Origin of the sequence: Deferribacter desulfuricans SSM1 (genome assembly GCF_000010985.1) — a bacterium.
Classification (GTDB): domain Bacteria; phylum Chrysiogenota; class Deferribacteres; order Deferribacterales; family Deferribacteraceae; genus Deferribacter; species Deferribacter desulfuricans.
Genome location: NC_013939.1, coordinates 818,186 through 1,740,931, shown reverse-complemented (window position 1 = coordinate 1,740,931; position 922,746 = coordinate 818,186). Strand labels below are relative to the sequence as shown.

General features: G+C 30.6%; 886 protein-coding genes, 9 tRNA genes, 1 other RNA gene, 5 pseudogenes and 3 riboswitches (2 of these 904 only partly in view). Of the genes and pseudogenes, 498 read left to right on the top strand and 403 right to left on the bottom strand.

Annotated features, from left to right (window positions below):
• The 14 genes from DEFDS_RS12995 to DEFDS_RS08515 all read left to right on the top strand — a co-directional run.
• Positions 1-387, top strand: the 3' portion of a protein-coding gene (locus tag DEFDS_RS12995) for an Hsp20/alpha crystallin family protein (RefSeq protein WP_013008409.1). It extends 12 nt beyond the left edge of the window; only the last 387 of its 399 coding nucleotides appear in the window; its start codon lies off the left edge, out of view; its stop codon occupies positions 385-387.
• A 9-nt stretch (positions 388-396) separates the two neighbouring features.
• Positions 397-2,730, top strand: a complete 2,334-nt coding sequence (lon, locus tag DEFDS_RS08575; protein WP_013008408.1) for an endopeptidase La — start codon at positions 397-399, stop codon at positions 2,728-2,730.
• 9 nt (positions 2,731-2,739) lie between these two features.
• Entirely contained in the window at positions 2,740-3,171 is a 432-nt protein-coding gene (locus DEFDS_RS08570; RefSeq protein ID WP_013008407.1) for a DUF2062 domain-containing protein, read from the top strand.
• A complete protein-coding gene (locus DEFDS_RS08565; protein ID WP_013008406.1) occupies positions 3,172-4,056 on the top strand; it encodes a P-loop NTPase in 885 nt (294 codons plus the stop codon).
• 8 nt (positions 4,057-4,064) lie between these two features.
• Positions 4,065-5,726: a chemotaxis protein CheW gene (locus DEFDS_RS12845; protein ID WP_013008405.1), complete on the top strand. Its 1,662-nt coding sequence runs from the start codon at positions 4,065-4,067 to the stop codon at positions 5,724-5,726.
• Positions 5,727-5,757: 31 nt separating this feature from the next.
• A tRNA-Val gene (locus DEFDS_RS08555) sits at positions 5,758-5,829 on the top strand.
• A gap of 18 nt (positions 5,830-5,847) precedes the next feature.
• Complete coding sequence (locus DEFDS_RS08550; protein WP_013008404.1) at positions 5,848-6,210, top strand: cupin domain-containing protein; 363 nt, start codon at positions 5,848-5,850, stop codon at positions 6,208-6,210.
• Between the two features lie 25 nt (positions 6,211-6,235).
• Complete coding sequence (locus DEFDS_RS08545) at positions 6,236-6,760, top strand: DUF6125 family protein (RefSeq protein ID WP_013008403.1); 525 nt, start codon at positions 6,236-6,238, stop codon at positions 6,758-6,760.
• A 293-nt stretch (positions 6,761-7,053) separates the two neighbouring features.
• Positions 7,054-7,512 (top strand): DUF134 domain-containing protein, encoded by a 459-nt coding sequence (locus DEFDS_RS08540; RefSeq protein ID WP_013008402.1) that lies wholly within the window; start codon positions 7,054-7,056, stop codon positions 7,510-7,512.
• A gap of 193 nt (positions 7,513-7,705) precedes the next feature.
• Positions 7,706-10,039, top strand: coding sequence for a molybdopterin-containing oxidoreductase family protein (locus DEFDS_RS08535; protein WP_013008401.1), 2,334 nt, complete (start codon positions 7,706-7,708; stop codon positions 10,037-10,039).
• A 14-nt stretch (positions 10,040-10,053) separates the two neighbouring features.
• A complete protein-coding gene (locus tag DEFDS_RS08530) occupies positions 10,054-10,611 on the top strand; it encodes a 4Fe-4S dicluster domain-containing protein (protein ID WP_013008400.1) in 558 nt (185 codons plus the stop codon).
• Between the two features lie 9 nt (positions 10,612-10,620).
• The gene (gene nrfD, locus DEFDS_RS08525; RefSeq protein ID WP_013008399.1) at positions 10,621-11,808 is read left to right on the top strand and encodes an NrfD/PsrC family molybdoenzyme membrane anchor subunit; all 1,188 of its coding nucleotides are present in this window, start codon (positions 10,621-10,623) and stop codon (positions 11,806-11,808) included.
• Between the two features lie 53 nt (positions 11,809-11,861).
• Positions 11,862-12,803: an extracellular solute-binding protein gene (locus DEFDS_RS08520; RefSeq protein WP_013008398.1), complete on the top strand. Its 942-nt coding sequence runs from the start codon at positions 11,862-11,864 to the stop codon at positions 12,801-12,803.
• A gap of 12 nt (positions 12,804-12,815) precedes the next feature.
• Complete coding sequence (locus DEFDS_RS08515) at positions 12,816-13,172, top strand: hypothetical protein (protein WP_013008397.1); 357 nt, start codon at positions 12,816-12,818, stop codon at positions 13,170-13,172.
• Between the two features lie 66 nt (positions 13,173-13,238).
• Here DEFDS_RS08515 and DEFDS_RS08510 read toward each other — a convergent pair whose 3' ends face one another.
• Positions 13,239-15,140, bottom strand: coding sequence for an NAD(P)/FAD-dependent oxidoreductase (locus tag DEFDS_RS08510; protein ID WP_013008396.1), 1,902 nt, complete (start codon positions 15,138-15,140; stop codon positions 13,239-13,241).
• Positions 15,141-15,431: 291 nt separating this feature from the next.
• On the opposite strand from DEFDS_RS08510, the gene DEFDS_RS08505 reads away from it, so the two are divergent.
• The 10 genes from DEFDS_RS08505 (at position 15,432) to DEFDS_RS08460 (ending at position 24,261) form a co-directional block, all read left to right on the top strand.
• The gene (locus DEFDS_RS08505; RefSeq protein WP_013008395.1) at positions 15,432-17,765 is read left to right on the top strand and encodes a molybdopterin-dependent oxidoreductase; all 2,334 of its coding nucleotides are present in this window, start codon (positions 15,432-15,434) and stop codon (positions 17,763-17,765) included.
• Positions 17,766-17,776: 11 nt separating this feature from the next.
• The gene (locus DEFDS_RS08500; protein WP_013008394.1) at positions 17,777-18,331 is read left to right on the top strand and encodes a 4Fe-4S dicluster domain-containing protein; all 555 of its coding nucleotides are present in this window, start codon (positions 17,777-17,779) and stop codon (positions 18,329-18,331) included.
• A 9-nt stretch (positions 18,332-18,340) separates the two neighbouring features.
• On the top strand, positions 18,341-19,531 hold the full coding sequence (gene nrfD / locus DEFDS_RS08495; RefSeq protein WP_013008393.1) for an NrfD/PsrC family molybdoenzyme membrane anchor subunit: 1,191 nt from the start codon (positions 18,341-18,343) through the stop codon (positions 19,529-19,531).
• 316 nt (positions 19,532-19,847) lie between these two features.
• Complete coding sequence (locus DEFDS_RS08490) at positions 19,848-20,219, top strand: DUF134 domain-containing protein (RefSeq protein WP_013008392.1); 372 nt, start codon at positions 19,848-19,850, stop codon at positions 20,217-20,219.
• 26 nt (positions 20,220-20,245) lie between these two features.
• Positions 20,246-20,470, top strand: coding sequence for a DUF5320 domain-containing protein (locus DEFDS_RS08485; RefSeq protein WP_013008391.1), 225 nt, complete (start codon positions 20,246-20,248; stop codon positions 20,468-20,470).
• Positions 20,471-20,473: 3 nt separating this feature from the next.
• Positions 20,474-21,307: an AAA family ATPase gene (locus tag DEFDS_RS08480; protein WP_013008390.1), complete on the top strand. Its 834-nt coding sequence runs from the start codon at positions 20,474-20,476 to the stop codon at positions 21,305-21,307.
• A gap of 8 nt (positions 21,308-21,315) precedes the next feature.
• Positions 21,316-22,182 (top strand): P-loop NTPase, encoded by an 867-nt coding sequence (locus tag DEFDS_RS08475; protein ID WP_013008389.1) that lies wholly within the window; start codon positions 21,316-21,318, stop codon positions 22,180-22,182.
• Positions 22,183-22,191: 9 nt separating this feature from the next.
• Positions 22,192-22,554 (top strand): NifB/NifX family molybdenum-iron cluster-binding protein, encoded by a 363-nt coding sequence (locus DEFDS_RS08470; protein ID WP_013008388.1) that lies wholly within the window; start codon positions 22,192-22,194, stop codon positions 22,552-22,554.
• Between the two features lie 12 nt (positions 22,555-22,566).
• Positions 22,567-22,917, top strand: coding sequence for a NifB/NifX family molybdenum-iron cluster-binding protein (locus DEFDS_RS08465; RefSeq protein WP_013008387.1), 351 nt, complete (start codon positions 22,567-22,569; stop codon positions 22,915-22,917).
• 21 nt (positions 22,918-22,938) lie between these two features.
• On the top strand, positions 22,939-24,261 hold the full coding sequence (locus tag DEFDS_RS08460) for an NAD(P)/FAD-dependent oxidoreductase (RefSeq protein ID WP_013008386.1): 1,323 nt from the start codon (positions 22,939-22,941) through the stop codon (positions 24,259-24,261).
• Positions 24,262-24,347: 86 nt separating this feature from the next.
• On the opposite strand, the gene metH is transcribed toward DEFDS_RS08460, so the two are convergent.
• On the bottom strand, positions 24,348-27,728 hold the full coding sequence (metH, locus tag DEFDS_RS08455; protein ID WP_013008385.1) for a methionine synthase: 3,381 nt from the start codon (positions 27,726-27,728) through the stop codon (positions 24,348-24,350).
• Between the two features lie 204 nt (positions 27,729-27,932).
• Here metH and DEFDS_RS08450 point away from each other — a divergent pair, with 204 nt between their 5' ends.
• On the top strand, positions 27,933-28,454 hold the full coding sequence (locus tag DEFDS_RS08450; protein WP_013008384.1) for a DUF2155 domain-containing protein: 522 nt from the start codon (positions 27,933-27,935) through the stop codon (positions 28,452-28,454).
• A 1-nt stretch (position 28,455) separates the two neighbouring features.
• Here DEFDS_RS08450 and DEFDS_RS08445 read toward each other — a convergent pair whose 3' ends face one another.
• The 5 genes from DEFDS_RS08445 to DEFDS_RS08425 form a co-directional block, all read right to left on the bottom strand.
• On the bottom strand, positions 28,456-28,788 hold the full coding sequence (locus DEFDS_RS08445; protein WP_231841015.1) for a nitrous oxide-stimulated promoter family protein: 333 nt from the start codon (positions 28,786-28,788) through the stop codon (positions 28,456-28,458).
• A gap of 71 nt (positions 28,789-28,859) precedes the next feature.
• Positions 28,860-29,102: a hypothetical protein gene (locus tag DEFDS_RS08440; protein WP_013008382.1), complete on the bottom strand. Its 243-nt coding sequence runs from the start codon at positions 29,100-29,102 to the stop codon at positions 28,860-28,862.
• Between the two features lie 13 nt (positions 29,103-29,115).
• Positions 29,116-30,096, bottom strand: coding sequence for an ATP-binding cassette domain-containing protein (locus DEFDS_RS08435; protein ID WP_013008381.1), 981 nt, complete (start codon positions 30,094-30,096; stop codon positions 29,116-29,118).
• A 3-nt stretch (positions 30,097-30,099) separates the two neighbouring features.
• The gene (locus DEFDS_RS08430; protein WP_013008380.1) at positions 30,100-30,786 is read right to left on the bottom strand and encodes a GTP-binding protein; all 687 of its coding nucleotides are present in this window, start codon (positions 30,784-30,786) and stop codon (positions 30,100-30,102) included.
• Complete coding sequence (locus DEFDS_RS08425) at positions 30,786-31,991, bottom strand: ABC transporter substrate-binding protein (RefSeq protein WP_013008379.1); 1,206 nt, start codon at positions 31,989-31,991, stop codon at positions 30,786-30,788. Before DEFDS_RS08425 ends, DEFDS_RS08430 begins: the two co-directional genes overlap by 1 nt.
• Positions 31,992-32,102: 111 nt before the next feature.
• On the opposite strand from DEFDS_RS08425, the gene DEFDS_RS08420 reads away from it, so the two are divergent.
• Together DEFDS_RS08420 and DEFDS_RS08415 are read left to right on the top strand one after the other, a co-directional pair.
• On the top strand, positions 32,103-32,720 hold the full coding sequence (locus tag DEFDS_RS08420; RefSeq protein WP_013008378.1) for a flagellar hook-basal body complex protein: 618 nt from the start codon (positions 32,103-32,105) through the stop codon (positions 32,718-32,720).
• 9 nt (positions 32,721-32,729) lie between these two features.
• Positions 32,730-33,143 carry a CoA-binding protein gene (locus tag DEFDS_RS08415; protein WP_013008377.1) on the top strand — a complete coding sequence of 138 codons (414 nt, stop codon included), beginning with the start codon at positions 32,730-32,732 and terminating at the stop codon, positions 33,141-33,143.
• Positions 33,144-33,158: 15 nt separating this feature from the next.
• Here the strand turns inward: DEFDS_RS08415 and DEFDS_RS08410 are convergent, their stop codons facing one another.
• Both DEFDS_RS08410 and DEFDS_RS08405 read right to left on the bottom strand, forming a co-directional pair.
• Positions 33,159-33,560, bottom strand: coding sequence for a NifB/NifX family molybdenum-iron cluster-binding protein (locus DEFDS_RS08410; RefSeq protein ID WP_013008376.1), 402 nt, complete (start codon positions 33,558-33,560; stop codon positions 33,159-33,161).
• Between the two features lie 18 nt (positions 33,561-33,578).
• Positions 33,579-33,920 carry an ArsR/SmtB family transcription factor gene (locus tag DEFDS_RS08405; protein WP_013008375.1) on the bottom strand — a complete coding sequence of 114 codons (342 nt, stop codon included), beginning with the start codon at positions 33,918-33,920 and terminating at the stop codon, positions 33,579-33,581.
• A 91-nt stretch (positions 33,921-34,011) separates the two neighbouring features.
• Here DEFDS_RS08405 and DEFDS_RS08400 point away from each other — a divergent pair, with 91 nt between their 5' ends.
• The 16 genes from DEFDS_RS08400 to DEFDS_RS08320 all read left to right on the top strand — a co-directional run bounded on the left by DEFDS_RS08400 (position 34,012) and on the right by DEFDS_RS08320 (position 52,532).
• Positions 34,012-35,181, top strand: coding sequence for a permease (locus tag DEFDS_RS08400; RefSeq protein ID WP_013008374.1), 1,170 nt, complete (start codon positions 34,012-34,014; stop codon positions 35,179-35,181).
• 22 nt (positions 35,182-35,203) lie between these two features.
• The gene (locus DEFDS_RS08395; protein ID WP_013008373.1) at positions 35,204-35,443 is read left to right on the top strand and encodes a thioredoxin family protein; all 240 of its coding nucleotides are present in this window, start codon (positions 35,204-35,206) and stop codon (positions 35,441-35,443) included.
• A gap of 498 nt (positions 35,444-35,941) precedes the next feature.
• Positions 35,942-39,151 carry a sodium:solute symporter family transporter gene (locus DEFDS_RS08385; protein WP_013008371.1) on the top strand — a complete coding sequence of 1,070 codons (3,210 nt, stop codon included), beginning with the start codon at positions 35,942-35,944 and terminating at the stop codon, positions 39,149-39,151.
• Positions 39,152-39,414: 263 nt separating this feature from the next.
• A complete protein-coding gene (gene ilvD, locus DEFDS_RS08380) occupies positions 39,415-41,073 on the top strand; it encodes a dihydroxy-acid dehydratase (RefSeq protein ID WP_013008370.1) in 1,659 nt (552 codons plus the stop codon).
• 9 nt (positions 41,074-41,082) lie between these two features.
• A complete protein-coding gene (gene ilvB / locus DEFDS_RS08375; RefSeq protein WP_013008369.1) occupies positions 41,083-42,774 on the top strand; it encodes a biosynthetic-type acetolactate synthase large subunit in 1,692 nt (563 codons plus the stop codon).
• Positions 42,775-42,784: 10 nt separating this feature from the next.
• Positions 42,785-43,291 carry an acetolactate synthase small subunit gene (ilvN, locus tag DEFDS_RS08370; protein WP_013008368.1) on the top strand — a complete coding sequence of 169 codons (507 nt, stop codon included), beginning with the start codon at positions 42,785-42,787 and terminating at the stop codon, positions 43,289-43,291.
• 22 nt (positions 43,292-43,313) lie between these two features.
• Positions 43,314-44,330 (top strand): ketol-acid reductoisomerase, encoded by a 1,017-nt coding sequence (gene ilvC / locus DEFDS_RS08365; RefSeq protein ID WP_013008367.1) that lies wholly within the window; start codon positions 43,314-43,316, stop codon positions 44,328-44,330.
• 104 nt (positions 44,331-44,434) lie between these two features.
• A complete protein-coding gene (locus DEFDS_RS08360) occupies positions 44,435-45,058 on the top strand; it encodes a phosphatidylserine decarboxylase family protein (RefSeq protein WP_013008366.1) in 624 nt (207 codons plus the stop codon).
• Positions 45,051-45,788 carry a CDP-diacylglycerol--serine O-phosphatidyltransferase gene (gene pssA / locus DEFDS_RS08355; RefSeq protein WP_013008365.1) on the top strand — a complete coding sequence of 246 codons (738 nt, stop codon included), beginning with the start codon at positions 45,051-45,053 and terminating at the stop codon, positions 45,786-45,788. Before DEFDS_RS08360 ends, pssA begins: the two co-directional genes overlap by 8 nt.
• A gap of 69 nt (positions 45,789-45,857) precedes the next feature.
• Positions 45,858-47,408 carry a 2-isopropylmalate synthase gene (locus DEFDS_RS08350; RefSeq protein WP_013008364.1) on the top strand — a complete coding sequence of 517 codons (1,551 nt, stop codon included), beginning with the start codon at positions 45,858-45,860 and terminating at the stop codon, positions 47,406-47,408.
• A gap of 105 nt (positions 47,409-47,513) precedes the next feature.
• Positions 47,514-48,263: a YebC/PmpR family DNA-binding transcriptional regulator gene (locus tag DEFDS_RS08345; RefSeq protein ID WP_013008363.1), complete on the top strand. Its 750-nt coding sequence runs from the start codon at positions 47,514-47,516 to the stop codon at positions 48,261-48,263.
• A 3-nt stretch (positions 48,264-48,266) separates the two neighbouring features.
• A complete protein-coding gene (gene ruvC, locus DEFDS_RS08340; RefSeq protein WP_013008362.1) occupies positions 48,267-48,767 on the top strand; it encodes a crossover junction endodeoxyribonuclease RuvC in 501 nt (166 codons plus the stop codon).
• Positions 48,751-49,326, top strand: a complete 576-nt coding sequence (ruvA, locus tag DEFDS_RS08335; protein WP_013008361.1) for a Holliday junction branch migration protein RuvA — start codon at positions 48,751-48,753, stop codon at positions 49,324-49,326. The genes ruvC and ruvA overlap by 17 nt, the downstream gene beginning before the upstream one ends.
• Before the next feature lie 418 nt (positions 49,327-49,744).
• Positions 49,745-50,374 (top strand): class I SAM-dependent methyltransferase, encoded by a 630-nt coding sequence (locus DEFDS_RS08330; protein WP_041223959.1) that lies wholly within the window; start codon positions 49,745-49,747, stop codon positions 50,372-50,374.
• On the top strand, positions 50,374-50,994 hold the full coding sequence (locus DEFDS_RS08325; protein ID WP_013008359.1) for a class I SAM-dependent DNA methyltransferase: 621 nt from the start codon (positions 50,374-50,376) through the stop codon (positions 50,992-50,994). Before DEFDS_RS08330 ends, DEFDS_RS08325 begins: the two co-directional genes overlap by 1 nt.
• 71 nt (positions 50,995-51,065) lie before the next feature.
• Positions 51,066-52,532 (top strand): hypothetical protein, encoded by a 1,467-nt coding sequence (locus tag DEFDS_RS08320; RefSeq protein WP_013008358.1) that lies wholly within the window; start codon positions 51,066-51,068, stop codon positions 52,530-52,532.
• Here the strand turns inward: DEFDS_RS08320 and DEFDS_RS08315 are convergent.
• Together DEFDS_RS08315 and DEFDS_RS12990 are read right to left on the bottom strand one after the other, a co-directional pair.
• Positions 52,529-53,767, bottom strand: a complete 1,239-nt coding sequence (locus DEFDS_RS08315; protein WP_013008357.1) for a cation:proton antiporter — start codon at positions 53,765-53,767, stop codon at positions 52,529-52,531. The genes DEFDS_RS08320 and DEFDS_RS08315 overlap by 4 nt on opposite strands.
• Positions 53,754-54,032: a hypothetical protein gene (locus DEFDS_RS12990; RefSeq protein ID WP_153801485.1), complete on the bottom strand. Its 279-nt coding sequence runs from the start codon at positions 54,030-54,032 to the stop codon at positions 53,754-53,756. Before DEFDS_RS12990 ends, DEFDS_RS08315 begins: the two co-directional genes overlap by 14 nt.
• 43 nt (positions 54,033-54,075) lie before the next feature.
• Between DEFDS_RS12990 and DEFDS_RS12985 the strand changes: the two genes are divergently transcribed.
• The 21 genes and pseudogenes from DEFDS_RS12985 (at position 54,076) to DEFDS_RS08210 (ending at position 73,412) form a co-directional block, all read left to right on the top strand.
• Positions 54,076-54,411, top strand: coding sequence for a hypothetical protein (locus tag DEFDS_RS12985; RefSeq protein ID WP_153801484.1), 336 nt, complete (start codon positions 54,076-54,078; stop codon positions 54,409-54,411).
• 562 nt (positions 54,412-54,973) lie between these two features.
• Positions 54,974-55,498, top strand: coding sequence for an alpha/beta fold hydrolase (locus DEFDS_RS08305; protein WP_013008355.1), 525 nt, complete (start codon positions 54,974-54,976; stop codon positions 55,496-55,498).
• Positions 55,499-55,502: 4 nt separating this feature from the next.
• Positions 55,503-55,667, top strand: coding sequence for a hypothetical protein (locus DEFDS_RS13105; protein ID WP_168902626.1), 165 nt, complete (start codon positions 55,503-55,505; stop codon positions 55,665-55,667).
• Entirely contained in the window at positions 55,654-56,133 is a 480-nt protein-coding gene (ispF, locus tag DEFDS_RS08300) for a 2-C-methyl-D-erythritol 2,4-cyclodiphosphate synthase (RefSeq protein ID WP_013008354.1), read from the top strand. Before DEFDS_RS13105 ends, ispF begins: the two co-directional genes overlap by 14 nt.
• A 77-nt stretch (positions 56,134-56,210) precedes the next feature.
• Positions 56,211-56,696 carry a BCAM0308 family protein gene (locus tag DEFDS_RS08295; RefSeq protein ID WP_070206105.1) on the top strand — a complete coding sequence of 162 codons (486 nt, stop codon included), beginning with the start codon at positions 56,211-56,213 and terminating at the stop codon, positions 56,694-56,696.
• Positions 56,689-57,324: a pyrimidine 5'-nucleotidase gene (locus tag DEFDS_RS08290; protein ID WP_013008352.1), complete on the top strand. Its 636-nt coding sequence runs from the start codon at positions 56,689-56,691 to the stop codon at positions 57,322-57,324. The genes DEFDS_RS08295 and DEFDS_RS08290 overlap by 8 nt, the downstream gene beginning before the upstream one ends.
• 73 nt (positions 57,325-57,397) lie before the next feature.
• The gene (locus tag DEFDS_RS12710; RefSeq protein ID WP_013008351.1) at positions 57,398-58,018 is read left to right on the top strand and encodes a DnaJ domain-containing protein; all 621 of its coding nucleotides are present in this window, start codon (positions 57,398-57,400) and stop codon (positions 58,016-58,018) included.
• Positions 58,011-58,568, top strand: coding sequence for a hypothetical protein (locus DEFDS_RS08280; protein WP_013008350.1), 558 nt, complete (start codon positions 58,011-58,013; stop codon positions 58,566-58,568). Before DEFDS_RS12710 ends, DEFDS_RS08280 begins: the two co-directional genes overlap by 8 nt.
• Positions 58,565-58,921: a response regulator gene (locus DEFDS_RS08275; RefSeq protein WP_013008349.1), complete on the top strand. Its 357-nt coding sequence runs from the start codon at positions 58,565-58,567 to the stop codon at positions 58,919-58,921. Before DEFDS_RS08280 ends, DEFDS_RS08275 begins: the two co-directional genes overlap by 4 nt.
• Positions 58,918-59,274: a hypothetical protein gene (locus DEFDS_RS08270; RefSeq protein ID WP_013008348.1), complete on the top strand. Its 357-nt coding sequence runs from the start codon at positions 58,918-58,920 to the stop codon at positions 59,272-59,274. The genes DEFDS_RS08275 and DEFDS_RS08270 overlap by 4 nt, the downstream gene beginning before the upstream one ends.
• A gap of 9 nt (positions 59,275-59,283) precedes the next feature.
• On the top strand, positions 59,284-60,318 hold the full coding sequence (locus tag DEFDS_RS08265; RefSeq protein ID WP_013008347.1) for an HDOD domain-containing protein: 1,035 nt from the start codon (positions 59,284-59,286) through the stop codon (positions 60,316-60,318).
• Positions 60,302-61,864, top strand: a complete 1,563-nt coding sequence (locus DEFDS_RS08260; protein WP_013008346.1) for a PP2C family protein-serine/threonine phosphatase — start codon at positions 60,302-60,304, stop codon at positions 61,862-61,864. Before DEFDS_RS08265 ends, DEFDS_RS08260 begins: the two co-directional genes overlap by 17 nt.
• 38 nt (positions 61,865-61,902) lie before the next feature.
• A complete protein-coding gene (gene ubiE / locus DEFDS_RS08255) occupies positions 61,903-62,583 on the top strand; it encodes a bifunctional demethylmenaquinone methyltransferase/2-methoxy-6-polyprenyl-1,4-benzoquinol methylase UbiE (protein WP_013008345.1) in 681 nt (226 codons plus the stop codon).
• A 17-nt stretch (positions 62,584-62,600) separates the two neighbouring features.
• The gene (locus DEFDS_RS08250; RefSeq protein WP_013008344.1) at positions 62,601-64,064 is read left to right on the top strand and encodes a menaquinone biosynthesis decarboxylase; all 1,464 of its coding nucleotides are present in this window, start codon (positions 62,601-62,603) and stop codon (positions 64,062-64,064) included.
• The gene (nth, locus tag DEFDS_RS08245) at positions 64,054-64,692 is read left to right on the top strand and encodes an endonuclease III (RefSeq protein ID WP_013008343.1); all 639 of its coding nucleotides are present in this window, start codon (positions 64,054-64,056) and stop codon (positions 64,690-64,692) included. Before DEFDS_RS08250 ends, nth begins: the two co-directional genes overlap by 11 nt.
• Entirely contained in the window at positions 64,693-65,847 is a 1,155-nt protein-coding gene (gene larC, locus DEFDS_RS08240; protein WP_013008342.1) for a nickel pincer cofactor biosynthesis protein LarC, read from the top strand. It begins immediately after the preceding gene.
• 252 nt (positions 65,848-66,099) lie between these two features.
• Positions 66,100-67,638: a B12-binding domain-containing radical SAM protein gene (locus DEFDS_RS08235; RefSeq protein ID WP_013008341.1), complete on the top strand. Its 1,539-nt coding sequence runs from the start codon at positions 66,100-66,102 to the stop codon at positions 67,636-67,638.
• A 1-nt stretch (position 67,639) separates the two neighbouring features.
• Positions 67,640-69,466: a hypothetical protein gene (locus DEFDS_RS08230; RefSeq protein ID WP_013008340.1), complete on the top strand. Its 1,827-nt coding sequence runs from the start codon at positions 67,640-67,642 to the stop codon at positions 69,464-69,466.
• Between the two features lie 18 nt (positions 69,467-69,484).
• Positions 69,485-70,210, top strand: coding sequence for a hypothetical protein (locus tag DEFDS_RS08225; RefSeq protein ID WP_013008339.1), 726 nt, complete (start codon positions 69,485-69,487; stop codon positions 70,208-70,210).
• Positions 70,209-70,419, top strand: a riboswitch (cobalamin riboswitch). It overlaps the preceding gene by 2 nt.
• Before the next feature lie 77 nt (positions 70,420-70,496).
• Positions 70,497-72,748 (top strand): annotated as a pseudogene (locus DEFDS_RS08220) (ribonucleoside triphosphate reductase).
• On the top strand, positions 72,729-73,412 hold the full coding sequence (locus DEFDS_RS08210; protein WP_013008338.1) for an anaerobic ribonucleoside-triphosphate reductase activating protein: 684 nt from the start codon (positions 72,729-72,731) through the stop codon (positions 73,410-73,412). Before DEFDS_RS08220 ends, DEFDS_RS08210 begins: the two are co-directional and overlap by 20 nt.
• 66 nt (positions 73,413-73,478) lie before the next feature.
• On the opposite strand, the gene DEFDS_RS08205 is transcribed toward DEFDS_RS08210, so the two are convergent.
• Together DEFDS_RS08205 and DEFDS_RS08200 are read right to left on the bottom strand one after the other, a co-directional pair.
• Complete coding sequence (locus DEFDS_RS08205) at positions 73,479-73,679, bottom strand: cold-shock protein (RefSeq protein WP_013008337.1); 201 nt, start codon at positions 73,677-73,679, stop codon at positions 73,479-73,481.
• Between the two features lie 178 nt (positions 73,680-73,857).
• Positions 73,858-74,502: a lactate utilization protein gene (locus tag DEFDS_RS08200; protein WP_013008336.1), complete on the bottom strand. Its 645-nt coding sequence runs from the start codon at positions 74,500-74,502 to the stop codon at positions 73,858-73,860.
• Positions 74,503-74,605: 103 nt separating this feature from the next.
• Between DEFDS_RS08200 and DEFDS_RS08195 the strand changes: the two genes are divergently transcribed.
• From DEFDS_RS08195 to pheT, 11 genes are all read left to right on the top strand, one after another.
• Positions 74,606-75,652, top strand: coding sequence for a proline racemase family protein (locus DEFDS_RS08195; RefSeq protein WP_013008335.1), 1,047 nt, complete (start codon positions 74,606-74,608; stop codon positions 75,650-75,652).
• 3 nt (positions 75,653-75,655) lie between these two features.
• Positions 75,656-76,600 (top strand): ornithine cyclodeaminase family protein, encoded by a 945-nt coding sequence (locus DEFDS_RS08190; protein WP_013008334.1) that lies wholly within the window; start codon positions 75,656-75,658, stop codon positions 76,598-76,600.
• 581 nt (positions 76,601-77,181) lie between these two features.
• On the top strand, positions 77,182-78,342 hold the full coding sequence (locus DEFDS_RS08185) for an aspartate aminotransferase family protein (RefSeq protein WP_013008333.1): 1,161 nt from the start codon (positions 77,182-77,184) through the stop codon (positions 78,340-78,342).
• 2 nt (positions 78,343-78,344) lie between these two features.
• Positions 78,345-79,277: an ornithine carbamoyltransferase gene (gene argF, locus DEFDS_RS08180; protein WP_013008332.1), complete on the top strand. Its 933-nt coding sequence runs from the start codon at positions 78,345-78,347 to the stop codon at positions 79,275-79,277.
• 20 nt (positions 79,278-79,297) lie between these two features.
• On the top strand, positions 79,298-80,509 hold the full coding sequence (locus tag DEFDS_RS08175; protein ID WP_013008331.1) for an argininosuccinate synthase: 1,212 nt from the start codon (positions 79,298-79,300) through the stop codon (positions 80,507-80,509).
• A gap of 260 nt (positions 80,510-80,769) precedes the next feature.
• The gene (locus tag DEFDS_RS08170; RefSeq protein ID WP_013008330.1) at positions 80,770-81,903 is read left to right on the top strand and encodes an MFS transporter; all 1,134 of its coding nucleotides are present in this window, start codon (positions 80,770-80,772) and stop codon (positions 81,901-81,903) included.
• 86 nt (positions 81,904-81,989) lie between these two features.
• Positions 81,990-82,673, top strand: a complete 684-nt coding sequence (locus tag DEFDS_RS08165; RefSeq protein WP_013008329.1) for a TorD/DmsD family molecular chaperone — start codon at positions 81,990-81,992, stop codon at positions 82,671-82,673.
• A gap of 50 nt (positions 82,674-82,723) precedes the next feature.
• Positions 82,724-83,053, top strand: coding sequence for a c-type cytochrome (locus DEFDS_RS08160; protein WP_013008328.1), 330 nt, complete (start codon positions 82,724-82,726; stop codon positions 83,051-83,053).
• A 95-nt stretch (positions 83,054-83,148) separates the two neighbouring features.
• Positions 83,149-85,011 carry a DUF3373 family protein gene (locus DEFDS_RS08155; protein ID WP_013008327.1) on the top strand — a complete coding sequence of 621 codons (1,863 nt, stop codon included), beginning with the start codon at positions 83,149-83,151 and terminating at the stop codon, positions 85,009-85,011.
• A gap of 229 nt (positions 85,012-85,240) precedes the next feature.
• Positions 85,241-86,254: a phenylalanine--tRNA ligase subunit alpha gene (pheS, locus tag DEFDS_RS08150; protein ID WP_013008326.1), complete on the top strand. Its 1,014-nt coding sequence runs from the start codon at positions 85,241-85,243 to the stop codon at positions 86,252-86,254.
• A 12-nt stretch (positions 86,255-86,266) separates the two neighbouring features.
• Complete coding sequence (pheT, locus tag DEFDS_RS08145; RefSeq protein WP_013008325.1) at positions 86,267-88,651, top strand: phenylalanine--tRNA ligase subunit beta; 2,385 nt, start codon at positions 86,267-86,269, stop codon at positions 88,649-88,651.
• Positions 88,652-88,822: 171 nt separating this feature from the next.
• On the opposite strand, the gene cydB is transcribed toward pheT, so the two are convergent.
• The 7 genes from cydB to DEFDS_RS08110 all read right to left on the bottom strand — a co-directional run bounded on the left by cydB (position 88,823) and on the right by DEFDS_RS08110 (position 95,394).
• Positions 88,823-89,851 (bottom strand): cytochrome d ubiquinol oxidase subunit II, encoded by a 1,029-nt coding sequence (cydB, locus tag DEFDS_RS08140; protein WP_013008324.1) that lies wholly within the window; start codon positions 89,849-89,851, stop codon positions 88,823-88,825.
• A 12-nt stretch (positions 89,852-89,863) separates the two neighbouring features.
• Positions 89,864-91,210 (bottom strand): cytochrome ubiquinol oxidase subunit I, encoded by a 1,347-nt coding sequence (locus DEFDS_RS08135; RefSeq protein ID WP_013008323.1) that lies wholly within the window; start codon positions 91,208-91,210, stop codon positions 89,864-89,866.
• A 9-nt stretch (positions 91,211-91,219) separates the two neighbouring features.
• Positions 91,220-91,642 carry an RrF2 family transcriptional regulator gene (locus tag DEFDS_RS08130; RefSeq protein WP_013008322.1) on the bottom strand — a complete coding sequence of 141 codons (423 nt, stop codon included), beginning with the start codon at positions 91,640-91,642 and terminating at the stop codon, positions 91,220-91,222.
• A 78-nt stretch (positions 91,643-91,720) separates the two neighbouring features.
• Positions 91,721-92,602, bottom strand: coding sequence for a thiamine-phosphate kinase (gene thiL / locus DEFDS_RS08125; protein ID WP_013008321.1), 882 nt, complete (start codon positions 92,600-92,602; stop codon positions 91,721-91,723).
• Complete coding sequence (gene thiE / locus DEFDS_RS08120) at positions 92,595-93,236, bottom strand: thiamine phosphate synthase (RefSeq protein WP_013008320.1); 642 nt, start codon at positions 93,234-93,236, stop codon at positions 92,595-92,597. The genes thiL and thiE overlap by 8 nt, the downstream gene beginning before the upstream one ends.
• Complete coding sequence (gene thiC, locus DEFDS_RS08115; RefSeq protein WP_013008319.1) at positions 93,197-94,474, bottom strand: phosphomethylpyrimidine synthase ThiC; 1,278 nt, start codon at positions 94,472-94,474, stop codon at positions 93,197-93,199. Before thiC ends, thiE begins: the two co-directional genes overlap by 40 nt.
• A 54-nt stretch (positions 94,475-94,528) precedes the next feature.
• A riboswitch (TPP riboswitch) is annotated at positions 94,529-94,623 on the bottom strand.
• Between the two features lie 39 nt (positions 94,624-94,662).
• Positions 94,663-95,394: a DUF4412 domain-containing protein gene (locus tag DEFDS_RS08110; RefSeq protein WP_013008318.1), complete on the bottom strand. Its 732-nt coding sequence runs from the start codon at positions 95,392-95,394 to the stop codon at positions 94,663-94,665.
• Between the two features lie 190 nt (positions 95,395-95,584).
• Between DEFDS_RS08110 and DEFDS_RS08105 the strand changes: the two genes are divergently transcribed.
• From DEFDS_RS08105 to DEFDS_RS08095, 3 genes are all read left to right on the top strand, one after another.
• Entirely contained in the window at positions 95,585-97,540 is a 1,956-nt protein-coding gene (locus DEFDS_RS08105; RefSeq protein WP_013008317.1) for a dihydropyrimidine dehydrogenase subunit A, read from the top strand.
• A gap of 1 nt (position 97,541) precedes the next feature.
• Complete coding sequence (locus DEFDS_RS08100) at positions 97,542-99,779, top strand: molybdopterin-dependent oxidoreductase (RefSeq protein WP_013008316.1); 2,238 nt, start codon at positions 97,542-97,544, stop codon at positions 99,777-99,779.
• Between the two features lie 99 nt (positions 99,780-99,878).
• A complete protein-coding gene (locus DEFDS_RS08095) occupies positions 99,879-100,160 on the top strand; it encodes an FmdB family zinc ribbon protein (protein WP_041223690.1) in 282 nt (93 codons plus the stop codon).
• A gap of 301 nt (positions 100,161-100,461) precedes the next feature.
• On the opposite strand, the gene DEFDS_RS08090 is transcribed toward DEFDS_RS08095, so the two are convergent.
• Both DEFDS_RS08090 and DEFDS_RS08085 read right to left on the bottom strand, forming a co-directional pair.
• Positions 100,462-101,301 carry an SDR family NAD(P)-dependent oxidoreductase gene (locus DEFDS_RS08090; RefSeq protein ID WP_013008314.1) on the bottom strand — a complete coding sequence of 280 codons (840 nt, stop codon included), beginning with the start codon at positions 101,299-101,301 and terminating at the stop codon, positions 100,462-100,464.
• On the bottom strand, positions 101,273-102,055 hold the full coding sequence (locus DEFDS_RS08085; protein WP_161595886.1) for a patatin-like phospholipase family protein: 783 nt from the start codon (positions 102,053-102,055) through the stop codon (positions 101,273-101,275). The genes DEFDS_RS08090 and DEFDS_RS08085 overlap by 29 nt, the downstream gene beginning before the upstream one ends.
• Positions 102,056-102,141: 86 nt before the next feature.
• Here DEFDS_RS08085 and DEFDS_RS08080 point away from each other — a divergent pair, with 86 nt between their 5' ends.
• From DEFDS_RS08080 to DEFDS_RS08050, 7 genes are all read left to right on the top strand, one after another.
• The gene (locus DEFDS_RS08080; protein WP_013008312.1) at positions 102,142-102,810 is read left to right on the top strand and encodes a GntR family transcriptional regulator; all 669 of its coding nucleotides are present in this window, start codon (positions 102,142-102,144) and stop codon (positions 102,808-102,810) included.
• On the top strand, positions 102,800-103,471 hold the full coding sequence (locus tag DEFDS_RS08075; protein WP_013008311.1) for a GntR family transcriptional regulator: 672 nt from the start codon (positions 102,800-102,802) through the stop codon (positions 103,469-103,471). The genes DEFDS_RS08080 and DEFDS_RS08075 overlap by 11 nt, the downstream gene beginning before the upstream one ends.
• 372 nt (positions 103,472-103,843) lie before the next feature.
• Positions 103,844-104,086, top strand: coding sequence for a phosphoribosylformylglycinamidine synthase subunit PurS (gene purS / locus DEFDS_RS08070; RefSeq protein WP_013008310.1), 243 nt, complete (start codon positions 103,844-103,846; stop codon positions 104,084-104,086).
• 3 nt (positions 104,087-104,089) lie between these two features.
• A complete protein-coding gene (gene purQ / locus DEFDS_RS08065; protein WP_041223949.1) occupies positions 104,090-104,785 on the top strand; it encodes a phosphoribosylformylglycinamidine synthase subunit PurQ in 696 nt (231 codons plus the stop codon).
• Between the two features lies 1 nt (position 104,786).
• Positions 104,787-107,015, top strand: a complete 2,229-nt coding sequence (gene purL, locus DEFDS_RS08060; protein ID WP_013008308.1) for a phosphoribosylformylglycinamidine synthase subunit PurL — start codon at positions 104,787-104,789, stop codon at positions 107,013-107,015.
• A complete protein-coding gene (gene purF / locus DEFDS_RS08055; protein WP_013008307.1) occupies positions 107,012-108,403 on the top strand; it encodes an amidophosphoribosyltransferase in 1,392 nt (463 codons plus the stop codon). The genes purL and purF overlap by 4 nt, the downstream gene beginning before the upstream one ends.
• A gap of 159 nt (positions 108,404-108,562) precedes the next feature.
• Positions 108,563-108,760 (top strand): hypothetical protein, encoded by a 198-nt coding sequence (locus DEFDS_RS08050; protein WP_231841010.1) that lies wholly within the window; start codon positions 108,563-108,565, stop codon positions 108,758-108,760.
• Positions 108,761-108,929: 169 nt separating this feature from the next.
• Here DEFDS_RS08050 and DEFDS_RS12705 read toward each other — a convergent pair whose 3' ends face one another.
• Positions 108,930-109,511: a lytic transglycosylase domain-containing protein gene (locus tag DEFDS_RS12705; protein WP_161595885.1), complete on the bottom strand. Its 582-nt coding sequence runs from the start codon at positions 109,509-109,511 to the stop codon at positions 108,930-108,932.
• A gap of 215 nt (positions 109,512-109,726) precedes the next feature.
• On the opposite strand from DEFDS_RS12705, the gene DEFDS_RS08040 reads away from it, so the two are divergent.
• The 6 genes from DEFDS_RS08040 (at position 109,727) to DEFDS_RS08015 (ending at position 117,639) form a co-directional block, all read left to right on the top strand.
• A complete protein-coding gene (locus DEFDS_RS08040) occupies positions 109,727-111,073 on the top strand; it encodes an alanine/glycine:cation symporter family protein (RefSeq protein WP_013008305.1) in 1,347 nt (448 codons plus the stop codon).
• Positions 111,063-111,740, top strand: a complete 678-nt coding sequence (gene sfsA, locus DEFDS_RS08035; RefSeq protein ID WP_013008304.1) for a DNA/RNA nuclease SfsA — start codon at positions 111,063-111,065, stop codon at positions 111,738-111,740. Before DEFDS_RS08040 ends, sfsA begins: the two co-directional genes overlap by 11 nt.
• Before the next feature lie 350 nt (positions 111,741-112,090).
• A complete protein-coding gene (gene recN / locus DEFDS_RS08030) occupies positions 112,091-113,734 on the top strand; it encodes a DNA repair protein RecN (RefSeq protein WP_013008303.1) in 1,644 nt (547 codons plus the stop codon).
• Positions 113,727-114,329: a DedA family protein gene (locus DEFDS_RS08025; protein WP_013008302.1), complete on the top strand. Its 603-nt coding sequence runs from the start codon at positions 113,727-113,729 to the stop codon at positions 114,327-114,329. The genes recN and DEFDS_RS08025 overlap by 8 nt, the downstream gene beginning before the upstream one ends.
• Positions 114,326-115,441 (top strand): M23 family metallopeptidase, encoded by a 1,116-nt coding sequence (locus DEFDS_RS08020; protein ID WP_013008301.1) that lies wholly within the window; start codon positions 114,326-114,328, stop codon positions 115,439-115,441. Before DEFDS_RS08025 ends, DEFDS_RS08020 begins: the two co-directional genes overlap by 4 nt.
• A gap of 200 nt (positions 115,442-115,641) precedes the next feature.
• Positions 115,642-117,639 carry a HAMP domain-containing methyl-accepting chemotaxis protein gene (locus DEFDS_RS08015; RefSeq protein ID WP_013008300.1) on the top strand — a complete coding sequence of 666 codons (1,998 nt, stop codon included), beginning with the start codon at positions 115,642-115,644 and terminating at the stop codon, positions 117,637-117,639.
• Positions 117,640-117,672: 33 nt separating this feature from the next.
• On the opposite strand, the gene DEFDS_RS08010 is transcribed toward DEFDS_RS08015, so the two are convergent.
• Both DEFDS_RS08010 and DEFDS_RS08005 read right to left on the bottom strand, forming a co-directional pair.
• Entirely contained in the window at positions 117,673-118,332 is a 660-nt protein-coding gene (locus DEFDS_RS08010) for an RluA family pseudouridine synthase (protein WP_013008299.1), read from the bottom strand.
• Positions 118,316-119,539: a molybdopterin molybdotransferase MoeA gene (locus tag DEFDS_RS08005; RefSeq protein WP_013008298.1), complete on the bottom strand. Its 1,224-nt coding sequence runs from the start codon at positions 119,537-119,539 to the stop codon at positions 118,316-118,318. The genes DEFDS_RS08010 and DEFDS_RS08005 overlap by 17 nt, the downstream gene beginning before the upstream one ends.
• A 235-nt stretch (positions 119,540-119,774) precedes the next feature.
• On the opposite strand from DEFDS_RS08005, the gene hflX reads away from it, so the two are divergent.
• Both hflX and DEFDS_RS07995 read left to right on the top strand, forming a co-directional pair.
• Entirely contained in the window at positions 119,775-121,505 is a 1,731-nt protein-coding gene (hflX, locus tag DEFDS_RS08000) for a GTPase HflX (RefSeq protein WP_013008297.1), read from the top strand.
• Positions 121,492-121,839, top strand: coding sequence for a hypothetical protein (locus tag DEFDS_RS07995; RefSeq protein ID WP_013008296.1), 348 nt, complete (start codon positions 121,492-121,494; stop codon positions 121,837-121,839). Before hflX ends, DEFDS_RS07995 begins: the two co-directional genes overlap by 14 nt.
• 26 nt (positions 121,840-121,865) lie before the next feature.
• On the opposite strand, the gene DEFDS_RS07990 is transcribed toward DEFDS_RS07995, so the two are convergent.
• The 8 genes from DEFDS_RS07990 to DEFDS_RS07955 all read right to left on the bottom strand — a co-directional run bounded on the left by DEFDS_RS07990 (position 121,866) and on the right by DEFDS_RS07955 (position 130,791).
• A complete protein-coding gene (locus tag DEFDS_RS07990; RefSeq protein ID WP_013008295.1) occupies positions 121,866-122,309 on the bottom strand; it encodes a hypothetical protein in 444 nt (147 codons plus the stop codon).
• A 74-nt stretch (positions 122,310-122,383) separates the two neighbouring features.
• The gene (locus DEFDS_RS07985; protein ID WP_013008294.1) at positions 122,384-123,481 is read right to left on the bottom strand and encodes an ABC transporter permease; all 1,098 of its coding nucleotides are present in this window, start codon (positions 123,479-123,481) and stop codon (positions 122,384-122,386) included.
• Positions 123,478-124,614 carry an ABC transporter permease gene (locus DEFDS_RS07980; protein ID WP_153801482.1) on the bottom strand — a complete coding sequence of 379 codons (1,137 nt, stop codon included), beginning with the start codon at positions 124,612-124,614 and terminating at the stop codon, positions 123,478-123,480. Before DEFDS_RS07980 ends, DEFDS_RS07985 begins: the two co-directional genes overlap by 4 nt.
• Positions 124,589-126,367 (bottom strand): ATP-binding cassette domain-containing protein, encoded by a 1,779-nt coding sequence (locus tag DEFDS_RS07975; protein ID WP_013008292.1) that lies wholly within the window; start codon positions 126,365-126,367, stop codon positions 124,589-124,591. Before DEFDS_RS07975 ends, DEFDS_RS07980 begins: the two co-directional genes overlap by 26 nt.
• A complete protein-coding gene (locus DEFDS_RS07970) occupies positions 126,367-127,542 on the bottom strand; it encodes an HlyD family secretion protein (protein WP_013008291.1) in 1,176 nt (391 codons plus the stop codon). Before DEFDS_RS07970 ends, DEFDS_RS07975 begins: the two co-directional genes overlap by 1 nt.
• Positions 127,543-127,554: 12 nt before the next feature.
• Positions 127,555-129,834 carry an endonuclease MutS2 gene (locus DEFDS_RS07965; protein ID WP_013008290.1) on the bottom strand — a complete coding sequence of 760 codons (2,280 nt, stop codon included), beginning with the start codon at positions 129,832-129,834 and terminating at the stop codon, positions 127,555-127,557.
• A complete protein-coding gene (locus DEFDS_RS07960) occupies positions 129,834-130,352 on the bottom strand; it encodes a CvpA family protein (RefSeq protein WP_013008289.1) in 519 nt (172 codons plus the stop codon). The genes DEFDS_RS07965 and DEFDS_RS07960 overlap by 1 nt, the downstream gene beginning before the upstream one ends.
• Positions 130,339-130,791 carry a GatB/YqeY domain-containing protein gene (locus DEFDS_RS07955; protein WP_013008288.1) on the bottom strand — a complete coding sequence of 151 codons (453 nt, stop codon included), beginning with the start codon at positions 130,789-130,791 and terminating at the stop codon, positions 130,339-130,341. The genes DEFDS_RS07960 and DEFDS_RS07955 overlap by 14 nt, the downstream gene beginning before the upstream one ends.
• A 356-nt stretch (positions 130,792-131,147) precedes the next feature.
• Between DEFDS_RS07955 and DEFDS_RS07950 the strand changes: the two genes are divergently transcribed.
• The 4 genes from DEFDS_RS07950 to DEFDS_RS07935 all read left to right on the top strand — a co-directional run bounded on the left by DEFDS_RS07950 (position 131,148) and on the right by DEFDS_RS07935 (position 135,074).
• A complete protein-coding gene (locus DEFDS_RS07950) occupies positions 131,148-132,209 on the top strand; it encodes an extracellular solute-binding protein (protein WP_013008287.1) in 1,062 nt (353 codons plus the stop codon).
• 67 nt (positions 132,210-132,276) lie between these two features.
• On the top strand, positions 132,277-133,365 hold the full coding sequence (locus tag DEFDS_RS07945; RefSeq protein WP_013008286.1) for an ABC transporter ATP-binding protein: 1,089 nt from the start codon (positions 132,277-132,279) through the stop codon (positions 133,363-133,365).
• Positions 133,366-134,220, top strand: coding sequence for an ABC transporter permease (locus DEFDS_RS07940; RefSeq protein ID WP_013008285.1), 855 nt, complete (start codon positions 133,366-133,368; stop codon positions 134,218-134,220).
• Entirely contained in the window at positions 134,217-135,074 is an 858-nt protein-coding gene (locus DEFDS_RS07935; RefSeq protein ID WP_013008284.1) for an ABC transporter permease, read from the top strand. The genes DEFDS_RS07940 and DEFDS_RS07935 overlap by 4 nt, the downstream gene beginning before the upstream one ends.
• Here the strand turns inward: DEFDS_RS07935 and DEFDS_RS07930 are convergent.
• From DEFDS_RS07930 to DEFDS_RS07920, 3 genes are all read right to left on the bottom strand, one after another.
• Positions 135,071-135,808, bottom strand: a complete 738-nt coding sequence (locus DEFDS_RS07930) for a glycerophosphodiester phosphodiesterase (RefSeq protein WP_041223688.1) — start codon at positions 135,806-135,808, stop codon at positions 135,071-135,073. The genes DEFDS_RS07935 and DEFDS_RS07930 overlap by 4 nt on opposite strands.
• A 7-nt stretch (positions 135,809-135,815) precedes the next feature.
• Positions 135,816-137,408, bottom strand: a complete 1,593-nt coding sequence (locus DEFDS_RS07925) for a glycerol-3-phosphate dehydrogenase/oxidase (protein ID WP_013008282.1) — start codon at positions 137,406-137,408, stop codon at positions 135,816-135,818.
• Positions 137,409-137,537: 129 nt separating this feature from the next.
• The gene (locus tag DEFDS_RS07920; protein WP_013008281.1) at positions 137,538-138,002 is read right to left on the bottom strand and encodes an Hsp20/alpha crystallin family protein; all 465 of its coding nucleotides are present in this window, start codon (positions 138,000-138,002) and stop codon (positions 137,538-137,540) included.
• Positions 138,003-138,391: 389 nt separating this feature from the next.
• Here DEFDS_RS07920 and DEFDS_RS13335 point away from each other — a divergent pair, with 389 nt between their 5' ends.
• The 5 genes from DEFDS_RS13335 to DEFDS_RS07900 all read left to right on the top strand — a co-directional run bounded on the left by DEFDS_RS13335 (position 138,392) and on the right by DEFDS_RS07900 (position 142,977).
• The gene (locus DEFDS_RS13335; RefSeq protein ID WP_269446352.1) at positions 138,392-138,514 is read left to right on the top strand and encodes a hypothetical protein; all 123 of its coding nucleotides are present in this window, start codon (positions 138,392-138,394) and stop codon (positions 138,512-138,514) included.
• Positions 138,507-138,764 carry a DUF4212 domain-containing protein gene (locus DEFDS_RS07915; protein ID WP_041223945.1) on the top strand — a complete coding sequence of 86 codons (258 nt, stop codon included), beginning with the start codon at positions 138,507-138,509 and terminating at the stop codon, positions 138,762-138,764. The genes DEFDS_RS13335 and DEFDS_RS07915 overlap by 8 nt, the downstream gene beginning before the upstream one ends.
• A gap of 11 nt (positions 138,765-138,775) precedes the next feature.
• Positions 138,776-140,575: a sodium:solute symporter family protein gene (locus tag DEFDS_RS07910; RefSeq protein ID WP_041223687.1), complete on the top strand. Its 1,800-nt coding sequence runs from the start codon at positions 138,776-138,778 to the stop codon at positions 140,573-140,575.
• Positions 140,576-140,676: 101 nt separating this feature from the next.
• Positions 140,677-141,042: a hypothetical protein gene (locus DEFDS_RS07905; protein WP_013008278.1), complete on the top strand. Its 366-nt coding sequence runs from the start codon at positions 140,677-140,679 to the stop codon at positions 141,040-141,042.
• Positions 141,043-141,054: 12 nt separating this feature from the next.
• On the top strand, positions 141,055-142,977 hold the full coding sequence (locus tag DEFDS_RS07900; protein ID WP_013008277.1) for a putative nucleotidyltransferase substrate binding domain-containing protein: 1,923 nt from the start codon (positions 141,055-141,057) through the stop codon (positions 142,975-142,977).
• A 201-nt stretch (positions 142,978-143,178) separates the two neighbouring features.
• Here the strand turns inward: DEFDS_RS07900 and DEFDS_RS07895 are convergent, their stop codons facing one another.
• The 4 genes from DEFDS_RS07895 to rbr all read right to left on the bottom strand — a co-directional run bounded on the left by DEFDS_RS07895 (position 143,179) and on the right by rbr (position 149,109).
• Complete coding sequence (locus tag DEFDS_RS07895; RefSeq protein WP_013008276.1) at positions 143,179-144,303, bottom strand: aminopeptidase; 1,125 nt, start codon at positions 144,301-144,303, stop codon at positions 143,179-143,181.
• Positions 144,303-147,086, bottom strand: coding sequence for a DEAD/DEAH box helicase (locus DEFDS_RS07890; protein WP_013008275.1), 2,784 nt, complete (start codon positions 147,084-147,086; stop codon positions 144,303-144,305). The genes DEFDS_RS07895 and DEFDS_RS07890 overlap by 1 nt, the downstream gene beginning before the upstream one ends.
• The gene (locus DEFDS_RS07885) at positions 147,083-148,252 is read right to left on the bottom strand and encodes a class I SAM-dependent rRNA methyltransferase (RefSeq protein ID WP_013008274.1); all 1,170 of its coding nucleotides are present in this window, start codon (positions 148,250-148,252) and stop codon (positions 147,083-147,085) included. Before DEFDS_RS07885 ends, DEFDS_RS07890 begins: the two co-directional genes overlap by 4 nt.
• A 257-nt stretch (positions 148,253-148,509) precedes the next feature.
• Positions 148,510-149,109, bottom strand: a complete 600-nt coding sequence (gene rbr, locus DEFDS_RS07880; protein ID WP_013008273.1) for a rubrerythrin — start codon at positions 149,107-149,109, stop codon at positions 148,510-148,512.
• A gap of 153 nt (positions 149,110-149,262) precedes the next feature.
• Between rbr and DEFDS_RS07875 the strand changes: the two genes are divergently transcribed.
• From DEFDS_RS07875 to DEFDS_RS07815, 13 genes are all read left to right on the top strand, one after another.
• Positions 149,263-149,676, top strand: a complete 414-nt coding sequence (locus tag DEFDS_RS07875; RefSeq protein ID WP_013008272.1) for a Fur family transcriptional regulator — start codon at positions 149,263-149,265, stop codon at positions 149,674-149,676.
• A 37-nt stretch (positions 149,677-149,713) separates the two neighbouring features.
• A complete protein-coding gene (locus tag DEFDS_RS07870; protein ID WP_013008271.1) occupies positions 149,714-150,730 on the top strand; it encodes a hypothetical protein in 1,017 nt (338 codons plus the stop codon).
• Positions 150,720-152,144 (top strand): HD family phosphohydrolase, encoded by a 1,425-nt coding sequence (locus DEFDS_RS07865; RefSeq protein WP_013008270.1) that lies wholly within the window; start codon positions 150,720-150,722, stop codon positions 152,142-152,144. The genes DEFDS_RS07870 and DEFDS_RS07865 overlap by 11 nt, the downstream gene beginning before the upstream one ends.
• A gap of 34 nt (positions 152,145-152,178) precedes the next feature.
• A complete protein-coding gene (locus DEFDS_RS07860) occupies positions 152,179-152,538 on the top strand; it encodes a response regulator (protein ID WP_013008269.1) in 360 nt (119 codons plus the stop codon).
• A complete protein-coding gene (locus DEFDS_RS07855; RefSeq protein ID WP_013008268.1) occupies positions 152,525-153,292 on the top strand; it encodes a biotin--[acetyl-CoA-carboxylase] ligase in 768 nt (255 codons plus the stop codon). The genes DEFDS_RS07860 and DEFDS_RS07855 overlap by 14 nt, the downstream gene beginning before the upstream one ends.
• Complete coding sequence (locus DEFDS_RS07850; RefSeq protein WP_013008267.1) at positions 153,276-154,049, top strand: type III pantothenate kinase; 774 nt, start codon at positions 153,276-153,278, stop codon at positions 154,047-154,049. The genes DEFDS_RS07855 and DEFDS_RS07850 overlap by 17 nt, the downstream gene beginning before the upstream one ends.
• Positions 154,033-154,782 carry a tetratricopeptide repeat protein gene (locus DEFDS_RS07845; RefSeq protein WP_013008266.1) on the top strand — a complete coding sequence of 250 codons (750 nt, stop codon included), beginning with the start codon at positions 154,033-154,035 and terminating at the stop codon, positions 154,780-154,782. Before DEFDS_RS07850 ends, DEFDS_RS07845 begins: the two co-directional genes overlap by 17 nt.
• On the top strand, positions 154,779-155,627 hold the full coding sequence (locus tag DEFDS_RS07840) for a helix-turn-helix domain-containing protein (protein WP_013008265.1): 849 nt from the start codon (positions 154,779-154,781) through the stop codon (positions 155,625-155,627). The genes DEFDS_RS07845 and DEFDS_RS07840 overlap by 4 nt, the downstream gene beginning before the upstream one ends.
• A 92-nt stretch (positions 155,628-155,719) precedes the next feature.
• Positions 155,720-156,493 (top strand): hypothetical protein, encoded by a 774-nt coding sequence (locus DEFDS_RS07835; RefSeq protein ID WP_013008264.1) that lies wholly within the window; start codon positions 155,720-155,722, stop codon positions 156,491-156,493.
• A 13-nt stretch (positions 156,494-156,506) separates the two neighbouring features.
• Positions 156,507-157,691 (top strand): cysteine desulfurase family protein, encoded by a 1,185-nt coding sequence (locus DEFDS_RS07830; protein WP_013008263.1) that lies wholly within the window; start codon positions 156,507-156,509, stop codon positions 157,689-157,691.
• A 15-nt stretch (positions 157,692-157,706) separates the two neighbouring features.
• Positions 157,707-158,147 carry a Fe-S cluster assembly scaffold protein NifU gene (gene nifU / locus DEFDS_RS07825; protein ID WP_013008262.1) on the top strand — a complete coding sequence of 147 codons (441 nt, stop codon included), beginning with the start codon at positions 157,707-157,709 and terminating at the stop codon, positions 158,145-158,147.
• A 13-nt stretch (positions 158,148-158,160) separates the two neighbouring features.
• Positions 158,161-158,388: a NifU family protein gene (locus DEFDS_RS07820; protein ID WP_013008261.1), complete on the top strand. Its 228-nt coding sequence runs from the start codon at positions 158,161-158,163 to the stop codon at positions 158,386-158,388.
• 52 nt (positions 158,389-158,440) lie between these two features.
• On the top strand, positions 158,441-158,548 hold the full coding sequence (locus DEFDS_RS07815; protein WP_041223685.1) for a rubredoxin-like domain-containing protein: 108 nt from the start codon (positions 158,441-158,443) through the stop codon (positions 158,546-158,548).
• A 194-nt stretch (positions 158,549-158,742) separates the two neighbouring features.
• Here the strand turns inward: DEFDS_RS07815 and DEFDS_RS07810 are convergent, their stop codons facing one another.
• A complete protein-coding gene (locus tag DEFDS_RS07810; protein WP_013008260.1) occupies positions 158,743-159,168 on the bottom strand; it encodes a PPC domain-containing DNA-binding protein in 426 nt (141 codons plus the stop codon).
• A 96-nt stretch (positions 159,169-159,264) separates the two neighbouring features.
• Here DEFDS_RS07810 and hisS point away from each other — a divergent pair, with 96 nt between their 5' ends.
• The 3 genes from hisS (at position 159,265) to priA (ending at position 164,371) form a co-directional block, all read left to right on the top strand.
• Positions 159,265-160,512 (top strand): histidine--tRNA ligase, encoded by a 1,248-nt coding sequence (gene hisS, locus DEFDS_RS07805; protein WP_013008259.1) that lies wholly within the window; start codon positions 159,265-159,267, stop codon positions 160,510-160,512.
• 9 nt (positions 160,513-160,521) lie between these two features.
• Positions 160,522-162,321: an aspartate--tRNA ligase gene (gene aspS, locus DEFDS_RS07800; protein ID WP_013008258.1), complete on the top strand. Its 1,800-nt coding sequence runs from the start codon at positions 160,522-160,524 to the stop codon at positions 162,319-162,321.
• A gap of 103 nt (positions 162,322-162,424) precedes the next feature.
• Positions 162,425-164,371: a replication restart helicase PriA gene (gene priA, locus DEFDS_RS07795; protein ID WP_013008257.1), complete on the top strand. Its 1,947-nt coding sequence runs from the start codon at positions 162,425-162,427 to the stop codon at positions 164,369-164,371.
• A gap of 31 nt (positions 164,372-164,402) precedes the next feature.
• Here priA and DEFDS_RS07790 read toward each other — a convergent pair whose 3' ends face one another.
• Positions 164,403-166,064 carry an acyl CoA:acetate/3-ketoacid CoA transferase gene (locus DEFDS_RS07790; protein ID WP_013008256.1) on the bottom strand — a complete coding sequence of 554 codons (1,662 nt, stop codon included), beginning with the start codon at positions 166,062-166,064 and terminating at the stop codon, positions 164,403-164,405.
• A 15-nt stretch (positions 166,065-166,079) separates the two neighbouring features.
• Positions 166,080-166,916 carry a nitrilase-related carbon-nitrogen hydrolase gene (locus DEFDS_RS07785; protein ID WP_013008255.1) on the bottom strand — a complete coding sequence of 279 codons (837 nt, stop codon included), beginning with the start codon at positions 166,914-166,916 and terminating at the stop codon, positions 166,080-166,082.
• A gap of 160 nt (positions 166,917-167,076) precedes the next feature.
• Between DEFDS_RS07785 and DEFDS_RS07780 the strand changes: the two genes are divergently transcribed.
• Together DEFDS_RS07780 and DEFDS_RS07775 are read left to right on the top strand one after the other, a co-directional pair.
• Complete coding sequence (locus DEFDS_RS07780; protein WP_013008254.1) at positions 167,077-167,613, top strand: macro domain-containing protein; 537 nt, start codon at positions 167,077-167,079, stop codon at positions 167,611-167,613.
• A 7-nt stretch (positions 167,614-167,620) separates the two neighbouring features.
• Positions 167,621-168,892, top strand: coding sequence for a sodium:solute symporter family protein (locus DEFDS_RS07775; protein ID WP_013008253.1), 1,272 nt, complete (start codon positions 167,621-167,623; stop codon positions 168,890-168,892).
• Here DEFDS_RS07775 and DEFDS_RS07770 read toward each other — a convergent pair.
• Complete coding sequence (locus tag DEFDS_RS07770; RefSeq protein WP_013008252.1) at positions 168,887-169,537, bottom strand: Crp/Fnr family transcriptional regulator; 651 nt, start codon at positions 169,535-169,537, stop codon at positions 168,887-168,889. The genes DEFDS_RS07775 and DEFDS_RS07770 overlap by 6 nt on opposite strands.
• A gap of 267 nt (positions 169,538-169,804) precedes the next feature.
• On the opposite strand from DEFDS_RS07770, the gene DEFDS_RS12700 reads away from it, so the two are divergent.
• The 4 genes and pseudogenes from DEFDS_RS12700 (at position 169,805) to DEFDS_RS13395 (ending at position 173,863) form a co-directional block, all read left to right on the top strand.
• Complete coding sequence (locus DEFDS_RS12700; RefSeq protein ID WP_013008251.1) at positions 169,805-171,397, top strand: bacteriohemerythrin; 1,593 nt, start codon at positions 169,805-169,807, stop codon at positions 171,395-171,397.
• Between the two features lie 21 nt (positions 171,398-171,418).
• A pseudogene (locus tag DEFDS_RS13405) lies at positions 171,419-172,222 on the top strand (cache domain-containing protein); the annotation flags it as partial.
• Between the two features lie 57 nt (positions 172,223-172,279).
• Positions 172,280-173,347, top strand: a pseudogene (locus DEFDS_RS13400) (methyl-accepting chemotaxis protein); the annotation flags it as partial.
• Positions 173,348-173,461: 114 nt separating this feature from the next.
• Positions 173,462-173,863, top strand: coding sequence for a CZB domain-containing protein (locus DEFDS_RS13395; RefSeq protein ID WP_407919195.1), 402 nt, complete (start codon positions 173,462-173,464; stop codon positions 173,861-173,863).
• A 22-nt stretch (positions 173,864-173,885) separates the two neighbouring features.
• Here DEFDS_RS13395 and DEFDS_RS07755 read toward each other — a convergent pair whose 3' ends face one another.
• The 9 genes from DEFDS_RS07755 to hflK all read right to left on the bottom strand — a co-directional run bounded on the left by DEFDS_RS07755 (position 173,886) and on the right by hflK (position 185,012).
• Positions 173,886-174,749: a DUF4340 domain-containing protein gene (locus DEFDS_RS07755; RefSeq protein WP_013008249.1), complete on the bottom strand. Its 864-nt coding sequence runs from the start codon at positions 174,747-174,749 to the stop codon at positions 173,886-173,888.
• On the bottom strand, positions 174,746-176,266 hold the full coding sequence (locus tag DEFDS_RS07750) for a GldG family protein (protein ID WP_013008248.1): 1,521 nt from the start codon (positions 176,264-176,266) through the stop codon (positions 174,746-174,748). Before DEFDS_RS07750 ends, DEFDS_RS07755 begins: the two co-directional genes overlap by 4 nt.
• 8 nt (positions 176,267-176,274) lie before the next feature.
• The gene (locus tag DEFDS_RS07745) at positions 176,275-176,982 is read right to left on the bottom strand and encodes an ABC transporter permease subunit (protein WP_013008247.1); all 708 of its coding nucleotides are present in this window, start codon (positions 176,980-176,982) and stop codon (positions 176,275-176,277) included.
• 1 nt (position 176,983) lies between these two features.
• Complete coding sequence (locus DEFDS_RS07740; protein ID WP_013008246.1) at positions 176,984-177,871, bottom strand: ABC transporter ATP-binding protein; 888 nt, start codon at positions 177,869-177,871, stop codon at positions 176,984-176,986.
• A 199-nt stretch (positions 177,872-178,070) separates the two neighbouring features.
• Positions 178,071-180,347 (bottom strand): carbamoyltransferase HypF, encoded by a 2,277-nt coding sequence (gene hypF, locus DEFDS_RS07735; protein ID WP_013008245.1) that lies wholly within the window; start codon positions 180,345-180,347, stop codon positions 178,071-178,073.
• Positions 180,344-181,795, bottom strand: a complete 1,452-nt coding sequence (locus DEFDS_RS07730) for a TrkH family potassium uptake protein (RefSeq protein ID WP_013008244.1) — start codon at positions 181,793-181,795, stop codon at positions 180,344-180,346. Before DEFDS_RS07730 ends, hypF begins: the two co-directional genes overlap by 4 nt.
• 2 nt (positions 181,796-181,797) lie before the next feature.
• Positions 181,798-183,141 carry a Trk system potassium transporter TrkA gene (gene trkA / locus DEFDS_RS07725; RefSeq protein WP_013008243.1) on the bottom strand — a complete coding sequence of 448 codons (1,344 nt, stop codon included), beginning with the start codon at positions 183,139-183,141 and terminating at the stop codon, positions 181,798-181,800.
• Between the two features lie 39 nt (positions 183,142-183,180).
• Positions 183,181-184,035: a protease modulator HflC gene (gene hflC, locus DEFDS_RS07720; RefSeq protein ID WP_013008242.1), complete on the bottom strand. Its 855-nt coding sequence runs from the start codon at positions 184,033-184,035 to the stop codon at positions 183,181-183,183.
• Complete coding sequence (gene hflK, locus DEFDS_RS07715) at positions 184,032-185,012, bottom strand: FtsH protease activity modulator HflK (protein ID WP_013008241.1); 981 nt, start codon at positions 185,010-185,012, stop codon at positions 184,032-184,034. Before hflK ends, hflC begins: the two co-directional genes overlap by 4 nt.
• 132 nt (positions 185,013-185,144) lie before the next feature.
• On the opposite strand from hflK, the gene fusA reads away from it, so the two are divergent.
• Both fusA and DEFDS_RS07705 read left to right on the top strand, forming a co-directional pair.
• Positions 185,145-187,229: an elongation factor G gene (gene fusA / locus DEFDS_RS07710; RefSeq protein WP_013008240.1), complete on the top strand. Its 2,085-nt coding sequence runs from the start codon at positions 185,145-185,147 to the stop codon at positions 187,227-187,229.
• Between the two features lie 8 nt (positions 187,230-187,237).
• The gene (locus DEFDS_RS07705) at positions 187,238-188,065 is read left to right on the top strand and encodes a hypothetical protein (protein WP_013008239.1); all 828 of its coding nucleotides are present in this window, start codon (positions 187,238-187,240) and stop codon (positions 188,063-188,065) included.
• Positions 188,066-188,373: 308 nt separating this feature from the next.
• On the opposite strand, the gene rpsT is transcribed toward DEFDS_RS07705, so the two are convergent.
• Positions 188,374-188,649: a 30S ribosomal protein S20 gene (gene rpsT / locus DEFDS_RS07700; RefSeq protein WP_013008238.1), complete on the bottom strand. Its 276-nt coding sequence runs from the start codon at positions 188,647-188,649 to the stop codon at positions 188,374-188,376.
• Positions 188,650-188,738: 89 nt separating this feature from the next.
• Positions 188,739-189,275: a helix-turn-helix domain-containing protein gene (locus tag DEFDS_RS07695; RefSeq protein WP_013008237.1), complete on the bottom strand. Its 537-nt coding sequence runs from the start codon at positions 189,273-189,275 to the stop codon at positions 188,739-188,741.
• Between the two features lie 81 nt (positions 189,276-189,356).
• Here DEFDS_RS07695 and DEFDS_RS07690 point away from each other — a divergent pair, with 81 nt between their 5' ends.
• The 41 genes from DEFDS_RS07690 to DEFDS_RS07495 all read left to right on the top strand — a co-directional run bounded on the left by DEFDS_RS07690 (position 189,357) and on the right by DEFDS_RS07495 (position 228,750).
• A complete protein-coding gene (locus DEFDS_RS07690) occupies positions 189,357-190,301 on the top strand; it encodes a sensor histidine kinase (protein ID WP_013008236.1) in 945 nt (314 codons plus the stop codon).
• Entirely contained in the window at positions 190,302-190,820 is a 519-nt protein-coding gene (locus DEFDS_RS07685) for a gamma carbonic anhydrase family protein (protein WP_013008235.1), read from the top strand. It abuts the gene before it with no gap.
• A 267-nt stretch (positions 190,821-191,087) separates the two neighbouring features.
• Positions 191,088-191,564: a ribosome maturation factor RimP gene (rimP, locus tag DEFDS_RS07680; RefSeq protein WP_013008234.1), complete on the top strand. Its 477-nt coding sequence runs from the start codon at positions 191,088-191,090 to the stop codon at positions 191,562-191,564.
• A gap of 8 nt (positions 191,565-191,572) precedes the next feature.
• On the top strand, positions 191,573-192,904 hold the full coding sequence (gene nusA, locus DEFDS_RS07675; RefSeq protein WP_013008233.1) for a transcription termination factor NusA: 1,332 nt from the start codon (positions 191,573-191,575) through the stop codon (positions 192,902-192,904).
• A complete protein-coding gene (locus tag DEFDS_RS12695) occupies positions 192,904-193,488 on the top strand; it encodes a YlxR family protein (RefSeq protein WP_013008232.1) in 585 nt (194 codons plus the stop codon). The genes nusA and DEFDS_RS12695 overlap by 1 nt, the downstream gene beginning before the upstream one ends.
• A gap of 15 nt (positions 193,489-193,503) precedes the next feature.
• Entirely contained in the window at positions 193,504-196,350 is a 2,847-nt protein-coding gene (gene infB / locus DEFDS_RS07665; protein ID WP_013008231.1) for a translation initiation factor IF-2, read from the top strand.
• Positions 196,340-196,636 carry a DUF503 domain-containing protein gene (locus tag DEFDS_RS07660; protein WP_013008230.1) on the top strand — a complete coding sequence of 99 codons (297 nt, stop codon included), beginning with the start codon at positions 196,340-196,342 and terminating at the stop codon, positions 196,634-196,636. The genes infB and DEFDS_RS07660 overlap by 11 nt, the downstream gene beginning before the upstream one ends.
• Positions 196,637-196,984 carry a 30S ribosome-binding factor RbfA gene (rbfA, locus tag DEFDS_RS07655; protein ID WP_013008229.1) on the top strand — a complete coding sequence of 116 codons (348 nt, stop codon included), beginning with the start codon at positions 196,637-196,639 and terminating at the stop codon, positions 196,982-196,984.
• Positions 196,974-197,870, top strand: a complete 897-nt coding sequence (truB, locus tag DEFDS_RS07650; RefSeq protein WP_013008228.1) for a tRNA pseudouridine(55) synthase TruB — start codon at positions 196,974-196,976, stop codon at positions 197,868-197,870. The genes rbfA and truB overlap by 11 nt, the downstream gene beginning before the upstream one ends.
• A gap of 84 nt (positions 197,871-197,954) precedes the next feature.
• Positions 197,955-198,224 carry a 30S ribosomal protein S15 gene (gene rpsO, locus DEFDS_RS07645; RefSeq protein WP_013008227.1) on the top strand — a complete coding sequence of 90 codons (270 nt, stop codon included), beginning with the start codon at positions 197,955-197,957 and terminating at the stop codon, positions 198,222-198,224.
• A 3-nt stretch (positions 198,225-198,227) separates the two neighbouring features.
• Positions 198,228-200,330, top strand: coding sequence for a polyribonucleotide nucleotidyltransferase (gene pnp / locus DEFDS_RS07640; RefSeq protein ID WP_013008226.1), 2,103 nt, complete (start codon positions 198,228-198,230; stop codon positions 200,328-200,330).
• Positions 200,331-200,359: 29 nt separating this feature from the next.
• Positions 200,360-200,797 (top strand): dUTP diphosphatase, encoded by a 438-nt coding sequence (gene dut / locus DEFDS_RS07635; protein ID WP_013008225.1) that lies wholly within the window; start codon positions 200,360-200,362, stop codon positions 200,795-200,797.
• A 27-nt stretch (positions 200,798-200,824) separates the two neighbouring features.
• On the top strand, positions 200,825-201,415 hold the full coding sequence (gene tsaB / locus DEFDS_RS12690) for a tRNA (adenosine(37)-N6)-threonylcarbamoyltransferase complex dimerization subunit type 1 TsaB (RefSeq protein WP_013008224.1): 591 nt from the start codon (positions 200,825-200,827) through the stop codon (positions 201,413-201,415).
• Complete coding sequence (gene rimI / locus DEFDS_RS07625; RefSeq protein WP_013008223.1) at positions 201,393-201,812, top strand: ribosomal protein S18-alanine N-acetyltransferase; 420 nt, start codon at positions 201,393-201,395, stop codon at positions 201,810-201,812. The genes tsaB and rimI overlap by 23 nt, the downstream gene beginning before the upstream one ends.
• A 3-nt stretch (positions 201,813-201,815) precedes the next feature.
• Entirely contained in the window at positions 201,816-202,052 is a 237-nt protein-coding gene (locus tag DEFDS_RS07620) for a hypothetical protein (protein WP_013008222.1), read from the top strand.
• 1 nt (position 202,053) lies between these two features.
• The gene (metK, locus tag DEFDS_RS07615; RefSeq protein WP_013008221.1) at positions 202,054-203,208 is read left to right on the top strand and encodes a methionine adenosyltransferase; all 1,155 of its coding nucleotides are present in this window, start codon (positions 202,054-202,056) and stop codon (positions 203,206-203,208) included.
• Positions 203,209-203,233: 25 nt separating this feature from the next.
• Entirely contained in the window at positions 203,234-204,493 is a 1,260-nt protein-coding gene (ahcY, locus tag DEFDS_RS07610; RefSeq protein ID WP_013008220.1) for an adenosylhomocysteinase, read from the top strand.
• Positions 204,494-205,861 carry a dihydrolipoyl dehydrogenase family protein gene (locus DEFDS_RS07605; protein ID WP_013008219.1) on the top strand — a complete coding sequence of 456 codons (1,368 nt, stop codon included), beginning with the start codon at positions 204,494-204,496 and terminating at the stop codon, positions 205,859-205,861. It abuts the gene before it with no gap.
• Complete coding sequence (locus tag DEFDS_RS07600) at positions 205,851-206,555, top strand: lysophospholipid acyltransferase family protein (RefSeq protein ID WP_013008218.1); 705 nt, start codon at positions 205,851-205,853, stop codon at positions 206,553-206,555. The genes DEFDS_RS07605 and DEFDS_RS07600 overlap by 11 nt, the downstream gene beginning before the upstream one ends.
• Positions 206,548-207,045, top strand: a complete 498-nt coding sequence (gene folK / locus DEFDS_RS07595) for a 2-amino-4-hydroxy-6-hydroxymethyldihydropteridine diphosphokinase (protein ID WP_013008217.1) — start codon at positions 206,548-206,550, stop codon at positions 207,043-207,045. Before DEFDS_RS07600 ends, folK begins: the two co-directional genes overlap by 8 nt.
• On the top strand, positions 207,036-207,716 hold the full coding sequence (locus tag DEFDS_RS07590; protein WP_013008216.1) for a cytidylate kinase-like family protein: 681 nt from the start codon (positions 207,036-207,038) through the stop codon (positions 207,714-207,716). Before folK ends, DEFDS_RS07590 begins: the two co-directional genes overlap by 10 nt.
• Before the next feature lie 67 nt (positions 207,717-207,783).
• The gene (locus tag DEFDS_RS12980) at positions 207,784-207,954 is read left to right on the top strand and encodes a hypothetical protein (RefSeq protein ID WP_013008215.1); all 171 of its coding nucleotides are present in this window, start codon (positions 207,784-207,786) and stop codon (positions 207,952-207,954) included.
• A gap of 162 nt (positions 207,955-208,116) precedes the next feature.
• A complete protein-coding gene (locus DEFDS_RS07585) occupies positions 208,117-209,076 on the top strand; it encodes an ABC transporter substrate-binding protein (RefSeq protein ID WP_013008214.1) in 960 nt (319 codons plus the stop codon).
• A 3-nt stretch (positions 209,077-209,079) separates the two neighbouring features.
• Positions 209,080-209,973 carry an ABC transporter permease gene (locus DEFDS_RS07580; protein WP_013008213.1) on the top strand — a complete coding sequence of 298 codons (894 nt, stop codon included), beginning with the start codon at positions 209,080-209,082 and terminating at the stop codon, positions 209,971-209,973.
• Complete coding sequence (locus tag DEFDS_RS07575; protein ID WP_013008212.1) at positions 209,970-210,764, top strand: ABC transporter ATP-binding protein; 795 nt, start codon at positions 209,970-209,972, stop codon at positions 210,762-210,764. Before DEFDS_RS07580 ends, DEFDS_RS07575 begins: the two co-directional genes overlap by 4 nt.
• Positions 210,765-210,806: 42 nt before the next feature.
• On the top strand, positions 210,807-212,273 hold the full coding sequence (gene traF / locus DEFDS_RS07570) for a conjugal transfer protein TraF (RefSeq protein WP_013008211.1): 1,467 nt from the start codon (positions 210,807-210,809) through the stop codon (positions 212,271-212,273).
• 111 nt (positions 212,274-212,384) lie between these two features.
• Positions 212,385-214,307 (top strand): threonine--tRNA ligase, encoded by a 1,923-nt coding sequence (thrS, locus tag DEFDS_RS07565; RefSeq protein WP_013008210.1) that lies wholly within the window; start codon positions 212,385-212,387, stop codon positions 214,305-214,307.
• 3 nt (positions 214,308-214,310) lie between these two features.
• Positions 214,311-214,838 (top strand): translation initiation factor IF-3, encoded by a 528-nt coding sequence (gene infC / locus DEFDS_RS07560; protein ID WP_070206104.1) that lies wholly within the window; start codon positions 214,311-214,313, stop codon positions 214,836-214,838.
• A gap of 16 nt (positions 214,839-214,854) precedes the next feature.
• Positions 214,855-215,052 carry a 50S ribosomal protein L35 gene (rpmI, locus tag DEFDS_RS07555; protein ID WP_013008208.1) on the top strand — a complete coding sequence of 66 codons (198 nt, stop codon included), beginning with the start codon at positions 214,855-214,857 and terminating at the stop codon, positions 215,050-215,052.
• Positions 215,053-215,070: 18 nt separating this feature from the next.
• Entirely contained in the window at positions 215,071-215,418 is a 348-nt protein-coding gene (gene rplT / locus DEFDS_RS07550; RefSeq protein ID WP_013008207.1) for a 50S ribosomal protein L20, read from the top strand.
• Between the two features lie 360 nt (positions 215,419-215,778).
• Positions 215,779-216,846 (top strand): AFG1/ZapE family ATPase, encoded by a 1,068-nt coding sequence (gene zapE, locus DEFDS_RS07545; RefSeq protein WP_013008206.1) that lies wholly within the window; start codon positions 215,779-215,781, stop codon positions 216,844-216,846.
• A 9-nt stretch (positions 216,847-216,855) separates the two neighbouring features.
• The gene (locus tag DEFDS_RS07540; RefSeq protein WP_013008205.1) at positions 216,856-217,620 is read left to right on the top strand and encodes an inositol monophosphatase family protein; all 765 of its coding nucleotides are present in this window, start codon (positions 216,856-216,858) and stop codon (positions 217,618-217,620) included.
• Positions 217,610-219,982: a DUF4388 domain-containing protein gene (locus tag DEFDS_RS12685; protein ID WP_013008204.1), complete on the top strand. Its 2,373-nt coding sequence runs from the start codon at positions 217,610-217,612 to the stop codon at positions 219,980-219,982. The genes DEFDS_RS07540 and DEFDS_RS12685 overlap by 11 nt, the downstream gene beginning before the upstream one ends.
• A 455-nt stretch (positions 219,983-220,437) precedes the next feature.
• Entirely contained in the window at positions 220,438-221,160 is a 723-nt protein-coding gene (locus tag DEFDS_RS07530) for an ABC transporter ATP-binding protein (RefSeq protein ID WP_050742534.1), read from the top strand.
• Positions 221,151-223,049 carry an AMP-binding protein gene (locus DEFDS_RS07525; protein WP_013008202.1) on the top strand — a complete coding sequence of 633 codons (1,899 nt, stop codon included), beginning with the start codon at positions 221,151-221,153 and terminating at the stop codon, positions 223,047-223,049. Before DEFDS_RS07530 ends, DEFDS_RS07525 begins: the two co-directional genes overlap by 10 nt.
• 8 nt (positions 223,050-223,057) lie before the next feature.
• Positions 223,058-223,942, top strand: a complete 885-nt coding sequence (locus DEFDS_RS07520; RefSeq protein WP_013008201.1) for a branched-chain amino acid ABC transporter permease — start codon at positions 223,058-223,060, stop codon at positions 223,940-223,942.
• Positions 223,939-224,991, top strand: coding sequence for a branched-chain amino acid ABC transporter permease (locus DEFDS_RS07515; RefSeq protein ID WP_013008200.1), 1,053 nt, complete (start codon positions 223,939-223,941; stop codon positions 224,989-224,991). Before DEFDS_RS07520 ends, DEFDS_RS07515 begins: the two co-directional genes overlap by 4 nt.
• A 23-nt stretch (positions 224,992-225,014) precedes the next feature.
• Positions 225,015-226,157, top strand: coding sequence for an ABC transporter substrate-binding protein (locus tag DEFDS_RS13140; protein WP_013008199.1), 1,143 nt, complete (start codon positions 225,015-225,017; stop codon positions 226,155-226,157).
• The gene (locus tag DEFDS_RS13135) at positions 226,158-226,940 is read left to right on the top strand and encodes an ABC transporter ATP-binding protein (RefSeq protein ID WP_013008198.1); all 783 of its coding nucleotides are present in this window, start codon (positions 226,158-226,160) and stop codon (positions 226,938-226,940) included.
• Complete coding sequence (locus DEFDS_RS07500) at positions 226,928-228,082, top strand: phenylacetate--CoA ligase family protein (protein ID WP_013008197.1); 1,155 nt, start codon at positions 226,928-226,930, stop codon at positions 228,080-228,082. The genes DEFDS_RS13135 and DEFDS_RS07500 overlap by 13 nt, the downstream gene beginning before the upstream one ends.
• A gap of 5 nt (positions 228,083-228,087) precedes the next feature.
• Positions 228,088-228,750, top strand: coding sequence for a CBS domain-containing protein (locus DEFDS_RS07495; protein WP_013008196.1), 663 nt, complete (start codon positions 228,088-228,090; stop codon positions 228,748-228,750).
• Here the strand turns inward: DEFDS_RS07495 and DEFDS_RS07490 are convergent.
• On the bottom strand, positions 228,747-229,679 hold the full coding sequence (locus DEFDS_RS07490) for an ABC transporter ATP-binding protein (protein WP_013008195.1): 933 nt from the start codon (positions 229,677-229,679) through the stop codon (positions 228,747-228,749). The two genes, DEFDS_RS07495 and DEFDS_RS07490, sit on opposite strands and share 4 nt — an antisense overlap.
• Before the next feature lie 112 nt (positions 229,680-229,791).
• Between DEFDS_RS07490 and DEFDS_RS07485 the strand changes: the two genes are divergently transcribed.
• The 17 genes from DEFDS_RS07485 (at position 229,792) to DEFDS_RS07405 (ending at position 246,593) form a co-directional block, all read left to right on the top strand.
• Positions 229,792-230,349, top strand: coding sequence for a hypothetical protein (locus DEFDS_RS07485; RefSeq protein ID WP_013008194.1), 558 nt, complete (start codon positions 229,792-229,794; stop codon positions 230,347-230,349).
• On the top strand, positions 230,336-232,057 hold the full coding sequence (dnaG, locus tag DEFDS_RS07480) for a DNA primase (protein ID WP_013008193.1): 1,722 nt from the start codon (positions 230,336-230,338) through the stop codon (positions 232,055-232,057). The genes DEFDS_RS07485 and dnaG overlap by 14 nt, the downstream gene beginning before the upstream one ends.
• A complete protein-coding gene (gene rpoD / locus DEFDS_RS07475) occupies positions 232,054-233,850 on the top strand; it encodes an RNA polymerase sigma factor RpoD (RefSeq protein WP_013008192.1) in 1,797 nt (598 codons plus the stop codon). Before dnaG ends, rpoD begins: the two co-directional genes overlap by 4 nt.
• 49 nt (positions 233,851-233,899) lie before the next feature.
• Positions 233,900-233,974: transfer RNA gene (locus DEFDS_RS07470), tRNA-Ile, on the top strand.
• A gap of 19 nt (positions 233,975-233,993) precedes the next feature.
• Positions 233,994-235,112, top strand: a complete 1,119-nt coding sequence (locus DEFDS_RS07465) for a Nif3-like dinuclear metal center hexameric protein (protein WP_013008191.1) — start codon at positions 233,994-233,996, stop codon at positions 235,110-235,112.
• Complete coding sequence (locus DEFDS_RS07460; protein ID WP_013008190.1) at positions 235,105-235,827, top strand: zinc ribbon domain-containing protein; 723 nt, start codon at positions 235,105-235,107, stop codon at positions 235,825-235,827. Before DEFDS_RS07465 ends, DEFDS_RS07460 begins: the two co-directional genes overlap by 8 nt.
• Positions 235,808-236,233, top strand: a complete 426-nt coding sequence (locus tag DEFDS_RS07455; RefSeq protein WP_013008189.1) for a ribonuclease HI family protein — start codon at positions 235,808-235,810, stop codon at positions 236,231-236,233. Before DEFDS_RS07460 ends, DEFDS_RS07455 begins: the two co-directional genes overlap by 20 nt.
• Positions 236,205-237,389, top strand: coding sequence for a hypothetical protein (locus tag DEFDS_RS07450; RefSeq protein ID WP_013008188.1), 1,185 nt, complete (start codon positions 236,205-236,207; stop codon positions 237,387-237,389). The genes DEFDS_RS07455 and DEFDS_RS07450 overlap by 29 nt, the downstream gene beginning before the upstream one ends.
• A gap of 31 nt (positions 237,390-237,420) precedes the next feature.
• A complete protein-coding gene (locus DEFDS_RS07445; protein ID WP_013008187.1) occupies positions 237,421-240,129 on the top strand; it encodes a tetratricopeptide repeat protein in 2,709 nt (902 codons plus the stop codon).
• Positions 240,119-240,637, top strand: coding sequence for a hypothetical protein (locus tag DEFDS_RS07440; protein WP_013008186.1), 519 nt, complete (start codon positions 240,119-240,121; stop codon positions 240,635-240,637). The genes DEFDS_RS07445 and DEFDS_RS07440 overlap by 11 nt, the downstream gene beginning before the upstream one ends.
• Positions 240,638-240,950: 313 nt before the next feature.
• The gene (locus tag DEFDS_RS07435) at positions 240,951-241,727 is read left to right on the top strand and encodes an ABC transporter permease (protein WP_013008185.1); all 777 of its coding nucleotides are present in this window, start codon (positions 240,951-240,953) and stop codon (positions 241,725-241,727) included.
• Positions 241,724-242,212 carry a hypothetical protein gene (locus DEFDS_RS07430; protein ID WP_013008184.1) on the top strand — a complete coding sequence of 163 codons (489 nt, stop codon included), beginning with the start codon at positions 241,724-241,726 and terminating at the stop codon, positions 242,210-242,212. The genes DEFDS_RS07435 and DEFDS_RS07430 overlap by 4 nt, the downstream gene beginning before the upstream one ends.
• Positions 242,185-243,165 (top strand): MlaD family protein, encoded by a 981-nt coding sequence (locus tag DEFDS_RS07425; protein WP_013008183.1) that lies wholly within the window; start codon positions 242,185-242,187, stop codon positions 243,163-243,165. The genes DEFDS_RS07430 and DEFDS_RS07425 overlap by 28 nt, the downstream gene beginning before the upstream one ends.
• On the top strand, positions 243,162-243,845 hold the full coding sequence (locus DEFDS_RS07420) for a hypothetical protein (RefSeq protein WP_013008182.1): 684 nt from the start codon (positions 243,162-243,164) through the stop codon (positions 243,843-243,845). The genes DEFDS_RS07425 and DEFDS_RS07420 overlap by 4 nt, the downstream gene beginning before the upstream one ends.
• A gap of 117 nt (positions 243,846-243,962) precedes the next feature.
• Positions 243,963-244,301 carry a P-II family nitrogen regulator gene (locus DEFDS_RS07415; RefSeq protein ID WP_013008181.1) on the top strand — a complete coding sequence of 113 codons (339 nt, stop codon included), beginning with the start codon at positions 243,963-243,965 and terminating at the stop codon, positions 244,299-244,301.
• 21 nt (positions 244,302-244,322) lie between these two features.
• Entirely contained in the window at positions 244,323-245,735 is a 1,413-nt protein-coding gene (gene glnA / locus DEFDS_RS07410; protein ID WP_013008180.1) for a type I glutamate--ammonia ligase, read from the top strand.
• 42 nt (positions 245,736-245,777) lie between these two features.
• Positions 245,778-246,593 (top strand): MBL fold metallo-hydrolase, encoded by an 816-nt coding sequence (locus tag DEFDS_RS07405; RefSeq protein WP_013008179.1) that lies wholly within the window; start codon positions 245,778-245,780, stop codon positions 246,591-246,593.
• Here the strand turns inward: DEFDS_RS07405 and cfa are convergent.
• The 4 genes from cfa to DEFDS_RS07385 form a co-directional block, all read right to left on the bottom strand.
• Positions 246,583-247,698, bottom strand: coding sequence for a cyclopropane fatty acyl phospholipid synthase (cfa, locus tag DEFDS_RS07400; protein WP_013008178.1), 1,116 nt, complete (start codon positions 247,696-247,698; stop codon positions 246,583-246,585). The genes DEFDS_RS07405 and cfa overlap by 11 nt on opposite strands.
• A 560-nt stretch (positions 247,699-248,258) precedes the next feature.
• Positions 248,259-249,092, bottom strand: a complete 834-nt coding sequence (locus DEFDS_RS07395; RefSeq protein WP_013008177.1) for a PHP domain-containing protein — start codon at positions 249,090-249,092, stop codon at positions 248,259-248,261.
• Positions 249,093-249,159: 67 nt separating this feature from the next.
• Positions 249,160-251,406 (bottom strand): Ig-like domain-containing protein, encoded by a 2,247-nt coding sequence (locus DEFDS_RS07390; RefSeq protein WP_013008176.1) that lies wholly within the window; start codon positions 251,404-251,406, stop codon positions 249,160-249,162.
• Positions 251,407-251,419: 13 nt separating this feature from the next.
• Complete coding sequence (locus DEFDS_RS07385; protein ID WP_013008175.1) at positions 251,420-252,706, bottom strand: OmpP1/FadL family transporter; 1,287 nt, start codon at positions 252,704-252,706, stop codon at positions 251,420-251,422.
• A gap of 593 nt (positions 252,707-253,299) precedes the next feature.
• Here DEFDS_RS07385 and DEFDS_RS07380 point away from each other — a divergent pair.
• From DEFDS_RS07380 to DEFDS_RS07360, 5 genes are read left to right on the top strand one after another with little or no spacing between them, the layout of a single operon-like run.
• Positions 253,300-255,132, top strand: coding sequence for an AMP-dependent synthetase/ligase (locus DEFDS_RS07380; RefSeq protein ID WP_013008174.1), 1,833 nt, complete (start codon positions 253,300-253,302; stop codon positions 255,130-255,132).
• A gap of 59 nt (positions 255,133-255,191) precedes the next feature.
• The gene (locus DEFDS_RS07375) at positions 255,192-257,579 is read left to right on the top strand and encodes a 3-hydroxyacyl-CoA dehydrogenase/enoyl-CoA hydratase family protein (protein ID WP_013008173.1); all 2,388 of its coding nucleotides are present in this window, start codon (positions 255,192-255,194) and stop codon (positions 257,577-257,579) included.
• Positions 257,580-257,602: 23 nt separating this feature from the next.
• Positions 257,603-258,781, top strand: a complete 1,179-nt coding sequence (locus DEFDS_RS07370; protein WP_013008172.1) for a thiolase family protein — start codon at positions 257,603-257,605, stop codon at positions 258,779-258,781.
• Positions 258,782-258,802: 21 nt separating this feature from the next.
• The gene (locus DEFDS_RS07365; protein WP_013008171.1) at positions 258,803-260,581 is read left to right on the top strand and encodes an acyl-CoA dehydrogenase family protein; all 1,779 of its coding nucleotides are present in this window, start codon (positions 258,803-258,805) and stop codon (positions 260,579-260,581) included.
• Between the two features lie 46 nt (positions 260,582-260,627).
• Positions 260,628-261,557 (top strand): MBL fold metallo-hydrolase, encoded by a 930-nt coding sequence (locus tag DEFDS_RS07360; RefSeq protein WP_013008170.1) that lies wholly within the window; start codon positions 260,628-260,630, stop codon positions 261,555-261,557.
• Between the two features lie 214 nt (positions 261,558-261,771).
• Here the strand turns inward: DEFDS_RS07360 and alaS are convergent, their stop codons facing one another.
• On the bottom strand, positions 261,772-264,387 hold the full coding sequence (gene alaS, locus DEFDS_RS07355; RefSeq protein WP_013008169.1) for an alanine--tRNA ligase: 2,616 nt from the start codon (positions 264,385-264,387) through the stop codon (positions 261,772-261,774).
• Positions 264,377-264,694, bottom strand: coding sequence for an HNH endonuclease (locus tag DEFDS_RS07350; RefSeq protein ID WP_013008168.1), 318 nt, complete (start codon positions 264,692-264,694; stop codon positions 264,377-264,379). The genes alaS and DEFDS_RS07350 overlap by 11 nt, the downstream gene beginning before the upstream one ends.
• 63 nt (positions 264,695-264,757) lie before the next feature.
• On the opposite strand from DEFDS_RS07350, the gene pckA reads away from it, so the two are divergent.
• From pckA to DEFDS_RS07310, 8 genes are all read left to right on the top strand, one after another.
• The gene (pckA, locus tag DEFDS_RS07345) at positions 264,758-266,350 is read left to right on the top strand and encodes a phosphoenolpyruvate carboxykinase (ATP) (RefSeq protein WP_013008167.1); all 1,593 of its coding nucleotides are present in this window, start codon (positions 264,758-264,760) and stop codon (positions 266,348-266,350) included.
• Between the two features lie 73 nt (positions 266,351-266,423).
• On the top strand, positions 266,424-267,296 hold the full coding sequence (locus DEFDS_RS07340) for an energy transducer TonB (RefSeq protein WP_013008166.1): 873 nt from the start codon (positions 266,424-266,426) through the stop codon (positions 267,294-267,296).
• A gap of 7 nt (positions 267,297-267,303) precedes the next feature.
• Positions 267,304-267,702, top strand: a complete 399-nt coding sequence (locus DEFDS_RS07335; RefSeq protein ID WP_013008165.1) for an archease — start codon at positions 267,304-267,306, stop codon at positions 267,700-267,702.
• Complete coding sequence (locus tag DEFDS_RS07330) at positions 267,695-268,363, top strand: tRNA lysidine(34) synthetase (protein ID WP_041223679.1); 669 nt, start codon at positions 267,695-267,697, stop codon at positions 268,361-268,363. The genes DEFDS_RS07335 and DEFDS_RS07330 overlap by 8 nt, the downstream gene beginning before the upstream one ends.
• Positions 268,356-269,420, top strand: a complete 1,065-nt coding sequence (locus DEFDS_RS07325) for a radical SAM/SPASM domain-containing protein (protein WP_013008163.1) — start codon at positions 268,356-268,358, stop codon at positions 269,418-269,420. Before DEFDS_RS07330 ends, DEFDS_RS07325 begins: the two co-directional genes overlap by 8 nt.
• On the top strand, positions 269,413-270,270 hold the full coding sequence (gene phnD, locus DEFDS_RS07320; RefSeq protein WP_013008162.1) for a phosphate/phosphite/phosphonate ABC transporter substrate-binding protein: 858 nt from the start codon (positions 269,413-269,415) through the stop codon (positions 270,268-270,270). The genes DEFDS_RS07325 and phnD overlap by 8 nt, the downstream gene beginning before the upstream one ends.
• Positions 270,260-271,642, top strand: coding sequence for an ATP-binding protein (locus DEFDS_RS07315; RefSeq protein ID WP_013008161.1), 1,383 nt, complete (start codon positions 270,260-270,262; stop codon positions 271,640-271,642). The genes phnD and DEFDS_RS07315 overlap by 11 nt, the downstream gene beginning before the upstream one ends.
• Positions 271,632-273,002 (top strand): sigma-54-dependent transcriptional regulator, encoded by a 1,371-nt coding sequence (locus DEFDS_RS07310; protein ID WP_041223678.1) that lies wholly within the window; start codon positions 271,632-271,634, stop codon positions 273,000-273,002. Before DEFDS_RS07315 ends, DEFDS_RS07310 begins: the two co-directional genes overlap by 11 nt.
• Before the next feature lie 18 nt (positions 273,003-273,020).
• Here DEFDS_RS07310 and arsB read toward each other — a convergent pair whose 3' ends face one another.
• The 3 genes from arsB to DEFDS_RS12680 are packed head-to-tail and all read right to left on the bottom strand — an operon-like array spanning position 273,021 to position 275,183.
• Positions 273,021-274,061 (bottom strand): ACR3 family arsenite efflux transporter, encoded by a 1,041-nt coding sequence (arsB, locus tag DEFDS_RS07305; RefSeq protein ID WP_013008159.1) that lies wholly within the window; start codon positions 274,059-274,061, stop codon positions 273,021-273,023.
• Between the two features lie 10 nt (positions 274,062-274,071).
• Positions 274,072-274,488, bottom strand: a complete 417-nt coding sequence (gene arsC / locus DEFDS_RS07300; protein WP_013008158.1) for an arsenate reductase (thioredoxin) — start codon at positions 274,486-274,488, stop codon at positions 274,072-274,074.
• Positions 274,485-275,183: an ArsR/SmtB family transcription factor gene (locus tag DEFDS_RS12680; protein WP_013008157.1), complete on the bottom strand. Its 699-nt coding sequence runs from the start codon at positions 275,181-275,183 to the stop codon at positions 274,485-274,487. Before DEFDS_RS12680 ends, arsC begins: the two co-directional genes overlap by 4 nt.
• Before the next feature lie 113 nt (positions 275,184-275,296).
• Between DEFDS_RS12680 and DEFDS_RS07290 the strand changes: the two genes are divergently transcribed.
• The 9 genes from DEFDS_RS07290 to DEFDS_RS07250 all read left to right on the top strand — a co-directional run bounded on the left by DEFDS_RS07290 (position 275,297) and on the right by DEFDS_RS07250 (position 287,436).
• A complete protein-coding gene (locus DEFDS_RS07290; RefSeq protein ID WP_041223676.1) occupies positions 275,297-276,574 on the top strand; it encodes a TolC family protein in 1,278 nt (425 codons plus the stop codon).
• A complete protein-coding gene (locus tag DEFDS_RS07285) occupies positions 276,571-277,713 on the top strand; it encodes an efflux RND transporter periplasmic adaptor subunit (protein ID WP_013008155.1) in 1,143 nt (380 codons plus the stop codon). The genes DEFDS_RS07290 and DEFDS_RS07285 overlap by 4 nt, the downstream gene beginning before the upstream one ends.
• 11 nt (positions 277,714-277,724) lie before the next feature.
• Positions 277,725-280,790, top strand: a complete 3,066-nt coding sequence (locus tag DEFDS_RS07280; RefSeq protein WP_013008154.1) for an efflux RND transporter permease subunit — start codon at positions 277,725-277,727, stop codon at positions 280,788-280,790.
• A 345-nt stretch (positions 280,791-281,135) separates the two neighbouring features.
• Complete coding sequence (locus DEFDS_RS07275; protein ID WP_013008153.1) at positions 281,136-281,876, top strand: 4Fe-4S dicluster domain-containing protein; 741 nt, start codon at positions 281,136-281,138, stop codon at positions 281,874-281,876.
• A gap of 32 nt (positions 281,877-281,908) precedes the next feature.
• A complete protein-coding gene (locus tag DEFDS_RS07270; protein WP_013008152.1) occupies positions 281,909-285,010 on the top strand; it encodes a molybdopterin-dependent oxidoreductase in 3,102 nt (1,033 codons plus the stop codon).
• Between the two features lie 39 nt (positions 285,011-285,049).
• Positions 285,050-285,421, top strand: a complete 372-nt coding sequence (locus DEFDS_RS07265; RefSeq protein ID WP_013008151.1) for a hypothetical protein — start codon at positions 285,050-285,052, stop codon at positions 285,419-285,421.
• A gap of 18 nt (positions 285,422-285,439) precedes the next feature.
• The gene (locus tag DEFDS_RS07260; RefSeq protein ID WP_013008150.1) at positions 285,440-286,363 is read left to right on the top strand and encodes a sulfurtransferase; all 924 of its coding nucleotides are present in this window, start codon (positions 285,440-285,442) and stop codon (positions 286,361-286,363) included.
• Positions 286,364-286,660: 297 nt separating this feature from the next.
• Positions 286,661-287,104, top strand: a complete 444-nt coding sequence (locus DEFDS_RS07255; RefSeq protein ID WP_013008149.1) for a CBS domain-containing protein — start codon at positions 286,661-286,663, stop codon at positions 287,102-287,104.
• Positions 287,104-287,436, top strand: coding sequence for a hypothetical protein (locus DEFDS_RS07250; protein ID WP_013008148.1), 333 nt, complete (start codon positions 287,104-287,106; stop codon positions 287,434-287,436). Before DEFDS_RS07255 ends, DEFDS_RS07250 begins: the two co-directional genes overlap by 1 nt.
• Before the next feature lies 1 nt (position 287,437).
• Here the strand turns inward: DEFDS_RS07250 and DEFDS_RS07245 are convergent, their stop codons facing one another.
• Both DEFDS_RS07245 and DEFDS_RS07240 read right to left on the bottom strand, forming a co-directional pair.
• A complete protein-coding gene (locus DEFDS_RS07245; RefSeq protein WP_013008147.1) occupies positions 287,438-288,244 on the bottom strand; it encodes an ion transporter in 807 nt (268 codons plus the stop codon).
• Positions 288,219-289,547: a hypothetical protein gene (locus DEFDS_RS07240; protein ID WP_013008146.1), complete on the bottom strand. Its 1,329-nt coding sequence runs from the start codon at positions 289,545-289,547 to the stop codon at positions 288,219-288,221. Before DEFDS_RS07240 ends, DEFDS_RS07245 begins: the two co-directional genes overlap by 26 nt.
• 72 nt (positions 289,548-289,619) lie before the next feature.
• On the opposite strand from DEFDS_RS07240, the gene DEFDS_RS07235 reads away from it, so the two are divergent.
• The gene (locus DEFDS_RS07235; RefSeq protein WP_013008145.1) at positions 289,620-290,120 is read left to right on the top strand and encodes a flavin reductase family protein; all 501 of its coding nucleotides are present in this window, start codon (positions 289,620-289,622) and stop codon (positions 290,118-290,120) included.
• Here DEFDS_RS07235 and DEFDS_RS07230 read toward each other — a convergent pair.
• Both DEFDS_RS07230 and DEFDS_RS07225 read right to left on the bottom strand, forming a co-directional pair.
• The gene (locus DEFDS_RS07230) at positions 290,117-292,012 is read right to left on the bottom strand and encodes a thioredoxin domain-containing protein (RefSeq protein ID WP_013008144.1); all 1,896 of its coding nucleotides are present in this window, start codon (positions 292,010-292,012) and stop codon (positions 290,117-290,119) included. The genes DEFDS_RS07235 and DEFDS_RS07230 overlap by 4 nt on opposite strands.
• A 41-nt stretch (positions 292,013-292,053) precedes the next feature.
• Positions 292,054-292,875 (bottom strand): SIR2 family NAD-dependent protein deacylase, encoded by an 822-nt coding sequence (locus DEFDS_RS07225; RefSeq protein WP_013008143.1) that lies wholly within the window; start codon positions 292,873-292,875, stop codon positions 292,054-292,056.
• A 272-nt stretch (positions 292,876-293,147) separates the two neighbouring features.
• Between DEFDS_RS07225 and elbB the strand changes: the two genes are divergently transcribed.
• On the top strand, positions 293,148-293,813 hold the full coding sequence (elbB, locus tag DEFDS_RS07220) for an isoprenoid biosynthesis glyoxalase ElbB (RefSeq protein ID WP_013008142.1): 666 nt from the start codon (positions 293,148-293,150) through the stop codon (positions 293,811-293,813).
• A gap of 29 nt (positions 293,814-293,842) precedes the next feature.
• Here the strand turns inward: elbB and DEFDS_RS07215 are convergent, their stop codons facing one another.
• On the bottom strand, positions 293,843-294,784 hold the full coding sequence (locus DEFDS_RS07215; RefSeq protein ID WP_013008141.1) for a YeiH family protein: 942 nt from the start codon (positions 294,782-294,784) through the stop codon (positions 293,843-293,845).
• Positions 294,785-294,881: 97 nt separating this feature from the next.
• On the opposite strand from DEFDS_RS07215, the gene DEFDS_RS07210 reads away from it, so the two are divergent.
• Entirely contained in the window at positions 294,882-295,757 is an 876-nt protein-coding gene (locus DEFDS_RS07210; protein WP_013008140.1) for a LysR substrate-binding domain-containing protein, read from the top strand.
• A 69-nt stretch (positions 295,758-295,826) separates the two neighbouring features.
• Positions 295,827-296,030, top strand: a complete 204-nt coding sequence (locus DEFDS_RS07205; protein WP_013008139.1) for a cold shock domain-containing protein — start codon at positions 295,827-295,829, stop codon at positions 296,028-296,030.
• 63 nt (positions 296,031-296,093) lie between these two features.
• On the opposite strand, the gene DEFDS_RS07200 is transcribed toward DEFDS_RS07205, so the two are convergent.
• The 3 genes from DEFDS_RS07200 to DEFDS_RS07190 are packed head-to-tail and all read right to left on the bottom strand — an operon-like array spanning position 296,094 to position 297,657.
• On the bottom strand, positions 296,094-296,321 hold the full coding sequence (locus DEFDS_RS07200) for a DUF2905 domain-containing protein (protein WP_013008138.1): 228 nt from the start codon (positions 296,319-296,321) through the stop codon (positions 296,094-296,096).
• Entirely contained in the window at positions 296,305-296,898 is a 594-nt protein-coding gene (locus DEFDS_RS07195) for an epoxyqueuosine reductase QueH (protein WP_013008137.1), read from the bottom strand. The genes DEFDS_RS07200 and DEFDS_RS07195 overlap by 17 nt, the downstream gene beginning before the upstream one ends.
• Positions 296,899-297,657 carry a slipin family protein gene (locus tag DEFDS_RS07190; protein WP_013008136.1) on the bottom strand — a complete coding sequence of 253 codons (759 nt, stop codon included), beginning with the start codon at positions 297,655-297,657 and terminating at the stop codon, positions 296,899-296,901.
• A 91-nt stretch (positions 297,658-297,748) separates the two neighbouring features.
• Between DEFDS_RS07190 and DEFDS_RS07185 the strand changes: the two genes are divergently transcribed.
• From DEFDS_RS07185 to DEFDS_RS07165, 5 genes are read left to right on the top strand one after another with little or no spacing between them, the layout of a single operon-like run.
• On the top strand, positions 297,749-298,618 hold the full coding sequence (locus DEFDS_RS07185; protein WP_013008135.1) for a YicC/YloC family endoribonuclease: 870 nt from the start codon (positions 297,749-297,751) through the stop codon (positions 298,616-298,618).
• The gene (gene gmk, locus DEFDS_RS07180) at positions 298,611-299,222 is read left to right on the top strand and encodes a guanylate kinase (protein WP_013008134.1); all 612 of its coding nucleotides are present in this window, start codon (positions 298,611-298,613) and stop codon (positions 299,220-299,222) included. Before DEFDS_RS07185 ends, gmk begins: the two co-directional genes overlap by 8 nt.
• Before the next feature lies 1 nt (position 299,223).
• Positions 299,224-299,445, top strand: coding sequence for a DNA-directed RNA polymerase subunit omega (gene rpoZ / locus DEFDS_RS07175; RefSeq protein WP_013008133.1), 222 nt, complete (start codon positions 299,224-299,226; stop codon positions 299,443-299,445).
• Positions 299,438-300,625: a bifunctional phosphopantothenoylcysteine decarboxylase/phosphopantothenate--cysteine ligase CoaBC gene (coaBC, locus tag DEFDS_RS07170; protein ID WP_013008132.1), complete on the top strand. Its 1,188-nt coding sequence runs from the start codon at positions 299,438-299,440 to the stop codon at positions 300,623-300,625. Before rpoZ ends, coaBC begins: the two co-directional genes overlap by 8 nt.
• A complete protein-coding gene (locus DEFDS_RS07165) occupies positions 300,618-301,241 on the top strand; it encodes a uracil-DNA glycosylase (RefSeq protein ID WP_013008131.1) in 624 nt (207 codons plus the stop codon). The genes coaBC and DEFDS_RS07165 overlap by 8 nt, the downstream gene beginning before the upstream one ends.
• Before the next feature lie 332 nt (positions 301,242-301,573).
• Here the strand turns inward: DEFDS_RS07165 and DEFDS_RS07160 are convergent, their stop codons facing one another.
• The gene (locus DEFDS_RS07160) at positions 301,574-301,867 is read right to left on the bottom strand and encodes an integration host factor subunit beta (RefSeq protein ID WP_013008130.1); all 294 of its coding nucleotides are present in this window, start codon (positions 301,865-301,867) and stop codon (positions 301,574-301,576) included.
• 185 nt (positions 301,868-302,052) lie between these two features.
• Between DEFDS_RS07160 and murJ the strand changes: the two genes are divergently transcribed.
• From murJ to DEFDS_RS07145, 3 genes are read left to right on the top strand one after another with little or no spacing between them, the layout of a single operon-like run.
• Positions 302,053-303,561 (top strand): murein biosynthesis integral membrane protein MurJ, encoded by a 1,509-nt coding sequence (gene murJ / locus DEFDS_RS07155; protein ID WP_231841007.1) that lies wholly within the window; start codon positions 302,053-302,055, stop codon positions 303,559-303,561.
• Positions 303,558-303,998: a D-aminoacyl-tRNA deacylase gene (gene dtd / locus DEFDS_RS07150; RefSeq protein ID WP_013008128.1), complete on the top strand. Its 441-nt coding sequence runs from the start codon at positions 303,558-303,560 to the stop codon at positions 303,996-303,998. The genes murJ and dtd overlap by 4 nt, the downstream gene beginning before the upstream one ends.
• A gap of 8 nt (positions 303,999-304,006) precedes the next feature.
• Positions 304,007-304,633, top strand: a complete 627-nt coding sequence (locus tag DEFDS_RS07145; protein WP_013008127.1) for an MBL fold metallo-hydrolase — start codon at positions 304,007-304,009, stop codon at positions 304,631-304,633.
• A gap of 288 nt (positions 304,634-304,921) precedes the next feature.
• Here DEFDS_RS07145 and DEFDS_RS07140 read toward each other — a convergent pair whose 3' ends face one another.
• Entirely contained in the window at positions 304,922-305,941 is a 1,020-nt protein-coding gene (locus tag DEFDS_RS07140; protein WP_013008125.1) for an aspartate-semialdehyde dehydrogenase, read from the bottom strand.
• Between the two features lie 139 nt (positions 305,942-306,080).
• Here DEFDS_RS07140 and DEFDS_RS07135 point away from each other — a divergent pair, with 139 nt between their 5' ends.
• The 3 genes from DEFDS_RS07135 to DEFDS_RS07125 all read left to right on the top strand — a co-directional run bounded on the left by DEFDS_RS07135 (position 306,081) and on the right by DEFDS_RS07125 (position 308,476).
• On the top strand, positions 306,081-306,617 hold the full coding sequence (locus DEFDS_RS07135; protein ID WP_013008124.1) for a 50S ribosomal protein L11 methyltransferase: 537 nt from the start codon (positions 306,081-306,083) through the stop codon (positions 306,615-306,617).
• Position 306,618: 1 nt separating this feature from the next.
• Entirely contained in the window at positions 306,619-306,966 is a 348-nt protein-coding gene (locus DEFDS_RS07130) for a cupin domain-containing protein (protein ID WP_013008123.1), read from the top strand.
• A 253-nt stretch (positions 306,967-307,219) separates the two neighbouring features.
• Positions 307,220-308,476, top strand: a complete 1,257-nt coding sequence (locus DEFDS_RS07125) for an ammonium transporter (RefSeq protein WP_013008122.1) — start codon at positions 307,220-307,222, stop codon at positions 308,474-308,476.
• Positions 308,477-308,510: 34 nt separating this feature from the next.
• Here the strand turns inward: DEFDS_RS07125 and DEFDS_RS07120 are convergent, their stop codons facing one another.
• A complete protein-coding gene (locus DEFDS_RS07120) occupies positions 308,511-308,894 on the bottom strand; it encodes a nuclear transport factor 2 family protein (protein WP_013008121.1) in 384 nt (127 codons plus the stop codon).
• A 104-nt stretch (positions 308,895-308,998) separates the two neighbouring features.
• On the opposite strand from DEFDS_RS07120, the gene DEFDS_RS07115 reads away from it, so the two are divergent.
• The 18 genes from DEFDS_RS07115 (at position 308,999) to DEFDS_RS07030 (ending at position 330,108) form a co-directional block, all read left to right on the top strand.
• Positions 308,999-310,189: a CsgG/HfaB family protein gene (locus DEFDS_RS07115; protein WP_013008120.1), complete on the top strand. Its 1,191-nt coding sequence runs from the start codon at positions 308,999-309,001 to the stop codon at positions 310,187-310,189.
• Positions 310,190-310,200: 11 nt separating this feature from the next.
• Positions 310,201-311,415 carry an S-layer homology domain-containing protein gene (locus DEFDS_RS07110; protein WP_013008119.1) on the top strand — a complete coding sequence of 405 codons (1,215 nt, stop codon included), beginning with the start codon at positions 310,201-310,203 and terminating at the stop codon, positions 311,413-311,415.
• Between the two features lie 10 nt (positions 311,416-311,425).
• Entirely contained in the window at positions 311,426-312,487 is a 1,062-nt protein-coding gene (locus DEFDS_RS12675) for a hypothetical protein (RefSeq protein WP_013008118.1), read from the top strand.
• 50 nt (positions 312,488-312,537) lie between these two features.
• Positions 312,538-313,647 (top strand): flagellar assembly protein T N-terminal domain-containing protein, encoded by a 1,110-nt coding sequence (locus DEFDS_RS07100; RefSeq protein ID WP_013008117.1) that lies wholly within the window; start codon positions 312,538-312,540, stop codon positions 313,645-313,647.
• A complete protein-coding gene (locus DEFDS_RS07095) occupies positions 313,628-315,196 on the top strand; it encodes a SpoIID/LytB domain-containing protein (protein WP_013008116.1) in 1,569 nt (522 codons plus the stop codon). The genes DEFDS_RS07100 and DEFDS_RS07095 overlap by 20 nt, the downstream gene beginning before the upstream one ends.
• Before the next feature lie 8 nt (positions 315,197-315,204).
• Positions 315,205-316,200 carry a class 1 fructose-bisphosphatase gene (gene fbp, locus DEFDS_RS07090; RefSeq protein WP_013008115.1) on the top strand — a complete coding sequence of 332 codons (996 nt, stop codon included), beginning with the start codon at positions 315,205-315,207 and terminating at the stop codon, positions 316,198-316,200.
• Positions 316,201-316,211: 11 nt separating this feature from the next.
• Positions 316,212-317,048, top strand: a complete 837-nt coding sequence (locus DEFDS_RS07085) for a deoxyribonuclease IV (RefSeq protein ID WP_041223927.1) — start codon at positions 316,212-316,214, stop codon at positions 317,046-317,048.
• Positions 317,045-317,560 (top strand): cysteine hydrolase family protein, encoded by a 516-nt coding sequence (locus DEFDS_RS07080; protein WP_013008113.1) that lies wholly within the window; start codon positions 317,045-317,047, stop codon positions 317,558-317,560. The genes DEFDS_RS07085 and DEFDS_RS07080 overlap by 4 nt, the downstream gene beginning before the upstream one ends.
• A complete protein-coding gene (locus DEFDS_RS07075) occupies positions 317,560-319,098 on the top strand; it encodes an AAA family ATPase (RefSeq protein WP_013008112.1) in 1,539 nt (512 codons plus the stop codon). Before DEFDS_RS07080 ends, DEFDS_RS07075 begins: the two co-directional genes overlap by 1 nt.
• Complete coding sequence (locus DEFDS_RS07070; RefSeq protein WP_013008111.1) at positions 319,098-320,096, top strand: ribonuclease Z; 999 nt, start codon at positions 319,098-319,100, stop codon at positions 320,094-320,096. Before DEFDS_RS07075 ends, DEFDS_RS07070 begins: the two co-directional genes overlap by 1 nt.
• Before the next feature lie 49 nt (positions 320,097-320,145).
• Positions 320,146-321,831 carry a sensor histidine kinase gene (locus tag DEFDS_RS07065; RefSeq protein ID WP_084742535.1) on the top strand — a complete coding sequence of 562 codons (1,686 nt, stop codon included), beginning with the start codon at positions 320,146-320,148 and terminating at the stop codon, positions 321,829-321,831.
• Complete coding sequence (locus tag DEFDS_RS07060; protein WP_013008109.1) at positions 321,809-323,182, top strand: sigma-54-dependent transcriptional regulator; 1,374 nt, start codon at positions 321,809-321,811, stop codon at positions 323,180-323,182. Before DEFDS_RS07065 ends, DEFDS_RS07060 begins: the two co-directional genes overlap by 23 nt.
• On the top strand, positions 323,163-324,071 hold the full coding sequence (locus DEFDS_RS07055) for an ABC transporter substrate binding protein (RefSeq protein ID WP_013008108.1): 909 nt from the start codon (positions 323,163-323,165) through the stop codon (positions 324,069-324,071). The genes DEFDS_RS07060 and DEFDS_RS07055 overlap by 20 nt, the downstream gene beginning before the upstream one ends.
• Before the next feature lie 138 nt (positions 324,072-324,209).
• Positions 324,210-325,217: a TAXI family TRAP transporter solute-binding subunit gene (locus tag DEFDS_RS07050; RefSeq protein WP_013008107.1), complete on the top strand. Its 1,008-nt coding sequence runs from the start codon at positions 324,210-324,212 to the stop codon at positions 325,215-325,217.
• A gap of 63 nt (positions 325,218-325,280) precedes the next feature.
• Entirely contained in the window at positions 325,281-327,200 is a 1,920-nt protein-coding gene (locus tag DEFDS_RS07045) for a TRAP transporter permease (protein ID WP_013008106.1), read from the top strand.
• Positions 327,190-327,936 carry a nitrilase-related carbon-nitrogen hydrolase gene (locus DEFDS_RS07040; RefSeq protein WP_153801481.1) on the top strand — a complete coding sequence of 249 codons (747 nt, stop codon included), beginning with the start codon at positions 327,190-327,192 and terminating at the stop codon, positions 327,934-327,936. The genes DEFDS_RS07045 and DEFDS_RS07040 overlap by 11 nt, the downstream gene beginning before the upstream one ends.
• The gene (locus DEFDS_RS07035) at positions 327,926-328,309 is read left to right on the top strand and encodes a DUF3783 domain-containing protein (protein ID WP_013008104.1); all 384 of its coding nucleotides are present in this window, start codon (positions 327,926-327,928) and stop codon (positions 328,307-328,309) included. Before DEFDS_RS07040 ends, DEFDS_RS07035 begins: the two co-directional genes overlap by 11 nt.
• 452 nt (positions 328,310-328,761) lie before the next feature.
• A complete protein-coding gene (locus tag DEFDS_RS07030; protein ID WP_013008103.1) occupies positions 328,762-330,108 on the top strand; it encodes a TrpB-like pyridoxal phosphate-dependent enzyme in 1,347 nt (448 codons plus the stop codon).
• A 37-nt stretch (positions 330,109-330,145) separates the two neighbouring features.
• On the opposite strand, the gene DEFDS_RS07025 is transcribed toward DEFDS_RS07030, so the two are convergent.
• Positions 330,146-331,054, bottom strand: a complete 909-nt coding sequence (locus DEFDS_RS07025) for an AEC family transporter (RefSeq protein ID WP_013008102.1) — start codon at positions 331,052-331,054, stop codon at positions 330,146-330,148.
• 376 nt (positions 331,055-331,430) lie between these two features.
• Here DEFDS_RS07025 and DEFDS_RS07020 point away from each other — a divergent pair, with 376 nt between their 5' ends.
• Genes DEFDS_RS07020 through DEFDS_RS06990 form a run of 7 tightly spaced genes read left to right on the top strand, consistent with a single transcriptional unit; the run spans position 331,431 to position 341,558 of the window.
• Positions 331,431-334,259 carry an anaerobic glycerol-3-phosphate dehydrogenase subunit C gene (locus DEFDS_RS07020; protein ID WP_041223673.1) on the top strand — a complete coding sequence of 943 codons (2,829 nt, stop codon included), beginning with the start codon at positions 331,431-331,433 and terminating at the stop codon, positions 334,257-334,259.
• Positions 334,244-335,449, top strand: coding sequence for a hypothetical protein (locus DEFDS_RS07015; protein WP_013008100.1), 1,206 nt, complete (start codon positions 334,244-334,246; stop codon positions 335,447-335,449). Before DEFDS_RS07020 ends, DEFDS_RS07015 begins: the two co-directional genes overlap by 16 nt.
• Positions 335,446-336,195 (top strand): hypothetical protein, encoded by a 750-nt coding sequence (locus DEFDS_RS07010; RefSeq protein ID WP_013008099.1) that lies wholly within the window; start codon positions 335,446-335,448, stop codon positions 336,193-336,195. The genes DEFDS_RS07015 and DEFDS_RS07010 overlap by 4 nt, the downstream gene beginning before the upstream one ends.
• The gene (miaB, locus tag DEFDS_RS07005; protein ID WP_013008098.1) at positions 336,192-337,511 is read left to right on the top strand and encodes a tRNA (N6-isopentenyl adenosine(37)-C2)-methylthiotransferase MiaB; all 1,320 of its coding nucleotides are present in this window, start codon (positions 336,192-336,194) and stop codon (positions 337,509-337,511) included. Before DEFDS_RS07010 ends, miaB begins: the two co-directional genes overlap by 4 nt.
• Positions 337,512-337,517: 6 nt before the next feature.
• Positions 337,518-337,994: a bifunctional nuclease family protein gene (locus tag DEFDS_RS07000; RefSeq protein WP_041223672.1), complete on the top strand. Its 477-nt coding sequence runs from the start codon at positions 337,518-337,520 to the stop codon at positions 337,992-337,994.
• The gene (locus DEFDS_RS06995; protein WP_013008096.1) at positions 337,982-339,118 is read left to right on the top strand and encodes a metallophosphoesterase family protein; all 1,137 of its coding nucleotides are present in this window, start codon (positions 337,982-337,984) and stop codon (positions 339,116-339,118) included. The genes DEFDS_RS07000 and DEFDS_RS06995 overlap by 13 nt, the downstream gene beginning before the upstream one ends.
• Positions 339,105-341,558, top strand: coding sequence for an AAA family ATPase (locus DEFDS_RS06990; protein WP_013008095.1), 2,454 nt, complete (start codon positions 339,105-339,107; stop codon positions 341,556-341,558). The genes DEFDS_RS06995 and DEFDS_RS06990 overlap by 14 nt, the downstream gene beginning before the upstream one ends.
• Here DEFDS_RS06990 and DEFDS_RS06985 read toward each other — a convergent pair.
• The gene (locus DEFDS_RS06985) at positions 341,555-342,718 is read right to left on the bottom strand and encodes an MFS transporter (protein ID WP_013008094.1); all 1,164 of its coding nucleotides are present in this window, start codon (positions 342,716-342,718) and stop codon (positions 341,555-341,557) included. The genes DEFDS_RS06990 and DEFDS_RS06985 overlap by 4 nt on opposite strands.
• Before the next feature lie 76 nt (positions 342,719-342,794).
• Between DEFDS_RS06985 and DEFDS_RS06980 the strand changes: the two genes are divergently transcribed.
• The 19 genes from DEFDS_RS06980 to DEFDS_RS06890 all read left to right on the top strand — a co-directional run bounded on the left by DEFDS_RS06980 (position 342,795) and on the right by DEFDS_RS06890 (position 358,960).
• Positions 342,795-344,168, top strand: coding sequence for a sensor histidine kinase (locus DEFDS_RS06980; protein ID WP_013008093.1), 1,374 nt, complete (start codon positions 342,795-342,797; stop codon positions 344,166-344,168).
• Complete coding sequence (locus DEFDS_RS06975) at positions 344,165-344,803, top strand: response regulator (RefSeq protein WP_013008092.1); 639 nt, start codon at positions 344,165-344,167, stop codon at positions 344,801-344,803. Before DEFDS_RS06980 ends, DEFDS_RS06975 begins: the two co-directional genes overlap by 4 nt.
• Before the next feature lie 122 nt (positions 344,804-344,925).
• Positions 344,926-345,972 carry a multiheme c-type cytochrome gene (locus DEFDS_RS06970; RefSeq protein WP_013008091.1) on the top strand — a complete coding sequence of 349 codons (1,047 nt, stop codon included), beginning with the start codon at positions 344,926-344,928 and terminating at the stop codon, positions 345,970-345,972.
• Positions 345,973-346,104: 132 nt separating this feature from the next.
• Positions 346,105-346,177, top strand: a tRNA-Gln gene (locus tag DEFDS_RS06965).
• Between the two features lie 12 nt (positions 346,178-346,189).
• Positions 346,190-347,332 carry a glutamate 5-kinase gene (proB, locus tag DEFDS_RS06960; protein WP_013008090.1) on the top strand — a complete coding sequence of 381 codons (1,143 nt, stop codon included), beginning with the start codon at positions 346,190-346,192 and terminating at the stop codon, positions 347,330-347,332.
• A gap of 2 nt (positions 347,333-347,334) precedes the next feature.
• Entirely contained in the window at positions 347,335-348,576 is a 1,242-nt protein-coding gene (locus DEFDS_RS06955; protein WP_013008089.1) for a glutamate-5-semialdehyde dehydrogenase, read from the top strand.
• A gap of 10 nt (positions 348,577-348,586) precedes the next feature.
• Positions 348,587-349,225 (top strand): nicotinate (nicotinamide) nucleotide adenylyltransferase, encoded by a 639-nt coding sequence (gene nadD / locus DEFDS_RS06950; protein WP_013008088.1) that lies wholly within the window; start codon positions 348,587-348,589, stop codon positions 349,223-349,225.
• Positions 349,225-349,557 (top strand): ribosome silencing factor, encoded by a 333-nt coding sequence (gene rsfS / locus DEFDS_RS06945; RefSeq protein WP_013008087.1) that lies wholly within the window; start codon positions 349,225-349,227, stop codon positions 349,555-349,557. The genes nadD and rsfS overlap by 1 nt, the downstream gene beginning before the upstream one ends.
• A gap of 15 nt (positions 349,558-349,572) precedes the next feature.
• The gene (locus DEFDS_RS06940) at positions 349,573-349,839 is read left to right on the top strand and encodes a hypothetical protein (RefSeq protein WP_013008086.1); all 267 of its coding nucleotides are present in this window, start codon (positions 349,573-349,575) and stop codon (positions 349,837-349,839) included.
• Positions 349,840-350,313 (top strand): tRNA (cytidine(34)-2'-O)-methyltransferase, encoded by a 474-nt coding sequence (locus tag DEFDS_RS06935; RefSeq protein ID WP_013008085.1) that lies wholly within the window; start codon positions 349,840-349,842, stop codon positions 350,311-350,313. It abuts the gene before it with no gap.
• On the top strand, positions 350,300-352,456 hold the full coding sequence (locus tag DEFDS_RS12670) for a PAS domain-containing sensor histidine kinase (protein ID WP_013008084.1): 2,157 nt from the start codon (positions 350,300-350,302) through the stop codon (positions 352,454-352,456). Before DEFDS_RS06935 ends, DEFDS_RS12670 begins: the two co-directional genes overlap by 14 nt.
• A gap of 9 nt (positions 352,457-352,465) precedes the next feature.
• The gene (locus DEFDS_RS06925) at positions 352,466-353,809 is read left to right on the top strand and encodes a sigma-54-dependent transcriptional regulator (RefSeq protein ID WP_013008083.1); all 1,344 of its coding nucleotides are present in this window, start codon (positions 352,466-352,468) and stop codon (positions 353,807-353,809) included.
• Positions 353,806-354,774 (top strand): TRAP transporter substrate-binding protein, encoded by a 969-nt coding sequence (locus DEFDS_RS06920; RefSeq protein WP_013008082.1) that lies wholly within the window; start codon positions 353,806-353,808, stop codon positions 354,772-354,774. Before DEFDS_RS06925 ends, DEFDS_RS06920 begins: the two co-directional genes overlap by 4 nt.
• A gap of 74 nt (positions 354,775-354,848) precedes the next feature.
• Complete coding sequence (locus tag DEFDS_RS06915; protein ID WP_153801479.1) at positions 354,849-355,064, top strand: hypothetical protein; 216 nt, start codon at positions 354,849-354,851, stop codon at positions 355,062-355,064.
• Positions 355,065-355,071: 7 nt separating this feature from the next.
• A complete protein-coding gene (locus DEFDS_RS06910) occupies positions 355,072-356,274 on the top strand; it encodes a hypothetical protein (RefSeq protein ID WP_013008081.1) in 1,203 nt (400 codons plus the stop codon).
• Between the two features lie 8 nt (positions 356,275-356,282).
• On the top strand, positions 356,283-357,062 hold the full coding sequence (locus DEFDS_RS06905; RefSeq protein WP_013008080.1) for a 50S ribosomal protein L11 methyltransferase: 780 nt from the start codon (positions 356,283-356,285) through the stop codon (positions 357,060-357,062).
• A complete protein-coding gene (locus DEFDS_RS06900; RefSeq protein ID WP_013008079.1) occupies positions 357,050-357,814 on the top strand; it encodes a metallophosphoesterase in 765 nt (254 codons plus the stop codon). Before DEFDS_RS06905 ends, DEFDS_RS06900 begins: the two co-directional genes overlap by 13 nt.
• Positions 357,802-358,512: an RsmE family RNA methyltransferase gene (locus tag DEFDS_RS06895; protein ID WP_013008078.1), complete on the top strand. Its 711-nt coding sequence runs from the start codon at positions 357,802-357,804 to the stop codon at positions 358,510-358,512. The genes DEFDS_RS06900 and DEFDS_RS06895 overlap by 13 nt, the downstream gene beginning before the upstream one ends.
• The gene (locus DEFDS_RS06890) at positions 358,505-358,960 is read left to right on the top strand and encodes a nucleoside deaminase (protein WP_013008077.1); all 456 of its coding nucleotides are present in this window, start codon (positions 358,505-358,507) and stop codon (positions 358,958-358,960) included. Before DEFDS_RS06895 ends, DEFDS_RS06890 begins: the two co-directional genes overlap by 8 nt.
• A gap of 26 nt (positions 358,961-358,986) precedes the next feature.
• On the opposite strand, the gene DEFDS_RS06885 is transcribed toward DEFDS_RS06890, so the two are convergent.
• From DEFDS_RS06885 to DEFDS_RS06835, 11 genes are read right to left on the bottom strand one after another with little or no spacing between them, the layout of a single operon-like run.
• Positions 358,987-359,610, bottom strand: coding sequence for an HAD family hydrolase (locus tag DEFDS_RS06885; protein ID WP_013008076.1), 624 nt, complete (start codon positions 359,608-359,610; stop codon positions 358,987-358,989).
• Positions 359,594-360,574 carry a tRNA dihydrouridine synthase gene (locus DEFDS_RS06880; protein WP_153801478.1) on the bottom strand — a complete coding sequence of 327 codons (981 nt, stop codon included), beginning with the start codon at positions 360,572-360,574 and terminating at the stop codon, positions 359,594-359,596. The genes DEFDS_RS06885 and DEFDS_RS06880 overlap by 17 nt, the downstream gene beginning before the upstream one ends.
• Entirely contained in the window at positions 360,549-361,538 is a 990-nt protein-coding gene (gene tsaD, locus DEFDS_RS06875; RefSeq protein WP_013008074.1) for a tRNA (adenosine(37)-N6)-threonylcarbamoyltransferase complex transferase subunit TsaD, read from the bottom strand. Before tsaD ends, DEFDS_RS06880 begins: the two co-directional genes overlap by 26 nt.
• Positions 361,538-362,698 carry a divergent polysaccharide deacetylase family protein gene (locus tag DEFDS_RS12665; RefSeq protein ID WP_050742515.1) on the bottom strand — a complete coding sequence of 387 codons (1,161 nt, stop codon included), beginning with the start codon at positions 362,696-362,698 and terminating at the stop codon, positions 361,538-361,540. Before DEFDS_RS12665 ends, tsaD begins: the two co-directional genes overlap by 1 nt.
• The gene (locus DEFDS_RS06865) at positions 362,670-363,977 is read right to left on the bottom strand and encodes a S41 family peptidase (protein ID WP_013008072.1); all 1,308 of its coding nucleotides are present in this window, start codon (positions 363,975-363,977) and stop codon (positions 362,670-362,672) included. The genes DEFDS_RS12665 and DEFDS_RS06865 overlap by 29 nt, the downstream gene beginning before the upstream one ends.
• Before the next feature lie 4 nt (positions 363,978-363,981).
• On the bottom strand, positions 363,982-365,145 hold the full coding sequence (locus tag DEFDS_RS06860; RefSeq protein ID WP_013008071.1) for a murein hydrolase activator EnvC family protein: 1,164 nt from the start codon (positions 365,143-365,145) through the stop codon (positions 363,982-363,984).
• A complete protein-coding gene (locus DEFDS_RS06855) occupies positions 365,135-366,031 on the bottom strand; it encodes a cell division protein FtsX (RefSeq protein WP_013008070.1) in 897 nt (298 codons plus the stop codon). Before DEFDS_RS06855 ends, DEFDS_RS06860 begins: the two co-directional genes overlap by 11 nt.
• Complete coding sequence (gene ftsE, locus DEFDS_RS06850) at positions 366,028-366,696, bottom strand: cell division ATP-binding protein FtsE (protein WP_013008069.1); 669 nt, start codon at positions 366,694-366,696, stop codon at positions 366,028-366,030. The genes DEFDS_RS06855 and ftsE overlap by 4 nt, the downstream gene beginning before the upstream one ends.
• Positions 366,689-366,904, bottom strand: coding sequence for a hypothetical protein (locus DEFDS_RS06845; protein WP_041223668.1), 216 nt, complete (start codon positions 366,902-366,904; stop codon positions 366,689-366,691). The genes ftsE and DEFDS_RS06845 overlap by 8 nt, the downstream gene beginning before the upstream one ends.
• 1 nt (position 366,905) lies before the next feature.
• Positions 366,906-367,934 carry a DUF4388 domain-containing protein gene (locus DEFDS_RS06840; protein ID WP_013008068.1) on the bottom strand — a complete coding sequence of 343 codons (1,029 nt, stop codon included), beginning with the start codon at positions 367,932-367,934 and terminating at the stop codon, positions 366,906-366,908.
• Positions 367,931-369,529 (bottom strand): hypothetical protein, encoded by a 1,599-nt coding sequence (locus tag DEFDS_RS06835; RefSeq protein WP_013008067.1) that lies wholly within the window; start codon positions 369,527-369,529, stop codon positions 367,931-367,933. Before DEFDS_RS06835 ends, DEFDS_RS06840 begins: the two co-directional genes overlap by 4 nt.
• Positions 369,530-369,668: 139 nt before the next feature.
• Between DEFDS_RS06835 and argS the strand changes: the two genes are divergently transcribed.
• From argS to tpx, 10 genes are all read left to right on the top strand, one after another.
• Positions 369,669-371,300, top strand: coding sequence for an arginine--tRNA ligase (gene argS / locus DEFDS_RS06830; RefSeq protein ID WP_013008066.1), 1,632 nt, complete (start codon positions 369,669-369,671; stop codon positions 371,298-371,300).
• Positions 371,300-372,049 carry an SPOR domain-containing protein gene (locus DEFDS_RS06825; RefSeq protein WP_013008065.1) on the top strand — a complete coding sequence of 250 codons (750 nt, stop codon included), beginning with the start codon at positions 371,300-371,302 and terminating at the stop codon, positions 372,047-372,049. The genes argS and DEFDS_RS06825 overlap by 1 nt, the downstream gene beginning before the upstream one ends.
• Positions 372,046-373,161, top strand: a complete 1,116-nt coding sequence (locus DEFDS_RS06820; RefSeq protein WP_013008064.1) for a poly-beta-1,6-N-acetyl-D-glucosamine N-deacetylase PgaB — start codon at positions 372,046-372,048, stop codon at positions 373,159-373,161. The genes DEFDS_RS06825 and DEFDS_RS06820 overlap by 4 nt, the downstream gene beginning before the upstream one ends.
• 26 nt (positions 373,162-373,187) lie before the next feature.
• Positions 373,188-374,549 carry a protoporphyrinogen oxidase gene (hemG, locus tag DEFDS_RS06815; protein ID WP_013008063.1) on the top strand — a complete coding sequence of 454 codons (1,362 nt, stop codon included), beginning with the start codon at positions 373,188-373,190 and terminating at the stop codon, positions 374,547-374,549.
• Between the two features lie 2 nt (positions 374,550-374,551).
• Positions 374,552-375,976 (top strand): pyruvate kinase, encoded by a 1,425-nt coding sequence (gene pyk / locus DEFDS_RS06810; RefSeq protein WP_013008062.1) that lies wholly within the window; start codon positions 374,552-374,554, stop codon positions 375,974-375,976.
• A gap of 38 nt (positions 375,977-376,014) precedes the next feature.
• Complete coding sequence (locus DEFDS_RS06805; protein WP_013008061.1) at positions 376,015-376,863, top strand: zinc dependent phospholipase C family protein; 849 nt, start codon at positions 376,015-376,017, stop codon at positions 376,861-376,863.
• Positions 376,864-376,907: 44 nt separating this feature from the next.
• Complete coding sequence (locus tag DEFDS_RS06800; RefSeq protein ID WP_013008060.1) at positions 376,908-377,729, top strand: sulfite exporter TauE/SafE family protein; 822 nt, start codon at positions 376,908-376,910, stop codon at positions 377,727-377,729.
• Positions 377,726-378,061 carry a DUF1634 domain-containing protein gene (locus DEFDS_RS13390; protein ID WP_013008059.1) on the top strand — a complete coding sequence of 112 codons (336 nt, stop codon included), beginning with the start codon at positions 377,726-377,728 and terminating at the stop codon, positions 378,059-378,061. Before DEFDS_RS06800 ends, DEFDS_RS13390 begins: the two co-directional genes overlap by 4 nt.
• Before the next feature lie 8 nt (positions 378,062-378,069).
• Complete coding sequence (locus tag DEFDS_RS06790; RefSeq protein WP_013008058.1) at positions 378,070-378,561, top strand: transcription termination/antitermination protein NusG; 492 nt, start codon at positions 378,070-378,072, stop codon at positions 378,559-378,561.
• Positions 378,562-378,633: 72 nt separating this feature from the next.
• Positions 378,634-379,140: a thiol peroxidase gene (gene tpx / locus DEFDS_RS06785; protein WP_013008057.1), complete on the top strand. Its 507-nt coding sequence runs from the start codon at positions 378,634-378,636 to the stop codon at positions 379,138-379,140.
• Positions 379,141-379,171: 31 nt separating this feature from the next.
• On the opposite strand, the gene ldhH is transcribed toward tpx, so the two are convergent.
• Positions 379,172-381,298, bottom strand: coding sequence for an L-lactate dehydrogenase (quinone) large subunit LdhH (ldhH, locus tag DEFDS_RS06780; RefSeq protein WP_013008056.1), 2,127 nt, complete (start codon positions 381,296-381,298; stop codon positions 379,172-379,174).
• Positions 381,299-381,307: 9 nt separating this feature from the next.
• Positions 381,308-381,772 carry an LUD domain-containing protein gene (locus DEFDS_RS06775; RefSeq protein WP_013008055.1) on the bottom strand — a complete coding sequence of 155 codons (465 nt, stop codon included), beginning with the start codon at positions 381,770-381,772 and terminating at the stop codon, positions 381,308-381,310.
• A 124-nt stretch (positions 381,773-381,896) separates the two neighbouring features.
• Between DEFDS_RS06775 and DEFDS_RS06770 the strand changes: the two genes are divergently transcribed.
• From DEFDS_RS06770 to DEFDS_RS06675, 21 genes are all read left to right on the top strand, one after another.
• A complete protein-coding gene (locus tag DEFDS_RS06770) occupies positions 381,897-383,267 on the top strand; it encodes an FAD-linked oxidase C-terminal domain-containing protein (protein ID WP_013008054.1) in 1,371 nt (456 codons plus the stop codon).
• Positions 383,267-384,502, top strand: a complete 1,236-nt coding sequence (locus DEFDS_RS06765) for a (Fe-S)-binding protein (protein ID WP_013008053.1) — start codon at positions 383,267-383,269, stop codon at positions 384,500-384,502. The genes DEFDS_RS06770 and DEFDS_RS06765 overlap by 1 nt, the downstream gene beginning before the upstream one ends.
• Entirely contained in the window at positions 384,492-385,214 is a 723-nt protein-coding gene (locus DEFDS_RS06760) for a FadR/GntR family transcriptional regulator (protein ID WP_013008052.1), read from the top strand. The genes DEFDS_RS06765 and DEFDS_RS06760 overlap by 11 nt, the downstream gene beginning before the upstream one ends.
• On the top strand, positions 385,211-385,369 hold the full coding sequence (locus tag DEFDS_RS12975; RefSeq protein WP_153801477.1) for a hypothetical protein: 159 nt from the start codon (positions 385,211-385,213) through the stop codon (positions 385,367-385,369). The genes DEFDS_RS06760 and DEFDS_RS12975 overlap by 4 nt, the downstream gene beginning before the upstream one ends.
• 17 nt (positions 385,370-385,386) lie before the next feature.
• Positions 385,387-385,650 (top strand): hypothetical protein, encoded by a 264-nt coding sequence (locus DEFDS_RS06755; protein ID WP_013008051.1) that lies wholly within the window; start codon positions 385,387-385,389, stop codon positions 385,648-385,650.
• 282 nt (positions 385,651-385,932) lie between these two features.
• Positions 385,933-386,005 (top strand) — tRNA-Arg (locus DEFDS_RS06750).
• A gap of 16 nt (positions 386,006-386,021) precedes the next feature.
• Complete coding sequence (locus DEFDS_RS06745; RefSeq protein WP_041223666.1) at positions 386,022-386,240, top strand: hypothetical protein; 219 nt, start codon at positions 386,022-386,024, stop codon at positions 386,238-386,240.
• 110 nt (positions 386,241-386,350) lie between these two features.
• Positions 386,351-389,719 (top strand): chromosome segregation SMC family protein, encoded by a 3,369-nt coding sequence (locus tag DEFDS_RS06740; protein WP_013008050.1) that lies wholly within the window; start codon positions 386,351-386,353, stop codon positions 389,717-389,719.
• Positions 389,712-390,011: a hypothetical protein gene (locus tag DEFDS_RS06735; RefSeq protein WP_153801476.1), complete on the top strand. Its 300-nt coding sequence runs from the start codon at positions 389,712-389,714 to the stop codon at positions 390,009-390,011. Before DEFDS_RS06740 ends, DEFDS_RS06735 begins: the two co-directional genes overlap by 8 nt.
• Positions 390,012-390,013: 2 nt before the next feature.
• Positions 390,014-391,180: a signal recognition particle-docking protein FtsY gene (gene ftsY / locus DEFDS_RS06730; protein WP_013008049.1), complete on the top strand. Its 1,167-nt coding sequence runs from the start codon at positions 390,014-390,016 to the stop codon at positions 391,178-391,180.
• On the top strand, positions 391,155-392,000 hold the full coding sequence (locus tag DEFDS_RS06725; RefSeq protein ID WP_153801475.1) for a hypothetical protein: 846 nt from the start codon (positions 391,155-391,157) through the stop codon (positions 391,998-392,000). Before ftsY ends, DEFDS_RS06725 begins: the two co-directional genes overlap by 26 nt.
• A complete protein-coding gene (locus DEFDS_RS06720; protein WP_013008047.1) occupies positions 391,987-393,009 on the top strand; it encodes an SPL family radical SAM protein in 1,023 nt (340 codons plus the stop codon). The genes DEFDS_RS06725 and DEFDS_RS06720 overlap by 14 nt, the downstream gene beginning before the upstream one ends.
• A complete protein-coding gene (locus DEFDS_RS06715; protein WP_013008046.1) occupies positions 393,006-393,872 on the top strand; it encodes an ROK family protein in 867 nt (288 codons plus the stop codon). Before DEFDS_RS06720 ends, DEFDS_RS06715 begins: the two co-directional genes overlap by 4 nt.
• Positions 393,853-394,878: a FecR family protein gene (locus tag DEFDS_RS06710; protein WP_013008045.1), complete on the top strand. Its 1,026-nt coding sequence runs from the start codon at positions 393,853-393,855 to the stop codon at positions 394,876-394,878. Before DEFDS_RS06715 ends, DEFDS_RS06710 begins: the two co-directional genes overlap by 20 nt.
• Positions 394,879-394,880: 2 nt before the next feature.
• Complete coding sequence (locus DEFDS_RS06705; protein ID WP_013008044.1) at positions 394,881-396,971, top strand: CHASE2 domain-containing protein; 2,091 nt, start codon at positions 394,881-394,883, stop codon at positions 396,969-396,971.
• Between the two features lie 74 nt (positions 396,972-397,045).
• Positions 397,046-398,737 carry a 4Fe-4S binding protein gene (locus DEFDS_RS06700; protein WP_041223664.1) on the top strand — a complete coding sequence of 564 codons (1,692 nt, stop codon included), beginning with the start codon at positions 397,046-397,048 and terminating at the stop codon, positions 398,735-398,737.
• A complete protein-coding gene (locus DEFDS_RS06695; protein ID WP_013008042.1) occupies positions 398,727-399,347 on the top strand; it encodes a TorD/DmsD family molecular chaperone in 621 nt (206 codons plus the stop codon). Before DEFDS_RS06700 ends, DEFDS_RS06695 begins: the two co-directional genes overlap by 11 nt.
• Complete coding sequence (locus DEFDS_RS06690; protein ID WP_013008041.1) at positions 399,337-399,516, top strand: twin-arginine translocation signal domain-containing protein; 180 nt, start codon at positions 399,337-399,339, stop codon at positions 399,514-399,516. The genes DEFDS_RS06695 and DEFDS_RS06690 overlap by 11 nt, the downstream gene beginning before the upstream one ends.
• 11 nt (positions 399,517-399,527) lie before the next feature.
• Positions 399,528-402,311, top strand: a complete 2,784-nt coding sequence (locus DEFDS_RS06685) for a formate dehydrogenase subunit alpha (protein ID WP_013008040.1) — start codon at positions 399,528-399,530, stop codon at positions 402,309-402,311.
• A gap of 12 nt (positions 402,312-402,323) precedes the next feature.
• Complete coding sequence (fdh3B, locus tag DEFDS_RS06680) at positions 402,324-402,911, top strand: formate dehydrogenase FDH3 subunit beta (protein ID WP_013008039.1); 588 nt, start codon at positions 402,324-402,326, stop codon at positions 402,909-402,911.
• 36 nt (positions 402,912-402,947) lie between these two features.
• Positions 402,948-403,847, top strand: coding sequence for a formate dehydrogenase subunit gamma (locus tag DEFDS_RS06675; RefSeq protein WP_013008038.1), 900 nt, complete (start codon positions 402,948-402,950; stop codon positions 403,845-403,847).
• A gap of 10 nt (positions 403,848-403,857) precedes the next feature.
• Here DEFDS_RS06675 and DEFDS_RS06670 read toward each other — a convergent pair whose 3' ends face one another.
• From DEFDS_RS06670 to dmpI, 4 genes are all read right to left on the bottom strand, one after another.
• Positions 403,858-404,319, bottom strand: coding sequence for a hypothetical protein (locus tag DEFDS_RS06670; protein WP_153801473.1), 462 nt, complete (start codon positions 404,317-404,319; stop codon positions 403,858-403,860).
• A 20-nt stretch (positions 404,320-404,339) separates the two neighbouring features.
• A complete protein-coding gene (locus DEFDS_RS06665; RefSeq protein ID WP_013007001.1) occupies positions 404,340-405,551 on the bottom strand; it encodes an IS256 family transposase in 1,212 nt (403 codons plus the stop codon).
• Between the two features lie 92 nt (positions 405,552-405,643).
• Positions 405,644-406,153 carry an arsenic resistance protein gene (locus DEFDS_RS06660; RefSeq protein WP_050742513.1) on the bottom strand — a complete coding sequence of 170 codons (510 nt, stop codon included), beginning with the start codon at positions 406,151-406,153 and terminating at the stop codon, positions 405,644-405,646.
• Positions 406,146-406,349, bottom strand: a complete 204-nt coding sequence (dmpI, locus tag DEFDS_RS06655) for a 4-oxalocrotonate tautomerase DmpI (RefSeq protein ID WP_013008037.1) — start codon at positions 406,347-406,349, stop codon at positions 406,146-406,148. The genes DEFDS_RS06660 and dmpI overlap by 8 nt, the downstream gene beginning before the upstream one ends.
• A gap of 119 nt (positions 406,350-406,468) precedes the next feature.
• On the opposite strand from dmpI, the gene DEFDS_RS13175 reads away from it, so the two are divergent.
• Complete coding sequence (locus DEFDS_RS13175) at positions 406,469-406,657, top strand: hypothetical protein (protein WP_197530224.1); 189 nt, start codon at positions 406,469-406,471, stop codon at positions 406,655-406,657.
• A gap of 24 nt (positions 406,658-406,681) precedes the next feature.
• Entirely contained in the window at positions 406,682-406,894 is a 213-nt protein-coding gene (locus tag DEFDS_RS06650) for a DsrE family protein (protein WP_197530223.1), read from the top strand.
• Here the strand turns inward: DEFDS_RS06650 and nhaA are convergent.
• A complete protein-coding gene (gene nhaA / locus DEFDS_RS06645) occupies positions 406,884-408,290 on the bottom strand; it encodes a Na+/H+ antiporter NhaA (RefSeq protein WP_013008036.1) in 1,407 nt (468 codons plus the stop codon). The genes DEFDS_RS06650 and nhaA overlap by 11 nt on opposite strands.
• Before the next feature lie 224 nt (positions 408,291-408,514).
• Between nhaA and DEFDS_RS13130 the strand changes: the two genes are divergently transcribed.
• Complete coding sequence (locus tag DEFDS_RS13130) at positions 408,515-409,129, top strand: hypothetical protein (protein ID WP_013008035.1); 615 nt, start codon at positions 408,515-408,517, stop codon at positions 409,127-409,129.
• 23 nt (positions 409,130-409,152) lie between these two features.
• Here DEFDS_RS13130 and DEFDS_RS06635 read toward each other — a convergent pair whose 3' ends face one another.
• Entirely contained in the window at positions 409,153-409,851 is a 699-nt protein-coding gene (locus DEFDS_RS06635; protein WP_231841006.1) for an SDR family oxidoreductase, read from the bottom strand.
• A 294-nt stretch (positions 409,852-410,145) separates the two neighbouring features.
• Here DEFDS_RS06635 and DEFDS_RS06630 point away from each other — a divergent pair, with 294 nt between their 5' ends.
• The gene (locus DEFDS_RS06630; protein ID WP_153801472.1) at positions 410,146-411,330 is read left to right on the top strand and encodes a hypothetical protein; all 1,185 of its coding nucleotides are present in this window, start codon (positions 410,146-410,148) and stop codon (positions 411,328-411,330) included.
• Between the two features lie 311 nt (positions 411,331-411,641).
• Here DEFDS_RS06630 and DEFDS_RS06625 read toward each other — a convergent pair whose 3' ends face one another.
• From DEFDS_RS06625 to gspG, 8 genes are read right to left on the bottom strand one after another with little or no spacing between them, the layout of a single operon-like run.
• Positions 411,642-412,352, bottom strand: coding sequence for a hypothetical protein (locus DEFDS_RS06625; protein WP_013008032.1), 711 nt, complete (start codon positions 412,350-412,352; stop codon positions 411,642-411,644).
• Entirely contained in the window at positions 412,349-412,816 is a 468-nt protein-coding gene (gene gspM, locus DEFDS_RS06620) for a type II secretion system protein GspM (RefSeq protein WP_013008031.1), read from the bottom strand. The genes DEFDS_RS06625 and gspM overlap by 4 nt, the downstream gene beginning before the upstream one ends.
• The gene (locus DEFDS_RS06615; RefSeq protein ID WP_013008030.1) at positions 412,817-413,794 is read right to left on the bottom strand and encodes a hypothetical protein; all 978 of its coding nucleotides are present in this window, start codon (positions 413,792-413,794) and stop codon (positions 412,817-412,819) included.
• Positions 413,778-414,692: a general secretion pathway protein GspK gene (locus DEFDS_RS06610; protein ID WP_013008029.1), complete on the bottom strand. Its 915-nt coding sequence runs from the start codon at positions 414,690-414,692 to the stop codon at positions 413,778-413,780. The genes DEFDS_RS06615 and DEFDS_RS06610 overlap by 17 nt, the downstream gene beginning before the upstream one ends.
• Positions 414,685-415,197, bottom strand: coding sequence for a PilW family protein (locus DEFDS_RS06605; RefSeq protein ID WP_013008028.1), 513 nt, complete (start codon positions 415,195-415,197; stop codon positions 414,685-414,687). Before DEFDS_RS06605 ends, DEFDS_RS06610 begins: the two co-directional genes overlap by 8 nt.
• A complete protein-coding gene (locus DEFDS_RS06600) occupies positions 415,194-415,532 on the bottom strand; it encodes a prepilin-type N-terminal cleavage/methylation domain-containing protein (RefSeq protein ID WP_013008027.1) in 339 nt (112 codons plus the stop codon). The genes DEFDS_RS06605 and DEFDS_RS06600 overlap by 4 nt, the downstream gene beginning before the upstream one ends.
• Positions 415,513-415,941 carry a type II secretion system protein gene (locus DEFDS_RS06595; protein WP_013008026.1) on the bottom strand — a complete coding sequence of 143 codons (429 nt, stop codon included), beginning with the start codon at positions 415,939-415,941 and terminating at the stop codon, positions 415,513-415,515. The genes DEFDS_RS06600 and DEFDS_RS06595 overlap by 20 nt, the downstream gene beginning before the upstream one ends.
• A gap of 7 nt (positions 415,942-415,948) precedes the next feature.
• The gene (gspG, locus tag DEFDS_RS06590; protein WP_013008025.1) at positions 415,949-416,383 is read right to left on the bottom strand and encodes a type II secretion system major pseudopilin GspG; all 435 of its coding nucleotides are present in this window, start codon (positions 416,381-416,383) and stop codon (positions 415,949-415,951) included.
• Positions 416,384-416,524: 141 nt separating this feature from the next.
• Here gspG and mrtJ point away from each other — a divergent pair, with 141 nt between their 5' ends.
• From mrtJ to DEFDS_RS06565, 5 genes are read left to right on the top strand one after another with little or no spacing between them, the layout of a single operon-like run.
• Positions 416,525-416,929 carry a JDVT-CTERM system glutamic-type intramembrane protease MrtJ gene (gene mrtJ / locus DEFDS_RS06585; RefSeq protein WP_013008024.1) on the top strand — a complete coding sequence of 135 codons (405 nt, stop codon included), beginning with the start codon at positions 416,525-416,527 and terminating at the stop codon, positions 416,927-416,929.
• A 4-nt stretch (positions 416,930-416,933) separates the two neighbouring features.
• On the top strand, positions 416,934-417,773 hold the full coding sequence (locus tag DEFDS_RS06580; RefSeq protein ID WP_013008023.1) for a PDZ domain-containing protein: 840 nt from the start codon (positions 416,934-416,936) through the stop codon (positions 417,771-417,773).
• Between the two features lie 10 nt (positions 417,774-417,783).
• Positions 417,784-419,649, top strand: a complete 1,866-nt coding sequence (gene gspD / locus DEFDS_RS06575) for a type II secretion system secretin GspD (RefSeq protein ID WP_013008022.1) — start codon at positions 417,784-417,786, stop codon at positions 419,647-419,649.
• Positions 419,630-421,087 carry a GspE/PulE family protein gene (locus tag DEFDS_RS06570; RefSeq protein ID WP_013008021.1) on the top strand — a complete coding sequence of 486 codons (1,458 nt, stop codon included), beginning with the start codon at positions 419,630-419,632 and terminating at the stop codon, positions 421,085-421,087. Before gspD ends, DEFDS_RS06570 begins: the two co-directional genes overlap by 20 nt.
• 3 nt (positions 421,088-421,090) lie before the next feature.
• Positions 421,091-422,299, top strand: a complete 1,209-nt coding sequence (locus DEFDS_RS06565) for a type II secretion system F family protein (protein WP_013008020.1) — start codon at positions 421,091-421,093, stop codon at positions 422,297-422,299.
• On the opposite strand, the gene DEFDS_RS06560 is transcribed toward DEFDS_RS06565, so the two are convergent.
• The 6 genes from DEFDS_RS06560 to bioB are packed head-to-tail and all read right to left on the bottom strand — an operon-like array spanning position 422,292 to position 427,348.
• Positions 422,292-422,900 carry an aminotransferase class IV gene (locus tag DEFDS_RS06560; RefSeq protein ID WP_013008019.1) on the bottom strand — a complete coding sequence of 203 codons (609 nt, stop codon included), beginning with the start codon at positions 422,898-422,900 and terminating at the stop codon, positions 422,292-422,294. The two genes, DEFDS_RS06565 and DEFDS_RS06560, sit on opposite strands and share 8 nt — an antisense overlap.
• Positions 422,869-423,900: an aminodeoxychorismate synthase component I gene (locus DEFDS_RS06555; protein ID WP_013008018.1), complete on the bottom strand. Its 1,032-nt coding sequence runs from the start codon at positions 423,898-423,900 to the stop codon at positions 422,869-422,871. Before DEFDS_RS06555 ends, DEFDS_RS06560 begins: the two co-directional genes overlap by 32 nt.
• A complete protein-coding gene (locus DEFDS_RS06550; protein ID WP_013008017.1) occupies positions 423,897-424,652 on the bottom strand; it encodes a methyltransferase domain-containing protein in 756 nt (251 codons plus the stop codon). The genes DEFDS_RS06555 and DEFDS_RS06550 overlap by 4 nt, the downstream gene beginning before the upstream one ends.
• Entirely contained in the window at positions 424,624-425,232 is a 609-nt protein-coding gene (locus tag DEFDS_RS12660; RefSeq protein WP_013008016.1) for a hypothetical protein, read from the bottom strand. Before DEFDS_RS12660 ends, DEFDS_RS06550 begins: the two co-directional genes overlap by 29 nt.
• Positions 425,229-426,392 carry an 8-amino-7-oxononanoate synthase gene (bioF, locus tag DEFDS_RS06540; RefSeq protein WP_013008015.1) on the bottom strand — a complete coding sequence of 388 codons (1,164 nt, stop codon included), beginning with the start codon at positions 426,390-426,392 and terminating at the stop codon, positions 425,229-425,231. Before bioF ends, DEFDS_RS12660 begins: the two co-directional genes overlap by 4 nt.
• A complete protein-coding gene (gene bioB, locus DEFDS_RS06535) occupies positions 426,389-427,348 on the bottom strand; it encodes a biotin synthase BioB (protein WP_013008014.1) in 960 nt (319 codons plus the stop codon). Before bioB ends, bioF begins: the two co-directional genes overlap by 4 nt.
• Before the next feature lie 84 nt (positions 427,349-427,432).
• Between bioB and bioA the strand changes: the two genes are divergently transcribed.
• Positions 427,433-428,758, top strand: coding sequence for an adenosylmethionine--8-amino-7-oxononanoate transaminase (gene bioA / locus DEFDS_RS06530; RefSeq protein ID WP_013008013.1), 1,326 nt, complete (start codon positions 427,433-427,435; stop codon positions 428,756-428,758).
• On the top strand, positions 428,751-429,350 hold the full coding sequence (gene bioD, locus DEFDS_RS06525; RefSeq protein WP_013008012.1) for a dethiobiotin synthase: 600 nt from the start codon (positions 428,751-428,753) through the stop codon (positions 429,348-429,350). Before bioA ends, bioD begins: the two co-directional genes overlap by 8 nt.
• A gap of 287 nt (positions 429,351-429,637) precedes the next feature.
• Here bioD and DEFDS_RS06520 read toward each other — a convergent pair whose 3' ends face one another.
• From DEFDS_RS06520 to DEFDS_RS06510, 3 genes are read right to left on the bottom strand one after another with little or no spacing between them, the layout of a single operon-like run.
• Positions 429,638-429,832: a DUF1858 domain-containing protein gene (locus tag DEFDS_RS06520; protein ID WP_013008011.1), complete on the bottom strand. Its 195-nt coding sequence runs from the start codon at positions 429,830-429,832 to the stop codon at positions 429,638-429,640.
• Positions 429,822-431,522 (bottom strand): thioredoxin domain-containing protein, encoded by a 1,701-nt coding sequence (locus DEFDS_RS06515; RefSeq protein WP_161595882.1) that lies wholly within the window; start codon positions 431,520-431,522, stop codon positions 429,822-429,824. Before DEFDS_RS06515 ends, DEFDS_RS06520 begins: the two co-directional genes overlap by 11 nt.
• The gene (locus DEFDS_RS06510) at positions 431,503-432,030 is read right to left on the bottom strand and encodes a nitroreductase family protein (RefSeq protein WP_013008009.1); all 528 of its coding nucleotides are present in this window, start codon (positions 432,028-432,030) and stop codon (positions 431,503-431,505) included. The genes DEFDS_RS06515 and DEFDS_RS06510 overlap by 20 nt, the downstream gene beginning before the upstream one ends.
• Positions 432,031-432,351: 321 nt before the next feature.
• Here DEFDS_RS06510 and DEFDS_RS06505 point away from each other — a divergent pair, with 321 nt between their 5' ends.
• From DEFDS_RS06505 to DEFDS_RS06430, 16 genes are all read left to right on the top strand, one after another.
• Positions 432,352-435,081 carry an ATP-binding protein gene (locus DEFDS_RS06505; protein ID WP_013008008.1) on the top strand — a complete coding sequence of 910 codons (2,730 nt, stop codon included), beginning with the start codon at positions 432,352-432,354 and terminating at the stop codon, positions 435,079-435,081.
• Positions 435,082-435,449: 368 nt separating this feature from the next.
• Positions 435,450-437,210: a thiamine pyrophosphate-dependent enzyme gene (locus DEFDS_RS06500; RefSeq protein WP_013008007.1), complete on the top strand. Its 1,761-nt coding sequence runs from the start codon at positions 435,450-435,452 to the stop codon at positions 437,208-437,210.
• Entirely contained in the window at positions 437,200-437,709 is a 510-nt protein-coding gene (locus DEFDS_RS12655; RefSeq protein ID WP_050742512.1) for a 2-oxoacid:acceptor oxidoreductase family protein, read from the top strand. Before DEFDS_RS06500 ends, DEFDS_RS12655 begins: the two co-directional genes overlap by 11 nt.
• Positions 437,699-438,931, top strand: coding sequence for a phenylacetate--CoA ligase family protein (locus tag DEFDS_RS06490; protein WP_013008005.1), 1,233 nt, complete (start codon positions 437,699-437,701; stop codon positions 438,929-438,931). The genes DEFDS_RS12655 and DEFDS_RS06490 overlap by 11 nt, the downstream gene beginning before the upstream one ends.
• A 4-nt stretch (positions 438,932-438,935) precedes the next feature.
• A complete protein-coding gene (locus DEFDS_RS06485) occupies positions 438,936-439,199 on the top strand; it encodes a LysO family transporter (protein ID WP_013008004.1) in 264 nt (87 codons plus the stop codon).
• Complete coding sequence (locus DEFDS_RS06480) at positions 439,196-439,795, top strand: lysine exporter LysO family protein (RefSeq protein WP_013008003.1); 600 nt, start codon at positions 439,196-439,198, stop codon at positions 439,793-439,795. The genes DEFDS_RS06485 and DEFDS_RS06480 overlap by 4 nt, the downstream gene beginning before the upstream one ends.
• A 116-nt stretch (positions 439,796-439,911) precedes the next feature.
• Positions 439,912-441,756, top strand: coding sequence for a biosynthetic arginine decarboxylase (speA, locus tag DEFDS_RS06475; RefSeq protein WP_041223911.1), 1,845 nt, complete (start codon positions 439,912-439,914; stop codon positions 441,754-441,756).
• Between the two features lie 14 nt (positions 441,757-441,770).
• Positions 441,771-442,991 (top strand): saccharopine dehydrogenase family protein, encoded by a 1,221-nt coding sequence (locus DEFDS_RS06470; protein ID WP_013008001.1) that lies wholly within the window; start codon positions 441,771-441,773, stop codon positions 442,989-442,991.
• On the top strand, positions 442,991-444,175 hold the full coding sequence (nspC, locus tag DEFDS_RS06465) for a carboxynorspermidine decarboxylase (RefSeq protein WP_013008000.1): 1,185 nt from the start codon (positions 442,991-442,993) through the stop codon (positions 444,173-444,175). Before DEFDS_RS06470 ends, nspC begins: the two co-directional genes overlap by 1 nt.
• Positions 444,176-444,389: 214 nt before the next feature.
• A complete protein-coding gene (locus DEFDS_RS06460; protein ID WP_013007999.1) occupies positions 444,390-444,836 on the top strand; it encodes a metal-dependent transcriptional regulator in 447 nt (148 codons plus the stop codon).
• Positions 444,837-445,751, top strand: coding sequence for an alpha/beta hydrolase (locus DEFDS_RS12650; RefSeq protein WP_013007998.1), 915 nt, complete (start codon positions 444,837-444,839; stop codon positions 445,749-445,751).
• The gene (gene proC, locus DEFDS_RS06450; RefSeq protein ID WP_013007997.1) at positions 445,752-446,579 is read left to right on the top strand and encodes a pyrroline-5-carboxylate reductase; all 828 of its coding nucleotides are present in this window, start codon (positions 445,752-445,754) and stop codon (positions 446,577-446,579) included.
• Positions 446,569-447,150, top strand: coding sequence for a TetR/AcrR family transcriptional regulator (locus tag DEFDS_RS06445; RefSeq protein WP_013007996.1), 582 nt, complete (start codon positions 446,569-446,571; stop codon positions 447,148-447,150). Before proC ends, DEFDS_RS06445 begins: the two co-directional genes overlap by 11 nt.
• A 4-nt stretch (positions 447,151-447,154) precedes the next feature.
• Entirely contained in the window at positions 447,155-448,741 is a 1,587-nt protein-coding gene (locus DEFDS_RS06440) for an aspartate:alanine exchanger family transporter (RefSeq protein ID WP_013007995.1), read from the top strand.
• Entirely contained in the window at positions 448,738-449,280 is a 543-nt protein-coding gene (locus tag DEFDS_RS06435) for a manganese efflux pump MntP (protein WP_013007994.1), read from the top strand. Before DEFDS_RS06440 ends, DEFDS_RS06435 begins: the two co-directional genes overlap by 4 nt.
• 1 nt (position 449,281) lies before the next feature.
• Complete coding sequence (locus DEFDS_RS06430; RefSeq protein ID WP_013007993.1) at positions 449,282-450,076, top strand: menaquinone biosynthetic enzyme MqnA/MqnD family protein; 795 nt, start codon at positions 449,282-449,284, stop codon at positions 450,074-450,076.
• Here DEFDS_RS06430 and DEFDS_RS06425 read toward each other — a convergent pair.
• A complete protein-coding gene (locus tag DEFDS_RS06425) occupies positions 450,065-451,165 on the bottom strand; it encodes a mechanosensitive ion channel family protein (RefSeq protein ID WP_013007992.1) in 1,101 nt (366 codons plus the stop codon). The genes DEFDS_RS06430 and DEFDS_RS06425 overlap by 12 nt on opposite strands.
• Entirely contained in the window at positions 451,165-451,575 is a 411-nt protein-coding gene (locus DEFDS_RS06420) for a ClpXP protease specificity-enhancing factor SspB (protein WP_013007991.1), read from the bottom strand. Before DEFDS_RS06420 ends, DEFDS_RS06425 begins: the two co-directional genes overlap by 1 nt.
• A gap of 45 nt (positions 451,576-451,620) precedes the next feature.
• On the opposite strand from DEFDS_RS06420, the gene DEFDS_RS06415 reads away from it, so the two are divergent.
• Positions 451,621-452,421, top strand: coding sequence for a mechanosensitive ion channel family protein (locus DEFDS_RS06415; protein WP_013007990.1), 801 nt, complete (start codon positions 451,621-451,623; stop codon positions 452,419-452,421).
• A 27-nt stretch (positions 452,422-452,448) separates the two neighbouring features.
• Here the strand turns inward: DEFDS_RS06415 and DEFDS_RS06410 are convergent, their stop codons facing one another.
• Positions 452,449-455,883, bottom strand: a complete 3,435-nt coding sequence (locus DEFDS_RS06410) for a pyruvate carboxylase (protein WP_013007989.1) — start codon at positions 455,881-455,883, stop codon at positions 452,449-452,451.
• 481 nt (positions 455,884-456,364) lie between these two features.
• Here DEFDS_RS06410 and DEFDS_RS06405 point away from each other — a divergent pair, with 481 nt between their 5' ends.
• Genes DEFDS_RS06405 through DEFDS_RS06395 form a run of 3 tightly spaced genes read left to right on the top strand, consistent with a single transcriptional unit; the run spans position 456,365 to position 458,914 of the window.
• Positions 456,365-457,150, top strand: a complete 786-nt coding sequence (locus tag DEFDS_RS06405) for an ABC transporter permease (protein WP_013007988.1) — start codon at positions 456,365-456,367, stop codon at positions 457,148-457,150.
• Positions 457,147-458,043, top strand: coding sequence for a hypothetical protein (locus tag DEFDS_RS06400; protein ID WP_013007987.1), 897 nt, complete (start codon positions 457,147-457,149; stop codon positions 458,041-458,043). Before DEFDS_RS06405 ends, DEFDS_RS06400 begins: the two co-directional genes overlap by 4 nt.
• Positions 458,021-458,914 (top strand): ABC transporter ATP-binding protein, encoded by an 894-nt coding sequence (locus DEFDS_RS06395; protein ID WP_013007986.1) that lies wholly within the window; start codon positions 458,021-458,023, stop codon positions 458,912-458,914. Before DEFDS_RS06400 ends, DEFDS_RS06395 begins: the two co-directional genes overlap by 23 nt.
• Before the next feature lie 46 nt (positions 458,915-458,960).
• On the opposite strand, the gene DEFDS_RS06390 is transcribed toward DEFDS_RS06395, so the two are convergent.
• Positions 458,961-459,284 (bottom strand): hypothetical protein, encoded by a 324-nt coding sequence (locus DEFDS_RS06390; protein WP_013007985.1) that lies wholly within the window; start codon positions 459,282-459,284, stop codon positions 458,961-458,963.
• Between the two features lie 14 nt (positions 459,285-459,298).
• Complete coding sequence (locus DEFDS_RS13330; protein WP_013007984.1) at positions 459,299-459,502, bottom strand: type IV pilin protein; 204 nt, start codon at positions 459,500-459,502, stop codon at positions 459,299-459,301.
• A gap of 388 nt (positions 459,503-459,890) precedes the next feature.
• Between DEFDS_RS13330 and DEFDS_RS06380 the strand changes: the two genes are divergently transcribed.
• Positions 459,891-461,423, top strand: a complete 1,533-nt coding sequence (locus DEFDS_RS06380) for an ATP-binding protein (RefSeq protein WP_013007983.1) — start codon at positions 459,891-459,893, stop codon at positions 461,421-461,423.
• A 156-nt stretch (positions 461,424-461,579) separates the two neighbouring features.
• On the opposite strand, the gene DEFDS_RS06375 is transcribed toward DEFDS_RS06380, so the two are convergent.
• Positions 461,580-462,455 (bottom strand): Mrp/NBP35 family ATP-binding protein, encoded by an 876-nt coding sequence (locus tag DEFDS_RS06375; protein WP_013007982.1) that lies wholly within the window; start codon positions 462,453-462,455, stop codon positions 461,580-461,582.
• Between the two features lie 429 nt (positions 462,456-462,884).
• Between DEFDS_RS06375 and surE the strand changes: the two genes are divergently transcribed.
• The 11 genes from surE to DEFDS_RS06325 are packed head-to-tail and all read left to right on the top strand — an operon-like array spanning position 462,885 to position 474,882.
• Positions 462,885-463,649: a 5'/3'-nucleotidase SurE gene (gene surE / locus DEFDS_RS06370; RefSeq protein WP_013007981.1), complete on the top strand. Its 765-nt coding sequence runs from the start codon at positions 462,885-462,887 to the stop codon at positions 463,647-463,649.
• Complete coding sequence (locus DEFDS_RS13325; RefSeq protein ID WP_269446351.1) at positions 463,637-463,762, top strand: hypothetical protein; 126 nt, start codon at positions 463,637-463,639, stop codon at positions 463,760-463,762. The genes surE and DEFDS_RS13325 overlap by 13 nt, the downstream gene beginning before the upstream one ends.
• Position 463,763: 1 nt before the next feature.
• On the top strand, positions 463,764-466,394 hold the full coding sequence (locus DEFDS_RS06365) for a tetratricopeptide repeat protein (RefSeq protein WP_041223659.1): 2,631 nt from the start codon (positions 463,764-463,766) through the stop codon (positions 466,392-466,394).
• Positions 466,395-467,000 carry a MotA/TolQ/ExbB proton channel family protein gene (locus DEFDS_RS06360; RefSeq protein WP_013007979.1) on the top strand — a complete coding sequence of 202 codons (606 nt, stop codon included), beginning with the start codon at positions 466,395-466,397 and terminating at the stop codon, positions 466,998-467,000.
• Position 467,001: 1 nt separating this feature from the next.
• Positions 467,002-467,403, top strand: coding sequence for an ExbD/TolR family protein (locus tag DEFDS_RS06355; protein WP_013007978.1), 402 nt, complete (start codon positions 467,002-467,004; stop codon positions 467,401-467,403).
• Positions 467,400-468,122: a hypothetical protein gene (locus DEFDS_RS06350; protein WP_013007977.1), complete on the top strand. Its 723-nt coding sequence runs from the start codon at positions 467,400-467,402 to the stop codon at positions 468,120-468,122. The genes DEFDS_RS06355 and DEFDS_RS06350 overlap by 4 nt, the downstream gene beginning before the upstream one ends.
• 2 nt (positions 468,123-468,124) lie before the next feature.
• Complete coding sequence (locus DEFDS_RS06345; protein WP_013007976.1) at positions 468,125-469,252, top strand: class I SAM-dependent methyltransferase; 1,128 nt, start codon at positions 468,125-468,127, stop codon at positions 469,250-469,252.
• 1 nt (position 469,253) lies between these two features.
• A complete protein-coding gene (locus tag DEFDS_RS06340) occupies positions 469,254-470,741 on the top strand; it encodes an NADH-ubiquinone oxidoreductase-F iron-sulfur binding region domain-containing protein (RefSeq protein WP_013007975.1) in 1,488 nt (495 codons plus the stop codon).
• On the top strand, positions 470,738-473,464 hold the full coding sequence (fdhF, locus tag DEFDS_RS06335) for a formate dehydrogenase subunit alpha (RefSeq protein ID WP_013007974.1): 2,727 nt from the start codon (positions 470,738-470,740) through the stop codon (positions 473,462-473,464). Before DEFDS_RS06340 ends, fdhF begins: the two co-directional genes overlap by 4 nt.
• Before the next feature lie 4 nt (positions 473,465-473,468).
• The gene (locus tag DEFDS_RS06330) at positions 473,469-474,374 is read left to right on the top strand and encodes a patatin-like phospholipase family protein (protein WP_013007973.1); all 906 of its coding nucleotides are present in this window, start codon (positions 473,469-473,471) and stop codon (positions 474,372-474,374) included.
• Positions 474,361-474,882 carry a biotin transporter BioY gene (locus DEFDS_RS06325; RefSeq protein WP_013007972.1) on the top strand — a complete coding sequence of 174 codons (522 nt, stop codon included), beginning with the start codon at positions 474,361-474,363 and terminating at the stop codon, positions 474,880-474,882. The genes DEFDS_RS06330 and DEFDS_RS06325 overlap by 14 nt, the downstream gene beginning before the upstream one ends.
• 212 nt (positions 474,883-475,094) lie before the next feature.
• Here DEFDS_RS06325 and DEFDS_RS06320 read toward each other — a convergent pair whose 3' ends face one another.
• The 16 genes from DEFDS_RS06320 to DEFDS_RS06250 all read right to left on the bottom strand — a co-directional run bounded on the left by DEFDS_RS06320 (position 475,095) and on the right by DEFDS_RS06250 (position 487,567).
• Positions 475,095-476,780: a GspE/PulE family protein gene (locus tag DEFDS_RS06320; RefSeq protein ID WP_013007971.1), complete on the bottom strand. Its 1,686-nt coding sequence runs from the start codon at positions 476,778-476,780 to the stop codon at positions 475,095-475,097.
• A 4-nt stretch (positions 476,781-476,784) separates the two neighbouring features.
• The gene (locus tag DEFDS_RS06315; RefSeq protein WP_013007970.1) at positions 476,785-478,005 is read right to left on the bottom strand and encodes a secretin N-terminal domain-containing protein; all 1,221 of its coding nucleotides are present in this window, start codon (positions 478,003-478,005) and stop codon (positions 476,785-476,787) included.
• Positions 477,989-478,336: a hypothetical protein gene (locus tag DEFDS_RS06310; protein WP_013007969.1), complete on the bottom strand. Its 348-nt coding sequence runs from the start codon at positions 478,334-478,336 to the stop codon at positions 477,989-477,991. Before DEFDS_RS06310 ends, DEFDS_RS06315 begins: the two co-directional genes overlap by 17 nt.
• Positions 478,333-478,758: a hypothetical protein gene (locus DEFDS_RS06305; RefSeq protein ID WP_153801469.1), complete on the bottom strand. Its 426-nt coding sequence runs from the start codon at positions 478,756-478,758 to the stop codon at positions 478,333-478,335. The genes DEFDS_RS06310 and DEFDS_RS06305 overlap by 4 nt, the downstream gene beginning before the upstream one ends.
• 106 nt (positions 478,759-478,864) lie before the next feature.
• Positions 478,865-479,446 (bottom strand): PilN domain-containing protein, encoded by a 582-nt coding sequence (locus tag DEFDS_RS06300; RefSeq protein WP_013007967.1) that lies wholly within the window; start codon positions 479,444-479,446, stop codon positions 478,865-478,867.
• The gene (locus DEFDS_RS06295) at positions 479,443-480,396 is read right to left on the bottom strand and encodes a hypothetical protein (RefSeq protein ID WP_013007966.1); all 954 of its coding nucleotides are present in this window, start codon (positions 480,394-480,396) and stop codon (positions 479,443-479,445) included. Before DEFDS_RS06295 ends, DEFDS_RS06300 begins: the two co-directional genes overlap by 4 nt.
• Complete coding sequence (locus DEFDS_RS06290) at positions 480,386-481,108, bottom strand: hypothetical protein (RefSeq protein ID WP_013007965.1); 723 nt, start codon at positions 481,106-481,108, stop codon at positions 480,386-480,388. Before DEFDS_RS06290 ends, DEFDS_RS06295 begins: the two co-directional genes overlap by 11 nt.
• Positions 481,108-482,463 (bottom strand): AAA family ATPase, encoded by a 1,356-nt coding sequence (locus tag DEFDS_RS12645; RefSeq protein WP_013007964.1) that lies wholly within the window; start codon positions 482,461-482,463, stop codon positions 481,108-481,110. The genes DEFDS_RS06290 and DEFDS_RS12645 overlap by 1 nt, the downstream gene beginning before the upstream one ends.
• Complete coding sequence (locus DEFDS_RS06280) at positions 482,463-482,843, bottom strand: hypothetical protein (protein ID WP_041223656.1); 381 nt, start codon at positions 482,841-482,843, stop codon at positions 482,463-482,465. The genes DEFDS_RS12645 and DEFDS_RS06280 overlap by 1 nt, the downstream gene beginning before the upstream one ends.
• Entirely contained in the window at positions 482,809-483,555 is a 747-nt protein-coding gene (locus DEFDS_RS12640; protein WP_013007963.1) for a type IV pilin protein, read from the bottom strand. Before DEFDS_RS12640 ends, DEFDS_RS06280 begins: the two co-directional genes overlap by 35 nt.
• Positions 483,536-484,051: a prepilin-type N-terminal cleavage/methylation domain-containing protein gene (locus DEFDS_RS06275; protein ID WP_013007962.1), complete on the bottom strand. Its 516-nt coding sequence runs from the start codon at positions 484,049-484,051 to the stop codon at positions 483,536-483,538. The genes DEFDS_RS12640 and DEFDS_RS06275 overlap by 20 nt, the downstream gene beginning before the upstream one ends.
• Positions 484,041-484,688: a prepilin-type N-terminal cleavage/methylation domain-containing protein gene (locus DEFDS_RS06270; RefSeq protein ID WP_013007961.1), complete on the bottom strand. Its 648-nt coding sequence runs from the start codon at positions 484,686-484,688 to the stop codon at positions 484,041-484,043. Before DEFDS_RS06270 ends, DEFDS_RS06275 begins: the two co-directional genes overlap by 11 nt.
• The gene (locus DEFDS_RS06265) at positions 484,645-485,010 is read right to left on the bottom strand and encodes a prepilin-type N-terminal cleavage/methylation domain-containing protein (protein WP_013007960.1); all 366 of its coding nucleotides are present in this window, start codon (positions 485,008-485,010) and stop codon (positions 484,645-484,647) included. The genes DEFDS_RS06270 and DEFDS_RS06265 overlap by 44 nt, the downstream gene beginning before the upstream one ends.
• Positions 485,011-485,015: 5 nt before the next feature.
• Positions 485,016-486,233 carry a type II secretion system F family protein gene (locus DEFDS_RS06260; protein ID WP_013007959.1) on the bottom strand — a complete coding sequence of 406 codons (1,218 nt, stop codon included), beginning with the start codon at positions 486,231-486,233 and terminating at the stop codon, positions 485,016-485,018.
• Between the two features lie 12 nt (positions 486,234-486,245).
• The gene (locus tag DEFDS_RS13320; protein ID WP_013007958.1) at positions 486,246-486,701 is read right to left on the bottom strand and encodes a type II secretion system protein; all 456 of its coding nucleotides are present in this window, start codon (positions 486,699-486,701) and stop codon (positions 486,246-486,248) included.
• Between the two features lie 281 nt (positions 486,702-486,982).
• Entirely contained in the window at positions 486,983-487,567 is a 585-nt protein-coding gene (locus tag DEFDS_RS06250) for a Uma2 family endonuclease (protein ID WP_013007957.1), read from the bottom strand.
• A 188-nt stretch (positions 487,568-487,755) separates the two neighbouring features.
• On the opposite strand from DEFDS_RS06250, the gene buk reads away from it, so the two are divergent.
• Together buk and DEFDS_RS06240 are read left to right on the top strand one after the other, a co-directional pair.
• Positions 487,756-488,817: a butyrate kinase gene (buk, locus tag DEFDS_RS06245; protein ID WP_013007956.1), complete on the top strand. Its 1,062-nt coding sequence runs from the start codon at positions 487,756-487,758 to the stop codon at positions 488,815-488,817.
• A complete protein-coding gene (locus tag DEFDS_RS06240) occupies positions 488,798-490,321 on the top strand; it encodes a phosphate acyltransferase (protein WP_013007955.1) in 1,524 nt (507 codons plus the stop codon). The genes buk and DEFDS_RS06240 overlap by 20 nt, the downstream gene beginning before the upstream one ends.
• Positions 490,322-490,324: 3 nt before the next feature.
• On the opposite strand, the gene DEFDS_RS06235 is transcribed toward DEFDS_RS06240, so the two are convergent.
• The 3 genes from DEFDS_RS06235 to DEFDS_RS06225 all read right to left on the bottom strand — a co-directional run bounded on the left by DEFDS_RS06235 (position 490,325) and on the right by DEFDS_RS06225 (position 493,091).
• Positions 490,325-491,194, bottom strand: a complete 870-nt coding sequence (locus DEFDS_RS06235; RefSeq protein WP_041223654.1) for an amino acid ABC transporter permease — start codon at positions 491,192-491,194, stop codon at positions 490,325-490,327.
• A gap of 319 nt (positions 491,195-491,513) precedes the next feature.
• Positions 491,514-492,314: a transporter substrate-binding domain-containing protein gene (locus DEFDS_RS06230; RefSeq protein ID WP_013007953.1), complete on the bottom strand. Its 801-nt coding sequence runs from the start codon at positions 492,312-492,314 to the stop codon at positions 491,514-491,516.
• On the bottom strand, positions 492,315-493,091 hold the full coding sequence (locus tag DEFDS_RS06225; protein WP_013007952.1) for an amino acid ABC transporter permease: 777 nt from the start codon (positions 493,089-493,091) through the stop codon (positions 492,315-492,317).
• 340 nt (positions 493,092-493,431) lie between these two features.
• Between DEFDS_RS06225 and DEFDS_RS06220 the strand changes: the two genes are divergently transcribed.
• The 5 genes from DEFDS_RS06220 to DEFDS_RS06200 are packed head-to-tail and all read left to right on the top strand — an operon-like array spanning position 493,432 to position 497,418.
• Entirely contained in the window at positions 493,432-494,871 is a 1,440-nt protein-coding gene (locus DEFDS_RS06220; RefSeq protein WP_013007951.1) for an RtcB family protein, read from the top strand.
• 3 nt (positions 494,872-494,874) lie between these two features.
• The gene (locus DEFDS_RS06215; protein WP_013007950.1) at positions 494,875-495,174 is read left to right on the top strand and encodes a hypothetical protein; all 300 of its coding nucleotides are present in this window, start codon (positions 494,875-494,877) and stop codon (positions 495,172-495,174) included.
• Positions 495,171-496,160 carry a 2-hydroxyacyl-CoA dehydratase family protein gene (locus DEFDS_RS06210; protein ID WP_013007949.1) on the top strand — a complete coding sequence of 330 codons (990 nt, stop codon included), beginning with the start codon at positions 495,171-495,173 and terminating at the stop codon, positions 496,158-496,160. Before DEFDS_RS06215 ends, DEFDS_RS06210 begins: the two co-directional genes overlap by 4 nt.
• Entirely contained in the window at positions 496,157-496,903 is a 747-nt protein-coding gene (locus tag DEFDS_RS06205; protein ID WP_013007948.1) for an acyl-CoA dehydratase activase, read from the top strand. Before DEFDS_RS06210 ends, DEFDS_RS06205 begins: the two co-directional genes overlap by 4 nt.
• A complete protein-coding gene (locus tag DEFDS_RS06200) occupies positions 496,903-497,418 on the top strand; it encodes a hypothetical protein (RefSeq protein ID WP_041223653.1) in 516 nt (171 codons plus the stop codon). The genes DEFDS_RS06205 and DEFDS_RS06200 overlap by 1 nt, the downstream gene beginning before the upstream one ends.
• On the opposite strand, the gene DEFDS_RS06195 is transcribed toward DEFDS_RS06200, so the two are convergent.
• Entirely contained in the window at positions 497,387-497,911 is a 525-nt protein-coding gene (locus DEFDS_RS06195) for a hotdog fold domain-containing protein (RefSeq protein ID WP_013007946.1), read from the bottom strand. The genes DEFDS_RS06200 and DEFDS_RS06195 overlap by 32 nt on opposite strands.
• Before the next feature lie 97 nt (positions 497,912-498,008).
• Here DEFDS_RS06195 and glpK point away from each other — a divergent pair, with 97 nt between their 5' ends.
• The 6 genes from glpK (at position 498,009) to DEFDS_RS06165 (ending at position 505,642) form a co-directional block, all read left to right on the top strand.
• The gene (glpK, locus tag DEFDS_RS06190; protein ID WP_013007945.1) at positions 498,009-499,499 is read left to right on the top strand and encodes a glycerol kinase GlpK; all 1,491 of its coding nucleotides are present in this window, start codon (positions 498,009-498,011) and stop codon (positions 499,497-499,499) included.
• 2 nt (positions 499,500-499,501) lie between these two features.
• A complete protein-coding gene (locus DEFDS_RS06185; protein WP_013007944.1) occupies positions 499,502-500,161 on the top strand; it encodes a hypothetical protein in 660 nt (219 codons plus the stop codon).
• Positions 500,162-500,327: 166 nt separating this feature from the next.
• Complete coding sequence (locus DEFDS_RS06180; protein ID WP_013007943.1) at positions 500,328-501,872, top strand: acyl-CoA carboxylase subunit beta; 1,545 nt, start codon at positions 500,328-500,330, stop codon at positions 501,870-501,872.
• Between the two features lie 17 nt (positions 501,873-501,889).
• A complete protein-coding gene (gene accC, locus DEFDS_RS06175; protein ID WP_013007942.1) occupies positions 501,890-503,410 on the top strand; it encodes an acetyl-CoA carboxylase biotin carboxylase subunit in 1,521 nt (506 codons plus the stop codon).
• Positions 503,411-503,419: 9 nt separating this feature from the next.
• Positions 503,420-503,953: a biotin/lipoyl-containing protein gene (locus DEFDS_RS06170; RefSeq protein ID WP_013007941.1), complete on the top strand. Its 534-nt coding sequence runs from the start codon at positions 503,420-503,422 to the stop codon at positions 503,951-503,953.
• Positions 503,954-504,001: 48 nt separating this feature from the next.
• Positions 504,002-505,642: an acyl-CoA mutase large subunit family protein gene (locus tag DEFDS_RS06165; RefSeq protein ID WP_013007940.1), complete on the top strand. Its 1,641-nt coding sequence runs from the start codon at positions 504,002-504,004 to the stop codon at positions 505,640-505,642.
• A gap of 29 nt (positions 505,643-505,671) precedes the next feature.
• Here DEFDS_RS06165 and purB read toward each other — a convergent pair whose 3' ends face one another.
• From purB to DEFDS_RS06115, 10 genes are all read right to left on the bottom strand, one after another.
• Positions 505,672-507,105, bottom strand: coding sequence for an adenylosuccinate lyase (purB, locus tag DEFDS_RS06160; protein WP_013007939.1), 1,434 nt, complete (start codon positions 507,103-507,105; stop codon positions 505,672-505,674).
• 13 nt (positions 507,106-507,118) lie between these two features.
• Positions 507,119-508,411 (bottom strand): amidohydrolase family protein, encoded by a 1,293-nt coding sequence (locus DEFDS_RS06155; protein WP_013007938.1) that lies wholly within the window; start codon positions 508,409-508,411, stop codon positions 507,119-507,121.
• Positions 508,404-509,063, bottom strand: coding sequence for an HAD family hydrolase (locus DEFDS_RS06150; protein WP_013007937.1), 660 nt, complete (start codon positions 509,061-509,063; stop codon positions 508,404-508,406). The genes DEFDS_RS06155 and DEFDS_RS06150 overlap by 8 nt, the downstream gene beginning before the upstream one ends.
• On the bottom strand, positions 509,044-509,433 hold the full coding sequence (locus DEFDS_RS06145) for a hypothetical protein (protein WP_013007936.1): 390 nt from the start codon (positions 509,431-509,433) through the stop codon (positions 509,044-509,046). Before DEFDS_RS06145 ends, DEFDS_RS06150 begins: the two co-directional genes overlap by 20 nt.
• A gap of 464 nt (positions 509,434-509,897) precedes the next feature.
• The gene (locus tag DEFDS_RS06140) at positions 509,898-510,818 is read right to left on the bottom strand and encodes a dihydroorotate dehydrogenase (protein ID WP_013007934.1); all 921 of its coding nucleotides are present in this window, start codon (positions 510,816-510,818) and stop codon (positions 509,898-509,900) included.
• Entirely contained in the window at positions 510,819-511,586 is a 768-nt protein-coding gene (locus DEFDS_RS06135) for a dihydroorotate dehydrogenase electron transfer subunit (protein ID WP_013007933.1), read from the bottom strand. It lies immediately after the preceding gene.
• Positions 511,587-511,594: 8 nt separating this feature from the next.
• Positions 511,595-514,822 (bottom strand): carbamoyl-phosphate synthase large subunit, encoded by a 3,228-nt coding sequence (gene carB, locus DEFDS_RS06130; protein WP_013007932.1) that lies wholly within the window; start codon positions 514,820-514,822, stop codon positions 511,595-511,597.
• A gap of 115 nt (positions 514,823-514,937) precedes the next feature.
• Positions 514,938-515,480 carry an SWIM zinc finger family protein gene (locus tag DEFDS_RS06125; protein ID WP_013007931.1) on the bottom strand — a complete coding sequence of 181 codons (543 nt, stop codon included), beginning with the start codon at positions 515,478-515,480 and terminating at the stop codon, positions 514,938-514,940.
• Between the two features lie 86 nt (positions 515,481-515,566).
• Entirely contained in the window at positions 515,567-517,852 is a 2,286-nt protein-coding gene (recG, locus tag DEFDS_RS06120) for an ATP-dependent DNA helicase RecG (RefSeq protein ID WP_050742509.1), read from the bottom strand.
• An 81-nt stretch (positions 517,853-517,933) separates the two neighbouring features.
• Entirely contained in the window at positions 517,934-518,383 is a 450-nt protein-coding gene (locus DEFDS_RS06115; RefSeq protein WP_013007929.1) for a chemotaxis protein CheW, read from the bottom strand.
• A gap of 325 nt (positions 518,384-518,708) precedes the next feature.
• Here DEFDS_RS06115 and DEFDS_RS12635 point away from each other — a divergent pair, with 325 nt between their 5' ends.
• Complete coding sequence (locus DEFDS_RS12635; protein ID WP_013007928.1) at positions 518,709-519,878, top strand: GGDEF domain-containing protein; 1,170 nt, start codon at positions 518,709-518,711, stop codon at positions 519,876-519,878.
• A 198-nt stretch (positions 519,879-520,076) separates the two neighbouring features.
• Here the strand turns inward: DEFDS_RS12635 and DEFDS_RS06105 are convergent, their stop codons facing one another.
• Positions 520,077-523,376, bottom strand: a complete 3,300-nt coding sequence (locus DEFDS_RS06105; RefSeq protein ID WP_013007927.1) for a PAS domain-containing hybrid sensor histidine kinase/response regulator — start codon at positions 523,374-523,376, stop codon at positions 520,077-520,079.
• Between the two features lie 66 nt (positions 523,377-523,442).
• A complete protein-coding gene (locus DEFDS_RS06100) occupies positions 523,443-525,137 on the bottom strand; it encodes a two-component system response regulator (protein WP_013007926.1) in 1,695 nt (564 codons plus the stop codon).
• 179 nt (positions 525,138-525,316) lie between these two features.
• Between DEFDS_RS06100 and DEFDS_RS06095 the strand changes: the two genes are divergently transcribed.
• The 3 genes from DEFDS_RS06095 to DEFDS_RS06085 are packed head-to-tail and all read left to right on the top strand — an operon-like array spanning position 525,317 to position 529,915.
• Positions 525,317-526,642, top strand: coding sequence for an HDOD domain-containing protein (locus DEFDS_RS06095; protein ID WP_013007925.1), 1,326 nt, complete (start codon positions 525,317-525,319; stop codon positions 526,640-526,642).
• Complete coding sequence (locus DEFDS_RS06090) at positions 526,635-527,456, top strand: CheR family methyltransferase (protein WP_013007924.1); 822 nt, start codon at positions 526,635-526,637, stop codon at positions 527,454-527,456. Before DEFDS_RS06095 ends, DEFDS_RS06090 begins: the two co-directional genes overlap by 8 nt.
• Positions 527,457-527,464: 8 nt before the next feature.
• Positions 527,465-529,915 carry a hybrid sensor histidine kinase/response regulator gene (locus DEFDS_RS06085; protein WP_013007923.1) on the top strand — a complete coding sequence of 817 codons (2,451 nt, stop codon included), beginning with the start codon at positions 527,465-527,467 and terminating at the stop codon, positions 529,913-529,915.
• Between the two features lie 403 nt (positions 529,916-530,318).
• Here DEFDS_RS06085 and DEFDS_RS06080 read toward each other — a convergent pair whose 3' ends face one another.
• Complete coding sequence (locus DEFDS_RS06080) at positions 530,319-530,957, bottom strand: hypothetical protein (RefSeq protein WP_013007922.1); 639 nt, start codon at positions 530,955-530,957, stop codon at positions 530,319-530,321.
• Positions 530,958-531,078: 121 nt separating this feature from the next.
• Here DEFDS_RS06080 and DEFDS_RS06075 point away from each other — a divergent pair, with 121 nt between their 5' ends.
• Both DEFDS_RS06075 and DEFDS_RS06070 read left to right on the top strand, forming a co-directional pair.
• Positions 531,079-531,471, top strand: coding sequence for a response regulator (locus tag DEFDS_RS06075; RefSeq protein ID WP_013007921.1), 393 nt, complete (start codon positions 531,079-531,081; stop codon positions 531,469-531,471).
• A complete protein-coding gene (locus tag DEFDS_RS06070; protein ID WP_013007920.1) occupies positions 531,446-532,921 on the top strand; it encodes a hypothetical protein in 1,476 nt (491 codons plus the stop codon). Before DEFDS_RS06075 ends, DEFDS_RS06070 begins: the two co-directional genes overlap by 26 nt.
• 50 nt (positions 532,922-532,971) lie before the next feature.
• Here DEFDS_RS06070 and DEFDS_RS06065 read toward each other — a convergent pair whose 3' ends face one another.
• From DEFDS_RS06065 to DEFDS_RS06015, 11 genes are read right to left on the bottom strand one after another with little or no spacing between them, the layout of a single operon-like run.
• A complete protein-coding gene (locus DEFDS_RS06065; protein WP_013007919.1) occupies positions 532,972-535,845 on the bottom strand; it encodes a chemotaxis protein CheA in 2,874 nt (957 codons plus the stop codon).
• A 53-nt stretch (positions 535,846-535,898) separates the two neighbouring features.
• Entirely contained in the window at positions 535,899-536,267 is a 369-nt protein-coding gene (locus DEFDS_RS06060; RefSeq protein WP_013007918.1) for a response regulator, read from the bottom strand.
• Between the two features lie 3 nt (positions 536,268-536,270).
• On the bottom strand, positions 536,271-537,104 hold the full coding sequence (locus DEFDS_RS06055) for a CheR family methyltransferase (protein ID WP_013007917.1): 834 nt from the start codon (positions 537,102-537,104) through the stop codon (positions 536,271-536,273).
• Between the two features lie 2 nt (positions 537,105-537,106).
• Entirely contained in the window at positions 537,107-538,177 is a 1,071-nt protein-coding gene (locus tag DEFDS_RS06050; RefSeq protein ID WP_041223651.1) for a HEAT repeat domain-containing protein, read from the bottom strand.
• Between the two features lie 32 nt (positions 538,178-538,209).
• Positions 538,210-538,578, bottom strand: coding sequence for a response regulator (locus DEFDS_RS06045; RefSeq protein ID WP_013007915.1), 369 nt, complete (start codon positions 538,576-538,578; stop codon positions 538,210-538,212).
• Positions 538,571-538,888 (bottom strand): STAS domain-containing protein, encoded by a 318-nt coding sequence (locus tag DEFDS_RS06040; RefSeq protein WP_013007914.1) that lies wholly within the window; start codon positions 538,886-538,888, stop codon positions 538,571-538,573. Before DEFDS_RS06040 ends, DEFDS_RS06045 begins: the two co-directional genes overlap by 8 nt.
• A gap of 21 nt (positions 538,889-538,909) precedes the next feature.
• Positions 538,910-539,968, bottom strand: coding sequence for a protein-glutamate methylesterase/protein-glutamine glutaminase (locus tag DEFDS_RS06035; RefSeq protein ID WP_013007913.1), 1,059 nt, complete (start codon positions 539,966-539,968; stop codon positions 538,910-538,912).
• Between the two features lie 39 nt (positions 539,969-540,007).
• The gene (locus DEFDS_RS06030) at positions 540,008-541,513 is read right to left on the bottom strand and encodes a chemotaxis protein CheW (RefSeq protein ID WP_013007912.1); all 1,506 of its coding nucleotides are present in this window, start codon (positions 541,511-541,513) and stop codon (positions 540,008-540,010) included.
• 32 nt (positions 541,514-541,545) lie between these two features.
• Positions 541,546-543,486 (bottom strand): methyl-accepting chemotaxis protein, encoded by a 1,941-nt coding sequence (locus tag DEFDS_RS06025; protein ID WP_013007911.1) that lies wholly within the window; start codon positions 543,484-543,486, stop codon positions 541,546-541,548.
• A gap of 42 nt (positions 543,487-543,528) precedes the next feature.
• Positions 543,529-545,037 carry an Hsp70 family protein gene (locus DEFDS_RS06020; protein WP_013007910.1) on the bottom strand — a complete coding sequence of 503 codons (1,509 nt, stop codon included), beginning with the start codon at positions 545,035-545,037 and terminating at the stop codon, positions 543,529-543,531.
• A gap of 2 nt (positions 545,038-545,039) precedes the next feature.
• Complete coding sequence (locus DEFDS_RS06015) at positions 545,040-545,819, bottom strand: ParA family protein (protein ID WP_013007909.1); 780 nt, start codon at positions 545,817-545,819, stop codon at positions 545,040-545,042.
• Between the two features lie 102 nt (positions 545,820-545,921).
• Here DEFDS_RS06015 and DEFDS_RS06010 point away from each other — a divergent pair, with 102 nt between their 5' ends.
• On the top strand, positions 545,922-546,161 hold the full coding sequence (locus DEFDS_RS06010) for a hypothetical protein (RefSeq protein WP_041223650.1): 240 nt from the start codon (positions 545,922-545,924) through the stop codon (positions 546,159-546,161).
• A 43-nt stretch (positions 546,162-546,204) separates the two neighbouring features.
• On the opposite strand, the gene DEFDS_RS06005 is transcribed toward DEFDS_RS06010, so the two are convergent.
• From DEFDS_RS06005 to ileS, 9 genes are all read right to left on the bottom strand, one after another.
• Positions 546,205-546,278: transfer RNA gene (locus DEFDS_RS06005), tRNA-Pro, on the bottom strand.
• 11 nt (positions 546,279-546,289) lie between these two features.
• Entirely contained in the window at positions 546,290-546,604 is a 315-nt protein-coding gene (locus DEFDS_RS06000) for a MerR family transcriptional regulator (protein ID WP_013007908.1), read from the bottom strand.
• Entirely contained in the window at positions 546,597-546,872 is a 276-nt protein-coding gene (locus DEFDS_RS05995; RefSeq protein WP_013007907.1) for an integration host factor subunit alpha, read from the bottom strand. Before DEFDS_RS05995 ends, DEFDS_RS06000 begins: the two co-directional genes overlap by 8 nt.
• A gap of 61 nt (positions 546,873-546,933) precedes the next feature.
• On the bottom strand, positions 546,934-547,545 hold the full coding sequence (locus tag DEFDS_RS05990) for an L-threonylcarbamoyladenylate synthase (RefSeq protein WP_013007906.1): 612 nt from the start codon (positions 547,543-547,545) through the stop codon (positions 546,934-546,936).
• Positions 547,546-548,043 (bottom strand): 5-(carboxyamino)imidazole ribonucleotide mutase, encoded by a 498-nt coding sequence (gene purE / locus DEFDS_RS05985; protein ID WP_013007905.1) that lies wholly within the window; start codon positions 548,041-548,043, stop codon positions 547,546-547,548.
• Positions 548,040-549,323, bottom strand: coding sequence for a phosphoribosylamine--glycine ligase (purD, locus tag DEFDS_RS05980; RefSeq protein WP_013007904.1), 1,284 nt, complete (start codon positions 549,321-549,323; stop codon positions 548,040-548,042). Before purD ends, purE begins: the two co-directional genes overlap by 4 nt.
• 12 nt (positions 549,324-549,335) lie before the next feature.
• The gene (gene purH, locus DEFDS_RS05975) at positions 549,336-550,883 is read right to left on the bottom strand and encodes a bifunctional phosphoribosylaminoimidazolecarboxamide formyltransferase/IMP cyclohydrolase (RefSeq protein ID WP_013007903.1); all 1,548 of its coding nucleotides are present in this window, start codon (positions 550,881-550,883) and stop codon (positions 549,336-549,338) included.
• Positions 550,867-551,361 (bottom strand): signal peptidase II, encoded by a 495-nt coding sequence (gene lspA / locus DEFDS_RS05970; RefSeq protein WP_013007902.1) that lies wholly within the window; start codon positions 551,359-551,361, stop codon positions 550,867-550,869. The genes purH and lspA overlap by 17 nt, the downstream gene beginning before the upstream one ends.
• A 52-nt stretch (positions 551,362-551,413) precedes the next feature.
• Positions 551,414-554,215, bottom strand: coding sequence for an isoleucine--tRNA ligase (ileS, locus tag DEFDS_RS05965; RefSeq protein ID WP_013007901.1), 2,802 nt, complete (start codon positions 554,213-554,215; stop codon positions 551,414-551,416).
• Positions 554,216-554,351: 136 nt separating this feature from the next.
• On the opposite strand from ileS, the gene DEFDS_RS05960 reads away from it, so the two are divergent.
• The 4 genes from DEFDS_RS05960 (at position 554,352) to DEFDS_RS05945 (ending at position 556,612) form a co-directional block, all read left to right on the top strand.
• Positions 554,352-555,179 carry a DsbA family protein gene (locus tag DEFDS_RS05960; RefSeq protein WP_013007900.1) on the top strand — a complete coding sequence of 276 codons (828 nt, stop codon included), beginning with the start codon at positions 554,352-554,354 and terminating at the stop codon, positions 555,177-555,179.
• A 40-nt stretch (positions 555,180-555,219) separates the two neighbouring features.
• A tRNA-Pro gene (locus DEFDS_RS05955) sits at positions 555,220-555,296 on the top strand.
• A 145-nt stretch (positions 555,297-555,441) separates the two neighbouring features.
• Positions 555,442-556,485: a threonine aldolase family protein gene (locus DEFDS_RS05950; protein WP_013007899.1), complete on the top strand. Its 1,044-nt coding sequence runs from the start codon at positions 555,442-555,444 to the stop codon at positions 556,483-556,485.
• A gap of 40 nt (positions 556,486-556,525) precedes the next feature.
• Positions 556,526-556,612, top strand: a tRNA-Leu gene (locus tag DEFDS_RS05945).
• Positions 556,613-556,673: 61 nt separating this feature from the next.
• On the opposite strand, the gene DEFDS_RS05940 is transcribed toward DEFDS_RS05945, so the two are convergent.
• Entirely contained in the window at positions 556,674-557,819 is a 1,146-nt protein-coding gene (locus tag DEFDS_RS05940; protein ID WP_013007898.1) for a glycosyltransferase family 39 protein, read from the bottom strand.
• A 23-nt stretch (positions 557,820-557,842) separates the two neighbouring features.
• Positions 557,843-558,163 (bottom strand): ArnT family glycosyltransferase, encoded by a 321-nt coding sequence (locus DEFDS_RS05935; protein ID WP_013007897.1) that lies wholly within the window; start codon positions 558,161-558,163, stop codon positions 557,843-557,845.
• A 167-nt stretch (positions 558,164-558,330) separates the two neighbouring features.
• Between DEFDS_RS05935 and DEFDS_RS05930 the strand changes: the two genes are divergently transcribed.
• Positions 558,331-559,542, top strand: coding sequence for an SLC13 family permease (locus DEFDS_RS05930; RefSeq protein WP_013007896.1), 1,212 nt, complete (start codon positions 558,331-558,333; stop codon positions 559,540-559,542).
• A gap of 30 nt (positions 559,543-559,572) precedes the next feature.
• On the opposite strand, the gene cimA is transcribed toward DEFDS_RS05930, so the two are convergent.
• The 8 genes from cimA to ald all read right to left on the bottom strand — a co-directional run bounded on the left by cimA (position 559,573) and on the right by ald (position 569,709).
• Positions 559,573-561,150, bottom strand: a complete 1,578-nt coding sequence (cimA, locus tag DEFDS_RS05925; protein ID WP_013007895.1) for a citramalate synthase — start codon at positions 561,148-561,150, stop codon at positions 559,573-559,575.
• The gene (locus DEFDS_RS05920) at positions 561,140-562,369 is read right to left on the bottom strand and encodes an aspartate kinase (protein WP_013007894.1); all 1,230 of its coding nucleotides are present in this window, start codon (positions 562,367-562,369) and stop codon (positions 561,140-561,142) included. Before DEFDS_RS05920 ends, cimA begins: the two co-directional genes overlap by 11 nt.
• Complete coding sequence (locus tag DEFDS_RS05915) at positions 562,366-563,526, bottom strand: cofactor-independent phosphoglycerate mutase (protein ID WP_013007893.1); 1,161 nt, start codon at positions 563,524-563,526, stop codon at positions 562,366-562,368. Before DEFDS_RS05915 ends, DEFDS_RS05920 begins: the two co-directional genes overlap by 4 nt.
• A complete protein-coding gene (locus DEFDS_RS05910; protein ID WP_013007892.1) occupies positions 563,526-564,839 on the bottom strand; it encodes a homoserine dehydrogenase in 1,314 nt (437 codons plus the stop codon). Before DEFDS_RS05910 ends, DEFDS_RS05915 begins: the two co-directional genes overlap by 1 nt.
• 96 nt (positions 564,840-564,935) lie before the next feature.
• Positions 564,936-565,853: a tRNA (adenosine(37)-N6)-dimethylallyltransferase MiaA gene (miaA, locus tag DEFDS_RS05905; protein ID WP_013007891.1), complete on the bottom strand. Its 918-nt coding sequence runs from the start codon at positions 565,851-565,853 to the stop codon at positions 564,936-564,938.
• Complete coding sequence (gene mutL / locus DEFDS_RS05900) at positions 565,850-567,556, bottom strand: DNA mismatch repair endonuclease MutL (protein WP_013007890.1); 1,707 nt, start codon at positions 567,554-567,556, stop codon at positions 565,850-565,852. The genes miaA and mutL overlap by 4 nt, the downstream gene beginning before the upstream one ends.
• Positions 567,553-568,515, bottom strand: a complete 963-nt coding sequence (locus DEFDS_RS05895; RefSeq protein ID WP_013007889.1) for an acetyl-CoA carboxylase carboxyltransferase subunit alpha — start codon at positions 568,513-568,515, stop codon at positions 567,553-567,555. The genes mutL and DEFDS_RS05895 overlap by 4 nt, the downstream gene beginning before the upstream one ends.
• 84 nt (positions 568,516-568,599) lie before the next feature.
• On the bottom strand, positions 568,600-569,709 hold the full coding sequence (gene ald, locus DEFDS_RS05890) for an alanine dehydrogenase (RefSeq protein WP_013007888.1): 1,110 nt from the start codon (positions 569,707-569,709) through the stop codon (positions 568,600-568,602).
• A 168-nt stretch (positions 569,710-569,877) separates the two neighbouring features.
• Here ald and DEFDS_RS05885 point away from each other — a divergent pair, with 168 nt between their 5' ends.
• From DEFDS_RS05885 to DEFDS_RS05875, 3 genes are all read left to right on the top strand, one after another.
• Entirely contained in the window at positions 569,878-571,149 is a 1,272-nt protein-coding gene (locus tag DEFDS_RS05885) for a cytochrome ubiquinol oxidase subunit I (RefSeq protein WP_013007887.1), read from the top strand.
• Between the two features lie 9 nt (positions 571,150-571,158).
• Complete coding sequence (locus tag DEFDS_RS05880) at positions 571,159-572,238, top strand: hypothetical protein (protein WP_013007886.1); 1,080 nt, start codon at positions 571,159-571,161, stop codon at positions 572,236-572,238.
• 151 nt (positions 572,239-572,389) lie between these two features.
• A complete protein-coding gene (locus DEFDS_RS05875; RefSeq protein WP_013007885.1) occupies positions 572,390-574,696 on the top strand; it encodes a vitamin B12-dependent ribonucleotide reductase in 2,307 nt (768 codons plus the stop codon).
• A gap of 66 nt (positions 574,697-574,762) precedes the next feature.
• On the opposite strand, the gene DEFDS_RS05870 is transcribed toward DEFDS_RS05875, so the two are convergent.
• The 13 genes from DEFDS_RS05870 to mnmA are packed head-to-tail and all read right to left on the bottom strand — an operon-like array spanning position 574,763 to position 585,775.
• Positions 574,763-574,951, bottom strand: a complete 189-nt coding sequence (locus DEFDS_RS05870) for an FmdB family zinc ribbon protein (RefSeq protein WP_013007884.1) — start codon at positions 574,949-574,951, stop codon at positions 574,763-574,765.
• Between the two features lie 13 nt (positions 574,952-574,964).
• On the bottom strand, positions 574,965-575,282 hold the full coding sequence (gene trxA / locus DEFDS_RS05865; protein ID WP_013007883.1) for a thioredoxin: 318 nt from the start codon (positions 575,280-575,282) through the stop codon (positions 574,965-574,967).
• A gap of 55 nt (positions 575,283-575,337) precedes the next feature.
• Positions 575,338-576,111, bottom strand: a complete 774-nt coding sequence (locus tag DEFDS_RS05860; RefSeq protein ID WP_013007882.1) for a TIGR02757 family protein — start codon at positions 576,109-576,111, stop codon at positions 575,338-575,340.
• 39 nt (positions 576,112-576,150) lie between these two features.
• The gene (locus DEFDS_RS05855; protein ID WP_013007881.1) at positions 576,151-576,258 is read right to left on the bottom strand and encodes an RCKP-type rubredoxin-like domain-containing protein; all 108 of its coding nucleotides are present in this window, start codon (positions 576,256-576,258) and stop codon (positions 576,151-576,153) included.
• A gap of 11 nt (positions 576,259-576,269) precedes the next feature.
• Positions 576,270-576,674 (bottom strand): Fur family transcriptional regulator, encoded by a 405-nt coding sequence (locus DEFDS_RS05850; protein ID WP_013007880.1) that lies wholly within the window; start codon positions 576,672-576,674, stop codon positions 576,270-576,272.
• Between the two features lie 16 nt (positions 576,675-576,690).
• Positions 576,691-579,054, bottom strand: a complete 2,364-nt coding sequence (locus DEFDS_RS05845; protein WP_013007879.1) for a TIGR03960 family B12-binding radical SAM protein — start codon at positions 579,052-579,054, stop codon at positions 576,691-576,693.
• The gene (gene rodA, locus DEFDS_RS05840; RefSeq protein WP_013007878.1) at positions 579,038-580,147 is read right to left on the bottom strand and encodes a rod shape-determining protein RodA; all 1,110 of its coding nucleotides are present in this window, start codon (positions 580,145-580,147) and stop codon (positions 579,038-579,040) included. Before rodA ends, DEFDS_RS05845 begins: the two co-directional genes overlap by 17 nt.
• Entirely contained in the window at positions 580,131-581,948 is a 1,818-nt protein-coding gene (mrdA, locus tag DEFDS_RS05835; RefSeq protein ID WP_013007877.1) for a penicillin-binding protein 2, read from the bottom strand. Before mrdA ends, rodA begins: the two co-directional genes overlap by 17 nt.
• The gene (locus DEFDS_RS05830; protein WP_013007876.1) at positions 581,929-582,381 is read right to left on the bottom strand and encodes a hypothetical protein; all 453 of its coding nucleotides are present in this window, start codon (positions 582,379-582,381) and stop codon (positions 581,929-581,931) included. The genes mrdA and DEFDS_RS05830 overlap by 20 nt, the downstream gene beginning before the upstream one ends.
• Positions 582,378-583,175 carry a rod shape-determining protein MreC gene (mreC, locus tag DEFDS_RS05825; RefSeq protein ID WP_013007875.1) on the bottom strand — a complete coding sequence of 266 codons (798 nt, stop codon included), beginning with the start codon at positions 583,173-583,175 and terminating at the stop codon, positions 582,378-582,380. The genes DEFDS_RS05830 and mreC overlap by 4 nt, the downstream gene beginning before the upstream one ends.
• Positions 583,175-584,200, bottom strand: coding sequence for a rod shape-determining protein (locus DEFDS_RS05820; protein WP_013007874.1), 1,026 nt, complete (start codon positions 584,198-584,200; stop codon positions 583,175-583,177). The genes mreC and DEFDS_RS05820 overlap by 1 nt, the downstream gene beginning before the upstream one ends.
• 34 nt (positions 584,201-584,234) lie before the next feature.
• Entirely contained in the window at positions 584,235-584,720 is a 486-nt protein-coding gene (locus DEFDS_RS05815; protein ID WP_013007873.1) for a metallophosphoesterase, read from the bottom strand.
• A gap of 14 nt (positions 584,721-584,734) precedes the next feature.
• Positions 584,735-585,775, bottom strand: coding sequence for a tRNA 2-thiouridine(34) synthase MnmA (mnmA, locus tag DEFDS_RS05810; protein WP_013007872.1), 1,041 nt, complete (start codon positions 585,773-585,775; stop codon positions 584,735-584,737).
• A 99-nt stretch (positions 585,776-585,874) separates the two neighbouring features.
• Here mnmA and lysS point away from each other — a divergent pair, with 99 nt between their 5' ends.
• From lysS to DEFDS_RS05750, 12 genes are all read left to right on the top strand, one after another.
• Positions 585,875-587,341, top strand: a complete 1,467-nt coding sequence (lysS, locus tag DEFDS_RS05805; RefSeq protein ID WP_013007871.1) for a lysine--tRNA ligase — start codon at positions 585,875-585,877, stop codon at positions 587,339-587,341.
• A complete protein-coding gene (locus DEFDS_RS12630; RefSeq protein WP_013007870.1) occupies positions 587,338-588,246 on the top strand; it encodes a GGDEF domain-containing protein in 909 nt (302 codons plus the stop codon). The genes lysS and DEFDS_RS12630 overlap by 4 nt, the downstream gene beginning before the upstream one ends.
• Positions 588,246-589,373 (top strand): RsmB/NOP family class I SAM-dependent RNA methyltransferase, encoded by a 1,128-nt coding sequence (locus DEFDS_RS05795; RefSeq protein ID WP_013007869.1) that lies wholly within the window; start codon positions 588,246-588,248, stop codon positions 589,371-589,373. The genes DEFDS_RS12630 and DEFDS_RS05795 overlap by 1 nt, the downstream gene beginning before the upstream one ends.
• A 61-nt stretch (positions 589,374-589,434) precedes the next feature.
• The gene (locus tag DEFDS_RS05790) at positions 589,435-589,626 is read left to right on the top strand and encodes a hypothetical protein (protein WP_041223647.1); all 192 of its coding nucleotides are present in this window, start codon (positions 589,435-589,437) and stop codon (positions 589,624-589,626) included.
• Positions 589,619-593,806, top strand: a complete 4,188-nt coding sequence (locus tag DEFDS_RS05785; RefSeq protein WP_013007868.1) for a DUF6701 domain-containing protein — start codon at positions 589,619-589,621, stop codon at positions 593,804-593,806. The genes DEFDS_RS05790 and DEFDS_RS05785 overlap by 8 nt, the downstream gene beginning before the upstream one ends.
• A 249-nt stretch (positions 593,807-594,055) precedes the next feature.
• Positions 594,056-595,000 (top strand): peptidylprolyl isomerase, encoded by a 945-nt coding sequence (locus tag DEFDS_RS05780; RefSeq protein ID WP_013007867.1) that lies wholly within the window; start codon positions 594,056-594,058, stop codon positions 594,998-595,000.
• On the top strand, positions 594,997-595,269 hold the full coding sequence (locus DEFDS_RS05775) for a hypothetical protein (RefSeq protein ID WP_013007866.1): 273 nt from the start codon (positions 594,997-594,999) through the stop codon (positions 595,267-595,269). Before DEFDS_RS05780 ends, DEFDS_RS05775 begins: the two co-directional genes overlap by 4 nt.
• 4 nt (positions 595,270-595,273) lie before the next feature.
• Complete coding sequence (locus tag DEFDS_RS05770) at positions 595,274-595,903, top strand: PAQR family membrane homeostasis protein TrhA (RefSeq protein ID WP_013007865.1); 630 nt, start codon at positions 595,274-595,276, stop codon at positions 595,901-595,903.
• 24 nt (positions 595,904-595,927) lie between these two features.
• On the top strand, positions 595,928-596,248 hold the full coding sequence (locus DEFDS_RS05765; protein ID WP_013007864.1) for a hypothetical protein: 321 nt from the start codon (positions 595,928-595,930) through the stop codon (positions 596,246-596,248).
• Positions 596,249-596,256: 8 nt separating this feature from the next.
• Positions 596,257-597,285, top strand: coding sequence for a glycosyltransferase family 9 protein (locus DEFDS_RS05760; RefSeq protein ID WP_013007863.1), 1,029 nt, complete (start codon positions 596,257-596,259; stop codon positions 597,283-597,285).
• Positions 597,285-598,226 carry a glycosyltransferase family 9 protein gene (locus DEFDS_RS05755; RefSeq protein WP_013007862.1) on the top strand — a complete coding sequence of 314 codons (942 nt, stop codon included), beginning with the start codon at positions 597,285-597,287 and terminating at the stop codon, positions 598,224-598,226. The genes DEFDS_RS05760 and DEFDS_RS05755 overlap by 1 nt, the downstream gene beginning before the upstream one ends.
• Positions 598,227-598,253: 27 nt before the next feature.
• The gene (locus DEFDS_RS05750; RefSeq protein WP_013007861.1) at positions 598,254-600,080 is read left to right on the top strand and encodes a sulfatase-like hydrolase/transferase; all 1,827 of its coding nucleotides are present in this window, start codon (positions 598,254-598,256) and stop codon (positions 600,078-600,080) included.
• A gap of 5 nt (positions 600,081-600,085) precedes the next feature.
• Here the strand turns inward: DEFDS_RS05750 and DEFDS_RS05745 are convergent, their stop codons facing one another.
• Both DEFDS_RS05745 and metF read right to left on the bottom strand, forming a co-directional pair.
• Positions 600,086-600,988 carry a radical SAM protein gene (locus DEFDS_RS05745; RefSeq protein ID WP_013007860.1) on the bottom strand — a complete coding sequence of 301 codons (903 nt, stop codon included), beginning with the start codon at positions 600,986-600,988 and terminating at the stop codon, positions 600,086-600,088.
• Positions 600,969-601,832: a methylenetetrahydrofolate reductase [NAD(P)H] gene (gene metF, locus DEFDS_RS05740; protein ID WP_013007859.1), complete on the bottom strand. Its 864-nt coding sequence runs from the start codon at positions 601,830-601,832 to the stop codon at positions 600,969-600,971. Before metF ends, DEFDS_RS05745 begins: the two co-directional genes overlap by 20 nt.
• A gap of 86 nt (positions 601,833-601,918) precedes the next feature.
• On the opposite strand from metF, the gene DEFDS_RS05735 reads away from it, so the two are divergent.
• Positions 601,919-602,515, top strand: a complete 597-nt coding sequence (locus tag DEFDS_RS05735; RefSeq protein ID WP_013007858.1) for a lytic transglycosylase domain-containing protein — start codon at positions 601,919-601,921, stop codon at positions 602,513-602,515.
• Here the strand turns inward: DEFDS_RS05735 and DEFDS_RS05730 are convergent.
• Positions 602,469-603,554 carry an iron-containing alcohol dehydrogenase family protein gene (locus DEFDS_RS05730; protein ID WP_013007857.1) on the bottom strand — a complete coding sequence of 362 codons (1,086 nt, stop codon included), beginning with the start codon at positions 603,552-603,554 and terminating at the stop codon, positions 602,469-602,471. The genes DEFDS_RS05735 and DEFDS_RS05730 overlap by 47 nt on opposite strands.
• Positions 603,555-603,567: 13 nt before the next feature.
• The gene (locus tag DEFDS_RS05725; RefSeq protein ID WP_168902625.1) at positions 603,568-604,668 is read right to left on the bottom strand and encodes an aminopeptidase; all 1,101 of its coding nucleotides are present in this window, start codon (positions 604,666-604,668) and stop codon (positions 603,568-603,570) included.
• A 116-nt stretch (positions 604,669-604,784) separates the two neighbouring features.
• Between DEFDS_RS05725 and DEFDS_RS05720 the strand changes: the two genes are divergently transcribed.
• Genes DEFDS_RS05720 through DEFDS_RS05700 form a run of 5 tightly spaced genes read left to right on the top strand, consistent with a single transcriptional unit; the run spans position 604,785 to position 611,481 of the window.
• On the top strand, positions 604,785-606,188 hold the full coding sequence (locus tag DEFDS_RS05720; protein ID WP_013007855.1) for a mannose-1-phosphate guanylyltransferase/mannose-6-phosphate isomerase: 1,404 nt from the start codon (positions 604,785-604,787) through the stop codon (positions 606,186-606,188).
• On the top strand, positions 606,185-607,453 hold the full coding sequence (locus DEFDS_RS05715; RefSeq protein WP_013007854.1) for a glycosyltransferase family 4 protein: 1,269 nt from the start codon (positions 606,185-606,187) through the stop codon (positions 607,451-607,453). The genes DEFDS_RS05720 and DEFDS_RS05715 overlap by 4 nt, the downstream gene beginning before the upstream one ends.
• Complete coding sequence (locus tag DEFDS_RS05710) at positions 607,453-608,697, top strand: glycosyltransferase family 4 protein (RefSeq protein ID WP_041223646.1); 1,245 nt, start codon at positions 607,453-607,455, stop codon at positions 608,695-608,697. Before DEFDS_RS05715 ends, DEFDS_RS05710 begins: the two co-directional genes overlap by 1 nt.
• Positions 608,687-611,086 (top strand): FapA family protein, encoded by a 2,400-nt coding sequence (locus DEFDS_RS05705; RefSeq protein WP_013007852.1) that lies wholly within the window; start codon positions 608,687-608,689, stop codon positions 611,084-611,086. Before DEFDS_RS05710 ends, DEFDS_RS05705 begins: the two co-directional genes overlap by 11 nt.
• Positions 611,083-611,481: a molybdenum cofactor biosynthesis protein MoaE gene (locus DEFDS_RS05700; protein ID WP_013007851.1), complete on the top strand. Its 399-nt coding sequence runs from the start codon at positions 611,083-611,085 to the stop codon at positions 611,479-611,481. Before DEFDS_RS05705 ends, DEFDS_RS05700 begins: the two co-directional genes overlap by 4 nt.
• 181 nt (positions 611,482-611,662) lie before the next feature.
• On the opposite strand, the gene DEFDS_RS05695 is transcribed toward DEFDS_RS05700, so the two are convergent.
• Genes DEFDS_RS05695 through DEFDS_RS05685 form a run of 3 tightly spaced genes read right to left on the bottom strand, consistent with a single transcriptional unit; the run spans position 611,663 to position 614,165 of the window.
• A complete protein-coding gene (locus tag DEFDS_RS05695; protein ID WP_013007850.1) occupies positions 611,663-612,529 on the bottom strand; it encodes a phosphatase PAP2 family protein in 867 nt (288 codons plus the stop codon).
• Positions 612,498-613,430, bottom strand: coding sequence for an NAD-dependent epimerase/dehydratase family protein (locus DEFDS_RS12625; protein ID WP_013007849.1), 933 nt, complete (start codon positions 613,428-613,430; stop codon positions 612,498-612,500). The genes DEFDS_RS05695 and DEFDS_RS12625 overlap by 32 nt, the downstream gene beginning before the upstream one ends.
• Positions 613,431-614,165 (bottom strand): ribonuclease Z, encoded by a 735-nt coding sequence (locus tag DEFDS_RS05685; protein ID WP_013007848.1) that lies wholly within the window; start codon positions 614,163-614,165, stop codon positions 613,431-613,433.
• A gap of 101 nt (positions 614,166-614,266) precedes the next feature.
• Here DEFDS_RS05685 and DEFDS_RS05680 point away from each other — a divergent pair, with 101 nt between their 5' ends.
• The 5 genes from DEFDS_RS05680 to DEFDS_RS05660 all read left to right on the top strand — a co-directional run bounded on the left by DEFDS_RS05680 (position 614,267) and on the right by DEFDS_RS05660 (position 619,791).
• On the top strand, positions 614,267-614,818 hold the full coding sequence (locus DEFDS_RS05680; protein WP_013007847.1) for a LemA family protein: 552 nt from the start codon (positions 614,267-614,269) through the stop codon (positions 614,816-614,818).
• A 12-nt stretch (positions 614,819-614,830) separates the two neighbouring features.
• On the top strand, positions 614,831-616,546 hold the full coding sequence (locus DEFDS_RS05675) for a DUF2207 domain-containing protein (protein ID WP_013007846.1): 1,716 nt from the start codon (positions 614,831-614,833) through the stop codon (positions 616,544-616,546).
• Complete coding sequence (locus DEFDS_RS05670) at positions 616,543-617,439, top strand: formyltransferase family protein (RefSeq protein ID WP_013007845.1); 897 nt, start codon at positions 616,543-616,545, stop codon at positions 617,437-617,439. The genes DEFDS_RS05675 and DEFDS_RS05670 overlap by 4 nt, the downstream gene beginning before the upstream one ends.
• Positions 617,440-617,686: 247 nt before the next feature.
• The gene (locus DEFDS_RS05665) at positions 617,687-618,796 is read left to right on the top strand and encodes an ABC transporter substrate-binding protein (RefSeq protein WP_013007844.1); all 1,110 of its coding nucleotides are present in this window, start codon (positions 617,687-617,689) and stop codon (positions 618,794-618,796) included.
• Between the two features lie 2 nt (positions 618,797-618,798).
• On the top strand, positions 618,799-619,791 hold the full coding sequence (locus DEFDS_RS05660) for a YhdH/YhfP family quinone oxidoreductase (protein WP_013007843.1): 993 nt from the start codon (positions 618,799-618,801) through the stop codon (positions 619,789-619,791).
• 258 nt (positions 619,792-620,049) lie between these two features.
• On the opposite strand, the gene DEFDS_RS05655 is transcribed toward DEFDS_RS05660, so the two are convergent.
• From DEFDS_RS05655 to DEFDS_RS05595, 13 genes are all read right to left on the bottom strand, one after another.
• Positions 620,050-622,260: an ATP-binding protein gene (locus DEFDS_RS05655; RefSeq protein ID WP_041223645.1), complete on the bottom strand. Its 2,211-nt coding sequence runs from the start codon at positions 622,258-622,260 to the stop codon at positions 620,050-620,052.
• A 248-nt stretch (positions 622,261-622,508) separates the two neighbouring features.
• Entirely contained in the window at positions 622,509-623,363 is an 855-nt protein-coding gene (locus tag DEFDS_RS05650; protein ID WP_013007841.1) for a diacylglycerol/lipid kinase family protein, read from the bottom strand.
• Positions 623,360-623,929, bottom strand: coding sequence for a methyltransferase family protein (locus tag DEFDS_RS05645; protein WP_231841036.1), 570 nt, complete (start codon positions 623,927-623,929; stop codon positions 623,360-623,362). The genes DEFDS_RS05650 and DEFDS_RS05645 overlap by 4 nt, the downstream gene beginning before the upstream one ends.
• 24 nt (positions 623,930-623,953) lie before the next feature.
• Positions 623,954-624,748: a 1,4-dihydroxy-6-naphthoate synthase gene (locus DEFDS_RS05640; protein WP_013007839.1), complete on the bottom strand. Its 795-nt coding sequence runs from the start codon at positions 624,746-624,748 to the stop codon at positions 623,954-623,956.
• Positions 624,745-624,981, bottom strand: coding sequence for a MoaD/ThiS family protein (locus DEFDS_RS05635; RefSeq protein ID WP_013007838.1), 237 nt, complete (start codon positions 624,979-624,981; stop codon positions 624,745-624,747). The genes DEFDS_RS05640 and DEFDS_RS05635 overlap by 4 nt, the downstream gene beginning before the upstream one ends.
• Before the next feature lie 12 nt (positions 624,982-624,993).
• On the bottom strand, positions 624,994-626,574 hold the full coding sequence (locus tag DEFDS_RS05630) for an MlaD family protein (protein ID WP_013007837.1): 1,581 nt from the start codon (positions 626,572-626,574) through the stop codon (positions 624,994-624,996).
• A gap of 13 nt (positions 626,575-626,587) precedes the next feature.
• A complete protein-coding gene (locus DEFDS_RS05625; RefSeq protein WP_013007836.1) occupies positions 626,588-627,343 on the bottom strand; it encodes an ABC transporter ATP-binding protein in 756 nt (251 codons plus the stop codon).
• Positions 627,344-627,350: 7 nt separating this feature from the next.
• Complete coding sequence (locus DEFDS_RS05620) at positions 627,351-628,121, bottom strand: MlaE family ABC transporter permease (protein WP_013007835.1); 771 nt, start codon at positions 628,119-628,121, stop codon at positions 627,351-627,353.
• On the bottom strand, positions 628,114-629,205 hold the full coding sequence (gene alr / locus DEFDS_RS05615; protein ID WP_013007834.1) for an alanine racemase: 1,092 nt from the start codon (positions 629,203-629,205) through the stop codon (positions 628,114-628,116). Before alr ends, DEFDS_RS05620 begins: the two co-directional genes overlap by 8 nt.
• Complete coding sequence (prfB, locus tag DEFDS_RS05610; RefSeq protein ID WP_041223643.1) at positions 629,189-630,310, bottom strand: peptide chain release factor 2; 1,122 nt, start codon at positions 630,308-630,310, stop codon at positions 629,189-629,191. Before prfB ends, alr begins: the two co-directional genes overlap by 17 nt.
• Before the next feature lie 9 nt (positions 630,311-630,319).
• Positions 630,320-631,639 (bottom strand): TldD/PmbA family protein, encoded by a 1,320-nt coding sequence (locus tag DEFDS_RS05605; RefSeq protein WP_013007832.1) that lies wholly within the window; start codon positions 631,637-631,639, stop codon positions 630,320-630,322.
• A complete protein-coding gene (locus DEFDS_RS05600; RefSeq protein ID WP_013007831.1) occupies positions 631,640-632,089 on the bottom strand; it encodes an N-acetyltransferase in 450 nt (149 codons plus the stop codon). It abuts the gene before it with no gap.
• Positions 632,082-632,480, bottom strand: coding sequence for a DUF3568 family protein (locus tag DEFDS_RS05595; protein WP_013007830.1), 399 nt, complete (start codon positions 632,478-632,480; stop codon positions 632,082-632,084). Before DEFDS_RS05595 ends, DEFDS_RS05600 begins: the two co-directional genes overlap by 8 nt.
• 165 nt (positions 632,481-632,645) lie before the next feature.
• On the opposite strand from DEFDS_RS05595, the gene DEFDS_RS05590 reads away from it, so the two are divergent.
• On the top strand, positions 632,646-633,050 hold the full coding sequence (locus tag DEFDS_RS05590; protein WP_013007829.1) for an RrF2 family transcriptional regulator: 405 nt from the start codon (positions 632,646-632,648) through the stop codon (positions 633,048-633,050).
• Between the two features lies 1 nt (position 633,051).
• On the opposite strand, the gene DEFDS_RS05585 is transcribed toward DEFDS_RS05590, so the two are convergent.
• The 38 genes from DEFDS_RS05585 to deoC all read right to left on the bottom strand — a co-directional run bounded on the left by DEFDS_RS05585 (position 633,052) and on the right by deoC (position 668,151).
• Positions 633,052-634,572: a sensor histidine kinase gene (locus DEFDS_RS05585; protein ID WP_013007828.1), complete on the bottom strand. Its 1,521-nt coding sequence runs from the start codon at positions 634,570-634,572 to the stop codon at positions 633,052-633,054.
• Positions 634,569-635,777: a type II secretion system F family protein gene (locus tag DEFDS_RS05580; RefSeq protein WP_013007827.1), complete on the bottom strand. Its 1,209-nt coding sequence runs from the start codon at positions 635,775-635,777 to the stop codon at positions 634,569-634,571. Before DEFDS_RS05580 ends, DEFDS_RS05585 begins: the two co-directional genes overlap by 4 nt.
• A gap of 17 nt (positions 635,778-635,794) precedes the next feature.
• Positions 635,795-636,883 (bottom strand): type IV pilus twitching motility protein PilT, encoded by a 1,089-nt coding sequence (locus DEFDS_RS05575; RefSeq protein ID WP_013007826.1) that lies wholly within the window; start codon positions 636,881-636,883, stop codon positions 635,795-635,797.
• 10 nt (positions 636,884-636,893) lie between these two features.
• Entirely contained in the window at positions 636,894-638,591 is a 1,698-nt protein-coding gene (gene pilB / locus DEFDS_RS05570) for a type IV-A pilus assembly ATPase PilB (RefSeq protein ID WP_013007825.1), read from the bottom strand.
• Positions 638,592-639,395 (bottom strand): shikimate dehydrogenase, encoded by an 804-nt coding sequence (aroE, locus tag DEFDS_RS05565; RefSeq protein ID WP_070206103.1) that lies wholly within the window; start codon positions 639,393-639,395, stop codon positions 638,592-638,594.
• On the bottom strand, positions 639,382-640,032 hold the full coding sequence (locus DEFDS_RS05560) for a DUF502 domain-containing protein (RefSeq protein WP_013007823.1): 651 nt from the start codon (positions 640,030-640,032) through the stop codon (positions 639,382-639,384). Before DEFDS_RS05560 ends, aroE begins: the two co-directional genes overlap by 14 nt.
• Before the next feature lie 2 nt (positions 640,033-640,034).
• Positions 640,035-640,670, bottom strand: coding sequence for a uracil phosphoribosyltransferase (gene upp, locus DEFDS_RS05555; protein WP_013007822.1), 636 nt, complete (start codon positions 640,668-640,670; stop codon positions 640,035-640,037).
• Positions 640,670-641,899, bottom strand: a complete 1,230-nt coding sequence (locus DEFDS_RS05550; protein ID WP_013007821.1) for a uracil-xanthine permease family protein — start codon at positions 641,897-641,899, stop codon at positions 640,670-640,672. Before DEFDS_RS05550 ends, upp begins: the two co-directional genes overlap by 1 nt.
• A gap of 29 nt (positions 641,900-641,928) precedes the next feature.
• Positions 641,929-642,855 (bottom strand): 3'-5' exoribonuclease YhaM family protein, encoded by a 927-nt coding sequence (locus DEFDS_RS05545; protein ID WP_013007820.1) that lies wholly within the window; start codon positions 642,853-642,855, stop codon positions 641,929-641,931.
• Positions 642,855-644,219, bottom strand: coding sequence for a TldD/PmbA family protein (locus tag DEFDS_RS05540; protein WP_013007819.1), 1,365 nt, complete (start codon positions 644,217-644,219; stop codon positions 642,855-642,857). The genes DEFDS_RS05545 and DEFDS_RS05540 overlap by 1 nt, the downstream gene beginning before the upstream one ends.
• On the bottom strand, positions 644,209-644,463 hold the full coding sequence (locus DEFDS_RS05535; protein WP_013007818.1) for a DUF4911 domain-containing protein: 255 nt from the start codon (positions 644,461-644,463) through the stop codon (positions 644,209-644,211). The genes DEFDS_RS05540 and DEFDS_RS05535 overlap by 11 nt, the downstream gene beginning before the upstream one ends.
• On the bottom strand, positions 644,460-644,834 hold the full coding sequence (locus DEFDS_RS05530) for a hypothetical protein (protein ID WP_013007817.1): 375 nt from the start codon (positions 644,832-644,834) through the stop codon (positions 644,460-644,462). The genes DEFDS_RS05535 and DEFDS_RS05530 overlap by 4 nt, the downstream gene beginning before the upstream one ends.
• Positions 644,834-645,253 (bottom strand): transcription antitermination factor NusB, encoded by a 420-nt coding sequence (nusB, locus tag DEFDS_RS12620; protein WP_013007816.1) that lies wholly within the window; start codon positions 645,251-645,253, stop codon positions 644,834-644,836. Before nusB ends, DEFDS_RS05530 begins: the two co-directional genes overlap by 1 nt.
• A gap of 6 nt (positions 645,254-645,259) precedes the next feature.
• On the bottom strand, positions 645,260-645,727 hold the full coding sequence (gene ribE / locus DEFDS_RS05520) for a 6,7-dimethyl-8-ribityllumazine synthase (protein ID WP_013007815.1): 468 nt from the start codon (positions 645,725-645,727) through the stop codon (positions 645,260-645,262).
• Between the two features lie 13 nt (positions 645,728-645,740).
• Entirely contained in the window at positions 645,741-646,958 is a 1,218-nt protein-coding gene (locus DEFDS_RS05515; protein ID WP_013007814.1) for a bifunctional 3,4-dihydroxy-2-butanone-4-phosphate synthase/GTP cyclohydrolase II, read from the bottom strand.
• Positions 646,958-647,608: a riboflavin synthase gene (locus DEFDS_RS05510; RefSeq protein ID WP_013007813.1), complete on the bottom strand. Its 651-nt coding sequence runs from the start codon at positions 647,606-647,608 to the stop codon at positions 646,958-646,960. Before DEFDS_RS05510 ends, DEFDS_RS05515 begins: the two co-directional genes overlap by 1 nt.
• Positions 647,590-648,744 carry a bifunctional diaminohydroxyphosphoribosylaminopyrimidine deaminase/5-amino-6-(5-phosphoribosylamino)uracil reductase RibD gene (gene ribD, locus DEFDS_RS05505; RefSeq protein WP_013007812.1) on the bottom strand — a complete coding sequence of 385 codons (1,155 nt, stop codon included), beginning with the start codon at positions 648,742-648,744 and terminating at the stop codon, positions 647,590-647,592. The genes DEFDS_RS05510 and ribD overlap by 19 nt, the downstream gene beginning before the upstream one ends.
• Complete coding sequence (gene plsY / locus DEFDS_RS05500) at positions 648,741-649,334, bottom strand: glycerol-3-phosphate 1-O-acyltransferase PlsY (RefSeq protein WP_013007811.1); 594 nt, start codon at positions 649,332-649,334, stop codon at positions 648,741-648,743. The genes ribD and plsY overlap by 4 nt, the downstream gene beginning before the upstream one ends.
• Entirely contained in the window at positions 649,331-650,413 is a 1,083-nt protein-coding gene (locus DEFDS_RS05495; RefSeq protein ID WP_013007810.1) for a DUF362 domain-containing protein, read from the bottom strand. Before DEFDS_RS05495 ends, plsY begins: the two co-directional genes overlap by 4 nt.
• Positions 650,410-650,967: a CDP-diacylglycerol--glycerol-3-phosphate 3-phosphatidyltransferase gene (gene pgsA / locus DEFDS_RS05490; RefSeq protein WP_013007809.1), complete on the bottom strand. Its 558-nt coding sequence runs from the start codon at positions 650,965-650,967 to the stop codon at positions 650,410-650,412. The genes DEFDS_RS05495 and pgsA overlap by 4 nt, the downstream gene beginning before the upstream one ends.
• Positions 650,954-652,315: a sigma-54-dependent transcriptional regulator gene (locus DEFDS_RS05485; protein WP_013007808.1), complete on the bottom strand. Its 1,362-nt coding sequence runs from the start codon at positions 652,313-652,315 to the stop codon at positions 650,954-650,956. Before DEFDS_RS05485 ends, pgsA begins: the two co-directional genes overlap by 14 nt.
• A 6-nt stretch (positions 652,316-652,321) precedes the next feature.
• Positions 652,322-652,795 carry a transcription elongation factor GreA gene (gene greA / locus DEFDS_RS05480; RefSeq protein WP_013007807.1) on the bottom strand — a complete coding sequence of 158 codons (474 nt, stop codon included), beginning with the start codon at positions 652,793-652,795 and terminating at the stop codon, positions 652,322-652,324.
• Positions 652,796-654,136, bottom strand: a complete 1,341-nt coding sequence (xseA, locus tag DEFDS_RS05475) for an exodeoxyribonuclease VII large subunit (RefSeq protein WP_013007806.1) — start codon at positions 654,134-654,136, stop codon at positions 652,796-652,798. It lies immediately after the preceding gene.
• Positions 654,133-654,420, bottom strand: coding sequence for an FtsB family cell division protein (locus DEFDS_RS05470; RefSeq protein ID WP_013007805.1), 288 nt, complete (start codon positions 654,418-654,420; stop codon positions 654,133-654,135). The genes xseA and DEFDS_RS05470 overlap by 4 nt, the downstream gene beginning before the upstream one ends.
• Complete coding sequence (locus DEFDS_RS12615; protein ID WP_013007804.1) at positions 654,417-655,583, bottom strand: hypothetical protein; 1,167 nt, start codon at positions 655,581-655,583, stop codon at positions 654,417-654,419. The genes DEFDS_RS05470 and DEFDS_RS12615 overlap by 4 nt, the downstream gene beginning before the upstream one ends.
• Positions 655,576-656,790, bottom strand: coding sequence for a GGDEF domain-containing protein (locus DEFDS_RS12610; protein ID WP_013007803.1), 1,215 nt, complete (start codon positions 656,788-656,790; stop codon positions 655,576-655,578). Before DEFDS_RS12610 ends, DEFDS_RS12615 begins: the two co-directional genes overlap by 8 nt.
• A complete protein-coding gene (locus DEFDS_RS05455) occupies positions 656,783-657,313 on the bottom strand; it encodes a DUF4416 family protein (RefSeq protein ID WP_013007802.1) in 531 nt (176 codons plus the stop codon). Before DEFDS_RS05455 ends, DEFDS_RS12610 begins: the two co-directional genes overlap by 8 nt.
• Positions 657,314-657,538, bottom strand: a complete 225-nt coding sequence (gene hfq, locus DEFDS_RS05450) for an RNA chaperone Hfq (protein WP_013007801.1) — start codon at positions 657,536-657,538, stop codon at positions 657,314-657,316.
• A 105-nt stretch (positions 657,539-657,643) separates the two neighbouring features.
• A complete protein-coding gene (locus DEFDS_RS05445; protein WP_161595881.1) occupies positions 657,644-658,291 on the bottom strand; it encodes a hypothetical protein in 648 nt (215 codons plus the stop codon).
• Positions 658,292-658,326: 35 nt separating this feature from the next.
• A complete protein-coding gene (gene mgtE, locus DEFDS_RS05440; protein WP_013007799.1) occupies positions 658,327-659,682 on the bottom strand; it encodes a magnesium transporter in 1,356 nt (451 codons plus the stop codon).
• On the bottom strand, positions 659,683-660,576 hold the full coding sequence (gene era / locus DEFDS_RS05435; protein ID WP_013007798.1) for a GTPase Era: 894 nt from the start codon (positions 660,574-660,576) through the stop codon (positions 659,683-659,685).
• On the bottom strand, positions 660,569-661,843 hold the full coding sequence (locus tag DEFDS_RS05430) for a hemolysin family protein (RefSeq protein WP_013007797.1): 1,275 nt from the start codon (positions 661,841-661,843) through the stop codon (positions 660,569-660,571). Before DEFDS_RS05430 ends, era begins: the two co-directional genes overlap by 8 nt.
• A 3-nt stretch (positions 661,844-661,846) precedes the next feature.
• Positions 661,847-662,551 (bottom strand): diacylglycerol kinase, encoded by a 705-nt coding sequence (locus tag DEFDS_RS05425; RefSeq protein ID WP_013007796.1) that lies wholly within the window; start codon positions 662,549-662,551, stop codon positions 661,847-661,849.
• A gap of 1 nt (position 662,552) precedes the next feature.
• Positions 662,553-663,017 (bottom strand): rRNA maturation RNase YbeY, encoded by a 465-nt coding sequence (gene ybeY / locus DEFDS_RS05420; protein WP_013007795.1) that lies wholly within the window; start codon positions 663,015-663,017, stop codon positions 662,553-662,555.
• Entirely contained in the window at positions 663,014-663,988 is a 975-nt protein-coding gene (locus tag DEFDS_RS05415; RefSeq protein WP_013007794.1) for a PhoH family protein, read from the bottom strand. Before DEFDS_RS05415 ends, ybeY begins: the two co-directional genes overlap by 4 nt.
• Entirely contained in the window at positions 663,966-666,605 is a 2,640-nt protein-coding gene (locus tag DEFDS_RS05410) for a CBS domain-containing protein (protein ID WP_013007793.1), read from the bottom strand. Before DEFDS_RS05410 ends, DEFDS_RS05415 begins: the two co-directional genes overlap by 23 nt.
• Positions 666,606-666,608: 3 nt before the next feature.
• Complete coding sequence (xerA, locus tag DEFDS_RS05405; RefSeq protein ID WP_013007792.1) at positions 666,609-667,490, bottom strand: site-specific tyrosine recombinase/integron integrase; 882 nt, start codon at positions 667,488-667,490, stop codon at positions 666,609-666,611.
• Positions 667,477-668,151, bottom strand: coding sequence for a deoxyribose-phosphate aldolase (gene deoC, locus DEFDS_RS05400; protein ID WP_013007791.1), 675 nt, complete (start codon positions 668,149-668,151; stop codon positions 667,477-667,479). Before deoC ends, xerA begins: the two co-directional genes overlap by 14 nt.
• Positions 668,152-668,264: 113 nt before the next feature.
• On the opposite strand from deoC, the gene DEFDS_RS13365 reads away from it, so the two are divergent.
• Positions 668,265-670,559, top strand: coding sequence for an NADP-dependent malic enzyme (locus DEFDS_RS13365; protein WP_013007790.1), 2,295 nt, complete (start codon positions 668,265-668,267; stop codon positions 670,557-670,559).
• A 224-nt stretch (positions 670,560-670,783) separates the two neighbouring features.
• Positions 670,784-672,031 (top strand): NAD(P)/FAD-dependent oxidoreductase, encoded by a 1,248-nt coding sequence (locus DEFDS_RS05390; protein WP_407919193.1) that lies wholly within the window; start codon positions 670,784-670,786, stop codon positions 672,029-672,031.
• Positions 672,032-672,329: 298 nt separating this feature from the next.
• On the opposite strand, the gene der is transcribed toward DEFDS_RS05390, so the two are convergent.
• Both der and gltX read right to left on the bottom strand, forming a co-directional pair.
• Entirely contained in the window at positions 672,330-673,646 is a 1,317-nt protein-coding gene (der, locus tag DEFDS_RS05385; RefSeq protein ID WP_013007788.1) for a ribosome biogenesis GTPase Der, read from the bottom strand.
• Positions 673,647-673,654: 8 nt separating this feature from the next.
• On the bottom strand, positions 673,655-675,106 hold the full coding sequence (gltX, locus tag DEFDS_RS05380; RefSeq protein ID WP_013007787.1) for a glutamate--tRNA ligase: 1,452 nt from the start codon (positions 675,104-675,106) through the stop codon (positions 673,655-673,657).
• Positions 675,107-675,180: 74 nt separating this feature from the next.
• Between gltX and DEFDS_RS05375 the strand changes: the two genes are divergently transcribed.
• Entirely contained in the window at positions 675,181-676,485 is a 1,305-nt protein-coding gene (locus DEFDS_RS05375; protein WP_161595880.1) for a GGDEF domain-containing response regulator, read from the top strand.
• A gap of 706 nt (positions 676,486-677,191) precedes the next feature.
• Here the strand turns inward: DEFDS_RS05375 and DEFDS_RS05365 are convergent.
• The 7 genes from DEFDS_RS05365 to DEFDS_RS05335 form a co-directional block, all read right to left on the bottom strand.
• Positions 677,192-678,100, bottom strand: a complete 909-nt coding sequence (locus DEFDS_RS05365) for a proline dehydrogenase family protein (protein WP_013007785.1) — start codon at positions 678,098-678,100, stop codon at positions 677,192-677,194.
• A 3-nt stretch (positions 678,101-678,103) separates the two neighbouring features.
• A complete protein-coding gene (gene pruA, locus DEFDS_RS05360; protein ID WP_013007784.1) occupies positions 678,104-679,747 on the bottom strand; it encodes an L-glutamate gamma-semialdehyde dehydrogenase in 1,644 nt (547 codons plus the stop codon).
• 106 nt (positions 679,748-679,853) lie between these two features.
• Positions 679,854-680,558, bottom strand: a complete 705-nt coding sequence (locus tag DEFDS_RS05355; RefSeq protein ID WP_013007783.1) for an ABC transporter ATP-binding protein — start codon at positions 680,556-680,558, stop codon at positions 679,854-679,856.
• Positions 680,545-681,330 (bottom strand): ABC transporter ATP-binding protein, encoded by a 786-nt coding sequence (locus DEFDS_RS05350; protein ID WP_013007782.1) that lies wholly within the window; start codon positions 681,328-681,330, stop codon positions 680,545-680,547. The genes DEFDS_RS05355 and DEFDS_RS05350 overlap by 14 nt, the downstream gene beginning before the upstream one ends.
• A gap of 8 nt (positions 681,331-681,338) precedes the next feature.
• Positions 681,339-682,178, bottom strand: a complete 840-nt coding sequence (locus DEFDS_RS05345) for a branched-chain amino acid ABC transporter permease (RefSeq protein ID WP_013007781.1) — start codon at positions 682,176-682,178, stop codon at positions 681,339-681,341.
• Positions 682,179-682,189: 11 nt separating this feature from the next.
• Positions 682,190-683,062 (bottom strand): branched-chain amino acid ABC transporter permease, encoded by an 873-nt coding sequence (locus DEFDS_RS05340; protein ID WP_041223885.1) that lies wholly within the window; start codon positions 683,060-683,062, stop codon positions 682,190-682,192.
• Between the two features lie 76 nt (positions 683,063-683,138).
• A complete protein-coding gene (locus DEFDS_RS05335) occupies positions 683,139-684,281 on the bottom strand; it encodes an ABC transporter substrate-binding protein (protein WP_013007779.1) in 1,143 nt (380 codons plus the stop codon).
• Positions 684,282-684,543: 262 nt separating this feature from the next.
• Here DEFDS_RS05335 and DEFDS_RS05330 point away from each other — a divergent pair, with 262 nt between their 5' ends.
• Entirely contained in the window at positions 684,544-685,089 is a 546-nt protein-coding gene (locus DEFDS_RS05330; protein WP_041223635.1) for a helix-turn-helix domain-containing protein, read from the top strand.
• 90 nt (positions 685,090-685,179) lie between these two features.
• Here DEFDS_RS05330 and DEFDS_RS05325 read toward each other — a convergent pair whose 3' ends face one another.
• Genes DEFDS_RS05325 through DEFDS_RS05310 form a run of 4 tightly spaced genes read right to left on the bottom strand, consistent with a single transcriptional unit; the run spans position 685,180 to position 688,264 of the window.
• Positions 685,180-686,541: a DegQ family serine endoprotease gene (locus DEFDS_RS05325; protein WP_013007777.1), complete on the bottom strand. Its 1,362-nt coding sequence runs from the start codon at positions 686,539-686,541 to the stop codon at positions 685,180-685,182.
• Entirely contained in the window at positions 686,538-687,272 is a 735-nt protein-coding gene (locus tag DEFDS_RS05320; protein ID WP_013007776.1) for a MucB/RseB C-terminal domain-containing protein, read from the bottom strand. The genes DEFDS_RS05325 and DEFDS_RS05320 overlap by 4 nt, the downstream gene beginning before the upstream one ends.
• On the bottom strand, positions 687,262-687,696 hold the full coding sequence (locus DEFDS_RS05315) for a zf-HC2 domain-containing protein (RefSeq protein ID WP_013007775.1): 435 nt from the start codon (positions 687,694-687,696) through the stop codon (positions 687,262-687,264). The genes DEFDS_RS05320 and DEFDS_RS05315 overlap by 11 nt, the downstream gene beginning before the upstream one ends.
• Positions 687,674-688,264 carry an RNA polymerase sigma factor gene (locus DEFDS_RS05310; protein ID WP_013007774.1) on the bottom strand — a complete coding sequence of 197 codons (591 nt, stop codon included), beginning with the start codon at positions 688,262-688,264 and terminating at the stop codon, positions 687,674-687,676. The genes DEFDS_RS05315 and DEFDS_RS05310 overlap by 23 nt, the downstream gene beginning before the upstream one ends.
• 112 nt (positions 688,265-688,376) lie before the next feature.
• On the opposite strand from DEFDS_RS05310, the gene DEFDS_RS05305 reads away from it, so the two are divergent.
• From DEFDS_RS05305 to DEFDS_RS12605, 4 genes are all read left to right on the top strand, one after another.
• Positions 688,377-688,467 (top strand) — tRNA-Ser (locus DEFDS_RS05305).
• A 13-nt stretch (positions 688,468-688,480) separates the two neighbouring features.
• An RNA gene (gene ffs / locus DEFDS_RS12840) (signal recognition particle sRNA small type) lies at positions 688,481-688,579 on the top strand.
• 32 nt (positions 688,580-688,611) lie between these two features.
• Positions 688,612-690,492, top strand: coding sequence for a SurA N-terminal domain-containing protein (locus DEFDS_RS05300; RefSeq protein WP_013007773.1), 1,881 nt, complete (start codon positions 688,612-688,614; stop codon positions 690,490-690,492).
• A gap of 1 nt (position 690,493) precedes the next feature.
• A complete protein-coding gene (locus DEFDS_RS12605; protein ID WP_013007772.1) occupies positions 690,494-690,895 on the top strand; it encodes a gamma-glutamylcyclotransferase family protein in 402 nt (133 codons plus the stop codon).
• On the opposite strand, the gene ptsP is transcribed toward DEFDS_RS12605, so the two are convergent.
• The 30 genes from ptsP to DEFDS_RS05145 form a co-directional block, all read right to left on the bottom strand.
• Positions 690,881-692,626, bottom strand: a complete 1,746-nt coding sequence (gene ptsP, locus DEFDS_RS05290) for a phosphoenolpyruvate--protein phosphotransferase (protein WP_041223634.1) — start codon at positions 692,624-692,626, stop codon at positions 690,881-690,883. The two genes, DEFDS_RS12605 and ptsP, sit on opposite strands and share 15 nt — an antisense overlap.
• Positions 692,623-692,901: an HPr family phosphocarrier protein gene (locus DEFDS_RS05285; protein ID WP_013007770.1), complete on the bottom strand. Its 279-nt coding sequence runs from the start codon at positions 692,899-692,901 to the stop codon at positions 692,623-692,625. Before DEFDS_RS05285 ends, ptsP begins: the two co-directional genes overlap by 4 nt.
• 1 nt (position 692,902) lies before the next feature.
• Positions 692,903-693,604, bottom strand: a complete 702-nt coding sequence (locus DEFDS_RS05280; RefSeq protein WP_153801468.1) for a PTS system mannose/fructose/sorbose family transporter subunit IID — start codon at positions 693,602-693,604, stop codon at positions 692,903-692,905.
• Positions 693,601-694,263 (bottom strand): PTS sugar transporter subunit IIC, encoded by a 663-nt coding sequence (locus DEFDS_RS05275; RefSeq protein WP_041223633.1) that lies wholly within the window; start codon positions 694,261-694,263, stop codon positions 693,601-693,603. Before DEFDS_RS05275 ends, DEFDS_RS05280 begins: the two co-directional genes overlap by 4 nt.
• Positions 694,263-694,742: a PTS system mannose/fructose/N-acetylgalactosamine-transporter subunit IIB gene (locus DEFDS_RS05270; RefSeq protein ID WP_013007767.1), complete on the bottom strand. Its 480-nt coding sequence runs from the start codon at positions 694,740-694,742 to the stop codon at positions 694,263-694,265. The genes DEFDS_RS05275 and DEFDS_RS05270 overlap by 1 nt, the downstream gene beginning before the upstream one ends.
• Positions 694,735-695,133, bottom strand: coding sequence for a PTS sugar transporter subunit IIA (locus tag DEFDS_RS05265; RefSeq protein ID WP_013007766.1), 399 nt, complete (start codon positions 695,131-695,133; stop codon positions 694,735-694,737). Before DEFDS_RS05265 ends, DEFDS_RS05270 begins: the two co-directional genes overlap by 8 nt.
• A 4-nt stretch (positions 695,134-695,137) precedes the next feature.
• Positions 695,138-695,992, bottom strand: a complete 855-nt coding sequence (gene rapZ, locus DEFDS_RS05260; RefSeq protein ID WP_013007765.1) for an RNase adapter RapZ — start codon at positions 695,990-695,992, stop codon at positions 695,138-695,140.
• The gene (gene hprK, locus DEFDS_RS05255) at positions 695,989-696,966 is read right to left on the bottom strand and encodes an HPr(Ser) kinase/phosphatase (protein WP_013007764.1); all 978 of its coding nucleotides are present in this window, start codon (positions 696,964-696,966) and stop codon (positions 695,989-695,991) included. The genes rapZ and hprK overlap by 4 nt, the downstream gene beginning before the upstream one ends.
• Positions 696,966-697,427, bottom strand: a complete 462-nt coding sequence (locus tag DEFDS_RS05250) for a PTS sugar transporter subunit IIA (RefSeq protein WP_013007763.1) — start codon at positions 697,425-697,427, stop codon at positions 696,966-696,968. Before DEFDS_RS05250 ends, hprK begins: the two co-directional genes overlap by 1 nt.
• A 13-nt stretch (positions 697,428-697,440) precedes the next feature.
• Complete coding sequence (gene hpf / locus DEFDS_RS05245) at positions 697,441-697,974, bottom strand: ribosome hibernation-promoting factor, HPF/YfiA family (RefSeq protein WP_013007762.1); 534 nt, start codon at positions 697,972-697,974, stop codon at positions 697,441-697,443.
• Between the two features lie 8 nt (positions 697,975-697,982).
• Positions 697,983-699,371: an RNA polymerase factor sigma-54 gene (gene rpoN / locus DEFDS_RS05240; RefSeq protein ID WP_013007761.1), complete on the bottom strand. Its 1,389-nt coding sequence runs from the start codon at positions 699,369-699,371 to the stop codon at positions 697,983-697,985.
• A complete protein-coding gene (gene lptB / locus DEFDS_RS05235) occupies positions 699,372-700,088 on the bottom strand; it encodes an LPS export ABC transporter ATP-binding protein (protein ID WP_013007760.1) in 717 nt (238 codons plus the stop codon).
• A 9-nt stretch (positions 700,089-700,097) separates the two neighbouring features.
• Positions 700,098-700,553, bottom strand: a complete 456-nt coding sequence (lptA, locus tag DEFDS_RS05230) for a lipopolysaccharide transport periplasmic protein LptA (protein WP_013007759.1) — start codon at positions 700,551-700,553, stop codon at positions 700,098-700,100.
• A complete protein-coding gene (gene lptC / locus DEFDS_RS05225) occupies positions 700,537-701,079 on the bottom strand; it encodes an LPS export ABC transporter periplasmic protein LptC (RefSeq protein ID WP_013007758.1) in 543 nt (180 codons plus the stop codon). The genes lptA and lptC overlap by 17 nt, the downstream gene beginning before the upstream one ends.
• Positions 701,052-701,543, bottom strand: coding sequence for a KdsC family phosphatase (locus DEFDS_RS05220; protein ID WP_013007757.1), 492 nt, complete (start codon positions 701,541-701,543; stop codon positions 701,052-701,054). Before DEFDS_RS05220 ends, lptC begins: the two co-directional genes overlap by 28 nt.
• Complete coding sequence (locus DEFDS_RS05215; RefSeq protein WP_013007756.1) at positions 701,540-702,502, bottom strand: KpsF/GutQ family sugar-phosphate isomerase; 963 nt, start codon at positions 702,500-702,502, stop codon at positions 701,540-701,542. The genes DEFDS_RS05220 and DEFDS_RS05215 overlap by 4 nt, the downstream gene beginning before the upstream one ends.
• On the bottom strand, positions 702,493-703,263 hold the full coding sequence (kdsA, locus tag DEFDS_RS05210) for a 3-deoxy-8-phosphooctulonate synthase (RefSeq protein ID WP_013007755.1): 771 nt from the start codon (positions 703,261-703,263) through the stop codon (positions 702,493-702,495). Before kdsA ends, DEFDS_RS05215 begins: the two co-directional genes overlap by 10 nt.
• Entirely contained in the window at positions 703,263-704,885 is a 1,623-nt protein-coding gene (locus DEFDS_RS05205; RefSeq protein WP_013007754.1) for a CTP synthase, read from the bottom strand. Before DEFDS_RS05205 ends, kdsA begins: the two co-directional genes overlap by 1 nt.
• A complete protein-coding gene (gene kdsB / locus DEFDS_RS05200; RefSeq protein ID WP_013007753.1) occupies positions 704,878-705,606 on the bottom strand; it encodes a 3-deoxy-manno-octulosonate cytidylyltransferase in 729 nt (242 codons plus the stop codon). The genes DEFDS_RS05205 and kdsB overlap by 8 nt, the downstream gene beginning before the upstream one ends.
• Positions 705,607-705,615: 9 nt before the next feature.
• A complete protein-coding gene (gene acpS, locus DEFDS_RS05195; RefSeq protein ID WP_013007752.1) occupies positions 705,616-705,951 on the bottom strand; it encodes a holo-ACP synthase in 336 nt (111 codons plus the stop codon).
• Positions 705,952-705,954: 3 nt separating this feature from the next.
• On the bottom strand, positions 705,955-706,683 hold the full coding sequence (locus tag DEFDS_RS05190; protein WP_013007751.1) for a pyridoxine 5'-phosphate synthase: 729 nt from the start codon (positions 706,681-706,683) through the stop codon (positions 705,955-705,957).
• Between the two features lie 15 nt (positions 706,684-706,698).
• Entirely contained in the window at positions 706,699-708,060 is a 1,362-nt protein-coding gene (gene glmM / locus DEFDS_RS05185; protein WP_013007750.1) for a phosphoglucosamine mutase, read from the bottom strand.
• Entirely contained in the window at positions 708,060-708,965 is a 906-nt protein-coding gene (locus tag DEFDS_RS05180; RefSeq protein WP_013007749.1) for a CdaR family protein, read from the bottom strand. The genes glmM and DEFDS_RS05180 overlap by 1 nt, the downstream gene beginning before the upstream one ends.
• Positions 708,949-709,716 (bottom strand): diadenylate cyclase CdaA, encoded by a 768-nt coding sequence (gene cdaA / locus DEFDS_RS05175; RefSeq protein WP_013007748.1) that lies wholly within the window; start codon positions 709,714-709,716, stop codon positions 708,949-708,951. The genes DEFDS_RS05180 and cdaA overlap by 17 nt, the downstream gene beginning before the upstream one ends.
• On the bottom strand, positions 709,709-710,902 hold the full coding sequence (folP, locus tag DEFDS_RS05170) for a dihydropteroate synthase (RefSeq protein ID WP_013007747.1): 1,194 nt from the start codon (positions 710,900-710,902) through the stop codon (positions 709,709-709,711). Before folP ends, cdaA begins: the two co-directional genes overlap by 8 nt.
• The gene (gene ftsH, locus DEFDS_RS05165; RefSeq protein ID WP_013007746.1) at positions 710,895-712,736 is read right to left on the bottom strand and encodes an ATP-dependent zinc metalloprotease FtsH; all 1,842 of its coding nucleotides are present in this window, start codon (positions 712,734-712,736) and stop codon (positions 710,895-710,897) included. Before ftsH ends, folP begins: the two co-directional genes overlap by 8 nt.
• Positions 712,737-712,800: 64 nt before the next feature.
• Positions 712,801-713,334 (bottom strand): hypoxanthine phosphoribosyltransferase, encoded by a 534-nt coding sequence (gene hpt, locus DEFDS_RS05160; protein WP_013007745.1) that lies wholly within the window; start codon positions 713,332-713,334, stop codon positions 712,801-712,803.
• Positions 713,327-714,583, bottom strand: a complete 1,257-nt coding sequence (gene tilS, locus DEFDS_RS05155; RefSeq protein WP_041223632.1) for a tRNA lysidine(34) synthetase TilS — start codon at positions 714,581-714,583, stop codon at positions 713,327-713,329. Before tilS ends, hpt begins: the two co-directional genes overlap by 8 nt.
• A complete protein-coding gene (locus DEFDS_RS05150; RefSeq protein ID WP_013007743.1) occupies positions 714,567-715,931 on the bottom strand; it encodes a hypothetical protein in 1,365 nt (454 codons plus the stop codon). Before DEFDS_RS05150 ends, tilS begins: the two co-directional genes overlap by 17 nt.
• A gap of 7 nt (positions 715,932-715,938) precedes the next feature.
• On the bottom strand, positions 715,939-717,489 hold the full coding sequence (locus tag DEFDS_RS05145; RefSeq protein WP_013007742.1) for a hypothetical protein: 1,551 nt from the start codon (positions 717,487-717,489) through the stop codon (positions 715,939-715,941).
• 167 nt (positions 717,490-717,656) lie between these two features.
• On the opposite strand from DEFDS_RS05145, the gene mobB reads away from it, so the two are divergent.
• From mobB to DEFDS_RS05115, 6 genes are all read left to right on the top strand, one after another.
• A complete protein-coding gene (gene mobB, locus DEFDS_RS05140; RefSeq protein WP_013007741.1) occupies positions 717,657-718,316 on the top strand; it encodes a molybdopterin-guanine dinucleotide biosynthesis protein B in 660 nt (219 codons plus the stop codon).
• On the top strand, positions 718,309-719,475 hold the full coding sequence (locus tag DEFDS_RS05135; RefSeq protein WP_013007740.1) for a molybdopterin molybdotransferase MoeA: 1,167 nt from the start codon (positions 718,309-718,311) through the stop codon (positions 719,473-719,475). The genes mobB and DEFDS_RS05135 overlap by 8 nt, the downstream gene beginning before the upstream one ends.
• Entirely contained in the window at positions 719,445-720,683 is a 1,239-nt protein-coding gene (locus DEFDS_RS05130; protein WP_013007739.1) for a trypsin-like peptidase domain-containing protein, read from the top strand. The genes DEFDS_RS05135 and DEFDS_RS05130 overlap by 31 nt, the downstream gene beginning before the upstream one ends.
• Positions 720,684-720,737: 54 nt before the next feature.
• The gene (gene carA, locus DEFDS_RS05125; RefSeq protein ID WP_013007738.1) at positions 720,738-721,856 is read left to right on the top strand and encodes a glutamine-hydrolyzing carbamoyl-phosphate synthase small subunit; all 1,119 of its coding nucleotides are present in this window, start codon (positions 720,738-720,740) and stop codon (positions 721,854-721,856) included.
• 7 nt (positions 721,857-721,863) lie between these two features.
• Positions 721,864-722,883 carry an endolytic transglycosylase MltG gene (gene mltG / locus DEFDS_RS05120; protein WP_013007737.1) on the top strand — a complete coding sequence of 340 codons (1,020 nt, stop codon included), beginning with the start codon at positions 721,864-721,866 and terminating at the stop codon, positions 722,881-722,883.
• Between the two features lie 80 nt (positions 722,884-722,963).
• Positions 722,964-723,350, top strand: coding sequence for a class II SORL domain-containing protein (locus DEFDS_RS05115; protein ID WP_013007736.1), 387 nt, complete (start codon positions 722,964-722,966; stop codon positions 723,348-723,350).
• Positions 723,351-723,516: 166 nt separating this feature from the next.
• Here the strand turns inward: DEFDS_RS05115 and fdhD are convergent, their stop codons facing one another.
• The 26 genes from fdhD to DEFDS_RS04985 form a co-directional block, all read right to left on the bottom strand.
• Positions 723,517-724,311: a formate dehydrogenase accessory sulfurtransferase FdhD gene (gene fdhD, locus DEFDS_RS05110; protein ID WP_013007735.1), complete on the bottom strand. Its 795-nt coding sequence runs from the start codon at positions 724,309-724,311 to the stop codon at positions 723,517-723,519.
• Complete coding sequence (locus DEFDS_RS05105; protein WP_013007734.1) at positions 724,265-724,879, bottom strand: molybdenum cofactor guanylyltransferase; 615 nt, start codon at positions 724,877-724,879, stop codon at positions 724,265-724,267. Before DEFDS_RS05105 ends, fdhD begins: the two co-directional genes overlap by 47 nt.
• 2 nt (positions 724,880-724,881) lie before the next feature.
• Positions 724,882-727,581, bottom strand: coding sequence for a glutamate synthase-related protein (locus tag DEFDS_RS05100; RefSeq protein ID WP_013007733.1), 2,700 nt, complete (start codon positions 727,579-727,581; stop codon positions 724,882-724,884).
• The gene (locus DEFDS_RS05095; protein WP_013007732.1) at positions 727,574-728,755 is read right to left on the bottom strand and encodes a hypothetical protein; all 1,182 of its coding nucleotides are present in this window, start codon (positions 728,753-728,755) and stop codon (positions 727,574-727,576) included. The genes DEFDS_RS05100 and DEFDS_RS05095 overlap by 8 nt, the downstream gene beginning before the upstream one ends.
• A complete protein-coding gene (locus tag DEFDS_RS05090) occupies positions 728,742-730,463 on the bottom strand; it encodes an FAD-dependent oxidoreductase (RefSeq protein WP_013007731.1) in 1,722 nt (573 codons plus the stop codon). Before DEFDS_RS05090 ends, DEFDS_RS05095 begins: the two co-directional genes overlap by 14 nt.
• Before the next feature lie 286 nt (positions 730,464-730,749).
• A complete protein-coding gene (polX, locus tag DEFDS_RS05085) occupies positions 730,750-732,456 on the bottom strand; it encodes a DNA polymerase/3'-5' exonuclease PolX (protein ID WP_013007730.1) in 1,707 nt (568 codons plus the stop codon).
• Positions 732,446-733,798 (bottom strand): sigma-54-dependent transcriptional regulator, encoded by a 1,353-nt coding sequence (locus DEFDS_RS05080; protein WP_013007729.1) that lies wholly within the window; start codon positions 733,796-733,798, stop codon positions 732,446-732,448. Before DEFDS_RS05080 ends, polX begins: the two co-directional genes overlap by 11 nt.
• The gene (locus DEFDS_RS05075; RefSeq protein WP_041223630.1) at positions 733,795-735,957 is read right to left on the bottom strand and encodes an ATP-binding protein; all 2,163 of its coding nucleotides are present in this window, start codon (positions 735,955-735,957) and stop codon (positions 733,795-733,797) included. The genes DEFDS_RS05080 and DEFDS_RS05075 overlap by 4 nt, the downstream gene beginning before the upstream one ends.
• Complete coding sequence (locus DEFDS_RS05070; RefSeq protein ID WP_013007727.1) at positions 735,957-736,769, bottom strand: ExeA family protein; 813 nt, start codon at positions 736,767-736,769, stop codon at positions 735,957-735,959. Before DEFDS_RS05070 ends, DEFDS_RS05075 begins: the two co-directional genes overlap by 1 nt.
• An 8-nt stretch (positions 736,770-736,777) precedes the next feature.
• On the bottom strand, positions 736,778-738,958 hold the full coding sequence (locus tag DEFDS_RS05065; protein WP_013007726.1) for a tetratricopeptide repeat protein: 2,181 nt from the start codon (positions 738,956-738,958) through the stop codon (positions 736,778-736,780).
• A complete protein-coding gene (locus DEFDS_RS05060) occupies positions 738,958-739,653 on the bottom strand; it encodes a 7-carboxy-7-deazaguanine synthase QueE (protein ID WP_013007725.1) in 696 nt (231 codons plus the stop codon). The genes DEFDS_RS05065 and DEFDS_RS05060 overlap by 1 nt, the downstream gene beginning before the upstream one ends.
• Positions 739,646-740,005 carry a 6-carboxytetrahydropterin synthase QueD gene (gene queD, locus DEFDS_RS05055; protein WP_013007724.1) on the bottom strand — a complete coding sequence of 120 codons (360 nt, stop codon included), beginning with the start codon at positions 740,003-740,005 and terminating at the stop codon, positions 739,646-739,648. The genes DEFDS_RS05060 and queD overlap by 8 nt, the downstream gene beginning before the upstream one ends.
• The gene (locus DEFDS_RS05050; protein WP_013007723.1) at positions 739,993-740,712 is read right to left on the bottom strand and encodes a pseudouridine synthase; all 720 of its coding nucleotides are present in this window, start codon (positions 740,710-740,712) and stop codon (positions 739,993-739,995) included. Before DEFDS_RS05050 ends, queD begins: the two co-directional genes overlap by 13 nt.
• Positions 740,688-741,200, bottom strand: a complete 513-nt coding sequence (gene scpB, locus DEFDS_RS05045; RefSeq protein ID WP_013007722.1) for an SMC-Scp complex subunit ScpB — start codon at positions 741,198-741,200, stop codon at positions 740,688-740,690. The genes DEFDS_RS05050 and scpB overlap by 25 nt, the downstream gene beginning before the upstream one ends.
• Positions 741,193-741,897, bottom strand: coding sequence for a segregation and condensation protein A (locus DEFDS_RS05040; RefSeq protein ID WP_013007721.1), 705 nt, complete (start codon positions 741,895-741,897; stop codon positions 741,193-741,195). The genes scpB and DEFDS_RS05040 overlap by 8 nt, the downstream gene beginning before the upstream one ends.
• Before the next feature lie 9 nt (positions 741,898-741,906).
• A complete protein-coding gene (gene trpS, locus DEFDS_RS05035) occupies positions 741,907-742,887 on the bottom strand; it encodes a tryptophan--tRNA ligase (RefSeq protein WP_013007720.1) in 981 nt (326 codons plus the stop codon).
• Positions 742,888-742,896: 9 nt separating this feature from the next.
• On the bottom strand, positions 742,897-743,529 hold the full coding sequence (locus tag DEFDS_RS05030) for a site-2 protease family protein (RefSeq protein WP_013007719.1): 633 nt from the start codon (positions 743,527-743,529) through the stop codon (positions 742,897-742,899).
• A 45-nt stretch (positions 743,530-743,574) separates the two neighbouring features.
• Positions 743,575-744,240: a 2-C-methyl-D-erythritol 4-phosphate cytidylyltransferase gene (gene ispD / locus DEFDS_RS05025; protein ID WP_013007718.1), complete on the bottom strand. Its 666-nt coding sequence runs from the start codon at positions 744,238-744,240 to the stop codon at positions 743,575-743,577.
• Positions 744,237-745,205 (bottom strand): PIN/TRAM domain-containing protein, encoded by a 969-nt coding sequence (locus tag DEFDS_RS05020; RefSeq protein ID WP_013007717.1) that lies wholly within the window; start codon positions 745,203-745,205, stop codon positions 744,237-744,239. The genes ispD and DEFDS_RS05020 overlap by 4 nt, the downstream gene beginning before the upstream one ends.
• A 4-nt stretch (positions 745,206-745,209) precedes the next feature.
• Positions 745,210-746,211: a potassium channel family protein gene (locus DEFDS_RS05015; RefSeq protein WP_013007716.1), complete on the bottom strand. Its 1,002-nt coding sequence runs from the start codon at positions 746,209-746,211 to the stop codon at positions 745,210-745,212.
• Complete coding sequence (locus DEFDS_RS05010; protein ID WP_013007715.1) at positions 746,212-747,033, bottom strand: YggT family protein; 822 nt, start codon at positions 747,031-747,033, stop codon at positions 746,212-746,214.
• 2 nt (positions 747,034-747,035) lie between these two features.
• Complete coding sequence (locus tag DEFDS_RS05005) at positions 747,036-747,722, bottom strand: YggS family pyridoxal phosphate-dependent enzyme (protein ID WP_013007714.1); 687 nt, start codon at positions 747,720-747,722, stop codon at positions 747,036-747,038.
• On the bottom strand, positions 747,719-748,459 hold the full coding sequence (locus DEFDS_RS05000; protein ID WP_013007713.1) for a polyphenol oxidase family protein: 741 nt from the start codon (positions 748,457-748,459) through the stop codon (positions 747,719-747,721). The genes DEFDS_RS05005 and DEFDS_RS05000 overlap by 4 nt, the downstream gene beginning before the upstream one ends.
• Positions 748,429-750,012, bottom strand: a complete 1,584-nt coding sequence (locus DEFDS_RS04995; protein WP_013007712.1) for a radical SAM protein — start codon at positions 750,010-750,012, stop codon at positions 748,429-748,431. The genes DEFDS_RS05000 and DEFDS_RS04995 overlap by 31 nt, the downstream gene beginning before the upstream one ends.
• Positions 750,013-750,055: 43 nt before the next feature.
• Positions 750,056-751,861, bottom strand: a complete 1,806-nt coding sequence (locus DEFDS_RS04990; protein ID WP_013007711.1) for an ATP-binding protein — start codon at positions 751,859-751,861, stop codon at positions 750,056-750,058.
• Positions 751,861-752,694, bottom strand: a complete 834-nt coding sequence (locus DEFDS_RS04985) for an HDOD domain-containing protein (RefSeq protein WP_013007710.1) — start codon at positions 752,692-752,694, stop codon at positions 751,861-751,863. The genes DEFDS_RS04990 and DEFDS_RS04985 overlap by 1 nt, the downstream gene beginning before the upstream one ends.
• A gap of 97 nt (positions 752,695-752,791) precedes the next feature.
• Between DEFDS_RS04985 and DEFDS_RS04980 the strand changes: the two genes are divergently transcribed.
• Positions 752,792-753,025, top strand: a complete 234-nt coding sequence (locus tag DEFDS_RS04980; protein WP_041223628.1) for a hypothetical protein — start codon at positions 752,792-752,794, stop codon at positions 753,023-753,025.
• Between the two features lie 245 nt (positions 753,026-753,270).
• Here the strand turns inward: DEFDS_RS04980 and truA are convergent, their stop codons facing one another.
• From truA to DEFDS_RS04885, 19 genes are all read right to left on the bottom strand, one after another.
• A complete protein-coding gene (gene truA / locus DEFDS_RS04975; RefSeq protein WP_013007709.1) occupies positions 753,271-754,005 on the bottom strand; it encodes a tRNA pseudouridine(38-40) synthase TruA in 735 nt (244 codons plus the stop codon).
• Positions 753,998-754,693, bottom strand: a complete 696-nt coding sequence (locus DEFDS_RS04970) for an energy-coupling factor transporter transmembrane component T family protein (RefSeq protein ID WP_161595879.1) — start codon at positions 754,691-754,693, stop codon at positions 753,998-754,000. The genes truA and DEFDS_RS04970 overlap by 8 nt, the downstream gene beginning before the upstream one ends.
• Positions 754,694-754,743: 50 nt before the next feature.
• Complete coding sequence (locus DEFDS_RS04965; RefSeq protein ID WP_013007707.1) at positions 754,744-755,757, bottom strand: DUF1786 domain-containing protein; 1,014 nt, start codon at positions 755,755-755,757, stop codon at positions 754,744-754,746.
• An 8-nt stretch (positions 755,758-755,765) separates the two neighbouring features.
• Positions 755,766-755,981: a twin-arginine translocase TatA/TatE family subunit gene (tatA, locus tag DEFDS_RS04960; protein WP_013007706.1), complete on the bottom strand. Its 216-nt coding sequence runs from the start codon at positions 755,979-755,981 to the stop codon at positions 755,766-755,768.
• A gap of 16 nt (positions 755,982-755,997) precedes the next feature.
• Complete coding sequence (lnt, locus tag DEFDS_RS04955; RefSeq protein ID WP_013007705.1) at positions 755,998-757,488, bottom strand: apolipoprotein N-acyltransferase; 1,491 nt, start codon at positions 757,486-757,488, stop codon at positions 755,998-756,000.
• Positions 757,467-759,071, bottom strand: coding sequence for an ArnT family glycosyltransferase (locus DEFDS_RS04950; RefSeq protein ID WP_013007704.1), 1,605 nt, complete (start codon positions 759,069-759,071; stop codon positions 757,467-757,469). The genes lnt and DEFDS_RS04950 overlap by 22 nt, the downstream gene beginning before the upstream one ends.
• The gene (locus tag DEFDS_RS04945; protein ID WP_013007703.1) at positions 759,064-759,348 is read right to left on the bottom strand and encodes a lipid-A-disaccharide synthase N-terminal domain-containing protein; all 285 of its coding nucleotides are present in this window, start codon (positions 759,346-759,348) and stop codon (positions 759,064-759,066) included. Before DEFDS_RS04945 ends, DEFDS_RS04950 begins: the two co-directional genes overlap by 8 nt.
• Positions 759,341-760,057 carry a glycosyltransferase family 2 protein gene (locus tag DEFDS_RS04940; RefSeq protein WP_013007702.1) on the bottom strand — a complete coding sequence of 239 codons (717 nt, stop codon included), beginning with the start codon at positions 760,055-760,057 and terminating at the stop codon, positions 759,341-759,343. The genes DEFDS_RS04945 and DEFDS_RS04940 overlap by 8 nt, the downstream gene beginning before the upstream one ends.
• A complete protein-coding gene (locus DEFDS_RS04935; protein ID WP_013007701.1) occupies positions 760,047-761,546 on the bottom strand; it encodes a sensor histidine kinase in 1,500 nt (499 codons plus the stop codon). Before DEFDS_RS04935 ends, DEFDS_RS04940 begins: the two co-directional genes overlap by 11 nt.
• Positions 761,539-762,129, bottom strand: a complete 591-nt coding sequence (locus tag DEFDS_RS04930; RefSeq protein WP_013007700.1) for a hypothetical protein — start codon at positions 762,127-762,129, stop codon at positions 761,539-761,541. The genes DEFDS_RS04935 and DEFDS_RS04930 overlap by 8 nt, the downstream gene beginning before the upstream one ends.
• Positions 762,122-762,691, bottom strand: coding sequence for a phosphoribosyltransferase family protein (locus DEFDS_RS04925; protein WP_050742508.1), 570 nt, complete (start codon positions 762,689-762,691; stop codon positions 762,122-762,124). Before DEFDS_RS04925 ends, DEFDS_RS04930 begins: the two co-directional genes overlap by 8 nt.
• Positions 762,669-763,589, bottom strand: coding sequence for an ABC transporter permease (locus tag DEFDS_RS04920; RefSeq protein WP_013007698.1), 921 nt, complete (start codon positions 763,587-763,589; stop codon positions 762,669-762,671). The genes DEFDS_RS04925 and DEFDS_RS04920 overlap by 23 nt, the downstream gene beginning before the upstream one ends.
• A 2-nt stretch (positions 763,590-763,591) precedes the next feature.
• On the bottom strand, positions 763,592-764,650 hold the full coding sequence (locus tag DEFDS_RS04915) for an ABC transporter permease (RefSeq protein ID WP_013007697.1): 1,059 nt from the start codon (positions 764,648-764,650) through the stop codon (positions 763,592-763,594).
• Positions 764,640-766,154 carry an ABC transporter ATP-binding protein gene (locus DEFDS_RS04910; protein WP_013007696.1) on the bottom strand — a complete coding sequence of 505 codons (1,515 nt, stop codon included), beginning with the start codon at positions 766,152-766,154 and terminating at the stop codon, positions 764,640-764,642. Before DEFDS_RS04910 ends, DEFDS_RS04915 begins: the two co-directional genes overlap by 11 nt.
• Positions 766,155-766,300: 146 nt before the next feature.
• On the bottom strand, positions 766,301-767,359 hold the full coding sequence (locus DEFDS_RS04905) for a BMP family ABC transporter substrate-binding protein (protein ID WP_013007695.1): 1,059 nt from the start codon (positions 767,357-767,359) through the stop codon (positions 766,301-766,303).
• Between the two features lie 118 nt (positions 767,360-767,477).
• Positions 767,478-768,917 carry a M14/M99 family metallopeptidase gene (locus DEFDS_RS04900; RefSeq protein WP_013007694.1) on the bottom strand — a complete coding sequence of 480 codons (1,440 nt, stop codon included), beginning with the start codon at positions 768,915-768,917 and terminating at the stop codon, positions 767,478-767,480.
• Positions 768,914-770,155: a L,D-transpeptidase family protein gene (locus DEFDS_RS04895; protein ID WP_013007693.1), complete on the bottom strand. Its 1,242-nt coding sequence runs from the start codon at positions 770,153-770,155 to the stop codon at positions 768,914-768,916. Before DEFDS_RS04895 ends, DEFDS_RS04900 begins: the two co-directional genes overlap by 4 nt.
• Positions 770,152-771,435: a diguanylate cyclase gene (locus DEFDS_RS04890; protein WP_013007692.1), complete on the bottom strand. Its 1,284-nt coding sequence runs from the start codon at positions 771,433-771,435 to the stop codon at positions 770,152-770,154. Before DEFDS_RS04890 ends, DEFDS_RS04895 begins: the two co-directional genes overlap by 4 nt.
• Positions 771,432-772,781, bottom strand: a complete 1,350-nt coding sequence (locus DEFDS_RS04885) for an RsmB/NOP family class I SAM-dependent RNA methyltransferase (protein WP_084742518.1) — start codon at positions 772,779-772,781, stop codon at positions 771,432-771,434. The genes DEFDS_RS04890 and DEFDS_RS04885 overlap by 4 nt, the downstream gene beginning before the upstream one ends.
• 106 nt (positions 772,782-772,887) lie before the next feature.
• On the opposite strand from DEFDS_RS04885, the gene DEFDS_RS04880 reads away from it, so the two are divergent.
• From DEFDS_RS04880 to DEFDS_RS04735, 30 genes are all read left to right on the top strand, one after another.
• The gene (locus DEFDS_RS04880; RefSeq protein ID WP_013007690.1) at positions 772,888-773,313 is read left to right on the top strand and encodes an FKBP-type peptidyl-prolyl cis-trans isomerase; all 426 of its coding nucleotides are present in this window, start codon (positions 772,888-772,890) and stop codon (positions 773,311-773,313) included.
• 92 nt (positions 773,314-773,405) lie between these two features.
• Positions 773,406-774,368 carry an ADP-glyceromanno-heptose 6-epimerase gene (gene rfaD, locus DEFDS_RS04875; RefSeq protein WP_013007689.1) on the top strand — a complete coding sequence of 321 codons (963 nt, stop codon included), beginning with the start codon at positions 773,406-773,408 and terminating at the stop codon, positions 774,366-774,368.
• A 175-nt stretch (positions 774,369-774,543) separates the two neighbouring features.
• Positions 774,544-774,939 (top strand): adenosylmethionine decarboxylase, encoded by a 396-nt coding sequence (speD, locus tag DEFDS_RS04870; protein ID WP_013007688.1) that lies wholly within the window; start codon positions 774,544-774,546, stop codon positions 774,937-774,939.
• Between the two features lie 10 nt (positions 774,940-774,949).
• Positions 774,950-775,783 carry a polyamine aminopropyltransferase gene (gene speE, locus DEFDS_RS04865; protein ID WP_013007687.1) on the top strand — a complete coding sequence of 278 codons (834 nt, stop codon included), beginning with the start codon at positions 774,950-774,952 and terminating at the stop codon, positions 775,781-775,783.
• A complete protein-coding gene (speB, locus tag DEFDS_RS04860; protein WP_013007686.1) occupies positions 775,780-776,610 on the top strand; it encodes an agmatinase in 831 nt (276 codons plus the stop codon). The genes speE and speB overlap by 4 nt, the downstream gene beginning before the upstream one ends.
• A gap of 66 nt (positions 776,611-776,676) precedes the next feature.
• Positions 776,677-776,949 carry an HU family DNA-binding protein gene (locus DEFDS_RS04855; protein WP_013007685.1) on the top strand — a complete coding sequence of 91 codons (273 nt, stop codon included), beginning with the start codon at positions 776,677-776,679 and terminating at the stop codon, positions 776,947-776,949.
• 31 nt (positions 776,950-776,980) lie between these two features.
• The gene (locus DEFDS_RS04850; protein WP_013007684.1) at positions 776,981-777,541 is read left to right on the top strand and encodes a helix-turn-helix domain-containing protein; all 561 of its coding nucleotides are present in this window, start codon (positions 776,981-776,983) and stop codon (positions 777,539-777,541) included.
• Positions 777,542-777,624: 83 nt separating this feature from the next.
• Positions 777,625-778,926 (top strand): phenylacetate--CoA ligase family protein, encoded by a 1,302-nt coding sequence (locus tag DEFDS_RS04845; RefSeq protein WP_013007683.1) that lies wholly within the window; start codon positions 777,625-777,627, stop codon positions 778,924-778,926.
• Between the two features lie 9 nt (positions 778,927-778,935).
• Positions 778,936-779,367 carry an ACT domain-containing protein gene (locus DEFDS_RS04840; RefSeq protein WP_013007682.1) on the top strand — a complete coding sequence of 144 codons (432 nt, stop codon included), beginning with the start codon at positions 778,936-778,938 and terminating at the stop codon, positions 779,365-779,367.
• A gap of 13 nt (positions 779,368-779,380) precedes the next feature.
• A complete protein-coding gene (locus DEFDS_RS04835; RefSeq protein WP_041223624.1) occupies positions 779,381-780,502 on the top strand; it encodes an ABC transporter substrate-binding protein in 1,122 nt (373 codons plus the stop codon).
• A 26-nt stretch (positions 780,503-780,528) separates the two neighbouring features.
• A complete protein-coding gene (locus DEFDS_RS04830) occupies positions 780,529-781,392 on the top strand; it encodes a branched-chain amino acid ABC transporter permease (protein ID WP_013007680.1) in 864 nt (287 codons plus the stop codon).
• On the top strand, positions 781,389-782,324 hold the full coding sequence (locus tag DEFDS_RS04825) for a branched-chain amino acid ABC transporter permease (RefSeq protein ID WP_013007679.1): 936 nt from the start codon (positions 781,389-781,391) through the stop codon (positions 782,322-782,324). Before DEFDS_RS04830 ends, DEFDS_RS04825 begins: the two co-directional genes overlap by 4 nt.
• Positions 782,311-783,066, top strand: coding sequence for an ABC transporter ATP-binding protein (locus DEFDS_RS04820; protein ID WP_013007678.1), 756 nt, complete (start codon positions 782,311-782,313; stop codon positions 783,064-783,066). Before DEFDS_RS04825 ends, DEFDS_RS04820 begins: the two co-directional genes overlap by 14 nt.
• Entirely contained in the window at positions 783,059-783,787 is a 729-nt protein-coding gene (locus DEFDS_RS04815; protein ID WP_013007677.1) for an ABC transporter ATP-binding protein, read from the top strand. The genes DEFDS_RS04820 and DEFDS_RS04815 overlap by 8 nt, the downstream gene beginning before the upstream one ends.
• Positions 783,788-783,790: 3 nt before the next feature.
• Positions 783,791-785,092, top strand: a complete 1,302-nt coding sequence (locus DEFDS_RS04810; protein ID WP_013007676.1) for a phenylacetate--CoA ligase family protein — start codon at positions 783,791-783,793, stop codon at positions 785,090-785,092.
• Entirely contained in the window at positions 785,076-785,678 is a 603-nt protein-coding gene (locus tag DEFDS_RS04805) for an HD domain-containing protein (RefSeq protein ID WP_013007675.1), read from the top strand. The genes DEFDS_RS04810 and DEFDS_RS04805 overlap by 17 nt, the downstream gene beginning before the upstream one ends.
• A 343-nt stretch (positions 785,679-786,021) precedes the next feature.
• Positions 786,022-786,903: a DMT family transporter gene (locus DEFDS_RS04800; protein WP_013007674.1), complete on the top strand. Its 882-nt coding sequence runs from the start codon at positions 786,022-786,024 to the stop codon at positions 786,901-786,903.
• 42 nt (positions 786,904-786,945) lie between these two features.
• On the top strand, positions 786,946-787,905 hold the full coding sequence (locus tag DEFDS_RS04795; RefSeq protein ID WP_013007673.1) for a response regulator: 960 nt from the start codon (positions 786,946-786,948) through the stop codon (positions 787,903-787,905).
• A gap of 1 nt (position 787,906) precedes the next feature.
• Complete coding sequence (locus tag DEFDS_RS04790) at positions 787,907-789,403, top strand: ATP-binding protein (protein ID WP_013007672.1); 1,497 nt, start codon at positions 787,907-787,909, stop codon at positions 789,401-789,403.
• A 2-nt stretch (positions 789,404-789,405) separates the two neighbouring features.
• A complete protein-coding gene (locus tag DEFDS_RS04785; RefSeq protein ID WP_013007671.1) occupies positions 789,406-790,077 on the top strand; it encodes a flagellar brake protein in 672 nt (223 codons plus the stop codon).
• Between the two features lie 20 nt (positions 790,078-790,097).
• Complete coding sequence (locus DEFDS_RS04780; RefSeq protein ID WP_013007670.1) at positions 790,098-790,442, top strand: STAS domain-containing protein; 345 nt, start codon at positions 790,098-790,100, stop codon at positions 790,440-790,442.
• A complete protein-coding gene (locus DEFDS_RS12600; RefSeq protein ID WP_013007669.1) occupies positions 790,405-791,643 on the top strand; it encodes a CheR family methyltransferase in 1,239 nt (412 codons plus the stop codon). The genes DEFDS_RS04780 and DEFDS_RS12600 overlap by 38 nt, the downstream gene beginning before the upstream one ends.
• Entirely contained in the window at positions 791,636-792,943 is a 1,308-nt protein-coding gene (locus tag DEFDS_RS12595) for a GGDEF domain-containing protein (RefSeq protein ID WP_013007668.1), read from the top strand. Before DEFDS_RS12600 ends, DEFDS_RS12595 begins: the two co-directional genes overlap by 8 nt.
• Complete coding sequence (gene rlmN, locus DEFDS_RS04765) at positions 792,940-794,022, top strand: 23S rRNA (adenine(2503)-C(2))-methyltransferase RlmN (RefSeq protein ID WP_013007667.1); 1,083 nt, start codon at positions 792,940-792,942, stop codon at positions 794,020-794,022. The genes DEFDS_RS12595 and rlmN overlap by 4 nt, the downstream gene beginning before the upstream one ends.
• Positions 793,983-794,465, top strand: coding sequence for a thioredoxin-dependent thiol peroxidase (bcp, locus tag DEFDS_RS04760; RefSeq protein WP_013007666.1), 483 nt, complete (start codon positions 793,983-793,985; stop codon positions 794,463-794,465). Before rlmN ends, bcp begins: the two co-directional genes overlap by 40 nt.
• Entirely contained in the window at positions 794,458-794,688 is a 231-nt protein-coding gene (gene xseB, locus DEFDS_RS04755) for an exodeoxyribonuclease VII small subunit (protein ID WP_013007665.1), read from the top strand. The genes bcp and xseB overlap by 8 nt, the downstream gene beginning before the upstream one ends.
• A complete protein-coding gene (locus DEFDS_RS04750; protein ID WP_013007664.1) occupies positions 794,681-795,583 on the top strand; it encodes a polyprenyl synthetase family protein in 903 nt (300 codons plus the stop codon). Before xseB ends, DEFDS_RS04750 begins: the two co-directional genes overlap by 8 nt.
• Positions 795,583-797,439 carry a 1-deoxy-D-xylulose-5-phosphate synthase gene (gene dxs / locus DEFDS_RS04745; RefSeq protein ID WP_013007663.1) on the top strand — a complete coding sequence of 619 codons (1,857 nt, stop codon included), beginning with the start codon at positions 795,583-795,585 and terminating at the stop codon, positions 797,437-797,439. The genes DEFDS_RS04750 and dxs overlap by 1 nt, the downstream gene beginning before the upstream one ends.
• Entirely contained in the window at positions 797,421-798,227 is an 807-nt protein-coding gene (locus tag DEFDS_RS04740) for a TlyA family RNA methyltransferase (RefSeq protein ID WP_013007662.1), read from the top strand. Before dxs ends, DEFDS_RS04740 begins: the two co-directional genes overlap by 19 nt.
• The gene (locus DEFDS_RS04735; RefSeq protein ID WP_013007661.1) at positions 798,220-799,068 is read left to right on the top strand and encodes an NAD(+)/NADH kinase; all 849 of its coding nucleotides are present in this window, start codon (positions 798,220-798,222) and stop codon (positions 799,066-799,068) included. Before DEFDS_RS04740 ends, DEFDS_RS04735 begins: the two co-directional genes overlap by 8 nt.
• Positions 799,069-799,082: 14 nt before the next feature.
• Here DEFDS_RS04735 and DEFDS_RS04730 read toward each other — a convergent pair whose 3' ends face one another.
• The 14 genes from DEFDS_RS04730 to DEFDS_RS04665 all read right to left on the bottom strand — a co-directional run bounded on the left by DEFDS_RS04730 (position 799,083) and on the right by DEFDS_RS04665 (position 812,393).
• Positions 799,083-799,280 (bottom strand): DUF6485 family protein, encoded by a 198-nt coding sequence (locus DEFDS_RS04730; protein ID WP_013007660.1) that lies wholly within the window; start codon positions 799,278-799,280, stop codon positions 799,083-799,085.
• 10 nt (positions 799,281-799,290) lie between these two features.
• Positions 799,291-800,256: a 6-phosphofructokinase gene (pfkA, locus tag DEFDS_RS04725; protein WP_013007659.1), complete on the bottom strand. Its 966-nt coding sequence runs from the start codon at positions 800,254-800,256 to the stop codon at positions 799,291-799,293.
• Positions 800,253-800,966: a 7-cyano-7-deazaguanine synthase QueC gene (gene queC, locus DEFDS_RS04720; RefSeq protein WP_013007658.1), complete on the bottom strand. Its 714-nt coding sequence runs from the start codon at positions 800,964-800,966 to the stop codon at positions 800,253-800,255. Before queC ends, pfkA begins: the two co-directional genes overlap by 4 nt.
• An 83-nt stretch (positions 800,967-801,049) precedes the next feature.
• Positions 801,050-801,850 carry an MBL fold metallo-hydrolase gene (locus DEFDS_RS12590; protein WP_013007657.1) on the bottom strand — a complete coding sequence of 267 codons (801 nt, stop codon included), beginning with the start codon at positions 801,848-801,850 and terminating at the stop codon, positions 801,050-801,052.
• 36 nt (positions 801,851-801,886) lie between these two features.
• Positions 801,887-803,113, bottom strand: coding sequence for an imidazolonepropionase (hutI, locus tag DEFDS_RS04710; RefSeq protein WP_041223622.1), 1,227 nt, complete (start codon positions 803,111-803,113; stop codon positions 801,887-801,889).
• Positions 803,110-804,051 (bottom strand): formimidoylglutamase, encoded by a 942-nt coding sequence (hutG, locus tag DEFDS_RS04705; protein WP_013007655.1) that lies wholly within the window; start codon positions 804,049-804,051, stop codon positions 803,110-803,112. Before hutG ends, hutI begins: the two co-directional genes overlap by 4 nt.
• Before the next feature lie 6 nt (positions 804,052-804,057).
• Positions 804,058-805,737 (bottom strand): urocanate hydratase, encoded by a 1,680-nt coding sequence (hutU, locus tag DEFDS_RS04700; RefSeq protein WP_013007654.1) that lies wholly within the window; start codon positions 805,735-805,737, stop codon positions 804,058-804,060.
• The gene (gene hutH / locus DEFDS_RS04695; protein WP_013007653.1) at positions 805,715-807,280 is read right to left on the bottom strand and encodes a histidine ammonia-lyase; all 1,566 of its coding nucleotides are present in this window, start codon (positions 807,278-807,280) and stop codon (positions 805,715-805,717) included. Before hutH ends, hutU begins: the two co-directional genes overlap by 23 nt.
• 21 nt (positions 807,281-807,301) lie before the next feature.
• Positions 807,302-808,048, bottom strand: coding sequence for a histidine utilization repressor (hutC, locus tag DEFDS_RS04690; RefSeq protein WP_013007652.1), 747 nt, complete (start codon positions 808,046-808,048; stop codon positions 807,302-807,304).
• Positions 808,045-808,764, bottom strand: a complete 720-nt coding sequence (locus tag DEFDS_RS04685; protein WP_013007651.1) for an ABC transporter ATP-binding protein — start codon at positions 808,762-808,764, stop codon at positions 808,045-808,047. Before DEFDS_RS04685 ends, hutC begins: the two co-directional genes overlap by 4 nt.
• Positions 808,748-809,509, bottom strand: a complete 762-nt coding sequence (locus DEFDS_RS04680) for an ABC transporter ATP-binding protein (protein WP_013007650.1) — start codon at positions 809,507-809,509, stop codon at positions 808,748-808,750. The genes DEFDS_RS04685 and DEFDS_RS04680 overlap by 17 nt, the downstream gene beginning before the upstream one ends.
• Entirely contained in the window at positions 809,506-810,351 is an 846-nt protein-coding gene (locus tag DEFDS_RS04675; protein WP_013007649.1) for a branched-chain amino acid ABC transporter permease, read from the bottom strand. Before DEFDS_RS04675 ends, DEFDS_RS04680 begins: the two co-directional genes overlap by 4 nt.
• Positions 810,351-811,214, bottom strand: coding sequence for a branched-chain amino acid ABC transporter permease (locus tag DEFDS_RS04670; protein WP_013007648.1), 864 nt, complete (start codon positions 811,212-811,214; stop codon positions 810,351-810,353). Before DEFDS_RS04670 ends, DEFDS_RS04675 begins: the two co-directional genes overlap by 1 nt.
• A 39-nt stretch (positions 811,215-811,253) precedes the next feature.
• Positions 811,254-812,393: an ABC transporter substrate-binding protein gene (locus DEFDS_RS04665; RefSeq protein ID WP_013007647.1), complete on the bottom strand. Its 1,140-nt coding sequence runs from the start codon at positions 812,391-812,393 to the stop codon at positions 811,254-811,256.
• 114 nt (positions 812,394-812,507) lie between these two features.
• Between DEFDS_RS04665 and rarD the strand changes: the two genes are divergently transcribed.
• On the top strand, positions 812,508-813,356 hold the full coding sequence (gene rarD / locus DEFDS_RS12915) for an EamA family transporter RarD (protein ID WP_013007646.1): 849 nt from the start codon (positions 812,508-812,510) through the stop codon (positions 813,354-813,356).
• A gap of 4 nt (positions 813,357-813,360) precedes the next feature.
• On the opposite strand, the gene DEFDS_RS04655 is transcribed toward rarD, so the two are convergent.
• The 10 genes from DEFDS_RS04655 to acnB form a co-directional block, all read right to left on the bottom strand.
• Positions 813,361-813,678 carry a succinate dehydrogenase assembly factor 2 gene (locus tag DEFDS_RS04655; RefSeq protein ID WP_013007645.1) on the bottom strand — a complete coding sequence of 106 codons (318 nt, stop codon included), beginning with the start codon at positions 813,676-813,678 and terminating at the stop codon, positions 813,361-813,363.
• 53 nt (positions 813,679-813,731) lie between these two features.
• Entirely contained in the window at positions 813,732-814,271 is a 540-nt protein-coding gene (locus DEFDS_RS04650) for a 2-oxoacid:acceptor oxidoreductase family protein (RefSeq protein WP_013007644.1), read from the bottom strand.
• Between the two features lie 2 nt (positions 814,272-814,273).
• Positions 814,274-815,089 (bottom strand): 2-oxoacid:ferredoxin oxidoreductase subunit beta, encoded by an 816-nt coding sequence (locus DEFDS_RS04645; RefSeq protein WP_013007643.1) that lies wholly within the window; start codon positions 815,087-815,089, stop codon positions 814,274-814,276.
• A complete protein-coding gene (locus DEFDS_RS04640) occupies positions 815,090-816,229 on the bottom strand; it encodes a 2-oxoacid:acceptor oxidoreductase subunit alpha (RefSeq protein WP_013007642.1) in 1,140 nt (379 codons plus the stop codon).
• 17 nt (positions 816,230-816,246) lie between these two features.
• Positions 816,247-816,447, bottom strand: coding sequence for a 4Fe-4S binding protein (locus DEFDS_RS04635; protein WP_013007641.1), 201 nt, complete (start codon positions 816,445-816,447; stop codon positions 816,247-816,249).
• Between the two features lie 15 nt (positions 816,448-816,462).
• Positions 816,463-817,335, bottom strand: a complete 873-nt coding sequence (gene sucD, locus DEFDS_RS04630; protein ID WP_013007640.1) for a succinate--CoA ligase subunit alpha — start codon at positions 817,333-817,335, stop codon at positions 816,463-816,465.
• The gene (gene sucC, locus DEFDS_RS04625) at positions 817,332-818,513 is read right to left on the bottom strand and encodes an ADP-forming succinate--CoA ligase subunit beta (protein WP_013007639.1); all 1,182 of its coding nucleotides are present in this window, start codon (positions 818,511-818,513) and stop codon (positions 817,332-817,334) included. The genes sucD and sucC overlap by 4 nt, the downstream gene beginning before the upstream one ends.
• 128 nt (positions 818,514-818,641) lie before the next feature.
• Positions 818,642-819,619, bottom strand: a complete 978-nt coding sequence (gene mdh, locus DEFDS_RS04620) for a malate dehydrogenase (RefSeq protein WP_013007638.1) — start codon at positions 819,617-819,619, stop codon at positions 818,642-818,644.
• Positions 819,620-819,696: 77 nt separating this feature from the next.
• On the bottom strand, positions 819,697-821,937 hold the full coding sequence (locus DEFDS_RS04615; RefSeq protein ID WP_013007637.1) for an NADP-dependent isocitrate dehydrogenase: 2,241 nt from the start codon (positions 821,935-821,937) through the stop codon (positions 819,697-819,699).
• 385 nt (positions 821,938-822,322) lie between these two features.
• Positions 822,323-824,863, bottom strand: a complete 2,541-nt coding sequence (gene acnB, locus DEFDS_RS04610) for a bifunctional aconitate hydratase 2/2-methylisocitrate dehydratase (protein ID WP_013007636.1) — start codon at positions 824,861-824,863, stop codon at positions 822,323-822,325.
• A 272-nt stretch (positions 824,864-825,135) separates the two neighbouring features.
• Here acnB and DEFDS_RS13100 point away from each other — a divergent pair, with 272 nt between their 5' ends.
• Together DEFDS_RS13100 and DEFDS_RS13095 are read left to right on the top strand one after the other, a co-directional pair.
• Positions 825,136-826,005 (top strand): fumarate hydratase, encoded by an 870-nt coding sequence (locus DEFDS_RS13100; protein WP_013007635.1) that lies wholly within the window; start codon positions 825,136-825,138, stop codon positions 826,003-826,005.
• Positions 825,995-826,579, top strand: coding sequence for a FumA C-terminus/TtdB family hydratase beta subunit (locus DEFDS_RS13095; RefSeq protein ID WP_013007634.1), 585 nt, complete (start codon positions 825,995-825,997; stop codon positions 826,577-826,579). Before DEFDS_RS13100 ends, DEFDS_RS13095 begins: the two co-directional genes overlap by 11 nt.
• A gap of 220 nt (positions 826,580-826,799) precedes the next feature.
• Here DEFDS_RS13095 and DEFDS_RS04595 read toward each other — a convergent pair whose 3' ends face one another.
• Both DEFDS_RS04595 and DEFDS_RS04590 read right to left on the bottom strand, forming a co-directional pair.
• Positions 826,800-827,045 carry an SHOCT domain-containing protein gene (locus DEFDS_RS04595; protein WP_041223617.1) on the bottom strand — a complete coding sequence of 82 codons (246 nt, stop codon included), beginning with the start codon at positions 827,043-827,045 and terminating at the stop codon, positions 826,800-826,802.
• 46 nt (positions 827,046-827,091) lie between these two features.
• A complete protein-coding gene (locus DEFDS_RS04590) occupies positions 827,092-827,541 on the bottom strand; it encodes a PepSY domain-containing protein (protein WP_013007632.1) in 450 nt (149 codons plus the stop codon).
• Positions 827,542-827,902: 361 nt separating this feature from the next.
• Between DEFDS_RS04590 and DEFDS_RS04585 the strand changes: the two genes are divergently transcribed.
• The 4 genes from DEFDS_RS04585 to merA all read left to right on the top strand — a co-directional run bounded on the left by DEFDS_RS04585 (position 827,903) and on the right by merA (position 831,568).
• Entirely contained in the window at positions 827,903-829,063 is a 1,161-nt protein-coding gene (locus DEFDS_RS04585; RefSeq protein ID WP_013007631.1) for a MalY/PatB family protein, read from the top strand.
• 14 nt (positions 829,064-829,077) lie between these two features.
• Positions 829,078-829,332, top strand: coding sequence for a MerR family transcriptional regulator (locus DEFDS_RS12905; RefSeq protein ID WP_050742507.1), 255 nt, complete (start codon positions 829,078-829,080; stop codon positions 829,330-829,332).
• A 214-nt stretch (positions 829,333-829,546) separates the two neighbouring features.
• The gene (locus tag DEFDS_RS04575; RefSeq protein ID WP_013007630.1) at positions 829,547-829,918 is read left to right on the top strand and encodes a mercuric transporter MerT family protein; all 372 of its coding nucleotides are present in this window, start codon (positions 829,547-829,549) and stop codon (positions 829,916-829,918) included.
• A 24-nt stretch (positions 829,919-829,942) separates the two neighbouring features.
• Positions 829,943-831,568: a mercury(II) reductase gene (gene merA / locus DEFDS_RS04570; protein ID WP_013007629.1), complete on the top strand. Its 1,626-nt coding sequence runs from the start codon at positions 829,943-829,945 to the stop codon at positions 831,566-831,568.
• 305 nt (positions 831,569-831,873) lie between these two features.
• On the opposite strand, the gene DEFDS_RS04565 is transcribed toward merA, so the two are convergent.
• The 3 genes from DEFDS_RS04565 to DEFDS_RS04555 form a co-directional block, all read right to left on the bottom strand.
• On the bottom strand, positions 831,874-832,422 hold the full coding sequence (locus DEFDS_RS04565) for a haloacid dehalogenase type II (protein WP_013007628.1): 549 nt from the start codon (positions 832,420-832,422) through the stop codon (positions 831,874-831,876).
• A 117-nt stretch (positions 832,423-832,539) separates the two neighbouring features.
• A complete protein-coding gene (locus tag DEFDS_RS04560; RefSeq protein ID WP_013007627.1) occupies positions 832,540-833,187 on the bottom strand; it encodes a peroxiredoxin-like family protein in 648 nt (215 codons plus the stop codon).
• Positions 833,187-833,780 (bottom strand): TetR/AcrR family transcriptional regulator, encoded by a 594-nt coding sequence (locus DEFDS_RS04555; protein ID WP_013007626.1) that lies wholly within the window; start codon positions 833,778-833,780, stop codon positions 833,187-833,189. The genes DEFDS_RS04560 and DEFDS_RS04555 overlap by 1 nt, the downstream gene beginning before the upstream one ends.
• 399 nt (positions 833,781-834,179) lie before the next feature.
• Between DEFDS_RS04555 and DEFDS_RS04550 the strand changes: the two genes are divergently transcribed.
• A complete protein-coding gene (locus tag DEFDS_RS04550) occupies positions 834,180-835,037 on the top strand; it encodes a DUF4384 domain-containing protein (RefSeq protein WP_013007625.1) in 858 nt (285 codons plus the stop codon).
• A gap of 17 nt (positions 835,038-835,054) precedes the next feature.
• Positions 835,055-837,772 (top strand): caspase family protein, encoded by a 2,718-nt coding sequence (locus DEFDS_RS12580; protein WP_013007624.1) that lies wholly within the window; start codon positions 835,055-835,057, stop codon positions 837,770-837,772.
• A 370-nt stretch (positions 837,773-838,142) separates the two neighbouring features.
• Here DEFDS_RS12580 and DEFDS_RS04540 read toward each other — a convergent pair whose 3' ends face one another.
• Positions 838,143-838,487 carry a four helix bundle protein gene (locus DEFDS_RS04540; protein ID WP_041223616.1) on the bottom strand — a complete coding sequence of 115 codons (345 nt, stop codon included), beginning with the start codon at positions 838,485-838,487 and terminating at the stop codon, positions 838,143-838,145.
• 267 nt (positions 838,488-838,754) lie between these two features.
• Positions 838,755-839,120 carry a hypothetical protein gene (locus tag DEFDS_RS04535; RefSeq protein WP_161595877.1) on the bottom strand — a complete coding sequence of 122 codons (366 nt, stop codon included), beginning with the start codon at positions 839,118-839,120 and terminating at the stop codon, positions 838,755-838,757.
• 312 nt (positions 839,121-839,432) lie between these two features.
• On the opposite strand from DEFDS_RS04535, the gene DEFDS_RS04525 reads away from it, so the two are divergent.
• The 6 genes from DEFDS_RS04525 to DEFDS_RS04495 all read left to right on the top strand — a co-directional run bounded on the left by DEFDS_RS04525 (position 839,433) and on the right by DEFDS_RS04495 (position 846,905).
• Positions 839,433-840,779, top strand: coding sequence for a tyrosine-type recombinase/integrase (locus DEFDS_RS04525; protein WP_013007621.1), 1,347 nt, complete (start codon positions 839,433-839,435; stop codon positions 840,777-840,779).
• 205 nt (positions 840,780-840,984) lie between these two features.
• Positions 840,985-841,230 carry an AbrB/MazE/SpoVT family DNA-binding domain-containing protein gene (locus DEFDS_RS04520; protein WP_013007620.1) on the top strand — a complete coding sequence of 82 codons (246 nt, stop codon included), beginning with the start codon at positions 840,985-840,987 and terminating at the stop codon, positions 841,228-841,230.
• Positions 841,224-841,568 (top strand): type II toxin-antitoxin system PemK/MazF family toxin, encoded by a 345-nt coding sequence (locus tag DEFDS_RS04515; protein ID WP_013007619.1) that lies wholly within the window; start codon positions 841,224-841,226, stop codon positions 841,566-841,568. Before DEFDS_RS04520 ends, DEFDS_RS04515 begins: the two co-directional genes overlap by 7 nt.
• A gap of 260 nt (positions 841,569-841,828) precedes the next feature.
• Complete coding sequence (locus DEFDS_RS04510) at positions 841,829-843,373, top strand: ATP-binding protein (RefSeq protein ID WP_013007618.1); 1,545 nt, start codon at positions 841,829-841,831, stop codon at positions 843,371-843,373.
• Positions 843,374-843,677: 304 nt separating this feature from the next.
• Positions 843,678-845,072, top strand: a complete 1,395-nt coding sequence (locus DEFDS_RS04500) for a hypothetical protein (protein WP_013007616.1) — start codon at positions 843,678-843,680, stop codon at positions 845,070-845,072.
• 102 nt (positions 845,073-845,174) lie between these two features.
• Positions 845,175-846,905 carry a hypothetical protein gene (locus tag DEFDS_RS04495; protein WP_153801466.1) on the top strand — a complete coding sequence of 577 codons (1,731 nt, stop codon included), beginning with the start codon at positions 845,175-845,177 and terminating at the stop codon, positions 846,903-846,905.
• Positions 846,906-846,941: 36 nt separating this feature from the next.
• Here DEFDS_RS04495 and DEFDS_RS13170 read toward each other — a convergent pair whose 3' ends face one another.
• Genes DEFDS_RS13170 through DEFDS_RS04485 form a run of 3 tightly spaced genes read right to left on the bottom strand, consistent with a single transcriptional unit; the run spans position 846,942 to position 848,273 of the window.
• The gene (locus DEFDS_RS13170; protein ID WP_050742505.1) at positions 846,942-847,286 is read right to left on the bottom strand and encodes a nucleotidyl transferase AbiEii/AbiGii toxin family protein; all 345 of its coding nucleotides are present in this window, start codon (positions 847,284-847,286) and stop codon (positions 846,942-846,944) included.
• A gap of 16 nt (positions 847,287-847,302) precedes the next feature.
• A complete protein-coding gene (locus tag DEFDS_RS13165) occupies positions 847,303-847,476 on the bottom strand; it encodes a hypothetical protein (RefSeq protein WP_197530231.1) in 174 nt (57 codons plus the stop codon).
• The gene (locus tag DEFDS_RS04485) at positions 847,473-848,273 is read right to left on the bottom strand and encodes a type IV toxin-antitoxin system AbiEi family antitoxin domain-containing protein (protein WP_013007614.1); all 801 of its coding nucleotides are present in this window, start codon (positions 848,271-848,273) and stop codon (positions 847,473-847,475) included. Before DEFDS_RS04485 ends, DEFDS_RS13165 begins: the two co-directional genes overlap by 4 nt.
• 331 nt (positions 848,274-848,604) lie before the next feature.
• Here DEFDS_RS04485 and DEFDS_RS04480 point away from each other — a divergent pair, with 331 nt between their 5' ends.
• Together DEFDS_RS04480 and DEFDS_RS04475 are read left to right on the top strand one after the other, a co-directional pair.
• Positions 848,605-849,090: a hypothetical protein gene (locus tag DEFDS_RS04480; protein ID WP_013007613.1), complete on the top strand. Its 486-nt coding sequence runs from the start codon at positions 848,605-848,607 to the stop codon at positions 849,088-849,090.
• An 18-nt stretch (positions 849,091-849,108) separates the two neighbouring features.
• Positions 849,109-849,912: a hypothetical protein gene (locus DEFDS_RS04475; protein ID WP_013007612.1), complete on the top strand. Its 804-nt coding sequence runs from the start codon at positions 849,109-849,111 to the stop codon at positions 849,910-849,912.
• A gap of 85 nt (positions 849,913-849,997) precedes the next feature.
• Here DEFDS_RS04475 and DEFDS_RS04470 read toward each other — a convergent pair whose 3' ends face one another.
• Positions 849,998-852,796 carry a DNA polymerase III subunit alpha gene (locus DEFDS_RS04470; protein WP_013007611.1) on the bottom strand — a complete coding sequence of 933 codons (2,799 nt, stop codon included), beginning with the start codon at positions 852,794-852,796 and terminating at the stop codon, positions 849,998-850,000.
• A 24-nt stretch (positions 852,797-852,820) separates the two neighbouring features.
• Positions 852,821-854,338, bottom strand: a complete 1,518-nt coding sequence (locus DEFDS_RS04465; RefSeq protein ID WP_013007610.1) for an AAA family ATPase — start codon at positions 854,336-854,338, stop codon at positions 852,821-852,823.
• A gap of 110 nt (positions 854,339-854,448) precedes the next feature.
• Here DEFDS_RS04465 and DEFDS_RS04460 point away from each other — a divergent pair, with 110 nt between their 5' ends.
• The 7 genes and pseudogenes from DEFDS_RS04460 to DEFDS_RS13385 form a co-directional block, all read left to right on the top strand.
• Positions 854,449-855,141, top strand: a complete 693-nt coding sequence (locus tag DEFDS_RS04460; RefSeq protein ID WP_013007609.1) for a hypothetical protein — start codon at positions 854,449-854,451, stop codon at positions 855,139-855,141.
• 9 nt (positions 855,142-855,150) lie between these two features.
• Positions 855,151-856,083 (top strand): helix-turn-helix transcriptional regulator, encoded by a 933-nt coding sequence (locus tag DEFDS_RS04455; protein WP_013007608.1) that lies wholly within the window; start codon positions 855,151-855,153, stop codon positions 856,081-856,083.
• Positions 856,084-856,117: 34 nt separating this feature from the next.
• Positions 856,118-856,891 carry a hypothetical protein gene (locus DEFDS_RS04450; RefSeq protein WP_013007607.1) on the top strand — a complete coding sequence of 258 codons (774 nt, stop codon included), beginning with the start codon at positions 856,118-856,120 and terminating at the stop codon, positions 856,889-856,891.
• A 2-nt stretch (positions 856,892-856,893) separates the two neighbouring features.
• Positions 856,894-857,733, top strand: a complete 840-nt coding sequence (locus DEFDS_RS04445; protein ID WP_013007606.1) for a hypothetical protein — start codon at positions 856,894-856,896, stop codon at positions 857,731-857,733.
• Between the two features lie 223 nt (positions 857,734-857,956).
• Complete coding sequence (locus DEFDS_RS04440; RefSeq protein ID WP_013007605.1) at positions 857,957-859,123, top strand: ankyrin repeat domain-containing protein; 1,167 nt, start codon at positions 857,957-857,959, stop codon at positions 859,121-859,123.
• Positions 859,116-860,333 (top strand): ankyrin repeat domain-containing protein, encoded by a 1,218-nt coding sequence (locus tag DEFDS_RS04435; protein WP_041223614.1) that lies wholly within the window; start codon positions 859,116-859,118, stop codon positions 860,331-860,333. The genes DEFDS_RS04440 and DEFDS_RS04435 overlap by 8 nt, the downstream gene beginning before the upstream one ends.
• A gap of 258 nt (positions 860,334-860,591) precedes the next feature.
• Positions 860,592-860,768: pseudogene (locus DEFDS_RS13385) on the top strand (ATP-binding protein); the annotation flags it as partial.
• Between the two features lie 251 nt (positions 860,769-861,019).
• On the opposite strand, the gene DEFDS_RS04430 reads toward DEFDS_RS13385, so the two are convergent.
• Together DEFDS_RS04430 and DEFDS_RS04425 are read right to left on the bottom strand one after the other, a co-directional pair.
• Positions 861,020-862,204, bottom strand: coding sequence for an ATP-binding protein (locus DEFDS_RS04430; RefSeq protein ID WP_013007603.1), 1,185 nt, complete (start codon positions 862,202-862,204; stop codon positions 861,020-861,022).
• A 672-nt stretch (positions 862,205-862,876) separates the two neighbouring features.
• Positions 862,877-863,059, bottom strand: a complete 183-nt coding sequence (locus DEFDS_RS04425) for a hypothetical protein (protein WP_041223613.1) — start codon at positions 863,057-863,059, stop codon at positions 862,877-862,879.
• Between the two features lie 231 nt (positions 863,060-863,290).
• Here DEFDS_RS04425 and DEFDS_RS04420 point away from each other — a divergent pair, with 231 nt between their 5' ends.
• The 5 genes from DEFDS_RS04420 (at position 863,291) to DEFDS_RS04400 (ending at position 868,879) form a co-directional block, all read left to right on the top strand.
• Positions 863,291-863,884 carry a hypothetical protein gene (locus tag DEFDS_RS04420; RefSeq protein WP_013007601.1) on the top strand — a complete coding sequence of 198 codons (594 nt, stop codon included), beginning with the start codon at positions 863,291-863,293 and terminating at the stop codon, positions 863,882-863,884.
• A gap of 322 nt (positions 863,885-864,206) precedes the next feature.
• Positions 864,207-864,521 (top strand): hypothetical protein, encoded by a 315-nt coding sequence (locus DEFDS_RS04415; RefSeq protein WP_197530230.1) that lies wholly within the window; start codon positions 864,207-864,209, stop codon positions 864,519-864,521.
• Between the two features lie 98 nt (positions 864,522-864,619).
• Entirely contained in the window at positions 864,620-867,142 is a 2,523-nt protein-coding gene (locus tag DEFDS_RS04410) for a DEAD/DEAH box helicase (protein ID WP_013007599.1), read from the top strand.
• Positions 867,143-867,256: 114 nt separating this feature from the next.
• On the top strand, positions 867,257-867,889 hold the full coding sequence (locus DEFDS_RS04405; RefSeq protein ID WP_013007598.1) for a LysE family translocator: 633 nt from the start codon (positions 867,257-867,259) through the stop codon (positions 867,887-867,889).
• 252 nt (positions 867,890-868,141) lie between these two features.
• The gene (locus DEFDS_RS04400; protein WP_013007597.1) at positions 868,142-868,879 is read left to right on the top strand and encodes a ParM/StbA family protein; all 738 of its coding nucleotides are present in this window, start codon (positions 868,142-868,144) and stop codon (positions 868,877-868,879) included.
• Here DEFDS_RS04400 and DEFDS_RS04395 read toward each other — a convergent pair.
• Complete coding sequence (locus tag DEFDS_RS04395; RefSeq protein ID WP_013007001.1) at positions 868,866-870,077, bottom strand: IS256 family transposase; 1,212 nt, start codon at positions 870,075-870,077, stop codon at positions 868,866-868,868. The two genes, DEFDS_RS04400 and DEFDS_RS04395, sit on opposite strands and share 14 nt — an antisense overlap.
• A gap of 983 nt (positions 870,078-871,060) precedes the next feature.
• On the opposite strand from DEFDS_RS04395, the gene DEFDS_RS04390 reads away from it, so the two are divergent.
• Both DEFDS_RS04390 and DEFDS_RS04385 read left to right on the top strand, forming a co-directional pair.
• Positions 871,061-872,065 (top strand): integrase domain-containing protein, encoded by a 1,005-nt coding sequence (locus tag DEFDS_RS04390; RefSeq protein ID WP_013007596.1) that lies wholly within the window; start codon positions 871,061-871,063, stop codon positions 872,063-872,065.
• Between the two features lies 1 nt (position 872,066).
• On the top strand, positions 872,067-872,489 hold the full coding sequence (locus tag DEFDS_RS04385; RefSeq protein WP_013007595.1) for a hypothetical protein: 423 nt from the start codon (positions 872,067-872,069) through the stop codon (positions 872,487-872,489).
• Here the strand turns inward: DEFDS_RS04385 and DEFDS_RS04380 are convergent.
• Positions 872,486-872,827, bottom strand: a complete 342-nt coding sequence (locus tag DEFDS_RS04380) for a hypothetical protein (protein ID WP_013007594.1) — start codon at positions 872,825-872,827, stop codon at positions 872,486-872,488. The two genes, DEFDS_RS04385 and DEFDS_RS04380, sit on opposite strands and share 4 nt — an antisense overlap.
• 202 nt (positions 872,828-873,029) lie before the next feature.
• On the opposite strand from DEFDS_RS04380, the gene DEFDS_RS04375 reads away from it, so the two are divergent.
• The 3 genes from DEFDS_RS04375 (at position 873,030) to DEFDS_RS04365 (ending at position 875,792) form a co-directional block, all read left to right on the top strand.
• The gene (locus DEFDS_RS04375) at positions 873,030-873,338 is read left to right on the top strand and encodes a hypothetical protein (protein WP_013007593.1); all 309 of its coding nucleotides are present in this window, start codon (positions 873,030-873,032) and stop codon (positions 873,336-873,338) included.
• A 78-nt stretch (positions 873,339-873,416) separates the two neighbouring features.
• Entirely contained in the window at positions 873,417-875,126 is a 1,710-nt protein-coding gene (locus DEFDS_RS04370) for a hypothetical protein (RefSeq protein ID WP_013007592.1), read from the top strand.
• Between the two features lie 93 nt (positions 875,127-875,219).
• Positions 875,220-875,792 carry a hypothetical protein gene (locus DEFDS_RS04365; protein ID WP_013007591.1) on the top strand — a complete coding sequence of 191 codons (573 nt, stop codon included), beginning with the start codon at positions 875,220-875,222 and terminating at the stop codon, positions 875,790-875,792.
• Positions 875,793-876,023: 231 nt separating this feature from the next.
• Here DEFDS_RS04365 and DEFDS_RS04360 read toward each other — a convergent pair.
• Positions 876,024-876,097 (bottom strand) — tRNA-Arg (locus DEFDS_RS04360).
• 141 nt (positions 876,098-876,238) lie between these two features.
• On the opposite strand from DEFDS_RS04360, the gene DEFDS_RS12575 reads away from it, so the two are divergent.
• The 20 genes and pseudogenes from DEFDS_RS12575 (at position 876,239) to DEFDS_RS13375 (ending at position 895,204) form a co-directional block, all read left to right on the top strand.
• Positions 876,239-877,855, top strand: a complete 1,617-nt coding sequence (locus tag DEFDS_RS12575) for a sensor domain-containing diguanylate cyclase (protein ID WP_013007590.1) — start codon at positions 876,239-876,241, stop codon at positions 877,853-877,855.
• 50 nt (positions 877,856-877,905) lie between these two features.
• Complete coding sequence (locus DEFDS_RS04350; RefSeq protein ID WP_013007589.1) at positions 877,906-878,553, top strand: response regulator transcription factor; 648 nt, start codon at positions 877,906-877,908, stop codon at positions 878,551-878,553.
• 56 nt (positions 878,554-878,609) lie between these two features.
• A complete protein-coding gene (locus DEFDS_RS04345) occupies positions 878,610-879,503 on the top strand; it encodes a HAMP domain-containing histidine kinase (protein WP_013007588.1) in 894 nt (297 codons plus the stop codon).
• Positions 879,504-879,629: 126 nt separating this feature from the next.
• Positions 879,630-879,938, top strand: coding sequence for a hypothetical protein (locus tag DEFDS_RS04340; protein ID WP_013007587.1), 309 nt, complete (start codon positions 879,630-879,632; stop codon positions 879,936-879,938).
• Positions 879,939-879,949: 11 nt separating this feature from the next.
• Positions 879,950-883,588, top strand: a complete 3,639-nt coding sequence (locus DEFDS_RS04335) for a pilus assembly protein (protein WP_041223611.1) — start codon at positions 879,950-879,952, stop codon at positions 883,586-883,588.
• A complete protein-coding gene (locus tag DEFDS_RS04330) occupies positions 883,573-884,034 on the top strand; it encodes a pilus assembly FimT family protein (RefSeq protein ID WP_041223609.1) in 462 nt (153 codons plus the stop codon). The genes DEFDS_RS04335 and DEFDS_RS04330 overlap by 16 nt, the downstream gene beginning before the upstream one ends.
• Positions 884,021-884,440, top strand: a complete 420-nt coding sequence (locus DEFDS_RS04325; RefSeq protein WP_041223608.1) for a type IV pilus modification PilV family protein — start codon at positions 884,021-884,023, stop codon at positions 884,438-884,440. Before DEFDS_RS04330 ends, DEFDS_RS04325 begins: the two co-directional genes overlap by 14 nt.
• On the top strand, positions 884,437-885,357 hold the full coding sequence (locus DEFDS_RS04320; RefSeq protein ID WP_013007583.1) for a PilW family protein: 921 nt from the start codon (positions 884,437-884,439) through the stop codon (positions 885,355-885,357). The genes DEFDS_RS04325 and DEFDS_RS04320 overlap by 4 nt, the downstream gene beginning before the upstream one ends.
• Position 885,358: 1 nt before the next feature.
• On the top strand, positions 885,359-885,790 hold the full coding sequence (locus tag DEFDS_RS04315) for a hypothetical protein (protein WP_013007582.1): 432 nt from the start codon (positions 885,359-885,361) through the stop codon (positions 885,788-885,790).
• Positions 885,791-885,863: 73 nt separating this feature from the next.
• The gene (gene serA, locus DEFDS_RS04310; protein WP_013007581.1) at positions 885,864-887,486 is read left to right on the top strand and encodes a phosphoglycerate dehydrogenase; all 1,623 of its coding nucleotides are present in this window, start codon (positions 885,864-885,866) and stop codon (positions 887,484-887,486) included.
• Positions 887,483-887,878 carry a secondary thiamine-phosphate synthase enzyme YjbQ gene (locus tag DEFDS_RS04305; protein ID WP_013007580.1) on the top strand — a complete coding sequence of 132 codons (396 nt, stop codon included), beginning with the start codon at positions 887,483-887,485 and terminating at the stop codon, positions 887,876-887,878. Before serA ends, DEFDS_RS04305 begins: the two co-directional genes overlap by 4 nt.
• Positions 887,879-887,882: 4 nt before the next feature.
• A complete protein-coding gene (nfi, locus tag DEFDS_RS04300; protein ID WP_013007579.1) occupies positions 887,883-888,533 on the top strand; it encodes a deoxyribonuclease V in 651 nt (216 codons plus the stop codon).
• A gap of 57 nt (positions 888,534-888,590) precedes the next feature.
• Positions 888,591-890,474: an AMP-binding protein gene (locus tag DEFDS_RS04295; RefSeq protein ID WP_013007578.1), complete on the top strand. Its 1,884-nt coding sequence runs from the start codon at positions 888,591-888,593 to the stop codon at positions 890,472-890,474.
• A 30-nt stretch (positions 890,475-890,504) separates the two neighbouring features.
• Positions 890,505-890,930, top strand: coding sequence for a CBS domain-containing protein (locus DEFDS_RS04290; RefSeq protein WP_013007577.1), 426 nt, complete (start codon positions 890,505-890,507; stop codon positions 890,928-890,930).
• 18 nt (positions 890,931-890,948) lie between these two features.
• The gene (locus DEFDS_RS04285; protein WP_013007576.1) at positions 890,949-891,704 is read left to right on the top strand and encodes a DUF169 domain-containing protein; all 756 of its coding nucleotides are present in this window, start codon (positions 890,949-890,951) and stop codon (positions 891,702-891,704) included.
• Between the two features lie 13 nt (positions 891,705-891,717).
• Complete coding sequence (locus DEFDS_RS04280; RefSeq protein ID WP_013007575.1) at positions 891,718-892,404, top strand: DUF2231 domain-containing protein; 687 nt, start codon at positions 891,718-891,720, stop codon at positions 892,402-892,404.
• Positions 892,405-892,650: 246 nt separating this feature from the next.
• Complete coding sequence (locus DEFDS_RS04275) at positions 892,651-892,893, top strand: ferritin family protein (RefSeq protein ID WP_013007574.1); 243 nt, start codon at positions 892,651-892,653, stop codon at positions 892,891-892,893.
• A 37-nt stretch (positions 892,894-892,930) separates the two neighbouring features.
• Complete coding sequence (locus DEFDS_RS04270; RefSeq protein ID WP_013007573.1) at positions 892,931-893,608, top strand: Crp/Fnr family transcriptional regulator; 678 nt, start codon at positions 892,931-892,933, stop codon at positions 893,606-893,608.
• A gap of 3 nt (positions 893,609-893,611) precedes the next feature.
• Positions 893,612-894,331 (top strand): annotated as a pseudogene (locus DEFDS_RS13380) (flagellar assembly protein A); the annotation flags it as partial.
• Positions 894,320-895,204, top strand: a complete 885-nt coding sequence (locus tag DEFDS_RS13375; protein WP_407919194.1) for a FapA family protein — start codon at positions 894,320-894,322, stop codon at positions 895,202-895,204. The pseudogene DEFDS_RS13380 and the gene DEFDS_RS13375, both read left to right, overlap by 12 nt.
• A gap of 170 nt (positions 895,205-895,374) precedes the next feature.
• Here DEFDS_RS13375 and DEFDS_RS04260 read toward each other — a convergent pair whose 3' ends face one another.
• The 5 genes from DEFDS_RS04260 to panB all read right to left on the bottom strand — a co-directional run bounded on the left by DEFDS_RS04260 (position 895,375) and on the right by panB (position 899,720).
• Positions 895,375-897,087, bottom strand: coding sequence for a methyl-accepting chemotaxis protein (locus DEFDS_RS04260; RefSeq protein ID WP_013007571.1), 1,713 nt, complete (start codon positions 897,085-897,087; stop codon positions 895,375-895,377).
• A 55-nt stretch (positions 897,088-897,142) separates the two neighbouring features.
• Positions 897,143-897,550, bottom strand: a complete 408-nt coding sequence (locus DEFDS_RS04255; protein ID WP_013007570.1) for a bacteriohemerythrin — start codon at positions 897,548-897,550, stop codon at positions 897,143-897,145.
• Positions 897,551-897,680: 130 nt separating this feature from the next.
• A complete protein-coding gene (gene panD / locus DEFDS_RS04250) occupies positions 897,681-898,052 on the bottom strand; it encodes an aspartate 1-decarboxylase (RefSeq protein WP_013007569.1) in 372 nt (123 codons plus the stop codon).
• Position 898,053: 1 nt separating this feature from the next.
• Complete coding sequence (gene panC, locus DEFDS_RS04245; RefSeq protein ID WP_013007568.1) at positions 898,054-898,899, bottom strand: pantoate--beta-alanine ligase; 846 nt, start codon at positions 898,897-898,899, stop codon at positions 898,054-898,056.
• Positions 898,900-898,901: 2 nt separating this feature from the next.
• Positions 898,902-899,720: a 3-methyl-2-oxobutanoate hydroxymethyltransferase gene (panB, locus tag DEFDS_RS04240; RefSeq protein ID WP_013007567.1), complete on the bottom strand. Its 819-nt coding sequence runs from the start codon at positions 899,718-899,720 to the stop codon at positions 898,902-898,904.
• 312 nt (positions 899,721-900,032) lie between these two features.
• Here panB and pyrR point away from each other — a divergent pair, with 312 nt between their 5' ends.
• From pyrR to DEFDS_RS04205, 7 genes are all read left to right on the top strand, one after another.
• Positions 900,033-900,578, top strand: coding sequence for a bifunctional pyr operon transcriptional regulator/uracil phosphoribosyltransferase PyrR (gene pyrR, locus DEFDS_RS04235; protein ID WP_013007566.1), 546 nt, complete (start codon positions 900,033-900,035; stop codon positions 900,576-900,578).
• A 7-nt stretch (positions 900,579-900,585) separates the two neighbouring features.
• A complete protein-coding gene (locus tag DEFDS_RS04230; RefSeq protein ID WP_013007565.1) occupies positions 900,586-901,515 on the top strand; it encodes an aspartate carbamoyltransferase catalytic subunit in 930 nt (309 codons plus the stop codon).
• 1 nt (position 901,516) lies between these two features.
• Complete coding sequence (locus DEFDS_RS04225) at positions 901,517-902,791, top strand: dihydroorotase (RefSeq protein WP_013007564.1); 1,275 nt, start codon at positions 901,517-901,519, stop codon at positions 902,789-902,791.
• A gap of 1 nt (position 902,792) precedes the next feature.
• A complete protein-coding gene (locus DEFDS_RS04220; RefSeq protein ID WP_013007563.1) occupies positions 902,793-903,713 on the top strand; it encodes an ABC transporter ATP-binding protein in 921 nt (306 codons plus the stop codon).
• A gap of 63 nt (positions 903,714-903,776) precedes the next feature.
• On the top strand, positions 903,777-905,222 hold the full coding sequence (gene cysS, locus DEFDS_RS04215) for a cysteine--tRNA ligase (RefSeq protein ID WP_013007562.1): 1,446 nt from the start codon (positions 903,777-903,779) through the stop codon (positions 905,220-905,222).
• Entirely contained in the window at positions 905,219-906,190 is a 972-nt protein-coding gene (locus DEFDS_RS04210) for an SDR family NAD(P)-dependent oxidoreductase (RefSeq protein ID WP_013007561.1), read from the top strand. The genes cysS and DEFDS_RS04210 overlap by 4 nt, the downstream gene beginning before the upstream one ends.
• A gap of 16 nt (positions 906,191-906,206) precedes the next feature.
• Positions 906,207-907,043: a hypothetical protein gene (locus DEFDS_RS04205; protein WP_013007560.1), complete on the top strand. Its 837-nt coding sequence runs from the start codon at positions 906,207-906,209 to the stop codon at positions 907,041-907,043.
• 9 nt (positions 907,044-907,052) lie between these two features.
• Here DEFDS_RS04205 and DEFDS_RS04200 read toward each other — a convergent pair whose 3' ends face one another.
• From DEFDS_RS04200 to DEFDS_RS04135, 14 genes are all read right to left on the bottom strand, one after another.
• Positions 907,053-908,288, bottom strand: a complete 1,236-nt coding sequence (locus DEFDS_RS04200) for an EAL and HDOD domain-containing protein (RefSeq protein WP_013007559.1) — start codon at positions 908,286-908,288, stop codon at positions 907,053-907,055.
• Between the two features lie 57 nt (positions 908,289-908,345).
• A complete protein-coding gene (locus tag DEFDS_RS04195) occupies positions 908,346-909,776 on the bottom strand; it encodes a sigma-54-dependent transcriptional regulator (RefSeq protein WP_013007558.1) in 1,431 nt (476 codons plus the stop codon).
• 1 nt (position 909,777) lies between these two features.
• Complete coding sequence (locus DEFDS_RS04190; protein ID WP_013007557.1) at positions 909,778-910,893, bottom strand: sensor histidine kinase; 1,116 nt, start codon at positions 910,891-910,893, stop codon at positions 909,778-909,780.
• Positions 910,863-911,480 (bottom strand): tetratricopeptide repeat protein, encoded by a 618-nt coding sequence (locus DEFDS_RS04185; RefSeq protein WP_013007556.1) that lies wholly within the window; start codon positions 911,478-911,480, stop codon positions 910,863-910,865. Before DEFDS_RS04185 ends, DEFDS_RS04190 begins: the two co-directional genes overlap by 31 nt.
• A 49-nt stretch (positions 911,481-911,529) precedes the next feature.
• Positions 911,530-913,473: a tetratricopeptide repeat protein gene (locus DEFDS_RS04180; protein ID WP_013007555.1), complete on the bottom strand. Its 1,944-nt coding sequence runs from the start codon at positions 913,471-913,473 to the stop codon at positions 911,530-911,532.
• 82 nt (positions 913,474-913,555) lie between these two features.
• Complete coding sequence (gene aroF, locus DEFDS_RS04175) at positions 913,556-914,575, bottom strand: 3-deoxy-7-phosphoheptulonate synthase (protein WP_013007554.1); 1,020 nt, start codon at positions 914,573-914,575, stop codon at positions 913,556-913,558.
• 250 nt (positions 914,576-914,825) lie between these two features.
• Positions 914,826-915,335: a ferritin gene (locus tag DEFDS_RS04170; protein ID WP_013007553.1), complete on the bottom strand. Its 510-nt coding sequence runs from the start codon at positions 915,333-915,335 to the stop codon at positions 914,826-914,828.
• 52 nt (positions 915,336-915,387) lie between these two features.
• Positions 915,388-916,314 (bottom strand): radical SAM protein, encoded by a 927-nt coding sequence (locus DEFDS_RS04165; RefSeq protein ID WP_013007552.1) that lies wholly within the window; start codon positions 916,312-916,314, stop codon positions 915,388-915,390.
• Positions 916,311-917,513, bottom strand: coding sequence for a molybdopterin molybdotransferase MoeA (locus DEFDS_RS04160; RefSeq protein WP_231841035.1), 1,203 nt, complete (start codon positions 917,511-917,513; stop codon positions 916,311-916,313). Before DEFDS_RS04160 ends, DEFDS_RS04165 begins: the two co-directional genes overlap by 4 nt.
• Positions 917,503-918,273: a molybdate ABC transporter permease subunit gene (locus tag DEFDS_RS04155; protein ID WP_013007550.1), complete on the bottom strand. Its 771-nt coding sequence runs from the start codon at positions 918,271-918,273 to the stop codon at positions 917,503-917,505. The genes DEFDS_RS04160 and DEFDS_RS04155 overlap by 11 nt, the downstream gene beginning before the upstream one ends.
• Positions 918,270-919,007, bottom strand: coding sequence for a molybdate ABC transporter substrate-binding protein (modA, locus tag DEFDS_RS04150; RefSeq protein ID WP_013007549.1), 738 nt, complete (start codon positions 919,005-919,007; stop codon positions 918,270-918,272). Before modA ends, DEFDS_RS04155 begins: the two co-directional genes overlap by 4 nt.
• A complete protein-coding gene (locus tag DEFDS_RS04145) occupies positions 919,000-920,058 on the bottom strand; it encodes a sulfate/molybdate ABC transporter ATP-binding protein (RefSeq protein ID WP_013007548.1) in 1,059 nt (352 codons plus the stop codon). Before DEFDS_RS04145 ends, modA begins: the two co-directional genes overlap by 8 nt.
• The gene (locus tag DEFDS_RS04140) at positions 920,058-921,083 is read right to left on the bottom strand and encodes a molybdopterin-binding protein (protein WP_013007547.1); all 1,026 of its coding nucleotides are present in this window, start codon (positions 921,081-921,083) and stop codon (positions 920,058-920,060) included. The genes DEFDS_RS04145 and DEFDS_RS04140 overlap by 1 nt, the downstream gene beginning before the upstream one ends.
• Positions 921,084-921,129: 46 nt before the next feature.
• Positions 921,130-921,264: riboswitch (molybdenum cofactor riboswitch) on the bottom strand.
• 32 nt (positions 921,265-921,296) lie between these two features.
• Positions 921,297-922,118 (bottom strand): LysM peptidoglycan-binding domain-containing protein, encoded by an 822-nt coding sequence (locus DEFDS_RS04135; RefSeq protein WP_013007546.1) that lies wholly within the window; start codon positions 922,116-922,118, stop codon positions 921,297-921,299.
• 135 nt (positions 922,119-922,253) lie between these two features.
• Here DEFDS_RS04135 and DEFDS_RS04130 point away from each other — a divergent pair, with 135 nt between their 5' ends.
• The gene (locus DEFDS_RS04130) at positions 922,254-922,595 is read left to right on the top strand and encodes a cytochrome c3 family protein (protein WP_013007545.1); all 342 of its coding nucleotides are present in this window, start codon (positions 922,254-922,256) and stop codon (positions 922,593-922,595) included.
• A 27-nt stretch (positions 922,596-922,622) separates the two neighbouring features.
• Here the strand turns inward: DEFDS_RS04130 and DEFDS_RS04125 are convergent, their stop codons facing one another.
• Positions 922,623-922,746, bottom strand: the final stretch of a protein-coding gene (locus tag DEFDS_RS04125; RefSeq protein ID WP_013007544.1) for a hypothetical protein. Its footprint extends 362 nt past the window's final position; the window shows 124 of its 486 coding nt (coding positions 363-486); its start codon lies off the right edge, out of view; the stop codon is at positions 922,623-922,625.

Sequence of the window (922,746 nt, the reverse complement as noted above, 5' to 3'; positions counted from 1 at the left end):
CCAGGGATAAAGATTATTCATGGAATAATTAATAACGAGTTAGGTGATATTTTAAAGATATTAGAGAATATACTAAACAATCGCACTGTTTTTGAAAGTAATTATCCATTGATGGACATAGCAATTTCAAAGGATAAAATTAAAATATATGTTGATTTACCTGGTGTGAAATTAGAGGATTTTAAGGTTTATTTATATAACAACAATTTGATAATTGAAGGCTTTAAGTCTGAAAATAAAATTGGTCAAAAGGTTAATTTTTTGAGAATGGAGAGAGATTTTTTCCCTTTTAGGAGAGTAGTTCAATTGCCTGAAAGTATATATGATGAAAATATTACTGCTATTCTAAAAAATGGGGTTTTGGAGATTATTATTGACAAAAAGTAAGGAGGAGAGATGGAGAATTTAGAACAAGATATAAAAATACCTGAAGAATTACCTCTTTTACCTGTAAGAGATATTGTGATTTTTCCATATATGGTTTTGCCTCTTTTTGTAGGGAGAGACTCAAGTATTGCAGCTATAGATGAAGCTTTAAATTCTGATAGATTAATATTTTTGGCCGCACAAAAAGATGCGATGATTGAAGCTCCAACTTCTGATGACATATATATAACTGGCTGTATTGCAATGATTTTAAGAATGTTAAAACTACCTGATGGTAGAGTTAAGATTTTGGTACAAGGGCTTAAAAGAGGAAAAATTGAAGGATACATTCAAAATGAACCTTATTTTAAGGTAAAAGTTAGCCCAATAGATGAAGTTCAGATTGAAAAAGATTTGAATGTCGAGGCTTTAATTAGGTATGTAAAAGAGCAAATTGGTAAAGCAGTAAATCTTGGTAAACCTATGTTGCCTGATTTGCTGGCTATAATCGATACACTTGATGATCCTGGCAAACTTGCTGATATTGTAGTGGCGAATATAGGTTTAAAAATTGAAGAAGCTCAGGAAGTGCTGGAGATTGTAAATCCTGTAGAACGCCTAAAAAAGGTATCAGATTTTTTAAATAGGGAAATAGCAATTTTAGAGGTTCAACAGAAAATTTTAAATGAAGCTAAGGGTGAAATTGATAAAAGTCAGCGCGAATATTTTTTAAAAGAGCAGTTAAAGGCTATTAAAAAAGAACTTGGTGAAGAGGATGATTTTCAAAAAGAGATAGAAGAATTTGAAAAGAAAATTAAAAAAGCCAAGATGCCAAAAAATGTTAGGGAAGAGGCTAAAAAGCAACTTGATAGATTATCTAAAATGCATCCTGACTCTGCAGAAGCTACAGTTATAAGGACTTATTTAGAGTGGTTGGTTGAACTACCATGGAGTAAAAGCAGCAAAGACAACCTTGATTTAACACATGCAAAAAAAATCCTTGATGAAGATCATTACGGTTTAAAAGAGGTCAAGGAAAGAATATTAGAGTTTTTGGCTGTGAGAAAACTGAATCCAAATATGAAAAGTCCAATTTTGTGTTTTGTTGGTCCTCCTGGTGTTGGAAAAACTTCGTTAGGGAAATCGATTGCCAGAGCTATGGGCAGAAAGTTTCATAGGATATCTTTAGGTGGAATGCGTGATGAAGCTGAAATTAGAGGCCATAGGAGAACTTATATTGGTGCTATGCCTGGAAAAATTATTCAAGGGATAAAAAATTGTGGTACTAATAACCCTGTATTTATGCTTGATGAAATAGATAAGATAGGGATGGATTTTAGAGGGGATCCTTCCTCTGCTCTTTTAGAGGTTCTTGACCCTGAGCAGAATAATAGCTTTGTTGATCATTATTTGGGTGTCCCTTTTGACTTATCTAAGGTGCTTTTTATTACAACAGCAAACTACCTTGACCCTATCCCTCCTGCTTTAAAAGATAGGATGGAAATTATATACATTCCAGGTTATACCGAAGAGGATAAGGTTAAAATAGCAGAAAAGTATTTAATCCCTAGACAGATCAAAGAGAATGGACTTAAAGAAAGCCAAATTAGATTTACCAAGAGAGCAATTGAAAAGATAATAACAGGGTACACCAGAGAATCAGGACTTAGAAATTTGGAGAGGTTAATAGGCAAAATTTGTAGAAAGGCCGCAAGGCAATATGCGGAAAAAAGAAAAGATAAATTTCTGATTAATGAAAATGCAGTTGAAAAATATCTTGGTCCTGTAAGATATCTAGATGAAGATGAATTGAAAAATAACGAAATAGGGATTGTGACTGGTTTAGCTTGGACTCCGTTTGGTGGAGAGATTTTGTTTGTTGAGTGTACAAAATATAAAGGTAAAGGGAATCTTATTTTAACAGGGCAACTTGGTGATGTGATGAAGGAATCCGCAAGAGCGGCTTTGACTCATATAAGAGCTATTGCTCCAAAGTATGGGATTGATGAAAGTTTGTTTAAACAATACGATATACATGTTCATGTGCCAGCAGGTGCAATACCAAAGGATGGACCCTCTGCAGGGATAACAATTGCTACAGCTATTTACTCTGTCTTTAAACACGTGCCTGTTAAAAAAGATGTTGCTATGACTGGTGAAATAACAATTACAGGTAAAGTTTTGCCTATAGGTGGTCTTAAAGAAAAGTTATTAGCAGCTAAAAGACATAATATAAAAAAAGTATTATTACCAAAGAAAAATGAAAAAGATTTAATAGAAATACCAAAAGATATTAAAAAATCCTTAGATTTAATTTTTGTGGAAAAATTTGAAGATGTTGTATCGCATGCAATAGATGAGTAAGAGGGGCGTATAAATAAATTACAATATAGAATTAAGAAATTATTTGAAGTTAATAGAACTGCTTCAATAATAGCGTTATCTTCTGCAATAGGTGTTTTTATTGGATTCTCACCATATCTTGGTTTGCATACTGTTTTAGCTATTGCAATTGCATATGTTTTTAATTTACCAATTTACCCTTTAATTCTTGGTGCTTATATTACAAATCCCATAACTTTTATTTTTATATATGCATTTTGCTATAAAGTAGGCTTATGGTTAACCGATATAAATACAAAGATAAGCATAGATTGGAATCATTTGACATGGCATGATCTTTTTACTAATGTGAAAGGTATGTTAATCCCATTTTTTGTGGGAACACATGTAGTGGGGGTAATAGCTTCTATAATGGCTTATTGTTTAGTTTATTTTGTTTTGAAAAAATATAGAGGATGGTAAATGGCAAATATAATATCGATTGCCAGTGGTAAAGGTGGAGTTGGTAAGAGTTTTTTTTCTGCTAACTTAGCTATGGGGATGAAAAATAAAGGTTATAAAGTTTTGCTTGTGGATGGTGATTTGGGTGGAGCAAATTTACATAACTTTGTTGGCTTAAAAACAGCAAATGTTGGTATCTACAATTTTTTAAAAGAGAAACAAAATATAGAAAATATTATTATTGATACACCTGCAGGTATAAAATTTATTGGTGGTGCAAGCGATATTTTGGGGATGGCACATATCACAAACTATGAAAAGTTAAAAATTATAAATACATTGAAGAGATTAAACTATGATTTTGTCATTATGGATTTAGGTGCTGGCACAAGTTATAATATGATAGATTTTTTTAATTTTTCAGATAAAAAGATTATCATCATGAATAGTGAACCAACTTCAATTGAAAATTCCTATGGGTTCATTAAAATTGCTCTGTATAGAATGATTGAAAAGTCAATAAAAAACAATCCTCTTTTGGAGAAAATTGCGAGCAGGTTGAGGAGTAGAAGTAAAAATTACACAAAGGTCTCAGATATAATAGAAGATATAAAGAGTTATGATGAAAAAGTAGTAAAGGTTGTTGAAGGAATTGTCGATAATTATAAAGTAGGCATGGTTTTAAATATGTTGAAATTTAAAAAAGAGTTAAATGTATTTTTTGGTTTTGAAAATGTTGCGAAGAAATATTTGAATATTAGTATGGAAAAGCTTGGTTTTTTACCTTACGATTTAAGTATTCAGGAATCTTTAAAAAGGCTTGAACCATTTTATTTTATGACCGATAATAGTTTTATAAAAGAACGTTTTGATGAGATTGCTGATAATATAATTGCTAAATTATGAGGTGTGTTATGTTGGATGATAAGGTATTAGCAAAAGATAATTTTGATGATGAAATTGTTGATGAGGAAATAATACAGCTTGTTGGCTTTAAATTGGGTGATGAAGAGTATGCCATTGATATTTTGAAGGTGCAGGAAATCATTAGAATGGTAGAGATTACAGCAGTTCCAAGAGTTGATCATTTTGTTTTAGGAGTTATGAATTTAAGAGGTAAAGTTATTCCCGTTGTTGATTTAAGATTAAGATTTAATCTGGATAAAAGTGATTTTGATAAAAATACCAGAATCATAGTTGTAAATTTTGAAAAAGAGAGTATTGGTTTTGTTGTTGATGAAGTTACAGAAGTAATGAGGATTACAAAAAGTATTGTAGAGCCCACTCCACCTCTTGTTGGATCAGTTGGCCAAGAATATATTTTGGGGATATGTAAATATAACGAAAGATTAATTATTTTGTTAGATATAGATAGAGTGATTTTTGGGGAGAGCAAAGAGGATAGTGAGTTAAAAAAACGCTTTTTCAATAATAACGAGGATAGTGGCTCTTCAGTGGATATTGAGGAATCTACTCAAAATGAGAATAATACATCAACTCATAAGGGTGAGGAAGCTAAGGAAGAGCAGATAGCTATTGCTAAAGAGGAAGAAGTAAAACCTGAAACTAATATTGAAAAAGAAGTTATGGTTGTTGATGAGGATACTAAAAGTGAAAGTACTTCTGATTTAGATGATATAGATGCATTAATTGCGGCAGAGTTAGAAAAAAGGGAAAAAGAAACTGAAGAGTTGATTAAAAAGAAGAAAAAGAGGGTAGAGGAATCTGTAGATGAGGTGTTGAATGATGCATTGGAGCAAAGTGAAAAGATATATCAAAGCGAATCTGAGCATGTAAGTCAGGATGATTTAGATGCTTTAATTGCAGCAGAATTGGAAAAGAGGGAAAAAGAGACAGAAGAGCTTATAAAGAGAAAAAAAAGTAAAAAAAAAATAGTTGAATCAGATGAGAGTGTAGAATTTCAATCCGAAAATACAACTGTTGATAATGAAGAAGAAAATATAAATAATGATAATTTAGTTATAGAAAGAGATTCTGTAGAAGAGATTAAGCAGTTAGCTGAGAAGATAATAAAAGGTGAGATCTCTGATTTAGATATAGATATCAAAGGCGAGGTTGGTGAGCTTTTAAAACTTTTATTAGAAACTAAAAATAAAATCGATGATTTAGAGCCCACAATAAATGATTCTTCAGTAAAAATACCCACAGTTAAAGAGTCATTGGATGATGTCACTGAAAAAGCTGAAACAGCAGCGTTAAATCTTATGAATAATACCGAAAAAATGGTGGGAGTTTATAAAGAGATGGAGGATTTGGTAAATGAGTTGGAGGGTGCAGCAAATTCAAATGATGAAACTCAGTTACTTGAAATATTAGATAAATTTGATGAAAAGGTAAGCATGTTAGATAGTATGGGATTTGAAATGCTTAATTCCCTTGAATTTCAAGATTTAACTGAGCAAAAAATCAGAAAAATTATTAGTTATACAGAGGAGATTGGTGCAAAGTTTGGTGCAATTTTAGGTTATATAAAAGTTAAGCAGATGCATGGTGAAAAGTTAGAAGTCAGTCAAGAGGATGTTGATAAACTTTTAAGTGATTTTGGGTTGAATTGAGTTTTAAACTAATTTATAAATTAATTGTTAAAGGCGCGTAGCTCAGTGGGAGAGCACTGCGTTGACGTCGCAGGAGTCGGCGGTTCAATCCCGCCCGCGCCTATTTATATGGGGGGATTATGTGAAAGTAGTAAAATACGATTCTGCTAAGAGATATCAGCCAGAAAAAGGTTGGGAGCGTATTTCTTTATGTGAAGAAAGTGATATTTCCATTGAGTATTTTGTAAAACCACCAAAACATTCTTCACCAAAACATAATCATCCTAACTCTCAGATTCTGATAGTATTGGAGGGGCAGCTTTCTATTTGGACAGAAAAAGATGGTGAAGTTTTGTTGAATAAATATGATACAGCTTATATTGAGGGTGATGAGGTTCACATTGTTACAAATCCATTAGATACTCCATCGGTGGGGCTTGACATTTTTGTGCCAGGAAGAAGCTTTGATTTTTGGCTAAAAAAGAAAGATTTGTTAAATAAATAATTTAGTTAGATTTAGAGGAAAGAGGATGGGTAAATATCCAGAATTGGAATCATTGTCAAAAGAAGAGCTTATAGAAATTATTGTTGACGAAGCTAAAAATTGGCTTGCTCATGATGGGCTTTGGTTTCAGGCTGTTGAGAGGCATTTTGGTTTAGAAACTGCGATAAAGTTGGATGAAGAGGCTTGGAAAGATTTTACAGTTATTGAGGCAAACCGTATTAAAAAAAGGTTAAATTTGCCGGAAAATGGTGGTTTGGATGCTTTAGAAAAGGCGCTAAACTTTAGGATGTATAGAAGGATAAATGATCAGATTATAGAAAGAGTAGATGAAAATATATTGGTACTCAAAATGATTAACTGTAGAGTGCAGGCAGCAAGAGAACGCAAAAAGATGGATTTTTTCCCTTGTAAGAGTGTGGGGATTATTGAGTACAGCTACTTTGCCAAAGCTATAGATTCTCGAATTGAAACTGAAGTTATAAAATGCCCTCCTGATGATATAAAAAATAGCGGATTTTATTGTGCTTGGAAATTTGTTCTTAATAAATAAAATGAGTATATGCCATTATTGTTGATTTTTTTTATTTTTTGATATGGTTTATTGTTATTGGAAAATGCTTTAAACATTATTCAGTTTATCTATGTTTCACCCCTTATTTTTTAAGAAAAACAAAAAATATAAATAAAGTTAAAATGCGCTTATGCCTATAAAACTGACAAAAACTTATTGTTTTTAAAAGCTATCAGTTTGGTAGAATATATTGGGCATATGACAACAATAAAACTATGTTATAAAAATTTGACTTTTTCGCAATGTTGTATTATAAAATTGTTGAGGTTATTATGGCGAGACCACCAAAGAAAAGAAAAGTAAAACATAGGCCAAGATTTAGTGAGTTTGGACCTTATTGTAATTTTTGTGAGCACATCCCTGTTGCAGAATTATCTATTGATCAATTGGAGGCGATGAGATTAGCAGATCTTGAAGGTTTATCACAGGAAGAAGCAGCTGATAAAATGCATGTTTCTAGACAGACATTTGGTAGAATAGTTGAACAAGCCAGAAGAATAGTTACTGACGCTTTAGTAAATGGAAAAAGGTTGATACTTTCGTATGATGAGCATATTGAGTTTGTTCCAAGAGAAGTAAAATGTATAGAGTGTGGGCATGAATGGGTGTTGGCTGATGGGATAGAAGAAAAAGATGTCGTCTGTCCAAAATGTAACAAGTCAGAGGTAATTAAAAGACAGAGATGTGGCAAATATTGTCAATGCCCTCTTCGTATTAATTCTAAAATCTAAAATTTTATTAGCAAATCATCATAAAAATAGGCATATGCTAAAAATATAACACTATTATGTAATATTAGCATATGCTACATAGAAATAAAGCATATGCTTGTAACTACTTGATAATAAAAATAAATTTTTATTGACATTATCCAAATATAGTTATATTCGAAAACATGAAAATCCATTAGAGGAGGTCTGTAAAATGTCTTTATTAAAAACAAAGGTAACAAGGAGAAAATTCCTTGGAGCAACGAGCGGTGCTGTAGCTGCTACCTTGGTTGCATCAAATTTTGGAGTTTTAAAGTCTGTATCAGCTTCTGAAGAGAAATCTAAATCTTCTAAAGGTAGAAAGTTTGTTCCATCTACCTGCGCAATATGTGTGAATAAGTGTGGTTTTATTGCAGAGGTTAATAATGGAGTAATAAGGAAGATTAACCCAAATCCAAGATATTTTAAGTCAAGATCAATGATTTGTGCAAGAGGTAATGCAGGCGCAAAAGCACCTTATGACCCAGACAGATTAAAAAAACCATTAATTAGGGTTGGTAAAAGGGGCGAAGGTAAATGGAAAGAAGTGAGCTGGGAAGAGGCTTATGATTATATTGTGGATAATGTTGTAAAACTTGTTAAAAAATATCAAAACAGATCAACTATCGCTTTTGCATCAACAGAAGGTTTCCAAGAAGAGTATTTTATTGATTTAGCTAATATTATTGGTACAGCAAACACTGTAAGACATCCAACTTTGTGTTTAGCTTCCAATATTCAAGGATATTCTTCAGTTTTTGGGACATTTCCAGATGCTGATATTTTAAATGCTGAGTTTGTTGTTATATCAGGTTCAAACAGGGCTGAAGCTATTGTTACTCCTGATACAATTGATATGGCTAAAAAACATAGAGATCAAACATTAGTGTATATAGACCCAAGAGCTACAAAAACTACAGCGTTAGCTGATAAATGGTATCCAATAAAACCTGGTACAGACTTGGCTTTAGTTTTGGCTGTGATTTATGTAATAATTAATGAAAATCTATATGATAAAGAATTTGTAGAAAAGTACACTTACGGTTTTGATAAGCTTGTAGAGCATGTGAACAAAAATCAGTATACACCTGAATGGGCAGAAAAAGAAACAGAAATTTCTGCAAAAGAGATTTATTGGTTAGCAAGAGAGTTTGCTAAACATGCGCCAAAATCTGTATGGTATCCAGGTAGAAGAAGCTCTTTTTATACCAATGATGTTTATTATAGGAGAGCGTGTGCTATTTTAAACGCGATATGTGGAGCTTGGGATAAACCTGGTGGTTTGGTTCCAAAATCCAAGATTCCATTGAGGAAATATGAAATTGAATTTCCAATATTTGATTGGACTAGAGAAAGGATTGATGCTGGGAAAGTACCATTTTTAGGGGATGTTTTACCAGAGCATGATAAAACAGATGCTGGATTACCAACAGACTCTTGTCAATACTTATCAGAAAAAGATGGTAGCTGGATTATTTTTAGAGAAGCAATCTTAAAAGGGGTTCCTTATCCTGTAAAAGGGTTGTTTGTTTATAAACAAAATCCTGTTGAATCAGTACCAAATCGTAAAAAGACATTGCAGATGTTGGAGCAGATGGAGTTTATTTGTACAATCGATGTGGCAATGAGTGATACTGCTTGGTACTCAGATGTTGTGTTACCAGAATCCACTTATCTTGAAAGATGGGACCCTGTACATTCATTGAATGGTATTGTTCCTATTGCCGTTATGAGACAGCCAGTTATAGAGCCTTTATTTGATACAAAGCCTATGTTTGAAATTATGTGTAATTTAGCTCACAGATTCATGGAAAGAGAAGATTTTTGGGAAGATACCTCAGAAGAAGATTTAGAGATGTTCAAGGAAACATGTTTAAAAAGACTGACAAAAAATCCAGTAAAAGATTTTGCTAAGTATCAAGTATCTCAGTATCCAGGTGCTTTTGAAAAATTATTAAAAGATGGTGTTTTTTATCTATCTGATAAACCAAAATATGGAAAAACATTAAAGGATGGTTTTAGGTTTAAAACAAGAACAGGTAAGATAGAGATTTACAACGTAAAATACGAAGAGAAAGGATTATATCCTTTACCAGTATATTCAAGACACGAGGATCCAAAACCTGGTCAATTTAGATTTGTTGTAGGTAGACATGGTCAGTTTACTCACGCTTCAACTCAAAACAACCCTTGGTTGCTTGAAGCATATGGTGACAAGGAGAATGCTGTTTGGATAAACTCTAAGGTTGCTGCAAGAATGGGTATTAAAGCTGGCGATAAAGTAAAAGTAAAAAGCCCTGTAGGTGAGCAAATCGTTAAAGCTTTACCAACCGAGTATATAAGACCTGATGTTGTATTCTATGTACACGGTTTTGGTAGACTTTCAAAAGGGTTGTCCCATATTTATCGTGTAGGCGCTTCAGATGCTGAAATTATAAAAGATTATGTAGATCCAATTTCAGGGAATGCAGCAATGCATGAAACTTTTGTAACAATAGAGAAAATTTAATTTAGAGGTGTGAAATGAGTAAGAAAAAGTGGGCTATAGTTTTTGATGATAGCAAATGTATAGATTGTAAGGCTTGTACTGTTGCATGTAAAATGGAAAATCATGTTCCTTTGGGTATGTATTTTTACAGGAACTGGGTTGCTGAAAGAACTAAAGAATCAGAATTTCCAATGATAAAAAGGATGTTTAGGCCTTCACAATGTCAGCAATGTGAAAACCCTCCTTGCGTGCATGTTTGCCCTACACAGGCTTCATACCAGACAGAAGATGGTGTTGTATTGGTTGATCACAATAAGTGTATTTTGTGTAAATATTGTATGACTGCATGTCCATATGATGCAAGATATGTAAATGAAGAGATTGAGGCTGTTGATAAATGTACCTTCTGTTATCATAGATTGCCTGAGGGGAGAGAGCCAGCTTGTGTTGAGACATGCCCTCCAAAGGTTAGGGTTTTTGGCGACTTGAATGATCCTGAAAGTGAAGTTTCTAAGCTGGTAAAAATGCATGATACCGAAGTTTTAAAACCTGAAAAAGGTACGCATCCAAAACTTATTTATATCAAAAGATAGGGGGTAATTATGAGTGCTCATGCGACTACATTAAATAAAAGCGATATTTTTAATGGTAATAAAAGAATTTCAAATGTTTGGCTTGGGATATTTTTATTGATATCTCTAATTGGGTTATATGGAGTTTTTAAAAAGCTTACAATAGGTGATGCAGCTTATGGTGTAACCAAAACAGTTCCTTGGGGAATTTTGATATCAACTTATGTGTTTTTTGTTGTTTCCAGTACAGGTTTATGTTTGATTTCATCTATGGGGCATGTTTTTGGCATAGAGAAGTATGAAGTTATCGGTAAAAGAGCAATTATTTTAGCGATATTTACATTGTTATGTGGATTTGGTGTTATAGGTTTAGAGCTTGGTCACCCTTTTAGAATGATGATTTATAATATAATTTCGCCAAATCTTCATTCTGCAATTTGGTGGATGGGAACATTGTATGGTGTTTATCTTGTGTGTATTGCTATTGAGTTTTATTTCTTGATGACTCATAATCATACGGGTGCTCAAATTGCCGGTTTAGCTGGGTTTCTTGCTGGTATTTCAGCTCACTCAAATTTGGGTGCTGTTTTTGGATTTCTTGAAGCAAGACCATTCTGGCATGGCCCATATTTACCAATTTACTTCATTTTATCAGCACTTATATCTGGTACAGCATTAATTTTAATCATTATGAATGTAGCTTATGGTGGCCCATCAAAACTTCCAGAAAAGGCAAAAGAAGCTTTAAAAGGGCTTTCTAAAATATTTGGATTGTTATTAGGTATAATAATCTTTTTTGATATTTGGAAGATCTTAACATCCGTTTATGGAATGCCACCTGAAAAATATGAAACTGTAAAAGTATTATTGTCAGGTGATTTAGCAATTAACTTCTGGATTTTTGAAGTAATGCTTGGAATGGTTATTCCGTTTTTGATAATTATTTTTACAAAGGGCAATAGTGTTAAAGCTGCTCTTGTAGCTGCTATTTCTGCAGTAATAGGTATTTTCTTTATGAGATATGATCTTGTGATTGCAGGCCAGATGGTTCCTATGAGAGAACCTGTCCCTGGTGCAAGAGTTCAAGGTGCTGGATTGGATGGTTTGGTGCATTATTCTCCTTCCTTTGCAGAAATTTCTATTGTGATTGGTGCAATATCTTTCTGTATTTTCTTATATCTATTAGCTGAAAAAGTTCTCAACTTAAGTGAAGAGTAGTTAGTTAAAGGGGTGGCATATAGCCGCCCCAATAAAACTATAAGGGGTGAGTTATGAAAAGATTTGTAATATTGTTGGCTTTTTTTTACCTATTTTCGTTATCGGCATATGCTCAGCAGTATATCAAGGTTTTGATCCCAAAAAGCCTTGAAAAATCGTTTTCGGAGATTTCAGAAGCATTTTATAATAAGCATAATATTAAAATTAAATATGAAAGCAATTGTAGTGGAAAGGCTGCAAAACTGATACATGACTATGGGAAAATTATTGATGTTGTAGTTAGCGCTGATTATTCAGTCATTGATAACGTTTTAGTTGCCAAAGGTTTTGCTGACTGGAATATCAAATTTGCAAAGAATGAGATGGTTCTTGGATTTAGAAGTGATAGTAAATATGCTAAAAATATTGATAAAGCTAATTGGTATAAAATTCTATTGAAACCTGATGTAAATGTTGGACTCTCTGCTGCAACAAATGAGCCATGCGGTTATCGTAGTTTGATGGTTTTAAAGCTTGCTGAGTTATTCTATGGTCTAAATGGTTTTACAAAACAGATTGTTGATAAAGCATTATTTGAAAGAAAGAGTGATTTAGATATTGTTAAAGATCTTTTAAGTAAAAAAGTGGATTATATTATCGCTTATAAAACATATGCTAATGAGTATGGTTTTAAATATCTCGAGTTACCTAAGGAGATAAATCTTTTTTCTGCAAGATATGGAGATTATTATAAGCAGGTCAAAGTTGAAGATTTTTATGGATTAGGGCTAAAATCAATTCCTGCAAATTGTATTTTTTATAGTGTTACTATTCCTCATACAACTCAAAAGAGGGAATTAGCCGTTAAATTTGTGCATTTCTTACTCTCTAACGAAGTTGCTTCTATCCTTGAAAAACATGGATTCTTTGTTTTGTGTGAGCCTGAAGTTACTGGAAATGTGGATAAACTTGATAAGGTTTTAAAATCAGATGTTAAATACTGTATAAAATTTTAGAAGGGGGTTTTTATGAAAAAGATATATTTGTTGGTAGCCCTATTAATAATGATATTTTCAGCTGTATCATATAGCAAAAAGTATCCTGCTGATTACGGTAGAAATACCTGGAAGAAAAACTGTAGATTAGCTTGCCATGATGGGAGTAAGACAGGAGTACCAAAGTTGGCACCAAATTCTAAAACTCAACAGCAATGGGAAAATGTGTTTGCACAAAATAGAAAATATATTTATGAAATGCATAAAGGTGTAGATTTTAGCCATTTGAGTGAAAAAGATTGGAATATGATAAAGTTATTTGTAATACAACATGCTTATGATAGTGATCAACCAGAAAGTTGTGAGACAACTGAAAACTTTGTTAAATAAAAAGAGAGGCTTAAGCCTCTCTTTAATTTCAAAAACTCCGTTTTTGGGGAGTAATCTCTAAATATTTTATACTATGGATATTGCTGCTTTATAGCCTTGTTGTGTAGCGGCAAAGATATCCTCTGGACAATTTGCATCACCAACAACCAAAACATTTTTTCTCTTTTTAACAAGCAATGTATGTAACTCGTGGTTTGGAAGCATACCTGATGCCACAATTACAGTGTCAAAAGATTCCCATTCACCTTTTTCACCGTTTGTTTCATAAATAACTTTATCTTTTTCAAAAGCTATAACACGAGTATTTGGCATAATTTTTATATTATCTTTGTTAGCTAATCTTTTAAGCATCAGATTTTTTGTGATAGGTTCCATATCATTTGCAATTGTATCAGTTCGTTTGGTAATGACTACTTCATACCCTTTATCTACTAAATATTCAGCAGCTTCCATACCAACCATCCCTGCACCAATAATTAAAACTCTTTTCCCTTTAACTTCTTTTGTTTTTTCAAAGAATTCCAAGCTGGTTATCCAATATTGAGAATCAAGATTTTCGATTTCTGGGATATTTTGTCTTGAACCAGTTGCAACAATATAATATTCAAAACTGTCTATATCTTTTTCAGTGAAAGTATAATTTAGTTTAATATCTTTAACATATTTAAGGGTTTTGTTAATTAAGCCTTTTAAAGGCCTTGTCATTGATTCTTTATGAGGAGCTAATGGTGCAAGTCTAAATTGCCCACCGAGTTCATTTTCTTTTTCAAATAATGTTACATTGTGCCCCATTCTGCTGAGTGTTATTGCAGCTGACATCCCAGCAGGACCACCACCTATAACGGCAACTTTTTTTGGATTATCAGTTTTTATTAATTTTGGCCTGTCTATTTCTGGATTTACAATACATCCTAGACCTTTACCATTTTTTACATTAAATAAACAACCCTGTAAACAGTATCCACAATAAACGATATCGTCTAAGTTATCATTTACTATTTTTCTTACTAATTCATGGTCAGCTACTAGAGGTCTGCCAAAAGCAATAAAATCAGCAATATTTTCTTTTTCAAAGAGTTTTATTTTATCTATATCGGCCATTCTCCCTGCGGCTATAATTGGTAAGTCAGTAATTTTTCTAATCTTTTTTAAAGAATCAATCTGTTTATCTTCTGGTAAAGCCATGTGGCTATAATACCAAGGTGGAGAGTCACAAGCATTACCCAAGCCACAGTGTACTGCATCAAAACCGTATTCTTTTGCTAAATCTAAAATTATCTTGTTATCTTCAGGTTCTAATCCGTTTTCTACAAATTCATTTGCAGAAATTCTAACAAATTTAACAATTTCAGGTGCAGTTTGTGAAACGATTTCTAAAACTCTTTTTAAGAATAGAGTTTTGTCTTTTCCATATTCGTCATCTCTTTTGTTTAGTCTATCAGATAAAAACTGATGGATTAAATAACCATGTCCGCACTGTATCTCTATTGCATTAAAACCTGCTTCTACTGCATTTTTCACAGCTTTTTCATAATCTTTTAATATCCCTTCAATCTCTTCAACTGTTAATTCATCAGGGGTCTGTCCAGTTGATGGGCATGTGATGGCTGATGGGGCTTTTGGTGGCATACCTGTGGCTTTGGGGTTAGCAGCCCGCCCTGCATGATTTAAACTTATACATGCCAATGTGTTGTTTTTATGTAGTACCTCAACAATTTTTCTCAGATTTTCTACGCTGTTTTCTTGATGAATTGTTAGCTGCTTTGGATGCTCTTTGCCACTTTGTGATACAGAAACAGGCTCCAAAATTATCATTGCTACATCATTCTTTGAAATATTATTATAATACACAAGATGTCTTTCTGTAACGTCTCCATTAGGGGTTCCATAAGCAGTTTTGACGGGCGCCATTATGAATCTGTTTTTAAATGTGAGGTTTTTGATGGTTATTGGTTCTTTATAAATCATTTACTCCTCCTTGACGAAAGATTTGATATAGTTTTAAGTTATAATCATATGTTCTAAATTCAATAAAAAAGTTTAAAGGTTAATATTAAATGTTTTGAATATATAAATTATACAATAATTATCCGAATTTAAGTGGTTGTTATATAAAATAAAATTTTGTTTGAAAAATTTGGCGATATTTTGCAAATCTTTGTCAAAAGACAAAAATTTTACTTGCATATGCTAATAATTTATGTATATTGTATACAATTCTACGGTAGTTACGTTATAAAATAGAGGAGGACTGCTATTATGAAGCTGTCAGATGTAAAATTAAGCAGAAGAAAATTTTTAGCAGCTTCAGGTACTACTGCAGCAGCATTAACTATTGCTGGAGGTTTGTCCAGCTTAAAAGCAGTGGCATCTGAACATGAAGCAGAAAAGCCAAGCAGTGGTGAAAGAGGTAGAAAATTTATCCCATCTACTTGTGCAATCTGTGTTAATAAGTGTGGTTTGATAGCTGAGGTTGTAAACGGAAGAATCAAAAAACTTAATCCAAACCCTAAGTACTTAAAAAGTAGAGGTATGTTATGTGCAAGAGGTAATTCAGGAGCAGCTATTCCTTATGATCCTCACAGATTGAAGAAACCTCTTCTTAGAGTTGGTAAAAGGGGTGAAGGTAAGTGGAAAGAGATTAGCTGGGATGAAGCTTTCAAATATGTTGCTAAAAAACTTGCTGAGTTGAAAGTAAAGTATGAAAATAGATCAACTGTGCTTTTCGCTTCCACAGAAGGTTTTCAGGAAGAGTTTTTCTATTTTCTTGCTCAATCTTATGGTTCTTTAAATACTGTTAGACACCCTACTCTCTGTCTTGCTTCTACAATTCAAGGATGGATGTCTGTTTATGGTACATATCCTGATGCTGATATGAGGAATGCAGAGTTTGTTTTGATGTTTGGAGCAAACAGAGCTGAAGGTCTTGTTACTCCAGATTCTGTAGATTTCCAGAGATTTAAGCCAAAAGGTCAGCAATTAATCTATTTTGATCCAAGATTTACAAATACAGCAGCAAAAGCTGATAAATGGTACCCAATTAAACCTGGTACTGACTTAGCTTTAGTTTTATCTTTAATAAATGTTATTATTGAAGAAAATCTCTATGATAAAGATTTTGTAGAGAAATATACTTACGGTTTTGATAAACTTGCTGAGCATGTAAAACAGTACACTCCAGAATGGGCTGAAAAAGAGTGTGAAGTACCTGCCGCAGATATTAGATGGATGGCTAGAGAGTTTGCAAAATATGCACCAAGAAGTGTTGTATATCCTGGTAGAAGAAGCTCCTGGTATATTAATGATACATATTTTAGAAGAGCTTGTGCGATATTGACTGCTATTTGTGGTTGTTGGGATACTCCAGGAGGGGTTGTTCCAAAATCAAAAATTAAGTTAGTAAAACATGATGATATTACTTTTCCTATTTTTGATATGGCTGAAGATAGAGCTGATTCTGAAGCAGCTGCAGATGTTTTGCCTGATTTAATAGTTAAAGATGATAGAGAGGAAGGTTTACCCAAAGATAAAGTTTCATTTTTAAGTGAAAAAGATGGAAGCTGGTTAGTTTTGAGAGAGGCTGCACTTCGAGGGAAACCATATCCAATTAAAGGGATGATGGTTTATAAACAAAATCCTGTTGAGTCTGTTCCTGAGCGTCCAAAAACATTGAAAATGATGGAGCAGATGGAGTTTATCTGTGTTATTGATACACAAATGTCTGATACAGCATGGTATGCTGATATAGTATTACCAGAATCAACATATCTTGAAAGATGGGATCCTGGCCATGGAGAATCAGGTATCTGGCCTGTAGTAGCATTTAGACAGCCTGTTATAAAACCTCTATTTGATACAAAATCAATGCATGATATTGCTGCTGGTATCATTGATGAAATGTTAAAGATTAAAGAGCTATGGGATGATGCAGATCCTGATGAAGTTGAAGAATTCAAAGAGACAGTTGTTGAAGATATTTTCCATAAATCAACTGAAGAGTTTTTAAAACATCAAGTATCAAGATTTCCTGGTGCTTTTGAAAAATTGACTAAAGAAGGGGTTTTTTATTTATCAGATAAACCACAATATGGTAAAACGAGAAAACCTGGTTTTAGATTTAAAACACGTTCTGGAAAGATAGAGCTTTACAACCTTAAATATGAAGCAAAAGGGCTTGATCCATTACCAGTTTATAGAAGGCCAAAAGTAGAGGAAGGTAAGTATAGATTTATATTGGGAAGACACGGTTTCCATACCCACAGTAGTACACAAAATATCCCATATTTATGGGAAATTATGAAAGAGAATATGCTCTGGATAAACACTAGAGAGGCTAAAAAGTTAGGAATTACTAATGGTGATTATGTCATAGTAAAAAGTGAAGTTGGAGAGCAGAAGGTTAAAGCCTATGTAACAGAAAAGATTAGGCCTGATTGTGTATGCTATATCCATGGTTGGGGAAGGTTGTCACCTTGGTTAAACCTTGTTTACAAGAAAGGTGGCTCTCAAGCTGCAATTATTAAATCTGCTGTTGAGCCAATATCTGGTAATGCTGCAATGCATGAAACTTTTGTTGAAATCAGGAAAGCATAAGGGGTGCGGCTATGAGTAAAAAACGTTATGCTATTGTTTTAGATACAAAAAAGTGTTTAAACTGTAAGGCCTGCACCGTTGCTTGTAAGTTTGAAAACGGTGTGCCTGTAGGGGATGAAACATATAGAATTTGGGTTACAGCTCTACCTTTGCAAGGTGAGTACCCAAATTTACATCAGGAATATCAACCTTCTCAATGTCAACATTGTGAAAATACACCTTGTGCAAGTGTTTGCCCAACACATGCTACTTATAAAACTGAAGAAGGTGTTGTTCTTGTTGATTATGATAAATGTATTTTATGTAAAGCGTGTATGACAGCTTGTCCATATGATGCAAGATTTGTTAGTGAGCATCATAAGGCGGTTGAGAAGTGTACTATGTGTTATCACAGATTGGGCGAGGGTAGAGAACCTGCATGTGTTGAAACCTGTCCAACAAAAGTTAGGGTATTTGGCGATCTAAACGATCCAAATAGTAAAGTTAGCAAGCTACTTGCTTCAAGAGGTTTTTATCAGCTTAAACCAGATAGAAATACTCGCCCAAGATTATTTTACTTAAAGTAGGAGGATATTATGGCAGCACATGTTGAAAAAAAGTCGCTTTTTACATTGAATAAAGATATACCAGCTTACCCTTTTATAATTTTAGGGTTGATATTACTTGCGATTGGCGGAATAGCTGTTTTGCAAGTATTGTTAAAAGGTCATGAAGCTGTTTATGGTGTTACAAGAGAGGTTCCTTGGGGGCTTTTAATAGCAACCTATGCATATTTTGTTATTACCTCAACAGGACTTGCTTTTATAGGTGGTCTTGGCCATGCTTTTGGATATGAAAAGTATGCAAAAATGAGCAGAAGAATTGTTGTTATGGCGTTTGTTATCCTTCTTGCTGGTTTTACTCAAATTGGTATGGAGATTGGTCACCCTATCAGACTTATGATATATCTGATACTGTCTCCAAACTTGAGAGCACCTATTGTATGGATGGGTGTATTTTATAGTATCGAGCTTGTTATTTTAGCAATTGAGCTATATATGGTGTTTAATCCAGATAAAGTGAGCCATTCAGCTTCTGCAGTAGTAGGGTTTTTTGCACTTTTAGTTGGTACTGTTGCTACAAGTAACCTTGGATATGTTTTTGGAAGTTTGAATGCAAGGCCATTTTATCATGGGATTTACTTCTCAACTTTCTTAGTTATTTCTGGTATTACAGCTGGAGCTGCAATGTTGATGCTCATTCATAATATAGTTTATAAAGGAAGAATCCCAAGCGATCTTGAAGATTCAATGACTGCTCTTGGCAAACTTATGGGACTTGGTATTGGTTTGATGATATTCTTATATTTCTGGAAAATTATGTCATCACTTTATACAGAACCTAAAGGTGCTTACGAAGCTGTGCTTGCAATGCTTAAAGGGCCTTTGAGTGTGAATTTCTGGATTGGTGAGGTTGGTTTGGCTGTTGTTTTGCCTCTTCTTATCATTGTTTTTACAAAGGCAAGAAATATGAAGGCACTTGGTTTTGCTGGATTTATCTATATGATAGGACTGTTCTTTACAAGATTTGACTTTATTGTAGCTGGTCAGCTTCCTCCAATGAGAGCTGGTTATGAAGGTTCTGGAGTTCACACAACAATTTCTGGTTTGGCACATTATTCACCATCAGCTGGTGAATGGATGATATTTGCTCTTGGTTGGGGTGTATTTCTTTTCCTTTACTTTGCAGCAGAAAAATATCTTAATCTTGAAACAGAGCATCATTAAAAATAAAGGGGCTTTAAGGCCCCTTTTTTTATTTTAAAATAATGGATAAATTGAGTAAAAAATTATTTTGAGCAGTTACTAAGTAAAATTAAGATATCATAAAGAAGTAAATGTTCAAATTCCAGATTACTTCGCTAAATTTATCCCACTGGTAACATTAATCATATGAAAAATCTGATTTTAAAATTAATGCATATTTAGATAGTAGGTTTTTATTGAGTTTCATTATGAAATAATGTAAAAAAATAATCTGATTTATTTTAAAAAAGTATTGATTTTGAACATATGTTTATTATATTAATCTGTGAGGTGAGTGATGGCAAGACCAAGTAAAACAAGAATGGTTGCTTTTAAACCTATTTACTATGAATTTAAACCGAAAGGTGTACCAAGTACGGAGTTAGAAAAAATTGGATTAACACTCGATGAATTGGAAGCGATAAGGCTTGCAGATTATGAAGGATTAGATCATGAAGAGGCTGCTGAGCTGATGGGGATATCGAGACCAACCTTTTCTAGATTGGTTGAAAAGGCTAGAAGGAAAGTTTCTGAGATGTTTATAGAGGGGAAAGAAATAGCTATAGAAGGTGGAAGTGTAGAGTTTGTTAGAAGACATAGATGTAGAAGATGTGGAAAAGAGACTGGTTTTTTAGGTAGTAAACATAAGTGTAGACCAGAAGAAGGGTAAAAATAATATAAATAAGGAGGTGAGTTATGCCAGGATTTGATAGGACTGGACCAAATGGTGAAGGTCCAAGAACAGGTAGAGGTTTAGGTAGATGTAATGGAAACAGGGTAGAAATTAACAATACTGAAGTAAGCGAGTATCCTGTAAGATTGAGAAGAAGGCTTAGAGATGCATCATGCACCCACGAAGGTGGGCATGGAAGAAGCCTTGGTCGTGGAATGGGAAGAGGTTTTAGAAGGCACTGGAGGTAAATCTTGAAGATTGGTGTTATTAGTGGCAAAGGGGGAGCTGGTAAAACCTCCTTTGCCATATCACTTTCTGAACTGTTATTAAATAAAGGGTTTAAAGTGTTGCTGGCTGATTTGGATGTTGAAGAGCCAAATTGCAATCTATTTTATAATCTGACTTTAAATTATGATACCGTTTACACTTATGTTCCTGGTCATATAAAGGAAAACTGTACATATTGCAGAGAGTGTTCAGAAAAGTGTTTATTTAAGGCACTTGCTGTAGCAAAAGATTTTTGGATGCTTTTTCCTGAGTTGTGCCATGGTTGTAAAGCTTGTGGATATGTTTGTAGATTTGGAGCTATTAAAGAGGATAAGAGAGAAATTGGAAAGATTGGAGAAGTAAAAAAAGATAATTTTTATTTTATTGAGGGGAGATTAAATATTGGTGAGGTATTAACAACAGCATTGATTAAGCAGGTAAATAAAAAAATCAATAAACTCGAAAAAGATTTCGATTTTGTTATTATGGATGCGCCTCCTGGTACATCTTGCCCAGTTATAGAAACCGTTGATAATTGTGATAAAATAGTTGTTGTTGTGGAGGATACACCTTTTGGATTTAATGATTATAAGTTGATACATGATTTAATGGCTGAGCTTGATAAATCATATTATTTAGTGATTAATAAATATATCGATGGTAAGGAGATTGAAGAGTTTGCATATGAGAAAGGGGTAGAGGTAATTGCAAAAATACCTTTTAGTAAAGATGTAGCGATTGAATATTCTAAAGGTAGTTCCATCCTTAAAATTATAAAAGGGAATTTAGAAGGTACTTTAAAATATATTTCAAATTGAGGTATGAAGTGAAAGAGATTGTTGTTATTAGCGGAAAAGGTGGAGCAGGCAAATCTACAATAACCGCAGGACTGGCTTATTTTTTATCTCAGAAGGATATTGTAGTAGATGCAGATGTTGACGCAGCTGATATGCATATACTTTTAGAACCTAAAATTTTAAAGAAGGATAAATTTTATTCTGGTTTGAGATTTGAAATAAATCAAGAGAGATGTGTAAAATGTAATAGATGTTATGAAGTTTGTGAGTTTGATGCAGTTAATTTTGATGGTGATACTTATTTAATCGATAAATTATCTTGTGAAGGTTGCGGCTTTTGTAGTTATGAGTGTAAAGCAGAAGCAATCAACAGTTATGAAAAGTTAACAGGTGAAAAGTATATTTCAATTACAAGATTTGGAAACAAAATGGTTCATGCAAGGCTTTTTGTTGGTGAAGAAAATAGCGGTAAATTAATTGCGGAGATTAAAGCTGAAGCTAAAAAGATTGCAGAAAAAGAGGGTAGTGAAATCATATTAGTGGATGGACCTCCTGGTATAGGGTGCAATGCCATTTCTTCATTAACAAATACAAATACTGCCATTTTAGTTGCTGAGTCTACTGAGTCGGGTTTTCACGACATAAAAAGGTGTTGGGAGCTTGTTTCATATTTTAAATGTAAGGTGGGATTGATTATAAATAAATTTGGTTTAAATCCTGAAATAGATTGTAAAATTATAGACTATTTTAGTGATAAAAATGTGGAGTATATAGGCAAAATAGATTATTCAAAAGTTGTTGTAGAAGCTTTAAAAAGTAAAAAAGTATTGCCAGAATATGATCATTATTACGTAAAAGTTTTTGGTGAATTTTTTGATAAGATTATGGCAATGTAGGAGGGTGAAATGAAAATATTAATAACAGCTTTAAATGATGATTTAAATAGTAAGTTGGACACAAGATTTGGTCGTGGGAATTGGTGGTATATTTATAATACTGACGAAGAAAAAGGTGAGTTTGTGAATAACGATAAAAATGCCACATTGGCTCATGGTGCTGGCGTACAGGCAGCTTCAGATATCATTAATTTAGGAGTAAATGTTTTAATAACTGGGAGTGTTGGGCCAAAAGCCTATGAAGTTTTGAAAAATAGTTGTATAAAAATGTATAAAGGTTATGCAGATTTAACTATTAAAGAGAATTTAGACGCATTTTTAAAAAATAGCTTGGAAGAGATCCATGGACCATCTAGTCCACATATGGGATAAAAGGAGGCGGTTATGAAAATAGCTATACCATTGGATTATAATAAAAGGATAAGTGATCACTTTGGGCATTCACAATATTTTTTGGTAGCTGAGTTTGTTGATAATCAAGTAAAGAATAAAAATATTTTTGATGCACCAGATCATCAGTTTGGTTCATATCCTATGTGGTTAATATCACAAAATATAGATGTTTTGATCTGCAAAGGAATAGGGCATAAAGCTGTCGAAATTTTAAATAACAAAGGTGTAAAAGTTATTACTGGCGTTGAAAGCGCAGATCCTGACGAAGCTCTTGATAAGTTTGTTAAAGGTGAAGTTACAAGTACTGGTGCCTTTTGTGAAGGTGGTTCATCCTGTCATTAAAATTTTTGTAGGAGGTGGTGTGTGAAAAAGGTAGTTATTATTGGTGGAGGACCTACTGGAAGAGTAGTTGTACACAGTTTACATGCAGCAGAAGGGGAGTTTGATATTACTCTCATTAAAGATGAAGAGATAAATGTAAACAGATGTGCAGTTCCATATGGGATTATAGATAAAAAACCGGTAGAAAAATTTTGTATTCCAAATTCACTTGTTACAGATTTTGGTGCAAAACTGGTAATTGATACAGCAACAGAGATTAATACAGAGAATAATTTTGTATTAACAGAAAAGGGGGATAGATACGATTATGATTACTTACTTTTAGCAACTGGTTCAAAACCTTTTATACCACCAATAGAAGGGGTTAACCTTGGAAATATTACAACTGTAAGATCAAAGCAAGATATGGAGAGATTAAGAGAGTTTGCTAAAAAATATAAAAAGTGTGTTATCGTCGGTGGTGGATATATTGGTGTTGAGGTTGCAGTTGTTTTAAAGAGATTGGGATTGGATGTAACAATTGTTGAGATGCTGGATCATATTTTGCTGGCTACTATGGATGATGATTTTGCAATTGAGGTTGAAAATCATGTGAAAGATGAAGGGATAAATGTAGTAACCGGTGATAAAGTGATTGCTTTTGAAGGTGATGAATCTGTTAAAAAAGTGGTATTAGAAAGTGGTGAGAAGATAGATACTGATTTTGTAGTAATTTCTGTGGGAGTAGTTCCAAATGTGGAGTTAGCTGAAAAATCAGGGATCGAGGTTTCAAAATTTGGGGTAAAAACGGATGAATATCTAAGAACCAATATAGAAAATATCTTTGCTGCTGGTGATTGTGCTGAGAAAAAATCCTTTATCACTAAGAAACCTACACGTGGGGAATTTGGTACGAATGCTGTTTTTATGGGTAAAGTGGTTGGAGCTAATATTGCTGGTAAAAATGTAAAATTTCCAGGAGTAATAAATGCTAATGTTTCTACAGCATTTGAATACAGTTTTGGGTCAGCTGGTTTGATAGAAAAGGCTGCGAAAAATGAAGGGATTGATGTTGTAGTTGGGGAATCTGAGGTAATGGATATGTATCCTATGATGGATGGTGTTAGCAAGATTAAAACAAAGCTTGTATTTGAAAGAAGTACTGGGAAATTAATTGGTGGTTCTGTTTTAAGAAAAGGGCATTGTGTTGCTGCAAATGTTGATTTTATCTCTTTTGCTATACAAAAAAGTGCAACGATAGAAGAAATTTTGGTTCATCAATATTCTACTCATCCTGAACTTGCTGCTAAACCTTCTGATAATATTTATGTTTTTGCTGCGAAAGATGCTTTGAAAAAGATGTAGAGGGTGTGATTGCTTAAGTACCTTAGATTGCTTTGTTGATGCTCGCAATGACTGCATTTTGGGGTCATTGCGAGCGAAGCAATCTTTTATTTGATAACGAAGTATTTTGCCTCTGGGTGATAAACTATAACAGCACTTGTTGAATATTCAGGAACCATCTCATAATTTTCTGTGATTGTAACACCTATCTCTTTGCTATTTAAGAGATTACATATTAATAGATTCCCTTCCAAATCTGGACAAGATGGGTACCCAAAGCTGTATCTTTTTCCTTGATATTTCATGTTTAATATTTGCTCAACGGATAAATTTTCTTTTTCTATATTTAATTCTTTTCTTATTACACTATGCCAATATTCAGCTAAAGCCTCTGTAAGCTCAGTAAAAAAACCGTGGTAAAGAAAATACTCTTTATATTTGTTAGATTTGAAAAGAGATTGTGTGTATTCAACAGCCTTGTCACCGATTGTAACAAGTTGTAGAGGTAAGACATCGTATATTTCACTTTCTATATCATTGAAATAATCGGCAATACATAAGTATGGCTCAACTTTTTGTCTTGGAAACTTGATAGTGGAAATATTTTTTTCATTCTCATCAAAAACAAGCAGATAATTCCCATTACTTTTAACTCTAAAATAGCCGTATGCAACCTGAAGGTTGCAGATTTTATTTTCTGTTACATTCTTTTTGATTTTTTCAAGCTCAGGGTAAGCGACCTTTTTTAATAGGTTTGTATATTCTTCATCAGACATATCTTTCTTTTTATAACTCCATCTAGTATTAAAAAGTGTGTTTAAATTCATAAATTTTACTACTTCATTAAAATCGATGTCTTTTACAATTTTTGTCCCATAAAAAGGTGGTTTAGGTGGGTTTTCTACAGGTTTTATATCACTTCTCATTTCGATATCCTCCTCATTAATTGTTACATTATTCTGTTTAACATTTTTAACCGGAGTTATTTTTTCATCTGATTTACCGTTATTATCAGAGAGGAATTTAATAGCATCAAAAGCGTCTCTGCAGTAAAAAACTTTACCTTTTAAAATAGGTTCACATTCATTTTTTACATAACCTTCGGTTAGAGCTGCTCCACCTAAAAGTATTTTTGTTTTTAGTTGTGAGCGCCTTATTTCTTCAATATTTTCTTTCATAACTATAGTAGATTTAACTAACAATCCACTCATTCCTATTGCATCTGCGTTTACTTCTTTTGCTTTTTTTATCATTTCTTCTACAGGAACTTTAATCCCAAGGTTATAAACTTTGTAACCGTTATTTGATAAGATAATATCTACCAAGTTTTTCCCTATATCGTGTACATCCCCTTTAACTGTTGCTAGTACAATTACTCCTTTATTTTCGTCATCTTTTTTATCCATAAACTTTTCCAAGTATAGCACACTTTTTTTCATAACTTCAGCTGACTGTAATACAAATGGAAGCAGCATTTTCCCTGCACCAAAGAGATCTCCAACCTCTTTCATAGCGGGAATAAGAATTTTGTTTATTATTTCTATTGGCTTGTATTTTACCAACAAATTGTCAAGTAGTGATTCAAGTTTAGATTTATCACCAGAGATAAGTTTATTTTTCAATTGTTCTTCTGGTGGTATATTAATTGAATCGTTATCTTCTTTAATATCTGTTCTTTTTGAAAAATATTCTAAAAAATTTGTTAATGCGTTTTCTTTGTTGTAAATTAAATCTAAACAGAGATTTAACTCTTTTTCATTAATTTTGTGGATAGGAATAATTTTTGCAGGGTTGACAATAGCTAAATCTAAGCCATATTTCACAGCTTCTTGTAAAAATACAGAATTCAAAACTTCTCTTGCATTTGGTGATAAGCCAAAAGAAACATTGCTCACACCTAATACAGTTTTTGCACCTTTTAATTCACTTTTTATCTTTTTGATTGCTTCTAAAGTCTCTTTAGCTGCGGTTTTTAGTGTTTCATCACCGCTACCAATTGAAAAGGTTAAAGGGTCAAAAATTATGTCTTCTGGGTTAAAATTGTAATCTTGAGTCCAGATATTATATATTTTTTTTGCAATTTCAAACTTTTTCTCTGCAGTCATTGCCATACCTTCTTCATCAATAGTAAGTGCAATGACAGCAGCTGGATGTTTCCTAACAATTTCTAAGATTTGGTGAAGTTTAGTACCACCATCTTCAAGATTTATAGAATTGATTACAGGTTTGCCTGCGTATCTTTTTAATGCTTCTTCTAATACTTTTGGCTCGGTGGAATCTATAACTAAGGGTATATTTATTGCATTGTTTAACATGCTAACAAATTTTGCCATATCTTTTGTTTCATCTCTTCCAGCGTAAGCCACACAGACATCTAAAAGATGAGCACCGTTGTTTTCCTGTTCTTTTGCAACGGCAAGCATCCCGTCAAAATCTTCAGCGATCAAAAGCTCTCTAAATGCTTTGCTACCGTTTGCATTTGCTCTTTCACCTATCAATGTGGGAGGTGGTTCTTGACGAAGTTTAGTGGATGTATATAGGCTTGAAACTTCACCTTGATATTCGTATTTAACTTTGGGTTTCGGTTTAAAGCTATTTGCTACCATTCTTAATGCTGCAATGTGTTCATAGGTTGTTCCACAACAACCACCTATGAAATCAAGGTTAAATTGTTCACATAAATCAGCCATTATTTCAGCCATTTTTTCAGGCGTTAAATCATAAATAAATTTTCCATTAATGTTTTGAGGTAAGCCAGCATTAGGGATACATGAAATTTTTCTATCCCATAATTTAGCAAGTTGGCTTAAAGGTTCGTACATAAGATCAGGACCAACTGCACAGTTTATCCCTAAAGAAAAAATTGGATAATCTCTTAAAACAGTTATTACTGCTGATAAATCAGTTCCAAGTAGCATGGTACCATTTTGTTCTATTGTAACAGAAACAGATACTGGTATATCTAAATTTTTTTCATCTAAAAGATCAAATGCTGCAATTACAACAGATTTTACTTGTAACAAATCTTGACAAGTTTCTATAAGTAGTAAGTCAACTCCACCATCTATTAGCCCTAAGATTTGTTCTTTATACATTTTATAAAGGTCATCAAAGCTTATTTGTGATAAACTTGGTAGTTTTGTTCCTGGTCCTATTGAGCCAGCAACGAATTTGTTGTTAAATTTATTAGCAGCTTTTCTAGCTATTTTTGCAGCATTTAAATTAATTTCATAAACTTTATCTTCAAGACCGTATTCTGATAAAACTAATCTGGAAGCGCCAAAACTGTTTGTTTCAACTATGTCAGCTCCTGCTTCATAGAATTTTGTATGTATTTCTTCTATTAGTTCGGGGTAGGTAAGATTCAAAATTTCGTTACACCCCTGTTTGCCAGACCATTTGTCAGAGGGGATATCGTACTGTTGTATCGTAGTGCCCATTCCACCATCAAATAAAAGTATTTTGTCCGATGTATAATTTCTTAACATTGCCACCTCTAAATTTTTTGTAGGTATTTATCAGGGTTATCTATCTATTTCAATAGGATATTTGATTTATTTGATAATAACAACTGTTTTTTAATAATGATGTTTTAGAGTTTTATCTGAATGAATTTTTGTGGTTAAAAAATAGTTGATTTAAAATTGATTTAACATTATAAAACCTAAATAATACAAATCAGGAGTGATGTTATGTTTAAATATATTATATTGTTTTTATCTTTTATTGTTTTTATTGCATGTTCACAAAATACTATTAAAGAAGAAAGCACCAATACTAGTAATAAAGAAACAGTAACTAAGCAGGAGTTAGCTACTAAAGAAAACCCACATGAAAACATTGAGAAAAAAGTTGAAAGAAAAATAGTTGTTCCAGATGAAGTTGCCAAGCTTTACAAAAGTGTAATTATTACTGTTAAGGATAATGTGGAGAAAAAAGATTTAGATACTGAAATCATAATTGGCCAAACATCAGAGGTTTCAGGGACCCCATTGGCAATTCAGGTTGAGGCGTTTTTACCAGATTTTGTTATGGATGAAACTGGGGTAATGACATCAAAAAGTAAAGATGAAAATAATCCGGCAGTGAAAGTAAAAATCTACAAAAATAAAGAGTTAGTTTTTGATGGTTGGGTTTTCGGTAAATTCCCAACAATGCACGCTTTTACAGATGATAGATATTCTGTTGTTTATAAAGGTGCTGTAAAAAAATAGTTTAGAAAAAGTAGTGGTAAACCCAGTCTAAACGTCCTCTTTTTAAAAAATACATACCGCTAAATTTCATTATCTCTTTAATCTTTTGGCGGTATTCTGGTTTATAGCAGTGGATATGACAATGTTTACATTGAGGTTTTGGGTCGAGAGGGCATTTTTCGTTTCTTTTTAAGGCGTATTGTAAAAGTTCGTAACATTCCTTGCAATAACCATCTTTATATTCAGTTATACCATTTTTGAGATGATTTTTTTTGCAATAAACTTTGATAAATTTTTTTAATATTTTTGCATCTTTCTTTACTCTTTTTGCTTTACTCATCTCTCTTTTAAACATAATCAATACCTCAAATTAATGCTTTGTATGTCAAAGTACTTTCCCTTATTAAAAGGGAAAGTACTTTTTGGTTAGTAGTTTATACCAGCAGGTTTAATATTTGAAGGATCAAAAGCGTGACATGGAGTTACTCCGTATGTCATATTGCACTTTGGACATTTTGATTCAAATGTCTCCATTACGAACTCTGTATTGCAATTATCGCAATTTTTTTTCATAGGCATTGGCATAAATTGATTACTAAACCCCATCGCTCTAAGCTTGTTTACTACTTGTTTCCCATTTTCAAAAGTTCCGCTGCAACCTTCATGCATGGTTTTCCTCCTGTTATATTTTATTTATGATTTCTCCATCTCTTAATTTATTTCTAACTGTTAATAATTTATTATCCAATTCTTCAAGGTATGGAAGTACGCTTTTTTCTTCCAAAGTTGTTTCAATAATTTTATTAACCTTACCGTTTTTTATGACTAATCTTCTGTTTGCTAATAAGGCAAGTATTGGGTCATGAGTAGACATTATAACTATTTTATCTTGTTTTACTAAAAGTTCTAAAGCTTTTTTTCTGTTTATCCCAGCGTTTTCTATTTCGTCAATTAAAACAATTGGTGATTTTGATAGAAGAGCAGTATCAGCTATCATCAAAGCTCTTGACTGCCCACCACTTAAAGAGGTGATAGGTGCATCAATATCAAACTGTTCACCTGCTAATTCATTTGCAGTGTTAAATATTTCCATAACAACTTTTTCAGTATTTTCTACCATCCTACTTTCTGCATGAAGAAAGAGAAATTCTTTAACAGTTAAATCTACAACAAAATTCATGTTTTGCGATAACTGAGCTACAAGTTTTTTGTCAGTGGCATATCTTAATTCTAATGGGGGCTCTTTACCGTTTATTAAAATTGTTCTTTTTGTGATTGTATCTTTTTGGGCTAACCACTCTATGTCTGCAAGTAGTCTACTTTTGCCAGAACCAGTTGGTCCAACAACCGATATTATTTCCCCTTTATAAATGGTTAATTCTAAATTTTCTTTATTACCATGTTTGTCGTAACCGCCTAAAATAGTAAGGGATTCAACAGCGTAAATATCTTCTTCATCTCTGATTTCTTCAATTTCATCAATAAGTGAAAAGATTGTTTGCTTTATTTCCTCGATTGTTACTCCATGCTCTTGTAGTTCATCTTCGTTTAGGTTCTTTAAAAACTCATCAAGTTCTACGTTTGGATTTTCAATTTTAATATTATAACTGTCCAATATATCGTTAATATATGGGTACTTTTCCAATAAAGTGCATATTTTCATAGTTTACTCCATCTCAATCTTTTTAATATTTCCCATTTGATATTGCTTTCCAATCCTTTTTTCACCAAGACAGTATGAGCATACAGCAGCTGGCATTGTAAATCTGAGCTGTTTTTCTGTGATAGAATTAGTATCAGTTGATTTTAAAAGTAGATTTGCTAACTCATTGGCGCCTTGTCCTGTGATACCGTTTACATGTAAAATTAGTGCTTTAGGATTAACCAGTTTTACTTTCATTGCATAAACTTCTCTTTCAGCCTGTGAAACAATATCCCCTTTTGTGATGATTACTATATCAGCACCTTTTAGCATTGGACCTATTTTTTTTGGTGTATTTATCCCTGCAAGATTATCAATAACACATATGGCAAGGATATCTTTTATGTGGGGGGAACATCTATTACAAAGCCCTGCACTTTCACTAATCAACACATCAAGCCCTAAACTTTTCCCCCATTCAAAACACTCTTCAATATTGCTTATAAAATAATGGTCAGGGCAGATAGCTCCTGATAAACCTTTTTTGACAGGGATCCCCTTTTTTGCGTAGATTTCATCATCGTCTGTTGTGAGACAATCAAATTTGACGACGCCCACTTTTACCCCTCTTTGTAGAAGCTCATCAATACATTTCAAAATTACACTGGTTTTACCTGATGAAGGAGGACCACTTATAGTTATTAGTTTCATTATGCTACTCCTACAAAATCAGAAAATTCTTTGTCTAATTTATTGATAAGGGATTCAGTATCATTTTCTAATATGTAATCCCAACCTATCCACTTAAATTTTGCAGGTTCTAATAGGCTGTTTTTTACATCTTTGTGCAATGATGGAAAAAGGCCGTTGTGTGATAAGATTTCACCAACCTCTTTTGAAAATATGGCGTCTATTATTGGTTTAATTTTTTCTGCAGAATCTTTTCTAATTAAAGCAAAGATAGGGCTTATAATGGCTCCATCTTTTGGCCATATTATCTTCACACTATTTAACGATCTGACCATCTTTGAGAAGAAGTAAGGCATGACAGTTACAGCAGGTTTATTGGAGTTTTTCATCTGCTGAGTTTTTACTGCAACTGTTGGATGTAAACTTTTAAACATAATATCTTTTAATTTACTTATACCATCCATTCCGAAATCTTTATACATGTGTAGAAGTATACTGTTAAAAAGATCAAAATCTCCAACAGGTATTGATACTTTGTTTGTATAGTTCCCAAACAGTAATTCTTCCCAAGATTCTGGTATTTTTTCACCTTCTAACTCTTCTTCGTTTATCATAAAAATAGCTGGGACCACTGAGAAAACAGAAAGTGCACTATATCTATCTTTTATGTTTATATATTTAAAATCTTCATTGATTTCATCAGGGAAACAGTCTTTGAAAAATCCATCTTTTATCCTTTTTTGTGCATTTTCAGAAAATAAAAATTCAAAACCAGCAGAAATGATAATATCTGGAATTGTCTTTTCATCAGTAAAATTAATTGAATCTTTTAACCAACCCAACCCCTTAGATGCTGATTCTAGATTTACTTCAACTGTAATATTATTCTTTTCTTCAAATTCATTAATCGACTCATTTAATTTTTCTAAAAGGGGAACCCTAACGGGGCATGGTAATACTCCGTATACTTTGATATCGCCTATTTTATTGTTTTCTATTAAAGTAATATCAGTTTTATTGGTTTCTATTCTTAAATATTCATTTAGTTGTTTTATGAGGGTATCTAAATTAATTTTTTTGATTTCAGAGATTGATTTTAAAGATAAAAGTCGCATTGGACTTTTTGGCTCTTCTAGATTATTTAGTCCTAAGTTTTTAAAGAAATATACACTATTTGGATAGTTATCTATAATATCTTTAATTTTTGTTTGCTCTGTAATTATCATTTTTCACCTCGTTTTATTTTGTTGATATTTACAATATATAGATTAAAAGTTTTATCTTTGATTACAATCAAATTTATTGCAAAATTACAATATTTTGATTAAATTAAGCTTATGATAAAGGGGTTGTATAATTCATTATCAGCATTAAATGCTGCAATTACAAGGGTTGATAATAGTGCAAATAATATAGCAAATATAAATACGCCAGGATTTAAAAGGGTTGTATCATATAATTCTGCTTTATCAAAAAATGGTGTAAATGTTTATTCTATAAAAGACTTAGATACTCAAGGATATCTAATTTATACTGGTAGAAATTTAGATTTAGCAATAAATGGTAAAGGTTTTTTTAAACTTACAAATAATCAAGGTGGCGAGGTTTTTACCCGTTTTGGTCATTTTTCAATGGATGAAAAAGGAAATATCGTTAGTCCTAGAGGGGAAATTTTATTTTCTACTGGTAGAGAAGGCAAAATAGAAGTTTCACCTGATGGCTCAATATATATAGATAAAGAACCATTGGGTAAAATTGAGCTATTTAATTCAAGCGGTAATAAAGTACCTGAAAACAGTTATGAAATATTGCCTGGTTATTTAGAAGCATCAAACGTTGATTTGGCAAAAGAGATTGTAGATATGATTGTTACTAAAAATTATTTTGAGGCAAATTTGAAAACTACAAAAGTTATAGATGAAATGTTAGGTAATATTATAGACAATTTTGCGTAGGGGGTTTGAATGATCACAGATGATTTCTTAAAAAAGTTTTTACAGGAAGCTAAAAATATTGTGATTGTTGGTGCATCAAATAATCCAGAAAGAGCAAGTAATGGTATTATGAAGTTTTTGATGAAAAAAGGGTATAACTGTTACCCTGTAAATCCTAATGAAGAAGAAGTTTTAGGAGTAAAAGCTTATAAAAGTATTTCAGATGTTCCTGTGACTCCTGATATCGTAGATGTGTTTAGAAGGAGTGAGTTTGCTCCTGAGATAGTTAAAGAGGCTATAAAAAAAGGGGCAAAATTTATATGGCTACAAGAAGAAGTTTATTCTGAGGAAGCTAAAAGATTAGCTGATGAAGCCGGAATACCTATAGTTATGGATAAATGCATTTTTAAAGAGTTTATGAGGCTTGGGATGTATGCTGATTAGCAGTGATTAAGGCTGCTAATCATTTTTTTCTATGATATAAACTAAGTTGTCATCTTCTGTAAAAAATTCATAAATTTTTGATAGATTATTTTTTAAATAATTTATTGTATCTTCTATATTTTTATTTGTTACGATTGGATAAATCCCTGCTTTATGTTTTAGCCTTTTAAAGTTAGGACTCATTGCACCAGAGATTACAAATTGCACATCTTTTAATACTTCTTTTGCAAAAACAATTTTTTTATCGTGACCGTGACCTGATTCTTCAAAGGTTTTCAAAATATTTTCCTTCTTCTCTAAGAAGACAAGTTCGTTTTTGTCTGTAATCTGTAAATAGTAGATGTAATCAGCATCCCCAAAATGGGTTTTGGCTATGTCACCATTTTTATCTAAAGCAATTGCAATTTTTTTATTCATAGAAATATCCTGTATATGCTAACACTTTGTTATTGTTTCTCGTGTTACATTAGATGCTTTTTCTTTATCAGATAGAAATTGTTCATCATCTTTTAACTCTTCTTTTATATCTTTTATCAGTTTTTGAATAAATGGGTTTTCTGACAATCTATAGGTTATCCATCTTCCTTCTTTTTCATCTACAATTATTCCAGCATATTTTAGGTGTTTTAGATGTGCTGATATTGTTGATAAAGCAATGTGCAATACTTCATTTATTTCACATACACACATTGGACGTTCAGAAAGTAAAAGGGCAATCCTGAGCCTATTAATTTCTCCAAGTGATTTAAATATTTCTGATGTTTTCTTCATATCCATACAATTATAATATTCCAAAAAAATTCTGTTGACAAGTAATATTTTTATGATATTTTTATGTTTAACGAAATATCGTTTAAGGGGAGCTTTTATGGATAAAAAAGAGAGAAATGCTTTTTTAACTTTATTGGCACTTTTTTTAATTTTTTATTTCATACCATTTCACTCGGAAAAATACCAAAAAGCTGTAATAGAAGCTGTGTTAATGCTTCAGGAATATGTGAGAGAGCATACATTAACATGTTTAATTCCTGCTCTTTTTATAGCTGGAGGGATATCTTCCTTTGTTTCTCAAGCATCTGTAATTAAATATTTTGGTAGAGAGGCAAAAAAGATTGTTTCGTATTCTGTAGCATCAGTTTCAGGGGTTATTTTGGCTGTTTGTTCTTGTACAATATTGCCTTTGTTTGCGGGTATTTATTCAAGAGGTGCAGGGATTGGTCCTGCTACAGCTTTTGTTTATTCCGGGCCTGCAATAAATGTCTTAGCGATTGTTTTAACTGCAAGGATACTGGGTTGGCGATTAGGGTTGGCTAGAGCGATAGGTGCGATAACTTTTGCAATTGTAATAGGTTTGATAATGGAACTATTTTTTGGGAAAGAGGATGCTGAAAGGGTAAACAACATACCTTCAGCTTCAATCAGTGGTAAAGAGAGGCCTTTATACAAAGATATTTTGTTTTTTGCTATGTTAGTTGCTATTTTGATTTTTGCAACATGGGCTAAACCAAATAAATTTGGCACACTTTTTAGCTTTATTTATGGAATTAAGTGGTGGTTAGTGTTTTTAGCCTTAATAGGTTTACTTGTAATTGTCTTTAGGTGGTTTCAAAAAGAAGAAAGAATTGCTTGGCTTAGTGAAACCTGGGAGTATTCAAAACAGATTATACCTTTGCTGTTTATCGGTGTGCTGATTGCTGGTTTTTTACTTGGTAGACCAAACAGTGGAAATGGTATTATCCCAAAAGAGATTGTTGAAAATTTAGTTGGTGGAAATAGTTTTAGAGCTAACTTCTTTTCGTCAGTTGTTGGTGCGTTTATGTATTTTGCAACTTTAACAGAGGTGCCAATTTTACAAGGATTATTGGGTGCTGGAATGGGGAAGGGTCCTGCTTTGGCACTTCTTTTAAGCGGTCCTGCTTTAAGCTTACCTAATATGCTTGTTATCAGAAGCGTTATTGGTACTAAGAAAACTATTGTTTATGTTGTGCTTGTAGTTATTATGTCAACTTTTGCAGGTATTATATTTGGAAGCTTTTAATTTTTAATAAAAGGAGGAATTGATGAACGTAAAAGTTTTAGGAACTGGTTGTAGAAATTGTGAGTTTTTATATCAAGCTACCCTGAAAGCTCTTGAAGAGTTACAGATTGATGCAACAGTGGAATATGTAAAAGATATTAATGAAATCTCAAAGTATGTTATGTTTACTCCTGGATTGGTGATTAATGAAAAGGTTGTTCATGAGGGGAAACCTCTTCCAAATGTTGAGCAGCTGAAAGAGATTATAAGTAAAATAAAGTAGTTTTGTTTAAGGGCGTTTTGCCCTTTTTGAAAGCTGTTGCACAATAAAACAGTGCAACTATACAGATTGCTTTGCTGACGCTTGCAATGACTGCATTTTGTGGTCTTTGCGACCCCGCCATTTAGTGGGAGTTATTGAGTTTAAAATTTGTTAAGGGTATTTTAAACGTTAATGGCGGGGGAAGCAATCTCATGATTATGATAATTGTCAACACTATAGGCTATTGTGCAGCATCCTCTGTTCAGTAGTACAAAAACATTTGATGACAAACCCTTTAAATTTGTTATAATTAAACTATGAGTAGGATAACTACTGTTTGGCTATTTTTATTTATTTTAGGGTTTATTTTTATCAATTATCCTTTTATAACTATTTTTGACAAAAGAGTATTTATCTTTGGGATTCCGTTGATATATTTGTATTTTTTTATCGGTTGGTTTGGGTCAATTTTAGTTGTTTATGTTTTTGTTTTATTTTTAAGAAAACGGAAACAGTGATATGAATGTTGTATATTTGCTGACAGCAGTGTATTTTTTATTTTTATTTTTAATAGCATATATTGGAGAGAAATTATTTAAAAAAAATAAAAAGATTTTGGCTAATCCTTATGTTTATTCTTTAACTTTAGGTGTTTATTGTACTACTTGGACTTATTATGGATCAGTTGGGCGAGCTGCCACAAGTGGCATAGATTTTATAACAATCTATATAGGACCAACTTTAGTTGTTTTTACATGGTGGATATTTTTAAGGCATATAATTAGAATATCAGAAGAATATAATATTACTTCTATAGCCGATTTTCTAAGCTTTAGGTATGGAAAATCAAAATATTTGGGTATTGCAGTTTCTTTATTTTGTATCTTTGGGATAATACCTTATATTGCATTGCAGTTAAAGGCGATAAACGAAACATTTTTTATTGTTTCTGGTAAGAGTTTTAGTAGTAATAATAGTGGTATATTAAATGATTTTTCATTCTATTTTTCTCTTGTTATCGGTATTATTGGGGCTTTTTTTGGTACCAGGCATGTTACGGAAGCTAGAAAACATCCTGGTTTGATTTCAATAATTGCTTTTGAATCAGTATTTAAACTTGTGATTTTCTTAATAGCTGGAGGGTATATTACTTTTTATCTTTTCGATGGGTTTGGGGACATTTTTAAGCAAATGGCAATGAGTAAAAATGTATTAATTGTAAATAAATTTGATAGCCTTATCACAGTCAAAGAGTCTTTAAGTAGTTATTTTCAGTGGTTTACAATGATTATAATGAGTATGTTTGCTGTTATGTTTTTACCAAGGCAGTTTCATGTAGCAGTGATAGAAAATTTGGATAGTGAGCATATAGATAAGGGGATGTATTTATTCCCTTTGTATCTTTTGCTCATAAATATTTTTGTAATTCCAATAGCTTTTGCAGGGATTTTAATATTCAATAATACAGGTGATCCTGATTATTATATTTTAAATCTTTTCATTAATAACGATAATCAATTTTTATCTTTGCTGGTCTATTTGGGTGGTCTTGCTGCTGGATCCGGGATGGTTATTGTTTCCTCTGTAAGTATAGCAAATATGGTTGTCAATAATATTGTGATACCAATCTTTGTCAAAAGGCTTGTTAAAATAAATTTATCTTTTGTATTAATTTTTTTTAAAAGGTTATTAGTCGTTGCTATAGTGTTGATAAGTTTTTTTTATTTTAAATACATTGGGAAGCATTTTTCTCTGGTAAGTATAGGTTTAACATCTTTTGCTGCTGTTAGCCAATTTGCGCCTGCCATTTTATTGGGTATGTTTTGGGAAAAGGTAAATGAAAAAGGAGCCATAGCTGGGATTATTTCTGGTTTTTTAATATGGTTTTTCACTTTGATTGTTCCTGATATGATAAACTCTGGTTTACTAAGTGAAAAAATAATGTTTGATGGTCTATTTGGTTTACCCTTTTTAAAACCTTATGCACTGTTTGGCTTAGATACGTTGGATATTTGGTCACACTCTATGTTTTGGAGTATGTTTTTCAATATAGCGATTATGGTGATTGTTTCACTTCTTACAAAGCAGACAGAGTTGGAGATTGAAACTTCTCTAATTTTTAAACGTGAGTTTTATTTAAGGGAATTGATGAGTGTTAAGAAGAAAACGATAGTAAATTTGAGTTATGACGATATTTTTGCTTTATTATCAAAATTTGTGGGGGAAAGGTTAGCTGATGAAAAGTTAACAAAACATTTAGAGGAAAAAGGTAAGAGTGTTGCTGAATTAAACTTATCAGATTTAGCAGAATTGAGAGATTTTTCCGAAAAGGTTATTTCTGAAATTGTGGGGCCTGGTGCATCGAAATTAATAGTTGAATCATATTTAGATATGTTAGGAAAAGGTGAAGATAAGGTAATAGATATATTTAAAGATTTGGTATCTTATAGTGTGGGGGAATCAAAAGATACATTGGTGAAAAGGGTATCAGAATTAAATGTATTATTGGAGATATCAAAAATATTTTCTGGGCCAGGTAGCTTAAACCAGAAAATTATTAAATCGTTAAATTTGTTGAAGAAAACTTTTAAATTTGATCTAGTGGTTTTGCGGGTTTTAGAAGGTGATGTGTTGAAAATGACAGCATATGCGGGACAGTTGTCACAAAACTTGGATTTGGATAGAAAATTGGAAGAGTTAGAGTCTTCATTTTTAGGAAAATCTATTAAAGAGAAAAAACCTATAGCAGTTAATGATATAAATTTAATACCAATAAATGAGAATGTATTGGAAATTAAAGAAGCAGGTTATTTATCCTTTTGTCATTTACCACTAATCATTGAAAATGAAGTAAAGGGCGTGATTTCATTTTTTTCAAAAATTTACAAGGGGATGTATACCAATGAATTTATTACTTTATTAGAAAGTGTAGCTCATCAGATAGCATTTTCCATAAAAAGCCATGAGCAAACAAGAGAAATTATTAAAATGAGGGAAATAGCAAAGGAACTTGAGATTGCAAGAAGCATCCAACGCTCATTATTGCCAGATAAACCTCCAGCTATAAATTATATCGATTTTGCAGGCGTTTGTTACGCTTACGAGTTTGTAGGTGGAGATTATTATGATTATTTTGAAATTGGGGATGATGTGTTAGATGTTGTAATTGCAGATGTTTCTGGACATAATGTTGCCTCTGCTCTTTTGATGTCAGAAGTCAGAACACTTATAAAAAGTATAATTGCTACGAATCCTAATTTACAACCTAAAGATATTATTAAAAAATTAAATTATGAAATCTATGACGACCTTGAAAAATTAGAATTTATTATAACTTTGGTATATCTTAGATTAGATTTTAAAAGGAATAAAATTATTTATACAAATGCTGGCCATCCAAAACCGCTAGTTTGCAAACAGGGTGAAATAAAGGAATTGGAAGGTGGGGATCCTTTATTAGGGGTGATTAAAGAGTATGAGTTTGAGCAGTTTGAATATAGTTTTTCAAAAGATGAATTCCTCTTTGTTTATACCGATGGTATTGTTGAAGCAGAAAATATTTTTGGTGATTTTTTTGGATTGGAAAGGTTATTTGCCACAATCAAAAATAATTGCGGTGGTTCATCCGAGGAAGTAATAGCATATATTTATGAAGAATTATTAAAATTTATTGGCGATAATAAACAAAAAGATGATGTTACTATGGTGGGGATTAAATTTAAAAAATAAGGACATTTTTTGATTGAGTGTGGATACAATAATAATTGCTTAACTACATCAGATTGCTTCACTAACGCTTGCAACGAACAATTTTCCAGTTATTGAGAGGAGCAGAAGCGATGATGTAATTTCAAAATTAAATTGGTATCAAAAAATTGATTTATTGTGCAACAATCTTTAAATTTTGAATTCAATAAAAAATAGATTGAAAATGATTTATTACTGTGATAATTATTTAACAATTTTAAGTAACATTAAACAGGAGAGTTGCAATGAGAAGTGAAAATGTTAAAAAAGGTTTAGAAAGGGCACCACATAGAGCTCTTTTACATGGAAGTGGAGTACCTAAAAGTTCAATGGATAGACCGTTTATAGGTATATGTTCAAGTTTTACAGATTTAATACCTGGACATTCTGGGATGAGGGATTTAGAGCGTTTTATAGAAAAAGGTGTTCATACAGGGGGAGGATATTCTTTTATTTTTTCTGTTCCAGGGATATGCGATGGTATTGCAATGGGGCATAAAGGGATGCATTACTCTTTACCTAGTAGAGAAGCAATTGCAGATATGATAGAATGTGTTGTGGAAGCTCATCAGCTTGATGGCGTAGTTTTTTTGACAAACTGTGATAAGATTACCCCTGGTATGTTGATGGCAGCCGCAAGATTAAATGTCCCTTCAATATTTGTTACAGCTGGACCTATGCTTAGTGGTCATTGGAGAGGGGAAAGAAGATCTTTTGTAAGAGATACTTTTGAGGCTATGGCAAAATATAAAAAGGGTGAAATAGATGATTTTGAAATGAGTAACTTGGAACAGTGTGCTTGCCCATCTGCTGGCTCTTGTCAGGGCTTATACACAGCAAATACTATGGCTTGCCTTACTGAAACAATGGGGATGAGCTTACCTGGTTGTGGCACAGCTTTGGCTGTAATGTCAAAGAAAAAACATATTGCTTTTGATAGTGGTGTTAGAATTTGTGATCTTATTAGAGAAGATATTAAACCTAAAGATATTTTAAACGAAAAAGCTTTCAAAAATGCTGTTATAGTTGATTTGGCACTTGGTGGTTCTACAAACACCACATTGCATTTACCTGCAATTGCACATGAGGCAGGAATAAAGTTAAGTTTAGATCTTTTTGATGAGCTAAGTAAAAAGGTTCCACATATTAGCAATTTGAGACCTGGTGGTGAATTTTTTATGGAGGATCTCGATTTTGCTGGAGGGATACCTGCGGTTTTAAAAAGGTTGGAGTCTTTGATAGAGGATAATCAAACTGTTTCTGGTTTGACTACTAAAGAGATTGCAAAAAGAGCGATTGTCTTTGATGAGGATGTTATAAGACCTATTGATAATCCATATCACAAAGAAGGTGGTATCGCTGTTTTAAAAGGTAACTTAGCACCAATGGGTTCAGTGGTAAAACAATCTGCTGTATCTAAAGAGATGATGGTTTTTAAAGGGACTGCTAAAGTGTATAATTCTGAGGAAGAAGCTATGGAAGCTATAATGGGTGGTAAAATAGAAAATGGTAATGTTGTGGTTATCCGTTATGAAGGGCCAAAAGGTGGACCAGGGATGAGAGAGATGCTTGCGCCAACTGCTGCTATAGCAGGGATGGAGCTAGATAAAGTGGCACTAATTACCGATGGGAGGTTTTCTGGTGGCACTAGGGGGCCTTGTATTGGACATATTTCCCCTGAGGCTGCCGAAGGTGGAGTCATAGGTTTAGTTGAAGATGGTGATGAGATATATATAAATATACCAGAAAGAAAAATTGAGTTGTTAGTATCTGAAGAAGAACTTGAAAAGAGAAGAAGAAATTGGGTTAAACCTGAGCCTAAAATTAAAACAGGATATCTGTATAAATATGCTTTAAATGTTAGTAGTGCTGCCGAAGGTGCTATCTTTAAAAAATTGCAGTAGGAGAAAAATATGAAAACAGGCGCAGAAATATTAGTTGAATGTTTAAAAAGGGAGAATGTAGAGGTTATTTTTGGCTACCCCGGTGGTGTGTTACTGGGGATTTATGATACTCTATTTGATGCAGATATAAAACATATTTTACCAAGGCATGAGCAGGGTGGTATTCATGCAGCGGATGGTTATGCAAGAGCTACGGGAAAAGTTGGTGTTTGTATGGCAACAAGTGGGCCAGGTGCCACAAATTTGGTTACAGGTATTACAAATGCATATATGGATTCTGTACCATTAGTAGTTTTTACTGGTCAGGTTCCCACTTCACTTATTGGTGGGGATGCCTTTCAGGAAGCTGATATAATTGGGATCACTAGACCAATAGTAAAACATAGCTATTTGATAAAGGATATTAAAGAATTGGCACCATCGATTAGAGAAGCGTTTTATATTGCAAGAACTGGAAGACCTGGACCTGTTGTAATAGATTTACCAAAAGATGTTGTAGCATCGAAAACTAAATTTAAATATCCGGAGAAGGTGGAGTTACTTGGATATAATCCAAACTATGAAGGTCATCCAATGCAAATTAAGAAGCTTTTAAAGACATTGGAAGGTGCTAAGAAACCAGTAATTTATATGGGTGGTGGTGTTAGAATTAGTGAAGCACATAAAGAGTTGTTGGAATTTGTTGAAAAAATTAACTTACCAGTTGTTTCGTCATTTATGGGGCTTGGTGGTTTCCCAGGAGACCATCCTAATTTTATCGGATGGTTAGGGATGCATGGAAATTATGCTTCCAATATGGCTATGACTGAGACAGATTTTATTATAGCTATAGGGACAAGATTTTCTGATAGATCCACAGGGAGATTAGATGGTTTTGCTCCTCATGCAAAGATAGCTCATATCGATATTGATCCTGCATCAATAAGTAAAAATGTTGTGATAGATATTCCAATTGTTGGAGACTGTAAGGTAGTTTTAAATCAAATATTAAAATATATTGGCAGTTATGATTGGGAAAAGAGGAAAAAAGATAGAGAAAATTGGTTAGCTCAGATAAAAGCTTGGGATAGTGAGCACCCTTTTTCATACAAACCGAGCAAAAAAATCATTAAACCTCAGTTTGTAGTTGAGAAAATCTATGAAGTAACTAAAGGGGATGCAATTATCTGCACAGAAGTTGGGCAAAATCAGATGTGGGCTGGCCAGTTTTATAGGTTTAAAGATCCAAGGCAATTTATATCTTCAGGTGGCTTAGGAACTATGGGTTTTGGTTTCCCTGCTGCTATTGGCGCAAAAATAGGAAGACCTGATAAAGAGGTATTTGATATTGCTGGTGATGGTAGTTTTCTCATGAATATGCAAGAGATTTGTACTGCTGTTCAGTATAGAGTTGGTGTAAAAGTAGCAATTTTGAATAATAAATTTTTAGGGATGATAAGGCAATGGCAAAATCTCTTTTTTAATAATAGATATTCATACTCCTGTCTGGAGTGTCAGCCAGACTTTTTAAAACTTGCAGAGAGTTATGGTTGTCCTGCTTTTAGAGCTGAAAAACCAGAAGATGTAGAACCTATTTTGCGTGAGGCAATGAAGATAAAAGATTTGCCTGTATTAATGGATTTTGTAGTGGATAGAGAAGAAAATGTATTCCCTATGGTTCCTGCAGGGGCAGCATTAAATGAAATGATCTTGGGGGATTAAGATGGGTGAAATGAGACATATAATATCAGTTTTAGTAGAAAATAAATTTGGGGTTTTATCAAGAGTTGCCGGACTTTTTAGTGGGAGAGGCTACAATATAGAAAGTCTATCAGTAAATACTACTCATGACCCAAGATTTTCTGTTATGACTATTGTGACTTCTGGTGATGAAAGGATTATTGAACAGATTATAAAACAACTCAGAAAATTGATAAATGTAATTAAAGTTAGAGATGTTACCCCGATGGATCATATAGAAAGGGAGATGATGTTAGTCAAGGTCCATGCTACCTCAAAAACTAGACCTGACATTTTTAATATAATTAACACATTTAGGGGTAAAGTTGTTGATATTACAGGTGATTCTTTAATTGTTGAAATTACAGGGACAGATGATAAAAATAAAGCTTTTATAAAAGTGCTTGAACCTTACGGTATTATTGAGGTAATAAAAACAGGTTTTGTGGCGATTGCAAGAGGGAGTAAAGCAACTCCTGATTATAGCAAAACATCATAAAAATAAAATATGAGGTGGTTAGATGAAGGTGTTTTATGAAAAAGATGTAAATATTGATTTAATTAAGTCTAAGAAGGTTGCTGTTATTGGTTACGGTAGCCAAGGTTATGGACATTCAAATAATTTAAAGGATAGTGGAGTAGATGTAGCGGTTGGACTTAGAAAAGGTAGTAAATCTTGGGCAAAAGCAGAATCTGCAGGTCTTAAGGTTATGGAAGTTGAAAAAGCTGCAGAATGGGCTGATGTAATTATGATTTTGACTCCTGATGAAACTCAAGGTGATCTTTATAAAGAATTTATCGCACCATATTTAAAAGAGGGAGATTATATTGCTTTTGCTCATGGTTTTAATATCCACTTCGGTCAGATAGTTCCTCCAGAAAATGTTAATGTTATTATGATAGCACCTAAGGGGCCTGGCCATCTGGTGAGAGCTGAATATGAAAAAGGTGGTGGAGTACCTTGCCTTGTAGCCGTTGCTCAAGATTATAGTGGAGATTCATTAGATGTGGCACTTTCTTATGCTGCTGCGATTGGAGGGGCAAGAGCAGGGGTATTGCAAACGACATTTAAAGAGGAGACAGAAACAGATCTTTTTGGTGAGCAGGCTGTTCTCTGTGGTGGACTTACACAACTTATTAAATATGGATTTGAAACACTTGTAGAAGCTGGTTATGCCCCAGAAATGGCATATTTTGAATGCCTGCATGAGGTAAAATTGATTGTTGACCTGTTGTATGAAGGTGGTATCTCAAATATGAGATATTCTATCAGTAATACTGCTCAGTATGGTGATTTAACAAGGGGGCCAAGAGTTATTTCTCCTGAAGTTAAAGAAAATATGAAAAAGGTTTTATATGAAATACAGAGTGGACAATTTGCAAAAGAGTGGCTATTAGAAAATAAGGCTGGTAGACCAGTTTTCAATGCATTGACCAAGGTAGATGAAAACCATCCTGTTGAAGTTGTAGGGAAAAAACTAAGAGGGATGATGAGCTGGCTTGGTAAATCTAAAATAGTAGATACTGATAAAAATTAGTATAATATGTAAAGAGGCTGTCATTATTATGTGACAGCCTCATATTTTCTATTGCTAATAGTGATAATTAAATTATAATATTTAAAAAAAAGTGGAGATTTATATTGATAGCTAAAGAAGGGTTCCCTTTTATAATTACAAGCATAATAGTTTTTTTTGTAATATTGTTATTTCCAAAAAATATTTTGCTTATTATTTTACTTGTTTTAGTTGCATTCTTTATATGGTTTTTTAGAGATCCAGAGAGAAACATACCTCCTTATGATGATATTGTTGTTTCCCCTGCAGATGGTAAAATTGTTGAAATCACTGAAGAAAACTTCGATGATAAAACTTTTAAAAAGATTTCAATTTTTATGAATATTTTCGATGTTCATGTGAATAGAGCACCATTGGAAGGTGAAGTGGTTTCAGTTGAGCACAAGCCTGGGAAATTTCTTGCGGCTGATAACCCCAAAAGTTCGTTGGAAAATGAGCAGAATATTATAAGATTAAGCACTAAATATGGTGAAATTGTTTTAAAACAGGTTGCTGGTCTAGTTGCCAGAAGGACAGTTGCTTATGTAAAGTCAGGCGATAAAGTGTTAATTGGGGATAGAATTGGTATTATAAAATTTTCTTCAAGAGTTGACTTATATTTACCGTTGGACTTCTATATTACTGTTGAAATAAATGATAGGGTCAAGGCTGGTGAAAGCATTATAGCAAGGTATGAAAAAGATGATTAAAAAAGAGTATGTCTTACCTAATTTTATAACTTTGATGAGTATGTTTTCTGGCTTTTATTCGATAATAGCATCCGTAAACGGTAATTTTGTTTTGGCCTCTTATGCCATACTTTTTGCTTTTATTTTTGATGGGCTTGATGGAAAGGTAGCTAGGATGTTGCATGCTACCAGTGATTTTGGGATTCAGATGGACTCTTTAAGTGATCTTGTTGCTTTTGGGGTTGCTCCTGCTTTACTGGTATATAATTGGGTGCTTACCCCTTATGGAAGGGTGGGCTGGATGGCCGCTTTCCTTTTTGTAGCTTGCGGAGCTCTTAGATTGGCAAGATTTAATGTGATGACAAAAAAGATAGATAACAAGTATTTTGTTGGATTACCAATACCTGCTGCTGCGGGGGTTATAGCTTCAAGTGTATTGTTTGTAAAAGAGATTTTTGGAACTCCTGATGGGATTACTATCCCTTTGAGTTTTGTGCTGTTTATATATCTTTTAGCATTTTTAATGGTCAGTAATGTAAAATATTTTAGTTTTAAAAAGATTGAGCTTCAATGTGTAAAACCTTTTAGGTTGTTGGTTGGATTTACCTTAATGATTATTGTGATAGGTTCATATCCTGAAATATTTTTGTTTGTATTTTTTACTGGGTATGCTCTATCTGGTTTACTCCTTCAACTACTTAAAGCATTTAAACATCGGACCCTGGAGGTCGAAGAAGGCCATATTAAGTAATTAAAAGGCCTCAGCCCCAGGGTTGAGGCCTTTTTTTTTTTAGATTATTTTTGAAAAGGAGGAAATAAAATGAGTGAAAAGTTGATAATTTTTGACACCACTTTGAGAGACGGTGAACAAGCTCCAGGTTTTAGTATGAATGTGGAAGAGAAAGTTAAAATGGCATTACAGCTTGAAAGACTTGGGGTTGATGTTATTGAAGCAGGTTTTCCCATATCTTCCCCTGGTGATTTTGAAGCAGTGAGAAAAGTTGCAGAAGCAGTAAAAAATCCAGCTGTTGCAGGTTTATGTAGAGCAAACAGAAAAGATATTGAGGTTGGTTGGGATGCTTTGCAATACGCAAAAAGACCAAGGATACACACTTTCATAGCGACATCAAATATTCATATGAAATATAAACTGAAAAAGGAGCCTGAAGAAGTTATTGAGATTGCAAGAGATGCTGTAAAATTTGCAAAAAATCTTTGTGATGATGTGGAGTTTAGTGCAGAAGATGCCACAAGGACAGATTTGGATTTTTTGTGTAAAATCGTAGAAGTTGTTATTGATGCAGGTGCTACCACAGTAAATATCCCTGATACTGTTGGTTATACAGTTCCTATGGAATTTGAAAAAATAATAAGCACATTATTAAATAAGGTTCCTAATATTGATAAAGCTATCATAAGTGTGCATTGCCATAACGATTTGGGTTTAGCTGTGGCAAATTCTATAGCTGCTGTTAATGCAGGAGCAAGGCAGGTAGAATGTACAATAAATGGGATTGGTGAGAGAGCCGGAAACGCTTCATTAGAAGAGGTTGTTATGGCATTAAATGTGCGTAAAGATGTATTTGATTTTGTTAAGACAGAAATAAACACAAAAGAAATTTATAGAACAAGTAGACTCCTTACTTCAATTACAGGTGTTGAAGTTCAGCCAAATAAAGCTATTGTTGGTAAAAATGCTTTTGCTCATGAAGCAGGTATACATCAAGATGGTGTGTTAAAAGAAAGAACAACTTATGAAATAATGACCCCTGAAAGTGTTGGGATCCCTTCTAATAAACTTGTGTTGGGTAAACATTCTGGTAGACATGCGTTGATGCAGAGGCTTAAAGATTTAGGGTATGATTTGTCAAGGGAAGAGTTAGAAATAATCTATGCTAAATTTAAGGAACTTGCAGACAAAAAGAAAGAAGTTTATGATGAGGATTTAGAAGCAATAGTAGAAAATCAAATGAGTAGAGTAAAAGAGTATTATTCTCTTGAAAATATAACAATTGTTAGTGGAAATAATGCAATTCCAACTGCGACGGTAGAGCTGGTTAAAGAGGATGGTAATGTGATAGTGGATGCTTCAATTGGTGATGGTCCTGTAGATGCTGCTTTCAAAGCAATAGAGCGTATTGCAGGAGTTCAAGGAAGATTGAAAAAATACAATATTAAGTCAGTTACTGCTGGTAAAGATGCCCAAGGTGAAGTTACAGTTGGAGTTGAATTTGAAAAGTCTGGATATGAAATTACAGGTAAAGGGTATTCTACAGATATTGTTGTAGCAAGTGCAAGGGCATATTTACATGCTCTAAATAGATATTTGAGCAGAAAAAATAGCAAAAGAGAGATAAAGGATACGGTCTAAGGGTGTTTTTAACACCCTTTTACTATAAAGAAGTTTTTTGTGTTGCAAACTTGAAATAATTTAATTATATAGGGGCGACAATTTAAAAAGTGGAGGTATGTGGTCATGGCTGGACACAGTAAGTGGGCGAATATTAAACATAGAAAAGCTGCACAGGATGCTAAAAAAGGGAAAATTTTTACTAAAATCGCTAGAGAGTTGATGGTTGCTGCTAAAATTGGTGGAAGTGATCCTGAAATGAACCCTAGGTTGAGGGTGGCTCTCGAAAAAGCAAGACAGGCTAATATGCCAAAAGAGAATGTTGAAAGAGCTATTAAGAAAGGAACTGGCGAAGGTAATGAATCAAACTTTGAAGATGTAATTTATGAAGGTTATGGGCCAGGTGGTGTTGCTATATTAGTTCAAGCTTTGACTGATAATAAAAATAGGACTGTTGCAGAGGTTAGAAGTACTTTAACAAAGAGGGGTGGAAGTTTAGGTGAAGCTGGTTGTGTGGCATGGCTTTTTGAAAAGAAAGGGGTTATTGGTATTAAGAGAGAAACAATTGATGAAGATACTTTAATGGATATAGTTTTAGAAGCTGGTGCGGAAGATCTTAAAGTGGAAGATGATAATTATGAAGTGATTACTGAACCTTCTGAATATTATAATGTGAAAAAAGCTCTTGAAGATAAAGGGATAAAGATTGAATATGCTGAATTAACCATGAAACCTAAGAATACAGTTAAGGTAGAAGGTGAAAATGCTAAAAAGCTACTGGGGCTTATTGAGGCATTAGAGGATTTGGATGATGTTCAAGAGGTATATGCAAACTTTGATATTGATGATAAAGTTATGGAGGAGTTAGGAGCATAATATTTGATAATTTTTGGCATAGACCCTGGTTTAAATAAAACAGGAGTAGGAGTCCTTGAGCTTGCTGACAACAACAATAGCTTCAGATGTGTCGATTATACTGTATTAAAAAATAAGAGTTCGTTGTCAACTATTGATAAAATTGCTGAAATAACTGATAGTCTTTCAAAGTATGTTAAAAGATATTCTCCATTATATGCTGCAGTAGAAGAGAGCTTTTATTCGGTTAATGTTAAAACAGCCATAAGTCTTGGAATGGCAAGAGGTGCTATAATTTCGACACTGTTATCACATAGTGTTAAAGTGTTTCAATTTACCGCATTGCAGATAAAAAAATCTGTAGTTGGCTATGGTAAGGCTGATAAAAACCAAGTAAAGAAAATGGTTGAAATGCAACTAAATATATCTTTAGATAATGTTTTAAATGATGTATCTGATGCTTTAGCATGTGGTATATGTCTTGCAATATTTTTAAAAGGTAAATTGTATGATAAACTATATTAATGGAAAACTTGTTTTTAAAAAACCAGAATTTATCGTTTTAGAAACATTTGGTATTGGGTATCATATTAATATCTCCCTAAATACATTTTCTAAGCTTCCTGAGGAAGGGGCTAATTTAAAGATTTTTGTTCAGCAAATTGTAAAAGAGGATAGTATAACATTATACGGTTTTTTCGATGAAGCTGAAAAAGAGTTTTTTAATTTATTAATAAAAGTATCTAAAGTTGGACCAAAATTAGCATTGTCAATCCTTTCAGGATTCAATGTGGATGAGTTAAAGGAGTGTATTGTTTCTAAAAATCATATCAAACTGGCTTCTATACCTGGTATAGGGAAAAAGACTGCTGAAAGAATTGTATTGGAATTGAAAGATAAATTAGATAATGTTGAAGTAGTAAGTGAAGATGGGGATGTACAAATTTTAGAAGATGTGGTAAGTGCTTTGATTAATTTAGGATATAAAAAGCAGGAATGTTTAAAAGTTATTAAAAATATTGATATAAGTAAGTTACGTTTTGAAGATATTTTGAAAGAAGCATTAAAGAAACTGACATCGTAAGTTTTTCATAGAATCGAAGCTGTTGCAAAATAGGGTTATTTTTTGATTTAACTGTAGTTTTGAGATTGCTTCCCCCGCTATTAACTTAACACCTTGATAGTTATTCATCAATAACATAATATACTCAAAAAATTATAAACTTAACATCTGCCAAAAAATGGCGGGGTCGCAATGACCAGAAAATGCCGTTTTTGCGAGCGTTAGCGAAGCAATCTGATGTGTTTAAGCATTTATTATGACAATACCCTCGTTTTTACTAAAAAATTTATCATGGATTTAGGTTATTCTATACTGCACAATCTGTTCAATTCAATTTTACTCAGAATTTTATGGGCAGTTAGAGTTTGTTTTACTGTAGTCAAAGCTTTTGATTTTAACATATGTTGATAAAAAAAAGAGATTTGCTATAATTATAACTATGAATATTAGAAATGAAGCTTTTAAACAGCATGTTAAGGAATATGATGAGTGGTTTATAGATAATGAATATCTTTATAAATCAGAGCTGGAAATTTTTAAGGAACTTGGAATTTATGGAAAATCCATAGAGATTGGTGTTGGTACAGGCAAATTTGCTATTCCATTGGGGATAAAGTATGGTGTTGAACCCACATATCAGATGTATTCTAAGGTAAGAGATAAAGTAAAAATTGTTGAAGGGGTTGCAGAATATTTACCTATAAAAAATAACTTATTTGATTGGGTAATAATGGTAACAACAATATGTTTTGTAAATGATCCTCTAAAGTCAATTTTAGAGATGTATAGAATTTTAAAAAAGGGTGGGAAGTGTGCTATAGGATTTGTTGATAAAGATTCCCCTTTAGGTAAGATTTATCAAGAGAAGAAGTCAAAAAGTAAATTTTATTATGAAGCAATATTTTATTCTACGAAAGATGTTATTCAGTTTATGAAAGAGTCAAATTTTAAGATTGTAAAAATTTATCAGACATTATATGGAGAATTTGATGATTTTAGAAATAAGGTGCAAAAACCAATAGAAGGGTACGGCAAAGGGAGCTTTGTAGTTATAGTTGGAGAGAAATGATGGGTATAAGCAAATTTGATAAGAATGCATTTACTTACGATTTAAAGCCTATGCATGTTGAGAGAGCAAAAGCTGTAGCAGATGATATAAAAAGTAGTATTAGAATAAATAAAGATTGGCATATAGCTGATTTTGGATGTGGCACTGGTTTATTAGGTTTTAATTTTATAGAGGATGTAAAACAGATTACAATGATAGATGTATCGCAAAATATGCTTGATATTTTGAAGGAGAAGATTAATAGTTTAAACATTACAAATATGAAAATATTAAAAATGGATGTATTTAATACAAATAATTTGCCTATTGAAAGATTTGATTTGATTGTGACATTGATGACTTTTCATCATATTCAGGATATCAGATTGGGGTTAATTAAGCTCAAGAGTATGTTAAAAAACGATGGTTTTTTAGCTTTAGCAGATCTTGACGAAGAGGATGGTTCTTATCATCAAGATGGTGATACGGTACATAATGGTATTAATCAAGAAGAACTAAAACAGTTTGCATCGGAAATAGGGCTTAGATTTAAAACATCTAATATCCCTTATGTGATAAGAAAAACTATTGATAATACTCAAAGAGAGTATCCTGTTTTTTTGCATATTTATCAAAAGTAACATTTTGTTTTGTCCAATATTTTTCTTTTAATTTCTTTTTAAAAGGTATATTTTGAAAAAAAAGGTGAACTATGGACGTAAATGAGTTAGTAAGAATTCATGATAAAAATCAATTTGAGATTAAATTAGGCTATTTAATTGATCACACTAAGAAAAAAACTGAGTACGATATTAATATATATTTTTTTATACCAAAAAGTATTGGGATAAATAAATATACATATTCAAATAATCAGTTTTTTGAGGATTTTTACAGTTATGTGCGATTGATAACACCTAAAAACAGTTTAACAGAAATTATTGATAGACTTGAGAATCTGAGTGAGTTTATCAAAAAAAATAAATTAAAAATAGATAAACATTTTGAGCATATAAATTATGAATTAAAGATAATAATATGTTCATATAGGGTTTATCTAAGAAAATTTTCTAACGCTGTTAAAAATGGGATGTGTAGCTACCATGAATATGTGGAGTTGGTTAATGAAATAAAACAATTTAGAAAAGATATAAATAGGTTGCTTGACTATATTCATTATTCATCTTCAAAAAAGATAGAAGATTTATTCTTGTTTGCTGATGAATATAGTAGTTTATTGGTGGATGTTTATATCTTTAGAATTATTAGGTTGTTAAGTAGTGAATGTAGTGAAGATATAAAAAATATCTTGCTTGGACTTGTTGAAAGTGAGGTTGAGTATCGAAAGCAGAGAGGTTACTCAGTAGTTTCTAAAAATGAAGAGAAAAATGAGGAATTAGTATATAAATATTCTGTATATAAAAAGTTTTTCTATAGTATTTTGTTCCTTTATCAAAAAAGGAGAGAAGATTATACTGAGGTAAGACATTTTGCTTATGCAATAGCTGCTGGTATTGCGATGATTTTTGCCACTGCCGTTGCATTTTTTTCTCAAAAAAAATATGGAAGCTACACTTTACCTTTCTTTGTGGCTTTGGTTGTGAGTTATATGTTTAAAGATCGGATGAAAGACTTTTTCAGACAGTTATTTGATGATAGGTTTGTTTTTAGAAAAGTTTATGATTATAGAAATAAGATTTATGATTTGGAAAAAAATAGATTGTTTGGTTATTATAAGGAGAGAGTAAGGTTTATAGATGATAAAAATTTACCAGAATTAATTTTGAATAAAAGATTGTATAAAACAGATGGTAGGATGTCTACTTGGTTTTTGGGTGAAAATATTTTGAAGTACGAGCGTAAAATAAAACTGTTTAATAAAAGGATAACCGATTTTTTTGCAGATAAGATAGAGGGGCTCAACGATATTATCAGATTTAATATTAGTAGTTTTACAAAAAAACTTGATGACCCATACGAGACTCTTTACAAAACAGTTAATGGAAAAATAGAGAAAGTTTCTGCTTCAAAGGTATATCATGTCAATTTGGTGATAGAGTTTAAATCTGATAATGACCATAGATTACACAAGGTTCGTTTGGTTCTAACAAAAGAAGGTATTAAAAGAATAGAACTACCTGAATTTGATAAATTTATAAAAAAGGGGGAGAACAATTAATTTTGCTTATCTGATTTATGAAAATTTGATAGTGCTAATTTAAACAGCAGTGGTCCAGCTATCTGGTTTAAACCAATCATGGCAAAAAGTAGGGTACCAAAATCTTTCCCCCACGCAAAATTATATGAAATTATTTTGGCAAAACCAAGACTGACTCCAGCCTGACTTATAAAACCCAATGTGGAATATTTTGCTACTTTATCATCAATATTGAATAATTTTCCTGCTGATATAGATGATATGTATAATATTGCTATCCTAATAAAGACTAAAACGATTGTAATAAAAAGCATAGTTTTTAGTGCAAAAATATCTATTGAAGCTCCAGCTGAGAAAAAGAATATTAAAAGTATTAACTCAAAGTTTTGTTCAGTAATTTCATTTAATAATTTACCATAATTTGAAAAGTTATTAATAATAATTCCTGCAATAAGAAATAGTAGCAAATTGTTTAAATGAAAATATTCTGTTATAAATCCTATAGTTATCAGTATTATTAACAGGAATGAACCTAAGTTAATTTTTATAAACTTGACATAGTACTTAATTATAAATCCTAATATAATTCCTGATAAAATGGATAGTGTTTCATGAAAGATAACAAGTGCTACAGAGCTGTCTTTGTTTGCAGCAAAGAAAGATAAAGCTGCTGTGAATAACAGAATTAAAGCAATATCCTTTATTATGGCAGATGTTAAAACAAGGTGTGATAGCTCGTTATTTGACTTTGTTTCTTTTATGATTGCTATTGTGGTTGAAGGTGAAGTGGCATTAAATATTATGGTCAAAAAGATTACGGGTGCTAATAGAGCAAATTCTTTAGATAGTAGTAAAAAGATTATGTACAAAACAGGTATTGAAATCAATGACATAATAAGTATTTGTAAAAATGTGTATTTCCCATATCTAATAAAACTTTCTAGATCTTTTTTAAAATCTATTTCGCATCCAGCTACTAAAGCTATAAGGCCTAATGCTATATTATCAAGAAATTTCATTTTATTTAATAATCCGTAATCAAATATATTTAAAATATTTGGCCCCAGCAAAAGTCCCATTGTTAGAAAAGATGATAATCTTGGAATACCAATATCATAGAGTGTTTCAGCTACAATTAATGATATTAAAAAAGATATCCCTATTTTTAGGGTGTAATGTACTTCATAGAAATTAATCAGTAATATCGTTAAAAATATTAAAAGAGCAATTAAAATGGTATTTTTAGCTATTTTCATTTTTCAAAACCATAAAGTTATAAATTTCTGTTATAATAAATAGTAAAAAAATTGTTGGGAGCATATCAGTTAAGTCAATAATACCAATAGTTTTTATCTCTATTATGAATAGAATTGGTATTATTCCTATATTTACAAGGTTTATTTTGTCGTTTGAATTTAAGATAAGTTTATTAAAAAGTTGTTGAGCTAAATATTTGCGAGTAAATAGTGTAACAAATAAAATAGAAATGAGAGCTACTATTTTTGATATATTAATCAACATTATTTTGTCATACAAATAAATACCTATCAATATAAATAATATTATGTATAAAAATTTATCAAGAAAATCTGTTGTATTAATAAACACATCACCATATTTAATATTGGCAATAAAAATACCAATTACAAAACCTGCTGAAAGAGGGGAAAGGTTAAATGTCATAGTTAATCCAGTAAATAATATTAAAAGGATTATATTAAGGGTGTATAAAACTCTTTTATCATTAAAATGTATAGTTTTTGAAATAATTATTATTACAAAAGCGCTTATTAAAAAAAACATTATAAAATTTATAGTATTTAGAAATGAGTTTACAAAGATAGTGTATGCTGTATATGAGAATAATGGATATAGGGATAATAATATTAGGTTGTTGTAATAATTGCTAGCTTTATTTTTCATAAGCTTATTCAGTAAAATACAGCTAAAAGGGAATGTGGTATTTAACAGTATTGCGAATTGTGAATTAAATCCTAGTAATTTTAAAAAAACTACTAATGAAAAAGTGTAAAGCAGAAAGATTATAAATATAAATAAATAAAACTTTGCGTTAATAGTTTTTAATAAACTGAATTTATATTGAGCGCCAAATAGTATACCAGTAAGAAATAGTGTAAAATATAAATATGGTGTGAAATCTTGACTAAAAGTGACATTGTTAGATTTAATAGTATAAGATATTATTATTCCTACTAAAATGTATTCTATATTAAGGTTTAATAGATAAGACAGTAGTGAACTACTTTTCTTTTTTGTAAGATAAATCAGTGAGCTGAAAAAAGCTATTGTAAACAGTAATATTATATACAAAAATTCATTCATAATTTTGTATAACATGTTTTAAATATTTAGAAAACTAAAATTTATTAACTAATTTTGTTATTTTTTATGCAAAAATCCTTAGGATTGATTTAATGATACTTTTAATATAAAGTGTTGCCATGAAATCATTGGCAAAAACAGTTATTTTTTCGCATGGTAAAGAAGGAACACCTGATGGAAAAAAGATAAAAGTCTTATCAGGTGTGGCAAAAAGTATTGGTTGGGAATGTGTAAGTTTGGATTATCGAGGGATTTATGATCCAGAGGAAAGGGTTGAAAAATTAAAGAGCTTTATTAGTTCAATTGATTACGAACACTTAGTTTTAGTGGGATCAAGTATGGGCGGATATGTTTCTTTATCTGTAGCAGAACATTTTAAAACAAATGGGCTTTTTCTATTAGCTCCAGCAATTGGTATGAAAAATCTGGAGTATAAAAATAAATATATTTATCCTGAGAATACATGTATAGAAATTGTTCATGGTTTAAAAGACAATATAGTTCCTGTTGATAATATTATTTTTTATTCAAAAAGATTTGGAGTTACTTTACATTTACTAGATGATGGACATAGATTGTTATCAAGTATAGATTATATATCAAAATTATTTAAACTATTTTTAGAAAAAATAGATGAGAGGTAGATAAATGGAAAAAAGGAAAATAAGCTGTGCTATTTGTGCATGGAGAGAGCACTGTAATAAAAAGTATTATATAAAGGATCCTTCTAAATGCGTAGATTTTAGCAGAGATCTTACTCTTGATATCGAAGAAGAGGAAGAAGAGGAAGATAAAAAAAATGATAAAGATTAAAACTGGTATTGGTTTTGATGTACATCAGTTTGTTAAAGATAGAGATCTTTATTTAGGTGGGGTAAAAATACCTTATGAGTTTGGTTTAAAAGGGCATTCAGACGCTGATGTGTTAATTCATGCAATTATTGATGCAATTGTGTCACCTACTTTGGCTACAGATATTGGTAAATTGTTTCCTGATACCAGTGAGGAGTTTAAAAATATAGATTCAAAAATATTGCTTAAGAAAGCTGTTCAAATGGTTGTAGAAAAAGGTTTTGATATAAATAATATTGATTCTGTAATAATTGCACAAGAGCCTAAAATCTCCCCTTATATTTATAAAATGAGAGAAGTTCTTTCAGATATTATAGGTATACCTATTGAAAATATTACTATTAAAGGGACTACTACTGAGTATTTAGGATTTACCGGGCGAAAAGAGGGAATTGCTGCTGTTGCAGTGGCAACGATGATAAAGTAACCATTAATTTACTTGATGATTTATTTTCTAAGACTAAATTAAATTATAGGATGAACAATATAAAAGGGAGGGGAGTTATGAGTAAAAAGAATAAAAGACTGCCATACTTGAAATTTGCAGAAGATTATGATGACCCATACAGGAGTGAATACCCAAATTATTCTTACTGCACTGAATGTGGGATAGCTTATATAGATAAAAACTGGAAACTTGATGTTGATGATTCTTTGAATAAGAACCCTATAGTTTGTCCAGCTTGTAGAAAGATCAAAGACAACTATTTTGAAGGGATATTGTATATTTCGGGTAACTTTTATAAAAGTCATAAGGATGAGATTATCAATTTGATAAAAAATGAAGAACATAGACAGAGATTAAGAACTGCGCTGCCAAGAATAGGGAAAATAGAGGAAAATGAAGATGGAATGATTGTATATACAACAAATGATAAGCTTGCTTATAGGCTAGGTAAAGCACTTTTTAAAGCATATAAAGGGGATTTAAGTATTAAATGGTCGGATAATAATATTTTTACTAGGGTTTACTGGGAGAGGGATGAGTAATATTAAATATTTAGTTTTTGATTTAGATAACACACTTTACCCCCCTGATAAAAGTATTTTAAAAGAGGTGGATAAAAAGATAAACGAGTTTATGGTTTTTAAAGTGGGTATATCTAGTGATGATGTTGATAGTCTAAGGAGAGAATACTGGGATAAATATGGCACAACATTAAATGGTCTAATAAAACATTTTAATATTAATCCTCACGAGTATTTAGAATTTGTCCATGATGTTTGCTATGACAAATATTTTTGTAGAGACGATCTTTTAATAAAAATTTTGAGTGAGTTTGACGAAAAAAAGTATATTTTTACAAATGGTTCCAAAAAGCATGCTTTAAATGTTTTAGAGCGCCTTGGGATAAAAGAGTATTTTGAGCAAATATTTTCCATAGAAGATACAGATTTTCATCCAAAACCTTATAAAAAAAGCTTTGATTTTTTTGTTGAACGATCTGGAATAAACCCAAAAGAAACAATTTTTTTTGAGGATATGCCAAAAAATTTAAGAGGTGCTAAGGAGTTAGGTTTTAAAACTGCTCTTGTTTGGGATAAATCTGATGAATTTGATTATGCTTTTGATAGCATATATGATATAATTAACATTAAAAAAATTAAGTATGTCTAATTGATACTTATTTTTGCTTAATTATTTTGTTTTTTATGTTATAATATCAATATGATGTTTATTTTGGGGTATTATGGATAAAAAATCTTTTTATTTAAAAATTTTGGGGTTGGATTCTACTGCTACAAAAAATGATATAAAAAGAAGATACTTAGAGCTTGTCAAAAAATATCATCCTGATGTAAACGATGGGAAAAGTGACCAATTTGTTGCGATTTCAAAAGCTTATAATTATTTGATAAAAAATAAAGATAGTGATAAAGCTCCTGATATAGAAGAAATTTTTAACGAAAAGAAGGAAAATTATAAACAGATTGCAAGAAAGCTTTATGCCGTTGGTGTAAAATACTTTCGTGAAGGTGATGTTAATAATGCCTTAAATGCTTTTGAGGAAGCTTATAGAAAGGATAACAATCCAAAATATAAAAAATGGATTGTAAAGTGTTTACTTTTAAAGCCCAGAAGACTTTTTGATGCAAAAGAGTTATGTCTTGAATTAATTAGGGAAGAGCCTTGGGATCCAGAAAATTATGTGCTTTTAGGCGATGTATATTATAAAAGGGAGATATACAAAGTAGCAAACCAATATTATAAAAAAGCGATAGAACATGGGTATCCTAAAGAGGCTCTAAAAGATAAAATTGTAGATATGAAGAAAGGTTTTTTGAGTAGGTTATTTAGAAAAAATGAATGATATTGAGTTAATTAAAAAGATTAATAATTTTTTCTTACACAACATCAGGACGCAGCTAGCGATTATAGTTAGTGGCACCGAACTGCTAGATTTTGAGCAGGAATTTTTAGATATTAAAGATTCAATTAACTTTTCAAGTTTTCTCATAGATTGTTATGATGCTATTTTGGGGGTTTTACTTGATTCCTTTGATGGTAAATACTTTAATGAAAACTTTAAGGTATTTAGTTTAGGAGAAAAAGTTAAAAAATTAGCTGAAGTATTTAATAATTTTAAATCAAACAATGTGTTTATAGATGTTAAAATTATAGAAGATGGTAATGCAGAATGTAATCTGATTGTTGTTAAAAATTTATTATCAATAATTATTGCAGAGGCTATAAAGTATCAAGAAAATAAATTACTTATTGAGATTAAGAAAAAATCAGTTTTTATTCATTCAGATGTCAAAGATATACCTGAAGTGTTATTTGATATTAATAAAATTATGGAAAATTATGGTGTTTTATTATATAAAAGCAAGGAATGTTTAGAGGTTAGGATAAAATGAAGATTGTTATTGCTGATGATGAGTTGAGGTTAAGGAAAATTGTTTCATTGCATTTAAAAAAGAATGGATTTGATGTATATGAGGCCAGCAATGGCAAAGAGGCTGTTGAGCTTGCTTTGAGTTTGAATCCTGATTTGATTGTTTTAGATATAAATATGCCTGTGATGGATGGTTTTGAGGCAGCAAGGGAATTGAAAAGTAGTGAAAAATTGAAAGATATACCTATCATTTTTTTAACTGCAAAAGCAGATATGGAGTCTATTGAAAAAGGGAAGGATTTAAAAGCTGCTTATTATCTTACAAAGCCTTTTAGTCCAAAGGATTTAATAAATAAAATAAGGGGGATAAAATGAAAAAAGTTGCATTAGTAGTGGCTATTTTGTTTGTATTTAGTACCTTTTCAGTGGTAAAAGCTGAAACTAGAGGTGGTGTAATTTTACAAGATACGTTTTATGGTGCTTTAACAGGGACAATTATCGGTGCAGCACTTTTAGCTTTTAAAGAAGATCCTGGTGACCATTTAGAATATATTACTTATGGTGCAGCAGCAGGCGCTATTGTTGGAGCTGTTTATGGCGTCTATGAAGCAACAGCATTGGTAGAAATCGACAATAATAAGGTTAAAGTAGCAATGCCAACAATTATCACTGAGAAAAAAGGGGACTCATTGTCTGCCACTGCAAATTTAATAAAAGTTAGATATTAAGGGTAAATTTTGAATAAGAAAGATTTAGAATTAGAAAGTTTGTTAAAAGAATTAGGAATATCTAAGGATGATATTAATATTTATGTAGTTGATGATTTTGATGATATAACTAAAATTGATAAGTTTGATGAAAAAACTTATGTTTATCTTAGAGCTAAAAATAAAGATTTGCTGATTAAGTTAAAGTCTTATAAATTAGGCGGGGTAATTTTCCCGCCTTTGACTAGAGAAAAGCTTTTGAATGTTTTTCAAAAAAAAGTTCAAGACAACGATTTTGATTATGAAATTATAAAATCAAAAGTAATTGCTAAAGCAGAAAGTTTACCAGCTTTGCCTACTGTTATTCAGAAATTGATTTCACTTACAAATAATGACAAGTCCACATTTAAAGAGATTATTGATGAGCTAAAGAAGGATCAGGGGCTTGTTGGTAAAGTTTTGAAAATTGTAAATTCACCATTTTATGGTATTCGTAAAGAGATTACAAGCGTTGAGAGATCTGCTGTTTTACTTGGGATGAACACAATCAAAAATATAGCACTTGCTGCATTTAGTTTTGAACTGTTTAACAAAAATCTTTCAGTTTATGGCACTAGCCCTAAAAAGTTATGGTTACACTCTTTTTTAGTTGCACGTATTTGTGAAGAGTTAGAATCATTAATAGGATTTGATGATAAAGGTGGTTTATATTTAGCTGGTTTAATGCACGATTTAGGTAAAATAGTGTTAGTAGATTTTCTAACTACTCAGATATCAAGTGTGGATGAAGAGACAAAGATGCTTGGGATAAATCATGCTGAGGTATCTGCAATTATTTTACAAAAATGGAATATTAGTGATAAAATAGTAGATGCAGTGAGAGAGCATCATATAAAAAGTGATGATTTGTATAAGAAATGTGTTTATTATGCTAATTTACTTTCTAAATCTGAAGATATTGAAAAGGATGTTGAATATGTAGCAAAAGATATGAATTTGAATTTTTATGATTTATATCCTCGTATAGAGATGGTAGTTAATACAGAGTATGAAGAATTTATCTAATATTTACAATTACCTTTCAAATTTATTTAAGTCTGACAGTTTATCTGGTTTTGAAAAAAATTTAATAAGTTTTTTTAAATGTTTTAATCCTGAAAAATTAATCGTATTGAAAGAAGAAAGGGGGATATTAGCGTCCATTTACAATGAAGGGTACCAATTTGAATCGTTTATCGATATATCAGATGTTTATAATTATGGTATTTTTAATGAAGGTGAAATAAAGATTGATTCTTTTGATGAGAAAATCGAAGGGGATATCCTTATAAATGTTAAATTCAAAAATAAAGTTTTTTTTACAGTTGTTTTGAAATTGGATGATTTATCCGCTGTTAAAAATTTTAAACCGTTTTTTTCATCGTTTGGTTACAAATATTATGAATTAATGGCAAAAGAAAGTAGGCTTAAGGCGTTTGTTTTATATCAGCAAAAAATAGAATTTATTAAAAATGCGGATTTCATTTTAAGCATTTTAGATGAAGATGAAGTGATAATTAAATCATTAGCTTTTTTTGTGGATACATTTTCAGCTGAAGCAGCCTTTGTCAAATATAATGGGAAGTTTAACTTTATAGGTTTAGATTCAGATGATCTAAAATTGATAAAGGTAGAGGACTCACCAATAGAAGATCTTTTAATTAAAAAGAAAAATACTATTTTTGTAGATAGTGGGATAAGTTGCGATAAATTTAATATAAACAATATATTTATAATATACATAGAGGAATTTGATATATATGTGGTTTTATTTAATATTAAGTATGATTTTATACCTGATAAAGAATTTGCTGAGATTATAAGCTCTATTTTAAGAATTGCTTTGAAAAATGCCATTAGACATAAAGAAATTGTAAACTATAAACTACAAGAGCAAGAAATAAATTATACTGTAGAAATATTAAATAAATTCAGTAGTCAGAGAATAGATTTTGAAGATGAAAATTTAATTGCTACAGGGATAAATAGACCTGCTAAAATGGCAGGGGGTGATTTTTTAGATTTTAGAGTTATCGATGATGGATATTTTAGTACTATTGCTGATGTTTGTGGCAAAGGGTATTCTGCATCTATCTTGACAGTTGTTTTAAGTACTTTTATAGAGGTTGGTGTTGATATAAAAAATTTTATTGAGAAATTGGAGTTATTAAATAGCATCCTTTGTAAAAAGAATTTTGATGGAAAATTTATTACGGCTTTTTTCTCTTATTATAATAAAAATGATGGATTGTTTCGTTATATTTCTCTTGGTCATGAGCCTGCATTTTTAATAAGTAATGGGGAGTGCAAAGAACTTAAGTCTGAATATCTCCCTATAGGTATTTTTGAAGAAAAGTATAGTTATTTTGAATGCAAAATTAATAGTGGGGATAAATTATTTATTTATTCTGATGGGATTACAGAATATATAGAATATAATGATATTAAAAACAGATTGTTAGAAATGAAAAACTATGATAAAGATTTCATCGATAAATTTTATACAGAATTAGTGTTTGATAAAGAAAAACAAAAAGATGATTTTACCTGTTTGTACTTATATTTTAAATAATATTTTTTTTATCTACTTTAATCAATTTAGAGGTTGATATGAATGAGCAATCGAAAAAAATCCAAGGTATGTTTGATAGTATTGCCGGCAAATATGATCTTTTAAATAGATTGTTATCCTTTAGAAGAGATGTTTATTGGCGTAAAAAAGCGATATCTTTATTGAAAATTAATGAAGGCTCAAGGATATTAGATCTTGCCTGTGGTACAGGTGATATGTTGTTAGAATTAAAAAAGATGAAGGTAAAGTGTAATGTAATAGGAGGTGATTTTAGCTTTAATATGCTTATGATTGCTAAAAAGAAGTTAAATGATTTACCTCTTACTTGTGCAGATGCTCATTTTTTACCTTTTAAAGATGAGTCTTTTGATTATATTACAATAGCTTTTGGATTTAGAAATGTGACTGACAAGGAAAAGGGATTGAAAGAGATGTATAGAGTTTTGAAAAAGGGGGGGAAAGCTTGCATATTAGAATTTTCTCAGCCAGATAATAAATTTTTTTCTAAGGTTTATAGATTTTATTTTACAAAAGTACTTCCATTCATAGGTGGGTTAATTTCTGGCAATAGAAGTGCATATGAGTATTTACCAGACTCAGTTTATAAGTTTCCAAAAAAGGATAAATATGAAAAAATGATTTTAAGTGCTGGGTTTAAAAAGGTGGAGTTTAACCCTTTGACTTTTAATATATGTGATGCAACAATTTGCTATAAATAAGAAAATGGAGGATAGATGTGGCTTATAAAGATTTAGGAGAATTTATAAATGTGTTGGAAAAACAGGGTGAGTTAGTCAGAATAAAAACAGAGGTAGATCCCATTTTAGAGATTACGGAGATTACTGATAGGGTATCAAAAAAATATGGTCCAGCTCTTCTCTTTGAGAATGTAAAGGGGAGTGAGCACCCAGTTTTGATAAACGCTTTTGGTTCATTCAAAAGGATGAATCTGGCTTTAGAGGTAGATAATCTTGATGAATTGGGGGAGAGGATAATAAATCTCATTGATAGGAATGTCCCTCAAAACTTTTTTGATAAGATGAAATCTTTGCCGATGCTAATGGAATTAAATCAGATTTTTCCAAAAGTAGTTAAGAAAGGGGTTTGTAAAGAGGTTATTTTAAAAGGGGATGAGGTAGATGTTTTGAAGTTTCCAGTTTTGAAATGCTGGCCACAGGATGGTGGAAGATTTATTACTCTACCTTGTGTTTTTACAAAAGACCCTGAAACAGGTGCAAGGAATTGTGGGATGTATAGGATGCAAGTTTACGATAAAAAGACAACAGGTATGCACTGGCATATTCATCATCATGGAGCTGACCATTTTAGAAAAGCAAAAAGGCTGGGGCTAAAAAGATTAGAAGTGGCTGTTGCTATAGGTGCTGACCCGGCAGTGACTTATGCTGCTACAGCTCCAGCACCTGATGGTATTGATGAGATGTTACTGGCAGGATTTATCAGGAAAAAGCCTGTAGAACTTGTAAAATGTGAGACAGTGGATTTAGAAGTGCCAGCAAATAGCGAAATTGTTTTAGAAGGGTATGTTGATATAGATGAACTAAGGTTAGAAGGACCTTTTGGAGATCATACAGGATATTACTCTTTAGCAGATATGTATCCTGTTTTTCATATAACATGTATTACACATAGGAAAGATGCCATTTATCCCACTACAATAGTTGGTAAGCCACCAATGGAAGATTGCTATATGGGGGTTGCTACTGGAAGGATATTTTTACCTCTATTGAAAAAACAGGTTCCTGAAATTGTGGATATGGCTTTACCTTTAGAAGGGGTATTTCATAATATAATGTTTATCTCAATTGATAAAAAGTACCCTATGCATGCAAAAAAGATTATGAATTATGTTTGGGGTACAGGACAGATGATGTTTACCAAAATGATTGTGGTTGTTGATAAAGATGTGGATGTGCAAAACACATCAGAAGTGCTTTGGAGAATGGGTAATAATGTTGACTGGAAACGAGATATTGTAATTATGGAAGGTCCATTGGATGCTCTTGATCACTCTTCACCTTACCCATTTTGGGGTGCAAAAATAGGTATTGATGCTACTAAAAAGTGGCCAGAAGAAGGGCACACAAGAGAGTGGCCAGATGATATAGTGATGAGCGAGGATATTAAAAAACTTGTAGATGAGAAATGGGAAGAATACGGGATAAAGCTTGATGACAAATAGAAAAGAAATTGCAGAGAAATTTGTTAAATACTTAGATGAAAATTTTGCTGATTCAAAGTGTAGTTTAAAATATGAAAACCCATTTCAGCTTTTAATAGCAACAATTTTAAGTGCTCAGTGTACTGATGAAAGGGTAAATAAGGTAACAGCGACACTTTTTAAGAAGTATAAAAATTTTGAAGATTTTAAAAACGCTGATTTAGAAGAGATAATGGAGGATATTAGACCAACTGGTTTTTTTAGAAATAAAGCGAAGAATATAAAAAAACTTAGTGAAGTTATTTTAGAAAAATATGAGGGCGTAATTCCAGTAGATATTAATGAGCTTGTTAAATTGCCAGGTATTGGTAGAAAGACAGCAAATGTGTTGCTTGGCAACTGCTTTAATATCCCAGGTATTGTTGTAGATACCCATGTAAAAAGAATAAGTCAGCGACTTGGGTTAACAGATAACGATAATCCAGATAAAATAGAGCAGGATTTAATGGAAGTTATTCCAAAAGAAAAATGGACTAAGTGGTCTCATCAGGTAATTGATTTTGGTAGAAAGATATGTACTGCAAAGAAACCAAAGTGTGATATTTGTGAAATGAGAGATGTTTGTAAATTTGCAAATAGTGAGGCTTAAATGCTTTATTTAGATATGATTTCAGGTATTTCAGGTGATATCTTTTTATCGTTGATGGGGCAGTTATATGGTAATTTTGAAAAGCTTGGTGCTGAATTATCTATATTTTTAGATACCGAAATGACTTTAAACTTAGAAGAAAAACTTGTAAATGGGATTAGAGCTTATAAATTGAATCTAAAAATTTCTAAAGAACCGCATATCCATAGGACTTTTAAAGATATAAGAAAGATGCTTGAGAGCTCGCATTTTGATGAAAATATTAAATCTGATGCGATAGAAATTTTTCGTATTATAGCTGAGGCAGAAGCTAAAATTCATGGGAAAGATATCGATGAAGTTCACTTCCATGAGGTGGGAGCTATTGATTCAATTATAGATATTGTTGGTGCAGCTTGGTTTTATAATAAGCTAAATAGGCCAATAATTAAATCAAGTTATTTTAGACTTGGAAATGGCTTCGTTAATTCTCAGCATGGGGTTATACCTGTTCCAGCACCAGCAACATTAGAAATAGTAAGAGATTGCAATTTTGAAAGATTAGATATCGATGAAGAGCTTACCACCCCAACTGGTGCAGCAATAGTGAAATTTTATTCTAAAGGTTTTACAAGAAAGGTCTGTGGTAAAGTCAAAAATATTTTTTATGCGACAGGTTCAAAAAGTTTTGAAAGATACCCCAATCTGATAAGGTTGTTAAAGCTGGAAGATGTAGAAGATGAGGGTATTATTGAAATTGAAACAAATATAGATGATATGGATGCCGAAAAGTTTGGATTTTTGATGGAAAAATTTTTTGAAGTGGGTGCGTTAGATGTTTTTTACACCCCTATTTATATGAAAAAAAATAGACCAGCGTATAAATTGTCTGTATTATGTAAAGAGGAGCTATTTGATAGTATAGTGAATATAATTTTTAAGTTTAGTAGCAGTAGTGGTATTAGATTTAGTAAAATTGATAGAATTGTTATGCAAAGAGAGATTAAAAATTTTAATTATAAGGGTGTGGATGTAAGGTTAAAAGTTTATCGATATAACGATATAGAAAAGGTTAAGGTTGAATGGGAAGATTTAAAAAAACTTTCACAAAGTTTAAATATTCCTCCATTAAAACTTGAAATAGATATTTTAAAAAAATATGAAGCTAATAATTAATCTACTTAATATCATCAATTTCAACGTGCTACAAAATTGATGAGAGGATATCGCACAATAATAATTGCTTAAGTACCTTAGATTGATTCGCTGAAGCTAGTAAAGACGACATTTTTCAGTCATTACGAGGCAACAAAAGTTGCCGAAATAATCTCATGATTGTGATAGTTATCAATACATTAGTTTATTGTGCAACGTACTCAATTCATTACTTTCGTTGATTTTTGTTGGAGTGAGTTATAAAATATATATATGAAAGTTTTACTAATTTATCCAAAGTATCCTAAAACTTTTTGGAGCTTTGAATATGCCATTTCATTTATTAATAAAAAAGCAAGCTTACCGCCACTTGGATTACTTACAATTGCATCAATGTTACCAAAAGATTGGACATTAAAATTAATCGATATGAATATCAAAAAGTTAAATGATGAAGATATTAGATGGGCTGACATTGTTATGATAAGTGCAATGTCTGTCCAAAAAGATTCAACTTTAGAAGTTATAAAAAAATGTAAAGATTTTGGGGTAAAGATTGCTGGTGGTGGGCCACTTTTTACTGTTGAGTTTGAAAAATTTAAAGATGTTGATTACCTTTTTATAGGAGAAGGCGAATTACATATCGAAGATTTTGTATATGATATAAAAAAAGGTGTTGAATCTAAAATATACAAATCGGAAAATTTTGCTGATTTGACAAAATCACCAGCTCCATCTTGGGAAATTATAAACATAAATGATTATGCTACATTGAGCCTCCAGTTTTCTAGAGGGTGTCCTTATAGTTGTGATTTTTGTAATGTTACATCTATGTTTGGACATAAAGTAAGAACAAAAAGTTCTGAGCAGATTCTATTTGAGCTAGAAAAAATTTATAATACAGGTTTTAGAGGAGGGGTGTTTTTCGTTGATGATAATTTTATTGCACATAGAAGCAAGTTAAAGAATGACTTGTTGCCAAAATTAATTAATTGGATGAAAGAAAAGAGATACCCTTTTGAATTTTTTACACAGGTTTCTATAAATATTTCCGATGATGATGAGTTGATAGATTTGATGGTTAAAGCTGGTTTTGATACTGTGTTTATTGGAATAGAATCTCCAAATGAGGATAGTTTAATAGAAAGTAATAAATATCAAAATGTTAAAAGAGATTTAAAAAAGTCTATTATAAAATTGCATAAAAAAGGGCTTCAAGTGCAAGGTGGATTTATTGTTGGTTTTGATAATGATAGAGAAGATATTTTTGATAAGCAAATTAATTTCATTCAAGAAAGTGGAATTATTTCAGCAATGGTAGGTATTTTAAACGCACCGCCTGGCACAAAGTTATACGACAAATTGAAAAAAGAGAATCGCTTATTGGAAAATATCTTTACAGGAAATAATACAGATATTAGCATCAATTTTAAGCCAAAGATAGAACCAAAAAAACTTATTGATGGTTATCTAAAAATTGTAACAACTATTTATAATCCAAAAAATTTTTATGAGCGGTTAAAATACTTTATACAGACATATACTCCACCCTTTTTACCTGAAAAAGTCAATAATTTGTCAAAAGAGAGAATAAAAGCTTTTTTTAAGTCTTTAATCAAACTAGGTATTTTAGGAAAAGAAAGATGGTATTATTTTAGGTTTTTGATCTGGGTTGTTTTAAAAAAACCAAAAACCTTCCCATTAGCTGTTTATTTAGCTATATGTGGTTATCATTTTAGAAAGATATTTGAAGAAATTGCAAGAAGTTATAATAAAAATAATTTTGTAATGAACAAAATCTCAGGAGGTTAAGATGTTTATTAGAAAATTTTTTAAGATATTAAGAGGGCAAAATACATTTTTACAAGTTTTGTTTGCCAGTATATTAGGAGCAGTGTTGGGTTTTACTCCAGGATTTGTTAGAGCACCTGGCCTAACAATTTTTGTTATTTTTCTTTTTTTGATTTTGAATGCAAATCTCGGTATTTTTCTCTTTGTTTTTGCAATATCTAAGATTTTATTTTATTTGTTTATCCCTTTAGTTTTTAATATCGGTGTGTTTTTGATTGATAGAGCTGCGACATCTTTATTTGAATATATTGTAAATACACCTGTTTTAGCTTTGTTTGGTTTTGAATATTATCTTACAAGTGGTGGATTTTTGATTGGGATATTTTTAGGTATTTTATTTGGTCTGATTATTTTTTATTTATCAAAACTTTTTAAAATGTCTGAAACTGGATTATCAGAGAGTTCTCCAAAATTTAAAAAATTTAAAAACTCATTTGTCGGAAAAATTATTTTCTGGATATTGTTTGGAAGTGGAAAAGATATAGAAGAAACTACGACTAAAAGGGTTTTGCCTATAAGAATTACAGGTGTAGCTTTAGTCGTTGTTATTATTATTGGTTTTTTTGTTTTTCAACAATTATTTGCTGGAGCAATGATAAAGAAGTTCATGGTGAAGGGGTTAGAAAGGATAAATGGTGCTACTGTTGATGTTGGTAGTGTTGATGTAAGTTTTAATAAAGGTAAACTGATTATAAATAAATTAGAAATTTGTGATCCGGAAAAGTTGGATGAAAATGTTTTCTCAGCAAAAAGAATTGTTGCAGATTTGAGTGTAAATCAGCTGTTGTTAAAAAGATTAAGACTTGACAAAGTTGAGGTGTTTGATGGTGAGCTATCAAGCAAACGTGTAAAACCAGGAAAGATTATAACTCCACTCAAGGTCAGTGAAAAAAAAGTCGAGAAGAAAACAGAAAAGAAAACAGTCGTAAAAGATAAAGGTTCTTTAGAAGATTATATATCAAATGCTAAAGATTGGAAAATCAAATTAGCAAAGATTAAAAACTGGTACAAAAAATTGAAAGATTTAGTGGCTAGAAAAAAATTAAAAATTGAACCAAAAGATAAATCATACAAAGAAGCATTAAAAGAGAAGGCTCTTGCTATGGGTTATCAAAATGTAAAAGCATCTTATTTGATTAAAGGTGCTCCGGTCTTTGCAGCTACTCTTATTACAGCAAACAATATAAAGGCTTCAAATTACTTTAAAGATGAAACATTAGCGATAACAATAAAGGAAATTTCTACTAACCCTAATTTGTCCACTCAGGCACCAGAGATAGTTGCAAGATCTTCTAAAAATACTTTTTATTTAAATACTGTATTTAATGAGTTATCTAAAACTGGTGGTAAGAATAATATTGATATTTCAATGAATAAAGTAGCTTTAAATAAGGCGTTAGATGTTGTTAAAGTAAAAGTGCCAAACCAAATAAAAGATGGATATGTTACCTTAAAAGGGGTTGGGTCGTTTTTTAGTGAAAATGATGACGTTAAACTTAATTTAAAACTAGATGTTAGATTGGAAGACAGTTTGGTAGCTGTTCCTAAATTAGGTGACCAGAAAATAAAACTTTTGACATTCCCTGTCTATTTAACAGGGGAGCTTGATAATCCAGTGGTTAAAGTTGATACAAAAACGATTACTGATCAGTTAAAAGGTTTATGGAAAAACAAATTAAAATCTGAAGTGAAAAGAAGATTAAATGAAGAGAAAGATAAATTGAAGAAAAAGTATCAAAACAAGCTTGAAAACAAGGTGAAAAGAGGATTAGGTGATTTTTTAAATTAAGATAGTTGGTTATTTTTTGTGAATATAGAAACATATTTTAAACGTTTTAAAAGTGCTATTGTTGCCTTAAGTGGTGGGGCAGATAGTGCTGTTGTACTTCAATTAGCAACTAATTTTCTCGGTAAAGGCAATGTTGTAGCTGCAACTTGCGTAAATCTCAATATGTTTACATATGAAATAAATTTAGCCTATAAAATTGCAAGTTTATTAGATGTTTCATGGAAGCCTTTTTACTCAAAGCTTGCCAAAAATCTGTTTAATAGTGATAGTGAAAAGTGCTTTTATTGCAAAAATAATATAATGGAAGAACTTATAAAAATTAAAAAAGAGCTTGATATGGATGTGATTTTTGATGGGACGAACTTTGATGACTTAAATGATTTTAGACCAGGACTTAAAGCTTTAAAGATGTATGATATTAAATCGCCGTTATTGGAAAATGGGCTTGGAAAAGATTTTGTAAAAGAAGCGATTAAGAAGTCAATTTTATCAAAGATAGATTTTCATACTCAATCGTGCATAGCTACAAGAATTAAAGCAAATGGTGCTAATCATAAGATAATGAGAAAGATTGAAATTGCAGAAGATAGATTGAGGAATAACTTTCCTGATATAAGAGTGAGATATTTTGGTGATTATCTGAAGGTTGAATTTAAAGGTTTTGAAAACAGTAAAATAGATAACCAACAAGAAATTACAAAAGTTTTAAGTGAAGTTTTTTGTAATAAAAAAATAATATTTTGAGTTTGAAAATATTAAAGGTTGTGCTATAATCAATTTAGCAGGTGACGGGAAGTCCGGTGAAAATCCGGCGCTGCCCCCGCAACTGTGAGCTGGACGAAAGCCCTTTCGTGCCACTACCGAGCATCTAAAGTATTTTAGGTGCATGGTGGGAAGGCGGGCGAGTAGGATGAAGGCGAGCCAGGAGACCGGCCTGCAAAAAAGACCTACGGAGGGTAGGATGTTTCTGATCATCCATATTATCTGAAGAATCCTTATTTAAATCATCAAAAACTATTTGGAGGTTATTGTGATAAGTAAAATTATAAAACGTGACGGTCGTATTGTGTCTTTTGACTATGAAAGGATAGCAAATGCAATCTTTAAAGCAGCAAAAGCTGTTGGTGGTGAGGATAGAAATATAGCCAACAAGCTTGCTTTAGAGGTTTCAAAAATAGCAGATGAAAAATTTGGACAGCTTGGAGTTGCCACAGTTGAAGAGATTCAGGATATTGTTGAAAAAGTTTTAATAGAAAATGGCCATGCAAAAACTGCAAAAGCTTATATCCTTTATCGTAAAAAAAGATCTGATATGAGGGACTTGAAAAATGCCCTTGATGATGCCTTTGAATTAATTGATGAATACCTTGGGAATAACGACTGGCGAGTAAAAGAAAACAGTAATACCACATATTCATTGCAGGGGTTAAATAATTACATTTCTTCAACAATTACCGCTAAGTATTGGCTAAATAAAATTTACCCAGAAGAGATAAAGCATGCTCATGAAAATGGAGATTTCCATATTCATGATCTTGGAATGCTTTCTGTTTACTGCTGTGGTTGGGATTTACGAGATTTATTGCTAAAAGGTTTTAGGGGTGTTGAGGGGAAAGTTGAAAGTGCTCCCCCAAAGCATTTTAGAAGTGCACTTGGGCAAATTGTAAACTTTTTTTATACTTTACAAGGAGAGGCTGCTGGCGCGCAGGCTTTTGCAAATTTTGATACACTTTTGGCTCCCTTTATCTACTACGATAACTTGAGCTATAAAGAGGTAAAACAGTGTATTCAAGAATTTGTGTTCAATTTAAATATCCCTACAAGAGTAGGTTTTCAGACCCCTTTTACAAATCTAACAATGGATTTAAAGGTACCTTCAACTTATGAAAATGAAGCTGTAGTAGTCGGTGGAGAGGTGAAAGATAAAACTTATGCAGAATTTCAAAAAGAGATGGATATGATAAATAAGGCTTTTATTGAAGTGATGTGTGAAGGGGATGCAAAGGGGAGAATTTTTACTTTTCCAATTCCGACGTATAATCTAACCAAAGATTTTGATTGGGATAGTGAAATAGTGGCAGAGTTGATGAAAATGACCGGTAAGTATGGAATCCCTTATTTTGCCAACTTTATCAACAGTGATATGAGTCCTGATGATGCAAGAAGTATGTGTTGCAGATTAAGACTTGATAATAGAGAGCTCAGAAAAAGGGGTGGTGGACTTTTTGGAGCAAACCCTTTAACTGGTTCAATAGGTGTTGTCACTATCAATTTGCCAAGAATAGGTTATTTATCAAAAAGTGAAGATGAGTATTTTGATAGGCTTAATAAACTATTAGAACTTGCAAGAACAAGTCTAAAAATTAAAAGAAAAACACTTGAAAACCTAACTGACAAGGGGCTCTACCCTTATGCAAAGTATTATCTTTCAGAAATAAAGGAGAGATTTGGGCAGTATTGGAAAAATCACTTTAATACTATTGGTATTGTTGGGATGAATGAGTCACTGCTGAATTTTATAGGTGTGGATATTGTTCATGAGGAAGGGGTGGAGTTTGCAGTGAAAGTGTTGCAGTTTATCAATAATAGACTCGGAGAATTTCAGGTAGAGGATGATATGCTTTACAATTTGGAGGCAACTCCGGCTGAAAGTACAAGTTACAGGCTGGCAAAAATAGATAAAAATAACTTTCCTGATATAATAACCTGTGGAGAAGAGAAACCTTATTATACAAATTCTACTCAGTTACCCGTCAATAAAAGGGTTGATTTATTTAGTGCTTTAAATCATCAGGATAAATTACAGACTTTATACACAGGTGGAACAGTTTTTCATGCTTTTTTAGGTGAAGCTGTAGAAGATATTGATTCGTTAAAAGAACTTGTAAAGAGAATAGGCACAGAATTTAGAATGCCTTATTTTACCATTACACCAACCTTTTCTGTTTGCCCTGTTCATGGGTATTTATCAGGGAGACATTTTGAGTGTCCAATATGTAAGGAAGAGAAAAAGATGAAGATATTGCAGGAAATAGAGCAATTAAAATCATTACTTAAAGAATAATTATATTAATCAAGGAGGTTATGATGAAAAAAGAAGATGTTTTGAAGAAAATTAAAGAACTTGAAAATGAGTTGGAAAATGTGAAAGGGGAAAAGTGCGAAGTATATTCAAGAGTGGTGGGGTATCATAGACCTGTGCAAAACTGGAATGATGGGAAACAGGAAGAATTTAAGGAAAGGTATGAATTTGGGTTAGAATATGATTGTTGCAGACTTTGAGCCAGTATCTTTAAATGATTATCCGGGGAAAGTTTCTGCAGTTGTGTTTATCTCTGGTTGCAATTTGCTGTGTAGGTTTTGCTATAATAGAGAACTAGTTTTAAAAAAATTAGTAAAAGATAAAACAGAAGATTTTTTTGAATATTTGATACTTAATAAAATAAAGTATGTTGCTATTACTGGGGGTGAGCCACTTTTTCACCCCCATATTTTAGATTTTTTTGAGAAATTAAAAAAGTTAGGTGTTAGCATAAAATTAGATACTAATGGTTTTTCTTATGCCAAATTTAAAAAAGCGTTAGAAAAAAGTTTGCTGAATTATGTGGCAATGGATGTAAAAGGGTTTAGTGATGAAGATATTAGATTTATTACAAGAAAAAATTACCGTTTTAGAGATTTTTTGAAAAGTTATGAATTGTTAAAAAGTTATGACATCCCTTTTGAGTTGAGAATTACCATGTGGAAGGATTTTGACAAAGAAGATTTGTTACATTTTTTAAGTTTTGTAGATAGAAATGATAAAATTATTTTACAAAAGCCGATATTTGATAAGCCATTTTTGGATAAAAGGTTTGCATCTTTTGTAAGAAATGTTGATTTCGAAAGAAATATCAAAATTTTTCAGGAGTGTTTTTCAAATGTGGTAGTTAGAAATTTTGTGTAAATATAAAAGAAAACAAAAAAGCCGCTATAAAAGCGGCTTTTAATTTTTAGGATTAATTTTTGTTAATTAAAGTGATACTACATTTATTGCAGCAAGCCCTTTAGGACTTTTTTCAACTTCAAACTTAACTCTTTCGCCTTCAGCTAAAGATTTGAATCCATCTTTTTGGATAGATGTGTGATGTACAAATACATCCTGTCCATTATCCTCGGTTATAAAACCATAACCTTTTGAATCGTTAAACCATTTTACTGTTCCTTCTCTCATAACTATACCTCGTATTATTTTGTTTTGTTGTTTGTCAGTGGAAATTACTTTGGAAAAACCAGAATAACTCTCGAACTGCCCTGAACAACTAAGCACAATATACACTTAAAAATAATTAAAGCAAGCTTTATTTTAACAAATTTTAAAATAATTTAGGGGGGGTATCCCCCTAAATTAGCTAAAATCCTAATGATTCACCGATTATTACAACTTCAATATCTGATAAAGGTGGATTCTTTTCTATTATAGTTATTATTCTGCAAATTCTTTGTGGAGAATTACAGTCAGCGCAGAAACCTGTTTGAGCGCACGGAGTGTTAAAATTTAGTCTTTTTGCATTCATAGGTGATGCAATATTTTTGATTCTCTTTATTCCGTCATCGACATTTTCAACAACCTTGTTAATCCCTGTGTAAATAATAGTTTTTTTGGGACCAAAAGCCATTGCATTTACCCTATTTCCTGTACCGTCTATATTGACTAATTTCCCGTCGATAGTTAATGCATTTGTTGATGTGACAAACAAGTCACAAGTGAGTTCGGCTAATCTGACTTGATTTCTTTCTTCTGGAGTTAAATTTGGATCTCCATGATTTAGCACTTTTTTATTTAGCTTTTTTGCTTCTTCAACTAACTTTAATTCTTTTACTACAGTTATAGAGCCACCAAAACCGATTGATTCATAGTTTTTAGCATTTTCTATAAAGTGGTTAATAGCTTCTTCTTTTGTTTCAAAATAAGTTGCTTTAAATCCATTTTTTGTAAAAGCTTCAATTGTTTTGTTTGCAATTTTTTCATAAAACCATTTTTTGATATGATCCATCAAACCCTCCTTGTTTAGTATGTTTTTTAGTAATAGTAAAAAAGTTTGCCAATGTAAAGTATTTGTTATAAACTTGAATTATAATCAATAAGGGAGGTTTAAAATGTGGGGTAAAGAAAAGTTTGATGAGTTTAAAATAGACAAAAATAAAGGCTTAGCTATTAAAACAATCGATTTACATACTGGGGGAGAACCGCTTAGAGTTATTTATGATGGTATCCCTGACATTAAAGCAAACTCAGTATTGGAATTTAGACGAATAATGAAAGAGAACTATGATTATATTAGAGAAACAGTGATTTTGGAGCCAAGAGGGCACGCCGACATGTATGGAGCAATTTTATTACCACCTTATAGAGAAGGTGTAGATTTTGGAGTGATTTTTTTACACAATGAAGGGTACAGCACAATGTGTGGGCACGGTATTATCGCTTTGATAAAACTTGCATATGAACTTAAACTTATTGATTTTAAAGAACCTATAACAGAAATAAAAATAGATACTCCGGCTGGTATTGTCACAGCATTTGCCGAAATTAGTGATGGTAAACTTGATAAATACTACTTTAGAAATGTACCTTCATTTATTTATAAGTCTAATTGTTCAGTTTATATCGATGGTTTAGGGGATGTTGTTTTTGATATTGCCTTTGGTGGTGCATATTATGCGTATGTAAATGTAAAGAATTTAAATATTAGTTTAGACAAGGAAAATGTCCAACAGCTTATAAATTTGGGGAGAAAAATAAAAATGGCTGTGATGAATAAATGTGAAATTAAACATCCTGAGTATGATGATTTAAGCTTTTTATATGGAGTGATATTTTATGATGGAAATAATGGGAAAGATAAAGTGAGCAAAAATGTGTGTATATTTGCTGACGGAGAAGTTGATAGAAGCCCTACTGGGACAGGGGTAAGTGGTAGAATGGCTCTTCACTATTTTAAAAATGAGATTCAAAAAGATGATGAGATTGTAGTAGAAAGTATCGTTGGTTCTAAATTTAAAGGGAGAATTTATAGTGTTGTTGATTTTTATGGCTATAAATCTGTCATACCTGAGGTGGAAGGTAAAGCACATATCATAGGCAAAAATGAGTTTTTTGTGGATAATGAGGATGAAATAAAGTATGGCTTTTTTATGAGGTAAATTATGAAAACATTTAAAGCAGAAGATTTAGAAAAATTATTAAATATGAAAAAATTGATTGAAGTCATGAAAGATGCTTTGTTTGATTTGGATAGACATAATATAATTGTTCCAGACAGACATCATATTTTAAGCTCATTACATGATTCCACATATCTTTTTATGCCTGTTTATTCTGAAAAACTTGATAAAGTTGGTTTTAAATATGTGGCAGTATGCAACGAAAACAGTAACAGAGGGCTACCTGTTATTAATGGTGTTGTTTTTTTGGCAGATGGAAAAACCGGTATTGTGGAAGCAATGTTTGAAGGTGCAAAATTAACTGCTCTTAGGACAGGTGCAGTTGGAGGTGCTGCGATCGATATTCTTGCTTCTGATGATGCAAAGGTTTTATCCGTTTTTGGAACTGGGGCTCAGGCAGAAACTCAAATTAGGGCAGCTATATCAGTGAGGAAAATTGAGAAAATATATCTTTATTATCGAAATAAAGATAAAGCTAATCGCTTTGTTTCAATAATAAAGCAGTATTTTTCAGGGGATATAATTCTAACAGATAATTTAAGATTGTTAGAAGAATCGGATATTATTATAGCTGCTACAAATAGTAAACATCCTCTTTTTGAAAGTGGTAAATTAAACTTAAAAGAGCATGTTCATATCAATGCGATTGGGTCTTTTAAACCTGATATGCAGGAAATTGATTCAAATTTATATCTAATTTGCAGCGTTTTTGCTGATAACAAAGAGGGTTGTATAAAAGAGAGTGGTGATATCATTTTAGCTTTAAGAAATGGTAGGATAAAAGAAGATGAAATTATTAACTTAGGCGCTGTTATAAATTCTAATAAAGACTTTAAAAATAAAAGAACAATTTTTAAATCCGTTGGCAATGCAGGCTTTGATCTATATTCTGCATATATATTTTATAAAAAAGAAACAGTTGCATAATAGACTAACAACTTGATAATTATCACAATTATGAGATCGCTTCGTCAGCTTATGCTTCCTCGCGATGACTGCCTAGCTGACTTTGCGAGCATTAGCGAAGCAATCTGGGATATGGAGTAGCTATTACTGTGCAATACCCTCAAGTGGATAGGAAAATATTAAATTTTTTGGTATATATTGGCTAACCTTCTGTTTACTTTTGCTTTATTATTTTTAAAAAATATTGTATAAAAAAATCTGTGTGTTGTAAAATAGGTGATGTGAGGATGTTACACAATGGATCAACTTTTTGATATCAATATGGTTTAGAGATTGCTTCGGCAACTTTTGTTGCCTCGCAATGACCCAAAAATACTGTCATTGCGAGCGTCAGCGAAGCAATCTGAGGTGTTTGAGTAATTATTATTGTGCTATACCCTCGATGTATTATTTACCAGGATTGCTTCATAAAGCTCGCAATGGCAAATTCCACAGTCATTGCGAGGAGTGGTAGTGACGAAGCAATCTTATAAGTAGTATTTTGATAGACTTAGACTGTTTTGTAACAGCCTCGAAAAGATTTTTAGTTTGGGAGGTTTGTAATGTCGTTTGTGATGAACACATATAGCCGTTTTGATTTGGAATTTGTAAAAGGTGATGGTTCATATCTTTTTGATAAAGATGGGAATAGATATTTGGATTTTGCTTCTGGTATAGCTGTTACAAATTTGGGGCATGCAAACAAAGAGATTGCCGAAGTTATTTGCAATCAGGCAAAAACATTATTGCATACCTCTAATCTTTATAAAATTTCATCTCAGGAAGAATTAGCTGAAAAACTTTCAAAAAGAGGATTTGGCGGAAAAGTATTCTTTTGTAATTCCGGTGCTGAGGCAAATGAAGCTGCTATTAAACTTGCTAAAATTTATGGGAATAAAAAATATGATGGAGTCAGATACAAAATAGTTACGATGGAAGGGTCTTTCCATGGCAGGACTTATGCTACTCTTTCTGCCACAGGTCAGGAAAAAGTGAAAAAAGGGTTTGAGCCACCAATGGATTTTTTTGTGCATGTTCCTTACAACGATTATGATAGTTTATACAATGTGGTTAAAGATGGTGATGTTATTGCGATAATGTTAGAGGTAATTCAGGGGGAAGGTGGTTTAAAGAAAGCTGATATAGCTTATTTAAAAAATGTCAGAGAGTTGTGTAATAGGCTTGATATCCTTTTGATTTTTGATGAGGTGCAGACAGGGATAGGGAGGACAGGTAAACTTTTTGCTTATCAACATTATGATGTAATTCCTGATGTGATTACTTTGGCAAAAGGGTTGGGTAATGGTGTCCCAATAGGTGCAATGATGGCAAAAGAACAATTTGCAGAATACCTTTCACCTGGTACTCATGCATCCACATTTGGTGGAAATTATCTTGCCTGTGCAGTAGCAAACAAGGTTTTGGACTTAATCGATGATGAGCTTTTACAATCAGTTCAAGAAAAAGGTTTATATCTAAAATCTAAATTAAAAGAGATTTTTAGTGGAAAAGGTGAAGTCCGTGGCGAAGGGCTTATGCTTGGTGTTGCACTAAATGATGTAAATAATATGGATTTTATAAATGAGCTACATAAAGAGTTTATGTTAGCTGTGCCTGCTGGGGATAATGTGGTGAGGCTGTATCCACCACTAACTGTTACAAAAGAGGAAATTGACGAAGGTATTACAAAGTTAGAAAAAGTGATTAATAAGCTATGGGGGTAAAAGTGAAAAGAGATTTTTTGACTTTGGCAGATTTTTCTACACAAGAGCTTAAAGAAATGATAGAAAGCGCCATAAAATTAAAGGAAGAAAGAAAAAATGGTATTTTTAGAAAATATTTAGAAAATAAAAAAGTAGCTTTAATTTTTGAAAAATCATCTACAAGAACAAGGGTTTCTTTTGAAGTTGGTGTTGCTGAAATGGGGGGCTACCCACTCTTTTTGAGTAGAAATGATATTCAGCTTGCAAGAGGTGAAAGTATAAGGGATACGGCAAGAACACTTTCTAGATATGTGGATATGGTTATGATAAGAACATTTGAGCATGAAAGGATTGAAGAATTTGCTAAATTTGCAAGTGTGCCTGTGATAAATGGCCTTACAAATGAGTTTCACCCATGTCAGGTGATGGCAGATATTATGACAATTTATGAGAAAATGGGTAAATATGAAGGTGTTAAGCTTGCTTATGTAGGTGATGGAAATAATATGGCTCACTCTTTATTAATTGGTTGTGCAAAATTTGGGATAGATATTTCTATTGCTACACCAGAAAAATATCAGTGTTTACAAGATGTAGTTGAAAAAGCAAAGACAATTGCAGCTGAAACTGGTGCAAAAATAGAGATTACAAACGACCCATTTAAAGCTGTAAAGGGAGCTGATTTTATTTATACAGATGTTTGGGCAAGTATGGGTTTTGAAGATGAGGCAGAGGAAAGAAAGAAAATTTTTATTGATTATCAAGTTAATAAGAATCTTTTAGAAGCCACAGGGAAAAGGACATATTTTATGCACTGTTTACCAGCTCATCTTGGTGAGGAAGTTACAGAAGAAGTTTTTGAGTCAGAAATATCAATAGTTTTTGATGAAGCAGAAAATAGACTTCATGCTCAAAAAGCTATTATGAAATGGCTTTTTGAACAGATAGATAATTGAGATAAGGAGGAACATAGAAAATGAGTAGAGAAAAAGTAGTTTTAGCTTATTCTGGAGGTCTTGATACCTCTGTAATTTTAAAATGGCTTGATTTGCAAGGTTATGATGTGGTTGCATATGTGGCAGATTTAGGTCAAAGGGACGATTTAGAAGCTCTTGAAGAAAAGGCTTATAAGTCGGGAGCAAAGGAGTTTTATATAGTAGATTTAAAGGATGAATTTGTTAAAAACTATGTTTATACTTCAATAAAATTCAATGCAGTTTATGAAGGTAGATACCTTTTAGGTACTTCTCTTGCAAGACCAGTAATTGCTAAAGGGATGGTGGATATCGCAAGGAAAACAGGGGCAAAATATGTAGCTCATGGTGCAACAGGTAAAGGTAACGACCAGGTGAGATTTGAGCTTTCTGTTGCTGCCCTTGCTCCAGATTTAAAAGTTATTGCTCCATGGAGAATTCCAGAATTTTTCAATGTGATAAAAGGGCGTCAAGAAGCTATTGATTTTGCTGCTAAATATGGAATTCCTGTTAAAGCAACAAAAGATAAACCTTGGAGTAGTGATGAAAACCTTATGCATATCAGTTTTGAAGCTGGTATTTTAGAAGATCCAGCAAAAAGACCACCTGAGGATATGTTTGAACTAACAGTTGATCCCAAAAATGCGTCTGATACACCAGAAGAAGTGGAAATTGAATTTGAAAAAGGTGAACCTGTAGCAGTAAATGGTGAAAAACTGTCTCCAGCAAAATTGCTTCAGACTTTAAATGAGATTGGAGGCAGACATGGGATTGGAAGGATAGATATAGTTGAAAGTAGATATGTGGGGATGAAGTCAAGGGGTGTTTATGAAACCCCTGGTGGAACAATTTTGATGGCTGCTCATAGAGACCTTGAAGGTTTGACACTTGAAGGGAGTCTTATTAATTTAAAAGATATGCTTATGCCAAGATTTGCTTATCTTGTTTATGCTGGGTATTGGTTTAGCAGTGAGATGGATTGCCTGAGAGCCTTTGTGGAGGAGTCTCAAAAGTATGTTACGGGTAAAGTAAAAGTAGAGCTTTACAAAGGGAATATAACAATTGTGAGTAGAGAATCTAAATATTCACTTTATGATCAGATGCTTGTGTCTATGGATGATGATAAAGGTGCTTATAATCAGGCTGATGCAACAGGTTTTATAAAATTGAACTCTTTACCATTAATTGCAAATGCAAGAAGAAGAGATAAGTAAGATAAATGCTTAAAAGAGATTGCTTGCCCAAATTTTGGTTAAAAAACATTGACTTAGATTGCTTCGGTAATTTTCGAAATGACGTTCCCACAAAGTCATTGCGAAGAACGTAGCGACGAAGCAATCTCTCGTGAGATAATAGGTTTAGAGATTGCTTCACTTCGTTCGCAATGACGGCAATTTCCAGACATTGTGAGGCAACAAAAGTTGCCGAAGCAATCTAAATATGGTGGGCAAGCAATCTCTTTTGATATAATGATATGAGTAAAAAATACCTTTTTATAATTGCTTTTTCCACAATAATGGTCTTTTCTGCTCTTTATGCTCCGCAGCCTTTGCTTCCAGTAATTGCAAAAGATTTTAATGTTACAAAGGATGCTGCTTCACTTCTTATTACCGTAACGCTTATTCCACTTGCACTTGCACCACTTTTTTATGGGTATATACTAGAAAAATTTTCTGCAAAGGTTGTAATATCATTGTCTTTTACAATTTTGGCGTTGAGTGAAGTTGTTGTTTATTTTACTCATAATTTTACACTGTTTTTACTAATTAGATTGTTAAACGGTTTAGTTTTACCTGCTATTTTAACAGGCTTGATGACATATATCTCTATCAGTACTTCTAAAGAGAATGTTCAAAGGGTTATGGCATTTTATATAGCAAGTACTATTGTTGGTGGGTTTTCTGGTAGGCTTGTTTCTGGTTTTATTTCCACATATTTTGGTTGGAGATATGTTTTTTTATTCCTATTCTTCACTTTATTAATTTCATTGCTTTTGATTTTACAACTGGAGAAAGATGATAGGTTAAATGTAAGCAAATTGAAACTTGATATGGCCAAAAATATACTTAAGAAAAAAGAGTTTTTATTTTGCTATTTGACTATTTTTTTCACATTTTTTGTTTTTGCAGGATTTTTAAATATTTTGCCATTTAGGATGTTTACTGTTTCTTCTAAAGTAACTGAGTTTAAAACAGGAATTATGTATTCTGGTTATATGCTTGGAGTATTGATATCTTTAAACAATGTTAAGATATTGAAAAAATTAAATAATTCTGCAAAATTATTAGTAATTATTGGTTTAACAATATATTTGGTGTCACTGTTTGTTATGTCCTTTAATTCTGTTGTGTTATTATTTTTAGGTATGTTTCTTTTTTGTGGTGGGATGTTTACAGTGCACTCTACACTTTCTGGCTATCTAAATAGGCTTGCTATGGAAAATAAGGGTGTTGTTAATGGTCTGTATGTTTCCTTTTATTATACGGGAGGAAGTATTGGGTCTTATTTGGCAGTTTATATTTACAGACATTTTGGTTGGTTTGTAGTTCTTTTTTTTCTCGCAGCTATGATTTTATTTGCTAATTTGTTTGTAAAACAATGTTCATAAAAAAATGTATATTGTATACAAAAAAAGTCTTTACAAACAAAAATTGGGATATTAATATATTCTAAAGAACAAATAAGGGGCACAAGTTGATTGATTTTAGTTTATTAAAAGAGAGTTTATTAAAAGAGGATTTTTCCAAAATACCAGATTCTTTAAAATTTGATGAAATAGGTTTTGAGAGTTTGTCTTCAGTCTTTTTTATTCTTTCTCTCTGTTTTAGATATCCTGATGATAATGTTTACAACAAACTAAAAGAGCTTTTACCTTCATTTAAAGATTTTTTTGAAGATTATCTAAATAAAGAGCTTATGTTGGAAGACCAATCAGAGATGGAAGCAGAGTATGTTAGATTATTTGTCACAAATTATGGTGGAGTAATTGCTGTACCATATGCTTCTTTTTATCTTGAAGAGGAAAAGTTGTTGATGGGTGAAAGCACTGTTCAGTTGAGAGATATGATGGAGGAAGAAGGGTTTATTTTAAAAGAGGATATAAAAGAAGTCCCTGATCATATTTACATATTATTAGAATTTGCTTCGAGTTTGATAAATAAAATTATAGATTTAAACAAGTCTGGGGAAGATTATAAAAAAACTCTTGCCACGCTTTTTACAGTTTTGTATGCTTATATAGGCAGATTTGTTGTTGATTTTAGCGATAAGGTGATAAACGAGTCAAAATTGGATTTTTACAGAGATGCTGCAAAGGCTTTGAAGGGGCTTTTTGTGGAAATAGATGAAATATTTATTGATATATTAGAGGCAAATTAATTTGGATAAAGGCAAATAAGGCTACATAAGCCTAATAAAAGGAGGTTGCCATGAAAAAAACATTAGTTTCACTTTTAGTAGTTGCTTTAATTGCTATATTTGCAACTACTGCAGTTTTTGCAAAAGCTAATGCAAGAAAAGGGAAAAGGGTTTGGAAGAAAAACTGCCGTCTTGCGTGCCATGATGGTAGCAAAGCTGGTGCACCAGCACTTAGCCCAGTGAGCAAAACTCAGGCTCAGTGGAAAGCATTGTTGCCAAAAATCAAAGATTGTGCTGCTCACAAATCTGCTAAGAAGTTAAAAGACAAAGATATTGAGAACATGTTCCAGTATCTTTTTGATCATGCTCTTGATTCTGATCAGCCAGAAACTTGTGGTTAAGATTTAATTTAGAAAATATGAGGGTGTTATACACCCTCTTTTTGATTAAGAAATAACCCTATTTGATGGGTAGTTTATTTTATAGGAGGTAGTTTATGAAAAAGTTTTTAGCAGTTTTATTTGGAGTTTTATTTGCTTCATCTTTTGTTTTTGCACAGGATGTAAACCTTGAGCAGTTGAAAAAGCAGGTTGCAGACCTACAAGCTCAAGTTGATATGATGAGTAAGTTTGTAAACACCAACACTCGTCATGCAGCAACTGATAAGCTTTCTATCAGTGCAGAATTCATGACAAGACTCGACAGTTTTCAGTACAAAGATGTAAGAGCATTACCAGATTTTGCTAGCGACATGATGGGATTATGGTTAGCTGAAACCATTACTCAATCTTCAGGAACTCAAACATCAACACCAACCAATTGGGATTTACAAGCGTTTATGGGAATGACAACTTCAACCACTGATGGATGGAATGATACTTTTTTAAATACTTATTTTTCTGATTTTCAAACTTTAATGGGGACCCCTGAAGTATCAGGGATGTTGCAACAAATGTGGAATAATTTACCTGCTGCACAACAAAGTTATTATACAACAAATTTTGGCGCTAATGCAATGATGGCTTTTGGTATGGATGCTTTTGCTCAAATGCTATCTGATAGAACTTTGACTAAAGATGAAGCAAGTGCAATAGTTACAGCTTTTAAAAATATTAAACCTAAAAAGTATGATGCAAACAATGACTATATGATGACTGAAAGATTGAGACTTCGTCTTAAAGCTAAAGTAAACGAGCATCTTTCATTTACTGGCCGTCTTGTAATGTATAAAACTTTTGGCGATTCTACGCCAGTTCACTTTTTCAATGGTACTATGAGCAGTATGTTTTTAGATAGTAATTCTGCTCAATATCCTACTGATGACAGTGTAAGGGTTGAAAGAGCTTATTTTGTATATAAAAATAGTATAGGTGATGTTCACTGGCATTTCTCTGTTGGTAGAAGACCAGCAGCTTATGGTTATGGTATGGAAAACCATGAGAATGCTGTACTGGGTGGCTCTCCTCTTGGTTCTATCATTCAGATGAACTTTGATGGTGCTTCTTTAGGGTTTTCTTTGGAAGATTTGACAGGTATCCCTGGCTTAAATATTAAATTCTGCTATGGTCAAGGGTTTGAAGGTCAGTATGGAACACTTAACTCTTTAAATTCTCAAGCTGATGTAAATGATGTTCATTTCTTTGGTGCTATAGTAAAACTTTTTGATAATGATGATTACAGAGTTGTTTACAACTGGGCACATGGATATGGACTTACTGATGGTTTCATAGGAATGGCTGTATTTCCATTTTATATTTCTGGAAATGATTATGATTTAGATGGTCAATATGATACTTATACTTTAACGCCTAATTATGGTGGTTTTGTATCAAGAATAGAGCCAATGAGCGAAGTTGGTAATATTGACTTACACTCTATATTCGTACAAGGTAATACTTTTGACTTCAGCTGGTTTGCAGCATATTCAATGAGTAAGACTGACCCAACTGGTAGAAGTGCAAATCCAATGTATCAATTTATGGGAATGGATGAAATGATGGATGGAACTGGCCATAGTGTATGGGTTGGTATTATGACTCCAGAACTTCCATTTACTGCTGGTAAACTTGGTTTTGAATACAACCATGGTAGCAAATACTGGCAGCCATTTATGAACACATGGGATGCTGCAAAACTTGCTACACGTGGTGATGTGTATGAAGTTTACTACCACCAGCCAATCGTTGGAAGTAAGTTTTTCTTAACTCTTGGTTACATTCACTATGACTACGAATACACAAATAGTGGTAACTATATGGGTGAACCAGTTAAGATTGAAGATGCTACAGCATTCAACACTTTGATGCCTGTAGTTGATAAAGTAGATAATTACTACGCTAAATTAACATTTAGATTCTAATATCTCCTGTAGGTATGAGATAGATAAAAGCCGGGGATTTCCCCGGCTTTTTTTGTTTCACTAGTAAAACGTTTAAACGTTAGAACGTTAAAACGTTCACACGTACTTTATCAATTTAAAACTTTTCCTTGAAAAATTTGTTAAAAAAACTATGATTGTTTGGAATTTTTATCAAACATTTTTTAATATAGCTAAATCGAAATAGGTTAAAATTATTTGAGGTGATAAAATGGATTTGGATTTAAGAACAGTGGAAGGTTTTGAAGAAGAGATAAGTAGAGCAACAAACCTTGATGAGCTTTATCAGATAAAAGTTAAATATCTTGGTAAAAAAGGTAGCATTACACTTTTAAACAAGCAGCTCAAAAATATTGCACCAGAAAATCGTGCAGAAGCTGGTAAAAAGATAAACGAAGTAAGAAAAAGATTTGAAGCACTTTATGATGAAAAATATAATGATCTTAAAAGGCTTGAAAAAGAGAAAAAATTAAAAGAAGAATTTATTGATATCACAAGAGAAGGTTTCCCTTTTAAGCCAGGAGCTATTCACCCAATTACTATAACATACTATGAAATTGTAGATATTTTTACATCAATGGGTTTTGAGGTTGCAACTGGCCCTGAGGTGGAGTTTGATTATTACAACTTTGAGGCATTAAACATTCCAAAAGAGCACCCTGCAAGGGATATGCAAGATACATTTTATATTACTGATGAGATACTCCTTAGGACTCATACATCGCCTGTCCAAATCAGAGTAATGGAAGCAAATAAACCACCAATAAAGATTATTGCACCAGGTAAAGTTTATAGATGTGACCATGATGTTACCCATTCACCAATGTTTCATCAGGTGGAAGGGTTACTTGTAGATGAAAAAGTAACCTTTGCTGATTTGAAAGGGACTTTGACACTTTTTATTAAGCGTATGTTTGGAGAAGATATCCCTGTTAGATTTAGGCCAAGTTTTTTCCCTTTTACTGAGCCAAGTGCTGAAGTGGATATGGGGTGTGTAATTTGCGGTGGAAGTGGATGTAGAGTTTGTGGACATACAGGTTGGCTTGAGATACTTGGGTGCGGAATGGTTGACCCAGAGGTTTTTAAAGCTGTAAATTATGATACAGAAAAGTATCAAGGTTATGCCTTTGGTATGGGGATTGAGCGTATCGCAATGCTCAAATTTGGTATAGATGATTTGAGACTATTTTACGATAACAAAATAAAATTTTTAAAACAATTTTAGGGGTAGAAAAAGATGAAAGTTTCTTATAGCTGGTTGTCAGATTTTATAGATGTAAAGGGGATTGACCCAAGGGATCTTGTAGATAAGCTCACAATGGCTGGACTTGAGGTGGAAGAACTAATCGTTAAAGAGAAGGTAGAAAATGTTGTTTTTGCAAAGGTTTTGGAAAAAGAGAAGCACCCTGATGCTGATAAACTTTCAATTTGTAAAGTTTTTGATGGGGGTGAAACTTATCAGGTGATTTGTGGAGCTGCAAATGTTGCTGCTGGTCAAATAATCCCTTTTGCAAAAATTGGAGCAAAATTACCTATAGGGCTAAAAATTAAAAAAGCAAAAATCAGAGGTGTAGAATCTTTTGGAATGATATGCTCTGCTGCTGAGCTTGGTTTGGAAGAAAAGAGTGATGGGATTATGGTTTTAGATGTGGATGAATCTTATCTTGGCAAAAATGTTAGCTCCTATCTTGGTTTAGAAGATGTTATCTTGGATATTTCCATTACTCCAAATAGAGCTGATTGTTTGAGTATCATTGGTATTGCAAGAGAGATTGCTGCCCTTTATGGACTCAGCTTAAAAGAGAAACATTTTGATTTGAAAGAAGAGAATGAGCCAGCTGAAAATCTTAAAAAAGTGATAGTAGAAGACAAAGATAAATGCCCTATTTATCTCGGTAGGGTCATAAAAGATGTTGAAATAAAGCCATCTCCTATCTGGATGCAAAATAGACTCAGATCTGTTGGTGTGAGACCAATAAATAATGTGGTAGATATTACAAATTATGTCCTTTTTGAATATGGCCAGCCCCTACACACATTTGATATGAATAAACTTGAAGGCAATGTCATTATCAGGACTGCTAAACCTGGCGAAAAGATTATGACTCTTGATGGCAAAGAGAGAGAATTAAAGGATTATATGCTTGTAATTGCTGATGAGAAAAAGGCAATTGCTGTAGCTGGTGTTATGGGTGGTGAGTTTTCAGGGATTGATGATAATACAAAGGATGTCTTTTTAGAGTGTGCATATTTTAAACCTGAAAGTATAAGGATTACCGCAAGAAGACTTGGGATGCAGACAGATTCATCATACAGGTTTGAAAGAGGGATAGATAAAGGTAATGTCTTTAAAATGGTTGATTATGCTGCATACCTTTTACAAGAATATGCAAATGGTAAAGTATTAAAAGGTATAGTCACTGATGAATATGAAAAGGTAAAACCAAAAAGTGTAAGTTTTAACCTTGATAGAGTAAACAGATTGCTAGGAACAGAATTATCAAAGGAAGAATCAAAAGATATTTTAACAAAACTCAACTTTAAAATTGTTGAAGAGCAGGGGGGTGATTTTAAAGTAGAAGTCCCAACATATAGAGTGGACATTGAAAGATGGGTTGATATTGCTGAAGAGTTATCAAGGATATACGGTTATAATAAAATTGATACAACTGTTCCTGAAATCAATGCTGATAGCAATCAGCCATCTTTAAGTTTAAAAACACAAAGAGAGATAAGATATTCCCTCAAATCCCTTGGATTTTATGAGGCTATAAACTTTTCATTTATGAGTGATGAGTTTTTATCAAATTTTGATGGTAAAGAAAATTTTGTGTATTTAAAAAATCCTCTTAGCGAGGATATGAATACGTTAAGAACTTTTGTTTTCCCTGGATTAATAGCCAATATGGTTAGTAATATCAGGCAGCAGTATGCAAGTCTTAGATTTTTTGAGTTTGCAAATGTTTTTATAAATAAAGGTGAGAAAGAGTTGCCATTACAGAAGATGCATCTGTCAATAGGTATTACAGAAAATTTCTGGCCTCTATCTTGGGCTGAGAAAAACGATATTGAGCCATTTTATTATTTAAAAGGGGTAATTGACGATATTTTAGGTAGTTATAAATTAAAAGCTGATTACAAGAGAGCAGATAAAGAGTTTCTTCATCCTGGCAAATCTGCATATTTAAAAATTGATAACAAAGTTGTTGGTTTTATGGGTGAGTTACACCCTGATATTTTAGAAAAATTGGATTTGGATAAGAAGCTTTATGTTGCTGAGCTGTTTTTTGATGATTTAGTTGAAATAATAGAGAATAGAAAAATTAAATATGAAAAGTTTTCACAATTCCCTTTTGTTACAAAGGATATTTCTGTAATAGTTGACAAAGGCACTTTAGTAAATGATATGATTAATGAGATAAAAAATATAAGTAAGTTGATTGATGATGTTGTGTTATATGATATATATGAGGGTAAGAATATTGGTGAAAATAAAGTTAGTTTAACTTTTAGAGTTTACTTTAGCTCACTTGAAAGAACACTAACTGATGATGAAACCAATAAACTGCTGGATGAGATAATAGAATTGTTAAAGGATAAGTTTGACGCTTCACTAAGATAACGAGGGTGTTGCACAATAATAATTGCTTAAACACCTCAGATTGCTTCGCTAACGCTCGCAATGACAGCAATTTTGGGTCATTGCTAGGCAATGTAAGTTGCCGAAGCAATCTAATAAAATGATTTATTTTTATATCTTGAGAAAAACGGGGGGCTTTAGCCCCCATTTTTATTAATAAGTTTCTACTTCTGGATCATTGATTTCTTCTGGTGTTACTGGATCTTTAAATATCTTATATGTCCAGATCTGATATAGCAGCACTATTGGCACAAATATAATCACAACAATTGTCATTATTTTCAAAGTATATGGGCTAGAAGATGAGTTAAAAGCTGTTAAACTGTATTTTGGATCAATACTTGATGGAATAAGATTTGGATATAAACCAATTATCCCTGTGAAAACTACTGCTAAAATCGTAATACAGGATGCAAAAAATGCTTTAACAGGTGATTTTTCTGTAAAAAAGAATATCGCTAATAATGCAATTACTGCAATTATTGGAACTATAAACCATACAAGGTTTTTCAAATAATTGTCATACAGATGAGTTTTGAATGCCGAAAAGATTAAGAATATGACTGCTACGGCAACAAGAAGTGGCCATACTTTTTTAGCTACGCTTTTAGCTCTTATTGGTAATTCGCCAGTTGTCTTAATTGCTAGCCATAAAGCACCATGTTCTAAAAATAGAAGTAAGAAAAACAATCCAGTAAGGATTCCATAAGGGTTTAAGAGATAGGCTAGGCTACCATGATATCCATTTGCATCAATTGGTAACCCTTGAAAGATATTTCCAAAAGCTACGCCAAATAGAATTGTTGGGATTAGGCTTCCAGCGAAAATAGCTACATCCCAGAGTTTCTTCCATTGTTCACTTTTCCCTTTTCCTCTAAATTCAAATGCAACACCTCTAAATATCAGAGCAAAAAGTATAATTAAAAGTGGAGTATATAAATAACTAAACATATAAGCATAGGTTGTAGGGAAGGCAGCAAATGTTGCTCCACCTGCTGTGATAAGCCAAACTTCATTACCATCCCAAACTGGACCTAATGTATTTATAATCATCCTTTTTTCTTCATCAGATTTTCCTAAAAAGGGGTGTAAAATTCCAGCACCAAAGTCAAAACCATCAAGCATAAAATAAACTGCCCACAAAAGCCCCCATAATGCAAACCATATAATTTGATATACCATAACTAACCTCCCTTACGCTGTTACTGCTTCAGCTTTTTTAGCTGATATAGCAGATTCTTCAGGCCCTTTTTTTGCATATTTTGTCAAAAGATAGATATCTATAACACCAAGCAAACTGTAAAAAGCAACAAATCCAAAAAGTGACATCCATACTTGACTAGTTGATATCGATTTTGATACTGCATCTGCTGTTTTCAGTACACCATAAACAATCCATGGTTGTCTTCCCACTTCAGCTACTGTCCAACCTAAGAAGTTTGCTATGTAAGGGATTGGGATCATATAGAGCATTATTTTAAGAAAAAGTGTTGTATCAACAAGTTTATCCTTTTTAGAAAGGTAAAAACCTATTAAAGCTAGCAATGCAAATAACATCCCTAATCCTACCATCAATCTAAAGCTTAAAAATGTTATTAAAACCGGTGGCCTTTCATCTTTTGGGAAATCTTTTAAACCTTTTACTTCCCCATTAAAATCATGGATTGCCAAGAAGCTTAAAAGTTTTGGTATAGGCAAAAGTTCTATAGCATTTTTTTCTTTTGCTTCATTTGGAAATACCAATAGATACATTGGAGCTCCTTTTTGAGTTTCCCAATGAGATTCCATTGCTGCAAGTTTTGTTGGTTGAGTTTTTGCAACTTCATATGCATGCCAGTCACCTACAACAATTTCTGCAAAAGCTACGATTAGTGCAAATGTTGCTGCAATTTTAAAAGATTTTTTGAAAAACTCCAAATTGCTCTTTCTTAACAAATGATAAGCTGATACACCCATAACAAAAAAAGCACCAACTGTATAACCTGCTAAGATTTGATGGAAAAATTTTGTAATTGCATAACTAGAGAAAAGAGCAAAAAAGTTTGTCATTTCAGCTCTTCCATTTCTCAAAACATAACCTACTGGGTGCTGCATCCAGGCGTTTGCTACTAATATCCATAATGCTGAGATATTAGATCCGATAGCAACCATCCAGATAGCAAAAGCATGTGCTTTTTTAGATATCTTTTTCCAACCGAAAATCCAGATACCCAAGAATGTGGATTCTAAGAAGAATGCGAGAGTTGCTTCGATAGCAAGTGGAGCACCAAAAATATCACCCACGTATTTTGAATATTCAGCCCAGTTCATACCAAACTGGAATTCCATTGTGATACCGGTAACTACTCCAAGAGCAAAATTGATAAGAAATAGCTTACCCCAAAACTTTGTCATCCTCAGATAGAGTTCGTTACCGGTTTTGACATAAAGTGTTTCCATAATAGCAACAAGGATAGAAAGACCAAGTGTTAATGGTACGAAGATAAAATGAAACATGGCTGTCATTGCAAATTGGATCCTTGACAGTGTGACAACATCCATATCTGCCTCCTACATTTTATTTAAATCTTCATCGTTAAAGATGAAATCTTTTATTTTTGCATTTTTTAGCTTGTTTACTAAAGATTTCTCTATCCCTGCAAAAAAGGTTGTGATATTGCAAATTGGATTTAATTCACAATGCTCAGGTTTTTCTGTGCATATATTTATTGTTGTTTTAAATCCGAGACATTGAAAAATGTCGTATAGGCTAAGCTCTGAAACATCCATAGCCAATAAAATTCCACCGTTTTTACCGGTATATGTTTTTAATATATGACATTTGTTAAGTTTGTGAATGATTTTTATTACGAAAGGTCTTTTTAGATAAAGTTTTTTACATATTTCATCTATTTTTATTCTTTCATCTTTACCTGCAAGATAAGCAACAATCCTTATAGCGTAATCAACTTCTCTTGTGATATACTCAGCCATATTGTTTACCTCTCAGGTAAACAATAAAAAAATAAAAAAATGATGTCAAGATTAAATTAAAATTTATATAAATTAAATTTAAAGTTTATGTGTGAAACCAAACTTTGATAACCTTTCGTACCTTTTTTCACTCAGTAGATAAGCACCTTCCCCTTCAATTACAACGCCAATTACATGAAATTTTTTAGGTGCATTCTTTAAAAGATTATCAAAATAAAGAGGATTTACTGTAAATAAAAGGGCGTATTCTTCGCCAGAACTTAAAACATCATCAATTGGTAAATCTGGTGATAGCTCTGATAAGTTTTCACCTAATAGAAAAATTTTTTTATTGCTTGCAATTGCAATTGAGGTAGTATCAATCCCCAGTCCATCACTTATATCCGTGCAACTGGTAACACCTTCATTGTTTCCAAGATATTCACCAAGTTTTGTTTCCGCAGTAAATCTATAATGTCTGTTTTCATTTTTACCAGAAAGTTCTTCCTCTAAATATTTTTTTGCATACCCCACAGGTCTTGAAACGCATATTAAATCACCAGCTTTGGCACCACTTCTTTTTAATAAATATTTATTTTTTGTTCCAATTATAGTTATGGAAATAAAAAATTTGTCGGAATAAGAGGTGTCTCCACCTATTAAATCTAAGTTGTAAAAATCCAGAGCAATTTTGAGTGAATCTATTAGCTTTTTTTTATCTATTTTTTGAGATAGCCCAAAACCTGCCATTATATATTTTGCCGTTCCGCCCATTGCGGCAATGTCACTGACATTTGAGGTGACAGCTTTGAATATGATATCATCTAAGTTTTGTCTATATATAAAATGAACGTCTTCTATTAATATGTCTTTACTGATTATATAATTGTTTAAAACTGCAGCATCATCTGATAAGTTTAGTGAAATATCTTTGTTCTTTGATAATGTCTTCAGGGCTTCTATAAAATCAAATTCATTCATGAAAAAAACTCAAAATATTTTTAACTGCTTCAAAAGGGTTTTCTGATGCACATATGTAAGAACTAACTGCAAATCCAGAAATTGGAATGTCATGAAATTTAGATATGTTTTTAGGAGTAATTCCACCGATAGCTACTGCAGGTAAATTTGTATGGCTTAATAATTTGTTATAATCTTCTTTAGATAAAACTGTTCTATGATCCTCTTTTGTTTTAGTAGGAAATGCTGGGCCAATGCCAATATAATCTACATTTGTTTGATTTGCATAATTAATATCGCTTAGATTATTACAAGAATAACCTATAATTAAATCTTTGTATTTTCTTTTGACAATATCTGCTGGTAGATCCTTTTCTCCCAGATGTACTCCATCAGCATCTAAACAGAGAGCAAGATCAACTCTATCATTAATTATGAAAAAAACATCTTTTCCATCGAGAATTTTTTTAATTGATTCTCCAATATGAAAGTTTTCTCTTGCTGTTTTATGTTTATTGCGAAGCTGGAACATTTTAGCTCCAGCTTCGATACACTGATTAAGAAACTCTTCTAATGGGAGTTTGATTAAATCGGTTTCTAAAATTATATAACACTTTAGATAGTCGGCAATTTTTGATCTATCTTTACTGCGCATAATTTACCACACATTGTGCATGATTCAATGTCTCTATTTTTCTGAAATTTTTCTCTCGCTCTTTCTGGATCAATTGCTAAAGAAAACATCCCTTCCCAGTTTAGCTCTTTTCTATATTTACTCATCATATAGTCTCTTTCAAAAGCTCCTGGAACCCCTTTTGCAATATCTGCAATATGTGCAGCAATTTTAGAAGCAATTACACCTTGATGTACATCTTCTTCATCGGGTAAACATAAATGTTCAGCAGGGGTTACGTAACAGAGGAAATCAGCTCCAGCTGCTCCAGCAATTGCTCCACCAATAGCACTCGTAATATGATCGTAGCCAGGTGCAATATCTGTTGGCAATGGTCCTAAAATATAAAAAGGTGCTTCATCACATAATCTTTTTTCTAAAAGGATATTTGCTTCGATTTGATTTATAGGAACGTGTCCTGGCCCTTCAATCATAGCTTGAACATTTTTTTCGCGTGCTCTTTTAGCTAATTCACCCAAAATTATAAGCTCATCAATTTGGGCTCTGTCAGTGGCATCTGCTATAGCTCCAGGTCTAAAACCATCTCCAAGGCTTAAGGTAACATCATATTTATAAGCGATTGATAGTAGATCATCATAATATTCGAAAAGAGGGTTTTCTTTATTGTTTTTTCTAATCCAATCAGCTAAAATGGAACCACCACGGCTTACAATACCGCATACTCTATCTGTGCGGTCCATCCTTTCAACGGATTCTTTAGTGACACCGCAATGAACAGTTATATAATCTATACCCTCTTTACACTGTTCTTCAATTGAACGTAATAATTCCTCTGGATCCATTTTATGAGTAGGGATGTCCTTTTCTGCTAATTTTGCTGCAACGGCATATATTGGGACAGCTCCCACCATAACAGTGGATTCTTCTAAAATTGCTTTTCTAATAGCCTGCAAATCCCCACCAGTGGATAAGTCCATTATACTGTCTGCCCCAGCTTTTATAGCAACATGTAGTTTTTTTATTTCTCTTTCAATAGAAGGGCAGTCGATACTTGTGCCTATATTTGCGTTGATTTTAGTGCGAAGTTTTTTACCTATACCCATAACATTTGGGAAATTGTGGTTTTTATTTTTGGGAATAACAACTTTCCCTTCAGCAACAAGGTTTCTTAGCTCTTCAGCATCAATTTTTTCATCCAAAGCGATTTTTTTCATTACATCGGTTATTATACCTTTTTTAGCTGCTTCAATTTGAGTCATAACTTCTCCTTTCTAAAAAAAAATCCTTTCCGCCGCAGAAAACGGAAAGGATTATGTTTTTCCTAAACCGTTTCCCTGCGCCGGCATTATCCGGATCAGGTTCAAGGGGTATTATCTCAGCCCCATATGGAGCACCCCCACGGTAAAATTTATAATAGTTTAAAATTGTAAAATTTCAAGCTGTTTAATCAATATTGACCTGGTATGTTTGGGATATTCCCTGGCAAACCTTGTGGTATTTGTGGAATTTGTTTAAACATATCAGCTGTTCTAATTATTTTGTAATTTTTGGGGTAACTGAAAGTTGAACTTTTTAATTTTTTATATTCAACGTTTTTTACCTCATAAATAATTTGGTTTCGTTTTACATCTTTAATAAGAAAAGGTATACCATATTTTTTCAAATTATAATTATATATGTCCTGAGATTCGTTAAAAGAAGAAAACTCCTTTAAGTCATTTGCTAAAGCTGTGTTAAAACTTTTTATTAATTTTGAATCATTGCAGAAGTAAACTTCTTCAACATCGCTGTTATCGGAATATATTTTATAGCCAGTGGTATTACAACCTGCTATTCTTTTTCTTCCGATTTTTACTACTTTAGTTGTTATTTTAGGTGGTTTTTGGTTGGTATAGCCAAAACTGTTTCCCATCATTGCACTAAATTTTTTCATTTTGGCCAAATCTTCTTGTGTAGTGATTGTGACAGATTTTTCTTTATGATTTACTAAATACGCTGTTTTCTTAGAGCCATTAAAAATGAACTCAAAGTTACCAGTAACACTCTTTAACCATTTTCCTTCAATATAATCTTTTGTTGTTGTGTTATTTTGGTGTGCTGTTAAAATAACACCTGAAGTTGAAACTAATGGATAAAGTAAAAATAGTAATAATGTTAAAAATAAGTTAACCTGTTTCATTGTAACCTCCTATTCTTATTGTGCCATATTATTTCATCTTTTATATATTATAGCATATTATAACAAAGTTTGTTGTTTTTTATAAAAAGGTTTTATAAATAGTTGTTTTTTAATATAGACAATATCATATTTTTGTGTTATAAATCAAAATTGTATACAGTATACCATAACATATGTTACGGAGAGGCTTATGGCAAAAGTTTACTACGGTTTTTGGAATGATCAACTTATTGATAATAGAGAAAAACCATATGAGGAGTGGAGTGAAGCTCCTATCAAAATTGATGAGAATTTTAACGGTAAAAAATTAAAAGTTTTTGTAAATTGGAACGGGTTTTTGGTTTTTGATAAAGATGTCAATATCCTTGATGTTTTGACTGAGTATATGTTTGAGATAAGTAGTTATGGTTGCTGTGGTAGATGTTTCCCAGGTAGGATGGGTACAAGGATTTTGGCTGAACAACTTCAAAAGATTAAAAATGATGGATTCAAAAAAGAGGATATAGAATTAGCTTATGATATAGCTTATTCTATTTATGTTTCAGCTAAATGTACTGTTGCGCCTACTTCAACTGTGCCAGTAAGACAGTTTTTGAAAAATTTTATGGAAGATAAGTTCGAAACTTTGGATTCTGCAGAAAATAAAGATTTGAATTATGTTAAACATCTTACAGCACCTTGTACAGCTGGATGTCCTGCAAATGTAAAAATTCCAGAGTTTATTGAAGCGATAAAAGATCATAGATATCTTGAAGCTTTAAAAATTATTAGAACAACGATGCCTCTTCCTGGTGTTTGCGGTAGAGTTTGTCCTCACCCATGTGAGTCAAATTGTAGGAGAGGGCTTATCGATGATCCTGTGAATATTATGGTATTGAAAAGAACACCATGGGATTATGAATATTATCATCATAAAGAGCCTGATATTGAAAGGATTAGAGAAGAAGATACCGGTAAAAAGGTTGCTATTGTGGGTGCAGGCCCTGCTGGCTTAACTGCTGCATATTATCTTGCAATTGTGGGGCATCAGGTAAAAATCTATGAAATGTTGCCAGAACCTGGAGGGATGGTAGCAGTTGGTATCCCTGATTATAGACAACCAAGACATTTGCTTAGAAGAGAAGTAGAGATTGTTCAATCTTTAGGAGTAGAAATACAATATAACACAAAGCTTGGTAGAGATATTTTTCTTAAAGATTTAAAGCAGAAATATGATGCAGTTTTGCTTGCAATTGGTGCTTTTAAAAGTCGTGATATGGGTGTTGAGGGTGAGAAAGAAGGTTATGAAGGAGTAATGGATAGCGGTATTGGGTTTTTGAGAAGAGTTGCTTTAGGTGAAGAGGTAAAAATAGGTAATAGAGTTGTTGTGGTTGGTGGTGGTAATACAGCTATTGACTGTGTAAGGACTGCGTTGAGATTGGGTAGTGAAGATGTTAATCTTGTATATAGAAGGTCAAGAGCAGAAATGCCAGCTGAGGATTATGAAGTGGCTGATGCGGAAGAGGAAGGTGTAAAGTTTCACTTTTTATGTAATCCTGTTAAACTTATAGCTGAAAATGGAAAGCTCGTTGGTGTTGAATGTGTTAGAATGCAACTTGGTGAGCCTGATGAATCTGGTAGAAGAAGACCTGAGCCAATTCCAGGGTCTAATTTTGTAATAGAATGTGATACGATTATACCAGCTATTGGACAGTTCCCTGATCTAGACTTTTTAAGTGAAGAGGATGGTATAAAAGTTACAAGGTGGAATACGATAGCTGTTAAAGAAGATTTGTATATGACTGACGTACCGGGTATTTTTGCAGCTGGTGACTGTGAATGGGGACCAGCAACTGTAGTTAAAGCTATTGGTGCTGCAAGATGGGCTGCTAAGATGATCAATAGATATTTGATGGAAGGTGAGCCTTATTTGACTGATCAAGAGAAGTTGGAATTGACACTTTATAGAAATAAGGTATTTGATAAAAACGAAAGGATTCAGGAAACTCATACGATTCCAAGGGTACATCAAGAAAAATTGCCTCCAGAAGTGAGAGTTAGAAATTTTGAAGAGATTGAAAAACCGTATACTGAAAGTCAAGCTTATTTAGAAGCTACAAGATGTTTGAGATGTGTAAGAATGGCAATGATAGGTTTGGAGAAATAAAATGAGTAGGAGTACTGGTATGGGTAAAATTTTTATAAATGATAAGCCTTACGATTTTAAAGAGGGTGAAACAGTTTTAGATGTCGCAAGAAGAAATGATATCTATATACCAGTTATGTGTTATTTGAAAGACATCACTCCTACTGGTGCTTGTAGATTGTGTCTTGTTGAAGTTGAGGGGTTGGAAAAACCTGTTGCATCCTGTGTAACTTATGCCATAGATGGGATGAAAGTTTATACAGATACAGAAACTGTTTGGAAACAGCGTAAAAGAAATCTTGAGTTTATACTTATTAAACATCCTCTCGATTGTCCAGTTTGTGATAAAGCTGGAGAATGTATGTTGCAGGATACAACTTATGAATTTGGTATAAACGAGGAGTCTGTAAAATCTACAAAACCTAATAAGCCCAAGTTTGACTGGGATATGATTATTCACGATGCTAATTTGTGTGTTTTATGCGAAAGGTGTGTTAAAGTATGTCATGAAATTGCAGGGTGTAGTGCTTTGAAAATTGAGGAGCGGGGATTTAACAATCTCATTACTACAGTCAATGAATCTGGATTAGACTGCGATTTTTGCGGTCTTTGTGTTGATTTTTGCCCTGTTGGGGCATTGCTTGATAAACCTTATAAACATAGTGTTAGAAATTGGGATTTAGAGTATGTTGAAACTTCTTGTAATTATTGCCCTGTAGGGTGCTCGGTAAAATATGGCAAGCATGAAAATGTAATATACAAAAGTGAAAAAGGGGAAAATAGTTATATTTGTTCTCTTGCAAGATATGCTTATAAATATACTGAGCATAGCGATAGGGTAAAAACTCCTCTTGTTAAAGAGAATGGCGAATTTAAGTCTATAGAGTGGAATGCTGCTATTGATGTGGTAAAATCAAAGCTTGATGAAGTTTTGGATAGATATGGTAAGGATAGTGTTGCATTTGTTTTAGGGAGTAGGTTATCAAATGAAGCACTGTATAATTATAAAAAGTTAGCTGAATCTATTGGATGTGAAAAGATTGTTACGGATGTAGCTTTTTATAACCAAAAGTTTTTTAATGATTATTACGAAAAGTTTGAAACATATGATGTTGTAGGGAAGTTAGAGGATATTAAAAGATCAGATTTGATTTTTGTTATTGGAGCTGATTTACAAAGGGAGTCTTTAGGATATAAGTGGTTTTTAACAAATGGTGTAGTTCATAACGATTCAAAATTGGTTACAATTGGATTAAAGAGATATGAATATGATTATTACACAGATGTTTCTATTGTTGCTGATTATGGAAACTTTGCAAATGAATTTGAAAAGATAAAGAATGATGATGATCAAATATATAAGGATATTAGAGAATATATTTCTAAAGCAAAAAATGTAACATTTATAGTTGGCAATGAATTTTTAGAAGCTGAAGCTAATTATAAATCAGTTTTTGCATTTGTTGATTATATAGGTCATGATAATTTGAATGGCTTTTTCTATACATTCGATAAACCAAATATAAACGCTATGTTTAATTTAAACCTTTTTAATAGATATGATGTTGATAAGTTAACTAATGAGATTGAAGATGGTAAGATTAAGTTTCTGTTTGTTGCTGATTTTTATCCATTTGACACTAAAGGTTATTATAAGAAGTTAAGAAATGCGATAAATAAAGTAGATTACTTCATTTCAGCTGATTTATTCTTAAACGATTTTAATAAAAATGCATTTGCTATTTTACCAGTTTTAGCTCATTTGGAGTCTGAGGGGACTTACATTACTGTTGACGGTAGAGTCATCAAGTATGTAAAAGTGATAGAGCCAGAAGTAGATGCTAAATCAGATGTTGAAATTGCATATTTATTGGGATTTTCAAAAGGGATAAATCTTGAATCATATAGTAAAGCTGTCTGGGATAATTGTATTAAAGGTAAATTTGGATATCCTGACATTAACTATGATGAAGTTAATGGACTTGTTTATAAGAATAAAACTTATAAAGTTAATAATACTGATTATAAATATATTGAAGAACCAAAAGGGACAAAAGAAGTATTTGTTAATGCTAAATACCACAACAATCATCTTTCTACAAAAGCTGCTATTGAGAAAAAGAGTGATGAAACATATAGAAAATATTATTTTGATGTAGATAGGTCTGTCTTAGTGGGTGAAAACGCTAAATGTGATAGAAATCTTTGTAGTTTATCTAAAGGGATTGCAAAAGGGATAGTATTAGTTCCAAAAAATTAGAATCTATTAAGGGGGAATATCCCCCTTTATTTTTTGCCTTGAAAAAAAGAATATAATAATTATTATATAAAACAAAATATTAGCACTCGGAGGTGAGTGATGCCAATATATGAATATAAGTGTGAAAAGTGTGGTGAAATTTTTGAGTTGATGGAAAGTATTCACTCTGATGTTTATGAAAGAAAGTGTAGCAAATGTGGTGGTACAGCTAAGAGGATCATATCTTTATCAACTTTTCATCTTAAAGGAACTGGTTGGTATGTGACAGATTATAAGAATAATAATGGTGGTGGAAGCAATACCACAAAAACCTCAACATCTTGTGATACAAAATCAGATAGTTGCTCAACTTGTGCTGCGGCAGCGGCACAAAATAATTAAATATTTAAAGGCTGGGATAACCCAGCCTTCCTTTTAATATATCAATATTTTTTCTAATTTTTACAAAATAAATTAAGGACTTTGAATAGTAAAAGTTGCTCAATTTATCCAAATTGCTTCACTATGTTTGCAATGACAAATTCCAAGTTATTCGAGGAGCTTTAGAATTGATGCAATCTCAAATTTAAAATATTTTCAAAGAGTTAGGCTATTATGCAATATATCAAAAGTATAACATTTTTGGAGTTATTTAGTGTGGAAATTTAAAGGATATTTGCTAAGAAACTTTAATTAAATATTTTTATTGTAGCTTGTTTATTTGTATACCCGCTTTCATTAACTGATTAATAGATATCTCATATAATTCATCTTGAATTTTTGTGTCAAATGCAATTTGTGAAGGTTTTTCTTCTTTGTAATCTGAAAAATACTTGCCAGATATTTCTATAGGTTGATTCATTACAAACTCAATCATCTTAGCACCATTTTCTGGATCAGAGCCTATTGCTCCCCAGTTATTCACTAATAATTTAGTATTTAAAACACCAGGGTGTAAGCTATTTACAGTAATATTATTAATCTTTTTTTCTGTGAAATATCTATGTAATTTAAAAGTAAAAATTATATTGCAGAGTTTAGAAACTGCATACGCTTCAAAACCGGTTGGAAAGATATGATTTCTGATTTCATCTAAATTTATATAATTTGAATGAGCCATAGATGAAACATTTATTATCTTTGCTTCTTCAGAGGATGTTAAATTTTCAAGTAAAATATGAGTGATTAAAAAATGGGACAGGTAATTTACCTGATATGTTAATTCATAGCCATCTTTGGTAAAAGTTAATTGTTTTGAAAAAGTTGCAGCATTGTTGACTAATATAGAAATGCTTAAATTAGTTAGTTTTGTAAAAGCATTATAAGTATCTTTTAGGTTAGAAAAATCTGCAAGTACAATCGATACTTTTATGTCATATTTCTCTAAATCATTTTTTAGTCTGCTTAGCTTCTCTTCATTTCTACCGTGAATTATTAGGTTGTGCCCTTTTTTAGCTAGTCTTAACGCTAAATTTTTACCAATACCGTCTGTAGCACCTGTAATTAATATATTTTTATTCTTCAAGGGTTCTTTTTGCTGCATTGTAACCCTCCTGCATAATATCTTTTGCAAGATGATAGTCAAACATTCCTACATTATCTAAATTTGGTTCAATAACTTTATGGTATGTAGCATTATTGATGATGCATTCAGATTGATAATAATTCATTATACTAAAAGCACGATAAAAAGTCGAAATAATATTGGGAGATTTATTGAATCCGTTTGGTTTGATTTTAGAGTTTAAATTAACAGCAATAATATTTTTATGCTTATTTTCTGAAAGAACAGATATTGGTAATGGATTTGAAACACCTCCATCAACTAAAATTTGTCCATTGATATTAACTGTTGAAAATATTCCAGGTATAGAAATACTTGCTCTAACAGCTTTGGTTAACTGCCCTTTGGTAAAAATAACTGGTTTTCCTGTTTCTAAATCTGTTGCAACAATGTATAAGGGTATAGGTGATTCTTCAATTTTTACCTTGCCTAAACTTTCCATGAAAAATTCACATATTTTATCACCATCGATTAAACCTTTTGTTGGTAAAAAATTTATATCAAAAAGTGAAAATACCTTTTTTTTATCAAGTGAGAGAACGAAATTTTTGTAAAAATCTAATTTATTAAATACAAAATAAGATGCTATGACAGAACCTATACTTGAGCCTGCAATAGCTGTAATATTATAACCTTTTTCTAATAAGTATTCTATTACACCGATGTGGGCTAAACCTTTTGCTGAACCACTTCCTAAAGCGAGGGAAATATTTCTTTTAACTTTTTTAAACATATTTATAAATAACATAAAAAATTGTGTTTGACTATAATAAAATTCTGTATTAATATTGCATACTGTATACAATTTTTGGTGTGCTTATGGAAGATATTTTGGAGACTAAACCATTAAGAGAAAAGATTGCCGATAGAATAAGAGCTGACATTATAAAAGGGGTATATAAAGATGGTGAGAGGCTAATCGAACCTAAATTGGCTGAAAATCTTGGTATTAGTAGAACCCCTGTAAGGGAGGCTCTGAGGCAGTTAGAAAATGAAGGTTTTATAGAAATAATTCCGCGTAAAGGTGCAGTAGTAAAAAGAATGACCTTAGATGATGTGGATAATCTGTATATGATTAAAGCAAATTTAGAAGGGTTGGCTGCTAGACAGGCTATAAAATATATATCTGATAATGATATTAAAGAGATGGAAAGACTAAATGAAAGATTCCTCCTTTTAGCAAAAAGGGATGAAGATGTTGTAGAAGAATATTTAAAATATAATGTTGATTTTCATAATGTTTTTATACAATTGTCAAAAAATGATAAGCTTATTGAAATATTGGAAGGTTTATCAAAGAACTTTCAGAGAATAAAAGGGATGTTGATTTCTAAAAGTGAGAGAGCATTGAAAGCTTACAATGAACATTTAGAAATAATTAAAGCTTTTCAGTCAAGAGACCCAAATAAGGCAGAAATGAAAGTTAGGTGGCATATTGAGAATAGCTGGCAATATATTAAAGAAAGGATGTTGAGCGATGGCAATTAGAGATTTTAGTATTGATAATGCGCCTTTAAGTGAAAAAATAGCAGAAACAATTAGAGATTATATATTGAAAGGTGTTTTAAAGCCTGGGGAAAGATTAACAGAGCCAAAACTTTCTGATATCTTAGGGATAAGTAGAACTCCCATTAGAGAAGCTCTAAGATTATTAGAAATGGATGGTTTTGTTGAAATTGTCCCAAGGAGAGGTGCTGTTGTTACAGAAATTACTGATAAGGATGTTGATGAGATATTTATTTTAAAAATAAGACTTGAATCCCTTGCAGCAAAACTTGCTGTGAATAATATGACCGATGTGGATATCGACAGATTAGAAGAGTATAATAATAAGCTTGAGAGATTTTATAATAATAAGAATGTTGCTGGTATGATTAAAGCAAATAGTGATTTTCATGATTTTTTTATTCGTAAGTCAGAAAACCAGAGATTAATAAAATTTTTAGAAAGCTTGTTATCTCAGTTTAAAAGGGCAACTGCATATTCTTTTACTGAAACTGGTAGGATAGGTAATGTAATAGAAGAGCATAAAGAGATATTAAAAGCTTTTAGAGAAAAAGATGCAGATTTAGTGGAAAAGTTAGTGGAAAAGCATATCCAGAATGGATGGAATTTTATTAGATCAAGAGTTTCTAAGAAAAGACAGTAGTTTAACAGCTTAAACGATTTTTAAAAGAATTTTTTAATTATAAAATTAGCTGTTCTTGTTCTCCAGATTGCTTTGCTAACGTCCGCAATGACAGCTAGGTAATAATCACGAGGAAGCGTAAGCTGACGAAGTGATCTCAGGTTAGAAGTTGAAGTAGGAGGTTGCTTCACTTTGTATCAATGAAGGCATTTTGGGTCATTTTGAGGCAACAAAAGTTGTTGAAGCAATTTCAAAATTGTTTATTTTCTTAGTGCAAAGTCATTTACTTTTAAAATTATTGGTAATATGCTTTACAATATTATTAAAAGTTTTATTTATTGAAAAAAAAGATAAATTAAGGTAATTAACCACATAAAATTACAGGGGGGTAAAATGCCAAAAGTTAGAGTTCAGGTAAAATTAAAAGATACAGTTCTTGATCCACAAGGGCAGACTGTTCTTGGTTCTTTAAATAAATTAGGATATGAATTTGTAAATGATGTGAGAGTTGGTAAGATAATTGAATTGGATGTGGAAAATATAGATAATTTAGATCAGAAGATTGTAGAAGTTTGTGAAAAGTTGCTTGTAAATCCAATTGTAGAAGAGTATAGCTATGAAATAATAGAGGATTAAGTGATGAAAGCTGGTGTTGTAGTTTTTCCTGGTTCAAATTGCGATCATGATTGTTATCATGTTTTAAAACATGTGTGTGGATTCGATACATCTTTTATCTGGCATAAAGAAACTGATGTAAGTAATTATGATTTAATTGTACTACCTGGCGGGTTTTCTTTTGGTGATTATTTAAGGTGTGGTGCTATTGCAAGTAAATCGCCAGTTATGGATGCTGTTTACAATTATGCAGAAAAAGGCGGTTTGCTACTTGGAATTTGTAATGGTTTTCAGGTATTGACAGAAGCTGGACTACTCCCAGGTGCACTATTAAAGAATAGGTCATTAAAATTTATTTGTAAATTTGTTTATTTAAGAGTAGAAAATAATTTTACACCTTTTACAAACCTTTATTCTATTGGTGAAATTATAAAAATACCTATTGCGCATATGGAAGGGAATTATTATATCGATGAAGAAGGTTTAAATGAATTGAAAGAGAATTCACAAATTGTGTTTAAATATTGTGATGAGTATGGCGAAATATCAAAGGAATCTAATCCTAACGGTTCAATAGAAAATATAGCTGGTATAATCAACAAAAGAGGGAATGTCTTAGGGATGATGCCTCACCCTGAAAGAGCTGCAGAATCGATTTTAGGCAGTAAAGATGGACTTTATCTATTTAAGAGCGCAATTGATTACATAAAAGAGGGTTAAGATGGGTGTTTATGAAAAATTTAATTATCCTAATGTGACGTTAGAAGTAGCAAAAGAGATGGGGCTAAATGAGGATGAATTTAATAAAGCGATTGAAATATTAGGTAGAAAACCGAATTATATAGAGCTTGGTATCTTTGCGGCAATGTGGAGTGAGCACTGTAGCTATAAAAGTAGTAGAGTCCATTTAAAGAAATTTCCAACAGATGCACCATGGGTTGTCCAGGGGCCTGGTGAAAATGCTGGAATCATTGAAATTGATGGGGATATATGTGCATGTTTCAAAGTTGAAAGCCATAATCACCCTTCATATATAGAACCTTATCAGGGTGCTGCTACAGGTGTAGGTGGAATTTTGAGAGATGTTTTTACAATGGGTGCTAGACCTATTGCATGTATGGATGGCCTAAGGTTTGGAGATATTACAAAAGATGAAAAAAGCAGATACATATTTGAAGGGGTTGTTTCTGGTATAGCTGGTTATGGAAATTGTTTTGGTGTACCTACAGTTGGAGGGGAAACCTTTTTTCATCCTACATTTGCTAAAAACCCTTTAGTTAATGCTTTAGCACTCGGTTTGGTTAAAAAGGATAAGATTTTTAAGGCTAAAGCAGAAGGGGTTGGTAATCCGGTTATTTATGTGGGCGCTAAAACAGGTAGAGATGGTATCCATGGTGCCACTATGGCCAGTGAAGAGTTTGGCTCAGATTCGGAGAGTAAAAGACCTAATGTCCAAATTGGTGATCCTTTTAAAGAGAAATTGTTATTAGAAGCTTGTTTAGAGTTAATGAAGAATGACTTTGTAGTTGGAATACAGGATATGGGGGCTGCTGGTTTAACAAGTTCTTCTTTTGAAATGGCTTCTAAAAGTGGCTCCGGTGTTGAGCTTTATTTAGATAAGGTTCCATGTAGAGAAAAAGGGATGACCCCTTATGAAATTATGCTATCAGAATCTCAAGAGAGGATGTTGCTTGTAGCTAAAAAAGGGTATGAAGATAAGGTGTTGGAGATTTTTGCAAAATGGGATTTGGATGCGGAAATTATTGGACGTGTAACTGATGATGGGTTTGTTAAATTGTATTGGGAAGGTGAGCTTGTTGCAGAGCTTCCTGCAAAACCACTTGGAGATGAAGCACCTGTATATGACAGACCTTATAAAGAGCCTGCTTATTATAAAGAATTAAAACATAACGATTTTGCTTTTGTGAATCTTAATCTTGATAAAACTTTTGAGATGATGTTAACTAATCCAAATATTTCTTCGAAAAAATGGATTTATGAACAGTACGACCATATGGTTAGAACAAACACGGTTGTTTTACCAGGTTCTGATGCATCAGTTTTAAGAATTAAAGGGAGTAAAAAAGGGATAGTATTATCAATGGATTGCAATAGCAGATATTGTTATCTTGACCCATATAAAGGGGGGCAAATAGCTGTTATTGAAGCAGCAAGAAATGTAGCAATGGCAGGTGGAAGACCTCTTGCTATTTCTGATTGTCTAAATTTTGGTAATCCTGAAAAACCAGATGTGATGTGGCAGTTTGTTAAAGCTGTTGAGGGGATGAGTTTTGCTTGCGAGAAACTAAATACTCCTGTTGTTAGCGGTAATGTAAGTTTTTATAATGAGACTGATGGAAAAGGTATTTATCCAACACCAACTGTTGTTATGGTAGGCGTTTTAGATGATGTAGAGAAAAGGTTGGAATCATTTTTTCAGCAGGAAGGGAGCATTATTTATCTGCTTGGAGAAAATAAAGGTGAGATTGGTGGTAGCGAATTTGCTTCTTATTGTCTTGATATGGACGAAGGGGTGGTTCCTGATCCTAATATTGACGAAAATATTAAATTGATAGATTTTATGGTAGATGCAGCTAAAGAGTCAGTTTTGCTAAGTGCACATGATGTTTCCTTGGGTGGATTAGTTATTTCTCTTTTTGAAATGTGTGTGAAAAGGAGAATAGGTGTAGAAGTAAATTTTGATTATAAAATGGATGATTATAGATATCTTTTTAGTGAAACTCAGGGGTTAGCATTTGTGGAGGTTGAACCTTCTAAGGAAGAGAAATTTTTACAACTTGCATCAAAGTATGGTGTAAGGACTGAGAGGGTAGGAATAACTGGAGGTAAAGAATTTAAAGTAAAAAAAGGTAGAAGGGTACTTCTTATTTATGATTTGGATAATCTGATTACTCAGTATGAAAGGGAAATTGAAAGATGGATGAAATGATATTTGATAAATTTCACGAAGAATGCGGTATAGCTGGTGTATTTGGCGACAAAGATGCAGCCAATTTGGTGTATCTATCACTCTATGCTCTTCAGCATAGGGGGCAGGAAGGTGCTGGTATAGCCTGTTCTGATAGACATATAATAAGGGTTGAAAAAGGGCTTGGTTTGGTGGCCGATATTTTTAAAAAACATACTTTAGAAAGGTTACCTGGTGATATAGCTATTGGACATAACAGGTACTCAACTTCTGGAGAATCTTTGTTGAAAAATACCCAACCGATTGTTGCAGATATAAATTTGGGACAGGTTGCTTTAGTTCATAACGGAAATATAGTAAACGCCGAAAAGTTGAGGGATGATCTTGTAAGAGATGGATCTATTTTTACTTCAACTTCAGATAGTGAAATAGTGATTCATTTGATGGCAAAATCTGGTAAAGATAATCTGATAGATGCAATAATTAGTAGTGTTAGTAAGTTGAAAGGTGCTTTTAGCCTTATTTTTATGACAAAAGATATGCTTATTGGCTTAAGAGACCCAAACGGTTTTAGACCGCTTATTTTGGGTAAAATTAGGTCTGGTCATGTTTTAGTTAGCGAAACGTGCGCGTTGGATTTAATAGATGCAGAGTTTATTAGAGAGATAGATCCTGGAGAAATGGTCATTATAAAGGATGATGGTTTACAAAGTATAAGGCCTTTTGAAAATGTAAATCCAACTCCATGTATATTTGAGTTTATATATTTTGCCAGACCTGATAGTCGAATTTTTGGAAAAAGTGTATATGAGGTAAGAAAAAGTTTTGGGATGAAACTTGCAGAAGAGAGTCCAGTTGATGCTGATGTTGTAATTCCTGTGCCTGATTCTGGAGTTGTTGCTACACTCGGTTATTCTGAATATAGTAAAATTTCTTATGCTATGGGGTTAATTAGAAACCATTATGTGGGTAGAACATTTATTGAACCTGCTCAATCTATTAGACATTTTGGTGTTAAACTGAAGCTCAATGCTGTGAGAAGTGTTATAGAAGGGAAAAGGGTTGTTGTGGTTGACGATTCTATTGTAAGAGGTACAACTAGTAGGAAAATTGTTAAAATGCTAAAAGAAGCTGGAGCAAAAGAGGTTCATATGCGAATTTCTTCTCCACCGACCTGTTACCCATGTTTTTATGGTATTGATACACCCACTAGAAGTGAGTTGATAGCATCTAATCATACGATAGAGGAGATAAGAAAATATATTACTGCTGATTCTCTTGCATATTTAAGCTTGGAAGGGATGCATGAGTGTGTAAAACCTTTTAGTTTTTGTGATGCGTGTTTCAGCGGTAAATATCCAACATTGCATAAAGATGGTTTAGGTATTAATCCAAAAAGTGAGGTATAAATTATGAGTGAGAAAATGAAAATAAGATTATTTGGCTCCAGTATGGATTTTGTTTCTGGGTGAAGCCCTTCTTATTTTCCTGCAGGTTGCGGGGAGAGTGAAGATCCATACTTTGAAATTGCGAAAAAACTTGATGCGAAATTGACCAAAGAGTTTGGTTTGGATGGTGTTGACTTTAAATATGTAGATATTTCAACACCAGAAGTTCTTGATTATATCGATGATGTTAATACGATTGTTGAAAATAGGTTACCCCTTCCTTATGTATCGATAAATGGTAAACCTGTTTCTTGGGGTGAAGAAGATGTTGATGAAATATTTGTGAAAATTGTTAATTTTGCAAATTCTAATGCATAAGAATTAAAAAGTTGAGTAATAGTTTAATTTGAGATTGCTTCGGCAACTTTTGTTGCCTCGCAATGACCCAAAAAAGCCGACATTGCGAGAGTCGGCGAAGCAATCTCAAAATATCACATTTTATTGGGTAATAGTCTTGATTTAAAAAGAGTGCCAAAAGTTCTCTTTTTTATGCATTATTTTTGATAGTAGATATAAGTTGATAGTTTCTTAATACTTTGTTGTAATAAAATTTTGGTAGTTTCTTGTTTTTTCTCAATCTATAATTTAGTTTTGTAGGACCTAAATTGTAAGCTATAATTGCATATTTTACGTTGCCATTGTATTTTTTTAACAGATATGAGAAATAGCTTATACCTATTTTTATATTAGTTATTGGATCAAACAGCTCTTTTCTATGTGAAATATCTATATCGTCATTTAGTTGTGAAACATAATAAGCAGTGTTAGGTAATATTTGCATCAGACCAATTGCTCCTTTTCTTGAAATGCTTTTATGATTAAAAGAGCTTTCTGTTAAAATTAGCGATAGTATGAGATATGGGTCTATATGCTCTTTTGTTGATTCATCCACAATTGTGTAAGATATATCCATAGTAGAATACTTAATATTTTTGTTTGTTAAATAACTTAATACATTATTTATATCTATGATTTGGTTATATTTTGAAATTAGATATTTGTTTTTTGATTTTTTATTTATTAAGCTAGATAGAACAGTTACTTTTTCTGATGTAAGTTTCTCTAACATATTGATTTTATTAATATTATAGTAGGTTAATGCGGATATTAGTATACTGTATGTAAACAGTATTAAGAACAAATTGTTCAAAAAACTATTGAGTACCAAATTATTTTTAAATTTTTGCATGGTTAATCTTGAAAATTCCTTAATTTTATTTTATTGTCTCTATTCAAAATATACAAAAAAATGTTTTTGTAAATGATTTTTTGTGAGGTATGCTTATGGAAAAATTGCATTCAATAATTAACTATTTGGACTCAATTGTATGGGGCCCTTTTATGCTTGTCTTATTAATTGGTACTGGTGTTTTAATTACCTTAAGGCTTGGTTTTATCCAGGTCAGATTATTACCTAAAGCTTTAAAGTTGATATTTTTTAAAGGGAAAAGCGAAAACGTTCAGGGTGACATTACACCTTTTCAGGCTTTAACCACTGCTTTATCAGCAACAATAGGGACAGGTAATATTGCTGGTGTTGCCACAGCTATTGCAACAGGTGGTCCTGGAGCTATTTTCTGGATGTGGCTATCCGCTTTTTTCGGTATGGCTACAAAATATGCCGAGGCTGTGTTGGCTGTTAATTTTCGAAAAAAATTAGAAGATGGCACCAGTATCGGTGGCCCGATGTATTATTTAAAAGAAGGGTTAAGTAATAAATTTCTAGGAAATATTTTGGGTGTATTATTCGCTATTTTTGGAATCGTTGCTTCTTTTGGTATAGGTAGTATGGTACAATCTCACTCTGTAGCTATGGCGGTTAATGATGCTTTTAATTTACCAAAAGGTGTTACAGGTTTTATACTAATGGTTTTAACTGCACTTGTTATTATTGGTGGTATTAAAAGAATTGGCAAAGTTACAGAGAAAATAGTCCCTTTTATGGCTGTTTTTTATTTTATTTTTGCAATTATAATAATTGTTTTAAATTTTGGAAACTTCTTAGATGTTCTTGTATTAATTTTTAAATCAGCTTTTTCACCTGTTGCTGCTGTCGGAGGTTTTGCAGGTGCTGCAGTTAAAGATGCTATAAGGTACGGTGTTGCAAGAGGGGTATTTTCAAATGAAGCAGGTCTAGGGAGTGCACCTATAGCTCATGCTGCTGCAAAAACAGATAATCCTGTTAGACAGGGCTTAGTTGCTATGACAGGAGTTTTCTTCGATACAATAATAATTTGTTCGTTAACTGCTTTTGTTATATTATTAACTGGGGTTTGGGATAGTGGTAAAACCAGCACAGAGTTGACTGCAATGGCTTTTGTGACAGTTTTTGGTGGTAACGGTAAGATGTTTTTAGCCCTTGCCTTAATATTTTTTGCTTATTCCACTATATTGGGTTGGTCATATTATGGAGAGCAATGTGCAAAATTCCTCTTTGGATATAAATTTAGCTATTTTTACAAAATTGTTTACAGCTTAAGTGTTTTTTATGGAGCTTTTAGAAAGACTGCTTTTGTATGGGATATGGCAGATCTTTTTAATGGTATGATGGCTATACCTAACTTGATAGGGCTTATTTTTCTTTCTGGTTTGCTTGTAAAGATAACCAAAGAAAAAATTGATGAAGTTTGATAACGGGTTTTTAATAGCAAAATTTATAAAAAGATATAAAAGATTTTTAGTCGATTGTGAGTTGAATGAAGAGATAATTACTGCTTATAATCCAAATACTGGTTCAATGGAAGGGCTACTCAATGAAGGGTGTAGAGTAGCCCTTTCTGTTTCTGATAATCCAAAAAGAAAATTTAAATATACTATTGAAGCTTTTGAACTGGATAATAACTGGGTTTATACAAATACTGTAAATGTTAATAACATCGTAAAGAAATCAATAGAAGAGAATGCTATTAGAGAATTATCATATTACGATTATTTAAAACCCGAATTTAAAATTGAAGATAGCCGAGTAGATTTCTTTTTAGAAAGAGGCAAGGATAAAATTCTTGTTGAAGTCAAAAATGTAACTCTTTTAAAAGATGATACGGCTTTTTTCCCTGATGCTGTCACGAAGAGAGGGAAAAAACATCTCGATTTGCTAAAAAAGTATGCTCAAAAAGGGTACACTTGTTATATTTTTTATGTTGTTGGAGTTAATGCTATTAAATTTGATTGTGCTAAATTTATTGATAAGGATTATTGCAAATCTTATAAAGATGCTTTGGACTGTGGAGTAAAAGTTTTGACTTACAGGCATATTTTTGATCCTTTTAAGAAAGAATCTAATTTAATAGCTATTTAACATAAGCTTAGGACAAGTGCTCATTAATAGCTGTTTTAACATTCAGATTGCTTCGCTGACGCTCTCAATGACGACATTTTTGGGTCATTGCGACTCCGCCATTTCTTGACAGATGTTGAGTTTATATTTTTTTGAGTATATTGTGTTATTGACGTATAACTATCAAGGTGTATGAGTTAATGGGGGGGGTGAAGCAATCTCGAAATTATAGTGATATTAAAAAATTGATCCATTGTGAAACATTTTCGAAATGCGTTATTTTAAAATGTTGTGATACCAAGAATGTGATATTGATTATAATTGAAAAAAATGATAAAAATACAGCACAAATTTTAGGTAGATGATAGGGTATGATTAGGTATTTGAAAATAAAGAATTTTTCGGTTTTTGATGAAACATCTATTGAGTTTGAAAATGGGTTAAATATTATCACAGGTGAGACTGGTGCTGGTAAATCTGTGCTGATAGATGCTATTAAAATGGTTTTGGGGGATAGGTTTTCAAAAGAGAAGCAAAGAGATTTAGCTAAGAAAACTGTTTTGGAAGCAGTTTTTGAAGATATTAAGTTATCTGACGAACTTAATGATAAATACGAGATTGAAGACACTTTGATTATTAGAAGGGAAATAGATTCTGGTGGTAAAAATAAAGTTTTTATAAACGGATTTTCTGCAACTTTGAATGAATTAAGAAATTTAGCCTCTAATTTAGTGGATATACATGGTCAGCATGATCATCAGTTATTATTAAACCCTGAAAATCATAAGTTTTTTATAGACAAATTTATTGATAACGAATTTTTGCAAAAATTTCGTCAAAATTATGAAAAGTATAAAAGTCTTAAAACAAAACTTAAACATTTGATTGAAAACAGGAGTGAGATTGAGCTGAAAAGAGAATATTTGTTAAATCAGATAAATGAGATAGATGAATTAAATATTGATATAGAAAATGATTTAAAGTTAGAAGAGCGGATTAAGTTTTTATCAAATATAGAAAAAATCAGGAATGCTATAAATAGTTCGCTACAACTTTTGAGTTATTCTGAAATTAATGTTGAAAGTATGTTGAAGGATGTTTTGTATCACCTTTCGTCAGTTAAAGATACAAATGAAAATCTTTTGGAAACATATTCAAAAGTAGAGGAAATAAGCTATCTGTTAAATGATTTAACTGTGAGTTTGGAGAATATGTTTGATTTTGATACTTATAACCCTGATGAGTTAAATGATTTAATAGATAGAAAAATGGCTCTTGATAAATTGTGTAAAAAATATGGCCCGACCTTGGAAGATGTTATTGCATATAAAGAAAAAATAAAAGCTGAGTTGGAAATGTTATCAGTAGATGATGATACTATAACCGATATGCAGGATGAGTTAAATAGAATTTTTGATGAGCTAAAAAGGCTGGATAATGAGTTGTATACTAAAAGGAAACAAGTTTTTTCAAAACTAAAAAAGAGCGTTGAAGAGGTTTTGAAAGATCTTGAGCTTAAAGATGCAACTTTGGATATTAATTTTATTGAACAAAGTGAAATTACGGCTTATGGGAGTAAAATTCCTGAGTTTCTTATTTCAACAAATAAGGGGTTTGCACCTGCACCTTTGAATAAAATCGCATCAGGCGGAGAGCTTTCGAGGATAATGCTTGCATTAAAAGATATTTTTTCTGATTATGATGGAATAAGTACGATGATTTTTGATGAAGTTGATACAGGTATTAGTGGTAAAACTGCAAAGAAAGTTGGAGAAAAGCTTAAAAATCTTTCCAAGAAGAAGCAGTTGATTGTGATTACGCATTTACCTGTTGTGGCAGCATATGGCGATGTGCATTTTCATATTAACAAATATACAGTGGAAAATAAAACTTTTGCCTCTATAAAAAGATTAGATGATCAAGAAAAGAAAGAGGTTTTAGCTACAATGATTGCTGGCAAGGTATCTGAGCACTCATTAAAACAGGCAAATGAACTGTTGGTTGAAAATGGATAAGATAGTTGCTTTTATTGTTGGTGGTGTAGCCCAGATAGGTTATTTTGGTATAATAGTATTAATGGCTTTAGAAAGCTCATTTTTCCCTTTTCCAAGTGAAGTAGTTATCCCACCAGCTGGTTTTTTAGCTTCGCAAGGAGAGATGAATCTTTTATTAGTTATATTATGTGGTATTTTAGGTAGTTTGATTGGAGCTTATCTGAATTATTTTATTGCTTATAAATATGGTAGAATATTTTTGTTAAAATATGGAAAATATCTTTTTATTGATGAGGTAAAATTTAGGAAAATTGAACTTTTTTTCAATAAACATGGGGAAATAACTACTTTTATTGGTAGATTGTTACCAGGTATTAGGCAGTATATCTCTTTTCCTGCAGGGTTAGCAAAAATGAACCTTTTTAAATTTACATTGTTTACTGGGCTTGGAGCGGGTATTTGGATTGTGATTTTGGCTTATGTGGGTTATTTTGTTGGTAATAATTTGGAGTTGGTAAAGGCAAATATACATAAAATCACTTTATATTTGATCCCATTTATTGTAATATTGGTTGTTGCATATATTTTTTATAACAGAAGAAAGAGGTCAATATGAAATATATAAAATTGCTTATCATTTTTGTATTATTTTTAATGTCGTCAAAGCTGTACGCTCTTACTGTGAAACCTGGAGATACAGTTTACCAACTTTTATCACCATATATGAACCCCCAGGAGATACTTTCCGTATCTAAAAAGATTAAAAAGTTGGGATTTGAATTAAAAATTGGACAAACATATGAATTTTTAAAAGATGAGCTAGTAGTTCACGATGGTATTACAAGAGATATTGTTATCAATTTGATTAATAAAGATGTTAAGGAAGTAAAATATCCTATACATAGACTTGTTACTGTAGTTTCTGGAGAAATAGATGACAGCCTTTTTTATGCAGTCAAAAAAGCAGGAGAGGATGATATTCTTGCTGTGAGATTAGCAGAGATTTTCGAGTGGGAGATAGATTTTTTTAAGGATATTAGAAAGGGTGATCAGTTTTATGTTGTGGTTGAGAAGCTTTTTTGTAGAGGGAAATTTATAGGTTATGGCAAGATATTGGGAGCAGATTTTATTAATCAGGGGAGACACATAAGAGCTTTATATTATGAAAATAAATATACAAAAGGGTACTTTACACCAGAAGGGAATTCTTTGAAAAAGGGGTTTTTAAAGGCTCCTTTGAAGTTTGGAAGAATTACATCGTCATTTAAGTATAGAAGATTACACCCTGTTTTACATGTTTATAGACCGCATTATGGAGTTGATTATGCAGCTCCAATCGGTACACCTATTCATGCTACAGCTGACGGAAAAGTGGTGAAAAAAGGTTTTACAAAAGCAAATGGATATTATATTAAATTAAAACATAATAACGGGTATTATACGTATTATTTACATATGTCGAGGTTTAAAAAAGGGATTAGAGTTGGTTCTTATGTAAGACAAGGTGATGTTATAGGTTATGTTGGGATGACTGGGTATGCAACTGGTCCACATGTGGATTATAGAATAATGAAAAATGGTAGTTGGATAAATCCGCTAAGATTTAAATCTCCGACTAAAAGATTATCTAAAAAATATTTGGCCGATTTTAGAGATAAAACAGAGTATGTTGTAGCATTGTTGGACTCGTCTTATTATAAATATGCTAAGTTGCAGTTTATACAATAACTTATAAAAAAATATTTAGAATTTAAATATATTAAGAATGTTTAACCTATAATTTGTTATAAAACTATATAATGTGATAGTTTAATTAAAAAATTTTATTAATTCAGTTTATTTAATCTTTTTTTTCATAGTTTTTTATGATATTTTTATTAAGTTTCAAGAAATACAGCCGATTTTTTATTTGTTCTGGGAGGTGTGTTGTGAGTATTAAAACAAAAATAATTGCATCTTATTTATTAATTACTGCACTTTTTCTAATTGCAGGACTTTTTGCAATAACCTCTTTTAAGAAAATTGCCAACGGAATTGAGAAAGATGTGAAAAATGCAATAAATGTACAAACTCAATTAAAGGACTTACAGTCTCAGTTTTTAAAAATCTCTTCGTTATTGAAAGATATCAAAGTTACAAACGATGTTAGTGAGATAGGAAATTATGAAAAAGAGCTCTCAAAATATTTAAAAAATACTGAAAATAGTATAAAACTTATAAAACATAAAGATATTAAAAAGATTCAGAAAGATTATAAACTAATTCCAGAATATTCAAATCAACTGATAACCTTAAAAAAAGAGTATTTGCAATATGTTGATAAGGTTAATGCCGTTTTTGATAAAATTGACAGCTTATATAGACAACAAAAAGGGGAAACTTTTATTGTTAGTAGAGGTGTAAAAGATCACAATACCTTAATGTTATTAAGCAAGATAATGGAAGATATTTTACAGATTAAAATTTATTCCTCTTTACTCATTAGCTTTACAGATGAATATGATATAGAAGATGCTAAAGATTCTATGATCAGTTATTCGAGAGCAATGGTAGCTGCTATCAATACTTTGATTAAAGGTGGCAAGTATCAAGGTATTGTTGTTGATAAAATCGATGATAACAAGAAATTAGAACATTTAAAAAAACTTATCTCTTTAAATACCGAAATACAAAATCAAGCCAAAATATTATATAAGAGTTATTTACATAAAATTAACGTAGACAATTCTTTAAGAGAAATTATCAAGAAAGTTGATGACTTAAATGAGAAGTTAGCTGTTCAGATAGAAAATCTTGTTAAATTTTCAAATAAAAATGTAAAGAATACCTTTAAATCTATTGATTCTATGATTGGCAATTCTTCAAATGTGTTGATTTTAGCAATTGTGGTTTCATTAATATTAGGTGTTGTGATAGGTATTTTTACTTCTAATAAAATTAGTAGAGCTATTAATGATGCTGTAAAAGTTGCTAAAAAGATTGAAGAGGGTGATCTAAATATAGAAGATATTATTGTCAAAAATAAGGATGAATTGGCTACATTGGGCAATTCACTAAATGAGATGAAAAACAAATTAAAAGAAATGATTGTAAATATTCTTAATGCTATTAATGTGTTAAAAGAAGTTGGTGATTCTTTAGAAGAAGAGATGAATAATATGTCATGTTCTTTTAAAGATGTTAGTTATAATATAGATTCCACAGTTGCAGCAACCGAAGAGCTTTCTCAAAGTGCGGCTGAAATTGCCAGTAATGTTAATAACTCTTTGACAAATTTAAATGAAGTGAGAGAGGATATATTATCAGGTAATGAACATTTAAATAGTTCTATTAATGAAGTAAATGTTATATCACAGGATCTTGGTAAGGCTTCTGTTACTCTATCAAATCTAAAAGAAGCAAGTAAGCAAATAAATGATGTTATTAGTATTATTATAGATATTGCGGATCAGACTAATTTATTGGCATTAAATGCAGCAATAGAAGCTGCTAGGGCAGGTGAGCAGGGGAGAGGTTTTGCAGTTGTTGCTGATGAAGTGAGAAAATTAGCAGAAAAGACAGCAAAGTCGGTAAACGATATTTCTGATATGATAAAAAAAATAAACCATGAAATCGATGAGTCAGTATTAACTGTTAATGATGGTATTTTGTCATTGGAAGATAAAATCGAGCAGTTAAGATCTGTAGGTACTAATTTTAGTAATAATATTGAAAGATTAGAAGAATCTATAAATGCGATAAATCCGATAGCAAATATGATAGAAGAATTGAATATGGCTGTGAGTTCAATTGTTGAATCTCTAAATAATATCAACAATACTAATATGGAATGTAGTGATAAAGTTCAAGAGGTGTTTAATTTATCTAATAAACTTGTTGAGATAAACAAAGAATTATCAGAATTGGCAAAAAGGTTTAGGGTATAAATTGAGAGCGGCCACATAGTTAGTGGCCGCAACTTATTTGATTAGACCTGTTTCTTTTAATTTTTCATTCATAAAATCGCTTAGTTTAATTTTAAATTCCACTTTTTTATTTTTTGTAGGATGAGTAAAACTTAAATAGTAAGCAAAAAGTGTTAATCTTTTATCATCTATTTTCTTATTGTATAAAAAATCTTGATACAATGGTGCCTTATAAGCTTTTAAATGCACTCTAATTTGATGCGATCTACCCGTTTTGGGTATAGCTTCAATTAATGAGTATTTATTGTTGTAATTTATAGGGATAAAAGTTGTAATACTTTTTCTTCCACTTTTGAAATTTATTTTGTATTTTCCATGATAATTTCTCTTAGATATTGGGAGCAAGGAAGTAAAAGGATATTTGATAACTCCATCTGTTATGCATAAATATTTTTTAACTATTTGATTTTTGGAAAATTGAGTAGAAAGCGATTTGTGGCTATATCTATTTTTGGCAAAAACTATTAATCCTCCTGTCCCAAAATCTAGTCTGTGAACCACATAAATTTCATTAAACTCCCTTTGAAGTATATTTTTAATTGAGGGTATGTTTTTATTGTATCTATCAGGGATAACAAGTATTGAGTGAGATTTATTTAATACTATAATATCATTATCTTGATAAACAATTGAAAATTCAGAAGACTGAGTCATAATCGTATATATAACATTTAACCTTTTCCCCAGTTTTTATTACTCCAGTTCTTTCGTCTTCGATAACTGCAAAAGCATTCCCATAAAAGAGTGATGATATTATATGAGAGTCTTGAGTTTTAAATGGGATCGCAATAAATGATTCATTGCTGTATTTAACTGTTACCCTATTGAAGTGGAACCTATTATTTTTTTTGAGCATATCACCAGCTAATGTTGCATAAATAGATTTATTTTTAAAATTATTGTCTCCCATCATTTTTCTTAATGCAGGGAGAATATAGAAAAAAGTGCAAAAGAAGGAACTTACAGGGTTACCAGGTAGAGCAAAATAAGGGGTACCGTCATTTAAAAGTGCAAAAGAAAAAGGCTTCCCTGGTTTTTGTTTGACGTTTTTAAAAATCCATTCAATACCTTTTTCTTTAAAAACGTTTGTAACTACATCGTAATCACCAAATGATATACCTGCACTACTTATTATTGCATCATAGTTTGAGAAAGATTCAAATATTTTTTCAAAATCTTCAATATTGTCTTTTGATATCCCTAAATAGCTGACATCTATATTGTTTGATAATAAAAGATTTTTGATTGCAAAACTGTTGCTATCATAAACACCTTCTTTTAATTGTTCCCCTGGCATAATTAATTCATCACCTGTTGCTAATACAGCAACTCTTAATTTTCTATAAACTTTTATATTTGTTAAACCACAGCTTATAAGTCTTGAGATGTCCCAAGGTTTTAATTTTTTCCCTTTTATCTCAATGATCTCACCAGCTTTAATATCTTCACCAATTTTTCTAATATTTGCACCAGGTTTTACATTACCAACAATTTTACATATATCTGGTTCGGGATTTTCTGTTTTTTCGTATTCTACAACAGTATCTGCACCTTCTGGTAATTTTGCTCCGGTCATAATTTTATAACATGTTTGAGAATCTGTGAGATTATATTCTTTCATATCACCAGCTTTTATAGTGCCAATGATTTTAAGGCCGTTAGGATAGTTTTCCAATGCTTCAAATTTTATGGCATATCCATCCATTGCAGAATTATTAAAAGAAGGGAGGTTAACCTTAGATTTTACATTTTCAAATCCTACTCTATTTAAAGCATCGAAAACAGGGATATATTCATATCCTACCTCTTTAACGTTTGATAAAATTAATTCAAGCGCATCAAATGGGTTTATCATTTTCATACCTCTTAAATTTTCTTTAGTTTATTTAAAATCTATCCCAATCTCAAGCAAAAAATTTATAATTAGAGGGTGCTGCACAATAATAATTGTTAAGCACCTCAGATTGCTTTGCTGACGCTCGCAATGACTGGGAAATTGGTCATTGCGACCCTGCCATTCAGTGTGTGTATAACTATCAAAGTTTAAAAGCTAATGGTGGGGAAAGCAATATCAATACTACATTGATATCAAAAAATTGACCTATTGTGCAACAACCTCAATTATTTGTATTGCAAGAAAGAGTGTAACTACTATAATTATCATTAAAAAGTTTAGGAGGGATGATATTTTAACAGGTGAATTAAAAGATTTAAAACAATCCTTTATAAAGAGATTAGAAAAACTTGATAGAAAAAGGTTTAAGACAGATAATATCATATCTGTGGAGTTGGCTAAACAGGTTTCTGCTCTTTCTAAAGAAGTTAACAGACAAATTGGTTTATTAATTGATAGACAAAATGAAGTGCAATATGTGATTGTTGGCGACAATAGATCCATTTTTATTCCAGAGCTCAAGAGATTTAGACTTGTTCCTGGTAAGTTGAGAGGGCTTAGGCTTGTCCACACCCATTTATATGGTGAACCGATAAACGATGATGATATTACAGATTTGGCAATGTTAAGATTAGATTCGTTGACTGCAATTTATGTAGATGAAGCGGGCTTACCAAAGAGTATGGATACAATTTATTTATTACCTCCAAATATAGAAAATAAAACGTATGATTATCTTGATGAAAAAGATGTTTATAATCAAAATATTAATTTTTTGGAATTTATTAGAGAACTGGAAAAAGAAATAGAAGATAAAACAGCAGCATTATTTCAAGTAAGCAGTGGAAACAATGCAATACTGGCTGGAGTGTTTAAATCAAAAACCGAAGCGAAGATGGCTCTTGAAGAATTAAAGGAGTTAGCAAGGAGTGCTGGACTCAATGTTTTAGATACAGTTTATCAGATTAGGAATAAAGTTGATCCAAAATATTTACTTGGAGTTGGTAAACTAAAAGATTTAGCTATTAAAGCATATCAAATTGGAGCAGATTATATAATATTTGATAATAATCTACAACCTTCACAGGCAAAAGAAATAAGCAAAATTGTTGAGTTAAAAATTATGGATAGAACACAGCTAATTTTAGATATATTTGCAAAAAGGGCACATACAGATGAAGGTAAATTAAAAGTTGAATTGGCGCAGCTTAAATATATAATGCCAAGATTGAGTGTAAAAGATGATTCTTTATCAAGACTCACTGGTGGTATTGGTGGTAGAGGACCTGGTGAAACAAAACTTGAGATAGACAGAAGAAGGATAAAAGATAGGATTGCGTTTTTAAATAGGAAACTTAAGCAAATTTCGAAGGTGAGATATACCCAAAGAAAAAGAAGATTGCAGAGAGAAATACCTACTGTATCTATTGTAGGGTATACGAATGCCGGCAAAACAACCCTGATTAATAGTTTAACTAATAGTAGTATTTACGCTGACAATTTAATGTTTGCTACCCTTGATACTAGCTCAAAAAGGCTAAGGTTTCCTGAAGAAAAAGAGATTATTATCACTGATACTGTTGGTTTTATTAGAGATTTACCAGAGGATTTAAAAGACGCATTTAAATCCACTTTGGATGAGCTGTATGACGCAGACCTTTTTTTACATGTTGTTGATATTTCAAATCCAGAATTTAGAAAACAGATTGAAAGCGTAAACAAAATATTAGAAGAGCTTAATTTGATAGATGTGGAACAAATATTAGTGTTTAACAAAATAGATCTGTTGGATGAAGAAAGTCTTAAAGAGCTAAAAAATGAATTTCCAAAAGCGATTTTTATCTCTGCAATAAATAGAAAAACATTTAATGAGTTATTAAATAGAATATTTTATATACTTTTTAGACAAAAGGTAAAAAATGGATCCAGTTAGCTTAATATTGAAAAGAGCAGAACATTTGAAAAACAAAGAATTTGGTAAAATATATGACATGTATGATGATAAAAGCATAATGAAAAACTTTTATCCTTCAAAAGATGATTATATCATTTTTATGAAAAAATTTTCGAAAAGTGTAATCTTAAAGAAAATGGAGATTTTGGATTGTGACACTAAAGGTAGTTTTGCAAAAGTTGTTTCTAAGGAGTTTATCCAAGATTTTGAGGAAAACAGTATAATTGTAAATAAATGTACCACTTACCTTAAAAATTTCTCTAACAGGTGGACCATTATTAAAGAGAATAGAATCCAGATAGAAAAACAGTGATAGTAAATAAGGGGTTAATGATTAAATTATTTTAAATCGAGTAACCTTTGAATATTGCTCCAAGCTTTTTCTCTAAAATAATGGAAATTTTTTACAGCGTTTTGGTCATTTCTGTTTTTCATATAATCGTAAAAGTATTTTATTTCCTGTTTCATAAAACCATAAGTTTGTATAAGATCATATCCAAATTGTACATCTTCCCCAACGAAATCATCTGAATCAATAAGTTTTTTAATCGATTGTTGTTTTTGATCTATAAGTGCATCTTGAACGGAGATAAGATTTAGCGTTTTATCGTTGTCATAATGGCCATACTCATACAAATCTGCAACTGTGTTGATTGTTGCATAGCTACTTAAAAGATCTGATGTGATAAATGTGCTTAAAGCGTCTGTCATACTGTTCATATCAGCATAACTATAGATTGTGGTTTGGATAAGAAAGATGATAACAATGATAAATTTTTTCATACAACTCTCTCCTGGTTAATTTTATAATATTATAGCACAATATGATTGTTTTAAAAAATGAAATATCCAAAATTTTAAAGTTTTTTGTTGATAAAAAATGTTCCGAAAATGAAAAGAGGTAACCCCATTAGAAACATCATAAGAATGTAAAACCATACAAAACTGAAATCTAAACCTTTTATAATTATGGCATAACCTGCATCTAAATAGTATTTTAGTGGAGACAAGTATGTAAGCTTTTGAAAAATAAGTGGCATAGATTCATATGGTGTCCAAGACCCTGAGAGGAAAAGTATTGGTAATAAAAAGAGTATAGCTAACTGTGAAACTTGAAGCATATTTGATGATATGGATGCTATAAATAGTGATAAACCCATTGTTGTAAAAATGTATCCTGCTGTTAATATTAAAAATAGTAATTGATTTCCTCTAACTGGGATGTGCAAGACCGTTTTTAATATGAGATTTACGCTAATTGTTGTTCCTAAGAGTATTATAATTGTCATAGCTACAAGTTTTGCTGCTATAAGTTTTCTAATGCTTAATGGGGATATGAGAATCATTTCAATGTTCCCCTCATCTTTTTCTCTAATAATTGATGCTGCTGGTAATATTAAAACAAGTAGCGTTATAACTGAAAAAAGTTCTGATAGACCTAAAAAATATTTTGACTCTGTGTTTGGATTGTAAAGAACTCTGTTTCGTAAATCTATCTTTGAAAAATTTCTTTGGTAATTTTTGACTTTTTCTAAATAATAATCAGTAATTATGCTTCCAGTATATCCAGCAAAAAGATAACCAGTACTAGCGTCAGCGCCATTTAAAAAAAATGCTAGATCGAGCTTATTTTCTTTTAGTTTTTCACTGAAATCTTCTGGTATTACAATAATCCCAACAGCTTTATCCCTCATCAAATAAGATTCAATCTCTTTTGAATCAGTTATATAACCTTTAAAATCAAACCATGGAGGGACTAACTTTGAAACAATATCTCTTGACTCATAGCTCATATCATAATCTAATGTATAAAATTTGGCATGTTTTAAACTTAGGTCGATTCCGTTTGCTGCTATGTAAATATCCCCTGTAAAAAGATACAAAACAAATAGCAGCAACCCCTTGTTTCTTACAAATAGTAAAAGCTCTTTTTTTACCAAATATAAAAACTTCATCGTTCTTTCTTTTTAAATAGCAAATATGTTAGCGAAAATAGTATAATATAAAAAACTAATAAAATTATACTATTTAAAGTATAAAGGTTAATATTAACCCCTTTTAGATAATTCATTTTTATAATGTTCATATAATAAAATGTAGGGTAAATGTGTGCTTGAATGAAAGCCTCTTTGCTCATGGAGCTCACAGGCACCAAATAACCTGAATATAAAAAAGCAGGAATAATTGCAATGACTGATATACCCACAATAGCAGAAACTTGTGTTTTTAAAAATGTTGACATCAATAATCCAAGACTGGTAGAGACAAGGATATACAAAAAGGTGGACAATATAAACAGTGGCAAATTCCCTTTAAAAGGGATACCAAAAAGATATTTTATTAATAAAAATTCGACAATAAAATTTATGATGGATACCGATACTGCAAAAAGCTGTTTACCAAATAGATACTCAAATTTTGAAATTGATGATGTATAAATATTGTATATAGAACCATACTCTTTCTCTTTTACAATAAGTAAAGATGCAAAAATAGCAGGATTTATAAATAGTATAATCGCTAGTAAACCACTTGTTGTGAGTTTTATATTTTCTAAATTTTCATTAAACCAGTATCTTACATTTATTTTTAAGTTGCTTGATAAATCTATATTATTTATTTCTAATGTGAAACTGTTAATCATGGATGTAACATAAGATTTGATCACATCAGCACGGTAAGGGAAAACTCCATCTATTAATACTTGCACTTTGGCAGTCTTACGGTTTTTCAATCTTTCTGTAAAGTTTGATGGGATAACTAAGCCAAATCTAATAATATTTTTGTCAATTAAGTTTATTATTTCATTTTGACTATTAGAGTATTTATAAAAATTGAAATACTCTTTATTGTTTATAAACTTATAGATTAATTCTCTACTTAATGAGGTTTTGTCTTCATCTAATACTGTAAAAGGGATATGTTTTACATCTAAAGCCATTCCGTATCCAAAAATTATCATCATTACAAAGGGAACCACAAAGACTATGATTCTAGAGATTTTGTCTCTTTTTAACTCTTTTAATTCTTTGAGATAAATAGCTTTTATTTTTTTTAAAAATTTATTTTGTGTAGTAGACAAAAACATCCTCCATATAAGGCTCACTTCCCTTTACTATACTACTTTTAGGTAACAAATGTTTAAAACTTTCAGTTTTTGAAAAAACTCTAATTTTTCTTCCATAAAGCGAAACGTTGTATCCGTTTACTTTTAGGTTACTGTAGATATCGAAATAATTTTTATCTGTTATTTCATAAACAGACCCTGCATCATGTATTAGTTTATTTTTTAAATTGGTTGGGTTATCTACGGCGACGAGTTGGCCATTTGAAATAAGAGCTACTCTGTCACAGTTTTCAGCCTCACTCATATAATGAGTTGTTACAATTAAAGTAATTCCTGATTCTGCAAGTTTGAATATAAGTTGCCAAAAAACATCCCTTTCTACAGGGTCAACACCAGATGTTGGTTCGTCCAGAAAAACTATTGGTGGTAAATGAATAATTGAACATATTAAAGCAAGTCTCTGTTTAAAACCAAGAGGTAAATCTTTTACAAGATGATTTAGATATGTGTTTAAACCAATTGTATTTATTATTTCTTCAAAGAGATGTAAATTTTTAACATCATAGATTTTGGAATAGTATTCGATATTCTCTTTTACAGTTAAATCAGAGTATAAAGAGAATTTTTGAGACATATAACCTATCTGCTTTTTTAAATTTTTAATACTCTCTTTTCCTAAAATTTTAAAAGAACCTTCGGATTGTTTGTAAAGACCAGTGAGTATTTTTAAAAGTGTAGTTTTTCCAGCACCATTTGGTCCTAAAAGTCCAAATATTTCCCCCTTTTTTACATCGAAAGTAATGTTTTTCAATGCATAAAACTCTCCAAATGCCTTTGATATACCTTTTAATTCAATTATATTATCATACGGAACATCAATATCCAATGGTTTGAAATAAATATTTAAATATTTTGTATTTAGTTTTGACATAATTACATCTTCAAAATATGGTTCTTTTAATTTTTTATTTATTTTATTAAAATAAACAAAGCGGATTTTGCCTCTTTTTAACCTGCAACCTTTATACTGCTTGTAATAATGGTCGATATTTTTTAGGTTTTGTAGATTATCTTCATAAACGTATACTTTTTCAAAAAGAGAATTGTCTATTTTGCCATAAAAATTAGTATTTCCATCTAATAAAAAAAGTACCTTATCACATCTTTCGGCTTCATCCATGTATGATGTGGATATGATTATTGAAAGATTTTCAATATTAACAAATTCCATAAAGAGATCCCATAGCTCTCTTCTAGATATAGGATCTACTCCAATTGTGGGTTCATCTAATATTATTAATTCTGGTTTATGAATTAGCGAGCAACAAATACCCAGTTTTTGTTTCATTCCACCAGATAAATTAATTGCTTTTCTGTCTTTAAACTTACTTAAACCGGTAATTTCTAAAAGCTTATTTTTTCTATCTTCTATTTCTTTTGTATCTAACCCTTTAAGGTTTGCAAAAAAATTAATATTTTCTTCGACACTCAATCTTTGATAAAGATTTAAACCAAGCCCCTGGGGCATGTAGGCGATTTTATCTTTTAGGTGGTCGTAATTTTTTTTTGGTGAAATGTTGTTTCCTAATACGATTAAATTTCCATCATCAAAATCGGTTATGTTTGCAATAATTTTTAGAAGAGTTGATTTTCCAGCACCATCTGGACCGATAACACCTAATATCTCACTTTTTCCTAATTCTAAATTAATTTTGTTTAATGTAAAATTTGTTTTTTTATAGTGTTTAGAGATGTTTTCTAATTTAACTATCATTACTTTTCTAAGTTAATGATAAGGTCAGCAGGCATACCCGGCTTTAAATATTCACTTGAATTTTCAAAATAGGCCTTTATAGCAAAGACTTGTTTGACTCTTTCATCTTTAGATTGAATTTCTTTAGGAGTAAATTCTGCTTTACTGCTGATATAGCTTATAACTGCCTTAAAGGGTTTGTCTTGGCCATCTATAAAAACTGAGGCCTTATCACCAATTTTTATCTTACTTAAATATTTTTCTGGGAAATAACCTTTGAAATAGATTTTTTCTGGGTCATAAATTGAAAAAAGTGTTGTGAGATTTGTTGCAATTTCCCCTTCTTCAATTGATTTTGTCATAATAATCCCATTTATTGGGGATTTTATGAATGTATCATCTAATTTTATTTTAGTTTGTGAAATGATATGGTTTATTTCGTTTAATCTGTTTTTTGTTATATCCAGTTCATACTCTTTAGCAGAAATTGCTGTTTTTATATTCATTAGCTCTTTTTCTAATATTGATATATCCTTATCTTTCAGTTTTGTATTTTCTAAATTCTTTTTTGCATTTTCATAATTATTTATGGCTACATCCTTTTCCTTAAGCAAAGTGTTATATTGTTTGTCAATTTCTTCAAATTTTAAGGATATTTCTTCAAACTTAGATTTTGATATCCCCCCTTCGTTGTAAAGCTTTTTGTATCGTGACAAGTCGTTTTTTATTTTTTGAAGTTGCTGTTTGGCTACAGAAATCTTATTTTCGATAATAGAAATTTTTTCTTTGGCAATATTTAAATTATTTTCAGCCACTTTAATAGCTATAGAAAGCTCCTTTTCAGCTTTTTCTTTTTTTATATTTGTTTGCTCATGCTTTATTTTTAGAGATTGTAATTCTTTAGTTTTAGCTTTTATTAAATTTGTTATTTGATTTTTTTGTGATTTTAATTGGTTTAATTTTTCCAATAACTCTCTTCTATCAATTTCAGCCAATAAATCCCCTTTTTTTACTGAATCCCCTTCATCAAAGTAAACTTTAATCACTTCTCCGGGGATTTTTGGGGATATATCAACTATATCAGCTTCTATCCTACCATTTACAAAAATTTCATTTGATTGTTTTTTGGGTAAGAAAAGTTTTACAATAGATAGTAATAAAATTATGAAAATTGCTATTAATATTACTTTTCTCATGAGTAGCTCCCATCAAAATTCTACTACAGTTACAGCATCTCCTCCTTCGTGAAAAGTCCCAGCTCTAAAACTTTTTACTCGTGGGTCATTTTTTAAAAAATCTCTGATAATGTTTTTCAATATCCCTGTCCCTCTACCATGAATAATATATACACTGTTTACTCCAGAGAGTACGGCTTTATCTATAAATTTATCTACCTCACTTAACGCTTCATCGGCTCTTTTACCTATGACATTGATTTCCCAAGATGTGTCTTTTTTTACATCACTCTTTATATCAAGTTTTTTATTAAAAGTTTTATTCTTTATCTTTTCTCCAATGAGATCAGATTTTTTCAATTCTATTTTAATCCCTTCAAGATTTACGTAAACAGTATCTTTCTTTATTTCCAAAATTTCAGCTATTTTATTATATTTTTCCAAAAGGATTTTATCACCTATTTTAATATCTGTTATTTTAGGTTTTTTTTCTTTTATTTTATTCAACTTTTTACTGACAATTTTTAAATCCTTATCAATTTCATTTGGAGAATATTGTTTACTATTTTTTATTAGATTTTTTCCTTTTTGTAATAGAGTAAAAGCTTCTTCCAACAGCTTTTCTTCTTTTTGCTGTAGTTTATTGTTAAATTCTTTGATTTTTTCTTCTAATTGTTTTTCTTTTTCTTCAAGTTCTGCTTTTTTATTTTCTAACGATTTTTTTAGTAATTCTGTTTCCAATTTTATTTCGTTGATTTTTTCTATTTCAAATTCTATAGAACCTTTTTTTTCTTTTAATAATTTTTCAGCAATTTCTATAACCTCTGGGTTAAATTTTAGTTTTTTTGCTATTAAGATTGGATCTGATTTACCTAAAACACCTTTTAAAAGGTTGTATTTTGGTGTAAATGTTTCATAGTCGAAATCAACAGCATAATTTTCTGCAAAACTGTTTTTTAAAGCAAATTCTTTTACTTCATTAAAATGAGTGGTAACTGCAATATATCCACCTTTATCTACAAGATATTTTAAAATTGCTACAGCTAATATTGCCCCTTCTTTTGGATCTGTGCCTGTGCCAAGCTCATCCAATAAAATTAACGAATTATTATCAGATGACTCTATTATTTTTTTTATATTAACCATGTGTGAAGAAAATGTGCTTAAATCCATTATCAATGATTGATTATCACCAATATCTGCAAGAATATTTTTAAAGATTTTTACTTCTGCATATTGCCCAAATAGTGGTAGACCACACATAGCTAAAATATGATTCAACCCAAGCGATTTAAGTGCGGCTGTCTTCCCTCCTGTATTGGGTCCACTTATCACTATTAAATTTTTATTATTTTCAAATTCTATATCAATTGGTATAGAGCCCTCTTTTTTATGTAGAAAAATTATGGGATGGTGTATCTTTTTAAACTTTATATTATCGTTTATTTCTGGGAATGTAATATCAAAATCTTTAACAAAAAGTGCATACTCTAAAAAGAAAATAAGTTTTTCATAGTTTGAAATGGTATTACTTAATTCTAATCTATGAGATTTTATTTTAGTGATACTTTCGTTGATAATTTTTCTAATTTCTTCATCTTCTGCTATTTTTAGTGATTGATATTTATTGTTAAGCTCTACAGTTTCTGATGGTTCTACAAAAACAGTTTGAGCAGTTTTTGATAAATCGTGAATTATTCCGTTTAAAAACTGTCTAAAGTTTGGTTTACAAGGTATGACAAATCTATCATTTCTAATAACTATAGTTCTCTCTTGTATGAATTTGTCTGAGTTTTTCCCATACAATATTTTTTTTAATATTGTATCCAGTTGCTTACTAACGCTTTGTATATCTTTTCTGATTTTTGCAAGCTCAGCTGTTGCATTTGATTTTACTGTTCCATCATTGCCAATTTTCTCATTAATTTCTTGAGTTAAATTTGAAAAGGTATATATCTCTTTTAGGATATTCTTTAGTTTGTTTATCTGTTTGCTTTCGGTAAGTATCTTTTTTATATCTCTTAAATAAGTGTGAAAATTTTTGAATATTACAAGATCCTTCGATGTAAAAGATTCGTAAGGATCCATCAGTTTGTTATAAAATGAAAAATAATCGCTATCATTTTCTATTTTTATAGATTCTGCTGCTAAAAAATTGAGTATTTCGTTAATATATTGCTGTGTTTCGATAATTTTATTTGAAACCTGATACGGTTTTAAATTTTCAAGATACTTGATAGAAAAAGAAGATATAAACTTTTTTTTAATTAAATCTTTGTATATTTCAAATTCGAGTTGCTGAGTGTTTATCATCAAAATCTTATATTTCTAAAAGGGTTTCTTTTTTTCTCTTTTGGTAGTTTATTTAAATAGTCAAAAACGTAAGGAGTAATTTTCAAAAGGTTTTTAGCGACAGGTGATTTGTGTAAATCTTTATTAAGTTTGAATGATGGTGGAAGTGTTTTTACCAAAAAAGATAAAGCAAGTGCAAGTATGATGGATGATTTTAAAGCACCAAATAGAAATCCACCTAATTTGTCTGCCCATCCAAGTTGAATCTTTTTAAAAAACTTTTTTAATATAATAGAGATAATAATAATGATTGTATATATAATGATGAATGTGATTACAAACCCCACAACATCGGAAACAGATTTGTTAAATCCTAAAGCAGAGGCAAATTTAGCAGTTAATTGGTAATATTGATATGCAAGTAAATAACCAAGTATTAAGCCTAAAATTCCAAATACTTCTCCAATTAGTCCTCTAAATAAACCTTTTATGGCGAAGACACCAATAATGATGAGTAAAACTATATCAATTATCCCCATCGAAAGCCTCGCTAACTAATTTATTAACTATTTTTCCATCAGCTCTACCTTTTACTTTAGCCATAACATTTTTCATAACCTGCCCAAAGAATTTTTTATCTTTCGATTCAAATTTATTTATTTCTTCAGCGATGATTTTTTTTAATTCTTCTTCACTTAATTGCTCAGGTAAATATTTTGATAAAATTTCAATTTCCTTTTTTTCTTTTTCTGCTAGCTCATGTCTGTTTGCTTTTTCATACTGTTCAGCAGCTTCCTTCCTTTTTTTGATTGCACTTTGAACTACTTTGATAACATCTTCATCAGTCAATTCACCTTTTTTCTCAATTTCTGCATTTTTAATTTCGGCTCTAAGCATCCTGATAGCACCAAGTGCTACACTGTTTTTCTCTTTCATATAAGTTTTCATATCTTCTAAAATTTGTTCTTTAAGCCCCATTTTTACCTCCGTGTTTGTTTTTCAACTATAGATAAATATTCTTATTTTTCAAGTAAAGTAAACAAATCGAAGCTGTTGCACGAAATTATCATGAGATTGCTTCGGAAATTTACGTTGCCTCGCAATGATTTTAAAATTTTGTCATTGCGAGTTTTAACGAAGCAATCTTAAAAATTTGTACATTTATTGTGCAACATCCTCAAATCTATTTAAGCCTTTTTAATTTTTATTTCAATAAAAAATGTTTTTTGACAAAAATTAAGATATTACTGGTTAAGTTGCACTTGACTTATTGGATATTATGCTTATGAAGGTATATTGTAAGTGATGTTTTTAAAAAATATAGGAGGATGCTTATGAGCAAACGTATTTTGGTAATGTTGTTGGTTTTAGCTTTTGGTATAACATCTGCTTATGCTGGTGGTACATTAAGGCTGTTGACTTGGAAAGGGTACGCACCAAAAGAATTAGTGGACAAATTTGAAAAGGAAACTGGTATAAAAGTTGAAGTTACATATTCTAACAATGAAGAGATGATTGCAAAGCTTAGAGCAACAAGAGGTGCTGGTTTTGATCTTGCTCAGCCAAGTCAGGATAGAATTTCTTCTGTTCAGAAAAAGTATAAAATATACAGACCAATGGATTACAGTAAAATAAAAACTGATCAAATTATCCCTTCTATGCTTAGTGCTGTTAAGAAAAATACTTTGGTAAATGGTAAATCTTATGCTGTGCCTTTCTGCTGGGGAACATCAGGATTGATAATAAACAAAAAATATGCTCCTGATGCTAAAGATTACACAGCACTTCTTGATCCAAAATACAAAGGGAGAATTAGTTATAGACTTAAAAGACCAACTTTGATAGCCCTTGCTTTTGCTCTTGGACATAACCCTTTTGAATTGTATAGCAAGCCTAAAGAGTACAAAGCTTTGATGGAAAAAATCGGTCAAAAACTTATCGAAGCTAAAGATTTAGTAAAAAATTACTGGTCAAATGGTGATGCGTTGTTACAACTTTTAAGATCGGAAGAAGTGTATGTAGCAATGGGTTGGGATGGTGGTGGTTGGAAACTCCACAAAGAAAACCCAAATATAGATTTTGTAGCTCCTAAGAGTGGTGCACTTGGCTGGATTGATACTTTTGCAATTCCTGCAAAATCAAAGAATTTAGATGCAGCATATAAATGGATAAATTTTATGTTGAGACCAGAGAATGCAGCATATTTTACAAACAAAGAGGGTTATTTTACAGCTTCAAAGGATGCTGAAAAATACTTAAAACCTGAAGTTAAAGATAATTTGAAACGCTCTTTTACAAAAGTTGATATAGATAATATTAAATGGTATCCTCCAGTACCAGCAAATATTGAGTCAATTGAAGCTAAAATCCTTGATAAAGTAAAATCAGCACGTTAACACATTAATACGAGGGGGGATTCCCCCTCTTTTTTATGTTTAATAAAACCAATATTGGAGTTTGCTAATGCAGTTTGATTTAGAAGTGCGTAATGTGGTAAAAAAATTTGGTGATTTCAAGGCTGTAAAAGGTGTATCTTTTCAGGTAGAGCAGGGTAAATTTTTTTCTATTTTAGGCCCTTCAGGGTGTGGTAAAACAACTTTGCTTAGGATGATTGCAGGTTTTATTGAGCCAACAGAAGGGGAAATCTATATCCGAGGAAATCTGGTAAATGGAATTCCACCAAACAAAAGGCCTGTGAACCTCGTTTTTCAAAATCTTGCTCTTTTCCCAATGATGAATGTGGAAGAAAATATTGCATTTGGTTTAAAAAGAAGAAAAGTCCCAAATAGTGAGATTAAAAAAAGGGTAAAAGATATTTTGGAAAGAGTAGGTTTGCCTGGATTTGAGAAAAAATCTATAAATCAGTTATCTGGTGGTCAAAAACAGAGGATTGCAATTGCCAGGTGTCTTGTGCTTGAGCCTTCCGTTTTATTGTTGGATGAGCCTTTGGGTGCTCTTGATTTGAAACTTAGAGAGCAAATGAAAGTGGAGCTGAAAAAGCTTCAGACTGAAGTTGGAACAACTTTTGTTTATATAACCCATGATCAGTCCGAAGCACTAGTTATGTCTGATTACGTGGCTGTGATGAATGCTGGAAGGTTTGAGCAGGTAGATACTCCACAAAACTTGTATCATCATCCTCAGACATCATTTGTAGCAAGCTTTGTGGGTGATAACAACAGTTGGGATGCTGATTTATTATCACAAGAAGATAATTTTGCATTTGTTAAAACAAATGAAGGGTTTGAGTTTAAAGTAAAAATTTTGAATAAATTATCAAAAAAAGATTGTGAATTTTTTGTTAGGCCTGAAGCCTTCATTATAAAGCCAGATAAAAAGTTAGAAGGTTTAAACAGAGTTAATGTGAGAGTTAAAACTATCCTTTTTGATGGTGCAAACAGTAGGTTGTTAACGGTAATTGAAAATAGTGGTAAGGAGATAATTGTTGCTCTTCCTCAAAACAAACAATTTGATTACATTAGACCTGGTGATGTAATTGAGGTTGGTTGGTTTCCTGACAACTGTGTTGCTTTTGAAAAGAGGGATGACTAAATGAAACATGCTAGATTGGGTTTTTATATTTTTTTGATACCTGTTGTTTTATGGTTATTTTTATTGATAGTTATACCACATATAGATTTGCTTATTATGTCTTTAAAATCTGAAAATGATTTAGGTGAGCTTGTTTGGAGTCTACAAAACTATAAAAACTTTTTTGTAGAGCCTGTTTATTGGTTTACTTTTGTTAGGACTGCGGTTTATTCAATTATTGTTACAATAATTACAGCAATTATTGCTTTGCCTGTATCTTTTTATATCACTAAAGTTGTTAATCCTCGTTATAGTAATTTTTTGTCTATTTTATTGTTAATGCCTTTTTGGGTGAGCGAGTTAGTTAGAGTTTATGGTTGGATGATTTTGCTTAGAGAAAGTGGAGTGATAAATCACTTTTTATTAAAGCTTGGGATACTGGATAAACCTATAGAGTTTTTATACAATGATGTTTCTATGATTATGGTGCTTGTTTATACATCTATGCTGTTTATGGTTGTACCTTTGATATCAGTTATGGAGAGCCTTGATGATCATTTAATAGAAGCTGCATACGATTTAGGTGCATCCACTAAAGATATAGTTTTTAAAATTATTTTACCACATGCAAAACCAGGACTTACTTCGGGTTCCATTGTAGTTTTTATGCTTACACTTGGGAATTACTTAACACCTAATTTAATTGGTGGCAAAAACTCTCTCTGGTTTACAGAGCAGATATACACGCAATTTATTGCAAGTTTTAACTGGAATCAGGGTGCTGCATTTGGATTCTTGTTGTTACTGCTTTCTTCATTTATAATTTGGCTTGGGCTTAAAATAACTAAACAAAATTTAAGCAAGGTGGTACAATGATAAGGAGTCTTCCAAAGAGTAAAAAATATACAATCTCTTTTAAAATATATATTGCATTATTTTATATTTTTCTTTTTGCACCACTTGTAATAACTTGTATACTTGCCTTTAATAATTCAGATTTTCCAAGTCTGCCATGGAAAGGGTTTACACTTGATTGGTTTTTTGCAAATGATGGTCACAGAGTAGGGCTTTTCCATGATGTAAATAATTTAAGAAGTATTTGGGTTAGTATAAAGACTGCTTTTATTGTTTCAATACTATCTTTAATTGTGGGGACTATGGGGGCATTTTTATTTGAGCAGGAAGAGTTTAAATTTAAACAAGCACTATATTTTTTAACACTTGCGCCACTTGTAATCCCTGGAGTTATCCTTGGTATTTCAATACTTCTTGCAAGTAATAGTGTGGGACTGTTTTTGGAAGAAAAATTGGGGATTGAGGCTCCCATTTTTGCACCAGGATTTTGGCTTGTTGTGCTGGGACAGTTTTCATTTATTACAACATTTGTAGTTTTGGTTGTATCAGCAAGATTGAAAAAGTTTGATAGAACATTAGAAGAGGCTGCATTAAATCTTGGGGCTAATAGGTTTGAGGTGATATGGCATATAACTTTGAGATATTTAAAGCCTGCGTTAATTGGAGCTGGTTCTGTTGCATTTTTAATGAGTTTTGAAAACTTTAATACAACCTTATTTCTTGTAGGTTCTGAGCCAACACTTCCTATAAATCTTTATTTACAGGTAAGAGATGGTAGTACACCTGTAATAAATGCCATTTCATTTTTGATGATTGTATTTACTTCTACGTTGGCCCTGATCAACCTTTATTTTAGCAAAAAGAAAGATGATTAGGCGTTGAGGTGATTGATTATCCAGTCTGGTCTATTGGTGGATAAGGAAGTGACACCTAAGTTCATAAACTGCTTAGCAAGATGAGGGTTATCCACTGTCCATACGTTCCACATCCAGTTGTGCTTTTTTATTTCTTTGGCCATCCTAATACAATGCGTTAAGTCAGCTAAAGTGGAAATCCCGTCTAAATTTGCAGATTCTATTTTTTTGTAAACATCTTTGTACATTTTGGGGTGGTTTGGTACATTGTATCCGTATTCAACTATCCAAAGTACTTTGATATTTGGAAAGAGTTTTTTAAGGTTTTCAACGACTTCATAATTGAAACTAAAAAATATAAATCTATCGACTCTATTGTTATATTTATCTATCAACAAAGAGATAGCGTTTAGTATTTCTGTTCCACACTTTATTTCGATATATAAATCGAGATAGTCTGGGACAGAATCGATGATATTTTCTAAAAGAGGGATTTTTTCACCTTTATATTTTTGATCAAACCAGCTTCCCACATCAATTTTTTTCAAGGTGGAATATTTGCTTCTTTTTATTCTAAAGTTTTTGACGCCAGTTCGTCCTGTGGATTCATCATGTATAACCACAATTTGATTGTCTTTGGTGAGATGAACGTCCATTTCAAGACCATCAACACCAAACTGTACTGCAAGATTAAAAGCTGCTTTTGTATTTTCAGGAGCGTAAAATGAAGCACCTCTATGAGCTATAATTTTCATAGGAACCTCAGAATGCATTATTTAAAATTTCCAAAGAACTATTTCTTATACTTGTTTTTTCTTCAATACTCCAGCCAAAAAGCTCTGCAAATATATCACAAGTTTTATCTAAAGCATTTTTAGCTGACTTTACATCTGTTTCTGCGAGAGATATTCTTCTTGCTATAAAATCAAGAGGGAATTTGGCAAATTCGTGGTTAATTGCATAGTAAATTTCAGCTAATATTATTGGCTTATTTTCTAACAGTCTATCAGTCAGGTTATTTTGAATAGCATATTCATAGACATCTTTTGCATGTATACCATAATTTTTTAAAAGATGGTTTTTTATATCATTATCTAATTTACAAAACTGATAAAATTCTTTAATAAAGTTGTCGTTAAACCCTTCGCTACCATGATAAATTATGGATTCTGTAATACAGTCTTTTACATTATCAAATTGATTAACAGAAATCATTTTATTCACTGTGTCTTGAGCCATTTTTCTAAATGTAGTCCATTTACCACCAGTGATAGTTATTAAGCCAGAGTTTGAAACTTCGATATAATGGTCTCTTACTATTGAAGCTGTGGAGTTTGTTGATTTATGCTTTACAAGTGGTCTCAACCCTGACCATACCGATTTTATATCGTTTTTTGTAACCTTTAAGTCAAAATATCTGTTAATATGCTTTAAAAGATAATCGATTTCAGTTTCTTTAGGTTTTGGATATTCTGAAACTTCCGCTTCTTCATCAGTTGTGCCGATAAGACAAGCATCTTCCCAAGGTAAGACAAATAAAACTCTTCCATCATCAGTTTTTGGTATCAACAAACCTGTTTTTTCAGATGCAAACGATTTATCTATAACGATATGAATCCCTGAGGACACTTCCATAATTTCTTCACAGTCTGGGTTATCAATCTTTCTTATTAAATCGGTAAAAGGACCGGTTGCATTTATAACAGCTTTGCAATCAATTTCTATTTCTTCATTTTTTATTTTATCATGAACTATGACGCCAGTTATTTTACCATTTTTTTTAACGAAATATTTTAATTCGGTATAGTTTTTAATATGAGCACCAAATTTTTCAGCAGTTTTTAAAATAGAAATATTCATTCGCATATCGTTGAATTGCCCATCATAGTATAAAACGCAGCCTTTGAGCCCCTCTTTTTTTAGTGCAGGGAAATCTTTTATTGCATTTTTTTTGCCGATTAATCTACTCCTGCCTAAACTTTTATCTTTAGAAAGGAGATCATAGATTGTTAAGCCTGCAAAAACATATGGGATTTCATACCATTTGTACAATGGGGTTAACAAAGAAATTTTGTGACATAGGTGTGGAGCGTTTTTTATCAAGAGATATCTCTCTTTTAAACCATCTTTTACCAGGTGGTATTGCTCTTTATCAAAATGTTTAATTGCTGCTTCTAAGTATCTAACTCCACCGTGTAACAATTTTGTACTTCTGCTACTTGTACCAGAAGCAAAATCGTTTTTTTCTATCAAAAGTGTTTTAATACCTCTGGATGCAGCATCTAATACTACACCAGCTCCTGTTGCACCACCACCAATTATTATAAGATCGTAATATTTATCTATTTTAGTCATATTTAAATCTTAATATATTTTGAGATGAATTTAAAGAGGATTATTTTGGTGGGGATTTTTAAAATTGAGTATTATTTAAAAAGAAAGGAGGTGGGTAAAGGGATACTTTACCCACCTTTTATTGTCTACTTATTTTTCTACTTCGATTTTTACAGTTTTCTCTTTTTCTTCTTCAGCTTTTGGAAGTTCTATTTCTAAAACACCATTTTTAAATTTAGCTTTTACTTTATCTGTTTGAACCCTTTTTGGAATTTGGATTTCTCTTAAAAATGTTCCAAATACTCTTTCCTTTCTGAAATAGTTTTTGTCTTTTTCTTCTTTTTCCTCTTTTCTTTCACCTTTAATTGTTAAAATGTTGTTGGTTAAGCTTACTTCAATATCTTTTTCAGTCATTCCTGGAAGATCTGCTTTCACAATAAATGCATCTTTAGTTTCTGCAATGTCTATATCTGGTGCAAATGCAACTGTATCATCTAACGCTTTAGGTGCTCTAAAGAAGTCATCAAACAATTTGTTAATTTCTTCTTGAAAAGTTAATAGTTCTCTAAAAGGATTTGCTACAGCAGGTTTGTTGCCTCTGAATCTTTCCAACATAACCCACCTCCTTTTACTATTTTTTATTTCCATAAATTAAAATAAATCTGAGTCAATTTATGTCAAGTATTTTTTGTTGGGTGGACTCACTTTTATTGTGAATAGCATTGCTGTTTTAAAGCATTGTTTTTAATTGTCGTAGATTATAATGGTTATAATTTAAAAAATAAAATCTAGTTATAAATAAAAAAATATCAACAAACACAAATTAGAACAATGTGATAATATTTGTGTATAAAAATATATGTAATGACAATATATTGTAGCATATTGCATACTGTATACAATATACAGTATGCAATAGGGTAAAATATTGGTTTTGTTTGTAGTGATTAAATATTGACAAAGATAAAACAATGTATTAAATATAACAGTGTGGGGGTGAGTTGATGAATATATTTATAAGAACAATGAAAGGAGGTGGTAGCAGAAAAGTAGGAAGCACGAGTTTTACTGTTTTTAGTTTTTGTCTTTTTAAAAATTTTTTTGAGAGGTGTTTTTATGATGGATAAGGAGAAGTTGGAAGCCTATTGGAAGAAGAATTTATCAGTTATCAGAAATATTCTGATAATTTGGTTTGTTGTGTCTTATCTTTTTGGTATTCTTTTTTATGATGCTTTAAATGCAATTAAAATTGGTGGTTATGGTCTCGGTTTCTGGTTTGCTAATCAGGGTTCTGAAGTTATATTTGTGATTCTCATTTTCGTTTATACCAGCATAATGAATAAAGTCGATCGTGAATTCGACGTGCATGAAGATTAGGGAGGATGGTTATGGGTTTACAAACTACTATTTATATAATTGTTGGTCTTACATTTGCACTTTATATAGGTATCGCTATTTGGTCAAGAGCTGGTAGTACTAAAGAGTTTTATGTAGCTGGCGGTGGTGTACATCCAGTTTTAAATGGTATGGCTACTGCAGCTGACTGGATGTCTGCAGCATCTTTCATATCTATGGCTGGTCTTATTGCATTTATGGGTTATGGTGGTTCACTCTTCCTTATGGGGTGGACTGGTGGTTACGTTTTACTTGCTACATTGCTTGCACCATATTTGAGAAAGTTTGGAAAATATACAGTACCTGACTTTTTCAAAACACGTTACTATTCAAATGGTGCAGCAGTTGTTGCTGTTTTATGTCTTTTGATCGCTTCTATTACATATATTATTGGTCAGATGACTGGTGTTGGTGTTGCATTTTCAAGATTTTTGCAAGTTGACAAAACTACTGGTGTAATCGTTGGTATGGCAATAGTTTTTACATATGCGGTTTTTGGCGGTATGAAAGGTATTACTTATACTCAGGTTGCTCAGTACTGTGTATTAATTATTGCTTATGTTATCCCTGCTATTTTCATATCAATGCATTTAACTGGTAATCCAATACCACAGCTTGGTCTTGGTTCACATTTTACCGGTAGTGATATGTACTTGTTGGATAAATTGGATCAAGTTGTTACAGAGCTTGGTTTTGCTAAATATTCAACAAGTGTGAGAATCAGTAAGCTAAATATGTTTGTTTATACACTATCTCTGATGATTGGTACTGCTGGTTTGCCACACGTTATTATGCGTTTCTTTACAGTGCCAAAAGTTAGGGATGCTCGTGCATCAGCTGGTTGGGCACTTCTTTTCATTGCTATTCTTTATACAACAGCTCCTGCTGTTGGTGCTATGGCAAGACTTAATCTTCATACTACTCTAAACAAAGCATTATTAACTGGTGGAGATGTTTTTGCACCTGAGAATAACATTAAATATGAAGATAGACCTGGCTGGTTTAAGCGTTGGGAAGTAACTGGACTTCTTAAGTTTACAGATAAAAATGGCGATGGCCGTATTCAGTACTATAATGATAAGAATAAAGCATTCCAGGCAAAAGCTGAAGCTGCTGGTTGGAAAGGTAATGAATTAGTAGTTAACCGAGATATTATGGTTCTTGCTAACCCTGAAATTGCAAAGCTTCCTAACTGGGTAATCGGTTTGGTTGCTGCAGGGGGTCTTGCTGCTGCATTATCAACCGCTGCTGGTTTATTGCTTGCAATTTCATCAGCTATTTCTCACGACTTGTTGAAAAATTTCCTTATGCCAGACTTGAGTGAAAAAGGTGAATTGATGGCTGGTAGGATAGCTATGGCATGTTCAATTATCGTTGCTGGTTATCTTGGTTTGAACCCACCTGACTTCGCTGCTGGTACAGTTGCTATAGCATTTGGTCTTGCTGCAAGTTCATTATTCCCAGCTATTATGATGGGTATATTCAGTAAAACTATGAATAGACAGGGTGCTATCGCTGGTATGCTTGCTGGTATTATATTTACAATGTTCTACGTGTTTGGTTATAAAGGACTTTTCTTTATAAAAGGTACAGCTTATTTCCCAAAACCTGTCAATGGTTATTGGTTCTTAGGTATTGAGCCAAACGCTATCGGAGCAATCGGTGCGTTACTTAACTTTATAGTTGCTTTCATCGTTAAGAATATGACAGCTCCTGTTCCTGAAGATATCGCTGAAATGGTTGAAAATGTACGTTATCCAAAAGGTGCTGGTGAGGCAGCTGCTGGACATTAATAATATCTGATAAGCTCCCTCTTTTAGAGGGGGCTTTTCTTTAGAAAATTGTTTTCTTAACAAACACAAAATATATGTTATAATAATAAAAGGGGTGTTTAATGGAGCTGCAAATAGATGTTTTTACCGTTATGACATGGATTTTATTTTTGGGGCTTTACCCAATGGCTTATTTTTGGCTAAGAAGAGCATATAGAATTTTTATAAAAAAAGATTATTCTGATGTTGCATTAAAAAGAGGGGAACCACCAAAAAATCCTGCAAAATGGGCCCCATATGTTGGTGGATTAAATCTTATAGCTGGACTTGCAGCTGCTTGGGCAATATTAGGAGTTGTAGTTTTTGCGTATCCTTATGAAGTTTGGACAGAAATTGCTGGTTTAACAATCTGGTTTAAAATTATAGGAGATTTTATTATTAAAACTCAAGCTCATCCCATTGTGCCTAAAAAGAAAAGAGCAGCTTAATTAAGTTTTATTATGTATGATGCTGTAAAAAAATTAAGAAGTGTAAAACCTTTTGATAACCTTCCAGATGATGTTTTCGAGCTAATAGAAAAACACTCTAAAGTTAAAATATATCAGCCTGGTACAATTGTTTTTTCTCAGTATGACGAACCTACTGGTTATCTCTATTTTATTTCAAGAGGTGAAGTGGAAATCATTACAGAAACGGATGAAGGTGTTGAGATAACAGTAGATAGAAGGTATGAAGGCGATTTCTTTGGCTGGACGCCAATTTTTAGTGATAGCGGTTATACAGCAGGTGCAAGAACAGCTGATGAAGTAGAAGCACTTTTAATACCAAAAGAAATTATATTAAAAATATCAGGTAAATTTCCAGAAGTTGCAAGATATTTTAGTAAGTCTGTTTTTTCAAGGATAAAAAAACTATACCAAGAAGTTGTAAAAACCCAAGTATTAGATCCTATTGCTCAGGTTGAGGCGTATCCATTTCAAAAGAAAGTTAGTGAAATAATGTCTTCACCTGTGGAAACGTGCAAACCTGAAGCTACTGTGTCAGAAATTGCGAGAGTAATGACGTTAAAAGGGATAGGTTCTGTATTGGTATGTGATGGTGTTGGTAAGTTGTTAGGTATAATTACTGAAAGAGATTTGGTGACTAAAGTATTAGCTAGAGAAATTGGTGTTTGTTTAAGAGATACTAAAGCTAAAGATGTTATGACTCCTAACCCATTTGTTATATCTCCTGATTCTTATATGTATGAGGCTGCAGCATTTATGATTTCTCATGGTATAAGACACTTGCCTGTGGTAGAAAATGGCAAAATCCTTGGAATTGTAACGGTCAGAGATTTACTACGATTTAGAAGTCAAAAAACTGTTTTGCTGGTTGGTAGGGCTAAAGAGGCTAAGACTCTTGATGAGTTGAAACAGATTAAAAAAGAATTGATTTTTGTGGCAAAAGTTTTGTTAATGGAAAATAGGTCTCAGTTAGAGACCATGGAAATATTATCATATATTCATCATATAATTATTCAAAGATGTTTTGAACTTGTAAAAAGGGAGATGGAAATAAACGGATACAACTTTCCCGATGTAAAGTTTGCTTTTTTGATAATGGGTAGTGGTGGAAGAAGAGAGATGCTGCTCGGTCCAGATCAGGATAATGGGATGATTTTTGAAGATTATCCTGATGAGAAGGATGAAGAAGTTAAGAAATATATGTCGATATTTTCTCACAAATTAGTAGATGCTTTGGAATATGTAGGATATCCTAAATGTCACGGTAATGTTATGGTTACAAATCCATTGTGGGTTGGAAGATATAGTGAATGGGAGAAAAGAGTAAGTAAATGGATTGAAGTGCCAGAACCTCAATGGGTTAGGTATTCTACGATATTTTTTGATTTTGTCCCTTTGATAGGTGATGGCGATTTATGTAATAGATTAAGGGATTTTATTTTCAAAGAGGTAAAAGAGAATGCAATATTTTTATATCAATTAATGGAAGTAGATTATAAGCATAAAGTTCCTTTAGGTGTTTTGGGTAGATTTATTACCTCTAATGAACCTGATAAAAAAGGTAAATTGTCTGTCAAAGAGAATGGAAGTATTTTTATAGTGGACTGTATAAGGATGTATGCACTTGAGCACAGTATTCATAATACAAACACTATGGAAAGGATGGAGAAGCTTTTAGAAAAAGGTGTTTTTAACAGTGTAACCGTTGAAAACTTGAAAGCAGCTTTGGAGTTTTTTACTTATTTAAGGTTGAAAAATGAAGTAGAGCTTATTGAAAAAGGGCAAGGGCCAAGTCATTATTTAGACCCTTACTCTTTAAGTAAAGATGAGCAGGAAGCATTAAAGGAAGCTTTTAGAGTTACAGATAAATTTCAAGATTCAGCAAGAAGACATTTTGCAAGAATTGTTGGTTTATAACTTGAGGATATTACATAATAGTCTAATTTTGGAACTATCTTGAATTTGAGATTGCTTCGTCGCTAAAACTCCTCGCAATGACCATAAAATGCCATTATTGCTAGCGTGAGCAAAATAATCTAGGGACTTGAATAACTATTACTGTACAATATACTCTGTTTGGGAGATAACTTCACTTCGTTCGCAATGACTATAACTTTTTTATTCTAAATAGAATACTTTATCTTTTAAAAGAATTTTTTTATCCCCATTTTCATTAATACCATAAACAGTAGGATTTAAAACGAGGTAGTCTTCGTGAAATGGTGCTTGGTTTTTTCCACCAAAAGCGTGATTGTCGCCAAAAGCAATATGCACCGTTCCATAAATTTTTTCTGATTCTAAAATATTATCTAACATTTTTGCATATTTGTTTGTACCTATACCAAGCTCTGCAACAAATTTATTGTTAGGGTGTTCAGAAATTTTTGATTTTAACTCATTGGAATACTCTTCGTTGCCTTCAATATCTACTAAAACCCCATTTTTAATGATTAGCTTCAAAGGAGATTTTAGTTTTCTTGTTGGTGCATATTCTATTACCAGTACACCATAACTTTCACCTTCCACTGGTGCAACAAAAGCTTCACCAGCTGGTAGATTTCCAAAAGAACCAGGCTTATTTAATTTCCCAGTATCAGGAATCAATTTCCTTTCCCCTCTTACAATTACTAAATCAGTACCATTTTCACTTACAATATGAAATTTAGTAAATTGTGAGGCATAATTTGCTAATTTTGTAGTAAAATCTGCCAATTCATCAATATTTGCTTTCATTGAACTGTTAAACATCTCTGGGTCAAATAGAGGCATACTTGCATATCTTCCTTTCCCGTACTGAGTAAACAGTTTCCTAAAAAATGTATGGCTCGTGGAATAGTTTGTTAATGCCATAATAGCTTGATACTTTGGAGGATTTATTTTGATAAAATTTTCAATATTCTGTTTTTCATCTTCATTTAGTTGTTTATTTAAGATCTTTGTAGTTAAAGATTCTTTATTTAGAAATTCTATGAAGTTTTCACCAAAGACATTTTCCCATACTTTTAACTCCGGTTCTTTACCATGACCTAAGGTGGAATTGTATTCTAAAAGTATGGTATTGTTATGCAAATTTTTTATTTCGTTATAAAGTTTTTTCGTAAATTCATTTAAATTTTTCCATCTGATTTTATCTTTTTCATTTACATCTGATTTTTCTGAATATTTTTCAGATAAAATCAGAAACTTCTCATTATATTTTAATTCAAATATATTTTTTACTATATTAAGAGTATGTTCTTTCATTAGTCCCTCCAGCCATATTTATCCCAGTTTACGGGGATTTCTACTTTTAAATCTTTTAAGTTGCAATATATTTTCTTATGTTTTATTCCATATTCAAAAATAGATTTAGTGATGTCAACATCTTTTTTACAGTATTCAATGATTTTATCGATTTTTCCTTCTTTAAACCATTTAATGGATTGCAGTCCATTTGCTGATTTTTTTGTATTTAAAGTTGAAGATGCAATGTTGTCCAGTGAAAACCTTCTACCTGTGATATTTTTTATTTCAGTTAAAATATCCAAAATGTAGGTTTCTTTAAAGTCAAATTTTATATAAGGGGTCAAAACTTTTAAATCAAAATTTATAATATTAAAACCGATAATTACCTTTGATTTATCAAGTAAACTTTTAAAGTCTGATATGTTTTTTTCATCATAAATAAAATATTTATTGTTTTTGTATGAATAGGCAACGAGTATTGCTATACCCATTTTATGTGCATTTTTCCAACCACCAACATCATCCGCTGAATATTTAGTTTCAATATCAAAAATAATTACATCATCTTTAATAATATTTTTTTGCCTATTCTTTTTATAAGGGACCTCTTTGTTTAAAAGAAAATTTAACAACTCTATTGCTCCGTTTTTATCAAGTGGGTAATTGCCTGAGCCACATTTTGGGGAATAGATACAAGCTGGACAACCATTTTCACAGTTACAGTTTTTTATATTATCTAGAGTCAAATTCAAAAGTGTGTCAATATTGTTAAATATCCTGTTAGCAATACCTATCCCACCTGGGTAACCATCATAAACGAAGATTGATGTTTTATTTGTTTGTGGATGTTCAGGATATGAAATACCCCCTATGTCATTTCTATCGCACAGTATTTTTAAAGGAATCATTGCTATTAAGCCATGCTCTAACGCGTGAATAGAGCCCATCAGGTTTGTTTCTGAATTATAATTAAACTCTATAACTATACCTTTTGTTTCAAAGTATATGGGATTTTCTTCTAACTCCACTTTACCCAGTTTTACACCAGTATTCTCTTCTATTTTTTCATACCCTTTTAGTTGCTCTTTAACTTTTAATCTGACAAATTTACATGTGTATTTTTCATAATTTTTAGTAGAGTATGTTTCTAAAATATCTGTCTCTTTTTCAATCAATGCTCTCGTGTAATAGTTTGGTTTTGCAGGATAAACTTTGATTTCTCTTTTATCGTGATCAATATCATCTACAATAAATGTTTCTCCTCTGTGTAAATAAATTGCTCCTTTATAGTTTTCTGTATAGGCTTTTTTTGCTGAGTTTGTTCCGATAATTTTGTTATTAAAAGTAATTGTATACGTATGACCGGAGTTTCTTAAATCAACTTCTTTATGTGGAAACTTTTTCAATGTTATTAAACTGTTTTTATCTTCAACATAAAACAGTTCGCTGTTTTCTACCATTGAAGAGATGAGTTTTTTATTTGAAAAGTAGTAATTTTCTTGAACTGATATAGGTTTTTCATATGCAGCACAGAATATATGCTGTTTATTAATGAGCTCATTCTCTTTATCAATGATTGCGTCTTCAAAACTGGAGTTAAAAAGTTTTTCAGGGTATTTTACAAAATATTGATCAAGAGCATCATTAGTGGGTATTAAAATTATTAAACTGTCATTTCCGTGTCTCCCACTTCTTCCAGCCCTTTGCCATAGGCTCATCAATGAACCAGGATAACCCACTAAAATTGTAGCGTCGATTCCTCCTATGTCTATCCCCAGTTCAAAAGCACTTGTTGAGATTACAGCTTTTAAATTACCGTCTCTGAAATTCTTTTCGATTTCTCTTCTTTCTTCTGGGAGAAAACCAGCTCTGTATGAAGACACACTATCTTTTTTGATATTTTTATTATTAATGAGACTTTTATAGATTGATTCTGTTTGCATTCTTGATTTTGTAAAACAAAGAGTTTTTATTCCAGATTCAATTAATGTTTTAATTAAGTATGTTGCAATATTAGCAGGTGGGATATCCTCTGGGTTGATTAGTAAAAAGTACTTTTTTGCAGTAGGAGCTCCACTTTCTGTAATGTGATTAAAATTTATATTTAGAAGGTCATTTGTAAATTCGAGAGGGTTACCAACAGTTGCTGAAGATGCAATGACTTGGACATCAGGTATAAATCTCTTTAATCTGTCAAAGATGTTTTTGAAATGTGCGCCAAAAACTCCTCGATAAACATGAAGCTCATCTATCACGATATATTTTAGGTTAGAGATAAAATTATACCACTCATCCATTTTAGGCAACAGATAGTAATGAACAATATCAATATTGGTAATAATTATATCTGGTTCCGAAGATAAGATTCTCCTGCGTTTAACTTTACTGGTATCACCATCTAAAATTTGTACGTTGAGTTTAAAATCAGGAATGAATTTTGCAATCTCAAGTAATTTTTCTTTTTGGTCATACCCTAATGCTTTCATTGGGAAAAGATAAAGTGCTTTGGCTCTATTTTCTAAAATATCTTCTAAAATAGGTAAATTATAGCATAATGTTTTGCCTGAAGCAGTTGGGGTTGTGATAAGTATATTTTCACCATTTTTTAAGAGACGGTACGCTTTAGCTTGATGTAAATATAGATTTTCAATTCCATTTTTGTTTAGTGCATCTTTTATCGTTTGGTTTTGTATTATATCAATGGATTTATATTTAGCTTTATTTTCACCAATTTCTCTTTCAAAGACTATATACTGCCCAATCTTCCCTTTTTTTAGATAAGGGATAAGGTATTTTATCATAATACCTGAATAAAAAGCCCTTTCAGATAATTTGTTTCTGACATTTTTGGATTTATGGGATGGTCAAACCCTTGAGATAATGGTGATAGAATTTTAAATTTTTTACCAGCAGATCTTGCTGCAGCATTTATAATCCATATAAATTTTTCAAAATCTATATGCTGAGAACAGCTACATGTAAAGATAAAACCGCCCTTTTTAATAGATTTAAAGGCCCATTTGTTTAAGTTGATATAACCTTTGATAGCTTCATTGATTTTTTTCTTAGATTTAACATAAGCTGGTGGATCTATAACTAAGACATCAGGTTTCTCTTTTTCTTGTGATAAATTTTTTAAAAAATCTATTACATCCATTTTTATGAAGTCTGTTTGTGCAGAAAATTTGTTTAGGGATACATTTTGTTTTGCACATTCCAGAACATATGAGGAGCAATCGACAAAATCAACTTTTTTAGCTCCATGTTTTAAGGCGTTAAGCCCCCATCCACCTATATACGAAAAAGCATCAACAACATAACTATCTTTTGAGACGAAAGATATTTTCTTTTTATTTTCTCTTTGATCAAAGTAATAACCAGTTTTTTGACCTTTGAGTATATTAACATACATTTTTATGTCATTTTCTTCTAAAATAATATCTCCGTTGAAATCTTTGTTTAAAGATTCAACTTTTAAAGGGAGTGTTTCAAGTAGTCTCATTTTATTATCATTTTTCAATACGATATTTATGTTATTACCAAATAAATTGTACAAGGTATTTATTATTAAATCCTTATTTTTTTCAGCCCAATATGTATTTAGTTGTATGGAAAATATATCATTGTACCTGTCAATTATAATTCCTGGTAAAAAATCACCTTCACTATACAGTAGACGATAAAACGGCTTGTGGTACAATTTTTCTCTGAGAGCCAACGCAGATTTTATCCTATTTTCTATGAAACTTTCATCAATATTAATATCTTTTCTACTCAAGATTCTAACTGAAATTAAAGAATGTGGATTTATGTATCCTATACCGATAAATTCTTTTGAGCTATTAAAGATACGTACAACTTCTCCTGGAGAATAATTGCCTATATCTTCTATTTCATTTGAAAATATCCATAAATAACCGTTTTGAGCTCGTTTATCGCAAGATTTTTTTAAATAAAGGTTTTTCATATGAATATTTAAACAATATTTGATATTTATGTCAAACTAATTTTATGATTATTAAAATAAGTAGCTCAAAATTTGTTAAAAAGGGGTACTCTCTCTTTAATGATTTGAGAATATTGAGGTTTGATACATTATAGCTACTCAAAATACAAGAATGTTTTGCTACGCTCGCAATGACCAATTTCCGGGTCATTGCGAGGAGCAAAAGCTAAGAAGATAATATTAACAAGTTTAACTTCTGTGCAGCAAACTTTATTTGTTTAATAGTTTTCAACAAAAAGTTCAAAGTGCTCTTGTGGATGTGTACATGCTGGGCAAGTTGCAGGTGCTTCAAAACCCTCAAAAATGTAACCACAGTTTCTACATTTCCAATATACCTTGGTATCTCTTTTAAAAACTTTATTTTTTTCAACATTTTCAGCTAGTTTTAAAAATCTTTTTTCATGCCATTTTTCCACTTCAGCTATCGTTCTAAACTGATGAGCTATTTCAGGGAAACCTTCTTCTTCAGCGATTTCAGCAAATTCTGGGTAAAGTACCACAAATTCTTCATGCTCTCCTGCAGCAGCTGCTAATAAATTCTGATATGTGTTGCCTAGTTGAGCAGGGTATGATGCTTTAATGTCAACCATCAGTGGTTCGCTAAGATTAAGGTTTTCAATAACATGTTTATAAAACCTCTTACCATGTTCTCTTTCATTGTCAGCAGTTTCGATGAAAAGTGCTTCTATTTGGCGATACCCTTCTTTTCTAGCAACTGATGCATAAAAGGTATATCTGTTTCGTGCTTGAGATTCCCCTGCAAAAGATTTCATTAAGTTTTCTAGTGTTTTTGTTCCTTCTAAACTTTTTTTAGTCATTTTTTCCTCCTTGTTTTATTCATTTAATTATAGCAGATTGTAAGATTAGAGTATAGTAAAAAAATATTTTTGTCAAATAAAAATATTAATTAATAAAAATTATTGATAAAAATTTATTGTTGAAATTGTTTTCATAATGTTTAATATAGCTATATGAAAAAACAGAAAGAATATATTTTAGAAGTTTTGAAAAAGAATGATTTAAAGGCCACTCCGCAAAGGGTAAAGATTTTAGAGATATTGATTGATAGTGGGCATACAACAATTGATGAAATTTATGATGAAATAAAAAAAGAACTACCAAGTATTTCATTGGCCACTGTTTATAGCAATATAAATCTTTTATTGAAAAATAATATAATAAAAACTGTTAAACTTTCTGGAAGTAAAATATTGTATGAGTTTAATGAAACTGACCATATACATTTGGTATGTGAAATATGTAACTCAATAAAAGATATCGAAATCGATGAAAATGATATAATAAATTTTTTTGAAAAAGCTATTGGGATAAAACCAAAAAAATTTGAAACAACACTGTATTACATATGTGAAAAGTGCCAATAAAGTTGTAATATTAATATTATTGTGTTAAAAAGAGTTTATGTTAAAAAAACTGTTTGTTTTTTACTTTTTTCTGACGGCAGTTACTTCATTATTCTATAATGATTATTTTAGAGTAAATGATGGTGTTTATATCCACGGTCTCGTAGGTATCTTAGGTTTTGCTATCACAGGATATTTAGCAGTTGTAGTTAATAAAAGAAATTTCCCTTCCGTTTTCGATGTACTAGATAAAATTTATTTTTATCTTTCTTTGGTTTTGATGATTTCTATTTTTTTGAAAAATACTATTTTGATTACAATTATTTCATTTATATTTTTGATATTTACTATACCATTGATGCTGAGATACAATTCACCTTATGCAGGTCTAGAAAGATTTTTTGTTAAAAGCTCTTTTATGATTTTGTTTTTAGATTGGATTTATTTTATTTATTCACTAAACTTTGAAAAATTTTTTATTATGCAAACGAAATTTTCATATAATTATCTGTCGTTTTCTTTTCCATTGTCATTAATACTTTTTTCTGAGTTTATAAAATACTTAAAAGTAAAAAAGACAGAAGTTATATTTTCTGTTTTGGTTCTTGTGGGTGGTGTTTTACTACTGTTTTTTGGCATGTTATTGAAATCAAAATTTGTGGAAATATTTAGTGCATCAATACTATTATGTTTAATTGTGTATTATTTTATAAAGTCAGGTTATATAAATGAAAAATATCTTTTTTTTAATTTTATGGGGTTATTGCTTACTGGTATTTTTGGTTTTTGGTATTTACTAACTGTATTTAAAAGTGGTGGTGACAGAGTAATATTACTATTACATGCTCATTTTGCTCATTATGCATGGGCGTCTTTTGGATTATTTTTTCTCTTTGTTAAGGATAAAAAGATAAGATTTCTTACAATATTGTTTTTACTGCTCTCATTAATAATAATTTCTGTATATTTCGTATTGGAGAAAAGAATATTTTTATATGTTTCATTTATATTTTTCTTGTTTTCTGGTATAATGTATTTAGCATTCCAGTATAAAAGGGGCAAAATTGGATATTAAAAAACTTTTAGAGATTACTTCTTTACTTGTAAGCAAAAAGAATTTTAATGAATTAATTGATGAAATGCTTAATTTGATTAGAGAAGTGGTTAATGCTGATGCAGGTAGTGTGTATTTATATGATGAAGATAAAGATGAGTTGATTTTTAAATATACTCAAAATGATACCATAAATGTGGCTTTTAATGAGTTCGCGATCCCTGTGGATGAAAATAGTATTGCGGGATACTGTGCTTTGAAAAAAGAGATTTTTAAAATTGATGATGTTTACATGCTTGATGAAAAATACCCTTTTAGATTTAATAAAGATTTTGATAAAATTTCTGGTTATAGAACTAAAAGTATGTTGTTAGTACCAATTTTTGATGCAAAAAATAATTTGATCTCTGTTTTGCAGCTTATAAACAAGAAGCAAACCCCTTTTGGTAAAAAAGTAGGTGATTTTGAAAGTGATGTTATTGCGTTTAATGAAAGTGATTTGGAAATTATACATTCATTAAGTGGTATTATTGGAGTAGCTTTAGAAAATAGTCTTTTGTACGAAAGTATTGAAAACATGTTTGAAGGTTTTATAAGAGCCAGTATACAGGCTGTTGAATCAAGGGACCCTATTACAAAGGGTCATACTGAGAGGGTATACCGAATTACTTGGAAAATTGCTGAGGAAATGGATAAGGATGACACACTCTTTCCCGATTTTAAAATGAGCGATGTTGACTGGAAATTATTAAAATATGCCACACTTTTACACGATTTCGGAAAAATTGGGGTGAGAGAAGCTGTTTTAATGAAACCTAAAAAGTTGTATAATGATCAATTTGAAAAATTATTATACAAAGCTAAACTATATGCATGTTTAAACAATCTAACACAATCAGAGTACAGCGATTTAATCGAAGATATTAGTAAATCTAATGAGCCTTCACTATTGGAAGATGATTTATCTGAAAAGATAGAAAAATATTATAGATTAAAGTTTAAAGATTGTTATGGAGAAGAATATCAATTAATTGATGATGTAGAATTTAAACAACTTTCTGTGAAAAAGGGTACCCTGACTGATGAAGAGCGCAGAGAGATTGAGTCTCATGTATTACATACTTATGAATATTTAACTAAAATTCCATGGACAAAAGAGTTGAAAGATGTACCTAAAATTGCTTGTTTACATCACGAAAAGTTGGACGGCACTGGTTACCCTTTTGGTCTTAAATCTGATGAAATACATATATTTGGAAAAATAATGGCAATTGCTGATATTTATGATGCATTGACTGCTAAAGATAGACCGTATAAAAAAGCAGTTCCTATTGACATTGCCTTGAAAATTATTAAAGAAGAAGCGGATAAAGGTAAGCTTGATAAAAAAATTACCAATTTTTTTATAGATAAAAAAATATACAATATGGTATAATATAATTAACTGATTTAATCGAAGGTGATTTTTTATGAAAACTGTATTAGTAGTTGATGATGATTCATCAGTTAGACTTTTACTTAGAGATGAGTTAAATGATATTGGACTCAATGTTATAACTGCAGTGGATGGGGAAGAAGCGCTGATATCTTTTGATGAGAACCAGATTGACCTTGTTATTTTGGATTTAAATATGCCTAAACTTAAAGGTGACAAAGTGTTAGAGGTTATTTCAAATAAAAGTGATATTCCTGTCATAGTTTATTCAGCAAATATAGATAATTATGATGGTATAGAAGATTTACATAGTAACTTGTATTTAATTGAAAAAAGCTCTGATATTGAGAAATTAATAGATACAGTTAATTTAGCTATAAATGGGAAAAAATAATACTGATTTTTCTTATCAAGAAGTTGTTGTTGATGATATAATATTTAGGCTTTACATCTATGAAATTCTAACTTCTACAAACCAGTTTGCTTTAGATAGTAGTTTAGATATTTATTCTATTATTATTGCTAATAAACAATTAAAAGGAAAGGGTAGACAAGGTAGAACTTGGATATCAGATAATGAAGGAAATTTGTATTTTACTATTGTGTTAGATAATAATGAAAATATAAGAACTTTATTTCGCTTAAATATAATTACAGCTTATGCTTTGTGTGATACAATGAAAGATGTTTATTCTGTTAATGTAAAGGTTAAGTGGCCAAATGATATTTTGTATAATGGGAAGAAGATTTCGGGTATACTTTTAGAGGCTAAAATGGAGGGGAATAAATTGAATAGAATTGTTTTAGGGGTTGGTATAAATTTAAATGCTGATAAGATAGCAGATGAGATAAAAAATAGAGCTACGACATTGTTTCTTGAGACAGGGAAAAAGATAGATAAATTAGAATTTTTAAAAAGATTTTTGAGACACTTTATAAAGTGGAAAAACTGGGATGGCGATATAAACAAGTTATGGGATAAATATTCAGCATACTACAATAAAGAAATCTCATTTCATTACAATAATAGTATTGAAAAGTTTATTGAAAAAGGTATAACAGATGATGGTGCACTAATTATAGAAGACAAAAAGGGTGTGCTTAAAAAAGTTTATTATGGGGAAATAGGTTATGATTTTGGCAATTGATATAGGAAATACAAATATAGTTTTAGGTGTTTTTAAAGATGAAACACTTATTGCAAATTTTAGATTAGCAACGGACCATTTCAAAACTACAGATGAATATGCATCCATTATTATGCTTTTAATGGAGAAAAATAATATTGATATAAAAGGTGTTAGGGGAGTGATTATTTCCAGTGTTGTTCCCTCATTAATATATACATTTAGCAAGCTTTGTAGAAAATATATTAATTCAGAACCTATAGTAGTTGGACCAGGAGTTAAAACAGGGGTAAAGATTCATATTGATAACCCTAGGGAGGTTGGGGCAGACAGGATTGTAAATGCTGCTGCGGCAATTAATAAATATGGAGCGCCGGTTATAGTTGTTGATTTTGGGACAGCTACTACTTTTGATGTGGTTGATAAAAACTCTTGCTATGTGGGTGGATTAATTTGCCCAGGGATAAAATTATCGATAAAAGCATTACACACTGGAACCGCTAAACTCCCTGAAGTGGAGATAGAGAAACCTGATAGAGTTGTTGGGACAAATACTATTAGATCTATTCAGTCTGGTATATATTACGGTTATTTATCTATGGTTGATGGTATAATAGAGAAAATTATTGATGAACTTGGTTGTGATATAAAAAATTTATCAGTAATAACTACCGGTGGGTTAGGTAGTATTTTTGTTAGAGAATCTAAATATTTAAAGGTATATGAACCAAATTTAACATTAGAAGGGTTGAGGATTATTTATGAAAAAAATTGTTAGTTTAATAATATTTGTTTCTTTGATATTAGGTTGTGCACAAAGAGTTGATAAATCTAAGATTGCTGAGTCTCATTATAAACTTGGGTTGGCATATTTATCCAGTGAAAATGATTTTAGAGCATTGGGCGAGTTTGAAGAGGCGTTAAAATATAATCCAAAAGATGATAGAATATATTATGCAATTTCAGCATTTTATTTAAAGAAAAATATGATAGGAAAAGCAGAGCAATATATAATAAAAGCTCTTTCCATCTCACCCAATAATTCTGAGTATTTAAATACTTATGCTTCAATACTTGCTGCGAAAGGTGATTTAGAAAATGCAATATTAAATTGGAAGAAGATATTAAATGACCCTACATATCCTAATATCCCGCTTGTTTATTATAATATCGGCCTGGCCTATTATAATATGAATGATTATGAAGAGGCGAAAAAGTATTTTAAAAGTTCTATTAGAGCAAATAGATTTTTTGTAAATTCTTATCTTATGCTTTATGAAATATATAATAAAGAGATGAATATGGCAGAAGCTGAAAAAATATTGAAAAAAGCTGTAGATAATAACCCTGCAAGTAGAGTATTAATGTTAAAACTTGGAGAACATTACTATAATGAGAAAAAATATAACGATGCTGCATCAGTTTTTGAAGATATAATTATTAAATTTCCAAAAAGTGAAGAAGCAAAAAAAGCTGCAACTTACTTGAAGTCTTTAGGTATTTATAAATGAGTGAGTTTTCCAAAGTTTTAAGAGATAAACGAGAAAGCTTAAATTTAAGCTTAAGTGATGTCTCTAAAGCAATCAAAGTTACAACTCATTACTTGGAATTAATCGAAAAAGGGGAATTTAATAAATTACCCTCTTATGTACATGCCTATGGGTTTAGTAAAAGTTATGCAGAATATTTGGGTTTTAATTTTGATGAATTAAAACCATTATTTGATGAAGCTTGCAAGAAAGAGGATTTTCAAAAAAAATATGTTAAGATAGAAAGTGATGAAATTATCCAAAAAGAGGTAAATCTTAAAAATATACATAAGTTTTTTGTATTTTTTATTATTGTAGTAATCTTGATAATAGCTCTGGTATATTACTTTTTAAATGTAAACAAAAAGCAAGTGATAAAGAATCTTACTGTTGAAAATAAAACAGCAAATGTTGTCCCATTAGAAAATGAGACTATTAATAGTGACAATAAGTCTAAAGACATAAAAGCTATTGTGGAGGAAAAGATAGATAAGATTGATCCTAAGAAGATTGTGGAGCAGATAAATAAAAAAGAAGTAGTAGATAATGAAACATTTCATGAAGCCGTTTTAGAATTTAATGATATCTGTTGGGTAAATATAAAAATAGATAATAAGACTGTTTTAGATTTTATAGCAAATCCTGGAACTAAGAAAAGTATTAAATTTAAAAAATATTTTTTAATCGATATAGGAAATGCAGCAGCGCTAACTATTAAATATGATAATCTAACTTTTTCTAGATTTGGTGGTTTTAGGCAGCCAGTAAAAAACTTATACTTTACTGTTAATGAAGATAATTATTTGATGTATGAAAAAGTTAAATAGTTTTGGATTATTTTGGGGTGTTGATTTTAAATTGTGCTTGCTTTTTTATTAAATCTGTATATCTTTTAAAAAAGACTAAAAAGGTATGATTTATGAAAAGAATTGGTATATATTCAAATGATAGTTTGGTTTTGTCTGAGTTAGTAGAGAAGATAAACAAAGATTATCTTTCACTATTTACTACTATTTATACTGATAAAGGTTATTTAGACACTTTAGAACAAATTGATAATGTTAGAATTACTGGTATTAGCGAAAGTTTTGAAGATGATGTTTTAATTGTATTAAATGATGCGAGTAAAATATTAGATAAGATAAAAGAATTTAAAGGTAAAGTCATAGATTTTTCTGGCACTGTGGTTAATGTAAATAATGTGGTTCATATTGAAGAGCCTGTTGTTTATTGTTTTGAAAATCTATTAGATGAGAGAAATCCTGATTATGCGGTTATTAATTTACCTGCAGCAATATTTGGGAAGGCTGCTGTGGATGATTTACTTAACCAAACGAGGGATATATTCTCTTTTGTAAGAAATGATTATAAAGTTTTTGATAGGATGTTGGCATTTAATGTTTTTTTTCTAGAACGATCTGATGAACTTTATAAAAATTACTTTTCCTTTTTAGATAATAAGTTAGATTTTCCTTTTGAACTAAGACAGCTGCCTGTATCTACAGGGTTTATTATTGATATTTTTGGCGATATTGACTTTGAAGAGGATGATTTTTTTGTGAAGAAACATGTTTACAGCTTGCATGATGCTCTTGAAGAAGAGAAAGTTGTGGTAATGAAGAATGGTGTTAAAACAACTCTGGTTGGTGATTATTTGAAAATAATTATAAAACAGATAATAGATGAACTATGATGAGGAGTGTGAAATGATTTATATGGATAATGTAGCAGGGACAAAACCTGATAAAAGAGTTGTAGAAAAGATGTTGCCTTTTATTGAAGAGAAATATGGCAATCCAAGTGCGCATTTTTACCCTTTGGGTAGAGAGTCTTTTGAAGCTATTGAAGAGGCGAGGGAGCATGTTGCATCTCTGATAAATGCGAAAAGTGACAATATTGTGTTTACATCATGTGGTACAGAGAGTAATAACCTTGCTATCAAAGGGGTTGCTTTTAACTCAGAATACGAAGGTAAAAAACATATTATAATTAGTGAAATTGAGCATTATTCAGTTCAAAATACTGCATTAAAGCTTACAAATTTAGGTTTTGAAGTTACAAAACTAAAAGTTGATGAGACAGGTTTGGTTTCATTGGAAGATTTAAGAAATGCAATACGTGAAGACACTTTGCTTGTTTCAATCATGCATGCAAATCCTGAAATAGGTACTATTCAAGATATAGAAAAGATTGGTGAGATTTGCAAAGAGAAGGGTGTGTTATTTCATGTTGATGCTGTTGCAAGTTGTGGTCATGTTGAAGTTGATGTGGAAAAATTTAAATGCGATCTTTTAAGTATAGCATCACAAAACTTTTATGGTCCAAAAGGTGTTGCTGCCCTGTTTATAAGAGATGGTGTGAAATTAACACCATTATTTGATGGTGGATTTCAGGAAAGAGGATATAGGAGTGGTAGTGAAAATGTCCCAGCAATAGTTGGGATGGGTGAAGCGGCAAGAATTGCTAAAGAAGAGATGCATATTTATGCACCAAAAATGATTCAGTTGAGGAAAAAACTTTGGGATGGGCTTGCTAAAATGTTTGATTTCTTGCATTTTACTGGTCATCCAGAGCAGAGATTACCTGGGCATGTGAGTTTTTGGATAGAATATATAGAAGGTGAATCACTTTTGCTATCATATTCATTAAAAGGTGTAGCAGCTGCTAGTGGTTCAGCTTGTTCTTCCAATATATTGGCAGAAGATGAGGATGAGCTTGAAGCTTCTCATGTTTTAACTGCTGTTGGGGTTCCAAACGATATTTGCGCTGGCTCACTTACATTTTCCATGTCAAAATATAACGAGGAAAAAGACGTGGATTATGTATTGGAGATAACTCCAGCGATAGTAAATAGATTGTGTGAAATGTCACCATATTATAACAAAAAGTAAGATTAGGAGGAAATTATGGCTAAAGGACCATATAGTGAAAAAGTAATGGATCATTTTATGAACCCAAGAAATATGGGTGAAATTGAAGATGCCAACGCAGTAGGTGAAGTTGGAAACCCTGCTTGTGGTGATGTAATGAAGCTTTATATGAAAATCAATGATGAGGGTATCGTAGAGGATGTGAAATTTAAAACCTTTGGTTGTGGTGCTGCTATTGCTTCAAGCTCAATGGCTACAGAACTTATTAAAGGTAAAAGGGTTGAAGATGTTTTAAGATTAACAAATGAGGCTATAGTTGAAGCTCTTGATGGTTTACCACCAGCGAAAATTCATTGTTCTGTTATGGCTGAAGAGGCAATTGAAGCCGCGTTAAAAGATTATTATCAGAGGATAGGTAAAGATCCAAAAATAGTAGATGAAATGAAAGAAAAAATAAAAACTGAAATAGCTAGTTAAAGGAGGTATTTTCATGACATTAAAGGAAAGAGTTCAAGAAGTTTTAAATCAAGTTAGACCTGGTTTACAGGCTGATGGTGGTGATGTGGAGTTATTGGATGTTACAGAAGATGGTGTTGTAAAGGTACAATTGACTGGTGCTTGTGGATCATGCCCTTTTAGCACTATGACATTGAAACATGGTATTGAAATGAGATTAAAAGAGATGATACCTGAAGTTAAAGAGGTAGTGGCTCTTTAATTAAAAGTTTGGTAGTCAACAATTTTGACTGCCTTTTTAGGTGAGGTGTATAATGAAAAAATGGAAATGTAAAGTTTGTGGTTATATAGTAGAAGCAGAAGAGCCACCTATGACATGCCCTGTATGTCATGCTCCAGCTTCTGAATTTGTAGAAATTTAGTGGTTATTTTGTAATATAATTTCTAATATTAAATTTTATGAGATTGCTTCGTCACTTTTGCTCCTCGCAATGACTGGGAAATGGGTCATTGCGGGGGTAGCTAAGCATTATCAAAAAGTTGGTTTTTATTGTGTAATGGCTTTGTTTAGTTCATAGGTATAATAAAAATTATTAAGACAACCTTGATAATTGTATCAATTAATATCCCATAAATACAGATTTGTATCTGGGTCAAATCCTCTCATTAGTGTTTTACCTTCAAATTCAATAATATCAATTTCACATGCATAAATTATTGTGTCCGGTAAGAGATGTCCACCTACAACAGTAAAATCACTACGACCTAAAGATATATGAAAATGTCCAAAAGGTTTATCATCTTTAATTGAAATATTACCTTTCAATGAAACAATTTCCATCGGCTCATTAAAATGGAAATTTTCATAAACTTTTTTGTTTTGATTGAAATATGCAATGTTTGCCTTTTGTACAGCTCCAATACCAATAACTATTCCTGAGTTTATTTCAAGTTTATTAATCTCTCTCATAATGGCAAAGTAAAGATCATCATCTTTTTTTAATCTGGTTCTATAAACGTTTTTAATATTATATTTTATCATAATCCCCTCACTACAATATATTGACAGTAATGTTAATCTGTCTTATAAACCTGTAGCTAATATATTATAGCATATTTTTATAGATTGGGGGTTGTTTTGTTTAAAAAAGTAAAAGGTTTTAGAGATATTTTTGGAGATGATATTAGATATTGGCATTTAATTGAAGATAGTTTTAAAAAGTTATTTCCCACATTTGGTTATGAAGAGATAAAATTACCTATCCTTGAGAAAACAGAATTATTTGTTAGGGGGATAGGCGATACTACTGATATTGTAGAAAAAGAGATGTTTACTTTTAAGGATAGGGATGGCTCTTATCTTTCATTGAGGCCAGAGGGTACGGCTTCGGTGGTAAGAGCGTTTATTGAAAATAAGCTTTATGAGCCCCCTGCAATAAGGAAATATTACTATTATGGTCCGATGTTTAGAAGAGAGCGACCTCAAAAGGGTAGATTTAGGCAGTTTTATCAAATAGGTATTGAAGCTTTTGGCTCAGAGTCACCCTTATTAGATGCTGAAATAATTTTTTTATTATATAAATTTTTAAACGATTTTGATTTAAAAGATTTTTTAAGAATGGAGATAAATTCTATTGGTTGTCCAGAATGTAGACCAAAATATAGGGATAAATTAATCCAATATTTTAAAAATAATTACGAAGACCTATGTGAAGATTGTAAAAGAAGACTTGAAAAGAATCCTTTGAGAATACTTGATTGCAAGGTTGAAAGTTGTAAAGTGATTGTAAAAGATGCTCCGATAATTTTGGATAATTTGTGTGATGTGTGTGATAACCATTTTAGGAAATTGAAAAGTTATTTAAATCAATTTGGTGTTGAATACAATGTAAATCCATATATTGTTAGAGGGCTTGATTATTATGTAAGGACTGCATTTGAAATGGTAACTGATAAATTGGGAGCTTCTTCGGCGGTTGGTGCTGGTGGGAGATATGATGGCCTGATTAAAGAACTGGGTGGTCCAGATATTCCAGGGATAGGTTTTGCCATTGGTGTGGATAGACTGGTAGAGCTCATCAAAATGAAAAATGAATTAAAAAAAGACGAGGTAGATATTTATATAATTACTTTTGAAGAGTTTACAGAGGTAGGTATAAATATTTCAAATGAATTAAGAGATGCTGGTTTTAAGGTAAATTTAGGTTATGATCTTGGAAGTATTAAATCAGAAATGAAAAAAGCAAATAGATTAAATAGTAGATATGTGTTAATAATAGGTGAAGATGAAATCAGTAGTGGTAAATTTACATTAAAAGATATGAATAGTGGAGAACAGTTTAAAATAAATAGAGATGAAATAATTAAGTTTTTACAGGAAAATTAGGAGGAAAAAATGTTAGAGAATTTAGGAAGTTGGAGAAGAACTCATACTTGTGGTGAGTTAAATATTAATAATTTGAATGAAGAAGTAATTTTAATGGGTTGGGTTCAAAAAAGAAGGGATCATGGTGGTGTTATTTTTGTTGATTTAAGAGATAGAGAAGGGATTACTCAAGTAGTTTTTAATCCAGAATACAATGAAAATGCTCATAAAAAAGCAGAAGAGCTTCGCACTGAATATGTTATCGCAGTAAAAGGGGTTGTTAGTAAAAGGCCTGAAGGCACAGAAAACCCAAAATTGAAAACTGGTGAAATTGAGGTAATGGTTAGTGAGCTTAAAATTTTAAATACTTCAAAAGTCTTACCATTTACACTAGATGAGTATTCGAATGTTGGCGAAGATATAAGGCTAAAATATAGATACTTAGATTTGAGAAGAAGACCACTTCAAAGAAATTTAATTTTGAGGCATAATCTTGTTAGAACTATAAGGGAGTTTTTGTACAAAAAAGGGTTTTTGGATATTGAGACTCCTTTTTTGACAAAGAGCACCCCAGAGGGTGCTAGAGACTATCTTGTACCAAGTAGGGTAAATCCAGGAAAGTTTTATGCTTTACCACAGTCACCACAAATGTTTAAACAGCTTTTAATGATTTCTGGTTTTGATAAATATTTTCAAATTGTAAAGTGTTTTAGGGATGAAGATTTAAGAGCTGATAGACAACCTGAGTTTACTCAGCTTGATATGGAGATGTCTTTTATTGACAGAGAAGATTTAATGGATTTAATAGAAGAGATGTTTGTGGAAATATTTGATAAGGTTTTGGGTTTAAAGATAGAAAGACCTTTTCCAAGGATGAGTTATACAGAGGCTATGGAAAAATATGGCCATGATGCTCCAGATACAAGATTTGAGATGTTTTTGAAAACTATTAATAATTTGGTTGATGGTTGTGGATTTAAGGTTTTTGCTGATGCAGTTAAAGATGGTGGTGTTGTTAAAGCAATTAACGCAAAAGGTGGAGCTAAGTTTTCTAGAAAAGAGATTGATGAGTTAACAGATTTTGTTTGTTCACTTGGTGCTAAAGGGTTAGCGTATATAAAAATAAATGAGGATGGACTCCAATCCCCTATTATTAAATTTTTGGGAGAAGATGTTACCAATTCAATTGTAAAAGAGATGAATGGCGAAGTTGGAGATATTATCTTTTTCGGAGCTGGTGACGAGAAAACAGTTAATTTATATATGTCTAAGTTAAGGCTATTATTAGGTAAAAAACTTGGATTAATTGATGAGAATAAATATAGTTTTACATGGGTGACAGATTTCCCTCTATTGGAGTGGGATGAAGAGGAAAAAAGATATGTGGCAATGCATCACCCTTTTACTTCACCAGTAGATGAAGATATTCCACTTTTTGATACAGATCCTGGTAAAATTAGAGCAAAAGCTTATGACCTTGTATTAAATGGCTCTGAAATTGGTGGTGGTAGTATAAGGATTCATAGAAGTGATGTTCAGGAAAAGATGTTTTCTGTTTTAGGATTGACTGAGGAAGAAAGGGAATATAAATTTGGATTTTTCATTGAAGCATTGAGATATGGGACACCACCTCATGGTGGTATAGCGTTTGGGATTGATAGAATCGCTTCAATCTTTGCTAAAGCAGAATCTATAAGGGATGTAATAGCATTTCCTAAAACACAAAAGGCAACAGATTTGATGTGTGATGCTCCAAGTTTCGTAGATGAAAAGCAATTAAAAGAGTTGTTTATTAAGGTAGATTTGCCTGAAGATTATTACAAAGATTAAAGATTTTTCCTTTATGTGCGTAGGGGGTGAGATTCCACTCTACGCACTTTTTAAAACTTTAGAGTTTTCTTGATTAAATTAGTAAAAATGATAAAATTCTTTTATGGCTGAAAAATACTATAAAGTTTTACTACCAGTTCCAAATAACGGCATCCTTACTTATAAATCTGATAAAATCTTAAAGAGAGGGCAAAGGATTATTGTTTCTTTGAAAAATAGGTTTGAATATGGTGTTGTGTTAGAAGAGGATATTGCACCTAAAGAAGGTATCAGGTACAAATATGTAGAAGAAGTCGTAGATGAATTTTTAGTAAATGAAAAGTTTCTTGAGTTTATATTTTTTATTTCAAAATATTACTGTTGTGAAGTAGGGATAGTTTTTAAAAATGTAATATCAAAAAAGATATTTTTTTCTAAAGAAATAGAGTGCACAAATAAAAAAGATGTAGCAGAGAGTGATATCCTCTTATATGATGAGCAACAAAATGTTTATGATAAAATAGCTAATAATATCAAAGGGTTTAATGTCCATTACATAGATGGTGTTACTGGAAGTGGAAAAACAGAAATATACTTAAAAGTATCAAAAGATGTGATGAAATACGGTAAACAGGTTTTATATCTGTTGCCAGAAATTGCGTTAACTGCTCAACTTACAAAGAGGATTTCTGAGAGACTTGGATTTGATGTTGATGTTTATCATAGCAAAATCCCTCTTAAAAAAAGGGTTGAAAGGTTTTGGAAGTTTACAAAATCTGCTAATGACTTTTTATTAGGGACAAAAAGTGCACTGTTTATCCCTTCTTCAAATATTGGATTAATCATTGTTGATGAAGAGCATGAGTCAACATTAAAACAGGAAGAGGCTCCTTATTATAACTTAAGAGATATTGCCATTTATTATGCAAAACTTCTTAATATCCCAATAATATTAGGTTCAGCTACGCCTGCTGCGGAGTCTTATTATAATTTTACTGTTGGTAAGTATAATCATTACTTTTTATCAAAGAGATTTAATAAGGCAAAAATCCCTTATTTAAATGTGTTGAAAGTAGAAAAAGACGAACTTATTGGGAAAATTATTTCAGAACGATTGGTTGATGAAATAGAAAACAGGCTTAGTAAAGATGAACAGGTTATAATTTTCTTGAATAAAAAAGGGTATTCTCATCATATGGTTTGTGAAGATTGCGGTGAAAGTGTCATGTGTCCAAATTGTTCAGTGGGTCTAACTTATTTTCAAAGCAGTAAGCAGTTTTTATGTCATTATTGTGGTGAGAGGTTTTATAATTATACATGTCCTGTATGTAAAAGCGATAAAATCTATGGATATGGTTACGGTATAGAGCATTTACAAAATGTGTTATCTGAGATTTTTGGTGATATTATTTTAAAACTTGATACAGATGAAATAACTTCTCACACCGCACTTAATAAAAAATTAAATAAATTTTTAGAAAAGGACTTTAAGATATTAATAGGCACTCAAATAATAGCTAAAGGGTTTAATTTTCCAGATGTTACTCTTGTGGGGATATTAGATATTGATAGATTGTTGGGTATGCCTGATTTTAGAAGTTATGAAAGGTGTTTTCAGCTTGTTAATCAGGTGGGTGGTAGAGCCGGTAGATTTGAGAAGGAAGGTGAAATTTTAATTCAGACGTTTAATAAGAAGAACCCATTTTTCGAATATTTAAATAACAGAGAAATGTTTTACAAATATGAGTTGGAAAAGAGAAAACTTTTTAAATACCCCCCTTATTACAAATTAGCAAGATTTATTACTGAGCATTCTAATGAGCAGCGTTGCGAAATGACCATATTGGAGATTTCTGATATTTTAAAAACTTTACCAAACATAACTTTACTAGGGCCCGCAAAAGCTCCTATTTACAAAATTAAAAATCGTTACAGATATCAATGTTTAATCAAAGCTAAAAATATTAAAGATATCCATAATGTTTGTAAAATAGCAAAATCAAAGTTTGAGCAAATTAAAAAAGGTAATATTTACTTAAAGATTGATATAGATCCTACAAGTTTTATGTAACAAAAAAAAAGGGGGCTTAAGCCCCCTTTTTTTATAACATTCCAGCTTCTTTAAGTATATTATCAATATACTCTTTAAGTGGATCCATACTTTGATGGAAGAGAACTTCTGGCATAGTTTCAAGTTTGTCAGCAATTTGAGGTTTGAAATCCATTTTAGCAAGGATATCTTTTTCCACATCCACACCAGGAGCAACTTCTTTAAGGATTAATCCGTTTTCGTTTAAGCCGAATACTGCTCTTTCTGTTACGTAAATGATTTCTTTTCCATTTTTTGCAGCTTCAGGCCCACTGAATACAATCTTAACAAGTTCATTATTGAATTTTGTAATGTTACCATCACTATTAATTATAAGTTTACCACCATCTGCATCAATATCTATTCCTTTACCAGCTGTGAAGCCACCTGCAAAATATGTTCTAGGTGAACCAGCTGAAATAACTGGGAATCCACCAGGACCGGATACCCTTACAGGGCTGTAAGATGGGTTTACATTACCTTTAGGGTCTATTTGCATGAAACCAAGAGATGCAAAATCGATAATACCACCTTCATAGTTTGTAAACATATCAGGCATTGGTATGATTGCAGCAGGGCTTATAGCAACACCAAAGTCTTGTCCAACAAGTGCGATACCGCCAACAGGACCTGGCTCAACAGTCAATGTTAATAAGTCGCTAAGTCCAAATTCTCCAGCCATCCAAGAAACATAAACAGGGATACCGATACCAAGGTTACCGAAAGCAGGTTTTTTAAGATTAGCAACCAATTTCATTACTTCAATTAAAACTCTACCTGCAACAATTCTATCTCTTATTTTATCTGGTGTTGGGAGTAATGCTTCAAGTTCTTTAGTTTTTTGAGCTTTGATATGACCAGCAAGTCTTGGGTCATACACATAAGAACCAGCAATTCTGTGTAAATCTTCATCAGGTGTAACAACAACATGGTCAACAAGTGCTCTAGGAATAATAACATCTCTTGTAGGAATAGATCCTTTTTGAACTACATATTTAACCTGGCAGATCACTTTTCCAGGGTTAGGTTGAGCTTTTGCTGCTTGAGCGATATTTAATACGGTTCCATAGAACCCTTCTTCTTCCATAGAAACATAACCATCAGTATCAGCTGTAGTACCTCTAACTAGAGCCACATCTGGTAGTGGTGCTTGATATAACAACCACTCTTCACCATCTATTTCCATTACTGATACTTTACATGTTTTCTTCTCTTTTGCTATTTCATTGGAAGCACCACCATCCTGTCTTGGATCTAAAAATGTTCCTAGACCTACTTTTGTAATAATACCAGGTCTTCCTGAAGCTGCTTCTCTAAACCAATAAGAACAGGTACCAATTGCCCATGAGTAAACCTCTATCCTATTTTCAAGAGTCATTTTCATCAAAGCAGGTGACCAGCCGATAAATGGCATTAAAACGCCACGAATGAAATCTTGATCCTTCATTTCATAAAGTTCAGAGAATACTTTGTCAAAAGCTCTTCCTGGAACTGCTGGTAGAGTATCAGAAATGATGAAAAGATTTTTTGGATGACCAGTTTCTTTCCACATCTCAAATAGTTCTAATATTAAATACTCAGGCGCAGTAGTCAAATTAAAACCTGATACTGCAACAGTGTCCCCATCCTTAATACAGCTTAATGCTTCTCTTGCTCCACAAATTTTACTACTCATAGTAACCTCCGTTTATTAATTTATGTTGGTGCTAATTAAATCCAAATTTTTCACTCTTTCATCAACAAAACTTACTTGAAAAGTGTTTTTAGCCACTTCTAAACAGGGTATTTTTTCTCTCACCTCCTTTACTTTTTCTATATTTAACTCAACTATATAAGCATCATCTTCATTTGATGCTAAAAGTAGTTTTTCTCCCCAAGGATCAAATACTGCTGAATAGCCGCAGTTAATTGTTTTATTTTTTGTTATTTGCTGACTACAATTACACCCTATGACAAAAGCTTGGTTTTCTATTGCTCTTGTTTTGAGTAATGTAAGCCAGTGCTCTTTTTTATCTTCTGGCCAAACAGCAGGTATGAAGTAAATTTCTGCCCCGAAATAATAAGACATCCTGAATAGCTCTGGGAATCTTATTTCATAGCAAGTGTGTGTTGCTATTTTTATATTATGATAACAAAATAATGTTATATTGTTTTGTGGTGAAAAATATACATTTTCGTAAGATGGGGCAAATAGCAGGTTTTTTCTATACTTGGCTAAAATAGCTGATTTTGATAAGAAATATGTAGTGTTGTATATTAAGTCATTATCATATTCTGGAAGTGATAAAACTAAAACTGTATTATTACCTAATAAACTTTGAAATTCTTTTAAGTAACAACTAATTTCATTTTTATAATTTGTTAAGTTTTTATAATCAAAACCTGTTAAGAAAAGCTCTGGGACAATAATAAAGTCTGGGTTCTCTTTGATTAAAGACGTTATTTGATTATAGTAATTTTTGAAATTCTCATTTATTTTACCAACAAAAGTTTTGTTTTGTATTAAAGCTACTCTGCACTTGCTCATAATTTACATCAAAAATAAAACAATATTTTTAAAATGTCAAGAATTAAAATAAATTATATATGTATAAAATTTGCTATTTATTAAATAAATAGCTTGTTTTTGAAAAAATAATAGGTTAAAATTTAGCTTGAATAAATTGAGTTTATAATAGGGGTGTTAGATGGAGAAAATAATAAATAACACTTCAGTAAAAATAAAACAAGGTGATATAACTAAGGAGAAAGTTGATGCTATCGTTAATGCTGCTAACTCCCATCTTAAAATGGGGGGAGGTGTAGCGGGAGCTATTAGAAGGGCAGGTGGCGAGGAGATCCAAAAAGAGTGTGATAAAATAGGTTATTGCCCTCTTGGTGATGCTGTTGCTATAAATGCGGGGAAATTGGATGCGAAATATGTGATACATGCAGTGGGTCCAAGGTATGGGATTGATCCAGAGCCAGAAAAAAATCTTTACAATGCTGTATATAATTCATTAAAAAGAGCCGTTGAGAAAAACTGTAACTCTATAGCATTGCCTGCAATTTCAACAGGTATTTTTGGATATCCTTTGGATGAAGCAAGTGAAATAATATTAAGAGCAATAATCGATTTTTGTGAGAAAGATGCTCAAAACACATTAGAACAGATAGTTGTTGTCCTATTTGGAGATAAAGATTTTGAGGTATTTAAAGATAAATTTGACAAGATGACAAAATAGTTAGGCAATGTGGTATAAATTTGAATTTATTGTTACACTTTTATTATTTTTGATTTTGATAATAAAATTTTCTAAAAATGTTAAAACAAAAGACACTTTTTTATTGGGCAAAAGAGATTTTGATGCCAAAAATGTGTCTTATGTGATTGTTGGCACGCTTGTTGGTGGTGCTTCAACTGTGGGTACAGTGCAAATGGCATTTTTATATGGATTGCCTGCAATTATTTTTACCTTTGGTAGTGGGATTGCATGTCTGATTTTAGGGCTATTTTTCTCAAGAGCTTTAAGAGAAAGTGAAGTTGTTACTGTTTCAGAGTTTATTGGCAGAAGTTTTGGGGAATCTATTAGAAAGTATTCCAGTTTTTTAAGCTCGTCAGGTATTTTTATCCATATTGTAGCTCAATATTTGGCTTCAGCAGCAATTATATCTTCTGTGCTTAATATAAGTTTTAAAATAAGTTTAATAATAACTTTATTCCTATTAGCATGTATGGTTGTTTTTGGCGGGATTGTTAGTTCTGCTTTTATTGGAAAGGTAAAGTTTTATATACTTTATTTATTAATGATTTGCTCAACATTAATCGTATTGTACAAAAGCCATTTTTTTAAAGATGTTTTAAATAATTTGCCTAAAGGTAGAGATTGGTTCGGGTTTGCAGATTACGGTTATAAAAAGGGGTGGGTTGATTTTTTGTCTATGGTTATCGGTGTAATTTCTACGCAAACATATCTTCAAGCAATATTTTCTGCCAAAAATGTAAAAGAAGCAAGAAAAGGAGCTTTGATAAGCGCAGCGGTTATACCTCCTATAGGTTTTATGGGGGTTGTGGTGGGGTTGTATTTAAGGGCTTATCATCCAGAAATTGGAAGTTTGAGCGCTAAGGCTTTACCTTTTTTTATTTCAAATTATTTCCCTGGATGGCTTGGTGTTATTTTAAATGCATTTTTACTTGTGATTGTATTGGGAACAGGTGCTGGGCTTGCACTTGGTGTATCTACAAACTTGTATAACGATATTTTTAGAAAAAAAGAGGGGATTAACTATTTGAGATGGATAACATTTTTGGCTATTTTTGGTGCTTTTCTAATTGTTTTATCTGGCGGAGGGAGAAAGATACTTGACTGGAGTTTTTTATCTATGGGGCTTAGAGGGTTTACAGTTTTTTTACCTTTATTGTATTTATTATTTTTTAATAAGCTTGATAGTCTTTTCTTAAAAAACCTTATAAAATTAATGATTTTTGTTTTACCGATTGCTTATATAATTATGAATCTATAATTCTTGCAAAATTGTTATTTCATTTTTGTTTATTGAGATGATATTTTCTTCTTGAAGTTTTTTTAAGAGCCTAGAAAATGTTTCCTGTCTAATGCCTAGCATCATTGCCAGATCCCCTTTTTTTACTGGTAAGGTAACAGTTTTAGAGCGTTTTTGATTACTCAACCTTTTTATATAATTTAAAAATCTTGTCCTAATATCTTCTAATGTCAATGTTTCAATCTTGTTTAATAGTTCTTTTATCCTGCCAGAAAGTGCTCCGATGATTTTCAGTGAAAATTCTGGTGAATTTTTTATATATTCTAACATCTTGTTTGCATCTATGCCAAGAAGAGTTGAATCTGAAATAGCCTCAGCTGTTACTGGGTATCGGTTTTGTAAAAAGAAAAGGATTTCTGCAAAAATTTCACCTGGGCGAACAATGTGGATAATCATTGTTTTCCCCTCTTCGTTTGTTTTATAAAGTTTTAAGTTGCCGTTTACTAAAAAATAAACTGTGGAGCCAGTTTCCCCTTCATAAAATAAAATCTCTTTTTTTGCTAATGATTTGATATGTGTAAATTTAGAAAAATCAGACAAAATTTCTGCCGTAGAAGTTTTGAAAAAGGTGTTTGCAAAAAATTTTAAAGCGTTTTCTTTGTTCATAGCTTAGATAATATTTAATATTTTAATGAGTGCAATATTTTATTTAAATTTTTTAAATTTTACTATTTAAAAATTATATATTTCCGATATAATAAAATAAGAATGTTGTTAAAACAGAGATTAAATAGTTAAGATTGCTTCGCTAACGTTCGCAATGATGTATTATATTAATTATAGCGTGGTAATGTAAATTGCAGAAGCAATTTAATAAAACTACTATTAAGAAATTTTTATGTGTGTAATGACAAATAATTTGGGGGTGGCTTAGTGAAAGTTAGTTTGAAATTAAAGATTAGTCTTGGGATTTTATTTGTTGGTATTCTTGGTGGATTTATTGGTCTTATTAATGTTTATGCTGATTTAAATAATCTTGATACATCTTTGGTTATAAAGATAAATGTTTTTCTTATGATAATTGGTACAATAGCAGCATTTTTTATGATATTCTTCCTGAATAGCTATATTTTTAAAAATCTAAAAATTATTTCTCAAAACGTTCAAAATATTAGTAAAGGTTTACTTAGTTTTGAAAAAACAGATACAAAATCCAAGGATGAACTATCAGAAGTGGTAAATAGCATGTATGATTCATATAATAAAATAGCTGGTGTTTTGAAAGAGTTTTACAAAACTTCATTAGAGCTGAAATCTGCTTCTGAAGATTTAGCAGATACAAGTGAAAATGCGCATGTAAGACTTGCAGAAATCAATGATGAAATACAATCCATTTCATCGGCAGCAGAAGAGCTAAATTCTACTAGTAAAAACATATATGATAACAGTATTGAAATAAATGAGAGTATAAACGAAGCAGATAATAAATTGGATAATTCTGTAAACTTAATATTGGAAAATAAAGAACAGGTAGAAGCTGTGGCAAATACCTCTGCACTTGTGGTGGATAAGGTTACAGCATTTAAAGAGTTATCAGAGGAGATAAGTAAAATTGTTTCAGCTATTAACGAAATTGCGGATCAAACAAATTTACTTGCCTTAAATGCAGCGATAGAAGCGGCAAGAGCTGGTGAGCATGGTAGAGGTTTTGCCGTTGTAGCTGATGAGGTAAGAAAGCTTGCAAATAAAACAACAGATTCTACAAAATTGATAGAAGATGCTATCAAATCTATTCAAATTGAGGCCGATGAAATTTCTAAAGTGGTTATAAAAGAACAAGAGGAAGTAGAAGATAGCGTTGCAAAAGTAAACGAAAGTATCGATTCTATTAATGAAGTTAAACAAAGTTTTGAGAATGTAAAAATTAGGGTAGAAAGTATCACTAATGCAATCAATGAAGAGTCACTAGCTATAGAAGATATAACTAGAAATATTACAGATGTAGCATACAAAATAGGGGAAATAAAGGAACTTGTGGAAAAAACGCAAGAATCTGGTAATGAACTTTTGGAAATATCTGTTCAACTGATGAAAGAAATTGGATTTTTTAAAATTGATGTGAGTGGTAACTTTATTGAGTGGTCAGATAAACTCTCTGTAGGGATTGATAAGTTTGATAAACAGCACAAAAATTTGGTAAGATTAATAAATGAAATATATGATGCTGTAAATGATGATAAATCGGCATCAGTTTTAGAAAAAATTTTAAATGAGCTTGTTGAATACACTGTATATCATTTTGACTCTGAAGAGGAAGCATTCAAACGATTTGGATATCCAGAATATGAGAAACATAGAGAAATACATGAAGACTTAAAAACTCAGGTGGGTGAATTTTTAGAAAAATATAAAAAAGGTGATACAGCTGTGGGATTTAATTTACTTAGTTTCCTTAAAAAGTGGTTGATTAATCATATTATGGGTGAGGATAAAAAATATAGCAGTTTTTTAAAAGGGAAAGTTTAAGGCATTCTTGGAGGTGCTCTTGTGAAATTAACTATTAAGAATAAAATTTCGATATTAATAGTTGTTAGTAACGTGATTTTGATTTTAGTGGTTGTGTTTATTAATATAAGGAACCTTAACAACAATATTTTAGCTCAAAAAGAGAAGTATTTTAATGAGGTGAGCACCTTAACCTCAAATAGTATAGATTTAAAATTAAAAGATCTTTCATTAGCTGTAGAAACACTTGTTCAAAACAAAATATTAAATGAGTATTTTGCTAAACAGGATAGGGAATCGTTGAAAAATGAGTTATCTGACTATTTTAAAAGGCTAAAAAAGGAGTATGGGTTAAGTCAATTTCAATATCATATTCCACTTGCTACAAGTTTTTTGAGACTCCATAAACCGAAAAAATTTGGAGATGATTTATCCTCATTTAGAAAAACCGTTGTTGAATGTAATAAATCCAAAAAGCCTGTTGTCGGAATAGAGGTTGGTAGGGGTGGTCCAGGTTTGAGAGTGGTTTATCCTGTATTTTATGAAGGTGAACATATAGGTAGTGTTGAATTTGGTGGTTCGATATATGCAATAATCAATCAGCTTTCTGATACTTTAGGTTTGGAATATGCAATAGGTATTTTTGATGATGTATTTAAAAATGCTAAAAGATTTGAAAATGCTAAAACTGATATTGTAAAAGATAATATTGTTTTTTACTATTATAAAGGCTCAACGATTAAAAATGTTTTAAAAGATCACTTTAATGAAGCAAAAATAAAAATATCAGATAAGACCTTTTTTTCATATAAATATCCTCTTAAAGATTTTTCAGGGGAGAAAATAGGGTATATATATTATGTCCATGATTTTACGCCAGCAATTTCAGCACTAAAATCTAATATGTATAGGACAATAACCGCTATTATTATAGTTGCATTGCTCATTAATGTTATTGTTTATCTATTTTTAAGTTTTGCTTTTAAGCCTATGAAAGGATTCCTGGAGATAGTTAAAGAGCTTGCAAGAGGAAAAGGTGATTTGAGTAAAAGGATTCCCGTTAATGTTGCTTCATGTAATGATATTGCTGGATTAGGTGATAATGAGTGTAAAGAGCATAATAATTTAAGACCTTGCTGGAGCACGATGGGGGAATTTTCTGATGAAATAAGATGTCAATTATTAAAGAGTGGAAAGATATCTTCATGTGAAGATTGTAAAGTATTTAAAAAATCGATAAATGATGAAATTTCTGAAATGAGTGTGTGGGTAAACGCATATTTAAGTAAGGTGGATGAAGAATTTAAGAAAACACTTTTGAATTTATCTGAAGTTGGAGAAAAGATAGTTCCTGTGAGTAATGGTCTTGTAAAAATAGAGCAGAATGCAGAAGAAAATGTGCAAATGGCATCCCAAGTTGCTACAGCAAGTGAGGAGATGAGCTCTACAATAGCTGAAATTGCAAGAAATGCAAATGATGCATCTATAAAGGCCGATGAAACGGTAAAAATTACCCAGGATGGGGCAAAACTTATTGAAGAAACTGTAAATTATGTGGAACAAGTAAACAGTGTTTTGGAAAATTTGAAAGTAGAAATTAGTAGTCTTTCTGAAAACTCTCAAAAAATTGGTGAAATTTTATCTGTGATAAACGATATAGCGGATCAAACAAATCTACTTGCATTAAATGCTGCAATTGAAGCAGCAAGAGCTGGTGAGCACGGTAGAGGATTTGCTGTCGTTGCTGATGAAGTGAGGAAATTGGCTGAAAAGACACAGAAGTCAACAAAAGAGATAGAAGATATGATTAAAGAGATGCAGGCAAATGTTTCTGAAGTTAATCACAAAGCTGAAGATGTGGGCAATGCCGTTAGTAAGCAAGTGGAAATAGCAGAAAAAACTAAAGAGAGTTTTGATAATATTTATTATTATATAAATGACTTAGTAAACTTAATTTTAAGTATAACTACAGCAGTAGAAGAGCAATCATCAGCAACAGAACAGATTGCAAGAAGTGTTGAAAATGTGGCGACAAGAGCTGATGAAAATAAAAAAGAAATATTTGATCTTATACGAAAAATTAATATGATGATAGATGATCTGAATAGGTTAGTCGATCAATACTCTAAGTATACGTTATCTAGTAAAGGAGCTGTTTTTGTAAAAGCTAAGCTTGCTCATATCATCTTTGTTAAGAATGTTTTAGATTGTGTGGCAACAAAAAATTGTAGTTTTGAAATTAAAGATCATACTATGTGTGATTTTGGAAAATTTTACTATTCAGTTGGTAAAGAGATTTTTGGAAATGATAGTGAATTCATGATGATTGAAGAGCCTCATAAAAATGTTCACTTTTACGGCAGAGCAACTGTAGATAGTATTAAATCTGGAAATATGGACAAAGCGAAAGAAAATTTATCTGTTATGTTGGATAATGTGGATAAGTTACTTTCATTGCTTGATAGTTTAATAGATAAATACAAATAGTTAAACATAAGACTGGCACCTGTTATTTGGTGCCAGTCTCTTTTGGTATCAACTTTTTAATATTTTCTATCCAGTCTTCTAATTTAAAGCTGTATATTTCAAAAACCTGATTTTTATATGGGATGTAAAAATCTCCGTCTTTATTTTTATAAAGCTCAAAGGAATACTCTTTTTTAGCACTTTTTACTTTTAAATAGCCAATTTTTTTTGCATCATCTGGTAACGTATTGTTGTCTGCAAAAGTGTTTGATTCAAACTTAGAAATTAATTTCATAAGCTCTTTAGTTTTTTCTTTATCGATATTTATTCCATTAAATGTTGCCGTTTCATTATCAAAAGTTATTTCTATAGTTTCATTATCGGTTTTTAAGCTAAAACTTTTGGGGTTTTGGATGTTATAAACTGTTTTGTCTTTAATCTGATTAATTGTAAGTGGGAGATAATTTGTAAATGATGCATCCACAAGATAAATTTTATCACTCAGTTTAACATACTGAAATCTATAAGATTTATCTTTTTTCCCTAAGTAGATAGAATAATCTATTTTATCTGTTTTTACCAATAATCTTTTTTTCTCAGAAAATCCAAAATTTTTATCATTTTTGGAATCTATTTTCGATATTATTTCTATATTTTTTAGCTTAGATACTAGTTTGTTTATCTGATCTTTATTTGCAGGCCAGCTTTCAGGTTTTGTGATTAACCATCCATCCTTTGCTTTTTCTAAAGTTATATCTAAATCGTCATCTTTATATTTTATAACTTTTATATTTAAATCTTTAGGTAACAAGTATTCAGTTTTTATCTCATTTTTTTTACCAGTAGCAAAATATATTACAACTAAAACTATAGCTAATATGGGAAGGATTATATCTTTCTTTCTCACAGTCTAACCCTCCTTTTAGAAAATTTTATGATAATAAATCCAATAAAAATAACCATTATAGGCGGAAATAGTAATATAAAGTATTTTAAATACAGTGCTGTTTTTGGATCTTTCAATGAGATTGGATGATATTTAACAACTTTACTCCTTAATTCTACTAACTCATTGTCAGACATTAAGTAATCAATGATATTGCTAATCAGTTTTAAATTATCACCAGATGAGATATAATCATCTTTAAACATTTCACCATCAGGTATTAAAACTAATCTTCCATTACCTTCTTTTTTAAAGGTATCTTTATATTCTTCTAAAGGGTTTTTAAAATCGGTTTTAAATTTCCCTTCGATAATAAATCCAACAGGTATTCTTTTTTTTGTAAAATCACTTTCTGAATACTCTCTATCTATAGCCACGTTATAAGGCTCTGATTCTAACCCAGCATGTTCTGAAGTAAACATAAAAGGTTTTATGGTTAAAGAACTGTTATCAGTTTCTATTAAGGTAGGATAAATCATATTGACTGATGTCACACCTTTTGTAAAAAGTTCATTTCTATCAAAATCGATAATTTCAGGGAAAAATGGGTATTTCATAGCAGTTGTAATATAAAAACCTCCAGCATTTCTTGACACATTTATGAGAGTAGCATTTGCATCAAAAATAAGTTTGTCTGTTAGCTTTATACCATTTTTTTCAAGAAAGTTTTCGATGCCTAAATCCTTTTTAAATGCATAACCGCTTTGAATATCACCATCCACTTTGTCGATAGCCATTATTAAGTTTTTGCCACTAAAAAGGAATTCTTCCAAAGCATATTTTTCAAATGGTTTTAATTTTTCTATTGGGGATATTAAAAGTGCAGTATCAAACTTTTTGTCGATTAATTTACCTTTTTCAATTTTTACTGTTTGAACATCATAATTTTTAGATAAAACTTGAGTTAATGACCTAAGTGTATTTATCCCTGTTGAGCTTTTACCAGCATCTAGTACTGCAATCACCCTTTTTTTATCTGTATTCATCCGTTTTATCAAAGAGGTTAGCTCGTATTCTGGGACTTTTATATTTGCAATTACGGGAATAGTTTCTGTTTTGTCTCCATAAATTATTACTGCTCCCATATAAATTGTTTTTATTTGGAGACTATCACTTTCAATTGCATTTACCTGGACAGGTGGGATACCATAAAGTTTTGCAGCTTTTTCAGTCTCAATGCTTGAACCTTGTATAATTTCAAGTTTTATTTTATCTTTTGCAAAAGATTTATATTCTTCAAGTATATCTAGGAAAAAACGGACTATATTATTGTAAGGTGATGGGATGTCGTTGCTTAAAATTACTTTTATATGTAGAGGGTATTTTAAGTTTTGTAAAGTTTTCTTAGTAGCATTGGATATAGAGTAAACTTTATTTTCTGTTAAATCTATTTTGTAATAGTATCTTGCAGCTATTAGATTTGCAAAAATTACAATTACTAAAACAGAAATCAGATTTATAATCTGCCTTTTTGTCATTTTTCACCTCATTTAGAAAGTCTTGATTCTATGATATCATTGGCAATGTGTAAAAATAGTGCAGCACCTGTTAAATAGTAAACAACATCCTGTAATGTTATTAATCCCATAGTAAACTTTTTAAAATGTGTAGCAGATGAGAGATACAGTAAAAACTCCTGATATGATGGGGGCATGAATATTGCAACTCTTTGCAAGATATAGAAAAAGAAAATTATTGAGAAGGATAAAATAAAGGCCACAATCTGATTAAATGTTATCGAAGATGCAAAGATACCTATTGCAATGTAAAAAGATGATAACAATATGATACCCACATAGGATGAAATTATATGACCAATATCAGGATTTCCAATGAAAGTTAAAATTATCGGATAAGTTAAAGTAAAAAATACAAAAAATAATATTGTAATAAAAGAAGCTGTGAATTTACCAAAAATCAAAGCGGTATCTGTGACAGGGTTAGTAAGTATTAATTCTATTGTTCCCTGTTTTCTTTCTTCAGAAATTGTGCGCATTGTAATTGCTGGGATAAAAAACATTAGAAGAAACGGGACAACTCCAACGAAATCTCTTAATTCTGCTTGCCCAATCAAAAACAATGTACTAGAAAAAAACCATCCTGTTATAATCAAGAAGAAAAATGATAAAACGTATGCAGTAGGGTGATAAAAAGTTTGTTTCAGGTCTTTAATGGCTATCGCTTTTATCCCCATATTAGACCTCCACGGATGTGAGTTTTCTGAATGTTGTTTCTAAATCATCAAATTCAGTTTTGAGCTCATATATCATTACACCATTTTCAAAGCAGAGTTTTGATATCTCTTTTCTAACGTCTTCGTTTGACTTAATTAAAAATTTTGTTTCAGAAAGTCTTGTAACTTCCCCAAATTTCTCGAAGAAAGTTTCTGGTAAATTTTTATCCACTTCTATTATAATTCTTTCATTTTTCCCTTTAAGATTATCTAATCTATCATCAGCCACTATATTCCCTTTATTTATGATTATTACCCTTTCGCAGGTTTGTTCCACTTCTTGCATGATGTGAGTTGATAAAATAACAGTTTTCTTTTTACCAAGTTCTTTAATTAAATTTCTTATTTCAATGATTTGGTTTGGATCAAGACCAGTTGTAGGCTCATCAAGAATTAATATTTCTGGATTTCCTAATATTGCTTGAGCAAGTCCCACTCTTTGTTTGTAACCTTTAGATAAGGTATCAATTTTTTTATTGATTACATCTTCAATCTTTGTGAGATTTATTACTCTTCTTATTTCATCTTTTTTATTCTTTAGATTTTTTAAGTTAGCGAAAAAAGAAAGGTAGTCATAAACAGATAGGTCATTGTAAATAGGGTTATTTTCAGGTAAATAACCTATTTTTTTCTTAAACTTGATGTCAAAACCATCCACTTTTTTGCCATCAATAACAACTTCACCTGCACTTGGGCTAATAAATCCAGTGATTATTTGCATAGTGGTAGTTTTTCCTGCCCCATTTGGGCCTAAAAATCCTACTATTTCACCTTTTTCTACTGAAAAGCTAATTCCTTTTAGTGCCTCAAAGTTTCCATAACGTTTTTTGAGGTTTTTTACCTCTATCATCTAATCCCTCCAGAATAATTGGTTTGCAACATGAAAAAAACTTTATTTAAAATTTAAAAATTGTTTAAATTGCTTCGGCAATTTTTGTTACCTCGCAATGACCAAAAATTGACGTCATTGCGAGCGTTAGCAAAGCAATCTGGAGTATATTCTTATATCTAATCCACAAGTTTAAAGATATAAGATATTATTTAAAAGTTCACCAAAATTTTTCAAATTTACCATCTAACTTTTTATTAGTTTTTAAGTAATAATAATAAACCTGTCCAGCTGATATCCCTCCATCATTTGGGGGGAGTTTTTGATGTAAAGCTACTTTAAAGCCGGCATTATTGAGAAGGTTTACAGTTTTTTTAGTTAAAATTATATTTTGAAAAACTCCTCCACTTAGAGCAACATTTGTTAAATTTTTTTCATCTCTTATTTTTATGCAAATGTTTAGTATCATATTTGCTATACTGTTGTGGAATTTTCTTGCAATTATCTCTTTTTGTGTCCCTTTTTTTAAGTCTTCAATAACACCTCTAATTAGATTTTTTAACTTTATAGTGTCATCTATACTTATTTTATAATGGTCTTCCATGTCGTTAGATTGTTCTGCTATTGACTCAAGAATTATAGCAGTATGCCCTTCAAATTCGTTTTCTTTTACCCCTGATAGCAGTGAGCCTACTGCTTCAAAAAGTCTACCCATACTTGATGTTTCTATACAGTTTAATTTTTTATCAAGTAAAGAGTTTATAAAAGATATTTCGTTATCATCAATATTGTATATTTTTTTTAATAGCAATGTATTTTCATTGAGCAGATTGTATTTTTTTAGATAAGAAATTGTCATTAAAAAAGGTTTTTTTGATGAGGCATTACCTATTTGTAAACTGTAATCGATGTGTGTGTATCTTTCAAGTATTCCGTTACAAAAAGTAAAAACTTCTCCTCCCCAAATTTTTTTGTCGCAACCAAGTCCTAAACCATCAAAGATTATACCGATACAGTTATCTTCGATACCATTTTCGGCCATTACGGAGAAAAAGTGTGCAACATGGTGCTGTAAACTAATTTGAGGTTTGTTTATTTTACTTGCATATTTGCTTGTGTAGTAATCTGGATGTAGATCAGTGATTATTAAATCAGCTTTGCTTTTAAACAGTTTTTGTATTTTGTCTATTGTTTCTTCAAAAAATTTTATAGATTTTATGTTATCAAGATCACCTACGTATTGAGATGGGAATATATAATTTTTTACTCCGAGGCTTATAGTGTTTTTTAAATGAGTGCCTACACCAAGAACTACCTTGTTAAGGCTCTTTTTTAACATAATGGGATAAGGGGCAAAACCTCTTGCTCTTCTAAGGATATATATTTGATTGTTTATGACTGTAGCGACAGAGTCATCAACTCGGTTGTGTATGGGTCTGTTGTGGTGAAGAAACAAATCTACAAATTGTAACGTTTTTTCGGCACTTTCTTCATCAATAGCGATTGGTTCATCCCTTAAATTACCGCTTGTAGCAACAATAAAATCTGTATTTATAAAATTTAGCAATAACTTGTGAAGAGGTGTATAAGTAATCATTATCCCTAATCTATTATTTAATGGATTAACATACTCTGAAAGTGGATGATTTGGCCAATTAACAATTAAAATTGGTGATTGCGGTGAAGTTATTATTAGTTTTTCAGTATTTGAAAGCTTTAGTTTATATTTATCAGTCAAAATATTTAAATCTTTTATCATTACTGCAAATGGCTTGTATTCCCTTTTTTTGTGTATTCTTAGTTTTTTTATTGCTTCATCATTTGTGGCATCACAGATTAAGTGATATCCACCGAGCCCCTTCAATGCAATAATACCACCATCATTTACGACTTTTGCAACTTCTTTTATAGCATCAAACCCTTTATTGTTTTTGGTATAAACATTAGGACCACAGATAGAGCAGCAATTTGGCTGAGCATGAAATCTCCTGTTAACTACACTATTATATTCTTCTTCACACTCCTTACACATTTTAAAAATTGACATTGTAGTATTTTCTCTATCGTAGGGGATTTCTTTTACGATAGAGTATCTTGGGCCGCAGTTAATACAGTTTATGAATGGGTATAAATATCTTCTGTCATTTGGGTTAAAAAGCTCATTCTCACATTTTTTGCACAAGGCAGCGTCTGGAGAAACAAACGTTATATCATTTTTGCTTTCAGATTTTATAATTTTAAATTCGTCAAAATGTTTAAACTCTATTTCTTTACACTGTATATCCACAATATGGGATAATAAAGGAGCATCAGTTTTTATTATTTCTATAAATTTTGCTACCTCTTTTTTATTCTTGGTATTAACAGTTATTTCAACACCTGAAGAGGTATTTTTGACTTCACCTGGTAAATTTAATTTTTTAGCAAGATTGTAAATAAATGGTCTAAAGCCAACTCCTTGAACAACCCCTTGGACTTTTACTAAAAAAGTTTTCATTTTTTCCAGAAGTAAGGAGTAAAAATAACTAATACTGTATAGATTTCAAGACGACCTATCATCATAGCAAAACTTAATACCCATTTTGAAAAATCAGAATAAAAAGCGTAGTTTTCAGTAGGTCCAATTCGTCCAAAACCAGGCCCTATGTTGCCAACTGTAGCAAGGGCTGACGATACTGATGTTAAGATATCTACATCCTCAAGCGAAACAAGTAATGCAACAGTAAGTACAATAGCAATGTATAAAAAGAAAAAACCAGAAATAGCATAAACTATATCTTTTTTTACAACATTTCCACTAAGCCTTAGAGTAAATATCCCTTTAGGTCTAATAAGATACCTCATTTCTATTAAAGCTTGTTTAAAAAGGGTAAAAATTCTTATAACTTTAATTCCACCACCTGTTGATCCAGAGCAGCCTCCAATAAACATTAACAAAAATAGGACTGTCCTTGACATTGCAGGCCATTTTTCATAGTCAAATGTAGCATAGCCGGTTGTTGTTAATATAGTAGCGGCTTGAAATGAACCGTATCTTAATCCGTGCCAAAAGTTATCAAAATGGTTTTTTGTCAAATCATAGGTGAGAAGTAAAGTGGATACAGCAAAAATTGTAAGATAAGCTTTTAATTCAGAATCCTTAATTAAGTCTTTAAAATTTCCTGTTATTAATTTGTAATGCAAAGTAAAATTTATCCCTGCAAGTATCATAAAAATTGTTATAACATAATCTATATAGGCAGAGTTAAAATGCGCCACACTTGTATTTTTTGTAGAGAAGCCACCTGTAGCCATTGTACCAAAAGTGTGTGTTAAAGCATCGAAAAGGTTCATTCCTCCAAAAAGTAATAATATTGTTTCAAGTACTGAAAAACCAACATATATGAGCCATAGATATTTTGCAGTTTCACCAATTCTTGGAGTAATTTTGTCGACAGTTGGTCCAGGGGCCTCAGCTTTAATCAGTTGCAAACCGCCAATTCCAAGAAGAGGTAATATAGCTACTGTCAAAACTACAATCCCCATACCACCTAACCAATGTGTCAAAGATCTCCAAAATAGCATGGATTTTGGTAGTGCTTCTATGTTTGTAAGTATAGAAGCTCCTGTTGTGGTAAAACCTGACATCGTTTCAAAAAATGCATCAGTAAATGATGGAATAGAGCCTGACAAGTAAAATGGTAATGCTCCTATTAATGATGCAAGCACCCAGCTTAATGAGACTAATAAGAATCCATCTCTTGTAGAAAGGTTGTTTTCTTTATTTTTCTTTGTTGCAAAAAAAACAATACCACAACTGATTATTACAGAGATAATAACTTTTAAAAAAACAACAAAGCATGATTTTTCACCATAATATAAGGCCCATAATGCTGGAAAAATCATAAAAAGAGCTACAATAACTAAAAGTATTGCAATAATGTTTATTACTGTTTTTAAATGCATAATTATGCTAACATTTGTTCAATTTTTTCAACAACATTTTGTAATGTAAAAATTATTATATTATCGCCAGGTTTAATTTCAGAATCGCCATCGGGGATGAAATTATTATTTTCTCTATTTATAGCAACTATTAGAGCACCTTTAGGTAAATTGATATCTTTAATTTTTTTATTGGCAAAATAGCTGTTTTCATTTATGGAAATTTCGAAAGCTTCAGCTTTACCATCAAAAATAGAATAAATAGATTTCACTTTCCCTTTTCTGATAAATTTTAAAATAGTGTTAACTGAACTAAGTTTTGTATTTACTGTTGCATCAATTCCCAAGCTTGAAGCAAGAGTCAAATAATTGGACTTATTAATTATAGATATTGTACGTTTAACCCCTATTTTTTTTGCATAAACAGCTGTTAAAATGTTTAACTCTTCATTTCCGGTGGTAGCAATCAGTAAATCATAGTTTTTTAAATTTTCCTCTTCAAAAATGTTTTTATCAGTAATATCTGCATTGATTATTAATATATCTTCATACTTTTCGCTTAATTCCTTACATTTATCATAATTTTTTTCAATAAGCATGACATTTTTACCAAGCTTGGTTAATTCTGAGCTTACAATTTCACCTATACGCCCGCCACCTATTATAACTATATCCTTAATTTTTTTTATTTTTAAACCTATTTTTTTAAAAAGTATATCTAGATTTTTTTCATCACCAACTATATAGAGGTTATCCCCTTCTAATATAGTTGTTCCTCCGTGAGGGATCAAAATCACTTTTTCTCTTAAAATCCCTGCAATTATATATGGGAGATTATATTTTTTCTTTAGGTCGTAAAGTGTTAAACCTTTTATTTTAGAGCTAGAATCTATATAAATATCACGAAGTTGTATTGTTGTCCCTTCAAAAGTAAAGACATCGCTTACAGCACCATGAACTATACTGTTTACAATACTTTTGCTTGCTTCTATTTCTGGATTAACGAGCAGGTCTATACCGCTGTTACCTTTTATGAAAAAATTTCTTTTAGAGTAATCAAGATTTCTTACGCGAGCTATTTTAACAGGTACGTTAAATTCATTCGCAACAATAAAACAGGATATAATGTTTACTTCATCTGAATCAGTGGCAGATATGAAAATATCACAATTATCAATACCAGCTTTTTCTAAAATATCTATATTATTTCCTTCACCTTTGATAGTTATACAGTCAAGATGAGTGGAAGCATATTTAATCTTATCGCTATCTTTATCAATTAATACAACATTTTTATTTTCAGCGATAAGATGTGAAGCTAAATTGTATCCAACTTCACCAGCACCAACAATGATGATATTTTTCATGAAGGCCACTATAATAATTTTTTATTAAAAATCAAATGCTTATTTTATACTTTTTAACATCTTATATATTTCGCTGTTTGTTGATAAAAACAGTTTTGTCTTATTATCAAAACTATTTTCATGCACTTCTAACTTTTTTAGAAAATCGTAAAAATTAGGGTCTTTACTAAATGCATCGGCGTAGATTTTTATAACCTTTGCATCGGTATTCCCTTTTATTTCTTGCACTTTTCTATATGCTTCAGCGAGTATGATTGTCCTTTCTTTCTCTGTTTTGGCTCTAATTTTTTGTGCTTCTTCGTATCCTTCGGATCTATACTGTTTTGCTATTCTTTCACGTTCTGCTTTCATCCTGGCATATACAGCTTTTTCATTTTCTGGTGGTAGATCAGCTCTTTTAATCCTAATATCAATTATTTCTATACCAAAATCTTTGGCTTTGAGTTTTGATGCTATTGTTACATTTTTCATTATTTCATTTCTATTTTTCGATACCACATCAATTAGATTGTGCTTTCCAAGTTCAATTCGCATTTCTGAGTATATAATGTCATCGATTCTAGCTAATGCGCTTCTTACATCTCTAAAAGAGAGATAAAATTTTAAAGGTTCTATTATTTTCCATCTACAATAGTTGTCGACTACCAAAGCTTTTTTATCTTTTGTTAAAATTTCCGATGGTGGAGCGTCATATTCCATAAGCTTTTTACTAAAAAATATAATATTTTGAATAAAAGGTAGTCTAAGATATAAGCCAGGCTCGGTGATAGTTTTTTTAGGTTTTCCCAACTGGGTTATAATAGCATATTCAGTGACATCTACTACAAAGAAAAAACTTTTATATGCAATAATTACACCAAAAATTAAAATTAATAATATAGCGCCTTTTTTCATTTTTTTACCCCTTGATTTAATCCATCTAATCCAATAATGGGGCTTAGATTTTTTATATCAGAATCGAAAATATATTTTTCACTTCTTTTAAGTATTTTTTCCATTGTATCAAAATATAATCTTTTTTTAGTAATTTCTGGAGCAGATTTATAACTTTTTAATGTTTCTATAAATCTATAAGCGTCCCCTTTGGCTTTTTCTATTTTTTCCTTTTGATATGCTTCAGCTTCTAAAATCATAGATGCAGCTTTTGCTCTAGCTTGAGGGATTATTTCATTGGCATAAGCTTCTGCTTCGTTTATATATCTGTTTTTATCTTCTCTTGCACTTGCGACATCTTTAAAATACTTTATTACTGGTGCAGGTGGTTCTACATCTTGAAGCTGAACTGCTACAATTTTCACCCCTGTTTGATAATCGTCTAAAATTCTCTGTAAAATTTTTTGTGTTTCAATTTGGATTCTATTTTTTCCAGTTGTCAATATTTCGTCTATATTTTCCTTTCCAGCAACTTCTCTTATAGTAGCTTCTGCAGCATCTTTTATCGTTTTTGGCACATCTACAACATTGTATAAATATTTTGAAATGTCATAAATTTTATACTGAACAATAAAGTCTATGTTGACGATATTTTCATCACCAGTGAGCATCAGGGATTCTTCTTTAATAGTTTTATAGCCACCATTTTTTAAACTTCTAAAGCCTATTTCTATCCTATGCACTTTAGTAACTTCTGCTTTATCTATAGTTTCTATTGGATAAGGTAGATGATAATGCGGGCCGGGGCCTACAATTTTGATTATTTTACCAAAGCGTTTAACTATAGCTTGCTCATTTGGTTTAACTATAAAAACTCCTGATGCAAGCCATAATAATATAAGGACTATAGCAATCAAAGATAGCAATAACCCTTTATATTTAAAGTTGGGCATTTTAAATTCTATTTTTTTATCGCCCCATGGATCACTATTATTCATAATACCACCTTTTAAATTTTGATTTAGTATAACGTTATTTCATTTAATTACAATTGTTAATTGAAACTTTTAAGTTATTCTGTTAAACTTATATAGATTTTTGGCAAAAACATTATAATCTGGAGGAAGCCTATGAATGTTAATGATCCAGGTAGCATAAGAAACGTAGCTTTTATTTCACATGGTGGTGCTGGTAAAACAAGTTTAGTTGAAACGATTTTATTTAATGCAAAAGCAACAAATAGGATTGGTAGTGTCGATAATGGGACTACTATAATGGATTTTGATCCTGTTGAAATTGAAAAGAAAATTTCGATAAATGCTAAAGTTGCAACAATTAGCTGGCGTAAAAATATGATCAATATTGTAGATACTCCAGGGTATGCTAACTTTTTACATGAGACAAAAGTTGCTTTATCTGCAGTGGGTGGAGCAGTTGTTATAGCAAGTGCAATTACAGGTGTAAAAGCTGAAACTGAGAGGGTATGGAAATTTGCAGAGGAGTATGATTTAGCTAAGCTGATTTTTGTCAACAAGATGGATAAAGAAAGAGCTGATCTCTTTAGAGCATTAGGAGACATAGAGAAAAGTTTTGGTGTTACGCCGATTCCTATATTTTTACCTATTGGTAAAGAAGAGAACTTTAAAGGAATTGTAGATCTTGTAAAAATGAAGGCTTACATATACCCTGATGAGCCAACAGCAGAGTTTAAAGAAGCTGAAATCCCTTCAGAGATGATGGATGAGGTGGAAAATTATAGAACAAAGCTAGTTGAAGCCGTAAGTGAAACTGATGATGAATTAATTGAAAAGTATCTTGAGGGTGAAGAGCTTACAGAAGAAGAGATTAAGAAAGGTTTAAGAGAAGGGACTATTTCTAAAAGATTTATACCTGTTTTGTGTGGTTCTGCAGTTAAAAATATTGGTAGTAAATTTTTATTAGAAGCAATAATTGATTATTTACCTTCCCCATTAGAAAGAGAGTATAAAGTAGCTGTTGATACAAAAACAGGTGAAGAAGTACCTGTTAGGCCAGAGGGTAAAAACTTTATGGGATTTGTTTTTAAAACATTTATTGATCCTTTTGCGGGTAAACTAACTATATTTAGAGTATATTCTGGAGAATTAACAAACGACTCTGAAATTTACAACCCAAATAAAGGGGAGTTTGAAAAGGTTAATCAACTCTATCTGTTGCAAGGGAAAAATTTTATTAAGACAGATAAAATAATTGCTGGTCAAATTGCAATGATAAATAAGTTAAAGTATACTACAACATTTGATACTCTTTGCGATAAGAAATGTACTCTACAATTCAAACCAGTAGAAGTACCTGAACCAGTTATCTCTTTTTCACTACAACCAAAGTCAAAAGAGGATGAGGATAAAGTATCAAATGGTTTGCATAAATTAATGGAAGAGGATGTTGGTATTAGAGTTGGTAGAGACGAACAGACAAATGAGCTTTTGTTGAGTGGTATGGGTCAGATGCATATAGAAGTCGTTGTAGAAAAATTAAAAGAGAAGTTTAAAGTTGATGTGGAGTTGAAAACACCAAAAGTTCCATACAAAGAGACAATTAAAATGAGTGCTAAAGGGCAGGGCAAATATAAAAAACAGACTGGTGGAAGAGGGCAGTATGGTGATGTTTGGATAGAATTACAGCCATTAGAGAGAGGTGCTGGTTTTGAATTTGAAGATAAAATAGTTGGTGGTGTTGTACCAAAACAATACATCCCTGCTGTAGAAAAAGGGATAAGAGAGGCTGCAAAAGAAGGTATTTTGGCTGGATTCCCTATGGTAGATTTTAAAGCTATTCTGTACGATGGCTCGTATCATTCTGTGGATTCCTCTGAAATGGCATTTAAGATTGCAGCGTCCATGGCTTTTAAAAAGGTTGCTATGGAAGCAAAACCGGTTCTTTTGGAACCTATTATGAATATAGATGTGTTTGTTCCTGAGGAAACTGTTGGTACTGTATTAGGTGATTTAAATGCGAGAAGAGGTAGGATTATAAATGTGGAACCTCAAATCAATGGCCAACATATCAGAGCACAGGTTCCAATGGCTGAGATTTTGAAATATGCTCCTGATTTGAGAAGTATGACTGGTGGTAGAGGAATGTTTACTATGGAATTTAGTCATTATGAAGAGGTGCCAACACATATTGCGGAAAAAATTATTGCACAGGCAAAGGCTGAGAAAGAAAAAGATTAGTTTACTGTATGATACAAATTAATCTGCTCAAATATTTTGATAAATCATTCTCTGAGATTTATCAAATTGAGCATGGGGAAATAGAGGAGCAAAAACCAAAAAAGAGCAGGTCAAAAGTCCTGCTCTTTTTTTATGCTCTTATTCTTTGTTTATTGATTGTTGCTTTAGTTTTGACGGTAAAGGTTTTTATTAACAAAGAGGAAAAGCATAATTTAAAAGTTAAAAGTAATACTGTTAATAAAAGAAATAATGATAATATTAATAATAAGTTTGATAATATTTCTAAAAATAAAGAAAACGAAAAATATGTTAAAATTGGTGAGTTAGAACTACTTCCAAATAATAAAACAAAAATTAGTAGTAAAGCTATTAATACAGGTAAAAACAATAAGAAATCTGACAAAAATAATATGATTGCAAAACAATCTGTAGAAAAGAAAAATAAAACCGCAAGTCAAAAGAAATCTAAGAAATTATCTTTTATTGTTAAAAGGGTTGATTATATTAATTTAAAACGGATAAAAAATGTTGCATCAAAAAATGGCAAAACTTTAGTCATATTAAGGAAATATGCTATAAAAACTCCAGTTTGGTTGTTATATAAAATTGATTCAAGCTCTAAAAAATATATAGCTGGTAAACCTGTGGTATTTTTAAAACAATTTAGTGATAAAGAAAGTGCTATTAGCTATGCTAAGAAGTACCACTTAAGGGCTGTCATAAAAAAGGAATACAAAGAGAAAATGTTATATGATATAAAAGTATCAGGATTCCATAGTAAAAAAGAGATTGAAAGTTTTAAGCTGAAAATGAATAGAAATACAGATAGACTATAAGTAGTTTTAATTTATAAGACTATGAGGAAATTGCATAATAGTCTTATCATAACCATGAGATTGCTTCGTCGCTTTTGCTCCTCGCAATGACCCCATAATGCAGTCATTGCGAGCATTAGTGAAGCAATCTGGAGCTCTAGAATAGCGATATTGTTCAACGTTCTCGAACTAATTGAAGTTGATAACATTTATTTTATAACAAGACTGATCAGAAGTGAACAAAAAACTGTGAAAATTCTTAAAAAAATAAGATTTCAAACAATAAGAATTTGGATTAATAAAAAGGAAAAGGGGAGATTCCCCTAAATTTATGCTGCGCTATTTTTTAAAGCTTGAAGTCTTTTAGCTAATCTAGCTACTCTTCTAGCAGCTTGATTTTTATGGATAATACCTTTTGAGTGTACTTTGTAAATTACTTTAACAGCTTCATTAAACCTTTTTTCAGCTTCTTCTATATTTCCTTCTTCAACAGCAGCCAAAAACTTCTTTGTAAAAGTTTTCATCATTGACTTATATGATTTGTTTCTTAACCTTCTTTTTTCATTTTGCCTAATTCTTTTTTTTGCAGATAAACTATGCGCCATTCTTCACCTCTTAATTTTTTACAATTACAGCAGTGCGCTTAATAACAAAAATATAAATCTAAGTCAAGCAAATTGTGATTTTATTTTTGCTAAAAAGATGGTGGTGTTCCAACCCAAAATGCTTTAGCAAATTTATTAGTTTTATTTTTTATTTTGTGGGGTAGATTTGAACTAAAATATATAGATTCCCCTTCTTTTAACACATATTCTTCATTACCAATGACAACAACTATTTCACCCTCTAACACATAACCAAATTCTTCACCCACATGATTATAAAAATTTGAACCTGTTTCTGAGTTTGGGTGCATTTCTAAAATAAGCGGCTCTAACTTTCTGTTTACAAGTTTACTTGCTAAAAAGTAAATATCCAAATTTTTGTTTTTTAAAACTTTGTAATCATCATAGCTGAATTTAGATACAACATTTCTTTCATCTTCAAAAAGCTCACTTATTGTGATGCCTAACGCAAAGCATATCTTTTTTAGTGAGGCTATTGATGGAGAATTCTTCCCATTTTCTATTTGACTGATAAAGCTCTTTGTAAACCCTGTCTTTTGTGAAACATCTTCTAATGTCATCCCTAATCTTTTTCTTATTTCTCTTAATTTAGCTCCGTAGCTCATTTTAACTCCTTGATTTTTATTTGTTTTTAAATTATATATTAAATTTATAATAAAAAGTCAAGGAGTTAGTTAAATAGAAATATGTATAAACTAACAGCATTTATAACTTTTTTTGTATTTATAGTTTATTTAATATTAAAATATAATCATTTGATATTCATTGCGGATGTTCTCATCTCATTATATGTATTTTTGCTAACTTTTTTTGTTATAAAGAAATTATCTGATAAGGAGAAACAACTTGAAGAAAAGATAGAGGAATTAAATCAAACAGCTTCTGAGTTAAAGGCTGCAAATGAAGAGCTTCATGCTTTAAATCAACAATTGTTAAAGTCTAAAAAAGACTTAGAAACATATAAATCATATAGCGAAAATCTTGTACTTAATATGAATCATGAAATCAAAACACCTTTAAATTCTATTTTAGGGTTTACATCTTTATTGCTAACTGATTTTGAAGAAATGGAAAAAGAGGATATTGTCAATTCCTTGAAAATGATTGATGAGTCAGCTAAAAGATTGAACTCTATGATTAATAATGTAATTCAATTAGCTAAAAAACCTTTATCTGAAGTTGATGATGAGATTATTTGTGACAGTCCTAAATATATTATCGATTCAATAATTTCCACTATCAAAGGGTTGATTAAGAATAATGATAAACTAATTTTTGATTATTTTATCCCTGAAAATTTTCCAAAATTATCTTTCAAAGAGTCTGTGCTTAATAGTTTATTGCTAAATATTTCGTTAGCTGCAGTTTTAAATACTGATAAAGGGATGATAGAATTACATGTTTATGAAAAAAATGATGATATTTTCATAGAAATTAAGGATTCTGGAAAGCGTATAGATATTGAAAAAATAAAAAATTATTTTGTGAATAGTAATATTGAAATCAACACAAATGAGCCTGAGTATCGACTTTATATAGCTAAGCAGCTTGCAGTAAAAAATGATATAGATATGAAAGTTGATAGTAATGAATATAACAATAAATACACAGTTGTACTTAAAAGGTGTTAAATGGAAAAGATTAGGGAAAGGTTAAAAAAGAAACTAGTCATTGGTAAAAGAGTTTTTATTGCTGAAAGCGCTGATGTGATAGGGGATGTAAGCTTGGGTGATGATGTTAGTATCTGGTATAATGTTACTATTAGAGGTGATGTAAATTATATTAAAATTGGTAAAGGTTCAAATGTTCAGGATAATTCTGTTATCCATTGTACTTTAAATAAGTATCCAACTGAAATTGGCGAATATGTTACAATAGGACACGGTGTGGTTCTTCATGGTTGTATGATTAATAATAACTGTTTGATTGGTTTAGGTGCTATAATTATGGACGATAGTGTGGTATCTGAAAATAGCATTGTGGCTGCTGGGACTCTGATCCCTCCGGGTAAAAAATTTCCTCCTAATGTTTTAATTAAAGGCAGTCCTGCCAAGGTTGTAAGAGAGCTCTCTGATGATGATATTGAATCAATTAAAAATTATGCTTTAAGATATATTGAGTATAAAAATATTTATCTTTCATTAGACTGAAAAACTTTAATATGATGCAAAATATATACTTACCAGCTTGTGGAAATTTATAAATATCCAAAGCTTTGAGGCTTAATTTAGTTTTTTTGATTGTTTCGTCGCTGTTGCTCAGTGCAATGAACTTAAAATTCTTTAATTTTGTGCATTTGCGAAGTGTATGAGTAAACCCTCTAATCTTATAAAATTTGTGGTTGAAAAAACATCAGTGATGTGTTATAGAATAAACTAAGTGGGCTTGGCCCACTTATTTTTTTGTTAGGGTTAGTTATGGATGTTTTAAGTAATAGTATCAAGGAAAAAGTTAAAAGTTATTTAGAAGAAAATGTGAAAAATGAGTTTTTAGATATCTATGATATTCAATTTAGGCGTGAAAAATCTGGTTGGGTTCTGAGAATCTTTATAGAAGGAGATAATGTGGGGTTAAGTGATTGTATATCTGTGAGTAAACAAGTTTCAAAATGGCTGGATGAAGTTGATATTATTCCTTATGAAAATTATAATTTAGAGGTTTCTACTCCGGGTGCGACAAGAGAAATTAGAAACTTGGATGAGTTTAAAAAATATATAGGCAAATATTGCAAAATTAAATTAGTTGAGCATGATAAGTATGGACGTAAAAATTATAAAGGTTATATTAAAAATGTTGAAGGTGATATTATAACTCTTTTTGTAGAAGAGGAAAATAAAGAATTCGAGATAGATTATTATCTTGTAAAAAAAGCTAACTTAGAGATAAAGTTTTAGGAGGTCAAATGAAAGAGCTTGCAAAAGTAGCAGATGAGATAGGTAAAGAAAAAGGTTTGTCAAAAGAGTTGTTAAAAGAGGCTCTTGAGGATTCTATCAAAGCTGCAGTGATAAGAAAATATGGTAGATTGACAGATCCTGAGGTAACAGTCGATATTGAAAGAGGAAAGATAGATATTAAGGTACCTAAAGAAGTTGTTGAGTCTGTAGAAAATAAGAAATATGAAATTTTATTGGAAGACGCTAAAAAAATAAAGCCTGATGCAGAGCTTGGTGATGTTATTATGGTGCCTATCTCTTTTCAGGAGCTTGGAAGACAGGCTGCTACTGTGGCAAAACAGAGAATGGTTGAAAAAATTAGAGAAGCTGAGAAACAAGTGGTTTATGATGAGTTTCAAAACAAAATTGGTCAAATTGTCACTGGTGTTGTTTTAAAATCTGATAAAGATAGTATGATTGTCAGTATTGGTAAGACTGAGGCTTTTATGCCAAAAAGAGAAATTATCCCTGGAGACTATTATGATAGGGGTGATTATGTTAGAGCGCTTCTGTTAGAGATTAGGGTAATTAGGGGTTGGCCTCAGCTTATTTTATCAAGAACTCATCCAGATTTTTTGAAGAAACTATTTGAGGTTGAAATTCCTGAGGTTTTTGAAGGTATAATTGAAGTAAAAGCGGTGGCGAGAGAACCTGGAGATCGTGCTAAAGTAGCTGTTTATTCTAAAAATAGTAATATTGATCCTGTTGGTGCATGTATAGGTTTAAAGGGTACTAGAATAAATGCAATTAGTAATGAATTGCGTGGCGAAAAGATAGATGTGATAGAGTGGTCACCTGATCCTGTAAAATTTGTATGTAATGCGCTATCACCTGCTGATGTTATTTTGACGAATATTTTTGAAGATGAAAAAACCATTGAAGTTGTTGTCCCTGATGATCAGTTGTCTTTAGCTATTGGAAAAAGAGGTCAAAATGTTCGTCTTGCAGCTATGCTGACTGGTTGGAGACTCGATGTATTAAAAGAGAGTGAATACAATATAATTAGAAAAGAGAGACTTCAGGAGCAAGAAGAAGAGCTTAAAGAATTTTATGAGATATATAATCTTGAAAATATAGATGTTTTAGACGAAAATATGATTTCTAAACTTATTGAACATGGAATAGATGATGTGGAAAAACTTTCTACAGCAAGTGTTGACGAAGTTGTAATGGCTTTAGGTGTGAATGAAGATCAGGCAGTAGTAATAATTAATAGCGCAATAGATTATCTTACTGAAAAGCTTGAAGAACTTGATTATGAAGTGGAAGATGAGGAAGAATTGTCTGAGAATGAGGATTAATGGGCAGTAAAGCTATAAGAACCTGTATTTCTTGTGGTAGTGAAAAATATAAAAACGAGCTACTAAGGTTTGTTTCTGTGGATAATGAAGTTGTGTTTGATTTAAAGCAGAAGTTAGATGGTAGAGGTGCATATCTTTGTTTTAATAAAGAATGTTTTAATAAGGCTACAAAAAAGAACCTTCTATCAAAGCATTTAAAAATAAAGACAGATGAAAATATTACTTTTGTAAAACTTGTTAAGCAAGTTAGAGATACATATAAAAGATATTTGTATACTTTGATGAGGGTTAATATAACTTCAAAAAATATTATTGAAGGTGTTTACAACGTTAAAGATAGTTTGATACATGAGAAAGCTTTTTTATGTTTGTTCCCTTCAGATATTAGTAATCATAGCAAGGGTAAATTGGTTAACTTGATTACAAGGAAAAAAGTACCTTTTTATTTTTTGGAAGATAAGAAGAGCGTTGCTATGAATATTCATAGACCTATTAGAGGAGCTTATGCAGTTGTAAATAAACAGCTTGCATTAGTTATGATAGATATTTTAGAGAAAATTAAAGAGTTAAAAAAATGGATTTAGTAAGGGGTGTTTTGTATGGCGAAATTTAAAGTTGAGGAAATTGCTGAAAAGCTGGGAATCACTGTTGATGAAGTATATTCGAAACTTAAAGATAATGGTGTTGAAGAAGTAGAAAGACTTAATTTTTTAGATGATAAATTGGTAACATTACTGGGTTTAGATCCTAAAAAGCTTCAAACAGAAAAAAGACAAGAGTTTCTGAAAAAGGCTTTGGAGAGGAGAAAAAGACACCCCAAACCTAAAGAAGTTGTTTTGAAAGAGGATGCAGGTAAGAAGGAAAAGAAGAGATTGTCAAAAGAAGAACTACTTAAGAAGAAGATGGAATTAGAAAAAAGTTTAAAAAAAGTTGATGAATTAAGAAAGAAAAAAGAAACAGAAAAGAGAAAAGAGATTGCAGAGAAAGTTGATAAAGAGGTTGTAGAAAAGAAAGAAGCTATAAAACCTGAAGAGTTAAAAGTTCAGGCTGAAAATAAAGTAGAAAAAGCAGAAAAAGTTGAAGTAGAAGAGAAATCCGTTGAGGTTGAAACTATCTCTAAAATTAAAGAAAAACCTACTCAAGAGGATAAGAAAGATGAAAAGCTAGAAAAAGTAAAAAGTGAAGAGGTAAAAGCAGAGAAAATAGAAAAGAAAAGAAGTGGTAGACCAAAAACGGATAAACCTAGAGCAGATAAACCAAAAACTCAAAGATATTCTCATGATAAAAAAGGTGAAGATAAGAAAAAGACCGATTTCAAAGGGAAAGGTAAAGATAAAGATATAAAAAGAGATGAAGAGAAACAAGAACTTACTAAAGAACTCATTATAGATAAAGATAAGGAAACAGTTAAAAAGAAAAGGAAAGATAAAGATGAAATTGTAGAGGTTAAAGAGACTAAGAAACCTAAAGCTAAAAAAGGTGCTAAAAAGGTTAAGAACATTCAAAAAGATATTTTAGAAGGGTTTGATGAGTTAGAACTTGAAGAAGAGATTATTAAAAGTGAGTCTGTAGTTGAAGAAGAATTGATAGAAAAAACTGATGAAGTAACTGAAGTAAAAGAAGAGAAGAAGGAAAAAGAAGAAAAATCAGGACCTAAACAACCTGTGAAACCTTCAAAAATTGAAATTGGTGAAAATGTAGCAATTACAGAGCTTGCTAGACTTATGGGTATTAAAGCTAACGAGATTGTGAAAAAATTGTTTGAAATGGGTGTGATGGCTAATATAAATCAATCAATTGATGCAGAAACGGCACAGCTGCTTGGTGCAGAGTATGATATTGAAGTAGTTGTAAAGGTTGTTACTGAAGACGATCTTATTCCTAAATATGAAGATAAACCTGAAGATTTAAAACCAAGACCACCGATTGTTACTGTAATGGGACATGTTGACCATGGTAAAACATCTTTATTGGATAAAATTAGAAGGACTAAAATTGCTGAGAAGGAAGCAGGTGGAATTACTCAGCATATAGGAGCTTATGAAGTTGATTTACCTCAGGGGAAACTTGTCTTTTTAGATACACCTGGACACGAAGCTTTTACAACCTTAAGGGCAAGAGGTGCTCAGGTGACCGATATTGTTATATTGGTTGTGGCTGCAGACGATGGTGTTATGCCTCAGACTAAAGAAGCTATAGATCATTCAAAGGCAGCTGGAGTACCTATAGTTGTTGCTATAAATAAAATAGATAAACCTAATGCTAATCCTGAACATGTTAAGAGTCAACTCGCTGAATTAGGAATTATTCCAGAAGAGTGGGGTGGAAGCCATCAGTTTCAAGAGGTTTCTGCAAAAACAGGGCAAGGGATTGATGAGTTATTGGAAAGAGTTTTGTTAGAAGCTGAAATGCTTGAGTTGAAAGCCAATCCTAAGAGACCTGCAGAGTGTGTTGTTATTGAAGCGAAGTTAGATAAACATAGAGGTGCTGTGGCAACAGTTATTGTTCAAAATGGGACTTTAAAAAAAGGTGATGTGTTTGTTGTGGGAGCTCAGTACGGAAAAGTGAGATCTATGTTTAACTTTATAGGTAGGACTGTTAAAGAAGCTGGCCCATCTATTCCAGTAGAGTTGATGGGGTTTTCTGAAGTGCCTGAAGCTGGGGAAAAATTAATAGTTCTTCCAAATGAGAAGCTTGCAAAGCAGATTGCCGATATGCGTAAAGAGAAGAAAAGAGAAAAAGAGATGCTTGAGAAAAGTAAGGTTAGTCTTACTGATATATTTAGCAAGATTCAAGAAGGTGAGTTGCAGGAATTAAATATTATTATTAAAGCTGATGTGCAGGGTTCTGTTGAAGCATTGAAATCATCTTTATTGAAACTATCAAATCCTGAAGTTAAGGTACAAGTGATTCACGATGGAGTTGGAGCTATTAGTGAATCAGATGTTTTATTAGCTGCTGCATCAAATGCTATTATTATAGGTTTTAATGTTAGACCGGATGCAAAAGCAAAAGCTGCTGCAGAAAGAGAAAAAGTGGAAATACATTTATACTCTGTTATTTATGATGCTATTGAGGATGTGAAAAAAGCTATCGAAGGTATGCTCACTCCTGAAACTAAAGAAAACATTGTTGGTAAGGTAGAAATTAGAAAAGTCTTCAATATTTCAAAAGTTGGTAGAGTAGCAGGGTGCTATGTGTTAGAAGGTAAAGTTACAAGGAATTCTAATGTAAGAGTTTTGAGGGACAATGTTGTTGTTTATGATGGTAAAATTGGCACATTGAAGAGATTCCAAGATGATGTAAAAGAAGTTGTGGCAGGATACGAATGTGGTTTAACTATTGATAGATATAATGATATAAAAGAAGGGGATATTTTAGAAGTTTATGAACTTGTGGAAGAGAAAAGAACATTAGATGATGTGAACAGTGGTGATGAAAAATAATACATGTATAATAGGCTCTCTGGTGTTTGAAATAGAAATTCCTGATGCTTTTTCTTTAAAAGAGAAAAGGAGAGTTTTAAACAGTTTAAAAACTAAGATTAAAAATAAATTTAATGTTTCTATTTCTGAAATTGGTGAGAAAGATATTTGGAATAGAAGTGTGTTAGCAGTAGTTACTGTTTCTGATAGTAGAAACTTTGTGGATGAAATTTTACAAAAGGTTGTGAATTTTTTTGAAAATTTTGCTTATATTAATATTTTAAGTATAAGAGAGGAAATTTTATAGATGGAAAAAGGGTACAGAGCAAGAAGAGTATCAGAGTTAATTAGAGAAGAATTATCAAAACTTATTATTTATGAAGTTAAAGACCCTTTAGTTAAATCTGTGATAATTACTGCTGTAAAGGTAAGTAATGATCTAAGTTTAGCTAAAATATATTTTAGATCTTATGATTTGGAAATGGATTTAAATGATGTTTTGAAGGGTTTGAATAGAAGTAAAGGGTTTTTACGAGAAAATATCAAAAAATCCTTAAGGCTGAAGAAGATTCCGTCATTAGAATTTTATATTGATGATGTAGTTGATGAGGGTTTAAAAATAGATAATATTATTAAAAAGCTTCATGATTCTTAACGGCATTGTAGTCTTATATAAAGAAAAAAATATCAGCTCATTTAAAGCGATTGATAAACTAAGAAAAATTTTAAATGTGAAGAAGTGTGGCCATACGGGTACGCTTGATCCGATTGCGGAAGGTGTTTTACCTGTGTGTTTGAACAAAGCAACTAAGCTTATCAAATACTTAAATGAAAATGAAAAAGAGTATATAGCTGAACTAAGATTGGGGATTAAAACAGATACATTTGATATTACTGGTGAAACTATTGATGAAAATAGTGATAATATTCCCTTAAAAGAGGAAATAAATAATGTTTTATCTGGGATGATTGGTAATATAGAGCTTCCTGTGCCAAAATTTTCAGCAGTGAAAATAAATGGTGAAAGAGCTTATAAATTAGCTAGAGAAAATAAAGATTTTGATGCTGGTACTCGTATTTCAATTATTTATCATATAGAATTGATAGATTATAGTTATCCAAACTGTGTAATTAAAATATTGTGCTCAAGAGGTACGTATGTAAGAAGTTTTATAAATGAGCTAGGTAATAGGCTTGGGTGTTTTGCTACAATGACTAATTTATTAAGGACTAAAAGTGGTGTGTTTAATATAAAGCAATCCTATAAGCTTGAGCAAATTGAGGAAATGATTAAGAATGATGATTACTCTTTTATGCTTGATATTAAAGAAGTTTTAAATTTTCCAGTAGCGGTTGTAAAAGATGAGTTTTTAAAACTTGCTAAAAATGGGGGGAAACTTAGAAGGACAATGTATTTAAAATTTCCACTTACGCAAGATTATAATCATTATTTTATGTCTGATATAAAAGGGAATATTTTTGCTATTGCAAAAAAAGTTGAAGGTTCTGTTTATCCGTTAAAGATTGAGCATGTGTTATAAGAAATTTTATAGTTTGAGTATAATTTTTGTTGAGTTTTTAAAAAATATAAATATAATCTTTAGGTTTAAAAATGGAGGTGTGTAATGGCTTTAGATTCAGTAAAAAAACAAGAGATTATTGAGAAATTCAAAAGACATGAAGGGGATACTGGTTCTCCTGAAGTTCAGGTAGCTCTTTTAACTGAGAGGATTAAGTATTTAACTGAGCATTTTAAACAGCATCCAAAAGATCATCATTCAAGAAGAGGGCTTTTGATGCTTGTTGGTCAAAGAAGGAAGCTTCTTGACTATCTTAGAAAGAAAGACTTTAACAGGTATAAAAATCTGATTGAGGCACTTGGATTAAGGAAGTAATTTATGGAAAAGAAAATATTTAATTATGAAGTGAAGTTAACCGAAGATAGTGAGCCTATAATTTTTGAAACAGGATGGAAAGCAAAACAAGCTAATGGTAGTATATGGATTAAACAGGGTGGCTCAGTTGTATTGGTAACAGCTGTTGCTTCAAAAGAAGCATCCGAAAACCTTGACTTTTTCCCACTAACCGTAAACTACATAGAGAAGTTTTATGCTGTTGGGAAAATCCCTGGTGGATTTATAAAAAGAGAAGGTAAGCCGAGTGATAAGGAAACACTGATATCTAGATTAATTGATAGACCTATAAGGCCACTTTTCCCTGAAGGGTTTAGAAATGAAACGCAGATTATTGCAACGGTGGTATCAAGCGACCAGGTTAACTCTACAGATATTTTAGCTTTAAATGCGGCAAGTGCAGCGTTGATGATTTCTGATATCCCTTTTGAAGGGCCAATTGGTGCAGTAAGGGTTGGCAAAATTAATGGTGAGTATGTAATTAATCCTTCTGCTGCTATTTTTGATGATTTAGAGATGAATATCGTTGTTGCTGGTACAGAAGATTCTATAGTAATGGTTGAAGCTGGGATGAAAAACTGCAGTGAAGAAGATGTAGTTAATGCTCTTGAATTTGGTCATGAGGCTATTAAAAAGTTAGTTGAAGTTCAAAAAAGGATGAGAGATGAGATTGGCAAAGAAAAATTTGAGTATATGGATTTCTCTGTTTCTGAAGATGACTTAAATAAGTTATACGATGAGATAGGTGATAAGTTAAAAGAAGCTGTTTTGATCCCTGGTAAGTTGGAAAAATATGAGGCGATAGATAAGGTAAAAGAAGAGTATTTTGAGAAACTCAAAGAAGAACTTGGTGATGAGTTTGAAGAGAATAAAGGTTACTATAATGAACTTTATCAAGAAGTAGAAAAGAAAGTTTTTAGAGATATAACATTGAATTCTGGTAAAAGGGTCGATGGAAGGACTTATACTGAAATAAGACCAATAGATATCGAAGTTGATTTGCTTCCATGTGCCCATGGTTCAGCTCTTTTTACTAGAGGCGAAACACAGGCATTAGTAACCGCTACTCTTGGGACAAAGTTTGATAGTCAACTTTTAGATGATTTAGAAGGTGAAACGTATAAGAGATTTATGTTGCATTATAATTTTCCACCATTTTCAGTAGGTGAGATAGGTTTTCTAAGAGCCCCAGGTAGAAGAGAAATCGGACACGGTTTTTTAGCAGAAAGAGCTCTTGCATCCATGTTGCCAGGTGAAGATGAATTCCCTTATACAATTCGAGTCGTTTCTGAAATACTTGAGTCTAATGGCTCATCTTCTATGGCTACGGTTTGTGGTGGTTCTTTAGCATTGATGGATGCGGGTGTTCCAATAAAGGATGTTGTAGCTGGTATTGCAATGGGGCTTATTTACGAAGGTGATGATAATTATGTAATATTAAGTGATATTATGGGGATTGAAGATCATTTAGGTGATATGGATTTTAAGGTGACTGGTACTGAAACTGGTATAACAGCTCTACAAATGGATATAAAAATAAAAGGGTTAAAAAGAGAGATTTTAGAGAAAGCTCTTGCTCAGGCAAAAGAAGGTAGATTATTTATACTTCAAAAAATGAAAGCTGTTTTAGCAAAACCTAGAGAAGAAGTTTCACCTAAAGCTCCAAGATTTGTTAAGGTTAAGATAAACCCAGAAAAAGTTGGTTTGTTAATTGGTCCAGCTGGAAAAACTATTAAATCGATAATTGATAAAACTGGTGTGAAAATAGATATTTTAGAAGAAGGTGAGCTTCATATTTTTGGTAATAATAAAGAAGCGATAGATAGTGCCATTGAGATGATTGAAGCTGTTACTCAAGAGTTGACAGTTGGTAAAATCTACAACGCAAAAGTCAAAAGAGTTGTTGATTATGGTGCTTTTGTAGAGCTATTCCCTGGTGTAGAAGGGCTTTTGCATGTTTCTCAGTTTAGCAAAGAGAGAATTGAGAATATAAGGGACCATGTAAAAGTTGGTGATTCTTTAGATGTCGAATATCTTGGTAAAGATGATCAGGGTAGAATAAAATTAAGTAGAAAAAATTTGGTGTAAAGGGGGATCTCCCCTTTTCTTTTATATCTATGAAAAGCGTCAGAATAAAAGTAAAATGTCTAGATAAGGATTTGTTGCCGAGTTATCAGTCGGTTGGTTCGAGTGGATTAGACTTGCGTTCAGCTGTAGAGCTAACTGTATATCCAGGAAAAATATCTCTTGTGCCTACAGGACTTTATTTGGAGATTCCATTAGGTTATGAAGCTCAGATTAGGCCAAGGAGTGGTTTAGCACTAAAACATGGTATAACAGTTTTGAATACACCCGGTACAATAGATGCTGACTATAGAGGTGAAATAAAGGTTATTCTGATAAATTTAAGTGATAATCCGTTTGTTGTGCGAAAAGGTGACAGAATCGCTCAAATGGTAATATCAGAGGTGATTAGAGCTGAACTGGAACTAACTGATAAAGTTACAGAGACTGATAGAGGTGAAGGTGGCTTTGGTTCAACCGGTATTGACTAATTTTAAGAATGTATTAGAATAGTATTAATGAGAGCTTTGTTTTTAGATACATCTTCAAATTACCTTTCAATGGCTGTTTATGAAGAGGATAAATTGTTACATTCCTCTACTACTTTATTATATAACAGATTTAATGAAGAACTGTTGGATTATTTAGATTTTGTTCTTAAAAAGATTAACATTTCAATAAACGATATAGAAGTTTTTTATGTTGTTTCTGGTCCTGGATCTTTTACTGGTATAAGAATTGGGGTATCAACATTATTAGGTTTGGCATTATCTCAAGATAAGAGTCTTTATGGAATAACCTCTTTAGATGCTACAGCACTGGTTATTAACAAATTTTATTTAAAAGATAAGTTTACATTAAAATATAAGTTAAGATTAAATGAGTATGCAGTTAGGAGCTATGATTTTTCTACAATGAATTTTAGTGAATATTTAGTGAAAGATATCAAAGAAATAAGTGAAGAAGCTATAAACCTTTCTGATTTAGAGATACCTTTGACTTATTCTATAATGAATAAAAATTTTGAACAATTTATAGTAAGTTATAATCCTTTTTATATGAGGAAATCTCAGGCAGAGATAAACTTTGATAAGGCTAGCAACGCATAACGATTTGGAAGATATTTACAATATTGAAGTGGAAGTGTATGATGATCCATGGTCATTAGAAAGTTTTGAAAATGAATTGGAAAGTTCAACATCATATGTTTATGTATATGAAGAAGAGCAGATTATAGGGTTTGTTATCTACTGGGATTTGGGAGAGGAGGTAGAAATAGCAAATATAGCTGTTAAAAAATCTTTCCAAGGTAAAGGGGTTGGAAGAAAGTTGCTTGATTTTGTATTGAATAATACTGATGCTTTGTATTACTATTTAGAAGTGGAATCAAATAATGAGAAAGCTATAAAATTATACACAAGTTTTGGGTTTTTAGAATATAATTTTAGAAAACATTATTATGGACTTAACAGACATGCTAAATTAATGAAATTAATTAAGGGGTGAAATATGCTGAATAATAATGATAGCGTAATTAAAGAATTATTAAAAAATAATGAAGAGTTTAAAAAATTATTCGAAGAACATATTAGGTTAGAACAAGATCTTGAAGCATTATACAGTTTAAAATATTTTCCTCCTGAAGTTGAAATTAAAATTAAAGAGATAAAATTAACTAAATTAAAAGGTAAGGATAGAATGAATCAAATTATAAAGGAATATAAAAAAGAAAAAGGGGTTAGTTAGAATGGAAAGAAAAAAATATGTTTTTACTTCAGAATCTGTGACAGAGGGGCATCCAGATAAGGTCGCTGATCAGATTTCCGATGCAATATTAGATGCTATGTTAAAAGATGATCCATATAGTAGGGTAGCATGTGAAACTATGGTTACAACTGGTTTAGCAGTTGTAGCTGGAGAAATTACCACAAGAACTTATGTTGATATTCCTGGTTTAGTGAGGGAAACAATAAAAGAGATAGGTTATACCCGTGCAAAATATGGTTTTGATTATGAAACTTGTGCCGTAATAACAACAATAGATAAGCAATCACCTGATATTGCTATGGGAGTTGATACTGGTGGCGCTGGTGATCAGGGGTTAATGTTTGGTTTTGCTTGTGACGAAACCGAGGAGCTGATGCCTTTACCTATTATGTTAGCTCATAAAATATGTAAGCAACTGAGTGTAGTAAGGAAACAAGGTATATTAGATTATTTAAGACCAGATGGTAAATCGCAGGTAACGATACAGTATGAAGGGTTTAAACCTGTAAAAATTGATACTATAGTTGTTTCAACTCAGCACTCCCCAGATGTTAAGTTAAAAGATTTAAAAGAGGATGTTATTGAGAAAGTGATAAAGCCAGTTGTTCCTCAAGAGCTGCTTGATGAGGAGCATGTGACATATCATATAAACCCTACCGGTAGATTTGTAATAGGTGGACCTATGGGGGATTGTGGTCTTACGGGTAGAAAAATTATTGTTGACACTTATGGTGGTGTAGGAAGACATGGTGGTGGATGTTTTAGTGGAAAAGATCCATCAAAAGTGGATAGAAGTGCAGCTTATGCAGCAAGATGGGTAGCAAAAAATATAGTTGCAGCAGGTTTAGCAAGAAGGTGTGAGATACAGCTTGCTTATGCAATAGGGGTTGCTTATCCTGTATCTATTATGGTTAACACTTTTGGGACAGGTATAATCCCAGATGAAGAGATCGAAAAAATTGTAAAACAAGTTTTTGATTTAACTCCAAAAGGTATTATAGAAGCTCTTGATTTGAGAAAACCGATTTATAAACAAACTGCAGCTTATGGGCATTTTGGTAGGAAAGAATTTAGCTGGGAGCAAACAAACAAAGCTGATGAGCTTAAAGAGCTAGCTGGAAAATTGGGAGCCTAAACCTAAACTATTAAGGGGGATTTAAATGGATTTTGATATAAAAGATATAGGACTTGCAGAAATTGGTAAAAAGAGGATTTTGTGGGCTGATAAAGATATGCCTGTTTTGAGAAAAATTAGAGATAGATTTGAAAAGGAAAAGCCTTTAGATAGCATTAAAATGTCATGCTGTTTGCATGTTACTGCTGAAACAGCAAATTTAGTTAGGACTTTGAAAGCTGGTGGAGCAGATGTTGTTTTATGTGCATCTAATCCTCTATCTACTCAAGATGATGTAGCCGCATCACTTGTGAAGGATTTTGAAATACCTGTTTTTGCTATAAAAGGTGAAGATAACGAAAGTTATTATAAACATATAAAAAGCGCTATAGAGCATTCACCAAATATTACTATGGATGATGGTGCTGATCTGGTTAGCGAAATCTTAAAGAATTATCCTGAGTTACATGGACAAATCTTAGGTAGTATGGAAGAGACTACCACAGGTGTAATTAGATTAAAAGCTATGGAGAAAGATGGAGTATTAAAATTTCCTGTTATAGCTGTAAATGATGTTCAAACAAAATTTATGTTTGACAATAGGTATGGTACAGGGCAGTCTACATTGGATGGGATTATAAGAGCTACAGATGTGCTTTTAGCTGGGAAAGTTTTTGTTGTAGCAGGTTATGGATGGTGTGGTAGAGGTTTGGCAGAAAGAGCAAGGGGGATGGGAGCAAATGTTATTGTTACAGAAGTAAACCCAATTCGTGCGTTAGAAGCAGCAATGGATGGTTTTAGAGTGATGAAAATGATTGATGCAGTTAAAGAGGCTGATATTGTTTGTACTGTAACTGGAGATATACATGTTTTGAGAAGAGAGCATTTTGAAGTAATGAAAGATGGTTGTTATATTTGTAATTCTGGGCATTTCGATGTAGAAATAGATATCCCTGCATTAGAAAGTTTGGCTACAGAAATAAATAAAAATGTTAGAAATTTTGTAGATGAATATGTTTTAAAAGATGGTAGAAAATTGTATTTATTGGCTGAAGGAAGATTGGTAAATCTTGGCGCTGCCGAAGGGCATCCGGCAAATGTTATGGATATGAGTTTTGCTACTCAAGCTTTGGCTTCTGAATACGTTTTGAAAAACAAAGGTAAATTAGATAAAAAAGTTTATGTGTTACCTAAAGAGATTGAGGATGATATTGCTTTTACAAAATTAGAGACAATGGGTATAACAATTGATGAATTAACTGAGGAACAAAAAGAGTATCTCTCTTCATGGGAAATTGGTACATAAATGAATAAATATGATGTAATTATTCTTGGTGCTGGTCCTGCTGGTATAGCTTCAGCTAAGAGATTAGCTGATTTTGGGAAAAAGTTGTTAATTATAGATTCCAGTATTGGTGCAAGCTATTTACAAAAGGGGAGTGTTTTATCCAATTCTGTTTTGTATTATAGTTATTTGTATGATATCTTTCAAAGCAAAATAAGAAATTTTTTAAATATTGATGCAAAAGATGTTTCTATAGATTTGAAGAAATTAAAAAAACAAATTGATAATATAAGGAATAAGTTATCAAAAACTTTTATTAATGAAATATCTAATCATCAAAACATTGATATTTGCCATTCAGAAGCGGAATTTGCTAGTGAAAAAAGTGTGTTAGCAGATGGCAAAGAGTTTTTTTTTGAAAATCTTATAATAGCCACAGGATCAAATCCTATAAATCTAAAAACCACTAACAAAATAAACTTTTTAAGTTTAGAGAATTTTCTTAATGTAAAATCTATACCTGAAAAGATTGCAATTATCGGTGGTGGCTATATCGGTGTAGAAATTGCAATGATTTTTAAAAGGTTTGGTTCACAAGTAATTATTATAGAAAAAAATGATAGATTATTAAAAGATTTCGATGACTTTATAGTTAAAAAGTTTGAAGATAATATAAAAAAGGATGGGGTAGAAGTTTTAAAAAATTGTTACCCTGACAAAATAGAAAAAATAGGTAATAAAACGATTATATTTTTATGTAATGGCGAGCAAATTGAAACAAATGAAATTTTTGTAGCAATTGGTAGAAAACCTAATATCGACAATTTAAAGTTAGAAAATGCTCAGATTAAATTAACAAAAGATGGAAATATCAAATTGAACAGATATCTTCAAACTACAAATAAGTCAGTTTATGTGATTGGTGATGCGACTGGCTTTAATATGTTTGTAAATTGGTCATATAAATCTTCGGAAATAGTGTGTGAAAATATATTGGGTGGTAAGAAAAGTTATAAAAATGTAATAATACCAAAACTTATCTATTCAGATCCTGAAATAGCTGGCATAGGTTTAACGGAGATTGAGGCTAAAAATCAAAAATATGATTATGGCGTAGTTAAGTACAATTATGCTGATGTTGAAAAATCGGCAATACTGGGTTATTCAAAGGGGATTATTAAAGTTATTTTTGATAAGAAAAGTAATAGAGTGATAGGTGCTCATATCTTAGGTAAAAGTGCTTCAGAATTAATAAATGTGTTTGGTTTAATGATTCAATTAAAAGTTGATGTGGATAAAATGAAAGAGTGTATATTTAATAACCCTTTATTTGCCTCTATCCTTACAGATATTAGTGAGGCGATTAAGGAGAAAATAAGTGATTCTTAGTTTATATTGTTGGTTAGCCTTATACATCTGTACCGCTTTGATTATAATTATTGGTGCACCGTTTGAAATTTTTAGAATAAAATTTAGTAATAGAAGTTTTTATAGGAAGCTTGGTTATTACTGGGGAGTTTGGTGTCTAAAAAGTACTTTTACTAAGTACAAAGTTTCCGGATTAGAAAATATTGATTTCAAGAAAAACTACATAGTGATGGGGAATCATTTAAGTTATTTTGACATTTTTTTAGTTTTTGTTGCATTAAAAGACAAAGTAGTTTTTATGGCTAAAAAGGAGCTATTTAGTTTACCATTTTTTGGTTGGGTTTTAAAAAGGATGGATTTTATACCGGTTAATAGAGAAAATCCTAGAGAAGCTTTAAAAAGTCTTATAGCAGCTTCTAAGTTATTAAAAGAAGGGGATTCTATTCTTATGTTTCCTGAAGGCACAAGATCTAAAGATGGTAAATTACAAGAATTTAAACAGGGTGGTTTTATTTTAGCAAAAAGGTCAAATCTTGATATACTGCCTTTTGTGATAAAAGGAACTGATAAAGTATTAAGAAAAGATAGTAAAAAAATTAACCCTTTTCAGAAGGTTGAAATAAAGATATTACCACCAATTTCATCTCAGGATAAAAAAACTGGTGAGCTATTGGTCGCTGTAAGAGAGGCAATTGAGTCAGAGTTAAATGGTTAAGGTCATTTTAGGTTTAGGCTCGAATTTAGGGGATAGAGTACAAAATATTTATAGTGCTTTAAAGTCCCTTGAAAAAAATATGATTTTTATAAAGAGGATATCTCCAATATACTCAACAAAATCTCTTTTAAGGGACAATCAACCAGATTATTTGAATTTAGTAGCTGTTTCTTTTACGAACTTACAGCCAGAAAACATTTTATTTATTGTTAAAAAAATTGAAGACCAAATGGGTAGAAAGAAAATAGGTAAGTGGAAAGAGAGAATAATTGATATCGATATAATTGATTATAATGGAGAGATTATAAAATCGGGAAATTTAAAAGTGCCTCACCCAGAGTTTACTAAGAGAAGCTTTGTCCTTTATCCAATGCTCGATATTGAAAGAGATTATTTGCATCCAGAATACGAAAAAGGGTTAACCTATTTTATAAAAAATTTAGAAGATGACTTGGGTATTAAAAAAGTGGGGGAACTAAAATGGCTATAATAACTATATCGAGGGAGTATGGTTGTGCTGGTGAGTACGTAGCTGAAAGATTAAGCAAAGTTTTAGGTTATAGATATGTAAATAAAGAGTTAATAGAGTATATTGCAATCTTAACGGGTGTTCCTAAACATATTGTTGAAAAATATGATGAAGAGATGCATTCAGACTTAAAAGCCTTTTTATCTAAATATTTTGATCTTGATATGTTTAATGATATATTTACGAAAGTTGAAGAAGCTGAAAGAGAATCTTTTGTCGAGGATGAAAATACTCTTTTTACAGAAAGATTTACAGTAGATCACGTCATTGATAGTGAGATTTTTCAGAATATGGTTGAGCGTGTAATAAAAAAGCTAGCTGATGAAGATAAGGTAATAATTTTAGGAAGAGGTTCTCAATGTATTTTGCAAAATTATTCAAATGCTTATCATTTTAGACTTTATGCTGATTTTGAAGATAGAGTTAAATGGGTATCTAAAAGGGAAGGGGGGTCTATTGATGATGCAGCAGAAAAAGTGAAAACAATTGATAAAAGGAAGAAAAGTTTTATAAATCACTATTATAAAGAAGATATAAACAATCCATTATTGTATCATTTATTTATAAATATGTCTAAAAATTCTATAGAAAAGGTTGTTTCATTAATATCTAATTTTATCAACAATGAATGAACAATAAATCACTGTTTTTCCTTTATTTCTAAAGATTATGTTGTATTATTTTCTATGGAGGTGTTCTATGGATAATAATAAGCTTAATCAAGTTTCTGACAATTTTATGATGTATCAAAAAAAGTTTTCATTGGAAGCTATTGAAGAAATTGATTTTTTTGATGGGCTTTGGGAAGAGATTGAAGAACATATAGAAAAGCATAAAGAAGAGATCAATAAAGTTTTAGAAGATAACTAAAAATATTTTTTAATTGATTATATAATAAATTTTTAATAAACTTAATTATTTGAAAAACAAGTAATTTTTTAAAAGCGTTTAATTTTATTTAACCTTTCCTCTTGAAATTTTTGAAATAATAACCTATTGTTAACTCCTGAAATAATAACTTGGGGGTTAGAAATGAAAAGATTGATATCTATCATTATGATAGCTATGTTTTTTATGATACCAAATATTGTTAATGCTAAAGTTATCAAAGTGGGTATTACTCAGATTGTAGAGCATCCAGCACTAGATGCATGTAGAAAAGGTATAATTGATAAATTGAAAGAGCTTGGTTATGAAGAGGGGAAAAATATAGAATACGATATTCAGATTGCTCAAGGAAATATTGCTACTGCTAATCAAATTGCAAAAAAGTTTGTAGGTGACAAAAAAGATATTATTATTGCAATTGCTACCCCTACGGCATTAGCAGTTGCAAACGCTACAAAGAAAATACCTATAGTAATTTCTGCGATTACTGATCCAGTTGGTGCAAGATTGGTGAAATCACTTGAAAGGCCAGGGACTAATGTGACTGGTACAACCGATATGAGCCCTGTTAGAGAGCAGTTAAACCTTTTTAATGAGTTAGGAATTAAAATAAGAAATTTAGGCGTTATTTACAATGCAGGTGAGGCAAACAGTAGAACGTTAGTTAAGTTTACGAAAAAATATGCTAAAGAGTTTGGTTGGGATGTTGTAGAAGCTACTGTTACAAACAGTAGTGGTGTTCTTATGGCAGCTAAATCATTAGTAGGTAGAGTTGATGGTATCTACATCCCAACAGATAATACAGTTGTTTCAGCTTTGGAGTCTGTTTTACAGGTTGCCTATGACAATAAAATCCCAGTTATAACAGGTGATACTGATTCAGTAGTTAGAGGTGCATTAGCATCGTTGGGTATGAATTATTACAAATTGGGGCTTCAAACGGGTGAGATTGTATATAAAATTATTCATGGGGCAAATCCAGCGACAACACCTGTTGAGACTTTGAAGGACTTGGAGCTATATATTAATTTAAAAGCTGCTGATAAAATGGGGGTTAAAGTACCTGAATCTTTAATTAAAAAAGCTACAAAGGTGATTAAATAAAAGATGAGTTTTTACGCTTTTTTAGGAGCTTTAGAGCAAGGTGTTGTTTTTGCTATAATGGCATTAGGTGTTTATCTAACTTTTAGAGTTTTAGATTTCCCTGATTTGTCAGTTGATGGGACATTCCCTTTAGGGGCTGCTGTTTCAGCAGCCCTAATTGTCAAAGGGGTAAATCCATTTGTATCTGTTTTTATTGCCATGTTGGCTGGTGGTATAGCTGGGAGCGTAACAGCATTGTTAAATACTAAACTGAAAATTTTGCATTTGTTAGCAGGTATATTAACAATGATTGCTCTATATTCTGTAAATTTAAGAATAATGGGGCAGCCGACAGTAGCATTATTAGGATATGATACAATTTTTACACCATTTCAAAATATGTTTGGTGTGGAAAAATATATCATAACACCGATTATTTTTTCTATAATTCTTATTGTAATTGCAATAATGTTAATATGGTTTTTGCATACTGACTTGGGACTTGCAATGCGTGCCACAGGTGATAATCAGAAAATGGTTAAAGCTCAAGGTGTTAATACTGATAGGATGATACTTTTTGGGGTTGCTACTTCTAATGCTTTGGTTGCATTATCTGGTGCTCTTGTGGCCCAATCACAAGGTTCTGCTGATGTTAATATGGGGATTGGGACAATAGTTGCAGGATTAGCTTCAGTTATTTTAGGTGAAGCTATTTTAGAAGATAGGACAGTTGTGAGAGCTGTAATAGCTGTTATAATTGGTTCTATTTTGTATAGATTTGCAATTGCCATTGCATTAAGCTTTAGAATTGGGTCTTTTCAGATGAGCCCTTCAGATTTAAATTTAATAACAGCTATTATTGTGACTGTTGCTTTAATTTTCCCAGGAATTAGGAAGAAAATAGGAATTAAATTATGATTGAGTTAAAGAATGTAACTAAGGTTTTTCATAAAGGCACTGTTAATGAAAATGTTGCGATAAATGATATTTCACTAAAGATAAATAAAGGAGATTTTATAACCGTTATTGGGAGTAATGGGGCTGGCAAATCTACGCTTTTAAATTTAATAGCTGGCTATATTTTCCCTGATAATGGCTCTATTTATATAGATGGAGAGGATGTCACAAAAATTAGCGATTACAAAAGAGCTTATTACATAGGGAAGGTTTTTCAAGACCCCTTAAGCGGTACAGCTGCTTCTTTAACTATAGAAGAGAATTTAGCTATAGCTAAGAAACGTGGACAAAAGAGATGGTTTTCTAAAGGGGTAAAGGCGAAGGATAGGGAGTTTTTTAAAGAAAAACTGAAAGTTTTGGGGTTAGGGCTTGAAAATAGGTTAAAAGATAAGGTAGGGTTGCTTTCTGGTGGTCAAAGACAATCTTTAACATTATTGATGGCAACTTTGGTTAAGCCTAAAATTCTTTTATTGGATGAACATACGGCTGCTCTTGATCCTAAGACTGCAACAAAGATTATTGAATTAACAGAATATTTTATTAATGAATATAACTTAACAGCATTGATGGTAACTCATAATATGAGACAGGCTTTAAAACTTGGTAATAGAACTATAATGATGGATAAAGGTGAGATAGTTTTAGATATTTCTGGCAAAGAAAGGGAAAATCTGGAAGTGAAAGATTTGATTGATATGTTCAGTAAAGTTCGCGGTGAAGAAATTTCCGACGATAAACTCCTTTTAATTTAATTTTTTTATTTTTGTGTTATAATTTGAGAAAGGGGGTGTGAAATGAATAATAAGCTTAAGTTCTTGTTTTCTATCATTTTAACATTTTTAATGGTTACTTTTTCTTATGCAGCAGAATGGCAGATTGTTGGACCAAGAGCTCTTGGAATGGGGGGAGCTTATGTAGCTGTGGTTAATGATTCTACTGCAGCTTATTGGAATCCGGCAGCATTTGGTTTTTATTCTAAAAAGGATATTAAAAGGTATGAAAAGAAAAAATTTGGTTTGGGTATAGGTGTTGGAGCTGGTTATTCTGTACACAACGATTTAGGTGATAAAATAGATGATATATTGGATTATGATTATGATAAGGTTTCTAATGATATTTCAAATGGGGTATTAAGTGCAGAAAATCTACATGATTATATCCAAATTATTAATAACGTGAATAAGATAACAGATAAGGATGCAGTTGTTTTTAAAGCTAATGGATTTTTAGCTTCTAGGATTAAACATTTTGGTATTGGTATTTTTGCCCTTGGAAATATAGCTGCAGTACCTATAATTGATTTGAAAAATATTGCTGTTGATTCAAACGATAATAATATAATTGATAGTTTAGCTAATATATCAGGTGATAATAATTATGATGTTTTATCTTCATCGCAAGCTAATGATTTAATAGCGAAAATTTCTTCTCTTACTGGTTGGGATAGTACAAAAGCTCAAAGTTATGTTCAGGCCTTGGATGATGCATTAAGAGATAACAATATAACTCCAACTCAAGAAGAAATAGATGCAGCTTATAAGGTAGCTGAAATTGCTGCCGAAGCTCAAACAGGTGGTAGCTTTGATAATAATACTTCAAAGATTCAGTTTGAAGGATTGATATATTATGAAATACCAATCAGTTATGGTTATGCAATAAATAATAAGTTGGCAATTGGTGGAAATGTTAAATTTATGAAGGGTAGATATTATCAAACATATGTGAGTTTATATGATGATGATAATGATAATGATCTTTTTGAGAAAGCAGATGAGGATTATACAGAATCCAATGCTTTTGGTTTGGATTTAGGGATAATGTTTAAACCTAATAATCTTATTACGCTTGGTATAGTTGGTAAAAATTTAAATACACCAAAATTTGATAAACCAAATGGTGGTGATTATGATTTGGATCCTTCAGCTAGAGCTGGTGTTGCTATTACACCTTTTTCTTGGTTAACTCTAGCTGCAGATATAGATTTAACAGAAAATGATACAAATATAAGAGATTACAAGTCCAGAAATTTAGGTTTAGGAGCTGAAATATCAATTTTTAAATTTTTAGACTTACGTGCTGGTATGTATAAAAATTTAGCTGAAAGTGATATTGGTAATGTCTATACTGCTGGGTTAGGTATAAATTTATATTTATTTAGATTAGATGCTGGTATTTCTTTTTCTCAAGATACTGCGACTGTGGATGGTAATGATTATCCAGAAGAAGTAAAAGCTGAGGTTGCATTAACAATAGATTTTTAAAAGGGCTTTTAGCCCTTTTCTTTTTATAATATCAATTTAATAAAAAACTTGATTATTTAGGTTTATTGTGCCATAAACAAAACCCAAAAAGTTTGAAAAAGAGGTATGGTGATGAGGATTAATTTGCCTGATGGGAATGTGATTGAAGTTAGTGATGATGCTGATGCTAAAGAGGTTGCCAGTAAGATAAGTAATACTCTCGCAAAAAAAGCTATAGCTGCAGAAGTAAATGGTAACCTGGTTGATATATATTATAAATTATCAGATGGTGATACAGTTAGGATAATCACCGAAAAGGATCCTGAGGCATTAGAAATTTTGAGACATTCAACTGCACATCTTATGGCACAAGCTGTGCAAAGGCTGTTTAAAGATGTGAAAGTGACAATCGGGCCAGTAATTGAGGATGGTTTTTATTACGATTTTGATAAAGAAACCCCTTTTACTGAGACTGATTTAGAAAAGATTGAAGAAGAGATGAAAAAAATTGCGCAGGAAAATTTACCTATAAGAAGAAAAGAGCTAAAAAAAGAAGAAGCCATAAAGTTGTTCAAAGATAAGGGTGAAGATTATAAAATAGAGATTATCAATGAAATTGATGATGAATATGTTTCTGTTTATGAACAAGGGGAATTTGTTGATTTGTGTAGAGGTCCACATTTAGAATCCACAGGTAAGATAAAACATTTCAAGCTTTTAAGTGTTGCTGGTGCGTATTGGCGCGGTGATGAGAATAATAAAATGCTTCAAAGAATTTATGGAACTAGCTGGTTTAAGAAGAGCGAACTTGATGATTATTTAAAAAGATTAGAAGAAGCTAAAAAGAGAGATCATAGAAAACTAGGAAAAGATTTAGAACTTTTTTCAACATTTGATGAGATTGGAGCTGGGCTTATTTGTTGGTTTCCAAAAGGGGCAAGAATTAGGTCAATAATTGAGGCTTTCTGGAAGGAAGAGCATTTTAAAAATGGTTATGAAATGCTCTATACCCCACATATAGGAAAATCCACTTTATGGGAGACATCTGGTCATTTAGCTTTTTATCAGGAGAATATGTATTCACCTATGGATATTGATGGTAATGAGTATTTTATAAAACCGATGAACTGCCCTTTTCATATAATGATTTATAAATCAAAAGTTAGATCTTATAGGGATTTACCTTTACGTTGGGCAGAGCTTGGTACTGTGTATAGATATGAAAGGTCAGGTGTATTGCATGGCTTGTTGAGGGTTAGAGGATTTACTCAAGATGATGCACATATCATTTGTACTCAAGAACAGATTATAGATGAAATTAAGGAAGTTCTTAATTTTTCATTGAGAATGTGGAAGGCCTTTGGTTTTGAAAGTATTAAAGGGTATATTGCTACAAGGCCAGAAAAAAGCGTTGGCGATGATGCAATGTGGGAAAAGGCTACCCAATCTTTAGAGGGAGCAATAAAAGATTCTGGAATAGATTTTGAGATAGATGAAGGTGGTGGTGCTTTTTATGGCCCAAAAATTGATTTGAAAATTAAGGACGCTATTGGTAGAGAATGGCAGATGACCACAATTCAGTTTGATTTTAATTTGCCAGAAAGATTTGATATGACATATATTGATAAAGATGGTAAAGAGAAAAGACCATTTATGGTTCATAGGGCATTGCTCGGTTCTTTAGAAAGATTTTTCGGTGTATTAATTGAGCATTATGCTGGTGCTTTTCCAATATGGTTGGCACCTATTCAAGTGAGAATCATAAATGTGTCTGATGCTCAATATGAATATTGCAAAGAGATTGAGAAAAAATTGAAAGAGGAAGGTATTAGAGTTGAGTTTGATAGTAGAAATGAAAAAATTGGTTATAAAATAAGAGAAGCTCAACTACAAAAAATACCTCACATGATTATAATTGGTAATAACGAAGTAGAAGCAAAGACTGTTTCTGTCAGATTGAGAAACGGAGAAAATAAAAATAATCTTGATTTTTATGAATATATTAGTGTATTAAAGGAACTTGATAAAACTAAAAGTACAAATTTATGGAGGTGATTTATAAAGAAGGAAGAGAATAAGGAGAGGGTAAACGAAGAAATTACCGCTCCAGAGGTAAGATTGATACTTGAAGATGGTACTCAATATGGTGTTGTTTCAATTGAGGAAGCGTTAAAGGTTGCGGAAGAAAGAGGTTATGATCTTGTAGAAGTGGCTCCAAATGCCAAGCCACCCGTTTGTAAGGTTATGGACTATGGTAAGTATAAGTTTGAAAAGAACAAGAAAGAGCGAGAAGCAAGGAAGAAACTAAGGCAACATCAAATTGATGTAAAAGAGATGAAATTTAGACCAAAAATTGATGAACATGATTATCAGGTTAAGTTAAAGCATGTAAAAAGATTTTTAGAAGATGGTGATAAAGTAAAGGTAGTAATGCGTTATAGAGGAAGAGAAATGGCCTTTCAAGAGCAAGGCCTTGAAGTATTAAATAGGATTGTAAGAGACTTAGAAGATCTCTGTGTTGTTGAAAAACATCCAGAGATGCAGGGTCGACAGCAAGTCATGGTACTTGCCCCAAAACACAATTAAAGATCAGGAGGTTTGAATGCCAAAGGTTAAAACCCATAGGGGAGCTGCTAAGAGATTTAAAGTTACAGGCAGCGGAAAAGTTAAGTACAAAAAGGCTGGCTTGAGGCACCTCCTTTCCTCAAAGGCCAAAAAGAGAAAGCGCGCATTGCGCCACCCTGGCATCCTGGAAGGAGCTGATGCCCAGAACGTCAAAAAATTAGTACCTTATTTATAGTGAAAAAAGGAGGAAGAAGTGCCAAGAGCAAAAGGTGGATTTAAAACGAGAAGACGCAGAAAGAAATGGTTAAAACTTACTAAAGGTTTTCGTGGTGCAGCTAATAATGTCTACAGAAAAAGTAGAGAAGCTGCAGAGCGTGCTTTAGTGTATGCTTATCGTGATAGGAAGCAAAGAAAAAGAGATTTTAGAAGGCTGTGGATTGTAAGAATAAACGCAGCTGTTAGACAGTATGGTTTAAGTTATAGTAAGTTTATAGGGCTTTTAAAGAAGAATAATATTGAAATCAACAGAAAAGTCCTTTCTGAAATGGCTATTAATAATCCAGAAGAATTCGAAAAGTTAGTAAAAAAAGTAACAGCATAAAGAAGGAGGGTATCCACCTCCTTTTCTTTTTTAAAGAAAATCAAATTTAATAAACTAAAAAATTATTTCCAAAAATTATAAACTCAACATCTGCCAAGAAATGGCGGGGTCGCAATGACCCAAAAATGCTGTCATTGCGAGCGTTAGCGAAGCAATCTAATAGTGATGAAAAGTTAGATTATTATGTAATACCATCAACTCTATTCAACAGTTCCCTGTTGATTTTTTAACTTTTACAAGTTATTGTGACTTTAATTTTTATAATAAAAGGAGTATGTTGTAAAATATTAAAATGATTCCAATGATATAAAATATTTTACACGCAATATTTTCAAAAGATATATAATTATGGGGTGATTGATGATTGGTATTGAAAATGAAGTGTTATTTAGAGATATCTCATTTGAAGTGAGTGTTGAAGATAGTTTAAAAAATTTAAAACCTCATCCAAAATTTAATTCTTGTTCTTTTGAAAACTATTTTCCTGATGAAAGGTACAAATCTCAATCTGAAGTAAAAGATTTACTTCTTAATAAAATAAATAAGTTAAATGGTAATAAAAATACTGTTTCGCCTAAAAAGAAATCTTTTTTTGATATTTTCTCAAAAAGTAATAACAATAATAACAATTCAAACATAAAAAATGTATACCTTGATGGCGGTTATGGTGTAGGTAAAACACATTTGTTAGCTGCTTGTTATAATTTAGCAAAATGTAAAAAAGCTTTTATGTCTTTTTCTGAAATGTGTTATTATATAAATTACTTAGGTATAAGTGAAAGTATAAAAATATTTTCAAAATATGACTTGTTGCTTATTGATGAGTTTGAAATAGATGATCCTGCTACAGTTAGAATGATGGCTAAGTTTTTTGAAGAAATAAATAAAAACACTTTGATAATAACTACTTCTAATACATTGCCATCAGATTTGGGCAAAGATAGATTCCAAGCTGATGAATTTAAAAGAGAGATGGGGGTAATTGCTGATACCTTTAGGGTAGTTAAAATTGATGGTGAAGATTACAGAAAGAAAAATAGAGAGTGGAAAAAGAATATTGATGAAAGGACCTTTGAAACTGCTTACGGAGAATATAGTTGTAAAGGTGATAGAAAAAAATGTGTTGTTCAGTTTGAAGAACTTATGGAACAGTTAGAAAAGGTACATCCATTTAGATTTTATGTTATTCCGGAGCAGGTAGAAGCAATATTTATTAGAGATTTAAAACCCTTTCCGATGCTAAATAGCGCATTAAGATTTACACATTTTGTTGATGTGTGCTATTATTATAATACAAAACTTTTTATAAAGTCAGATTATGGGTTAGAAGATATTTTTTCAAGAGAGATGATGGAGTCTTGTTTTGAAAAAAAATTAAAGCGTTGCTATTCGAGAATGAGTGAGTTGGCTATATTTTATAATAAATAATGGTGTAATATGATTGATTTTTTAAAGAAGTTAGCTTTTGATGCGGGTAAAATAATTAAAGAATATTTTTATCAAAATGTTAATGTTTATCACAAAGGGAAAATAGATTTAGTTACTGATATAGATGTAAAGGTAGAAGAGTTTATAAAATTAAAATTATCAGATAATTTTTCTGATGTTAGTATAGTTGCTGAGGAATCTTTTGATGGAAATTTAAATTTTGATAAAGCATTTTTTGTAGATCCAATTGATGGGACAACTAATTTTGTCCATGGGTTCCCTTTTGTAGCAGTGTCGATTGCTTATATTTCAGATGATAGAAAAATTGGTGTAGTATTTAACCCTATTTTGAATGAAATATTTTATGCAGAAAGTGGCAAAGGTGCTTATTTAAATGATGAAATGATAAATGTTTCAAATACTAATGATATTAGAAATTCTCTTATTGCAACGGGTTTCCCATATTCATCTGTTGAGAGAAATATAGACGAATTAATGGATATTTTAGAAAAAGTATTAAAAAGTAGTAGAGGCATTAGAAGAGCAGGTTCAGCTGCCATTGATTTATGTTATGTCGCTAAAGGGGTTTTTGATGGTTATTATGAAACTGGGTTGAAACCGTGGGATATTGTAGCTGGCAAGATTATTGTAGAAGAAGCTGGTGGTGCAGTTTTAAATAAAAGAGGAGAAGTATATAATTTTTCTGATGATTATATTGTAGCTACAAATGGAAATATAACTAATGAGCTTTTGAGGATTTTAAATGGCATTTAGTTCTCAATTGATTGGCGATTTAAAATCTATGTCAATACCTGATATATATCAGTGGGTGGCTACTAATCAGAGATCAGGTTATGTTTTTTTTCAACGAGGTATTCATGAAGTAAAAGTATTTTTTTTAAAAGGAGATATAATAAATGTATCATCTAATATCCCTGATTTTCTTTTAGGGAGTATCTTAATTAGATTTAAAAAATTGGATAAAAAAACTCTGGCCAACATTTTAAAGCTTCAAATCAAAAACAAAATACCTTTTGGACAGCTATTAGTTCAAAGTGGCGCAATTACTGAAGATGATTTGATTTTTGCATTAAAACAACAAACGATAGAACTTACAACATATTTGTTGGATTGGGATCAGGGTTTTTTCTATTTTGAAGAGGGTGAACAAAAATATAAATATTATGTAAAGATTAAAGTTGAAGAAGTTTTATTTGAATCAATTAGAAGACATGACGAATTGGAGCTTTATAGAAAAGTTTTGAAAGAGAGTGATGTTATAAAAATATCTGACAATTCAAATATAAGTGAGCAATTTAAAGATGTTATTGATGGTAAAAAAACTGTTCATGAGATTATTTACACTATAGGTGGTGATTATATCGATGTATATAAACAACTTTATGACCTGTTTATGAACAAGAAAATTGAAAAAATTGGAACAAGGTCAGATCCATATGACCCATCTATAAAATTTTTGATTGCTTTAGAACTCTTTGGAAAGGGTAGAGTTTACGATTCTTATATCTTGATTAAAGACCTTTATCAGAAGTATGGTAAAGGTGTAGCTATAAAAAATTTTTACAAAAATCTTGTAATTTTTACAGATAATGCATTTGAGAAAAAGCTTGGTGGTGAAAAAGCATGCTTTAAAGTTAATAATATTAAGTTGCTTGATCAGAAAATATACTTGACTCCAAAAGATGGATATGTTGTTTCTAGGTTAGGTGAGCATCCTTGTTTTGATGATTTAAGAAAAGTTTGCAATATCGAAAAAATTGAGCTTAAGCTGATTTTGTTAAAACTTTATAAAATGGGTGTGGTTTTACTAAAAGAAATAAAGAAAAAAGAAACCAAAGAACTTCCTGAAGATACAATTTTGGTTCTGTTGGAGATTATTAAAAATGAGATGTCAGGTTCTTTGGAAACAATAACTGATGAGATGAAAGCAATTTTGTACTTTAAATCAGGTAAGTTTGTAATGGGGTATTCAGTTTCTGATAAATATAGTGTTATTAGTTATTTAGAAAAATTTTTGGGTAAAAGTTTTAATACTGATGATTTTGAATATTTGTTTAACAAACTTATTAATGAAAATATTTTTAAGATTGATGAATTGGAAAAAAGTTTAGAGATGTATTGTAATATGTTGGTTAGGGAAATTATAAAATCGAAAGCTATATCAAATATTTTTGCTTTTAATGATTTCTTTGGTTATGAAATAAATATAAATATAAATCTTCTTTATTTGATTGCTCTTACATTAACAACTGTTGATAAAGAGTTAAATTTAGATTTTGATTTGGGGCAATATTATGAGTTAACAACTGATTCTGAAAAGATTTTAGAACTATTTGATAATTATGTAGTAATAAAAAATTTAATTGATAAATTTGATGAAAATTCGATAGATCCTGTTAGTCTTAGAAATTTATCGACTTTTGAAATAAATATTTTGAAAATATTATTTTATTTGGAATATTTGAAACCTACAGGGAGATACCTTTTGAAAGTTGAAGAGCTAAAAAACTTATTGCACGATTTACAAAACAAAAATCCGTTTGAAATATTTGGAGTAAAAAAAGATAATTATAATATTGATGAAGTTAAGAAAAAATATGTTGAAATGTCTAAAAAATATCATCCTGACCTTTTTGAAGACAAAGAAAGAAAAACTATAGCTGAAGAAATATTTAGAACTCTTAAAGAGGCATTTGATTACTTAGTGAAACATGAACAGGAAGAAGAGAGTAAACTTAAAATTGATGCAAAAAAGATTTTTTTGGCTGAACAGTTATTGACAAGTGGTAAAGTTTATTTAAATATGGGTAGGATCTCTGATGCCTGCGAAGCTTTTATAAAAGCTTATGAAAACTTTAATATGGATGAGGAGATAAAGGCTTATTATGGGCTTGCTTTGATTAAAAGAGGTGATTTTGCAAATGGGTTTGAAATATTAGATGATACAAAATTTTATAATTTCAATGACCCCAATTTATATTATGCCTATTTAGATGCTGCAATAAGGCTTAAGAAACTCGAAAAAGCTAAGCAAGTATTAAAAAAATTTGAATCAGAATTTAAGAGTCTCTCACACAAAGTAGATTTTTACAAAAGGAAATTAGGTGTTAATTAGTTTCTTATTGTCATTGCGAAGAGCTTTATTACGAAGCAATCTCAAGTTTACAATATTTTCAAGAAGTTAATCTAATATGTAATATATTTTAATTGTGAGTGTCGAATAATAATTGCTTAAAAACCCCAGATTGCTTCGCTAACGCTCGCAATGACGGCATTTTTGGTCATTGCGAGGCAACAAAAGTTGCCGAAGCAATCTCAGGACTTCAACAGTTTCAAAAGGTTAAATTAATATTTAACATTCATAACTCAAATAGTTTTGTTTAATTTCTTTTTTAATAGTAAAAAATTTTATTTATGTTTAATAAGTTTAAATAAAGTTTAGTTATTTTGAAAATCCTGTTGACTTAGTCTCTCTGTTTAGTTAAAATTAATTAAGTTTAATAAAAAGTTGTTTTAAAGAGGTTTGTTTTGTTAGAGGTGAAAAGAATATATCTCAGCTTTGGCGGAATTATGGCTATAGCTGGGGTTAGTTTTACTGTTAATAAAGGTGAGATTTTTTCAATTATTGGTCCAAATGGTGCTGGTAAAACGAGTGTTTTAAATACAATATCCGGTATTTATTTCCCAAACAGGGGGAGTATCAAATTTGAGGGTGAAGATATCACTAGAATATCCGTTCATAAAAGATCTAGGCTTGGACTGGTTAGAACTTTTCAAAATCTTGAACTATTTAAAGGGATGACAGTTTTGGATAATCTAATGCTCTCGAGACATATATATATTAAATATGGTCTGTTTTCTTCTATTTTTTATTTTGGTAAAGCTTTAAATGAAGAAGTTAGACATAGAGAGGTGGTAGAGAAAGTAATTGATTATTTAAATTTGAATCATGTCAGGAAAAAATATGTTTATGAGCTTTCTTATGGTCTTCAAAAGAGGGTAGAGCTTGCTAGAGCTTTATGCCTTGAGCCAAAGCTATTACTTCTGGATGAGCCGATGGCTGGAATGAATATGGAAGAAACAGAAGATATGGCAAGGTATATCTTAGATATTAATGAAGAACTAAATACCACGATTATTTTGATTGAGCATGATATGAATGTAGTAATGGATATTTCACATAGGATAATGGCTTTAGATTTTGGCGAAAAGGTTTGTGAGGGCACACCTTCAGAAGTTATAAACAATGAAAGAGTATTGTCTGCTTATCTTGGTGAAGAGAAATGGCTGTGAAAAAAAGTTTGTTAGATTACTTTTATGAAAATTACAAAAGGAAAGCTGATAAAGTTGCATTAAGAGAAAAAGATTTGGGGATATGGAAAGAGATAACTTGGAAAGATTATTTTGTAAAAGTGGTTAAATTTGCACATTATTTGGAATCGATTGGTGTGAAAAGTGGTGATACAGTTGCTATTATTGGAGACAATAAACCAGAATGGTTGATTTGTGAATTTGCCGCACAGCTTTTAAAAGCTTATCCAGTAGGCATTTACCAAGATTCAGTTTCTGATGAGATCGAGTATCTTTTAAACACAACTGAAGCTAAAATAGTTGTTGCTGAAGATCAAGAGCAGGTTGATAAAGTATTAGAAATTAAGGATAAATGTGAAAATATCAAAAAAATAGTTTATTATGATGACAGGGGGATGTATTTGTATGCTGATATTGAAGATTTGATTTATTTTGAAGATGCGATAAATTTTGATTTAGATTTAAAGGAATTAGAAAAGTTTTTTCACGAAAAATCAAGTGAAGTGACAGAAGAAGATATCGCTGTAATGTGTACCACTTCTGGTACCACATCTAAACCTAAAGTTGCAATGTTGACCCATAAAAATTTGATTTTTATGTCAACCAGTTTAGCTAAGGCAGATCCTAAATATGAAACAGATGATTTTGTATCTTTTTTGCCTTTACCATGGATCGGTGAGCAGATGATGAGTGTAGCCAGTGCTCAAATTTTTGGGTTTGTTGTAAACTTTCCTGAAAGTGCAGATACCGTTCAAAATGATATGAAAGAGATTGGTCCACATATAATTTTTTCACCGCCAAGAGTATGGGAGAATCTTGCATCAACAGTATTTATGAAGATGATGGATTCCACTAAATTCAAAAATTATGTTTTTAACAAGTGTATAAAAATTGGTTATGAGTATGCCGATTTAAAATTTGAAAAAAAGGAACCTACTTTTTTGCAAAATTTAAAATATAGATTGGCTTACATTTTTCTCTTTAGAAAATTAAAAGAACGTCTTGGGTTTTGTAAATTGAGAAGTGCTATGACAGGTGGTGCTGCTCTTGGGCCTGATACTTTTAGGTTTTTCCATGCTATAGGGGTAAGCCTAAAACAGATTTATGGGCAAACTGAAATTTCAGGTATTTCTTGTATCCATAGAGATGATGATATCGACTTTACTTCCGTAGGTAAACCGATAGAGGGGACAGAGATAAAAATAACAGAAGATGGAGAAATCATATCAAAAAGTCCAGCTGTGTTTAAGGGGTATTACAAGGATGAAAAGGCAACTCAAGAAACATTGAAAGATGGGTGGTTGTACTCTGGTGATGCTGGTTATTTTGATGAAAATGGTAAGCTTGTGGTAATAGATAGAAAAAAAGATTTAATGTATCTAAATGATGGCACTATGTTTTCACCTCAGTTTATAGAAAACAAATTGAAATTTAGCCCTTATATTAAAGAAGCGGTTGTTTTGGGTAATAAAAGAGATTTTATTACAACAATATTAAATATTGATTTTGGTATTGTTGGTAAATGGGCTGAAAACAAAAAAATAGCTTATACTACCTATACCGATTTATCATCTAAAGATGAAGTTTATGAATTAGTTGCTAATGAAGTTAGGAAAGTCAATGAACAGCTTAAAGATGAGCACAAGATTAAAAAGTTTGTTTTATTGTATAAAGAATTTGATGCAGATGATGGCGAGTTGACGAGAACCAGAAAAGTGAGAAGAGGATTTATTGAGGAAAAATACAAAGAGATAGTGAGCGCTTTATATTCAGATGCCAAGGATATTGAGATTGAAGCTACTATAAAACTTCAAGATGGTAGAGATAGAAAGATAAAAACTGTGTTGAAAATATATCAACTGTATGATTGAGGGAGCTTATGGAACTTTTCTTTAATTTGATAATAACTGGTTTGGTGGTTGGAAGTATATATGCTTTGCTTGCTCTAGGTTTTACGTTGATCTATAAAGCCACAGGGGTTGTAAATTTTGCGCAGGGTGAGTTGCTTCTTATCGGTGCATATATATGTTTATATTTAACTACATCATTTAAAATCCCTTTTATTCCATCATTTGTTTTGACTTTTGTTTTTATGTTCTTTTTTGGATTTTTGATTGAAAAAGTTTTTTTACGAAAGATGATAGGTGAACCCATTATATCTATCATTATGCTTACCATTGGACTTTCCTCTGTTTTAAAATCTATAGTTCAGATTTTTTGGGGTACTGACACAAGAGTTTTTCCTCAAATTTTTTCTACAAAACCTATTTCATTATTTGGGATAAAGGTTAGCCAGGTTTATATCTTTTCGGTTATATCTGTTATTATTTCTCTTGGGATATTTTCAGTATTTTTTAAAAAATCAAAGGCTGGCGTGGCCATGAGAGCGGTGGCCAGTGACCAGCAGGCAGCTCTTTCTATGGGTATTGAGATTAAAAAGGTATTTGCCCTTGCATGGGCAATTGCTGCTGTGGTTTCAGCAATAGGTGGTGTTTTTGTGGGAAATATAAACGGTGTAAATACTAATTTGGCACAATTTGGATTAAAAGTGTTCCCTGCTGTTATTTTGGGGGGTCTTGATAGTATTACAGGTGCAATTGTTGGTGGATTGGTAATCGGAGTTTTAGAAAATTTGGTTGGTGGATATATTGATCCTATTATAGGGGGCGGAGCAAAAGAGGTCTTCCCCTTTATTTTTATGATTATTGTATTGATGATAAAACCTTATGGATTATTTGGGACAGTTGAGGTTGAAAAGGTATGAATTATGTAAATTGTGGAAATTTTAAAAGTAATTACAAAGAAGATTTTGCAATTTATCAGACTAAATTTGCAAAAATTATGATTTACGGTTTTATAATAATTCTGTTTTTACTCCCTGTGATATCAAATGATTATGTATTGTATCTTTTTAATTTAATCTTTATTTCAGTTATTGGTGCTGTTGGTTTAAATATTCTTACAGGAGCAACAGGGCTTATTTCACTTGGTCATGGAGCTTTTATCGGTGTGGGTGCATATGCAGCAGGTTATATTTTTAACACGTTACATATAAATTTTCTGTTTGCCATTCTGTTTGGTGGTATTATGGCTGCTTTGGTTGGCAGTATTTTTGGTATCCCTTCTTTGAGGTTAAAAGGGCTGTATTTATCTATTGCCACATTAGCTGCACAATTTATTATTGAATTCTTTTTTGTGAGACTTGAGTCCATTACAGGTGGTGTTACAGGTTTATCAGTGGATTATGCTTCCATATTTGGAATTGAAATCGATAATGATTTTAAATTTTATTATCTGGGGCTTGTTTTTTGCATTGTAATGACTCTTTTTGCAGCGAATATTATGAGGACTAAAATTGGTAGGGCTTTTTTAAGTATTCGTGACAATTATATAGCTGCAGAAGTGATGGGAGTGAATATATTCCAATATAAAATATTGTCTTTTGCTATTAGTAGTTTTTATGCTGGGGTAGCTGGAGGGTTATGGACTTTTTATACGACAATTATAACACCTGAGCATTTTACAATAGGGGTTTCTATCCAATACCTATCTATGATAATAATTGGTGGTTTAGGCAAGGTTTTGGGCAGTATTTTTGGTGCTGTGTTTATGACTATATTACCAGAATCTATCAAATTTGTGTCTGATTATCTTTCTCAGTATTATCCAAATATTACTCAGTTGTTTGCATCAATTAGAGAAGGGGTTTTTGGCCTTGTAATAATTCTGTTTTTGATGTTTGAGCCAGAAGGGCTTTATAGAAGATGGAAACTTATAAAAGCTTATTGGAAGCTTTGGCCATTTTCTTATTAATATAAAAATTTATGGAGGATGTCATGAACAGGTTGTTTGTAGCATTTTTAATGTTAGCTGTTTTTGCCTCATTTGGTTTGGCAAAAACTGTAAAAGTTGGGGCGCTTGTTGATCTTACAGGGCCAACTGCTGATGTTGGTAAGCCTTATGCTGATGGGGTTAGAGATTGTGTAAGATGGTTTAATGAAAATGGTGGATTGAATGGGGATAAAATAAAACTAATAATGATCGATTATGGTTACAAAATACCTCAAGCGATTTCTGCTTATAAAAAATTTAAAAGGGAAAAGGTTGTAGCTATCCATGGTTGGGGGACTGGTGATACAGAAGCGTTAACAAAATTTATTACAAAAGATAAAATCCCATATTTTAGTGCATCTTACTCTGAACATTTGACCAATGCTGAAAAGAACCCTTATAATTTCCTTGTTGGTGTTACATATTCTGACCAGGCGAGAATTGCTTTAAAATATATCAAAGAGAACGGCGTTAAAAAAACTGTAGCATTTATTTACAACGATACGGGATTTGGTAGATCACCTTTTTTCCCTGATGGTGAAGATTATGCAAAAAAGATAAGAGTAAAAGTTGTTGATAAAGAGGTAGTAGGATTAAAAGCACTTGATGCCACTAGTCAGCTTTTAAATATGTCTAAAAAGGATCCAGAATTTGCTCTTGTTCAAGAAACATATATGGCAACTTCTACTATATTGAAAGATGCTCAGAAGCTTGGTGTAAAAACAAAATTTATAGGTTTTAACTGGACATTTGGTAAGACGCTAATCAAGTTAGCTGGTGATGCTGCAAACGGTTTTATGGGGACTGTACCTTTTGCTTTTTGGACAGACAATGATGTGAAAGGGATTAAGTTACTACATGAACTTAATAAAAAATATCATCCTGATGTTACTTATAGAAAGGTTAATTATATTCAGGGGTTTAGTAGTATGTATGTGTTACTTTCTGGTCTTAAAATGGCAAATAAAAATTATAAAGGTGAAAATTTGAAAAAAGTTTATGAATCTATGAAAAATTTTGATACAATGGGATTGACTGCACCTGTCACATTCACATCTAAGAGTCATAAAGGTGTTAGAGCATTGAGATTGTATCAAATTTCTAACGGTGAAATTAAGCCTGTTACAGATTTTATTTCGGTGGAGTAAATGCTCAAAGTAAATAATTTAGAAGTAGTTTATAATGATGTAATTCTTGTATTAAAAGGTTTGTCTTTAAGTGTAAAGGAGAGCAGTATTGTTGCTCTCCTTGGCTCAAATGGTGCAGGAAAATCCACCACTTTAAAAGCGATTTCAGGTTTGCTTAGACCTGATAATGGTGAGATTACTGATGGAGAAATTTTCTTTAATGAGGTTAGAATAGATAAAAAGGATGCAGCTGAGATTGTAAAATTGGGTATTTTTCAAGTTATGGAAGGTAGGAGAGTTTTTAAGGATTTGACAGTTGAGGAAAACCTAATTGCTGGAGCTTATACTCAAAAATCTTCTAATTTTAAAAGTAATCTCGAAAAAGTTTATACATATTTTCCTCGTTTGAAAGAGAGGAGAAAGCAACTTGCTGGTTTTATGAGTGGTGGGGAGCAGCAGATGCTTGCCATAGGTAGAGCTTTAATGGCAAGTCCAAAACTTATTTTAATGGATGAGCCGAGTCTTGGTTTAAGTCCGGTTTTGGTAAAAGAGATATTTAAGATTATAGAAAAGTTGAACAAAGAGGATAATACAGCTATACTATTAGTAGAGCAGAATGCGAATATGGCTCTTTCTGTAGCAGACTACGGGTATATAATGGAAAATGGTAAAATAGTGTTAGAGGGTAAATCTGAAGAGCTTATGGAAAATGATGATGTAAAAGAGTTTTATCTTGGAATAGGTAGTAAAAAAAGTTTTAAAGATGTTAAACATTACCGAAGGAGAAAAAGGTGGCTATCTTAGGCGGTTTTGAAAAAGCGATTTCTTTTATAAAAAAGAATGCCAATCATCCATTTATTCAATTTCAACTGGAAAAATCTAATATTGAAGTTTCTGAAATAAAAACTTACGAGGATTTTTTAAAAATAAGGACTATATCTCGAAAGGATTTAGCAGATTTGTCAAAAGATAGTAAAAGCTTTTTTAGTTTGTTTGAAAGTTGTCCATTAAAGATATTTGAGTCCCCTGGTGGTATTCTGAATTGTTTATTTGATAGATACAATCAGTATAGATTTTACAAAGCTCTTGAGATTTCAAGTTTTGGCCCATGTGATATTATAGTTAATACATTTTCATATCATTTGACTCCTGCTGGTGAGATGTTTGAAGAGGCTAGTGAGAAAATTGGTGCAACTGTCTTCCCTTTAGGTCCAACAAATAGCGACAAATGTGCTGAAATTATAAGAAAAATTGGAGCAACAGCTTTTATAGGGACTAAAACTTTTTTAAAAAAGGTATTGGAGGTTTTAGGGAAAGAGAATCCTTTGCTAAAAGCTTATTTGATTGCTGAAAAAATAACAGAATCTGAAAGAAAATATTTAAGTGAAAATTATAAAATAGAAATTTATCAAGGGTATGGTACTGCTGAAGTAGGCCTAATAGCAACTGAGTGTGAATATAAAGATGGGATGCATATAGATGATGAGATATTTGTGGAATTATTAAGTCCTGACCATCAAAAACATGTGTCAGAAGATGAAATTGGAGAAGTCGTAGTTACTTTACTAAATAGCAAGTATCCACTACTTAGATATTCAACAGGTGATTTATCAAAATACACTTTGCAAAAGTGTGTATGTGATAGAGAAATACCAAGATTACTTGGTATTTTTGGTAGAGTTGATAGTTCTGTCAAGGTAAAGGGTGTATTTATACATCAATGGGAGTTTGATGAGTTTTGCTTAAATCTCGGTTTAAATGGTAGATTAGAGGTTGAAAATAAGGGTGGAGTAGATCAACTTATTTTGAAAATAAATAAAAACGTTCAAAATATTTATGAAATTTTTAAAGAGAAGTTTAAGTTGAGTTTAAAAGATGTTGTAATAAATGATGAAATTAACAAAAATGAAATTGTTGATAACAGGGAGTATCTAAAAGAGAGGTAAAAATTATGTTTGTAAAAGATTGGATGAAGAAAGATATTGTGGTTGTAAATAAAAATGACACGATTTTGGATGCTTTACACCTGATGAGAGAGCATGGTTTTAGACGTTTACCTGTTTTAGAAGGTGATAGATTAGTTGGTATAATCACAGAAAAGGATATTAAAGATTTTTCACCTTCAAAAGCAACAACACTCGATATTTATGAGCTTCATAATATCCTTGCCAAATATGAAGTTAAAGATGCAATGACAAAAGATGTTATCACTGTTTCACCTGATGATCCCATTGAAAAAGCCGCTATCCTTTTGAGAGATAAAAGGTTTGGTGGACTCCCTGTAGTTGATGGCGAAGGTAACTTGGTGGGGTTAATCACTGCAGTTGATGTTTTTGATGTTTTTGTAGAAGCTATGGGGATAAGAGAAAAAGGTGTCAGAGTTAATATCTTGGTGGAAGATAGACCAGGTGCTATTGCGGTTTTAGCTAAGATAATAAAACAGTTTGATTTAAATATTATTAGCTTGGCAACATTTTATATCAAAGACAAACCCCATTTGAGGGATCTGGTTATAAGGATAAATGGGGATAATGATAATATTGATAAATGTATAGAGGAAATTAAAAAGAACGGTTTTGATATAACAAGTGTTTTGAGAATGGATGAAATCTAAATTGGGTTAAAACACCTACATTTATCTCTAAAATCAGGTTTTTGCTTATAACATTGCTCTGTTTTTCTATCACATCTATTGTAAAATATACATCTGTTGTCATATTTAGAGCTGTTTTTTTCTATTTGACCTGGTATTGAAAAAAGGTAATCAGGTTTTTCATCTAATTTTGGGATACTTTTTCTTAATGCAAAAGTATAAGGGTGCCTGATTTTGTTTTGTCTGATTTCATCTTTTGTTAATAGCTCCATTTCTTCACCAGCATAAAGAATTAGGATGCGGTCAGCAATCTTTTCTAATAAGTTTAGATCGTGAGAGATGAATATTACTGTTAAATTTTTTTCTTTTTGTAACTTTAATAAAAGATTTATTATTTTTGATTGGGTGGTTATATCTAAAGCTGTTGTTGGTTCATCAGCTATTAAAATTTTTGGGTTACTTGATAGGGCTAAAGCTATCATCACTCTTTGATTCATCCCACCACTTAAATTTAATGGGTAACTTTTTAATCGTTCTTCAGGGAAATCGATTTCAACCTGCTTTAAAAGTGACACAGCTATTTCTTTAGCTTCAGCTTCAGTGCATTTATTATGAAACATAATTGTTTCAATAAGTTGTGAACCTACAGTCATTACAGGGTTTAGAGAAGCTGTAGGATTTTGAAAAATCATTGAGATAATTTTTCCTCTGATTAATTTAAAATCTTTTTCTCCAGATATCATTTTGTTATTTATAATCATTTCATCGTATTGAGTAATCAATGGCTTTTTAGTTAACCCCAACATAGTCTTAGCTAAAACAGATTTGCCAGAGCCTGATTCACCAGCAATTCCAAATATTTCACCTTTATTTATTGTCAAACTGATATTTCTTAAAATTACAAAGTCTTCTTGAGAATGATATACTTTTAAATTTTTAATTTTTATCATAATGAATTTTTAATTGAAAAAAAATATAATGTCTATATTTTTATAAAATGGGTTTTCCACAGTTTCTTATGATATTTTTCTTAGTTAGTTTTGATAAAAAGGCATTGTGTTGATGTATAAAGCATTATTTCTCAATGATTTATATTGTAATAATAAAATCTTTTCAGATTACTTTTCCTTTTTAAATAACCATTTTGATGTAGTTGATATAAATTCGGACAAAGATTTGAATTCCTATGATTTGTTAATAGGCTTTGGTTTTGGTTGTTTCCCTTTATTAAAGCAATTACCTTTATTGAAAAATAAAGTTATTCTAATGATTTCACCTTATCTCGATTTTGATATGTTCTTTAAAAAATTTAATGATAAAGATATCGAATATTTTAGTAAAATGTCTGGTATTGAGAAAAAATATTTACAGCCGATTAGAGATAATATAAAAGCAGAACCGGTTTTTTTACAAGAACAATTAATTGAAAACAACAAAGTATATATTGTGTTTGGTGATATGAATAAAATAATACCGTTAGAATATTGCCTAAAAATTGGGATGATTTTGCATGGGGTTTCTTTTCATTTAATAGAAGATGCAGGGTATGCTCCATTTGTAGATAAATATGATACTTTTAAAAATATTTTGGAAGAAGATATAATAAATGAAAATTTCTGAAGGTAGTATATCATTACTATTGGATCAGATAAATATTGTGGATTTGATATCTGAGTATGTGGATCTGAAAAAAACAGGTAAAAACCATAGGGGTTTATGTCCTTTTCATACTGAAAAAACGCCATCATTTTATGTTTCAGAAGAAAAATCTGTATTTCACTGTTTTGGTTGTGGAGCTTCTGGTAATGCTATCTCATTTGTGATGAAGTATTTTGGGTATGATTTTGTGGATGCTGTAAACTTTTTATCTGAGAAGTACAATATTAGTATTGAAATATCAGAAAGTGATAGAAAAATTTCCCTTGATTTATATGAGTTTCACAAGGATATAATGATTGCTGCTAAAAATAATCTAATTACATGTAAAAAAAATGAAGTGTTAGAATTTTTGGCAAGAAGAGATTTAAATGATGATTTAATAAATGAATTTGATATAGGTTATTTAGATAGTTTAGATAAATTATCATCTATATTAAAAAAATATGATAAAGACATTGTTAAAAGCTCTGGACTTTTTTATGAGCAGGATGGTTTTTTTTCTTTTAAGCTTAAGAACAGATTATTATTTCCTATAAAAAACTTGCGAGAAAAGGTGGTTGGTTTTTCAGGAAGGGTTACTGACGATAGCCTACCAAAATATATAAATTCTCCTGAAACACAAATTTTTTCTAAAAGGAAGATTTTATACAATCTTGATAAAACCAAAAAACATTTATCTGGTGAAGTTAAAGTTTTGTACGTTGTTGAAGGGTATATGGATGTTATTAGAATGTGGCAGTATGGGATAAAAAATGTTGTATCTCCAATGGGGACAGCTCTTACTGAAGATCATGTTTCACTTCTGAAAAGATATGCCGATGAAGTAGTGTTACTTTTTGATGGTGACGAAGCTGGGAAAAATGCAGCGATGAGGTCGCTTGATGTTTTTTTGAAAAACAGCTTTATCCCTTTTGTTGTGTTTTTAAATAAAGGTGAAGATCCTGATAGCTTTTTACAAAAATTTGGGAAAGAAAAATTTCTTAAGATCTTGGATAATAAATATGATCTGTTTGAGTTGATTATTAAAAGGATGTTTAAAAAGAGTATAAACAATGTGAATCTCAAAACTAAATATTTAAAGATATTACAAAGTAAATTGGTTTTGATTAAAGATGAATTATTAAAGGAATCATATATCGAAAAGATATCAAAGATTTTTGGAATTGATCCACAAATTTTCAAAAAGGGGGTTGATTTTTCCACTGCAAAGAGAATTTTAAAGAGAAGCGAGAATAAAATTAAATATATATGTGAGTATGATTTTATCTCATCTTTATTTGGTTTAGCTGAAGATGTTATTGATGAGTTAGTACACGATATGAAAGAGGAATTTTTCTTTGATGAAAATATGAAAAAAATTTTTAAAAAAATTGTTGAATTTTTAAATAAAAATGTTAGTATCCATCTTCTTGTAGATGATTCTGAGGTGGGAGAACTGCTGTCTGAAATACTTTTGAAAGATGAATTCCATGATGATTATTATAATGCATTGTTGAATAAATATAAAATACATTTGAATTATTTGAAAAAGTTAAAAAAAGAAAAACAAGAAGAACTGAAAAAGGCACAGGATAAGCCAGAAAGAATGGCATTGGTCAACGAAATTAATCAAATAATAAAAAAACAAAAAGATTTTGAAAAGAGATTATTGGAGGTCCAGTCTGTATGAGCAAAAAGATTAAAACTCCAGAAGTAAAGCAACTTATTGCTTTGGGTAAAGAGAAGGGGTTTTTAACTGTAGATGAAATAAACGAGATTTTACCCAAAGAGATTTTGACTCCAGAATTTTTAGATGAAATTTTTATGCTTTTAGCTCAACTAAAAATTGATGTGATAGATAACAATAGTAAAAATGCTGTTATAACAGATATCGATTTAGATGAGGATGAAGATGGTTTTGATATGGATGATACGTCTTCATCTACCGCATCTGAAGAGCGTATAGGGGTTGATGACCCTGTTAGGCTCTATTTAAGAGAGATGGGTAATATTCCGCTTTTATCAAGAGAGGAAGAGGTAGAAGTTGCTAAAAGAATTGAAGAGGGGCAGAAAAAAGTTATAAGAAGTGTTCTGCTTTTCCCATCCACAGCTTCTGAAATAATGTCTTTAGCTGAAAAGATTAATGAAGGGACATTACGTATAAAAGATATTATAGATATTGGGGACGAGCTTGATTTTGATGAGATCGATTATGATGATTTAGATGATGAAGAGTTACAGGTACTAAAAGATGAAAAAGAGAACCAGGTGAGAGAAGATTTTATTGTTGTATTAAATGATATTGTTAGTAAATTGAAAGAGAATATTAAATTGACGAAAAAATTGAAATCTAATAATATCAGTATTGACAATATATTAAGTATAAAAGATCAGATTAATAGAACAGTTGATGAAATAACTGACAAACTTGTTGAGATAAAAATCAATTATAAAAAGATAACTGAAATTGCAAATGAAATAAAAAGAAGTTATGAAGAGATATCTGATTGCGAAAATGATATAAAGAAATTTTTAAATTTAATAGGTATTAAAGATATAAGCGATATATCACAGCTTAATAATGAAGAAATCTTTGAGATGATAGATAAGTCTTCCTTTAACATTAGGGATAAAAATAGATTAAAAGATAAATATAAAGAATTAAAACATAAGCTTGATGGTTTTTACAAGAAGTTAGGTTTTACAAAAAATGAGTTGGAAGTAATATATAATAGTTTGTTAGAAGGGGAATATGAGGCAGAAAAAGCTAAATCTGAGTTAATTGAGGCAAATCTTAGACTTGTAGTTAGTATTGCAAAAAAATATACAAACCGTGGTTTGCAGTTTTTGGACTTGATTCAAGAAGGTAATATCGGTTTGATGAAGGCGGTTGAGAAGTTTGAGTATAGAAGAGGATATAAATTTTCTACATATGCAACATGGTGGATTAGGCAGTCAATCACAAGAGCTATAGCGGATCAAGCTAGAACAATTAGAATACCTGTCCATATGATAGAAACAATTAATAAGATGATTAGGACAATAAGGCAGTTGCAGATTGAACTTGGTAAAGAACCTACGCCAGAGGAAATTGCTGAGAGGATGGATATCCCTGTTGAAAAAGTGAAAAAGGTTTTAAAGATTGCAAAAGAACCTGTATCGCTTGAAACACCTATAGGTGAGGATGAGGATAGTAGTTTGGGTGATTTTATTGAAGATCAATCTGCAAAAAACCCTTTGGATGAAGTGGTTTATGAAAAACTTAAAGAACATACAAGAGCTATTTTGGATACATTAACTCCTAGAGAGGCAAGCGTCTTAAGATTAAGGTTTGGTATAGATTGTGATTCTGATCATACACTTGAAGAAGTTGGTAGACGATTTAATGTAACAAGAGAGAGAATTAGGCAGATTGAGGCTAAGGCTTTAAGAAAGCTTAGACATCCAACTAGAAGTAGAATACTTAAAACATTTTTGGAATAATTTTGTTGACAAAATAAAAAAAATTATTATTATACACTACGCTTTTAACGGGCCAATAGCTCAGTCTGGCTAGAGCCACCGGCTCATAACCGGTAGGTCCCAGGTTCAAGTCCTGGTTGGCCCATTTTTTTCTTGAGAGATGAATGGAGATAAAAACTAAAGATATCATAAGATTCATCGAAAACGATTTCACTTCTTTAAACAGACAATATGAATGGGATTCCAACGGTATTCAAATATTTGCTCATGATAAGAAGATTTCGAAAATTGTTTTTACATTAGAACCTACCAAAGATGCCATTGAATTTGCAATAAAAGAGGGGTGTGAGTTGATGATAACTCATCACCCCCTTTTTTTTCGTCCACTAAAATACTTAGATTTTTCGACTCCGATTGGAGAGAAGATAATTAAATGTGTTAAGCATGGTATTAATCTCTTGAGTTATCACACTGTTTTGGATAGAGCTGATTACAGTTTAAACGACTATTTGGCAGAGTTAATTGGTGCGCGCGTAATATCAGGTTTTACAGATTTTGGTAGAGAAGAGTATTATAAATTAGTCGTTTATGTCCCAAGAGGTTATGAAAATAAAATTATTGATGCAATTGATAATGCAGGTGGTAGTAAAATAGGCAATTATTCTAAATGTACATTTTATACAGATGGTGTTGGGACATTTTTGCCTGAAGAGGGGACACACCCTTTTATAGGAAAAATTGGAAGGCTTGAAGAAGCAAATGAATACAGGTTAGAATCGATTGTTAAAAAGAAATATTTAAATAGTGTTATTAATGCTGTACTATCTGTACATCCTTACGAAGAAGTTGCTTATGATGTTTATAAACTTGAGATAGGGGATCAGTTTTCGCTTGGTAGGGTTTGTACTTTTGATAAAAAAGTTGTGTTTTATGATTTTCTTAGCATTTTAGCTGATAAGCTTGGCATAAAGAATATAAAACACAATAATCCTGGAGATGATTTTGCTTTTGAAAAATTTGCTGTAGTTACTGGTAGTGGCGCATCTCTTTGGAAGGATTGCAAAATTCAAAATATAAAAGTGCTATTGACTTCTGATATGAAATATCATGATGCTGTTGATGCCTATGAAAATGGTGTGTATATAATTGATATTGGACATTATGAAAGTGAATCCATATTTATGAATTATTTATCATCACTTATTGCTAAAAAATTTAATGTAAAAACAATAGTTTACAAAAATAAAGTAAAAATAAATCACTGGAGGCAAAATAATGCTTAATGAATTAGTTGAATTGATCCACCTACAAAAAATTGATAACAGAATAGCTGAGATAGAAACTGCTTTGGCTAATGTCCCAACTTACTTAAAAGAGAGTATGGAGCATTTTGAGACTTTAGAAAAAAAATATAATGAAGCTAAAGCAGAATATGAAGCTAATGTAGCTGAAAAAGAAACTGTTGAAAAAAGCTACAATGAAAACAAGGCACTTTTGGATAAAGCTCAAAAGAAATTATCTACAGTTAAAAATAGCAAAGAGTATGAAGCTGTTTTAAAAGAACTGGATATATTAAAAAAGAATGTTAATGATGAAGAATTAAAGTTGCTAGACCTTAATGAAAAAATAGAAAATTATGAAAAAAATATTGAGGAAATGACCTCAAAGTATAATGAAGCCAAGCAGAAGTTAGAAGAGGATAAAAAACGTAGAGATGAAGAGAATAAAGAGTTGGTTGAGGAGCTGGAAAAGTTAAAAGCAGAAAGAGAAGAACAGGTTAAAAAAATTAAAAAATCTACTCTTTCAAAATATGAAAGAATCAGAAAAGCAAGAAATAATCTTGCAATAGTGAGAATAATAGATGAAACATGTACAGGTTGTTATATGAAGGTTCCACCTCAGCTTTTTGTTGAAGTTAAAAAGAATGTTCATATACAGCAATGTCCAAATTGTCAGAGATTTCTTTACTACAAAGAAGATGAACAAGAAGAAAATTAAGATTTTTACCGATGGAGCTTGTAGTGGTAACCCTGGTCCTGCAGGTATAGGTTTTGTGATTTATGATGAGGATGATAATGTAATAAAAGAGTGTTCTGAGTATTTGGGAGAGGCAACAAACAATATTGCAGAATATACAGCATTAATCAAAGCTTTGGAGTCAATAAAAGATAAAAAGCATTATAAGTTAATTATTTATTCTGATTCAGAGCTTCTTGTTAAGCAGATTAAAGGGGTTTATAAGGTAAAAAACAAAAATTTGAAAAAGCTTTATGATAAGGTTTTAGAACTAATACAAGGTGTAGACTTTGAGCTTATTCATATACCAAGAGAAGATAATAGTTATGCTGATAAATTAGCTAAAAAGGCAATAGAAGATGGTTATAAAAGTACTACTTTTAAGTAGTGATAAAAAACTTTTAAAGAAATTGCATGATATTTGTACTAAGAATAATTACTATTTTTTCTATGTTGATGATTTGAATGAAGCCAGAAATTTTTTATTAAATGAAGATGTTTCTGTTTGTTTTATAACAAGAGAAATTATAAATAACCCTATTTCATTCATTTTAACCTTAAGAAATTTTGGATGTAACAGCTCTTTTATATTTATCGGTGATGTTACAAAAGATGAAATTAGATTTTTTTTAAAAAATGGGTTTTATGATTGTTTAAGTTATGATGAAGAGGATATAGTTATTCAGTCAATAATAGAAGAGGCTGTTGAAAATAAACTAAGTTTTGAAAATGTTAGGGCTCTTGCTAAAAATTTGGAAGAGTCAAATAATCAGTTGCTGAATAAAACAAGAGAGCTCGAAGTAGAGAAAAAACATCTTAATGATGTAATAGATGCATTAAAATTGATTAACAATTTTATCAAAGAAGTAAATAATGTTGAGCTGGATGATTTAGAAAGTATAGTTTCTTCTTATATTGAACAACAGGTTTATGATAAATTTTATTTTGTTGTTAAAAATTTTAATAACATAAAAGAAATATGTATAACAAATATACCTAATGGTGAGAATTTATTAAACGAATCATTAGATAAACTTTTTATTGATGAAAATAATAATAAAAAATTAGGGTTTAGTTTAAAACTTGATAATAAAGAAATAAACTTTATTTGTTTTCCACTTTATTACAATAATAATTATTTTGGCCATATTTGCGTTGAAAAAAGTCTTCAAAATCATGAGATGCTTTATATTGAGCTACTTAGTGAGCATCTGTCTATTCATATTTATAATAGGTCTGTAATGTTGCAGTTAAAAGAAGCTCAAGCTCAACTTGCCGAAAATGAAAAGATGAAGGCTATTTTTGCAATGGCGGTTAGTTTAAATCATACAATAAACAATAATCTTTTGGGTATTTCACTAAATTTTGAATATATAAAACGATTTTGTAACGATGAAAAGCTGTTAAAATCTTTTGAGATAATTGAAACTAGTATAAAAAATATTTCAGATATTGTCAAAAAGCTGCAAGAGGTTAAATCTATTGATTATCAAGAGTACCTTGATGGTATAAAAATGCTAAAATTGGATAAGGGAAAAGATTAAAGAATATAAAAATTTATCCGAAATAAATAATATGAAAAAATATTTAATATTATTGCTGTTTCTTATATTGCTGATTTCTTGTAAAAAAGAAAAAGAGCTTGTTCAAGATAATGCAACAAAAAATCTTCCAATAAATCCTGTCGTTGAGATAAAGAAAGAGAATATTTCTAAAGGTAATAAGTTATTTCTAAATGGAAATTATGAAGAGGCTTTAAAATACTATGAAAAAGGGGTGAAAGAGAATAAGTCTGTGGCATATTATAATATAGGCGTAAGTTACTTTTTATTGGGCAATTTAGCAGAGAGTGAAAAGTATTTTAAATTGGCTATAAAAGATGATCCTCAATTTAAAGAGGCGTACATAAACTTAGTGGCAGTTTTAGTAAACGAAGGTAAAGCGGATGAAGCAGAAAAATACATAAAGATAATTGAAAAATATGATGACTTAAAAACATATATCAATTTGGCAAACTTATATTTGTTAAAGGGGAGCACAGCAAAATCTTATTACTATTTTCAAAAGGCTCTTGATAAGGGTAAGGATAACGATTTTGTAAAATCAAGTTTTGGCAGTTTTCTAATAAGTGTAAATAATATTGATCAGGGGATAAAATATCTTTTAGAGATAAAAAATAAAGGGTATGATGAATATTTTAATTTGGCTAAAGCTTTTTATTATAAAAAAGATTATAAACAGTCCATTAATTTTATTAAAAAGGCCATTGAAATTAAAAAAACTGAAAAAGCACTTAAGCTTTTGGCAGACAACTACAATGCTATCAATGATTATATCTTAGAAGCATCAATACTATCTGAATTAATAGAGTTGAAAAACAGGCCAGAATACAGGTATCGTTTTTCTTTAGCGCTTTTTAAAAGTGGAGACTTTTCAAAAGCAAAAGAGGTTATCAACTCCTTAATAAATCAATACCCTTTTGAGGGGAAATATTATAAACTAAAGTATGATATATTGATAAATGAACAAAAGTATGTTGAAGCTAAAAATGTATTGGCCAAAGCGTATAAAAGGATAAATTCTTCTTTTTTTAAGTATCTGTATGTAAAACATCTGTTACTTTATTTCAACGATTATAAGTCTGCAGAAAAATTGATTAAAAGAGCTAAAGCAACAAACGATTATGATTATTTAGCTTATGCGGTTTATTATGCCAAAGTAAAACAGTTTGACAAAATGATTTCTGCTTTATCAAAGATAAACAAGAAAGATAGTGAATATTACTTTTTGTATAGTTACTATTTCATTGTAAAAGGGGACTATAAAACTGCATTGAAATATATAGATAAAATGAGCGTATATGAAAACAGATACTATATTTATAAATTTGTATCATTATGGAATATAGCTGATTTAGATGGGTTGATTAGACTTTCTAAATTAAGAATAGATTATTTAAAATACAACAGGCAGAAACCTGATATAAGTTTTAAAATAAAAGCAAATGTTTATGATATCGGTTTTTTATATCGTTATGATGATAATTTTGAAGATGTTCTTAGGCTGTTTCTTGTTCCCTTGATAATTGATCCAAATGAATCGGTGGAGTTTTTAGTACTTGGTTATAAACTGTTACAGGATAAAGAAAATATCAAAGCTATAAATGAGTTAAAAAAGTCTGCAAATTTCAACGAGGGGATTTATTATAATAATAAAGGTGTTAAAGCATATTTAAATTTTAAATTTTATGATGCAATAAAAAACTTTAAACTTGCTGCAAAGTTGTTGAAGAACAATCCAATTATAAATTACAACTTGGGGCTTTCATATTTAAGTCTTGGAGATTTAAAAAGAGCTTATTCATATTTTGATAGCGCACTTTTAAACAATAAGTTTATTTTATATGCTTATTTAGGTAAAGCAGTTATTTTCCATTTAGAAGGTAAAATGTCTAGAATTAGCACTCAATACGATTTAGTTTTGAATAATTATGATATTAGTAAAGACAAATTAGAATATCCGCAAATATTCAAATATGCAAAATATTTGGCTGAGATTGGACTTGGAAAATATGATGAGGTGATTTTTGAAGTTGCAAATTCCAATCACGACTTTTTGTATGAAACATTTATGGGGAAATTAGCACAATTTTTTAAAGAGAGAGATAAAACTTTTGATGTGGATAAATTTAAAAATATCTATAATTTTGTCTGTTTTAATGATTTATTAAACAATAATTTAAGTTTTACAGGTAATAGGGTTTGTGATCATTACAAGGCTTATAAAAGGGTAAAATCTGATGATGTCAATTTTTCTCCAAATTTCAAAAAGGATAAGTACGAGATAGCTCAAAATACAATGTATTTTGTTGCCTTAAATAAATTGAAGGATGCTTTTAAAAATTTGCAAGTTTTATCTAGAAAAGATTTTAGATATCCAAGGCTATATGAGATAAGTTTTTATTACTTTCTTTTGATTAGGGACTTTATTAATGCTGAGGCTTCTTATACAACACTTGAGAAATTGAAACATTCAAACTTATATACGCAATATTACAGAATGCTGTATTTTCTTTTAAACTACAACGAAAAAAGGCTGGTTAAAGAGATAAATAAATTTATAAAGGATTATCCAGTTGATTACAAAGGTCTTATGGTGGATGCACTTTTCTCTTTTAAAAATAATAACTTGAAAAAGATTTTAGATGATTTAATATCTATAAAGAGCATTACACCTGATGCAGAGCAAAGATGGAGCTTGGAGATACTACTAAATGATTTATAGGTATGATAAAAGAGTTTTTTTGTTGTTGATTACTTTGTTAATTTCCGCAATTTATTTCGCTGTTTCACATTTCTTTATCGGGGGTAGCCCTTATAAGTTTATTATATTGGGCGTTTTATTGGTTTTTATTTTATTTAATATTATTAGTCTTGTGCGAAAAGAGATTAAGTTGGATGATAATAAGATAACTGTTAGGGCGCTATTAGGGGAAAAAAGTCTTGATTTTAAAGATATTAATGATGCAGTATTTTTATACCTAAAAGGGAGAACCATATTAATTTTGAGTGATGATCAAAAATTTGTTTTTTTATCATCTTTAATTGATAGATTTGATAATATCTTAGACTATATCAAAGATAAGGTTAATGAAGATACTAAAAAACGATTAAATGAGTTTGACTTAAAAAAGTACAAAAAGGCTAAGTTATTTTTAAATATATTTTTGGTTATGGCAATTTTATTTTTATTACTATTTGGCACATATAATTTTCTTTTATTAACTAAATGAGTAAATTGTATAACAGTTTAACATATTGATAATTATTGTAAATATGAGATTGCTTCGCTAACGCTTGCAATGATGATACAGTCATTGCGAGGAGCGCAGCGACGAAGCAATCTCAAGTAAAACATTGGAGCAGGAGATTGCTTCACTTCGTTCGCAATGACAAAGGCAGTCATCGCGAGGAAGCGTAAGCTGACGAAGCGATCTCTAAGTTACATTGATATCAAAAAATTGCTTCATTGTGCAATATCCATTTAATAAATTATCTAAAACCATTTTTCTTGTTTATTACTGATTAATAAGATATAATTTTAATATGAAAAACTTCATTGAAAGTCTTGGCTCCTATGTTGTGGGATTTTTTTTATTTTTGCAAAATTATATTATTTTTTCTTTACAGATACTTAAGTCTTTATTCAAGTTTAATCTGTTTAATAAGGCTATTTTTTCTGTATATTTGAGACAGGTTTATTTTACAGGGGTTCAGATTTTACCTATATATATTTTTATATCATTGATTTTTGGTATAGCTCTTGTTGGGATATTGTCAAAATTATTAATAGATCTTGGTATTTATAATGAACTTGGTAAGTTGTTAGTTTTACTCATAGTAAGGGAGCTTGGACCGCTTGTTACAGTTATTTTACTTTCTTTGAGATCATCAACAGCTGTGGGAGCTGAAATTAGCGTAATGAAATTGAGTGGTGAGATTGAAACTTTGACATTTTTTGAGATAGATCCGTTAATATATCTTTTTTTACCTCGTGTGCTTGCTGGCCTTACCTGTATGGTTTCTCTATCTATCTTTTTCTCTTTTGTATCAATTACGGGTGGTTATTTATTAATCAGTTTTAAACTTGGTATTACATTTGATTATTTAATGAAGTTGATTTTTGATTATATTTCAATTTCAGATATAGCAGCTTTTTTTTACAAGACAATTATGTTTGGTTTCTTTTTGATGAGTATCCCTATCTTTAGTGCACTATCAGTTAAAAAGGCAAACACAGAGATCCCTATTTCACTCTTAAAAGGGATGATGCGTCTATTTTTTGCGATTGTTTTTGTTGAGTTAACGGGAGCTATAATATGATATTAATTTTTACAAATAAAGATGAAAAAGAGCTTATCTATGAAATAAAGAGTAAAAGGGTTGAAAAGGTGGGCTTTGTTTGTGATAGTTTACCTTTGATATCTAATCTAAATTTAATTGAAAATCTTTTATTGATAGTAGAATATCATGGGTTAAACATTGATAAAAACAGCATAGTTGAAGATTTAAAGAGATATAACCTTTTTAATAAACGTTATTATAGAAAAGATTCATTAGAATTGTTTGAAATATTTTTTGTGAAGTATTTGATGTGCAAGTACTTTCAGGCAGATACTATTTGTTTTGTTAACCAATTTCATAGTTTTGTTCATAAAAGGGAAATATTTTATGAATTTTTTAGAGAGAATTATTCAGAAAATTTTGTTATAATAGAACGAGATGTTTATAAAAAACTGTTAATAGATAACTTAAAACTAAAAGAGATGGATCTGGATTTATGGCTGAAAAACGGTTTAAAAACTTAGAGTTAAAGGTTGGATTATTTATTTTTATCTCATTGCTTATTGCTGTTTTTATAGTGGTATTTTTAGCTGTTCAAAAAAATATTTTTACGAAAAAAGTTAGAGTCAAGGTTATTGCAGCAAGTGGGGATGGTTTGGTTAAAGGGATGCCAGTTTTATATTCAGGGTTTCAGATTGCAAAGGTTGATGATCTATATTTGAGGGATGATGGTAAAGTTGAAGTTAAGATAAAAATACCTATAAAATATGCTAAATGGATAAAGAGAGATTCTATTGTCAAACTTAGTTCAAAGAATTTTATAGGCTCATCTGTTCTTGTCTTTTCAAGTGGGACTAAAGAATCTATAAAAGATGGCGATGTTTTTAATTTAAAAAGGGACAGAGGGGTGGAAGAGATAATTAGTGAGGTTAAACCGATTTTAAATGATGTCAAATTGATTGTTAAAAATCTGAAAATATTGAGCGATGAAATGGTTTCTATTATGCCTGATGTTAAAAGGTTATCAAAGGGGCTTGGTGATATTGGGGATGATTTACATAATAAAAAAGGGAGTATAGGAGTTTTGAGCCGTAGTGATTATCTTGTCAACAAAATTAATTATTTAACCGCAAATTTTGATAAATTGAGTAAAAAGGTTGATAATATTTTAATCAAAGTGGAAAAACGCGTAGATGAATCAAAAGAGACAATAACACTTACTAATAAGCTATTGAGCAAAAGTAATCGATTAGTACTTGATATAGATAAAAAAGTTAATGATACTGATGAGTTAATTTTTGAAAGTACTAAATTGGTCAAAAACTTTAGATTAATGAGTGATAATTTGTCAAACTATCTTGATGAGATTGATTATTTATTGTTAAATGCAAATATGCTCCTTTTGAATATGCAAAGTAGATGGCCTTTTAAACCACCAGCTAAAAAATATGAATATAATAGGTTAAAATTGCCATGAAAAAGTGGTTTATTTTACTAATAGCCTTTTTGTTAGGTTGTGGTGCAAAAACTGCACCTCCTGATTATCTTAGAGTTGGAGAAAATTATTTTAAAAGCTACGTAAAAACTTATTTGTCCGGTAATAAAAAATTAGCCGAGAAATATTTTGATCGTGCACTTATGCAATTTCAAAAATCAGATGATATATGCAATATTTCAAGGTTGTATCTTAAAAGATTTTTTGTTGAAGAAGAGATAAATCCAAATGCGTCAAGCTATATTCAAAGTGCTAATTATTATGCGACTATTGGTAAGTGTAATCAAATTGAGGAGGTCATTGAATTTTATAATTTAAATAAAAAGATTGATTTAAATAGAGTAAATGATGACTTTTATAAGCACTATATACAATTTCTTGAAAAAGGGAAGTATGAAGGTATAGTAAAAATCATTGATAATTATCCAGATTATGTCAAATCTAAGGTATATCGACAGATTGCAGAAGAACTAAAGGATAAAGACAAGGCATTATCCCAAAAATTTATTGAGAAAGCGTATCAATTAGATAAGTTTAACTCATACTCACTTTATCTTTTATTAGATTTAAAGCTTAAATATTATTTTTGTAAAAAGTATAAAAAGGGATACTCTAATTTAGAAAAGAGATTAAATATGCTAGAAAAGATGATTAAAAAATAATCAGAGGATGATTAAAAATGTAGCAGGTTATTATGTTAAAGGTTTATTTTCTAACAATTTTATAAAGTGTAGATTGGCATATAATTTGATAAATAATAGAAAGGACAAGGAGGAGAGATGAAGAAAATAGAAGCAATTATTAAACCTTTTAAACTTGATGATGTGAAAGAAAAATTGAGTGAATTGGGTGTTAAAGGTTTAACAATCACAGAGGTTAAGGGGTTTGGTAGGCAAAAGGGGCACACTGAGCTTTATAGAGGTGCTGAGTATGTGATTGATTTCATTCCAAAAATTAAGATAGAAGTTGTAGTTCCTGATGATATTGTTCAAAATGTAGTTGAGGCTATAGTAGGATCAGCAAAGACAGGTAGAATAGGGGATGGTAAGGTTTTTATCTTACCTGTTGATGAAGCAGTTCGTATAAGAACTGGCGAAACTGGAGAAAATGCACTTTAAATATAAATAAGGAGGAAATTTATGACAGCAAAAGAAGTTTTAAAATTAATTGAAGATGAAGGAATTAAAATTGTTGATCTCAGGTTTATGGATTTTATAGGGCTGTGGCAGCATTGCTCATATCCAGCTCATGAATTTAATGAGGATGTTTTTGAAGAAGGGCTTGGGTTTGATGGCTCAAGTATTAGAGGTTGGCAATCAATTAATGCAAGTGATATGATTTTGATACCTGATCCATCTACAGCTAAAGTTGATCCGTTTAGTGAAGTTCCTACATTGATAATGATATGTAATGTTTATGATCCTATAACAAAAGAGCCTTACACAAGAGATCCAAGACACATAGCTATAAAAGCTATAAATTATTTGAAAAGCACTGGTATAGCTGATACAGCTTACTTTGGTCCTGAAGCAGAATTTTTTGTTTTTGACAATATTCAGTATGCTTACAATTCTAATGAGGCTTTTTTCTCTTTTGATTCCGTAGAAGGTTTTTGGAATACTGGTGCAGATGAAATGCCTAATCTTGGTTATAAAATAAGACATAAAGAAGGTTATTTCCCTGTTCCACCACATGATTCTTTAATGGATATAAGAAATGAGATGGTTATGTTAATGGAAAAAATGGGTATTGTTGTTGAAGCTCATCATCATGAGGTTGCAACAGGTGGTCAGTGTGAAATTGATATTAAATACGCTCCACTTGTAGAGCAAGCTGACAATTTATTACTTTATAAATATATCGTCAAAAATGTAGCAAGAAGACATGGTAAAGTTGCAACATTTATGCCAAAACCAATGTATGGTGATAACGGTAGTGGTATGCACAGCCACCAGTCTTTATGGAAAGATGGACAGCCACTTTTTGCTGGTGATGAATATGCAGGTTTAAGTGAGCTCGCATTATATTATATTGGTGGTATTATTAAGCATGCAAGAGCAATAGCTGCATTTACTAATCCAACTACAAACTCTTATAAAAGGTTAGTTCCTGGTTTTGAAGCACCAGTTAATTTAGCTTATTCATCGAGAAATAGAAGTGCTTCCATAAGAATTCCTATGTATTCAGCTTCACCAAAAGCAAAAAGGATAGAGGTGAGATTCCCTGACCCATCATGCAACCCATATCTTGCTTTTACTGCAATGCTCATGGCTGGGCTTGATGGTATTGAAAACAAGATTGATCCAGGTGAGCCAATGGATAAAAACTTGTATGATCTTGATCCAATAGAGCTTTCAAATATTCCTCAGATGCCTGCATCTCTTGATGAGGCATTAAATGAGTTGGAAAAAGATCATGAGTTCTTGTTGAAAGGGGATGTGTTTACTGAGGATGTTATAGCAACTTGGATAGAATATAAGAGAGAAAATGAGACATCTGCTGTAAATAGCAGACCTCACCCATACGAGTTTATACTCTATTTTGATAATTAATATATTATTGGCGCCTGATAAGGCGCCATTATAGATTTAGATATGAAGATTACTGTAATCAATGAAAATTATGTGGATAAACAGGGTTTATTTGCAGAGCATGGACTCTCTTTGTTGATAGAGTTGGAAAATAAAGTACTACTTTTTGACACTGGACAGGCTGTTTCAATTGTAAATAATTTAAATATTCTGAATTATAAACGTTCAAAAATAGATTACATCATTTTAAGTCATGGGCATTATGATCATACAGGTGGTTTATATAAAAACAGATATTATTTAAAAGACTTATGTAATAAGGTGATAGCATCCAAATATGTATTTGATAAACATTTAAGAAAAACTGATGATAATTATGATTTTATTGGATTAAAAGATGATGTGAAAAAAGATTTTGAATTTTTATTTGTGGAAGATAGCTATCAGTTGTCAGAAAATATTATTGTTTATGGCAGTATTAAAAGGTTTGAAGAGTTTTTAGCTGATAAAAGGCTTTTTTGTGAGATAGATAATAAAATTGTTAAAGATCCTTTTAGAGATGAGTTATATCTACTAATTAAAGATGGTGGGAAAAATATATTGATTACAGGCTGCTCACATGCAGGCATTATAAATATTGTAAAAGATTGTTTTGAAAAGGCTGGTATCGATAGGTTGGATTATTTGATAGGTGGTATGCATCTTTTTAGATCAGATTTAAGTTATGTTGAAAAAGTTGGGAATTTTTTACAAAATGAAGTAAGTGTCGAAAATGTTATTACAGGCCATTGCACAGGGCTTGATAACTTTTATTATTTAAAGAATAATTTTCATATTAATTTTATTTATTTAAAAACGGGTGAGCAGTTTATCCTCTGAGGTTATATGGTTGTGTTCTTCCTTCTTTTGTCATAACTATCTGCCATAGTTGAATATGTCTTGCACGAAAACCTCCAGCAGAAGATAAAAGATAATATTCCCACATCCTTTTAAAAGTTTCATCATATAAGTGCTTTATTCTATTCCAATTTTCTTGAAAATTTCGATTCCAGCAAAGTAGGGTTTTGTCATAATGTGGACCCATATTGTGTAAATCTTCGATTACAAAAAGCTCTTCTGCTGCTTTTGCTATTTGAGAAATACTTGGAAGTGTTCCATTTGGAAAGATATATTTATCAATCCAGGGATCGCAAGTATATTCAGATTCATTAGAGCCTATTGTGTGTAAAAGGAAAATTCCATCATCTTTTAAGCAGTTGTAAACTGTTTTCATATATGTTCTGTAGTTTTTAGGCCCTACGTGTTCAAACATCCCCACTGAAACGATTTTATCAAAAACCCCTTTTATATCCCTATAATCAGTATTAATAATTTCGACAGGTAACCCTTTACAAAATTTTTTTGCATACTCTATCTGTTTTTCTGAAATATTTATCCCAACAACATTGCAACCATATTTTTCTACCATATATTTTGCAAGTCCACCCCATCCGCAGCCAATATCCAAGACTTTATCACCTTTTTTTAATTCTAATTTTCTACAAATTAACTCCATTTTATTAATTTGTGCTTGTGCTAAATCTTCTGTATTTAGAAAATATGCGCAACTATATTGCATATATGGATCTAAAAAGTTTTCAAATAGCTCATTTCCCAGATTATAATGTCTTTCTGCTACTTCTTTTGCTCCACTTTTGTTTTGTTTATTAAAAATAATAGATGGAATTAGATAAATAATCTCTCTCCAATTTTCTTTTATTTTTTCATTTAATTTTGCTTTTAAAATTTTGCAGATAAATTGATCAATTGCTTGGCAATCCCACCAGCCCTGCATATATCCTTCACCTAAAGCTAGATTCTTTTTCAATAATGCTTCTCTAAAAAGCTCATCGTTATGAACTTTTATGTCCCAAGGATTATTACCATTTACTGTAATTCCAGCTTCATTTAATAGTTTAATAGCATAAGCTTTTATTTTATCCATAATGTCCTCCAGATGATAAAATTTTTAAAAAAACGAAAATATTTGATACACTGCGATTTGACATGAAGTTATTATTCAATAACATAGATTTAAAATTACAAAAGATTGCTTTAGAAGATTTGGTTTTCTTGTAGTAACTTAATATTTTGTAACTCTGAGCATCAGGGAAGAAATTTAAAAGAGTTGGGCTTTCTATAGTGCAATATTTTAGATAAATTACCATATTATAATTATAACACTATTATATTTAGCTTCAACTAAAATGCATTAAGAATGTTGTTCAATAGTTTGACATGTCGAAAATTACCATAATTATAAGATTGCTTCCCCCGCCATTAAGCTCCAAATATTTAAAATTATAAAACCAAATACTATACACACAAAAAGTTTTAAGCTTAAAATTTACTACTAAATGGCGGGGTCGTAATGACCCAAAAATGCTGTCATTGCGAGCTTTAGCAAAGCAATCTGGGGCATTTGAACGACAATTGCTTTATTTCATTTTTGACTTATTTGATTGTTTGGGAATTACTATCTAAAATTATTTTATTGTTTAGGTTTTATTTGGATAATAGTGTTATGAAGTTATCATAAATAAAGTTTTCGATATCTTTGTGACAGCCGGTAAAACCGATATCAATACCAAATTTGTTTATGCCGTGAAAGTCGCTACCTGCTGATATTAAAAAATTGTATTTTTTTGCTATTTCTAAAAATAGTTTTGCATCATCTTCTGTGTGCAGAGAGCAAAAGACCTCTATCCCATCAAGTCCGATATCTTTTAATTTTTTTAGAAAAGGTTCATACTCATTATTATTTAGATTTAGTGATATAGGGTGAGCAATTATTGCGATACCGTTTGCAGAGTGAATAATTTCAATTGCCTCATCTATTTTTAGTCTTTTTTTCGCAATATAAAGTGGACACCCTTTCCCAAGATATTTATCAAAGGCTTCTTGAGTAGTTTTTACTACTCCTTTATCTACTAAAAACTTTGCGATATGTGGTCTTCCAAGTTCACCATCTGTGTTTGATTTTAGTTCCTTTTCATCTACTTTTAAATTAAAATGTTTTTCGATAAGCTTTAATAACTCTTTGTTCCGCTCTTTTCTGTATTCAATAAGTTTATCAAGTGTGTTCCTTAATTTTTCATTTTTGTGGTTTATTAATAAACCTACAAGGTGAAAAGTCCCAGGGTTATAATCGATACTTATCTCAACACCTGGTATTTTGATAATATCGGTATCAACAGATAAAAAGTTATCAATCCCATTTACAGTGTCGTGATCGGTAAGAGCAAGCATTTTGATGTTTTTGCACTCAGCAAGTCTGATTAACTCATCAGGTGCAAGTGTTCCATCAGAATATGTAGAGTGTGTATGCAAATCAATCATACAGTTTTTATATTAGAAAAAATAAATTAATTCAAATAAAAAAAGCGGCTCTTAAGAGCCGCTTTTCTTAGTTAAGGTTATTATTTAGAAAGTTATCTAATTGTTTTCTAGCTAAATCTTGCATCTGATCAACGTATGCTTGATTCAAATAATCAGCTGCTTCTGGATAATATTGAATGAGAGTGTGAATTAGGAATCCATGATTTACCCAGTTATCATCTTTACCAAACATATACCATCCTGGAACAGGATTTGCAATAGGGCTATCAGTATCAGAAGTGTTGTCTGTTATAAATGTTGCATTGTCATAATTATAAGCTAGAGCAAGTGCTTTATTTGTTACATTAGGAACAATAGTATCACCGTTTGCAGATTGCAGTAATACTTTACTGTTAATAGATGGATTATTAGCAAAATAAATAGGATCAACTGGGTCAAGTAGTAATTGGAAAACTCCTAATGTAATATAGTATTCTAAGCTATGTTTTTCTAAGTTTAAGGTGCTCAGTAAATCAGTAATAAGACTGTTAGTAGCTTCGTTAAGAAGAGCAGCATAGCCAGCACCACCAACATTGAGTACAGCCTTAGAAATAAAGTTGTTGTATTTTAGTCCACTAGTAGCAGTATAAGCGGCTTGAGATATTGTTACATTGTCTAAGTTTAGTAACATGGAACCAGTTATACTACCCATTGACTGACCAGCAAAATAGAGAGGCAGATTGTATTGTAAAGCACTTAAACCTAAAAATTTAGTTAACGTGTGCATATCCAAGAGTGATTGATAGAGGTTTAATCTATCATAGATTGGATTATCTGTTAAATAACAGCTTCCTGAAACATTTTCATAACATGATGTATCGGTTAGATCGGTAGGTAAAACCCTATCACCATGCCATGGTAAATCAATTGCATAAATTTGCTTATCCGTGACAAATTGTGCTATAACACTTGCATCACTTTTATCTTTTCCAAGTCCATGTTGATAGATAACAATTCCATTAGGATTAGTTAAATTATCGTTGTATTCATCCATAGTAACATTATCATAAAGAGAACTATTGTCAAAAATTTCTTTACATACAAAAGGGATATTACTTTGATTGTCAGGGAAATTATACTGAGTTAATATCTGTTCAATATTATTTAGGGCATAAAGATTAGGAGTTTTAATATAATTACTTAGATTATCAGTTATTATTGGCAAATTAAAAGCAGTTCTTAATGTTATATTGTCATAAGAATTTTGACAAACTAATGGTAAATCGCTTAATTGGTCGATATAAATAAACTCATTAGATGCATTATCTAAGATTAAGTCGCTGTATTTATAACCAGTTATTAAACTATCATAATTATTGATTAATGATGCATTATCCAATGTTGCTTGGATTACACCAAAATCTTCAACACTCAATGTTTTATCAGCAGTTGTAAAAGTGAATACTTCTAATAAATTTTCTTTACTTGTAAAAGTTACAGCACTTGCCAAGTCCCACAATGGTTGATAGCTTGAGCAGAGTGTTTGTAAATCGCTATCTGATATGACGCTACAGTTATCGGTATTTCTTATTGTGGTGTAAACTGGAGAAGGTAGTAAATCATTTCCATTAACATCTTTAATACCATCACCTATAACTACTAAATATTGATGTCCAGCTTCAAATGGTTTTAGTGGATAAATATTTAAGACATTTGCATTTTGTTTGATTTCAATATCGTCGAAAAATAGATAACCATTATCATCAGCATTTTGCACTATAGTTGCTAATGTGGCTAAGTCATTTTCGGAATAATAAGATAAAAGTTCTGAAAAACATGCCTGAGCTAAAGTTTCATTATCTTTATCTGCATAATAATATTGACAGTATGTTATATTACTAAAAGTTGTGTTATCGTAATTTTCTGCATAATTTAAAGTATAACCAACAAAGCTAGTTATATCTACTATACCTAAATTATTTTCAAATGTAGCAGGGTCAAGTTTTATATTATTTGCAAGTGGTATCGCAATTGGAGTAGCTGGACTTAAGCCTTTTATTTTCAATGCCTTGATTGCAGTGTAAAGTGCCAATTTTTGTGGGTCACCATTTGCTTGAGATGTTAAATCAACTATGCCATCGGTATCTTTCCAAAGAATATCATTTGGAAAAGGATATATATTGCCATAGCTGTCAAACACAAGTTGGTTGTGTGTAACTGCATTGCTGTCCACTTGTGCTGGTTTGTCGTCAATATCTTGGGTGCTTGAACCACAAGATATCAGTGTCATTGAAAGTAAAATGACAGATAAAATATATAATAAGTATTTTCTCATAAGTTACCTCCTATTAAAACTTATAGTTGAATGTTATGCCGTATCCATAGAGATGTCCTTTTGCGCTCATAGAAACTTCACCAGGATTACCTGTTACTGGGTCTGCATAACTGTTATTCATTTCATCACTTTCTCCACCTACATATCTTTTAGTTTCAGCAACGATGTATTGAAATACAAGGTCAACTGATAATTTACCAAAGTTGAGCCCTGCACCTATAGAATATGTTTTTTTGTCAGCATCAGGCCAAACTATATCAAAAGTATCGTCTGGTATAGGTGATGGGTCATAAAAATATCCACCTCTAAGTGTCAAGAGGTCGCTAACTTTGTATTCTATACCCACTCTTACCTGCCTTGTATCGTTCCAGTCTCTTACAAAAGTTTCAGAGGTTTTACCAAGAAGCGGCTGTTTAAATTTTACAGTATAATCATCTATTATACTCCAGCGAGTCCATACAACATCAGCTTCTAAAGATACTCTTTTATGTGGAGCATATCTGACACCAAACTGTATTTGGTCTGGATGGTCAACCTCTGTTGTTGCATCTACCTTTTGGACACCATCTAATTCTACCCAACCATCAAAATCTGTGTCAGTTTTTGATCTATATGTTAAACCAAATGTTAATGAGTTTACAGGTTTATACATAATACCTATGTTGTAAGAATAATTAGAATCATCTTCAAATTTAGATTTTAGTGTTCTGTTGTGTAAATATGGTATTGATGGAGCATAAACTCTTCTTTGTGTTCCAGAATCTGATCTACCAAGTGAAACACCAAAACCCAAGGAAAACTTATCAGAAAACTTATACGCGATTGTTGGTGATACGACTACTCTTACATAATAAGATTCAAATGAATTGTAAGCACCTGGGTTTTTTGCTGGGTCATCATCCCATTTTACATGTAAACCCCAAGGTGCATAAAGTGCAACACCGAAAACTAATTTATCTGTAAGTGGTACTGCAGCACCAATGTGAGGTGCAATTAATGTATCAGATTCATCTTCAAAATCTTTTACAGGTAAGGTGTTTCCGTCTCCACCTTTTGCATCCCAGTCATAAGCTTTTAGTGTAGGATCAATGATGTGTGCACCTGCTGATAAAGTTACTCTTTTAATTTGAGTTAAACCAGCTGGGTTGTAATACACTGCAAATGGGTCATCTGCATAAGCTGAAAATGCGCCACCAAGAGCTGTTGCCTTGGAGCCGATACCAAAAGTGTCAACATTCCCAGCAAAGGAACTTATTGCTAAAAAAAGAGAAATGGATAAAAAGACCAGTAATTTTTTCATAATACCTCCTTATATAAGTTTCATAAGCAAACAATATTATATTTTTTTTGAATAGTCAATAGAATGTATGGGAATGTGTATGTATCGATTTTTTCAAAATTATGTAATTATCTGAAAATAAAGCATATATTGCTGTGAAATATAAGTTGTAGTTTGCAAAATATTATTTTATTTGAGTATAAATTAAAAACTTTATTTTAGGTTTATTAGTTGTTTTTTGCAACTTTGTGCTCAAGGACTTTTCTCAGTAATCTTTTTCCAAATCCCTAGATTGCTTCGCTAACGTTCGCAATGACAGTATATTTTGGCCATAGCGAGGAGCGTAAGCGACGAAGCAATCTCATTGTCATGATAATTATTAATAAGTTAAACAATTATTTAACATTCTTTTCAAATTTAAAATTTTAATCAACATTGAGTAATCTTAAAAGATTTATATTTATATTGTGAAAATCCTTTTTTACACTTTAACTTTGATTAACAAAGTATTGTGAATAAAATTTCGTTCAAATTAAAATGATATTCTAAAAGGCTTGACATTTACGTTAAATGTGTTATTAGTAAAGTTGAATAGTTATTCATAGGGAGGGATTATGATTAAATGGCCATTTAAATCGGTTCCAGAGATTTTAAAACACAATTCTGTGAAATTTGCTGATAAACCTGCTTTGGGTTATAAAAAATCTGGTAAATGGGTCGATGTTACTTATGCAAGATTTTATGAGTTGGCATTGATGGTAGCTCGTGGTTTGAGAAAGCTTGGGATAAAACCCGGAGATAGAGTCGCAATACTATCTGAAAATAGACCTGGTTGGGTTATTGCTGATATGGGTATATTGTCAGCAGGTGCGGTAACTGTACCTATTTATGCAACTAACACTCCTGAGCAGGTAAAGTATGTGCTTAATCATTCTGAATCAAGGGTTGTATTCATATCCAATAAAGTTCAATATGATAAACTGGTTCAAATCAAAGACGAGATTCCTCATGTGGAGCATATTATCTCTTTTGATAGATTTTTGGGTACTAAAGACTTTCCAGTTAACACTCACTTGCAACTTGCTGAGATCTCTGTCCCATTAACAGATGATGAAAAAAATGAAATTGAAGAGATTATAGCTAAGATAGAACCTGATGATTTAGCCACTCTCATATATACGTCAGGTACTACAGGTGTTCCTAAGGGTGTAATGCTGACACATTATAATTTTGTTTCTGAAATTATCCTAGGCACTAAGAAGGTGGAAGTTTTAAAACCTGAAGATAAATTTTTGAGCTTTTTACCATTGAGCCATGCTTTGGAAAGAGCAGTTGGATATTATATCCCGATATACAATGGTTGCCAGATGGTTTTTGCTGAAAGTATAGATAAGGTTCCTGAAAATATGGTTGAAGTTAAGCCAACCTGGATGGTGAGTGTCCCAAGGCTTTTTGAAAAGATGTATTCAAGAATTTATGAAAATGTTCATGCTATGAGTGGATTTAAAAAGAGCCTTTTTCATAAAGCAGTAGAGGTCGGTAAAAAATATGTAGAGAAAAAATATATAAAAAAAGAAAATCCTGGTATGCTTAGCTTTAAATATGCCTTTTTTGATAAACTTATTTTTTCAAAAATTAGAGAGCGTTTTGGTGGGAATATCCAAGGGTTTGTTTCTGGTGGTGCTCCTCTTGATAAAAATATAAATGAGTTTTTCTGGGTGATTGGTATGCCAATCTTTGAAGGGTACGGTTTAACAGAGACAAGCCCAGGTGTATGTATAAACACTTTCAAGCAAGTGAGATTTGGCTCTGTAGGGACAATGTTTGAGCATACATATGCAAAGCTTGATGAAGATGGAGAATTATTGTTGAAAGGTCCTATGATAATGAAAGGTTATTATAAAAATGAAGAAGCTACTAAAGAGGCATTGGACGAAGAGGGTTGGTTTAGAACAGGTGATATAGGTAAAATAGATGAGGATGGCTTTTTATATATTGTGGACAGGAAGAAAGAGCTTATCATTACTGCTGGAGGTAAAAATATTGCTCCACAGCCTATAGAAAATGAATTAAAGTTAGATAAATATATTTCTCAAGCTTTTGTTTATGGTGATAGAAAGCCTTATCTTGTGGCTTTACTCGTTCCAAATTTTGAAAGGATAGTGGAATATGCAAAAGAGCATCATATAGAATATTTTGATATGAATGATTTGGTTGCAAATGAAAAAATATTGAAACTTTTCAAAGAAAGAGTAGAAGAGATAAACAAAAAATTGCCTAAATATGAGACTATTAAGAAATTTTCACTTGTCCCAGTTGACTTTACAATTGAGGGTGGTGAGCTTACACCAACATTAAAACTAAAGAGAAGAGTTATCTATAATAAGTATAAAGATAAGATAGAATGTTTATATTCCGATGATGGTGATTGTTTTACTTGCACGTAAAGGAAAAATGTGTTATAAACATGTTTGTTATAAAATGAACGAATAGTCAGGAGGAAGTGATGAGACAAATTAAAAAAGCAGCCGTTTTGGGTGCTGGTGTGATGGGGGCAACAATTGCCGCTCATTTAGCCAATGCCGGCGTAGAGGTAGTATTGCTTGATATAGTTCCAAGAGAGCTTACAGAGGAAGAGAAGGCAAAAGGTTTAACATTAGAGGATAAGGTTGTTCGTGATAGGATTGCTAGAAATGGTTTACAAAATGCATTGAAGATGAAACCAGCAGCTTTTTATTTAAAAGAGTTTGCTGAGTTAATCACAGTTGGCAATTTTGAAGATGATATGCATAAGATTTCTGAATGTGACTGGGTAGTTGAAGTTGTTGTTGAAAATATGGATATCAAGAAGAAGTTGTTGACTGAAAAAGTAGTTCCAAATTTTAAAAAAGGCGCAATTTTATCAACAAACACAAGTGGTCTTTCAGTTAATGAAATGGCAGAAGTATTGCCAGATGATATGAAAAAGAATTTTCTTGTAACACATTTCTTCAACCCACCAAGATATATGAGATTGATGGAGATCGTACCATCTAAATATACTGATCCTGAAGTTGTTTCTTTTATGGCTGACTTTATCAGTAAACGTTTAGGTAAAGGTATCGTTTATGCCAAAGATACACCTAATTTTATAGGTAACAGAATTGGCGTTTACGTAATCTACTCAGCTTTTAAACATCTAAGAGATCTTGAAATGACTGTAGAAGAAGCTGACGTAGCAGCAGGCCCAGCAATAGGTATGCCAAAAACTGCTATTTTTAGGCTTGCTGATTTAGTTGGTATAGACACTATCGTACATATTGGTCACAACTCATATAATCTTTTGAAAGATGATGAAGAAAGAGAAATATATAAGGTTCCTGAATTTCTTGAAGAAATGGTTAAAAAAGGGTTGCTTGGTAATAAAGCTAAACAAGGATTTTATAAAAAAGAGAAAACAGCTGAAGGTAGAAAGACTTATTACTATGATATAAATACTGGTGAATACAAAGATGTTGTAAAACCTAAATTCCCTTCTGTTCAAGCTACAAAACAGATTGATGATGTAGCGACCAGAATTAAAACTGTTGTTACAGGAAAGGATAAAGCAGCAGAATTTGCATGGAGACTGCTTAGAGATTCTTTAATCTATACTTTTAATAGAATACCTGAGATAGCTGATGATATAGTAAATGTAGATAATGCAATGAAATGGGGTTATAACTGGGAGCTTGGCCCATTTGAAATTTTCGATGCTATAGGTGTTAAATATTTTGTTGAAAGAGCAGAAAAAGAAGGTGTAAAAGTTCCTGAAAAACTCAAGTCAATAGAAAGATTTTATAAAGTTGAAAATGGTATTAGATATTATTACGACATTTTAGCTGGTGAGTATAAACCAGTTCCAACTGATGAAAAAAGTATAAATCTTGCATTATTGAAAAATGCAGGAAAAGTTGTTGAGTCTAACAAAGGTGCTTCACTTATAGATCTTGGTGATGGTGTATATTGCCTTGAATTCCATACAAAGATGAACTCTATCAGTGGCGATGTTCTTTCTATGGTTAAAAAATCAGTTCAGTATGTTGAGGAAAATGGTGTAGGTCTTGTTCTTGCAAATCAGGGTAAACAATTTAGTGTTGGTGCAAACCTAGCTATGCTTGCTGTTGCAATTGCAGAAGGTGCGTTTGATGATATTTATATGATGGTTAAAGCTTTCCAAGATGCTGCTATGGCTATTAAATATTCTAAAGTTCCTGTAGTGGCTGCACCATTCCAGATGGCACTTGGTGGTGGATGTGAATTTTGCTTACATGCTGATGCAAGAGTAGCTCATGCAGAAACATATATGGGACTTGTTGAGATAGGTGTTGGTTTACTTCCAGCAGGTGGTGGTACAAAAGAGATGGCTATTAGAGCTATAAAACTTGCTGAAAGGTATAATACAGATGTTTCACCTTTTATTTTCAAAAACTTTATGAACATTGCTATGGCAAAAGTTTCAATGGGTGCATATGAGCTATTTGATCTTGGTTATTTAACAGATGGTGATTCTGTAACTATGAATATAGATAATCTAATCTATGACGCTAAAATGAAAGTGTTGGATCTTGCTCAAAATTATAGACCTAAAACTCCACTTAAAAACTTAAAAGCACCAGGTAAGAGTGTTGCTGCAAGTATTAAGTCCCAATTATGGAATATGAAGATGGGTGGATTTATCACAGAGTATGAAGAATATCTTGGCAGTGTAATTGCTGATGTGATTACTGGTGGTGACGTAAATCCTGGAACACTTATCACAGAAGAATATTTGTTAAAACTTGAAAGAGATGCTTTTGTTAAGCTTTGCTCACAGAAGAAAACAATTGAAAGAATTCAGCACATGCTTAAAAAAGGTAAACCTTTAAGAAACTAAAATAGATTGATGGAGGAATAAAAATGAGAAAAGCATATATATTAGCCGCATACAGAACACCTGGATGTAAGGCTAAAAAAGGTAAATTTAAAGATATGAGGCCAGATGATCTGGCTGCAGAGGCTATTAAGGGGCTCGTTGAAAGAACAGGTGTTGATGCTAAGGATGTCGAAGATGTTATTATTGGATGTGCATTCCCTGAAGGTGAGCAGGGTATGAATGTGGCTCGTGTTGCTGCATTTAAAGCTGGATTGCCAATTGAAGTGCCTGCGATGACTGTGAATAGATTTTGTTCAAGTGGTTTGCAAACTATTGCTCTTGCAGCAGAAAGAATAATGGCTGGTTTTGCAGACTGTATAATTGCTGGTGGTACAGAGTCTATGACTATGGTTCCAATGGGTGGAAATAAGTTTAGTGCAAACCCAGATTTGATAGCAAGCTGGCCAGAGACATATGCATCAATGGGTATTACTGCTGAGTTGGTTGCTGAAAAATACGGAATTAGTAGGGAAGAGCAGGATGAATTTGCATATACAAGTCATATGAGAGCTGCTGCAGCTATTAAAGAGGGGAAATTTAAAAATGAAATAATCCCTGTTGAAGTTGAGTACACAAGTATTGATGAGAAAAATAAGGTTAAAAAGGTTAAAGAAGTTGTGGATATAGATGATGGTGTAAGACCTGACACTACAATCGAAGGTTTGGCAAAATTAAAACCTGTTTTTAGAGCAAATGGTTCTGTAACCGCTGGTAATTCTTCTCAGATGACAGATGGAGCTGCTGCAGTTTTGGTAGTTAGCGAAGATTATTTGAAAAAGATAGGTGGTAAACCACTTGCAAGATTTGTTGCATTTGCAGCAAAAGGTGTGGCTCCTGAAATCATGGGTATTGGACCTGTTGCTGCTATTCCAGCTGCGTTAAAACTTGCTGGGCTTGAGTTAAAAGATATCGGATTGATAGAGTTGAATGAAGCTTTTGCTGCTCAATCATTGGCAGTTATTAAAGAGCTTGGGTTAAATAGAGAAATAACCAATGTGAATGGTGGTGCTATTGCTCTTGGTCACCCATTAGGGTGTACAGGTGCAAAGCTTACTGCTACATTGCTTCATGAAATGCATAGAAGAGATGTAAAATATGGAATGGTTTCAATGTGTATAGGTGGCGGTATGGGTGCTGCCGGAATTTTTGAAATAGTAAAATAAAAAATATAGAAGGAGTGAACGATGGAGAAAAAATTGTTCAAAGGTGCTGAGTACTTAATAACAGAAGTTACTAAAGATGATGTATTTACACCTGAAGATTTCACAGATGAACAAAAACAGATTGCTGAAACAACTGAGCAATTTGTACAAAATGAGGTATTACCTGATTTAGAAGAGATTGATAACCAGAATTTCGATTTAGTTGTAAAACATATGAAAAAATGTGGTGAGCTAGGTCTTTTAATGATTGATGCTCCAGAAGAGTATGGTGGCCTTGATCTTGATAAAGCTACAAGTATGCTTGTGGCAGAAAAGATAGCGCCTGCTGGTTCTTTTTCAGTTGCTTATGCAGCTCATACTGGTATTGGTACTTTACCACTTATTTATTACGGGACTAAAGAACAAAAAGATAAATATTTAGAAAAAATTATTACTGGAGAATGGTTAGCAGCTTACTGTTTGACTGAGCCAGGTTCTGGTAGTGATGCTCTTGGAGCTAAAGCCACTGCCACTTTAAGTGAAGATGGTAAATACTATATTTTAAATGGAACAAAACAGTTTATAACAAATGCTGGTTTTGCTGATCTTTTTACTGTTTTTGCAAAAGTTGATAAAGAGCATTTCACTGCATTTCTTGTAGAAAGAACTTTTGAGGGTGTAGAGCTTGGCCCAGAAGAGAAGAAAATGGGTATCAAAGGTTCTTCAACTCGTCAGGTAATTTTAAATAACTGTAAAGTACCAGTTGAAAATCTTCTTGGTGAGATCGGTAAAGGGCATAAAATAGCTTTTAATATATTGAATGTTGGTAGGTTTAAACTTGGTGCTGCGGTTACTGGTGCTGCAAAATTTGCTCTTGCTGAGGGTATCAAATATGCAAATGAAAGAAAACAGTTTGGAAGACAGATAAGCAGTTTTGGAGCTATCAAAGAGAAGGTTTCTGATATGGTTGCGCATATTTTTGCATCTGAATCAGCTATTTATAGGTTAGCTGGACTAATTGATGATAGGATTGCAACTATTGATAAATCAGCAGAAAATTATTATGAACTTTATCAAAAAGCTATTGAAGAGTACGCAATAGAATGCTCTATCACAAAAGTTTTCCCATCTGAAGTTTTAGCTAAAGTTGTTGATGAAGTTGTACAGATTTTTGGTGGTTACGGTTTCATACAAGAGTATCCTGCAGAAAGATTTTATAGAGATGAAAGGATTAACAGAATTTTTGAAGGTACAAACGAAATTAATAGATTGTTAATCCCTGGTATGCTTTTAAAGAGAGCAATGAAGGGTCAATTACCATTCCAACAAGAAGCTATGAAAGCTGTTGATGCTCTTATGACTCCATCTTTTGATGAAATTGATGATTCTGTACCTTTTGCTCAAGAGAAATACACATTACAAAATCTTAAAACACTTTTCTTGGTGGTAGCTGGTGCTGCTGCTCAAAAGTATATGGATAAACTTGTACATCAACAAGAGTTATTAATTGCATTAGCTGATATCGCTATTCAAATTTTTGCAATAGAAAGTGCTCTTTTAAGAGCTGAGAAGAATATTGGCAGAGTAAGTGAAAAGAAAGCTAAATTGATGGAAGCTGCAGTAAAAGTATTTACTTTTGATGCTGTGGAAACAGTAGCAAAAGCTGCTAGAAAAGCTGCCTTCTTTACTGAAGAGGGTGATAATTTAATGATGATTTTAAGTGGTATCAGAAGATTTACAAAATATGATGCAACTGGATTGCTTCAAGCTAAGAGATTATTAGCTGATGAAGCAATTGAAGCAGAAAAATACATATTCTAATTTGGGGGCTATTAAAAGCCCCTTTTTTTCAAAAGAGGGTTAAAGAGTGGTTAATCAGTATACAGTTGATACACCGTATCCAGTTGGACCTGTCCATTTTTATGTAAAAGATTATAATGATTTTTTAGTATTATTTGATACTGGTCCCAATACCCCTTTAGCAAAAGATTTTTTACAAAAGACAGTAGTTTTTAGCAGACTGAAATATGTGTTTATAACTCATTGTCATGCAGATCATTACGGTTTAATACAATTTTTAAAAGATAACACAGATGCAGAGATTTTTGTATCAAAATATGATTTGTTTAGGCTTAAAAACCTTGATTATAGAATCAAAATGATGGAAAAGATCCTTCAAGATATCAATATGGAGCAGTCTGCTATTGATGGCGTTATTAAGACATTGATTAGTTTTTCAAAAGAAGTTCCTGTACCAAATAATTTGAATGTCTTAGAGGAGTCAGAGGATATATTAAAGAGTCTTGATATCGCATATATTAGATGTCCTGGACATTCGCAAAGTGATATTGTTTATCTTCTTGATGGTGTTGCGATAACCGGTGATGTTTTTTTAAGAGGTATTTTTCAAACTCCACTTTTAGATATTGATGCAGATTTTCAAGATAGAAAGTTTGACAATTACTCAGCATTTTGTGATACGATTTTGAAAATGAAAAAATTAGAGGAAAATTATAAATTTTTACCTGGTCATAGAGAGTATATTGATAGCGTAAATGAACGAGTAGAATTTTATGTTAAAAAGATGTGCGAAAGATTGAATAATATTAAGGAATTTTTAGCTAATGATGATATTTTGGGAGCTTTAAAATCGTTGGTGGGTGATTTTGTTAAAGATCCTTTTAAAACTTATATAAAACTTTCTGAAATATTATTTTTCTACGACTTTTATAAAAATCCTATAAAACTTCAAGAATCCCTACAAAAAATAGGTATCCCTTTTAAAATCTGCTTTTAAGTATTTAGAGATATTTGAATAATAATATAATTTTCGAAACTAAAGTAGTTTTAGATTGCTTTGCTAACGCTCGCAATGACAGATTTCCAGTCGTTGCGAGGAGCGTAAGCGACGAAGCAATCTGTGGAACTAAAGTTCATTTTATCGTGCAAATATTCTTATTTATAATTTATTGTTTATAAAGTAAGAGCACCTTAGATAAGGTGCTCAGAGTTTATAAAATATTATATATATGGTTTAATGCTTCATCGATTTTTTCTGGGTTTTTACCGCCAGCTTGAGCCAACTCTGGTTTACCTCCACCGCCACCACCAGTAATTTTTGCTATCTCTTTAACGATATCTCCAGCTTTGTATTTTGATGTTAAGTCTTTAGTAACACCGCATAAAAATGTTACTTTGTCACCATTTACTGAGCCAACAAGCACAATTCCAGATTTGATTTTTGCTTTTGCCATGTCAACAAAGTTTCTAAGTGCATTAATCTCTGTGTTGTCCATTCTTATAGCTAACACTTTAATGCCATTAATTTCTTTTACATTTGATAATATATCTTCAGCTTTACTAGCATTTAGTTTGTCTTGCAGTTTGGTTAATTCTTTTTGTGTATTTTTTAGTTGTTCTTGAAGTTCAGTGATTTTAGAAGGTACATCGTTAATATTTGATTTAAGTAATAGTGCACTTTTCTTGGCAATACTATTTATTTCTTGCGTGAATTTTACAGCTTCTAATCCAGTAACTGCTTCTATCCTTCTGATTCCAGCAGCTACACTTGCTTCACTTACTATTTTAAATATACCTATATCCCCAGTTCTTCCCACATGGCATCCACCGCATAGCTCTTTGCTAAATCCTGGTACTTCTACAACTCTTACCTCTTTGTCATATTTTTCACCAAAGAGTGCCATTGCCCCTTCTTTAATTGCCTCTTCGATGGGTTTTATAGTTTTAGTTACTTCTATATTTTTAATTATATTTTCATTTACAAGGAGTTCTATTTTCTTTATCTCTTCATCATCTACCGGAGCAAAATGGGTAAAGTCAAATCTCAATCTATCTGGTGCAACAAGCGAACCAGCCTGTCTTACATGATCACCAAGTACCATTTGTAGAGCTTTATGTAAAAGGTGTGTAGCTGTGTGGTTTCTTTCTGTATTCTTTCTTTTTTCTACATCGATTACTGCTGTTACTTTGTCACCTTTTTTTATTTTACCACTTAAAAGTTTACTTTTATGAACAATTAAATTTCCCACTTTCTTACAATCTAATACTTCTATGTTGCAGTTTTCATTATAAATTTTACCAGTATCTCCAACCTGACCACCACTTTCTGGATAAAATGGGGTCTTGTCTAAAATCAATTCAAATTCACTACTTTCTGATATTTCTTGGGTTTCATTGTCATCTTTAACGATGGCAAGGACACTACTTTCTGATTTTGTATTTTCATAACCAATAAATTCTGTTTTGAACTGGTTTTCTAACTTTTTGTAGATATCTGCGATGAATGATTCTCCACTACCAGCCCAGGCATTTTTTGCCCTTTCTTGCTGTTTTTTCATCTCTTCATCAAAGCCAACAAGATCAAGTTTATAGCCGTTATCTTCCATAATATCCTGAAGTAAATCTACAGGGAAACCGTAAGTATCATAAAGTCTAAATATTTCAAAACCAGGAATTTCCTTATTTTCCTTATATTTTTCCAAAAGTTCTTCAGCTATTTTTAAGCCTGTTTCCAGAGTTTTATTAAATCTTTCTTCTTCAAATTTTACTACTTTTGAAACATAGCTTTTTTTATCCATCAATTCTATGTAAGGGTCATTCATAAAATCACAAACAAACTCACAAACTTGATAGAAAAAAGACTCTTTAAATCCGAGCATTTTGCCATGTCTCATGGCTCTTCTCATTATTCTTCTTAAAACATAACCCCTACCTTCGTTTGAAGGTAGCACACCATCAGAAATTAGAAAAGTTGTTGCTCTTGCATGGTCAGCAATGACTCTTAATGAAGTGTCATCTTTTTCATTATCACCGTAGTTTTTGTTGGATAGCTTTGCTGCATATTCGATGATGGGTTTAATAAGGTCTGTATCAAAATTGCTTGGGACTTTTTGAACTACAGCTGTGACTCTTTCAAGCCCCATCCCAGTATCTATACTTGGTTTTGGTAATGGGTTTAATTTTCCACTTTCATCTCTATTGTATTGCATAAAAACTAAATTCCACAACTCAAGATGTCTATCACAGTCACAGTATGGGTCACAATCTGCCCTTCCACATCCTATTTCAGGTCCCTGATCAATCAAAATTTCTGAGCATGGCCCGCATGGTCCAGTATCACCCATCGCCCAAAAATTATCTTTTTCATCCATTCTGTATATTCTATCTGCAGGAACACCTATATGTTTATTCCATATTTCAAATGCCTCATCATCATCTTTGTAAACAGTAATATATAATTTATCCGCAGGAAGATTTATTTCTTTTGTGAGGAATTCCCAGGCGTATTCAATAGCTTCTTTTTTAAAATAATCGCCAAAGGAAAAGTTTCCTAACATCTCAAAAAATGTGTGGTGTCTTGCAGTCCTACCAACATTTTCTAAGTCGTTGTGCTTCCCACCTGCTCTTACAACTTTTTGGCAGGAACATGCTCTGGTATAATCCCTTTTTTCTCTGCCTAAAAAAACATCTTTGAATTGGTTCATTCCTGCGTTTGTAAAAAGTAAAGTAGGGTCATTGTGAGGTACAAGTGATGACGATGGCACTCTTGTATGACCTTTACTTTCAAAATATTTTAAGAATTTTTCACGAATCTCTTTACCTGTCATTTCCCTCTCCGTTTTTAAGTTTGTTTAAATAATCTGTCCACTCAATTGGTAGCATATATTTCTTTTTATTGTTGCAATCCTTGCAAGCAGGTACCACATTCCCTTTGGTTGTTTTGCCACCTCTAATTATAGGGACAATGTGATCCATTGTAAGTTCTTTTGGTGAAAAAGATTTTCCACAGTAATAGCATTTCCCCTCTGCTAATTTGTTCTTCCACCATTGCTTTTTTCTCAGTTCTCTAGCTTTTTGTTTTTCTCTTTTTATAAATTTTTCATCTACTTCTATTATAAAAAAGTTGTTGTTCATTTCCATTTTTCTGATTATAGTTTAAAACTGTTATATTTCAACTAAAATGTGCAGGGGGATGTCATGAAGAAAACTGAGTATACCGGCCTTGAGGAACATGGTCTGGTCAACTTATCAAGAATTTATTGGAATCTTACAACTCCTCAATTGTATGAAGAGGCAATTAAGCGTAGAGAGGGGTTGATTGCTCATTTAGGACCAATTGTTGTAAGAACAGGGCATCATACAGGTAGATCACCTAACGACAAATTTATTGTCAAAACTGAGGATGTGGAGAATGATATTTACTGGGATGGTGGCAACAAACCTATAAGTGAAGAGCATTTTGAAAGACTGTATCATAGATTACAAGCATATTTGCAAAACAAAGAGGTTTATGTCCAGGAGTGTTACGCTGGTGCTGATGAAAATCATAGAATTAAAGTAAGAGTTATAACAGAATATGCTTGGCACAACCTTTTTGCTCGAAATATGTTTATTAGAGAACTGGATCAAGATAAATTAGCAACTTTTGAACCAGATTTTACTGTGATTGATGTTCCAAGGTTTCATGCAATTCCAGAAATAGATGGAACTAACTCAGAAACTTTTATTATCTTAAATTTTAAAAAACGTTTAGTTTTAATAGGTGGCACCAGTTATGCTGGTGAGATAAAAAAATCTATTTTTACAGTAATGAATTATCTATTGCCAAAGAAAAATGTTATGTCTATGCATTGTTCAGCCAATATCGGAGAAAGAGGTGATGTGGCACTTTTCTTCGGATTGTCTGGAACGGGGAAGACAACTTTATCTACAGATCCAAATAGAGCACTTATAGGTGATGATGAACATGGTTGGAGTGATGATGGAGTTTTTAATATTGAGGGTGGATGTTATGCAAAAGTGATTAGGCTATCTCCTGAAGCTGAGCCTGATATTTATGAATGCACCAGGAAATTTGGAACAATACTGGAAAATGTAACGATAGATTCGAGGACGAGAAGAGTTAATCTTGATGATGATTCATTGACAGAGAATACAAGGGCAAGTTATCCGTTGACCCATTTACCAAATATTGCACCAGGTAGTAAAGGTGGGCATCCAGAAAATATTATTTTTCTTACTTACGATGCCTTTGGAGTTTTACCTCCAGTGGTTAAGTTAACCTTGCCTCAAGCAATGTATCATTTTATTTCTGGCTATACAGCAAAGGTGGCGGGGACAGAAAAAGGGGTAACAGAACCTAAAACCACTTTCAGTGCTTGTTTTGGAGCACCTTTTATGCCATTTCATCCTACTGTTTACGCTAAGTTATTAGGCGAAAAAATGGAAAAATTTAATGTTGATTGTTGGCTTATAAACACTGGTTTAACTGGCGGGCCATATGGTGTAGGTTCAAGGTTTAAAATTCAGCATACCAGAAATATTGTAAACTCAATTTTAGAAGGGAAGTTGAAAAATGTGGAATTTGTAGAGGATGATGTTTTTGGATTTTTAATTCCTAAAAGTGTTCCTGGTGTTCCTGATGATGTGTTAAATCCAAGATTGGCCTGGAGCGATAAAGAAGAGTATGATAAGACAAAATTACACTTGGCTAAAGCTTTTGTGGAAAATATGGAGAAATATAAAAAGGATTTGGATCCAGAAATTTTGAAAGGTGCGCCAAAAATATAAAATTGGGCTGGCAGTATGCCAGCCTTTTTAATTTGAACTTAATATATTTGAAATTTTCTATATATTGTGACTCATGAATAAAAAATTAACTATATTTATAATTATTTCTTTATTAATACACTTAGCAGTTATTGTTTTTGTTAAGATTAATAAAGTTCCAATGAAAAAACAAAAGCCTTTATATGTGGATATAATAAAGAAAAAGAAACCAGTTACTAAGAAAGAAATAAAGAAAAAACCTGATATATTATCTGAAAAAGAGAAAATTTTTAAGAAAAAGGGTAAAATAGAGAAAAAACAGGGTGAAATAGTCTCAAAGAAAGAATCTATACCTTTAAAACCTCAAAAAAAGAAAGAAAGTAAAAAAATTATTCCAAAGCAAAGTGAAAAGAAAAAGACAGTTCAAAAAGGTATAACAACAAAAGAAATTAAGAAAGAAAACAATAAAAAAACGGTTATCAAAAAAAAGATAAAAGAAAAAAAAGTTGAAGAGAAGAGTGAACAAACTAAGAAAAATGAAGTAATAAGTGACGATAAGGTTGCAAGAATTTTGAATCCTCAAGACATAATATCAAAATACGCATACCCTTCAGATAAAGGATCAAAAGAAGGTGAAGATGATGTAGACGTAAGTATGATGAAATTTAAATACGCTTCATATTTTAAAAAATTTGAGAGGAGACTTTATCAGGTATGGCATTATCCAAAAAGTTCTGCTATGAACGGTGAAGAGGGAACGGTAAAAGTGAAATTTACTATTTTAAAAGATGGCACTATCACTAATATAAGGGTGATTAGAAGTAGTGGATATCCAGCTCTTGATAAAGAAGCGGTAAAAGCATTAAAGACAATGAAAGGTGTACCTTTACCAGAATCCTATGGTTTAAAAAGGTTGAATGTTACAGGCTATTTTTCATATAAATTAAACTATATGTTTGTTTATTAGGTGATTTATGGAGAAAAAATTTGAAATTGTAGATACCACTGCTGATGTAGGATTAAAAGTTTATGGAAAAGATAGAGAAGAGTTTATTAAAAATTTATTAGAAAGTTTTTACTATTTGTGTTTTGATAAGAAAATAGAAAACATAGAAGATATTGCAGATAAAAAGGGGTATTTAATTGAAGATTTTGATGTTTTTGTTTATGAGCTATTAAAAGATTTAATTTTTTATCTATATGCAAAAAGGGTTATTTTTAGATTAGTAGAATTGGTTAATTCCAAAGCTGTGTTTTCACTTTTTAAAAGTAATGAAGATATTGAAATTGAGATAAAGGCTATAACTAAGCATAATTTTTACGTATTGGAAAAAGACAATTTGATAGAAGGGAATTTTATTTTTGATGTATAAAAAGATAGAAAAAAGATTGATTGGTAGTTTATTGAAAACTCATCAAAAATACCCATTTCTAGGAGAAGATTTAATAGTTGGTGTTTCGGGAGGTATTGATTCTGCTGTTCTTTATCATTTGCTTAGTAAATTCTATGAGAATAATAGTTTTGCTGGCAAAATTTATCCTGTTCATGTTGGAATATCTGGGGATTTGAAGACTACTTTGCCTGACGCAATAAATGTTGAAGTTAAAGAGGATGTAAAATTTCCGATAGATTGCTATTTTTGCTCAAGGCTTAGAAGGCATTATATTTTTCAATTTGCAAAAGAGGTTGGTTGTAAGTATGTATTATTTGCACATCATGCAGATGATTTTGCAGAAAGATTTTTATGGAATATTTTTTATCAAAAAAAGTTGGAATCATTGCCAGTAAAAAGGGATTATTTTGGCGAAGTTACAGTGTTGAGGCCTTTTTTTTATGTGTTCAAACGAGATATTGAAAAATATGCAAAAAAGTATGGGATAACAGATAATGAGTATAAGTGTTTGGTGAAAAATAGAGTAACTGGTTTTGTTGAAAAGGTTTCAAAGTTGCTTGAGATTAATTATATTGAATTAGTAGGAAATATAAATTATATTATTGAAAATTATGAAATTTATGGAGAGAAGGATGAGTAAAAAGTGGGAATTAAAATGGATGGCGTGGGAAATAACTGAAAAATGTAATCTAAACTGTGTTCATTGCAGATCTTCTTCAGATATTCATTCACCGGAAGGGTTGTTTACGCTGGATAAATGCTTCAAACTGTTAGATGAGATAAAAGAAGTTGCTACACCTGTGATAGTTTTATCTGGTGGTGAGCCTTTGCTTAGAAAAGATGTTTTTGATATTGCGAGATATGGCACGGAAAAAGGGTTTAGAATGTGCATGGCTACAAATGGGGTTTTAGTTAATGATGAAATTTGTATGAAAATTAAGGATAGCGGTATAAAAATTGTTTCTTTGAGCCTTGATGGATCTACAAAAGAGATTCATGATGATTTTAGGGGGCAGCCAGGAGCTTTTGAAGGAGTTATGAGAGCTGCAGAATATTTTAATAAACATGATATCCCTTTTATAATAAATTCATCTTTTACTAAAAGGAATCAGCATGATATAGAGAACACCTATAAATTAGCTAAAAAACTTGGTGCTACAGCTTGGTATATGTTTCTCATTGTGCCAACAGGTAGAGGTGAGGAGATAATGAAAGAGCTTGTTAGTAAGGAAGATTATGAAGACATTTTAAATTGGCATTATGAGATGGAAAGAGAAGAGGATGAAATTTTGGTAAGGCCTACCTGTGCACCACAATATTACAGAATATGGCATGAAAGAAGTAAAAAAGAGGGGCTTGATACTCAGAGAAGAAGTTTAAAATTTTCAACTGGCGGAGGGAAAGGTTGTATAGCTGCTCAATCTATATGCTTTATTAGTGCAAAAGGGGATGTTTATCCATGTTCATATTTTCCTATAAGTGCAGGTAATGTATTTAAAGAGAAATTTAAGGATATTTGGGAAAATTCAAAGTTGTTTCAAGATATTAGGGATTTTAAGTCATATGAAGGGAAATGTGGAGTTTGTAAATATTTAGGTGTGTGCGGTGGGTGTAGAGCAAGAGCATATGCGGTTACGGGTGATTATATGGCAGAAGAGCCTTTCTGTGATTATGTTCCGGAGAATTACAATGGCTAAAAAAATTATAAATATAATTTTTTTAATTAACTTATTGTTAATAGGTAATACTGTAAGAGCAGAGCTGAATTTTGCTATTGCATCAATGATTTCACCTGATGAAACTTTTTTCCTATATAAAGATTTTGGTAAATACATAGAGCAGAAAGTGGGAAAGAAAATAAATCCAATTTTTAGGAGAAACTATTCTGAAATCAATAAATTAATAGAAACTGGTAGAGTGGATTTTGCCTCCATATGCACAGGTGCTCTAATTTATTTAGACAATAAGAGGTATGATATTTTAGGGGTTCCTGTTGTAAATGGTAAAAGTACGTACAGATCATATATAATCGTTAATAAAAAAACTAAAATTGAAACAATCTCAGATTTGAAAGGTAAAGTATTTGCTTTTACTGATAGGTTATCAAATAGTGGTTTTATTTATCCAACTTATTTAATTTTAAAAGAGGTTGGTGTGAAACCTGATAAGTTTTTTAAAAAGATTTTTTTTACTAATAGCCATGATAAGTCTATTTATTTGGTGAATATAGGATTGATAGATGGTGCAGCTGTTGATAGTTTGGTTTATGATTTTATAGAACAGAATGAGCCTGATAAGGTAAAAAATATAAAAATTATACATAAGTCTGATGAATTTCTTGCTCCACCTTTTGTAGCATCAACTTATATGAGCAAGGATTTACGTGATAAAATTAGAAAAGTTCTTTTAAATATGCATAAGGATGATAAAGGGAAAAGTATTTTAAAAAAATTGAAGATAGAAAGATTTATTTTACCAGATTATAAATTATTGAAAAAAGTTGTTATTATGAAGGATTATTTAAGTAAGTTTGGTTATGAAGAGTAGTTTGTTTTATAGATTTTTACCTCCTAAAATTAAACACAGAGTTGGATTATTAATTGGAATTTTAGGTTTTGGCACTGTTGTTATAAATCTGATAATCCTTTTTATTTATCTAAATAGTTTTATAAAAGATAATATAAAGCAAGTTATAGAGTCTCATTATAAAACAAATGAACAAAGATTAATTGAGTCAATACTCTATGAGGATGTTTATACACTTTTTATTACGCTGAAACAGATTAGTGATAATACGAGGTATATAAAAAATATATATTTATTTGATAAAAATAAAAGTTATTTGGCAGATGCTAAAGCAAAAAGGGATATGGATTTATTAAGTGAAGGGGTTGATAATGATTATATGAAACTTAAAATTATGAAAATAAAGAATGATCCCATAGGTTATATACTTTTTATTATAGACAAAAAAGCGATAAATGATGAGGTGAAACTAAACTTATTTAAATTAGGGTTTGTTAATATTTTGATTATTTTATTTGGGGTTTTACTGGGGCTTTATTTGACAAAATTATTAATACGGCCTATGAATAATTTTGTGAATCAAATAAATGAGTTAAACTATGATAACCTACCATTTAAAACAGAAGTTCCAGAATATGCTTCAATAGAGATAAAAAAACTTTCAAAAACATTAAATGAAATGTCTGAGAGATTGTACGATACTTTGAATAGATTTTATGAAGAGGAACGTAAGGCAAGAAGGAGTGAAAAACTTGCTTCTATAGGTATGATGGCTGCTGGTCTTGCTCATGAGCTTAAAAATCCAATTATGACAATAAATCTTATGGTCTATCAATTATCGAAATGCAGTGCTTCAAATAGTAGTTGCCACGAAGATTTAAGTGTTATTAAAAGTGAAGCTAACCGTCTTGTTAGAAGAATAAATGAATTTTTGGAATATACTAAACCTGTAAATATTGAAAAGACTGATATTATTGTTAATGAGGTTAAAGATGAATTAAAAAGGTATTTTGACAGACTAAATATTAGCGCAGAATTTAATTTCAATAGTAAGTTAAAAATAATAAAGGTTGATAAAGAGAAGTTATTGCAGGTATTATTAAACCTGATCAACAATTCATTGGATGCTGGTGCGGATAAAATTGAAATCAATATATTTAATATAAGCGAAGATGTGATAATTGATATTATAGATAATGGAACTGGTATAAATGAAGAAGCTAAAGATAAAATATTTATGCCTTTTTTTACCACTAAAGCAAAAGGGACGGGTTTAGGGCTAGCAATCTGTGATATGATAGTAACTGCAATGGATGGTGAGTTAATATTGGTAGAAAGTCAAGATAATAATACAGTTTTTAGAATAAGCTTACGAGGTGCTTATGTCGGTTAGGGTATTGATAATAGATGATGATAGTGCATTGTGTTATGGTTTAAAAAGGTTACTTAGTGATAGTTTTGACGTTCATACAGCATTAAATGGTAGCGATGCTTTAGATTTAGTTAAAAAGAATAAATTTAATATTATTTTTTTGGACTATAAGTTGGGAGAAGAAAACGGGTTAGAAGTTTTAAAGGCTATAAAAAAAATAGATGCAAATGTGCCTGTTGTGATGATGACTGCTTATGGCACAAGTAATCTTGTATTGGATAGTATAAAATTAGGTGCAGTGGAGTACATAGTTAAACCTGTTGAGCCAGAATATATTGTTGAAATTGCAACTAAAATAGCAAGAATTGATAATCAAGAATATTGTCCTGAAAATGCTTTAAAGCTGGATTATGAAAGTTTTAGTGATGAAATATTTATTGGGTCTTCTAAAGCAATAAGGGATATTATGGTTATGGTGGCTGGTGTCGCTGAAACAAATTACCCGGTTTTAGTTACAGGTGAAAGTGGCACAGGTAAAGAATTAATTGTTAAAATTATTCATAAATACAGTGACAGAAAAGAAAAACCTTTTATACCGATAAATTGTGCTGCTATACCTGAAGAGTTGTTGGAAAGTGAGTTGTTTGGTTATGAAAAGGGTGCTTTTACTGGTGCTGATAAAAGCAAAATGGGTAAATTTGAGATTGCTGATGGTGGGACATTATTTCTTGATGAAATTGGTGATATGCCTTTAGATCTTCAGGCTAAGCTTCTTAGAGTCTTGCAAGATGGTGCCATTGAAAGGTTGGGTAGCAACAAACTCAAAAAAGTTAATGTTAGAATAGTGGCAGCTACAAATAAAGATTTAAAGGAATTAATACAAAAGGGGTTGTTTAGAGAAGACCTTTATTATCGTCTTAATGTTGTAAACATTAATTTACCTCCATTGAGAGAGAGGAAAGAGGATATTAAAGATCTTGCTGTTTATTTTACTATAAAATATTCAAAAGAGCTTAATAAAAGTATTTGCTGTATAGAAGATGAAGTTTTTAATATTTTATTAGAATACGATTGGCCAGGAAATGTGAGAGAGTTAGAGAATGTTATTAGAAAAGCTGTGTTGATTACAAAAGATAATTTAATAAAACCTGAAGATATAAAAATTGATAAGATTAAATCTAATAACGTTTATGTTACGGAGTATTTTTTCAATAAATATAAGGATAATTTGCTTGTAAAAAGTGTGGAAGAGATCGAAGCAAGATTGATAAAAAGAGCATTAAAGATGAATGGTTATAATTTAAGTAAAACAGCAGAAATTTTAGGTATCAGTAGAGTAACATTGAATGCAAAACTGAAAAAATATGAAATAAAGATATAAATAGGGTGTCAAAACACCCTATTGAAAATATTTTCTTTGAAAGTATAAAGCAACATTTACAAGGCCAATCATTACAGGAACTTCAACTAAAGGTCCAATTACTGCAGCAAATGCAGCTCCAGAATTTATACCAAAGACAGCAACTGCTACCGCAATTGCTAGTTCAAAATTATTACTTGCAGCTGTAAAAGCTAAAGTGGTTGTTTTACTGTAATCTGCACCAAGTTTTTTCCCTATATAAAAGGAGATAAAAAACATTACTGTAAAGTAAACTAAAAGTGGTAAAGCTATAGTAACTACGTCCATTGGTAGTTTTACAATTAATTTCCCTTTTAAACTAAACATGATAATGATAGTGAATAATAAAGAGATAAGAGTTATTGGGCTGATTTTAGGAACGATAACTTTATGATATCTTTCTTTACCCATAATTTTGACTCCAATGTATCTTGTGAGTGCTCCTGCAATAAAAGGTATTCCCAGATAAATGAACACACTTTTTGCTATTTGTGATATTGTTACCTGAACTACCGCACCACTGAGACCAAAATATTTAGGTAAAACTGTTATAAAAAACCATGCATAAATCGAGTAAAATAAAACTTGAAAAATAGAGTTAAATGCAACAAGACCAGCAGCGTATTCTGTATCACCTTTTGCAAGCTCATTCCAAACGATAACCATTGCAATACATCTTGCCAATCCAATCATTATAAGACCAACCATATACTCTGGATAATTTCTCAAAAAGATGATTGCGATAAAAAACATCAGAAAAGGACCGATAATCCAGTTTTGCAATAGTGATATTGTCAAGATTTTTACATTTTTAAATACATCGGGTAGCTCTTCATATCTAACTTTTGCAAATGGGGGGTACATCATAAGAATAAGACCGATTGCAATTAATATATTTGTTGTACCAATCTGAAACTTATTAATTACTTGAACACTTTGTGGCACAAAATAACCGATAGCAACACCAGCTATCATTGCTAAAAAAATCCATAGAGTTAAATATCTGTCTAAAAATGATAATTTTTTGCTTATTGATTCCATTACAATCTCCTTAAATCAAATTTATTAACTCATTTTTTATATAATCTTTTATTTGATCTCTTACTTCTCTAAATACTTTCAAAATTTCTTCTTCTGTTCCTTTCGCTTTCGCTGGATCTTTGAACCCTTTGTGAATTATTTTAGCTTTTTTAAGATACATAGGGCAGGTCTCATGAGCGTCACCGCAAACTGTTACAACCACATCAAAGTCTATATCTACTAAATCATTTAAAGTCTTTGAATATTGATTACTTACATCAACACCGTCTTCTTTCATAACTTTAACCATATTTGGGTTTAGGCCATGTTTTTCTATTCCTGCTGAATAGACTTCGTATTTATCCCCTAAAAAGATTTTACCATAGCCTTCTGCCATCTGGCTTCTGCAGGAATTACCTGTGCATAAAAATAGTAATTTTTTCTTCATAGATACCTCTCACATTTTTTTAGTAATAGCTTTTTTAGATCGTTTATTGGTAATTTTTGTTCATTTTCTTTGATGGTGATTTCTATTAGCTTTTTCGCTTTTAAGTCAGGTAGATTTTGTTTCTTGTCTGATATTAAATAAAAAATAATATCAAACTCGTAGTCTAAGAAGTTATTAATACTCTTGGTAAAGAAACTAAAATTTTTGAAATCGTCAGGATATAATTTTTTTAATAAGGGTGAAACTTTATCAGCAGGATTTATTCCTGCACTGACAATATTAAAGTTTTCTTTTTTGGACAGTTCTTTTTCTAAAATTTGACTGTAAAGATCATTTTTGTCATCAACAATTAAAATCTTATAACTGATAGAGCAACTGTTTTTGTTGGATTTGTAATTTTTTATGTCTGATTTTGCAGTTTCTGATTTTTTGAAAACATTAATTATATTTTTAAGTAATTTTTGATAATTTTTATCAAGTTCATTGTTTATTCTATAATAGGACCATTTCCCTTTCTTTCGATAATTTATTATGTTTGTTTTATTTAATTTTGATAAATGAGTTGATAATGTTGATTGTTTTAGCTTAAGTGTGTTTTCTAAATCGCACACACATATTTCATTTGCAAAATTGATTAAATTTAAAATTCTAAGTCTTGTTTTATCAGAAATAGCTTTTAGAAATTCTTCAATCATAAAGTGGAATATATCGATAAATCACGATATGTCAATACAAAAACTTTTCTATTGACAAAAAATAAAAGAGTATTAATATTTCTATATTGATAGAAATATTGTAGAGGTGTTTGATGAAAAGAATTTTTTTAGTTACGTTTTTTGTGTTTACTTTTACATCTTTTAATACTATGTATGCACTGACGATTGATGACTTACTTAATGCTGTTAAAAATCAACCAGATTCAATTATCGACAAATTGCAGATTGAAAAATCCAATATTGAAAAAGAAAAACTGACTGCCAAACTATATCCATCAGTTGATGGTATTGTTAGTTATGAGTATCACAATTCTCCTACCAATTTAAGGCCTATGCCTCCTACAGAAGTTAATCCAAGGGTAGATCCAATCCCTTTTTCGAAGGCGATTCTAAGATATGGTTTAGAATTGAAAATGCCTTTATTCGTTAAAGAGATTTATACTTTAAGGAAAAAACTTTCTGTAGTTCAATCAGAATTAAGGCTTAAAAGAAAACAAAACATTATATCAAGAGAAGCTGCGGTAGTATCTTTAAATGCATCACTATCATACCTTGAAAGTTATATTGATTATTTAGATAAAAGGATAGAATCTTTAAATACTACCAAAAATCATATTTCTTTGATGGTTAAAAATGGGAGACTTCCTGAAGCAGAACTTTATAAAATAGACAATCTTATTCTCCAGTTAAAGTCTATGAAAAATAATCTGGTTAATAAGAAAGTTGAAATTGTCAAAAATATTAAAATTCTGACAAGTAAAGATATTGAAGAGTCAGTCCCTATGACTCTTGTTGAACAGAATCTTAATGGTGAAAATTTAACATTAAAAATATTAAACAAAGATATAGAGGCAAATCTCATTTCAAAACAGGCAGCTAAAGATAAATTTTACCCTTCTTTATATTTGACTGCATCTTATATTCAAAATGCAGGTACTGCATATAATACTGATACACATATTGAGAGGACTTATGGTTCTATTATGGTAGCTTTAAAAATACCATTGTTTGAAAAAACTAACTTTACCGGTTTAAAAGAGAGTAAAATTGATCTTTTCAAAGCAAAACAAAAGTATAATAAGGCTAAACTAGAGATTGAATCTACAAAACAGAAAATTGATGAGCAGTTGCCAATAATTGAAGAAAACATTTCTTTGTATCAAAAACAGGTGGAAAATCAAAGGGATCTTCTTAATATTGCAAAAGTAGCATATAAAAATCAAAGAATGACTACAGAAGAGTATTTAAGATATGAAGTTAATTTACTTCAGTCTCAAGCAGAGCTTTCAAATATGATAGCTGAAAAATGGAAGTTAATTGCCGAAAAGGCATTATTAAATGGAAAAGATTTAGTTGAGGTGATAAAATGAGTGTATATGTTAAAAGATTAATAGTTTTTGTAATTATTGTACTGCTTTTAATTGCTGGTATAGGACTTTTGAAAAAGAGAAGAGCAGCTTTGGCTAAAGCAAAACCTGCAAGTGTTGTACCTGCAAATGTTGAGAAGGTTGTAGTTAAAAAAGGTAAGATTGTTTTGACTATTCCGGCATTGGGGGTTGTAAAATCTTCAGAGAATGCTGTTCTTTCTACCAGATTAAGCGGTAGGGTTTTAAAGGTATTTAAGCAAAATGGTGATTTAGTTAAAAAGGGAGAGTTACTGGCTATAATCGACGATAACGATCTAAGATCTAAACTGTCTAGTTTAGCAATTGAAAAGTCAAACATTAACATAGAGATTAATTCTCAAAAAGCCAATTTAGAAGCATTAAAGGTTAAGTTAGCAAATTTACTTGATACCCATAAGAGGACTAAAGAGCTTTTAGATGTTAAGGGAGCTTCTATAGAGCAATACAACAATGAAGAAACAGCTATTGCTGCAACTAAAGCGCAGATAAGTTCTCTGGAAAATGCTATTAAAGGCTTAAAAAATAAGTTAGGTATTTTAAATAACAGTATCAAGGAGATTAAAAATCAGATCACTTATGCTAAAATAACATCTCCAATTGATGGAATAATTGCTGAGAGATTTATAAATGAAGGTGATATGGCAATGCCTGGTAAACCTCTATTTAAGATTAGTTCAAACAATAATTTATATATTGAAACAAGGATACCTTCTGATTTGAATATTAAAACAGTTATTATTGATGGTAAAGAATATCCCATTAAGTCATTAAATAAAACAATCAATGGTATCAGAACTTATAAAGTAATCGGCACATTTAAAAACCTTGTGGAAGGTGAGTATATCGACCTTAAATTGGTAACATATAAAGGTGAAAATGTATTGTTGCCTCATACTGTTATTTTAACTAAGGGTGATAGCTCTTATGTGTTTGTAAATGATAATGGTAAAATTGATAAAATAAAAGTAAATGTAATTGCATCAGGTAGTGAAGGTGTTGTTGTTGATCAGGATTTGTCAGGTAAAGAGTTAATTTCAGCAATGCCTGATATATTGTTAAGAGTGGCTATGGGTGTTCCTGTACATTTTCTCAATAAAGAATAGGGGAGTTTAAAATGTTTGAATTTTTTTATAAAAGGCCATACTTACTGTATAGTGTTATAGCTGCTCTTTTTATTATGGGTGTTGTTGGTCTTATTACTATGCCAAAAAATCTATTCCCAGATAGTGATAGACCAAAAGTAATTGTTGTTTCAAAAGTACCTGGAGCAACTCCTGCAGTTGTTGCCGCAACTGTTTCAAAGCCTATAGAAGAAGAAGTTAGCACCCTTGCTTTGGTTAGAGAAGTAAGCTCTATAAATATGGCGGGTGTTTCCGTTGTTACCGTGGAATTTGAGTACAAAAAAGGGCTTGATGCTGCTGCAGTTGATGTAAATAATGCTATCAATAAGGTTAAGGCTAAATTACCTCAAGGAGTAAATCCCGCAATATATACTGCTGGTTCTTTTACACTCCCTGTAGATGTTTTTGCTCTTTCACCAAAGGATAAAACAATAACAGTTGCTGATATTAGAAAAATTGTAGAGAGTGATATAAAACCTGCTCTTCTGAGAGATTCTAGGATTGGAAATGTGGAAGTATTTGGTGGTTATCAAGGTGCCATTACTATAAATATTGATCCATTGAAATTGAAAAAAATGAATATACCTCTTAGTAAGATTGGTGAAATAATTTATACTACTAATAAAGATATCCCAGTAGGTTTTACGATTTCAAAAGATAATTTTTATACAATCACAATCTATGGCGAAAGGGATATTATAGAAAGGCTTAAACAATTGCCAGTAGCTCCAAATATAACTCTTTCACAGATTGCAGATATAAAATGGGATTTTCAAAAAAGGTTTGCAGGATATTTAGGCAATGGTAAGGAGTCTATTGCAGTTGCTGTTCAAAGAGCTCCTGGCGGTAGTGTGCTTGATACGAGTACAGCTGCTAGAGAAATTATAGATAAATTGAAAAATAGATATAAAAATATAAATTTTGAGCTTACAGATACTCAGAGAATACTTATCAACACTGCAAACAGAAACATGCTTGAGGCTCTTAGAGATGCGATAATATTCACTCTAATAGTTATTTTACTCTTTTTGGGTAATATTAGAGCCATAATAGCAGCTCTGATATCCATACCAATGGTTTTCTTTTCTACGTTGGCAATTATATGGATGTTTGGTGGTGAATTAAATATTGTTATCTACACAGCTATTATACTTGCTCTTGGTATGCTTGTTGATGATGCTGTTGTGGTGCTAGAAAATATAGAACGGCATTTATCTGAGTTAAAGAATGATCTGGAAACCTCTATTGTTCAAGGGACAAAAGAAGTAATAATGCCTGTTTTTGCAGGTACGGTTGCGACTTCAATTATTATGGTACCTTTTCTATTTGTTGGTGATTTCCCTCAAAAGATTTTTAGGCCACTTATAAGTACATTGTTGATAGCTTTGGCAGCAAGTTATTTCTTATCCATTACCTTTATTCCTCATTTTTCCAAAATACTTTATAGAAAAGGGCATGAAAAAACAAAATTTGAGAAATTGTTAGAAAAAATTTATCAAAATACTTTTGGAAGATTAGTAAACTTGTATCTTGGAGTATTAAAATTTTCAAATGGGAATAGATTAAAATTATTTAGAAAAATGATTTTGATTGTTCCTGTTATAATGTTTTTTCTTTTTAGTTTAAGAAACATTATGCCTACAATTGGTGGGGATTTAATGCCTCCTATGGATACAGGAATTATTAAAGTTCATTTGAAGTTTAGTTCTAATGAAACCACTGAGCAGGTTGAAAAAAGATTGGCTGATTTTGTAAAGTGGTTGCATAGTAAAAAAGAAGTGGTGATGAGCTCTATTGCAGTGGGTAGCGAGCCTGGAATTTTGTCTATTGGTAGCGGATCTCTCCCAACAGAAGTTACTATGACAATAAACTGTGTTGATAGATTTCATCGTAAGAAATCTATTTGGGAATTAGAAGATGAAATAAGGACTAAACTTCGTTCATTAAAAAATGTAAAAGATGTGGATGTTTACGATTTTGGAGCAACTGCTTTGTCAAGTATTAAAGCGCCTTTGGATGTGAGACTGTTCTCAGAAGATTATAATTACCTTCCATCTATTGCCCATAATGTTGTTAAGGAGTTGTATAAGGTAAAAGGGCTTAGAAGTGTAAATATTAGCTGGGACAACGATTTTGTTGAAACCAAACTTATCGTAGATGAAAACAAGACATTGGCTTACGGTATTACACCTTTACAAGTAGCTATGCAGTTGCCATTAAAAGGTGTCCCAGTTTCTATCAATGGTAATCTTCACACTTTGCAATTGCAATTTTTGAGGTTATATTCTAAATCACCTTTTGAAGAAAATCCTGATAGTTTAAAGATGATACCAATAAATACTCCAAAGGGAACAATACCTTTATCACAAATAGCAAAAATAAAATATGATATAACTTCTGCGAGAATTGAAAGGGATAATATGCTTTACTCAATAGATGTAAATGGTTATAGGGCAGTTAGACCTGTTTCTATGATAACTGAAGATAGTGTAGAAGCGTTAAAAAATGTGGATCATGCAGGAGTTATTGTTAGTCAGGAAGGTGATATTAAACAGATGAAAGATAGTTTTAGTAGAATGATTAAAGCTATAGGTATTGGAGTAGTTTTGCTACTAATGGCTTTAATAGCTATTTATAGAACTGTGATACTGTCTTTTGTCATGATTTTTGTTTTACCCCTTGCAATGATTGGTGCAGCGTGGGGTATGTTGATTTTTAATAAGCCTAGATGTATGCCAAGTCTGGTTGGTATCCTGTTACTTTTTGGTATAATTATTAAAAACTCGGTATTGTTAGTGGATTTTTATCAAGAATTCAGGGCAAAAGGTGAAAGTGCTTTTGAAGCAGCTTTGGAAAGTGTACGTGTTAGGTTTAGACCAGTATTCATGACTGCTTTTGGTACCATAGCTGGTATGTTACCTATTGCATTTGAAAGAGCTGTTGGGTTAGAAAGGCTATCTCCGCTTGCTGATGTTGCTGTAGGGGGGTTATTAATAGGTACTATATTGACATTGATTTACATCCCGATGTTTGCGTATATATCTGATAGAAAGAAATAACATTTGTTGTGGTGTGTCGAAATTAGACACACCGCATATCTATTTTTATTATTTTTCAACGTTATTTAATATAAAAAATTGCACAATATTCTAAAACTATAAATCTAATGTTATTTGAAATTGTTTCACTAACCCTTATAATGACTGCATTTTGGTGTTATTTCAATCCTGCCATTTTTAAATCCCTAATATTGAAACAACAGTTGTAAAGAAACTTTACAATGTGTGTAAAGATTCTGTTCACGTAATGTTTTTAAATATCCTTAAAATATTGATTTTACTGAAGTGCAATTTTGGCATGTTTTATGCTTATAAAATAATGATTAATTTTTAGGAGGTCAGATTATGAGCGAATCTATAATTTTGCGTATGCAAAAGGATCTTGAAAGGGCTCTATTAAAACCAGCAAATAAGAGAAAGTGGGTAATGCTGGTAGATATTAGAAAATGTACAGGTTGTCATTCATGCTCTGTTGCATGTAAGGCAGAAAACAAAACTCCAGAAGGTGTAAATTATCGTTGGGTTAAAGAAGCTGAAGATGGCGAATTCCCTAATGTAATGCGTATTTTTATGCCTGGAATGTGTATGCAGTGCGATAATGCTCCATGTATCAAAGCTTGCCCATCTGGCGCTATTTACAAAAGAGAAGATGGTATAGTTGCAATTGATTATTCTAAGTGTCAAAGCTGTGGTGGTGCAGCTGCGAATGCTTGTCCTTATTCAGCTATTTCTGTTGATAAAGGTAATTACTATACTGAAGGTACACCAAAAGTGATGGATTATGAAAAAGGACCTATTTATGAGTATGGACATAAATATGAGAGAGAAGGTAATAACCTTCCTATAGGTAGTTGTAGAAAATGTCATTACTGTCTTCATAGGTTGGAAATGGGCGTTTTACCAGCATGCGTTACTACTTGTCTTGGTGGTGCAAACTATTTTGGAGATATTAATGACCCTGAAAGCCTTGTATATCAAAAAGCAAAAGAGCTTAATTTATATACATTCTTAGCAAGTGAAGGTACTAAACCTACTACAAAATATGTGGCTGATGATGTAGAACTTTGTAAGAGATGTCATGAATAAATTTAATTTAAAAAATAGTTTGGAGGTAATTTATGAGTAAGAAATCTATTGTGGATAAAATAGAAATTAACAGGAGAGGGTTTTTAAAGTCCTCTGCATTTTTGGGTGGTTCTGCTATGCTTATGTCACAGCTTGGTTGTGTACAAAAGAAACTTGATGAAATGTCAAAAAGCGGTGAACTTTCGAAATATGTTTTAGCAAAACCTGAGCACGTAATATATTCTGTCTGTTTGCAGTGTCATACAGCCTGTAATATAAAGTGTAAGGTAGATGAAGGGATATTACTTAAAATTGATGGTAACCCTTATTCTGCTCAGAATATGTTTGAAAACTTGCCATATAATACTCCAGTGGATGTTGCTGCTAGAGTTGATGGTAAAATATGTCCAAAAGGGCAGGCAGGTATCCAGTCCCTTTATGATCCTTATCGTATAGTAAAAGTATTGAAGAGAACTGGTAAAAGAGGTGAGAATAAATGGAAAGCTATACCTTTTGAGCAAGCAGTAAAAGAGATTGTTGAAGGTGGATACCTTTTTAAAGATGTTCCAGGTGAAGAAAATAGAAAAGTAAAAGGTTTGAGAGATATTTTTAAAGTTCGTGATCCAAAATTAATGAAGCAAATGGCTAAGGATGCAAAAGCTTTGGCTGAAAAGAAAATGAGCTGGTCCGAGTTTAAATCTAAATATGCTGGTAAAATGGATCTTTTTGCTAACCCTGATCATCCAGATGCAGGACCATATAACAATAGATTTGTTTTCATGGCTGGTCGTATCGAGCATGGTAGAAAAGAGTTTATGAAAAGATTTATGAAAGATTGTTTTGGCTCAGTAAACTTTTATGAGCATACAACAATTTGTGAGCAATCACACCATATCGGTTTTCATGAAATGTTTGGTAAACATCATCTAAAGCCAGACCTTATGAATGCTAAGTTTGTTATTTATTTTGGTACTGGTGGTTTTGAAGCAAATTTTGGACCTCCTCCAATATCTGAAAAACTTACAGCTGGATATACAGAAAGAGGTATGAAAATTGCTGTAGTTGACCCAAGAATGTCTAAGACTGCAGCAAAAGCTGATTACTGGGTACCAATAAGACCTGGAACTGATGCAGCATTTGCACTCGCAATGGGTAGATATATTATTGAAACAAATAGATATGACAAAAAATATTTATCTGCTGCAAACTATAAAGCTGCATACAGTATAAATGAAACTACATTTACAAATGCAACTCACCTTGTGAAAATAGAAAAAGATGGCCCTGCTGGTATGCTGAAACCTTCTGAAATTGGCTTAAGTGGTGATTTTGTGGTTATGAAAGACGGAAAGCCAGTAGCTGGAAAAGAGAAAGGGGATGCTGTATTTGGTGATCTTTTTGTTGATACTGAAATTAACGGAATTAGAGTTAAATCAGGATTTCAGATTTATTATGAATCAACTAAATCAAGGACTCTCAAGGAATGGGCTAATATTTGTGGAGTTCCTGTTGAGCAGATTATCACATTGGCAAGAGAGTTTACTTCCTATGGTAAGAAGGCTGCAATAGATCTTTATCGTGGTCCAGTTCAGCATACAAACGGCTATTACAATGCTACAGCAATTATTGCATTAAACTTACTTATTGGTAATGTTGACTGGGCTGGTGGTTTAGCTGTTGGTGGTGGCCATTGGCATGAATACGGTGGTAAAAAAGGCAATCCATACAATATGAAAAAACTTGTTAAAGGAAAATTGGGACATTTTGGTTATCCTGTAACAAGAGAAAAAACTAAATATGAAAAGACAACATTCTTTAATGGATATCCAGCTAAAAGACCATTCTATCCATTTACCGGGAATGTTTATCAGGAGATAATCCCTTCAGCTTATGAAGGTTATCCATATTCCATTGACTGTTTGATGATTCATAAAGGTACCCCTGCTTTTTCAGCACCTGCAGGTCATGTTTTTATTGAAATGCTAAAAGATGTTGATAGAATACCATTGTTGATAGGAAGTGATATTGTAATTGGCGAAACAACAATGTATTGTGACTATATTTTCCCTGATAAAGCAATTTGGGAAAGATGGGGATTTTCGCATCCTACACCTGATAACACAGTAAAAGTTTCAAAAGTAAGACAACCTGTTGTAGAACCTATGACTGATAAGACAAAAGTTTTTGGTCAAGAAGTGCATCTTGGTATGGAAACATTGATGTATGCAATAGCTGAAAAACTTAATTTACCTGGTTTTGGTAAAGATGGATTTGGCCCAGGTATGGATAACTATCGTGAAGAGGATTTTTATCTCAAATTAGCTGAAAATTTAGCTATGGAAGGAACACCTGTACCGGATGCTGACAGTAGAGAAATTGATGTATTCTTTAAAGCAAGAAAACATCTGTCAAAAGCTGCTTTTGATGTGATGAAGGTAAAAGAAAGCGAAAACTGGAAGAAGATTATCTATGTATTAAATCGTGGTGGTAGATTTGAACATACATCAAAAGCTATAAAAGGTGATAAACTTGCTCATCAATTTAAGAAAAAGATCAACATCTATATGGAAAAAGTTGCAACTACAAGAGATTCTATGACTGGTAAGAGATTCTATGGATATCCTGTATATGTGCCTGCTGCTGATATGTTTGATAGACCACTAAATCAAGCTGGATATGATTTACAATTAATCTCTTACAAAGAAATTACTGGTGGTCAATCAAGAACAGTTGGCGACTACTGGATGTTAGATCTATATCTTGATGAAAACTTTATCTTGATGAACAGCAAAGATGCAGATAGGCTTGGATTGAGTGATGGTGATGTTGCAAAACTTGTATCACCTACAAACCCTGATGGTGTATGGGATCTTAAAAATGGTATGAAGATAGAGATGAAAGGTAAAGTGAAAGTATCAGAGGCAATAATTCCTGGAACTGTAGCTGTTAGTTGGCATTATGGTCACTGGGCATACGGCTCTCACGATGTTATTGTTGATGGAAAAGTTGTAAAAGGTGATAAGCGCCGTGCGACAGGGCTTTGTCCAAATGCTGCAATGCTTGTAGACCCAGTATTGAAAAATATGTGTCTAACAGATAAAATTGGCGGTAGTGCCTCCTTTTATGATACAAGAGTAAAAGTAGTAAAGGCTTAATTTAGTGGGGCTCTGCCCCACTTTTTTTAGGGGTTAAGTATGCAAAAGTTTATATATATAAAAACAATTATAATTCTGTTTATATTTTGTTTTTCAATTTATGCTGTGGATAATTTAGTTATTTTTCCAGATGAAATTCATGAGCTTGAAAACCAAATTGTGGTTATTAACACGGATAAACCCTTTAGAGTGACTATTGATAATAATTGTATGAAAGTTTCTGGTGTTAATAATTTAGAGAAGCGTGGAAACAAATATATTAAAACTGGAGATAATAGTTATTTAGAGCTTGATAATAAATGTTTTAATGGTGTTAAAGTAAAAATTACCATTGAGGTAGAATCGAAAAAGATTGAAAAAATATACAACATATTACCTCCTTTAAAAGAGGAAAGAGATTGGGGTTGTTAATATTTAGAGAGGTGATTTATGAAAAGGTTATTTTTGGTGATATTATGTCTCATATTAGTTGGTAGTGCTTATGCAGCAAAATTAGATTCACCACTTGTAAGTGTTCAGTGGTTAAATAAACATCTTGATGAAGTAATTGTTTTAGATGTTAGAAAATCAATGAGTGATTTTATTAGAGGGCATATACCTGGTGCTCGTTTTGTAGATAAATCAAAAGTTAGGGTTGATAAAAATATTAATGGAAAAATGTTAGAAGGTTTTTTACCTGATAAAAATTATTTTGAAAGTTTCCTGAGAAAGTTAGGTGTAAACAATGATTCTGTTGTTGTAATTTATACGAAACAAAAAGGTGCGGTAAATGCAAAATATGCAGCAAGGTTATACTGGCAGTTTAAAGTTTATGGATTTGAAAATGTTGCTTTGTTAGATGGTGGCTATTATAAATGGGTAGATGAAATAAAAAAGATAGAAAAGGGGGCTGGGAAAAAGATTAATTTCGGGAATGTAGAATTGAAGAATGTAGATAAAAATATGATTGCAGATTTTGAAAATGTAAAAAAATTGATGAGTGATCAAAATTCAATTTTAATTGATTTTAGAAATTTAGAACTCTATTTAGGGATAAGTAAGAAATCTTATGTTTTATATCCAGGTCATATTCCAGGCTCTTATATGATGCCTGAGTCTATATTTTTTAAAAATGATGGAACTTATATTTCTAAAAATGATATTTATAAGACTTTAAGAGCTTTAAATATTGATATAAATAAAAAACTAATTGTATATTGCAATACAGGCAATCATGCATCTGTTGGATGGTTTATTTTACATGAGCTTATGGGTGCTAAAAATGTTTTGTTATACGATGGAAGTCTAATTGAATGGACAAATTTAAATATGCCTACTAAGCAATTTGTAATTGAAAACTTTACTAAATTCTAGTCAAATATATCTATTTAGTTGATAGGTTAAAATAATTTAACCTATCAACTTTCTATATGTAATATCTATGTAAATTATACAAATAATCTATAGATAAATTTTAAAAAAGTGTTATATTAGTATAAGAAGAGGCTGTTGCACAAAGGAACAATTTTTTGATATCACTATAATTTTGAGATTGCTTAGTCAATTTTTGTTGCCTTGCAATGACCCAAAATTGCTGTCATTGCGAGCGCAAGTGAATGTTTAAGCAATTATTATTGTGCAACAGCCTCAAGAATTACTATGGAGGTGTTTATGCAAACAACAGTAAAAGATATTTTAGCAAAAAAAGGTAATCAAATATTTACAGTTTCAGCGGATTCTACTGTTTATGATGCTTTAAAAGTTATGGCTGATAACAATATTGGTTCAGTATTGGTTATGGATGGGGATAAAATGGTTGGTATTTTTACTGAAAGGGATTATGCAAGGAAACTTATTTTAAAAGGTAAATACTCTAAAGATACTCCAATAAAAGAGGTTATGACAGAAAAGGTTATTTCAATTAAACCTGAAGCTACAACGGAAGCTTGCCTTGCGCTTATGACAGAAAAAAGGATTAGACATCTTCCAGTTATGCAAGATGGTAAAGTTATAGGTTTGATTTCTATTGGAGATGTTGTAAAACAGATTATAGAAGATAGAGAATCTTATATCAGGGATTTAGAAAGGTTTATAACAGGAGATTATGCTTTATAATGGGGACAGTTTTTAAGCTTTGTGAGTATTTAATAATTAAGAATGGTGATGATTTTAAGTGGCTGCAGCCTATAGATGGTATTTTTTTGAAAGGGAGTTGTGTATTATTGGAGCAAATTGATACGTTGGCACTTTTACCTTATGAAGAAGTTATTGAATATAATATTGAAGATGATGTGAAAAATTGGGGATTGACAAAGTATTATGCTTTATTGTCAGATTCTGGAAATATAACTTTTTATTATGTAGAAAATGGTGAAAAGGTTGAAGGAGATGAAGAAAAATTATTGAGAGAAAGATTAGGCTGCACCACAAAATACTTGAATAGTTAAATTATTCGTTTAGTTTTGCGCCACAATATTTGCAGTATAGAGCGTCTGTGTCATGTCCATCGCGTCCACATGATGGGCAGTTTTCTGTTGATACACTTTTTTTGTTGTATGCTTTTGATAGTTCATGTGTTACTATTCCCGTGGGAACGGCAATTATAGCATACCCTAATATCATAATAGCTGATGAAAGGAATTGTCCTAAAGGTGTTTTTGGCGAAATATCGCCATACCCTACTGTTGTAATTGTAACTATAGCCCAATAAATCCCTTTTGGGATACTTGTAAAACCGTTTTGTTCACCTTCTATCACATACATTAATGTACCTATGACGATTACTATGTTTAAAATAGCAAATAAAAATACAAAAACTTTGTATCTACTTTCTTTCAATGCTATTAATATAATATTAGATTCTTTTACATACTGAATGAGCTTAAATAATCTAAATATTCTAAGAAGCCTCAGAGTCCTCAAGACAATCAAATAGTGTGTACCTGTAAAAAGAAGACTTAAATAAGATGGAACAAAAGATAAAAAATCAATTATTCCATAAAAGCTTTTAGCATATTTTAAAGGTTTTTCTATTATCCATAATCTTAAAAAATATTCTATGGTAAAAACTATGGTGAAAAACCACTCTAATATATAAAGGTAAGTTTTATAATTTGTAGATATCGGTTCAACACTATCTATAATCACACAAATAACGCTAGAAATTATTAGAATTATTAAAACAATGTCAAAGGCTTTGCCTTCTGGTGTTTCAGCTTCGAAAATTATTTCATGTAGTTTCTTTTTGAGTGTCACTGTTTCTTTTCCTCAACAAAAAATATAAAGCAATAAAGAAATAGATATTTGCCATTAATCTTCCAGAAACGAAGGATGAAGCAGCACAGATTGCACCAACGAATAATTTTAAGTTAATCAATGTGTATATTACAGTAATTATACCACCTACTTCTATTACCGTTCCTATAGTAATTGGAAATGTAACTTTTTTCATAATAAATTCACTTCTTTGATATGTGAGTAAAAGTGTTAGTGCCGGCATTATGGACATTATTAGTGCAGGAGTTTTAGCAAAATTTGCTAATTCTTCTGATAAACCACTCAATCTTATGAAATAAAAGTTTGAAAATGGAGTGGCGGTTATCAAAAACAATAAACTGGTAGTTGTTATTGCCAAAAGGATAGCAAAATTTCTTATTTTATTTTTTTGGTCAGGATAATTATTTGTTAGGGCAATAATAACTTCTTGGTAAGATAAACCTATACTTCTAAATATAAATGTTAAAGAGTAAACAACAGGCATTACAGCAAGTGATTCAAGAGCTTTTATACTTTTTCCCAAAAAGAATGTAACAATGGGCTGAGAGGATAATGCTATAAAAGGGGTGAGTGCCAATGGGTAGTAATATTTAGAAATAAATTTGTAAGTAAGTGGTTCTTCATTTGAGATTTTACTTTTTATTGCTTTGATAGAATTATGAGCCATAATTCTAACAGCTAATGCTTCAAAAATAACACCAGTTGATAAAGCTATTGTACCGATATATGCACCATTTAAATGAGTAAACTTATATAATAAAATTGCAGTAGAAACATTTGATAGTAATCTTACGATAGTGCTGTAAGCTATAAATTTTGTTTTGTTTGAAACTATCAATACACCCTGATAAAGTCGTCTGTAACCAATAGCCCCTGGCCAAGGGAGTAAGAACATAGTGGCATTATAGGTAAGCGAGTAAACTGGCTCTGTTAATCCGATAAGTTTTTCCCCAACGAAACTGAAAACTTGTGGTAATAATAATACTAAAATACATATTGTGATGGCAAAGTTTAAAAACATTGTGAAATTTCTAAGTTTTGTATAGGATTCTCTATCTTTAATTAGTGCAGTTGCTGCTGCCATAATCATAATAATAGGTGATTCTAAGATTAAACCAAAAGCAAGAGCGATTCCATAAGCGGCTAAATTGATTTTTTCATTAGGTAATCTAGCTATAATTGCAGCAAGAATAGGCCCTTCTAATGACATCATTATCCAGGTAGAAGCAAGTGGGAACCAAAACTTAAAGATTTTTGTATAAGTCAGATTTTTATTTTTCATTTGTTTTTATTTATCAAAAAAAGAGTTGAATTACAATCCAGATTTAGTTAATTTCTTTAAGCGGAGGTGAAAATGTTTAAAAAAGTAAATATTAAAGAAGTAAATTTCAACCCTTTTACTGAAATTAATGATAGATGGATGCTTATTACTCCAACTGTTGAAAAAGTAAATCCTATGACAGCAAGTTGGGGAGGTTTTGGTATTTTATGGCATAAAAATGTAGTTTACACCTTTATTAGGCCTACACGATATACTTTTGAACTAATGGAAAAGACAGAATATTTTACACTTTCATTTTTTGATGAAGAATACAGAGATGTTTTAAACTATTGCGGAACTAAATCTGGGCATGATATAGATAAAGTTAAAGAAACTGGACTAAGCGTAGTAAAGGATGATAATTTTATTTATTTTGAAGAAGCAGAAGCTGTTTATTGTTGCAAAAAGCTATGCTTTGCAGATTTAAATCCATCCAATTTTCTTGAAGACGAAATAGAAACATTTTACCCAAAAAAAGATTACCATCGTATGTATATTGGTGAGATAGTTCATTTAATTAAAAAAATTGTTTAATTGTTATTTATTTTATTATTAATAATTTTTATTAGTTCATAGGGAGATTTAGTATGAATAAAGCAAATTTTATTATAACAGGCTGTTAAGTATAAGTATTTATCCTGGGTTTCTTTAAAAATTAAATGATATTTCAGAGGTAGTTTATTATCAATTAGTAAGTTCAAATTTTTTCTATTTCCAGTTATTTTAATAGTAGGAAATCTTAACCTATAAAATGATGGATTATTGATACTATCTAATCTCAGTTTTGAAATATTCTCATAAGTTTCTTTATAGACTTTTATAAAAAGATCTTTATTGGAAATTGGTAAAATATATTTTAGATTTAACAGCATAGTTAATGCAGCAGATTTTTTATATTTTTCATTTAGTGAAGCTATAAATTTATGCGATTCAGTGGTATACCAATTTCCATTTTTATAAAATTTGTTAATTGCAATATTTGTAAATTTAATTGCTTTATAAAAAAAATCTTTGTTTAAAGTTCTATTATATAAAGCAATAAGTGTTTCTATATAAAAAGCATAATCTTCAAGTAGAGAATTTGTATTTAAAGTATTTAAATTTTTGCTATGAAAAATATTGTTATGGTATATAAAATCTTTTTCTAAATTGAATAAAGTTTTGATTATAAAATTAAGAATCTTTCTATCAAAGTAGGAGTAATCTATAAGAGCTTTCAACATTTCCATATTCCAAGAAAATATTATCTGCTTATCAATTTGTGGGAAAGGTTTTTTCAATCTATAAGTTTGTAATATGTTAATTAAATATCTAGTTTTATTATCAAGTTCGTAATCACTTAAGTAAGGTTGATTTAAAAAATAGTCGAAGTTTCCATCTTTTGTAATATGCAATTTTTCAAATGTTTTAATATCTATATTGGGATAGTTATTTTTAAGATAGTCCTGCAATTTTCTATAATCTATTAAATAATATTGCCCTTCCATGTCATTACTATCAGCATTTATTGAAGAGTAAAAGTATTTTCCATTGTACATATTATTCAACCAAAAGGATAATGTTTTCTTAACTGTGTTTAAGTAAAATTTATTATTTGTTATTGAATACCATCTTAAATATGTCGAAATTAGTAATGCATTTGTGTATAACATTTTTTCAAAGTGAGGAATTATCCATTCTGTATCAGTTGAATATCTGAAAAAACCTCCATCAATAATATCAAATAACCCTTTTGATGCCATATTGTATAATGATAGTGTTGCAATTTCTTTGTCATTAATATTATGTTCGTATATATATCTGTCTGCTAATAGTTGATATATTTCATTTCGTGGAAATTTTAATAAACCATCTACTAAAAAACCACCATATTTTTGATCAAACACTTTTGAGATTTGCAAGGTTTGATGATTTTTTGTTTTGATAGTAATATCTTCATTTAATTTTTCTAAAATAATTTTTTTGTAAGATTTACCTGTAAATTCATCTTTGTAAGGAACAAAACTGAAGAATGCTTTTGGTTTCAGTTTGTAATCACTAATAATATTCAGAGGCCAGCCAGCATTTTTTCCATATATTTTAAAATAATAGCTTTGGAAATAATTATCAATTTGGGGCATTTCTTCTTTATCAATTTTTACTGGTATGAATTTTTTATTTAAAAAGTTAGCTGCATCACTTTTTTTAAAAAGTTCTTTTTCTAATTCATTACACCAATGACAGGATTTAAAACCAATAGATATGAAAAGAGGTTTATTGGTATATTTTGATAAAAACAATGAGTAACTGTTAAAAAAATGCCAATTTACTGGATTTGTTTGATGTTGTTTAAGGTATGAAGAGTTAGATAAAAATAATCTATTAATTTTAATTTCACCAAAATGTAAAATTTGAAATAAAATTAATAAAGAAATTAAGAATTCCATTATGAAAATATAATCTAATTTTTAATAATTACAACTATTGTTTATATATGTTTGTTGATTTCTGATAATGCCTTAAGGCCTCCTTCTGGTATAGAAATATGTGGTTTGTTGATATGAGGCTCTCTTGGGTTAATTCTTATTACTGTTGCATTATGATATCTGCCTATTCTTTCGCTGGTGTATCTTATTGATGGGATTGCAGTACCTGCTCCAATCTCTATGACTACAATTTTACTGTTTTTGTGTTCTTCTAGGAAATTATCAAATAAAACTGATTGCCTATGGGATCTGTCAGCAATCCATGAATAATCCCCAAACATTAATATGTTTGGTCTAGCTACATCACCACAAAATTTACATCTAGGTATATTTTTAGCTCTCATTGTTTCATAATCTATTTCAATATGTTCGGTATTTTCCCAAATTGCCATTGTACAGGGTTTTACACACTGAAGGTGATGAATAGAACCATGGATTTCGTAAATTTTGTCTTCTTTATATCCTGCCTTTTGAAATTGTCCATCTACATTTGATGTTACGACAAAATAATCTAATCCAAATTTATCGATCCAATCCAGCATTATGTAAAATCCTTTATGTGGGGTTGTATTTCTGTACATTTCTAAACGGTGTCCATAAAACCCCCAACCAAAAGATGGATCACTTTCAAAGTGTACGGGATTAGCACACTGAACAAAATTTAATCCTAGTCTTTCATACATTGGGTAAGCTTTCCAGAACCCTTTATCTCCTCTAAAATCAGGTAAACCTGAATCAACCCCAATCCCTGCTCCTGCAGTAATAATCAAAACATCTGCTTCTTTTATTAATTCTGCACATTTTTGATATTTTTCTACCATCATCCACCCCTTTTTAGTCTAATTTATTAAATATCAATTAATTAAAAGATTGCTTCGTCAAATTATTTTACCTTGCAATGACCATAACTTATTGTCATTGCGAGCGTTAGCGAAGCAATCTAGGTAACATAAACAACCATTAAGGTACACTACCTATTTCTATAATAATTAAATTTTTGCCAAAATAAAATATATTTTTATAATTGAAACTTTTCAATAAATGCATTAAATTTAATTATAGTTGAGTCCAATAATATCAATTTGGAGGTGATGATATGGCAAAAGTTTGTGTGGTTTTGAGCGGATGTGGAGTATATGATGGTAGTGAGATTCATGAAGCAGTTTTAACTATGTATTTTTTAGATAAGTATGGAGCTGAGCTTTTAATAGCTGCACCAAATAAAGAACAGCTTCATGTTGTAAATCATTTGACTGGTGAGGTTGCTGAAAGGGAAAGCAGAAATGTCTTAGTGGAATCAGCAAGAATTGCTAGAGGTAATATAAAAGACTTAAAAGATGTTAGTGCTGATGATTTTGATGCATTAATTTTTCCAGGTGGCTTTGGTGCTGCCAAAAACCTTACAACTTTTGCAATAGATGGTGTGGATTGTCAAATAGACCCAGAGGTTAAAAGGATAGTTAGAGAAACTATTGAGGCTAAAAAACCTTTAGCTGCAATATGTATTGCTCCTGTTTTAGTTGCAAAAGCTTTAGAAGGAACAGGGATAAAAACTAAGATAACAATTGGTACAGATGAAAATGTTGCATCAGCTATCGAGAATCTGGGAGCAAACCATATTAGTTGTCCGGTAAAAGAAGCTGTTGTGGATGAAGAAAATAAGATAATCACAACACCGGCTTATATGCTTGGTCAGCGTATTTCTGAGGTTGCTGAAGGTATCGAAAAAACTGTTAAGAAGTTGTTAGATTTTGTTAAATAATAAAAAAGGAGGGGCTACCCTCCTTTTTTTCATCTTGGATAATTTAGTATGTTTAAAAAGATTAGTGTAAGTGTTCCAATGGTAACTATAAACCATAAGGAAACTCCTTGAAGTAAAGGTTTTATCCCCACTTCTCTTAAAGTTTCTTTACTCAACCCTGTACCTATAAGAAAAAGTGTCATTACAAGCAATCTTTTTGCGACAAAATTTAATTTGTGCCAAAAATCACTATATTGTGGTAAATAACTGCTTAGAAATGCTGCAAGAATAAAACCTAAAATAAATAATGGGAAGCTGATTTTATTATTTTTTTTGCCATTTATTAATCCAGCAGTAAATGCAAAAGGAGCAATCCATAGAGCTCTTGTTAGTTTTACTGTTGTTCCAATTGATAAAGCAGTAGCTCCATAAATAGATGCAGCTCCTACAACACTGCTGGTATCGTGAATTGCAAGTGCTGCAAAAAGACCAAATTGTGATTGTGATAAATGTAATAAATGACCGATTATTGGGAATATTATTAGAGCTACAGCATTTAATGTAAAAACAGTAGCGAGTGATATGGCTATAGAATTGTTATCAGCATCAATTGCAGGAGCCATAGCTGCAATGGCACTTCCACCGCATATTGCTGTGCCAAATGAAATCAATGTGGATGTTTTTTGTTCAATTTTGTACAGTTTTCCTAAAAAGTATCCAATAAAAAGAGTAGTTATTATAGTACTAAAAGTGAGTAGAATTGAATGTTTACCCACTTCTAAAACCTGATAAAAATTTACTCCAAAACCAAGTCCAATAACTGAAATCTTTAAGAGTTGTTTACTTGATTTTGCTGTAAATGTAGGGAAAGGATTTGTAAAAACTAATGCTAAAAATAATCCTAATAAAAGTGCATAGGTAGATTCCATAAAAGGTAACGCACATATTAAAAATGCTAACAAATACACAATTTTTAGTAATTTTTTATTCATAAAGTTTTCCTCCATTAAATATAGCTTGCTTTTTATATATTTTTTATTTAGATAAGTAAAATTAATAAAAATTATAAAATATATAAAATTAATTAATATGAATATTACACTGAGACAACTTGAGATATTTTGGTATGTGGCCACTTATGGTAGTATAACTAAAACAGCTGAAATATTAAATCTTACTCAACCAGCAGTTAGTTTGGCGTTAAAGGAGTTAGAAAATCAAATTGGTGAGCCACTTTTTGAACGAGTTGATAAAAAATTAATTTTAAACGATAAAGGTAAGGCTGCAAAACAGTATGTTAAAAAATTCTTAGGGCATTTCGAAGAGCTAAAATCAGTTTTACAAAGTAAACATGTTTCAAATATGAGAATTGGAGCGAGTACTACAATTGGTAATTATATTTTACCTGAGTTGATCTCTAACTATATGAAAGAGTATCCAAATGTTAAATTTAATCTTTTTGTATCAAATACCGAGAATATCTTAAAGAAAATAGATAATTTTGAAATAGATATAGGTTTTATTGAAGGTGTGGCTGATTCTTCAAAATATCAACTTATTCAGTGGATGGAAGATGAGCTTGTGATATTTTCTTCAATTACAAATCCTATTGCTGAAAATGATATTTTGAAGAGAGAAAGTTTGAGAGAATTGAGATGGGTTTTAAGAGAAAAAGGTTCTGGAACTAGAGAGGTTTTTGAGCACGCAATGATGAAAGCTGGTATAAATTATAATATTGCCTTAGAACTTGGCAATTCAGAAGCTATAAAATCAGCTGTTGTAAAAAGTGATTTATTTGGATGCTTATCAAAATTTACTTTAGAAGATATATCTAAGCTTGGAAAGATAAAAATTTATAATTCAGATATTGATTTAAAAAGAAATTTTTATATTGTTCTTAATCCATTTAAGTTTAAAACGGCGGCGTTAGAAAATTTTTTAAATTTTATACTAAATTTTGTTTGACTTAAGTGACGTATGGGGTTAGGATTAAATAAGGGGTTTACCCCTGTAACAAAATTTTGAGGTGAGTTTATGAGTAAGACAGGAACAGTTAAGTGGTTTAACGATTCAAAGGGGTATGGTTTTATTACCAGCTCCGATGGTAACGACGTATTCGTTCATTTTACTGCAATCAAGATGGACGGCTTCAAAAGCCTTAAAGAAGGCGATCAAGTTCAGTTTGATATCGTTGAAGGGCCTAAAGGTCCACAGGCCTCCAATGTTGTAAAAATATAAGCAACATAGGGTAGGTGAAAATAATACCCCACCTTTTACGGTGGGGTTTTTTTGTGTCCAAAATTACTTTCTAAAGAAGATATTAAGTAAAATTGTTAAAATGATGCTTATGATTATTGATGTAGCAAGGGGGAAGTAAAAAGTGAAATTCCCTTTTTTGTAATAAATATCACCAGGTAGTTTCCCTAGAAAATTAGGTAACTTTCCACTGAATATAAGTATCAATCCAATAACAATAAAAAATATTCCAAAAATCAGTAAAGTTTTTCCTAATTCATTCAGTGGACTCATGCACCACCTCTGTTTCTGAATTTTTCAAAATGTTGAACTGTTTTGATAACTGTTTTTTGTATCTTTCTTCTTCGCTATAAATACATCCACAATATTGTTGTCTGTACAAATTAAGTTCTTTCGATTTTTCAATACCCTCTTTCCATCCTTCTCGAAAGTCATAATAATAGAAATCAACTTTATATTTTTTAGAGAGATTTTCACAGATATCTTTTATTAAAGAATGATTTTGATATTTGCTGTATAGGAGTGTAGTTGTAAAAGCATCAAATTTACCTTTTTTTGCTATTTGAGCAGTTTTTTCTAATCTAGTGAAATAGCAATATTTGCATCTGTTGTTTTCTCTATAAACAACATTTTGAACAAATTCTTTTAAGCCGTATGTTTCATCAACGATAGTTTTTATATTATTTATGTTATTGAAATACCAAACATTTTCTAACCTTTTATAAAACTCTACCACAGGATGGATATTTGGATTATAAAAGAAACCATAGATTGTGTAATGTGTTTCTTTTAAAATTGATACTGGATAAACTGAGCAAGGGGCACAGCACTGATGAAGAAGTAATTTCATTTATTCACCTTTATCGTCTTTTTTGTCCAAGAAAGGTTTAATTATTTCCATTGGTATAGGAAAAACTATTGTAGAATTTTTCTCTGAAGCGATTTCGTTTAATGTTTGTAAGTACCTCAATTGTAATGTTATAGGGCTTTTTGACATGATCTCACTAGCTTGGGAGAGTTTTTCTGCTGATTGTAATTCACCTTCTGCATGTATTATTTTTGCCCTTCTTTCCCTTTCTGCTTCTGCTTGTCTTGCCATCGCCCTTTGCATTTCTTGAGGTAAATCAATGTGTTTCATTTCAACTGCACTAACTTTAATCCCCCAAGGATCTGTGTGTTTATCAATAACTGATTGCAGTTCCATATTTATTTTTTCACGATTAGAAAGTAAGTCATCTAACTCAAATTGGCCGAGAATACTTCTCAATGTTGTTTGTGAAATTTGACTTGTAGCATAGTAGTAATCTTCTACTTCAAGTACTGCTTTATCTGGGTGTAATACTCTAAAATATACCACAGCATTTACTTTTATAGAAACATTATCTTTTGTAATTACATCTTGAGGTGGGACATCCATAACTATTGTTCTCAAATTTACTTTAAACATTTTTTCTAATACAGGAATTAAGATGATTAGACCTGGGCCTCTGACTCCTACGTATCTTCCGAGTCTAAACACTACGCCTCTTTCATATTCTTTAAGGATTCGAATTGATTTTGCTAAAAGAATTATAATTAGTAAAAACAGTATTGCAGATAAGTTAAACATGTTGACCTCCTCTAAATAATCTATTATATATGCTGCTTTAAAGTTGTAAACAAGATTTTTATTACAAAGCATAAATGGTCAGGAGAATAGTATGTTGCGCAGTATGACGGGTTATGGGAAAGTAGTTAAAAGTACTGATATAACGGATGTATCAGTAGAGATTAGGACTTTGAATAGTAAGTTTTGTGAGATTAATATTAGAATGCCAAAGCAGTTTGTGTTTTTGGAAATCAGTCTAAAAAATATGATAAAAGAAAAATTGAAACGTGGTAAAGTAGATGTTTTTATTGAAGTAACTCCAAAAAAGGTAGTGAATAATCCTGTTTTAAATAGAAACTTACTTGCATCATACATGTCAATATTGCGAGAACTTCAAATGGAAAGCGAAATTATTGATGATATTAGAATTGATCATATACTTAAATTTCCGGATGTGATAAGTTATGAAGACAATGAAGAGCTATACTCAGAAATAGGGGAAATAATAACAAATGCTGTGGAGGATGCTTTAAGTAAAGTTGATGAAATGAGAGCAGTTGAAGGAAATAAATTGAAAGAGGATTTGGAAAATAGGATAAGTAATATTGCAAAACTGAGAGAAGATATTGAAAATTTGGTTGATGAAAATTATAAATTAAATATGGAGAGAATAAAAAACAGGCTTAATGATCTCAATATAAATATAGATAATGATAGGTTAGCTCAAGAAGCCGCAATTTTGGCTGAAAGATCAGATATAAATGAAGAAGTTGTAAGGATTAAGTCTCATGTAAACCAGTTTAAAAATGTTTTAAATGATGATGGTGAGGTTGGTAAAAAATTGGATTTTATTGCTCAAGAGCTTCATAGAGAGTTTAATACAATAACGGCAAAAGCAATATTGTCTGAAATAAAAAATAAAGTTATAGAAGCTAAAGTTGAAGTTGATAAAATTAGAGAACAGGTGCAAAACATTGTATAAGACAAAGTTGTTTGTAGTTAGTGCGCCAAGTGGTGCTGGAAAAACTTCTTTATGTAATAAACTGATTAACAAATACAAAGATAGGCTTAAATATTCAATTTCCTATACTACGAGAGAACCAAGGATTGGTGAAATTGATGGACAGGATTATTTTTTTATTGATGAGAAAAAGTTTAAAGAGATGATTGAAAACAATGAGTTTTTAGAATGGGCAGTGGTTCATGGTAATTATTATGGAACATCAAAGAAAATTATAGATAAATATCTCGCTGAAGGTTATGATGTGGTTTTGGATATAGATCCTCAAGGTGCAAGGCAAATAAAAGAGAAATATCCGGATGCGGTGTTTATTTTTATAGTTGCTCCTAGTATGAAAGAGTTAAGAACCAGGTTAATAAATAGAAGAACAGAATCTATGGAAAAAATTAATTTAAGAATGAAAAATGCTTTAGAAGAGATAAAATATTTCAAGATGTATGATTATTTGATTGTGAATAAATATTTAAATGTTGCATTTGAAGAGTTAAACGCAATATATTTATCAGAACATTTAAAAACAAGCGATATTGATGATATAAATAAAATAATAGATTTGGAGGTTTAGAATGGCTTTTTTAAATATTGAAAAGGGTGTAAATAGAGAAGATGTTAAGAGTAGGTTTAAGTTATCATTGGTGGCTAGCCAAAGAGCTAGGGAGTTGTATGAGAATAAGGAAGGTACAGTTCCACCTCAGGTAGAAGGTTATTATAAAAATGTTACGATAGCTTTAGCTGAAATAATTGAAAATAAAATTACCTTTGAAGAGGAACAAGAGCAGGATGAGTAATTTTTTAATTTTTATTACAGGTGGTATAGCTGCTTATAAAATTCCAACTTTGTGCAGATTACTAATTAAAGCTGGTCATAATGTCAAAGTGGGGATGACAGAGAATGCGACGAAATTTATAACTCCACTGACATTTGAAAGTTTAATTAAAAACAGGGTTTATATCGATGATTTTATTACAGATGTAGAGCCAGATTCTATTGATCATATTGATTTAATTGAATGGGCTGACAAAATAATTATTGCACCTTGTACTGCTAATACATTATCAAAAATAGCCAATGGTATTGGGGATAATTTGGTCACTTCTGCTATGCTTGTTGTTAAAGAAAAACCTGTTTATATTTTTCCCTCTATGAATAGCAATATGTATGATAATCCTATTATCCAAGAGAATATTTCTAAGCTCCGAAGGATTGGGTATACGGTTTTTGAGCCAGATGAAGGTGAATTAGCTTGTAAAACTGAGGGGAAGGGAAGATTAATAGAGCCTGAAGAGATTTTTCAACTTGTTACAGAGGGTAAATTTAAAGGTATTAAATTTTTAGTTACTTTGGGCCCAACAAAAGAGGATATTGATCCTGTTAGATATATTTCTAATTGGTCAAGTGGCAAAATGGGGTATAAAATAGCTAAGTATATAAAAGATAACGGTGGTGAACTGTTTGTTGTAGCTGGAGATGTGTGTCTTGATTTATCAGTTTTTCCTCATGTAAGGGTTAAAAGTGCTGAAGATATGTATAGAGAGGTTATTTCCAGATTTCAAAATTTTGATGTTCTGATTATGACTGCTGCTGTTGCTGATTATAGAGTAAAAGATATTGCAGCTAAAAAAATAAAAAAGAGCGATGAAATTTTGACATTGGAATTAATAAAAAACAAGGACATTTTGTATGAAGTTTCTAAAATAAAGAAAGATAAACAGATAGTTGTGGGGTTTGCAGCTGAGACTGATGATTTGATGCGAAATGCTCTTGATAAACTAAATAAGAAAAAACTTGATATGATTGTTGTGAATGATGTTTCGAGAAGCGATATAGGTTTTGGGGCTGATGATAATGAGGTTACAATTTTTTTAACAAACGGAGAGAAGATAGAAACGGGTAAACAATCAAAATATAATATAGCAAAAAGGGTTGTTGATACTGCTTATCAATTGTTTAAGAGTAAAAATGAGTGAAAAATATTTGAAAGAAGTTTTTGGAATTGAAGAAGTTTTGATAAAAAGTGATGTAAAGTGTAATAATGAGTTATACGATTTTTATTTAAATGAAGTAAAAGATTGTAATAAGTGTAGATTAGCTAAAAATAGGACAAATTTAGTATTTGGTGAAGGGGATCCAAATGCAGAGTTGATGTTTGTTGGGGAGGGACCTGGTGCAGAAGAGGACAAACAAGGGAGACCTTTTGTAGGAAGAGCTGGTCAACTGCTTACCAAAATGATTGAGGCAATGAAGCTTAAAAGGGAAGATGTATATATTGCAAATATTGTAAAGTGTAGACCTCCTAACAATAGAGCTCCTTTAAATGATGAAATTGGAGCTTGTATACCATATTTACATAAACAGATTGAGATAATAAAACCAAAATATATTATTTGTTTAGGAAGTATTGCTGCAAGTGCTTTATTAAATACAACCACTGCAATTAGTAAAATAAGAGGTAGTTTTAGAGAATTCAAAGGTATTAAAGTAATGCCTACATTTCACCCCGCTTATCTTTTACGAAACCCTAAGATGAAAAAATTGGCATGGGAAGACCTGCAACTAGTAATGAAAGAAATGGGTTTACTTTAAGAAATGCTGCCACTTTTTTGTGGCAACATCCATCTAAAAAAGACTTTCGATTTATATTATAAGAGTTTTAGAAAATAATAATTGCATAAGTACTTCAGATTGCTTCGCTGACGCTCGCAATGACGACATCTTGAGGTCATTGCGACCCAGCCATTTAGTAGTAAATTTTAAGCTTAAAACTTTTTGTGTGTATAGTATTTGCATATATAATTTTAAATATTTGAAACTTAATGGCTGGGGAAGCAACCTCATAACTATATTGATATCAAAAAATTAATCTATTGTGCAACAGCATCATTATGATAAAACAGTATTTCGTAAGCTTAATTATTTTATTTATCAGCAGGTTTTTCTATTAATTGTTCTTTAATCTCTTTTCCTGGTTTAAAATAAGGAACTTTTTTAGCAGGAATTTGTACAGTTTCTCCAGTTTTAGGGTTTCTACCAACTTTCGCTTCTTTTTGACGAATTTTAAAACTTCCAAACCCTCTTATTTCAACAGGTTCACCATTTTTTAGAGCCTCTTTAATTGTATTAAAAACACCATTTACAATAAATTCAATTTGTTTTTTTGTTAGTTTTGGATATTTCTCTGTGATAATTTCGATTAATTGGGACTTTGTCATAGTCTAACCTCCATAGTTTTAGAAAAGTTACAAGCTAACTTATTAATCATTATAACCTAATGAAAAAGTATAGTAAAGTTAAAATTTTATTTAATTTGATATGGTTAATTATTTTGTAACACTTTCTAAAATAATGTGATAATCTAGAAAAAGGTTGTTATTTTTTGTTAAATATATAAAAGTAATTGAGATTAAATTTTGATGGTGCCACTGTGAGAGGTTTTTTAGGTAGTGTAATTCGTTCTGCTTTTGGTGTTTTTACAAGCAGGATTTTGGGTTTTTTAAGAGATATATTTATTGCTGCTGTATTTGGTGCTACAGCACTCACTGATGCTTTCTTTGTAGCTTTTGCAATTCCTAATCTTTTTAGAGCATTGTTTGCAGAAGGTGCTTTATCTTCGGCTTTTGTCCCTATTTTGGGGAGTAAATTAAAAAAGAGCGAGTATGAAGGCTATAGCTATCTTTCTAACATGGTCATTTATCTTTCTATTATTATTGTAATTTTTATAATTATTTTTTCTTTGTTTTCAGATAAGATTATTTTACTTTTTATGCCTGGTTTTATAGAGGATAAAGAAGTAATAGGTGTTGCGTCAAACATTTTGATCATTGTTATGCCTTATTTGCTATTTGTAAGTATTTCGGCACTTTTTTCATCTTTTTTAAATTTGAGGGGTAGTTATTTTATACCTTATTCATCTACTGCACTGCTTAATTTAGCTATGATTACTTCAATTTATTTATCATATATATATTCTAAAAATATTTACTTTTTGGCTTGGGGTGTTTTTTTTGGTGGTTTAATACAGCTTGGATATATTTTGTTATTTTCTTGCAGGTTTGGATTTAAATTTAGCTTTGATAAGGAATCTATTACTGATGTGAAAAAGACATTTTTATTAATTGTTCCATCTATCTTTGGTGTTGGGATAAATCAGTTAAATTTTTTGGTTGGTAGAGTGTTAGCTTCCTATTTACCTTTTGGAAGTATATCTTATCTTTATTATGCAAATAGACTTTTTCAATTTCCCTTTGGGCTATTTTCAGTTACTATAGGCACTGTTTCATTGACAGAGTTGAGTAAAAACGATTCAATTAGACGTTTTGAGATTATTTCAAAATCTATATTATCTATATTTCTAATAATATTACCTGCATCATTAGGCTTAATTTTACTTTCAGACGATATTATAAGAATTGTATTTCAAAGAAATCAATTTAACATTAATGATACTATAAATACTGCAAATGCATTGAAAATGTATTCTTTGGGGTTGCTATTTTTTTCTTTAAATATGACTTTTACAAAAATTTTTCATTCTATATTAGATACTAAAACTCCTGTAAAAATTTCAGCAATTTTGCTTATCTCTAATATTATTTTTTCACTATTATTACTAAAGCCTTTTAAGCATTCGGGTATTGCACTGGCTTCGTCATTATCTGCATTTATTGGAACAATAATTTATGTTAAATTAATTTCACAAAAGAAGTTGTACAGTTTTAAAGATTTTTTCTCGAAATATAATTGGTATATATTAAAAATTATTTTATCCAACTTTTTGATGAGTATATTTGTTTTGTATTTATACCATAAAGGAGTGCATGTTTTATTGATAATATTATTGACTGTTATATTTTATTTAGTTGTGTTACAGGTTTTTAAAATAAATTTTAAAGAGGTGTTGAGGTGAAGTGTGTTGTTCAAAGAGTGGATAGTTGTAAGGTTTTTATAGATGATGATGTTTATTCTAAGATAGATAAAGGGGTTTTGGTGCTTTTTTGTGCTGAGAAAGGTGATGATTATGATAAAATAAAATGGTTTGCTGATAAGTGTACAAATTTGAGGATTTTTAGTGATGAAAATGGTAAAATGAGTCTAAGTGTAAAAGATATAGATGGTGAGATGATGATTGTTAGCCAATTTACGTTGGCAGGGGTTGTAAAAAAGGGGAGAAGGCCTGATTTTACTGGAGCGATGGAACCTGAATTAGCAAGAGAGTTTTATGAAAAATTTGTAGAGGAATGTAAGAAAGTTTTAGGTGATGATAAAATAAAAACAGGTGTGTTTGCTGCAAGTATGAAATTGGATATTTTAAATAATGGTCCAGTAACAATAATTTTACAGTGAGGTGTGAGATGAAAATCGATGTGGTTATTGTGGGTGATTTATATGTAAATTGCTATATAATTTCAAAAAACAAAGATGCAATTATTATTGATCCAGGTAGTGATTTTGAGAAAATAAAAAGTTTTATCGATTCAAATGGGTTAAAACCATTAGCTATTGTTAATACCCATGGGCATTTCGATCATGTTGGTGCTATTGAAGATTTAAAGAGTGAATACAATATCCCTCTGTATATGCATGAAGGTGATGAGTTTTTATTAAAAAATGCGGTTGAACATGCTTCGATGTTCGGTATCTTTGGTATAAAATCAAGCAATATCGATAATTATTTAGAAGATAATCAATTATTAGATTTTGGAGATATTAAATTAAAAGTTTTGCATACACCAGGGCACTCCCCTGGAGGTGTATCTCTATATCTTGGTGAGGCAAAGGTCGTTTTTACCGGTGACACCCTTTTTAAAGATTCAGTTGGTAGGACAGATTTCCCTTATGCAGATTTTAATACATTAGCAAACAGTATAAAAAATAAACTGTATGTATTAGATGATGATGTCACAGTGTATCCAGGGCATGGACCATCATCAACTATTGGTTATGAAAAGAAAATGAATGCTTTTGTTAGATTAGGGTAATATATTTTTAGGGTGTTGCACAATAATAATTGCTTAATCATCTCAGATTGCTTCGCAGACGCTAGCAATGACGGCATTTTTGGGTCATTGAGACCCCGCCATTTAGCAGTAATTTTTGAGTTTAAAACTTTTTGTGTGTATAGCATTTGCATATATAATTTTAAATATTTGAAGTTTAATGGCGGGGGAAGCAATCTCAAAACTACTTTGTTAGCAAAACATAATTTATTGTACAACAGCCTCATTTTTTAAAAATATAGAAAATGGGAGCGTAAAGCTCCCATATTGTTATTTTGAAATAAGTAATTCTGCTATTTGGACAGCGTTAAGGGCAGCACCTTTTCTTAATTGGTCACCTACTACCCAGAAGTTTAGAGAATTCTCTTTTGAAATATCTTCGCGGATTCTACCTACATAACAATCGTCTTTACCTGATACAAAAAGTGGCATTGGATACTCATTTTTCTCTGGGTTGTCTAATACCTGTATACCCTGAGCATTACTAAAAAGCTCTTTTGCCTTTTCTACTGTTATTTTCTTTTCTGTTTCTACTGTTACAGCTTCTGAATGTGCTGTCAAAACTGGAACTCTTACACAGGTTGCAGTTACTTCAATAGAATCATCACCCATGATTTTTTTTGTTTCGTTGTACATTTTCATCTCTTCTCTAGTGTAACCATTTTCCATAAAAACATCTATGTGTGGTATTACATTAAAAAGCAACTGATGTTGAAAAGCTTCTACTTTGAGTGGTTCTCCATTTGCCCAAGCTTTTGTTTGATCCATCAACTCTTGCATTGCTTTAGCACCTGCTCCAGAAGCTGATTGGTATGATGAAACTACCACCCTTCTGATTTTCCCATAGTTATGAAGAGGTTTTAATGCTACGACCATAATAATAGTAGTACAGTTTGGGTTTGCAATTATTCCATTATGTTTAAAAGCATCATCAGGGTTGACTTCAGGAACAACCAACGGAACATCTTTGTCCATTCTAAAAGCTGAACTATTATCTATTACCACTGCGCCAGCTTTCACTGCAGATGGAGCAAACTCTTTACTTCTTCCACCTCCAGCGGAAAAAAGAGCAATATCTATCCCTTCAAAACTGTCATGAGTTAATTCCTGAACTGTATACTCTTCCCCTTTAAATTTTACTTTCTTGCCAGCTGATCTACTTGATGCAAGTAATCTTAATTCATCAATTGGGAAATTTCTTTCTTCTAAAATTTGTAAAAATACTTGTCCAACTGCTCCTGTAGCACCAACAATTGCTACGTTATATTTTTCTTTCTTTTGTAAGGCCATATTAACCCCCCAATTAAGTTTTTAATTAAATATTATCATTTTTTAGCTAAGTCAAAGTTAATTTAGTTGTGTTAAATTTAATAACAGTGTTATAAAGTTATTTGTTGCATTTTAATTTTTTATTGTTAAAAGCTTCTATATGAATTTTATAAAAGTACTTAATTTGAAGAAAGATATAAAGATAAAAGTATCTTCTTTTGGCAGTGGTGAGCATGAGACCACTTTAAGTTGCTTAAAATTTATGGATTATATTGATTTCAATAATAAATCTGTCTTAGATATTGGTTCTGGTACAGGTATTTTGAGCATTTATGCTAGCATTTTAGGTGCAAAAAAAGTAGTTGGTTATGATATATCTTTTGATGCATGTAGGAATTTTAAAGAAAATGTAGCAATAAATGATGTTAAAAACTGTTTTGTTATATGTTCTAATGAAAGGGCTATTAAAGGTAATTATGATATTATAATTGCAAATATCTATTTTGATATCATCATTAATTTAAAGGAGTATATTTTAAAATGGATGGAAAATAAAAAAGGATTTCTTATTTTATCAGGTATACCTATAGAAGAAAATTATGAAGTAAGGAAGATTTATTGTAATCAAGGGTTTGAGGTGATTAAAAGTTTTTATGGTGAAGAATATACTACATTTTTAATGAAAAAAGGGGGTTAAAATGTTTGTTGGTCATTTAAAGGATAAGGAAGAAATAGCAATGAATATGAAAGAAGCTGAAAAGGTATTTAAAAAAGTAGCAATTGGAAAAGATGAAGGCTGGGATGATTATGTAATGAGAGTTTTTAGAATTGAAAAGGGAGGAAAAACACCAAGGCATATACATGATTGGCCACATATTAATTATGTGATTGGTGGACAAGGGATTTTATATATGGATGGAAAAGAGTATAAAGTAGAAAAAGGGTCGATAGCTTTTGTCCCAAATAATATTGAACATCAATTTTTAAATGCTGGGGAAGAGGATTTTGAATTTATTTGTATTGTTCCAGCAAAGGGTGAGTATTGATTTGCACAAAAATTAATCAAATGTGATTAATTTTTAATCTTTAGTGAGTAAAATATGTTGTTTTTTGATTGGGGAGTTAATAAAGAAATATCAATAATTCAGTAAATAAATTTCTATTTAATAATAAGATGTTAAAAGTATTTATTAATGAGTAAAAAAGAATTTGTTTAGAATAAAAAATTTTTTTCTATGCTAATCTTTTTTTGGCAGAATTATTGCAAGAAATGTGAATTATTTTGCAATGGAGGTACGTATGAGATTGTTTTTTATAACTTCAATACTTTTTTTAACACACAATGTTTATGCTTTTAATGGTAAAGTGAATAGTGCGGATACCTTATGGGTTATTATTTCTTCTATTTTGGTTTTGTTGATGATACCAGCTTTATCGATCTTTTACGGTGGTATGGTGAGAGGTAAGAACGTTTTATCTACAATGTCTTTTAGTTTTGTTTCAATGACAGTAGTTGGAGTGTTGTGGTTCTTAATTGGACACACAATTGCTTTTGGACCTGGAGGTAATTCTTTCGTTGGTAGTATGAAGTATCTTTTTTTAGGTAAAGATTTGATGACTGATGTGCATGGAACAATCCCTGAATCAGTATTTTCTTTTTTCCAAGGAATGTTTGCAATTATTACTATTGCACTATTTAGTGGTGCAATTGTTGAAAGGTTTAAATTTAGCAGTTATGTATTTATTATCTCTTTATGGTTGATTTTTATATATGCTCCATTAGCACACTTTGTTTGGGGTGAAAATGGTTTTTTGGCAAATATGGGTGTTTTAGATTTTGCAGGTGGGTTAGTAGTTCATCTTTCTTCTGCAGTTGCTTCTTTGGTTTTGATTTTAATGGTGGGGCCAAGGAAAGGTTATCCTCAAAAGCAATTTATTCCACATAATCTTGTTTTGACAGGTATAGGTACTGGTTTATTATGGTTTGGTTGGTTTGGTTTTAATGCTGGTAGTGCTTTAGCTGTAAATAATGTGGCTTATTATGCATTTATAAATACTTTTGTAGCAGGTGCTGCTGGTGGGGCTGTCTGGATGTTTTTAGAAATGAAAAATTCAAAACCAAGTTTTTTAGGAATATGCTCAGGTATAATTGCAGGTTTAGCTTCAATTACAAATGCTGCTGGTTATGTAATACCGCCAATTGCATTGCTGATAGGCATTATGGGTGGGTTTATTTGTTTTTATGCAATTCAACTAAAATTTAAACTTGGGTATGATGACTCTTTAGATGTTATTGGTGTTCATGGAGTAGGTGGTCTAATAGGAGCTTTAATGACTGGTCTATTTGTTTCAATAAATGGAAAAGGTTTATTTTATGGAAATATAAAGCAATTTATAGTCCAAATTGTTGGAATTTTAGTTACAATTTTATTTGTTGGAATAGGCACTTTCCTAATAGGTAAATTAGCAGATGTTATTTTTGGTTTAAGGGTTGGTGTAGAGGAGGAAGTTGAAGGCCTTGATTTATCACAGCATGGAGAAAGTGCGTATAATTAAATAAATAGATAGAGGAGTTTTATCTCCTCTTTTTTTATTTTCCAGGGCTTTTATGTACATGGACTACTTTTAGTGTGTTGCCGAATTTTATTACCACTCTTGTTTCATTTACGACCTTATGCTCTATCTTTCCTTCATTCTTGTATGAAATAATTAATGTATAAGTAAGAATAGCAGTATCATTATAAACTTGAGCTTTTTTATTTGTGAGATGAATATTAAAACCATCATGAGTACTCGCCCAGTTATTTTCCATCATAAACTTATGAAAACTTAATCCTTCTATTCTATGGGGAGCTACAAACCATTCGTATAGTGTGAGATCTTTATGAGAGGTTTCTTCATAGGTTTTAAAATCGCCGGAGTAAATAGCATTTAAATGTTTTTCTAAGAATTTCCAAAGTGACTTTTCATTCATAATTGACTCCAAAAAAATTTTTATAAAAAAATATTTTTTTATGATATAATGTGTTATACTATATTATATAATAGAATGAAAGATATAAAAAGAGGGAGTGGGTTATGAAAAGGATTGGTTTTAGTTTTCTTATTGTATCAATTGTTGTTTTTCTTGTTTCTTGTGGTACCCCAAAGGTTGATCCTATGGCTTTATCGATAGTGCCTGCTGACACAGAGCAGGTTCAGGTTCCTCAAGTTTGCAGAGCTCAGTATGAAACAAGGCAGCTAAGAGTAGCGGTAGTAGATTTTCAGAATAATACTACTTTTGGAAAAATGACAGGTTCAAATACAGCTATTAGAGGTCAAGGTACTAGGACTCATGTAGAGGGGGGTGTTGCTGGAGCTGTTGTTGCACCTGGTGCTGTTGGGGTTGGTTATGTTGGAGCTAGCAAAACAAAAGTTAAATATTCAAAAGATATAAATACATTTATGAGACAGATATCACCTAATATAGGAGCGTATGCACAAAGTGCTGTTGAAGATATTGTTGTAAATATGGGTGGTGTAGAGGTTTTTACAAGAGCTAATATTCAACAGGTCATGCAAGAACAAGGTTTTCAGATGAATGTCGCAGATCCCAATACATTAGTTCAATTAGGTAAAATTGCTGGTGTTAGTTATATTATCACTGGTTCTGTTGATAATATTAAAGCAGAGTATGTACCACCTTCTAAAAAGAAGAAATCAGATAATGCGTTAGCAAATCTTGCTTTATCTATTTTAGAAGCTACTACAGAGGGATGGAATGTAAATGTAGAAATGACTGTAAAAATCATAGATGTTGCCACAGGTAGAATTATTGCATCTAAAAAGGTAAAAGGTAGAGAACTTGCAGGAAAACAACCAAATTTTAATCCAGAGTTGATAATTACTGCAGCTAAAAAAGCTATGGGTGAGGCTGCTTTGGATATAAAACCTGAATTGTCACAATTGTTTGCCGTAAAAGGTTATATAATTCAATTGAGAGGAAATAAGCAGGTGGCTCTGGTTAATCTTGGTAGGGCAAACGGTATTAAACCGGGGCAAAAATTGGTAGCTTATGATTTTATGGAAATTAGAGATCCTTTCAAAGGTACTCATACTTGTAGCAAAGCAAAAATACCTGTGGAATTAATAGTTTCTGATCAGGTTGATGAAAATCAGTGTTGGGTAAAAATAGAGGGGGATGAGCAACATAAAAAAAGGCTTAAAATTGGCACTTTGGTTCAAAGGGCTAAGTTGGCTGGCCAAGGATTAATGGATAAATTATTTTAGGAGGTAATAAAATGAGAAGAAAATTATTATTGGTTTTAAGTGTAGTTGTTGCATTTATGTTTGTTAGTTGTTCTAAACCTAAAACTGTTTGTAATTCACCAACAGACAATCCAGAGCATAACTATTTTACTGGGATGGAATTGGTTGAAAAAGGTGATATCAACAATGCAAATATGAAATTTGAGCGTTCAATTCAATGTGATCCGAAATATTCTCCTGGTTATGCAGGAAAATCTTTAACTTTGGCAATGATAGCTAATAGTAAGACAGATATGGGTGAAAAACAGGTTTGGGTAGATAGAAGCCTTGAAAGTTTAAAGAAAGCGAAAAAATATGCAAAAAATAAAGATCAAAAATATATTTATTATGTTACAGGAATTAGAACTTACACCGAACTGCGTGTTGAGGATTGGTTAGATAAAGCAAAAGATTTTTATGATGATGCTAAAAGTATAGAAAAAGATGTTAATTTTAACAAGTTACCTTATTATCAAGGGCCTGAGGCTCTAGAATATTTTATGGGTGTCGCTTATCTCAAGGGTGAAGAGTTTCAAAAAGCAAGGGATTCTTTTGCAAATGTTTTGAATATGTCAAGACAAAGTAAATGGCATGCTCCTGCAAATGAAATGTGGAAGAAAACTGACAAAATTGTTAGAGCTATGGCTGGAATTACTGTAGGTGATGTAGGTAAAAAGATTGCTGTAAAAGATGAGGTTTCAAGAGCAGATTTTGCTGCACTTTTAGTGGATGAACTTAGAATCGAAAAGATTATGGAAGGGCGTATACCTGTAAAATCACAAATTGCAAAAATGAAACCAGAGTTTATCCCTGCTGATATTTTAAACCATCCATTTAGGCCAGAGATTGAAACAATACTTAAATGGAATATAAGAGGGCTTTCTCCAATATATGATGAAACTACAAAAGCTTATTTGTTTTTCCCAAATAGACCTTTAAAGCGTAAAGAGTTTGCACTTATTTTAGAAGATGTATTGGTTAAATTAACTGGTGATGAATCATTACCAAGAAAGTATTTTGGGCAGGAAAATTCACCTTATCCAGATGTTAGCCCTACAGCACCATGGTTTAATGCTGTAATGAATGTGGTTACAAGAGGCTTGATGGAAACAGAATTGTCGGGTGAATTTAGACCAGATGATAATGTTGATGGTGCTGAAGCTCTGTTGGCAATTAGAGTATTGAGACAGACTTTAAATGTTTATTAAGGAGGCGGTTATGAAATTAAATAAATTTGTGTTTGCTATATTATTGTTTATATTTATGCTGTTTAGTTTGTCTGTTTTTGCACAGACATATAATCAACCATATAATCAACCGTATAATCCATCGTATCAGCAACCAGCTCCATATAATCAACAGGCTCCTAATTATAATCAACCTTATAATCAGCAAATGATGCAACAGCCTGGACAATATGGCGGCCAGATGATGCAACAACCTATGCAGCAACCTTATGGAGGTGGTCAATATAACCCTCAAATGATGCAGCAACAGCCTCAGATGATGGGTGGAATGCCACCATTGCCACAACCAATAACAAATCCTCAAGCTGCATTTGCAACTGGATATATTAGAGTTATAGGTGAATCAGAGGCTGGACAGAGAAGATATGCAGCATTAAGAGCTGCAAAGGTTGTGGCTCAGAGAGATTTATTAGAGGTTATTCAGGGTGTTACTGTTGCAGGCGATACAACTGTTCAAAATGGTTTGTTAGTAAATGATGTTATAAGGTCAACTGTTCAAGGCTTTTTACAAGGAGCTAGAGAGTGTGGAAGATATTATGATATGAGCCAGGGTGTTGGCTATGTTTGTTTAGAGGTGGGCACAAAATCTTTTGTTACTACAATGTTTCAGGATCCAAATGCTAGACAAGCTATCTTTAATGCAGTTCCACCTGCTCCAGTATTTCAACCTCAGATTGTACCTCCAGCTCCACAGGTTTATGATGGATTAATTGTTGATACTACTGGCACAAACTTTAGACCAGCATTAATAAATAGAATTTTGAATGAAAAAGGTGAAATAATATATGACCCTACCAAGATAGCAGAAGATATTTTAGCACAAAGAGGGTGTGGTGATTACACCAACGAAATTGGTAAGGCAAAAGCCATACTTTCAGAAAGGGGGGTTAGAAATCCTCTGGTTGTAAAGGCTGTTGGTGTAGTGAAGTTTACTGATGTAAAAGTATCTGGTGATGATGCCACTGCTATTTTTTCATCTAATCAGAAAACGAATTTCTTAGAAGGTGCTAAAGTAGTATTTGTATTAAAGTAGGGTTTTTGCCCTACTTTCTGTTAATTAAAGCTATTAGTTGAGGGTAAGTTATGAAGAAAATTATTGTTTTTTTGTTTTTATTATTTCCTATTTTTTTGTTTGCAATGGGTGAGCAGGGTATTTTTGTTCAGTCTTATGGAGAAGCAGAAATAGTAAATAACGATATTCAAACAGCAAGATTGCAGGCTATAGCAAGAGCAAAGTGGTCTGCTTTGGAGCAAGCTGCGGGTGTAAAGGTTAAAGCTCAAAGTGTTGTACAGAATGCTGTTTTGGTTGATGAAGCGATAAAATCTGAAACTCAAGGGGTTATAAAAGGGTTTCAAATTCTTAAAGAAGGGCAAAATCAAGGTGTTTATTGGGTTCAAATTTCGGCTTTTATAGTGCCAAATAAAGCAAAAGAAGCTTTGGGAGCTATTTCAAGAAATACAGCAATTTCAGTAATTTTACCACTTGTAATGCCTGATGGAAGAGTAGAAGAATCTAACCCTTTAAGTGAAAAATTGATTAATGAATTATCAGTTCAAGGTTATGAAGTGATAGATATTGCATCAGGTAGCACTTTTTCTGTTAGTCAATTGGACACAGCTTTAAGAACAAATAATTTTCTTATGATAAGAAACTTGGCATATCAATATTTATCAAATGTTATGCTTGTGGGTAAAATTACTACAACTTTAACTGCTCGTGAAGGTAAAAATGTGGGCTATGGTGTTAGTTTACCTTACAATATTGTAACAGGTAGATTAGTTTATAGATTGATTACAAATAGGAATGGCCAACGGGTGATCTTAGCTAGTGGCTATATTTCTGGTAGAGGTATGGGGCCTACTGTTGAAGATGCTACATATAAAATGATAGAAGATATGAGTGGAAAAGTTTCAAATGAGTTGATTAGTACAATAGTTAATAAAATTAAAGGTTCTGCTAAAAAAATTCGTGTTGTTTTGACAAATGTTAATGATATGCAGCAGATGATGCAGTTTAAAAACTTTATTCAGTATGTAAGTTGGGTATTATCAGTTAATGAACAAGGGATGAACACTTTGATAGTTGAGTATCCAGAAAAGGCGTTATACTTGGCAGCTTCAATTAATAGCAGACCGAATTATAAGGTAGTAAAATTTAGTGAGTATGAGATAAATGTTCAGATTTTGCAGTAAGTTAGTAGTTTTAATTTTTATACTCGTTTCATTTGTTTATGCAGAAAATAATAATCCAAATGTATCTGATATCCTTTTTGCAAGGCAATCCATTGCCGAGGGGAAATACTATGTTGAAGTGGGCAAATATCTTGATGCATTAGAGTTCTTTGAGACTGCTCTTGAGACAACGAATAACAGGTATATAGTTTCTGATGCTTTACTTCAAAAGGCAACACTTTTTGCTCATTACATGGATAAACCTGAAGAAGCTGCAAAAATATATGAAGAAATTTTTAGAAAATTTCCTGATTTACCACAAGGTGAAACAGCCTTATACAAATTAGCACTGCTTTACAATGACTTTGGAGATGAAAAAAAAGCTTTAGAATATTTTAAGCTTTATTTACAATATTACCCCTTTGGACGCTTTCGTTATACAGCATCATTTTTCGTGGAAAGATATACAAAGAAACCATTAGTATCCCCTAAGAAAAAGTTTGAATTGCCACCTGTAAATATTAAAGGTGCTCCAGATATTAGGGTAAGATTATTCAAAGGGAAATCAACTAAAATAAAAGGTAATCTATCAATTAAGGATAGTTCAGGTAGGTTAATTTTAAATATCAATGGGGTTGTTAGTGTTTTTTTAAGTGGAAAAATGGTGATTTTGAACGGGAGACAGTTTTATTCGCCGGTTTATATTTATCCTAACAGTTCATATTTATATCTTTTAAAGAAGGATGGATATAGAGGATATCGAGGTTACTTTAAGATTTTTGTATCTAAGGGTAAATTATATGTTATCAACATATTAAATATTGAAGATTACTTGAAAAGTGTTGTTACAAGTGAGTCTCCAAGCAGCTGGCCTTTAGAGACTTTAAAGGCTCAAACAGTAGCTGCAAGGACTTATGCACTTTATCAAAAATTGCATAGAGAAGACTGGAGTTATGATGTTGTAGATAATGAAGGTGATCAAGCCTATAACGGTATCAAAAATGAAACAAAAAAAGGTGTTCGGGCAGTATTGGAGACTGCTGGGTTGGTGTTGACATACCGTAATAGGCCTATTTTGTCATTTTTTACTGCAAGTACAGGTTGGTATATTGATGATCCTAAATATATCTTTGGCACAGGTTATCCATACATGCGTGCTAAGCCTGACCCATATAGTGCTAAGGAGAAGATGGGTAGATGGACTAAAAAAATTACTTTAAACGAAATTGGGAATTATTTGAGAAGGAAAGGTGTAAATATTGGGACAATATATTCAATATCACCCTACAAAACTACACCTGCTGGTAGAGTTGTAAAGGTTAAAATTAACCACTCAGGCGGGACAAAGGTACTTAGGACTTACACTACTGTAAGAAGAGCTGCAAAGTTGTATGATATATTATTTAGTATTCAACAAACTGGTAATTCTATAATTTTTAAAGGTGGTGGTTTTGGTCATGGCGTTGGTTATTCCCAGTGGGGTGGAAAAGCATTGGGAGAGGCAGGAAAAAGATTTGACGAAATACTAAATTTTTATTATGAAGGTTCAGTTATAAAAAAAATGTGGTGAGGGGATAAATGAAAAAAGGGGTTACAAGTCTTGGAAGGTTTCTTATTGAAGAGCAGAGGAGATTTCCTGAAGCAACTGGTGATTTTACATTAATTTTAGAACAAATTGCTTTTGCAGCAAAGATTATAAGCCGTGAGGTGAATAAAGCAGGTTTAATTAATATTTTGGGAAAAGCATATTCTGTCAATGTCCATGGTGAAGAGCAGCAAAAACTTGATGTTTATGCAAATCAGAAGATGATCGAGGCTCTTGATCATATTGGAAAAGTATGTGCCATGGCAAGTGAGGAAGAGGATGATGTAATACATGTTCCTGATAGATATCCTAAAGGTAAATATGTTGTGGTGTTTGATCCGTTGGATGGGTCAAGTAATATTGATGTAAATATTAGTATTGGTACAATTTTTGGTATTTATAAGAGAGTAAGTGAAGGTGAAAATGGGTGTGAAAAAGATTTTCTACAGAAAGGTAGAAAATTGGTTGGTGCAGGTTATGTAATTTATGGCTCAAGCACAATGTTTGTTTATTCAACAGGGAACGGTGTTAGTGGTTTTACTTTAGATCCATCTGTTGGTGAATTTTTATTATCTCATCCAAATATCAAGATCCCAGAAAAAGGGAAAATTTATTCTATAAATGAAGCAAATTATCATAGATGGGATGAGAAAATAAGAAAATATGTTGAATATATTAAAAATTTAGAAGAGAGACAGTACACTTCAAGATATATTGGCTCACTTGTAGCAGATTTTCATAGAAATTTGCTCAAAGGTGGTGTTTTCCTATATCCTGGGGATTCCAAGAATCCAAAAGGGAAATTGAGATTGCTATATGAAGCCAATCCTCTTGCTTACATTGTTGAGCAAGCTGGTGGGCTTGCAACTGATGGAGAGCAGATGATTTTGGATATTCAACCAGAGAGTTTGCATCAAAAGACACCGTTAATTATTGGCTCTAAGTGGGAAGTGGAAACTTATCTAAAATTTATGAGGGGTGAGGCCTAAAAGTGGGCCTCATGCTTCTTGGAGCTCATGAATCAATTGCTGGTGGTGTTTACAACAGCCTAAAATTTGCTGAAAGTGATGATTGTGAATGTTTACAGATTTTTACAAAAAACGCAAATAGGTGGGTTGCTAAGCCTTATTCAGACAAGGATATAAATAAGTTTAAAGTTTATGCAGAAAGTTTAGGTTTTAATAGAATTTGTGCCCATAGTGCCTATTTGATAAATCTTTGTTCTCCCAAAAAAGAGACTGAGGAAAAGTCAGTTAAATGTTTTATTGATGAGTTGTCAAGATGTGATCAATTGAATGTTCCTTTTTATGTTATGCATCCTGGTTCTCATCTGGGAATAGGTGAAGAAGCTGGACTAAAAAAAATTGTTGAAAATATTGATTTTGTTTATTCTGAACATAATTTTAGTGTTATGTTGTTGCTTGAGATGACTGCAGGTCAGGGGACAAATTTAGGTTATAAATGGGAACATATAGATTATATAATTCAAAATTCCATGTATCCTGATAAACTTGGTGTGTGTCTTGATTCTGCCCACATGTATGCGGCAGGATATGATTTAAAAAATAAATATGATGAAGTAATTGATACTTTTTTTACTAATTTTAAAGATAAAATAAAAGTCTTTCATCTAAATGATACAAATAAAGAGTGTGGGTCAAAAGTAGATAGACACGCTTATATTGGTAGGGGTTTGTTAGGGTTAGAGTTTTTTGAGAAACTTGTAAATGATGAAAGGTTAGATGGTGTTTTGGGGATTTTGGAAACCCCTTTTGATGAGGATAAAAGTTATAAAAACCAGCTTGATATCTTAAAGTCTCTAAGGAGGCAAAAATGAAAAAGGCATTATTAATAATCGATATGTTAAACGATTTTGTTTTAGAAGGTGCTCCTTTGCAGGTACCTAATGCTAAGAGTATAATCCCAAATATTAAAAGGGAAATAGATAAAGCAAGAAAAGAGGGGTATCCAGTTATTTATGTTTGTGATGCTCATGATGAAGATGATGAAGAGTTTAAAATCTGGCCACATCACTGCGTAAAAGGTACAAAGGGTGCTGAGGTTGTTGAAGAGTTAAAACCGGTAGGAGGGGATATAGTTGTTGAAAAAACAAGGTATTCGGGCTTTTATAATACAAATTTAGATGAAATATTGAGAGATTTAGGTGTTGAACAGTTAATCGTTACAGGGCTTGTGACAAATATTTGTGTAATGTACACTGTTGCTGATGCTGTTAGTAGAGGGTATAAAGTGGTTGTTCCAAAGGATTGTATTATAGGTCTTGATGATGATGGTCATAAATTTGGCTTGATGCAGTTGGAAAATGTTCACAATGCGGAGATTATATAATGGATTTATCACCAGAAGCGATTATTTTAAAAGAGTTAGTTAAACCAAAGGAAATTAAAGAAACTCATATATCTTATGCAATGATAACTGATGATTATGTGTATAAACTTAAAAAGCCAGTAGATTTTGGTTTTCTCGATTATAGATTGTCAAAAAGTAGAAGAAATTTTTGTATCTTAGAAAAAGAATTAAATTCAAGATTTTCTAAAGATGTTTATCTCGATGTATTGAAAATAGCAAGATTTGGAAAAGAGATGAAACTTGTACCACATACAAATACTATGTTTGCAATTGATTATGTGCTAAAAATGAGGAAAATTAAAGATGAAGATTTTTTTAGTAATAGAATAAAAAATGGATTGGTGGATGAAAAGTTAGCTTATAAAGTTGGTAAAAATATTGCTGAGCTGTTTAAAAAAATAGAAACTCCAGTTGAAAAGGCTTCAGAATTTGGAAGTTTTGATGTGATAAAGTATAATTGTGAAGAAAATTTCATTCAGACAGAAAAGTATGTGGGCAGTTTATTAGATGAAAAAATTTATAATTATATCAAAAAGAAAACACACAATTTCCTTGAAAAGAATAAATCACTTTTTGAAAATAGACTGAAAGGTGGATTTATCAAAGATGGTCATGGTGATTTGAGATTGGAGCATGTCTATTTTGATAATGACGAGATAGGGCTTATCGATTGTATAGAATTTAACAAAAGGTTTAGATATAACGATGTGGTATCTGAAATAGCTTTTTTAGCTATGGAAATGGATATTAATGGATATATTGACCTATCAGACTCTTTGATAGCAGGTTTTTTCTCAGTATTTGATGATGAAAGCAGTAGGAAATTGCTTAATTTTTACAAATGTTATAGAGCCTTTGTGAGAGCAAAAGTTACTTGCTTTTTGCTTGAGGAGAAAGGGGAAACTTGGGAAAATTATGAAAATGTTAAAAATTCGCTGGATAGGCATGTAGATGCAGCTTTTAGCTATGCTTTAAATATGGATGATAATGTAAATTTAGTATTTTATGGGATAATGGGTTCTGGCAAATCAAAAAATGGTAAGGCCTTTAGTGATAAATATTTTTATTCATATTTCAATACAGATATTGAAAGAAAAAGAATGGCAGGATTAAATCCAGAAACAAAAGTATTAGAAGATTTTGGAAAAGGGATTTATTCTAAAGAGGTTAGCCTGAAGGTATATGAAAATTTAGCTGAAAATGTGAGATTGAAAAATAGTGTTTGTAGGTCAGCTATCATTGATGGTAGTTTTTCTAAAAAAGAATATTTTGATAAACTGGATGAAAAAAATATAAATTATAAAAAGATATTGTTTACTGCTCCTGATGAGATAATTGTTGAGAGACTAAAAAAGCGAGAAAGTAAAAAATCTGTTAGTGATGGTAGAATAGAGCTGCTTCAAGCTCAAAAGAGCTCTTTTGAAACTAAAGAGCTGGCAGATTTAACAATTGAAACCACTAAAACTGTTGAGAGTAATTTAGCAAAAATAGCTGATTTTTTGATTAGAGAAAGTTAATGCGCCATAATTTTACAATAAAGCAGGTAAATTCACCTTTTGAAGATACAGCATTTTTCGTGCGAAATATTTACAAAAGGCAGGCTTTTTTACTTGATTGTGGCAGGCTTGGTGATATAGAAAATACTGAGATATTAAGTATTTCTGATATCTTTGTTAGTCACACACATATAGATCATTTTTATGGATTTGATAGAATATTAAGAGGGATGTTGCGCTCAGATAAAAAGGTGAGAGTTTTTGGCCCAACTGGGATTATTAAAAATGTTAAAGGTAAGCTTGATGCTTATACCTGGAATTTGATAAAAAACTACACTTTTAAAATTGAAGTTTTCGAGCTTGGCTTAGATGGAAAAATAAATTGTGCTATGTTTGATGCTGCAAATGGCTTTGTCCCAGAATGTTTTAATTTGGTTGTTGATAGGATAGAGTTAGAAGATGGTTTTGTTTTAGAATATGAATTCTTTGATCATGGCATCTCTTCTGTTGGGTATAGGATAAAAGAAGAAAAACATGTAAATATAAAGAAAGATGTGTTTGATAAATTTGGATATATTCCTGGGCCTTGGCTGACAGTATTAAAGTCTAAACTTAGAAATTGTGTTGATTTGAAGGAAGAGATTGATGTTGAAACTACTGATGGGATAAAAAAGGTGTCTTTGAAAGAGCTCGAACAAAATTTGGTAATTTACAAAGAACCTCAGGATATCACTTTTATCACAGATATTGCTCCTACTTATGAAAATTTTAAAAAAGCTGTCAATTTTGCTAAAAATTCATTTGTTTTATTGATTGAAGCTATGTTTTTAAAAGATGATGTTTTGGATGCAATTTATAAAAAACATTTAACAGTTGAGCTAGCCAAAAAAATTTTTCAAGTTAGTGGTGCTAAGTTTGTAAAATTTTTTCATTTTGCCCCCAAATATGAGAGAGATAAAAACAAGTTCTTCTTAAACTTGTATTCTGAGCTTAATAACAAGATTTTAAAGACATTATAATAATTTTAAATTTATTGACTAATATGTTTAACTTTCCTAATATTTTTATATGAAAGTCAATTTATCGTTAAAATGGAAACTGATAATTTTTTATTTTTTCTTAGGCATGTTACCGTTGATTTTAATTTCTTATTATTCTTCATATATTGCCTCTAAATCTATAAATGAAATAACAGAGAAACAGATAAATGAGTTAATTACAGGTATTTCTAATCAAATAGTATCAACTTATGACAAGATGAAAGGTGATATTTTTCAAATGGCTGATAACCCTATGATACAACTTTCTTTCTTGCAGTTTAAATATGGGCAAAGGATGAATTTGGTGAGAGATAAATTAGCGTTATATAGAAGTAATAATAAATTTTATGAAAGAATTACTCTTTTTACTGGTGATGGAGAGCCTGTTTTAACTGTTCCATCAATTTATAAAAATTTGTACAAGCATGTAGACAAGCTTTTTTTACGTGAGATTTTTAATTATGATTTTTATTTGAAAGAAGATTTAGAAGGTGAAAAGTTCTTAGTAATGATTAAAAGAGTTTATGATTTTGAAGATAACACGTTACCTGTAGGGTTGTTAGTTTTTGAAATTCCTGCCAAAAAAGTTTTAGAATATTTTATTAATTTAGATTTAGGTTATAGTGTGCTGAAGGTTGTTGAGAATACAGATAAAAAAATAATTTACAAAACACCTATTACAAATGATATGGCAAATTCAAAATTTAAGATATATCAAGGTGAAGTTTCTTTTTTAAATTGGGTAATAAAATTGGGAATCCCAGAACATGTTCTGTTTAAAGATGTCTATAAACTTAGAAATAAAAGTTTACTATTTTCGTTTATTGTTAGCTTTATTGCTTTTATTGTTGCGCTTTATTTTGTACAGAGGTTTTTAAAACCTATCAAAGAGATTATTTATGGTACAGAAAAATTTTCTCATGGTGATTTTGATTACGAAATAAAATTAAAAAGTGGTAAAGAGTTAAAAGTTTTGGCTGAAGCAATTAATAAAATGTCCAAAAGGCTTCAAAAAAGGCAAAACGAATTGATTCAGGCTAATAAACTGGCTTCTTTAGGACTTTTAGCAGCAGGGATTGCTCATGAAGTGAAAAATCCATTGGCTGGAATTAGAGCTACAGTACAATTGATGCATAAAAAATCCAGAGACGAAAATCTGAAAAATATGGCTGAAAACGTTATAAATGAAATAGATAGATTAAACAAGATCGTTAATGATTTACTTCAATTTTCAAAGCCGGATGAAATACATAAAGAACGTTGTTACTTGGGTGATGTTATAGAGAAGTCGATTAATCTTGTGAGAAAAAAAATAGAGGAGAAAAAGATTTCAGTTTTAAAAAGTGTTGAAGATAGTTATGTTATAGTGGATTGTGATCATTTGTTACATATTATAATAAATATTTTATTAAATTCCATATCTGCTGTGGAAGAGGGTAAAGGGGAAATCAAAATTTTGGGGAGAGTCAGTGGATCGAAATATGTTTTAGAAATTATTGATAATGGTGTTGGAATCCCTGAGGATAAAATTGAGCATGTTTTCGATCCATTTTTTAGTTTAAAGGAGGATGGGACGGGGCTTGGATTATCTATTGTTTATACTTTGATGCAGAAAAATGGTATAAAATATGATATTAAGAGTAAAAGAGGAGAAGGTACAGTTTTAAAATTAATATTTGAGGATTTTGTAAATGAAAAGCATAGCGATAGTTGATGATGAAAAATTATTAGTGACTACATTAAAAAATCTCTTTGAAGATGAAGGTTATATTGTGCATACTTTTGAAAAAGGTAAAGAATTCTTGAGCAAAGTTGATATTTTAAATTTTGATATATTATTGCTTGATTTAAAGTTGCCAGATTGTTTTGGTATCGATCTTTTGAAGTTTATCAAGTCACAAAATAAGGAAATTATAACCATTGTTATCACTGCACATGGAGATGTTTCTTCGGCAATAAATGCTATTAAATTAGGAGCATACGATTTTGTTACAAAACCTTTTGATTTAGATGAGATGCTGTTGTTGGTAAAAAGAGCAATCGATGAGCAAAAGTTAAAAAGTGAAGTAACTCTTTTACGTGAAAGGATTTATGGACATCCGGATGATGTAAGAATTTTAGGTGAAAGTGAACAGATTTTAAAATTACTAAATGAGATAGAAGAAGTAGCAAAAACTGATTCAAGCGTTTTAATTTTTGGCGAAAGTGGTACAGGAAAGGAATTAGTTGCACAATACATTCACAAGAAAAGTAAACGAAAAAAAGAATCATTTATTGATATTAACTGTGCCACTATTGCAGAAAATTTACTTGAGGTAGAACTTTTCGGTTATGAAAAGGGTGCTTTTACTGATGCAAAAATGAAAAAGATTGGCCTTATAGAGCTATGCGATGGTGGGACACTTTTTTTAGATGAAATTGGGGAAATGCCATTATCTTTACAGCCAAAACTTTTGCGATTTTTAGAAAATAAGAAATTTAGAAGGGTTGGGGGAAATAGTGATATACAAGTTGATGTTAGAATTGTAGCTGCAACTAATAGAAATTTGAATCAGCTTGTAAAGGAAGGTGCTTTTAGAGAAGATTTATATTTTAGATTAAATGTGTTTCCTATTTATGTTCCTCCATTGCGTGAGAGAGGGAATGATATTATTTTACTTGCTGAGCATTTTTTGAATTATTATTCAAAAAAGTTTGGGAAAAAAGTATATAATTTTACTAACGCTGTAAAACAATCTTTTCTTGAATACCATTGGCCAGGGAATGTAAGAGAGTTAAAAAATTTAATAGAAAGACTTGTTATATTATCAAAAAAAGATGTTATAGATATTGATGATTTACCTCCAGATATTTTTTCAGGAAAACCGGAAAAGAGAATAAAAGAAAAAATAAAATCTGATAATTTCTTAGATCTTGATACAAAGGTATTATTGTTTGAAAGGGAGCTTATTCTTGATGCGTTAATAAAAGCAAAAGGGAACAAGAGTGAAGCAGCTAAATTATTAGGCGTTAGCAGATATGCTTTATTAAGGAAAATAAAAAAGTATGAAGAACTTGGTTTATAAAGTATTTTTATTGTTTTTTCTATTTTGTAGTTTTTTATGGGCAGAGAAAATTGCTCTTATTAACTGGAATAGAGATGGTTTATTTGAAAATGGTTTTAGGGATGAGATCTTGGACAATTTTGAAAATATACGATTTTATTCTTTTAGTTGTAATAAAGATGAGTTTTTATTGAGTGAATATATAAATTTTATAAAAAAATTAGATGTGGACTTAATTTATGCAGTAGGTTTTCCCGTTGTGAAAATAGTTTCAGAAAACTTTTTTTATACACCGATTGTTTTTGTGATGTATCATGATCCTGTGGAAGCTGGTATTGTTGCCTCATTTAAAAGTAGCGAAAATAATTTAACAGGTGTTGTAGCAAAAATCCCTATTTTACAACAATTGAAAACAATGAAAAAAATAACTAGTTTCAGGAAAGTTGGGATTATTGAAAACAAAGAAGATTTTGAATATAGACTAACATTAAAAGAATTAAAAAGATTAGAAAAGTTTTTTAATTATAAGACAGTCATAGTGAAAGATAAAAAAAATATAGAGTCTTTTTTTAAGGCTGAAGGTTTAGATGTACTTTACATTTTCAAATCTCAAAGAATCAGTAAGTCTTTGATTAATTTAGCCAATAGATTTGGAATATTGACACTTGCCGCAGATTCAGATGTTGTTAAAAATAAGGGAGCTCTGATTTCACTTGTGGTTGATGAATATAGGGTTGGACGTTTAGCAGGTAAAAAAGCAGTCATGATACTTAATGGTCAAAATATATCAAGAATACCAATAACTACAATTGAGCACTTTATGTTGGTTATTAACATGATCACAGCTAAGAAAATAAAAATTGATATCCCCTTATCTTTGTTGGTTATGACTGATAAAATTATTAAATAATTATAAAAATATATGTTCGTTTTTAGCACACTGTTAATAATATGAACATCTGTATTTATAAAAAACCCTTTATTTTCTTATTTTTGAATTGGTATAAAAATTGCTTGTTTTTTAGCGAATAAATTAAGGAGGTAATTTATGTATAAGAAGTTTTTAAGTGTGTTTTTAGCAGTGATGTTTTTAATGACGGTTGGTATTTCTGAATCAAAAGCAAGCGACAAAAACTTGATTATCGCTACTGCAACAACAGGTGGTACTTACTATCCTGTGGGCGTTGCTATTGGTACTCTAATCAGTATTAAGTTGGCGAAAAAGTACAAGATTACTGCTACTGCTATTAATTCAGCTGGTTCTGGCGAAAACATTCAGATGTTGAAAAACAAGGAAGCTGATCTTGCTATTTTACAAGCTCTTTTTGGTGCTATGGCTTATAATGGTAAAGGCTTGTATAAAGGTAAGCCAATGAAGGATTTTAGATCTGTTACAATGCTATGGTTAAATGTTGAGCATTTTTCATTACTTAAAAAATATGCAAAAACTGGAAACATCATGGATTTGAAAGGGTTGGGTAAAAAGTTTTCCATAGGTAAAAGAGGTAGTGGTACAGAAGGTTCTGGTAGAGTTATTTTAGGTGCTTTAGGTATAGAAATAGGTAAAGATATTATCCCTGAGTTTTTAGGTTATAATGCATCAGCTCAGGCTATGATGGATGGAAGAATCGTTGGTATGAATACTCCAGCTGGCCCTCCTGTATCAGCTGTTACACAGTTGTTTGCTCAGCTTGGTGCTAAAAAAGTTGTACTTTTAGAGTTTACCGATGAGCAGTTAGAAAAAATTAGAAAAGTTTATCCAATTTGGAACAGATATATCATCAAGAAAGGTACATATCCTGGTTTAAATAAAGATATTCATACTATCGCTCAACCAAACTTTTTGGCTGTAAGGCCTGATTTACCTGAAGAAACAGTATATCTTATAACTAAAACAATTTATGAAAACTTACCTTTCTTACATAATATTCACAAAGCTACAAAAGCTATGAGCCTCGATAAAGCTATTGATGGATTGCCAGTGCCATTGCATCCTGGTGCTGCAAAATTCTATAAAGAAAAAGGTATTAAAATACCTGCAAACTTGCTTCCATAAAAATATCTTATATCAGGTGGCCTAAATAGTTGGCCACCTTTTCTTTACGTTTTGGAGGATTAAATGAGTCAAGTGGAAAATAAAAAAACACAAGAGGATCTCAGCGGTGAAGTTATAACCGTCCAAAGAGAATTATCTAATACTTTAGAAAAAGTAGTTTATTTCGTTGGTATTATTACATCCTTATTTCATTTGTGGGTAAACACTGTTGGAATTATGCCTGAGATACAAAGAAACGCTTTGCATTACAGCTTTTTATTATTTTTGGGGTATTTGTTATACCCTATGTCAAAAAAACATCCTGAAAAAACTTTAAAAATAGATATTATCTTAGCGGTTTTATCTTTTTTGGTTGGAGTTTATCTCGTTTTATTTGAAAATGCTTTGCACGCAAGAAACGAAGTGCCTATTTTACCTGACTTGATAGCAGCAGCTATTGCAATTGTTTTGTTGATTGAAATAACAAGAAGGACATCTGGTTTAGTAATACCTATTTTAGCAGCATTTTTTCTCGGCTATGCTCTTTATTTTGGAAAATATTTTAGTGGCTTATGGAATTTCCCTGGTGTGAATATTCAAAGACTTTTATATAGAATGTATTTTGCTCCTGATGGTATCTTTGGTACCATTGCTACAATATCATCAACATTTGTTTTTCTGTTTGTTCTATTTGGTGCATTTTTGATTAAATCAGGTGCTGGTGATTTTATTATTAAGCTGGCAGTAGCTATAATGGGTAGGAGTATAGGTGGGCCAGCGAAAATGGCTGTTTTTGCAAGTGGTTTGATGGGAAGTGTATCAGGTAGTGCTGTTGCAAATACTGTTGGAACGGGTTCTATTACAATTCCTATGATGAAAAAGACAGGTTTTTCTCCAAAATTTGCAGCTGCGGTAGAGGCTGCTGCATCTACTGGTGGACAGTTGATGCCACCAATTATGGGTGCTGGCGCATTTATTATGAGCCAGTGGACGCAGATTCCATATTTAAAAATTGTAGCTGTTTCTTTTATCCCTGCAATTATGTATTTTTTAACAGTTGCTTTTTTTGTCCATCTAAGAGCTAAAAAAATCGGTTTGAAACCTCTACCAAAGGAAGAAATTCCAAAGATTTCTGAGGTTTTAAAAGAAGGGTGGCAATTTTTTATACCAATTATCGTTTTAATGGGATTTTTAATGTATGGATATACTCCTACATATTCTGCCTGTGCTGGGATTGCTGCAATTGTGGTATCAAGCTGGTTTAACAAAAAAACAAGAATGGGGATAAAAGATATTTTGGATGGATTGGCTCTTGGAGCCAAAAACATGGTGACAACAGGTATTATTCTTCTTTGTTCTGGTATTGTTATTGGAATTGTATTGCTTGTTGGTATGGGGATTAAATTTTCTATGTTAATTCAATCGCTATCTGGTGGTAGCGTTTTACTGACTATTATATTTATCGCACTTGCTTCGTTAATTCTTGGGATGGGACTTCCTGTTACCGCTTCATATATTGTGTTGGCTGTTCTTGCTGCTCCTGCACTAACAATGCTTGGGGTAAGTTTATTGGCTGCTCACATGGTAATTTTTTGGTATTCTCAGGATGCAAATGTTACTCCTCCTGTTTGTCTTGCAGCATATTCTGCTGCTGGAATTGCGGGTAGCAAGCCTCTGGAAACCGGTTTTGAAGCCTGGAAGCTTGCTAAAGGGCTTTATATTATCCCATTGCTATTTGTGTATACTCCGCTCTTATTCGAAGGGCCTATTATCAATGTAATCGAAACAGTAATTAGTGCTACATTGGGATTATATGCGTTTGTGGTATTTTTTGAGGGGTATCAATTACGCCAATTGAATATTATTGAAAGGATAATATTTGGTGTTGTTGCTTATTTATTATTATTCCCTCATAGATTCTTGACAATAATTGGTTTTGCAGGTTTTATTGCTTTAATACTTTTACAAAAATTTACTATTAAAAGAGCTGAAAATGCAGGATAAAATGAATATCGGATGTGTTCAGATAAAAATAGAGGAAGATGTTCAAAAAAACATAGAAAAGGTTAATGAACTGACTTCTGATTATTCAAATTATATCTTTTTATTACCTGAGTTGTTTACAACTGGTTTTAATTATGAGCATATTGAAAAGCAGTCAGAAAATCATTTTGAAGTGCTACAAGGTTTAAGTGAAAAAAATATTTATATGGGTTCGATTTTGCGCTTTAAAGATGGTAAAAGGTATAATTCTTTTTTTGTAAAATATAAAAAAGAGGTTTACTTCGTATATGACAAAGTAAACCTCTTCCCTTTGATGGATGAGGATAAATATTTTTCCCCTGGTAATGGCTATTATACATTTGATATAAATGGTGTCACGGCAGGATGTGCGATATGTTTTGATTTGAGGTATTGTGAGGTATTTTATCACTTGAGAAATGGCGGAGCAAAGATTGTTTTTTTGCCTGCAGAGTGGCCTGCAAAGAGGGTTGAGCATTTTAGAGCATTATCCATTGCAAGGGCTATTGAAAATCAATTATATTTTGTTTGCTGTAATGTAATTGGCAATACATGGAGCGATGTATTTGGTGGAAACTCTATGATAATAGACCCCTGGGGTAAAGTGTTAGCTGATGCTAAAAACTTTGTTGATAAAGTTATAGTTTCTGAAGTTGATCTTAAATTAGTTGAAGAAGTGAGAAATAAATTGCCTATGAGGAGAGATTATGAGCGGTAAGAAAGTGTTGGCATGCGGCCTTGATGGAGAGCAAAAAGATTTATTGATGGATTTATGTTCACAAAAAGGATTTGACTATATTTTTGCATATAGAAATCAGGATGATTTGCTGATTAAAGATATTTTAAATGGTGCTGGTAATTTTGAGAAAGGGGATATTCATAGCGAAGTTTTGATAATGTTTGCAGGTGCTGAGCAAAATGAGATAATAGATTTTATAGAAAGTTATAAAAAGGTTGATTTGCCAAAGCCACTTTTTTGTATGGTGACAGAGCATAACTTAAATTGGAGCTTAAAGGAGTTGTTAGACCATCTTGTTAAAGAGAGGGAAGAAGTAAAAAGATATATGCAAAATAGAAATAATAATAAGTAAAATAAAAATTTATTATTATTGGTTATAGAATTTTTTGAAATTTTATAATTTTTGAGATTGCTTCACTTCGTTCGCAATGACGAAAATTAGTTTGTCATTAAGAGGAGTTTTAGCGACGAAGCAATCTGGTAATTTGAGCTACTGTTATGCAGCAGCTTCTAGTAATGACATCGAGATAAACTTTTTAGAATATATAAGCTTTTTCTAATCTATATCAAAAAGTCGAGGGTGTTGCACAATAATAATTGCTTAAACACCTCAGATTGCTTCGCTAACGCTTGCAAAGACAGCAATTTTGGGTCATTGCGAGGCAGTGTAAACTGCCGAAGCAATCTCAAAACTATAATGATATCAGAAAATTGTTCCATTGTGCAACAGCCTCAAGTCTTTGGTATTGATTTTTTTTATATTGTAGGTTAAACATTATTTAACTAAGAAAAGATGGAGGTATTATGAAACGGGTATATTTAAAAACTAATGAGATGCCAAAACAGTGGTATAATATATTGGCTGATTTGCCTACACCAATGGATCCACCTCTAAGCCCTTTTACCAAAAAAACTGTAACTTTTGATGAAATGAAAGCTATTTTCCCTGAAAGTTTGATTGAACAGGAGATGAGCGATAAAAGGTGGATAGATATCCCTGAAGAGGTTTTAGAAATTTTATCGTTATGGAGACCTACACCATTAATAAGAGCAGAAAGGTTAGAAGAGTATTTGGGGACACCAGCAAAAATTTATTTTAAATACGAAGGTGTTTCACCTGCAGGAAGCCATAAACCTAACACAGCTGTGGCTCAGGCTTATTACAATAAAAAAGAGGGAGTTCAAAGGCTTACTACAGAAACTGGAGCAGGGCAGTGGGGTAGCGCTTTAGCCTTTGCAACCAAAATGTTTAATATGGAATGTAGAGTTTATATGGTGAAAGTAAGCTTCTATCAAAAACCTTATAGAAAATCTTTTATGAGAATGTTTGGAGCTGAAGTAATTCCAAGCCCTTCTGAATTTACAAATAGTGGTAGAGCAATTTTGGAAAAAAATCCTGACTCTAATGGTAGTTTGGGTATTGCAATTAGTGAGGCAGTAGAGGAAGCTGCAGGTAGAAACGATACAAATTATGCTTTGGGTAGTGTTTTAAATCATGTTTTGTTGCATCAGACTGTGATTGGTTTAGAAGCGAAAAAGCAGTTTGAAATCGTAGGTGATTATCCTGATATGATATTTGCATCCTGTGGTGGTGGGTCAAATTTTGGTGGAATAGCTTTTCCATTTTTGGCAGATAAATTTAGTGGTAAAAATGTGGATGCTGTGGCTGTGGAGCCAGCAAGCTGTCCAACATTGACAAAAGGTAAATATGCCTATGATTATGGTGATGTGGCAAAATTGACACCTATCATGCCTATGTTTACTTTGGGTCATGATTTTGAACCGCCTGCAATTCATGCTGGTGGGTTGAGATATCATGGAGATTCTCCGATTGTAAGTAAGCTTTATAAAGATGGCTTGATTTCTGCTACTGCAGTAAAACAGCTTGAAGTTTTTCAATATGGGACACTTTTTGCCCAATTAGAAGGGATAGTTCCCGCTCCTGAATCAGCTCATGCGATCGCAGCGACTATAAAGGAAGCTATAAAGTGTAAAGAGACTGGGGAAGAAAAAACGTTGCTATTTTGCCTCAGCGGACATGGATTTTTCGATATGGCATCTTATGATGCTTATTTTGATGGTAAACTTGAAGATTACGAATACCCTGAAGATTTGATAGAAGAATCTTTGAAGAATTTACCGGAAGTATAATTTCTAATATTTGTGGGTGCTTTTTGCACCCCCTTTTTTATTGTAATAATGTTAAGTAAATTAAATAGCTGAAAAAGGAAAGTATTGTAGATAGAATAATTGTACTTGCGCTTAAGTTTTCATTTCCTCCCATTTCTTTTGCTAATACAAAATTTACTGTTGCAGCAGGTGCAGCTAATAAAATTATCATAATTTTTGCATGCAAACTTATAGGTGTATTTATCAAAAATAAAATTATGAATCCTATTACTGGTAAAATAATTAGCTTAAAAAATGTATTTATGAGCGATAAGTTGAAAGAGTTTCCTAATTTTTGTAGATTGATTGTTGCACCGATAGAAAGCAGAGCTAATGGGAGAGTTGCAGAGCTGTTTATTGATAAAAATCTGTCAATGGCAATGGGTATATCGATCTTTAATACTGAAAAAAGGATGCCAAATATACAACCTATTGCCAAAGGGTTGAAAATTATTTGATAAAATACTTCTTTTTTTGATGATGATTTTTCGGATGAGAATGAAAGGACAATAACTGAAAGTAAATTTACAACAGGCACTATAAATGCCATGTAAATACTTGCGATAACCAGCCCCTTATCACCAAAACTAAAATAGCTCACAGGTAAGCCCACATAAGCATAATTTCCTCTAAAGCTGTTCATCAAAAATGTGCCAATATCTTTTTTTTCAGTTTTTAATAATTTGAGAATGGGGGTTACTAAAATAATCAAAATAATAAAAGAAAAATACATGATTATAATATATTTGATGTCAAAGGTCTTATTAAAATCGGATTTTGCTATTTTGTAAAAGAGTAAAAGTGGAAGAAGGATATAAAAAATTAGCTTATTAGTTTTTGAGATAAAAATTTCATCGATTAGTTTTACTTTTTTTAATAAATTTCCAAAAAGAATTGTTAAAAAGATTGGTAGTATGTTATTTAACATATTGTTATTTTAGTTTGTATTGATAAATATTCAATAATATTTATAATCTTCCTAGATTTCTTTGCTAACGCTAGCAAAGACAATGAGACAGTATTCTCGAGGAAGTTTAAACTGACGAAGCAATTTCAAGTAAGACGAGGTTTTTGCACAATAATAATTGCTTAAGCACCTCAGATTGCTTCGCTAATGCTCGCAATGACAAATTTCCTAGTCATTGCGAGGAAGCGTAAGCTGATGAAGCAATCTCAGAATTATTTTAGTTTCAAAATATTATCCTATTGTGCAATATTCTTACTTCTTTAATCTTTACTTTTGTAAATGTATCGTTATATTTTTAGCTAATCAGATGTCTACTTTGATAATAAGGGAGTAAATGATGCCGCAATTGACAGATAATATTTTTGATGAACTTCATGAATTTATAAAAGGGGATGTTTATACGGATAAACTTAGAAGGTATATGCATTCTACGGATGGTAGTATTTATAGGGTTGAGCCTTCATGTGTCGTATATCCTAAGGATGAAGAGGATGTTGTTACTGTGATTAATTTTGCCCAAAAGTATGGGTTGACTATTCATCCAAGGGGGGCGGGTAGTGGGCTTTGTGGCTCTGCTATAGGTAAAGGTATAGTTATAGATTTTATGAAATATATGAATAGGTTATTGGAGTTAAATTTAGAAGAGGGTTATTTCGTATGTGAGCCTGGCTTTAGATTTGGTGAGCTTGAGGCAATTTTAAAAGACAAAGGGTATTTTTTTCCACCTGATCCATCTAGTGGAGAGTATGCGTCTTTTGGTGGGATGTTTGGCACAAATGCAAGTGGTGCTCACTCTGTGAAATATGGGAATGTTTCCGATTATGTACTTGATGCTGATATAATTTTGAGCTCTGGAGAAAAAATAACTTTTTCTGATATCAATTCAAAATCGTTTGATGAATTGGATGATAAATTTAAAAAACTTTATAGCCTTTATGGTAAATATCACTCAGAAATTGAAAGTGCATATCCGAAGGTTAAATGCAATGTTACAGGTTATAATTTAAGAGAGTTGGTTAAAGATGATAAATTAGTTTTGAATAAGTTGTTTTGTGGTGCTGAAGGGACACTTGGTATTGCAACCAAGTTAAAATTTAAGATTTTACCTAAACCAACTTATGATAGTTTAATCGTTGCATATTTTGATGATATCATTTTCAGTGCAAAAGCGGTTCAGATGATTTTACCGATGGGTCCAAGTGGAATAGAAATAATGGATAAGTCACTTTTAAAATTAGCAAAAGAAAATGACGAAAAACTAAGAGATAAAATACCAGAAGGGATAGATAATGTATTATTAATTGAATTTGATTCATATAATAAAGAAGAAGCAGTGGAGAATGCACAAAAGGCAAAAGATCTGATTGATAGAGAGGGGTTGACAAATAGTGCATTTCTTGCCGTGGATCAGGAGGAAAAAGACAAGTTTTGGGCGATAAGAAAAGCTGCAGTACCAATATTATATAAGCTCAAAGGGGATAAAAAGATTTTAGCTCTGATAGAAGATGCAGCTGTTCCTACAGATAATTTGGTTGAATATTTCAATGGTCTATATGACATTCTTGGGAGACACAAAATTGATTTTGTGATTTATGGGCATATTGCAAAAGGTTTGCTACACACTCGTCCATTGCTTAATTTGAAAGATCCTCATGATATAGATTATTTAAAAATATTAGCTGATGAAGTATTTGAATTGGTTCATTCACTAGGTGGAGCAATATCTGGTGAACATGGTGATGGACGTATTAGAAGTTACTATATTTCAAAGCAATATCCAAAAATTTATCCACTTTTTAAAGCTGTTAAATCTATTTTAGATGAGAATAATATTTTGAATCCTGAAATAATTACGCATTCTGACCCTTATCAGATGAAGAAATTTTTAAGATTTGGCAAAGATTATAGAAGTAAAGATTTGACTGAAAAACTGTTGGTGTGGGATGAAGGTTTTATTCCTGAGGTTGAGAAATGTCATGGATGTTCGAAATGTACCACAGTTACCACAGCAACGAGGATGTGTCCAATTTATAAATTTACAAGGGATGAAGCAGCAGCTCCAAAGGCAAAGGCAAACATTTTAAGAGCTCTAATAAGTGGAGTGATAGATGATAAGGCACTTTATGATAAAGCTTTTCAGTTTGTGATTGATCATTGTGTAAACTGTGGAAGTTGTGAGAGGGAGTGCCCTTCAAATGTAAATATTCCAAAATTAGCTTTAGAAGCAAGAAGTCAATATGTGAAAAAATATGGAACAGACATTACAAAAAAATTGCTTGTAAGTGTTGAATTAGCTGCAAAGTATACACGAAAGGTTTCACCCTTAATTGCAAAGGTTATGAAACCTAATCTTAGTAGAAAATTAAATGAACTTTTTACAGGTCTTGCTCAAGAAAGGGAGTTTGTTGCTTTTAAAACACACTCTCTTTTTGAAGAGGTAAACAGAGAAGTTGGCGAAGGTGAAAAGTCAGTACTTTATTTTTCTGGATGTTATGCAGGTTATATTGAAACGAATATTGGTAAATCAACTGTTAAGGTTCTTGAAAATTTAGGATATAAAGTAATTATACCTGAACAACACTGTTGTGGATTGCCAATGTTGTCAAAAGGGATGGTGGACAAAGCGAGAAAAAGTGTGGAGAAGAATTTGAATAAATGGGGTAATCTTGCTAAAGATGTGGATTATATCGTAGTTTCCTGCTCTTCTTGCGGTTTATCTTTGATGAAAGAGTGGAGTTATTTATTAAATAATGAAGAAATTGAGATGGTTAAAGATAAGGTAATACACATAAGTAAACTGATAAATGATAATTTTGATAAAGTGGAAATAGAGAAGGATGGTAGAAATTTTGCTTATCATATGCCATGTCATTTAAAAGTTCAAAAATATGCTAATAGTTCTATTGAGTTGTTGCAGAAAAATATGAGGTTAGGTGTAAAAAATCTTAACTCACACTGCTGCGGTATAGCTGGTAGCTGGGGTATGAGTGCTGATAATTATGATTTGAGTATGGATATAGGTAGAGACCTTGCTCAAAAAATTGTAGAGTCTGGGTGTGATGTGGTATTAACTGACTGCCCAACGTGTAGGATGCAGATAGAGCATATTTCAGAGAAAAAAGTACTTCATCCAGTGGAAGTGGTTGCACAATGTTTAAAAAATTGATTTTAATCATTTTTTTATTTTTAAGTAGTTATTTGCTTTATGCAGGAGATGTGAGTGATTATTTACTTGGAGTTTCTGCATTCAAGGATCAATTATATGATGTGGCAAAGATTAGTTTAGAAGATTTTTTAAAAGATGCAAAAGACGAAAAGAAGATAAATTTTGCTAAGTATTTGTTATATCAAATATATTTGAGTGAAGATAATTATGACAAAGCTCTGGAGTTGATAAACGAGTTAGAAAATGTAAATGATAAAAAGATTGATACAAAACTTCTAAGATACGATAAAGTGAAAATATTGGCTGAAAAAGATTGTGATTTAGCAAAAAGTTATCTAATTGAAAATTTTTATGATTACACTCTAAAAGCTTATCTATCTTCAAACTGTAAGGTGGATAAAGATATTTCAAAAAAATCATTACGTTTGAAATTGGACAATAAGTTGAGATTAGCGTTGGCGATTAAGCTAAAAGATTTTCCAGAAGAAGCTTCAAAACAGTTTGATAAAATTGATATAAGAAAACTTGACAATAAAAACAAGAAAAGTTTTGCCATTTTATTTTATAAAAATGGTAACTACGATAAATTCTGGAAAATTTATAGATATTATAAAGATAGCGATATGGTAAATTTAGCATTGGATAGGGTATGGGATATAAAAAAATATGATTCGTTTTTGAAGAGTTTTGAGATAAATAGAAAAAAATATAAGATATCAAATATTAACTATTGTAGGGCTTATAAAATTCAGAAAGAAAATGGATTGAAAGTCGATTGTGATTTATTAGATAACTGTTTTGTAAAACACGATGAGAAGTATTATGAGTCCTATTTAAATTGTTCTTTAGCTATAAAAGATATTGATAAATTTAAAAAAAGATATTTATTGTGGTCTAAGAAAAGTGATAAAATAAAATGTATGTATGCTTATGATGGATATAAACTAAATTTGTTGAGAATTTCTGATTTTAAAAACTGTAAAAACAGATATGATATAGCGGATAAATTATTGGCTGATGAAAAGGCCAAGGAAGTTTTGCTGCTATTATCAGAGGATAGTAGTGATCAGGGGCTTTATTTTAAAGTTTTAGCTTATTTATTACTAAATGATACTGCTTCTGCTGAAAAAGCTATGAAAAAGATAAAAGACAAAGAGATATTAAATAAACTGAATGAGTTTATGAAATGACAAAGAAGGTTATAGTTTTATTGCTGTTTTTACTTTTAGTTGCTGGATTGGCGGTTTGGTTTTATTTGAAAAGTGAAACTTATAAACTTTATAGAGAAGCTGAAAAACTGTATGAAGAAAAAAAATATTATGAAGCCTATGATAAAGTTTTAAAGTCATTATCTTATTATAAGTTTAACAAGAAATCGCTTGTTCTAAAAGCAAAACTTTATAAAATTATTAAGTCCGAAAACGACTATAAAAAAGCTTTAAAATTATTTAAAGAGGCAAGGAAATCGTTTTTTGAAGAAGATTATGAAACTGCTAAAAATTATATTGTGACTTCTTATGAGTTATTGATAAATATCCCGCCAGATGTACCTGTAAAACCAGAAGCTGATAAGCTTTTAAAACAGGTTAGCTTGGAGATGAGTAAATACGAAAATATTATACCAGAAAAATATATTAGAAAGGCACTTACACTTTCGGCCAAAGGTGATTATATTGGAGCTTATGAATATTTGGAGAGATTAGGTGTAGAAAATGAAAAAATTAAAAAATTAAAGATGGATTTTGCATATAAAATAGGTAACGAGAGGTATACCTTTGTAATGTCTCATAAAGGCAGTAGAGATAAAACATATATAAATGATGCTATATATTGGTTATCTAAAATAGATAAGTTGCATCCAAAATATATGGAAGCTCAGAAAGAATTAAAAGTTTTGAAAAGCTTATTATCAAACACAAATATGGAGGCAAAATGAAATTATTTATTAAAACGTTTGGTTGCCAAATGAATGAATACGATTCTGAGAGAATTGCTGCAATATTCCAGGAAAGAGGGTATTCATTAACAGATAATTTGGAAGAAGCTTCATTTGCAGTTATAAATACATGTAGTGTAAGAGAAAAACCTTATCACAAAGTGGAAAGTGAACTTGGCAGATTAAAAAAATTTAAAAAGCTTAACCCTGATTTTAAGATTGCAGTGTGCGGTTGTGTTGCTCAGCAGGATGGTGAAAAATTTTTAGATAGATTTGATTATGTGGATTTAGTTTTTGGAACTTCTGCGATAGATAGATTACACTCTTTGATAGATTTAGTTGAAAAAGGGGAAAGAATTTGTGATACAAGTGAAGGGGATGATGAGCTTTCTATCCCTGTTTTTGGAAGAGGGAAAAAAGTTTCAGCTTTTGTAACTATTATGAAAGGGTGTGATAACTTTTGCTCTTATTGTATTGTTCCTTATGTTCGTGGAAGAGAAAAGAGTAGAAAACCTTCTGAAATATTGGATGAAATCAAATATTTGGTAAATAATGGTGTCAAAGAAGTTACTCTGCTAGGACAAAATGTAAATTCTTATGGTAAAGGGCTTGATGAAGATATTAATTTCCCAAAATTGCTTTACAAAGTACATGATATAAATGGCTTAGAAAGAATTCGCTTTGTGACATCTCATCCTAAAGATTTTGATGATGAGCTTATATTTGCAATAAGAGATCTTCCAAAAGTGTGCGAATATTTACACCTCCCTTTGCAGGCTGGCTCCAATAAAGTTTTAAAAATGATGAACAGAAAATATACTTATGAAGAATACAGAGATAAGGTATTAAAAGCAAAAGAGATGATACCCGATTTGGCTTTATCTTCTGATTTTATTGTTGGATTTCCTGGAGAAACTGTTGAAGATTTTGCTGAAACTTTAAAAGCTATAAAAGAGATTAGATATGAATCAATATTTGCATTTAAATATTCACCAAGACCGAAAACGAAAGCTAGTAATTTTGTTGATGATATAACAGATGATGAAAAGAGTCGAAGATTGAATGAATTGCTTAGTATACAATCTAAAATCACTGAGGAGATTAATAAATCTTATGTTGGTAAAGTGCAGGAGATTTTGGTTGAGGGTAAAAGTAAAAAGGGAGAAAATCAATTTTCTGGAAGAAATAGACAAAATAAGGTTGTAAATATTTTATCAAATCATAAATTAAATATAGGTGATATTGTTACTGTTGAGATTGTAGAGGCTAAGAAAAATTCATTATTAGCTAAAATAGTAGAATTTGTTGGGAGGTAGTATTTGATGAAAGAGGCTTCTGTTAAGTGTGTTGTAAAGGATCCTTTAACTTCTAGATATATACTGATATTAGAAACAAATGATGGTTTTTATTTACCAATCAATATTGGGGTTTTTGAAGCCGAAGCTATTTATACTGAGTTAAATAAAATAGTTCCACCAAGACCAATGACTTATGATTTTATTTCAGGGATTTTGACAGCTCTTGATAATGTAGTGGTAGAGAAAGTGATAATTGCTGATTATGACAACGGTATTTTTAAAGCGAGCTTATATTTACAAAATGGTGGAAATACAAAATGTATAGATTGTAGGCCATCAGATGCAATCGCTTTATCTTTAAGAACTAAATCACCAGTTTTTATTGAAGAACAAGTTTTAACAAAGTGTAAATGCTTTACTAAAGACTGTATAAAAAATGAAAATAGTAATATTTTAGAAGAGATAATTACCGACCAGGGTACTACTTTTTGGGACGTATAAAATTTCTTCATTTCTCTGATTTACATTTAGGACGCCCCTTAAGTTTTATAAAAAAGGGGAACTCTTTCTCATTTTATTCTAAGTTTTTTGATGAACTGGTAGAGCTTATACAAAGAGAGGGTATCAGTTTTCTGGTTTTAGCAGGGGATATTTTTAATAGTAATTATATTGAGTATCGATACAGATTACTTTTTAAAAAGTTTCTAAAATCTATAAATAATTGTAATGTCTATTATGTTGCTGGGAATCATGATGAATATTCAGAAAAGTTCTTATCTTTTTTATCATCTGAAAAGAATTTTAAAGTTTTTGAGAAAAATAAAATCAGCCACTATACTGATAATGGTATAAATATTTATGGGATATCTTTTGATTTTAAGAAATTGGGGGAAAATCCTTTTTCGACGCTTTCTGAGGATTATTTTTTGAGTCCAGCTATTTGTGTTTTACATTGCAATTTGACAGATGTGGTAAGTGATGAACATGAAAACTATTATCCAATATCGATTGATAGACTTACAAACTTTAAAGCCAACTGTTATTTTGCACTTGGGCATATACATAAATATTTTTTAAAATCTATTGATAATAAAGTCGTTTCATATCCTGGTTCGCCCATACCTGTTAGGAGCAATGAGGTGGGTGAGCGATATGTGAATATAGTGGAATATGATAATGGTAGATTTTCAGTTGTAAAGTATCCGGTGGGTTTTCGGATAGAAGAATTGGAAGTAAAACTGGAACACTCTTATAGTTTCAGCGATATAGAATCGATTTTAATAGAACTTGAAAGCAATAATTCATATTACATTGTAAAGTTTTGTGGTGAAATTGATGCAGGAGTGTATGAAGATTTGTTGATTTCAAAAATGGATTTGATTGACAATATTTCCAACATTGTTGATATTAATATGGACAATCTTATAGTTAAAATGGATTTTGAAAGATTTTCTTCCCCTTTTCTAAATATAATGAAAGATGAATTTGCTCATTTAAATTTAGAAATAAATCCCAAATTATTAAAATTTATTCGTAAATATGGCATAGATATTGATTTCGAAAGAGCGAAAAAAAACGGTTTTGATATTTTAAGTTCAAGAATTTTTAGAGATGATATTAAGTAAATTAAATGTTAAAATAACTGACTTATTTGAGTTCAATCTTCATTTTAATAAAGGCTTAAATATTATTTATGGTCCAAATGAATCTGGAAAAACTACATTGTTACATTTGTTCAGATACATTCTTTATCCATTTGAAAAAAAATCAAAACCGTGGTTTCTTGATTATTTGCAATCTAAAGCGACTATTTATTTTTTAGAAAATTCATATGAGATATATTATGATAAAAATAAACAAAGATTTATCCCAAATGATTCACTTTTTAAATCGATTGCTTTAAATATTGATTTTAAAACTTTTAAAAATAGTTTTTCAATAAGTATCGAAGATTTAATATCATTTGATTTTTTAACGCATTTGAAGAATAGAACAGATATATTATTGCAGGCAACAAGTATTAGTGATTTTAAGAACATAAGTAATATTAAGCAGGAGTTTGATAAAAAGTTATCTTCCCTTTTTAAAGAAAGGGGTAAAAATCCTGTTATAAACAGTTTGATAATTGAAATTAATAAACTTGAAAAAGATATAGAATATTTAAAATCTCAAATTGAACAATTTGATGATGAGTACATTTCACTGGAAGAGTTGAGTAAAAAAGAATTAAGTTTAAAGAGAAAATTAAATGAACTCAAGGATAGGATAGATTTAAATAATAAATTATTAACTCCTTTTGATTCATATCTTGATATAGTTGTTCTTGAAAATAGAAAATCAGAGCTTGAAAGTGAGTTACTGGTAAAAAATGAAGATTATAAGCAAGTTAAAGAATTGCAAAGTAATATTGAAAACGTTAAAAGAGAGATTGAGAATATAGAGATAGAAGTTTCAGTATTGGGAAAAAAGTTAGATGAATATAATAACAATCAAGTAGATGAAAATGTTTTGATGAGAATACTTGCTTTATTCAATGAAGTAAAAATGTTAGATGAAAATGAATTATTAGAGAATCTAAAAAATTTGGAGAATTCTAGTTTTTATAAATTAATAAGTAAATATGATGTAAAAGATTTTAAGGTAATACTAATTGGCTTAACCGAAAAAAAGGATAAACTCAAAGTTAAGATTGAAAATCTTGATAGAAAAATAGAAACGATGAAAGCAGAGCAAAATAAATATAAAAATGCTTTTATACTTTTTGGGGTGTTGAGCTTAGTTTCCTTATTTCTTGTAAAAAAGGATGTTTTAATAGGATTGGTAGGTTTTACAATTTTCTTATTTTTATCATTTTTCATTTTTAATAAAGGGAGAAAACTAAATAAAGATTTAAAACTCATTGAAAAAGAAAAAGATGATAATCAAAAAGAGTTGGATACGACAATAGATGAAATTAAAAATTTTGAACTTGAAGGTGAAATTACTTTAAAAGATCTTCAAAAGTTTTTTGATGATATAGAACAGACTGCAGATGAATATAAAGGTTTGCAAGGCCATTTGAAAAAGATTAAAGAATTAAAAATTTTGTGCAAAGAAATAGGCTTAAAGTTAGAAGATGCTGAATTTGAAAAAAAGATTAAAATGATGCTTGCTAATTCGGATTATAGGCAAAAATTGGTAAATGATAAAGTTGTTTATGAGGAAAAATTACAAAGAAAAAGGGAGCAATTAAGGTTATTGGAAAATAAAATAAATGATAAATTAAAAGAGTTAGGTGTTGAATCACTTGAAGATTTAGAAAAAGGGGTTGAAAGATATAATGAGCTTATAAGTCTTGAAAAAGAGATAATTGTTAAAAAGGAAAGGTTTCAAAAGTTATTTGGTCTAAAATATGAAAGTTATAAAATAAAGATAAATAGTTTAAATAAATATGATATAGAAAAAGAGATTAATAAGTTGCAAGAAGAGATTTCAATATATGAAGATGAGTTGAATTCAATACTTAAAAGTAAATCAGAAATTAATGGTAAATTGAAGATCCTAGTTAATAAAAGCGAATTAAGTGAAAAAGAGGGGACAATAGAATTATTAAAAGAAAAACTCAAATATAATATTCAGATTTACTTAGACTATTTTTATGCATTTAATTTATTGGAAAATACATTAAAAAGATTTGAAAAAGAGTTTCAACCAGAATTGCTGCAAAAAGCATCTGTATATTTTGAAAAAGTTACGGATGGAAGATATAAAAAGATAATTACCGATTTTGAAGGTGATTATTTTGTTGAGGGTAGCAATACCCAGATTAAGACTATAGAGCAATTATCAAGTGGTACAAGAGATCAGCTATTTCTTGCTTTGAGGCTGGCGTTTATTGATTTTATAGATAATGAGCTTAATCTTCCAATATTTTTCGATGAGGTAACTGCAAATTTTGATGAAGAAAGAGAAGATTTATTTATAAAGTCTCTAAAAATGTTGTCAGATAAAAGACAAGTTTTCTTATTTACATGTAAATATTCTTTAGCTGAAAAATTAAAAAGTTTTGTATTTAAAATTGGTTAATTTGATTGGTGTTTTTTGATTTCGTAATCGATAAACTGTGCAAAAATTAGTGTCGTCAAACTTAAAAAAGCACCCATTAAAAATGATATTTTATAACTTATACTCCACAGGATACCGCCAATAACAGGGAAAATTACTGCAGCGATATGATTTATTGTAAAACCAACTGCCATACTTGGTGCAATATCTTTTGGATCAGCAATTTTTTGGAAAAAGGTTCTTATTGCTATGGCAAAATTAAAAAAGATGTGATCAAGGATGTACATTAGTCCAACAATAATCTTTGAGTTTGAATATGCATAGGTTATAAAAATAAATATAAGTGAGAAATATTCTAAACTTAAAACTTTTCTTTCTCCAAACTTATTTATTGCTTTACCAATTAAGGGGTTTAAAAAATAATTTATTAAATTGTTAATTACAAATAGAGCCGATATTTCTACTACAGAAAAATGGAATTTTTTTACTAATAGAAATACAGAGAATGCTACAAATATCTGTCTTCTCGCACCTGCGAAAAGAGTAAGGGTATAGAATAACCAATACTTTTTCCTAAAAATCATTTTTTTACGCTGTACTGGTAAATCTTTTCTAGAAGGATCGATAAATAGTGTTATAGAACCCAAGAAAATAATAAATACACCAATTGTAAGGAAAAGATTTTTATAGGAAAAGTATTTTGCTACGAAGAAAAGTATAATACCAATAAATATATTTGTAAGTGCTGCTATTGATCGTAGTTTTGCAAAAACAAGTGGCGATTCTGATGTGGAAAAATATTGTAGTGTCAGCGATTGATTTAGTGTTTCATAATAGTGGAAACCGAAAGACATTATTAATGTTGTGAGGATTACTCCATAAAAAGTTGGTAGAAAACCTGTCAAAGCTATACCGATACCTAAAATTATTATAGATATTGAAGCCAATCTATGTTCAGAAAAAATAAATAATAAGTATATAACTAAAAGTGCTAAAAAACCTGGAATTTCCCTGACTGATTGGATTATTCCTATTTGAAAACCGTTGAGATTTGCAACTTCAACAGCAAAATTGTTGAAAAGGGTTCTCCACCCCTGCAACCCAGAATAAGCTGCTAATGTAAGTAGCAGCAAAAAAATATACATTTTTAGACTTTCTTTAGAAAATCCTATTTTTTGCATGCCCACAAAAATATAACTTTAAGTTTAGTTGTCAACAAAAAATTGACATAAATACTTAGATAAAATATTATTATATATGTTTTATAAATTTATTATATATATTTTTTATGGTTTGTCTTTTTTTGTTCTTGGTTTTTCAATTATTTTAAAAGATAAAAGTTTTAGTAAATTAGATTTTCTTTATGATTTAAACTATTTAGCTTTATTTGCTATTATTCATGGCTTCCATGAATGGATAGATCTTTATTTATTCTTTACATCAAATATCTTACATAAACCTGAGTTGCAAAATTGGTATACGTTTAAGTATATACTGTTATCTCTTTCATATTCATTTTTAATGGTATTTGGAGTAAAAATATTTTTATACATAATTAAAACTAAATTAAATAAGATAAAAAATCTTTCATTAATTATATCTGTTTTGCTGATAAGTTTTGTAGTTTGCTATATATCGATAAATTTAAATAGTGAATCTTTTATTAGAATATTATTAGGTTTTTCTTCTGCTTTTTTAAGCGGTATATCTATGTTTATATTATCTATACGTTATAAAAAGAGTTTGTATGATGCATACTATAATTTAAGGATATGTGGAATTTTATTTATTATTTATTCTTTGATTGGAGGTTTGTTGTCTACAGATACGAGAGTTGGACCTTTTAATATGATTGTGTATAGAAGTATCGTGGCTATTTTAACTTTTTTCTTTTTATTTAGATTTTTAAAAATATTTGATATCGAATTTATAAAAAAAGTTGAGCAAAAACTAAAAAATGTTGCATTAAATGAAAAGTTAACATCTTTGGGGAGATTAGCAATGGGGATTGCTCATGAAATAAATACGCCATTGACGAATGCTTCGTTAACATTGGAGCTTATAAGAAAAAGAATTCCTCAAGATTCGAAATTATTGGATAAATTGAGTATGCTTGAGGCAAATATTGATAGAGCTTCACTTATTGCTAAAGAACTGTTGTTATTTTCTAAAGATGATAATTTGGATTTTCAAGATATTAAAATAGAAAACATTATTAATAACTCTCTAATGTTTATAGGTAATCATAAAAGGTATAGACAAATTGTAGTTTTTATTAAAGAGAATTGCGATATTGAATGTATACCTCACAAAATAGAGGAATTAATTATAAATTTACTTTTAAATGCTTTTGATGCAATTGATGATAATGGCTTAATAAAAATTATATCTAATTGTGATAAGGAATATATTTATTTTGAGATTGCAGATAATGGTACAGGCATATCTCAAGAGATTTTAGATAAAGTTTTTGATCCATTTTTTACTACAAAGGGGCCAAATTTTGGTACTGGTATGGGGTTGTATATTTGTTATAATATTGTTAAATTACATAAAGGGGAAATAAATATTGATTCTGAGGTTGGAAAAGGAACAATAGTTAGGATTAAGTTGCCGAGGAAACAAAGATGAATAAAATATTAATTTTAGATGATGATGAACAATTACTTGGTAATTTAAAGGAGTTATTTGAAGATAATGATTTTACTGTATTTACATGTTCTGATCCTGGAAAAGCATTAGAAATTTTAGAGTATGAGTCTCCAAAAATTTTGTTGGTAGATTATCTAATGCCACAAATTGATGGTATAAATTTTATAAAAAAAATAAGAGAAACTGATAAGTTGATTAGGATAATATTGATGACTGCATTTCCAACTTATGATTTGGCTGTTGACGCGATAAAAAATGGTGCAAATGATTTTGTATCAAAACCTTTTAAGTTTGAAGAATTGATGGTTAAGATAATGAAGTCATTGGAAGAATTGAAATTTGTTAATAAAGAATGTATGGGTAATGAGGTTGATGATATTTTATACTGTCTTTCAAATAATATCAGGCGAAATATAGTCCAGTTATTGATTAAAGAAAAAAGAATGAAGTTTATGGAAATTGTTAGAAATCTTGATTTTGAAGATCATACAAAACTTAACTTTCATCTAAAAATATTATTAAAGAATAATCTAATTGTTAAAAATGATGGGTATTATTTAATGACTGAATATGGTTTAAAGGTTTTTAAGTGTATTAACAATCTGTTTAAATAAAATAAGTTGTGAATTTTATTTCACAAAAGTTCTAAAAAGAGAAAAACTATTATCTGGATTTCCTTTCCATTTCAAAAGATATTAATATCATGGGTAGTCTCAAAAATTTGTAGGAGGTAATTATGAAACGGTTTATTTTTATTATTTTGAGTTTTATGCTATTTTTTTCTCTTTTAGGTTTTGCTTCAGAAAAGAAAAAAGGGGTAGGTTATGTAGGTTCTGAGGTTTGTAAATCCTGTCATGAAGAGGAATATAATCTGTTTGTGGAATCTGGCCATCCTTACAAACTGAGAAAAGCTGAGCTTGCAAGAAAAGCTGGTTTACCATTACCTAAAGGTTATACTTGGGATGATATTTCTTATGTGATTGGTGGTAAAACTAAGAAAGCTCGTTATATAGGGTTGGATGGTTATATTATCACTACAGATAAAAAAGGGAATAAAATGAAAACTCAATATAATCTTGAAGACGGTTCATGGTCATACTATCATGCAGGACAGATCAAGCCTTACAAGTGTGGTCCTTGTCATATGACAAATTATTCTCCTGAAGGACATCAAGATGGTAGACCAGGTATGATAGGTACGTGGTCATTTGATGGGATTCAGTGTGAAGAGTGTCACGGTCCAGCTTCAGCACATATTGAAAATCCTAAGGCTGTTAAACTTACTGTAGATAGAAGCTCTAAAGCTTGTGGGAAATGTCATATTAGAGGCTCAGCGGATAAGATACCAGCTAGTAAAGGGTTCATAAGACATCATGAACAGTATAATGAGTTATTAGCTGGTGCACATAAAGATTTGAATTGTGTTGAATGTCATGATCCTCATGCAAAGGCTGTAGTAAGTATAAAAACTAAATGTGCAGATTGCCATGATGATGTAGCGTCAAAATTTGCTAAAACAGTTCATGGTAAAAATCAAGTTGACTGTATTAGTTGTCACATGCCAAAAGCTGCGAAATCAGCAATCAAAAAGGCTAAGTATGTAGGTGATGTTAGATCTCATCTTTTCAAAATTAATACATCTGCAAACTATATAATGTTTACCAAAGATAGCAAATATGCTAAAAGCGAATTATCTCTAGAATTTTCTTGTTTAATTCCTAGTTGCCATGCTGGAGAAACTAAAGATTGGGCTGCAAGGGAAGCCAAGAAGATACATAAATAAAAAGACCCCCTTTATGGGGGTTTTTTATTATATTTATTTTTATTATCTGTTAGAAAAAAATAAAATAATCTGAGGTAAAATTTCTTGACAAGAAATGATTTTTTATATATTAAGAGGGCTCGAGTTTGATATTGGGGCGTAGCCAAGCTGGCAAGGCAGCGGACTTTGGATCCGCCATTCGCAGGTTCGAATCCTGCCGCCCCAGTTTGATTATTATATGAGAAAATTACCCGACATTAAAACCTTAGTCATAAAAATCGGAAGTAACCTCTTAACAAACAACAGTAGATATATCGATAAAGAATATATTAGAACTTTAGCCAAAACTATTCATAAAATCAAAAAAGATATTAAAAATATTTTAATAGTAAGTTCTGGAGCAATAGCTGCTGGGATGCAGCAGTTGGGTATTGGAACGAAACCGAAAGATATAGCTTTAAGGCAAGCCTGTGCCGCTATTGGCCAACCAAAGCTTATTCAAATTTATGAAGATGCCTTTGATGAGTATAATATAAAAGTAGCACAAATTTTGATAACGAAAGATGATTTTGCCAATAGAAGAAGATATCTAAATGCTAAATACACCATAAGAGAGTTATTTAAGCACTCTGTGGTGCCAATCGTTAATGAAAATGACACTGTAGTAGTTGAAGAGCTGAAATTTGTTGATAGTTTTGGCGATAATGATAATCTTTCTGCTCTGATAGCAGGGCTTATTGGAGCAGAGTTGTTGTTGATTTTATCAGATGTTGATGGATTTTTTTCAAAAGATCCTACAAAACACAAAGATGCTGTCTTAATTAACGAAATTAAATATTTTGATAGTAAACTGTTGAGCATGGCTGGAGATTCAATTTCAAATGTTGGTACTGGTGGAATGAAGTCCAAAATATTAGCTGCAAAGAAGGCACTTAATGCAGGTTGTTATGTGGGGATAATAAATGGTAAGGATCCTGATAATATTGTTAAGTTTTTAAATGGTGAAGAAATTGGGACATTTTTCTCGCATCTTGAAGATCCTTTGAAAAAAAGGAAGTTATGGATTGCATATGCCACAATCCCTAAAGGGGAAATTGTGGTTGATAATGGAGCTAGAAATGCTTTAATTAATAAATACACATCCTTGCTACCAAGTGGTATTGTTGATGTTAAAGGTCGATTTAGTGTTGGAGATATTGTGAAAATTGTTGATATTAATGGGATTGAGTTAGGACGTGGTAAGGTTCGTTATAATCATCAGGAAATTGAAAAGATTAAGGGTAAAAAGACTACAGAAATTATGAAAATTTTAGGATATAAATTTAGTGATGAGGTAATACATAGAGATGATTTTGTTTTATCAGATTTTTTGGAGGGGTAATAATGAACATTTATGATGAGTTTAAAAAGGTTAAAAATGCTTCATTAACTTTAATGCACTTAAAAAGTGAGAAAAAGGATAATGTTTTAAAAAAAATTGCTGATTTAATAGATAAATCGAGAGAAAAGATTAAATCTGAAAATCAGAAAGATATAGAAAACGGTAAAAGATTAGGGTTAAATAAAGCTTTAATAGATAGATTATTGTTAAATGATAAACGAATTGATTCGATGATTAGTGGAGTAATGGATATTGTTGCTCAGGATGATCCTGTTGGTATGATTGACAGAGGTTTTAAAAGGCCAAACGGTTTAAAAATTTACAAGGTTAGAGTTCCCATTGGTGTTATTGGTATCATCTATGAATCAAGACCAAATGTTACTGTTGATGCTGCTGCATTGTGTTTAAAATCAGGCAATGCATCAATTTTAAGAGGCGGTAAAGAAGCTTTGAACTCTAATAGAATTTTGGGAGATATTATAAAGGAAGCTTTAGTTTCAGAAGGTTTGGATGACAATTTGGTTTATATTTTAGAGGACCCTGAAAGAAAATACATAATGGATATGCTCAAAGCTAAAGATTATATAGATTTGATAATTCCAAGGGGAGGGGAAGGTTTAATTAAATTTGTTACTGAAAACAGTTTTATCCCAGTTGTAAAACACGATAAAGGTGTGTGTCACACATATATCGATAAAGATGCAGATTTAGAGAAGGCAGTTAAAATTGCTGTTAATGCTAAGGTTCAAAGACCTGGTGTTTGTAATGCTATGGAAACTTTATTAATACATAAAGATGTGGCAGATGAAATTTTACCTCGATTAAAAAAAGAATATGATAGATTTGGTGTAGAACTTAGAGGTTGTGAAAAAGTGAGAAATATTATTGATATTAATATTGCAACAGAAGAAGATTGGGAAGCGGAGTATCTGGATTTAATATTGTCAGTCAAAGTTGTAGAAAGTGATGAGGAAGCTATTGAGCATATTAATAAATATGGGTCATCTCATTCGGAATCAATTGTAACAGAAAATTATACCACTGCTCAAAAATTTCTTGAGAGTGTGGATGCAGCTGCAGTATATGTAAATGCCTCTACGAGGTTTACTGATGGTGCTGAGTTTGGATTAGGAGCTGAAATAGGTATTAGTACTCAAAAATTGCATTGCAGGGGTCCAATGGGTGCTTATGATTTGACAACCACCAAGTATATAGTTTATGGTGATGGGCACATAAGGGAATAAGAGGAAAAATTTGAGAGTTGCATTATTTGGTGGTACATTTAATCCAATACATAATGGTCATATAGAGCTTGCAAAAAGGGTCTATAAGGATTTTAATATTGATAAATTCTATTTTATACCAGCGAAAATCCCACCTCATAAAAATTTTGGGCTTGTTGACCCTGTAAAAAGGTTTGAGATGGTTAAAAGGGCTGTTGAATGCTGTTTAGAAGGGAATTTTGTGGTTTCAGATTATGAATTGAATTTGGATGGTGTCTCATATACTTTTAATACATTAAAACATTTTAGAAGTTTATATGATGACAGTTATTTATATTTTTTAACAGGTAGTGATATTTTTGCCACCATTGAAACATGGCAAAACTGGGAGAATTTATTTAATTACTCTAATTTTATAGTTGCAAATAGGAAAGAGATGCCTTTTGATATTATGCTAAAACGGATACCTGAAGTTTTGTTGAAGAGAGTTGTAAATTTTCCAGATTTTGTTGATATAAAATATGGGAATATTATTTTATATAAAACTAAAGAGATCCCTATATCAAGCACTGAAATAAGAGAAAAGTTTTTAAACGGGTCAATATATAATTATTTGCCAGAACCAGTTGTTAAATATATAAAAGAGAATAAATTATATCAGGAGGTTTGATGGAAAATTTAAAATTAATTTATAATGTCTTAGATGATAAAAAAGGTGAAGACATAGTAATATATGATATCAAAAATGTTTCATCTATTGCTGATTTTATGGTTATTTGTACCTGTACGTCAGAGGTGCATTTAGAAGCTGTAGCTAATGAGCTGTTATTTGTGATGAAACATGAAAAAGATCTTTTACCCATTGCTGTAGATGGTCTTGGGAAATCAAGATGGGTTTGTATAGATTTTGGTGATGTGATAATTCATTTAATGACAGATGATGTTAGAAAATTTTATGATTTAGAATCAATTTGGGGAGACTGTGATAAAGTTTCTGTTTAAATAAAAGGGGTCGTTGTGGGGACTATTAGACAAAAACTGCTAGAAGTATTAAAAGATGATTATTATTCAACAAAAGACCTTTCGAAAATATTACCAATACCTGAAAAGGATATTATAGAGCATTTAAAAGAGGTTGCTAAAAGTAGAGTAAAAATAAAAGTAAAAAATCCTATATGTAAAAAATGTGGATTTAAATTTACTAACTTAAAACATTTTAAGAAGCCTTCTAAGTGTCCTATGTGCAAATCAACATTTATTTCAGAGCCGGAGTTTAAAATTTAGATGATAGTTGCGCTTTTTGAACCAGAAATACCACAAAACACAGGTAATATAGCTAGATTATGTGCTGTCACTGATACTAAACTGTTACTTGTTGGTAGGTTGGGTTTTTCTATATCAGATAAATATTTAAAAAGGGCTGGTATGGATTATTGGAACTACTTAGATTGGGAATGGATTAAGAGCATTAATGAATTTTTTGATAAATATAACAACAAGGAATATAGTTATTTTTTTATTTCTAAATTTGGGAAAAAATATTATACTGAGATTAGTAGAGAATTTAATTTTAATAAATCGATATTGATATTTGGTAATGAGTCTTATGGACTTAGAGAGGATATTAGAAATTTGTATAGTGATAGGTTATATAGAATTCCTATGAAAGAAGGGATGAGAAGTTTGAACTTGTCAAATTCTGTTGCGATAGTGGTTTATCACTTATTAGAAAAAACTGGTTTCAATGGACTTACTTAAGAAATATTTCAAATATTTTGAAACTTACGAAATTTTATTATTTTTATTTATTTTCCTGCTATTTATTTTTGGTTCATTAGTTTTTATTGATTATAAAAGCAATTCAAAACTTTTATCTTATGCTTTTTCATATCAACAAACTTTAATAGACAATATAAAAAAGAGGATTGAAGATCTGAATGTGGAATTTGTATTAAATACAGAGGATATCTTTTACGAATTACAAAGTAACAAAAATATAGATGTGGAAAATTTAGTTGTTTTACAAAAAAATAAGTTGATACTGGATACATCTTCTATTTTTATTCCAAATATGCTTAAAACATTTAGTAATGTTGGTAACGAGGATATTATATTTTCAAAGAATATCCCATATCTTGTTTTTCATGTCAAAAAAAATGATTTCAATTTTTATAAAATAATAGATTTGATAGAAACCATTAAATCTCTTGTTCCAAAAGATTTTAATTTTGTAATAAAAAAAGGGCAGGATGTATATTTTTTAAGAGACCAGTTTTATGATGATAATTTATATAAGAAAGGTAATTTTATTTTTAAATATAACAATAAAGAATATATCGTTTCAGAATCAACAGTTATTGGGGATACAAATTTATATATTTTATCTGATAAATTAGGCTATTTTAGGGTTTTAAATAAAATAGAAAGGGTTTCTTTGATTGATATCATAATAGGTTTTTTATTTATTTCTACGTTAATTTTAATACGATATTACATTGGTAGATTTTATTATGAAAGGGAAGAGATTGAGCAACTTTTTGAAATTGAGCATGAAAAATTTGAAAGTATAGTGGAAGCTATAGGGGAAGGGGTTGCGTTGGTTGATCATAATTATAAATGTATATGGGCAAATACTTTAATTAAAGAAAATTTAGGAGAGGGGGAAGAGCATTATTGTTATTCCATGATTTGGGATGAGATAAAACCTTGTGTCGAATGTACAATGGAAAAGGTTTTTGAAACAAAGAATATTCAATCTTTTAGGAAAGAAATTAATCAAGGGGCTAAAACTTTTTATTATGATGTGATCTTATCACCTCTTGTAGATAATGAAGGTAAAGTAATAGCTGTAGTTGAATTAGTAAGGGATATTACTGATATTATTACTTTACAACTTCAAGTTCAGCAAAGTGAAAATTATTTACGTAATATTTTAGAAAATATTCCCGATGCAATTATTACTTTTGATGAGAACTATAATATATTGACTCGTAATAAAGCTGCGTTGGAGATTTTTGGTGATGAAATTCAAAATTGTAATATTAAAGATTACGTTAGAGATGAGAATTTATGGGAAATTTTAAAAGATCAAAATTTGGTTGAAAATTATGATGTTTATATTGAGGGGGAGAAAAGTAAACCAGTAAGGTTATCTATAATTAAACTTATTAATGATAATAGGTTACACTATTTAATGATTGTCAGAGATATGACAAAAATTAGAGAGTTAGAATCAAAGTTGGTTGAAAAAGAAAAGTTGTCAGCACTTGGGTTGTTGGCTGGTGGAGTGGCTCATGAGATAAACAACCCATTAGTGGGGATTTTAAATTTTGCTCAATTATTAGATAAAAAATTACCAGAAAACAGTTATGAGAAAAAACTTGTTAAAACAATAATTGAGGCTAGTAAAGATACTAAGCAGATAGTGAATAATTTGTTAGCGTTTGCTAGACATAAAGACAGTGATGTGAGCAATGTGGATTTAAAAGATTCTTTAGATTTTGCTATAAAAATATTAGGCTCTAAAATAAGAGATAAAAAAGTTGATGTGAAAGTTGATATTTTTTGTGATACAAATGTTCTAGCAAATAAAGGGAAATTACATCAATTAATCATTAATTTATTATCTAATGCCATTGATGCGGTTGATGAGAATGGAAAAATTGATATATTGTTTGATAAGCTTGAAGATAAAAGAGTTTTTAAGATTAAAGATTATGGAAAAGGGATTCCTGAAGATGTTAGTCAAAAAATATTTGATCCATTTTTTACAACAAAAGGGCTTGGTAAGGGGACTGGCTTAGGGTTGGCAATAGTTAAGAGTATAGTTGATGAATATGGCTGGGAAATAGATGTAAAAAGTGAAGTTGGTAAATATTCAGAGTTTATAATATATATTTAAGGAGTTGCCGTGTTTAGTATAGTTGTTATTGATGATGAGAAATACACGTTGGATTTTTTTGAAGCATTATTTTTAGATGATGAAGATATAAAAGTATATAAATTTCAATCTCCAATAGAGGCTATTGATAATATAGACAAAATTTATCCTGATGTTATTATTACTGATATTTTGATGTCTGAAATGAGTGGTTTGGAGGTGTTGGATTATATTTTGAAAGAGTACCCTGATATTACAGTTGTTTTAATGACTGCTTATGCATCGATAGAAAAAGCTGTTGAGGCGATTAAGAAAGGTGCCTTTGATTTCATTACGAAGCCCTTTGAGGATCTTGAAGAGGTTAGTGTAAGAATTAAGAAAGCTATTGAAAACAGTAGGTTGAAAACAGAGGTAAAAGTTTTACAGGAAAATATCAGAGAGATTTATGGTATTGAAAATATTGTAGCAAAAAGTAAAAAGATGATGGATATTTTATCACTTGTTAAAAAAGTTTCCAAAATTAATAGTAATATTCTAATAACAGGTGAATCAGGTACTGGTAAAGAATTGATAGCAAGATCGATACATGATTTAAGTGATAGGAAAAACGAGCGGTTTCTACCAGTAAACTGTGCAGCTATTCCTGAAAATCTTTATGAAAGTTTATTTTTTGGTTATGAGAAAGGAGCTTTTACAGGAGCTTATTCAAATAAAAAAGGTTATTTTGAAGAAGCTAATAATGGTACGATATTTTTAGATGAAATTACGGAAACCAATCCAAGCTTTCAAGCCAAGTTACTTAGAGTTATTCAGGAACGAACTATAAAAAGATTAGGCTCTTCTGAAATTATCAATGTTAATGTTAGGATAATTGCAGCTACAAATAAAAATTTAAAAGATGAAGTAGAAAAAGGGTATTTTAGGGAAGATTTATACTATCGATTAAATGTTATCAATATAGAGATACCTCCTCTTAGAGAAAGAAAAGAGGATATTCCTTTGTTGATTGAATATTTTACAAAAAAATATTCTAAAGAGTTTGGTAAATCTATCAAAAAGATTTCTTCTGAATTTTACAAATTTTGTTACGAATATAGTTGGCCTGGTAATGTCAGAGAGTTAGAAAACACTGTTGAAAGGTGTGTTGCTTTAGAGGATTCTGATATTTTGAGTGTGCGTTATATCCCTGAAAATATGAAACAATATAATAAACAAGGTGTAAAACCGTATAAAAAAGCGAGAGATGAGTTTGAAAAAAATTACTTATTAGAACTTCTTAGTCTTACTGATAACAAAATCTCTGAAGCAGCAAAGATAGCACAAATAGATGTTTCTACATTACATAGAAAAATACAAAAATATCTTTCAAAATGAGAATTTTTCAGTTTTTAGTTTTAATATTTTTTTTATCAATTTATTGTTATTCAAAGACTTTTAGAATTAGTCATGTTGTTTCTGATAATAGTCCAAAAGGGTTAGCGATAAGTTTTTTCAAAAAGCATGTTGAGTTCAATAGTAAAGGCAAAATTAAAATTGAGATTTACCCTAATGGAGTCTTATTTGACGATAGGGAGGCTTTGGATGCATTAAAAAGAGGTATTATACAATTTGCTGCTCCTAGTTTTTCAAAAATAGCTGATTATGTACCTGAGTTTCAGATTTATGATATGCCTTATCTCTTTAAGTCTATGGATCAAATTCATCGCAGTTATATAAGTGATGTGAGTAGTTATTTAAAGCAGAAAGCGCTTGTAAAAGGTTTTGTAGTATTGGCTTTTTGGGATAATGGGTTTAAGGTAATAACTACAAGAGATAAACCTATATTAAAACCTTTGGATTTAAAGGGGCTTAAGATAAGAACACAGGGTAGTTTTGTTATCAATAAAACACTTGAACTTGTAGGTGCAAAACCAGTTGTTAAACCTTTTAATGTGGTTATAGATTTATTAAAGGCTGGTATAATTGATGGGCAGCAAAATACCTTTAGTAATATTTATACTCAAGGATTTTACAAGTATCAAAATTATATGACATTAAGCAGGCTTGGATTTTTAGGATATGCATTTATAACAAGTAATAAATTTTGGAACAGCTTAAATAGTAAAGAGAAAAAATTGATTATGAATGCCTTAGAAGAGGCTACGGCATTTGAGTATAGGGTAGCTGAGGAGAAGAATAAGGATAACTTCATTAGAATTAAGATACACTCTAATATGAAAATTATCAAAATGGATAGTAAGATGTTAAAATTGTGGGAAGAATATTTTAAAAATTATTATAGTATATTTTATCCAGTTGTAGGAAAGAAGTTAATTGATGAGGTGTTAAGATTAGAGTAAAAATACTAATTATTTTGCAACTTTTTTTCTTTTTATTTTTTGTATTTAATTTTTTAAATCGCTTTATTGTTAAAATGGATTTTATTGGAAATCTGAATTACTATTTTGTTGTTATTGCAGCAATTGTTGCTATAAGTGGTGGGAAAATGTATTCAGTCTCTGATGAATCTGTGATACAGACTCGTTTATTTAATACCCTTTTTATTTTACTTTTTGTGGGATTCTTGTCTCAAAATTTATTTCAGTTTTTTATCTTTACTTTGGTTTTTATATTGCAGATATTATTATAGGGTGTATATGATTTTTATTATAATTTTGCTAATAACAATAGTTTTTATATTATTAGGCGTAAATATCTTTAATTATCTTTTTTCAATTGCTATTACCACAGCATTTAATCTTAATTTAGATTATGTTCAAATTAAATATCTTTTATCTGTTGCTGTTGAAAGAATTATTAAATCTGATGAGTTGATAACAATCCCTTTTTATATAATTTTGTCTTTGTTTTTTATAAGATATAAAATTTTAGAAAACTTATTTAAGTTTATAATAAAATTAAAACTATCTAAATTTTTTAAATTTTTTCTTATGTTTTTTATCCCTTCATTATTTTTACCATCATCTGTGTTGTCAAATAAGTTTATTTTAGCATTTTTAAAAAGGTATAAATTAATGGATAAAAAAGATACATTAATTTTTAGTCATATTTTTGCGATTTTTAATTTTTTATCACCGTTATCTATCCCTATTTTGGTTTATGCTTTTTTGTTGAAATTATCATTAAAGACAGTTTTTTTAACGTTTAGTTTATTTTCATTAATTTACTTTTTTGCCAATTATCTAATCTTTTTAAGAAAAATAAAGGTTAATACTATTAATTTAAGTGAATATGATAAAAGAGATACTGTTTTGACAATTATACTATTTTTGTTATTTATATACATGCTATTTGTTCCATATTCTATTTTTGATATTATATTATTTATGAATTTGATTTTCGTTGGTTATATTATAATTACAAAAAAATGGCATAATAAAATTAATTTATTGATTATTAATGAAGTGTTTGAGCGCAGTGGGGTTTTATTGGGACTTTTAATTATGTTATTTTTCTTTAATATTCTTGTTGTTTATGGTAAATATAATGATTCTTTATCAAATTTAGTTTTATCATTTTTCTCAGATAAGTATATATTAATAATGATTCTTTTACTTATAAGCTTTGTAATGTGTCAGTTTTTTGATCCTTTGGCAGTTTTAATAATTTTATTTCCATTTTATAATGTTCTTATTAATGAATATATGTTTAACAAATATATTTTTGGGTATTCTTTTATGGGCTTTTTAACATTAGGTTTTTTTAGTATGATAAAAAACTTGATGTTACATCATTATGTTTCTAAGCTAAATTATACAAAAAGTGAAATCAATGTAGATTTATTGGGATTTATGTTGTTTATTGGATTATTTTCTATGTTGTTAATATTTATAGTATGAGGTTTAAGATGTATAAATATGTTATAAGTAATAAATTTAGTGAACAAATAGAAAGTGATGAGGAGCTGAGTAAGCTCGTTGTTGAAGAGAATTTTGGAGAAAAGTCTATATATGTAGTTTATTCAAATAAGTCGTTGGAAAATTATTTGAAAGGTAAAAATATAGATTTTGTTAAATATGTTATTAAAGATGAAGACTGGGAAAATAAATGGAAAGATTTTTTAAAGGAGGGGTGGCTTACAGATAATTTTTTTTATACCTTTGATAAAGATAAGAAAAGTGCAAATAGTATAGTAATAACGCCTGCTATGGCATTTGGGACAGGGGATCATCCAACAACAAAAATTGCTGCGAGATTACTTGAAGAGATTGTTTCAGATAAAACAGTTTTAGAAGTGGGTTCTGGAAGTGGTATACTTTCTATTTTGGCAAGTAAGTGTGGTGCAAAAAAGGTTTTTGCCTGCGATAACGATTTTGCTACATTTTATAATTTGAAAGAAAACTGTTTAAACAATAATGTTTATAATATCTCTTTTTGGTGTGGTTCTATAGATTGTATAAAGGAAACTGTAAAATATGATGTGATAGTAGCAAATATAATCAGTTCTGTTTTATTAAGTCTTATGGTGTATTTTGAAAAATATTCTGGAGATTATATTGTTTTATCAGGTATTTTAAAAGGTGAAGTAGATAGTTTTAAAGAGATGTTACCAAAAAATTTTGTAATTAATAAGGAGTTAGAAATAGATGGTTGGTGGGGTGTGAGGTTGAAGAGATGTTTGCAGTAATAGGTGATGTCCATGGGTGCGTGAGAACTTTAGAGGAGCTTTTATCCAAACTTTTAAAAAATTATAATGTGGAAAATTTTGTATTTGTAGGTGATTTGGTTGATAGGGGTGGGTATTCAAAGGAGGTGTTAGACCTAGTTATTGATTTTTCAAAATCTTATGAATGTAAATTTTTGTTAGGTAATCATGAAGATATGATGGTTGATTATTTCGAAGGTACAAATAGATATCATAAAGGGGATTGGTTTTATAATGGTGGGAAAGAGACTATAAAATCGTTTGATAGTGATTTGTATAAGAAACTATTGCTAGAAGTTGATATCAAAGACGATTTTATTAAGAAGTATGATAATTATTTAGAATTCATAAAAGGATTTGATAAATATACAATTATTGATGGTATAGAAAATTATTTTATTTCCCATGCTGGATGTTTAAGTGTTGAGATTGCTCCACAATTTCATATCGATCTTGTGACTGAAGAGGAGAAAAAGATATTGTTCCCTTATATTTGGGCTAGAGAAATAGATTTTTATAATAAAAAAATAGAAAATTATGTTATCATTCATGGGCATACGCCAGTTATGAAAATAGAGAGGGGGTACAGACCTTTTGTTAATAAAGATGAAATGGGTAATATGATTTCTATTAATATTGATACAGGATGTGTTTATGGTTACTTTCTATCCGCTTTGATTATGGATGAGAAAAGTGGTGAGTACGATTTTGAGGTAGTAGATTGCATAGATTAAGCTCGTTATATTTGGAAATGGATAGATGTGATGATTTGATAAAATTGGGAGATAAAGGGTATAATTATGTTAGGAATGTTTTACGATTAAAAGTTGGAGAGCAGATTGTTGTTTATACTAAAAAATCCAAAGGTATGTATAAAATTAAAAATATTAATAAAAAATCAATCGAAATTGAGCGAGAAAATGAGATTTTGTATAAAAAGCCAGAATATGAGTTTGTTGTCATACAGTCTGCTATGAAAAGGGAGTATTTAGATTTTGTGATTGAAAAGTATGGTGAGCTTGGGGCAACAAAAGTAATAATTGTAAAAACGGATAACAGTGTAGTAAAGATTGAAAATAAGACATTAGAAAGATTAAAAAAATTGATGATAAATGGGGCAATGCAGGCGGATTATGATTATTTACCAGAAATTGAGTATCATGACAGTATTAAGAATTTAAATGTAAATACAAAAGATAAAATATGTTTTTATGAAAAAGAAAACAAAAAGGTATTTTTAGATCGTATATCAAAATCAGTATCTATATTTATTGGCCCAGAGGGTGGTTTTAATGATGATGATATTTCGATTTTAAATGAAAAAGGGTTTAGGTTTTTGTCTCCAATAAATGGAATTTTGAAAGCAGAAACTGCAGGTGTTTTATTTGCCGGGATGATTAAATCTTTAATTGATTGTGGTAGATATGTTTAGCGACGTTGATAAATATTTTATGAAATTAGCAATTGCTGAGGCGTATAAATCCTTTGAAGAAGGTGAAGTACCTGTAGGTGCTGTGGTTGTTAGGGATGATGAAGTAATATCTTATGGTAGAAATATCAAGGGAAAAAATAAGAATGCCCTTTTACATGCCGAGATGGTAGCAATTCATAAGAGTGTTAAAATGTTAGATGATTGGCGATTAAATGAGTGCACCTTATATGTAACCTGTGAGCCATGTGTTATGTGTGCAGGGGCTATTTTACATTGTAGAATAAAAAAGGTTATTTTTGGTGCTTTTGAACCAAAATTTGGCGGAGTGGTTTCAAATTTGAGAGTATTTGATACCCCTTTTTTCAATCATAAGGTTAGATATGAATTTGGTCTATTTAGTGAAGAGATTTCAAAAATGATGAAAAACTTCTTTAAACAATTTAGATAGTTTTGCAAAATAAAAAAATTATTGTATCATATAAAGTTAAATATCTCTAAATGGTCATAAATAACAGGGAAGTCTTCAAGTTTGTTTTTAAATGATATGAAATTAACCTTAGCGTTTTTTGCTGCATATAAATCATTTGTTGTATCACCAATATATAAAACTTTATCATTTGTGGTGTTTAAATAATTAATGATTTTGAATAAACCTTCTGGGTCTGGTTTTGGATTTGTGACATCAAAAGAAGTGATTTTTATTTTAAAATATTTATCAAGATCAAAATGGGTTAAAAGGTAGTGAAGTGAATGCCCTCTATTTGTAAAAACAGCAAGATTATAACCTTTATTATAAAGTTTATCTAAAGTTTCTTTTAAATTTTTTTCTGGTTTCATAAGATGTAAAAACCTTTTAAAATTCATATTTTTGGCAAATTCTAATATTTTTTCTATTAAAGATTCATCATTTGTAAGCATTCTGATAATTTCTTCATTAGTTTTCATCAAAGCATTTTTAACATCCTGATGATTATTTCTTTTTATTTTTGGGAGATTAAATTTTTCACATATAAAATCGTAATAAGCAAGTACTGCTTCTTCGCTATCAAATAAAACTCCATCGCAATCATAAATGATTGTATCAACTGTTTTGTTCAAGAAATTCCTCCAGTGTTTTTACTATTTCTTGTTCAGTATTGATTTTATATATTTTTTTTCTAAGTTCTGTAGAGCCTTTATAACCTTTTAAAAACCATACAGAATATTTTCTTATAAAGTCGATATAATTTCGTCTAAAACTTTTTTCAAAAGTTAAAAGTTCCATCAGGATATTTATTTTTTGTTTTAGAGTTAAAAAGTTATGGATATCGAGATTGTGTTTAATAGCTTGGAAAATCCATGGTGCTTTCATGTAAGCTCTACCAATCATTATGGCATCCACACCTGTCTCTATCATTTTATCAAAACTTGTTTTATCAACAACATTTCCATTGCCTATTAGAGTGACATTTTTTTTCAAAGTAGCAAGTTCTGAGAGTGCATCAAAGTGTATGTCACCTGAAAACATCTCTGTTTTGGTTCTGGCATGAATAGTTAAAATATCGACACCTTCATTTTCACACATATTTAATATTTCTTTGTAAACTAAAGAGTTATAATCCCATCCAAGTCTTGTTTTTACACTAATAGGTTTGTCTGTAGCTTTTCTCATATTTTTGATAATATTTGTTAAATTATTTAAATCTTTTAATAAATAGGAGCCTGCATTTGCTTTTATAACTTTTTTTACAGGACATCCGGCGTTTAAATCATAACCTTCTGGGGATGCTAAATCTTCACATATTTTTATTGCTTCGTAAATTGTATCTGGATTACTACCAAAGACTTGAATAAATATTGGTCTATCAATTGGTTGTATTTTTATATAGTCTAAAGTAGCTTTTACTTTTCTTTTAAGCCCTTCAGCAGATACCATTTCAGTATAAATCAGTCCATCAAAAAATTTTCTTACAATTTTTCTAAAGGGGGGTGTAGTAACACCAGCAAGTGGAGCAGCAACAAGTTTATCCTTTTTGATTATTTCAATAATATGTTTGTCAGTCAATGTCTGGTTTGACGTCATAAGCAGTTTCTCTTAAACCCATAAAAACTCTTTTTGTATAAAACTTATAAGCTGTATAAGCTATCATATCACCATTATCTGTGGACAACCTTTTTGAAGGGAAATAGATTGTGATCCCACTCTTTTTATAATAATCTGTTAGTTTTTCTCTTAAATAACCGTTTGCAGAAACCCCACCAGTAACTACAACATTTTTTATATTCAATTCTTTGATAACTAGATTTAGTTTATGAATTAAATTTCTAAATATAGTGTATTGAAAGGATGCAGCTAAATCTTCTACTTTATATTTATTTTCCTCGATACAGTTTAGCACGGCTGTTTTTATCCCGCTAAATGAAAAGTTTTTGCTGTTTTTTAATGCAATGGGGAACTCAATTGCCTTTTCATCCCCATCTTGGGCTATTTTTTCTATTTCTGGCCCACCAGGATATGGTAATCCTAACTTTTTGGCCACTTTATCAAAGCATTCACCAACAGCATCATCGATAGTATGGGATAAAAGTGTAAAATTGTAAGCACTATCCACATAATAAATATGAGTATGGCCTCCAGATATAATTAGAGAAAGATATGGAGGTTTAAGATTTGGGTGTTCTATTTCTGTTGATAGAGTGTGTGCAGCAAGATGATTGACACCAATAAGAGGTTTTTTAAGACCATATGCAAGACCTTTAGCAAAAGCTACTCCTACGAAAAGTGAACCTATTAGTCCTGGAGCATTTGTGACGCCAACCAGATCAATCTGTTTAGGGGTAAGATTTGCCTCTTTTAAAATTTGATAATAGATATCCTCCAATTTGATAAGATGGTTTCTTGATGCTATTTCAGGAACAACCCCTCCGAAATTTCTATGTAAATCCACTTGTGAAGAAATTATACTTGCAAGTACTTTTTGTTTGTTGGCATCATACAGTGCCATAGAAGTTTCATCACAAGATGTTTCAATACCCAAAACTATCATTAGTTTACAACCTCTAATATGTTTGTTATTTTTATATTTTTTTTGGAAATTTTTGGTAACTCTTCACTTAATACTTCAATAGTATTTTCTTTTAGATGGCCTATAATTATTACCTTATCTTGTTTTTGAAAAAGTGATAATGATTTATATAATATTTCTTTAATTGAATTTTTGTCATCAATATTATCAATAAACTTATTGTTTAGTCCACACCTCATATTCAATTTTTTACAGACATTGTAAGCAACAGTTTTTGAGCTTGTATGAGAATCTACAAATATATCTGTATAATTTTTTAGTTCATTTAAAACTTCAAACATTTTTTCTCTACTTTCTGTAAGTGCAGAACCCATATGATTGTTAGCTCCATCAATTTTCCCAATACTTTCTACATTTTTTTTTATTATGATTTTTATTAATGATTTTGGAGTATTTAAATAAATGGCACCCATACCTGGGTCAGTAGATGGATAACTTTTTGGTTGCATTGGTAGATGTAGGAAAACAGGTTTATTAAATTTTCTAGCAATTTCAGCAGTTTCTTTACTATATTTTAGGTGTGGTATTATTGAAAATGTAATTGGGTAAGGGATATTGGCTAGTTTTTTTGCAAGTTTAAGGTTGTTGCCACAATCATCAATAATTATGGCAAGCATCTTTTTACTATTATGTTTCAGATTTTGATTTGTATTTTTAGAATAATCATTTGTATGGGTATAAGGATTTTTGTTTATTTTAAACTGGATTAATATATCCCCTTTTTTTGCACTTATAATATCATTTTTTATAGAGATGGATTGAAAATTATTGTGTTTTAAAAAATTTGTTAAGTTATAAAGTAATGTATCGCTATTATTAGAGTTTATTTTATAGATTAAAACTATAGATGAACCATTTTTTACAACAGATTGCTGTATTAGTGATTTATCTATTTCAAGGTCAAAAAAGAACGCTTTAAGATTTTTTTTAATATTTTCTACGTTAGTTAAGTTTTTTTCTACTCTCGATATGTCTTGCTTAACTTTTGATACTTTTATATTAACAGTTATGAGAATTATTAATAGAATGAGCACAAAAAAAATTCCACCAACTATAAAAGCTGGTGGAATAGCAAATTTTTTACTCTTTTTCTTACTTGTTCGTTTTCTCTTTTTTGCCATATTTAATTAACCCTTTTAATATGTTTGTAGCTACTTTAAGTTGTAAATCGTTATTTAATTCAGTTTCTATATCTGTTTCATTATCGGATATGTTAAAACCAGCTTGTTTAAGCTGATCATTGTCTAAATGATGCTCTAAGTCTTTTTCTTTTATTACATGATTATCGTTTTCAACTACAATTTTACCTTCTGGTATAATTATATCTGGTTTGATACCAACGTTTTGTATTGAGTGACCATTTGGTGTATAATATCTCGCTGTGGTTATTTTGATAGCTGAGCCATCATTTAATGGTATAATTGTTTGAACACTTGCTTTACCAAAGGAGGTCTTACCAACAATAATCGCTCTATTATAATCTTTCATTGCGCCAGAAAAGATTTCAGAAGCTGAGGCTGAACCTTCATTGATAAGAACAACCATTGGGATATCTAAATCTCTATATGACAATAATGAAGATCTATAATGTCTCTCCTTGCCATCTCTATCTTTGGTAAAAACAACAGTTTTTCCAGCTGGTAAGAAAATACTTGATACATTAATAGCTTCATTTAATAAACCACCTGGATTGTTTCTAAGGTCAAAGATTAACCCTTTTATATTTTTCTTTTTTAACTCTTTTAAAGCTGCAATAACTTCATTAGAAGCTTTATCTTTAAATTGGGTCAACTTTATATAACCTAAATCATCGATTGTTTTATATTTTACCGCTTTTATTTTTATTATTGCTCTGGTTATTGTTACATCAAATGGTTTATCTACCCCTTTTCTGAAAATTGTTATAGTAACTTTAGTTCCTGGTTTACCTCTTAACTTTTTTACAGCTTCTTCTAATGTAATATTTGCTGTAGATTTACCGTTTATTTTTATAATCTTATCGCCAGCTTTTAAGCCTGCTTTCCATGCAGGAGTGTCTTCTAATGGGGCAATTACTGTTAAGATATTATCTTTGATGCCGATTGTAATTCCAAGTCCACCAAATTCACCTTTAGTTTCAATTTGAAATTCTTTGAAAGTATCTTTATCAAAATAGTTTGAATGTGGATCTAATTCTTGAAGCATACCTTTTATGGCACCATTTATCAAACGTTCGTTGTCAACTTTTTCAACATAATTTTCTTGTACTATACTCATAACATTTGTAAATTTTTCTAGTAACTCATATTTACTACTTTTTGCAGCGTAAACATTATTTATTTTGAAAATAATAAATGTAAAAGATAAAATCAGAAGAACGGCTGTACCAACAGAAAATAATAAAATTTTCTTTTTACTCATTTAGTTACCTCCTTTTTTCGAGCCAATTTAACGGATCAACAGCTTTACTCTCTTTCCTTATTTCAAAGTAAAGATAAGACGATTTGTTATTTAAATCAACATCAATTATACCTATTTTATCACCTTTTTTAACTTGCTGACCTTTCGCAACAAGAACCTCATCTATATTTGCATAAAGCGTATAAAAAAATCTATCATGGTTTATTATGATAATATTTCCCAATCCTCTAACCCAATCTATATATTTTACTGTTCCATCGAAAATTGTATGAACGTAACCATCTCCGGTTACCTGAATTTTTATCCCTTTATTATATATTATTCCTTTAAAACCTTTGATTTTTTTAGGTCCAAAAAATTCAACAACTTTTCCTTCTACGGGCCAGATTAATTTACCTTTATTTTTAAAAAATGCGCTATTAATAATTTTTTTGTCACCTGTTTTTTCTAATTTCTTATTAATACTTTTAAATCGTTTTTCGAGCTCTGACTCTTTATCCTTTAATACTGCTAAATATTGTTTAATACTCGTTTCATCCTCATTTATTATTGCTAAAAGTTGCTTTTTTTGAAGGATTTCGTTTTCCAACTTATTGATAACCGATAGTTTTAGTTTTCTTATATTTGTCAAATCTTTATGCTTTTGGTTTAAGGCTTCTTTTAACTGATTTAATTTATTAGTTATTTCTTGATACTTATTAATTAATTCAAACAATCTTGAATTAACAATTTCTATTAAATCCAGCGCAGATTTTACGTCGTAGTATTTTTTTGTGAAGAGCAGCAGTTTAACTTTTAAATATTTTTGATTGTCGATAAGATATATATTAAAATTTTTAATCTTATTTTTTAAAGACTCTTTTACTTTTTCATTATCATAAATTTTCTTTTCTAATTTATTTTTTTCTATATTCAATATTTCTATTTTTTTGTTTATTGATGATAGTAGTTGTTTTTGACGATTTATATGCTCGTTTAATGCAGATAATTTTTTTTGAAGACTTTTTTTACTTTTTAAAATGATTTCTAATTTGTGGTTTTCCTTTGTTATCTCTTTTTTTATTTCCTTTAAATATTTGTTAGTTGTGTCGTACTCTTCTATTAATTCTGCACTTACATTGCAAAGTTGAAAGATTAGAACAAATATCAAAATAATTCTAAAGATCATAAATTGAGCCTGACCTTTTCAAAAAGCTTGATGCACTAATATAACTAAATAATGATATCAATATAATGAAAATTGTAAAATATATTATTAAGTAACTTAATGGTGGAAGTAGAATAAAGATAATTCCTAAACTTAACAATGACTTGTTTATGATGAAATTTATTATAATAAAAGCAATTATACCGGAAAAAAGAAATGAAATAATAGATTCTAAGATAGAAGATAATATAATTGGTACAATTATAAAAGACTTTGTAGCACCTACAAGAGATAAAATTTTTATCTCTCTTTTAAATTTATACATGTTTAACTTTATCATATTATAAACTATCGATGCCACAGATAATGAAATGAAAATAACTAAAATTATGAAGAAGAAATTAATCGCAAACTTTATTTTCGCAAAACTAATAATCCATGATTCACCTACAGAAGTTTTTAAAACCCCACTTAGCTGTTCAATATTCTCTTTTAATTTGTAAATATAATTTAAATCTCTGAAGTTATCTTTTATTTTTGTATCAATGTATTCTGGAAAAAGGTCTTGAGGGATTAATCTAATATATTCAGTTATTTCTTTATTGTTTTTCAAAGATTCGTAAGCTTCTTTACTTGAAAAATATTTTATATCACTAATCCCTTCAAGTTTCTTTAATGTTTTTATAATGTTTTCTACAGTATCATTATCAGAATTTTTAAGGTATATTCTTATAGATTCAATTTTAGATATTTCATTGAAAAAGTGATTTGTTGAATATATCAGAGTTCCAATTATATTTAGCAATAAAAGAATTGTCATTATAGATATTATACTAGTTAAATTATTTTTAAAGTTTCTTCTAAAAAATTTTAGACCTTTTTGAAGTAAAAAAATAATTTTTATCATATTATCTCAATATCACTTATAATTTTACCATTTTCTAATGTAATGGTTCTGGCTGGAAACTTCTCTATCAAATGTTTATCATGAGTAGCTACAATTACAGTAGAACCGTTTCTTGCAATATCTTGTAATAATTTAATTGTATTTTCAGCTCTTTCTGGATCAAGATTACCGGTTGGCTCATCAGCTAACACGATGATTGGTTCGTTAATCAGTGCTCTTGCGATTGCAACTCTCTGTTTTTCACCACCAGATAGTTTCTTAACAAGAGTGTTCCTTTTGCTATAAATATCCAATTTATGCAATAGGGGTATAATCTTATTTTCCATATCTTTCTTTTCTAAATAAAATATTTCCAGTGCTATTAAAATATTTTCATAAACGGTATAATCTTCTAACAGCTTAAAATCTTGAAATATTACACCAATATTCCTTCTCAAATAGGGGATACTACTCTCAGTTATGTAGTTTAAATTCTTTTTTGCAATAAGAACAACACCAGATGTGGGTTTTAAATCTGCATAAATTAATCTTAAGAGAGTTGATTTACCAGCACCGCTTTTACCTGTAATATAAACAAATTCTCCACGTTTAATTTTGAATGAAATATTATTTAATGCTTTTTTGTCTCCGAAAAAGCTGACAGTTACGTTGTGAAAATCAATCATTTTTTAATATTTGACCAAGTTTTATTTTGTCTTCAACCTCTTTGTGAAGCTGTAAAGTGGTTTTATAATCTTTAAAATTGTCATCTTTTCTATATACTACCATTCCATTATAAAATACACAAATTGTAACTTTACCGTTGTTTATCTCTGTTTGAACATGATAGATTTTATTGTTGTGTTTTACATTAGTATTAAATGATTTACCCATGCTATTTTTTCCAACTTAATGATTTAGGATTGTGATATAACACTGGTTCCTCATTTTCAATAGATTTTATTTTAAAAATAAAATTAAGATAGTCATTATTTCTGTTTGAGACTTCTTTAAATAACTGATCATTAAAAAGAATAGTATTTTTTACTGTATCTAATGAAGTTAGATTAAAAATTAATAATGAAACTATGATTATGAAAAGAAAAATATAGATAATATTATTTATAATCTTATTTTTTTCTTTAACTTCTTTGGTTGTATCCCTTTTAACTGGTTTTATTAAACCATAATTTAATAGCAGAAAAAGTGTTTTTAAAACAATATGTTCATTTAGCCCACTTTTTTTCAATATGTCTTGGATACTATTTGAGCTATTAATTAAATTAAAAATAGTAAATGCATCTATATTCAAATAAAATTTATCACCTTTTTTTATAACTGGCTCTTCTGTTTGTTTTTGAGATAAAAAAACGTTATCAATTAGTTTAGTTTCTTTTTGATATACAGTGTCAAAATTATCTAATTTTTTCTTAAAAAGTTTTATTTCATCAATATTTTTTAAAGTATCCAAGATAATTGAATCAAGAGGTATTGGTTCTATTTCTTTGTTGTTATAATCGATACTTGCGGCAACAAATTCATAATTACCTTTTTCTAAACTCAAGATTTTTTCAAGCTTACTTTTTGTGAGGTTTTGATAGATTTCTTTAAGTTGTTTTTCAGTTAATATATTTTCTTCTAACAACAATTTCCCAAATCTAATGGGATTTTTTTTCTGTTTTTCTAAAAGTTCGTTTAACCGTTCTTCTGTAATGATTTTTTTTGCTACAAGATAATTGCCAATTTTCAAATCATCTTCTTGAGAAGTTATTTTTACATCAACAAGTTGTCCGTTGTTAAAATAGATTTCAGCAAACTGGTTATTGTCTTGATAAATGTGTAATACACCGGATTTTTGATTTTGCGATATTAATTGTAGCACATCTAATAAGCCAAAATCTTGTATGTTACCTTTTAGACTCATGATTTTTTCCTCAAAATATTAAATAAATAAAACACCAAAAATAGTAATATTAGAAATAAATAAATGTATTTAAATGTATACTGATAACCAATGTTGTTTGCTGATGCGATTAATTCATACTTGAAAGTCAAAATATATAGTATAATTGAGAATAAAAATGTCATAATAAAATACATAATAATATTACCTTTTATGAGGTTTGCTGAACCGGGTAAGAATACCTTTAATAAAAAGTGTAATCTTTCTTTTTTTAGTTGATAATTTTCAATTATTGCTTGATGTGTGACAAGATCCACCGCATCGATAGATCTTTCAAAGCTGTTTATATTACGACATTTATCACAGATATTGTCATACAAATATCCTTCGTCACATTTTGAACAAAATGTTTTTCCACAAGATTGACAAGTAAAATAATGAAATTTCGATATTACAAAACTTAAAATTAGCCCCAATAATAATGCAGCTATCAAGTAAAGCAACATATTAAAGTTTATAGAAAAGTTATACAAAGGTTTAGTTTTTATAAACTTAAAATAGGGTAAAAATGATGATGGAACTTTTAAAACTTGTAGTTCTTGGTAATACTTGTAATAATCAGGGTAATTTGTTAGTGTATCTATTAAGTTTTCATAAGGTTCAAAATTAAAATTATTAGAATAATAGATTGCTAAATTATATATTATTGCTGGATTTGTTAGCAAGTTATTTTTATCAATAATTGTTTTAGCTTTATTGAGCTCATTATATTTCAAGTATAAAATAGCCTCATTTATTTTATCAAATTGAGATTTGGTTTTAATATTATTTATATCTGTTTTTTGATCGGCCTTAATCTTAAATATTAGTGAATCATTTGCACCTATATTTTGTAAATATGAAATAGGTTTTGCAGCTAAATCATAATTATAAGTATTATTATTAGGTAGTTTCTTTATATTTACAATCGAAGTAAGCGAAAGAGTAAAAACAATAATAGTTGTAGTTATTTTGAAGTTTATCTTTTCAAAACTTAAAAGTAGAATAATAAAGAAAAGTGTAATCTGGAAAAAGTAATTTGGTAAAAATACGATTAAAGATATAAAAGCAGTGATAAATATTATAATTTTTAAAAGTCCTTTATATTTTAACTCATTATCATGATGATGTAAAAAAAGTTTATAATGTTTAATCATTAGGTATATAAAAGTTAAGCATAGAAAGAAAAAGGAAATATAATACCAAAAAGTGTATAAAACATATTTATCCAGGTAGTTTCTTAATAATTCAAAACTTACGAAATTATTTTGTAACAAGTTTTTTATAATTTTTTCATCTTGAGGATAAAATTTGGTAATTACTTCAATAATTTGATCGTTGACTTTTTCTTTGTTTTTTAATGCAATGTCAACTAGTGTATAAGCTAACTCCTTATCATAAATACCTTTTTCTGACAGGAACTGTTTTCTAATTGCTATTAGGTTATTATATGAAAAATCAGATTTTAATTTATTTATTGAAAATATAATATCATTGCTATATGTATTAGCAAAGATTGAAGTTGATGCAGTAAAGAAAATAAGAAAACTTATTGATAATAAAAAAAGCTTTTTCATAAGACAATTTTAAAATAATTTATTTAAAATTTCAATAAAATGTTTAATTTATTGACAATTTTTACTAAATCATCAATTGAAAAAATATGTTAAATGATGTATTAAGGTTTTCGTTTAAAAAGTATTTATGGAGGACGAATTGGAAAATAGAATTAAAGAGCTAATAGAGAATGCATTAGACAAATTAGGGGTGAATAATTTTAATGATTTTATAATTGAGATACCAAAGGATAGTAAAAATGGTGATTTTGCAACAAATGTTGCAATGAAGCTTGCAAAGGTCTTTAAAAAGAATCCAAGAGATATAGCTTCTGATTTAGTTACTAATATAGAAAAAGATAATTTTATTGATAAAATAGAAATTGCAGGGCCTGGTTTTATAAACTTTTTTATAAACAAGAAATATTTTGAATCGATTATTGAGCAAGTTTTAAAAGATGAAAACTATTTTGTTTTAGATTTTGGCGAAAATAAAAGAGTATTAGTTGAGTTTGTAAGTGCAAATCCAACAGGCCCCCTTCATATTGGTCACGGTAGAGGAGCTGCATATGGAGATACTCTGGCCAGGTTATTAAGAGTAGCAGGATTTCAGGTTGAAAAAGAGTATTATATTAATGATGCTGGAAATCAGATGAAAATGCTTGGTGATAGTATTGTAACACGTTATAAGCAGCTTGTTAATGGAAAGATTGAAGAAATGCAAGATGGTTATCGTGGTGAATATATTATTGATATTGCTAAAAAGATTTATGAAGAATATGGGGATTCTTTATTAGACGATCCTGAAAAGTGTTTTAATATATGTTTTAAAACAGGTCTTGATGAAATAATGAAATCAATAGTGGACGATTTAGATGATTTTAGAGTTTCTTTTGATAGATGGTTTAGTGAAAAGTCCTTGTTTGAAAAAGGTGTAGTTGATAAAGCTTTGAGTATCCTTGATGAAAATGGTTATTTGTATGAAAAGGATGGTGCTGTTTGGTTTAAATCAACATCTTTTGGCGATGAAAAGGATCGAGTTGTAAAAAAAGCTGATGGTTCTTATACTTATTTTGCTTCAGATATAGCATATCACCTAAATAAAATCGAAAGAGGATATGATCTGTTTGTTAATGTTTGGGGTGCTGATCATCATGGTTATATGAATAGGATGTTTGGTGCTTTGAAAGCTTTGGGTGCTCCAGATGATATTTTGAAGATTGTTTTGATACAAATGGTTAATCTTGTTAAAGGTGGAGAAAGAATTTCTATGTCAACTAGAGCAGGGGAATTTATAACCCTGAGATGGCTTATAGATGAAGTGGGTGCTGATGCAGCAAGGTTCTTTTATCTAATGAGAGACCACAATGCTCAGTTTGATTTTGATATTGATTTGGCGAAATCGAAGTCTTCAGATAACCCCGTTTATTATGTGCAATATGCTCATGCAAGAGTAAACAGTTTGTTTGAGAATGCTATTGAAAAAGGGGTGGAATTTAGATTAGCGGAAAATTTGGATAAATTAACTCTTGATCAAGAAAAAGAGATAATAAAAAAGATTGATGAGCTGAAAAAAGTAATTAAGGCTGCAGCAACACATCTTGAACCGCATAGAATAAGTTATTATTTACAAGAGTTAGCTTCCCTGTTTCATAATTATTACTATAACTTTAAAATTATATCTGATGATTATGAGCTTACTAATGCAAGGTTAAATCTTGCAAAAGCAGTGGCAAAGACTATTAAATTTGGCCTTGAAATATTGGGTGTTGAAGCTCCGGAGAAAATGTAATGAAAGAATTTGATAAAGTGAAAGAGAAAAAAAAGAATGATGATTTCAAAGGGGTGTTATTTATCGGTTTTATTTTTGTAATAGCTGTAGGTATAATTGTTTTTATTATTATTCAGCTTACAAATCAGTATTTAGAGTTGAAAGAAAAACTTGTTGATACAGAAAAAGAAGTTGAAATGACTATGACGAATCCAGATGATTCACAAAATAAAATTGTTATAACCCAAAACAGCACTAAAGTTGTTAAAGTGGATGAAATTGAAAAGGATATAGATAATCTAAAGGTTAGTGATGCTTTAGCAGAAAAAGAAAATAAGAATAAAAATGAAAATATAAAAGAGAATCAGAAAGTTGAGCAAAAATCATCTGAAAAAGAACAGGTAAAGAGAGTAACTACTCCTGTACAAACAAAAAAAATACCATCCAATAAAACCAGTAAGAAAAATAATGAGAAAAATAAAATACCTGTTGATAAAAGTAAAAAAAATGAAAAAGTGGCAAATACAAAAAGTAAGTATGTTATTCAATTAATGGCTTTCAAAGATAAAACTGTTGCTGAATCAGAACTTAAAAAAATTAAAAAGATTTACCCAGATGCTTTTATAATGAAAATTGATCTTGGTAAAAAGGGGGTTTGGTATAGACTTAGATGTTGCTATGTTGATGATTATGCAAAAGCTAAAGAGAAAGTTTCTGAAATAAAGAAAAAACTTAAAGTGAATCCAATAATTGTAAAAACTGATAAATGAAGATTTTATTAAACACAATTGTTTTATTAATTATTCCTATTTTTTTACATGCAAACATTATTTTAGTTAAAAATAACACAGACAAAATAATCGGAGTTCAGATATTTTACATATCAGAAAAGTATAAAGATAATTTGGATGAATATTTTTATACATTGAAGCAAAAAGGTGTAAATACGGTTTTCATAAGAGTTTTTCAAAATAAAGGGGACAGATACCATTACAATGTAACAAGTTTATGTGAAAGCGGTGTTTATTTTAAAACTGATCAAGCATGTATGATTTATGACATCTTACCAGAATTTATCAAATATGGTAAAAAATATCATATTAAAATTTTTGCTTGGATGGGGACAAGAAAGTTATCTTTTTTAGTAGACAAGTTTGGGGTTGCTGAAACTTTTAGATTAAATGAAAATGAGAAGCGAAAAGGGTATGGCGTTGATATCTTTGAACCTGTAGTTTTTAAAAAATTAAGGAAGATTTTTATTGATTTGGCAAAATATGAAATAGATGGAATTTTGTTGCAAGATGATTTTATTTTGAGGATTGATGAGTCCTCCTCATTTTATACTACTAAAAACTTTTTAACAGATTATGATATTTATGTAGATAATAGCTATAATATCAAAGAGTTGCCGGAAGATTTTTTTGAATGGAAAACAAAAGCGTTATCTGATATCATAAACTATATAAAATGGGATATGAAAAAAATAAATCCTAAAATTAAGTTTGCTGTAAACATATATTACGAAACACTTTTTAGCAGTAAGAAAGGTAAAAGATGGTATGGTCAGAGTATTGAAAATTATAATAAAAAAGGGTTTACCTATTTTGCAAGTATGCTTTACAGTGAACAGATAAAAAGTGAAATGAAATTTAGTAATGAAGACTATTTGAAATTTTTAAATAATGTATTGAACTTTTGGACTAAACGATTTGAACCTCCTTATAGATTTATAGCAAAATTGCAAATTAGACATTTTAAAAACAAAAACTATATAGATAAGAAATTTTATAATAATATTTGCGGATTAATTAGTAAATATAATGTGAGTTATATTTTAGTTCCTTTTGAACAATTAGATGATTTAGATTATCTTTGTAATTAATAGTTTGATTTTGATTGAGGTGTGAGATGAAAATAGCAATTATAGGTGGTGGAATTTCAGGTATATCCACAGCTTTTTGGCTTGAATATTTTGCTAAAGAAAGATTGAAAAGCATTGATATTACAATTTTTGAAAAAAATAAGAGACTTGGCGGAACAATTAATACTTTTTATAAAGATAATTTTATTATTGAATCTGGCCCAAATGGTTTTTTAGATAGTAAACCATATACTGTGGAAACTTTTGAAAAGGCTGGTTTGGGTGATAATTTAATCAGAAGTAATGAACTTGCAAAAAAAAGATATATAATGAGGGGTGGTGTTTTACACAAGTTACCAGAAAAGCCTAATGAATTTTTTTCTTCTAAGCTATTGAGCTTTAAAGGTAAACTTAGAGTAATTTCCGAATTATTTATCCCAGCTAAAAAGGATGAATACGACGAGACGATAGAGGAATTTGCATATAGAAGATTAGGTAAAGAAGCTGCAGATTATCTTATTTCACCTATGGTCTCAGGTGTTTTTGCAGGTGATCCTTCCAAATTAAGTCTTAAATCCTGTTTTCCAGTTATTTATAATTTGGAAAAGGAATATGGTGGTTTATTTAAGGCGATGTTTAAAAAGAAAGGAAAAAAGAGTGGCCCTGCAGGTCCTGGTGGGAATTTAACCTCTTATAAGGGTGGTTTGATAAAAGGGATAAATGCTCTTACAGAGCAATTGTCTAATACAAAAATATATCTTGGTGAAGAAGTAACAGGGTTAGATAAAACAAATGGTAGTTTTAAGGTAAAAACCACAAACTCATGTGATAATTACGATATTGTAATAATTACTTCACCAGCATACGTTGCAGCGGAATTTATAAAAGGTTTAAGCGTTGAATTATCAGACAAACTTTTAAAGCTAAACTACGCTCCCATGTATGTTATTGGTTTTGGTTTTAAAGAGGAGGATGTTTTAGACCCCCTTGATGGTTTTGGCTTTTTAGTTCCTCACAATGAAAACAGAAAAATATTAGGAGCATTATTTACTTCTTCAATTTTTCCCGAAAGAGCGCCAAAAGGTTATAAACTAATAAGAGTTATGATTGGTGGAGATAAAAATAGATGGGTTTTGAATTGTAGTGAAGATGAGCTGAGAGATATTGCTTTTAATGAAATAAAAGATATTTTAGGTGTAAAGGGGAATTCAGTCGTTGAAAAAAGTTTTTACTGGGAAAGAGCGATTCCACAATATTATCAGGGCCATGAAAAGTTGGTAGAAGATATTGAATCAATATGTATGGATATTAATAATATTTATATAGGTGGTAATCTGTTATATGGGATTGGGATAAATGATTGCACAAAGAGGAGTATTGATATAGCCAGAGGTGTGTTGGGAGGATAGTTATGTTTAGAAAAACTAAAATAGTTGTTACTTTAGGTCCTTCCACTGAATCTGAAGAGAAGATATCTAAATTAATTGATATGGGGGTTGATGTTTTTAGGTTTAATTTTTCGCATGGATCTCATGAATATCATAATATGCTTTATGAGAGGGTGAGGAGATTATCTGCTGAAAAAGGTAGGTATGTAGCTACATTGCTTGATTTATCTGGCCCAAAAATAAGAATTGGCGTGATAAAACAACCTTTCCCTGTAGCAATAGGGGATAAGCTTGTTTTTAAGTTTGGTGATTTTGTTGGGGACAAAGATGGTATCCCTATTAATATAAAAGAAATATTTGATGCAGTTAAGGTAGGTAACAATGTTTATTTAGCAGATGGGACTATTAAGTTGAGAGTACTGGAAACAAACAAAGATAGTTTTGTTGTAAAGGTATTGACGCCAGGTATTGTTTCTTCAAAAAAAGGTGTAAATTTGCCGGATTCAAAATTAAATATATCTTCGATAACTGATAAAGATATTGAAGATATTAGGTTTGGGATAGAAAAAGGGTTTGATTTTATTGCATTATCCTTTGTTAAAAGTAGAGATGATGTATTAAAAGCAAAAGATATTATTCATGAATATGGTGGTGATATCCCTGTATTTGCAAAAATAGAGAAGTTTGATGCTGTGGAAAATATCGATGAAATTGTTGAAATTAGTGATGGTATCATGGTTGCTCGTGGTGATCTTGGGATAGAGATTGATATGGAAAAAGTTCCGGTTGTGCAAAAAATGATTATCAATAAAGCTAATGAAGCAGCAAAACCAGTAATTACTGCCACCCAAATGCTTACAACTATGGTGAAGCATTCAAGACCTACAAGAGCAGAAGTTTCTGATATAGCAAATGCTGTGTTGGATGGTACAGATGCAGTAATGTTGTCTGATGAAACTACCGTAGGGGAATATCCATTAGAAGCGGTCAATGTGATGGTAAAAACTATAATTGAGGCTGAGAAAATTTATAATTTCAACAGATTTTATAGCTATCACGAAAAAGGGAAAATTAGTAGTGCGCTTGCTGAAACTGCAGTTAGACTTTCATCAGAGTTGATAGCTGATGGGATAGTAGTTTTTACAAAAAGTGGGTCAAGTGCCAGAAGGGTTTCAAGGTCTAAACCAAAAGCTCCAATTTTTGCTGTAGCTACCGAAGATAAAGTGCTAAGAAGACTTGCTGTTTCATGGGGTGTAATACCTTATTCAAAAACTAAAGATACGACGGATTCAGATGAGCTTTTAAAAGAGTTTTTAATTAAGTCTAAAGATGATTTTGGAACTGAAAATGTATATATTGCTACAATAGGGCATCCAGCGGGGGTTCCTGGTTCAACAAATGTGATTAGAACTATTAGAAAGCAGGATTATGAGTTTTTCTTAAAATAACTCATTGATTTTTATGAATATGATTTAAATTATTAAATATGATTGTATTAGTTTTTGCTTTAATTTTTTCTATTATCCCTTCTGTTGTTTTTGCTTGGGGGTTTGAAACGCATGTTACTATCGGTTTAAAAATTTTGGACAATGTATCTTTTTCACTAATTAAGGATTATCCTGTACATTTTTTATTAGGGAATATTTTTCCAGATTTTTTTAATTTATTTAAGGATATTTCACCTTTAAAAAAACAATTAAAAACGCATAGTTGGGAAACTGTATCAAAACTTTTTAAAAGTGCCAAATACCCGTATGAAAAATCATTTGCTTATGGATATGCAGCTCATTTATCTGCAGATATTGTAGCACATAACTATTTTGTCCCTCACAGTATGCTTCTTGTGAGTAAAAATAAACTTTTTTCGCATTTTTTAGTAGAGTATGCTGAAGAATCTTATAATGATAAAAAGATTTATTATACACTGAGATACTTGCTTGATCACGCATTGGAAAATGGAAAATTATTTATAGAAACTTTTAAAATTGATGAAAAATATTTTACTAGACAAATAAGAATGTTAAAAAGTGGGATTACTTATCAAAAAGTTTTTAAATTTGCCAAAATTGCAAATAAGATAAAGAAAACAAAAGTAAAAGATTTTAAAGAACGATGTGATTATTTTGGTGAGCAATCTTATCTGATGGCAAAACATTCTGTGGAAAGAGGCTTCTTTGATTTTGTTAAATATGATCCAAGCGGCAAGAAGCGTATGGATGTGGCTAAAATAAATAGGGATATATTGATGAAAGATATAGGTAAAAAGAGGATGAAGCTGCACGATAAAGAAAATATGTTTATTGATACACATAAACCAGATTTTAATAAATATTAGATTTTTCGTTTGATTTGGATAGGTAATTAGTATATTTTGATTTTATGTATTTTTTGCTTTTGTTATTAAGTGGATTTTTGGTAGGTTTGTTAAGCTCTTTTCTTGGTATTGGCGGTGGTTCAATAATTGTTCCTGTATTAACTCTTGTTTTTAAAGTTCCAATTCATGTGGCAATCGCCACAAGTCTTATTTCTGTAATTTTTGCAAGTAGTAATGCTTCGGCTGAATACATAAAAAAAGGGCTTACTAATATAAAAATTGGGCTATTTCTTGAAACTGTTACTACATTTTTTGCAGTTTTAGGTGGGCTCTTATCTGTAAGTATAAATGAAAAATATCTTTTTATAATGTTTGGTGTTGTATTGCTTATTACAGCTTATTTTTATATAAAAAATATTGTTGGTAAAAACTCGGATTTAATGAGTAGTAATAAAAATTCCAAAAGCTTTTTTTCCGGAAATTATTACGACGAAAATTTAAATAAAAAGATAACTTATACACCTCAAAGGTTAATTTCTACAACTGTAGTATCTTCAACAGCTGGATTGCTATCTGGTATGTTGGGGATTGGTGGAGGTGTCTTTAAAGTTCCCGCTATGAATCTTATTTCTAAAATCCCTATAAAAGTTTCCACAACAACCAGTAATTTTATGATGTCCATAACTGCTGCAGCAGCTTCTTTAGTTTATTTAAAAACAAATTTAATAAATCCTCTAATAGCTGGTTTTGTTGTCAGTGGAGTGTTTTTTGGTTCTAATATTGGAGTAAAATTTTTTCCAAAACTTAAAGATGAAAAGATTAAGTTTTTGTTTACAGCTTTCCTTATATTAATTGCTATACAGATGCTTTATAGAGGGGTTAGATGATAAATACGCAAAAGATGGTCTCTAACATTTATAAAATTGGGGTGAGGTTATCTATATTATTAATTATTTTAGGATTGATTTCATATAGCTTTTCTAATCATGGCAATTTTGATTATTATAACAACTTCTTGAGTATTAAAGAGGTTTTAGTATTAATTTTTAACTTAAACTTTTATGCTTTTTTGTATTTAGGTATATACTTAATCATCATTACACCCCTAATTGCTGTTGTTTTTTTGTTGGTTGACTCTTTGAAAAAAGGGAATTATAAGTTGGCGCTATTGTGTTTTCTGATTTTTTTTGTTTTAGGGTTGTATTTGTATTTTAGTTAGGGGTTGTAATGAAATATTATTGGAGATGTGTATATTGTAAGCCGAGAGAGGCTAAAGTTGCGAAGTTTTATCTTGAAAAGGGTGGGTTTGAAACATTTTACCCTTTAATTAAGGAGAAAAAAAGGGTTGCAGGAAAGATAAAGGAAATTCATAAAGAGTTGTTCCCAAATTATCTGTTTGTGCGTTTTTCTGTAGAAGATTATCGTACAGTAAAATATACAAAAGGGGTATCAAGAGTTGTTTTAGGAGACAATGGTGAGCCTGCAGTTGTTGATGATGAGATTATTGAAGCTATAAAAGGTAGGATGCAGGATGGTTTTGTAGTTTTAGAAGAAAAAGGATTTAAAAAAGGGGAAAAGGTTTTAATTAAAGATGGCCCTTTTAAAGGATTTGAGGCTGTGTTCTTAAAAGAGATAAAACCAAGGGATAGGGTTTTAATATTGTTGAAAACAATTACAGGGGAACTAAAGCTTGAAATAGATTATGATAAACTAAAATAACTATTTTCATATTTGATTGTTTTCCGTTTTTATTATGTTAAAATTAATATAAAACTATTTGGAGGTTTTAAGATGGAAAGAACTGGCTTAATAACTATGAAAGGTAATCCAATCACTTTGGTTGGTAATGAAGTGAAAGTAGGAGATAAGGCTCCAGATTTTACTGTTTTAGATATTACACTTTCCACTAAACGTTTATCAGATTATAAAGGTAAGCTTAAAATTATAAGTGTTACCCCTTCTCTGGATACTCCTGTTTGTGATATGCAAATGCGCACATTTAATGAAAAGGCTTCAAAATACAAGGATGCAGTTGTATTGAATATTAGCATGGATTTGCCTTTTGCGATTAAAAGGTTTTGTACAACAGCTGGAATAGAAAATGTGGAAGGGTTATCAGATTACAAAGATGCTGATTTTGGTCAAAAATATGGCTTACTTATTAAAGAGCTAAGGTTGCTTGCTAGGGCAGTACTTGTAATAGATAAGGATGACAATATAATCTATTATGAACTGGTAAAAGAAGTAACTGATCATCCAGATTATGATAAGCTTTTTGCTTTTTTAGATAATTTATAAAAAAAGAGAGAAGGTGATATACATTCTCTCTTTAGCTTTTTTCTATTTTTACATATTGCTGTATAAATTCGCTAAGGTGTAAGACTCTTATATTTAAATTTTGTTTTTTGATACCACCTTCAATTTGCATAATACATCCTGGGCAATCAGTAACCACGATTTCTGCTTTTGTATCTTTAATATTATCTATTTTATCTTGTAATATCTTGCTTGAAATTTCTGGATAATCAAAGGAGAATGAACCACCAAAACCGCAGCATTTATCAGAATCTTTTAATGGGATAAAATAATCTGTTAGGATATCTTTTAAGAATTGTTCTGTAGAAAAACATAACCCCCTTTTTTGATGACAAGGGGTATGATAAGTGACCTTGTATTTTGCAGTATAAACAAGTTTTAAATTGTTTTCGTGCAAAAACTGTGAAAGTGATTTTACTTTTTCACCTATTTTTATACTTTTTTCAAAATCTTTAGGTGATGTTTTGGTATATTTAGGAAATTCATCCTTAATAGCCATACCACAGCTTGGGCACAGGGTAATAATATCTTCGTGAATATTATCATCAAAATAGGCAAGATTTTTAATTATTGTTTTTTGTCCGTTTATACCATCGCCAGCATGTATTGCAGGAAGACCGCAACATACCATCTTTTCTGGAACTTTTATTTTAATACCAGCTCTATCCAGAAGTTTAATCAAAGATAAACCTATTTCAGGATAAAAATATTCGATTGCACATCCAGAATAAAATATTGCAGATTTTTTATATTTTTTATTCGATACCTTTTTAAAATACTCATTATAAAGTTGTGAAAAACTTTTCTTTGCTATGGAAGGAAGCACTCTAAAATTTTTTTCTTTAGGTGTGAATGGGATTTTTTCGATTTTGTTATTTTTGACAATAGGTTTTTGAAGATATTTCCCCATAAAAGTTACAGTTTTAAAAATTTCTGGATTTGGCATTATTTTTGAGTAAACAAGATTTTTAGGAAAACCGATTCCATATTTAGGTGAAATAGTAGCATTAATATCAGAGATTAAACTTTGAAGATCTATACCAGCAGGGCAGTTTTCAGAGCAAGTTCTACACCCTATACACAGTTTTAAAATTTCATTTGCTTTCTTTTCATCTCCATAAAAGGATGTCAAAATAAGCCCTATTGCCCCTACATAGGTATCACCAAAGACATGACCACCAACTTTTTCATAAACGGGGCATACATTTGCACAGCTTCCACATCTGATGCACTTTAATGCTTCTTTTAAATTTTCATTTTTAAAAATAGAGAGTCTACCGTTGTCCAGAAATACAAAGTGTACTTCTTTGTTTTTATTACTATCAATTGGATAGCTACCAGAAATCCAGGTTACATAAGTGCTGATAATTTGCCCTGTAGCACTTTTTGGTAACGCTCTAATAATTTGAAGAGCATCTTTAAAAGTTTTAACAAGCTTTTCATAACCAAGAACGACAATATGTACATCTGGGATTGTAGTTGTAAGTCTTGCATTACCTTCGTTGGTAACAATACCTATTGTAGCAGTTTCAGCGATAGCTACATTTGCACCAGTTATTCCCACTTTAGCTTTAAAGTAATAATCTCTAAGCTCTTTTCTTGCTATTTTAACCATATCTTCTATGTTATCTGGATCAATTTTATTCCCTGTAACCTTTTCAAAAAGCTTTGCCACCTGTTTTCTGCTTTTATGTATTGCTGGCATGACCATGTGGCTTGGTGTTTCATGAGCAAGCTGTAAAATCCATTCTCCAAGATCAGTTTCTATTGGGGTTATTCCATTTTTTTCTAAAAATTCATTTAATTTTATTTCTTCAGAAGTCATGCTTTTAGATTTTACAACATATTGTGAGTTGTGTTTTTTACAAATTTCTAAAATGTATTTGTTAGCTTCATTAGCATTAGTAGCTTCGAAAACATGACAACCTTTATTTATAGCAGTTTCTTTAAATTTATGATAAAGTTTGATAATATCATCATAATCAAAGTTTTTTAAGTCATTAATTTTTGCTCTTATTTTTTCAAAATTTAGCCCAGTAAATGCATTTTCCTTTGAAATTTTGTAGTTTTCGGCAAAAATCTTAAGGTTTTCCGATAATATTTTATCGTTTATTTTTTCTCTTATTAATTGTTTTAACATAGGTAGCTCCTATTTGTCTTCAATGATAAATATATTTGTTTCGCAAGGGCCGTGAACACCGATTGTGAGAACTCTTTCTATATCAGCTGTTCTACTTGCTCCAGTGATAAATGCTACGTATCCATCATTTTCCGTTTTTTCTTTTAGAAATGATGAGATATCTTCCAATTTTTTTAGAATTTTTGATTTAAAAAGGATAATATCCAATTTTTCAGCCAAACATGTAGCTTTTCTAAGTAAAATATCTTTAGAATCTATAACCACTGTTCCTGTTTCAGCAATCCCATAATCAGCTTCCACTATTGCAGAACTGATCCCTTCTTTGCCTATATCAATAACCTTTTCTAATTTAAAGGAAGGGAGAAAGATAAATTCATAGTCGTTATTATCCAAATATTTTTTCATACTATCAAAATCTAAAACTTCATTTTTGTTCCCAACCAGTTCAGATTGCTTAATAAAATCATTTAGCATAATAACCTCCAAAATGGTAAGACCATGTTATTTTCTGCTTTTTAAAATGTCAATATTTTTCTGTTGACAGCTTGTAGAGTTTAGTTGATAATTGGTAATACCAATTAGTTAATAGAGGTGTTTTATGAAAACAGTTTTTAAAGAGTTGAAAAGGAAACTTGGAGAAGAGAATGTTTTGACAAATGAGGCTGATAGGGCGCTTTTTAGTTATGATGCAGCCTTTGGTGAGAAGATTTTGCCAGATGTTGTTGTGTTTCCAAAAACAAAAGATGAGCTTGGCTATGTTATCAGGTTAATGAATGAAAATAATATTCCTGTTGTTACAAGGGGAGCAGGGACAAATCTTAGTGGAGGCACTGTTCCTGTTGCAGGTGGGTGTGTGATTGTTATGACGAAAATGAATAAAATATTAGAGATAAATGAAAACGATTTATATGCTGTTGTGGAAGCAGGAGTTGTTACAAAGCAACTTGCTGATGAAGTGGAAAAGAGAGGGCTTTTTTATCCACCTGATCCTGGTAGTATGAATATTTCTACGATTGGTGGAAATATAGCTGAAAATGCTGGTGGATTGAGGGGGCTAAAGTATGGTGTTACAAAAGATTATGTTATGGGGGTAAGACTGTTTGATATAGAGGGAAACGATGTTAAAGGTGGAGGGAAAACTGTTAAACTTGTTACTGGCTTTAATATTCCAGGATTAATGGTTGGCTCTGAAGGGTTGTTGGGTATTATCTATGAAGTTGTTTTAAAATTGGTACCAAAGCCTAAAGCTGCTAAATCGCTACTTGTAGAGTATGACTCGATTTTAGATGCTTGTAATACGGTATCAGAAATTATTGCTTCTAAAATACTCCCGTCTACTCTTGAACTGCTCGATAATTTTACTATTAGAGCTGTTGAAGATTCTGAAAAGATTGATTTACCAATAAATGCTGATGCGCTGCTACTAATAGAGGTAGATGGGCATCCTGCTGTTGTTGAAGATGACTACTTGTTAGTTAAAAAAATCTGTGAAAAAAATAATGGTAGAGTTAAGGTTGCTGCAAATAGTGCTGAAAGGGACAAACTATGGACTGCAAGAAGAAAGGCTTTAAGCTGCCTTGCAAGGCTAAAACCCACTTTGATTTTAGAAGATGCAACTGTGCCGAGAAGCAAAATACCAGAAATGATGAAGGCGATTCAGGATATTTCTAAGAAATATGACATCACAATTGGTACTTTTGGCCATGCAGGTGATGGAAATTTGCATCCAACAATTTTAACAGATAAAAGGGATAAAGAAGAGTTTCAAAGAGTTGAAAAAGCAATTGATGAAATTTTTGAAAAAGCGATTTTGCTTGAGGGGACTTTGAGTGGTGAGCATGGAGTTGGTTTATTAAAAGCTAAATACATGGAGATGGAAGTAGGGAAGGGGACTTTAAATTTTATGCAAAAACTAAAAAATGGTGTAGATCCAAACAATATGCTTAATCCACATAAAATGGGGTTATGATGAAAAAGATAATTGAAGAGTTAAAACAGATAGAAGATTTAATTATTAAATGTATGAAATGTGGTACATGTCAGGCTTATTGTCCACTTTATCAGAAAGATTTTTTTGAAGGATCTGTAGCAAGAGGGAAGATAACACTGCTTGAGTCAATTTATGAAGGGAAAATTGAGGATGTGGATAACATTTTGAAATATCTTGATTACTGTATTTTGTGTGGTAGGTGTGAAACTAATTGTCCAAGTGGTGTTAAAACAACTGAGATTTTTTTGAAGGGGAAATCAACACTAAGAAAAGTTTCAGACTTACCTGTTTATCAAAAACTTCTACTAAAAGTTTTACTTGGTAAGCCAGATCTAATGAGTAGCTTAGCACCACTTTTTCATGTTGGTTTTAAACTAGGGACTAAGAAGGTAAAAGATGATATATATAAACCTATTTTAGAAGGGTTTGGAAATAGATATGTGAAAGGGATAAAAAAGAGATTTTTTACAAAGGAATATGGAGGGGTAAATAAAGCAAATAATGAAAAGATGAAAGTCATTTTTTATCCTGGTTGTGCTATTAACATGATTTATTTTGATTGGGGAGAAAAAATTGTCAAAGTTTTAAATAAGCTTGGTGTAACTGTGATTGTTCCTGAAACTAATTATTGTTGTGGAATACCTGCTGCCACAATGGGTAAGCAGGATATGATGAAAGAGTTGTTAAATAAAAATTATGATTATTTTAAAAGTATAGATGATGTGGACTATGTAATAACGGCTTGTCCTACCTGCAATCACTCTTTAGCTGATATGGGAATAAACTTAGGTTTAAAATTACCAAATGTTGAATTTGTTGATATTTTAATTTTTTTATCAAGAGTATTAAAAGTAAAGGTTGAAAATATAATTAGCGATAAAGTTACAGTTCATATCCCTTGTCATTACAATAGGGATCAGGTAAATGATATATTCTCTTTTACGTCAAAACTATCTTCAAATTTTACCCCTCTTGAAAATCAAAATTGCTGTGGTTTTGGTGGAACCTTTAATTTGAAGCATTATGATAAATCAACAGTATTTTCAAAAGATAAAGGGGAAGAAGTAAAAAAGAAAGATATCAAGATAATGTTTACACCTTGTCCAGGTTGTGCTATGAATTTGACTGATGGTGTGATGCATGTGGGTGCTGAATGCTCTGTGATGCATCCAATAGAAAAGATATATGAGGTTATAGAAAAGTATGTTTCGTAAAATAAAACCAAAAAGGATTAGTGATGAGGTTTTTGAGCAGATTAAAGAGTTAATTATCGAAGGGAAATTAAAGCCTGGGGATAAATTGCCTCCAGAAAGAGAGCTAGCTACTCAGATGGGGGTGAGTAGGCCTACATTAAGAGAGGCGATAAATAAATTAGAAGCAAAAGGGTTGCTTGAGCAAAGGCAAGGTGGTGGGACATTTGTTAAATCGCTTGGTGATGAGATAGTTGATAATGCTTTTGAAGAATATGCTGCGAATAAAAAGGATGCAATTTTAGATATAATGGAAGTGAGAAAAATTTTGGAAACATGGGCAGCCTATACTGCTGCAGAACGAATTACAGAAAAAGAGATTAATCAGCTTGAGCAGTATTTAGCTGAGATGGAAGATGCATTAAAAGGTGGGCAGATAGGTTATGATTCAGATGCTGATTTTCATTCTACAATAAGTTATGCAACAAAAAATATTTTTTTAATCCATATAATGAACACTATATATCAATGGATAGAAAAGATTTCTTATGAGGTGAGAAAAAGGTTATATAACGATTATTATAAACACGATCTGTTATACAAACAGCACAAAGCTATTTTTACTGCAATAAAAAATAGAGACCCATTAGAGGCATATAATGCTATGCTTAATCATATGAATTATGTAATGGATTCATTAAAAGCTATAGTTGATGAGGATAGTAAGAAAGTATGAGTTTTATTGATTTTTTAAAAAAGTCTGTGAGATATCTTGTTTTGGTATTGGCTTTTATTTTCCCTGTACCAAGATTGGTGAGATTAGCTATTGTGTTTTATCTTTTTTTAGCTAAGGTGTTTAGTAGTTTTATTGATTATATTTATAAAAGATGAACATTTGGAGTGTTTGAATGTTAAAAAAATATGTTTTTACTATTTTATTTGTTGTAATTCTATTTGGTTGCACACAAAATCAAAAGAAGAAGATTAAAGATTTTCAAGCTGAAACTATTGGTATCAAAAGGGTGATAACGTTATATGCTGATAATGGACAGATTATTAGAAGATGGGAAGGTAGATTTAATATAGAGAGAAAGGGTAGCAGTTTGTATTTTATTGATGATGATGGAAAATCTGTAATTATAAATGGTACATATATTGTTGAAGAAAAATAATAAATATGTATCTTTAAATGATGATGAGGCCGTTGCACAATAGAACTTTTTTTTATATCACTATAGTTTTGAGATTGCTTCCCCCGCTATTTAACTTCAAAAATTTAAAATTATATATGCGAATACTATACACACCAAAAGTTTTAATTTTAAAATTTACTACTAAATGGCGGGGTCGCAATGACCAAAAAACGCAGTCATTGCGAGCGTTAGCGAAGCAATCTAAGGTGCTTAAGCAATTATTATTGTGCAACACTCTCGATGATAATTATACACTATTTAGGGCGGTTAGCTCAACAGGATAGAGCGCAGGTCTCCGGAACCTGGTGTGGGAGTTCGAGTCTCCCACCGCCCGTTAGGTGAGGTTGATTATGATCTATATAGCAATGTTTATTATATTTGTGGCCGGTTTTTTCCTTTTTTGTTTTATTAATGGTTGTAATATTGGAGTTAGGAAATACTATTGTGAAAAATGCGAAGGGAATACCTATCACAAAGAGCTTTATTGCTCATATGAAAAGGATACTGACAGAAGAAAATTGACTGTAGAATGTACAAAATGTAAAACAAAACATGAAATTTATTTATAACAGTTAACTGTTATTCTTAATTTTGATTTGAGTACTAAAGATAATTAAGTTATGGAAAATTTTTAACTTTTCGTGTATAAGTCTATGTTATTTTCATGTAAGAGGGAAAAGTGAAATTTAGAAAACTTATATTACAAGGATTTAAATCTTTTGTAGATAAAACTGTCATTGAATTTCCTGATGGCATTACGTGTATAGTTGGACCTAATGGGAGTGGAAAAAGTAATATTCTTGATGCTATCAGATGGGTCTTTGGAGAGCAGAGCCCTAAAGAGCTCCGTGGCGATAGTATGGATGATGTGATTTTTGCAGGAAGTGAAAACAGAAAACCATCCGGCTATTGCGAAGTAACCTTAGTAGTTTCTGATGTTGCTGAACATATTGCAGAAAAATGGGGAACTCTATCAGAAATTTCAATTACGAGAAAGTATTACAGGACTGGGGAAAGGGAGTATTTGATAAATGGTAAAAAATGTAGATTAAAAGATATAAGAGAACTTTTTTATGATACTGGAATAGGTGCTAGAAGCATATCCATAATAGAGCAAGGTAAAGTTGAAAAGATAATTCAAGCTTCTCCAGAAGAAATGAGGCTATTTTTTGATGAAATTGCCGGTATCACAAAGTTTAAAGAGAGAAAAAAGGAAGCTCTAAGTAAGCTTTCATCAACAAAAGAGAATTTGCAGAGATTAGCTGACATCATTGGTGAAGTTGAAAAAAACAGAAATATACTTGAAAACCAAGTAAATAAATTGAAAAAATACCGTGAAATTAAATCTGAGCTGGAAAAACTTGACCAAGAATATTACTCAAATTTGTACAAAAAACTTAAAGATGATTACTCTGTTTTGATAAATTGCATAAATGAGTTGAAATTGAAACATAGCTCATTGCAAACAGATTTAAACGATAAAGAGAAAGAGTATAATAGCATTAAAAACAAATTATCTGAAAAAAGAGGTGATTTAAAGAAATATTCTGATCAGTTAATTGAAATAAATAATAAAATTTTCGGTGTTGAAAATGAAATTAAACTTTTACAAAACAATATTGATGGTGCTGGCAGAAGGAAAGAGTCTTTAAAACATGAAATTTCTGAATTAGAGAGTAAAATTAAAGAGTTGAATACGAGAAGAGATGAGTTAATAAGTGCAATTAAAGATATTGATAATAGTAAAAAAGAGATAGATTATCATCTAAAGGAAAAAGAGGAAATACTAAACGAGTATGAAATAAAAATTGAAGATTTAAAAGATGAAGTATCTACTTTAGATGAAAAATACCTTGGTTTAGCTGATAAACTTGCAGAAAAAAGAAATTTACTGATTAGATATGAAACAGAATTAGAAAATTACCAGAAATCTATAAAAGCTAAAGATACAGAAAAAAGTAACTTTGAATCCGAATTAAATACAAAAAAGCAATTTGTCGAAAATCAAAAGAGTGATTTAGAAAGATTGTATGAGGATATCAATATTGTAAAAGACGAGTATGAAAAGCTTAATAAAGCAATTGCTAAATTAGCAGAAGATATAAAAGAAAATGAAAAGAAACTAAGTGATAAAAAATTATTAAAAGAAAGTTACGAAAAAGAGATTAAACTGATATTAAATCAAATAGATAATTATACATTTGGTGAAAATAATTCCGTAGACTTTTTAAAAGAATTTCAGCAAGGGCTGCTTATTGATTTTATAAAGGGGATTGATGAAGAGCTTTTGTTGGAATTTTCCGATGTTATTGTTTTTGATGACGTTAAAAAAGAAGAAATCTTAGAATTTCTTTCTAAAAAAGATATTAGTATAAAGTTCACTTTTAAGTCGAATATTGAAAATATTGAAAAATGGCTAATTGCATCTAATTATGAAAAGTTAAATGAAAATATTTTTAATTTCAATCATATATACAGAAAGTTTTCAAAAAAGGACTATAGAGTTGTTTTAAAAGAATTAAGGGAAAAAGTTGAGTCTTTAGAAAAAGAGATAGCTGTTTTAGATAAGGAAATTACAGAAATAGAGGTTAAAAATAAAAAATTGAAAGAAGAGTTTATTAAAACAGAAAGTGAAAAAGATAAGTTATTTAATCATTTTAATGAGTTGAAAATTTCTTATGAGAAAAAGAAAAGTGAAATCGAATCTGAAAAAGATTTTATTGAAAGGTTATCAAAGAATATTGCTTTGATAATAAAGGAAAAAGAGGTTTTAGTTGCTTCGGTAAAAAAGGCGGAAGAGGAGATTTCTAAACTTAAAAATGATATAGAACTTATTGCAAATCAATTGAAAGAGATTGATGATCAAAAAGATGATATTGAGGAAGAGTTAAGTTTTTATGAAGAGAAATATGATCAAGAAAAGGATGAATTTACTGAGTTGATGATTGAAAATAAAAGGCTTGAAGAATCATTAAACGCAAAGAAAAGGGAGCAAATATATGTTGAGAAAGATTTAAACAGTTTGATTACTCAACTTAAGCACAAGCAGGAAAGATTAACAAAGCTATTAACAGTTGATGTTACTAATTGGAAAAATGCGTTGGTTGAAAAATCTGAAATTTTAAAGCAGTTGCAGAAGAAGAAACTAGAGTTGATTGACTTAAAAGAGGCTACAGAGAAAGAGATTTTAGAATATGAGGAAGAACTAAACAGGTTGGAAGATAAAATAAAGAGTTTACGTTTTGAATTTGAAGATTGTGAAAAGCAAATTTACAACAATGAAATAAAACTTGCTGGTATAAGAGCAAAATTTGATAATATTAGAGAAAAATATTTTGAAACATTTCATGAGCATATTGATGAAAATTATATGCGTTACATAAATGAATCTTTTTCTCAGAAAAGAAATAGGGATATGTACAATAAATATTTAGAAGAAATAGAGGGTTTAGGACCATTAAATATGGCTGCTGAAGAGGAATACAACTCGCTTACTGAAAGATACCATTTTTTAACTGAACAGAGAGCAGACCTGGAAAAATCTATCGAGAGTATTCAAAAGTTAATAAATGAAATAGATGAAGATACAGTGAACAGATTTAAAGCTACCTTCGAAGTGGTATCTAAAAACTTTAATGATGTCTTTAAACTATTATTTGGTAATGGTAAGTCTGAGCTGAAATTAACCCAACCAGATAATATACTTGAAACTGGGGTGGAAATATTTGTTCAGCCACCAGGTAAGAAATTAACTAATATGAATTTACTATCTGGTGGTGAAAAAGCAATGACTGCATGTACTCTTATTTTTGCCATGTTTTTATACAAACCTACACCTTTTTGTTTTTTAGATGAGGTGGATGCTCCTTTAGATGATGCAAATATTGACAGGTTCCTAAAGATTGTTAAAAAACTTTCACAGGATACTCAATTTGTTATTATAACTCACAATCAAAAAACTATGTCTGGTGCTGATTCTCTTTATGGAATTACTATGCAGGAGCCAGGAATTTCTAAGGTCTTATCAGTAAAACTTGAAAATGTTTAGAAATATAAATTCTAATTATAAGTTTTTGATAATTGATGAAATTGGTGAGCTTGTTTATGCTAATAAATTAGATAAAGATGAAGAGTATGACTATCTAATGATAGCAAATCATCTTTATAATGCTGTAAAAGGGTTGAAATGTTTTGGAGAAGGCATATTTGAATTTGACTTTATAAAAGTTTTATTTGTAAATTTAGGTGATTATTTTTTTGCTTTTTTTTATATGCATATTTATGACAGATACGAATATGAAAAACTTAAAAAAATTATAAAAAATATTATAGAGGAGTAAGTATGGGGTTTTTTGATATTTTTAAGAGAAAAAAAAGTGATGAAAAGGTTTCAAATGAAGAATCTGTAATTGATGAGAGTCAGCTTGAGGAAAATGAGCAAGTAACTGAGTTGGAAGAAAAGGATGAAGAGGAAGTTAAAGAAGAAAGTAGTGAAAATGTAACAATAGAAGATGAGAAAAAAACTGATGCGGAATTTGAAAGTGAAGTAGAAGAATTAGTAGCAAAGGGAGATAATTCAAAGGAAAAAAAGGCTGGGTTTTTAAAAAGATTAAGAAATGGTTTATCAAAAACATCAAATAAACTTGTTGGTGGTATAGAAACTATATTTTTAGGGAAAAAGGAAATTGATGAGGAGTTGCTTGAAGAACTTGAAGAGCTTTTTGTTACTTCAGATATAGGTATAAATACAACATTAAAAATTATTGATGCAGTAAGAGATGAGGTTTCTAGGAAAGTATTGAAAAATCCAGAAGATTTAAAGAATTCTATAAAAAATAAAATCTTTGAAATTCTAAATATTGATAATTCCTTAAAGCAGGTGGATGAAAAACCTTATGTGATTTTGGTTGTGGGTGTAAATGGTGTAGGAAAAACTACAACTATAGCAAAGATTGCTAAGATGTTTAAAGACAACGGCTTAAAAACTATGCTTGCTGCAGGAGATACATTTAGGGCGGCTGCTATTGATCAATTGCAGGTTTGGGCTGATAGAGTGGATGTCCCCATTGTTAAACAGCAGGAAGGTAGCGACCCTGCAGCAGTAATTTATGATGCTGTAGTGTCTGCCAAAGCTAAAGGGTACGATGTTTTGATAGCTGATACTGCTGGTAGATTACATACGAAATATAACCTTATGAATGAGTTGAAGAAAATAGTTAGGGTAGTTAAGAAGGAGATGCCAAATGCTCCTCATGAAATTTTGTTGGTGTTGGATGCTACAAGTGGGCAGAATGCAATAAATCAGGCAAAAATATTTAATGAGGCAGTGGGAGTAACAGGTATTGTTTTAACAAAGCTTGATGGGACTGCAAAAGGTGGCGTAATTGTTGGTATTGTAGATGAATTAAAAATACCGGTAAAATTTATTGGTTTTGGTGAAGGGATGGATGATTTAAAACCTTTTGATGCTAAAACTTTTGTAGATGCATTATTTGAGAAGAATGACTAGTATGATATTTGAAAAAGATTTTAATAGCTCTATTGATAAAGAGACTTTAAACTGGTTTTATAAAAGGAGTTTTAAAAATATTTATCCGCCAATAATAGCCAAATTTAATGATAATTATTTTCAGTTAAATAATTTTAGCTATTCAGGTAGTGGTGTTTTTCTAATAGAATTTGAAGGTTTGAAAGATTTAATAAATTTTCAAACTACCTTAACGGATGACATCAGTTTAGTAGAATTATCAAACTTGCTAAGTGTGATTGATAAATTTGATTTAGATTACAAAGGGGTAAAGATTTTTGAACAAAAAAATATAAAAGGGAGAAAAAACTTTGAAATTTTAAAAAAGATTAAAGAGTTGCCTGAAAATTTTAAAGATTACATAGTTGAGAAAAACATAACTCTCAAACAGTTGGGTGTATTTTTTAACCTAAAAGATAACCATAAAAAGATTGTTTATGACTTTTTGAATAAGAAAAATAAGCCAAGTGTTGGGGATTTTAGAAATTTACTTAATTTGCTTTATGATTATGCTAGGTTGATTGATATTGATTTTTATGATGAGAATTATCTGAATAAAATTATTAGAGAAAAAAATATTTATTATTTTGATGTAATGGATGATTTATTTAATTTGAATAAAATATTTAAAGCTAAAAATATCAGGTTTGATAGTATTTCTAATTTTGAAAATTGCATTTTAAACGTGACTTTTGGAATAGGCTCATCAGATGATTTTTATGAAAAGATAAATTTTATGAGTAAAAATGGAGATAAAGTGAAAAATTTTTATGAAAAGTTGAAAAAATATGATTTATGTTGAAAAAGATTCTCTTAACTCATTACCTGTTAAAACGTTAGAGAAAAAAGGTATAAATTTTGAAATGATTGATGATATATCGATAGTTGAAGATTCTAAAAGAAATATTGTTATAACTAGCAATCTAAACAAGTTTGTGCATCCTTGTCCTGCGACAAAAAATTATAGGTGTTGTAACTATCAAGTTGTGGATGCAATTGAAGGATGCCCTTTTGATTGCAAGTATTGTATTTTGCAAGTTTATTTAAATCATGAGTATATAAAAATTTATTCTAAAACAGATTTGATCAAAAGGGAGATTATTGAGCTAAATAAAAGAGGTAGATACAGACTTGGTACAGGTGAGCTATCTGATAGCCTTGCACTTGATAATATTTTTGAATTTTCAAAATTTTATGCAGATATTGTTAATAATCTTGAAAACATCCAATTCGAGTTTAAAACAAAATCAAAAAATATTCAAAATTTACTAAATATAAATCCCAAAAATATTGTAGTATCATGGAGTTTAAATCCAGAATTTATTGCAGAAAAAGAGGAACTCTACGCTGCTCCAATTAAGGATAGGATTGAGGCAGCAAAAAAATGCTCAGAATACGGTTACAAAGTATCATTCCATTTTGACCCATTAATCTATTATGATGATTTTGAAGAGGGTTATTCGTCTGTTATTGATGAGTTGTTTGAAAATATAGATGAAAATAGTGTTGAATTTATTAGTATTTCTACATTTAGGTTTATTCCTGAGTTATATGATATTGTAAGGGAAAGATTTTCTCAAACAATGCTATTTGAAAATAGATTTATTAAAGCTGGAGATGGTAAACTTAGATATTTTAAAGCTTTGAGGCTTTATATGTTGCGTTTTGTTGTCAATAAAATCAGAAGTTATTGGAAAAATGTGTTTATTTACTTTTGTATGGAGCAGGACGATATCTGGGAAAAGCTGTTTAAATTTGATCCAGGTGAAAGAGAGGTTTTTGAAAAAAACTTTCCTTGGTATAAGATATGAATGTTTATGTTTTTGATATAGGTGGGACAAATATTAAGTATGCCTACTTTAATAATGAAACGATAGAATTTAAAGATACTGTTAAAACGCCAAGTAGTTATGATGAATTATTGAGTTTGATAAAGCATAAAATTCAAAAGCCTTACGACAAAGTGGTAATTGGCCTACCAGCTATCTTAGATTATGAGAAAAATTGCCCAATTTATGCTCCAAATTTAACTTATTTGACAAACAAAAATGTTGTCAGCCATTTGAATATAAAAAATGTTTATTTGGAAAATGATGCCAATTTAGCAGCCTTTGGAGAATATAAAAAATGCCATCATGATGTAAAAAATATGTTAATGGTTACTTTGGGAACAGGTGTGGGTGGTGGTTTAATATTAAATGGTAGAATTGTAAAATCAAAGTATTCTTTAGCTGAAATTGGTCATATTGTAGTAGTTGATAATGGTTGGAAATGTTCTTGTGGTAATAGAGGCTGTTTAGAAGCTTATTGCGGTAAAAATGGTATAATGAATATTTATAAATCTTTATCAAATAATAAAGAAGAGATTGATTCTGTTAATAGGATATATCAGTTGGCAATTCAAAAAAAGTTAATAGCAAAATTGACTTTTAAACAGTTTGCGCATTATTTGGCCATTGGTGTGGCTTCATTTGTAAACTCTATATATGTGGAAAAGGTAGTTTTGGGTGGTGGCGTTTCACATTATTCTGATATGTTTTTTAAAGATTTTATTAAATTTTTTAATGAAAAATTGTATCCTCCATACAAAAAAGATGTTATAATACATTTATCAAGATTAAAAAATGATGCTGCTCTGTATGGAGGTTACTTTTATGCGAAGGATATTTTATAGTTTTTTAATTTTGGTTTTGTCTATAAATATTGCTAGTGCAGAACTTAAAGTTTATTTTGGCAAAGTAATCAAATTATCAGGTACTCCTCTTATAAACGGCAAAAAAGCTAGATTAAGAAAAAAGGTTTTTGTAGGTGATAAAATTGTAACAGATGCATCATCTTCTATTTCAATAAGGTTAAAAAATAAAACTGTTTTTGTAATATCTCCTGATAGTGAAGTGATTTTAACAAAAACAGATAAAAATAATAAAAAAACAGAGATTGAACTTAAAAAGGGTAGTTTAAGATCTTTGGTGACAAAATTAAAACCAGGAAATAGTTATAATGTTGTTTCATCAGGTGCAGTTGCTGGTGTGAAAGGTACAGAATTTATAGCTTATTCAAATGAAAATGCTCTTTGCGTATTTACAGAAGAAGGTGTTGTGGCTGTTTCCACTGATAATGGCTCTGTGGAAACCAAAAAGAAAGAGATGAGTCAGGCTTCAAGAGATCTTGCTCCACTAAATCCGGTAAATTTTGACCAAGATGAAACTTTAAAGGATATGTTTCATACACTACTTTCCATCACAGATTTTGAAATCCCTGATGAGTTAGAGAAAAGTAAAAGGTTGCCTGATATTATTGCAAGATGGAATATTAATTATTCAAAATATTTAGCTGATGCAAAAAGGTATGAAGAGGCTTTGAAATCATTAGATTATGCTGTTTTATTTGCTAAATCTAAAGAATTTAAATCGGAGGCTATTTATAGGAAATCTATTTTGAAATCAAAACATATGAATGATATAAATGGTGCAAAGATTTTATTAAACCAAATAATTGACCAATATCCAGGTACAACATATTATGAATATGCTCTTTTTCAGCTAGGTTTTATTGCATATGAGCAAAAGGATTATATAAGCTGCAAAGGGTATTTCCAAAAATATAAAGAGCAATTTCCAGAAGGTCGTTTTATATCGACTGTTGATGTGATTCTTAACTTAATACCAGAACAAAGCTAATAATGAAAAAGCTTTTTTATTTTGTTATCTCTTTTATTGTAATTATATTAACAATCTATTTATACAGAAACCAGTACGATTTTATTAAAACAGTCGATACTAAAATCCAAGATGTAAAATTTAGATTGAGGGTGGAAAAAGAGCCATCAAAAGATGTCGTTTTGGTGGCAATTGATGGAAAAAGTATTGATAAGTTTGGTAGATGGCCTTGGGATAGAAAATTAATTGCAAAACTTATTAATAAGTTAAATGATTACCATGCTAAAACCATAGCTTTAGATATCGTTTTTTCAGAGCCGAGCAATCCTGACTCTGATTTAGCATTATCAAAGGCAATTTATAGAGAACAGAATGTTATATTGGGTTACTTTTTTAGAGATACAATAAGTCAGGAAGAGGTAGAATTGGCAAATGAGAGGCTACCTGATTATTCGATAGAAAATGTAAAACTACTGGAAGAGGTAGATAAATTACCTATAGCTTCCTTTAAAAGTGCTGAGACAAATATTGATGAAATATCAGAAGGAGCTTATTCTCAAGGGTTTTTCTCAGTGTTTCCTGATAAGGATGGAATTTTGAGAAAGGTGAATTTGGTAGTTGATTTTAGTGGTTATTTAATGCCTTCTTTAAACCTTGCAGCTCTTTCTCATTTTTTGGATAAAGAGATTTATGTTTATGTTGATAGCCTTGGGATTGAAAGATTAACGCTTGATAATGTGGATATCCCAATAAATTTAGATGGCTCACTCCCAGTAAATTTCTATGGTAAAAAAGGAACAATAAAAACTGTTTCTGCTGCAGATATTATAGAAGATAAAATTAAAGGATCTGATATCTCAAATAAACTTGTTTTTGTGGGGATTACAGAAACTGGGGTTGGTGATTATCAGGCAACACCAATTGATCCATATTTTCCAGGGACTGAAATTCATTGCACTGTTGCTTCAAATGTTTTACAAAACTTTTATTTGGTAGAGAATGAAAAAACATTTTTTATTGATTTAATAAGTATTGTTATTTTAGCATTTCTGATTGCAGTAAGTAGTTTTATTTTTAAAAAAGGTTTATACTCTTTTGTTTCATTTATCATAATTTGCGTATTGTATTTTATCGTTAATTTTAAAATGTTCGATATTTATAATTATCAGTTATCAGTTATTTACCCTTTTATCTCAGCAGTTTTATCGTTCATCTTTATCGAAGTTTATAAAAATATTATTGTTGAGCAAAAAAGTAGATATTTAAAAAAGGCCTTTAGTAGTTATCTTTCTGAAGATCTTGTGGAAGTGATACTACAGGATCCTGATAAACTGAAACTTGGTGGTGAAAAGAAAAGAATTACAGTTCTTTTTTCCGATATAAGAGGATTTACTACTATTTCAGAAGGGCTTGAGCCTGAGACTCTTGTGAGCTTGCTTAACTCTTTTTTGGGTCCATCAACGGATATAATCCTAAAAAATGGAGGAATGCTTGATAAGTATATTGGTGATGCAATAATGGCAGTTTTTAATGCACCGATTGATTTAGAGAATCATGAAGATAAGGCTGTGGAATCAGCAATAGAAATTGTAAAAAACCTGCAAAAACTAAACAAAACATTTAAAGAAAAAGGGTTACCAGAGCTTGATATTGGTATAGGTATTAATAGTGGTGATGCGGTAGTAGGAAATCTAGGGACTGAAAAGAGGTTTGACTATACAGCGATAGGGGATACAGTGAATCTTGCAAGCAGGCTTGAGGGGTTGAACAAATATTATGGGACTAAAATATTAATTTCTGGATACACTAAAAATGGGTTAATTAATAATTTTAAAATTAGACTTGTTGATATCGTAAGAGTAAAAGGTAAAAATGAGCCAGTTGATATATTTGAAGTGATAGTAAATGAAAATTATAATGAAAATTTTATTAAGCTTTTTGAGGATGCTATTAAAAAATATAGAGAACAAGATTTTGAAAGTGCAATAAAATTATTTACTATGTTAGTGGAAAAGTATGGAGATCCCGTATCTCAGGTTTATTTAGAGAGAATCGATAATTATATTAATTCTAAACAACCATTCGATTATGTGACAGTGTTTGATAAAAAATAACCTTAAAATTGAACTAATAAATATAAATCATAAAGTTATCTTGACATCTTTTGGGTAGGTATTATATTTTATATATGGGAGAAATAAAACAGTGTAATTGTTTAGATTTTCTATCCGGACTATTAAAAAATTCTTATTTAAAAGCTGAAACTTTGCGCAAAGAACTAACAGATGTTAGAGAATATAATATTACGATTGCTCCAAGAATTGCTATTATTTCAAACAGTGTTGATTTTTTAAATAAATCTATCGAAAGTTACTCAGGATTATTTGAGGTAATCCCCATTTATATGGGAAAATTAACATTTCGAGAGTGTTATACCGCTTATGATATAAAAATTGAAGGTAAAGAGTATAAATATAAAATTTTTATTAAATCTTATGCGCCTATAGATTTTGAAAAGTGCAGCTGGTGTGGTGAATGTTTTAAAGTATGCCCTGAAAATGCTATAGATTTAGATTTAAACATCGATTACGGCCTTTGCTCCCTATGTAAGAAATGTGAACAAGTTTGTAAAGATAATGCCATAACTATCGATAGATTAGAAAGTATAGAATATGATGTTTCATTTATTATCACTGATGACAAAAAGATTTTATCAGATGTTTTAACTGAGTGGGGAAAAGTTTATGACATAAATGAACTTGATAAGGTTTTTGAGAAAGTAGGGGAGTTTAATGTTTTAGAAATTGTAAAGCATGACAATGATATCTGCCAATATTCTCCAAAACTTGATTACGGATGTAAAAGATGTATTGAATCGTGTGAATACGAAGCTATCTCTACTGATGATGAGGGGATTGTTGTTAATCATTTAAATTGTGTTGGTTGTGGCAAATGCATATCGGTTTGTCCAACTGGAGCTATGCAAAATGGCTATCTAAAAGATGAGACATTTGTCAAATATTTTCAGACATTAGATTTACCAAAAGATATCTTTGTAGTATTGGGGGAGGAGGAAGAACTTAGAAAATTTTGCTGGGTAAATGATATAAATAAGCTTGAAAACTTAATACTTTTGCCGTTAGATCCTAGATATTTTAACACTTTTCATTATCTATTTTTGTTTGCAATTGGAGCTTCAAAGGTTTTTATCTTAAACGAAAGGCTAAAAGAGAACGAACAGATAAAGTTTAGCAATAAATTACTTGAGTTTTTATTTAAATATAAAGAATTTATTTCGATTTTAGACAACTATAGATTAAATAAACAAAGTGAGTTAATTAATCCACTTAAAAATCTTTATAAAAACTTCAGTTTTAGCACGAGAAGGAAAAAGTTAGCTGCTATTTTACAATTTTTGTATAAAGAGTCAATTGTATCAAATATTCTTATTAAAGATAACATCTTGGACATTTTTGGAAATGTACTTCTTGATAAAGATGAATGTACACTATGCCTTGCGTGTGTAAACCATTGTAAAATTGGTGCATTGGTTGCAAAAGAGGAAGATTTTTCATTAAATCATACCCCTGCGTTTTGTATTCAGTGTGGTATTTGTGAATATGTTTGTCCTGAAAATGCCATTGAAATAGCAAGTGGGCTCTTATTGGCAGATGAATTTTTTAGTATGAAAGTTTTAAATAAAGATGAGCCGATGGTTTGTCCTGAATGTGGGAAAGTCTTTGGGAATAAGAAAAGTTATGACTCAGTAGTTGTCAAGCTGAAAGCTGCTGGTTTGTTTGAAACAAAAGGGACTTATCTTAATTACTGTGAAAGTTGTAGAGTGAAAAAACTTTTTGAAGAGGGAGCTGATGTCCGCTGAGATAGATAACACCAGAATGTTTTTTTATGACTTGATAAAATCGTTTTTTTATACCGAGCCCACAGAAGAGCTTTATGAAAAATGGATTGAAATTTTTAAATCGATGAAAAGTGAAGAGCTATTGTTTGATGATAGGTTTCAGCAGATGTTAGGTTTTTTTGATGAGGTTTTTAAAAATTATGATTATGAAAAGCTAAAAAATGAATACTATGAGCTTTTTGTAAATCCTTTTTCAGATAATCTTATAAATCTAAACGCTTCGTTTTATCTTGATGGTAAAAATTTTGGAGAAACACTTGTAAAATTAAGGGATTTTTTGTGGAAAAGGGAAATTGTAAAAGATGAAGAGTTTAAAGACTCTGAAGATTCAATAGTTTTTCTTTCTGATACTATGATTTATCTGATTAAAAGTAAGTCAGAACTTTCTGAGCAGATAGAGTTTTTTGAAAAGTTTATAGAGCCTTTTTTCTTAGAATTTGCAAAAGCATTAAAAAATCATCCTCAAGCTTATTTTTACGCCAGCTGTGGCGCTTTAATAGATTTTATGTTGGATGTGGAAAAAAGTCTTTTATCAGAAGGTAACTTAAATGGAGGTGCTTATGAAACCTAAAAAAAGCAGGAGAGAGTTTTTAAAGTTAGGTGCTTTGGCCACTGTGGGAGCTGTTACTGTTTTAAAGGGGAAGAAGTTAATGGCGAGAAGTGTTGATACAGCTGAAAGTGAGATTCTATATCGTGAGACAGAAGATTTTAAAAAGTATTATGCTTCGCTTAGGGATTAGGGAGGTTTAATATGGCAGCTAATAAAGTGAAAAAAGTGATTAAAAGTTCTAAAAGTGAATCAGCAAAATTAGGTATTAATACGCAAATAGGAAGAAGAACATTTTTAAAACTTTCTGCGGCAACTGCAGCTTTTGCAAGTATGTCTTTATCCCCAACTTTTGTTAAAAAGGCAAACGCATCAAGCAAACCATATCCAAACTCAAAAATTGTTAGGACAATTTGTACCCATTGTGCTGTGGGTTGCGGGATTTATGCTGAAGTTCAAAATGGTGTATGGGTAAGACAGGAAATAGCTCAAGATCATCCTATTTCAAGGGGCGGGCACTGTTGTAAAGGTGCCGGTGCAATAGATATGGTAACAAGCCCAAAAAGGTTAAAATATCCATTAAAAAAGGTCAATGGAAAGTGGCAGAAAATAAGCTGGGAACAAGCTTTGGATGAAGTATCAAAAAAACTGCTCGATATTCGTAAAAAAGATGGTCCTGATGCAGTTATGTGGATTGGGAGTGCAAAAGTATCAAATGAAATGGCTTATTTGCAGAGAAAACTTGCTGCATTTTGGGGGACAAACAATATAGATCACCAGGCAAGAATTTGTCATTCTACAACTGTTGCGGGTGTGGCGAACACCTGGGGTTATGGTGCAATGACAAACAGTATCAATGATATTAGGCACTCAAAATGTGTATTCTTTATAGGTTCAAATGCTGCAGAAGCTCACCCAATAGCAATGCAGCATATTTTATATGCAAAAGAGGTTAATAACGCACCAATTATAGTTGTTGATCCGAGATTTACGAAGACAGCTGCAAAAGCTACCGATTATGTGAGAATTCGTTCTGGTACAGATACAGCTTTTGTTATGGGTTTGATAAATGCAATTATTCAAAATGATTGGTATGATAAAGAATTTGTTAGGACTCGTGTTGCTGGTTTTGAAGAGTTAAAAGAGGTGGCTAAACATTATACTCCTGAGGAGGTGGAGAGGATTACAGGCGTTCCTGCTAAAGAAGTGGTTAGAATTGCAAAACTTCTAGCTGATAATAGACCTGGTACTGTTATCTGGTGTATGGGTGGTACTCAGCACTCTATTGGTAGCAGCAACACTAGAGCTTACTGTATATTGCAGCTTGTGCTTGGAAATATGGGTAAATCTGGTGGTGGTACCAATATCCTTAGAGGGCATGATAATGTACAGGGTGCCACTGATATGTGTATTTTATCTCACTCTTTACCTGCTTATTATGGGTTATCTGATGGAGCATGGAAACATTGGTGTAGAGTATGGGATGTGGATTATGAATGGATAAAATCAAGATTTAAAAATAAAAAATATATGAATAAAAAAGGTTTTACACTTGGTAGGTGGTATGAAGGTGTAATTCAAGAAGACAAGATTACTCAGTATACTCCTTTAAAAGCAGTTGTTTTTTGGGGTTGTTCATCAAACTCACAATCTCAGTATCATAAGCTGAAAAAAGCGCTTGATTTGCTTGATTTGGTTGTGATTATTGATCCTTTTCCAACTATGACAGCAGTTGCAAGCGATAAAGATAATGTGTATTTATTGCCATCTTCAAGTCAATACGAGACTGAAGGTAGTATAACTAATTCTCAAAGAGGAATTCAATGGAGATATAAAGTAGTTGATCCTGTACATGAGTGTAAAGATGATTATATGATTATGCAAGAGCTTGTTAAAAGATTTGGTTTTTATGATAAGTTCTTTAAAAATATAAAGAAAATACCAGAAGATATAACAAGAGAAATTAACAAAGGTTCACTCACTATTGGTTATAATGGTCAAACTCCAGAAAGGATTAAAAAGCACACTGATTATTGGCATACTTTTGATGTAAATACATTGCAGGCAAAAGGTGGGCCTTGTGATGGTGAATATTATGGTTTGCCATGGCCTTGCTGGACTACAGAACATCCAGGTACTCCAATACTATATGATATATCAAAACCTGTTGCAAAAGGTGGTTTACCTTTTAGAGCAAGATTTGGAACAAAATATAAATATCCAAATGGCAAAATGGAAAATCTTCTTGCAGCAGATGGTGTGGCGAATCCTGGTAGTGAGGTAAATGGCGGCTATCCAGAGTTTAAAGGTATAGTACCAGGAACAAACTGGAAAACTGATTTAAGCCAAAAAACTATAAAGGAAGCTATTAAGCGTGGTATGGCACCATTTGGAAATGCAAGAGCAAGATGTTATGTTTGGAACTTCCCTGATCCAATACCTGTACATAGAGAGCCACTTCACTCACCAGATCCAGAAATGATTAAAAAATATCCTACTTATGATGACAAACCTGATCATTACAGAGTTTATACGAAGTATAAGAGCGAGCAGAAACTTGATTGGGTTAAAAGATATCCATTAATCCTTACAACTGGAAGACTTGTTGAGTACATGGGTGGTGGTGCTGAAACAAGGAGTAATAAATACTTAGCTGAACTTCAACCAGAAATGTTTGCTGAAATAAATATCAAAACAGCTAACGATTATGGCATAAGAGATGGGGATATGATCTGGATTGAATCACCTAATGGAGGCAAAATAAAAGTTAAGGCAAAAGTTTCAGATAGAGTTGATGATAAAACAATTTTCTTACCATTCCATTTTGGTGGATTTTTCATGGGTGATAGTTGGGCAGGAAAATATCCTGAAGGTACAACTCCTTATGCTTTAGGTGAAGCTGCAAATGTTGTTACAAACTATGGATATGATATTGTTACTCAAATGCAGGAGACCAAAACAGGTCTTTGCCGTATAACAAAAGCTTAATGGAGGAATGTTATGGGTAGAATGAGATTTTTATGTGATGTAGATAGATGTATAGATTGTAACGGCTGTGTTGTAGCATGTAAAGAAGGGCATCATGTCCCAGTGGGTATAAACCGTAGAAGGGTTATTACTATAAATGAAGGGAAACCAGGTGAAAAAAGTATTTCTGTAGCCTGTATGCACTGCTCTGATGCTCCATGCATTGCTGTTTGCCCTGTTGATGCACTTTATCAGAGAGAAGATGGAATTGTGCTTGTGAATAAAGATGTTTGTATAGGTTGCGGTTACTGTTTCTTTGCATGCCCATTTGGTGCTCCGCAGTTTCCAAAAGGGAATTCTTTTGGTGCAAGAGGTGTGATGGACAAATGTACATTCTGTGCAGGTGGGCCAGCAGAAACATTTAGTGATAAGGAAAAAAGACTTTATGGACAAAATAGAATTGCTGAAGGTAAAGTACCTCTTTGTGCAGGTATGTGTGCCACAAAAGCACTTCTTGCTGGTGATGCTGATAAAGTCGCAAATATTTACAGAGAGAGGGTATTTCGCAGAGGTTCTGGAGCAAACGCCTGGGGATGGGATAAAGCGTACAATAGAAAATAGGGGGTTATATCCCCCCTTTTAATAAAGGGTGACAAAATGTCAAAAAGAATATTTTTGTCTTTAATAATATTAGTGTTAATAACAGTTTATGCTTATCCATTTTTTTACTCTTATGAAAAATACGGTTTGAAAAATATTGAGACCTACAACACAGTTTTATTGACTGATTCTTATAAACAGATATCAAAAGAGTTTACGAAGGATTGGAAAAACTATGGCAAAACATTTTTAGTTTTACAAAAAAACTATTTTAAAAAGCTGTATTTTTGGATTGTTGTAATTATTCCATTAGTTTTTCTTCTACATTATATAATAATTGGTCCAAAAAGGTTTTCACATGATGGTGAAAAGTTTTTAATTTTCAATGTCTTAAATAGATTAGTCCATTGGATAACTGCTGCAGCTTTTACTATTTTGGTTATTTCTGGACTCGTTATGTTGTTCGGGAAATATTTTGGTGGTGGCTCTTTTGTGAGATTTTTTAGGTATTTGCACGCTCCAGCGGCATTTGTTTTTACACCTTTTGCAATTATTATGTTTTTAATGTGGATAAAAGATATGATAATAGCTCCAGGTGATGTAACTTGGTTTATAAAATTTGGTGGTTATTTAAGTAAGGGTTCAGATTTCATTATGCCTGTAGGAAAATTCAATCCTGGCCAGAAAAGCTGGTTTTGGCTTGCTACAATGGGTGGTATGGTAATGATGTATACGGGTTATTACCTCTATAGCTTTGATACAGATGTTAATAGTTTGAGAATATACGCTATTATTCACAATTTTCTTGGGATGTTGATTTTGATGATGTTTTTAGTTCATCTTTATATGTCACTTTTTGCAATTAAAGGCTCATTAAAGTCTATGATAACAGGGTACAAACATGAAGATGAATTAAAACATATGCACAACCGCTATTATTTGAAGGTTAAAAAATAAGAGCACTTTGTTAAATTAAGAATTTTTTTAGTTTAGGTCCAATGTAATATATTAGGAATAAAATATAACCTACTTGTAATACTGGTTTGAAAGAAAGAACAAATACTGTCATTTCAGTAAAGTTAGTTGCGGCAACAGAAAGAGAGATTGCCTGTGAGCTTGCAGTAGCACCTAATATCAGAATCATTGCATTTTCATATTTTAGATTTAATATCTTTGCTATTATTATGGAAATGATAGTTTGAATAATAAAATAGAGAAATAAGGTTAGTCCAACGTTTATAAATAGAATGGGATGATGAGCAATTTTATCTGATACTTTTAAAACAGAGACAAAAATTATCAATAAAACACCTGTTGCAGAAAAGCTTGGTAAAATTGTTTTTATTTCATTAAAAGTCTTTAAACCATATTGTTTAATTATATATTTTCTTATAATATAACCTAAAATCAACGGAATAATAATAAAGATCGTTAAGCTACATAGTGCAACTAATTTTGTGTAAGATTTTTATCCTCCTGTAATCTACCATATTTCTCAACTCTCTTATTCTTCAATACTATTAAAAAATAGTTCCAATGTTTCATCTTACGGGTTCTATAACTACCATTCATCTCCAATATCACTAAAAATACTACCTTTTCTAACGCTTTCTTATCATTAAATACTTCAATTACCTTAGATCGTCTTTTAACCTCCTTATGAAACCTCTCCAAAGGATTTGTAGTGTAAATATATGGTCTCATTAGAGCTGGATATTTCAAATAAGTCATCAACTCTGGCAAATCCCTTTCCCATGATGCAACCATCTCTGGATATTTATATGACCAGTTCCTGCGAAATATCTCAAAATTCCTTAAAAATTCCTCTTCATTCTCTTGCATGTATATGTTTTTCATATCTTCAGTTACAGCACTCTCATCCCGCTTGCGTACCTTGGATAATGAGCTCCGCACTTTGTGAACTACGCAAGTCTGAAAATCTGCTTTAGGATAAACCTCAAGTACTGCTTCTTTGATACCTTTTAAACCATCTGCTACAACTAATATTGGCTCCTGTAACCCTCTCTCCCTAAGCTCATATAGCAATTCCTTCCAGTTTAATGCACTTTCTCCACTACCACCAAATGTGTAAAATGCAAGAATCTCTTTATGACCATCCTCATCAATTCCCATAACTGTGTATATAACCTCACTTGATACCGTACCCCTTTTCAATTTTAAATATGTGCCATCTATAAACAAAATCGGATACCATTGTTCAAATCTTCTGTTGTGATATTTTTCCAACTCTTCCAAAATATCATCAGTTATCTTGCTCACCCACTTTGGAGAATACTTCTGACCAAGTAAATTCTCTAATGTTCGCACTATATCCCTGGTTGAACAACCTCCCTGATACATTGATATCACTATATCATCTAATTCAAACGTTGTACGTTTATATGGCTCTAAAAATGATGGCTGAAATTTTATCTTTCGTGTCCTTGGTATTTTTACCCCTTCTACTTTACCAAAAATTGTATTAAAATTGCGTGTATAATATCCATTCTTACTATCAGCATTTAATGAACAGTGGACCTCTCTTTCTATTTCTCCAAGCTTTTCTAAAAAATTAACAAACTGTTTTGACATAAATTCCATAAAAATTTCTCTAATATCCTTTCTTTTTTCAAATAATTCAGCTAAATTATAATTATTCATGGGGTATACCTCCTCCTTTTTCTTTTTTATGGGGTTAAGTAGATTACAGGAGGTATACCTCTTTTGCAATCCTTACACAAAATTCTTATACACTACCTTAAGCTATAAAAAATTTTAATTCCATTTATATTTATGAATGTATTTCCGTTAAGTTGTATAATAATGGGTGATAATAGTGGAATTAACAATAAACCAATAACAGCTATTACAAAAGCACTTTCAACTTTTGCTTCAGCTATTCCCGACCATCCAATAAGCATATTTGAGCAAGGGATTGCACCAACTATAATCAATCCTAATGCTAACTCTGGTTTATCTTCAAAAATTGTTGTAGCTAAAATATGAGCATTTAATGATGCTACAATAAAAGCTAAAAATAAAGTTGCGAAAATTAGTTTATAATCTTTTGTTGCATTTTTTATTTTTTCTATTTCCATACTAGTTAACATAGGAAATAACATTAAATAGACAGCAAATATTGAAATAGGTTTAATATTTATTTTTGAAAAGTCGTAAATGTTGCCTAAAACCAATGCTAAAATAAATGAAAAAAACACAAATAAATACAATTTTTTTCTAATTAATGTTAGTATACTAATCATTATTTTTTGTATCCTTTTCTGATATTAAAATACCTCCGACACTGACATTTTCAGGGCTATTTTCTTTTATCAGGATAATGATTGATTCTTCTGGCAAGTTAAAATATTTTGAAGCTGCCGCTGTGACTGTCTTTACAAATTCTTTTCTTTTTTCCAAATCATCAATTTTTGGCCCTTCAGCTGTGATAATTGGCATTATTTACCCCCTATATTTTAATAAGATTGCTTCGACAGCTTTTATTGCCTCGCAATGACCGAGAAATCTGTCATTGCGAGCGTTAGTGAAGCAATCTAGTATTTTGAGGATCTATTACTATGCAAGATCCTCATTTTAATATAATTATTGCTATGTGCAATATAAAATTGTTGAATATTTTTAAGAAATTGATATTTTCAAGAAAAAATACAAGGGGGGTTTTTATGAAATTAGGGATAGTAATTTACTCAGATGATTCTGAAGTTGTTTGGAATGCATTTAGACTTGGTAATTTTGCTGTTGATTAGGGTGATGAAGTAAAAGTGTTTTTATTGGCTAAGGGGGTAGAATGTGAGTCTTTAAGTAATGAAAAGTTTAATATTAAGGAGCAAATTGAGCAGTTTGCTGAAAAAGCTGGAAAAATATTAGCTTGTGGTACATGTTTAAAAATTCGTCAAAAGGAAGGAACAGAAACATGCCCTATTTCCACAATGAAAGATTTATATGATTTAATAAATGAATCTGATAAGGTAGTTACTTTCTGATTTTTAAAATTATAAAACCTGTTGTTCCTGCAATAAAAGATGAAATCAGTATAGCTAATTTTGCAGCTTCAATACTATTATAATCACTAAAAGCCATCGATGCAATAAAAATGGACATTGTTAATCCTATCCCAGCAAGGATAGATGCTCCAATTAGATGAGACATATTTATTTCTGATGGGATAGAAATGATTTTAATTCTACTAAAAATGATAGTAAAAAGGGTAATCCCTATTGGTTTCCCAATAACTAGCCCAAGAATAATACCTAAACTAATTGGAGATAAAATATTTGATAATTCAGATAAATTTATAGTTACCCCAGTGTTTGCAAATGCAAAAATTGGCATTATTACAAATGCTGAGAGTGTGTGAAGGTTGTATTCTAATCTGCTCATTGGATTGTAAGTGGCAATAGATGTGTGAATAATTTTGTTTAATAGTTTTTTTTGGCATTTTGTAGGTATTTCAGAGTCAGGGTTATTTGGACAATCTTTTAATTTTTCAAGGAAAATATTTAAAGATCTTCTAAAAGTAATCAAAGGAATTTTTGGTTTGCTAGGGATAAATAGTGCCAATAAAACTCCAGCGATTGTAGCATGAACACCTGATTTTAAGAAAAAGTACCATAGAAACATTCCCAAAAACAGATAAACCATAATGATTTTTATTTTTAGTCTATTTATTACAAAAAGTAATAATAAGATCACACCAGCCCATATTAAATAGGATATCACTATTTTGTTTGTATAAAATAGTGCAATAATGAGGACTGCTATCATATCATCTACCACTGCAAGAGAAGTGATAAAAATTTTTAATTGAAGTGGAACTTTATCACCAAGCAGAGAGATAATACCCACAGCAAAAGCTATATCTGTAGCCATTGGTATTCCCCAGCCTGAAAAATTCCCATTTTTCAAATTTATAAATATATAGATAATAGCTGGGAAAATAGCACCACCAATTGCAGCTAAAATGGGAAAAAGTGCGCTTTTAATATCAGAAAGCTCACCAATTAAGATTTCCCTTTTTATCTCAAGCCCTATAACAAGAAAGAATATAGCCATTAGACCATCGTTTATCCATAAAAGTAATGGCTTGTATAAACTGAAATTTCCAAAGGTAAATCCAGCCTTTTGCGCCCATAAGTTGTGATACCACTCGGCAAATTTAGAATTTGCAAGAAATATTGCAACAACCATAGATAAGAACATTAAAATACTACTTGAGGATTCTTTTTTTAGAAAATGGGAGAATGGGTCAAATATTTGTTCTTTAATCGTTTTTCTAAACATCGTTAATGTAACTTCCGATGTAATTATAGCAAATATTTTTGATTTTACCAGTAATATTTTTAAATTAACAGAAGATGTTGTGCAACGAAAAAGTAGCATTTTGAGATTGCTTCTCCCGCCATTAAGCTTCAAATATATCTTTTATTTAAGATTATATATGCAAATACTATACACAAAAAGTTGATCCATTGAGCAACATATACGAACATTTAATGAAGAGTGTTGCAAAGACTTTAAATGATTTAATACAAACTTTCACAAAGAGATTTTCTAAAATTATTTTAATTGATTTTCAATTAACTAAATGATAAATATTTATTATTATGAAGTTAAATAATAAAAATCTAATATTAACAATTTTAGCAATAATACTTACAATTTCTTCGTATTTTCTAATAAGAGAACTTTACTATTTAAATAATGATTTTCCTTATTCCCAAGAAATAGTTGCTGTATTTTTAGGTACAATTGTTACCATACTGATTACCGCTATTTTATTAAACAAGCAGACAGAGGTTGAGCTTTTAAAAGAAGAAAATTTGAAATTATTTGAGTTTAAAGCTGATATTTATAACGAATTATTTAAATATTTAGAAGATGTTTTTATGAAACAGGATTTAACAGATTCTGATATAATAAAGTTAAAACTTATCAATCAAAAATTAGCAACAATTGCATCAAAAGATGTGCTGAGTATTTTTGGGAAATTTATAGATATTTTTAATGATGCATCACAAGATAATAAAATAGTTGGCAAAGATGTTGACGAAATCTTTGATATTTTATCTGAGCTTTCAAATGCAATCAGATATGATTTGCTCGAGGGTAAACATATAGAAAAAGAATCTGAGAAAAATGCTATCTTAAAACAGATTCGCATAAATACAGATCATCTTAAAAATTTAAAGATGATTCCTTTAAAAAAGAAGGATAAGTAAAGGGGGGATTTCCCCCATTTTTTTTATCTAGGTTGATTAGTTGGTCTAATTAATACTTCATTTAGAGAAACATGTGATGGGGCATCGACAGCATAAGCTATAAGATTTGCAACATCATCAGGTGTAAGCATATCTACAGATTTTTTATAATTGATAAACTGTTCTGGTAAATTTTCACCCCATTCGGTATCAACAAGCCCTGGCTCTATTGTAATTACTCTGACACCTTTTGAGTGCAGTTCATCTCTTACACTTTCAGCAAATCCTACAACAGCCCATTTTGAAGCACAATAGGTTGATAATCCTGCAAAACCTTTTCTACCTGCAACAGAAGCTATATTTACAATAGTCCCTTTATTTGCAACTAAATCTTCTGCAAAAAGGTTTGTCAAATAAATGGGGGCAAAAACATTTAAATCTAAAATTTCTTTTATCGATTTAGCTGTTTCTGTACCTAAGGGTGCATAGATACCCCTACCAGCATTATTAACTAAGATATCAATACTTCCTATTTTTTCTTTAGTGAAGTTGTAAACTTTTTCAATATCCTCTGCTTTTGATAAATCTGCGTTAATTGTGTAAAAATTATTAGAAATTTCTTCTAATTCTTTAAGATGAGGGGAACTTTCCATTGTCCTAGCGGTTAAAACCAGTGTGTCCCCTTTTTTAAGTAGTAATTTTGCTAAACTCAATCCTATCCCTTTACTTGCTCCTGTAATCAATACTTTTCTTCCTATAACCTTTCCTCCTATTTAGTTTCATTCTTTAAGATTGTTTATTACTATATTTTGTCAATGGATTAATGTTTGAATTTTTCCAACTTTATGTTAACTTAAAAGAGGTAGACTGATTTTTAAGAGTGTTTTTTTTGTTAAATAAACTGGATATATATAATGAGTAATATGAATTTTTTCAAAATAAAGGAAGTTTTTTATTTTAAGGGAAAAATTAGCATTAAATGTTTGTTTGTAATAATTTTAATTGTTTTATTATCTTGTTCTACAAAAAATAAAAGTATGTTAAGCAGTAATACTGACACAAAAGTTGTAAAAATTTTTAAAAACTTGAATGAAAAAGAGGATAACCTGTTAAAATTTGAAAGTAATATGCCAAAAAGTGATTTTATTTTAAATGGAGTGGTTCATTTTAAAAGAATATATTCCGTAAAAACGGTTTCTGATAATGTGACGGATTTTTATATCTTAAATAATGAGATATTTATTTTAAAAAATAGTGTTGTTAAAACAAATATTAAGAATTGTTATGAACTTTTAGTTGAAGATAATGCAAAAGAAATTAGAGTTTCTGGTAATTATATTTATCTTATCTATCAAAATAGGATTGATATTTATGACAAAAGGCAATGCGGTAAAATTGGGAAAATAGATGCTGCAAGTTATCAGTATGATTTTGATAATTCTTTTATATTGTTGTTTCTAAATCGACATTTCAGGGTTTTAGATGTAACAGGTAAAGAGATTTTATCTGGCTATCTATTTAAAAAAATAGAGCAAGGCAAAATTTTTAACAGAAAACTGTATTTGTTAAATAGTGATAATGAGCTGGTTGTTGTGGATATTGATAATAAAATAATTGGCAATCCAGTTAAGGTAGATTTTGAAGAAGTTTATTTTTTTAATGATTGTATCATTTTAGAGAAAAATAAGAAATATTATAAACTTCAATATGGAGATTATTTAGATAATGCCAAAATATGTTATCCTTTAAAAAAGGGTGATTATCCTATCTTTTGTTTTGATAATAAAAAAGTATTCTCTTTTTTTGATAAGTTGCACGATTCTGTGAATAAGATAATGAGTGATAATGAGATATATTTTTTTAAAAGTAATAATATGTTGAAATATGCGGATTTAGGTAAAAAAGTTTACTTTAAAGAGATTTTTTTAAATAGACCAAAGTTAAAAGCGTGTAAAACCGATAATGGATATATACTTTTTGATATTGATGGGAATAAAAGGTTTATTGACACTAATAAATACTCAATTGAAAAACTTCCAGAAAAAGCTGAGTGTGATAAAGAGCTTACTTATAAATATGGAGTGTTTTATGAAAATGGTAATCCTATCATAACAATAGCAAAAGTGGTGAATGAAAATGAAAAATATAAAATGTTAAAAAGAGAAATTGATGAAGATAATATTTACTACTACTTTGATAAAAAAGTTGATACAGCAAAATAATATTTTAAGATTGCTTCGTCGCTTTCGCTCTTCGCAATTTTATAAGTTCAAAGTTCTATGTTCATCGTTCAATGTTTAAAGTTCAAATGAAATATAATTATTTTAATATTGAGATTGCTTCGGCAACTTTTGTTGCCTTGCAATGACCCAAAATGCCGTCATTGCGACCCCGCCATTTTGCAGTAAATTTTAAATTTAAAACTTTTAGTGTGTATAGTATATATAATTTTGAGTATTTGAAGCTTAATGGCGGGGGAAGCAATCTAGAGTATTAAGAAACTGTTAAAATACAAAGTCTTTAACTTATATTTTTAAAATCTTATTCGTGGATTCGAAATGGTTCCTGTTGCTCTAAAATTTATTTTTAACCTGTTTTGGGATAAACTACCTTTTAAATTTAATCTGCTAAATTCTAATTTTTTAGGATTTATTAATACATACCCTTTTAAATCGATTTTATTTTTACCTGTCGAATTGATTTTTACGATTTCAAGTCTGTTTTTATTGTTCTTTATTTCAGCAGTGATTTTATCAAAAGAATAATTAAATTTTTGTATAGAAATATTTAAGTTTGAAATATAAACTGTTGAAGTTAGCTTATTATTTTTAAAATTATAAGTACCTTTAACAGTTAATTTTCCTGAAATAGGGGTGTCTGTTTCAAACAATCTACTTAATTTTTCAAGCTCTGAGTTTATTTGAAAATTGATTATATTTTTACTGATTTCACCATTTATTTTTATTTTTTCATCATTTACGAAGTAAGGGATTTTTCTTTTAATCAAATTTAAAATATTGTGGTGGATAATAACTTCTTTTATTTCAAGATTATCAATTGATATATTAGTAATTTCTGTTTTAAATGCATTTCCTTTTATAGTTTTATAATTGATTGGTAAATTGTAAGTTTTAATAGTTTGCTTTAAGTAATAATCAGCCACTGTTTGATAAGGGAAATGAACATAAAGGTTTAACAATAAAACAATTATAAAAAAAGCTGTATAATATAAAAACTTTTTCATTGTTTTACTACTTCTAATGTCAAGTCTGCAAGAGTATTATCATCAAATCTTTTATTTATATTGAGTTTTGTAATGCTTATGTTTTCAAATTGATCAAGATATTGTAACACTTTAATAATTTCATTTAAATTTAGCTGCTCTATTCTTAAGCTAACACTTTCGATATTATTTTGTGTAGTTTGCGGTTTTAAAGAGCTTATTTTATCTGATAAGTTCAACGAATTAGTTGTTTCCTGTATAAAGACTAGTAAACTTTTGTTTACTTTTTTTAGGTTTTTTGAGGATTTTGTTTGCCGAATTAAATCTGCTACCTTAGAGTATTTTTCTTTGAGAGTTTCTGTTTCTTTTTTTAATTGTTCCGTTTTGTTTTTGTAATAAGAGATGTTCCAATTATAAATAATAAAAATCAAGCCAATTATAATAATCAAGATATATATTTTTTCTTTGTTGGCATTAAATTTCATTTACAAATTCACCTTTAGCGTAAATTTTACTCTATTATCTTCTAATTTAGTGTTTATTATATTTATATCTTTATTGAAATTCTTATTTAGATTATTTTTTATATTATCTAAAGCTTTAAAGTCTAAAGTAGTGCCATCTATAAAAAAAGAATTTCCTTTATAAGAAAGGCTCTCTATTGTCCCAATTTTTCCAAATGATTTTGTGATTTTGTAAAGGACTGGCAATATCTTCTGGTTATTGAGTTTTCTGTTTTTTTGAGCTTTATAAAGTAATTTACCGTAAGGATCATAATCTCCATATACTCCAGCTTGTTTGTATAGTTCTATAAGTTTGTTATTAATATAATGGTATTTTTCTTTGTAGATTTTTAAGTCAAAGTAATATCCAATATTTAGCAATATGAAACAAATAATTGTAGTAACTATTGGGAGTAATAAATCTTTAAAATTTTTAAGGTAAGAGTTTTCTTTGAATATATTTAATGTTACTGATTCTATTTTTATTTCTTCATCTTTAGGTATATTGTTATTTTTTTGTTTATACTCGATAGAATCATCAATTTTGATGATGAATTTCTCTGTTTCGATTTCAGTTTTTTCTCCTTGATTTAAACATTCTAGAGCAGGTGTGCTTATTTTTTTTGCTTTATCAAATAGTTTCTGAAAATTTTGCAGTAATGTGATGAACTCTTGCAAAGGTATAACTATAATTGATTTGTCAGGTAAATTTAAAATATATAAATTTTCTAGCAACTCTTCAGGATAAATACTTTTTAAATAGTTTTTGGCTAAAAGTTTGATTTTACTTGTTTTTGGGAATTTTGGTTTTACAACTTCATATATAAAATATGTATCATCTATAACGATAGAAAAGTTTTTAATATTGCTTAAATTATCAATGCCAATAATGTTGTAATCATTATCTCTAATATTCCCATTTGGATCGATATAAATAATAGTTTCAGAAGTAGTCTTCATTTGCCCCTTCGAAAAATAGTAAGACCCCTTTTTTCCTATCAATTAATACATGATAGTAAAATAAGTTGCCAAAGTTATCAATAGTAATTTTAAGATAAAATCGATTTGATTTAACCGTGATATATGGGATTATTTTTTGATAAACATCATTGGGGATTTCTGCAGCTTTTCTAATGGCTGAAATATCTTTATAAGGTTTTGATTCTCTGTATTTGACTATTGCATCTGCATAGTCAGCGATTTCTGGTAAAAAGTATTTTATTGTATCAGCAGTTGCAAAATTGATATTTATTTTTTTCTCCCCATTAGAAGCTGTAAAAAATCTTTTTAATATATTGTATGTTTTATTATCAAAATTTTCATTGGTATAATTAATTTCATAAAGTGTATCTAAAAAATCATTTTTTACAGACAAAACTCTTCCAAATTTTATTATAGGCTGGTTTTCGTTCCCGTAGCTTGTTATTTCAGTGTCGTTATCCACATAATCTTTTATAAGATAGATTATATTAGTATCTAGATTATTTTCAGATACTATAACATTATAATAGTTAATTATTCTTTCGTTTAATATTTTATTGTTTAAAGTAAAGGCATTCAGATCTACCTTTTTGTTTAAAGGGGTTATACTGACCTCTATGAAACCTTCATCAGTGGGATACGATATGCTGTTTGCCCAGTCATCTTTTAAGCTGTCATATTTATTATCATCCTCTTTAATTATTTCTGCAGCAGCTTTTGCTATTGTATATGCATAAGTTTCTGCTTGATATTGATTTTGCATAGTTGTCACTTTTGAGTATATGTCGGTATTTTTTTCGCTTATACCTAATGAAATTGCCAATGCAGCAGTAACAATAATCAATACAATGAGTAGTACACTCCCTTTTTTATTCATATAGCATATTTCCTGCTGTGATTTCATAATTATGGTTTTTAGTTTTTATAATAAACTTTAGTACATATGCTTTATCAAAATTTTCAGTGTAATCATTACCATCAAAGCTCAATACTTTAAATTCTTCTACATTTTGCAATAATACAAATTGTTCTTTATAGCCCAGTTTTTCATTTTCTTCTATTCTGTAAAGATTATTATCTTCAAATAAATAAGTTATTTTTACTTTTACTCCAGAATTAAAAAAAAGCGAGTTCATTGAGTAAAACGAAATGCTATTAGTTTCAAAACCTTCATTTTTTTCAAATTTTGTATTAGTTAGCGCTGTAATATCGAGATTGATGATTTTTTGGATACCAATTTTTTCCTTTAGTTCCTCTATCTTTTTTGAAGAAGAATCTTTTATCTCAACAATAGATGAAACTAGTGAATATACAGTAATAATAACAAAAATAGAGATGGTAAAAGCGACAAGTAATTCTATTAATGTAAACCCTTTTTTCATTTTTTCACAAAATATCGAATATAAATTTTTGAGTCTTTATTTTCAGCTGTTAAAATATGTTCGTCCACAAATCCATATATTGACCCTTTTAGTTCATCTTTGAAAGTTATTTCGCTGTTTTTTGATTTTTCAAAATAGGTTGAGTTTGGATATTTATCTTTTACTATTATGTATTCATAAGTTTTATTCAATAATGATAATTTGCTCTGTGAAGAATCTAAAATATCAATGGAATTGTTTGTAAGGGAATAAATCCCAATTATACTTATTGCTGCGATTGATAGAGCTATTAAAACTTCAAGTAGGGTAAAGCCTTTATTTTTTCGAAAATTCACATGTTAACCCTAAGGAATTAGATTTGATAATACCGTTATTTGTTTCTATTTTAAAACTATCTACAAACCTTTTTGGATACACACCGATGTAAAAATCTAATCCTGGTTGATTGATTTCGTTTATTTCTACAGTTTGAAATGACTCTATATCTTTTATTTCATAACTTTTGTTATCCAAAAAAAGTTTATTTGTCCCTTTTATCCCTTTTATAAACACTGGTTTTTTGGTTTTTTGAGCATCTAAAAAAGCTATATTTATAATGTTATTTATTCCTGCTTCTACTGGATTTAAACCAGAAAATTTAGCAGCGATCTTAGGAGTGATAAACATAAGTGAAAGTCCAAATATTACAATAATTATGAGTAATTCTATAAAGGTAAATGCACCTGTTTTTAATTCTAGATTCATTATAAAATTAATTTATTTCGTAGCTTTTAATATCTGCATTTACTCCTTCACCACCTTCTTTACCATCTGCACCTAAAGAAATTATTTCGTAATCTCTTCCATTATCTCCAGGGGAGCGATAGATATATGGGTTACCCCAAGGATCAACAGGTATTTTGTTTGCGTCTAAATAACCACCATTTTTCCAGTTTTTTGGTATCGGTTCTATTTCTGGCTTTTTTATCAGTGCGCTGAGCCCCTGCTCAGTTGTTGGGTACATTCCGTTGTCTAACTTGTATAATTTTAATGCTGATTCTATTGTTTTTATATCGCTTTTTGCTTTTGTTACTCTTGCCTCATCTGGTCTGTTTATAATTTTTGGTAATAAAACTGTTGCTAAAATACCAAGTATCACAATGACAACCATCAATTCGATTAGTGAAAAACCTTCGTTATTTTTCATACTGCCTCCCTAAAAATTAATTTTTTATATTTTAAATCAACTTACAATTAAATCAAGTTTTTTGCGAAAGATTCACAAAACTTAGTTATGTTTATAAAGTTTTGGGGTTGATATTGATTGATATAGTGGTAAAATTTAAAAATGGTGTATGTAATTATTTTAATTACTATAGTTTATTTATTTATACGATTTGTATTAACAGGAACACTAAATTTTAATTACAGTGGATTAGAAATATTAAGTTATTTACTTTTTTCACCTATTATTGAAGAGCTATTTTTTAGAGGGTTTTTACAAAGAGAACTAAAAAGAAAGAATTTTTTTTCAAAATTAATTATAAAAAATAAATATTTATTTATTTCAAATGCCAATATTTTTGTTTCATTATTATTTGGTTTGTCTCATTTGATTTATAATAATATTATTCATTCTGTTTTGGTGATTATTCCTTCATTGATTTTAGGTATGATTTATGATAAGTATGAAAATGTTATAATGTGTATATTACTACATGCTTTTTTTAATTTAAATATATTTATTGGATGAGGATGTGGGTAGAAAAAGTATTGTTATTTTGATTTGTTTGGCAGTTTTAGCTTATTTCATATCTTTTACTGTAACTAAATATATCAATTATAAATATTCTAACAAAACTGTAGATATAACATTAAAGAATAATGTAAAAAAAATAAAATCTGAAAAGGTTAATGTAAACGAAATATTAGAGTTAAACCCTTTTAATCTAAAAAAAGAGGAAAAGCAGATCACGCAGGTAACTAAAGTTGAAGAAAAAACAAATGAAATTAGTGCAGATATTAAATTTGAATTATTAGGCTATGTTGCAAACAAAGATAAGATATTGGCATTGATAAAAATAAATTCAAAAACTTATGTGTTAAACAATAAAGAGCCTGTTGATGGTTTTATTGTTGATAAAATTAATGATGAGTATTTGATTATTTTACACAATGGTAAAAGTTATAAAGTAAAATTAGTAGGTGGAAGTAAAAAAACTGAAAATAAGACTGCTGTAAAGACTAAGCCTGTGCAAAAGAGTAAAACTTCTAAATCGGATACTTTTAAAATATCCAGACAAGAGGTGGATAAACAGTTAAAAGATATAAATTCCCTACTTAGGACAATATTTGTAGCTCCTTACTATCGTAATAAAGAATTTTTAGGTTATCGTATTGCTAGAATTAGAAGAAATTCAATTTTGTATAAATTGGGACTAAGAAACGGTGATGTAATTGTGAGAATTAATGACGAATCGGTGGAGAATCCTCAGAAAATGCTAGAACTGTTAACTAATATTTCAGATGTTACAGCGGTAAAAGTGGATTTAATTAGAAGAGGAGTTAAAAAATCTATTTTTGTTGAGATAGATTAAGGGGTGTTTGATGAGAGTGAAAAGAGTATTATTTTTAATAGTTTTTACTTTTATTGCTTTGGCTTCATTTGCAGAAAACTTTGATGCAAATTTTAAAAATGTAAGTTTAAAAGATTTTTTACTTTTTGTATCAGAATTTACAGGTAAATCCATCGTTTATGATGAATCAAAGATAAGAGGTCAGATTACTATTGATACAAAATCAAAATTAACAAAGGATAATTTGTTAGAAATTATGAATACAGTATTAAGTATGAACAATCTTTATGCTCTTGATAAAGGTACTTATTTACAAATATTAAAGAAAAATGAAGTCCGAGAGATAGATGATAGATTTGTAGATGTGGATAATGTAACAAAGAATGATTTTATTACTACCGTCCTTTATTTTGATGGAATAGATGTGAGTAAAATAGCTTCCTCATTAGCTAGATTAAAGTCTAAGTATGGAGATGTGCAGGTATTAAAGGGTGCGAATGTAGTTGTTATAAGAGATACTGCAGATAGAATTTTGAAAATAAAAGATATTATAAATAAGATTTCCAAGCTTGCTGGTAGTTATGAGTTAAAAGCTTATTCTATTAAAAATAGTTCAGCATCAAATATAGAAAAGAATATAACTAAATTTTTTAAACAGCTTCAAGCCCAAGCACTTGTTTCATTCAATCCCATTATTATAGCTGATGATTTTACAAATACTCTAATTGTAGCTGCTAAAGAAGATGATATTAACAAAATAGAATACATCATAAATCAGCTTGATGTAAGTAATGATAATAGCGCACTTGCACCACAGGTTTTTAAACTGAAACATGTTTATGCTACTGATGTGGAAGGGATATTGAATAAATTACTGCTTTCAAATATTGATCCTAAGAAAAAAAAGGTTGTTAGATCTAAAGTTGCTGCTGATAAATCAACAAACTCTATTATTGCACTTGGGGATAAGGAGCTATATTCCAATATTCAACAACTGTTAGAAAAACTTGATAAACCAAGAAAACAGGTTTATGTGGAAGCATTAGTTTTAGAAACTTCTATTGAAAAAGGGGCTGATTTTGGAGTGGAATGGCTTGCAGGTGGTGGAAATGAAAATTTTGCTGGAAGTGCTGGGTTTTTAAATAATGGAGCATTAACAAACTTTCAATCTCCAGTTTTAGAAGGAAATTCACCAAATTTTGCTGCACTGCCTGGCGGTTTTACTGCTGCAATTCTTGGTAATGTTATCACTTATGAAGGGGTAAAATTTCCAACACTTTCGGCTCTTGTCAATTTTGTAAAAACTGATAGTGCAATCAATATTATTTCTAATCCACAGATCTTGACCCTTGATAATGAAGAAGCTGAAGTATTTGTTGGTGAAAACAGGCCTTTTCTAACAAGTACAAAATTTGATGCAAATAATAATCCAGTCCAATCATACGATTATAGAGATGTAGGTATTAGGCTAAAGATAACTCCACATATTTCTGATAATAAAACCCTTACTCTAAAAATTGAGCAAGAAGTCAAAAAAGTTATAGCAAATGCTGGGAATGACTTAACTGCACCTATTACTTTGACAAGAAAAACAAAAACGATGGTTGAATTAATTGATGGCTACACGATGGTAATAAGTGGACTTATTGGGGATGATACTTCTGTGAGTAATAGTGAAGTTCCATTTTTATCAAAAATACCTATTCTTGGCTGGTTGTTTAAATCAAGAAATAGAAGCAGATCCAAAACTAATATGATGGTATTTATTACTGCAAAGGTTATTAATACAAGACAGGATATCGATTTGATTACTTCAGAGAAAAAGCAGTTTATGAAAGTGATTAAAGAGCAAAATAAGAAAAAGTTAGGAATTGAGAGTGAGCCAGATAAAAGATAATATTATAAAGTTTTATCTTAAATTTCCAGATAAAGGGGATTTTTTCCCAGAATTAAAGGATGATAATTCTGTTACAATACTTTATTCTAACGAGTCAGGTTTTAAAAAAGGTTTGCTTTTGGCTGATAGAGTAGGTTTACAGTATGATTTTAGACCTGTTGATAAAAAGGAGATATTATCTAAGCTTGAAGATATTAGCGAACATTTTGATAATGTAGAAGACTTTGGACATGATGAAGATAATAGTGAAATAGAGGATATACTTTCTGCAAGTTATCAGGATGCACCTATTATTAACCTTGTAAATCAATTGATTGTTGATGCAGTAAAAGCTGATGCAAGCGATATTCATTTTGAAAACGGTGAAAATACTTTTTTGGTAAAATATAGGATTGATGGTGTGTTGAGAACTATAAGAACTTTTAAAAAAGGGATTCATGACCAGGTAATTGCAAGAATAAAAGTTATGTCTATGCTTGATGTGGCTGAAACAAGAAAACCTCAGGATGGAAGAATTAATATAAAAGTTGGAAATCGCGGCGTGGATATGAGGGTTTCTATTATTCCCTCAATTAGGGGAGAAAAAGCAGTTTTAAGGATTTTGGAAAAAACAAAAGGGTTGATAACTCTCGAAAATATTGGGATGCCAGAGCACTATCTTAAAAAGTATAGAGAATATATAAATAGACCAAATGGTATCATTTTGGTAACAGGACCTACAGGAAGTGGTAAAACTACTACTCTTTATGCTTCCCTACTGGAAATAGATAGAGAAGAGAAAAATATTGTGACAATTGAAGACCCTGTAGAATACGATATTGATGGTATTACTCAAGTGCAGGTAAATCCTGTTGTAAACCTTGATTTTGCATCAGCTATAAGATCGTTTTTAAGGCAAGATCCGGATGTGATTCTTGTTGGCGAAATTAGGGATGAAGAAACAGCAAAAGCAGCTGTGCAGGCTTCTTTAACAGGTCATCTTGTTTTTTCTACTCTCCATACCAATGATGCACCAACAGCTGTTGCAAGATTAATAGATATGAATGTAGAGCCATTTTTGATATCTTCTTCATTGCAGATTGTGATAGCACAGAGATTATTAAGGAAAGTTTGTGAACATTGCAAAATTGAAGTTGATTTAGATGATAATGTAAAAGAATTGTTTAAAGAGTACGGTATTATTCTTGAAAGAGCTGTAATAGGAAAAGGGTGTGAACACTGCTTTGGAACTGGATATAAAGGTAGGACTGCTATTTTTGAATTTTTAGAAATAAATGATGAAATTAGAAGGTTGATAAATGCGAAATCTGATTCTGAAGAGATTGCAAAAGTTGCAAAGAAATATGGATATAAGCGATTAATAGAAGAGGGTGCTAAACTTATTCAAAATCAGATTACCACTGTTGAAGAAGTTTTAGCAGTTACAAAATTTGAGTAGAAGATGCCAGTTTATAAATATACAGGGTTCAATTCTGAAGGTAAAAAGGTTCATGGCACAATTGAAGGTAATTCGATAAATTTTGTAATTTCAAAGTTAAAAGAGCAAGGTATTTTTGTAGAATCTATTAAGGATGTAAAATCGAAAGATCGATTTTTGATTTTAGATTATTTTAATGGGTTTGTTTCTTCTGGTAAAAAGCTGTTACCAGATGTTTTCTTTCAACTTGCAATGCTTTTAAAAAGTGGTATCCCTTTGTCTGAGTCGTTAAAAATTACAGGCAATCAAGTAAATAATAAAAAGGTTAAAAGTATTTTATTGGCACTGTCTGCAAAGGTCAGTGAAGGGATAAAACTTTCTGTAGCAATGCAAGAGTTTAACGATTATTTTTCAGATGTTTTGATTAATCTTGTTAGAACCAGCGAGGAGACAGGTAGACTTGCTGAAACTTTTGAAAATGTTGCAAGGTATGAAGAGGAAAAAAGAAAAAGTATGGATAAAATCAAGGTTGCAATGATTTATCCAATGATAGTACTTTCGATAGGGATGGGGGTTGTAGGGTTTTTGCTCTCTTATGTAGTTCCTAAAATGAAAAATATCTTTTCTGCGGTAAATAGGGAGTTGCCAGCAACTACAAAATTTTTAATTGCTACAGGGAATTTTATTAAAAATTATGGAGTTTTGACTATTTCTATTTTAATTATTTTAATAATTTTAATAAGGTTATATTTGAAGAAAAACGAAAAAATTTTAAAAAAAATTGATAAATATTTATTGAGGTTCAACCTGTTTTTAAATATTAATTTGTATAAATTTTCTGAGTCTATGAATTTTTTGCTATCTGAGGGTGTGCCACTTCTTGCAGCTGTTAGTTTAAGTACTAATTCTATTTCAAATAGAGAGTTAAAAGATGTTCTTTTTTTTGTTACTGAGGATATAAAATCAGGTAAGAGTTTTTCTGAAAGTCTTAAACAGAGTGGAAGTTTTCCTGAGATGTTTGTTGCTGCAATAAAAACTGGTGAAAAATCGGGGAATTTGGCAAATATATTTTTAAGGTTGTCAGAGTTTTACTTTAAAAAGATTGAAAAAACTTTAAATGTATTTCTATCTATTATTGAGCCATTGTTTATTTTGATTTTAGGTTTGATTGTTGGTTTTATCGTTTTATCAATTATGTCACCTTTATTTGAGTTAAATACATTTATTAGATAGATGTTAAATTTTCTATTGCTTCTATTGGCAAAACTAATTCGCATAGATCGATCATAGCATTTATTAAAGCAACCTTCTTAAACTTTTTCAAATCTTTTATTTTAATTTCTTCTTCATATATAATTTTGTTTTCTAAATAATATTCCCTTTTGGTACCTTTCAGTAAATAAGTATTTGGTGTAAACCATTTTTTACCATCATAAAAAGCAACATTTGTAAAAGTTGTATCTGTTATATACCCTTTTTGACAAATAATTACTTCAGTATTTTGACCAATATTATTTTTTAAGACTTCAAACTGTGTACGATCGACAAATTTATATTTGTATTCTATTTTTTCATCATTTATTAGGATTAATTTATTAATATTAGGTAATTTATATTTTATGAATTCTATTTTATGGATCTGTTTGTCATAAAGAACCCTGACTTTATAAATGCCTGCAGTAGGTGGAGAATTTTGATAAATTATATCTTCTAATCGAATGTATTCAGATATATTAAATAATTCTTTCCTAGTATTATAAAATCTAATATTGTGAAATTGAATATTTTGTAAAATACCTTCTTTAAGCTTTATAGTTTCTACTAATTGGGACATATACCTTTTCAATCAGTTCATTATATTCATTAATTGGGTTTGAATATACTGTTATTCCACCACCACTTTTATAATATAAATCATCTTGTGTCTTTTCTATATACCTTATGTTTACACATGTATCTAATATTTTACCATCAAACAATCCACTAATTCCTGTATAAAAGAATCTTTCGTATGTTTCAACTGATTTGATTATATCAACTGTTTTTTTCTTAGGAGCTCCAGTTACTGAGCCAGCAGGTAGTAAACGGATTATTAGTTCTGCTATATTTTTCTGATATGAGCTTTTTATATTACCAACAATTTCTGTGCTTGTTTGATAAATTTTTTTGTTATTTAAATTTATCTCAGAAAAATATCTAAAATTTGTAACTGTTACCTTTTTAGATACCATGTTTAAATCGTTTCTTAATAAATCAACAACAGTTATGTGTTCGGCTAATTCTTTTTCATCGTTTAATAAGACCTCTTTTGCATTTGGGATACTAGAATCAATAGTCCCTTTCATAGGATGCGTTTTTATTATACTATCTTCAATCGTTATAAAAGTTTCTGGTGAAAAGAATGTGAATATGCCATAAAAATAAAGTTTGTATTTGGAGTTTGATAAAAGATAAATTTCTTTAAGTGATAAGTTTGTCTCAATTTTTGTTGGAGCTGTCAGATTCAATAAATAACTATCCCCTTGTTTTAAGTGCGATTGGACGATTTCAAATTTTTTTAAATATGATTCATAATCTATCGGAAATTTTTTAAGATATAAGTTTTTATCTATTTTAAACATAGAGGAATGGTTTGTTATACCATTGAAGTTAAATAAAACATTATCGTTAGTAATTAAGTTTTGTAGTTTTTCTAAGTAAAAGTGTTTTATATCAAAATCTATTGTAAAGATAAAAGGTATAGACTTATTATAATAGTCATTAAAATTAGTCAAAAATTCATTTATTGATAAAAAGTTATAGCTTTTTGGTTCTATTAATGTTGGATTTTTCATCTTTTTTCGCAAATGATGTATAATATATTGTATGTAACAGGAATTTTAGAATCTTCTGTTTTATATAATTCTTCATATAATCTGCAAAAGTTTAAAAAGGATTGTTTGCCTGCAATAGCTTTTTTTTCAGTGTATCTTGCACCTGTCTTTTTATGAGTTTTTAGAAAGTCAATTACAGAGTTATAAAATAAAACATACTTTTTTTCAAAAAATTTGAGATAAATATCTTTTCTGTTGAAAATGTTTTTATAAAACTCTGCATTTTTTAGCGAATAAATTGAACCAAACTTTGTAATTTTGCTTACCTCTTTCATCTCATTGAAAGTGCCATCTAAAAAAATGGAAAAATAGCATTTTGCCCCTTTTTTCAAATTGTTTAGTAAATCATTAATTGTTTTTTCTGGATATTCCAACCATTGAAGAGTTGATGAACTTGCAATGATATCAAAATGTTCTATTTTTAAAGGCAGAGTATCAATATCTCCATTTATCAGATGAAAATCTTTAAATTTGTTTTTGCTGGAAATTAACATTTTATAGGCTAAATCTAATCCAAAATAGCTTCTTGCATTTATTTTTTCTAATAAAAAAGTCGTGAAAACACCGCTACCAATTCCAAGCTCAAGCAAGTTATCACATTTTGTAGGCGTAATAAAATCGCTTAATTCTTGAGCAACGATTTTTTGTATATCAGCATTGTTGTCATAGGTTTTGTATGAGTCATCAAAGTATCTTTTTATCTGAAGTTTCATAAATTATCTCACCTAAAATTTCCTCAGGTATATAATGTCCATGATTTTTTAATTCAATATAATTTTTTGATTTTTTAAAAATGTCATCAATTTTTACAATTTTATCTTTTTCCCCATAAATTATTATAACTTTGTCGTCTAATATATCTGGGTTAAATGAGTTGATTTTAGAATTTTTTAAGAAATCTAACCCTTTTAATAATGAATCTTCATTATAATTTTTGATTTCTATAGTTTTTACACATGCTTTATTTAGAAAATTTTTTATAACTTTAGTTGGGTCTTTTTTAAAAGCTTCAATCATAATCTCTAATACTTTCAACTTTTTATCTGCTAAAAAATATAGGAAAGGAGCTATTAGGTAAATTTTTTCAAAATTATCTTTTATATTTTCTAAATTTTTTAGGATTATATGGGCACCTGTTGACCAGCCTATTAAGATTTTTGCTTTTGATGAAATCAGTTCTTGTTCAATTTGTTGTAAATTATCTTCAAGTAAAAAAGGTGTAAGATATGTATATTTTTTTGATAATACTGGATAAAGGGTTTTAAATCCTGCCCAACCAGATATGAAAATCAAATCCTCTCTTTTAATTTTCTAAACCCCTCTACAATTAACTCAAGCTCATCATCTGTTAAATCAGCTCTAAGAGAAAGTCTTAGTCTATCTGTGCCAATAGGAACTGTTGGTGGCCTAATAGCTGCTACATATAAGCCACTTTCTATTAAAAAATCTTTTGCTATTTGTAGCTTTTCTCTGTTACCAATTATGATTGGAATGATTTGGGTCGAGCTGTTTAAAGTGTTAAATCCTATTTCATTTAATTTTTTCCTAAGTTTTTTTGAAATTTCTATTAATCTTTCACCTAACTGATAGTTTTCTTTAATAAATTTAATAGCAGCTAAATTTGCTCCTATAACAGCTGGTGGTAAACTTGTTGAAAAGATAAACCCCCTTGCTTTGTTTACTAAATAATCTTTGATAGATTTATTACAGCAAACATAAGCACCAAAAGATCCCAACCCCTTGCTAAATGTTCCCATATTAATATCTATCTCTTTTTCTAGCCCCAATTCATGAGCTAGGCCCCTCCCTTTGCCAAAGATACCAGTTGCATGGGCTTCATCAATCATTACCAAAGCGTTGTAATCTTTTGCAAGTTTTACTATTTTTTCTAAATCAGCTACATCACCATCCATGCTAAAGACAGTGTCTGTGATTATCAATTTTTTTACATCTTTGTTGTATCTTTTTAAAATAGTTTCAAGGTGTTCATAATCTAAGTGTCTAAAACGCTCATGTTTTGCTTTTGAAAGAAGAGTTCCATCTATAATGCTTGCATGATTGAGTTTGTCAGAAAATATTACCCAATTTTTATCACATATAGCAGAAATAATAGACAGATTTGCAACATAACCTGTATTAAATATTAAAGCAGCTTCATAACCTTTAAATTTTGCAAGTCCTAATTCTAGCTCATTGTAAAGTAAAAAATTACCAGTAACTATTCTTGAGGCAGATGAAGAACACCCATATTTTTTAATAGCTTTAATCGCACCTTCTTTTATCTCTTTTTTGTTTGAAAGGCCTAAATAGTTGTTTGATGCTAGATTAAGTAATTTTTTATTTTTTATTTCAATGTATTTTGAATCCCCTTTATCAAAAAGTGGAATTTCCCTATAAAGATTTTCATCTTTTAATTTTTCTAAATAATTTTTAAAATATACTTTATAATTCATATAAGTTTAAGATTGTTTGCATTTATATCTTCTATATCAGATTCTATATCAAATCCTGACACAGTTAAATAATCACCAACCATAATGCCAAAAAGTCCACTGTTTAAAAGCTTTTGTTTTGTAGTTTTGCTAAAAACTACATTCCTACCACCACAAACTCTAATTTGTTTATCTGGTAAAATAAATCTATAAATTGCTATAATTTTTAAAGCTTCATCTTCAGATAAAATTGGGATGTTTTCATAGGGTGTTCCAGGGATTGGGTTTAAAAAGTTAATTGGCACAGAATCCACATTTAATTCTTTTAAAGTGAGTGCTAGCTCAACCCTATGCTCCCAGCTTTCACCAATTCCAAAAATCCCACCACTACAGACAAAAAAGCCTAACTCTACTGCATCTTTAACACATTTAACATCTTCTTCATAATCATGAGTAGTGCAGACATTATTAAAATAGCTTCTTGATGTTTCCAGATTGTGATGGAAACCGGATAATCCAGCTTCTTTTAATCTTAGTAAAGTCTTTTTATCTAAAATTCCAACAGAAATATCTGGAACTAAGCCTATTTTTTTAATTATCTTTACACCTTCAATAAGCTTTTCTATATCTTGTTGCTCAAGTGTTTTTCCACTAGTAACTATGGAGAATCTTCTGATACCATATTTTTTATACTCTGTTGCTCTTTGCTCGATCTTTTTTAAATCGATAAAATCATAAACTGGTGCGTTTGTATTATAATGGCTTGATTGAGCACAAAATTTGCAATCTTCACTGCAAAGACCACTTTTAGCATTAATTATTGAGCAAAATTGAAATTTATTCCCGAAAAAGTGTTCTTTTATCTGTTTTGAGTATTTGGTAAGGGTTTTTATATCATTAAAGTTGATAAGATAATCAATCTCGAAATCTTTAAATGATTCTTTGTTTATTGCTTTTTTATAAATATTATCAATCATAAAAATTCTCCATTGTGTTTTACTTTTGTTGAATTTTAAAACAAAGTATGATATTTTTCAATCAATTTTTCAAGGAGGTATGAAGTGAAAGATTACCCAATCTGGCATCCATGCACTCAGATGAAAGATCATGAAAAATACCCTCTAATAAAAATTGTAAAAGGCAAAGGTGTTTATCTGTATGATGATAAAGGGAACAGTTATATTGATGCAATTTCTTCATGGTGGGTGAATATTTTGGGACATTCCAATGAAAGATTAAATAATGTTTTAAAAGAGCAGGTGGAAAAGTTGGAGCATGTAATTTTTGCAAATTTTGTACATGATCCAGCCTTAAAGTTATCTGAAAAGCTTTTAAAAATTGTTCCAGATGGTTTAAGAAAAATATTTTTTGCAGACAACGGTTCTTCAGCTATCGAAGTAGCCATGAAAATGAGTTTTGCATACTTTAAAAACAATGGGGTGATTAAACCAAAATTTATTTATCTTGATTCTGGCTATCATGGGGAAACACTTGGAGCCCTTTCTGTCTGTGGGGAAGAGCTTTATGCAGAAATGTATAAAGAGATAATGATAGAAAATATTAGAGTAAAAGGGCCTGATTGTTATAGATGTCCATTTGGGAAAAGTAGAGAAGAATGTAATGCAGAATGTTTTATATACGTGGAAGAAGCTATCAAAAAAAATAAAGATGTAGTTTCTGCAGTATTAATAGAGCCAATTGTTCAGTGTGCTGGAGGTTTTAAGATATATCCAGAAATCTATTTGAAAAAATTAAGAGATATTACAAGAGAGAATAATATTCATTTGATTGCTGATGAAATTGCTGTTGGTTTTGGTAGGACTGGGAAAATGTTTGCATGCGAACATGCAGGGATTACTCCAGATTTCATGACACTTTCTAAAGGTATTACAGGTGGATATATCCCTTTGTCAGTAGTATTGACAACTGATGAGGTATATGACGCTTTTTATTCAGATTATTGTGTTTTAAAAGCTTTCCTGCATTCTCATAGCTATACGGGAAATCCTCTTGCATGCTCTTTAGCGGTGGAAGTTTTAAATATATTTGAAGAGGAAAATTTATTGGAAAAGAATAAAGAAAAGTATGAATACCTTTATCAAAAGGTTTTAGAGTATTTTAGTGGGTATAAATATTGTGGCGAAGTGAGAAGTAAAGGGTTTATTACTGCTGTTGAGCTAGTAGAGGATAGAAAAAGTAAAAAAAGTTTTGATTGGAAAAAGAGGGTAGGCTTTCAAATATATAGAAAAAGTCTTACAAAGGGAGCGCTTTTGAGAAATCTTGGTGATATAATTTATTTTATGCCACCTTATATTATAAGTTTTGATGAAATAGATAAGCTTGTTCAAATTGCTTATGAGTCTACAATAGAGGTGCTTGGTGAGTAAGAAGGTTTTAATTCTTGGGACTAATACTGAGGTGGGTAAAACATATTTTTCAGCAGAATATTGTAAGTATTTAATTTCAAAAAGGGAGAAAGTTGTTTATTTAAAAATTGTTCAGACTGGATATCCAAAGGATGATGATGCTAAATTTATAGCAAATTATGCAAAAATAGATGAAAAATATTGTTTTTCTATTGTAAGAGCAGAGCCTCCTGTGGCTCCTGCATCGGTGTTTGAAAAGTTCCCTTTGATAAAAGTAAAAGATACTGTTAAAAAATACGAAGATGTTGATGTTATGATTTTAGAGACAGCTGGGGGGATTTGTTCCCCTCTTGATAAGAGCTTATTAAATTATCATCTTATCAATGAGTTAAATGTGGATGAGGTAATTTTAGTGGTGCCTGATAAACTTGGGTGTATAAGTGATGCACTTGTAGCTGATTATTTGTTAAAAAATGAGGGGGTCGAGTATAAAATTGCTTTCAATGAGTATTTTAAACAATCTGAATTGCAAAAAAACTTTGAAATGATAAATCACTTTACAGGTGGGAAAATAAAAATAATTTTTGATCAGGATAAATTGCTATTTGAATAATAATTGCTTAAGTTTCCCAGATTGCTTCGCTAACGCTAACAATGACCAATTTCCCTGTCATTGCGAGGAGCGAATGCGACGAAGCAATCTTATGATTATGATAATTATCAATATGTTAGTCTATTGTGCAACATCCTCTCATTGCGGATGAAGTGAAGCATTCTACTAATTTAACTTTATACAAGAGATTAGTTTGGCAACTTACGTTGCCTTGTAATGTCTAATGTATTGGTAATTGTTAATATTGGTGAGACAATCTTAAAGTACAATAGTTTTTTTAAGTTTTGTTATAAATTATTTAATTCTTTGACTATCTCTTCTATTTCTTGGTCGTTAAATCCTTTATCTTTGCATACTTCGTAAATTGTGCCCCAGATTGGCTCACCACACTTTACGCAGATTATCCCTTTTTTAGACATATATTCCACTGATTTTGGCTTTTTGTTAACGAGCTCTTCAATAGTTGTTTCTTTAGTTATCATCTACTAACCTCCTTATGAAAGTTAATATTGTTGGATGTCCAGTAGGAAATTTAACTGCTCTATCAATTAAGAAACTGTAAATTTTTGAGTTTTGATTGATGGATGTGTATTTTGATAAAATGAGTAAATTTATCCCCATTAAACCAACTGGTGAATACATTGCATCGTCGAAAGTATCTAAGATCGATTTGTTTTTATCTAGGTAAATATAATTATCATCTGTAAATTTTTCTAAAGCTTTTTTTGTAATAGCATCAGCATAATATAGAAAATCTTTTTCTTTTGTCATTTCATACAATTTTAATAATGCATTTATTGAGTAAGAATAATCCTCTAATGTCTCATGTTTGAATATTTCATCGCCATAATTTATTCTATATATGTGCTCTTTTGAAAGTAAAAATGTTTTTATTTTATTAAAAAGATTGATTGCGTGGTTAAAATAGTACTCTTCACCAGTAACTTCTGCATAGGTTAGTAAAGCATTTACAAATAACATATTCCAGCTACAGATAACTTTATTGTCTTTTTCTGGTTCAATTTTTTGATTTTGTAGCGAAATTTTATCAAAATAGATTTCAAGTTTTTTGTATGTTTCATAATCAGTTTTATCGTTTAGGTATATAAAACCGTTTTTAGATACTATATATTTTTTTAAATCTTGAGGTATTATATTTAATAAATTTTCATCCAGATGATAAAAGTAACCTTCTACCATTTGATTACTTTCATCTAAAGAGTCAGCGTCCATTGAAGATATAAGTCCATATTCTGTATTAAAAGTTTCAAGTATAAAATCTATTGTTTTTCTTGATATGTGGTAAAAAAGAGGATCTTTTACTTTGTCATAAAGTTTTATTAAAAAGATTGTATTTAAGGCATTATCATAAAGCATTTTTTCAAAATGTGGATAACTCCAGTTTTCATCTACACAATATCTAAAAAATCCACCATTGATATGGTCATAAAGACCTGAAAAAGCTATTTTCCTAGCTGTTTTTATTAAAAAATCTGCAAATTCATCAAAATGATAATCTAATAAAAAGTTTAGATAGGGGATGTTTGGAAATTTGTTTCTACCTTTGAGTCCACCATTTTCAAAATCTAACAAGTCTGAAATATTTTTTGTAAAAGAATTTAAATCTAAATTTCTAATATCGATTTTGTCTATTTTATAAAACTGTGCAATTGCATCTTTGTATTTTGAAACCGATTCCTCAATTTGATTATAATTTTCTGTATAAATTTTGTTGATTTGACTCAAAATATTCATAAAAGATGGTAAACCGTATTTTTCTTCTTTTGGAAAGTATGTTCCAGCATAAAAAGGGTCACCTTCTGGTGTAGCAAATACTGATAGAGGCCATCCTCCTTGTTGTTTTATAAGTTGTATATAAAATTGGTATTTTTTATCAATTTCTGGATATTCCTCTTTGTCAATTTTTATTGGAATAAAATGGTTATTTAGAAAATTTGCTGTTTCTTCATCTTCAAAAGATTCGTGAGCCATTACATGACACCAGTGACATGATGAATACCCTATGCTTATAAAAAGAGGTTTATTAACTTCTTTAGCTAATTTCAATGTTTCATCTGACCATATTTGCCATGCTACAGGGTTATTTTTATGCTGTTGCAAGTATCTACTTTTTGATTTTGATAATTCATTTTTAATCATTTTTAAATCCATTTGTATGTATTTTTTCAAACTGTAATGTGGAATAGTCATGCCCTTGTGGTTTATTTTTTGGATAACCAATACCAATTATACATTCTATCAAATAATAATCAGGTAAAACGAAAAGATTTCTTACATATTCTTCTGCACTGATATTATCGTTGTGTTCCCTTAATCTGATTTGTGCCCAGCAACTACCTAATCCTAAAGATTCTGCAACATACTGCAGAGTAATTGCTGCTATTGAGCAATCTTCTATACATACATCAGATTTCCTTGTATCAGCTATTACCAAAACACCTAACTTGGCATTTTTTAAAAAAGCAGAACCATGTTTTTTTGCTTTTGATAATTTTTCTAATAATTCTTTATCAGTTACAAAGATAAATTCCCATGGGTTAATCCCTCTTGAAGAGGGTGATCTTAAAACTGCTTCTTTTAAAATATCGATTTTCTCTTTTTCAATTTCTTTGTCTAAAAATTGTCTAACACTTCTTCTTTTTCTTAAAATCTCTATCATACAGTCCCCCTTTTCGTCTTAAAATTCTATCTGTGATAATTAAAATAACCACAATTTATAAAAAGTGTTGCTAATTAGTCAAACATTTTGAAACAAATATAATTTTTAGATTGCTTTGTCGCTAAAATTCCTCTCAATGATTATGGAATTTGTCATTGCGAGCGCCAGCGAAGCAATCTGTATGGTTTTAGCAAACTACTGTGCAACTCTCTCATTATATAATTTAAGTATTCTTTATTTCTTTTTTAAAGTTATAGTAATGATTATTGATGTCAACAATAAATTGTTTGATACAAATTAATTTGTGTGGTAAAATTTAATATGAATTGTAAAAAATTTGTTTTAATTTTTTTAATCTTCTTTGTTATTTTCGTGAATGTTGGTTTTACTAATGACAAAGTATTAACCGTTGGGGTATGGAACAATCCAAATCTATCAATAATAAAAGATAGTGAGATATCTGGTTTTGTCGTTGATATTTTTAAGTATATAGCAGAAAAAAATGATATTAAATATAAATTTGTTGCTGGAAAATGGGCTAATCTTTATAGCGATTTAGTAAATGGTGAGATAGATGTATTAATTCCAATTGCATATTCAGATACAAGACTAAAATATATGAAATTTACTGACTACAACTATCCTGTTTTTATGAATTGGGGAGTTATTATTTCAAAATCTAAGAATATCAAAACAATAACAGATTTAAAGGGCAAAAGAATAGCTATTGTTAAAAATGATATTTTTTATACTGGCACTTTTGGTATGGAAACTTATTTAAAGCTTTACAACATTGATTATAAACCTGTTAGTGTGTCAAGTTATGAAGAAGTCTTAAATTTAGTAAAAAGTGGTGATGTGGATGCAGGGCTTATTGCTAGAAATTTTTATAACTATATAAATGATAGAAGTATTTATGAAACATTTTTAGCGTTTCAACCAGTTAGAATCGTTTTTGCTTTTAATAAAAAAATTAATGATAACATTGTTAATTTATTTGATAAAGAATTGCAAAATCTTATTAATGATAAAAGTTCAATTTATTATGTAAAATACAATCATTATTTTCATAATGGCAGCTTACATAAAAAATATGTGATAGTAATATATTTAGCATTAATAATTACTTCTATTTTGTTTTTATTAATTGTCATTTTGCGCAAGATTATAAAAGATAGAACATCAAAGTTAATAGATATTAACAAAAGGCTTACTACCATTTTGTCCGCTACCCCAGATTTGATTTTATTAATTGCAGAAGATGGCGAATACCTAGAAGTATTAACAAGTAATGAAGAGTTATTGGCTGATTTTAGAGATAATTTGTTGGGTAAAAAGGTAAAGGATGTAATACAAGGTAGTGTAGCTGATAAAATTATGAATATTATACAAAAGGCATTGGATACTAATGAAATACAGATATTTAGATATGAGTTGGATGTAATTGGGGGTAAAAGGTTTTTTGAAGGCAGAGTAAAACCGATAGATTTGGGTTATAAAAAAAGAACTGTATTGTGGTATGCAATTGATATTACAGAAACAGAAAAAATCTTGAGAGAACTTCAAGTTGAGAAGGAAAAATTAAATTCTATTTTAAAGTCGGTATCAGAAGGTGTTGTAGTTATTGATAGAAATAAAAAGATAATATTTGCAAATAAAAGCGCCTGTGAAATCTTGGAAATTGATGAATGTGTTGGTAAATCGTTTGATGATGTAATAAGGTTATATAAAGATGAAGAGAGGGTTTTTCTACCTCTTGATGATATCTTTAATAAAGGTATCAATTTTGAAATTGGGAAAGATTATAAAATCAAAACTTCTAAAAACAATGAAAAATATATTGACGATAGTTTGTCGCCACTTTTTGATTCTGAGAGTAAAATAGCAGGGGCAGTTTTTGTTTTTGCAGATATTACGGACAAAATGATATATGAAAGAGAAGTCTTAAAATCTGATAAAATAGATACTTTAGGTAGGTTTGCAGCTGGACTGGCTCACGATTTTAATAATTATTTATCCATAATAAAAAATTATAATTATTTGATTTTGCAAAAAGAAAACTTGGATGATGAGATAATGAGTATTGCAAAAAATATTGATGCAACTATTGAAAAAAGTATAGGTATTACAAAACAACTTTTAACATTTGCAAAAGGTGGAGAGCCGGTCAAAGAGTTGATTGACCTGAATGAAGTGATTAAAGAGGCTATAAGTTTATCTCTTAGTGGTACAGGTATTCAATACAATATAAATTTTGAAGATGATAAATTTATTGTTTATGCTGATAAAGGTCAGATTGTGCAGGTTTTTGTCAATTTGTTTGTCAATGCAAAAGATGCTATGCAAAATAATGGTAAAATAGAAGTAAATATAAGAAATATTTCATTGCAAAAAGAGAATATTCTAAATTTATCACCTGGCGAATATGTTGAAATAAGGGTTAGGGATACTGGGCCTGGAATCAGTGAAGTGTTAATGAGTAAAATTTTTGATCCTTATTTTACAACAAAAGAGCATGGTAATGGGCTCGGTTTGGCTATTTGTTATTCCGTTTTGAAAAGACATGGTGGCACAATTTATTTAAACAGAGAATATAAAAACGGAGCTGAGTTTGTAATACTTTTGCAAAAGGTTAAAGAAGTAAAAACCCAAGTGTTTAAGAATGAAAATATTATTGAAACGGACAAAAAGTTAAAAATACTTTATATGGATGATGAATATATGTTAAGAGATTCTTTTAAGATTTTATTAGAAAGTATGGGGCATGAAGTAATTACTGTTTCAAAAGGGGAAGAAGCTATTGAGGCAATAAAAAAAGATAATTTTGATGTAATTATTCTTGATTTGACCATTGTGGGAGGTATGGGAGGAGTAGATACAGCAAAGGAGATAAGAAAAATAAAGCCTGATGCATATATTGTGGTGACAAGTGGTTATTCTGATACTGGAGCAGTTGCAAATTATAGTGATTTTGGCTTTGATAACTATTTTTTAAAACCTTTTAAAGTAGAAGAGTTAAAAAAGATACTTTCTGAATCAATAAAAAGATAATTTTAACAAATTTGTTATTTTCAAATATTTATTTTCATAAAAGTAAAATTTTCATTATCACATTGAGTAATAATCTATGTGTTTTATAGATTGCTTCGCTAACGCTCGCAAAGACAATATTTTTGGGGTCATTGTAAGGCAACATAAGTTGCCCGGTTTTTCATTCAATTAACTATAAGATTGCTTCACTGCTTACGCAATGACCAATTTCTCAGTCATTGCGAGGAGCTAAAGCGACAAAGCAATCTGTAAAGTTGCACTATTTTATTGTTCAATGTTCTCAATTTTAAGTTAAATTATTAACCAATAGTTTTAGGTTAAATTATATTTGACTTTTTTTAGTAAATATCATATTTTTTATGGCTGTTATGAAAAATTTTTTAATGGGAAATGAATTAATTGCACTTGCTGCTTATAATGCAGGAGTTAGGTCAGCATACGCTTATCCTGGAACTCCTTCCAGTGAAATTCTCGAATATTTCAGTAAGATTTCTGATGAAGTGTATGCTCAATGGTCTATCAATGAAAAAATCGCTTTAGAATTGGCTGGTGCTGAGGCTATTTCTGGTAAATATGTTTTATGTAGTATGAAACAGGTTGGTCTTAATGTGGCAGCCGATCCGTTTTTCTCCATTGCTTATACTGGTGTAAAAGGTGCATTAGTAATTGCATCTGCTGATGATCCCGGCCCTTATAGTTCTCAGACAGAGCAAGATAGCAGAATGTATGCAATGTCAGCCAAATTACCAGTTTTTGACCCGATAAATCCTGAGGATGCTTATTTTCTTACAAAAAAGGCTGTAGATTTATCTCATAAATATGAAATTCCTGTGATGATTAGACCTGTTATGCGTGTATGTCACTCAAGACAGTCGATAGATGTAGATATTGAAAAAAATAATTTAATTATTTCTAACTCTTTTGAAAAAGATACTGCAAGATGGGCTGCTACACCAAAATTTCGTAAGCAATTACATAGTATTTTAAATCAAAAATTAAAAGATATCTCAAATAAATATTACAAAGAGTTTAAAATTAATAAAAAGAGTGATTTTGCTGTTGTTGGTTCAGGTTACTCTTTTGCTATGGCAATGGATATAGTAGCTGAAGACGGACTAAATATAGATTTATACAAACTTGATTTACCTTTTCCACTTTCTGATGAGCTTATAAAAAGCTTATTGGAGGAGTATGAAAAAATTCTTGTTATTGAAGAAACGCAACCAGTTATTGAAATGCAATTTGCAAGAAGAGATAAGGTGTTTGGTAGATTAAACGATTTTATTACAAATATGGGTGAATTAACTTACCAATATTTACAATCAAAGTTGTATCAATTTCTTGGCAAACAAAACGAGATAGAAGAGTTTGATGTAAATGTTAAAAGTGCAAAACCAAGACTATGCCCTGGCTGTGGCCATAGACCAGCATTTTATGCTATTAAAAAAGTTGCGAAAAACAGAGGTATTTTTCCTGGTGATATCGGTTGTTATACATTGGGTGTTAATTTGGAAGCTGTGGATACATGTATCTGTATGGGAGCCTCCGTTACTTTTGCAGAAGGGTTAAAAAGAGCAAATAATGACAAGGTGGTTATAGCTACAATTGGTGATTCTACATTTTTTCATACTGGAGTTCCTGCTTTGATAAATGCAGTGGCAAATGATTCTAAGATTGTATTAGCAATTCTTGATAATGAAACTACTGCTATGACAGGATTTCAACCTGTGCCCCATAAACATAAAAAAATATCCATTGAAAGAGTAGTAAAAGGGTGTGGTGTTGATTTTTGCAAAACTATTGATCCTTATGATTTTGATGGGAGTATAAGGTTATTAAATGAAGCAATTGAGTATTCTGAAAAGAATAGTACCCCTGCAGTAGTTATTTTTAAACACCCATGTATCACAAAAATTAAGTATAAAGGTAAGAAAAAAGTAGTTATTACAGATAAATGTAAAAATTGTAAAATCTGTTATGAAAAATTTGAGTGTCCAGCCATCTTCGAAGACAAGCTTGCAAATGCAGCAAAAATTGATGAATTATTATGTGTTAATTGTGGTGTTTGTATGTCAGTATGCCCATTTGATGCTATTGCTTATGTTGATGAGGTAGATGATGAGGTTTAACTGTTTAATTTGTGGAAAAGGTGGGCAAGGGGTTATCACTTTAAATAGAACTATAGGAAATATTTTATCTTTATTAGGATACAAAGTGATTTCTGCAGAAACACATGGGATGGCAATGAGAGGTGGTAGTGTAAGCACTTTTTTAAAATGTGGTGAATTTAAAAGTGCAGGTTTTGGCTATAATCAGGCTGACTACATAATTTCTACAGATTATGAAGAATATTTAAATAACAAGCATTACTTAAAAAATGATGGGTATAATATTGTTAATACTGATAAAAATAATAAAAATAATAATGGGGTATTTTTTGATGCAACTAAATTATCTTTAAAAATTTTTAAATCGCCTAAATATGCAAACTATTTCTTATTGTTTATATTTTTTAGCTTATTAGGAAAAATAGATTTAATAGATGTAAAAAACATTTTGATAAATCAAAAGCTTTTAGATGAAAATAAATATACTTTAATACTCAAGGAGTTGAAAGATGTTATCTGATTTACAACTCGAATTATTAAATAAAACTATTTATAGAATAAAGAAAAATAATCCATTTTATTTTGAAAGGCTTAATGTTAACTCTGAGATTAAAAGTTATGATGATTTTATAAAATTGCCTTTTATTACAAAGGATGATTTGAGAAATGGTTACCCTTTCGGTTTTGCTTGTGCAGATAGAAAAGATTTTATGAGAATGCACATGAGCAGTGGAACTACAGGTACACCTATTATCAACCCTATGACTCAAAATGATATAAATCAATGGGCAGAAATAATGGCTCGTTGTTATAAAACCGCAACTGTTACCAGTGAGGATACAATTCAGATTACACCATCTTTTGGTTTGTTTAACGGTGGTTTTGGTTTTCATTATGGAGCAGAAAAGATTAAAGCTTTTGTAATACCCATTGGGCCAGGTAGATCTCATTTGCAGCTTAAATTTATGAAAGAGTTAGAATCAACTGTTTTGTGCGCTATAGCATCTTACCCATTAAGATTAATTGAAATAGCCGAAGATGAAGGTTTTGATTTTAAAAAGAATTCGAAGCTGAGGGTGGGGATATTTGGTGCAGAAGTTTGGTCTAATGAGATGAGGAAAAGGATTGAATATATTATGGGGATAGAAACTTTTGATATTATTGGTATGACAGAGACAGGTGGTGTTGGCTTAGGTATTGATTGTATAAAACATGATGGCATACATGTTTGGGATGATCATTATATTGTAGAAATTATCGATCCTGTTACATGTGAACCTGTTGAGGATGGTATTGAAGGTGAAATGGTGGTCACTACTTTGACAAGAGAAGGGCTACCTTTGATTAGATACAGAACGAGGGATATTACGAAAATCGTTAGTAGAGAAAAGTGTGATTGTGGATTACATACCATAAAGGTCGGGAGAATAAAGGGTAGAACTGACGATATGCTTAAAATAAAAGGGGTTAACTTTTATCCATCTCAGATAGAGTCCATTTTACTCCAGTTTAACGAATTATCGATGGAGTATGTTATTATTTTAGAAGACAAAAAGGGGAAAGATAGTGTCACTTTAAAAGTAGAAAGGGAAAACGGTTTTAATGATGATATTTTTGATAAGGTTTATACAAAACTGTACGACTTTTTAGGGTTTCATCTAAACCTTGAAATTGTAGAAAAAGGTGCTATTGAAAGAAGTCAAGGTAAGGCTAAGAGGGTAATTGATTTAAGAGGTAAATGATAAGTTGGTCAAATATCTTATATTTCTTGTTATTGGAGTTTTATTTGGTTATTTCATCGGATCTAAAAGAGAGCCTAAATACAATAAGTATGTTTTAAATATCACTGTATTGATTTTACTTTATTTTATGGGTGTAAGTATAGGAAAAGATCCTAAACTGATGGATAAAATATCGATGTTTGGTTATACATCTTTGATTATAAGCTTATTTACTGTAGTATTTAGTGTAATAGTTGTAGCTGTGCTAATGAGGATTTTTAAAAAATGATTTTTTTGATGATAATTGCTGTGATTTGTGGTGTTTTGTTTGCACAGTTTGGATTTTTACCCACATTTTTAACAGAATACTCTGGAAATATAACTGATTATTCATTGTATTTGCTGCTTTTATTGATTGGTTATGATATAGGCAGAGATAAAGAATCTATCATGAAGCTTGTTTCTGCTGATAGATATGCTTTTTTAGTCCCTTTTGGAACAATTGTTGGTACATTGGTAGGAGGTTTTGTGGCTTCTTTTTTTCTTGCAATCAGCGTAAAAGATTCTCTTGCTATTGCAGCTGGTTTTGGGTGGTATTCCCTTTCTGCTGTTATAATTGCAAAGATGAAAAGTGCCGATTTGGGCTCAATAGCATTTTTATCAAATGTTAGCAGGGAAATAATCAGTATAATGCTTGTTCCATATCTTGCTAAATATGTTGACCCTTATGTGTCTATTGCTCCAGGTGGTGCTACTACTATGGATACCACTTTGCCTATTATAGAAAAATATGCAGGAAGTAGTGCTGCGATCGTTGCCTTTATCAATGGTTTTATTCTTAGCGCACTTGTCCCAATTTTAGTCCCTTTTATTTTAAATTTTTAATTGCAAAATTTTAAATTTAATACTAAATGGATTTACTTCAATAATGCAAAAATATGTATATCGATAATATTTTGTTATATTTTGCTTTGAAGTGTAATTATAAAAAATAGAGGTTGATTATGGATTATGGGATAAAGATATGGGGTGGCTACGATTTTATTATTGAGGATGGTAAAGTTGTCATTAATGAAGGTAACAGGCCTGCAATTATTGATATTGTTAAAGATGTGAGAGAGCAGGGGTTTAAAGGGCCAGTTCTGTTTAGATTTCCTCATATTCTCAAAAAGCATGTTAACTCACTTTTTAATAAATTTAATAAGTACATAAAAGAGTATGAATATTCTGGAAAATTTTCATCGGTATTTCCATTGAAGGTAAATCAGTATCCAAATTTTGTTAAATATTTGATGGAGAAAACAAAGGGGAAAAATTACGGATTAGAAGCTGGTAGTAAACCCGAGCTCATAATTGCCATGAGCTATGTTAATGAAAAGTGTTCGATAGTTGTAAACGGTTTTAAAGATAAAGAGATGATATCTCTTGGATTTATTTCTGCAAAAATGGGGCAAAATATCACTCTTACCATTGAAGGTTTAAATGAACTTGAGACAATTGTAGAAGTTGCAAAAGAGATGGGACCGCCATATCCAAATATCGGTTTGAGAATCAAACTTCATAGCTCTGGTATAGGTATTTGGGCTAAAAGTGGTGGCATCAATTCGAAATTTGGTCTTACTTCTGTAGAATTAATAGAAGCTTTGAGAATTCTGAAAGAGGAAGGGTTAATTGATTATTTAACCATGATACATTTTCATATAGGCTCTCAAATCAGTGAAATATCTCCTGTAAAAAAAGCGTTGAGAGAGGCTGGTAATATTTATGCTGAATTGTATAAGATGGGAGCAAAAAATTTAAAAAAGATAGATATTGGTGGTGGCCTTGCTGTAGAGTACAGTCAGCATAAAACTCTGCACAGTATCAATTATACTTTAGATGAGTATGCCAGTGATGTTGTATTTTTACTAAAAATGATAGCAAATAATAAAGGTGTTCCTGAGCCAGATATATTTATCGAAGCAGGTAGATATGTGGCAGCAAGCCATGCAGTATTGGTAGTGCCTGTTTTAGAGCTATTTTCTCAAGAGTATAATGAGCAAAAACTCTGTTTAAAAGAACATAATCCTCCTTTAATTGAGGAGCTGTATGAGCTTTACAATACAATAAATGAGAAGAATGCTGTAGAATTTTTACATGACAGTTTAGACCACATGGAATCTCTTTTAACCCTATTTGATTTAGGGTATATAGATTTAATTGATAGAAACAATACCGAAGTTTTAGTCCATCTCATAATTAGAAAATCAATTGAACTATTAAAAAATAAAAACCTATCAGAGTTGAAAGATATTCAAAATATGATACAGGAAAGATATTTGTTAAATTTTTCAATTTTTCAAAGTTTACCTGATTATTGGGGGCTTGGACAACAATTTCCTGTTATGCCACTTGATAAACTTGATATTTCACCTACAAGATCAGCAAGCCTTTGGGATATTACGTGTGATAGTGATGGTGAAATAGCATTTGATGCAGATAGACCGTTGTTTTTGCACGATGTGGATTTGAAAAAAGAGGACTACTTTTTAGGTTTCTTTCTTGTTGGCGCTTATCAAGAGACTTTGGGGATGGAGCATAACTTATTTACACATCCAACCGAGTTTGTTATTACTTTTGATGAAGAGGGGAATTATAAAATAGATGATATCATTGAAGCGCAAAATATTTTGGATGTGTTAGATGATCTTGACTATGATGTAAAAGAGATTGAAAGAAGATTAAAGCAAAATATTGAGGATTCTGATTTAATCCCTGATGATGAGAAAAAAGATGTCATTGGTAATTTATATCTTGTATTAAGTGAAAATTGCTATTTAAAAACTATAGCAGGTTCAAAAAATTAAATTGAGGTGAAATTATGGGTAAAGTTTTAATAATAGGTGCTGGCGGTGTTGGTAATGTTGTGGCTAAAAAATGTGCCATGTTACCTGATGTTTTTGAAGAGATCTGTTTAGCAAGCAGAACTAAAGAGAAATGTGATAAAATAGCATCTGATATCAAAAATCAGTATGGTATTGATATTAAAACAGCTGAAGTTGATGCTGATAAAACAGAAGAGGTTGTTGCACTAATAAAAGATTTTAATCCAGATATTGTTGTAAATGTTGCTCTACCTTATCAAGATTTAACTATTATGGATGCGTGTCTTGAAACTGGGGTGCATTACCTTGATACTGCAAATTATGAGCCGAAAGATAATCCAAAGTTTGAGTATAAATGGCAGTGGGCTTACCATGATAGATATAAAGATGCTGGGATAATGGCTGTGTTAGGTTGTGGATTTGATCCAGGTGTTACAAATGTTTTTTGTGCTTATGCTGCCAAACATCTTTACGATACAATTAAAACAATAGATATATTAGATTGTAATGCTGGTGATCACGGTCATCCTTTTGCTACTAATTTTAATCCTGAAATAAATATTAGAGAAGTTACCCAAGTGGTAAGACACTGGAAAAATGGCAAATGGGTTGAGACACCACCAATAATAGAAGAGGGTAGTGTACACTTTACGTTTAACTATCCAGAAGTTGGTCCAAGGGAAAGCTACCTTTTATATCATGAGGAAATGGAATCATTGGTAAAGCATATAAAGGGGCTTGAAAGAATTAGATTTTGGATGACTTTTTCTGATCAATATTTAACCCATTTAAAGGTTTTAAAAAATGTGGGTATGACAAGAATTGATGAAGTGGATTATGAAGGGTGTAAAGTCGTGCCTCTTAAATTTTTGAAAAAATTACTACCAGATCCAGCTGAGCTTGGCACAAATTATAAAGGGAAAACAGTTATAGGATGTATATTTGATGGTGAAAAGGATGGTAAGAGATTTAAAAAATATATTTATAATGTGTGCGACCATGCAGAAGCTTATAAAGAGGTGCAAGCACAAGCCGTATCCTACACAACAGGTGTTCCTGCAATGATTGGTGCTATGCTTGTAATTAAAGGTGTATGGAGTGGTAAAGGGGTATTTAATGTGGAGCAGCTTGATCCCGACCCATTTATGGATGCACTAAATAAATACGGGTTGCCATGGAAGATAGAGGATTTTGAAGGGGAGTTACCAGAGTTTTGATGAAAAATTATATTGAGAGATATTACGATTTCTTTCCAGAAAATATATTAAATAAAATTGATACCCCTGCTTATGTTATAAGTGAGGATGCAATTGAATATAACTGTCAAATTTTAAAAAGGGTGCAGGATGAAGCTGGAGTAAAAATCCTTTTGGCTCAAAAGGCTTATACTTTACCTGTAACCTATCCTCTGATTTCAAAATACCTTTACGGTGTTTGTGCAAGTGGGTTATGGGAAGCAAAATTAGGGTATAAACATTTTAAAAAAGAAGTGCATACCTATGCACCTGCTTATAGAAATGATGAAATTGATGAGATTATAGAATATTCTGATATGGTTATCTTTAATTCGATTAATCAATTAAAAAAATATGGTGAATTAGTAAAAAATAGAGGAAAACAGGTCGGATTAAGGGTTAACCCAGGGCATTCAGAAGTGGAGGTTGATTTATACAACCCATGTATCCCTGGCTCAAGATTTGGTGTAAACCCTGAGGATATAGAGGGGCAAGATCTCAGTATTGTTGATGGTTTCCATTTTCATGCATTATGTGAGCAAAATTCTGATGTGTTTGTTAGGGTGTTAAAAAGTTTTGAAAAAAGATTTGGAAAATATATTAATGAACTAAAATGGGTTAATTTTGGTGGTGGTCATCATATAACAAGGGATGATTATGATTTGAAACTGTTTATTGATACTCTAAAAGATTTTAGTAAAAGATATGGTAAAAATTTAGATGTGTATTTGGAGCCTGGAGAAGCTGTTGTTTTGCATGCTGGAGTTTTTATTACTCAAGTACTTGATATAATTAATAATGGGGTTGATATTGCCATTGTAGATTCCTCAGCAGAAACCCATACTCCAGATGTTCTGGCAATGCCTTATACTCCAAAAATACTTGGTGCTGGAGATTGGGACGAATATGAGTTTAAATACAGAATTGGTGGATGCTCATGTCTTGCAGGAGATTTTTTTGGGTATTACTCATTTAAAAATCCGCTAAAAGTTGGTGATAAATTAATAATGCTGGATATGGCTTTGTATTCTTTTGTTAAAAATAATACTTTTAATGGAGTAAAACTTCCATCGATTGTTGTGATTAATTTAAAAGATGGTATTAAATGGGTAAAAAATTATAGCTACTCAGATTTTGAAAATAAATATGTGAGCATTATACAATAAAAGGGTTATGTTTTATTGAGATTGATGACTTTATTAATGATTCAAAAATGACTTAAGGCTATTGGTAAAGCCATCATTGCTAAATTGCATCATTTCATTATGTAACAACCTCAATGGATTTTCTAAATTTAGAGAGGTGAATATTTTTTAATTTGAATAATTAGAAAAAGGAAGTATAATTGTTCTGAAAAGAGTGAATATATTGGGGTTACAAATGGACGAAAAATTATCTAAGAATATGGAGGATTATTTAGAAGCGATTTATATTATATTGAAAGAAAATCCTGTAGCGAGAGTAAAAGAGATTGCCGATAGACTTGGTGTTAAAAAATCATCTGTTACAAATGCTCTAAAACAATTATCTGAAAAAAATCTTATTAATTATGATAGATATAGCCATATAACTCTTACTGATGAAGGTAGAAAATATGCAAAAGAAATTTATCATAAACATACAACTATGACAAAATTTTTAGTTGAGATATTGTGTGTGGATAAAAAACGTGCTGAAGAAAATGCATGTAGAATGGAGCATGTTATAGATAAAGATATTTTTGAAAAGTTTGAAAGATTTTTGTCCTTTTTTACAGAACATGATATTGAATGTTTGAATATAAAAGAGTTTATTAATGAGGAAAAGAAAAGGGAAAAAGAGGGGTAAATGATTGTAATTAAATGGTTTATAATTCCTTGGGTTGTATTTGTTTTAGTGCTCACAGCGTATATGTTTTTTTATAAAGAAAAACTCACCGAATTGAAGCCATTTCCCGATTTAAGTTTGATAAATACTAATGAGCTATTGGAAATGGATGTTAAAAGAGCAATTTCTGAGGGTGTGAATAAAAAAGAGAATATGCCTCATTATTATAAAGGGGGTAGTGAAATCGGTTTTTTACTTATACATGGTTTTACCGCATCTCCTTATGAAATGAGTTTTTTAGCAAAGTATTTAAATTCTAAAGGTTATTATGTTTATAATGCTAGGGTTGCTGGTCATGGTAGTAGTCCAGAAAATTTAAACGTTTTAACTTATGAAGATTGGTATGAATCTTTAAAATACGGTTACTTTGTTTTAAAGAAAAATTGTAAAAAAATTTTTGTTGTTGGTCAATCAATGGGGGGGCTTCTTGCGTATAACTTATCTGTTTTAAATGATGTGGATGGGGCAGTATTGTTGTCTCCAGCTTTAGGAATTAAGAGTATAAAGTTTAGTTTTATGCCCATATTGAAAAATTTTGTTAATTTTGTAGAAAAAGAGGATTTTGATACAAAATATCAGGATTATTATTATAGAGTTCGTCCAGTAAAAGGTTTGTATCAATTATATTTGTTGATTGATTATACATGGAGTATGATTAATAAAAAATCATTTCCTGTCTACATAATTTATTCAGCTTATGATGATATAATAAATAATAAAGAAGTGGAAAGATTTTATAACAAGCTTCAAGTTAGCAAAAAAAAGATTGATTTAATAAAACAAAAAGATATAAAACATATATTAACGCTGAATGATAATCCAGAAGCAGCGGAAGATATATTTAAAAAAATTGAAAAGTGGGTTAGGGAGGATTAAATGTTTACAGGGAAAAAGATAGGCTTTATTGGTTCTGGGAATATGGCAACTGCCTTAATAAAGGGTATTTTGAAATCTGGTCTTATAAGTGCAGAAGATATTTATACTAGTGATATAAATATAGAGAAACTGGATTCTTTAAGGAATGAGTTTGGTATAAATACGATTTTTAAAGATAATGCTAAACTTGTTGAAAAAGTGGATATTATCGTATTTTCTATTAAACCTCAAATCTTTGATAAGATCTTAAAAGAGATTGATCATGTTGTGGATGATTCAAAACTTTTGATTTCAATCGCTGCAGGTATCAGCACTGATTATATTGAAACAACTATTGGAAAAGAATTGAGAGTAATTAGAGCAATGCCAAATACACCTGCTCTTGTTTTAGAAGGTGCTACAGCTATTTGCCCTGGTGCACATGCTAGTGAAGATGATATTAGAATGGCTTACGAAATTTTTAAAGCAGTTGGTAAAGTTGTTGTAATTGATGAAACACAAATGGATGCTGTCACTGGTTTGTCAGGAAGTGGGCCTGCTTATATTTTTATGATTATTGAAGCTTTAAGTGATGCTGGTGTTAAGATGGGGTTATCGAGAGAAGTATCTCTAAAATTGTCTGCTCAAACTGTTCTTGGTTCTGCTAAGTTGTTACTTGAGACGGGGATGCATCCTGGAAGATTAAAAGATATGGTTACTTCTCCTGGTGGGACTGCTATTGCTGGGTTACACACATTAGAGCAGGGTGGACTTAGGACTACTTTGATAAATGCTGTTGAATCAGCAACAAACAGATCAAAAGAGTTAGGGAGGAAAAATGGAAAATAATAAGGAAAATAAATTCGAAAGAATACTTAACGCTGCTATTAAAGTTATTGGTAACAAAGGTTTTCATAATGCAAAAATAAAAGACATAGCTGTTGAGGCTGATGTAGCTGATGGCACTATTTACAATTATTTCCAAAATAAAGAGGATATCCTAGTAACGATTTTTAAAATTAAACTTGAAGAATATGTTAACAACGCAAAAAAAGAGATTGCTAACATTATTGATCCTAAAGAGAAATTAAAAGTGTTAATTAAATATCATGTAAAGATTATGACAGATAATCCTGATTTAGCAAAAGTTTTACAGATTGAGTTGAGACAACCACATGTTGAGCTTCGTGTTAAAGTTAGAAAAAATTTGAGAAACTATTTTAGAGTCATTGAGGAAGTTATAGAAGAGGGGAAAAAGAATAATATTTTTTCTCCTGAATTGGATGTTTATTTAGCAAGAGAAATGTTTTTTGGAACATTAGATGAAGTTATATCAACTTGGGTGTTTACTGGTATGAGTAGAGATTTAACTTTGTATATCGATAAAATATACGATATGTTTTTGAAAGCATTTAACTGATGATATGGATTATTTAAATACAGTTTTTTTCATATTCTTACTTTTTTCTATTGGTTTGTTTTTAGGTAACCTTAAAATTAAAAGTTTTAATTTAGATATTGCTGGATTATTGATTGTGTCTTTAATTGCTGGACATTATGGAGTTGTTATTCCTGAAATATTTAAATATTTTGGTCTTGCAATTTTTATTTATGCTATTGGTTTACAAACAGGGCCAGGTTTTTTTGATTCTTTAAAAAAAGAGGGGATAAAACTTAATTTTTTCTCATTTATTTTTATTAGTGCGATTTATTTTGGCATACTGGTTGTTTGTTGGTATTTCAATTTAAGTGAGGATGTGGCTTCCGGAATTTATACTGGCACTTTTACTTCTGCTCCAGCTTTGGCTGCATCTTTGGAGGTTAGAAATTCACACACAATTTCTGTCATATTTGGTATTGTTTACCCTTTCGCATTAGTTGTTACAGTTATTTTGTTTAGGATATTACCTATTATTTTTAAGATAGATTTTAATAAAGAATACGAAAAATATAAGTTAAATGTTATAAAGAATAATCCTCCAATTATCACAAAGAATTTTAGAGTTACCAATGAAATTTTTAAAAAAGAAATGATTAAAAAATCTGATTTGGAAAGGATGACAGGTACTATTATAGAAAGGATAGAATCTGAGTACGAAATACATGATATTATAGAAGATTTCGTGATTCATTATGGGGATATCATTAGAGCTACTGGCACTGAAGAACAGCTAAAGAGATTGAAAATTGTGGCTGGTGAAGAATGCCAATCAAATATTGAGTTTAAAGATGATATGAAAATTTACAGGCTTTTAGTTAGTAATAAAGATGTAGTGGGTAAAAAAATATCTGAATTGAAAGAACTATACTCTTACGGTGGGAGAATAACTAAAATTAGAAGATCAGGGATTGATATATCCCCTATGCCTGAAGTTCATCTAATGCTTGGTGATAAATTATATATTGTTGGCCCTGAAAAGAATAAAGATAAAATAATAAAGTTAATTGGTGATAATTTAATGGCTTTTCCTGCTGCAGATTTTCTCCCAATTTCATTGGGTATAGTGATGGGGATACTGGTTGGGATGTTTCCTATTGGATTACCATTTGTTGGGTTGTTTAAGTTAAGCTTTGTGGGTGGGATTTTACTGGTTGCATTGATTTTAGGCAGAGTAGGTAGGATAGGTCCTATTGTCTGGCAGCTTTCCCCACATTCAAATACTTTGATGAAAGTTTTGGGACAGTTGCTTTTTGTGACTTCTGTTGGTACAAATGCAGGTAAATATTTATTCGAATCTCTATCTGAATACAGTTTTTACCCTATTATAATATCACTTTCTGTGCTTATAACCGTAACTTTTGTATTTAGCTATATATTTTTAAAAAAATTAAAAGTGAATGGCTTACAATTTTTGGGTTTACTTGCTGGGAGTTTTACATCTACTCCTTCATTGGGTGTAGTTAACAATATGGCTGGCAATGAGTTACCTTCTATTAGTTATGCGGCAGTTTATCCATTTTCACTTATACTTACATTAATATATGCTGAGTTATTATTTAAAATATTATGAATTATATAGAAGTATTTGCAATTGCATTTGCTTTGAGTATGGATGCTTTTTCTGTCTCATTTGGAGTTGGTTGTAAATTTAATACCTTAAGGCACTATTTTAGACTAGCCTTTCATTTTGGATTATTTCAGTTTATGATGCCTCTGATTGGTGCTTATATTGGAACAGTATTAAAGAATTATGTTGCTGGATTAAACTATTTTGCCGCAGTTATTCTTTTTTTTATAGGTTATAAGATGGTAAAAGATGGTATAAAAGATGAGGGTGACCACTGTTATGCATCAGATCCAACCAGAGGTTTTTCTTTGGTTTATTTATCAATTGCTACTAGTTTGGATGCATTAGGTGTTGGACTTACATTAGCAGTAGGAAACAATAATATATTTTTATCATCACTAATAATCGGAATTGTTTGTGCTGTTTTTTCTATCTTTGGTGTTTATTTTGGAAGTTTATCAAGAAAATTTTTTGGTGATAAGATGGAAATACTTGGTGGGGTAGTTTTAATCATAATAGGAATAAAATTTTTGGTGGTTTAATATGCTTATTATTGGTGAGATAGAATATGCAAATGTTTACCCAATTTTTTACAACTTAAAAAAGAAAAATTTTGAAGAATTTAGGTTTATCAAATCTTACCCTTCTATTTTAAACAAAGCATTAAGAGAGGGGGGGATAGATATATCATGTTGTAGTAGTATAGAGTATGTTAGAAATTGTGGTAACTACTATATTTTGCCTGATATATCAATTAGTTCTTTAAAAGAAGTAAAAAGTGTATGTTTATTTTCTAACTATGACATAAAATATTTGAAAAATAAAAAAATTTATTTAACTGAGGAGTCTGGCACAAGTATTGTTCTATTAAAAATTATTTTTAAAAAATTTTACAATGTGGAAATAAATTTTTCACCTAATAAAGATGAATGTGAAGCATTTTTATACATTGGTGATAAGGCGTTGTATAAATATTATAACAATGAATTTAAATATATATTTGATTTAGGTAAAATATGGTATGAGGCTACAGGCTTACCATTTGTCTATGCTTTATGGTTAGTTTCTAAAGAAACCTATTCAAAAAAAAGAGAACTTATAAAAAAACTTTATAATGAGCTCATAAAAATAAAAAATGATAGCAAATTAAATCTTTCATCCCTTGTGGAGCATTACTTTTTTAAGGGGTTAACCCCTTATCAAATAATAGATTACTGGGAAATTATTAATTATAACTTGAGTAAAAAGCATATTGAAGGGCTTAATCTATTTTATAAATACGCTTATGAGATTGGTGAGGTTAAAAATATTTGTGAACTTGATATTTTAAACTTTTAAATTTTCCGGTAGTTTTTCTACATAAATAGAGGTTGATGGAAAAGCAAATTCTATTTCTAAACTTTCTAAAATTTCCATGATTTTTAAATTCACATCCTGCTTGATTGCCAAATAATCTGACCAAACGCTAGTTTTAGTAAAGCAATAAATAAAAATATCCAAGCTACTGCTATTAAAATCGGTAAAATAGACCATCAATGGTTCATCATGTATATCTTGATGATTTATCAACATTTCCCTGATTTGATTAACAACTCTTTCTAATTTATCCCTTGGTGTAGAGTATGTTACTCCAATTATAGTTTTAATACGTCGTCTGTCTCTTAGTGACCAATTTGTTATTGGTGAAGTGGCTACAATAGAATTTGGTATAGAAACAAGGGCTTTTGCAAAAGTCCTTACTCTTGTACTTCTAAAGCCAATATCTTCAACAATCCCTTCGATATTATTACATATTATCCAATCACCTACTCTAAAGGGTCTATCAATAAGTATCATTATACTACCAAAAAAGTTTGCGAGGGTATCTTTTGCAGCAAGAGCTACAGCAACTCCACCAATACCAAGCCCTGTTATTAATGCTCCTACATTATAACCCCACTCTTGAATAATAAAAATAACTCCAAAAATTATGATAGTAACTTTTATAAATTTATTAATGAACGGCAAAAAGCTCTCTATCAATTCGTAATTTCTTTCTTTAAAATATTTTTCAATTGAGTTGCTAATTATAGTTTCTGATTTGTACAGAGCCCAAAATATAGCAAAGATTATAAACGAATTTATAACATGAGATACAAGCTGTTGAGGATTGGGAGGAAGATTCAAATATAAAAATGCAATATGAAATCCAATCATAACAATTATTAGCTTTAGAGGTTTTTCAATAGATTCTATTAAATAGTCATCTATTTCTGTTTTGGTTTTAGCTGTTAACTTTTTGATAGATTTAAATAATATTTTAGATAAGATTTGCTTTAAAAGAAAAAATACAAAAAGGATACCAAAAAATATTAAAAGCTTTTTCAATTTTATATCAATAATTGTGTAGTTTAAAAATTCTGTTAATGAGGCAAAAAAATTATTCATTATTTATTTTTCCGTGGGAAGTTTAATTTAATAACCTTTTCATTTTCTTTTATTTTTTCAACTTTTGGTTTTTCTTCTTCTACCTCTTTTTCTTCTGGAGTATATCTAAAACTGATTACAAAACTTGGATTTAATGGATCGTCAAAAACAGACACAATTGATTCAAATGGAATAATCAAGTATTCCCAAACTCCAGAAAATCTCATTGAAACATAAATATTTTCATCATCCCATCTAAACTCTTTGTAAGAATAGGGGCCAAAGACAAGCATTAGACCTTTTTCTTTTTCTTGGTCTATCAGACCTCTATTGCCAATAACTAAATTTTTGTGAGGCATTATATGGATATAAAATTTTTCAAAGTTATCAATTATTTTTTCTAATAACTCTTTCTTGAATTTTACCATCATAACATTATATTAACATAGAGTTTTTAAAAAATAAAGGAGGTTTTGATGGACTGGAATGTTTATAGGGGTATTTTGATTGGCTATACAATAAAAGTTGTTTTGGCTATTTTAATAATCATTGTGGGTAGGTTTTTATCAAAGAAAATTTCAAAGCTTGCTGGTTTGGGTTTGAAAAAAGCAAACGCTGATGAGATGCTTGTAGATTTTTTATCTGATTTACTCTATTATGCACTTTTTATAATTTCAGTTGTAATTGCTTTAAATACTCTTGGGTTTAAGACTACATCTTTAGCTGCTATTATTGGTGCTGCCACTCTTGCTATTGGTTTATCATTGCAGAGTAATTTGTCAAATTTTGGTTCTGGAGTATTGATATTATTGACAAAGCCTTTTAAGGTTGGGGATTTTGTAGAAGTTGGTGGTATTTCGGGTAGTGTTCAGAAAATTTCTATCTTCAATACTGAATTATTAACTCCTGATAACAAAAAGATTATTGTGCCAAACTCAAGTATTATAGGTAATCCCATCACAAATTTTTCTGCAAATGATACTAGGCGTGTCGATCTAACAATTGGGATTAGCTATGAATCTGATATTAAGAAGGCAAAGGCTATTTTAGAGAAAATAGTAAACAGTGATGGAAGGATTTTAAAAGAACCTGCGTGCACAATTGCAGTTGCTGAGCTTGCTGATAGCTCTATCAATATTGTTGTAAGGCCTTGGGTAAAAGCTTCTGATTATTGGGCTGTCAAGTTTGATTTGTTAGAAAGGATAAAAGAGAGATTTGATGCAGAGGGTGTTGTAATCCCTTATCCTCAGATGGATGTCCATGTAAAGAAAGATTAGAAAATTTTATGAGGGGGAGCTGCCCTTTTAGGACAGCTTCAGGATTAAATCGCCAGCTTCTATTTTATCCCCCTCGTGCAGGAGGAGCTCTTCTACTTTTCCATCACAGTTAGCATTTATTTTTGTTTCAATTTTCATTGCTTCTGTGATAACTAATAAATCACCTTTTTTAACTTCATCACCTTCTTTTACAAATATTTTTACAATTTTGCCTGGCATTGTGGCACAGATATGTTTTGGGTTAGTAATATCTCCTTTAACATTAGATTTAATAATGTCAGAGATTTTTTCATCTTTTACAGATACTGTTCTTGGTTGACCATTTAACTCAAAAAACAGTCTTCTATAACCTTTTTCGTCAACTTCACTTACCCCAATGTATTTAATAATTAGAGTTTTCCCTTCTTCTATATCAACGCTAATCTCTTCACCAGGCTTCAATGGATAAAAGAATGATTTTGTATCAAAAATAGCTCCATCACCATATTCATCCACAAACTTGATATAGTCTTCAAAAACCTTCGGATAAAGTGCATAAGAGATCAAATCTTCGTCTGTAAAACTGTGATTTTTAAATTTTGACTCTAATTCTTTTTTAGCTTTTTCAAAGTCAAAAGGTTCTAAAAGCTCACCAGGACGGCATGTAATAGGTTTTTCATCTTTAAGTACAATTTTTTGCAATTTTTCGTTAAATCCTCCATAAGGTTGGCCTAAATAACCTTTAAAAAAACTTACAACTGAATCAGGGAAGGATAGGGTGTCCCCTTTTTCGTACAAGTCATTAATTGTTAGATTGTTTCTTACTAAGAAAAGTGCTAAATCACCCACTACTTTTGATGATGGTGTAACTTTTATTATATCACCAAGAGCTTCATTTACTTCTTTGTACATTTTTCTTACTTCTTCCCATCTATCAAGTAAACCTAAGGCTTCCACCTGAACTACAAGGTTTGAATATTGGCCACCTGGGATTTCATGCTCATATACTTCTGCAGTTGCTGCTTTTAATCCACTTTCAAATGGGAAGTAATACCTTCTGACCCTTTCAAAATAGTCAGAGATTTTTTGAGCCCATTCTTTGTCTATCGAGGATTGATGTTCTGTATTGTCCAAAGCTGCTACTATGGAGTTTAAGTTTGGCTGACTTGTTAATCCACTCATGGAACTAATTGCTGCATCAACAATATCAGCGCCTGATTCTATAGCCATAAGTATGGCACTTTCTCCATTACCACTTGTATCATGTGTATGAAAATGTATAGGCAAGCCTGTTTCCTCTTTTATCGCTTTAATTAGTTTTTTGGCTGCATAAGGTTTTACCAATCCAGCCATGTCTTTTATTGCCAAAATATCTGTCCCAGCATCAGCAAGCTCTTTTGCTAAGTTTACATAATACTTAAGCGAATACTTATCTCTTTTTGTATCTAATATATCTCCAGTATAACAAATTGCAGCTTCGGCGATTTTACCTTGTTTTTTTACCTCTTCGATTACAGGGATAATTTGAGCTGTCCAGTTGAAACAGTCAAAAATCCTAAAAACATCAATACCATTTTTAGCTGACAACTCTATGAATTTTTTTACCACATTATCAGGATAATTTGTATAACCTACGGCATTTGAAGCCCTAATAAGCATTTGAAAAAGTATATTTGGAATTTTATCTTTTAGTAATCTTAACCTTTCCCATGGAGACTCTTTTAAAAATCTGTAAGCCACATCAAAGGTAGCTCCACCCCACATTTCAAGAGAAAAAAGATGATGCATATGATGAGCGTAGGCATCGGCTATTTGGAGCATGTCAAAAGTCCTAAGTCTTGTAGCAAGAAGTGATTGGTGAGCATCCCTAAAGGTAGTATCTGTAAACAGAGTTTCCTTTGACTTTTGTATAAAATCTAAAACCCCTTCGACACCTCTCCTAAGTAGAATATCTCTTGTTCCAGCTGGTATTTTTTCACCATATTTGATTACAGGAGGTTTAATTTCTGGCAAAACCATATCATCAGGAATTTTGGCATTAGAAGGGTTATTAACTATGTTATTCCCTAAAAATTTAAGTGCTTTTGTTGCTCTATCTCGCCTTTTTCTAAAAACGAAAAGTTCTTTTGTATTATCTACAAATGTTGTATCGAAGTTACCAGACAAAAAGTTCGGATGCGATATCACATTTTCTAAAAATTGAATATTTGTTTTTACACCTCTAACTCTAAATTCACTTAAAGCTCTAAGCATTTTTTTAGCAGCTTGTTCAAAAGTAATAGCCCAAGATGAAACTTTTACTAATAAAGAATCGTAATAGGGGGTAATTTTTGCGTTTGTATATGCGTTTCCTGCATCTAATCTTATACCAAAGCCAGATGCTGATCTATAAACTTCTAATGTTCCTGTGTCTGGCATAAAGTTATTTTCTGGATCTTCGGTTGTAATTCTACACTGAATTGAGTAACCGTGTTTAGTGATATCTTTTTGACTTTTTAAATTTATTTCTTTATCCGAAAGTTTTTTACCATCGGCAATAAAAATCTGTGATTGAACGATATCTACCCCAGTGACTAACTCTGTAATGGTATGTTCAACCTGTATTCTTGGGTTTACTTCTAAAAAATAGAAATTGTTATTTTTATCTACTAAAAATTCCACTGTGGCAGCACTAACTAAATGAGATTTTTTACCTATTTCAATTGCGGCTTCATACATTTGGTTTAATACTTTTTCTGGTATGGTAAAAGCTGGTGCTATTTCTATTAATTTTTGATGCCTTCTCTGTATAGAACAATCCCTTTCATAAAGGTGTACAATATTTCCATATTTGTCTGCTAAAAGTTGAACTTCTATATGTTTTGGTTTTTCTATATACTTTTCTAATATTACATCATCATTTGCAAAGGCTTTAAAAGCTTCAGATTTTGCAGAATCAAAGTTTTCTGCTAATTCTTTTTCATTATGTACAATTCTAATACCTCTTCCACCACCTCCAGCAGTCGCTTTTATCATGAGTGGATAGCCTATAGATTTAGCTAAAGATTTTGCTTCTTCAAGAGAGTTTATTATGTCTGAACCTTCAATAACTGGCACTCCACATTCTTTGGCAAGATCTTTTGCTATCTTTTTGTCTCCAAAAATTTTTATAGTTTCTGGAGAGGGTCCTATAAATTTTATGCCAGTTTTTTGACATTTTTCTGCAAATTCATAAGATTCAGCCAAAAAGCCGTATCCTGGGTGAACAAACTCTATTTTTTTCCTGACGCATAAATCTACAATCTCATCTATATTTAAATAAGCAGAAACAGGGTCTAAACCTTTTCCAACAAAATAAGCTTCATCAGCTTTGTACCTGTGTAGTGAGTATTTATCTTCTTCTGAGTAAATTGCAACTGTGCTAAAACCTAATTCTGTTGCTGCTCTAAAAATCCTTATTGCAATTTCACCTCTGTTTGCTGCAAGTATTTTTCTTTTTTTCATTATTCCCTCCCGTATAACAACTTTTTATTATAGAAATTATAAATTGTCAATAGTTTTGTAACATTTTGATATAAAAAGCATAATAGTAGTTTTTTGTGTTATTAATGATTGATTGCATTATAAATATTGTAAAATAATATTAGAAAATAGGTAAATTAAGTAAAACTAAATAAATTTTAAGTCATGAAAAATATTTATTGAAATAATCTATAACAAATAACTTTATGATAAGATGAAAGCTTAATGATAGGTTAATAGCAAGATATATATGTGTAAATTGTAATAGAAAATATTAATAGATTCATTGTGATAACAATGCTTAACAGATGATGTCTTACAATAATAATTGATTTAATCAAGTTATGGCATAAATATATTGCACAATTATCTTATTAATAATAAATTAATTAGTGAGGTTGTTTAGTTATTTTAAAAGACGTATGATTCAAAAATGATATAAAAAATTTGATTTGAGGTGAGTATGAAATTCATAAAGTTTACTATAAAGACATTGTTGAAGGATAGGTTATTTTTACTAATTGCATCTTCAATTTTGATTTATGCTTTTATACCTGTTTTTAGTTATTTTTCTATGAGACAATTACAGGAAATTTCCATTACTATGTCTATTTCATTAAATTTTTTTATTTTACTTATTTTATCTATTTTTGGTGGCACTTATACTATATGGAGAGATATTGAGAGAAAATATACTTTTACATTACTTCATTATCCAGTTACGAGAGTAAACTATTTTATTGGTAGATACCTAGGTTTTGTTATTATTTTATTATTTATTACTTTAATAAACTTTGTATTAGGTGTGGTAGCTATAAAAATATCTGCAAGTTTTTATAAATCTGACTTACCTATTTTATGGTTTAATATTTTTGGTGCGTATATCTTCTCTTTTTTAAAATATGCTTTGTTACTAGCTTGCGGTTTTTTATTTGCATCTTTTTCTACATCCTTTTTTACACCCGTTTTTTCCACAATTGCGATTTTTTTAGCTGGGAATTCAATCCAGGGTATATATGATTATATTTTAAAAAGTAAGGAACACATTTCAAATTTTGTAAAAATTGTTGTAAAGGTTGTTTATTATATTTTACCAAATTTTTCTGCTTTTGATTTGACGGCTTATGCAGCGTATTCTTTAAAAATAAGTACTCAGTCAATATTGTTTTCTTTAGGTTATTTTTTCATTTATTTAATGGTTGTGATAAGTCTTGCTGTAATGATTTTTAATAAGCGGGACTTAACATGACAAAAAAAGTAAATAACTCTTTATTTATATTTGTTTTTATACTTTCAATTGTTTTGTTGGTAATTTATACGCCTTATTTTAAAAAAGATATGCAAAACCGTCCACTTTTTGAAAAGCTTGGATATACACCACAGGGGAAATTTTATAAAGCTATACTTGGTGAATATAGATGGTTTATGGGTGAATATTTATCATTTAAAGCGATAATCTACTATGGTGGGAAGGTGGAAAAAGTTCAGCAAAGAAGGTATAATGAAGTTGAGTATTATAATTTATACAGGACAATAGAAACATCAATTTTACTTAACCCTTATAATGAGGATGCTTATTATTTTGCTCAAGCAGCTTTTACATGGGATATTGGTAGGGTAAATGAAGTTAACAGATTGCTTGAATATGTAATGAAATATAGGACATGGGATTTTAAGATACCATTTTTTATCGGTTTTAATTATGCATATTTTTTAAAAGATTATAAAAAAGCTGCCAAATATTATAAAAAAGCTTCAGAAATATCAAAGTCACCATTATTTACGAAATTGGCTGCAAGGTATTTTTATGAAGGTGGTGAAACTGAGCTTGGTATAGCATACTTAAAGACTATGATAAAAATTACTAGAAAAGAAAGTATTAGAAAATCTTATGAAATAAGGTTAAGAGCTTTGGAAGCTATTTACCAAATTGAGCAAGCTGTTAAAAATTATGAGAAAAAGTTTGGTAAAAAACCTAAAACAATTGAAGATTTGGTCAAGTCTCAAGTATTAAAGAAGATACCAGTGGATCCATATGGTGGCAAATTTTACTTAGATAAAGATGGAAAGGTTAGAACTACAAGCAAATTAGCATTTATAGATAAAAAGGGGAATAAATATGGGAAAAGTAAAAGTAAATAATCTTTTTAAAACATACAAAGTTAAAGGGAAAAAAGTAAATGCCTTAAATGGGATGAGCTTTGAAATTGAGCAAGGTGAAATTTTAGGCTTTTTAGGTCCAAATGGAGCAGGTAAAAGTACAACAATTAAGATAATGCTTGATTTGATAAGAGCAGATAAAGGGGAAGTGTTGATAGATGGTATTGATTCTAGGCTTCCTGAGGCAAGAAAGAGATTGGGATTTATGCCAGAAAATCCTCAGTATTTTGATACACTTACAGGTTTTGATTTATTGATGTTTTCTGCAAGTATGTATGGGATAGATAAGGATGTTGCTAAAAAAAGAGCGTGGGAACTTTTAGAAGAGTTTGAGTTGAAAGAGGCTGCTAAAAGACCTGTAAGAAAATATAGCAAAGGGATGATTCAAAGAGTAGGGTTTGCAGCAGCAATCATACATAATCCAGAAATTTTGATATTGGATGAGCCTATGAGTGGTCTTGACCCAATAGGTAGAGTATTGTTTAAAAATAAAATGAGAGAATTAAGCGATAAAGGTGTCACAATCTTTTTTAGCTCTCACATAATACCAGATATTGAGGATATTTGCTCACGAGTAATAATCGTTAATAAAGGCAAAGTAGTTAAATCACTCACAAGAACAGAAATAAAATATCTCACTACTACAGGTTTTACTATTATAGTAAACAAAGAAGTCCCTAATTTGGGTTTAAAATTTATAAAGCTTCAAGAAGGACTTTATGAGATTAAATGTGCAAAAGACGAAATTGTAAATATAATTGATTTATTAAAAGAAAAAAAAGTTATAATTTTCGATATCTTACCTACAAAAAAAGATTTAGAGAATATATTTTTAGATTTAACAACTTATTGATATAGAAGGGGAATCTTTAAATAGATTCCCCTAAAATGTTCAATTGTTATTCCATTGGAGTCCATCCTTGAATTGTTGATAAGCCACTACTGTATCCAGAGAAAGTGACATTATCATCAGCGCAATCATTACCTGTACACTCATCATAATAAATCACACTCTCTGTATCTGCTGTACCATATTTTTTTGTACCTTTAGAACTCATTGTTCCAGCTACATAGTGATTACCGTTTGTGTCTGCATCATAATCTGCAGAAACATTTGCAGAAAGCTTTATTGTTTCATTGTCAGTAGAACCTAATGTAAAATCACCTGCAAATAATAATGATGCAAAAGATAATATAACTATCAAAAAAATTAGTTTTCTCATTTTACCCTCCTAAATTAATATGGATAATGATTTTTGTCAGCATAAAAAGCTTCTGCAGTTGATTGAATTGTTTTTAGATCACTAAGAGCAGCAGAATCTTGAGCATTTTTTCTATACTTTGCGAATTGGGGGATAGCAATAGCTGCTAAAATACCGATGATAGCTACTACAACGAGCAGCTCAATTAAAGTAAAACCTTTTTTGTTCGTTTTCTTCATATTTACCTCCTTAATGGGTTTTCTGTTTTATAATAAGCAAATACTGTGCCAAAATTTAATATTAAGTTGTAAAAAATAATTATCCCAATTCGTTGTATATTAGCTATTTATTATTGCTATCAAAATATTGTTTTAACTCAAACAATACAGTTGCTGACAAAAATTGTCAAAAGTTGACAAAATTGTCAAACCTATAACACAAACTTGAAACATCTTTACAAATATTAGGGTTATTATATAATGAATTATATGTTGTTTTAATTAACCAGATTGCTTCGATGGCGCTAGCAATGACGCGGCAGTCATCGCGAGGAAGCGTAAGCTGAAGAAGCGATCTTAGTATTTATAAACTTTTAAAAGTTAGTTAAAATTTTAAGGGGGTAATTTCATGAAAAAGCTTCCAATAGGTATTCAATCTTTTAAAGAGATAAGGGAAAATAATTATGTTTATGTGGATAAAACTTTTGAAGCATTTGAACTTGTAGACAATTATAAATATGTTTTTCTTTCTCGCCCTCGTAGATTTGGTAAATCACTTTTCTTGGATACACTAAAAGAGCTTTTTGAGGGGAATAAAAAGCTTTTTGAAGGTTTATACATTTATGATAAATGGGATTGGGATGAAAAGTACCCGGTAATTAAAATAAGCTGGGCAGGGGATTTACAGACTCTTGAGAGTTTAAAACAGGTTGCATTAGATATTTTTAAATTTAATCAAGAAAACTTAGAAGTAACATGTGATAATGTAACAGATCCAGGCAGTTGTTTTAGAGATTTGATTTATAAAGCTTATAAAAAATACAATCAGAAAGTAGTGATTTTGATAGATGAGTATGACAAGCCTATTCTTGATGTGATAGAAGATATTGAGCAAGCAAAGTTGCATAGAGAATTTTTAAGAGGTTTATACTCTATAATCAAAGATAATGATGCTTATGTCAAATTTGCATTTTTAACTGGTGTGAGTAAGTTTTCAAAAGCATCGATTTTTAGTGGACTAAATATGCTTACTGATATTTCCCTTAATCCAAGGTTTGGTAATATTTGTGGTTATACACAGTATGACCTTGAGACAACTTTTAAACCATATTTAGAAAACGTGGATATGGAAAAAGTAAAAAGATGGTACAATGGTTACAACTTCTTAAAAGATAATGTGTATAATCCGTTTGATATTTTACAATTTATCAGTAACGGGTATTTGTTTAGAAACTATTGGTTTGAAACAGGCACGCCATCTTTTTTGATTAAATTGATAAAAGAGAGAAATTATTTTCTACCAAATTTAAGTAATTTAGTAGTTGATGATAAGATATTATCTAGCTTTGATATAGAGCAAATGGATTTAGAAGTATTACTTTTTCAATCTGGTTATTTAACCATAGATAAAGTGATACAAAATGAACTTTTGCAGTCAATAGAATACAGTCTCAGGATACCAAACTTGGAAGTTCAGATATCTTTAAATGATTATATTATTCGTTATCTTTATAATGGTGATACAAAGATTAAAGAACCGCTAATAAAATCACTTTATTTTGGAAATCTAAATGATTTTAAGGATGCTTTAATAAGACTTTTTTCATCAATACCATATACCAATTATGTGAAAAATGAATTAAATTTATATGAAGGTTTTTATGCCAGTGTGATTTTTGCTTATCTTTCTTCACTTGGTATAAAGATTATAGGCGAGGATGTGACGAATAAGGGTAGGATCGATTTGACATTATTTGTCAATGATAAGATTTATATAGTTGAATTTAAGGTAGATGGTAAAAGGGGTGAAGCTTTAAGGCAGATAAAAGAGAAAAAATATGCAGAAAAGTATTTAGATAAGTCGAATGAAATTTACCTTGTAGGTATAGAATTTAGCTCTGAAGAAAAAAATATCATAAATTTTGAATGGGAGAAGGTATAAGTTCAAAGTTCTGAGTTCTAAGTTCTAAGTTGAATGTCATGTTAGCTTAAATGTGTGGGAATTGGATTATAATAAATTTCAAAATTATAAAATAAATTGTTAAAGTTTTAAGAGTGAAAATAAAAAGAGTGGGGGATAGAACTTATCCCCCTAGTTTTATTTTTTTAGTGTTTTTGCTATTACTTTTTCTGCAATTTCTTTGAAAGCTTTTGATACTTCAGAGTCTGGATGCTCTAAAATATATGGTTTACCAGCATCCCCTTCTAATACTACCGATGGATCTATTGGGATTCTACCTAAAAAGTCCACATTGAGTTCTTTAGCTGCTTTTTCACCACCACCAACCTTGAAAAGATCTATTTTTTCACCGCAATTAGGGCAAACAAAACCGCTCATATTTTCAACTATACCTAAAACAGGTATGTTTAACTTTCTGCTAAAGGTTACAGATTTTCTTGAATCAAGAAGAGCCACTTCTTGTGGGGTTGTAACAATAATACTACCATCAACACCTTCAATAACGTGTGCTACGCTCAATGGTTCATCACCTGTCCCCGGTGGAAGGTCTATTATAAGGAAATCAAGCTCACCCCAGTTTACATCGCTTATAAACTGCTCAATTAGACTATGTTTTAATGGAGCCCTCCAAATAACCGCATCATCATCACTCTTTAAAAGGAAAGCTACTGACATTACTTTAAGATTTTCTACTGGTTCAAATGGGATAATCCCTTCACCAGATGATAAAACGCCCTTTTCGTTGATGCCAAGCATCTTTGGAATGTTTGGCCCATGGATATCAGCGTCCAAAATACCTACTTTATGTCCAAGCATATTGAGCATTGCAGCAAGATTAGTGCTGACGGTGGATTTTCCCACGCCACCTTTTCCGCTCATTACCATTAAGGTGCATTTTATCTTTGATAATCTCTGTCTTAAAAGTTCTTTGGTGTGTTGTTCTTTTTCATTTGTGTCACAACTATTTTGAGAAGAACAGCTGCTGCAAGAATTATTTGAATTGCATGATGACATTTATTACCTCCTGTTTGTGTTTTAAACAAATGCTAATATAACGTTGAAAAATTAATTTTCAAGTTATTCAATAAACAAATTTGAAATAATGTGAAACTAGGATATTGCGCAGTAATTTAAAATTTCATAACTGTTGCACAGTAGGTCAATTTTTTAATATCACTATAGTTTTGAGATTGCTTCCCCCGCCATTAATTTATACATCTTGATAGTTATACTTCAATAACATAATATACTCAGAAAATTATAAACTCAACATCTGCTATTAAATGGCGGGGTCGCAATGACCCCAAAATTTGTCATTGCGAGCGTTAGCGCAGCAATCTGAGATATTTAGCAGCTTTAGATGTGCAAATAGCTTCAAAATATGAAAATGCGAGGTTGAATAAAACCTATTTTTGATATAAATATATTTTGGAGGAGTTGATAATGAAAATATTACTAACTAATGATGATGGTATATATTCTAAAGGGATTTATGCTCTTTATGAGGAACTGGTTAAAATAGCAGAAGTCATTGTTGTCGCACCAATTACTGAGCAAAGTGCTGTGGGTCATGCTATCACTATTTCTGATCCTTTAAGAATTTATGAAGTTACTCGTAGAAACAGGTTCTTTGGCTATGGAGTTAAAGGCACACCAGCTGATTGTGTGAAATTAGCTTTTGATGATATTTTGACGACAAAACCTGATCTTGTAGTTTCAGGCATCAATCATGGGGCAAATCTCTCTTCAAATGTTATTTATTCTGGGACTGTCTCCGCTGCTACTGAAGGTGCTATGCTTGGTGTAACATCTTTTGCAATAAGCTTAGCATCAGTTGAGTATGATGATTTTTCTGTTGCAGCAAAATTTGGCTCATTTTTTGCAAAATATCTTTATGGTAATAAGGAAATAAATCACTTGCTTTTTAATGTAAACGTTCCACCTTTAAAACGTGAGGAAATTAAAGGTTGGAAATATACTGTTCAAGGTAAAACGCGTTATCTTGATACCTTTGAGAAAAGGGTTGACCCAAGAGGGAATACATATTTCTGGCTTACAGGGGAAAAGATTATTGACGATAATGGCGAGAATAGTGATGACAAGGCGGTTAAAAACGGCTATATTAGTGTTACGCCATTAAAGTATGATCTTACAGATTACTCGTTCTTTAAGGAGATTGACAAGGAGGAACTTAAATGGGAAGAATAATTAAAATTTTATTAATAAGTTTGTTGCTGTTTGTGTCTGTAGTTGCTTTTTATGGTTGTGAAGGGTGCTCTAATAGCAATCCAACATCACCAGAGCAAACTAATACTCAATAAAATGTTAAAAAGATTACTTTTAATCTGTTTGTTTTTTGTCTATTCTGTTGGTTATGCTGCAATTGAAGTCCCTAAATTTTCTTTTATTGGCAAGGAAATAAGCAATTTTGATGTAAAACCAACTTTTACAAACGTAAAAATTGAGTTTCAAGGTGTTTCTAATTTTTCAAGTTATCTTGAAGATGTAAAAGTTAAAATAAAGACACCTGAAAAAAAAGAATATAGTGCAAAAGATCCTGGAGGGATTTATTCAACAAAGTTTGGTACAGGGTTATCGGCAATTTTTGTTGGAGAGAAGGCTTATAGAAATTATTTGATAAAGAAGTTTTTATCGGGAGATTATATCTCGGTTTTGGAAAACTATAAAAAATATTATGAAAAAATTAAGACTAAAGAAATAAAAGATGAAGTTGAGCTTATTTATGCAATATCACTTTTTAAGACAGGGTTTAAAAAAGATGCGTATCAGCAATTAGAAAGCATAATTTTATCAGATAATATCTACAAAAATGTTGCAACAGATTTTTATTTTGAAAATTTATACGAAACCAAAGACAAAAATCTTTTAAAAGTTTTTGATAAGTTAGAAGAAAAGACACCTTTTTCTATATATGTTTATTTAAGCACATTAAGGTCGATGCAAAAATACTATGAAATTATCGATTTTATAAAATCAACAAATTATGATTATGATTTTATCAAAGATTTTTTGGTGCTTTCTTTGTATTTTACTGGCAAGTATGATGAAGTTGTTTCTTTAGATTATAGAAGTGATAATGTCGCTCCATTTATTGTTGATTCTTTAATAATTTTAAATAGGCTTGATGAAGCTGAACAGCTTATAAATAGTATTACTGATAAATATTTTAATGAATATTTTAATGTAAAACTTGAAATATTAAAAGGTATTTTTTCTGATGAAAAGATAAATCAGTTTAAAGATATTGATAAACTATCTTTGATGTTGTTTTATTTCTCTAAATATTTTCCTGATATTTCTTATAAATCAGTGGAAAATATTCAATTTATAGATAGTAAACTTGAAGAGTATAAATATTTTTATCTGGGTTTGTACTTTTATAAAAATAATAATTATGAAAAGGCTATTTTAAATTTTGATAAAATAATTTTCAATGACAAGCTTTACAAAGAGTCAATTCTTTACAAAGGAATATGCTATGTTTATATCGACTTAGATAAAGCAGAAAAATTGTTGACCCAATACTTAAATGAGTCATTTGATGATACAAAAATTGATATTGCAAGATTTATTGTTGCTCAAATACGAATCATTAACAAAAGATATAACGATGCATTTTTATTGGTAGCTGATTGTGATACAATGCTTTGTAAGAGAATAAAAGCTGAGGTTTTTTATAATCTTAAAAAGTATAGTGATGTATTAAAAATAACTGAAGGAGTAGAAGATAATAGGGTTTTCTTTCTTAGAGCAGCATCTTTATATAACTTAAAAAAATATAATCAGGCTTCTAATGAACTTGAAAAATTGTCGAATGAAGATGAAGACACTCAATTTTTAAAAATGTTGATTTATTTTAAAACTGACAGACTGAATAAAGGGGAAAAAATATTAAATAAACATGTTAATAATTTAAAATTTCTAAGAGAAGGGGTAAAATTTCTGTTTTTAGCTGGCAAATATGACAAAGTAATCTATTATATCGATAAATCAAATATTAATGATCACTATCTTATGTTGCTAAAAGCTAAATCATTATATTCACTAAAAAAATATAAAGAGGCAGAAAATCTGTTTTTAACATTGCTTAATAAAAAAGAGTATCTTTTTGATACAATTTATGGACTTATTAATATTAAAAAAGAACAAAATGAGAAAAATTTTGTAAACGATATTGCAAAGATTATTGAAAAGTATGATTTCCAGGATAAAGATTTTATAGTTTTGCAATTAGCGAAAATTTCTTTTGAAAATGATGATAAGGAAAATTATATAAAATACATAAATTACTTTTTTAAAAAGTATCCAAATTCAAAATATCAATCTGAAGCACTTTTATTGAGAGCAAATTTTTATGAAAAAAATAAATTGTATCAAAATTGCGTAATTGATGCTGATACGGCTTATAAAAAGAGCAAAAACAATGAAGCACTTTTTGTAAAAGCAAAATGCTTAAAATATATTGATAATAAAAAAGCTTATGAAATTTTTAAAATGTTATTGGAAAAATCAAGTGGTTATGAATATGTGAGTAGAAAAGAGATTATTGATTTATCAAACGATGCAGAAGAGGTTTTAACAAACAGTTTATTTTTTAAAGATAAGGATATTAATTTATACTATCATGGGCTTGAAAGATATTTAAATCTTTTGAAAACTATTGGTGAAGATAGCTATCAGTATATTATGGAACTATTAGAAAGTGGTGATAAAGATTTTGTGCCAGCTGGATTGTATTTTAAAGGGGTTTATCTTTTTAATAAAAAAGATTATATCTATGCCTTAAAGCATTTTCTTAAAGTATATTATCTATTTAAGGATAGTAAATATGTTAAAAAATCTTTGGAATATGCAAAAGATTGTTATTTAAAGATGGGGAAAAAAGATAAGGCTGAAAAAATAGAGAAAATATTAAAAAAAGTGGAGGGATAAATGTTTGAAATTATACAAAAGGGTGGGGTACTTATGTACCCAATTATTGCGCTTTCTGTGATATCTTTGGCTGTTTTTTTGGAAAGATTGTTTACTTTGAGGAAAAATAATTTTGTTCCATCAACGTTTATGGAGAAACTATACATTTATTTAGAAAAAAAGGATTTTGAGGATGCAAAAAATTTATGTGAATTACAGAAAAATCCTATGAGTGAAATTGCGTATGAAATATTAAATAATTTAGATTTGCCAGTTACAAGACTCATGGAGCTTGCTGAAGAAACTGGGAGATTTCAAGCTTCCAAGTTGGAGAGATTCTTACCTACCTTGCAAACAATAGGTAATATTGCCCCACTATTAGGACTTTTAGGTACTGTCTTGGGTATGATAAAGACATTTATTGTAATTTCTGAGCAAGGTGTGGGTAATGCTCAGGCTTTAGCTGGTGGGATATCTGAGGCACTTCTTACTACTGCGGCTGGTTTATCTGTTGCAATTCCTACAGTTCTTTTTTACCACATTGTAAGACACAGATCTGAAAAACTCACATTGGAGATGGAAAAAGCCACAGCAAAGGTAATAAACTTAATTTTTAAAGAGGGTTAGGATGAGATTTTCTAAAAAAGAGAAGGGTACTGGTTTAGATATTAATTTAACTCCTCTTATCGACGTAGTGTTTTTACTATTGATATTTTTTATGGTTTCAACAACTTTTATCTATACCAATGCGTTAAAAGTAGATCTGCCAAAAGCTAAAGGTGATGAGCAAGCTGTAAACAAAAGTATTGTAATTGTTGTTGATAATAAAAATAAAATATTTATAAATAAGAAAGAGATACCAAAATTTGCTTTATATAAAACCTTAACGAAGATGAAAAAAACTAATGAAAATTTACCAGTAATATTGCAGGCCGATAAAAATGCAAAACACGGGACTGTGGTTTATGTGATGGATCAGTGTAAAAGGGCGGGTTTTGATAGGTTTACTATTGCAGTAGAAGAGGAATGATTATTTATTCAAGATTATTGGGTTTTTTAATATTATCTCTAATATTTCATTTAATGATTATTTTAATCTTACCAGAGTTGCGCATAGATTTTAAAAATTTAAAACCACGTGAAATAGAGTTAAAAATTGTTAAAAAGAGTGCAGTTTCAAAAAGAATTAAAAGCTCAAACAAACTACAAAACCCCATTAAAAAATTTGATTTGAATAAGATTAAAGAGAAGTTGAAAAGGAATAAAAATCAAAGCAAACAGGTTGATAGCAATGTTGATTTACCTGTTGCTAACAATTTAGAGAAGATTTTAATACCTGAGTTTGAAAATGTGCAGTTAGAAGGGGAGAAATCAGCTAATAAAGTTGAATTAAATAGTGAACTTGCAAAGACTAAAGAGGAAGTTTTAAAAGAGTATAACCAAAAAAACAATGAAATATCAGCATCGAAAAACAGTGATTTTTATGAGATAAAAAAGATTTCGAATATTAGAAGGAAGATTATATATGAGCCTCCTAAGCCAAAGTTTCAGCTTGAAAAAGATACTAAAATCACTTTAAAATTCAAGGTTGATAATTATGGAATCCCTTACGATATAAGATTTGTTACAAGAAGCAGTAGTTATGTTGAAAATATTGCAATTAATTTTATTAAAAGGTTAAGGTTTGATGCGGTTGATTATACCAAACCTGATGAGGTAGAAATAGTACTATTTTTTAAGGTGGAGTGATTATGGACGAATTGAGAGAGTTGATAATTGAAAAAGTTAAAAATAAAAAAATGACGTTTGCTGAGTTTATGAATCTGGCTCTTTATCATCCTCAATATGGGTATTATCAAAAAGAGAACCCATTTGGGATGCAGGGTAGTTTTTACACTTCTGTTGATGCTTCAGAGTCTTTTGGTAGGTCTCTGGCAAGAGGCTTTTTAAAAGCGATAAATGAGTTGGATCTTGAGCCGGTACTTTGTGAAATGGGTGCTGGTAGTGGGATGCTGGCAAATGATATCCTTAATTTTTATAAGGATGAGGAGCCTCAATTTTATGAAAAAATAGAATATATTATTATCGAAAAGAGTGAATATTTAATAGATAAGCAAAAGGAGTTGCTTAAAGCTCATGAAGGAAAGATTTCTTGGCATTCATTTAAAGAATTAAGGGATTTTGATGGTGTATTTTTTTCAAACGAATTAGTTGATGCTTTCCCTGTACATAGAATCATTAATATATCGGGAGAATTAAAAGAGCTTTATGTGATTTATCATGATGATAAATTGCAGTTTTATCCTGATGATTTTTCCACCGAAGAGTTAAAGGAATATATCAATAGATTAAATATAAAACTGGTGGATAAACAAATCGCTGATATAAACCTTGATGCAGTGAAATGGATTAGAGATTTGGGTAAAAAGATAAATAAAGGGCTGGTTGTTACAATTGATTATGGTTTTGAGGCCAAACAATTGTATGCTCCATTTAGGATGGATGGTACTGTTACCTGTTATTTCAAACATACTCAAAATAACGATTTTTTTGAAAGGGTTGGTTATCAAGATATAACTGCATTTGTGGATTTTTCTGCTCTTATGGAGTATGGGAAAGAGAGCGGATTGGATGTTGTAAATTTTGAGCCACAGTGGCTTTTTCTCTTACAAAGTGGAATCTTGGATGAGATAAAATATGCAGAATCAGATTTGCATAAGGCAAGGATAAGGTCTCTGATTATACCAGAGGGTGGTTTTGGTACAAACTTTAATGTTTTGATTCAGAGTAAAGGGGTAAAAATCCCTGAAAATTTCTTTTACAAAAAACGTTCTACAGAACTGTTTAACGAATTGAGCAAAATATACTCAGAGATATAAAATGCCTGTAGTTGATAGGTATAAGAGAAACTTTGCTTTTATAAAAGATAGGTTTGTTTATAAAAATTTTTTAGAAGAGGCAAAAAGGTACAAATTTTCATCGATTGACAAAAAAACGATTAAATTGCTTGCCAGAAAATTTGGTATCCCTTATAGCGAAACTTTTTCCATTGTTTCTTTTTATTCACTATTAAATGTGAATGGCAAAAATTTACTTTCCTGCAATGCTCCATGTTGCAAAAATGATGAACTATTTGATAATGCAATTAAAACTCACTGTTTAGGCTTATGCGATAACTCTCCAGCGGTTATAAAAGAAGGGAAACAGGCATGTTTTGTTCAAGGTATTTTTAAAGAATCTGAGAGCGCTAAGGTATTAAATAAGAATATCGATGATTGTTTCATTTTAAATGTAAGAGATAAGGATGAATATATAACAACTCTTACAAAATTGTTATCAGCTGATAGGGATGATTTGCTTGAAAGAGTAAAAAAATCTGATTTAAGAGGGAGAGGTGGTGCAAATTTTCCAACGTATAAAAAGTTTGAAGCAATAAAAAATATAAATAGTAGCAAAAAATATCTTGTATGCAATATTGACGAATCCGAGCCTTTTGTCTTTAAAGATAGAGCTTTGTTAGAAATAAACCCTTTTGTGGCTGTAGCTGGAGCAATTTTAAGTGCCTATATAGTTGGTGCTACTGATATAATTTTTTATATTAGAGGTGAATATATAAAACAGAAAAAGATTTTAAGTGAAATAACCAGTTATTTTTTGTTAGAAATAGATTTTTTTAATAGTTTAAATGTGGAGATTGTATCAGGGGCAGGAGCTTATGTTTGTGGTGAGGAGACAGGGCTTATAGAATCTTTTGAGGGGAAAAGGGGGAATCCGAGAAATAAGCCGCCATATCCCTTTGAATCTGGTATTTTTGGTAAACCAACGTTAGTAAATAACATTGAAACCCTTTCCTATGTTTTTGAAGTATGTGAAAAAAAAATAGTAAACTTGAATAAAAGGCTTATATCTGTTTGCGGAGATGTGAAGGAAAAAGGGGTTGTTGAAATAGATTTAGATGTTGCTATAAATGAGATTGTCAAAAATATTTGTGATAGAACTATTGGAAATCCTGGTTTTGCGATATTAGGTGGGGCTTCAGGTTTTTTTGTAGATAAAAATAATTTCAGTAAAAAGTTAAGAGATTTTGAAAAAAGTTTTGTGGGTTCTATTTTTATAGCAGATGAATCAAGAGATAAATTATCCATTTTGAAATATTTTGTCTCATTTTTTGCTGATGAATCCTGTGGACAGTGTATCCCTTGTTATAAAGGTTATCAAAAATTAGAAGAAATTTTATCCATCAATAACTTAAACGATAAAGTGGAAGATATAAAATCTATTGTAGAATCAATGTCAGTAAGTACGCGCTGTGGCCTTGGCAAAGCTATTAAAAATGGTGTTTATTCCTTTTTTGAGAGTGCAAAATGATTAAGATAACAATTAATGGTGCTGATTATAGTTTTAAAGAGAAAATGACGATAATAGACGCATGCGAGAGTGTGGGGATATATATCCCAAAGCTTTGCTATGATAAAAGATTAAAACCGATTGGTAGATGTAAGCTTTGTATTGTGAAAGTTAATGACAAAATTGTAACTGCCTGTGAAACCAAAATAGAAGATGGGATGGACATCATTACAAATGATGAAGAACTTAGAAGTTTCAGAAAAATAAATTTTGATTTACTTGTTGATAATATTTATGTTGAAAGAGTAAATGATATTTCTGAACTTAGTAAGTTATTTAAGTATTTTGGTTATAAATCAATTTCCAGCAGATGTTTCAGTGAAAATAGAATAGTTAGCAACCCTTTTTTTAGCTTTGATAATAATTTATGTGTGCAGTGCGGAAGGTGTGTTTCTGCATGCAAAGAATTGCAATGTAGATTTGTCTGGAACTTTGCTTACAAGGGTAAAAATCAAAAATTAACCATTGGAGCTGATGAATCTTTTGAAGAAGCTCTATGTGAATTTTGTGGGACTTGTGTAGATTTTTGCCCAACAGGGGCTATAAAAAATAACATTTTGCTTGATGAATATAACAAAAAATCTGTTGAAACTGTTTGTTCATATTGTGGAGTTGGCTGCAAAATCAACCTTTCTGTTGATGGTGAAAATGTTTTGGTGACACCAAAACAAACAGATGATAAATACAATTCTTTATGTGTAAAAGGGAGATACGGGCATTCATATATTTTTAGTGAGGATCGTTTGAAATCTCCACTTGTTAGAAAATATTTGCTTGATGATGGAAAGAAAGATTTAAAAAGTGAATTTATCGAAGTTGATTGGGACACAGCACTTGATATTGTTTCAAAAAAATTGGTTGAAATAAAAAGGACTTTTGGTGGAGATAGTATAGGTTTTTTCTCATCAGCAAAATGCACAAATGAAGAGAACTATCTTTTGCAAAAACTGGCCAGGCAAATAATTGGGACGAATAATGTGGATCACTGTGCAAGACTTTGTCACTCTTCTACTGTTGTTGGTCTTATCCAGAGCGTTGGCTCAGGTGCTATGACCAACACAATGGATGATATTGTGGAAAATGCCTCCACTGTTTTTATTATTGGTTCCAATGTTACAGAGCAACACCCTGTTTTTGGTGTAAAAATTAGAAGAGCCGTAATGAATAGAAAAATTAATCTTATTGTAGCAGATCCTCGATATATTGATATTGTAGATTTTTCAGATATTTATTTACCAATAAAACCTGGGTCTGATGTGGCTTTAATGAATGCATTGTGTAAAATTATCATTGAAAATGGTTGGGAAGATAAAGATTATATTAATGAAAGATGCGAAAATTATGAAGAATTTAAAAAGTATATATTAAGTATTAATTTAGATGAATGTGTCAAAGTTACTGGTATTGATTATGAAATCTTATATAAAGTAGCCAAAAAAGTTGCACTTGAAAAGCCTACTGCTTTAATCTGGGCGATGGGGATTACACAACATAACCATGGCGTTGATAATGTCTTTGCTTTATCAAATTTACAACTGCTTACTGGCAATATTGGGGTTTCTGGTGGTGGTCTTAATCCTTTGAGAGGGCAAAATAATGTTCAGGGTGCCTGTGATATGGGTTGTTTGCCTGATGTTTTTAATGGGTATCAAAGGGTAATGGATGAAGAGATTGTGAAGAAATTTGAAAATTTCTGGAAAATGGATGGTGATTTTAAGCTGAGTAGAGTTGTTGGAAAAACTGTTACTGAGATGGTGGATAGTTTAAACGATAAATCGATTAGAGCCCTTTACATCATGGGTGAAAATCCTGTTATGACTGAGCCAGATGTTAATAGGGTTGTTGAAAGTTTAAAAAATGCTGATTTTTTGGTGGTGCAGGATATATTCCCTACAGAAACATCAAAGTTTGCAGATGTTATTTTGCCGGCTTCATCGTTTGCTGAAAAAGAGGGTACTTTTACAAATACTGAGAGAAAAATTAATCTCATAAAACCTGTTATCAAGCCACTTTATAATTCTAAACCTGATTTATTTATTTTGTCTGAGCTCGCAAACCGTTTGATTAAAATGCTTAGTTTAAAACCTATGGGAGTTTATGCAAAATGGGATTATGAAAGTGCAAAAGATGTACTTGATGAAATAAATGCAACAACCCCTATTTATGGCTATGCAAAATATGAAAGATTACTAAATGGTGAAGATTTATATTGGCCAGTTTATAAGGAAACTGGAAATGAGACATCGATTTTACACCAAAAAAAGTTTTCGAGAGGGAAGGGGAAACTTCATATAGTTTTAAATAAACCGCCTAAGGAAAGACCTAATGAAGAATTTCCATTTGTTTTAAATACAGGTAGAGAGCTTTATCACTGGCATGGTGGTGAGTTGACAAGAAGAGTAAAAGAGTTGCTAAAAGTCTGCTCAGAACCGATTGTGATGCTGAATACCAATGATGCTAAAAGTTTTGGTATTAAGGATGGTGAGCTGATAAAAGTCATATCAAGAAGAGGGAAAATAATTGGTAGAGCCTTTGTAACTGAAAGGCTGAAAAGTGGTGAAATTTTTGGTAATTTTCATTTTCCTGATGGAAATGTTAATAAATTGACAATAAAAGCTTTGGATAGTGTAGCAAAAATACCTGAATATAAAGTGTGTGCTGTAAAGATTGAGAGAGTAGGGTGAAAATATGAAAATTGGTTTGGCACTTGGTAGTGGAGCAGCGAGAGGGCTTGCTCATATCGGGGTTTTGAAAGCGTTTCAAGAAGCTGAAATCCCAGTTTATGCCATAAGTGGTTCGAGTATGGGGGCTTTTATAGGTGGGCTTTATGCTGCTGGTTATGATGTTTTTCAAATGGAAAAACTCATTTATGAGTTAGACTGGAAAATTTTTACGGAATTTTTTGATTTAAAAATTACTAAATCAGGGTTAGTTGATGGTAAAAAGATAGATAGATTTATCTATGAATTTATTGGTGATGTCAAAATTGAAAACCTTGATTTGAAATTTTGTTGTGTGGCAACAGATCTTTTCACAGGTAAAGAGATAATTTTTAACTCCGGTTCTTTAATAAAAGCTATTAGGGCAAGTATCTCTTTTCCAGGAGTATTTATTCCAGCATATTTGGATGGAATGTTTTTGGTAGATGGTGGGCTAAAAAATCCTGTTCCTGTAAATAGACTGCCTGAAGATTGCGATGTTAAAATTGCAGTACATGTTGGGCCCTTTGCGGAAAAGGATGATTTTATAAATAAATATTACTCAAATGGTGAAAATTTTGTAAAAGATAATAATATATTTGTTAATTCCATTAATAAATTGCTTAAAGAGATATTAAGAATTAATATTGATAATGGAAAGGTCAAATATCCAAATATCTTTGAAATATTGGTTCAAAGTATTGCTATAATGCAGGAAGCTACTGCTGAATATGTGATGGATGATGTGGATTGTATTAAAGTGAAACCTGATTTAGATGGTTATAAATTGACAGACTTTACTAAAGCTAAAGAGATTATTTCTATTGGATATGAAGAAGGCTATAGACTTGTTAACCAATTGATTAGTATGGAGGATGTTTATGAATCAAAATAAAATTGTTTATTCTGCGCTAGTTGCTGCTTTTTTGGCTGTTAGTACTTTTATCAGAATACCGTTAGAGCCTGTGCCCCTCACATTGCAACCTTTTGTAGTTTTATTAATGCCAATGATATTTGGTATAAAACCAGCTTTTATGGGAGGATTAGTTTATTTGATACTTGGTTTGATAGGATTGCCTATTTTTGCTCATGGTGGTGGAATAGGATATGTTTTACAGCCTACTTTTGGCTATCTTGTTGGTTTTGTGTTGGCTTCAATCCCTATTGGATATTTTGCAAAATATAAGAAGATATTTTTCTATCTTTTAGGTGGTTTGTTAGGTTTGGTTGTAATTTATGGTTTGGGTGTGACATATTTGTATTTTAATTTGAATTATATACAGCATAAAGCCATAGCTTTCAGAAAAATATTATATATCGGTTTTTTAACACCTTTACTTTTTGATATTGTAAAGTTGATAGTAGCTTCAATAATTGCAAATAAAATAAAAGATAGATTTTGATTATTTGAGATTGCTTCCCCCGCCATTAAGCTTCAAATATTTAAAATTATACATGCAAATACTATACACACAAAAAGTTTTAAACTTAAAATTTACTACTGAATGGCGAGGTCGCAATGACCCCAAAATTGCCGACATTGCGAGCATTAGCGAAGCAATCTGAGGTGTTTAAGCAATTATTATTGTGCAACACCTTCAACTAATTTATAGATTTAGTCGTTTTCTATAGTCGTTACTCTCAAGACTTCTTCAAGAGTAGTTATTCCAACAGAAGCTAGTTTCATACCAGAGTCATAAAGAGTTTGAAATCCTTTGCTTAAAGCATACTTTCTAATGGTTTCCGTTGTAGCATTTTTACTTATCATTTCTCTCATTTCTGTATCGATTTTTAAAACTTCATAAATACCTATTCGCCCTTTGTAACCTGTGTAGTGACAATCAGGACAGCCTTCGCCTCTAACAAACTTTGCATTTTGATATTTAATATCAAGCCGTTTTAATATTGATTCATCAGGAGTGTATTCTACAGCACAGTTTAAACATACTTTTCTAACAAGTCGTTGAGCTACTACCCCTATTAAAGAGGAAGATACTAAATATGGTTCTATACCCATATCTACGAGTCTTACAACACTACTTACAGCATCGTTCGTGTGTATAGTTGCAAGAACCAAATGACCTGTTAGAGAGGCTTGAATAGAAATTTGGGCAGTTTCTTTATCCCTTATTTCCCCGACCATAATAATATCTGGGTCTTGTCTTAAAATGGATCTCAAAGCTGAAGCGAATGTGACACCAGCTGTTTCATCCACCTGAACTTGATTAATAATTTTAAAATTATATTCAATAGGATCTTCTATGGTAACAATATTCTTCTCTAAACTATTAAGTTTATTTAATGTGGCATACAAAGTTGTAGTTTTACCACTACCAGTTGGCCCTGAAATCAATATGATTCCATAAGGTTTTGAGATTATTGAATCATAGATTTCTAATGAATGATTATCCATACCAATATGGTGAAGTTCTAACAATGCTTTGCTCCTATCGAGTACTCTTAATACTGCTTTTTCACCAAAGTTTGTTGGTAAAGTGGATACCCTAAAATCTATTTCTTGAAAGTTTATCTTAATTTTAAATCTGCCATCTTGAGGAACTCTTTTTTCTGCAATGTTCATATTTGACATAATCTTAATTCTTGAAATTATTGCTGGAGCTAAGATTTTGTTTAACGTTAAAATTTCGTGTAAAATACCATCTATTCTGAATCTTACTCTCAATATATCTTCATCTGGCTCTATATGTATATCTGATGCTTTTTCATTTATTGCCTTGGCTATAATACTGTTTACAAGATCTATTGCTGATGAACTTTCTGCTAACGATTCATAAACACTGTCATCTTCTGCTGACAGCACAGAGATCTCTTTTTCAACCGTTTTTGCAATGTTGTAAAGATGGTCTTCACCACCGTATATTTTATTAAATGCAGCCAAAAATTCATCATTTGAAATAAGCATTGGTATTACATCTTTTTTTGTGAGCCTTGTTATTTCATCAATGGCAATGATATTGTTTGGGTCGCTCATTGCAATATAAAGAGTGCTCCCTTCTACTTTTACAGGGATAACTTTGTATTTTCTTGCAACATTTTCTGGTATTATATTTTTAAAGCTTGGGTTTAAATCTAGTTCATCTAACGTAACACGTTCTATTCCAAGCTGTTCTGATAAAATATCGAGGAGAAAATCTTCTGTAATATATCCCAGGTCTATTAAGACTTCGCCTATTTTTTTCCCTGTTTTTTTCTGCTCTTCAAGGGCAACTTTAAGTTGAGCTTCTGTTAGATACCCTTTTGAAACAAGTAAATCACCAATTCTGATGTTTTTCAATTTCATATTTTTATTCCTTTATGATTTTTGGTGTAATAAAAATCACAAGGTCGTTTAAATCATGACTGTTTGTTTTACTTTTGAATAACCAGCCAATCAAAGGTATTTTACTCAAACCTGGCACTGCTGAAGTACTATTTGATTGTTTTTCTTGCACTAATCCACCAATTACAGTGGTTTCTCCATCTTTGAGTTTTACATAAGTTTCAGCTTTTCTTGTAAATTTTAAAGGATATCCATCTACAGTTTTTGAGAAATCAAGCTCACTTTTATCAACAACTATTTTTAAAAGTATATTATTATCTGGGGTTACCTGTGGGGTAACTGTCAAAGATAATTTTGCTTCATCTGATTCTACATCGGTGTCATCATCATCTATTACTTTATAATGAAACTCAAAGCCACTTTCTATTTTAGCTTCTTTATTGTTCATTGTTACAATTTTAGGTTGTGAAACAATTTTAGCTAACCCCTGTTGCTCCAATGCTTGAAGTTTTGCATCTAAGATAAAAGAGCCTGAATAGTTCCCGAGTAATAAGGATAAGGTGCCTCCTGGATTAGTTATAGGTAGGTTTACCATGTATCCTGATGTATCTCCCCCAATAGATATGGTGTTTGGAAAATATTTATTTGTTGAGTTTATATTTGTATTTGCTGACCATTGAAGGCCAAGTTCTCTGCTCCCAGTTTTTGAAACCTCAACAATTTTTGCTTCTATCATAACCTGTTTTATAGGGACATCAATTTTCGAAATGTAATACTTCATTTTTTCGATATTTTCTTTTGTGTCTGTGATAATTAATGTCCCACTGTAGTCATCAACTACAATTTTCCCTTTATCACTTTTGAAGTTTTCTAAAATTTTTACTAAATCGGCTAACTTGATGTTTTTTGGAGCGTAAAAATAATCTACTACAGGTGCTGTATCATTTTTAGTCCCAGAATTATAAAAATATATAATATTGTTTTTTATGTCATAGCTTAAATTAAACTGTTTTGCTATATTATCTATTACATCTTTAAGTGCTACATTTTCTAAATAGAGAGTCAATTTCCCGTTAATATTTTTTGGTAAAACAATATTGATTTTAGACAGCTTTGATAATGTTATCATTACATCTTTAATATCAGCATCTTTAAAATTTACAGAAATACTTTTACTTAAATCTGCTGCAAAAAGTAACGATGATATTGATAAGATCAGTAATATTTGTTTAATTTTTGTCCACATAGAGCACTACCCTATTTTTTTTATTTTTTGTTAAGATTACTTCTTTCATATCTATTTTTGTTACTTTATAACCATCAATTATATCACCTGTTTTGTAACTTTCGTTATTTATTATAGCATAAAATTCATCATCGAGTTTAATGATTCCAGTTAAATTAAAAGCTTTAGTTTTTGTTTCATTTTGGTTTGATTTTTCTTTAACTAACGGTTTTGGTTTGATAAAAGTATATCTTTTTATAAATGATAAGTTATTCTTAGGTATATTGGCAATGTCCCAACTAAAAGCATTTACTGCAATTAATAAGGAATAAACAACTATTAACTTTTTCACTTTACCCTTCCATATGCTGTAAGATTAAAACTCATATTTATAAGCCCATTTTCATTAAAACTTATGCTATAAGAATCCAATGACAACCATTCATTTTCATACTCTATGTTTTCCAGTAATTTCAAGATATTGTAAATTTGCCCTGTAACTTTTACTGAGTAATGATTATTATATCTTAGCCCTTTAACATCAAAACCAGAAAAGTTAAATTCATCTATTTTAACGCCACTATTGAAAATGATATTTTTTATTACGGATGAGACATAAGTTTTATCTTTTATATTTTCTAATAAATTTGCCATTTCCAACTTGTTTTTTAAAATCTCCTTTTTTATTGAATAAATTTTACTGGTAGTGTTTAGTTTTCTGTAAAATTCGATTATATAGGTGTCAATTTTACCTTCTATTTGACTTATTTGCATCTTTAAAGAGTGCAGCTTTATAATTTGAATAATTCGGATATATTTCAGATAAATTAAAAAGATAAAGACCAATATCAATATTAATAAAATTATCACATGAGATCTTTTAATTGATTTCATCTATTTCTTTTACCTTCATAGTTATTTTAAAAGTATATAAATTATTATTTTCATCCCTTTTAATAAAATAAAACTCAAGTTTATTCAGATATTTGTTTGTTTCTAATGACTTATAGTATTTATAAAATGAGTTTGTTTTGTTTGCATAACCTTCTAATGTAATTGTGTTTTTACTGTAAGAAATATTTTTGAAATAGATGTCTGACGGTTTTGTTGTGAGGTAAAAAATTGTAGAAATTAAAGGTGAGTAATTAATAGTATAAAATCTAAAGAGCTTATTTTTCTCTTTTAATAAATTTTGTAGCTCATTTTTTAGATTTTTATAGTTTTTTTCATATTTATCTAGGCTTGCTATCTCTCTTTCAAGATTATTTTTATATACAGTATGTTTTTTTAGTATATCTTCTAACTGCTTATTTTTAAAAGCTAATAGGCTATAATCGAAAATAATAAGCAAAAATGCTAATATAATAATAAAAATAGATGATTTTATAAGCTGGTCTTTTATAAGATCATAACGTAGATTTTCAGGTATTAGATTTAATTTTTTTACTTTTTTATATCTCATATTTCTTTAAATGCTCCCAAAATTTCTATTAAATAATCAAAATCATCAAATTCATGATTACTTTCAGCGATAAAATTTTCAGGAATCGTTTTATTTATTTTTAAATTAAAAAGTTTATTATAATATTTTTCAATAGATTTGATACTGTTAAACTTACCTATAATGTTGATTGATTCAACTTTCCCTTTAGAGATATATCTGTTGTAATAATCAAGTGTTCTTTGTATTTCTAAACTGACTCTATCTATATTGTCTCTAATTGTGGTTGAAATAGCTTGTTTTTCTTCTGTTTCATAGTCATCAACGCCTACATCAGCCAAATAATCAAAAACAGAGTTTATACTCACGCCTCCATCAGTTGCTATTTTTTGAGCAATACTTTTTAATCCTATATTTAAACCTCTAGTAAATAAAATATTATTGCTCTCTGTGATACATAAAACTGTATTGTTGTTTCTGACATTTAATTTTAAACTAATTTCATTTTCATTTGTGAAGAAGAGACTTGTAGCGTAAATATCACTAAAACATGATATAAATTTTGCATTTTTTATTTTATGGAAAAGTTCTTCAAAGTGCTTAGGAATACCACAAATATAAGCAACATATTCATTTTCACTTTCATATAAAGAATAATCGATGAGATAATCTTTTAATTCTATATCAAAGGAGCTTTTAAATCTTTTCAAAATCTCTGCAGAATGGTTCATAATGTTTCTATTTAAAAATTCAACTCTATCCAAAAGATCAGAGCCGCCATAAACAAATGTTATATATTTTGATTTTGATTCAATTATATTTGCATTTAACTCACTTATTAATTCATCAAGGCTGTTATATTCATTTTTAATCGCAAAAGATGGGTAAAGAATATCATTTTTTAAAGAACCATTTATAAACTCATAGTTGTTATCGTCAAAGCAAACTACAGATAAACTACTAACTTTCATTATTAATACCTTTTAGCTTTAATAAAAACTGTTTGATACTAATTTTATGGTTTACAGGTGGTATATTACATGAATTTTTAGATTTATCATAATATATTTTTGCAAAATTATATTTGCCAAGCTTTTCATAATTAGTGGCATACAAAATATTAATTTCACATTCTAAATTTTTGTATTTATTTTTATCTAAACTTTTTATTAAATCTAAAGATTTAGAATAATTTCTTAATTTATACTCTAACAATGCTAGATAATAGCTGCACAATACTTTATGTTTTGGACTTTCAGTAGATTCAACACATTTAGATAGGTATTTTTTTGCTTGAGGTATATTATTCTCTTTAAAATAATATATCCCAATTAGACTATAATCTTTTAAATCATTGATAACTTTTAAAGCTTTATCTTTTTCATTTGATGCGAGATTTATATAAATTTCGTCATCATATAAAGATTGCAAGTTTTTATTAAGTTTGCTTATTGCATCAAATTTATTTTTCTTTAGCTCTGATATAGGTGTAAATGTTTTGGCTTTAACCTTGGAATAAAAATTATTTATTAGCTTATAATCTAATAAAACGATAATTACAAATATAATGAAAATTATCAGGAAAATAAATTGAAGATTAAATTGAACTACTTTTTTGTTTTTATAAATAACTGTTTGTTTTTTGTTTTTATTCTTTTTTAATGCGTTTGCAATTAAACTCATTAATCCTCACAGTTAATAACATTGTTGTATTTATCGTATAATAACACCCATCCTATTTTATTGTCAATATTAATCATTGCCCAGTCATTTACAACTTTTTCAATTTTCAATACTTTGTTTTTTTTAATAATCGTTAAATATTTTGAGTTTAAATCTGGATTTATTCTTACCTTTTGATTAACAAGAAATTTAATACACTTTGATTTAGTTCTATTTTTTTCTTCTTTTATTAATTTTTTTGATGAAATATTATCTTGACTAACTGGTTGTATTGTTTTTGTTTTAATTGTGTTATTCTCTGATATTATTTCTTTTTTAACTTTTTCTTTTTGGATAGTAACTGTTTTAGCTGGTTGTTGATTTAGATTTATGTTTGAATAAGTTTTATTTTCTATATTACTTACTTTTTTAACGGGACATTTTATCAAAAAAGAAAAATAATATATTAATAATCCAGTTATAACTATTAAAATAAAAAGTATTATAACTTTTTTTATTAAACTATTTTTTCTTGTAGTAGCTGGTGTTATCTCAGAAGAGACCAAAATTGGATTAATTTCTAAAATTGCTTTTTCGATATGCTTTTTTTCTATTTTTTTTGATTCATCATTAAAGGCAGCTATTAAAGCGTATTCGCAGAGCTTATTAATATCTCTTGGATTACCTTTAGTATATTTATAAACTGCTTTGATGGCTTCTTTAGTAAAAATTGTTTTGTTATATTTGGATGCTTTTTGGATTCTATAATTGATATAATTTTCAACATCTTCCTCTGTTAAAGTTTTTAGTTGGATTATTACTGAAATTCTTTGTCTAACCTGTCTAAGTTCATATTTGTTTAAAAGCTCCAAAAATTCAGGCTGACCGACAAACAGAATTTGCAATAGCTTTGCATCCTCTTTTTCAATGTTGGATAGTTGTCTTATTAGCTCAATAGTTTCAAAAGGGAGGTTTTGAGCTTCATCAATTATCAATAATGCGTTTTTACCTTCTTCGTATAATTTTAAAAAGTATTTTGCTAGCTCGTCATAAATTTTACCTTTGTCTAAATCATTTGAAACTACAATTCCAAAGTCGCTGCATATATATTTTAACATTTCATCAGGGGATAAAAAAGGGTTTAGCACAAGGCATGTTTCTACGTCAGTTAATGAGTTTAATAACACTCTTGTAAGTGTTGTTTTCCCAGTTCCCACTTCCCCAATTAAAGCCATAAAACCTTTTCTGGTTTTTATAGAATATTCTATAAGTTGAATCGCTTCTTCATGACTGGTAGAGCAGTAAAAAAAGTCTGGGTCTGGGGTTAATTTAAATGGCTCTTCTTTAAAATTAAAAAATTCTGTGTAAACACTCATTAGTTTTGTATTTTTACCTTAATTTTTCTTTTTACCAAATCATTATAAGCCATACATTCATAAACTGTTACATTATCTTTTATTTCTCTAATAATTTCAATAGTAAAGTTGTTGTAAGTTAAAGAGGTTTTATTGTTTTCATCATAAATCAGTTCATTGGTTCCAGTCAGATTGTCAGCAATAGTAATTTCGCAACTGGATTCAGCTAAATAAAAAGCTTTTGTGGAAAGTAACTCTTCGCTACTTGATATGGATTCGTTTGATAAAATTGTTATAAGTGTAACTCCGATAAACCCAAATATCACAAGGAGAAAAACAGCAAATATTAAAGATGAACCTTTTTTATCATGGAGTATTTCTAATATGGACAACTTTTTCATAATTTATACTCACATCATTTTTTTTAAGAGTTAAACTGATTTTTACAGCAGCATTTCTCCATCTATTTCCAGCATCATAAGTAAATTCTACACTATCTAAAAAATTACCAAAAATATAGCAATTGCCCTCACTGTTAAAATCCGTATCAATATTTCCATTACACCAATAAAGTTGATTATTTAGCAATTTATAAGCAATAACTTTGTCAAAAAGAAAAACCCTTTTATAAGGGGAGTCTTTTTTCAGATTTTTATCTAAAATTAAATAGTTGCCGGAGTCGTTATCTGTGACTGAGTAAACTCTTTGCTCATTATAAAATTGGTTACATTTTGTAACATATATGCTTAAAATGTCATAGTTATTAATTGATACATTTTCTGTTAAGCTGATATTGTCCTTTTCATTTTTTGTATAAAAATACACATCTTTAAATGATGCAAACTTTATGTTGTTTGAGTTTTTTGGCTGGCAACTATTATTAAAATCTGCAACGGTGTTTGGTATAGCATATTTAAGCTCTTTAGCCATTCTTTCTGTGATAAATTTTGCTTCATTGTATAATAAATCTTTTACTTTAGTATCTGTGTAACCTGTCATAATGGGCAAAAGTAGATTAACACCTAAAAAGGATACAATTCCAAGCAACACAATTACAATTATAAGCTCAACTAGTGTAAACCCTTTTTTGTTTCTAAAAATTACCTTTGACATACTCTAAAGTGTACCTTTCTTTTAATAAGTCTGATTCCACACTCACCTGAATTAGTTTGTAATTTGTTGCTGTACAACTGTTTGAAACAATTTTACCATTTTCTATTTTGACAAAATGGACATTTACAAATATTTTATAATTACCATTTAGCCCAAAATCAGAAGGTTGATACTCTTTTTCTGTATCACAACTATCTACATAATCATCCACATCATCATATTTATTCATACTATTTTCATTATTTTCATTACCAATATTTATTTTATCTAAATTTATAGTTCCACCACCATTTAGAGTATCTTCATCAAACTTTTTTGATATGATTTCTTCTAAAACTGTTTGAGCAGCAACAATAGCTTTGTGTCTGATAATTGGGTCGCTTGTTTTACCAAGTGTATTGTAAAATAAAATCATTATACCCATAACACCAACAGTAAACACAACAATAAAAATTATAATTTCAATAAGTGTGAATCCTTTGTTTTTAGTGGACAATTATACCTCCAGAGTAGGGGACTATTAAAATTTTTCTATTACCCAATGTTATAGTTGTTTCTGTATTTAATAAATTATTATTTGTTGAATCAGTATCGCTATCTGGTCTTCCAAGATAGTCAAAATATAACTGATTTATATTTGATGAAAATTTATTTTTTAATTTTACAGGATTATCAACCGATGGGATATTTGCAACATTTCCATTGTTATCATAAATGGTATATTTTTTATTTGTACCATCGAGTTTTATCGACCATCCACCACCATCCACCATCGATTTGTGCTGAACATATCTGATATCAGAATATAGCTGCATAATATCAGTATCTTCACTAAAAGAGCCTATCTCAATTTTTGGAGAGATAACAATTGCTAGAATACCTACAAGAATTATGATGATAATTAACTCAATAAGTGTAAAACCTGAATTATTTGAAGTTTTTGAAGAATAAAAATTGCTCAATTGTCCAGATTGCTTCGCTAACGCTCGCAATGACTGTATTTTCGAGGCATGGCGAGGCAACAAAAGTTGCCGAAGAAATCTCATTATTATGTTAATTCTCAACATGTATGGTTGTTGAACAGCATCTTTATTCGTTTTTTTCAATATAAACTTTCCCTTTGTTTTTATCATATTTTAGCACATTTCCATTTACAATAAAATGACCATTTTCAAATTTAATCACACTTAAAATAGATTTATTATCTTCATTAAGTAAATAACCACTTTTATAAATTTCATCCAATTTTTCAGGGTATTTCCCATTTTTTACTTTGTAAAGTGTCAAAATTAAGTTAATATTTTTAATGTCATAAGTAATAGCAGTTTGAAACATCTTTTCTCTGTATATTTCATATCTTTTGTAAATAACAGCAATCATTACAGCTACGACTAATAAAACAATGACAACTTCAATTGGTGAAAAGCCTTTTTTATCATTTTTTTTCTTAAACATGGGCACTATCTTACAGCTTTAATCATATCCCACATTGGCAAGAATACGCCAAGTGCAAGCAGTAATACCATACCAGCAATAAATACAAGTAAAATTGGCTCAAGAGCTTGAGAAAGTGTCTTGATAGAGTAATCAACCTCTTCATCATAATAATCTGATAACTTTATGAGCATTTCATCAAGCCTACCTGTTTCTTCACCAGATTCCACCATATCTGAAACCACTGGCGGAAAATATTTTGATCTCCTAAAAGCTGATGCGATATTTGATCCTCTGCTTATCTGCTCTTTTATGTATAATAATTCTCTTTTTAAAATGTTGTTTCCTGTTATTTCTGATACTATATCAAAACTTGCTGTAATATTTATCCCACTTCTATAAAGTAATGCCAAAACTCTTGATATCCTAGATAAATATATTTTTTGGATCAATTGGCCAATAATTGGGATTTTGAAAATATTTTCATCGATATAATTTTTCCCTTTTTCAGTTTGTTTAAATTTATTAAAACTGATAATAGCACCTAAAATTATCAAAATTATTACATACCAAAAGTTTTGAACAAAACTATTTATCCATATAAGAATTTTTGTGGGTAGTGGTAGCTCGGTATTAAATTTTGCAAACATACTAGCAAACTTGGGTATGACAAAGGTAACTAATATACTAAAAGCAATTATAATAGCTCCAATGACAATTTTGGGATATCTTGTGGCTGTTTTTATCCTGTTTTTCGTTTCAAGCTCTGACTCTAATATGGCTGCTAGTCTTTGCAAGGTGATATCAAGCACACCACCTTCTTCACCAACCTTTATCATATTTACATAAAGGGGTGAAAATATATGTTTTTGTCTATTAAATGCGTTTGAAAGTGGAAGACCAGCATCCACATCATTTTTTATCTGGTGAATACTTTGAGTGAGTTTTTCGGTAAAGCTCTGAGTAGATAATCTTTCAAGAATTTTGATTACAGGGATACCTGCTTCAAATAGTGTGGCAAATTGCCTGGTAAAAACTATGAGCTCTTCTAATTTTACTTTTGAGAATCTGCTTTTTAGATTTTTTAAACTATAGAAGATTTCGTCAAATAAACTTGATTGTTTTAAATCTAAGACTTCTATACCTTGGTCAATCAAAAGCAAAAAGGCGACATTTTCATCTGCCGCCTCTATAATCCCTGAAACCTTTTCAACACCCTTTTCACCAAGGTATTTAAACTTCATATATAAAAGATATTATTCACAACCGTCTGTATAAATTTTAACTTCTGTTGAATTGTCATCGTTTTCTTTATAGACTACACCACATTCAACATTGTTATAAGCAGATGCAGTTGTGCCTTTATAATAAAAGATAAAAGCATTACTATCTGATTTATTATCAAATTTATCTTTATCATAATCTACTGCTTTTGCTATACCATCTGCATCAGCAGTAGGATAACCTTTGCTATTTACTTTTATTGTTTTTCCATCAACTGTTACATTATCAGCACTTTGATTATCTAAAATCAACCATTTAGCTCTTACAATATCTTTTGCTGCGTTTACAGCACCACCCAATCCTTTAACTACGGATATTTTAGCGTCTTTACTTAAGTTTGCAAACTTTGGTACAGCAACAGCTGCTAAGATACCCAAAATAACTATTACGATTACCAACTCAATTAATGTAAAACCTTTTTTGTCCATGAAATTTGTACCTCCTATGTTAAACTTAACTTAATTTTAATTTAAATATTTTTAACTGTCAATATCTTTGAAAGCAAATATAACAAAAAGTTAAAAAATTCTTAATGGCGTAGAACAGTAGTAACTTTTATAGCTTCTTAGATTGCTTCGCTAACGCTGACAATGACCATAAATTGCGGTCATTGCGAGGAGTGAAACGACTAAGCAATCTCAATAAATAATATTCAAATAGTAAAGAATTTTTAAAACGTATTTTCCAGCTTTACTATACTGTTAGCAACTTATTTATTTTCTTGTTCTTCTTCCTTTATTTCTTTTTCAAATACTTCCCATAAGGGTATTTCAATATCAAATATTTTTAGTTTTAATGCTTCATCCCAGTTAAATCTTTCTGGAGTTCCATATTTTCCATCAGATAAAACATATCTTTCTACAATCTCAAGTTCAGGAAATACAAGAATATACTCTTTAACACCAAAAGCTTCGTATAAATCTTTTTTGATTTTTGTATCTTTGTAAGCAGTAGATTTTAAAACTATTTCAATGACTAAGTCAGGAGCACCTTGAATATTTTTATCTGTTATCTTATTTTTATCACAAACAATAAAAATGTCTGGTTGTACTACATTAAAATCATCTAAAACAACATCAGTTGGAGCTTCAAAAAGCTCACAATTTTTAAGGTTGTTTTTTTGTTTTCCAATTTCGACAATTAAGTTTCTACTAATTTTTTGATGTTTAGTAGATGGAGCAGGGCTCATATTGTAAGCATTGCCGTCGATAATTTCCCATCTTTCTTCATCAGGCCATGTGAGATAATCTTGATAAGTGTATTTTTTATCAATTTTCTTTGCCAGTGGACTCATTTTTGACTCCTTGAAATTTTAACCTTAAAAGCCTTAAAATTTATTAATTCGTTATTCATCTAACTAAGTTTATTATAATTTATTGTAAACTCTATTTCAAGGTAATTATCATATTGAAACGGCAACGATTTAGTTGTCAAATTATATATTTTATGTTAAGTATTATTAAAAACTATTAGAGGTAGATTATGTATATATTAGCTATTGATCCTGGATCTACCAGCACTAAAGTTGGTGTATCTCATAATAAAAAATTAATCAAAAATAGTGTGGAGCATCTAAGTGATGAATTCTTAAAAATAAAAAATGTAATAGATCAAGAAGAGATAAGGTTTAATAATATTAAACAGTTTTTGAACGAAAATGGATTTGGAGATTTGCAGTTTGATGCAGTGGTTGCAAGGGGCGGATTGTTGAAGCCAATTGAAGGTGGAGTTTATTTAGTAAATGATAAGATGTTAGCAGATTTAAGAAATGGCTTAAATGGGGAGCATCCTGCAAATCTTGGAGGAACTCTTGCAAAACGATTTGCAGATATATACGGTTGTAACGCATACATTGTTGATCCTCCTGTGATTGATGAAATGTGGGAAATTGCCAAAATTACAGGTTTAAAAGATATAGAAAGAAAGAGTAAATTTCACGCTCTGAATCATAAGGAGGTGGCAAGAAGAGTTGCTGAAAATGAATTAAAGAAGAAATATCATGATTGCGTACTTATTGTTGCCCATCTTGGTGGTGGAATTACAATTGGCTTACATAAATATGGGAAAGTTGTAGATGTTAATAATGGGCTTGATGGTGATGGTCCGTTTGCTGTGGAAAGAGCAGGTGGATTACCTTTAGATGGTTTGATTGAGTATCTCCAGCAAAATTCTTTAGATTTAAATCAACTTAAAAGAATAATATCAAAAGAGGCTGGTATTTATTCCCATTTAAAAACCAAAAATATGAAGGAAGTGGAAAGTAAATATCATAATGATGATTATGTAAAAAAGGTTGTTGATGCTTTTATATACAATATTGTTAAAGAGATAGGTTCACTCTTTTCTGTTGCAAAAGGTGATGTTGATGCTGTTGTTTTTACTGGTGGTCTTGCAAAAAGTGAATTTTTTATGAGTAAAGTAAAAGACTATTTAAAATTTATAGATAAAGTTTTTGTTATACCAGGAGAATATGAGATAGAGGCTCTTGTAAATGGAGCATTAAGAGTTTTGAAAGGGGAAGAAAATGCAAAGATTTACAAATAAGTTTATAAATACAGGTGATAATATTAAAAAGTTGCTCGCTAAAAAGGGGTTGGATAAAGAAGAGATTTTAGATTTACTGAAAATAGATGAGGAAGAGTTTAATTTAATATTAAATGGGGAAGTTCAACCTTCTGTTTCACAACTTTTAAAAATTTCATCATTTTTAAATGTCACGGTCTCTCAGCTTTTGTATGGTACGGATGATTATGAGAAAAAAGTGGTAAAAACAACACCTCAGGAAAGAGTTGTTATCAAAAGGAAAGAATATCTAGTTTATGAAAATCTTGCTCCCAAATTTTCAAATAAAGAAGTAGAGCCTTTTCTTGTTGATATTTATAAAACTAAAGCTATCGATATCGATGAAAGTGTGCACAATGGAGAAGAGTTTATTTATCTGATAGAAGGTAAAGTAAAGCTTACAATTGATGAAAAAGAATATATTTTGGATGTTGGGGATACGATATATTTTGATTCATCTTTAAAACACAAAATTGAATCACTTACAGACAAATCAAGAATTTTTGCTACCATTTATTATGGTGATACAATGCTTTATAAAACTAAAGGTAAAAAGATGAAAGATTTAATTAGTGCTGCAAAAGCGATTGGCAAGCAGAACATTGTACTTATAAATCCCGATGATTCGTCAATAGAAGCATTGAATAAAGCGATTATAGAAGGCTTAATAAATAGAGCTTTTTTAGTGGGTGATAATACAAACCTTTTGGATAAATACAGCAATTTGTTATCTTTTTCAAACCATTATGATTTTGTCCATATAGATAATGAGGTAAGCGATTACTATCAAACATGTGCAAAGAAAGCTGTTGAATTAATAAAAGAGAAAAAAGCTGATTATTTAATGAAAGGTAATATTAACACAGCTATTATGTTGAAAGAGATCTTGAATAAAGAACACGGTATCCCTACAGGTAGAAGAATAAGTCTTGTCAGTATATTTGAATTGTTTGATAGGGAAAAGTTTATATTACTTACAGATCCAGCCATAAATCCAGAGCTGTTCCCAGGGGGAGATTTAGAGCTTGCAAAGGATATCGTTAATAATGCGATTGATGTGGCATTTGCACTGGGGATGAATGAGGTGCGAGTGGCTCTTTTAGATGCCAACGAAATTCCAACAGAAAAAATCCCTTCTACGATTTTGGAGCAAAAACTGTCAAAACTTAGATGGCATGATAATGTTTATGTTTATGGTCCACTATCTTATGATTTAGCTCTTTATGAGGAAGCAGCCAAGAAAAAAGGTTTAAAAGACAATCCTGTGGCTGGAAATGCTGATATACTTGTTGTTCCACATATTGAAGCTGGTAATTTCCTTTATAAATCTTGGGCAATGACGATGGGAGCAGATGTGGCAAATATTGTTGTTGGTGCAAAATCACCCATTGTAATAACTTCAAGAAGCGATAGTGATATGGTGAAATTCCTTACTATTTGTGCAAATGCGATTTATGCTCATCATTTAAAAAATACAGTAATGTAAAATTTATTTTGTAGTCATTCTTTTTTCAAGAAACGAAGAAAAATGAGATAATATTGTATTTATTAAAAGATATATAACTGTAATAATTATCCATATTTCAAATATTAGATACGTTGAGGCCATTAATTCCATCCCTTGAAATGTTAATTCTGGAATAGAAATCACAGAAAGTATAGCGGAATCTTTGATTGTTGATACCATTTGTCCTGTTAAAGGTGGTATTATAAGTGGCATTGCTTGTGGCAGGATTATGTATTTTAATCTTTGCCATTTGTTCATTCCAAGGCTTTTTGCAGAATCAATTTGTTCTTTCTTAATTGCCAAAATTGCACCTTTAACTATCTCTGAGATATATGCACTTTCGTATAAAGATAATGCCAATATCCCTATCACAAAAACCTGGGCTTTACCTTTATCAATTAAAATTAGTTTTAGAAAATCAGGATATTTTGTGTAAAGAAAATTTAGAGCCATTTCGATATGAAATATTTTTAAAAATATATCTCCAAGAAAAAAGTAAACAACAAATATCACTACAATTGATGGAATGTTTCGAATACTTTCCACATAGCTTATTGAAATTAATCTAAAAAAAGTGTTTTTTGAAGCCTTCATAATACCGAATATAAAACCTATGATAGTTGACAATATGATTGAGTAGATACTTATTTTTAATGTGTTTATGACTCCGATCATAATTACATTTGGGACTATTTTCCCATCTTTTTCTTTGAAAAAATATTGAAGGATTTTTTCCCATTGCCAGTTATAATGTAGGTTATTATTAACTTTATAAAAAAAGTAATAAATAAATATAAACAAAATACCCAATATAATTAAATCGAGTTTTGTAAAGGTTATCTTTTTTTTCATAATCAAACTAATACAACTTGTTTTACATTAAAGAGTCCAATTTGTTAATATTGCTTTCTCACCATTATTTATTAGTAGAGGCTGTTGCATTTAAGTCAATATAATTTTGATATTGCTTCGGTAACATTCGTTGCCTCGCAAAGACTAAAATTTCCGCCCTTGCGAACAAAGTGAAGCAATCTCCTGTTTCAAAAGTTTTATTTGAGATCGCTTCGTCAGTTTGCGTTTCCTCGAGATGACTGTATTGCTGTCATTGCGAGCGTTAGCGAAGCAATCTAAACAATTTGAACAATTATTAATATGCAACACCTCTAATAAATTATTTTATCAATTTTTCCCAATCTCTTGTATAAAACCAGTATTGTTTCCTCTCTTTTAAAAACCCTTCAGCTTTTACATATCTTATCCAGCTGTTTAAAAAGTTTAAAAAGTCATAATCCCCTTTTCTAACTGCAAAACCAATAGGCTCTTTGGTAAAAGTATCTTTAATCGGTAGATAAAGTCTATCAGGATGTTCTATTGCTTGAAAAGCTGGCATTGGAGCGGAAGCTACAACTGCGTGAGCCCTTCCTAAAAGTAATTCTTGTATCGCTTGAGATTCATCATCAAATAGTTTTATTTTTGCATTTGGAAAAAACCTCTTTGAAGCTACTTCAGCAGTTGTACCGATTCTTACTGCTATTATCACATTCTTTTTATTAAAGTCTGATAATTTATTCCATCCTTTGGCTTTAAATTTATTGGCCACAATTGACATTCCTGAATAATCATAAGGGATAGAGAAATTGACCTTCAATGCTCTTTGAGGTGTTATACTCATACCACCAATGATGATATCAAATTTTCCAGTTAAAAGTGCAGGGATAATTCCAGACCATTTAGTGGGCACAAATTCTATTTTGACTCCCATATCTTTTGCTAATCTTTTAGCCACATCGATTTCAAAACCGATTAAGTTTCCATTTTTATCATACATTGCCCATGGAACAAAAGTTGACATCCCAACTTTTAATACACCTTTTTTCAAGACCTTATCCAATGTGCTTTCTGTCGCAAAAGAAGTTTGTGCAACAAAAGCAAAAATTATCATTAAGAATAACAACTTTTTTAAAAATTTCATTTAAGCACCTCTCAACGATTTTTTATGTAACACTTTAATTGTAAATGTTATAATAATATTTATAAACAGATATGTAAAGGCAACTATTATCCAAATTTCAAAAGTCATGAATGTTTCAGAAATAGCTTTTTGGGCTTCCATCGTTAAATCATATATCGCAATGACACTCACTAAGGCTGAATCCTTTATCAAAGAAACAAAAATATTTGTGAGTGGGTAAATAACTGTTTTTATTGCTTGTGGAAGTATAATATAGATGAAAGTCTTAAAAGTGTTTAGTCCTAAACTATAAGATGCTTCCCACTGACCTGTATCGACATTCTCTATACCTGCTCTTATTATTTCACAGGCGTAGGCGCCTTCAAACATACTAACTGCTATTATAGCAGACCAGAAAGCTGAAATATTAAATACAGGAGCAATTACAAAGTAAAAGAAAAGTATTTGAATTAAAAGTGGTGTGTTTCTAAAGATTTCAACATATAAATAGCCTAATAATCGCGCTGAGAAAGAATTTAATGTTCTAAAAATACCAAAAACAAAACCGAAGATATTGGTAATTATAAAAGAGAAAAAAGATATTTTAAATGTAACGAACAAGCCCTTGATTAATGGCCCAAATATAAGTTTTCCTTCATTAACTTCGAAAAAAAGTTTTTTTACTCTAAACCACTGCCAGTTGTACCCTGAGCTTGTGGCACCTTTGAAAACAGCAAAAATAAAAATTGATAATAAAAATAAAAAAGCAAAAACTTGCAATAATTTTTTGACTGTCATCAGGAAAATATTATACTACTAATAAGATAAATCAAGCTTATTTTGAGGTTTTGTAAAGTAATAGTTGTTCATTATTACAGATTGCTTCGCTAACGCTCGCAATGACGACAAAACCGTCATCGCGAGGAAGCGCAAGCTGACGAAGCGATCTCATATAAAACATTGAAGTAGGAGATTGCTTCACTTCGTTCGCAATGACAAATTTTTCGTTTTTACTAAGCAACAAAAGTTACCAAAGCAATCTCATGATTTATTTAATTATTAGTACTTTAGTCTATTATATAACAACCTAATTTTAAATTAGATTGCAATATTAAAAAAAATATCTAAATTAGCTTGTATGAAAATAAAACAGCTGGATAGATATATCTTTGAAATTGAAAAAGATGGAAAGATTGGGATGAAAGTTCCCGGTATCATTTATGCTGATCAAAGTATGCTAGAAGATATCTTAAATGAGGGTTCAGCTAATCAAGTAGTCAATGCTGCCACGTTACCTGGTATTAAAAAAGCTTCTATAGCAATGCCTGATATTCATTATGGTTATGGGTTACCCATTGGCGGTGTTGTAGCTACAGATGTTAAAGAGGGTGTAATTACGCCTGGTGGTGTTGGTTTTGATATCAATTGTGGTGTTAGACTTATCAAGTTTGATTTGGGAAAAGATGAAATTAAAACGGATTTAAAAGATGTTGCAAAACATTTATATAACAATATCCCTTGCGGAGTAGGTGAGGGTGGCAATATAAAACTTAAAAAGAAAGAGTTGAAAAATGTACTGAAAAAAGGTTCTTACTGGGCCGTTGAAGAAGGGTATGGTAATGAGAATGATTTATTAAACACTGAGTCTTCTGGCAAGTTAGACGAAGCAAATCCTGATATTGTTTCTAATAAAGCCTATGAAAGAGGTTATGACCAATTAGGGACACTTGGAAGTGGGAATCATTTTTTAGAGTTAGGTTATGTAGAAGAGATATTTTTAGAAGATATTGCAAAAGAGTGGGGCTTGTTTAAAGGTCAGTTAACCCTTTTAATCCATTCTGGCTCAAGAGGGCTTGGACATCAGATTTGTAGTGACTTTCTTGATGTTTTTGAAAAAGCATTGAAAAAGTATCAAATAGATGTACCTGATAAACAACTTGCTTGCGCTCCTGTTTTGTCTCCTGAGGGGCAGGAGTATCTTGCTGCTTTAAGTTGTGCTGCAAATTTTGCATGGGCTAACAGACAGATTTTACAATCATTAGCTATAAATACGTTAGCTGATATACTTAAAGTAAAGGTTAAAAATTTAAATCCATCACTTTTATATGATGTTGCCCACAATATAGTAAAATTTGAAAAATTTGAAATTGATGGAGAGGAAAAGCTTTTAGCAGTTCATAGAAAAGGGGCTACAAGATCTTTACCGAGAGGCTCTGAATTATTGCCTACACATTATAAAAATACAGGTCAACCTGTAATTATACCTGGAGATATGGGTAGATACTCATATATTTTAGTAGGTGGTGATAAAGCACCAGTTAGAAGTTTTAATTCTGCTTGTCATGGTGCTGGTAGAGTCTTGAGCAGGCATAAAGCTATAAAAATGGCTCAAAATAGAAATATAGCCACAGAGTTGAAGCAGGAAGGCATTATTGTAATTAGTAGAGGTAAAAAAACATTGAAAGAAGAGATGCCTGATGCTTATAAAGATGTTTCAAAAGTAGTAGAAATTGTAGATTATTTAGACATTGCTAAAAAAGTGGCTAAATTAAAACCATTGTGTGTAATCAAGGGGTAAAAAATGGAAAAGTGGATGGCAGTTTTTGATGATATGAGATTTGAAGAAGTAAAGTTTGATATTTTAGAAAATTCTGAAATAGATGTTTTATTTTTAAAGAGAAGAAAGAAAATGCACGGGAATATAGTTAAATATAATGATTTTACTAAAGTTTATAAAATTTCTCTCGATGATGGGACAGAAGTTGCAGTAGTTGATTTTCATGAAATGGATGCATTTTTTGAAAACAACAATATCCTTTTTCAAAATAGAAAAGGTTTACACAAAGAGATAAAAAGATACATTGAGTTTTCTTTATCGTGAATAAAGTCGGTTTTACAACAACAATTCCAGTAGAAATAATTTTTGCTGCTGAAAAAGTGCCCGTTGACTTAAACAATATTTTTATAACAAGTAAATCACCTTATAAATATATAGAAAAGGCTGAAGAGGATGGTCTCCCAAGAAACACATGTAGCTGGATAAAAGGGATTTATACGGCTGTTTTTGAAAACGGGATCGATACAGTAATAGGAGTTATTGAAGGGGATTGCTCCAATACTCATGCATTAATAGAAATTTTTAGAGCTAAAGCAAAGAAAGTTATCCCTTTTGCGTACCCTTATGGTGAAAAAGATAAAGTAAATTTTTTAAAACATCAGATAGAAAATTTGATGAAAGAAATGAATGTAGGGTGGAATAAAGTAAAAACCATTATAGATAGGATTGACAAAATAAGAGAAAAGTTGATTAAGCTTGATGAATATACGGTTAATGGCTATGTTTCCGGTTTTGAAAATCATTTATGGTTAGTAACTTCTACAGATTTTAACTCTGATTATATCCGTTATGAAAAAGAGCTTGATAAGTTTTTAGATGAAGTTTCAAACAGAAAACCAGTAAATAAAAAAATAAGGCTGGGATTTATAGGGGTGCCAACTATTTTTACAGATATATATCAATTTATTGAGAAAAGAGATTGTCAAATAGTGTTTAATGAGGTTCAGCGGCAGTTTTCTATCCCTTATATCGAAGATGATTATATTGAGAGATTTGTAAAATACACTTACCCTTATGATATAAAATTTCGGCTGGAAGATATAAAAAGAGAAATAAAAAATAGAGAAATTGATGGTATAATTCATTATGTTCAATCTTTCTGTTATAGGCAGATTCAAGATATGATTATTAAAGAAGAGTTGGATGTACCCGTTATTACTATCGAGGGTAATGATCCGGAAGGTATCGATGCAAGGACAAAGATTAGATTAGAGTCTTTTATTGAGATGCTTTTGAGTAAAAAGGGATGAAAGTAGGTATTGATTTAGGAAGCCGATTTGTAAAAATAGCTTATAGTGATGAAGCCAATAATCTTTATCTTGATAAAATTGATACAATAGAATTTTACAAAAAATATGTCTTTAAAAAAGATGGAAATATTTTTGTGGATACGGAAGCATTTTTAAATATAGATGATGTTGATATAACTGCAACTGGATATGGAAGAAATGTCCTTGCTTTCAAAAACGCAAATATCGTTTCTGAAATCAAAGCTCACTTTAAAGGTGCTCTCATACAGATGAACCATGAAAACTTCACTCTAATCGATATCGGTGGGCAAGATTCCAAGGTTATTTATGTAAAAAATGGTTATATAGAAGATTTTGTTATGAATGATAAATGTGCAGCAAGTACAGGGAGGTTTTTAGAAAACAGTGCTAATATACTTGGAATAACTCTTGATGAATTAGCAAATGAGATAAAAAATCCTGTAAAATTAAATAGTACCTGTGCTATTTTTAGCGAGTCAGAAATAGTTGGTAAAATTGCAGAAGGGTATAAAATCTCTGAGATTGCAGCAGGGATAAACGAATCAATTGCTAAAAGAATATTCCCTATGATAAAAAGATTTAAAAATGAAAAATATTTTGCTTCTGGTGGTGTTGCAAATCTTAAAGGGGTGATGTATTTTCTTGAAAGATTGCTAGATGATAAAATATTAGTTGTGAAAAATGCACAATATAATGGTGCAATAGGATGTCTTCATTACTGATGAAAAGAAAAAAAATTAATACTGAGTATCCATCACTTTTAAAAACAATAAAATTAGCATTTAGTGCTTCCTTTTTTAGTGAAAAAGGTTTGTTATTTTTGTTGTTAAATAACAGACATACCTTCAATTTGATTACGGTTTTTCTATTTATGACTTCACTACCTGTAAAAGGATTAGATGGTAAAATTGCATACTCTTTTGGTCATATTATAGAAACTATTTTGCTAACTCTATTTTTCATAGTTTTTTTGTTTCTTTTATCTCCTAATAAGAAATTTGGGTTTTTAGCTTTTTTAAGGGTTTTTATGGCATATGAGTGCATTGATATTTTTGCTTTAATAAGTTTAGTTTTGCCCACTAATTTTATATCTACTTTTTATTCATTGCATATTGGGTGGTATTTGGCGCTGGCTGTTTTTGCCTATAGTAAAATAAATCGTGCAAATTACGTTTATTCTACAATCAATGTATTACTTGCTTTTTTTATTGTGAATTTACTTCCTGCAATTCTTTAATTCGACTAACTATCTTCGGGAAATATTTTTTATTATCATCAAAAAGTAGGTATTTTATGGTTTCTTTCATTTTATCATCTGGTATCTCTACAAAAAGACCCTCAGCTTCTAAATATTTAACGTTATTATTATCAACAATTTGACCTTTAACTTTATATAACCCTCTTTTTTCATCAATTAATTCAGTGATTACTTTATATTTATTCATAATTTGAAGTGATTTTTTAAATTTTACTTGCAATGTTCTTGTAAAACAAAGATTTTTTGCGCTACTAAATACATAGGCACACCAACCCATAGTTTCATCAAGGAGTGCTGTAGCTATCCCACCATGCACAATATTTTTAAAACCGTTATAGCCATCAGGGATAGAAATATCTGAACAGACTTTGTCATTTTCCACATAAAAGATATGTTTTAGTCCAACTTCATTCTGGCTGCCGCATACAAAACATTTTGTTGAATGTGGTAAATATAATCTTAAGCTTTCCATATGAGCTTTTTAGATTCAATTTTTAATTTTGGCAACATTTTTTTATTTGAAGTTGAATTTGAATTCGGGTATCATTAATAAAAAGTAGAGGTGGATAATGAGTAAGTATATTGTAGCTTTAGATTCTGGGACTACTGGCAATAAAGCTATAGCTTTTGACTTGCAAGGTAATATTGCAGCTTATTCTTATACAGAGTTTCCTCAAATATTTCCAAAAAGTGGATGGGTGGAGCAAAATCCCTATGATATATTAAACAGTGCCTTAAAAGTTTTAAAAGATGTTATTGAAAAAGTAGGTGTTGAAAATGTATTAGCGTTGGGGATAACAAATCAAAGGGAAACGACAATATTATGGGATAAAGAAACTGGAGAACCTCTTTACAACGCGATCGTTTGGCAATGCAGAAGATCAGCTGAAATTTGTGAAAGATTATCAGATAACAAAAATATGATAAAAGATAAAACAGGGCTTTTTTTAGATCCATATTTTAGTGCTACAAAGGTGATTTGGTTAAATGAAAATATAGAAAAGGTTAGAAACTTGATTTCAAAAGGAAATGTTTTATTAGGTACAGTTGATAGTTGGTTACTTTATAATCTTACGTCAGACAAATTGCACTTAACAGATATTACAAATGCTTCTAGGACTATGTTTTTTAATATAAATACATTAGACTATGATAGAGATTTATTAAAATTATTTGAGATTCCAGATTATATTTTACCTGAGGTTAAGCCATCTGGTGCCAATTTTGGCGTAATTGATAAGAAATATTTTGGAAAAGAGATACCAATTACTGCAGTAATAGGCGATCAGCAATCGGCACTATTTGCTCATGGAGGATGGAGAGAAGGTCTTATCAAAAATACCTATGGAACTGGTTTGTTTTTAATGACATCTACGAAAAATAATATTTTCAAAAGTAACAATCTGATATCTACTGTAGCATGGCAAATAGAAGATGATGTTGAATATGCTTTAGAAGGTAGTGTTTTTATTGGTGGTTCGCTTGTACAGTGGCTAAGAGATAATTTAAACCTTATTGAAAAAAGTCCTGATATTGAGCATATTGCTGCTAATGTAGAAAATTCAAATGGAGTTTATATTGTTCCTGCTTTCAGTGGTATTGGAGCTCCTTACTGGGATCATTCTGCTAGGGGAGTAATCATTGGAATTACTAGAGGAACAACGAAAGAGCATATAGCAAGGGCAGCTCTTGAAGCAATTGCATTTCAGGTAAAAGATATATTTGAGGAATTAAGAAAAGATACAAAAATAGAGTTTAAAACACTTTCTGTAGATGGTGGAGCATCAGAAAACAGATTATTATTGCAAATTCAGGCTGATATGCTGGGGTTATCTGTGGAAAAAACAACAGTTAAAGAATCCACAGCATTTGGTGCTGCAGCTTTGGCAGGCATTGTCGCCGGAGTTTGGGATAAAAGTGATATTTTGAAAATTAGAGAAATTGAATATATTTTTAATCCAGATAAAGATTATCATTATTATCAAAAAAGTTATAAAGTGTGGAAGGAAGCAGTAAAAAGGTCTTTAGGTTGGGGTAGCTTTATCAACACTTTGGAGTAGTTATGTTTAACAATATGATAATTAAAAATATTATCGTCATTCCTACAATAAAAGAGTATGAAAAGCTTTTTGACTATGAGCTTATTAATTATAAAAATATTTTTAGCTATGCAATGAATAATGATTTGTTGGTGGTAGTTACAGGTATTGGTAAAGTTAATATTGCGATAGCTATGACATATCTATTAAGCCAAAATATTTTTTTTGAAAACCTGATTTTAGCTGGAATTGCTGGGGCATATAGAGAGTCTGGGCTTAATATTGGAGATGTGGTTACTGTTAGAAATGATTTTTTTGTTGATGAAGCACTTTTTCTCGGAAAATCTATAAAGATGAGTAATGAGATAGAATTCCCTGTTTGTTTAGAAAATAAAACAACTTTTTTAATTAATGAGCATTTAAAAGTTGTGGATGCAAATACTATTTCATTAATTTCTGGTGATGATAACTTAAGTAAACTTTATCATGAAAAAACTGGTGCTTCAATTGAGTCGATGGAAGGTGCATCCTTTGGTCTGGTTTGCGAAAAATTTAGTGTAACATCCTATCAGATAAGGGGAATTTCAAACTTTTGTGGAAAAAGAGAAAAACAAAAATGGGATCCAGGTAAAGCCTTAAAGAATTTGAAAAATACACTATACAGTTTATTTATAATAAATTAATTCTTGTTGTTATCTGCTGGTTATATAAAAAATATTTGAATAATACTAATTATCTTTTTCTTTTAATCATAATGATTTTTTAACTTAAATTATCAACACATTTTTATGTTGACTAAAAATAAAAATTGTGTTTTATTATTGATAAAATAAACTCAGGGGGAGTTTTATGGAAGATAAAATCAAAGAGCTTCAGGAATTAAATCGCCAGGCAGAATTGGGCGGTGGCCCAGCGAGAATTGAAAAACAGCACGAAAAAGGGAAACTAACTGCGAGGGAAAGAATTGATAAACTGCTTGATAAGGGTACATTTGTTGAGCTTGATAAGTTTGTTGTACACAGATGTAATTATTTTGGTATGGAAAAGAATAAAATTCTTGGTGATGGGGTTGTAACTGGTTATGGTAAAATAAACGGTAGAACAGTATTTGTTTTTTCTCAGGATTTTACTGTATTTGGTGGTTCACTTTCTGAAATGTTCGCTAAAAAGATTTGCAAGATTATGGATCTTGCAATGGAGGTTGGCGCACCTGTTATCGGATTGAACGACTCTGGTGGTGCGAGAATTCAGGAAGGTGTTCTATCTTTGGCTGGTTATGCTGATATATTTTTAAGAAATACACTTGCATCTGGGGTTATCCCTCAGATTAGTGCAATTATGGGGCCATGTGCTGGTGGTGCGGTTTATTCACCTGCTTTGACTGATTTCATTTTTATGGTTAAAGAAACCAGTTATATGTTCATTACTGGTCCAGAAGTTGTAAAAACTGTTACCAATGAAGTAGTTACAAAAGAAGAGCTCGGTGGAGCTATGACTCACAATACTAAGAGTGGTGTTGCTCATTTTGCTGCTGAAAATGATGAGGAATGTTTGCTTAGAATTAGAGAATTGTTGAGCTATATACCATCAAACAACATGGAAGATCCACCAGTAGTACCATGTAAAGATGATCCAAACAGAATAGAAAAGTCTTTAAATGATGTGGTTCCAACAGATCCTAATAAGCCTTATGATATGCATGATATAATTAAGCTTGTTGTGGATGATGGCAATTTCTTTGAAATTCATGAACATTATGCTAAAAATCTTATTGTAGGTTTTGCTAGATTAAATGGTAAAACTGTTGGAATTGTAGCAAATCAACCAGCAGTTTTAGCTGGTGCTCTTGATATAGATTCATCAATTAAAGGTGCTAGGTTTGTAAGGTTCTGTGATGCATTTAATATTCCTTTATTAACTTTTGTTGATGTTCCTGGTTTTATGCCTGGTACTGCTCAAGAGTATGGCGGTATTATCAAGCATGGTGCAAAACTTCTTTATGCTTATTGTGAGGCTACTGTGCCAAAAGTGACTGTCATAACAAGAAAGGCTTATGGTGGAGCTTACGATGTTTTAAGTTCAAAACATGTAAGAGGAGATATAAACTTTGCATATCCAACTGCTGAGATTGCTGTTATGGGGCCAGATGGTGCTGTGCAGATACTTTTTGCTAAAGAAGTTGCAAAAGCAGATGATCCAGATGCTATGAAGAAGAGACTTGTTGAAGAATATAGAAAAACTTTTGCAAATCCATACAGAGCTGCTGAATTAGGATTTATAGATGAGGTTATTGTTCCTGAAGTGACTAGACCAAAACTGATTCAGGCATTTGAATTGCTTGCAAATAAGAGACAGTCCAATCCACCTAAAAAACACGGCAATATACCACTTTAAAATTATGGAGGAAAACTATGCCTGAGATAAAAAAAGTATTAGTTGCAAATAGAGGTGAAATAGCAATAAGGGTTTTTAGAACCTGTAGAAAAATGGGGATTGGTACTGTAGCAATATATACTCATGCTGATAGAAAAGCGCCTCATGTGAGATATGCTGATGAAGCTTATTGTATCACAGATAGCCCTGCTGATACAACATATTTAAAAATGGATAGAATAATCGATATAGCTAAAAAAACTGGTGCTGCTATTCATCCAGGATACGGGTTTTATGCAGAAAACGCTGATTTTGCAAGAGCATGTGCAGATGAAGGTATTATTTTTATTGGGCCATCGCCTGAGCATATTGAACTCATGGGTAGTAAAACAGGTGCTAGAAAAGCTATGCAAGAGGCTGGTGTACCTGTTGTACCAGGTACTAAAGATCCTGTAGAAGATTTGGAAGAAGCTAAAAAAGTAGCAGATGAAATTGGTTATCCTATAATGCTCAAAGCTGTTCACGGTGGTGGTGGTAAAGGGATGAGGCTTGTGGAAAAGCCCGAAGACCTTGAATCTGCGTTTAGAACTGCTCAATCAGAAGCTTTAAATGCTTTTGGTAGTAGTGAAGTTTATATAGAAAAGTTTATTGTTCAACCTCATCACGTAGAAATTCAGGTGATGGGTGATATGCACGGTAATGCTCTTCATTTTTTTGAAAGAGAGTGCTCTATACAAAGAAGACATCAAAAGGTTATTGAAGAAGCTCCATCACCATTTATAAATGACGAAACCAGAGCTAAAATGTATGAAGTTGCTGTGAAAGCTGTTAAAAAGCTAGGATATTATAGCGCTGGTACATTAGAATTTATTGTTGGTGCTGACCAAAATTTTTATTTCCTTGAAATGAACACAAGGTTGCAGGTGGAGCATCCAGTTACTGAGCTTATTACTGGAGTAGACCTTGTAAATCAGATGATTCGAGTAGCTGAAGGGAAAGAACTTCTTTATAAACAGGATGAAATTATCAGAAGAGGGCATGCTATAGAATGTAGGATTTATGCAGAAGATCCATCAAATAATTTTGCTCCTTCACCTGGACTTATCACAGTTTATGAAGAGCCAGGTGGCCCAAATGTGAGAGTTGATAGTGGTGCATATCAGGGGTATGAAGTGCCTTTATACTATGACCCAATGATTGCTAAGCTTTGTACAGTAGGGAAAGATAGGGAGTATGCTATTAGAAATATGAGGCGAGCTTTGAGTGAGTACAAAATTGCTGGTATTAAAACTTCAATCCCATTTCATTTGAGAGTATTGAAAAATGAGACATTTTTGTCAGGTAATTATGATACAGGCTTTATTGATAATAAATTTGACTTTGAAGATTTAAAGAGAAAAGAGAATGAAGATGTTACTGTTCCAGTTATTGCTGCTGCTATTAAACAGTTGTTATCAGAAAAAATTGCAGCTGAAAGAGCCGTTACAAGACCAGATGTGGGTGAATCAAACTGGAAAAGATCTGGAAAGCTCTACAATATTTGCAACAGGTTAGCTTAGGAGGTTATCATGCCAGTTAAAAGAGATTATTATGTAACTGTAGACGGTAGAGAAGAGGAGATCAAAGTTGATCTCGAAGAGAAAGAACCGTTTATCTATGAAGTAGAAGTTGACGGTAATAAGTATAATGTGGATTTTGCTCAGATAAATGAAGCAATTTACTCTATAATTATAGATGGCAGATCATATGCTGTTGAAATAAGTGAAAAAGGGAATAATTTCGAGGTTATTGTAGACGGTGATAATTATAAAGTAGAAGTTTTAGATGAAATGAAGCGTTTTATGAAGATGAGAACTTCTGCATCGGTAGAAGGTCGTCAGGTTGTGGAAGCTCAGATGCCTGGATATATATGGAAGCGTTTAAAGGATGTTGGTGATGAAGTGGAAGAGGGTGAAACCGTAATGATATTAGTTGCTATGAAAATGGAAAATGAAATTAAATCACCAAAAAAGGGTGTTATTACTGAAATATTTGTAGAAGCAAGTGAAGATCCAAATGAGAGTACAGTGACAATTGGAGATAAGCTGTTTATCGTAGAATAAAGGTTAAAAAGCCGCTTAAAGCGGCTTTTCTTTTTTGCAGGAGGAGCTATGTATAAAAAGTGGGAAGAGTTGTATAAAAAATCTATCGAGAGGTTTCCTGAGAGAAAAAAGGAATTTCAAACAACGAGTGGTATCAAGATAAAGCCTTTTTATACTCCTGATGATATTAAAGATTTAAATTATGATGAGCAATTGGGTTATCCTGGTTTATACCCATTTACAAGAGGCGTTCAGCCAACGATGTATAGAAGCCGATTTTGGACTATGAGGCAGTATGCAGGTTTTGCTACAGCTGAGGAATCTAATAAAAGATATCATTATTTACTACAACAAGGAACAATGGGGCTTTCCGTTGCTTTTGATCTCCCTACTCAAATCGGTTATGATTCTGATGACCCAATGGCAGAAGGGGAGGTTGGAAGAGTTGGGGTTGCTATTGATTCTTTAGCTGATATGGAGATACTTTTTGATGGCATCCCTCTTGATAAGGTTTCCACCTCAATGACAATTAATGCGACAGCTTCAATTTTACTTGCTTTTTATATTGCTGTAGCAGAGAAACAGGGTGTATCATCAGATAAACTTAGCGGTACAATACAAAATGATATTTTAAAAGAATATATAGCAAGAGGGACATATATATTCCCTCCAAAGGAATCGATGAGGATTATCACAGATATTTTTGCTTTTTGTAAAGATCATGTGCCAAAATGGAATACAATAAGTATAAGTGGTTATCACATTAGAGAAGCTGGTTCCACTGCGGTTCAAGAAGTTGCATTTACCCTTGCTGATGGCATTGAGTATGTAAAATCAGCAATTGAAGCAGGGCTTGATGTTGACGAGTTTGCAGGAAGATTATCATTTTTCTTTAATGGACATAACAATTTTCTTGAAGAAATAGCAAAGTTTAGGGCAGCAAGAAGATTGTGGGCTAAAATAATGAAAGAACGCTTTGGAGCTAGAAATCCAAGATCCTGCATGTTGCGTTTTCATACTCAGACAGCTGGTAGCACATTGACAGCTCAACAGCCAGAAAACAATATTGTAAGGGTTGCAATACAAGCTCTTGCTGCTGTGCTGGGAGGCACTCAATCTCTACATACAAATTCATTTGACGAAGCACTGGCTTTGCCTACAGAAAAATCTGTAAGGATTGCACTGAGGACACAGCAGATTATTGCTCATGAAAGTGGTGTAGCTGATACAATAGATCCGTTGGCTGGTTCCTATTTAATAGAAAATTGGACTAATGAAATAGAGAGAAAAGCTGAAGAATATATTAATAAAATAGATGAACTCGGTGGTATGGTAAAAGCTATAGAGATGGGTTATGTCCAAAAGGAGATACAAAATAGTGCCTATGAATGTCAATTGGCAATTGAAAAAGGGGAGCAGATTGTAGTTGGTGTAAATAAATATCAGATTGAAGAAGAACCACCAAAGGATATTCTAAAGATAGACCCTAAAGTTGAAGAAAATCAAAAAAGAAAATTGAAGGAGCTTAGAGAAAAACGGGATAATATAGCTGTGCAGAATTCTTTGAAGAAATTAGAAGAAGTTGCAAAAACAAACGAAAATCTTATGCCACATATTATCAATTGTGCTAAAAACTATGCTACTCTTGGTGAAATTGTAAAATCTTTAAAAAATGTCTTTGGAGAATATAAAGAAAATATTGTGCTGTAAAAAATAGGGCAGGGGGAGACCCTGCCTTTTTAAACTTTTATTTCTACATCTACTCCTAAATCGTTTGAGTATTTTTCTATAATTGGCTGAACTTCCTCTTTTATAAATTCTTCTACCTGTTCTGGTGCTCTACCTACAAAATCTCTTGGATTGAGCAAAGATTTAATTTCTTCCATAGATAGAGGGACTCTATCATCATTTGCAAGCCTTTCTAATAAATCATTTTGTTTACCTTCCATTTTGACCCTTTTACCAGCTTCCATCGAATGAACCCTTATTATTTCGTGCATTTCCTGTCTATTACCACCTTTTTTAACAGCTTCCATAATTATATTTTCTGTAGCCATAAAAGGTAGCTCATCATTTATATGCTTCTCAATCATTTTCTCATATACAACCATCCCATCTGTAATATTAATTAAAAGATTTAAAATAGAATCAACCCCCATAAAAGATTCTGGAATTGAGATTCTACGGTTTGCAGAGTCATCAAGAGTCCTCTCAAACCATTGTGTAGCTTGTGTCATAAAAGGGTTAAAAACTAAAGAGATAACATATCTTGATAAAGAACATACCCTTTCACTTCTCATAGGGTTTCTTTTGTAAGCCATAGCACTTGAGCCAATCTGTGTTTTTTCAAAAGGCTCTTCAACCTCTTTAAGATTTTGTAATAATCTGATGTCTGTAGCCATTTTGTGAGCACTTTCAGCTATTTTTGCCAATACAGTAAGTACTTTTGTATCCTGTTTTCTAGTATACGTTTGCCCTGTAATTTTTAAGACTTTATCAAACCCCATTTTTTTGCTTACCAGCAAATCCAACTTTTTTACTTTTTCACTGTCATTGTTAAAAAGCTTCATAAAAGAAGCCTGAGTGCCAGTTGTACCTTTAACGCCTCTAAATCTGAGATTATCCAATACATATTCTAATTCTTCAAAGTCCATAACGAAATCTTGAAGCCATAAAGCAGCTCTTTTACCAACAGTGGTAAGTTGTGCAGGCTGAAAATGTGTAAATCCTAGAGTAGGTAAGTCTTTATATTTCAAAGCAAAGTTTTTGAGATTATTTAGCAGGTTAACCATTTTTTTTCTTATATGCAGTAAGGCTTCTTTCATTATGATAAGATCTGCATTATCGCCCACGTATGCTGATGTGGCGCCAAGATGTATTATCGGCATGGCCTTTGGAGCAACTTTTCCAAAAGTGTGAACATGAGCCATTACATCATGTCTAAATTTTTTTTCCATTTCTTTAGCATATTCAAAATCTATATTGTTGATATTTTGTTTCATTTCTTCAATTTGTTCATCTGTAATTGGCAAACCGAGCTCTTTTTCTGCCTCAGCTAATGCAACCCACAATTTTCTCCAAGTGGTAAACTTTTTTTCTGGTGAAAAAATATAATTCATTTCTTTACAACAATATCTTTCTGTCAGTGGATTTTTATATTCATTATAAACCATTAATAGCCCTCCATTAGTTTTCGTTTTTTATTTTGTTTGACCAGTATTTAGCTTTTTCTAAAATTTCTTCTTCATCAATAGTGGTTATGATACCATCTTTTAAGATATGCTTACCATTTATAAAGACATCAGTAATATCAGAAGACTTTGTAGAATAAATTAAATGAGATATTGGATTATAAATTGGTTGTAAATGAGGTTTGTTTAGATCAATAACTATAAAATCTGCGTAATAACCTTTTTTAATGATACCCATTTTATCCAAATAAAGAGCTTTAGCAGCATTTCTTGTGAGCATTTTTAAAACTGTTTCTGCATTTAAAGCGGTTGCATCTTTACTAAAAGCTTTGTGAAATTTTGCCACAGTAGAGGTTTCAGCCAAAATATCAAGGTCGTTATTACTTGCTGCACCATCAGTTCCAATTGTTACATTTACACCATTTTCTAGCATATCTTTTATAGGTGCAAAACCACTTGCAAGTTTGAAGTTACTTTCAAGGCAATGCGATATGTTTACAGATTTTTTGCCTATTAATTCTATTTCATTTTGATTTAGGTGAACCATGTGAGCAAAAATGGCTTTAGTGTCAAACATTCCCACTTCATTCATAAGTTGAATAGGGGATTTACCATATTTGTTTTTTATTTCATTAATTTCCCACTCTGTTTCTGCTAAGTGAGTATGAATCAATAAATTATGTTTTTCAGCAAACTTAATACATTCTTTATAGCTTTCAGGAGAGACAGTATAAGGAGCATGAGGACAGATAGCAACCCTTATTAGTGGATTATCATTATACCTATCAATTAGTTTCTCTGCATTATTTAGGTATTCATTTAAATTTTTGGCAAATTTTGTTGGAAAATCTAAGACTCCTGCACCTATTACCCCTTTAACACCAGCTTTGATAAGAGCATCTGCTATTGATTTTGAATAAAAATACATATCATTTGCACAAATAGTACCACACCTTATTAGTTCGCACGCTGCAAGCAGAGTGGCATCATAAACAAACTCATCGCTTAGCCACTTATTTTCAGCAGGCCATATGTGCTTTTGTAGCCAATCCATAAGTGGTAAATCATCCGCAAGACCTCTAAAATAAACCATTGGTAAATGAGTATGAGTGTTAATAAACCCTGGAAAAATTGCTGAATCTTTTTTTATGATTACTTCGTCATAATCATTTTTATTTATATTTTTTTCAATACCAGCTATATATTCATTTTCAATTAAAAGATAACTATCTCTTACTATTTTATTGTCATAATATATGTAATTTCCAAAAATTGCTATTTTACTCACAGTTTGTTACCTCCAATACATCGAGAATTTCTAATGGATTATTTACTTCATAGTCAGGTTTTACTTCTTTTATTTTTCCATAACCATAATTGCAAAAAATGGTTGATATACCTGCATAATAACCTGATTCTATATCTGTATAATTATCGCCTATAATAAATGAATTTTTATCTGGAGTTTTATTATATATTTTAAATATTTCTAAGACTGGAATAGGGGAAGGCTTTTTTTCACTAAAGCTATCCCCACCAAACCATTTAAGAAAGTATTTATCAAGTCCAAAATGTTTAACTATTTTATCAGTGAAATCAAATGATTTATTTGAAATTATGAATAAATAATCTGTAATATTTCTTAAAGTAGACAATACATAATCCATATCTTTATACATATTAGATGTTTCAATAATTTTTTGATTGTAAATATTACGAAAATATTTTTCTATTTCTAACCTATAGTTTTCTTTACCAACAGATCTTTCTATGAGCTTTTTAATTCCATCTCCTACATAACTTTTTGTTGTATCGATAGAAAATTTTTGAAAACCGTATTTTTCAAGAGTCAGCATTAAAGAATTGTGTATATCTTCCAAAGTATCAATAATTGTTCCATCTAAATCTAAGAATATGAAACTATTTTTGTGAATTTTCATTATTTATATTTAATTTCTTTTTTGCACAGGATAATACTTCGTTTCTTAATATCTGCAAAAATTCGTCTTCTTCTATATTATTAATTTTGATATCTTCTTTAATTAAATCTAATAAAACTTTTTTATCAATATCGTCTAAGGCACATCTGATAGCAATCGTTGAGTTGCAATTATTACAATTTCTTAGTGATAAAACCTCATGAACGTCATCACAATCAAAAATTTGGAGATTTTGAGGAGCAGGTAAAGAAGTGTTTTCAATAAATTCTTTAAAATCCTTAAATTCTTTTCCACAAGAACATTTTTTAGGGAATTGCTTTTTCAGTGAATCTATTATTTTATCTATTAAATAAAAGCTTTTATATTTCATAGGTTACCTCAAATAAAAATCTAAAAACCAGCTGCATAATAATCCATAATAAAAAACATATCAATAAAAATTTAACTTAACATAATATATCTTATCGGACGTTTTGAATATTGAGAAGAGTTTCTGAATTTTTTTATTATATCGCAAAATAGCTGTTTTTATTTGTGAATAATTCTGTCGAGGATGTTGCACAATAATAATACTTAAGCACCTCAGATTGCTTCGCTAACGCTCGCAATGACAGCAATTTTGGGTCATTGCGAGGCATCAAAAGTTGCCGAAGCAATCTCAAAACTATAATGATATCAGAAAATTGTTCCATTGTGCAACAGCCTCCTGTCACCTAACTCAAGACTTAGGAGAGATTGCTTCGTCAGCTTGCACTTACTCTCGATGACTGTTTTGCTGTCTTTGCGAGCGTCAGATAAGCAGTCTAAACATGATGATAAAGGATGGTATTTATCTTAATTTATTTTTATTGAGCCCGTTAATGACGAAATTTTATCAATATTTTTGTTTTCTAAATAGGTTTTTAAATCATTAATGATTTTTATTGGTATTTCTGGATCTACAAAATTTGCTGTACCTATTTGTACTGCTGTTGATCCAGCAATAAAAAATTCTATGACATCTTTATAATTTATAATGCCACCTATCCCTATGATAGGTATTTTTACCGTTTTATATGTTTCATAAACCATTCTTACTGCAACTGGCTTTATCGCTGGACCGCTTAGTCCTCCTGTAATATTTGAAAGATGTGGTTTTTTTGTTTCAATATCTATTGACATGCCAAGAAGTGTATTTATTGCGCTAATTGCATCTGCTCCTGAATCTTCACATATTTTTGCAAAAAGCTTTATATCTGTGACATTTGGTGATAATTTTACTATTAATGGTTTATTTTTTATGTTCTTTTTAACTGAAGAAACAACTTTTTCCGTCATTTTATGATCTGTACCAAAAGCTATGCCACCTTCTTTGATATTAGGACAAGATATATTAATTTCTAGCATATCTATATCAACTGAATCAAGAATCTTAGCTACTTCAACATACTCTTCTATAGTTTTGCCCCAAAAATTTACGATAATTCTTGTATCATATTTTTTTAAAATTGGGAGTTTTTCTTCAATAAATCTATTTACTCCTATATTTTGTAAACCTATTGCATTGAGCATTCCTGCAGGTGTCTCTATTATTCTAGGCATCATATTACCTGATACTTCATTTAATGAGAGACCTTTTACGCTTATTCCACCAAGTTTAGAAATATCTATAAATCTTGAGTATTCAATTCCATATCCAAAAGTTCCACTTGCTGTGATTATGGGATTTTTAAATTTAATACCACAAATTTCAACTTCTAATCTATTTTTAGCCATTTACAGCTCCCAAACTACTTTATTACCATCAAAAACTGGCCCTTCTACACAACATCTTTTTTGGACTATATTGTCCCCTTCTTTAACATAAATAATGCATCCTAAGCATGCTCCAAGCCCACATGCCATTCTTTCATCAAGAGATACTTCTATGTTTTCAACTTTATCTTGAAAAACAGATACTACATTTTTCATCATAGGTTTTGGTCCACAAGTATAAACTATATCATAATCAAAATTAGTTATTATGTCTGTTATAAGAGCTTTTTCACCAAGGCTGCCATCTTCTGTGGAAATCTTTATGTAATCACATGTGTTTTCAAAATATTCCAATAAATGTATATCTCCTATAGATTTACCACCATAATATAAAGTAATACTATTGTTATTATCTTTAAGTGCTTTTGATAAATAAAGTAACGGTGCTATACCTACTCCACCACCAACTAGTGCTACATTTTTATTTTTAACAATACTAAATCCATTTCCAAGTGGATTTGAAAAAGAGATTTCTGTGCTAGTTTGTAAGTTCGATAAGAGATACGTACCTTTTCCAACTAAGGTATATAAAATTGTAAAACAATCTTCTTCTATATCGCAGACACCAAATGGTCTTCGCAATAAGGGGTCAACTAAATAATCAAAACTTTGAGTTTTCAACATAAAAAACTGCCCTGGTTTTGCATTTTTTACAAATTCTGGAGATTCTATTTTCATATAGTAGTATTTATCGCTAAGTTTTTTATTAAAAACTATTTTTCCTGTCATATAACACCTTAATAAACAATTTCTTTATAGTATTCTTGAAGTGATTTCACAGATAGGCCTTCATTTAGATATGCTTCTACTCCATTTACGCTTGCTATTGCTGCTTCTACTGTTGTTACATATGGTATATTGTAATTTAAAATAACTCTTCTGATTGAATTCGAGTCAAGTCTTGATTTTTTACCTTCTGGCACATTTATAACGAAATCAATCTTGTCACTTTTTATGAGGTCAACAATATTAGGTCTACCTTCTTGTACTTTTAATACATGTTCAGCATTTATACCATTTTCTCTCAGAAACTTATATGTACCTGTTGTAGCTACAATTTTAAAACCAAGTTTTTCAAGCTTTTTTGCAACAGGTAAGATATCTTTTTTTACTCTATCCTTGACACTTATGAAAACTGTACCAGTTGTTGGTAAAGAATTGTTTGCGGCAATTTGTGCTTTATAATATGCCCTTCCAAAAGTTTTATCTATCCCCATTACTTCTCCAGTAGATTTCATCTCTGGACCTAAAATTGGATCTGTCCCTGGAAACTTTGTAAAAGGGAAAACAGATTCTTTTACTGTAAAATATGGAATGTTTACTTCTTTTGTAAAACCTAAATCTTTTAGCTTGTAGCCAACCATCACTTTGGACGCTAACTTTGCTAATGATTTACCAATCGATTTACTGACGTAGGGAACAGTCCTTGATGCCCTAGGATTTACTTCTAATACGTAAAGTTGATTATCCTTTATGGCATATTGAACATTCATTAAACCTTTAACATTTAATTTTTCTGCAAGGCTTATAGTAGCCCTTTTGATTTCTTCTATAATCTCATCACTTAATGATCTAGGTGGAATTGAGCAAGCAGAATCACCTGAATGTATTCCAGCTTCTTCTATATGCTGCATAATCCCTGCTACTATTGTGGATTCACCATCACTTATAGCATCAACATCTACCTCAATGGCATTTTCTAAAAATTTATCAATTAATACGGGATGTTCTTCACTTGCTTCCACTGCATATTTCATATAGTTTTTTAATGAATCCTGGTCATAAACAATTTCCATAGCCCTGCCACCCAAAACATAGGAAGGCCTTACTACGACAGGATAACCAATATTTTCTGCAATATTTAGAGCTTCTTCAAAGTTTTTGGCTATTCCATTATCTGGTTGTTTCAAGTTTATATCTTTTAAAAGTTTTTGAAATCTTTCTCTATCTTCAGCAATATCAATACTATCAGGAGAAGTACCTAATATATTGACTCCTGCTTTTTCTAAAGGTACTGCTAATTTCAATGGAGTTTGACCACCAAATTGGACTATAACACCATAAGGGTTTTCTTTTTCGATAATATTCATTACATGTTCAAATGTTAAAGGTTCAAAATAGAGTCTATCTGATGTGTCATAATCTGTACTCACAGTTTCTGGGTTACAGTTTACCATAATAGTTTCATAACCTACTTCCCTAAGTGCATATGATGCGTGAACGCAACAGTAATCAAATTCTATCCCCTGCCCTATTCTATTTGGTCCACCACCTAATATTACAACTTTTTTATTGTTTGTTGGGTATGATTCACATTCTTCTTCAAATGTGGAGTACATATATGGAGTATTTGATTCAAATTCAGCGGCACAAGTATCTACCCTTTTGTAGACAGGTTTTAAATTGTAAGTATTTCTTTTTTCTCTAATATCTTCTTCTTTTAAATTAAGTAGTTTTGCCAATCTTTTATCAGAAAAACCTAACTTTTTTGCTTCTATTAGCGTGTTTTCATCTAATTTTTTTGTTTCTTTTATCTTTTTTTCAAAATCTATTATTTCTTTTATATTTTCTAAAAACCACTTATCAATTTTTGATAAATTGTATATTTCATCAATAGTGAAACCTGCTCTTAAGCTTTCAGCTATATAAAATACACGTTTATCAGTAGGTCTTTTGAGAAATCTAATAATTTCATCTTTAACACTATCCTTTTGTAACTCTTCTTCACTAAAAATTTCATCAAAACCTGTTTTACCTATTTCAAGAGAGTTTATTGCTTTTTGAAAAGCTTCTTTAAATGTTCTTCCTATTGCCATTACTTCGCCAACAGATTTCATTTGAGTGGTCAACGTATCGTCAGCTCCAGGAAATTTTTCAAAAGTAAATCGTGGATATTTAACAACACAGTAATCTATAGTGGGTTCAAAGCACGCAGGGGTCTTTTTTGTAATATCATTAGGGATTTCATCAAGTGTATAACCTACAGCTAATTTTGCTGCTATTTTCGCAATTGGAAATCCTGTAGCTTTTGAGGCTAAAGCAGAACTCCTTGATACTCTTGGATTCATTTCTATGATAACTTGTCTTCCAGTTTTTGGATCAACGGCAAACTGAACATTTGAACCGCCAGTATCAACACCAATTTCTCTAATAACTTTTATAGCTGCATCCCTTAAATATTGGTATTCTTTATCAGTTAAAGTTTGAATTGGAGCAACAGTAATACTATCACCAGTATGAACACCCATAGGATCAAAATTCTCTATTCCACAAATAATTACAACGTTATCTTTTAAATCCCTCATCACTTCTAGTTCTATTTCTTTCCAACCGATTATCGATTCTTCTACAAGAATTTCATTTACTGGAGAGGCTTCTAATCCCCATATTACGTATTCTCTATATTCCTCCATGTTGTAGGCAACGTTACCACCTGTCCCGCCAAGAGTAAAAGAAGGTCTTATAATTGCAGGAAAACCTATATCTTTAATTACTTTCATTGCTTCATCATAAGAGTTTACATACGCGCTTTTTGGCATATCTAAACCGATTTTTGCCATAGCTTTTTTAAATAATTCTCTATCTTCAGCTTTTTGAATTGCATCTATTTTTGCGCCAATTAGCTCCACGTTATACTTTTCTAAAACTCTAGCTTTGTGTAAATCGATAGCTAAATTTAAAGCTGTTTGTCCACCAACGGTTGGGAGAATGGCATCTGGTTGTTCTTTCTTTATAATTTTTTCTACTATTTCTACAGTTAACGGTTCTATATATGTGGCATCAGCAAATTCAGGATCAGTCATGATTGTGGCTGGGTTAGAGTTAACTAATACTACTCGATAACCTTCTTCTTTTAAAGCCTTAACAGCTTGACTTCCAGAATAATCAAATTCGCAAGCTTGACCAATGACTATTGGACCTGAACCTATAATCATGATGGTGTTTAGATCTTCTCTTTTTGGCACAATTTTCCTCCCAACAAACAAATTGTCAATGTATAAACTTTTTGGTGATTTTTTTCAATAGAAAAAGGTGGTAGGGCATAATTTAGCCCTACAATTTTATATTTAATTAATATGTTTAAACTTCAAAATCCTTTTCAATAATGTATAGACATGCAAGCTTTAAAGGATCGGTGAGGACATGATATTTATCATTTTCGTCATCTTTAAGAATAGCAGCAATCTGCTGAAGAGAAATACCTGTGATTTCAGCTAATTTAGCAATTCCTACACCTTTTGTCCTTAATTCATCTATTAAATGTTTTAATTTTGTTGTTTTTAAATAAAAGGATAGCTCATCCAATGTTTTAATTTGATCTCTTTCTAATTTTTCATCTGTCTCAAAAACCCATGGGGTATAGATATAAGTTAGCCCCAAAGCTGCAGCATGTTTACAAAACATCTCTTTTGATGTTTTACATTCACAGGAATATTCTAAAGGGTCTGAATCTATTTTTAACGAAACATTATAAATACCGTGGTTACCTTTAATCTTACCATAAATAGTGTTATCTTGGATTTTACAATCAAAAAATTTCCCAACATAATTTTCTGCTCTTTGTAAGTTAATTGGAGAGCAGATATTTCTTAACTGATCCTCAGTTAGTTTTAATAACTTCATTGGAAGCCTCCTATTTTTGTTTATCAACATCTATAATTAAGTATATTTGAAAATTTATTGTTCATCAAGGAAGATTTTTAAAATTATTAACCAATATTGATATAATCAAACTCTTTTTTCCACTTTTGTGTTAATGTTTCTCTAACAATTCTATTTTTTGGACTGGTTAAATTTGGATCTTCTTTTAAAATTGTTTCAGCATCTTTTCTCGCTTTTTTTAATATTGCAACATCTCTTATAATGTTTGAAAATTTTAAATCTGGAAGACCAGACTGCTTTGTCCCAAAAAAATCGCCTGGACCTCTTAACTCTAAATCTATTTCAGATATTTTAAAACCACTATTATATTTTACCATAGCATTAATTCTTTTTTTACCATCTTCAGATATCTTTTTTGAGTAAACTAAAATACAGTATGATTGTTTATCATTTCTTCCTACCCTACCCCTAAGCTGATGTAGTTGAGATAAGCCAAACCTTTCTGCATTTTCAATAACTATTACAGTGGCTTCAGTAACATCTATACCAACTTCGATTACTGTTGTAGATACTAAAATAGATTTTTTCCCATATTTAAAGTCATGCAGTACTTGTTTTTTTTCTTCAGATTTCATTTTTCCGTGTAACAATGTTACCACTTCTTCACCAAAGTATTTTTTTATCTTTTCATAACTTTCAGTAGCAGCTTTTAAATCTAATTTTTCACTTTCTTCAATAAGTGGATAGATAAAGTATGCTTTGTTTCCTTTTGATAATTCTTGTTTTACAAAATCGAATACTTCATAAATCCTTGTTTCTGAATAAGCCTTAGTTATAACTGTTTTTCTCCCTGGTGGCATTTCATCAATAATTGAAATATCAAGGTCTCCATAAAAAGTTAGGGCAAGTGTTCTAGGGATTGGAGTAGCACTCATTAAAAGGATATCTGGATTATACCCTTTATCAATTAATAACTTTCTTTGTTCTACACCAAATCTATGTTGTTCATCAATTATTGCAAGCCCTAAGGCATTAAAATTTACATCTTCTTGAATTAGTGCATGTGTTCCAAAAATAAAATCTATTTCCCCTTTTGAAATTTTTTCTTTCAATATCTCTTTTTCTTTCTTTGGAGTAGAACCAGTAATTAAAGCTTTTGTATATTTATCTCCAAAAAGATTTACAAAATTATTATAATGTTGCTCAGCTAGAACTTCTGTAGGGGCAATTATTGCTACTTGATATTTATTGAATACTGCAACTATACCTGCAATAAACGCGACAATAGTTTTTCCACTTCCTACATCTCCCTGAATTAGCCTGTTCATTTGATTTATTTTTTTCATGTCGTTAAATATCTCAGCTAAAACCCTTTTCTGACTACTAGTTAATTCAAAGGGTAAAAAATCTTTTAATTCTTTGAGTTTATCTAAATCTACCTCAAATTTTATACCAAGGGTGGATTTTAAAATTTGTTTATTGGCTAATAAGCCAATTTGTAAATAAAAAAGCTCTTCATAAACGAAGCGTTGAAATGCTGGATGTTTTTTCTCAGTCAAATTTTCAGCTGCTTGGATATCTTCTGGAAAATGTATCTGTTTTAATGCCTGTTTAATTTCTGGATAACCATATTTCATTAAAAGATAATGTGGCAATGTTTCAATAAATGAATCCCTGAAGTTGAAATAAGCTTTTTGAACTATTTTATAGTAAGTCTTGTTTGCTATTTTTGAAGGGAGAGAATAAATAGGGATAATTTTATTTACTTCATAATCTTTTAGAAAAATTGGATGAGTAATTGCTGGTAAGTTGTTAAATTTACTCTTTTTACCAAACAGATAATATGCCTTATTTTCTATTAAAAGAGGAAGAGGATAATTTTTTGTAAAGGAATACCAAACACCCAATATAATATTATCGTTGTGTTTAAACTGTGCTAAAAGGATTTTTTTCCCATACTTTGTTTGTATGATGTTCTTGCTTGCTAGAACCCCTTTTATTAATATATTATCTTTATAATTTCCATAAAACTCATATCTATAAGGGAAATTAAAAAGTAAATCTTCAATTGATTTAATGCCAAATTTTTCTAAAATCTGCTCAGTTTTTTCTCCAATACCATCTATAAAGCTTATAGGTATTTTCATGCCATTGATTTTAGATTTGTTTCCAAAAACAAATAAATTTATTTCATATAAAATTTCCATTAAAGTATTTGAGGATGGTGGTTGTTTTGAATTTAAAATATTTATTATTTTATTTCTGATTGAAAGATTATTGTTTTCTAAAAGTATTAGTAACTTATTTAAGTAGTTTTTGAAATTTTTTATATAATTTGTGGGATTTTTATTAACTGTATATAGAAATTTAGCAAGTTCATTTTTATTTAACATCAATCAAGAACTCCAATGATTTAGCAGCATCCTGTACAAAAGCTGAATACAAGAAAACATTATGGTTGTTAATTGGTTAAACTAATAAATGTCTAATCCTGCTGTTTCTTCATCAGAGACGACTTTTTCTATATCAATTATTACTATTAAACCTTTTTCAGTTTTTGCTACGCCTATTATAAAGTTATCGTTTATATTTGAAGTAAAAGTTGAAGTAGAATCTATATCGTCTTCATCAATCCTCATAACTTCATCTACTTCATCGACAATAAACCCAATCTTTTTATCTCTAATATTTACAACCATAATTCTTGTATATTTATCATATTCTTTAGGTTCTAATCCAAATTTTTTCTTTAAATCTATAACAGGTATTACTTTCCCTCTTAGGTTAATAATCCCTTCTATGAAGTATTCAGCTTTTGGGATAGTTGTTATTTCCATCATTCTAATAATTTCATCTACTTTCATTATATCAATAGCATATTTTTCATTTAATAATGAGAAAACAACAAACTGCTTTAAAGCCATAGCTTTACCTCTCATAACTTATTTATATTTTAAAGTAACACCAAAAAGCTAATATTACAAGTGAATTTAAATATATAAAAATTATTTTTATTCATTTGAAGGGGGTAGTATAATAATTATTACTTAAGCCACAGATTGCTTCGCCGATGCTCGCAATAACAGCATTTTAGGGTCATTGCAAGGCAACAAAAGTTGCCGAAGCAATCTTACGATCATGATAATTATCAACATGTTAGCCTATTGTGTAACATTCTCATTTCATATATTTAGCCGAATCTTTAGTTTTGGATATTGAATTTATAAATAATATAACTTATTTTAGTTTATGGACATATGGCATTTAACAAATAAAATAACATTAAAATTTTATGATCAAAAATTAGAATCTGAATATCTGATATTTTCTAATATCAGACAGTTAATGCAGGTTAGGTTTGCCCTCTTTAGTGGGATTATATTATACATACTATTTGGATTTTTAGATTATTATTTATACCCTGATATTTATAGTTACCTATTAAAAATAAGGTTTATTTATGTAGTTCCAATACTGTTTATTCTGTTTATTTTTCTTTATTCAAAATTTGCTTATAAAGTTCTTCAAGAAATAAACCTGCTAATTGTAATCATTGCTGGGATGGGAATAGTAGAAATGATTCGGTTTTTGCAAGTTAATGGTTATAAAGATAATATTTACTTTTCTGGGCTAATTTTAGTTTTCTTTTATGCTTATACCTATCTAGGACTGAGATTTAAATATGCCCTATTTTCATCATTAATTATAATTTTAGCATACGAATTTGTATCTATTAAACTTACAAAGATACCTTTAAAGAACTTAGTTGCTAACAACTATTTTTTCATATCTACCAATTTATTAGGTGTTTTCGTTGGATACTTTCAAGAATTAAATAGTAGAAAATATTTTTTATTGTTGAAAGAATTAGAAAAAGAAAAGGAAAAGCTTGAAAAAAGTAATGTTAAATTATCAGAAATGGTACATTTAGATGGTTTAACAGGTATTGGAAATAAACGATACCTGTTGGAAAATTTAGAAAAGCTATGGCAATTGCATAAAGACCAGAACATTATTTCTGTATTAATGATTGATGTGGATTTTTTCAAAAACTATAACGACACTTATGGGCATATTGCTGGAGATGAGTGTTTAAAGAAGATTTCTTCGACTATTATGGAAGTTGTTAGAAGTGAGAAGGATATTGTGGGGAGATTTGGAGGGGAAGAATTTATGGTTATTTTACCTTATGCTGATGAGGTTACAGCTTTTAAAATTGCCGAAAGAATCAGAAAGAAAATAGAACAATTGAAAATTGAGCATATTTCATCAAAAGTTTCAAATGTTGTAACTGTTAGTATAGGTTTAGCAACTACAATACCGCATAATGATAATTATGAAAAGCTCGTTGAATGTGCAGACAAAGCGCTTTACACTGCTAAGAACTTGGGTAGAAATAGAGTAGAAGTTTATCATTAAATTCTAGTTTTTGAGTTGTTGTATAGTAATAACTGTTCAAGTTCCAGATTGCTTCGCTAACGCTCGCAATGACGGCATTTTAGGGTCATTGCGAGGCAACATACGATTTTTAAATTTTTTATATAATTGAATCTAATCGCAATATAACAGATTTTATCACAATAATATCACAGTCCAGCACCCAGGAATAATAACATTTTATAGATTTTTGGATATATCAAGAACTTCTTTTATTGCAAGATCAAGCTCATTAAGATCGGAATTATTGACAGGTTTGCTATTTTTTAAATTTTCATTTATTTTTTCTAAAATTTTAAATAACCTATTAAGCGTCAACATTCCTGCTACCCCTTTTAAAGAATGAACTAAAAATTCAGCATCATTATCTCCATTTTTTATTTTGTTAATTAAGTCCTTATATTTACCTGTTGTTAAATCTTTTTTTAATAATTTAAGAGAATCCCTAACACATTCATCATCAACTAATTTCATCAATTTTTCTTTGTCCAATATTTTATTTATATTTTGGATTTCATTATTTTGCATTTCATTAACACCCAAACCATCTTTAGATACTATAAATTTTGATAATACTAAAAATAATTCATCTTTATTTACTGGTTTACTTAAATGATCATTCATACCCGCTTCAAGCGCTTTGTTTTTATCATGAACAAGTGCAGCAGCTGTTAAAGCTATAATTGGAATAGATTTATTAAATTTTCTAATCTTTTTAGTTGTTTCATAACCGTCCATTTGTGGCATTTGAATATCCATAAATATTAAGTCATAATTGTTTGTTTTAACTTTTTCTATAGCTTCAAGTCCGTTATTTGCAATATCGACTACAATATCCTTTTGCTTTAATAAGGTCGACAAAAACAGTTGATTTATCTTGTTATCTTCAACCAAAAGTATCTTTGCTCCAGCCATATCAACATTATTATTTAGAGGTTTTTTCTTAAAAAGTAAATAATAACTGTTAATGTTTATTACTTCATCTAAAATTATTGAAGGACTTATTATATGTTTTGATATGCACTTAATTTCAGCAATTTTAAAAAATTCACAATTTTTATCGTATATAACTAATATATTATTTTTACAACTTCCTTCAAAACAATTAATACCTAAAGAAATACATTTTTCTTTAATCCTCTTAATAAACACTTGTAAGTCAGTTTCATTTGAAGGATATAACCATATGATAAACAAACAATCATCCTTATTATCTATTTTCCATTTAATAACATTATCGATTGCGTTTACAGGGTTAGATGTTAAAACTGTCTTTTCTGGTTTCACAAATCTTTTTACTAAATTAGTCATTACTTTTAATTCAATTTCATTATCACTTATAATTAATAAATTTCTATTTAGTACATTTTGTTTGTTTATATTATCATCAAATATGCATTCTACAGGAATATCAAAAATAAATTTAGAACCTTTACCTTTTTTACTTTCTATCTTAATTGTACCGCCCATTTTTTCTACTATTAGTTTAACAATTGCTAATCCAAGACCTGTACCACCATACTTTTTATTATCTCCAACATTTTCTTGAATAAATGGTAAAAAAATACTTTTTATATTTTTTTCTTCAATACCAATTCCTGTATCTTTAACAGTAATTTTTAAAAATATATCTTTATCATTTCTTTTTTCTAAGTTCACTGATAATAAAATATAACCATTATCAGTAAATTTTATTGCATTTCCTATTAAATTAATTAAAATTTGACTAAGCCTTAAATCATCAGTTTTGATTTTATCTGGTACATCAGGTGGAATATCTATATACATTTTAAGTTTTTTTTCTAATAAAGAATTTTCAAATATACTAGTAATTTTAATAATTAAATCTATTAGTGAAATTTCATTTTTAACTAACTTAAAATTACCTGATTCAATTTTAGAGAGATCAAGTACATCATTAATCAAATTAATCAAAATATTTGATGAATACTTAGTTTTTTCTAATAGATACTTATCTTCAGTTTTCAGATATTTTCTTTCCTCCATTATATCTAAAAATGTTGTTACTGCATTAAGTGGAGTTCTAATTTCATGACTTATAGTTGCCAAAAGGTTAGATTTAACTTTATTTGCTTCTTCAGCAGCGATTCTTTTTAACCTTTCTTTTTCTAACAATTTTCTATCTGTAATGTCTTTAATTATAAAAATTAACTCGACTTTATTTTCTTTGTTTTGAATTTTACCAATACTAATATCTACATATAAAATTTTACCTTCCTTATTTTTTAGTTGTATATCATTTATTTTAATAGGATAATTTACATTATCATTCATTTCATTAATCAAATAGTTTAAGTAAGGTTTTCTAAATCTATCGGGTATAAATAAGCTTAACTTTTTACCAATTAACTCATTTTCTTTATATCCAAACACTTCTTCAGCCCTTTTATTAGCTAAGATTAATTCTCCATTTTCATTGACCAATAATATAGCATTTGGTGCACTTTCAAAAATCATCGATAAACGTTCTTCTTTCTCTAACAATTCTTTTGTTTTATCATTAACAAATTTCCTCAGCTTTCTTAAACTTCTAACGTTCTTAACAGTTAACAAAATAAACACTATAAAAATTAATATCCCAATAATAAAATAAGTAAATAATCCACTACTTAATCTATTGTAAAAATGATCAGGTATTTTTAATAAAAATGTGAAATTATCACCAAAAAGCTGAAATGTAGATTTTGATTCAAAAAGTATTTTACTTTTCTCTGTATCTTTATAATTTGAATAAATTAGATTTTTATAAGGTCCTGCAGTCCCTTCATAAATATTTAGATAGATGTTTTTAGGTATAATTGAGTTTAATTCAATTTTTAACTTTTCTAAAGGAATGTTACCAACCACATACCCTTTTAGGTTTTTACTTTTTGAATTAGAAATATAATTGTATATGGGGACAAAAAACAACAAATTCTTACCATTTTCATAAAAGTTTCTTTCATTTAAAATTAAGCATTTACCATATTCTAATTCAGATAATTTTTGACTGATTTTTTTATTTAACTTTAAATTAGTGCCGATCATATTTTCATATATACTGTCAAAGATTATTAAATCTTTAATATTTAATGATGGTTGATGAACTTTATCCATTTTTTCTAGATTTGGAGTTTTAACAAAAGCCACATAGGAAAAAGGTAAATTAGACTTCTCATGAATATTCTTGTAATAAGCTAAAAAATCATCTTTACTTAATTTTTCTTCTTTAAGAAATATTACAGAGAGGTATTCCAAGTCTTTTTTATATAAAGTAAGTAAATTATCAAAATTTGTAACAATTTTTTCTTTTTGATGTTCATTAAGATCTAATTTTCTAATCTCTTTGAAATGATATAATTTAACTAAAAAAATTAATAAAAAAGAAAACATTAAAAACTGAATTATATGTAAAATAATACTACTTTTAAATAATTTTTGATAAATTATATCATTAAATTTTATTTTTTGGTCATTCATAATACTATTTAATTAGTTGGATAAAATATTGTTTAAAGTTATGATAGTGGAGTTCAAATATAGATGTCATGTGTTGTTTTTCTCCAAAAGAGTATCAACCTGAAATTCAAACATAGGCTTTGCTAAGAGAAATCCTTGAACCAAATCTACCCCCATGTTTTTTAACATATCCATTTGCGAATTATTTTCAACTCCCTCTGCAAGTGATGTTACCCCTATTTTTTTACATAATTCGATAAGTACTTCAACTACTGCTCTATCTTTTAAACTATCTAGCATACTCCTTACAAAAGTAATATCTATTTTTAATATATCTATAGGTAAATCTTTCAAGTATTTTAATGAAGAATAATCTGTACCAAAATCGTCTATAGCTATTTTTAACGTTGTAAAGTTTTTTATGTTATCCATTACTTCTATTGCTTCATCAATATTTTCTAACAAAAGTCTTTCTGTAACTTCTATTGTCCCCAGCTTAGTCAATCCTACATCTTTTAATTTTTTCAGAAGGTTTAAATTAAAACTTCTTGGCGAGATATTAAAAGAAACAGGTAAATTCCATTTTTCAGTTACTTTTTTTATTTCAGTCAGTAATATATCTTCAAAATCTGATAAGAACTCACTTCTTTCTAGCTCTTCAATAAAAAGGTAAGGCGAATAAATTTCATCACCATCTTTTATTCTAACGAGAGCCTCAAATCCCTTTATTGATAAATTGTATGGATCGTAATAAGGTTGATATTGAAAAATAAACAGTTTGTTTTTTATTGCTTTTGAAATCAATTCTCTTGCAAAAATAATTTTACTGAATTCCTTTTCAATATTATCTTCATAAAACACGTGGCTATTTGCACCTTTTAATTTTGCTTTTTTTAGTGCAATTGAAGCCATTTCTAAAAGTTCTTCAGCATTTTTTTTTGATTCAGTAGATGTTACTATACCTATATTGTAAGGTATTGACCATACTTTATCTCCAGTATTTATGTTTTTAAAGATAAAGTCTATAACTGATAAAATACTTGTTAATTTTTCATTACTAATATGCTTATAATAGATAGCAAATTCATCAGAACCTATTCTAAAGATTAATTCATTTGATAATTTCTCTTTAAGCATTGCTCCCAAATGTTTTAAAATTAAATCTCCCGTTGCAATACCATATGTTTTATTGAAATGAGTAAACTGATATATATCTATTAACAACAAAATACCATTCTCATTCTTTTGGATCAAATCATTTAAATAACTTTTAAAATAATTTATATTATACAATCCTGTAAGAGTGTCTGAATATATTGCATCGAATAGCTCTTTATTTTTCAGACTTAAATTTTCAGCAAAATTTATAACTTTTTCTTCGAGTAAGTCTCTGGCTATTTTATTATAAATATGGATTTTTACTCTTGATAAAAGGATTGAAGCTTTAAAAGGTTTGGAAATAAAATCACTTGCACCTAAAGCCAAAGCTTCTTCTTCAACTTCATCTTCCTTAGCACTTGTCAACATTAAAACAGGAATATTTTTAAACTTATTTATGTTCTTGATATATTTTAAAAGCTCTAAACCAGAGATATCAGGCATCCTGATATCTGAAATAATCAGCTTAGGCAATGCAATACTGTTATCATTTAAAAATTCTATGTATTCTTTTGCAGAATTAAATGTTCTGACATTATAATATTTAGACAAAATTCCTGTCATCATTCTTAATATAATTTCATCATCATCAATTATATCAATAATAATTTTGTCTGTCTTCATGTAGCTCCCTATTTTTTATATTATATATTTTAAATATAACATTTAAAATAAAAAATCAAATATATTATATTTACAAAATTTGAAATTTTTTTAATATTATAAACTACAGTAATTATAGCATTAATTCTTGACTCAAAATAGAATTTGAGTTTATTTTTAAAGTAAAACAGGAGTTTACATTGAAAACCCTATATATAGATATAGGAAAATGTGAAATAATAAAACATACCGAATGTGAGATAAAAATAGTTTTAGGTTCCTGCGTGGGAGTTATATTATTTGACAGAGAAAAACATATAGTAGGAGCAATTCATATACTTTTACCACAGTTTAATAGTTATAATAGCACCAGTTATAATATTACTGCATTTGCGGATACTGGTTTAGAGTATATGATTACCAATATGCAAAAGTTTTCAAACGAACAGTTAGATTTAGAAGCTGTAATAGCAGGTGGTGCAGACCTTTCTGGAAGTAACTACTTCAATATTGGAGAAAAGAACTATTTAGCTGTAAAAAATTTTTTACAAAAAAATAATATAAAAATAAAATATGAAAATTGTCTTGGTAATCACGCAAGAACTTTAACGTTTAATACAAAAGATTATACATTTGAAGTGGCAAAAATATCTAAACAAATCCCATCAGTAAATATTGAGTTAGATGAATTAAATTTTATAAAAGATATTGAAAATTACTTTGATTATTTACCAGTTGTTAATAGCAAAATTGTTAAAATTCTTTCACTAAAAAATGATGATAAAGTATCTATTAGCCAATTAGAAAGTTTAATAAAAAGTGACGATTCATTATCTTTCAATTTATTAAAATATGCAAATTCTGCATTTTTTTCACCAAAATCAAAAATTACAAACATTAAACAAGCCATCAATTTTATTGGCTTAAAAAATTTTTTTAATTTTATTGCTCTTGAATTACAAAATAAATTTGTCACTAAAGATTTGGAAGGTTATTTATTAGAATCAAAATTTTATAAGATGCATGTTATATCTGTTGCATTACTATCAGAGTATATAGCAGAAATTGTTGGAATAAAATCTGATGATATTTATATTGCAGCTCTTTTTCATGACATAGGAAAAGTTGTATTGGATAAATATGCTGTTGAAAAGTTTAATGAAGCAAATAGAGTAAAATTAATAAATTTTGTAGAAGAATCAATAAAATCTACTGCACATGCAGTTATAGGTGCTAAACTTCTTAAAAAATTAGAATTCCCCGATAATATTTGTGAAGCAGTTGAGTACCATCATTTTCCACAATATGCGAGTTCGGAAAACATTAAATATGTTAGTGTAGTAGCGTTATCTAACGCTTTAATATCAAATTATCTCTTTGGTACAAACTTACATATTACAAATTTACCTTTAGATAGCTCCTTAAATATAATAGATATGTTAGATATTAATTTAGATGATATGGAGATAATTGTTAATCAGATAGGATATTTTTTATTAATTGCTGAGGAGCTAGTATATGTGTAATTTAGATATGTATTTTGTTTCTAAAATATTAGAAGAGATTAGACATGAAAGAAACATAGATTTTTCTCAATACAAAAAAAATACAATTTTAAGAAGATTAAATCAAAGAATGATTGTTTTAAATATATACAAAATTAAGGAATACTATGAATATTTTTTAAAAAATAAAGAAGAAATAAATAAATTATTAGAACTTTTTTTTATAAATACTACAGAATTTTTTAGAGATCCACTTTATTTTTATTATTTTGAATCAATTTGTAATAACATGATCAAATCAGGCACTAATTATATTAAAGTACTAAGTGTAGGTTGTTCTTCAGGAGAAGAGGTTTACACTATTGCCATGATATTAAACGAGTTGAAAGAAAAAAATAAAGAATTCAATTTTCATATCACTGCTATCGATATAGATAAAAATGCTATAGATGATGCTAAAAAGGCAATTTATAATGATTATTCTATTTCAAATTTACCTTTTTATTATTTAAACAAATACTTTACTGTAAATAATAATTTTTTTCATTTTAACAGTCAGTTATTACCTGAAGGTTGTTTAAGTTTCAAGCATTTAAATATATTAAATAATGAGCAAATCTTAAATGGGATGCTTAAATTTGACTTTATTTTTTGTAGAAACGTCTTAATTTATCTTAATAAAGATAACCAGCTTGTTATATTAAAAAATTTGATTGATTTACTCGATAGTGATGGTTACCTTATATTGGGTAGAAATGAACATTTGCATTTAGATTTAGAACCGTTATTTAAACAGATTTGTAAACATATAAGAATTTATGCTTTTAATAAGTGAGGTGTTTAATGAAAAGTAAAAAAATAACTTATACAATATTATTTTTTTTATCTATTTTGTTAACAATATTGTTTTTAGTAAGTAAATATAAAATAAATTATTTCCATTTGTTAATCACAATAAATATTATAATCACATCTTTTTTTATTATTTATTTTTTATTTCAATTTCATATTAATTATAAAAAAACAAATGAAAAACTTTTAAAATTTAAAAAACTAAACAAAATAAACATTCAATTTTTAGAAAAAATAAATGATGCGTCATCATATGAAGATATTTTCAAAGGTTTTATTGAAACATTAATTGAAAACCAAATTATTTTTGCAGGCACTGGCTATTTATATAATCAAAATACTAAAAGATTAATAATAAAGTATACATTATGCAATTCTAACGATTTCAGGAAAGACATAGAAATTGATTATAACAATTTTATAGGTAGATATTGTATTGAATATAATAAATTATTTATAATAAATGTAGATAATTTTAAAAATAGATGTTCGTATTCATCTGGATTGATAACATTCAATAGTTTTTATGGCTACTATTTTCCAATTATTTTTCAAGATGAAGTTGTAGGAGTTTTGGAATGTCTAACATTAAATAAAATCGATCAAGAAATACTTGATTTATTAGAAGATGTTATCACCCACTTAGGAATTTCTATAATGCAAATCAAACTTTTTGAAGATTCAAGAAAACTTACTAAAGAGCTTGATGAAAAAAATAGAATATTAGAAGCTCAAAATAGAGAGTTGCAAGCACAAAGTGAAGAACTGGAAGCTCAAACTGAAGAACTCAAAGTTCAAAAAATAGAACTAGAAGAATATAGTAAACGTTTAAACAAATTGCAACAATATAAAAATGAATTTATAGCTAACATGTCACATGAACTGAGGACTCCATTAAACTCCATAGTTGGTTTAACTGAATTAATTTTAAAAAATAATCAATTAGATAATGAATTAAAAGAAAAATTAAAAATCATAAATTTAAGCGGGAAACAGTTATTAAATATAATAAACGATATATTGGATTTATCTAAAATTGAATCAGGTAAAATAGATTTAGAAATTGAGGAAATTGATTTAACAGAGACAATAGATTATGTAAGTAATATTATAAAACCACAGTGTAACGAAAAAAATATTTCTTTTAAAGTTATATTTAAAGCTAAAAATTACTTGATAAATACTGATAAATATAAATTAACACAAATATTATTAAATCTTCTATCAAATTCAGTAAAATATACTGAGGAAAATGGGTTGATTGAACTTATTATAGAAGAAGATACTAAGTATATAATTATACATGTAAAAGACACTGGGATAGGCATCCCAGAGGATTTAATGCAAAATCTGTTTGAACCTTTTGTAACTATGGGCAGAAAATTTAATGTTCAAGGTACGGGATTGGGACTTCCTTTGACTAAAAAGCTTGTTAATCTACTTGGTGGAAAAATTGCTGTAAAAAGTAAAGTTGGGGAAGGCACTATTTTTACTGTTTATATTCCAAAAGAGTTACCTCAAAGTTTAGAAAATCAAAAAGATGAAAAGGACAAGAATGAGCTTGCTAAAGATATTAAATTTGACAAATCAGAATTTTTTAATATTAAAGAAAATCCTCAAGACATTTCTGGTAAACCAAAAATATTAATTGCTGATGATGATATTTTAAGTCTCAATGAAATAACAAAATTGGTATATGAAATTTCAGAAGATGTTAATATTATTAGAGCTACAGATGGCTTACAGACAAAAAAGCTAATAGAAAAAGAAAAACCGGATCTTATTCTATTAGACCTTGATATGCCTAAACTGAGTGGCTTTAACATACTTGATTATCTAAAACAAAATAATATTTCTACAAATATTATAATTATCACAGCTCTTGATTTAGATAAAAAAGATTTTGAATCATATAGCGATTTAGTAAAAGCCTTTTTCATCAAAGGGAAAGATAATAGATATTATCTTAAAAATTTATTGAATAAGTTTTTAACTCAATACAAACCCCCTCAATCCGAAGTAACATCAGAAGAAACAAATACCATAAATAAAATAGATAAAGAAACATATAATATTTTATTAGTTGAAGATAATTTTGCAAATAGATACTTAGTAAAAGAAATTTTAAAAAATTATAACGTTAATATTGATGAAGCTGAAAATGGTATAGAAGCATTAGAAAAACTTAAAGAAAATAAATATGATTTGGTATTATTAGATATTCAAATGCCACAAATGGACGGTTATACAACTTTTGATAAGATTAAAAATGAGTTGAAATTATCAGATTTACCAGTTATAGCTCTAACAGCAAGATCTCTTAAAAATGAGATTGATAATTTTAAAAAATTAGGATTTAGTGATATCTTAATTAAGCCTTTGAATATAGAAGAATTTTTAAAATGTATTAAAAAATGGATAGAATTAAGAAATAAAAATTAGATTTTTATAAATACATATGTAGCATTAAAACATTCGCAAGGTAATAATTACTCAAATTCCCTAAAAGTTTCAGCAACTATAGTTGATAATGTTGCAAATAATAACTGCTTAAGCATATCAGATTGCTTCGCTGACGCTCGCAATGACGGTATTTTGGGGGTTATTGCGACTCGCCATTTATGGAAAATTTTTAGATTAAATATTTGCGCTTATTAAATTATATGTGTCACTGCCAAAATGTAAATTTTAATGGCGGGGGAAGCAATCTTAAGCCTATAGTGATCTTAAAAAAATGTTTCATTATGCAACAGCCTCATCGTTGCTTTGCATTGGCCATCCTCAATTTCGAGGAAAAATCGACTAAGCAAAATTCTATACTATAGTGTAATCTTCTTATAATTCCTTAACCAATTAATATATTTTTTATGTTGATCGAAACTTCTACTTCATCCTCATATATATTATCTTCTAAGCTTATATCTAACTCATTTAAGATTTTTTTTACTATTTTTAACCCAAAACCAGATCCAGTAATACCAAATCTATCAGTTGCGATTGGCAGTTCAAAAATAGAATTAGAATCAAATTTTATCTTAATATTATTTTTTATTATAATTTTACCACAGTAATAATAAACAGCTGTATTATAACCAAATCGGTAAGCATTCAATATGAGGTTATATAATAGTAAGTGAAATAAATATTTGTTAGTATTTAAAGATACTTCGTACATCTCTTCAAAGTTTTTTAAGTTAATAAAATCACTTTTAGAAATATAATTATCTTTTATAATTTGCAAAATTTCAGTTAAAACTTCATAAAGTAAAAATTCCTCTTTTTTAAATTCAAATTTTTGAGATTCTAAAATAACTAAAGCTCTTGAGTTAGTCAAAATATCTATAACATATGCCATACTCGGGACAAGCTCCATCATTATATCATCTTTACCATATTGTAACTTAATTATTTCTTTTATTGGATTTAATAGATTTACAGAATCATGATAAATCTTTCTTATTAAATCTTCATAATTTTCAATCATAAAGTCCCCTAACAATTTTTAAGTCTTGAAAATTTTCGATATAACATTATATATAATTGAGGTGATTAATTATCAAGTATTTTTTTGATATAATTTCAATAACAAATTAGTTGGAGGAAGTATGCTTGTTTGGCTTATAGATGATAATGTTCTCCATTCAACATTATTTCAATATGTATGTAAAGAACTTAATATTAATTATAAAATAATTAATATGATTTCAGATATAGAAAAAGAGTTCGATTTAATAGATACAAATAATGTTCCAGATATTATCTTTATTGATCTTATCCTTGATCATGGAGAACGTGGGGAAAATCTATTAAAGAAAATTAAAGAAAGACTTGATAACAAAAAAAATATTAAATATATTGCATTTACAGCCGATATTATTGACGAAAGAAGTTTAATGAATAAAGGTTTTGATATGATTATTTATAAGCCAATAAACAAAGAATTACTAAAAAATAAGATAAAAGGCTTTATAAATGGATTTTCAAGCCATAAAAAATAATTTAGATATACTTTTTCAAGAAATTATTGAGATAATAACTGATCTCATCAATCTTGATCAAGTTCATTTTCAAAGGGTTATAGATACAGATAATTTTATTAACTCAAAGATAAATACTTTTTTATCTGATACTGTTTCAATGATAGAAAACATAAAATCTACGTTTAATAAAAAAATCAGCGACATCAATATAGACCAATTAAAATCTGATATAGAACATGCAACATCGACTTTTATTTCAATCACTGACGACTTAGAAATATTGTCATATAATACTATTTGTAAAACTTATAGTTTAGGTGAAAAGGGAGCAACCATAGCATATTTAAGCAAAGAAATAAAAAAACACTCTGATAAAGCAAAATCTTTATTAAATGAGATTAGTAATAATTTTAATAATATATATAAAAACTTTCGAGAAACCATACAAAAATTAAGAATCAAAAACAATTTTGAACATATTAATAAATCAACTTTAGATAATAGCAGTTCAATTGGCTTTAGTGCAAGTATTTCAAAGCTAGTTGAATACTCTCAATTTCATGATATTTATATCCAACAAATTGCAAAAATAGAAGAAGCTTTAAATAGCATAAAAGATGAAGATAACCAAGATAAAAGTTATTTAGGGAAAAAATTTAAACTTCTTAAAGAAATATTAGGTATTTTAGAAAATATAAAAAACGATTTAGAAAATATACTTGATGAAATTAGTAATGAAATAAAACTGTATGTTTATAATATAAACACTGATATACAAAATGTTATAAGCAAAACATCCATCTCTGAGTCAATATTTAAAGAGATAGAAAAGGAAGGAGCTTATATATCGAATATTATTGATGAAATTTATGAGAATATCATTTCGATACAAAACACATTAACAATTACAGAAAATAACATATTTGAATTAAAAAAGTTTAGTAAATCATTCAATGTACTTATTGTGATTTCAGCTATAGAGGTTGCTAGAATTGGAGAGACATCGCTAAACAGTTTGATAGATTCTATGAACAAAACTTACAATAAATTACAAGAACTTATTCAAAAATTAACAGATACAATTAACCTATGGCAAATTTTGATAAATGATTTAAATGGAATTATTACGGAAAGTAAAGAAAAGTACAATAGTTTTAAAGGGATAAATTTCGGAGAAAAATTTGATAGTTTAGTAAACAATAATAATGAATTAACAAATAGTGTTAATAATATCAAAAACCTACTTACTAATAAAGATTATTATGAACTGATTAGTAATTTTAAATCGAAAATCATAGAAAATATTGAAAATATGATTAATATAGTTAAAGAAGAGTTTGATAATATGGACAAAACCTTACCTGAATCTATAAAACAATCACAAGAATTTATCGATGCATATAATAATACTGAATTAACTATTATAAAAGCTGATGACGAAGACCTCTCTTCAGTTGAATTCTTCTAACTTTCCCACTATTTTTATAACAACTTTTTCATCCAACTCTTATACAACACTTAGACAAATAATTTGTTAGGATTTAATAATATTACTGCTTTACCACTACCTAAAATGGTAATACCTCCAATATAAGATAAGTTTGAAAGATACTTAGGTGTTGGCTTAACAGCAATATCAATTATGTTGTTATAATTATCCACAACCAAACCAAACTGTCCACTATCAGTTTTTAGCACAATAATACTAATTTCTCCATCAAATTCTTTTTTTTCTTCGCCTAATATTTCTGATAAAGAATAAATTGGTAAAACATGATTTCTATAATAAATTCCATATCCATAATGCAAATTCTTTATATCTTCTGCTGTAACTTTTAATGTTTCTATAATATCTTCTATAGGTATTGCATACTGCTCACCATTATTTTCTATTAATAATGCTGTTGATACTCCTATTGTCATAGGTATTTTTAATATTATTCTTGTACCTTCATCTTTTTTCGTTTTAATATCAATATTACCACCTAGTGATTCTATGGATGTTTTAACTACATCCATACCTACTCCACGACCTGAAACATCAGTTACTTTATCAGCTGTAGAAAAGCCTGGGTGAAAAATTAGATTTATAATTTGATCATCTGTTAATTCATCATCTGGAGAGATAGTTCCTTTCTCAAGAGCTTTATTATAAACTTTATCCTTATCAATACCTCTACCATCATCACTAATTTCTATATATACAAAACTGCCTTCTTGAAAAGCTTTTAAAACCAGTGTGCCTTCTTCCGGTTTATTTTTAGCAACTCTTTCCTCTGGTGTTTCAATACCATGATCGCAAGCATTTCTAACTATATGTATCAAAGGGTCATTTAACATATCAGCTATTTTCTTATCTATTTCTGTTTCTTCACCAACTATTAACAACTCTATCTTTTTGCCATGTTTTCTAGAAATATCCCTAACAACTCTTGGAAACTTTTGGAAAATTTGTTTTACTGGAACCATTCTTAACGACATAATATCAGATTGAAGATCTTGCGCTATCCTTGATATTAAATAAACATTATCTTTAAACTCTTTAATAACACTAGTAGGTAAATTATAATTTGTAGCAAGTCTATTGACTAAGTATTCATAACTATTTTTAGCAACTATCATCTCCCCAATTGTGTTTGTAAACTTATCTATTTTTGTTTGGTCTATTTTCATTGTTTTTGATTCAAAGTGTTTTTGATTAACTATATTTTCTTCAACTTTTTTGCTATAACTTTTTTCCATAATTTTTTGCTTTTTCAAGGCAAGTTCTACAGCATCTTTATCGACTTTCCCTTTTTCAATCAGTATCTCGCCTAGTGGTTTTTGTTCTTGAAGTGCATCTTTAAGATCCTCTTCCTTTATTATTCCTTCATCAACTAAAATTTCCCCAATTTTTTTAGGTGGGGAACTCAATTTATCAATATAGTTTTTTATAGCTTCCAAATCTTCCTCGATATTTTTACCTTCGTTTAAATTATTTTCCAAATTCTCTATAATTTTGACTAAATCATCAAATTTCATAAATTTTGCTGCATTTTTTAAACCGTTAACCCCCCTTAATAACATTTTTTTATCTATATGTTCGCCTTCTGTTGCAATCTCTATAATTTCCATCATTTGTTCAGTCTGTTGTAAAAATATATCAACTCCTTCCACATTAGTAGGTTTACTATCACCTTCTTCAATAGCATTAAAAAGCCTTTCTAGATATTTGTAATTTGCAGGTATTAAAACTTGTGTATTTTCTATTGCACTATTTAATACTAATTTAATTTCGTCAATCGCTCTTAAAATCAAGTCGGATGCTTTTTCATCAAACGTTAATTCTTCATTTCTTACCTTATCTAAGACATTTTCAATCATATGAGCATATCTTTCAATAAACTTAAAACCAACATAGCCCGCATCACCTTTAATGTTATGGAAAATTCTAAAAAGCTCATTAACCTTTTGTTTATCCAATATTTTTTCTTTTTCTAGTTCAACAATAATATGTTCTATTGAAGATAGATAATCTTCAAAACTATCAAGAAGTTCTTTAAGCGAATCATTATCCAATCCTTCATAATCTACATAATCATCTTTTTTTATTTTTGTTGCAGTAGATGATTTTAACAAAATAGTTTTAATATCTACGAAGTTTGGATCAAAAAACAACTCTTTAATTTCATTTTTATTTAAATCAGTAAAAACATATATTTCAGGATTAACATACAAATTTAAAGGCTCTAATTCTCTTAATTCAGGTATTTTACTAATATCAGTCTTTACATAAAATTCTTTAGACTCGTTTTTTAAATTATATAAAAATGCAAGAGGATCATAACCATTTTCTAAGAAATCATTATCAATGTTTAAAATAACTTTGTAGCAAATATCACTCAAGCTTTTATTAGATAATAACCACTCTTTAATATCACCATCAGCAACTTCATCTATTGTCAAATCGATAACGGTTTCTTTATTTTTAATCTGAGTATTAGAATTGTTTACTTTAGTACTGTTTTCATTATTTATAATTTTATTTATTTTATCTATAATTTCATTTGAATCAAATTCATATTTATTTCCAGATCTTGCTGCATTTACCATTTCAGTTATTATATCTAAGCCTTCCAAAATAATATCTATAATATCAGGGGATACATCTAACTCATGAGCTCTTAGTTTATCAAGTAATGTTTCTATATGATGACTAAATTCTGATATTTCATCAAAACCAAAACCACCAGCACTTCCTTTTATTGTGTGTATTGCTCTAAATAGAGAGTTTAGAGTTTCATCATCTGGACTGCTTTCTATTTTCAAAACATCCTCATTTGCTTGCTCCAGTAGCTCGGTAGCTTCTTCTAAAAATGCTTTCGCATATTCTTCCATATTAAATTCACTCATAACTACCTCCTAATAAGTCAAAACAGTCAGTATCAGCTCAAAATTAACTAACATTATGACAATATTCCCAAAAGCATCTTGACATTGGTTATCAAGTCCTGTGGCTTTACTGGTTTAACTATATAGAGATTTGCACCTGCTTTAAGTCCAGCAATTCTATTTTCATTTTCTTCCTGTGTTGTGATAATAATAACTGGAGTTTCATTATCAGCTTTTCTCAATTCTTTAATAAAAGTTAACCCATCCATTCTTGGCATGTTTAAATCAGATAAAATCAGAGAATAGTTATTGCTCAATGCTTTTTCAAGCGCATCCATACCATCAACAGCAGTATCTGTTTCAAAACCGCTTGCTCTAAGAATATTTGAGTGAAAATGCCTTACTAAGTCAGAGTCATCAACAACCAATATTTTTATTTTCATATTTCACTCCTTAACATAAACAAGATGTTCCCCATATTTTTTTAACTTAAAAGCAGTTGTTATTCTACCAACTGATTCACTATGTCCTAAGAAAATGTAGCCACCTTTATTTAATGCCATATAAAAATGGTTAACAACCTGCCTTCTAGAAATATCATCAAAATATATAAGCACATTCCTACAAAAGATAAAATCGAACCCCTTTTTTTTTCTCAAATTCACACTATCCATTAAGTTTAAGTGCTCAAAAGTAACTAATTTTTTAATCTCATCCACCACGCAGTGACTACCATTGTCATAATAAAAATATTTTTCATAATATTCTTCAGGGACTTTACTAACACTTCTATCGCTATATCTACCTAGTTTTGCTTTTGCTAGAGCATTCCTATCTATATCTGTAGCAAGTATATTTACATCCCATTCATCAAAATCATCTATCATTTCTTTACAAATAATTGCTAATGTATAAGGTTCTTCTCCAGTTGAACAACCAGCTGACCATATTCTAATTTTGTTACTACCAGTCTTTTTTTTATTTTCAATGACTCTTGGTAAGCAATGTTCAGCGAAAGCTTGAAGTGTAGGAAATTCTCTAAAAAAATATGTTTCATTGATAGTTAATAAATTCATTAATTCTTGAAACTCATCTCCACTTTTATCTCTAAATTTTAGGTATCTAATATATTCTCTGACTGTTTCACAACCTGTTGCTTCCATTCTTTTTTCAAGCCTTTTTGAAATAAAATATAGTTTTTTCTCTTCAAACTTAATCCCTGTTTTTTTATAGATTAAATTTATAAGATCTTTTAACTCAGTTGTTGATACCGCTATCATCTTTACTCACCTATTAATTCCTCTTTTATATTTATTAAAGCTTCTTTAACTTCTCCAGTAGAAACTTTTATTTTTTTATTTAATATGTTTATAGCTTTATCTTTATTAATTTTAAAATATGTATCAAAGACAATTGAAAGTAGCTCTGTTTCATTACTGTCGCATAAAGATTCAAAAAGTTCCTCTTTACCATCAAAATCTATCAATGACAAAATAGTTATAGTTTCTATTTTTGTTTCTATATCATTACTATCACTTGTTACAATTTTTTTAAGAAAACTTATAACCTCTTTTTCTAAACTTTTTATTTTGCATCTAGCCATTAATTTATTTAAAGCGCTTAAAATCTCTTTAATAAAAGAAAGATTTTTATAATTTAAATACTTTAATAAAATTTCAAGATAACAACAATCACCATAATAACCAATCATTTTAAATATAAATGGCTTATAAAAATTTTCAATATTACCTTTCTCCACATCAAAATAATTTAAAATTTGATTTAAAACCTCTTTATCCCCAATAATTGATAATGTTTCAAGACAAGCAATTTGTAACATAGGTTCATCAGCCTGTAAAAGTATCTCCATTATTTTTTCCTTACCTTTTGTATATTGTAAAGCACCTATATACTCAACAGCAGTAATCTTTACATTAGGAGCAGGATCGTTTAAAGCAGCTTCTAAAGCTGGATAAGCATATTCAGAACCTGTAGCAACAAGACTATCAAGTATAAGCTTTCTAACTTCTTTATTTTTATGATCCATGATAGAGGTTAAATAAGGAACAACTTCTTCACCTTTAGCACCAAATATCTCAATAGCTGCATTTCTTACATAAGCATCAGGAGACTCGAACATTTTAGATATGTTATCGTAATAAGAGCTTATATCAATATTTTTTAGAACATCGACTGCAGTTTCCCTGACAATTTGAGACTCATCATTTTCTATTAAATCAATTATATCTGGAATAAATTCAGATAAACTCTGAGACATAATATCATTTAGCGCAAACAATTTTTCTTCTTCATCTTTACTTTTAAGATACTTTTTTATGTCGTTAGAATCCATATATCCTCCCAAGCTATCTTAATTCATTTATATCAAAAAGGTAAAATCTTTTTTACTACAGTTAATAAATCATTTGGTTTAAAAGGTTTAACTATCCATGCTTTTGCTCCAGCTTTTCTACCTTCTTCTTTTTTATCAGCTCCTGACTCAGTTGTAAGCATAATAATAGGTATAAGTCTATACTTCGGATTTTTTTTAACCTCTTTTATAAAAGTAATACCATCCATAATTGGCATATTGAGATCTGTAATTATCAAGTTAAATCTATCTTTTTCTAATTTCATTAAAGCTTCTTTGCCATTGGATGCATCTACAACATCAAAACCAGCAGACTTTAGAGTAGCTGAAACTAGTTGCCTCATTGTAACAGCATCATCTATTACTAATATCTTCTTAGCCATCATATCCCCCTAAAAATATATCTAACTTAACACCATATAGTTCAAAAACTTGCTGAACTCTTTCAGAAACACTTTTAACTTTATATTTAACTTCTTCATTTTTTAGTGTCTTGATAAAACTTAAAATAAGCTGGAAAAAAGTTGTATCTATACTTTCAACTTTACTTAAATCTATTTCTACAAGCTTTTCCTTGTATTCACCACTGTCAAAAATAGTTATAAGCTCATTTTTTGATTCTTCAACTGAAAATATTTCACATTCTTCTGGAAAGATGACTTTTATTTTCGTTTTCAGTTGCTCAACTTTCATAGAATCACCTCTATTATAATTTTACCATCCTTCTTCCAATACTCTCAAAATCTCATTAGCAATTTCATAACTTGGTAATACAATATCAGCTCCTCCCCTTTTAATTGCTTCTGCAGGCATTCCAAAAACCACAGCTGTTTCTTCACTTTCTGCTATTGTATATCCTCCAGCATTTTTTATTTTTACCATCCCTTCAGCTCCATCATCCCCCATCCCAGTCATTAAAACGCCAATAGTATTAGATTGAAAAATTTTAACAACTGAATCCATCATCACATCTACACTCGGCATAAAAAGGTGTTCTGGTTTCGTTGGCAACCTTAAAATTATATCTTTATTAAGCCTTTGAAAAAGAGTTAAGTGGTAGCCTCCCTTACCTAAATAGCAAATTCCTGGCTCAACAATATCTCCTGCCTCAGCTTCTTTAACTTTTATCTCACAATAATTATCAAGTCTTTTAGCAAAAGATGCAGTAAATCCTGGAGGCATATGCTGCACTAAAAAAATAGCTGCATTTATATCTTTAGGCAAATATGGTAAAACATCGAAAATTGTTTTTGGCCCTCCAGTAGATATACCTATACAAATTGCTTTAAAACCAGATTCGTTTTCTTTTCTTCTTGTAATTCTTCTTTTTATAGTTTTTTTTCTATCAACAGAACGTTTTAACGTTTTAAACTTTCCTTTAACAGCTGCTTTAACTTTTCTAATTAAATCATCTCTAATCTGATCAATGTTTAAAGATATAGTCCCCCCTGGCTTTGGTACAAAGTCAAAAGCTCCAAGTTCTAAAGCCTTAAAAGTGATTTCAGCATCTTTCTGAGTCAAAGAACTAACCATAATTACAGGACATATTTCTTCTTCAACAATCAATTTTAAAGCTGTCAGTCCGTCCATTACAGGCATATTAACATCTAATGTAATTACATCAGGAGATAATTCTTTCGCCTTTTTTATTGCATCTTCACCATTTCTTGCTAACCCTATAACCTCTATTTTTGGATCACTCTCAAGCATTTCCTTAATTCTTTTTCTCATTAAAGCAGAATCATCAACAACCAATACTTTTATTTTTGACATTTATCCCTCTCTCTATTTGTTAACACTAAATATTTGTTATTAATCTTTCTTTTCTTTCCCTCTGATTTTTTCTAATTTTTTATACTCATCATCACTAAACATTTTTTTAGCATCTAATATCATTACCATCTTGTCTTGATCAATATTAATAACATTTGTTATAAATTCGGTATCAACAGATGCTGATAAAACGGCTGGCACATCATCTATCTTATTTTTATTAATTCTTAATACTTCCTCTACAGAATCTACTATAAAACCAACTTTTAAATCATCAAAATTAACAATAATTAATCTAGTAAATTCATCTCTTTCTTTTTCTTCTAAATCAAATCTTTTGCGAATATCAACAAGAGGGATAACTTCTCCTCTAAGATTAATTATCCCTTCAACAAACTTTGGAGTTTTAGGCACTTTAGTAACATTAGTGAATCTATTTATTTCTTGTACCATTTCTATAGGAAATCCATAATACTCTTCATCAACTTTAAAAGTAACAATTTGTACAATTTCATCTGTTTCATTAAAATCCTTTTCCATATTATCTTCTCCTGTTTCTTGTTTCTCTACAACTTTACCCACAATATCAGATAACTCATCTTCATTAAAAATCTTTTCTGAATTGAGTATTAGAATAATTTGTTTCCCTTCATCAAGCTTAATAACACCATTTATTTCTCTTGACTCGGAAGAGTTAAATAATGTTGATAAATCCTCAATAAAACTTTTTTCTACTGATAAAACTTCATTTACCTTATCAACTAATAACCCAATTTTAAAGTTTTTAATCTCAAGGATTACAATTCTTGCATCTTCTGTTATATCAATACAACTTTTTTTAAAAAGTTTTCTTGCCGAAATAACAGGTATTATCTCGTTTCTTAAAGGAAATATGCCTAAAACATAATCTTGTAAACCAGGCACCTCGCTTATTTCTTGATATCTCAAAATTTCTCTAATCTGCTGAACCTTTACAGCATACTCTACATCATCTACAATAAAACTTATAAATTTTTCTTCTTCAACCTGAGCCTGATTTGACTCATCTAAATATTTTTGATCTTGATGTTTAAAGGAACCATCACTTTTACTATCTTCAACATAATTTAATTCCATCATATTTTCAATATCAAGTAATTGTACTAACATATCATTTTGTTTTATTTTTAAGACACCACTAATATATTTTTTATCGACATTAGAACTCATAGTTGGAGGTAAATCTTCAGTTTCATAATCTTCTTGATTAAGAACAGATTTCATTTCATCTACAGTTAAAGCAGCTTTTTCTCCTTTATAATCTAAAATAATAGCTCTGGAATTTTCACCAATCTCAACAGGTTCATCATATCCCAATTTCAAAGCTAGATCAATTATAGGAACAACATCCCCTCTCAAATTAGATATCCCTAATAACTCTTTTGATGTTTTAGGCACTTTCGTATATTCAGGTATTCGAACTATACTATCAATATAATCAGCATTTAATCCAAAAATTTCATTTTTTATGCTAAAAGTAACAACTTGATTTGCGATATTTGGCATAAAGCCTCCTGTTTAAGATACTTGGCACTTTTTTAAATAATATCTGTTTGCATTTCTTCAGCTATACTTGTTATTTCCTCTATTGCATTAGATAATTCTTCAAGCCCCTTAGCTTGCTGTTCTGAAGCTGAAGCTGCTTCGGCAACAGCTTGAGCTGATTCTTCAGCACCAGAACCAATTTGCTCTACACCCACTTTAGCTTGTTCCATTGCAGTTACAGATTGTTCAACTAATTTTTCAATTTCAATAGCAACATCTGATAGAGCATTTAAGGATTCTGAACTATTTTTTAATAATCCATTAGTAGTTTTTGCTTTTTCGACCTCATTTTTAGCAGTTTCTGTTGACTTGTCAACATTGTATAAGCTCAAAGAAACTTGCTCTTGTAATTCTTTCACCATATCTTTAATTTTATCAGCATTCTCTGCAGACTCATTAGCTAACACTCTTATATCGCTAGCGACAACAGAGAAACCCTTTCCATACTCACCTGCTCTTGCAGCTTCTATAGAACCACTTACGGCTAACATATTTGTTTGAATTGTTACAACAGAAATCGAATCAACTATTTTATCAATTTTTTTAGTATACTTTTCTAAATCTTTTATCTTCTTTAATGCGTTATCATTAATACCTGTAAATTTCTCTAATCCTTCCTCTAAACTAATTATTTTTTTATAATTTTCATCTAATAATGATGTGCTTTCTTGAATATTTTTTATTAACTCCTCCGCATCATTTTTTGCTTGTTTTAGACTTTCTAAAGCTTTTTCCGTAACTTCTAAGGCATCATCTACAGTATCTGCTTGAATTTCAGCACCTTCTTTAATTTGACTAATACCTTCTGCCATTTCTTCTGCAGCAGCCGCAGCCTCTTCTATATTTGCAGACAATTGATGAGCAGCTGCAACAAGCTCATCAGATGATTTATTTGCATCTGTAGAGTTTTTTAAATCATCAGCCATCTCTGCTAATTCATTTGTTGCAATAGAAATCTCTTCAAAAGCTTTTACCTGCTCTTCTGCTGCTTTTCTTGATTCCTCACATGCTGCAGAGATTTGCTCTGAAGCAGTTGCAACCTGCTCCATCATCTCTAACATTTTTTTAGAATTAACCTTTAAGTCCTCGGCAACCTTTTTTAATTTCTCACCAGAATTAATCATTTCTTGAAATGCAGTTACTAATTCATTTAATGAAACTGCAACAGACTCACCATCCTTTGACATTGATTGTGCAATATTTCCAGATTCATTAATTTCCTTAACAATCTCTTTTACAAAATCTTGTATACTACTAACGACATCCTTTATTTCATTTGCACTTTTACCAGATACTTCAGCCAAATTTCTCACCTCATCCGCCACAACAGCAAAACCTTTACCATGCTCACCAGCTCTTGCAGCCTCTATTGCAGCATTTAATGCCAGCAAATTTGTTTGATCAGCAATTCTAACAACTGCTTGAACAATATTACCAATTTCATCTGATTTACTGTTTAACTCATTTATGATTTGAACAGTTTCCTCCCCTGCTTCAACACTTTCATTAATTCCGTTAATTAGTTCTTGAACGCTATTTATTGCAGTTGTAAGCATTTTTTGATTATCATCTATACTTGTTATTATATTTTCAGCTTTATCGACTACAACATTAATTGATTTATCAATTTGAATGGTGCCTGACCTAGCTTCCTCACAAGCACCACTTGCTTCTTCTGCGCCTGCTGCAATCTGCTCCATGTTTTTTAATAGTTGTTCTGCTGCAGCAAGTGATTCTTCAACCGCTGCAGATAGCTGTTCTGTGGCAGTTGCAATTCTTTCAGCTAACTGTTGTTGCCTTGCTAATACTCTTGCTTTAGCTTTTTCTTGTGCAATTTTTTTAGCATCTTTTTGCGTAACATCATCAGTTTTTTTCACATTGGTCTTTCTAATAATACCAGTTCTCTTATCTTTCGGCTGAGCCAACTTTTTCATATTATTTACCTCCCTTAACAAACATTAATTTCTAAGACTTTATTATAACACATCAATTGTTTCAAGATTCGGATTATTAATAGTTTTTTTCAAAATAAAATCCTTTTCAATATTTCTATTTAAATCTTTTGCTTTAATAGAAATTATTCCATTACTATCAATATTAAAAATTATCTCTAAGTTTGCGTCTCCTGCTTTTAAATTTTTATCAATTTCCATTGAAAACTGACCTAAACTTACAAAGTTGTCAGGATTGTCTTTTATTGATATAGATTCATTTAATGTTGTTATAGCCATATCTTGTAAAACATGCACAACAATTTCCTCAATATTATCTATACTGTTTGTAAATACCTTACTTGTTTTTATCGGATAAATTTCATTTTTCTTAATAATAATTTCAAAATTTCCTTCATCATCCTCAACACCCAAATTATGGGTAGTCACATCATAAAACTCTTTTTTTTCTAGTTTTCCAGATAACATGGCAGCAATTAAAGCAGCTCCTTTAACTACAGCTTCTTCCGGATTTAAATTTTTTCTAACCGCTTTCTTTAAGTGATTATTCAAAAAATCTTCCATTAAAAATAACCTTGACCCACCACCTACTAACAGAACATTATAAACTTCTTTTAGATATTCCTCATTTTCTTCTTTAAATTTATTTAGTATTTGTTCAATTTTTTTCAATATGTTTTTTGAAATAGATTTAAACTGTTCTCGAGTAATAAGTTCCTTAAAATGCAAAACACCATTTTTGGTTTGCGTTATGTAAGGTATCACCACATTAATTTCTTTTAAATTTGACAGTTCTTTTTTAGCCCTTTCAGATTGTAAAATAAGTTGTTGATAAGCAACTTTATCTTCTTTTAAATTAATATCATATTTATCTAAAAACTGTTTCACAAAATAATCTGCTAGACAAATATCAAAATCTATTCCACCTATATCTGTAGAACCTACAGATGATAAAACCTTACAAAAATGCTCATCAGATTCAACTAAACTTATATCTAATGTTCCTCCTCCTAAATCAAATACAAAATAATTTCCTTTATCAAGATTGTATATATTATCGTAATATATGAAAGCTGCTGTAGGTTCATTTACTAACAATAAAACATTAAAACCAGCTTTTTCAGCTGCAACTCTAACCGACTCCCTCTGCAGATGATCGAAATATGCTGGAACAGTAACAACTGCGTTAACCTTATTGTTTGAACCAGCAAATTCATCAAAAACAGTTTTTAACTTTTTAAAGATAAAATATGCAATATCTTCAGGTAAAAACTCCATATCATAAATTTTATATGTTTTGTCACTACCTAAAAACCTTTTAACATTTGATATGGTAAATTCAGGTTCAATAACTTCAACAGCTTTAGCGTTATTACCAACAATAACTTCTTTTTCATTTTTAAAGTACACAACTGATGGTAAAAACTTATCTCCACTATCAGTATTGATGACTTCAACTTGCTCTTTATCACGATAAATTGCAATTAAAGAGTTTGTAGTTCCAAAATCGATGCCTACAGTATAACTTCCCATATTTATACCTCATTATTAAGAACATCTAACATATAATCTACCATTAGATTAAAATCCATATTAGCTTTACTCTTTTTAGAATACAAGTTTATTGGTAATCTAAACTCGGGGGCTTCTGCTAGTTTAATATCATTTCTTAATTTTGGGAATATTATTTTATTATCAAAATTCTCTTTTATTTCAGCTAATACTTTTTTAGCATGATTACTTCTTAAATTGAACTGATTAGGTATAATTCCTAAAATTTTTAATTTGGGATTGTATAAATAATTTATTTTGTAAATATTTTGAACCAACTGTGAAAGTCCTTCTATAGCTAAAAAATTCAATAAGATTGGAATAATAACAAAATCTGAAGCAATTAAAGCACCTAATGTCATTAAAGCGAAAGTTGGAGGGGTATCTATTAAAACAAAGTCATACTTTTTCTTATAAAGCATAAGCTTACGATTTAACCTATTTTCTGGTTTAGTAAAATTAAGTAAAACTTTTAGGTCATCTTTATCAAATTTATTTGAAGCAGGTATTATATCAAATAAATTATGTTCTGGAGTATATACAGCTTTATTTATAGGACATCTATCTAATAAACAATCATAAATTGAAAAGTATTCATCGTAAGTATTTACACCACTCCAATAAGAAAGATGAGCTTGAGGATCAAGATCTATCAATAAAACGCGATACCCTCTATCTCCAAGAATTGCACCAATATTTAAAGTGATCGTTGTTTTACCACTTCCTCCTTTTTTATTTGCAAAAGATATAACACTTGTTTTCATCCCAAAAAAAATCTATAATATTTTACTAATAATTTCAACACATTCATTTAACCTTAGTATTTCCTTAACTCTTTGTCTACTTTATTGTAACATGTCCAAACTATGTTAAAAAAATCAGGTATAAGATATAGGGAAATTAGACAATTAAGACATACTCATGCAATTTTAAGTATTCTTGCAGGTGATAACCCACATGATATTGCCAAAAGAATGGGACATTCTAATTTATTAACCTTTTTTAATGGGTATGCAAAATATCTAAAGGAATATCAATCTGAATCTAAGTTAACTAAATTTTTATTTTCAAATGATGATTTTTGTCGAAATTCTGTCGAATTTTAATCTTCAAAATTATAAATGACTGATAAACTTATAAAAAAAGAAATCGGGGCGACTGGATTTGAACCAGCGACCACACGCGCCCCATGCGTGTGCGCTACCAAGCTGCGCCACGCCCCGTTTTGCAAGGTTTATTTTTTTAACAGATTTAATATTTCTTGCAACTCTTTTTTTATAAACTCTTTATCGGGATTATTTTTTAAATTATTATTAGAAGAAAGGCGCTTTTTTGCGCCTTCTATTGTCAGTTTTTCTTCATAGAGCAAACTCTTTATTTGCAAAATTAAATCAATATGTTTTTTTGTATATAATCTGTGACTACTGCCTATTTTTGAAGGTCTTAATTGCTTAAACTCTTTTTCCCAAAACCTCAAAACAGAAGGTTTCAACCCAGTAATTTTGCAAACTTCACTGATCTTATAATACAACTTATCAGAATTATGCATTAACCTCTTCTTTAAATAGGTTGCTTGGTTTAAATGATACTACATATCTTGGTGGTATTATAACTTCTTCGCCAGTTTTAGGGTTTCTACCAACTCTTCTTCCTCTAACTTTGACTTCAAAATTACCAAAACCAGAAACTTTCACACTGTTGCCACTCAAAATTTCTTCTCTCATAGTAGTAAAAACCATATCAACTACGTTAGCAATATCTTTTTTAGTAATACCTAACTGATTATAAATTTTTTCAACGATGTCAGCTTTAGTCATAAGACACCTCCATATTTTAAGTTTAATAAAAAAAGTATTATATGTCAATAAGTTTGATAAATTATCTGATTAATTCTTTAAAATTTATATTGTTTGGGTTTCTAATTACGTTGATATTATCTATATCAGAAATATCGATAATCGATGATGGTATATGTGATGATGTATTTCCAGCTAAAATATATTTTATATTTTTATTAAAATATTTATAGATACTCTTTAAATCGTTTAAATTTTTTTTATCTGAAATATTTACACTTGTTGAAGTTATTGGTTGAGTGTTTTTAATAGCTTCAGACAGAATTTTTCTTGAAGGCAATCTAACTGCTATTTTTCCATCTTGAATCAAATAGTTTGGCAACTTTTTGTTAGCAAAAAAAATAAATGTAAAAGAACCTGGCCAGAATCTATTGATTATTTTTTCATGTGTATTTGTAAAAAAACTTCTGTCTATGAGATCATAGAGTTGCTTTACACTACCTATTAAAGTTATAAAAGTCTTCCCTTTGTCCCTCTTTTTAATTTCATAAATTTTATTATTTGCTTCTTCATTCAAATAAGAAGCACCGATACCGTAAATGGTATCGGTGGGATAAATAAAGGGTTGGTTATTTTTGTTTGAAAGATTGATTAATTTTATGAAATTTTGAGTCGTTTCTTTATATATTATCATTTAGCTATTCAATAGTTTTTGGACTTCTTCGTTATCTTTAATAACTTTATCTTTTATTTGTTGCCTATACTCTTTTAATTTTCTATTTATTTCAGGATACTTTACTCCTAAAATCTGACAAGCAAATATTGCAGCATTTTTTGCTCCTGCATTACCAATAGCCATTGTGGCAACAGGGATACCTCCTGGCATTTGAACCATAGATAACAATGCATCAATACCACCAAGAGATGTAGCTGCCACAGGTACAGCAATTACAGGTAAAGAAGTCTCACTTGCAACCACACCAGCTAAATGAGCAGCTGCACCAGCTATAGCTATAATCACTTCAAGGCCTCTACTTTCTGCTGTTCTTGACCATTCTGTGGTTCTCTCTGGTGTTCTATGAGCACTTGAAACAATCAGTTCAAAGTCCACACCAAATTCATTTAATACATCAATGACAGATTTAGCTACAGGAAAGTCTGATTTACTTCCAATAATTATCCCTATTTTCACGACAACCTCCTCAATGCTTTTGCTCCTATATCTTTTCTAAAGTGCATATCTTTAAAATGAATTTTTTCTACGGCCTTATAAACATTATCAATAGCAGTCTTTAAATCTTTAGCACGACATGTAACACCAAGTACTCTTCCACCATTTGTTAAAACTTTGTTATTTTCAAGTTTTGTACCAGCATGAAAAACTTTGATATTCTCTAATTTTTCTGCATCTTCAATCCCTGTTATTTCGTAACCTTTTTTATATGATTTTGGATAGCCTCCAGAGGCTAAAACAACACAAATAGTCGCATCATCGTACCACTCTACATTCACACTTGAAAGATTTCCATCAACAGCACTTAAAATAATTGGAATAATATCTGACCTCATCTTATATAAAACAGGTTGTGTTTCTGGATCACCAAAACGGCAGTTAAACTCCAATACTTTTGGTCCATCTTGAGTAATCATTAACCCTGCATAAATAATCCCTTTATAAACAATCCCTCTTTTATTTAACTCATTTATTAATGGCTTAGCAATATTTTCTGTAGTAAAGCTAAAAATTTCATCTGTAACTACTGGAGCTGGAGAGTAAGCTCCCATCCCTCCTGTATTTGGACCTTCGTCATTGTCATATACTGGTTTGTGATCCTGGCTTGAAACAAGAGGTAGTACATGTTTTCCATCTGTAAAAGCAAGATAGGAAGCCTCTTCCCCTTCTAAAAATTCTTCTATAACTACTTTTTCACCTGATTTACCAAAAACTTTATCTATAAATATCTCTTTTAAAGCAGAAATGGCTTCTTCTATAGTTTTAGCAACTGTTACACCCTTTCCTGCTGCAAGTCCATCAGCCTTTACAACTATTGGAGCACCCTTTTCTTCAACATATTTTTTTGCAGCATCAAATTCTGAAAACTCTTTATACTCTGCTGTAGGAATCCCTGCACTAAACATTATCTCTTTTGCAAATGCTTTACTTGCCTCAATCATTGCTGCATCTTTTTTTGGACCAAAGATTTTTAATCCATTCTTTTCAAATTCATCTACAATCCCTTTTGCAAGAGGATCTTCTGGCCCAACTACTGTTAAATCGATTTTTTCATTTTTTGCAAATGAGATAAGACTATCAAAATCATTAGCATTTATATCTACATTTTCACATTTTTCTTCTAAAGCTGTTCCAGCATTACCTGGAGCCACAAATACTTTTTCTGCCAAATTACTTTGAGCTATCTTCCAGCTCAAAGCATGCTCTCTACCACCAGAACCAACAACCAATACTTTCATAAAACACCCCTTTTAATGTTTAAAATGTCTCATACCTGTAAAAATCATCGCAATATTATGCTCATTTGCTGCTTCTATTACCTCGTTATCCCTTATTGAGCCACCAGGCTGAATAATTGCTGTAATACCATTTTTTGCAGCTTCATCCACTGAATCTCTAAAAGGGAAAAATGCATCTGATGCCATAACACAGCCTTTAAGTGGTTTTCTGGCCTTCATTGCTGCAATAACACTTGAATCTACCCTACTCATTTGACCTGCACCAATACCTACAGTTTGATTTTTGTTTGCATAAACTATTGCGTTTGATTTTACATGTTTTACAACTATCCAGGCAAACTTTAAAGCTTCAAGTTCTTCTTCTGTGGGTTTTCTTTTTGTAACAACTTTTAATCCATGCTCTCTATCAAAATTTTCCAAATCTCTATCCTGTAATAAAAACCCACCAATAACTTTTTTAACATCAAACTCATTATCTTTTATTTGATTAAAATCGCCAGTTTTTATCAATCTTAGATTTTTCTTTGTAGTCAAAATATCCAATGCTCCCTCTTCAAAATCTGGTGCGATAACAACTTCTAAAAACAACTCTTTTAGTTTTTCAGCTGTTTCTTTATCTAAAACTCTGTTAAAGGCAACAATTCCACCAAAAGCACTCACAGGATCACATTCTAATGCAAAATTATATGCATCAAGTAGATTATCAGCTGTCCCTACTCCACAAGGATTGGTGTGTTTAATAATTACTGCTGCAGGTTTGTCAAACTCTTTAACAAGCTCTAATGCAGCATTTATATCAATAATATTGTTAAATGATAATTCTTTGCCATGTAACTGCTTTGATGTTGAAACCGAAACCTCTTTTATCAATGGTGACTTATAAAAAGCTGCTTTTTGATGAGGATTTTCACCATAGCGTAAATCTTGAGCTTTTCTCATTGGTAATGAGATTTCATCAGGAAAAACTATATTACAAACTTTATTAAAATAATTAGAAATTAGTGCATCGTAAACTGCTGTGTGAGTAAATGCTTTCCTTGCAAGATTCAATCTTGTTTCATAGGTTATTCCACCTTTTTTTAACTCATCGATGATTTTGTTGTAGTCATTATTATCAACAACTATTGCGACATATTTATGATTTTTAGCAGCACTTCTGACCATTGTTGGACCGCCAATATCTATATTTTCTATAGCTTCATCAAAACTCACATCCTCTTTTGCAACAGTTTTCTCAAAAGGGTATAAATTTACAACAACTAAATCTATATTAACTAACCCCATTTCCTTCATGATTTTTTGATGATTTTCGTTATCTCTAATATTCAGTATTCCAGCATGAACCTTAGGATGAAGAGTTTTTACCCTTCCATCTAAAATTTCTGGAAATCCTGTAAAATCAGAAATCTCCACGATATCAATGCCATTTTCTTTTAAAAGTTTTGCTGTTCCTCCAGTAGAAATGATTTCAATACCAAGATTTACAAGTTCTGTGGCAAATTCTACAATACCACTTTTTTCTGATACACTTATTAAAGCTCTTTTAGGAATTAAGTTCATTACTTTCTTCCCTCCTTTTATCAAATATTATATCCAATAAGAGAAAAAATATCCCCACACTTATTGCAGAATCAGCAATATTAAAAGCTGGCCAATGGTAGCTTCCAACATAAAAATCTAAGAAATCAACAACCTTCCCAATAATAAGCCTATCTATAAAATTTCCAAAAGCTCCACCTAAAATTAAAGAGTAGGAAATCTTTCTTAAAAGAGACCTATTTTCCTTTACAAAGAGATAAATAACTATAAATATTGCAATTATAGTAATTAAAACAAAAAAGATTTGTCTATAGCTTTCATCCAATTTTGCCAAAAATCCAAAAGCAGCTCCAGGATTGAGTATATAAGTTAGGTTAAAAAAACCTTTTATAATAGGTTTTACTTCAAATAGTTCAAAGTTAGTTTTAATAATATATTTCGTATATTGGTCTAATAAAATGATAATTAATGTTAAAAAAAGAAATTTTTTATTTTTCATAAAACCCCCAAACTGGTTTTGGATAAAAAAAATGGGAGCATAAAGCTCCCATCTATATCAACTGATTAGCACACCTTTCGCAGATCGTAGGATGCTTATCAATTTTGCCTACACTTTCAGCATGAGTCCAACAGCGCTCACATTTTGGTAATGCTGATGCTTCAACCTGAACCTTTATACTCCCATCTTCAGATGTGTAACAATTACTCATTTTATCAAAATCCTCTAAAACAAACTCTGAGACAATAAATATTTTTTCTATACCTTCATCAACATCTAAAACATCTTTATCAACATTCTTAATACCAACTATTACTTTGGCATCCAAAGAGTGTCCAATGATTTTATTACGTCTTGCAATCTCACAAGCTTTGTTTATTTCAGCTTTTAAGTTGGTTAGAGCTTCCATTTTCTTAATTAAACTATTATCATCTATATTTAATAATTCTGGGAATGTATGTATAAACACAGATTCTTGTTTCCCGTCAAAATTAGGTAAAAACTCCCAAACTTCATCAGCAGTAAAAGAAAGAATAGGATTCATTACAATAGCCATTTCTTTAGCCAATGTGAACATAGTAGACTGAGCAGACCTTCTTTCAAAAGAGTCATTTTTATAGGCATAAACCCTGTCTTTAATTATATCTAAATAGAATGCAGAAAGGTCATTAATACAAAAGTTAATAAGTGTATGATAGAAAATGTGAAACTGATAATTTTCATAGGCTTTATATATTCTCTTTTTAACTTCCTGCCATCTCATTAAAATATATTTATCAAGTTCTTTAAGTTTTTCAAATGGAATACTATTTTCATCAGGATTAAAATCATAAAGGTTTCCAAGTAAGTATCTCATAGTATTTCTTATTTTTCTGTATGATTCCACAAGCCTTTTGATAATATCATTAGAAATCCTTACATCCTCTGTATAATCTTCTGCAGCAACCCACAATCTCAGTATTTCTGCACCATATTTATCAATTATTTCATCAGGAGTAATAACATTTCCAAGTGATTTGGACATTTTAAGCCCTTTACCATCAACAACAAATCCATGAGTAAGTACTTCCTTATAAGGTGCCCTACCCCTTGTGCCAACACTTTCCAAAAGTGAGCTATGAAACCAACCTCTATGCTGATCGCTACCTTCAAGATACATATCAGCTGGCCATCCAAGTTCTTTTCTAACTTCACAAACGGCAGCATGACTTACACCAGAATCAAACCATACATCTAATATATCAGTTTCTTTTCTGATATTTTTGCTGCCACATTTTGGGCATGAAGCATCACCTATAAAATATTCAACATCTTTTTCAAACCAAATGTCTGCACCTTGTTTATAAAACTCTGATAATACTTTTTCTTGGATTTCTTCATTTAGAATAATTTCACCACATTCACCACATAGAAATACTGCAATTGGGACACCCCAGCTTCTCTGTCTTGAAATACACCAGTCAGGTCTATGCTCAATCATGGAATAAATTCTATTTCTTCCCCATTTAGGGATCCATGTTACATTTTTATCAATCTCTTCCAAAGCTTTTTTCCTAAGATCATTTTTTTCCATAGAAATAAACCATTGAGGAGTAGCTCGAAAAACAACTGGATTTTTACACCTCCAACAATGAGGGTATGAGTGTTCTACTTTATCCTGTCTAATAAGTGTTTTGTTTTCATCCATAAGATTGATAATATCCTGATTTGCCTTAAAAATATTTTGTCCAGCAAATAGTTCTGTATCTTTTTTAAAGTTACCATAATCATCTACAGGATTTAATATCTCCAACCCATACTTTAAACCAACTTCATAGTCTTCTTGACCATGCCCTGGTGCTGTATGTACTAATCCAGTACCTTGCTCTAATGTTACATGGTTTCCAAGAACAAAAAGAGAGTTTCTATCATAAAAAGGGTGTTTTGCGTTTTTGTTTTCAATAATCTCAGGATTAAAAGTTTTGATAATATCATATTCTTCAATTTCAAATATTTCTACCAATCTTTCTACAAGCTCTTTAGCTAAAACTAAAATATCATCGTTATCAATATTTTTATTATTTGATTTTTTAACTTTTAAAAGCGCATATTCAAATTCTGGGTTTAATGCTATTCCAAGGTTTGCTGGGATAGTCCATGGTGTAGTTGTCCATATAACAGCAAAGGCTTTTTCAGTTTCTATTCCAAGAGCTTTTTTTGCATCATCTTGTAATGGGAACTTAACATATATTGATGGTGATGTATGGTCATGATATTCTACTTCAGCTTCTGCAAGTGCAGTTACGCATGAAATACACCAATAAACAGGCTTCAACCCTTTATATGCTCCACCATTATTAAAAAACTTATAAAGCTCCTTTAATGTATTTGCCTCATAAGCAAAATCCATTGTAATGTAAGGATTTTCCCAATCTCCAAAAACACCTAAACGTTTAAACTCTTCTCTCTGGATATTTATAAATTTTTCAGCATAAGCTCTACAATGCTTTCTCTTTTCATGTTTTGGAATTGAGTCTTTTTTCTTACCTAACTCTTTATCTACTTGATGCTCAATTGGTAAACCATGACAATCCCAACCAGGCACATATGGTGTTTTAAAACCAAAACCTGATTTTGTTTTTATTATAAAATCTTTTAAAATTTTATTTAAGGCGTGTCCCATATGTAAGTGTCCATTGGCATATGGAGGACCATCATGGAGAATATATTTTTTATTATCATCTCTGTTTGACAATATTTTTTCATATACTTTAGAATCTTCCCACTTTTTTAATCTTAAAGGTTCGTTTTTAGTTAGATTTGCCTTCATAGGAAAATTTGTTTTAGGTAAATTTAGAGTGTCTTTATAATCCATCATTCCCCTACCTATTTTATTTTTTCGGAAGTAGATTATTAGCACTAAACTTTTTTTAAATCAAGTTTATAATGAATTTTTTGTAGTTTACATTATCTGATAAAAAGTATAATAAAGAAAAAAAACGGAGGAGTATATGAAAAGGTTTTTGTTTGTTACACTTTTAATTATTTCTTTATCATTTACAGCTTTTGCTGATGTTAAAACGGATTTATTGAAAAATATTAAACTTAATTTCCAGAAACGTGGATTAAAAGGTGTTGAAGTTAATGCAAAAGTTTTAAAAAAACTTGATAGTCCAAAAGGGTTTTATTTTGTAAAAATAAATATAAAAGATAAAAAAAGAAATAAGCAAGCAACACAGTATTTAATCACAGATGGTAAACTCGTAATCCCAGATATTATAGAATTACAAAATGGTAAAAGCTTCGTTAAAGATTTAACTTTTGAATACGATAAAGTTGATATACCTACTAAAGATTTAACTTTAATGCAGGGTAATAAAAATGCTAAACATAAAATAATAAAGATTAGTGATTTCCAATGCCCTTTTTGCCGTAGAGCTTATAAATATATAGAACCTAAAATCAAAGATAATAAAAATATTGCTCTTTATATGCTGAATTACCCTTTGCCTATTCATAAAAAAGCTATGATTTTTGCTCAAGTTTTTGAGGCAGGTATGAAGATGGGTTATAATTTTGCCGATGATTTATATAGTGGAAAATATGATAATAAACAGGATAGTGAGATTATAGATGAGTTTGCTAAAAAAACAAACGATCCTGCAAGATTTAAAGAACTTATAAAATCACAAGAGATAAAGGATAGAATTGAAAGACAGAAAAAAATTGCTGAAAAGTATGGTTTTAGAGCTACGCCAGTTTTAGTGTTTGATGGTAAAAAAGTAGAAGGGTTTGATCCAAACTTGATCGAAAAAGGATTAAATTCTTTTAAAAAATAGTTGACATTTAATATTATTTGTAATATACAATCCATCCGTTCGGGGCGTAGCGCAGTTTGGTAGCGCATCGGTCTTGGGAACCGAGGGTCGGAGGTTCAAGTCCTCTCGCCCCGACCATTTCTAAAATTTAGTCTACTATTCAAGAACAAATAACCATTAAAACAAGAAATTCTTATCTTTTTCGTTTAATTTGTTTGATTTTATTTTAGTTTTAATTTAACTATTCTCTTTGAACAATAAAAATCTAAAAATGAGGAAAAATATGAACAAATATAGTTTCAAAAATGATTATAGTGAAGGAGCTCATCCAAATATTATCAAAGTGTTATCTGAAACAAATTTTCTACAAACGGAAGGTTATTCCCAAGATATATTTTGTAAGAAAGCTGCAGAAATAATTAAAAGTTATCTACAAAATGATGATGTAGATATCCATTTTGTTACAGGTGGAACTCAAGCAAATCTTATAATGATATCATCAATATTAAGGCCATATGAAGCTGTTATTTCCGCTGATACAGGCCATATAAATGTACATGAAGCAGGAGCTATTGAAAATTGTGGGCATAAAATTATTACGATAGATTCTACTGATGGTAAACTTTATCCAGAGCAAATTATTGAAGTTTTGGATAAACATACCGATGAGCATATGGTAAAACCAAAAGCAGTATACATATCCAATTCTACTGAAACAGGAACTGTCTATAAATTAAAAGAGCTTCAAAATATTTCCAATATATGCAAACAACATAATCTTTATTTGGTTTTAGATGGTGCAAGGATAGCATCAGCGATTGTTTCTTCAAAAAGCAATTTGACATTACAAGATATAGCAGAATATTGTGATATTTTCACAATTGGAGGCACCAAAAATGGTGCTATGCTGGGCGAAGCTATTGTTATCTGTAATGAAAATTTTAAAGAAGATTTTAGATACAACATAAAACAAAAAGGTGGCTTGATTGCAAAAGGGAGAATTTTAGGTATTCAATTTTTAGAATTGTTTAAAAATAACCTTTATTATGATTTAGCTAGACATGCAAATGATATGTCTTTTCTAATAGCTGATGAATTGAAAAAGTTAGGGGTTAATTTTTTATATCCAGTGGAAAGCAATCAGATTTTCCCTATTCTCGATAACAAATTGATAAACTATTTATTAGAAAAATTTGAATTTTATATATGGGAAAAACTTGATGAAAATACAAGTGCCATTAGAATAGTTACCTCATGGGCAACTGATGAAAAGAGTGTTAAAAAATTTATAGAAGAAGTAAAATCTTTCTTGACAAAAATAAACTAAATGATTATAACTTCCAGGCACAGCTGAGGAAATCTTAGCTGCCCGGGTGGTGGAACTTGGTAGACACACAGGACTTAAAATCCTGTGGGCCTTTCAGCCCGTGCCGGTTCGAGTCCGGCCCCGGGCATTTTTCATTATTAGTCAAACTTTAAAATCTTAAAAATCGATGAATTTAAAAAATTTTATTATTATTTTTGGCTTTTGTAAAAAAATATCTTCTTCAGTCTTTTTTTTGAATATTTTAATTCTAATACTTTTTCACATTCTTTTAAATTTTTATTTGTAACAAAATAATATTTTTTAAAAGTATTAACAGCAGAAGAATAAACCAATTTTTTACTCATTCTTTCATAATTAAATAATAATTGTATTGGATTTATTGAGGTATCTACAACTAAAGGTAAATCTTCATTTAAACTCGTTATCACCTTTTTAGCAGCTTTTTTATAGTTATAATAATTAGTTGCTCTATAATACTCGTAAGTATTAGTGAAAATAGTGAATCCTAACAAATTTACAAACAATAATAAATAAATGACAGATTTTGTATTTTTCACCAAAAATATAAACAATAAAAATCCTATAAAAATTATTAAAATTTGGAGATAAGCTTTATTATAGATTAAAAATCCTGCCGAAATTACAAATATCGTTGCCAAAAGATAAGAAATATATTTATTCCAACTTATATTGTGATTAAAATCATCATTTAATAGATGTGAAATAGATATAGCGAAAAATGGTACTGCTGGCATGAAGTATCTTCCTCTACCTCCAGGCAATATAGCCATTATTAAAAAAGAAACTATAAAAATTATCAGTGCTGAATTAAACAAATCATTTTTAGTCTTGAAAGAAAATTTTTTATAAAAAAACAATAATATGCTCCATGGAAATAGTGCTAAAAATATTCGCAATGGAAATACTAGAAAATGAGTAACAATTCTTCCAATTTCGCCTTTTGCTCGACTTGTTGCTTCTGATGAAAAAACGGTTATTAAATCATTAATATTTCCATTGTAATAATATAAAATAATCCAACATGTTGGTAATATTAATGATAACAGTAAATGTAAAAGTAAGAATTTTATATAACTATAAAACTGATTTCTTTTATGTAATAATAAATAAACAACAATTCCAGGATAAAAAAATAAAGGAGAAACACCTTTTGTAAGTATTCCTAATCCCATAAAAATAGAGGAAACAATGATAAACTTAAAGTTTTTTGGTGATTTTATGTAAAAAAAGAAAGATAATAACGTAAATAAAGTTAACAATAAATCAGGCTCAGATTTATTACCATAAGAATAAAGCATTAAATAATTTGTCATTGCAACAAATGAAGAGGTTATAGCTATTTTTTTTCTTCAATGAAAATCAACATTAAAAAACCTATTAGAATTAAAGCAAGTACAGAAGGAAATCTTGCATCAAAATTTGAAACATACTTATCTTTAAATCCTAATATTGCTATTAACCAATTTTGTAGAGGCGGTTTTTTTAAATAAGGTTTTGAATAGACAGTAGGGACTATATAATTTCCACTTAAAAGCATCTCTTGTGCCACAATGGCTCTTCTTGGTTCTTCATGAATTAACGGTTTTTTTTCGATATAAATCAATAAATTAAAAAGAATTACTACTAATGTTAAAATAAAAACAAAGTATTTTTTCACAAACATTCTCCTGTTAACAATTGTAATCATTATTTTAGATTATTTTTTATAATAAGCCAACTTTTTTTATAATTTTATGATTAGAAGAATAGTTGCAAAATTAACATATAGAGAAGCATTAAGTGATATCTATTGACTTTTCATATAAAATGTAAAGAATAAAAATCATGTTGCCTAAAATTATACTTGCCTTCACTCTGGTTGCAATAGGTATCGGATATTTTCCTAAATTCAGAATGAATAGAACAACAATTGCACTGGTTGGTGCTACTTTTTTAATTATAACAGGAGGAATTAGTTACAAATCAGCTCTTAAATCAATAAACTTAGATACACTTGTATTATTATTTTCTATGATGATTGTTAATGCACATTTTGTTATTTCCGGTTTTTCAGAACTTATTACACATAAGATCATAAAGTACGCTAATACCCCCAAAAAATTACTCTTTATCATAATATTTAGTTCTGGTTTACTGTCAGCAATTTTGTTAAATGATACGATTGTGATAATGTTTACACCTATAACAATTTCTATTTTAATTAGTTTAAAAAGAAATCCTATACCTTACTTACTTGGACTTGGAATGGCAGCTAACATTGGTTCAGCGATAACACCAGTAGGAAATCCTCAGAATATGCTTATAGCAAGCTATTCTGGGCTTAAGTTTTTAGATTTTGTTATTCCGCTCTTTATAGTTTCGATTATTTCGCTATTTATTCTCTATTTTACCCTGCTACTTTTTTTTAGAAAAGAATTTACAGAAAGAGAAATAATACATCAATATATTCCTAACTTTAAAATATACAAACCAGTTTTATTAAAATTTATATTGACAACAATTGTCATGTTTATTTTATTTTTATTTAGATATCCAGTGTCATATTCTGCTTTAATAGCAGCCTCAATTTTTCTATTTACAAGAAGGATAAAACCTGAAAAAATCTTTCAAAAGATTGATTGGTCATTACTTGTACTTTTTTCCTCACTATTTGTTATTACTTCTTCTGTAGAAACTACAGGTATTAGTAAAACAATTTATCTTTTATACAATAAGTACATGTTTACAAATATGTATCTCTTTTCATTTTCTATAGCTATTCTCAGCAATATTGTATCAAATGTTCCAGCAGTAATGCTTTTTGCTCCTTTTATAAAATCAATTGGAAATAGCCACGAATACTGGATAACTGCAGCAATGGCATCAACCTTTGCAGGTAATCTTACAATTTTAGGCTCAATTGCAAATATAATTGTGTTGGAAATTGCTTTAAAAAAAGGTATAAAAATTACTTTTATGCAGTTTTTTAAAATAGGTATTGTTGTTACAATAATAACACTATTAGTTGGAATTGCATGGTTAGATTTAATATTTTAAATAAAATAAAGGGGCAGAAGCCCCTTAATTTTATTTGTAAGCGTCTTTAAAAAGTTTGTACTCAATAGAGTCTACTAATGCTTGATAACTTGCATCAATAATATTGTGGGCAACACCAACTGTTCCCCAGGTATCTTTGTCATCTTTTGATTCAATTAAAACCCTTGTTAAAGCTTTTGTTCCATCTTTTCCTGTCAAGATTCTTACTTTATAGTCAACAAGTTGCATAGTTCTTAAGTTTGGATAAAACTTTTCTAATGCTTTTCTTAAAGCGTTGTCCAGAGCATTTACAGGGCCATTTCCAATTGCAGCTGTATGCTCAATTTCTCCACCTACCCTCAACATAACAGTGGCTTCTGCAAAAGGTGGCTCCAATGCACTCCTTTTTTCATCTATTACCCTAAAACTGAGAAGATCAAAGAATTTTTGAAAATTACCAATGGCTTTTCTAACTAGTAATTCGAAAGATGCTTCGGCACCTTCAAATTGAAATCCTTTATTTTCAAGCTCTTTTAATTGTTGTAACAAATCACTAAGTCTTTCATCTTTTGGATCAATATCAAGACCAAAATCTTTTGCTTTATAAATAAGGTTACTTTTACCGCTTAAGTCTGATAATAACACTCTTTGTTTGTTACCAACTAATTCTGGTTCTATATGTTCATAAGTTTTAGAGTTTTTAAGTATTGCACTAACATGAACACCACCTTTGTGAGCAAAAGCAGACCGACCAACGTAAGGTTGATGAATATTGTGTTTTAGATTACCAAGTTCATTTACAAACCTTGATACTTCTTTAAGCTTTCTTAATTGCTCAGGAGTTACACATTTATATCCGTATTTAAGCTGTAAGTTAGGTATTACAGAACAAAGATTTGCATTTCCGCATCTTTCGCCATAACCGTTAATTGTCCCCTGAACATGGACAATACCGTGTTTTACAGCTAAACAAGAATTTGCCACAGCACAATCACTATCATTGTGGCAATGAATCCCTAACGGATAATCTCCAATCTCTTTTTTAACTATCTCTATAATATCAACAAGTTCATCAGGCATTGTCCCGCCATTTGTATCACACAAAACTAAACAATCTGCACCAGCTTCTTTAGCTGCCTGCAATGTTTTTATAGCGTATTCGCTGTTGGCTTTAAAACCATCAAAGAAGTGTTCTGCATCATAAAAAACAGTATCAACTCTCTTTTTAAGATACTGTATAGAATCGTAAATAATTTCTAAATTTTGTTCTAAAGTAATTTTTAATGCTTCAGTTACATGTAAATCCCACGTTTTTCCAAAAATTGTAATATTAGGAACCCCAGCAGCTAAAAGAGCCTGAAATATTTCATCATCATCGCAACTCTTTTTAGCTCTTCTTGTGCTTCCAAAAGCAGCTATGTGGTCAATGGGTACCCTTGACTTCTTTACCGCCTGGAAAAATTCTATATCACGTGGATTTGAACCAGGCCAACCACCTTCAATATAATGTATACCAAAATCTACAAGTTTTTCAGCAATTCTAACCTTATCTGGTACAGTAAAATTTACATCTTCAGCCTGGGTACCATCTCTTAATGTTGTATCATATAATATTATTTCACGAGACATGATCCCCCTCCTCTACAAATCTTTCATGCAATACTCTAACTGCAAGCTCAGAAAACTTTTCATCGATTACGCAAGACACTTTAATTTCACTTGTGGAAATCATTTGTATATTAATATTGTTTTCAGCTAAAGTTTTAAACATAGCAGCAGCAACACCTGCATGACTCTTCATACCTACACCAACAATGGATACTTTAGCTATGTTTTCATCTGATAAAACGTTTGAAGCGCCAATATTTTTTGCTATTTCTTTGCATGCATCATAAGCTCTGAGAATATCTGTTTGAGCTACAGTAAATGATATGTCAGTTTTACCTTCAGTACTCACATTTTGAACTATCATATCAACATTTATATTTTGTTTTGCCAATTCTTCAAAGATTTCTGCAGCAATTCCTGGTCTATCTGGAACTTCAGTAATTGTAATTTTTGCCTGATTTTTGTCACTTGTTACACCTGAAACTATTACTTTTTCCATATCTTTATCCTCCTTTGTTACTAATGTACCAGGTTTTTCTTCTAAAGATGATAAAACAAGTATATCCACATTATACTTCATCCCAAACTCAACACTTCTGGATTGTAGAACTTTAGCACCTAAAGATGCTAATTCTAACATCTCTTCATATGATATTTTATCCAACTTTTTTGCCTTTTTAACAATTCTTGGATCAGCAGTATATACTCCATCTACATCTGTATATATTTCACATACATTTGCTTTCATTGCGGCAGCAATAGCTACTGCTGTGGTATCTGAGCCTCCTCTACCAAGGGTTGTTATATCTCCTGTTTTAGGATAAATACCCTGGAAGCCAGCTACCACACAAATTTTCCCCTCTTTTAATTCTTTTCTTAGTCTTTCTCCGGTAATTTCAACAATTCTAGCTTTAGAATGTGCACCGTCAGTGATCATCCCTATTTGAGGACCTGTTAAAGATACAGCATCATACCCCATAGATTTTAATGCCTGAGCAAGCAAACCTATACTAACCTGCTCACCAGTTGAGACAACCATGTCATATTCTCTTGGATCATACTTAGGGTCTATTTCTTTAATTAAGTTTATCAATCTATCCGTTTCTCCTGCCATTGCAGAAACGGTTACAATCACATCATGCCCTTCATCTTTTTTCTTAGCTACACGCTTTGCAACATTTTTAATCCTTTCGATAGTTCCTACACTGGTTCCACCAAACTTCATTACAACTAAGCTCATTTAGACCTCCTGATGAAAAAATCTCCTATTTTATAACCATCTTTAAACTCAAATGATGGCACTATAAACTCATTATACTCAATATTTTTATCCGGTTCTATATCCGAACCCCAAATTATTGCTGGAACTGGCTCAGCCACATGAGTTCTGATTTCTACTGGTGTTGGATGGTCTGGAGTAATTAATAATCTATATTCTCCAAATTTTTTTAACCCATTTATAATTATTGGAAGCATTATCTTATCTATATTTTCAACTGCTTTTAATTTTTCTTCTATACTGCCCATATGCCCTGCCTCATCTGGTGCTTCCACATGGATATATACGTAATCAACATCATCAAGAGCTTTAATAGCATACTCAGCTTTCCCTTTGAAATTTGTATCTATAAACCCTGTAGCACCTGGTACATCAATTACTGTCATTTTTGCCAAATTACCTATACCTCTAATCAGGTCTACAGCTGCAATAACAGCACCTTTTAATCCAAATTTATCTTCAAATGGTGTTAAACTTGGTTTTTTACCCTCACCCCACAACCATATAGAATTAGCTTCTTTAAATTCTCCATCAAGCAATTCCCATGATTTTTTAATAATTTTATTTAAGAAATCAGCATTCTTACCTGTAGGTAAATAACTATCTATATTTTGATTCATAATATCGTGAGGAGGTGTTGTCTTTACATCAAAATCCATATTTCTAACAACCATAATATTTCTATATCCAACACCCGGATAAAACTCTATATTTGAATCTTTGAAGTGTTCATTAAGCAAATCGATAGCTTTTTTTGCTGTTTCATTATCAATATGAAAAGCACTAAAATCTTCCATCTTTTTAAATTGGCTATCAAGAGTTACCAAATTACATCTAAAAGCAAAATCGTTTTCACCTAAATCTATACCTATGCTAGCTGCCTCAATAGGACTTCTGCCTGTATAAACATCTTTTGGGTTATACCCAAATACAGATAGATTACAAACATCGCTTCCAGGATACCACCCTTCTGGTGTTGTGTGAATTAATCCACAAATCCCCTCTTTTGCTAATTGGTTAAAATGTGGTGTGTTTGCATATTCCAAAACGGTTTTATTATCTAATTTATCAATTTTATGATCACTCATCCCATCACATAAAAGCACAATATGTTTCATTATTTCTTCCCTTCTACTCTTATTACTACAGTCTTATCTTTTACAACATCTAAACTATCTATTTCATTTACTGCATTATTTACATTTCTACCAAGAGTTTCATGAGTCATAAAAACAAGAGGAACAACATCACCTGGTGAGCTTTCTCCAGGTTGGATTGCCGAGCTGATACTGATTCCATATTTGCCAAGAATACCGGCAATTTTAGATAAAACTCCTGGTTTATCCAAAGCGTTGAACCTAAGATAAAATGATGATCTAATATCATTTATATCTTTTATTGGGTAATATTGTGTATATTTCCCAGTAAACCCTAATGTAGAAACTGTTTTTTGACATCCAGAAACGAGTTTTCTAGCTATATCTATTATATCTCCAGCAACTGCGCTACCAGTGGGTTTTGCTCCTGCACCTCTACCATAATGAATTGTTCTATCCACTTTATCAGAAATAAGGTAAATAGCATTAAAGACATCCACTACCTTGGATAAAATATATCTATTTGGTATCATTGTTGGATGTACTCTCACTTCAATATCATTTTCATGTTTTTTAGCAATTGCAAGAAGCTTTATTTTACACCCCAATTTATTTGCAAAATCTATATCTACCTGTTTTATCTTTGATATCCCTTCAACAAAAACTTTATCAAAAGGTACAATTGTGTTGAAAGCTAATGTGGAGAGAATAGTGATTTTATGAGCGGTATCAATCCCTTCTACGTCAAAAGTTGGATCAGCTTCTGCATATCCAAGCTGTTGAGCTTCTTTTAAAACTTCATCAAACTCCTTTTTATCTTGCTCCATTTTGGTTAAAATATAATTTGCAGTACCATTAATTATTCCATATATCTCTTTGATATTATTTGCAGCTAAATCTTCTTTTATAACCCTAATAATAGGGATACCTCCTCCAACACTACCCTCAAAGCCTAAATATACACCTTTTTCATCAGAAAGTTTAAAAATGTCTAATCCATCTACAGCAAGTAATGCTTTATTAGCTGTAACAACATGTTTTTGATTTTTTAATGAATCCATAATAAAGGTTTTTGCGGGCTCATATCCACCAATTAGCTCAACAACAATATCTATATTATCATCATTAATTATTTCATAAGCATCTTTTGTTTTAAAAGGGATTTGATCTAAATATTTATCTTGAATCTTATCAATTCTTAAATCAGCAATTTTTGTAATATTAATTTCAATCCCTGTTTTTTGTTTTATGGTTTCTTTGTTATCTATTAAAACTTCTACAGTTCCGCTACCAACAGTGCCATAACCGATTATCCCAACATTAACCGAATGCATTATAGCTACTACCTCCTAAAAATTTAGGGGATATTACTACCAAGACTAAACAAAGTCAAGTAGTGCTTAATCAAAATATCAAAATATAATATATAATTATATACTACAATCATAGTCTGATATTATCTTGTTTATTAAATCTTTCATATCGTAATTTTCCACATCTACCCATTCAACATTTTGCATATGTCTAAACCAAGTGAGTTGTCTTTTTGCAAAATTACGAGTTCTTTTTTTTATTTTTTGAATCGTTTCATCCAAATCCATTTTACCTTCGATATAATCATAGATTTCACAGTAGCCAATAGCTTTCATAGAAGGTAAATCTTTTGAATATCCCATATTTTTCAAATTATTTACTTCATCAACCCACCCAAACTTAATCATGGTATCAACACGTTTATTGATTCTATCATAAAGATTTTGTCGTTTCCTATAAAAAACATAAATTTTGTACTGGAATTTTGGATATTTATGATAAATACGATGCGCTTCTGTAAAAGGGATTTTTAAGATTTCATAGACTTCTAATGCTCTTATAATCCTTACAGAATCGTTCTCTGAAATTTTTAAAGCGTATTCTGGGTCAATCTTTTTAAGATGCTCATAAAGATATTGTAGCCCTTTATCTTTTATTATGTTCCTAAACTCATTTCTGATTTGCTCATTCCTAGGAGGACCTTTAAATAACCCTTTTTGTAATGTTTCAACATATAGACCCGTTCCGCCAACAATTATAGGTTTTTTATTCTTAGCTAAGATCTCTTCTATTAGTTTTTCTGCATTGTCGAAAAAATCTCCAGCAGAGTAAGTTTTATCTGGTGTTAAAATGTCTATTAAATGATGTTTTATCTGTTTTCTTTCTTCTAAAGATGGTTTTGCAGTACCTATATCCATATATTTATAAACTTGATAGGCATCTGCATTAATAATTTCTAAATCTATTTCCTTTGCAAGATTTAAAACAAAATCTGTTTTTCCTGTAGCAGTAGGTCCTGTTATAACTGGAATCATTGACGATTAAACTTTTTAAATATTTCTTCTTTTTTTATTTTATAAACTATTGGTCTGCCATGTGGGCAGGTAAAAGGATTTTCACATTTTAAAAGATTTGAAACGATATCATTCATTTCTTCTTCTAATAGTTTGTCTCCTGCTTTTATGGCTAACTTACATGACATATTTAAATATATGGGTTCATTCAAATCATTATCTAAGATACTTTCCATTGAGTTTTTAATAAATTCTTTAATCTCTTTTTCTATATCTTTATTTAAAAATTGAGATGGTACAGAATTTATCTTGATAACATTTTTGCCAAATTGCTCAAGGTCAATGCCACATTTTGCAAGTTTTGCTTGATTTTTTATACAAAATTCTACAAGTTCTTCATCAATGGAAATTAGTAGCGGTTCTGTAAGGTATACCGAAGAAACGAAATCGGCATTGTTCATAAATTTCTCATATAAAACTCTTTCATGTGCTATATGCTGATCTATCAGCCATAACTCATTATTATACTCAACTAATATAACTGTATCAAAAAGTTGCCCAATTATTTTAAACTCTTTATTTAGAGTTTGCCTATAACTCAAATTGAGATCATTGTTTTTAGTATTTTTTTCTTTATTTATTTCAACAACATCTACAATATTTGATAAATCAACTGTATATTTGATTTCATCCTCTTTAACACCACCGAAATTCAACTCATCCAAAGGTATATCAGAAGTTCCTTTCGAGTTATTCTTTAAATCATAATTTTTTAGACAACTTTCAACTGCTTTATAAACATCTTTAAACAATAAGTTACTATTGTAAAACCTTATAAAAAGCTTAGCAGGATGAACATTAACATCGATTTGATCTGGTGAGATTTCTATGTTTAAAACAGCGATTGGGTATCTATTTTCTGGCAATTTTCTATGATATGCCTGTAAAATTGCTTGTTGTATTAGATTATCTTTAATAGCTCTATTATTTACTCCAATCAAGATACTATCTTTCCTAAATTTTTGAACATCTGGCGTAGTAACTACACCACTAATTTTAACCTTATTTTCAAAATTAAGCTCAATAAACGAATAATCTTCACCAATAATCTTTTTTACTCTATCTAACAGGTTGTTATCGTTTATTAAGTTTAATGCCACTTTTCCATTGTTTATCACTTTAAATGATACGTTATAGTTTAATAAGGCTATATGTTTAATATATTTTAAAATTTCTTTATATTCCGATGTGGGAGATTTTAAAAATTTGTGCCTAGCTGGTACTTTTTCAAAAAGATTTTTTACTGTTACAATAGTACCATTTGTATATGCTGCTGGAGATATACTTATTATATTTCCGAAACTTACTCTTAACTCATTCCCTTTACTTTTTATACTGAAATCACTTACTGAACTTATTGCTGAAAGTGCCTCTCCACGAAATCCAAAACTGTTTATAGAGAAAATATCTTCATATTTTGTAATTTTGCTTGTAGCAAACCTTTGAACTGTTAGAGGTAAATCTTCTTCATCTATCCCTAATCCATTATCTACAACCTTAATTAGAGATAACCCACCATCAATCAACTCTATTTCAATTTTAGTGGCGCCAGCATCTAAAGAATTTTCTACTAGCTCTTTTACAACATTGAAAGGTCTTTCTACTACCTCTCCAGCTGCAATTTTATTTGCAACATCATCAGGTAAAACATTTATTTTCCTCATTTAGCTTCAGCAAAAACCCCAATATTTCTATATTTCATATAACGATCTTCAAACAGTTTATCAGATGACATAGCCATCAACTCGTTTAGATGCTTTCTGATAGCATATTTTACATTTTTAGCAGTTTCTAAATGATCTCTATGTGCGCCGCCCACTGGTTCTTTTATTATTTCATCGATTACTTTTAATTTCAATAAATCTTGAGCAGTTAACTTTAATGCTTCTGCAGCTTTATCAGAGTAGGAAGCATCTTTCCATAGTATTGAAGCACACCCCTCTGGACTGATAACCGCATAAATAGAGTGCTCTAACATTAAAACTCTATTGCCCATTGCAATTGCTAAAGCTCCACCACTACCACCTTCACCAGTTATTATAGTAATCATTGGAACAGTTAAACCTGCCATTTCTCTTAAATTTCTTGCTATAGCTTCAGCCTGCCCTCTTTCCTCTGCTTCTATCCCTGGAAAAGCCCCTGGTGTATCTACAAATGTAATTATCGGTCTTCTAAATTTCTCAGCTAATTGAAATACTCTTAAAGCTTTCCTATACCCTTCAGGATGTGCCATCCCAAAATTTCTATATATATTTTCTTTTGTATTTTTACCTTTTTGATGACCAACTATTGTAACAGGTTCACCATCAAATTTTGCAATTCCGCAAACAATAGCTGGATCGTCTCTAAAAAGACGATCACCATGTAGCTCAACAAAGTCTTCAAAAATATATTTGACAAAATCTAATGTGTAAGGACGGTTTGGGTGTCTAGCAACCATAACTTTCTGCTGAGGAGTGAGAGACTTATATATATTTGCTTTAACCTGCTCCAATTTTTTTTCTAAACTTTCTATTTCTTTACTTAAAGATTGATCTGAAAGCTCAGAAACTTTCTTTAACTCTTCAATCTTTTTTTCAAGCTCAAAAATCTGTGTTTCAAATGGTAAAGGTTGAATCGCCATAACTCACCTCAAATTTACTTTTAAAACTATTGCTAACATACCTTTACTTTATAATCAAAAGAATTGTATGAATTCTCAATCAATTCATAGCAACTCATCTGGGTCAACAAAATCTAAATCATGAGCTTCAGCTACTGGTTTACATGTTATTACTCCATTTACAACATTAAGCCCTTTCTTTAATGATTCATTTTCTTTGCAAGCAGTCTTCCACCCTTTGTTAGCTAATTCAAGGGCAAAAGGTAGTGTTGCATTAGTTAGTGCAAATGTAGATGTCCTTGCGTATGCTCCTGGCATATTTGCAACACAGTAATGTAAAACTCCATCAACCTCATAAACTGGTTTTTGATGAGTTGTAGGCCTTGATGTTTCGACACAACCACCTTGATCAATACTCACATCTACTATTACTGAACCTTTTTTCATAAGCTTTAGCATATCTTTTGTAATCAATTTAGGAGCTCTTGCGCCTGGTATAAGAACAGTGCCTATAACACAATCAGCATCTTGAATCTCTTTTAAAATATTTAATTTGTTAGACATAATTACTTCACAATTTTTTGGTAAAATATCTTCAAGATATCTCATTCTTTCTAAATTTATATCCATAACAACTACTCTTGCCCCAAGTCCAGCAGCAATTTTTGCAGCGTTTAAACCAGCTGTCCCACCACCTAAAATTACAAATTTAGCACTATGAACACCAGCAACACCTCCAGCTAAAACACCAGCTCCACCATAAGGTTTTGCTAGATAGTATGCACCCATAATTGATGACATTTTGCCAGCAATTTCGCTCATTGGTTCAAGTAGAGGCAACTTACCGTTTACTTCTATTGTTTCATAAGCTATTGCAACCACTTTCTTTTTCATTAACCCCAAAGTTTGTTCTTTGTCTGGTGCTAAATGAAGGTAAGTAAAAATAATTTGCCCTTCTTTCATTTTTTCTATTTCAACCTGTTGTGGTTCCTTAACTTTGATTATCATATCAGCTTTATTAAAAACTTCATCTGCAGTTTCAACTATTTCAGCACCCTCTTTGATATACTCATCATCTGTAATACCGCTACCTAAACCAGCATTTTTCTCAATTATAACTTTGTGCCCATTTTTTATAAACTCAGCTACACCAGAAGGTGTAACACTAACTCGGTTTTCATTAGTTTTAATCTCTTTTGGTATTCCTATTATCATTTTTCACCTCATAAATTTTTTCTTTGATTTAAATAATATAATTATTTCAAAATATCAAACATTTTTGAATAATATTATTTTTAATTTTTCTAACTTAAAAATCATCCTTTAAAAATTTAATTTAAATGATATAATTAAAATATATAAATTTTTATTTGGAGGTGTATTATGGATTACCCCCTTTGGTTGGCTAATAGTGACATTCCAGGAGCCCTGGTAATTGCTATTGTAGCAGTGTTTCATGTCTTTATTTCTCATTTTGCTGTTGGTATGGGATTGTTTTTAGTTTTAGCAGAGCTTAAAGCAATAAAACTTGGCAATGATGACCTTAAACAGTTTGTTAAGAAAACTAGTGGCCTTGTTTTACTTGTTTCTGCTGTTGTTGGTGCTCTTACAGGAGTTGGTATATGGTTTACTATTGCGCTTATTTCACCTGCAGGGACATCAGCATTAATTCACAACTTTGTATGGGGATGGGCCACTGAATGGATATTCTTTGTATTAGAGATTGTAACCATACTCATATATTATTATACATGGGACAAAGTCTCAGATAAATACCATGTTTTACTTGGTTGGTTATATTTTGTTGGTGCATTTATGAGTTTGGTTATTATTGTAGGTATTATAACATTTCAATTAACACCAGGTAAGTGGGTAGAAACAAGATCATTCTTTGATGCGTTTTTCAATCCAACCTATATTCCATCAGTTATTGGTAGAACCGGTATTGCATTTTTATTAGCTGGTCTATATGCAATGGTTACAATATCTTTTATTAAAAATCAAAATATAAAAAAGGATGCTTCCCATTTTGCAGGCTATTTTGTGTTAGCTGGTTCAATTTTAGCTTTTTTGGGTATGACATGGTGGGTATATGCTATACCTGTAGATGTTAGAGAACAGATGCTGGGTGGTAATGAAATATTGACTAACTTCTTATACTATTCTGGATGGATTACCGCTATTATCACAATACTATCGCTTTTATTTATGTTTGTAGTGCCAAGATACATAAATATTGCAATTGCATTAATTGTATTGATTTTAGCTCAAATCAGTTTTGGATATTATGAGTTTGCAAGAGAAAGGGTTAGAAAACCATTTATTATAAGAGACTATATGTATTCTAACGGAATTCTTGTTTCTGAGGTTGAAAAGCTAAATGAAAATGGTGTTTTATCTAAAGCAAAATGGGCAAACATAGCTGGTTACAAGGATAAACTTAAAGTGGGAAGAGCTGTATTTGTAGCTGAATGTAAAATTTGCCACTCCCTAAATGGGTTTAATGCCTTAAGACCTAAAATTGAAGGGTTAGAAGCTGAAGATCTTGATGGTATTTTAATGGATTTAGATTCAAACCCATTAATGCCACCTTTTATTGGTACTGAGAAAGAAAGAGAAGCTTTAGCTGCTTATTTAGCAGAAATAGCGAAGTAGGAGGCTAATATGAATGAAATTTTGAATTATATACCATCACCAGATTTAATACCTATTCCAAGTCATCAATATATATTTCTATTTTTTCTTGTTGTTACATTATTTATACATTTTATCTTTATGAATCTAACATTGGGAGGTACGATTCTGATATTGGTATCTAAGTATATTTCTAAAAATAAAGGTGATAGTACCTATGATAAAATTGCTGAAGAGCTTGGTTGGTTAAATACTTTTAATATATCACTTACGGTTACAACTGGGGTTGCTCCTTTACTTTTCTTGCAGGTATTGTATGGTCAGTTTTTTTATAGTTCTTCTGTTTTACTATCATGGAAATGGTTATTTGTGTTATTAGCAATTATTTTAGCTTATTATTTTTATTATCTATTTAAATTTAAGCCTTTTAGGTTGAAGTATACTGGAGGGCGAGGATTTATTTTCATAGTATTTGCAGCTATACTATTTTTATATGTTGCTTTGATGCTTGTGACCTATACTCTTTTATCTATGCAACCAGAACTATGGAAAGATATATATTTAGGAAAATTATCTGTTTTTTCTGCAAAAACTCTTACTTTGAGATTTTTCCATTTTATTTTTGCTGCCATTGCCTTTAGTGGCGCTTTTTTGATGATATATTCAAGAATGAGAAAAAAATACAGTAATGAATTGTCAGATAAGATGTATTCTCTTGGTAAATATTCATTCTTGATCCCTACTTTAGTGCAGTTAATTGTAGGAACATGGTTTCTATTTTCTCACCCTGCAAATTTTTATTCAAATCCAACTTTAATACTGTTTTTAGTTATTGGAATTGCTTTGGCACTTTATCCTGCATTTTTAATACTTGTGAAAAAAGAGAATGAAAAAATTGTTTTTGGAGCTGCTACATTGTCGGTGTTCAGTATGGTAATTGTTAGAAGAATTATAGAAAGCACATATTTTTCAAAATACTTTGACTATATGAGTTTAAGTGTTAAACCTCAATGGGGGATATTTATTATTTTTATAATATTATTTGTAGCCTTGTTAGCTACTCTTTATTATTTAATTATTAAATTGAAGTATGAACTTGCTAATAAATAAGTTTTATTTGTAGCAGGAGATTTCTCTCCTGCTTTTTTGTTACAAACTAAAAATTTTAAATATCACTTGAGAAATAAGTAAACTTAATGTATGATTATTGGATATAATTATTAAATATTATCAATATTTTATAGAACTGGAGGGATTTTTGATGTATTCTGAAAAGATTTACGAACTTTTAGACGAAGAGCCAAAATTATCTGCAAATGCATTAACTGTATTGAGAAAAAGATATCTTAAAAAAGATGAAAAAGGGAATATAGTAGAAACTCCAAAAGGGATGTTTCAAAGAGTAGCAATGAATATTGCTTTGGCAGATCTTAATTATGATAAAAATGCTGATATTGAAAAAACTGCTAAAGAGTTTTTCGACATTATGGTTTCTCTTAAATTTTTACCCAACTCCCCTACCCTTATGAATGCTGGCAAAGAATTGCAACAGTTATCTGCTTGTTTTGTGCTACCGGTTGAAGATTCTTTGGATAAAATTTTTGAAGCTGTAAAATATACAGCGTTAATTCATAAATCTGGTGGTGGGACCGGTTTTTCTTTTTCAAGATTGAGGCCTAAAGATGATGTTGTTAAAACAACAAAAGGGGTTTCAAGTGGCCCTGTTTCTTTTATGACTGTTTTTGATTCTGCTACAGAAACAATAAAGCAAGGTGGCACAAGGCGTGGTGCAAATATGGGGATTTTAAGGGTTGATCACCCTGATATAATGGAATTTATTTACGCCAAAAAAGATAAAACAAAATTAACAAACTTTAATTTATCTGTTGCTGTAACAGAAAAATTCATGGAGGCGGTAATAAAAGGTGAAGATTACCCATTGATTAACCCTAAAGATGGCAAAGTAGTAAAAAAATTAAATGCTAAAGAAGTTTTTGACCAAATGGTAAAACTTGCTTGGGAAGGTGGAGATCCTGGTATTGTATTTATAGATAGAATTAATAAAGACAACCCTACACCTAAAGAAGGTGAAATAGAATCTACTAATCCATGCGGTGAGCAGCCATTGTTACCTTATGAGTCTTGTAATTTAGGTTCAATAAATCTTGGCAAGTTTGTAAAAAATAAGAAAATATTATGGGATGAGCTGAAAAAAGTAATACATACTGCGGTTCATTTTTTAGATAACGTAATTGATATGAACAATTATCCTATACCTCAAATTGAAGAAATGACTAAGAAAAACAGAAAAATTGGTTTAGGTGTAATGGGTTGGGCTGATATGATGGCTTTACTTGAAATCCCATACAATAGTGAAGATGCATTAAAATTGGCAGAAAAAGTTATGTCTTTTATTCAAGAAGAAGGAAGAAATGCTTCTGTAAAACTTGCAGAAAAAAGAGGAAGCTTCCCTAATTTTAAGGATAGCATATATCCTGAAAAAGGTTTTAAAATGCTGAGAAACGCTACAGTAACAACTATAGCTCCAACAGGGACTATTTCAATTATTGCTGGAGCTTCATCAGGTATAGAACCTTATTTCGCAATAGCTTTTTATAGGAATGTATTAGATAATGATAAACTTGTTGAAGTAAATCCAATTTTTAAAGAGATTGCTAAAAGAGAAGGGTTTTATAGTGATGAGCTGATGGAAAAAATTGCTGAAAGCGGACATTTAGAAGATATAGATGAAGTTCCTGAAAAATGGAAAAGGGTTTTTGTTACAGCGCATGAAATATCTCCGATATGGCATGTTAAAATGCAGGCAGCATTTCAGAGATATACTGATAATGCAGTTAGCAAAACTGTAAATTTCCCTAATGAGGCTACTGTAGAAGATGTTAGAGAAGTATATTTATTAGCTTATAAAGAGGGTTGTAAAGGTATAACAATTTATAGAGATGGTAGTCGAGAAGGACAAGTTATAAATGTAGGAACGAAAGATAAAAAAGAGGAAACTCAAACGGTTGAAATTAGGGGTCAATTTAGGCCAAGACCAAGGCCAAAAGTACTTGTGGGTAAAACTATAGAGATGATGACTGGTTGCGGAAAATTGTATGTTACTATAAATCAAGATGAAAATGGAGAACCTTTTGAAGTTTTTACGAGTATGGGGAAAGCTGGCGGATGTGCTCAAAGTCAATGCGAGGCTATAGGAAGATTGATTTCTTTGGTTCTCCGTAGTGGTGGTGAACCTGAAACAATAATTAAACAATTAAAAGGTATTTCTTGTCATATGAGATACGGTTTTGGGCCAAATCAAGTGTTAAGTTGTGCTGATGCTGTTGGAAAGGCTATTGAGCAAGCGTTGAATATGCCAACTGAAATAAAGGTAATAAAGCAGGAAGAAATAACTGTAGATAAGCTTTTAAAAGAAGTAGAAAAAGATGAAAAGGATATAAAAAATGCAACACCAAGAAATGGTGCATGTCCTGAATGTGGCGGTATTCTAAATTACGTAGAAGGGTGTGATGTTTGCTATTCCTGCGGATATTCACACTGTAGTTAAAATAAAAAAAAAGCTCCCAAACGGGAGCTTTTTTAAAACGCCAACCTGGCGTATTATAAACTAAGCTCAGCTGAAACCTGAAGGTCCACCGCTGCAAGAAGAACCACTTCCACCAGATATGCTGGAAATGGTAGAAATCATTTTTTCTACATTCTTACTTTTACAGGATGGACACTCAACCTCTTCATCTAATTTAAATACAAGTTTTGTAAACTGCTTACCACAATCCTTGCATTTGTATTCATATATTGGCATCTTTAAGACACCTCTATAAATATTTATTTAACGCATCAACATATACACCTTTTGGTTGAACACCTATAAATTGTTCTACCACTTTACCATCTTTGAAAATCATAACAGTTGGAATACTCATTATACCATATCTTGCAGCTAAACTCTGATTTTCATCTACATTTACTTTTCCTACTTTAACTTTCCCTTCAAGTTCATTAGCCAACTGATCAATAGTTGGGGCAAGCATTTTACATGGTCCACACCATACTGCCCAGAAATCCACTAATACTGGGATATCACTTTCCAATACTTCCTTTTGGAAATTCTCTTCTGTAAAAGTTAATGCCATATTTCGTACCTCCTTTTGTTATTCACCCGCTAATATATATCTTATCACCCAATTGTCAATTAAAAACGCACACTTTAAACCATCGACAATTTTTACAACTTTCATCTTTTAAAAACTTACAACCTTCTATCATCCCTAACCTTGTTAGCGCAAAATCATACTTTACTGGATCTATCTCATTTATTTTCAAAAAATAATCAGTAACCTTTAATGTATTTTTATAAGAGTTAGATTTATTTCTTATAATATTTCTATTATATGCATATGTCAATATATGAATATCTAAAGGGAATTTCAAGCTCTTTTTATCATATTTAACCCATACACCAAAATCTATATTATCTTTTCTTACCATCCATCTAAAAAACATTCTTACCCTTTTTGCAGATGATTTTGTAATATCTGGTAGCAAGAATCTAAGACCTTGAGTTAATTTATTCCCAAAATATTCTAAATAATATTCATGAAAACCTTTATAAGCTGCATCTAAATCGTTTGGATTTATTTTTAGCAAAAAATCATATAACGAGCCATAACTTTGAAAAATATTTTTTAAGAAATTTAAAAAATTATAAATATCATCACTTGATTGAAATCGATAATATATATTTTTTTTCGTTTTTACTCTATTAGGGTAAAAACCATACAAATCAAAGAAAAGTTTTAAAAATTTGTTTATAGACGCGACTCTTCCATAAGCAAAGATTGATGATATAAACGCAATAAACTCAATATCACCTTTGATAGTATGAGGATAAATAATAGGATCTGTTGAGATAAATTCTTTTCGATTATAATAATGATAAATTTTTTCTAAAAATGATAACATTTAAATAAATAGAGCGAGGTAACAATTCCTCGCTCAAAATTATTCTTTTTTTTCGAAAGTTCCTTGAGAACCACATTCAGGACATTTTCTTGGTTTACACCTACCCTCTTTTTCATAACCGCATTTGGTACATTTAAATACAGCCATAAATTTACCTCCTACTGCTTTTTACAATTTTTACAAACACCTTTTATATGTAAATCAATATGTTCAACTTCGGCAATTATATCGTTGTCAAAGTTTACCTCTATATTTTCAAGATCATAAACTTTTTTGCAAACGCTACAAACAAAATGTCCATGATCAGAAGTATCTGGATCAAACCTACTGCAAGAAGGATCAACTGTAATCTGTTTAATAGCACCAGATTTTACGAGTGTGTCTAATGTATTATAGATTGTAGCAAATGAGAATTGTTTATTTTCTCTCCTTAAATCATCATAGATCTCAACTGCAGATGGGTGATTTTTATTGCCATCAAGATACTCAACAATCCACATCCTTGGTTTTGTAAGTTTGTAGCCAGCTCTTTTCATTGCTTCGATTGCTTTTTCTTTAAACATATTCGGCTCCTTTGACTTATTTTATTGGGTATATATTTATTCTCAATAATTCTAATTTAGAAATATTATAATCCCAAAATCTAAAAAAATCAAGAAAATTAAAGCTCCCTGTCGGAGAAATCTTTACTGAAATAAAATTGTTATCCATTTTTACTAAAAAATCTTTTAAATTGACAATTTTTTCTTTCCCCTTTTTAGTGACTTTTTTATAATACAACTTATCAATATCCCATAAATTTTTTATAAAGGCAAATGAATCGTTATCAAAAATAAATTCCTGAACACATATATCAAAAATTTTATTTTCTAACATTTCAATATTTTTAATTTTAAATCCAATTTCATCCATATAACCTTTTAAATCTAATACAGTACTGTCCGATTCTATAATCATAAGCTCATTTAATCCTTTAATACCTAAAGGTAAAGGGTAAATGTAATTTATTTTAGGCTGTGGATTAAATCCCTGAGTAAATTTTAGATTAACACCATTTTTTAAAAATATATGTTGAAAATATCGTGAAGTATCAAGAGCAGAAAAAAATATTGAATCATTTACTTTTTCGAAAGTTATCAAATATTTATTAAATTTATTATTATCAATCTTAATATCTTTAGATTTTTGCTCATAATCTTTAGCAAATATATTTTTTATATTTTTAAAATCACATACCCCACAGTTATAGCATTTATCAGTTTTACAATCATTAACAACTAACCCATTAGATGATTTACGATATTCTTTGATTAAAAAATCTTTAGAAATACCAGTATCAATATGATCCCATGGTAAATTATCTTCTAAATCAAATAGTTGTGATGCATATTCATAGATGTTTAAGCCATTTTTGTTAAAAATCTGTTCCCACTTTTTAAAATTAAAAAACTCACTCCATCCATCGAAAATTATATTTTCACTCAAGGCATCATATAAAATTTTATTAAGTTCATCTCCACCTCTAGAAAAACAAGCTTCAAGAATACTTTGACCAATGTCATGTAATTTTAGTTTTATCCTTCGTTTTCTAAACTCTTCTTTTAACAAGTTTTGTTTATACTCTAAATTTTTATAGTTATCTTGGCCACACCATTGAAAAGGTGTATGAGGTTTTGGAACAAAATTTGATACAGAAACTGAAATATCAAATCGTTTTCCAACTATTTTTTTTATCTTATATGCTAAATCTGCTATAGCGATAACATCAGAGATTTCTTCAAAAGGGAGTCCAATCATAAAATATAGCTTAGCATGATTAAAGCCGCCCTCTTTTGCTAATTTCACTGCTTCAATTATTTCTTCTTCCGTTAAGTTTTTATTAATAATATTTCTTAACCTTTGTGAGCCAGCCTCAGGTGCAATAGTAAAGCCTGATTTTCTAACTTTCGATAACTCCCTAAAGATAAAGCTTTTAATCTGATCTGCTCTCACTGATGGTAGGCTAACGGAAACGTTTTTATCATATACAATACTATTTAGTTTATCTAAAAGTTCTTCTAATTTAGTATAGTCGGCTGCAGAAAGAGATAAAAAAGAAATTTCAAAATAACCACTATTTTCAAGTTGAACTAACGCATTATTAATTAACGACTTTACATCCCTTTCTCTTGATGGTCTGTAAATAAAACCAGCCTGACAAAACCTACACCCTCTTGTACAACCTCTGCTAATTTCAAGACTTATTCTGTCATGTACAACTGAAAAATTAGGCACTAACGGAGCCTTAATAAATCCCTCTTCGGAAAACTTGTTATATATAAATCTTTTTATTTTTTTGTCAGGATTTAATGATGGTACATATGTAAACTCAAAAGAATCAAAAAATTTTAGTTTTTCTAATCTATTTTTAAAACTCTTATTTTTATAAGAATTTAAAATCTCACTTAATTTTTCATCCATTTCACCTATAAAAAATACATCTATATAGTCCTTTACAGGAGCAGGATTTACAGTGCAGGGCCCTCCAGCAATTATTAATGGGTGTTGATCTGTTCTTTCTGCAGATTTTATAGGGATTTCTGATTTATTTAAAATAAATAACATGTTTGTATATGAAAGTTCATACTGTAAAGAAAACCCTAATATATCAAAATTAGACAATGGAGTTTTTGACTCTAATGATATAAAAATATCTTTATTAAAAGTTGATATTGCATCAATCCAGGGCATAAAAAAACGTTCGCAAAATATATCCTTTTGTGAGTTTAGATTTTCATAAAGTAATTTTAGACCATAATGGGACATACCCACTTCATAAACATCAGGGAACACTAAACAGAAATGGACTTTGTAATCTGTTTTATTAAAGGAATTTATTTCTTTACCCAAATATCTGGACGGCTTTGAAACTAATAATAACTCATTTTTATGAAACAATGTCATATCTCCTTAATGCTATAGAATTTACAATACCGCATAAACTACATAGTGTAATCAACGATGATCCACCATAACTTACAAACGGCATTGGAATACCAACAACAGGCATTATTCCCATTGTCATCGCAGCATTTACATATGTTTGAAAAAAGATAAGAGCTGCTGTTAATAAAGCGATCAGTTTACCAGAAGGCTCTTTAGTTAATATCGCAATATATATTATTCTCATTAGTAACAAAAGGAATAGTGAAAGAAGAGTTGCCCCACCTATAAATCCAAACTCTTCGCAAATTAAAGAAAAAATAAAATCGGTGTGTCTTTCAGGTAAAAATTTTAAATGTGATTGAGTACCTTTCAAAAAACCTTTCCCTTTAAGGCCACCTGACCCAATAGCAATTTTTGACTGAATAACATGATATCCAGCTCCAAAGGGGTCTTTTTCTGGATTTAAAAAGGTTATAACTCTCTTTTTTTGGTAATCTTTTAAGTGATTCCAACCAACTGGTAAGGCAATAATAATTATTATCAATGTTATGAATACAGTGTACCTTTTAACTCCCAAATATAATACCCCTATCCCCCATAAATAAACATAAACAAGAGCGGTGCCTAAATCAGGCTCTAAAAAAATCAAAAGAAATATTGGAATTAAATAAATCAACTTTTTAAAAATATCTAAAAATGTTGCATATTCAATTTTGTTTGTAGCAAATTGTTTTGCAAGAAAAAGTATCCATACCACTTTTATAAATTCGGAAGGCTGTAATCTAAATCCAGCTATATTAATCCACCTCTGAGCTCCCATACCAATATGACCTTTTATCAATACAAGGAGTAAAATTGCAAGACTCAGTAAATATAAAAGAAATGAATGTTTTACTAAAAATCTGTAATTTATAATTGTAAATAATAGATAGGTTAATATTCCAGCAAATAACCAAATCATCTGTTTTAAATAAAAACTACTAAACTTACCAGAATTTAAATCAAATGAAGCAGAATAAATAGCAAAAATACCTATTGTGGCAATTGTTAAAACAATTAGCGTCAAAATATAATCAAAATATTTAAAATGTTTTCTATTTAGTTGAAACATAACCTAAATCCACCAATTTATTAATTACAGCTCCCACAACAGGTGCGGCACCCTTACTACCAGAACCACCGTGTTCCACAAAGGCAACAACAACATATTCTGGATTACTAACTGGAACAACTCCTGCAAACCATGAGTGATCCCTAAATCTCCAAGGGATTTCATTCTCATCTTTATCTTTAAACTTCTTTAGTGAAACAACTTGTGCAGTACCTGTTTTCCCACCAATTTTAACTTTGCTTACTCTTGCTCTATATCCAGTCGCATGTTTAGAGTAAACAGTATCATACAAAGCATTTAAAATAAACTTTACATACTGATTATTTATATTTAATTTTCTTACAATTTCTGTTTTATTCTCTATAAACTCTTCCCCATTCTTTTCTATACCTAAAACAACCGTTGGTTTGAAAACATTTCCACCATTGAACAATGAGGAAAGCATCACGGCAATTTGAATAGGGGTTGTGGAAATATACCCCTGACCAATTGATGCTATAATTGTTTCTCCTGGGTACCAAGGGGCATGAAACCTTTTCTGCTTCCACTCTCTTGATGGGAATAATCCATCTTTTTCGTTGGTCAGATCGATACCTGTTTTTTTACCAAGGCCGAAATTAAAAGCGTATTCTGAAATTTTGTCTATACCTAACAACAAACCAACATTATAAAAATAAACATCACAAGATTGAACGATAGCATCATGTAAAGTCAGATTTCCGTGACCACCTTTTTTCCAGCATCCATATTTATAACCATGAAAGTCAAGAGATCCGCTACAGAAAAACTTCGTATTATAGTTAATTACATTTTCGTTTAAACCTATATAGGACATCAAAATTTTAAAAACAGAACCAGGAGGATAAGCATCTTCAATTACTCTATTCGTAAGAGGTTTTAATTTATTATGAATTATTGAGTCCCAGTCTTTTTTTGTAATAAATGGGACAAACTTATTTAAATCAAAAGTTGGAGCTGAGTAAAGAGCTAATATTTTACCGGTTCTTATATTTAAAACAACAACTCCACCAACCTTATCTTTGAAAATAGAATTTATAGCTTTTTGTAAATCATAATCTATACTTAAAACAACATTGCTACCTTTTACAGGTTTTTTAACCGACATCTCTTTAATGACAAAACCTAAGCTATCAACCTCTACCTGTTTTGCACCATCGATTCCTCTTAAAAAATCTTCATAAACTTTTTCAATACCGGATTTACCTATTAAGTCTCCCGTTTGATACCCTTTGTTTTTCTTTAAATCATCTTCTGTTACTTCTCCCATATAACCAATTACATGACTCAACACTTTGCTATCGGAGTATTCTCTCACAGAATCAACATCAATTTTGATACCAGGGAATTGTTCATGATGTTCTAACAAATAGTTTATTTGGTTTTCATTTAAACCTCTATATATTAGAAAATCACCATAATAATATGTTTGTTTATATCTTTTTTTTACAGTTTTATTATCAACATCTATTAGTTGAGACAGCTTCTGAATAATTATATCAAGATTCTTAATGTCCGATTTTGTGCCAAGCAAATTAAATGATGGGCGGTTTACCACTAAAAACTTCCCATATCTATCCTTTATAAAACCTCTATCAGCTTTAATTCTCATAATTCTAATTCGGTTGTTTTCTGAAAGTAATTTGTATTTTTCATAATTGACAATTTGAAGATAAAACAACCTCAAAAACAAAACTGCAAAAAATAGTAAAAATACTATAAAAAAATAGATTAATCTCTTATTGTAAACGTTGTTAACTAAATCACTTAAAGCTTTGAACAAGATTGCCTCTACCTATGAATTTAAAAATTGTAATGACTGTAATGTTTACGATTAAGTAAAACATTACAAGTTCAACATTATTGTTTTTATATATTATATTTAAAAATACAAAATATATTAAAACAAAAAGGTATTGCTTTAGCAACATAAAAACTGGTCTTTCAGAAATTGATTTACTTATAATTGTGTATAATATTTTAATAAAAATAAAAATTAATAAGCTCGTACCAAAGTATAAATTATTTTCAAAATCCAAAAAAATCGATAAGATAACATCTATATAGTTAATGTCGTTCTCTTTATATCTTTCAAATACAATAAATAAAACCAACGGAACTTGAATCATATTAAGCCAGCCATCATAATAGTTTATTATACTGTATGATATAATTAGTATTATTAGCAAGATAATAGCTTTATTTAATCTATTCATTTCGTTAATATCACTAATACATTTTCTAACTTATTAAAATCAACTAATGGTTTTAAGTAAACCTTTTTGAATAGTCCATAATCGGGGATTTTAATCTTAACAACTAACCCAACAGGAATCCCCTTAGGATAAAGCATCCCTAAACCAGAAGTTATAAACAAATCACCAATATTTACTTGACCCAGGTTAGAGTAAAAATCAACAACGATCAAACCATTATCTGAACCACTTGCGACCCCTGTTTCTCTACTATTAAAATTTATTACAGATACTTTTAATGTTTTATCTAAAATAACCTTTACTTTCGAACTACTCCTATAAACATCAACGACTTTACCTACTAAACCCTTTGAACTTATAACAGGCAAATCAACCTTAATTCCATCTTTACTACCCATATCTATGATTAGATATTTTATGAAACCTAAATTATTTCTACCTATGACATTAGCTGCTACAGTATCAAACTTGTAAGCTTCTTTAAAATTTAACAGTTTTTTTAGTCTTTCCAACTCTTTTACTTTTTCTTTAAGTATAGAATTTTCCAACTCTAACTGTTGAATTTTATTCTCCAGTTGAATATTATTTTGTTTTACATTGATTACAAAAATGTAATTATCTAAAGTCTTGTTTACAAAATCAGCTGTGTTATCGACTAAATATAAAAATGGGTTTAATATATTTCCCAACAACCCTTTTATTGGCCTATAAGTTGAAGGAATTTTATACTGAACTAAAATTAATAAGAAAATCAATATTATAATTATTACATATTTTTTTTTTATATTAAACATCAGTCAATTGATACTTTTCTTAATAGATCTAACTCCTCCAATACCTTACCAGAACCTATTGCTACAGCTGTTAAAGGGTCATCTGATACAATTATGGGTAAACCTGTTTCATGTGATAATCTTTTATCAAGCCCCTTTAATAGTGCCCCACCACCTGTTAAAACAATACCTTTATCGACAATATCTGCTGCAAGTTCAGGTGGAGTTTTTTCCAGTGCTATTTTTACAGCATCCACTATTTTTACAACAGAATCATTTAACGCTTCACGAACTTCTTCATCTGTAATTTCGATAGTTTTAGGAATCCCTGTAACTAAATCTCTACCTTTTATTTCAACACTCATTTCCTCATCTGTTTTAAAGGCTGATCCTATTTTTATTTTAATTTGTTCTGCTGCATTTAATCCAATAAGTAAATTATACTTTCTTTTTATATAATTTACTATTGCTTCATCCATTTCATCCCCACCAACTCTTACAGAGTTGGCATAAACAATGCCTGATAGTGATATTACTGCCACCTCAGTGGTTCCACCACCTATATCTACTACCATATTACCAGTTGGCTCTTGAATTGGGAGTCCTGCGCCAATAGCTGCAGCCATTGGTTCTTCAATTAAATAAACCTCTCTTGCTCCAGCCTGAATAGCAGAATCTTTGACAGCTCTCTTTTCAACCTGTGTTCCCCCCGATGGGATACAAACAACTATTCGTGGTCTTACCAGAGATTTCCTGTGGTGTACTTTTTGTATGAAATATCGCAGCATTTTTTCAGTTACTTCAAAGTTTGCAATGACACCGTCCTTCATAGGTCTAATAGCCACAATATTTGCAGGTGTCCTACCGAGCATGCTTTTAGCTTCATTCCCTACTGCAAGTATTTCATTTGTATTTTTATTTATAGCTACAACAGAGGGCTCATTACAAACTATCCCCTTACCTCTTACATATATCAGAGTATTCGCGGTACCTAAATCTATTGCAAGATCATTTGAAAATAGATCAAAAATTTTATTAAAAATCATTCAACACCTCCAAATATTAACATTAGCAAATTTTTCAGATAGTATCAACATTAATAATTTCCAACATGTTGCTTTCTAAATCTAAAGTTGCAAAAGTAGGTTTATCAGTTAGATAACCTGCTAAACTTCCAGGATTTACAATGAGTTGAGAACCTTTTTTCTCAAAATAAGTTTTGTGGGTATGTCCATAAAAAACATAATCTATCGAGTCATCTATATAGTTAGCGATATCACCTTCGTGAAATAGTATAAATTTTTTATTGAACAATTCAAAATAGTAAGGTGGTTTAAATATTTTACCTTTACTTACCTGATTTAATAATAGCCATTCCCCATCATTATTCCCAAAAACTGCTCTGTAATCACAATTTAATTCATTTAAAATTTTTAATGAAAAGGGTGAAACAATATCACCACAATGAAACAAAAAATCTACTTTTATGTCATTTAAATATTTAACACACTTTTCAAGATTTAACAAATTATCATGTGAGTCTGAAATTATAGCTATTTTAGGCAATTTAAACCTCCAATTTAAAATGTTTCATAGATAAACCCTCCACCAACAACTATATCATCTAAATAAATTGCTGCTAATTGGCCTTTAGTTGGAGCAAATTGTGGCTTTTCAAACAAGATTAAAGCCTTACTTTCTGGTAATATTTCCACCAAACAATCCTCTTCATTCATTCTATACCTTATCTTTGCCTTAGCTTTAAAAACCCGTAACCTATCATCTACCATATTAACATCTCTTAATTTCACCCCTCTTTTAACCACTTCTTCTTTTTTAGCAAGATAAATATTACCCTTTTTAGCATCAATTTCTTTGACATATAAGGGCTCATGATAGTTTAATCCAAGACCTCTTCTTTGACCTACTGTATAAAACTCAACCCCCTCGTGTTCTCTTAATTTTTTACCATTATAAATCATATACCCTTTTTTAAACCTTTTACTATCCACCTTTTCTGACAAGAACTCTCTGTAATTCCTACCACATAAAAAACAAACTTCTTGACTATCCTTTTTTTCTGAAACTGGCAAACCTATCTCTTTAGCAATTTGTCTTGTTTCATCTTTTGAATCAATCTCACTTAAAGGGAATTTCAATAAACTAATCTGAAAACTATCTAATAAAGCTAAATAGTAGGATTGGTCTTTTTGTAAATTTGTTGCTTTGCCGATATATTTTTTCCCATTCTTCTCAATGATTTTTGCATAATGACCTGTAGCAATATACTTTGCATTGTTTTTTTGCATTTCATTAAAAAGATAAACAAACTTAGCAGTTTTATTACAATATGCACAAGGGTTTGGAGTTTCCCCCTTTCTATAACTATTGATAAAATAAGAAATTACATCTTTAAAATAGCTACTGTAATCAGCAACACACCATTTTATTCCAAGTAATTTTGCCACTGATTCTGCATCTGCAATCATTTTTTCTGTGTTTTCACTGTCAAATAATTTTAATGTGACACCAACAACATCAAACCCTTCTTTCAACATTTTATATGCAGCAACTGAGCTATCAACTCCACCACTCATTGCAACTATTATTTTGTCCTTCATTTACACCTACCTAAAGGTTTTAAAACATAACTATTGAAAAAAAATAAAAAATGCAATAATTCTTTTACTTTGAAAGAAAAAAACAAAAAGGGGTAGTAAATGGACAATCATCGTTTTGAAAAATTAAATGAGTTAAAACAGATGGGGATAAACCCATACATCAGCTCTTTTAAAGTTACTAATAAAATTTCTGATATAAAAAAGGCATATATAAACACATCTTCTGCTGAGCTTTTGGATAAAAAATATAGAGTTACTGTTGCTGGACGTGTAATGGCAATTAGAGAGTTTGGGAAGGCAGCGTTTCTAAATATAAAAGACAGAAGTGGAAGTATCCAAGTTTATATTGCAAAAAAAGAGTTAAGTGAACAGGAATATGAAATTTTCAAAAAAACAGATATAGGAGATTTTATTGGAGTTTCAGGATATCTCTTTAAAACCAAGACAGGTGAGCTCACTGTTTTGGCCGAAACCTATAAAATACTTACAAAGGCTTTGAGAGACCTGCCTGAAAAATGGCATGGTTTAAAAGATGTAGAAAAGAGATACAGACAAAGATATGTTGATTTAATAGTAAATGATGAAATTAGAGAACTTTTTATTTTAAGGAGTAAAATAATCCAGAGGATGAGACAGTTTTTTATTGAAAATGAGTTTATTGAAGTAGAAACACCTATGATGCAGCCTATAGCTGGTGGAGCTACTGCAAGACCTTTTATCACTCATCACAATGCATTGGATATGACCCTTTACTTAAGAATAGCTCCTGAATTGTATCTTAAAAGGCTTGTAATTGGTGGTCTAGAAAGGGTTTTTGAAATAAACAGAAATTTTAGAAATGAGGGTATTTCTACAAAACATAATCCAGAATTTACTATGGTAGAATGGTATATGGCCTATGCTGATTATTATGATCAGATGGCTTTTACCGAAAATATGCTTTATACAATTGCAAAAGATGTTCTCGGTAAAACAACCATCACTTTTGGAGAATACGAAATTGATTTAACACCACCATGGGATAAGCTGACTTTAGAAGATTCTATTGAAAAATATACAGATATTAAAAAAGATGATTTAAAAGATTTTGATAGTGCTAAACAAGTAGCAAAAAATCTTGAAATTAAGCTTGAAAAAAACTGGGGTAGAGGCAAAATTGTATTAGAAATTTTTGAAAAAACTGTAGAACACAAATTAATTCAACCTACTTTCATAATTGATTACCCAAAAGAGGTTTCACCTCTTGCAAAATCAAAATTTGATAATCCAGATGTTACAGAAAGATTTGAATTGTTTATTGCAGGCATGGAAGTTGCAAACGGATTTAACGAGCTAAATGATCCAATAGATCAAAAAGAGCGGTTTGAAAAGCAGGTAGAAGCAAAAGAAGCTGGTGATGAAGAAGCTCATATGATGGATCATGATTATATTAGAGCCCTTGAGTATGGCTTACCTCCTACAGCTGGACAGGGTTTAGGAGTGGATAGGCTTGTTATGTTGTTCACAAATAAAAATTCTATTAGAGAAGTTATTCTCTTTCCACATATGAGACCAGAAGATATATGAGCTTTTATGCGTATAATGATGGACTAAATAATAAATGTGAAAAATTTTTATCTGATATAGGATGTAAAATTATTGCGGAAGTTGATAACCTTTTAAATATAAAAGATAGTATAATATTTGTGAGTATAAAACAAAGTGGTTTATTTTCTACTTTATTAAGGCATGATAATGATATCTTTGTTATTTATGATGATGATTTCATAGATAAAGAGATAAAAGAAATGATGGCACAGAAGGTTGTATTAGTCCACGAAAAGTTTTTTTATTTAGATGATTCAAAGTTATTTATGAATTCTATTCTAAATATGCTAAAAAATAAAAATAAAAAAATAAATGAGATTTATGATAATGTTTTTGACCTTGCATTCGCATCTACATATGTCCTTGAAGAAAAAGAAAAAATGGAAGATCTTGTAAATAAAGATAATTTAACAAACCTATACAATCATTCTTTTTTTCAAAAAAAATTACGTGAGTATTTTACCTTAGCCAAAAAGACTAATAAAATTTTTAATGTTGCGATTCTTGATATAGATTTTTTCAAAAAAGTAAATGATACATATGGACATCTTGCAGGAGACAAAGTTTTAAAAGATTTTGCAAAAATACTCAAAGAAAACACGAGGAAAACAGATATTGTGGCAAGATATGGTGGGGAAGAGTTTGGAATAATAATTCCAGATTGTGATAAAACTTGTACAGAAAAAGTATTAGAAAAAATCAAAGATGTAGTAACAAATCATATTTTTGAATTTGAAGATTACAAAATAAAAATAACCTTTAGCGCTGGTTTTACTGAATATAATGACAAATATAAATCAGCAAAAGAAATGTTAGCAAATGCAGATATTGGACTTTATATGAGTAAAAATTCTGGTAGGAATAGATTTACCTTTGTTGAATAATGAATTTTTCAGAACAAATTTCAGAGCTTTTAAAAAAGATTTATCATGAAAAATTAGTAGCTCGTATTGCTGTTGATAAATTTATAAGAAATCTCAATATAAACTCAAAACAGAGAAAAGAAATTTTAGATTTTATATACGATTGTATAAGATTTATCGGTTTTGTTAAAAACCATGACTTTAAAATAACTAAAGAGCAGCTTGATGAGATTAAAAACAATTTAATCTTAGATGAAAGTTCATTTGTAAATATTCTTGGATTTAATGAAGAAATATCAAAACTTATTTTAGACAGCATACCAATTGATGATTTTTCACTTTTCTTAGAGCGTGCACCTCTTACAATCAGGGCAAACATGATAAAAACCACCAGAGAAAAACTTTTAATAGAATTCGAGAACAAATTTAAAAAATATAAGACAATTACGACACAATTTTCACCATATGGTTTAACTGTAGATAGTCATATCAATGTCAGAGTTATGGAAAAATTTAAAAAAGGTTTTTTCGAAATTCAGGATGAAGCAAGCCAACTCATCACATTTCTTTTACCGATAATACCAGGTAATAATATTTTAGATATTTGTGCTGGTACAGGTGGAAAGTCTCTGGCAATTGCTTCTCATTTTTACAACTCTATAAACATTGAAGCTTTTGATATAGATAAAAATAGATTACAAAAATTAGCTAAAAGAAGTAAAATTGCTGATGCAAAAATAAAAATTATCAAAAAGCCAAAAACAAACTTTTATGATGCAGTATTAATAGATGCGCCCTGCTCTGGCTTGGGAACTTTAAGAAGAGATGTAGATTTAAATATCAGAACCACACCAAGGTCATTAAAAAAGGTTTTAAATCTTCAAAGAACTATTTTTAACAAAGCTGTTGAATCGGCAAAAAATGGAGGATACATAATTTATGTAACCTGTAGTTTTCTAAAAGAAGAAAATGAAAAACAGGTGGAATACTTTTTGGAAAATCATAAAAACATTAAGTTAATAAATATATCCAATATTTTAACTGACAATCATTTTAACACATTTATTCATAATCAATTTTTCAAGACTTCACCAAAAATAAACGGTATGGACTCATTTTTCGGAGCAGTTTTCCAAAAAACTCATTAGCCTTGAAATAATTTAAAATAAATTGTAAAATGTGAATATCACAACAGTTTTTGGAGAACCTATGAGTTTGTTAACAAAAATAATTAAATATTTAAAATATCAAAACTCTATGAAAATATCTAATTTTGATTTAATTGAAGAAATTAAGTGTTATTTTAATTCATTTCTACTTATTAATTCTCAAGAAGTAAAAAAAAATTCAAATTTCAAAAAATATAAAATAAAACTACTTATTTGGAGTTTTAATGAATAGAAATATTCCTATACTCAAATTGATTTTAATAGTACTTTTTTCGCTTATTTATAACTTAAACAATGTTTTTTCATATGATTACGAAGTAACTGCAGCTAATAATCTTACTTGTGCTGGTTCAAGAACTAACCAAGATTTGAATTGTAATGCTGGTGAATTTACAACTATTGTTGATATATTGACAACTGGAAAATCTACTACTTGTGTAGAAGGACAATCATTATCAATTGATATAATATTAACACTAAAAGATAATAAAGCTGAAAGGTATGATATTGGTTTTTTTGTAGGAGAAAATAATAATGACCCTAGATTGCAAACTGGTCAATGCTCGGTTGCAACATTTGATAGTAATCAAAGAATATTTGACTCATGGATTGATGTGGATCATGATAGCTGTAGTGATTTTGAAAAAAACGGCAATTCTACTGTAAAAGTAAATAATGTCATTGTAAGTTGTATAGACAATGATGGAGATGGTTCATTAGATGTTCCGTATACTGTAGTGTACCAACAGAATAAAAATAATTCACTTAACTGTTCAGGACCTCAAAATGTATCTAGTGGTTCGAAATCTAAATGTAATTTTGGTTATGCAGCAATAAATGATATTATAGTCTTACCAAAACCAATTGCTGACTACTACTTTGATGAATGTAGCTGGGATGGAACACCTGGTGAAGTAAAAGATAGTAGTGGAAATAACCATAATGCCACTGCACAAAATAATGCAAATGTTATAGATAATATAACTGCAGGTGGAGGAATTTACCGAGTTGCAAACTTCAATGGAAAATACATTACAATTGATGAGCCCTTTCAACTTCCTGCAAATTATACAACTACATTTTGGTTAAAATTCCCATTGATAGGAAGCCAAAGTCAATATACTTATCAAGGATATAAAGTTTATATCATTGGGAGTGTTGAAGGTACTGGAGATATAGGTTTTTTTATGAAAGATAATAATGGGAATTATAGATTTGCCGTTTATGATAATAATGGTAATGTAAAAGAAATTGATTTACCTTCTTTAAGCGATGGCTGGCATTTTTTTGCTATAAAAGTAGAAAACGATAAAACAAAATTATACATTGACGGAAATTCACAAGAATATAGTGTTAATATTGCAACATATGGAGCTTTATCAATTATTGGTAGCTCAACTGACTTTACTAAAGATGAAACGATCGGAAACTATATGGATGAATTTAAAATTTTTGACAGCTTATTAACTCAAAATCAAATTGAAGCAATTTATAACAATGAAAAAGCTGGAAAAAATTGGGATGGAACGGAAAGAGAACCTATAAATTGTACCTGTACTCCTGAATATGATGGAATTGTAACACCAATTGAATTTGAAGGGGGTAGATTTACAACGACTAACACATATAATAATAAAACTTGGGATCATATAACATTTCAAAAACCTTTTAGAGAACCACCAGCTGTCTTTGTCGTTATAGATAAAACTGGAGGTCATGCCGCAAGCGCTAGAATGAAAAACATAACCAAAACAGGTTTTGATATAACAATTGTAGAACCCCCAGGGTATGATGGCCCACATATTTCCCAATCACTTAGCTATTTAGCAATAAACAAAGGTGTTCATAAGTTAGGTAATCAATATATAGAAGTTGGTGAAATAAATACTAAAAAAGTTCAAGGGAAATATACACCAAATGGAAGTATAATCGGGTGGGAAAAAGTTACTACTAAAGTAAACTTTTGTGATCCTGCTGTTGTTGCTAATATACAAACATTAAACAACTTAAATAGTTCTGATCCTCAAAAACAACCACCATATAAAGCATTAATTCCTTGGTCAACAGCAGTCATTGACAATATCACTTCCAACTCTTTTAATTTAGCATTAGACATGAGTGAAACAAATGATGGATTAATTAACAAAGATGAAACTGTAGCATACATGGTTTCGGAAGGAAATATTCAGGACTCTTTTGTAGATGATGATAATAACACAATTCTATATGAAACTATTAAAACACAACCATATTTTGAAGGATGGAGTAATAACTGTAATACAGTAAGCTTCAAAAATAATTATTCTAAAACGCCTTTAATAGCTGGATGGAAGAATAGCAGAAAGGAAGATGATGGAGGATGGTTTAGAATATGCTCGCTGGATAAAAATAAAGTTGGTTTTGTTGTGGATGAAGACAAAGATCATGACTCTGAACGCTCCCATATTAAAGAATCAGGTAGTATTTTTGTATTTAGTGATAATTTCGTAAAAAGAGAAATTATCTTAGATCATTATCTAATTGAGCATGATGGGGTCGGACTTACATGTCAACCAGAAAAAGTGACAATAAAAGCATGTACAGACAATGCAACTTCTTGTACTGAATATACTTCAACTACAGATGTAACACTTAATTACAATTCTACACCACAAAACTATTCTTTTACAGGGGAAACAAAAGCTGATGTAATCCATCATGATGCAGGGACAATTACTCTTTCTTTGACAAATATGAATCCTATAGCAACAAATGGTTATAAATGCTACAATACTACAACAGGTTTAGATTCTTGCGATATAACTTTCTACGATTCAGGGTTTATTTTTGATATTAAAAATACATATTCCTATAAACCTCAAGATGTGACAATTAAGGCTGTGCGTAAAGATGACCAAACCCAAGCCTGTGTGCCTGCTTTTCAAAATACAAGCCTTGATATTAATTTTACATTTGATAATTTGAGTGCAAATCCAACAAATACTGCCCCTGAAATAGATAATATTACACTTCCTAATAACATCACACTTAATTTTGATAACAATGGGGCAGCCATTTTTAATGTTGTTTACAAAGAGGCTGGTAAATTAAGTTTTACAGCTACTTATGATAATGGAACTGTTTATGCTGTTGGCTCTGATACAGCGGTTTTTAAGCCATTTGGTTTTTATGTTTATACTACTGATAATAACTGGCAAGCTGATAATGGTGCAAATAGTACAGTATTCAAAAAAGCAGGTGAAAATTTCAATTTAACTGTGAAAGCGGTAGGTTGGCAAAGTGATACTGATACAGATTTATCAGATAACCCTGTAACTAAGAATTATCAAGAAAATAATATACCTGTAACTCATACATTAGTTGCACCTTCTGGTGGTAATAATGGAACAATTGGTGTTACATCTCTTGATTTTACAAATGGAATAACTTCAATTGCTAATCAAACTTTTAGTGAAGTAGGAATAATTAAATTTACTGTCACTGACAATGATTTTCTCGGTGCAGGTAGTATTACTGGCACAAGTGCAAACATAGGTAGATTTATACCAGATCACTTTATTATTAAATCAAAAACCAATGGTGTTTTAAATGATAATGGAAACTTTATATATACTGGACAAACGGTAACTTACTTGACTAAACCAGAATTTATTATTGAAGCACAAAATAAAGACAATCAAACAACTAAAAATTATAGTGGTGATTTTTTTAAATTAGATATTGGTGGAATAAGTATAATCGATCCTACAACTGATGATAAAACTACTGGCAATGATGGTAATCTACTATCAGTAAATATTAATAGAGCAATTGCTACATTTACCATTAATAACGATGGTTCAGCAACTTATACCTTTGGAGATGATAATATTACTTATATAAGAGATAATAATTCTAAGGTTGCACCATTTATTCCTCAACTTACTTTTAAAATAAATAGCATTATAGATAATGATAGCGTATCTGGCATAAACCTCCCAGACAATATTTCTGTGACTGGTAGTGAAATGAGATACGGCAGATTAAAAATTTATGATAATTATGGCCCAGAAACCGAAGATTTAGAATTAGATATAGAAACCCAGTATTGGGATGGGAAATATTGGGTATTAAATACTGATGATTCACACTACAGTTTAAGTATTAATGATTTTAAATTGGACAATTACACCGACAAATTAAATAGCGGAAACTCTTTAATAGACAATGTAACTGGCATAAGTGAAGGTAAAGGTAGCTTACACTTAACTACACCTGGTGAGAATAATTATGGAACTGTTGATATTTGCATTGATACTTCATCTATTATTTATAACTATTTGAATGATAACGAATCTTGTGGTACAGCAACATTTGGTATTTATAGAGGTAGAGATATAATAATAGATTGGCAGGAAATACCACCACAGTAATAAGTTACGAAGTTCTAAGTTCTATGTTCAACGTTCAAAGTTTAAATTTTAAAGTAAATCTATTATTTGTTGCAAGTATAGTAAAATAGTATGCTTATTTTTTATTTAAATATAGATTGCTTTTATTACGCAAAATTCTTTTGTTTTGAAAAAATTTAGCTTGATTTAAAACTTTTCAGGTGTAATTATATCAAAGTTTAAACAGCAATGTATTTTGCTAATTTTTAATGTGAAAAAGGAGAACATGTTATGAAAAGAAGTATCATTTTAGGATTTTTATTGGCAATCTTTATTGTTTCTTTTGCTTTTGCAGAAGAGAAGGTTGCAGCAAAAGTCAATGGAAAGGCAATTTATGAGTCAGAAGTAAATACTGTTATTGCAGAGCTTTTATTGAAAAATGGAATAGCACCAAGTAGCGTGGATTTTAACAATCCTCAGTTAGTTGAAATTAAGAAAAAGATATTGGAACAACTTATTGATAGAGAAGTTTTAGCTCAGCATTCTAAAACATTTACTTACAAAGGTATTGAAAATGATGTTAATAAAAAACTAGATGAACTCAAATCAGGGTTTAAAACTGATAAAGAGTATAAAGATGCTTTACAAAAAAACAACCTAACGGAAACTGAATTAAAAGAAAAAATAAAAAAGAATATTTTAGTAAAAAAACAGCTTGATTCATATAAATCTAAAATCACTGTAAGTGAACAAGAGAAAAAAGATTTTTATAATAAAAATAAAGATAAATTTGTGATTAAAGATAGTGTACATGTTAAACATATTGTGTTGTTAACTGGCGATAAAAGAAGTGATGAAGAAGCAAAAAAACTTATCGATAAAATTTATAGTGAACTTAAAAAAGGTGTAAACTTTGAAGATTTAGCTAAAAAGTACTCTGAAGATGGTTCTGCAAAAATGGGCGGTGATCTCGGTTATATTACTAGAGGTAAGGTTGTACCAGAATTTGAAAAAGTTGCTTTTGAAACTGAAGTGGGTAAAATTAGTAAACCTTTTAAATCCCAATTTGGTTACCACATATTAAAGGTTGTCGATAAGAAAAAAGGGAAAAAACTATCTTATGATGAGGTTAAAGATCAAATAACTAAAATTTTGAGTGATCAGAAATTGGAAACCATGATTAAAAGTAATATAGAAAATTGGAAAAAACAGGATAAAATCGAAAGGTATTTATGAAACAAAGAAAAAATTTATTAATTTTAGCGGCAATACTTTTTATTGCCGCTTATTTTATATCTTTTAATAAAAAAAATTTGACAACAGAAGAATTGGTTAAAACTAAATGTTCAAGATGTCACCACACTTACGAAATAGTAAAAGATAAACGACTATCAAGGCTTGAATGGATAGCAATTTTAGATAAAATGCAAGCAAACGGTGCTAATTTAAGTACAAATGAGTATAAAAACATTTTAAACTATTTAGTAGAAAATTACTCTAAATAGTAATATGACTGCAAAGATTAGAGATCCAATAAACAGTTTTACACATTTTATCGGTACAATATTTAGTTTTTTTGCATTTTATATTTTAATGTCTAAAAGTACCACAATATCTCAATATATCTCTTTTACAATCTATGTATTAGGTATGTTTGCAAGTTTTACTTCAAGTGCTATTTATCACGCTTATTATGGTGATGAAAAAGTTATATTTAAATTGAGGAAACTTGATCATGTAATGATTTATGTATTTATAGCTTCTACTTATACACCTGTTACCATCTTAGTTTTAGGAGGAAAATTAAAATGGTTAATGCTATTTTCAATCTGGGCTATTGCCTTTGTTGGTTTTTTATTAGAATTTAAATTTAAAGAGCTTCCTAGATATTTTTCAACACTGCTGTATGTAATAATGGGTTGGATTGCAATATTTGCGATAAAACCACTTTATAGGGCTCTTGAGTTTAATCATTTTATGTTGCTGGTATATGGAGGAATATTTTATACAATTGGAGCACTTATTTATGCCACAAAAAAACCTAATTTTTTTAAATTCATAGGTTTTCATGAGATTTTTCATATATTTGTACTATTAGGCAGTTTTATGCACTTTCTTTTTATGTTAAATCTAGTATAATAAAACACATATTAGGAGGCTATTATGGCAAAGATTTTAATATGGCTAGCATCAGGAGAAAAAGAAAAACTTAATCCAGGAATTTTATACGGAACAAATGCTAAAAAGTATGGCTGGGTAGACGATGTAAAATTCGTAGTATTTGGTGAAGCTGAAAAACTGATGCTTGAAGATGAAGAGCTTTTTAGCAAAATACAAGATAATGTTGAAACTGTTTACTGCAAGTTTGTAGCAGAAGAAATGAATATTACAAAAGATTTAGAGTCAAAAGGTGCTAAAGTAATTTATGTGGGAGAATATATCTCAAACTTATTGAAAGAAGGTTATCAAGTCTTAACTTTCTAAAAAATTAAATGAATATTTTAGTTTTTAATCCTTCTTTTATTGGTGATTCAATACTCACTACCCCTCTGTGCAAAGCTTTAAAAAAGCTTTATCCTGACAGTAGGATTTTTTTTTGTGTAAGGCCTGAATCAAGACAACTGTTTGTTAATCTCAACTTTATAGACAATGTAATTACTTTTGACAAAAGAGGACTAGAAAGAGGTCTAAAAGGGGTAAAATCGTTTGTAAAAAAAATAAACGGTGAAACAAAAATAGATTTACTTATTTCTGCTCACAAATCTTTGAGAAGCACCCTTACCTGCTATTTGATAAAAGCAAAACAATCTGTAGGTTTTAAAGAAGCAGCATTAAGTTTTTTATATACTTCGACTGTTCATAGGGATATGTCTTTACATGAAGTGGAAAGAAACTTAATGCTTTTGCAACCAGTTGTAAATAATTTTTCTCTTAAAGAAATTAAAACAATCGCAGGAAAGCCTGAAATTTCTTACTCAATAAAGATATTTAACAACATAAAAAAGTTTTTAGAAATTACATTTTCAAACAAAAAATATATAGGTATTGCACCAGGTAGTGTTTGGCCTACAAAAATGTGGCCTGCTGAATACTATGCGGACTTGATCGATTTATTACCTGATAATTGTATCCCAATTGTTTTTGGTTCAAAATCAGAGGTATCTGTAGTGGAAGAAATTAAAAAATCTGTGAAAAAACATTTCATAGACCTTTCAGGGAAAACAAATCTTTTAGAATTATCTACCTGGATAAAAACGTTAGACTTATTAGTTTCAAATGATAGCGCACCTCTTCACATGGCAGTTTCACATGATGTGCCTGTCGTGGCAATTTTCGGCCCAACTGTGAAATCACTTGGATTTTACCCGTATGACGAAAAATCGTTAGTTGTAGAAGTAGAAAATCTTTATTGCAGACCTTGTGGTTTACATGGTGGTAAAAAATGCCCAGAAAAACATTTTAGATGTATGAGAGATACTAAACCACAAACGGTTTTAGAAAGTATATTGAGGTTGATTTGATGAAAGTTTTGTTTGTTAGATTTTCATCACTTGGAGATATAATTTTAACTACAGGAATAATAGATTTATTAAAAAAGCAATATCCAGAAATAGAAATAGATTTTTTAACCTATGAGCAATTTAAAGATATCCTAATTTTCAAAAAAAGAATTAATAACATATTAACAATAAAAAGAAAAAATGGATTAATGCCTTACCTTACCTTTATCCAAGAAAATATCAATAATTATGACTATATTTTCGATTTACATGCAAATTTAAAAACTTTCTTTTTGAAAATTTTTACTCAGAGCACAATTTCAAAATACAAAAAGGGCAGTTTTAAAAGAAGATTGTTTGTTAAATTTAGATTATTTAAAAACCAATTAAATAAACATGTGGTAGAAAGATATTTTGATGCCGTAAATAAGGTTTTTGAATTAAAAATTAACTCCATCGAAGATTTAAGACCCACACTTTTAACTGGGATAAAAAAGGAAAACTATATAGTAATACACCCTTTTGCAAGCAAAAAAACAAAAGAGTGGCCATATTTTAGTTATTTAATTGAAAATTTGAGCAAATACCATAAGGTTGTAATAGTAGGAAGCGGACATTTAGAAATTACAGAAAACAGTAATATAATAAACTTAACTAATCAAACATCACTACAAGAGCTTACAAATGTCATAGCAAAAGCAAAACTGCTAATCACTACAGATTCAGGCCCGATGCATATCGGAATAGCTTGTAATACCCCTACCCTAGCAATTTTTGGCTCTACAACCAAAGAGTTTGGCTTTTACCCCATTTTTGAAAATTGCTATATAGTTGAAAATAACGATATAAAATGCAGACCTTGTCATGTACATGGTCTAAATAAATGCCCCAAAAAACATTTTGACTGTATGAAATCTATTACACCAGAAATTCTTTTAGAAAAAATAAAACAATTGACATAAGAACAATATTTCATATTATAGCCACCGATGAAAGAAAAATATATTTTTATAGTTAAATCTACTTTTTTAAATTTTTTATTTATTTCACTTCTGTTCTCATTTTATTTCTTGTCATCTCTAAAAAATGCTTCTACAATTTTAGCTAAGTTTTATTTGATAGGCTCTTATCTATCAAGTAGTTTTACATTTTCTTTAATACCTTTTTTATTAACATCTATTTTTGCTCTTTTTTTCAATAAAAAAATAACTAAAGCTTTATTTTTTATATTTAGTTTTATCGTTGTAACATTTATTTTTGTTGATTTTGCTATTTATAGAATCTATGGGTTTCATTTTAATGGCATGGTTGTAGCAATGATTACAACTCCTGGTTTTTTTGACTCTGTATCTTTGGGTGCTCCTACTTTAATTTCTGTCATTTTTATTCTTGTAGCATTTTTAGTTGTTGAATTATTAATTATAAAAAAGTCAGGGAAACTAAACATCAGTAGTAAAAAAATACTATTAATTTTTTTGCTGTTAATAATAATTACTGCTTCAGAGAGACTTACTTTTGCAATAAGTGATCTTTACAATAAAAGGGATATTACTAGACTATCAAAAGTTTATCCTTTGTATCAGCCGTTAACAATTAGGGGTTTTGCAAAAAGGGTTCTACATTTTAATGTTAATAGAGAATTTAACTTTAAAGTAAAAAAGTCAACACTAAAGTATCCTCAAACAGAAATTGTGGCTCCTGATGTGGATAAAACCACTTTGCCCAATATTTTAGTTATAGCTATCGATAGTTATCGTTTTGATATGCTAAACCCAAGAAATTCTCCAAATATTTACAATTTTTCAAAGAATTCTTTAGTGTTTCAAAATCATTATTCTGGTGGGAACTCAACAAGGTTTGGTATCTTCTCACTTTTTTACGGATTATATGGTTATTGGTGGCACGACTTTTTAGCGAATAGACAGTCACCAGTATTAATATCAACATTAAAAAAAATGGGGTATAAATTTAAAATATTATCTGCTACTTCCTTAACATTTCCTGAATTTAGAAAAACTGTTTTTCTTGATATCCCGGAATCCATTGAGGACGATTTTGGTAAAAGGTTTGATAGAGTTCAACGGGAATCAGCACTTGTAGAAAGTTTTAAAAAATTTAGAGAATTACATAACGATAATTCCCCTTATTTTTCTTTTATTTTCTTTGATGCTCCACATGCAAGAGCTTTCCCTAAAAAATATAATATTTTCAAAACAAAAAGCGGAGAAACAAACTATTTGATTATAGGAAAAAGGAATATAACGAAGGTAAAAAATGCATATATGAATGCAGTATATTATGATGATGCTTTGGTAAAAGAAATTTTGGATTACTTAAAAGAAAAAGGTGATTTAAAAAATACAATTATTGTAATAACTGGTGATCATGGTGAAGAATTTTATGAAAATGGGCATTTTGGCCATAACAACAGCTTTACAGAATATCAAGTGAGAGTCCCTTTTGTTTTTTATATCCCTTGGATGAAACATAAAGATATGAATTATATTACAACTCATTACGATTTTGTCCCTACAATATTTGATTTACTAGGGATAAAAGCTGATAAAAAAGGTTACACTTTTGGAAATAATATGTTAAAACCTATTGATAGAGATTATATAATTAGTTGTAATTGGAGTTGGTGTGCTATTATTGATAAAGAAGGGTATCGATTACTGTTTTCTTATGAAACACATAAGTCATTTGATATTTCACTTTATAATAAAGAATATAAAGAGGTAAAAGATAAAAAAATCTTCAATGAAAAGAAAAAATTTATTTTTCATCTAATAAATCAATTTAATCAGTTTTATTAAAATTTCTAAAATTCTTCTCGGTAATAATCTGGATAAGTATCAAGCAAATTTTTTGAAGCAAGATATAGATAAACCTCATCAAGATAATTTAGTAATCTTTCTTTCTCTTCACTCAATACCCCTTTTAATATAAACATGTTAGATACATGATTTGACCTAAAGATAATACCTTTTCCGTTTATATTTTCTACAATCATTCTCGATTCATTGATTAAATCCCTTACTTTTGGAGTTTCTAAGCTATCAAAGTAGTCCCTCTTTTTTCTAATAAACAGTGTCAACATACCGAGATATTTTGGGTTTACTTCAGTTATCCACTTTGCAGTATCTAAAGCATGTTGCTCACTAAGCTTCACTCCCCCTGCTCCAAGAATAATCATTACAGAAAACAGAAACCCAAGTTTTTGCAACTCTAATATTTTAGGTTTAATCTCCTCTGGATCCATCCCTTTATTCATGATTTTTAATACTTCTTTATTGCCACTTTCCAGTCCAAAATATAAAAGGGTTAATTTCCTTTTTAAAATCTCTTTCCATTCATCTATACTTTTACCTAAAATTGCCTGTGGTCCAGCATAAGAACTTATTCGCTCAAGATTTGGAAACATCAAGTTTATATAATCTAAAATTTTTATTAGACCATCAGTGGGGTAAATAACAGCATCACCATCAGCTAAAAAAATCCTTCTTATCTCTTTCCTTATACTTTCTGGCATTTTATCCACTTCTCTTTTAAATTCTTCAAAGGGTTTAATTCTAAACTTTTTTGTCATATACATTCCACAAAAACTACACTTGTTATATGAGCAACCCTCTGTAATCTGAAAAATTAAAGAATTTGCCTCACTTGGTGGTCTATAAAGTGGATAGCTGTAATCAGGTAAAAAATCATAAGGATTTAGGTACATATCCCAAACCCTCCAAGATATTAGTTGTAGCATTGTATTTATTTAAAGTATAAAAATGCAAACCTTTCACATTTGCTTCAATCAGCTCTTTACACTGATTAATTGCATATTCAATACCAATTTTAAACATATCTTCTTCACTTTTATTTTCAAGTTTTTTAATTAGACTATCTGGTACAGTGGCACCACACATCTCAGTGAACCGTTTTACCTGATTTAGATTTATAACTGGCATTATTCCTGGTAATATAGGAACATTTATCCCTATTTTTTCTGCTCTATCTAAAAAGTCAAAAAAGTATTTGTTATCAAAAAACAATTGAGTAATAATAAAATCAGCACCAGCATCAACCTTCATTTTTAAAAACTCGATATCTTTTTCAAGAGATGCTGATTCAATATGCCCTTCTGGATACCCGGCAACACCTATAGAGAAAAAGTTTTTATTTTTTATGTATTCAACAAGTTGATATGCATATTTAAAATCTGCCTTTATATTTTCTTGATCTTTAGGGATATCCCCTCTCAAGGCTAATATATTATCGATATTATGTTCTTGTAAGACAGTCAAAATTTCATCAACATCATCTCTACTACTTGTAACACATGTTAAGTGCATCATAACATTTAAATTATACTGCTCTTTTATTTTAATAGTCCAATCTATTGTTTTATCTTTTGTACTTCCACCTGCTCCATAAGTCACTGAAACAAAATCTGGGTTATAACCTTTTAAAACTTCGATTGTATTAAAAAGGATTTTTTCATTTTCTACTTTTTTTGGTGGGAAAAACTCAAATGAAATAACAAAATCTTTTTCACTCAATATCCTTGAAATTTTCAAATTTAAACCTCCTTTAAAAAAGTTTAGAAGCAATATATAGCGATTATAAGGATTGACTTCAACCACTTTTTATGAAATAAACAAATATGCTTGATAAACTTTATATCAGACTTTTAAGATTAGTAATTTTAACAATTATAACATTAAATTTTATATGTTTTCTAACCACTTTTAATCCAAAAGCTTTAATAAACCCTTTTTTTATCAAGAATAGGACTATTAGCTGCTATTTTCTTTTAAAACATATAATTTTTGTCTCAGGGATTCCTACTAAAATCAAAGATATGGATAAAATAAATAAAACTGTTGAGTCAGTTTCTAAAAAACACATGGTTGACCCTCTCCTCATTCATGCCGTAATAAAAGTAGAATCTAAATATAACCCTTTTGCAATATCTAAAACAGGAGCTATGGGTCTAATGCAATTAATGCCAAAAACATTTTTTTCACTTGGTTTTGAAAATCCATTCGATATCGAACAAAATATAGAAGCAGGAACAATGTATTTATCCACCTTACTTAAAAGGTTTAATTCATTAGAATTAGCTCTGTCAGCTTACAATGCTGGTCCTTCATCAATAGTAAATAACAGCATCCCTAACATAGGGGAAACAAAACATTATGTAAAAAAAATCATCAGAGAATATAATCAGCTAAAAACTCAAAAAGCTTCTCCTCAGTAGTTTGAAAAAGGGTGTTTTTCACATTATTTTTACCCATTGCATACTTACTTAATTTTTTCAATTCTTCTTCTGTAAATAATTTGCGCAAATCTACATTGAATATTTCAGTATATTTCTCAACTAATCCTTCAATATTATCTACAATTTCATTTATAGATAATAGTTTTCCCACTTTATAAAATCTAAGCATTTTCATATAAACTGGTAACAATAAAAAGTTTGCAGTTCCATGATGAATATTTTTGTTGTTTGTTAAGTAATAGCCCATTGCATGTAACAGTGTTGTTGCAGTATGCATTATTACTGTTCCAGCAATAGTTGAGGAATATAAAAGCAATTTTAAATGTTCCTTATCCAAATCATTATCTTTTAAGACATTACAAATATTGTTCATAGCTTCTTTTGCTAACAAATCACTAAAAGGGTTTGCTTTTACAGATAAATACCCTTCAAATGCATGAGTCAGTGCGTCAAATGCTGTAGCGAAAATCAGGTTTTCATCCAAAGTCTCTAGAAATTCAGGATTTAAAAAAGCTTTTTTAGGAAAATTAGCTGTTTTACCAAAATTTATTTTATCATTTTTTTCATAATCAGTAATAATGGCGTAATGATTTACTTCAGACCCAGTACCACAGGTTGTTGGAATTGCAAAAATAGGTATAGGAGGGTTTGGCAACCCGTTTTGGCTTAAAAGTTCATAAAATCCCATATTGTTTGTTGCAAACGCTGCAATAGCTTTTGCAGCATCTAAACTACTCCCACCACCAAAAGCAACAATTAAATCGCATCTATTTTGTCTAACAAATCTTCCACCTTTTATAACTGTATTTATTGATGGGTTCTCTTCTATCTCATCAAAAATAAACAAATTGTCCCCTTTTATTTCTTTTAGAAAATCAACAAAGCCGGTTTTATAAGCAGCAGTTTTACCACAAACCAATGCAATTTTGTTATATTTTACAATTTCTTTTTTAAATACATCATAAAAGTTTACTGTCATATAAACTTTAGTTGGTGAATAAAATGTAAAATCCTTCATTAATCACCTCTTTTTAGATTAAAAATTTTCCATCTTTATAAACTAGCTCTCCATCCACATAAACTTCACCCCCATTATTCATCCTTTTTATTAAATCCCAGTGAAGCCCAGATTTGTTTTTACCACCAGCTTCTGGATAAGAAGAACCTACTGCAAGATGCATAGTTTTACCAATCTTTTCATCAAAAAGGATATTTTTTGAAGGTTTAACTATATCATCATTCAAACCAAAAGCAATTTCACCCACATATTTTGCTCCTTCATCAGATTCAAGCATTCTATTTAAAAACTCTTCCCCCTTTTTAGCAGTTGCCTTTACCACCTTCCCTTTTTCAAAGTGTAGCTCAATATCTTGAACCTCTACACCCATAAAAGCAGTTGGAACATCAAAAAAGATAACCCCATCTGCACTATCTTCAACAGGACTTGTAAAAACCTCACCATCTGGCATATTATGGTTACCATTGCAATTTATCCATTTTCTACCATCAACATTTAATTTTAGCTCTGTTTTAAACCCTTTTATAACAAGTTCTTTCTTCCCAGTAAGGAGATCTACTATTTTATCTTGAAATTCGCTGACCTTTTGCCATTCTTTTACAGGGTCATCATAGTTTAATTTGCAGGCATTAAATACAAACTCTTTGTACTCTTCAAAGGACATTTCTGCATCCTGAGCCATACTTGGTGTGGGATAAGGTGCTAAAACCCATTTAAACTCCCCTTTTGCCTCTCTTTCAAACATAATATCCTTTAGTATTCTTGTTGCTTTTCTATTAATAGCAACCTTTTTAGAATCTACATTTGTAAGTTGTCTGGTATTTGTTTCACTATCTATTACAATTAGAGCATCAATAGTTTCTGCAGCTGTTTTACTAACTTCTGGGATAAAATCTAACTGCTCTTTTTCTGCATATTTATAAAAATAGTACATCTGCTCAGGAAAACTCATTTTCACAATTGGATAAGCACCTATTTTAAGAAGATATACATAGCAAGCTCTTATCAAAGGTTCGGCACAAGACTCCCCTCTTATTTCTACCACATCTCCCTTTTTCACCTTTAAACTATAATCACAGAGAAGTTTTGCCAATTTTTCTTCATAAGTTATCATCATTTTCCCTCCTTGTATATTATGTGATTTAATTAACTTATTTTATTTATTGAAATTTGCAATTATTTTTTTTAATATAAAAATAGTTGTTAAATATTAACTTTTGGGAGGGGATAATGTTTTCCATAATTTTAGCTGGAGGAAGTGGTACAAGGCTTTGGCCATTATCAAGGAAGAAATTTCCAAAACAGTTTTTGAGTTTAACTGATGATGAAACCCTTTTGCAAAAAACCGCAAAAAGAAATCTTTATTATTCTGATAAAGAGGATATTGTAATTGTTACTAATAGAGATCATTCTTTTTTTGTTAAACAGCAGGTTCAGCCTATTCTTGGAGATGACCCTCATATCATCGATGAGCCTATTGGTAAAAATACGGCACCTGCTATTGCTCTGGGTATTAAATATATTCAGGAAAAACTTCATGGTAAATTAAATGATGCTGTATTTATATCACCTTCTGATCATATTATTAGCCCTGCATCAGAGTTTGCTGATTATGTAAAATTGGCTGAACAGTTTGCAAAAGATGGTTATATTGTAACTTTTGGAGTTGTTCCAACTAAACCTGAAACTGGATATGGATACATTGAAAAAAGTAATAAAAAGCTTTTTGATGAAGCTGGAAAAACTGTTTTTGAGGTAAAACAGTTCCACGAAAAACCAGATTTAAATACAGCTAAAAAATATTTAGAAAGTGGAAAATTCTTTTGGAATTCTGGTATCTTCATGTTTTCCATTGAAACTTTTATTGAAGAGATAGAAAAATATGAGCCTGAAATATACGAGCTATTTTCTAACAGTTTTGAAACGATGAAAAAAGAATTTCATAAAATGCCAGAAATTTCAATTGACTATGCCATAATGGAAAAATCTAAAAAAGTAGTGGTCATCCCTATAAACATTACCTGGTCAGATATTGGCTCATGGGATAGTGTATATGAGGTATTACCAAAAGATGAAAACAATAATGTTATAAAAGGGAATGTTGTATCTAAAAATAGTAAAAATAGTTTAATACTCGGTTCAAAAAGATTGCTTTGCACAGTTGGTGTTGATGACCTCATCATAGCTGATACTGATGATGCTATTTTAATTGCAAAAAAAGGTTATTCTCAGCAAGTAAAGGATATCGTTGAGCTTTTGAAAAAAGAGGAAAGAGAAGAAGCAGAAGTTCATAGAACGGTTTATAGACCATGGGGAAGTTTTACTGTATTAAATGAAGGGAAAAATTATAAAGTCAAAAAAATAGTTGTAAATCCAGGTCAAAAATTAAGTTTGCAGCTTCATTACCATAGGGCAGAGCACTGGATAGGTGTAAAGGGCACGGCTAAAGTTCAGATTGGTGAGGATATTTTATATCTCAGTGAAAATGAAAAGGTATACATACCAAAAGCTACAAAACACAGAATAGAGAATCCAGGTAAAATCCCTTTTGAGTTTATAGAGGTACAAGTAGGCGAATATGTGGGTGAAGATGATATAGTAAGATTTGAAGATATGTACGGTAGAGTAAAATGAAAAAGATTAAAAATATAGGTTTTGTTTCTACACGTATTGCAGGTACTGATGGAGTTTCATTAGAAATTGAAAAATGGGCGCATGTTTTAGAACGTAACAATTACAACTGTTTCTATTTTGCTGGTGAATGTGATAGAGACCCAAATGTATCTTTTATAGCACCTTTAGCACACTTTCAGCATCCAGAAATAAAAGAGTTAAACAGTAAGCTGTTTGGAACAAGGAAAAGAGACCATGAAACATCGCTTAAAGTTTCAGAATTGAAAGAATACTTAAAGATTAGATTGTATGATTTTGTAAATAAATACGATATTCATCTATTAATACCCGAAAATGCTTTAACTATACCTATGAATATCCCTTTAGGATTGGCATTAACTGAATTTATTGCAGAAACTTGCTTTCCAACAATTGCTCATCATCACGATTTTTATTGGGAAAGGGATAGGTTTCTTGTTAATGCAGCAAAAGACTATTTAGATAGAGGGTTTCCTCCTGATTTAAAATCGATAACACATGTAGTAATAAACAGCATAGCGTCAGAGCAACTAAGCCTTAGAAAAGGGATATCTAATTTTGTTATACCAAATGTTTACAATTTTGCAGAGCCTCCTAAACCTATAGACCCCAAAATTTGCTCTGAAATTCGTCAGATTGCTGGTTTAAGCGAAGATGACCTCTTTGTATTACAGCCAACAAGAATTGTTCCTAGAAAATGGATAGAAAGAGCTGTAGAAATTGTTTATATGATGAAACTAAAAAACTCTAAATTAATAATTTCTCATGCATCAGGGGATGAAGGTGATATCTATTATGAGAGAGTAAAAAACTATGCAAAGCTTTTAGGGGTAGAGATAGTTGGAATAGATGATTATATCGGAACTGAAAGGTGTAGGGAAGTTGGTGAGAAAAAATACACAATCGGTGATATTTATCAATGTGCTGATATCATAACCTACCCTTCAGGTTATGAAGGATTTGGAAATGCCTTTTTAGAAACAATTTATTTTAAAAAGCCAATAATTGTAAATAGATACTCTATTTTTATAACTGATATTGAGCCATTTGGGTTTGATGTTTTTAAATTTGATGGTTTTGTGACAGAAAAGATAGTTGATGAAGCTCTAAAAGTTATTTCTGATAAGCATCGATTAAATGAGATGGTTGAAAAAAACTATAATATTGCATTAAAACACTTCTCTTATGAAGTTTTAGAAAGAAAGCTGCTAAACATTATAAAAATAGTGGAGAGTGAGTGCATATAATGAAATATAATATTGCCATACTGCATTATTCAGCCCCTCCTGTAGTTGGTGGTGTTGAAGAAGTTATAAAACAGCAAGCTCTTCTTTTTAGGCGAAACTTACTAAATGTGAAAATTATTGCTGGTAAAGGTGCTCAGTTTGAAAATTATATTCCAGTAGTTATTAATCCATTGCTACTTTCAAACAATGATGAAGTAAATGATGCAATAAATTTATTACAACAAAAAAAAGATATATCAAGAATTAACAGTTTAAAAGAAAGAATAAAAGTTTTTCTAAAAAGTGAATTACAAAATTTTGATATCCTGATTGTACATAATATTTTAAACATGAGATACAACTTACCAGCTGCAATGGCGGTTCATGAAATTGCTGATGAAATGGATATAAAGGTTATAAATTGGGCACACGATTCATTATATTTTTATGAAGATTATGAAAAAATTTATGATACCCCACCTTTTGATATACTAAAAAAATATAACCCAAAAATAAATTATGTCACAATCACGGAGAGCAGACGGAAATTATTTGCAAAATTGATGAATGTAGATAAGGATAGAATATTTGTTGTTAAAAATGGTATTGATCCTATTACTTTTTTTAGATTGGATATAAACACAGTAAGAATTATTAATAATGAAGACTTATATAATCAAGATATTATTTTGGTTCAGCCATCCAGACTTCATCCAAGAAAAAATATTGAGCTAACTATAAAAGTTGTAAAAGCATTAGTTGATAAAGGGGTAAAAGCAAAAGCTCTAATTACAGGAGCTTTTGATCCTCATGAAAAAAATACTGTAAATTATTTTAACAAACTAAACACTTTAATAGATGAGTTAAATATAAGAGAACATGCTATTCTATTAGCAAGATATACTCTTCCATCAGGTGAAGTTATAGAAAGTGATAGAGTCAAAATAAGGGATTTGTATCATATCGCTGATATGCTCTTTTTGCCAAGTATTCAAGAAGGGTTTGGTATCCCTTTATTAGAGGCTGGGATGCTTAAAATACCAATAGTTTGTTCAGATATTCCACCTTTTAGAGAAATCGCAAATAATTATGCCACTTTTTTTAAGTTAGATGAAGATGTAAACTCTATTGCTGACAAGTTAATAAAAGTTTCAGAAAGCACAAAAACAACAAGGTTTTTTAGGAAAACTTTAAGGGATTATAGCTGGGACAATATTTTCAAAAAAACAATTTTACCTTTATTTAATAAAATTTATGAACACTGATTTTTTTGATAGATATGATAAAAAAAGTTTTTTAGCAATCACCCCTTCTGGCAATGCTTTTCTTGCTGAAGACAATCATTTTCAAAGAAAAGTTATTCTAAAGGAAATTCCAAAGTCTGATGCAAATATAAAAAAAAGATTTGAAAACATTGTAAAAACAGCGGGACAAATAATACATCCATCCGTATTGACAATTATGGATTTTGCTGAGGATGAAAACAATTATTACCTTATACAAGAATATATAGATTTGGAGCATGATTCTTTTAGTTTAAACAAAATAGCTTCACTAGATATAAGCCAAAAGGCAGAAATTATCTTAGATATCATTGATGCATTACAATTTGCATACGAAAGTAATATGATACACAAAAACTTGTATTTAGATTCTATTTATTTGACAAAGAATCAAAAAGTGAAAATCGACAATTTTGGTATTGATAGAGTTGTGACAAAAAATAATCTAATATCTGAGTTAGGATTTAGCACTTCTCCGCCACCATTTATCCCACCAGAAAAAATTGCAGGGAAGCATTCCACATATAAATCAGATATATTTCAGTTAGGATGTATAATTTTTACTCTATTTACAACAATTTATCCATTTGGAGAAAAGATTTCTGATAATGCTTTGTTAAATATAAAGAAGTTAAATTATCCTCATTTGAGCCTTTTTTCCAATGTGCCTGACAATATAAAAGAAGCAATTAAGCAGTGCTTAAAGCTCGATCCAAATCAAAGGATAAATGATTATCAGCAGCTTATTGATTTAATAAAAGATTTTAATAAAAAACAGATAACTGTATCAGAAGAACCATTTACTATAATTGAGCTTGATAAAAAACTTTATTTAGTTGTTAACGATCCTAACATTTCTAAAGAAAAAATATTAGAAGCGCTTATTGATGAAGGTTATTTAGTAGATGAAAATAAAGTAGAAGAAGCTATAAAATTCTCAAAAGGGAATGCTTATTTAATATCAGAAAGAGTAGAAAAGTTTGATTTATCAAAATTTAAAGATATCACACTTACAGTATCTCAAGATAGATTGGAAGCATACCTTTCTTTACCAAAATACCATAACCTGACTAAAAACGATATTATATTTTTTTTAAAAAAGAATCATATCAATTATGGGATTAATGAGGAAAATATAGATAAAATATTAAAAAATCCATCACTAAATATTCCTGTGTCGGTTGGTAAAAAACCAATTAATGGTACAGATGCTTTTATAATATACTTTTTTGAAAAAGATAATATTTATAAACCAAAAATCTTAGATAATGATAGAGTTGATTTCAAAGAGATAAATTTTATTCAACCTGTCAAAAAGAATGATGTGCTGTGTGTTAAAATCCCTTACACAGAAGGGATTGATGGTATAGATGTATATGGAAGACCAATAAAAGCAAAACCAGGAAAAGATTTTAAACTCCCAGTTGGTAAAAATACTTATGTAAGTTCTGATGGTTTAAAACTTATTTCCACCGTAGATGGGCAAATTACATACAACGGCAATCAAGTAAATGTGATAGAAGTTATAATTATTAATAGCAATGTGGATTATTCTGTCGGAAATATAAATTATCATGGGGATGTTATTATAAATGGGGATGTCTTGAGTGGTTTTGACATTAATGCTGGCGGAGATATCAAAATAAGAGGTATCGTGGAAGGGTGTAAAATAATCTCTGAAAATGGCTCTATAGTTATAAATGGAGGTGTTTTTGGAAAGGATAAAGCAGTTATTAAAGCTTTGAAAAAAATAACTGCGGAGTTTATTCAAGATGCTGAAGTTTTTTGTGAGCAGGATATAGAAGTGTTAGATTATGTAAGAAATAGTAAAGTAGTGTGCAACGGCTATTTCAAATGTATAAGAAAAACTGGGACTGTACACACTTGTAGTATTACAGCCTCAGATTTTATAGAAGTAAATATTGCAGGCACAATCCCCTATACTAAAACCCAATTAAAAATTATCCCATTAAACAAAACATTAATCAAACAAAAATTAAATAGCAACAAAGAGGCTCAAAATAAAATCAATAATTCACTTTCTTATGTAAAGGAAATTATCAAAAAAATAATTTTAAAATATGGAAATATAGAAGATGCTGTTATGGATAAAGAATATCAACTAAATATCGAAAGGTTAAAGCAACTGGAACAAAAACTAAAGCATATTTTAGTAAAAGAAAAAGTATTAAATAGTCTTTATGAAAGAAGTGTCAAACATAACCCATTTATAAAAATAAATAAAACATTATATTCTGATGTCATACTAAAAATAGGTAACTACTCTTATACAAGTCATAAAGATTATTTTAATCAAATTTTAGTAAAAATAGAAGAAGGGGATATACAACTAATTGGAGGTGACTTGTGAAAAATATCGTAGTAAGATTAGAGGAAAATAAAATTGATGTAGCAAAACTCTATAATGAGTTTTATACATCAGTAAGTGATAGTACAGGTACTATTTTAATCCATCATGGAAAAGCTAAATATCCTGGGAAATATAAACCTAATTATACTAAAATTAAATTGACTATTATTGATGATGAAGCTTTAAATAAAATCAATGAATATGCTCATAAAATTTTTGATAGATTTGATTTGAATAAGCTTTTTGTAGTCCATCAAGTGGGAGTAATAGAAAAAAATGATACAATACTCTTTTTAGCTGCAGAAGCTAAAGATAGAAGCTCCGCATTTGATGCAATAAGGGACATTTTAGAGTTTATCAAAGCTGAAACATTGATAAAATTGGAAGAACTATAAATTTACTTATACCTGCACTCATAAAGATATTTTCTTGGCTGCAGCATAATAATAATTGATTAAGAACCTCAGATTGCTTCGCTGACGCTCGCAATGACAGCATTTTAGGGTCATTGCGAGGAGCGACAGCGACGAAGCAATCTCATAATTATTAGTCTATTGTGAAATAACATTCATTCTTTCAATTACTGAAATATCTTACGTATAAAAAAGATGAAATTTTGTATAGTATATATCCAGAAATCCAACCTGTAATCATGTCTACACCATAATGGTATCCACAATATACTGTTGCTAATGCAAGTGAAGGTACCAAAATCAGCATAATTTTGTAAAAATACCCACCTACCCTTTTTAAGTTTAATAAACAAACAAGAGCAATACCCACATGCGAAGAAGGGAATGCACCTCCATCTATTTCTTGTGTAAGATAAATATAATCTACAATTTTCTTAAAAAGATAACCTTCTCTAGCATAGATATCAGCAAAAGTCCTACCACCTACAGCAGGAAAAAATATAAATATCAAATAGTAAATATAAAATGAAAAGCACAGAGTAAACATATAATGCAAAACATTATCTTTCTTCCTCTTATAAATATAAACGAATGTTAACGGCACCATTAGATAATAAAAAGCATAAGAAAAATGAAAATATTCAGAAATTATTCTTTGAGGGATTAATTCATAAAACCAATAAATGGGTGATTTGCCAAAAAGTTTTGTATCCCAATAAAGAAGTAATTTATCAAAATAACCATCATAAAAAAGCTGATTAAGTCTTCCTGTCTCCTGATATATAAAAGTAAAAAACAAAATAGGGTAAAAATAGTGAATTAAAGTAATCAATTTATTTTTATTTCTGTCATATTTAGCTATCAAAAAAATAAAAGCTACGCCTAAAAGATGCGTAAAAATGTGCATATAAGCAAAACTTAAACTATTATAATGTGTTAAAACAATAAAAATAATTATTATAACATAAAAAAGTGTCAAAAAATCATGTGGTAGAAAGTTATAACCATTTGTTTTCTTTATACCATTCATAGGTTTCCCTTAGTGCATCGCTTATTGGTGTCTCAACTGGCTCAATAAATTTCTTCAATTTTTCATTGGAGCAAACCCAATCTCCAGCAACAATCTCTCTAACTTTATCTACTGAAAAAATATCAGGTTTTCTTAAAACCTTACTTTTTAGCTCATTTAGCCAAGCAACTGTAAAAGCAATTTGCTTGGGTATTTTTATAAAAGTAACCTTTTTGCTCATAATCTCTGCAATATGTTTAATAAATCCCTTTTGAGAGATGGGATTAGTTGCAGAAACAAAGAATATTTCGCCACTTTTTGTATTACAATTAAGAAGTTTTAAAATATTTTCCACCAAGTCTCTGACATATACATAGCTAAATAAACTGTTATTTATCAAAGGGATTATGCCACTTTTAACCATTTTGAAGGTTTTGTGAAAATCGGTATCAAAAGGTCCAAATACAGCTGGTGGTCTTATAATTAAAACATCTATTTCGTTTTTATATTGCAAAACTTTTTTTTCTGCCAATAGTTTACTTTTGCCATAAATACTTACAGGATTTGATTTATCATATTCACTTTTTGCATTTGACCCTGCTGCAGCCTGCGAAGAAATCAAAACAAACTTTTTAACTTTATTTTTAACAGCCATTTCAATAAGATTTGCTGTAGCATCAACATTTATTTTGAAATAATCATCTTTGTTAATAGTCTTTGTACAACCTGCAAAATGCACTACAGTTTCTATATCATCTGGAAAAATCAGTGATTTATCTTTTGAAAAATCAAAAGATATAAAATGCTTAAAACCTATATTCCTTCTTCCCAAAGCTATAAAACTATCATCTGATAACAGAGAAACAAAATGTCTACCAATAAACCCAGAAGCACCTGTAACAAGTAAAATTTTATCCCCCAATTAAATATTTAATGTCATCAAATCCCTTGCTTTGAATATCTTAAAATTATAATCTTTTGCATCTATATAAAACTTGTCTGTTTCTGGGTAAAAATGTGAAAAAAGCAGCGTAGAGATATTACTATTAACAGCAATCTCTAACACTTCATCATAAAACATATGCCCTTCAAAATCTTCGCCCTTTAGTTTTCCACATTCTGCAATCAACAAATCAGCATTGTTTACTATTTCTATCAATTCTTCAAAATACTCAGTATCTGAAGTGTACACCAACTTTTTATCATTAAAATTTAAAACAATTCCCACAGATTCATCGGTATGCTTTGTTTTAAAAAGTTTGTAACTAAAAATACCAAAATCTCTTTCTTCATCCTCAATAATATGAATCTCAATATCAGGTTCTATCCATTTTCCTAAGATATTTTTAAAAGATTCAATATATTCTTTTAACCCCTTAAATCCAAAAATTGTAACCGGTTTATCAGAATAAACCCTCTTATTTTTCCTTGCAAAAAGAAAATGTATTAAACCCATAAAATGATCTGGATGTTTATGAGATACAAAGATATAATCTATTTCATCAGCCATAACACCTTTTTGTTCTAACCTTTCAAGCAAATAAAAACCACAATCCAAAACTATTTTTTTATCATCAATTTCCAACAGATATGATGCGGATCCCCTACCCTCATATTGCACAACACTTCCTGATCCTAAAACTGTTAATTTTGCCATAAATCATCACCGTTTTAAATTTTATATGGAAACTACAGCCACTGTATGATATTATTAATTATAATGGATTTTGCAACAAGAAAGTGATGATGGAGGTAAAGATGATAGGATACATTATCTTAGGTTTAATAATACTAATTATCTTAGGTCTCATTTATTACTACAACAAATTTATAAAACTTAAAAACCAGGTTGACGAGTCTTGGAGCGGAATTGATGTCCAATTAAAAAGAAGATACGATTTAATACCAAATTTAGTAGAAACTGTTAAAGGTTATGCAAAGCATGAAAAAGAAACCTTGGAAAATGTAATAAAAGCAAGAAATATGGCCATGAATGCAACAAATATAGAAGAAAAAGCACAAGCAGAAAATATGCTGACAGGCGCATTAAAAACAATTTTCGCACTAGCAGAAAATTATCCTGATTTAAAGGCAAACGAAAACTTTTTAAACCTTCAAAACACTTTGAACGAAATTGAAGATAACATTCAAAATGCCAGAAGATACTACAATGCTGTAGTCAGAGATTACAACATCTTATGCGAATCTTTCCCATCTGTGATTATTGCAAACATGTTTAATTTTAAAAAGCGTGAATTCTTTGAAATCGAAGAAAAAGAAAGAGAAAATGTAAAAGTAAGTTTTTCTTAAAAAGGGTTAAAGATGAAAATAATTATAAATCTTTTTACAATACTACTTTTTGCTTTTACTGCCATAGCTCATGCTGAATATTTTTATATCAAAAAATACGATGTGGATATCACAGTTAATGAAAACTCTGTTTTGGATATAAAAGAAGAGATTTTAGTGCATTTCTACTCACCCAGACATGGTATTTTCAGGAAAATACCATATAAATACAAAGTGGAAAACAAAGCTGACGATTTATCAAGACCGTTTATTTATGGCAAAAATTACAAGCTCTACATTTATGATATAAAAACACCTGGATTTAAAAATAAAATTTACAAAAAAGGGAACTATCTTTATATCCGTATTGGTGATAAAAACAGATATGTAAATGGTGATATTAGATATACAATCAGCTATAAGGTTTATGGAGCGATTAACTTCTTTGATGATCATTCAGAGTTTTACTACAATGTTATCGGTTTTGAATGGCCTGTAAAAATTGAAAAAGCCACTTTTAATATAAATTTCCCTCCAAACTTCAAGCCGGATGAATCTGAATATTTTATATTTAGCGGAAAAAGATTTTCTAAAATAAATAATACAAAGTTTTCTGTATCAGAAGGGAATATCTCAGGTGAAACCATTTCACCCCTACCTGCTGGTTATGGAATAACAGTAGGGATTAAATTTCCTAAGGGGTTAATAAATAGAGGTTCCTTTTTTACAAAATTAAAGTTTATTATTTATAACAATTACATCTATGTATTACCTGTTGTAATTTTTATTATATTCTTTTTACTCTGGAATAAATTTGGAAAAGATACAAAAATGATTAAGATAGTTCAATATAAACTGCCTGATGATATTACACCAGCTGAGGCTGGAGTTTTGATAGATGACAAAGTGGATAATAGAGATTTGATTTCACTAATTTTCTACTGGGCTGCAAAAGGTATTTTAGAGATAGAAGAGGTTGAAGGGGACGGCTTAATTTTCAAAAAGAAAGATTATGTGTTAAACAGATTAAAAGACTTACCTGAGACAGCAAAAAGTTTTGAAAAGGTAATATTCAATGGTTTATTCCCTGGGAGCACAAAAAGTGTTAAAATAAGTACGCTTAAAGATAATTTTTATACATATATGAATGAAGCTAGAGAAAAGCTTGATTCTGAATTAACGCTACAAGATTACTACGATAGCACTTCGAAAACATTAACTGCAATTTCATATGTAGTAGCTATTTCACTCTTTATCATAGGAGTTATCAGCGGAATATTTTTTGGAAGATTAGATTATCCAATATCTTTTATTTTATCATCAATTATCGTATTTATTTTTGCTAGAATAATGCCTAAAAAAACAACTAAAGGTAGCAAAGTTTATCAGCTAGTAGAGGGGTTTAAAGAGTTTATAGAAAGAGTGGAAAAACCAAAACTAAAAGCTTTGTTAAAAGAAGATCCAAACTATTTTGATAAAATACTCCCTTTTGCTATAGCGCTCGGTATAGAAGAAAAAGTAGCAGAAAAATTTAAAGATTTAATTACTGAGCCACCAAGCTGGTATCGTGGTAGTAGCTATCATACTTTTAATACAATATATTTTGTAAACAGTATTGATAACTCCATAAAATCTATAAATGCTGCTTTTACCTCTGCGCCTCAATCAAGCAGTAGCGGTAGTGGATTTTCAGGTGGCGGTGGCTTTGGTGGAGGCGGTTTTGGTGGAGGTGGAGGCGGTAGCTGGTGAAACTTGCTCTGTTTTTAGATAATTTCATAGGCTACAGGCTATTAGAGATTTTAAGCAATAGTGGATTAAAAGATTTAAGAGTTTTTACATATCATCCAAATACTAAAAGAACAAATCAAGTCTATGATTTTTCAAAATTTGCTAGAGATTTTAGTATAACATATTTAGATGGAAACAAATATTCATTTGTAAAAAATAAAATAAAAAACATTGATGTGGCTTTATGTATTGATTGGACAAAAGATTTTTTCATCAATGAAAATACAAGCTTTAAGATTTTATATGCACACCCTTCCCTTTTGCCCTATTATAGAGGGTATGGTGCAATATCTGAGCAATTTTTTAGAGGTGTTGTAAAAAGCGGTTTAACAATTTATGAGCCAATAGATAAAGTTGATGCTGGGCCTATTCTATTTCAAGATGTTATAAAGATAGAATTTGATGATTATCCAGTTGATTTTATTGAAAAATATATAGAAAAGGTTGAAATTTTTATTGATAACTTATTGAATAACAAAGTAAATTTCAATAATTCAATACCTCAAAATGATGAGTTAGGCTTTTATCTTGTTAGAAAGAGAAAAAAAGATGCAATTATAGATTTTAATAAATCGGCTTATGCAGTCTATAATCATATTAGAGCATATTCCTACCCATTTTTCGGAGCATTTGCTATAAGCAAAAATGAAAAAGTAACAATATGGAAAGCTCATATTGAAAAATGGGATGGGGATTATGGCTATCCAGGAACAGTTATAAAAAAAACTAAAAACGGTATTGAAGTAGCATGTGGCAGTGGAACAATAATTGTTTCAAAAATAGAGTTAAACAGTAAATTATATAATTTTGAAGAAATCCCTCTAGAAGAAAATACCATATTAAACCATCTTTAAAGCTATTTCTCTTAATGCGTGTAAGTAGTACAATTAAAAGTACAAATTGAGGGTATTGCACAGAAATAGACGCTAAATATACTAGATTGCTTCGCTAACGCTCGCAATGACAGCAATTTTGGGTCATTGCGAGGCAATGTAAGTTGCTGAATCAATCTCTTTCAAAATGGTATTGACATATTAAACATTGTTTGATATTTCTTAACCAAGAAGGTTAAATATATTTTAACATATAGTGGAGGATTTTATGTTAAGGATAATTTTATCAGTTTTTCTGACAGTTTTTATCAGTATTACTGCTTTTGCCGAAATAAAAATCGGTGCTTTACTGGCAATCTCTGGCCCAGCATCACACATAGGCAAACCAGCAGAAGTCATTTTGAAAGAATTAGTAAAACAGCATAATCAAACTCATAAAGAAAAAATAAGGTTAATCATATATGATACCAAAAGTCAGCCAAAAATGGCTATTCAATATGCAAAAAAGCTTATTAAGAAAAATAGAGTTGATGTAATCATTGGACCAAATACAACAGGCAGTGCCTTAGCAATAATACCTGTAGTTCAAAAAGCAAAAGTTGTAACTATGACATTGGTAGGCGGCACATCGGTTGTAGAACCAGTAAAAAAATATGTGTTTAAATCGCCACAAAAAACCTCTACTGCGATAAAAAAAATAAAGGATTATCTCTTAAATAACAAAATAACAAAAATTGGTGTAATAGCTGATTCTGGCGGTTTTGGTCAAGATGGCATAAAATCGTTAAAAAAACTGTCAAACGGACTAGAAATAGTGGGTATTGAAAAATTTAATAAATCTGATGCAAATATGACATCTCAATTGTCAAAACTTTTAAATAAAAAACCACAGGCAATTCTTGCATGGACTGTTGGCTCAGCTGGAGCAAAAATAGCAAAAAATTTGAGGCATTTAAATCAAAATATTTTATTAATACAGTCTCACGGACTCGCAGATTATTATTATATCAAACTTGCTGGAACTTCTGCTGAGGGCTCCATTTTGCCAGCAACAAAATTTATAGTTGCAGATCAACTACCAGATAGCGATCCTCAAAAACTATTATTAATTGAATTTAATCAAAAGTTTGGCAAACTTATTAAAGATTCTTCAGTGCATGCGGTATATGCCTACGATGCTTTTATGTTAATTATGAAAGGCTTTGAAATCTCAAAAGCTAAAAATATACCATTGGTAGATGCTCTAGAGCAAATAAAAAACTTTATAAGTGTAACAGGCGTTTATAATTTATCCAAACAAGATCATTGTGGACTTGATGAAGATTCTATGGTAATAATAAAAGTGGAGAATGGGAAATTTAAATTAGTAGAGAGGTAAAAATGGAAAGATTTAACGCTTTAGTAATTTATGAAAAAGATGATGGCACATTTGAAAGAAAAATAGAAGAAAGACAGATATCAGATTTGCCTGACAATGATGTATTGATTAGAGTATATTACTCTTCATTAAACTACAAAGATGCATTATCAGCCACAGGAAACAAAGGTGTGACAAGAAATTACCCTCATACTCCAGGTATTGATGCTGCTGGAGTTGTTGTAAAATCAAAAACAAACGATTTTAAAGAGGGGGATGAAGTAATTGTTATTGGCTATGATTTAGGGATGAACACTCCAGGTGGTTTTGGTGAATATATCTCTGTGCCAGCTAACTGGGTTGTTAAAAAACCAGAAAGTCTAACACTTAAGCAGGCAATGATTTATGGCACAGCTGGTTTTACAGCTGCAATGTCTGTTGATAAATTACAAAAATTTGGTCTTAAAGATGGTGGCAAAGTGTTAGTTACTGGAGCTACAGGTGGTGTGGGTTCTATAGCTATAGCAATACTTGCAAAAGAGGGTTATCAGGTGATAGCTGCAACAGGAAAAATAGACCAAACAGAGTTTTTAAAGTCCCTTGGTGCAAGTGAGATTGTAAATAGAAATGATATTATCGATGAAAAAAAAGCTCTTTTAAGAGAAACATGGGATGGTGTGGTTGATACTGTTGGTGGCTCTATTTTGGCTTCAGCTATAAAAGCTTTAAAATATGGCTGTTCAGCTACAACATGTGGCCTTGCTCAATCCCCAAAGCTTGATATTACAGTTTTCCCATTTATACTCCGTGGAGTAAACCTTTTAGGGATTGACTCTGTCGAATGCGATATCGAGTTTAAAAAATATATATGGAATAAGATAGCTAACGATTGGAATATAGATTTTCATGATGATTTTTATGAAGAGGTAAGTTTAGAGCAATTAAACGAAAAAATTGACCTTATTTTACAAGGTAAAATCAAAGGAAGAGTTGTTTTAAAACATAGTGCACCTTAATAAAAGGTGTCCCAAAACTTTTCCTAGCATAGTAAAATAATCATTAGATTACTTTGCTGACGCTCGCAAAGTCGGCAAAACAGTCATCGCGAGGAAGCGCAAGCTGACGAAGCGATCTCAAATAAAACGTTTGAAGCAGGAGATTGCTTTATTTCGTTCGTAATGACAAATTTTTCTGTCTTTGCTATGCCACAAAAATTGTAGAAGCAATCAAAAAATGAGCATTTATTACTGGGAACACCTACAACATATATTTATCTACTGGTTATTTTCAGCTAACAGCTCTTCAATCAATTTTGTTAGCTCGTCAAATTTAAAAGGCTTCTTCAAAAATGGTAAACCTATATCACTTAACATAAAACCAGAAATAACAATTACTTTATCACAATAAGTTTTTATTTTTTCTACAAACTCTTCTGATTTTACCCCTGGTAGAGAATAATCTGTTATTACCACATCATATTTATTTTTATTTAATAAATCTAACGCTTCAACAGGTTTTGTAATAACATCCACATCCATCCCAACTTGTTTTAAATAAAGTGAAATTGACTCAACAATAAACTTTTCATCATCAATAAGTAATATCTTAATATCTTTAAACTTTTGATTTCTCTCATTATCTATAGCGTTATATTCATCTTTATTATCTTCTTCCCCTACTGCATATGGTAATAACACATAAAAAGTAGTGCCTTCCCCCTTTTTCGACTCAAAAGTTATGTATCCACCATTATTTTTTACTAAACCATAAACCTGTGCTAGCCCTAATCCATTGCCATGCTCTTTTGTGGTAAAATATGGGTCATAAATCTTCCCTTTTACATCATCAGGGATTCCACAACCGTTATCTGAAACAGAAATTAATATATATTCTCCATTTTTTACCAGACCAATTAAATCTTTGAAATTTTTATCAACAATTTTTATTCTGGAAATCTGAATATCAATTTTACCTTCATTATCACCAATTGCATCTTTGGCATTTACACACAGATTCATCATTATCCTATCCAGATGGACAGGGTCCATTTCAACAACAAATTTATCTTTATTATCATATTTCAAATTTATAGTAATATTCTTTGGAAAAGTTTCTTTTAGCATTTTGATATATTCTTTTAAGTACGGTATTAAGTCGAATTTTTGTACATCCCCTTCCGATTTCCTAGCAAAATCTAGAAGCTGTCTAATAATATTTGCTGCTCTATCTACAAGATTCTCTATATTTGTGAGCAATTTAATCTTGTTTTTATCAGATTCCATAGATTTTACAGCATATGTCATTCCGCTGATACCTGTTAAAATATTGTTAAAATCGTGTGCTATACCAGCTGTAAGCTGTCCAATAGAAGCAAGTCTATCCATTCTTGAAAATTCTCTTTCATATTTTACAATATCAGTGATATCAATAAGCAGTATTATCTTAAATAGGTTTTCTTCGATATTAATTTCTCTTAAAAACACCTTATAATGTTTATCTTTATACTCAAACTTATCTTTTGATTTTTTTAGTATGATATTTAAATCTTCTTCTGTAAAACTCTTTTTAAAGATTTCATTTGATAAAACAATATTATCATCTTCATCCAATACAATTACAGCTGAATTGAGATTATCAAGAATCTCTTTTATAAAAAGGTAATTTAATCTGATTTCTTCAATGAGTTTATTGTTTTCTTCTATAGCATCTCTCAATCTTTTCTTTTTGTTAATATACTCATAAACGATTTCTATAATTTTTAAAACAACTTTAATTCTTTCTATAAAAAGTTCCTGCAAATCACCTTTAAACATAACTAAAAAATAACCGAGATAAAACCTAAAAATATAATACTTCTCATCACAATAAAAGTTGTTAACAAAACAGCTATCAGAATTTAAAAGCTCTTTTAAATCACTTATTTCTGATTCATAAACTTTATCTAAATAAAATTTATAACCATCTTTCCCATAAGGTGAAACTAAAACAAATTTATTTGTTTTAAATACCTTTTTTAAAACATCAAATAAACTTTCGTCACTTATATATTCCCATCCCATTAATTCATCTAATAACTCTAAAACTCCTTCAGCATAATAAGTAATCTCTCTTTTCTCTACATAAAAACCTATATTTTTAGTAATATCTTTTAAGTATGTTTCAAAATAAATTTTATCTTTATCATGTTTGTAAAAATTAATTGCATAAGCCCATACAGTTTCACCTTTTATCTTAAATTTATAAAACACTTCACTTTTATCATTTTTCTTTGCAATATCTATTATTTGTTCATAAGTGTCTTCAAAATTTTCAGCTAAAACTTCCCTGAAAAAGTTATCCTTAAATAACATATCTCTAGAATCAATATATTGTAATATTTTATCAGACACATCAGAAAGAAATATTTTTTCATTTTTAATAAAACCTTTTACATAGATAAATCCCAAGCTAGTTAAAACTTCTTTGACTTTTTCATTACTATACATCAAATCACCCTCCCAAACATTCATAAACAACGACTTGCATCAATTACAAAACTTTTCATATTGTTTGTAAAATTATGAGATTGCTTCGGCAACTTATGTTGCCTCGCAATGATTGGGAAATTTGTCATTGCGAGCATTAGCGAAGCAATCTCAAAATACTATTATTTTATTATACAACCTTTTATTTTTGCAATCCTAACCAACAAAATATGTTTTTTCAATATTTAATTATATCAACTTATAAATATCTATATATTTACAAGATAAAATGATGACTTTTTTATTTTAACAAAATTGCTATTCATCTGCAATTTGTAAAAATCGCCATCGATTTGACACTCATCAACACCTATTAACTTGATAATATCAGAATAAATTTGTTCACCAGCAAAACCGTTATATAAAGAAATTAATAGAATATTTTTTAAAAGATTTAATTTCTTATCATTTTTCAAATAAAAAATATTCAATTTACCTTTTTTAAATTTTTTAGATAGATTGAAACTGCCAGCATATTTATTACTTACTGCAACAATTAAGTGATAAGCTTCGTATCTTTTCCCATTTGTAAAAAACTCAAACGGATGAAATTCTTTTTTTAAAAATGTCTTCAACCCAGAATACACATAGGCAAATTTGCTAAACCTTTTTTTCAAATTCAAATCCACATTCTTTACACTTAAAGCATCAAATCCAAAACCCACCATTAAAGAGAAATATCTACCTCCAATTAAACCAAGAGGTATATGATGAAAATTTGTAATATCAATCTGTTCAGCTGCTTTTATCGGATTTATTGGTATTTTATATTCTCTACAAAAAACATTACTAGTGCCAAAAGGCAATTTATACAGTAAAATCCCCTTATCTTTATCAATCCTGTTTTCGATACCATTTATCACCTCATTTAAAAGACCATCCCCTCCTGCAGGGATAACAATATCATAATCTTCATCTTTAGCTATTTTCTCTGCATGGCCAGCATACTCTGTATAAACAACTTCAATTTTTCTAAATTTTCTGTTTAAAATATCAAGGCATTTATTAAATTTATTTTTGTCAAAACTTCCACTAACTGGATTTGCCAAGACAATAGTTTTCAATCTTTTCTCCTTTTTAAAAATGGGATTATCATTGGTACCTCTTTTTTATATCTTAAATATTCTTCCCCAAATTTTCTTGTTAATTTTCGTTCTTCATTAATTGCACCTAAAATAAAATAAATTGTAAAAATAATATTTACTACCAGATCTTTATAATATAAAGGCCTAAGCCATAACAACATTATTCCAGCAAAATAATAAGGATGTCTAACATATTTTAAAGCTCCGCTCTTTATAAACTTTTCTTCTGGTTTCACCTCTTTAACTCCATATTTAAAAAAATACCTTATCTGCTCTATACCCAAAAAAAAGTTGTTATCATAAGATTTTGAAGCATAATAACCAAAAAATAAAACAAGAATATCTATTAAATAGAGTAATATTTTTAAAAATAGTGGTGGATTAAAAACGTAATAATCAGGGAGTCTTAGATAAATTATCCATGCAGGTATTAATAAGACAGTAGATAATAAAACATAAAAAAATCTATACCACCACCTGTAATAATACCTTTTCATCAAAACATCATCAGCCAAAACTGAATGTAATACAGAGTAAAAAATCAAATATATACTCAAACTAATCATTTGCTAAACAAAGTCTTTTTCAGATATGCCTAAAAAATCAACTATAACATTTATATATTTTGACATATCAAAACTGTTTTCATTAACAAAAGCTGTAATATGCTTTTCTAAAACATCAGCATCTAACTCTTGGGCATATTTTTTTATAAAAGGGTAAATATGTTCCCTTTTTCTTTCAGAATAGTTGATAGATTTTCTAATTATCTTATTGATATTGTTAGCTATATTTAAAAGTTCCTTTTTAATCACAATAGCACCCAATGGTACAGGAGCATTGTATTTTTTATCCCACTCCTCACCTAAATCTGATAGTAAATTTAATCCATAATTTTTATAAACAAATCTCCCTTCATGGATAAGCAAACCAGCATCCACATTATCATCTAAAATCGCAGGAATTATCTTATCAAATCGAAGTTGAATAAAATCGAAATTATCCCCATAAAATCTCTTAAAAATATTAAAAGCTGTCGTATTAAAGCCAGGTACAGCTATTTTTTTTCCATATAATTCATTTATATGATTATATTTTTTCGATACAACAACTGGGCCAAAACCAAAACTTAGAGCTCCACCACTTTTTAATACAGAATATTTATCGATTATTTTTGGCAAAACACCGTAAGATACTTTGACAATATCAGGTAACCCTTCAATAGCAAGGTTATTTAAAACTTCCACATCATCAAGTAAAGTTTTAAAATTATAAGGATGTTCAATAAAATTTAAAATCATGGGGGAGAAAATAAATGTATCATTTGGACAGGTTGAAATGGCAAGTATTAAATCTTTTTTCATCCTCCACCCACTGGAGAAAAAAATGTTACTGTATCGTTATCATTGACCTCTGTTTCTAAACTTGCATCTTTCCCATTTACAAGAATTATTTTGATATCATTAAGTGGAATATTATAAAAATCCACAATATCTTTAACTCTCACACTCTTACCCTGATTATCAAAAAATGTCTCAAATTTACCATCTTTTGAAATATATTTAGTCAAATCAGCAAACGCCTTTACCTTTATCATCAGCTCAACTCACTAATTTCCGGGCACTGATGTAGGTATCTTGCCAAAAAGATATTTTAAATCTTCATCGAGGAACATAATACCGCCACCTATAAAACCACTTTTTGTATCGTCGTTTAGAAAATCATCATAACCCACATTTAAAAATAGGTTTTTTGTCAGATTATATTGAAGTTTTGCCTTTAAATGAGGTTTTCTGTCAGTATCACTGTCAGAAAAGTCATAAGCATCCATACTCAATTGCAATTTTTCATCTTTAAAAGGAAAATAGTCCGCACCAACTCCAAATTCTGATTCCATAATACCAATCCTTAAATCAAGCTGATCATAAAAACGCTGTACATATTGAGCTATAAAAGTCAAAGAGTCTTTTGTCCTAGATGTTTTCACTTCTCTATAACTTGTACCAGAGCCTGTACCACCATCAATATAATAAGGCACATTTCCAGAGTAGTTATAATCTGTAACTGTCGTTGTGGATTTACCCTGATCGCTTGTGGCCAAACCTAATAAATAATATTTATTTTTTCTCGGCTGGATTTTAAGTTTGAAATACCCTTTTGATTCACCAGTATCCCACATCTTTTCACCACTAAAAGAAAGATAAAACTTAAATCTATCATATGTAGTAACAAGATTTTTTAAACCTTTAATAGTGTCTTTTACATCTTTAGCAGTTTCATTGTCATTAATCAGAGTCCCAACTGTCCCCTTACCCTTATTAATCTTGTCAGTAATATCGTTTAGATTATCAACTGTTTTTTCTAACTTTGCTGTAACAACTTTTATATTTGAAATCGTCTCTCTTAAATCACCTTTAGAATTACCCACAAGATCATCTATATTGGTAGTTATGTTGTTAATCTTTTTAGCAATTTGCGGAGTTTGATTTTTTAATGTTTCAGAAACCTCTTTTAAGTTTGTAATCAACTGATTAACATTCTCTTGATTTGCTTCAGTAACATTTTTTATAGAAGCTGTAATGGCCTCAATATTTTTCACAATCTGGTTTATCCTTTTTTGATTTTCTTCTAACATCTGTCTGATATACTCTGTTGAATATCTAATATTTTGTAGAGTCATTTTCATATCAGCTTTACCGTTATCTGATGCAATAACCTCTTTTAAAGAGGCAGTTATAGCTTTTATGTCATCTGCAATCTCAGAAAACTTGTTTTGGAGCTCATCAAAATCAGCACTTGATTTATAATTTTTTATTTCACTTCCTGTGGTAAGATAACCTTCTGTTTCTTTACCTACAGTTTGAAGTTCTAAATACTTTTCACCAAGAAAACCACTCGATCTTACAATAGCAGCAACATTTGAAGGGAGCTTATATTGTTTATCAATCAATAAAACTACTTCTACATGGTTTTCTTTTAATCTTATATCTTTAACTTTACCAACTTCAACCCCTCTATATTTCACATAAGAATCTTTCACTAATCCACTAGCGTCATTTAAGTAGGCTATGATCTCATACCCATCACTTTTTCCAAGCTTCAAATCTTCTACTTTTGTCGTCATATAACCAAGTAATAACAAGCCAATCACAACAAATATTCCTACTTTTGCCTCAAGAGTAAAACGCATCTATATCCCCCATTTAACCTATTTTTATAGGACCATCTTTAGAGCCACTTAAAAATTGCCTCACATAAGGATTATCTGTTTTTTTAAACTCTTCTGGTGTTCCATACATTACAATTTTACCATCATAAATCATTGCAATATAATCAGCAATTTTAAAAGTGGACTCAATATCATGTGAAATTACTATCGATGTTATATTTAACTTTTTCTGAGTTTCATATATAAGGTTATCCACCACATCAGTCATAATAGGATCAAGACCTGTGGTGGGCTCATCATAAAGTATTATCTCTGGCTCAAGGGCAATCGCTCTAGCAAGCCCTACCCTTTTTCTCATCCCACCAGATAATTCTGAAGGCATTTTATATTCCACATTTGTAAGACCAACAAGTCGTAATTTTTCTAAAACAATTTTTCTTATCTCTTTCTCTCTTAATTTAGTGTGTTCTCTAAGTGGAAATGCAACATTTTCATAAACATTCATAGAATCAAAAAGAGCTGCATTTTGAAAAAGCATCCCAAATTTTTTCCTAATATTTAATAATTCTTTTTTGTTTAGTGTTGATAAATCTTCTCCTAAAACTATTACTTTCCCCTTGTCAGGTTTTAACAACCCCATTATCTGTTTTAAAAGCACACTCTTACCTGTCCCTGATGGGCCAATTATGTATGTTATGGCATTTTTTACAATCTTAAGATTGATTCCCTTATGAACTTTATATTCACCAAAGCTCTTGTGTAGGTCTATCACTTCAATAGCAATTTCCATCACCACCTCAAAACATAAATGCTGTCAGAATATAGTCAAAAACTAAAATTAATACTGAGGATAATACAACAGATTCTGTTGTTGATTTACCGACCCCTTCTGCTCCACCACTGGTATAAAAACCTTTATAACAACCAACAAGTGTCAGAATAAGACCAAAAACAGTTGCTTTAATTATACCATTGTAAATATCGTCAAAATCAACATATCGATACATATATTCAAGATATAGTGTTTTATTGATACCCAAAATCTCAACACCCACAAAATATCCACCAACAACTCCACAAAAAACAGCAATAATATTTAAAATTGGCATAACAATCACACCAGCAAGCATCCTAGGAACTACTAAATATTGCACTGGCTCAACAGCCAAAGCATAAAGAGCATCAATCTGCTCAGTAACCCTCATAGTTCCAATTTCTGCTGCAATTGCAGAACCAGCCCTGGCGGCAACCATAATGGAGCTTAAAACAGGTCCAAGCTCTCTTGCCATACCTAAGCCAACTACAGTCCCCACCATATATTCAGCACCAAAACGGTGAAAACCTATATAACTTTGGAAAGCAAAAACCATCCCTGTAAAAGTCCCTGTTAATATTATAACAGAAAGTGAATTAACCCCAATAAACTCCATCTGCTTAAAAAGCAAACGAACACGATAAGGGGGGATAAAAGCCCATCTAAAAAAGTCTATAAAAAAAAGAAAAATTCTGCCAGATCCATAAATGAAATTTAAAATAGGTGCACCAATAATTTCAAAGAATTTAAGCATTTATATAAACCCTCGGAATTCTATCAGAAATAGCACAAACTATTTCATAACTTATTGTATTACACATTTTAGCTATCTGCTCAGCATCAATATGTTTACCCAAAACTTCTACTTCACAATCTAAATCTGATTCATTTAGATGAGTTATATCTATCATAGTCATATCCATACACACTGTCCCCACCACATTGCAGGGCTTACCGTTTACAAACATCACACCTTTATTACTTAAAGCTCTAAAATACCCATCAGCATAGCCAATCGGTATCACACCAATTTTCATATCTTTTGAAGCAGTAAATGTTTGATTATAACTTATCTTCTCACCCTTTTTTAATCTTTTTATATGAATAAGTTTCGAATAAATGCTCATTACAGGTTTTAAACCAAATCTGTTTTCTGGATAAACATAGCCATAACTCATAATACCAGGCCTTGTATAAGTATATTTATTTGAATAAAAACATATTGCTGATGAATTGAATACTGAAGTTTCTGCCTTGACATTATATCTCTTTAGGTATTCATCAAACCTGTTAATCTGCCATTTTGTATAATCCAAATCGGTATCAGAAGAGGATAAATGTGTCATCATCAATACAATATTTAGGTTTGAATAACTCTCAACTAACTCATTAAAATCAGTATTTAAACCAAACCCTAATCTATTCATCCCCGTATCAATCTTTAAAACAACATCTAAAACCACATTATTCCCTTTTGCAAATTTGTCTAATTTAGCCATAATACTTTTATCAAAAACAGTTGGTGTTATTTTATGATGTAACAATTCTTCGAAATGATGTTCATCGATATATCCAAGAGTGATTATTCTTGCATCAGTGGGTAAAACGTTTCTTAAATTAACCCCTTCTTCTATGGTAGCCACACCAAAATCTTTTACATCACATTGTTCATAAGCAAATTTTGATAATTTTATAGCCCCGTGTCCATAAGCATCTGCTTTAACAATGGCAATAATTTTTGACTTAGAAAGTGATTTAGCAACTTCAATATTGTGTTTATAGTTTGCAAGATTTATCTCAGCATATGTTGGTCGTAGAGTTTTAATCTTCGTCAGCATTTTTAGTAATACCAGCCTCCATGAGCAAGTAAGTTTTTATAAAATCATCTATATCACCATCCATCACCGCATCCACATTACCTGTTTCATACCTCGTTCTTAAATCTTTTACCATTTTATAGGGGTGCATTACATAAGATCTAATCTGATTGCCCCAACCAATCTCTGTTTTGCTGCTTTCAAGTTTCTCTTTCTCTTTATTCCTTTTTTCCATCTCATACTCATAAAGCCTCGCTTTTAAAATTTTCATAGCATGCGCTTTGTTTTTGTGCTGGCTTCTTTCATTTTGACATGACACAACAATCCCTGTAGGTAAATGAGTTATCCTCACCGCAGAATCTGTAGTATTAACATGCTGGCCACCTGCACCACTTGCTCTGAATGTCTCAATTTTAAGATCGGACTCATTTATTTCAATATCAATTTCATCATCAATCTCAGGCAACACAAAAACAGAAGCAAAAGATGTATGTCTCCTGTTATTAGAATCAAAAGGGGATATCCTCACAAGACGGTGAACCCCAGATTCACCTTTTAAATATCCGTAACTATACTCACCGATAACATTAAATGTTATCGATTTTATCCCAGCTTCATCCCCTGGTAACATATCAAGAATTTCATATTTATATTTTTTTCTCTCAACCCATCTCGTATACATTCTAAAAAGCATTGAAACCCAGTCACAAGCTTCAGTCCCACCAGCTCCAGCATGGATTGTAACTATTGCATTATTTATATCGTGTTCCCCATTTAAAATAAGTTTTAATTCAAAATCACTAACTCTCTTTTTTAATTCATTTAAATTTGAAATTATATCTTCTTTAACCTCTTCAGACCCCTCTTTAAAAAGTTCTATTAAAACATCGATATCTTCTCTAATAGTTAAAAGCTCTTCCCATTCTGATAAGAATTTTTTTAAAGATGCCTGTTCTTTTAAAAGTTGTTTAGATTCTTTTTTATTCCAGAAGTCAGGATCTTCCATTGACATTTTATCAATAGCTTCAATCTTTTTATTTATTTCATCTTCTTTTACCACCTGCTTAAATGATTCTATACTTTTGTCTATTTCTTCTAAGCTCTCATTTAACTCTTCAATTATCATATTCACCTCTTAAGAACCACTAACTGTAAATTTATCAAACATAACAGAAGGCGTTATAACGCCACCAAAATCTCTTGCGTCATCAAATATAGCAATTACATTGTATAGCAAATCTGCTAAATTGCCTGTTAAAACTAACTCACCAAAAGGAGTGATTTTTTCTCCATTTTTATAATAAGTTCCATTAATACCAATAGAGAAATTACCACTAATTGGATCAGCCATATGCATCCCCATAACCTCGGTAACAAACAAAACATTATCAAATTTACCAATTTCATCAAAAGATACAATATTTTCTCCAGTTAAAATTAGGTTGGACGGGCTTATACCTAATTTACCACTCCCAGATATAGAAGCATTCCCAGTATTCTTATGATTTAATTTTTTTGATGTATAACTATTGTGTAAATACCCTTGTAATAAGCCATCTTTAAATATTTCTGTTTTTCCTCCAGCGACCCCTTCATCATCAAAATAATAACTACCAACGCATCCTTCCATCTTCGAATCATCATAAAGGTTAATAATCTTAGAGGTGATATTTTCACCAATTTTATTTTTTAAAAAGCTTTTATTTTTCAAAATATTCTCTGCATTTACCAGCTCAGCTATCAAATCTAAAAATTCTGCCATCACACTATTTTTAAAAACGATATAATATTTTCCACTTTTGAGTTTTTTGCTACCCAGTAAATCCACTGCTTCTCTGGCAGCTCTTTGACCTACCATATTATAATCAAAATCATCGTAGAAAACTGTACTTAAAAAATCATAACCACTCTGCGAATCATTCCCATCTTCAGCAACAACATATGTCGAACCACTAAATGAGGTTGTTTCTTCAAGTAAAACTTCTCCATTAGAAAAAATTATATGCCTTTTTTCAAGATTTGCTGAAAAACTTGTGAACCTAACCTTTTTAATAAAATCACTATAATTTAATGCATTAGCTTCAATTTCTAATGCAGTATTTAATAACAGATTTGTACTAAATTGCTCATAACTGTTATCTTTTAGATAAAGTTGATTCTCGTATTTATCATCGCTACATAATAACTGATAATTATCTTTAGGAAGATAGACAAAAACATCCTTTACTTCATTTAACATGTTTTTTATATCATTAAAAGAGCCTTCAGAAACCCTAAAAGCATAGTGTTTTCCATCCTTAAGCAATCTTATAAAATGATCCCTGCTTTTATCAATATTATAATCCTCTATCTCCCCCTGCTTTACAGAAACCTTTTTCCTTTCATTTTCTATTATTAAAACTGTGATATCATCATACAATTTTAAACCATACTCTATAATATCCAAATAATTCATCTATATCTCCTTGATCATTGCAGTTTCATCACAATCTGGGAATTTACAACATTTTAAACAATCCGACCAAATCTTTTTTGGTAATTCATTTTTATCTACAACTCTAAATCCCAATTTGGCAAAAAATTCAATTTGATAGGTTAAAGCAAAAATTTTTTTAACACCAATTTCCTTTGCTTTTTCAATACATTTTTCTACTAAAATTCTACCGACCCCTTTTTTATGCAAATTTTTATCTACTGCCAATGACCTTATTTCAGCTAAATCCTCCCATGATGGATATAGAGCGCAACAACCAATAACTTTCCCATCTTCTTCATATACAAAATACTTAAGAATATTTTCATATACCTCATTTATGCTTAAAGGTAGCATCATACCATCTTTTGCATAACTATTCACTAAATCCTGTATAAATTTAGCATCTGTCATCAATGCATTTCTAACCATTTACAACCTTTACGAATTTCTTGAATAACTCTACAGCAGTATCTTTATCAGGTAATAAATTATAACCCTTCCTTGCTTTAATTACAACTTTAGTAGCGTTTGATGTTAAAGGTTTAGCCCTAAAATATATTTTTTTCTTTCCAATTTCAGCGTCTATTTTGCCCTCTGATATTGAAACAAGAATCAATTTCCCATTTTCATTTTTTATTATTTGAGAAAATACCTCCACTGCTCTCTCTTTAGAAATTGGGAAATTATCTGATACACCATCTGCAGTCAAACTATATGTTGCACCAGCACCTGCTCCAGCAGCAACAACTACAGGTGCTACACAAGAGACAGTAGATCCTAAAATAAAACAAGCAACTATAATAACTAATATTTTTTGCATACCATCCTCCAGTATTGATGTCTACTTTTAATAATACTAACTTTTTTTATAATATTTTTCAACTAGATAGTTAAACTGACAATTGTAATATCTTTTGTTCATTAAAAAATAATTTGACATATTAAGATAAAAAGAGTATTTTAATCCTAATATGAGGTAATTATTATGAAATTAACAAAAGCAGCTGATTATGCATTAAGAGTAATGTTATTTATTGCGTCAAGTGATAAAGATAAAACCTTCATGAGAAGTGAATTGTCTGAAATATGTGATATACCTGATAGTTTTTTGGGGAAAATACTACAGACTTTGGCCAAAAACGGGTTGTTGGATTCATCAAAAGGGAAAAAAGGTGGATTTAAGTTGAGTAAATCTCCTGAAGAAATCACTCTTTACGATATAGTTACAGCTATAGACGGCGATGTATACATAAATGAATGTATTGACAAACCAGAAGTGTGTAAAAGATCAGATATCTGCAAAATAAACAATGTATTAGCAAAAATTAAAAATAATTTTGTTAAAGAGTTAAAAAATTATACCCTCAAGGACCTGTTAACAAACAAATAATTTAAAAAAGTTTTTCAGTTTTAAATTCTATCTTAAAACCTGTAAACTCTGAGTTTGAATAAAGTTTAAACATTATATTGTTTTTTTTACATATTTCACTAATTATATACAACCCCAACCCAGTGCCATTTTTTTTGGTTGAATAAAAAGGTTTTAAAACATTTTCCAATATTTCATCAGAAATACCTGGCCCATTATCAGTATATATTAAATAATTATACTTATCATCGCTGAAAGTTTTAATAGCAATTTTTGCATCATTTTTTACTTCATAAGAGTTTATTATCAAATTCCAAAAAATCTGTCTTAATTCTAATTCTGTTATTAGAATTTTATAATTTTCTTGTAAATCTAAATCAAAAGTTAATTCCTCAAAAAGCTCATTAATTCTAAAATAATTTATAAAACTATCAATAAAATCACATATATAAATGTACTCTTTACTCTTTTTAGCAGGTTTACTAAAATAAAGTAAATTATTTAGTATCATATCAAGCTTATTAATTTCTCTTTCTAATATATCAACTAGCTTTTTATTAGGTATTTGCTTCTTTATTATTTGAATACTCCCTTTGATTGCACCAAGAGGGTTTTTTATTTCATGAGCAACTATTGTAGAAAACTGACCTAAATTTGCTAATTTCTGTTTTCTTTCAAGTTCAATTTTAAGATTTTCTTTCTCAGTAACATCCTGAAATATTAATAGCTTCCCAACTTTTTTATTAGATTCATTAGTAAAATCCTGAACTCTATAACCAATAAATTTATTATTAAATTCTAAAATATCTTCTCTTTTATCTTCTGAGATATCAAAACCAAACTGTTTTAAGCTCTTACCAACAATTCTTTCATTGATACCTAATATCTTTTTACCTGCATCATTAAGCGATACTATTTTATTGTTATTATCTAATAATGTGATCCCAATACCTATATTTTTGACAATCAATTCGTGAATGTCATGTAACTCTTCATATTCCCTAAGTCTTTTCTTATACAGGAAATGTAAATAAGAAGTTAGAATATAAATAAGTAAAAAGGCAAAAATATACTGAAACTGATATGATAAATAAGTAAAATTTATATTTTTATCAGCCTGAAAAATGTATAATAATACAAATGAAGAAAATATAAATTCTAAGAGACCTAAAATACCTAATTTATATCCGAAAACAAACGATAAATAACCTATTATAAAGGCAAAAAATATAATATAAGGGCTATCTAAAAAGTTTGTGCGATACATAAGGTAAGTGATTAAAAAAGTATCAAATAACGATTGAAATATTAATACATGTTTACTGTCTAGAGTATAATTCATAATAAAGACAATCAATGTCATAAATGCTATAAAAATTGCCAAAATGATTAGCTCATTTACGATAAAATTTACCTGATTACTAAAGTAAGTGAATAAAAAAATAAGATAAAATATTACTAACCTTATCAGTAAAATAATATTATTAATTAAAGTTAGATTGAATATTGAGCCACTAACTTTACTGTTTTTTGTTTTTATCATCCAACCACAGAACCAAGCTTAAAGATAGGTAAGTACATAGCAATAATTACAAAACCAACTGCACCACCCACAAAAATCATAAGCATTGGCTCTATCATTTTAGTTAAACCTTCAACTGTTCTATCTACCTCATCATCGTAAAAGTCAGCAATTTTTGTAAGCATTTTATCTAGAGCACCAGTTTCCTCACCAACAGCTATCATCTGGGTCACCATTGGTGGGAAAACCCCAGCTTTTTCAAGTGGCTGGACAACAGTTTTACCTGCTTCAATATCTACTTTACTTTTCAACAAATGCTTTTCAATAACCTTATTACCACTTGTTTTAGCAACTATATCAAGGGCATCTAATATGGCAACCCCACTGCTTAATAATGTACCAAATGTCCTTGCAAACTTTGATATGGCTACTTTTCTAATTAAATCACCTATCTTGGGTACTTTTAATAAAAGTTTATCAAAGAAATATCTACCTTTTTCAGATTTTTTATAAATTATGCCAATAGTAACAACAGTAACAATCAAACCTCCAAAAATTAATCCACCACCATACCAGCTTGATAAAAAATTACTCATAGCTATTGTAAACTGTGTCAAGGCAGGCAATTGTCCTCCAAAACCCTCATACATTTCTTTAAATTTTGGGATAATAAATACCATCAAACCCCAAACAACTAAAACAGCAACAATTAATACTATAGAAGGGTACATCATAGCTGATTTTACTTTTCTTTTAAGAGAAATTGCCTTTTCCATATATTGAGATAATCTATCAAGAATATCATCCAATAAACCACCAGCCTCACCAGCTGCTACCATATTTATATACAAATCACCAAAAATATTTTTATGTTTTTCTAAGGCTCTACTAAAAGATTGCCCCTGCTCAATATCCTCTTTTATCTCTAAAAATATCTTACGAAATTTTTTCTTAGGTGTTTGCGCTGAAATGATGTCGAGTGCTCTAACAATTGGCAAACCAGCATTTATCATTGTTGCAAGCTGCCTTGTAGCCACTACAACATCCATATCTGTAATTTTCTCACCAAATGATAATTCTATATTCTTCCAGTCCATTTTCAATTCATATATTTCAATCTTGCGAGATTTAAGGGTATTCATTGCCTCTTGCTTATTCTTTGCTTCTATGATACCAGAAACAGGCTTCCCCAAACTATCTTTACCTTTGTAAATAAATTTAGCCATCTTTTAACCCCTTTATTTTAAAATCTACCTCTATTTTTAATTCCACCTTGATCAATCATATTTCTTACTTCATCAGGGTATACTGCTCTATTAATTGCATCTTCATAAGTTATAAGACCTTTTTTATAAAGCTCATATAGCGATTGACTCATTGTAATCATTCCATGCTCTTCCTGACCAGTTTGCATCATTGAGTAAATTTGATGTAATTTATCTTCTCTAATTAGATTTCTTATAGCTGGATTTGGTATCAAAACTTCACAAGCAAGCACTCTCCCTTTTCCATCTGCTCTCTGTAGCAACTGTTGACATATTACCCCTTCTAAAACAAACGACAGCTGTGCCCTAATTTGTGGCTGCTGGTGAGGAGGAAAAACATCAATGATTCTGTTAATAGTTTGTACGGCACTATTTGTATGCAATGTTCCAAAAGTCAGGTGACCAGTTTCAGATACAGTCAAAGCTGCTTCAATTGTTTCTAAATCTCTCATCTCACCTATTAAAACAACATCCGGGTCTTGCCTTAAAATATACTTCAATGCTGTGATAAAAGACTTAGTATCGGCATGAACTTCTCTTTGGTTAACAACTGCCTGTTTATGCGGATGAAGATATTCTATTGGGTCTTCTATTGTAATAATATGCACTTTTTTCTCATTATTAATTTTATCAATCATAGCAGCAAGTGTTGTAGACTTCCCGCTCCCTGTAGGCCCAGTTACTAATATGAGTCCTCTCGGTTTATCACATAATGTTTTAATAATTGGTGGCAATCCCAACTCTTCAAAACCCATAACTTTATAAGGGATTCTTCTAAAAGCTGCAGCTACTGCACCTCTTTGCATAAAAATATTTGCCCTGAACCTACTCACACCTTTAATTCCAAAAGAGAAGTCTAATTCCCACTCCTCTTCAAATCTTTTCTTTTGAGCTTCTGTCAATATAGAATAACACATCTGTTTTGTAACGGATGGTGTTAAAACTTCCCCATCAATTCTTACAAGCTCACCATTTACTCTATAAACTGGTTGTGTACCAACTGTAATGTGTAAATCACTTGCATTAATTTCTATCATCTTTTTCAATAAATCCTGCAATGAATACATATTCGCCCTCCTAATCTGCAAAGGTTACTCTTACAACCTCTTCTATGGTTGTTACACCTTTTTTTACTTTTTCCAAACCACTCCTCCTAAGAGTTATCATCCCCTCATCGATTGCCATTTTCTTTATCTCAGTAGCATTCGCACCTCTTAAAACAAGCTCTCGTATATTCTCTGATACTTCCATTACTTCATATAGAGCAACCCTTCCTTTATAACCAGTACCACTACAATGATCACAACCTTTACCTTTATAAACTTTAAATTTACCTATCTCATCCTTTCTAAAACCAACAGATAATAAAGCTTCTTTAGGTAAATTAATCTCAGTTTTACACTTGGTACAAATTTTTCTTGCTAACCTTTGAGCCAAAATCAACACAGTGGATGATGCAACCAAAAATGGTTCAATCCCCATATTTAATAACCTATTAACAGTACTGGGAGCATCATTTGTGTGTAAAGTGGACAAAACTAAATGACCGGTAAGGGCAGCTTTTATAGCTATTTCAGCAGTTTCATAATCTCTAATTTCACCAACCATTATAATATCCGGGTCTTGCCTCAAAAAACTTCTCAAAGCTGCCGCAAAATTTAATCCAATCTCCTCTTTCATTTGCACCTGATTAATACCAAAGATATTGTATTCAACTGGATCTTCAGCAGTCATTATATTTACTTCTTCTTTATTCAAACGACTCAAAGCTGAATAAAGAGTCGTAGATTTACCACTACCAGTAGGCCCAGTAACCAACACCATACCATATGGACTCTCAATTGCTTTTATAAACCTTTCCAAAGAGCTCTCTTCAAACCCTAATTTTTCAAGATCTAATTGCAAATTAGATTTGTCCAGTATCCTTAACACCACTTTTTCGCCATACAACACAGGCAAAGTGGATACCCTCATATCAATAGATCTACCCTGAAGTTTTATTTTAATCCTACCATCTTGAGGTAACCTTTTTTCTGCGATATCAAGATTTGCAAGAATTTTTAACCTTGAAGTAACTGCATCTTTTATTTTTCTAGGGGGTCGTATCAATTCATGCATAACCCCGTCAACCCTAAGTCTAACTCTAAAATCTTTTTCGTAAGGTTCTACATGTATATCAGATGCTCCACGTTTTACTGCTTCATTTAGTATATAATTAACCAATTTAACAACGGGTGTATCTTCTACTTCTTTTTTCAATGCCTCAGCGCTTTTTTCTTCCTCCTCAAGCTCTTCAAACTCTAAATCTTCTAAATCCATCTCCTCAAATTCTGCTAACACATTTGATTCTGAACTGCCCCTTTTTTCTAAAAATTCCCTGATAGCTGATTCAACAGCAACATAGGGTTTAATATTAAAACCAGTTAGGAATCTTAATTCTTCCATTGCGTAAACATTTGAAGGATCAGCTATAGCCACTTTTAAAGTCTGCCCTTCTCTATCAAAAGGAACTACCAAAAACTTTTGCATCATCTCTTGAGGAATCAAAGATAATATTTTGTCATCAACCTGAATCTCTTTTAAATCTACAAAAGGAACACCATACTGCTTACTCAAAAACTCAGCAATCTTCTTTTCATCCACATAACCCAACTTAATCAGGATACTACCTAATCTACCACCTTCTTTTTTTTGAATTTCAAGAGCCTTTTCAAGTTGCTCCTCTGTGATAAGATTCTCACTTAATAAAAGCGCTCCAATCTTTGCAGAAACCATTTATCCCTCTATATGTTTTATTATTTTTTTTATATCAAAATTATAACTCTTATTATTCCAAATTTCAAAGGATTTAATTGCTTGCAAAATTAGCATATAAATCCCATCACTTTTTTTATCTACTTCAACCTCTTTAAGAAAAGGCGTTAAACCATTTAACTTATATTGCATATCAAAAGCAAAATCGTTTACAGATAATTTTAAATTCATAAAAACCCCATTATCCAATCCTATGGAACTTGCATTAATAATTATATCACAATTATTTATTATTTCCAAATGTGATAATGAAATTATTTTAACCTTTTCCAATTCAAATTCAGATGCAACTTTTTCAGCTTTTTCAACAGTCCTATTTAATATAATTAAATTCTTATAAGGTTTCCCTTTTAGATAATAAAAAAGAGGTCTAGCAGCTCCTCCACAACCAACAACAACTATTTCTTTATCAAACAAATCCACATTAAACAGTTCAAAAGTTTTTACTATGCCATAATAATCTGTATTAAAACCTGTTAGTTTCCCGTCAGATACTTTTACACAATTTACAGCACCAATTTCATAAGCAACATCATCTACTTCATCTAAATATTTAAAAATTTTCTGCTTATAAGGTAAAGTAATATTAAAACCATCAAAATTTAAACGTAAAAATTTAACAAAATTTTCAAAATCTCTTTCATCAACCTCAAAAGCTACATAACCCGCATTAATTTTGGAATTAAATATAAAGAAATTATGAATTATTGGTGATAAAGAATGTTTAACCGGATTACCTATTAAACAATAATTATTCATCTCCATCTTTTTGTTTTAGCATATCTGGAGTCACAAGGCCAGCAGAAATAACAAACTTTATCCCCTCCTCTACAGACATATCAAGCTCATATACATCTTTTTTAGGAACTATTAAAATAAATCCTGATGTTGGATTTGGGGTTGTGGGTATAAAAATATTATAACATACTTCACCAATTTTACTATTAAAAAACTCAGAAGTATCCTTCGTAACAAATCCGATACTATAAATACCTCGTCTTGGATACTCAATCATAACGACTTTCTTAAAATTTGCCCCTTTTGAGGTTTGAAATGCTTCAATAATCTGTTTTGTTGAAATATAAATTGTTTTCACAAATGGTATATTTCTCAATGTCTTATCTAACAATGTTAAAAACTTTTTCCCAACATAATTTCTCGTAAACAACCCCACAAAGAAAATAATCAATATCATCAAAATAAAAGAAATAAATCGTAACGATGAAACAGGAACATGTATATTAGAGGGTAAATAACGGACCCCTATCTTAAGATAGGGGATCAAAAAGCCACTAAATTTATCAAACACAAAACTTAGGAAAAAATATGTAATTACAATGGGTAATACAGTAAAAATTCCAGCAATGAACGTATTTCTTAAAAAAAGTCTAAATCTTTTCATATTTATTTTGTACCAAACAGCCTATCACCTGCATCACCTAAACCAGGAACTATATATTTTTTCTCATTCAATCTTTCATCCAGCGCAGCAGTATAAATTTTTATATCAGGGTGCGCTTTTGAAAAAGCTTCAACACCTTCTGGTGCAGCAATTAAACACATAAATTTAATATTTTTAACCCCATTTTCTTTTAAAATCCTTGCTGCTTCTACAGCAGAGCCTCCTGTAGCTAACATAGGATCGATCAGAATAAAATCTCTATCTTCACAATCGCTTGGAATTTTAAAGTAATATGTTACTGGTTTAACTGTTTTTGGGTCTCTATAAATCCCGACATGTCCAACTCTTGCAGAAGGGATAAGTTTTAATACTCCATCCACCATCCCTAAACCTGCTCTTAATATTGGTACAAGAACAACCTTCTTCCCTGATACTACCCAAGATTTTGTTTTACAAATAGGAGTCTCAATTTCAATCTCTTCTAAAGGGAAATCTTTAGTTATTTCATAAGCCATTAGCATTGCAATTTCATCCACAAGCTCTTTAAACTCTTTTTTTGGGGTGTTCTTATCTCTCACGTAAGTTAATTTGTGTTTAATTAATGGGTGATCGATTATAATTAAATTTTCATATTTCATTATTTATCCTCCGGTAAAATTGCATTTAAAAATATCCCAACCAAACCTGCCAAACCAATACCACCTAAGCTTATTCTCCAAAAAGAGATAACCATATCGCCTATACCTATTACCAACACAACAGACGCAATAACCAAGTTTCTCGATTTACTCATATTAACTTTATTTTTAACTAAAGAACCTATACCAATTGCAGCTATCATACCAAACAATAAGATAAGTATACCACCCATTACAGGAACGGGTATGGTTTTTAAAACAGCACCCAATTTACCAAAAAAAGATAAAATAATAGCAGTAATAGCTGCAACTGTCATATAAACAGGATTAAACGCTTTTGTTAAAGCAACAGCGCCAGTAACTTCTGAATATGTGGTATTAGGTGGTCCACCCAATAAAGATGCAAGAGCTGTAGCTAAACCATCCCCTGTCAAAGTTCTATGCAATCCTGGATCCTCTAAATAGTTTTTACCAGTCACAGAAGATATTGCCAACACATCACCAACATGCTCTATAGCTGGAGCAATAGCAACAGGCACAATATACATTATTGCAGCCAGATCAAAAACAGGTACAGCATAACTTCCATTTTTAATTGCCTCAACCCAAGGGATACTAAACCATTTCGCCTGAATAACCGGGGTAAAATCAACAACACCCATCAAAAGGGAAACTATATAACCTACAAAAATACCAGTTAGAATTGGGATTAGACTTAATATTCTTTTACCATACATTACGACCAAGATAGCAGTAATCAACGATACTAAAGAGATAACCATTGCTTTTGGATCAAAATTACCAGATCCATCAAAACTTTTTGCCATTTTAACAGCAACAGGCGCAAGCTTCAAACCAATAACCATAATAACTGGCCCTGTTACAATTGGGGGAAGATACCTTTCAATCGCTTTTATCCCACCTTTTTTGACTAATAACGCAAATATCAAATAAACTAAACCTGCACAAGTTAAACCACCTAATGTTTTTGCTACACCAAAATGTTTCATCCCATACTGAATGGGAGCTATAAAAGCAAATGAGCTTGCTAAAAATACAGGTACTTTTCTTTTAGTAATAAATTGAAATAACAATGTCCCAGCACCAGCAGTAAAAAGTGCAATAGATGGATCAAGACCTGTCAATAAAGGAACTAAGACAAGGGCTCCAAATGCTACAAAAAGCATCTGAACACCAACAATTAACGTTTTGAAAGCACTATCGTTCATCATTCCTCCTTGTAATTTTTTATGTATACCTAATAATTGGAATTATGATTAAATATCTGTCTTTCTAATAGCCTGTCATAGCTAGTCCATCCTTCATCAACTTTTTCTTTTTCTAATAAAGACTTAAACGTATTAAGTTTAGCATCCATATCATCTATATAATGTAGCAACAATGCCTCTTTCGTTTTTGGTTTTTTAGGTGAACCATACTCTAAGATACCATGATGTGAAGCAATCATATGATTTATTAAACTTTTTAACCTACTTGGAAACCCATCAATTTGGCTGATATATTTATTTATCAAATCTATACCTAAGAGCAAATGCCCTAAAAGCTTACCATCTTCTGTATAATCAAAACTTTCATCAATTGTGAGCTCAAAAAGTTTTCCAATATCATGAAATAGAGCACCTACTACAAGGAGTTCTTTATCAATGTCTTGGGAGTAATAGTCTGATAATATCAAAGCTAATTTTACAACCGAAAATGTATGCTCCAATAAACCACCAATATAAGCATGATGAACATTTTTAGCTGCAGGGATAACTTTAAATTTTTCTATTATCTCTTTGTCATTAAAAAATTTATTTAAAAGTTCAACAAGATATCTATTATTGATATTTTGAAATATTAGATTTTTCATCTCAATTAACATTTTATCAACATCGTTTTCTGTTTTTGGGAAAAAATCAAAACGATTTTCACCTTCAACCAATGACATATCCAAAATCTTAAACTGTGGTTGACCGTTGTAATGCTGAATATTTGCAATCACTTCAACAATATGACCTTTTTCTGGATCAAATTTTAGTTTATTACTATCAAACATTATACCATTAAATGTATTTCCATCCTTATCCATCAAAATAACTTTGATATAAGGTCTGTTATCTTTAGTAACACTTTTGTTTATTTCAAATATTAAATACTTACTACCTTTAATTCTTAAATCCATTATTTACCACCTACAGTTATTTTAGGAATTCTCAATGTTGGTTGAGCATCACTCACTGGCACTCCCTGTCCATCTTTACCACATGTACCTATTCCAAAACCAAGATCATTCCCAACCATATCTATTTCCATCATAATTTTTGGACCATTACCGATCAGTGTGGCATTTTTTACAGGATTCTGTATTTTACCATTTTTTATCAAATACCCTTCGTTTACTTCAAAAACAAAATCACCATTTACAGTGTTTACCTGCCCACCACCCATTTTAACAACAAACAAACCTTCATCAACTGAACTAATAATATCATCAGGGTTATCATTTCCTGGAGCTATTAAGGTATTAGTCATTCTAACAATTGGTTTGTATCTGTAAGATTGTCTTCTACCATTTCCAGTACTTTGGCAATTATTTTTCATTGCATATAATCTATCATACATATAGTTTTTTAAAACCCCATTTTCAATCAGTACTGTTCTCTGAGCTTCAACTCCTTCATCATCAAAATAAAAACTCCCTCTTTTTCCATCCAAGGTTGCATCATCTATAACTGTAATCTTCTCTGACGCTACTTTTTCTCCGATCTTATTTTGATAAACACTTAGCCCATTAGTAGCAAGATCTGCTTCTAAACCATGACCAACAGCTTCATGAACCATCGTCCCACCAGCATTGCTGGATAAAATCACACACATTTCACCCGCAGGTGCATAATCAGCTTCTAGATTTTGCAAGGCTCTTTTCAACGCATTTTTACTTACAATTTCAACCCTTTCTTCAAGAAGTTTATCAAAAGAGTAAAGGCCACCAATAGACTCATACCCGGTTTGTAAAACTCCATCCTTTTCACATATAACTGTGCAAAAAAGAGTTACATAATTTAATTCTTGTGATAAGTCATTTCCATCACTGGTTATAATTCTTATATTCTTCTTGGTTTCTTTAAAATTTGTGGAAACCTGCTTTGTAAATTTCGATCCCCAAGCAATAGAATCTACGTTTTTTATCTTGTCAATTTTTGACGTTAAATTATAGGTTTTGTTAGATTTTTCATATTCATAGCTAACTGTTTTCTCAATTGAAAATATGTCATTTTTCTCTGAAGACTCTGACATTTCACACAAATTTTCCACACATTCTTGAATATCTTTGATGTCGAAGCTTGTTGTATAGGCATAATAAGTTTTATAATTTTTGATTATACGTAAGCCTATACCTGAATCCTTTATTTTTTCAAAACGATCTAATTTCCCACTTTCAAAAACTATCGTATCATAAACAGTATTTTCAATATAGATATCAGCATAATCTGAAAACTTATACAAATCCTCTAAGATATCATAAAAAAAACTTTTACCATTCATCTACACTCTCACTTTCTTCTATTGTCAAATTTTCAATCTTTACTCCTTCACTTTTTAATGCGTCTAAAACTTCCATAGCATATTTATATAAACCGTTTGTTGAATATACAACAACTTTACCCTCTTTTTTATCTATAGTTCTAACTATACCTAACCCCTCATAAGAGTCCATGATACTGTTAATATAAATAATATTCTTTTTATCTGTTGTAAATTTAATACGAACAGAATACAAGTCGGTCATTTGATCTCCAAAAATGTTAAGTCCACTCTTTTTGATAATATATCATAGTCACTATCTTTTAATAAAGAGGATTTTTCAATAAAAATTGAAGTTAAACCTAAGTTATTTATGAAATTAACAAATTGATCAATATCGTTTTTAATAAATCTAAAATCATACAAAAAAAAACCTGATTTAAATAAAAAAAAATCTTTTTTTATAAATATTGGCTGCTTCAATTCATTAAAACTGTTAATTAAATCAGTCAATCTCCCTTTATAAAAAAAATCCAGTAAAAGCGATAATCCTCTACATTTAAAATCTTCAAAATTAAAGTCTATAAACACAGGAAAAATCTCTGTACCATCGAAAGAACAGACAAATTTATTCATTATCCTCTTTCTATATTAAAATCTTTACGTATTTTTTCTAAAACTCCATTCACAAATGAAGCAGCTTTTTCATCTTCATACTTTTTAGCCAATGTTGTATACTCATCAAGTATGGCATAAACTGGAGTCTCAGTATTAAACAATTCTGCAATACCTAATCTCAGCGTATTTTTTACGGTTTCAGTCAATCTCTCAAATGTCCACCCTTCTTTTAAATACTTAGAAATTATATCATCAGCATAACCTTTTTTATCTATGACAAGTCTAAACAGTTTATTTGCAAGCAATTTTACCTTTTCATTTTTCTCTTCATCTAATTCCCAAAACTGCTTAATTAAACGATCAGGCTTAAAATTAGTCATTTCAGCCTGATATAACATTTTAAAAGCCTTTTCTCTAGCAATACTTTTCAATTTCATAACATATTAAATCATCTTTTCAATATTTACAATTTCTAAAGCGGAAAGAGCAGCTTCAGCACCTTTATTACCTGCCTTTGTACCAGCCCTCTCTATTGCCTGTTCAATAGTATCTGTTGTTAAAACACCAAAAATAACAGGAACCTCAGTATCATAAGCAGCTTTCGCAACCCCTTTTGCCACTTCACTTGCCACATAATCAAAATGTGGAGTTCCACCTCTGATAACCGCACCTAAAGCTATCACAGCATCAAATTTCTTAGTTTTAGCAACTTTTTTCGCTAACAAAGGTATTTCAAAAGCACCAGGTGTTTTAAATACTACAATATCTTCCTCTTTTACATTATGTCTAACTAATGCGTCTACTGCACCTGCAACAAGACTTTTAACTATAAAATCGTTAAACCTAGAAGCTACAATAGCAAATTTTAAACCAGTACCATCATATTTACCTTCATAAATTTTTACATTCATCTAATCCTCCAGATTATTTTATATCTAAATCGTGTCCCATCTTTTCCTTTTTAGTTTTTAAATATTTCTCATTTTCTGGTCTCAATCCACAAACAATCGGTACTCTTTCAACAACTTCAAGTCCATAACCGGATAAACATCTTATTTTTTTTGGATTGTTTGTCATAAGTTTTAACTTTTTTACCCCTAAAAACCTTAAAATTTGTGCTCCAAAACCATAATCTCTCAAATCATCTTTAAACCCAAGATGAAGGTTTGCTTCCACAGTATCAAGCCCCTGCTCCTGCAAATGATAGGCTTTAATTTTATTTAACAAACCTATCCCTCTGCCTTCTTGAAACATATAAAGCAAAACACCTCTACCTTCATTTGAAATCATTTCAAGTGCTTTATGTAGCTGATCTCTACAATCACATCTCAAAGAACCAAAAACATCACCTGTTAGACACTGCGAATGAACTCTAACTAAAACAGGATCATCAGTCTTCACATCACCCTTAATTAGAGCAACAGCTTCTTGCCCATCAATTTTATTTCTAAAACCCATAATTTCAAAATCTCCAAAAATAGTTGGCAAATGAGCAATAGCAGCCTCTTCAATTAAAGATTCATGCTCAATTCTGTAAGCTATCAAATCAGCAACTGTCAAAATCTTTAGATCATGATTTTTTGCAAACTCAATAAGTTGAGGCATTCTTGCCATTGTACCATCATCATTCATTATTTCACATATTACTGCTGCAGGATACAGCCCTGCAAGTTTCATCAAATCAACTGAACCCTCTGTTTGACCAGCTCTAACTAATACCCCACCATCTCTTGCTCTTAAAGGAAAAACGTGTCCAGGCCTTGCCAAATCCTCTGGCTTTGTATTTGGATCAATAGCAACCTGAATAGTCCTTGCCCTATCATATGCAGAGATACCAGTCGTCACACCTTCTTTAGCTTCAATTGAAACAGTAAAAGCTGTACCAAATTTTGTATTATTTGAATTCTCATTCACCATAAGAGGCAAATTAAGCTCATCACACCTTTGAGAAGTCAAAGCAAGGCAAATTAATCCTCTTCCATACTTTGCCATAAAATTTATTGCTTCAGGTGTTGCAAACTGTGCAGCTATTACTAAATCACCCTCATTCTCCCTATCTTCGTCATCTACCAAAATTATCATTTTACCTTTTTTTACTTCTTCTATAGCCTCTTCCACTGTTGCCATAACTGATTTATCCATTAATAATCCTCCAGTGACATTAAATTTTGTATATCTTCATATAATTTAGAAGTATCTTTCTCTTTTTTCAACAACTTCTCCAAATATCTTGCTATTACATCCACTTCTATATTTACATAATCACCACTCTTTTTATCTTTTAAATTGGTAACCATAAAAGTATGTGGAATAACAGCAACCTCTATTGTATTAGCTGCAATTTCACTGGCTACAGTAAGGCTAATCCCATCTATTGTTATTGAGCCTTTTACAGCTATATATTTATCTAACTCCGATGGATATAAAATCTGCAACTTATAGGCGTCTTTATATTCCATTATCTTCACTATCTTACCTATCCCATCAACATGACCTTGAACCAAATGACCCCCAAGTCTTTTTTCCAGCGTCAACGCCCTTTCAAGATTAACGGCCCAACCAGTAGTACAATATTTAAATGTACTTCTTTCGATGGATTCATAAGATATATCAGCAGAAAAACTGTTTTCATCTAAATCAACAACTGTTAAACATACACCATTTACAGCTATAGAATCACCTACCTGTGTTTTTTCTAAAACAGTATCGCATTTGATTTTTATTTTAGCAAAATCACTCTTTTTCTGAAAAAATACAACTTTTCCAGTCTCTTCTACAATCCCAGTAAACATCTATTTCTAACCTTATCAGTTAATTTTATTACATATTCAGTATAATCCTTAATTTTTCCACTTATCAAAATATCATTATCAAAATGTTTAACTTCAGCCATCTTCACTTCTATAGCATCCTGAATCTTTTCCACACCATCCCCTTTTATAGAAGAAACTGCATCTCTTCCTCCAATGATTTTAGGTGCAATAAAAAATAAAACTTTGTCAACTTTTCCAGCATCAATAAATCTACCAGCAGTTTCACTCCCACCTTCTATTAAAACGTTTAAAATATTTTTTGAATATAAATACTTTGATATAAAATTTAAATCAAACAACTCACCTATTGATTCATCTTTTACAATCTCAACACCTTCTGAAATTAATTTATCATATTTTTCTTTACTTTTAATATCTTTAACAAATAATATTAACTTATTAGAATAATTTTTGCATAAAAAACTGTTGGTATCAATCTCAAAAAAAGGATCTAAAACTACTTTATAAGGATTAACTTCAGCTTTAATCAGTCTAACATCCAATCTTGGATTATCTCTATTAACAGTATTTACTCCAACAAGTATTGCATCTGAAACACTTCTTATATAATGGACATATACCCTTGATGATTCAGATGTTATCCATTTAGAATCTCCGGTTTTAGTCGCAATTTTACCATCTAAGGATTGAGCAAGTTTTAAAGTGTAATAAGGTTCTTGGTTTAAAACACCCTTTGTAAAGTCTTCAATTATAGATGCACACAATTCTTCATCAAATCCAACGAAAACTTCTACTCCAGCTTCTATAAGTTTGATTATACCTTGTCCAGCAATCTTTGGATTTGGATCAACAACACCTATAAAAACCCTTTTTATTTTATTCTCTATAATTGCATCTACACAAGGTGGCGTTTTCCCATGTATTGAACAAGGCTCAAGAGTAACATATAAATCAGCACCCTCCAAAGGTTCTACAGCATCATTCATAGCATTTATTTCTGCATGGGATTTTCCGTACTCCTCGTGATAACCACGTCCGATAATTTTACCATCCTTTACAATTATCGCACCAACTATAGGGTTAGTTTTGGTATAACCTTTACCGAGCAAAGCCAACTGAACACACTCTTTCATAATATCGTGAGGTTTAATCATATATTTACCTTCTCCCCAATTTTCTTTTCTGTACCATTTAATATCCTTTTTATATTCTCTCTATGTTTATAAATCACAAATATTGCTAAGACAGTAGTGAATATCTTTAAAATTATTGATGCTTCGTTTACCCATATCAAAATTGCCAATACACATGCAGCAATTATAGAGCCCAATGAAACCATTCTAAAAAGAGCAACCACAACGATAAAAGCTATAAAAGCATAAAGCAAATTGTAAGGGGATAAAGCTAAATAAACACCTACACCTGTTGCAACACCTTTTCCACCTTTAAAGTTTAAAAATATTGTAAATGTATGTCCAAAAATGGTTGCAAGAGCTACAAGATAAATAATAAATACATCACCATATATTGTTTTTGCAATATACACAGGTAAAAAACCCTTTAACATATCTATCAAAAATACTATCAAAAATCCATAAAACCCTAAAACTCTACCAGCATTCGTAGCACCAACATTACCACTACCTACTTCTCTTATATCAACCCCTTTTACAAGCTTAACTACAAGATAAGCAGTGGGTATAGAACCTATCAAATATGAGATAATAACTAACAATACACTCATCTCACATACAACCTGTGTAATAACGATCTTTTAAGTCTAATGGCATCAGATTCACAAACCTCATAACAACAGTAACATTCAATACAGTCATTTTTATTTACAACTGGAAATTTATCATTATCTAAACTAATAGCCTCAACTGGACAAGACTTATAGCATAAATAACATTTAATACAATCACTTTTCATTATTTCTGGTTTAACTTTTATACTATCAGCTACAAATTTCTTCAACCAATTTGGTAGAAAATCAATTTTTGTAGAAATAGGCAGTTTAATCCCATTAATTTTAAGATTTTGAGGTAAACAATCTTCAATATTATCAACTTTATCAATAAAATAAATATTAGTTTTACAAAATTCAGGGGGCAGTCCTAATAATTTTGTGATCGCCATATCTAAAACTTCTGCATCATCAGAAAAACCAACTATACCCAATTTATTAGCTCTACCTCTTGATGGCCCTTCACCTTCATGAGCCAATATACCATCAATAAAAGAAATAGTTTTATTTTTTAAAAATTCATAAATTTTTGCAATATTTACACCTAGCTCTTTGTTGACTGGATAATCTTTATGATATTTTACTTTATAATTACCTGGGATCAATCCAAATAGATTTTTAACACATAATGTTAATCCAGTTAGAGAATGCGTTTTTAATTTTGCAAGGTTAATAATACAATCAACATGTTCTACAATGGAACTTAACAATAAACCGTTATAAATTTTAGGGGGGTATTCCTCTATCTTAACAGGGGAAATATTAAATTCATTTATAATATCTAACATTCCTGTTCTTTCTAATACCCTGTTGTAATTAATAAAATTTGCTCCAGGACTATCCCCTATCAAAATTTCAATACTACTATCCAATTCTAATAAAGCCAACACAACCCCTTTTATAAAAAGTGGATGTGTAGTTATAGCTTTATCTGGGGGAGAAGCCTGTAATAAATTTGGTTTGAGTAAAACTTTTTTTTGATTTTTAAATTTTCTACTTTTAGTTAAACTGTTTAAAAAAAAATCTTTAAGTTTTTCTACATCATAATCAGAAACTTTCTCAATTGTTACATTCAATTTTGGTTACCTTTTTTAAAATACTTATAAAAATAATCGATTAATGATAAAACTGAAATAATTACTGAAATATAGAGTAAAATTTTACCCAAATAATACATATCAACCCCTAACAATTTTTCTTTGTATATAATCATAGAAATACTAATCATTTGAAGTGTAGTTTTTATCTTTCCACTCATACCTGCTGGTATGACAACCCCTTTTGTTGAAGCGAAATTTCTTAATGCTCCTACAGCAAATTCTCTAGAAAGTAAAATAATTACTATCCACGCAGGTATCCTCTTAAGCTCCACTAACCCAACTAAAGCTGAAGCCACTAATATTTTATCCGCAATTGGATCAATAATTTTACCCAAATTAGTAACAAGATTATACTTCCTAGCAATATAACCATCTATAAAATCTGTAAAAGAAGCAATAATAAACAAAAAAGCTGCAACAATATTAGAATATCTTTTATCTATAAATAAGAAAATTAAAAATATAGGTACAATAATTAACCTTAAAAAAGTCAGTTGATTTGCAATATTAAAGTTCTTATTTGAGTCCATATTTATCCATCTTATATCGTAAAGTTCTAAGCGTTATACCCAATAACTTAGCTGCTTTAGTTTTATTATAGTTTGTCATACTCAAAGCTTTAACTATATACCTTTTTTCTATATCTGCTATATGATTCTCCAAAGAAAAATTTTCCGGTATTTCTAATTCTTCTTCATTTGTAAAATCATGCTTAACATGTTTATCTTCATTTCCAACAATTTTTAAGCTAATACTTGATGGCAAAATCTTTGATGTTTTTTCAATAATAACAGCTCTCTCAATAATATTTTCTAATTCTCTAACGTTACCTGGAAAAGAATAATTTTCAAGCAATCTTAAAGCTGGGAACGAAATTCCTTTAATATTCTTCATATATTTCTTTGAATATTTATCAATAAAGTGATTAATCAAAAGTAATAAATCATCTTTTCTATCTCTCAAAGGAGGCAAATGAATATTAAATACATTTAATCTGTAAAATAAATCTTCTCTGAACGAACCTTTTTCAATTTCATCTGATAAGTTTTTATTAGTAGCAGCGATAAGTCTTATATCAACTCTTTTTTCTATATTACTACCTATAGGTCTCACAACAGATTCCTGTAACACTCTCAACAACTTTGATTGTAAACTTAAAGGCATATCAGCAATTTCATCTAAAAAAACTGTCCCTCCATTAGCTGCTTCAAAAATACCAGGTTTATCATAATTAGCACCAGTAAAAGCACCCTTTTTATACCCAAACAACTCTGATTCCAAAAGCTCTGATGGGATTGCAGCACAATTAATAGGCACAAAAGGTTTATTGTTTCTATCACTCAACTTATGAATTGCTCTGGCTACCAGCTCCTTCCCTGTACCTGATTCACCAGTGATTAAAACTGTAGCATCACTTTTTGAAACATTTATAATTTCTTTTTTAATATTTATTATTTCAGGACTTTGGCCTATAATTTCTTCTAAGCCTTCACAGCAAGTATCGGCTTCAGCTTTATTGTTTAATAATACCTCATGAATAAGATCTAATAATTCATCAGTATCGAAAGGTTTTGTGATATAATCAACCACGTCGAGTTTTACAGATTCTATTGCCGTTTCATTACTTGCATAAGCAGTCATAAGGATTACAGGTATTTTGAGATTATTTTCTTTACAAAATCGAGCAATATCTAAACCATCTTCATCTTTTAATACTAAATCGGATAAGACTATATCAATCTTCTCTTTTTCTAAAATTTCGATAGCACCAGAAACATCTTTTGCTAAAAATACATTAAAACCTTCATCGACAAACAAAATTTCCAAAAAATCTCTAAAAGATTTTTCATCATCAACAATAAGTATATTGTAACCCATGAATTTTTAATCAAAAGATATTTCTAATATTTCATACTCCACTTCACCATTTGGTGCAATAACAGTTACATCATCACCAACTTTTTTACCTACAAGGGCTCTTGCAATTGGTGAAATGATAGAAATATAACCTTTTGAAATATCAGATTCATCAGGGCCTACAATTTTATATGTTTTTATTTCTCCTGTATCCAGGTTTTCGATTTTTACTGTAGCACCAAATACAACTTTATCACCCTTTAATTTTGATGTATCAATAACTTCAAATCTTGCCATCTTAGATTCTAATTCGGCAATTCTTGCTTCTATCATCCCTTGTCTTTCTTTTGCTGCATCATATTCCGCATTTTCACTTAAATCACCATGCCCTCTTGCTTCTTCAATAGCCTTTATAACTTCTCTTCTTTCTACCTTCTTAAGCCTTTCAAGCTCAGCTTTTACTTTTTCATAACCTTCTTTTGTTATAGGTATTCTATCCATCTATTTCCTCCGAACTTTTTTACCAGTAACAAAAATGTTAATATAACCATCTTTCATTTTAATTTCAAGCTCATCTTCAAGATGAACAGAATTTACACTTACGACTGGATTTTTATCTTGTAAAACTATCGCATAACCTTTTTCTAATATATTTTCAGGGTTAGTCAAATTCAAGCTATTCATCATAGAATCAACTCTGTTATTTAAGACTTCTAACTTACCCAATAAAATAGTTTTCATGTTTTTAATAAATTGATCAACTTTAATATTAAAATTTTCTAATTTATACATTGGATTTTCTCTTTCTATTCTTCTAAGATATTCTACGACTATCTTTTCATTTTGAAACAAACTACTTTTTAGATTTTCTAAAATTTTCCTCTCCATTAAAGTTATTTCTTGAATTTTGGTTCTCACTTTTTGATAAGGAGAATTTTTCTGGATTCTAGCATCAAGTGTATCTAAATATTGTAGATTATTCATTAACTTATACTCCATCTCCTTAATGAGATGTTTAGTCAAATTATCAATTTTTTCTTCAATTGTTACGTAATATTCAGATACCTTTTCTGCAGCAGCAGTGGGGGTAGCTACTCTCAAATCAGCAACAAAATCGCATATGGTAAAATCTCTTTCATGTCCTATTGCAGAAATTGTTGGAATTTTAGAATGAAAAAGGGATCTCGCAAGAAATTCATCATTAAATATAGAAAGATCTTCTAAAGATCCACCCCCTCTCATCAATATCAAAATATCATAATAATCAACAAAATTATTAATTTTTGTAATCTGATCAATTATAATAGGGATAGCATCATCCCCTTGAACGGGTGCCGGCCAAATATCCACAATCATATTTACACTATTCTTTTTTATTGTCCTTATAAAATCTTTAATTGCTGCACCTGTTGGAGAAGTTATGATAGCAACTCTCTTTACAAGTTTTGGTATCTCTTTTTTTAAATCAGAATCAAAAAAACCCTCTTTTTCGAGTTTTCGCTTAGTTTCTTCAAATTTTTTATAAAAATCACCTACAGAATCATACTCAATTTTTTTAACAATAATCTGATATAAACCATCCTTTTCATAAACAGTCAAATCACCCGTAACTACTACTTTATCCCCATTTTTGGGCTCATAATCTCTCAATAAAATTCTATATCTTTTAAAAAAAACACATTTTATCTGTGCATTATCATCTTTCAAAGTAAAATAACAATGACCAAGAGAAGACACAGAATAATTTGATATTTCGCCAACTACACTAACAGGCCCAGTAAAGCTATTTTCTAAAATATTTTTTATTTTGTTGGTAAGCTCTGATACAGTGAGTTTGCTCATTTTTTGTCCGAAATATTATCATCTAAAATAAAAAGATCTTCATTTGGTTTTTTCAAATTCAGCTCTTTCCTTATAATCATCTCAAGATAATCTTTATCTTTTTGTAAAAACTCAACCTCTTTTTTTAACTCTTTGATTTTTTTATCCATTTCCACTATCTGTTGCTCATAATTATGCTTTATTTTTACCAATCTTATATAACTTAATATACCATAATCACCAAAGATTAAATAAGCTATTAAAAATATAATAAATGCTATCAGTATTAAATTTTGTCTTATCATTTTTTCATCTTATTTTTTTGTTGTACTAATCTATATGCTTGTGCTTGCACAACATTTGGGACTTCTTTGGACTTTGACAAATATTCTAAATCTTTTAAATATAGCCTATTAATAAAATGTATGCTAACATCGAGAGGTGTCTTAGGGTTAAAAACTAAATTTTTTATTATTTGATAATCTTTTATCCAGCTATTACTTCTTGCAATCTCCCTCAAAATAAAATCAGGTGTGGTTTTATTCTTTGTTACCATATCAATCTCTTCCATAGTAATTCTTGGATTTTTTAATACAGAAAGTGCTATCTGCTTGTTTGAATCTTTTATTAATATATTCCTAGCACTTTTATTCCCTTTTAAAGCAAGTTTTATCTTTTCAGGTACACTCATCTTTAATATACGTGAATATAAAGACTCTTCTATCTTCTCATCAACTTTTTCTTCAAATTTATCTAGCGCTATAAACAAGTTATCTTTACTTTCATTCTCTGTCTCTTCTTTTTCTTGGGCTTCATTTTCAGCTTTATCTTTTGAAACTTCTTTTTCTTTGAGTTCAAAAAGCAACTGTTTTAATCTAACTATTGACTCATCTGGAGTATATGGGTTTTTTAAAAGCTTTGAAACCAAGACCACATCATGTTTTATTATCTCATCATAGTTTGATAGATAAAACAAAACTTCAGGTTCTGTTGAACACGATAAAATGTGAGCAATTTTTTTGGTTAATTTTTTTAGTTCAACAAGTAATTTTATAAAATCAGTATCATTTAGAAGAAGTTTTGAAAATTTTATCAAGATATTCTCATCAAACAAAAAATTTTTTAAAATATCCCTTTTTATATCATAGCTAAAACTATTGAAATAAAGGACTACTTTTTCAATTAATTCTGGATAATTTTTTAAAATGAGAAAAATTATAATTGGCAACCTTTTAAAATCTACCGGGATTGATTTTTCCAAAATAAGATTTATTTGGTTAATATTAGATTTCTTTGAATAAATATCTAATTCTATATTGCCTAAAAACTTTTTATCTTTATATATATCATAAAAAACTTCATTATATGGAAGTTTTAACGATTTTAAAAATAACAACAAACCATCTTTACTTTCTAAATTTGCATTTTTTAGATGGTTAATCAATAAATCAAACTTATCGTTAACCACTTAAAACCCTATTTTTACCCTCTTTTTTCACCTTCAATAAAAGGTCATCCACCCTTTTTATCAAGGATTCCATACTATCACTTTCTCTTGCTTCAGTTACACCAATACTGGCTGTAACTTTCAAAGTCAATCCTTTAACTTTAAACATAGTATCATTCAACTCTTTATGTATCCTATTTGCCACAACCATAGCTTGTTCTAGTTTCGTATGAGGTAGCAAAATAAGGAACTCTTCTCCTCCGTATCTAAAAGGGATATCAACTTTTCTGATATTATTCTTAATAACTGTTGCAAAATACCTTAACACATTATCACCAATCTGATGACCAAAATTATCATTAACTTTTTTAAAGTCATCTATATCAAGCATAATTACAGAGAGTGGTTGCCCATATCGCTTAAATTTTTCAAATTCTTCTGGATACTTCCTTTCAAGATAGTTTCTATTATAAATATTTGTTAAAGAATCAACTATCGCTTCCTTCTTAAACTGTTTTATAGTGTCTTGCAATTGTTGAATTTGCTCTTTATATCTGTTTATATCTTCTTTTACTTTATTAACTTCAGTATCAAGTTTCTTTAATTGATTTTTCCTTTGGTTACGAGTCTCTTTTAGACTGTTTTTTATATTGGTCAATTTTTCTAAAAGTTTCTTTTTCAAATTATCTAAGTTATTTTCCAAAAAAGTCTCTTTTTCTATGGTTTCAATATGTTCATCTAACTTTTCACTGTTTTTAATCTCTTCGATAAAAATCTCTTTACTACTATCAAGAATTGAAAAGATTTTATCATTTGAAATTTCCATAAACTTTAAAGTATCTTTTAAAACATCCCAAACCTTATTAAATGTCCCAATCACTTTTAATAAATAATTAGCAAAATAATTTGTGACTTCTAAGAAAACTTCATTTAAATAACAGATATCATTAGCAGCTTCTATTTTATCTCTAAACTCTTTAACCGTATCAGTTGGCAATATACTTTCAACCTTTAAAATAATCTGCACAAGCTCTTTTTTAAGCTCATTTAAATTTTTTTTGCATATATCTTCGTTAAATAAATCTTTTAACCTGTTATTATTCAATAAATACTCTTTAATTACATCCTTACTGAGATTTTGATTATTCTTACGAACATTTATTAAAATATTCATAATTTCTATAGCAATACTATCAAACATTTCATTATAATTAATATACTTATCCATTTAAACACCCCTCCAAATACTCTCTAGCTTTTTCAAAAAAATCTAGAGCTAAATCGGTCTTGTAGTCATAAAAAGTCCATGGCAGAGGATTAAATCTCTTCTTTTTCCTATAAAGCTGCAAATCTGCATAAATATTATCACCCAAATATATTCGGTGAGAAAAGTTTTTAGTACTAGCAGCGACCACCTTTTCTAACGCCACATAACCTGGATCAATATTCACTTTCCTTTTCCCATCCACCATAAACAATTCTTCAATATCCACAGCTAATCTTTTAAACAAAACTAACCTATCTGGATAATCTATTATATCATAGCAAGCAAAATATTTCATTAATCTTTCACCCATTTCATCTTCATAATAATTTGTATGATCAAAATTGAATATATTAGATTTAAAAACAGGTAGACCAAAAATATTTTTTAAGTAACCATCGACACGATCTATCAATAATTCATTGGTAAGTATTGCATTATAAAAAACAACCTTTACAGGTTGTCTAACTCCTCCACCATAAACCATTTAAACCATTTCAATTTCTTCAATTTCTTCTGAAGGAGCAATCGTAGATATTGCATGTTTATAAATCATTTTTTGAGAATCATCCTTTAGAATAACCACAAAGTTATCAAAACCTTTTATAACTCCCTCTAATTTAACCCCATTAATGAGATAGACAGTAACAGGCATCCTTTTTTTTCTAACATAATTAAGAAATACATCCTGAATATTAACCTTTTTACTCATGAATAAACCCCTCAAATTAAAATTATCTTATTTCATATAGCATTATATATTAGTTAACAAACTTCTTCAAGCATTTATTCTAACTTATACAAGATTTTCATAAAACTATATATACAACATATCAAAAAGTTTTATTTTTTTATTTAAATCTGTTTCCACAAAGTGTCTAATAAAATTTATATAATTACTTTCTACCTTTTTATCAACAACAAAAATTTTATATTTCTCTTTATTGTTTAATTTGGAAAAAATTTTAAACAGCTCATTAGTTATATAATATTTTTTATCGTCAGTGCATTTTCCACATCTAACAGCTAAGTCGCTACATAAATACAAATTACTTTTAGCTCCACATTCTAAGCATTGAATCTCTGGAAATACACCTGAACCTTTCAAAATATAATAAGTTATATATACAAAAGACTTATATATATTTTCTTCTCTAATATTTAAAATTAGCTTCCACACATATTCATTATTTTCTATTCCATATTCATCAATCAAAAAAAACAGTAAATTTAACCTCATTAAAATATACGGATTATCTAGAAAATAATTATATGAAACATTCTGTTCAAATCCATAATATTTATGCAATAAACCATTCTCTTTATATTTCAACTCCATGATACCAGGCAAAAACTTAAATACTCCACCCTTTTTACTAAAAGCACTGCTAATAAAAACTTTAATTAATCCATAATCCTTCGAGAAGACATAACCTATGGCTGATTTATCAGCATAATTAATCAATTTGTAAATTATGGCCTCTGTTTTAACTCGAGACATCAAAGTACAGATAGTAACAGTAGTGAAACACTAAAATAAATTGTTAAACCTGTTATGTCGTTTAGAGTTGAAATAAAAGGCCCAGAAGCAACAGCAGGATCAAAATTAAATTTAATTAATGTGGCAGGTACAAAGGTTCCTGTAAATGCAGCAAAGCTGAGAGCAAAAAAGAGTGCACATCCAACAACAACCCCTATTTTTGGATCACCATGCCAGAAAGGAGCAAATATTGCCAGCAAAATCCCCATAATTAATCCCATTACCATTCCTACTCTAACCTCTTTAAACATAAACCTGGATAACTCATTTTTATCAATTTTCCCTAATGCCATCCCTCTTATTAAAATAGTAGATGACTGAGTACCTACATTCCCACCCATTGCCATAACAAGTGGCATAAAGCTAGCCAATATTGCAAACTCATGAACTTTACCCTGAAAAAAGGTTATTACAAAACCTGAAACCAATTCACCAACAAATGTTATTAATAACCAAGGCAGTCTTATCTTTGCAATCTTAAACGCTTTATTCCCCAACAACAATTCATCATCAGTAGTACCAATCATTTTATAAATATCTTCTGTTGCCTCTTCACGAATAATATCTATAACGTCATCAACAGTAATAATACCAACTAATTTTCTATTTTCATCAACTACAGGCACAGCCAACAAGTCATATTTTTCCACAATCTTCGCCACATCTTCTCTATCCATATCCACAGTAACGCTGATCACATCAGTGGTCATTATTTCTTTTAACTTTTTATCAGGTGGGTTTAATATCAATTGCCTCAATGAGATAACACCAACTAATCTCTCAGCGTCATCTATTACATAAAGATAAAAAACCATCTCAACATCTTCTGCTTTATGTAAAACCTTTGTGGCTTCTTTAACCGTAGTATCTTCATGGAGGGCAAAAAAGTTGGGGTTCATTACAGCCCCTGCACTATCTTCAGGATAGTGCAAAAGCTCTTCGACAGCCTCTACATCATCTTTTTCCATATATTTCAATATTTCATTTACTTTATCTTGATCAAATAATCGTAAAATATTAGCAGCATCGTCACTTTCCATCTCATTTAAAATCAAAGCAACTTCTTCTGGCTGCATCGGCTCAAAAAATTCGATTAATTGAGAATCATCTAATTCTAATATAATACTTGCTATCTTTGATTTATCTTCTATTGCATCCCAAATCTTTTTACGATCTAACTCATTTAAATTTTTAATAATTATAGCAATATCAGCAGGATGAAGTTTATCCAAAACCCTTTGCAAACTGTTTTTAGCATTTTTTCTTATTAACTTTTTAACAGTTTCTAATTTTACTCTCAAAGCAGGAGTCAACATTTATAATATCCCTTGGATTTTTAAATACTCATCTTTATCTTGCCAATTATTAACAACTTTCACCCACAAATCAAGAAAAACCTTTACACCAAAAAACTTCTCCAAGTTTTCTCTACTTTTCCTACCAATCTCTTTAATTGTTCTCCCTTGTTTACCAATTACAATTGATTTCTGAGACTCTCTTGAAAGGATTATAGAGCAAGCAGCATACAGTAAATCATCTCCTCTATCTTCTACCAATTCACACTCCACAACAGTATCATAAGGGACTTCATCCTTAAGTATTTTAAAAACCTGCTCCCTTACAAATTCAGCAATTAAAAGTTTCTCAGGAATATTTGTAATATAATCTTCATCAAATATTTTTTCACCCTCAGGCAAATCTTCAACAGTTAAGGAAATAAGTTTATCAATATTAATCCCTTTTAATGCAGATATTGGTAAAACATATTTAAAATCAAGATATTCAAAAATTTTATTTGCTATATTCAATGCCCTAGTTTTAGTTGATTTATCAACCTTATTAATTAATAAGTACTTTACCCCATTATACTTTTTCAACACATTCAAAATAAAATTCATCTCTTTTCCGATAAATTCATCAGGCTCAACCATTAAATAAACAATATCTACCATATCCAAGCTATCCAAAGCATTTTGAACCATTAATCGGTTTATTTTATCTTTTGCGTTATGAATCCCCGGAGTATCAATAAAAATTATTTGATAATCTTCACCAGTTTTAATCCCTTGAATATTTGTCCTTGTCGTATTTGGTTTATTTGAAATAATACTTACTTTTTCGCCCAAAAGCCTATTTAATAAAGTTGACTTACCTACATTCGGTCTACCTATTATCGAAACAAAACCAGATTTAAATTTATTTTTACTCACTATTATCTCCAATTATTTTAAGCTCAAGTTTTTCCAGTTTCTTACCTGATTTTTCCAAAACTTTAAATTTAAAATTTTTATAAATATACTCTTCACCAATTTCAGGAATCTTTCCAGCAATAAAATATATCAAACCGCCAACTGTTTCATAATCATCCATACTTTCATCTTTCTCTAATTTAAAATATTCACAAAAATCATCAATATCTAATAAAGGATCTATTATGAACGTATCGTCACTTAATTTTATAAGCTTATCCTCTTCTTCCTTATCAAATTCGTCCCTAATTTCACCTACAATCTCTTCAATAACATCCTCTAAAGTAACTAGACCTGCAACTCCACCATATTCATCTATTACAATGGCAAGGTGAATATGTTTTGACTGAAACTCTCTTAACAGATCATCTATTTTTTTTGTTTCTGGGACAAAATATGGTTTCCTTAAAATATTCTTGAGATTAACATCTTTTGATGATTTTCTTAGCTCCTTTATTAAATCTTTTGTATATAAAATACCAATAATATTATCCATCTTACCTTCATAAACAGGGATTCTTGAATATTCTGTTTCAATGACAACATCAAGTATTTCATTAATATCTTGATCTATCCTTATAACCACCATTTCTGTGCGTGGAACCATTATCTCTTTTACCAAGGTATCACTTATTTCAAAGATGTTATGCAACATCTCTTTTTTCTGGTTCTCTAAAACCCCTTCCTCTTCACCAACATTTATAAGAAACTCAATTTCATCTTCCGTTATTTTAGGTTTATCATTTTCCAATTTTCCACCCATTATTTTAATCAAAAGTTTCACAAACATGTTTAAAGTAAATGTTATAGGGTAAAATAATTTATAAAACACCTTTAGCAATTTTATGAAAATAATTGATAGTATTTCAGCATTATGTTTTGCAAAAGTTTTTGGCGTAATTTCTCCAAAAATTAGAACTAAAAAGGTCATCACACCAGTTGTTAAAGCAATTTGACTATTACCAAAATATTTTTCAGCCAAATCAGCTGCTACAATAGATCCAAAGATATTTACCACATTATTGCCAATTAAGATTGTATTTAAAACCTTATTAGGGTGTAGTAACCACAACTCCAAGTCTTTAGCTTTTTTCCCTTTTTCTTCTAATAAATGTTTTACCTTTAGTTCACTTAGAGAAGTTAAAGCAGTCTCACTTGCAGAAAAGAAACCCGAAAATATTAAACAAACAATTACAATAACTAGTTCAGTTGAAAGACTTATGTCCAATTTTTACCCTCCTAAAAAAATATTATACAACAAATATGTAACAGATGCACCTAAAAAAGCTCCTACAACTACTTCTTTTGTATTGTGAATACCAAGCTGAACCCTTGATTGGCTAACCAAAATAGCTAATAAAAATACCAATAAAATTTCTGTAATATTCTTTGTTAAATAAATAGTTGAAATAAATACTGAAAAAGCTGTAGCAGCATGCCCAGATGGCATCCCACCATGTAATGGTTCCCCTTTGCCAAAAATTGCTTTTAAAATAACAACGAACAATACTGTAATTACTAAAGACATAACCGCCAAATGAGATGGCAAATCTGGCAATCTTTTTAAAGCAAAACCTGCATATTCCTTTATTTTGTCAAATAAAACAAAATAACCAACAAATACTGCACCAAAAGCTGTAGTAAGTACCGCACCAGCAGCAACATCTTTGATATGTTTTACTTCACTGCATTTCTCTTTACAAACAAAATCGATTGTATACTCAATTGCAGTATTAAATAATTCTGCAGCAATCACCAAAGAAATTGTAATTGCTAAAATTATATACTCCAAAAATTTAAGCTTAAAAAATAGTGCAACAAAAAGAACTAAAACTGCTAATGCTATATGTATCCTTAGATTCCTCTCATGCCTAACAGCATAAATAATCCCTTCTATTGCAAAACCAACAGATTTCCACCAACTATCTGATTTCATTTTAGCCACAAACACCTTGATTGATAGCTTTTTTCAGAATATCCTCTTGTAAATCAAACATAATTTTCTCTTCCTCTTCATTTATTTCGTGATCATAACCAAGTAGATGAAGCAATCCATGGATATACAAAAATGCCAACTCTCTTTCATAAGGTATGTCATTTTCTTTACTATATTCTTCCACCTTGTCTAAATTAATTACAATATCACCAAGGATACTATCCTCTAAACATTCATCATTCATTGGAAACGATAAAACATCGGTAGGGTAATCTTTATCTCTAAAATTTTTATTTAAAATTTTTATCTCTTCACTGTTGGTCAACAACAAAGAAATCTCAGCTTCAGATAAGGGATAGTTTATCTGCTCAAAAACAAGTTCAGAAACTTTATAAAAGAAATCATCAGAGACTTGTACAGGATTCTTTTTATTAATCAATATGTTTAACTTTATCTTGTTACTCAACTTTTGTTACCTTCCATTTCATATTTTTCATAAGCCTTGATTATTCTTTGCACCAAAGGATGTCTTACAACATCTTTTTCGGTAAAACTAATAAACTTAATCCCTTTTACATCTTTTAATATCTCTTTTACTACAACAAGACCTGACTGCTTATCTTTAGGTAAATCGATTTGTGTTATATCCCCAGTAATTACAGCTTTAGAATTAAATCCTAACCTTGTGAGAAACATTTTCATTTGTTCCACAGTTGTGTTTTGCGCTTCATCAAGGATAACAAAAGAATCATTTAAAGTCCTGCCTCTCATAAAAGCAAGTGGCGCAAGCTCTATAACCCCTTTTTCTATTAACTTTGCTGTCTTGTCAATACTCAGCATACTGTATAAAGCATCATAAAGTGGTCTCAAATAAGGAGTAATTTTATCTTCTATATCACCAGGTAAAAACCCTAATCTTTCTCCAGCCTCTACAGCTGGTCTAGTTAAAATAATCCTGTTTACCATTTTATTCAGATACAAATTTATTGCCATAGCCATAGCCAAATATGTCTTCCCTGTACCAGCCGGCCCAATACCAAAAACAATATCATAATCCCTAATCGCATTTATATAATCATGCTGCACTTTTGTCTTAGGTACAACTTTTTTAACAAAACCAGCTACTTTCACATGGTCAGTTAAAACTGCAGAAATGTTTTCGTCTTTATGGCTGCTAATCATATTTATAGCATCTGTTACATCATTACTATTTATATCTCTAACTAGAGCTACATGTTTTAAATGATCAAGTAACTTAGTTGTTTTTTCGACATTTTCATAATCACCTACAATAATAAAATCAGAACCTCTAACAACTATTTTTACATCCATTTTCTTTTTTATTAGCTTTAAGTTATCATCATTCGAACCTAATAGAATGGGTAGAATCTGCTCTTCAACTGATACTACTCTCTTAATTTCCACTGTTTCTTCCACTCTCTATCTCCTCAAATAATTTTTTTGCATATTTTATCTCATCTCCTTTATTTAAAATAACACCATCTAACTTTAATTCCAATAACTTATCTAAAACATACTTAAATTTTTCAGAGGGTTTATACCCTAAATCTTTTAAATCATTTCCATTTATTTCTAGTTTTATCTCTTTAATATAAGTATAGTATTTTTTTATAAGATTCTCAAACTTTTCACCCAATATAGCAGATAAATATAAAACAAACTCATCCTCAAGATCCTTTAAGGTGTTGTATATATAAGAATTTGTTATATTCTTGTTTTTCTTTAACCTAATTGCAGCATTCCTCGATTTAAAAACCTGAGAAGCAAAATATTTTTTATAATTAGAATTAAATTCAAAACGTTCTAGCAATTTAATAAACTCGCCTCTTTTCAATGAGTGAAACAGTAAATTAAATCTTGGTATCCAGATTTCAATATTTCTATTAATTTGAACACTATACCAGTTAATCAATTTATCCAAAAACTTAAAAATCTCTAAACTTTCCTCAGAAAAGTTTATTGAATTACTAAAAAATTTTAATATTCCATAATTTTTCATCATGTTCAATGCTTTAAGATATTCTTTTTCGCATAAAATATATTTTATTTCTAAAAATAATCTTTGCCCAACAATTCTATCAATGAGTTTTAAATTAATTGCATGTTTAAGCAACCTTTCTGTATGGGGCCCTATATCAAAATTGTATCTTACAGCAAATCTAATAGCTCTAAAAATCCTGGATGGATCATCTACAAAACTCAAATTGTGTAAAACCCTAATTTTCCTATCCCGAATATCAGACTGAGCACCAAAATAATCTACCAATGCACCAAAATCTTCTTTGTTTAATTTAATTGCTATAGTATTTATGGTAAAATCTCTTCTGTAAAGATCTATCTTTATTGAAGAATCTTCAACTTTTGGAGCAGCTGCTGGGAAATCGTAATACTCAGATCTTGCAGTTGCAAAATCAATTCTAAAATTATCAGGTAAAATAACTACAGCAGTTTTGAATTTGTAATGTACTGATACTTTTGCATTCTTCAATTTTGCAAACTTTTTTGCTAAAACAACTGCATCACCTTCAACAACAATATCTATATCAAAATTTTCTATTTTCATAATTAAATCACGTACGAACCCACCAACCACATATGCATTCATTCCAACTTGATCAGCTAATACTCCGATTTCAACTAAGATATTATATATCTTTCCAGGTAATCTATCCTTCATTAAGTGCTTAACATTTCTAAATCTCTTACTATCAATGCTCGATATTCTACCCAAAATATATTTTGGAGTTTTATTTAACTCAGCCATAGCCCTTAGAAAATCAGTTCTTGTTATTACCCCGACCAACCTACCATCTTCTTCAACAGGAACAAGTTTTTGTCTTTTTTCCAAAATAATATCTTCTACAACAGAAAAAGGGGTATCTGGTTTTACAGTAAAAAACTCAGTTTGCATAATAGAACTAACTTTTTCATTTTTTAAACCGTGCTTCATACCTTGTAAAATATCTTTTCTTGAGATCAATCCAACTGTTTTACCATCTTTTACAACTGGCATCCCGTTTAAATTATATTTCATAAAAATATCTAAAGCTTCTTCAAACTTACTATCAACATCAATGTATTTAACAGGTGATGTCATAAAGTCCATAGCAAATTTTATAGGTTTAATATTTTCTTCTATCAAATAACTAAGTTTCTCTAAAGATTCCTGCAAAGTCATATCTTTTATAACTGCACTTGCAGCATAAGGGTGTCCACCCCCTTTAAAACCCTCTGCTACTTTACTTACATCAATTTCATCTACCTTACTTCTTCCTACAAACAATACTCTATCTTCAATTCTGATTAATAACAAACAAGCATCTAAACCTTCTAAGTTTAAAATTTTATTTGCTAAAACAGCTACTTCAGGCACATATTCATCATAACTGGCATGAGCAATACCTATCGAAAACGATGCAACTCTCAAAACATTTAAATTTTGTAAAAGCTGATTCAATATAAAAATATGCTGTTTACTTAAATCTCTTTGCAAATATATCTGTAATACTGAAATATCTGCTCCATTTTCCAACAAAAATGCTGAAGCATATAAATCCCTCGGAGTCGTATTGCTAAAGGATAAAAATCCAGTATCTTCATAAATACCTAACAATAGTAATGTCGCTGTTGCTATATCAAGTTTTAAGCCTCTAATTTTTATTCTTTCTGTAATAATCGTTGATGTTGAACCAAAATTAAAAATAAACTCTTCATCAGCATCTATATCTCTACCACTTACAGGATGATGATCATAAATTATAATTTTTTTTGCTTTTGAAAGTAAATTAGCTGCATCACCCAATCTTTCCCTAATTTTGCAATCTGTAATAATGATTGTTTCAATATTTGATGTATCTAATTCATTTAAATGAATTAGCGGGATATCAAGCTGATAATCTCTGATAAATTTTTTAATAGCATCATCAAAGCCAGTAGTATAGACAAAATAATCAGCATCATACAACTTTAATGCTGTATAAGCGCTTGCAAAAGCATCAAAATCTGGGCTTATATGAGTCAATACTATCTTCAAACATTACCTCTTAAAGCGTGGATGATGTATTGATAAACTATTTCTTAGTGAATCATCATCCAGCTGAGTATAAATCTCTGTAGTCAAAATTGACGAATGGCCAAGCAGCATCTGTATCACCCTCAAATCAGCACCATTTTTTAAAAGATGTGTTGCAAATGTATGTCTAAAAACATGAGGTGAAACTTTTTTCTTTATTCCTGCCATTTCAGCATATTTCCTTACAATTTTCCAACAATACTCCCTGCTCAATTTATTTCCAAATTTATTCAAAAATAGATACCCATTATCCCTACCTTTTACAAAATAATTATGCCTAATTTCAAGATATTTATTTAGCTCTTCAATTAATTTCTTATGAATTGGAACAAATCTTTCTTTCCCACCTTTCCCTTTTATTCTAATAATCCCTCTTCTAAAATCACAATTACTTACTTCAATATTTACAAGCTCACTTATTCTCATACCAGAAGTATAAAGCATATTTATTATGATATAATCTCTAAATCCATGCGGAGTACTTTTATCTACAGTGTCTAAAATTTTTAAAATTTCATCCTCATTTAAAAAGTCAGGTAATTTAAACCACTTTTTAGGTTTATCTATTAACAAAACAGGATTTTTATCTATAACTTTCTCTTTAATTAAATAATCATAATAAACAGAAATACTCGATATTTTTCTTAATATAGATTCTATTGAATAAGATTTTTTGATTAAATTCTTGATATAAGAAATGACTGTATCTTCAGACTTAATGTCGTATTTTTTAATTTTAACAAAATCCAAAAATGCTTTTACATCACTTAAATAAGCTTTAATAGTATTCTCACTTAAATATTCTTCAACTAATAAATAATGTTTAAAATTACTATCCACATTCATATCTTCTCAAAATATCATCTACATTACTCATTCCTAATCTATCCGCTCCAGCATCAATAAAAGATTTTGCTTGTTCAAACGTTTTTATTCCACCCGAAGCTTTGATTTTTATTTTACCATCAAAATTCTTTTTAATCAATTCAATATCTTCTAATTTCGCTCCACTATGTCCAAAGCCAGTACTGGTTTTTACATAATCTACACCGACATCTATTAAAATATTTACAACGTCAATAATCTGTTCTTGATTTAGATAACATGTTTCAATAATGACCTTCATAATTTTATTATTAATAAATTCCCGAATTTTAGTTAACTCATTCTTTACATATTTATAGTCCCCTTCTAGAAATTTTGACACATTCATTACCACATCATATTCATCTATACCCAGATCTTTTATATAAGCAATCTGATTTAACTTAAAATCTATAGGATCACAACCGAACGGGAAACCTATAACAGTTACTTTTTTAGAGTTTATTTTTAATATATTTTCTTTATTCTCAATATATTGTGCTATTGGTATACATAATCCATAAAAATTATACGTTTCACATAGCTCCACATATCTGTTTACTATAGATTTTGTTATATCTGCTTTCAAGTATGTGATATCAATTTTTTCTATAACTTGCTGAACAAAATTATCATATTTCATAATAATGAGTCCTCCTTCATATTTTATACAAATTTTCTATTTACATATTATTTTAGTTGATTTATAGTTTACTAAAATAAAATTGCAAATGCAATTAAATTATGGAGGTAATGATGGAAAAGAAAGGTAAAATAACAAAAGAGGAAGCATTAGAATATCATGCAGGTGCCAGGCCTGGCAAAATCGAAGTAGTCCCCACTAAACCATGTTATACACAAAGAGATTTATCATTGGCATATACTCCAGGAGTCGCAATTCCTTGTGAAGAAATAGAAAAAAATCCTGATTTAGCTTTTGAATATACAGCAAAAGGGAACTTAGTCGCAGTGGTATCTAATGGTACCGCAGTTTTAGGGCTTGGTAATATAGGTGCTCTCGCAGGAAAACCGGTAATGGAAGGTAAAGGTGTACTTTTTAAAAGATTTGCAGATGTTGATGTTTTTGATATTGAAGTTAATTCTCAAAATCCTGATGATGTTATAAAAGTTTGTGAACTATTAGAGCCAACATTTGGTGGAATCAATCTTGAGGATATAAAAGCACCTGATTGTTTCTATATAGAAGAAGAGCTAAAAAAGAAACTTTCAATACCAGTATTTCATGATGATCAGCATGGTACAGCCATTATCTGTGCAGCTGCGTTAATAAATGCGTTAGAACTCGTAAACAAAAAGATCGATGAAGTTAAAATTGTAATAAATGGAGCTGGTGCTGCAGGTATAGCAATAGCTAAACTAGTTCTATCCTTGGGTGCAAAAAAAGAGAATATATACCTTTGCGACTCTAAAGGTGTAATCTATAAAGGTAGAAAAGAAGGGATGAATAAATACAAAGAAGAATTTGCAAACGATACTGATAAAAGAACACTTGAAGATGCAATGGATGGTGCTGATGTATTCTTAGGTGTTTCTGTAAAAGGTGCTGTTACCAAGAAAATGGTAAAAATGATGAACAGAAACCCAATAATAATGGCTATGGCTAACCCAGACCCAGAAATTACTCCAGAAGAGGTAGCCGAGGTTAGAGGCGATGCCATTATGGCAACGGGAAGATCTGATTATCCAAACCAAGTCAACAACGTTTTAGGTTTCCCTTTTATTTTTAGAGGTGCATTAGACGTTAGAGCAAAAGAGATAAATGAGGACATGAAAGTAGCAGCTGTTAAAGCCCTTGCTGCTTTAGCAAAAGAGGACGTTCCAGAAAACGTTTGTAAAGCTTATGGAGTAGAAAGAATAGAATTTGGAAAAGATTATATTATTCCAAAACCTTTCGACCCAAGAGTTCTTACTTGGGTTGCACCTGCCGTAGCAAAAGCGGCAATGGATTCTGGGGTCGCCAGGAAACCAATAACTGACTTTGAAAAATATAAAGATTATCTTGAATCAAGACTTTCCTTTGCTAAAGAATTCACTAGAGAAATTATTCATATTGCTAAACAAACACCTAAACGTATCGTTTTACCAGAAGGTGATTTTGAAAAAGTATTAAGAGCTGCACAAAAAATTGTAGAAGAAGGTTTTGGTACACCAATACTTTTAGGTAATAAAGAAAATATTCTTGAACTAGCAAAAACATATAATATCAACTTAACTGGATGCGAAATAATAGAACCTGCAAAATCAGATAAACTAGAAGAATATACAAATCAACTTTTTGAAATGAGACAAAGAAAAGGTATGACTTATATAGAAGCAAAAAGACGTTTATCAAAAATTTATAATTACTTTGGAGCTTTAATGGTACTAAATGGTGAAGCTGATTGTATGTTAACCGGATACTCAAGAAGTTATGGTGACTCAATTAAGCCAATTTTAGAAACAATGAGTTTACAAAAGGGTTACACTGTTCCTTCTGGTTCTTATTTCATGGTATTTAAAAACAGATTAGTTTTATGTGCAGACACAACAGTTAATATTGATCCTGATGCTGATCAATTAGCACAAATTGCTATTCAGTCTGCTGAAACTGTAGAAAAATTTGGTATTGAACCAAAAATTGCTATGCTTAGCTTTTCAAACTTTGGTAGTGTTCGTATCCCAAGAACTATAAAAGTTGCTGAAGCTATGAAAATAGTTAAAGAAAAATTTCCACAAATTACAATTGATGGTGATATGCAAGCAGACACCGCAACATACCCACCAATAGCTGAAGAAGCTTTTCCTTTCTCAGAAATTAAAGGGGACGCAAATATATTAATTTTCCCAAATCTAGAAGCTGGTAATATCGCTTATAAGCTTTTATACAGATTGGGTAACGGCATAGCAATAGGTCCAATTCTTCAGGGATTCTGTAAATCTGTTCACGTGTTACAAAGAGGAAGTGAAGTTAACGAAATAGTTAATATGGCAGCCATTGCTGTAGTAGATGCAGAATGGAAAAGGGTTAATAAAGAAAAAATATGTTTATAACTAATTTAAGTATATTAAATTAATTAATCAGAAATTTTTGAGATTGCTTCGCTAATGCTCGCAATGACAGCACTATGTTGTCATTGCGAAGCAATATAAGTTTGCCGAAGCAATCTCAAATTTACACAAAATCTTACCAAATTAGATTATTATTCAATACTTTCGAATCAAAATTCACTTGAATTTATAATTATTCTAATCTATAAATTCCAAAAACATAAGGAGTGAATTTGAAAAAGAAGGTTATAATTATTGGGGCAGGTTTTGCTGGCTTAAATGCAGCAAAGCAGCTTTCAAAATATAAAGAAATTGATGTCACAATCATAGATAAAAAAAACCATCACCTTTTCCAACCTTTATTATACCAAGTTGCAACTGCAGGCCTTAATGAATCAGATATTGCCTACCCTATCAGAAGTATATTTAGAAAACAGAAAAATGTAACAGTATATAAAGATACTGTAGAAAATATAGATTTTAAAGAAAAAGTGGTAATAACAAAATCAAAAAGATTATACTACGACTATTTAATAATTGCCGCTGGAGCAGAAGAAAACTACTTTGGAAATACAGAATGGAAAAAATTTGCACCTACATTGAAAACGTTAAAAGATGCACAAATATTAAGGAATAAAATCTTAAACGCTTTTGAAATGGCTGAAAAAGCTACAAGCGATCAAGAGATGAAAAAATACTTAACATTTATCGTTATTGGTGGTGGCCCCACTGGTGTAGAACTTGCAGGTGCAATAGGCGAAATGACAAGAATAACCTTAGCTAAAGATTTTAGAAATATAGATCCACGTTTATCAAGAATTTTATTAATTGAAGCTGGGAAAAGAATATTGCCTTCATTTGATGAAAATCTCACTAGTAAAGCAGTCAAAGATTTAGAATCTCTTGGTGTGCAAGTATGGACAAATAGTCTTGTGACAGAAATCACCGACGATAGTATAAAAATCGGGAATGAACAAATAGAAGCAGCAACTGTTATCTGGGCTGCAGGGATAAAAGCTAATAGTTTATCATCAATAATCCCCTCCGAAAAGGATAAAATGGGTAGGGTATTTACTGCAAACGATTTAAGTCTCAAAAATTTCCCAGAAGTGTTCGTATGTGGTGATTTAGCTCACTTTATACAAAATGGAGAGCCTTTACCTGGGATAGCACCAGTTGCAATGCAACAAGGTAAACATGTAGCAAAACAGATTATAAATGATTTAAAGAATAAAAAAAGAGAAGAGTTTGTTTATTTTGATAAAGGGCAACTTGCAACAATAGGGAAAAGTAAGGCAATAGCAGAGATTAGAAATCTCAAGTTATCAGGATTTTTAGCATGGATTACCTGGATCTTTGTTCATATCCTCTATTTAACAGGCTTTAAAAATAGAATTTTTGTTACTCTACAATGGGCATGGTCATATATTACTTTTAAAAAGGGAGCACGTTTAATAATTGATGATGAAAAATAATTGAAAATATTGTTTATTAAAAAATATTTCCATGAGATTGCTTCGGCAACTTTTGTTGCCTCGCAATGACCAATTTCCCAGTCATTGCGAGGAGCAAATGCGACGAAGCAATCTCATGATTGTGATAATTATCAATATGTTAGTCTATTGTGCAACATCCTCATCTTATATATTGAACTGTTATTACCCCGCAATATCATTAATATTTATCAAAAAATTTAAATTTTAATGGCAGAAAAATTAGACTCATGATAATGTTAACCTATATCAACTTAATCAATTTCGTAATAATCTATAGTTATGTTTCTTCACCACGTTTTCTATAACTTACTATTAATGGTACACCTTTAAATCCAAAATTTTCTCTTAATTGGTTAACGATAAACCTTTTATATGAAAAATGAACTGAATCTGGATAATTTACAAAAATAACAAAATGCGGTGGTTTTATATCTACCTGAGTCATATAATAAAATTTCACTCTTCTATTTTTTACTACTGGTGGTTGATGAAGCATTTGAACATGTTCTAAAAGTTTATTAAGCTTTGAAGTCTGAATCCTCTTAGAGTATTCAGCATAAAGGTTATCAACAGCATCAAATATCTTGAATATATTTTTTCTTGTTAAAGCAGATATAAATATTACTGGGGGATTATTTAAAAATTTAAATTTTTCGGCTATTTCTTCTTTAAATTTTTTACCAACCTTTTCATCCTTATTAATAGCATCCCACTTGTTTATAGCTAAAACAACTGGCCTTCCAGCTTCATAAGCATCTGCAATTACTTTTACATCTCTCTCTGTAACCCCCTCCGTAGCATCAATTAACCCTACAGCAATATCTGCTCGTCTAATTGCATCATAACTTCTGTAAAATCCATACTTCTCGATCTTATCTTTAAACATAACAGATTTTTTTCTTATTCCAGCAGTATCTATCAATGTATATTTTTTTGAATTATACTCAAAATAAGTATCCACACTATCCCTTGTAGTGCCAGGAATTGGAGTAACAATCAACCTTTCATCCCCTAACCAACTATTAATAAGGCTTGACTTACCCACATTAGGACGTCCTACAACTACAACTTTTATACTATCAATAAAATCTGTAACCTCTTCATCTTCAACATAGTTTTCTATTATTTTATCAAGAAGTATATCAACATTTTTACCATGAGTAGCACTGATTGGTATTATCTCTTCAACACCAAGCTGATAAAAATCAGCTACAAAAGATTGAAGTTTTTCGTTATCTACTTTGTTTGCCACAACTATAAATTTTTTTTCTCTTTCACGTAAAATATTACAAACCATCTCATCTAATGGGTGTAACCCTTCTTTAGCATCCACAAGTAAAACAAAAAAATCTGCTTCATCTAAAGAAGCGTAAAACTGCTTTATCATCTCTTTTTTCAACAGTTCTTCTCTCAGATCATAACCACAGGTATCTACTATTTTAAATTTCTTACCTTCCCATTCAGCGATATATTCTAACCTATCCCTTGTAACACCAGGCATATCATCGACTATAGCAATCCTTTTACCTGCCAATCTATTAAAAAGGGTAGACTTGCCAACATTTGGTCTACCAATAATCCCAACTGTAAACATTTACACTCCTAACTTAACATATCCAATATTTTATTAATTCTATTTATTACTTCATTTTTTCCAAGATTAATAACAAGTTTATCAAGCTCTGGACCTTTTATTTTTCCAGAAACTCCTACTCTAATTGCCATAAAAAGTTTTTTACCTTTAGCTCCAGTTTCTTTTTGAACCGCTTTTATGATAGATTTATAATTATCTACATCCAAAATTTCCAAATTCTCAATATTTTTCTTAAATGTTTCTAAAACAGGTTTTGTTGTTTCATAAGATAAAATTTCTTTTGTGGCATCATCAAAATCAGTTTCCATTTTAAAATATACTCCAATATATTTTGTTACATCTGATAAAACTTCCAGGTTATCACGTATAGACTCGACCATATTTGCAAGCCTATTAAAAGATGTATTAATAAAATCTTCATCTATCAATCCTGATTTTAACAGAAATGGAATACACAATTTTGTAAGCTCTTTAATATCCTTATTTCTAATATAAATACCGTTTATCCATTTAAGCTTTTCAAAATCAAAAACCGCTGCACTTTTTGATACCCTATCAAGAGTAAAGCTCTTTATCAATTCATCTTTTGATAAAATTTCCTTCTCTTCAGGATGAGACCATGAAAGTAAAGCTAAATAATTAAACAACGCCTCTGGTAAATAGCCTTTTTCTCTAAATTGATTTACACTTGTATCCCCATGTCTTTTGCTTAATTTTGAATGATCAGGCCCTAAAATCATTGGGATATGTGCAAAATAAGGGATATCAAAGCCTAAAGCTTTATAAATAAGTACTTGTTTTGGTGTATTACTTAAATGGTCATCCCCTCTTATAACGTGTGTTATTTTCATTAAAGCATCATCTATAACAACAACAAAGTTATAAACAGGGGTTCCATCTGGTCTTACAATAATAAAATCCCCAAATGCATCTGTATTAAAAGTTATTTCCCCTTTTATCAAATCATTAACAACAACATCCTCATCTTCAACTTTAAATCTTATAGAAGGTTTTACCCCTTTTTTCTCCAATTCTTCTATCTGGTTTTCGTTTAAATTCCTGCATTTGCCATTATATCTAGGTGGTTTCCCCTCTTTCAATGCTCTTTCTTTCTTCTCTTCAAGCTCTTCTTTACTACAAAAACACTTGTAAGCTTTCCCTTCTTCTAAAAGCTTATCTACATACTTTTTGTAAATATCAAATCTTTCAGTCTGTCTATATGGTCCATAATCTCCACCCTTTATAGGTCCTTCATCCCAATCTAAACCAAGCCATTGAAGATCTTCATATATCAAATTTTCACTCTCCTTTGTAGATCTTTCCAAATCAGTATCTTCTATCCTAAGTATAAATTTCCCATTATTGTGTTTTGCAAAAAGATAATTAAATAATGCCGTTCTTACGTTGCCAACATGTATATGCCCTGTTGGACTCGGAGCAAATCTAACTCTTACAGACATAATCCCTCCAAAATTATTGATTATTTATCATAAATATATTAAAATACTTTTAACTTAATGGTTTATTTATGATGATGAAAAAAATACTTATAGCAGATGCTTCTAAAGTGTCAAGAATTCTTTTAGAAAACATTTTATCAGATCATTTTGAAATAATACAATTCTCATCAATTGCCGAAACAATAAATTATTTAAAAAACAATAGCGTAGATCTTTTAATTTGCGGTTTTGAATTAACAGATGGAAATGCTTTTAAACTAGCCGAATTATTAAAAGTAAACGATATTTTTATACCTATTCTTTTAATTACATCTGATCCTAAAACAATTTCAAAATATGATGCTTATACTTTTGGTATATTTGATATTTTAGAAAGAGATAAGATAGATGAATCGATAATTGAAGATATTAATGAAATTATAGAATTGTATTCAAATATAGATCTTTCAAACTCATTTATAGTTGCAATTGATGATAGTAAAACTCAACTATATTTTATAGAAAATGTGTTAAAACAAACAAAATCAAAATACATTTTATTTGAAAACCCACGCGAATTTATCGAAACATTACCTCACTCAAAACCTGATATCTGTATATTAGATGTCTATATGGACGAGTTAGATGGAATTGAAGTAACAAAAATCATTAGAAAATACAAAGAGCTAAAAAATACAAGAATTATAATACAAACTTCAGCAAGAGAAAATTCTCTACTTAGAACATTAATGATAATTGGTGCTGATGATTATATTATAAAACCTTATTCAACAGAAGAATTGTTATTAAAAATTATAAATAATATAAAAGTAAAAAAGATAAATGATGAGTTAGACAAGATTAACAAAGAGTTATTCGAAAAAGCTACAACAGATCCTTTAACAGGACTGTATAACAGAAGGTTTATAATAGAACAGTTGAATATTTTAATTTCAAACTATAAAAGATACCTAGTACCATTTGCTGTAATGATCCTTGATATAGACCATTTTAAAAGGATAAATGATACATATGGGCACGATATCGGAGACGAAATATTAATAAATTTATCTAAAATTTTAAAAGAGACACTAAGAAAAACTGATATTATCGGAAGGTTTGGAGGAGAAGAATTTTTATGTCTAATTCCAAATACCCCATCAGAAAATTTACCAATAATCATTTCTAAGCTCTTAAATAATATAAGAAAATTTAAATACAAATATGAAGAAGATGAAATTACATTTACCATAAGTATTGGATGCTGCAATTTTACAAAAAAATATAAAACTGACAACGAAATCATTAAATGTGCCGATGATATGCTTTACAAAGCAAAAAACAATGGAAGAAATCAGGCATTTTTACTCTTAGATGGGTCAGAGCTAAATATAAAATGATATGAGATTAGGATTTATATTTGCATCCATTTATACAATAATTTTCTGTTTGGTACAAATATTTAATAAAAACAAAACAAGCAAGACATTAATAAAATATACAAAGTTAGTCTATATAGGATTTGATGAAAACAAATTAACAGGAATATTTATAGGTGTAATTTGGGCCTTTCTTGATGGTTTTTTAACAGGTTTCATTTTAAATTTATTAATATCTTTTTTTAAATAACTAATAAATTAAGACCGTGAACGGAAATTATTTTTTATCTTTTGATTATCCCCGCCCACGGTTAGAAATTCAATTTTTTATAACATTGAGGATGTTGCACAATAATCTAATGTATTGATAATTATAATAATCATAAGATTGCTTCGTCGCATTTGCTCCTCGCAATGACTGGGAAATTGGTCATTGCGAGAGTTATCGAAGCAATCTAATATATTTAGTATTTATTTCAGTGCAATAACCTCACATTGTTGCAGTAATAGTTGCTCAAGTTACCCAAATTGATTACCAAGCAATTTAACAGTTACATTTTGTCAGTTATACATGAGAATGCTATTGCACATCAAGCTAATATATTAATAATTGTCACAATCATGAGATTGCTTCGGTAACTTTTGTTGCCTCGCAATGATCCAAAATGTCTTCAGTGCGAGCGTTAACGAAGCAATCTCAAAATTATTTTATAATATTCTATAATTTCTAGCTTCCATGTATTCCAAACAGCTGTCTTAATGCATGTCTACCGATATTTGGATTTTCTTTTAGCCTTCTTCTTGAATAAGGTAACCAGTCTTTACCAAAAGGAACATACACCCTCAATCTGTGACCAGCAGAAACGATAATATCTCTTAATTCCTCATCAACACCAAGAAGCATCTGAAACTCATATTCATCTTTTTTATAATCATACTTTTCAATTAACCTTAATGCTTCAAACACAAGCTTTTCATCATGAGTTGCAATACCTACGTATGCTCTATTTTTCAATAATAATTCTAAAGAATAAGTGTAGTTACGATTTACAATATAAGGGTCTTTATAAGCAATTTTTCTAGGCTCATTATATATCCCTTTGCACAACCTAAAATTCATAGGGCCATCAGCCAATTTCAAAATATCATCAGGTGTCCTTCTTAAATAAGATTGTAAAACAGTACCAACATGACCAGGAAACTCTTCTCTCAACTTTCTATAAAACTCTAATGTATCATCAGTACATGGTGAATCTTCCATGTCAATTCTGACAAAGTTATTTAATGATTTTGCATGCGCTACAATTTCACGTATATTATCAAAAGCAAAACTTTTATCGAGTAAAAGACCCATTTGAGTAGGTTTTAGAGAAAGATTGGCATCCAATCCTTCTTTGTCTATAGTGTCCAAAATTTCTATACATCTTTCTTTATAATATTTAGCCTCATCTTTTGTACTGATAAACTCACCTAATATATCGATAGTTGCCATAATATTTTTATTATTCAACTCATGGGTAACTCTAACAGCATCATATAGATTTGGGCCAGCAATATAACTTTTGGCAAACAGGCCCACAATTGGGCCTGGAATATACATAATAGATTTAGAAATCAAAAAGTTTAAAAGTCCCATTTTTTACTCCTCATTCATAAATGAATATCTATAATCTTCTGGTGCATCAAAATTTTCTTTTATAGTTCTAGGAGTTACCCATCTAATAAGGTTTAAATAGCTACCTGCCTTATCATTTGTACCTGAAGCACGGCTTCCTCCAAATGGTTGCTGGCCTACCACTGCACCGGTTGGCTTATCGTTTACATAGAAATTACCAGCTGCATACTCTAATTTTTCAAGAGCAATGCTAACAGCTTTTCTATCTTCTCCAAAAATAGCACCAGTTAAACCATAAGGTGAAGTACTGTTACACAATTCCAATGTCTCTTCATATTTTTCATCATCATAAACATATACTGTTAAAACTGGTCCAAAAATCTCTTCTTCCATAAGCTTAAATTTAGGATTTGTAGTCTGTATCAATGTTGGCTCTATGAAATAACCAACAGATTTATCACAGCCTCCACCAGCAAGAATTTCTGCCTCATTTGAATTTTTAGCATAATCAATATATGATTTTATATTTTCAAATGCAGCTTCATCAATAACAGCATTAAAGAAATTTGTAAAATCTTCAGGTCCACCCATTTTAATCGTTTTCATCTCTTCTATCATCATTTCTTTAACATCATTCCAGATAGATTTAGGTATATATGCTCTTGAAGCAGCAGAACACTTTTGCCCTTGGTATTCATAAGCACCTCTTACAAGTGCTGTAACCAATTTTTTAACATTAGCACTATTATGAGCAAATACAAAATCCTTACCACCTGTCTCACCCACTATTCTTGGGTAATATTTATAATTTTTAATATTTTCACCTACTACCTTCCACATATTTTGGAATACTTCGGTACTACCTGTAAAATGTATTCCTGCAAGATTTGGATCTCTTAAAACTATATTTCCAACAGTTGAGCCAGGACCTGGAATAAAGTTTATAACTCCATCAGGCAACCCAGCCTCTTTCAATAACTTCATAATGAAGTAAGGTGCATAAACAGATGTGGAAGCAGGTTTCCAAACTACTACATTACCCATTATTGCAGGAGCTGTAGGTAAGTTACCACCTATTGATGTAAAATTAAATGGCGTTACAGCAAAGATAAAACCTTCTAATGGTCTATGTTGAACATAATTCCATGTTGGCTTAGGTGAATAAGGTGGTTGATCAGAATATATTTGCTGCATGTAGTAAGTATTGAATCTCCAAAAATCTATCAACTCACACGCAGAATCTATCTCAGCTTGAAAAACATTTTTACTAACAGAAAGCATCGTAGCTGCATTTAAAAGGTATCTGTATTTACCAGCCAACAACTCTGCAGCCTTTAAGAAGATTGCTGCTCTCTCTTCCCATCTAAATTTCTGCCACTCTTTCCATGCCTCTAAAGATGCTTCTATAGCCATTTTTACTTCTTTTTCACCAGCCATATGATATTCAGCCAATACATGATTATGGTCATGAGGGCATACAACCTTTCCTAATTTACCAGTTTTTACTTCTTTCCCACCAATGATAAGAGGGATCTCAATTTTCTGATTTCTCAACTCATCAATAGCCTTTCTCAAAAGTTCTCTCTCTTTTGTTCCGGGAGCATAACTATAAACTGGTTCATTTTCTGGATATGGTAATTTTACGATACTGTTATTTACTAAAAACATAGTGCACCTCTCCGTTAGTTTTAGTTCATTATATCAAAATAAAAAATAAATTTCAATATTTTGAACAAAATTTTTAAAAAAATATAAAAGCCTGATAGACAGGCTTTTACATCCCTAAATAAGCTTTTTTTACATCTTCATTATCTAACAATGCCTTAGCATCATCTTCCATAATAATATTACCGGTTTCCATTACATATCCTCTATCAGCAATAGACAATGCCAAATGAGCATTTTGCTCTACAAGCAAAATAGTAGTACCCTGAGAATTTATCTCTTTAATAATTTCAAAGATATTTTCAACAATAATTGGAGCTAAACCAAGACTTGGCTCATCAAGAAGTAATAAAACAGGTTTACTCATAAGAGCTCTACCAATAGCAAGCATTTGCTGCTCACCACCTGATAAGGTACCACCTAACTGATCCCTTCTCTCTTTAAGTCTAGGAAAAAGCTCATAAACTTTTTCTAAATCATTTTCAATTTCAACTTTATCTTTTCTTAAATAAGCACCCATTAGTAAATTTTCATATACTGTCAAATTAGGAAATATCTGTCTTCCTTCAGGAACTTGAACAATACCCTTAGCAACAATTTTATCTGCAGTAAGATTTGTGATATCCTCATTCAAAAACTTAATTTTCCCAGCAGAAGGCTTTAAAATCCCTGAAATAGTATTTAATGTCGTAGTCTTACCAGCGCCATTGGCACCAATTATAGTAACTATCTCCCCCTCTTTTATATGCAAATTTATCCCTTTCAACGCCTCAATATGTCCATATTTTGTGTGAACTTTTTCAAGCCGTAGCATTTGCCACCTCTTTTCCTAGATAAGCTTCAATAACTTTTTTATTGTTTCTAATTTCATGAGGTAGACCCTCAGCTATTTTTTTACCATAATCCAAAACTACAATCCTGTCAGAAATCCCCATAACTAATTTCATATCGTGCTCTATTAAAAATATTGTTTTTTGCAACTCATTTCTGATTTTTTCAATCAACTCCATCAAATTTGTAGTTTCTTGAGGGTTCATACCAGCAGCTGGTTCATCCAAAAGTAACAAGTCTGCACCTGTTGCAAGAGCTCTTGTAATTTCAAGCTTTCTCTGCTCACCATAAGGTAGATTTTCAGCTTTTTCATCTTTCTTACCCAGCAATCCCATATAATCTAACAACTCTTCAGCCCTTTTTGTAACCTTTTTTAACTCACTATGATAACCAGGTAATCTTAGAACTGATTGGATAACACCAATTTTTCTTCTACAATGCATAGCCAATATAATATTTTCTAAAACAGTTAACTGTTTAAATAAACGAATGTTTTGAAAAGTCCTTGCTATACCCATTTTTGTTATTTGATGTGGTTTATATTTATTTAATAAAACTTTTTTAAACCATATTTCTCCACTTGTAGGCACATATACACCGGTAATAACATTAAAAATTGTTGTCTTACCAGCACCATTAGGACCAATTAAACTCATAATTTCGCCTTTTTTAATATCAAAACTAACATCATCTACAGCCTTTAAACCACCAAAATACATGCAAACATTTTTTAATTCTAAAATAACCTCACTCATATCAGCCCCTATACATTAACTCTTATTTTACCAAACAATCCTTGAGGTCTAAAAATCATCATAACTATTAAAACAACACCATAAGTTACCATTCTATACTCAGAAGCAAATCTCAATAGCTCTGGAACTGTACTAAGAACAACAGCACCTGCAGCTGCACCAGTAATACTACCCATACCACCTAAAACAAGCATACAGAGTTGCTCTATCGATTTCATAAATCCAAAATCGTTTGGATTTATATATGTTAAGAAATGTGCATAAAGTGATCCACCTAAACCTGCGAAAGCTGATCCAACAGCAAATGCCAATATTTTGTATTTAGCAATATCCACGCCCATCATTTCTGCTGCAATCTCATCTTCTCTAATACTTCTTAAAGCAAGTCCATGTCTTGAGTTTTCAAAACGATACATAAAAATAATACCCAATATTACAGCTAATAATGCTATAAAAAACGTTGTATATTGTGGTATTGCATAAAGGCCAAGCGCTCTACCAGCTATGGGAGTATTTAAAATCACAACTCTCACAATTTCACCAAACCCTAGAGTAGCTATTGCCAAATAGTCCCCTCTTAGCCTCAATATAGGAATACCAAGCAAAGCCCCCATTATACCAGCAAAAAGAGTACCTGCAGAAACACATACCCAAAATGGCATATTCAGTTTAAGTGCTAAAAGAGCAGAACAATATGCACCCAAACTCATAAAAGCAGCATGTCCAAGAGATAATTGCCCTGTAACGCCAGTAATCAAATTTAACCCTAAAACAATAACTATATTAATACATGTCATCGTTGCAATTTGTAAAAAATAATCATTCTGAAAAAAAGATAAAAATTCCATAGCCAGCCCTCTTATACCTTCTCTTTTGCAGTAGAACCAAATAATCCTGTCGGTTTAACTATCAATATAAAAATCAGAATACCAAAAGCTATTGCATCTCTAAAAGATGGAGAGATAAAAGCAACACCTAATACTTCAGCAAGTCCCAAAACAATACCACCAAACATTGCTCCAGGAATACTACCAATACCACCCAATACTGCTGCAACAAAAGCCTTTAGACCAAACAGTAAACCCATCATTGGGTCAATAGCAGTATAATATGTACCAACTAAAACTCCTGCAGCAGCAGCTAACGAAGATCCCAAAGCAAAAGTAAAGCTAATAATTTTATCCGGGTTAATCCCCATCAATCTAGCAGCATTTAAATTTTGGGAAACAGCTCTCATAGCTATTCCCATTTTTGTATTATGAACTATATAATAAAGTCCGTACATAAGGACAATTGAGATCACAATTATAAAAACTTGTAACAATGAAATAGATATACCACCTAAATTATAAGTAATATTTGGAAACAACTTTGGATATGCTTCACGTTGAGGACCATTTATTAATACAACTGTATTTGAAATAATTATTGACGCACCAATTGCACTTATTAATGCAGAAATTCTTGATGAATTTCTAAGTGGTTTATAAGCAACCTTTTCAACTAACACACCTAAAATCGCACAACCCATCATAGCAAAAACTAACACAACTACAAAATTTTTCATAATTACAGTAGCAGCTATAAGCCCTAAAAAGGCTCCTATCATATAAATATCGCCATGGGCAAAGTTTATGAGTTTAATAATACCATAAACCATAGTATACCCAAGAGCTATTAAAGCATAAACGCTCCCAACAGTCAGACCATTTAACAATTGTTTAATAATCATCTCTAACAATTATAACCTCCTAACAAAGAAATAGCCGCCCACTGGCGGCTATTATAGTTAATTATTTAAATTCTCACTATTCATTAAGGAGCTTAAAGTAATATTTACCGTCTTTCTTATCAACCATTTGGATAAATGGAACCTTTTTAGCATTACCTTCTTTATCAAAGCTCATCTTACCACTTACACCCATAAAATCTTTTGTAGCTGCAAGAGCATCTCTCATAGCAACTCTTTGTTTAACGTTAGTACAATCTGTAACACCAGCTTTTTTCATAGCATTAACTAGAAGATAAACTGCATCATATCCTTGAGCTGAGAACATGTCAGCTTCTTTTCCTCTTTCAGCCATTTTCTTAACAAAGTTTTGAACATTTTCAGCTTTAGCTTGTGGTGAGAAACCAGCATATACAATAGAACCCAATACAGCATCGCCACCAACTTTCCACAAATCAGGAGCAAGCAAACCATCACCACCAACCATAGGTGCTTTAACACCTTGTTTTCTAGCTTCTAACATAATTAATGAACCTTCTGGATAATAACCAGTAAATATAATAGCATCTGGATTATGAGGTTTTATAGCAGTAATTTGAGCAGAAAAATCTGTATCACCATCTGATACTGTTTGCTCAACAACTATATTAGCACCATAATTTTTAGCTGCTTCTTTAAAAATACCTGATAAACCAACACTATAGTCATTATTAACTGAAGTAATTAGTGCAAAATTTTTCCAACCAAATTTATCCATTATAAACTTCAATGTAGCAGGGGCACCGTCAGAGTCCAATAAAGTATCTCTGAATACAAATGGTTTGCCATCTGTTACCCCTTTAGCAGTAGCACCAGCTGAAATTAACACAACCTTTGCTCTGTTTGCAATAGGCCCAATAACAAATGTAGCACCAGAAGTAGGCTCACCAATAATAGCACACACCTTATCTCTGTTGATTAATCTTTGAGTAGCTGCAGCTGCCTCTGCTTTATCACCTCTGTCGTCATAATGAACAACTTTAATTCTTTTACCATTTACTCCACCATTAGCGTTAATCTCATCTACAGCCAACATAACACCATCAAGTGTTTTAACACCATAAACTGCTAAATTACCTGTTTCAGGACCAACTACACCAATTACTAAATCCTTTGATTTTGCAAATGCACCAAAAGATAGTAACATCACAATACTTAAAACTAATAACAATAACCTCTTCATACATCCTCCTAACGTTTTTTTTCGTTTAAAATTGTGAACTGCAATTTATTTTATATTTAACAATTTGTCAATTAATTTTTAAACATCTGTTTAGTATTGTTGAACACCATGTTTATATTTGCCGAATTTAATAGATTTCTTTTCAAACTAAAAATATATTTTAAAATTTAACTAAACATATTTTTTTCAGCTTCTTTAAATAATTTTTAGTTATTTTTAATACATCTTGACAAATATTAATTTTGTTTTATATATTGAACTCATGACAATAGGGAAAAAAGTACAGGAATTAAGACAAAAAAAACAGCTAACCTTAAGACAATTAAGCAAATTATCTGGCTGCTCTTTAGGCTTTTTATCTCAAGTAGAACGTGATCTTGTTTCACCAACAGTTTCATCCCTCAAAAAAATTGCTGATGCTTTAGAAGTAAACATAATGCACTTTTTCGATCACCCATCCCGTTATCAAAGGGTAGTCGTAAAAAAAGAAGAGCGCAATAAGCTTGTAAATCCAAAGTCAAAAGTAACATACGAATTATTGAGACCACAGTTTTCTGATACTGAATTAGAAGCATTGTATATGTATTTAGAACCAGGTGCTTATAGTGGTAAAGAGCTTCATTCTCATAATGGAGAAGAATTTGTAATTGTTTTAAAAGGTGAACTTGAGATCACTGTAGGTGATGAAGTTTTCCATCTTAAAGAAGGTGACTCTGCTATCTATAAGTCAAATATTCCTCACGGCTGGAAAAACCCAGGGGAAATAACCACTGAAGTAATCTGGGTAAACCACCCTCCAACATTTTAATCTCATTATAGCTCTATCAAAAAACAATATCACAATAAAAAAAAGCAGGGGAAACCCCTGCTACAAAAATTATTGTTCAACATCCTTGAATTATTCATCTTTGTTAAATGCTATAAATTTACTTCCCATCCTTGTAATAACCTTTAAAGCTACAATATCATCTTTCTTGATTTTATCATAATATTCGTAAAATTCTGAACTATTTTTAATCTTATGTCTGTTGATCCAAACTATAACATCACCTTTTCTAAGACCTGCTTCATATGCATTTGAACTTGGATCAACATTTACAACTTTTACACCACCATCTATACCATAATCTTTAAGCTCACTTTGACTTAAATCATCTACAACCAGTTTCCCCTCTCTTAACTCACCACCTTGAGCAACCTGACCATCCTTCCTTTCTCCCAACTTAACAGTTTTCTTCAAAACCTTTCCATCTCGAATAATGGCCAAAGTTACTTTATCACCAGGGTTATGCTTCCCTATAATCATTACTAAATCACGGCTATCTTTAACAGGCTCATTATCAACTGCTATAACAATATCACCAGCCTTTAAACCAGCCTTATCTGCTGGATCACCTTTAATAACATCAGCTATCAAAGCACCTTCATTTTTATCTAGACCAAAAGACTTTGCGAGTTTATCATCTAAAGGCTGAACAGTAACTCCAAGCCACCCTCTTTTAACTTTACCTTCTTTAAGTTTTGGTAACAACTCTTTTAGCATATTAACAGGTATAGCAAAACCAAGCCCTTGTCCTGATGGTATTATGGCCGTATTTATACCAACTACCTCACCTTTCATATTAACAAGCGGCCCACCGCTGTTCCCTGGATTAATAGATGCATCTGTTTGCATAAAGTTGTCATAAGGTCCTTCACCCAAAACTCTACCTTTAGCACTAATTATACCAGCAGTAACAGTCCACTCCAATCCAAAAGGGTTACCTATAGCAACAACCCATTCCCCCACCTCTGTTTTGTCTGAATCACCAAGAGGCAAAGGTTTAAGTTCCTCATCCTTTGGATCAATTTTCAGCAAAGCAAGGTCTGTCAGAGGATCTTTACCTACAACTTTTGCTTTAAACTCTTTTTTATCAGCCAGCTTTACTATTATTTCATCAGCTCCATCTACAACATGATTATTTGTGACAATATAACCTGACTTATCAATCACGAAACCAGAACCAAGAGCTTTTGATTTGTATTCTTTTGGTTCATTTTGAAAATGTTTAAAATTATCTCCAAAAAATCTCCTAAAAAAATCATCATCAAAAAAATATGGTAAACTTTTTCTTTTTACTATTTTGGTAGTACTAATATTAACTACACCATCCCTTGTCTTTTTCACCACATCCACAAAAGAATCAGGTGCACCAAAGTATGCAAATAGATTTACCGCATACAACAAAATAACCATTAAAATCATACTTACTCGTCTCATCTAATAACCTCCTTTTTTATTAAATAATTTACTACTTTTTCCATTTCAAAATAAGGGATTGTCCCTACAACTGTTACAAGATAATTACCAAAGTTTTTTCTTAACATATAGTTACCTAATAAAATACGTTTTATAGGTACCGTTTTATTATTTGACTTTTTCCAAAACACTGAAAAGCTGTTTAAACCATCAGTAAATGAAATCTGTTTCTCACCATCCCTATTTACACCTTTATAAACTAGTTTAAAACCTTTATATAGGTAGTACCCCCCAGAAACTTTGTGATTAAATATCCTTTTTTTTACTCTATTTGTTTTAAATTGGTAAGAATATAGTAACTTTCCAGATAAATCATAAACTTCTTGTTTGTATATTCTACCATCTTTATAAATCCATAAAATGTGTTTAAACCTATCATTAAAAATAGGATCAAACTCAATCACTTTAATATTAAAGTCACTAATTTTTTTATAACTAATTTTTTCAGAATAATATTCAGAAGATACCATATCGACAGAAAATACAGCATTTATAAGATTTGACACCGTATGAGCAAGATATTTATTATGTGGAGTTTCTTTTTCAAAGTCAAATTGTACATACCTGTCTTCATCGAGAGCAATTTTTATATACACACCCTCAAATAAATTTTCTGCTCTTGCTAAAACAACAGACACAAAAAAGATAAATAAAAAATATAAACAAATATTTTTAACTTGTTTATCTATCATAGCTTACATTTGTAACTTTATTCAAATCAATTACTCTATTTTTTTCTAAATGCTCAGCTACATATTTTTCTAATTTATACTCTGATGCCATTTGACTTTGGGTTTCTGTTTTTTTAAAAAGTAACAATGAAATAGCAATTAAGAATATAACAGCTATCGCCACATAAATCTTAGAAAACTTTTTCCTATTATAAGTAGGTTTAGCAAATACTAACTTACTCATAATTTGATTTGAACAATCATAATCATAATTATTCATAGAAAAAGCTTCTTTAATGTCATCCTTTAAAAGTAAAAGATTTTCATAAAAAAGTTTACAAGATTTACACTCCAACAAATGAGAAATAACCTTTTCACTTTCAATTTCTTCTAATTCATTATCTACATACGCAGAAATTAATTTACGATATTTTATACAATCCATCAGCCAACCCCTGACTTATAAGTCTATTTTTTATTATTTGTCTGGCATTGAAAAGTCTAGATCTAACAGTACCAACAGGTATTTTCAATGTCTCAGCAATCTCTTCATAACTCATATCTTCCACTTCTCTTAAAATTACTACAACTCTCAACCTATCTGGCAAAGATTCCACAAATTTTCTAACATATTTCCTTAACTCTTCTTTCAAAAGCAATTCTTCAGGATTATCTTCGTCCGCAATATTTTCAAAATAATCTGTTTTTTCACTTTCATCATTATCCCACTCAGAGTACATATCTACATTTCTCTTACTTTTGTTTAAATGAGCTAAAGCTAAATTTATTGCTATCCTTTTCAACCAAGGGAAAAACTGTGATTTATCACGTAAAGTATCAAGTTTTTCAAACGCCTTTAAAAAAGCTTCCTGAACTATATCATCAGAGATATCAGGATCTTTCACCAATGATAAAACTGTATGAAATAGCTGTTTTTGATATTTAATTATCAAAAGCTCAAAAGATTTCACATCCCCTTTTAAGATAGCAGCGACTATACTTTTGTCCGACACTCCATTTCCTCCTCTTGTATTTCAGATACTTAATATATATAAAAAGTTCAAAATTTCATATGATTTATTGACAGAGTATTTTTTTTAAGTTATAGAGACAATCTGCTATATTGGAGAGGTGTCCGAGCTGGCCGAAGGAGCACGATTGGAAATCGTGTGTACCGCCACAAGCGGTACCGAGGGTTCAAATCCCTCCCTCTCCGTTTCAGAATGGCTCGATGGGGCCTCTGCAACAGGAGCTGCGTGAACCCCGCCAGGCCCGGAAGGGAGCAACGGTAGCGTGGTTTCCTGTGTGCCGGAGTGTCCCTGTCGAGCCTCTTAATTAACATTATATAAGGGGTTTTATTATGCTAAGGATGTTTAGAAATCAAAAGAAAATTCTTGCTTTCTTTCTATGGCTTGTAATTGCAGCATTTATTGGTACAATATTTTTAGTTTGGGGAGTTGGTGGTAACAGAGGAAGACAAAAAAATTATGCCATAAAAGTAAATGACTTTGAAATAAGCTTTAATGAATACCAACAAGAGTACGATAAATTTTCTAACACTCTAAAATCACTTCTTGGCGGAGAAATTCCAAACACAATCAATATTAATAAACAGGTAACAGACAGTATAATAGAGAAATACTTATTATTAGATCAAGCAAATAAACTTGGAGTATTTGTCTCTGATGTTGAAGTGTTCAATGAAATAAAAAATATACCATCTTTTCAAACAAATGGACAATTTGATGCAAAAAGGTATGTTGAAATTTTAAGATTAAATGGATTAACTCCTGCTTCTTTCGAAAGATCGATCAAAGCAGATCTTTTAGTTCAAAAAACTAAAAACCTAATTACTCAAAGTGTTTCTGTAAATGAAAATGAAATAAAAAATGAATATATTTATAGAAATAAAACGGCTAAGATTAGTTATATAAAGCTAAATTCCGAAAAATTTAAAAAAGATGTAACTTACAATGATGAAGAATTAAAAGCATACTTTGAAAAAAATAAAGAAGATTATCGTGTACCAGAAAAAATTAAACTGAAATATATCAAGATTGATCCTAAAGATTTTAACAAAGAGATAAAAGTTAGCGATGAAGAAATAGAAAAATACTATCTACAACATACTGATGAATTTATTGAAAAAGAGAAAGTAGCTGCTAAACATATTTTAATAAGAGTAAAAGATTGGAATAATAAAAAAGAAGTAGCAGAAGCTAAAAAGAAAATTGAAAACATATTACAAAAAATTAAAAAAGGTGCAAAATTTGAAGACTTAGCTAAAAAATATTCCGATGACCCAACGGCTAAAAATGGTGGGGATTTAGGTTATTTTACTAAAGGTCAAATGATTAAAGAGTTTGAAGATGTAGTATTTAAATTGAAACCAGGAGATATCTCAGATATAGTAAAAACTAAATTTGGTTATCACATCATAAAAGTCTATGGCCATAAACCTGAGAAAAAACTAACATTAGATGAAGCTAAACCTTTAATTATTAAGAAATTAAAAACATTAAAAAAAGATTCTTACTTTAAGGAATATGTATTAGATATATATAGAGATATATTAAAAGCTTCAAATATAACAGCATATACTTTAGAACATAAAGATATTCCTGTTTATGAAACTGATTATTTTTCAATGTTTGACAACATTCCGCCCATTGGTAATGATCTAAAATTAAAAACCAAACTTTTTAAACTTGAGACTTCAGAGGTTACAAATATTATCGATATAAATGGAGTTAAATATATATTTGAACTTATTGAAAAGAAAAAATCTTATATACCAAAATTTGAAGATGTTAAAAAAGAGGTTATTAACGATTATATAAATGATAAATCCGTAGAATTAGCCAAAGATAATGCATTAAGTTTGATTAAGAAATACAATGAGTTACAAAAGATAGCTGACAGCAAAAAGCTTTCTATAACAACTACTCCTGACTTTAAAAGGATAGATCCAATACCTGATATCGGCACAAATGAAGAACTTTCCAAAAAAATATTCAATAAAGGTAAAGGGTTATTAGAAACACCTTTTGTTGTGGGAAATAATATATTTATTATAGAAGTTAACAATATCAAATATCCTGATTTTTCTAAGATCACTGAGGATGAGAAAAAAGAGATTGAAAGTTATATTTTATCTATCAAACAGGATGAAGCGCTAAACAGTTATATAGAAAAACTCAAGAACAATGCAAAAATTGAAGTTAATCCATCAATAAAATAATATGTATGAATATTTTTTCTTTTACGGCACCCTCAGATTTGGGTGCCCCGTTTCATCAATTATTTTAAAGACTGCAAAATATATTACAACAATAACACTTCACGGTAATCTCTATTTAACAGAAGATAAATATCCTGTATTTGTACCAGGAAGTTCTGGCACTGTAGTAGGAGATATTTTTGAAGTTCCATCAAACTTAATAACTCAATTAGACGATTATGAAGACATTAACTCTCAATATTCACCTTACAAAAGGGTAAAAATGATAAAAAATAATATCACTTTTTGGGTATATGCAGCAAACGAAAATTTTATCAAACAGTTAAATAAATCTAAAAAGATACCTTCGGGAGATTGGATAAAATTTATAAAGAAACATCGTCATAAATTAGTGGAAAAATAAATCTGAAGCATGTTCATCTATAAATTTTTCAAGTTTTTCTTCAGCTTTTCTGGCAAATTTGCATCTTTTTAAGCTATTTATAAGTTTTTCACATTCAGATATTTTAACCCTACTAATTATCATTTTAGCTTTTAAAATAGCTGACGGGGACATACTCAAATTTCTATAACCTAACCCTAACAAAACAGGGATATATTTAGGATCACCAGCCATTTCACCGCAAACAGTAACTTCTATCCCCCCTTTTTGAGCATCTTTATATATTTTTCTAAGCAATGTTAACACTGCTGGATGAGTTGGTCTATAAAGATAAGCGACATATTCATTATTTCTATCAATACCTAACGTGTATTGAATTAAATCATTAGTCCCTACACTAAAGAAATCCACTTCTTTGTTAATAAGGTGAGTTATCAAAGCCAAAGATGGCAACTCAACCATAACTCCTAATGGGACATTCTCCTTAAACTCTTTCTTTTCATTTTTCAATTCTTCAATACATTCTTCAACAACATTTTTAGCTTGTCTAATTTCTTCAACCCCAGAAATCATAGGAAACATAATTCTGACATCACCAAAGACAGCTGCACGATGTATTGCCTTTATTTGTGTTTTGAAAATATCTTTGAAACGCAACGAATATCTTATAGCCCTTAGACCCATTGCAGGGTTCTGCTCATCAGGATGAGGTAACAAGTTTGATAATTTTTCTCCGCCAAGATCAAATGTCCTGATGGTAATTGGTTTATTTTCATTGCGAAGAACTGCATCCTTTAAAATCTCAAACTGCTCATCTTCTGAAACATCTCCTTTCTCCAAATAAATAAATTCTGTTCTATAAAGACCTATCCCCTTTGCTTTGTATTCATTTGAAATACTTATCTCTTCATTAATTTCAACATTAGAAAAAATATTTACGAATTCTCCATCAACCGTTTTAACTTCAACATCTTTTAACTTCTCTAACTCTTTAACATAATCTCTATATTTTTTCTCTTTGACAATGTAATCTTCAAGCACTTCTTTGTCAGGATCCAAAATAACAACACCATTAAAACCATCAACAATTATAGTGTCATCACTTGATATAATGTTATCTGTGATTTTTTCCAAACCAACAACAGCTGGAATCCCCATTGCTCTTGCAATAATAGATGTATGAGAGATTTTACTTCCAAGATCTATGGCAAAAGCAACAATATTCTGTTTTAACAATGATACCAGCTCAGAAGGGGAAAGATCATGAGCTATAGCAATTCTTGCTTCTCCACTTGTTTCTTTAAAAACAAAGCCATCATTAGTCATAAATCGTATTATTTTATCAACTATATGCTTCACATCATTTTTCTTCTCTTTTATATAGGGATCTTCTGTTTTTTCAAAAATATTTATAAGCTTTCTCGAAACTTTCCATAAGGCATATTCAGCATTAACTTTTTCATTTTTAATAAATCTTTCAGTTTCACCAATTAGCATATCATCTTTTAATAAAAGTAAATAAACATCAAAAATAAACGAGTGCTCTTCACCAAGGTCTTGTAAACTCAACTCTTTTACATGTTTAATATATTCTTCAGTTTTTTTAATAGCTTCTTTAAATTTCTTTATTTCAAAAGCAATATTACTTTCATTTATTTTAATTTTTTTAATTTTTGTTAACTTTCTATCAATAAAAAAAGCTTTACCAACAGCTATACCTTCACTTACACCTATACCTTTCAATACTATCACTTATCTTCTCCAAATTTATTCTTTACCAAATTTACTAATTCTGTTAATGCCTTCTCCGCATCATCTCCAACAGCTTTTATTTTAACTTTAGATCCTTTAGGAGCTGCAAGCATTAAAATACCCATAATACTTTTACCATTAACTTCTAACCCGTCCTTTTCAATAAAAATATTTGAGTTATACTTAGCAGCTTCTTTAACAAATGAAGCAGCTGCTCTTGCATGCATCCCTAATTCATTTAATATTTCAACTTCCATCTCTTTAATCTCAGCCATCTCACACCCCAAAAGATACTTTTAATATTAATACAATCAACATAGCTACAACAACACTATATATTATATCTATTTTTTTAGCTAAAATTGTACCCGCTAGAAAAAATCCAAAACTTAAAGCATAAATAGTAATATTGTTTTCAAACCCACTTTTATGAATAATTAAAACAATAATAATTCCCAACATAAAAGAAGTAAAAATATCAAAATAACTCGACCACTTATTAAATAATATTTTATTAAACCATTGAATAGTTTCTTTACCATAGCTAAATCCTATATCAAAACCCCTAAACAAAAAGAAAAAATGAAAGAAATTAAAAAAGAACAGATATAAAATAATTGCAAACAAAGGGTTATAAAATGCTAAAACAACAGCTATAACAAAAGATGCTGGTCTTAATGCATGCCAAAAAAAACTATCCCCTAATGCCCCAAAAGCTGACGAATAAATCTTTTTATACTGTTCAGGGTCACCTTTATCTAAGAACTCTCTAAACCAAACACCAACAACAAACATTAACAAAAACGGGTGCGTATTAAAGTAATTTATCTCTTTTTTTATAACTTTATCTGGTATATTGAAGGATTCCTCTTTATTTATCTCCTCCAACATATATGCAAAACCAGTCCCTTGCATATTTTCGTAATTCCAATTCCCCTGATAAAATAAACTTTTCAAAACTCTTTTTATCTTTTTCATATCAAAAACCAACCCATAATAATACCTAATGTAAATATCAAATATTTAACAACACTCTTGAAACTTAAAAATCTAATCAAATAACCAGATGCAAAACAAATAATCAAAATCAAAAAGCTATTTAAATCTTTATCAAAAGAAAATTTAATATTAATAGAAACTATTTGAGTATAAATATAATATACTAAAAAGAATATCGCATTATAAATTATTACCCCTCTGAAAAAAGATAAAATCACTCCCCATGATATAACTTTAGATATTGGGAAATTATAACCTTTAACTCTATTTTTTAAATATATATTCTGATTGATTTTTCTCACAATTAAATCAGTAAAAGTAACTGGGAATGAAAAAATTATTACTAATGTTATTAGTATAAAAAGCTTATATACATTATCAACGTTTATATAAGTCAAGACTAAACAAGCCACATAAGTCATAAAAGAATCATCTCTTGGGATATGAGTACCAACGGGTAAGTCTATTAAACCAATTAACTCAAATAAGATTCCCACTAAGAAAATAGTGTAAAAATTACCAAAAAGCAGCCCAATAAACATCGCAATAAAGATAGGTCTTGAAATCATCAAGTTTAAAGCAGAGTTTCTATCTACAGATATTAATCCAGAAATTAATAACATTAAAAAATATTTCATCATAACAACTTATCAAAATTATTTATATCAACACTTGTTTCCCATGGTAACTTTTTAATATAAATCATATAATTTTGTCTAAGCTCACAAAGCATACTTATTTCATCTTTTGTCAGAAACACTGTATCAGAAACCTCTATTTTATGTTTTCTATTAGCAACACAGCCTATATTGATATATATATCATCATTTAAAATATCTTTTAAGCTATAAAGTGTTGCCACATCTTCAAAAAGCACTAGTAATGAATCATTTATTTGTGATGGGTCAAAACTCTTTTTAAATTCATCTTTGCATTTAAAATCTAATTTAACATCGCTTGGCGTTATACTTGAATAAATGGTTTTCTTCAACATATCGTTACATATATTATCACTCACTATTATTACGTTTTTAATTTTATAATATTTTATCCACCCCTCTATAACTTGCCCATGTATAAGTCTATCATCAACTCTAAAAATTATACGTTTAACCATTTAATAAATCACCTGGCCTTTTTATGCTGTCTTTACCCCTCTCAACAATCTTCTTTGCAATGTCAGTAACATCGTTATTCTCTTCTCTTAAAGTCAAAGCCTTAATCAACATAGGAAGATTAACTCCAGTCACCACATCAACATTATCTTCATTCATATATGCCATTGCAATATTTGTGGGGCTACCACCAAACATATCTGTTAAAATCAAAAGCCCAGATTCTCTATATTTGATAATATACTCTTCCAATATTTCCGCTATATCATTTAAAGATGAACCACTTTGCACTGGCAGTATCTCAACTCTATCTTTTTTTCCAAGAATCATCTCAGCTGTCTTTAATAGTGCCAAACCTAATGAACCGTGTGTTAAAAGAACAATTCCAATCATCTTTTCACCTTTCTATATCTCTATGTTTAATTTTGACATTAATATCTGTTCTTTTCTTAATATATTCATAAATAAACTCCGCAATTACAACAGATCTATGTTTCCCACCTGTACACCCTATTGATATAGTCAAAAACCTCTTACCCTCTTTAATATAGTTTGGAATCAAAAAATTTAAAAGTGATTTTATTTTAACTAAGAATTTTCTACTCCTTTTATCTTTAAACACATAATCTTTTATCCTCTTATCAAGACCTGTTAAAGGTCTCAACTCTTCTATATAATGAGGATTTTTTAAAAATCTTACATCAAAAACCATATCAGATTCTGTTGGTAAACCATATTTAAAACCAAACGATTGAATAATTATTGTAAAAGAAGTTTCAAAAAACTTTGAAAACATTTCATAAATATTACTTGAAAGTTCATTCACATTAAATCTTGTAGTGTCTATCACAAAATCAGACAAGTCTTTTATTTTCTTTAAAAGTTCCCTTTCTTTTTGAATTGATACAATTAAATCATCACCTAAAGGGTGTTTCCTTCTAGTCTCTTTAAAACGATTAACTAAAATTGAATCATCAGCATCTAAGAAAAGTAACTTAGCATTATATTTATCTTTAATATTTTTTATGAAATCAAAAGCTTTATCAAAATCTTTGTTTCTTACATCTATAACCAGAGCAACTTTAGGTATTTCAATATTAAAATCAAATGCAAATTGGAAAAACTTCTCACCCAAAAAAATAGGCAAATTATCTACAGTGTAAAAACCTAAATCTTCAAAAGCCTTAGCAGCTGTTGATTTCCCTGCTCCCGATAACCCAGTAATAATAACAACAGAATGATCTTTATTCATTCAACCCCTTTTTTATAGAAAACATTTTTCATTAATTTAGCCTGTTTTTCCTTTATAGCTTTGTTTATCTTTTCATTTAGTTCCACAGCAGCATCAAAACCCATAAGTTTTAACAAATGATTTCTTGCTGCAGCCTCTACAATTATTGCAATATTTCTACCCGGTGAAACAGGAATATTTAATAAAGGTAATTCTACATCAAGCAAATTAAATGTATTTTTATCAATACCTAATCTATCGTAATCACCTTCTTTATCCCAATCAATCAACTTAACAACTACTTCTACTTTTTTCCTTAATCTTATTGAGCCAATACCATACATCTCTTTTATATTCAATATCCCCAACCCTCTAACTTCCAAATGATTTACCAACAAATCATCACCAAAACCCACCAAAAAATCCTGCTTCCTCTTTATAATCACAACATCATCAGCTACCAATCGGTGGCCTCTTTTTACAAGTTCTAACGCACATTCACTTTTACCTATACCACTTCTCCCCATTATCAAAACACCAACGCCATGTACATCCACTAACACACCATGAACGTTTGTAGTAGGAGCTAGCTTTTCCTCTAAATAAGAAGAAATTTCACTAATAGCCACAGAACTTTTTAAAGGAGTTTTAAGAATTGGGATAGAACATTCTTTGCATGCATCTATAACAACTTTTGGGATATGCTGATTTTTTGTCACCACAAAACAAGAAATATTTTTTTTACATAAACCCAATATCGCATTATACCTTTGCTTTAAATGCAAGGTATTTAAATAAGAAATTTCAGTATTTCCTAATATTTGGACTCTACCCTCATGAATATGATCAGTATATCCAGCTAAACCTAACCCAGGTTTTTGAATCCTATGGTTATTTATAAATTTTTCATGTATATGTTTCTTACCATAAATAAGCTTTAATTTTAAACCTTCAGCTTCCGGTGCTAATAACTCTGAAACCGGTATAGATTTCATTACAATTTATTTTCCTCTTCAACTAAAATATCTATAACTTTTTTAGCAGAATCTTGTTCTAATGCTCTCTTTTTGAAATCAGTCATTTTTACTAATCTCGATATTCTTGCCAATGCCTTAAGGTGTAATTGCATCTTATTTGCAGGAGCTATTACCACAAAAAATAGTTTTACAGGCAAATTATCTACAGCTTGAAAATCTTGTCCAACTTTAGATATGGCTATAATCATTTTTATGTCATCTAAATTAGCCAGTTTTGCGTGGGGGATAGCAACTTCTTCCCCCACAGCAGTAGAACTCAAAAGTTCTCTTTCATATAACGCTTCAAAAATTGCTTGAGAGTCAGATATTGCATCCAACTCTCTAAATTTTTCTGCAAACAATTTCAATAACGCATCTTTATCTAATTTTTCATCTATGAATATCACATGCTTTTCATCAACATAATCAGATATTTTCATTATTTCTCCCTTTTTATGGCTCGATTAATCCAATATTTCCATCATCTCTATGATAAACAACATTTACCTCACCAGTTTCTGCATTTCTAAACACAAAAAAGTTTTTATTCAAAAGCTCCATTTGCATAACAGCCTCGTCAATTGTCATAGGTTTTGCTGGAATCTGTTTTGAAATAATAGTCTTAGGGTTATCTGATTCAATTGTTTCTGAATCAATTACGTTGAGTTTTAATGATGATTCACTATTTGTATCCATTATCTTTTTATTCTTTAATTTCTCTTTATATTTCACTAACTGTTTCTCAATTTTATCTACAGCAAGATCAATAGAGGCATACAAATCCTCTGATTTTTCAAGCCCTTTTAAAAAAACACCTTTTGCATCAACCAGAATTTCTGCAATATGTACATTTTTTTGTATTTCTAACAATACATGAACATCTATAATCTGGTCAAAATAGCGCTTAATCTTTGAAACCTTTTTTTCAACATAACTCCTAATTGCATCAGTCAACTCAATATTCCTTGCAGTGATTTGAATATTCATAAGACCTCCTATTTTATTTTTCTTTTACTTGTAGCTGGTATTCCTAATTCATCTCTATATTTTGCTACTGTTCTCCTAGCAATTTTTATACCTTTTTTTGCCAAAATTTCCACAATTTTTTCATCACTAAAAGGTTTCCTTTTATCCTCTTTATCAATAATATCTTTAATCAGCTCTTTAATATCATCAACACTCACAGCACCGTTAGCTGTATCAAAACCTTTTATGAAAAAGTTTTTTATCTCAAATATACCATATTCACAAGCAAGATACTTATTTGAAGTAACTCTACTAACTGTTGATTCGTGAAGTCCTGTGGCCTCTGACACATCTTTCAATTTTAAAGGTTTTAACCTATTGTCACCTTCCATAAAAAACTTTTTTTGATGTTCTACAATAAATTCAACAACCTGAAGAATAGCCTTTTTCCTTTGATTTAAACTCTTTATAATCCAAAGTGCATTTTTAATTTTATTCTCTACATACTCTTTAGTGTTTTCATCCAAATTATTATTCTTTAACATTTTGAGATAATAACTATTCAATTTTATTGAAGGTATATGCTCTTCATTTAACTTTACTTCCAACCCATTTTTAGTTTTTATAACATAAACATCAGGAATAACATAAACCGTGCTATCAGAAAATTTGAGTCCAGGTTTAGGATCTACCCTTTTTATCAAATTAAGCAGATAATCAAAATAACTTTTTTCAATCTCAAGTTCCTTTAAAATCTTTGAATAATCATTATTTATCAATTCATCCTCATAATTTTCTAAAAGTTCTGAGATATAGTAGATATCAACATCTGAAACATTAAAATCTCTCAACTGTATCAGTAAACACTCTTTCAAATCTCTTGCAGCTATCCCTGAAGGTTCAAACTGTTGAATCCTCTTTAAAACTTCCAAAAACTTTTCTTTAGTAACCCCTAGATACTCAACAGACTCATCAATATCTAATCTGAAATAACCATTTTCAGTAAGATTACCAATAATATACTCACCAATCCTATAATCTTCATCTTTTAACCCAGAAATATTTAACTGAAATAATAAATGACTATATAAATCAGGCTTTTTACTCACAAATTTTTCAAAGTTAATATCCTCATCTTCAGCTACATAATATTTATACTCATCATCAGAAAAAAATGACTCCCATTCCACTTTCTGTAATTCTTTTAGATATGCATCAACTTCTTCTGTATCATTTTTTAAAATATCCTCTTTATTTACGACCTCTTCTAACACAGGATTCTCTTCTAAAATGCCATTTAACTCTTGAGTTAATTCAAACATTGGAAGCTGCAATATATTTAATGATTGTTTCATTTGTGGAGTTATAAGAAGTTTTTGACTTAATTTAGTATTAACAGAAACATCTAATTTTCCCATCTAAATGGTGTACCCCTCTCCTAAATACGTCTTTTTAACCTTTTCATCATTAATTATCTTATCTGGATCTCCATGAGTTAATATCTTACCTTGATACATAATATAAGCTCTATCTGTTATCTGTAAAGTTTCTCTTACATTATGGTCTGTTATTAAAATACCAATCCCCATTTTTTTTAATCTTTCAATCATTTTCTGTATTTCTTGTACTGAAATGGGATCTATTCCCGCAAAAGGCTCATCTAACAAAATTATTTCTGGCTCAATTGAAAGACATCTTGCAATTTCGACCCTTCTTTTTTCACCACCACTTAATGCATAACCGATAGTATCCCTTACATGATTTAAACCAAACTCCTCTATCAATCTCTCAGTTCTTTCTTCAATGATCTTTTTATCTTTAAATTTAAACTCCATTGCCGCATAAATGTTTTCATAAACAGTTAATTTTCTAAAGACTGAAATCTCTTGCGGGAGATACCCTATCCCTAAAGAAGCTCGCTTATAAATTGGTAATCCCGTAATATTTTCACCTTTATAATAAATTTCACCCCCATCAGATTTTATAATACCAACAATCATATAAAAAGTAGTTGTTTTACCAGCACCATTTGGACCTAATAACCCAACAACTTCCCCTTTAGAAAGTTCTAAACTGACACCATCAACCACATACCTTTTCTTGTATCTTTTCTTTAAATTTTTTGCTTCAAGCATGAATAACCTTTATTTATTTTTTTCAGGAGAAAAAATTATCTTAACCTTTTGATTGTTTTTATTTTTTACTTCAACCCTCTTCTCTTTATTAAAATAAACAACTTTATCCCCTTCAAGATAGTTTTTATCCTGCCATATTTTAACATTACCTTCTAAGGTTAAAACGTCTTTTTTTAAATCAAAGATGGCATTATTTGAAATGGAAGTCATATTATCTTTTACTATTTGTACATTTCCATTACACACTATTTTTACAGGTTTATTATCATTATCTAAATAAACATACATCAAATCACTTTTAATCGTTGTATTGTCATAAAAAGCGTTAACATCCCCTTTAAAAATAGATAACTTTTTATTCACATCATAAGAAAGCTCTTTAGAAGTTATTTGCACATTATTTTCTGCAAACAAAATGTTTATAAAAACAAAAAATACTATGAATATCTTAAATAACACCCTCATAACTAACCTCAACATTTCCCAAAAATTTCAAAACATTTTTATTATAATCATAAATAACCTTATTAGACTTAATATACCCTTTTTTATCTTCAATTACAAGTTTACCATCAACTTCTAAAAGCTTTGTTTTTACCCTATAAACACCAATAGCTTCATCAATTGTTCTCAAAGATATATCATTAAATTTACCAACAATTTTACCATTCAATATGACTTTTTCCTCTAAATAATATGTGCATTTATTTGATTGTAATTTCAATTCATCATCACCCTTTTTATAAAATAAATCACATTCTACCAAATCTACCCTATTATTGTTTTTATAATATTTAGCTTCTTTTGCCGAAATCTTATAAAACTCAAAATCTGAAATCCTCTTAGTCATTTCAAACTGTTTCACACTAATAACATCTTTTTTTATATTCAACTGCTTATACTTTATCTTACTCTTAAAATAAGAATTTACAAAGGATATTAAAACTACAAAAACAATTAAAATTAATAAATATCTAAAACTTTTTCCCACTGGCCATTTCTCTTTATTATTTCCTCAATAAAATATCTCACTGCACCCTTCCCCCCTTCAATAGGAACAACCATATCAACAACATCCTTTACGTATTCCGGAGCATCACTAACAGTTGCAGAGAAACCTACCTTTTTTAACAAAGCGATATCATTTATATCATCACCTATATAAGCTGCATCTTCATCAATAAAACCATATCTACTTTTTATTTTTTCATATTCAGCAACTTTATCAGATAAACCTTGATATATATTTTCAATCCCTAATTCAAGACATCTAAACTCAGTAACTTTTGAATCTCTACCGGTAAGAATAAAAAGTTCATAACCTAATTTTTGAGCAAGTTTAATACCTAAACCGTCGCGGACATGAAAATTTTTGATTTCACCATGTTTTTCACTATATATGATTGCACCATCAGTTAAAACACCATCAACATCCAAAAAAATATATTTAATCATACAATCCCCGACTTTAATAAGTCATGTAAATGAACTATACCATATGGTCTTTTTTTATCATCAATTACTATGAGGCTTGTTATAGAATATTTTTCCATTATTTGTAATGCCTTGGCTGCCAAAGAATCTTCATCAATTGTTTTTGGATTTTTAGAAGCAATATCCATAACATTTCTTTCAAAAAGATCTTTATACTTCTCCAACCCTCTTCTTAAATCACCATCAGTTAAAACGCCAATAAGAGCTCCATTGTCATCAACAATCGTAGTACATCCAAAACCTTTTGAGCTCATCTCTAAAATAGCTTCTGTCACAGTCACATCACTTTTTACAACAGGTACTTTATCTCCCATATGGAATATATCAGAAACCTTTAGGAGTAATCTTTTACCTAAACTACCAGATGGATGAAATAAAGCAAAATCCTCTTCTTTAAACCCTCTTTTTTCCAGTAAAGCAACTGCTAATGCATCTCCTAAAGCAAGTGCAGCAGTAGTGCTTGCTGTGGGGGCCAAATTCAACGGACAGGCCTCCTTCTCCACTGAAGCATCCAAAACACAGTCACTTCTTTTAGCTAAAGTAGAGTTTAATCTACCCACTATTGATATCAAAGGCACACCTAATCTCTTTATTATTGGTAAGATAGAAACTAGCTCATCTGTTTCTCCACTATTGGAAATAGCTAAAACCACATCCCCTTTTACAATCATACCCAAATCACCGTGAACACCTTCAGCTGGATGTAAAAAAAGCGAAGGTGTACCTGTAGAAGCAAAAGTTGAAGCAATCTTTTTACCAATTAAACCAGATTTGCCCATCCCAGTAACTACTAATCTCCCTTTGCAATTGTAAATAATATCTACTGCTTTTACAAAATCATCATTTAATTTTTCAATTAAAGAATAAATTGCATCAGCTTCAATTTTTAGAGCTTTTTTAGCAATATCTATCACATCCATAATGTATCCCAAATTCTTTTTATTTCATCAAAAAGCTTTTCAGTCATTTGAAAATCGAGCATATTAGCTCCATCACATAAAGCGCTATCAGGATCTGGGTGTATCTCCATAAATAATCCATCTACACCACAAGCTACAGCAGCACGTGCTAAATAAGGTGCAAATCTTCTTTCACCACTAGAAGCAAAACCTTTACCACCAGGTAGTTGCACAGAATGCGTAACATCAAATATTATATTATCACAAAATTCCTTCATAATTGGAAAACTTCTATAATCTACAACCAAGTTATTATAGCCAAAACTATACCCTCTTTCTGTAATCATAATTTCTTTTGCACCAAAATATGTTAATTTTTCAACGACATTTTTCATGTCCCACGGTGCCATAAATTGCCCTTTTTTTACATTAACTATCTTCCCGCTTTTGGCAGCAGCTTTTAAAATATCCGTTTGTCTACATAAAAAAGCGGGTACCTGCAAAATATCCACATAATCCTTAATTATATCGGCTTCCTTTTCTGAATGAAAATCTGTTAAAATCTTAACACCAAACTTTTCTTTTAACTTAATAAAAAACTCCACCCCTTTTTCAATGCCAGGCCCTCTATATGAATGCACAGAACTTCTATTTGCTTTGTCATAAGAGGTCTTATAAACATATTCAAAACCGTATTTTTCACACAACTTTTTTAAAAATTCACAAGTTTTGAAAGCTATATTATCATTCTCATAAACACAAGGACCTGCAATAATAAGCATTACTCTTTATTCTCCATATCTTTTTTTTCAAGTTTATAATTAAATGAAGCTTTTACAAAATCTTTAAATAATGGATGTGGAGATAAAGGTCTTGACTTAAATTCTGGATGAAACTGGCAACCCAAAAACCATCTATGAGCTTTTAATTCAATAATTTCTACTAAATCCCTATCTGGATTTATTCCAGAAATATGTAATCCTGCTTTTTTAAAATCATCTAAATATTTATTATTAAATTCTAATCTGTGTCTATGTCTCTCTTTAATATCTTCCTGCTGATAAGCTTTAAATGCTAATGAATCTCTAACCAATTTGCATTTATAGGCTCCAAGTCTCATTGTTCCGCCGAGCTGTTTTAAGTTTTTCTGCTCCTGCATATAATCTATCACTGGATATGGTGTTTTTGGATCAAATTCAACACTGTTTGCTCCTTCGTATTTCATAACGTTTCTTGCAAACTCAATTACAGAACATTGCATACCAAGACATATGCCAAAAAACGGGATATCTTTATTTCTGGCATAATTGACTGCATTTATTTTACCTTCTATCCCTCTATCACCAAAGCCACCTGGAACCAAAATACCATCTACATCTTCTAAGTATTTACTAACATTTCCACACTCTAAATCCTCTGCATCAATCCATTTTATTTCAACTTTTAATTTATTGGCTATACCACCATGAATTAAAGCTTCATTTAAACTAATATATGCATCTTTAAGATTTATATACTTCCCAACAACACCGATAGTCACTGTATCTTCAGGATTTTTTAACCTATAAACAACATCTTCCCAGGCACTAAGATCAATATCCCTTTCTTCCATCTTTAACTTTTCTAAAACAATCTTATCAATACCCTCTTTATGTAACAACAGAGGAACTTGATAAATAGTTGAAGCGTCAATAGCATTAATAACTGCATTTTTTGAAACATTACAAAAGAGTGCTATCTTTTTTCTTATTGATTCATCAAGAGGGTATTCAGATCTACATACTAAAATATCTGGTTGAATACCAATTTCCCTCAATTCTTTTACAGAATGCTGTGTTGGCTTTGTTTTCAATTCACCAGCACTCTTTATATAAGGTACTAATGTAACATGGACATAAACCACATCATTCTCATTCAAATCATATTTCATCTGTCTAATCGCTTCTAAAAATGGTAAACTTTCTATATCTCCAACTGTCCCCCCAATTTCGGTAATAACAATATCATAGTCTTCTGAAAGCTTGTAAATATTCTCTTTAATTTCATCAGTAACATGAGGTATAACTTGAACAGTTGCACCTAAATAATCACCACGTCTCTCTTTATTAATTACATTATAATAAATTTTACCAGTTGTTACATTACACTCTCTACTTGTAGATGTTGATAAAAACCTCTCATAATGCCCTAAATCGAGATCTGTTTCAGCACCATCATCAGTCACATAAACCTCACCGTGCTGAAATGGACTCATAGTACCAGGATCAACATTTAAATATGGATCAAACTTTTTTATTAAAACCTTATAACCTCTACTCTCCAAAAGAGTTCCAATTGATGCTGCTGTAATACCTTTACCTAAAGAAGATAAAACACCGCCAGTCACAAATATAAATTTAGCCATTATCAATCTCCTTTGCTATTTCTTCAGCTTTTTTGACATCCTCCATAGTATCTACACATACAGGTTTATAATCTGTCATTAAAACCCTTATTTTATCCCCATTTTCTAAAACTCTTAACTGTTCCAGTTTTTCACATTTTTCTAATTCACCTTCACCCATTTCTGTAAATTTAAACAAATAATTTTTTCTAAATCCGTATATCCCAATATGTTTTTTATACATTATTTTATTATCATCTCTTACAAAAGGGATCATCTGTCTTGAAAAATAAAGTGCATCATTATTTTTATCCACAACAACTTTTACTACATTAGGATCTGAAGCTTCTTCTTCTGCAATTTCACAACAAGCTGTTATCATATTTATATCGGAATTTGCAACCATACTATCAATTAAATCATTTATTAATTTTGGGTCAATAAAAGGTTCATCACCTTGCACATTAATAATTATGTCATCATCTATATACTTTGCAACTTTTGCAACCCTATCACTACCTGTTTTAATATTTTTATCACTCATAACACATTCAAGACCATCAATTTTTTCACATTCTTCTAAAATTCTAACATCATCAGTAACAACAATTACTCTATCCGCTTTAGATAATAAACATCTTGATGCAACACGATTTATCATAGTAACACCGTTTATTTTAACCAAAGGTTTGCCAGGTAATCTTGTGGAATCATATCTTGCAGGAATTATTACTGTAGCCATACTCTCTCCTTATAATTTTGCACAAACAGCAATAGCATAATCTTTGGAATGCGATATAGAAATTTTTAAATCATCTCTAACCACACCTTTTATTTTCACAAAAGGTTTACCAGTTTTGCTGTTTAATATCTCTATATTTGTATATGATAATATTTTTTTATCTTCACATTTAACAACTGCTTCTTTTGCTGCAAAACGCCCAGCTAAATAAAAATATTTACTTCCCTCTTTTTCCATAAATATTTTTTTTTCAGTATTGGATAAAATTTTATCTAAAAACTTTTCACCATATTTTAAATAAGCTTTCTTTATCCTTGATATTTCAATAATATCACAACCAAGCATTTATTAGCATTCCAATGAATGTTTACAAATTAAATCCTTCATCTCTTTAACAGCTTCTTTGATACCCACATAAATCGATCTTGCAATAATTGAGTGACCAATATTAAGCTCATATAACTCTTTAATTTTAACAATATCTATTACATTATAATAATCAAGTCCATGCCCCGCATTTACTATAAAACCAAGATTTTTAGCTACTTTTGCTGCCAGTTTTAATCTTTTTAATTCTTTTAATCTGTTTTCACTTTTAGCATCAGCATAAGCACCAGTATGCAATTCAACAAATCTTGCCCCAGTATAAATCGCTTTTTCAAGCTGTGCCTCATCAGGATCAATAAAAATAGAAACTTCTATCCCCTCATCTCTTAATTTTGAAACAGTGTCTTTAACCAGCTCAAAATTAGAAATAACATCTAAACCACCTTCAGTCGTTAATTCCTCTCTTTTTTCAGGAACCAAAGTACACATATCTGGTTTAACTTTCAAAGCTATATCTATAATCTCTTCATTACAAGCCATCTCTAAATTTAGCCTCGTCTTTACAATATCTCTCAACAAATAGAGGTCTCTATCTTGGATATGTCTTCTATCCTCTCTTAAATGTATGGTAATACCATCAGCTCCACCAAGCTCAGCCAACACTGCAGCTCTCACAGGATCAGGTTCTATTGAGAGCCTAGCCTGTCTAACTGTGGCAACATGATCCACATTAACTCCTAACTTTATCATTTAATCCTCCACAAATTATTCAGCTTTACTCTTATTTTTGTTTATATCTTCAATAGCAACTTCGCATATCCTATCTATATACATATCTATTTTATCTTCATAAATTGCTTCAACCATAATTCGCAATTTATTTTCCGTGCCAGAATATCTAACCAAAACTCTGCCATCACCCTGCAATTCATTTTCAATTTCATCGATAACATTTTTTAGTTTTGAAAGTTTTTCCAAAGGTACCTTCTCATCAACAGGTAAATTCTTTAATTTTTGAGGGTATACTTCAATAAACTTCTTAATTCTATTTAATGTTTCTCCTGATTTTACTAATACTTTAAGTAACTGTAATGCACTTATCAAGCCATCCCCTGTAGTATTATAATCACTAAAAATTATATGACCTGATTGCTCACCACCTAAATTATACCCACCTTTTAGCATCTCTTCTAATACGTATCTATCTCCCACTTGGCTTCTGATAATTTTTATCCCTTCCCTTTTTAAAGAATTTTCAAAACCGATATTACTCATAACAGTTGCAACAACAGTAGAGTTATTCAATAAACCCTGCTTATTCATATAATTCGCGCAAATTCCCATTATATAATCACCATCTACAACTTCACCTTTTTCATCAACAAAAATAACCCTATCACCATCACCGTCAAAGCTTATGCCTAAATCTGCATTATTTTTTATAACTTCCCCTTGCAGCTTTTCGGGATTAACAGCCCCACAACCATCATTTATATTAAAACCGTTTGGCTTATCGTTTATAACTATCACATCAGCACCCAACTCAGATATTGCCATTGGAGCTACTTTATATGTCGCCCCATTAGCACAATCAATAACTATTTTTAAACCCTTCAAATCTATATCTCTATCAAAAGTTGACTTAACGTATTCAACATATCTACCAATAGCTGTTTCGATTCTATAAGCTTTCCCAATATTTGATGGAGAAAGATCAAAATTATCCTTTTCAATTAACTTTTCAATTTCAAGCTCAAGTTCATCATTTAACTTATAACCATCAGGTCCAAAAAATTTAATACCATTATCATAATAAGGATTATGAGAAGCAGAAATTACCACCCCAGCATCTGCTCTTAAGCTTTTTGTAATAAAAGCGATAGCAGGCGTAGGCAATACCCCAAGTAACACCGCATCAACTCCAACAGAACAAATACCTGATACAATTGCATTTTCAAACATATATCCTGAAATTCTGGTATCTTTCCCAATAACAATTTTATGTTTCCTATTTCCATTTTTAAAAATTGTCGCTATAGCTTTACCCAATTTTAGAGCAAAATCTGAAACCATAGGATAAATATTTGCTCTACCTCTTATGCCATCAGTGCCAAAAAACTTTCTCATTATTCTACCTCAACCCTAACTTTAGAAGGTTTCAAACTAATAACCTTTAAATTTTCTTTTATTTCATAATTAACAGGTAAAAGGTATCTACCTTTCTTATTTAAGTTAGAGACATCTACATAAACTTTAATTAATCCTTGCAACTTTTTATCATCCAGTAAATCTTTTCGCCCTTTAACAATAATGTTAACAAAATCATCTAACAATTTTAACCGCATATCACCAGATTGATTAATAATATTTACTGGTAATTTAACACTTTTCTTATCTATATCTTCCATAAATTTAACCACCACATCAATATAAGAGGGATCTATCTCCATAATCCCTTGACTTTTTCTTAATGCAATATTGTAAGTTAAATCTTTATATTTATTAGTCAAATCAATAGGAAGTGTTTCTATAGTTTTCATCTCACTAATATTATTTTTTGCCCCTTTTACAACTACAGTATCAGGATAAACTTTAATACTTTTCACTTTATACCCTAACTTTGGTGAGCCAATAAAAACAGGAACCACCTTCAATCTCTTTTCTATCAATTTATCTATAGTTATGATAATAACCCTTGGCTCTACTTTTAAAAGCTCTACCCCTTTAGGAATAATTACATCTTGATTAGATATAGGGTATTTATTCTTGCCATACTTTAACATATCAGCATTTATTTTCACCTTTAAATCATTAAAAGAAAGATTTTTCAACACATAGTCGGGGCCCTTAACAGTAACTCTAACAAGATTCGTATCATAAACAGCAATCAAACCTTTATTCAAATTATCCAGCACTATAGGAACATCATAAGTTGCTTCTTTATAATCCGAGGTAACAACCAAAAACCATAAAAATAACGCTAAAACAACACTAATTAATTTTAACTCAAAATTTTTAAGCAGCAGATTCATCTGTAATCCCTAATAATGATACAAGTGTATTTTTTAGCATCTCAGCATCTAACTCTGTTGAAATCCTACCATTTGCTGATACAGCAATAGTTCCTCTTTCTTCACTTACAACAATACTCACAGCATCTGTTTCCTCTGTAATGCCAATTGCTGCTCTATGTCTGGTTCCAAAAGCTTTATCCAAATCAACCCTCTTTGTTAAAGGCAATATTGCACCAGCATAAACTATTCTATCTTCTTTAATTATCACTGCGCCATCATGTAATGGTGAGTAAGGTATAAAAATACTAAGCAATATCTCCTTTGTAACCAAAGAATCAACTTTTTGCATACTTTGCACATAATGTGATAAATCAGTATTTCGCTCAATGACTATTAATGCACCAATCTGTCTATTAGCCAAAATCGTGCAAGCTTTAACAATTTCGTCTACAACAGCTACTCTTCTTTGTGCAAAATTACCAAAAATACCTGTTTCACCAAGAGCAGCTAAAGCTCTTCTAATCTCTGGCTGGAACAGTATAATGATAGTTAAAAACAAATAACCAGAAAAATTGCTCAACATCCAGCTTGTTGCCTTTAACCCCAAAAATTTAGAAATAAAAGAAAAAAGTAATAAAAAAACTATTCCAAAAAACATGTTAAAGGCTCTTGTGCCTTTAATCAAGAGCAATAAACGGTAGATTACAAAACTAATAATTGTAATATCTATCAAATCTATTAATGAGAAGTCTTTAATTATTTCAAGCATTTAACTCAACCTTGCTATAATATTCTGCTATCTTAGCTATATCTTTAGCATACTTTACTTCATGAGTTCTAATAAAATTAGCACCTTTAATCATTGCCAAAAATTCTATTGCTTTACTTGGCACATCCCTTTCTTCTGGCGTTTTATCTATAATTTTGCCAATCATAGATTTTCTTGAAACACCAATAAACAATGGGTAACCTAAAGTTTTAATCTCTTCTAAATATTTCAAAATTAAATAATTATCATCCAAAGTTTTTCCAAAACCAAAACCTGGATCCAGCATTATACTATTTTTAGAAACCCCACATTTTAAAGCAATATCTATAGATTTTTTCAAATAAAGTTTAATATCTTCCAATAAATTATTATAAGTTGGGTTATCCTGCATATTCTTAGGAGTTCCTTTAATATGCATCAAACACACACCACACCCGTATCTGGCACATACCTCAGCCATATTGTTATCAAAATTAAATCCACTAATATCATTTATAATATGAACACCTTCCTTTAAGGCAAACTCTGCAACTACAGATTTATAAGTATCCACCGATACTACAAAACCTTTTTCTAGTGAACGTTTAATAGCATAAGCAATCCTTTTTATTTCATTTTTTGCCGAAACAGGTTCTGCTCCAGGTCTTGTAGATTCTCCACCTATATCCACAATTTTAATTTCATTTTCTAAAAAATAGTCTAACCTAGCATCAATACTCTTTTCACCCAAATACTTACCACCATCACTAAATGAATCTGGTGTGACATTTAATATCCCAACAATATATGGTTTATCCAAAGGCAATCTAACATCTTTAGCTACAAAATAAGAGGTCTCTTTCTGCTTTAACAATTGCTCCAGTTCAATTGCTAATTTATCAAGATTAAAAGGTTGAAGTTTTAATTTTCTTATCAGATTTCTAATACTTTTTTTTGTAATTAACAGTAACGCATCTGTCTTTTCAATTTTACAAGTAACTGCACCTTTTGCTACAGCTACATCGGCACCTACTGCTAAAGCCTCCTGTTTTAAAATATTTGCTTGTCCAGGAGTTAGATTTAATATTTTTAAACATAAAATTTCACCTTTTTCATGTAAAGACAAGGCATAATCATCAACACCTATCTTTTTTAATTCAAAGATTAATCTATTTTTATCTGGTTTTACTTCAAATATTTTAAACATCTTCTAATTCTTTACTTTCTCCTTCATCCAAATTATTTTTATTTTTTGATCTTGCTATAATCTCATCTATCTCTTTTCCATCGATAGTTTCTTTCTCAAGCAACAAGTTAGCAGTTGCATGTAAAACGTCTATATTCTCTTTTAAAATGTTTAACGATCTCTTATAGTTGTTCATAACTATAGACTTTATTTCCTCATCTATCATAATTGCTGTTTTCTCGCTAAACTCCCTTGCTGTGGCCAACTCTTTACCCAAAAACACAGCCTCATCCTTTTTACCTAAAGCAAGAGGTCCCAATTTTTCACTCATACCCCAACTACACACCATTTTACGGGCAATATCTGTAGCTCTTTCAATATCGTTACCAGCCCCAGTTGTATACCTATTAAAAATAATCTCTTCTGCAGCTCTACCACCCATCAAAACACTTATCATCCCTTCTAAATGATCTTTACTATACATGTGTCTATCATCCTGAGGCAACTGTTGAGTCACACCTAAAGCCATACCACGAGGTATGATGCTAACTTTATGAACTGGATCAGCCTCAGGTATAAATTTTGCAACTATAGCATGTCCAGCTTCATGATACGCTGTAACTTTTTTCTCTTCTTCGCTGATACTCATGCTTCTTCTTTCCTTACCCATAGTGATTTTATCTTTTGCCTCTTCAAAATCTTCCATCTCAACTTTATCTTTATCTTTCCTTGCAGCAATCAAAGCGGCTTCATTAACAAGATTTGCTAAATCTGCACCAGAAAAACCAGGCGTACCTTTTGCAATAATTTCCAAGTTTACATCCTCACCTAAAGGAACTTTTTTAGTGTGAACTTTTAGAATCTCTAATCTACCATTCACATCCGGTCTAGGTACTACAACCTGTCTATCAAATCTTCCTGGTCTCAACAAAGCAGGATCTAATACATCAGGTCTATTGGTAGCTGCAATCAAAATAACCCCTTCGTTTGATTCAAAACCATCCATCTCTACTAAAAGTTGGTTTAAAGTTTGCTCCCTTTCATCATGTCCTCCACCAAGACCTGCTCCTCTATGTCTACCAACAGCATCTATTTCATCTATAAAAATAATACATGGTGCGTGCTTTTTCCCTTGATCAAAAAGGTCACGTACCCTAGCTGCACCAACCCCTACAAACATTTCAACAAAATCAGAGCCAGAAATACTAAAAAATGGTACACCAGCTTCACCTGCAACAGCCTTTGCTAAAAGTGTTTTACCTGTCCCTGGAGGTCCAACAAGAAGAACACCTTTTGGTATTTTACCTCCCAACCTCTGAAATCTATGAGGATCCTTTAAAAACTCTACAACTTCTTGCAACTCTTCTTTTGCTTCTTCAACTCCAGCAACATCTTTAAATGTAACTTTTTGCTGATCTTGTGTTAACAGTTTCGCTCTACTTTTACCAAAAGAAAAAGCTTTACCACCAGCTCCTTGCATTTGCCTCATGAAAAAAATCCAAATACCAATGAGAATAATCATTGGTAACCAAGATATTAATACTTGGACATACCATGGATTTTGATCCGGTGGTTTAGCGTAAATCTGTACTTTATGCTCTCTCAAAATCTTAATTAGCTCATTATCTGGTGGATAATATGTTTCAAAATGAGTCCCATCATCTAATTCACCAGTAATATGATTTTGTTTTATAATCACGACCTTTACTTTATCTTTTTGAACGTTTTCAATAAAATCTGAATAAGATATCTTTTTACTAACACCCTGACTTGTATTAAAAAAATTAAACATTACAACCATCATTAAAGCTATGACCATCCAAAGCATAAAATTCTTGTAAAAATTATTTTTCATTTCCACTCCCAACTATTATTTAGTTTTTATTATTTTATCTCTTAACAAAAATATTATCAATATGTTATTTAAATTTTAATATTGATATATCAGGCAAGTTTCTAAAATATCCATTATAATCCAAACCATATCCTACTACAAACTCATCAGGTATTGTAAACCCAACATAATCTGCTGAAATATCAGATATTCTCCTCTCAGGTTTATCTAATAAAGCACAAATTTTGAAAGATTTAGGATTTCTTACTTCTAACAATTTCTTTAAATAGCTCAAAGTTAATCCTGTATCAACAATATCCTCAACAAGGATCACGTTTCTATCATTTAAAGGTTTATCAATATCACACAAAAGACGAACAACTCCACTTGATTTAGTAGTTTGCCCCACATAACTTGATACCGAAATAAAACTAACCTCTAATGGCAAATCAATATATCTCACTAAATCAGCCATAAAAATCCATGACCCTTTTAATACTCCAACTAAAAAAAGCTCTTCTCCAGCGTAGTCACTCGTAATCTTTTCACCAAGTTCCTTTACTTTGTCAGCTATTTGCTCTTTTTTTATAAACGGTTCTAAAATATAATTATTATTCATAATACCCACCTTCTATTTTTTCTATTTTTATATCTTCATTCTCTGAAATATTCTCAACCCAAATAATTTCACCATTATTTTCAATTATCACAGAAGTATCTCTTATAATCAAATCAATTTTTTTATCAATAAAAATATCTTTTAATTTTTTACCTTTGAACCTATCCCCGTTTCTCCTGTTTCTCACAATTAATTGCATATCTTTATATATCCCACTAAAAACAATCTTTTTATTTATAAAAGGTAATATAATCTCTTTTTCTTCCTCCTTTTTTATTATTTCAAAATCTTTTAAATAGTGTTTTTTGTATAAATAACAATTGGTGTAAGATTTTTCAAAAATGTAATTTTCTGGTAATATTACTCTTTTTGAATGATTTTTATATAACGATTGCAAGATCGAGCTAATATGCTTTTTCTCAACTTTAAAATAACATCTCAATATGTCATTTAAAATAAACTTTCTTTCATATTCATCATACTTTAATAATCTATCTTTACTAAAATAAATAAAATCTTCTTTCAATTCATTAACTTCAACAAAACATTTTCTCTTTAAATAATCTGACAACTCCTTGGATTCATCTATAAGTCTGATTATATTATTTAGAAATCCTTTATTGTAACTTTTAATCTCTTTGACAATCTTGTTTCTCACCCAGTTTCTAAGATATTTTTCATCAAAATTACTTTTATCTACAACAAAAGGGAGTTGATAATAGTCAATATATTCTTCAATACATTCACGGTTTATATTTAACAATGGCCTTTTTATTACATCGTCATTGATATTAAATCCGGATAAATTATAAATGGGAGTACCTCTAAACACCCTTATAAAAAAATTTTCGATTAAATCATCTTTATGATGTGCAGTTACGATAAAATCATATTTAATATCATTTAAAAGATCGTATAACTTTTTATATCTTAAAATCCTTGCAGCTTCCTCAATACTTACCTTATACTTTTTAACATAGTCAAAAACATCAATTTTGTATGTATAAATTTTAACATTTAATTTATCACAAAATTCCTTAGCAAATTTTTCATCATCGTCACTATCAGGTCTAATTTGATGATTTATATGACATGCAATAATATCTGAAATACTTAATAAATCTTTATTTTTTACTAAAAAATGTAAAATAGATAAAGAATCTTTACCACCAGAAAAAGCAACAATTAATTTTTTATTTTTATAAGCATTACATTCCTTAAATAAAATCTTTTCATATAATGTATTCATCAATTTTTATATAATCCTGCTCAAATGCTTTTTTAAACTCCAAATATTCTTCTCTACCCAAAAGCCCGTTTATATATTTTTTCCCTTCTTCAACACCTGGTTGATCAAAAGGATTTATATCATTGGCCAAACCTATAATACTAACAATATACATATACATCATGATAATATAACCTAAAGAAAATTCATCTAAAATATCTAAAACTATTTTTACAGTTGGTCTTCCAGCTTTTCTCAACACAAGCTCTGTGGCTCTAAGCTCATAATCTAACAACTCCCCAGTTGAAACTCCTTTAAAATGATTTAAATCTTTAGATATTGTATCTTTACATTTTTTATCAAAAATATGATTTAATATTTCAATAAAAGTAAAATGCTTATCATTTGGTCCTTCTTTAAAAAGTTGAAGTAAAGAATGTTGATCTATGGCTCCAATTGATTTTAAAGGTGTAGTCCCAAAGTTAATTAATTCTCCATTGTTCGAATTTTTCTTACCAAGACTTTCAGCCCAAAGTTGTGAAAACCACTCAGAAAACTTACCCAATCTTGAGGTATATGGCATCAACACGTTAATGCATTTTTTATTATCCATAAAATAAAGATATACTGCTGCTAGATATAAAGCCTTTTCTATGCCATTGTTCAAAAAATGTTTAGCCCCTTCTAATAATTTTTCAATTTCAATACCTAAAAGCGATAAAGGAACCAACCCCACCGAAGTTAAAACAGAAAATCTACCACCAATATTTTCCGGAATATCAAATAATTTAATACCGTTTTCTTTCCCATATTTTCTCAAAAACCCTTTTTCTGGGTCTGTAATAAGTATCAAATGATCATGAATATTTTCAACTTTATTGTCAATAAACCAACTGTAAACCTTATTAAAATTAAACAAAGTTTCAACAGTCCCACCCGATTTTGAAATAACACACACAAGAGTATCTTCAGGTTGGCAATGCCTTAAAATAGATCTATTTTTATGAGGATCAACATTGTCCATAACCCATATTCTAGGGAAACCACCCCTCTCAGAAAAGGATAACGCATTGTAACCAAATGGGAGTAAACTTTCGACTATGGCTTCAATCCCCAAAGAAGAACCACCTATCCCTATCACAACTAGGTCGTTATATTTTCCAGTATTTTTTTTTGCAAACTCTTTAAAAACTGAAATATCTTGATTAACAACCTCAGGAAAACCAATTTTGCCACTCTTATGGAGTTGCTCCAGTTTCAAAAAACCTTTCTGAGCCTTCTCCTTATAATCGATTAAACTATTTTCATCTAATCCATTATTAACAAACTTTTTAAGCGAATAATTAATATCAACTAAAATCTCAGGCATGCCCCCTCTACTCCTTCAAATAGTTTTTCATCAAATCATAATCTAAACTATAATTAAAAATATCATCTTTATCAAGAAATCGTTGCTGGATTAATTCTGCAAACTTCTTCTCTATAGGGATGTAGTCACTAGAACCTTTAACTTGAGAATTAATATTTAATACTGCTCCATCAATAATAAATCTTTTCATTTTTAAACTCATTTTTAAATACTCATACAAATATAATTTCTTATTTGAATGCTTTAAATTTACTAGTCTTTGAGCAATGCATAATCTCAAAACATTGGCAAATCTCTCTTTGATTGAAACATCTTTCAACACTTCGATCATCGAGATTATATAACTTATTGCACTTGTTATATCCGGTGTATCTACAGCCATAAATACTTTTTTCCCAGCTTCGGCCATTTGTAATACATATAAAAAATCTTTATAATTTTTAACTGAACTCACAAATATTAAATTGGCATTTATGATATTATCCAACAAAACTGCCTCACTCAATGAATCCACATCATTCCCAATTTCAATCTGCATAATAAAAGAATTGTCATGAGATAAGTCGTACAAAATAAACTCATCAAGAAACAGTATTACTTTATTGATATTTTTACTAAAGTAGTTAGCCAAAGATGACATAAAAGTCGTTTTTCCATGACCTATTGGAGATGCTATAATATATAAGCCTCCCCTAAGGGAAATCAACTCTTTTAAAACTGTAGGATCTAAATCAAAATCCATAATATCAGGAATATGCTTACTAATAGGATTTAGAATCAAGCTGTATTTATTTTTCTGCTTTAAGATAGAACAAATATAATTTTTACCATTTAACTCTAAGCTAAATTTTATCAAATTATCATTTATTAACTTTTTTTTATTTATATCAGAAACATGCTCTTTAATAAACTTTAGAATTTCAGAGTGTTTTATTATTTTATAATCTATTTTGTAAATAGAATTACTTTTTTTTATCAACGGCTGAGAACTGTCTACAAACATAATTTGATTATATTCTGACTCCAAATCATCAATTAATGAAATTAAATCAGAAATACCTATATCATAAGTACCATATTTTTCTAAAACATATTTTCTAAAACTTTTAAAATGGTAATCTTTTAATCCATACGGGAAATTTTGGAAATCTGATAATATTTTTTTAACCACATTATCTGGTAAAAGATAAGGGACAACTTTACACCCTGCTTCAAATTCTATATCGTTCAAGCTATTTAATATTGCAAAATTAGAAAAACCTACCAAAAGCTTATCATCTTTTTTTTCTATAGGGATTATTCCCTTTTCAAAAACAGTCTTTAAGGACAAATAATTTTGAGTTTCTTTTGCAATAATAAATTCATCTTTATCAAACTTTTTTACATTATATTGTTCAGCTAAAAACGTATAAAACTTTTCTTCATCTATAAAACCCAATTTTACCAATATATATCCAAGTTTTTCACCAGTAAGTGATTGTCTTTTTAACGCAAGATCAAGTTGATTCTTAGTAATCACCCCTTTTTCTACTAAAAGCTCACCAATTTTTTTAGCCATATTATCACCACCTATAAAATTTATATTTTATTTTAACATAAATCAAAGGATAAAACAATTACAGCTACAAATGTTTTTCAAAAATTTTGGCTAAAAAATACAAATAACAATTTTATTGATGTATTATCTTTCTTAGTTTACTATAATATAAAAACGTGGAGGTAAAAATGATACCTGTAATTTCAATTGTAGGAAGTTCTGATTGTGGGAAAACAACATTAATAGAAAAACTATTAAAAATATTCAAAGAAAAAAATTATAAAGTTGCAACTATAAAACACGACGTTCACGGTTTTAACATTGATAGAGAGGGTAAAGATACCTATAGACATAAACAAGCTGGAGCATATTCTGTGGTAATTTCATCCCCATGGCAATATGCATTAATCTCTGATGTAGAAAATGAACTGTCCTTAGATGACCTAATCTTCAAACTTGATTTAGATATAGATCTAGTTTTAACAGAAGGTTTTAAAAGTGCAAATAAACCAAAAATAGAAATCTTTAGAAAAGGACACTCAAAAGAACTTTTATGTAAAAATAACCCCACATTAATTGGTGTAGCCACCGATGATCCTGAAAATCCTGAATTAATGAATATAAAAAATATCTTCAACTTAAACAATCCTGAAGAAATAGCACAATTCTTAATTGAACACTATATAAACAAAAAAAAGAGAAATATTCAGATAACAGTGGATGGTGTGCCTGTTCATATGAAAGATTTTGTTGCTGATATTGTCTCATCCACAATTACTTCAATGATAAAGGCACTAAAAGGGTGCGAAAACGCAAAAAATATAAAAATAAATATCAAAGATGAATAATTTTACAGACTTATACGATGCTTTTAAAATAATAGATTCACTAACAATTAAAAGAAATTATCATTTAATCAATATAGAAAATGCATTTGGTAAAGTTTCATATAAAGATATATATGCACCAATATCTATTCCAGAATATAATATATCTAAAATGGATGGTTATGCAGTAAACTCCTCAATCTGCGATTTTACAAAACCTTTTCAAATAATTGGTGAAATCTTTGCTGGTGAAGAAATCAAATACAATTTAAAAGAAAATGAAGCTTATAAGGTTGCTACTGGAGCTAAATTATCGCACAATATAGATAAAGTTATTCCTATAGAAAATAGTTATAAAAAAGATGGAAACCTATTTTTGATTAAACAAGATAAAAACTTTATTCAACCTAAAGGTTCACTAATAAAAGAAGGGGAAAAAATATTAAGCAAAGGGGATATTATTGACCATAGAATAATAGAACTTTTAGCAAGTCTTAGAATAAACTGCATTGAAACATTCAAACCGATTAGAATAGGGATAATCTCAACAGGCTCAGAATTAACAGAGCTTTTTGCCAATTCTAACAATACCTTAAACAGTAATTATTATATGATTTTTTCCTTTCTTAAAAACTTTGATACAGAGGTAACATACCTTGGTATAGAAAAAGATGATTTTAATGCAATAAAAAGTAAAATTGAATCATCGATAAACGAGTATGATATTTTAATTACTATTGGTGGGACCGGTTTCAGCAAAGCTGACCTTATCATTGACATAATCAACTCTTTGAAAGGAAAGATACTTATAAACGGAATTAACGCAAGTCCAGGTAAAACTTTTAAATTAGCAACCCTTGAAAATAAACCTATTTTTATAATACCCGGTAATCCACAATCTGCAATAGTTTGCACTGAGCTATTTATAGGCTTCTTTCTAAGGGGTATTTCAAGAAAAAATCTACTTATTAAAATCCCTGTGAATTTCTCATTAATAAAAAAAAGGGGGTTTTATAAAATTATTAAAACAATAACAACTGTTGAGAGTAATCAACTTTTAAACTATGATTTATACCAGAAAAAAAGTAAGGGTTTTAGAAGTTTAACTATAATTGATAAGGATATTGAAAATTTAAAAGAGGGTGATTTATGCGATACATTCTTATTATTCTATCTTTAATATTATTTAGCAACAATTTATTTGCTTCACACAGAATAAATGATGTGGTTTTAGCAATACAAAAAATTGAAAAGTCTGTTGTAAATATCAGGACAGAAAAGATAATAAAAAAAAGTTATAACCCTTTTTTTAATGATCCATTTTTTGATGACTTTTTTGGATTTGAAAGAACTTATAAAACACAAAGTTTAGGTTCAGGTTTTTTTGTTGATAATAATATAATTGTAACTAACTATCATGTAATTGAAGCAGCCAATAAAATTTTCATTATCCCCTTTGACAACAACCAATATGAGGCACAATTAATCGGTGGAGATAAATTATTAGATATAGCTTTATTGAAGATAAATACAGATAAAAAATTTCCAAGTGTCAAATTGGGTGATAGTAACCATCTCTATTTAGGAGAAACCGTAATAGCAATGGGAAACCCTTATGGGCTCAGTAATTCTGTAACAACAGGTGTTATAAGTAATACAAAAAGGATAATAAAATCTTCCGATGGGTTTTCTATTTTTATACAAACAGATGCATTAATCAATCCCGGAAACAGTGGTGGCCCGCTGATAAATCTTGATGCAGAAGTAATAGGTATCAACTCTGCTATTTACAGAGAAGCTCAAGGGATAGGGTTTTCTACACCTATCAATGTATTAAAAAGAATTAAACCTGAGATTCTAAAATATAAAAAAATCAGAAGAGGCTTTTTAGGTATTCTTTTTGAAGAAAATGAAGATAAAGGGTTGGTTATCTCAAGGGTTGAAAAAAACAGTATAGCTTATAAAACTGGCATAAGAAAAGGTGATATACTTTACTCTATAGAAGAAATACCGGTATCAAACAAAAAAGCACTAAATTATATTTTAAGGAGTTATCCACCAAATTCAAAAATAAAAATTGTTATCAAACGAAAAAACGAGCTTCTCACATCATCAATAAAGTTAACAGAATATCCAAAAAATTATGGTTTAAAAATTTTATCAGAAGTTTATGGTTTAAAATTTAAAAGAAAAGGGGAATATATCGTCGTAACTCATACAAATATACCAGCTTATATTAAAAAGGGAGATGTTCTTTTAAAAATAAATGATAAAGATATACAAAATCTTAATGAATTAAATACTGCAATTATAAATAATTTTTATGGAGAAATAAGAATCTCTCTTTATAGGAAAGGAGCAGTTTTTACAATTTTGTTAACTTTATAGATTGAAAAATATCTCTATTTATTTTATACATCCTAAAATCTTTGTGGAGGAGCAATGAAAGCGGCATACTTAGTTTTGGAAGATGGAACAGTTTTTAAAGGGGCAAGTTTTGGTGCAAATGGTGAAGTTGAGGGAGAGGTTGTTTTTAATACATCTATGACTGGATATCAAGAAATACTCACAGACCCTTCATACTATGGTCAAATGGTATGTATGACTTACCCTTTAATAGGTAATTATGGTGTAAATGAAGAAGATTTTGAGTCTAATAGACCTTATGTCACAGCTTTTATTGTAAAAGAGTATTCAAAAACTTATTCCAATTATAGAGCTACAACATCACTTAGTAATTTTCTAAAAAAATATAACATCATAGGGATTGAAGGTATTGATACAAGAAAACTTGTTAGGCATATAAGAGAAAGAGGCTCTATGAATGCTATTATTTCTACTGAAACAGGAGACATAGATTATTTAAAGGAAAAAGCTAAAAATATCCCTTCAATCGTTGGAAAAGACCTTGTTCAGTATGTAAGCACGAAAAAACCTTATGAATGGACACAAGGTAGTTGGATTTTAGGAAAAGGTTACTACACCCCTGAATCTTTTGATCTACATATTGTTGCTATAGATTTTGGAATAAAGCGAAATATATTAAGGTATTTTGTAGATAACGGATGTAAAGTTACAGTTGTACCAGCAAACACAAAATTTGAGGATATAGAAAAATTAAATCCTGATGGTATATTTTTATCAAATGGTCCTGGTGATCCAGAGCCAATAAGTTATGGAATTGATATTGCCAAAAAAGCTGTTGAAAAATACCCAGTATTTGGAATATGCTTAGGAAACCAAATTCTTTCAATAGCTTTAGGTGGTAAAACTTATAAACTCAAATTTGGACATCATGGCGGGAACCAACCAGTTATGGATTTAGATACTAAAAAAGTGGAAATCACTGCTCAAAACCACTGTTTTGCTGTAGATATAGATTCATTATCAGATATAGTTGAAGTAACACATATTAATCTGAATGACAAAACGGTTGAAGGGGTAAGACATAAAACAAAGCCAGTATTTGCTGTTCAATATCACCCAGAAAATAGCCCTGGCCCACATGATGCAATATATCTGTTTAAGAGGTTTGTAGATTTAATTAAAAGTTGTAAATAAAATCTAAATGAATTTCAAAACGAAAAAATTATTAAATTTTTTTATTCTATTGATTTTTGTCATTTTCATTATTACCTTTTTAATATCATTCTGGATATACAAATGTGAAAATTTTATAAATAATACTTATATAACTACTGAAATAAAAATTGAAAAAAATGAAAATGTATCCAGAACTTATGATAAAGTTTTCAAATATCTAAAAACACCAATTTTCTTTAAAAAATATCTGATTTTAATGTACGATTTTGCATCAAATAGAAAGTATGGTTATTATAAATTTACCAATAAAAATATAAAATCCGTACTAAGTGATTTAAAAAATGGTAACACATTAAAAACAAAGGTTACCATACCTGAAGGTTTTAATATATATCAGATAGCCTCTACATTAGAGAAAAGTAAAATAATAAGTTATCATGATTTTATAAATACAGCTACAAATAACGAAATAATAGTGAAAATTACAGGTAAAAGTTATAAAACATTAGAAGGTTTTTTATACCCAGAAACATACTTTTTCCAATATGATGAAACTCCTATAAATATAATAAAAGCAATGTATAAAGAGTTTACAAATAAACTTCCAAGTAATTTTACAGAAAAAGTAAAAGAGAATGGCTTAACTTTTTATGAAGGGTTAATATTAGCATCAATTATTCAAAAAGAAACCTACATAGATGCAGAATACCCTCTCATAGCTTCTGTATTTTATAACAGATTAAACCGTCATATGCCATTACAATCCGATCCAACTGTAATTTATGGAATTTTTCAAAAATTTAATGGTAACTTGCAAAAAAGACACCTAAAAGACAAAAATAACCCTTACAATACTTACATATATAAAGGATTACCTCCAACTCCAATATGTAATCCATCTATCAATGCATTAAAAGCGGTAATGTATCCAGCAAAAACCGATTATTTGTATTTTGTTGCAGATAAAAACGGTAAGCATCATTTTAGCAAAACTTATAACGAGCACAGACGCAAAGTCTATAAATACCAAATATTAAGAAAATAAGACTTTTTTTGTATAATTTATCTTGACAAATTTAAAACAATTCTAAATAATATATATATGAACGTTTAAGGAGGTAAACTATGGCAATAGGAGAATTTGTAAAATCAGCAGATTTTAAAAATGAAAAACACGTTCCAGTTATTGAATTACCAGAGAAAATTGAAGCAGGTAAAGAATTTGTAGTTAATGTTTCAGTGGGTAAAGAGATAGCACATCCAAACACAACTGAGCACTTTATTGGTTGGATTGCATTATACTTTAAGCCTGAAAATGGAAATGTTTACAATTTAGGTAGAGCAGAGTTTACTGCTCATGGTGAATCAACTGAAGGCGCAAACAAAGGGCCAGCATTTACCGAGCCATCTGCACTCTTTAAAGTAAAACTAAATCAGCCAGGTAAACTTGTAGCTGTTAGCTACTGTAATATTCACGGTTTATGGGAAAGCGAAGTAGAAGTAAAATTTTAAGATATGTAACTTTTTGAGTTGCTTTAATAATTCTCGCAATGACTACATTATGCTGTGGTCATTGCGAGGAGCTTTTGCTCTGAAGCAATCTCACTTTTATTTATATAATAACGATATAAGATTTTTGCATAATGTTTTTTTAATATATCTAGTGTTTCCCCTGCACCTAAATTATAACTCTTTCAACCCCATTAAAAACTGTAAACCCTTTTAACGATGTTAACCCAATCATAGTAATATTAGCATTCTTTGCAATTTCTAATCCCAATTTACTTGTGGCAGTTCTTGATACAACTATTGGAATTTTGGCTCTTACACACTTCAGCATCATTTCAGAAGTAAGCCTACCAGTAGTTAAAACAACACCATCAAATGATCTTTTATTGAGTAAAACTGCACCAATTACCTTATCAATTGTATTATGCCTCCCCACATCCTCACAAGTAAACTCAAACCCATCACTACCAAAATAATATGCTTTATGAACACACCTCGTAAAAGTATGCAACTTTGATTCTGCCTCTAATCTTTTAAACATTTCTAAAATCTGTTTTGCCGTTATTTTAAAATCAGTACTAATTTTCTCAAAATCGCTATATGTTTTTTCTAATACTTTTCCGCCACCACATCCTGAAGTAACAGTCCATTTTTCATCCTTAAATTCAAAATCTAAGTTTTTTAAGTATATATAAATATTTTTATTTTCGCACATTCTATAATCTTTGATATCATCAACACTATCAATTATTTTTGATGTAAACAAAAAACCGTAAACAAACTCTTTTTCAAGTTGAGGTACTAGCATCACAGAAGTAAATTTTTTACCATTTATAAAGATAGTGTACTTCTCTTCACGAATCAGATATCTTTCTTCATCAACAAAACAACTTTCTTTTGCTATAAATTTTTTGACATCATATTTCCAAGCCAGACTTTTGGGCAATCTCTTTTGCTCGCTCATAATCCTCTCTTGTATTTATATTTAAAAAACTTAGCATCTCTTTATCATACTCTAAAATAAATTCCAAATTGTCTAAATAAAAAACATTTAAATCATCATAAATATCTAACAATCTGTAAACCCCTTTTTCAAAATAAAACTCAAGTATTTTCAAAGAACTTTTCTTATAAAAGCCAAAAAGTGTATATATCTTACCATCAATAACAGGCAACAATACATCGCCATTTTTAATAAGTTTATACATCTCTTTTACAAGATTTATATTTATGAAAGGAGAATCTGCAGAAACAACAAAAAGAGTATCATACTTACATTTTTTAAGTCCTGTTATTATGCCTACAAGTGGACATTGCTGTTCATACTCATCATCTACAAACCTACAAGATTCCACATTAAAATCAAATTTTGAGGAATCCTTACTAATTATTAAAACATCATCAGAAATTCTACATAGTTTTTCAGCCAGAATCTCAGTAAAAGATTTACCGTTAATTTTAGCCAACGTCTTATCGCTTCCAAATCTTCTGCTCTGTCCACCTGCTAAAATAGCACAACTAAAATTGGACACTTTCAACTCGTTACAGGAATAATCTTCACAAAATCATTAAAAATAGACTCTTTATCTTTATAAAATCGTTCAGCGAAACTTCTCAATTTTTCGTTATAAGTATCATCAATATCAACATCTTTAAAAGTATTAATAAAATCTTCTATCTCATTATTCAAAAATATCTTATCTTCATCTGTTAAATAATCAATCTTCATTACCCCTATACCAAGTTGGTTATCTCTAATATTCCCTCTGATATAAGCTGCTCCAGCTGTCATTCCGCTACAAATGTAATATCCCATTGGATTTTCCATTTCCACCACATTTAACACAATACCAATACCACCTTGGGCATATTCCATAAAATAATCACCCATCCCTTTTTCAGCCCCTACACCAAAAATTGCAACGGGTGGTTTTCTTTCATTTAACCTCTTCTCAAAAGTTTTGAGAAACTGCCCCCAATTCATTTTCTTTCTTAAACTTCTTCTCTTCTGGTATCTAAGTAAAAGTTCATTTAAAATACTCTCTTTGTCCCAATCATTATATTTAGAAAGATCTAGCTCTGCCCATTCCTTTGGCAATCCTGCTTTCATTAATAATAAATTTCTAACTCCACCACTTTTAGCTACCCTAAACTTTCCACTAACAGAATAAGCAGCAAATAAATCTCCAACCTCACCTGCAATATTTATCTCCTTTGGATTTGAAGTATTTGCAACCCCTACATGAGCATTAGCTGGTATAGAAGTTTTATGGCTTTTATTTGGTAACACATTTATTTTAACATCTTTCACAAATGCAAATGCATGATTACCAACTAAACCTCTAACTGTAATCTCATCACAGTTGATACCTGTTCCTATCAGTCTCTGCCCTACCACATTATCTAATAAAAACTTTTTAACCCCTTTTTCTGCTGCCAATTTCATAATTAAATTCAAAGTTCTACTATCAATTTCAAACACTCCAACATCAATTTTTAAATAGTCACCTTCTATTTTAGACAAAATATTTTCTATCAAATCCTTATTCTCTTCATAAACAACTTTATAAGTTTTGAAAACTTTATGCTTTCTTTCTTTAATAGAAACCTTTGGCAACTGCTTAAATATTTCTGTTTTACCAAAAGTTTCAAAAAGTAAAGGATCATTTCCATGATATCTGAATCTTCTTGCACCAACTACATCAGCATGCGAGCTCATACCCAAACCTGCTGCCAAACCTTCCATATCTTTTTGAAACGACCTTACCATATTTACAATACCTTCTGCAGCAATACCAGGATCAATCCTATCACCATACTGTCTTGATGTGATACCCCATGCACACTGACCTGTATGACATCGCTGGCACAAAGTACAACCAAGGGGGTGCAAAGTCCTCATCCCCATCCCTACAAAATCTGCTCCAGCAAGAAGCACAAGAAAAGCATGAAAACTATCAAGAACTCCACCTTCAGCAATAATAGATACTTGCTCTCTAAGCCCTTCTTCTCGCAAAGCAATATCTGCAGTATGTGTTAAATAAACCACATTCAACCCTCTATTTTGTAAATCCACCAAATGTGCAGCACCCGTTGAACCATCACCCGCTTTAATAGTAATGTAATCAAAACCAGCCTTAGCAAGAGCAACCACAATCTCTTTAAAATTCCAAGCAGTTCCATAAACATCTGCACCAATTAGCTTGTGATCACCCAAAAGTGCTCTTAAAGATTCTACCCTCATAGGTAGTTCTTCAATCGAATACTGAAGATGCTGAGGGTTGGGAGCTGTTAAATTCCTCAATGCTTCAACACATCTCAAAAGTGCAATTTCAATATCATTTTTTTTAGCCTGTAGTCTTCCACCTTTCCCTTTTTTTGCATCTTGACCATATTTCATTGAAAAACCAGCAAATTTATCCAACTCTACCCAAGGTCCATATCCACCTGAGCCAAATTGCAAAATACAATATTTAGCGGCAGGCATCATATCTGGATGTAAATAGCCTTCACCTGTAAAAAATGGCCTTCCAAGTTTAATGCTTGCAATTAATCTTGCTAAAAAAGCTTCATGACTATTTGAACCATAACTCATATGTACATCAAAAATTGGAGTCTCACATTTAAATCTAGCCTCCCTTTTTCCAAGATACATATCGTCAAATTTACCAGCATACTCATGTAAATGGTCTCTTTGAGGACTTAAAATCTCTGCAGCATCTATCAACCAATCATTAGAAAGCTTTGATTTTTGCGCTCCAAGATGAGCACTACTAAGCATTGAGTCCCCTTCTGCTCGTTTGAGACAGTTGTTTATTATCGTAGAATCAGTTAGTTCTACACCAATATCGTGATAATCCGGGTTCTTAAAAACTTTTATTGCCCTCTGAGGGCACATTTTTACACATCGCTTGCAATTACAACACTCATCGGGATTTATCCAAAGTATCTTTTCTACAAGATGTATTTTATCTTCATCATCCACCAATACACGATTCCCTTCGCTATCATAATAAACTGTTTCCATCCTAAAAACACCAAATTCGCTATTTGGATTTTTTAAATTATGAGTACACGCATCAACACATCTGCTACAAAAAACACACCCTCTTCCAGGCTCTTCCTCATCAGATGTTACTTTAACCCAATATTTTGAACCTTTTGCATAAATTCCTGTTTCTAAAGGTTCTATGTATTTTATAGATTTTTTAATTATCATCTCTTTTTTAATCATTGGTCATTCTCCATGAATAGTCCAATTTTTTTAATTTTTTATTTTTTACTTGAAAAGCTACAACTTTTCCTGCTGCTGGATCATATACTCTATCAAGCTGTTCTTCCATAAAATAAGCTGCTGACACTACAGCTCTCTGTTCACTACCTAAAAAAGCCACCTTTTCATTAAACCCTATACTAAAAGGTCTAAGATGATCCCTATCGGTAAATCCTAAAACATAATCTTTTACTAATACAATAGCTGTAGCCGGGCCACTCATTTTCATCCTGCGAAGGTATGGATCATTTACAGTTTTAAAATACTTTTCTCTTTTTTCTTCATCCATCTCTTCAATCTCTTGTGGAAATTTTCTGCATAATGTCCACTCTATTTCCTCAATGGAATAACCACTATTCAATAGGTAATCCACCTCTAAAAAAATAGCTTCTGAGTCTGTGCCTACATGCAAATCAACTCCTAACTGCTCAAGAGCTAAAGCATTAGATTTATCACTTGACAAGTGCCCATTGTGAATACCCGCAACCTCTCCAAAAGATATAGGTTGAGGACCCCACCAGAGTCCTCTCCCTTGGCTAGTTGGCCATCTAAGATGAATTAAACAACCATCATAGAACCAATCTTCATACTGCTCAAGTTCATAAATTTTTATTGTATCCAAAAGCTCAAAAGCTGTTAAAAAAGTGCCATTTTCTTTAGAAGATGAAAAAATTCTGGCATCATCCATAAACGTTTTATTAAACAGTGTGACATGCTTTCTTATATATCGATAATCATCATCTATTCTCTCTCTAAATAACATCTCCTCTTTTGTTGGGGGCATCACAAAATATCGTTTAATTATTGGTAAATCATACTCAAAGTAAAATTTCTTTTTTACTAAATCCTGAGAATCCAAGATGTGAACTCCCCAATCCTCTATCACCTCTTCCAACTCTCTCACTTTACTCTGATCCCTAAACATTATATGAAAAACATAAAAATCATTATCTTTGTAAATCCCCTTTAATGTAACACCCGCACCAGCTCTCCCTCTATATTGCAAACACATAGCAGCTTTAAGTAAAGGTGAAAGTTTAAAATCACCAAATGCAGAAATAAGGCCGCACGCACCTAATGGTAAGCCTTTTTCACCACCAGAAAATTCTTCGATAGATATTCTATTCTTTATCATTATCTACCCCTTTAAGCTCATTTATACTCTTATACTGCTGAGTCACATAATCAAAATTGTCTGAATCCTCTTCAATTACGCTAAGTGCAGATCTTGGACAGGCTTCAACACTTTTAAATGTACTGCTATTTATCTTATCCTTAACAAATGTATAAAAACAAGCATCGTGTTCTGGTTCCCATTCTACTTCATGTTTTGCAATAGAACCATCAGAATACCTATAACACCAATCACACTGAATACATATCCCACAGAAAAAACACCTGTTAGCAAAAAGAACTGCTGTATCTTCATCAACCGTTTTTACAATTTCATTAAAATTAAATTTTCTATCCTCAAAATCCAATTTTTCTTCAATTAATCGATGTGATTTTTCAAAATATTTCAGATTCAAAGTATTATAATAGGCAATTTCTCTCTTCTTATCCTCTTTAAACTTTATATTTAAAAACTTTAAAATCTCATTAGATGTTTTTCTGGCAAGCCCAACTGCTCTTACAACCATACCAGTATCTTCTACAGCACCACTTGCAGCATCACCAGCAATAAATACCTTTTCTGTCATTTCTTCAGGAAGATCACCACATATAATTTTAGGATATTCAATAGTAAATTTTTCCCCGACAAAATGAAGATCAGGCTCATCACCAATAGCAAGAACAATTTTATCAAATTCAAAAACTCTAAAATCATCTTTTACCGGTATTGGACGTCTCCTTCCACTATCATCAACAGGGCCCAATTTCATCTTTTGAAAAGTGACTCTCAGCTTGTTACTTTCAGTAGATTTTTCTATTTTGACTGGTTGTAGGAGAAACTCAAATTTCACCCCTTCTTTTTTAGATTCTTCCACTTCACCAGGATGAGCTGTCATCTCATCCATAGTACGTCGATACAATATTGTTGGAATACCTTTAAGTTTAACTGCGACCCTTGCTACATCGAATGCCGTATAGCCGCCACCAATAATTCCAATAGTTTCACCTTCTCTAACTGGATTTTCACCATCAATATTAATTTTCCTTAAAAACTCTATACCATGATGAACACCTTCTAAACTCTCACCTTCAATATTTAACTTAAATGGTTTATGAGCACCTGTTGCTACTACCACAGCATCATACTCACTAACAAAATTATAAAATTTTGTCTTATTAACATTTTCATTACAATAAATTTTAACTCCCAAATCTAAAATAAACTTTAATTCTTTATCAAATATCTCCATTGGATACCTATATCTAGGAATCCCTTCAACTAATAAACCACCTGGAGTTTTATGTTTTTCATAAACATCTACATTAACCCCATATTGTGCCAAAAAATAAGCAACTGACAAACCTGCAGGGCCAGAACCTATCACAGCGACATTCTTCCCAGAGTTTTTATCTACATACTTTCTAGGCTTTAACCCTTTATTATACCCCCAGTCAGCAACAAACCTTTCTAAAGCTTTTATATCAACAGGCATATCAAACTTTGCCCTATTACAAGCTGTTTCACATGGATGATCACAGAATCTACCACAACCGCCTGAAAATGGATTAGTTTCCTTTAAAACATAAAACGCTTCTTCAAATCGCCTTAACGAAACTAAGTGTAAGAATCTTGGGATATCATTTTCTGCAGGACAACCACTATTACCTAGATGATCTTTACTATAACAGGGACTTTTTTTATTAATATAAATGGGATACAATCTCTTCAATTTTACCTCCACCTAATTTGGCTAAAAATTATAATTGAGGATGTTGCATAACGCTCTAATTAAATGAGAATGCTTTAGTAATATTTGTTACCCCATAATGAACACAAAACACAGTCATTGCGAGCGTTAGCGAAGCAATCTGAGATGCTTAAGCAATTATTATTGTGCAACACCCTCAACATCTTAATATTGATTTTAACATAAAATTTTTAAAATTTAAATAAATTTAAAATCAATTTTTGTCAACATAAAACTTTTGATTATTAGCTACAACCCTATTATTTTCTTATTTTTTTAAGTATTTTACAACATTTTCATAATTATATGAGTTAAAAATCATATTTTTATGTAATGCGCCTTTTCGTGCAATATTTACACCATATTTCAAATCATTAAATCCATCTATTCCATGAGCATCAGGATTGATAGATACTTTTAAATTATATTTATGAACATACTCAATTTTTCTCCAATCAATATCAAGCCTGTAAGGATTAGCATTAAGCTCAACGATCACACCATTGTCTCTACAAACCTTATATACATCATCTTCATCGAACTGATACCCTTCTCTAGATAACAATAGTCTACCTGTAGGATGCCCAAACATTGTAACATGTTTATTACTAAGTGCCTTTATAAGTCGCCTGGTCATTTCAGATTTTGATAAATAAAAATGCGAATGTACACTAGCTATTACAAAATCGTATTTACATAATAGCTCATCACTAAAATCTAAACTCCCATCAGCTAAAATATCACACTCAATACCCTTTAAAAAACAGGTATTATTCTCTGCGTTAAACATCTCTATTTTTTCAAGCTGCAATAATGCCCTTTCCTCATCAAGCCCATTTGCTATATAAGAAGATTTGCTATGATCTGAAATACCTATATATTCATATCCAAATTTATCTGCCACTTCTTTTAAGTCTTCTAATTTTAGTAATCCATCTGAATCTACTGTATGAACATGGAATACCCCTCTGATATCTGACAAATTAACAAGTTTTTCTTCACTAATATCAATCCCAGAAAATTCATAATACCCTTCTCTTAACTCTGGAATTATATATGGCAAATCTAACAACTCATAAATTTCCTTTTCTGATTTAATATTTATCTTTTCTGCACCTCTAAAAATACCATATTCATTGATTTTAAACCCTTTTTCTTTAGCTTTCATCCTCAAAACTTCATTATGCTCTTTGCTCCCTGTAAAATGATGTAGCATGGTTACAAAATTTTCAGCATTTGCAATTCTTAAATCCACATTTATATTTCTAAACAAACACCTTATAAATTTATCTCCAAACTCAATAACCTCTATCCCACTTTCAGCAAAATACTTTCTAATATTTTCTAAAGTAGTAACATTATCAATTAATAAGATAAGGTCTATATCTTTTACAATTTCCTTTTTTCTTCTCAAACTGCCCGCAAATTCCACATCACAAACACCATCAATTTTTGAAACCGTTTGCTTAAAATCGTTAGCTATCAGCTCCACTTCAAAAAACAGCTTTTTCCCTTTGTGCTTTTTATAATACTCTAAACCTTTTAAAATCATATCCTGAGTTTTACCTCCAAACCCTTTAAGCAACTTAATACGATTTTCTTTACAAGCATATTCAAGCTCACCAATAGAGTTTATATTTAATTCTCTATGTAACCTATAAGCTTTTTTAGGCCCTAATCCAGGGATTTTTGTCATCTCGATTAAAATTTTGGGAGTTTCCTCTTTTAATTTTTCAAGAGAATCTAATGAACCTGTATTAACAATCTCAATAATTTTCTTTGCTATAGCCTTCCCCACACCCTTTATTTTCTCTAAATTTCCACCATTTTGAATATACTCAACTATATCAAAATCAAGCCCTCTTATTATTCTAGCAGCTTTACGATATGCGACTACTTTAAAAGGGTCATCGTTATTTAATTCTAGATAATCTGCATACTCATCAAAAATAGATGCTATATGTTCATTTCTCATTTTTTAATTCATACTGATTTATTTTCTTATGAAGATATGTTCTTTCAATCTGCAGCATTTTCGCTGCTTTTGAAATATTCCAGTCTGCACTTTTTAAAACTTTTAATATATAATTTTTTTCAAAAAGCTCCTTTGCAGCCTTTAATGGCAACCCCATACTGATAACTTCCATTTCATCATTTTTAACACCTTTTAAAAAACCAGGTGCATCATTTACTTTTAAAACATCACTTTCAGATAAAACAATCATACGCTCAACAGTGTTTTTTAGTTGTCTAACGTTACCAGGCCAATCATAATTAATAAACAATTCCATTAAATCATCAGATACCTTTTTAACATTTAACCCATTATTATAACATGATTCTTTAACAAAAAACTCTACGAGTAGAGGGATATCAACCTTTCTCTCTCTTAAAGGTGGCACATGTATGGGAACAACATTTATACGATAATATAAGTCTTTCCTGAAATTACCTTTCTCAATTTCCTCTTCAATATTTTTGTTCGTTGCTGAAATAAGTCTAAAGTCAGATTTTATTAAATCATTACCGCCTAATCTTGTGAATTCAAATGTTTCCAACACTCTCAGCAATTTGGCCTGCATCATTAAATCCATATCGCCTATTTCATCCAAAAACAGAGTTCCTTTATCAGCCAATTCAATTTTACCTATCTTTTTTGATACAGCTCCAGTAAAAGCCCCTTTCTCATAACCAAACATTTCGCTTTCAATCAACTCTGAAGGAACAGCAGAACAGTTTAACTCTACAAATCTATTATTAGACCTTTTACTTAATAAATGAATCAACCTAGCCACATGCTCTTTACCTGTACCATTTTCACCAGTTATCATTACCCATGCATTTGTCGGAGCTATCTTTTCTATCCTCTTTTTTAAATTGACAATCTTATCACTAATACCAATTAATTCATATCGTTTGAGCAAGTCAAATTTAGTTTCTCTCAAATCCCTTTCTAATGATATTTTATCATTAATATGCTTTAAAATTAAAATAATCCTATCCAGCGACAAAGGTTTTTCCAAAAAATCATAAGCACCATGTTTTATAGACTCAACAGCATTTTCAATATTTCCGTGTCCACTAATCATTATAATTTCTATTTCAGGAAAATATTTTTTAATCTCTTTTAACCCCTCGTTTCCATCTTTATCAGGTAACCAAATATCCAAGAATAAAACATCATAGAGTTCATTTTTTAGTTTGTTAAAGCCATCGTTAAACGTTAAAGCGAAATCTGCCTTAAAACCCTCATCTTCGACAATATCTTTTATCGTTTCACATATATTTCGTTCATCATCTATTATTAAAACCTTCATATTTTACTCCAGCTTCTTTTATTAAACTTTATTCTAAAAAGGGTAAATATACCCACTTCACTTTCAACCTCAATTAACCCATCATGTTCTTCTACAATCTTTTTAACTATTGCTAAACCCAATCCTGTACCACCTACTCTTTTACTAAAATATGGTAAGAATATCTTTTGTAAATCTTCACTATCAATCCCTACGCCATTGTCTTTAATAGACAGATATAAATATTTGTCATCTTCTTCTAATTTAACAGTAACTTTCCCTTTATCTGAGTCAATTGCACTAATAGAGTTTTGTATTAAATTATGCAAAAGTCTTTTTATCTGAGAAAGATCACCATACATCATTTTTACACCTTGGTTTTGAAATCTAAATTCAAATAAAGGTTTTGAAGTTTTATAAAAATCTATAACCTCTTTTACAAGTTCATCCAAATTAAAATACCTTTTATTTATAGCTGGCATCCTTGCAAATTCATTAAATTCGTTAATCATTTTGTATAAATCGTTAACTTCGTCTATTATTGTTCTCAGACTTTTTAAGACTGTTTCAGGGATATCTTCAAACTCTTCATTTAACTTTTTCAGAACTCTTTCAGCATTAAGTTTAATTGGAGTAAGAGGGTTCTTAATCTCGTGAGCAATTCTACTTGCTATCTCTTTCCATATTTCATATTTTTTTGCTGTCAAAATATCTGTTATGTCATCGATGAAAACAATTATATTATCCGGCTCATTATGACTTAAATACACCTTAGAAAAGGTAAACGACAATGTCTTTGTTCCATCATTTATATCATAATCCTTTTGAAAAACCAATGACATTTCATTACTTTCGTAAAAAAACTTTTTTAAAATATCGATTAATTCATCCCACCATTTAATATCACTATCTAAAAGTATCTTTGCACTATCATTACACTTTAAAATGTTTAATTTTTCATCAAATAAAAATATAGCTGATTTAGTATTTTTAAAAATAACATCAATGTACTGATTATCTCGAAAAATCTGTTTATACATTTTATCAAGCTCTTCATTCTTTTTGCTCAGCTGTTCTGTATGCTCTTTCAATCTTTTAGCCATTTCATTAAATGACCTTATTAAAACTCTGAGTTCGTAATCTCCCATTTCATCCAATGTTACATCTAAGTTTCCAGAAGAAATAGATTTAGAAGCATCAGCAAGAGCATTTAAAGGCTCAGTAATATTTCTTGAAAAAACAATACTCCCCCAAATACCTGCTAAAGCTACAAGTAGTGTCATCAAAATCAATAAAATTTTATATGAATTTTTGATAGGCTCAGCAAAAAATTTAATTTGACTATAATTTCTATAAGAGTCCATTATTTTCGAAACTTTAGAAGCCTGATCAGGTGGAACTATTTTATATACAAAAAGTGCACCTAATATAATTTTATCGGAAGTCTTAGCAGCAACAGGAACACCTACCCAATATATTTGATTTTCACCAAAAAACTCGTATTTTGCAATTTGTTTTACCTGAGTAACTATTTCATTCACAATATCTTTACTAACAATAAAATTGATATAATATTTTTTATCATTTGCTAAAATTCTATTACCCTCTTTATTATAAACAGCAACACCATCAATCCTATTATTTTGTAAATATTCGTCCACAAACTTGTTTAATTCATCATAATTTCTCTGCAATAAAAAACCCTTTGTAGTCACTAACTTAGATAATATCAGAGTTTGCTCTACAAGGTCTTGCTCAAGTTGATTTTGATATTTTTGCATCAAATCAACAGAGCTTTTTAATGCAAGCTCAACCTGACTATCAAACCATTTGTTTATGCTATTATTAATAATGCTTATAGAAAATATAAATACAATAGATACAGGTATAACGCTTAGAATAATTGAAAAAATAACTAGCTTACTTTGCAAAGATGCCCCAAAAACACCTTTACTACGACTAAAAAATATTTTTGCAAGATTTCTAAATATAACAATCAATAAAGCTAACAGTAAAACAATATTTATGTTAATCAACAAAAAAATAGTAATATTTGATGTTAAAGGGTAATCAAAATTAACAAGCTTTGAGCTAACTAAGTAATTTAAGAAAATTACTAATATTAATATGATTAGATAATAGATTATCTTTTTTTTCTTAGGGTTACCATTTTTTAACATCAAGCCAGGCCTAAATCAATGCATACCTGCCTAACTATATTGGCTGAAATAGTTTCAGATTTTTGCAAATACCCCTCAAAAAGAGCATTATCGCATATCGTATTAATAAGCCTTGGAATTCCTTTGCTACTTTCATAAATTATAGGTATAGAAGCCTCTTCAAAAATTTCTTTATCACCACCAGCTATATTTAATCTATGATAAATATAATTTCTTGTTTCTTCTAAATCTAAAGGCTGTAAAGTTAATCTCATAGCAACTCTTTGAAACAAAGGTTCGTCAAGCTTTAAGTTTTCATTTAACTCAGGTAAACCAAAAAGAACAAAATTTATCATTTTGCCAGATTCGTCTTCAAAATTCAACAACCCCCTAATCTCTTCCATAACCTCTTTTTTCGTAAGCATCTGCGCTTCGTCAATAATTATAACAACATTTTTACCTGTATCAGATATTTCAGAAATCTTTTGAAAAAGTCTTGCAACCATTTCTGGCTTTTCAGACGGAATATCCTTAACACCAAGTTGCATACATAATTTTTTTAAAAACCACTCAGAGCTTACTTCTGAATGAACCACCACAATAAATAATACTTCATAAAGCACTGGATCTATATCTTCATAAAATAACCTAGCTATAGTAGTTTTACCAGTACCGATAGGTCCCAGCACAAGCCCCAAACCTTTTTTCTCTTCAATTAAGTACTGAAGTTTCAACAAAGCCTTCACATGATGTTTCGATTTATAGAAATATTTTAAATCAGGAGAGTTATTAAAAGGCAATTCTTTTAAATTATAAAACTCTTTAACCCCCATTCAAACACCTACAAAAATGAAATCTTTTTTTTCTTAGGTTTATTACTTTCATTATCTTTACTAACAGATTCATCTATCTCTTTAGAACTATCATCATCAGAAATAGTTACATTTTTATCGTCCAATTTTTCAAAATCAAATTTACTAACCTTTTCTTTTACATCTCTAAAATTACTATCAAGAGTATACAATTTCATATAATAATTCTTGGCTACCGACTCATCACCAGATTCTTCATAAATAGTTGCTAACTCATATAAAGAGTTTTTTATTTTTTCAACATCATCATAATCAGCAATTATTAGTTTATGGATATTAGCAGCATCCTCAAACCTACCCAGTTTTTTATAACATTCAGCTAACATATACAAACTTTCATATCTCTTACTACCGTAAGATGCCTTTTTTAATTCCTCAATAGCATCATCAAATAATTCAAGCTCAAAATAAGCTAATCCCAAATCGTAATGCGTCTCATAGTCGTTTTCTGAGACAGATTCGTTTATACTTTTTCTCATTGCTTCAACAACTTTTTTCTCTTCATCAGTAAAATTAATTAATTTATCATATTTTTGACTCTGTTCAACTTCCTCAGAAAAATGATCTAAATCAAAGATCTCCTCTTCTATTGCTTCTACATCATTTGATAAATCACTATGACTATCCTTTAATTCGTCTTCCTCTTCATAATTTTCTAAATCAATAGAATCAGCAAAGATATCTTCTTCTTCAACAACTTTATTTTGTTCATTCTCTTCTTTTAATAAAACCTCACCACTCTCAGTTTCATCCACATTATCTAAATCCAAATCTATTTCAAAATCATCCTGTTTTCCATCTTCAAAAGCTTCGTCAGCCTCCTCCTCACCATAACTTGTCGAATCAAGATCAAGATCTAAATCCAAATCTATCTCATCTCCTGTATCTACAATCTCAAAGCCTTCTTCAGCCAGTCCTGACTCCAAATCGATTTCATTTACCTCATTTGTCTCCAATGAAGAGAGATCAACATTTTCATCATAATGTCCAGATTCAGTAGAAGATTCAGTCACAGCAATACCGTGCTCTAATTCATTTATAAAATCAATAATTCGTTCAGCTTTTTCATTTTCTCCCTTATCATAATACAATTCAGACATCTTCTTATAAATTTCTATTTGTAAATTCTTAGCTTTACATTTCCCAGCCAAAACTACTAAGCTATCTAAAATCTCCAAATCATCTATTTTTGGATATAAATTTCCCACAATTTCTACAAAATCTATCTTAAAATCATATTCAGGCAAATTATTTATTTCTTCAATAAGTTCTTTTAACTTTTTATAATCATTCTTACTAAGATAAGCATTTGCCAAGTCACTATAAACTAATGGTTCCTTTGTTTCATCTTTCAACTTTTCATAAAAATCTAAATCTAACTCTAATGGATAATACTCTTTCAACAAAGAATAAACATCGGGATTAAACTCTTTATTAACATTATTTTTAGCTACTTCTATAAAAATATCTTTATGCTCAGATTTTTCTCTAAAGAAAGGTACCATAAACTGAATTAAATCAGACAGATCACACTTATGCTTCAAAGCATATTCAGAAAAATCTACCAAGTACTTCTTGGCTAAATCTGATTTTTCTTCTTTTACCTTTTCATAAACTATTTTTAATGCAGAATATAGAAACTTACAAATTTCAAAACTTTTGTTAAATTTATCCAATCTCTCTAAGACTATAACATAATTACTTAAATTGGACCTATCAATCTCAGTTATCTCTTTTAAAATATCGATAGATTTATCAATAAAACCGTTCTTTTCATATATCTCACTCAACTGCAAAAGTGTTTTTAACTGCTCACCCTTTAACCCTTTTTTTTCAAAAGCTTCTGCTAATTTTCTATATAAATCATATTCATCTGGAAAAATTTTCAATACTTTACGAATTTGAGCAATCAACTTATCCAAATATTTACCTTTTTCAAGCTCTTCTATAAGCCTTTTAAAAGTACTTAATGCTTCATTCTTTTGACCCAATCTAAATTGAATATCACCAAGGAGATTCAAAGCATCATAATCATCTTTATTTTTTGATAAATATTTTTTACACTCTTTTAAAGCTTTACGAAGATTGCCTTTGAGATAAATTTTTTTAATATCAGCAAATGTTAATTCTTTACTCCCGAAAAGCCCCATTATTTCATCCCAATTAATTTATGAACCTGAGGTATAAAATATGCCATAACATTATGATAATAACACAAGTCTAATATTTTATCAAGTAAACTATAATTAAATTTATTATCAATAAAATGGATATACAGCTCTTCTACCCCAATCCCTTTGATTAAGTGTATAGTGTTTTCTATTTTTTCTAAAGGTAAATTTTCTCCAACAACAATCTTAAAATACACTTTCTCATTAATATCTTTTAGTTTAATAATTCCATCTCTATTAAACTCTACACCAAAAACTTCCTTCAATTTTAAATCGACACTAATTATATCAAGATAATCTTCCAATTCTAATATGCTATCTACAATCAAACCACTTGTTTCTAAAAATGTTCTCACTCCTGCATTTTTTAAATATTGCAAAAATAACTTAAGAAAATCACAATATATTAAAGGCTCACCGCCAGTTAACGATACTGAATGAAACAAATTCAAGTCAAAATTATTTACAACTAAATTAAACAAATTATCTGGCGTAACAGGATTCTCGTACTTTTTGTCACAACACAAAAAATATCTATCAACAGTATAATTTGTATCGCAACCAACACAGTTTATATTACATCCAGCAAAACGTATAAATAGCTGTCTTGCACCCACATATTTCCCTTCACCCTGTACAGACTTAAAAATCTCTTTAACAAATGCTTTACTCATAATATTCAGCCGCTGCTGTTTCACTTTCCCATACAACAACAGAACTCATTAAATCACAGAATTTCTCCTTTAACCTATCATAAATATATTTAGCTATATTCTCACTCGTAGGATTAATTTTTTCAAAATATGGGTGCTCATTCAAAAAAATATGATCCAACTCATCAGTTATTTTTCTTAACTCTTTTTTTATATTTTTAAAATCAACCAACATACCTGTTTTATCAAGTTTTTCACCTTTGAGATAAACCTCAACTTTCCAATTATGGCCATGTAAATTTTCACATTTACCCTCATAATCCCTTAAAAAATGAGCACTAGCAAAATGATCAATAACCCTCAACCTATACATTTTTTTAACTCCTCTATCTCTTTTTTTGATAAATGCTTATATTCTCCAGGTTTTAAATCTACAATCCTTATTGGACCTATCCTAACCCTTTTCAATTTTTTTACATTTATTTTAAAAAACTTAAAAATATTTCTAATTTCTCTTTTTTTACCCTCATACAATACAATATTATAAGTATAATTACCCAAATAATTAATTTTACAAGGTAAATATTTAATTTCTTTAGTTTTCAACCCTGCTCTAATTAACTCGAGCTCTTTTTCTTCAAGAATTTTATCTACAGCAACTATATACTCTTTCTCAATTCTACTTGAAGGGTGCTGAATTTTATAAATAAGATCCCCATCATTTGTAAAAATTATCAAACCCTCACTTTCATAATCAAGTCTACCAGAATATCCGAGTCTATTCTTTTTGAAAAATTCAATATCTAACAACGACTTTTTATCTCGATATTTATCATAAGAAGTGAGCACCTTTATCGGCTTATAAAACTTAATATAAACTTTTTTATTAAAATCTAATTTTTCTCCATTAACTACTACATGATCATTGATACTAAATTTCTCAGCAGGATTGGTTATAACAACGCCATTTACTAAAACGAAACCGTTTTGAATTAACCTATCAGCTTCCCTTCTAGAATACTTTCCGCTTGAAGCTATAAGTTTATTTAGTCTTATTAATTCCTTTTTAATTCTTGCCATTCTCTAAATGTTGGTAACTCGGAAAGATCTTTTAAACCAAAATATTCTAAGAATTTATTAGTGGTGCAATAAAGTAGTGGTTTACCAGGGACATCTTTTCGCCCTATAATCTTAACAAACCCTTTATCCAATAGATTTCTGATTATAGAGCTACTATTTACACCCCTAATCTGCTCAATTTCTGCTTTTGTAATAGGCTGCTTGTATGCAATCACTGCAAGGGTTTCAAGCGTAGCTCTTGAAAAATTTTCTGTTTTCTCACCAAAAATATCAATTAAAGAACTATACAGCTTACTATCTGCAACCATTTGATAGCCACCAGCAACTTCAATTATCTTAATTCCAAGATCTAATTTATTAAAATATTCCACATAATCCGTTAATCTATTTTCCAAATTTACCGGTTCCATTATCTGCCTCAATGTCTTAACAGTTACAGGTTTGCCCGACAAAAATAGAGTTGCAAAAAAAAGTTTTTTCTCATCCATTTCTTTTCACCACAAAGTTCTCAAAATTGGATTCCTGAATCGCCACAACAACCTTCAATTTTATCAATTCCAAGATTGCCAAAAAACTTACTACCACTTCCATTTTATTTCTACATCTATCCAAAATGTTTTGCCAAAATAATAACTCATTTTCAAAAACCAAAGCTTTTATATTTTCAATAATTTCATTAATATCAATATTTTTCTTTTCTATCTTGATTATTTTTTTGTCTTCTTTTTTTATTAAGTTAAAAAATAATCTTGCTATCTGGTAAGCATCCATAGATTCGCTATAATCTTTTTCCAGAGTAATGGACTCTTCTCTAGTTAAATATGTTGAATATTTTTGTTCTCTTTCCCTTAAAATTTCAGCAACATCTTTAAAAAATGAATATTCTATCAATCTCTGAGTAAATAAAAATTTCTCTTCCTCAATATCAATATCATCTTCCACAATGCTATTATGTGGCAACAACATCTTAGATTTCAAATAAATTAAATAAGATGCCATTTGAATAAAATCTGATGCAACTTCAATATCCATCTCTTCCATTGTATTGATAGCATTAATAAACTGATCAGCAATTACTGAAATTGAGATATCATAAATATTCATCTCATTTTTATAAATCAAATGAATCAACAAATCTAAAGGACCCTCAAAATTATCTAATTTTATTTCCAGTAAATCACCCATAGTTTACCATCAAATTTTCATTACTCTTCTAACTTTTTCCATTATTTCACCTGCTATTGTATTAGCTCTCTCTTGACCATCTTTAATAAAATCATCTATATCACCAATGATTTTTTCATATTCTTTTCTCTTTTCTTGTATTGGGGTTAAAAACTCAAACAAATGTTTTAAAAGTATTTTTTTACAATCCACACACCCAATCTTTGCATTTTTACAACCAAAGATTATCTCTTGTTTTTCGTCCTCTGTTGAAAACACCTTATGATAATCAAAAACTGGACATACATCTGGATTACCAGGGTCACTTCTCCTTTTTCTATTAGTGTCTGTAATCATAGTCATTACTTTCTTTTCAACACTTTTTAAATCTTCACTGAGCATAATCGTATTCCCATAAGATTTACTCATTTTTCTACCATCTGTACCCAAAAGCTTAGGAACTTCTGTCAGTAAACCTTCAGGTTCAACAAATATCTCACAGTCATAAAGATAATGAAACCTTCTCACAATCTCTCTACTTATTTCTATATGAGGTATTTGATCAACCCCTACAGGAACGTATTTTGCGCTATAAAGAATAATATCAACAGTCTGCAGTAATGGATAACTTAAAAAACCTAAATTATTTAAATCCCTATCTTTCATTTCCATCTTTATCTCTTTATAAGAAGGGCACCTCTCCAACCAGGCAACTGGAGTAATCATAGAAAGCAATACAAACAGTTCTGCATGATAAAGATTTTTAGATTGAACAAATAGGGTGCTTTTTTCCGGATCAATCCCCACACTCAACCAATCCAGGATTAATTCTTTTCTAAAAGTATTAATATCTTCTGGGTTTTCATAACTAGTTGTTAAAGCATGCCAATCTGCAACAAAATAAAAACATTCATACTGCTCCTGCAGTTTTACCCAATTTTTCAAAGCCCCAAAATAATGACCAATATGCAATTTACCTGTAGGTCTCATACCGCTTAATACTTTTTCCATATCACCCTCTTACAGTAGTAATTTTACAAAAAAATGTATAACAGGAAATATAAAATAATCCACCATATTAGTTATAAGCAAAATCAATATTATAATAAATCCATATCTTTCATACTTGATTAAAAAATACTGTTTATCAGAAGGTAAAAATGATTGTAATATTCTACCACCATCTAAAGGTGGAATAGGTAAAAGATTAAAAACTCCCAAAGCAACATTTATCTGCACAGAATACACTGCCATTAATGTCAAAGGAACTAAAATCTTATTCATTAATAAATTAGACGTATTAATATGGGTAAAAATATTATAAAATACTGATGATATAATAGCTAAAATAAAGTTTGCTAATGGACCTGCAAAAGCTACTATTGCAATACCATGTTTCCTTCTCGCAACTATATTAAAATTTACAGGGACAGGTTTTGCCCAACCAAAAAGTCTCGTCAAAAAAAGAACTATCAATCCCATTACATCAATATGTGAAAGAGGATTTAAAGTAAGTCTACCAGCCTTTTTAGCAGTATCATCCCCTAAAAAATATGCAGCGTATCCATGCGCAGCTTCGTGAAAAGTAATCGCTGCTAAAAAAGGGAGTAAAGCGATACTTAATTGCTGTAAAAAACTATTTATATCAAACATAGTCTGATTTCATAACAAAATAGCAATCTAATGTCAAAATATAAATCAAAGAAATTTAGAAATAAAATCAATATCATTAAAATAAGTTACTTTTAAGTTTCTCACATCTGATTCCACTACTGCAACCCCCTCACCAAACTCTTCCATTACTTGAGCCTCGTCTGTAACTGTTAATCCTTTCTCAAAAACATATTCAAAACCTTTAATTAACTTTTCCCTTTTAAATATCTGGGGGGTATGAGATAAAAAATATTTTTCTCTATCAACTGTTTTTTCTACAACATTATTTTTAACAATTTTCACCGTATCCCTAACTTTCAAACCACAAATTACAGCATCGTAAAAATTTAACTTTTCAATCAACCTATTTACAACATCCTTGGTAACAAGTGGTCTAACTGCATCATGAATCAATACATATTCAGCATCAGATTCATTTATACAATTATAAACTGTATTAAAACGCTCCTTTCCACCTTGAACAAGTTTATAATTATCTATATCTAAACTTTCCATTATATTTTCAATAAACTTGCTATCCGTATCGATATTACAACCAATTATAAAACATTGAAAATTAAAAGATTTTGAAAGATGATTTAAAGTATGATACAAAATTGGTCTACCATTTATTTCATAATATTGTTTACTTATTTTTGAATTAAACCTCTTGCCAACCCCTGCAGCTGGTATTATTGCATCAATCTTCATTTTTGCCTAGCAAATATAATTCTTCCCGTTTCAGTTTGAAGAAGACTTGTTATCTCAACCTTAACAGTTTCTCCTATCAAAGATTTACCATTTTCAACGACAACCATAGTTCCATCCTCTAAATAACCGACCCCTTGATTGTGCTCTTTCCCCTCTTTAACCACTGTGATCTCTAAAACTTCTCCAGGGAGCACAGTTTGTCTCAGGGCAATCGCTAAGCTATTTATATTCAAAACTTCCACATTCTGAATTTCTGCAACTTTCAATAAATTATGATCAGTTGTGATAATTTTACCCTTATACTTTTTTGCAAGTTTAACCAATTTTTCGTCAACCGTTCCAATATTATGAAAATCTGTTTCATCTATCTTAACTGGAATTTTTTTCTGCTCTTTTAATCTCTGTAAAATACTCAACCCTCTTTTCCCTTTTTGTCTTCTCAAATGCTCATGAGAATCTGCAATATTCTGAAGCTCTTTCAATACAAAGGTTGGTATTACAAGCTCACCCTCTAAAAAACCTGTTTCTATAATATCCAATATTCTCCCATCAATTAGTGTAGATGTATCTATAATTTTTGGAATTTTAACAACTTTCGTTTTGACAGGAACCAGCGAAATCTTAGAAAAAAGGTTTTCTACTATTGTATAATTTTTATAACCCACCAAAATGCCGATATAAGTTATTACAAAATAAATAGCTAATTTTATCGGCTCACTAGTAATAAAAGATGATAAAGGTGACATTATTAAGTAACTAATAATCAAAAATAATACACCACCAATAATACCGCTTAAAATTTTAAAACTTTTAAGATCTGTAATCAATATTTCTAAGATATTTATCGCTAAAATTACACCAAAACCGTATGCTACCGCATAATTTATATCAATCCCTATTTTGTCACGTAACAACACAAAAACTATCATTATAATTAATGAATAAATAAGACGAAATAGCCACATCTAACTAACTCCTCAAATATTTTTTTAGTTCATCAAAATCATCTCTTCTACCCAAACAAATCAAAACATCATTATCATTTAAAACTTCTTCGGCACTAGGACTATATATAAAACTACCGTCGCTCTTTTTTATTGCAATAACAATAATCCCAAATTTTCTTAAATTTGACTCTAAAATAGTTTTACCTTTTAGTTTAGAATTTTGACAAATAGCCAATTCTTCAACCTCAATATTATAATCATTTTTACCAAGTGCTAACTCTAAAAACTCAGTAACATTAGGCTTTACAATTGCATTTGCAATCTGGAGAGCACCTGTCGTAAAAGGTGATATCACATTATCAGCCCCTGCCCAAAACATCTTTGAGCTTGCTTCATCATCCATCGCTTTTGTGAAAACCTTTATATCTTGGTTAAAACCTTTTGCAGTCAATGTGATATAAACATTTTCTGCATCAGATTCGACAACAGAAATTATACCTTTAGCATATAATATATTTGCTTTCACTAAAGTATCCTCTTTCGTAGCATCACCAATTATATAATAATAATCTTTTTCATCAAACTCATTGATATACTTTTCATCTTTCTCAATAACTACAAAAGGGATCCCCTTCTCTTTTAATTGGCTAGCGATTATTTTTCCCATTCTTCCATAACCACAAATAATATAATGATCATTTAGTTTACTAATTTTTTTATCCATTCTTCTTCTCCCAAAAGTTCTTCCAATTTCACCAGCAATTATTAAATCAAATACCTGAGTACCTATATACGCAAGGGTACCAGTACCAGTCAAAATCAAAAATATTGTAAAATACTTACCAGCTTCAGATAAAGGGAAGACCTCTTCATAACCAACAGTAGAAATAGTGATTATTGTCATAAATAGAGAGTTTAGAAATCCAGCTTTTTCAATAGACTCATAGCCCAAAGTCCCAACTGCAACAATCAATAACAAAACTACAAAACCAATAAGTATATTTCTAACTTTATACTTTAACATTTAAAAAATAATCTCCAAAAGCCTAATCAAAAACACACGCAAAAACTCAATCACAAAAATCAAAACAATAGGGGAAATATCTATCATGCCAATAGGTGGAATCAATCTTCTAAATGGACCCATAACAGGCTCTGTTAAAGCAACTATCAGCTGTACAATAGGGTTGTATGGATCTGGACTAACCCAAGATATTAAAGCTCTGATTATTACTAACCAAGTCAAAATTTTTAACAGCCCTATTAAAGTAAACAAACCATACTTCGTAGTAAGTAAAACAACCGAAACAACATCAACCCCTCTACCAACTAAACTATTAAACAGAATCTGTAAACCACTATCCAAAAACACATAGATTAAAAATATAAAAATAACCGAAATTACAACAACGGTATTCCCAGGGACGTTAATTATTGACCTTGTTACTTTTACAACAGGCAAACCTATCCTATGGAAAAATGTGGTATAAATTGAAGCTTGATAAGAAGTATTTAACAAACTTCCAAGGATAAGCGCTATTATATAAAAGACCATTAAAAATCTCAACATCTCATCAACTGCACCAATTAAAGAATATAAAAAACTTACCCCATTAAATGCCCAATACACTAACCCCAGTAATATGGTAAAAATAATAATAACTAAAGGTATGAATTTTTTACTTTTCTCATGGGGATATTTAGAAAAAATAGTTGCAAAAATAGGCTCTGTAAAAGATGCTACAAGTTTACCCAAAGGGTTGAAATAAAGCTCTTGCCTTGTCATTACGCCTCTTAAGATAAGCAAAACAATATAAGCTTTAATAATAAAAGAAAAAAACCACATATTCAGCTCCTCTTACCAAAAATAGCTGAACCAATACGCACCATATTGGCCCCTTCTTCAATAGCTATCTCAAAATCATCACTCATACCCATGGAAAGATAATCCATTTGTATATTATATCTGTCATTTGTTTTTAAAAAAAGTTCATTCATCTTCGCAAAAAAAGGGCGATTAACTTCCGCATCATCAACCAAAGGTGGAATCATCATCAACCCTTTTAGCTTAAGATTATCACAGTTTAATACAAACTCTACTAATCTATCATAATCCTTTAATAAAACTCCAGACTTTTGTGGTTCTTCAGCAATATTTACTTGGATTAAGATATCCTGGGTTAAACCATTTTTTTTAGCATATTTGTTTATCAATTCTGCCAGCTCTATCCTATCCACAGAATGTATCAAGCTAAAATTATTTTTTAAATAACGAACCTTATTTGTCTGCAAGTGCCCAATCATATGAAATTCTATGTCTTCAAATTTATCTCTCAACCCCTCAATTTTTTTCAAAGCTTCTTGAACCCTATTTTCACCAAATACTCTCTGACCGCAATTATACGCTTCAACAATCTTTTCTGCTGGAAAAGTTTTACTTACAGCAACTAAAACTATATCATCTTTTGCCCTTCCAGATTTAATAGCTGCCTTTTCTATTCTTTCCATGATAATTTCTAAATTTTTACAAATCATCTCACCCTCGATATAACTGAAATCATCCTGCCTGTTACCTTATCTCTTCTATAAGAATAAAAATTTTTATTACAGTATGAACAATCCCTTATATGCTCAATTCTATTTTTTTCAATACCATTTTTTAAAAACATATCCTCAATCTGAGATCTCAAGTCAAAAAAATATTTTCCATTTTTATATATTAAATTTTTATCGATGTTAAAAACCTCTTTAGTATAATTTATAAAATCTCCTTTAACCTCAAAGCAATCTTTGCATATCCCAACATTTATATACACCTTTCTTATATCTTCTTTACCAAACATTTTAATAGCATTATTTACGATACCGTTAAAAACTGATTTCCAACCACAATGTAAATTTGCATAACTGCCATTTTCACCAATAATCTGAACACTATAACAATCAGCAGTTAATATACCTAATCCGATACCAACCTCTTTTGAAAATAACCCATCTCCATTAAAAAAGGATGGTGTATCCTTTTTCACCTCAATGATATTAGAACCATGCACTTGCCTTAATGTAACTATCCTGCTTATACCAATCAAATCTTTTAAAATCTTATAATTTTTTTCCACATTTAACAAATCATCTTCACAGAAATAACCAAAATTAAAACTCTTATATGGCCCATCAGAAACACCACTAAATCTAGTTGTGGTAAATATATTAAAATATTCTACAATATTTTCTGGTTTTATTAATGGTATCTCTTTAGTATTTCCTTGCACTTCAGAAACTCCCTTTTAATAATATCAGCATCATAATTTGGTTTAACAAGTTTTTCCCATAAAAAAGTATAATTTTCATCATAAATCATCTCACCCCTTTTTACTGCATCAGCTTCTCTTAAAGCTCTTTTCACATCAAAGCCGTTATCTAACAATTTAATATAAAAATCTTTCACATAATCTTCTGCTCTTGATAAAAAACCTTGCAACAAAGCATTATTATAATTCATTATATCATATTTCACATTAGAAATTCTACCAAACCTTTTTTTCAATAATTTAATCTTTTCATTCAACACTTTCTTTTTATCCAATCCAAAATATTGCAACGGTGTATTAGGTTTAGGTATAAAAATATTTACTGAAACCTTTATTTTTCCCAACCTGTTATACTTATCCCTTTGAATACCAAAAAATATTTTTGATATATTTTCAACTCTATCTGCAATCATTTCAACATCATTAATATTTTCCCCAGGTAACCCTATCATGTAATACAGCTTCAAGTTCTCTATCCCAACATCTGCTATCTCTTTTGCAACATTTAAAATAACATCTTCATCTATCTCTTTATTTATTAATTTCTTTAACTTCCTACTACATGTTTCCTCAGCAATAGTAATAGACCTTACGCCAAGTTTTTTTAGCATTGATATTATATCATTCGTTAAAGTATCAGCTCTCAGTGAGGATACAGAAACCTTTAGTCCAAACTTTTCAAACTGTTTTAACAAATCTGCCACACAAGGCAAATCTCCAAATGCCGCTGAAATAAGGCCTATTTCATCAGAAAACCTTTGATTTTTTATCACTTCAAATGTTTTTTCATAATCAAATACTCTAAATGGCCTATAAGCAAAGGTAGCAGTGCAAAATCTACAACTGTATTTACACCCACTTGATAACTCAATTAAAAATTCGTTGGCAAACTCACCCAGCTCTGTTTTTATCACAGAATTTATGATTGTATTTTTATTCCTCAATAAAACTTTTCCAGGGTATTTATCTTTTGAAATAACAAACTCGTATTTTAAAAGCCTTTCTAAAAAACTATTTTTATCGGAGTAAGTATTAAACTCCTCTTTTATATTTTCCAAAATAGGATCTATATCTCCAAGTAAAACAACATCTACAATATCAATCAATAGTGATGGGTTGATAAATGCCAAAGCACCACCAGCAATAATTGGTGGGAAACTATCATCTCTTTCATCCTTAAAAACTGGTATCTTTTCATTTTTTAAAAATTGAATAAAACTTAAAATATCCTCTTCGAAATTAATGGAAAGTGCAAGGATATCAAATTCTCTCAAAAATTTCTGATTTTCTAAAGATAAATTATCCTCTAAATAATCTAAAACAAATCTTTCACAAGTTACATTTTCAATTTCATTAAACTTTTTATAAACATATTGGTAACCGAGATTTTGAATAGCTATTTCATATCTATTTGGATATATTAGAGCTACTTTTATTCGACCAAATTTTTTTATAGTCCCAAATTCTTTATTTATTATTTCACGATAATGATTAATTACAGACCATTTTTCCATAATAAAACTTTATAGCATATGGCAGATAAGTAAACATGAAAAATTAACTTTCAAGTAACTCTTCAACCTTTTTAAGTAATTCGGGCAGTTTAAAAGGCTTTTTGATAAAAATATGTTCAGAGCCTGGAAGATGATTTTCTTCAATATCACTACAACCAGAGATATATATAATCTTACAAAAACCAAATCGTTGGATGTAATCATTTACAAATTCATACCCTTTGCCATCATTTAATATAATATCTGAAATAATTAGATCAAAAGGTGTATCCAATTCTTCAAGCACTTTTTTTGCATCAGCAAGGGAATTTGCAACTACTACATCATAACCATTTGACTTTAAAAACTCACCAACTGTGAAAGTGATAACCTCTTCATCATCTAATATAAAAATTTTGGTCGTTTTATCTGCTGAATTAGTTTCCTCTTCATTACTTTTTTCAGTTACTCTTATAGGCAATTTTATAGTAAATTTAGTATATTCATTCTCTTTTGATTCCACCAAAATAGTACCATCGTTATTTGTGATATACCCATACACCATCGCCAAATCTAAACCTATTCCATGTTTATCATGCTTAGTTGTAAAAAATGGTTCAAAAATCTTTTCAATATATTCCTGCTTTATCCCTTTACCGTTGTCATAAATTTCTATAGCAGCAAAATCTTTGTTATTTTCTTGAATAGTATAGGTTTTTATAATTATAGTTTTATTTTTTCTATTTACAGATTCTAAAGCCTCTATGCTGTTCATAACCATACTAAAAATAATATTTTTAAAAATATCCTTGTTCAAATTAACACTACAATCACAATTTAAATCTAATTTTAATTCTATTGTTTCACCAAGTATATCCCTATACTCTTCAAAAAACTCTCTAATAGCATCATCCAATAAAAACATTTCTTGAGAAATCTCTTTTACTTTAATAAACAACACCATTCTATCCATCATTGATGAAATATCATCAATGTTATCATAAACTTTATCAAGATAAGTCTTTATTTTTTCATTAGCAGTCTCATTTTCAGCTAAAGTAATATATGACTGCATACCTGTAAGAGCATCGTTTATTTTATGAGAAAATATTTTCAAAACCCTTTCCACAACTTCTACTTTCCCTCTTTTTGACAACTCCTCTTCAAGTGTTATCTGATAAGTTATATCTTTAAAAATAAAAACAAAATAATACTCATCATTATATTCCACTTTAAAAACAACATAGGCAAAAGTATATTTCTTCCCATCTTTTATAAATTTCACAGTTTCTGCCACATACTTTTCTCTATCTAGCACCTCTTTTATTTTAATTTTCAGCTCTTCTGGATTATCAAAAAATGGTAACTCATCAAATTTAAAATAATCTTTAGCACAAAATTCACTTAAAGCCTTATTTTTATAATATAAATTAAAGTCTTCATCTGTAATTAAAACAAAATGTGGGGTATTAAAAATCACCTTTCCAAAAAGTGCTAATTTTTTGTCCTTCTCCACAATTTCAGAAATATCTGTTATTGTTAGGATAAGCCCTTCTTCACCATCAGCACCAATATATTTAGAAGCAGACATCAAAGCATCAAAATTATCACCGTTATATTTTCTCAATTTTATTTTAAAATTTTTTAAAAAACCTTCTTTATTTATTTGCTCAATAACTCTTTTTCTATCTTCTATGTTTAAATAAAAATCTTTTGTATTTATTTCTTTCAGTTTTTCCCTACTGACTTGAAACAAATTAAAAGCTTCGTCATTTGCATATAAAACTTCGCCACTTAAAGTAGAAACAACAAAAGGGATAGTCATGTTATTTATAAAATTTAAGATAGATTTATTGTTAATTATTTCCATTATGCACCTTCAAAAAGCTCTTTTTCCACAGCATAAATTTCATCAAAATGAGACAAAGCTTCACTAATAAGTTCATCAGAAAACTTCAGTTTTTCATTTGCTAAATTAAATGCCTCTTCATCAAAAATATTTAAACCGATATTTTTTCTGTTTACTAAACAATTTGATAGCACTAACAAAGTAATCAAATCATCTTTCTTATACATCGAGGCAACGTGATGATAATAAACCTTTTCATAAAACAGTTCAGGTAAACCCCATTTACTCAAAACATATCCACCAATTTCTGCATGATTAAAACCTATAAGGTTTGATTCTATCTCGATTGAATTCGTATTACTTTTTTTGGTTATATTAACTATTTCATCATAAAAAGGCGTAGTTAAAAGAAAAATAACTTTACCAATATCATGCAATATCCCCAATAAAAATGCATCCCCCGTATCAACATTTACTTCTTTTGCCAAAATCCTCATTAATATGGCAACACATAACGAGTGCTCCCAAATTTTCTTTGCCAGTTCTATTTTTGACTCATCATTATAAAAATAGCTTTTCATTGATAATGCTATTAAAAGATTTTTTAAATTTTTTTCGCCCAAAATTACAATTGCATGTCTTAAATCCTTTATCTCTTCTTTGGGTGAAAAGATAGCAGAATTTGCCATTTTCAAAATTTCAGCAGTCAATGCTAAATCTTTAGAAACGAGGTAAACAACCTCAGACAGACTGTAATCATCTTTTCTCATAATTGACAAAACTCGAGTAGCAATCTGGGGCAAAGGTGGAATCTCTTTTGCTTTTTCAATAATCATTTGGCTATCAAATTTCATATTTTAATTATACTTTTTTCAACATAAAAATCAACTATTATAACTTGAAAAAGCTTCTAATTTAAATTATAATAACTAAAAATTTAGAGGGGTTCAGATGAAAGAGAAGTACTTAGAATTAAAAAAAATCGTTGTAGAAATGAGTGATTGCTACGAATTTTTAACTATATCAGAAAGAGAAGAATTAAAAAAATATAAAACCGAGCTTCAAAATTTAGAAACAGAATTATCACCTGCAGATATGGATTGGGTAGATAATGAATTCCAAAAATGGTATGAAAAATACATTATGATGGAAACACTGGTATTTATAAAACCCAAAGCAGGCTAAATCAAACTTGAGGATGTTGCATAATAATTACTTAAGCACTTCAGATTGCTTCGCTACGCTCGCAACGACGGCATTTTTGGGTCATTGCGAGCCAGCCATTTAGCAGTAAATTTTGAGTTTAAAACTTTTTGTATGTATAGCATTTGCATATATAATTTTAAATATTTGAAGTTTAATGGCGGGGGAAGCAATCTCAAAACTACATTAATATAAAAAATTGATTCATTGTGCTACAGCCTCAATTTTTAATAAAACACCTCTTTTAAATAAAGTCCTTGAGGCGGGGCTGTACGCCCAGCATTTTTTCTATCCTTACTCTTTAGAATTTCTTCTATCTTTTCTGGCGAACTATTATCAGAATATAAATCAATTACAGTCCCTACAATATTTCTAACCATATTATGTAAAAAACCGTTTGCATTTATCTCAATATTTATAAAATCACCATCCCTCTTTGCAAAAATATAATTAATTGTTCTAACAGGGTTTTCTGGTACACTTCGTTTTAAACACATAGCACTAAAATCCTTCTCCCCTTTAAAAAACTTCAAATACTCATTTAACAAATCCACATCAATATTATCTCTAATCCACCAAGCTCTATTTCTAAAAAGTGCAGATCTTATTTGGTAGTTATAAATTTTGTATATATAAGTTTTGCTAATTGCTGATTTTTGAGCATGAAAGGATAAATCAACATCTTCAACATGTTTTATAACCACATCCTCTGGTAATACACTATTTAATCCCAACAAAACAGATCTATTTTCAAGATACCTCTCAGAGACAAAATGAAAAACCTGTCCAACTGCATGCACCCCAGTATCAGTTCTACCAGATCCAACTATGTTTATACTACTTTTGTATATTTTTGATAGCGCAGCTTCTATTACACCTTGCACAGTTCTCAAATCTTTCTGTCTTTGCCATCCAAAAAAATATGTACCGTCGTATTCTACAACACATTTTTTCTTATACATATCTAAAACCTAACAATATCAACAATTCTACAGTAATAAAAACTAAAAACTCTTTATTTTTAGGCCTTGAAAATTTAAGAATCTTTGACCAATCCCTTTTGTACATCAAAGTTATGGACATCTGATCAGCAAAATAAAATATCCTATTTATAAGAGGGATTATAAACTCATCAATACTAAAAAGATTTTTAAAAAAACTTCTCTCTTCACCCCTAATCTTTTGAGCAATTCTAATCTTTTCTGCTTCTTCAAAAACCAACGGGATAAATCTAATTGCTAAAATAGAAGTTATAGCGATCTCTTCACTATTAATTTTAAATACCTTTAAAGGGATCATTAAGTGATAAATAATTTTTACTAAATCAAAAGGGGATGTCGTAATAGTTAGTAATGCTGATAAAAGTATTATTAAAAAAAATCTTAATGTATAAATCAAACTCAAACCTAAATTTGAAAAGTTTGGATTAAAACTCCCATTTTGAGAAAATATTAATTGTATTATAAACGTGAATATAAGTAAAAAAAGAAAAGGTTTAACATAATATAATAATATCTTTATGTTTATCTTAGAAAATTTAGATAAAATAAATACAATAATTGTAAACAATAATAATAAAGCCAGACTGTTAGCAGAGGAAACCAATGCTATTGTTGAAATAAATATGAGAAATTTCAACAACGTATTCATATTATGGAGAAATGAATCTGCGTGAAAATATCTGCCAAAATATATTCTGTTCATAGTAAAGATTGTTGCATTAATAAACCTACATTCCCAGTAATCATCACATCACCTAAAGGTGAAGCAAAAGTTATATTTTCTCCAAAATCAAACAATTCACTCCTGCGTGGGCCAGTCACTAATACAGGGATATTATTTAGTTCAATACCAGGAATTTTAAAATAAATATGAGCTCCATGCCCCCCATCGTTATATACATCTTCATGTGAAACGTCATAATTACAAAGCATTTTAATATAATTATCTATTTTATCCTTGTTTAACATAGAAGTATGATGTTCAATAAAAGCAGATATTTTAAAATCTTTATCAATAAGGGCAATAAATGTATGCCCATTACCCACATCAACAGTAATACAAGGAAAACCTCTTGAAACATATGAAGCGCCAAGTGCAGCCACTACTGAAGTATCTGAAATAGCATATTTGTTTATCCCCAAATCTTCAAGCTGATTTTTTAAAGAGTTCCACCTTGTAAAATTATTAGGGATATCATCTTGAGCTTCAAATTTTGCGTTTAACAAACCCTCCGCTAAAAACTCTTTCAAAAAATTTATTCTAACAACTCTATCCGATTTCCCCTCTTCATAGCCATGATCCTGAGCAGCTACAAGTATTTTATAAATATTAGTATTTGAAATCTCTTCAATGAAATCTAATTTTTTTTTATCTATTTCACAAAAAAAAATATCAGGATTTACGATATCCTCAACTACTTTAAACCCATCATCTAAAACTTCATCAAGATTATCACTAACAGTTCTTGCAGCAGTTTTTGATAAAATCACATTATAACTTTTTAGATAATTTTTTAGAGCCCTATTTACAAAACCTCCCCCTATTGTATATCCACCTACAGTAAGATCACCACTGCACTCTTTAATCTTCTTAGAAAAATAATTTGTTGGAGAAGGTAAAATCAATTTAATAAAATTCTCTGGTTTTTTACCTCTTTCAAATAGCAGATAATCTGCAGTCCCCAGCCCTATATCAATTGATAATATAGCCATATTCGGTTTTATGCGTCTTTTTTATCCTCACTCTTTGATTCAACCTGTTTATTTGGTTCTTCAGGTGTAATATCAACAGCATTTTCAGCATCATTTGCTGCTTTTTTAAAATTTTTAATGGCTTTACCTAACCCCTCGCCAATTTGTGGCAATTTACCAGCACCAAAAATAACAAGCACAATAACCAAAATAATTAGCAACTCTTGTGTACCTAATCCAAACATACCTTACCTCCTAATTTTACTTTTTATTACCTTTTTTAAACAATTTTATCAATAAGTTTCTTTTAATAATTTCATAGATTAGAGACAAAATAATAATTATAATCAAATAATTATAACCAACCCTTTCAAAAAAAGTCTTATCATCAATTATAGGTAAATCACATTTTAATACACCTTTTTTAGAAATACCTAATGTTACAACACCTTTTTCTAATGGATTTATACATGCTGAAATGCCTGATTGTGTGGCTCTCACCACAGACCTGTGAAACTCATAACTTCTAATGATATCTATGGCCAGATGCTGATATCTCCCTTTCGATTTACCAAACCAACTATCATTTGAAAGAAATACAAGCAAGTCAGTCCCTTTATCCAAAAATTTTTTTACAAGTGATGAATAAGCTGACTCATAACACAACGGTGAGGCAATAAAAACATCTTGATTTAACTCAAATATTTTATATTCATTTCCCAAACTAAAATCTTCAGCATCTTGGAAAAAATAGTATTCTATTGGTTTTAAAATAGACTTTAAAGGGAAGTATTCACCAAATGGTACAAGATGAATTTTGTCATAATATTCGTAATTATTGTTTTTCAAAAAATACACAGAATTATAATACTCTATTTTTTCTTTTCCCTCATATCTTAAACAGCCAAAAATAACCCCCTCACTTTTTTTATTAGAAGCAAGATAATTAATTATCCAATCATCTTCATTGCAAAATGTGGGAAATACTGATTCAGGCAAAACAATCAAGTCATAATTACCCTCTAAAGAACTATACATTTTTAAAACATTATCTATCAACTGTTCTTTTTTGTTAGGATCCCACTTATCCTTTTGGCTATAAGATGGCTGAATGGTTGCAATTTTCAAATAGCTTAATTTCTGTTTATTATTAACTGGAACAATATTAGCAAATACAACAAGAAATATGAATATCAAAATTCCATATAAATATTTAGCTCTTTTGTTTGTAAAAAAGTAAAACAAAGATAGATTTATCAAAACTAATATAAAAGAAACTCCTAATTCGCCAATATAGCTATATAATTTTGAAATAAATGGATTATTATATTGTGTTATACCCAGATTTAGCCAAGGGAAACCAGTAAGAAACCAACTTTTAATAATCTCCAAAATGGTAAAAAAAGCTGAAATCAAAACAATATTGAAACCCTTTTTAAATACAAAGACAAAAATCATCCAGTAAAGAGCTAAATACGAACTAAACAGAAATAACAAAATTATACCAACAAGTTTAGGAGCATTACCAAACTCACTGATAGTAATAACAATCCAGCTCAGAGTAATCATATAAAAAAAAGTAAAATGAACGTATGTATAAAAAATAGCTTTTCTTAGCTCTAATTTGTTTATTGCATAAAAAAATGGAAGTAATGCAAAATAAGCAAACAAATAGTAATTATAACCAGGAGTAGATAAAACCAACAGACATAAAGATAATAGAAATAATCCTATTTTTGTAAATTTTTGCATAAATATGCACTATATTTTCTTTGTTGAAAAACCTCTTTGCACTGTGCAAAAAATTTCTTTTCAAAGTTTTTAATATATTTTGGTCTTGTCACAAGAAAAAATGAACCTCTTTCTTTTACAAATTGCATTATTTCATTATCATTTGTTAAGTAATATGATTTATATTTCTCATCTTTTTCAAACTGAGTTTCACGCTCTTTTCCATAAGCCATAACAACAAGTTTATCACGATAAAAAGATAGAGAAGGGATAAATCCATTATAGACCAAAATATCCAATTTTTTATCCGGATCAAGTTTATTTAAATATAATCCCATCTGCCTGTACCCTCTTATTTCAGGACCAATAACTGGTAAAATCAGATATATAATAAACGTTAAAGAGATCATAGTAAATGCTACACTGCTTAAGAATTTACTATTTTTTAAATTTATAATTACTGGAGATATAGTTAGGAGTACCAAAATCCCATATAAGACACATGTCTTTTTAAAATCGTTCAAAGGCGGGTAAATATAACCTGAAATCATAACCCCAAAAATTATTAGAATAAGTATCCCAGCTATGAAATATCTATAAAAATTTTTGTCTACCTTTTTATATCCATAATATGCTAAAATCGAAGAAATTGGGAATAAGGGCAAAATATATGTAGCAAGTTTACTTTTTGCTATACTAAAAATTATAAAAGGGATTAAAAAATAAAATATCAATATTTTAAATTTACTACTTAATGTTTTAAATAATTTCGCTGTTTTAATGAAATATAGCGTATAAGGCAAAAAACCACCAATAAAGACTAATATAAAAAAGTAAAATGGCTTATATCTATGGAACCTATTTGTAACAACCCTATCTACAGTTTGCACTTTCAAAAAATAGTTTAACAAATCAGAGTTTTTAACAATTACTGCTATATACCAAGGCAACGAGACAGCTAAAAAAACAAAAACAGCTAAGACAATTTCTTTAAAAGTAAAAACCTTTTTATGACTTTTATCTATAAATTTAACGAATAAATACGGTAAAATAGTAAACAGAAAAATGATAGGACCTTTAGTTAAAAACCCAAACCCCAATGCAAAACCATAAAATAATGAATTTACATATGATTTTTGATGATAAATCTGCCTAAAAAGAAAATACTGTGCAATCACTGTCCACATGGTTAAATATATATCAGTGGATGTAATCCTTGAAATTGCTATAAAAAGAAAATTTGTGGAGTATATAAGTGCAGTGTTATAATAATCCTCTTCATTTTCAAAAAAAAGCTTAGCAAGCTTATATAGGAAAAATATAGATAAAACAGCAGCTAATACACCAAAGAATCTTGCACCAAGCCCATTATTCCCAAATATTTTAATACCTGTAGCTATCATCCAATAAGCAAAAGGTGGTTTATGAAAATGTTTAATTCCATTAAAACGAGGCTCTAAATAATCCCCTGTTACTACCATTTCTCTTGCAATTTCAGAATACCTTGCTTCCGTAGTTTCAAACAGAGGTACAAACTTAAGGGGATAAACAGTTATCAAAAAGTAAAATATTAAGAAAATATATATCTTTCTTTTGTCAGTCATTTTCTAATTTTCTTTTTCTCTCTTTATGAATAAAATACAAATTTCTTGTATATATTAAAAACCCCGTGGATTGGCCCACTATAAAAACAATATCTTTCCTAAGAATCGCATATGTAAGTAAACATATGCTACCGCCAAGGCTAAAATACCAAAAAGCAACTGGGATAACACTTTTTTTCATCTTTTCACTATAAATCCATTGGATAAAAAACCTCATAAAAAATAAAAACTGTCCTGTAAACCCTATAGCCAACATTATAATTTCTGTTTTAGACATTTGATTCCTTCACCTTAATTTTTAAAAACCTTTTAATCATCCATCTAACAACTATCAAATCATAAAACCCTTCAATAGCCCTTCGTAGATTTGTATATTTCGATTGGCCATATATCCTAGGTCTATGATTTACCTTTACTTCAATAACCTTGGCACCTTCTAACCTCATCAGAGTAGGAATAAACCTATGCAAACCTTTAAACATCTTAATACGCCTTACCATATCACCTCTTAAAATTTTAAGAGCACATCCTGTATCTTTAATAGTTTCCTTTGTCAACAAATTTCTTACAAAATTTCCTATTTTACTACCTATCTTCTTAGATAAACTATCCTGCCTGTTATATCTCCAACCATTCACAACATCATACTCAGGATAATATTTTATCATTTCCAAAATATCATTGGGATCATTTTGTAAGTCTGCATCCATAGTGATTATTACATCTCCTGAAGAGTTTTGAAACCCTGCATAAAGAGCTGCAGATTGTCCACAATTTACAGCAAAAGAAACATATTTAACGTGAGAATCTTGAGATGATAACTCCTTAATTAATTTGAAACTATTATCATTACTTGCATCGTCTACAAACATTATCTCATAATCATACCCTAATTTCTTTGCAACTGCAGTAATTTCACTATAAAGAGGTTTTATGTTTTCCTCTTCATTATAAACTGGTATTACAAACGAAATTTTATTGATCATCTTCTACCTCTTTATACCTATCCAGCTTAATTGTAAAAATTGTACCTTCACCTTCTTTACTCTCAACAATTATTTCACCATTATTCGCATCTATAATCTCTTTTACTATGCTAAGCCCCATCCCTGTTCCATCCTTCTTTGTGGTATAAAACTCATTAAAAATATTCCTTTTTACTTCTTCACTCATCCCTATCCCATTATCTATAAATCTAAAAATAATATGATCCATATCACAATTTACATCTAATACAACTCTTGGATTATCAACATCTTTCACAGCATCTATTGCATTTTTTATTAAATTTACGAAAACCTGCTCAAGTTGAATCCTTGACATCTTAAGATAACAATCACTCCAATCTCCGTTTTTTTGGATATCAAAAACTATATACTCTCTATCAAACAATATCCTTTTAACATAAGCCTCAATATCATTTAAGAATTTTTCAACATTAATAAGTTCAACATGATTTGGTGTATACTTTGAAAATCTTAAAGTCTGATCTATAATCATTTTAATTCTCTCTGCATCACTAATTATACCTTCAACTAACCTTTTTGTATTTTTATCACCCATTTTTTCACAGTACATCATCAGTAAATCGGTATTTATCATGATAGAATTCAAAGGGTTTTTAATTTCATGACTTATAGATGCCATCAATTGGCCAATTGTCGTCAGTCTATCCACATGCAACATATTCCTGTGCATATTATCTATCTTTTGATTAGCTCTTTTTAATGAACTTACCATAAAATTGAAAAATTTAGCTAATCTTTCTATCTCATCTCTTGTGCGTAATTTAATCCTTACCCCCATATTATTGTTGGCTACTTGAATCATACCGTCTTCTATTATCTTTAAAGGATGAATAATTAGCCTATTAATCAAAAATGAAATTAAAAATGTTAAAATTAAAGAAAATATTATAAGAGTAATAACCACATTAACTGCTTCTTTACTCATAATTTTTGATATTCTATTTACATCTACATTTATGTTTAAAACTCCAATAATTTTCCCCTCATCACTATGACACTTTCTACATGCCCCTTCATTTTTATAAGGTCTATAATACGAGTAAAAAGTTAAATGTTTTGTTTTGATCAACTCAAGTTTTTCTTTATCTTTTAAATGATCATAGATAGAAGTAATGTACTCTTGATTGTACTTAGTGGCAAAACTAGAATAAGTACAATTAATATCATCATTTTTGCCAAAAATGTGAATACCCAAAATATTTTCATCTTTGCTCAATCTCTGAACAAGCTCTTTAACAGCATCCTTATCACCATTAGTCATGAAATTATTTATTGCTCTATCAACCAATAATGGCAAAGTCTTTACATAATTTTCAACAATTAACAGTGATTTCTTCTTTACATTATTAGCTAAATAAACCCCTACTAAAATATTCAATATCAAAAGAATAATAAAAATGATTAACGTAATTTTTATCTGTAAACGGTTGTATTTAGGCTTATTCATTTACCAATTTTATAGATTCAAATATCTTTTTCGAGTACTCTTTTATATCTTCCCCTGTATCAACATATGTAATAATAAATTGATAAAAGTATTTATCTTTTGTTATTATTTTAGCAAAGAACCCCACAGGTAATTTTAATTTTTTATATCCCATTGTACCATAGATAACCCTTGCCTTGACACCACCTTCATCTAAATCCTTTTTTTGATATTTTAAAGTTTCCTTATTACTTACATTTTTAAATTGAAGTAATAATGCATTCTCTATCACATCAATATCTGGATTATCTTTTGCATATTCAAATCGCGCAACACTAATTCTAAAAGCCCCTTCTGAATAATCATACATAATCCCTTGTTTTATAATCTCAACTTTTTTAATTTTTAAATCATGTTTAATAAGCTCACCTGGAGATAATAGTTCGATCCCTAAGTCATTCAATTTATATAACTTCAGCTCCTTTTTTACCAAATTTTCATTCTGTTTTTTCAATCCAGCTTCTCCAACCCCTCTCCTTGCAACAACAGCTACAAGAACCAATCCAAAGATAAACAAGGTTAAAATCAGTAATTTTCTATTCATAAACATCCTCCATAAAATTCTTTAAATCACTCTTTGTTATTAAAGATATAATATCACTTTCATTACTCTTATTTACAACGACTGCAGAAGCAACAATTTCTCCTCCAGCTTCAGAGCATAATTCTTTGACAGCATCAAATGTATTTCCATGAGCATAAAAATCATCAATAAAAACCAACTTTTCCCCGTTTCTAATAACATTTTTTGAAATAAACAGCTCAGTTTTTTCCTGTTTTGTAAAAGAAAAACTTGAGACAGAATAATAGTCATCTATAGTTATAGGTAATTTTTTTTTAACAACCACAAAATCCTTTTTCATCTTATAAGCCAACGCAGAAGTAAAAATTATTCCACTGCTTTCAACAGTTATAAATTTATTAAATTCAGTATTTCTAAGTTTATATTCAAAATAATCAACTATTAATTCTAATGCTGTAAAATCTACCAAATGATTTAAAAACTCTGTAACATTTATTATATCACCATTAATCTCAGCTTTATTCTTAAAAATATTTAAAAATTTACGCTTAAGATCCATCTTATCTCCTATCTTCTCTGTCATAAGAGATACCAAGAGCTTCAGGCTCTACTTTTGCCCCTTTTTCCAATCTAATAGTAGCAATTACTAAAACAATTATTGTAAAAAGGTAAGGTAACATCTGCAAAATATGAGCAGAAACATTAGTCCCTATTGCTTGGAGCCTAAGCTGTAAAGCATTAATCCCACCAAATAGATAAGCCCCAAACATAGCTCTATAGCAATACCAGGATGCAAAGATAACCAATGCCACTGCAATCCAGCCTCTACCTGCAGACATATTTTCAATCCACATTGGAGTGTATGCTAAAGAAAGATAAGCACCACCTATTCCTGCCAAACCTGATCCAAAAATTGTTGAGAAAAATCTCACTTTAAAAACATTTATACCAGCAGTATCAGCAGCAGCAGGATTTTCGCCACACATTCTAATTTTTAATCCAACCCTCGTTTTAAACAGAACAAAAGAGAGTGCAACTACTAAAAAATAACTAAAATATACAAGTATATCCTGATTAAAAATAACTCCAACTACAGGTATTTTTGATAACAACGGAATAGAAATTTTCTTAAAACCATCAAGCGGTATACCAATCATTTTCTTCCCATAAAGTGCAGTGATCCCTATCCCAAACATTGTAAGTGCAAGGCCACTAACAATCTGATTCGCTCTAAGATAAACGGTAATAAAAGCATGAATCATACCAGCCAATGAAGCAAAAATAAAAGACGCAATTACACCAAGATAAAGATTTCCAGTAACATGGGATACATAAAAACCGCTTAAAGCCCCAATAAGCATCAAGCCTTCCACACCAAGATTTATAATACCACTTCTTTCTGTAACTATTTCACCTAAAGTAGCAAAAAGAATTGATGTACCAGCTCTAATTGTAGCATCAATCAATATTTCAACCATCATGTTTATTTTACCCCAAACTTTATCTTATAGTTAACAAAAAATTCTGACGAAATCACAAAAAACAGGATAAGCCCCTGAAAAGCGTTTACAAAAGCAATTGGTAACTGGTAGCTTATTTGTAAAGCATCGTTACCAACAAACAAAACACCCATTACAAAAGATACTAGTAAAACACCAAGAGCACTTCTTTTAGCAAGCCAAGCTACAATTATGGCAGTATAGCCATACCCTGGAGAAATCGAATGTTGTAATCTATAAGTCACTCCAGCAACTTCAGAAAATCCAGCTATCCCTGCTAAAGCTCCACTTATAAACATTACTAATATAACATTTTTCTCATAGTTGATACCAGCATACTTAGCCGCATTTGGATTATTACCTATTACTCTAATCTCATAACCCCAAACTGTTTTTTCTATCAAAATATAAAAAAGAAAAACTAAAACTATCGCTATAAAGAAACCTGTGTGTAATCTTGTATTAAAATAATAACTTAATCTTGCAACATCTGAAAACTGCTTTGTTAAAGGGAAATTGAATCCACCAGGATCTTTCCAAGGGCCATAAACAAGGTAGTCTACCCATAATATTGCAATATAATTCATTAACAAAGTAACAATTATTTCATTTACACTCCACTTAGCCTTTAAAAATCCAGCTATCAATCCCCACAATCCACTAAAAACAACAGCAGATAAAAACATCAATAATATCATCAAGAAATGATTGTTGATGTTGAAAAACAGAGCAATTAAGGATGCACCAAAAGCACCCATATATAGCTGCCCCTCAGCTCCGATGTTCCACAGCTCCATCCTAAAAGCCAGAGCAACACCTAAACCACATAATATTAATGGGGTTGTTTTTACAAGTGTTTCACTAAAACCGTAAAAAGAGCCCAAAGACTCCACAAACATATCTTTAAATACCAATATAGGATTTAAACCATTTAAAATGAGAAATATTCCTACAAAGGCAAAAGATAGTAATATAGCTATAAAAGGAGTTACAATTTGTAATAACTTACTGGCTTTATCCCTTTTTACTACTCTAATTTTCATTTTTATGCCCTGCCATTAACAAACCAATTTCTGTAATTGTTGTTTTACTTGGTTCTACAATCCCAATTATTTTACCTCTAAAAATAACACCGATTCTATCAGACAATCTAAGTAATTCATCCAAATCCTCAGATATTAAAATTGTAGTAACCCCTTTATCTCGTTCTTCTAAAATAACTTTATGAACATATTCAGCAGATCCAACATCAAGCCCTCTTGTAGGATACAAAGCTACCAGTATTTGAGGATGTTGTGATAACTCCCTTGCAATTATTACTTTTTGAATATTTCCACCAGATAGAAATCTAACCGACTGATCAAGTGAAGCAAGTCTAATATCAAAATCTTCCACCTTCTTTATAGCATTTTCCCTTATTTTCTTAAAATTCAAAAAAATACCTTTTCTAAACTGTTTATCTTTATAATTTTTAAGAACTAAATTCTCTTCAACACTCATATCAGGAGCAATTCCCATGGTTTTTCTATCTTCAGGGATATGAGCAATACCAGCGATATACTTACTTCTAGCTCCAGAATATGTCATATCTTGACCATTAATCAAGATTTGACCTCTTTCCACCTTTTTAAGACCTGTCAAAACTTCAGCCAACGCTTTCTGTCCATTACCGGCAACACCTGCAATACCAAAAACTTCCCCTTTATAAATATCCAAACTCAATCCATCTAAATCGCTTAACCCTTTTTCATTCCTAACATAAAGATCTTTTAAACTTAAAATAACTTTTTTCTCTTTTAAAAGCTTCCTTTCAAACGTAATCTCTTCATCTCTGTCAATCATTAAATTAGCAAGAATTTTTTCATCAAAATCGCCACGTTTTAAGGTTTTTACCACTTCCCCTTTTTTTAACACAGTAACCTTGTCAGAGATATCCATAACCTCTTTCATTTTATGTGAAATAAAAATAATTGATTTACCACTGTCTCTTAACCCTTTTAAAAACTCAAATAATTTCTGACTCTCTTGAGGTGTCAATACTGCTGTTGGCTCATCCAAAATAAACAATTCACAATCTCTAAGTAACAACTTTATAATTTCTATCCATTGCTGTTTACCAATCTCTAATTTCCAAACGGGGTCATTTAATGAAATGTTTAAGTCAAATTTTTCTATTATACCGTTTATCTTATCCAAAATATCTTGTTTTTTTAATAAAAATGGTGGCTTATCCACTGATAAAAATAGATTTTCATAAACGGTATGATTTCTTACGAGCATAAAATGCTGATGTACCATCCCTATACCTAACTTTAATGCGTCCATAGGAGAATTTATTTCAACCTGCTTACCTTTCCAAAGAATCTCTCCTGAATCAGGTTTATAAAGGCCTGTTATAATGTTCATTAAAGTACTTTTGCCTGCACCATTTTCTCCAAGGAGTGTATGTATCTCCCCTTTTTCAATATCAAATGTAACATTGTTATTGGCAATCACATTCCCAAAAGATTTTGTAATATTCTTTAGACTTAATAAAACCTCAGCCATCACTCTCTCACTTTAATTACAATAAATTTCTCAAAAAATGTATTTTTTGGGACAACATCTTTTATTTTATAAAAGATAATTTGTAAAGTTAAAAAAACAAAAGGCGGGTTACCCCGCCTTTTTAAAGATTATTTTAATTGGAAAAATTATTTAGGGATAACTCCGCTAACACCTTCAACAAAGAAATTCATCCCCAACAATTCCTTATCACTAAATATATCACCCTTTTTAAGAACCACTTTACCGTTTTGATCCTTTATTTCCCCTTCAAAAACTTTAAATTCTCCATTAATGATTTTCTGTTTTGTGTCTTCAACAAGTTTTCTAATATCAGCAGGAACTTTATTACTAATAGGAGCAAGCTTTACAGCACCCTTGTCCATCCCCCACCAAAGTTGCTCACTTTTCCAAGTTCCATCATGAACCTGTTTAGCAACATATTTATAAATCGCTCCCCAGTTCCAAACTGGTGCTGTTAAAAAACCGTTTGGAGCATATTTTCTCATATCAGAATTGTAACCGATCACATATTTACCACGAGCTTCAGCAGCCTGCAAAGTAGCTGGTGTATCCTGATGCATAGTTAAAACATCAGCTCCCACATCCAACAAGCTCTCAGCAGCATTTCTTTCAGTACCTGGATCGAGCCAAGTTTGAGTCCATACTACTTTTACAGTAGCTTTTGGATTAACTTTTCTAACCCCTAAAGTAAACGCATTTATACCTCTTATAACTTCTGGAATTGGATGAGCAGCAACATAACCAATAATATTGGATTTAGTCATTGAACCAGCTATCATACCTGATAAATATCTTGCCTGATACATTCTACCAAAATATGTACCCACATTCTTTGCAGTCTTATAACCTGAGCAATGCATAAATACCACATTTGGAAACCTTTTGGCCACTTCCAATGTGGGATCCATAAAACCGAAACTTGTGGTAAAAATGAGATTATGACCAGTTTGAGCAAGTTTCATAATTACTCTTAAAGCATCTGCTCCCTCAGGTACAGATTCCACATAAGTTGTTTTCTTAACATAAGGCAATTTTTCAAGCTCTTTCCTACCTAAATCATGAGCATAACTCCAACCACCATCACCAACAGGACCCACATAGATAAACCCAACCTTTAAATCTTTTGCATAAACACCAACAGACAAAAACATCAAGATAAAAATTGATAAGAAAAGCCTTCTCATAACTCCTCCAAATTTTTAAATGTTATATGGATATTGCACAAGATAAATTTTATTTTTGCTGTTGCAGATATTAATTTGTGCAACATCCTTAAATTTCAATCATGCAAATAATACCAGTTTATTTAACAATTTCAATATAAATTGTTCCAATTTTATCACCACTTTCATCTGTAGCTACAACTGGATAAACTTCTTTATCCTTATACAGTGAATACTTTTTCATAAAACTATGATCTATTCGTATTAGATACCCCCTATCATCACCTGTGTTTCTTTGTACCTCAGGTGGTACATACCCTTTGAAATTCACCTCGATATCTGACCCATCGTTACTTTCATAAAAAGATTTAATGATTTTTACTGAATCACCAACACGCACTGATACAACTTCACCATCTAAAAATGCTTTTTTCTTTCCATTAATTTCTAATAAAAAAACAACATTTCTATATTTTTCCTTATTAATGACTTTCAGAAAAATCTCCCCTATAATTTTATTATCCTTTCTAAAAACTACCTTAGTGTCTTTTCTAACTGTTATCGGTATCCCCATATCATTCAAGCCGTTTATTCCAAGGAAGTCACAAGACAGCCCTCTTTTGTAATTTGACTCAATATGTATTATTTCTACCTTAGAGTTTTTTGGTATTAACAACCTTTTATTATTTTCAACAATCTTAGGCACACCATTTATCTGTAATACAACATATTTAAACTCAGGTTTCGGCAAAAAAATCTGCGGTTGCTCAGGTATGATATCAAATAACTTCATAAAAGCATTCACCGCATAGTTGTGATGCAGCACCTTCATTTCAACAGTTGGCAAATTTTTTGAAGCTTCAATACCAAAAGCAGGGATACAGTATTTTTTTAAAGCAAAATAAGTAGCAGTTTTTCTCATATCTTTAAAAGGGGTCTTAGGGTCATCAGTATTAGTATTGAAATAGTGCATAAAATATTTTTCATCACCAATTTTATTATTTACCTCATCTAATACTTTCAAAGCCATATCTTTAAGATTTAATACCTTTCCACTGCTACATTTATAAACATCTGCATCGGTAATTATAGACTGGCCAAACCTTTTAGGGTTTCTCATATTATCAACATACTTTGGATAATGAAACCCCCATCCATCGTGTAGATGAAGAAAAACATCTGATTCTGACATCAGTTTTTTAATTATTGCAACTACCTTATCCATATCAGTTTCAATTTTATCTTTATGAAATATTCTATTCATATCTCCATCGATACCACGATTAAAAAGTATAATTGATTTAAAATTAGCCCTTGGAACAACAATTAAATTACCTTTTTCAAGCTTTAGGTCAGAGTATAGATCCGCTGATAAAAACCCACCTGGCTCATCCCCCTGAATACCACCAACAATCAACATGGTGTTGCCATCTTTTCTACCATATATTTTATAAACATGTAATTCATAATCCGAGCCTTTAAAATATACATTATGAACAGTTGAAGGACGTTTAATTTCTCCAGCCAAAATGTTTAATGCGCTAATTAAAATTAATAAAAATAAAGAAACAACTCTCATTTAAGCTTTCTCCACAATTCTTCTTTTATTTTAAAATCTCCAGGGCAACCAACAATTCTTAAAGTTTTTATACCAACATCACTATAATCATCTGCTTTATATTTTTGTATAAACCTAACCGTTATATTATTAGAATTTGTAAAACTTACTTCTACCTTCTCGATTTTTATGTCGATTTTGCCAATTTTATTAAAAAGCTTTGACTTATATTCTTTCCACCCTTCTTTGTTCATCCCCTTCGAATAGAAATTATCTGAATAAAAATTAATATATTCATCGATATTTTTTGAAATCCATGCAGTTTTCCATTTTTCAATAAAATCAATTACATAGTTTTTAAACATATTATAGTCGCTTTGGTCCTTATAGTTTTCATAAATTATTTGATAACTACCTGATTCATTAAAAAGATACAACTCTTTGACACCTTCACTAATAAGGTTTGTAGAACAGTAAAGCTGTCTAAATCTATAGTAAAGATATCTATCATCCTCTTTTAAAATTTTAAGTTTATCATAAAAGATTTTTCTATAAGGGTATAAATCCATCAATCTCTTTTTTAAACTTAAATAAGATTTAAGATTTTTGCCTGAATTATTTCTAAATTTTAAATGATAAAAACTTGCAAACTTCTCAAAATTATTGTTTTCCCATGAAACTATATAATCATCTAAATAGCTTAACAGCTCACTTTTTTTAGCAATATAATCAGTCTCACTCAATAAATTGATATGTTTTGAAATAACAACGTTTTTCCCAATGGGATTATATTTTGATAAACTCACTAAATCGCCATTATGCAGAGCCACACACCCCTGTGTGTATTTTTTCCCACTATCTTCTTTTAGTCCGTGTATCCAAATACCATAACCTGTTTTGCCAAAAATTTTATCCACTGGATTGGGATAATTGAGAGGATAAGCACCTTCACCATAAATTTCGGAAAGCTGATTTTTAGGAATAAAACTAACTACACGATATATACCTTCTGGTGTTTTTTTATCACCTTCGACTTGCTTATCACCCTCCATTTCACCAAGTAAGATATTGTTATACTGCCAAATTATTTCCGGCATATCATTTTTAACCTGCACCACAAAAAGTTTTTTTTGAGATTTATCCACCACAAAAACAGTGTCATCTGAAATACCTTTAGAAAAAATATTCTCAATTATGGCAGAAAAACTCAATCCCGCATAGAAAACTAAAATTATTAATAAAAAAATAACCTTTCTCATTGTTCTACCACCTTGTTTTTACCACTATTTTTTGCTTTATAAAGCCTGTTGTCCGCAATTTTTATGGTTTCTTCCAAATCATTTGCCTCAGTTCTTGATGAAACGCCAAGACTTACCGTTATATGTAACTTAAAATGAGTAAACTGTTTATCATTGATACTTTGCCTAATTTTTTCTGCAACTGCTTTTGCACCATTTTTCTCTGTTTCAGGTAACAAAATTATAAACTCTTCTCCTCCAAATCTTGCTAAAATATCAGATTTTCTAATATTTGACCTAACAGATTTCGAAATCTCTTTCAAAACAGTATCACCTATATCATGACCATATGTATCATTTATCATTTTAAAATCATCAATATCTAATATAATTATAGAATAATCTCTTTTGTACCTTATATATCTATTTTCTTCCTTTCTTGCCAACTCCCAAAAAAACCTTCTATTGTAAAGCTGTGTCAAATCATCAATTGTTGCTAAAACCGTAAGCATTTTATTTTTTGTTTCTAACATATCGATTAAGTATTTAATCCTTAAGTGCGATCTTATCCTTAAATAAAACTCCCCAACATCAAAAGGTTTTTTTAGGTAATCTGAAACCCCCAAAAGAAATAAACTGTATTTTATATCTGCTTCATCACTGACTGTTAGCATCATAATCGGTGTATGAGAATAAAAGCTATTAGATTTAATTTTTTGCACAAATTCTTCAGCATTTCCATCATCAAAATAATAGTCCAATATAATCAAATCAAGTTTTGGCATTTCGTTTTCGGTTAGCTTATAAGCTTCATCTAACGAATATGCACTATACACAGTTAACCCTGCATATTCCAATAAACCTTTTATGTAAAGATGTTGAATTTTACTATCTTCTATCAACAAAACATTATCACCACTATAATCCAATGTTTTCAGCAATCTATCAAGATTAACTATAAAATCTGTAAGTTTCTCTTTTGAATCTTTTTTACTAAAAAAACCCAGTATACCATAATGAGTCATTTCTTTTTTTACATCTTCATCTTCTGTATTAGAAATTATTATAATCTGTGTTTTACAATATTTAGGGTCACTTTTTAACTTTTTACAAAATTCTAAGCCATCTCCATCAGGTAAATTCAAATCTAAAGAAATCAAATCATAGGTTTTACTTTCGATTAAATCTTTTGCCTCCTTTAATGATTGAGCAATGTCTACCTCATACTTTAAAATACTGAGGTTATTTTTTAATACACCAGCAAAAAATTTGCTATCTTCAACAACAAGCACCTTTCTCATTTTAAACCTCTAAGAAAATATCTATCTATTTTATTTTTAATTCTACCATCAACAATTTTAAAGTACCCCAATGGTATATCTTTAAAAAATAATACCCCCTCTTTATTATCATAATCTTTTAATTTCAAATTTTCACCTTTTACAAATTTTTTAGCTTTTTCATAATCATCTATCACAAGCTTTTTTTTAATTAATTTATCCCCAAACTCCCAGCATGCTTGAGAAGAATATTCCACCATATTTTTAATTTTTTTCCCTAACTTTGTTCCAAATTTTTCGTATTTCAAACCAGAAATTTGATATTTAGGTGATAAATATAAATCATTTTTAATCTCATAAATTATAGAATCTTCTGCAGGTGTTCGCAATCCATATCCGCTATTCAATATTTTAACATTTCGATTTGAAATCCCCCCACCCTTTTTACGAAAACCTGCCACAAAAAAACCATCAAAACCAGGGTATCTGCCAGAATGTGGTAAAATTCTAACAACTTTTTTATCTATATTACTATTGCCTGATAACCCATAATCAAAATCACCTTTATTTAAATCGATTAATTCCACATCATATTCAGATAATAGATATTCAACAATCTGCTCATTTTCTTCTATAGAAAAAGTGCATGTTGAATATATCAATATCCCACCCTTCCTCAATGTAAAACAAGCTGACTCAATCAACTCTCTTTGAAGCTTTGCCAATCTCTCAACTAAAGTTTCACTCCAATTATTCAATACAGCATTATCATGAAATATTTTGTTTTCGTTGCTGCAAGGTGCATCAAGCAATACAGCATCAAAAACTTCACTTAAATATTTATGTAAAACTCTTCCATCATATGATACTGTTGCAACATTATAGGCAAAATTTTTCTCTATATTAAAATTGAGATCCTTTAATCTACTCTTTGATGGCTCATTAGCAACAATCAATCCTCTTCTATCTAAAAACTCACTTAAAGCTGTTGTTTTACCACCTGGAGCCGATGCCATATCCAATATCACAGGCTCATCAACATCTATATTTTCTATAAGGAACTTTACAGGTAACAGTGAAGACGGATTTTGTATATAAATACCACCAGTAAAAAAGGATATAGTGTCAGAAAGTCTAATATTCTTATCTGATTCTTTTAGTTTATATACGTTATCAAATAAATCACATCTACTAAAAGGTATATTTAAATATTCAAATTCACTCAAATAGTTAAAATTTCTTGCTAAATTTAATCTAAAAAATTTTTCTTTTGGTAATTTCAAAGATTGTAAAAAGTTATCAATATTACTACCAAATATTAAACGGTACTTTTCCACAAACGAGTGCATAGATACTCTTTTACACATTAAATAATATTTAATCAACAAAAACTATAGATTTTTTCATTTTTCTATTTATTTTATCTATTAATTGTGTTAAGTAACACTTGTAAAATTTTTAAAGGAGATATTTATGAAAGTAACGAACGATTCAAAAGTAACATTCATCTACACTGTTTCACTCGAGGACGGTACAGTTGTAGATGCAGTAACAAAGGAAGAACCATTAGTAGCAGAAATGGGACAAAATCAGTTATTACCAGTTCTTGAAGAACAAATGTTAGGTATGGAAGTGGGTGACAAAAAAGATGTAACACTTAAACCTGAAGATACTTTTGGCCCTTACAACGAAAGTTTAGTAGCTGAAATACCAAGAGAAGAAATTCAGCTTGATCCATCTATCAAAGAAGATATGTATATCGATCTTGAAGATGAACAAAATAATTTATATAGAGGTAAGGTTTTAGAGCTTAATGACGAATTTGTTAAAATCGATTTTAACCATCCTTTAGCAGGCCAAACTTTAACTTATTCTATCGAAATTATTGATATCAGCTAAATTATAAAAGAGGGAAATCCTTCCCTCTTTACTTTTCAATTTTTTCTCATTAAAAAACTATTAACAAATAAAGCTTTTAAGAGGTAAGGCATATGATAGTTTTAACTGGTGCTGCTGGATTCATAGGAAGTGTTTTATTAGGTTATTTTAATAACCAAGGGATTACTGATATCTTATGTGTGGACAGATTAGGTACCAAAACCAAATGGAAGAATCTTTTAGGGAAAAAGTTTATTGATTTCGTTGATAGAGATGCATTTCTGGAAAATCTAAACACTTACAAAAATATTGACTATATTATTCATATTGGTGCATGTACAGATACCACAGAATTCGATCTGGATTATCTCTTAAAAACAAATTATGAGTACAGCAAAATACTTTTTAAATTTGCCACAGAAAAACAAATCCCATTTATTTATGCAAGCAGTGCAGCAACATATGGTGCAGGTGAAAATGGTTATAATGATGATGAAAATTTAATAGAGTATCTTAGACCTTTAAACCCTTACGGATTCTCAAAACAATTATTCGACCTTTGGGTTTTAAAACAAAACGAAAAACCACCTTTTTGGGCAGGTTTTAAATTCTTTAATGTTTATGGTCCAAACGAATACCATAAAGGGAGAATGGCAAGTGTTATTTTTCATTCCTTCAACCAGTTAAAAGAAGCTGGCATAATTAAGCTTTTTAAATCCCACAAAGAAGGATATAATCATGGTGAACAGAAAAGAGATTTTATTTATGTCTTTGATGTGGCAAAAGTAATCTTCTTTTTCTACAAAAATAACACAAAATCTGGGATTTATAATTTAGGTACAGGACAAGCTAGAACCTTTAATGACCTAGCAAACAACGTAATTCAAAATTATGGAAAAGGAAAAATCCACTATATAGACATGCCAGAAGATATTAGAGACAAATACCAATATTTTACAGAAGCTAACATGGATAAATTAAAAAATGCTGGTTACAAAGATAGTTTTTATACTTTAGAAGAAGGAGTTTCTGACTACACAACAAATTTTTTAATGAAAAACTACAAAATTTTTTAAATTTAGAATTTTAATATAATTTTTTACACATCATATTATATATTTATATTATATATCAAGTACTTGTATTTTTATATTTTTTACATATTGACAACATTTTTTTTTTACTCTATAAGTTACTGCCCTATTTAAAGTACTAAATTTAGCTCCTATTTTTAGATTTTGGGAGGAATCTATGAAAGCTCTTGGAAAACATATACTTGTTGAATTTTACGGTTGCGATAAAGATGTCTTAAACAACTCAAAATTATTAGACAAAGAGATGCAATATGCAGCTGAAATCAGTGGTGCCACTATTATAAACAGTACTTTTCATACATTTAGCCCTTACGGTGTAAGTGGTGTAGTAGTAATCGCCGAATCACATCTCACTATACACACCTGGCCCGAATACGGTTATGCAGCTGTTGACTTATTCACCTGTGGCGATACTGTTGACCCCTGGATAGCTTTCGAACATTTAAAAAAGATACTAAAAGCCACACATACATCAACAATTGAAATGAAGAGAGGCCAGCTTAATGATATAAAGGGTGAGCTTAGACATAAGCCAGAAAATGCTATAATTTAGGAGAAATCTTATGAATTTATGGTTTACAGAATACTATGAAAACGATACAGCACTATCAATAAAAATAAAAAAAACACTTTATAGTGGTAAATCAAAATATCAAAAAATTGATGTATTGGAGTCTGAACAATTAGGTAAGATATTGTTACTAGATGATCTTATAATGCTTACCGAGGCACATGAATTTGCTTATCATGAAATGATTGCCCATGTCCCACTTTTTAGCCACCCAGAACCTAAAAGTGTTTTAATTATAGGTGGAGGTGATGGTGGTACTGCTAGAGAAGTTTTGAGACACGAAAATATTGAAAAGTGTGTGATGTGTGAAATTGATGATATGGTGGTAAAAGTCACTAAAGAATATATTCCATCTGTTGGATCACAATTTGATAACCCAAAACTTGAATTACTATTTAAAGATGGTGTTAAATTTATTGAAGAAAATACAAATAAGTTTGATATAATAATCATAGATTCCACAGATCCTGTTGGCTTTGCAGAAGGTCTATTTAAACAAAAGTTTTATCAATCTGTTTATGATTGTTTAAAAGAAGATGGGATAATGGTTGCTCAGGCAGAAAACCCTTATTACTATGCTGATATACAAAAAGATATGTTTAATAATTTAAAAGCTGTTTTCCCAATTGTATCAATGTATTTATCATTTATACCATTTTACCCAAGTGGTATGTGGGCTTTTGCATTTGCTTCTAAAAAATATAAACCTTTAGAAAAAGTTAAATACGATGATATAAAAAAAATGGAAAACGAGTTGAAATATTTTAACTCAGATATAATAAAATCTTGCTTTTCCTTGCCTAATTTTGCTAAAAAAGTATTATGAAACCCATATCAAATAGTTTAATTGGATGTGATAAAGAATTTCACGATTCTGAAATAATCATAACAGGTATACCTTATGACGGCACAAGTAGTTACAGACCTGGCTCTCGTTTTGCCCCGGACGAAATTCGAAAATCATCATACGGATTAGAAACCTACTCACCTTATCAAAACAAAGATTTAGAAGATAAAAAAGTATGTGATATTGGTGATTTAGAACTCCCTTTTGGAGAAAAAAAATTAATTTTGGATAGAATAGAAACGCATATTGATAATATTTTGAAATATAATAAAAAAATCTTATCAATAGGTGGCGAGCATTTAATCACTCTACCCATAATCAAAAGTTTTTTAAAAAAATACAAAAATCTTTATCTAATTCATTTTGATGCCCATGCTGATTTAAGAGATGAATATTTAGGAGAAAAACTTTCTCATGCCACTGTTATTAAAAATATTGCTGACATAATTGGATTTGAAAAAATATACCAATATGGTATCAGAAGCGGAACAAAAGAAGAGTTTGAGCTCATAAGAAGCAAAAATTTGCTTAATAGATCAGTAGATAAAATTAAACAGCTTATAAATGATAACCCTGTATATATTACTGTAGATTTGGATATACTGGACCCTTCTATCTTCCCTGGGACTGGTACACCAGAGCCAGGAGGATGGAGCTTTAACAACCTTATGAATAAATTAATGAAATTTAAAGATCTAAATATTGTAGGATGTGATGTAGTGGAGCTCTCTCCACATTATGATCATTCAATGGTTTCTACAATTACCGCCGCAAAAATTATAAGAGAAATATTAATTTTTATTTGAAATATGGTAAAATCTAATATATAAGGGTTTTGCAGCAGATAACAAATATATTATCAGGAGGTAGGTGTGAACAAAAAAGAATTGATTGAAAAGATTGCTTCAAAAGCTGGATTGAAAAAGAGTGAAGCAGAAAGGGCTTTAGCAGCTTTTGAAGAAGCAGTTATTGAAGCATTAAAAGCAGGGGACAAAGTAACATTAGTAGGATTTGGAACATTCTCTGTTAGTGAAAGAAAAGAAAGAAAAGGTAGAAACCCTCAAACAGGGGAAGAGATTATCATTCCTGCTACTAAAACTCCAAAATTTTCAGCAGGTAAACTTTTAAAAGATTCTGTTAAATAAGCGGCTTCAATCTGAAGCCGTTTTTTCAATTATGAAGAATAAGAATAATATCCTCGGTGAAAAATTACGTAATTTACGTAAATCTCAAGGTTATAGCCTTAACCAACTAGCTAAAGCTGTTGGTAAAACTAAAAGTTATATTTCAATGATAGAAAATGGTAAAGCTGTGCCATCAATGGCAACACTAAAATCTATAACCAATTTTTTCAATGTTACAATCTCTGACTTACTTGAAGAAAACGAAAAAGATATACACCTAAATAAAGAAAGCTTCATTTTTGAAAAAGATGCTGAACTTATATATTCAAAAAAAGATTTTTATAACTTGTATCTACTAATAAAAAATCCCCTTTTAAAGATGAAAACTTACCTTGTTGAAATCCCACCATACGGAGGTTATCATCAAGAAATAAAACATGAGGGTGAAGAGTTTGGTTATGTATTAGATGGGGAAATAGAATTAACCTTAGATAAAGAATCTCATATTATTAAAGCTGGCAACTATTTCTATTTTTATTCCCACAAAAATCACAAAGTAAAAAATTTTTCCAATAAACCTGCAAAAGTTTTATGGATTTATCTTCCAAAATAATAAACAAAGTTAAATAATATTTGACTTCAAAAACTGTTTTTGTTATTATTTAACCGGTTAAATAAATCGGGAAGAGGTTTAAAATGATCTGGAACGAAGAGTATGAAACCCTACCTCGTGAAGCTTTGGAAGCATTACAATTAAAAAGGTTACAGCATTTAGTTGAAAGGGTTTATGCTACTGTACCTTTTTATAAAAAGAAATTTGATGAAGCTGGTGTAAAACCTGAGGATATTAAGTCATTATCAGATTTAAGAAAACTCCCATTTACTACCAAACAGGACTTAAGGGATAATTACCCTTTCGGGTTATTTGCTGTTCCTAAAGAACAAGTAGTAAGAATTCACGCTTCAAGTGGTACCACTGGTAAACCTACAGTTGTTGGCTACACTAAAAGAGATATAAAAACATGGGCTGAACTTATGGCAAGAACATTTCAGGCAGCAGGTGTAGGTAAAGGCGATGTATTACAAAATGCTTATGGATATGGACTTTTTACTGGTGGTTTAGGAGCACATTATGGTGCGGAATTAATTGGGGCTTCTGTAATACCTATATCTGGTGGTAATTCAAAAAAACAGATTATGATTATGCAAGATTTTGGTACAACAGCTATTTCTTGTACTCCATCTTACGCTTTAAATCTTTATGAAGTAGCACAAGAAATGGGTGTAGACCTTAAAAAATTGCCTGTAAAAGTAGGTGTTTTTGGTGCTGAACCTTGGACAAATGAAATGAGAAAAGAGATAGAGGAAAAATGGGGTATTGATGCAATAGATATTTATGGGTTAAGTGAGGTGATTGGTCCTGGAGTTGCCTTTGAATGCTTAGAGGCAAAAAATGGTATGCATATAAATGAAGACCATTTTATTGTAGAAATCATAGATCCAGAAACTGGTGAACCACTCCCATATGGTGAAAAAGGTGAGATTGTTTTTACAACTATCACAAAAGAGGCTATACCATTAATAAGATATAGAACAAGAGATATTACAAGACTTATTAAGGAACCATGCAAATGTGGTAGGACCTTTGTAAGGATGGAAAAAGTAATGGGTAGAAGCGATGACATGCTTATAATAAGGGGAGTAAATGTATTCCCATCTCAAATAGAATCTATACTTATGGAAACAAAAGGGATTTTACCTCATTATCTTATCGTTGTAGATAGGGAAAATAATCTAGACACTATGGAAGTTTTAGTCGAAGTAAGTGAAGAGTTCTTCTCAGATGAAATTAAAAAATTGCAGGCATTAGAAAAATCTATTGAAAAAAATATTAAAGAAATAATAGGTATAACTGCAAAAGTAAGGTTAGTTGAGCCTAAGACAATAGAAAGAAGTCAAGGGAAAGCAAAAAGAGTTATAGATAAAAGATCCTTGTAGGAGGAAAAAATGAAAATTACTCAAATTTCAATTTTTATAGAAAACCAATCGGGGAGACTCTGGGAAGTTTGTAATATTTTAGGGGAAAATGGTATAAACATCAGGGCATTATCTTTAGCTGACACTTCAGATTTTGGGATATTAAGATTAATCGTTAATGACCCTGAAAAAGCTTATAACATATTAAAAGAAAACGAATTTACTGTGGGAAAAACTGACGTAATCGCAGTAGAAGTACCTGATAAACCAGGAGGTTTAGCTCAAATATTAAAAATTCTCAGAGATAATAATATAAACGTTGAATATATGTATGCTTTTGTAGAAAGAAGTGGTGAAGAAGCTATAATGATTTTCAGATTTGATGAAACTGAAAAAGCTATTGAAGCTCTAAACAATAACGGAATAAAAACATTAAAAGGTGAAGAAATTTATAAATTATAATCAGAGGTGTATGATGAAAAAGTTTTTAATATTTTTAGCTGTAATGTTGTTTCCAGTATTTTTGTTTGCTGATATAAAAATTGGAGCACTCTTTTCTACAAGTGGACCTGCTTCATTCTTAGGGTTACCAGAAAAAAATACTTTAGAAATGGAAGTTGAAAAAATAAATAAATCTGGTGGTATAAATGGTGAAAAAATTAAACTTTATTTTTATGATACAAAAGGTAACGATGCTGAAGCAAGAAAGAAATTTATAAGACTCGTAAAAAAAGATAGAGTAATAGCAGTAATAGGGCCAACTAGAAGTGGTTCTACACTGGCAATAAAAGATTTAGCGAAAAAGTTCCATATACCTGTTATTAGTTGTGCGTCAAGCGACAGAATAATAAATCCATTATATAAAGAAGTCTTTAAAGTAGCACCATCTGATAGACACGCTGTTGAAAAGATTTATGAATATCTTTTAAAAAATAACAAAAAAAATGTTGCAATAATTACTGCACAAAGTGGTTTTGGCTACTCAGGTAGAGATGCTCTGTTGAAAATTGCAGAAAAGATGGGAATTAATATAGTAGCTGATGAAAAATTTAAAGATACTGATAAAGATATGAAAAGCCAACTTAGCAAAATTGCTGAAAAAAATCCCGATGCTGTTATATGCTGGGGTGTTGGACCTGCACCTGCAATTGTTGCCAAAAATTTTAAAGAGCTTGGATTAAAAGCTCAACTAATAATGAGTCATGGAGTTGCTTCAAAGAAATTTATACAGTTAGCAGGGGAAGCTGCAAATGGAATTATTTTACCTGCAGGAAGACTGATTGTAGCTGAACAACTTGGAGATAGTGACCCTTTCAAAAATCTACTTCTCAATTATAAAAAAGAGTATGAGTCAAGATTTAAGTCATCAGTTTCTACATTTGGTGGTCACGCATATGATGCTATACATATATTAACCCTTGCAATAAAAAACAAAAATTACAAAAGTTCTGACATTATAAAAGGGATTGAATCAATTAAGAATTACTTAGGTACTTATGGAAAATTTAGTTTTTCAGACAGTGATCATAACGGTTTAACAAAAGATGCTTTTGTAATGGTTAAAATTGTTAACGGAAATTGGAAATTAATTAAATAAAAATACAATTATTTTGGAATTAATTTATGCAGTTTTTATACTCAGGTTTAACTACAGGTAGTATTTATGTGCTTGTAGCAATAGGTTTTAATATTATTTATAACACAACAGGTATAGTAAATTTTGCACAAGGAGAATTTGTAATGATAGGCGGTATGTTGATATATACCGCCTTATCTCTTTTAGAAATTCCAACAGGTATATCCTTCCTTTTAACAATTGTTGGTTCATACGTTTTAGGAATATTAACTGAGAGAATATTCCTTAATAACGTCAAACTAAAAACAGAAATCAACTTAATTACTATTACATTAGCGGTAGCAATTATCTTAAGAGGCTCTGCAATGATTATCTGGGGGAGAGATTCATTAAAAGTAGCTCCTTACATAAACGAAAGTGTTTTTAAAATGCCAGGTGGAGTAATTACCACAAGTAGTTTGTTGGTAATTCTTGTATCCATTATTATAGCAGTAATTCTCTCATTATTTTTTAAATTTTCAAAATATGGCAAAGCCTTCAGAGCTTGCCACAATGATCCTTATGCCGCATTAAATTGTGGAATAAGTGTAAACAAAATCAAAATGCTTTCGTTTGCAATAGCAGGCTCATTAGGAGGAATTGCAGGTATTCTAATTACTCCTATCACTTTTGTTACTTATAATGATGGTATAATGACTGGATTAAAAGGTTTTTCAGCTGCGGTTTTGGGTGGACTTGGAAGTTTTACTGGCGCTATAACTGGTGGATATCTTTTAGCCATATTAGAAGGTTTTTTTGCTACCATTTTACCTTCTGGTTATAAAGATGCTTTTGCGTTCATTATTCTTTTAATAATTTTATTTGTACTTCCAAACGGTTTATTTGGTAAAAAAAGGGCAGATAGAATATGAATAGTTTAAACAAAAATTTTTTTATAATAAATTTCATATTAATAATTTTAATAGGCCTTTTCTTAAAAAATGAGTATTACCTTAGTTTAATTTCATACATTTTAATCAATGCCATGTTAGCTTCTGGTTTAAATATTTTACTTGGTTATGCAGGGATAATATCTCTATGTCAGGCATCATTTTTCGGAATTGGAGCTTATTTATCAGGTATTTTAACAGTGCATTATTCTTACTCACCAATAGCAACAGTTTTCATTGGTGCTATAATTACTTTTATTGTTGCTATTCTGATTGCCTACCCCACCCTCAAATTACACGGACACTATCTTGCAATGGCTACACTTGGTTTTGGTATGATAATCTACATTTTTGCCAATGAATTAGATATCTTTACGGGAGGGCCTTCGGGACTCGTTGGTATACCATATTTTTCCCTATTTGGTTTTGAATTTGATACAGAATTAAAAAATTATGCTTTATTCGCTTTTCTTTATCTGATTACAGTTGTTCTTCTAGAGTTATTTGATAAATCTTTTCTCAGCTACGATTTTAGATTTATAAGAGAATCAGAACACGCATCAAGCGCATTTGGAATAGATTTTCATAAAGAAAAAGTTATCCTTTTTGCTGTTATAGCTTCCTTTTCATCCATAATTGGATCATTCTACTCTTTTTATAGCCAGTTTATAAGCCCCACATCTATAGGGATTAACTATTCAATTGAAATTTTGGCAATGGTTATAATTGGTGGTTTGGGAAGTACTTACGGTGGTATTATAGGTGCAATAATAATCTCGCTTATACCAGAACTTTTTGCATCTTTTGAGGATTATGAAATTTTAATTTATGGTGGTATATTAGCATTTTGTATCATATTTTTCCCATATGGAATAAACGGAATATTCAAGAGGTTAAAAGTTGCTAAAAACTGAAAACATTTCAATTAATTTTGGTGGATTAAAAGCACTGGATAACGTTTCTATTTCAATAAAAAATGAAAGCATAACAGCTCTTATTGGACCAAACGGAGCTGGTAAAACAACACTTTTTAATATAATAACCGGCTTTTTAAAACCAACTAGTGGTAAGATTATTTTTGAAAATCAAAATATTACCAATTTTTCACCAAATAAAATATTTAAATTAGGTATTGTCAGAACTTTTCAAAATCTAAAAATAATAAAAGAAGTAACTGTTAAAGAAAATCTTATTTTAGGATTGTTGAAAAAAGAATTAAAGTACAATTACTTGAAGAATTTTTTGAGATTGGACAAAGATTATAGAAAATTTATCGATGAAAAACTGGATGAAGCTTTAGAATTTTTTGATATTGCTGACTGGAAAAATAAAACTCCTGAGGAATCACCTTATGGAGTTTTAAAACTTCTTGAGTTAGCAAGAGGATATCTCGCAAAACCAAAACTACTTCTTTTAGATGAACCAGCAGCAGGTTTAAACAATTTTGAAAAGGAAAAAATGGTTGAAATAATTAAAAGATTAAATGAAGAAGGTGTCACCATCTTAATGGTTGAACATGATATGAACTTTATATCAAGTTTAGCTACTCATGTATACTGTTTAAATTTTGGTAAAATAATTGCAGAAGGTGACTTTAAAAGTGTAAGGAACAACCCTGAAGTTTTAAAAGCTTATCTTGGTGAAGAAGATGCTTAAGACCGTGTCCCTTTCAGCGTATTATGGGAAAATAAGAGCTTTAACAAACGTTTCACTTCATGTTAAAAAAGGTGAATTTGTATCCTTGATTGGATCAAACGGTGCAGGCAAAACAACTTTACTCAATTCAATAATGGGGCATATTTCTAATAAAACGGGGAAAATTTACTTTGACGAAAAAGAGATAACTAACTTCAATACAGAAAAAATTGTATCTTTAGGTATAGGCTACGTACCAGAAGGTAGAAGAATTTTCACAGATATGACTGTAGAAGAAAATTTAGAAATGGGAGCTTTTTTAATAAAAAATAAAAGCAAAATAAAAGAGAACATCAAGCAAATATATGAAATCTTTCCTGTGCTTAAAGAAAGAAAAAAACAGATAGCAGGAATGCTCTCAGGCGGAGAGCAGCAGATGCTAGCTATTGGTAGAGCATTAATGCTTTCCCCAAATATATTACTAATGGACGAACCCTCAATGGGGTTAGCTCCAAAAATAATTACAGATCTTTACAACAAGCTAAAGGTTTTAAAAAAATCGGGGATAACAATTTTCTTGGTTGAGCAAAATGCTAAAATAGCATTGAAATATTCTGATAGAAGTTATGTCTTAGAAAATGGATCTATAATCCTGCAAGGTAAAAGCAGCGAATTATTAAATGACAATGAACTTTTAAGAGCATATTTAGGTAAAGAATATAAAGATAAATGGGAGAGGTAAAGTATGAAAATGTGGCAAATGTCTGATGAAACAATGTCTGTATCAGAAATAAAACAGTTGCAGTTGGAAAGGCTGCAATCTACTTTAAATAGAGTTTACAATAATGTGGAATTTTATCATAATCTTTTTAATAAATTGAATATTACACCAGAGAAAATAAAATCATTAGATGACATTAAACATTTACCTTTTACCACAAAGCAGGATTTAAGGGATAATTATCCATATGGCATGTTTGCTGTTCCGTTAAAAGATATAGTTCGCATACACTCATCAAGTGGTACAACAGGAAAACCAACAGTCGTAGGTTATACAAAAAGGGATTTGGAGCTTTGGAAAAACTTAGTTGCTAGGATTATGGTTGCTGGTGGTGTTACAAAAGATGATATCGTACATATTGCTTTTACTTATGGATTATTTACTGGTGGATTTGGGCTCCACTACGGTGCTGAACATATAGGTGCCAGTGTTATTCCAGTCTCAAGTGGCAATACAAGAAGACAAATCATGATTATGCAGGATTATCGAAGTAGTGTTTTAATATGTACACCTTCTTATGCATTACATATTGCAGAAACATTAGAATCAATGGGGCTTACCAAAGATGATATACATCTCAAATATGGACTTTTTGGTAGCGAACCTTGGGGTGAAAAAATAAGAAGTGAAATTGAAAATAGACTTGGCATAATTGCAACAGACAATTATGGTCTCAGCGAAATTATAGGACCAGGAGTTGCTGGAGAATGTCTTTATAAAAACGGATTGCATATTAATGAGGACCATTTTTACGTAGAAGTAATTGATCCAGAAACTGGTGAAGTATTACCAGAAGGGGAAAAGGGGGAACTGGTTATTACCACATTATCAAAAGAAGCTATGCCGTTGATTAGATATAGAACCAGGGATATAACAAGGATTTACAGAGATAATTGTAAATGTGGTAGAACTTTGATAAAGATGGAGAAACCTTCTGGTAGAACCGATGACATGATTATAGTAAATGGTGTAAATGTATTCCCTTCTCAAGTTGAAGAAGCTTTAAAAGAGATAGAAGACACCACACCACACTTTATGATTTATGTTAGAAAAAAAGGCGCTTTGGATATGATGGAGATACACTTAGAAGTTTCAGAAAATCTATTTTTTGATGAAATGAAAAGGCAAAAAGAGGTTTTGGATAAAATTACCGAAAAATTGTTTAACTATTTAGGAATAAAACCAAAAGTGAAGCTTGTTGAACCAAAATCATTAGAACGTTTTGAAGGGAAAGCTAAAAGGGTAATTGATGAAAGACAACAATGAAAAATCATCAACTTATCTAAGTATAGTTGATTTCTTTTATGAAGTAGGAATTTTACAACAGATTCAGCGGAGCGGAATACCTTTTTTAGGAAGTGGTAAACAATCCATAGCTGAACATATTTTTAGAACTGTTGTTATAGGTTATCAATTATCAAAATTAGCAAATGCTGACACCACAAAAGTATTATTAATGTGTTTATTCCATGATTTAGAAGAAACAAGAACTGGAGATCTAAATTATCTACAACAAAAATATGTTAAACCTAAGGAAAAAAAAGCTTTATCTGACATTTTGCAAAATTTACCATCAAAGGATGAAATAATGGCTATCATAAGTGAATACGAAAGACAGGAAACCTTAGAATCAAAATTAGCAAAAGACTCTGATACATTAGAACTTATACTCTTTTTAAAAGAAAACCTGGATAAAGGGAATGAGCAAGCTAATTTTTGGATTCAAAATGCACAAAAGAGGTTAAAAACAGAAATTGGCAAAAATCTTTTCAAACAGATAATGAAAAGAAAGTATTATCATTGGTGGCAGGAAATCAATAACGATTGGGTAAATGGTAATAAAACTTGGTAAAGAAATTAACCTAAATTATTTATTGAAATTATTAATTTACAACATGAGGCTGTTGCACTATGGGTCAATTTTTTGAGGTTATTGCGCAGAAATAGATGCTAAATATACTAGATTGCTTCCCCCGCCATTGAGCCTCACATATTTAAAATTATATATGCAAGTACTATACACATAAAAAGTTTTAAGCTTAAAATTTACTACTAAATGGCGGGGTCGCAATGACCCAAAAATGCCGTCATTGCGAGCGTAGCGAAGCAATCTCTTACTGAACAATATTCACAAGTGGCTAAAATTCTTATAACTTTTTGTTGATTAAAAAAATAAAGTATATTATTAATCAGTAATGGATAACAAAGAATTAAAAGGTTCACTATTTATTATACTTGCTGCATTTCTGTGGGGAACAACAGGTACTACTCAAGGTTTGGCTCCATCTGAGGCAAACTCTGCAGTTTTAGGTACCTTGAGAATTTTAATTGGTGGTTTGGCTCTTTTTTTTATTGCTTATATAAAAAATAAAAAACTGAATCTATCAAATATACCGTTAATGTTAACATTTTTAGGCATGGCAAGTGTAGCACTTTACCAGCTCAGCTTTTTTTATGGTGTTAAACTTGCTGGCGTTGCTGTGGGTACAGTAGTTGGGATAGGGAGCTCTCCCATTTCTGCAGGATTGTTATCTATAATTTTTTTAAAGGAAAAAATACCTGCAAAATGGTATTTTAGTACTTTTATTTCATTATTAGGATTAATCTTTATCGGTTTAGGAGGAAGTAATTCTAATTATGACTTTAACATTTTAGGTATCTTTTTAGCTATTTTAGCAGGTTTTTCCTATGCATTGTACACACTGGTAAGCAAAATATTACTTAAATCTCTTGATAACGATACCGTCATGGCTTTACTATTTCTTGGTGGAGCTATCCTTTTATCCCCTATTCTCTTTTTCAATGATCTTTCATGGGTCTTTACTACAAAAGGGATTTTGGTAACGCTACACTTGGGATTATTCACTACAACAATATCTTATATATTTTTCATTAGAGGATTAAACTATATTAATGTTTCTAAAACAGCCACTTTATCTCTTACCGAACCATTAACCGCAACATTTTTAGGAATAACTGTTTTACACGAAAAACCAAACATATATTCTATCATCGGTATAATTTTGATATTTTTAGGTATTCTAATTTTAACCTACAATAAAAATAAAAAATCTTAAGGTTTGCTTTACACTCTTTTAAATATGTGTTATCATTAGGTTATGAAGATTTTATATATAGAGGATAATGTAAACAACCTTGTTTTAGTTAAAAAAATCTTAGAGCCTTTTTTCTCAGAATTTTTGATAGCAGAAAATGGTGAAGAAGGTTTAAATATTTTATTAAACGAAAATCCTGATGTTGCACTTATCGATTTAAATCTTCCAGATTTATCTGGTTTTGAAATTTTAAAACGTTATAAAAGTAGTAATTTAGAATCAACAACCGTATTTATTGCAATATCCGGCTACACTGATAAACACACTATAAAGGATGTTTTTAAAGCTGGTTTCGATGGGTTTGTAGAAAAACCTGTAGATGTTGAAAAACTTTATGAATATTTAATAAATATCCATAAAACTAAAAATAGCGAAAAAAAAGAAATTTCATCTACCCAAAAAATATCACAAAAAATCAATACTGTGGAATTATGGGATGAAATAATTGAAACAATCTCTCACGAGTTAAAAACTCCAATAACTTCTTTAATGATAGATATTTCCAATAATAAAATTGATAAGAATAAGATTATGTCTTTTTTAAACAATTACATTAAAGAGATTGAAGAACTAACAAGTTTTTTAAAAAATCAGTATCAAATTATAAATGGTAAAAGAAATTTCTTTTTTATTGATGAGTTAATTTCGTATCTTGAACAAAAATACAATATAAATATTACCCATATCAACAGTAAGAAGAAAATATTCCATAATTACGAGTTAATTAAATATCTATTTGACATTATAGTTAAAAACATATTATCATTAACTAATAAAAAATACAGCATAACTATTAGTACTGATGAAAAGAATGTAAATATTATTTTTGAAGATTGCTTGGATAATAAAAAGTTAGCTATGATAGATAAAAACAATTATTTGATGAAAATTATAGAAAAACTAAATGCTAAGATATTTACTGACCAAAACAATTTATTTTTAATCTTACCAATATGGGGTTGAAATGTACAAAGTGTTATATGTTGAAGATGACTTTCAAAGTTTTAAACTTGTCGAAATGATTTTGAAAAAACATAATATCGATGTTTTTTTAGCAAAAGACGGTTTAGAAGCCATAGAACTAGCTGAAGAAATTATACCTGATCTAATTATAATGGATATTAATCTTCCAAAACTAAAAGGTTATGAAGCAGCAGCAATTTTAAAATCTAAAAAATCAACTAACCACATACCAATAATAGCTCTTACAGCAGTTTCAGAAAATTCGTATGAAAAACTATCCATGGCAGCAGGCTGTGAAGCATTTTTCACAAAACCTATAGATCCCAAGTCTTTTGCACAAAACATTATTTCATTTATTGAAAAAAGGGACTTTAGTGAAAAAAATATTGATCTTTTTTCAAAAGAAATCAGTCTATCCTTAAAAAATAAAGCTGAATCTTTAGCCAAACTAGAAAGGGAACTATTAAATCTTAATTATAAACTAAACAAAATTCTTGGTTCTCTTCCAGAAGCTGTTTTTATAGTATCCTCAGATTTTACAATAAATTATATGAACACTAAAGCATTACAGATAAAAGTTAGCAATCAAAATTTTATAACTACCAATAATTTTTTAGAAATATTTTCTTTAGTGGATTATACTTTGGAACAATTAAATGAGGATTTAAAAGAAAATGATAAAGTAGAAGGTGTATACTCCATCTTAAACGATAATTCAAATAGGTTTTTTTTAACAACATTCACAACTTTTGATGATGATACTTTGATTACTCTTAAAGAAATAACAGATATAAAAACTTTTGAAGAAAACATAAAGCATGTGGAAAAGCTTGCCACAATAGGACAAATTACTTCTGGAATCATCCACGAAATAAACAACCCTTTAACATCAATAAAAAATTATTTATCAGTTTTGAAACACCTTTGCAGTGATAGTACACAGCAAGAAATTTTAAATAAACTAAATTTTGGAATCGAAAAAATTGAAAATTTAGCGGTAAATTTAGTTACCTTTGTAAGAAAACCGGAAAATAAAAAATATCCTATAAATCTAAACAATACAATTAAATCAGTGTTTTCTTTTAGTGATTACGAAATCAGAAGAGGAAATGTACAAATAAATTTAGAATTGGAAGAAAATCTACCATTGATTTATGGTAATAACACAAGCATTGAACAAATGATTTTAAATCTACTAATAAATGCAAATCATGCTTTAGCAGAAGTAGAGAACCCACAAATAACTGTTAAAACTTATTCCAATAATGATGATATCTTCCTTGAAATCTCTGACAACGGTCCAGGGATACCAGAAGAAATCCAAGACAAAATTTTTGAACCTTTTTTTACAACAAAACCAGAAGGTAAAGGTACAGGATTAGGCCTTGCCATAGTGAAAAAGATTGTTGAAGAACATAATGGAGAGATTTGTTTTAACACTTCTAAAAATGGCACAACTTTTGTTATAAAATTCAAAAAAGTTAGTGGAGAAAACTAATAATGGAAAAAATTACCAACCCTGATAAATATATCGAATCAAATACAAAAATATTAGTTGAAGTGTTGTCAGGAGAATTTATCGGTAAATATGATTCAAGGATTGAGTCAATTAATGACGATTATATATATATCTCTCTGCCCACAAAAAATGCAATCCCTGCCCCACTAAAGCCAGGGACAAAAATTGACGTTTCTTTTGTAACAGATAAAGGCAGATTTAGTTTTATCACTGAAGTAATAAATAGAGTAAGAGACAATATTATAATGTTAAAAATAAAAAAACCTGATCAATTATTTAGAAAAGAATTAAGAAAATATTTTAGAGTGGAAACATTTTTAAAAATAATAGTATGCAAAATAGTATACAACGATAATAAGAATACGCCAGATATGATAAAAATTTGTAAAGAAGGTACTGTTAAAGATATTTCAGGTGGTGGTGTTAGAATCTTTACTGAATTAGAGCTTTATATTGATGACATTATTGAATTGGATTTTTCAGGAGCTATAAATAATATTAAAGAAGTTTTTGGAAAAGTTGTAAGAGTAAAGGAAATAAACGGGAAAACAGAAGCTGGGGTTGAGTTTATATCCATAAGAGAAAACGATAGGGATAAAATTATTCAATATGTTTTTAAAAGACAAATTGAACTAAAAAGAATGCAATCATAATTTTGTATCAGGAGGAAAATATGGCATTTAAAACTGAAAAAGTAGAAGATGTAGAAATTATAATTCCTTTAAGCGAAATTGATGCAATAAATGGAAATGAAATTAGAGATCACATTTCAAAACTTAAAAATGTTTCCGGTGTAATAATTAACTTTGATAGAGTTATATATCTCAATAGCTCCGGTTTAAGAGAGCTTATACAATCACTCAAATATTTAAAAGATAACCATATCCCTTTTGCATTATGTAATCTTTCTGAGAACATTCATAAAATTTTCTCAAACACAAATCTAAACAAGCTTTTTAACATATTTAAAAACGAAAAAGATGCAATCAAGTTTATTAAAGAAGAATACACTATTTGAAACAATATGTGAATTCCTTTCTATAGAATGTGGCTTTAAAATAACCAATGCCACTATAAATAGAATTTTAGAATTTATACAACACAATAGTTTCTTAGAACAACTTTCCTATGAAGAATTAATTGTTTTTTTAAGAAAAAATCTAATAAGTTTTATTTTAAACAATGAAACATATTTTTTCAGAAACAAAGACCAAATTGATAAAATTATAGATTATTATAAAACTCAACAAATAAGAGGAAATCTAAAGATTTTATCTTTTGGCTGTTCAACAGGGGAAGAGTGTTATTCATTATCAATAAAATTTTTTTTAGAAAACATAAATAATTATGAAATTATTGGTATAGACATTGATAAAGACGCTTTAGAAAAAGCTAAAAAAGGAGAATATACTGAAAATTCATTTAGAGGTAATATTGATTTTTATAAAAATTTTTTCGTCAAAGAAAAAAACAAATATTTAATAAAAAGCTTTTTAAAAACCAATGTCAAATTTATTGAAATAAACCTTTTAAAAGAAAATATCTTAAAATATTTTGAAGAAGAATACTTTGATATAATACTTGCTAATAATGTACTAATATATTTAGATGATAAAGCAATAAATGTTGTCTTAAATCAACTTAATCAGGTTTTAAACAAAAACGGCCTTTTTCTAACATCTAAAGAAGAATCTCATATTGTTGATAATTCTCATATTTTTACAAAAGATGAGTTTGATAATAGTGTATTTAAAAAAATCAATATTGAAGATGTCATAAAACAAGAATTTAGAGAGCTTTATGAATCAAATATTAAATCTGATGATGAAAATGCTGAAAATATCTATAAACTAAAAGATAGATATAAAAATTTATCAATAGAGCAGCTTAAAAATCTTTTACAACAGGAAAAAGATAAATTTAAGATATTAGCTATTTATTATTTGATCTTCGAAAACTCCTATAATCCTGAAGATTTAAAGAATTTTATTACCAAACTTATAGAAAATGGGTTTTATAATGAAGGGAGAAAATGGCTAAAAACATATTTAATGATAATTAATCCTACCGAAAAAGATTTAAATGATTATATTGATTTGTGTATCAAGACAAAAAACTATGATGATTTAATAAATATATTAAAGAAAAAAATTAAATTATTTAAAAATGAAAATGATATTAAATTATACAAAACTTTAACCGGAAAAAATTATGAATGATCATATACTCTTATGCATTACTAAAGATGAAAGTATCCCCGATGAGCTATTAACAAAAAATGTTTTCGTCAGAACTACATTAAAATCTGCAATAAATGAAATAATGCATAAAAGTTTGAATAAAATTATTATTTCTGAAGCTTTTTTTAAAAAATATTCATTAGTAATACAGCTTATAGCAAATGTTATTTATGAACAACCAGTGGAATGCTACATGATTTCTGAAAACAGCTATTATACATTTTCAGATGTGACGATTATAAAAATTGAGAATTTGAAAAATATTATACAAAAAAAAGAGAAGAAGAAAAACATATCCTACTCTGATGAAAAAACAAATATTTTTTTATACAATATAATAAAACTAGCAATCACTAATAATATCTATCATCTATTTCAAATTTATAAGGATGATTTTGACAGCACTATTATCAAATTATTGGATATTTTGGAAAAAATTTTTCTGCCCGTTAATTTACTATTGGTTATTAAACAAGATTACGAATATAAGGCTTTTATAAGTAACAACTCCAATAATCTTTGCTGCAATCTTTTGAAAATAATTTCTTCACATAATAATTTGAATCAAGATAATATTATTATTTATAGAGAAAATAATAGTGATGCGGTAAAAATACCAAAAACAGATTTAAAAAATAAACTTTTTAAACTTAACGATGATATATATTATTTAATACAATTTGATGAAGACCCACCTTTTGATGAAAAACTATTAGAATTTGCTATAACTTATTCAAACCTTCTTATTTCTTTCTTACTATCTCAAAAGTCAAGACAACAAGAAATTGTTTCAGATTATTTAACAAAGATTTATAATAGAAAATTTTTTGATGAAACTCTAAAATATACAATTAAATCTTCAAAACGACATAAAACTCCATACTCATTGATTTCCTTCGATATAGACAACTTCAAAAAAATAAACGATAATTTTGGCCATGATAAGGGTGATACTGTATTAATTGAACTTTCAAATATAGTTAAATCAAATCTACGTCAATCAGATATTTTTGCAAGAATTGGCGGAGAGGAGTTTGCAATTATCCTACCACAAACAAATTTTAAGGGAGCTTCTATTTTAGCTGAAAAGATAAGAGAACATGTTGAAAATCACCACTTTTCTTTTAATAAAGAATATACTGTAACCATTTCGTTAGGACTTATATCAATAGAAGAAGATTTTGATGTTGATTTCAATACATTGTACAAATTGGTTGACAATGCACTTTATCAAGCTAAAAAAGAAGGGAAAAACAGAGTCGTAGCACAAAGATTATGAATCATAAAATAGACAATTTATCACTGACAGAACTAAAAGAAGTAGTGACTCAATTAAACGAAAAACCTTTTAGAGCAACTCAGCTGTTTAAATGGATTTATCAAAAAGGGGTAACCTCTTTTGATGAAATGACTGATTTACCATTAGAATTCAGAAAAAAATTAATTGAAAATTTTTCATTTACAAAACTTACCGTAGTTGAACAGTTAGAATCTCAATTAGATGGATCTATAAAAGTTCTTTTCAGACTGGAAGATGACAATTTTATTGAGTCAGTTCTAATGTTTGATGGAAAAAGGGTTACTGCATGCTTATCTACTCAGGTTGGATGCAGGATGGGTTGTCAATTTTGCAACACAGCAAAAATTGGATTAATAAGAAATTTGACATCTGCAGAAATAATAAGACAAATAATATACCTTAGAAATTTAGCAGAAACAAAAAAGAAACCTTTAACCAATCTTGTCTTCATGGGTATGGGAGAACCTCTTGATAATTTTGATAATTTAACAAAATCTCTTGATATTATCTTAAATGAAGAAGCTTTAAATTTCAGCCATAGAAAAGTAACAGTATCTACTTGTGGCATAATGGATAAACTCAACCTATTGGCTAAACACTATAAAGTAAATATAGCCATATCCCTAAATGCCGTAACAAACAAAATTCGCTCTAAGTTAATGCCAGTAAATAAAAGATACCCAATAGAAGAGATTATAAATGGTATAAAAAAATTGCCAATCCCAAAAAGGAAAAGGATAACTTTAGAATATGTATTAATAGATGGGCTTAACAATACAACTAAAGATGCAAATTTGCTTGTAAAACAATTAAAAGGTTTACCGATTAAAGTAAATCTCATTCTTTACAACAAAACAAAATTGAGCGACTTTCATTCACCACAACTAAATTATGCTTTAAATTTTCAAAAGACTCTGATAAATAATGGGATAGCTACATTTATAAGAAAAAGTTTCGGCCAGGATATAGAGGCTGCTTGTGGGCAGCTTTATGCAAAATATTACAGTGAGAGGGGACAATGGAAAGAATCAAACTTAACCCAGGAGATAAAGCAGTAGATTTTAAGCTCATTGGTGATGATGAAAAAGAGCACACCCTTGATGATTTTAAAGGGAAAAAGTTAATTTTATATTTTTATCCAAGAGACAATACATCAGGTTGCACAAGGGAAGCTGTAGGATTTACTGAACATCTCGAAGAAATAGAATCACTAAACGCTACAGTGGTTGGTATAAGCCCTGATTCTATAAAATCTCACAAAAAATTTAAAGAGAAACACGGCTTAAAAATTCTTCTTCTTTCTGATCCTGATAAAAAAGTTGCAGAAAGTTATGGTGCTTATGGTGAGAAAAAGATGTACGGTAAAGTAACAAAGGGGATAATCAGGTCTACTTTTATCATTGATGAAAATGGAATAATCTTAAAGCCATTTTATAATGTAAAAGTGAATGGTCATGTGGAAAAAGTTATTGAATTTTTAAAAGGGTTAAGTAATGAGTAAAGAAAACATCAAATTCGAAGAAAAGATAAAAAGGTTAGAAGAAATAGTAACGATCTTAGAAGAAGGTGACGTTGGTTTAGAGGAATCATTAAAATTATTTCAAGAAGGGATGAAGTTAGGTAAAGAGTGTAAAAAGTTTTTGAAAGATATAGAGTTAAAAATAAACAAAATTATTGAAATAAATGAAGATGGAACTTTAGAATCGGAAGAATTCGATGAGTGAAAATTTTAACTTAAAAAACTATATAAAATTTTTTGCACAAAGAGTAGACGACTGGATAAGAAACTATTTAACTTATGAAAACGAACAAACTATAGGTCTAATAGAATCAATGCGTTATAGCATCTTTGCTGGTGGCAAAAGATTAAGACCTGTATTAATTTACTCCTCTTACGGTATATTTGAAAGTTATTTTGATAAAGTTACCCCTTTTGCTGCTGCAGTGGAAATGCTCCATACTTATTCTCTAATCCACGATGATTTGCCTGCTATGGATGACGATGATTTAAGAAGAGGTAAACCCACAAATCACAAAATGTTTGGAGAAGCCACTGCCATATTAGCTGGTGATGCATTATTAACTTTGGCTTTCGAAATTATGCTCGATAAAGATATAAACAAAGATATTCCTACAGAGACAATACTTGAAGCAGCTTTTAAATTAGCTAAAAGTGCTGGTTACAAAGGTATGGTTGGTGGACAATATGCAGACATAATTAATGAAAACAAAGAGATAGACAAAAATACGTTAGATTTTATACATAAGCATAAAACTGCAGCACTCATCTCTTATTGCTGTGAACTTGGAGCAATTTTAGGTTTTGCAGATGAAAAAGATAAACAAAATTTAGCCGAATTTGGCGAAAAAATTGGTTTAGCATTTCAAATTGTAGATGACATACTAGATATCACTTCGACTACTGAAGAGCTTGGTAAAAACGCAGGAAGTGATTTAAAAAATAAAAAAGCAACATACCCTGAAATATATGGTCTGGAAAAATCAAAATCGATAGCTGAAGATTTAATTAATTCTGCGATAAATATTTTAAAACCATATGGTAAAGCTGCAACACCTTTGATAGAAATAGCAAACTATATTTTAAAAAGGAATAATTGATGATTGAAAAATTAAAGCTACCTGAAGACATAAAAAAATTAAAGTATGAAGAGTTAGAAGTTTTGGCGAAAGAGATAAGAGATATTATCATTAAAACGTGTGCAAAAAATGGTGGGCATTTAGCCCCATCATTAGGTGTTGTTGAATTAACTATCAGTCTCTTAAAAAATTTCAATCCGTTGATAGATAGAATTATTTGGGATGTAGGACATCAATCCTATGCCTATAAAATATTAACAGATAGAAAAGATAGATTCCATACATTGAGACAATTTAAAGGTATAAGTGGATTTAATAAACCTGCAGAGAGTAAATATGATGCTTTTGGTGTCGGACATACCAGCACATCTGTTTCAGCTGCATTAGGGTTGAGAGTTGCAAATGATATTCTGAATTTAAATCGAAAAATTGTTGCAGTTATTGGGGACGGTGCCCTTACTGCAGGTCTTGCTTTTGAAGGGTTAAACAATCTTGGACATCTTGATAAGGATATGATCGTAATTTTAAATGACAATGAAATGTCCATTAGTAAAAATGTGGGAGCCATATCATCCTACCTATCAAGAGCAATGACAGGAGAATTTTATACTCATTTCAGAAAGGATGTTCAAAGTATCCTAGAGCATGCCCCGCTTGGCGATAAATTGTTAAAAATGGCTAAAAAGTTTGAAGAAGGGTTAAAAGGTTTTTTCACACCAGGTATTTTATTTGAAGAATTGGGCTTAAAATATATCGGGCCAATAGATGGCCACAATCTAAAAGAGCTTGATAAAGCTCTACACAATGCAAAAATACAAGATGGCCCTACTCTAATACATGTAATAACTAAAAAAGGGAAAGGGTATAAACCAGCAGAAGAAAACCCAGAAAAATTTCATGGAATATCATCTTTTGATATCAAAACAGGTAAGCCTATCAAATTTAGTGGCAAAACATTTACTGAGGTCTTTGGTGAAAAGATCATAGAAATGGCTGAAAAACACAAAAACATCGTAGCGATTACAGCAGCTATGAAACCAGGTACTGGGCTTACAAAATTTGCAGAAAAATTTCCAGATAGATTCTTTGATGTGGGAATTGCAGAACAACACGCCGTTACTTTTGCAGCTGGCTTAGCTATCAGTGGATGTAAACCTTATGTTGCAATATATTCTACCTTTTTACAAAGAGCTTATGATCAGATAATCCATGATGTCGCACTTCAAAATCTTCCAGTTACTTTCTGTATTGACAGGGGTGGACTTGTGGGAGCTGATGGCCCCACTCACCATGGAGCTTTTGATATCTCTTATCTACGAACAATTCCAAATATACATATAATGCTTCCAAAAGATGAAGTAGAACTAAAAGAGATGTTAGAATTGAGCTATCAAATCGATGCACCTGTGGCTATTAGATACTCAAGAGGAAATGTTAAAGAATATGAATATCCTTACGAAAAGGTTGAACCTTTCAAACCTCAAATTATAAACGAAAAAGGTGAAATATTACTGATAAGTGCCGGACACATTTTTGACGAGGCTAGCAAAGTCTATGAAGAATTAAAGGCAGATTATAATATTGGATTTATTAATCTTCGATTTGTAAAACCACTAAATAAAGATATTATTTTAGAAATATGCAAAAGGAAAAAATTAGTTGCTGTAGTTGAAGAAAATGCAAAATTTGGTGGTGTTGGAGAATACATTTTATCAATATTAGCAGAAAATAACCTTCTACCAAACAAATTTTTATCTTTTGGACTCCCTGATAAATTTATCGAACATGGATCTATTAATGATCTTAGAAAAATTGCAGGTATCGAATCTGAAACAATAAAAAATAAAATAATTTCTGAATGGCAAAAGATAGATTAGATAAGATTTTATTTCAAAGAGGGTTAGCAGAATCAAGGGAAAAAGCCCAAAGATTAATAATGGCTGGGCTTGTCATTGTAAATAATGAAAAAATAGACAAACCTGGTACAAAAATTGATGAAAATGCCCATATAAAATTATTGGAAACATTACCCTATGTTAGCAAAGGTGGACTCAAATTAGAAAAAGCTGTAAACCATTTCAATTTAGATTTCAAAGAAAAAACAGTCCTTGATATAGGAGCTTCCACTGGCGGATTTGTCGATGTGGCACTAAAAAACGGTGCAAAAAAAGTCTATGCTGTGGATGTGGGAAAAGCGCAACTACACTATTCATTGATAAATAATCCTAAAGTTGTTAATATTGAAAAATGCAATTTTAGATATATAGAGTTTGAAACTATTGGAGAACAAGTTGATGTTATCACTTGTGATGTATCTTTTATTTCCCTTTCTCTCATCATCCCAAAAACAATTCAATTTTGTAAAAAAAATATTACACTTTTTATCCCATTAATTAAGCCTCAATTTGAAGCTGGAAGGGATCAAGTAGGTAAAAATGGGGTTGTGAAAGATATCAATATTCATAGAGAAGTTATAAAAAAAGTTATCACCTGTGCTTTAGATAATGGTTATGAGTTTGTTGATATTACGAAATCACCTGTAAAAGGTGCAAAAGGGAATGTTGAATACTTAACATATTTCAGATATACTGGAAATAAGATACCAATAAAAGATAGTTTTTTCATAGAAATTGACAAAAAAATAGAGAGAGCCTTAAATGAATAACATAACATTAATTGTAAAACCGCACTCAGAAGCAGCCAAGCCTTTAGCTGAGCAAATTTATACCCTTTTAAAAGAAAAAGGTAAAAATATTTTACTTGAGAAAAGAGCTGCAGGAGTTTTAAATTTACCTGAAAACAGTGCAAAAGAGATAAAAGAAAAATCAGAATTGATAATCGTATTAGGGGGGGATGGCACATTAATATCAGCTATACGACTTGTTGAAGATAAAGATATCCCCATTTTAGGAATAAATCTTGGAAGACTTGGTTTTCTTACAGAAACAAAAGTTGAAGAAGCAATTCAGGTAATAGAAAATATTATAGAAGATAATTTTAGATGTGAACAAAGGATGAAATTAAATGGCAAAATAGTTAATGGTGAAGCAGAATTTTCCATGGATGTCTTAAATGATATTGTGATTCATAAAGGTGCCTTAGCAAGAATTATTGAAATGGATGTTTTTATTGACAATATGTTTGTTAATACTTATAGAGCTGATGGTTTAATTATAGCTACTCCAACTGGCTCTACAGCTTATTCTTTAGCTGCAGGTGGTCCAATTGTAATACCGACAATGAATTCTATTTTGATAACACCAATATGCCCCCATTCTTTAACACATAGACCAGTTGTTGTCCCTGACAATTCAGAAATAAAAATTATTATCAAAAGTGAAGATGAAAAGATTTTTATCACCTTTGATGGACAAATTGGTAAAAAATTGGAAAAAAACGATGAAATAATTATTAAAAAATCGAAAAACTATGCAAGATTAATTATTCCTAAGAATCGCAATTATTATTCACTTTTAAGAGAAAAATTACATTGGGGCGATAAATAAATTTCAAGCCCCAATTAAATCAACCCTTTATCTTTTGCAAAATTTTTAAAACTTCTATCGTAAGTTCTTTCTGCTTCAGGAGAAAAATAACAAGCTGGTAACTCGTTTCTACTTCTATGATAAGCTATACAATCGCAACATCTCCCCCTTTTAGAGCAACTCATCCAAGTACATGGGCAGGACTCAGCTATTTTCTCGGCTTTACATTCCATAACATACCTCCTAATTGCTCAATATTTCAGCTATTTCTAATAATTTTGGGTCAAGCTCTTTCTTCTTATTCAAAACATCATTTAAATCAACAAGCTCCATCTTAGTTTTCTGTAAAGCTACCATTTTACCGCAACCTGTCCCATCCAAGAGAGTCTCAACAGCAAATGCACCCATCCTTGTTGCAAGCGTTCTATCAAAAACAGTAGGACTACCACCTCGTTGCAAATGACCTAAAACTGTAATTCTTGTCTCAAAACCACCAATCATGCCAAAAACCTTCCCAAAATCATAAGCAGATCCTACCCCTTCTGCTACAATAACAATACTTCTCGTTTTCCCTTCTTCATATCTTTTTTTAATCTTTTCAATAATTTTCTCAATATTATATGGTACTTCAGGAATCAATACAGCTTCAGCTCCACCAGCAATGGCTGACATTAAAGCCAAATAACCACAGTTCCTCCCCATTACTTCAATAAGAAATGTTCTATCATGGGAACTTGCTGTATCATTGATAGAATCAATACAACGAACAATCGTATTTAACGCTGTATCCACTCCTATAGACATATCAGTGCCGTATATATCATTATCAATGGAACCAGGTATCCCAATCACATTCACACCATATTTACCACAAAGTACAGTAGCACCTCTAAGGGAACCATCCCCGCCTATAACCACAAGCCCATCAATATTATGTTTTTCAAGGTTTTTAATAGCTTCCTTTTGCCCCTCTTCGGTTTTGAATCTTTCACTTCTGGCACTTCTTAAAAAAGTCCCACCTTTTTGAATAATGTTTGCGACATCCTTGCTCTCAAGTTTTCTAAACTCTCCTTCTATTAAACCCTTATACCCTTGCTCTATACCATACACTTCTATACCTTTGCTCAATGCCGTACGCACAACACTTCTTATAGCCGCATTCATACCTGGACAATCACCACCACTTGTTAATACAGCAATTCGTTTCATACTCCCCTCCTCTTTATTAAATAAGTTTCATAAAACTCAGGGAATTTTTCGTAGGGAATAGGATCTATTTCACCTGCTTCCATAAACCCTTTTAATCTCAACAGACAGCTATCACACTCTCCACAAGCTTTATCTTCACTTTTGTAGCATGACCAACTCAAATGCAAAGGTGCATTTAACTCAACACCCTTTTTTACAATATCCTTTTTCTTCATATTTATTAAAGGGGTTTCCACCTTCAATCCAATGTCCTTAGCAAGTGCCACACTCAATAAATCGTTAAATTTGTCATAAAATATCTTTCTACAGTCTGGATAACCAGAACTATCTTCTTCCACAGCCCCTATAAAAATTCGCTCAGCCTCAATAACCTCAGCCCAGCTTGTAGCAATGGAAAGGATATTAGCATTTCTAAAAGGTACATAAGTTTTTGGAATCTCTTTCCTATTTAAATTACCTTTTTCCACTTCAATCTTTTCATCAGTTAAAGCTGAACCACCTATTTTTTTGAGATAGTCTATACTTACCACCAAAGTATCTTTTGCATCATAATAACTTGCAATATCATAAAATGCTTTTAGTTCCCTATTCTCAGTTCTTTGCCCATAATTTGTATGCAGAAGATAAAGCTCATACCCCATATCCTTAGCAATTGCAGCCGTCACACAACTATCCATACCACCACTAACTAACACTATAGCCTTTCTCATAATTCCCTCCTGATTAATATTGTAGAAATCCTATTAGACAAATCAACAGTTTTTTACTTAAAAACTATTAAAATAATTATAATTTAATTTGAAAGTACTGATTTGACTATGTTTAGTTTACTAAAATCAAAGTTTGTTGCAAAAGATGTTATATCTTCAAAACCTAAAAGCTTGTTTCTTATTTTTTTTGCACTGTACCCTTTCTCATATAACTTTTTTACTTTATCAATAAGTTCTTCAATATATTCAATCTTTTTAGATATCAATTCCTTAGGTTTTTCATCAACGATACCTCTATGAGCACAAAACATTACATCAAAATCATAATTTAGCAATTTTTTCAAACTTTCCAAAATAGTATAAATATTCTCATCCCTTCTCAAATACTTTGGTTTTGCAGATATAAACAAATCTCCAGTAAACAACCACCCCCTGATTGTCTCAATCAAGGATACAGAATCCACAGAATGCCCAGGTGTATGTATCACATTAAAAGCGTACTTACCTATTTCAACCTTATCACTATAAATAAAATCTGGTGAAAATTTTTCTGGCACACCCCATATAATTTTCTCATAAGGGAGCATCTTATATCCATTTTCCAGGTAACTAACTGATAAGTTATGTGCAAATATTTTCGTATTAAACAACTTCTTTAAGTCATAAGTATTACCAGCATGATCTTCATGATAATGTGTTAACAAGCAATACTCAGGTTTATATTTCTTAGCAACTTCAATAAATATCTTCTTTGTTGTAGGCTGTGCAGAGTCTATAAATATGTTATCTAATACAAAAAAATGAACCGTGGTATTTATCGCATCATGAAATCTACCAACTTTATAAGCAACTAAATCATAATACTTTTTACTTTTATGAACCATGAATCATTTTTATTATAAAATTGTATATTTATCAATCTATTTTTGAAAAATTATTTCACCTTTTTTGATTACTTTTTCAATTCGGTTTACACCAAAATTATAAACAAGATATCTGTAATCTGGCGCATCTAAAATAACAAGATCAGCTTGTTTTCCTCTATGGATAGATCCTGTTTTATCAGATAATTCTAAAGAGTGTGCGCCATTAATAGTAACGGCATTAATAACCTCTTCCATTGTCATACCCATATTAAGGCACGCTATAACCATTACCATCTGTATAGAATGCGTATATGAGCTACCTGGATTTAAGTCTGTGGATAAAGCTACAATTCCACCTCTATCAAGAATCTTTCTTGCAGGTGCATATTCTTTTGACATCAAGAAAAAGGTAGTAGCTGGAAGCAGGTTGAACACACAGCCAGCATCTATCATTTTTTCTATATGCTCATCCTTTATCTTTACAAGATGTTCTCCACTAACAGCTTCAAATTCTGCACATAGCTCAGATCCACCAAGTGGATAAATTTCATCAGCATGGATTTTAACTTTAAACCCTAAATCTTTAGCAGCAGTCAAAATTTTTTTTGTATCATCAATCTCAAAAACACCTTTTTCACAAAAGATATCTACATATTCTGCTAAACCTTTCTCTTTTACTGTAGGTAACATCTTATTTATCACAAGATCTATATATTCTTCCTTTTTCCCTCTATATTCTAAAGGGATTTCATGCGCTCCCAAAAAAGTAGATTTAATATCTACATGGTATTCTTCTTGCAATTTTCTTATCACTTTTAACTGTTTAATTTCATTTTCTAAGTCAAGTCCATAACCACTTTTCATTTCAACAGTAGCCACACCAAAACTTATCATCAACTCCAAGTCTTTCTTAGCAGCCTCATAAAGCTCATCAAAGGTGGCATTTCTAACAGACCTAACTGTAGAATTTATACCTCCACCCTCAGCTGCAATTTCCATATATGTTTTACCCATAATTCTTTTGTTAAATTCATCCTCTCGTGAACCAATAAATGGGATATGGGTATGTGGATCCACAAAAGCTGGCAAAACCACTTTACCTGTAGCGTCTATAACCTCATTAGCTTCTGCCTCTTTCGTAGTAATATCAACAATTATACCATTCTCAATTATCAAGTTCACATTTTCGTAAATATCAAGTTTTTTTGCATCATCTTTTACTGCATATTTTTTATTAACTGGTGTCACAAGTTGTTTTATATTTTTAATTACTTTTCTCATCTGTAACCCCACCTCGAAATAGCATCTATTACATAAAAAATAATGTTAGCCCCTAGTCTTGCAGTCCTTCCATCAATATCATATTCTGGATTAATTTCTGCAATATCAAATGCAGTCAATTTACCTGTTTCAAAAATCTTTTCTGCAAAAAATAAAAAGTCATCAGGAGAAATGCCAAAAGGTGTGGGCGCACTTACCCCACATGAAATATCAGATGAAAAAACATCCATACAAACAGTTGTATAAATATAATCTGCATTTTTTAAATAATTTCTTATTTCATTAGTAAAATTTCTATTTTTTACTTCATCTGAGAGTAAATATCTACCACCAAATCTTTCATTCCTTTCAAAAAGTTGCCTTGTATTACCCGATTTTTGAACCCCAAGACAAAAATACTTATATTCTTCTTTCAATTCGTCAGCAATCTGAGCAAACATTGTCCCCGAAGAAGGAGCATCATCATATGGCCTGTTATCAAAGTGCGCATCAAAATTCACAATTGAAATGTTATAATCTTTTATCCCCAAAAATGTTCCATAGGCAACTTCATGCCCTCCACCGATAATAACAGGAAAACCTTTTTTATCTTTTATAATTTTAACTAATTCACCAAGTAATTTTTGTCCACTTTCTAAATCATCATCTACAATAACATCTCCAGCATCATATAATTTTAAACTATCCCAATGCCAAGGGAGTGAGGCCAGATATTTTCTGACCTCACCAGGAGCATTTTTAGCACCTATTCTACCTTTATTTCTTTTTACCCCTTCATCAGAACAAAATCCCAGCAAAACAACTGAATCATCAAAGTCAATGCTATCTGCTTGTAAGTCAATCTGCTTTACTACCTGATGCCATCTAAAAGCCAACTTATCACTTGCAGAGTCTACCCTTCCTGACCATTTAAAAATATTACTCTTGTACTCACACATAATATCTTATTTTCTCCAATCTAAAATTCCAAATTTATTGCCCACTTCGATAGCTTCTTCATAACCAGCATCAGCATGCCTATAAATACCTAGTGCAGGGTCATTGAAAAGTACTCTTCTAATACAACACTCAGCCCTTTCAGTACCATCCACAAGAATTACCATTCCAGCATGCTGTGAATACCCTATTCCTACACCACCACCATGGTGGAAAGAAACCCAAGTGGCACCGCCAGCTGTATTAGCCATAAGATTGAGTAGTGGCCAGTCTGAAATTGCATCACTACCATCTTTCATCCCTTCTGTTTCTCTATTAGGTGAAGCAACTGAGCCACAATCTAAATGATCTCTACCAATCACAATTGGAGCCTTTACTCTTCCACTTTTTACAAGCTCATTAAATATCAATCCAGCTTTTTCACGCTCACCAAGTCCTAACCAACATATTCTACTTGGTAACCCCTGAAAAGCCACCTTCTTTTCTGCTTCCTGTAACCAGTGAATCATATGTTTATTTTCAGGAAATGCCTCCATTAAAGCTCTATCAGTTTCATAAATATCCTCAGGATCTCCAGAAAGTGCAGCCCATCTAAAAGGCCCCTTACCTTCGCAAAATAATGGCCTTATAAATTCAGGAACAAATCCATTGAAATCAAAGGCATTTTCCACACCACCCTCTTTTGCAAACTCTCTTATATTATTTCCATAATCAAAAACTACACTTCCCCTTTTTTGCATCTCAAGCATTGCCCTTACATGCCTTGCAATTGTTTTTATTGCCAAATCTCTATATTTTTTCGGATCCTTTTTCCTCAATTCAAAAGCCTCTTCTAACGAAAGACCTGATGGGACATACCCATTTACTGGATCATGTGCAGAAGTTTGATCTGTAACAATGTCTGGTATAATGCCATCTGCAAGTAATTTTTCTAAAACATCAGCAGCATTCCCTACCAGTCCAACAGATATAGCTTTTTTCTCCTCTTTAGCTTTAAGTACAATATTTATAGCCTCTTCGTAAGAGTTAGTCATTATATCTAAATATTTAGTATCCAATCTTTTTTTGATTCTTTCGGGATCCACATCAACTCCTAAGAAAGTTGCACCAGCCAAAGTTGCAGCCAATGGTTGAGCACCACCCATACCGCCCAATCCACCAGTCACAAGAAGCTTACCACTCAAATCACCGTTAAAATACTTTTTACCACAGGCAACAAAAGTTTCATAAGTACCCTGCAATATCCCCTGAGAACCGATGTAAATCCAACTACCAGCTGTCATCTGCCCATACATAATAAGCCCTCTTTCTTTTAACTGGTTAAAATACTCCCAATCTGCCCATTTTGGCACAAGATTGCTGTTTGCTATTAAAACCCTTGGAGCTTCCTCATGAGTCCTCACAATTCCAACAGGCTTACCTGATTGAACAAGAAGACTATGCTCATTGTCCATAGTCAAAAGAATCTCTACAATCTTTTTCAAAGCCTCAGGATTTCTTGCTGCCTGACCTGTGCCACCATAAACGATTAAATTTGCTGGATCTTCTGCAACTTCTCTATCAAGGTTATTAAGGAGCATCCTTAAAGGAGCTTCAGTCTGCCAAGATCTTGCATGGAGCACATTTCCCCTAGGGGCTTTATACTCTGGATGATTGGCATATTTTTTAATGAATTCCGAAAAGTTCATAATAACCTCCATATAAATTTATATTTTTTGACTTTGCTATCTCCTCAGCAGCTTTTACCATTTTGCCGCTCTGTATAATTTCCACACCCTTTTTAAGATCGTTTGCAAAAATTCTATCCTCATCTGCATGATCAATATATTCTCTTACTACTTTATGGCACTCTTCTAAAACTATCCCAGACTTTAAAGGCCTTCTAAAATCAAATGCCTGAGCAGCACAAACAAGTTCAACTGCTAATATTTTTTCTAAATTATCTAAAATTTTGTAAAGCTTCCTTGCGCTTATAGAACCCATACTCACATGATCTTCCTGTCCTAATGAGGTTGGGATGCTGTCTGCACTTGCAGGAAAACAAAGAGATTTATTTTCACTTGCCAAAGCAGCAGAAGTGTATTGTGGTATCATAAAACCAGAATTTATACCTGTATTTTTCATCAAAAGCTTAGGTAGTCCCACATTCCCTTCTAAAAGAAGATATGTCCGCCTATCTGAAATATTGCCTATTTCACTCATTGAAAAAGCAGCATAATCTAAAGGTAAAGCAATCGGTTGTCCATGAAAATTACCACCGCTTATGATATCTTCACTAGAAAATATTATTGGATTATCAGTGACAGAATTAATTTCAGTATGAACAATCTCTTTAAAATGCAAAAATGTATTCCATGTAGCTCCATGAACCTGAGGGATACATCTTAATGAATATGGATCTTGAACTCTTTCACAATTTTCATGCGATTTTAATATTTCTGATCCTTCCAAAAGAGTTCTAAATTTGTGCGCCACATACAAAGCACCTTTATACTCTCTTAGTCTATGTAACCTTTCATCAAACGGTCTAAGAGATCCCATCAATGCTTCGAGAGTCATAGCTCCAATAATATCGGCATTTTCAAGGATATTTTTCATTCTTACCAGTGATAAAACTCCAAAAGATGACATAAACTGAGTGCCATTTATCAATGCCAACCCTTCTTTTGCTCCAAGTTCGATAGGGCCGATACCAAGTTTTTGCAACAACTCTCCAGTTTCAAAAATCTCACCTTTGTACTTCACATAACCATAACCTATCAGAGGCAAAAAAAGGTGCGCAAGTGGTGCAAGATCACCAGATGCACCCACTGAACCCTGCTCAGGCACAAGTGGTATAATATCATTTTCTAAAAACCAGAGCATTCGCTCAATTGTTTTAGGTTGCACTCCCGAATAACCAAAAGATAAAGCATGAGCTTTAATGATTATCATTGTTTTTACTATGTTATCATCAAGAAAATCACCAACTCCAGCGCTATGACTTTTTAAAAGATTATATTGAAGCTTTATTGTGTCATCCGCAGAAATCTTTGTAGAACAAAGTGGCCCAAAGCCAGTATTTATACCATAAACAGGTTTTTCACCCTTTGCCACTTTTTGTGTTTCTTGATAAGAGTGATTAACTTTTTGATATGTTTCTTCATCTAAAATAGGTTTTAATTCTTTATTCAAAATATCTAAAACTTTTTTAGCACTTAACCTATCTTTCCCTAATAAAAATGTTTTCATTAATACCCCTCTCTTGATTATTTAATATATGGATTCCCTTTTTGTAGAACCATCTTTAGCATATTTAAAACGTGTTCCTATTTTATACTTATCACCTGGAGCTATAAATTTTACATAGGTAACAACATCATTTCCAAGCCATGTCCTTCTTGACAACTGCAAACATGGTGTGTTTTTGCTAATTTTAAGCAATTCACAAACCATCCTATCTGGCATAATCGCTTCAACAATATGCTCAGCTTCAGTTAAAGCAGTGGTTCTCATTAAGTACTGGTGAGCTGTCTCTTTAGTAAAATCCACATTTAGATAATCTGGAACAATTTTTGGATTTACATATCGTATCTCTATCTGAAATGGTTCATTATCTGCAAAATGCAAAAACACCGATTTATAAACTTTATCACCACAATCAAGACCCACCAACTTCATTATTTCACCTTTAGCAATAGTTATCTCTACTTCTATAACTTCTAAGCTATGCTTTTTTCCCATTTTTTCGATTTCATCAATCACACCTCTGATTTCAAGCATCTCAGCCACATTACTTTCATAAGCTACATAAGTCCCTTTCCCCTGAACCCTTTTTAAAATATTCTCAGATGTCAACTCTCTAACAGCCCTATTAACTGTCATCCTGCTTACATTAAACATTTTTGCAAGGTCATTTTCAGAGGGTATCTTAAAACCTGGCTTCCACTCATTTGAATGAATTTTATTAAGTATAAATTTCTTTATCTGAACATAGCTTGGTGCTATCACATCATTCATAATTCACCTTTCTTCAGACCTAAATAAGCCTCTATTAAAGAACTATCTGTCATTGCATCCTCTCTGCTTCCTTCCCAAACCTTTCTGCCAGACTCTAAAACAACTACATGATCTGCGACTTGCAAAGCTTTTGTTGTATTTTGTTCTACTATCAATATAGTAACTCCAAGATTCTTTAATTTTTTTATCGCTTCATAGCATATAGATACTGCCTTTGGCATCAAACCCAAAGAAACTTCATCTATCATTAAAAATTTAGGTTCTGCCATCAAAGCTCTTCCAATAGACAACATCTGCTGTTCCCCACCTGATAGAGTGCCAGCTATTTGATTTATCCTCTCTTTCAAGCGGGGAAATAACTCAAAAACAAATTCCATTTTTTCTTTCTCTTTATTCTTAGGAAAGATATAATTTCCTATAACCAAATTTTCATAAACAGTTAGATCAAAAAAAAGTTTTCTCCCCTCCGGAGCTAAAGCAATCCCTAATTTAACTCTCTCATATGGAGGGATATGTGTAATATCCTGATCCTCATATAAAACTCTGCCTGATTTAACTTCAGCATGACCAGCTATTGCCATAATTGTTGAAGTTTTGCCCGCACCATTAGGTCCAATCAATGCTAATATCTTACCTTTACTTACTGACAAATCCAAATTTTCTACAGCTATAAACTCACCATAACCAACTGACAAATTGTCAAGCTTCAATAACATCATCATCACCTATATACGCCGAAATCACCTTTTTATCTTTCATAACATCCATCGGTTTACCATCAGCAATCTTTGCTCCAGCATCCAAAACTACTAGTCTGTCACAAATTCTAATAACTTCAGATAGATTATGCTCCACTAAAATTATTGAAACTCCATCATTGTTAATTCTCTTTATTATATTTGCCATTTTAGATGCTTCTGATTGACTTAAGCCTGCTAAAGGCTCATCAAGTAACAAAACTTTTGGATTTAGTGCTAAAGCTCTCACTACTTCTAACCTTTTTAAGAATCCTAACGGCAAGTTTGATGGGAAGTTATCAGCTACTTGCTCTATATTAACCTTTTTTAAATAATCCAATGATTTTTCGTATTCTTCTGAAAACCTTTTATAAAACAGAGATTTTATTGCCGACTTTGTTTTATCTTTACCTAAAGCTATTGCTATATTCTCTTTTACTAATAAACTTCTAAAAGGTTTTACAATCTGATGAGAAATACCCAATCCTTCTCTAATTCTTCTGTTAACAGAAAACCTTGAAATATTTTTACCATCTAAAATGACACTTCCAGAAACAGGTTTAATAATACCTGAAATAGCTTTTAATGCCGTAGTTTTACCTGCACCATTTGGTCCTATAAGTCCTAAAAGCTCGCCTTTATAAAGCTCAAAACTTAAATCTTTAACAGCTTGCACACCACCAAATTTGACATTTAATTTTTCAACTCTTATAATAGTGTTCATATTTTTAATGTCCTCGTTTTAACATACTCAAATATTCCAGCTATCCCTTTTGGGCTAAACCTCATCATCAAAAATAACAACCCACCATATAGCAATAATTTATAATCTGAGATAAACTGTAACCACTGTGGCAATAACGATAAAATAATAGATGCTGTTACTACTCCCCAGACAGAACCTATACCACCGACAACAACCATAGACAAAATACTTATTGACTCAGTAAAACCAAAACTATCAGGACCTATATATCTAATATCGAAAGCATAAAGCCCACCAGCTAAACCAGCTAACATGGTGCCTAAAATAAATGCTGTTAATTTATATTTTGATGTATTTATAGCTACTGTTTCAGCCGCATCTTCATCATCAGCTATTGCTTCAAATGCAAAACCCATCCATCTATTTTTTATTGTTATAGAAAACATAATGACGAAAATGGCAACTATAGTTACTACTAAAGAATATTGCATCTTTGTTAGCCCTGTAGCAGGTATCGAATAAATACCCATTTCACCACCTAACCACTCTTGTTGCCTAACAAATCCAATAAATAAAAAATTTACACCCATTGTAGTTATAGCTAAAAAATCATCTTTAACTCTTAGAGAAGAAAAACCAACAATAAAACCAAATACTCCAGCTACAATGGCTCCAAAAATAATAGAGATAGGTATATTGATACCTAATTGTGCTATCATTGCTGCAGCGTAAGCACCCGTACCGTAAAAAGCAGCATGCCCCAAACTAATTTGACCACAATAGCCTGAAATCAAATTTAAACTGAGAGAAAGAATAACACTAATTCCAACCAATATTAGTAAACTATAAAAATATTCCATTACCTTTTACTCCCAAAAAGCCCCTGTGGTTTGATCATTAAAACAATAATTAAAAACGCAAAAGCTATCGCATCCCTATCTAATAAACTACCTAGATATATTGTCCCAAAAGACTCAACGACACCTAATAAAACAGATGCAATTAATGTTCCCTTTACATTTCCTAAACCACCTAAGACAATTATTGCTAATGCCTTATAACTTGGCACACCCCCCATAGTAGGTTCAACCAGATTGTTTAAAATACCTACCATTACACCACCAGCTCCAGCTAACATTGAACCTATAAAAAAGTTCCCATACCTAACTTTCTCAACATTTATCCCAAAAGATTCAGCAATTTGAGGTTGAGTAACCGTAGCTCTCCAACTTATTCCAACCCTTGTTTTTGTTGTAAAAATAGACAACGCACTGATTAAAACTAATGCAACAAGCATTGTAACTATTTCTGCAGACTTAAGATGCAAAGAAGATAAATTTATCACATCTTGAAATGGTGGATTTTTATAAGAAACACCCATTGCACCAAAAACCATACGATAAATCTCTTCCATTGAGATAAACAACCCTATCGAAGCAATTAATGCCACATAAGGAGGTTTTTCCAGCATTGGTTTATAACAAAAAATATAGATAGCAACTCCCAAAAGACCAACTAAAAACATTGAAATAGTAAACGATAGTATTAAGCTGTTTGTTTGATTCATTAATAAGACGCCTAAATATGCTCCAAGTGTAAATAATCCAGCATGAGCAACATGAAGTATTCTAAGCAAACCATAAACTAATGTCAGCCCAACGGCTATTAAAGCATATATACTACCTTGAATTAATCCTTGTAATATCAAATCAATAAATAACATAAGTTACCCTATACAAAAAAAGGCGGTAAAACCGCCTTTTTACTCTGAAGGTGGAGTAAGTATTTCTGGATCACTAATAACAGCAAAATGATGCCACTCCCCATTTTTAACTATCTGTACTTGGACATCTTTAAATACTTCACCCAATTTATTAAATGAAATTGTCCCAGTACTAGCTTTTACTTTAGCATTAGCAATAGCATCCCTTAAGTCTTTTGGTGTCAAAGAGTTAGCATGTTCTATAGCATAAGCAATTACCTTAATTGCTGTATGAGTTGAAGCAGCCACCATATCTGGCTTTTTACCTGTCATTTTAATGTATTCATCAATAAAACTACGAGTTTCTGGTTCTTTTGAATCTCTATCTAATGAAGTTGTAATTATTACACCTTCTGCATATTTCCCTGCAATCTCGATAAATTTTTCAGAGTCATACCCTTCTTGACCAATGATTGGAACATTAATTCCTGCGGTTCTTAATTGAGCTACAAGAGGTCCAGCTGTAAAATAATATCCAGAAGCATAAATAGCATCAGGATTATCAGCTTTAACTTTTGCTACAATAGACCCAAACTGTCTATCTTTTATACTGTATTCATATTCGTTTATGATCTCAATCCCATATTTTGCTGCAACACTTCTAAACCCTTTAGATAAAGATTTACCAAAATCATTTTTTAAAGTAATAATTACGACTCTTTTCTTTTTCAAAATATCCCCTATAAGCTTTGCACCAGCTCTTCCCTCAACTTCACCTAAAAATGATGTTCTAAATACATAATCACCAGCTCTTGTTATCCCTGGATGAATTGCATATGCTGATATATATGGTATCTTATGAGACTGAAATACTGATGCAGCCGCTCTAGTAGCACCAGAATAACTACCTGAAACTCCTGCAATTACTTTATCCTTTGTAATTAATTTTATTGCTATGGGCACAGCTTCTTTTGGTGAAGCTTGATCATCATAAACAACTAAATCTAACTTATAACCACGGACACCACCAGCCTCATTAACCTGTTTTACTGCAAGCTTGGCTCCATTTAATGCTGATTCACCATCAGCAGCAGCAAACCCAGTCAAAGGTACATTAAAACCTATTTTCAAAGTCTTTGCAAAGAGAGTACCTGAAAAAATAACTACTAAAGATAACAACATAACTAAAATTCTCTTCATAACATCCTCCCTACATTATTGAAAATACCTGCAATTTGTATATACATCTATATACATAATTAGTCAAGTGTATTATTTTCTTGACTTTAACAAATAATTAAATATTATTCAGCAATGAACTTACTGAGACCTTTTTTAGCCGCTGTTGCAGCTTTTCTTATTTGGGGATTTTTACCTTTCTATTGGAAAGCATTAAAAGAGATTAACGCTCTTGAAGTGTTAGCTTATAGAATAGTTATGACATTCATTCTTTTAGTAGTTTATCAATTTTTCACAAATAGAAACACATTAATAAAATTGTTTAATACAATTACTTTAAAAAAACATGTCATAAGTTCCATATTTTTAGCATCAAATTGGTTGATTTATGTGTGGGGAGTTGTCAATAATCATATCATAGAATGCAGTCTTGGGTATTATCTCACCCCTCTTGTTAGCGTTTTCTTAGGAGGACTCATATTTAAAGAACAATTTTCCAACATTCAAAAAATATCAATTATATTAGCTACATTATCGGTTGTAAATATTATTGTATCTCTCAAAATAATTCCATTTATTGCAATTGGCTTAGCATTCTCTTTTAGCATGTATTCAGTGTTTAGAAAAAAATCTAATCTTTCTTCAATTGATGGTCTTACTGTTGAATCTTTCCTATTATCAATCCCTTTTGCAACATATATCTTCACTTATGGTTCAAATCTCATCACAATTTCACCAACAATTTCATTTTTATTATTATTTAGTGGAGTCGTTACAGCTACCCCTCTGCTACTTTATGTTTATAGCATTAGAGAATTACCCTTATCTACTGTTGGAATGTTACAGTATATAGGCCCAACACTTATGTTCTTAATTGGACTTTTTTACTATAAAGAAAGTTTTTCTCTAATGTATTTTTTAAGTTTTCTGATAATATGGTTAGCAGTAATACTATTTACTTATGAATCAATCAAGAATAGATAATCAATTATTGGTTTTTACCTTTGTTGCGTATCTCAGAAATTCTATTTTTCTCAAAAGCAAACTCCTGAATATCTTTTAAAAACCTTTCAGGATATTTGTCAGAATAGAAACTATAAGGTTTAATACCAAAAATAATATCAAACAAATCATTATCAAAAATTTTTTCTAAAAAAATATTAAACTCATTTATTGTTTCTAAGTCATAATGTAATGGTACAAAATCTTTTACAAACTCTCTTAATAAAAGTTCGTTTTCAAGCATCGCTCTTTTTGAGGCTAAAAACACACATTTTTTATATTCTTTTGTGTTTTTTATATCCATATGTGTCCCCTTAATAAAATAAAGAAAGATAGGGAGAAAACTCCCTATCCTATTTATAAAACTTCTTTTGCAATCTCTCTACCAGCTGCAAGAGCATTTTTGTTTAGTTCTTCAGTACCTTTAGGTACCTTACTCAATACTGCTTTTTCTAGTGATTCAAAAGATACTATTTTAGCAATTTCATTTAAAACGCCTAATGTAACAATGTTGGCAACAAGAGATTTACCTACTTTCTCAGCAGCAGTTTTAATGATAGGTAATGAGTAAAGTTTAAAATTACCACTTGGTGGATTCTTTACCATCAAACTATCAACGATAACAATTCCTCCATCCTTTACTGCATCTGAAAACTTATCAGCAGCTTCTTGTGTCAATGCAACTAATATATCTGCATCAATAACTTTTACATAAGTGATTTCCTCATCACTTATAACTACTTCAGATCTTGCTGCACCACCTCTTGCCTCTGGACCATAAGACTTTGTTTGCACAGCATTTTTACCATCGTAAACTGCTGCAATCCCAAGGATTGCACCAGAAGTAATCATACCCTGTCCACCAGATCCGCTTAATCTAACATCTATCCTTGCCATTGTTACTCTCCTTTTTTTAATCCAACAGTAGAATCATATGATTCTATAAATTCAGGTTTTTCCTCTTTGTGTAACACACCAATTACAAATTTATCAGCCAACTCTTCTGAACTCATTCTATCAGCTTTTGCCTTTTGAACAGCTTTGTCTTTCATCCACAAAAGCATAGAAGTAGGAGTTTTAAACTTGTTCTTTCTACCAAAACCAGTTGGACAAGCATTAATTATTTCTACTACACTCAAACCCTTATGTTGTAAAGCTTCTTTAATCATTTTTTCACAATGAGTTGTATGATAAGCTGTTGTCCTTGCAACAAAAGTAGCACCAGCTCCAATTGCAAGATTAACCACATCAAAATTGTTTTCTGGCATTCCATAAGGAGCTGTTGTGGCCCAAGCACCCTTAGGAGTTGTAGGAGAATACTGAGCACCTGTCATACCATAAATATTGTTGTTAAATACCAAAACAGTAATATCAATATTTCTACGGCAAGCATGGATAAAATGGTTACCACCGATAGCAGTCATGTCACCATCGCCACCAAGTGCAATAACTTTCAAATCAGGATTAGCGATTTTAACACCTGTTGCAAAAGCAATAGACCTACCATGAGTGGTATGTAATGTGTTAAAATCTACGTAACCTGGTAACCTACTACAGCATCCAATACCAGATGCTACAACTATATCATTTTTATCCCAGCCTAAACCATCAATTGCCCTGATAAAAGACTTTAAAACTATACCATAAGTACAGCCAGGACACCATATATGAGGAAGTTTTTCATTTCTTAAGTATCTACTGTAATCGTAAGCCATTTAAGCAAACCTCCTAATTTTCTCTAAGATCTCAGAAGGCAATATTGGATCAAGCATTAAACTATACAAGCCCTCTACTTCGCAACGACCTTTAGCAACTCTTTCAACCTCAAGAGTCATCTGACCAAGGTTCATTTCTGGAACAACAATCCCTTTAATATTGTTAGCAGAAATAATTTTATCTAAGTGCTTATCAGGGAAAGGCCAAATAGTAAGTGGTCTAAGCAAACCAGCTTTTATACCTTTTTCTCTTGCTTCTAAAACAGCTGCCTTAGCTGATCTTGCATTAACACCAATTGCAAAAACAAGTATATCAGCATCATCAGTATAAAATTCTTCAACTTTTACAATATCATCATAATTTTTATTAATTTTCTCAATAATTCTAACAGTATTTTTTGTATGAAGAACAGGGTCATTTGTAGGGAATCCTGTTTCATCATGATGTAAACCAGTTACATGCCATCTGTATCCAGCACCAAAAGGTGGCATTGGATTAATATCTTTTTCCATATCATATGGTAAATACTCTTCAGGTGGAACACCTGGATCTTTAATTCTATCTATTACTTCCAATTCACCTGGCTCAGGAATCACAAGAGATTCCATCATTTGGCCAATAATAGCGTCAGTCAATACCACAACTGGACATCTATATTTTTCTGCCAAATTAAAAGCTCTAACTGTTTCATTAAACTGTTCTTGAACAGAAGCTGGTGTAACAGCTATAATTGGATGATCACCATGTGTTCCCCATTTAGCTTGCATAATGTCAGACTGGCTAGGACCTGTAGGCATACCAGTAGAAGGACCACCTCTCATAACATCTACAATAACAACTGGTATTTCACATAAACTTGCAAAACCTAAGTTTTCTTGCTTTAGTGAAAAACCAGGACCACTTGTAGCAGTTAAAGCTTTAGCACCAGCAAGTGATGCACCAATTACTGATGCCATAGCAGCGATTTCATCTTCCATTTGTATAAATCTACCACCTACTTGTGGCAATCTTTCAGCCATCCTTTCAGCTATCTCTGTTGAAGGTGTAATTGGGTATCCACCATAAAAACGGCAACCAGCATATAAAGCACCTTCAGCTACAGCATGATTACCCATCATAAATTGAACATTTTTAGCCACTTTTAAAGCCTCCTAAGTTATTCTTCTTTCTTATATACAACGATTGCAAAATCAGGACATCTTAATTCACATTGCATACAAGCTATACACTTGTCCAAATCTTTAACTGCAACTTTAAAATCTCTCATTTCTAAGCATCCAGTAGGACAAAGCTCAACGCAAATTTCACAACCTTTACACCATTTTGTATTGATTTCTATTCTCTCAGCCTTTGCCATTTACCTCTCCTTGTTCTAATTACTTAAAACTTTTGCAACAGTTTCACCTATTTCTGCTGGGCTCACTACAACATGAACTCCAGCAGCACTCAATGCATCCATTTTTTCTTTTGCTGTACCCTTACTACCAGATACAATAGCACCAGCGTGACCCATTCTTTTACCTTTTGGAGCAGTCTGACCAGCAATAAATGCTACAACAGGCTTTGAAATATTCTCTTTTATGTATTCAGCTGCTTGAATCTCCAAATCACCACCAATTTCACCAATCATTACAATCGCTTTTGTTTCAGGGTCTTCTTCAAACATTTGCAATAACTCTTTGTAACTCAACCCAATGATTGGATCACCACCAATACCAACAGCGGTAGAAATCCCCAATCCCTGCTTAACAATTTGATTACTAGCTTCATATGTAAGGGTACCTGATTTTGAAATTAGACCAACTGGCCCTTTTTTGAAAATAAAACCTGGCATAATGCCAATCTTACACTCTTCAGGGGTAATAATACCTGGACAGTTTGGACCAATCATTTTAACTTTTCTATGTTTGAGATATTCCTTAGCATACATCATATCTTTCACTGGTGTTCCTTCTGTAATTGCAACTATCAACTCTATACCAGCATCAGCTGCTTCCATAATTGCATCTGCAACAAATGCAGGTGGAACAAACACCAAAGATACAGTTGCTCCAGTTGTTTTTACAGCTTCTTCTACTGTATTGAAAACAGGTACTCCAAGATGCTCTGTACCACCTTTCCCAGGAGTAACACCACCTACTATCTTTGTACCATATGCCATACATTGCTCAGCGTGGAAAGAACCCTCTCTACCAGTAATCCCCTGAACTATAACTTTTGTATCTTTATTTACTAATATGCTCATGCCAACCCCCTTTCTGCTGCCTCAACAGCTTTTCTTGCACCATCTTTTAAGTCTGTTGCAGCTATAAGCTGTTTAATACCAGAATTATTTAATATTTCTGCTGCTTCTTCAGCATTTGTACCATCTAATCTTACAACAACAGGTACATTTACCTGGGTAGCTTTTGTTGCTTCGATTATACCGTTTGCAACTCTATCACAGCGAACAATACCACCAAATATATTTACAAAGATTGATTTTACATTTGGATCTCTCAATATAATCTCAAACCCTTTAGCAACAGTTTCAGCGCTTGCTCCACCACCAACATCTAAAAAGTTTGCAGGTCTTCCACCTTCATGTTTAATAATATCCATTGTAGCCATAGCAAGACCAGCACCGTTTACCATACATCCAACATTACCATCCAATTTTACATAACTAAGTCCATACTTAGCGGCTTCAATTTCTGTTGGTTCTTCCTCTGTCAAGTCTCTCATTGCCAATATTTCAGGCTGTCTATAAAGAGCATTATCATCAAAACTCATTTTAGCATCAAGAGCTATGAATTTACCCTCTTTTGTCAATACAAGTGGGTTTATCTCTATCAAGTTTGCATCATAATCCATATATACGTTGTATATCGCCTGAGCAAAGCTAATGAATTTATTTACCAATTCTCTTGGTAAACCAAGTCCAAAAGCAAGTTTCCTACCATGAAAACCTTGGAACCCAATTGTTGGATTTATAGCAACTTTTATAATTTTTTCTGGACTTCTTGCTGCTACCTCTTCAATTTCAACACCACCTTCAGAGGAAGCCATCATAACAGGCATTTCCAAAGACCTATCTAATACCATCCCTAAATAGAACTCTTTTTCAATATTTACACCTTCTTCAATATAGATTCTGTGAACAACTTTACCTTCTGGGCCTGTCTGATGGGTTACAAGTTTGCTACCCAGCATCTGCTTAGCAATCAGACCAACTTCTTCGGTAGATCTTGCAAGTTTTACACCACCTGCCTTACCTCTACCACCAGCATGAATCTGCGCTTTAACTACCCATACATCTAAGTCGCCGCCAAGCTGTTGAGCAGCTTTAACAGCGTTTTCTGGTTTAAACGCTACAAAACCTCTTGGGGTTGGTACACCATATTTTCTGAAAATTTCTTTGGCTTGGTGCTCATGAATATTCATAGCTCACCTTCCTTTTTGTATTTTTTTTGCGAATAGTCGTTCATCAATACTACCCTCTCCCCGATTTTTCAAGTTTTTTTTAAGGTGAGCTATTTTTAAAACGGGGTGTTACACACCCCGCTATTATTTTATAAGAAACCAAGTCTCTTCATATCCTCAATAAGTTTTTTAACTGCATTAATTGAGTTATCAAGCATAGCTTGTTCTTCTTCATTTAGAGATAATTCAATAACTTTCTCAACACCATTTGCTCCAAGCACAGCTGGAACACCTAAGTACATATCTTTAACACCATATTCACCATTTAACCAAGCACATACAGGAAGAACTCTCTTTTGATCTCTTAACACAGCTTCAGCCATAGCAATAGCACTTGAAGCAGGAGAATAGAATGCTGAACCTTTTTTCAACAATGCAACTACTTCACCACCAGCTTTTCTTGTCCTTTCAACTATCGCATCCATAACCTCTTTAGCTTTAGCTGCATCACCATATTTTTGCTCTAATAATTCCATTACAGGGATACCATTTACGTTAGCATATCTTACAAGAGGAACCATTGTATCACCATGGCCACCAAGAACAAGAGCATTAATATCTTTAACTGACAAACCAAGCTCCCATGCTATAAATGAAGCAAAACGTGAAGAGTCGAGAACTCCAGCTTGACCATAAACTCTATTGTGAGGGAAACCAGTAACTTCTCTCATAAGAGTAACCATAGCATCAAGTGGGTTAGAAATAACTATTACATGTGAGTCTGGAGCATATTTCTTAATATTTTCTGCAACTGTCTTAATAATATTAGCATTAGTAGTTAAAAGATCGTCCCTACTCATCCCTGGTTTTCTTGGCAAACCAGCTGTTACTATACATATATCAGCACCTTCGATATCAGCATAATCATTTGTACCTTTAACTTCTACATCAAAACGATCTACTCTTGATGCTTCAGCAATATCAAGACATTTACCCTGAGGCATATCCTCAACTATGTCATACATTACCACATCGCCAAGCTCTCTTAAAGCACAAAGCTGAGCTAAAACACCACCAATTTGACCTCCACCTATCAAAGCTATTTTTGGTCTTTTAAATGTTGCCATATGAGCCCCCTTTTAAATTTTATTTTGGCAATAGCCATTATATTTAATACAAACCGGACATAATGTCCGGTTAATATCTATAAACTATCGATTATAGCATTCAATGTGGCACTAGGCCTCATCGCAGCTGATAATTTTTCTTTATTTGGATGATAGTAACCTTCGATGTCCACAGGCTTACCTTCAGCATCCATAATTTCTTTTAATATTTTTTCTTCATTATCTCTCATTTCTTTAGCAACTTTTGTAAATATCTCTTTTAATTCTGCATCTTCATTCTGCTCAGCAAGAGCTTCTGCCCAATACATTGCAAAATAGAAGTGTTCACCTCTATTGTCTAACTGTCCAACTTTTCTACCTGGCCATTTCTGATTTTCAAGAAGCACACCTACTGCTTTATCAATAGCATCAGCCATCACTTTAGCTTTATTGTTTTTGTACTGATTGTAAATATGCTCCAATGATGCACCAAGAGCTGTAAATTCACCAAGCGAATCCCATCTTAAATGCCCTTCGTTTAAAAACTGCTGCACATGTTTTGGAGCAGAACCACCTGCACCTGTTTCAAACAAACCACCACCAGCTAAAAGTGGAACAATTGAAAGCATTTTAGCACTTGTACCAAGCTCCAAAATTGGGAAAAGGTCAGTTAAATAATCTCTCAGAACATTTCCTGTTACAGAAATAACATTTTTACCCTGTCTTACAAGTTCACATGTTAATCTCATAGCTTCTCTAGGAGCCATAATTCTAATATCTAAACCTTCTGTATCATGCTCTTTAAGGTACTTTTCAACCTTTTTGATTAACTCATTATCATGAGCTCTATTTTTATCTAACCAGAAAATAGTTGTATCACCAGTAGCTTTTGCTCTATTAACAGCTAATTTAACCCAATCTTTTATAGCTATGTCTTTAGCCTGGCAAGCTCTCCAAATATCACCTTTTTCAACATTATGTTCAAACAATACATTACCATCAGCATCCACAACTCTTATAACACCATCTTCAGGAGCCAAAAATGTTTTATCGTGAGAACCGTATTCTTCTGCTTTCATTGCCATTAAACCAACATTTGACACACTTCCCATTGTAGATCTATCAAATGCGCCATTTTTTCTACAGTCATCAATAACTTCTGCATACATTGTAGCATAGCTTCTGTCAGGGATCACACATTTACAATCATGCTGCTCGCCATCTGGGCCCCACATCTTACCACCATCTCTAACCACAACAGGCATTGAAGCATCGATAATTATATCATTTGGCATATGAAGATTTGTTATACCTTTATCAGAGTCAACCATTGCAAGAGGTGGATTCTTTTCATATACTTTCTGGATAGCATCTTCTATCTCTTTTCTCTTATCTTCTGGAAGTTTCTGCAATTTTTTATAAACATCACTTAATCCATTATTTGGGTTAACACCTATTTCCTCAAAAACATCTGCATATTTATCAAATACTTCTTTAAAATATGTTTTTACAGCATGTCCAAACAATACTGGGTCAGAAACCTTCATCATTGTTGCTTTTAAGTGCAATGAGAAAAGTACGCCTTTTTCTTTAGCATCTTTTATTTGCTCATCATAAAACTCAGCTAGTTTCTTTGCACTCATAAAAGTGCCATCTAAAACTTCGCCCTCTAAAAGATGAAGCTTCTCTTTTAAAACAGTTACGTTTCCATCTTTATCAACAAATTCAATTCTAACATCAGTTTCTTTATCAAGTGTTACAGATTTTTCATTTTCATAAAAATCACCACCTGACATATGAGCAACATGACACTTAGAGTCAGGACTCCAAGGTTTTAATGGTAGTCCCATAGAAGTTGGGTATTTTTGAGCATACTTTTTAACTGCAAGTGGAGCTCTCCTATCAGAGTTACCCTGTCTCAAAACTGGGTTTACTGCACTACCTAAAACTTTAGCATATCTCTCCTGAATTTTCTTTTCTTCTTCTGTTTTTGGCTCTTCTGGATAATCTGGAACATTGTAACCCTGTCTTTGAAGCTCTTCAATCGCAGCCTTTAATTGAGGGATTGACGCACTAATATTTGGTAGTTTAATAATATTTGCTTCAGGCTTATTAACAAGCTCACCAACGTAAGCCAAATCATCATTAACTTTTTGATCATCAGTCAAATAATCAGGAAAAGTTGCAAGAATCCTACCCGCAACAGAAATATCCCTAACCTCAACATCAACATCTGCATGCTTTAAATAAGCTTTAACAATTGGCAACAAAGAAAATGTCGCTAAAAATGGTGCTTCATCCGTTTCGGTCCAAATAATTGTAGGTTTTTTCTCAGCCATAACCACTCCTCACTTAATTATTAATTTATAAACACCCACCATAAATGTATACTGTATACAGATATATATAATTTAGCCTGTAATGTCAAGAAATATCGGATATTTTAATATTAAAACGTTATTTTTGTTATAACAAATTATTGTTTATTAGTTTAATAATTGGTTTTTGATAACTTGAAAGCCTATTCATTTTATCACTAATACTACCAAGATGTTACACTCATGCTCTTATTTCAAATAAATTTAAAACATTTTAATATAATTTATCATAATCATAAAGACTTACATTTTAAACTTAAAACAGATACTATTATGTTATTAAAAACTAATATATTATAGTTTTTTTCAATAAAAAAGGGAGCCTTTTAAGGCTCCCTTAAAAACTTTAAGCATAATCTAATTTAAAGTCCCCTATTTTATGAAACTCTAAATATCTATATACCTCATCTTTTTTAGGCTCTAATTTTTCTTTTACAATCTCAAAATACTCTTCAGGCTTTGGCAACTCACCTTTAAGTGCTGCAACAGCTGCCAATTCTGCAGAACCAAGATAAACTCTTGCACCATCACCCATTCTGTTATCAAAGTTTCTTGTAGATGTGGAAATTACTGTAGATCCTGATTTCACCCTTGCTTGGTTACCCATACAAAGTGAACAACCGGGAATTTCTGTTCTAGCTCCTATTTGTGAGTAGATAGAGTAGTAACCTTCAGCCATCAATTGAGCCTTATCCATCTTAGTAGGAGGAGTCAACCAAATTCTAGTAGGAGCCTCTTTATAACCTTCCCATATCTTACCAGCAGCTCTAAAATGGCCAATATTTGTCATACAAGAGCCAATAAATACTTCATCTATCTTATCACCAGCCACTTCGCTAAGCAATTTCACATCATCTGGGTCATTTGGACAAGCAACAATAGGCTCAGTAATTTCTGATAAATCTATTTCAATAACAGCTGCGTATTCAGCATTTTCGTCTCTTTCTAACAATACTGGATTTTCTAACCATTTTTCGCAATCCTCAATCCTTCTCTTCAATGTATCAGCATCTTGATAACCCTCTTCTATCATCTTCTTCATCAAAGCTATATTACTTCTCAAATAATTTGCTACGCTTTCTTCTGATAATTTAATAGTTGCTCCAGCAGCAGATCTTTCTGCAGAAGCATCTGTAAGCTCAAAAGCCTGTTCAACTGTTAGGTTTGGTAAACCTTCCATTTCTAAGATTCTACCGTTAAAAATGTTTTTCTTGCCTTTTTTCTCAACAGTGAGAAGCCCTTGTTTTATTGCAAAGTAAGGAATCGCATTTACAACGTCTCTTAAAGTAATCCCAGGATTTAATTCACCTTTAAATTTTACAAGTACAGATTCAGGCATATCAAGCGGCATAAATCCCAATGCACCAGCAAAAGCTACAAGCCCTGACCCTGCTGGGAAAGATATACCAATAGGAAATCTTGTATGGGAATCACCACCTGTACCAACAGTATCAGGTAATAACAATCTATTTAACCATGAGTGGATAACACCATCTCCAGGTTTTAATGCTACACCTCCTCTTTCTATAATAAACTGAGGCAATGTTTTATGCATTTTCACGTCAGCTGGTTTTGGATAAGCAGCTGTGTGACAGAAAGACTGCATAAACATTGGTGACTGAAACTTAAGACATGCCAACTCTTTTAACTCGTCAGCAGTCATTGGACCAGTGGTATCCTGAGAGCCAACGGTAGTCATTTTTGGCTCACATGCAGTGCCTGGTAAAACTCCTGGCAAACCACAAGCTTTACCAACAATTTTTTGTGCTAATGTATATCCTTGATTTGGCTTTGGTTTCGGATTATCTGGCTTAATAAAGAGATCACTTTCACCTAACCCTAAAACTTCTCTTGCTTTATTTGTTAAAGAACGTCCAATAATTAAATTTAATCTACCACCTGCTCTAAATTCATCTCTTAATGTAGGTGGCTTAATCTCAAAAGTAGAAAGAACTTCTCCATCCTCGCTTCTTATCTCACCTTTTTTGGTATCAATAATTACAACATCCCCAGTTTTTAACTTTGAAACATCACACATTATTGGCAAACCGCCCGAATCTTCTACAGTATTAAAGAAAATAGGAGCAATTAAACCTCCAATTACAATACCGCCTCTTCTTTTATTTGGTACGTAAGGTATATCTTCACCAATATGCCACATTACTGAGTTTGTAGCAGATTTACGTGATGAACCTGTACCAACCACATCACCAACAAAGGCAACTTTATACCCTTCTTCTCTAAATTTCTTAATTGTATCAATACCACCCGGAAATCTTGTTTCACCCATACTTAAAGCATGAAGAGGAATATCAGGCCTACTCCAAGCATGTTTAGCAGGAGATAAATCATCAGTGTTAGTTTCACCATCTACTTTAAAAATTTTCACTTTAATTTCATCAGGGAACTCAGGCTTACTTGTAAACCACTCACCATTTGCCCAAGACTCCAAAACTTCTTTAGCATACTTGTTAGTTTTTGCCATTTCAGCTACTTTATCGAAAGCATCATAAACCAAAATAGTATGCTTTAAAGCTTCTGCTGCTTTAGCTCCAAGCTCTTCATCATTCAACAAATCGATTAAATAACCAACATTATAACCACCCAACATTGTACCAAGCATGAAAACAGCATCTTCTTTGCTAACAACAGGAGAACTCTTTTCCCCTTTTGCAACCTTGTAAAGCCATTCGGCTTTAACCTTTGATGCTGGGTCAACACCTGGAGCTACTCTGTCTCTTAAAAGATGCAACAAGAAATCTTTTTTATCAGCTGGAGGATTTTCTAATAACTTACAAACCTCCTCAGTCAACTCCGGAGATAATGGTAATGGTGGAATACCCAAAGCTTCACGTTCTTTAACATGTTCCATATACTTATCAAGCATAATTCACCCCTCGGAAAAATTTTGTATACTGTATACTATTTTTTTTATGTTTTGTCAATTTGCTAAAACATTTTTTTATATTAAACTTTAATATGAAATATTTATAATTCATAGAATATCAATAGCATTTTTTATCATATTTTATAACAATTTTTTGTTTTCTCTAAAATAGAACATTATTTAACTGTATACAATATACAGTTGACATAAGCTTTGATTTATGGCATAAAATCAATGTTTTAGAATTATAAAAATCTCATGAGAGGGTGATTATGGAGTTGAAAGAAGCAGTATTAGAACTTATTAGGAGAGCTGCTACAGATTTACCTCCTGATATTGAAAAAGCTCTACAAGAAGCTTATGAAAGAGAGGATGAAGGAACTCCTGCAAAAAGCGTTTTTAAAACTATACTCGAAAATGTTAAATTAGCTAGGGAAAATTCTACTCCTATCTGCCAGGATACCGGTTCGCTTATCTTTTATATCGATTTTCCTGTTGGTGAAGCTGAAAAAACATACAGAGAAGCTATCGAATGGGCTGCAGCTGAAGCTACAAAAAGACAATATTTGAGACCAAATGCAGTTGATCCTATCACAGGCAAAAACTCTGGAAACAATGTTGGGAAAAACGCACCTTATATCCACTTTCATCAGTGGGACAAAGATGAAGTCAGAATCAGATTGATGCTAAAAGGTGGTGGTAGCGAAAACGTTGGGATTCAATACAAATTACCAGATTCTAACTTAAAAGCAGGTAGAGACTTAAAAGGTGTAAAAAAGGTTATCATTGATGCGGTTGTTAAAGCTCAAGGGTTTGGTTGCGCACCAGGTACGATAGGAGTAGGTATAGGTGGTGATAGGGTTACTTCTTATGCACTTTCAAAAGAACAATTTTTTAGAAAACTCAATGAAAGAAATCCTAATCCAGAAATAGCACAACTAGAAGAAGAACTATATAAAGAGCTCAATGAATTAGGTATAGGACCTATGGGTTTTGGCGGTAAAACTACAGTTTTAGGAGTTCATATTGATGCTCAGCATAGACACCCAGCAACATACTATGTAGCAATATCTTATATGTGCTGGGCTTATAGAAGAAAAGCTATGACAATTAAAAATGGCGAGGTGACTTATGCCGATTAAATTAACTACACCAATAAGCGAAGAAGAAATAAGAAAATTAAAAGTAGGAGATGAAGTTTTACTATCAGGTACAATAGTGACTGCTAGAGATCAAGCACATAAATTGATGGTTGAAGAAAAGCCGGATTTCATAAGAGAATACTTAAAAGATTCTGTTATTTATCATTGTGGCCCTGTTGTTAAGAAAAATGACGATGGCAGTTGGTCTTTTGTAGCAGCTGGTCCAACAACATCATCAAGAGAGGAGCCATATCAGGCTGACGTAATTTGTGAATATCAGGTGCGTGGCGTTATTGGTAAAGGAGGAATGGGGCCAAAGACTGCTGAAGGGCTTAAAAAGTGCGGTGCTGTTTATTTCCATGCAGTTGGTGGTGCTGGTTCTTTAATTGCAAAAAGGGTAAAAAAAGTTAAAACTGTTTTCAAACTTGAAGAATTTGGTACTCCTGAAGCTTTTTGGGTAATAGAAGTTGAAGATTTCCCTGTTGTTGTCACAATGGACGCACATGGTAATAGCCTTCATAAACAAATTTTAGAAAAATCCGAAGCTAAAGCAAAAGAACTTATGGGGTTATAAAATATAGGGGGTTTTCCCCTATATCTCCCCTGCAATATTCTTATATACTACCTGTCTAATTTGAACGATAAAAATAAAGTTATTATTAGGATAAAGATTAATACTGTAAACTTTAATGTGGTGAAAACAAAAAAACTTTTTCTTATTCAATTATAAATTATAATTTATAAAATCTTTAAACCTATAGTAAAGTAACTCGAAACTATGAACACTAACTATTTTAATCTTCTAGATCTTTTTTCATTGACAGATATTCTTCTTTTGTTATTTCACCTCTGGCATACCTTTCTTTTAAAATATTATGAGCGTGATTTTTCCTTGTTTTTGTAATACCATTTTTTGAACCAAAATCCCTTATAAACATAAAAAGAAAATAGATTATCACTATCAAAATAACTAACCAAATAACCATACTAAATATCCCCATAAAACCAAAGCCTCCAAAACCACCATACCCATGCATCATAATTTTCCCTTTTTTTTAAAAAAAAAGAGGGGATTAACCCCTCTTATTAATCATTGTCCTTATCAAAATTATCTGGGAAAGGTCCCATCACATTGCCCCATGGATTTACATGGAATTCAAACTTGTTACCTGCTGCATCGACTACATCCACTTCATACATTGTTCCCATTGGCATTCTAAACTTTTCTACCTCTTTAATCTTATAACCTTTAAAATTTTCTTTTAATACTTTTTCCACTGCTTTTTTAGCATCTTCTTCAGTAATCTGCTTCACTTCACCCTGATAATTTGGGCCATATCCCATACAATATCCAGGTCCAAAGCCTCTGCCATATCCTCTCATCATACCTGGGCCATAACCATCACCCTGATAACCGTATCCAGGTCCCATCATTCCAGGCCCCATCCCATATCCTCTGCCATACCAAGGGCCATGGGCAAATGCCAAAGTTGCTCCAAATACTACAATTGCTCCTAAAATTAAAAGTTTTTTCATCGTTCTACCTCCTTTATTTTTTGTTACTTATAAGCGAAATCACTTATCGTATAAGCATAGTGTGTGCCAATGTGCCAAATATTCTTAACTTATTGATAATTCAAAGACTTAGTAATATGATGTTAATTTAAGCTGTGTAATAAGGTTACAATTATGTGTAAAATTTACACAATAAAAAAATAAATATTTTAGAATAAAAAAATTTGTTTAAAAATAGATTTATATTTTTTAAACCTTATGCATAATTTATGTATATTACATTATTTTGATTTTGAGAAAATCTTAAATTATTTATACACTTTTTTTATATCAAGGATTATATTAAAATCAATCTAAATCACCTTGTATTTGAGGAGTTATTATGAATATTGATAAAAAGTTATATAATTTACCTTTAACTAAAACAAATCCAACTATGTTGAAATCATTATTTGGATATACAAATATTGAACCTTTTTGGATTGCTGACATGGAATTTGAAATTGCCAAACCTATTCAAAATGCCTTAATTGAAAGGATTCAAAGCTCAAGTTTTGGTTATGAATATAGACCAGAATCTTTTTATAATGCTCAAAAAGTTTGGTATTTAAATGAATATGGAATTAATCTAAAAAAGGATGAAATAATTTTCAGCCCAAGTATTACTACAACACTAACTATATTGATAGAAATTTTTACTAATAAAGGTGATGGAATAATTATACAACCACCAGTTTTTATGGGCTTTAAAGATGTAATTCGGAAAACAGAACGCAGTATTATAAAAAATCCACTTATCTTAATTGACAGCAAATATAAAATTGATTTCGACGACTTAGAGGAAAAAGTAAAATCAACAAATAATAAAGCTTTAATAATTTGTAATCCACATAACCCTGTAGGTCGTGTTTGGTCTAAGAAAGAGTTAAAACGTATTGTTGATCTTTGTAAAGAAAATAACACCATACTTATTTCAGATGAAATTCATAAAGATATTATTTTATATGATAATAAGTTTACTTCAGCATTACACTTTATAGATACCTATGATAAAATTGTAGTTTGTACTTCAGAAGCAAAGACATTTAATCTTTGTGGGATTTCTGATTCAATGGCGATAATTCCAAATGAAAATATTAGAGAAAATGTATTGAAAATGCTAAAAAAATATAATTTAGGAACAACAAATGCTCTTACGCGAGTTGCTTTAGAAACTGCTTATAAATATGGTAAATCTTGGCTAAAAGAAGTAATAAAAATAATTGAAACTAATGTTAACAGTATAATAAATGAATTAGAATCTTCTCAAATTAATTTAATTAAACCAGAAGCAACTTACCAGGTGTGGCTAGATTTTAGAAATGTTTTTAAAGATAGCGAAATAATGTTTAAGCACATCACTGAGAATTCAAAGGTTGCTATGAATGCAGGACATTGGTTTGGTCGTGAAGGAGCTTTATTTATGAGAATGAATATAGCAACCTCTCAAAAGAAAGTAGTAAACGCTATAAAAAAGATCAAGCAATCAGTTAAGAATATTTAATAAGAAGAGATTAAATGACATATTTAAAACGCGGTCAACTTGCAAAAATAGTAGGAGTAAATTTAGAGACAATCAGGTATTACGAGCAAATAGGCTTATTAAAACCAAAAAGGTCAAAATCTAATTATAGATTATTTTCAGAAGAAGATGTGACTAAACTTCAATTTATTAAGAAATCTAAAGAATTAGGTTTTACATTAAAAGAAATAAAAGAGCTCTTAGAACTCAGTTTAGATGATACAAGTACATGTTTAGAAATAAAAAAATAGCAGAGAAAAAACTAAGAAATATCCAAGAAAAATTATGCGCTTTGCAAAAAAAAGAAGAAATTCTATTAGAATTGATTAATTATTGTAAAAGCGGAAATCCCATATCTAAGTGTCCTATTATTAAAAAATTAGAAGAATAATCAAATAAATCCTTGACTCTGTAGTATACTACAGGCCTTAAATTAACTATATAAACCAAAATAGGAGGTTTTATATGTCTATAAATAAAGAAACAATAAGTGGAACAATTGGGACATTGGCTGCACTGCTTGGTGCTTCCTGCTGTATACTTCCTACTCTTTTAGTGATTTTTGGAATTTCTTTAGGTAGTGCTGGTGGCTTTTTTTCAAATTTAGAAGCTTATAGATGGTTATTTCTTGGTATTGGTTATTTATCTGTGGGTTATTCTATATATAGCCTTTATCTGAAAAATTGGATTAAAAGAAAAATATTTAATAAACCATCAATAAATTGTGCCTGTAAAGAAAATAAATTAAACAAATTTTCAAAAATCATAACATGGATTTCGTTGTTTTTACTGATTGTTGCGACCTTTTATCCGTATATTTTACCACTAATTTTTTAAATATTAATAAGGAGGTAATAAACCATGATTAGATTGAGAATAATTGGTATGACTTGTCAACATTGTGCTAAAACTATTAAAAAAGCAGTTGAAGGTCTTGAAGATGTTGAAAAAGTAAATATTTATTTTCCACAAGGATATGCTGAAATTGAAGGGAATAGTGATGTTAATAAAATTATTAAAGTTATTGAAAAAGCAGGATATAAGGCTGAAAAAATAAGCATTGAAAAAGATGTTTATATTTCTAAAGATCATGTATACGATCTTATAATTGTAGGGGGAGGTTCAGCTGGTTTTGCTGCTGCTATAAAAGTATCTGAATTGGGTGGTAAAGCACTAATCATAGAGAATGACGTTATAGGAGGAACTTGTTTAAATAGAGGCTGCGTCCCCACCAAGCACCTAATCGATATAGCAAAAACTTATTTTACACCAAAATCAAACCCTTTTAAAGGTATTGAGTTGTTACAAAAAAGATTGGATCTAGAACTTATTATTAATGAAAAGAACAAATTGTTAGATGAGTTAAGAAAAGAGAAATATTGGAATGTTTTGGATTCTTACAAATCTATTGAATACAAAAAAGGTGTTGCTGAGTTTATATCTGATGGAGTTATAAAAATAAATAATGAGAAACTAACATATAATAAAGTTGTAATAGCATCAGGAGCAAGACCTTTAATCCCTCCTATAAAAGGATTAGATAACATTAACTATATGACAAATAATGAAATTTTAAACATTAATTATTTACCAAAGCACTTATTAATTATTGGTGGTAGTGCAGTTGGATTAGAACTTGGACAAATTTTTCTGAGATTTGGTTCTAAAGTTACAATTATCGAAGCATTGTCTGATATTGCGTTTAACGAAGAGCCAGAAATTCGATCAGTTTTAAAAGATGCTTTACAAAAAGAAGGGATGAATATTTATACCTCTGCTAAGGTCATTAATATTTATAGGACAAATGATGAAATAGAAATAGAAGTAGAAATAAATGGAGTAAAAAATAGTATTAGAGGAACTGACCTATTGCTTGCAACAGGTAGAAAACCTAATACGGATAAATTAGAATTAAAAAATGTAAATGTTGAAACTGATGAAAGAGGTTTTATTAAAGTTAATAGATTCATGCAAACAACAAACCAAAAAATATATGCTGCAGGTGATTGTATTGGTGGATTAATGTTGGTTACTACTGCAGCTTTAGAAGGTGGAATAGCTGGTGAAAACGCAATTTTAGGCAATAAAAGAAAAGTTGATTATTTATCCATTCCACATGCTATTTTTACAGAACCTGAAATTTCAAGTGTTGGTTTAACGTTCAAACAAGCTTTAGAAAAGAAAATTGACGCAGAATATAGAGTTTTATATTTTGATATGGTTCCAAGAGCTCAAGCAATGAAAAAAGTTAATGGAACAGTGAAAATAGTAGTTGATAAAAAAAATAAAAGGATTTTAGGTATTCATATTTGTGGTTTTGATGCAGCTGATATAATCCACAAAGCAGTATTTTTAGTAAAATATGGGCTTACTATAAACGATGTTATCAAAATGACTGACGTTTATCCCACCCTTTCTGAATCAATAAAATTATGTGCACAAACTTTCATCAAAGATGTTTCAAAGCTTTCATGCTGTGCCGAATAATAATTGTTTGTATTATTAGCAGTTATGAGAATATTCATAACTGCTAACTGTTTTTACTAAAACTTAATATTTTTCTTAAAGTATTTCTTGAAATACCTAATTTTTGTGCCGTTATTACTTGATTTTTATTATTTTTTAAATACATCTTATGAGCTGTCAATTATAATAAAGATCTCACAATATAACATCTATGAGCTTATTCATGCAGGATATCTTAAAATCTGGCTCTATTTCCCAAGGATCACAAACACCTTTCTTATCTCTATTTACCCAGACAGAAAATAACCCAGCATTTTTAGCCCCTATTACATCAAAAGGGTTTGAGGAACCATATATACATTTGCATGATAACCATTAGTTTTTCTCAATAGATACAAATAAACAGCTGGATCAGGCTTAAAACTTTTTACTGGATCAACACTTATAATATCATCAAAATAATTAATTATCCCATTAAATTTCAATAACTCCACCAAATCATCAGGCTTTCCATTGGAAAAGGCATACATTCTTATGTTGTTTTCTTTTATTTTATCTAATGATATCTTTACATCAGAAAAGACAGGTAATTCTTTGTAAATATCTAATAAGTTTTTAATTTCAACTTCTGATAAATCAAGATTGTAATACTTTATTACATACTCAAGAGCCTGCTTAGTACATATTGAAAAATCCACATAATTTCTCATTAAACCTCTTCTAAAAGAATACTCAAGTTGTTTCTGTCTCCACATATCAACTACATTTAGAGCTAGCTCTTCATCTTTGACCAATCTTAATATTTGATTAAAAATTCCTTTTGTGTCAATTAATGTTCCATAAATATCAAAAGCAATTATTTTAGAAGATCTCATAGATACCTCACAATAATAATTTTTTAGTAGTAAAAAAGAGATTGCTTCAAAACTTTCACTTTACAAAATTCACAAAACTAAATTTGTTAGCAAAATTGATGCAATCTCTATATTTATTTACTGCAATGTTTTTAATACTTCTATGATGTCATCTGGCTCTGCCCTTTGAGTGTAATCAGCTTTTCCAAATGAATATCTAATTGTAAAGTCTTTATCTATTACAAATGTTGCTGGTACTGGTATTTCATATTTATCATTCCCATTATACTTTTCTAAATCATGTCCCAACTTTTTATAAATGGATACAACTTCATCAGGCAGTTTAAACACAAGCCCCAACCTTTTTGCAACCTTATTATCCATATCTAACAAAACATAAAACTTTATCGAATGTCTATCAACTGTAGATGCTGCCATGTTAGGCAACTCAGGTAAAACAGCCACAAGGACAGTTCCATACTTTTTGAAATCATCTAATCTGCTTTGTAGATAATTTAGCTGAAGATTACAATATGGACACCAGCCACCTCTATAAAAATTCAATACAACAGGCCCATCTTCAAGCAACTCACCAAGTCTAACCTCTTTTCCATCATAATTTGGAAGAGTAAAGTCAAATATTTTCTCTCCTACCTTAGGCAACTGCTCTTCTATCCCACTATTAATAAGATCCTCTGTAGCTTTCATCATGATAACCTTCACATTATCTGGAAGTTGTGAGAGTCTTTCTTTTTTAAAATTCTCAATTATCTCTTTTAATGTCATTACTGCCTCCTTATTGATTCCAGTTGGTTTACAACTAGTTTTATTGCATTTATTAAATAATATGAATTTTTATTTAGTTTTGATAGCATGATACCACCTTCTACAGCTGAAATAATGGAAAATGCTAAAGAATCAGAGTCTATTTCATCACTTATTTCCCCTTTTTTAACCCCTTCACTCAAAATATTAGAAATTGTCTTACTCCATTTATAAAAAATTCCTTTTAACACTTCTGATACATCTTCATCTTTATCAGCCAATTCCAACGCACTATTACCTAAGACGCATCCACCTTTAAAGTTCCTTGAATGATGTAACAAAATAATTTGATTAAAGAGACTATACAATTTATCAAACGCAGTATCTCCCACTAAATTATCTTCTATAAATTTTAAAAATTTATTCTCATAATATTTCAGCGCTTCCATAACTAATTCTTGTTTATTCTTAAAATAAAAGAATATCCCACCTTTTGATATACCTGTTACTTGACATAATTCATTTATGCTTGTGTCCTGAACACCTTTTAAATGAATCATCTCAATGGTTTTTTCTAAAATAAGCTCTTTTGTATTTTTTTCTGTTTTCACCATATTAAACCCCTAATACCGACCAGTCGGTTTGTTTCTACTTAATGTAGTTTTTTTAAAAAGTTTGTCAACTATAAAAACAAGAAGAATTTTATGAGACTATGATATTAAATTATGAAAAAATATTGAATACTAACATAAGTATCTAAAGAACACTATTTTCTATACTACATAGGACATAATTTTTGAATCTGCTAGTCAAATAAGCATAATATCCCTAAATTATAATTGTAAAAGTAAAAATAGTAAGTTAAAAGTATTGTTTGTTATTAATAAATAATGCATAAATATATTGTCTTCATTTGATAATATGGGCTTCATTTATGAAAAATTTTTATTCAATCATTAGCATTCCAAACCTATTTATGATATAATAAAAGAAAAAATGGAGATAAAAATCTTATGCATATCAAATTAAGAAATCTTTTAATTATATTTATTATCCTAATAATATCATCAATTAAACCATCGTATGCTTTACAATCTATAATAGTAGATTCCAATGGTTATGCTTGTCTTGGAGAAGACAGAACAAAGCGTCAGACAGAAAAAATTGCTCTTGAAGATGCTAAAAGGAATGCAATTGAGCAAGCTAGTACTTATATTCAATCTGAAACAAAGATAAAAAACGGCAAACTCCAAAAAGATATTATAAATGCTTACTCAAATGCAAAAGTTAGGATAATAGAATCAAATGGGATATGGGATCACAACCCACCACGAATTGGTGATTGTTATAAAGTAAATGTAAAAGCAGAAATAATGCCAGATAAAGAAGCTATGAAAAAAATATCTCAAAAAGTTGTTTTTGATGAACCTACTGCTCCTTTAAAAGTTTCAGTATGGACTGATAAAAAGGTATATAAAGAAGGGGAAAAAATAAAACTTTATATAAAAGGAAATAAACCTTTTTATGCAAGAATCTTATACAAACAATCCGATGGAAGTTTAATACAACTATTGCCTAACCCATATAGAACAAATAATTATTTCCAAGGTGGAGTAATCTATGAAATACCATCAGGCCCTGATAGATTTGAACTAGAAGTTACCCCACCATTTGGTGATGAAGAAATAATAGTCTATGCAAGTACAGAAAAATTGGGAGATATTAATCTAAAAAAAGTTGGTGGTGTTTATTTCGTAAAATCTTCATCAAAAGAAATAGGGGAAAAAACACGTGGGATCAAGATAATAAGCAAAAAAAATACTAAGGCTGGAGAATTTGCAGAAGAAAAAGTAAAAATTAGAATCAAATGAATAGAGTTAATATAACGATGAGAATAGTTATAATAATATTTTTATTATCAGGCTTAACAGTTAATCTTTATGCCATCGAAAAACCAGAGGTTTTTGTTCAGTTGGGACATAGTGCACCAATTACTTATTTAAATTTTTCATACGACGGTAGGTATATAATTTCTGCTGCAGATATGGATTTTTCACTAAAGGTATGGAATGTTCAGTCGGAAAAATTAATTCAAACCATAAAAAATATTAATGGGGTGAAAGCCGCAACACTATCTAATGATGGCAAAATTCTAATCGTTTCAAATTATGAAGGGATTAGTTTATACGATTTGTCAACTGGCAAAAAGGTCAAAACAATCAAACTAAATAAAAATATAAGACCCAATAAAATTTCTGTCTATCCAGGTACAAACACAATACTTTTGGCAGAATTTATTGATGAGATGATGAACAATAATTTTGGTCCTTTATATAATTACAACAGTTTTTTAGATATATCATCATTAGATATCAGAGAAAGTAAAATAATATATTATAAATATGACAATCTACAAAATATCGCAGTTTCAAATGATGGCAGATTCGCAGTATTTATAAATCGAGAAAATGAGCCCTGGCTCTTCGAGTTAATTGAAGCAACAACAGGTAACTCAATATGGAAAAAGTCATTCTTCGATAGAAAACAAAAATATGAAACACCTTTTTATATTATTATCTCTTCAGATAACTCTTACTTAATAATACAAACAAATCTCAATATCTATGTTGTGAATTTATTTAGTGGAAGAATTATACAAAAATATAGCATAAAAAAAATTGGAGCAGATAAGAAAATAATAGCATCTAATGGAAAATTTATCTTAATGGGAAATGAAAAGCATCAAAGTTTAAGTTTAGTTGAAATAAAGAGTGGTGCTAAAATAAATGAAATGGTTTTAAATGATAAGATTATATCAGTTTCGCCAGATATGAAATACTTTATAACTTCCTCAGGCACCATATACAGAACATTTAGTCTTGAAAAAGTAATAAAGCTTCAAGATGTGCAGCTTACTACAGCAGCATTTTGGGAAGATTACTTGTTAACTGGCGATAAAAAAGGAGATATTAGCTTAATAGATATAACACTTAAACGACAAGTAAAAAAATATAGGTCTCTACATTTAATGCCTTATGCACTTTCTAAAAAGTTTAATAACTACTTAATTGCAGTATATAGATTGGAAGATGAAAAATGGAAGTTTTTAGTTTGGGATCTTAAAAATGCTAAACAACTTACAAAAATCAAAGACTTTAAAAAATTTGCACCTAAAGAATCTTTTGATGAAGAAGGGAATTTATTAATAACAAGAGGATATGGAGAGTCAGTAACTGGCAAATATGAGGCCCAGAAAACATTTAATGGTTATATAAAACTAATAGATATTAAAACAAAGAAAATAATTGCTCAGTTTTTATCCTTCGTAGATGGTGAATGGATAGTGATTACCCCTGAAGGTTACTATAATGCCTCTCCTAATGGTGATAAATATCTAAATGTTCGTATTGGCAATAAGGTCTATGGTATTGAAAACTACCGTGAGGCTTTTTATAGACCAGACCTTGTCAGGCTTGCCCTTTCTGGTAAATCCCTTGAGGGATACAAAACCCTTGCAGATGCAGGCACACCTCCTGATGTGGAGATTATAGATACACCTTCAAAGACTGATAAAGATGAAATAACTGTTACATTAAAAATAACAGACACAGGCGGAGGCATTGGTGATATAAGGCTTTATTTAAATGATACTGCAGTTATTGTTGACAGTGCAAGGGGAATAAAGATTACACCAAAGGCTGGTGAAAAAACTATCTTTAAAACCTATACAGTAAAACTTTTAAATGGCGAAAATATTATCAAGGCTGTTGCCTTTAACGGTGACAACACTATGCAGAGCAACCCTGCTATACATACTGTATTGGCTAGTATAAGCATTAAAAAGCCTTCTATTTATGCAGTTGTCATAGGGATAAATGAATACAAAAATCCAAAGCTTACACTCAAATACGCAGTGGCAGATGCAAATCTTTTTGCCGAAACAATCAGTCAGGTTGCAAAGCCTCTGTTTGAAAAGGTAGAGGTAAAACTTCTCACAACAAAAGAAAAAACAACTAAAGAATACATAAAAAAGACTCTTAAAAGCTATAAGCATCTCAATCCAGATGATGTCTTTGTCTTTTATGTAGCAAGCCACGGTACTGTAGATGATGGGGAGTATTTTCTTATAACAAGCAATGTCGGTTCACTTAGCACTTTCAGATTAAAAAAAGATGCCCTTACACAAACAGAACTAAAAGAACTTATAGCCAATGTGCCATCAACGAAGAAGATGATAGTGATAGATACCTGCAATGCGGGAAAACTTGGTGAAGCACTTCAGATGGCAATACTTACCCGTGGTATGAGCGAAGAGACTGCAGTAAAGATACTTTCAAAAGCTGTAGGTTCTACGATAATTTCTGCCTCCACTTCTTTGCAGGAAGCTCTTGAAGGATATCAGGGACACGGGCTATTTACCTATGTACTTGCCGAAGGACTTAAAGGGAAAGCTGATTTAGATAAAGATGGATTTATAAAAACTCTTGAACTTGCAACCTATGTGGACAGTGAAGTTCCCACTCTTGCAGATAAAATATTCAAACGATCCCAATATCCGGTAGCCTCCCCAACAGGCCAATCCTTCCCTTTAGGAAAAGTAAAATAAAAATAATTTTAAATATTACAAACTTAAATATTTTTTTAATTCAGCTAAATAATAACTATTAATTAGGAAATCTACTTTTTCGGTTTTTATTGGTTTTGTAAACAATAGTAGATCTATCTCTTTTTAATATTTACACAAAATTAGTTGCACTATGTTTTTGTAGACACTAAGTTAAGCAATTTTTTCATTTAACCTATAAATTTTTTCATATACTTCTTATACACTACCATAATCAAATGAAATAAAATTTGTATTAATCATACTAGACGGATGTATACAAAACTTAAAAACAAAATAAAGGTCTCAATCCATTCGAACAGGGTAACTGACTCTGTCAACGCCTCACGTAACACGGTTTACAGGTTACGTCTCAAAAAGAGTTATACAGCTTTGTTAACATTGATATTATTCGTTCACACACCCTTAACAGAGTCTGATACTCATCCTCATTTAGATAACCCAACTCATAACTCAAAAAAATTAAATATCGTAACTCTGCACATGAACCCCTCGAAATACTTATAAAATGTTTAAACTCTTTTTTGCTAAATCTATAATTCCCTTCTATTAAATTTGCTACTATAGATGAGCTACTTCTTCGAAGTTGTGCAACTAAACCATAAATTTCTTCTTTAGGAAATTTTTTTTGTAATTCATATATTCTTTTAGTCAAATCGTGAGAAAGTTTATAAACATCCATTTCCTCAATTTTCATATTACAAAATTAATTAAGAAGTAGAAAAGTTTCAATAAAAGTTTTCACGTGATACGTTAACCGTGATACGTGATTCGCTGGCACGAAAGTGTCAGTCGGTCGCAATCCCTTCGAGCAGGGTAACAAATTCCAATTTATATTTTTAAACTTTTAATTCATTCATATTTAATTTTATCATTTTTATAATATTTTATATTTTAACATATTTGTAAATGTTTATCAATACCTATATTTTTAAAATTATTTACTTACTTTTACAAAATTATATCATAAATCTGCCTCTATTAATCTATTATTTTTTGTATTTTGTTTTGATTTTTTCTTATTACTTTTGTCATTTTCTTTTTGGTTATATTGGTTTTCAAAATCATTTAAATAATCTTCATAAAATGTTACACCTACAATTACCTGTTGCTCCTCATTTAACTCTATTTTTACACCATATTTTAAACTATACTCCAATAAGTTTAATAATAATTCTTTATCTTTACTATCAGTTACTGCTGCCTTCCAACCTAATTTCTTAGCTATAATAATAGCAACATATGATTGCTGTTTTGGTTTTCCTTCACATTTAAAAGGTATGCTAAATATATAAAATCGGAGAAACAAAGACCTAAGTTTGACATACAACTGTCAGAAAATTGTCAGAACATAAAAAACACAAATTAGTAATTATTTGTTAAACAAGTAAAATAAAAACGCCCCCGAGAGGACTCGAACCTCTGACACCAGGATTAGGAATCCTGTTTGCTGGCCTTTAGCTATTTTGCAAAAGATGCTATCTTGTTGTAAATAATAATAAATAGCAATATGTTACGATGTTAAAGTTTTTAATTATATATTAAAAATGAGCTTGTTTATACGTTATTGCATAAATAAGAGTATCACTAAGAGTATCACTTTTTCATTGACTTTTATAATGAAGGAATATAAATTTTCCATATGCGCGGGATAAGAGAGATTAAAACATTTTACCTTAGATGTACCAAATGCAAAAAATATGTAGTCTTAGAAAATGTTAAATTAAGCAAAAAAAGTGGTCAGATATTCTGCCCTAACTGTAATAGTGTATTAAATGATAAAGTTTATATTAAAAACAATAAAAAGTTTTTAAACGTATCTCGCGAGTACAACATATACTATTCTGATATAAAAACTAAAGTAAAACGTGAACAAATTTTAAAAGAAATTAACCACCTACTTAGAAACAAGAAGGAAAAGCAGCAGATAACTTTAATAGATTTCTTTTTTCAACATGCTCCACTTATAAAACCAACTGGCGATTATATTGATCTTTATAGGTTAACTCATTTTGTCTATTATCTACTTACTGTAAAGTATAAAAACAAATTAAATTTATTAATGTCTGAACTCAAGGAAAGTGATATAGATGATTTCTTATCTTTTATAGAAAATTATGAGTTTAAAATTGAAAGAAAAAATAAAGAATCATTACTTGAAAAGTTGTTAAACATCAGGCGTATCAATAATGAATTTTTTGTTTCAGAGCCTATAAATGCTTCCAATAAAAATTTCTTTATAACTTTAATTAAAAATCATATATCTTATCAACCGAGAAAAAAGCAGTTGGCAAAGAACACTATTGATAAATATATTAACGTAATTCGCTCATTTTTAAACAATGCAAAAACGCACAATTACATAGAAGAAAAATTATATACTCATGTTTATGATAATATTAAAATGTCAAATAAATATAAACCTCGTATCATTTTCTTAGAAGAAGATGAAATACATAAGCTGATTGCATCCTTAAAGCTGTCTGGGGCTGAAGAAGTATATCTCAAAACACTCATAGCAATTGAGACAGGATGGCGTAGAGGTGATATTAATAAATTAACGGTTAAAGACATTGATTTTGTAAATAAGATTATAACAACAACAATAAGTAAAACTGGTGACAAACTGGATTCTAAACCGATTACAGAATTTACTTTAAACGAAATAAGAGAATACATTACAAAAAATAATATAACAGATCAATTGTTTAAAACAAGAAATAACTCAAAAGCATTAAAAACTGCGGCAAAAAATGCTGGAATTGATAAAAATGTTACAATGTATGTTTTTAGGCATACGGTAGCTACTTTATTGGCTTTAAGTAAAGATTTTTACCAAAAAGAAATTCAAGAGTATATGAATCATAGTAAACCTGATATTACCAATAATTATGTTAAGATAGCTCAGGCTAAATTTGATAATAAAATAGATAGCTTTAAAAAAAGTTTGTTTGAACCAATGCTTAAATCCATTGATAAAAATGAATAAAGTCATTATTAGGGTACAATTTTAATGTAGTAAATTCAATGGTGGTAAAAATAAAAAGAAAAGCATTTTTTGTTGTTTTAAAGTAAAATCAGGGTGAAAATGATTATTGATTTAATTGAAGAATATAATCACATACTTTTACTTGTAAAACCAGAAATTTAAGTATATACTATGTATATACAATATATAAAAAAGAGGTAATGATATGGCAATAATCCAAAAATGGGGAAATTCTCAAGGAATCAGAATACCTAAAAGATATCTAAGAAAAATCGGGCTTGATGTGGGAGATGTAATTGAAATTGAAATAAAAGGTAACAATTTAATTCTCAAACCAGTAAAATCCATTAAAAAACCTAAAATCAATATTTATGATCTTTTTGAAAAAGACAAAGATTACAAAACTGAAGAATATGACTGGCAAAAACCTCAAGGAAAAGAAGTATGGTAAAAAGATATGTTCCTGAAAAAGGTGATATCGTTCACCTTGATTTTAATCCTACTTTGGGGCATGAACAAAAGGGAAAGAGATATGCTGTTGTGGTCAGCCATTCTTATTTTAATTTAAAGACAGGGATGAGTTTTGTGATACCGATTACTTCAAAAATTAAAAATTATCCAACCCATGTTATCATTGAGGAAGGTAAAATAAATGGCGCTGCAATGGTGGATCAAATGAGAAGTATAGATTTTAAAGCAAGAAATGTACAATTTGTACAAAAGCTATCCGACAGTAAAATGGAAAAAATCTTAGACATCATTGAATCTATAATCTTTACGGAAGAATAAGCACTTTGCCAGTATCGCTCTATTCGGACACTTTAAGTACTTCCTATGTCTAAGTCCAGCACCCGGAAAAATTTGAAGATTATGTTAGATTGAAATGTACTTTAAAATGTTTTAGTTCTTTTTGGTAGTTTATGAAAGGATTATCTATTTGCAAATTTCGGTTTGTAAGGTATAATTTAGACATGAGGGGAGTGGTAGAGTGGTATAGTTGTAAGTAATTGAGTAGTGAGTGGTATAGTGGTAAGTGAGGAGAAATTTAGATGAAGAAGTTGCCGATAGGTATACAGAGTTTTAAAGAAATCAGAACGGAAAATTATTATTACGTGGATAAAACGCATTTTGTTGAAAGATTGGTCGGAGTAGGTAAATATTTCTTCCTCAGTCGTCCACGCAGATTTGGTAAATCCCTTTTTCTTGATACATTGAAAGAGGCTTTTAGCGGAAATAGAGAATTATTCAAAGGTCTTTACCTTTATGACAATTGGGATTGGGATAGAAAGTACCCGGTAATAAAAATCAGTTTCGGCAGTGGAGTTATAAACAATGCCGATAAATTAATCAAAATCATAAATTCATATCTTGATAAGATTTCGAGGGACTATGATATATCGTTGACAGAGGATATTATAAGTCTGAAGTTTAAAGAGTTGATAGAAAATCTTGCAGCAAAATATGATGAAAAGGTTGTTGTACTTGTTGATGAGTATGACAAGCCAATACTGGATAGGATAGATGATATAGAGGTTGCGAAGGAGAACCGGGAGATATTGAAAGATTTTGAATCTGTATTAAAGGATGCAGACCCTTATTTAAAGATTGTATTTTTGACCGGTGTATCGAGGTTTTCCAAGGTATCGATATTTAGTGGATTGAATCAATTGAATGATATCACATTGGATGAAAGATTTGCCACAATTTGTGGCTATACACAATCAGATTTGGAGAGTGTTTTTGCAGATAGGATAAAAGATTTTGACAGAAAAGAAGTTAAAGAGTGGTACAATGGTTATAGCTGGCTTGGAGAGAAGGTTTACAATCCATTTGATATTTTACTTTTGTTTGATAAAAAGAGTTTTAGACCTTACTGGTTTGAGACAGGTACACCTACCTTTTTGATAAAACTGTTATTGGATAATAAATTTTATCTACCGAAATTAGAATCTTTAAGGGCAAGTGATGAAATATTATCCAATTTGGATGTGGGATTTATAAGACCTGAGAACATACTTTTTCAGACAGGGTATTTAACCATAAAGGGTACAGTTAGTTCAGGTTTTAAGACGAAGTATGTATTGTCGTATCCCAATTTAGAAGTGAAGATGAGTTTAAATAATTTCTTTTTAATAGATGTTTTATCTACGTTGGACATAAAAGAAGATACGGAGACAGTTTTAGAGGAAGCTTTGCGTGTTGGAGATATAGAGAAATTGAAAAAGAGTTTAGTTAGTTTTTTTTCATCGATATCTCATGATTGGTATAGGAAGAATGATTTGGAAGAGTATGAGGGTTTTTATGCATCTGTAGTTTATGCGTTATTTAATGGTGCTGGATTATATACGATAGCAGAAGATGTCACCAACAGGGGAAAAATAGACGTAACGATAATACATAATGGGAAAGTTTACATAATTGAGTTTAAAGTGGTTGATGAGGATGCGGAAAATAAAGCATTAAAACAGATAAAAGAAAAGAGATATTTTGAAAAGTATGAGAACAGATATTCAGATATTTACTTGATAGGCATAGAATTTAGCAAAAAAAATCGCAATATTGTTTCATTTGAATGGGAAAACGTTGAAACTTAAGAACTTTGGAACGTTAAAACGTATAAATAATGTTTGATACTCAGATTATTTTATCTCAGGGTGGGTCAGTTTTTATAAAAACCGGGTCATTTTTACATGAAAATTTACAGGAGGTGAAACATGACCATCAAAGGAGGAAAAAATAATATTCGTCTAGAGGGATGTATATGCGAACAGTTTGCATATCTTCCAAAATTGGTAGTATATCCGAATAGTTCGGATATGAACGAGTTATCTGCCATTGCGGCTTTGACGTTGCAATACATTAATGAGATAGAGTACTATACAAATAAGGAGGGATAATATGCTCCGTGTTATTACCTTTGTAGCAAACGCAAGTGTCCGTGAACAAACCGAAATGGAAAGCCTTTTAACGCATCTAAGAGATAAAGGTTATCTGCCGGTAATACGCGGCATGTTTACAGGTGTGTTAAGCTTAGCTAAATTGCCAGAACCTGGCGAACAACTAATTACAAAGGTAATTATTCAGACTTCCCCCATGTATCGGTTTAGGAGACCAGAATTTAGTGAAATCTTGGGTGATCTATTTTTCGCGAATGAGTTTGTTTATCTCGTAAACCCACTGGGGCAAGATACCCTACAGGCTTCTGTTATTGGATATAGGAAACAAGAAGAAGCTTTGCGAAAGTTTTGTGCAGACGTTGAAGATGGTATCAAATCTCGATTTGATGGTAGAAGGGTCAGGGGAATGAAGTTTAATTGGAAAATTCCGAAATTCCGCTTTTCAATGTATGTTAGGCGCCGTTATTTTCCTTTTGAAGAGTTTTTTGAAGAAGAAGAATCTGAGCATGAGGAGGAACTTAAAGGCACTACGCCAAATTACAGCCTTGAAGATATTAAGGCAGCCGAGCTTTTAGTGAATACTGATATAAGACGATTTATGTTAAGGTTAGCCCAAGTAGGAAAAATGACGAGTAAGGATGCTGTCGAACTCGCGAAATCAGACATTCTTGAACGCCTTCTCTCTTTAGGTTTGATAACAGAAGAATATTTGTTAACATGTAAACAAGATCAGCACACTATTTGTGTTGTTCCTTCTAAAAAACATCTTACTACGGACCCCATGGCTTCCCTGCGTTGTAGTATTTGTGGTCGATCATTTCCTGAAGAAAACTTACAAGTAATCTATACCCTTTCAGAAAGAGGCAAAAAATTACTTGACGGGAGCTTATGGATGTCCATTTGGGTTACAGAACTTCTGAAGAAATCGGGGGTAAAGGAAGAATGTATTAAATGGGGATTGGAAGCAAGTGGTGAGGAACTTGATATCATGGTGGAGGATTTTGACTCTCGTCTTTTCTTTGAGCTCAAAGATAGAGAGTTTGGATTGGGGGATGCATATCCTTTTGTTTATAGGACAACCCGATATGGAGGGGTTAGCGGGATAATTGCAACTATGGACAAGGTTTCCACTGACGCCAAGAAATTTTTTGAAGAAGAAACTCACCGACGGGAGTATCCTATTAGAATACAATATTTGGAAGGTCCCAAACAAATTCAAGAGGATATTCCAAAGATAGTTGAGCAGCTAGCATTATCGCAGGCACGCAGAATGATACAACCATTCTCCATAAGAATAGGCTTTGACTTGTGGCCTATTGTGGAATATTGGCTCAAGTATAAAACAAATGAGACACCTAATGAAGAAGTCGCCGCAACAGCAGATAACAGCGGATAAAAGGGAAATCATAGATTTTCCAAAATTGCCTTCGGCAACTTCGTTTATCCGCAAACCGTTATGCGTAATGCCCTCAATAATAGGAGGGTAAAAATCATGAATATGGATAATAGAATTCCAAGTGTCATCCGCGAGTTTACCGATCAGCCAGCAATGCGGAATGTCTTATCCTTTTTGGCTTTTGAAGACTGGTTTGCAAAGAAAGAAAACGAAGCTAAAGATTGGATTGTTGTTGCTCGTTCATGGCAAGAAAGAGCTACGAACTTATTTACCTTCAGTGCACTTGCCTCTGCGGCTAAGGGTAACCTTGAGAGACTATTGTCAAAGCCCGATTGGGATATCGACCTAGAATTCGGAAAACCTTACTTTTATAGCCATGGGGATGAGAAAGTAGCCCATTATGATTCAGGAATGAGTACTGAAATTGATGGCATCGAATTTAGGCCCTTTATAATTTATCGTTATTTTCACGACTTTGTTCCGAATACTTTTGAATTGGTGCAGAATTTTATTCTATACCATGAAGCGTTCTTTGTACCTGAAAAAGGCGAATATTATCGTATTGACGATGATGGAGACATACAACCAATAGTCCGGATTAAGCAAGAGAATGATAACCGTTTAGTTTTAGTCGATGTTCATCATCTGAAAGATTACTTAGCGGCAAATCAATGCTACCTAGTCCGCTATCATGATCATCGTAGACGAGCTTTGGAAGACATCAGTGAACATATCGGGGGACAGTTTGCAAGCTACACCCTATGTGATAAATCATCGAGCTTTGAACTTTGGCTTCGTACTGACATTCCTTGGAATAATTATAAGAGTGCATCACGTCTTCTTGGCAAAGATGTGGTATTTCCCTATTCCGAACCAGACAAGCGCCATACATGGTTTGCTACTGGGGAGAGAGAAAAAAAGTTCGCTACTTTTATCATAGATCGTAATGAACAAGGTAAAGATATTGAGTCGACGTGTAATGAGAAGGAACTTAGCAACTATTTTACTGATCGTGGAACCCCTCATTTTCTTACACCAGTATTCTTTAAGCGAGAAGTCCTAGTTAAATACTACCAAGAACCAAGTCGCTATAGGGTTGGTAATTCAGGCGTAGGTTGTCTTGACCTTTGGCATCTTCCCATAGATATTACGGGGGAGGAACTTGTCCAAGTTTGGCTTGGAGATTTAGGTCGCATTCCATATAAAGAGCAATTACATTGGCGTCAATTCAATGTTCCTCCAAGGGGGACGATCACCAGACACCGTTGGCTCCGCGATTTTATGGCGGAATTTGCTGACCCAACAGATGACCCTATTTACTATTTCCGTGTTGCCTTTGAGGAAGTTCAAAGAGAAGCAAGAGCAAGATACGGTGAGGACTTATTCCAGGGACTTGATGAAAAGGACAGACATGCTTATGAAACACTACATTTGCCCTTAACCGAGGAATGGAAAGAGTTCGATGAGCAAGTGCAAGCATTAGCAAAAGTTACAGTAGATTCACTAAACGTTAATCTTCTCTCCCGTGAGAGTGGTCAAAAGATTGATGGAAGTTCGATTAGGGGATCTATTGAACTACTTGGAATCTATCTGAAAGAGATAGGGGTTACGGAAGACATTAGGAAACAAATTATGTATGCTATGCATGCTATACAGACAATCCGATCAACTGGTGCCGCTCACCGTAAAGGTTCAAACTTCAACAAGGCTTTGCAACGTTTTCAACTATATAACTTATCAAATCGTGAAAAGGTAAAGAAGTTGGTAACAGACCTTACACGTGCACTATCTTTAATTGCAGAAGCAATGCGCCAAACAGGGACGTCTTGTTGAGGAGGTTGACGGGGCACTACGCATAACTGTTATATTTTATATTAGCATTAACATATAAAGATATGCTTCTAAATTGTTATATTGAATATTCGGCACAAGTAATGCGTAAATGTCACCAATGAAATCAGCATCGTTTAATTTCTCATCCAAATTTTTCATGAAATCTTTCTTTGTAATATTGTTACCGTCATGTTCCATATATTTTTTAAAGCAGAATATTACCTTTTCTACATCAACCTCTCTATTCTTCAAAACATAATACAAGTCAAATAAATCTCTTCCCTTTTTTCTTTGATATAATGCCCTCAACTTTGTTGCAAGTAACTCTTCCAGGCAAAAAGTATTTACTATAGCTGATTTGTTACACCATCCATTAGACAATTTTAATTTCCTTTCCTTATATCCTAAAACTGAAAGCAGTACCACCCCTAAAAGCCAATTTTGATTTTAGAAATTTATTGGAAAATAATTCTATAATGGTACGATGTATAATTAAATCTTGCTCGATTAGTGAGTTATCAACCCATGGAGCAAATTCTTTCCATTCAAGTATATATCTCGTTGGTATCATAACTCTACCTCGGTATTAACAATAATTTTCCATTTTTTATCCAATTTGCCTTTTGCCGGATGTAATAGCGACAGAGGTATTTTCTTGGTTTTATTTAAGTGCTTATAAATGAAATCGGAGACTTCTTTATATCCCAGTAAAACATCAGAAATGAAACCCAGCCTTTGAAAACTGGTCTTGAGATTATGTCTAATTGCTATTTCATGAATCTTCTCAACATCTGCATCTTCCAATAATTCTTCAAGAATAGGTAAGTTCCTACCGATTCCTCCTATTCTATGATGGTATAAAATAAGGTCTAAAATGGTTAGCTCTACAGATGAAACGTTTATATAACCGGCTTTAGTTTTTTTCTTAACAATGTAATTAATATCAATTTGCTTTTTTATAAAAAAATGGATCTCTAAATGTTCTTTTTTTATATTTCTTAAAGCTGGTGGTTCGATTATCAGCTGAAAAAGCATTGGTTGCTGGTGTCCTGCTCCAAGCATTGATGCAGCAGAAAACATGGATACATAATATGTTTTATTCAGAAATTTCATCATATCGTCTATGAATAGATAAGGTGGTATCATTTTTCTATCATAGAACTCTGGGGGGATTATTACATAAAACTCTTGTCTGATTTGAGCAATTTTATTACTTTTTTTTGCTCTGTAAAGTGCCTGATGAATAGCTTTATCAGATAATTTACTTATATTTCTAATTTCATTTAAGGTAAAACAGTATCTACCTTTGGATAGTAAAGTTAATAGAAAATTATTTAGGTTAAAGTTCTTATTATCTATTCTTTGCATTTGCGATATTCTACTATATTAGTAGAAAAATGCAAGTATAAAAACTTACATCCCACTTTTTATGAGAGCTTTTGTCAATGACAAACCAGAATATTGTTCAGAAAGATTTTGTATTTCATAATTAATGAAAAACTGGGTCATGTTTACATGAAAATTTGCAAGAAATAAGAAAAAAAGGTGTAACCTGACTACTTTTGTGATTTTAGGAATTGAATAATAAATCTTTTCATCTTGAAATTCTATAACACCATTTTTTTATTTAAATTATAGCGACAATTATTGTCGGTTGCATGTTTTAATCTATTGAAAAGATCACATGAGGTTGTTAGGTATGGTACCTTTAATGAAATTCAAAGAATTTTGTAACTTTCTCAACTTCTTATTTAATTACACGAACCTTAAATTAACAGCATCAAAAATTGGGCAAATAATTAACACTTATTTTATTAAAGATATATCCAAAGTTTATTTGAATAAAAATCTTAAAAGTGGGCTATTTGACGGAACAATATATCTCTTTCAAGAAAATGATACAACCGATGTTTTCCCATCAAATGAAAATTTAATTGTAAATGCAAATATAGGTCTGTTTATTTTTCACACAAACTCTAAAGGCCAATTAACAGAATTGGAATTTTATTTTGAAAAAGAATATATCCCAGCATTTTATATGAATATTTTTCAATATTTCTATTCAGAAAGAGAATATGAACTAATTCGAAGATTTCTAAAAATTAACAATATAAAACTAAAAAGCTTAAAGCAGATTTTAAGTGAATTTCAGCAAGAAGAATTACGTTTCATCGTTTTAGAATAAACTATGAAGGAGGTAAAAATGAAGAAAATAATTTTCTATCTACTCATTTTTGTTGTTCTTGCATGTTCATCAGGAAGTAAAGGGAATGGTAAAGCGATGCCATTTTCTCAAGAAAATCTTGAAAAATGGATAAGTAAAATTGAAAAAGTATCAAAAAACCTTGAACCTGCTAGTACTGTAAAAGAACTAATTGCTAACATGAAAAAAGGGTATAAGGAAACCTGCGAAGATCTTGGGTATGATTTTGATGCCACTATTCTGAAAATGGCTGTAGAAGGTGGAATGTCAAGGAATCAATATTATATAGCATTATATAACAATATCTATTCAAGAATAAATTCTTTATTAGAAAATAATAGTAAAGAAGTAATCTCCAGTGGACTTCTAAAAAAAGAAACTGTAAATAAAATCCTCCTTTTTAATAAATATTACGGAGTAGATGAAGATATAATTAGTTTTGTTGAAGATTTTTATACGCAGTTTAAAAAACAAGCAAAGGTTAGTGATTTTTTAAAATTTTTAAAAGACAGGATTAACATAAAATATCGAAAAACAATTAAAAATAAATCAATTTCAGAAATTTGTAGTAATAGTGATTATATTTTCAGCTTTAGATATGAAATAGCTAATAGTCCTTATGATATAATCGACGTAAGTTCACCTTTGAATAAAGCTTTTGTTTTAAAAAAAGAGGATGGCAATATTGAAAAAATTAATATGATCGACTTGCTATGTAAAAAAGGAAACAGTTTTTCAGTTATGTTAACTGATTATGGTAAATCTATCCTTGAAAATAAAGATAAATTTTTCTGGTTAAATTAAGGTGGACTTTTGTCCACCTTTGTGATCTTTTAGATTAGAAACTCAGAAGTTAATCAATGAATATCTGAATAGTACCTGTCAATATTTATTTATCAGACGTTTTTAAGAGGTTTTCAATTGTAATTATTCCTGTCTTTTTCCACTTTTGTTCTTGCAAACATAACTTTATTGTATCATTCAAAACCTGTAATAATTGTTTTCTACTTTTACCAAAGGAATCCATAGCACCATATTTGATAAATGAGCTTATTGCATTTTTATTTACTATTGTTAAATCAATCCGTTTGCAAAAATCTTTAAGATTTTTAAACTCACCATTCCTATTTCTTTCAAAAATAATTTTATCAATTATTTCATCGTTATCATGTATTGCCTTGAGACCAACTTTAATTAGATTTCTTTCTACAACAGTATCTTTCTCAGATTTATTGATGTCTGGTAACAATACGGTTATCCCCATGTTGTTACATTCAGCAATTAATTCTTCTATTCTATAATTATATTTAAATTCAAACTCTTGAGTTATAATAGATGCCATATATTCCACAGGGTAGTGTGCCTTTAAATAAGCTGTTTGATAACTCACCATGGCGTAAGCTGCCGAGTGACTTTTGTTAAAACCGTATTCAGCAAATTTTGCCATTAAATCAAAAATTTCTGAAGCTATCTTTTCATCAAATCCTCTTTTTACAGCTCCCTCTATCCCTAGCTTCTCATCACCATAAAGGAAAATTTTCCTGTGTTTAGCCATCTCTTCAGGTTTCTTCTTACCCATTGCTCTTCTAAGTAAATCCGCGCTACCCAGTGAATATCCAGCGACAATTTGAGCAATTTGCATAACCTGCTCTTGATAAACGATGATACCGTAGGTTTCTTTTAGTATCTCTTCTAACTCTGGTAGTGGGTAAGTAACTTCTTGCAGACCATGCTTTCTTTTTAAAAAGTCATCGAGAATCCCACTTCCAATAGGACCAGGTCTGTATAATGCAACCAGCACAATAATATCTTCAAATGTCGTAGGTTTTAATTTTTTTAGAAGATTTTTCATTCCACTACTTTCAAGCTGGAAAACTCCAGTGGTTTCACCGCTTGATAGCAGTTCAAAGGTCTTTTTATCATCCAAAGGGATAGCTGAAATATCAAAATTTGGGTCTTTTGATTTTCTGATGAGTTTTGAGGCATAATCTATTACTGTAAGGTTTTTCAATCCTAAAAAGTCAAGTTTAACAAGTCCTACCTTCTCAAGAGTATCTTTTTCAAACTGGGTGACAACTTCATCATTTTGACCTTTACAAAGAGGGACATACTCCACTAATGGTTTATCAGAGATTACTACACCTGCAGCATGCATCCCTGCATTTCTAAGTAAACCTTCTAACTTTAACGCATGCTCTAATAACTCTTTCCCTTTTTCTATACTTTCGATATTTGGTTTTAGTTCTGGATCCATTTCCAATGCCTTTTTTAGCGTGAGATCTGGTTTTGCTGGAATCATTTTTGCTATTTTATCAACAGTTTTAAGTGGGATTTCTAAAACTCTTCCCACATCTCTTATTACACCTCTTGCAAGTAGTTTACCGAAAGTGATAATCTGTGCTACTCTGTCATGACCATATTTGTTTCTCACATAATCTATCACTTCTTCTCTTCTATTCATGCAAATATCGATGTCAAAATCGGGCATACTTTTACGCTCAGGATTTAAGAATCTTTCAAAAAGGAGTTTGTATTTTATAGGGTCAATATCTGTGATACCTACTGCATAGGCTACAAGAGAACCAGCTCCAGAGCCTCTACCTGGGCCAACAGGTATTTTATTTTTTCTGGCAAAGTTGATAAAATCCCAGACAATCAGATAATATCCATCATACCCTTTTTCATGGATTATTTTAAGCTCGTATTCTAACCTTTGATAATATTTTGAATGCAGTTCTAATGGTACTTTTGCTAATCTTTTATGAAGCCCTTCTTTGGCAATGTGTTCTAAATAGGTTTTTAGTGTATATCCTTCTGGGACGTCATAAACAGGTAGATGTAGTTCTCCAAAGGTCATTGAAACATTGCAGCGCTCTGCTATTTTTACAGTGTTGATTAATGCTTCTTCGATTTCTCCAAAAGCCTGCCACATCTCCTCAGGTGATTTAACAAAAAGCTCTGAGGAGTGAGAATCTCTTCTGTTGGGGTCGTTTAAAGTTTGCTGATATTGAATACACATCAGAACCTGATGTGAGCTATAATCTTCTTTGTTTAAAAAGTGACAGTTGTTTGTTGCAACAATTGGAATCCCTGTCTCTCTTGATATTTCCATGAAAATAGTATTTACAATATACTGCTCTGGAATATTATTATCCTGTATTTCAAGGTAGTAATTATCTTTACCAAAAATCTCATAATATTCTAAAGCTGATTCTTTAGCGGCAGCATAACCATCAGTTAAAGCTTTCTGTGCAGGCTCACTTGCAAGACAGGCTGATAAACCAATTAATCCTTTAGAATATTTGGCAAGGAGTTCTTTATCTATTCTTGGTTTGTAATAAAATCCTTCTATATGGCCGAGACTGACAAGATACTGGAGATTCTTCAATCCTGCATTGTTTTTGGCAAGCAGTACCAGATGGTAGCTTTTATCCTCTTTTTTACTGTAATTTTTGTTGAATCTGGAATCCGGAGCAACGTAAACTTCACAACCGATGATAGGTTTTATATCGTTGGCCAGAGCTTGGGTGTAGAAATCAACTATGCCGTACATAGTTCCATGATCTGTAATTGCTACGGCTTTTGAACCATGTTCTTTCAATTTTTTCATAAGTTCTGAGATATGGATTGCTCCATCAAGAAGCGAGTACTGTGTATGAAGATGAAGGTGAATAAAATCCCTTTTCATAATTTTCTCCATCTGCCAATAAAATTAAAAAATCCCATCTATAATTAATTCTAAAGGAAAGTACTTAAAATTTTTGTAGTAAGATACCAGATTATTTACTTGATAATAAGTTAAAGGATATTCTGATAATTTTTTGATTTCATCAAGTGAAATATCCTGTATATTGTGCTGCAAAATTTTCTGTATTGTAGTTTTATTTGGAAATTCCATTTTCAAAATAACATCAAATTGATTTTTTAAATGTAACGGTAACTTTTCTAATTCTTTTGTTGTTACAATTAAAATTCCAGAAAAATTTTTTAAATATTCAATAAATTCGTAAGTTATTTTGTTAGAAAGAAAATTAGAACCAGGAAATAGAAACCGTTCAATATCATCAAAAAATAAAATAAATTTCTCATTTTCAATTAACTCTACTGAAGTAAAAACATCAAAAACTTTATTCAATAAAAAAGAATGATTTTTATTTGCATATGGCAAAAAATCCTTGTAGTTTACTGATATTAACTTTTTCCCTGTAAGAGTTGATAAATGATATGCCACTGTAGTTTTACCTGTGCCACTTTCACCATGAATTAATACTTTCTTCGTAATACCATCGACAATAGTTTGTTTTATAATTTTGATATTTCTTTCAATTTTTTCATTAAAAACTATTTTCTCTTTTAATTGATATTCTTTAAATTCCAAGGTATTTGATAAAAACAAATGATTTTTTTGGGCAAAGAGCCTTGCCAGTATAAAATCATTTATCTTTAGATTTATATCCAAAGAAGAAAGATCTGTATACTCATTATCAATTATTATTATATTATCTTTAATAATTGGTAATTCCCTATTTATAATCTTGTACAAAAATTTTAAATATTTTTTAGTCTCTTTCGCAGTAATCGAAATGTAGTTGTTAAATATTTCTGTTGGTGAATAATAGGGTTGTAAGATAGAATAAACTAAATATAAAAATAAAAATTGTTCTTCAAAAGAATATCTTGACAATATCCTATAAGTTAAAGATGTTTTAGGTAATCTGTTAATCAATCCTTGAAGTTCCTTTGCTAACATAGTAAATGAAACTTCAGATTGTTCCAACTCAGCTATTGGCTTAATCAAAACATTTAAAATTTCAATTTCATCTTTTAGTTCATCTATTTTAATTTTTTCTTCTAATTTATCCTCTTTTAAAAGCTTTTTTAACACATACGCTTCAACTTTTACATTAGGGTCTAAAACTGTCTTTTGATTGTCAAATATGTGAAGCTCATTAGGTTTTGTTGTTACTATTTTTTGATTTTCAAGACTGATAATAAAAGCTATTATCTCTAAATATTTTTTAGTTGTAAGGTTATTACAATATTGCTTAATAGCAACACCCTCAGAGTTATCTATACTTTTAGCAATAAAAAATCCTAAAAGATTGGCCTCAGGAGTTGATATATCAAAAAGCTTTTCTAACTTATCGGTTATTTCATTTTTTACATTTAAATTATTTAATATTTTTTCATCATTATAAATTTCGTGAATTCTCATTATTAAACTTTCCATAATAAACCTCCAAAATAACTATTAAAAAGATATTACTTTCGGTAAACGACAATTACTGTCGCTTTACATGAATAAATCCATATTGTAAAATATTAATTAAGGGGGTAATCATGTGTAGAAAATGGGCATTAAACTTATTAGAAGAAGTAAAAAATGTTTGGGAAATAGCAAGTAGTAAGGATAAAAATAATATCGTAGAAAAAAACGGTTTTGCAGTTTTCTATTCCAAAGTAAGGAAGAATCCAGAATTAATGATAATAGGTTATAACCCTGGTGGAGGAGATAAAGATTTTAATATTGAAGATGTTTTCAATCTCGAAAAAGAACACGAATATATAAAATATAGTGGTAAAAACAATAAAAATGAAAAGTATAAAACTGCTGTTGTAATGTATAATTTATTTGAGGAAATAGGAAAATTGGAGTTGTTAGAAAAAAGTGTAAAGTTAAATCTTATTTTTTTCAGGTCAAAGAGTAAAAAAGAATGGCTAAGTTTAGATAAAGAATTACGGATATCACTGGAACAATTCTGCTTTGGTAAAGTAAAAGAAATAGTAGATTATATAAATCCCAAAATAATTTTATTAGAAGGTCTTGAAACATTTGATTTATTCATCTCAGAAATTTTAAATAAACGATATGGTGTAACAAAGGTAAAAATTACTTCTGTTTACGCATATTCGGATAAATCGTGTAGACGCTTATTTGCAAAAACTGAATTTAATGGCAAGAAATTATTGGGTATTATCCACCCATCATATTTTGATGGAAGAGTTATAAAATATTTGGAAAAAGAATTGTAATCTCAAACTATGAAGGGAATAGCTCTAACTATTGAAATACTTGAACTATTAAAAAAACATAGGAAAGTAACAACCAAGCTTGTTGCAGACGAATTAGGAGTCAGCGTAAGAACTGCTCAAAGATATATGGCAGAGTTATTAAATATCCCCGGGCTTTTATATTATGATCCAGACGATCACACTTATTCATTGCTTGAAAATGTAAAATTTACAGATGTAAATCTGCCAAAAACAGAAATTCAATTTCTGGCAGCATTACTTGAATATGTAAAAAAGTTTGTCACACCAAAAACCAAGGCACATATTGATAAAATTTTAAAAAAGATTTTACATATAAATTCGGTTGAAGTCGTAAAATTTATCAATAATCCCACATCCACATACATTGATATTGATAAAATTATGGATACTCTTTCTGAAATAGATGATGCAATTAAACACCGTCAAGAGATAGAATTTTATTATGAAAAGTATGGGAAAAAATATACAGTTAAACCTTTGTGCGTACTAATAGATAATGGATTCTGGTACTTATTGGCAAAACATGAAAACACATTAAAAAAATTTTCAATTGACCTTATCAAAGATGTAAGAATCCTTATGAAATTCTTTGAAATCTCTCAACAGGAAATTGATGAACTGATAAACAATGCCAGTAGTATTTGGTTTGAGGAAAAAGAGAAAGTTAAAGTAATCGCTGAAATAGATTCAGAAGTTGCCTTTTATTTTAAAAGAAAAGAAATATTTCCTCAGCAAAAAATTGAAGAAGAATTAGATAATGAAAAATTATTAATAACTTTTTATGTATCAAATGACGAAGAGTTGTTGTATTTTGTTCGTCCCTGGGCTGAATATGTTCAAATTAAAGAACCTTATGAATACATAAAAGTTATCAAGAAATTTGTTGAAAATATTATTAAAAAGTATTCAACACATTTATAATGTATTAAAATAATAATATAGGGGAGGAACGGAAATGAAAATATTAATTTACAAATTAACACACGATAGTGGCTTTGCTCCTAATCCTTTTTGGGGTTATTTGACTTTAGCTGCTTGTATGCCAAATCATCTTGGAGTCAAAAAGGGAACTTATGAAAAGTATATGGAAAATGAAGGTTTATACTTAGTAGGTGTTGAAAGTAAAATGTTAGCACAAAAAAGAATAAGTAAGAATTTTAAGCCAGAAGTAAAACAATCACTGATTTATTTTGCAAAAGTAACTGAGATTTTAACATTGAACGAATATTTTAACGACCATAGATTTAAGGATAAAAAATTTGAAAAAAATAGTAGGGATTGGAGAAAAAGAAGGGGAGATAATGTTTATTACATTGAAAATGGAAAATGGAAATGGTTAAGATGTCATGGGCATGAACCCAAAACTATAAGGGAATTGCCTGATGAAGAAGTTTTTTTTGATGTGACTTTATTAGACAAGTATTTAAAAGATACTGATATGCAAAAGAAATATGATGTTATCTTAAAAGATTTAAAAGGTAATAAAGTTTTTATTTCTGAAGAATTTGTATACTTTGGGGATAAAGGAATAGAATTTCCATTAAAGTTTGCAGAATGTCTTCCTAATAGATACAAGTATTGTCCTGATAAATATACAAAAGATTTTGTCAATTTTATTAATAAATTAATTGAAAAATATGGAGATGGTCTTCAAGGTAATCCTATAAATTGCCATATTGATGACAATTGCAATGATTCTGCAGAAGAAAAATCTCCATGTAATGGTTAAAAATGAAAATCATTTTTAGTAGAAAAGGATTTGATAGTTCTTACGGTGGTTTCCCAAGTTTAATTTTTCCTGATGGAACTTTATTTTCAATACCAATACCTGATAAAGAATCAAATATTTCTTATAGTGACTTAACTTTTAAGTATAATACTTTTTCAATTCAAGATATTTTGAATGACGTCACAAAAAATAAAATTAAATCAGGAAAATGGTATAATTGTAATTACAAAGAGAAGAAGTTTAAATGTCATTTTGATCCTATGTATTTACCTGATAAACAAATAATGGCATTTGGACAGACAAATAGCGCTGCATCTCATTTAATTAATCATGATGTAACAAAGGGAGATATTTTTCTTTTTTTTGGATGGTTCAAACATATTGAATTAAGAAATAATAAGTGGTGTTATAAAAGAAAATCTTTGGATATTCATCTAATTTGGAGTTACATGATAGTTGATGAAATTTATGATTTAAATGATTCAAAGCAAACTGAATTAATAAAAGATAAATATCCTTATCTTGTTTCACATCCACATATTTCATCCAAAAAGTATAGAAAAAACATATTATTTATTTCAAAAAATTTTAAACTTTTAAGTTTTTCAGATCAAATTATATTGACCGACTTAAAAAATTACAAAAATAGGAGTAAATGGCGTCTGCCTAATTATTTTAATTATCCTAAACACTTCACATATATTAATGAAAAAAATTGTAAAATAGATGGATGTGATGTGATTGTTAATATCCCTGATAGAGGACAAGAATTTATATTTGATATTAACAAGATACCTCAAGAAGAAGTAAAGAAAATTATGTCCTTTATAAATAGCTTATAAAAACATAGTTTAGACAGAAATTGATGATATTAAATTTTCAAACATCCAAAATTTTTGTTGTTACTTTATTAATTTGATAAAAAATTGAAAAAATTTATTAGTAAAACTTTATTTTCTATTAACAAAGCTTTTTTAAACTAAAGATCATAACTGTCTGGCTTAAACGTCATTTTCTGGCGCTCTATTCTATTATAAATACCTAATATCTAGTGAGGGAACGAAAATGAAAAGTTTTTTTATGGATTTTTTAAAAAAAGATGAGTCTGAAATTATAGAAAAATTAAAAAATCTGATCATACAAGCAGGGGATATAAATAAATTATACGATCATGATAGTCATATAATGTTTCATGCGCTTCAATTTAGGTATTACGATATTGTAAACTTTCTTATAGATAATGGTATTGATTTAAATATTAGAAATTTTGACGGCTTTTCATTACTACATTCAGCAGTTGTAGCTGAAAACTTCGAATTAGTAAAAAAACTTCTTGAAAAAGGTGTACCTGCTGATATTGGTGATAATTATGGTGATGCACCTCTAATTTGGGCTTGTGGACGAAAACGTTTTGACATAGCAACCTATCTATTGAAGCATGGAGCAAATGTAAATCATAAAAATATTTTTGGACAAACAGCCTTATATGATATGGCCTATTGTGGAAACTTAGAAGGTGTTAAATTTCTTATTAAAAATGGAGCTAAAATTGATACTAAAGATAACCTCAATCAAACTCCTTTGTTTTTAATAGGTATGGATGATTTGGATGACGACAAAAATGATAATAATGAGTTTTTAGAAGTTGCAGAGTATTTAATTTCTATTAGATTAGATGTAGATGAAAGAGATATTTTCGGATTAACTCCGATAATATATGCTTGGTTTGCTAAAGCGTTTGATTTAATTAAACTTTATACCAAATATAGTAAAGAAATTTCTTATAAAGATGTTACAAACAACAATCTTATGAAGTTCTTAAATAATTTTTTAACAGGTTATGATTACATCAATTTAAAAGAAATTTATAATAAACCTATTTACACTACACCCTTACATATCGCTACTTATATAGGAAATTTTGATATTGTAAAATTTTTTATTCATAAGGGAATAAATGTAAACGTAAGAAACGCAATGAAAAATACCCCATTGCATGAAGCTGCATTTAGAGAACATTTCGAAATTGTAAAATTGTTGATTGAAAATGGAGCTGATGTAAACGCTTTAAATGAAACAAAAGATACTCCAATTCATTATGCTCTTTTAAAACGAAATAAAAAAATAACAAAAATTTTAGTAAAAGCTGGCGCTGATCTTACAATAGAGAACAATTTAGGAGTTATCCCAGAAGAACGTGTACATTTGGTATTAAAACATAATGATGAATAAAAAGATGAAGTTAAGCTTTTATAAAATTCTCGAAAATAACGCAAACAAAATTAAACTACTAAAAGATTTAATAAAAAAAGAAAAAGATATAAATAATCTTTTTGATGAGAGTGGGACTCATATAATATTTTATGCAATAGCTTTAGGACATTATGATGTTGTAAATTTTTTAATGGAAGACGGTATTGATATTAATTTAAGAGGATTTAGAGGTTATTCTTTACTTCATGAGATAATTATAAGTCAAGAATTCTATGATAAACCAGATGAAAGCTTTAAGTTAATAAAAAAGTTAATTGATAAAGGTATAGATGTTAACATTAGAGATGATTTTGGTATTACACCACTTTTGCTCTCTATTGAAAAACAACGGTTTGATATTGCCAACTATTTTTTGCAACATGGAGCAGATATAAATAGTAAAGACATTTGTGGCAGAACATTAATACATAATTTTATTGCCAACTATGTTTATACCTCTGAATATTATCAACTAATTGATAACAAAAACTACATGGAGATTATTGAATTCATGATTCATAATGGTGCAAAGCCAAACACAAAGGATAATATCGGTCAAACCCCTCTTGCAACTATAGGAAATAGTAAAATAAGCTTAAAAATTGCTGAGTATTTAATTTCTCTTGGGTTAGATGTTGATGATAGAGATGTTTTTGGCTTAAGTTCAGTAATATATGCTTGGTTAGAAAAATCATACGACTTACTTAATTTATATTTAAAATATAGCAAAGAGATTTCAGTTTCTGATGTGAAAAAATACGATTTACTAACCTTCCTTGAATGTTTTTTAAAAGATTATGATTATAAGACAATCAACTATATTTATAATACTTCTATAACACACACTCCTTTACATCTTGCAATTGATACAAACGACATAAAAGTTATTGATTTCTTTTTAAAAAAAGGAATCTACATCAATGCCAGAGATGAAAATCTTATGACTCCCTTACATTATGCAGCAAGCAATGGAAACTTAGAAATCGTAAAATTTTTAGTTGAAAATGGTGCAGATATTAATTTGACATCATGGGACAATAAGGCTCCAATTCATACAGCTTGGTTTTTCAATTCAGATCTTAATATAGTTCATTATTTATTATATGCAGGAGCAGATATTACGATAGAAAATGATGAAAAAGAAATCATAAATAAAATAAATGAAGCCTATATAAAAAAGAAAAAGTAAAAGTTTTTTACTTAAAAGAGATTCTACAATTATTACTGAGTAAATCTCCCTTCTACAATATAAAACTTTACCTATAGACAGGTCAATTAAAGATTTTTAGGAAGTTTTTAAATAAAACCAGCTTTTCTATTATTATCCTTTATAGTTTATCATTTCTTAATAGTTTTTAAAAACAAATGAAATGAAAATATCAAAAAAAGAAAAAATTAAAAAAATATTTGCCTTATAAAATCATCAATATCATTGTATTTAAAATTGATATCGAGAAGATATGAAAAGAAATCCACGATAATTACGACAAATAAGCCATTTAAAGAATGAAATGAGATATTTGGAGATGAGGTAGTAGCTACTGCAATACTGGACATATTGTTGCATCATTGCTATCTATTTTTAATCAACGGTAAGAGTTATCGTATGAGAGAACTTTTTTAAAAAAAGAAAATGGTAAAAATAAGTAATTTTATCCATGAAAGGGTGGGTTAAAATTATTCATTTTTACCATTTTGTCCCTATCGTTTTTATTGGATACTTTAAGCTCTATTATTCAAACTCCTTTTAAGCAAAACTAACAGCAGTATTTTCTTCAGGTTTCAGTTTTCGTATGTTTTAACAATTGAAGATATGAAGATATGAGGCAATGAGGATGTGAAGAGATGAGGGTGTTGGGTTGTGAGGAGTACAATTTAATATAAAAATCCGATTAACCATAATGGAACCTTTCTGCCATATCCCACCTCAATGTCATCGACAAAAAGGTAGCCACTACCCGCAATTTGTGAAAAATCTTTATTTCTACCACCAATTTCAATTAAATATTGATTGTTTATCAGTATATCCCCCTTTTTAGGATAGCTTAAATCATAGAAATTTCTTAACTGTGAAACCACAAAAGTTTCTCTAATTGTCCCAATTTTTTGTTCTTCGCAATAACAGTAGTTTAAATTTGTATTGTTCAGATATATTTTTTCAGGTTTTGTAAAAATGGCATCACCTTTTACATCTGGTTTTAATGATGTTAGAATATTACCAGAATTTAAATATTCAATATAACGGTACAGAGTATGTCTATTAACTTCAATTTTCTGTGCAAGTTTTGAAAGATTGAGTTCATAAGGCTCTGAAAAACATATTAATTTAACAAGTTTTTTAAGTTTGACGATATTTTTCGGATCGATCTTAAACAGTATAGGCAAATCGGACTCTATAACTACATTAATTGTTTCTTCCAATTTTTTATAATATGTGTTAGGATTTTCAAAATAAAAGGGATAAAATCCATACTGTAAATACTCTTTAAAGTATTCCAGTGGTTTTATCGATTTTAAAATTTCATAAGTGATTTCCATATGATTTTCTAAAATATCTTTTAATGAAAAACTTCTAAATTGTTTACCTGTTTTTAATTCCAGAAATTCTCTAAATGATAGTCCGTTTATTCTGTATAAAACTGCTCGTCTGCTCAAATCAGCTTTTGCATGTTCCAATCTTAAAGCACTTGAACCTGAAAAAAGAACTTTTATATCAAGAAGGTCATAGATTTCTTTCAAATGCGCTACAAAATCTGGATATTTATGAATTTCATCTATTGCTAAAACCTTACCACCTTTTGCTGCAAATTCCTTTGCCAGCTCAAATAACGACAGATTGCTCATCTCTATCGAATCAGCGGAAATGTAAAGTTTTTTATTTATAGGGACATCAATCTCTTTTAAATATTGTAAAAGAAAAGTGGTTTTCCCTACCCCTCTTGCGCCTAAAATACCAATTAATTTGTCATTAAAATCAATTTTATGAAAGAAATACCGCTTGTATTGAATGTTTAAACCGGTAAGCAACAATGCAAATCGTTCTGTAAAAAAATTTAGCATAAATAACCCTTTGAGTTTTGTTTAATGTATTAAACAAAACTATATTATAATTGATTAATATAATCAACAATTTTGTGAAATTATTACATAAAATTTCCCTTCAAAAGTCGATTATTACTAAATGTAAAGGCAAGTGTTGTCCCAAAATTTATTTTATGTTATTGGTAAGATAATCTGTAATCACCCAATTTTTTTAAATGAGTTTTTCTTGTTAGAGTCCCCATTTATTCTACTATAGTCATATTATTGCGATACACTATAAAATTAAAGGAAAGGAAAATTTTATGATAAGGACTGTTATTGGTTAAATTATGCGATATTGTGTAATCCAGCGAAGAAGAAATTGATTCCTTTAGATTTATCAATATGCAGTACATTTATAAAGATGAGGCAAAAATAATTAACCTGTACAAAAGAATTTTTTGCCGTCCCCAAAAAAACTTGACATTTTTAATGAGTGATTATAAATAAAATCTTGTTTGATTGGATTGATGGTTAATAAATTGTATTAATACACAAATATACAAATACACCCAAACAACTGAATATCGTAAAATAATCTAAGAGTTATCTGTAATTATCCTGCAGGTAATTTTTAGGTTATTTTGAAAGTAATGAGTATTTTATGGCATTTGGGATTATTAATAAAATGAGCTTATATGGCTTAGTAGTTTAGTTAAATGATGTAATAGGGTTTTTGTGAGGATTAGTAATATTATTGATATTAAGTTTTTTATGCACTATATCCTCTTTATTTTTAATAATGGTGTTCATAGAATCAACAATAATGGTGTAGTTATACTTATTCCTAAAAATATCAATTCCGATAAAATGCTTAAAAGAATTATTTTTCATGTCAAACCTCGCTTATCGTATTTTTTAAGTCCCAAGTCCTATCTCCCGTTTGACAGTGGCTTTGAAGCCAAATCAACCAATGGGGACTTTTGGGACGGGGGACAGACTCCCAATGAAGCTTTAAAGCTTAGGAAACATGTAGTCCTCTGTCCCCTGTTTTTTATTAACTTAATTATATATCTTAGCAACATAAAATATAAATACCATAATTATTCGTAGGAGGACATAGAGATGAATAAAAAAAGTATCGTAGCGATCGTTATTGTTTTTATGGCGTTTATGGTGTCCGATGCAATGGCTGGGCCATTCGGGTTGAGAAAAGGTATGTCGTTAAAAGAGATTGGGGGGAAACCGGAGAGGATAGGCAATGGTATTTATAAATTGATAAAAGTCCCTAAACCTCACTCGGCATTCGAAGCGTACATTGTGAAAGTAGCCCCAAAGGGAGGGTTGTGCTGGATCAAGGCCATTGGCAAAGATATTGCCACTAGCTCGTATGGCATTGAACTTAAAAGTGCGTTTCAAGAAATGGAAAAAAAACTCACCGCTATTTATGGTGAACATGAGACGATAGATGATCTTCTACCTAATAGCATATGGAACGAGCCAAGTGATTGGATGATGGGGCTAATTAAAAAAGAACGAATACTTATTGCAATATGGGACTCTGAAAAGGGCTCACATTTACCCTCTGATTTAAAGCAAGTTGGCTTGATTGCAGGCGCAACATCAGGCAATACAGGCTACATTGCTGTCGAGTATTCATTCACAAATAAAGATTCATGTGATGCTGAATTGGCTAAGCAAGAGGATGATGCACTATAGGGCCAGGCATAACAAGGCGCTGCACCTGACCGCTATTCTGCTGCGCTCCATAGCGGCAGGTTAGCTCTGTCGTTAGCTGATATTACTTTTTTAAAAGGAGATATAAGAAATGAAAAGATTTATAATTATATTTTTTTCTTTTATTTTAGTAGCAGTTATTGCCATATATACTTTCAATTACTTTCAATTACAATCTAAAATGAACAATGTAATCAAAAGTGATCCGAGAAATAGTGGGATCGAAGTGTCGGTTCATTTTGGCAATTATTTCAATCCCTCAGTACTTGTATACGACCTGACATCAATTTCTAGCACGAATAGCATGGCAGATGTTTTTAGAGTATTTTTGCAGTTTGCAGAGAAAATGCAGTCAAAGGAGTTTAAAGTAATTGAGTTATCGTTTAAGGGAAAAACAAAATTTAAAATAAATGGCGACTATTTTCGGACACTAGGGAAAGAGTACTCATGGCAAAACCCAGTTTACACAATGAGAACTTTTCCAGAACATCTTATGAATCCTGATGGTTATAGAGCTTATCCAGAGTGGACTGGTGGTTTGCTTGGTGTTCTAGTAAAACAAATGGAGGAATTTAATGATTTTCACAAAAAATGGTATTTAGAAGACATTGTAAAGTAATAAACGACTTTAGCTAACAAAGCGTTCCACCTGACCGCTATTCTGCTGGTGCTCCATAGCGGCAGGTGAGCTTAATCGTTATGTGGAGATAAAAGACAATGGTTGATTTCAGCAGAAAGCTTAAAGAAAAAAAAGTTATTAGAAAAATAAATCCGATCGAAATTTATGATTCACTTGATAGGAAAAGTGAAACAGGTCCACTTCGGCCTTCTCAAGAATATATTTTAAATGAATGGTTTAGTAAATATAGAGACAAAAAGGATCTTATAATAAAACTCCATACAGGAGAAGGAAAAACATTAATTGGCCTTCTTATTCTACATTCAAGATTAAACAATAATGAAGGTCCATGTTTATATATTTGCCCAAATATATACCTCGTTGAACAAACTTGTTTAGAGGCAGATAAGTTTGGTGTTCCATATTGCCAAATAGGAACGGATAATCAACTTCCAGAAGATTTTTTATCCGGTAAAAAAATTCTAATCACACACGTACAAAAAGTTTTCAACGGATTAACAATATTTGGCTTAGATGCTAGGGCAATTCCAATAAAGCATATTGTATTAGATGATTCCCATGCTTGTATTGATTCACTTAAGGATACATTTACAATTAAAATATGTAGAGATCATAGATTATATTCTGATTTTCTTGAGCTTTTTGAGGATGATCTAATAACCCAAGGAGAGGGTAGCTATTTAGAGATTAAAGCAGGAGATTTTAATACATTACTACCGATTCCATATTGGGCATGGATTGATAAAAAATCGGAAGTAATCAACAAGCTTATTCAATATAAAAATGAATATGAAATTAAATTTATTTGGCCGTTAATCAAAGATAATATCGAAAATTGTCAAGCCTATATTTCTGGTAAATATATTGAAATATCACCCATATATAGTCCTATTTACAAATTTACTTTTTTTACAAACGCTGACCAAAGAATTCTGATGTCAGCTACGACTCAAGATGATTCTTTCTTTATAAAAGGGCTTGGTTTTGCCCCAGAAACAATAACGCAGCCACTAACTTATGAGAAATTAAAATGGTCAGGTGAAAAGCTTATTCTAGTTCCTTCTCTAATAAATGAGGAATTGGATAGAAATCTTATTGTAACTAAATTTGCCAAGCCAAATCCGAAAAAAAAGTTCGGGATAGTTACGATCGTGCCAAATTTTAAAAAGGCTGCTCATTATCAAAATTTAGGAGCAACGATAACTACCTCTAATAACATTTATGAAATTTTACAGAAATTAAAATCAGGTAAATTTGAGAACACTATTGTTATTGTAAATAGATATGATGGGATAGATTTACCAGATGAATCTTGCAGAATTTTGGTTTTAGATTCAAAACCATTTTTTGATTCTCTATCTGACAGGTATGAAGAAAGCTGTAGACCAACTAGCGATATAATTAATATCAAAATTGCACAAAAAATAGAACAAGGTATCGGAAGAAGTGTTAGAGGAGAAAAAGATTATAGTATAATAGTTATAATCGGTGGGGACTTGACAAAATTTCTTATGAGCCCGCTAACAAAAAGATATTTTTCGTACCAGACTCAGAAACAAATAGAAATTGCATTAGAGGTGGCAGAACTAGCTAAAAATGACCTTGATGAAGATGAATCTCCTTTTGAGGTGGTAAGATCTTTGATAAATCAAGTATTAAGGAGAGACGAAGGCTGGAAGCAGTTTTATCAAGAGCGAATGAATGAAATATCTACGAATGAAAGCAAACCTGAAATTAATCATATATTGGATCTGGAAAAAAAAGCTCAAGATTCTCTAATTAAAGGTGATCTAGAAAAATCTATAGAATTAATACAACAAATAGTTGATAAATTAGATAATGAGGAGGAAAAAGGTTGGTATTTGCAATTAATGGCAAGATATAAATATAAAATTAGTAAAGTTGAATCCAATAAAATACAAAAGAGTGCATATCAAAAAAATCTTCAATTAATGATACCAAAAGAAGGAATCGTTTATAAAAAATTGGAATTTATTAATGAAAATAGATTAAAACGTATTAAAGATTGGATCAAAAAATTTAATTCCTATTCCGACATGATGGTGGAGATAGACGGTATGTTAGAGGATTTATCTTTTGGAATGCCATCAGAAAAATTTGAATCTGCATTAAAATCAGTAGGTGAAGCTTTAGGTTTTCTAAGTCAACGTCCTGATAAAGAGTTCAAAAAAGGCCCAGACAATCTATGGTGTGGTGTTGATAATAAATATTTTATTTTTGAGTGTAAGAGTGAGGTAGATGATTCTAGGAAGACCATAACCAAGAATGAAGCAGGACAAATGAATAATCATTGTGGATGGTTTGAAAGCGAATATGGCACTGTTTCAGTAAGGAGAATTTTAGTTATACCCACAAAAAATCTTTCAAGAGATGCTAACTTTACGCATGAAGTTTTTATAATGAGAAAAGGTAAACTTAGAGAGTTAAAGAAAAATATAAAAAACTTTTTTAAGGAATTTAAGAATTACAATATTTCTGAAATAAGCGACGAAAAGTTGCAAGAATTTTTGACTAGCCATAATTTAGATATAGACAATCTTTGGACAAAATATATAGAAAATTATTACAAAGAAACATAACAAATCGCTCCAGCTAACCTCCAATCCGCTGGCGCTTCATGGCGGCAGGTGAGCTTGGTCGTTATGCAACAAAATAGAAATTAGGCGTCTGTCTAAGAAATGATTTGAAAAATAATGTTCGATTATTCTCTTGCCCATTGGGCTACATATTTAACTGCTGCTGTTTTGTTAAATATTTCTCCAGGTCCAGATATGGCATTCATATTGGGACAAACAGCTAAAGGAGGCATAAAGTCGGGATTTGCTGCAATGTTTGGAATTTGGACAGGTGCATTAATTCATGTTGTTTTTGCAGCTCTGGGATTGTCGGCAATTTTAGTTACTTCGGCGGTAGCATTTTCTACAGTTAAATGGATTGGTGCGGCATATCTTATCTGGCTTGGTATTCAGGCACTGAAGTCTAAGGGGAGCAATATTTCTGTGAGAGAGCAAGAATCTCCAAAAGGATTGAGGAAAGTGTTCAAACAAGGTGTACTGGTAGCAGTATTAAATCCAAAGGTTGCCGTTTTCTTTTTTGCATTTTTGCCGCAATTTGTTGAGGTAGGTGCAGGTCCTGTTAGTGCACAGTTGTTTTTCCACGGGATTCTTATTATCGCGGTAGCCGGTTTAATTGAACCTCCTTTAATTCTTATTGGAGGCAAGTTAACTGCCTATCTTAACGAAAATACAAAATTATCATGCTGGCTGGATCGTGGACTTGGTGCACTGTTTATCTGGTTGGGTATTAAACTGGCCACAATTGATTGAGAATATAAATTTTTCTAAAACAAATTACTAAATTTAGACTTCCAAACAATACACCTTTCGTTTTTCGGTTTTTGAGTAACCATTTAGCTTGAATCACCATATTTTATACTGGTACTAATCATAACAAATGCAAATGGTTAGATAAATTAATATCTTAAAAAGGTTTTAATTTCATCTAAAACTTTAAAAGATTTCATTGACCGGTTCTTTTGTAAAAGATGTAAGGAAAGGTTGAGCTTTAGGAGGTGTGTTATGCAAAAAGTTGTAGCAATTGATGTAGGCTTTGGTGATGTGAAGGTTGCTTATCGGGAAGGGGGTGAGTTAATCATGCGAAAATTTCCATCTGCAGTAAAGGAAATTCTATCTGTTAATTTTGAGTTTAATCATCTGAGCCAGGAAAAAAAATTTCTTTATCATTCAAAGCATTACGTTTTAGGTGAAGCTGCAAAACTTGATGGAATCAATATTAATAACATTGAAAAACTAATGTTTTTTACTCTACTTTTGATTTACAAAGTATTTCATGATTATTCTATTCCAATGGATAACATTCTACTGGCTCTTGGGCTTCCATTACAATTCTATAACCAGACCAATGTCCAGAAACTGAAAGCATCTGTAGCTGATTTTGAAGTTGATAATGAAAGCTTAGGATTTAATTCCAAAATATTTCCTCAGGGTGCAAGTGTGTATTTTACATGTAAACTGTTATATGATACACCAATTGCAAATACCTTGATTTTAGATGTTGGTTTTAATACTGTTGAGTGCATTTGGTTTCAAAATTCTAAACATGTTCCTCATCTTCAAAAGATGCTTGAACGGGACGGAATAATGAAAATAGCACAACTTTTGAAAGGTGCAGTAAAATACAATATCAGTCCACTTGAGGCTGTGGATATCCTCAGAACAAACAAAATAAAGATATATAATGAAGAAGAAGACTTATCTAATATTGTTGATGAGCATAGTGCAACTAATTTTGTGTAAGATTTTTATCCTCCTGTAATCTACCATATTTCTCAACTCTCTTATTCTTCAATACTATTAAAAAATAGTTCCAATGTTTCATCTTACGGGTTCTATAACTACCATTCATCTCCAATATCACTAAAAATACTACCTTTTCTAACGCTTTCTTATCATTAAATACTTCAATTACCTTAGATCGTCTTTTAACCTCCTTATGAAACCTCTCCAAAGGATTTGTAGTGTAAATATATGGTCTCATTAGAGCTGGATATTTCAAATAAGTCATCAACTCTGGCAAATCCCTTTCCCATGATGCAACCATCTCTGGATATTTATATGACCAGTTCCTGCGAAATATCTCAAAATTCCTTAAAAATTCCTCTTCATTCTCTTGCATGTATATGTTTTTCATATCTTCAGTTACAGCACTCTCATCCCGCTTGCGTACCTTGGATAATGAGCTCCGCACTTTGTGAACTACGCAAGTCTGAAAATCTGCTTTAGGATAAACCTCAAGTACTGCTTCTTTGATACCTTTTAAACCATCTGCTACAACTAATATTGGCTCCTGTAACCCTCTCTCCCTAAGCTCATATAGCAATTCCTTCCAGTTTAATGCACTTTCTCCACTACCACCAAATGTGTAAAATGCAAGAATCTCTTTATGACCATCCTCATCAATTCCCATAACTGTGTATATAACCTCACTTGATACCGTACCCCTTTTCAATTTTAAATATGTGCCATCTATAAACAAAATCGGATACCATTGTTCAAATCTTCTGTTGTGATATTTTTCCAACTCTTCCAAAATATCATCAGTTATCTTGCTCACCCACTTTGGAGAATACTTCTGACCAAGTAAATTCTCTAATGTTCGCACTATATCCCTGGTTGAACAACCTCCCTGATACATTGATATCACTATATCATCTAATTCAAACGTTGTACGTTTATATGGCTCTAAAAATGATGGCTGAAATTTTATCTTTCGTGTCCTTGGTATTTTTACCCCTTCTACTTTACCAAAAATTGTATTAAAATTGCGTGTATAATATCCATTCTTACTATCAGCATTTAATGAACAGTGGACCTCTCTTTCTATTTCTCCAAGCTTTTCTAAAAAATTAACAAACTGTTTTGACATAAATTCCATAAAAATTTCTCTAATATCCTTTCTTTTTTCAAATAATTCAGCTAAATTATAATTATTCATGGGGTATACCTCCTCCTTTTTCTTTTTTATGGGGTTAAGTAGATTACAGGAGGTATACCTCTTTTGCAATCCTTACACAAAATTCTTATACACTACCCGCGTATATTTTGAGGTATACTTTCTAAAACTTCCATTAAGATTTCATCATCATCTTTTTTTGCTTTAAAACTATACTGTTTTTCCACCATTATCATCACCTCCTATATTTCTTCCCGCTCACAAATATTAAGAGATACGGTCAAATAAAATTTGACTAATATGGCACTAATACTGAATTATGACTTAACTTAGTTAAGTCATAATTCTATTCTATTTTCAATGAATACAGATACATAAAAAATAGATAAAAAAGCGCTTGCGCTTTTTTACCTCAGGCATACTGTACAATGTATATTCATTCCGCAGTGCGGATAAAACTTTTGATTACATAGGTAGATGTATTCTGACATTTATTCGATTCATTTTAGGAAATTTTAGGAGAATATTTTTATAAACTTGGAGGATTAGTCAATCGTTCACCTTGCTTGCCAAGGTGAACGATTGACGGACAAACGTGCAACTTATTGTAAATACTTCTATAATAAATTCTTTGATTACACAGAAAAAACAGAAAACAAAAGTTTAGGTGGCAGATAAACAGATAACATGCTGTTTTTTTACAACGGTCATGTTGTCTGTAACCGTGAAAGTGCCGATATTCACGCTTATCTGCCACTGGAAATTACCCCCTTACAATCCGGCTTAGCCGGTTCAATATAGATTGCCCGTGGGCTTTCCGGGAGCCTCAAATCCTGGAGGATTTCGCTAAAAAGGTTTATCACATCGGCTCAGGCAATCGCCTTGAAGAGAAGAATTAAAAAAAATTGAATTAAATTAGTCAGGGTGATGACCCTGCGTTTTTGATAAAATTTTATTGACCTGTGTTCTTATATATTATGAACGCAGATGTACTGTTGTTTGGTTTACTTTAGGGGAGGTGAAAAATGAAGGTTAAAAGGAATTTTATCGGCGAAAAGAATTTGACTAGGAAAGTTGCTGCTTACCGTTTAGCAATGGAAGTGGTTAGAAGCGGCAATGAAGGTTCTATTAAAAAAACTGTAACAGCGATCAGAAAATTAGCAAAGTTTGCAAAGGAAGAATTGGAGATGAAAAACCTCTCGAAACTTCAGTCTGAACATATGAAGGCTTTTGCAGAACATCTAAGAAATGAGGTCGGAGATGCCGACATTTCAAAAGCTCATGCTGCAAATATAATTTCCTGTATTAATCGTGTTTTTGATCATTACGGCAGAGATGATTTAAAACTTTCAGCGAAAGAAGAGGGGCTAAATCGTGGTAAAAGGTACTACAACATCGATAGAAGCGTAAGTAATCAACTTCATGAACAATTCACCGATTATCTTTCACAAAAGTTTATTCAAACAGGTGATACAAGATATGAAGCTCTTAGAATTCAGGTTGAAATGGAGAGGATGTTTGGTTTGCGATTTAAAGAATCTGCACTTCATGATTTGAAAGGCATTCACAGAAAAGATGATATGCTTGATGTTGTAAAAGGCACAAAAGGTTCTCAGCCAAGAGAAGTACCCATTCTTTCAGATAAAGGTTATGAATTATTAAATTATGCTAAGGATTTTAAGAATGAGTATGGTTTCAACCGTTCGCTGATACCTGACGATATGAAATTTTCTCAATGGCAAAATTTTGCGTACGGTGTAATAAGAGATTTCAATGAAAGGTTTGATTGTGATTATCACTTTCATGGAGAAAGGCATACTTATGCTCAAGAGAGGTATTTAGAATTGACCGGCTTTGATGCACCAGTGAGAAGCGGATTTATTAATGGCTCATATTTACAGGTTATGTCTGAATATTATGGAATAACCTTGGAAGAAGCAAAAGAATTAGACAAAGAAGCAAGAAAAATTATTAGCGAAGAGCTTGGACATCACAGGATTGATGTCACTTGCTTTTATTTGGGGAAGTAGGATGAGATTGTGGGATCAATTTGTTAGACGGTATCGCTTGACAGGCAGTAGAACGACTGTAAAACAATACCATCGCCTACTTAAAAATTATTTTTTTCCTTTTCTTGAAGAAAGGACTACTCTTAAGTATCTTGATCATCTAAACCAGGATTTCCTTAATGGCTTTTACAATTTTATACAATCACATGTAAGGAAAGGTGAAATGAGCAAAAGCTATGCAAAAGACTGTCTTTATGCGGTTAATAAATTTATCAGTGTTTTTAATCGAAAACATAAAAAGAATTTGAAGCAATATGATGTTTCTGCTTTTTTAGCAACATTGGAAGGTTTCAAACATATCAAAGTTAGTGCAGAGGAATATGAAAATATAAAGCAATGGAGAAATCTGTACGGCAAAGTACCGCCCCCTGAAAAAATTAATTAATCGGCTGTTGTATTACTATTATTTTCAATATCAGAAGTTACAGAGCCTTTTTTGTGCTTATTTGTGATGTCATCTGGTTCTTCGATAATAACTTTGAAATAATCCGGAAATTTCCATCCCATCAATTTACACAATCTGTAGAAAATTTTCATGGTAATATTAAACTCTTCACCCCTTGCTACCCTCGCAGCAAAGTCTTTACTAAACAGTTTTTGAAGTCTATATCGAGAAACCTTATTTCGTATTTCTCTGATATACTCTTCTTTTAATACAATTGTAATTTTAGATTTTTTTAACTTCATTATATCATCAAATCTGTCATCTCTTTTAGCAGGCATAAACATAATCCTCACTGGTTAGAATATCTTTACAAGAGTAATAATGATTGATGCGGAAAGTCAAGCTTTTTAATTCATGCTATCTTCACATATTACTTTTTTAAAAAGTTTAAAAAATTTACTTGACAAAAGGTTCATTGCGCGGCAGCATTATATCATAGAGTCCCGGGATGCCGGGTACTAAGAGAATTAGGAGGTGAACATGAGAAAAGATGCAGAACAAATTGAGGTAAAATCTTATTCAATTGAGCAAGCGCAATATGTGACACCAGAGAAGTTAATTTTTGAGAAAGCAAAGGATGGATATCTTCATGTGAACAGGACAGATGATAACAAATTTTTTATCTACTTAAGTGATGATGAGTTGAATGTTAATTATATCACAGTACCGTTTCAAATAGAAGATATGGTAAATCTAATTCTGCAAGCGTTCGATGAAGGTAAAAAAGAATTGGGGACATTTCTTTTGTATCACTTAGCTGGATTGGGTTCGGTAGAAGTAGAGTTTTAAAGTGGGAAGGCTATGCAGATGGCACCTGCATAGCCCACCAAACCCCAAATTTTTATAAAGAAAGAAAGGAGTTTAGACATGAAAATAATAAGAGAAACAATTCCGTTTTGTCAATGCATTTATAAGAACAGTAAAGTAATTAATATTGCTAAGAATAATCAGTTAACAAGTAAAATCTTAGATGAAAGTGCTATTGAACAAATTACAAATAAAGTTCTTTATGCCACATTGTATCTTGTTGAAACAAATAAAGTAAAATTTCCGCCACCATTATCCGTAAATTATGTAGCAAGTTTTTTTGGCATAAACAGATATAGGCATCATTACATGCTGGGTTACCAGTTAAGCAAAAGATTATATGAAGAGTTAAAAAACGGTAAATTTGATGATAAGTATTTTTGTGAATTCTGTACTAACTATAAAAAAATATCATTGGATAATTATTTAAAATTGATCAGTTCCACTGAAAAGATGTCTATAATTAATAAAGTATTAAGTACAATAGGTCCAACTGATGATAAAGATCAAATATTTATTCTAAAAGATCGAATCAAAGATTCAACATCTGATAGTGTTTTAAAAATAGGATTAGTAAAAAATAATGCTGATACTGTGGATGTTTATAAAATTGCCATTAAAAATAAACTGGACAAACTAACTAAAAAAAATATCGCATTAATGTATCCAGTTGCAACGGCGTTAAGTACTCTGTTAATATTTGACAAATACATCCACAACAATATTAAATTTCCATTTATCGTATCCAATAGATTAGACACATTTATTCAGAATTCTTATAATCTTGATTATTTATCTGGGCTTTTCATTCCAGATTATGAGTTTTTCAATAATAAAGCCACCTATTCAAGTCGCAATATTCAAAACTGGCCATTATTATTGTTCTCTGACAAAATTGGATTTTCAAATCCTTTCTTTTTACAAGATTTTGGTATAACAGTGAAATTTATAAAAGAAATCAAGGAATTCTTAAGTAAGAACAATTATAATGATCCTACAAAAGTTAATAAAGCAATATTTTCTAATGCAAAAAAAACAGTAAAGTTGCCATATGGAATTAAGATAAAAGATCCTTTTGAAAAAATATTTGATGAACTCAGTCTACTATCTGATTTGCGTGGCTGTACTTGTAAATCAAATTCTTACATAAGGTACAAGATAAGAGATAACAACAAAGAACCAAAGATTTTCATTATCAATAATGGGAAAAATAAGGCTATAGAAATTCCTTCAAATAAATTGAAAATAAAAATAAAACTATCAAAATTGCAAAATCGTGAATTATTTTCAAACAGAAATCATTATGGATATATCGTTGGACTATTTCTTATTACTTTGGATCAATTCCCGGGTAGGGTATTTATAAAAATAGGGTTAATAGGATTGCCTATCAATAATGATAACTTGGCAGAAGAAAAGATAAATGAAGAAATAAATTGGATAATAAAACACAGATATCATAAAGACATTAAACCAATAGGATATGTTATCCTTGGTATTTTTGAAAATTATCGTGAAGCCATTAAATTTGATAAGCAATTCAAAAGGGAGGTTTTAAATTCTGATCCAGGTGAAAAAGTATTGAATGCTTTTCATAAGAACACTGGATTAGAACTTCAACAAAAATTTAATGACAACGGTGGCAGCGAAATATTTTTACCTTCAAGATTAGGGATGAATACCATGGAGCTTATCAGCAAATTTCAAACTAAGGCAACAACGTTCCCTTCTCTAAAAAAAGTGATCATAAATGATCATGTTAAATTTTAAAATGAAATTTTTTCAAAAATTTTATGAAAATATCTAAAAATTACATTGACTCCCCTCCTTTTCATTTTCTGAAGACTATAAAAGGAGGGGAAAATGGTTAAAAATTTAATTAGTTTAGTGGACGACAATATTAAATTTGATAATTTTTCTTTTGAAGAAATAATAAGTATTCGCAATAATTGTTTTAAGATCGATGAAGTATGTCATTTGTTTTCTAAACTTAGTAAGAAAAACTTAAAAAAATCTACAATATATCAATATATAAATAAAGGCCTTTTAAAAACAAGTGTTTTAGGAAATAGAAGAAACAGAGTAATTTATTATAAATCGTTGATTAACTTTCTAATTAAAAGCAGGCATGGGGCTATTGACAATGAGTTATATGAAATACAATCTAAAGATGAGCTTATACTTTATTTAGAAAAGTTATACCATCCTGATATTGTATTGTACGAATTAGATATCAAAGAATCTACATTATACATGTATGTAAGAATGTTTGCTATTCATTTTTACAAAATTGCTGATGTTCGTTTTTTTACCGAAAATGATGTTCAAAAATTAAATAAATGTATCCATGTAAAAAATGAATATGGTGTTGATGCTTCTTTTGCAACCGAATTTATAGATAACGTAATGGAAAACATGGAGTCAGTAGCGGTATAAAAATAATAATAATTTCACATATCTTATAAAGATAAATTATTCTATTTAATCAACGTGGCGGTTTTAACATCTGATTAAGAATTGTGTATAAAATCTTTTGGTAAACTCATATTTGTATATTAAGAACAATATCGATCATAATTTCTACTAAAAAGTATTTTAAAAAATTAAGAGTATCACTAAGAGTATCACCAGAAAATTGGGTGTCTTATAACTTATTGATAATAAAAACGCCCCCGAGAGGACTCGAACCTCTGACACCAGGATTAGGAATCCTGTGCTCTATCCTCCTGAGCTACGGGGGCAATGTGTTTGATTCTTTAGATGTTTTTATGAAATTTGTCAAGTAATTTGGAACTTAATAACCTTTCAGTTTGATCAAATCATAAAATTGAAATATCAAATTGTTTTTGATATAATTAAAATAATAAGTTAGGTTTTCATATATGAGAGTTTTAAATAAACCAAAAAAATTTAAATCGCTTAGAGTAATACTTTTTAAAAACATAACTTTAATTTTTATCTCATTATTTCTGCTTCTAAGTATTTACATAAGCAAAACTTTGTATGATAATGGTATTGAAAGCATATACACTACACTTGAAGAAAGAAATAAGGCAGATAAATATTATATTGAGTCCTACTTTACAAAAATACACAATGCAGTAAAAATACTTAGCAAAATTGATGTTATTAAAAATGCAATATATCTATCAGATAATCAAAAACAATTTGCTCTAAAACTATTTAAGTACACAGAAGATTCTGACCCAGACATAAATTACGTATATGCAGGTTATATCGATGGTAGTCTTTTGATTAATAACTACACACCTCCAAAAGGATACAACCCTATGATAAGACCATGGTATATCGCAGCTATAAAATCATTTCCAAATGTATCAAATGGTATTCCTTATCAGGAAATAAAAACTAAAGAATGGTTAATTTCTATCAGCAAGACTCTTGTAGATAATAATGGTAAAATTGTTGGTGTAATAGCAATTGATTCTGATTTTTCAAAAATTACAAGCAAGATTAATAAATATATAAAAAATTATAAATCAACAAATTCTTTTATAATAAAAGAAGATACTGGCGAAATAATAATAACACCAAACAATCATTTTTTGAGAAAAAAATATTACAACTACATAAATAACATAAATTTTGTTTATGATCACAAAAAAATATCTTTTACTCTCAATGGAGATCCTAAATTAGGATACTACTCCAAAATCCCTATTTTAGGATGGATTATTGTTACATCTGTAAGTAAAAAGGAAGTTATAACCCCGATTTACAATAGATTAATTATTTTAAATATTACATTTTTAATAATGATTATTTTATTTGGTTGGTTTTTAAGTAAGTCATTTATGAAAAAAATAATAAATCCATTAATAATATTAAATGATAAGTTACTTCAGATAACACAAAATAAGAAAATTGATATAAAATTAAACACTTTTGAATACCCTAACAATGAAATAGGTATAATTGCTAAAGAACTTGAAAAATTGACCACTACTGAATTGTATAAAAAAAATAAAGAGTTAGAAAAAATAAACCAAAAACTCCAAAAATTATCAATAACAGATTGTTTAACAAAACTTTATAATAGAGGAAAAATAGAAAAAGATCTAACTAATGAATACAATAAAGCTATTAGATATAATGACACTTTTTCAATTATCCTATTTGATATCGATAACTTCAAAATTATTAATGATACTTATGGACACCAAATGGGTGATAAGATATTAATAGAAATTGCTAACTTAACAAAAGAAACAATAAGAAATACTGATATCGCAGCAAGATGGGGCGGAGAAGAATTTTTAATATTATGTCCAAAAACAAATATAAATTCTGCTTTTAATCTTGCAGAAAGACTCAGAAAAAAAATTGAATCACATGATTTTTCAATAGATAAAAGAATAACAATTAGCGGAGGTATAGCAGAGTTCAAAAAAGGCTTAACAATCGATGAAATGCTCAAACAAGCAGACGACAATCTATATAAAGCAAAAAAGGAAGGTAAAAACAGAGTAATTTTTTAATCAACAATTTGTTGTTTGATTATGATGTAAAGATTTGCTAAAATGATATTATGAAAATATTGTTGATTGAAGATGATTTATTACTTGGAGAAAGTTTAAAGGAATTCTTAGAATCAGAAAAAAATGATGTGGACTGGATAATTGACGATAGAGAATACGAATACAAGCTGTTATCAAATGAGTATGATATTATACTTCTTGATTTGATGTTAAAATTTAACAAAGGTGAAGATCTTTTAAAAAAAATTAAAAAACTAAAAAATACACCTGTTATAATCATTACTGCAAAATTTGACTTGTCTGATAAAGAAACCTGTTTTTTGTTAGGAGCTGATGATTATATTACCAAACCTTTTGAACCAAAAGAACTATTACTTAGAATAAACGCTGTAACAAAAAGATATTTTGATAATCAAAACAAAATTTCCATATCAGATGAGATTGTCATCGATATTACCCAGCAATCGCTTTTCATAAATAATGAGCTTATCCCTCTTACTAAAAAAGAGTGGGAGCTCTTATATGTTTTAGCAAAAAATAGAGGTAAAGTAGTATCTAATGAATGCATCCTAAATTATGTCTGGCAGGAGAACCCCGTCGGTACAGAATCAATCAGAACCTACATAAAAAAACTTAGAGAAATCTTAGGCAAAGATTTAATAGAAACTCACAAAGGTCGGGGGTATCGATTAAAATAAAATTTGAAATAAAAATTTTTATCGCTTTAGAGCTAATTATTGCCATTGTCCTCAGTATGATTAACTTAATCTTCATTTTTAGCTACAAAATAGAAATAGAAGAACAGTTAAAAAAAGAAATTCAACTCTATCTTACGCTAAAAACCGCCAAGAAAAAATTTAAATTACCAGATTATCTACTTATTGAAAATAAACTTTCTTTCAAAAAAGATTACACCCTTTTTAATGTAAACGGTGAAAAATACATCTATATCAAATCTTCATACATAAAAGACAAACTCAAAGATAAGCTCTTTATAATTTTTTACTGGGATATGATAGCAATCTTTTCTGTGGCAATATTGTATTATCTTGTTTTATACAGGTTGATAATAAAAGAAAAAAATTATCTAAAAAACTTTGAAATTCTACTATTGATTTTTTCACACAAACTGAGAAATTTTTTAACCACCTCAAAACTCAATCTTCATTTAATCAAAACAGAAAACAAAGCTCAGCTGGAAAGATTATTTCATGCTCATGAAAACCTTGCAAAGGATTTAGAAAATATTCAATATTTTATCAAAAGATTACCCACTCAAAATCAAAGCAAAAATAAAATTAACATACCTAATTTAATTAAATCTTTAATTGATGAACTGGAGCTAAACAAACATTTTTCTATAAAATTTAACTGTTCTGAAATTTATATTAATGCACCATATCAAGATATTTACTTTGCCTTATACCTTTTGTTTGATAATATTTTAAAACATGCTGGTCAAAATGTCACAATAAAATGTGGTAAAATCAAAAAATTAAAATACCTTATTATAAAAAATGATATAAGTGAAAATGAGACAAAAGGGCTTGGCGTGGGCTTAAATGTGGCAGAAAAACTCCTTGCCACTCATGGTTTCAAAATCAAAAGAAAGATAACCTCAAACTTCACTATTGCCATCAAGTTTTAAAAGGAAACTTTAATTTTAAGTTTATTTGCAATATATAAAAAATATTTTAAAATAAATTTAGTGTTTTTCACGATTTTTTTACAAAATGGATATAATTTATTATTACAAGTTTTGTGGAGGAACTATATGAAAAAAATATTTTTTGTATTAATCATAAGCTTTTCAGTATCTATAATGAGTTTTGCAAAAGAAGAATCTAATAATTTACCTAAAGAGCAAATAGTTAATTTAAAAACAGGATATATAAAAAGCTTTAAAAATGAATTCATATCTTTGGAAGATGGTTTCTATTTTTATGTTGATGATAATACTATAATTATTAACCCTGAAAATAGAAAAGTAAATAAAAGATACTTAAAATCTGCATATAAAATTAAATATAAAAACAATGGAAACTATGTATATTACATAAAAATATTATCATTAGTTAAATAGTGAGGATTGATATGCGTAAATATACTATAATATCTTTAATAATAATTTTAATGTGTTTTTTTAATCCATTATTATCTCAAGCTGCAAAACCATCAAATAACTCAGATGCTGGACAAATGGTTACTTACTGCTCTATACCACCATTTGTTTCCTCAGCTATTCAGCCAAATGTGCTAATAATATTGGATAATTCTGGAAGCATGTTTGAATTTGTATATAAAGATAATACATCTACAAGATCATACTCTAATGATTGCTCAAATGATGCTACAGTTTATTTAGGATACAAAGATAATGAAACCTATTTTGGACTTTTTGATCCTAACAAGAAATACTCATATGATGATGATAATGATTATTTCCAGGAAAAAGAAGATGGTGAATGGAGTGGTAATTTTTTAAATTGGTTAACAACTAGGAGAATAGATGCAGTAAAAAAAGTTTTAACTGGAGGAAAATATATCATCGAAGATGGAAATATTTTGTTAACTGCAACAGATAATTTTGATAGAGATTTTCGAAAAATATTAGAAAATAATGTACTAGACCTTACTGGACTCAATAATGGTTATACTGATAATAATAAAGGTGCTTATTTTTACTTTTACAATGACAATAATTTTGTTTATTTTGATGTTAGACCTGCAACCTGGAATAATAATTGTTGGTTAATTGATAATAACCCAACAACATTTAGAGTTGCTTTGAAAGTCGAAACACAACCCACTGGGATAATACAAAAAACATGGGATAAAGTAAGATATGGACTTTTCACCTTTAATCATGACGATGGAGGTCATTTAGTTTCTGATATAGGGAGTAAATATGATAATTCAACATTTATTCTTGACATAAATAATATCACTCCGTCAACTTGGACTCCACTTGGTGAAACTCTATATGAAGCTACTTTATATTTTAAAGGAGATAAAACTTATTATAACGGTACATTTACGTATGATAGCCCTATCCAATATAGTTGTCAGCAAAATTATGTTCTTATTTTAACTGATGGTGAATCAACAATGGATAAAAACTTTCCAAGTAAGCTCGATAGTAATGATCCAAATAGCACAATTGATAACCTTCTTGACATTATTGAAGGAAATGAGGGTTTTACAGATAACGAATTACATAATGACTTAAATGACTCCAATGGGTCATATAGCTTAGCTGCAGTATCTTATTGGACTCATACTACAGATTTAAGAGAAGATTTAACAGGTACTCAAAAATTAAATATTTTTACAATCTTTGCATTTGATGATTCGGAAAACGCAAAAGATTTACTTAAACTTTCAGCAAAATACGGTTCTTTTGCTGATAATAATTTTAATAATTTGCCAGACAATTCAAACGAATGGGATACAAATAATGACAATATTCCTGACAACTATTTCGAGGCCAATAACGCAACAGATTTAGAAACAAGTTTAAGTACAACAATTGCTAGAATTTTGCAAGGAGCAGCAGCAGGTTCTGGTGTAGCACTCATGACTGATAGGACAAGTAGCACAAGTATTGCTATCCAAGGTTTATTTGAAAACAAAAAGGATATTGATAATACAACATTGACATGGATTGGACGTTTATTTGGGTGGTGGGTTTATGCAATAGAAAAAGATAATGAAACTATAAAAGTTAACATTAGAGAAGATACAATAAATAATAAAAAGTTTAAATTAACAGAAGATAAGATTTTAACATATGATTATGATGTATTGGACAATAAATTAGTGCTAAAACTTATTACATGTGATGATGATGGCTCTGGTCTAATTGATAATTCTAGTTGTGAAACTTTCTATTCTTTTGACGACATTACACCAATATGGGATGCAAGTGAAGAATTATTAAATAGAGAAGCTGATAATAGAAAAATTTACACATATGATGATTCTGGAAATCTTACCCAAATTGATAATTTTACTAACCAACAATTGTTTGATACAGATAATGTTAGTTCTTTAATAGATTACATAAAAGGTAAAGATTTTGATAACTATAGAAATAGAACAATTAAAGTTGATAATGAACAAAAAGTATGGAAGTTAGGTGACATTATCCACTCTAGACCTATGTTGGTAAAGTATGAGGATTATACTGTTGCTTATGTTGGCGCAAATGATGGAATGCTTCATGCTTTTAAAGTAGGCTATGCTAAAAAATTAAGAGATGATCCAGAGGGTTATTTAGCAGTCTTGCAAAATTCTAAAAATGACAGTGGACAAAATGAAATAGGTAAAGAGTTATGGGGATTTATACCACGTTCTGTTATCCCATATTTAAAATTTCTGGCAGACCCAAATTATTGCCATTTATATTATGTAGATGCACAACCATATATAATAGAAGAAGATGGAAAGAAAATCTTAATTGGCGGATTAAGATTAGGTGGGGGTTGCTATTGTAGTAAGCAGGAAGCTGCTGATGAATGCGTCAAAAGTCCTGATAACGAAAATGGGCTATCATCATACTTTGCACTAGACATTACAGATCCAGTAAATCCAAAATTTCTGTGGGAATTTAATCATAAAGACTTAGGTTTTTCATATTCAGGTCCTGCTTATATAAAACGCCCTGAAGGTAATTATATAATGTTTTCTTCAGGTCCTACTACATATGATGGTCACTCCTCTAAGTCATTAAAGTTTTTTGTTTTAAAATTAAAAAATGATTTCACATTAGAAAAAAGTACTCCAGATGTTTTAGACGGTAAAACTCAAAACGCATTTGGTGGTAAACTATATACAACTGGTATTGATAAAAATGAAGATGGTTTTACTGATTTTGTAGTAACAGGTATTGTAAAAAATGTAGGTAAAACAAATTCTCAAGGTGGTTTAGTCGTAATCCATACTAAAGGAGGAGATCCATCAGCTTGGACTGTTTATCAAAATTACTATAATTTTAGCCAAAACCCAACCGTTTCTAAAATCGAAACAGGCAAATGTTTTAACTTAGGTTATTATTTGTTTTTTGGTAGCGGTAGATACTTTTATCCTGGAGATGATGAAGGTACCTCAGGTGTTGGAAACGAAGAGAATTATATTTACGGAATACCTTTTGACTGTGATGTTGAAGAAGGTTGTAAAGGGACTGTTAACAATATTAAATCTGTAGAGCTATTAGATGATCCTTGTAATGACCTAACAAATTTTGAAATCACAAACAATGAGTCCAAGGAACTAGGATGGAAAATAAAACTAGACCCTACTGATAATGTATATTTAAAGGAAAGAAATATTATAGACCCTGTTTTAGTAAAAAATAAAAACAATCCAGCTAATAGATATACTAATAATAGAGATTACTGGACATCGCAAATCATTACATTTATTACAAACAAATATGAAAAAGATCCATGTATTTTAAAAGGTAAAAGTAAAATATGGGCACTTAACTGTGCTACTGGTGGTCCTTTAAGACCAGACAATATTACTCACAAAATTTGTAGTAATTATCAAGTAACTGATGATTTTGCTATATTTACTACATCTAGTCAAGGAGAAATTTCCATTGTAACAGATGACGATGTAGGAAATGAAAGATACATCGAAGTAGATAAAAATGTTATAGCTTCTGATTTAGGTGAGGACTTAACTGGTAACAATAGAAAAGGTAGAATACTTTTATGGATAGAAAAATAATGAATAAAAAAGGGATAACTCTAATAGAATTGCTTGTAGTAATATCAATATTTGCTATAATATTAGCTATAGCAATACCAAATTATAATAAGTGGAAGATAAAACATGAAAGAGAGAAAGACTTGAGGCAACTATATTCCATTATACAGCAATACAGGACAAAAGCTTTTACTGAAAAAACAAGCTTCAAACTTGAATTTCCTTCACAAAATAAATTAGACATTAAAAATGACAATGGAACTATCATTAGCTCAATAACATTTAAAGTATCCTTTGATAATCCAAATACTATAACAATTGACGATAGAGGTACTCTATCAAATACTTCAATCAAATTAATTAGTGATTCAATAAATGATTCACTACCTTTCAATTGCATTGTAAGCAACGGTATAAGAGTTAGATTAGGGAAAATAGATAATGGTGGTAGCTGTGTTGCAAAATAATAAAGGATTTACCTTAATAGAAATGATGGTTAGTTTATTTATTTTTTCTGTGGCATTACTTGGGCTTGTAGCATCGATGATAACTGTCAAAAAAATGAATATGAGGAATAATGTCAGAAATATTGCAATAGAGCAAGTTAATAATGAAATCGAGAAATTAAGAGCATACGGTTTTAACAAGATAGATAATTTAATTGGCTCCTGTGAAAATATAGAGTGCTCCCCTGCAAACGACAACTGCAGTATAAAAGCCCAATATAGAAATACATGGATAAGTATAGGAAAATCTTTTACTGTAAACACATCTGGAACTACTAAAAAGATAGTTATTACCTCTTGTTGGGAACTTTTTGGTAAAAAATATACTTACACAACTCAAACTTATATCGCAAAGGATATACAATGAATAAAAAAGGTTTAACATTAATAGAACTTTTAATAGTGATTTTTTTATTGGCTATTATATTATCAGCTGTTTATATAACCTATACTACACTTTTAAAAGATTACAGAAAGGAAACTAAAAATATAGAAACAGAAATAGAAAAAATGGTGGGACTCGATATTTTAAGACTTGATATCACCCATGCTGGCTATGGTATCTCTGATAATGAAACATCTAAAGTAATTGAATGTATAAATTGTGAAAATCCTGACAATATTACACTTATAATAAGGTCCACTTTTAATGTTACAAACAACGATACCCAGCACTGGATATTTGTTAATGCTGATGATAATACAACAGTTGGGACACCTGATAACAATATAAAATATGTATATATTGACATAGATAAAAAGCTTTTAAAAGATAACGCACTTTGGACAAATAGACCAACAACAGGTAAATATATAGCATATCCGGTACAAGATAATGCTACTGGGTGTACAAATCAAACATGCACAAAAATAACATACAAATTAAGCACTAGTAACTTACCTGATACATGTAATCCAAATACATTCAAGTTACTTAGAGCTGTTAATAGTGGTAACGGTGATCCAATTATAGACTGTGTAGCGGATTTCAAAGTAAGATTCGATTATGATAAAGATAATGACGGTGAGATTGAAAGTGACGAGGAATTATTAACATTTGCTAATATTAGCAGTGATAATGCTACGACATTTAGAAAGAAACTAAAAAGAGTCAGAACATTTATACTTTTGCAAGATGGGGGATACGACAGAGATTTTACTTTTCAGGGGGCTGACAGCAACAACAAAATAACTGTTGATGGAGTAGAGTTACAACTTCCAAACGATTATACCCATTATAGATGGAAAACTGTTGTATACACAATAAAACCTATGGATCTATAATATGAAAAAATTAGTTAGATCATCTAAATTAAACAATAAGGGGATTGCTCTTTTAACAACTCTTATTTTATCACTAGTTGCTTTAGGTTTTGTGGCAGCTATAATGTATATGCTAAACTCATCTACAAACATTTCTGGTACACATAAAAGATACCAAAATGCACTGATGGCAGCAAGAGGTGCAAGTGAATATATAATGGATAAGTTGGTTTCAGGAGATGAGAAATCTTTATGTAACAATCAATTATGTACCGATAATACTACAATTGATTTAAACAGCTTGTTTAGTGAATATGATGTTGAAGCTACGGTGTTAAACAGATATGAAGATACAGTAAACGATATTATAGTTTATTCAATTAGAGTAAACGCAATAAATAAAAACAATCCAAAAGAAAAAAGTATTATAGAGTTTGTATATAAAGTTGAATAATTTCTTTTTCAAATTTCTTGATTATAGTTTGCTGTTTTGTTAATATCTTTGAAAATTTTGTTGGGGGTAAAAAGTGGAAAAATTCAAAGTCTTAATTACTGATCATATTGCAGAGGAAGGGATAAAAATCTTACTTGATAGTAAAGACATAGAAGTAGAAGAAAAGCCAGGTATTTCTCATGAAGAGTTAAAAGAGATTATCGGCAACTATGATGCAATTATCACCCGTAGTGGGACAACTATCACTGCAGATCTTTTAGAAAACCCAGGAAAATTAAAAATTATAGGTAGAGCTGGTGTAGGATTAGATAATGTAGATATAGAAGCTGCAAGTAAAAAAGGTATTATAGTAATGAACGCCCCTACAGGTAACACACTTGCCGCGACAGAACTCACGATGGGTATGATGCTTGCTGCTGCTAGAAAAATCCCAGCAGCACATATTTCCCTAAAAAATGGTGAATGGAACAGAAAGAAATTTATGGGGATACAGCTTTTTAATAAAACACTAGGCATAGTAGGACTTGGCAGAATTGGTAGCAATGTAGCTATCAGGGCAAAAAGTTTTGGTATGAAAATTGTAGCTTATGACCCATATATTAAAAAAAGCAAAGCAGAATCACTTGGGGTAACTCTACTTGATAACCTCGAAGATTTGCTTAAAATCTCTGATGTAATCACTTTTCACACACCACTTACAAAAGAAACTAAAAATATGATAACTAAAAAAGAAATAGAGTTAATGAAAGATGGTGTTATCCTTGTCAACTGTGCAAGAGGTGGTATTATCAATGAAAATGATCTTTATGATGCTCTCAAATCAGGAAAAGTCTTTACCGCTGCAATAGATGTTTTTGAAAAAGAACCACCAAAAGGTAATAAACTTTTAGAGCTAGACAATCTATTTGTAACACCACACATCGGAGCAAACACTGAAGAAGGACAAAAAGGGGTTGCAGTAATTATTGCTGAGCAGATAGTAAACGCCCTTCATGGCAAATCTTATATAAATGCAGTTAATATACCTTTTATGAAATCTCAGCTTCCAGAAGATTTACAAATCTATTTCGAACTAATAGAAAAAATATCAAAACTAGCAGCTCAAACTGTAAAAGGTAGACCTGATGAAATCAAAGTAACACTTGTAGGTAAAAGATTCGAAGATGATATCTGTGAAAGAACCTTCGATACCCCTTTTAGCTACCAACCATTTACCATAGCAGCTATAAAAGGCTTTTTAGAAGTGAGATTGCAGGAATCTGTATCATATATAAATGCTCCATATTTCGCAAAAGATAGAAAAATCAACGTAATAGAATCAAAACAGGAAACTTATGATAAATACAATGACCTGCTTATCTTAGAAATTAAAACGGATAAAGAACATAGAATAATTGCAGGAACAGTATTTAACAACAAAGAAGGAAGAATCGTACTTTTTGATGATTTTAGGATAGATATTATACCTGAAGGCACATTCTTATACTTTAGAAATATAGACAGACCAGGCGTAATAGGAAAAGTTGGAACAATCTTAGGTGAAAATAATATAAATATTGCCGGATTTGAGTTAGCTAGGCAAAAAGGTGGTGAAGCTATTGCATTTGTATCTGTTGACAATGAAATCCCTGAATCAGTTCTTTCTGAAATAAAGAAAATAGATGGTATGTTGGAAGTAAATTTAGTAGAACTATGATAAAATTTAATGTTAAATCAACTAAAAGAGAACAACTGATTGACATTACTACTGAAATTAAAAAGATTATAAACAATGAGGGGTGGGATGATGGCATACTCCTCATCTACACCCCTCATACAACTGCTGCAATCACAATAAACGAAAATGCTGACCCCACAGTTAAAGATGATATAATATCTTTTTTAAATAAAAAGATACCTATAGATTACCCTTTTAGACACTTAGAAGGCAATTCTGATGCCCATATAAAATCTTCAGTAATAGGTTGCAGTGAGCAAGTTATTATAGAAAATGGCAAAATGGTTTTAGGAACCTGGCAAGGGATTTTTTTCTGCGAATTTGATGGTCCACGAAATAGAACAGTAATTTTGAAATATATAAATTCATAAGTTAATGTATAGCCACTTAATAAAACTTCAAAAAAAATTAGCAAAAAAAGTAAAAATAACCCCTTTCAATAAAGATATAAACCTAATAGCTGGTATAGATGTATCCTTTTCTATAAAACACTCACTATGTTTTTGCTCTATAGTAATTTTAAATAAAAACCTTGAAATAGTAGAAATTTCAAATGCTCATAGAAAAATAAATCTCCCTTATATCCCTGGATTATTATCTTTTAGAGAATTACCAGCTATTTTCCTGGCCTACAAAAAGCTTAAAAGCCACCCCGATATATTCATTTTGGATTCTCAAGGTATTGCTCATCCAAGAAAACTGGGGCTTGCTAGTCATTTTGGAGTTGTTTTTAATGTACCCACCATCGGATGCGCAAAATCTAAATTAGTTGGAAAATATAAAGAACCAGGTCACAATAAAGGAGACTACACAAAACTTTACCATAAAAATGAATTAGTAGGTTATGTCCTTAGAAGTAGAACTAACGTGAAACCTATCTTTATCTCACCAGGACATCTGGTGGATTTTGAATCAGTACTAAAAATTGTTCTCAGTACAACTTGCAAATACAGAATACCAGAGCCTACAAGACAGGCACATATCAGTGCAGAAAAGTATAAAAATTTTGTTATAAACAAACTATAACCTATTGATTTTTGTGAAATATTGTTTTATTTATTAACTAAGAAAGAGTGAATAAAAATGATAAAAGAATTAAATAACCTTTGTTTAACTTATAAAAGAAATAATTTAGATATCGAATATATAAAACAGCTTTATGACAAATCAAAAGATTTAAGATCTTTTTATAAATTTTTAGCCTATGAGTTTCTTGATTGGGAAGATGAATTTCTTGTATCATGCAACAATGAAGAAGATTTTGAAACAGCCTGGTTTGTAAAAGGGAAAATCAGCCCTATAAAAAATCTATTAAAAATGCATATTGATAATGGCAAAGGTAATAAAGCAGCGATAGTCTGGAGAGGGAAGGATTATACAGAAAGAATTTTGACCTTTAGATCTTTATATGCAGATGTTTCTAAGTTTGCATCAGCTCTAAAAAAACTCAATATTTCTAGAAAAGATTCTGTTTTGATTTTTATGCCAAATATACCAGAGCTTATTATAGCAATGCTTGCCTGTGTTAAACTTGGCCTTGTCCACACAGTTTATCATACAAGTTATTCAGCTGAAAGTTTAGCTGAAAGATTAAACGATTGTAAGAACTCTGTGATTATAACAGCTGATGGATACTATTCAAAAACGACAGTAAATTTAAAAGATAGAGTTGATCAAGCCATAAATATAGCTGAAAATAAGCCTAAACTATGTATTGTGGTAAAAAGACTGGGGCAAAGAGTCCATATGAAGCCATTGAGAGACCTTTGGTATCATGACCTAATCAGTGATGAAGATTATTCAAGAGCATTTGCTATAGAAGAAACCGTATATGATGCAAACGATATAATTTTTACACTTGTAACTTCAACTCATCTAACAGTCCAAAAAGCTTTAAAATACAGAGCTGGAGGTTTTTTATTATGGGCCAAATTCTCTCATCAATTGCTATTTGATCCAAGAGATGATGATATTTTGTGGAACACAGCTGATATCGCCTGGATTACTGGACACACATACAAGGTTTATGGACCACTTTTAAACTGTCAAACAATTTTTTTATATGAAGATACTATAGAAGTTGATAATGCAAGCGATTTTTATGAATTTTTAGACAAATACAATATAAATAAATTTTATACAACACCTACTATTTTAAATAGACTTATGAATGCAGATGAAAAGAAAGGTGTCTATAGAAGGCAAAATTATTTAGAGTTGATTGCAACTGGTGGTGGGAGAAGAAATGAAGAGTCCACCAAATGGGCTTTTATAAAACTACTTAATAAACGACACCCAATAATAAATATATTCACGTTAACAGAAGCTGGTGGTGCCATTGCTGCTCAAATACCAGGATATAGTGAAATAACTAATATTTACACTGTAGGCAAACCGCTACCAGGAATCCCGCTACAAATCATAGATGGAAAAACAGGCTTACCAATTGAAAGTACTGCAACAAAAGGGGAAATAGTTTTTACCTCCTCTTTCCCTTCATTAACTGCTGGTATATGTGGAGATGCAAAACTTCTTAGAACAGTTTATATAAAATCGATCAACAAACAAAAATTCTTTAAAACCGGTGATGGTGCAGAATATCTTGAAAACAAAGATATAATTCTCACCGGGAGAATGGATGATGTACTTCATGTAGGTGGAAAAAGAATTAATATTTTGATGATAGAACAAGCTATTAAAAAGCATAATTTGATAAAAGATGTAGCTGTAGTAAATGTTTTGGATGAAAAACGTGGAGAAACCTTAATAGCGTTTTGCGTACTTAATAAAAATATAGACGAAAGTCTATACAACGACCTTTTTATTGAAATCAATGAACTGATTATTGATGAAATAGGTGAAGTGGTATTACCCGATATTTATAAAATAACTTCAATAATTCCAAAAACACCAAATGGTGAAATTCAAAGAGAAATTTTAAAGGAAATTGCACAACAAATTATATAAAATAAAATTAATTTGAGGAGGCTTTTGATTATGAAAGTTAAAGATTATATGACAAAAAATGTCATAGTTGCTTATGAAAACGAAAATATTAGAGATGTAGTTTTAAGACTTAGAGAAAAAAATATTTCAGGGGTGCCAGTTTTAGATGGAAATAATAATGTTGTAGGAGTATTTAGTGAGTCGGACCTTTTAGCTCAATTACCAGACATATTACATGAAGCAGAACAGATCCCATTGATAGATGTAAAAGAATTAACCGATGCGCCAGTAAAAACTATAATGGGCAAACCACCAATAACTATCCATGAAAACGACTCACTCAAAAAGGCTGCCGAACTATTTTTAACAAAATATATTCATAGACTACCTGTTTTAAACGACGAGGGTAAGCTTGTAGGAATAATTTCACTAGGTGATGTACTAAAAGCGTTTATAGAAAACGAATCCTGTCAATAAAAAAATAAAGGGGAAGTTATGTTTGAAAAGTTTTTAAGTACCTTGGACAAAACAGTCAAATTGCAAACTATCCCAGTTGCTATAAAATTCATCAAAGAAAGCAGCCATATTGAAGGGATCAAAATACGAATAAAAAACAAAAAAATCAATATTTGTCAGCAAATTGCATATTCAAGGTATTACGGATGGTCAACTTATGTAGAGGGCAATTACAGCTATTGCGTACTAGGTGCAAGCAACTGCGGATTAATATCTACCCCTGAGAGAGTACTTGAAGGAAAAGTTAATTGCTCTATTTATCAAAAGGATATCGATTCTGCTAAAAAGATGCAGCAATCTATGCCAAGGGTAAAAGAGAGATTTGCAGGTTTTTTAACATACCCACTAACTAGACCAATTGAAAACATAACTCCTGATGTAATTGTACTTTATACAAACACTGCTCAGGCAATGCGTTTTTTACAAGCATTCTTATATCATGAAGGTGGAGAATTTGTAATGAAAAGTAGTGGAGATGCTGGTGTTTGTTCAAGGTGCGTTGTAGAAGCATATCTTACAAATGAACCAAAAATAGAAATCCCATGTCTTGGAGATAGAAGATTTGCTATGACACAAGATTACGAACTGGCAATTGGTATCCCTTTTAGTAGATTGGAAGAAGTTATAGAAGGGTTGCTGGCTACCCATAAAGCAGGTATTAGATACCCAATCCCTTTTGATATGAAAGAGCAATGTGATCTTCCTTATGATTACACCACTTTTGAAACTGACTAAAAAGAGGTAATTTGTGAAAAGAGAAGACGTCAAAAAATTTGACGGAAAAGATGGAAAAAGAGCTTATATAATTTTTAAAAATAAAATTTATGACGTGACAAACAGTAAACTTTGGAAAAATGGTACTCATATGTCAAGGCACCAGGCTGGTGAAGACCTTACAAACTTTATATCTATGGCTCCACATGGAGAAGATGTACTGCAAAGGGATAATATAAAATTTGTAGATAATTTAGAAGATGATACTACTACAATAAATGACGATAAAAAGGATAAATTAAGAGTTTTATACAGCAAACTCCATCCTCACCCCATTTTAATTCATTACCCCATGGGAATCTTTTATTTTGGAGCTTTAATGCAACTATTGTACATAATAACCAATAATGAAAATTTTGGTAAAAGTGCGTTTTATGCACTTATTGTTGCTACTTTATCCATTTTTCCAGCAGTTTTTTCTGGAATACTGAGCTGGTGGATTAATTACGACCTAACACTTACAAAAATTTTTAAAAATAAAATAACTTTTTCAATAATTTTGATCTTACTTTCTTTAATTGTAATATCTCTAAAAATAATGAGCAATAATAACCCTCAATCTACAATTTACAATATACTTTACTCTGTTGGTTATTTTATCATAATCCCAACTGTAACTTTTATTGCATATAATGGAGGCAAAATTACATGGCCTCATTAATTATATCCTGTTTCAAAATACTTATATTGTTTCGAGGCTGTTGCACAATGGAACAATATTTGAGGGTATTGCACAGAAAAAGATGCTAAATATGCTAGATTGCTTTGCTAACGCTCACAATGACCAGTTCCCCAGTCATTGCTAGGAGCTAATGCGACGAAGCAATCTTATGATTATGATAATTATCAATGTGTTAGTCTAATGTGCAAAACCCTCAATTTTAGTTGTTTATGTTTGGAGGAAGTTATGGATAAAAGAGAAAAAATAAAAGCCTTAGAACAGATGATTGAGGTTGTCTTATTAAGAATACCCAAAGAAATAGAGGCCATGAGGTTCTACAAAACAGCAGCAGATAAAGCTGTAGATGAAAATGCAAAACAACTATTTGAAAGCCTTGCAGAGCAGGAAAAAGGTCACGAAGCTGAACTTAGAAGGATTTTAGAAGATTTAAAATCTCAACTATCTAACCTAAAAAAATCTAACTCTTAGTGTTGTAAGTACAAACATAATTTGTTATTATATTTATATGAATAATTTAATAAGCTCATTTAAACTTCAAGAAAAACACATAGAAATCTTTAGAAAATACGGCAAAGAACATACTGTTAAATCAGGCGAATTCCTTTTTTACGAAGGAGATGATGCAAATACGGCATATTTACTAATAGATGGTGAACTTGATGTATTGATAAAGGATAGTAAAAATTCATTGCGCTTAATCAATAAACTAAAACCTACAACCCTTTTTGGTGAAATGGGGTTATTTACCACAGGCAAAAGAACAGCCTCTGTAAGAGCAACTAAAGATACAAAACTTATTCAAATAGATTATAAAACATTTTTAACCATATCAGCTAAAATCCCTTCAATTAGTCTCAATATGCTACAAGAATTGAGTAGTAGACTAAAAGATTGTAATGAAAGGTTGATAAAAAGTATCGACTATAAAACTAAAGCTAAGACTTTAATATATATCTATAAAACTTTTAAAGAATCTGCTAAAATCGAGTTTGAACAAGATCTGGAAGATATATTAACTAAAATCCAAATAGATAAAAGTGAGTTTTTAAAAACTCTTTTCTTATTGGAAAAGATGAAAGTTATCTATAGCTTAGATTTAGTTGACAAAAACAAAATAAAGTTTAATATTAATAAAAACTTAATTGATAAATACTTTTATAAAATTTTATTAGGTGATATTTAATCAATGAGTTATACAGTTACAGCTAAATCACTTGAAGAAGCTTTTGAGAAGGCACAAAAGTATTTTAAAAGGAATATTTCTGATCTTGATTACAAGATTATTTCTATAAATCCAGACGACGAAAATAAATATACCTTAGAATTTGATATCAAAGATACTGTCATTGGAAAATCAGGCAAACTATATGAAGAGATTTTTACAGAAGATTTTGAGGTTATGATCTCTGATGATGAGATGAAAGCTTATCTGTTTATCCCTGAAAAACCAAAAAAAAATATAGACAAAGATTACTTGGTTAATTTATTGAACGAAAACGGTGTAAAAAGTGGCATTCTTACAGATGTTTTAGAAAGAATTGTACTTTTTCTAAAAAATGACAAACCATTAGATTCATCAATATTAGTTGCAAAAGGGAAACCTCCTAAAAATGGAAATAATGGTGAGCTAATCATTAAAAGTAAATCTGATGATGTTCTTAATTCATTTTTTGAAGCTGAAGAAATTAATGACAAAATAGATTATAAAGAAGCTTTCAAAAAGAAACTTTTTATTGTTGAAGAAAATGAAGAGATTGCAATGATAATTCAACCCACAAAGGGTGAAGATGGTTTTACCGTAACAGGGAAAACAATACCTGCAGTAGATGGTAAACCTATAAATTTAAAACTATCAGAGAACCTTACAATAAAAGAAAATAAAGTATATTCTAAAATAAAAGGGTTATTACTTATTAAACATGTTGATAATTTAACTTACGAGCTTGATATTTCTGATATTTTTGTTGTAAATAAAAATGTTGACTATTCGACAGGGAATATAGATTTTCCAGGCTCTGTAATAATTAAAGGTGAAGTAAAAGCAGAATTTACAGTTAAAGCTGGCAAAGATGTAATAGCAAAATCTGTCTCTGGAAATGTAATTACAGATGGAAAACTTATTGTGAAAGAAGGGATCACTGGTAGAAGCTTTGCAAATAGAAATATAATTAAAGCTGAAGAATTAGAAGCAAGCTACATCCAATTTTCTAACATAACTGTCGATAAAAATGTCCAAGTAAAAAAATACATAAGAGATTCAATTATTTATTGTGAGGGAAAAGTTGAAGTAACAGGAACACCTGGTATGATTTATGGTGGAAAAGTCAACGCATTAGAAGGGATAACTGTTAAAATTTTAGGCTCCCCTTCTTTTACTAAAACGGTTGTTTCTACTGGGATATCAACTAAAGTGTTAAATGAAATCTCCACTTTAGTTGCAGAAAAAAGCGCTTTAAACGAGCAACTAACAAAAATAAATTTATATTTAGGAAATGCCGATAGGCCAATAATTCGTGATAGATTAAAAGAAAAAATAAAAAAATTGAAAGAAGCAAAATTAGAAATAAACAAAAAATTGATAAAAATTGAAGTAAAATTGAAAGAACTTTATGAAGAAGTACAAAAATTTAAAGGTTCAAAAATAGAGGTACTAAAAGAAGCTTACCCAAATGTAAAAGTTATAATCGGTGAAGCTACACTATTATTAGAAAAAAAACTTAGAAATGGTTACTTCTTTTATAATAAAGAGAAAAAAGCAATTGATTATATGCTAAAATAAAAAAGGGGCTGCTTATAGCAGCCCTTTTTTTATTCCAAAACTTTGTAGCAATACCTGCTCAATTACCAAGATTGCTCCGTTAACGCTAGCAATCACTGATTTTGGGGTCATTGCAAAGCAATGTAAGTTGCCGAAGCAATCTTATAATTTAATTTTTTTGTAACAGCCTCCTATATTTTAAATCTTTTTATTTGAGTCTGCAACTCTTCTGCAAGTTTAGATAGCATTTCCACAGCTGTGGCCATCTCAGATGCTGCAATTGAATTTTCATTTATTACTTTAGATATGTTTTCTATAGATTGAGCCATCATCTCTGTAGCTTTTGCCTGTTCATCTGTGGCCCTTGCAATATTTTCAACTTCCAACGATACATTTTCCACATTTTCTTTAATGATATCAAGAGCCTCTTTTGCTTCATCAGCCTTCACCTTACCTATTTCTACCTGCTCTACCCCTTCATTCATACTTGCAACTGCACCACCAGTATCAGCCTGAATATTTTGTATCATATCAGTAATATCTTTTGTAGCTCTCATAGTTTTCTCAGCTAATTTCCTCACTTCATCAGCAACCACTGCAAATCCCCTACCATGCTCCCCTGCTCTTGCAGCCTCAATAGCAGCATTTAATGCTAGAAGATTTGTTTGATCTGCTATATCATTAATCACTTGAATTATCTCACCTATTTGCTCACTAGATTCACCAAGTGTCCTTACAGTCTCTGCTGCTTGAGAAACTGTTGTTGCAATCTGATCCATCATCTGCTTTGTTTCTTCTACTAATGCATGGCCATTTATAACTGATTCTCTAGCTTCTGCAGCACTGTTTGCCACATTAGCAGCATTTTGAGCCACTTCTGTTACTGTAGCATTTACCTCTTCCACTGCACTTGCAGTTGTTGTAGCCTGCTCACTCTGCTCTCTTGCTCCTTCTGCTATAGCTTCAGAGTTTGAAGCAAGCTCAGCAGAAGTAGATGCAAGCGATACTACTGATTCTGAAACAGAACTTAAAACATTTTTAATGTCATCCACCATCTTATTAACAGCTTTTGCAATAGCACCAACCTCATCATCATATTTTACATCTACTTTTGTAGTAAAATCACCACTTGCAATTTTTGCCAATGCAGCATTAATATTATCAAATCTTGAAAAAATAAGCTTTGAATTCATTATATAAAGTATAGCAATAATTACTATTAACACGATTATTAAAACAGAAAAATCTCTGGTCATATTTTTTGTTATCATCGCATTAATTGGTGCTAATGGTATAAATATTTCAAATGCACCATGTATTTCACCTGCCTTCCAACCTTCCATTTTAACTCCGGTTGGGTCTAACCCCTTATCATTTCCCCAATATTTCACACTATCAGCTGGATTCCCATGACACCATTCGCACTCTTTTGTTAATCTTATTGCTTTAAAATATCTGATAAATCCAGATTTTTTATCAACAATAACTTTTTCAGGAGTCTTACCAACTCCTGTATCCTTACTTTTTAACTCAGATAATATTTTAACTTCCAAAGAATCAGGTTTGTTTTCCGGGTTCCTTGGAGATATCTTAGGCACTTTAAATTTAACACCAAGTTCTTCTGATTTACTTTTAATTATTTTTATTGAGCTCACAACCGGAACAGTTAACAAAAATTTATCAACGTTCTTTTTAATTTCGTCAAAATTGTATAAATCAGCCTTCCACTTTTTAGCCATAAACTCTCTTGTCCCTTCAGCTACAACAACAATATTTCTTGCCCTTTCAACTTGAGAAGCTATAGCTGTTTTTTTTGCAATTTTAGCACTAAAAATAAATAAGACACTAAATGAAATCAGCATAACAATGGAAATTATTAAAGCTAATTTAAGTTTTAGGCTCATAGATCATCTCCCCAAATCATAATTTATTTTTATATCGGTTACTTTAACAAAATATTTAATGTTTTTCTAAGTTTTTTAAAAAAGAAGCAAGAACAATATCTGTCTTTAAAACATGGTTTTCATACCAATCTTTTAAAGATTTTAATAATAAAAGTGCCTCAGACTTAGATACTCCTCTTAATATTTTTAATCTTTTCATAGCAAAGTCTTTTCTAAATTTTTCATGCTCTAATTTATGGACTTCATAATCAGGGTAATTATATTTAATCATATATTCTTCTTCGGTTTTAAAGTGAGTTTTTACATAGTTTTCTAAGAAGCTTAAAGAATCAGAGATCGCTTTTTCACCCTCCCCTTCTTTGAAATATTTTTCCAACTTATTTAATAAATATAGCATTGCACCATGCTGTTCATCGATTTTATCAATGCCAGTAATCAACTCATTTGGCAAGTATTCTTTCATATCACTCCCAAAAAATCCCGGCTGAATGCTTCAGAGGGGAGGAGGGTAGAAGCATAGGATCAGCCGGGCAAAAAGAAGCTTTATTATTAATTATATATTACACAAAATTTAAAACTATTTCAACTTTTATTTAAACTAACGTTGTTTCCTCTTTTCTAATTATCCTATTTTTCTCATCAACCTGAATTACAACAGGTTTTAAATCTTTTAACTCTTCTTCATCATAAAAACCATAAGATACAATAATCACCATATCACCAGGCTGCACAAGTCTTGCAGCTGCACCATTTAAACAGATTTCACCACTTCCAGGTCTACCTTCAATTGTGTAAGTGGAAAATCTTGAACCATTTGTAATATTGTAAATATCAACCTTTTCATAAGGTAAAATACCTGCAGCATCCATTAACTCTTTGTCAATAGTAATACTACCTTCATAATGAAGGTCAGCATCTGTAACTGTAGCTCTGTGAATTTTTGATTTAAACATTATTCTTTTCATATTACACCTCAAATATATTATTATCTATTAATCTTGCCTTACCCACAAAAACAGCTAAAGCAAGTAAAAAGTTACTTTTAATTTCCACCACTTTTTCTAAAGTTTCAGGATCAACAATTTCCACATAATCAATTTTTGTATATGGATGTGAGGAGATAAAATCAATAACCCTCTTTCTTATATCTTCGGCACTTCTCACCCCTTCAGCTAAAGCAGCTTCAACAACTTTGAAAGATTTATTAAGTGATAAAGCTGACTTTCTCTCCTCTTCACTAAGGTAAACATTTCTTGAACTCATAGCCAAACCATCAGACTCTCTAACAATTGGCATACCAACAATATTTACATCCATATCGAGATCTTTCACAAATCTTTCAATAACTTTTAATTGCTGATAATCTTTTTTTCCAAAATAAGCATTGTCAGGTTTTACAATGTTAAAAAGTTTTGTGACAACTGTGCAAACACCATCAAAATGACCAGGTCTGCTTGCTCCACACAAAACCTCAGTGATTTTTTTCACAGAAACCTTAGTCAAAAAGTCCTTTGGATACATCTCTTCTACAGATGGGTAAAACAATACATCAACACCCTCTTTTTTCAATGAAGATTGATCCCTATCTAAATCCCTTGGATATTTATCAAGATCTTCGTTTGGACCAAATTGTAATGGGTTTACAAAAATACTCACTACAACTTTGTCATTATCCTTCTTAGCCTGCCTAACAAGTGAAAGATGCCCCTCATGCAAATAACCCATAGTGGGCACAAAGCCTATTTTATATCCATTATTTCTAAAATTTTGACTTATCTTTTTCATTTCTGCTTTAGTGTTTACTATCTTCATAGTTAACCTCTAAAAAAGGAGTGTTCTTTTGATGGGAAAATACCGTTTTTCACTTCTTCAATATATTTCTTACCACCATCCAAAATAACTGATTTTACATCAGCATATCTTTTAACGAATTTTGGAACAAAGTCATCAAACATACCAAATACATCATGAAATACCAGTATTTGACCATCGCAATCTTTGCCTGCACCAATACCTATTGTTGGCACCTTTACAGTCTCAGTAATCTTTTTACTTACTTCAGCGACAACCCCTTCTAAGACGATAGCAAAAACTCCAGCTTCTTCCAGAGCCAGAGCATCCTCTATCAATCTTTCATCCCCTTCTCTACCCTGGATTTTATAACCACCCATAGAATGAACATATTGAGGCATAAGCCCTATATGCCCCATTACATTTATACCTCTATCAACAAGTTTTTTTATTAATGATGCTACATTTTTACCACCTTCAAGCTTGACAGCCTCAGCACCACTCTCTTTAATAACTCTTACACAATTTTTAATAGCTTCCTCTTCACTAATATGATAAGTCCCAAATGGCATATCAGCTACTAAAAACGCTCTTTTTAAACCTCTTTTAACAGCCTTAGTATGATAAATTATTTCATCTAATGTAACATAAAGTGTATTTTCATACCCATTAATAACCATACCTAATGAATCACCAACTAATACCAAATCAACACCTGCAGCATCCACAAGTTTAGCTGATGTGTAATCATAAGCTGTAAGACATGCAATTTTCTCACCATCTTTTTTCATCTTTTTCAAATGATTTACTGTAATTTTTTTAACTTCACAGTATTTACTCATTTTTCACCTCAAACAAAAAAAGCCTTCCGGCGGAAACCGGAAGGCTATTTATTGCGTAAATATATCTTTCATACTCATAGCCGTCTCGGTCCCGCCAGGGATCCAAGCGTTCGAACTGTAAAATATATAATTTTTCACATTTGTCAAATAATTTTTAAAAAAAGTATATTAAAATCTTGACAGCCACAAAATAAACTGCCAAAATATTGAAGGTGGTATTATGAAAAAAATAAACTTTTTAAAAATAATATTTTGTAAAGACTTTTAGCCTTCTGGGGAACCGGAAGGCTTTTTTTTTGTCTGGAGGTGAAGATGCAAAATTACGAAAAAGAGATTTTAAACGCCCATGAGTTAGATAACATGCTAACAAGACTAACATTTCAGATCTTAGAAAAATGTACTGATTTTGACAACACAAAAATCATAGGGATAAAAAGAAGAGGTGCAATTCTTGCTGATAGAATAAAAGAAAAAATCAAACAGTTTAAAAATATTGATATAGAGATTGGATATTTAGACATCACTCTGTACAGAGATGACTTAACTGAAATATCAGAATTCCCAATTTTGAGAGGAACTGAAATCAATTTTGATGTAAAAAATAAAAACATAATTTTAGTAGATGATGTGATCTTTACAGGAAGAACTGTTAGAGCCGCACTGGATGCTATCATAGATTATGGAAGACCAAAAAAGATTATCTTAGCTGTTCTTATTGACAGAGGACATAGAGAATTGCCTATCCAACCAGACTTTAAAGGTAAATATGTTCCCACCAGCATCGATGAAAGAATCAATGTAAAATTAAAAGAGATAGATGAAATAGATAGTGTTAGTATAAGTAAAATGATAAAGTGAGGGTGACATGAGCTTTACAAAAACTGACCTAATAGGTCTAAAGGACTTATCAAAAGAAGAAATTCTTTTCATTTTGGAAACTGCTGAAAAATTTAAAGAAATCAATCAGCGCGATGTGAAGAAAGTTCCAACACTGAAAGGGAAAACCATCGTAAATCTATTTTTTGAGCCTTCAACAAGAACAAGAACATCATTTGAAATTGCAGGAAAACGATTATCAGCTGACACAATCAATTTTTCATCATCATCAAGCAGCACCACAAAAGGGGAAACACTTATTGACACAGTTAGAAATATAGAATCTATGAATGCAGATATCTTTGTAGTAAGACATGCTTTTTCTGGTTCTGTAAAATTTATAGCAGAAAATACGAAAGCAAATGTTGTAAACGCTGGTGACGGGACAAATGAACATCCAACTCAGGCATTACTTGATTTACTAACAATAAAAGAGCATAAAAAAACTTTTGAAGGTTTAAATGTAGCAATAATTGGAGACATAGAGCACAGTAGGGTTGCAAGGTCAAACCTATGGGGGATGCCAAAATTAGGTATAACTGTTAGACTGTTTGGACCAAAAACGATGCTCACAGAGCATTTCAACGAATTTAATTGTAAAGTTTGTAGTTCCATTGAAGAAGCTGTAGATGATGTAGATGTGATTATGATGCTTAGAATCCAAAGAGAAAGACAGTCAAATCTTTTATTACCATCACTAAGAGAATATTCTAAATTTTTTGGTTTAAATAAAATATTATTATCTCTTGCCAAAAAAGATGCAATTATTATGCACCCAGGTCCAATCAATAGAGGTGTTGAATTGCCATCAATACTTGCAGATTCTAAACAATCGGTAATTTTAGATCAGGTTGAAAACGGTGTTGCTGTGAGAATGGCTGTTTTATATCTCTTATCATTAAACAAAAAGGGGGAATAATATGAAAATGATTTTAAAAAATTGCAAAGTAGTAAACTATGACAATATATTAAAAGAAATAAATATAATAATAGAAAATGGAATTATTAAAGATGTAACAAACGAATCCATAGAAGACGCAGAAGTTATTGATTGCTCCAATCTAATAGCAGTTCCTGGTTTGATAGATATGCATGTACATTTTAGAGATCCAGGCCTTGAATACAAAGAGGACATCGAGTCAGGAAGCAAAGCAGCAGTAGCTGGAGGGGTAACCACCTGCCTTCCAATGGCAAATACAAAACCTGTAAACGATAACAGTTCAATCACAAGATACATGGTTGATAAAGCAAAAGAGGTAGGGTTAATTGATTTATTCCCTGTTGCAGCAATCACAAAAGGGATGAAAGGTGAAGAATTAACTGAAATGGGTGACATTTTAGAAGCAGGGGCAATAGCTTTTTCTGATGATGGACTTCCAGTTATGAATTCTGAGGTGATGAGAAGAGCGTTAGAATATGCCTCTCAGTTTGGCTCTTTTATTATCAGTCATCCAGAGGATAAAAACCTCGCAGGTAAAGGTGTAATAAACGAAGGCAAAATTTCTACATTAACTGGACTAAAAGGGATACCAGATGAAGCAGAAGAAATCATGATAGCAAGAGACATTTTACTAGCAAAACTTACCAAAGCTCACATGCACTTAGCACACGTTAGTACAAAAGGGGGGGTAGAACTTATTAAATGGGCTAAAAGTCTTGGTATAAATGTCACTGCAGAAGCTGCACCTCATCACTTTAGCTTAACTGAAGATTATCTAACTGACTATGACACAAATTATAAGATGAACCCACCACTTAGAACAGAAGAGGATAAGGAAGCAATTATCGAAGCATTGAAAGATGGGACTATTGACGTTATTGCAACAGATCATGCTCCACATCATAAAGATGAAAAATTTGTAGAGTTTGACAATGCTGCTTTTGGTATTACCGGTTTGCAAACATTAATCCCTTTAACATTAAAATTGGTAGAAGATGGCAAAATTGATATGAAAAAATTTGTAGAGCTCACATCTTATAAACCTGCACAGATTTTAAAATTAAATGATAGAGGGTATATTGCAAAAAGGAAAAAAGCTGATATTACTCTAATTGATATAAACAAAGAGTATATTTTTGATGAAAAAATAAATAAATCAAAATCAACAAATTCACCTTTTTTTGGCAAAAAATTAAAGGGTGCTACAATTTATACTATTAAAAATGGAAAAATAGTTTATAAATTCCAAAACTAAAATGAGCAAAACACCTTTAATTACATGCAAAAACATTGAAAAAAGTTTTAATGTAACCGAGAGCCTTTTTGCAAAAAAGAGGCTCTCCATTAAAGCTCTAAAAAATGTAAATTTTAAAATTTATCCAAAAGAAGTAGTAGGGCTGGTGGGTGAATCAGGAAGCGGAAAATCAACACTCGCTAAAATAATAGCAGACATTTATAAGCCTGACAGTGGTAAAATTCTTTATAAAGATAAAAATATAAATGAAATTTATCAAGAGTTTAGAAAAAATGTTCAGATGGTTTTTCAAGACCCTTACTCAAGTTTAAACCCAAAATTAAAAATTATAAGTACTCTGAAAGATGGCGTAAAAAATTATCTAACAAAATCAAAGGTTGAAATCGAAAATATTTGCAAGCAGCTAATTAAATCTGTTGGATTGGAAGAGGATCATTTATATCGCTATCCACATCAATTTTCTGGAGGACAAAGGCAACGGATATCTATTGCAAGAGCTTTATCCACTGATCCAGAGTTAATATTAGGTGATGAGCCTGTCAGTGCACTTGATGTTTCAGTGCAAGCAGAAATTTTAAATCTTTTCAAAAAATTAAATATAGAAAAAAATAAAAGTATTTTATTAATTTCTCATGACTTAGCAGTGGTTTACTTTCTTTGTCATTATGTTTATGTTATTTATAAAGGGGTAATTGTAGAGCATGGCAAAACTGATAAAATAATAAAATCGCCTCTGCACCCTTATACAAAACAACTTTTACTTTCAAAAGATTTAACAAATTTTAGCACACACAGAAAAATAGATAATACATATTGCCCTTTAGCTGAAAAATGTCCAAATTATAGCTCGGTTTGTGATAAAGAACTTGAAGAAATTAAAATTTCAGATGGGCATTTCATAAAATGTCATAACATAAAATGATTGATTAAACAAAAAAGTTTTATATACTAAAAGGATAAATTCTAATGTTCAAAGGGGTTAAGAATGCTAATAATATTTAACACATTAACAGGTAAAAAAGAAGAATTTATTCCACTTCAAGATAATAAAGTTAGAATGTATGTCTGTGGTGTAACAGTTTATGACTACTGCCATATAGGACATGCAAGAAGCTCTGTAGTTTTTGATATAATCAGAAGATATCTTATTTATAAAGAGTACGATGTAACATTTGTCAAAAATTTTACTGATATTGACGACAAAATAATTAAAAGAAGTAATGAAGAAAATATACACTGGAAAGAGCTAACAGAAAAATTTATTAAAGAACACGATTATGACATGGAAAAATTAAACATTATGCCACCTGATTTCACCCCAAAAGCTACAGAATTTATAGATGAAATGATTAAACTATGCGAAAAATTGATTGAAAAAGGTTATGCATACGTTGTTGACGGAGATGTTTATTACAGAGTCGAAAAGTTTAAAGATTACGGTAAACTTTCCAAGAGGAACTTAGATGAATTATTGGCAGGTGCTAGAGTAGAAGTTGATGAAAGAAAAGAGAATCCTCTTGATTTTGCTCTATGGAAGAAAAGTAAAGAAAATGAGCCATACTGGGAAAGCCCGTGGGGGAAAGGGAGACCTGGCTGGCATATAGAATGTAGTGTAATGAGTGCAAAATTATTAGGAATTCCTTTTGATATTCATGGTGGAGGGAAAGACCTTATATTTCCTCATCATGAAAATGAAATTGCTCAAAGCGAAGCAGCAGAAGAAAAGATGTTTGCAAAATACTGGATTCATAACGGTTTTGTAAATATTAACAAAGAAAAAATGTCAAAATCTCTTGGGAACTTTTTTACAATAAGAGAGATTATTAAAGAATTTGACCCAGAAGTATTAAGATTTTTTCTTTTAACAACACATTATCGCAGCCCCATAGACTTTTCATTTGATCATTTAGTAGAAGCAGAGCAATCTTTAAATAGAATCTATACCTTTTTAGATGATCTTGAACACTATGTTGTATCTAAAAAAGGGAAAAATTATTTAGAAGAAGCAAATAAAATCTTTGAAAATTTCAAAAAAGAATTTGAAACAAGTATGGATGATGATTTTAACTCTGCAAAAGCTTTAGCTGCTATATTTGATTATATTAAAGAAATAAACAGATTACTCAATCAAAAAGTTGTTAAAGAAACCTATGAAGAGATACTAAAACTTACTAACAACTTTAAAAAAATAGTAAATCAAGTGCTAGGAATAATAAATAAAACTCCTAAAGAATGGTTTGCTTCAAACTTACCTATATCTGAAAGTGAATTAATTAAAAAAATTGAAGAAAGAACAAACGCAAGGAAAAACAAAAACTTTGAACTTGCCGATAAAATAAGAGATGAGTTAGAATCTCTCGGGATAGAATTATTAGATACACCAACTGGGACAAGATACAGAGCAATAAAAAAACATGAGGGGTTAAAATGAATATATTGTTAACAGGTGCAGCAGGTTTTATAGGTTATTTTACTGCTAAAAAACTATTAAATGACGGACACAAAGTAATTGGAGTAGATAATTTAAACGATTACTATGATGTGAGATTGAAAGAATATAGAAAAAACGAGTTGCTTAAAAACGAAAATTTCCAATTTTATAAACTTGATATATCAAATTATGACAGTTTGTCTGTGCTTTTTCAAAACCATAAATTTGATGCAATAATTAATCTTGCTGCTAGAGCTGGAGTTAGATACAGTATAGAAAATCCTTTTGTTTATTTTGAAACAAATTCCACAGGGACATTAAACCTATTAGAGCTTGCTAAAGATTATGGTGTAAATAAGTTTGTCTTGGCATCCACATCAAGTCTTTATGCTGGGCAAGAAATGCCCTTTACTGAGGATAAACCTGTAAATACTCCAATTTCTCCTTATGCAGCTTCAAAGAAATCAGCTGAGGTTACAGCATACACCTACCACTATTTTTATGGTATCGATGTGTCTGTTGTAAGATATTTTACAGTTTATGGTCCTGCAGGTAGACCTGATATGAGTGTCTTCAGATTCATTTCACAAATTTATAAAGATGAACCAATTATAGTTTATGGTGATGGTTCGCAATCAAGAGATTTTACCTATGTTGAAGATATAGCTGATGGTACCGTTAAAGCCTTAAAAGAGATTGGTTATGAAATCATCAATCTTGGAAATAATAACCCAAATAAATTGATAGATATGATTAAATATGTTGAAGAGCTGCTCGGTAAAAAAGCAAAAATAATTAACAAAGATTTTCATAAAGCAGATATGATGGCCACTTGGGCAGACATCACAAAAGCTAAAGAACTTCTTGGCTGGGAACCAAAGGTAGACCTCAAAACAGGATTAGAAAATACAGTAAACTGGTTTTTAGACAATAAAGATTTTGCTTTTGACATAAAACTAAGAGATTAAATTTTGCAAAATTAAAATGCCAAAAGATATTATTAAAAAGTTTGTTTTCTTAATCTTTTTAATACTAATGATGTTTGGTTGTGCATCTAAATCAACCAGGAATCTTCCTTTTACCCAAATCAAGCCATTAGAATTAAATGTTCCACTTGATAATACTACCCCTTTTGTAAATAAGATAGATTTCAATACTAATGATGTTACTATTGACTATTTTGATGGACTTTTACAGGTTAAACAACCTGCTAATTTTGGCCCATCTGAGGAATTTAAATCTTTAATAAAAAATATTGCTCTATTTCAAACAAAAATAGGTTTTTTAGAAGAACTAAATAATGCTGGTTATAAAATTATAAATCCGCAAAGTTTACAACATATTAATTGTTATTATGTTCTAAGTGGCAAATTAAGAAAAATTACAATAAATATCTACGGAAATGGTTTTAGAGGTTTTGGCTCAGCTGGTAACTACTGGGAATCATACACTGAATTTGATAATTTAAGCATTGAAGATAAATGTAACAAGAAAATATATAACGTAGGAAAAATAAAGTCTTACGCAAAAGTAAAAAATGCACCTATAAAAGTATCTGAAAATTTCTTAGATTTTTTGGATTTTATGACAAAAGTTGTAACTGGTGTTTATAAAATGTACAATACCTTACCAAATAATTTAAATTTTAACAATATTGAAAACCCTATTAAAGCATTAAACTCTTTAAATGTTTTTTTTGAAAATTATAGTGAATATTATAAATTGAACCTTTCAGAGAAAATAAACTCTCCACCATATTTAGGTGGTAAATTAGCTACACAATTACTATTTAAAAAACTAATTACCACAAAAAATAATTAATCATAAAGTCTATGCAAACTCTTTAACAAGGTTGTAAAACCAATTATAACTTTTTATTTTTGCATCAATAATGTTATCTAAAGTTAAACCAAGTGAATTTTCTATTTCTTCCACATCCTCATTTTTATCTGACTGTTCCACTATTCTTAATAATTCACCCAAATAACCAGAGTAATCAAGCACAGCTTTCTTTATGTCATCAGAAATAGCAAATTCTTTTAACAACTTCTCTTTTGGCATCGAAAAAAGCACATCAATATTTGACAATAAGCCAGCCAAAAAAGCACTGTCACAATCAGACTTTTTCAAATAATCATTACACAAAATTTCCATAGTCTTTGCTTTTACTGCTACCATTTGAAATAGTGGTGAATCTAATCCTGAATCATCTTTCGAAACGTAACTAAGCATAATCAACCAGTTCAAAAGCTTTCTCATCCCTATTAAACTTATTGCATGTCTAATAGATTTCACTTCATTTCTTAGAAAAAAAGCAGCTGAATTTATAAATTTTAGTAAACTAATACTCAGATCAGGTTGTAAAGCAAATGCATCTACAATCTGCTTAATGCTTGCATTTTTATTTATTAGATTAATAAGCCTTAAAATCCCAAACTTTTTTGGATCAATTTTTTGAGCCTCTAAAATTTGCGGTTTTTCAAAATAAAACCCCTGGAAATACTCATAACCTAAAAATTTACATAAATCATATTGTTCAAATGTTTCCACTTTTTCAGCAAGTAGTAAAAAATTAGTCTTTTTCAAATGGTTTGTCACTTTAATAATTTCAGATTCATCTAAGTTTAAAATATCTACTTTTACAATATCGATTAAATGCTCTAATTTTTTTAAAGAATCGATATTTGTTTTCTCTAATACAAAATCATCTAGAGCAAACATATAACCTTCTAGTCTAAGCTCTTCAATCCTATCTATTAACTCCTCATCAACAGTAACATCTTCTAAAATTTCTAAAATAACTCTCGTGCTAGGAAGAAGTTCAATAACAGGTGACATAATTACTTCTTTATTAACATTAATAAAAGCATACCCCTTACCAACTAACACATCTATACCAAAATGCTCCAAAGCATTTAAAAAAGTCTCTATAACAGTTTTAAATGGATCATCTATTACGGCACTACTAGAAACACCGCTTTTGCGAAAAAGAAGTTCGTAGCCAAAAACTTTCCCACTTACATCAAGTATAGGTTGTCTACCAATAAATGTTTTATTTATATCCATGAAGGCCTCATTTTATTTTAACAACTATAAGATAGTGTTTCTTATCTAAAATTTCAACTAATCATTTAAATATTTATCAATATCGATACCCTGTTCTCTATATTCTTTCAACTTATTTCTAAGTGTTCTAACTGTAATTCCCAAAATTTCAGCAGCTTTGGTTCTATTCCCACCAACATCTTTTAATGTATTTAAAATAAGTTCCTTTTCAACATCAGCTATACTTCTATTTTTCAATGTATTAGTAAAACTTATTTTTTCAGGTTCTTTACTGTCTTCATCATTGCTTATATCACTATCAACTGTTTTAACTTCTTCAACTAAAGATTCTTCATGAAAAACCAAACCATGCAAAAACAAATCTTTTGAAGTAATTTTATCCCCTTTGGATAATATCACAGCCCTTTCTATAGTATGCTCCAACTCTCTTACATTTCCAGGCCAATCATAATTAACTAAAGTACTTTTGGCGTCTTCACTAAGATTTTTAGCCTTTTTACGATTTAATTTTGAATACTTTTCCACGAAAAACTCAGCAAGATGCAAAATATCATCTTTCCTTCTTCTAAGTGGCGGAATATGTAAGTTTATTACATTTAATCTGTAATACAAATCTTCTCTAAAATTCCCTTTTTTTACTTCCTCAAGCAAATCCCTGTTTGTCGTAGCAATTATTCTTACATCAACAGGTATAGGTTTTAAACCTCCCAACCTCTCAATCTCTTTTTCCTGCAACACTCTTAAAAGCTTAGCCTGGAGATTAATTGGGATCTCCCCTATTTCATCCAATAGAATTGTCCCACCATCAGCAATCTCAAATTTACCTGGTTTTCTCTTTTCAGCACCAGTAAAAGCACCTTTTTCGTATCCAAAAAACTCACTTTCCACTAAATTTTCTGGTATTGCAGCACAATTTACGGCCACAAAAGGTTTAGCTTTTCTGCGACTATTTTCATGTATAAACTTAGCTAAAACTTCCTTACCTGTCCCAGATTCGCCTGTAATCAAAACTGTGGCATCAGAGCTTGCCACATCTAATGCAAGATTAAATATTTCTGCCATATACCGGCTTTTATAAACATATTTTCTATCTTCGTTATGATCCTCTTGTTTAAGATTATTTATACTAAACACTCTCTCTATTAGCTCTTCAATAACTTCAGGTGGAAAAGGTTTTATAATATAATCAAAAGCACCAAGTTTCAAAGCCTCAACAGCTGTCTCCACTGTGGCATAAGCTGTTATGAAGCATAAAGGGGTCTTTACTCCTGCATTTTTAAGCATCTTAAAAAATGTAATCCCATCAATCTTTGGCATCTTTATATCAGAGATTATCAAATCGTAATTTGTTTTCATAGCCTTTTCAAACCCATCATTTGCATCAATAGCTACATCCACATCAATACCCATCCTTGAAATTGTCAATTTTAATCCATTTCTCATATTATCATCGTCATCAACGACTAAAACCCTTTTTATCTCTGACATCTTAACACCTTCCTAACTTAATAATAAATCTTGTAAAACTTTGCCCATCACTTTCAACATATATATTACCAGAATGAGCTTTAATAATTTTATAAACAATTGACAATCCAAGTCCAGTCCCCTTTGTTTTTGATGTATGAAAAGGGATAAATATTTTTTTTATAAACTCTTCATCAATGCCACAGCCATTATCTTCTACAACTATAACGTCAAACTTTTCCTCTTGTTTGCAATATATTCTAATTTCACCATTTGCATCAACAGCGTCTATCGCATTATGAATAAGATTCATAAAAACCTGCTTCATTAATTCACTATCACAGTAAATTTTAAAATCATCATCTATTTTATTTATAAATTTGATTTTTTTATCATTCATTAAGTGTCTAAGATATAAAACAACATCATCAACAATATCAGCCAAATAATACTCTTTTTTGCTTAATGTAACTTCTTTTGTAAATAGCAATATATTTGATATAGTATTATTGATACTTTTGACCCCTTTCAATACAGAATCAATCAATACACGTTTCTCTTTATCATTTTTAAGATCTCTAGCAAGCAATGAGGCAAACAACTCAATACTACCAAGAGGATTTCTTATCTCATGGGCTATGTTTGCAGCCATCACCCCCATCGATTTTAGATGTTCATCTCTTCTATGCTCTTCTTCTAACTCTTTTAAATGAGTAATATCTTCAATAGAATACGTCCAACCCTCCACATCTGAATGTTTAAAATTGCCAACATGAACTCTAAATGTCGATTTCCCAATTTCAAATTCATAAGACCCATTTTCTCTATATTCACAAATTTTGTTTATAAATTCATCTTTATATTTACAGTAAAAGTATTCAAACTTTTTATTTGACAAAATAATCTCTCTATCTTTGGAAATTGCAACGATAGCACTTTGTGTGCTCATTAAAACTGATGAAAGTAGCGAAGAAGTTTCTTCAAGTTGTTTATTTTTCTCCTCAATCTCTCTTCTAAGCTTTTCTGTTTCCTCTTTTAATTTTTGATAACTATCTTGTAATTTTTCAGTCGCAGTATTAAAAACATTAAAAGCTTCGCTTAAAAGTTCTAACTCGCTTTTTTTATCTTTTCTATCCACCGTAACTCTTTCACCTCTTTCTCAGCAAGATTTTTATAAAAACTTTTTGGATACTCTTTAATCAATTTATCAAAATAATAAACTGCATTCATTTTATCATCTAGCTGTAAATAACTTTTAGCTGTATAATAATAAACCTTTGGTATCTCTTCTTTATTTTTAGCAGTTGATAAATATTTTTTAAAATAATTTAAAGCTACTTGATAATTTTTCTTGTTAAATTCTAATACGCCAAGCTCTTCGTAAATTTTTGGAAACTGGGAATCCATACCTAAAGCGGATAAATTCTGATAGGCTTTTTTTAATTCATTATATTTTTTGTCACCATCTAATGTGTAAATAATTTTCAAAAGTAAATCATATCTTAAAACCAAATCTTTTTTATAAAATTTTAAAATCCTTATCAAATCATCCTTTTTATTTATATTTAATTCGTCAAAAATAATCATTAAATCATTTTTTGACAATTTATTAACATTATCTTCAGTAACTTTCTCCCCAAAAAGTATCCCTAACAAATTTACAATCGAATTATCATACACCTTTATCTCGTTATATATCTTTTTTGATACTTCATAATCACCCAACTTAAAATAACAAAATGCTAAATACCCTTTTAAAACAGATATATCAGATCTATTTATTCATTTTCTTAATCCAACCACTATTATCAGAATACAATTTTATAACTTTAATATAATCACCATTTTTGATATAGTTCAGAGTCATCTTCATTAAATAATTAAATATGTAGTCTAAAAACTCCCCTTTATATTTACCATTTGGATAATAAACCATATACTCTTTGGCCAAAGCAACAGCCTTTACTTCATTACCTTCTTTCAAAGCTTTTTTATAAAGCCTGTAATATAAATCACCAATTAATTTATCCCATTCTGTCTTAAAATAGATACTTTTGTGATTTAATAAATAATCTTGAGCTAACGATAACGCCTTTTCATACTTTGTATTAGTAAATTCTTTCCTTACAATAATAAGAGAAATACTTTCGCTAATTTTTGCTGCCTCAACTCTATATTTAGAATCTGGAAATTCTTGTAATAATTTGTCCACATAGCTTTTACTCAAGCTATAATTCCCTTCTTTCAAGAATCTTTTCGCATATTCTAAATAAATTTTTTGCTTAATATCGTAAACTCTATTTAACTCTAAAGAATCAAAAAACTTCGCTTCAAACTCTTTTATACTTGCTAATGCTTCATCATAACGCTTTGAGTAATAAAAAGACTCAATTATCAATCTGTTAGCTTTTGCCATATTGTTTACATCGCTACTTTTAGACAAAATATCACTAAAAAAATCTAGCCAGTATTCAGTGGGTTGTTCTTTCAGATGTTTTTCAGCATAATGTATTGCTGCCTTTTCTCCACCTTGTCTATTTTTATATTTATCCTTACATTCCAACAGCAAACTATCTGCTAGACGATCTTTCCCCTTCTTTTCCATCAACAGAGCTGTGTTGTACATTGCCAAGTCAGCATATTTACTTTCCGGATAAATATTATAAATCTTAGAATAAATATTTATCGCATAATCAATTTCCCCTTTCACCTCAAATGTTTTTGCAATAGCAAAAAGTGTATCTGGACCGAGTTTTAAAATATCATTTTTTTTATCAATAATCTTAATAAAGTATTCTTTCGCCAATTCAATATCTTTTAAAAGAAAGTATAGTTTACCAATCCTTGCTAAAACCTCAACAGAGTTATCCTCAAACTTATCAGAATATTCCTTTAATGCGTTGATAGCTTTATCATATTGCCCAATATTTTCATATATATTTACAATTTTAAAATAACTCTTTTTTGCATTTAGTGTATTTGGATAAGTTAAAATAACCCTTTTATAATCAAATATAGCTTCATAATACATCCCTGCTTTTTCTTTACTCAAAGCCGAATAATAAAGAGCATCTGAAGCAAGATAATGGTCAGGAAATTTCGAAGCAAAATCTGCTAAATAATCTGCCGCTTTCAAATAATTTTTTGGATCATCCTCTCCAAGCTTGTAGTAAACCATACCAAGTTTATAATAGGCTTCTTGTGCATAAAAATCATTTTTATGTGTGCTTATTAAGTCTAATAATTTTGTTATAGCATTGTTATAAAGCCCATTATTAACATACTCATCAGCTTCTGCTAAAACCTTTTCAGCATCAGCATCTTTGATTTTTTTGGATTTAGCTTTAAGGATGGGTTTCTCAATTATCGATTTCAGCTTAATATCAGATATCTCTTTTCTTGGAGCAAATATAAGTAAAAGATTATTATCATCATATCTATAAAAATAATCAACATTATCATTAAATTTGACAATCATTTTATCATCTTTAACCTCCAATTTATCAACAAACTTGTTTTGAAATTTTTTAATAGAAGACAATTTGGCAGAAGTTGTAAGTTTTATAATTAAACTATTATCACTTTTAGTAATCTCTGAAATAAAAGGTTTTATATTATCAATTTTTATTTCTGTTGCAAATTCAGATTCATTTACATAAATACCATAAGCAAATACAGATACTGAAAAAAGTAAAAATAAACAGATCTTCTTAATCATATTGATATTTTAAATTGGAAAAATACAATTTACAAGCAAAACTTAATAATAAAAGAAGTTGCCACTAAACAGTGGCACCCTCTCAATGCAAATATCTACCAACTGCTAATGCAACACTTTTCAGCTCCCCCATAAGCCTTAAAAATACATCAGGTTTCAAAGATTGAGCACCATCGCTCATAGCATTTTCTGGATCAGGATGAACTTCTATAATTAATCCATCTGCACCAACAGCCACTGCTGCCTTAGAAAGTGCAGGGACATAATGCCAATGACCTGATGCATGGGATGGGTCAATAATTATAGGCAAATGGGATTTCTCTTTTACCACGGGCACACAACTAATATCCAAAGTATTCCTTGTTGCAGTTTCAAAAGTTCTAATCCCTCTTTCACACAAAACTACGTTTTTATTCCCTTCAGATAAGATATATTCAGCTGACATTAAAAACTCTTCAATAGTTGTAGCCATCCCTCTTTTTAGCAAAACAGGTTTGTCTGTTTGCCCAAGCAATTTTAAAAGCGCAAAATTCTGAATATTTCTAGCTCCAACTTGAAACATATCAGCATATTTATAAACAACATCAACATCTCTTGGGTTAACAACTTCCGTAACAACTGGAAGCCCCGTTATTTCACGAGCTTTAGCAAGAAGTTTAAGCCCCTCTTCACCTAAACCTTGAAAAGAATAAGGACTCGTTCTTGGTTTGAAAGCACCACCTCTAAGCATCTTTGCGCCAGCAGCTTTTACATACTCTGCTGTTTTTATTATCTGCTCTTCATTTTCCACGGAGCATGGCCCTGCAATAACAACGATCTCTTCTCCACCAAACTTGACTCCATTTACTTCAACTATTGTGGTTTCTTGCTTTACTTCTTTACTTGCCAACTTATAAGGTTTAGTTATTGGAACTACTCGATCAACACCTGGAAGATCCTCGATTATACCAACCTCGTCCCTTCTTCCACCTATTCCAACAAGACCAACAACATTTCTCTCTTTACCGTAAATGACATGCGGAGTAAAACCGAGATCTTTAGCCTTATCACAAACCTCTTTCAACTGCTCTTTTGATGCTCCAATTTTCATTACTACAATCATAACAACCTCCTTTTAGATAAAAAAAAAGGCCACAAGCGGTTTTGCCGCCTGTGGCCTTTATATTTTTTAATACAATATTATGGCCAATTCAGGCGGCACCTCTAAAAATGTTATAAAAAAAGTAAAAAAATCTATAAGAATATGGACAACTCATCTGAGAAATTTCTGATTTTTTAATAATGGACATCATTAAAACTTCACTCATATTATCTAACTACTATCCAAAAGTTAAAATGTCAAGCATGAAATTTTAAGCATCTGCTGGTGGCTGGAATGTCCTACTACCCAATTCCTTATCAACCATAAATAGTCCATTCCCTGAATTTTGTACCAGCTTTAATTGATCCAAAATTTCATTAACGCTTGCTTCCTCTTCAACCTGTTCAGTAACAAACCATTGTAAAAAGGTATGAGTAGCATAATCTTTTTCTTGTATAGCCAAGTCTACTAAATCATTTATAGACTTTGTTATAAATTTTTCATGCTCTAGGGTTTTTTCAAACATATCAAGAGGAGACTCAAATTCCTGATCTGGCTGCTCAATTGCCTTTAGTTTTACCTGCTCACCTTGATCCAAGATATACTTATAGAATTTCATTGCGTGCGTCATTTCCTCTTGGTATTGTACATAAAACCAGTTTGCAAAACCTTTCAATCCAATATGCTCACTATAAGCAGACATAGATAAATATAAATAAGCAGAAAAAAGCTCCTTATTTAGTTGTTCATTCAATGCTTCAGCCATCTTTTTACTAATCATATTGACCTCCTAATTTTTAATTATTCTAAATTAAAACAAAAACATCATATTGTCAATCTCTAACTTTTATAAACTCATCTTTATTTATAATAACTTTTGTTAACTTATTATCAATAATTAATTTATTGATAATTTTTTCTATATCCGACCTTTCGAATAAAAGTTTTAAATCATCTAAAGTACAAGGTCTCATCGAAAGCAAACTAATCAAATCCTCTTCAAGGTTTTCATTATTATTGCTTAAAGATTTGATGAAAGATCCAACAGTTTCAACCTTTACCCCTTTTTTAGCAAGATATAACCCTTTTTCTAACAACTCACCTTCATTTAAACCTTGAAAACCTTTGTAAGCAGGTGGACGAAACACAGTATTAAGCTGAACTTTAGTATAATTAATATCTTTTAAAACATTTGCTATTTTATCTAACTCCTCATTGCTATCATTTACCCCTTTGACTAAAAGAATTTCAACAAATAGTTTGCCTTTAAAAATCTGAGAAAATTCTTTTAACCCCTTTATAATCTTTTCAATTTTGAGCTCCGGATGAGGCCTATTTACTCTTTTAAATATATCTTCACTAACTGCGTCAAAACTTGGCACAACAATATCAAAAATGAGCAACTCATTCCTAACATCTTCTCTAAAAAGCAATGTTCCATTTGTAAGTACAGCTAATGGTTTATCAATATTTTTTTTAACTTCACTAGCAAGATATGTCAGATCAATATTTAATGTGGGCTCACCAGCACCAGTAAATGTCACAACGTCTATAATATCTTTTTTTCTTTCATAAATGATTTTGAATTCGGACAACAGATCATCTGGGGCAAAAAATCTCTTTCTTTCAATTTCAAAGTCGGTGGTTTTCCCCACTTCACAATACACACAATCAAGTGAACAAATCTTTTTTGGAACTAAATTTACACCCAACGAAGCACCGAGTCTTCGTGATGGAACTGGCCCAAAAATATATTTCATAATATACTCTCAAAGTTAAAAATCAATCCTTCGCATTTATCTCCAGCTTTCAAATCACCAACACCCTCTTTAATTCTAACAAAACCATTTACTTTAGCAAAATTTATAAAGTGAGAAGTCTTTTGAGAACCTACACCATAGGCGAGAAAATTACCATTTTCATATTTTATAGTTGCCCTATTGAAATAATCAGATGATTTCCTAGAGTGCATATAATCCTTTAGTATAACATCAACAATTTTATTTTCAAAATCTCTAAAACCACAAGCTTTTTTAATAAAAGGTAACAGATATAATACAAAATTTGTAAAAAATGCTGCTGGATACCCTGGCATTCCAAAAATCATACAATTATTGTTTCTTGCCACAAGTAATGGACTACCTGGTTTTATCTTCGTCTTATTCACTACTATATCAAATTTTTTATCATTTAATACTTTCTTGACAAAATCGTATTTCCCCATTGAAATCCCACCCGAACTGATAATTATATCATACTTTTCGGTCATTTCAGCAAAAGCGTTAAAAACAGAATTTTCATCATCAATTATATTACCATAATATTCATAGGGAATTTCCAACTTTTTCAAAAAACATTCAGCTATATATCTGTTTGTATTGTAAACAAACCCTTTTCTGTAATCCTCCCCAAGCTCTAATATCTCATTGCCTGTTGTAAAAATACCAACTTTGGGCTTTTCATATACTTTTACTTCTTTCAGTCCAAGATAACATAATATTGGAAAAATCCTCTCATTAATCAAAACGCCTTTTGTTACAACGTGCTGATTTATACCAACTTCTTCACCTATGTTATTAATATTCATCCCATTAGTTAAGTTACAATTTATAGTTACAATATCTCCATCTATCACACAATCTTCCACTCGCACTACAGCATCAGCATTTTCAGGAACCACAGCACCAGTCATCACAAATACGGCTTCCCCTTTTCCCAAATTAATATCGACTTGCATTCCCGGAGAAAATGTATTTACTATCCTATAACTATTTCTATCTAAGCCCTTTATAGCAAAACCATCAACAGCACTCTTTTTTGTATCAGGATAATCCCTAATAGTTACAATATCTTCAGCTAAAACATAATTAAAACTCTTAATTACATTGATACTCTTTGCTTTTACCTCATTAAAACAGTTTAAAATAATATCTTTTGCATCTTCATATTTAAGCATCATCCCACCTTCTTTTATCAAAAATTATTTTTATTATAGAAATAACCAGAAATGCTAAAATAACTGTCAAAACACTTGCAGCAATACCTTTTTCGAAGTTACCTTCAGTCATATTTAAATAAATATTTATTGGTACATTTTCTGTTTTACCGGGAATACCGCCAGCTACCATCAAAGTAGCACCAAATTCACCAAAACTTCTAAGCCAACTTAGCATAATCCCTGCTGCAATCCCTCTGAATGCAAGTTTAAAAGTGGTATCATAAAAGGAACGAAAATAACCTGCTCCGAGAGTCATTGCAATCCTTTCATAAATAGGAGGGACAAGCTCAAAAGCACTCTTTGCAGATTTTAAAGTAAATGGGAATGAAATAAAAAATTGAGCAATTACTGCACCTTTAAAATCAAAAATAACATTAAAAAATTTACTCAAAAAAGGTGAGTTAAATAAATTAAGTATCAAAACCCCTACAACAAGTGGTGGAATTATTAATGGAACATCAAAAAATACATCGAGTACTTTTGAAAAACCCTTTTTATGCCTTGCAAGATAATAACCTGCAGGAATTCCAAAAATTGCTGAAAAGAATGTTGCCATTGTTGCTGTTAAAAAACCAAATTTCACAGCAGATAAAAAACCATTATCAATTACTATTTCTTTTATACTGCTTAGACTAACATCTTTAAAAGAATATAGTATCAACATCATAATCAACAAAGAAAGTAGTAAAGCTAATAAAGCTGAAACCTTTGAAAATTTCATTGTTTTATCACTTCAAAACCATATTTTTTGAAAATCCCTTTATTTTCAAGCAGATATTTTAGAAATATCTTTGCATTTTCAATGTTGCTACTTATATTCAACAAATTTACGCTTGCGACATCTTTTACCGTAGCTCTTTCAGGAAAAGATACATATTTAAATCCATGCACTTTTGCTACAGAATCAAATACAATTCCAACATCTACCGTATTGGTTTTTAAATAATTAACAATCTGAGCAACATTTACAGCTTTAACTACACAATTTTTCTCAATACCTAACACTATATCTTCGGGTAATTTTAATTTTATTTTTTCAAAAATTTTACCAAGAGCCATTGTTTTTGGGTTACCAAGGGCAATCTTTACATCTTTTTTTACTATATCATCAAAAGATTTTATCTTTTTCTTCCCATTCTCTGATAAACCAAAAACCGGTGTCTGATATAATAAATCTATAGATTCAACCACCAATCCTAACTTGACAGCTTTATCCTTAAAAGTTTTAGATGCAGGTAAATATAAATCCCCCTTCTTAGAAAAAACAATTTTATTTAATAACTGGCCAGATCCACCAGTTAACAATACAACTTTAAAATTTTTAGATACTTTATTAAAATTATTGACAACTTCATTTGCAGGTTTTGACATTGATGATGCAACATAGAAATAAATATCCTGAGTAAAACCTAATGAGCATAGCAAAAAAAAGATGATAAAAACCTTTTTAACCATTTGTAACCTCTTTCATCGTTATTAATGATTCACTTTTTAAAGAAATATTTATATTCTCATTTTCTACAATATTTAATTTATTAAAAGCATGTTCTGGCAACTTAATATAAATAGTTCCAAGGTTACCATGTTCTACCTTAATTTCACAAAACCCGCTCAGCCTTTTTATCCACCTAACAGCTACTTCAAATTGATTTTCTTTTTTATCTTTTGCATCTTTTCTAACTATCATCACATTTTCTGGTCTTATCCCTACATATTTAGCACCATCTATGGCATTAATAGTCAATAATTTTTCATTATTGGCTATCAAATAACCGTTTCCAGCTTTATCAATCGCCCAAATATTCTTAAAATTTATTAGTTTTGCTGTTTCTACATATTGAGGCTTATTAAAAATTGATGATTTATTACCATACTCAATCACCTTTCCATCTTTAATCACCACAACATCATCACCAAGAAGATATGCGTCATCAATATCGTGTGTTATAAAAATTGCTGGTTTATCCATCCGTTGCAAAATAATATTGATTAAATCAATCAATCTTTCTTTTATCGGTTTATCTAATGACGAAAAGGGTTCATCAAACAATAAAATGTTAGGATTTACCATTAATGCCCTTGCAATAGCTATTCTCTGTTTTTGCCCACCTGATAAAACTGAAGGATACTTATCAAGATATTCACCTATTTCAAGTGTATTAATAAGAAATTCAAACAGTTCTCTGTCAGCTTTTATTTTTCTTATTTTAACACCATATAAAATATTATTTAAAACTGTTAAATGAGGAAATAAAGTGTACTCTTGAGGAAGATACCCTACTCTCCTCTTATCGATTGATAAATTTATCTCCCCTTTTTTAAAAAAAGTAACTCCATTTATACTTATAAAACCTTCATCAGGGGGGTAAAATCCAGCAATCATTTTTACAAGATTAGATTTACCAGCTCCACTGTGGCCAAAAACAACTATTCGTTGCTTATTCGAAGAAAAATTATAAACAAAAGTTTTCCTTCTAAAATATTTCTTTATAGATATTTCAATCATTAAGCCTTACCAAATGGACAAACTGGAAATACACACACTTTACAAAAATGACACAGTCCGCCAATACTGTATTCAGCTATCTCGTCTACTGAAATTTTATCACCAGCTATTAGCCTTGGCAAAAAGATATCTAATGCAGTCGCTTTATAAAATAGCGCAGCAGCAGGAACAGCACAAACCGGGATATCATTATAATAACCTATCGTAAAATTATTTCCTGGTTGAATAGGATTCCCCTCCTGAATAATATCAATCCCAGCTTCTCTAATTGCAAGTTTAGTATTATCATCAGGATCAACAGATGTACCACCTGTAATAAATAAAATATCAACATCTTTTATATACTCTTTAATTTTATTAACAATTACATCTTTTTCATCTGGCAAAATATCAGACTTAATAACTTCTACATCAAACTTTTTAAGCTTAGAAGAAATTTTAGGCAAAAATTTATCAGTAATTTTCCCATAATAGACTTCATTACCTGTTACAATTACACCTGCTTTTTTGAATTTAAAAGGTATTACATCTAAAGATGGGATAACTAAAATTTCCTTAACTTTTTCAATGATTGAATTATCACAATACAATGGGATAATACGAAAAGCAGCAACCACCTCCCCTTCTTTTACAGGGATATTTGAATGTTTTGTTGGTAACGATGGGATTTGCAATCGATTTATTGCAATAATCTTTTCTTTGTCAACTTTAAGCAATCCATTAATTTTTGCATAAAAATTTACTTTTCCCTCAGAGGGTTTATCATAATCTATATTTTCTCCTGCAATTAAAGGAGCAAGCATCTTAGCTGCATCATCTTCATGCACCACACTTTCCAAGGTTTCTTCATCCATCACGTAAACAAAATATTTACCTAATGATTTGAAATGTTCAATATCTTCATTTTTAATCTTATAACCTCTTTTATAAGCAACACCCTTAAAGTTTTTATCCAAATTAACTTCTGTAATATCATGTGCCAATTTCAAGCCAACTGCATCTTCAATTTTGACTTTTCGAAACACAATAACCTCCAAAAAAAAAGCCGGCTACCCCCAACTAGGATAACCGGCGTTATAACCAGCATCTCCTTTCCAAGTCGGGAGGCATAAGCGTTTCCACTTATACCCTGGGGGCTTTAACGCCCAACCGGTGTATAAACCTTAGCTAAGCCTTAGGCTTATACACTCGGAGATATTCAAATTTTCAAACAACAAATCTTTAAAATATATTAAATATTACTTACCGTCAAAAAGTGACCAAGGACCTCTATTTTTAGCAAAATTAATTGCATCATACTTTTCTGTGCTTGTAAAATCCTTTTTAATTTTAAACACTTGTCCTGGATAAATTAAGTCTGGATCTTTTATCATATCTTTATTTGTCCAATAAATTAATGGCCACATAAATGGGTTCATATATTTCAATTCAGATATTTTCCACAAACAATCACCTTTTACAACAGTGTAATTTTCAACCTTAGCTGCTTTCTCTTTTTCAAGAGCTTTCTTCATCTCTTCAGCTTTTGCTTTTGCAATGTTCTCTTTAATTTTAGCAATTTTCTCCTCAAGCTGTGTCATAAGTAAATTAGCTTCTCCTGGTTTACAGTCATCCACAGCTTTTTGTGCTTTTTCATAAAGTGCCTCAGCTTCAGCATAAGCTACAGGGTCATATTTTTTAGCATCATCTTTAATAGAATCAAGCTCGTCTCTCATCTCATCAAGATCTTTCCCTATCTTATCAGCAGCCTCTTTTCTCTTTTGAGCCACTTTTTTAGCCTTTTCAGCTTTTGCTTTTGCTTCTTCTAATTTAGCTTCAGCTCTATCATAATATTTACCTTTGAATGTATGATTTTTAGCTTCTTCCATCTCCTTTTCTGCTTCTTCAAAAGATTTCTTTGCAGCAGCATACTCCTTTGGAGCACATTTATCAGCGTCAACTGCCCAAGCCTCGTTAACAGACTTTTGCGCATCAGAATATTTTTTTACAGGTGGTTTTGCACAAGAAAACAAAAAAGCTGAAACTACTGTAATTAAAAGCAACATTTTAAAATATCTCATAGCGATATCCTCCTGATTTTTTATTTAATATTAACATACTACTTCTATTTTGTCAAATATCAATAGCTTTAATATATTTGACAATTTATAGGATATATAATATAAGTTGATAAAATATTAAAAGGAGGTTTTTCAATGAAAAAATTATTTATATTACTAGCATTGATAGTGTTTTCATCTATCGTAATTGCTGGACAAGGTCCAGAAGTAATCGACCTTTCTAAAAAGTTTAATGTTCCAAAAACCACTAAAAAAGTAGTTAAATTTCCTCACTGGTTCCACCAAACAAAAAATCAGTGTACAGAATGTCACCTTGACGCAAATGGTGGTAAACTTAAAAATATCAAAAAAGGTGGCGAGTTTAATCCAGGTGTTGTAAAAGGAACTGGTAATAAAGTACACAAAGAGTTTTGCTGGCCATGTCATAAGGCTAAAAAAGTGCCAAGAGGAAAATCTTGTAATAAGTGTCATAAATAAAGTGGAAAGGGGAGCCGTTCCCCTTTTTTATTTCTCTATTATATCAAAAGATCTGGCTATCTCGATTTGTTTCTGTAATCTTGGATCATCAACCCATTTATTGGCTTCTTCAAGAATTTTAACAGCCTCATTAAGATAATCTGAATTTTGA

What these genes read in the sequence shown, in the direction of transcription:
- DEFDS_RS08490 (WP_013008392.1), top strand. Translation starts at nt 19,848, where the DNA reads ATGGCAAGACCAAGTAAAACAAGAATGGTTGCTTTTAAACCTATTTAC.
- DEFDS_RS13095 (WP_013007634.1), top strand. Translation starts at nt 825,995, where the DNA reads ATGCCGATTAAATTAACTACACCAATAAGCGAAGAAGAAATAAGAAAA.
- thrS (WP_013008210.1), top strand. Translation starts at nt 212,385, where the DNA reads ATGAGGATTAATTTGCCTGATGGGAATGTGATTGAAGTTAGTGATGAT.
- dxs (WP_013007663.1), top strand. Translation starts at nt 795,583, where the DNA reads ATGATTGAAAAATTAAAGCTACCTGAAGACATAAAAAAATTAAAGTAT.
- DEFDS_RS06320 (WP_013007971.1), bottom strand. Translation starts at nt 476,780, where the DNA reads ATGAAATTGAAAAACATCAGAATTGGTGATTTACTTGTTTCAAAAGGG.
- DEFDS_RS12705 (WP_161595885.1), bottom strand. Translation starts at nt 109,511, where the DNA reads ATGTTAGAGAAACTTACATCAGAAAAAGTAACTGTTCTATCTAGCTTA.
- DEFDS_RS04415 (WP_197530230.1), top strand. Translation starts at nt 864,207, where the DNA reads ATGGCAGATGTTTTTAGAGTATTTTTGCAGTTTGCAGAGAAAATGCAG.
- DEFDS_RS07770 (WP_013008252.1), bottom strand. Translation starts at nt 169,537, where the DNA reads ATGAACAAAGAAAACGCTTTAAAATTTTTTGCAAACACCTTTTTCAAA.
- DEFDS_RS05620 (WP_013007835.1), bottom strand. Translation starts at nt 628,121, where the DNA reads ATGCTTAAATTCTTTGAAATTATTGGTGCACCTATTTTAAATTTCATT.
- deoC (WP_013007791.1), bottom strand. Translation starts at nt 668,151, where the DNA reads ATGAAATATGATAATTTTGTTCAGCAAGTTATAGAAAAAATTGATATC.
- nhaA (WP_013008036.1), bottom strand. Translation starts at nt 408,290, where the DNA reads ATGCTACTTTTTCGTTGCACAACATCTTCTGTTAATTTAAAAATATTA.
- proB (WP_013008090.1), top strand. Translation starts at nt 346,190, where the DNA reads ATGAGAAAATTACCCGACATTAAAACCTTAGTCATAAAAATCGGAAGT.
- sucC (WP_013007639.1), bottom strand. Translation starts at nt 818,513, where the DNA reads ATGAATATTCATGAGCACCAAGCCAAAGAAATTTTCAGAAAATATGGT.
- carA (WP_013007738.1), top strand. Translation starts at nt 720,738, where the DNA reads ATGAAAGCGGCATACTTAGTTTTGGAAGATGGAACAGTTTTTAAAGGG.
- DEFDS_RS08040 (WP_013008305.1), top strand. Translation starts at nt 109,727, where the DNA reads ATGGAAAAATTGCATTCAATAATTAACTATTTGGACTCAATTGTATGG.
- DEFDS_RS07730 (WP_013008244.1), bottom strand. Translation starts at nt 181,795, where the DNA reads ATGCATTTAAAAACAGTAATAAACATTATTGCAATACTTTTAGTTATT.
- DEFDS_RS04835 (WP_041223624.1), top strand. Translation starts at nt 779,381, where the DNA reads ATGAAAAAGTTTTTAATATTTTTAGCTGTAATGTTGTTTCCAGTATTT.
- ftsY (WP_013008049.1), top strand. Translation starts at nt 390,014, where the DNA reads ATGGGGTTTTTTGATATTTTTAAGAGAAAAAAAAGTGATGAAAAGGTT.
- DEFDS_RS04145 (WP_013007548.1), bottom strand. Translation starts at nt 920,058, where the DNA reads ATGATTGAAATATCTATAAAGAAATATTTTAGAAGGAAAACTTTTGTT.
- DEFDS_RS12710 (WP_013008351.1), top strand. Translation starts at nt 57,398, where the DNA reads ATGGATAAAAAATCTTTTTATTTAAAAATTTTGGGGTTGGATTCTACT.
- DEFDS_RS07190 (WP_013008136.1), bottom strand. Translation starts at nt 297,657, where the DNA reads ATGTTTAACTTATCTGCAATACTGTTTTTACTAATTATAATTCTTTTA.
- DEFDS_RS06055 (WP_013007917.1), bottom strand. Translation starts at nt 537,104, where the DNA reads ATGATAGCGGTATCAACAACTGAGTTAAAAGATCTTATAAATTTAATC.
- nrfD (WP_013008399.1), top strand. Translation starts at nt 10,621, where the DNA reads ATGAGTGCTCATGCGACTACATTAAATAAAAGCGATATTTTTAATGGT.
- DEFDS_RS06855 (WP_013008070.1), bottom strand. Translation starts at nt 366,031, where the DNA reads ATGATAAAAATTATTTTTTTACTTCAAAAAGGTCTAAAATTTTTTAGA.
- dnaG (WP_013008193.1), top strand. Translation starts at nt 230,336, where the DNA reads ATGAAAATTTCTGAAGGTAGTATATCATTACTATTGGATCAGATAAAT.
- DEFDS_RS04385 (WP_013007595.1), top strand. Translation starts at nt 872,067, where the DNA reads ATGAGATTGTGGGATCAATTTGTTAGACGGTATCGCTTGACAGGCAGT.
- DEFDS_RS06790 (WP_013008058.1), top strand. Translation starts at nt 378,070, where the DNA reads ATGAAATATTATTGGAGATGTGTATATTGTAAGCCGAGAGAGGCTAAA.
- DEFDS_RS12985 (WP_153801484.1), top strand. Translation starts at nt 54,076, where the DNA reads ATGTATAAAAATTTATCAAGAAAATCTGTTGTATTAATAAACACATCA.
- DEFDS_RS07465 (WP_013008191.1), top strand. Translation starts at nt 233,994, where the DNA reads ATGGAGATAAAAACTAAAGATATCATAAGATTCATCGAAAACGATTTC.
- glmM (WP_013007750.1), bottom strand. Translation starts at nt 708,060, where the DNA reads ATGAGAAAGTTTTTTGGCACTGATGGCATAAGAGGTAGAGCAAATATT.
- DEFDS_RS05060 (WP_013007725.1), bottom strand. Translation starts at nt 739,653, where the DNA reads ATGAGTAAAGCATTTGTTAAAGAGATTTTTAAGTCTGTACAGGGTGAA.
- DEFDS_RS05115 (WP_013007736.1), top strand. Translation starts at nt 722,964, where the DNA reads ATGGCAATAGGAGAATTTGTAAAATCAGCAGATTTTAAAAATGAAAAA.
- DEFDS_RS05590 (WP_013007829.1), top strand. Translation starts at nt 632,646, where the DNA reads ATGAAATTAACAAAAGCAGCTGATTATGCATTAAGAGTAATGTTATTT.
- DEFDS_RS06315 (WP_013007970.1), bottom strand. Translation starts at nt 478,005, where the DNA reads ATGTGGACAAAAATTAAACAAATATTACTGATCTTATCAATATCATCG.
- DEFDS_RS04520 (WP_013007620.1), top strand. Translation starts at nt 840,985, where the DNA reads ATGGCAATAATCCAAAAATGGGGAAATTCTCAAGGAATCAGAATACCT.
- DEFDS_RS07270 (WP_013008152.1), top strand. Translation starts at nt 281,909, where the DNA reads ATGAGTAAGAAATCTATTGTGGATAAAATAGAAATTAACAGGAGAGGG.
- DEFDS_RS05860 (WP_013007882.1), bottom strand. Translation starts at nt 576,111, where the DNA reads ATGTTATCATTTTTAGAAAAAATTTATCATTATTATAATCGAAAAGAA.
- nusA (WP_013008233.1), top strand. Translation starts at nt 191,573, where the DNA reads ATGAAAGAGCTTGCAAAAGTAGCAGATGAGATAGGTAAAGAAAAAGGT.
- DEFDS_RS04900 (WP_013007694.1), bottom strand. Translation starts at nt 768,917, where the DNA reads ATGAGAGTTGTTTCTTTATTTTTATTAATTTTAATTAGCGCATTAAAC.
- pyk (WP_013008062.1), top strand. Translation starts at nt 374,552, where the DNA reads ATGTTTAGAAAAACTAAAATAGTTGTTACTTTAGGTCCTTCCACTGAA.
- hprK (WP_013007764.1), bottom strand. Translation starts at nt 696,966, where the DNA reads ATGAAATCTATACCGGTTTCAGAGTTATTAGCACCGGAAGCTGAAGGT.
- fusA (WP_013008240.1), top strand. Translation starts at nt 185,145, where the DNA reads ATGAATGTTAATGATCCAGGTAGCATAAGAAACGTAGCTTTTATTTCA.
- xseA (WP_013007806.1), bottom strand. Translation starts at nt 654,136, where the DNA reads ATGAGCAAACTCACTGTATCAGAGCTTACCAACAAAATAAAAAATATT.
- DEFDS_RS07530 (WP_050742534.1), top strand. Translation starts at nt 220,438, where the DNA reads ATGGCTATAGCTGGGGTTAGTTTTACTGTTAATAAAGGTGAGATTTTT.
- DEFDS_RS06720 (WP_013008047.1), top strand. Translation starts at nt 391,987, where the DNA reads ATGATTTATGTTGAAAAAGATTCTCTTAACTCATTACCTGTTAAAACG.
- DEFDS_RS04990 (WP_013007711.1), bottom strand. Translation starts at nt 751,861, where the DNA reads ATGGAAATAATTAACAATAAATCTATCTTAAATTTTATAAATAACATG.
- DEFDS_RS05190 (WP_013007751.1), bottom strand. Translation starts at nt 706,683, where the DNA reads ATGATAAAGTTAGGAGTTAATGTGGATCATGTTGCCACAGTTAGACAG.
- cfa (WP_013008178.1), bottom strand. Translation starts at nt 247,698, where the DNA reads ATGGATAAAATAAAAGCTTATGCTATTAAACTATTAAATGAAGCTGGA.
- DEFDS_RS05030 (WP_013007719.1), bottom strand. Translation starts at nt 743,529, where the DNA reads ATGTTTGATATAAATAGTTTTTTACAGCAATTAAGTATCGCTTTACTC.
- nfi (WP_013007579.1), top strand. Translation starts at nt 887,883, where the DNA reads ATGTATAGCCACTTAATAAAACTTCAAAAAAAATTAGCAAAAAAAGTA.
- DEFDS_RS06970 (WP_013008091.1), top strand. Translation starts at nt 344,926, where the DNA reads ATGAAACGGTTTATTTTTATTATTTTGAGTTTTATGCTATTTTTTTCT.
- DEFDS_RS07960 (WP_013008289.1), bottom strand. Translation starts at nt 130,352, where the DNA reads ATGGGGATAATTGATATAGTTTTACTCATCATTATTGGTGTCTTCGCC.
- DEFDS_RS13320 (WP_013007958.1), bottom strand. Translation starts at nt 486,701, where the DNA reads ATGGACAAAAAAGGTTTTACATTAATTGAGTTGGTAATCGTAATAGTT.
- DEFDS_RS06115 (WP_013007929.1), bottom strand. Translation starts at nt 518,383, where the DNA reads ATGGCTTTAAAGCAGTTTGTTGTTTTCTCATTATTAAATGAAAAATAT.
- polX (WP_013007730.1), bottom strand. Translation starts at nt 732,456, where the DNA reads ATGAGAAATGAACATATAGCATCTATTTTTGATGAGTATGCAGATTAT.
- DEFDS_RS05715 (WP_013007854.1), top strand. Translation starts at nt 606,185, where the DNA reads ATGAAAAAGATTAAAAATATAGGTTTTGTTTCTACACGTATTGCAGGT.
- DEFDS_RS07185 (WP_013008135.1), top strand. Translation starts at nt 297,749, where the DNA reads ATGTTGCGCAGTATGACGGGTTATGGGAAAGTAGTTAAAAGTACTGAT.
- DEFDS_RS06140 (WP_013007934.1), bottom strand. Translation starts at nt 510,818, where the DNA reads ATGGCTAAAAATAGATTAGAAGTTGAAATTTGTGGTATTAAATTTAAA.
- purQ (WP_041223949.1), top strand. Translation starts at nt 104,090, where the DNA reads ATGAAAGCTGGTGTTGTAGTTTTTCCTGGTTCAAATTGCGATCATGAT.
- mgtE (WP_013007799.1), bottom strand. Translation starts at nt 659,682, where the DNA reads ATGTTGACTCCTGCTTTGAGAGTAAAATTAGAAACTGTTAAAAAGTTA.
- ribE (WP_013007815.1), bottom strand. Translation starts at nt 645,727, where the DNA reads ATGAATGTAAAAATTTATGAAGGTAAATATGATGGTACTGGTTTAAAA.
- DEFDS_RS07995 (WP_013008296.1), top strand. Translation starts at nt 121,492, where the DNA reads ATGGATCCAGTTAGCTTAATATTGAAAAGAGCAGAACATTTGAAAAAC.
- gspD (WP_013008022.1), top strand. Translation starts at nt 417,784, where the DNA reads ATGAGAGTGAAAAGAGTATTATTTTTAATAGTTTTTACTTTTATTGCT.
- DEFDS_RS06980 (WP_013008093.1), top strand. Translation starts at nt 342,795, where the DNA reads ATGTTTTATAAATTTATTATATATATTTTTTATGGTTTGTCTTTTTTT.
- DEFDS_RS05775 (WP_013007866.1), top strand. Translation starts at nt 594,997, where the DNA reads ATGAAACAAAGAAAAAATTTATTAATTTTAGCGGCAATACTTTTTATT.
- DEFDS_RS06415 (WP_013007990.1), top strand. Translation starts at nt 451,621, where the DNA reads ATGGACTGGAATGTTTATAGGGGTATTTTGATTGGCTATACAATAAAA.
- DEFDS_RS05710 (WP_041223646.1), top strand. Translation starts at nt 607,453, where the DNA reads ATGAAATATAATATTGCCATACTGCATTATTCAGCCCCTCCTGTAGTT.
- DEFDS_RS06840 (WP_013008068.1), bottom strand. Translation starts at nt 367,934, where the DNA reads ATGAGTCTAAAAGGTAACATACAAGATTTTGGCTTATTAGATGTGCTA.
- DEFDS_RS12635 (WP_013007928.1), top strand. Translation starts at nt 518,709, where the DNA reads ATGGACATATGGCATTTAACAAATAAAATAACATTAAAATTTTATGAT.
- rfaD (WP_013007689.1), top strand. Translation starts at nt 773,406, where the DNA reads ATGATAGTTTTAACTGGTGCTGCTGGATTCATAGGAAGTGTTTTATTA.
- DEFDS_RS08075 (WP_013008311.1), top strand. Translation starts at nt 102,800, where the DNA reads ATGGCAATTAGAGATTTTAGTATTGATAATGCGCCTTTAAGTGAAAAA.
- DEFDS_RS06610 (WP_013008029.1), bottom strand. Translation starts at nt 414,692, where the DNA reads ATGAATAAAAAAGGGAGTGTACTACTCATTGTATTGATTATTGTTACT.
- DEFDS_RS06865 (WP_013008072.1), bottom strand. Translation starts at nt 363,977, where the DNA reads ATGAGTAAAAAGAAAATTTTATTATTTTCTGTTGGTACAGCCGTTCTT.
- DEFDS_RS07045 (WP_013008106.1), top strand. Translation starts at nt 325,281, where the DNA reads ATGAGTCAAGTGGAAAATAAAAAAACACAAGAGGATCTCAGCGGTGAA.
- DEFDS_RS05995 (WP_013007907.1), bottom strand. Translation starts at nt 546,872, where the DNA reads ATGACTAAAGCTGACATCGTTGAAAAAATTTATAATCAGTTAGGTATT.
- lptA (WP_013007759.1), bottom strand. Translation starts at nt 700,553, where the DNA reads ATGAGGGTGTTATTTAAGATATTCATAGTATTTTTTGTTTTTATAAAC.
- DEFDS_RS07095 (WP_013008116.1), top strand. Translation starts at nt 313,628, where the DNA reads ATGTTCAGATTTTGCAGTAAGTTAGTAGTTTTAATTTTTATACTCGTT.
- DEFDS_RS06340 (WP_013007975.1), top strand. Translation starts at nt 469,254, where the DNA reads ATGCCTGTAGTTGATAGGTATAAGAGAAACTTTGCTTTTATAAAAGAT.
- acnB (WP_013007636.1), bottom strand. Translation starts at nt 824,863, where the DNA reads ATGCTTGATAAGTATATGGAACATGTTAAAGAACGTGAAGCTTTGGGT.
- DEFDS_RS05680 (WP_013007847.1), top strand. Translation starts at nt 614,267, where the DNA reads ATGATAGGATACATTATCTTAGGTTTAATAATACTAATTATCTTAGGT.
- arsC (WP_013008158.1), bottom strand. Translation starts at nt 274,488, where the DNA reads ATGAAGAAAAAATTACTATTTTTATGCACAGGTAATTCCTGCAGAAGC.
- DEFDS_RS04935 (WP_013007701.1), bottom strand. Translation starts at nt 761,546, where the DNA reads ATGAATAAGCCTAAATACAACCGTTTACAGATAAAAATTACGTTAATC.
- DEFDS_RS06330 (WP_013007973.1), top strand. Translation starts at nt 473,469, where the DNA reads ATGAAAATTGGTTTGGCACTTGGTAGTGGAGCAGCGAGAGGGCTTGCT.
- DEFDS_RS04850 (WP_013007684.1), top strand. Translation starts at nt 776,981, where the DNA reads ATGAAGAATAAGAATAATATCCTCGGTGAAAAATTACGTAATTTACGT.
- DEFDS_RS05050 (WP_013007723.1), bottom strand. Translation starts at nt 740,712, where the DNA reads ATGGCAAGAATTAAAAAGGAATTAATAAGACTAAATAAACTTATAGCT.
- DEFDS_RS04270 (WP_013007573.1), top strand. Translation starts at nt 892,931, where the DNA reads ATGAATAATTTAATAAGCTCATTTAAACTTCAAGAAAAACACATAGAA.
- DEFDS_RS05020 (WP_013007717.1), bottom strand. Translation starts at nt 745,205, where the DNA reads ATGTGGCTATTTCGTCTTATTTATTCATTAATTATAATGATAGTTTTT.
- DEFDS_RS05335 (WP_013007779.1), bottom strand. Translation starts at nt 684,281, where the DNA reads ATGAAGAGGTTATTGTTATTAGTTTTAAGTATTGTGATGTTACTATCT.
- elbB (WP_013008142.1), top strand. Translation starts at nt 293,148, where the DNA reads ATGGCAAAAGTTTGTGTGGTTTTGAGCGGATGTGGAGTATATGATGGT.
- DEFDS_RS06445 (WP_013007996.1), top strand. Translation starts at nt 446,569, where the DNA reads ATGGAAAATAATAAGGAAAATAAATTCGAAAGAATACTTAACGCTGCT.
- rimP (WP_013008234.1), top strand. Translation starts at nt 191,088, where the DNA reads ATGGATGTTTTAAGTAATAGTATCAAGGAAAAAGTTAAAAGTTATTTA.
- tpx (WP_013008057.1), top strand. Translation starts at nt 378,634, where the DNA reads ATGGAAAGAACTGGCTTAATAACTATGAAAGGTAATCCAATCACTTTG.
- DEFDS_RS06910 (WP_013008081.1), top strand. Translation starts at nt 355,072, where the DNA reads ATGATTTTTATTATAATTTTGCTAATAACAATAGTTTTTATATTATTA.
- DEFDS_RS05315 (WP_013007775.1), bottom strand. Translation starts at nt 687,696, where the DNA reads ATGGATTGTATAAAATATCGTAAATTAATTTCTGCGTATGTAGATAAT.
- DEFDS_RS07070 (WP_013008111.1), top strand. Translation starts at nt 319,098, where the DNA reads ATGCGCCATAATTTTACAATAAAGCAGGTAAATTCACCTTTTGAAGAT.
- DEFDS_RS07405 (WP_013008179.1), top strand. Translation starts at nt 245,778, where the DNA reads ATGAAGATTACTGTAATCAATGAAAATTATGTGGATAAACAGGGTTTA.
- DEFDS_RS08435 (WP_013008381.1), bottom strand. Translation starts at nt 30,096, where the DNA reads ATGAAAATATGCACTTTATTGGAAAAGTACCCATATATTAACGATATA.
- DEFDS_RS04135 (WP_013007546.1), bottom strand. Translation starts at nt 922,118, where the DNA reads ATGAGATATTTTAAAATGTTGCTTTTAATTACAGTAGTTTCAGCTTTT.
- DEFDS_RS05345 (WP_013007781.1), bottom strand. Translation starts at nt 682,178, where the DNA reads ATGGAATTTTTATCTTTTTTTCAGAATGATTATTTTTTACAAATTGCA.
- DEFDS_RS08325 (WP_013008359.1), top strand. Translation starts at nt 50,374, where the DNA reads ATGGGTATAAGCAAATTTGATAAGAATGCATTTACTTACGATTTAAAG.
- DEFDS_RS07975 (WP_013008292.1), bottom strand. Translation starts at nt 126,367, where the DNA reads ATGATAGTTAAATTAGAAAACATCTCTAAACACTATAAAAAAACAAAT.
- DEFDS_RS06400 (WP_013007987.1), top strand. Translation starts at nt 457,147, where the DNA reads ATGACAAAAAAAGTAAATAACTCTTTATTTATATTTGTTTTTATACTT.
- DEFDS_RS07810 (WP_013008260.1), bottom strand. Translation starts at nt 159,168, where the DNA reads ATGATAAAATATAATATTAAAAACGTTTATAGAACCAGATTAAAAAAA.
- DEFDS_RS08565 (WP_013008406.1), top strand. Translation starts at nt 3,172, where the DNA reads ATGGCAAATATAATATCGATTGCCAGTGGTAAAGGTGGAGTTGGTAAG.
- DEFDS_RS06800 (WP_013008060.1), top strand. Translation starts at nt 376,908, where the DNA reads ATGTATTTTTTGCTTTTGTTATTAAGTGGATTTTTGGTAGGTTTGTTA.
- DEFDS_RS07440 (WP_013008186.1), top strand. Translation starts at nt 240,119, where the DNA reads ATGATTTATAGGTATGATAAAAGAGTTTTTTTGTTGTTGATTACTTTG.
- hutU (WP_013007654.1), bottom strand. Translation starts at nt 805,737, where the DNA reads ATGAACTTTTCGGAATTCATTAAAAAATATGCCAATCATCCAGAGTAT.
- DEFDS_RS06410 (WP_013007989.1), bottom strand. Translation starts at nt 455,883, where the DNA reads ATGAAAAAAAGAAAAATACTTGCAGCAAACAGAGGTGAAATTGCAATA.
- DEFDS_RS05070 (WP_013007727.1), bottom strand. Translation starts at nt 736,769, where the DNA reads ATGGGGGTTAAAGAGTTTTATAATTTAAAAGAATTGCCTTTTAATAAC.
- DEFDS_RS04800 (WP_013007674.1), top strand. Translation starts at nt 786,022, where the DNA reads ATGGATAACAAAGAATTAAAAGGTTCACTATTTATTATACTTGCTGCA.
- DEFDS_RS04390 (WP_013007596.1), top strand. Translation starts at nt 871,061, where the DNA reads ATGAAGGTTAAAAGGAATTTTATCGGCGAAAAGAATTTGACTAGGAAA.
- DEFDS_RS07660 (WP_013008230.1), top strand. Translation starts at nt 196,340, where the DNA reads ATGAAAAATAATACATGTATAATAGGCTCTCTGGTGTTTGAAATAGAA.
- DEFDS_RS06105 (WP_013007927.1), bottom strand. Translation starts at nt 523,376, where the DNA reads ATGAATGACCAAAAAATAAAATTTAATGATATAATTTATCAAAAATTA.
- DEFDS_RS07775 (WP_013008253.1), top strand. Translation starts at nt 167,621, where the DNA reads ATGTGGTATAAATTTGAATTTATTGTTACACTTTTATTATTTTTGATT.
- DEFDS_RS05850 (WP_013007880.1), bottom strand. Translation starts at nt 576,674, where the DNA reads ATGTTTAAAGAAAAAGCAATCGAAGCAATGAAAAGAGCTGGCTACAAA.
- DEFDS_RS13175 (WP_197530224.1), top strand. Translation starts at nt 406,469, where the DNA reads ATGCAAGATCCTCATTTTAATATAATTATTGCTATGTGCAATATAAAA.
- DEFDS_RS07325 (WP_013008163.1), top strand. Translation starts at nt 268,356, where the DNA reads ATGAGTAAAAAGTGGGAATTAAAATGGATGGCGTGGGAAATAACTGAA.
- DEFDS_RS04435 (WP_041223614.1), top strand. Translation starts at nt 859,116, where the DNA reads ATGAATAAAAAGATGAAGTTAAGCTTTTATAAAATTCTCGAAAATAAC.
- ispF (WP_013008354.1), top strand. Translation starts at nt 55,654, where the DNA reads ATGATAAAGATTAAAACTGGTATTGGTTTTGATGTACATCAGTTTGTT.
- DEFDS_RS06725 (WP_153801475.1), top strand. Translation starts at nt 391,155, where the DNA reads ATGCATTATTTGAGAAGAATGACTAGTATGATATTTGAAAAAGATTTT.
- nrfD (WP_013008393.1), top strand. Translation starts at nt 18,341, where the DNA reads ATGGCAGCACATGTTGAAAAAAAGTCGCTTTTTACATTGAATAAAGAT.
- DEFDS_RS04925 (WP_050742508.1), bottom strand. Translation starts at nt 762,691, where the DNA reads ATGACAGAGAAGATAGGAGATAAGATGGATCTTAAGCGTAAATTTTTA.
- DEFDS_RS07875 (WP_013008272.1), top strand. Translation starts at nt 149,263, where the DNA reads ATGAAAAAACAGAAAGAATATATTTTAGAAGTTTTGAAAAAGAATGAT.
- DEFDS_RS04425 (WP_041223613.1), bottom strand. Translation starts at nt 863,059, where the DNA reads ATGAAAAATAATTCTTTTAAGCATTTTATCGGAATTGATATTTTTAGG.
- hfq (WP_013007801.1), bottom strand. Translation starts at nt 657,538, where the DNA reads ATGAGTAAAAAGGTTAATATTCAGGATGTATTTCTTAATTATGTTAGA.
- DEFDS_RS06510 (WP_013008009.1), bottom strand. Translation starts at nt 432,030, where the DNA reads ATGATAGAGATTTTAAGAAAAAGAAGAAGTGTTAGACAATTTTTAGAC.
- DEFDS_RS04940 (WP_013007702.1), bottom strand. Translation starts at nt 760,057, where the DNA reads ATGATCAATAAAATTTCGTTTGTAATACCAGTTTATAATGAAGAGGAA.
- alr (WP_013007834.1), bottom strand. Translation starts at nt 629,205, where the DNA reads ATGCTGACGAAGATTAAAACTCTACGACCAACATATGCTGAGATAAAT.
- DEFDS_RS04335 (WP_041223611.1), top strand. Translation starts at nt 879,950, where the DNA reads ATGCGTAAATATACTATAATATCTTTAATAATAATTTTAATGTGTTTT.
- metH (WP_013008385.1), bottom strand. Translation starts at nt 27,728, where the DNA reads ATGTTAAGAAATTATACATCGGACAAAATACTTTTATTTGATGGTGGA.
- DEFDS_RS07790 (WP_013008256.1), bottom strand. Translation starts at nt 166,064, where the DNA reads ATGAGTAGTAAAATTTGTGGAGCAAGAGAAGCATTAAGCTGTATTAAG.
- DEFDS_RS05375 (WP_161595880.1), top strand. Translation starts at nt 675,181, where the DNA reads ATGAAAAAAATACTTATAGCAGATGCTTCTAAAGTGTCAAGAATTCTT.
- DEFDS_RS06000 (WP_013007908.1), bottom strand. Translation starts at nt 546,604, where the DNA reads ATGCATAATTCTGATAAGTTGTATTATAAGATCAGTGAAGTTTGCAAA.
- truA (WP_013007709.1), bottom strand. Translation starts at nt 754,005, where the DNA reads ATGTATAAGAAAAAATGTGTTGTAGAATACGACGGTACATATTTTTTT.
- DEFDS_RS08275 (WP_013008349.1), top strand. Translation starts at nt 58,565, where the DNA reads ATGAAGATTGTTATTGCTGATGATGAGTTGAGGTTAAGGAAAATTGTT.
- DEFDS_RS05770 (WP_013007865.1), top strand. Translation starts at nt 595,274, where the DNA reads ATGACTGCAAAGATTAGAGATCCAATAAACAGTTTTACACATTTTATC.
- rlmN (WP_013007667.1), top strand. Translation starts at nt 792,940, where the DNA reads ATGAATCATAAAATAGACAATTTATCACTGACAGAACTAAAAGAAGTA.
- DEFDS_RS07815 (WP_041223685.1), top strand. Translation starts at nt 158,441, where the DNA reads ATGAAAAAATGGAAATGTAAAGTTTGTGGTTATATAGTAGAAGCAGAA.
- DEFDS_RS13140 (WP_013008199.1), top strand. Translation starts at nt 225,015, where the DNA reads ATGAACAGGTTGTTTGTAGCATTTTTAATGTTAGCTGTTTTTGCCTCA.
- DEFDS_RS07430 (WP_013008184.1), top strand. Translation starts at nt 241,724, where the DNA reads ATGATATTAATTTTTACAAATAAAGATGAAAAAGAGCTTATCTATGAA.
- DEFDS_RS12990 (WP_153801485.1), bottom strand. Translation starts at nt 54,032, where the DNA reads ATGTTGATTAATATATCAAAAATAGTAGCTCTCATTTCTATTTTATTT.
- DEFDS_RS06860 (WP_013008071.1), bottom strand. Translation starts at nt 365,145, where the DNA reads ATGATCTTTAGAATTATTTTGATATTTGTTCTAATCTTTCAACTTTGC.
- DEFDS_RS06040 (WP_013007914.1), bottom strand. Translation starts at nt 538,888, where the DNA reads ATGAAAGTTGAGCAACTGAAAACGAAAATAAAAGTCATCTTTCCAGAA.
- DEFDS_RS07830 (WP_013008263.1), top strand. Translation starts at nt 156,507, where the DNA reads ATGATTTATATGGATAATGTAGCAGGGACAAAACCTGATAAAAGAGTT.
- DEFDS_RS05885 (WP_013007887.1), top strand. Translation starts at nt 569,878, where the DNA reads ATGGATTACCCCCTTTGGTTGGCTAATAGTGACATTCCAGGAGCCCTG.
- DEFDS_RS05540 (WP_013007819.1), bottom strand. Translation starts at nt 644,219, where the DNA reads ATGAATGGTAAAAGTTTTTTTTATGATATCTTAGAGGATTTGTATAAG.
- DEFDS_RS05150 (WP_013007743.1), bottom strand. Translation starts at nt 715,931, where the DNA reads ATGCCTGAGATTTTAGTTGATATTAATTATTCGCTTAAAAAGTTTGTT.
- DEFDS_RS05275 (WP_041223633.1), bottom strand. Translation starts at nt 694,263, where the DNA reads ATGAAATATTTTTTAATGTTATTAATTTCTGGATTAATATCTGTAGAT.
- DEFDS_RS07905 (WP_013008278.1), top strand. Translation starts at nt 140,677, where the DNA reads ATGGAGCTGCAAATAGATGTTTTTACCGTTATGACATGGATTTTATTT.
- nth (WP_013008343.1), top strand. Translation starts at nt 64,054, where the DNA reads ATGACAAATAGAAAAGAAATTGCAGAGAAATTTGTTAAATACTTAGAT.
- DEFDS_RS07930 (WP_041223688.1), bottom strand. Translation starts at nt 135,808, where the DNA reads ATGAAAATTATAGCTCATAGAGGTGCTTCATTTTACGCTCCTGAAAAT.
- arsB (WP_013008159.1), bottom strand. Translation starts at nt 274,061, where the DNA reads ATGGAATCAATAAGCAAAAAATTATCATTTTTAGACAGATATTTAACT.
- hutI (WP_041223622.1), bottom strand. Translation starts at nt 803,113, where the DNA reads ATGAGAAAAGTAATTAAAAATATAAAACAACTTGTGACACCAGTTAAT.
- DEFDS_RS06675 (WP_013008038.1), top strand. Translation starts at nt 402,948, where the DNA reads ATGTCAAAAAGAATATTTTTGTCTTTAATAATATTAGTGTTAATAACA.
- rsfS (WP_013008087.1), top strand. Translation starts at nt 349,225, where the DNA reads ATGGAAAATTTAAAATTAATTTATAATGTCTTAGATGATAAAAAAGGT.
- DEFDS_RS07080 (WP_013008113.1), top strand. Translation starts at nt 317,045, where the DNA reads ATGAAAAAGGCATTATTAATAATCGATATGTTAAACGATTTTGTTTTA.
- DEFDS_RS07255 (WP_013008149.1), top strand. Translation starts at nt 286,661, where the DNA reads ATGCAAACAACAGTAAAAGATATTTTAGCAAAAAAAGGTAATCAAATA.
- DEFDS_RS12665 (WP_050742515.1), bottom strand. Translation starts at nt 362,698, where the DNA reads ATGGCAAAAAAGAGAAAACGAACAAGTAAGAAAAAGAGTAAAAAATTT.
- DEFDS_RS07290 (WP_041223676.1), top strand. Translation starts at nt 275,297, where the DNA reads ATGAAAAGAATTTTTTTAGTTACGTTTTTTGTGTTTACTTTTACATCT.
- DEFDS_RS08510 (WP_013008396.1), bottom strand. Translation starts at nt 15,140, where the DNA reads ATGATTTATAAAGAACCAATAACCATCAAAAACCTCACATTTAAAAAC.
- sucD (WP_013007640.1), bottom strand. Translation starts at nt 817,335, where the DNA reads ATGAGCATATTAGTAAATAAAGATACAAAAGTTATAGTTCAGGGGATT.
- DEFDS_RS12845 (WP_013008405.1), top strand. Translation starts at nt 4,065, where the DNA reads ATGTTGGATGATAAGGTATTAGCAAAAGATAATTTTGATGATGAAATT.
- rpsO (WP_013008227.1), top strand. Translation starts at nt 197,955, where the DNA reads ATGGCTTTAGATTCAGTAAAAAAACAAGAGATTATTGAGAAATTCAAA.
- queD (WP_013007724.1), bottom strand. Translation starts at nt 740,005, where the DNA reads ATGTATAGGTTGAGGGTTATTGATCATTTTGCTAGTGCTCATTTTTTA.
- DEFDS_RS07685 (WP_013008235.1), top strand. Translation starts at nt 190,302, where the DNA reads ATGGAAAAGATTAGGGAAAGGTTAAAAAAGAAACTAGTCATTGGTAAA.
- DEFDS_RS06230 (WP_013007953.1), bottom strand. Translation starts at nt 492,314, where the DNA reads ATGAAATTTTTAAAAAAGTTGTTATTCTTAATGATAATTTTTGCTTTT.
- DEFDS_RS05455 (WP_013007802.1), bottom strand. Translation starts at nt 657,313, where the DNA reads ATGGTTTATGGTGGAGGAGTTAGACAACCTGTAAAGGTTGTTTTTTAT.
- DEFDS_RS07525 (WP_013008202.1), top strand. Translation starts at nt 221,151, where the DNA reads ATGGCTGTGAAAAAAAGTTTGTTAGATTACTTTTATGAAAATTACAAA.
- DEFDS_RS04780 (WP_013007670.1), top strand. Translation starts at nt 790,098, where the DNA reads ATGGCATTTAAAACTGAAAAAGTAGAAGATGTAGAAATTATAATTCCT.
- DEFDS_RS05265 (WP_013007766.1), bottom strand. Translation starts at nt 695,133, where the DNA reads ATGATTGGAATTGTTCTTTTAACACACGGTTCATTAGGTTTGGCACTA.
- DEFDS_RS04130 (WP_013007545.1), top strand. Translation starts at nt 922,254, where the DNA reads ATGAAAAAATTATTTATATTACTAGCATTGATAGTGTTTTCATCTATC.
- DEFDS_RS06035 (WP_013007913.1), bottom strand. Translation starts at nt 539,968, where the DNA reads ATGTCAAAAATAAAAGTATTGGTTGTTGATGATTCTGCTTTAATGAGA.
- bioB (WP_013008014.1), bottom strand. Translation starts at nt 427,348, where the DNA reads ATGATTGATAATATTTATAAAAAAGCAATAAACAAAGAATCATTTAAA.
- DEFDS_RS04330 (WP_041223609.1), top strand. Translation starts at nt 883,573, where the DNA reads ATGGATAGAAAAATAATGAATAAAAAAGGGATAACTCTAATAGAATTG.
- DEFDS_RS05595 (WP_013007830.1), bottom strand. Translation starts at nt 632,480, where the DNA reads ATGCAAAAAATATTAGTTATTATAGTTGCTTGTTTTATTTTAGGATCT.
- DEFDS_RS12580 (WP_013007624.1), top strand. Translation starts at nt 835,055, where the DNA reads ATGAGAATAGTTATAATAATATTTTTATTATCAGGCTTAACAGTTAAT.
- DEFDS_RS04930 (WP_013007700.1), bottom strand. Translation starts at nt 762,129, where the DNA reads ATGAATAGAAAATTACTGATTTTAACCTTGTTTATCTTTGGATTGGTT.
- DEFDS_RS06915 (WP_153801479.1), top strand. Translation starts at nt 354,849, where the DNA reads ATGGATTTTATTGGAAATCTGAATTACTATTTTGTTGTTATTGCAGCA.
- DEFDS_RS04815 (WP_013007677.1), top strand. Translation starts at nt 783,059, where the DNA reads ATGCTTAAGACCGTGTCCCTTTCAGCGTATTATGGGAAAATAAGAGCT.
- DEFDS_RS04450 (WP_013007607.1), top strand. Translation starts at nt 856,118, where the DNA reads ATGAAAATATTAATTTACAAATTAACACACGATAGTGGCTTTGCTCCT.
- ubiE (WP_013008345.1), top strand. Translation starts at nt 61,903, where the DNA reads ATGAATGAGCAATCGAAAAAAATCCAAGGTATGTTTGATAGTATTGCC.
- DEFDS_RS07260 (WP_013008150.1), top strand. Translation starts at nt 285,440, where the DNA reads ATGAAAAGGTTATTTTTGGTGATATTATGTCTCATATTAGTTGGTAGT.
- cysS (WP_013007562.1), top strand. Translation starts at nt 903,777, where the DNA reads ATGCTAATAATATTTAACACATTAACAGGTAAAAAAGAAGAATTTATT.
- DEFDS_RS05600 (WP_013007831.1), bottom strand. Translation starts at nt 632,089, where the DNA reads ATGGTTAGAAATGCATTGATGACAGATGCTAAATTTATACAGGATTTA.
- rbfA (WP_013008229.1), top strand. Translation starts at nt 196,637, where the DNA reads ATGGAAAAAGGGTACAGAGCAAGAAGAGTATCAGAGTTAATTAGAGAA.
- DEFDS_RS07365 (WP_013008171.1), top strand. Translation starts at nt 258,803, where the DNA reads ATGGAGAAAAAATTGTTCAAAGGTGCTGAGTACTTAATAACAGAAGTT.
- DEFDS_RS05910 (WP_013007892.1), bottom strand. Translation starts at nt 564,839, where the DNA reads ATGCATTCGGTTAATGTTGGGATAATCGGTTATGGCACTGTTGGTAGC.
- DEFDS_RS08110 (WP_013008318.1), bottom strand. Translation starts at nt 95,394, where the DNA reads ATGAAACAGGTTAACTTATTTTTAACATTATTACTATTTTTACTTTAT.
- DEFDS_RS12695 (WP_013008232.1), top strand. Translation starts at nt 192,904, where the DNA reads ATGGGCAGTAAAGCTATAAGAACCTGTATTTCTTGTGGTAGTGAAAAA.
- pssA (WP_013008365.1), top strand. Translation starts at nt 45,051, where the DNA reads ATGATTAAAAAAGAGTATGTCTTACCTAATTTTATAACTTTGATGAGT.
- DEFDS_RS13100 (WP_013007635.1), top strand. Translation starts at nt 825,136, where the DNA reads ATGGAGTTGAAAGAAGCAGTATTAGAACTTATTAGGAGAGCTGCTACA.
- DEFDS_RS05630 (WP_013007837.1), bottom strand. Translation starts at nt 626,574, where the DNA reads ATGCGTTTTACTCTTGAGGCAAAAGTAGGAATATTTGTTGTGATTGGC.
- hflC (WP_013008242.1), bottom strand. Translation starts at nt 184,035, where the DNA reads ATGAAAAAAGGCGCTATATTATTAATTTTAATTTTTGGTGTAATTATT.
- DEFDS_RS05625 (WP_013007836.1), bottom strand. Translation starts at nt 627,343, where the DNA reads ATGGAAATTGCTATTGAAGTGATAGACCTACACAAGAGCTTTGGTGAA.
- DEFDS_RS07450 (WP_013008188.1), top strand. Translation starts at nt 236,205, where the DNA reads ATGGTTATAAAAGTACTACTTTTAAGTAGTGATAAAAAACTTTTAAAG.
- DEFDS_RS04915 (WP_013007697.1), bottom strand. Translation starts at nt 764,650, where the DNA reads ATGAAAATTAGAGTAGTAAAAAGGGATAAAGCCAGTAAGTTATTACAA.
- DEFDS_RS06150 (WP_013007937.1), bottom strand. Translation starts at nt 509,063, where the DNA reads ATGAAAATTCACAAAAATAGTTTCATATTCTTAGATTTAGATGGAACA.
- priA (WP_013008257.1), top strand. Translation starts at nt 162,425, where the DNA reads ATGGCTGAAAAATACTATAAAGTTTTACTACCAGTTCCAAATAACGGC.
- rodA (WP_013007878.1), bottom strand. Translation starts at nt 580,147, where the DNA reads ATGTTTCAACTAAATAGAAAACATTTTAAATATTTTGATTATATTTTG.
- DEFDS_RS06060 (WP_013007918.1), bottom strand. Translation starts at nt 536,267, where the DNA reads ATGAAAATAAAAATATTGGTTGTTGATGACTCTGACTTAGTAAGGCAT.
- speD (WP_013007688.1), top strand. Translation starts at nt 774,544, where the DNA reads ATGAAAGCTCTTGGAAAACATATACTTGTTGAATTTTACGGTTGCGAT.
- DEFDS_RS07050 (WP_013008107.1), top strand. Translation starts at nt 324,210, where the DNA reads ATGTATAAGAAGTTTTTAAGTGTGTTTTTAGCAGTGATGTTTTTAATG.
- DEFDS_RS04465 (WP_013007610.1), bottom strand. Translation starts at nt 854,338, where the DNA reads ATGGAAAGTTTAATAATGAGAATTCACGAAATTTATAATGATGAAAAA.
- thiL (WP_013008321.1), bottom strand. Translation starts at nt 92,602, where the DNA reads ATGAATGAATTTGATTTTATAGAAGCCCTGAAGACATTATCAAAGAAC.
- DEFDS_RS05250 (WP_013007763.1), bottom strand. Translation starts at nt 697,427, where the DNA reads ATGAAAATATCTGATTATGTTGATGAAAAGCATGTGATATTCATAGAT.
- DEFDS_RS08385 (WP_013008371.1), top strand. Translation starts at nt 35,942, where the DNA reads ATGAATGTTGTATATTTGCTGACAGCAGTGTATTTTTTATTTTTATTT.
- tsaB (WP_013008224.1), top strand. Translation starts at nt 200,825, where the DNA reads ATGAGAGCTTTGTTTTTAGATACATCTTCAAATTACCTTTCAATGGCT.
- DEFDS_RS05655 (WP_041223645.1), bottom strand. Translation starts at nt 622,260, where the DNA reads ATGTATAGTAATGAAAAAGTCAAAGAAGTTTTAACTAGCTTGGGATTT.
- DEFDS_RS05735 (WP_013007858.1), top strand. Translation starts at nt 601,919, where the DNA reads ATGCTTGATAAACTTTATATCAGACTTTTAAGATTAGTAATTTTAACA.
- DEFDS_RS07490 (WP_013008195.1), bottom strand. Translation starts at nt 229,679, where the DNA reads ATGATAAAAATTAAAAATTTAAAAGTATATCATTCTCAAGAAGACTTT.
- DEFDS_RS08080 (WP_013008312.1), top strand. Translation starts at nt 102,142, where the DNA reads ATGGAAGATATTTTGGAGACTAAACCATTAAGAGAAAAGATTGCCGAT.
- hpf (WP_013007762.1), bottom strand. Translation starts at nt 697,974, where the DNA reads ATGAATATTCAAATCACTGCAAGGAATATTGAGTTGACTGATGCAATT.
- DEFDS_RS06375 (WP_013007982.1), bottom strand. Translation starts at nt 462,455, where the DNA reads ATGTCATCATGCAATTCAAATAATTCTTGCAGCAGCTGTTCTTCTCAA.
- DEFDS_RS08505 (WP_013008395.1), top strand. Translation starts at nt 15,432, where the DNA reads ATGAAGCTGTCAGATGTAAAATTAAGCAGAAGAAAATTTTTAGCAGCT.
- DEFDS_RS07515 (WP_013008200.1), top strand. Translation starts at nt 223,939, where the DNA reads ATGAATTATGTAAATTGTGGAAATTTTAAAAGTAATTACAAAGAAGAT.
- trpS (WP_013007720.1), bottom strand. Translation starts at nt 742,887, where the DNA reads ATGGAAAAAGTATTAAGCGGTATGAGACCTACAGGTAAATTGCATATT.
- purH (WP_013007903.1), bottom strand. Translation starts at nt 550,883, where the DNA reads ATGAACTTAATTCCTAAAAGAGCTTTAATAAGTGTATCAGAAAAAAGT.
- nifU (WP_013008262.1), top strand. Translation starts at nt 157,707, where the DNA reads ATGGCTAAAGGACCATATAGTGAAAAAGTAATGGATCATTTTATGAAC.
- DEFDS_RS12685 (WP_013008204.1), top strand. Translation starts at nt 217,610, where the DNA reads ATGGCATTTAGTTCTCAATTGATTGGCGATTTAAAATCTATGTCAATA.
- DEFDS_RS05725 (WP_168902625.1), bottom strand. Translation starts at nt 604,668, where the DNA reads ATGATAACTTATGAAGAAAAATTGGCAAAACTTCTCTGTGATTATAGT.
- DEFDS_RS08500 (WP_013008394.1), top strand. Translation starts at nt 17,777, where the DNA reads ATGAGTAAAAAACGTTATGCTATTGTTTTAGATACAAAAAAGTGTTTA.
- DEFDS_RS04455 (WP_013007608.1), top strand. Translation starts at nt 855,151, where the DNA reads ATGAAGGGAATAGCTCTAACTATTGAAATACTTGAACTATTAAAAAAA.
- gspG (WP_013008025.1), bottom strand. Translation starts at nt 416,383, where the DNA reads ATGAAAAATAACGAAGGTTTTTCACTAATCGAATTGATGGTTGTCATT.
- DEFDS_RS07060 (WP_013008109.1), top strand. Translation starts at nt 321,809, where the DNA reads ATGAAAAGCATAGCGATAGTTGATGATGAAAAATTATTAGTGACTACA.
- DEFDS_RS05330 (WP_041223635.1), top strand. Translation starts at nt 684,544, where the DNA reads ATGACAATAGGGAAAAAAGTACAGGAATTAAGACAAAAAAAACAGCTA.
- mrtJ (WP_013008024.1), top strand. Translation starts at nt 416,525, where the DNA reads ATGGTGTATGTAATTATTTTAATTACTATAGTTTATTTATTTATACGA.
- DEFDS_RS04810 (WP_013007676.1), top strand. Translation starts at nt 783,791, where the DNA reads ATGAAAATGTGGCAAATGTCTGATGAAACAATGTCTGTATCAGAAATA.
- DEFDS_RS07895 (WP_013008276.1), bottom strand. Translation starts at nt 144,303, where the DNA reads ATGAAAGAACATACTCTTAATATAGTAAAAAATATATTTGAATTAAAA.
- DEFDS_RS07395 (WP_013008177.1), bottom strand. Translation starts at nt 249,092, where the DNA reads ATGATTGATTTGCATACACACTCTACATATTCTGATGGAACACTTGCA.
- DEFDS_RS12655 (WP_050742512.1), top strand. Translation starts at nt 437,200, where the DNA reads ATGAGGTTTAACTGTTTAATTTGTGGAAAAGGTGGGCAAGGGGTTATC.
- DEFDS_RS07035 (WP_013008104.1), top strand. Translation starts at nt 327,926, where the DNA reads ATGAGCGGTAAGAAAGTGTTGGCATGCGGCCTTGATGGAGAGCAAAAA.
- DEFDS_RS04795 (WP_013007673.1), top strand. Translation starts at nt 786,946, where the DNA reads ATGAAGATTTTATATATAGAGGATAATGTAAACAACCTTGTTTTAGTT.
- DEFDS_RS04650 (WP_013007644.1), bottom strand. Translation starts at nt 814,271, where the DNA reads ATGGCAAGGATAGATGTTAGATTAAGCGGATCTGGTGGACAGGGTATG.
- DEFDS_RS05010 (WP_013007715.1), bottom strand. Translation starts at nt 747,033, where the DNA reads ATGTGGTTTTTTTCTTTTATTATTAAAGCTTATATTGTTTTGCTTATC.
- DEFDS_RS08330 (WP_041223959.1), top strand. Translation starts at nt 49,745, where the DNA reads ATGAATATTAGAAATGAAGCTTTTAAACAGCATGTTAAGGAATATGAT.
- DEFDS_RS04670 (WP_013007648.1), bottom strand. Translation starts at nt 811,214, where the DNA reads ATGTTATTTATTGATTTGATATTACAAGGATTAATTCAAGGTAGTATA.
- DEFDS_RS08155 (WP_013008327.1), top strand. Translation starts at nt 83,149, where the DNA reads ATGAAAAAGTTTTTAGCAGTTTTATTTGGAGTTTTATTTGCTTCATCT.
- DEFDS_RS07980 (WP_153801482.1), bottom strand. Translation starts at nt 124,614, where the DNA reads ATGTTTTTGTCTACTACACAAAATAAATTTTTAAAAAAAATAAAAGCT.
- DEFDS_RS07415 (WP_013008181.1), top strand. Translation starts at nt 243,963, where the DNA reads ATGAAGAAAATAGAAGCAATTATTAAACCTTTTAAACTTGATGATGTG.
- DEFDS_RS13335 (WP_269446352.1), top strand. Translation starts at nt 138,392, where the DNA reads ATGAATATATTTATAAGAACAATGAAAGGAGGTGGTAGCAGAAAAGTA.
- DEFDS_RS05765 (WP_013007864.1), top strand. Translation starts at nt 595,928, where the DNA reads ATGGCAAAGATTTTAATATGGCTAGCATCAGGAGAAAAAGAAAAACTT.
- DEFDS_RS06665 (WP_013007001.1), bottom strand. Translation starts at nt 405,551, where the DNA reads ATGAATAATTATAATTTAGCTGAATTATTTGAAAAAAGAAAGGATATT.
- DEFDS_RS05895 (WP_013007889.1), bottom strand. Translation starts at nt 568,515, where the DNA reads ATGGCGATTCAACCTTTACCATTTGAAACACAGATTTTTGAGCTTGAA.
- DEFDS_RS06090 (WP_013007924.1), top strand. Translation starts at nt 526,635, where the DNA reads ATGTGTAATTTAGATATGTATTTTGTTTCTAAAATATTAGAAGAGATT.
- DEFDS_RS06975 (WP_013008092.1), top strand. Translation starts at nt 344,165, where the DNA reads ATGAATAAAATATTAATTTTAGATGATGATGAACAATTACTTGGTAAT.
- DEFDS_RS05695 (WP_013007850.1), bottom strand. Translation starts at nt 612,529, where the DNA reads ATGAATGGTATAAAGAAAACAAATGGTTATAACTTTCTACCACATGAT.
- DEFDS_RS06480 (WP_013008003.1), top strand. Translation starts at nt 439,196, where the DNA reads ATGATTTTTTTGATGATAATTGCTGTGATTTGTGGTGTTTTGTTTGCA.
- DEFDS_RS08025 (WP_013008302.1), top strand. Translation starts at nt 113,727, where the DNA reads ATGGATAAGATAGTTGCTTTTATTGTTGGTGGTGTAGCCCAGATAGGT.
- DEFDS_RS06805 (WP_013008061.1), top strand. Translation starts at nt 376,015, where the DNA reads ATGATTGTATTAGTTTTTGCTTTAATTTTTTCTATTATCCCTTCTGTT.
- DEFDS_RS05285 (WP_013007770.1), bottom strand. Translation starts at nt 692,901, where the DNA reads ATGGCTGAGATTAAAGAGATGGAAGTTGAAATATTAAATGAATTAGGG.
- hpt (WP_013007745.1), bottom strand. Translation starts at nt 713,334, where the DNA reads ATGAATAATAATTATATTTTAGAACCGTTTATAAAAAAAGAGCAAATA.
- DEFDS_RS06250 (WP_013007957.1), bottom strand. Translation starts at nt 487,567, where the DNA reads ATGAGTCCACTGGCAAAGAAAATTGATAAAAAATACACTTATCAAGAT.
- mnmA (WP_013007872.1), bottom strand. Translation starts at nt 585,775, where the DNA reads ATGAAGGACAAAATAATAGTTGCAATGAGTGGTGGAGTTGATAGCTCA.
- DEFDS_RS08405 (WP_013008375.1), bottom strand. Translation starts at nt 33,920, where the DNA reads ATGGATATGAAGAAAACATCAGAAATATTTAAATCACTTGGAGAAATT.
- DEFDS_RS05745 (WP_013007860.1), bottom strand. Translation starts at nt 600,988, where the DNA reads ATGTACCTAAATCCTTATGATTTTTTACCTGATTACAGCTATCCACTT.
- DEFDS_RS12650 (WP_013007998.1), top strand. Translation starts at nt 444,837, where the DNA reads ATGATTGTAATTAAATGGTTTATAATTCCTTGGGTTGTATTTGTTTTA.
- DEFDS_RS08515 (WP_013008397.1), top strand. Translation starts at nt 12,816, where the DNA reads ATGAAAAAGATATATTTGTTGGTAGCCCTATTAATAATGATATTTTCA.
- DEFDS_RS07495 (WP_013008196.1), top strand. Translation starts at nt 228,088, where the DNA reads ATGTTTGTAAAAGATTGGATGAAGAAAGATATTGTGGTTGTAAATAAA.
- DEFDS_RS08350 (WP_013008364.1), top strand. Translation starts at nt 45,858, where the DNA reads ATGAGTGAAAAGTTGATAATTTTTGACACCACTTTGAGAGACGGTGAA.
- DEFDS_RS06835 (WP_013008067.1), bottom strand. Translation starts at nt 369,529, where the DNA reads ATGAAAAAGCTTTTTTTATTATCAATAAGTTTTCTTATTTTCTTTACT.
- aspS (WP_013008258.1), top strand. Translation starts at nt 160,522, where the DNA reads ATGTTAGAGAATTTAGGAAGTTGGAGAAGAACTCATACTTGTGGTGAG.
- DEFDS_RS05950 (WP_013007899.1), top strand. Translation starts at nt 555,442, where the DNA reads ATGAACAAATATAGTTTCAAAAATGATTATAGTGAAGGAGCTCATCCA.
- DEFDS_RS07075 (WP_013008112.1), top strand. Translation starts at nt 317,560, where the DNA reads ATGGATTTATCACCAGAAGCGATTATTTTAAAAGAGTTAGTTAAACCA.
- DEFDS_RS07990 (WP_013008295.1), bottom strand. Translation starts at nt 122,309, where the DNA reads ATGAAAAAATTTATCATTGTTATCATCTTTCTTATCCAAACCACAATC.
- DEFDS_RS06235 (WP_041223654.1), bottom strand. Translation starts at nt 491,194, where the DNA reads ATGAAAAAAAAGATAACCTTTACAAAACTCGATTTAATTATATTGGGT.
- DEFDS_RS06595 (WP_013008026.1), bottom strand. Translation starts at nt 415,941, where the DNA reads ATGAATCTAGAATTAAAAACAGGTGCATTTACCTTTATAGAATTACTC.
- DEFDS_RS06350 (WP_013007977.1), top strand. Translation starts at nt 467,400, where the DNA reads ATGATTATTTATTCAAGATTATTGGGTTTTTTAATATTATCTCTAATA.
- rpoN (WP_013007761.1), bottom strand. Translation starts at nt 699,371, where the DNA reads ATGGGAAAATTAGATGTTTCTGTTAATACTAAATTAAGTCAAAAACTT.
- DEFDS_RS04965 (WP_013007707.1), bottom strand. Translation starts at nt 755,757, where the DNA reads ATGGCTATATTATCAATTGATATAGGGCTGGGGACTGCAGATTATCTG.
- DEFDS_RS07955 (WP_013008288.1), bottom strand. Translation starts at nt 130,791, where the DNA reads ATGGGGCTTAAAGAACAAATTTTAGAAGATATGAAAACTTATATGAAA.
- DEFDS_RS07085 (WP_041223927.1), top strand. Translation starts at nt 316,212, where the DNA reads ATGCTTCTTGGAGCTCATGAATCAATTGCTGGTGGTGTTTACAACAGC.
- DEFDS_RS07315 (WP_013008161.1), top strand. Translation starts at nt 270,260, where the DNA reads ATGAAGAGTAGTTTGTTTTATAGATTTTTACCTCCTAAAATTAAACAC.
- DEFDS_RS04470 (WP_013007611.1), bottom strand. Translation starts at nt 852,796, where the DNA reads ATGAAAAGGGATTTTATTCACCTTCATCTTCATACACAGTACTCGCTT.
- DEFDS_RS07460 (WP_013008190.1), top strand. Translation starts at nt 235,105, where the DNA reads ATGCTTAATGAATTAGTTGAATTGATCCACCTACAAAAAATTGATAAC.
- DEFDS_RS06935 (WP_013008085.1), top strand. Translation starts at nt 349,840, where the DNA reads ATGATAGTTGCGCTTTTTGAACCAGAAATACCACAAAACACAGGTAAT.
- DEFDS_RS04395 (WP_013007001.1), bottom strand. Translation starts at nt 870,077, where the DNA reads ATGAATAATTATAATTTAGCTGAATTATTTGAAAAAAGAAAGGATATT.
- phnD (WP_013008162.1), top strand. Translation starts at nt 269,413, where the DNA reads ATGGCTAAAAAAATTATAAATATAATTTTTTTAATTAACTTATTGTTA.
- hutG (WP_013007655.1), bottom strand. Translation starts at nt 804,051, where the DNA reads ATGTGTGAGTACAAGAGTAATATTTTTAAATGGTCAGGAAGGGTAGAC.
- DEFDS_RS07020 (WP_041223673.1), top strand. Translation starts at nt 331,431, where the DNA reads ATGCCGCAATTGACAGATAATATTTTTGATGAACTTCATGAATTTATA.
- gltX (WP_013007787.1), bottom strand. Translation starts at nt 675,106, where the DNA reads ATGTCTGTAAGAGTTAGATTTGCTCCGAGTCCAACAGGGCATATACAT.
- DEFDS_RS08280 (WP_013008350.1), top strand. Translation starts at nt 58,011, where the DNA reads ATGAATGATATTGAGTTAATTAAAAAGATTAATAATTTTTTCTTACAC.
- DEFDS_RS12645 (WP_013007964.1), bottom strand. Translation starts at nt 482,463, where the DNA reads ATGAGTGTTTACACAGAATTTTTTAATTTTAAAGAAGAGCCATTTAAA.
- DEFDS_RS07970 (WP_013008291.1), bottom strand. Translation starts at nt 127,542, where the DNA reads ATGAGAAAAGTAATATTAATAGCAATTTTCATAATTTTATTACTATCT.
- infB (WP_013008231.1), top strand. Translation starts at nt 193,504, where the DNA reads ATGGCGAAATTTAAAGTTGAGGAAATTGCTGAAAAGCTGGGAATCACT.
- DEFDS_RS06405 (WP_013007988.1), top strand. Translation starts at nt 456,365, where the DNA reads ATGAAATTCATAAAGTTTACTATAAAGACATTGTTGAAGGATAGGTTA.
- DEFDS_RS06825 (WP_013008065.1), top strand. Translation starts at nt 371,300, where the DNA reads ATGAAAGAATTTGATAAAGTGAAAGAGAAAAAAAAGAATGATGATTTC.
- DEFDS_RS06020 (WP_013007910.1), bottom strand. Translation starts at nt 545,037, where the DNA reads ATGGGAAGTTATACTGTAGGCATCGATTTTGGAACTACAAACTCTTTA.
- rpoD (WP_013008192.1), top strand. Translation starts at nt 232,054, where the DNA reads ATGAGCAAAAAGATTAAAACTCCAGAAGTAAAGCAACTTATTGCTTTG.
- cimA (WP_013007895.1), bottom strand. Translation starts at nt 561,150, where the DNA reads ATGTCTCGTGAAATAATATTATATGATACAACATTAAGAGATGGTACC.
- DEFDS_RS07055 (WP_013008108.1), top strand. Translation starts at nt 323,163, where the DNA reads ATGAAGAACTTGGTTTATAAAGTATTTTTATTGTTTTTTCTATTTTGT.
- DEFDS_RS06015 (WP_013007909.1), bottom strand. Translation starts at nt 545,819, where the DNA reads ATGAAAACAAGTGTTATATCTTTTGCAAATAAAAAAGGAGGAAGTGGT.
- pnp (WP_013008226.1), top strand. Translation starts at nt 198,228, where the DNA reads ATGGAAAAGAAAATATTTAATTATGAAGTGAAGTTAACCGAAGATAGT.
- ftsE (WP_013008069.1), bottom strand. Translation starts at nt 366,696, where the DNA reads ATGATTGATTTTCACAACGTAACTGTCAGCTTTTTCGGAGACAAAAAA.
- bcp (WP_013007666.1), top strand. Translation starts at nt 793,983, where the DNA reads ATGGAAAGAATCAAACTTAACCCAGGAGATAAAGCAGTAGATTTTAAG.
- prfB (WP_041223643.1), bottom strand. Translation starts at nt 630,310, where the DNA reads ATGATAATTGAAGAGTTAAATGAGAGCTTAGAAGAAATAGACAAAAGT.
- DEFDS_RS06515 (WP_161595882.1), bottom strand. Translation starts at nt 431,522, where the DNA reads ATGGATTTAAAAATGATTAAAAATGAATTATCAAAATCAAAAAGTAGA.
- DEFDS_RS04665 (WP_013007647.1), bottom strand. Translation starts at nt 812,393, where the DNA reads ATGAAGAGAATTTTAGTTATGTTGTTATCTTTAGTAGTTATTTTTTCA.
- DEFDS_RS05145 (WP_013007742.1), bottom strand. Translation starts at nt 717,489, where the DNA reads ATGGCTAAAAAAATTGGTGAGCTTTTAGTAGAAAAAGGGGTGATTACT.
- DEFDS_RS08005 (WP_013008298.1), bottom strand. Translation starts at nt 119,539, where the DNA reads ATGAAAATGATAAACCCATTTGATGCGCTTGAATTAATTTTATCAAAC.
- mreC (WP_013007875.1), bottom strand. Translation starts at nt 583,175, where the DNA reads ATGTTTAATATAAAAAAAAAATATGTAATAATTATAATATTGATTTTC.
- DEFDS_RS08290 (WP_013008352.1), top strand. Translation starts at nt 56,689, where the DNA reads ATGAGTAATATTAAATATTTAGTTTTTGATTTAGATAACACACTTTAC.
- DEFDS_RS07740 (WP_013008246.1), bottom strand. Translation starts at nt 177,871, where the DNA reads ATGATAGAGGTAAAAAACCTCAAAAAACGTTATGGAAACTTTGAGGCA.
- DEFDS_RS06220 (WP_013007951.1), top strand. Translation starts at nt 493,432, where the DNA reads ATGAAAATAAAACAGCTGGATAGATATATCTTTGAAATTGAAAAAGAT.
- DEFDS_RS08450 (WP_013008384.1), top strand. Translation starts at nt 27,933, where the DNA reads ATGTTTAAATATATTATATTGTTTTTATCTTTTATTGTTTTTATTGCA.
- purD (WP_013007904.1), bottom strand. Translation starts at nt 549,323, where the DNA reads ATGAAAGTATTGGTTGTTGGTTCTGGTGGTAGAGAGCATGCTTTGAGC.
- DEFDS_RS04525 (WP_013007621.1), top strand. Translation starts at nt 839,433, where the DNA reads ATGCGCGGGATAAGAGAGATTAAAACATTTTACCTTAGATGTACCAAA.
- DEFDS_RS04340 (WP_013007587.1), top strand. Translation starts at nt 879,630, where the DNA reads ATGAAAAAAATATTTTTTGTATTAATCATAAGCTTTTCAGTATCTATA.
- DEFDS_RS12905 (WP_050742507.1), top strand. Translation starts at nt 829,078, where the DNA reads ATGACATATTTAAAACGCGGTCAACTTGCAAAAATAGTAGGAGTAAAT.
- DEFDS_RS06660 (WP_050742513.1), bottom strand. Translation starts at nt 406,153, where the DNA reads ATGATTAGTATACTAACATTAATTAGAAAAAAATTGTATTTATTTGTG.
- DEFDS_RS06145 (WP_013007936.1), bottom strand. Translation starts at nt 509,433, where the DNA reads ATGAAATATAAAAGCTTTTATTTAATAGATAAAATAATAGATTCACTG.
- DEFDS_RS07265 (WP_013008151.1), top strand. Translation starts at nt 285,050, where the DNA reads ATGCAAAAGTTTATATATATAAAAACAATTATAATTCTGTTTATATTT.
- DEFDS_RS06260 (WP_013007959.1), bottom strand. Translation starts at nt 486,233, where the DNA reads ATGAAGTTTAAATACCTTGGTGAAAAGGGTGTTGAAAAGGTTTCAGGG.
- DEFDS_RS08185 (WP_013008333.1), top strand. Translation starts at nt 77,182, where the DNA reads ATGTCGTTTGTGATGAACACATATAGCCGTTTTGATTTGGAATTTGTA.
- DEFDS_RS04305 (WP_013007580.1), top strand. Translation starts at nt 887,483, where the DNA reads ATGATAAAATTTAATGTTAAATCAACTAAAAGAGAACAACTGATTGAC.
- DEFDS_RS06225 (WP_013007952.1), bottom strand. Translation starts at nt 493,091, where the DNA reads ATGACAGTCAAAAAATTATTGCAAGTTTTTGCTTTTTTATTTTTATTA.
- DEFDS_RS04945 (WP_013007703.1), bottom strand. Translation starts at nt 759,348, where the DNA reads ATGTCTAAAACAGAAATTATAATGTTGGCTATAGGGTTTACAGGACAG.
- DEFDS_RS06900 (WP_013008079.1), top strand. Translation starts at nt 357,050, where the DNA reads ATGTTTGCAGTAATAGGTGATGTCCATGGGTGCGTGAGAACTTTAGAG.
- DEFDS_RS06380 (WP_013007983.1), top strand. Translation starts at nt 459,891, where the DNA reads ATGAAAAAGCTTCCAATAGGTATTCAATCTTTTAAAGAGATAAGGGAA.
- DEFDS_RS06500 (WP_013008007.1), top strand. Translation starts at nt 435,450, where the DNA reads ATGAAAAATTTTTTAATGGGAAATGAATTAATTGCACTTGCTGCTTAT.
- DEFDS_RS06185 (WP_013007944.1), top strand. Translation starts at nt 499,502, where the DNA reads ATGTTTAACAATATGATAATTAAAAATATTATCGTCATTCCTACAATA.
- DEFDS_RS08010 (WP_013008299.1), bottom strand. Translation starts at nt 118,332, where the DNA reads ATGACTCAGTCTTCTGAATTTTCAATTGTTTATCAAGATAATGATATT.
- DEFDS_RS05470 (WP_013007805.1), bottom strand. Translation starts at nt 654,420, where the DNA reads ATGATAAGACAAAATTTAATACTGATAGCATTTATTATATTTTTAATA.
- DEFDS_RS05780 (WP_013007867.1), top strand. Translation starts at nt 594,056, where the DNA reads ATGAAAAGAAGTATCATTTTAGGATTTTTATTGGCAATCTTTATTGTT.
- DEFDS_RS04740 (WP_013007662.1), top strand. Translation starts at nt 797,421, where the DNA reads ATGGCAAAAGATAGATTAGATAAGATTTTATTTCAAAGAGGGTTAGCA.
- DEFDS_RS07225 (WP_013008143.1), bottom strand. Translation starts at nt 292,875, where the DNA reads ATGATGGTAGAAAAATATCAAAAATGTGCAGAATTAATAAAAGAAGCA.
- DEFDS_RS05580 (WP_013007827.1), bottom strand. Translation starts at nt 635,777, where the DNA reads ATGGCTAAATTTATTTACAAAGGTAAAGATAGTTTGGGGAAGCCTGTT.
- DEFDS_RS07110 (WP_013008119.1), top strand. Translation starts at nt 310,201, where the DNA reads ATGAGAAGAAAATTATTATTGGTTTTAAGTGTAGTTGTTGCATTTATG.
- DEFDS_RS06390 (WP_013007985.1), bottom strand. Translation starts at nt 459,284, where the DNA reads ATGAGAAAACTAATTTTTTTGATAGTTATATTATCTTTTGCATCATTA.
- DEFDS_RS08425 (WP_013008379.1), bottom strand. Translation starts at nt 31,991, where the DNA reads ATGATAATTACAGAGCAAACAAAAATTAAAGATATTATAGATAACTAT.
- DEFDS_RS04475 (WP_013007612.1), top strand. Translation starts at nt 849,109, where the DNA reads ATGAAGAAAATAATTTTCTATCTACTCATTTTTGTTGTTCTTGCATGT.
- DEFDS_RS07425 (WP_013008183.1), top strand. Translation starts at nt 242,185, where the DNA reads ATGGCTGAAAAACGGTTTAAAAACTTAGAGTTAAAGGTTGGATTATTT.
- DEFDS_RS08175 (WP_013008331.1), top strand. Translation starts at nt 79,298, where the DNA reads ATGAGTAGAGAAAAAGTAGTTTTAGCTTATTCTGGAGGTCTTGATACC.
- DEFDS_RS06050 (WP_041223651.1), bottom strand. Translation starts at nt 538,177, where the DNA reads ATGGATTCTAACGACATAAAAAAGTATCTTAAAAGTAAAGATGAAGAA.
- plsY (WP_013007811.1), bottom strand. Translation starts at nt 649,334, where the DNA reads ATGAGTGTATTGTTAGTTATTATCTCATATTTGATAGGTTCTATACCC.
- DEFDS_RS06125 (WP_013007931.1), bottom strand. Translation starts at nt 515,480, where the DNA reads ATGAAGTTATTAAAACTAACTGAGGATCAGTTAAGAAATATCTGCTCT.
- DEFDS_RS08195 (WP_013008335.1), top strand. Translation starts at nt 74,606, where the DNA reads ATGTGGGGTAAAGAAAAGTTTGATGAGTTTAAAATAGACAAAAATAAA.
- ftsH (WP_013007746.1), bottom strand. Translation starts at nt 712,736, where the DNA reads ATGAAAAATAATTTTTACAAGAATTTTATGCTTTGGATGGTCATAGCT.
- DEFDS_RS13330 (WP_013007984.1), bottom strand. Translation starts at nt 459,502, where the DNA reads ATGAAGAAAACGAACAAAAAAGGTTTTACTTTAATTGAGCTGCTCGTT.
- DEFDS_RS06460 (WP_013007999.1), top strand. Translation starts at nt 444,390, where the DNA reads ATGGACGAAAAATTATCTAAGAATATGGAGGATTATTTAGAAGCGATT.
- DEFDS_RS04375 (WP_013007593.1), top strand. Translation starts at nt 873,030, where the DNA reads ATGAGAAAAGATGCAGAACAAATTGAGGTAAAATCTTATTCAATTGAG.
- pgsA (WP_013007809.1), bottom strand. Translation starts at nt 650,967, where the DNA reads ATGGACTCAAATAAGAACTTTAATATTGCAAATCAACTGACTTTTTTA.
- DEFDS_RS08440 (WP_013008382.1), bottom strand. Translation starts at nt 29,102, where the DNA reads ATGCATGAAGGTTGCAGCGGAACTTTTGAAAATGGGAAACAAGTAGTA.
- DEFDS_RS07165 (WP_013008131.1), top strand. Translation starts at nt 300,618, where the DNA reads ATGAGTGAAAAATATTTGAAAGAAGTTTTTGGAATTGAAGAAGTTTTG.
- DEFDS_RS04540 (WP_041223616.1), bottom strand. Translation starts at nt 838,487, where the DNA reads ATGAAAATTGAGGAAATGGATGTTTATAAACTTTCTCACGATTTGACT.
- DEFDS_RS06735 (WP_153801476.1), top strand. Translation starts at nt 389,712, where the DNA reads ATGTTTAGAAATATAAATTCTAATTATAAGTTTTTGATAATTGATGAA.
- DEFDS_RS05100 (WP_013007733.1), bottom strand. Translation starts at nt 727,581, where the DNA reads ATGATTAAAAAAGAGATGATAATTAAAAAATCTATAAAATACATAGAA.
- DEFDS_RS08230 (WP_013008340.1), top strand. Translation starts at nt 67,640, where the DNA reads ATGTTTATTAGAAAATTTTTTAAGATATTAAGAGGGCAAAATACATTT.
- DEFDS_RS04980 (WP_041223628.1), top strand. Translation starts at nt 752,792, where the DNA reads ATGAAAGAGAAGTACTTAGAATTAAAAAAAATCGTTGTAGAAATGAGT.
- DEFDS_RS05790 (WP_041223647.1), top strand. Translation starts at nt 589,435, where the DNA reads ATGAGTTTGTTAACAAAAATAATTAAATATTTAAAATATCAAAACTCT.
- DEFDS_RS04995 (WP_013007712.1), bottom strand. Translation starts at nt 750,012, where the DNA reads ATGGAAAAATGGTCTGTAATTAATCATTATCGTGAAATAATAAATAAA.
- DEFDS_RS05665 (WP_013007844.1), top strand. Translation starts at nt 617,687, where the DNA reads ATGTTAAGGATAATTTTATCAGTTTTTCTGACAGTTTTTATCAGTATT.
- DEFDS_RS13165 (WP_197530231.1), bottom strand. Translation starts at nt 847,476, where the DNA reads ATGATACCAACGAGATATATACTTGAATGGAAAGAATTTGCTCCATGG.
- tsaD (WP_013008074.1), bottom strand. Translation starts at nt 361,538, where the DNA reads ATGATAGTTTTGGGTATTGAAACATCTTGTGATGAAACTTCTATGGCA.
- DEFDS_RS13390 (WP_013008059.1), top strand. Translation starts at nt 377,726, where the DNA reads ATGATAAATACGCAAAAGATGGTCTCTAACATTTATAAAATTGGGGTG.
- DEFDS_RS06710 (WP_013008045.1), top strand. Translation starts at nt 393,853, where the DNA reads ATGCGAAGGATATTTTATAGTTTTTTAATTTTGGTTTTGTCTATAAAT.
- DEFDS_RS04655 (WP_013007645.1), bottom strand. Translation starts at nt 813,678, where the DNA reads ATGGATATAAAAAACACAAAAGAATATAAAAAATGTGTGTTTTTAGCC.
- DEFDS_RS12590 (WP_013007657.1), bottom strand. Translation starts at nt 801,850, where the DNA reads ATGGTTCATAAAAGTAAAAAGTATTATGATTTAGTTGCTTATAAAGTT.
- lysS (WP_013007871.1), top strand. Translation starts at nt 585,875, where the DNA reads ATGGACAATCATCGTTTTGAAAAATTAAATGAGTTAAAACAGATGGGG.
- ald (WP_013007888.1), bottom strand. Translation starts at nt 569,709, where the DNA reads ATGATAATAGGAATACCAAAAGAGATTAAAACTAATGAAAACCGAGTT.
- DEFDS_RS05820 (WP_013007874.1), bottom strand. Translation starts at nt 584,200, where the DNA reads ATGATTTTTAATAAAATTTTTGATCTATTTTCAAATGATCTTGCAATA.
- DEFDS_RS04290 (WP_013007577.1), top strand. Translation starts at nt 890,505, where the DNA reads ATGAAAGTTAAAGATTATATGACAAAAAATGTCATAGTTGCTTATGAA.
- DEFDS_RS07965 (WP_013008290.1), bottom strand. Translation starts at nt 129,834, where the DNA reads ATGATAAACACTCAGCAACTCGAATTTGAAATATACAAAGATTTAATT.
- DEFDS_RS05940 (WP_013007898.1), bottom strand. Translation starts at nt 557,819, where the DNA reads ATGACAAATTATTTAATGCTTTATTCTTATGGTAATAAATCTGAGCCT.
- DEFDS_RS05760 (WP_013007863.1), top strand. Translation starts at nt 596,257, where the DNA reads ATGAATATTTTAGTTTTTAATCCTTCTTTTATTGGTGATTCAATACTC.
- DEFDS_RS06165 (WP_013007940.1), top strand. Translation starts at nt 504,002, where the DNA reads ATGTATAAAAAGTGGGAAGAGTTGTATAAAAAATCTATCGAGAGGTTT.
- DEFDS_RS07745 (WP_013008247.1), bottom strand. Translation starts at nt 176,982, where the DNA reads ATGGGGATAAAAGCGATAGCCATTAAAGACCTGAAACAAACTTTTTAT.
- DEFDS_RS08410 (WP_013008376.1), bottom strand. Translation starts at nt 33,560, where the DNA reads ATGAATAAAAAAATTGCAATTGCTTTAGATAAAAATGGTGACATAGCC.
- DEFDS_RS07785 (WP_013008255.1), bottom strand. Translation starts at nt 166,916, where the DNA reads ATGAGCAAGTGCAGAGTAGCTTTAATACAAAACAAAACTTTTGTTGGT.
- bioF (WP_013008015.1), bottom strand. Translation starts at nt 426,392, where the DNA reads ATGAATTATAAAGTATATTTTAAAAATTATTTAGAAAAATTAAAAGAT.
- DEFDS_RS07445 (WP_013008187.1), top strand. Translation starts at nt 237,421, where the DNA reads ATGAAAAAATATTTAATATTATTGCTGTTTCTTATATTGCTGATTTCT.
- DEFDS_RS06715 (WP_013008046.1), top strand. Translation starts at nt 393,006, where the DNA reads ATGAATGTTTATGTTTTTGATATAGGTGGGACAAATATTAAGTATGCC.
- DEFDS_RS06080 (WP_013007922.1), bottom strand. Translation starts at nt 530,957, where the DNA reads ATGATTGAAAATTATGAAGATTTAATAAGAAAGATTTATCATGATTCT.
- DEFDS_RS05220 (WP_013007757.1), bottom strand. Translation starts at nt 701,543, where the DNA reads ATGATTAAATATATTTTTTTGGATGTTGATGGTGTTTTAACTGATGGT.
- DEFDS_RS06195 (WP_013007946.1), bottom strand. Translation starts at nt 497,911, where the DNA reads ATGGAAAGCTTAAGATTATATTTACCACATTCAACAAAATGTTTTGTA.
- DEFDS_RS07435 (WP_013008185.1), top strand. Translation starts at nt 240,951, where the DNA reads ATGAAAAACTTCATTGAAAGTCTTGGCTCCTATGTTGTGGGATTTTTT.
- DEFDS_RS07335 (WP_013008165.1), top strand. Translation starts at nt 267,304, where the DNA reads ATGGAGAAAAAATTTGAAATTGTAGATACCACTGCTGATGTAGGATTA.
- DEFDS_RS06270 (WP_013007961.1), bottom strand. Translation starts at nt 484,688, where the DNA reads ATGATAAAAACAAAGGGAAAGTTTATATTGAAAAAAACGAATAAAGAT.
- DEFDS_RS07280 (WP_013008154.1), top strand. Translation starts at nt 277,725, where the DNA reads ATGTTTGAATTTTTTTATAAAAGGCCATACTTACTGTATAGTGTTATA.
- DEFDS_RS13130 (WP_013008035.1), top strand. Translation starts at nt 408,515, where the DNA reads ATGAAGTTAAATAATAAAAATCTAATATTAACAATTTTAGCAATAATA.
- DEFDS_RS07950 (WP_013008287.1), top strand. Translation starts at nt 131,148, where the DNA reads ATGAGCAAACGTATTTTGGTAATGTTGTTGGTTTTAGCTTTTGGTATA.
- DEFDS_RS12575 (WP_013007590.1), top strand. Translation starts at nt 876,239, where the DNA reads ATGAGAGTTTTAAATAAACCAAAAAAATTTAAATCGCTTAGAGTAATA.
- hutC (WP_013007652.1), bottom strand. Translation starts at nt 808,048, where the DNA reads ATGAATGATGTGATAGCACCAAGCTATGTTCAGATAAAGAAATTTATA.
- DEFDS_RS07855 (WP_013008268.1), top strand. Translation starts at nt 152,525, where the DNA reads ATGGGAAAAAATAATACTGATTTTTCTTATCAAGAAGTTGTTGTTGAT.
- DEFDS_RS07885 (WP_013008274.1), bottom strand. Translation starts at nt 148,252, where the DNA reads ATGAAAAACCTTTATTTAAAAAAATCTTGCGATAAACGAGCTCAAAAC.
- DEFDS_RS04590 (WP_013007632.1), bottom strand. Translation starts at nt 827,541, where the DNA reads ATGAAAAAACTTTTAATTTTAGGAGCAATTGTAGTATTTGGAGCAACT.
- DEFDS_RS05005 (WP_013007714.1), bottom strand. Translation starts at nt 747,722, where the DNA reads ATGATTTGTAAAAATTTAGAAATTATCATGGAAAGAATAGAAAAGGCA.
- DEFDS_RS07010 (WP_013008099.1), top strand. Translation starts at nt 335,446, where the DNA reads ATGACAAAGAAGGTTATAGTTTTATTGCTGTTTTTACTTTTAGTTGCT.
- DEFDS_RS05425 (WP_013007796.1), bottom strand. Translation starts at nt 662,551, where the DNA reads ATGAAATCAGATAGTTGGTGGAAATCTGTTGGTTTTGCAATAGAAGGG.
- DEFDS_RS06180 (WP_013007943.1), top strand. Translation starts at nt 500,328, where the DNA reads ATGGAAGATAAAATCAAAGAGCTTCAGGAATTAAATCGCCAGGCAGAA.
- DEFDS_RS08400 (WP_013008374.1), top strand. Translation starts at nt 34,012, where the DNA reads ATGGATAAAAAAGAGAGAAATGCTTTTTTAACTTTATTGGCACTTTTT.
- DEFDS_RS06705 (WP_013008044.1), top strand. Translation starts at nt 394,881, where the DNA reads ATGAAAAAGCTTTTTTATTTTGTTATCTCTTTTATTGTAATTATATTA.
- DEFDS_RS05545 (WP_013007820.1), bottom strand. Translation starts at nt 642,855, where the DNA reads ATGGATTTAAGAATTAAAGGTAGTAAGTATTTAATATTTGAAATAAAC.
- DEFDS_RS08430 (WP_013008380.1), bottom strand. Translation starts at nt 30,786, where the DNA reads ATGAAACTAATAACTATAAGTGGTCCTCCTTCATCAGGTAAAACCAGT.
- DEFDS_RS05755 (WP_013007862.1), top strand. Translation starts at nt 597,285, where the DNA reads ATGAAAGTTTTGTTTGTTAGATTTTCATCACTTGGAGATATAATTTTA.
- DEFDS_RS13395 (WP_407919195.1), top strand. Translation starts at nt 173,462, where the DNA reads ATGATGATAGATGATCTGAATAGGTTAGTCGATCAATACTCTAAGTAT.
- DEFDS_RS04845 (WP_013007683.1), top strand. Translation starts at nt 777,625, where the DNA reads ATGATCTGGAACGAAGAGTATGAAACCCTACCTCGTGAAGCTTTGGAA.
- DEFDS_RS08545 (WP_013008403.1), top strand. Translation starts at nt 6,236, where the DNA reads ATGGGTAAATATCCAGAATTGGAATCATTGTCAAAAGAAGAGCTTATA.
- DEFDS_RS04195 (WP_013007558.1), bottom strand. Translation starts at nt 909,776, where the DNA reads ATGTCAGAGATAAAAAGGGTTTTAGTCGTTGATGACGATGATAATATG.
- DEFDS_RS04805 (WP_013007675.1), top strand. Translation starts at nt 785,076, where the DNA reads ATGAAAGACAACAATGAAAAATCATCAACTTATCTAAGTATAGTTGAT.
- DEFDS_RS06100 (WP_013007926.1), bottom strand. Translation starts at nt 525,137, where the DNA reads ATGAAGACAGACAAAATTATTATTGATATAATTGATGATGATGAAATT.
- DEFDS_RS05870 (WP_013007884.1), bottom strand. Translation starts at nt 574,951, where the DNA reads ATGCCAATATATGAATACAAATGCAAGGATTGTGGTAAGCAGTTTACA.
- DEFDS_RS05340 (WP_041223885.1), bottom strand. Translation starts at nt 683,062, where the DNA reads ATGATTATTAAACAATTGTTAAATGGTCTGACTGTTGGGAGCGTTTAT.
- DEFDS_RS06135 (WP_013007933.1), bottom strand. Translation starts at nt 511,586, where the DNA reads ATGACAGGAAAAATAGTTTTTAATAAAAAACTTAGCGATAAATACTAC.
- DEFDS_RS06695 (WP_013008042.1), top strand. Translation starts at nt 398,727, where the DNA reads ATGTCCGCTGAGATAGATAACACCAGAATGTTTTTTTATGACTTGATA.
- DEFDS_RS04750 (WP_013007664.1), top strand. Translation starts at nt 794,681, where the DNA reads ATGAGTGAAAATTTTAACTTAAAAAACTATATAAAATTTTTTGCACAA.
- DEFDS_RS07540 (WP_013008205.1), top strand. Translation starts at nt 216,856, where the DNA reads ATGATTGATTTTTTAAAGAAGTTAGCTTTTGATGCGGGTAAAATAATT.
- DEFDS_RS04230 (WP_013007565.1), top strand. Translation starts at nt 900,586, where the DNA reads ATGAGCTTTACAAAAACTGACCTAATAGGTCTAAAGGACTTATCAAAA.
- DEFDS_RS04315 (WP_013007582.1), top strand. Translation starts at nt 885,359, where the DNA reads ATGAAAAAATTAGTTAGATCATCTAAATTAAACAATAAGGGGATTGCT.
- hypF (WP_013008245.1), bottom strand. Translation starts at nt 180,347, where the DNA reads ATGAAAACTTTTTTAGTAAAAGTCCAAGGGGTTGTTCAAGGAGTTGGC.
- DEFDS_RS07000 (WP_041223672.1), top strand. Translation starts at nt 337,518, where the DNA reads ATGAAAGAGGCTTCTGTTAAGTGTGTTGTAAAGGATCCTTTAACTTCT.
- ilvB (WP_013008369.1), top strand. Translation starts at nt 41,083, where the DNA reads ATGAAAACAGGCGCAGAAATATTAGTTGAATGTTTAAAAAGGGAGAAT.
- DEFDS_RS06555 (WP_013008018.1), bottom strand. Translation starts at nt 423,900, where the DNA reads ATGAAAAATCCAACATTAATAGAACCAAAAAGCTATAACTTTTTATCA.
- DEFDS_RS07100 (WP_013008117.1), top strand. Translation starts at nt 312,538, where the DNA reads ATGAAGAAAATTATTGTTTTTTTGTTTTTATTATTTCCTATTTTTTTG.
- DEFDS_RS07230 (WP_013008144.1), bottom strand. Translation starts at nt 292,012, where the DNA reads ATGGAATTCTTAATTTCTTTATTAATTTTATTTCAAATTTTACATTTT.
- DEFDS_RS06435 (WP_013007994.1), top strand. Translation starts at nt 448,738, where the DNA reads ATGAATTATATAGAAGTATTTGCAATTGCATTTGCTTTGAGTATGGAT.
- DEFDS_RS04370 (WP_013007592.1), top strand. Translation starts at nt 873,417, where the DNA reads ATGAAAATAATAAGAGAAACAATTCCGTTTTGTCAATGCATTTATAAG.
- DEFDS_RS06490 (WP_013008005.1), top strand. Translation starts at nt 437,699, where the DNA reads ATGTTATCTGATTTACAACTCGAATTATTAAATAAAACTATTTATAGA.
- DEFDS_RS06325 (WP_013007972.1), top strand. Translation starts at nt 474,361, where the DNA reads ATGAATCAAAATAAAATTGTTTATTCTGCGCTAGTTGCTGCTTTTTTG.
- DEFDS_RS04910 (WP_013007696.1), bottom strand. Translation starts at nt 766,154, where the DNA reads ATGGCTGAGGTTTTATTAAGTCTAAAGAATATTACAAAATCTTTTGGG.
- DEFDS_RS06905 (WP_013008080.1), top strand. Translation starts at nt 356,283, where the DNA reads ATGTATAAATATGTTATAAGTAATAAATTTAGTGAACAAATAGAAAGT.
- DEFDS_RS04785 (WP_013007671.1), top strand. Translation starts at nt 789,406, where the DNA reads ATGGAAAAAATTACCAACCCTGATAAATATATCGAATCAAATACAAAA.
- glpK (WP_013007945.1), top strand. Translation starts at nt 498,009, where the DNA reads ATGAGTAAGTATATTGTAGCTTTAGATTCTGGGACTACTGGCAATAAA.
- DEFDS_RS07370 (WP_013008172.1), top strand. Translation starts at nt 257,603, where the DNA reads ATGAGAAAAGCATATATATTAGCCGCATACAGAACACCTGGATGTAAG.
- DEFDS_RS05795 (WP_013007869.1), top strand. Translation starts at nt 588,246, where the DNA reads ATGAATTTTTCAGAACAAATTTCAGAGCTTTTAAAAAAGATTTATCAT.
- DEFDS_RS07330 (WP_041223679.1), top strand. Translation starts at nt 267,695, where the DNA reads ATGTATAAAAAGATAGAAAAAAGATTGATTGGTAGTTTATTGAAAACT.
- DEFDS_RS05215 (WP_013007756.1), bottom strand. Translation starts at nt 702,502, where the DNA reads ATGGATGTGATAGATATTGCTAAAAAAGCTCTAAAAATTGAAGCTGAT.
- DEFDS_RS08020 (WP_013008301.1), top strand. Translation starts at nt 114,326, where the DNA reads ATGAAATATATAAAATTGCTTATCATTTTTGTATTATTTTTAATGTCG.
- accC (WP_013007942.1), top strand. Translation starts at nt 501,890, where the DNA reads ATGCCTGAGATAAAAAAAGTATTAGTTGCAAATAGAGGTGAAATAGCA.
- DEFDS_RS04565 (WP_013007628.1), bottom strand. Translation starts at nt 832,422, where the DNA reads ATGAGATCTTCTAAAATAATTGCTTTTGATATTTATGGAACATTAATT.
- DEFDS_RS07890 (WP_013008275.1), bottom strand. Translation starts at nt 147,086, where the DNA reads ATGATAAAATACCTTATCCCTTATCTAAAAAAAGGGAAGATTGGGCAG.
- kdsA (WP_013007755.1), bottom strand. Translation starts at nt 703,263, where the DNA reads ATGCTTATTATTGCAGGTCCTTGTGTTTATGAGAATGATAATATAGCT.
- DEFDS_RS06955 (WP_013008089.1), top strand. Translation starts at nt 347,335, where the DNA reads ATGAACATTTATGATGAGTTTAAAAAGGTTAAAAATGCTTCATTAACT.
- glnA (WP_013008180.1), top strand. Translation starts at nt 244,323, where the DNA reads ATGACAGCAAAAGAAGTTTTAAAATTAATTGAAGATGAAGGAATTAAA.
- DEFDS_RS08095 (WP_041223690.1), top strand. Translation starts at nt 99,879, where the DNA reads ATGCCAATATATGAATATAAGTGTGAAAAGTGTGGTGAAATTTTTGAG.
- DEFDS_RS08540 (WP_013008402.1), top strand. Translation starts at nt 7,054, where the DNA reads ATGGCGAGACCACCAAAGAAAAGAAAAGTAAAACATAGGCCAAGATTT.
- purB (WP_013007939.1), bottom strand. Translation starts at nt 507,105, where the DNA reads ATGGTTTATAATGAATATAAAAATCCACTGACAGAAAGATATTGTTGT.
- DEFDS_RS05560 (WP_013007823.1), bottom strand. Translation starts at nt 640,032, where the DNA reads ATGAAAAGATTTAGACTTTTTTTAAGAAATACGTTCATTGCTGGAATT.
- DEFDS_RS04495 (WP_153801466.1), top strand. Translation starts at nt 845,175, where the DNA reads ATGGATAATAGAATTCCAAGTGTCATCCGCGAGTTTACCGATCAGCCA.
- DEFDS_RS06615 (WP_013008030.1), bottom strand. Translation starts at nt 413,794, where the DNA reads ATGAAGACTACTTCTGAAACTATTATTTATATCGATCCAAATGGGAAT.
- DEFDS_RS05660 (WP_013007843.1), top strand. Translation starts at nt 618,799, where the DNA reads ATGGAAAGATTTAACGCTTTAGTAATTTATGAAAAAGATGATGGCACA.
- DEFDS_RS08485 (WP_013008391.1), top strand. Translation starts at nt 20,246, where the DNA reads ATGCCAGGATTTGATAGGACTGGACCAAATGGTGAAGGTCCAAGAACA.
- DEFDS_RS08130 (WP_013008322.1), bottom strand. Translation starts at nt 91,642, where the DNA reads ATGGCTGAGTATATCACAAGAGAAGTTGATTACGCTATAAGGATTGTT.
- fdhD (WP_013007735.1), bottom strand. Translation starts at nt 724,311, where the DNA reads ATGAGCGAGCAAAAGAGATTGCCCAAAAGTCTGGCTTGGAAATATGAT.
- DEFDS_RS07690 (WP_013008236.1), top strand. Translation starts at nt 189,357, where the DNA reads ATGTATAAACTAACAGCATTTATAACTTTTTTTGTATTTATAGTTTAT.
- ldhH (WP_013008056.1), bottom strand. Translation starts at nt 381,298, where the DNA reads ATGTTAAAACAATTAATAAGAGAAAAAATAAACGATAAAATATTATCG.
- DEFDS_RS04155 (WP_013007550.1), bottom strand. Translation starts at nt 918,273, where the DNA reads ATGAAATTTTCAAAGGTTTCAGCTTTATTAGCTTTACTACTTTCTTTG.
- DEFDS_RS07935 (WP_013008284.1), top strand. Translation starts at nt 134,217, where the DNA reads ATGATAAGGAGTCTTCCAAAGAGTAAAAAATATACAATCTCTTTTAAA.
- ilvN (WP_013008368.1), top strand. Translation starts at nt 42,785, where the DNA reads ATGAGACATATAATATCAGTTTTAGTAGAAAATAAATTTGGGGTTTTA.
- DEFDS_RS07065 (WP_084742535.1), top strand. Translation starts at nt 320,146, where the DNA reads ATGAAAGTCAATTTATCGTTAAAATGGAAACTGATAATTTTTTATTTT.
- lon (WP_013008408.1), top strand. Translation starts at nt 397, where the DNA reads ATGGAGAATTTAGAACAAGATATAAAAATACCTGAAGAATTACCTCTT.
- DEFDS_RS07145 (WP_013008127.1), top strand. Translation starts at nt 304,007, where the DNA reads ATGAAAATCGATGTGGTTATTGTGGGTGATTTATATGTAAATTGCTAT.
- cydB (WP_013008324.1), bottom strand. Translation starts at nt 89,851, where the DNA reads ATGGTATATCAAATTATATGGTTTGCATTATGGGGGCTTTTGTGGGCA.
- DEFDS_RS07350 (WP_013008168.1), bottom strand. Translation starts at nt 264,694, where the DNA reads ATGAACAACAACTTTTTTATAATAGAAGTAGATGAAAAATTTATAAAA.
- DEFDS_RS06240 (WP_013007955.1), top strand. Translation starts at nt 488,798, where the DNA reads ATGCAAAGATTTACAAATAAGTTTATAAATACAGGTGATAATATTAAA.
- DEFDS_RS08105 (WP_013008317.1), top strand. Translation starts at nt 95,585, where the DNA reads ATGGCAAAAGTTTACTACGGTTTTTGGAATGATCAACTTATTGATAAT.
- dut (WP_013008225.1), top strand. Translation starts at nt 200,360, where the DNA reads ATGAAAAGCGTCAGAATAAAAGTAAAATGTCTAGATAAGGATTTGTTG.
- DEFDS_RS07125 (WP_013008122.1), top strand. Translation starts at nt 307,220, where the DNA reads ATGAGATTGTTTTTTATAACTTCAATACTTTTTTTAACACACAATGTT.
- ahcY (WP_013008220.1), top strand. Translation starts at nt 203,234, where the DNA reads ATGGATTTTGATATAAAAGATATAGGACTTGCAGAAATTGGTAAAAAG.
- DEFDS_RS04970 (WP_161595879.1), bottom strand. Translation starts at nt 754,693, where the DNA reads ATGAATACGTTGTTGAAATTTCTCATATTTATTTCAACAATAGCATTG.
- DEFDS_RS06365 (WP_041223659.1), top strand. Translation starts at nt 463,764, where the DNA reads ATGTTAAAAAGATTACTTTTAATCTGTTTGTTTTTTGTCTATTCTGTT.
- DEFDS_RS06700 (WP_041223664.1), top strand. Translation starts at nt 397,046, where the DNA reads ATGGGAGAAATAAAACAGTGTAATTGTTTAGATTTTCTATCCGGACTA.
- DEFDS_RS06425 (WP_013007992.1), bottom strand. Translation starts at nt 451,165, where the DNA reads ATGAATAATTTTTTTGCCTCATTAACAGAATTTTTAAACTACACAATT.
- DEFDS_RS06470 (WP_013008001.1), top strand. Translation starts at nt 441,771, where the DNA reads ATGGGTAAAGTTTTAATAATAGGTGCTGGCGGTGTTGGTAATGTTGTG.
- DEFDS_RS08345 (WP_013008363.1), top strand. Translation starts at nt 47,514, where the DNA reads ATGGCTGGACACAGTAAGTGGGCGAATATTAAACATAGAAAAGCTGCA.
- DEFDS_RS12610 (WP_013007803.1), bottom strand. Translation starts at nt 656,790, where the DNA reads ATGGATAAGTATATTAATTATAATGAAATGTTTGATAGTATTGCTATA.
- DEFDS_RS06290 (WP_013007965.1), bottom strand. Translation starts at nt 481,108, where the DNA reads ATGAGTTTAATTGCAAACGCATTAAAAAAGAATAAAAACAAAAAACAA.
- DEFDS_RS04210 (WP_013007561.1), top strand. Translation starts at nt 905,219, where the DNA reads ATGAATATATTGTTAACAGGTGCAGCAGGTTTTATAGGTTATTTTACT.
- DEFDS_RS04895 (WP_013007693.1), bottom strand. Translation starts at nt 770,155, where the DNA reads ATGAGAAAGGTTATTTTTTTATTAATAATTTTAGTTTTCTATGCGGGA.
- DEFDS_RS05855 (WP_013007881.1), bottom strand. Translation starts at nt 576,258, where the DNA reads ATGGCTGTATTTAAATGTACCAAATGCGGTTATGAAAAAGAGGGTAGG.
- DEFDS_RS08520 (WP_013008398.1), top strand. Translation starts at nt 11,862, where the DNA reads ATGAAAAGATTTGTAATATTGTTGGCTTTTTTTTACCTATTTTCGTTA.
- DEFDS_RS08160 (WP_013008328.1), top strand. Translation starts at nt 82,724, where the DNA reads ATGAAAAAAACATTAGTTTCACTTTTAGTAGTTGCTTTAATTGCTATA.
- fbp (WP_013008115.1), top strand. Translation starts at nt 315,205, where the DNA reads ATGAAAAAAGGGGTTACAAGTCTTGGAAGGTTTCTTATTGAAGAGCAG.
- acpS (WP_013007752.1), bottom strand. Translation starts at nt 705,951, where the DNA reads ATGCTTGGTTGTGATATTATTGAAATATCAAGGATAAAGAAAGCTTAT.
- DEFDS_RS13105 (WP_168902626.1), top strand. Translation starts at nt 55,503, where the DNA reads ATGGAAAAAAGGAAAATAAGCTGTGCTATTTGTGCATGGAGAGAGCAC.
- traF (WP_013008211.1), top strand. Translation starts at nt 210,807, where the DNA reads ATGAATAATAAGCTTAAGTTCTTGTTTTCTATCATTTTAACATTTTTA.
- DEFDS_RS08465 (WP_013008387.1), top strand. Translation starts at nt 22,567, where the DNA reads ATGAAAATAGCTATACCATTGGATTATAATAAAAGGATAAGTGATCAC.
- DEFDS_RS05880 (WP_013007886.1), top strand. Translation starts at nt 571,159, where the DNA reads ATGAATGAAATTTTGAATTATATACCATCACCAGATTTAATACCTATT.
- DEFDS_RS07135 (WP_013008124.1), top strand. Translation starts at nt 306,081, where the DNA reads ATGAATTTTATAAAAGTACTTAATTTGAAGAAAGATATAAAGATAAAA.
- thiC (WP_013008319.1), bottom strand. Translation starts at nt 94,474, where the DNA reads ATGACTCAAATTGAAGCAGCTAAAAAAGGTATAATAACCGATGTAATG.
- DEFDS_RS06075 (WP_013007921.1), top strand. Translation starts at nt 531,079, where the DNA reads ATGCTTGTTTGGCTTATAGATGATAATGTTCTCCATTCAACATTATTT.
- DEFDS_RS07115 (WP_013008120.1), top strand. Translation starts at nt 308,999, where the DNA reads ATGAAAAGGATTGGTTTTAGTTTTCTTATTGTATCAATTGTTGTTTTT.
- DEFDS_RS12975 (WP_153801477.1), top strand. Translation starts at nt 385,211, where the DNA reads ATGAGTTTTATTGATTTTTTAAAAAAGTCTGTGAGATATCTTGTTTTG.
- DEFDS_RS07380 (WP_013008174.1), top strand. Translation starts at nt 253,300, where the DNA reads ATGATTAAATGGCCATTTAAATCGGTTCCAGAGATTTTAAAACACAAT.
- DEFDS_RS13325 (WP_269446351.1), top strand. Translation starts at nt 463,637, where the DNA reads ATGGGAAGAATAATTAAAATTTTATTAATAAGTTTGTTGCTGTTTGTG.
- DEFDS_RS06265 (WP_013007960.1), bottom strand. Translation starts at nt 485,010, where the DNA reads ATGTTTAAGAAAAAAAATGATAAAAAAGGCTTTTCACCAATTGAAGTT.
- DEFDS_RS04885 (WP_084742518.1), bottom strand. Translation starts at nt 772,781, where the DNA reads ATGTGTAAAAGAGTATCTATGCACTCGTTTGTGGAAAAGTACCGTTTA.
- nusB (WP_013007816.1), bottom strand. Translation starts at nt 645,253, where the DNA reads ATGAAATTGAAAAGTATTGCTAGAGAAAAGGCTTTTAAAATGTTATAT.
- pckA (WP_013008167.1), top strand. Translation starts at nt 264,758, where the DNA reads ATGAAGAAAACTGAGTATACCGGCCTTGAGGAACATGGTCTGGTCAAC.
- panB (WP_013007567.1), bottom strand. Translation starts at nt 899,720, where the DNA reads ATGAGTAAATACTGTGAAGTTAAAAAAATTACAGTAAATCATTTGAAA.
- DEFDS_RS07250 (WP_013008148.1), top strand. Translation starts at nt 287,104, where the DNA reads ATGGGGACAGTTTTTAAGCTTTGTGAGTATTTAATAATTAAGAATGGT.
- DEFDS_RS05075 (WP_041223630.1), bottom strand. Translation starts at nt 735,957, where the DNA reads ATGTTAAAAAATGGTAACCCTAAGAAAAAAAAGATAATCTATTATCTA.
- DEFDS_RS07385 (WP_013008175.1), bottom strand. Translation starts at nt 252,706, where the DNA reads ATGAAAAAATTACTGGTCTTTTTATCCATTTCTCTTTTTTTAGCAATA.
- DEFDS_RS07925 (WP_013008282.1), bottom strand. Translation starts at nt 137,408, where the DNA reads ATGACTAAAATAGATAAATATTACGATCTTATAATAATTGGTGGTGGT.
- DEFDS_RS07160 (WP_013008130.1), bottom strand. Translation starts at nt 301,867, where the DNA reads ATGACAAAGTCCCAATTAATCGAAATTATCACAGAGAAATATCCAAAA.
- DEFDS_RS05640 (WP_013007839.1), bottom strand. Translation starts at nt 624,748, where the DNA reads ATGAAAAAAGATTTAATACTTGCCATTTCAACCTGTCCAAATGATACA.
- DEFDS_RS07520 (WP_013008201.1), top strand. Translation starts at nt 223,058, where the DNA reads ATGGAACTTTTCTTTAATTTGATAATAACTGGTTTGGTGGTTGGAAGT.
- DEFDS_RS12595 (WP_013007668.1), top strand. Translation starts at nt 791,636, where the DNA reads ATGAATGATCATATACTCTTATGCATTACTAAAGATGAAAGTATCCCC.
- DEFDS_RS04585 (WP_013007631.1), top strand. Translation starts at nt 827,903, where the DNA reads ATGAATATTGATAAAAAGTTATATAATTTACCTTTAACTAAAACAAAT.
- pheT (WP_013008325.1), top strand. Translation starts at nt 86,267, where the DNA reads ATGAAAGTTTCTTATAGCTGGTTGTCAGATTTTATAGATGTAAAGGGG.
- DEFDS_RS07310 (WP_041223678.1), top strand. Translation starts at nt 271,632, where the DNA reads ATGTCGGTTAGGGTATTGATAATAGATGATGATAGTGCATTGTGTTAT.
- DEFDS_RS04350 (WP_013007589.1), top strand. Translation starts at nt 877,906, where the DNA reads ATGAAAATATTGTTGATTGAAGATGATTTATTACTTGGAGAAAGTTTA.
- DEFDS_RS06605 (WP_013008028.1), bottom strand. Translation starts at nt 415,197, where the DNA reads ATGAAAAAAGGGTTTACATTAATAGAATTACTTGTCGCTTTTACCATC.
- DEFDS_RS08085 (WP_161595886.1), bottom strand. Translation starts at nt 102,055, where the DNA reads ATGTTTAAAAAAGTTAAAAGAAATATTTCCCTCGCTTTAGGAAGTGGT.
- DEFDS_RS06030 (WP_013007912.1), bottom strand. Translation starts at nt 541,513, where the DNA reads ATGCCAAATATCGCAAATCAAGTTGTTACTTTTAGCATAAAAAATGAA.
- DEFDS_RS07705 (WP_013008239.1), top strand. Translation starts at nt 187,238, where the DNA reads ATGATACAAATTAATCTGCTCAAATATTTTGATAAATCATTCTCTGAG.
- DEFDS_RS05585 (WP_013007828.1), bottom strand. Translation starts at nt 634,572, where the DNA reads ATGATAAAAACAAAAAACAGTAAAGTTAGTGGCTCAATATTCAATCTA.
- DEFDS_RS05550 (WP_013007821.1), bottom strand. Translation starts at nt 641,899, where the DNA reads ATGAACGATAGTGCTTTCAAAACGTTAATTGTTGGTGTTCAGATGCTT.
- ruvA (WP_013008361.1), top strand. Translation starts at nt 48,751, where the DNA reads ATGATAAACTATATTAATGGAAAACTTGTTTTTAAAAAACCAGAATTT.
- DEFDS_RS05685 (WP_013007848.1), bottom strand. Translation starts at nt 614,165, where the DNA reads ATGGCAAAATTAACAGTTTTAGGATCAGGAAGTGTTGTGCAATATGAG.
- DEFDS_RS06520 (WP_013008011.1), bottom strand. Translation starts at nt 429,832, where the DNA reads ATGATAACTAAAGAAACAACTATTGAAGAGCTCGTTAACAAAAAGCCA.
- DEFDS_RS04480 (WP_013007613.1), top strand. Translation starts at nt 848,605, where the DNA reads ATGGTACCTTTAATGAAATTCAAAGAATTTTGTAACTTTCTCAACTTC.
- DEFDS_RS07940 (WP_013008285.1), top strand. Translation starts at nt 133,366, where the DNA reads ATGAAACATGCTAGATTGGGTTTTTATATTTTTTTGATACCTGTTGTT.
- DEFDS_RS07375 (WP_013008173.1), top strand. Translation starts at nt 255,192, where the DNA reads ATGAGACAAATTAAAAAAGCAGCCGTTTTGGGTGCTGGTGTGATGGGG.
- mobB (WP_013007741.1), top strand. Translation starts at nt 717,657, where the DNA reads ATGATACCTGTAATTTCAATTGTAGGAAGTTCTGATTGTGGGAAAACA.
- DEFDS_RS06300 (WP_013007967.1), bottom strand. Translation starts at nt 479,446, where the DNA reads ATGAGATATAAAAAAGTAAAAAAATTAAATCTAATACCTGAAAATCTA.
- DEFDS_RS04275 (WP_013007574.1), top strand. Translation starts at nt 892,651, where the DNA reads ATGGATAAAAGAGAAAAAATAAAAGCCTTAGAACAGATGATTGAGGTT.
- rpmI (WP_013008208.1), top strand. Translation starts at nt 214,855, where the DNA reads ATGCCAAAGGTTAAAACCCATAGGGGAGCTGCTAAGAGATTTAAAGTT.
- dmpI (WP_013008037.1), bottom strand. Translation starts at nt 406,349, where the DNA reads ATGCCAATTATCACAGCTGAAGGGCCAAAAATTGATGATTTGGAAAAA.
- DEFDS_RS06085 (WP_013007923.1), top strand. Translation starts at nt 527,465, where the DNA reads ATGAAAAGTAAAAAAATAACTTATACAATATTATTTTTTTTATCTATT.
- DEFDS_RS05750 (WP_013007861.1), top strand. Translation starts at nt 598,254, where the DNA reads ATGAAAGAAAAATATATTTTTATAGTTAAATCTACTTTTTTAAATTTT.
- trkA (WP_013008243.1), bottom strand. Translation starts at nt 183,141, where the DNA reads ATGAAAAATATCATCATTGTTGGTGCTGGTGAAGTTGGATACAATTTA.
- DEFDS_RS08205 (WP_013008337.1), bottom strand. Translation starts at nt 73,679, where the DNA reads ATGAGAGAAGGAACAGTAAAATGGTTTAACGATTCAAAAGGTTATGGT.
- DEFDS_RS06295 (WP_013007966.1), bottom strand. Translation starts at nt 480,396, where the DNA reads ATGAAAGTTAGTAGTTTATCTGTAGTTTGCTTTGACGATAACAACTAT.
- ispD (WP_013007718.1), bottom strand. Translation starts at nt 744,240, where the DNA reads ATGAAGATTGATGCAATAATACCAGCTGCAGGGGTTGGCAAGAGGTTT.
- DEFDS_RS07130 (WP_013008123.1), top strand. Translation starts at nt 306,619, where the DNA reads ATGTTTGTTGGTCATTTAAAGGATAAGGAAGAAATAGCAATGAATATG.
- DEFDS_RS12630 (WP_013007870.1), top strand. Translation starts at nt 587,338, where the DNA reads ATGAGCTTTTATGCGTATAATGATGGACTAAATAATAAATGTGAAAAA.
- scpB (WP_013007722.1), bottom strand. Translation starts at nt 741,200, where the DNA reads ATGGATGAGAAAAAACTTTTTTTTGCAACTCTATTTTTGTCGGGCAAA.
- DEFDS_RS08190 (WP_013008334.1), top strand. Translation starts at nt 75,656, where the DNA reads ATGAAAACATTTAAAGCAGAAGATTTAGAAAAATTATTAAATATGAAA.
- DEFDS_RS05575 (WP_013007826.1), bottom strand. Translation starts at nt 636,883, where the DNA reads ATGTATTCATTGCAGGATTTATTGAAAAAGATGATAGAAATTAATGCA.
- DEFDS_RS05930 (WP_013007896.1), top strand. Translation starts at nt 558,331, where the DNA reads ATGTTGCCTAAAATTATACTTGCCTTCACTCTGGTTGCAATAGGTATC.
- DEFDS_RS06990 (WP_013008095.1), top strand. Translation starts at nt 339,105, where the DNA reads ATGATATTAAGTAAATTAAATGTTAAAATAACTGACTTATTTGAGTTC.
- DEFDS_RS08235 (WP_013008341.1), top strand. Translation starts at nt 66,100, where the DNA reads ATGAAAGTTTTACTAATTTATCCAAAGTATCCTAAAACTTTTTGGAGC.
- DEFDS_RS07015 (WP_013008100.1), top strand. Translation starts at nt 334,244, where the DNA reads ATGTTTAAAAAATTGATTTTAATCATTTTTTTATTTTTAAGTAGTTAT.
- DEFDS_RS04285 (WP_013007576.1), top strand. Translation starts at nt 890,949, where the DNA reads ATGTTTGAAAAGTTTTTAAGTACCTTGGACAAAACAGTCAAATTGCAA.
- surE (WP_013007981.1), top strand. Translation starts at nt 462,885, where the DNA reads ATGAAAATATTACTAACTAATGATGATGGTATATATTCTAAAGGGATT.
- panC (WP_013007568.1), bottom strand. Translation starts at nt 898,899, where the DNA reads ATGAAGATAGTAAACACTAAAGCAGAAATGAAAAAGATAAGTCAAAAT.
- pyrR (WP_013007566.1), top strand. Translation starts at nt 900,033, where the DNA reads ATGCAAAATTACGAAAAAGAGATTTTAAACGCCCATGAGTTAGATAAC.
- fdh3B (WP_013008039.1), top strand. Translation starts at nt 402,324, where the DNA reads ATGGGTAGAATGAGATTTTTATGTGATGTAGATAGATGTATAGATTGT.
- DEFDS_RS07575 (WP_013008212.1), top strand. Translation starts at nt 209,970, where the DNA reads ATGATTGAGTTAAAGAATGTAACTAAGGTTTTTCATAAAGGCACTGTT.
- buk (WP_013007956.1), top strand. Translation starts at nt 487,756, where the DNA reads ATGTATATATTAGCTATTGATCCTGGATCTACCAGCACTAAAGTTGGT.
- DEFDS_RS04220 (WP_013007563.1), top strand. Translation starts at nt 902,793, where the DNA reads ATGAGCAAAACACCTTTAATTACATGCAAAAACATTGAAAAAAGTTTT.
- DEFDS_RS06760 (WP_013008052.1), top strand. Translation starts at nt 384,492, where the DNA reads ATGTTTCGTAAAATAAAACCAAAAAGGATTAGTGATGAGGTTTTTGAG.
- DEFDS_RS06200 (WP_041223653.1), top strand. Translation starts at nt 496,903, where the DNA reads ATGAAAAGAAAAAAAATTAATACTGAGTATCCATCACTTTTAAAAACA.
- DEFDS_RS04555 (WP_013007626.1), bottom strand. Translation starts at nt 833,780, where the DNA reads ATGGTGAAAACAGAAAAAAATACAAAAGAGCTTATTTTAGAAAAAACC.
- DEFDS_RS07915 (WP_041223945.1), top strand. Translation starts at nt 138,507, where the DNA reads ATGGATAAGGAGAAGTTGGAAGCCTATTGGAAGAAGAATTTATCAGTT.
- DEFDS_RS12600 (WP_013007669.1), top strand. Translation starts at nt 790,405, where the DNA reads ATGCAATCAAGTTTATTAAAGAAGAATACACTATTTGAAACAATATGT.
- folK (WP_013008217.1), top strand. Translation starts at nt 206,548, where the DNA reads ATGGTTAAGGTCATTTTAGGTTTAGGCTCGAATTTAGGGGATAGAGTA.
- DEFDS_RS07605 (WP_013008219.1), top strand. Translation starts at nt 204,494, where the DNA reads ATGAATAAATATGATGTAATTATTCTTGGTGCTGGTCCTGCTGGTATA.
- DEFDS_RS04200 (WP_013007559.1), bottom strand. Translation starts at nt 908,288, where the DNA reads ATGGATATAAATAAAACATTTATTGGTAGACAACCTATACTTGATGTA.
- DEFDS_RS13365 (WP_013007790.1), top strand. Translation starts at nt 668,265, where the DNA reads ATGGAAAAGAAAGGTAAAATAACAAAAGAGGAAGCATTAGAATATCAT.
- xerA (WP_013007792.1), bottom strand. Translation starts at nt 667,490, where the DNA reads ATGAATGTGGATAGTAATTTTAAACATTATTTATTAGTTGAAGAATAT.
- DEFDS_RS06920 (WP_013008082.1), top strand. Translation starts at nt 353,806, where the DNA reads ATGAGAATTTTTCAGTTTTTAGTTTTAATATTTTTTTTATCAATTTAT.
- DEFDS_RS05875 (WP_013007885.1), top strand. Translation starts at nt 572,390, where the DNA reads ATGTATTCTGAAAAGATTTACGAACTTTTAGACGAAGAGCCAAAATTA.
- DEFDS_RS04500 (WP_013007616.1), top strand. Translation starts at nt 843,678, where the DNA reads ATGCTCCGTGTTATTACCTTTGTAGCAAACGCAAGTGTCCGTGAACAA.
- DEFDS_RS06890 (WP_013008077.1), top strand. Translation starts at nt 358,505, where the DNA reads ATGTTTAGCGACGTTGATAAATATTTTATGAAATTAGCAATTGCTGAG.
- DEFDS_RS07780 (WP_013008254.1), top strand. Translation starts at nt 167,077, where the DNA reads ATGGAGAAAATAATAAATAACACTTCAGTAAAAATAAAACAAGGTGAT.
- DEFDS_RS06745 (WP_041223666.1), top strand. Translation starts at nt 386,022, where the DNA reads ATGATCTATATAGCAATGTTTATTATATTTGTGGCCGGTTTTTTCCTT.
- DEFDS_RS06355 (WP_013007978.1), top strand. Translation starts at nt 467,002, where the DNA reads ATGAGATTTTCTAAAAAAGAGAAGGGTACTGGTTTAGATATTAATTTA.
- miaB (WP_013008098.1), top strand. Translation starts at nt 336,192, where the DNA reads ATGAAATTATTTATTAAAACGTTTGGTTGCCAAATGAATGAATACGAT.
- DEFDS_RS04295 (WP_013007578.1), top strand. Translation starts at nt 888,591, where the DNA reads ATGATAAAAGAATTAAATAACCTTTGTTTAACTTATAAAAGAAATAAT.
- DEFDS_RS06765 (WP_013008053.1), top strand. Translation starts at nt 383,267, where the DNA reads ATGAAAAAGATAATTGAAGAGTTAAAACAGATAGAAGATTTAATTATT.
- DEFDS_RS05705 (WP_013007852.1), top strand. Translation starts at nt 608,687, where the DNA reads ATGAACACTGATTTTTTTGATAGATATGATAAAAAAAGTTTTTTAGCA.
- DEFDS_RS04735 (WP_013007661.1), top strand. Translation starts at nt 798,220, where the DNA reads ATGAATAACATAACATTAATTGTAAAACCGCACTCAGAAGCAGCCAAG.
- DEFDS_RS06505 (WP_013008008.1), top strand. Translation starts at nt 432,352, where the DNA reads ATGAATTGTAAAAAATTTGTTTTAATTTTTTTAATCTTCTTTGTTATT.
- DEFDS_RS08260 (WP_013008346.1), top strand. Translation starts at nt 60,302, where the DNA reads ATGAAGAATTTATCTAATATTTACAATTACCTTTCAAATTTATTTAAG.
- DEFDS_RS06395 (WP_013007986.1), top strand. Translation starts at nt 458,021, where the DNA reads ATGGGAAAAGTAAAAGTAAATAATCTTTTTAAAACATACAAAGTTAAA.
- ilvC (WP_013008367.1), top strand. Translation starts at nt 43,314, where the DNA reads ATGAAGGTGTTTTATGAAAAAGATGTAAATATTGATTTAATTAAGTCT.
- rbr (WP_013008273.1), bottom strand. Translation starts at nt 149,109, where the DNA reads ATGACTAAAAAAAGTTTAGAAGGAACAAAAACACTAGAAAACTTAATG.
- DEFDS_RS12980 (WP_013008215.1), top strand. Translation starts at nt 207,784, where the DNA reads ATGGATAATAATAAGCTTAATCAAGTTTCTGACAATTTTATGATGTAT.
- lnt (WP_013007705.1), bottom strand. Translation starts at nt 757,488, where the DNA reads ATGCAAAAATTTACAAAAATAGGATTATTTCTATTATCTTTATGTCTG.
- zapE (WP_013008206.1), top strand. Translation starts at nt 215,779, where the DNA reads ATGATTGGTATTGAAAATGAAGTGTTATTTAGAGATATCTCATTTGAA.
- DEFDS_RS08200 (WP_013008336.1), bottom strand. Translation starts at nt 74,502, where the DNA reads ATGGATCATATCAAAAAATGGTTTTATGAAAAAATTGCAAACAAAACA.
- mdh (WP_013007638.1), bottom strand. Translation starts at nt 819,619, where the DNA reads ATGGCAACATTTAAAAGACCAAAAATAGCTTTGATAGGTGGAGGTCAA.
- DEFDS_RS07910 (WP_041223687.1), top strand. Translation starts at nt 138,776, where the DNA reads ATGGGTTTACAAACTACTATTTATATAATTGTTGGTCTTACATTTGCA.
- rpoZ (WP_013008133.1), top strand. Translation starts at nt 299,224, where the DNA reads ATGGCTTTTTTAAATATTGAAAAGGGTGTAAATAGAGAAGATGTTAAG.
- DEFDS_RS05730 (WP_013007857.1), bottom strand. Translation starts at nt 603,554, where the DNA reads ATGAAGGATTTTACATTTTATTCACCAACTAAAGTTTATATGACAGTA.
- DEFDS_RS08530 (WP_013008400.1), top strand. Translation starts at nt 10,054, where the DNA reads ATGAGTAAGAAAAAGTGGGCTATAGTTTTTGATGATAGCAAATGTATA.
- DEFDS_RS06170 (WP_013007941.1), top strand. Translation starts at nt 503,420, where the DNA reads ATGCCAGTTAAAAGAGATTATTATGTAACTGTAGACGGTAGAGAAGAG.
- DEFDS_RS04410 (WP_013007599.1), top strand. Translation starts at nt 864,620, where the DNA reads ATGGTTGATTTCAGCAGAAAGCTTAAAGAAAAAAAAGTTATTAGAAAA.
- DEFDS_RS06755 (WP_013008051.1), top strand. Translation starts at nt 385,387, where the DNA reads ATGTTAAAAAAATATGTTTTTACTATTTTATTTGTTGTAATTCTATTT.
- mutL (WP_013007890.1), bottom strand. Translation starts at nt 567,556, where the DNA reads ATGAGGAAAATAAATGTTTTACCTGATGATGTTGCAAATAAAATTGCA.
- DEFDS_RS06360 (WP_013007979.1), top strand. Translation starts at nt 466,395, where the DNA reads ATGTTTGAAATTATACAAAAGGGTGGGGTACTTATGTACCCAATTATT.
- DEFDS_RS04840 (WP_013007682.1), top strand. Translation starts at nt 778,936, where the DNA reads ATGAAAATTACTCAAATTTCAATTTTTATAGAAAACCAATCGGGGAGA.
- DEFDS_RS08210 (WP_013008338.1), top strand. Translation starts at nt 72,729, where the DNA reads ATGATTGTTGCAGACTTTGAGCCAGTATCTTTAAATGATTATCCGGGG.
- alaS (WP_013008169.1), bottom strand. Translation starts at nt 264,387, where the DNA reads ATGACAGGTAAAGAGATTCGTGAAAAATTCTTAAAATATTTTGAAAGT.
- speE (WP_013007687.1), top strand. Translation starts at nt 774,950, where the DNA reads ATGAATTTATGGTTTACAGAATACTATGAAAACGATACAGCACTATCA.
- ilvD (WP_013008370.1), top strand. Translation starts at nt 39,415, where the DNA reads ATGAGAAGTGAAAATGTTAAAAAAGGTTTAGAAAGGGCACCACATAGA.
- DEFDS_RS04160 (WP_231841035.1), bottom strand. Translation starts at nt 917,513, where the DNA reads ATGATGCTTAAATATGAAGATGCAAAAGATATTATTTTAAACTGTTTT.
- DEFDS_RS04400 (WP_013007597.1), top strand. Translation starts at nt 868,142, where the DNA reads ATGCAAAAAGTTGTAGCAATTGATGTAGGCTTTGGTGATGTGAAGGTT.
- DEFDS_RS08100 (WP_013008316.1), top strand. Translation starts at nt 97,542, where the DNA reads ATGAGTAGGAGTACTGGTATGGGTAAAATTTTTATAAATGATAAGCCT.
- queC (WP_013007658.1), bottom strand. Translation starts at nt 800,966, where the DNA reads ATGAGAAAGGCTATAGTGTTAGTTAGTGGTGGTATGGATAGTTGTGTG.
- DEFDS_RS07275 (WP_013008153.1), top strand. Translation starts at nt 281,136, where the DNA reads ATGAGCGAATCTATAATTTTGCGTATGCAAAAGGATCTTGAAAGGGCT.
- DEFDS_RS04675 (WP_013007649.1), bottom strand. Translation starts at nt 810,351, where the DNA reads ATGGAATATTTTTATAGTTTACTAATATTGGTTGGAATTAGTGTTATT.
- ileS (WP_013007901.1), bottom strand. Translation starts at nt 554,215, where the DNA reads ATGGATTATAAAGACACTCTAAATTTACCTAAAACAAATTTTCCTATG.
- DEFDS_RS07870 (WP_013008271.1), top strand. Translation starts at nt 149,714, where the DNA reads ATGTTAAAAAAACTGTTTGTTTTTTACTTTTTTCTGACGGCAGTTACT.
- DEFDS_RS05365 (WP_013007785.1), bottom strand. Translation starts at nt 678,100, where the DNA reads ATGGGACTTTTAAACTTTTTGATTTCTAAATCTATTATGTATATTCCA.
- DEFDS_RS12680 (WP_013008157.1), bottom strand. Translation starts at nt 275,183, where the DNA reads ATGATTGAAGAATTTCTAAAAGCTATTTCTGATAAAACAAGACTTAGA.
- rapZ (WP_013007765.1), bottom strand. Translation starts at nt 695,992, where the DNA reads ATGAATAAAGATCATTCTGTTGTTATTATTACTGGGTTATCGGGAGCA.
- DEFDS_RS06025 (WP_013007911.1), bottom strand. Translation starts at nt 543,486, where the DNA reads ATGAAAAAGTTGGCTCAGCCGAAAGATAAGAGAACTGGTATTATTAGA.
- recN (WP_013008303.1), top strand. Translation starts at nt 112,091, where the DNA reads ATGATTAGGTATTTGAAAATAAAGAATTTTTCGGTTTTTGATGAAACA.
- der (WP_013007788.1), bottom strand. Translation starts at nt 673,646, where the DNA reads ATGTTTACAGTTGGGATTATTGGTAGACCAAATGTTGGCAAGTCTACC.
- DEFDS_RS05530 (WP_013007817.1), bottom strand. Translation starts at nt 644,834, where the DNA reads ATGAATAAATTTGTCTGTTCTTTCGATGGTACAGAGATTTTTCCTGTG.
- DEFDS_RS06070 (WP_013007920.1), top strand. Translation starts at nt 531,446, where the DNA reads ATGGATTTTCAAGCCATAAAAAATAATTTAGATATACTTTTTCAAGAA.
- DEFDS_RS06440 (WP_013007995.1), top strand. Translation starts at nt 447,155, where the DNA reads ATGGATTATTTAAATACAGTTTTTTTCATATTCTTACTTTTTTCTATT.
- DEFDS_RS04685 (WP_013007651.1), bottom strand. Translation starts at nt 808,764, where the DNA reads ATGTTATTGAAGCTTGACAATTTGTCAGTTGGTTATGGTGAGTTTATA.
- DEFDS_RS05205 (WP_013007754.1), bottom strand. Translation starts at nt 704,885, where the DNA reads ATGGCTAAATTTATATTTGTGACTGGCGGTGTTTTATCTTCTTTAGGT.
- DEFDS_RS04485 (WP_013007614.1), bottom strand. Translation starts at nt 848,273, where the DNA reads ATGCAAAGAATAGATAATAAGAACTTTAACCTAAATAATTTTCTATTA.
- DEFDS_RS07985 (WP_013008294.1), bottom strand. Translation starts at nt 123,481, where the DNA reads ATGAAGTTTTTATATTTGGTAAAAAAAGAGCTTTTACTATTTGTAAGA.
- DEFDS_RS04165 (WP_013007552.1), bottom strand. Translation starts at nt 916,314, where the DNA reads ATGAAATATATTTTTGGGCCAGTTCCATCACGAAGACTCGGTGCTTCG.
- DEFDS_RS06205 (WP_013007948.1), top strand. Translation starts at nt 496,157, where the DNA reads ATGAAAGTAGGTATTGATTTAGGAAGCCGATTTGTAAAAATAGCTTAT.
- DEFDS_RS06345 (WP_013007976.1), top strand. Translation starts at nt 468,125, where the DNA reads ATGGACGAATTGAGAGAGTTGATAATTGAAAAAGTTAAAAATAAAAAA.
- DEFDS_RS07120 (WP_013008121.1), bottom strand. Translation starts at nt 308,894, where the DNA reads ATGAATGAAAAGTCACTTTGGAAATTCTTAGAAAAACATTTAAATGCT.
- panD (WP_013007569.1), bottom strand. Translation starts at nt 898,052, where the DNA reads ATGAAAAGAATAATGTTTAAATCAAAAATTCACAGAGCTACAGTTACA.
- DEFDS_RS07205 (WP_013008139.1), top strand. Translation starts at nt 295,827, where the DNA reads ATGAGTAAGACAGGAACAGTTAAGTGGTTTAACGATTCAAAGGGGTAT.
- mltG (WP_013007737.1), top strand. Translation starts at nt 721,864, where the DNA reads ATGAATTTCAAAACGAAAAAATTATTAAATTTTTTTATTCTATTGATT.
- DEFDS_RS04345 (WP_013007588.1), top strand. Translation starts at nt 878,610, where the DNA reads ATGATTAACTTAATCTTCATTTTTAGCTACAAAATAGAAATAGAAGAA.
- DEFDS_RS08315 (WP_013008357.1), bottom strand. Translation starts at nt 53,767, where the DNA reads ATGAAAATAGCTAAAAATACCATTTTAATTGCTCTTTTAATATTTTTA.
- DEFDS_RS04950 (WP_013007704.1), bottom strand. Translation starts at nt 759,071, where the DNA reads ATGACTGACAAAAGAAAGATATATATTTTCTTAATATTTTACTTTTTG.
- DEFDS_RS04255 (WP_013007570.1), bottom strand. Translation starts at nt 897,550, where the DNA reads ATGAAAGAATACTTGCCAAATGAGTTGATTACTGGCATTGATAAAATC.
- DEFDS_RS05920 (WP_013007894.1), bottom strand. Translation starts at nt 562,369, where the DNA reads ATGAGCTTAGTTGTAATGAAGTTTGGTGGAACCAGTGTAGGAACTATC.
- DEFDS_RS04595 (WP_041223617.1), bottom strand. Translation starts at nt 827,045, where the DNA reads ATGATGCATGGGTATGGTGGTTTTGGAGGCTTTGGTTTTATGGGGATA.
- larC (WP_013008342.1), top strand. Translation starts at nt 64,693, where the DNA reads ATGCTTTATTTAGATATGATTTCAGGTATTTCAGGTGATATCTTTTTA.
- DEFDS_RS05350 (WP_013007782.1), bottom strand. Translation starts at nt 681,330, where the DNA reads ATGAGTGAGGTTATTTTAGAATTAAAAAATGTTTGCATGTATTTTGGT.
- pruA (WP_013007784.1), bottom strand. Translation starts at nt 679,747, where the DNA reads ATGTTTTTAGTAAATAACAGTATCGTAAAATTACCATATCCAGAAAAT.
- DEFDS_RS07820 (WP_013008261.1), top strand. Translation starts at nt 158,161, where the DNA reads ATGACATTAAAGGAAAGAGTTCAAGAAGTTTTAAATCAAGTTAGACCT.
- DEFDS_RS05830 (WP_013007876.1), bottom strand. Translation starts at nt 582,381, where the DNA reads ATGAATAGATTAAATAAAGCTATTATCTTGCTAATAATACTAATTATA.
- DEFDS_RS07025 (WP_013008102.1), bottom strand. Translation starts at nt 331,054, where the DNA reads ATGTTAAATAACATACTACCAATCTTTTTAACAATTCTTTTTGGAAAT.
- DEFDS_RS05040 (WP_013007721.1), bottom strand. Translation starts at nt 741,897, where the DNA reads ATGGGTGATTTACTGGAAATAAAATTAGATAATTTTGAGGGTCCTTTA.
- DEFDS_RS05510 (WP_013007813.1), bottom strand. Translation starts at nt 647,608, where the DNA reads ATGTTTACTGGGATTGTAGAAGAGACTGGAAAAGTTGTATTTTTTCAG.
- DEFDS_RS04790 (WP_013007672.1), top strand. Translation starts at nt 787,907, where the DNA reads ATGTACAAAGTGTTATATGTTGAAGATGACTTTCAAAGTTTTAAACTT.
- DEFDS_RS05355 (WP_013007783.1), bottom strand. Translation starts at nt 680,558, where the DNA reads ATGCTACGGCTTGAAAAAGTTCACACAAAATATGGACATATTGAGGCG.
- DEFDS_RS08535 (WP_013008401.1), top strand. Translation starts at nt 7,706, where the DNA reads ATGTCTTTATTAAAAACAAAGGTAACAAGGAGAAAATTCCTTGGAGCA.
- DEFDS_RS04430 (WP_013007603.1), bottom strand. Translation starts at nt 862,204, where the DNA reads ATGCTAAATTTTTTTACAGAACGATTTGCATTGTTGCTTACCGGTTTA.
- DEFDS_RS04730 (WP_013007660.1), bottom strand. Translation starts at nt 799,280, where the DNA reads ATGGAATGTAAAGCCGAGAAAATAGCTGAGTCCTGCCCATGTACTTGG.
- DEFDS_RS07200 (WP_013008138.1), bottom strand. Translation starts at nt 296,321, where the DNA reads ATGAGTCCACTGAATGAATTAGGAAAAACTTTACTGATTTTTGGAATA.
- DEFDS_RS06065 (WP_013007919.1), bottom strand. Translation starts at nt 535,845, where the DNA reads ATGAGTGAATTTAATATGGAAGAATATGCGAAAGCATTTTTAGAAGAA.
- aroE (WP_070206103.1), bottom strand. Translation starts at nt 639,395, where the DNA reads ATGGAGATGAATAATTATTGTTTAATAGGTAATCCGGTTAAACATTCT.
- purL (WP_013008308.1), top strand. Translation starts at nt 104,787, where the DNA reads ATGGGTGTTTATGAAAAATTTAATTATCCTAATGTGACGTTAGAAGTA.
- DEFDS_RS05080 (WP_013007729.1), bottom strand. Translation starts at nt 733,798, where the DNA reads ATGAAGGTTTTAATAATAGATGATGAACGAAATATATGTGAAACGATA.
- DEFDS_RS08295 (WP_070206105.1), top strand. Translation starts at nt 56,211, where the DNA reads ATGAGTAAAAAGAATAAAAGACTGCCATACTTGAAATTTGCAGAAGAT.
- DEFDS_RS06010 (WP_041223650.1), top strand. Translation starts at nt 545,922, where the DNA reads ATGTTAAAAAAATCAGGTATAAGATATAGGGAAATTAGACAATTAAGA.
- DEFDS_RS07860 (WP_013008269.1), top strand. Translation starts at nt 152,179, where the DNA reads ATGAAAACTGTATTAGTAGTTGATGATGATTCATCAGTTAGACTTTTA.
- DEFDS_RS08470 (WP_013008388.1), top strand. Translation starts at nt 22,192, where the DNA reads ATGAAAATATTAATAACAGCTTTAAATGATGATTTAAATAGTAAGTTG.
- hutH (WP_013007653.1), bottom strand. Translation starts at nt 807,280, where the DNA reads ATGAAAACATTTTTATTAGGGAAAGATAGGTTAAGTGCTAAAAAAGTT.
- DEFDS_RS05015 (WP_013007716.1), bottom strand. Translation starts at nt 746,211, where the DNA reads ATGTTAAAGTATAAAGTTAGAAATATACTTATTGGTTTTGTAGTTTTG.
- DEFDS_RS07030 (WP_013008103.1), top strand. Translation starts at nt 328,762, where the DNA reads ATGAAACGGGTATATTTAAAAACTAATGAGATGCCAAAACAGTGGTAT.
- DEFDS_RS07485 (WP_013008194.1), top strand. Translation starts at nt 229,792, where the DNA reads ATGTATAAAGCATTATTTCTCAATGATTTATATTGTAATAATAAAATC.
- DEFDS_RS05485 (WP_013007808.1), bottom strand. Translation starts at nt 652,315, where the DNA reads ATGGGTTACAATATACTTATTGTTGATGATGAAAAATCTTTTAGAGAT.
- DEFDS_RS05300 (WP_013007773.1), top strand. Translation starts at nt 688,612, where the DNA reads ATGCTAAGGATGTTTAGAAATCAAAAGAAAATTCTTGCTTTCTTTCTA.
- truB (WP_013008228.1), top strand. Translation starts at nt 196,974, where the DNA reads ATGATTCTTAACGGCATTGTAGTCTTATATAAAGAAAAAAATATCAGC.
- DEFDS_RS12605 (WP_013007772.1), top strand. Translation starts at nt 690,494, where the DNA reads ATGTATGAATATTTTTTCTTTTACGGCACCCTCAGATTTGGGTGCCCC.
- DEFDS_RS06045 (WP_013007915.1), bottom strand. Translation starts at nt 538,578, where the DNA reads ATGGCTAAGAAGATATTAGTAATAGATGATGCTGTTACAATGAGGCAA.
- DEFDS_RS07590 (WP_013008216.1), top strand. Translation starts at nt 207,036, where the DNA reads ATGGCTATAATAACTATATCGAGGGAGTATGGTTGTGCTGGTGAGTAC.
- DEFDS_RS07920 (WP_013008281.1), bottom strand. Translation starts at nt 138,002, where the DNA reads ATGTTGGAAAGATTCAGAGGCAACAAACCTGCTGTAGCAAATCCTTTT.
- trxA (WP_013007883.1), bottom strand. Translation starts at nt 575,282, where the DNA reads ATGGCATTAACTTTTACAGAAGAGAATTTCCAAAAGGAAGTATTGGAA.
- upp (WP_013007822.1), bottom strand. Translation starts at nt 640,670, where the DNA reads ATGAAATATGAAAATTTAATTATAATCGATCACCCATTAATTAAACAC.
- DEFDS_RS05180 (WP_013007749.1), bottom strand. Translation starts at nt 708,965, where the DNA reads ATGAATCTGCTGCTTAAAAATTTTGAGTTAAAATTAATTAGTGTTGTT.
- DEFDS_RS12640 (WP_013007963.1), bottom strand. Translation starts at nt 483,555, where the DNA reads ATGTCAAAGGTAATTTTTAGAAACAAAAAAGGGTTTACACTAGTTGAG.
- DEFDS_RS05845 (WP_013007879.1), bottom strand. Translation starts at nt 579,054, where the DNA reads ATGACATTGTTTCATAAAAATGAGTTATTATTAGTTTCAAAGCCGTCC.
- DEFDS_RS04205 (WP_013007560.1), top strand. Translation starts at nt 906,207, where the DNA reads ATGCCAAAAGATATTATTAAAAAGTTTGTTTTCTTAATCTTTTTAATA.
- pilB (WP_013007825.1), bottom strand. Translation starts at nt 638,591, where the DNA reads ATGGTTTCTGCAAAGATTGGAGCGCTTTTATTAAGTGAGAATCTTATC.
- DEFDS_RS05915 (WP_013007893.1), bottom strand. Translation starts at nt 563,526, where the DNA reads ATGAAACATATTGTGCTTTTATGTGATGGGATGAGTGATCATAAAATT.
- DEFDS_RS06775 (WP_013008055.1), bottom strand. Translation starts at nt 381,772, where the DNA reads ATGCTAAATGATTTTATTAAGCAATCTGAACTGGTTGGGAACAAAAAT.
- DEFDS_RS06280 (WP_041223656.1), bottom strand. Translation starts at nt 482,843, where the DNA reads ATGAAAAAGTTGTCCATATTAGAAATACTCCATGATAAAAAAGGTTCA.
- DEFDS_RS05095 (WP_013007732.1), bottom strand. Translation starts at nt 728,755, where the DNA reads ATGATAAAGAATAGAATATCTATCGAAGAATTTTCTGGTGGTGAAAAA.
- DEFDS_RS08270 (WP_013008348.1), top strand. Translation starts at nt 58,918, where the DNA reads ATGAAAAAAGTTGCATTAGTAGTGGCTATTTTGTTTGTATTTAGTACC.
- DEFDS_RS08090 (WP_013008314.1), bottom strand. Translation starts at nt 101,301, where the DNA reads ATGCAGCAAAAAGAACCCTTGAAGAATAAAAATATATTAATTACAGGT.
- DEFDS_RS06420 (WP_013007991.1), bottom strand. Translation starts at nt 451,575, where the DNA reads ATGATGGTAAAATTCAAGAAAGAGTTATTAGAAAAAATAATTGATAAC.
- kdsB (WP_013007753.1), bottom strand. Translation starts at nt 705,606, where the DNA reads ATGGCTACAGTAATAATTCCTGCAAGATATGATTCCACAAGATTACCT.
- DEFDS_RS04680 (WP_013007650.1), bottom strand. Translation starts at nt 809,509, where the DNA reads ATGAACACTATTATAAGAGTTGAAAAATTAAATGTCAAATTTGGTGGT.
- ribD (WP_013007812.1), bottom strand. Translation starts at nt 648,744, where the DNA reads ATGATTAAACCTCACGATATTATGAAAGAGTGTGTTCAGTTGGCTTTG.
- DEFDS_RS07845 (WP_013008266.1), top strand. Translation starts at nt 154,033, where the DNA reads ATGAAAAAAATTGTTAGTTTAATAATATTTGTTTCTTTGATATTAGGT.
- modA (WP_013007549.1), bottom strand. Translation starts at nt 919,007, where the DNA reads ATGGTTAAAAAGGTTTTTATCATCTTTTTTTTGCTATGCTCATTAGGT.
- DEFDS_RS08415 (WP_013008377.1), top strand. Translation starts at nt 32,730, where the DNA reads ATGATCACAGATGATTTCTTAAAAAAGTTTTTACAGGAAGCTAAAAAT.
- DEFDS_RS08320 (WP_013008358.1), top strand. Translation starts at nt 51,066, where the DNA reads ATGGACGTAAATGAGTTAGTAAGAATTCATGATAAAAATCAATTTGAG.
- DEFDS_RS04575 (WP_013007630.1), top strand. Translation starts at nt 829,547, where the DNA reads ATGTCTATAAATAAAGAAACAATAAGTGGAACAATTGGGACATTGGCT.
- DEFDS_RS04445 (WP_013007606.1), top strand. Translation starts at nt 856,894, where the DNA reads ATGAAAATCATTTTTAGTAGAAAAGGATTTGATAGTTCTTACGGTGGT.
- DEFDS_RS06565 (WP_013008020.1), top strand. Translation starts at nt 421,091, where the DNA reads ATGCCAGTTTATAAATATACAGGGTTCAATTCTGAAGGTAAAAAGGTT.
- DEFDS_RS05280 (WP_153801468.1), bottom strand. Translation starts at nt 693,604, where the DNA reads ATGAAAAAGATAAAAAGAGTTTTGAAAAGTTTATTTTATCAGGGGAAT.
- DEFDS_RS07195 (WP_013008137.1), bottom strand. Translation starts at nt 296,898, where the DNA reads ATGAAATTACTTCTTCATCAGTGCTGTGCCCCTTGCTCAGTTTATCCA.
- DEFDS_RS04515 (WP_013007619.1), top strand. Translation starts at nt 841,224, where the DNA reads ATGGTAAAAAGATATGTTCCTGAAAAAGGTGATATCGTTCACCTTGAT.
- DEFDS_RS04225 (WP_013007564.1), top strand. Translation starts at nt 901,517, where the DNA reads ATGAAAATGATTTTAAAAAATTGCAAAGTAGTAAACTATGACAATATA.
- proC (WP_013007997.1), top strand. Translation starts at nt 445,752, where the DNA reads ATGTTTACAGGGAAAAAGATAGGCTTTATTGGTTCTGGGAATATGGCA.
- DEFDS_RS07235 (WP_013008145.1), top strand. Translation starts at nt 289,620, where the DNA reads ATGTTTAAAAAAGTAAATATTAAAGAAGTAAATTTCAACCCTTTTACT.
- DEFDS_RS04170 (WP_013007553.1), bottom strand. Translation starts at nt 915,335, where the DNA reads ATGATTAGTAAAAAGATGGCTGAAGCATTGAATGAACAACTAAATAAG.
- DEFDS_RS06630 (WP_153801472.1), top strand. Translation starts at nt 410,146, where the DNA reads ATGTTAAGCAGTAATACTGACACAAAAGTTGTAAAAATTTTTAAAAAC.
- DEFDS_RS04420 (WP_013007601.1), top strand. Translation starts at nt 863,291, where the DNA reads ATGAATAAAAAAAGTATCGTAGCGATCGTTATTGTTTTTATGGCGTTT.
- DEFDS_RS04615 (WP_013007637.1), bottom strand. Translation starts at nt 821,937, where the DNA reads ATGGCTGAGAAAAAACCTACAATTATTTGGACCGAAACGGATGAAGCA.
- DEFDS_RS04985 (WP_013007710.1), bottom strand. Translation starts at nt 752,694, where the DNA reads ATGAAATTTGATAGCCAAATGATTATTGAAAAAGCAAAAGAGATTCCA.
- DEFDS_RS07695 (WP_013008237.1), bottom strand. Translation starts at nt 189,275, where the DNA reads ATGAGCTACGGAGCTAAATTAAGAGAAATAAGAAAAAGATTAGGGATG.
- sfsA (WP_013008304.1), top strand. Translation starts at nt 111,063, where the DNA reads ATGAAGTTTGATAACGGGTTTTTAATAGCAAAATTTATAAAAAGATAT.
- DEFDS_RS04405 (WP_013007598.1), top strand. Translation starts at nt 867,257, where the DNA reads ATGTTCGATTATTCTCTTGCCCATTGGGCTACATATTTAACTGCTGCT.
- metK (WP_013008221.1), top strand. Translation starts at nt 202,054, where the DNA reads ATGGAAAGAAAAAAATATGTTTTTACTTCAGAATCTGTGACAGAGGGG.
- DEFDS_RS08305 (WP_013008355.1), top strand. Translation starts at nt 54,974, where the DNA reads ATGAAATCATTGGCAAAAACAGTTATTTTTTCGCATGGTAAAGAAGGA.
- DEFDS_RS05675 (WP_013007846.1), top strand. Translation starts at nt 614,831, where the DNA reads ATGAAAATAATTATAAATCTTTTTACAATACTACTTTTTGCTTTTACT.
- aroF (WP_013007554.1), bottom strand. Translation starts at nt 914,575, where the DNA reads ATGATTGTAGTAATGAAAATTGGAGCATCAAAAGAGCAGTTGAAAGAG.
- DEFDS_RS07455 (WP_013008189.1), top strand. Translation starts at nt 235,808, where the DNA reads ATGAACAAGAAGAAAATTAAGATTTTTACCGATGGAGCTTGTAGTGGT.
- tatA (WP_013007706.1), bottom strand. Translation starts at nt 755,981, where the DNA reads ATGTTTGGATTAGGTACACAAGAGTTGCTAATTATTTTGGTTATTGTG.
- DEFDS_RS06820 (WP_013008064.1), top strand. Translation starts at nt 372,046, where the DNA reads ATGAAGATTTTATTAAACACAATTGTTTTATTAATTATTCCTATTTTT.
- DEFDS_RS08395 (WP_013008373.1), top strand. Translation starts at nt 35,204, where the DNA reads ATGAACGTAAAAGTTTTAGGAACTGGTTGTAGAAATTGTGAGTTTTTA.
- DEFDS_RS04825 (WP_013007679.1), top strand. Translation starts at nt 781,389, where the DNA reads ATGAATAGTTTAAACAAAAATTTTTTTATAATAAATTTCATATTAATA.
- DEFDS_RS06550 (WP_013008017.1), bottom strand. Translation starts at nt 424,652, where the DNA reads ATGAAACTTCAGATAAAAAGATACTTTGATGACTCATACAAAACCTAT.
- DEFDS_RS06305 (WP_153801469.1), bottom strand. Translation starts at nt 478,758, where the DNA reads ATGCAAATAAGTCAAATAGAAGGTAAAATTGACACCTATATAATCGAA.
- DEFDS_RS04905 (WP_013007695.1), bottom strand. Translation starts at nt 767,359, where the DNA reads ATGAGAAGGCTTTTCTTATCAATTTTTATCTTGATGTTTTTGTCTGTT.
- DEFDS_RS07285 (WP_013008155.1), top strand. Translation starts at nt 276,571, where the DNA reads ATGAGTGTATATGTTAAAAGATTAATAGTTTTTGTAATTATTGTACTG.
- DEFDS_RS07835 (WP_013008264.1), top strand. Translation starts at nt 155,720, where the DNA reads ATGAAAAGAATTGGTATATATTCAAATGATAGTTTGGTTTTGTCTGAG.
- DEFDS_RS13135 (WP_013008198.1), top strand. Translation starts at nt 226,158, where the DNA reads ATGCTCAAAGTAAATAATTTAGAAGTAGTTTATAATGATGTAATTCTT.
- speB (WP_013007686.1), top strand. Translation starts at nt 775,780, where the DNA reads ATGAAACCCATATCAAATAGTTTAATTGGATGTGATAAAGAATTTCAC.
- DEFDS_RS08170 (WP_013008330.1), top strand. Translation starts at nt 80,770, where the DNA reads ATGAGTAAAAAATACCTTTTTATAATTGCTTTTTCCACAATAATGGTC.
- rarD (WP_013007646.1), top strand. Translation starts at nt 812,508, where the DNA reads ATGAACTTACTGAGACCTTTTTTAGCCGCTGTTGCAGCTTTTCTTATT.
- DEFDS_RS12670 (WP_013008084.1), top strand. Translation starts at nt 350,300, where the DNA reads ATGGACTTACTTAAGAAATATTTCAAATATTTTGAAACTTACGAAATT.
- DEFDS_RS04320 (WP_013007583.1), top strand. Translation starts at nt 884,437, where the DNA reads ATGAATAAAAAAGGTTTAACATTAATAGAACTTTTAATAGTGATTTTT.
- DEFDS_RS07945 (WP_013008286.1), top strand. Translation starts at nt 132,277, where the DNA reads ATGCAGTTTGATTTAGAAGTGCGTAATGTGGTAAAAAAATTTGGTGAT.
- DEFDS_RS07750 (WP_013008248.1), bottom strand. Translation starts at nt 176,266, where the DNA reads ATGACAAAAAGGCAGATTATAAATCTGATTTCTGTTTTAGTAATTGTA.
- pheS (WP_013008326.1), top strand. Translation starts at nt 85,241, where the DNA reads ATGGATTTGGATTTAAGAACAGTGGAAGGTTTTGAAGAAGAGATAAGT.
- recG (WP_050742509.1), bottom strand. Translation starts at nt 517,852, where the DNA reads ATGTTAAATAAAAATGAACTTGCTAAATTTCTATATACAGTTAATAAA.
- coaBC (WP_013008132.1), top strand. Translation starts at nt 299,438, where the DNA reads ATGAGTAATTTTTTAATTTTTATTACAGGTGGTATAGCTGCTTATAAA.
- DEFDS_RS05635 (WP_013007838.1), bottom strand. Translation starts at nt 624,981, where the DNA reads ATGATAAAGGTAAAGGCGTTTGCTGATTTGACTAAATATATTTCAAAA.
- DEFDS_RS07340 (WP_013008166.1), top strand. Translation starts at nt 266,424, where the DNA reads ATGAATAAAAAATTAACTATATTTATAATTATTTCTTTATTAATACAC.
- DEFDS_RS05535 (WP_013007818.1), bottom strand. Translation starts at nt 644,463, where the DNA reads ATGACCGACTTGTATTCTGTTCGTATTAAATTTACAACAGATAAAAAG.
- DEFDS_RS05990 (WP_013007906.1), bottom strand. Translation starts at nt 547,545, where the DNA reads ATGATAATATATAAAGAAACGACTCAAAATTTCATAAAATTAATCAAT.
- merA (WP_013007629.1), top strand. Translation starts at nt 829,943, where the DNA reads ATGATTAGATTGAGAATAATTGGTATGACTTGTCAACATTGTGCTAAA.
- DEFDS_RS04365 (WP_013007591.1), top strand. Translation starts at nt 875,220, where the DNA reads ATGGTTAAAAATTTAATTAGTTTAGTGGACGACAATATTAAATTTGAT.
- purF (WP_013008307.1), top strand. Translation starts at nt 107,012, where the DNA reads ATGATATTTGATAAATTTCACGAAGAATGCGGTATAGCTGGTGTATTT.
- DEFDS_RS04460 (WP_013007609.1), top strand. Translation starts at nt 854,449, where the DNA reads ATGTGTAGAAAATGGGCATTAAACTTATTAGAAGAAGTAAAAAATGTT.
- DEFDS_RS05785 (WP_013007868.1), top strand. Translation starts at nt 589,619, where the DNA reads ATGAATAGAAATATTCCTATACTCAAATTGATTTTAATAGTACTTTTT.
- DEFDS_RS04260 (WP_013007571.1), bottom strand. Translation starts at nt 897,087, where the DNA reads ATGAGCCTAAAACTTAAATTAGCTTTAATAATTTCCATTGTTATGCTG.
- DEFDS_RS07215 (WP_013008141.1), bottom strand. Translation starts at nt 294,784, where the DNA reads ATGAATAAAAAATTACTAAAAATTGTGTATTTGTTAGCATTTTTAATA.
- DEFDS_RS04380 (WP_013007594.1), bottom strand. Translation starts at nt 872,827, where the DNA reads ATGCCTGCTAAAAGAGATGACAGATTTGATGATATAATGAAGTTAAAA.
- hemG (WP_013008063.1), top strand. Translation starts at nt 373,188, where the DNA reads ATGAAAATAGCAATTATAGGTGGTGGAATTTCAGGTATATCCACAGCT.
- DEFDS_RS08420 (WP_013008378.1), top strand. Translation starts at nt 32,103, where the DNA reads ATGATAAAGGGGTTGTATAATTCATTATCAGCATTAAATGCTGCAATT.
- DEFDS_RS07580 (WP_013008213.1), top strand. Translation starts at nt 209,080, where the DNA reads ATGAGTTTTTACGCTTTTTTAGGAGCTTTAGAGCAAGGTGTTGTTTTT.
- DEFDS_RS04510 (WP_013007618.1), top strand. Translation starts at nt 841,829, where the DNA reads ATGAAGAAGTTGCCGATAGGTATACAGAGTTTTAAAGAAATCAGAACG.
- DEFDS_RS08445 (WP_231841015.1), bottom strand. Translation starts at nt 28,788, where the DNA reads ATGTTTAAAAGAGAGATGAGTAAAGCAAAAAGAGTAAAGAAAGATGCA.
- DEFDS_RS05135 (WP_013007740.1), top strand. Translation starts at nt 718,309, where the DNA reads ATGAATAATTTTACAGACTTATACGATGCTTTTAAAATAATAGATTCA.
- lspA (WP_013007902.1), bottom strand. Translation starts at nt 551,361, where the DNA reads ATGAAAAATAAAAAATTTCTTTTTTTAACATTAATTATCATTTTATTA.
- DEFDS_RS04180 (WP_013007555.1), bottom strand. Translation starts at nt 913,473, where the DNA reads ATGATTAAGAAGATCTGTTTATTTTTACTTTTTTCAGTATCTGTATTT.
- DEFDS_RS06845 (WP_041223668.1), bottom strand. Translation starts at nt 366,904, where the DNA reads ATGGGTAAATCATTTAATACTAATGTAAAACACAACAATAAAATCTAT.
- DEFDS_RS07850 (WP_013008267.1), top strand. Translation starts at nt 153,276, where the DNA reads ATGATTTTGGCAATTGATATAGGAAATACAAATATAGTTTTAGGTGTT.
- DEFDS_RS04550 (WP_013007625.1), top strand. Translation starts at nt 834,180, where the DNA reads ATGCATATCAAATTAAGAAATCTTTTAATTATATTTATTATCCTAATA.
- DEFDS_RS06690 (WP_013008041.1), top strand. Translation starts at nt 399,337, where the DNA reads ATGAAACCTAAAAAAAGCAGGAGAGAGTTTTTAAAGTTAGGTGCTTTG.
- rpsT (WP_013008238.1), bottom strand. Translation starts at nt 188,649, where the DNA reads ATGGCGCATAGTTTATCTGCAAAAAAAAGAATTAGGCAAAATGAAAAA.
- pfkA (WP_013007659.1), bottom strand. Translation starts at nt 800,256, where the DNA reads ATGAAACGAATTGCTGTATTAACAAGTGGTGGTGATTGTCCAGGTATG.
- hflK (WP_013008241.1), bottom strand. Translation starts at nt 185,012, where the DNA reads ATGAATAATAGTGATCCATGGGGCGATAAAAAAATAGAATTTAAAATG.
- DEFDS_RS04635 (WP_013007641.1), bottom strand. Translation starts at nt 816,447, where the DNA reads ATGGCAAAGGCTGAGAGAATAGAAATCAATACAAAATGGTGTAAAGGT.
- lptB (WP_013007760.1), bottom strand. Translation starts at nt 700,088, where the DNA reads ATGCTTGAAGCAAAAAATTTAAAGAAAAGATACAAGAAAAGGTATGTG.
- DEFDS_RS07210 (WP_013008140.1), top strand. Translation starts at nt 294,882, where the DNA reads ATGAATATTACACTGAGACAACTTGAGATATTTTGGTATGTGGCCACT.
- DEFDS_RS04890 (WP_013007692.1), bottom strand. Translation starts at nt 771,435, where the DNA reads ATGAGAAAGGTGCTTGTTGTTGAAGATAGCAAATTTTTTGCTGGTGTA.
- DEFDS_RS06685 (WP_013008040.1), top strand. Translation starts at nt 399,528, where the DNA reads ATGGCAGCTAATAAAGTGAAAAAAGTGATTAAAAGTTCTAAAAGTGAA.
- DEFDS_RS07620 (WP_013008222.1), top strand. Translation starts at nt 201,816, where the DNA reads ATGCTGAATAATAATGATAGCGTAATTAAAGAATTATTAAAAAATAAT.
- DEFDS_RS07420 (WP_013008182.1), top strand. Translation starts at nt 243,162, where the DNA reads ATGAAAAAGTGGTTTATTTTACTAATAGCCTTTTTGTTAGGTTGTGGT.
- DEFDS_RS05325 (WP_013007777.1), bottom strand. Translation starts at nt 686,541, where the DNA reads ATGAGACGAGTAAGTATGATTTTAATGGTTATTTTGTTGTATGCGGTA.
- DEFDS_RS05270 (WP_013007767.1), bottom strand. Translation starts at nt 694,742, where the DNA reads ATGGTTAAACGTATAATTTTTAGAGTTGATGATAGACTTATACATGGG.
- DEFDS_RS05605 (WP_013007832.1), bottom strand. Translation starts at nt 631,639, where the DNA reads ATGAATTATTTGGATATTATAGAGTATGGTTTAAAATTGTATGATGAT.
- DEFDS_RS04560 (WP_013007627.1), bottom strand. Translation starts at nt 833,187, where the DNA reads ATGACATTAAAAGAGATAATTGAGAATTTTAAAAAAGAAAGACTCTCA.
- DEFDS_RS04440 (WP_013007605.1), top strand. Translation starts at nt 857,957, where the DNA reads ATGAAAAGTTTTTTTATGGATTTTTTAAAAAAAGATGAGTCTGAAATT.
- DEFDS_RS05960 (WP_013007900.1), top strand. Translation starts at nt 554,352, where the DNA reads ATGAAAAGGTTTTTGTTTGTTACACTTTTAATTATTTCTTTATCATTT.
- purS (WP_013008310.1), top strand. Translation starts at nt 103,844, where the DNA reads ATGCCAAAAGTTAGAGTTCAGGTAAAATTAAAAGATACAGTTCTTGAT.
- DEFDS_RS08135 (WP_013008323.1), bottom strand. Translation starts at nt 91,210, where the DNA reads ATGGATGTTGTCACACTGTCAAGGATCCAATTTGCAATGACAGCCATG.
- DEFDS_RS05065 (WP_013007726.1), bottom strand. Translation starts at nt 738,958, where the DNA reads ATGGGGCTTTTCGGGAGTAAAGAATTAACATTTGCTGATATTAAAAAA.
- DEFDS_RS05130 (WP_013007739.1), top strand. Translation starts at nt 719,445, where the DNA reads ATGCGATACATTCTTATTATTCTATCTTTAATATTATTTAGCAACAAT.
- DEFDS_RS07390 (WP_013008176.1), bottom strand. Translation starts at nt 251,406, where the DNA reads ATGAGAAAATACTTATTATATATTTTATCTGTCATTTTACTTTCAATG.
- DEFDS_RS12675 (WP_013008118.1), top strand. Translation starts at nt 311,426, where the DNA reads ATGAAATTAAATAAATTTGTGTTTGCTATATTATTGTTTATATTTATG.
- DEFDS_RS07240 (WP_013008146.1), bottom strand. Translation starts at nt 289,547, where the DNA reads ATGAAAAATAAAAATCTGACTTATACAAAAATCTTTAAGTTTTGGTTC.
- DEFDS_RS05515 (WP_013007814.1), bottom strand. Translation starts at nt 646,958, where the DNA reads ATGGATAAATCAGTTATGGCAACAGTGGAAGAGGCTATAGAAGAAGTA.
- DEFDS_RS06560 (WP_013008019.1), bottom strand. Translation starts at nt 422,900, where the DNA reads ATGTCCCAATTAGTAGAAACTATAAAGCTTAAAGAAGGTATTTTACAA.
- DEFDS_RS06770 (WP_013008054.1), top strand. Translation starts at nt 381,897, where the DNA reads ATGAAAACAGTTTTTAAAGAGTTGAAAAGGAAACTTGGAGAAGAGAAT.
- greA (WP_013007807.1), bottom strand. Translation starts at nt 652,795, where the DNA reads ATGGATAGAATACCTATAACAAAAGAAGGTTATGAAAAAGTAAAAGCT.
- xseB (WP_013007665.1), top strand. Translation starts at nt 794,458, where the DNA reads ATGAGTAAAGAAAACATCAAATTCGAAGAAAAGATAAAAAGGTTAGAA.
- DEFDS_RS07585 (WP_013008214.1), top strand. Translation starts at nt 208,117, where the DNA reads ATGAAAAGATTGATATCTATCATTATGATAGCTATGTTTTTTATGATA.
- DEFDS_RS04920 (WP_013007698.1), bottom strand. Translation starts at nt 763,589, where the DNA reads ATGATGGTTGAAATATTGATTGATGCTACAATTAGAGCTGGTACATCA.
- miaA (WP_013007891.1), bottom strand. Translation starts at nt 565,853, where the DNA reads ATGATTCCAGTTATAACAGGACCTACTGCTACAGGAAAAACAGATTTT.
- DEFDS_RS04880 (WP_013007690.1), top strand. Translation starts at nt 772,888, where the DNA reads ATGAAAGTAACGAACGATTCAAAAGTAACATTCATCTACACTGTTTCA.
- nspC (WP_013008000.1), top strand. Translation starts at nt 442,991, where the DNA reads ATGAAAAATTATATTGAGAGATATTACGATTTCTTTCCAGAAAATATA.
- DEFDS_RS06985 (WP_013008094.1), bottom strand. Translation starts at nt 342,718, where the DNA reads ATGCAAAAAATAGGATTTTCTAAAGAAAGTCTAAAAATGTATATTTTT.
- thiE (WP_013008320.1), bottom strand. Translation starts at nt 93,236, where the DNA reads ATGCGCAGTAAAGATAGATCAAAAATTGCCGACTATCTAAAGTGTTAT.
- cdaA (WP_013007748.1), bottom strand. Translation starts at nt 709,716, where the DNA reads ATGCTTGAAATAATTAAAGACTTCTCATTAATAGATTTGATAGATATT.
- DEFDS_RS06430 (WP_013007993.1), top strand. Translation starts at nt 449,282, where the DNA reads ATGCTTATTATTGGTGAGATAGAATATGCAAATGTTTACCCAATTTTT.
- folP (WP_013007747.1), bottom strand. Translation starts at nt 710,902, where the DNA reads ATGTTTAAAATATTTGAAGTAAAACCAGATAAAAATAGATTAATCTTT.
- DEFDS_RS06215 (WP_013007950.1), top strand. Translation starts at nt 494,875, where the DNA reads ATGGAAAAGTGGATGGCAGTTTTTGATGATATGAGATTTGAAGAAGTA.
- DEFDS_RS04645 (WP_013007643.1), bottom strand. Translation starts at nt 815,089, where the DNA reads ATGGCTTACGATTACAGTAGATACTTAAGAAATGAAAAACTTCCTCAT.
- DEFDS_RS05720 (WP_013007855.1), top strand. Translation starts at nt 604,785, where the DNA reads ATGTTTTCCATAATTTTAGCTGGAGGAAGTGGTACAAGGCTTTGGCCA.
- DEFDS_RS07840 (WP_013008265.1), top strand. Translation starts at nt 154,779, where the DNA reads ATGAGTGAGTTTTCCAAAGTTTTAAGAGATAAACGAGAAAGCTTAAAT.
- fdhF (WP_013007974.1), top strand. Translation starts at nt 470,738, where the DNA reads ATGATTAAGATAACAATTAATGGTGCTGATTATAGTTTTAAAGAGAAA.
- tilS (WP_041223632.1), bottom strand. Translation starts at nt 714,583, where the DNA reads ATGAATACATTATATGAAAAGATTTTATTTAAGGAATGTAATGCTTAT.
- gspM (WP_013008031.1), bottom strand. Translation starts at nt 412,816, where the DNA reads ATGAAATTTAATGCCAACAAAGAAAAAATATATATCTTGATTATTATA.
- DEFDS_RS05320 (WP_013007776.1), bottom strand. Translation starts at nt 687,272, where the DNA reads ATGATAGATAAACAAGTTAAAAATATTTGTTTATATTTTTTATTTATC.
- DEFDS_RS04830 (WP_013007680.1), top strand. Translation starts at nt 780,529, where the DNA reads ATGCAGTTTTTATACTCAGGTTTAACTACAGGTAGTATTTATGTGCTT.
- DEFDS_RS07040 (WP_153801481.1), top strand. Translation starts at nt 327,190, where the DNA reads ATGCAGGATAAAATGAATATCGGATGTGTTCAGATAAAAATAGAGGAA.
- DEFDS_RS06625 (WP_013008032.1), bottom strand. Translation starts at nt 412,352, where the DNA reads ATGAAAAAGTTTTTATATTATACAGCTTTTTTTATAATTGTTTTATTG.
- DEFDS_RS07900 (WP_013008277.1), top strand. Translation starts at nt 141,055, where the DNA reads ATGTATGATGCTGTAAAAAAATTAAGAAGTGTAAAACCTTTTGATAAC.
- DEFDS_RS06880 (WP_153801478.1), bottom strand. Translation starts at nt 360,574, where the DNA reads ATGACGTCAAACCAGACATTGACTGACAAACATATTATTGAAATAATC.
- DEFDS_RS07140 (WP_013008125.1), bottom strand. Translation starts at nt 305,941, where the DNA reads ATGGCCTTACAAAAGAAAGAAAAATATAACGTAGCAATTGTTGGTGCT.